General features: G+C 65.4%; 877 protein-coding genes, 9 tRNA genes, 2 other RNA genes, 9 pseudogenes and 4 riboswitches (2 of these 901 running past the window's edge). Of the genes and pseudogenes, 395 read left to right on the forward strand and 502 right to left on the reverse strand.

Annotated elements, in window-relative coordinates; translation table 11 throughout:
- On the forward strand, nt 1-2,352 hold the 3' portion of the coding sequence (locus LH19_RS09210; protein ID WP_054727279.1) for a hypothetical protein. The gene continues 18 nt to the left of window position 1, outside the view; only the last 2,352 of its 2,370 coding nucleotides appear in the window; its start codon lies off the left edge, out of view; its stop codon occupies nt 2,350-2,352.
- Nucleotides 2,353-2,544: 192 nt separating this feature from the next.
- Here LH19_RS09210 and LH19_RS09215 read toward each other — a convergent pair whose 3' ends face one another.
- The 19 genes from LH19_RS09215 to LH19_RS09305 all read right to left on the reverse strand — a co-directional run bounded on the left by LH19_RS09215 (nt 2,545) and on the right by LH19_RS09305 (nt 20,975).
- Nucleotides 2,545-2,805, reverse strand: a complete 261-nt coding sequence (locus LH19_RS09215) for a DUF1467 family protein (protein ID WP_054727281.1) — start codon at nt 2,803-2,805, stop codon at nt 2,545-2,547.
- Between the two features lie 17 nt (nt 2,806-2,822).
- Nucleotides 2,823-4,457 carry a ribonuclease J gene (locus LH19_RS09220; protein ID WP_054727283.1) on the reverse strand — a complete coding sequence of 545 codons (1,635 nt, stop codon included), beginning with the start codon at nt 4,455-4,457 and terminating at the stop codon, nt 2,823-2,825.
- A complete protein-coding gene (locus LH19_RS09225; protein ID WP_054727285.1) occupies nt 4,454-5,239 on the reverse strand; it encodes a type III pantothenate kinase in 786 nt (261 codons plus the stop codon). The genes LH19_RS09220 and LH19_RS09225 overlap by 4 nt, the downstream gene beginning before the upstream one ends.
- Nucleotide 5,240: 1 nt before the next feature.
- Nucleotides 5,241-6,041: a biotin--[acetyl-CoA-carboxylase] ligase gene (locus LH19_RS09230; RefSeq protein ID WP_082395543.1), complete on the reverse strand. Its 801-nt coding sequence runs from the start codon at nt 6,039-6,041 to the stop codon at nt 5,241-5,243.
- Nucleotides 5,963-7,393 carry an NADH-quinone oxidoreductase subunit NuoN gene (gene nuoN / locus LH19_RS09235; protein ID WP_054727288.1) on the reverse strand — a complete coding sequence of 477 codons (1,431 nt, stop codon included), beginning with the start codon at nt 7,391-7,393 and terminating at the stop codon, nt 5,963-5,965. Before nuoN ends, LH19_RS09230 begins: the two co-directional genes overlap by 79 nt.
- Nucleotides 7,390-8,949, reverse strand: a complete 1,560-nt coding sequence (locus LH19_RS09240) for an NADH-quinone oxidoreductase subunit M (protein WP_145923405.1) — start codon at nt 8,947-8,949, stop codon at nt 7,390-7,392. The genes nuoN and LH19_RS09240 overlap by 4 nt, the downstream gene beginning before the upstream one ends.
- On the reverse strand, nt 8,946-11,003 hold the full coding sequence (gene nuoL, locus LH19_RS09245) for an NADH-quinone oxidoreductase subunit L (RefSeq protein ID WP_054727290.1): 2,058 nt from the start codon (nt 11,001-11,003) through the stop codon (nt 8,946-8,948). Before nuoL ends, LH19_RS09240 begins: the two co-directional genes overlap by 4 nt.
- A gap of 4 nt (nt 11,004-11,007) precedes the next feature.
- Nucleotides 11,008-11,313, reverse strand: coding sequence for an NADH-quinone oxidoreductase subunit NuoK (nuoK, locus tag LH19_RS09250; protein WP_003051614.1), 306 nt, complete (start codon nt 11,311-11,313; stop codon nt 11,008-11,010).
- Nucleotides 11,310-11,921 (reverse strand): NADH-quinone oxidoreductase subunit J, encoded by a 612-nt coding sequence (locus LH19_RS09255; RefSeq protein ID WP_054727292.1) that lies wholly within the window; start codon nt 11,919-11,921, stop codon nt 11,310-11,312. The genes nuoK and LH19_RS09255 overlap by 4 nt, the downstream gene beginning before the upstream one ends.
- A 12-nt stretch (nt 11,922-11,933) precedes the next feature.
- Nucleotides 11,934-12,422, reverse strand: coding sequence for an NADH-quinone oxidoreductase subunit NuoI (gene nuoI, locus LH19_RS09260; protein WP_054587889.1), 489 nt, complete (start codon nt 12,420-12,422; stop codon nt 11,934-11,936).
- Entirely contained in the window at nt 12,419-13,462 is a 1,044-nt protein-coding gene (gene nuoH / locus LH19_RS09265; protein WP_054727294.1) for an NADH-quinone oxidoreductase subunit NuoH, read from the reverse strand. The genes nuoI and nuoH overlap by 4 nt, the downstream gene beginning before the upstream one ends.
- A gap of 130 nt (nt 13,463-13,592) precedes the next feature.
- Complete coding sequence (gene nuoG / locus LH19_RS09270) at nt 13,593-15,605, reverse strand: NADH-quinone oxidoreductase subunit NuoG (RefSeq protein ID WP_054727296.1); 2,013 nt, start codon at nt 15,603-15,605, stop codon at nt 13,593-13,595.
- On the reverse strand, nt 15,605-16,894 hold the full coding sequence (gene nuoF / locus LH19_RS09275) for an NADH-quinone oxidoreductase subunit NuoF (RefSeq protein WP_054727297.1): 1,290 nt from the start codon (nt 16,892-16,894) through the stop codon (nt 15,605-15,607). The genes nuoG and nuoF overlap by 1 nt, the downstream gene beginning before the upstream one ends.
- Nucleotides 16,895-16,897: 3 nt before the next feature.
- Complete coding sequence (locus LH19_RS09280; RefSeq protein WP_054727299.1) at nt 16,898-17,566, reverse strand: complex I 24 kDa subunit family protein; 669 nt, start codon at nt 17,564-17,566, stop codon at nt 16,898-16,900.
- Nucleotides 17,566-17,871 (reverse strand): nuclear transport factor 2 family protein, encoded by a 306-nt coding sequence (locus LH19_RS09285; RefSeq protein ID WP_054733273.1) that lies wholly within the window; start codon nt 17,869-17,871, stop codon nt 17,566-17,568. Before LH19_RS09285 ends, LH19_RS09280 begins: the two co-directional genes overlap by 1 nt.
- 23 nt (nt 17,872-17,894) lie before the next feature.
- A complete protein-coding gene (locus LH19_RS09290) occupies nt 17,895-19,112 on the reverse strand; it encodes an NADH-quinone oxidoreductase subunit D (protein ID WP_201258471.1) in 1,218 nt (405 codons plus the stop codon).
- Nucleotides 19,113-19,147: 35 nt separating this feature from the next.
- Entirely contained in the window at nt 19,148-20,050 is a 903-nt protein-coding gene (locus LH19_RS09295; RefSeq protein WP_054727303.1) for an NADH-quinone oxidoreductase subunit C, read from the reverse strand.
- On the reverse strand, nt 20,050-20,604 hold the full coding sequence (locus tag LH19_RS09300; RefSeq protein WP_145923404.1) for a NuoB/complex I 20 kDa subunit family protein: 555 nt from the start codon (nt 20,602-20,604) through the stop codon (nt 20,050-20,052). Before LH19_RS09300 ends, LH19_RS09295 begins: the two co-directional genes overlap by 1 nt.
- Entirely contained in the window at nt 20,601-20,975 is a 375-nt protein-coding gene (locus LH19_RS09305) for an NADH-quinone oxidoreductase subunit A (RefSeq protein ID WP_054727306.1), read from the reverse strand. The genes LH19_RS09300 and LH19_RS09305 overlap by 4 nt, the downstream gene beginning before the upstream one ends.
- A gap of 221 nt (nt 20,976-21,196) precedes the next feature.
- Here LH19_RS09305 and LH19_RS09310 point away from each other — a divergent pair, with 221 nt between their 5' ends.
- On the forward strand, nt 21,197-21,679 hold the full coding sequence (locus LH19_RS09310; protein ID WP_054727308.1) for a YbjN domain-containing protein: 483 nt from the start codon (nt 21,197-21,199) through the stop codon (nt 21,677-21,679).
- Nucleotides 21,676-21,987: a hypothetical protein gene (locus LH19_RS09315; protein ID WP_054727310.1), complete on the forward strand. Its 312-nt coding sequence runs from the start codon at nt 21,676-21,678 to the stop codon at nt 21,985-21,987. The genes LH19_RS09310 and LH19_RS09315 overlap by 4 nt, the downstream gene beginning before the upstream one ends.
- 24 nt (nt 21,988-22,011) lie before the next feature.
- Here LH19_RS09315 and LH19_RS09320 read toward each other — a convergent pair whose 3' ends face one another.
- The 3 genes from LH19_RS09320 to LH19_RS09330 form a co-directional block, all read right to left on the reverse strand.
- The gene (locus tag LH19_RS09320; RefSeq protein WP_054587900.1) at nt 22,012-22,830 is read right to left on the reverse strand and encodes an inositol monophosphatase family protein; all 819 of its coding nucleotides are present in this window, start codon (nt 22,828-22,830) and stop codon (nt 22,012-22,014) included.
- Between the two features lie 41 nt (nt 22,831-22,871).
- Nucleotides 22,872-23,435: an elongation factor P gene (efp, locus tag LH19_RS09325; RefSeq protein ID WP_054587901.1), complete on the reverse strand. Its 564-nt coding sequence runs from the start codon at nt 23,433-23,435 to the stop codon at nt 22,872-22,874.
- Nucleotides 23,436-23,545: 110 nt separating this feature from the next.
- Nucleotides 23,546-25,504, reverse strand: a complete 1,959-nt coding sequence (locus LH19_RS09330) for an OPT family oligopeptide transporter (protein ID WP_054727312.1) — start codon at nt 25,502-25,504, stop codon at nt 23,546-23,548.
- Nucleotides 25,505-25,629: 125 nt separating this feature from the next.
- Here LH19_RS09330 and LH19_RS28580 point away from each other — a divergent pair, with 125 nt between their 5' ends.
- Nucleotides 25,630-25,779, forward strand: a complete 150-nt coding sequence (locus LH19_RS28580; protein WP_156344022.1) for a hypothetical protein — start codon at nt 25,630-25,632, stop codon at nt 25,777-25,779.
- Here the strand turns inward: LH19_RS28580 and LH19_RS09340 are convergent.
- Genes LH19_RS09340 through thiE form a run of 3 tightly spaced genes read right to left on the reverse strand, consistent with a single transcriptional unit; the run spans nt 25,776 to nt 28,191 of the window.
- The gene (locus tag LH19_RS09340; RefSeq protein ID WP_054727315.1) at nt 25,776-26,384 is read right to left on the reverse strand and encodes a M23 family metallopeptidase; all 609 of its coding nucleotides are present in this window, start codon (nt 26,382-26,384) and stop codon (nt 25,776-25,778) included. The two genes, LH19_RS28580 and LH19_RS09340, sit on opposite strands and share 4 nt — an antisense overlap.
- Nucleotides 26,384-27,511: a L,D-transpeptidase family protein gene (locus LH19_RS09345; RefSeq protein ID WP_054727317.1), complete on the reverse strand. Its 1,128-nt coding sequence runs from the start codon at nt 27,509-27,511 to the stop codon at nt 26,384-26,386. The genes LH19_RS09340 and LH19_RS09345 overlap by 1 nt, the downstream gene beginning before the upstream one ends.
- Before the next feature lie 53 nt (nt 27,512-27,564).
- The gene (thiE, locus tag LH19_RS09350; protein WP_082395545.1) at nt 27,565-28,191 is read right to left on the reverse strand and encodes a thiamine phosphate synthase; all 627 of its coding nucleotides are present in this window, start codon (nt 28,189-28,191) and stop codon (nt 27,565-27,567) included.
- A 35-nt stretch (nt 28,192-28,226) separates the two neighbouring features.
- Here thiE and LH19_RS09355 point away from each other — a divergent pair, with 35 nt between their 5' ends.
- Nucleotides 28,227-28,628, forward strand: a complete 402-nt coding sequence (locus LH19_RS09355) for a hypothetical protein (RefSeq protein WP_234716121.1) — start codon at nt 28,227-28,229, stop codon at nt 28,626-28,628.
- On the opposite strand, the gene LH19_RS09360 is transcribed toward LH19_RS09355, so the two are convergent.
- The 6 genes from LH19_RS09360 to tkt all read right to left on the reverse strand — a co-directional run bounded on the left by LH19_RS09360 (nt 28,625) and on the right by tkt (nt 35,124).
- Nucleotides 28,625-29,281, reverse strand: a complete 657-nt coding sequence (locus LH19_RS09360) for an O-methyltransferase (RefSeq protein ID WP_054727321.1) — start codon at nt 29,279-29,281, stop codon at nt 28,625-28,627. The two genes, LH19_RS09355 and LH19_RS09360, sit on opposite strands and share 4 nt — an antisense overlap.
- Nucleotides 29,282-29,285: 4 nt before the next feature.
- Complete coding sequence (locus tag LH19_RS09365) at nt 29,286-30,176, reverse strand: fructose bisphosphate aldolase (protein ID WP_054727323.1); 891 nt, start codon at nt 30,174-30,176, stop codon at nt 29,286-29,288.
- Between the two features lie 87 nt (nt 30,177-30,263).
- The gene (locus tag LH19_RS09370; RefSeq protein WP_054727325.1) at nt 30,264-30,902 is read right to left on the reverse strand and encodes a TIGR02466 family protein; all 639 of its coding nucleotides are present in this window, start codon (nt 30,900-30,902) and stop codon (nt 30,264-30,266) included.
- Nucleotides 30,899-32,095 (reverse strand): phosphoglycerate kinase, encoded by a 1,197-nt coding sequence (locus LH19_RS09375; protein ID WP_054727327.1) that lies wholly within the window; start codon nt 32,093-32,095, stop codon nt 30,899-30,901. Before LH19_RS09375 ends, LH19_RS09370 begins: the two co-directional genes overlap by 4 nt.
- 17 nt (nt 32,096-32,112) lie before the next feature.
- Nucleotides 32,113-33,120 carry a type I glyceraldehyde-3-phosphate dehydrogenase gene (gene gap, locus LH19_RS09380; protein ID WP_054727329.1) on the reverse strand — a complete coding sequence of 336 codons (1,008 nt, stop codon included), beginning with the start codon at nt 33,118-33,120 and terminating at the stop codon, nt 32,113-32,115.
- 36 nt (nt 33,121-33,156) lie between these two features.
- Complete coding sequence (gene tkt, locus LH19_RS09385) at nt 33,157-35,124, reverse strand: transketolase (RefSeq protein WP_054727331.1); 1,968 nt, start codon at nt 35,122-35,124, stop codon at nt 33,157-33,159.
- 157 nt (nt 35,125-35,281) lie between these two features.
- Here tkt and LH19_RS09390 point away from each other — a divergent pair, with 157 nt between their 5' ends.
- From LH19_RS09390 to LH19_RS09405, 4 genes are all read left to right on the forward strand, one after another.
- Nucleotides 35,282-35,488, forward strand: coding sequence for a hypothetical protein (locus LH19_RS09390; RefSeq protein ID WP_054587910.1), 207 nt, complete (start codon nt 35,282-35,284; stop codon nt 35,486-35,488).
- Nucleotides 35,481-35,933, forward strand: a complete 453-nt coding sequence (locus LH19_RS09395; RefSeq protein WP_054727333.1) for a cell division protein ZapA — start codon at nt 35,481-35,483, stop codon at nt 35,931-35,933. The genes LH19_RS09390 and LH19_RS09395 overlap by 8 nt, the downstream gene beginning before the upstream one ends.
- 243 nt (nt 35,934-36,176) lie before the next feature.
- The gene (locus LH19_RS09400; protein WP_054727335.1) at nt 36,177-36,770 is read left to right on the forward strand and encodes a 5-formyltetrahydrofolate cyclo-ligase; all 594 of its coding nucleotides are present in this window, start codon (nt 36,177-36,179) and stop codon (nt 36,768-36,770) included.
- Nucleotides 36,767-37,012 (forward strand): DUF2842 domain-containing protein, encoded by a 246-nt coding sequence (locus LH19_RS09405; RefSeq protein WP_257720447.1) that lies wholly within the window; start codon nt 36,767-36,769, stop codon nt 37,010-37,012. The genes LH19_RS09400 and LH19_RS09405 overlap by 4 nt, the downstream gene beginning before the upstream one ends.
- Before the next feature lie 80 nt (nt 37,013-37,092).
- Here the strand turns inward: LH19_RS09405 and LH19_RS09410 are convergent.
- Nucleotides 37,093-37,169 (reverse strand) — tRNA-Asp (locus LH19_RS09410).
- 43 nt (nt 37,170-37,212) lie between these two features.
- Nucleotides 37,213-38,412, reverse strand: a complete 1,200-nt coding sequence (locus LH19_RS09415) for an AI-2E family transporter (protein ID WP_201258443.1) — start codon at nt 38,410-38,412, stop codon at nt 37,213-37,215.
- A 202-nt stretch (nt 38,413-38,614) separates the two neighbouring features.
- Between LH19_RS09415 and LH19_RS09420 the strand changes: the two genes are divergently transcribed.
- The 4 genes from LH19_RS09420 (at nt 38,615) to LH19_RS09435 (ending at nt 46,383) form a co-directional block, all read left to right on the forward strand.
- Nucleotides 38,615-39,619: a DUF11 domain-containing protein gene (locus LH19_RS09420; RefSeq protein WP_054727338.1), complete on the forward strand. Its 1,005-nt coding sequence runs from the start codon at nt 38,615-38,617 to the stop codon at nt 39,617-39,619.
- A gap of 11 nt (nt 39,620-39,630) precedes the next feature.
- Nucleotides 39,631-40,095 carry a hypothetical protein gene (locus tag LH19_RS09425; protein ID WP_234716122.1) on the forward strand — a complete coding sequence of 155 codons (465 nt, stop codon included), beginning with the start codon at nt 39,631-39,633 and terminating at the stop codon, nt 40,093-40,095.
- 73 nt (nt 40,096-40,168) lie between these two features.
- On the forward strand, nt 40,169-41,233 hold the full coding sequence (locus LH19_RS09430) for a DUF11 domain-containing protein (protein ID WP_054727342.1): 1,065 nt from the start codon (nt 40,169-40,171) through the stop codon (nt 41,231-41,233).
- 32 nt (nt 41,234-41,265) lie between these two features.
- Nucleotides 41,266-46,383 (forward strand): hypothetical protein, encoded by a 5,118-nt coding sequence (locus LH19_RS09435; RefSeq protein WP_234716123.1) that lies wholly within the window; start codon nt 41,266-41,268, stop codon nt 46,381-46,383.
- Nucleotides 46,384-46,449: 66 nt separating this feature from the next.
- Here the strand turns inward: LH19_RS09435 and LH19_RS09440 are convergent, their stop codons facing one another.
- The 4 genes from LH19_RS09440 to thyA form a co-directional block, all read right to left on the reverse strand.
- Nucleotides 46,450-47,736, reverse strand: a complete 1,287-nt coding sequence (locus LH19_RS09440) for a dihydrolipoamide acetyltransferase family protein (protein WP_054727346.1) — start codon at nt 47,734-47,736, stop codon at nt 46,450-46,452.
- A gap of 4 nt (nt 47,737-47,740) precedes the next feature.
- Nucleotides 47,741-48,745, reverse strand: coding sequence for an alpha-ketoacid dehydrogenase subunit beta (locus LH19_RS09445; protein WP_054733281.1), 1,005 nt, complete (start codon nt 48,743-48,745; stop codon nt 47,741-47,743).
- A gap of 32 nt (nt 48,746-48,777) precedes the next feature.
- Nucleotides 48,778-50,073 carry a 3-methyl-2-oxobutanoate dehydrogenase (2-methylpropanoyl-transferring) subunit alpha gene (locus LH19_RS09450; protein ID WP_054727347.1) on the reverse strand — a complete coding sequence of 432 codons (1,296 nt, stop codon included), beginning with the start codon at nt 50,071-50,073 and terminating at the stop codon, nt 48,778-48,780.
- A 95-nt stretch (nt 50,074-50,168) separates the two neighbouring features.
- A complete protein-coding gene (gene thyA / locus LH19_RS09455; RefSeq protein WP_257720448.1) occupies nt 50,169-51,104 on the reverse strand; it encodes a thymidylate synthase in 936 nt (311 codons plus the stop codon).
- 142 nt (nt 51,105-51,246) lie between these two features.
- Here thyA and LH19_RS09460 point away from each other — a divergent pair, with 142 nt between their 5' ends.
- On the forward strand, nt 51,247-51,675 hold the full coding sequence (locus LH19_RS09460) for a JAB domain-containing protein (protein ID WP_054733288.1): 429 nt from the start codon (nt 51,247-51,249) through the stop codon (nt 51,673-51,675).
- A 107-nt stretch (nt 51,676-51,782) separates the two neighbouring features.
- Nucleotides 51,783-51,859 (forward strand) — tRNA-Pro (locus LH19_RS09465).
- 182 nt (nt 51,860-52,041) lie between these two features.
- Here LH19_RS09465 and LH19_RS09470 read toward each other — a convergent pair.
- The gene (locus tag LH19_RS09470) at nt 52,042-52,848 is read right to left on the reverse strand and encodes an N-formylglutamate amidohydrolase (RefSeq protein WP_054733291.1); all 807 of its coding nucleotides are present in this window, start codon (nt 52,846-52,848) and stop codon (nt 52,042-52,044) included.
- 208 nt (nt 52,849-53,056) lie between these two features.
- Between LH19_RS09470 and cpdR the strand changes: the two genes are divergently transcribed.
- Together cpdR and LH19_RS09480 are read left to right on the forward strand one after the other, a co-directional pair.
- Nucleotides 53,057-53,434, forward strand: coding sequence for a cell cycle two-component system response regulator CpdR (gene cpdR, locus LH19_RS09475; protein ID WP_054587920.1), 378 nt, complete (start codon nt 53,057-53,059; stop codon nt 53,432-53,434).
- Between the two features lie 71 nt (nt 53,435-53,505).
- A tRNA-Val gene (locus tag LH19_RS09480) sits at nt 53,506-53,580 on the forward strand.
- A 43-nt stretch (nt 53,581-53,623) separates the two neighbouring features.
- Here the strand turns inward: LH19_RS09480 and LH19_RS09485 are convergent.
- Nucleotides 53,624-54,415: an SDR family oxidoreductase gene (locus LH19_RS09485; RefSeq protein WP_082395550.1), complete on the reverse strand. Its 792-nt coding sequence runs from the start codon at nt 54,413-54,415 to the stop codon at nt 53,624-53,626.
- A 104-nt stretch (nt 54,416-54,519) separates the two neighbouring features.
- On the opposite strand from LH19_RS09485, the gene LH19_RS09490 reads away from it, so the two are divergent.
- The 4 genes from LH19_RS09490 to LH19_RS09505 all read left to right on the forward strand — a co-directional run bounded on the left by LH19_RS09490 (nt 54,520) and on the right by LH19_RS09505 (nt 59,380).
- Nucleotides 54,520-55,386, forward strand: a complete 867-nt coding sequence (locus LH19_RS09490) for an alpha/beta fold hydrolase (RefSeq protein ID WP_054727349.1) — start codon at nt 54,520-54,522, stop codon at nt 55,384-55,386.
- Between the two features lie 46 nt (nt 55,387-55,432).
- Nucleotides 55,433-56,164, forward strand: coding sequence for an energy transducer TonB (locus tag LH19_RS09495; RefSeq protein WP_054733298.1), 732 nt, complete (start codon nt 55,433-55,435; stop codon nt 56,162-56,164).
- Nucleotides 56,165-56,278: 114 nt separating this feature from the next.
- Nucleotides 56,279-58,639, forward strand: a complete 2,361-nt coding sequence (locus LH19_RS09500) for a TonB-dependent receptor (RefSeq protein WP_054727352.1) — start codon at nt 56,279-56,281, stop codon at nt 58,637-58,639.
- Nucleotides 58,640-58,696: 57 nt separating this feature from the next.
- Nucleotides 58,697-59,380: a Fe2+-dependent dioxygenase gene (locus LH19_RS09505; RefSeq protein ID WP_054727353.1), complete on the forward strand. Its 684-nt coding sequence runs from the start codon at nt 58,697-58,699 to the stop codon at nt 59,378-59,380.
- On the opposite strand, the gene LH19_RS09510 is transcribed toward LH19_RS09505, so the two are convergent.
- The 5 genes from LH19_RS09510 to LH19_RS09530 form a co-directional block, all read right to left on the reverse strand.
- On the reverse strand, nt 59,377-60,243 hold the full coding sequence (locus tag LH19_RS09510; protein ID WP_234716124.1) for an FAD:protein FMN transferase: 867 nt from the start codon (nt 60,241-60,243) through the stop codon (nt 59,377-59,379). The two genes, LH19_RS09505 and LH19_RS09510, sit on opposite strands and share 4 nt — an antisense overlap.
- A 92-nt stretch (nt 60,244-60,335) precedes the next feature.
- Nucleotides 60,336-61,166, reverse strand: coding sequence for a DUF4198 domain-containing protein (locus tag LH19_RS09515; RefSeq protein WP_054727357.1), 831 nt, complete (start codon nt 61,164-61,166; stop codon nt 60,336-60,338).
- A gap of 18 nt (nt 61,167-61,184) precedes the next feature.
- On the reverse strand, nt 61,185-61,706 hold the full coding sequence (locus LH19_RS09520) for a DUF2271 domain-containing protein (RefSeq protein WP_054727359.1): 522 nt from the start codon (nt 61,704-61,706) through the stop codon (nt 61,185-61,187).
- A gap of 12 nt (nt 61,707-61,718) precedes the next feature.
- On the reverse strand, nt 61,719-62,363 hold the full coding sequence (locus tag LH19_RS09525; RefSeq protein ID WP_054727361.1) for a PepSY-associated TM helix domain-containing protein: 645 nt from the start codon (nt 62,361-62,363) through the stop codon (nt 61,719-61,721).
- Between the two features lie 86 nt (nt 62,364-62,449).
- Entirely contained in the window at nt 62,450-63,154 is a 705-nt protein-coding gene (locus LH19_RS09530) for a glutamine amidotransferase (RefSeq protein ID WP_054727363.1), read from the reverse strand.
- 275 nt (nt 63,155-63,429) lie between these two features.
- Here LH19_RS09530 and LH19_RS09535 point away from each other — a divergent pair.
- Both LH19_RS09535 and LH19_RS09540 read left to right on the forward strand, forming a co-directional pair.
- A tRNA-Ser gene (locus LH19_RS09535) sits at nt 63,430-63,522 on the forward strand.
- 160 nt (nt 63,523-63,682) lie between these two features.
- Entirely contained in the window at nt 63,683-64,462 is a 780-nt protein-coding gene (locus LH19_RS09540; protein WP_054727365.1) for a DUF1134 domain-containing protein, read from the forward strand.
- Here LH19_RS09540 and LH19_RS09545 read toward each other — a convergent pair.
- From LH19_RS09545 to petA, 5 genes are read right to left on the reverse strand one after another with little or no spacing between them, the layout of a single operon-like run.
- Nucleotides 64,459-65,082: a nucleotidyltransferase family protein gene (locus LH19_RS09545; protein WP_234716125.1), complete on the reverse strand. Its 624-nt coding sequence runs from the start codon at nt 65,080-65,082 to the stop codon at nt 64,459-64,461. The genes LH19_RS09540 and LH19_RS09545 overlap by 4 nt on opposite strands.
- 25 nt (nt 65,083-65,107) lie before the next feature.
- Nucleotides 65,108-65,662 carry an adenine phosphoribosyltransferase gene (locus tag LH19_RS09550; RefSeq protein WP_054727368.1) on the reverse strand — a complete coding sequence of 185 codons (555 nt, stop codon included), beginning with the start codon at nt 65,660-65,662 and terminating at the stop codon, nt 65,108-65,110.
- A gap of 26 nt (nt 65,663-65,688) precedes the next feature.
- Entirely contained in the window at nt 65,689-66,498 is an 810-nt protein-coding gene (locus LH19_RS09555) for a cytochrome c1 (protein WP_054727370.1), read from the reverse strand.
- Nucleotides 66,499-66,529: 31 nt separating this feature from the next.
- Nucleotides 66,530-67,810 carry a cytochrome b gene (locus LH19_RS09560; protein ID WP_054727373.1) on the reverse strand — a complete coding sequence of 427 codons (1,281 nt, stop codon included), beginning with the start codon at nt 67,808-67,810 and terminating at the stop codon, nt 66,530-66,532.
- 13 nt (nt 67,811-67,823) lie between these two features.
- On the reverse strand, nt 67,824-68,381 hold the full coding sequence (gene petA, locus LH19_RS09565; RefSeq protein ID WP_054587934.1) for a ubiquinol-cytochrome c reductase iron-sulfur subunit: 558 nt from the start codon (nt 68,379-68,381) through the stop codon (nt 67,824-67,826).
- Nucleotides 68,382-68,603: 222 nt separating this feature from the next.
- Here petA and LH19_RS09570 point away from each other — a divergent pair, with 222 nt between their 5' ends.
- Nucleotides 68,604-69,062 carry a tRNA (cytidine(34)-2'-O)-methyltransferase gene (locus LH19_RS09570; protein WP_054727375.1) on the forward strand — a complete coding sequence of 153 codons (459 nt, stop codon included), beginning with the start codon at nt 68,604-68,606 and terminating at the stop codon, nt 69,060-69,062.
- Nucleotides 69,059-69,919 (forward strand): oxygen-dependent coproporphyrinogen oxidase, encoded by an 861-nt coding sequence (gene hemF / locus LH19_RS09575; protein WP_054727378.1) that lies wholly within the window; start codon nt 69,059-69,061, stop codon nt 69,917-69,919. The genes LH19_RS09570 and hemF overlap by 4 nt, the downstream gene beginning before the upstream one ends.
- Nucleotides 69,920-69,975: 56 nt before the next feature.
- Here the strand turns inward: hemF and LH19_RS09580 are convergent, their stop codons facing one another.
- Both LH19_RS09580 and LH19_RS09585 read right to left on the reverse strand, forming a co-directional pair.
- Nucleotides 69,976-70,842 (reverse strand): hypothetical protein, encoded by an 867-nt coding sequence (locus LH19_RS09580; RefSeq protein WP_054727380.1) that lies wholly within the window; start codon nt 70,840-70,842, stop codon nt 69,976-69,978.
- A 122-nt stretch (nt 70,843-70,964) separates the two neighbouring features.
- Nucleotides 70,965-71,780 (reverse strand): glycerophosphoryl diester phosphodiesterase membrane domain-containing protein, encoded by an 816-nt coding sequence (locus LH19_RS09585; protein WP_054727382.1) that lies wholly within the window; start codon nt 71,778-71,780, stop codon nt 70,965-70,967.
- Nucleotides 71,781-71,910: 130 nt separating this feature from the next.
- Here LH19_RS09585 and lipB point away from each other — a divergent pair, with 130 nt between their 5' ends.
- Nucleotides 71,911-72,564 carry a lipoyl(octanoyl) transferase LipB gene (gene lipB, locus LH19_RS09590; RefSeq protein ID WP_054727384.1) on the forward strand — a complete coding sequence of 218 codons (654 nt, stop codon included), beginning with the start codon at nt 71,911-71,913 and terminating at the stop codon, nt 72,562-72,564.
- Nucleotides 72,565-72,573: 9 nt separating this feature from the next.
- Nucleotides 72,574-72,915 carry a hypothetical protein gene (locus LH19_RS09595; RefSeq protein WP_054727386.1) on the forward strand — a complete coding sequence of 114 codons (342 nt, stop codon included), beginning with the start codon at nt 72,574-72,576 and terminating at the stop codon, nt 72,913-72,915.
- Between the two features lie 3 nt (nt 72,916-72,918).
- On the opposite strand, the gene queE is transcribed toward LH19_RS09595, so the two are convergent.
- From queE to LH19_RS09630, 7 genes are all read right to left on the reverse strand, one after another.
- Entirely contained in the window at nt 72,919-73,551 is a 633-nt protein-coding gene (queE, locus tag LH19_RS09600) for a 7-carboxy-7-deazaguanine synthase (RefSeq protein ID WP_054727388.1), read from the reverse strand.
- Nucleotides 73,548-74,237, reverse strand: coding sequence for a 7-cyano-7-deazaguanine synthase QueC (gene queC, locus LH19_RS09605; protein WP_054727390.1), 690 nt, complete (start codon nt 74,235-74,237; stop codon nt 73,548-73,550). The genes queE and queC overlap by 4 nt, the downstream gene beginning before the upstream one ends.
- Before the next feature lie 194 nt (nt 74,238-74,431).
- Nucleotides 74,432-74,848, reverse strand: a complete 417-nt coding sequence (locus LH19_RS09610) for a DUF3617 domain-containing protein (RefSeq protein WP_062912892.1) — start codon at nt 74,846-74,848, stop codon at nt 74,432-74,434.
- A gap of 147 nt (nt 74,849-74,995) precedes the next feature.
- Nucleotides 74,996-75,910, reverse strand: a complete 915-nt coding sequence (gene hslO / locus LH19_RS09615; protein WP_054727395.1) for an Hsp33 family molecular chaperone HslO — start codon at nt 75,908-75,910, stop codon at nt 74,996-74,998.
- A complete protein-coding gene (argF, locus tag LH19_RS09620) occupies nt 75,907-76,833 on the reverse strand; it encodes an ornithine carbamoyltransferase (protein ID WP_054727397.1) in 927 nt (308 codons plus the stop codon). The genes hslO and argF overlap by 4 nt, the downstream gene beginning before the upstream one ends.
- A gap of 28 nt (nt 76,834-76,861) precedes the next feature.
- Nucleotides 76,862-78,049, reverse strand: coding sequence for an aspartate aminotransferase family protein (locus LH19_RS09625; RefSeq protein WP_054727399.1), 1,188 nt, complete (start codon nt 78,047-78,049; stop codon nt 76,862-76,864).
- 115 nt (nt 78,050-78,164) lie between these two features.
- Entirely contained in the window at nt 78,165-79,151 is a 987-nt protein-coding gene (locus LH19_RS09630; protein ID WP_054733301.1) for an LLM class flavin-dependent oxidoreductase, read from the reverse strand.
- Between the two features lie 173 nt (nt 79,152-79,324).
- Here LH19_RS09630 and LH19_RS09635 point away from each other — a divergent pair, with 173 nt between their 5' ends.
- Nucleotides 79,325-79,948 carry a YqiJ family protein gene (locus LH19_RS09635; protein WP_054727400.1) on the forward strand — a complete coding sequence of 208 codons (624 nt, stop codon included), beginning with the start codon at nt 79,325-79,327 and terminating at the stop codon, nt 79,946-79,948.
- Nucleotides 79,949-80,011: 63 nt separating this feature from the next.
- Nucleotides 80,012-81,706, forward strand: a complete 1,695-nt coding sequence (locus tag LH19_RS09640) for a flotillin family protein (RefSeq protein ID WP_054727402.1) — start codon at nt 80,012-80,014, stop codon at nt 81,704-81,706.
- Nucleotides 81,707-81,773: 67 nt separating this feature from the next.
- On the opposite strand, the gene LH19_RS09645 is transcribed toward LH19_RS09640, so the two are convergent.
- The gene (locus LH19_RS09645) at nt 81,774-82,226 is read right to left on the reverse strand and encodes an Lrp/AsnC family transcriptional regulator (protein ID WP_054727405.1); all 453 of its coding nucleotides are present in this window, start codon (nt 82,224-82,226) and stop codon (nt 81,774-81,776) included.
- 73 nt (nt 82,227-82,299) lie between these two features.
- Here LH19_RS09645 and LH19_RS09650 point away from each other — a divergent pair, with 73 nt between their 5' ends.
- Nucleotides 82,300-82,890, forward strand: coding sequence for a LysE family translocator (locus LH19_RS09650; protein WP_054727407.1), 591 nt, complete (start codon nt 82,300-82,302; stop codon nt 82,888-82,890).
- Between the two features lie 68 nt (nt 82,891-82,958).
- Nucleotides 82,959-83,975, forward strand: coding sequence for an aldo/keto reductase (locus tag LH19_RS09655; protein WP_054727409.1), 1,017 nt, complete (start codon nt 82,959-82,961; stop codon nt 83,973-83,975).
- On the opposite strand, the gene LH19_RS09660 is transcribed toward LH19_RS09655, so the two are convergent.
- A complete protein-coding gene (locus LH19_RS09660) occupies nt 83,960-84,529 on the reverse strand; it encodes a hypothetical protein (RefSeq protein WP_054727411.1) in 570 nt (189 codons plus the stop codon). The two genes, LH19_RS09655 and LH19_RS09660, sit on opposite strands and share 16 nt — an antisense overlap.
- Before the next feature lie 47 nt (nt 84,530-84,576).
- Here LH19_RS09660 and LH19_RS09665 point away from each other — a divergent pair, with 47 nt between their 5' ends.
- On the forward strand, nt 84,577-85,044 hold the full coding sequence (locus LH19_RS09665) for a DUF411 domain-containing protein (RefSeq protein ID WP_054727413.1): 468 nt from the start codon (nt 84,577-84,579) through the stop codon (nt 85,042-85,044).
- A gap of 100 nt (nt 85,045-85,144) precedes the next feature.
- Here the strand turns inward: LH19_RS09665 and LH19_RS09670 are convergent, their stop codons facing one another.
- Nucleotides 85,145-86,023 carry a dienelactone hydrolase family protein gene (locus tag LH19_RS09670; protein WP_054727415.1) on the reverse strand — a complete coding sequence of 293 codons (879 nt, stop codon included), beginning with the start codon at nt 86,021-86,023 and terminating at the stop codon, nt 85,145-85,147.
- A gap of 214 nt (nt 86,024-86,237) precedes the next feature.
- Here LH19_RS09670 and LH19_RS09680 point away from each other — a divergent pair.
- A protein-coding gene (locus LH19_RS09680) for an IS3-like element ISSpma1 family transposase (RefSeq protein WP_145923348.1) occupies nt 86,238-87,415 on the forward strand; the annotation gives its coding sequence in 2 pieces (ribosomal slippage) (nt 86,238-86,502 and nt 86,502-87,415; 1,179 coding nt in all).
- Between the two features lie 61 nt (nt 87,416-87,476).
- Here the strand turns inward: LH19_RS09680 and LH19_RS09685 are convergent.
- The 9 genes from LH19_RS09685 to glmU all read right to left on the reverse strand — a co-directional run bounded on the left by LH19_RS09685 (nt 87,477) and on the right by glmU (nt 94,378).
- Nucleotides 87,477-88,148 carry an HAD family hydrolase gene (locus tag LH19_RS09685; protein WP_054727417.1) on the reverse strand — a complete coding sequence of 224 codons (672 nt, stop codon included), beginning with the start codon at nt 88,146-88,148 and terminating at the stop codon, nt 87,477-87,479.
- A gap of 237 nt (nt 88,149-88,385) precedes the next feature.
- Nucleotides 88,386-89,099, reverse strand: coding sequence for a hypothetical protein (locus LH19_RS28585; RefSeq protein WP_145923402.1), 714 nt, complete (start codon nt 89,097-89,099; stop codon nt 88,386-88,388).
- Between the two features lie 129 nt (nt 89,100-89,228).
- Nucleotides 89,229-91,052, reverse strand: coding sequence for a glutamine--fructose-6-phosphate transaminase (isomerizing) (gene glmS, locus LH19_RS09690; protein ID WP_054727419.1), 1,824 nt, complete (start codon nt 91,050-91,052; stop codon nt 89,229-89,231).
- Nucleotides 91,053-91,069: 17 nt separating this feature from the next.
- Nucleotides 91,070-91,438, reverse strand: a complete 369-nt coding sequence (locus LH19_RS09695; RefSeq protein WP_054727421.1) for a PIN domain-containing protein — start codon at nt 91,436-91,438, stop codon at nt 91,070-91,072.
- Nucleotides 91,435-91,659, reverse strand: coding sequence for a ribbon-helix-helix domain-containing protein (locus LH19_RS09700; protein WP_054727423.1), 225 nt, complete (start codon nt 91,657-91,659; stop codon nt 91,435-91,437). Before LH19_RS09700 ends, LH19_RS09695 begins: the two co-directional genes overlap by 4 nt.
- Before the next feature lie 30 nt (nt 91,660-91,689).
- On the reverse strand, nt 91,690-92,154 hold the full coding sequence (locus tag LH19_RS09705; protein ID WP_054727426.1) for a GNAT family N-acetyltransferase: 465 nt from the start codon (nt 92,152-92,154) through the stop codon (nt 91,690-91,692).
- Between the two features lies 1 nt (nt 92,155).
- Nucleotides 92,156-92,473 carry a hypothetical protein gene (locus tag LH19_RS09710; protein ID WP_054727428.1) on the reverse strand — a complete coding sequence of 106 codons (318 nt, stop codon included), beginning with the start codon at nt 92,471-92,473 and terminating at the stop codon, nt 92,156-92,158.
- Nucleotides 92,470-93,018, reverse strand: coding sequence for a GNAT family N-acetyltransferase (locus LH19_RS09715; RefSeq protein ID WP_054727430.1), 549 nt, complete (start codon nt 93,016-93,018; stop codon nt 92,470-92,472). The genes LH19_RS09710 and LH19_RS09715 overlap by 4 nt, the downstream gene beginning before the upstream one ends.
- Before the next feature lie 4 nt (nt 93,019-93,022).
- The gene (gene glmU, locus LH19_RS09720) at nt 93,023-94,378 is read right to left on the reverse strand and encodes a bifunctional UDP-N-acetylglucosamine diphosphorylase/glucosamine-1-phosphate N-acetyltransferase GlmU (protein WP_234716126.1); all 1,356 of its coding nucleotides are present in this window, start codon (nt 94,376-94,378) and stop codon (nt 93,023-93,025) included.
- Between the two features lie 59 nt (nt 94,379-94,437).
- Between glmU and LH19_RS09725 the strand changes: the two genes are divergently transcribed.
- Nucleotides 94,438-95,100 carry an HAD-IA family hydrolase gene (locus tag LH19_RS09725; protein ID WP_054727433.1) on the forward strand — a complete coding sequence of 221 codons (663 nt, stop codon included), beginning with the start codon at nt 94,438-94,440 and terminating at the stop codon, nt 95,098-95,100.
- Here the strand turns inward: LH19_RS09725 and LH19_RS29175 are convergent.
- The 10 genes from LH19_RS29175 to LH19_RS09770 all read right to left on the reverse strand — a co-directional run bounded on the left by LH19_RS29175 (nt 95,097) and on the right by LH19_RS09770 (nt 103,486).
- Nucleotides 95,097-95,423, reverse strand: coding sequence for an alpha/beta hydrolase (locus tag LH19_RS29175; RefSeq protein ID WP_201258442.1), 327 nt, complete (start codon nt 95,421-95,423; stop codon nt 95,097-95,099). The two genes, LH19_RS09725 and LH19_RS29175, sit on opposite strands and share 4 nt — an antisense overlap.
- A gap of 19 nt (nt 95,424-95,442) precedes the next feature.
- On the reverse strand, nt 95,443-95,820 hold the full coding sequence (locus LH19_RS29180; protein WP_201258441.1) for an alpha/beta fold hydrolase: 378 nt from the start codon (nt 95,818-95,820) through the stop codon (nt 95,443-95,445).
- 74 nt (nt 95,821-95,894) lie between these two features.
- Nucleotides 95,895-96,908, reverse strand: coding sequence for a nucleotidyltransferase domain-containing protein (locus LH19_RS09735; RefSeq protein ID WP_054733307.1), 1,014 nt, complete (start codon nt 96,906-96,908; stop codon nt 95,895-95,897).
- The gene (locus LH19_RS09740) at nt 96,905-97,771 is read right to left on the reverse strand and encodes an HprK-related kinase A (protein WP_054727436.1); all 867 of its coding nucleotides are present in this window, start codon (nt 97,769-97,771) and stop codon (nt 96,905-96,907) included. Before LH19_RS09740 ends, LH19_RS09735 begins: the two co-directional genes overlap by 4 nt.
- Nucleotides 97,768-98,049 carry an HPr-rel-A system PqqD family peptide chaperone gene (locus tag LH19_RS09745; protein ID WP_054727438.1) on the reverse strand — a complete coding sequence of 94 codons (282 nt, stop codon included), beginning with the start codon at nt 98,047-98,049 and terminating at the stop codon, nt 97,768-97,770. The genes LH19_RS09740 and LH19_RS09745 overlap by 4 nt, the downstream gene beginning before the upstream one ends.
- Nucleotides 98,042-98,488: a MarR family winged helix-turn-helix transcriptional regulator gene (locus LH19_RS09750; protein ID WP_054587962.1), complete on the reverse strand. Its 447-nt coding sequence runs from the start codon at nt 98,486-98,488 to the stop codon at nt 98,042-98,044. The genes LH19_RS09745 and LH19_RS09750 overlap by 8 nt, the downstream gene beginning before the upstream one ends.
- A 37-nt stretch (nt 98,489-98,525) precedes the next feature.
- Nucleotides 98,526-100,568 (reverse strand): TonB-dependent receptor, encoded by a 2,043-nt coding sequence (locus LH19_RS09755; RefSeq protein WP_054727440.1) that lies wholly within the window; start codon nt 100,566-100,568, stop codon nt 98,526-98,528.
- Nucleotides 100,565-101,197: a maleylacetoacetate isomerase gene (gene maiA / locus LH19_RS09760; RefSeq protein WP_054727442.1), complete on the reverse strand. Its 633-nt coding sequence runs from the start codon at nt 101,195-101,197 to the stop codon at nt 100,565-100,567. The genes LH19_RS09755 and maiA (LH19_RS09760) overlap by 4 nt, the downstream gene beginning before the upstream one ends.
- A 49-nt stretch (nt 101,198-101,246) precedes the next feature.
- The gene (locus LH19_RS09765; RefSeq protein WP_054727444.1) at nt 101,247-102,275 is read right to left on the reverse strand and encodes an SO2930 family diheme c-type cytochrome; all 1,029 of its coding nucleotides are present in this window, start codon (nt 102,273-102,275) and stop codon (nt 101,247-101,249) included.
- Nucleotides 102,272-103,486, reverse strand: a complete 1,215-nt coding sequence (locus LH19_RS09770; protein ID WP_054727446.1) for a parallel beta-helix domain-containing protein — start codon at nt 103,484-103,486, stop codon at nt 102,272-102,274. The genes LH19_RS09765 and LH19_RS09770 overlap by 4 nt, the downstream gene beginning before the upstream one ends.
- Nucleotides 103,487-103,578: 92 nt before the next feature.
- Here LH19_RS09770 and LH19_RS09775 point away from each other — a divergent pair, with 92 nt between their 5' ends.
- The gene (locus tag LH19_RS09775; protein ID WP_158514413.1) at nt 103,579-103,992 is read left to right on the forward strand and encodes a DUF2147 domain-containing protein; all 414 of its coding nucleotides are present in this window, start codon (nt 103,579-103,581) and stop codon (nt 103,990-103,992) included.
- Between the two features lie 107 nt (nt 103,993-104,099).
- Here LH19_RS09775 and LH19_RS09780 read toward each other — a convergent pair whose 3' ends face one another.
- From LH19_RS09780 to LH19_RS09815, 8 genes are all read right to left on the reverse strand, one after another.
- A complete protein-coding gene (locus LH19_RS09780; RefSeq protein WP_054587968.1) occupies nt 104,100-104,798 on the reverse strand; it encodes an aspartate/glutamate racemase family protein in 699 nt (232 codons plus the stop codon).
- A 111-nt stretch (nt 104,799-104,909) separates the two neighbouring features.
- The gene (locus LH19_RS09785; RefSeq protein ID WP_054727450.1) at nt 104,910-106,415 is read right to left on the reverse strand and encodes an NAD(P)(+) transhydrogenase (Re/Si-specific) subunit beta; all 1,506 of its coding nucleotides are present in this window, start codon (nt 106,413-106,415) and stop codon (nt 104,910-104,912) included.
- 1 nt (nt 106,416) lies between these two features.
- Nucleotides 106,417-106,698, reverse strand: a complete 282-nt coding sequence (locus LH19_RS09790; protein WP_039573456.1) for a proton-translocating transhydrogenase family protein — start codon at nt 106,696-106,698, stop codon at nt 106,417-106,419.
- 159 nt (nt 106,699-106,857) lie between these two features.
- Nucleotides 106,858-107,442 (reverse strand): fasciclin domain-containing protein, encoded by a 585-nt coding sequence (locus LH19_RS09795; protein WP_054727452.1) that lies wholly within the window; start codon nt 107,440-107,442, stop codon nt 106,858-106,860.
- 41 nt (nt 107,443-107,483) lie between these two features.
- The gene (locus tag LH19_RS09800) at nt 107,484-108,212 is read right to left on the reverse strand and encodes a fasciclin domain-containing protein (protein WP_054727454.1); all 729 of its coding nucleotides are present in this window, start codon (nt 108,210-108,212) and stop codon (nt 107,484-107,486) included.
- Nucleotides 108,213-108,315: 103 nt separating this feature from the next.
- Complete coding sequence (locus LH19_RS09805; protein WP_054727456.1) at nt 108,316-108,693, reverse strand: hypothetical protein; 378 nt, start codon at nt 108,691-108,693, stop codon at nt 108,316-108,318.
- Nucleotides 108,690-109,811: an NAD(P) transhydrogenase subunit alpha gene (locus LH19_RS09810; RefSeq protein WP_054727458.1), complete on the reverse strand. Its 1,122-nt coding sequence runs from the start codon at nt 109,809-109,811 to the stop codon at nt 108,690-108,692. The genes LH19_RS09805 and LH19_RS09810 overlap by 4 nt, the downstream gene beginning before the upstream one ends.
- Nucleotides 109,812-109,823: 12 nt before the next feature.
- A complete protein-coding gene (locus LH19_RS09815; RefSeq protein WP_054587972.1) occupies nt 109,824-109,946 on the reverse strand; it encodes an aa3-type cytochrome c oxidase subunit IV in 123 nt (40 codons plus the stop codon).
- Between the two features lie 235 nt (nt 109,947-110,181).
- Between LH19_RS09815 and LH19_RS09820 the strand changes: the two genes are divergently transcribed.
- The 3 genes from LH19_RS09820 to LH19_RS09830 all read left to right on the forward strand — a co-directional run bounded on the left by LH19_RS09820 (nt 110,182) and on the right by LH19_RS09830 (nt 112,697).
- Nucleotides 110,182-111,618 carry a sigma-54-dependent transcriptional regulator gene (locus LH19_RS09820; RefSeq protein ID WP_054727460.1) on the forward strand — a complete coding sequence of 479 codons (1,437 nt, stop codon included), beginning with the start codon at nt 110,182-110,184 and terminating at the stop codon, nt 111,616-111,618.
- An 87-nt stretch (nt 111,619-111,705) separates the two neighbouring features.
- A complete protein-coding gene (locus tag LH19_RS09825; protein ID WP_082395558.1) occupies nt 111,706-112,362 on the forward strand; it encodes an SRPBCC family protein in 657 nt (218 codons plus the stop codon).
- Complete coding sequence (locus LH19_RS09830) at nt 112,359-112,697, forward strand: ArsR/SmtB family transcription factor (RefSeq protein ID WP_234716127.1); 339 nt, start codon at nt 112,359-112,361, stop codon at nt 112,695-112,697. The genes LH19_RS09825 and LH19_RS09830 overlap by 4 nt, the downstream gene beginning before the upstream one ends.
- A 132-nt stretch (nt 112,698-112,829) precedes the next feature.
- Here LH19_RS09830 and folP read toward each other — a convergent pair whose 3' ends face one another.
- The 7 genes from folP to glmM all read right to left on the reverse strand — a co-directional run bounded on the left by folP (nt 112,830) and on the right by glmM (nt 119,587).
- On the reverse strand, nt 112,830-113,960 hold the full coding sequence (gene folP, locus LH19_RS09835) for a dihydropteroate synthase (protein WP_054727462.1): 1,131 nt from the start codon (nt 113,958-113,960) through the stop codon (nt 112,830-112,832).
- A gap of 101 nt (nt 113,961-114,061) precedes the next feature.
- Complete coding sequence (locus LH19_RS09840) at nt 114,062-115,201, reverse strand: site-specific DNA-methyltransferase (RefSeq protein ID WP_054727464.1); 1,140 nt, start codon at nt 115,199-115,201, stop codon at nt 114,062-114,064.
- Nucleotides 115,202-115,417: 216 nt separating this feature from the next.
- A complete protein-coding gene (locus LH19_RS09845) occupies nt 115,418-116,314 on the reverse strand; it encodes an oxidoreductase (protein WP_054727466.1) in 897 nt (298 codons plus the stop codon).
- A gap of 19 nt (nt 116,315-116,333) precedes the next feature.
- Nucleotides 116,334-116,897: a ribonuclease HII gene (locus LH19_RS09850; RefSeq protein ID WP_054727468.1), complete on the reverse strand. Its 564-nt coding sequence runs from the start codon at nt 116,895-116,897 to the stop codon at nt 116,334-116,336.
- Nucleotides 116,885-118,027, reverse strand: a complete 1,143-nt coding sequence (gene thiD, locus LH19_RS09855) for a bifunctional hydroxymethylpyrimidine kinase/phosphomethylpyrimidine kinase (RefSeq protein WP_054727470.1) — start codon at nt 118,025-118,027, stop codon at nt 116,885-116,887. Before thiD ends, LH19_RS09850 begins: the two co-directional genes overlap by 13 nt.
- Nucleotides 118,024-118,248 carry a DUF1272 domain-containing protein gene (locus LH19_RS09860; RefSeq protein ID WP_054587981.1) on the reverse strand — a complete coding sequence of 75 codons (225 nt, stop codon included), beginning with the start codon at nt 118,246-118,248 and terminating at the stop codon, nt 118,024-118,026. Before LH19_RS09860 ends, thiD begins: the two co-directional genes overlap by 4 nt.
- Nucleotides 118,241-119,587 (reverse strand): phosphoglucosamine mutase, encoded by a 1,347-nt coding sequence (gene glmM / locus LH19_RS09865; protein WP_054727472.1) that lies wholly within the window; start codon nt 119,585-119,587, stop codon nt 118,241-118,243. The genes LH19_RS09860 and glmM overlap by 8 nt, the downstream gene beginning before the upstream one ends.
- A 122-nt stretch (nt 119,588-119,709) precedes the next feature.
- Between glmM and LH19_RS09870 the strand changes: the two genes are divergently transcribed.
- From LH19_RS09870 to arr, 3 genes are all read left to right on the forward strand, one after another.
- Nucleotides 119,710-120,963, forward strand: coding sequence for a dicarboxylate/amino acid:cation symporter (locus LH19_RS09870; RefSeq protein WP_082396288.1), 1,254 nt, complete (start codon nt 119,710-119,712; stop codon nt 120,961-120,963).
- The gene (locus LH19_RS09875; RefSeq protein WP_054727474.1) at nt 120,960-121,955 is read left to right on the forward strand and encodes an aldo/keto reductase; all 996 of its coding nucleotides are present in this window, start codon (nt 120,960-120,962) and stop codon (nt 121,953-121,955) included. The genes LH19_RS09870 and LH19_RS09875 overlap by 4 nt, the downstream gene beginning before the upstream one ends.
- A 156-nt stretch (nt 121,956-122,111) precedes the next feature.
- Nucleotides 122,112-122,531: an NAD(+)--rifampin ADP-ribosyltransferase gene (gene arr, locus LH19_RS09880; RefSeq protein WP_054727476.1), complete on the forward strand. Its 420-nt coding sequence runs from the start codon at nt 122,112-122,114 to the stop codon at nt 122,529-122,531.
- Here the strand turns inward: arr and LH19_RS09885 are convergent.
- The 5 genes from LH19_RS09885 to LH19_RS09905 all read right to left on the reverse strand — a co-directional run bounded on the left by LH19_RS09885 (nt 122,524) and on the right by LH19_RS09905 (nt 128,285).
- Nucleotides 122,524-123,066 carry a DUF1003 domain-containing protein gene (locus LH19_RS09885; protein WP_054727478.1) on the reverse strand — a complete coding sequence of 181 codons (543 nt, stop codon included), beginning with the start codon at nt 123,064-123,066 and terminating at the stop codon, nt 122,524-122,526. The two genes, arr and LH19_RS09885, sit on opposite strands and share 8 nt — an antisense overlap.
- A gap of 7 nt (nt 123,067-123,073) precedes the next feature.
- A complete protein-coding gene (locus LH19_RS09890) occupies nt 123,074-123,772 on the reverse strand; it encodes an NnrU family protein (protein WP_054727480.1) in 699 nt (232 codons plus the stop codon).
- 53 nt (nt 123,773-123,825) lie between these two features.
- Nucleotides 123,826-125,109: an amidohydrolase family protein gene (locus LH19_RS09895; RefSeq protein ID WP_234716128.1), complete on the reverse strand. Its 1,284-nt coding sequence runs from the start codon at nt 125,107-125,109 to the stop codon at nt 123,826-123,828.
- A 119-nt stretch (nt 125,110-125,228) separates the two neighbouring features.
- Entirely contained in the window at nt 125,229-126,641 is a 1,413-nt protein-coding gene (locus LH19_RS09900; RefSeq protein WP_054727484.1) for an amidohydrolase, read from the reverse strand.
- 3 nt (nt 126,642-126,644) lie between these two features.
- Nucleotides 126,645-128,285 carry a peptide MFS transporter gene (locus LH19_RS09905; RefSeq protein WP_054727486.1) on the reverse strand — a complete coding sequence of 547 codons (1,641 nt, stop codon included), beginning with the start codon at nt 128,283-128,285 and terminating at the stop codon, nt 126,645-126,647.
- A gap of 187 nt (nt 128,286-128,472) precedes the next feature.
- On the opposite strand from LH19_RS09905, the gene LH19_RS09910 reads away from it, so the two are divergent.
- A complete protein-coding gene (locus LH19_RS09910; RefSeq protein WP_054727489.1) occupies nt 128,473-129,054 on the forward strand; it encodes a nitroreductase family protein in 582 nt (193 codons plus the stop codon).
- 71 nt (nt 129,055-129,125) lie between these two features.
- Nucleotides 129,126-129,473 (forward strand): GntR family transcriptional regulator, encoded by a 348-nt coding sequence (locus LH19_RS09915; RefSeq protein ID WP_054587989.1) that lies wholly within the window; start codon nt 129,126-129,128, stop codon nt 129,471-129,473.
- A 234-nt stretch (nt 129,474-129,707) separates the two neighbouring features.
- Here the strand turns inward: LH19_RS09915 and LH19_RS09920 are convergent, their stop codons facing one another.
- The 5 genes from LH19_RS09920 to LH19_RS09940 all read right to left on the reverse strand — a co-directional run bounded on the left by LH19_RS09920 (nt 129,708) and on the right by LH19_RS09940 (nt 137,332).
- A complete protein-coding gene (locus LH19_RS09920) occupies nt 129,708-131,552 on the reverse strand; it encodes a tetratricopeptide repeat protein (protein ID WP_054727492.1) in 1,845 nt (614 codons plus the stop codon).
- A gap of 1 nt (nt 131,553) precedes the next feature.
- The gene (gene prsR, locus LH19_RS09925) at nt 131,554-132,930 is read right to left on the reverse strand and encodes a PEP-CTERM-box response regulator transcription factor (RefSeq protein WP_054727494.1); all 1,377 of its coding nucleotides are present in this window, start codon (nt 132,928-132,930) and stop codon (nt 131,554-131,556) included.
- Nucleotides 132,927-135,062 (reverse strand): XrtA/PEP-CTERM system histidine kinase PrsK, encoded by a 2,136-nt coding sequence (gene prsK, locus LH19_RS09930; RefSeq protein ID WP_234716129.1) that lies wholly within the window; start codon nt 135,060-135,062, stop codon nt 132,927-132,929. Before prsK ends, prsR begins: the two co-directional genes overlap by 4 nt.
- Before the next feature lie 2 nt (nt 135,063-135,064).
- A complete protein-coding gene (locus LH19_RS09935) occupies nt 135,065-136,453 on the reverse strand; it encodes a TIGR03013 family XrtA/PEP-CTERM system glycosyltransferase (RefSeq protein WP_054727496.1) in 1,389 nt (462 codons plus the stop codon).
- Between the two features lie 285 nt (nt 136,454-136,738).
- Nucleotides 136,739-137,332, reverse strand: a complete 594-nt coding sequence (locus tag LH19_RS09940) for a sugar transferase (RefSeq protein ID WP_054727498.1) — start codon at nt 137,330-137,332, stop codon at nt 136,739-136,741.
- 148 nt (nt 137,333-137,480) lie between these two features.
- Between LH19_RS09940 and LH19_RS09945 the strand changes: the two genes are divergently transcribed.
- The 6 genes from LH19_RS09945 (at nt 137,481) to LH19_RS09970 (ending at nt 145,129) form a co-directional block, all read left to right on the forward strand.
- On the forward strand, nt 137,481-137,765 hold the full coding sequence (locus LH19_RS09945) for a peptidoglycan-binding domain-containing protein (RefSeq protein WP_054727500.1): 285 nt from the start codon (nt 137,481-137,483) through the stop codon (nt 137,763-137,765).
- Nucleotides 137,766-137,835: 70 nt separating this feature from the next.
- Nucleotides 137,836-138,738: a carbon-nitrogen hydrolase family protein gene (locus LH19_RS09950; RefSeq protein WP_054727501.1), complete on the forward strand. Its 903-nt coding sequence runs from the start codon at nt 137,836-137,838 to the stop codon at nt 138,736-138,738.
- Nucleotides 138,739-138,969: 231 nt separating this feature from the next.
- Nucleotides 138,970-139,941, forward strand: coding sequence for an NAD(P)H-dependent flavin oxidoreductase (locus LH19_RS09955; protein WP_054727503.1), 972 nt, complete (start codon nt 138,970-138,972; stop codon nt 139,939-139,941).
- A 45-nt stretch (nt 139,942-139,986) separates the two neighbouring features.
- Complete coding sequence (locus LH19_RS09960) at nt 139,987-141,021, forward strand: mannose-1-phosphate guanylyltransferase (RefSeq protein WP_234716130.1); 1,035 nt, start codon at nt 139,987-139,989, stop codon at nt 141,019-141,021.
- A gap of 105 nt (nt 141,022-141,126) precedes the next feature.
- Nucleotides 141,127-142,953 (forward strand): DUF885 domain-containing protein, encoded by a 1,827-nt coding sequence (locus tag LH19_RS09965; protein WP_054727505.1) that lies wholly within the window; start codon nt 141,127-141,129, stop codon nt 142,951-142,953.
- A 115-nt stretch (nt 142,954-143,068) separates the two neighbouring features.
- Nucleotides 143,069-145,129, forward strand: coding sequence for a transglycosylase domain-containing protein (locus LH19_RS09970; RefSeq protein WP_054727507.1), 2,061 nt, complete (start codon nt 143,069-143,071; stop codon nt 145,127-145,129).
- Between the two features lie 70 nt (nt 145,130-145,199).
- On the opposite strand, the gene LH19_RS09975 is transcribed toward LH19_RS09970, so the two are convergent.
- From LH19_RS09975 to LH19_RS09985, 3 genes are all read right to left on the reverse strand, one after another.
- Nucleotides 145,200-145,616 (reverse strand): hypothetical protein, encoded by a 417-nt coding sequence (locus LH19_RS09975; protein WP_054727509.1) that lies wholly within the window; start codon nt 145,614-145,616, stop codon nt 145,200-145,202.
- 92 nt (nt 145,617-145,708) lie between these two features.
- Nucleotides 145,709-147,019: a sensor domain-containing diguanylate cyclase gene (locus tag LH19_RS09980; protein ID WP_054727511.1), complete on the reverse strand. Its 1,311-nt coding sequence runs from the start codon at nt 147,017-147,019 to the stop codon at nt 145,709-145,711.
- A gap of 113 nt (nt 147,020-147,132) precedes the next feature.
- Nucleotides 147,133-148,521 (reverse strand): helix-turn-helix domain-containing protein, encoded by a 1,389-nt coding sequence (locus LH19_RS09985; protein WP_054727514.1) that lies wholly within the window; start codon nt 148,519-148,521, stop codon nt 147,133-147,135.
- A gap of 139 nt (nt 148,522-148,660) precedes the next feature.
- Between LH19_RS09985 and LH19_RS09990 the strand changes: the two genes are divergently transcribed.
- Nucleotides 148,661-150,253: an isocitrate lyase gene (locus LH19_RS09990; RefSeq protein ID WP_054727515.1), complete on the forward strand. Its 1,593-nt coding sequence runs from the start codon at nt 148,661-148,663 to the stop codon at nt 150,251-150,253.
- 217 nt (nt 150,254-150,470) lie between these two features.
- The gene (locus LH19_RS09995; RefSeq protein WP_054588000.1) at nt 150,471-150,770 is read left to right on the forward strand and encodes a hypothetical protein; all 300 of its coding nucleotides are present in this window, start codon (nt 150,471-150,473) and stop codon (nt 150,768-150,770) included.
- Nucleotides 150,771-150,814: 44 nt separating this feature from the next.
- Here LH19_RS09995 and LH19_RS10000 read toward each other — a convergent pair whose 3' ends face one another.
- Complete coding sequence (locus LH19_RS10000; protein ID WP_054727517.1) at nt 150,815-151,804, reverse strand: TerC family protein; 990 nt, start codon at nt 151,802-151,804, stop codon at nt 150,815-150,817.
- A 72-nt stretch (nt 151,805-151,876) separates the two neighbouring features.
- Nucleotides 151,877-152,059, reverse strand: a complete 183-nt coding sequence (locus tag LH19_RS10005; protein WP_054733318.1) for a hypothetical protein — start codon at nt 152,057-152,059, stop codon at nt 151,877-151,879.
- A 248-nt stretch (nt 152,060-152,307) separates the two neighbouring features.
- Between LH19_RS10005 and LH19_RS10010 the strand changes: the two genes are divergently transcribed.
- Nucleotides 152,308-153,075, forward strand: a complete 768-nt coding sequence (locus LH19_RS10010; RefSeq protein ID WP_201258440.1) for a crotonase/enoyl-CoA hydratase family protein — start codon at nt 152,308-152,310, stop codon at nt 153,073-153,075.
- A gap of 2 nt (nt 153,076-153,077) precedes the next feature.
- Complete coding sequence (locus LH19_RS10015; RefSeq protein ID WP_054727522.1) at nt 153,078-153,965, forward strand: alpha/beta hydrolase family protein; 888 nt, start codon at nt 153,078-153,080, stop codon at nt 153,963-153,965.
- Nucleotides 153,966-154,082: 117 nt separating this feature from the next.
- Here the strand turns inward: LH19_RS10015 and LH19_RS10020 are convergent, their stop codons facing one another.
- The 5 genes from LH19_RS10020 to LH19_RS10040 form a co-directional block, all read right to left on the reverse strand.
- Nucleotides 154,083-154,907, reverse strand: coding sequence for a helix-turn-helix domain-containing protein (locus tag LH19_RS10020; RefSeq protein ID WP_234716131.1), 825 nt, complete (start codon nt 154,905-154,907; stop codon nt 154,083-154,085).
- Between the two features lie 164 nt (nt 154,908-155,071).
- A complete protein-coding gene (locus LH19_RS10025; RefSeq protein WP_054727525.1) occupies nt 155,072-156,388 on the reverse strand; it encodes an amidohydrolase in 1,317 nt (438 codons plus the stop codon).
- 20 nt (nt 156,389-156,408) lie between these two features.
- On the reverse strand, nt 156,409-157,062 hold the full coding sequence (locus tag LH19_RS10030; RefSeq protein ID WP_054727527.1) for a DUF4893 domain-containing protein: 654 nt from the start codon (nt 157,060-157,062) through the stop codon (nt 156,409-156,411).
- 93 nt (nt 157,063-157,155) lie between these two features.
- Nucleotides 157,156-157,941: a 3-hydroxybutyrate dehydrogenase gene (locus LH19_RS10035; RefSeq protein WP_054727529.1), complete on the reverse strand. Its 786-nt coding sequence runs from the start codon at nt 157,939-157,941 to the stop codon at nt 157,156-157,158.
- 25 nt (nt 157,942-157,966) lie between these two features.
- Nucleotides 157,967-159,115 carry a patatin-like phospholipase family protein gene (locus LH19_RS10040; protein ID WP_054727531.1) on the reverse strand — a complete coding sequence of 383 codons (1,149 nt, stop codon included), beginning with the start codon at nt 159,113-159,115 and terminating at the stop codon, nt 157,967-157,969.
- Nucleotides 159,116-159,271: 156 nt separating this feature from the next.
- Here LH19_RS10040 and ypfJ point away from each other — a divergent pair, with 156 nt between their 5' ends.
- Both ypfJ and LH19_RS10050 read left to right on the forward strand, forming a co-directional pair.
- Nucleotides 159,272-160,177 carry a KPN_02809 family neutral zinc metallopeptidase gene (gene ypfJ, locus LH19_RS10045; protein WP_054727534.1) on the forward strand — a complete coding sequence of 302 codons (906 nt, stop codon included), beginning with the start codon at nt 159,272-159,274 and terminating at the stop codon, nt 160,175-160,177.
- Nucleotides 160,150-161,436 carry a metal-dependent hydrolase family protein gene (locus tag LH19_RS10050; RefSeq protein ID WP_054727536.1) on the forward strand — a complete coding sequence of 429 codons (1,287 nt, stop codon included), beginning with the start codon at nt 160,150-160,152 and terminating at the stop codon, nt 161,434-161,436. Before ypfJ ends, LH19_RS10050 begins: the two co-directional genes overlap by 28 nt.
- On the opposite strand, the gene LH19_RS10055 is transcribed toward LH19_RS10050, so the two are convergent.
- Nucleotides 161,433-162,191 carry an HPP family protein gene (locus LH19_RS10055; RefSeq protein ID WP_322787406.1) on the reverse strand — a complete coding sequence of 253 codons (759 nt, stop codon included), beginning with the start codon at nt 162,189-162,191 and terminating at the stop codon, nt 161,433-161,435. The two genes, LH19_RS10050 and LH19_RS10055, sit on opposite strands and share 4 nt — an antisense overlap.
- Before the next feature lie 116 nt (nt 162,192-162,307).
- A complete protein-coding gene (locus LH19_RS10060) occupies nt 162,308-162,994 on the reverse strand; it encodes a hypothetical protein (protein WP_054727538.1) in 687 nt (228 codons plus the stop codon).
- Nucleotides 162,995-163,044: 50 nt separating this feature from the next.
- Between LH19_RS10060 and LH19_RS10065 the strand changes: the two genes are divergently transcribed.
- Complete coding sequence (locus LH19_RS10065; protein WP_054727541.1) at nt 163,045-165,114, forward strand: alpha/beta hydrolase family protein; 2,070 nt, start codon at nt 163,045-163,047, stop codon at nt 165,112-165,114.
- Nucleotides 165,115-165,230: 116 nt separating this feature from the next.
- On the opposite strand, the gene LH19_RS10070 is transcribed toward LH19_RS10065, so the two are convergent.
- On the reverse strand, nt 165,231-165,572 hold the full coding sequence (locus LH19_RS10070) for a cupin domain-containing protein (RefSeq protein WP_201258439.1): 342 nt from the start codon (nt 165,570-165,572) through the stop codon (nt 165,231-165,233).
- 86 nt (nt 165,573-165,658) lie between these two features.
- Here LH19_RS10070 and LH19_RS10075 point away from each other — a divergent pair, with 86 nt between their 5' ends.
- From LH19_RS10075 to LH19_RS10100, 6 genes are all read left to right on the forward strand, one after another.
- Nucleotides 165,659-168,433 (forward strand): valine--tRNA ligase, encoded by a 2,775-nt coding sequence (locus tag LH19_RS10075; RefSeq protein ID WP_054727543.1) that lies wholly within the window; start codon nt 165,659-165,661, stop codon nt 168,431-168,433.
- Nucleotides 168,433-168,918, forward strand: a complete 486-nt coding sequence (locus tag LH19_RS10080; RefSeq protein WP_054727546.1) for a hypothetical protein — start codon at nt 168,433-168,435, stop codon at nt 168,916-168,918. Before LH19_RS10075 ends, LH19_RS10080 begins: the two co-directional genes overlap by 1 nt.
- A gap of 107 nt (nt 168,919-169,025) precedes the next feature.
- Nucleotides 169,026-170,381 carry an MATE family efflux transporter gene (locus LH19_RS10085; RefSeq protein ID WP_054590213.1) on the forward strand — a complete coding sequence of 452 codons (1,356 nt, stop codon included), beginning with the start codon at nt 169,026-169,028 and terminating at the stop codon, nt 170,379-170,381.
- Nucleotides 170,382-170,479: 98 nt separating this feature from the next.
- The gene (locus LH19_RS10090; protein WP_234716132.1) at nt 170,480-171,646 is read left to right on the forward strand and encodes a sensor histidine kinase; all 1,167 of its coding nucleotides are present in this window, start codon (nt 170,480-170,482) and stop codon (nt 171,644-171,646) included.
- Nucleotide 171,647: 1 nt separating this feature from the next.
- Nucleotides 171,648-172,376 (forward strand): LytR/AlgR family response regulator transcription factor, encoded by a 729-nt coding sequence (locus LH19_RS10095; protein WP_054727550.1) that lies wholly within the window; start codon nt 171,648-171,650, stop codon nt 172,374-172,376.
- Nucleotides 172,377-172,533: 157 nt separating this feature from the next.
- The gene (locus tag LH19_RS10100) at nt 172,534-172,959 is read left to right on the forward strand and encodes a hypothetical protein (RefSeq protein ID WP_054727552.1); all 426 of its coding nucleotides are present in this window, start codon (nt 172,534-172,536) and stop codon (nt 172,957-172,959) included.
- A 7-nt stretch (nt 172,960-172,966) separates the two neighbouring features.
- On the opposite strand, the gene LH19_RS10105 is transcribed toward LH19_RS10100, so the two are convergent.
- Nucleotides 172,967-173,380, reverse strand: coding sequence for a hypothetical protein (locus LH19_RS10105; protein WP_145923401.1), 414 nt, complete (start codon nt 173,378-173,380; stop codon nt 172,967-172,969).
- 128 nt (nt 173,381-173,508) lie between these two features.
- On the opposite strand from LH19_RS10105, the gene LH19_RS10110 reads away from it, so the two are divergent.
- Nucleotides 173,509-175,038 (forward strand): BCCT family transporter, encoded by a 1,530-nt coding sequence (locus LH19_RS10110; RefSeq protein WP_054727556.1) that lies wholly within the window; start codon nt 173,509-173,511, stop codon nt 175,036-175,038.
- 17 nt (nt 175,039-175,055) lie between these two features.
- On the opposite strand, the gene LH19_RS10115 is transcribed toward LH19_RS10110, so the two are convergent.
- Entirely contained in the window at nt 175,056-177,131 is a 2,076-nt protein-coding gene (locus LH19_RS10115) for a M13 family metallopeptidase (protein WP_054727558.1), read from the reverse strand.
- A 245-nt stretch (nt 177,132-177,376) separates the two neighbouring features.
- Between LH19_RS10115 and uvrA the strand changes: the two genes are divergently transcribed.
- A complete protein-coding gene (gene uvrA / locus LH19_RS10120; RefSeq protein ID WP_054727560.1) occupies nt 177,377-180,271 on the forward strand; it encodes an excinuclease ABC subunit UvrA in 2,895 nt (964 codons plus the stop codon).
- Between the two features lie 92 nt (nt 180,272-180,363).
- On the opposite strand, the gene LH19_RS10125 is transcribed toward uvrA, so the two are convergent.
- Both LH19_RS10125 and LH19_RS10130 read right to left on the reverse strand, forming a co-directional pair.
- On the reverse strand, nt 180,364-180,912 hold the full coding sequence (locus LH19_RS10125) for a hypothetical protein (RefSeq protein ID WP_054727562.1): 549 nt from the start codon (nt 180,910-180,912) through the stop codon (nt 180,364-180,366).
- Nucleotides 180,913-181,231: 319 nt separating this feature from the next.
- A complete protein-coding gene (locus LH19_RS10130) occupies nt 181,232-181,540 on the reverse strand; it encodes a putative quinol monooxygenase (RefSeq protein ID WP_054727564.1) in 309 nt (102 codons plus the stop codon).
- A gap of 117 nt (nt 181,541-181,657) precedes the next feature.
- Here LH19_RS10130 and LH19_RS28590 point away from each other — a divergent pair, with 117 nt between their 5' ends.
- The 7 genes from LH19_RS28590 (at nt 181,658) to phoB (ending at nt 189,508) form a co-directional block, all read left to right on the forward strand.
- On the forward strand, nt 181,658-183,235 hold the full coding sequence (locus LH19_RS28590) for a P-loop ATPase, Sll1717 family (protein WP_145923400.1): 1,578 nt from the start codon (nt 181,658-181,660) through the stop codon (nt 183,233-183,235).
- A gap of 142 nt (nt 183,236-183,377) precedes the next feature.
- Nucleotides 183,378-184,439, forward strand: a complete 1,062-nt coding sequence (locus LH19_RS10140; RefSeq protein WP_054727569.1) for a substrate-binding domain-containing protein — start codon at nt 183,378-183,380, stop codon at nt 184,437-184,439.
- Between the two features lie 124 nt (nt 184,440-184,563).
- Nucleotides 184,564-185,940: a phosphate ABC transporter permease subunit PstC gene (gene pstC / locus LH19_RS10145; protein WP_082395563.1), complete on the forward strand. Its 1,377-nt coding sequence runs from the start codon at nt 184,564-184,566 to the stop codon at nt 185,938-185,940.
- Nucleotides 185,933-187,189 (forward strand): phosphate ABC transporter permease PstA, encoded by a 1,257-nt coding sequence (pstA, locus tag LH19_RS10150; RefSeq protein WP_054727571.1) that lies wholly within the window; start codon nt 185,933-185,935, stop codon nt 187,187-187,189. Before pstC ends, pstA begins: the two co-directional genes overlap by 8 nt.
- Nucleotides 187,190-187,191: 2 nt before the next feature.
- Nucleotides 187,192-187,974 (forward strand): phosphate ABC transporter ATP-binding protein PstB, encoded by a 783-nt coding sequence (pstB, locus tag LH19_RS10155; RefSeq protein ID WP_054727573.1) that lies wholly within the window; start codon nt 187,192-187,194, stop codon nt 187,972-187,974.
- 116 nt (nt 187,975-188,090) lie between these two features.
- Entirely contained in the window at nt 188,091-188,813 is a 723-nt protein-coding gene (gene phoU / locus LH19_RS10160) for a phosphate signaling complex protein PhoU (protein WP_054727575.1), read from the forward strand.
- Complete coding sequence (gene phoB, locus LH19_RS10165) at nt 188,813-189,508, forward strand: phosphate regulon transcriptional regulator PhoB (RefSeq protein ID WP_054588028.1); 696 nt, start codon at nt 188,813-188,815, stop codon at nt 189,506-189,508. Before phoU ends, phoB begins: the two co-directional genes overlap by 1 nt.
- Before the next feature lie 388 nt (nt 189,509-189,896).
- On the opposite strand, the gene LH19_RS10170 is transcribed toward phoB, so the two are convergent.
- Nucleotides 189,897-191,258, reverse strand: a complete 1,362-nt coding sequence (locus LH19_RS10170) for an OprO/OprP family phosphate-selective porin (RefSeq protein WP_054727577.1) — start codon at nt 191,256-191,258, stop codon at nt 189,897-189,899.
- 198 nt (nt 191,259-191,456) lie between these two features.
- On the opposite strand from LH19_RS10170, the gene LH19_RS10175 reads away from it, so the two are divergent.
- Together LH19_RS10175 and LH19_RS10180 are read left to right on the forward strand one after the other, a co-directional pair.
- A complete protein-coding gene (locus LH19_RS10175) occupies nt 191,457-192,359 on the forward strand; it encodes an SDR family oxidoreductase (RefSeq protein ID WP_054727579.1) in 903 nt (300 codons plus the stop codon).
- Nucleotides 192,360-192,480: 121 nt separating this feature from the next.
- A complete protein-coding gene (locus LH19_RS10180; protein ID WP_054727581.1) occupies nt 192,481-193,554 on the forward strand; it encodes a hypothetical protein in 1,074 nt (357 codons plus the stop codon).
- On the opposite strand, the gene LH19_RS10185 is transcribed toward LH19_RS10180, so the two are convergent.
- The 8 genes from LH19_RS10185 to eno (LH19_RS10220) form a co-directional block, all read right to left on the reverse strand.
- Nucleotides 193,532-193,879: a DUF2794 domain-containing protein gene (locus LH19_RS10185; protein ID WP_054727583.1), complete on the reverse strand. Its 348-nt coding sequence runs from the start codon at nt 193,877-193,879 to the stop codon at nt 193,532-193,534. The genes LH19_RS10180 and LH19_RS10185 overlap by 23 nt on opposite strands.
- Nucleotides 193,879-194,589, reverse strand: a complete 711-nt coding sequence (gene epsC / locus LH19_RS10190) for a serine O-acetyltransferase EpsC (RefSeq protein ID WP_054727586.1) — start codon at nt 194,587-194,589, stop codon at nt 193,879-193,881. Before epsC ends, LH19_RS10185 begins: the two co-directional genes overlap by 1 nt.
- An 86-nt stretch (nt 194,590-194,675) precedes the next feature.
- Nucleotides 194,676-195,251: a squalene/phytoene synthase family protein gene (locus LH19_RS10195; protein ID WP_234716133.1), complete on the reverse strand. Its 576-nt coding sequence runs from the start codon at nt 195,249-195,251 to the stop codon at nt 194,676-194,678.
- A 46-nt stretch (nt 195,252-195,297) separates the two neighbouring features.
- Entirely contained in the window at nt 195,298-196,686 is a 1,389-nt protein-coding gene (locus LH19_RS10200; protein ID WP_054727590.1) for a pyruvate dehydrogenase complex E1 component subunit beta, read from the reverse strand.
- 1 nt (nt 196,687) lies between these two features.
- The gene (pdhA, locus tag LH19_RS10205; RefSeq protein ID WP_054727592.1) at nt 196,688-197,758 is read right to left on the reverse strand and encodes a pyruvate dehydrogenase (acetyl-transferring) E1 component subunit alpha; all 1,071 of its coding nucleotides are present in this window, start codon (nt 197,756-197,758) and stop codon (nt 196,688-196,690) included.
- Nucleotides 197,759-197,897: 139 nt separating this feature from the next.
- On the reverse strand, nt 197,898-198,224 hold the full coding sequence (locus LH19_RS10210) for an FtsB family cell division protein (protein WP_054588038.1): 327 nt from the start codon (nt 198,222-198,224) through the stop codon (nt 197,898-197,900).
- Between the two features lie 92 nt (nt 198,225-198,316).
- On the reverse strand, nt 198,317-199,777 hold the full coding sequence (locus tag LH19_RS10215) for an EF-hand domain-containing protein (RefSeq protein WP_158514411.1): 1,461 nt from the start codon (nt 199,775-199,777) through the stop codon (nt 198,317-198,319).
- 133 nt (nt 199,778-199,910) lie between these two features.
- Nucleotides 199,911-201,185, reverse strand: a complete 1,275-nt coding sequence (gene eno, locus LH19_RS10220; protein WP_054727597.1) for a phosphopyruvate hydratase — start codon at nt 201,183-201,185, stop codon at nt 199,911-199,913.
- 213 nt (nt 201,186-201,398) lie between these two features.
- Between eno (LH19_RS10220) and LH19_RS10225 the strand changes: the two genes are divergently transcribed.
- From LH19_RS10225 to LH19_RS10245, 5 genes are all read left to right on the forward strand, one after another.
- Complete coding sequence (locus LH19_RS10225; RefSeq protein WP_054727599.1) at nt 201,399-201,944, forward strand: hypothetical protein; 546 nt, start codon at nt 201,399-201,401, stop codon at nt 201,942-201,944.
- A 6-nt stretch (nt 201,945-201,950) separates the two neighbouring features.
- Entirely contained in the window at nt 201,951-202,400 is a 450-nt protein-coding gene (locus LH19_RS10230) for a phage holin family protein (protein ID WP_054727601.1), read from the forward strand.
- On the forward strand, nt 202,400-202,792 hold the full coding sequence (locus LH19_RS10235) for a hypothetical protein (RefSeq protein ID WP_054727603.1): 393 nt from the start codon (nt 202,400-202,402) through the stop codon (nt 202,790-202,792). Before LH19_RS10230 ends, LH19_RS10235 begins: the two co-directional genes overlap by 1 nt.
- The gene (locus tag LH19_RS10240) at nt 202,773-203,132 is read left to right on the forward strand and encodes a hypothetical protein (RefSeq protein ID WP_234716134.1); all 360 of its coding nucleotides are present in this window, start codon (nt 202,773-202,775) and stop codon (nt 203,130-203,132) included. The genes LH19_RS10235 and LH19_RS10240 overlap by 20 nt, the downstream gene beginning before the upstream one ends.
- An 82-nt stretch (nt 203,133-203,214) precedes the next feature.
- A complete protein-coding gene (locus LH19_RS10245; RefSeq protein WP_054588045.1) occupies nt 203,215-203,430 on the forward strand; it encodes a DUF4170 domain-containing protein in 216 nt (71 codons plus the stop codon).
- A gap of 94 nt (nt 203,431-203,524) precedes the next feature.
- On the opposite strand, the gene LH19_RS10250 is transcribed toward LH19_RS10245, so the two are convergent.
- The 4 genes from LH19_RS10250 to LH19_RS10265 form a co-directional block, all read right to left on the reverse strand.
- A complete protein-coding gene (locus LH19_RS10250) occupies nt 203,525-203,803 on the reverse strand; it encodes an ETC complex I subunit (protein WP_054727606.1) in 279 nt (92 codons plus the stop codon).
- Between the two features lie 190 nt (nt 203,804-203,993).
- Entirely contained in the window at nt 203,994-206,459 is a 2,466-nt protein-coding gene (gene hrpB, locus LH19_RS10255; RefSeq protein ID WP_054727609.1) for an ATP-dependent helicase HrpB, read from the reverse strand.
- Nucleotides 206,456-206,839 carry a DUF1801 domain-containing protein gene (locus LH19_RS10260; protein ID WP_054727611.1) on the reverse strand — a complete coding sequence of 128 codons (384 nt, stop codon included), beginning with the start codon at nt 206,837-206,839 and terminating at the stop codon, nt 206,456-206,458. The genes hrpB and LH19_RS10260 overlap by 4 nt, the downstream gene beginning before the upstream one ends.
- A 10-nt stretch (nt 206,840-206,849) precedes the next feature.
- Nucleotides 206,850-207,863: a polyprenyl synthetase family protein gene (locus LH19_RS10265; protein ID WP_054733332.1), complete on the reverse strand. Its 1,014-nt coding sequence runs from the start codon at nt 207,861-207,863 to the stop codon at nt 206,850-206,852.
- A gap of 108 nt (nt 207,864-207,971) precedes the next feature.
- Between LH19_RS10265 and LH19_RS10270 the strand changes: the two genes are divergently transcribed.
- The 3 genes from LH19_RS10270 (at nt 207,972) to LH19_RS10280 (ending at nt 209,389) form a co-directional block, all read left to right on the forward strand.
- Entirely contained in the window at nt 207,972-208,259 is a 288-nt protein-coding gene (locus LH19_RS10270) for a chorismate mutase (protein WP_054588049.1), read from the forward strand.
- Entirely contained in the window at nt 208,256-208,948 is a 693-nt protein-coding gene (locus LH19_RS10275; RefSeq protein WP_054727613.1) for a glutathione S-transferase N-terminal domain-containing protein, read from the forward strand. The genes LH19_RS10270 and LH19_RS10275 overlap by 4 nt, the downstream gene beginning before the upstream one ends.
- An 87-nt stretch (nt 208,949-209,035) precedes the next feature.
- Nucleotides 209,036-209,389 (forward strand): hypothetical protein, encoded by a 354-nt coding sequence (locus LH19_RS10280; RefSeq protein WP_054727615.1) that lies wholly within the window; start codon nt 209,036-209,038, stop codon nt 209,387-209,389.
- On the opposite strand, the gene LH19_RS10285 is transcribed toward LH19_RS10280, so the two are convergent.
- The 12 genes from LH19_RS10285 to LH19_RS10335 all read right to left on the reverse strand — a co-directional run bounded on the left by LH19_RS10285 (nt 209,386) and on the right by LH19_RS10335 (nt 219,772).
- Nucleotides 209,386-210,690 carry a sensor histidine kinase gene (locus LH19_RS10285; RefSeq protein ID WP_054733334.1) on the reverse strand — a complete coding sequence of 435 codons (1,305 nt, stop codon included), beginning with the start codon at nt 210,688-210,690 and terminating at the stop codon, nt 209,386-209,388. The two genes, LH19_RS10280 and LH19_RS10285, sit on opposite strands and share 4 nt — an antisense overlap.
- A 99-nt stretch (nt 210,691-210,789) precedes the next feature.
- Complete coding sequence (locus tag LH19_RS10290; RefSeq protein WP_054727617.1) at nt 210,790-211,455, reverse strand: response regulator transcription factor; 666 nt, start codon at nt 211,453-211,455, stop codon at nt 210,790-210,792.
- A gap of 110 nt (nt 211,456-211,565) precedes the next feature.
- Entirely contained in the window at nt 211,566-211,877 is a 312-nt protein-coding gene (locus tag LH19_RS10295) for a hypothetical protein (protein ID WP_054727619.1), read from the reverse strand.
- A gap of 101 nt (nt 211,878-211,978) precedes the next feature.
- A tRNA-Val gene (locus tag LH19_RS10300) sits at nt 211,979-212,053 on the reverse strand.
- Nucleotides 212,054-212,224: 171 nt separating this feature from the next.
- The gene (locus tag LH19_RS10305) at nt 212,225-212,497 is read right to left on the reverse strand and encodes an HU family DNA-binding protein (protein ID WP_054588053.1); all 273 of its coding nucleotides are present in this window, start codon (nt 212,495-212,497) and stop codon (nt 212,225-212,227) included.
- Between the two features lie 171 nt (nt 212,498-212,668).
- A complete protein-coding gene (gene lon / locus LH19_RS10310; protein WP_054727621.1) occupies nt 212,669-215,065 on the reverse strand; it encodes an endopeptidase La in 2,397 nt (798 codons plus the stop codon).
- A 125-nt stretch (nt 215,066-215,190) separates the two neighbouring features.
- Entirely contained in the window at nt 215,191-215,526 is a 336-nt protein-coding gene (locus LH19_RS10315) for a YbaB/EbfC family nucleoid-associated protein (RefSeq protein ID WP_054588055.1), read from the reverse strand.
- Nucleotides 215,523-217,250, reverse strand: a complete 1,728-nt coding sequence (locus tag LH19_RS10320) for a DNA polymerase III subunit gamma/tau (RefSeq protein WP_082395565.1) — start codon at nt 217,248-217,250, stop codon at nt 215,523-215,525. The genes LH19_RS10315 and LH19_RS10320 overlap by 4 nt, the downstream gene beginning before the upstream one ends.
- 43 nt (nt 217,251-217,293) lie before the next feature.
- Nucleotides 217,294-217,391: signal recognition particle sRNA small type (gene ffs / locus LH19_RS27930), an RNA gene on the reverse strand.
- 73 nt (nt 217,392-217,464) lie between these two features.
- Nucleotides 217,465-218,346 (reverse strand): class A beta-lactamase, encoded by an 882-nt coding sequence (bla, locus tag LH19_RS10325; protein ID WP_054727623.1) that lies wholly within the window; start codon nt 218,344-218,346, stop codon nt 217,465-217,467.
- Complete coding sequence (locus LH19_RS10330) at nt 218,346-218,684, reverse strand: 2Fe-2S iron-sulfur cluster-binding protein (protein WP_145923629.1); 339 nt, start codon at nt 218,682-218,684, stop codon at nt 218,346-218,348. The genes bla and LH19_RS10330 overlap by 1 nt, the downstream gene beginning before the upstream one ends.
- A complete protein-coding gene (locus LH19_RS10335; RefSeq protein ID WP_054727627.1) occupies nt 218,681-219,772 on the reverse strand; it encodes a cysteine desulfurase family protein in 1,092 nt (363 codons plus the stop codon). Before LH19_RS10335 ends, LH19_RS10330 begins: the two co-directional genes overlap by 4 nt.
- 252 nt (nt 219,773-220,024) lie before the next feature.
- Between LH19_RS10335 and LH19_RS10340 the strand changes: the two genes are divergently transcribed.
- Nucleotides 220,025-220,681 carry an alpha/beta hydrolase gene (locus LH19_RS10340; RefSeq protein ID WP_054588059.1) on the forward strand — a complete coding sequence of 219 codons (657 nt, stop codon included), beginning with the start codon at nt 220,025-220,027 and terminating at the stop codon, nt 220,679-220,681.
- Between the two features lie 6 nt (nt 220,682-220,687).
- Here the strand turns inward: LH19_RS10340 and LH19_RS10345 are convergent, their stop codons facing one another.
- Together LH19_RS10345 and LH19_RS10350 are read right to left on the reverse strand one after the other, a co-directional pair.
- Nucleotides 220,688-221,389, reverse strand: coding sequence for a DUF3667 domain-containing protein (locus tag LH19_RS10345; protein WP_054727629.1), 702 nt, complete (start codon nt 221,387-221,389; stop codon nt 220,688-220,690).
- On the reverse strand, nt 221,386-221,577 hold the full coding sequence (locus LH19_RS10350) for a hypothetical protein (RefSeq protein WP_054727631.1): 192 nt from the start codon (nt 221,575-221,577) through the stop codon (nt 221,386-221,388). Before LH19_RS10350 ends, LH19_RS10345 begins: the two co-directional genes overlap by 4 nt.
- Nucleotides 221,578-221,689: 112 nt before the next feature.
- Here LH19_RS10350 and rpiB point away from each other — a divergent pair, with 112 nt between their 5' ends.
- The 5 genes from rpiB to LH19_RS10375 are packed head-to-tail and all read left to right on the forward strand — an operon-like array spanning nt 221,690 to nt 224,871.
- Nucleotides 221,690-222,142: a ribose 5-phosphate isomerase B gene (gene rpiB / locus LH19_RS10355; RefSeq protein ID WP_054727633.1), complete on the forward strand. Its 453-nt coding sequence runs from the start codon at nt 221,690-221,692 to the stop codon at nt 222,140-222,142.
- On the forward strand, nt 222,139-223,446 hold the full coding sequence (gene glyA / locus LH19_RS10360) for a serine hydroxymethyltransferase (protein ID WP_054727635.1): 1,308 nt from the start codon (nt 222,139-222,141) through the stop codon (nt 223,444-223,446). Before rpiB ends, glyA begins: the two co-directional genes overlap by 4 nt.
- Before the next feature lie 4 nt (nt 223,447-223,450).
- Nucleotides 223,451-223,669 carry a hypothetical protein gene (locus LH19_RS10365; RefSeq protein ID WP_054727637.1) on the forward strand — a complete coding sequence of 73 codons (219 nt, stop codon included), beginning with the start codon at nt 223,451-223,453 and terminating at the stop codon, nt 223,667-223,669.
- Between the two features lie 3 nt (nt 223,670-223,672).
- A complete protein-coding gene (nrdR, locus tag LH19_RS10370; RefSeq protein WP_054727640.1) occupies nt 223,673-224,137 on the forward strand; it encodes a transcriptional regulator NrdR in 465 nt (154 codons plus the stop codon).
- Nucleotides 224,134-224,871 (forward strand): RNA methyltransferase, encoded by a 738-nt coding sequence (locus LH19_RS10375; protein WP_082395566.1) that lies wholly within the window; start codon nt 224,134-224,136, stop codon nt 224,869-224,871. Before nrdR ends, LH19_RS10375 begins: the two co-directional genes overlap by 4 nt.
- On the opposite strand, the gene LH19_RS10380 is transcribed toward LH19_RS10375, so the two are convergent.
- Nucleotides 224,868-225,176: a chorismate mutase gene (locus tag LH19_RS10380; protein WP_054727642.1), complete on the reverse strand. Its 309-nt coding sequence runs from the start codon at nt 225,174-225,176 to the stop codon at nt 224,868-224,870. The two genes, LH19_RS10375 and LH19_RS10380, sit on opposite strands and share 4 nt — an antisense overlap.
- Before the next feature lie 200 nt (nt 225,177-225,376).
- On the opposite strand from LH19_RS10380, the gene rpsD reads away from it, so the two are divergent.
- Nucleotides 225,377-225,988, forward strand: coding sequence for a 30S ribosomal protein S4 (gene rpsD / locus LH19_RS10385; protein WP_037557879.1), 612 nt, complete (start codon nt 225,377-225,379; stop codon nt 225,986-225,988).
- Nucleotides 225,989-226,060: 72 nt separating this feature from the next.
- Here the strand turns inward: rpsD and LH19_RS10390 are convergent, their stop codons facing one another.
- The gene (locus tag LH19_RS10390; protein ID WP_054727643.1) at nt 226,061-228,034 is read right to left on the reverse strand and encodes a S9 family peptidase; all 1,974 of its coding nucleotides are present in this window, start codon (nt 228,032-228,034) and stop codon (nt 226,061-226,063) included.
- 130 nt (nt 228,035-228,164) lie between these two features.
- Between LH19_RS10390 and LH19_RS10395 the strand changes: the two genes are divergently transcribed.
- From LH19_RS10395 to aguB, 3 genes are read left to right on the forward strand one after another with little or no spacing between them, the layout of a single operon-like run.
- Nucleotides 228,165-229,847 (forward strand): M28 family metallopeptidase, encoded by a 1,683-nt coding sequence (locus tag LH19_RS10395; protein ID WP_054727646.1) that lies wholly within the window; start codon nt 228,165-228,167, stop codon nt 229,845-229,847.
- 12 nt (nt 229,848-229,859) lie between these two features.
- Nucleotides 229,860-230,843 carry an agmatine deiminase family protein gene (locus LH19_RS10400; protein WP_054727648.1) on the forward strand — a complete coding sequence of 328 codons (984 nt, stop codon included), beginning with the start codon at nt 229,860-229,862 and terminating at the stop codon, nt 230,841-230,843.
- Between the two features lie 7 nt (nt 230,844-230,850).
- Nucleotides 230,851-231,702: an N-carbamoylputrescine amidase gene (aguB, locus tag LH19_RS10405; protein WP_054727650.1), complete on the forward strand. Its 852-nt coding sequence runs from the start codon at nt 230,851-230,853 to the stop codon at nt 231,700-231,702.
- A 3-nt stretch (nt 231,703-231,705) separates the two neighbouring features.
- Here the strand turns inward: aguB and LH19_RS10410 are convergent, their stop codons facing one another.
- Nucleotides 231,706-233,166 carry an ATP-binding protein gene (locus LH19_RS10410; protein WP_054727651.1) on the reverse strand — a complete coding sequence of 487 codons (1,461 nt, stop codon included), beginning with the start codon at nt 233,164-233,166 and terminating at the stop codon, nt 231,706-231,708.
- A 104-nt stretch (nt 233,167-233,270) separates the two neighbouring features.
- Between LH19_RS10410 and LH19_RS10415 the strand changes: the two genes are divergently transcribed.
- Nucleotides 233,271-233,534, forward strand: a complete 264-nt coding sequence (locus tag LH19_RS10415; RefSeq protein WP_054727653.1) for a hypothetical protein — start codon at nt 233,271-233,273, stop codon at nt 233,532-233,534.
- Here LH19_RS10415 and LH19_RS10420 read toward each other — a convergent pair.
- Together LH19_RS10420 and LH19_RS10425 are read right to left on the reverse strand one after the other, a co-directional pair.
- Nucleotides 233,524-233,838: a DUF1905 domain-containing protein gene (locus LH19_RS10420; protein WP_054727655.1), complete on the reverse strand. Its 315-nt coding sequence runs from the start codon at nt 233,836-233,838 to the stop codon at nt 233,524-233,526. The two genes, LH19_RS10415 and LH19_RS10420, sit on opposite strands and share 11 nt — an antisense overlap.
- Before the next feature lie 6 nt (nt 233,839-233,844).
- Nucleotides 233,845-234,864 carry a peptidylprolyl isomerase gene (locus LH19_RS10425; RefSeq protein ID WP_054727657.1) on the reverse strand — a complete coding sequence of 340 codons (1,020 nt, stop codon included), beginning with the start codon at nt 234,862-234,864 and terminating at the stop codon, nt 233,845-233,847.
- A gap of 74 nt (nt 234,865-234,938) precedes the next feature.
- Between LH19_RS10425 and LH19_RS10430 the strand changes: the two genes are divergently transcribed.
- Nucleotides 234,939-235,029 (forward strand) — tRNA-Ser (locus LH19_RS10430).
- A gap of 177 nt (nt 235,030-235,206) precedes the next feature.
- On the opposite strand, the gene LH19_RS10435 is transcribed toward LH19_RS10430, so the two are convergent.
- Nucleotides 235,207-236,250: an AraC family transcriptional regulator gene (locus tag LH19_RS10435; RefSeq protein ID WP_054727659.1), complete on the reverse strand. Its 1,044-nt coding sequence runs from the start codon at nt 236,248-236,250 to the stop codon at nt 235,207-235,209.
- A gap of 110 nt (nt 236,251-236,360) precedes the next feature.
- Between LH19_RS10435 and LH19_RS10440 the strand changes: the two genes are divergently transcribed.
- From LH19_RS10440 to cobA, 16 genes are all read left to right on the forward strand, one after another.
- Nucleotides 236,361-237,338 (forward strand): quinone oxidoreductase family protein, encoded by a 978-nt coding sequence (locus LH19_RS10440; protein WP_054727661.1) that lies wholly within the window; start codon nt 236,361-236,363, stop codon nt 237,336-237,338.
- A 7-nt stretch (nt 237,339-237,345) separates the two neighbouring features.
- A complete protein-coding gene (locus LH19_RS10445; protein WP_054727663.1) occupies nt 237,346-238,194 on the forward strand; it encodes a TauD/TfdA dioxygenase family protein in 849 nt (282 codons plus the stop codon).
- A gap of 22 nt (nt 238,195-238,216) precedes the next feature.
- Nucleotides 238,217-239,281 carry a BKACE family enzyme gene (locus LH19_RS10450; protein ID WP_054727665.1) on the forward strand — a complete coding sequence of 355 codons (1,065 nt, stop codon included), beginning with the start codon at nt 238,217-238,219 and terminating at the stop codon, nt 239,279-239,281.
- A 15-nt stretch (nt 239,282-239,296) separates the two neighbouring features.
- Nucleotides 239,297-239,881, forward strand: coding sequence for an RBBP9/YdeN family alpha/beta hydrolase (locus LH19_RS10455; RefSeq protein WP_054727668.1), 585 nt, complete (start codon nt 239,297-239,299; stop codon nt 239,879-239,881).
- A complete protein-coding gene (locus tag LH19_RS10460; protein ID WP_054727670.1) occupies nt 239,878-240,261 on the forward strand; it encodes a carboxymuconolactone decarboxylase family protein in 384 nt (127 codons plus the stop codon). Before LH19_RS10455 ends, LH19_RS10460 begins: the two co-directional genes overlap by 4 nt.
- 45 nt (nt 240,262-240,306) lie before the next feature.
- A complete protein-coding gene (locus LH19_RS10465) occupies nt 240,307-241,605 on the forward strand; it encodes an MFS transporter (RefSeq protein ID WP_054727672.1) in 1,299 nt (432 codons plus the stop codon).
- Between the two features lie 11 nt (nt 241,606-241,616).
- Entirely contained in the window at nt 241,617-242,612 is a 996-nt protein-coding gene (locus tag LH19_RS10470) for a YeiH family protein (protein ID WP_054727674.1), read from the forward strand.
- A 95-nt stretch (nt 242,613-242,707) separates the two neighbouring features.
- Entirely contained in the window at nt 242,708-245,074 is a 2,367-nt protein-coding gene (locus LH19_RS10475) for a TonB-dependent receptor (RefSeq protein ID WP_054727676.1), read from the forward strand.
- A gap of 167 nt (nt 245,075-245,241) precedes the next feature.
- Nucleotides 245,242-245,823 (forward strand): ANTAR domain-containing response regulator, encoded by a 582-nt coding sequence (locus LH19_RS10480; protein ID WP_054727678.1) that lies wholly within the window; start codon nt 245,242-245,244, stop codon nt 245,821-245,823.
- A complete protein-coding gene (locus tag LH19_RS10485; protein ID WP_054727680.1) occupies nt 245,820-247,031 on the forward strand; it encodes a CmpA/NrtA family ABC transporter substrate-binding protein in 1,212 nt (403 codons plus the stop codon). Before LH19_RS10480 ends, LH19_RS10485 begins: the two co-directional genes overlap by 4 nt.
- A 260-nt stretch (nt 247,032-247,291) precedes the next feature.
- Nucleotides 247,292-248,527 (forward strand): nitrate/nitrite transporter, encoded by a 1,236-nt coding sequence (locus LH19_RS10490; protein WP_054727683.1) that lies wholly within the window; start codon nt 247,292-247,294, stop codon nt 248,525-248,527.
- 2 nt (nt 248,528-248,529) lie between these two features.
- Nucleotides 248,530-249,732 carry an alginate export family protein gene (locus LH19_RS10495; protein WP_054727685.1) on the forward strand — a complete coding sequence of 401 codons (1,203 nt, stop codon included), beginning with the start codon at nt 248,530-248,532 and terminating at the stop codon, nt 249,730-249,732.
- Nucleotides 249,732-252,209: a nitrite reductase large subunit NirB gene (gene nirB, locus LH19_RS10500; protein WP_054727687.1), complete on the forward strand. Its 2,478-nt coding sequence runs from the start codon at nt 249,732-249,734 to the stop codon at nt 252,207-252,209. Before LH19_RS10495 ends, nirB begins: the two co-directional genes overlap by 1 nt.
- Nucleotides 252,206-252,547 carry a nitrite reductase small subunit NirD gene (nirD, locus tag LH19_RS10505; RefSeq protein ID WP_054727689.1) on the forward strand — a complete coding sequence of 114 codons (342 nt, stop codon included), beginning with the start codon at nt 252,206-252,208 and terminating at the stop codon, nt 252,545-252,547. The genes nirB and nirD overlap by 4 nt, the downstream gene beginning before the upstream one ends.
- Nucleotides 252,547-255,144, forward strand: coding sequence for a nitrate reductase (locus LH19_RS10510; RefSeq protein ID WP_054727691.1), 2,598 nt, complete (start codon nt 252,547-252,549; stop codon nt 255,142-255,144). The genes nirD and LH19_RS10510 overlap by 1 nt, the downstream gene beginning before the upstream one ends.
- Nucleotides 255,134-255,919, forward strand: coding sequence for a uroporphyrinogen-III C-methyltransferase (gene cobA / locus LH19_RS10515; protein WP_054727693.1), 786 nt, complete (start codon nt 255,134-255,136; stop codon nt 255,917-255,919). Before LH19_RS10510 ends, cobA begins: the two co-directional genes overlap by 11 nt.
- Before the next feature lie 85 nt (nt 255,920-256,004).
- Here cobA and LH19_RS10520 read toward each other — a convergent pair whose 3' ends face one another.
- The 5 genes from LH19_RS10520 to LH19_RS10540 are packed head-to-tail and all read right to left on the reverse strand — an operon-like array spanning nt 256,005 to nt 263,527.
- Nucleotides 256,005-257,312 (reverse strand): erythromycin esterase family protein, encoded by a 1,308-nt coding sequence (locus tag LH19_RS10520; RefSeq protein WP_234716135.1) that lies wholly within the window; start codon nt 257,310-257,312, stop codon nt 256,005-256,007.
- Nucleotides 257,309-258,910, reverse strand: a complete 1,602-nt coding sequence (locus LH19_RS10525; protein WP_234716136.1) for a serine hydrolase domain-containing protein — start codon at nt 258,908-258,910, stop codon at nt 257,309-257,311. Before LH19_RS10525 ends, LH19_RS10520 begins: the two co-directional genes overlap by 4 nt.
- Nucleotides 258,907-259,959: a DUF1611 domain-containing protein gene (locus LH19_RS10530; RefSeq protein ID WP_054727698.1), complete on the reverse strand. Its 1,053-nt coding sequence runs from the start codon at nt 259,957-259,959 to the stop codon at nt 258,907-258,909. The genes LH19_RS10525 and LH19_RS10530 overlap by 4 nt, the downstream gene beginning before the upstream one ends.
- Nucleotides 259,956-261,434: an amidohydrolase family protein gene (locus LH19_RS10535; RefSeq protein ID WP_082396301.1), complete on the reverse strand. Its 1,479-nt coding sequence runs from the start codon at nt 261,432-261,434 to the stop codon at nt 259,956-259,958. The genes LH19_RS10530 and LH19_RS10535 overlap by 4 nt, the downstream gene beginning before the upstream one ends.
- Nucleotides 261,435-261,463: 29 nt before the next feature.
- Nucleotides 261,464-263,527: a TonB-dependent siderophore receptor gene (locus LH19_RS10540; protein ID WP_234716137.1), complete on the reverse strand. Its 2,064-nt coding sequence runs from the start codon at nt 263,525-263,527 to the stop codon at nt 261,464-261,466.
- Between the two features lie 229 nt (nt 263,528-263,756).
- Here LH19_RS10540 and LH19_RS10545 point away from each other — a divergent pair, with 229 nt between their 5' ends.
- Complete coding sequence (locus LH19_RS10545; protein ID WP_054727701.1) at nt 263,757-264,674, forward strand: MurR/RpiR family transcriptional regulator; 918 nt, start codon at nt 263,757-263,759, stop codon at nt 264,672-264,674.
- Nucleotides 264,675-264,731: 57 nt separating this feature from the next.
- A riboswitch (SAM-I-IV-variant riboswitch) is annotated at nt 264,732-264,840 on the forward strand.
- Between the two features lie 50 nt (nt 264,841-264,890).
- Nucleotides 264,891-265,967, forward strand: a complete 1,077-nt coding sequence (locus LH19_RS10550) for a threonine aldolase family protein (protein WP_054727703.1) — start codon at nt 264,891-264,893, stop codon at nt 265,965-265,967.
- Here the strand turns inward: LH19_RS10550 and LH19_RS10555 are convergent.
- The 4 genes from LH19_RS10555 to LH19_RS10570 all read right to left on the reverse strand — a co-directional run bounded on the left by LH19_RS10555 (nt 265,958) and on the right by LH19_RS10570 (nt 272,120).
- The gene (locus tag LH19_RS10555; RefSeq protein WP_054727705.1) at nt 265,958-267,502 is read right to left on the reverse strand and encodes an acyl-CoA synthetase; all 1,545 of its coding nucleotides are present in this window, start codon (nt 267,500-267,502) and stop codon (nt 265,958-265,960) included. The genes LH19_RS10550 and LH19_RS10555 overlap by 10 nt on opposite strands.
- A gap of 12 nt (nt 267,503-267,514) precedes the next feature.
- The gene (locus LH19_RS10560; RefSeq protein ID WP_054727707.1) at nt 267,515-268,639 is read right to left on the reverse strand and encodes a DUF5938 domain-containing protein; all 1,125 of its coding nucleotides are present in this window, start codon (nt 268,637-268,639) and stop codon (nt 267,515-267,517) included.
- Between the two features lie 32 nt (nt 268,640-268,671).
- Nucleotides 268,672-269,442 (reverse strand): SDR family NAD(P)-dependent oxidoreductase, encoded by a 771-nt coding sequence (locus LH19_RS10565; RefSeq protein ID WP_054727709.1) that lies wholly within the window; start codon nt 269,440-269,442, stop codon nt 268,672-268,674.
- Between the two features lie 77 nt (nt 269,443-269,519).
- On the reverse strand, nt 269,520-272,120 hold the full coding sequence (locus LH19_RS10570) for a TonB-dependent receptor (protein WP_234716138.1): 2,601 nt from the start codon (nt 272,118-272,120) through the stop codon (nt 269,520-269,522).
- A 180-nt stretch (nt 272,121-272,300) separates the two neighbouring features.
- On the opposite strand from LH19_RS10570, the gene LH19_RS10575 reads away from it, so the two are divergent.
- A complete protein-coding gene (locus LH19_RS10575; RefSeq protein WP_082395568.1) occupies nt 272,301-274,997 on the forward strand; it encodes a LuxR C-terminal-related transcriptional regulator in 2,697 nt (898 codons plus the stop codon).
- 1 nt (nt 274,998) lies between these two features.
- Here LH19_RS10575 and LH19_RS10580 read toward each other — a convergent pair whose 3' ends face one another.
- The 10 genes from LH19_RS10580 to LH19_RS10625 all read right to left on the reverse strand — a co-directional run bounded on the left by LH19_RS10580 (nt 274,999) and on the right by LH19_RS10625 (nt 288,249).
- Nucleotides 274,999-276,093, reverse strand: a complete 1,095-nt coding sequence (locus LH19_RS10580; protein ID WP_054727713.1) for an amidohydrolase family protein — start codon at nt 276,091-276,093, stop codon at nt 274,999-275,001.
- Nucleotides 276,090-277,274: a dipeptidase gene (locus LH19_RS10585; protein WP_054727715.1), complete on the reverse strand. Its 1,185-nt coding sequence runs from the start codon at nt 277,272-277,274 to the stop codon at nt 276,090-276,092. Before LH19_RS10585 ends, LH19_RS10580 begins: the two co-directional genes overlap by 4 nt.
- Nucleotides 277,271-278,848, reverse strand: a complete 1,578-nt coding sequence (locus LH19_RS10590; RefSeq protein ID WP_054727717.1) for a serine hydrolase — start codon at nt 278,846-278,848, stop codon at nt 277,271-277,273. Before LH19_RS10590 ends, LH19_RS10585 begins: the two co-directional genes overlap by 4 nt.
- Nucleotides 278,845-279,984, reverse strand: a complete 1,140-nt coding sequence (locus LH19_RS10595; protein WP_054727719.1) for a YkvI family membrane protein — start codon at nt 279,982-279,984, stop codon at nt 278,845-278,847. Before LH19_RS10595 ends, LH19_RS10590 begins: the two co-directional genes overlap by 4 nt.
- The gene (locus tag LH19_RS10600) at nt 279,981-281,021 is read right to left on the reverse strand and encodes a DUF1611 domain-containing protein (RefSeq protein WP_054727721.1); all 1,041 of its coding nucleotides are present in this window, start codon (nt 281,019-281,021) and stop codon (nt 279,981-279,983) included. The genes LH19_RS10595 and LH19_RS10600 overlap by 4 nt, the downstream gene beginning before the upstream one ends.
- Nucleotides 281,022-281,041: 20 nt before the next feature.
- Nucleotides 281,042-283,222, reverse strand: a complete 2,181-nt coding sequence (locus LH19_RS10605) for a TonB-dependent receptor (protein WP_082395569.1) — start codon at nt 283,220-283,222, stop codon at nt 281,042-281,044.
- 4 nt (nt 283,223-283,226) lie between these two features.
- Nucleotides 283,227-284,369, reverse strand: coding sequence for a dipeptidase (locus LH19_RS10610; protein WP_054727725.1), 1,143 nt, complete (start codon nt 284,367-284,369; stop codon nt 283,227-283,229).
- 79 nt (nt 284,370-284,448) lie between these two features.
- Nucleotides 284,449-285,459: a dipeptide epimerase gene (locus tag LH19_RS10615; RefSeq protein WP_054727726.1), complete on the reverse strand. Its 1,011-nt coding sequence runs from the start codon at nt 285,457-285,459 to the stop codon at nt 284,449-284,451.
- The gene (locus tag LH19_RS10620; RefSeq protein ID WP_054727728.1) at nt 285,459-287,438 is read right to left on the reverse strand and encodes a serine hydrolase domain-containing protein; all 1,980 of its coding nucleotides are present in this window, start codon (nt 287,436-287,438) and stop codon (nt 285,459-285,461) included. The genes LH19_RS10615 and LH19_RS10620 overlap by 1 nt, the downstream gene beginning before the upstream one ends.
- Nucleotides 287,439-287,772: 334 nt before the next feature.
- On the reverse strand, nt 287,773-288,249 hold the full coding sequence (locus LH19_RS10625; RefSeq protein ID WP_054727730.1) for a MarR family winged helix-turn-helix transcriptional regulator: 477 nt from the start codon (nt 288,247-288,249) through the stop codon (nt 287,773-287,775).
- Between the two features lie 142 nt (nt 288,250-288,391).
- On the opposite strand from LH19_RS10625, the gene LH19_RS10630 reads away from it, so the two are divergent.
- Nucleotides 288,392-289,141 (forward strand): hypothetical protein, encoded by a 750-nt coding sequence (locus LH19_RS10630; RefSeq protein ID WP_054727732.1) that lies wholly within the window; start codon nt 288,392-288,394, stop codon nt 289,139-289,141.
- Between the two features lie 16 nt (nt 289,142-289,157).
- On the opposite strand, the gene LH19_RS10635 is transcribed toward LH19_RS10630, so the two are convergent.
- The 4 genes from LH19_RS10635 to LH19_RS10650 form a co-directional block, all read right to left on the reverse strand.
- Nucleotides 289,158-291,323 (reverse strand): TonB-dependent siderophore receptor, encoded by a 2,166-nt coding sequence (locus tag LH19_RS10635; RefSeq protein WP_082395570.1) that lies wholly within the window; start codon nt 291,321-291,323, stop codon nt 289,158-289,160.
- A 140-nt stretch (nt 291,324-291,463) separates the two neighbouring features.
- Nucleotides 291,464-292,384: a histidine kinase dimerization/phosphoacceptor domain -containing protein gene (locus tag LH19_RS10640; protein WP_234716139.1), complete on the reverse strand. Its 921-nt coding sequence runs from the start codon at nt 292,382-292,384 to the stop codon at nt 291,464-291,466.
- 165 nt (nt 292,385-292,549) lie between these two features.
- Complete coding sequence (locus LH19_RS10645; RefSeq protein ID WP_054727736.1) at nt 292,550-292,996, reverse strand: response regulator; 447 nt, start codon at nt 292,994-292,996, stop codon at nt 292,550-292,552.
- Nucleotides 292,989-294,491 carry a sensor histidine kinase gene (locus LH19_RS10650; protein WP_054727737.1) on the reverse strand — a complete coding sequence of 501 codons (1,503 nt, stop codon included), beginning with the start codon at nt 294,489-294,491 and terminating at the stop codon, nt 292,989-292,991. The genes LH19_RS10645 and LH19_RS10650 overlap by 8 nt, the downstream gene beginning before the upstream one ends.
- A 467-nt stretch (nt 294,492-294,958) precedes the next feature.
- Here LH19_RS10650 and acnA point away from each other — a divergent pair, with 467 nt between their 5' ends.
- From acnA to LH19_RS10665, 3 genes are read left to right on the forward strand one after another with little or no spacing between them, the layout of a single operon-like run.
- On the forward strand, nt 294,959-297,631 hold the full coding sequence (gene acnA, locus LH19_RS10655) for an aconitate hydratase AcnA (protein ID WP_054727739.1): 2,673 nt from the start codon (nt 294,959-294,961) through the stop codon (nt 297,629-297,631).
- A 19-nt stretch (nt 297,632-297,650) separates the two neighbouring features.
- Nucleotides 297,651-297,947: a ribosomal protein L7/L12 gene (locus tag LH19_RS28595; RefSeq protein WP_054727741.1), complete on the forward strand. Its 297-nt coding sequence runs from the start codon at nt 297,651-297,653 to the stop codon at nt 297,945-297,947.
- A 26-nt stretch (nt 297,948-297,973) separates the two neighbouring features.
- On the forward strand, nt 297,974-298,243 hold the full coding sequence (locus LH19_RS10665; protein WP_054727744.1) for a CBU_0592 family membrane protein: 270 nt from the start codon (nt 297,974-297,976) through the stop codon (nt 298,241-298,243).
- Nucleotides 298,244-298,286: 43 nt separating this feature from the next.
- Here the strand turns inward: LH19_RS10665 and LH19_RS10670 are convergent, their stop codons facing one another.
- Nucleotides 298,287-299,744, reverse strand: a complete 1,458-nt coding sequence (locus tag LH19_RS10670) for an amidohydrolase family protein (RefSeq protein WP_054727747.1) — start codon at nt 299,742-299,744, stop codon at nt 298,287-298,289.
- Between the two features lie 212 nt (nt 299,745-299,956).
- Between LH19_RS10670 and LH19_RS10675 the strand changes: the two genes are divergently transcribed.
- The 6 genes from LH19_RS10675 (at nt 299,957) to LH19_RS10700 (ending at nt 307,685) form a co-directional block, all read left to right on the forward strand.
- Nucleotides 299,957-300,340, forward strand: a complete 384-nt coding sequence (locus tag LH19_RS10675) for a nuclear transport factor 2 family protein (protein WP_082395571.1) — start codon at nt 299,957-299,959, stop codon at nt 300,338-300,340.
- 112 nt (nt 300,341-300,452) lie between these two features.
- Nucleotides 300,453-301,385 carry a LysR family transcriptional regulator gene (locus LH19_RS10680; RefSeq protein ID WP_054727751.1) on the forward strand — a complete coding sequence of 311 codons (933 nt, stop codon included), beginning with the start codon at nt 300,453-300,455 and terminating at the stop codon, nt 301,383-301,385.
- Nucleotides 301,386-301,520: 135 nt separating this feature from the next.
- Nucleotides 301,521-302,312, forward strand: coding sequence for an alpha/beta fold hydrolase (locus LH19_RS10685; RefSeq protein WP_054727754.1), 792 nt, complete (start codon nt 301,521-301,523; stop codon nt 302,310-302,312).
- On the forward strand, nt 302,309-303,526 hold the full coding sequence (locus tag LH19_RS10690; protein WP_054727756.1) for an FAD-dependent monooxygenase: 1,218 nt from the start codon (nt 302,309-302,311) through the stop codon (nt 303,524-303,526). The genes LH19_RS10685 and LH19_RS10690 overlap by 4 nt, the downstream gene beginning before the upstream one ends.
- A 137-nt stretch (nt 303,527-303,663) precedes the next feature.
- Nucleotides 303,664-305,769: a TonB-dependent receptor gene (locus tag LH19_RS10695; protein ID WP_082395573.1), complete on the forward strand. Its 2,106-nt coding sequence runs from the start codon at nt 303,664-303,666 to the stop codon at nt 305,767-305,769.
- Between the two features lie 113 nt (nt 305,770-305,882).
- Entirely contained in the window at nt 305,883-307,685 is a 1,803-nt protein-coding gene (locus tag LH19_RS10700; RefSeq protein WP_054727762.1) for a gamma-glutamyltransferase family protein, read from the forward strand.
- A gap of 24 nt (nt 307,686-307,709) precedes the next feature.
- Here the strand turns inward: LH19_RS10700 and LH19_RS10705 are convergent, their stop codons facing one another.
- The 3 genes from LH19_RS10705 to LH19_RS10715 form a co-directional block, all read right to left on the reverse strand.
- A complete protein-coding gene (locus LH19_RS10705; RefSeq protein WP_054727764.1) occupies nt 307,710-308,192 on the reverse strand; it encodes a GAF domain-containing protein in 483 nt (160 codons plus the stop codon).
- A gap of 31 nt (nt 308,193-308,223) precedes the next feature.
- On the reverse strand, nt 308,224-309,264 hold the full coding sequence (locus LH19_RS10710; RefSeq protein ID WP_054727766.1) for a bile acid:sodium symporter family protein: 1,041 nt from the start codon (nt 309,262-309,264) through the stop codon (nt 308,224-308,226).
- 88 nt (nt 309,265-309,352) lie between these two features.
- Entirely contained in the window at nt 309,353-310,561 is a 1,209-nt protein-coding gene (locus LH19_RS10715) for an MFS transporter (protein WP_054727768.1), read from the reverse strand.
- 310 nt (nt 310,562-310,871) lie between these two features.
- Between LH19_RS10715 and LH19_RS10720 the strand changes: the two genes are divergently transcribed.
- From LH19_RS10720 to LH19_RS10735, 4 genes are all read left to right on the forward strand, one after another.
- Complete coding sequence (locus LH19_RS10720; RefSeq protein ID WP_054587286.1) at nt 310,872-311,300, forward strand: VOC family protein; 429 nt, start codon at nt 310,872-310,874, stop codon at nt 311,298-311,300.
- Complete coding sequence (locus tag LH19_RS10725) at nt 311,297-313,012, forward strand: gamma-glutamyltransferase family protein (RefSeq protein ID WP_145923399.1); 1,716 nt, start codon at nt 311,297-311,299, stop codon at nt 313,010-313,012. Before LH19_RS10720 ends, LH19_RS10725 begins: the two co-directional genes overlap by 4 nt.
- 29 nt (nt 313,013-313,041) lie before the next feature.
- The gene (locus tag LH19_RS10730) at nt 313,042-313,416 is read left to right on the forward strand and encodes a carboxymuconolactone decarboxylase family protein (RefSeq protein ID WP_054727772.1); all 375 of its coding nucleotides are present in this window, start codon (nt 313,042-313,044) and stop codon (nt 313,414-313,416) included.
- 446 nt (nt 313,417-313,862) lie between these two features.
- Nucleotides 313,863-315,077: an IS256-like element ISSpma2 family transposase gene (locus LH19_RS10735; RefSeq protein ID WP_006954973.1), complete on the forward strand. Its 1,215-nt coding sequence runs from the start codon at nt 313,863-313,865 to the stop codon at nt 315,075-315,077.
- A gap of 188 nt (nt 315,078-315,265) precedes the next feature.
- On the opposite strand, the gene LH19_RS27940 is transcribed toward LH19_RS10735, so the two are convergent.
- From LH19_RS27940 to trbB, 12 genes are read right to left on the reverse strand one after another with little or no spacing between them, the layout of a single operon-like run.
- A complete protein-coding gene (locus LH19_RS27940; RefSeq protein ID WP_082395575.1) occupies nt 315,266-315,472 on the reverse strand; it encodes a helix-turn-helix transcriptional regulator in 207 nt (68 codons plus the stop codon).
- Nucleotides 315,469-315,693, reverse strand: a complete 225-nt coding sequence (locus LH19_RS10740) for a DUF2274 domain-containing protein (protein WP_054727774.1) — start codon at nt 315,691-315,693, stop codon at nt 315,469-315,471. Before LH19_RS10740 ends, LH19_RS27940 begins: the two co-directional genes overlap by 4 nt.
- Nucleotides 315,693-316,928, reverse strand: a complete 1,236-nt coding sequence (locus tag LH19_RS10745; protein WP_370568720.1) for a TrbI/VirB10 family protein — start codon at nt 316,926-316,928, stop codon at nt 315,693-315,695. Before LH19_RS10745 ends, LH19_RS10740 begins: the two co-directional genes overlap by 1 nt.
- Nucleotides 316,925-317,761, reverse strand: a complete 837-nt coding sequence (trbG, locus tag LH19_RS10750) for a P-type conjugative transfer protein TrbG (RefSeq protein ID WP_082395576.1) — start codon at nt 317,759-317,761, stop codon at nt 316,925-316,927. The genes LH19_RS10745 and trbG overlap by 4 nt, the downstream gene beginning before the upstream one ends.
- Nucleotides 317,758-318,441 carry a conjugal transfer protein TrbF gene (gene trbF, locus LH19_RS10755; protein WP_054727777.1) on the reverse strand — a complete coding sequence of 228 codons (684 nt, stop codon included), beginning with the start codon at nt 318,439-318,441 and terminating at the stop codon, nt 317,758-317,760. Before trbF ends, trbG begins: the two co-directional genes overlap by 4 nt.
- Nucleotides 318,442-318,445: 4 nt before the next feature.
- Complete coding sequence (gene trbL, locus LH19_RS10760) at nt 318,446-319,729, reverse strand: P-type conjugative transfer protein TrbL (RefSeq protein WP_054727778.1); 1,284 nt, start codon at nt 319,727-319,729, stop codon at nt 318,446-318,448.
- Nucleotides 319,726-319,977, reverse strand: coding sequence for a putative entry exclusion protein TrbK-alt (gene trbK-alt / locus LH19_RS10765; RefSeq protein WP_054727780.1), 252 nt, complete (start codon nt 319,975-319,977; stop codon nt 319,726-319,728). The genes trbL and trbK-alt overlap by 4 nt, the downstream gene beginning before the upstream one ends.
- A 1-nt stretch (nt 319,978) precedes the next feature.
- On the reverse strand, nt 319,979-320,695 hold the full coding sequence (gene trbJ, locus LH19_RS10770) for a P-type conjugative transfer protein TrbJ (protein WP_054727783.1): 717 nt from the start codon (nt 320,693-320,695) through the stop codon (nt 319,979-319,981).
- A complete protein-coding gene (gene trbE / locus LH19_RS10775) occupies nt 320,692-323,133 on the reverse strand; it encodes a conjugal transfer protein TrbE (protein WP_054727785.1) in 2,442 nt (813 codons plus the stop codon). Before trbE ends, trbJ begins: the two co-directional genes overlap by 4 nt.
- Complete coding sequence (locus LH19_RS10780; protein WP_054727787.1) at nt 323,130-323,390, reverse strand: VirB3 family type IV secretion system protein; 261 nt, start codon at nt 323,388-323,390, stop codon at nt 323,130-323,132. The genes trbE and LH19_RS10780 overlap by 4 nt, the downstream gene beginning before the upstream one ends.
- The gene (locus tag LH19_RS10785) at nt 323,390-323,722 is read right to left on the reverse strand and encodes a TrbC/VirB2 family protein (RefSeq protein ID WP_054733355.1); all 333 of its coding nucleotides are present in this window, start codon (nt 323,720-323,722) and stop codon (nt 323,390-323,392) included. The genes LH19_RS10780 and LH19_RS10785 overlap by 1 nt, the downstream gene beginning before the upstream one ends.
- Complete coding sequence (gene trbB / locus LH19_RS10790; protein WP_082396305.1) at nt 323,722-324,651, reverse strand: P-type conjugative transfer ATPase TrbB; 930 nt, start codon at nt 324,649-324,651, stop codon at nt 323,722-323,724. Before trbB ends, LH19_RS10785 begins: the two co-directional genes overlap by 1 nt.
- Before the next feature lie 266 nt (nt 324,652-324,917).
- Between trbB and LH19_RS10795 the strand changes: the two genes are divergently transcribed.
- From LH19_RS10795 to LH19_RS29190, 4 genes are all read left to right on the forward strand, one after another.
- The gene (locus LH19_RS10795) at nt 324,918-325,436 is read left to right on the forward strand and encodes a helix-turn-helix transcriptional regulator (protein WP_054727791.1); all 519 of its coding nucleotides are present in this window, start codon (nt 324,918-324,920) and stop codon (nt 325,434-325,436) included.
- A 79-nt stretch (nt 325,437-325,515) separates the two neighbouring features.
- On the forward strand, nt 325,516-325,824 hold the full coding sequence (locus LH19_RS10800; RefSeq protein ID WP_234716140.1) for a hypothetical protein: 309 nt from the start codon (nt 325,516-325,518) through the stop codon (nt 325,822-325,824).
- Between the two features lie 41 nt (nt 325,825-325,865).
- Entirely contained in the window at nt 325,866-326,354 is a 489-nt protein-coding gene (locus LH19_RS29185; RefSeq protein ID WP_054727795.1) for a hypothetical protein, read from the forward strand.
- Entirely contained in the window at nt 326,303-327,274 is a 972-nt protein-coding gene (locus tag LH19_RS29190; protein ID WP_205626794.1) for a JAB domain-containing protein, read from the forward strand. Before LH19_RS29185 ends, LH19_RS29190 begins: the two co-directional genes overlap by 52 nt.
- Here LH19_RS29190 and LH19_RS10815 read toward each other — a convergent pair.
- The 16 genes from LH19_RS10815 to LH19_RS10885 all read right to left on the reverse strand — a co-directional run bounded on the left by LH19_RS10815 (nt 327,250) and on the right by LH19_RS10885 (nt 337,874).
- Nucleotides 327,250-327,681 carry a hypothetical protein gene (locus LH19_RS10815; RefSeq protein WP_054727797.1) on the reverse strand — a complete coding sequence of 144 codons (432 nt, stop codon included), beginning with the start codon at nt 327,679-327,681 and terminating at the stop codon, nt 327,250-327,252. The genes LH19_RS29190 and LH19_RS10815 overlap by 25 nt on opposite strands.
- Nucleotides 327,678-329,669, reverse strand: coding sequence for a conjugal transfer protein TraG (locus LH19_RS10820; protein ID WP_054727799.1), 1,992 nt, complete (start codon nt 329,667-329,669; stop codon nt 327,678-327,680). The genes LH19_RS10815 and LH19_RS10820 overlap by 4 nt, the downstream gene beginning before the upstream one ends.
- 18 nt (nt 329,670-329,687) lie before the next feature.
- The gene (locus LH19_RS10825; RefSeq protein ID WP_054733362.1) at nt 329,688-331,430 is read right to left on the reverse strand and encodes a relaxase/mobilization nuclease domain-containing protein; all 1,743 of its coding nucleotides are present in this window, start codon (nt 331,428-331,430) and stop codon (nt 329,688-329,690) included.
- A 222-nt stretch (nt 331,431-331,652) separates the two neighbouring features.
- Nucleotides 331,653-332,381, reverse strand: coding sequence for a lytic transglycosylase domain-containing protein (locus LH19_RS10830; RefSeq protein ID WP_234716141.1), 729 nt, complete (start codon nt 332,379-332,381; stop codon nt 331,653-331,655).
- 3 nt (nt 332,382-332,384) lie between these two features.
- Nucleotides 332,385-332,717 carry a DUF736 domain-containing protein gene (locus LH19_RS10835; RefSeq protein ID WP_054727801.1) on the reverse strand — a complete coding sequence of 111 codons (333 nt, stop codon included), beginning with the start codon at nt 332,715-332,717 and terminating at the stop codon, nt 332,385-332,387.
- On the reverse strand, nt 332,714-333,304 hold the full coding sequence (locus tag LH19_RS10840) for a S26 family signal peptidase (protein WP_054727804.1): 591 nt from the start codon (nt 333,302-333,304) through the stop codon (nt 332,714-332,716). The genes LH19_RS10835 and LH19_RS10840 overlap by 4 nt, the downstream gene beginning before the upstream one ends.
- Entirely contained in the window at nt 333,301-333,807 is a 507-nt protein-coding gene (locus LH19_RS10845; protein ID WP_054727807.1) for a DUF2840 domain-containing protein, read from the reverse strand. The genes LH19_RS10840 and LH19_RS10845 overlap by 4 nt, the downstream gene beginning before the upstream one ends.
- 35 nt (nt 333,808-333,842) lie before the next feature.
- Complete coding sequence (locus tag LH19_RS10850; RefSeq protein ID WP_054727809.1) at nt 333,843-334,094, reverse strand: helix-turn-helix transcriptional regulator; 252 nt, start codon at nt 334,092-334,094, stop codon at nt 333,843-333,845.
- Nucleotides 334,095-334,211: 117 nt separating this feature from the next.
- The gene (locus tag LH19_RS10855; RefSeq protein ID WP_082395579.1) at nt 334,212-334,877 is read right to left on the reverse strand and encodes a DNA -binding domain-containing protein; all 666 of its coding nucleotides are present in this window, start codon (nt 334,875-334,877) and stop codon (nt 334,212-334,214) included.
- Nucleotides 334,783-335,076 (reverse strand): transcriptional regulator domain-containing protein, encoded by a 294-nt coding sequence (locus LH19_RS29410; RefSeq protein ID WP_322787409.1) that lies wholly within the window; start codon nt 335,074-335,076, stop codon nt 334,783-334,785. Before LH19_RS29410 ends, LH19_RS10855 begins: the two co-directional genes overlap by 95 nt.
- Nucleotides 335,077-335,175: 99 nt before the next feature.
- The gene (locus tag LH19_RS10860; RefSeq protein ID WP_054727811.1) at nt 335,176-335,493 is read right to left on the reverse strand and encodes a DUF736 domain-containing protein; all 318 of its coding nucleotides are present in this window, start codon (nt 335,491-335,493) and stop codon (nt 335,176-335,178) included.
- 281 nt (nt 335,494-335,774) lie between these two features.
- Nucleotides 335,775-336,344 carry a hypothetical protein gene (locus LH19_RS10865; RefSeq protein ID WP_156344025.1) on the reverse strand — a complete coding sequence of 190 codons (570 nt, stop codon included), beginning with the start codon at nt 336,342-336,344 and terminating at the stop codon, nt 335,775-335,777.
- A gap of 24 nt (nt 336,345-336,368) precedes the next feature.
- Complete coding sequence (locus tag LH19_RS29015) at nt 336,369-336,533, reverse strand: hypothetical protein (RefSeq protein WP_167346271.1); 165 nt, start codon at nt 336,531-336,533, stop codon at nt 336,369-336,371.
- Between the two features lie 252 nt (nt 336,534-336,785).
- Nucleotides 336,786-337,205 carry a type II toxin-antitoxin system VapC family toxin gene (locus LH19_RS10875; protein ID WP_054727815.1) on the reverse strand — a complete coding sequence of 140 codons (420 nt, stop codon included), beginning with the start codon at nt 337,203-337,205 and terminating at the stop codon, nt 336,786-336,788.
- Nucleotides 337,202-337,447 carry a FitA-like ribbon-helix-helix domain-containing protein gene (locus LH19_RS10880; protein WP_054727818.1) on the reverse strand — a complete coding sequence of 82 codons (246 nt, stop codon included), beginning with the start codon at nt 337,445-337,447 and terminating at the stop codon, nt 337,202-337,204. The genes LH19_RS10875 and LH19_RS10880 overlap by 4 nt, the downstream gene beginning before the upstream one ends.
- Before the next feature lie 100 nt (nt 337,448-337,547).
- Nucleotides 337,548-337,874: a DUF736 domain-containing protein gene (locus LH19_RS10885; RefSeq protein WP_054727820.1), complete on the reverse strand. Its 327-nt coding sequence runs from the start codon at nt 337,872-337,874 to the stop codon at nt 337,548-337,550.
- Nucleotides 337,875-338,338: 464 nt separating this feature from the next.
- On the opposite strand from LH19_RS10885, the gene LH19_RS10890 reads away from it, so the two are divergent.
- The 6 genes from LH19_RS10890 to LH19_RS10915 all read left to right on the forward strand — a co-directional run bounded on the left by LH19_RS10890 (nt 338,339) and on the right by LH19_RS10915 (nt 345,703).
- A complete protein-coding gene (locus tag LH19_RS10890) occupies nt 338,339-339,070 on the forward strand; it encodes an ImuA family protein (protein ID WP_054727824.1) in 732 nt (243 codons plus the stop codon).
- Complete coding sequence (locus LH19_RS10895; RefSeq protein WP_054727825.1) at nt 338,991-340,538, forward strand: DUF6504 family protein; 1,548 nt, start codon at nt 338,991-338,993, stop codon at nt 340,536-340,538. The genes LH19_RS10890 and LH19_RS10895 overlap by 80 nt, the downstream gene beginning before the upstream one ends.
- Nucleotides 340,539-340,632: 94 nt before the next feature.
- On the forward strand, nt 340,633-343,953 hold the full coding sequence (locus LH19_RS10900) for an error-prone DNA polymerase (protein ID WP_054727827.1): 3,321 nt from the start codon (nt 340,633-340,635) through the stop codon (nt 343,951-343,953).
- A 113-nt stretch (nt 343,954-344,066) separates the two neighbouring features.
- Nucleotides 344,067-344,510, forward strand: a complete 444-nt coding sequence (locus tag LH19_RS10905; protein WP_187140408.1) for a glycine zipper 2TM domain-containing protein — start codon at nt 344,067-344,069, stop codon at nt 344,508-344,510.
- 278 nt (nt 344,511-344,788) lie between these two features.
- A complete protein-coding gene (locus LH19_RS10910; protein ID WP_054727831.1) occupies nt 344,789-345,136 on the forward strand; it encodes a hypothetical protein in 348 nt (115 codons plus the stop codon).
- A gap of 12 nt (nt 345,137-345,148) precedes the next feature.
- On the forward strand, nt 345,149-345,703 hold the full coding sequence (locus LH19_RS10915; protein WP_145923397.1) for a hypothetical protein: 555 nt from the start codon (nt 345,149-345,151) through the stop codon (nt 345,701-345,703).
- 28 nt (nt 345,704-345,731) lie between these two features.
- Here the strand turns inward: LH19_RS10915 and LH19_RS10920 are convergent, their stop codons facing one another.
- The 3 genes from LH19_RS10920 to LH19_RS27955 form a co-directional block, all read right to left on the reverse strand.
- Entirely contained in the window at nt 345,732-346,037 is a 306-nt protein-coding gene (locus LH19_RS10920; RefSeq protein WP_201258436.1) for a hypothetical protein, read from the reverse strand.
- 19 nt (nt 346,038-346,056) lie between these two features.
- Nucleotides 346,057-346,854: an alpha/beta hydrolase gene (locus LH19_RS10925; RefSeq protein ID WP_054727837.1), complete on the reverse strand. Its 798-nt coding sequence runs from the start codon at nt 346,852-346,854 to the stop codon at nt 346,057-346,059.
- Between the two features lie 106 nt (nt 346,855-346,960).
- Complete coding sequence (locus LH19_RS27955; protein ID WP_077029184.1) at nt 346,961-347,131, reverse strand: DUF1328 domain-containing protein; 171 nt, start codon at nt 347,129-347,131, stop codon at nt 346,961-346,963.
- A 260-nt stretch (nt 347,132-347,391) separates the two neighbouring features.
- On the opposite strand from LH19_RS27955, the gene LH19_RS29415 reads away from it, so the two are divergent.
- From LH19_RS29415 to LH19_RS10970, 9 genes are all read left to right on the forward strand, one after another.
- Nucleotides 347,392-347,685, forward strand: a complete 294-nt coding sequence (locus tag LH19_RS29415) for a DUF3606 domain-containing protein (protein WP_234716142.1) — start codon at nt 347,392-347,394, stop codon at nt 347,683-347,685.
- Entirely contained in the window at nt 347,682-347,948 is a 267-nt protein-coding gene (locus LH19_RS10935; protein WP_054727838.1) for a hypothetical protein, read from the forward strand. The genes LH19_RS29415 and LH19_RS10935 overlap by 4 nt, the downstream gene beginning before the upstream one ends.
- 43 nt (nt 347,949-347,991) lie before the next feature.
- On the forward strand, nt 347,992-348,612 hold the full coding sequence (locus tag LH19_RS10940) for a retropepsin-like aspartic protease family protein (RefSeq protein ID WP_054727841.1): 621 nt from the start codon (nt 347,992-347,994) through the stop codon (nt 348,610-348,612).
- 75 nt (nt 348,613-348,687) lie between these two features.
- Nucleotides 348,688-349,131 (forward strand): hypothetical protein, encoded by a 444-nt coding sequence (locus LH19_RS10945; RefSeq protein WP_054727843.1) that lies wholly within the window; start codon nt 348,688-348,690, stop codon nt 349,129-349,131.
- Nucleotides 349,132-349,141: 10 nt separating this feature from the next.
- Nucleotides 349,142-349,801: an SOS response-associated peptidase family protein gene (locus LH19_RS10950; protein ID WP_054727845.1), complete on the forward strand. Its 660-nt coding sequence runs from the start codon at nt 349,142-349,144 to the stop codon at nt 349,799-349,801.
- 60 nt (nt 349,802-349,861) lie between these two features.
- The gene (locus tag LH19_RS10955; RefSeq protein WP_054727847.1) at nt 349,862-350,536 is read left to right on the forward strand and encodes an SOS response-associated peptidase; all 675 of its coding nucleotides are present in this window, start codon (nt 349,862-349,864) and stop codon (nt 350,534-350,536) included.
- Entirely contained in the window at nt 350,536-350,715 is a 180-nt protein-coding gene (locus LH19_RS10960; protein WP_054727849.1) for a DUF6961 family protein, read from the forward strand. Before LH19_RS10955 ends, LH19_RS10960 begins: the two co-directional genes overlap by 1 nt.
- The gene (locus LH19_RS10965; RefSeq protein WP_054727850.1) at nt 350,712-351,302 is read left to right on the forward strand and encodes an alpha-ketoglutarate-dependent dioxygenase AlkB; all 591 of its coding nucleotides are present in this window, start codon (nt 350,712-350,714) and stop codon (nt 351,300-351,302) included. Before LH19_RS10960 ends, LH19_RS10965 begins: the two co-directional genes overlap by 4 nt.
- A gap of 80 nt (nt 351,303-351,382) precedes the next feature.
- On the forward strand, nt 351,383-351,658 hold the full coding sequence (locus LH19_RS10970; protein WP_054727852.1) for an HU family DNA-binding protein: 276 nt from the start codon (nt 351,383-351,385) through the stop codon (nt 351,656-351,658).
- Nucleotides 351,659-351,667: 9 nt separating this feature from the next.
- On the opposite strand, the gene LH19_RS10975 is transcribed toward LH19_RS10970, so the two are convergent.
- Nucleotides 351,668-352,090 (reverse strand): VOC family protein, encoded by a 423-nt coding sequence (locus tag LH19_RS10975; RefSeq protein ID WP_054727854.1) that lies wholly within the window; start codon nt 352,088-352,090, stop codon nt 351,668-351,670.
- Nucleotides 352,091-352,263: 173 nt separating this feature from the next.
- On the opposite strand from LH19_RS10975, the gene LH19_RS10980 reads away from it, so the two are divergent.
- Together LH19_RS10980 and LH19_RS28610 are read left to right on the forward strand one after the other, a co-directional pair.
- On the forward strand, nt 352,264-353,352 hold the full coding sequence (locus tag LH19_RS10980; RefSeq protein ID WP_201258435.1) for an exonuclease/endonuclease/phosphatase family protein: 1,089 nt from the start codon (nt 352,264-352,266) through the stop codon (nt 353,350-353,352).
- A 14-nt stretch (nt 353,353-353,366) separates the two neighbouring features.
- Entirely contained in the window at nt 353,367-353,525 is a 159-nt protein-coding gene (locus LH19_RS28610) for a hypothetical protein (protein ID WP_156344026.1), read from the forward strand.
- 284 nt (nt 353,526-353,809) lie between these two features.
- Here LH19_RS28610 and LH19_RS10985 read toward each other — a convergent pair whose 3' ends face one another.
- The 5 genes from LH19_RS10985 to LH19_RS11005 are packed head-to-tail and all read right to left on the reverse strand — an operon-like array spanning nt 353,810 to nt 358,345.
- The gene (locus LH19_RS10985; RefSeq protein WP_054727859.1) at nt 353,810-354,193 is read right to left on the reverse strand and encodes a nuclear transport factor 2 family protein; all 384 of its coding nucleotides are present in this window, start codon (nt 354,191-354,193) and stop codon (nt 353,810-353,812) included.
- A 31-nt stretch (nt 354,194-354,224) separates the two neighbouring features.
- Nucleotides 354,225-354,515, reverse strand: coding sequence for a hypothetical protein (locus LH19_RS10990; protein WP_054727863.1), 291 nt, complete (start codon nt 354,513-354,515; stop codon nt 354,225-354,227).
- Nucleotides 354,512-357,043, reverse strand: a complete 2,532-nt coding sequence (locus tag LH19_RS10995) for a cbb3-type cytochrome c oxidase subunit I (protein ID WP_054727864.1) — start codon at nt 357,041-357,043, stop codon at nt 354,512-354,514. Before LH19_RS10995 ends, LH19_RS10990 begins: the two co-directional genes overlap by 4 nt.
- Entirely contained in the window at nt 357,040-357,987 is a 948-nt protein-coding gene (gene coxB, locus LH19_RS11000; RefSeq protein ID WP_054727866.1) for a cytochrome c oxidase subunit II, read from the reverse strand. Before coxB ends, LH19_RS10995 begins: the two co-directional genes overlap by 4 nt.
- The gene (locus LH19_RS11005) at nt 357,980-358,345 is read right to left on the reverse strand and encodes a c-type cytochrome (RefSeq protein WP_054727869.1); all 366 of its coding nucleotides are present in this window, start codon (nt 358,343-358,345) and stop codon (nt 357,980-357,982) included. Before LH19_RS11005 ends, coxB begins: the two co-directional genes overlap by 8 nt.
- Before the next feature lie 158 nt (nt 358,346-358,503).
- On the opposite strand from LH19_RS11005, the pseudogene LH19_RS29855 reads away from it, so the two are divergent.
- Nucleotides 358,504-358,884 (forward strand): annotated as a pseudogene (locus tag LH19_RS29855) (c-type cytochrome); the annotation flags it as partial.
- 82 nt (nt 358,885-358,966) lie between these two features.
- On the opposite strand, the gene LH19_RS29425 reads toward LH19_RS29855, so the two are convergent.
- Both LH19_RS29425 and LH19_RS11020 read right to left on the reverse strand, forming a co-directional pair.
- The gene (locus LH19_RS29425) at nt 358,967-359,629 is read right to left on the reverse strand and encodes a cytochrome b (protein WP_054727875.1); all 663 of its coding nucleotides are present in this window, start codon (nt 359,627-359,629) and stop codon (nt 358,967-358,969) included.
- The gene (locus LH19_RS11020; protein ID WP_234716143.1) at nt 359,626-360,285 is read right to left on the reverse strand and encodes a cytochrome c oxidase assembly protein; all 660 of its coding nucleotides are present in this window, start codon (nt 360,283-360,285) and stop codon (nt 359,626-359,628) included. Before LH19_RS11020 ends, LH19_RS29425 begins: the two co-directional genes overlap by 4 nt.
- 146 nt (nt 360,286-360,431) lie before the next feature.
- On the opposite strand from LH19_RS11020, the gene LH19_RS11025 reads away from it, so the two are divergent.
- Nucleotides 360,432-360,878, forward strand: coding sequence for a DUF2231 domain-containing protein (locus LH19_RS11025; RefSeq protein WP_054733381.1), 447 nt, complete (start codon nt 360,432-360,434; stop codon nt 360,876-360,878).
- Nucleotides 360,875-362,221 carry a PQQ-dependent sugar dehydrogenase gene (locus LH19_RS11030; RefSeq protein WP_054727880.1) on the forward strand — a complete coding sequence of 449 codons (1,347 nt, stop codon included), beginning with the start codon at nt 360,875-360,877 and terminating at the stop codon, nt 362,219-362,221. The genes LH19_RS11025 and LH19_RS11030 overlap by 4 nt, the downstream gene beginning before the upstream one ends.
- On the opposite strand, the gene LH19_RS11035 is transcribed toward LH19_RS11030, so the two are convergent.
- Genes LH19_RS11035 through LH19_RS11045 form a run of 3 tightly spaced genes read right to left on the reverse strand, consistent with a single transcriptional unit; the run spans nt 362,222 to nt 366,221 of the window.
- Nucleotides 362,222-362,827 (reverse strand): DedA family protein, encoded by a 606-nt coding sequence (locus tag LH19_RS11035; protein WP_054727882.1) that lies wholly within the window; start codon nt 362,825-362,827, stop codon nt 362,222-362,224. It lies immediately after the preceding gene.
- Nucleotides 362,824-365,136 (reverse strand): FdhF/YdeP family oxidoreductase, encoded by a 2,313-nt coding sequence (locus LH19_RS11040; protein WP_054727884.1) that lies wholly within the window; start codon nt 365,134-365,136, stop codon nt 362,824-362,826. The genes LH19_RS11035 and LH19_RS11040 overlap by 4 nt, the downstream gene beginning before the upstream one ends.
- 2 nt (nt 365,137-365,138) lie before the next feature.
- Complete coding sequence (locus LH19_RS11045; RefSeq protein ID WP_054727887.1) at nt 365,139-366,221, reverse strand: catalase family protein; 1,083 nt, start codon at nt 366,219-366,221, stop codon at nt 365,139-365,141.
- Between the two features lie 239 nt (nt 366,222-366,460).
- On the opposite strand from LH19_RS11045, the gene LH19_RS11050 reads away from it, so the two are divergent.
- The 3 genes from LH19_RS11050 (at nt 366,461) to LH19_RS11060 (ending at nt 369,695) form a co-directional block, all read left to right on the forward strand.
- Entirely contained in the window at nt 366,461-367,510 is a 1,050-nt protein-coding gene (locus LH19_RS11050) for a flavodoxin family protein (protein WP_205626795.1), read from the forward strand.
- A gap of 132 nt (nt 367,511-367,642) precedes the next feature.
- A complete protein-coding gene (locus LH19_RS11055; protein WP_054727891.1) occupies nt 367,643-368,527 on the forward strand; it encodes a hypothetical protein in 885 nt (294 codons plus the stop codon).
- 154 nt (nt 368,528-368,681) lie between these two features.
- Nucleotides 368,682-369,695, forward strand: coding sequence for a cation diffusion facilitator family transporter (locus tag LH19_RS11060; protein ID WP_054727893.1), 1,014 nt, complete (start codon nt 368,682-368,684; stop codon nt 369,693-369,695).
- Here the strand turns inward: LH19_RS11060 and LH19_RS11065 are convergent.
- From LH19_RS11065 to LH19_RS11075, 3 genes are read right to left on the reverse strand one after another with little or no spacing between them, the layout of a single operon-like run.
- Nucleotides 369,692-370,765, reverse strand: a complete 1,074-nt coding sequence (locus LH19_RS11065; protein WP_234716144.1) for a sensor histidine kinase — start codon at nt 370,763-370,765, stop codon at nt 369,692-369,694. The genes LH19_RS11060 and LH19_RS11065 overlap by 4 nt on opposite strands.
- Nucleotides 370,762-371,208 carry a response regulator gene (locus LH19_RS11070; protein WP_054727895.1) on the reverse strand — a complete coding sequence of 149 codons (447 nt, stop codon included), beginning with the start codon at nt 371,206-371,208 and terminating at the stop codon, nt 370,762-370,764. Before LH19_RS11070 ends, LH19_RS11065 begins: the two co-directional genes overlap by 4 nt.
- Nucleotides 371,201-372,703 (reverse strand): sensor histidine kinase, encoded by a 1,503-nt coding sequence (locus tag LH19_RS11075; protein WP_054727897.1) that lies wholly within the window; start codon nt 372,701-372,703, stop codon nt 371,201-371,203. Before LH19_RS11075 ends, LH19_RS11070 begins: the two co-directional genes overlap by 8 nt.
- A 265-nt stretch (nt 372,704-372,968) precedes the next feature.
- On the opposite strand from LH19_RS11075, the gene LH19_RS11080 reads away from it, so the two are divergent.
- Entirely contained in the window at nt 372,969-373,322 is a 354-nt protein-coding gene (locus LH19_RS11080) for a response regulator (RefSeq protein ID WP_054727899.1), read from the forward strand.
- Nucleotides 373,323-373,340: 18 nt separating this feature from the next.
- Here the strand turns inward: LH19_RS11080 and LH19_RS11085 are convergent, their stop codons facing one another.
- Complete coding sequence (locus tag LH19_RS11085; protein ID WP_054727901.1) at nt 373,341-373,598, reverse strand: hypothetical protein; 258 nt, start codon at nt 373,596-373,598, stop codon at nt 373,341-373,343.
- Between the two features lie 129 nt (nt 373,599-373,727).
- On the opposite strand from LH19_RS11085, the gene LH19_RS11090 reads away from it, so the two are divergent.
- Nucleotides 373,728-373,943: a hypervirulence associated TUDOR domain-containing protein gene (locus LH19_RS11090; protein WP_054727902.1), complete on the forward strand. Its 216-nt coding sequence runs from the start codon at nt 373,728-373,730 to the stop codon at nt 373,941-373,943.
- A 68-nt stretch (nt 373,944-374,011) separates the two neighbouring features.
- Here LH19_RS11090 and LH19_RS11095 read toward each other — a convergent pair whose 3' ends face one another.
- The 5 genes from LH19_RS11095 to LH19_RS11115 all read right to left on the reverse strand — a co-directional run bounded on the left by LH19_RS11095 (nt 374,012) and on the right by LH19_RS11115 (nt 376,293).
- Nucleotides 374,012-374,497, reverse strand: coding sequence for a CinA family protein (locus LH19_RS11095; RefSeq protein WP_054727905.1), 486 nt, complete (start codon nt 374,495-374,497; stop codon nt 374,012-374,014).
- A 1-nt stretch (nt 374,498) separates the two neighbouring features.
- A complete protein-coding gene (locus LH19_RS11100; RefSeq protein ID WP_054727907.1) occupies nt 374,499-374,999 on the reverse strand; it encodes a hemerythrin domain-containing protein in 501 nt (166 codons plus the stop codon).
- Between the two features lie 69 nt (nt 375,000-375,068).
- Complete coding sequence (locus LH19_RS11105; RefSeq protein WP_054727909.1) at nt 375,069-375,551, reverse strand: DUF421 domain-containing protein; 483 nt, start codon at nt 375,549-375,551, stop codon at nt 375,069-375,071.
- On the reverse strand, nt 375,551-376,114 hold the full coding sequence (locus LH19_RS11110) for a hypothetical protein (protein ID WP_145923396.1): 564 nt from the start codon (nt 376,112-376,114) through the stop codon (nt 375,551-375,553). The genes LH19_RS11105 and LH19_RS11110 overlap by 1 nt, the downstream gene beginning before the upstream one ends.
- Nucleotides 376,111-376,293 (reverse strand): DUF3606 domain-containing protein, encoded by a 183-nt coding sequence (locus LH19_RS11115; RefSeq protein WP_054727913.1) that lies wholly within the window; start codon nt 376,291-376,293, stop codon nt 376,111-376,113. The genes LH19_RS11110 and LH19_RS11115 overlap by 4 nt, the downstream gene beginning before the upstream one ends.
- A 272-nt stretch (nt 376,294-376,565) precedes the next feature.
- On the opposite strand from LH19_RS11115, the gene LH19_RS29020 reads away from it, so the two are divergent.
- The 8 genes from LH19_RS29020 to LH19_RS11150 all read left to right on the forward strand — a co-directional run bounded on the left by LH19_RS29020 (nt 376,566) and on the right by LH19_RS11150 (nt 381,911).
- Nucleotides 376,566-376,742, forward strand: a complete 177-nt coding sequence (locus LH19_RS29020; RefSeq protein ID WP_167346272.1) for a hypothetical protein — start codon at nt 376,566-376,568, stop codon at nt 376,740-376,742.
- Between the two features lie 144 nt (nt 376,743-376,886).
- Nucleotides 376,887-378,539 carry an FAD/NAD(P)-binding protein gene (locus LH19_RS11125; RefSeq protein WP_054727916.1) on the forward strand — a complete coding sequence of 551 codons (1,653 nt, stop codon included), beginning with the start codon at nt 376,887-376,889 and terminating at the stop codon, nt 378,537-378,539.
- The gene (locus LH19_RS11130; RefSeq protein WP_234716145.1) at nt 378,536-378,889 is read left to right on the forward strand and encodes a DUF1543 domain-containing protein; all 354 of its coding nucleotides are present in this window, start codon (nt 378,536-378,538) and stop codon (nt 378,887-378,889) included. The genes LH19_RS11125 and LH19_RS11130 overlap by 4 nt, the downstream gene beginning before the upstream one ends.
- 21 nt (nt 378,890-378,910) lie before the next feature.
- On the forward strand, nt 378,911-379,075 hold the full coding sequence (locus LH19_RS29430; protein WP_234716146.1) for a hypothetical protein: 165 nt from the start codon (nt 378,911-378,913) through the stop codon (nt 379,073-379,075).
- Between the two features lie 92 nt (nt 379,076-379,167).
- Nucleotides 379,168-379,599, forward strand: a complete 432-nt coding sequence (locus tag LH19_RS11135; protein ID WP_054727918.1) for a pyridoxamine 5'-phosphate oxidase family protein — start codon at nt 379,168-379,170, stop codon at nt 379,597-379,599.
- Nucleotides 379,600-379,717: 118 nt separating this feature from the next.
- Nucleotides 379,718-380,200, forward strand: a complete 483-nt coding sequence (locus LH19_RS11140) for a GFA family protein (RefSeq protein WP_082395583.1) — start codon at nt 379,718-379,720, stop codon at nt 380,198-380,200.
- 412 nt (nt 380,201-380,612) lie between these two features.
- Complete coding sequence (locus LH19_RS11145) at nt 380,613-381,017, forward strand: PRC-barrel domain-containing protein (RefSeq protein ID WP_234716147.1); 405 nt, start codon at nt 380,613-380,615, stop codon at nt 381,015-381,017.
- 27 nt (nt 381,018-381,044) lie between these two features.
- Complete coding sequence (locus LH19_RS11150; RefSeq protein ID WP_054727922.1) at nt 381,045-381,911, forward strand: alpha/beta fold hydrolase; 867 nt, start codon at nt 381,045-381,047, stop codon at nt 381,909-381,911.
- A 111-nt stretch (nt 381,912-382,022) separates the two neighbouring features.
- Here the strand turns inward: LH19_RS11150 and LH19_RS11155 are convergent, their stop codons facing one another.
- From LH19_RS11155 to LH19_RS11165, 3 genes are all read right to left on the reverse strand, one after another.
- A complete protein-coding gene (locus LH19_RS11155) occupies nt 382,023-382,298 on the reverse strand; it encodes a hypothetical protein (RefSeq protein WP_054727924.1) in 276 nt (91 codons plus the stop codon).
- Nucleotides 382,299-382,378: 80 nt separating this feature from the next.
- The gene (locus tag LH19_RS11160; protein ID WP_054727927.1) at nt 382,379-383,170 is read right to left on the reverse strand and encodes a DUF1206 domain-containing protein; all 792 of its coding nucleotides are present in this window, start codon (nt 383,168-383,170) and stop codon (nt 382,379-382,381) included.
- Nucleotides 383,171-383,324: 154 nt separating this feature from the next.
- Complete coding sequence (locus LH19_RS11165; RefSeq protein ID WP_234716148.1) at nt 383,325-383,990, reverse strand: alpha/beta hydrolase; 666 nt, start codon at nt 383,988-383,990, stop codon at nt 383,325-383,327.
- A 212-nt stretch (nt 383,991-384,202) separates the two neighbouring features.
- Here LH19_RS11165 and LH19_RS11170 point away from each other — a divergent pair, with 212 nt between their 5' ends.
- Both LH19_RS11170 and LH19_RS11175 read left to right on the forward strand, forming a co-directional pair.
- The gene (locus LH19_RS11170; protein ID WP_082395587.1) at nt 384,203-385,138 is read left to right on the forward strand and encodes an SDR family oxidoreductase; all 936 of its coding nucleotides are present in this window, start codon (nt 384,203-384,205) and stop codon (nt 385,136-385,138) included.
- 190 nt (nt 385,139-385,328) lie between these two features.
- Complete coding sequence (locus LH19_RS11175; RefSeq protein ID WP_054727928.1) at nt 385,329-385,625, forward strand: hypothetical protein; 297 nt, start codon at nt 385,329-385,331, stop codon at nt 385,623-385,625.
- A 36-nt stretch (nt 385,626-385,661) separates the two neighbouring features.
- Here LH19_RS11175 and LH19_RS11180 read toward each other — a convergent pair whose 3' ends face one another.
- Entirely contained in the window at nt 385,662-385,886 is a 225-nt protein-coding gene (locus LH19_RS11180) for a hypothetical protein (protein WP_054727930.1), read from the reverse strand.
- Between the two features lie 350 nt (nt 385,887-386,236).
- On the opposite strand from LH19_RS11180, the gene LH19_RS11185 reads away from it, so the two are divergent.
- Complete coding sequence (locus LH19_RS11185; protein ID WP_054727932.1) at nt 386,237-387,268, forward strand: mannose-1-phosphate guanylyltransferase; 1,032 nt, start codon at nt 386,237-386,239, stop codon at nt 387,266-387,268.
- A 31-nt stretch (nt 387,269-387,299) separates the two neighbouring features.
- On the opposite strand, the gene LH19_RS11190 is transcribed toward LH19_RS11185, so the two are convergent.
- On the reverse strand, nt 387,300-387,563 hold the full coding sequence (locus tag LH19_RS11190) for a DksA/TraR family C4-type zinc finger protein (RefSeq protein WP_054727934.1): 264 nt from the start codon (nt 387,561-387,563) through the stop codon (nt 387,300-387,302).
- 102 nt (nt 387,564-387,665) lie between these two features.
- Here LH19_RS11190 and ligD point away from each other — a divergent pair, with 102 nt between their 5' ends.
- From ligD to ku, 4 genes are all read left to right on the forward strand, one after another.
- A complete protein-coding gene (gene ligD, locus LH19_RS11195; RefSeq protein WP_082395589.1) occupies nt 387,666-389,549 on the forward strand; it encodes a DNA ligase D in 1,884 nt (627 codons plus the stop codon).
- A complete protein-coding gene (gene xth, locus LH19_RS11200) occupies nt 389,546-390,349 on the forward strand; it encodes an exodeoxyribonuclease III (RefSeq protein WP_054727937.1) in 804 nt (267 codons plus the stop codon). Before ligD ends, xth begins: the two co-directional genes overlap by 4 nt.
- Nucleotides 390,346-390,723: a hypothetical protein gene (locus LH19_RS11205; RefSeq protein ID WP_054727939.1), complete on the forward strand. Its 378-nt coding sequence runs from the start codon at nt 390,346-390,348 to the stop codon at nt 390,721-390,723. The genes xth and LH19_RS11205 overlap by 4 nt, the downstream gene beginning before the upstream one ends.
- A 183-nt stretch (nt 390,724-390,906) precedes the next feature.
- Nucleotides 390,907-391,791 carry a non-homologous end joining protein Ku gene (gene ku / locus LH19_RS11210; protein ID WP_054727942.1) on the forward strand — a complete coding sequence of 295 codons (885 nt, stop codon included), beginning with the start codon at nt 390,907-390,909 and terminating at the stop codon, nt 391,789-391,791.
- A gap of 38 nt (nt 391,792-391,829) precedes the next feature.
- On the opposite strand, the gene LH19_RS11215 is transcribed toward ku, so the two are convergent.
- Entirely contained in the window at nt 391,830-392,072 is a 243-nt protein-coding gene (locus LH19_RS11215) for a KTSC domain-containing protein (protein WP_234716149.1), read from the reverse strand.
- Nucleotides 392,073-392,195: 123 nt separating this feature from the next.
- Between LH19_RS11215 and LH19_RS11220 the strand changes: the two genes are divergently transcribed.
- Both LH19_RS11220 and asd read left to right on the forward strand, forming a co-directional pair.
- A complete protein-coding gene (locus tag LH19_RS11220; protein ID WP_054727946.1) occupies nt 392,196-393,074 on the forward strand; it encodes a GNAT family N-acetyltransferase in 879 nt (292 codons plus the stop codon).
- Between the two features lie 160 nt (nt 393,075-393,234).
- Nucleotides 393,235-394,098 (forward strand): archaetidylserine decarboxylase, encoded by an 864-nt coding sequence (asd, locus tag LH19_RS11225; RefSeq protein WP_054727948.1) that lies wholly within the window; start codon nt 393,235-393,237, stop codon nt 394,096-394,098.
- 130 nt (nt 394,099-394,228) lie between these two features.
- On the opposite strand, the gene LH19_RS11230 is transcribed toward asd, so the two are convergent.
- A complete protein-coding gene (locus LH19_RS11230; RefSeq protein ID WP_145923395.1) occupies nt 394,229-395,032 on the reverse strand; it encodes a class I mannose-6-phosphate isomerase in 804 nt (267 codons plus the stop codon).
- 419 nt (nt 395,033-395,451) lie between these two features.
- Here LH19_RS11230 and LH19_RS11235 point away from each other — a divergent pair, with 419 nt between their 5' ends.
- Nucleotides 395,452-395,637: a YdcH family protein gene (locus tag LH19_RS11235; protein ID WP_054733396.1), complete on the forward strand. Its 186-nt coding sequence runs from the start codon at nt 395,452-395,454 to the stop codon at nt 395,635-395,637.
- A gap of 227 nt (nt 395,638-395,864) precedes the next feature.
- Nucleotides 395,865-396,344 (forward strand): Hsp20 family protein, encoded by a 480-nt coding sequence (locus tag LH19_RS11240; protein WP_054727952.1) that lies wholly within the window; start codon nt 395,865-395,867, stop codon nt 396,342-396,344.
- Between the two features lie 95 nt (nt 396,345-396,439).
- Here LH19_RS11240 and LH19_RS11245 read toward each other — a convergent pair whose 3' ends face one another.
- Both LH19_RS11245 and LH19_RS11250 read right to left on the reverse strand, forming a co-directional pair.
- Complete coding sequence (locus tag LH19_RS11245; RefSeq protein ID WP_054727953.1) at nt 396,440-396,709, reverse strand: usg protein; 270 nt, start codon at nt 396,707-396,709, stop codon at nt 396,440-396,442.
- Nucleotides 396,706-396,933, reverse strand: coding sequence for a hypothetical protein (locus tag LH19_RS11250; RefSeq protein ID WP_054727955.1), 228 nt, complete (start codon nt 396,931-396,933; stop codon nt 396,706-396,708). The genes LH19_RS11245 and LH19_RS11250 overlap by 4 nt, the downstream gene beginning before the upstream one ends.
- 258 nt (nt 396,934-397,191) lie before the next feature.
- Between LH19_RS11250 and groES the strand changes: the two genes are divergently transcribed.
- Both groES and groL read left to right on the forward strand, forming a co-directional pair.
- Nucleotides 397,192-397,506 (forward strand): co-chaperone GroES, encoded by a 315-nt coding sequence (groES, locus tag LH19_RS11255; RefSeq protein WP_054727958.1) that lies wholly within the window; start codon nt 397,192-397,194, stop codon nt 397,504-397,506.
- A 49-nt stretch (nt 397,507-397,555) separates the two neighbouring features.
- Nucleotides 397,556-399,175, forward strand: coding sequence for a chaperonin GroEL (gene groL, locus LH19_RS11260; protein WP_054727960.1), 1,620 nt, complete (start codon nt 397,556-397,558; stop codon nt 399,173-399,175).
- 133 nt (nt 399,176-399,308) lie between these two features.
- Here the strand turns inward: groL and LH19_RS11265 are convergent, their stop codons facing one another.
- From LH19_RS11265 to LH19_RS11275, 4 genes are all read right to left on the reverse strand, one after another.
- Complete coding sequence (locus LH19_RS11265) at nt 399,309-400,523, reverse strand: IS256-like element ISSpma2 family transposase (RefSeq protein ID WP_006954973.1); 1,215 nt, start codon at nt 400,521-400,523, stop codon at nt 399,309-399,311.
- Nucleotides 400,524-400,926: 403 nt separating this feature from the next.
- Nucleotides 400,927-401,130 carry a hypothetical protein gene (locus LH19_RS11270; protein ID WP_054727962.1) on the reverse strand — a complete coding sequence of 68 codons (204 nt, stop codon included), beginning with the start codon at nt 401,128-401,130 and terminating at the stop codon, nt 400,927-400,929.
- 168 nt (nt 401,131-401,298) lie between these two features.
- On the reverse strand, nt 401,299-401,463 hold the full coding sequence (locus LH19_RS28620; RefSeq protein ID WP_156344028.1) for a hypothetical protein: 165 nt from the start codon (nt 401,461-401,463) through the stop codon (nt 401,299-401,301).
- 162 nt (nt 401,464-401,625) lie between these two features.
- Entirely contained in the window at nt 401,626-402,186 is a 561-nt protein-coding gene (locus LH19_RS11275; protein ID WP_054727964.1) for a type 1 glutamine amidotransferase domain-containing protein, read from the reverse strand.
- An 838-nt stretch (nt 402,187-403,024) separates the two neighbouring features.
- On the opposite strand from LH19_RS11275, the gene LH19_RS11280 reads away from it, so the two are divergent.
- The 7 genes from LH19_RS11280 (at nt 403,025) to LH19_RS11305 (ending at nt 408,315) form a co-directional block, all read left to right on the forward strand.
- On the forward strand, nt 403,025-403,948 hold the full coding sequence (locus tag LH19_RS11280; protein ID WP_082395591.1) for an ATP-grasp fold amidoligase family protein: 924 nt from the start codon (nt 403,025-403,027) through the stop codon (nt 403,946-403,948).
- A gap of 206 nt (nt 403,949-404,154) precedes the next feature.
- The gene (locus LH19_RS29860; protein WP_082395593.1) at nt 404,155-404,946 is read left to right on the forward strand and encodes a BON domain-containing protein; all 792 of its coding nucleotides are present in this window, start codon (nt 404,155-404,157) and stop codon (nt 404,944-404,946) included.
- A 214-nt stretch (nt 404,947-405,160) separates the two neighbouring features.
- A complete protein-coding gene (locus tag LH19_RS11290; protein WP_054727966.1) occupies nt 405,161-405,769 on the forward strand; it encodes a flavodoxin family protein in 609 nt (202 codons plus the stop codon).
- A gap of 338 nt (nt 405,770-406,107) precedes the next feature.
- A complete protein-coding gene (locus LH19_RS11295) occupies nt 406,108-406,587 on the forward strand; it encodes an Hsp20 family protein (protein ID WP_054727968.1) in 480 nt (159 codons plus the stop codon).
- A gap of 74 nt (nt 406,588-406,661) precedes the next feature.
- Nucleotides 406,662-407,177, forward strand: a complete 516-nt coding sequence (locus LH19_RS11300) for an Hsp20/alpha crystallin family protein (protein ID WP_054727970.1) — start codon at nt 406,662-406,664, stop codon at nt 407,175-407,177.
- On the forward strand, nt 407,161-407,712 hold the full coding sequence (locus LH19_RS29865; RefSeq protein WP_082395595.1) for an NADH dehydrogenase ubiquinone Fe-S protein 4: 552 nt from the start codon (nt 407,161-407,163) through the stop codon (nt 407,710-407,712). The genes LH19_RS11300 and LH19_RS29865 overlap by 17 nt, the downstream gene beginning before the upstream one ends.
- A 33-nt stretch (nt 407,713-407,745) precedes the next feature.
- Nucleotides 407,746-408,315, forward strand: a complete 570-nt coding sequence (locus tag LH19_RS11305; protein ID WP_156344029.1) for a hypothetical protein — start codon at nt 407,746-407,748, stop codon at nt 408,313-408,315.
- 62 nt (nt 408,316-408,377) lie between these two features.
- Here LH19_RS11305 and LH19_RS11310 read toward each other — a convergent pair whose 3' ends face one another.
- Together LH19_RS11310 and LH19_RS11315 are read right to left on the reverse strand one after the other, a co-directional pair.
- On the reverse strand, nt 408,378-408,668 hold the full coding sequence (locus LH19_RS11310) for a hypothetical protein (protein ID WP_062912890.1): 291 nt from the start codon (nt 408,666-408,668) through the stop codon (nt 408,378-408,380).
- Nucleotides 408,669-408,744: 76 nt separating this feature from the next.
- Nucleotides 408,745-409,284 (reverse strand): hypothetical protein, encoded by a 540-nt coding sequence (locus LH19_RS11315; protein WP_054727976.1) that lies wholly within the window; start codon nt 409,282-409,284, stop codon nt 408,745-408,747.
- A gap of 445 nt (nt 409,285-409,729) precedes the next feature.
- Here LH19_RS11315 and LH19_RS11320 point away from each other — a divergent pair, with 445 nt between their 5' ends.
- From LH19_RS11320 to LH19_RS11365, 11 genes are all read left to right on the forward strand, one after another.
- Nucleotides 409,730-410,176 carry a carboxymuconolactone decarboxylase family protein gene (locus LH19_RS11320; protein WP_054727978.1) on the forward strand — a complete coding sequence of 149 codons (447 nt, stop codon included), beginning with the start codon at nt 409,730-409,732 and terminating at the stop codon, nt 410,174-410,176.
- 355 nt (nt 410,177-410,531) lie between these two features.
- Nucleotides 410,532-410,816, forward strand: a complete 285-nt coding sequence (locus tag LH19_RS11325) for an antitoxin Xre/MbcA/ParS toxin-binding domain-containing protein (RefSeq protein ID WP_054727980.1) — start codon at nt 410,532-410,534, stop codon at nt 410,814-410,816.
- The gene (locus LH19_RS11330) at nt 410,813-411,040 is read left to right on the forward strand and encodes a hypothetical protein (RefSeq protein ID WP_054727981.1); all 228 of its coding nucleotides are present in this window, start codon (nt 410,813-410,815) and stop codon (nt 411,038-411,040) included. Before LH19_RS11325 ends, LH19_RS11330 begins: the two co-directional genes overlap by 4 nt.
- A 103-nt stretch (nt 411,041-411,143) precedes the next feature.
- The gene (locus LH19_RS11335) at nt 411,144-411,419 is read left to right on the forward strand and encodes a hypothetical protein (protein ID WP_158514409.1); all 276 of its coding nucleotides are present in this window, start codon (nt 411,144-411,146) and stop codon (nt 411,417-411,419) included.
- Nucleotide 411,420: 1 nt separating this feature from the next.
- Nucleotides 411,421-411,555 (forward strand): hypothetical protein, encoded by a 135-nt coding sequence (locus LH19_RS29620; RefSeq protein WP_257720450.1) that lies wholly within the window; start codon nt 411,421-411,423, stop codon nt 411,553-411,555.
- A 141-nt stretch (nt 411,556-411,696) separates the two neighbouring features.
- On the forward strand, nt 411,697-413,880 hold the full coding sequence (locus LH19_RS11340; RefSeq protein ID WP_234716150.1) for a glycosyltransferase family 4 protein: 2,184 nt from the start codon (nt 411,697-411,699) through the stop codon (nt 413,878-413,880).
- Nucleotides 413,873-415,174: a glycoside hydrolase family 130 protein gene (locus tag LH19_RS11345; protein WP_054727985.1), complete on the forward strand. Its 1,302-nt coding sequence runs from the start codon at nt 413,873-413,875 to the stop codon at nt 415,172-415,174. Before LH19_RS11340 ends, LH19_RS11345 begins: the two co-directional genes overlap by 8 nt.
- 11 nt (nt 415,175-415,185) lie before the next feature.
- Nucleotides 415,186-415,368, forward strand: a complete 183-nt coding sequence (locus tag LH19_RS11350; protein WP_145923394.1) for a hypothetical protein — start codon at nt 415,186-415,188, stop codon at nt 415,366-415,368.
- A 1,050-nt stretch (nt 415,369-416,418) separates the two neighbouring features.
- The gene (locus LH19_RS11355) at nt 416,419-417,603 is read left to right on the forward strand and encodes an IS701 family transposase (protein WP_054727989.1); all 1,185 of its coding nucleotides are present in this window, start codon (nt 416,419-416,421) and stop codon (nt 417,601-417,603) included.
- Nucleotides 417,604-417,755: 152 nt separating this feature from the next.
- Nucleotides 417,756-418,970, forward strand: a complete 1,215-nt coding sequence (locus LH19_RS11360) for an IS256-like element ISSpma2 family transposase (RefSeq protein WP_006954973.1) — start codon at nt 417,756-417,758, stop codon at nt 418,968-418,970.
- A 557-nt stretch (nt 418,971-419,527) separates the two neighbouring features.
- Entirely contained in the window at nt 419,528-420,166 is a 639-nt protein-coding gene (locus LH19_RS11365; protein ID WP_054727991.1) for a hypothetical protein, read from the forward strand.
- Nucleotides 420,167-420,182: 16 nt separating this feature from the next.
- Here the strand turns inward: LH19_RS11365 and LH19_RS28625 are convergent, their stop codons facing one another.
- A complete protein-coding gene (locus LH19_RS28625) occupies nt 420,183-420,320 on the reverse strand; it encodes a hypothetical protein (RefSeq protein WP_156344031.1) in 138 nt (45 codons plus the stop codon).
- Between the two features lie 75 nt (nt 420,321-420,395).
- Nucleotides 420,396-420,629 carry a hypothetical protein gene (locus LH19_RS28630; RefSeq protein ID WP_145923393.1) on the reverse strand — a complete coding sequence of 78 codons (234 nt, stop codon included), beginning with the start codon at nt 420,627-420,629 and terminating at the stop codon, nt 420,396-420,398.
- Nucleotides 420,630-420,884: 255 nt separating this feature from the next.
- Between LH19_RS28630 and LH19_RS29625 the strand changes: the two genes are divergently transcribed.
- Entirely contained in the window at nt 420,885-421,019 is a 135-nt protein-coding gene (locus LH19_RS29625; RefSeq protein ID WP_257720451.1) for a hypothetical protein, read from the forward strand.
- Between the two features lie 122 nt (nt 421,020-421,141).
- Here the strand turns inward: LH19_RS29625 and LH19_RS28635 are convergent, their stop codons facing one another.
- From LH19_RS28635 to ybaL, 3 genes are all read right to left on the reverse strand, one after another.
- Nucleotides 421,142-421,312 carry a hypothetical protein gene (locus tag LH19_RS28635; protein ID WP_156344032.1) on the reverse strand — a complete coding sequence of 57 codons (171 nt, stop codon included), beginning with the start codon at nt 421,310-421,312 and terminating at the stop codon, nt 421,142-421,144.
- Between the two features lie 132 nt (nt 421,313-421,444).
- Entirely contained in the window at nt 421,445-421,597 is a 153-nt protein-coding gene (locus tag LH19_RS28640) for a hypothetical protein (RefSeq protein ID WP_156344033.1), read from the reverse strand.
- A gap of 443 nt (nt 421,598-422,040) precedes the next feature.
- Nucleotides 422,041-423,867, reverse strand: coding sequence for a YbaL family putative K(+) efflux transporter (gene ybaL / locus LH19_RS11370; protein WP_054727993.1), 1,827 nt, complete (start codon nt 423,865-423,867; stop codon nt 422,041-422,043).
- 26 nt (nt 423,868-423,893) lie between these two features.
- Between ybaL and LH19_RS11375 the strand changes: the two genes are divergently transcribed.
- Together LH19_RS11375 and LH19_RS11380 are read left to right on the forward strand one after the other, a co-directional pair.
- Nucleotides 423,894-424,508 carry a hypothetical protein gene (locus tag LH19_RS11375; RefSeq protein ID WP_054727995.1) on the forward strand — a complete coding sequence of 205 codons (615 nt, stop codon included), beginning with the start codon at nt 423,894-423,896 and terminating at the stop codon, nt 424,506-424,508.
- Between the two features lie 320 nt (nt 424,509-424,828).
- Nucleotides 424,829-426,166, forward strand: coding sequence for a glycine zipper 2TM domain-containing protein (locus tag LH19_RS11380; RefSeq protein ID WP_054727996.1), 1,338 nt, complete (start codon nt 424,829-424,831; stop codon nt 426,164-426,166).
- Between the two features lie 112 nt (nt 426,167-426,278).
- Here LH19_RS11380 and LH19_RS11385 read toward each other — a convergent pair whose 3' ends face one another.
- Entirely contained in the window at nt 426,279-427,511 is a 1,233-nt protein-coding gene (locus tag LH19_RS11385; protein WP_234716151.1) for a sensor histidine kinase, read from the reverse strand.
- A 178-nt stretch (nt 427,512-427,689) separates the two neighbouring features.
- Here LH19_RS11385 and LH19_RS11390 point away from each other — a divergent pair, with 178 nt between their 5' ends.
- On the forward strand, nt 427,690-427,911 hold the full coding sequence (locus LH19_RS11390) for an EexN family lipoprotein (RefSeq protein WP_234716152.1): 222 nt from the start codon (nt 427,690-427,692) through the stop codon (nt 427,909-427,911).
- Between the two features lie 18 nt (nt 427,912-427,929).
- Here LH19_RS11390 and LH19_RS11395 read toward each other — a convergent pair whose 3' ends face one another.
- From LH19_RS11395 to LH19_RS11415, 5 genes are all read right to left on the reverse strand, one after another.
- Nucleotides 427,930-428,859 (reverse strand): HEPN domain-containing protein, encoded by a 930-nt coding sequence (locus tag LH19_RS11395; RefSeq protein ID WP_054727998.1) that lies wholly within the window; start codon nt 428,857-428,859, stop codon nt 427,930-427,932.
- Nucleotides 428,860-428,944: 85 nt separating this feature from the next.
- Nucleotides 428,945-429,268, reverse strand: coding sequence for a DUF736 domain-containing protein (locus LH19_RS11400; RefSeq protein WP_054728000.1), 324 nt, complete (start codon nt 429,266-429,268; stop codon nt 428,945-428,947).
- 301 nt (nt 429,269-429,569) lie between these two features.
- Nucleotides 429,570-430,373, reverse strand: coding sequence for a hypothetical protein (locus LH19_RS11405; protein WP_054733404.1), 804 nt, complete (start codon nt 430,371-430,373; stop codon nt 429,570-429,572).
- 132 nt (nt 430,374-430,505) lie between these two features.
- Nucleotides 430,506-430,763, reverse strand: a complete 258-nt coding sequence (locus LH19_RS11410; protein ID WP_054728002.1) for a DUF5818 domain-containing protein — start codon at nt 430,761-430,763, stop codon at nt 430,506-430,508.
- A 167-nt stretch (nt 430,764-430,930) separates the two neighbouring features.
- Nucleotides 430,931-432,499, reverse strand: a complete 1,569-nt coding sequence (locus tag LH19_RS11415; protein WP_054728004.1) for a sensor histidine kinase — start codon at nt 432,497-432,499, stop codon at nt 430,931-430,933.
- Nucleotides 432,500-432,670: 171 nt separating this feature from the next.
- Between LH19_RS11415 and LH19_RS11420 the strand changes: the two genes are divergently transcribed.
- Nucleotides 432,671-433,063, forward strand: a complete 393-nt coding sequence (locus tag LH19_RS11420; protein WP_054728006.1) for a response regulator — start codon at nt 432,671-432,673, stop codon at nt 433,061-433,063.
- Between the two features lie 67 nt (nt 433,064-433,130).
- Here LH19_RS11420 and LH19_RS11425 read toward each other — a convergent pair whose 3' ends face one another.
- From LH19_RS11425 to LH19_RS11450, 5 genes are all read right to left on the reverse strand, one after another.
- Nucleotides 433,131-433,388 (reverse strand): hypothetical protein, encoded by a 258-nt coding sequence (locus LH19_RS11425; RefSeq protein ID WP_145923392.1) that lies wholly within the window; start codon nt 433,386-433,388, stop codon nt 433,131-433,133.
- 337 nt (nt 433,389-433,725) lie between these two features.
- Nucleotides 433,726-434,688, reverse strand: coding sequence for an NAD(P)/FAD-dependent oxidoreductase (locus tag LH19_RS11435; protein WP_054728013.1), 963 nt, complete (start codon nt 434,686-434,688; stop codon nt 433,726-433,728).
- 26 nt (nt 434,689-434,714) lie between these two features.
- Entirely contained in the window at nt 434,715-435,410 is a 696-nt protein-coding gene (locus tag LH19_RS11440; RefSeq protein ID WP_054728014.1) for an MgtC/SapB family protein, read from the reverse strand.
- Nucleotides 435,403-436,284 (reverse strand): NAD(P)H-hydrate dehydratase, encoded by an 882-nt coding sequence (locus LH19_RS11445; protein WP_234716153.1) that lies wholly within the window; start codon nt 436,282-436,284, stop codon nt 435,403-435,405. The genes LH19_RS11440 and LH19_RS11445 overlap by 8 nt, the downstream gene beginning before the upstream one ends.
- Nucleotides 436,277-437,038: a histidine phosphatase family protein gene (locus LH19_RS11450; protein WP_054728019.1), complete on the reverse strand. Its 762-nt coding sequence runs from the start codon at nt 437,036-437,038 to the stop codon at nt 436,277-436,279. Before LH19_RS11450 ends, LH19_RS11445 begins: the two co-directional genes overlap by 8 nt.
- A gap of 295 nt (nt 437,039-437,333) precedes the next feature.
- Here LH19_RS11450 and LH19_RS11455 point away from each other — a divergent pair, with 295 nt between their 5' ends.
- The 4 genes from LH19_RS11455 (at nt 437,334) to LH19_RS11465 (ending at nt 439,902) form a co-directional block, all read left to right on the forward strand.
- Entirely contained in the window at nt 437,334-438,080 is a 747-nt protein-coding gene (locus tag LH19_RS11455; RefSeq protein WP_054728021.1) for an HAD-IIB family hydrolase, read from the forward strand.
- A gap of 303 nt (nt 438,081-438,383) precedes the next feature.
- Entirely contained in the window at nt 438,384-438,527 is a 144-nt protein-coding gene (locus LH19_RS28645; RefSeq protein WP_156344034.1) for a hypothetical protein, read from the forward strand.
- Nucleotides 438,528-438,639: 112 nt separating this feature from the next.
- A complete protein-coding gene (locus tag LH19_RS11460; protein ID WP_082395602.1) occupies nt 438,640-439,215 on the forward strand; it encodes a DUF4142 domain-containing protein in 576 nt (191 codons plus the stop codon).
- A gap of 108 nt (nt 439,216-439,323) precedes the next feature.
- A complete protein-coding gene (locus LH19_RS11465) occupies nt 439,324-439,902 on the forward strand; it encodes a DUF1989 domain-containing protein (protein WP_054728023.1) in 579 nt (192 codons plus the stop codon).
- Nucleotides 439,903-439,961: 59 nt separating this feature from the next.
- Here the strand turns inward: LH19_RS11465 and LH19_RS11470 are convergent, their stop codons facing one another.
- The 8 genes from LH19_RS11470 to LH19_RS11505 all read right to left on the reverse strand — a co-directional run bounded on the left by LH19_RS11470 (nt 439,962) and on the right by LH19_RS11505 (nt 445,726).
- Nucleotides 439,962-440,297 (reverse strand): hypothetical protein, encoded by a 336-nt coding sequence (locus tag LH19_RS11470; RefSeq protein WP_054728025.1) that lies wholly within the window; start codon nt 440,295-440,297, stop codon nt 439,962-439,964.
- Nucleotides 440,298-440,337: 40 nt separating this feature from the next.
- Entirely contained in the window at nt 440,338-441,120 is a 783-nt protein-coding gene (locus LH19_RS11475) for an SDR family NAD(P)-dependent oxidoreductase (RefSeq protein ID WP_054728027.1), read from the reverse strand.
- Nucleotides 441,113-442,330, reverse strand: coding sequence for a zinc-dependent alcohol dehydrogenase (locus LH19_RS11480; protein WP_054728029.1), 1,218 nt, complete (start codon nt 442,328-442,330; stop codon nt 441,113-441,115). Before LH19_RS11480 ends, LH19_RS11475 begins: the two co-directional genes overlap by 8 nt.
- Nucleotides 442,331-442,368: 38 nt before the next feature.
- The gene (locus tag LH19_RS11485; protein ID WP_234716154.1) at nt 442,369-443,043 is read right to left on the reverse strand and encodes an SRPBCC family protein; all 675 of its coding nucleotides are present in this window, start codon (nt 443,041-443,043) and stop codon (nt 442,369-442,371) included.
- 228 nt (nt 443,044-443,271) lie between these two features.
- The gene (locus tag LH19_RS11490; RefSeq protein ID WP_054728031.1) at nt 443,272-443,928 is read right to left on the reverse strand and encodes a DUF6766 family protein; all 657 of its coding nucleotides are present in this window, start codon (nt 443,926-443,928) and stop codon (nt 443,272-443,274) included.
- On the reverse strand, nt 443,909-444,583 hold the full coding sequence (locus tag LH19_RS11495; RefSeq protein ID WP_322787410.1) for a PRC-barrel domain-containing protein: 675 nt from the start codon (nt 444,581-444,583) through the stop codon (nt 443,909-443,911). The genes LH19_RS11490 and LH19_RS11495 overlap by 20 nt, the downstream gene beginning before the upstream one ends.
- Before the next feature lie 199 nt (nt 444,584-444,782).
- Entirely contained in the window at nt 444,783-444,980 is a 198-nt protein-coding gene (locus LH19_RS11500; protein ID WP_054728032.1) for a hypothetical protein, read from the reverse strand.
- Nucleotides 444,977-445,726 carry a Crp/Fnr family transcriptional regulator gene (locus LH19_RS11505; protein WP_054728034.1) on the reverse strand — a complete coding sequence of 250 codons (750 nt, stop codon included), beginning with the start codon at nt 445,724-445,726 and terminating at the stop codon, nt 444,977-444,979. Before LH19_RS11505 ends, LH19_RS11500 begins: the two co-directional genes overlap by 4 nt.
- Nucleotides 445,727-446,122: 396 nt before the next feature.
- On the opposite strand from LH19_RS11505, the pseudogene LH19_RS11510 reads away from it, so the two are divergent.
- The 8 genes and pseudogenes from LH19_RS11510 to LH19_RS11545 form a co-directional block, all read left to right on the forward strand.
- A pseudogene (locus LH19_RS11510) lies at nt 446,123-448,198 on the forward strand (catalase); the annotation flags it as partial.
- A gap of 119 nt (nt 448,199-448,317) precedes the next feature.
- A complete protein-coding gene (locus LH19_RS11515) occupies nt 448,318-449,436 on the forward strand; it encodes a glycoside hydrolase family 130 protein (RefSeq protein ID WP_054728037.1) in 1,119 nt (372 codons plus the stop codon).
- Nucleotides 449,429-451,651, forward strand: a complete 2,223-nt coding sequence (locus tag LH19_RS11520; protein ID WP_234716155.1) for a hypothetical protein — start codon at nt 449,429-449,431, stop codon at nt 451,649-451,651. Before LH19_RS11515 ends, LH19_RS11520 begins: the two co-directional genes overlap by 8 nt.
- Nucleotides 451,652-451,781: 130 nt before the next feature.
- A complete protein-coding gene (locus LH19_RS11525; RefSeq protein WP_137892512.1) occupies nt 451,782-452,069 on the forward strand; it encodes a hypothetical protein in 288 nt (95 codons plus the stop codon).
- A gap of 10 nt (nt 452,070-452,079) precedes the next feature.
- On the forward strand, nt 452,080-452,403 hold the full coding sequence (locus LH19_RS11530; protein WP_054728041.1) for a hypothetical protein: 324 nt from the start codon (nt 452,080-452,082) through the stop codon (nt 452,401-452,403).
- Nucleotides 452,400-453,155 carry an SDR family oxidoreductase gene (locus LH19_RS11535; protein WP_054728043.1) on the forward strand — a complete coding sequence of 252 codons (756 nt, stop codon included), beginning with the start codon at nt 452,400-452,402 and terminating at the stop codon, nt 453,153-453,155. Before LH19_RS11530 ends, LH19_RS11535 begins: the two co-directional genes overlap by 4 nt.
- 20 nt (nt 453,156-453,175) lie before the next feature.
- Nucleotides 453,176-453,754, forward strand: coding sequence for a hemerythrin domain-containing protein (locus LH19_RS11540; RefSeq protein ID WP_054728045.1), 579 nt, complete (start codon nt 453,176-453,178; stop codon nt 453,752-453,754).
- Nucleotides 453,755-453,875: 121 nt separating this feature from the next.
- On the forward strand, nt 453,876-454,136 hold the full coding sequence (locus LH19_RS11545) for a DUF6894 family protein (RefSeq protein WP_054728047.1): 261 nt from the start codon (nt 453,876-453,878) through the stop codon (nt 454,134-454,136).
- 12 nt (nt 454,137-454,148) lie between these two features.
- Here LH19_RS11545 and LH19_RS11550 read toward each other — a convergent pair whose 3' ends face one another.
- Both LH19_RS11550 and LH19_RS11555 read right to left on the reverse strand, forming a co-directional pair.
- Nucleotides 454,149-455,456: a glycoside hydrolase family 130 protein gene (locus LH19_RS11550; RefSeq protein ID WP_054728049.1), complete on the reverse strand. Its 1,308-nt coding sequence runs from the start codon at nt 455,454-455,456 to the stop codon at nt 454,149-454,151.
- Nucleotides 455,410-457,758 (reverse strand): glycosyltransferase family 4 protein, encoded by a 2,349-nt coding sequence (locus LH19_RS11555; RefSeq protein WP_082395606.1) that lies wholly within the window; start codon nt 457,756-457,758, stop codon nt 455,410-455,412. The genes LH19_RS11550 and LH19_RS11555 overlap by 47 nt, the downstream gene beginning before the upstream one ends.
- Before the next feature lie 383 nt (nt 457,759-458,141).
- Here LH19_RS11555 and cphA point away from each other — a divergent pair, with 383 nt between their 5' ends.
- From cphA to LH19_RS11570, 3 genes are read left to right on the forward strand one after another with little or no spacing between them, the layout of a single operon-like run.
- Nucleotides 458,142-460,871 carry a cyanophycin synthetase gene (gene cphA, locus LH19_RS11560; protein ID WP_201258434.1) on the forward strand — a complete coding sequence of 910 codons (2,730 nt, stop codon included), beginning with the start codon at nt 458,142-458,144 and terminating at the stop codon, nt 460,869-460,871.
- Nucleotides 460,864-461,727: an isoaspartyl peptidase/L-asparaginase family protein gene (locus LH19_RS11565; RefSeq protein ID WP_054728050.1), complete on the forward strand. Its 864-nt coding sequence runs from the start codon at nt 460,864-460,866 to the stop codon at nt 461,725-461,727. Before cphA ends, LH19_RS11565 begins: the two co-directional genes overlap by 8 nt.
- Complete coding sequence (locus tag LH19_RS11570) at nt 461,717-462,508, forward strand: cyanophycinase (protein ID WP_054728052.1); 792 nt, start codon at nt 461,717-461,719, stop codon at nt 462,506-462,508. Before LH19_RS11565 ends, LH19_RS11570 begins: the two co-directional genes overlap by 11 nt.
- A 15-nt stretch (nt 462,509-462,523) precedes the next feature.
- Here the strand turns inward: LH19_RS11570 and gntA are convergent, their stop codons facing one another.
- A complete protein-coding gene (gene gntA / locus LH19_RS11575) occupies nt 462,524-463,210 on the reverse strand; it encodes a guanitoxin biosynthesis heme-dependent pre-guanitoxin N-hydroxylase GntA (RefSeq protein ID WP_054728054.1) in 687 nt (228 codons plus the stop codon).
- A gap of 683 nt (nt 463,211-463,893) precedes the next feature.
- On the opposite strand from gntA, the gene LH19_RS11580 reads away from it, so the two are divergent.
- Nucleotides 463,894-464,340: a DUF1810 domain-containing protein gene (locus tag LH19_RS11580; protein WP_054728056.1), complete on the forward strand. Its 447-nt coding sequence runs from the start codon at nt 463,894-463,896 to the stop codon at nt 464,338-464,340.
- A gap of 55 nt (nt 464,341-464,395) precedes the next feature.
- Here LH19_RS11580 and LH19_RS11585 read toward each other — a convergent pair whose 3' ends face one another.
- Nucleotides 464,396-464,851 (reverse strand): PA2169 family four-helix-bundle protein, encoded by a 456-nt coding sequence (locus tag LH19_RS11585; protein ID WP_054728057.1) that lies wholly within the window; start codon nt 464,849-464,851, stop codon nt 464,396-464,398.
- 105 nt (nt 464,852-464,956) lie between these two features.
- Between LH19_RS11585 and LH19_RS28650 the strand changes: the two genes are divergently transcribed.
- On the forward strand, nt 464,957-465,475 hold the full coding sequence (locus tag LH19_RS28650) for a hypothetical protein (protein WP_145923391.1): 519 nt from the start codon (nt 464,957-464,959) through the stop codon (nt 465,473-465,475).
- 2 nt (nt 465,476-465,477) lie between these two features.
- On the opposite strand, the gene LH19_RS11600 is transcribed toward LH19_RS28650, so the two are convergent.
- Genes LH19_RS11600 through LH19_RS11610 form a run of 3 tightly spaced genes read right to left on the reverse strand, consistent with a single transcriptional unit; the run spans nt 465,478 to nt 466,222 of the window.
- Nucleotides 465,478-465,741: a DksA/TraR family C4-type zinc finger protein gene (locus LH19_RS11600; protein WP_054728064.1), complete on the reverse strand. Its 264-nt coding sequence runs from the start codon at nt 465,739-465,741 to the stop codon at nt 465,478-465,480.
- 32 nt (nt 465,742-465,773) lie between these two features.
- The gene (locus LH19_RS11605; RefSeq protein WP_234716156.1) at nt 465,774-466,043 is read right to left on the reverse strand and encodes a hypothetical protein; all 270 of its coding nucleotides are present in this window, start codon (nt 466,041-466,043) and stop codon (nt 465,774-465,776) included.
- Nucleotides 466,043-466,222 (reverse strand): DUF3606 domain-containing protein, encoded by a 180-nt coding sequence (locus tag LH19_RS11610; RefSeq protein WP_054733427.1) that lies wholly within the window; start codon nt 466,220-466,222, stop codon nt 466,043-466,045. Before LH19_RS11610 ends, LH19_RS11605 begins: the two co-directional genes overlap by 1 nt.
- Before the next feature lie 226 nt (nt 466,223-466,448).
- Here LH19_RS11610 and LH19_RS11615 point away from each other — a divergent pair, with 226 nt between their 5' ends.
- Nucleotides 466,449-466,826, forward strand: coding sequence for a hypothetical protein (locus tag LH19_RS11615; protein ID WP_054728066.1), 378 nt, complete (start codon nt 466,449-466,451; stop codon nt 466,824-466,826).
- Entirely contained in the window at nt 466,826-467,347 is a 522-nt protein-coding gene (locus tag LH19_RS11620) for an HAD family hydrolase (protein ID WP_201258433.1), read from the forward strand. Before LH19_RS11615 ends, LH19_RS11620 begins: the two co-directional genes overlap by 1 nt.
- A gap of 231 nt (nt 467,348-467,578) precedes the next feature.
- Here the strand turns inward: LH19_RS11620 and LH19_RS11625 are convergent, their stop codons facing one another.
- On the reverse strand, nt 467,579-467,857 hold the full coding sequence (locus LH19_RS11625) for a hypothetical protein (protein ID WP_054728068.1): 279 nt from the start codon (nt 467,855-467,857) through the stop codon (nt 467,579-467,581).
- Between the two features lie 172 nt (nt 467,858-468,029).
- Nucleotides 468,030-468,782 (reverse strand): Crp/Fnr family transcriptional regulator, encoded by a 753-nt coding sequence (locus tag LH19_RS11630; protein ID WP_054728071.1) that lies wholly within the window; start codon nt 468,780-468,782, stop codon nt 468,030-468,032.
- 286 nt (nt 468,783-469,068) lie between these two features.
- On the opposite strand from LH19_RS11630, the gene LH19_RS11635 reads away from it, so the two are divergent.
- Entirely contained in the window at nt 469,069-469,431 is a 363-nt protein-coding gene (locus LH19_RS11635; RefSeq protein WP_054728072.1) for a response regulator, read from the forward strand.
- Between the two features lie 387 nt (nt 469,432-469,818).
- On the opposite strand, the gene LH19_RS11640 is transcribed toward LH19_RS11635, so the two are convergent.
- The 4 genes from LH19_RS11640 to LH19_RS11650 form a co-directional block, all read right to left on the reverse strand.
- Nucleotides 469,819-470,094, reverse strand: coding sequence for an HU family DNA-binding protein (locus LH19_RS11640; RefSeq protein WP_054733430.1), 276 nt, complete (start codon nt 470,092-470,094; stop codon nt 469,819-469,821).
- Between the two features lie 80 nt (nt 470,095-470,174).
- Nucleotides 470,175-470,339 (reverse strand): hypothetical protein, encoded by a 165-nt coding sequence (locus LH19_RS28655; RefSeq protein ID WP_156344035.1) that lies wholly within the window; start codon nt 470,337-470,339, stop codon nt 470,175-470,177.
- Complete coding sequence (locus tag LH19_RS11645) at nt 470,339-471,268, reverse strand: HEPN domain-containing protein (RefSeq protein WP_054728074.1); 930 nt, start codon at nt 471,266-471,268, stop codon at nt 470,339-470,341. Before LH19_RS11645 ends, LH19_RS28655 begins: the two co-directional genes overlap by 1 nt.
- A gap of 80 nt (nt 471,269-471,348) precedes the next feature.
- Nucleotides 471,349-471,672, reverse strand: a complete 324-nt coding sequence (locus tag LH19_RS11650) for a DUF736 domain-containing protein (RefSeq protein ID WP_054728076.1) — start codon at nt 471,670-471,672, stop codon at nt 471,349-471,351.
- Nucleotides 471,673-472,174: 502 nt separating this feature from the next.
- On the opposite strand from LH19_RS11650, the gene LH19_RS28660 reads away from it, so the two are divergent.
- Nucleotides 472,175-472,351 carry a hypothetical protein gene (locus tag LH19_RS28660; protein ID WP_158514407.1) on the forward strand — a complete coding sequence of 59 codons (177 nt, stop codon included), beginning with the start codon at nt 472,175-472,177 and terminating at the stop codon, nt 472,349-472,351.
- Nucleotides 472,352-472,497: 146 nt separating this feature from the next.
- Here LH19_RS28660 and LH19_RS11660 read toward each other — a convergent pair whose 3' ends face one another.
- From LH19_RS11660 to LH19_RS11680, 5 genes are all read right to left on the reverse strand, one after another.
- Nucleotides 472,498-473,127, reverse strand: coding sequence for a tyrosine-type recombinase/integrase (locus tag LH19_RS11660; protein ID WP_054728081.1), 630 nt, complete (start codon nt 473,125-473,127; stop codon nt 472,498-472,500).
- A gap of 301 nt (nt 473,128-473,428) precedes the next feature.
- The gene (locus tag LH19_RS11665; protein WP_054728083.1) at nt 473,429-473,698 is read right to left on the reverse strand and encodes a hypothetical protein; all 270 of its coding nucleotides are present in this window, start codon (nt 473,696-473,698) and stop codon (nt 473,429-473,431) included.
- Between the two features lie 32 nt (nt 473,699-473,730).
- Nucleotides 473,731-473,964 carry a hypothetical protein gene (locus LH19_RS11670; protein WP_054728085.1) on the reverse strand — a complete coding sequence of 78 codons (234 nt, stop codon included), beginning with the start codon at nt 473,962-473,964 and terminating at the stop codon, nt 473,731-473,733.
- Nucleotides 473,954-474,280, reverse strand: coding sequence for a DUF2384 domain-containing protein (locus LH19_RS11675; protein ID WP_145923389.1), 327 nt, complete (start codon nt 474,278-474,280; stop codon nt 473,954-473,956). Before LH19_RS11675 ends, LH19_RS11670 begins: the two co-directional genes overlap by 11 nt.
- Nucleotides 474,246-474,845, reverse strand: coding sequence for a hypothetical protein (locus tag LH19_RS11680; protein ID WP_145923388.1), 600 nt, complete (start codon nt 474,843-474,845; stop codon nt 474,246-474,248). The genes LH19_RS11675 and LH19_RS11680 overlap by 35 nt, the downstream gene beginning before the upstream one ends.
- Before the next feature lie 407 nt (nt 474,846-475,252).
- On the opposite strand from LH19_RS11680, the gene LH19_RS11685 reads away from it, so the two are divergent.
- The 7 genes from LH19_RS11685 (at nt 475,253) to arsH (ending at nt 479,085) form a co-directional block, all read left to right on the forward strand.
- Nucleotides 475,253-475,459 carry a cold-shock protein gene (locus LH19_RS11685; RefSeq protein WP_054728090.1) on the forward strand — a complete coding sequence of 69 codons (207 nt, stop codon included), beginning with the start codon at nt 475,253-475,255 and terminating at the stop codon, nt 475,457-475,459.
- A gap of 8 nt (nt 475,460-475,467) precedes the next feature.
- Nucleotides 475,468-475,722: a translation initiation factor IF-1 gene (infA, locus tag LH19_RS11690; RefSeq protein ID WP_054728094.1), complete on the forward strand. Its 255-nt coding sequence runs from the start codon at nt 475,468-475,470 to the stop codon at nt 475,720-475,722.
- 180 nt (nt 475,723-475,902) lie between these two features.
- A complete protein-coding gene (locus LH19_RS11695) occupies nt 475,903-476,115 on the forward strand; it encodes a hypothetical protein (RefSeq protein ID WP_054728096.1) in 213 nt (70 codons plus the stop codon).
- A gap of 359 nt (nt 476,116-476,474) precedes the next feature.
- Nucleotides 476,475-476,804 (forward strand): ArsR/SmtB family transcription factor, encoded by a 330-nt coding sequence (locus LH19_RS11700; protein ID WP_054728098.1) that lies wholly within the window; start codon nt 476,475-476,477, stop codon nt 476,802-476,804.
- Between the two features lie 13 nt (nt 476,805-476,817).
- Nucleotides 476,818-477,246, forward strand: a complete 429-nt coding sequence (gene arsC / locus LH19_RS11705; protein ID WP_054728100.1) for an arsenate reductase (glutaredoxin) — start codon at nt 476,818-476,820, stop codon at nt 477,244-477,246.
- 10 nt (nt 477,247-477,256) lie between these two features.
- Complete coding sequence (gene arsB, locus LH19_RS11710) at nt 477,257-478,321, forward strand: ACR3 family arsenite efflux transporter (protein ID WP_054728102.1); 1,065 nt, start codon at nt 477,257-477,259, stop codon at nt 478,319-478,321.
- A gap of 5 nt (nt 478,322-478,326) precedes the next feature.
- Complete coding sequence (arsH, locus tag LH19_RS11715) at nt 478,327-479,085, forward strand: arsenical resistance protein ArsH (protein ID WP_054728104.1); 759 nt, start codon at nt 478,327-478,329, stop codon at nt 479,083-479,085.
- 110 nt (nt 479,086-479,195) lie between these two features.
- Here arsH and LH19_RS11720 read toward each other — a convergent pair whose 3' ends face one another.
- From LH19_RS11720 to LH19_RS11745, 5 genes and pseudogenes are all read right to left on the reverse strand, one after another.
- Nucleotides 479,196-479,993, reverse strand: a complete 798-nt coding sequence (locus LH19_RS11720) for an SDR family NAD(P)-dependent oxidoreductase (RefSeq protein WP_054728106.1) — start codon at nt 479,991-479,993, stop codon at nt 479,196-479,198.
- Nucleotides 479,990-480,769 (reverse strand): SDR family NAD(P)-dependent oxidoreductase, encoded by a 780-nt coding sequence (locus LH19_RS11725; protein ID WP_054728108.1) that lies wholly within the window; start codon nt 480,767-480,769, stop codon nt 479,990-479,992. Before LH19_RS11725 ends, LH19_RS11720 begins: the two co-directional genes overlap by 4 nt.
- A 38-nt stretch (nt 480,770-480,807) precedes the next feature.
- A pseudogene (locus LH19_RS11730) lies at nt 480,808-481,134 on the reverse strand (phosphotransferase family protein); the annotation flags it as partial.
- Nucleotides 481,135-481,177: 43 nt separating this feature from the next.
- A protein-coding gene (locus tag LH19_RS11735) for an IS3-like element ISSpma1 family transposase (RefSeq protein ID WP_145923348.1) occupies nt 481,178-482,355 on the reverse strand; the annotation gives its coding sequence in 2 pieces (ribosomal slippage) (nt 481,178-482,091 and nt 482,091-482,355; 1,179 coding nt in all).
- Nucleotides 482,356-482,838: 483 nt separating this feature from the next.
- Nucleotides 482,839-484,053, reverse strand: a complete 1,215-nt coding sequence (locus tag LH19_RS11745; protein WP_006954973.1) for an IS256-like element ISSpma2 family transposase — start codon at nt 484,051-484,053, stop codon at nt 482,839-482,841.
- A gap of 327 nt (nt 484,054-484,380) precedes the next feature.
- On the opposite strand from LH19_RS11745, the gene LH19_RS11750 reads away from it, so the two are divergent.
- Nucleotides 484,381-485,019, forward strand: a complete 639-nt coding sequence (locus LH19_RS11750; RefSeq protein ID WP_145923387.1) for a hypothetical protein — start codon at nt 484,381-484,383, stop codon at nt 485,017-485,019.
- Between the two features lie 263 nt (nt 485,020-485,282).
- Here LH19_RS11750 and LH19_RS11755 read toward each other — a convergent pair.
- The 5 genes from LH19_RS11755 to LH19_RS11780 form a co-directional block, all read right to left on the reverse strand.
- A protein-coding gene (locus LH19_RS11755) for an IS3-like element ISSpma1 family transposase (protein ID WP_145923348.1) occupies nt 485,283-486,460 on the reverse strand; the annotation gives its coding sequence in 2 pieces (ribosomal slippage) (nt 485,283-486,196 and nt 486,196-486,460; 1,179 coding nt in all).
- A gap of 60 nt (nt 486,461-486,520) precedes the next feature.
- Entirely contained in the window at nt 486,521-488,290 is a 1,770-nt protein-coding gene (locus LH19_RS11765; RefSeq protein ID WP_082395608.1) for an alkaline phosphatase D family protein, read from the reverse strand.
- 156 nt (nt 488,291-488,446) lie between these two features.
- Nucleotides 488,447-489,853 (reverse strand): M14 family zinc carboxypeptidase, encoded by a 1,407-nt coding sequence (locus LH19_RS11770; protein ID WP_054728114.1) that lies wholly within the window; start codon nt 489,851-489,853, stop codon nt 488,447-488,449.
- Between the two features lie 12 nt (nt 489,854-489,865).
- A complete protein-coding gene (locus LH19_RS11775; RefSeq protein ID WP_054728116.1) occupies nt 489,866-492,163 on the reverse strand; it encodes a TonB-dependent receptor in 2,298 nt (765 codons plus the stop codon).
- A gap of 76 nt (nt 492,164-492,239) precedes the next feature.
- Entirely contained in the window at nt 492,240-492,827 is a 588-nt protein-coding gene (locus LH19_RS11780; protein WP_054728117.1) for a TetR/AcrR family transcriptional regulator, read from the reverse strand.
- A gap of 122 nt (nt 492,828-492,949) precedes the next feature.
- On the opposite strand from LH19_RS11780, the gene LH19_RS11785 reads away from it, so the two are divergent.
- Nucleotides 492,950-494,251, forward strand: coding sequence for an MFS transporter (locus LH19_RS11785; protein ID WP_054728119.1), 1,302 nt, complete (start codon nt 492,950-492,952; stop codon nt 494,249-494,251).
- On the opposite strand, the gene LH19_RS11790 is transcribed toward LH19_RS11785, so the two are convergent.
- Together LH19_RS11790 and LH19_RS11795 are read right to left on the reverse strand one after the other, a co-directional pair.
- Nucleotides 494,192-495,121: an oxygenase MpaB family protein gene (locus LH19_RS11790; protein ID WP_054728121.1), complete on the reverse strand. Its 930-nt coding sequence runs from the start codon at nt 495,119-495,121 to the stop codon at nt 494,192-494,194. The genes LH19_RS11785 and LH19_RS11790 overlap by 60 nt on opposite strands.
- A 26-nt stretch (nt 495,122-495,147) precedes the next feature.
- On the reverse strand, nt 495,148-497,598 hold the full coding sequence (locus LH19_RS11795) for a TonB-dependent receptor (protein WP_054728123.1): 2,451 nt from the start codon (nt 497,596-497,598) through the stop codon (nt 495,148-495,150).
- 140 nt (nt 497,599-497,738) lie between these two features.
- On the opposite strand from LH19_RS11795, the gene LH19_RS11800 reads away from it, so the two are divergent.
- Complete coding sequence (locus LH19_RS11800; RefSeq protein WP_054728126.1) at nt 497,739-498,488, forward strand: helix-turn-helix transcriptional regulator; 750 nt, start codon at nt 497,739-497,741, stop codon at nt 498,486-498,488.
- Between the two features lie 48 nt (nt 498,489-498,536).
- Complete coding sequence (locus tag LH19_RS11805; RefSeq protein WP_054728128.1) at nt 498,537-499,667, forward strand: acyl-CoA dehydrogenase family protein; 1,131 nt, start codon at nt 498,537-498,539, stop codon at nt 499,665-499,667.
- Here LH19_RS11805 and LH19_RS11810 read toward each other — a convergent pair.
- Nucleotides 499,664-500,689, reverse strand: coding sequence for an acyl-CoA dehydrogenase family protein (locus LH19_RS11810; protein ID WP_054728130.1), 1,026 nt, complete (start codon nt 500,687-500,689; stop codon nt 499,664-499,666). The two genes, LH19_RS11805 and LH19_RS11810, sit on opposite strands and share 4 nt — an antisense overlap.
- A gap of 228 nt (nt 500,690-500,917) precedes the next feature.
- Between LH19_RS11810 and LH19_RS11815 the strand changes: the two genes are divergently transcribed.
- The 3 genes from LH19_RS11815 (at nt 500,918) to LH19_RS11825 (ending at nt 503,879) form a co-directional block, all read left to right on the forward strand.
- A complete protein-coding gene (locus tag LH19_RS11815) occupies nt 500,918-501,634 on the forward strand; it encodes a GntR family transcriptional regulator (protein WP_054728131.1) in 717 nt (238 codons plus the stop codon).
- Nucleotides 501,635-501,727: 93 nt separating this feature from the next.
- Nucleotides 501,728-502,651 carry a bifunctional Delta(1)-pyrroline-2-carboxylate/Delta(1)-piperideine-2-carboxylate reductase gene (lhpI, locus tag LH19_RS11820; protein WP_205626796.1) on the forward strand — a complete coding sequence of 308 codons (924 nt, stop codon included), beginning with the start codon at nt 501,728-501,730 and terminating at the stop codon, nt 502,649-502,651.
- Entirely contained in the window at nt 502,641-503,879 is a 1,239-nt protein-coding gene (locus LH19_RS11825) for an NAD(P)/FAD-dependent oxidoreductase (RefSeq protein WP_054728136.1), read from the forward strand. The genes lhpI and LH19_RS11825 overlap by 11 nt, the downstream gene beginning before the upstream one ends.
- Before the next feature lie 4 nt (nt 503,880-503,883).
- On the opposite strand, the gene LH19_RS11830 is transcribed toward LH19_RS11825, so the two are convergent.
- Together LH19_RS11830 and LH19_RS11835 are read right to left on the reverse strand one after the other, a co-directional pair.
- Entirely contained in the window at nt 503,884-504,840 is a 957-nt protein-coding gene (locus LH19_RS11830) for an MBL fold metallo-hydrolase (protein WP_054728139.1), read from the reverse strand.
- Between the two features lie 517 nt (nt 504,841-505,357).
- Nucleotides 505,358-507,229 (reverse strand): TonB-dependent receptor, encoded by a 1,872-nt coding sequence (locus LH19_RS11835; RefSeq protein ID WP_054728141.1) that lies wholly within the window; start codon nt 507,227-507,229, stop codon nt 505,358-505,360.
- A gap of 157 nt (nt 507,230-507,386) precedes the next feature.
- Between LH19_RS11835 and LH19_RS11840 the strand changes: the two genes are divergently transcribed.
- The 6 genes and pseudogenes from LH19_RS11840 to LH19_RS11860 all read left to right on the forward strand — a co-directional run bounded on the left by LH19_RS11840 (nt 507,387) and on the right by LH19_RS11860 (nt 513,574).
- Complete coding sequence (locus LH19_RS11840) at nt 507,387-508,856, forward strand: serine hydrolase domain-containing protein (RefSeq protein WP_054728143.1); 1,470 nt, start codon at nt 507,387-507,389, stop codon at nt 508,854-508,856.
- Entirely contained in the window at nt 508,840-509,937 is a 1,098-nt protein-coding gene (locus LH19_RS11845; RefSeq protein WP_054728145.1) for a dipeptidase, read from the forward strand. Before LH19_RS11840 ends, LH19_RS11845 begins: the two co-directional genes overlap by 17 nt.
- Before the next feature lie 3 nt (nt 509,938-509,940).
- Nucleotides 509,941-511,236: an MFS transporter gene (locus tag LH19_RS11850; protein ID WP_054728147.1), complete on the forward strand. Its 1,296-nt coding sequence runs from the start codon at nt 509,941-509,943 to the stop codon at nt 511,234-511,236.
- Nucleotides 511,233-511,622, forward strand: a pseudogene (locus LH19_RS29870) (hypothetical protein); the annotation flags it as partial. The gene LH19_RS11850 and the pseudogene LH19_RS29870, both read left to right, overlap by 4 nt.
- A gap of 103 nt (nt 511,623-511,725) precedes the next feature.
- The gene (locus tag LH19_RS29200) at nt 511,726-512,124 is read left to right on the forward strand and encodes a TSUP family transporter (protein ID WP_201258432.1); all 399 of its coding nucleotides are present in this window, start codon (nt 511,726-511,728) and stop codon (nt 512,122-512,124) included.
- A 34-nt stretch (nt 512,125-512,158) separates the two neighbouring features.
- Entirely contained in the window at nt 512,159-513,574 is a 1,416-nt protein-coding gene (locus LH19_RS11860) for an aldehyde dehydrogenase family protein (RefSeq protein ID WP_054728149.1), read from the forward strand.
- A 227-nt stretch (nt 513,575-513,801) separates the two neighbouring features.
- Here the strand turns inward: LH19_RS11860 and LH19_RS11865 are convergent, their stop codons facing one another.
- From LH19_RS11865 to LH19_RS11965, 21 genes are all read right to left on the reverse strand, one after another.
- Nucleotides 513,802-517,344, reverse strand: coding sequence for a DUF6519 domain-containing protein (locus tag LH19_RS11865; RefSeq protein ID WP_054728151.1), 3,543 nt, complete (start codon nt 517,342-517,344; stop codon nt 513,802-513,804).
- On the reverse strand, nt 517,341-519,746 hold the full coding sequence (locus LH19_RS11870) for a hypothetical protein (RefSeq protein ID WP_054728153.1): 2,406 nt from the start codon (nt 519,744-519,746) through the stop codon (nt 517,341-517,343). The genes LH19_RS11865 and LH19_RS11870 overlap by 4 nt, the downstream gene beginning before the upstream one ends.
- Nucleotides 519,743-522,337, reverse strand: coding sequence for a baseplate J/gp47 family protein (locus tag LH19_RS11875; RefSeq protein WP_054728155.1), 2,595 nt, complete (start codon nt 522,335-522,337; stop codon nt 519,743-519,745). The genes LH19_RS11870 and LH19_RS11875 overlap by 4 nt, the downstream gene beginning before the upstream one ends.
- Entirely contained in the window at nt 522,334-524,814 is a 2,481-nt protein-coding gene (locus tag LH19_RS11880) for a baseplate J/gp47 family protein (RefSeq protein ID WP_054728157.1), read from the reverse strand. Before LH19_RS11880 ends, LH19_RS11875 begins: the two co-directional genes overlap by 4 nt.
- Complete coding sequence (locus LH19_RS11885; RefSeq protein ID WP_054728159.1) at nt 524,811-525,185, reverse strand: GPW/gp25 family protein; 375 nt, start codon at nt 525,183-525,185, stop codon at nt 524,811-524,813. The genes LH19_RS11880 and LH19_RS11885 overlap by 4 nt, the downstream gene beginning before the upstream one ends.
- Nucleotides 525,182-525,517, reverse strand: a complete 336-nt coding sequence (locus LH19_RS11890) for a hypothetical protein (protein WP_054728161.1) — start codon at nt 525,515-525,517, stop codon at nt 525,182-525,184. Before LH19_RS11890 ends, LH19_RS11885 begins: the two co-directional genes overlap by 4 nt.
- Nucleotides 525,518-525,531: 14 nt before the next feature.
- Nucleotides 525,532-526,047: a phage baseplate assembly protein V gene (locus LH19_RS11895; RefSeq protein ID WP_054728163.1), complete on the reverse strand. Its 516-nt coding sequence runs from the start codon at nt 526,045-526,047 to the stop codon at nt 525,532-525,534.
- Nucleotides 526,044-527,162, reverse strand: coding sequence for a hypothetical protein (locus LH19_RS11900; RefSeq protein ID WP_054728164.1), 1,119 nt, complete (start codon nt 527,160-527,162; stop codon nt 526,044-526,046). The genes LH19_RS11895 and LH19_RS11900 overlap by 4 nt, the downstream gene beginning before the upstream one ends.
- Complete coding sequence (locus LH19_RS11905; protein WP_054728166.1) at nt 527,149-527,469, reverse strand: hypothetical protein; 321 nt, start codon at nt 527,467-527,469, stop codon at nt 527,149-527,151. Before LH19_RS11905 ends, LH19_RS11900 begins: the two co-directional genes overlap by 14 nt.
- Nucleotides 527,466-528,122, reverse strand: coding sequence for a hypothetical protein (locus tag LH19_RS11910; protein WP_054728168.1), 657 nt, complete (start codon nt 528,120-528,122; stop codon nt 527,466-527,468). Before LH19_RS11910 ends, LH19_RS11905 begins: the two co-directional genes overlap by 4 nt.
- 10 nt (nt 528,123-528,132) lie before the next feature.
- A complete protein-coding gene (locus LH19_RS11915; RefSeq protein WP_145923384.1) occupies nt 528,133-531,531 on the reverse strand; it encodes an eCIS core domain-containing protein in 3,399 nt (1,132 codons plus the stop codon).
- Entirely contained in the window at nt 531,528-531,764 is a 237-nt protein-coding gene (locus LH19_RS11920) for a hypothetical protein (protein ID WP_054728173.1), read from the reverse strand. Before LH19_RS11920 ends, LH19_RS11915 begins: the two co-directional genes overlap by 4 nt.
- Nucleotides 531,761-533,659 carry an AAA family ATPase gene (locus LH19_RS11925; RefSeq protein WP_054728174.1) on the reverse strand — a complete coding sequence of 633 codons (1,899 nt, stop codon included), beginning with the start codon at nt 533,657-533,659 and terminating at the stop codon, nt 531,761-531,763. The genes LH19_RS11920 and LH19_RS11925 overlap by 4 nt, the downstream gene beginning before the upstream one ends.
- Entirely contained in the window at nt 533,656-534,408 is a 753-nt protein-coding gene (locus LH19_RS11930; RefSeq protein ID WP_054728176.1) for a DUF4255 domain-containing protein, read from the reverse strand. The genes LH19_RS11925 and LH19_RS11930 overlap by 4 nt, the downstream gene beginning before the upstream one ends.
- Nucleotides 534,405-535,211, reverse strand: coding sequence for a hypothetical protein (locus LH19_RS11935; RefSeq protein WP_054728178.1), 807 nt, complete (start codon nt 535,209-535,211; stop codon nt 534,405-534,407). The genes LH19_RS11930 and LH19_RS11935 overlap by 4 nt, the downstream gene beginning before the upstream one ends.
- Nucleotides 535,208-535,951 (reverse strand): hypothetical protein, encoded by a 744-nt coding sequence (locus LH19_RS11940; protein WP_054728180.1) that lies wholly within the window; start codon nt 535,949-535,951, stop codon nt 535,208-535,210. Before LH19_RS11940 ends, LH19_RS11935 begins: the two co-directional genes overlap by 4 nt.
- Nucleotides 535,952-535,958: 7 nt before the next feature.
- Nucleotides 535,959-536,480 (reverse strand): phage tail protein, encoded by a 522-nt coding sequence (locus LH19_RS11945; protein ID WP_054728182.1) that lies wholly within the window; start codon nt 536,478-536,480, stop codon nt 535,959-535,961.
- 16 nt (nt 536,481-536,496) lie between these two features.
- Complete coding sequence (locus LH19_RS11950; RefSeq protein ID WP_054728184.1) at nt 536,497-538,548, reverse strand: phage tail sheath family protein; 2,052 nt, start codon at nt 538,546-538,548, stop codon at nt 536,497-536,499.
- 276 nt (nt 538,549-538,824) lie between these two features.
- Nucleotides 538,825-540,339, reverse strand: a complete 1,515-nt coding sequence (locus LH19_RS11955) for an AMP-binding protein (RefSeq protein ID WP_082395618.1) — start codon at nt 540,337-540,339, stop codon at nt 538,825-538,827.
- Nucleotides 540,339-541,757, reverse strand: a complete 1,419-nt coding sequence (locus LH19_RS11960; RefSeq protein WP_054728186.1) for an amidase family protein — start codon at nt 541,755-541,757, stop codon at nt 540,339-540,341. Before LH19_RS11960 ends, LH19_RS11955 begins: the two co-directional genes overlap by 1 nt.
- Entirely contained in the window at nt 541,754-543,136 is a 1,383-nt protein-coding gene (locus LH19_RS11965) for an MFS transporter (RefSeq protein ID WP_145923382.1), read from the reverse strand. The genes LH19_RS11960 and LH19_RS11965 overlap by 4 nt, the downstream gene beginning before the upstream one ends.
- Before the next feature lie 149 nt (nt 543,137-543,285).
- On the opposite strand from LH19_RS11965, the gene LH19_RS11970 reads away from it, so the two are divergent.
- The 10 genes from LH19_RS11970 (at nt 543,286) to LH19_RS12015 (ending at nt 557,782) form a co-directional block, all read left to right on the forward strand.
- On the forward strand, nt 543,286-544,146 hold the full coding sequence (locus LH19_RS11970; protein WP_167346275.1) for an alpha/beta hydrolase: 861 nt from the start codon (nt 543,286-543,288) through the stop codon (nt 544,144-544,146).
- Nucleotides 544,147-544,177: 31 nt separating this feature from the next.
- A complete protein-coding gene (locus tag LH19_RS11975; protein ID WP_054728193.1) occupies nt 544,178-546,403 on the forward strand; it encodes a TonB-dependent receptor in 2,226 nt (741 codons plus the stop codon).
- Nucleotides 546,404-546,451: 48 nt separating this feature from the next.
- Nucleotides 546,452-547,075, forward strand: coding sequence for a TetR/AcrR family transcriptional regulator (locus LH19_RS11980; protein ID WP_054728195.1), 624 nt, complete (start codon nt 546,452-546,454; stop codon nt 547,073-547,075).
- Nucleotides 547,076-547,157: 82 nt separating this feature from the next.
- Nucleotides 547,158-548,594 carry an ATP-grasp domain-containing protein gene (locus LH19_RS11985; RefSeq protein ID WP_234716158.1) on the forward strand — a complete coding sequence of 479 codons (1,437 nt, stop codon included), beginning with the start codon at nt 547,158-547,160 and terminating at the stop codon, nt 548,592-548,594.
- Nucleotides 548,591-549,382, forward strand: a complete 792-nt coding sequence (locus LH19_RS11990; RefSeq protein WP_054728197.1) for a sulfite exporter TauE/SafE family protein — start codon at nt 548,591-548,593, stop codon at nt 549,380-549,382. Before LH19_RS11985 ends, LH19_RS11990 begins: the two co-directional genes overlap by 4 nt.
- A 609-nt stretch (nt 549,383-549,991) precedes the next feature.
- Nucleotides 549,992-552,400: a TonB-dependent receptor gene (locus LH19_RS11995; RefSeq protein WP_054728198.1), complete on the forward strand. Its 2,409-nt coding sequence runs from the start codon at nt 549,992-549,994 to the stop codon at nt 552,398-552,400.
- Nucleotides 552,400-553,752: an MFS transporter gene (locus tag LH19_RS12000; protein ID WP_054728200.1), complete on the forward strand. Its 1,353-nt coding sequence runs from the start codon at nt 552,400-552,402 to the stop codon at nt 553,750-553,752. Before LH19_RS11995 ends, LH19_RS12000 begins: the two co-directional genes overlap by 1 nt.
- A 30-nt stretch (nt 553,753-553,782) precedes the next feature.
- The gene (locus LH19_RS12005) at nt 553,783-554,736 is read left to right on the forward strand and encodes a TauD/TfdA dioxygenase family protein (RefSeq protein WP_054728202.1); all 954 of its coding nucleotides are present in this window, start codon (nt 553,783-553,785) and stop codon (nt 554,734-554,736) included.
- Between the two features lie 123 nt (nt 554,737-554,859).
- Entirely contained in the window at nt 554,860-556,509 is a 1,650-nt protein-coding gene (locus LH19_RS12010) for an arylsulfatase (protein WP_054728204.1), read from the forward strand.
- Between the two features lie 136 nt (nt 556,510-556,645).
- Nucleotides 556,646-557,782: a GGDEF domain-containing protein gene (locus LH19_RS12015; RefSeq protein WP_054728207.1), complete on the forward strand. Its 1,137-nt coding sequence runs from the start codon at nt 556,646-556,648 to the stop codon at nt 557,780-557,782.
- On the opposite strand, the gene LH19_RS12020 is transcribed toward LH19_RS12015, so the two are convergent.
- Both LH19_RS12020 and LH19_RS12025 read right to left on the reverse strand, forming a co-directional pair.
- A complete protein-coding gene (locus tag LH19_RS12020; RefSeq protein WP_054728210.1) occupies nt 557,739-558,473 on the reverse strand; it encodes a class I SAM-dependent methyltransferase in 735 nt (244 codons plus the stop codon). The genes LH19_RS12015 and LH19_RS12020 overlap by 44 nt on opposite strands.
- A 46-nt stretch (nt 558,474-558,519) precedes the next feature.
- Complete coding sequence (locus LH19_RS12025) at nt 558,520-560,166, reverse strand: sulfatase-like hydrolase/transferase (RefSeq protein ID WP_054728212.1); 1,647 nt, start codon at nt 560,164-560,166, stop codon at nt 558,520-558,522.
- Between the two features lie 121 nt (nt 560,167-560,287).
- Here LH19_RS12025 and LH19_RS12030 point away from each other — a divergent pair, with 121 nt between their 5' ends.
- Nucleotides 560,288-560,920, forward strand: a complete 633-nt coding sequence (locus LH19_RS12030; protein WP_054728214.1) for a TetR/AcrR family transcriptional regulator — start codon at nt 560,288-560,290, stop codon at nt 560,918-560,920.
- Nucleotides 560,917-561,858 carry a formylglycine-generating enzyme family protein gene (locus LH19_RS12035; RefSeq protein WP_054728216.1) on the forward strand — a complete coding sequence of 314 codons (942 nt, stop codon included), beginning with the start codon at nt 560,917-560,919 and terminating at the stop codon, nt 561,856-561,858. Before LH19_RS12030 ends, LH19_RS12035 begins: the two co-directional genes overlap by 4 nt.
- On the opposite strand, the gene LH19_RS12040 is transcribed toward LH19_RS12035, so the two are convergent.
- Entirely contained in the window at nt 561,778-563,619 is a 1,842-nt protein-coding gene (locus tag LH19_RS12040; RefSeq protein ID WP_234716159.1) for an arylsulfatase, read from the reverse strand. The genes LH19_RS12035 and LH19_RS12040 overlap by 81 nt on opposite strands.
- 148 nt (nt 563,620-563,767) lie before the next feature.
- On the opposite strand from LH19_RS12040, the gene LH19_RS12045 reads away from it, so the two are divergent.
- Entirely contained in the window at nt 563,768-564,496 is a 729-nt protein-coding gene (locus LH19_RS12045; protein WP_054728219.1) for an enoyl-CoA hydratase/isomerase family protein, read from the forward strand.
- Here the strand turns inward: LH19_RS12045 and LH19_RS12050 are convergent.
- The 3 genes from LH19_RS12050 to LH19_RS12060 are packed head-to-tail and all read right to left on the reverse strand — an operon-like array spanning nt 564,489 to nt 566,805.
- Entirely contained in the window at nt 564,489-565,247 is a 759-nt protein-coding gene (locus LH19_RS12050; protein ID WP_054728222.1) for an N-acyl homoserine lactonase family protein, read from the reverse strand. The two genes, LH19_RS12045 and LH19_RS12050, sit on opposite strands and share 8 nt — an antisense overlap.
- Complete coding sequence (locus LH19_RS12055) at nt 565,244-566,032, reverse strand: enoyl-CoA hydratase/isomerase family protein (protein WP_054728224.1); 789 nt, start codon at nt 566,030-566,032, stop codon at nt 565,244-565,246. The genes LH19_RS12050 and LH19_RS12055 overlap by 4 nt, the downstream gene beginning before the upstream one ends.
- Nucleotides 566,029-566,805, reverse strand: coding sequence for an SDR family NAD(P)-dependent oxidoreductase (locus tag LH19_RS12060; protein ID WP_054728227.1), 777 nt, complete (start codon nt 566,803-566,805; stop codon nt 566,029-566,031). The genes LH19_RS12055 and LH19_RS12060 overlap by 4 nt, the downstream gene beginning before the upstream one ends.
- Nucleotides 566,806-567,129: 324 nt before the next feature.
- Here LH19_RS12060 and LH19_RS12065 point away from each other — a divergent pair, with 324 nt between their 5' ends.
- Nucleotides 567,130-568,713, forward strand: coding sequence for a Na+/H+ antiporter (locus LH19_RS12065; RefSeq protein WP_054728229.1), 1,584 nt, complete (start codon nt 567,130-567,132; stop codon nt 568,711-568,713).
- Nucleotides 568,714-568,739: 26 nt separating this feature from the next.
- On the opposite strand, the gene LH19_RS12070 is transcribed toward LH19_RS12065, so the two are convergent.
- Together LH19_RS12070 and LH19_RS12075 are read right to left on the reverse strand one after the other, a co-directional pair.
- Nucleotides 568,740-570,071, reverse strand: coding sequence for an amino acid deaminase (locus tag LH19_RS12070; RefSeq protein ID WP_201258431.1), 1,332 nt, complete (start codon nt 570,069-570,071; stop codon nt 568,740-568,742).
- Nucleotides 570,041-571,042, reverse strand: coding sequence for a dipeptidase (locus LH19_RS12075; RefSeq protein ID WP_054733439.1), 1,002 nt, complete (start codon nt 571,040-571,042; stop codon nt 570,041-570,043). The genes LH19_RS12070 and LH19_RS12075 overlap by 31 nt, the downstream gene beginning before the upstream one ends.
- 163 nt (nt 571,043-571,205) lie before the next feature.
- Between LH19_RS12075 and LH19_RS12080 the strand changes: the two genes are divergently transcribed.
- The 4 genes from LH19_RS12080 to LH19_RS12095 all read left to right on the forward strand — a co-directional run bounded on the left by LH19_RS12080 (nt 571,206) and on the right by LH19_RS12095 (nt 577,390).
- Complete coding sequence (locus LH19_RS12080; RefSeq protein ID WP_054728231.1) at nt 571,206-572,681, forward strand: M81 family metallopeptidase; 1,476 nt, start codon at nt 571,206-571,208, stop codon at nt 572,679-572,681.
- 310 nt (nt 572,682-572,991) lie between these two features.
- Entirely contained in the window at nt 572,992-574,794 is a 1,803-nt protein-coding gene (locus tag LH19_RS12085; RefSeq protein WP_054728233.1) for a CocE/NonD family hydrolase, read from the forward strand.
- On the forward strand, nt 574,791-575,291 hold the full coding sequence (locus LH19_RS12090; RefSeq protein WP_054728235.1) for an SRPBCC family protein: 501 nt from the start codon (nt 574,791-574,793) through the stop codon (nt 575,289-575,291). Before LH19_RS12085 ends, LH19_RS12090 begins: the two co-directional genes overlap by 4 nt.
- Nucleotides 575,292-575,329: 38 nt before the next feature.
- Complete coding sequence (locus LH19_RS12095; protein WP_054728238.1) at nt 575,330-577,390, forward strand: prolyl oligopeptidase family serine peptidase; 2,061 nt, start codon at nt 575,330-575,332, stop codon at nt 577,388-577,390.
- Between the two features lie 32 nt (nt 577,391-577,422).
- On the opposite strand, the gene LH19_RS12100 is transcribed toward LH19_RS12095, so the two are convergent.
- Nucleotides 577,423-578,055: a TetR/AcrR family transcriptional regulator gene (locus LH19_RS12100; RefSeq protein ID WP_158514406.1), complete on the reverse strand. Its 633-nt coding sequence runs from the start codon at nt 578,053-578,055 to the stop codon at nt 577,423-577,425.
- A gap of 272 nt (nt 578,056-578,327) precedes the next feature.
- Here LH19_RS12100 and LH19_RS12105 point away from each other — a divergent pair, with 272 nt between their 5' ends.
- The 3 genes from LH19_RS12105 to LH19_RS12115 all read left to right on the forward strand — a co-directional run bounded on the left by LH19_RS12105 (nt 578,328) and on the right by LH19_RS12115 (nt 580,820).
- Complete coding sequence (locus tag LH19_RS12105; protein WP_054728242.1) at nt 578,328-579,587, forward strand: FAD-dependent oxidoreductase; 1,260 nt, start codon at nt 578,328-578,330, stop codon at nt 579,585-579,587.
- Between the two features lie 141 nt (nt 579,588-579,728).
- Complete coding sequence (locus LH19_RS12110; protein ID WP_257719801.1) at nt 579,729-580,358, forward strand: helix-turn-helix domain-containing protein; 630 nt, start codon at nt 579,729-579,731, stop codon at nt 580,356-580,358.
- A gap of 108 nt (nt 580,359-580,466) precedes the next feature.
- Nucleotides 580,467-580,820, forward strand: coding sequence for a RidA family protein (locus tag LH19_RS12115; RefSeq protein WP_054728244.1), 354 nt, complete (start codon nt 580,467-580,469; stop codon nt 580,818-580,820).
- A gap of 36 nt (nt 580,821-580,856) precedes the next feature.
- Here the strand turns inward: LH19_RS12115 and LH19_RS12120 are convergent, their stop codons facing one another.
- The 9 genes from LH19_RS12120 to phhA are packed head-to-tail and all read right to left on the reverse strand — an operon-like array spanning nt 580,857 to nt 589,235.
- Entirely contained in the window at nt 580,857-581,690 is an 834-nt protein-coding gene (locus tag LH19_RS12120) for a transporter (RefSeq protein ID WP_234716160.1), read from the reverse strand.
- 46 nt (nt 581,691-581,736) lie between these two features.
- Nucleotides 581,737-582,489 carry a maleate cis-trans isomerase family protein gene (locus LH19_RS12125; RefSeq protein ID WP_269465202.1) on the reverse strand — a complete coding sequence of 251 codons (753 nt, stop codon included), beginning with the start codon at nt 582,487-582,489 and terminating at the stop codon, nt 581,737-581,739.
- 11 nt (nt 582,490-582,500) lie between these two features.
- Nucleotides 582,501-583,409 (reverse strand): fumarylacetoacetate hydrolase family protein, encoded by a 909-nt coding sequence (locus LH19_RS12130; RefSeq protein ID WP_054728246.1) that lies wholly within the window; start codon nt 583,407-583,409, stop codon nt 582,501-582,503.
- A 26-nt stretch (nt 583,410-583,435) separates the two neighbouring features.
- Entirely contained in the window at nt 583,436-584,569 is a 1,134-nt protein-coding gene (locus LH19_RS12135) for a cupin domain-containing protein (RefSeq protein WP_054728248.1), read from the reverse strand.
- Entirely contained in the window at nt 584,566-585,585 is a 1,020-nt protein-coding gene (locus LH19_RS12140) for a carbon-nitrogen hydrolase family protein (protein ID WP_054728250.1), read from the reverse strand. Before LH19_RS12140 ends, LH19_RS12135 begins: the two co-directional genes overlap by 4 nt.
- Complete coding sequence (gene kynU / locus LH19_RS12145; RefSeq protein WP_054728252.1) at nt 585,582-586,823, reverse strand: kynureninase; 1,242 nt, start codon at nt 586,821-586,823, stop codon at nt 585,582-585,584. The genes LH19_RS12140 and kynU overlap by 4 nt, the downstream gene beginning before the upstream one ends.
- Entirely contained in the window at nt 586,820-587,449 is a 630-nt protein-coding gene (gene kynB, locus LH19_RS12150) for an arylformamidase (protein WP_054728254.1), read from the reverse strand. Before kynB ends, kynU begins: the two co-directional genes overlap by 4 nt.
- Nucleotides 587,446-588,351, reverse strand: a complete 906-nt coding sequence (locus LH19_RS12155) for a tryptophan 2,3-dioxygenase (RefSeq protein ID WP_054728256.1) — start codon at nt 588,349-588,351, stop codon at nt 587,446-587,448. The genes kynB and LH19_RS12155 overlap by 4 nt, the downstream gene beginning before the upstream one ends.
- Nucleotides 588,348-589,235, reverse strand: a complete 888-nt coding sequence (phhA, locus tag LH19_RS12160) for a phenylalanine 4-monooxygenase (RefSeq protein ID WP_201258430.1) — start codon at nt 589,233-589,235, stop codon at nt 588,348-588,350. The genes LH19_RS12155 and phhA overlap by 4 nt, the downstream gene beginning before the upstream one ends.
- Before the next feature lie 210 nt (nt 589,236-589,445).
- Between phhA and maiA (LH19_RS12165) the strand changes: the two genes are divergently transcribed.
- The 8 genes from maiA (LH19_RS12165) (at nt 589,446) to LH19_RS12200 (ending at nt 598,740) form a co-directional block, all read left to right on the forward strand.
- Nucleotides 589,446-590,087, forward strand: a complete 642-nt coding sequence (maiA, locus tag LH19_RS12165; RefSeq protein ID WP_054733451.1) for a maleylacetoacetate isomerase — start codon at nt 589,446-589,448, stop codon at nt 590,085-590,087.
- A gap of 2 nt (nt 590,088-590,089) precedes the next feature.
- Nucleotides 590,090-590,560: an Lrp/AsnC family transcriptional regulator gene (locus tag LH19_RS12170; protein WP_054588228.1), complete on the forward strand. Its 471-nt coding sequence runs from the start codon at nt 590,090-590,092 to the stop codon at nt 590,558-590,560.
- Between the two features lie 106 nt (nt 590,561-590,666).
- A complete protein-coding gene (gene acnD, locus LH19_RS12175) occupies nt 590,667-593,288 on the forward strand; it encodes a Fe/S-dependent 2-methylisocitrate dehydratase AcnD (RefSeq protein ID WP_082395628.1) in 2,622 nt (873 codons plus the stop codon).
- Nucleotides 593,285-594,478 (forward strand): 2-methylaconitate cis-trans isomerase PrpF, encoded by a 1,194-nt coding sequence (gene prpF, locus LH19_RS12180; protein WP_054728260.1) that lies wholly within the window; start codon nt 593,285-593,287, stop codon nt 594,476-594,478. Before acnD ends, prpF begins: the two co-directional genes overlap by 4 nt.
- Before the next feature lie 97 nt (nt 594,479-594,575).
- Nucleotides 594,576-594,860 carry a hypothetical protein gene (locus tag LH19_RS12185; RefSeq protein WP_054733452.1) on the forward strand — a complete coding sequence of 95 codons (285 nt, stop codon included), beginning with the start codon at nt 594,576-594,578 and terminating at the stop codon, nt 594,858-594,860.
- Nucleotides 594,861-594,874: 14 nt separating this feature from the next.
- Nucleotides 594,875-596,026 carry a bifunctional 2-methylcitrate synthase/citrate synthase gene (gene prpC, locus LH19_RS12190; RefSeq protein ID WP_054728262.1) on the forward strand — a complete coding sequence of 384 codons (1,152 nt, stop codon included), beginning with the start codon at nt 594,875-594,877 and terminating at the stop codon, nt 596,024-596,026.
- An 11-nt stretch (nt 596,027-596,037) separates the two neighbouring features.
- On the forward strand, nt 596,038-596,961 hold the full coding sequence (gene prpB / locus LH19_RS12195) for a methylisocitrate lyase (protein ID WP_054728264.1): 924 nt from the start codon (nt 596,038-596,040) through the stop codon (nt 596,959-596,961).
- Nucleotides 596,962-597,339: 378 nt separating this feature from the next.
- Complete coding sequence (locus tag LH19_RS12200) at nt 597,340-598,740, forward strand: short-chain fatty acyl-CoA regulator family protein (protein ID WP_054728265.1); 1,401 nt, start codon at nt 597,340-597,342, stop codon at nt 598,738-598,740.
- A 52-nt stretch (nt 598,741-598,792) separates the two neighbouring features.
- On the opposite strand, the gene LH19_RS12205 is transcribed toward LH19_RS12200, so the two are convergent.
- On the reverse strand, nt 598,793-600,805 hold the full coding sequence (locus tag LH19_RS12205; protein WP_054728267.1) for a phytase: 2,013 nt from the start codon (nt 600,803-600,805) through the stop codon (nt 598,793-598,795).
- A gap of 116 nt (nt 600,806-600,921) precedes the next feature.
- Between LH19_RS12205 and LH19_RS12210 the strand changes: the two genes are divergently transcribed.
- Entirely contained in the window at nt 600,922-601,713 is a 792-nt protein-coding gene (locus tag LH19_RS12210; RefSeq protein ID WP_054728269.1) for an inositol monophosphatase family protein, read from the forward strand.
- Nucleotides 601,714-601,891: 178 nt separating this feature from the next.
- Here LH19_RS12210 and LH19_RS12215 read toward each other — a convergent pair whose 3' ends face one another.
- The 9 genes from LH19_RS12215 to LH19_RS12255 form a co-directional block, all read right to left on the reverse strand.
- Nucleotides 601,892-603,004, reverse strand: a complete 1,113-nt coding sequence (locus tag LH19_RS12215) for a Gfo/Idh/MocA family protein (protein WP_054728271.1) — start codon at nt 603,002-603,004, stop codon at nt 601,892-601,894.
- Entirely contained in the window at nt 603,001-603,201 is a 201-nt protein-coding gene (locus tag LH19_RS12220) for a hypothetical protein (RefSeq protein ID WP_054728273.1), read from the reverse strand. Before LH19_RS12220 ends, LH19_RS12215 begins: the two co-directional genes overlap by 4 nt.
- A 3-nt stretch (nt 603,202-603,204) precedes the next feature.
- Nucleotides 603,205-604,617 (reverse strand): alkaline phosphatase D family protein, encoded by a 1,413-nt coding sequence (locus LH19_RS12225; protein WP_054728275.1) that lies wholly within the window; start codon nt 604,615-604,617, stop codon nt 603,205-603,207.
- A gap of 35 nt (nt 604,618-604,652) precedes the next feature.
- Nucleotides 604,653-605,987: an MFS transporter gene (locus LH19_RS12230; protein ID WP_054728276.1), complete on the reverse strand. Its 1,335-nt coding sequence runs from the start codon at nt 605,985-605,987 to the stop codon at nt 604,653-604,655.
- Between the two features lie 26 nt (nt 605,988-606,013).
- On the reverse strand, nt 606,014-606,805 hold the full coding sequence (gene iolB / locus LH19_RS12235) for a 5-deoxy-glucuronate isomerase (RefSeq protein WP_054728278.1): 792 nt from the start codon (nt 606,803-606,805) through the stop codon (nt 606,014-606,016).
- Nucleotides 606,805-607,698: a myo-inosose-2 dehydratase gene (gene iolE, locus LH19_RS12240; RefSeq protein ID WP_054728281.1), complete on the reverse strand. Its 894-nt coding sequence runs from the start codon at nt 607,696-607,698 to the stop codon at nt 606,805-606,807. The genes iolB and iolE overlap by 1 nt, the downstream gene beginning before the upstream one ends.
- On the reverse strand, nt 607,695-609,530 hold the full coding sequence (gene iolD, locus LH19_RS12245) for a 3D-(3,5/4)-trihydroxycyclohexane-1,2-dione acylhydrolase (decyclizing) (RefSeq protein ID WP_054728283.1): 1,836 nt from the start codon (nt 609,528-609,530) through the stop codon (nt 607,695-607,697). Before iolD ends, iolE begins: the two co-directional genes overlap by 4 nt.
- Nucleotides 609,527-611,467 carry a bifunctional 5-dehydro-2-deoxygluconokinase/5-dehydro-2-deoxyphosphogluconate aldolase gene (locus LH19_RS12250; RefSeq protein ID WP_054733456.1) on the reverse strand — a complete coding sequence of 647 codons (1,941 nt, stop codon included), beginning with the start codon at nt 611,465-611,467 and terminating at the stop codon, nt 609,527-609,529. The genes iolD and LH19_RS12250 overlap by 4 nt, the downstream gene beginning before the upstream one ends.
- 98 nt (nt 611,468-611,565) lie before the next feature.
- The gene (locus LH19_RS12255; protein ID WP_201258429.1) at nt 611,566-612,438 is read right to left on the reverse strand and encodes a MurR/RpiR family transcriptional regulator; all 873 of its coding nucleotides are present in this window, start codon (nt 612,436-612,438) and stop codon (nt 611,566-611,568) included.
- Nucleotides 612,439-612,585: 147 nt separating this feature from the next.
- Here LH19_RS12255 and iolG point away from each other — a divergent pair, with 147 nt between their 5' ends.
- On the forward strand, nt 612,586-613,569 hold the full coding sequence (gene iolG / locus LH19_RS12260) for an inositol 2-dehydrogenase (protein WP_054728287.1): 984 nt from the start codon (nt 612,586-612,588) through the stop codon (nt 613,567-613,569).
- Between the two features lie 265 nt (nt 613,570-613,834).
- Here the strand turns inward: iolG and LH19_RS27980 are convergent, their stop codons facing one another.
- From LH19_RS27980 to LH19_RS12280, 5 genes are all read right to left on the reverse strand, one after another.
- Nucleotides 613,835-614,122 (reverse strand): hypothetical protein, encoded by a 288-nt coding sequence (locus LH19_RS27980; protein ID WP_205626797.1) that lies wholly within the window; start codon nt 614,120-614,122, stop codon nt 613,835-613,837.
- A 59-nt stretch (nt 614,123-614,181) separates the two neighbouring features.
- Entirely contained in the window at nt 614,182-616,710 is a 2,529-nt protein-coding gene (locus LH19_RS12265; RefSeq protein ID WP_082395631.1) for a TonB-dependent receptor, read from the reverse strand.
- A 170-nt stretch (nt 616,711-616,880) separates the two neighbouring features.
- A complete protein-coding gene (locus LH19_RS12270; protein WP_054728290.1) occupies nt 616,881-618,218 on the reverse strand; it encodes a sensor histidine kinase in 1,338 nt (445 codons plus the stop codon).
- Nucleotides 618,215-618,880 carry a response regulator transcription factor gene (locus LH19_RS12275; protein WP_054728292.1) on the reverse strand — a complete coding sequence of 222 codons (666 nt, stop codon included), beginning with the start codon at nt 618,878-618,880 and terminating at the stop codon, nt 618,215-618,217. The genes LH19_RS12270 and LH19_RS12275 overlap by 4 nt, the downstream gene beginning before the upstream one ends.
- The gene (locus LH19_RS12280; protein WP_054733460.1) at nt 618,880-619,200 is read right to left on the reverse strand and encodes a PepSY domain-containing protein; all 321 of its coding nucleotides are present in this window, start codon (nt 619,198-619,200) and stop codon (nt 618,880-618,882) included. Before LH19_RS12280 ends, LH19_RS12275 begins: the two co-directional genes overlap by 1 nt.
- Before the next feature lie 136 nt (nt 619,201-619,336).
- Here LH19_RS12280 and LH19_RS12285 point away from each other — a divergent pair, with 136 nt between their 5' ends.
- Entirely contained in the window at nt 619,337-620,572 is a 1,236-nt protein-coding gene (locus tag LH19_RS12285) for a histidine-type phosphatase (protein WP_205626798.1), read from the forward strand.
- 297 nt (nt 620,573-620,869) lie between these two features.
- Nucleotides 620,870-621,166 carry a hypothetical protein gene (locus LH19_RS27985; protein WP_201258428.1) on the forward strand — a complete coding sequence of 99 codons (297 nt, stop codon included), beginning with the start codon at nt 620,870-620,872 and terminating at the stop codon, nt 621,164-621,166.
- Between the two features lie 75 nt (nt 621,167-621,241).
- Here the strand turns inward: LH19_RS27985 and LH19_RS12295 are convergent, their stop codons facing one another.
- Both LH19_RS12295 and serB read right to left on the reverse strand, forming a co-directional pair.
- Nucleotides 621,242-621,577, reverse strand: a complete 336-nt coding sequence (locus tag LH19_RS12295; RefSeq protein WP_062912884.1) for a hypothetical protein — start codon at nt 621,575-621,577, stop codon at nt 621,242-621,244.
- Between the two features lie 74 nt (nt 621,578-621,651).
- Complete coding sequence (gene serB, locus LH19_RS12300; protein ID WP_054728299.1) at nt 621,652-622,536, reverse strand: phosphoserine phosphatase SerB; 885 nt, start codon at nt 622,534-622,536, stop codon at nt 621,652-621,654.
- Between serB and miaA the strand changes: the two genes are divergently transcribed.
- The 18 genes from miaA (at nt 622,535) to metE (ending at nt 640,227) form a co-directional block, all read left to right on the forward strand.
- Nucleotides 622,535-623,494, forward strand: a complete 960-nt coding sequence (miaA, locus tag LH19_RS12305; protein WP_054728301.1) for a tRNA (adenosine(37)-N6)-dimethylallyltransferase MiaA — start codon at nt 622,535-622,537, stop codon at nt 623,492-623,494. The genes serB and miaA overlap by 2 nt on opposite strands.
- A 74-nt stretch (nt 623,495-623,568) precedes the next feature.
- Nucleotides 623,569-625,323: a biosynthetic-type acetolactate synthase large subunit gene (ilvB, locus tag LH19_RS12310; RefSeq protein ID WP_054728302.1), complete on the forward strand. Its 1,755-nt coding sequence runs from the start codon at nt 623,569-623,571 to the stop codon at nt 625,321-625,323.
- Between the two features lie 4 nt (nt 625,324-625,327).
- On the forward strand, nt 625,328-625,843 hold the full coding sequence (gene ilvN, locus LH19_RS12315) for an acetolactate synthase small subunit (RefSeq protein ID WP_054588253.1): 516 nt from the start codon (nt 625,328-625,330) through the stop codon (nt 625,841-625,843).
- Between the two features lie 124 nt (nt 625,844-625,967).
- Nucleotides 625,968-627,002 (forward strand): ketol-acid reductoisomerase, encoded by a 1,035-nt coding sequence (ilvC, locus tag LH19_RS12320; RefSeq protein WP_054728304.1) that lies wholly within the window; start codon nt 625,968-625,970, stop codon nt 627,000-627,002.
- Between the two features lie 49 nt (nt 627,003-627,051).
- Nucleotides 627,052-627,654 carry a DUF6151 family protein gene (locus LH19_RS12325; protein ID WP_054728306.1) on the forward strand — a complete coding sequence of 201 codons (603 nt, stop codon included), beginning with the start codon at nt 627,052-627,054 and terminating at the stop codon, nt 627,652-627,654.
- Between the two features lie 16 nt (nt 627,655-627,670).
- On the forward strand, nt 627,671-628,807 hold the full coding sequence (locus LH19_RS12330) for an 8-amino-7-oxononanoate synthase (protein ID WP_054728308.1): 1,137 nt from the start codon (nt 627,671-627,673) through the stop codon (nt 628,805-628,807).
- The gene (bioD, locus tag LH19_RS12335; RefSeq protein WP_054728310.1) at nt 628,804-629,415 is read left to right on the forward strand and encodes a dethiobiotin synthase; all 612 of its coding nucleotides are present in this window, start codon (nt 628,804-628,806) and stop codon (nt 629,413-629,415) included. The genes LH19_RS12330 and bioD overlap by 4 nt, the downstream gene beginning before the upstream one ends.
- A gap of 94 nt (nt 629,416-629,509) precedes the next feature.
- The gene (locus LH19_RS12340; RefSeq protein ID WP_054733466.1) at nt 629,510-630,760 is read left to right on the forward strand and encodes an adenosylmethionine--8-amino-7-oxononanoate transaminase; all 1,251 of its coding nucleotides are present in this window, start codon (nt 629,510-629,512) and stop codon (nt 630,758-630,760) included.
- Between the two features lie 78 nt (nt 630,761-630,838).
- A complete protein-coding gene (locus LH19_RS12345) occupies nt 630,839-631,183 on the forward strand; it encodes a GIY-YIG nuclease family protein (RefSeq protein ID WP_054728312.1) in 345 nt (114 codons plus the stop codon).
- 195 nt (nt 631,184-631,378) lie between these two features.
- The gene (locus LH19_RS12350) at nt 631,379-631,804 is read left to right on the forward strand and encodes a hypothetical protein (RefSeq protein ID WP_054728313.1); all 426 of its coding nucleotides are present in this window, start codon (nt 631,379-631,381) and stop codon (nt 631,802-631,804) included.
- A gap of 53 nt (nt 631,805-631,857) precedes the next feature.
- On the forward strand, nt 631,858-632,493 hold the full coding sequence (locus LH19_RS12355; protein ID WP_054728315.1) for a YceI family protein: 636 nt from the start codon (nt 631,858-631,860) through the stop codon (nt 632,491-632,493).
- 98 nt (nt 632,494-632,591) lie between these two features.
- Entirely contained in the window at nt 632,592-633,101 is a 510-nt protein-coding gene (locus LH19_RS12360; RefSeq protein ID WP_054728317.1) for a rhodanese-like domain-containing protein, read from the forward strand.
- 67 nt (nt 633,102-633,168) lie between these two features.
- The gene (locus tag LH19_RS12365) at nt 633,169-633,531 is read left to right on the forward strand and encodes a hypothetical protein (protein WP_054728319.1); all 363 of its coding nucleotides are present in this window, start codon (nt 633,169-633,171) and stop codon (nt 633,529-633,531) included.
- 261 nt (nt 633,532-633,792) lie between these two features.
- Complete coding sequence (leuA, locus tag LH19_RS12370) at nt 633,793-635,457, forward strand: 2-isopropylmalate synthase (RefSeq protein ID WP_082395635.1); 1,665 nt, start codon at nt 633,793-633,795, stop codon at nt 635,455-635,457.
- 126 nt (nt 635,458-635,583) lie between these two features.
- A complete protein-coding gene (locus LH19_RS12375) occupies nt 635,584-636,216 on the forward strand; it encodes a hypothetical protein (RefSeq protein ID WP_054728322.1) in 633 nt (210 codons plus the stop codon).
- 79 nt (nt 636,217-636,295) lie between these two features.
- On the forward strand, nt 636,296-636,847 hold the full coding sequence (locus tag LH19_RS12380; RefSeq protein WP_054728324.1) for a GNAT family N-acetyltransferase: 552 nt from the start codon (nt 636,296-636,298) through the stop codon (nt 636,845-636,847).
- Between the two features lie 104 nt (nt 636,848-636,951).
- A complete protein-coding gene (locus tag LH19_RS12385; protein ID WP_054728326.1) occupies nt 636,952-637,518 on the forward strand; it encodes a hypothetical protein in 567 nt (188 codons plus the stop codon).
- A gap of 60 nt (nt 637,519-637,578) precedes the next feature.
- A riboswitch (cobalamin riboswitch) is annotated at nt 637,579-637,783 on the forward strand.
- A 119-nt stretch (nt 637,784-637,902) separates the two neighbouring features.
- Nucleotides 637,903-640,227 carry a 5-methyltetrahydropteroyltriglutamate--homocysteine S-methyltransferase gene (gene metE / locus LH19_RS12390; protein ID WP_054728328.1) on the forward strand — a complete coding sequence of 775 codons (2,325 nt, stop codon included), beginning with the start codon at nt 637,903-637,905 and terminating at the stop codon, nt 640,225-640,227.
- A gap of 31 nt (nt 640,228-640,258) precedes the next feature.
- On the opposite strand, the gene LH19_RS12395 is transcribed toward metE, so the two are convergent.
- The 5 genes and pseudogenes from LH19_RS12395 to LH19_RS12415 form a co-directional block, all read right to left on the reverse strand.
- The gene (locus LH19_RS12395) at nt 640,259-641,365 is read right to left on the reverse strand and encodes a choice-of-anchor A family protein (protein ID WP_054733469.1); all 1,107 of its coding nucleotides are present in this window, start codon (nt 641,363-641,365) and stop codon (nt 640,259-640,261) included.
- Nucleotides 641,366-641,522: 157 nt separating this feature from the next.
- Nucleotides 641,523-642,194 carry a DUF6445 family protein gene (locus LH19_RS12400; RefSeq protein ID WP_054728330.1) on the reverse strand — a complete coding sequence of 224 codons (672 nt, stop codon included), beginning with the start codon at nt 642,192-642,194 and terminating at the stop codon, nt 641,523-641,525.
- Nucleotides 642,194-643,465, reverse strand: a complete 1,272-nt coding sequence (locus LH19_RS12405; protein WP_054733472.1) for an RNA polymerase sigma factor — start codon at nt 643,463-643,465, stop codon at nt 642,194-642,196. The genes LH19_RS12400 and LH19_RS12405 overlap by 1 nt, the downstream gene beginning before the upstream one ends.
- Before the next feature lie 135 nt (nt 643,466-643,600).
- Nucleotides 643,601-643,951, reverse strand: a pseudogene (locus LH19_RS12410) (YciI family protein); the annotation flags it as partial.
- 92 nt (nt 643,952-644,043) lie between these two features.
- Nucleotides 644,044-645,048 carry a GlxA family transcriptional regulator gene (locus LH19_RS12415; RefSeq protein ID WP_054728332.1) on the reverse strand — a complete coding sequence of 335 codons (1,005 nt, stop codon included), beginning with the start codon at nt 645,046-645,048 and terminating at the stop codon, nt 644,044-644,046.
- A 131-nt stretch (nt 645,049-645,179) separates the two neighbouring features.
- Here LH19_RS12415 and LH19_RS12420 point away from each other — a divergent pair, with 131 nt between their 5' ends.
- A complete protein-coding gene (locus LH19_RS12420; RefSeq protein WP_054728334.1) occupies nt 645,180-646,007 on the forward strand; it encodes an alpha/beta fold hydrolase in 828 nt (275 codons plus the stop codon).
- Between the two features lie 54 nt (nt 646,008-646,061).
- Entirely contained in the window at nt 646,062-646,556 is a 495-nt protein-coding gene (locus LH19_RS12425; RefSeq protein ID WP_054728336.1) for a hypothetical protein, read from the forward strand.
- A gap of 45 nt (nt 646,557-646,601) precedes the next feature.
- On the opposite strand, the gene LH19_RS12430 is transcribed toward LH19_RS12425, so the two are convergent.
- The 10 genes from LH19_RS12430 to ccmC form a co-directional block, all read right to left on the reverse strand.
- On the reverse strand, nt 646,602-647,069 hold the full coding sequence (locus LH19_RS12430; RefSeq protein WP_054728338.1) for an AHH domain-containing protein: 468 nt from the start codon (nt 647,067-647,069) through the stop codon (nt 646,602-646,604).
- Nucleotides 647,070-647,077: 8 nt separating this feature from the next.
- Nucleotides 647,078-647,911 carry a hypothetical protein gene (locus LH19_RS29025; protein WP_062912882.1) on the reverse strand — a complete coding sequence of 278 codons (834 nt, stop codon included), beginning with the start codon at nt 647,909-647,911 and terminating at the stop codon, nt 647,078-647,080.
- Between the two features lie 127 nt (nt 647,912-648,038).
- On the reverse strand, nt 648,039-650,000 hold the full coding sequence (locus LH19_RS12440) for a potassium transporter Kup (RefSeq protein WP_054728342.1): 1,962 nt from the start codon (nt 649,998-650,000) through the stop codon (nt 648,039-648,041).
- Between the two features lie 44 nt (nt 650,001-650,044).
- Complete coding sequence (locus tag LH19_RS12445; RefSeq protein ID WP_054728345.1) at nt 650,045-650,695, reverse strand: tetratricopeptide repeat protein; 651 nt, start codon at nt 650,693-650,695, stop codon at nt 650,045-650,047.
- Entirely contained in the window at nt 650,692-651,117 is a 426-nt protein-coding gene (locus LH19_RS12450; protein ID WP_054733476.1) for a cytochrome c-type biogenesis protein, read from the reverse strand. Before LH19_RS12450 ends, LH19_RS12445 begins: the two co-directional genes overlap by 4 nt.
- Nucleotides 651,118-651,119: 2 nt before the next feature.
- The gene (locus tag LH19_RS12455) at nt 651,120-651,650 is read right to left on the reverse strand and encodes a DsbE family thiol:disulfide interchange protein (RefSeq protein ID WP_054728347.1); all 531 of its coding nucleotides are present in this window, start codon (nt 651,648-651,650) and stop codon (nt 651,120-651,122) included.
- A complete protein-coding gene (locus LH19_RS12460; RefSeq protein WP_054728350.1) occupies nt 651,647-653,617 on the reverse strand; it encodes a heme lyase CcmF/NrfE family subunit in 1,971 nt (656 codons plus the stop codon). The genes LH19_RS12455 and LH19_RS12460 overlap by 4 nt, the downstream gene beginning before the upstream one ends.
- Nucleotides 653,614-654,051 (reverse strand): cytochrome c maturation protein CcmE, encoded by a 438-nt coding sequence (gene ccmE, locus LH19_RS12465; RefSeq protein ID WP_054728352.1) that lies wholly within the window; start codon nt 654,049-654,051, stop codon nt 653,614-653,616. The genes LH19_RS12460 and ccmE overlap by 4 nt, the downstream gene beginning before the upstream one ends.
- Nucleotides 654,048-654,203: a hypothetical protein gene (locus LH19_RS29030; protein ID WP_167346276.1), complete on the reverse strand. Its 156-nt coding sequence runs from the start codon at nt 654,201-654,203 to the stop codon at nt 654,048-654,050. The genes ccmE and LH19_RS29030 overlap by 4 nt, the downstream gene beginning before the upstream one ends.
- A 3-nt stretch (nt 654,204-654,206) precedes the next feature.
- Nucleotides 654,207-654,953 (reverse strand): heme ABC transporter permease CcmC, encoded by a 747-nt coding sequence (gene ccmC, locus LH19_RS12470; RefSeq protein ID WP_054728353.1) that lies wholly within the window; start codon nt 654,951-654,953, stop codon nt 654,207-654,209.
- Between the two features lie 230 nt (nt 654,954-655,183).
- Here ccmC and LH19_RS12475 point away from each other — a divergent pair, with 230 nt between their 5' ends.
- Complete coding sequence (locus LH19_RS12475) at nt 655,184-655,789, forward strand: hypothetical protein (RefSeq protein WP_145923378.1); 606 nt, start codon at nt 655,184-655,186, stop codon at nt 655,787-655,789.
- Nucleotides 655,790-655,818: 29 nt separating this feature from the next.
- Here LH19_RS12475 and LH19_RS12480 read toward each other — a convergent pair whose 3' ends face one another.
- From LH19_RS12480 to LH19_RS12490, 3 genes are all read right to left on the reverse strand, one after another.
- Nucleotides 655,819-656,172, reverse strand: a complete 354-nt coding sequence (locus LH19_RS12480; protein ID WP_054728357.1) for a YbaN family protein — start codon at nt 656,170-656,172, stop codon at nt 655,819-655,821.
- 50 nt (nt 656,173-656,222) lie between these two features.
- The gene (locus LH19_RS12485; protein ID WP_054728360.1) at nt 656,223-657,275 is read right to left on the reverse strand and encodes a Glu/Leu/Phe/Val family dehydrogenase; all 1,053 of its coding nucleotides are present in this window, start codon (nt 657,273-657,275) and stop codon (nt 656,223-656,225) included.
- 96 nt (nt 657,276-657,371) lie between these two features.
- Nucleotides 657,372-657,448 (reverse strand) — tRNA-His (locus tag LH19_RS12490).
- A 114-nt stretch (nt 657,449-657,562) separates the two neighbouring features.
- On the opposite strand from LH19_RS12490, the gene LH19_RS12495 reads away from it, so the two are divergent.
- Nucleotides 657,563-658,243, forward strand: coding sequence for a prolyl hydroxylase family protein (locus LH19_RS12495; RefSeq protein ID WP_054728363.1), 681 nt, complete (start codon nt 657,563-657,565; stop codon nt 658,241-658,243).
- Nucleotides 658,244-658,356: 113 nt separating this feature from the next.
- Here the strand turns inward: LH19_RS12495 and LH19_RS12500 are convergent, their stop codons facing one another.
- Entirely contained in the window at nt 658,357-659,103 is a 747-nt protein-coding gene (locus LH19_RS12500; protein WP_082395640.1) for an SIMPL domain-containing protein, read from the reverse strand.
- Between the two features lie 134 nt (nt 659,104-659,237).
- Between LH19_RS12500 and LH19_RS12505 the strand changes: the two genes are divergently transcribed.
- Complete coding sequence (locus tag LH19_RS12505) at nt 659,238-661,013, forward strand: ABC-F family ATP-binding cassette domain-containing protein (RefSeq protein WP_054728366.1); 1,776 nt, start codon at nt 659,238-659,240, stop codon at nt 661,011-661,013.
- Nucleotides 661,014-661,018: 5 nt separating this feature from the next.
- Here the strand turns inward: LH19_RS12505 and LH19_RS12510 are convergent, their stop codons facing one another.
- On the reverse strand, nt 661,019-661,339 hold the full coding sequence (locus LH19_RS12510) for a TM2 domain-containing protein (protein ID WP_201258427.1): 321 nt from the start codon (nt 661,337-661,339) through the stop codon (nt 661,019-661,021).
- A gap of 62 nt (nt 661,340-661,401) precedes the next feature.
- Nucleotides 661,402-661,884 (reverse strand): DUF6456 domain-containing protein, encoded by a 483-nt coding sequence (locus LH19_RS12515; protein WP_054728370.1) that lies wholly within the window; start codon nt 661,882-661,884, stop codon nt 661,402-661,404.
- Between the two features lie 88 nt (nt 661,885-661,972).
- On the opposite strand from LH19_RS12515, the gene LH19_RS12520 reads away from it, so the two are divergent.
- On the forward strand, nt 661,973-662,533 hold the full coding sequence (locus tag LH19_RS12520) for a helix-turn-helix domain-containing protein (protein WP_054728373.1): 561 nt from the start codon (nt 661,973-661,975) through the stop codon (nt 662,531-662,533).
- Between the two features lie 34 nt (nt 662,534-662,567).
- Nucleotides 662,568-663,734, forward strand: a complete 1,167-nt coding sequence (locus LH19_RS12525; RefSeq protein WP_054728376.1) for a glycosyltransferase — start codon at nt 662,568-662,570, stop codon at nt 663,732-663,734.
- Here the strand turns inward: LH19_RS12525 and secF are convergent.
- The 3 genes from secF to yajC are packed head-to-tail and all read right to left on the reverse strand — an operon-like array spanning nt 663,731 to nt 666,717.
- Nucleotides 663,731-664,711 carry a protein translocase subunit SecF gene (gene secF / locus LH19_RS12530; protein WP_054728379.1) on the reverse strand — a complete coding sequence of 327 codons (981 nt, stop codon included), beginning with the start codon at nt 664,709-664,711 and terminating at the stop codon, nt 663,731-663,733. The genes LH19_RS12525 and secF overlap by 4 nt on opposite strands.
- Nucleotides 664,712-664,723: 12 nt before the next feature.
- Nucleotides 664,724-666,337 (reverse strand): protein translocase subunit SecD, encoded by a 1,614-nt coding sequence (gene secD / locus LH19_RS12535; protein WP_054728383.1) that lies wholly within the window; start codon nt 666,335-666,337, stop codon nt 664,724-664,726.
- A gap of 50 nt (nt 666,338-666,387) precedes the next feature.
- On the reverse strand, nt 666,388-666,717 hold the full coding sequence (yajC, locus tag LH19_RS12540) for a preprotein translocase subunit YajC (protein WP_054588291.1): 330 nt from the start codon (nt 666,715-666,717) through the stop codon (nt 666,388-666,390).
- 272 nt (nt 666,718-666,989) lie between these two features.
- Here yajC and LH19_RS12545 point away from each other — a divergent pair.
- The 3 genes from LH19_RS12545 (at nt 666,990) to LH19_RS28665 (ending at nt 669,588) form a co-directional block, all read left to right on the forward strand.
- Nucleotides 666,990-667,066, forward strand: a tRNA-Pro gene (locus tag LH19_RS12545).
- A 535-nt stretch (nt 667,067-667,601) separates the two neighbouring features.
- A complete protein-coding gene (locus LH19_RS12550; protein ID WP_054728384.1) occupies nt 667,602-669,206 on the forward strand; it encodes a hypothetical protein in 1,605 nt (534 codons plus the stop codon).
- Nucleotides 669,207-669,342: 136 nt separating this feature from the next.
- Complete coding sequence (locus tag LH19_RS28665; RefSeq protein ID WP_145923377.1) at nt 669,343-669,588, forward strand: hypothetical protein; 246 nt, start codon at nt 669,343-669,345, stop codon at nt 669,586-669,588.
- Nucleotides 669,589-669,644: 56 nt separating this feature from the next.
- Here the strand turns inward: LH19_RS28665 and LH19_RS29445 are convergent, their stop codons facing one another.
- On the reverse strand, nt 669,645-669,785 hold the full coding sequence (locus tag LH19_RS29445) for a hypothetical protein (RefSeq protein WP_234716212.1): 141 nt from the start codon (nt 669,783-669,785) through the stop codon (nt 669,645-669,647).
- Here LH19_RS29445 and LH19_RS12555 point away from each other — a divergent pair.
- Both LH19_RS12555 and LH19_RS12560 read left to right on the forward strand, forming a co-directional pair.
- Nucleotides 669,727-670,428: pseudogene (locus LH19_RS12555) on the forward strand (IS5 family transposase). The gene LH19_RS29445 and the pseudogene LH19_RS12555 sit on opposite strands and share 59 nt — an antisense overlap.
- Nucleotides 670,429-670,970: 542 nt before the next feature.
- On the forward strand, nt 670,971-672,671 hold the full coding sequence (locus tag LH19_RS12560; RefSeq protein ID WP_145923376.1) for an ankyrin repeat domain-containing protein: 1,701 nt from the start codon (nt 670,971-670,973) through the stop codon (nt 672,669-672,671).
- A gap of 86 nt (nt 672,672-672,757) precedes the next feature.
- On the opposite strand, the gene LH19_RS12565 is transcribed toward LH19_RS12560, so the two are convergent.
- Nucleotides 672,758-673,078 carry a thermonuclease family protein gene (locus tag LH19_RS12565; protein ID WP_054728390.1) on the reverse strand — a complete coding sequence of 107 codons (321 nt, stop codon included), beginning with the start codon at nt 673,076-673,078 and terminating at the stop codon, nt 672,758-672,760.
- 230 nt (nt 673,079-673,308) lie between these two features.
- Here LH19_RS12565 and LH19_RS12570 point away from each other — a divergent pair, with 230 nt between their 5' ends.
- The 4 genes from LH19_RS12570 to LH19_RS12585 all read left to right on the forward strand — a co-directional run bounded on the left by LH19_RS12570 (nt 673,309) and on the right by LH19_RS12585 (nt 677,482).
- Entirely contained in the window at nt 673,309-674,523 is a 1,215-nt protein-coding gene (locus LH19_RS12570; RefSeq protein ID WP_006954973.1) for an IS256-like element ISSpma2 family transposase, read from the forward strand.
- A gap of 377 nt (nt 674,524-674,900) precedes the next feature.
- On the forward strand, nt 674,901-675,206 hold the full coding sequence (locus LH19_RS27990; RefSeq protein ID WP_082395642.1) for an excalibur calcium-binding domain-containing protein: 306 nt from the start codon (nt 674,901-674,903) through the stop codon (nt 675,204-675,206).
- 12 nt (nt 675,207-675,218) lie between these two features.
- Nucleotides 675,219-676,055: a hypothetical protein gene (locus LH19_RS12575; protein ID WP_054728394.1), complete on the forward strand. Its 837-nt coding sequence runs from the start codon at nt 675,219-675,221 to the stop codon at nt 676,053-676,055.
- Between the two features lie 255 nt (nt 676,056-676,310).
- A protein-coding gene (locus LH19_RS12585; RefSeq protein ID WP_145923318.1) for an IS3-like element ISSpma3 family transposase occupies nt 676,311-677,482 on the forward strand; the annotation gives its coding sequence in 2 pieces (ribosomal slippage) (nt 676,311-676,563 and nt 676,563-677,482; 1,173 coding nt in all).
- A 187-nt stretch (nt 677,483-677,669) separates the two neighbouring features.
- Here the strand turns inward: LH19_RS12585 and LH19_RS29705 are convergent.
- From LH19_RS29705 to LH19_RS29875, 4 genes are all read right to left on the reverse strand, one after another.
- On the reverse strand, nt 677,670-682,910 hold the full coding sequence (locus LH19_RS29705; RefSeq protein WP_158514404.1) for a beta strand repeat-containing protein: 5,241 nt from the start codon (nt 682,908-682,910) through the stop codon (nt 677,670-677,672).
- Between the two features lie 919 nt (nt 682,911-683,829).
- A complete protein-coding gene (locus tag LH19_RS12595) occupies nt 683,830-685,224 on the reverse strand; it encodes an HlyD family type I secretion periplasmic adaptor subunit (protein WP_054728400.1) in 1,395 nt (464 codons plus the stop codon).
- Nucleotides 685,221-687,374 (reverse strand): type I secretion system permease/ATPase, encoded by a 2,154-nt coding sequence (locus tag LH19_RS12600; protein WP_054733482.1) that lies wholly within the window; start codon nt 687,372-687,374, stop codon nt 685,221-685,223. Before LH19_RS12600 ends, LH19_RS12595 begins: the two co-directional genes overlap by 4 nt.
- 506 nt (nt 687,375-687,880) lie before the next feature.
- Nucleotides 687,881-688,579, reverse strand: a complete 699-nt coding sequence (locus tag LH19_RS29875) for a site-specific integrase (protein ID WP_082395646.1) — start codon at nt 688,577-688,579, stop codon at nt 687,881-687,883.
- A gap of 231 nt (nt 688,580-688,810) precedes the next feature.
- On the opposite strand from LH19_RS29875, the gene LH19_RS12605 reads away from it, so the two are divergent.
- The gene (locus tag LH19_RS12605) at nt 688,811-690,025 is read left to right on the forward strand and encodes an IS256-like element ISSpma2 family transposase (protein WP_006954973.1); all 1,215 of its coding nucleotides are present in this window, start codon (nt 688,811-688,813) and stop codon (nt 690,023-690,025) included.
- Here LH19_RS12605 and LH19_RS28000 read toward each other — a convergent pair.
- Nucleotides 689,999-690,544, reverse strand: a complete 546-nt coding sequence (locus tag LH19_RS28000; protein WP_082395648.1) for an integrase arm-type DNA-binding domain-containing protein — start codon at nt 690,542-690,544, stop codon at nt 689,999-690,001. The two genes, LH19_RS12605 and LH19_RS28000, sit on opposite strands and share 27 nt — an antisense overlap.
- Before the next feature lie 276 nt (nt 690,545-690,820).
- Here LH19_RS28000 and LH19_RS12610 point away from each other — a divergent pair, with 276 nt between their 5' ends.
- A complete protein-coding gene (locus tag LH19_RS12610; RefSeq protein WP_054728408.1) occupies nt 690,821-691,564 on the forward strand; it encodes a TSUP family transporter in 744 nt (247 codons plus the stop codon).
- A 38-nt stretch (nt 691,565-691,602) separates the two neighbouring features.
- Here LH19_RS12610 and LH19_RS12615 read toward each other — a convergent pair whose 3' ends face one another.
- Both LH19_RS12615 and LH19_RS12620 read right to left on the reverse strand, forming a co-directional pair.
- On the reverse strand, nt 691,603-691,920 hold the full coding sequence (locus LH19_RS12615; RefSeq protein ID WP_054728411.1) for an EF-hand domain-containing protein: 318 nt from the start codon (nt 691,918-691,920) through the stop codon (nt 691,603-691,605).
- A 99-nt stretch (nt 691,921-692,019) separates the two neighbouring features.
- Nucleotides 692,020-692,997 (reverse strand): NADPH:quinone oxidoreductase family protein, encoded by a 978-nt coding sequence (locus LH19_RS12620; RefSeq protein ID WP_054728415.1) that lies wholly within the window; start codon nt 692,995-692,997, stop codon nt 692,020-692,022.
- Between the two features lie 73 nt (nt 692,998-693,070).
- Here LH19_RS12620 and LH19_RS12625 point away from each other — a divergent pair, with 73 nt between their 5' ends.
- Both LH19_RS12625 and LH19_RS12630 read left to right on the forward strand, forming a co-directional pair.
- Nucleotides 693,071-693,646: a glycoside hydrolase family 108 protein gene (locus LH19_RS12625; RefSeq protein ID WP_054728417.1), complete on the forward strand. Its 576-nt coding sequence runs from the start codon at nt 693,071-693,073 to the stop codon at nt 693,644-693,646.
- 58 nt (nt 693,647-693,704) lie between these two features.
- Nucleotides 693,705-694,118 (forward strand): holin family protein, encoded by a 414-nt coding sequence (locus LH19_RS12630; protein ID WP_054728420.1) that lies wholly within the window; start codon nt 693,705-693,707, stop codon nt 694,116-694,118.
- Here the strand turns inward: LH19_RS12630 and LH19_RS12635 are convergent.
- From LH19_RS12635 to dapA, 14 genes are all read right to left on the reverse strand, one after another.
- Entirely contained in the window at nt 694,081-694,596 is a 516-nt protein-coding gene (locus LH19_RS12635; protein WP_145923374.1) for a hypothetical protein, read from the reverse strand. The two genes, LH19_RS12630 and LH19_RS12635, sit on opposite strands and share 38 nt — an antisense overlap.
- Nucleotides 694,593-695,084 (reverse strand): SRPBCC family protein, encoded by a 492-nt coding sequence (locus LH19_RS12640; RefSeq protein ID WP_054728428.1) that lies wholly within the window; start codon nt 695,082-695,084, stop codon nt 694,593-694,595. Before LH19_RS12640 ends, LH19_RS12635 begins: the two co-directional genes overlap by 4 nt.
- The gene (gene alaS, locus LH19_RS12645) at nt 695,081-697,735 is read right to left on the reverse strand and encodes an alanine--tRNA ligase (RefSeq protein ID WP_054728432.1); all 2,655 of its coding nucleotides are present in this window, start codon (nt 697,733-697,735) and stop codon (nt 695,081-695,083) included. The genes LH19_RS12640 and alaS overlap by 4 nt, the downstream gene beginning before the upstream one ends.
- Nucleotides 697,736-697,798: 63 nt before the next feature.
- Nucleotides 697,799-698,539 carry a hypothetical protein gene (locus tag LH19_RS12650; RefSeq protein ID WP_054728435.1) on the reverse strand — a complete coding sequence of 247 codons (741 nt, stop codon included), beginning with the start codon at nt 698,537-698,539 and terminating at the stop codon, nt 697,799-697,801.
- Between the two features lie 91 nt (nt 698,540-698,630).
- A complete protein-coding gene (locus LH19_RS12655; RefSeq protein ID WP_054728438.1) occupies nt 698,631-699,218 on the reverse strand; it encodes a hypothetical protein in 588 nt (195 codons plus the stop codon).
- Nucleotides 699,208-699,834: a glutathione S-transferase family protein gene (locus LH19_RS12660; RefSeq protein WP_054728441.1), complete on the reverse strand. Its 627-nt coding sequence runs from the start codon at nt 699,832-699,834 to the stop codon at nt 699,208-699,210. Before LH19_RS12660 ends, LH19_RS12655 begins: the two co-directional genes overlap by 11 nt.
- A gap of 21 nt (nt 699,835-699,855) precedes the next feature.
- The gene (gene speB, locus LH19_RS12665) at nt 699,856-700,671 is read right to left on the reverse strand and encodes an agmatinase (protein ID WP_054733484.1); all 816 of its coding nucleotides are present in this window, start codon (nt 700,669-700,671) and stop codon (nt 699,856-699,858) included.
- 381 nt (nt 700,672-701,052) lie between these two features.
- Nucleotides 701,053-702,132 carry a recombinase RecA gene (gene recA / locus LH19_RS12670; protein WP_054588302.1) on the reverse strand — a complete coding sequence of 360 codons (1,080 nt, stop codon included), beginning with the start codon at nt 702,130-702,132 and terminating at the stop codon, nt 701,053-701,055.
- Nucleotides 702,133-702,245: 113 nt separating this feature from the next.
- Entirely contained in the window at nt 702,246-702,599 is a 354-nt protein-coding gene (locus LH19_RS12675; RefSeq protein ID WP_054728443.1) for a response regulator, read from the reverse strand.
- Nucleotides 702,589-704,970, reverse strand: coding sequence for a hybrid sensor histidine kinase/response regulator (locus LH19_RS12680; RefSeq protein ID WP_054733487.1), 2,382 nt, complete (start codon nt 704,968-704,970; stop codon nt 702,589-702,591). Before LH19_RS12680 ends, LH19_RS12675 begins: the two co-directional genes overlap by 11 nt.
- 359 nt (nt 704,971-705,329) lie before the next feature.
- Nucleotides 705,330-707,399, reverse strand: coding sequence for a M13 family metallopeptidase (locus tag LH19_RS12685; protein ID WP_082395652.1), 2,070 nt, complete (start codon nt 707,397-707,399; stop codon nt 705,330-705,332).
- A gap of 98 nt (nt 707,400-707,497) precedes the next feature.
- Complete coding sequence (locus LH19_RS12690; RefSeq protein WP_082395654.1) at nt 707,498-708,127, reverse strand: DUF2062 domain-containing protein; 630 nt, start codon at nt 708,125-708,127, stop codon at nt 707,498-707,500.
- Nucleotides 708,124-708,609 carry an SsrA-binding protein SmpB gene (gene smpB / locus LH19_RS12695; RefSeq protein WP_054588305.1) on the reverse strand — a complete coding sequence of 162 codons (486 nt, stop codon included), beginning with the start codon at nt 708,607-708,609 and terminating at the stop codon, nt 708,124-708,126. Before smpB ends, LH19_RS12690 begins: the two co-directional genes overlap by 4 nt.
- Before the next feature lie 9 nt (nt 708,610-708,618).
- Entirely contained in the window at nt 708,619-709,494 is an 876-nt protein-coding gene (gene dapA, locus LH19_RS12700; protein ID WP_054728452.1) for a 4-hydroxy-tetrahydrodipicolinate synthase, read from the reverse strand.
- 101 nt (nt 709,495-709,595) lie between these two features.
- Here dapA and LH19_RS12705 point away from each other — a divergent pair, with 101 nt between their 5' ends.
- The 3 genes from LH19_RS12705 to LH19_RS12715 all read left to right on the forward strand — a co-directional run bounded on the left by LH19_RS12705 (nt 709,596) and on the right by LH19_RS12715 (nt 712,840).
- Nucleotides 709,596-711,623, forward strand: a complete 2,028-nt coding sequence (locus LH19_RS12705) for a lytic transglycosylase domain-containing protein (RefSeq protein ID WP_054728455.1) — start codon at nt 709,596-709,598, stop codon at nt 711,621-711,623.
- A gap of 6 nt (nt 711,624-711,629) precedes the next feature.
- Nucleotides 711,630-712,112 (forward strand): transcription elongation factor GreB, encoded by a 483-nt coding sequence (greB, locus tag LH19_RS12710; RefSeq protein ID WP_054728458.1) that lies wholly within the window; start codon nt 711,630-711,632, stop codon nt 712,110-712,112.
- A gap of 83 nt (nt 712,113-712,195) precedes the next feature.
- Entirely contained in the window at nt 712,196-712,840 is a 645-nt protein-coding gene (locus tag LH19_RS12715; protein ID WP_054728461.1) for a hypothetical protein, read from the forward strand.
- Nucleotides 712,841-712,849: 9 nt separating this feature from the next.
- Here LH19_RS12715 and LH19_RS28675 read toward each other — a convergent pair whose 3' ends face one another.
- The 9 genes from LH19_RS28675 to LH19_RS12750 all read right to left on the reverse strand — a co-directional run bounded on the left by LH19_RS28675 (nt 712,850) and on the right by LH19_RS12750 (nt 720,275).
- Complete coding sequence (locus tag LH19_RS28675; protein ID WP_156344038.1) at nt 712,850-713,005, reverse strand: hypothetical protein; 156 nt, start codon at nt 713,003-713,005, stop codon at nt 712,850-712,852.
- A 75-nt stretch (nt 713,006-713,080) separates the two neighbouring features.
- Nucleotides 713,081-713,465: RNase P RNA component class A (gene rnpB / locus LH19_RS24995), an RNA gene on the reverse strand.
- A 38-nt stretch (nt 713,466-713,503) separates the two neighbouring features.
- Nucleotides 713,504-714,193: an N-acetylmuramoyl-L-alanine amidase gene (locus tag LH19_RS12720; protein ID WP_054588310.1), complete on the reverse strand. Its 690-nt coding sequence runs from the start codon at nt 714,191-714,193 to the stop codon at nt 713,504-713,506.
- A 66-nt stretch (nt 714,194-714,259) separates the two neighbouring features.
- A complete protein-coding gene (locus LH19_RS12725; protein ID WP_054728464.1) occupies nt 714,260-715,114 on the reverse strand; it encodes a CheR family methyltransferase in 855 nt (284 codons plus the stop codon).
- Nucleotides 715,114-716,226: a chemotaxis-specific protein-glutamate methyltransferase CheB gene (gene cheB / locus LH19_RS12730; RefSeq protein WP_054728467.1), complete on the reverse strand. Its 1,113-nt coding sequence runs from the start codon at nt 716,224-716,226 to the stop codon at nt 715,114-715,116. Before cheB ends, LH19_RS12725 begins: the two co-directional genes overlap by 1 nt.
- Before the next feature lie 8 nt (nt 716,227-716,234).
- Nucleotides 716,235-716,609, reverse strand: coding sequence for a response regulator (locus LH19_RS12735; RefSeq protein ID WP_054588313.1), 375 nt, complete (start codon nt 716,607-716,609; stop codon nt 716,235-716,237).
- A gap of 87 nt (nt 716,610-716,696) precedes the next feature.
- A complete protein-coding gene (locus LH19_RS12740) occupies nt 716,697-717,134 on the reverse strand; it encodes a chemotaxis protein CheW (protein ID WP_054728469.1) in 438 nt (145 codons plus the stop codon).
- On the reverse strand, nt 717,131-719,521 hold the full coding sequence (locus LH19_RS12745) for a chemotaxis protein CheA (RefSeq protein ID WP_054728472.1): 2,391 nt from the start codon (nt 719,519-719,521) through the stop codon (nt 717,131-717,133). The genes LH19_RS12740 and LH19_RS12745 overlap by 4 nt, the downstream gene beginning before the upstream one ends.
- 112 nt (nt 719,522-719,633) lie before the next feature.
- Nucleotides 719,634-720,275, reverse strand: coding sequence for a histidine phosphotransferase family protein (locus tag LH19_RS12750; protein ID WP_054728475.1), 642 nt, complete (start codon nt 720,273-720,275; stop codon nt 719,634-719,636).
- Nucleotides 720,276-720,514: 239 nt separating this feature from the next.
- Here LH19_RS12750 and LH19_RS12755 point away from each other — a divergent pair, with 239 nt between their 5' ends.
- The 5 genes from LH19_RS12755 (at nt 720,515) to mtgA (ending at nt 724,862) form a co-directional block, all read left to right on the forward strand.
- Complete coding sequence (locus LH19_RS12755) at nt 720,515-721,471, forward strand: RluA family pseudouridine synthase (protein WP_054728478.1); 957 nt, start codon at nt 720,515-720,517, stop codon at nt 721,469-721,471.
- 81 nt (nt 721,472-721,552) lie between these two features.
- Nucleotides 721,553-722,455 carry an RNA polymerase sigma factor RpoH gene (gene rpoH / locus LH19_RS12760; protein ID WP_054728480.1) on the forward strand — a complete coding sequence of 301 codons (903 nt, stop codon included), beginning with the start codon at nt 721,553-721,555 and terminating at the stop codon, nt 722,453-722,455.
- Between the two features lie 77 nt (nt 722,456-722,532).
- Nucleotides 722,533-722,916, forward strand: coding sequence for a cupredoxin domain-containing protein (locus tag LH19_RS12765; protein WP_054728483.1), 384 nt, complete (start codon nt 722,533-722,535; stop codon nt 722,914-722,916).
- Between the two features lie 64 nt (nt 722,917-722,980).
- Nucleotides 722,981-724,120 carry a M23 family metallopeptidase gene (locus LH19_RS12770; protein ID WP_054728486.1) on the forward strand — a complete coding sequence of 380 codons (1,140 nt, stop codon included), beginning with the start codon at nt 722,981-722,983 and terminating at the stop codon, nt 724,118-724,120.
- Nucleotides 724,121-724,151: 31 nt separating this feature from the next.
- Complete coding sequence (gene mtgA / locus LH19_RS12775; protein WP_054728490.1) at nt 724,152-724,862, forward strand: monofunctional biosynthetic peptidoglycan transglycosylase; 711 nt, start codon at nt 724,152-724,154, stop codon at nt 724,860-724,862.
- A 161-nt stretch (nt 724,863-725,023) separates the two neighbouring features.
- Here the strand turns inward: mtgA and LH19_RS12780 are convergent, their stop codons facing one another.
- From LH19_RS12780 to LH19_RS29035, 7 genes are all read right to left on the reverse strand, one after another.
- Nucleotides 725,024-725,560 (reverse strand): J domain-containing protein, encoded by a 537-nt coding sequence (locus LH19_RS12780; protein ID WP_054728493.1) that lies wholly within the window; start codon nt 725,558-725,560, stop codon nt 725,024-725,026.
- A gap of 54 nt (nt 725,561-725,614) precedes the next feature.
- Nucleotides 725,615-726,400: a polyphosphate kinase 2 family protein gene (locus LH19_RS12785; protein WP_054728495.1), complete on the reverse strand. Its 786-nt coding sequence runs from the start codon at nt 726,398-726,400 to the stop codon at nt 725,615-725,617.
- Between the two features lie 84 nt (nt 726,401-726,484).
- Nucleotides 726,485-727,423 carry a hypothetical protein gene (locus tag LH19_RS12790; RefSeq protein ID WP_054728498.1) on the reverse strand — a complete coding sequence of 313 codons (939 nt, stop codon included), beginning with the start codon at nt 727,421-727,423 and terminating at the stop codon, nt 726,485-726,487.
- Nucleotides 727,424-727,497: 74 nt separating this feature from the next.
- Nucleotides 727,498-728,376 (reverse strand): alpha/beta fold hydrolase, encoded by an 879-nt coding sequence (locus LH19_RS12795; RefSeq protein WP_054728500.1) that lies wholly within the window; start codon nt 728,374-728,376, stop codon nt 727,498-727,500.
- Between the two features lie 3 nt (nt 728,377-728,379).
- Entirely contained in the window at nt 728,380-730,170 is a 1,791-nt protein-coding gene (gene aspS / locus LH19_RS12800) for an aspartate--tRNA ligase (RefSeq protein WP_054728503.1), read from the reverse strand.
- A gap of 99 nt (nt 730,171-730,269) precedes the next feature.
- Nucleotides 730,270-731,781 (reverse strand): FAD-binding protein, encoded by a 1,512-nt coding sequence (locus tag LH19_RS12805; RefSeq protein WP_054728506.1) that lies wholly within the window; start codon nt 731,779-731,781, stop codon nt 730,270-730,272.
- Nucleotides 731,781-732,110, reverse strand: coding sequence for a hypothetical protein (locus LH19_RS29035; protein ID WP_062912880.1), 330 nt, complete (start codon nt 732,108-732,110; stop codon nt 731,781-731,783). The genes LH19_RS12805 and LH19_RS29035 overlap by 1 nt, the downstream gene beginning before the upstream one ends.
- A gap of 109 nt (nt 732,111-732,219) precedes the next feature.
- Here LH19_RS29035 and rnd point away from each other — a divergent pair, with 109 nt between their 5' ends.
- Nucleotides 732,220-733,419 carry a ribonuclease D gene (rnd, locus tag LH19_RS12815; RefSeq protein ID WP_054728512.1) on the forward strand — a complete coding sequence of 400 codons (1,200 nt, stop codon included), beginning with the start codon at nt 732,220-732,222 and terminating at the stop codon, nt 733,417-733,419.
- 11 nt (nt 733,420-733,430) lie between these two features.
- Here rnd and LH19_RS12820 read toward each other — a convergent pair whose 3' ends face one another.
- The 4 genes from LH19_RS12820 to LH19_RS12835 are packed head-to-tail and all read right to left on the reverse strand — an operon-like array spanning nt 733,431 to nt 739,018.
- Nucleotides 733,431-734,909 carry a Ppx/GppA family phosphatase gene (locus LH19_RS12820; RefSeq protein ID WP_234716161.1) on the reverse strand — a complete coding sequence of 493 codons (1,479 nt, stop codon included), beginning with the start codon at nt 734,907-734,909 and terminating at the stop codon, nt 733,431-733,433.
- 16 nt (nt 734,910-734,925) lie between these two features.
- Nucleotides 734,926-737,094 carry an RNA degradosome polyphosphate kinase gene (locus LH19_RS12825; RefSeq protein ID WP_234716162.1) on the reverse strand — a complete coding sequence of 723 codons (2,169 nt, stop codon included), beginning with the start codon at nt 737,092-737,094 and terminating at the stop codon, nt 734,926-734,928.
- Nucleotides 737,085-737,747 carry an HdaA/DnaA family protein gene (locus LH19_RS12830; protein WP_054728517.1) on the reverse strand — a complete coding sequence of 221 codons (663 nt, stop codon included), beginning with the start codon at nt 737,745-737,747 and terminating at the stop codon, nt 737,085-737,087. The genes LH19_RS12825 and LH19_RS12830 overlap by 10 nt, the downstream gene beginning before the upstream one ends.
- A complete protein-coding gene (locus tag LH19_RS12835; RefSeq protein WP_054728520.1) occupies nt 737,747-739,018 on the reverse strand; it encodes a hypothetical protein in 1,272 nt (423 codons plus the stop codon). Before LH19_RS12835 ends, LH19_RS12830 begins: the two co-directional genes overlap by 1 nt.
- Before the next feature lie 85 nt (nt 739,019-739,103).
- On the opposite strand from LH19_RS12835, the gene purM reads away from it, so the two are divergent.
- Genes purM through cls form a run of 3 tightly spaced genes read left to right on the forward strand, consistent with a single transcriptional unit; the run spans nt 739,104 to nt 742,652 of the window.
- Nucleotides 739,104-740,210 (forward strand): phosphoribosylformylglycinamidine cyclo-ligase, encoded by a 1,107-nt coding sequence (gene purM / locus LH19_RS12840; protein ID WP_054728522.1) that lies wholly within the window; start codon nt 739,104-739,106, stop codon nt 740,208-740,210.
- Nucleotides 740,203-741,153, forward strand: coding sequence for a phosphoribosylglycinamide formyltransferase (purN, locus tag LH19_RS12845; RefSeq protein ID WP_054728527.1), 951 nt, complete (start codon nt 740,203-740,205; stop codon nt 741,151-741,153). The genes purM and purN overlap by 8 nt, the downstream gene beginning before the upstream one ends.
- 53 nt (nt 741,154-741,206) lie before the next feature.
- Nucleotides 741,207-742,652 carry a cardiolipin synthase gene (gene cls / locus LH19_RS12850; RefSeq protein WP_054728530.1) on the forward strand — a complete coding sequence of 482 codons (1,446 nt, stop codon included), beginning with the start codon at nt 741,207-741,209 and terminating at the stop codon, nt 742,650-742,652.
- A 14-nt stretch (nt 742,653-742,666) separates the two neighbouring features.
- Here cls and LH19_RS12855 read toward each other — a convergent pair whose 3' ends face one another.
- The 4 genes from LH19_RS12855 to LH19_RS12870 all read right to left on the reverse strand — a co-directional run bounded on the left by LH19_RS12855 (nt 742,667) and on the right by LH19_RS12870 (nt 745,854).
- Entirely contained in the window at nt 742,667-743,299 is a 633-nt protein-coding gene (locus LH19_RS12855) for a M23 family metallopeptidase (RefSeq protein WP_054728533.1), read from the reverse strand.
- 109 nt (nt 743,300-743,408) lie between these two features.
- Nucleotides 743,409-743,831 (reverse strand): nucleoside-diphosphate kinase, encoded by a 423-nt coding sequence (ndk, locus tag LH19_RS12860; RefSeq protein ID WP_054588335.1) that lies wholly within the window; start codon nt 743,829-743,831, stop codon nt 743,409-743,411.
- An 85-nt stretch (nt 743,832-743,916) separates the two neighbouring features.
- Complete coding sequence (locus LH19_RS12865; RefSeq protein WP_054728536.1) at nt 743,917-744,366, reverse strand: DNA polymerase III subunit chi; 450 nt, start codon at nt 744,364-744,366, stop codon at nt 743,917-743,919.
- Between the two features lie 18 nt (nt 744,367-744,384).
- Entirely contained in the window at nt 744,385-745,854 is a 1,470-nt protein-coding gene (locus LH19_RS12870) for a leucyl aminopeptidase (RefSeq protein ID WP_054728539.1), read from the reverse strand.
- A gap of 130 nt (nt 745,855-745,984) precedes the next feature.
- On the opposite strand from LH19_RS12870, the gene LH19_RS12875 reads away from it, so the two are divergent.
- From LH19_RS12875 to rsmA, 4 genes are all read left to right on the forward strand, one after another.
- A complete protein-coding gene (locus tag LH19_RS12875; RefSeq protein WP_054728543.1) occupies nt 745,985-748,285 on the forward strand; it encodes an LPS-assembly protein LptD in 2,301 nt (766 codons plus the stop codon).
- A 133-nt stretch (nt 748,286-748,418) separates the two neighbouring features.
- Complete coding sequence (locus LH19_RS12880; RefSeq protein ID WP_082395662.1) at nt 748,419-749,759, forward strand: peptidylprolyl isomerase; 1,341 nt, start codon at nt 748,419-748,421, stop codon at nt 749,757-749,759.
- Nucleotides 749,759-750,778: a 4-hydroxythreonine-4-phosphate dehydrogenase PdxA gene (gene pdxA / locus LH19_RS12885; protein WP_054728550.1), complete on the forward strand. Its 1,020-nt coding sequence runs from the start codon at nt 749,759-749,761 to the stop codon at nt 750,776-750,778. Before LH19_RS12880 ends, pdxA begins: the two co-directional genes overlap by 1 nt.
- A complete protein-coding gene (gene rsmA, locus LH19_RS12890) occupies nt 750,775-751,608 on the forward strand; it encodes a 16S rRNA (adenine(1518)-N(6)/adenine(1519)-N(6))-dimethyltransferase RsmA (RefSeq protein WP_234715924.1) in 834 nt (277 codons plus the stop codon). Before pdxA ends, rsmA begins: the two co-directional genes overlap by 4 nt.
- Before the next feature lie 84 nt (nt 751,609-751,692).
- On the opposite strand, the gene LH19_RS12895 is transcribed toward rsmA, so the two are convergent.
- The 5 genes from LH19_RS12895 to LH19_RS12915 all read right to left on the reverse strand — a co-directional run bounded on the left by LH19_RS12895 (nt 751,693) and on the right by LH19_RS12915 (nt 758,404).
- Entirely contained in the window at nt 751,693-752,217 is a 525-nt protein-coding gene (locus tag LH19_RS12895) for a tetratricopeptide repeat protein (protein ID WP_054733499.1), read from the reverse strand.
- Between the two features lie 32 nt (nt 752,218-752,249).
- On the reverse strand, nt 752,250-753,440 hold the full coding sequence (locus LH19_RS12900) for an RsmB/NOP family class I SAM-dependent RNA methyltransferase (protein WP_054728552.1): 1,191 nt from the start codon (nt 753,438-753,440) through the stop codon (nt 752,250-752,252).
- A 9-nt stretch (nt 753,441-753,449) separates the two neighbouring features.
- Nucleotides 753,450-754,907, reverse strand: a complete 1,458-nt coding sequence (guaB, locus tag LH19_RS12905; RefSeq protein WP_054728555.1) for an IMP dehydrogenase — start codon at nt 754,905-754,907, stop codon at nt 753,450-753,452.
- A 171-nt stretch (nt 754,908-755,078) separates the two neighbouring features.
- The gene (locus LH19_RS12910; RefSeq protein ID WP_054733502.1) at nt 755,079-756,011 is read right to left on the reverse strand and encodes a winged helix-turn-helix transcriptional regulator; all 933 of its coding nucleotides are present in this window, start codon (nt 756,009-756,011) and stop codon (nt 755,079-755,081) included.
- Between the two features lie 104 nt (nt 756,012-756,115).
- Nucleotides 756,116-758,404 carry a TonB-dependent receptor gene (locus LH19_RS12915; RefSeq protein WP_234715925.1) on the reverse strand — a complete coding sequence of 763 codons (2,289 nt, stop codon included), beginning with the start codon at nt 758,402-758,404 and terminating at the stop codon, nt 756,116-756,118.
- Between the two features lie 114 nt (nt 758,405-758,518).
- On the opposite strand from LH19_RS12915, the gene LH19_RS12920 reads away from it, so the two are divergent.
- From LH19_RS12920 to LH19_RS12950, 7 genes are all read left to right on the forward strand, one after another.
- Entirely contained in the window at nt 758,519-759,487 is a 969-nt protein-coding gene (locus LH19_RS12920) for an NAD(P)H-dependent flavin oxidoreductase (RefSeq protein WP_054728558.1), read from the forward strand.
- Nucleotides 759,484-760,980, forward strand: coding sequence for a carotenoid oxygenase family protein (locus LH19_RS12925; protein ID WP_054728560.1), 1,497 nt, complete (start codon nt 759,484-759,486; stop codon nt 760,978-760,980). Before LH19_RS12920 ends, LH19_RS12925 begins: the two co-directional genes overlap by 4 nt.
- A gap of 1 nt (nt 760,981) precedes the next feature.
- Entirely contained in the window at nt 760,982-762,673 is a 1,692-nt protein-coding gene (locus tag LH19_RS12930) for a class I adenylate-forming enzyme family protein (RefSeq protein WP_054728561.1), read from the forward strand.
- A gap of 1 nt (nt 762,674) precedes the next feature.
- Nucleotides 762,675-763,904, forward strand: coding sequence for an acetyl-CoA acetyltransferase (locus LH19_RS12935; RefSeq protein WP_054728564.1), 1,230 nt, complete (start codon nt 762,675-762,677; stop codon nt 763,902-763,904).
- A gap of 1 nt (nt 763,905) precedes the next feature.
- Nucleotides 763,906-765,072, forward strand: a complete 1,167-nt coding sequence (locus LH19_RS12940) for a thiolase family protein (protein ID WP_054728566.1) — start codon at nt 763,906-763,908, stop codon at nt 765,070-765,072.
- Between the two features lie 71 nt (nt 765,073-765,143).
- On the forward strand, nt 765,144-765,518 hold the full coding sequence (locus LH19_RS12945; protein ID WP_054733507.1) for an MbcA/ParS/Xre antitoxin family protein: 375 nt from the start codon (nt 765,144-765,146) through the stop codon (nt 765,516-765,518).
- Nucleotides 765,490-766,242, forward strand: coding sequence for an RES family NAD+ phosphorylase (locus tag LH19_RS12950; RefSeq protein WP_054728569.1), 753 nt, complete (start codon nt 765,490-765,492; stop codon nt 766,240-766,242). The genes LH19_RS12945 and LH19_RS12950 overlap by 29 nt, the downstream gene beginning before the upstream one ends.
- On the opposite strand, the gene LH19_RS12955 is transcribed toward LH19_RS12950, so the two are convergent.
- Genes LH19_RS12955 through LH19_RS12965 form a run of 3 tightly spaced genes read right to left on the reverse strand, consistent with a single transcriptional unit; the run spans nt 766,239 to nt 768,874 of the window.
- Entirely contained in the window at nt 766,239-766,667 is a 429-nt protein-coding gene (locus tag LH19_RS12955; RefSeq protein ID WP_054728572.1) for an acyl-CoA thioesterase, read from the reverse strand. The genes LH19_RS12950 and LH19_RS12955 overlap by 4 nt on opposite strands.
- Nucleotides 766,664-767,341: an alpha/beta fold hydrolase gene (locus LH19_RS12960; protein WP_054728574.1), complete on the reverse strand. Its 678-nt coding sequence runs from the start codon at nt 767,339-767,341 to the stop codon at nt 766,664-766,666. The genes LH19_RS12955 and LH19_RS12960 overlap by 4 nt, the downstream gene beginning before the upstream one ends.
- 27 nt (nt 767,342-767,368) lie before the next feature.
- Entirely contained in the window at nt 767,369-768,874 is a 1,506-nt protein-coding gene (locus LH19_RS12965; RefSeq protein ID WP_054728578.1) for a 4-hydroxyphenylacetate 3-hydroxylase family protein, read from the reverse strand.
- A gap of 97 nt (nt 768,875-768,971) precedes the next feature.
- Here LH19_RS12965 and LH19_RS12970 point away from each other — a divergent pair, with 97 nt between their 5' ends.
- Genes LH19_RS12970 through mobA form a run of 3 tightly spaced genes read left to right on the forward strand, consistent with a single transcriptional unit; the run spans nt 768,972 to nt 771,785 of the window.
- Nucleotides 768,972-770,003: an AraC family transcriptional regulator gene (locus LH19_RS12970; RefSeq protein WP_054728581.1), complete on the forward strand. Its 1,032-nt coding sequence runs from the start codon at nt 768,972-768,974 to the stop codon at nt 770,001-770,003.
- A gap of 10 nt (nt 770,004-770,013) precedes the next feature.
- Nucleotides 770,014-771,252 (forward strand): MFS transporter, encoded by a 1,239-nt coding sequence (locus LH19_RS12975; protein ID WP_167346259.1) that lies wholly within the window; start codon nt 770,014-770,016, stop codon nt 771,250-771,252.
- The gene (gene mobA / locus LH19_RS12980; RefSeq protein ID WP_054728587.1) at nt 771,249-771,785 is read left to right on the forward strand and encodes a molybdenum cofactor guanylyltransferase; all 537 of its coding nucleotides are present in this window, start codon (nt 771,249-771,251) and stop codon (nt 771,783-771,785) included. The genes LH19_RS12975 and mobA overlap by 4 nt, the downstream gene beginning before the upstream one ends.
- A 253-nt stretch (nt 771,786-772,038) precedes the next feature.
- On the opposite strand, the gene LH19_RS12985 is transcribed toward mobA, so the two are convergent.
- Nucleotides 772,039-772,953 (reverse strand): hydroxymethylglutaryl-CoA lyase, encoded by a 915-nt coding sequence (locus tag LH19_RS12985; protein ID WP_054728590.1) that lies wholly within the window; start codon nt 772,951-772,953, stop codon nt 772,039-772,041.
- A 136-nt stretch (nt 772,954-773,089) separates the two neighbouring features.
- Here LH19_RS12985 and LH19_RS12990 point away from each other — a divergent pair, with 136 nt between their 5' ends.
- The 3 genes and pseudogenes from LH19_RS12990 (at nt 773,090) to LH19_RS29640 (ending at nt 774,957) form a co-directional block, all read left to right on the forward strand.
- On the forward strand, nt 773,090-774,247 hold the full coding sequence (locus LH19_RS12990) for a CaiB/BaiF CoA transferase family protein (RefSeq protein ID WP_054728593.1): 1,158 nt from the start codon (nt 773,090-773,092) through the stop codon (nt 774,245-774,247).
- A gap of 41 nt (nt 774,248-774,288) precedes the next feature.
- A pseudogene (locus tag LH19_RS29635) lies at nt 774,289-774,486 on the forward strand (glutathione S-transferase N-terminal domain-containing protein); the annotation flags it as partial.
- A gap of 93 nt (nt 774,487-774,579) precedes the next feature.
- The gene (locus tag LH19_RS29640) at nt 774,580-774,957 is read left to right on the forward strand and encodes a glutathione binding-like protein (protein WP_257720453.1); all 378 of its coding nucleotides are present in this window, start codon (nt 774,580-774,582) and stop codon (nt 774,955-774,957) included.
- 18 nt (nt 774,958-774,975) lie between these two features.
- Here the strand turns inward: LH19_RS29640 and LH19_RS28680 are convergent, their stop codons facing one another.
- The 3 genes from LH19_RS28680 to LH19_RS13005 all read right to left on the reverse strand — a co-directional run bounded on the left by LH19_RS28680 (nt 774,976) and on the right by LH19_RS13005 (nt 776,573).
- On the reverse strand, nt 774,976-775,218 hold the full coding sequence (locus LH19_RS28680) for a hypothetical protein (protein ID WP_145923372.1): 243 nt from the start codon (nt 775,216-775,218) through the stop codon (nt 774,976-774,978).
- A gap of 121 nt (nt 775,219-775,339) precedes the next feature.
- The gene (locus LH19_RS13000) at nt 775,340-776,065 is read right to left on the reverse strand and encodes a glutathione binding-like protein (protein WP_054728595.1); all 726 of its coding nucleotides are present in this window, start codon (nt 776,063-776,065) and stop codon (nt 775,340-775,342) included.
- Between the two features lies 1 nt (nt 776,066).
- Nucleotides 776,067-776,573, reverse strand: a complete 507-nt coding sequence (locus LH19_RS13005) for a DUF3237 domain-containing protein (protein ID WP_054728599.1) — start codon at nt 776,571-776,573, stop codon at nt 776,067-776,069.
- A gap of 123 nt (nt 776,574-776,696) precedes the next feature.
- On the opposite strand from LH19_RS13005, the gene LH19_RS13010 reads away from it, so the two are divergent.
- The 3 genes from LH19_RS13010 to LH19_RS13020 are packed head-to-tail and all read left to right on the forward strand — an operon-like array spanning nt 776,697 to nt 780,198.
- Nucleotides 776,697-778,994: a TonB-dependent receptor gene (locus LH19_RS13010; RefSeq protein ID WP_054728602.1), complete on the forward strand. Its 2,298-nt coding sequence runs from the start codon at nt 776,697-776,699 to the stop codon at nt 778,992-778,994.
- Entirely contained in the window at nt 778,994-779,491 is a 498-nt protein-coding gene (locus tag LH19_RS13015; protein ID WP_054728605.1) for a nuclear transport factor 2 family protein, read from the forward strand. Before LH19_RS13010 ends, LH19_RS13015 begins: the two co-directional genes overlap by 1 nt.
- On the forward strand, nt 779,488-780,198 hold the full coding sequence (locus LH19_RS13020; RefSeq protein WP_054728608.1) for a glutathione S-transferase N-terminal domain-containing protein: 711 nt from the start codon (nt 779,488-779,490) through the stop codon (nt 780,196-780,198). Before LH19_RS13015 ends, LH19_RS13020 begins: the two co-directional genes overlap by 4 nt.
- Here the strand turns inward: LH19_RS13020 and LH19_RS13025 are convergent.
- Nucleotides 780,195-780,962 carry an SDR family NAD(P)-dependent oxidoreductase gene (locus LH19_RS13025; protein ID WP_054728613.1) on the reverse strand — a complete coding sequence of 256 codons (768 nt, stop codon included), beginning with the start codon at nt 780,960-780,962 and terminating at the stop codon, nt 780,195-780,197. The genes LH19_RS13020 and LH19_RS13025 overlap by 4 nt on opposite strands.
- Nucleotides 780,963-781,070: 108 nt before the next feature.
- Here LH19_RS13025 and LH19_RS13030 point away from each other — a divergent pair, with 108 nt between their 5' ends.
- The 8 genes from LH19_RS13030 to LH19_RS13065 all read left to right on the forward strand — a co-directional run bounded on the left by LH19_RS13030 (nt 781,071) and on the right by LH19_RS13065 (nt 787,282).
- Nucleotides 781,071-782,366, forward strand: coding sequence for a spinster family MFS transporter (locus LH19_RS13030; RefSeq protein ID WP_054728617.1), 1,296 nt, complete (start codon nt 781,071-781,073; stop codon nt 782,364-782,366).
- Complete coding sequence (locus LH19_RS13035) at nt 782,363-783,250, forward strand: SDR family NAD(P)-dependent oxidoreductase (RefSeq protein WP_054728619.1); 888 nt, start codon at nt 782,363-782,365, stop codon at nt 783,248-783,250. The genes LH19_RS13030 and LH19_RS13035 overlap by 4 nt, the downstream gene beginning before the upstream one ends.
- 11 nt (nt 783,251-783,261) lie before the next feature.
- Nucleotides 783,262-783,657: a nuclear transport factor 2 family protein gene (locus tag LH19_RS13040; protein ID WP_054728622.1), complete on the forward strand. Its 396-nt coding sequence runs from the start codon at nt 783,262-783,264 to the stop codon at nt 783,655-783,657.
- Between the two features lie 10 nt (nt 783,658-783,667).
- Complete coding sequence (locus LH19_RS13045; RefSeq protein ID WP_054728624.1) at nt 783,668-784,315, forward strand: carboxymuconolactone decarboxylase family protein; 648 nt, start codon at nt 783,668-783,670, stop codon at nt 784,313-784,315.
- The gene (locus LH19_RS13050; RefSeq protein ID WP_054728628.1) at nt 784,315-785,229 is read left to right on the forward strand and encodes an SMP-30/gluconolactonase/LRE family protein; all 915 of its coding nucleotides are present in this window, start codon (nt 784,315-784,317) and stop codon (nt 785,227-785,229) included. Before LH19_RS13045 ends, LH19_RS13050 begins: the two co-directional genes overlap by 1 nt.
- Nucleotides 785,230-785,292: 63 nt before the next feature.
- Nucleotides 785,293-785,910, forward strand: a complete 618-nt coding sequence (locus LH19_RS13055) for a glutathione S-transferase family protein (RefSeq protein ID WP_054733511.1) — start codon at nt 785,293-785,295, stop codon at nt 785,908-785,910.
- Nucleotides 785,911-785,934: 24 nt separating this feature from the next.
- Nucleotides 785,935-786,528: a VOC family protein gene (locus LH19_RS13060; protein WP_054728630.1), complete on the forward strand. Its 594-nt coding sequence runs from the start codon at nt 785,935-785,937 to the stop codon at nt 786,526-786,528.
- 121 nt (nt 786,529-786,649) lie between these two features.
- The gene (locus LH19_RS13065; RefSeq protein WP_054728632.1) at nt 786,650-787,282 is read left to right on the forward strand and encodes a glutathione S-transferase family protein; all 633 of its coding nucleotides are present in this window, start codon (nt 786,650-786,652) and stop codon (nt 787,280-787,282) included.
- 12 nt (nt 787,283-787,294) lie between these two features.
- Here the strand turns inward: LH19_RS13065 and LH19_RS13070 are convergent, their stop codons facing one another.
- Entirely contained in the window at nt 787,295-788,860 is a 1,566-nt protein-coding gene (locus tag LH19_RS13070) for a long-chain-fatty-acid--CoA ligase (RefSeq protein ID WP_054728635.1), read from the reverse strand.
- Between the two features lie 115 nt (nt 788,861-788,975).
- On the opposite strand from LH19_RS13070, the gene LH19_RS13075 reads away from it, so the two are divergent.
- Entirely contained in the window at nt 788,976-790,010 is a 1,035-nt protein-coding gene (locus LH19_RS13075; protein ID WP_407696742.1) for a 5-methyltetrahydropteroyltriglutamate--homocysteine methyltransferase, read from the forward strand.
- A gap of 108 nt (nt 790,011-790,118) precedes the next feature.
- Here the strand turns inward: LH19_RS13075 and LH19_RS13080 are convergent, their stop codons facing one another.
- From LH19_RS13080 to LH19_RS13105, 6 genes are read right to left on the reverse strand one after another with little or no spacing between them, the layout of a single operon-like run.
- Nucleotides 790,119-790,811 carry an alpha/beta fold hydrolase gene (locus LH19_RS13080; protein ID WP_054728640.1) on the reverse strand — a complete coding sequence of 231 codons (693 nt, stop codon included), beginning with the start codon at nt 790,809-790,811 and terminating at the stop codon, nt 790,119-790,121.
- A complete protein-coding gene (locus tag LH19_RS13085; protein WP_054728642.1) occupies nt 790,811-791,731 on the reverse strand; it encodes an NAD(P)-dependent oxidoreductase in 921 nt (306 codons plus the stop codon). Before LH19_RS13085 ends, LH19_RS13080 begins: the two co-directional genes overlap by 1 nt.
- Nucleotides 791,728-793,026, reverse strand: a complete 1,299-nt coding sequence (gene eno, locus LH19_RS13090) for a phosphopyruvate hydratase (protein ID WP_054728645.1) — start codon at nt 793,024-793,026, stop codon at nt 791,728-791,730. The genes LH19_RS13085 and eno (LH19_RS13090) overlap by 4 nt, the downstream gene beginning before the upstream one ends.
- Complete coding sequence (locus LH19_RS13095; RefSeq protein ID WP_054728648.1) at nt 793,023-794,003, reverse strand: phosphotransferase family protein; 981 nt, start codon at nt 794,001-794,003, stop codon at nt 793,023-793,025. Before LH19_RS13095 ends, eno (LH19_RS13090) begins: the two co-directional genes overlap by 4 nt.
- A gap of 1 nt (nt 794,004) precedes the next feature.
- Nucleotides 794,005-795,138: an alpha/beta hydrolase gene (locus LH19_RS13100; RefSeq protein ID WP_234715926.1), complete on the reverse strand. Its 1,134-nt coding sequence runs from the start codon at nt 795,136-795,138 to the stop codon at nt 794,005-794,007.
- Nucleotides 795,139-795,164: 26 nt separating this feature from the next.
- Nucleotides 795,165-796,799, reverse strand: coding sequence for a long-chain-fatty-acid--CoA ligase (locus tag LH19_RS13105; protein WP_054728651.1), 1,635 nt, complete (start codon nt 796,797-796,799; stop codon nt 795,165-795,167).
- Nucleotides 796,800-796,952: 153 nt separating this feature from the next.
- On the opposite strand from LH19_RS13105, the gene LH19_RS13110 reads away from it, so the two are divergent.
- Nucleotides 796,953-797,387, forward strand: coding sequence for a MarR family winged helix-turn-helix transcriptional regulator (locus LH19_RS13110; RefSeq protein ID WP_054728654.1), 435 nt, complete (start codon nt 796,953-796,955; stop codon nt 797,385-797,387).
- Here LH19_RS13110 and LH19_RS13115 read toward each other — a convergent pair.
- Both LH19_RS13115 and thiS read right to left on the reverse strand, forming a co-directional pair.
- Nucleotides 797,384-797,959, reverse strand: a complete 576-nt coding sequence (locus LH19_RS13115) for an NADPH-dependent FMN reductase (protein WP_054728657.1) — start codon at nt 797,957-797,959, stop codon at nt 797,384-797,386. The genes LH19_RS13110 and LH19_RS13115 overlap by 4 nt on opposite strands.
- Nucleotides 797,960-798,238: 279 nt before the next feature.
- Nucleotides 798,239-799,214: pseudogene (thiS, locus tag LH19_RS13120) on the reverse strand (sulfur carrier protein ThiS).
- Between the two features lie 82 nt (nt 799,215-799,296).
- Here thiS and LH19_RS13130 point away from each other — a divergent pair.
- The 5 genes from LH19_RS13130 to LH19_RS28015 all read left to right on the forward strand — a co-directional run bounded on the left by LH19_RS13130 (nt 799,297) and on the right by LH19_RS28015 (nt 803,604).
- On the forward strand, nt 799,297-799,749 hold the full coding sequence (locus LH19_RS13130; RefSeq protein WP_054588381.1) for a type II 3-dehydroquinate dehydratase: 453 nt from the start codon (nt 799,297-799,299) through the stop codon (nt 799,747-799,749).
- 70 nt (nt 799,750-799,819) lie between these two features.
- Nucleotides 799,820-800,305, forward strand: coding sequence for an acetyl-CoA carboxylase biotin carboxyl carrier protein (accB, locus tag LH19_RS13135; protein ID WP_054728661.1), 486 nt, complete (start codon nt 799,820-799,822; stop codon nt 800,303-800,305).
- A gap of 8 nt (nt 800,306-800,313) precedes the next feature.
- Nucleotides 800,314-801,675 (forward strand): acetyl-CoA carboxylase biotin carboxylase subunit, encoded by a 1,362-nt coding sequence (accC, locus tag LH19_RS13140; RefSeq protein ID WP_054728663.1) that lies wholly within the window; start codon nt 800,314-800,316, stop codon nt 801,673-801,675.
- A 163-nt stretch (nt 801,676-801,838) separates the two neighbouring features.
- Nucleotides 801,839-803,194, forward strand: coding sequence for a L,D-transpeptidase scaffold domain-containing protein (locus LH19_RS13145; RefSeq protein ID WP_054728665.1), 1,356 nt, complete (start codon nt 801,839-801,841; stop codon nt 803,192-803,194).
- Nucleotides 803,195-803,232: 38 nt separating this feature from the next.
- Nucleotides 803,233-803,604, forward strand: a complete 372-nt coding sequence (locus LH19_RS28015; protein WP_082395672.1) for an energy transducer TonB — start codon at nt 803,233-803,235, stop codon at nt 803,602-803,604.
- A 59-nt stretch (nt 803,605-803,663) separates the two neighbouring features.
- Here the strand turns inward: LH19_RS28015 and LH19_RS13150 are convergent, their stop codons facing one another.
- Nucleotides 803,664-804,404: a murein L,D-transpeptidase catalytic domain family protein gene (locus tag LH19_RS13150; RefSeq protein ID WP_054728668.1), complete on the reverse strand. Its 741-nt coding sequence runs from the start codon at nt 804,402-804,404 to the stop codon at nt 803,664-803,666.
- A gap of 214 nt (nt 804,405-804,618) precedes the next feature.
- Between LH19_RS13150 and arsC (LH19_RS13155) the strand changes: the two genes are divergently transcribed.
- From arsC (LH19_RS13155) to LH19_RS13180, 6 genes are all read left to right on the forward strand, one after another.
- A complete protein-coding gene (arsC, locus tag LH19_RS13155; RefSeq protein WP_054728671.1) occupies nt 804,619-804,963 on the forward strand; it encodes an arsenate reductase (glutaredoxin) in 345 nt (114 codons plus the stop codon).
- A gap of 111 nt (nt 804,964-805,074) precedes the next feature.
- Nucleotides 805,075-806,481, forward strand: coding sequence for an efflux transporter outer membrane subunit (locus tag LH19_RS13160; RefSeq protein WP_145923371.1), 1,407 nt, complete (start codon nt 805,075-805,077; stop codon nt 806,479-806,481).
- Entirely contained in the window at nt 806,478-807,890 is a 1,413-nt protein-coding gene (locus LH19_RS13165; RefSeq protein ID WP_054728673.1) for an efflux RND transporter periplasmic adaptor subunit, read from the forward strand. Before LH19_RS13160 ends, LH19_RS13165 begins: the two co-directional genes overlap by 4 nt.
- A gap of 4 nt (nt 807,891-807,894) precedes the next feature.
- Complete coding sequence (locus LH19_RS13170; RefSeq protein WP_054733524.1) at nt 807,895-808,617, forward strand: ABC transporter ATP-binding protein; 723 nt, start codon at nt 807,895-807,897, stop codon at nt 808,615-808,617.
- A complete protein-coding gene (locus tag LH19_RS13175; protein ID WP_054728676.1) occupies nt 808,614-809,822 on the forward strand; it encodes an ABC transporter permease in 1,209 nt (402 codons plus the stop codon). The genes LH19_RS13170 and LH19_RS13175 overlap by 4 nt, the downstream gene beginning before the upstream one ends.
- Nucleotides 809,823-809,860: 38 nt before the next feature.
- Nucleotides 809,861-811,066 (forward strand): serine hydrolase domain-containing protein, encoded by a 1,206-nt coding sequence (locus LH19_RS13180; protein WP_201258426.1) that lies wholly within the window; start codon nt 809,861-809,863, stop codon nt 811,064-811,066.
- A gap of 28 nt (nt 811,067-811,094) precedes the next feature.
- Here LH19_RS13180 and LH19_RS13185 read toward each other — a convergent pair whose 3' ends face one another.
- The 6 genes from LH19_RS13185 to LH19_RS13210 form a co-directional block, all read right to left on the reverse strand.
- A complete protein-coding gene (locus LH19_RS13185) occupies nt 811,095-811,877 on the reverse strand; it encodes an SDR family NAD(P)-dependent oxidoreductase (protein ID WP_054728678.1) in 783 nt (260 codons plus the stop codon).
- 106 nt (nt 811,878-811,983) lie between these two features.
- Nucleotides 811,984-813,204, reverse strand: coding sequence for a serine hydrolase domain-containing protein (locus tag LH19_RS13190; RefSeq protein WP_201258425.1), 1,221 nt, complete (start codon nt 813,202-813,204; stop codon nt 811,984-811,986).
- 31 nt (nt 813,205-813,235) lie between these two features.
- Nucleotides 813,236-815,038, reverse strand: a complete 1,803-nt coding sequence (locus tag LH19_RS13195; protein WP_054728682.1) for a flavin-containing monooxygenase — start codon at nt 815,036-815,038, stop codon at nt 813,236-813,238.
- Nucleotides 815,039-815,076: 38 nt separating this feature from the next.
- Nucleotides 815,077-815,961, reverse strand: coding sequence for an alpha/beta hydrolase (locus LH19_RS13200; RefSeq protein WP_054728684.1), 885 nt, complete (start codon nt 815,959-815,961; stop codon nt 815,077-815,079).
- A gap of 18 nt (nt 815,962-815,979) precedes the next feature.
- Complete coding sequence (locus tag LH19_RS13205) at nt 815,980-817,599, reverse strand: flavin-containing monooxygenase (RefSeq protein WP_054728687.1); 1,620 nt, start codon at nt 817,597-817,599, stop codon at nt 815,980-815,982.
- 63 nt (nt 817,600-817,662) lie between these two features.
- Entirely contained in the window at nt 817,663-820,077 is a 2,415-nt protein-coding gene (locus tag LH19_RS13210) for a TonB-dependent receptor (RefSeq protein WP_158514403.1), read from the reverse strand.
- A gap of 259 nt (nt 820,078-820,336) precedes the next feature.
- Between LH19_RS13210 and LH19_RS29040 the strand changes: the two genes are divergently transcribed.
- From LH19_RS29040 to LH19_RS13225, 3 genes are all read left to right on the forward strand, one after another.
- The gene (locus LH19_RS29040) at nt 820,337-820,798 is read left to right on the forward strand and encodes an Lrp/AsnC family transcriptional regulator (protein WP_054728693.1); all 462 of its coding nucleotides are present in this window, start codon (nt 820,337-820,339) and stop codon (nt 820,796-820,798) included.
- Nucleotides 820,795-821,307, forward strand: coding sequence for an Lrp/AsnC family transcriptional regulator (locus LH19_RS13220; protein ID WP_054728696.1), 513 nt, complete (start codon nt 820,795-820,797; stop codon nt 821,305-821,307). Before LH19_RS29040 ends, LH19_RS13220 begins: the two co-directional genes overlap by 4 nt.
- A gap of 111 nt (nt 821,308-821,418) precedes the next feature.
- Nucleotides 821,419-822,324 (forward strand): alpha/beta fold hydrolase, encoded by a 906-nt coding sequence (locus tag LH19_RS13225; protein WP_054728699.1) that lies wholly within the window; start codon nt 821,419-821,421, stop codon nt 822,322-822,324.
- Here LH19_RS13225 and LH19_RS13230 read toward each other — a convergent pair.
- Nucleotides 822,314-823,240, reverse strand: a complete 927-nt coding sequence (locus LH19_RS13230; RefSeq protein ID WP_158514402.1) for a LysR substrate-binding domain-containing protein — start codon at nt 823,238-823,240, stop codon at nt 822,314-822,316. The genes LH19_RS13225 and LH19_RS13230 overlap by 11 nt on opposite strands.
- 117 nt (nt 823,241-823,357) lie before the next feature.
- Here LH19_RS13230 and LH19_RS13235 point away from each other — a divergent pair, with 117 nt between their 5' ends.
- From LH19_RS13235 to LH19_RS13260, 6 genes are all read left to right on the forward strand, one after another.
- On the forward strand, nt 823,358-824,587 hold the full coding sequence (locus tag LH19_RS13235; RefSeq protein WP_082395677.1) for a metal-dependent hydrolase family protein: 1,230 nt from the start codon (nt 823,358-823,360) through the stop codon (nt 824,585-824,587).
- Complete coding sequence (locus tag LH19_RS13240; RefSeq protein WP_054728707.1) at nt 824,584-825,774, forward strand: MFS transporter; 1,191 nt, start codon at nt 824,584-824,586, stop codon at nt 825,772-825,774. The genes LH19_RS13235 and LH19_RS13240 overlap by 4 nt, the downstream gene beginning before the upstream one ends.
- Nucleotides 825,775-825,836: 62 nt before the next feature.
- Nucleotides 825,837-826,622: a HalD/BesD family halogenase gene (locus LH19_RS13245; RefSeq protein WP_054728709.1), complete on the forward strand. Its 786-nt coding sequence runs from the start codon at nt 825,837-825,839 to the stop codon at nt 826,620-826,622.
- Between the two features lie 62 nt (nt 826,623-826,684).
- The gene (locus LH19_RS13250) at nt 826,685-828,943 is read left to right on the forward strand and encodes a TonB-dependent receptor (RefSeq protein ID WP_082395679.1); all 2,259 of its coding nucleotides are present in this window, start codon (nt 826,685-826,687) and stop codon (nt 828,941-828,943) included.
- Between the two features lie 26 nt (nt 828,944-828,969).
- Nucleotides 828,970-830,238: a M24 family metallopeptidase gene (locus LH19_RS13255; RefSeq protein ID WP_054728715.1), complete on the forward strand. Its 1,269-nt coding sequence runs from the start codon at nt 828,970-828,972 to the stop codon at nt 830,236-830,238.
- Between the two features lie 33 nt (nt 830,239-830,271).
- A complete protein-coding gene (locus LH19_RS13260) occupies nt 830,272-830,862 on the forward strand; it encodes a discoidin domain-containing protein (protein WP_054728718.1) in 591 nt (196 codons plus the stop codon).
- 173 nt (nt 830,863-831,035) lie between these two features.
- On the opposite strand, the gene LH19_RS13265 is transcribed toward LH19_RS13260, so the two are convergent.
- Nucleotides 831,036-831,111: transfer RNA gene (locus tag LH19_RS13265), tRNA-Trp, on the reverse strand.
- A gap of 108 nt (nt 831,112-831,219) precedes the next feature.
- Here LH19_RS13265 and LH19_RS13270 point away from each other — a divergent pair.
- Entirely contained in the window at nt 831,220-832,152 is a 933-nt protein-coding gene (locus LH19_RS13270; RefSeq protein ID WP_054728721.1) for a DMT family transporter, read from the forward strand.
- Nucleotides 832,149-832,766, forward strand: coding sequence for a glutathione S-transferase family protein (locus tag LH19_RS13275; RefSeq protein WP_054728724.1), 618 nt, complete (start codon nt 832,149-832,151; stop codon nt 832,764-832,766). Before LH19_RS13270 ends, LH19_RS13275 begins: the two co-directional genes overlap by 4 nt.
- Here LH19_RS13275 and LH19_RS13280 read toward each other — a convergent pair whose 3' ends face one another.
- Nucleotides 832,767-834,062 (reverse strand): Hsp70 family protein, encoded by a 1,296-nt coding sequence (locus LH19_RS13280; protein ID WP_054728727.1) that lies wholly within the window; start codon nt 834,060-834,062, stop codon nt 832,767-832,769.
- Nucleotides 834,063-834,139: 77 nt separating this feature from the next.
- Nucleotides 834,140-835,249 (reverse strand): DNA replication/repair protein RecF, encoded by a 1,110-nt coding sequence (gene recF / locus LH19_RS13285; protein WP_054728730.1) that lies wholly within the window; start codon nt 835,247-835,249, stop codon nt 834,140-834,142.
- A gap of 242 nt (nt 835,250-835,491) precedes the next feature.
- On the opposite strand from recF, the gene LH19_RS29645 reads away from it, so the two are divergent.
- Nucleotides 835,492-835,620 (forward strand): hypothetical protein, encoded by a 129-nt coding sequence (locus LH19_RS29645; protein WP_257719779.1) that lies wholly within the window; start codon nt 835,492-835,494, stop codon nt 835,618-835,620.
- A gap of 57 nt (nt 835,621-835,677) precedes the next feature.
- Nucleotides 835,678-835,857: a PspC domain-containing protein gene (locus LH19_RS13290; RefSeq protein ID WP_054588401.1), complete on the forward strand. Its 180-nt coding sequence runs from the start codon at nt 835,678-835,680 to the stop codon at nt 835,855-835,857.
- 93 nt (nt 835,858-835,950) lie between these two features.
- On the opposite strand, the gene LH19_RS13295 is transcribed toward LH19_RS13290, so the two are convergent.
- The 5 genes from LH19_RS13295 to LH19_RS13315 form a co-directional block, all read right to left on the reverse strand.
- On the reverse strand, nt 835,951-836,652 hold the full coding sequence (locus tag LH19_RS13295; protein WP_054728733.1) for a hypothetical protein: 702 nt from the start codon (nt 836,650-836,652) through the stop codon (nt 835,951-835,953).
- Between the two features lie 113 nt (nt 836,653-836,765).
- Nucleotides 836,766-841,046, reverse strand: coding sequence for a DNA-directed RNA polymerase subunit beta' (rpoC, locus tag LH19_RS13300; protein ID WP_054728736.1), 4,281 nt, complete (start codon nt 841,044-841,046; stop codon nt 836,766-836,768).
- A 51-nt stretch (nt 841,047-841,097) separates the two neighbouring features.
- Complete coding sequence (gene rpoB, locus LH19_RS13305) at nt 841,098-845,276, reverse strand: DNA-directed RNA polymerase subunit beta (protein ID WP_054728739.1); 4,179 nt, start codon at nt 845,274-845,276, stop codon at nt 841,098-841,100.
- Between the two features lie 229 nt (nt 845,277-845,505).
- Complete coding sequence (locus tag LH19_RS13310; protein ID WP_054728742.1) at nt 845,506-846,174, reverse strand: DUF4197 domain-containing protein; 669 nt, start codon at nt 846,172-846,174, stop codon at nt 845,506-845,508.
- Nucleotides 846,175-846,230: 56 nt separating this feature from the next.
- Nucleotides 846,231-846,857, reverse strand: a complete 627-nt coding sequence (locus LH19_RS13315; RefSeq protein ID WP_054728745.1) for a TetR/AcrR family transcriptional regulator — start codon at nt 846,855-846,857, stop codon at nt 846,231-846,233.
- A gap of 199 nt (nt 846,858-847,056) precedes the next feature.
- Here LH19_RS13315 and LH19_RS13320 point away from each other — a divergent pair, with 199 nt between their 5' ends.
- A complete protein-coding gene (locus LH19_RS13320; protein WP_082395685.1) occupies nt 847,057-849,417 on the forward strand; it encodes a TonB-dependent receptor in 2,361 nt (786 codons plus the stop codon).
- Nucleotides 849,418-849,579: 162 nt separating this feature from the next.
- Here the strand turns inward: LH19_RS13320 and LH19_RS13325 are convergent, their stop codons facing one another.
- Nucleotides 849,580-850,086 (reverse strand): MarR family winged helix-turn-helix transcriptional regulator, encoded by a 507-nt coding sequence (locus tag LH19_RS13325; RefSeq protein WP_054588410.1) that lies wholly within the window; start codon nt 850,084-850,086, stop codon nt 849,580-849,582.
- A 199-nt stretch (nt 850,087-850,285) separates the two neighbouring features.
- Here LH19_RS13325 and leuD point away from each other — a divergent pair, with 199 nt between their 5' ends.
- Complete coding sequence (gene leuD / locus LH19_RS13330; RefSeq protein ID WP_054728753.1) at nt 850,286-850,873, forward strand: 3-isopropylmalate dehydratase small subunit; 588 nt, start codon at nt 850,286-850,288, stop codon at nt 850,871-850,873.
- Here the strand turns inward: leuD and leuC are convergent.
- Nucleotides 850,870-852,288 carry a 3-isopropylmalate dehydratase large subunit gene (gene leuC, locus LH19_RS13335; protein WP_054733534.1) on the reverse strand — a complete coding sequence of 473 codons (1,419 nt, stop codon included), beginning with the start codon at nt 852,286-852,288 and terminating at the stop codon, nt 850,870-850,872. The genes leuD and leuC overlap by 4 nt on opposite strands.
- 471 nt (nt 852,289-852,759) lie before the next feature.
- Here leuC and LH19_RS13340 point away from each other — a divergent pair, with 471 nt between their 5' ends.
- Nucleotides 852,760-855,030 (forward strand): TonB-dependent receptor, encoded by a 2,271-nt coding sequence (locus LH19_RS13340; RefSeq protein WP_054728757.1) that lies wholly within the window; start codon nt 852,760-852,762, stop codon nt 855,028-855,030.
- A gap of 70 nt (nt 855,031-855,100) precedes the next feature.
- Nucleotides 855,101-856,816, forward strand: a complete 1,716-nt coding sequence (locus LH19_RS13345; RefSeq protein ID WP_054728760.1) for a sulfatase-like hydrolase/transferase — start codon at nt 855,101-855,103, stop codon at nt 856,814-856,816.
- Nucleotides 856,817-856,890: 74 nt separating this feature from the next.
- Here the strand turns inward: LH19_RS13345 and LH19_RS13350 are convergent, their stop codons facing one another.
- The 8 genes from LH19_RS13350 to LH19_RS13385 form a co-directional block, all read right to left on the reverse strand.
- Nucleotides 856,891-857,619 carry a FadR/GntR family transcriptional regulator gene (locus LH19_RS13350; protein WP_054728763.1) on the reverse strand — a complete coding sequence of 243 codons (729 nt, stop codon included), beginning with the start codon at nt 857,617-857,619 and terminating at the stop codon, nt 856,891-856,893.
- Nucleotides 857,616-858,371 (reverse strand): helix-turn-helix domain-containing protein, encoded by a 756-nt coding sequence (locus tag LH19_RS13355; protein ID WP_234715927.1) that lies wholly within the window; start codon nt 858,369-858,371, stop codon nt 857,616-857,618. Before LH19_RS13355 ends, LH19_RS13350 begins: the two co-directional genes overlap by 4 nt.
- Before the next feature lie 50 nt (nt 858,372-858,421).
- The gene (locus LH19_RS13360; RefSeq protein WP_234715928.1) at nt 858,422-859,735 is read right to left on the reverse strand and encodes an MFS transporter; all 1,314 of its coding nucleotides are present in this window, start codon (nt 859,733-859,735) and stop codon (nt 858,422-858,424) included.
- Between the two features lie 8 nt (nt 859,736-859,743).
- Nucleotides 859,744-861,147, reverse strand: coding sequence for an FAD-binding oxidoreductase (locus LH19_RS13365; RefSeq protein WP_054728770.1), 1,404 nt, complete (start codon nt 861,145-861,147; stop codon nt 859,744-859,746).
- Nucleotides 861,148-861,149: 2 nt separating this feature from the next.
- On the reverse strand, nt 861,150-863,330 hold the full coding sequence (locus LH19_RS13370) for a TonB-dependent receptor (protein WP_054728773.1): 2,181 nt from the start codon (nt 863,328-863,330) through the stop codon (nt 861,150-861,152).
- Nucleotides 863,331-863,572: 242 nt separating this feature from the next.
- Nucleotides 863,573-864,346: an SDR family NAD(P)-dependent oxidoreductase gene (locus tag LH19_RS13375; RefSeq protein WP_054728776.1), complete on the reverse strand. Its 774-nt coding sequence runs from the start codon at nt 864,344-864,346 to the stop codon at nt 863,573-863,575.
- A 4-nt stretch (nt 864,347-864,350) separates the two neighbouring features.
- Nucleotides 864,351-865,841 (reverse strand): carboxylesterase/lipase family protein, encoded by a 1,491-nt coding sequence (locus LH19_RS13380; protein ID WP_054728777.1) that lies wholly within the window; start codon nt 865,839-865,841, stop codon nt 864,351-864,353.
- Between the two features lie 84 nt (nt 865,842-865,925).
- Nucleotides 865,926-866,390, reverse strand: coding sequence for an Lrp/AsnC family transcriptional regulator (locus tag LH19_RS13385; RefSeq protein ID WP_054588421.1), 465 nt, complete (start codon nt 866,388-866,390; stop codon nt 865,926-865,928).
- A 125-nt stretch (nt 866,391-866,515) separates the two neighbouring features.
- On the opposite strand from LH19_RS13385, the gene LH19_RS13390 reads away from it, so the two are divergent.
- The 8 genes from LH19_RS13390 to fdhD all read left to right on the forward strand — a co-directional run bounded on the left by LH19_RS13390 (nt 866,516) and on the right by fdhD (nt 874,805).
- Nucleotides 866,516-867,568 (forward strand): Glu/Leu/Phe/Val dehydrogenase family protein, encoded by a 1,053-nt coding sequence (locus LH19_RS13390; protein ID WP_054728780.1) that lies wholly within the window; start codon nt 866,516-866,518, stop codon nt 867,566-867,568.
- The gene (locus tag LH19_RS13395) at nt 867,568-867,819 is read left to right on the forward strand and encodes a hypothetical protein (RefSeq protein WP_054588423.1); all 252 of its coding nucleotides are present in this window, start codon (nt 867,568-867,570) and stop codon (nt 867,817-867,819) included. The genes LH19_RS13390 and LH19_RS13395 overlap by 1 nt, the downstream gene beginning before the upstream one ends.
- 18 nt (nt 867,820-867,837) lie before the next feature.
- Nucleotides 867,838-868,740 (forward strand): LysR family transcriptional regulator, encoded by a 903-nt coding sequence (locus LH19_RS13400; RefSeq protein ID WP_054728782.1) that lies wholly within the window; start codon nt 867,838-867,840, stop codon nt 868,738-868,740.
- Nucleotides 868,741-868,828: 88 nt separating this feature from the next.
- Nucleotides 868,829-869,296 (forward strand): formate dehydrogenase subunit gamma, encoded by a 468-nt coding sequence (locus LH19_RS13405; protein WP_054728785.1) that lies wholly within the window; start codon nt 868,829-868,831, stop codon nt 869,294-869,296.
- Nucleotides 869,293-870,933: an NADH-ubiquinone oxidoreductase-F iron-sulfur binding region domain-containing protein gene (locus tag LH19_RS13410; RefSeq protein WP_054728788.1), complete on the forward strand. Its 1,641-nt coding sequence runs from the start codon at nt 869,293-869,295 to the stop codon at nt 870,931-870,933. The genes LH19_RS13405 and LH19_RS13410 overlap by 4 nt, the downstream gene beginning before the upstream one ends.
- A 4-nt stretch (nt 870,934-870,937) precedes the next feature.
- Complete coding sequence (fdhF, locus tag LH19_RS13415) at nt 870,938-873,784, forward strand: formate dehydrogenase subunit alpha (protein ID WP_054728791.1); 2,847 nt, start codon at nt 870,938-870,940, stop codon at nt 873,782-873,784.
- Nucleotides 873,781-874,023 carry a formate dehydrogenase subunit delta gene (locus tag LH19_RS13420; protein WP_054728794.1) on the forward strand — a complete coding sequence of 81 codons (243 nt, stop codon included), beginning with the start codon at nt 873,781-873,783 and terminating at the stop codon, nt 874,021-874,023. Before fdhF ends, LH19_RS13420 begins: the two co-directional genes overlap by 4 nt.
- Before the next feature lie 65 nt (nt 874,024-874,088).
- The gene (fdhD, locus tag LH19_RS13425; RefSeq protein ID WP_082396328.1) at nt 874,089-874,805 is read left to right on the forward strand and encodes a formate dehydrogenase accessory sulfurtransferase FdhD; all 717 of its coding nucleotides are present in this window, start codon (nt 874,089-874,091) and stop codon (nt 874,803-874,805) included.
- 1 nt (nt 874,806) lies between these two features.
- Here fdhD and hutC read toward each other — a convergent pair whose 3' ends face one another.
- Together hutC and LH19_RS13435 are read right to left on the reverse strand one after the other, a co-directional pair.
- A complete protein-coding gene (hutC, locus tag LH19_RS13430; protein ID WP_054728800.1) occupies nt 874,807-875,517 on the reverse strand; it encodes a histidine utilization repressor in 711 nt (236 codons plus the stop codon).
- On the reverse strand, nt 875,514-876,893 hold the full coding sequence (locus tag LH19_RS13435) for a formimidoylglutamate deiminase (RefSeq protein ID WP_054728806.1): 1,380 nt from the start codon (nt 876,891-876,893) through the stop codon (nt 875,514-875,516). Before LH19_RS13435 ends, hutC begins: the two co-directional genes overlap by 4 nt.
- 85 nt (nt 876,894-876,978) lie before the next feature.
- Between LH19_RS13435 and hutI the strand changes: the two genes are divergently transcribed.
- From hutI to LH19_RS13465, 6 genes are all read left to right on the forward strand, one after another.
- Nucleotides 876,979-878,178 (forward strand): imidazolonepropionase, encoded by a 1,200-nt coding sequence (gene hutI, locus LH19_RS13440; RefSeq protein ID WP_054728808.1) that lies wholly within the window; start codon nt 876,979-876,981, stop codon nt 878,176-878,178.
- Complete coding sequence (gene hutH / locus LH19_RS13445; RefSeq protein WP_054728809.1) at nt 878,175-879,704, forward strand: histidine ammonia-lyase; 1,530 nt, start codon at nt 878,175-878,177, stop codon at nt 879,702-879,704. The genes hutI and hutH overlap by 4 nt, the downstream gene beginning before the upstream one ends.
- Complete coding sequence (gene hutG, locus LH19_RS13450) at nt 879,701-880,507, forward strand: N-formylglutamate deformylase (protein WP_054728811.1); 807 nt, start codon at nt 879,701-879,703, stop codon at nt 880,505-880,507. Before hutH ends, hutG begins: the two co-directional genes overlap by 4 nt.
- Nucleotides 880,504-882,174: a urocanate hydratase gene (gene hutU / locus LH19_RS13455; RefSeq protein ID WP_054728813.1), complete on the forward strand. Its 1,671-nt coding sequence runs from the start codon at nt 880,504-880,506 to the stop codon at nt 882,172-882,174. Before hutG ends, hutU begins: the two co-directional genes overlap by 4 nt.
- Nucleotides 882,171-882,734 (forward strand): HutD/Ves family protein, encoded by a 564-nt coding sequence (locus LH19_RS13460; protein WP_054728816.1) that lies wholly within the window; start codon nt 882,171-882,173, stop codon nt 882,732-882,734. Before hutU ends, LH19_RS13460 begins: the two co-directional genes overlap by 4 nt.
- A 107-nt stretch (nt 882,735-882,841) precedes the next feature.
- On the forward strand, nt 882,842-884,644 hold the full coding sequence (locus tag LH19_RS13465; RefSeq protein WP_054728817.1) for a diguanylate cyclase: 1,803 nt from the start codon (nt 882,842-882,844) through the stop codon (nt 884,642-884,644).
- Between the two features lie 19 nt (nt 884,645-884,663).
- Here the strand turns inward: LH19_RS13465 and LH19_RS13470 are convergent, their stop codons facing one another.
- The 20 genes and pseudogenes from LH19_RS13470 to murC form a co-directional block, all read right to left on the reverse strand.
- On the reverse strand, nt 884,664-885,080 hold the full coding sequence (locus LH19_RS13470) for a GFA family protein (RefSeq protein ID WP_054728821.1): 417 nt from the start codon (nt 885,078-885,080) through the stop codon (nt 884,664-884,666).
- The gene (locus LH19_RS13475) at nt 885,077-886,636 is read right to left on the reverse strand and encodes a fatty acid--CoA ligase (protein ID WP_054728824.1); all 1,560 of its coding nucleotides are present in this window, start codon (nt 886,634-886,636) and stop codon (nt 885,077-885,079) included. Before LH19_RS13475 ends, LH19_RS13470 begins: the two co-directional genes overlap by 4 nt.
- Before the next feature lie 102 nt (nt 886,637-886,738).
- Nucleotides 886,739-887,375, reverse strand: a pseudogene (locus tag LH19_RS13480) (DUF938 domain-containing protein).
- Nucleotides 887,372-887,821 carry an ABA4-like family protein gene (locus LH19_RS13485; RefSeq protein ID WP_054728827.1) on the reverse strand — a complete coding sequence of 150 codons (450 nt, stop codon included), beginning with the start codon at nt 887,819-887,821 and terminating at the stop codon, nt 887,372-887,374. Before LH19_RS13485 ends, LH19_RS13480 begins: the two are co-directional and overlap by 4 nt.
- A 17-nt stretch (nt 887,822-887,838) precedes the next feature.
- On the reverse strand, nt 887,839-888,072 hold the full coding sequence (locus LH19_RS13490) for a hypothetical protein (protein ID WP_054728829.1): 234 nt from the start codon (nt 888,070-888,072) through the stop codon (nt 887,839-887,841).
- Between the two features lie 151 nt (nt 888,073-888,223).
- The gene (locus LH19_RS13495; protein WP_054728831.1) at nt 888,224-889,141 is read right to left on the reverse strand and encodes a hypothetical protein; all 918 of its coding nucleotides are present in this window, start codon (nt 889,139-889,141) and stop codon (nt 888,224-888,226) included.
- Nucleotides 889,142-889,181: 40 nt separating this feature from the next.
- The gene (gene gcvPB / locus LH19_RS13500) at nt 889,182-890,741 is read right to left on the reverse strand and encodes an aminomethyl-transferring glycine dehydrogenase subunit GcvPB (protein WP_054733540.1); all 1,560 of its coding nucleotides are present in this window, start codon (nt 890,739-890,741) and stop codon (nt 889,182-889,184) included.
- A gap of 32 nt (nt 890,742-890,773) precedes the next feature.
- Nucleotides 890,774-892,132, reverse strand: a complete 1,359-nt coding sequence (gene gcvPA / locus LH19_RS13505; RefSeq protein WP_054728834.1) for an aminomethyl-transferring glycine dehydrogenase subunit GcvPA — start codon at nt 892,130-892,132, stop codon at nt 890,774-890,776.
- A 3-nt stretch (nt 892,133-892,135) separates the two neighbouring features.
- A complete protein-coding gene (locus LH19_RS13510; RefSeq protein WP_234715929.1) occupies nt 892,136-892,957 on the reverse strand; it encodes a glycosyltransferase family 2 protein in 822 nt (273 codons plus the stop codon).
- Between the two features lie 42 nt (nt 892,958-892,999).
- A complete protein-coding gene (gene gcvH, locus LH19_RS13515; RefSeq protein ID WP_054588443.1) occupies nt 893,000-893,371 on the reverse strand; it encodes a glycine cleavage system protein GcvH in 372 nt (123 codons plus the stop codon).
- 3 nt (nt 893,372-893,374) lie between these two features.
- Nucleotides 893,375-894,511 carry a glycine cleavage system aminomethyltransferase GcvT gene (gcvT, locus tag LH19_RS13520; protein ID WP_054733543.1) on the reverse strand — a complete coding sequence of 379 codons (1,137 nt, stop codon included), beginning with the start codon at nt 894,509-894,511 and terminating at the stop codon, nt 893,375-893,377.
- Between the two features lie 54 nt (nt 894,512-894,565).
- Nucleotides 894,566-894,671, reverse strand: a riboswitch (glycine riboswitch).
- Nucleotides 894,672-894,770: riboswitch (glycine riboswitch) on the reverse strand.
- A 57-nt stretch (nt 894,771-894,827) separates the two neighbouring features.
- Complete coding sequence (locus LH19_RS13525; protein WP_054728842.1) at nt 894,828-895,475, reverse strand: NAD-dependent epimerase/dehydratase family protein; 648 nt, start codon at nt 895,473-895,475, stop codon at nt 894,828-894,830.
- Complete coding sequence (locus LH19_RS13530) at nt 895,468-896,640, reverse strand: deoxyguanosinetriphosphate triphosphohydrolase (RefSeq protein ID WP_054728845.1); 1,173 nt, start codon at nt 896,638-896,640, stop codon at nt 895,468-895,470. The genes LH19_RS13525 and LH19_RS13530 overlap by 8 nt, the downstream gene beginning before the upstream one ends.
- Nucleotides 896,637-898,460, reverse strand: a complete 1,824-nt coding sequence (locus LH19_RS29710; RefSeq protein ID WP_261340294.1) for a tetratricopeptide repeat protein — start codon at nt 898,458-898,460, stop codon at nt 896,637-896,639. The genes LH19_RS13530 and LH19_RS29710 overlap by 4 nt, the downstream gene beginning before the upstream one ends.
- Before the next feature lie 99 nt (nt 898,461-898,559).
- A complete protein-coding gene (gene ftsZ / locus LH19_RS13540; protein ID WP_054728848.1) occupies nt 898,560-900,014 on the reverse strand; it encodes a cell division protein FtsZ in 1,455 nt (484 codons plus the stop codon).
- A 152-nt stretch (nt 900,015-900,166) separates the two neighbouring features.
- Complete coding sequence (gene ftsA / locus LH19_RS13545) at nt 900,167-901,423, reverse strand: cell division protein FtsA (RefSeq protein WP_054728851.1); 1,257 nt, start codon at nt 901,421-901,423, stop codon at nt 900,167-900,169.
- A 4-nt stretch (nt 901,424-901,427) separates the two neighbouring features.
- The gene (locus tag LH19_RS13550) at nt 901,428-902,369 is read right to left on the reverse strand and encodes a cell division protein FtsQ/DivIB (protein ID WP_054728853.1); all 942 of its coding nucleotides are present in this window, start codon (nt 902,367-902,369) and stop codon (nt 901,428-901,430) included.
- Nucleotides 902,366-903,292 carry a D-alanine--D-alanine ligase gene (locus tag LH19_RS13555; protein ID WP_054728856.1) on the reverse strand — a complete coding sequence of 309 codons (927 nt, stop codon included), beginning with the start codon at nt 903,290-903,292 and terminating at the stop codon, nt 902,366-902,368. The genes LH19_RS13550 and LH19_RS13555 overlap by 4 nt, the downstream gene beginning before the upstream one ends.
- Entirely contained in the window at nt 903,289-904,188 is a 900-nt protein-coding gene (murB, locus tag LH19_RS13560) for a UDP-N-acetylmuramate dehydrogenase (protein ID WP_054728862.1), read from the reverse strand. Before murB ends, LH19_RS13555 begins: the two co-directional genes overlap by 4 nt.
- Nucleotides 904,185-905,609 carry the 3' portion of a UDP-N-acetylmuramate--L-alanine ligase gene (gene murC / locus LH19_RS13565; protein WP_054733546.1) on the reverse strand. It continues 6 nt past the right edge of the window, so 1,425 of the gene's 1,431 nt are visible here — the last part of the coding sequence; its start codon lies beyond the right edge, outside the window; the stop codon is at nt 904,185-904,187. Before murC ends, murB begins: the two co-directional genes overlap by 4 nt.

Here is a 905,609-nt window from a genome sequence, read left to right on the forward strand (position 1 = left end):
ATCGTCGGATTGTGGCGGGATTCCGCGGCAAACCAGGAAACGGACGGCAAGGTTCCGGAACAGGCCGCTGCGCCCGAAGCAGCGCCTGCGCCCGAAACCGCGCCTGCCGCCGAACGGGATTGGCTGGATATGTCGCCGCTTACCGAAGCCGAAACCGCGGACGACGCGAGCGACGCTCCTGCCCCGCCCTCGGCATGGCGCGATCGCCTCGCCCCGGCCCTTCTCATCCTGCTCGGCGCCGGCTGGACATTCTTTGCGCTTTATGGCGCGACCGGCGGCTTCGCTGCGGCGCCTGCGGCGGAAGCTTGGCCGGCGCTGATCGCCACCATCTCGATGCCGCTCACCTTGCTCGCCATATTGTGGATGGCACTGCTCCGTTCGAGCCGGTCGGAGCAGGCGCGATTCGCGCGGATCACGACGTCGCTCCGCAACGAGAATATGATGCTCGGCCAGTCGATGCATTCACTCGGCCTACATCTCGCCGACGCGCAGAAACAGCTCGCCGAGCAAGCGAAGATCGTCCAGCAACTCGGGCTCGATACGGTCGCCCGGTTGCACGACAGCAGCGACCGCCTCGCCAGCAACGCGTCGGTGATCGCCAACGCGCACGACCAGCTCGCGCGGTCGGGCGACGTCGCGATGCAGCGGATGGACGGGCTGCTCGCGGGCCTGCCGCGCATCGACGATGTCGCGCAGCGGCTTGCGGTGAATTTCCGCGAAGCCGGGCTGGTCGCCCACCAGCAGGGCGCGAACCTCGAGGCGCGACTGGCGGCGCTCGGCGAGGAAGCCGCCAAAACCGCCCAGACCAGCGAAGCCGCCACCACCAGCGTTCTCGAAGCGATGGTCGCGCTGCAGGGACAGACCAAGGAAACCGAAGCCGACCTGCTTGCCGCTTCGGCGCAGGTCACCGGCGCGCATGGCACGGCGCTGGCGCAAATCGCGAAGGGAGCCGCGTCGGCACGCGACGATATGTCGGCAACCGTGGCCGCGGTGACTGGTCAGATGGACGAGAGCTGGCGACAGTTCCGCGACGGCGTCGATGCCGCTGCCGCGCAGATGGACGCAAAGCTGGCAGCGGCACGCGAAGCCGGCGACGCCATCGGCAGCCAGTTGACCGCCCATGGCGAAGCGAGCGAAGCGCTTGCGGCCCGCATCGGCGCGCATGTCGCCGACGTCGAACAGCAGCTTGCCGGTCTCGATGCCAGCGTCGCCAAACGCACCGACGTGATTGGCCGCGCCATTGCCGACACCAAGGCGCAGCTTGGCGCCTTTGCCGATCAGGTGACGAGCGGTAACGGCTCGGCGCAGCAGCTTGTCGGCCATGCCGAATCGCTGCTCCTCGCGCTCGATGCGGTGACGCGCGAACTCGACGAGTCGCTGCCGCACGCCCTTGGCCGCATGACCGCGCACGGCAAGACGACGCAGACCGCGCTGTCCGAACTGCGCCCGATGCTCGACGCCTCCGAACTCGTCGCACAATCGACGCTGTCGCACGTCAATGCCGTGCAGGCGACGCTGAAGACCAACGAAGCGCAGATGACCAGCCATGCCGAAAACCAGCGGCTGCTCGTCGAACAGGTCAACGCCGCGCTTGCCGAAGCCGATGCGGCCTTGGCAAAGCTGCGCGACGGCGCCGACGACTTTGCCGAACAGGGCGGGGCGCGGATGATCGCGACGCTGGCCGAGGTGCGCAGCACCGCCGATTCGGCCGCCGAACAGGCGCGCGAGACGCTCGACCGGCTGATCGCCGGTGCTCGTGAGACGATGCAGGCGACCGCCAGCGACGCGATCGATGCGGCGTTCAAGACCGAGATCATGACGCAGCTCAACGCGATCGAGGACGCCTCGCAGCGCGCGGTTACAGCCGCGAACGCCGCCGCCGACCGGCTGATGCGCCAGCTCATCACGATCATGGACACCAGCGCCAGCGTCGAACAGCGCGCGCTCGAAGCCGAGCAGGCGATCGCCGCCTCCGATCGCGATTCGCTGGCCAAGCAGGTCGGCGTGCTCACCGAAGCGCTGAAGTCGACGGCGATCGACGTCACCAAGATCCTCTCGACCGAGGTCAGCGACGCCGCATGGGACGCCTATCTCAAGGGCGACCGCGGCGTCTTTGCGCGGCGCGCGGTGAAGCTGATCGAGAATAGCGAAGCGAAGGAAATTCTGCGCGTCTACCAGAATGACGACAATTTCCACGCCGCGGTGAACCAGTTCATCCACGATTTCGAAGCGATGCTACGCCTGCTGATCGGCGCGCGCGACGGATCGGCGATCAGCGTGACCCTGCTGTCGTCGGATATCGGCAAACTCTATGTCGCCATGGCGCAGGCCATCGATCGCCTGCGGAACTGATTGCGTTCAGACGGAATCGGGTGAGACGGCGGCTCTCGGCCGGTAGCGGACGTAAGTCGTTTGGAATTCCTCACTGTGTCATTCCCGCGAAAGCGGGAACCCAGGGCGGGTTTACACTACTCTGGATCCCCGCTTTCGCGGGGATGACAAAAGTTGGAAACGTCCGCTTTCCACCCCAAAGCAGACGGTGCTTCAAGCCCGCCCGCTCAGTACGTCGGGGTCGGCCCAGCCGTTCACATAGGCAAGGTAATAGAGGCCGAAGGCGACCGTCGCGACGATCGTCATTTGCAGCAGGATGCGTCGCGGCCGGAAGGCGGCCGGCGCTCCCGGTTCCTGCCCGCGCACCAGCGGCGTTTGGTCATCGCTCGTCCGGCGCCCGTGAAACGGCAGCACGAAAAAGGCGCTGAACGCCCAGAACAGCAGATAGATGGCGAGTGCCGAGGTCCATTTCATCGTCGTGCTTCCGTAGGTCAGATATCGACGAGCATGACGTCGACGACGGGTTTCTTGCCCGTCCAGTTGGTCGCAACGCGCCGCACGCCGAGCCGGATCGCCTCGCGCAGCTTTTCCTCGTCGCGGGCCGGGCCGGTCGCCGCCTGCTCGGCGGCTTCGCGAAGCTCGTCGACGAAGGTTTCGCGCTCGTCCTCGACCGGAACGCCGCGATAGCTCACCGCGCTGTCGACGAAGCGCTTGTCCGAAAAGATCACCGCGACCGAAATCTGGCCGTTGAGCGCCAGCTTGCGCCGCTCGTTGATCGTCTCGCCGTCGGCGGGCAGGATCACGTCGCCGTCGAGGATGAGTCGCCCCGAACGCACACGCTCGACGATTTTCGCGGGCCCCGGCGACAGGCGGACGAGATCGCCATTTTCCTGGATCAGCGCATCGGGCACGCCTTGTTCTAGTGCGAAGCGCGCCTGTTCGTGCATATGGCGGATCTCGCCGTGCACCGGCACGACCAGCTTGGGCCTGAGCCAACCGTAAAGCGCCGCCAGTTCGGGCTGGCCCGGATGGCCGCTGACGTGGATATGCGCCTGCTTTTCGGTCACCGTCAGCACGTCCTTCGCGGCGAGCTGGTTCATGATCCGCCCGATCGCGACCTCGTTGCCGGGAATCTGCTTCGACGAAAAGACGACGGTATCGCCGGCCTCGAGCTTGATCTGGTGCCCGTCGGAAGCCATGCGCGCCAGCGCCGCGCGCGGTTCGCCCTGCCCGCCGGTGGCGATCACCATCAGCTTGTCGCGCGGCAGCCGCATCGCCTCGTCAAAATCGACCGTCGGCGGGAAATCCTTGAGATAGCCGACCGAGCGCGCGACGCCGAGGATGCGGTCGAGCGAGCGGCCCGCGACGCACAAGGTCCGCCCGGTCGCTTTGGCCACCGCGCCCAGCGTCGCCAGCCGCGCGGCGTTCGAGGCGAAGGTGGTGACGACCACCCTGCCCTTTGCCGCGCCGACCGCCTGAGTCAGCCCCTCGCGCAGCCCGCCCTCGCTGCCCGACGCCTCGGCGTTGAACGCATTGGTCGAATCGCAGACGAGCACATCGACGCCCTCGTCGCCGATCGCGGTCAGCGCCGCGGCGGTCGCGGGCTGCCCAAGGATCGGTTCCTCGTCGAGCTTCCAGTCGCCGGTATGGAAAACGCGGCCATAGGGCGTGTCAATCACCACCGCGCTCATTTCGAGGATCGAATGCGCCAACGGGACGAGCCGGATGCCGAAGGGCCCGATCCGGAAACTGGCGTCGATATCGACGACCTTGATCTCGACCTCTTTCTCCAGCCCTTCCTCGGCAAGCTTGTGCGCGATCAGCCCCGCGGTGAACCGGTTGGCATAGAGCGGCACGCCAAGGTCGGCGGCCAGATAAGGAATCGCGCCGATATGGTCCTCGTGCCCATGGGTCAGCACGATGCCGAGCAAATCCTTCTTGCGGTCCTCGATGAATTCGAGGTCGGGCATGACGATGTCGATGCCGGGATAATCGTGGCTGCCGAAGGTCACGCCAAGGTCGGCCATGATCCATTTGCCGTCGCAGCCATAGAGATTGGCATTCATGCCGATCTCGCCCGAGCCCCCCAATGCGAGGAAAAGCAACTCCTTGCCGGGGGTGGTCATCTGTCCTGCTTCCGTTGGTTATAGAGATGCATCAACCCGTTGAGCGTCAAATCGGGCTCGATACGGTCGAACAACTGTGCCTGTTCCTGGAACAGCGTCGCAAGGCCGCCCGTCGCGATGACGGTAAGCGGTTTGCCGATCTCGGCTTTCATTCGCGCGATCAGGCCTTCCATCATCGAGACATAGCCCCAATAGACGCCGATCAGCATCTGGCTTTCGGTGGTGCGCCCGATGACGCTATCGGTTTCGGGCGCTTCGATGGCGATGCGGGGCAGCTTCGCCGCCGCCGCGACCAGCGATTCGAGCGACAGATTCACGCCCGGTGCGATGATGCCGCCAAGATAGGCGCCATCCGGCCCGATATGGTCGAGCGTCGTCGCGGTGCCGAAGCTGATGACGAGCTTGTCCCTGCCCGGCGCGACGGCTTGCGCCGAGATCGCGTTCACCGCCCGGTCGGCGCCGACCGACTGCGGTTCGTCGACCTTCAGCGCGATGCCCCATGTTACCGGGTCACGCCCCGCGACCAGCGCGTCGACGCCGAAATATTTATGCGCGAGCAGTTGCAGATTGTGGAGCGCGCGCGGCACGACGGTCGAAATGATCACATCGCTTACCCCGGCGCGGTCATGTCCCTCGATGCGCAGGAGCTGGTCGAGCCAGACCATATACTCGTCCGCGGTGCGGCGATCGTCGGTCGCGATCCGCCAGCGCGCGAGCAGTTCGGTGTCGCGGAACAGCGCGAATTTGGCGTTGGTGTTTCCGACATCGATCGCGAGCAGCATCTCAATTCCCCTCGACCGGGCGGCGCAGCTCGACGTCCCCGGCATGGATCAGCATGACCTCCCCGTCGGCGCGGCGCAAGCGCAGCGCGCCGTCGGGCGCGAGCCCGTCGAAACTACCGTCGATGCCCTGCTCCGACACGCGGAGCGGGGTCCCGACCGGATGGCCTTGCGGCAGCCAGGCGCGGACGATGCTGTCGACACCCTCCTGCCGCCATGTCCATAATATATCGACCATCGCGATCGCCAGGGCCTCGGCGAAGCGATCGCGGTCGAGCACCGCGCCCTTGGCGGCGAGCGCCGCCGTCGGGCGATCGGGCAGTTCGGGCGCGGCGACCAGATTGACGCCGATCCCGATCACCACCGCATTGCCCGTGCGCTCCATCAATATGCCGGCGCATTTGGCGCCGTCGACAAGCAGGTCGTTCGGCCATTTGAGCCGGGCGTCGAGCCCCGGCGCCATCGCCGTCACCGCTTTCGCCAAGGCGACCCCCGCGACCAACGCGAGCGTCGCGGGCGACGGATCGCCGGCGGTCAGGTGGACGACGGTCGAGCCCATGAAATTGCCCTGCCCGTCGTTCCAGCCGCGGCCCAGGCGGCCGCGGCCGGCGGTCTGGCGGTCGGCGACGAGCCAATGGCCCTCGCCGACATGCTCGCCGCCCGCCAGTCGCGCCAGCAGGTCGGCGTTGGTCGAACCTGTCTGCGCTACCCGCTCGATCGGGGGGATCAGAACAGCACCGACGCGGCGCCCGCCGAAGCGATCGCCAGCATGGGAATGAACAGATAGCCGATCACCGACAGCCACAGCGCGCTGACCGCGACGATCGTACCCTCGACGACATTGCCGCCGCCGGTGACTTCGACGTCCGACTTGTCGTCGAAATACATCGTCTTGATGATCGCGATATAATAAAAGGCGCCGATCACCGAAGCGACGATACCGGCAACCGCAAGCGGTACGAGGTTGGCGTTCACTGCCGCCTCGAACACCAGATACTTCGGCCAGAAACCGAACAGCGGCGGGATGCCGGCAAGGCTGAACAGGAACACCGCCATCGCCGCGGCAAGCCCCGGGCGGCGCTGCGACAGGCCGGCGAGCGCCGGGATGCTTTCGACCTGATTGCCCTCGGCGTCGCGCAGTTGCAGAACGACGAGGAAAGCGCCGAGCGTCGTCACGACATAGACGAGCAGATAGGTCAGCACGCCCTCGACCCCTTGCTGCGTCCCGGCAGCGAGGCCGATCAGCATGAAGCCGACGTTGTTGATCGACGAATAGGCAAGCAGGCGCTTGATATTCTTCTGGCCGATCGCGCCAACCGCGCCGAGGATGATCGACGCGAGCGCGAGGAAGATGATGATCTGCTGCCAGGCTCCGACCGCAGGCCCCATCGCGTCGATCACGACGCGCGTCGTCAGCGCCATCGCCGCCACTTTCGGGGCGCTGGCGAAGAAGGTCGTCACCGGCGTCGGCGCGCCTTCATAGACGTCGGGGGTCCACATATGGAACGGCACGGCGCTGATCTTGAAGCCGAGCCCCGCGAGCACGAAGACGATGCCGAAGATCAGCCCGATATTGATCTCGCCGCCCATCCGCGCCGCGATACCGGCAAAATCGGTAGTGCCTGAAAAGCCGTAAAGCAGCGAGATGCCGTAAAGCAGCATGCCCGATGCGAGCGCGCCGAGGACGAAATATTTGAGCCCCGCTTCGCTCGACCGCTCGTCGGTGCGCATGAAGCTGGCGAGCACATAGGCGGCAAGGCTGTTGAGCTCGAGCCCGACATAGAGCGTCATCAGGTCGCGCGACGACGCCATTATGCCCATGCCGAGCGCTGCGAATAGGATCAGCACCGGATATTCGGCGCGCATGCCGCCGGTGAAGAAGCGCGGCGCGACGAGGATGCAGACGAAGCTCGCGGCATAGATCAGCAGCTTGGCGAAACCGCCGAAACCGTCGACCGACAGCGTGCCCGAAAAGACGGTTGCGTTGACGCCGAACAGCGCCACGACCGCCGCCGCGGCGGCGGCGAGCGTCAGCAACGACGCCCCCTGATACAGGCCGACCTGCCGGTCACCCGCGAAGGTGCCGAGCATCAGGGTGATAAGCCCGCCGATCGTCAGGATCAGCTCGGGCCAGATGAGCGCGAGATCGGCGGTCATTGGACGCCTCCTGCGTGGCTCGATCCGTGGGCCGCTTCGCCTTCATGCGCCTTGGCCGCCTTCGGCTTGGCTGCGGCAAGATGCGCGTCGCCGGCGGGCTTGGCGGGCGCGAGGCGCGCGACCACCGTCGTCACGTCGCCGCGCATCGGCGCGAGGAAGCTTTCGGGATAGACGCCCATCCACAGCGCCACGGCGGCGAGCGGCGCCATGATCGTCCATTCGCGTGCGGTCAGGTCGGGCATCGCCTTCACATCGTCCTTGGTCAGTTCGCCGAACACGACCCGGCGGTAGAGATAGAGCATATAGGCGGCACCGAGGATGATGCCGGTGGTGCACACGAACGCCACGACGCTCGACGCTTCATAGATGCCGAGCAGGCTCAGGAATTCGCCGACGAAGCCCGACGTGCCCGGCAGGCCGATCGACGCCATGGTGAACAGCATGAAGAACAGCGCATAGGCCGGCATGTTCACCGCGAGCCCGCCGTAACGGTCGATCTCACGCGTGTGGAGCCGGTCGTAGATTACGCCGACGCAGAAGAAGAGCGCGGCCGAGACGACACCATGGCTGAGCATGATGATCAGCGCGCCTTCGATCCCCTGCTGGTTGAACGCGAAGAGGCCCGCAGTGACGATCGCCATATGGGCAACCGACGAGTAAGCGATCAGCTTCTTCATGTCATTCTGCACCAGAGCGACGAGGCTGGTGTAGACCACCGCGACCATCGACAGCGCGAAGACGATCCACATGAGCTGCGCCGACGCGTCGGGGAACATCGGCATCATGAAGCGCAGGAAGCCATAGGCGCCGAGCTTCAGGAGCACGCCCGCGAGGATCATCGAGCCGGCGGTCGGTGCCTGCACATGCGCGTCGGGAAGCCATGTGTGGACGGGCCACATCGGCATCTTGACCGCGAGGCTGGCAAAGAAGGCAAGCCACAGCCATGTCTGCATTTCCGGCGGGAAATTATAGGCGAGCAGCGTCGGGATGTCGGTCGTCCCCGCTTCGCGGATCATCGCGATCATCGCGACGAGCATCAGCACCGATCCGAGCAGCGTGTAGAGGAAGAATTTGAACGCCGCATAGATGCGGTTCGCACCGCCCCAGATACCGATGATGAAATACATCGGGATCAGTCCGGCTTCGAAAAAGATGTAGAACAGCAGCAAATCCTGCGCGCAGAACACGCCGATCATGATCGTTTCCATGATCAGGAACATCGCCATGTAGAGGCCGACACGGCTCTTGATCGCGTCCCAGCTTGCGAGGATGCAAAGCGGCATCAGGAAGACGCTGAGCATGATCAGCATCAGCGCCATGCCGTCGATGCCAAGCGCCCACTGGAAACGCCCGAACAGGTCGGCGCGTTCGGTGAACTGCCACTGCGCCCCCCCGATGTCGAACTGCGCCCAGAGGACGCAGCCGAGCACGAAATCGACCAGGGTCGCGGCGAGCGCGATCAGCCGCGCGTTGCGGTCACCGGCATAGATGCAGAGGACGGCCGCAACCAGCGGCACCGCGAGCATCAGCGAGAGGATGGGAAGACCGCCGCTCACAGGAAATTCACCATGGCCCAGCTGGCGAGGCCGACAAGACCGAGCAGCATCACGAACGCATATCCATAAACATAACCCGATTGCAGCCGGACCGCGAGACGGGTCCCCCCTTGCACGAGCGCCGCGGCGCCATCGGGACCGAAGCGGTCGATGGTGCCTTCATCCCCGCGCTTCCAGAAGAAGCGGCCGATCGCGAAGGCGGGCTTCACGAACAGGATGTTATAGAGCTCGTCGAAATACCATTTGTTGTACAGGAACTGGTGGAGCAGCTTGAACTGCGCCACGAAACGTCCCGGCAGGCTGGTGTTGCGGATATAGCTGTTCCACGCGAGGAACAGGCCGATCGCCATCACCGTGAACGGCGTCCACTTGACCCAGGTCGGCACCTCGTGCGCGGCGTGCATCAGATGCTCGTCGAACGCGATGCTGCCCTTCCAGAAGGCAAGGCCTTCTTCGGGATAGATGAACGGGTGCGCGAAGACGAAGCCTGCGAACACGGCGCCGATCGACAGCACGATCAGCGGGATCAGCATCGGCAACGGGCTTTCGTGCGGGTGATAACCCGCCGTGCCGTCGCTCGAAGATCCATGATGTGCGTCATGGTGGTGATCGTCGTGCGCCGCATGCGCGTGATCGTCATGGCCGTGGCCATGGTCGTCATGCACCGCGTGCTGGATATGCTCGCTCTGCTCCCAGCGCGGCTTGCCGTAGAAGGTCAGGAAAACGAGCCGCCACGAATAGAAGCTGGTGAGCAGCGCCGCGAAGATACCGACCCAGAAAGCGATCTGACCGCCGCCGCCGGCAGCGAACGCCGCCTCGAGGATGCCGTCCTTCGAGTGGAAGCCGGCAAAGCCCGCGACGCCCGCGATGCCAACGCCGGTGATCGCCAGCGTGCCCATCGTCATCGCCCAGAAGGTGATCGGGATATGCTTTCTGAGGCCGCCGTAATAGCGCATGTCCTGTTCGTGGTGCATCGAGTGGATGACCGAGCCGGCGCCAAGGAACAGCAGCGCCTTGAAGAAGGCGTGCGTGAACAGGTGGAACATCGCCGCGCCATAGGCGCCGACGCCCGCGGCAAAGAACATGTAACCGAGCTGCGAACAGGTCGAATAGGCGATGACGCGCTTGATGTCCCACTGCGTCGTGCCGACCGTCGCGGCGAACAGGCAGGTCGCGGCACCGACGAAGGTGACGACGCCGAGTGCGATCGGTGCGGTCTCGAACATCGGCGACAGGCGGCAGACCATGAAGACGCCTGCGGTAACCATCGTCGCGGCGTGGATCAGCGCCGACACCGGGGTCGGGCCCTCCATCGCGTCGGGAAGCCAGGTGTGCAGGCCGAGCTGCGCCGACTTGCCCATCGCGCCGACGAACAGCAGCAGGCAGAGGATCGTCATCGTGTCGAGCCGCATCCCCATGAAGGTGATCGTCGAGCCAGCCATGCCCGGCGCAGCGGCAAGAATCTCGGGGATCGACACGGTACCGAACACCAGGAAGGTGCCGAAGATGCCTAGCATGAAGCCCAAATCGCCGACGCGGTTGACGACGAACGCCTTGATCGCCGCCGCATTGGCGCTCGGCTTTTTGTACCAGAAACCGATGAGCAGGTAGGATGCGAGGCCGACGCCTTCCCAGCCGAAGAACATCTGGACGAGATTGTTCGCGGTCACGAGCATCAGCATCGCGAAGGTGAAGAGCGACAGATAGGCGAAGAAGCGCGGCTGGTCCGGGTCTTCCTCCATATAGCTCCAGCTATAGAGGTGGACGAGCGCCGACACCGTCGTGATCACGACGAGCATCACCGAGGTCAGCGTATCGACGCGCAGTTCCCAGTTGAACTGCAGCGCGCCCGATGAAACCCAGTGCAGCACCGGCGTCACCCCGGCTTCGCCCGTTCCCGCCACGAACGACAGGAAGATCGGCCAGCTGAGCGCGCAGCTGACGAACAGCGCGCCCGTGGTGACGATTTTCGACGCGAACGGGCCGATGACCCGCTGGCCGAGCCCTGCGACAAGCGCCGCGAGCAGCGGCAGGAAAACGATCGCCTGGATCACCGGCTTACCCCTTCATCCGGTTGGCATCGTCGACGGCAATGGTGCCGCGGCCGCGGAAATAGATAACGAGAATGGCAAGACCGATCGCCGCTTCACCCGCGGCAACGGTCAGCACGAACATCGAGAAAACCTGCCCGACGAGATCGCCCAGCGCCGCGCTGAACGCGACGAGGTTGATGTTCACCGCCAGCAGGATGAGCTCGATCGCCATCAGGATGACGATGATATTCTTGCGGTTGATGAAGATGCCGAGCACGCCCAGCGTGAACAGCACCGCCGAAACGGCGAGATAATGGCCGACCGAAATCACAGTTCAACCCCCTGCCCGGTGCCCGGATCGACAAGGCGTGTCGCATCCTCGGGACGGCGCCGGTTCTGCGCCGAGATATTCTGGATGCGCACCCCGCCGCGCGTGCGATGCGTCAGCACGATCGCGCCGATCATCGCGACGAGCAGGACGATGCCCGCCGCCTCGAACAGGAAGATGTAACGCGTGTAGAGCAGTTCGCCGATCTGCTGGATATTGCTCTTGTCGCTGACCACCGGCGCGGCCCGCGCGGCAAGGTCGACCCCGCCGGCACTCCACGCACCGACCGCGAACACCAGTTCAGCGGCGAGAATGATCGCGACGAGCGCGCCAAGCGGCAGGTACCGCACGAAACCGGCGCGCAGTTCGGCGAAATCGATGTTCAGCATCATCACGACGAACAGGAACAGCACCGCGACCGCGCCGACATAGACGATGACGAGCAGCATCGCGATGAATTCGGCGCCCGCGAGCAGCATCAGCCCCGCCGCGTTGAAGAAGGCGAGGATCAGCCACATCACGCTGTGGACCGGGTTGCGCGCGAAAATCACCATCGCCGCCGAGGCGATGACGATGGTCGCGAAGAGGTAAAAAGCGAAGAGCTGGATCATGTGCGCGCGCCCTTATCGATAGGGCGCGTCGGCGGCAAGATTCGCCGCGATCGCGCGTTCCCATTTGTCGCCGTTGGCGAGCAGCTTGGCCTTGTCATAGAGCAGCTCCTCGCGCGTTTCGGTCGCGAATTCGAAGTTCGGCCCCTCGACCACCGCATCGACCGGGCACGCTTCCTGACAGAAGCCGCAATAGATGCATTTGGTCATGTCGATGTCGTAGCGCGTCGTGCGGCGCGAGCCGTCGTCGCGCGGCTCGGCCTCGATCGTGATCGCCTGCGCCGGGCACACCGCTTCGCACAGCTTACACGCGATGCAGCGTTCCTCGCCGTTCGGATAACGGCGCAGCGCATGCTCGCCGCGAAAGCGCGGGCTGAGCGGGTTCTTCTCGAACGGATAGTTGATCGTCGCCTTCGGCTTGAAGAAGTATTTCAGCGTGAGGGCATGCGCCTTCACAAACTCCCACAAGGTGAAGCTTTTGACGAGATGGGCGACGTAACTCATGAATACCTCGTCAGCATCAGATAGCCGGAGATCAGGAAGATCCAGAGAAGCGAAATCGGCAGGAAGATTTTCCAGCCCAGCCGCATCAACTGGTCATAGCGGTAGCGCGGGACGGTCGCCTTGACCCAGCTGAAGACGAAGAAGAAGAAGAGGATCTTCGCGAACAGCCAGATGATGCCCGGCACGGCATAGAGCGGCGCCCAGTCGACCGGCGGCAGCCAGCCGCCCCAGAAGAGCACCGCGTTGAGCGTGCACATCAGCAGGACGTTGGCATATTCGCCGAGCCAGAAGAGCGCGAAGCTCATCGACGAATATTCGGTCTGGTACCCCGCGACGAGTTCCGATTCCGCCTCGGTCAGGTCGAACGGCGCGCGCGCGGTTTCGGCGAGCGCCGAGATCAGGAACATCACCGCGAGCGGGAAGAGCAGCAGGTTGAAACCGAAGGCGTTGACGAAGCCGAGCCCGTGCCCTTGTTGCGCCTTGACGATCTCGTTCATGTTGAAGCTGTCGGCGAACAGCACGACGCCGATCAGGATGAAGCCGATCGAGACTTCATAGCTGATCATCTGCGCCGAAGCGCGCATCGCCGAGAAGAACGGATATTTCGAGTTCGACGCCCAGCCCGACAGGATCACGCCGTATACGCCGAGCGACGACACCGCGAGGATGTAGAGCAGGCCGACATTAATGTCGGCGAGCACTGCACCCGAATTGAACGGGATCACCGCCCACGCCAGCAGCGCGACCGTGAAGGTGATGATCGGCGCGATCAGGAACAGGCCCCGGTTCGCCGAACTCGGGATGATCGTTTCCTGGAGAAACACCTTCAAACCGTCGGCGAAGCTCTGCAGCAGGCCGAAGGGCCCGACGACGTTCGGACCGCGGCGCAGCGCGATCGCCGCCCAGATCTTGCGGTCGGCATAGATGATCATCGCGACCGCGAGCATCAGCGGCAGCGCGATGAGCAGGATGCCGCAAATGGTCGCGACGCCCCACGCCCATTCATAGGACATGCCGAGGCCCTGGAAGAATTCGGTCATCGGCCCGCTCCGTCCTGATTCCGCCAATTGTTATGCGGCCCGGGCTTCTTCGACCGAGGCGGATTGAACCCGCGCCAGACCGAATAGCCCATTCCGGCCAGCAGGACGCTGGCGATGGCATGCGCGGCGGTCATTCTGCGGCCTCCGCATAATCGGCGCCGTGGAGCAATTCGTCCGAGCAGCGCTGCATCGTCGGCGACGCGCGGCAGATGGCGTTGGTGAGGTAGAAATCCTTGATCGGCGACGGGATCGCGCGCGCTTCGGGCTTGGCGGGCAGCTTGGGCACCGTCCAGCCGTAACCGGCAAGCCCTTCGACGCCCAGCGCGGGCACCGCAGCGATCATCGCTGCGCGGCACTCGGCAAAGCTGTCGAAGCCGACCGAGACGCCGAGCGCGTCGGCCAAGGCACGGAAGATGCTCCAGTCCTCGCGCGCGTCCCCCGGCGCGAACACCGCTTTCTCGCTGCGCTGGACGCGGCCTTCGGTGTTGACCGTCGTGAAGTCCTTTTCGGTCCATGCAGCGGCGGGCAGGATGACGTCGGCGGCATGCGCGCCCTTGTCGCCATGATGGCCGACATAGACTTTGAACGTATCGGGCAGCGCCGCGAAATCGACCTCGTCGGCGCCGAGGAAGAAGGCGAGCTTCGGCTTCGCCGCGATCACGTCCTTGATCCCGCCGGGCAGGCCGTAGCCGAGCATCAGCGAGCCCATGCGCGCGGCCGAGAAATGGACGACATTATAGCCGTTCCAGCCGTCCTTGACCGCATCGACCGCCTTGGCGAGCGCAAGGCCCGCGCCATGGACGCCGGGCACCGACAGCGCGCCGCCGCCGAAGATCAGCATCGGCCGCTCGGCGCCCTTCAGCGCGTCGGTGACATGCTTCGGCAGCTTCGCGACGAGCGACGCGTCGTCGCCAAGCCATTCGGTCTTGTAGGTCAGGTCGGTTTCGGGGCCGATCGCGAAAACCTTGGCACCCTTCTTCCACACCGCCTTGCGGATGCGCGTGTTGATCAGCGGCGCTTCCCAGCGCAGGTTCGTGCCGACGAGCAGGATCACGTCGGCATTTTCGGCCTCGGCGATCCCGGTGTTGAAATTGACCGCCGACAGGCTGGTGACGTCGTAATCGAGCCCGGTCTGACGCCCTTCGAGCAGATTGCCGCCAAGCGCGCTCACCAGCGCCTTCGCGGCGAACATCGTCTCGCAATCGGCGAGGTCGCCCGCGATCGCTGCGACCGACGAGCCGGCCTTGACCGCCGCGATGGCGGCAAAGGCTTCGGCCCAGCTCGCGGGCTGAAGCGCACCGTTCACGCGAACATAGGGCTGGTCGAGGCGGCGGCGGATCAGGCCGTCGACATGGTGGCGCGTCTTGTCGCTCGCCCATTCCTCGTTCACATCGTCGTTGACGCGCGGCAGCACCCGAAGGACCTGACGGCCGCGCGCGTCGATGCGCACATTGGTGCCGACCGCGTCCATCATGTCGATGCCGAGCGTCTTGGTCAGTTCCCACGGACGCGCTTCGAAGGCATAGGGCTTGCTGGTCAGCGCACCGACGGGGCACAGGTCGACGACATTGCCCGACAGCTCGCTCGCGACCGCGCGTTCGAGGTACGACGTGATCTGCATATTCTCGCCGCGATAGATCGCGCCGATGTCTTCGACGCCCGCGACTTCCTCCGCAAAGCGGACGCAGCGCGTGCACTGGATGCAGCGGGTCATCACCGTCTTGACGATCGGACCCATGTATTTTTCGGTGACCGCGCGCTTGTTCTCGTCATAGCGCGTCGCGCCGCGGCCATAGGCGACCGACTGGTCCTGCAAATCGCATTCGCCGCCCTGATCGCAGATCGGGCAGTCGAGCGGGTGGTTGATGAGCAGGAACTCCATCACGCCCTCGCGGGCCTTCTTGACCATCGGGCTGTCGGTCTTGATGATCTGCCCCTCGGCGGTCGGCAGCGCGCACGACGCCTGCGGCTTCGGCGGGCCGGGCGCGACCTCGACGAGGCACATGCGGCAATTGCCGGCGATCGACAGGCGCTCATGATAGCAGAAGCGCGGGATTTCCTTCCCCGCCATCTCGCACGCCTGCAAGACGGTCGCGCCCTGCGGGACGTCGAGTTCTACGCCATCTACGGTAACTTTAGGCATTATTCGGCTGCCTCCAGCGCGCCGCCATTCTCGCGGATGCGGCGTTCGATTTCGGGGCGGAAATGCTTGATCAGGCCTTGGATCGGCCACGCCGCGGCATCGCCGAGCGCGCAGATGGTGTGGCCTTCGACCTGCTTGGTCACGTCGAACAGCGTGTCGATTTCACTGATGTCGGCGTCGCCGGTGCGCAACCGCTCCATCACGCGCCACATCCAGCCGGTGCCTTCGCGACACGGCGTGCACTGGCCGCAGCTTTCATGCTTGTAGAAATAGCTGATGCGGCTGATCGCCTGAACGACGTCGGTCGACTTGTCCATCACGATCGCGGCGGCGGTGCCGAGCCCCGATCCGACGGCCTTCAGCCCGTCGAAATCCATCGGCGCGTCCATGATTTCGGCTGCGGGGACGAGCGGCACCGACGAACCGCCGGGGATCACCGCGAGCAGATTGTCCCAGCCGCCGCGGATGCCGCCGCAATGCTTGTCGATCAACTCGCGGAAGGTGATCCCCATCTCTTCCTCGACGACGCACGGGCGCTCGACATGGCCCGAGATCTGGAAGAGCTTGGTCCCCTTGTTGTTCTCGCGCCCAAAGGACGAGAACCACGGCGCGCCGCGGCGCAGGATCGTCGGGACGACTGCGATGCTCTCGACATTGTTGACCGTCGTCGGGCAGCCATAGAGGCCTGCACCCGCCGGGAACGGCGGTTTCAGGCGCGGCTGGCCCTTCTTGCCCTCGAGGCTTTCGATCATCGCGGTCTCTTCGCCGCAGATATACGCGCCGGCGCCGCGGTGGACGAAGACGTCGAAGTCATAACCCGACTTGGCGGCATTCTTGCCAAGCAGGCCGGCGTCATACGCTTCCTGCACCGCCGCGAACAAAGTCTCGGCCTCGCGGATGAACTCGCCGCGGATATAGATGTAGGCGGCGCGGGCGCGCATCGCATAGCCGGCGATCAGCGCGCCTTCGATCAGCTTGTGCGGATCGTGGCGGATGATTTCGCGGTCCTTGCACGAGCCCGGTTCGGATTCGTCGGCGTTGATGACGAGGAAGCTCGGGCGGTCGGCGCGCGGCTCCTTCGGCATGAACGACCATTTGAGCCCCGTCGGAAAGCCCGCACCGCCGCGGCCGCGCAGGCCCGACGCCTTGATCTCCTCGATGATCGCGTCCTGGCCGCGCTTCATCAGGTCTTTCGTCTTGTCCCAATCGCCGCGCGCCTGCGCGGATTTGAGGTTCCACGGCTGGAAACCGTACAGATTGGTGAAGATGCGATCCTTATCGGTCAGCATGGCTTACCACTCCTTCCGATAATCGTGGTTCGCCTTGACCATTTCCGTCAGCGTCGTCGGGCCGCCTTCGGGCTCGCTCGTGTGACGCTTGGGATTCTGGGGACCGGTCTTGGGCTGCTTGCCCGCTGCGAGATCGTCGAGGATGCGCGACATGCTGTCGAAATCGAGATCCTCGTAATTGTCGTCGTTGATCTGGACCATCGGCGCGTTGGTGCAGGTGCCCATGCACTCGACCTCGGTCAGCGTGAACAGGCCGTCGGGCGTCGTCTTGCCCTTGACCATGCCGCGGTTCTTGCATGCCGCCATGACATCGTCCGACCCGCGCAGCAGGCACGGCGTCGTGCCGCAGACCTGCACATGATAGCGGCCGACGGGGACGAGGTTGTACATCGTATAGAAGGTCGCGACTTCATAGGCGCGGATGAACGGCATATCGAGCGCGGCGGCGACATATTCGATCACCGGCACGGGCAGCCAGCCCTGCGTCTGCGTCTCGGCGCCGACCTGCCGCTGCGCGAGGTCGAGGAGCGGCATCACCGCGGAGCGCTGGCGCCCTGCAGGGTAGCGCGCGATGACCGCCTTCGCCTTCTCGGCATTTTCTGCCGTCCACGCAAAAGCGCCCCAGCGCGCGCGGGTTTCAGCTTCGTCGGGGATTTGGGGTGCGTCGGCCATCAGCGGACAAACTCCACACGCGACACCTTGTCGCCTTCAAAACTATAGATCGACATGACCTCGAACGGATCGGCCTCCGGCGAGCGGGCGACCTTTTCATGCAGGACGACGAAGTCGCCCAGCGTGTAACCCGACAGGATATCGGCACGGTTCTGGGGAAATTCGGCGAACATCGCCTTCAGTCCCTCGCGCACGCCTTCCTTGCCGTCGCGAACGACCGCGCCGCGATAGCCGGCTTCGGCCGCATCGTCGGTCATCAGCGCGACATAGGCGTCGGCGTCCTGCGCATTGTAGTGTGCGATCATCGTCTCGGCGATTGCCAGTCTGCTCACCGGTCGCACTCCCCGAACACGACGTCGATCGCGCCGATGATCGCGGTCGTATCCGCCAGCATGTGGCCCTTCGCCATCATGTCCATCGCCTGCAAGTGCGAAAAGGCCGTCGGGCGAATCTTGCAGCGGTACGGCTTGTTGGTGCCGTCGCTGACCAGATAGACGCCGAATTCGCCCTTGGGGCTTTCGGTCGCGACATAAACCTCGCCCGCGGGGACGTGGAAGCCTTCGGTATAGAGTTTGAAGTGATGGATCAGCGATTCCATCGACTGCTTCATCTCGCCGCGCTTCGGCGGCACGACCTTGCGGTCGAGGCTGGCGATCGGTCCCGCCGGCATCTCGTTGATGCACTGCAGGATGATCCGCGCCGACTGATAGACTTCCTGCACGCGGACCATGAAGCGGTCGTAGCAGTCGCCGCGCGTGCCAACGGGAATGTCGAAGTTCATCTTCGCATAGGCGTCATAAGGCTGCGACTTGCGCAGATCCCACGCGATGCCGCTGCCGCGGATCATCGGTCCGGAGAAACCCCACGCCAGCGCGTCTTCCTTGCTCACCGTCGCGATGTCGACGTTGCGCTGCTTGAAGATGCGGTTGTCGATGACGAGGCTCATCGCGTCGCCGAACAGCTTCGGCAGCCGCTTTTCGCACCATTCGCCGATATCGTAGAGCAGCTTTTCGGGCACATCCTGATGGACGCCACCCGGGCGGAAGTACGCCGAGTGCATCCGCGCGCCCGAGGCGCGCTCGAAAAAGTTCAGGCAATCCTCGCGCAGCTCGAACACCCACAGGTTCGGGGTCATCGCACCGACGTCCATGACGTGCGAGCCGATGTTGAGCATATGGTTGCAGATGCGCGTCAACTCGGCGAACAAGGTCCGCAGATATTGCGCGCGATCAGGAACTTCGAGGTCGAGCAGCTTCTCGATCGCCAGCACATAGCTGTGCTCCATGCCGAGCGGCGAGCAATAGTCGAGCCGGTCGAAATAGGGCAAAGCCTGCAGATACGTCTTGTACTCGATCAGCTTTTCGGTGCCGCGATGCAGCAGCCCGACGTGCGGATCGACGCGTTCGATGATCTCGCCATCGAGCTCCATCACCATGCGCAGCACGCCATGCGCCGCGGGATGCTGCGGGCCGAAGTTGATCGTGTAGTTGGTGACGACCTGATCGCCGGCGGTATCCGCCGTATCGACCGGATAGCCTTCGAACATGTCGCTGCCGTGGTGCTTGACCTGAGGAGAGTCGGTCATGCGTCACCTCCCGTCTTGGGCTTGCGCGGCGCGCGCGGCTTGGCGGGCGCTTTCTCGGCCTTGGCGGTCGCGGGTGTTTTGGCGGCCTTGGTCGCCGGCTTTGCCTTCGCACCGTCGCGGCTCGTCTTGGCGGCCTTCAGATTAGTTTTCGCCCCTGCCCCGGTATCGGCCGGCTTTTCGGTCGTCTTCGGGGTCGGCGGCGGCGGCGCTTTCGCCTTGTCGTCGGCCTTCTTGACCTCGGCGGCGGTCATCGGCGTCGGCGCGCCCTTGCCCGGCGCCTCGCCGGTGCCGCCGGCCTTTTCGTCGCCGGGCAGCACATAGTCGGCGCCTTCCCACGGGCTGAGGAAGTCGAAGTTGCGGAAATCCTGTGCCAGCTTTACCGGCTCATAGACGACGCGCTTGTCCTCTTCGCTGTACCGGAGCTCGATATAACCGGTGAGCGGGAAGTCCTTGCGCTGCGGATGCCCCTGGAAACCATAGTCGGTCAGGATGCGGCGGAGGTCGGGATTGCCCGCGAACAGCACGCCGTACATGTCGAACACTTCGCGTTCGAGCCAGCCGGCAACCGGCCAGACGGGCACGATGCTCGGCACCGGCGTCGCCTCGTCGGTGCAGACGCGAACGCGCAGCCGATGGTTCCGCGTGACGCTGAGCAGGTGATAGACGACCTCGAAGCGCTCGGCGCGTTCCGGGTAATCGACCCCGGCGATTTCCATCAGTTGCTGATAATCGAGATTGTCGCGCAGCGCGATCATCACACCGGCGACCGCTTCGCGGCGCACGGTAATGCTGTCCTCGCCGACCGTGAAGACATGCTCGATCAGGTCGGTGCCGAGCAGCTTTGCGAGCGCAGCGCCAATGCCCTCGCGGGGCGCGATCAGGGGAGCGGGACTGGCCATCAGCGTTCGATCGTCCCGGTGCGGCGGATCTTCCGCTGCAACTGCATGACGCCGTACAGCAGCGCCTCCGCGGTCGGCGGGCAACCGGGGACATAGATGTCCACGGGCACGATACGGTCGCAGCCGCGAACCACCGAATAGCTGTAATGATAATAGCCGCCGCCATTGGCGCAGCTACCCATCGAAATGACATATTTCGGGTTCGACATCTGGTCGTAAACCCGGCGCAGCGCCGGCGCCATCTTGTTGCAGAGCGTCCCCGCGACGATCATCACGTCGCTCTGGCGCGGCGACGCGCGCGGTGCGGCGCCGAAGCGCTCCATATCGTAACGCGGCATGTTGACGTGGATCATCTCGACCGCGCAGCACGCCAGCCCGAAGGTCATCCACCACAGCGAGCCGGTGCGCGCCCAGTTGAACAGATCCTCGGTCGAGGTGACGAGAAAGCCCTTGTCGCCGACTTCGCTATTGAGGTCGTCGAAGAAGTTCTGGTCCGGGTTCGTACCGGGCGCAACCGGCATCTGGCCGGGCATGATGATGCTGGAAGTGCTCATTCCCAATCCAACGCGCCTTTTTTCCACGCGTACACAAGGCCGAGCGTGAGTTCGGCGAGGAAAATCATCATCGTGGCCCAACCGGCCCAGCCGATTTCTTCGAGGCTCACCGCCCACGGGAAGAGGAAGGCCGCTTCGAGGTCAAAGATGATGAAGAGGATCGCAACAAGATAGAAGCGCACGTCGAACTGGCTGCGCGCATCCTCGAATGCGGGAAAGCCGCATTCATATTCGGTGAGCTTCGCCGGATCGGGCTGATGCGCACCGGTCAGACGGGCGACGCCCATCGGCAGAAAAACGAACGCCGATGACAATCCGACCGCAATGGCCAGAAAGATCAGGATCGGCAAATATTGCGTCAGGTCGACCATGGGGGCGCGCAGTCCTGTGTTGCTGGCGCTCTTGTGGCGCCGTTCTTGCGGGGCGCTTTAGGCCAGCAAGTCGCACCTCGCAAGCGTTGCGGGCGCTAAATTCGCATGATCGTGATCAAAAGCACTCGGGTGGGTGGCGGCGGGCGCTATTGCCGTGTTACGCCTTCCGCAAGGGTCGGCTTTCCGGGCCGCCAGCGCCCGGCTTCGAATAGGGAGTTTTCATGCAAAAACATATCTTGGGGACGGCACTGGCGCTGGGCGCGGCAACCGTGATCGCGGCGACTCCGGCGCAGGCGGAACTGGTCAACGCCCAGAACCCGGCGACGATCAAGACGATCCTCGAGTCGCAGGGCTGGCCCGCAACGCTGATCCAGAAGGACGGCGACGATCCCTATATCGAAAGCAGCCGCAACGACATGAAGTTCCTGGTGATCTTCATGAACTGCACCGACAACCGGCGGTGCAAGACGATCCAATATTATATGGGCTTCAACGACGCGAAGGACCTCGCGCTGACCCGGCTCAACCAGTGGAACAAGGACAAGCGCTTTGCCCGCGCCTACAAGGACGATGAAGGCGACCCGGTGCTCGAAATGGACGTCGATCTCGACTTCGCCGGCATCCCGCGCGAGAATGTCGGCGAAAGCCTCAACACCTGGTCCTCGCTGATGGACAGCTTCCGCGAGTTCGTTTTCGAGAAGTGAGCGAGACCCTCAATCGGAATGCGGGATATGACCTGATCGCGCTTGTCACGTTTGACGTCGACCCGGGCGCCGAAACGCGCGACAAGCCGATAACCGCCGATTGGGGGCCCAGCATATTGGTGAATAATGTTCTTTATCCCGGGCACGTCAAAGCCTGCGATAAGCCGATATTTTTCGGAGAATCCGGACAAGTGCGGCTTGCGGTGATGACGTTTACCGGGAACCTGTCTCTCACAGTCGGTCAGCAATTCGGTCTCTGTGCGGGACCGCAGCGGATCGCATCCGGGCGCGTTCTCGAAATCCTTTAACGCGGCGGAATACCCCGGCCGCCATCATGCGTTGCGGAGCGCGCCCGCGACCAGTTTCTGCAGCTTCGAGTGCACGGCGCCGCTGCCGGCGATATATTCGCTGCGCTCGATCGCGCGGTCGCCGCCGCGATAATCGCTGACGAAACCGCCGGCTTCGCGCACCAGCAACATGCCCGCCGCGACGTCCCAGACCTGCAGGTCGCTTTCCCAGAAGCCGTCATAGCGGCCCGCTGCGACCCATGCGAGGTCGAGGCTGGCGGCGCCGAAACGGCGAATGCCCGCGACTTCGGGGGCGACCGCACCGAAGATGCGGCTCCACTGCGCCATATTGCCATGGCCCATATAGGGGATGCCGGTGGCGATCAGGCATTCGTTGAGGTGGCGGCGCGACGACACGCGCAGGCGGCGGTCGTGCAGCCAGGCGCCGCGGCCGCGCTCGGCCCAATAGCTTTCGTCGGTCACCGGCTGATAGATCAGCGCTGAGGTGACGTCGCCCCAGCCGCCGCCCGGCTTCGGCTCCTGCACCGCGATCGAAATCGCGAAATGCGGGATGGCGTGAAGGAAGTTCGACGTCCCGTCGAGCGGATCGATGATGAAGCGCGGCTTGCCCGGCTCGCCCTCGATCACCCCGCCCTCTTCGAGCACGAAGCCCCAGCCCGGGCGGTCGCGGGTCAGTTCGTCGTAAAGCGTCCGCTCGGCCGCCTGATCGGCTTTCGATACGAAGTCGGCAGGCCCCTTTTGCGAGACCTGCAAATGCTCGATCTCGCCGAAGTCGCGGCGCAGCTTCGTACCCGCCTTGCGCGCGGCACGTTCCATGACGGTGATGATGCCCGATACGGCCATGTCAAATCTCCACCCGCCCGAATTGCGGGCGGTGATTTCAGTTAGTCGGCGCGGCGAACATATTCGCGGTCGTACACATGCACGACGATGCGGGTACCGCTGGTGATGTGCGGCGGCACCATCACGCGCACGCCATTGTCGAGGATCGCGGGCTTGTACGACGACGACGCCGTCTGGCCCTTCACCACCGCATCGGCCTCGACGATCGTCGCTTCGATCGTTTCGGGGAGTTCGACCGAAATCGGGCGCTCTTCCCAAAGCTCGAGCACGACGTCCATGCCGTCCTGCAGGAACTCGTGCGCCTCGCCGACGACATCCTTGCCGATGTTGATCTGTTCAAAGCTGTCCTTGTCCATGAACACCAGATCGTCGCCCTCGGCATAGAGGAACTGGAAATCCTTGGTGTCGAGGCGGACCTTCTCGACCGTATCGGCGCTGCGGAAACGGTTGTTCAGCTTGCGTCCGTCGATCAGGTTCTTGGCTTCGACCTGCATATAGGCGCCGCCCTTGCCCGGCTGGGTGTGCTGGATCTTGGTGACCTTCCAGATTCCACCTTCATATTCGATAATATTGCCGGGACGGATTTCAACGCCGGTGATTTTCATCGCGCACACTCGCTACACAAGGATGGAAAGAGCCGCCGGCACGCGTCCGCATGCCGGTCACAGGAGCGCGCCTTTAGCCGCGCCGGCGTCGAAGGGCAAGCGGTGCGTGGCTATACTGTCGTCGTGACCGCCTTGCGTGTCCGCGCATAGCTGAGCGCGATCAGCCCCGCGAACAGGCCAAGGCCGACGAAGATCGACGGGATGTGGAAACTGTCGCCGACCACCGCCAGCGGCGCGTCGCTGTCGGTCGCGTAGACGAGGCCGGCATAGAAGACGCCGAACAGGCTTTCGCCGACGATCAGACCCGTCGCGGTCAATACGCCCATACGATGGGCAAAGCCCGGATTGGCGCGGCCTGCGGCCCAGCGGTCATAGAACCAGCCGAGGACGGCGCCGACCACCACGGGCAGGATGACCGCCATCGGCAGATAGATGCCGATCCCGATCGCGAGCGGCGGCAGCCGCAGCTTGCCCGCGCGGCCCAGCAATTCGTCGACAAGGATGAAACCGACGCCCGCCAGCGCGCCGTAGCCGAGCATCGTCCAGTTGAGATCGCCGCCGAGCACGCCCTTCGCCAACGACGAAATCAGTCCCGCCTGCGGCGCCGCGAGGGCATTGGGGCCTGCGCCGGGCACGCCGACGAAGCCCAGCGTCTCGTTGAGGACATTGAGCACCGGCGGCACGACGAGCGAGCCGAAAAAGACGCCGATGATCAGCGCGACCTGCTGTTTCCACGGCGTCGCACCGACGAGCTGGCCGGTTTTGAGGTCCTGCAGATTGTCGTTCGAGATCGTCGCGATGCCGAACACGACGCCGGTGACGATCAGCGCATAGGCGACCATCGCCGCGCTCGCTTCTTCGCCGCCGCCGCGACCGAGGAGCCCGACGAGCAGCAACGACGAGGCGATGATCGCGAGGATGCCGATGCCCGACACCGGCGAGTTCGACGCGCCGATCAGCCCCGCCATATAGCCGGTGACCGAAGCGATCATCAGGCCGATCACCACGACGAAGACCAGCGCGCCGGCGACGAGGATCGCCGCCGAACCAGCGAGCGGTCCGCCGGCGAGGATGGAGCAGAGCAGCCAGGCGATCGGGACAAGCACGAGGAGCGAGCCGCCGAACACCCAGCCGATCGGGATGTCGCGTTCGCCGACCGCGAGTACGGTACCGGCGTGGCGCGCCTTGCTTGCGGCCATGGCGGAGCGAATCCCGCCGATCACCGGGCCGGCGATCTTGATCAGCGTCCAGATGGCCGCCACCGCGATCACGCCGGCGCCGAAAAAACGGACGTCGGAGCGGAACACCGTATTCGCCAGCGTTTCGGCGTCGCCGCTTCCGCCTTGCGTCAGGATCGGCAACAGCACCCACCAGCCGGTGATCAGTCCGACGAGCTGCGCCATACCGACGGAGAGGCCCACCAGATGGCCGACGCCGACCAGCGCGAAACCCAGTCCGCCCGCAACGCCCGTCGCGCCGGTACCGACCGAAAACCATTTCGACACTTCGCCCGCCGCGACCTTCATCTGCGTCAGCAAGGTAAATCCGGCCGCGACAAGGCTGTTCCACAGCAGGGCCGACAGTCCGGCCTTGTTCTCCGCTGCCCCCTCGGCGCTCGCGGCGCCGACCTGCAGCACTTCGGCGGCGGCGCGACCTTCGGGATAGGGCAGGTCGGCATCGACGACGAGCGCGCGGCGCAGCGGGACCGAGAAGAGCACACCGAGGATGCCGCCGAGCATCGTGATCGCGGTCGTCTCGAGCAGCGGAAAGCCTTGCCAGTAGCCGACCATGACCAGCCCCGGCAGCACGAAGATGATCGCCGCCAGCGTCCCCGCCGCGCTGGCGATCGTCTGGACGATATTATTCTCGAGGATCGTCGACCCGGTCATGAAACGCAGCAGCGCCATCGAAATGACCGCGGCGGGAATCGAGGTCGCAAAGGTCAGCCCGACCTTCAGCCCCAGATAGACATTCGCCGCGGTAAACATCAGCGTCAATATTCCGCCGAGCACGATGGCGCGCAGCGTCAGTTCGCGCATTCCCGTTGTCGGCTTGCTGGCTTCGGTCATCGGTTATCTCCCCGTCCGCTGTCTTGCGGGGCCCCGCGCCCGACGCAAGCGAAAAGGCGACGAAGCGATGCCGTTTTGACGCATCGATCCAATCCAGTCGCATGAAAAGCTGCGATTCCATCGACATGACACACATCCATCTCGCCGATCGCAACGACAAAAGGCCGCGCAAGCCGCTGCGCCCCGTGCTGGCCGCCGGCCTGTTCGGCTGGCGCAAACCGCAAGCGTCGAACGAAGACGACCGCAAGGACGGCGCCGCGCCGCGCCCGCGCTAAGGCGTAGGGCGCAGCCCGGTCAGCAGCGGATAGGGGTTGACCGGCTCGCCGGCATTCCAGTCGGCGCCGGGCGTCGTCCGCATCATCTGGAAATGCAGATGCGGCACCGCCGGATCGGCATTGCCGCTGGCCCCGACCGTCGCGATCACCTGCCCGCGCCGGACCGCCTGCCCTTCGGCAAGACCGCGGCGATAGCCTTGCAGATGCGCGTAATAGAGCATCAGCGTCCCGTCGGCCGACCGCTGGTAGATCGTGCGACCGCCACGGCCGGAGGCGAAAAGCTTTTCGATCGTGCCGTCCATCGCCGCGAGAACCGGCGTCCCCGCCGGCGCGGGAATATCGATCGCCGCGTGCAACCGCCCCTCCGACCGGCTCTGGCTCCAGCTATCGATCAGCTCCGAGGCGCGAATTCCCGCAACCGGAATGCCGACCGCCTTGTCTTTGCCGACCGGCGCAGCGGCATCGAGCGCCGCCCCGCTCACCCGGCGCGGTTCCGCCGACGGCGCATCGAGCAGGTCATAGGCGGTGACCCAATAGATCGAGGTCAGGATCGCGGTGACGGTGGCCGTCCACAGGACCAGTTTGGTGGCGGCCTGCCAGCGCATCAGGCGACGAAATCGACCTTGGTGCCGACCGACACCATCTGCGCCAGCCGTGCCGCATCCCAGTTGGTCAGCCGCACGCAGCCGTTGCTTTCGGTGCGCCCGATATTCTGCGGCTCGGGCGTGCCGTGGAGCCCGTAATGCTCCTTGTTGAGGTCGATCCACACCACGCCGACCGGGTTGTTCGGCCCCGGGGGCAGCCGGTGCTTGCCCTCGCTCGCCGCGACCCCGCGCAGCAGCGCCGGATCGAAGGCGTAATCGGGGTTGCGGCCGACCCCCTTCACCTTCCACTTGCCGATCGGCAGCGGATCGTGCGCCGAGCCGGTGGTCACGGTGAACAGCGCGATCAGCTTGCCGCCCGCGTCGAAGACCTTCATCGTTCCGGCTTTCTTCGACACTTCGACCCGGTCGGCCTGCGGCTGGCCGCTCCCGACGCCGAGCGACGACAGCGTCGCCAGCCAGTCGGCGTTATCGATATCGGCGGCGACGATCCGATCGGCGCCGACGTTCGGTACCCGCAATTTCGTCCCCGCGGCGACGGGCGCCGGCGCCGGCGCGGCCGCCGCTTCGCCCGCAGCGGGCGCCGGGTCCGCCAGCTCGGGATTCAAGGTGCGCAACACATCGGGCGTCGTGTGGAAACGCTCGGCGAGTTTCTCGAGGAGCGTTTCATAGCCCATGCTCGCCAGCTTCGCCTGCTCGGCCGCTTTTTCGGGCAATGGCGCGAAAGTAGTCTCGACGTAGCTTGCCGGGACGGTCACCATGCGGGTCGCCGGGATCTTCGCGCTGTCGGTCAGCGCCGCTTTGGTCGCCGCGTCCCATTCGCCGCTGACGGTCAGCCCCTGCGCTTCCTGAAACCCTTTGAGCGCGTTGGTGGTCGACAGCCCCATCTTGCCGTCGACAACGCCCGGCGAAAAGCCGAGGCGGTCGAGCACGACCTGCAACTGCATCTCGGGCCGCGCCACATCGTCGGCGGCTGTGTCGCCATCGCGCGACACCATGCCGTCGTCCTTCCATTCGGGCTTTTTCGCCGCGGCCTCGCTCTTCGGCGGCGAATCGGCTTTCTCGCCCGAACCGCCGCAGGCGGACAGCGTAATCAGGGCGGCGGTGCAGAGCAGGGTCGGAAATTTCATCGGCAATTCCTGTCGTTGGACATGTCTTTCCAACGCACGGAATCGCGGGCGGTTCATCCCGCAAGCAGCTTTTGGAACCGTTCGACCGCGGCCGCGGGGCCGTCGGGGTCGTTCCACACGGCGCCCGAAACGGCGAGGAAATCGGCGCCCGCCTCGATCAATATCGCCGCATTGCCGGGCGTGATGCCGCCGATCGCGACGCACGGCAGCTCGAACAATCCCTGCCACCACGCAAGGATTTCCGGCTCGGCATGATGTTCGACCGCCTTGGTCGTCGTCGGGAAAAAAGCGCCGAAGGCCACATAGTCGGCCCCCGCGTCGCCCGCCTCCATGGCAAGGTGGCGGCTGGCGTGGCAGGTGACGCCGATCTGCGCATTCGGCCCGAGCAGCCGGCGCGCTTCCCGGGGATCGCCATCGCCCTGCCCCAGATGGACGCCATCGGCGCCCAGCCGCTTGGCCAGCGCGACATCGTCGTTGACGATGAAGGCCACCTCGTGCGCCGCACAGATCGCCTGCAGCGGTTCGGCGAGCCGCGCAGCTTCATGCTGGTCGATGCCCTTGACGCGAAACTGGAATGCCGCGACCGGTCCGGCGGACAACGCCGCCTCCAGTTTCGAAGGAAAATCGCCGCCGACATCGAGCGGCGAGATCAGGTAAAGCTGGCAGTTGGGCGTGGTCATGGCGGGTTCATAGCGACGGCGCCAATCTCCGGCAAATGCAGAACGCACCCCGCCTCGCCGCCGCCGCCGTCATCGCCGCGTTTGCCCTGTCGGCGTGCGCCGCCACCGGCCAGCAAACCCCGCTTCCGGATGCCGGCAACGTCGCGCTCGGCCAGCGCGCCTATGCCGACGGCCCGGTGATTCAGCCGGTCGCGGTGATCGAGGACAGCCGCTGCCCGATGAATGCCCGCTGCATCTGGGCGGGGCGGGTAAAGCTGAAGATGCTGTGGCTCCGGCCCACCGGCGAAAAACAGCCGTTCGAAGTGACGCTCGGCGAAGCGACGCCGCTGGCCGACGGCAGCATCACGCTCGAATCGGTCCGGCCGGAAAAGCGCACCGACGTGACGATCAGGCCGGAAGACTATCGCTTCTCGTTCCGCTTTGCGGGCGGGCTTTAGCGCACCCGCGCCAGCACGAACCCGTCCCAGCCTTTCGCCCCCACGGTCTGCACCGCGGTCGCGTCGAGCCGCTTGTCGGCCGCGAGCATGTCGAACAGCGCGCGGGTGCCGATGATCCGCTCATCGTCGCTCCCGGCTTCCAGCACCCCGCCCTCGCGCACGACATTGTCGACGATAATCGTCGTACCCGGACGGCCGAGGCGGATCGCTTCGGCGACATAGTGGACATTGCTCTGCTTGTCGGCGTCGATGAAGACAAGGTCGAACGGCGGTTCATCGACCATCGCGGCAAGGCTTTGGCTCGCTGCGCCGACACGGATATCGACCTTCGCCGATACGCCCGCCCGCTCCAGATTGGCGCGCGCCACCGCGGCGTGATGCGGTTCGAGCTCCAGCGTCACCAGCCGCCCGTCGTCGGGCAGCGCCCGCGCCAGCCAGATTGTCGAATAGCCGCCGAGTGTCCCGACTTCGAGGATGCGCCGCGCACCTGCCATCTGGGCGAGCAGGTACAGCATCTTGCCCTGCGCCGCCGACACGTCGATCGGCGGCAGCCCTTCGGCGGCATTGTTGGCGAGAGCGGCGGCAAGCCCGTCGTCGTCGCCGAGAAGCGTCCCGGCGATATAATCGTCGACGGCCTGCCAACCGCCCTTCATCGCGTCAGGCGACCGAAGCCGCGTGGATCTCGTCGATCGCGCCGCCGAGCGACTTGTCGAATTCAGCGTCGTCCATCTGGTGACGCAGGTCTTCGAGCAGCGCGCGGCTGAAGCTTGCGATGATGCCGGGGTTCTTCGCCAGTTCGGCGCAGGCTTCGGGGCGCGCAAAGCCGCCCGACAGCGCGACGACGCGCAACACCTTCGGATGATCGACGAGCGGCTGGAACAGACCGGCTTCGGTCGGCAGCGACAGCTTGAGCATCACGGGGGCGCCATCCCAGGCTTCGAGCGCCGCCAGTGTTTCCTGAAGCAGCAGGCGGTCGGCCGCGTCGCGCTCGGCGCTCTTGATGTTCACTTCGGGCTCGATGATCGGCACCAGACCGTGGGCGGCGATGCGCTTCGCTTCGGCGAACTGCTGCTCGACGATCGCCTTGATCCCGGCGGCATTGGCCAGATTGACGACGCTGCGCATCTTGGTCCCGAACACGCCTTTGGCGACCGCACGCTCGCACAGGGTGTCGAGGTCGGGGTTCGCCTTCATCAATTGGACGCCGTTTTCTTCGGCTTCGAGGCCCTTGTCGACTTTCAGGAACGGCACGACGCCGCGTTCCCACAGCAGCGCGGGCACCGGCTTGCCGCCGGCATCGCCGTCCATCGTGCGTTCGAACAGGATCGCGCCGATCACCTTTTCGCCGTTGAAGCAGGGCGACGTGACGATGCGGCTGCGCATCGCGTGGATCAGCCCGAACATTTCCTCATCGTTCGAAAAGGCGTCTTCGTCGATGCCATAGCCCTTCAGTGCCTTGGGCGTCGAACCACCGCTCTGGTCGAGCGCGGCGATAAAGCCCTGCCCCGATTTGATCTGGTTCAGCATGTCGGCATTGGCGGTGGTCATAACGTCTCCGGTTCGTTGCATACGTATGTGGTGGCGCGCATAGCGACCCTCGCGAAAGGATGCAAATGCGCCGCGAAAGTGGCTCTCTCAAGCCGGGTTTATCGGCACCGCCAACAGGTTGATCGCGATCGAAATACGCTCGCGCGTCCCCTGATGCGGCATTACGCCATGGTTCAGCCACGACGGAAACATGATGATCCGTCCGCTCCGCACCTTCATCTTCAGTTGCGGCTCGTGCACCGCGCCATTCGCGCTCCGCAGCCGCAAATTGGGCATCGTCATCAGGATCATCGGCATCCGCGGGTCTTCGATGATCAACTCGCCGCCGGTCGCGCCATGGGGCTGGCTGCCGTCGTCGACATAATAGACCGCCGACCAATAGGCGCCCGGATGCGTGTGCATCTGGTTCGACGCCTGCGGCGGCGAGACATTGGCCCAGATGTCGCTGGCCCAGCGATGGCGCGCCGCCCCCGGCGAGACGATGTCGACGCAATGCGCATCGGCGAGCGCGAAAATGTGACGGAGCAGATGCTGCAGCGGCTCGCCGCCCCAGGCAGCGACGTCATGCTCCGACTGCCAGCCGCCGATGTTGGAGATGTTCACCCCGGGCCCTTCGGCGCGGCGGGCGAGGATCAGCGGTTTGAGCGCGGCGTTGACGGCGGCGGCGTTCGGCAACTCATCGACGACGATGGGCGTGTCGAAAAGGCCGACCACCTGCGCCGTCATTGCAGCAGCGCCTCCACGCCCGGCAAAGGCTTGCCTTCCATCCATTCGAGGAAGGCGCCGCCCGCGGTCGAGACGAAGGTGAAGTCAGCGGCGACCCCGGCATGGTTGAGCGCGGCAACCGTATCGCCGCCCCCGGCAACCGAGATCAGCGAACCCTCGCGGGTCAGCGCCGCCGCGGTCTTCGCCAGCGCCACCGTGGCGGTGTCGAACGGCGGGGTCTCGAACGCGCCGAGCGGGCCGTTCCACACGAGGGTGCGGCAGTTTTTGAGCACGTCCGCCAAGGCTTCGACCGCGGCCGGACCAACGTCGAGGATCATCTCGTCGGCCCCAACCTCATGGACGTTTACGGTCCGGGTTGGCGGGTTCGGCGCGAATTGCTTCGCCACCACGACGTCGTACGGCAGGTGGATCGTGCAGCCCGCCGCGTCGGCGGCGTCGAAGATCGCATTGGCGGTGTCGACCAGGTCATGCTCGCACAGCGACTTGCCGACATCGACGCCGCGCGCGGCGAGGAAGGTGTTGGCCATACCGCCGCCGATAATCAGGTGATCGACCTTGCCGACGAGGTTGCGCAGCACATCGATCTTGCTCGACACCTTCGCCCCGCCGACGACGGCCGCAACCGGATGCGCTGGATTGCCGAGCGCGGCGTCGAGCGCTTTCAGTTCGGCTTCCATCGCGCGGCCGGCGTAAGCGGGCAAGCGGCGCGCGACGCCCTCGGTCGAGCCATGCGCACGGTGCGCCGCGGAAAAGGCATCATTGACGTAAAGATCGCCGATTTCGGCCAAGGCGTCGGCAAAAGCCGGGTCGTTCTTTTCCTCGCCGGGATTGAAGCGGGTGTTTTCCAGCACCGCGACATCGCCGGGGGCGAGCACAGCCACCCCCGCCTTCGCGCCCTCGCCGACGCATTCGGGGATATACATCACCGAGTGGCCGAGCACGTCCTCGACCCCGCCCATGACGAGGCTCAGCGATTGCGTCGGGTTCTTTGCGCCCTTCGGGCGGCCGAAATGCGCGAGGAGCAGGACGATGGCGCCCTTGTCGGACAGTTCGCGGATCGTCGGCATCGCTGCCTCGATCCGCGTCTTGTCGCCGACCGCGCCGTCGATCATCGGGACATTCAGGTCGACGCGCACCAGCACTTTCTTGCCAGTGACGTCGCCGATGTCGTCGAGGGTCTTGAACGCGGTCATCGCTATTTCCTTCCGGCTCAGAGGAACTTGGCGATCACGCCCGCCGTGTCGATCATGCGGTTCGAGAAGCCCCATTCATTGTCGTACCAGCTCAGCACGCGTACCAGCTTGCCGTCGATCACCGCGGTTTCGAGGCTGTCGATCGTCGAGCTGTGCGCATCATGGTTGAAATCGATCGAGACCAGCGGCTCGTCGGTGAAGCCGAGCACGCCCTTCAGCTCGCCTTCGGCGGCTTCCTTCAGCAGCTTGTTGACCTCTTCGGCTGTCGTGTCGCGGCTGGGCGTGAAGGTCAGGTCGACGACCGAGACGTTGGGGGTCGGGACGCGGATCGACGAGCCGTCGAGCTTGCCCTTGAGTTCGGGAAGGACGAGGCCGACGGCGACGGCGGCACCGGTCGAGGTCGGGATCATCGACATCGCGGCGGCGCGGGCGCGGCGCGGGTCCGAGTGGATCTGGTCGAGGATCTTCTGGTCGTTGGTGTAGGCATGGATCGTGGTCATCAGGCCACGCTCGATGCCGATCTTCTCGTGCAGCACCTTGGCCATCGGCGCGAGGCAGTTGGTGGTGCACGACGCGTTCGAGACGATCACATGCTCGGCGCCGATCTTGTCGTGGTTCACGCCATAGACGACGGTCAGGTCGACTTCCTTGGCGGGGGCCGAAATCAGCACGCGCTTGGCGCCGGCGTCGAGATGCGCCTGGCCGCCCTTGCGGTCGGTGAAAAAGCCCGTGCATTCCAGCGCGATGTCGATGCCGTTGGCGGCGTGGGGCAGCTTGGCGGGATCGCGCTCGGCGGTCACCTGGATGCGCTTGCCGTTGACGATCAGGTCGTTGCCGTCGACTTCGACGGTGCCGTTGAACGGGCCATGGACCGAATCGCGCTGGAACAGGCGGGCATTCGCCTTGGCGTCGGCCAGATCGTTGATCGACACGAGTTCGAGATCATGGTCGTTCCGCTCCAAAATGGCGCGCGCGACATTGCGGCCGATGCGTCCGAAACCGTTGATTGCAACCTTCACTGCCATGTCAAAAATCCTTTCTGCGGAGGGGCCAGCCGGTCCTTAATTGCCGAGCTTGGCCAGAATCTTGGGGGTGATCGCGTCGACGGTCAGGCCGAAATGCGCATAAAGATCGTCGATCGGCGCCGACGCGCCGAAGCTGTCGATGCCAAACCGAAGGCCATGGCGCCCCGTATACCGCTCCCACCCAAAGGTCGTGCCCGCCTCGATCGAGACGATCAGCGCGTCGTCGGGCAGGATATCGGCCTGATAGGCGGCGGTCTGTTCGTCGAACAATTCGGTCGAAACCATCGAAACGACATCGGCGCCATGACCAGCGGCTTCGAGCTTGTCGGCGATGTCGACGGCCAGCGACACTTCCGAGCCCGTTGCCACCAGCACGACCTTCCGTCCGGCGGAAGCGGCGCGGAGGCGGTAACCGCCCTTGGCGCAAAGATTTTCCGTGACGTCATGACGCAGCGGCGCGAGATTCTGGCGGGTCAGCGCGAGCAGCGAGGGACGGTCGCCTTGCGCCAGCGCCAGCGCCCAGCATTCGGCGGTCTCGACCGCATCGGCGGGACGCATCACGAGCAGGTTCGGCATCGCGCGCAGCGACTGAAGATGCTCGATCGGCTGGTGCGTCGGGCCGTCTTCGCCAAGCCCGATGCTGTCGTGCGTCATCACATAGACGACGCGCTGCTGCTGCAGCGCCGAGAGGCGGATCGCGGCGCGGCAATAATCGGCGAACACGAGGAAAGTGCCGCCATAGGGGACGACGCCGCCGTGCAGCGCCATGCCGTTCATCGCCGCGGCCATACCGAACTCGCGGATGCCGTAATAAATATAACGCCCCGAATAATCGCCCTTCGTCAACGGCTTGGTCGACGATGTTTTGGTATTGTTCGAACCGGTGAGATCGGCGCTGCCGCCGACAAGCGCCGCGATATCGGCCGTCAGCGCGGTCAGCGTATTTTCCGAAGCCTTGCGCGTCGCGACCTTCGGCGGTTCGGCGACCAGCCCGTCCAGATAGGCCTTGAAGGCATCCCCCGGAACGAGGTTGCCGCTCAGTCGTTCAGAAAATTCGCTTTTCTTATCGCTGCTTGCAAGTCGATCATTCCATTGGACATGAAGTTTCTTGCCCTTCTCGCCGAACGCTGCCCACGCAGCGGCGATGTCGGCCGGGATGACGAAGGGCTCGGCAGTCCAGCCGATATTCTCGCGCGTCGCGGCGATTTCGTCGGCACCGAGCGGCGAACCATGGGTCGCCGACGTCCCCTGCTTGTTCGGGGCGCCGAAGCCGATCAGCGTGCGGCACGCGATCAGCGACGGGCGGCCGTCGGCGATCGCCGCATCGATCGCGCGGCGGATATCCGCCGGATCATGCCCGTCGCAGCTCTCGACATGCCAGCCGGTCGCGGCGTAGCGCGCCTTGACGTCCTCGCTCGTCGACAAGTCGGTCGACCCGTCGATCGTGATCTTGTTATCGTCCCACAGTACAACAAGGCGGCCGAGCCCCAGATGCCCGGCAAGGCCGATGGCCTCGTGGTTGATGCCTTCCATCAGACAGCCGTCACCGGCGATCACCCAGGTGCGATGGTCGACCAGATCGTCGCCGTAAAGCGCGTTGAGATGGCGTTCGGCGATCGCCATGCCGACCGCCGTCGCGAGCCCCTGCCCCAGCGGCCCCGTGGTCGTCTCGATACCTTCGAGCTCGAAATTCTCCGGATGCCCGGCGCACGGGCTGTGCAATTGGCGGAAGTTGCGGATATCGTCGATCGTCGGGCGCGCATAGCCGGCGAGATGCAGTGTCGCATAGGCGAGCATCGAGCCGTGGCCCGCGGAGAGGACGAATCGGTCGCGATCGGCCCATTTGGGATCGGCCGGATCGAACTTCAGATAATCCGAATAAAGCACCGTCGCGACATCCGCCATGCCCATTGGCATCCCCGGATGGCCGCTGTTTGCGGCCTGTACGGCGTCCATCGCAAGCGCGCGGATGGCGTTGGCGAGTTGGCGTTCGGGCAGTGTCATTTTTCCCCCGGGGATGGATTATGGGATGGCCGGATTCGGTGGGGACAGCCCTTTGCGGGGGTGGGGGCAGGAGTCAACCGCCAGCCGCACAAAATCGCGCCTATTTCGGCGCCGAGAGGCGATTGCGCGCCCGAAGTCACGCTGCTACCCCTTGGGCATGGAACTCGATCTCGACGAATCCAGCCTGGCCATCGGCCGGATCGAACGCGCGCTCAGCCGTCTCGAAAAGGCTCTCACCGAACAGGCGAACCGCCCTCCCGCGCCGTTGCTCGCGGCTGCAAGCGACCAAAGCGGCCTGAAAGCCGAGGTTGCCGCGGTGATCGGCGAACTCGACCGGCTGATCGCGGAGGCGAAACATGGCTGACGTCAAACTCACCGTCGCCGGACGCCCCTACGACGTCCATTGTGCCGACGGGCAGGAGTCGCAGCTCTTGCAACTCGCGGCGCTCGTCGATGAAAAGGCCCGCGAAATACAGGGCGGAACCGAGGTTCGCCAATTGCTCTTCGCGGCGCTGATGCTCGCCGACGAAACGCAGGAAGCGCGTGTAAAGGTCGAAAAGGCCGAACCGCAGTCCGATTCGCTCCGCGCCGCCGTCGCGCTCGCCGAGAGTCGCGAAGCCACGGCACGCGACGAGCTGCGCGAGGCGCTGGCGCGCGAACAGGCGGCGCTGAAGGAACTCGAAAGCCTGCGGCAGGCGGCATCGGCCGCCCCGGCACCCGCAGCAGCGAGCCCGACGCACGATCGCGCGCTGTCCCAGATCGCCGAACGGATCGAAGCGCTAGCGGTCAAGGTCGAACAGATCCCCTGACACGCCGCGCGGCGCAAACCCCTTGAGGCTCTGCACCCGCGCCCCTACATAGAGGACGGCGGGCACTGCCCGGCACGAGCCGCTGCGAATATCCCTGAGGCGATACATCATCCAAGGGGGCTGTCCCTGCCCGGACCCTGGTCCGACGTATATGGTCCCCACCTGACGTTACTGGCGTCAGAGGATTTTCCGGCAAACGACCACGGCGGTCCCGCCAACCGCTACCGAAGTCCAGAGGAGGCGTTGACCGACTTGTCCGCCGATCTGCCCCTTCAAAAGCAGCAATTGCGTGAAAAGCTGCGCTTCCGGCGCCGCCATTTCGCGGCGAACCTTGACGGCATCGCGCAGCTCGCGGCTTTTCGCGCGCTCCCTGCTCCACTCGCCGGCCTCATCGCCGATCACGCCGTCGTCGGCGCCTATGCCGCATGGGGTGACGAGCCCGATGTGATACCGATGTTCGCGGCGATCGGCGAAGCAGGCGCCCTTGCCCTGCCCCACCACGCCGCACGCATCGAAACGATGGATTTTCGGCGCTGGAAACCGGGCGAGACGTTGACAAAGGGGCCTTGGGGCACCCGGCAGCCGGTTGACGACGCCCCTTCGGCGCTTCCCGACATCATCTTTTGCCCGCTGGTCGGCTTCGACCGGCACGGCGGCCGAATCGGTCAGGGGGGCGGCCATTACGACCGTTATTTTGCGGCCCATCCGGCCGCCTTGCGGATCGGCGTTGCCTGGTCGGTGCAGGAGGTCGATGCCGTGCCGCGCGAATCGACCGACATCGCGCTCGATGCGGTGCTGACCGAACAAGAATTTATCGTCTGTGGAGACCGTTTGTGAATCAGGATCGCCAAAACCCCGTCGGGGACCAGCATCAGCCGACCTGGCGCAAGCCGGCAGGCATGTTCCTGATCCTGTTGCTGATTGCCGTATGGGCAGTGATCATCGTCGGCCTGTCGCCGTGGGTCGGCACCTGGCCGGTACTCGTTCAGGCGGTCTTCTATCTCGTGACCGGGGTGATCTGGATCATGCCGCTGAAGCCCCTGCTCCGCTGGATGGAGTTGGGGCGGTGGCGCGGCTGAAGCGCCGCGCCATCCCGTAACATTCCGATATTCGAAAGTCCCAAGCTGCGGTGGCCATCCCCTTCCGAAAATGAAGGAAATGGCGCGAGTGACGGGGCTCGAACCCGCGACCTCCGGCGTGACAGGCCGGCACTCTAACCAACTGAGCTACACCCGCGTGTGCTTGGGAGAGGCGCCAATATGCGCCGCGCTCCACCCTGTCAACCGTCGCTTTCGCCGTTCGTGCGATTTAATCGGTCGCGCACGTCGTCGGTGGTGGTGAGCGTGCCGTGCTCGAAGAGAAAACCTGCGAGATCGGGCGTTCCGGTCGAGTGAAGGATCGTTTGCAGGATCAGCAGGAGCGGCACCGCGAGCAGCGCGCCCGGCGTCCCCCACACCCATCCCCAGAAGCTGAGCGACACGAGAATCAGGAGAGGATTCACCGTGAGCCGCTTGCCCAGCACCAGCGGCGTCACCAGATTCGCCTCGACCAGATGCACGCCGATAAAGATCAGCGCGGGGAGCAGCGCCAGCCCCACAGCGTCGAAGGTCATCAGCCCGCCGAGCGCGAGCAGCACTGCTGCGACAATCGGCCCCAGATAGGGCACGAAATTGCAGATGGTGACGATCCCGCCCCACATGAACGGCGATGGCATGCCGAGCGCCCACAGCAGCAGGGAAACGATCAGCCCGAGGATCGCGTTGATCATCGTGATCGTCGCCAGATAATCCGCCGTCGCATCGACGACATTCTGGATCACGCGCGCGGTCTGCATCGCCCCGTCGAAGCTGCCGCGCCGGCGAATCGTCCCGCGCCGCAGCCGCGTCCAGCCGGCGAGGAAAAAGAAGATCACCAGCACCGCGAAGAAGAGCTGGATCGCCGCCGACGGTGCCGAGGTGATGAAATAATCGATGACCGATGTCGGCGCGGTCGCCGCAACGGCTTGCGCGGTCGCCTCGGTCCCCGTCGCGACCGAGGTCAGCGTCCGGTCGACGAATTTCTGCAAGGTCGAATAGAAATCGATCAGCGGCGCGAGATTGCTCTGGATGCGCGGGATCGATTCGGGCAGCCGCGCGAACCATCCCGTCGCCGGCACGACGATGATCGCCAGCGCCGCATTGACGATCATCAGGAAGGCCGAGAGCGACAGGAACGAAGCCAGCGCCGACGGCACGCCGCGGCGCTCGAGCCATTCGAGGAGCGGCACCAGCGCGATCGCGATGACGATGGCGGCGGTCAGCGGCAGGAAGAATTCGGCGCCCGCCTGCAAGGCAAAGGGAAGCCCGAGGCAAAAGCCGGCGCCCAATATCAGCGCCAGCGCCGCGAGCAGGCGGTCGCGGCGAAAATCGTCGATCTCGATCTGATGCAGGGGATTGGCGCGCGGCTGGCGTGCCTCCTTCCTCCCCCTGTCCTCGGCCACGCCCCATCACTCCCTTTTTGTTCCGTTGGTCCGTCTTACGCGAGCTTGATCCCGCACGCCAGCGGCTCGCGGCGGCGACCCGATGCGGCATCTTCTGTCCTCATCTGGGCCAGAACACTGATTCCTACCGGCAATTTAACCAGAAATTACCCTTTCATCGTCATGACAGGCTCCGGACCAGCCATTTGGAGTCAATATTGTCATGATGAAAGCGCCTGTGGGGGGCGCGCAGCATCGGCTTCGCATAACCTCCTGTTCAGCCATCGCCCTGCTCGCCGCGTTCGCGCTGCCGATGCATGCGCACGCCGCCGGCACCCGGGCCGGCTCGACGATCAGCAACACCGCCAGCGCCAGCTTCAACAATGGCGGCGGCACGCAGACGATCGATTCGAACAAGGTCGACCTGCTCGTCGACGAACTGCTCGACGTCACCGTCGATTCGAGCAACCCGGCCGACGTCCCGACGACCCCGGGCGCGACCAACCAGGTCCTGACCTTTTCGGTGACCAACAACGGCAACGGCGAGGAAGCCTTCGTGCTCAGCACGATCGCGAACGGCGGCGGCGACCAGTATAACCCGACCGTCACCCAGATCTATCTCGACAATGGCGACGGCGTTTTCGACGCCGGCACCGACACACTCTATACACCGGGCAGCAACAATCCGGTGCTCGACCCCGACGAAAGTATCACGGTTTTCGTGATCGCGACGACCCCGTCGACGGTCAGCGACGGCGATCGCGGCATCGTTAGCCTCGTCGCGGCGGCGCAGACCGGCACGGGCAACCCCGGAACGAGCTTTGCCGGCAAGGGCGAAGGCGGCGGCGATGCCGTGGTGGGTTCGACCCGCGCCGACGGCCAGGACAATGGCGCCTTCCGCGTCTCGGCGGCCACGGTGACGCTCGTCAAATCGGCGGTCGTCGTCGATCCCTTCGGCGGCGCCGAACCCGTTCCGGGCGCAACAATCACCTATACGATCACCGCGACGACAGCGGGCAGCGGCTCGCTGAACGGCCTCACCGTCTCGGACAATGTGCCGGCCAATACCAGCTATGTCGCGGGTTCGATCAGGCTCGGCACCACCGCACTGTCCGACGCGGCCGACAGCGATGCGGGCAGTTACGACGGCACCAAGGTCGCCGTCGCGCTGGGCACCGTCGCGGGCGGCCAGACCCGCACCGTTACTTTCAAAGCCATAATCGATTGATGGAGATGCGCATGCGTACCGCCTTTCTTTTGCTGCTCGCCGCACTGCTGCCCGGTCAGGCGCTGGCCGCCAACCAGGTCGCACTCGACAACAGCGTGTTCATCGAACGGGTGACGACCGACACCACCGGCAAGCAGCGCGTGCTGCTTGAGGAACCGAAAGTCGTGGTTCCGGGGGACCGGCTCGTCTTCGTGCTCAATTACCGCAATGCCAGCGCGCAGGCGGCCGACAAGTTCGTGATCACCAATCCCCTGCCTGCAGCCGTGCGTTTCGCCGACGCAGGCGACACGCACCCCCTCGTCTCGGTCGATGGCGGCCGCGCGTGGGGACAGCTTGACCAACTGACAATTCAGCAAGCCGACGGCAGCCGCCGCGCAGCGCAACCCGCCGATGTCACGCACATCCGCTGGGCCTTTCAGCAACCCATTCCCGCCGGCGCGAGCGGCAAGCTCATGTTCCGGGGGGTTGTAAAATAACTAACTAAATAAACCGCTTAAAGGTCGCCAGCGGTGGGGAACAGGCGACCAACCAAAGCCTAGGAGCTCAGCGATGACCAGCAAGCTGACCTATATGGGCACCATCGGTCTGGCGGCGTTTTCATGCGTCGCCGCTGCCCCGGCATTCGCCGCGGCGGGAACGACCGCGGGTACCCAGATCACCAATACCGCCAGCGTGAGCTATCAGGTTGGCGGCATCAATCAGGGTACGCAGACCGCGTCGAACATCATCACGGTCGACCGCAGGGTCGAACTGCTCGTCGAAGAGGACGGTACGACGACGACCGAAGTGTCGCCGGGACAAACCGATGCCTATACGACGTTCCGCCTGACCAACAAAACGAACGAAGTGCTCGATTTCGCGCTCGCGGTGTCACAGATCACCAGCGGCACGGCGGCGCATGGCGGGACGGACTCGTTCAACGTCAGCAACGTCCGCATTTATCGCGATAATCCGACGACCGGTACGGTCGGAAGCTGGGACGCGGGCGACGCACTCGTCACCTATGCCGACGAGGTCGGTATCGACGCGTCGATCCGGTTGTTCGTGCTCGCCGATATTCCGGCCGGTCTCGCCACGAACGCGGTGGCGGGGATCCGTCTGACTGCGACGGCCAACGAAGGCGGCACTGCGGGTTCGCAGGGTGCGCTCGTCACCCAGACCACCGGCGCCAACACCGCCGGCAAGGATACGGTGTTCGCCGACGCGGCGGGCGTTTCCGATGCCGCGCGCGACGGTTCGCACAGCGACGACGACGATTATACGGTGAAAACCGCAACGCTGACGGTCACCAAGACCAGCCGCGTCGTTTCGGACCCCGTCAACCTGACGAACAACCCGAAGCTGATCCCCGGCGCAGTCGTCGAATATTGCATCGCGGTCGCCAATGCGGCCGGCGGCGCTGCGGCCTCGCCGGTCAACATCACCGACAGCGTGCCGACGCTGCTCACCTTCGTTCCCGGTTCGATCAAGCTCAATGGTACCGTCACGGGTGTCACGTGCGATTTCAACGGGACTGCGGGGGGCAGCTATGCCGCGCCGGTCGTCTCGGGATCGCTCCCGACGGTCGCGGCGGGGCAGACGCTGACGCTCGTCTTCCAGGCCACGGTCAACTGATCGGACACGGACGGAGCAGCGGATAACCCCGGATGAAACCGGGGACCGCTGCTCCCTTCGGGGCTGCGATGGCGCTCTCCACGAAATATTTCGGACTCGTGACCGCCCTGGTCGCGGCAGCGATGCTGCCTGCGACGAATGCGAGCGCGCAGGTCATTTCCAACACGGCGTCGGCTTCGTGGAGCGGCGGCGCGGGGGAGGTGTTGTCGAATCGCGTCGACCTGACCGTCCGCGAGCGCCCGCCCGAGCCGCCCCGCATCACCACCTATCGCATCGGTGAGACCGGTACGAAATCGGCTCCGCTGGCTCCCACGCAATGCGAAGGCGCCGAGGGAACGAAGCGCATCGACCTGGCCGGGCCCTATGCGGGGATCGGCACGAGTCCCGCCGCGCTGCAAAGCAGTGACAGCTTTCGCGCCGGCGAGGTGGTCGTCGTCGGCGTCGTGCTTGCCTCGGCCAATCGCAATCCGCAGCAGCGCGACGCCCTGCCCGTCATCTTGGCGCTCGAAAACGGCGATCGCGAACAGATCACGCTGACCGAAACGGCGGCGAACAGCGGCGAATTCGTCGGCATCATCAACACGATCGGGGTTCCGCCCGCGATCGTCGCCGGCGATTGCCGCTTGTCAGTGACGCCCGGCTCGCCCGTCAAGCTGCAGGTCACCGACCGCGCCGACGCCAGCCTGGTCGCGCTCGCGACGCTCGACTTTCTGGTCGATCCGTTCGGCATCGTCTTCGACAGCGGCGACGGCGCGCCGGTGCCGGGCAGCCGCGTCACGATCGTCGACGCCTCGACCGGCCGTCCCGCGCAGGTGTTCGGCGACGACGGCGTCTCGATCTATCCTTCCAGCGTCATCACCGGCCAGAGCGTTCGCGATTCAGGCGGTACGACCTATGATTTCCCGCCCGGCGACTATCGCTTCCCCTTCGTCGCGCCGGGCACCTACCGCCTCGTCGTCGAACCGCCGGCGCCCTACACCGCGCCGTCGAAATCGAGCCCGGCCGACCTTTCGAGCTTGCGCCGCCCCGACGACGGCCTGCCGTTCGTGATCAGCGGCGCAAGCTACGGCTCGCCCTTCACGCTCGACAGCCCCGCCCCCGTCCGCGTCGACATCCCCGTCGACCAGCCGGGCCTGCCGCTGGTGCTGCGCAAGACGACCTCGACGCAGGTCGCGGTACCCGGCGACGTCATCCAGTATCGCATCGAGGTCGCAAACCGCGACACCCGCCGGCGTACCGGTGCTGTGACGGTCAGCGACGTGCTGCCCGCCGGGATGCGCCTGCGTGCCGATACGGTGCGCGTCGACGGCGTGCTGGTGACCGCCGATGTTGCCGGGAACGGCCGCGAATTTTCGGTCACCCTGCCCGGCATTGCTGCGGGGCGTTCGGCGCTGCTCACCTATCTTGCGGAGGTCATCGTTTCGGCGCAGCCGGGAAATGCCCTCAACCGCGCCACCGCCAGCGACAATCGCGGGACGCAGAGCAATATCGCCGAAGCGACGATATCGATCAAACGCGACCAGCTCGGCGACCGGATGACGATCATCGGGCGCATTACCGACGGCGGCTGCGGCGTCGACCCCGGCAAGGCGAACGGGATCCCGGGCGTCCGGGTCATGTTGCAGGACGGCAGCTACGCCGTCACCGACGAAGGCGGCCGCTATCATTTCGAGGGCGTGCGGCCGGGCCTGCATGTCGTCCAGATCGATCCGTCGACGCTGCCGCTCGACCGCGAGGCGATCGACTGCGCGCGTTCGACGCAGAGCGCGGGCAGCCCGATCTCGCGCTTCGTCGAAGGCCGCGGCGGCGCGCTGAAACGCGCCGACTTCCGTGCCATCGCCAGCGCCCCGCGCGCAGCGCCCAAGACCGCTGCCACCGTCGCGCCGACCGTCCTCAGCGATCAGGACGCCGCCGGTGCGAACCGCGACTGGCTGGCGGGCGAGACGCCGGGCACCGGCTGGGTCTTCCCGGGCACCGATCATAACCCGCGCGCCAAGTCGGTGCGCGCCGTGGTCAAGCATCTGCCGGGCCAGACCGTCACCTTGCGCGTGAACGGCAAGCCGGTCAGCGATCTCAGCTATGAAGGCGAACGCAAGTCGGCCGACGGCAGCGTCATCGTCAGCATGTGGCGCGGCATCGAAATCGGCGACGGCGAGAATCGCCTCTCGGCCGAGATAAAGGACGGCAGCGGAACCACTATCGAGACGCTCGAACGCAGCGTGCATTATTCGATCACCCCGATGCGCGCGACGCTGATCCGCGAACGCTCGGTGCTGATCGCCGATGGCGTGACGCGGCCCGTCATCGCGGTCCGCCTGACCGACCGCGACGGCAAGCCGGTACGCAGCGGACTGACCGGCGATTTCAGCGTCCCGGCGCCCTATTATCCGGCGGTTGAGGCCGATGCGCAGCAGGCGCGGCAGTTGTCGGGTCTCGAACGCGCGCGGCCGGTGTGGAAAATCGATGGCGACGACGGCGTCGCGTACATCGAACTCGAACCCACGACGGCGTCGGGCACGCTGGCGATCGACTTCACCTTCCGCGACGACAAGATCGAGCGCAAGCAGACCGTCGAAACCTGGCTCGATCCGGGCGATCGGCCATGGACCGTCGTCGGCTTCGCCGCGGGCACGCTCGGCTACAACACGCTCGACGACCGGATGGAGCCCGTCGCCGAAACGCTCGACGATCTCAACGCCGACGCGCGGCTGGCGCTCTATGCCAAGGGCCGGGTGCGCGGCAAATGGCTGATGACGCTGGCTTATGACAGCGACAAGGATCAGGACGACGCGCGCTTCGGCGGCGTGATCGACCCGCGCGCCTATTACACCATCTACGCCGACCGCAACGAAACCCGGTACGATGCAGCGTCGGTGCGCAAGCTCTATCTCCGGCTTGAGCGCCCGCAATTCTATGCGATGTTCGGCGATATCGAGACTGGCATTTCCGAACCGCAGCTCGCGCGCTACCAACGCGCACTGAACGGCGGCAAGGCCGAATATCGCGGCCGCAATCTCGCCGCGACCGCCTTCGTCGCCGACACCCCCTATCGCTTCCGCCGTGACGAGATTCAGGGCAACGGCCTGACCGGGCCGTACCAGCTCGGCGCCAGGGACATATTGCCGAACAGCGAGCGGATCGTCATCGAAACGCGCGACCGGCTGCATAGCGAACGGATCGTCGAAACCGTCTCGCTGACCCGGCACGTCGATTACGATATCGACTATCTGGCGGGGACGCTCCGCTTCCGCGAACCGGTGCTCAGCCGCTCATCAGGGCTCGACCCGCAGTTCATCGTCGCCGAATATGAAGTCGACGGGGTCGGCCAGCGCGTGCTCAATGCCGGCGGCCGCGTCAGCTTGTCGTCGAACGACGAGAAACTGCGCGTCGGCGCAACGCTGATCCACGACGAGGATGGCAACGCCAAGACGAATCTCGGCGGCGTCGACGCCCGTTATCGCCCCGGCATCGATACCGAAATCCGCGCCGAAATGGCGATCAGCGACGCCAAGGCGCAGAATGGCAGCCCGGCCGCTACGACGGGAAGCGCCAAGGCATGGCTGGTCGAGGCCGAGCACCACAGCAGCAAGATGGACGTCCTTGCCTATGTCCGCGAGCGCGAGACGGGTTTCGGCGCCGGACAGCTCAATCGCGGCGAGGATGGCACGCGCAAATTCGGCGTCGATGCCCGGCTGCGGGCGACCAAAACCTTGTCGGTTACAGGCAGCGCCTGGCAGGAAGATTATCTCGACGTCGGCTCGCGCCGCCGCGCCGCGCGTGTCCTCGCCGAATATGACAATGGCACCACGATCGCGCGCGCCGGCCTGACCCATGCCGACGACAGGCTTTCCGACGGGACGGGCAACCGTTCGAACCTTGTCCAGCTCGGCGCCACCCAGCGGCTGATGGGCAAGCGGCTCGAACTCGACGCACAGACCGAATTCGCGCTGGGCGGCAAGGACGCCAGTGTCGATTTCCCGACGCGCCACCGCCTCGGCGCCCGCTTTGCGATCAACCGCGACGTCAATCTCGTCGGCAGCTATGAAATCGCCGATGGCGACAGCATCAAGGCGCGCACCGCACGACTGGGTTTCGACCTTGCGCCATGGGCCGGTGCACGTCTGCTCGCCACGGCCAACCAACAGGATATCGGCGAATATGGCCCGCGCAGCTTCGCCGCCTATGGCCTTTCGCAATCGCTGAAGCTCGGCGAGCGCTGGTCGGTCGATCTGTCGGTCGACGGCAACCGGACACTCGGCGGCATCCGCGCCAAGGATGTGCTCAATGTCGATCACCCCGTCGCATCGGGCGGCTTCCTTGGCGGCAATGGAACGCTGACCGAGGATTTCCTGGCGATCAGCACCGGCGCCACCTACCGCGCCGACCGCTGGACGCTGACGGGCCGCGCCGAATATCGCGACGGAGAGCTTGCCGATCGTTACGGCCTGACCCTCGGCGGCCTCCGCCAGCTCGGCGAAGGCCGGGCGCTTGGCGCGCTCTTCACCTATGCCAAGGCGAGCGGCAGCGGCACGACGCCGACGACCGAGGTGATCAATTTCGAGATGAGCTGGGCGCACCGCCCCGCCGAATCGCGTATCTCGTGGCTGAACAAGAGCGAGTTCCGTTCGGACAAGGTGCGGGGTGCCGTCGCCGGCCAGCCCGGTCCGATCGGCGGCGGCGGCGCGCTGACGATCGACGGCGACGCGACGAGCCGCCGCCTGCTCAACAGCCTGTCGCTGAACTGGACCCCGCTCGGCGAACGCGGGATCGGCAGCGGCGACGGCTGGTACGAACGCGCCGAATTCGGCTTTTTCTGGGGCACACGCTATAATTTCGACAGGTTCGGCGAGGACGATGTCAAAGGCTGGTCGAACCTGCTCGGCGCCGACTTCCGCTTCAATCTGGGCGAACATGTCGATGTCGGTGCGTCGGGCACCGTGCGGGTCGGCACCGACGCCGATACGTTGAGTTGGGCCGGCGGGCCGACCGTGACGCTGGCGCCGATGAAGAACACCAACATCACCTTCGGCTATAATTTCGCCGGCTTCCACGACCGCGATTTCGAGGATGCGCGCTATTCGCGATCGGGCGCCTATGTGACCTTCAAGCTGAAATTCGACCAGACGAGTTTCGCGGGGCTCGGGTTATAAGCCTGCTCTGCGCATAGCGAAGCAATCCGGGGCGCGCGTCCACTGTCCCGGATTGCTTTGTCGCTATCAGTCCGCGAACAGCAGGACCGGTGTTTCGATCAGCTTCTTGAGTGCCTGCACATAGCTTGCAGCATCCCAGCCATCGACGACGCGGTGGTCGCAGCTGATCGACAGGTTCATCAGCTTCGCGCGGCGGATTTCGTCGCCGTCGAAGACGGGACGCTCGACGATCTTGTTCGGACCGATGATCGCGACCTCGGGCCGGTTGATGACCGGGGTCGTCGCAATCCCGCCGAGCGGGCCGAGCGAGGTGACGGTCAGCGTACCGCCCGTGAGCTCCTCGACCTTCGCCTTGCCGGTGCGCGCGGCTTCGGCAAGGCGCGTGATCTCGCTCGCGAGCTGCCACACATTCTTGTCCTGCGCATCGCGGATCACGGGGACCATCAGGCCCGCGTCGGTCTGCGTCGCCATGCCGAGATGTACGGCGCCATAGCGCGTCACCACGCCGCCTTCATCGTCGTAACGCGCGTTGATCATCGGGAATTGCGGAATGGTGCGGCAGATCGCGACGATCAGGAAGGGCAGCATCGTCAGCTTCGGACGGCCGCCGCGATTGGCGTTCAAATCAGCACGCATCTCTTCGAGCGCGGTGACGTCCATTTCCTCGACATAGGTGAAGTGCGGGATCGCGCGCTTCGACGCCGCCATATTCTCGGCGATCTTGCGGCGCATGCCGATGACCTTGATCGGCTCGTCGGCGCGGGCGCGGCTGGCGCCCGGCGCATGATAGCCCTGCCCGCCGCTGTAGCGCAGGAAGGCGTCGAGGTCGGCGTGACGGATGCGGTCGCCCTCGGCGTGAACCTGACCGAGATCGACGCTGAGATCTTTGGCGCGCGCGCGGACCGCGGGCGAGGCCAGCACGGCCTTGGTATGAGCAGCAGCGGGCGCAGGTGCCGGCGCGGGAGCGGGCGACGGCGCTGCCGCCACAGGGGCCGGGGCCGGAGCGGGCTCGGCGACTTCCGCCACCGAAATCTCTTCGGCACCGGGTGTCTCGGCTTCGATCGCTTCCTCGACCGGCGTATCGGCGGGCGGCGCTTCAACGTCACCGTCAGCATCGGTTTCGATCACCGCGAGCGTCGAACCGATCGCGATCAGGTCGCCGACCTCGCCCGCGAGTTCGACGACGATCCCCGAAACGGGCGATTCCATTTCGACGGTCGCCTTGTCGGTCATCATGTCGGCAAGCTGTGCGTCTTCCTCGACGCGCTCGCCGATCTTGACGTGCCAGGCGACGATTTCGGCCTCGGCGATGCCTTCGCCGATGTCGGGCAGACGGAATGAATAGCGGGCCATGGCGTCAGTCCTTCAAGATTTTCGTGAGCGCGGTCGCGATGCGCACCGGGCCGGGGAAATAGGCCCATTCGAGGCTATGCGGATAAGGCGTGTCGAAACCGGTGACGCGTTCGACCGGCGCCTCGAGATGATAGAAGCAGCGTTCCTGCACCAGCGCGGCGAGTTCGGCGCCGAAGCCCGAGGTGCGCGTCGCTTCGTGGATGATCAGGCAGCGGCCGGTCTTTTTCACCGAGGTTTCGATCGCGTCGATATCGAGCGGCAGGAGGGTACGCAGATCGATGATTTCGGCATCGACGCCCATTTCCTCGACGATCGTCTTGGTCACATGGACCATCGTGCCATAGGCGAGGATCGTCAGCGCCTCGCCGGCGCGGACCGTTGCCGCCTTGCCGAGTTCGATGCAGTAATAATCCTCGGGAACCGCGCTCGCTTCATGCTTCGACCAAGGCTCGACCGGGCGGTCGTAATAGCCGCTGAACGGGCCGTTGTAGATGCGCTTGGGTTCGAGAAAAACGACCGGGTCGTTATCCTCGATCGCCGCGATCAGCAGGCCCTTGGCATCATAGGGATTCGACGGGATCACCGTCTTGACGCCGCAGATGTGCGTCATGATGCTTTCGGGCGACTGGCTATGCGTCTGGCCGCCGAAAATGCCGCCGCCGAACGGGGTGCGCACGGTCATCGGACAGATGAAGTCGCCCGCCGAGCGATAGCGCAGCCGCGCCGCTTCGCTGACGAGCTGGTCGAGACCGGGGTAGATATAGTCGGCGAACTGGATTTCGGGGACCGGCCGCAGGCCGTAGGCGCCCATGCCGACCGCGACGCCGATGATGCCGCATTCGTTGATCGGCGTGTCGAACACCCGGGTCTTGCCGTGCTTTTTCTGCAGGCCCGCGGTGGCGCGGAAAACGCCGCCGAAAAAGCCGACGTCCTCGCCCATCACGACCATCTTGTCGTCGCGGCCGAGCATGACGTCCATGGCGCTGTTGATCGCCTCGATCATGTTCATCGTCTTGGTCGCGGTTTTGGTGTCGGCGCTCATCATTCGGGCTTCCAGTTGGGGCCGAACTTGGCCTCTTGCTCTGCCAGCATCTGCTTGCTCTGTTCCTTGAGGTGCCAGGGCATCTCCTCGAACACGTCCTGAAACATGGTTTCGAACGGCTGGTGCATGCCGTGACCCAATATTCCGAGCTTTTCCGATTGCTTCTGCGTCGTCTTGACCAGATCGTCGAGTTCCTTGCGCAGCGCTTCCTGACGTTCGCCGTCCCATTCGCCGAGCGTCTCGAGATGCTGGGCGAGGCGCGCGATCGGGTCGCCGAACGGCCAGGCGGTCGCTTCGTCGGCGGCGCGATAGGCGCTCGGGTCGTCCGAGGTGCTATGGCCTTCGGCGCGGTAGGTGAAATGCTCGATCAGCGTCGGGCCGTTGTTCGTCCGTGCCCGGTCGGCCGCCCATTGCGTCGCGGCATAGACCGCAAGCGGATCGTTGCCGTCGACGCGCAGCCCGGCGATGCCGTAACCGACCGCACGCGCCGCGAAGGTCGTGCGTTCGCCGCCGGCAAAACCGGAGAAGCTGGAAATCGCCCACTGGTTGTTGACGACGTTGAAGATGACCGGCGCGTTATAGACGGTCGCGAAAGTCAGCGCCGAGTGGAAGTCGCCCTCGGCCGACGAACCCTCGCCGCACCAGACGGTCGCGATCCGGTTGTCGCCCTTCGACGCCGAAGCCATCGCCCAGCCCACCGCCTGCGGATATTGCGTCGCGAGATTGCCCGAGATGCTGAAGAAGCCATGCTCGGGCGCCGAATACATGATCGGCAACTGGCGGCCGAGCAGATGATCGCCGCGGTTCGAGTAGATCTGGTTCATCATCTGGATCAGCGGATAGTCGCGCACGATCAGGATGCCCTGCTGGCGATAGCTCGGGAAGCACATGTCGGACCGGTCGATCGCCATCGTCGAAGCGACCGAGGTCGCCTCCTCCCCCGTCGATTTCATGTAAAAGCTGGTCTTGCCCTGCCGCTGCGCGCGGAACATCCGGTCGTCGAACGCACGCACCAGCATCATATAGCGCAGCATCGCGCGCAGGCGGTCGGGTGTCAGCTTCGGATCCCACGGGCCCTTCGCCTGTCCGTCGAAATCGAGCACCCGGACGAGGCCGTAGCAAAGGTCGCGCATCGCGTCGGGCTTGGTCGCTTCGCCGGGACGCGGCGTCGCGTCGACCGCAGGGATTGCGATATCGCCGAAATCGGGCGTGTCGCCGGGACGATAGCGCGGTTCCGGAATATGGAGCGACAGCGGCGGCAGGTTGCTCGCCGGGCGCCCGGGCGTCTCGGTCATCTCTTCTTCCCTTCACGGAACGAATCCATTCCGCTTATTAATATTTCAACAAAACGACATATTATTACAAACATTAATGCATTGCAATGCCCGCCTCAAACCGCGACCGGCGCCGGAATATGCGCTTGCGGTGCATAGGATTCGACGGTGAAATCCTCGAATTTATAGTCGAAAATACTGTCCGGCCGGCGCAGGATGCGCAGCTTAGGCGCCCCTTCGGGGACGCGCGACAGCTGTTGCTCGACCAGCTCCTGATGGTTGAGGTACAGATGGACGTCGCCGCCGGTCCAGACGAGCTCGTGCGCGGTCAGGTCGCATTGCTGCGCGATCATCCGCGTCAGCAGCGCCGCCTCGAAAACGTTGAAGGCGAAGCCGAGGCCGAGGTCGCACGAGCGCTGGAAGAGCAGGCACGACAGCCCGCCATCGCTGCGGACATGGAATTGATAGGTCATATGGCACGGCGGCAGCGCCATCCGGTCCAGATCGGCGACATTCCAGCCCGTGAAGATATGGCGCCGCGACCCGGGATTGTTCCGCAACCCCTCGACCAGTGCCGCAATCTGGTTGTGACCTTGCGCAGCGCGGCGGAACAGCCCCTCACCCGCCGGCTCGTAGCGCGGCCAGTTGACCCACTGGTGACCATAGACCGGGCCCAGGTCGCCCCATTGCGCCGCAAAGGCTTCGTCGGCGATCACCCGCGCCTCGAAATCCTCGGCGCTGATCGCTTCGCCCGTTTCGCGGCGATATTTTTCGAGCGGCCAGTCGGTCCAGATCCGCACCCCCTGCGCGACCAGCGGCCGGATATTGGTGTCGCCGGTCAGGAACCACAGCAGTTCGCGGAGCGCGGTCTTCCAATAGACGCGCTTGGTCGTCAGCAGCGGGATCGCGTCATCGCGCAGCGAGAATCGCATCGTCTCGCCGAACAGCGATCGCGTACCGACGCCGGTCCGATCGACGCGTTCGTCGCCCTCCACCCAGATGCGGCGCATCAGGTCGAGATATTGCAGCTCATAATGGATGGAATCAGGCAAGAGTCGCTCCCGGGTCTGGAAGCTCTTTGCTAGGCTTCGCGCGGGTGAGCGACAAGGGCGCGGCGAACGCCATCGCTTCCATATATCCGATATGGCGCGACCCGCGGTTGGACTTTGCCGCACGGCGTGCATGGTCACGGAAATGACCCTTCATGAGCCCGTCGGCCAACGGCTCGATCCGCTGGCGCCGCCCGGATTTGTCGCGCGCCAATCCGAGGACGGTATCGCCTGCGACCTGCTTCGCCCCCACTTCCCGCCCGACCGCGAAACGCTCCTGCTGGCCGGATTCGACGGTTACGAACGGCTGGTGCGGCTGGAACAGGCAGAAGGCGACCGCAACGGCCGCTGCATCATCTATCCGCAGAGCTGGCGCAGCTTGCTGTGCAGCGGCGTCGTCCGCGTCCTGATGGCGCACAACCACCCCTCGGGCATCGCCCGGCCGAGCGATGCCGACCGCCGCTGCACGCAGGAAGCGGCGCTTTTCCTGCGCACGCTGGACGTCGAGCTGGTCGATCATCTGATTTTCGTCGAGAGCGGTCATTTCAGCTTCCGCCGTGCAGAATTACTGTAGAAACAGCAATCGCGCCGAATGTGCCGATTGACGCTTGAAGTTCGCAGATTGCGCGTCTAGAGGACCGCCCTGCCTTCGCGGCGACCCCGGTCGGCGCGCAGATCGGTCGGGGAGTAGCTCAGCCTGGTAGAGCACTGTCTTCGGGAGGCAGGGGCCGGAGGTTCGAATCCTCTCTCCCCGACCAATTTCTTCTCTTATTGAAGATTTTACGCTGCTTCTTCTTGTAACGCGGCGCATTACATCCTAAATAAGTTGCACGCCGCTATGGTTTTCCCCCTTTCCATCGCGGTGAGTGCCCCGTCTCTGTGACGCGGGTGCGTCCTCCCTGGACCCTGGCCACCCCGTACTTCGGTATGGGGTGGTTTTTTATTCGGCAGCGAGCGGGGGCACTTCGGCTGCCGGCGACACCAGTGCTGCGCGCTTCACAAGTTCCGCAAACCATTCCGAAATCGGCGCCAGCCGCGCCGGATCGGGCGACCGGTCCGGCGTCAGATAGAGGCTGCGGTCGATTTCGATCTGCACGGCGTGGACTCCCCGTTCGGGCCGCCCGTGGGTCCGGACGATATGCCCACCCGCATAGGGCTGGTTGCGCGTCACCGGAACCTCTAGCCGCGTCGCCGCCTCGACGATCAGGTCGACGAGCGAGGCTCCAGCGGTAGCGCCGAAGCGGTCGCCGATCACGATACCTGCGCCATGCCCCGGCTGTCCGGCCGGAATTGGCGGCATGCTGTGAAGATCGATCAAGATCGCATAGCCGAAACGATCGTACGCCGCCGCCAGCTCTTCGGCGAGCGCCGCCTGATAGGGGCGATGGAAGGACTCGAGACGCCAGTGGAGCCCGGCGCGGTCGATCGGCCGTTTCCACAAGGGACCACAGTCGGCGAGCCGCGTCGGCACGACCCCCAGCCCGGCCCGCTCCTTGCGACCCGGTGCGGAAAACTGCGCGCGAAGCGGAATCGCAACCTCGCCCGGCGCCATCTGGTTTTCACCGCGGTTGCAATCGGCGACCGCGCGCGCCCACAATGCCTGCACGACGGTCGCGCCGGCGGCGCAGGCCCCCGAAGCGATCACGTCGCACCAGCCATCCTCGAGCCGCTCGAGCTCGGGGCGCCCGACTCGTGCTGCAGCCAGAATTTCGGGTGGATAGATTCGTCCGGCGTGGGGAATGGACACGATAACCGGTCCGTTTACCGCGGGTCGATTGACAGCGATGGCGGCAGGCGGGATGGTGCGGTGCGGCATTTGGCGAAGGTGGCAAAAAAGGTTCGCGAAATCCAGCACGCACCGGAATTTGTTAAATCTCTCGCGCTATGACACGACTTCAGATTGGAGCGGCAGGCAATAGCCGGCGCCGCCGAGGGACCGGGGACAGACGTTCGACATGATTCGCATTTTGCTGGCCGAAGACGACGATGTGATGCGCGAGTATCTGGCGCGGGCGCTGACCAGCGCCGGTTACCATGTCACCGCGGTCGACCGCGGCACCGAAGCCGTCCCCTATATCGATTCGGGTACCTTCGACCTGCTGCTGTCCGATATCGTCATGCCCGAAATGGACGGGATCGAACTCGCCCAGCATACGGCCAAGGTCGCGCCGCAGACACAGGTCATGTTCATCACGGGCTTCGCCGCGGTATCGCTGCGCGCCGAAGAAAATGTGCCGCAGGCGAAATTGCTGTCGAAGCCTTTCCACCTCAAGGATCTGGTGCGCGAGGTCGACAATCTGTTCGGCCGGGCCGACCGGTCGAGCCAACAATAATAAGGTCGCGGCAAGCGAAGGGCTTGCCAAGCGATGCAGGGGATATTAGGGGGCGCGTCACCCCAAGGGATGGGCGTGTAGCTCAGTGGTAGAGCACTGTGTTGACATCGCAGGGGTCGCAAGTTCAATCCTTGCCACGCCCACCATTAAAAACGCCGCCACCCGTCAGGGCTGGCGGCGTTTTTGCGTTCAGGCCATTCCCTTTGCCAGATCGCCGCGCGAGGCGTCGCCGATCTGGCTGCCGCCGTCGCAATCGAGGATCGTGCCGGTGATATAGCCGGCGGCCGGCGAGCAGAGAAACACCGCCGATTCGGCGACCTCGCCGATTTCGCCCCAGCGCTTCATCGCGATCCGGTCGTAATGCGCCTGCCGCGAGGCGGCATCGGGTGCGAGCCGTGCCATGCCCTCGGTTCCCTCGATCGGCCCCGGCGAGATGCCGTTCACGCGGACGTCGGGGCCCCATTCGAGGGCGAGGACGCGGATGAGCTGGTTGATCCCGGCCTTCGCGGCGCAGGCATGCGCCTGCAGCGCCGAGGCGTTGACCGCTTGCCCCGCCGTGATCGCGATCAGCGACGCGCCCGGCCGATTGAGCAGATCGTGACAGCCGCGGAAGACATTGAAGGTGCCGTTGAGATCGATGTCGACCACGGTGCGAAAGGCGTTCGACGACATGCCGAGCACCGGCGCGAGGAAATTTCCCGCCGCCCCCGATATGACGATATCCATCGGCCCGAGCTTGTCGGCGACGGTTTCCATCACGCCGCGAATCGCCCCATAATCGCGCACGTCGCCCGACAGGCCGATCGCGTCGTGCCCGATCTCCGCCGCTGCGCGCTGCGCCTTTTCCGGATCGCGGCCCGCTACGGCGACTTTCGCGCCCAGTTCGGCGAAACGCTTCGCGATGCCGAGGTTGATACCGCTGGTCCCGCCGGCCACGAAGGCCGTCTTGCCCGCCAGCAAGTCGTCGCGAAACGTACTCATAATCCTTCTCCCCGATGTGGTGATCCGTCGGCGCCGCGCATGCGGGGTTGACGGAAATGAATCAGTCGCCTTTTGAAACCCGACAAGACAGCAAGGATGAAACGATGGCAAGCGGCCCCACTTCGAACAGCTTCATTTCGCAGCGGCTGAAGCTCCACTATGCCGATTGGGGCAATCAGGACGCGCCGCCGCTCTTGCTCGTCCACGGCGGGCGCGACCATTGCAGGAGCTGGGACTGGGTCGCCGAGCGATTGACCGACCGCTATCACATCATCGCGCCCGACCTTCGCGGCCATGGCGACAGCGCCTGGTCGCCCGACGGCAATTACGAGATGGGCGCGTTCGTCTATGACCTCGCCCAATTGATCCACCAGCTCGACCTTGCGCCGGTGACGATCGTCGCGCATTCGATGGGCGGCAATATCGCGACGCGCTATACCGGCCTCTATCCCGGCAATGTGAAGAAGCTGGTGTCGATCGAAGGCCTCGGTCCCTCACCCGCGGTGCAGGAAGAGCGGGCAAAGACGTCGTTCGACGAACGCATGCGGCAATGGATCGGCGACAAAAGGCAGGCGGCGGGGCGCTCACCGAAGCGTTATGCGACGCTCGACGACGCGCTCGCCCGGATGGCGGCGGAGAATAGCTATCTGACGCCCGAACAGGCGCGCCACCTGACCATCCACGGCATCAACCGCAACGAGGACGGAAGCTGGAGCTGGAAGTTCGACAATTATCTGAACATCTGGACGATCTTCGACATGCCGCAGGACGATCTGCACCGGCTGTGGGCGAACATCACCTGCCCGACATTGCTGCTGTACGGCGCCGATAGCTGGGCATCGAACCCCGAGAAGGACGGGCGGATCGAACATTTCAGCACCGCGAAAGTGATCGAGTTCGAAAATGCCGGACACTGGCTCCACCACGACCAGTTCGACCGGTTCATGTCCACGCTAGACGAATTCCTCTAAACTCCGCCCGTTGCGCGTGACGGGCACGCGCGTCGAGGCGGCGTCGATGGCCTATACGGGGCAGATTTCAGCACGGCAGCGGATCGCGGCAGGAAGCGGCGCCTTGCTGGCGGTCGCCGCAGTCGGCTTCGGGCTGGTGACCGGGCTGGACCTCCATGTCGTTCGCAAGCTGAGCGAAACGATTACGGCGATCGCGATCCCGGCACCGAAACCGCCTCCTGAAACGGTCGTGCCGCCGGAAAAGCCCAGCAAAGCGGCGAGCGGCAAGGCTGCGCCGGCCAACCGCCACGCGAAGGCTGCGGCGGTCGTCGCGCCGAAACCCAAGATCCCGCCCCCGGTGCCGCCGCCCGTGGCGGCCGCCTCGCATGCCGGCACCGGCAACGACGCGTCGGCGGGAGCGGCGCCGATCGCAGGCCCCGGTTCCGGCGCCGGCGGGACCGGCGACGGGACGGGGGCCGGCGGCACGGGCAATGGCACCGGCTCGGGTGGCACGCGCCCGGTCTGGCGCAGCGGCCGGATCGACGACGACGATTATCCGGCCACGGCGAGCCGGGCGAAGATCGGCGGCGAAGTCGAGACTCTCTTCACCATCCTGCCGACCGGGCGCGTGACCGGGTGCCGGGTGACGCGGTCGAGCGGCGATGCCTCGCTCGACGCCACGACCTGCCGCCTGATCGAAAAGCGCTTTCGTTTCAGGCCAGCGACAAATGCGAACGGCGAACCCATCGCCAGCCAATATGGCTGGCGGCAAAGCTGGTGGCTCGAACGACGACGCTGACGCAAACCATCGATTTGCGACAAGTTGCGACTTTATCGAGAACGATTCTCAATTTCATTGACTTTGCAACAGACTCGCAATAGCGGGCACCCGTCCATAACAAGGGGGTTCACCGTGAAGCAGTCCACATCCGCCACTTTCCTCGCACTGTCGTGCGTCGGCAGCCTCGTCAGCGCCCCGGCCATGGCCGCCAATGTCGACGAAGCTCAGGATGCACCGGGTACTCGCAGCGACATCGTCGTGAGCGGCACGCTGGCGACCGAAGTCGAATCGCCCAAGGCGACCGCGCCGATCGTCGACACGCCACAGACGGTCACGGTGGTTTCGCAGGAACAGCTCCGCCAGCAGAATTTGCTGACGCTGCGCGACGCGCTGTCGACGATCCCCGGTATCACCTTCGGCGCCGGCGAAGGCGGCGGCGGTTATGGCGACTCGATCAACCTGCGCGGCTATTCGGCGAACAACGACCTCACGATCGACGGCGTCCGCGACAGCGCTCAGTATAGCCGCACCGATCCCTTCAACCTCCAGCAGATCGAAGTCTACAACGGCGCCAATTCGGTGTTCAACGGATCGGGCAGCGTCGGCGGCACGATCAACCTCGTCAGCAAGATCCCCTTCGCCCGCAACGCCACGACGGTGCAGGGCGCGGTCGGCACCGACAATTATTACCGCGGCGCGATCGACAGCAACTGGCGCCTCAACGATCTGATCGCGGTCCGCATCAACGCGATGTATCATGAGAACGACGTGCCCGGCCGCGACGTCGAAAGCTTCAAGCGCTGGGGCGTCGCGCCGTCGATCACGATCGGCGTCGACAGCGACACCAGCCTGACGCTCGCCTATATCCATCAGGACGATAACAACACGCCGGTCTTTGGCGTCCCCTTCTACCTCAGCGGCGTCAACGACGGCCCGCTGCCGGGCGTCGACGACAGCGACTATTTCGGCATCGCCAACCTCGACAAGCAGAAGACCAAGGTCGACCGCCTGACCGCGACCTTCCGCCATGCGTTCAGCGACAACGTGTCGATCCGCAACCTGACGCGCTGGCAGCGCGTCCACCAGCTGAGCCAGACGAGCGCACCGCAGGGCGTCTTCTGCCTCGCGAATGGCCTTCAGCCGATCGGCACCGGCCCGGACTCGACCGTCGGCGCGCCCTGCCCCGCCGGTCAGGATGCCCCCGGCTTCTATTACCCGGCGGGCCCGCGCGGCCTCGTCCGCGACCAGGTCAACGACCTGCTCCACAACCAGACCGACCTGACGATCCTCAGTGGCGCCAAGGGCGGTTTCTTCAACACCCTCGTCATCGGCGCTTCCTACAGTCAGGAAGATTATTCGATCGAGACCGCGCAGCTTCTCCGCAATCCGGGCGGCGCGCTGCCGAACCCGGCGCAGCCGCCGATCAACCTGTCGAACCCGAACACGGTGTGGACCGGCCCGGTCAATTATGTCCGCACCGGCAACAGCTATGGCGACACGCGCAACTGGGCGATCTATGCCTTCGACACGCTCGAAATCTCGCCGATGTTCGAAATCAACGCGGGCGTGCGGTATGAAAATGCCCGCAACATCTTCCGCGCCGATACGGTGACCACGCCGGTAACTGGCGCGGTCTATACCCGCGGTGCCGACCAGGTCAGCGACGAGAATCTCTTCTCCTATCGCATCGGCGCGGTGTTCCACCCGATCGAGAACGTCAGCCTCTATGCCGCCTATGGCAACGCCAAGACGCCGACCTCGGCAACGGTCCGCGCGGGCTGCGGCCTGCCCGCCGCGCCCGGAGCCGCCGATCCTTGCGCCGTTGCCCCAGAAAAGGCGCGCAACATCGAGTTCGGCGCGAAGGCCGAACTGGCCGACAAGAAGTTGCTTCTCACGGCTGCGCTGTTCCGCAACGAACGCACCAATTTCCGCGTTCCGTCGAACGATCCGGCCCAGCCCGCCTCGCTGCAGGTGCTCGACGGCCGCTCGCGCGTCGACGGCGTGGCACTCGGCTTGACCGGCAACATCACGCCCAAATGGGCGGTGTTCGCCAATTACACTTACCTCGACAGCAAGGTGAAGCAGAGCGTGTCGGACTTCTGCCTCGAAAGTGGATGCGTCGATCCGCAGGCGGGCGACCGCCTGATCCAGACGCCGAAGCATTCGGGCAGCCTGTTCACCACCTATGCCTTCCCCTTCGGGCTGCAGGTCGGCTACGGCCTCAGCTATCAGGGCAAGTTCGCGACCAACCAGCGCAACGCGCTGCAGCGGACGCAGTTCATGGTCGACGATTATCTGATCCACCGGCTCTTTGCGTCGTACGATTTCAAGAACGGTCTCGTGGCGCAGGTGAACGTCAGCAACGTGACGAACGAGGATTATTACACCGGCGTTCGCAACAATGCGAATGCGACGACGGGGATCATCACCGGCGGCTGGGCCACCCCCGGCGACTCGCGTTCGGCGGTGTTCAGCCTCTTCTATAACTTCTGATCGAAAGGGCGGGCGCGGCGCATTGCCGTTCCCGCCCTTTTTCGCCTAAAAGCCCGCATGATCCGGATCATCCCCGATGTGCTCGACGCCGATGGCGTCGCAAAACTCCGCGCCATCCTCGACGCCGCGCAGTGGATCGACGGCAACGAAACCTCGGGCCCGCAGGCCGCGCTTGCCAAGCGCAACGAACAGCTCCCCGAATTCGGCGAGGCGGCGGCAGAGGCCGGACGGCTGGTGCTCGATGCGCTGGGCCGCAGCCCGCTGTTCATCGCCACCGCGCTGCCGCTCAAAATCTATCCGCCCTATTTCAATCGCTACGCCGGCGGCGAAAGCTTCGGCGACCATATCGACAACGCGATCCGCATGCGCCGCGGCAGCGATTTCCGGCTGCGCAGCGACCTGTCGGCGACACTCTTCCTCGCCGACCCCGACAGTTACGAGGGCGGCGGGCTGATCGTCGAAGGCATGGCGGAGGCGCCGGGCATCAAGCTGCCGGCGGGCCATCTTGTGCTTTACCCCGCGACCACCGTGCACCGGGTCGAGCCAGTAACGTCCGGCGCGCGCGTCGCGAGCTTCTTCTGGATCCAGTCGATGGTGCGCGACCAGGGACAGCGCAACCTGCTGTTCGACCTCGACATGGGGGTGCAGGGCGCAGCGGCAGCGATGGGTCAAGGCGATGCGACGGTCGTGCGCCTGACCGGCGTCTATCACAACCTTTTGCGCCGCTGGGCCGACAGCTAGTCCAGCATCTCGCGCCACGCGCGCGACAGATACTCATTTTTCCCGGCAAGGATGAAGGCGGCAAGCTGCTGGTCGTCGGCCAGCGCGATCGCCGCCGCCGGCCCCAGCACAGTCAGCGCGGTCGCCCAGCCATCGGCCATCATGCAGCTACGGTGCAATACGGTGACCGAGGTCACCTCGCTGACGATCGGGCGGCCGGTCCGCGGATCGAAGCTGTGCGAATAATATCGCCCGCCGGCCGCGAAGCCGCGCCGATAATTGCCCGAGGTCGCGACCGACAGATCGTGCAGTGCGATACGATAGGGCGCGACCGGCGTCGCGGGGGGCACTTCGGTATCGACCCACCACGGCTGACCGTCGGGACGAATCCCCTCCCCGCGCAACTCTCCGCCGACCTCAAGCAGGAAATGCCGGACCCCCATATCAAGGAGCCATTCGGCGGCAAGGTCGACGCCATAGCCCTTGGCGATTCCCGACAGGTCGAGGGCCGCCCCCGCTTCGCGCCGGATGCGCGGGCCGTCGGGATCGAACTCGATCCCCCGCCCCGCCGATGCTTCCGGAAAATCGGGCACATTGCCGACGGGGCCGCGGCTGCCAAAGCCCCAAGCTTCGGTCAGTTGGCCAAGGCCCGGATCGAACGCGCCGCCGCTGGCGCGACCGATCTCCAACGCCGCCTCTATCACTCTCGCCAATTCGGCCGGGATCACATGCCAGCTACCAGGCGCAACGCGGTTGAAGCGCGACAGGTTGGAATCGCGCTCCCACTGGCTCATCTGGGCGACAACGAGGTCGAGCGCGGCTTGCACGCCATGCCGTGTCGCTGCCGGCGGCGACACCGCCTGCAGCGACCAGCTCGTGCCCATCGCTTCGCCCGCAAAGCTTCCGATCGCCGCCGCGGCATCGCGCGTGGCGAACGCCGCCGGCGTCAGCGCGCGCGGGATCAGGATGCGATCGGTCAGGGCGCCATCACCTCGAGCGTCGTGACATAGCTCGCGCGGCGGGTGATCGGCGGCGGCGCGCCCTCGACGGCGCCCTCGGCCTGCGGGGTGGTCACGTTGAGCCAGTACATGCCCGGTTCGGGCCAGGTGACTTCGACCTTGCCTTCGGCGTCGGTCTTGAGATCGACCTGCCCCAGTTGGTCGCGGTAGCGGATACCGCCGGGGATCAGTGTCACCGGCAGCCCGGCCGCAGGCTTACCGTCGAGCAGGAACTGGAAGGTCGCCGCCTCGCCCGCGAACAAGTCGTTGGGATGCGTCACCGGCACCAGTTCGATACCCTTGCCCGTGGGCTTGAACAGCGTCGTCGTCGGCTCGCCGACGGTCACGAAAATCTCGTTGCGATTGTTCGATTCGGCGGTCTTCACATTGGTCGCACCCGCCGGGATCTTTTCGGCAAGGTTCGCGGTGGTCGTCCCGCGCGGCAGGCGCTCGGTCTTGCCGTTCAGATCATAGCTGCCGATCAGGCCATCGGACACCGATGCGATACGCCAGGTCCCCTTCTGCGTCAGGTGAACGTCGAAGGTGCTGCGATAGCGGCCAGTCGCCTTGTTCTCGATCACTGCCTCGCTGCCATCGGGCGCCCACGCCTTCAGCGCATCGAGACGCATCGGCTGATGCTCGAAATAGAAGAGATCGTTCGACACCGCAGCGTCGACCGTCACCCACACATCGTCGCCCGACAGCACCGTCGACGACGGCATCATCCACTGGCGATGCGCACTCGCCGGAACCGCCGCCAGCGCGACCAGTGCGACGGTCGCCGCGAAACCCCAAATTTGCTTTTTCATATTCCTGCCCCTTCGAATTCAGCGGAAAGCGACCGACACGGCGCCCAATTCTGTCGTTCCTGCCGCGCGTCCGCCTGCGCCGGCCTTCGCCGGCCAGGTAAAGGGAACGCGGAGCAATTCGCGGCCGCCCACTTCGCGCGCCGCTTCGATGACCAGCGTGTACTGGCCTGCCGCCTGCGCGCCGAGTTGCGCCCGCGTGAAAGAGATTTTGTGCGTTCCAGGCGCCCGCGTCGCGCCGGTGATGCCGTTGGCGGGAAAGCTCATCGACCGTCCCGATGCGCGCCACCACTGGCGAACGTCGCGCAGCCATTTGGTGCCCTCGTTCGCCTTCATGTCATGGTCGTACCAGACCGCGACCGTCTTCGCCTTTGCGCCCGCCTTTTCGACCCAGATCGCGACATAGGGTTTGTGATATTCGGCGACCTTCAGCCGCGGGATAGCGATGGTGACGTCCATCGTGCCCGGGTCGGCAGCGAGCGCGGGCACGGCGAGCGTCGCGCCGGCGCCGACGGACAGGACGATACGATAAGGCAGCTGCACGGCGACAATCTCCTAGTGGATGAAAATGATGGCAATCGCGGCGGGGATCGCAATCCCGGCGCCGACGAGCGGCCATGTGCTCTTTCGCTTGGCCGAATGCAGCCAGAGCAGGAAAAGCCCGGTAATCGCGAAGATCAGGCAGGCGCCGGCAAAGATATCGATGAACAGGCCCCATGCGCCGCCCGAATTGCGTCCCTTGTGCAGGTCGTTGAGATAGGAAATCCAGCCGCGGCTGGTGATTTCGCTGGTCACCGCCCCGCTCGCGCGGTCGATTGCCACCCACGCGTCGCCACCGGGACGGGGCGCAGGCAGATAGACTTCGTCGGCCGACCATTCGGCCTCCGCCGACGCACGTACAGGAAAATTATCCTCGACCCACGTCGCAACGGGTTTCGGGAGTGGCGCCTTGCCGTCGGCGCGGTCGGCCGACGCGAGCTGGCGCAGCAGCGGCGGCGGCAATTGCCCCGCCTTTTCGGTGACCACCGGCGATGCTTCGATGTCGGCGGCATGATTGAGCGTGAAGCCGGTAATCGCGAACAGCAGCAGACCGATGAGGCTGATGGCCGAGCTCATCCAGTGCCACATGTGGAGCTGTTTCAGCCAAAAGGCCTTCCGGCTTTTTTTTGTCGCCGGTCGCGGAGTTGTGGGTGCGTGCATCGATGATTTCTGGGCGGAGAGACTATCCGGCCATTATCGAGAACGATTCTCAATTACAATATCTATTGCAGCTTTTTCGCGGCCTTTCAGTGGCGAAGGCCGGAAAGCCACTGCGCGATCATCCGCCTGCCCGCAGCGACAGCGGCGGGGCCATGCAGCCGGTGATCGCGGTCGAGCGCTTCCGCGGTACTCCCGGCCTCGACGGCGGCTTCGGGCCATTGCCGCATCCATTCGTCAAACCGCGGGTCGAGGCCCATTTCGGCATGGAATTGCAGCGCCAATATATTGGGCCCACGGCGAAAGGCCTGATGGCGATAGGCCTTTGACGAAGCCAATAGCTCGACATCGGGAGGCAAGTCGAACGTGTCGCCATGCCAGTGAAGGACGGGAACATCCGCGAGTTCGCCGAGCGGAGATCCGGGATCGACGAAGCTCAGCGCATGAAAGCCGACCTCCTTGACTGGCCCCGCATAGACCCGCGCGCCCATTGCCGCGGCGATCATCTGCGCGCCGAAACAGACGCCGAGCGTCGGCAAACCCGCCTCGATGCGGCGGGCGAGCAAGCGGAGCTGGCACGCGATCCGCGGATAACGGTCCTGCTCATATACGCCCATCGGGCCGCCCATCATGATCAGCAGTTCGGGCTCGCACAGGTCGATCCCGTCGAAACCGGCGTCGCCGACGTCGATCCGGTCGAGCGCATAGCCCGCCGCCTCGACCGGATCGCGATACCCCGCGATCCCCTCGTGCGGCACGTGGCGGATGATGAGGCCTTGCTTGGTCTGGGTCATGGCGGGGTCAATGCAGGAGGTTCGATGAACGATGCTTGGCCGGGCTTCTCCGGGCGGCACCAATCTAGCCAGAACGCCCTGCCCTTGTCACTCTACTCTTTAGTAGAGATAATGTTGCCGGGCATAGCTCAGCTTGATCGCGCGCCGAGCTTCCCTGCCTCCACCAAAGGATTCCATTTCGCGCCGCAAGGGCAATGTTTGGCGTTGCGGGGCGCGAGAGGCATGGCTATAGCGACCCGCCTAGGCCAGACTGCCGTTAGCGCGGCAGACCATGCGGAGACGTGGGTGAGTGGCTGAAACCAACGGTTTGCTAAACCGTCGTACTGGTAAATCCGGTACCGAGGGTTCGAATCCCTCCGTCTCCGCCACCTCTGCCTTTTCGTCGCGCCCTGCGCGGCTGGCGGGCAAAATGATTCGGCCTGACGCAAAATCGACTCAAGTCATCGCCCATTCATTGCCCGCGATTCAAAGAGCGAGTCATGGTTAACCCGCGTGGCGCCACGGCGCGCCGACCGATTGGGGGATAATATGCGTAACAAGTTCGCCGCCTTTGCCGTCACGGCCCTCGCCGCGATCGGGCTGGCCGCCACGCCGATTCCGGCAGCGGCGCAAATGACTCAGGTCGATCCGAACACCGCGATCGATTCGGATCTCGACAATCCCAATCCAGCTCCGCAGGCAGATACGCCCACCTACGACAATTCGTCGGACAGCGACATCAACAGCGACCTCGCGACTGGCGACCAGCAGGCCGCCACGGCGCCGGACACCGTGCCCACCGTCGCGACCAATCCCGAAACGGCGGCGACCAACGCCGACCCGTCGACCACCTACAAGGAGGACGACCTGATCGGCGCCGCCGAGGGTGTGTTCGGCAAGGGCGCGCAGGGTCTCGCGAGCATGATCGAAGATATCCTGAAAAAGCAGGGCGAGCCGAACGCCTATATCGTCGGCCGCGAGGCCAGCGGCGCGCTGGTGCTCGGCGTCCGCTATGGTTCGGGCACGCTCTATCACAAGGTGGAAGGCGAACGTCCGGCCTATTGGACCGGCCCGTCGATCGGCTTCGATGCGGGCGCCAACGCCGGCAACACCTTCGTCCTCGTCTACAACCTCTTCGACAGCGAAGATCTCTACAAGCGCTTCCCGGCCGGCGAAGGCGCCGCTTACCTGATCGGCGGCTTCAATGCTTCCTATCTGCGCAGCGGCGACATCGTGCTGATCCCGATCCGCGTCGGTGTCGGCGCGCGCCTCGGCGCCAACGTCGGCTATATGAAATTCCGCAAGAAGCAGAGCTGGGTACCGTTCTAAACCCGACGCATTTGCCAAGGGGGCGAAGCCCGCGCTTCGGCGCGGGCTTTTTCTTTGCCCGCATGATGGACGTTTATTCCTCCACCATGCTCACCAACGGATAGCGCTGCAACCATCGCTTCGACGAAACCCGCCGGTCGAAAACATCTCGCTTCGCGTCCCGAAAACCATCCGTGCAGGCGCAATTCGAACAGATCGTCGAGCCCCAAAGGCGCATTGATCTCCACCCCGCGCCCCTCATATCGTGCGGCCACGGCGGTCGCCGTCTCGGGCCAGTGCATCATCGCGTCGGCGACCGACCGATATGGCGCGTCGCCATTATGGCGGTGCATCCGCGCCTGATTCTTGACTGACCATCGCAAGCCGGGAAGCAGAGCCCGGAGTTTCTCCTCGCTGTCGCGATCGACACCCTTGCCCGCTGTTCGGCAGAACCAGACCACATCGACATCGCCGACCGGGGCCGCCGGTTCGCGTCCATGTAGATGGTCCCATAAAGCATCGCGGACGAACCCTGCCCCGATCCAGCAGTCGGGCAATCCCAGTGATGCGACGGCGGCCAGCGCTGCCGATCGCAGCGGATCGGCGGACAGCAATGCCGCGAGGGCAGCGACCCGGTCCACGCGGGGGCCGCTTTCCGTCAAAATCCTAATCGCCGTCGAAGGCGATCAATGTCTCGCAAGCGAGCCCCGCATCGGCGAGCCGCCGCGAACCGCCGAGATCGGGAAGGTCGATGACGAACAGCGCCGCCGCAACCTCCGCCCCGGCATTGCGCATCAGTGCCGCGGTCGCGAGGATCGTGCCGCCGGTCGCGAGCAGGTCGTCGACGAGGACGACACGATGCCCCGGCATGACCGCACCTTCGTGCAGTTCGAGCCGGTCGACGCCATATTCGAGTTCGTAATCGACGCCGATCGTCACGCCCGGCAACTTGCCCGCCTTGCGCACCGGCACGACGCCCAGCCCCATCGCCGTTGCCATCGCAGCGCCGAACAGGAAGCCGCGTGCCTCGACAGCAACGATGAAGTCGGGGCGATGGACGGCGGCAAGCGTACACAGGCGCCGCACCGTTTCGCTGAAACCGGCGGCATCGCCGATCAGCGTGGTAATATCGCGAAACTGGATGCCCGGCTTGGGAAAGTCGGGAATGGTGCGGACGAGCGATGCGAGGTCGAGGTCCGGTCGAGGCGGGAGGGCGATCATCGAACGGGCCGCCCTCCCTTCTGTCCTCAATGCTTCTTGTCGGCCCAGATGTTCCGGTACGACAGATAGGTCAGCCCGCTGAAGATGAGCAGGAAGATGAAGACGGCCCAGCCCACCTGTACGCGCTTCACCAGCTTCGGTTCGGCGGTCCAGACGAGGAACGCGGTGACGTCCTTCGCCATCTGGTCGACCGACGCCTTCGTGCCGTCGGCATAGGTTACCTGACCATCAGCCAGCGGCGGCGCCATCGCGAGGTTGAGGTTCGCGAAATAGGGGTTGTAGTGCAGCCCCGTGCCCGGCTTCAGCTCGGCCGGCAGGTTCGCCGGCGGGTTCTGGAACCCGGTCAGCAGCGAATAGACATAGTCCTTGCCGCCTTCGCGCGCCTTGGTGATCAGCGACAGGTCGGGCGGCAGCGCATTGTTGTTCGCCGCGCGTGCAGCCGTCTCGTTCGCATAGGGCGACGGGAAATAATCCGACGGCAGGCCGTCACGCGTCGCCGGCTCGCCCGTGTCGGGGTTGATCGACGGAACCTGGAAGCCCTTGGCGAAGGTCTTCACCTGGCCTTCGGTATAGCCAAGATCACCGATATCGCGGAACGCGACGAGGTGCAGGCTGTGGCAGGCCGAGCAGACTTCCTTGTACACCTGCATCCCGCGCTGAAGCTGCTGCTTGTCCCAGTGCGGCTTCAAACCGTCGCTGGCAAGCTTCAGATGCTTGGGCTCCTTATGAAAGTCGTGCGCGGCGTTGTGCTCATTGGACAGCGGCGTCGTGAAGATCGCGAGCACCAGCGCCGTGATGAAACCAAGACCGACGAGAAAACCGAGCGGGCGAACCATGGCTTTATCAGCTCCTATTAAAGTCCGGCGCTCAGGCCGTGGCCGCCGACGATTTGTCGGCATGCTTGGCGAGAACCGCCTCGGTGATCGAATTCGGCATCGGCAACGGACGTTCGATCCGCGACACGATCGGCAGAATGATCAGGAAGTGGGCGAAGTAATAGATCGCGCCGATCTGGCTGAGGATGACCCACGGCTGCTCCGCCGGCTGCATGCCGCACCAGCCGAGCAGCAGGACATCGACGACGAGGACCCAGAAGAACCAGCGATACAGCGGGCGATAGGTCGACGACTTCACCGGCGAGCTGTCGAGCCAGGGCAGGAAGAACAGCAGCGCGATCGATGCAAACATCGCGATGACGCCCCACAGCTTCGCGTCGATCCACAGGAAGTTGAAGGTGAATGCCTTCAGGATCGCGTAGAAGGGCAGGAAGTACCATTCGGGCACGATGTGCGCCGGGGTCGAAAGCGAGTTGGCCGGGATATAGTTGTCGGCGTGACCCAGCGTGTTCGGGCTGAAGAAGGTCAGCGCGACGAATAGCAGGAGGAAGATGCCGAGCCCGAAGCCGTCCTTCGCGGTGTAGTAAGGATGGAAGGGAACCGTGTCCTGTTCGTCCTTCACCTCGATGCCGGTCGGGTTGTTCGAACCCGGGATGTGCAGCGCCCAGATGTGCAGGATGACGACACCCAGGATCACGAACGGCAGCAGATAGTGCAGCGAGAAGAAGCGGTTCAGCGTCGCATTGTCGGGGACGAAGCCGCCGAGCAGCCATTCGCGCACCGGCTCGCCGACGAGCGGAATCGCCGAGAAGAAGCCGGTAATCACCTGCGCGCCCCAGAAGCTCATCTGGCCCCACGGCAACACATAACCCATGAAGGCGGTCGCCATCATGAGGAGGAAGATCACGACGCCGAGCAGCCACACCATTTCGCGCGGCGCCTTGTACGAACCGTAATAAAGGCCGCGGAAGATGTGCAGATAGACGACGATGAAGAACATGCTCGCGCCGTTCATATGCGCGTAGCGGATGAACCAGCCGGCGTTCACGTCGCGCATGATATGCTCGACCGAATTGAAGGCGACCGCCGCATTGGCGGCGTAATGCATCGCCAGCACGATGCCGGTGATGATCTGGATCGCCAGCGCGGCACCGGCGAGAACGCCGAAGTTCCAGAAATAGTTGAGGTTGCGCGGCACGGGATAGCCGGCACCGATCGCATTGTAGACGAGGCGCGGCAGCGGCAGCTTCTCGTCCAGCCACTTCATCAGCGGCTGCTGCGGTTCATAATTCTTGGCCCAGGGAAAGCTCATCTTATCTCGCTCCTCAGCCGATCGTCACGACGGTGTCGCTGGTGAATTCATAGGGCGGCACAACCAGATTCTTGGGTGCCGGGCCCTTCCGGATGCGTGCCGCGGTGTCGTAGTGCGAACCGTGGCACGGGCAGAAATAGCCGCCGAAATCACCCTTGTTCTCGCCCTCGGCAGCACCGAGCGGCACGCAACCCAGGTGGGTGCAGACGCCCAGCGTGATCAGCCAGTTTTCCTTGCCGGGCTTGGTGCGTTCGTCGATCGTCTGCGGGTCGCGCAGGTCGCCGAGCGGCACGGCCTTGGCCTCGGCGATTTCCTTGGCAACGAGGTTGCGGACGAACACGGGCTGCTTGCGCCAGCTCGTCTTGATCGCCTGTCCGGGCTGGATCGCCGAAATATCGATCTCGGTGGTCGACAGCGCGAGCACGTCGGCCGAGGGGTTCATCTGGTTGACGAGCGGCAGAACAACTGCCGCCGCACCGACGCCCGCGAAACTCACTGCCGCGATATTGATAAAGTCCCGGCGCCGCACGCCATCTTCGATGCCGGCGTTGAGTTCGGATTCACTGGCCATTCGACTGCCCTTGCATGGGTGAAACGACAATATTTCCCGGAAGGTGAGCCGCCCTGCCACGCACGCACGAAATGGCGCGCCCCGGCGGCCCCTCCGGGAATTGCGGGCCTGATAGCCGCACATCCGGGGCTTGCCAACAGGCAATTTCCGCTTCCGTCACTGTGCAGCGATGCGGCGGCGAAGCCACTCGATTCCGCGAACGGCCGCGGTTATGGCGTGACCATGGAAATCGCCCTGTTTCAGCCGGATATTGCGGGTAATGTCGGCACGACGCTGCGCACCGCCGCCTGCTTCGATGTGCCGGCGCATATCATAGAGCCATGCGGCTTTCCCTTTTCCGACGCCGCATTGAAGCGCGCCGGGATGGACTATGCGACGCGGGCCAATGTCCGGCGTCACGCCGATTGGGCCGCATTTCAGGCGTGGGGCGCAGCAACGGATCGCCGCCTTGTCCTGCTGACGACGGCTGGCGCGACGCCCCTGCCCGGCTTTTCCTTCAAGGCCGGCGATATCCTGCTGCTCGGCGCGGAATCGTCGGGCGTACCGCCGCATGTCCACGATGCGGCGGACGCGCGGGTCGCGATTCCGATGCGGGCGGGCTTTCGCTCCTTGAATGTCGCGGTGGCGGCTGGCATCGCGCTCGCCGAAGCTCTCAGACAGACGAAAGGCTTTCCGTCATGATTTCGCTCGATACCCAGCAGCAGGCGGCGCGTAGCTGGTTCGAATCGCTTCGCGACCGGATTTGCGCCGAATTCGAGACGATCGAACGCGAGGCCGGCAGCGACGCGCGCTTCGACTACACGCCGTGGGATCGCGAAGCCGAAGGAATCGCCCCCGGCGAGGGCGGCGGCGGCGTACGCGGCGTGATGACCGGCAAGGTATTCGAGAAAGTCGGGGTCAATGTTTCGACCGTCGGCGGCCAGTTCGCGCCCGACTTTGCCGCGTCGATTCATGGCGCGGGCGAGGACCCGAGCTTTTTTGCGACCGGAATCAGCCTGGTCGCGCATATGGCGAACCCGCATGTTCCCGCGGTGCATATGAACACGCGCTTCCTCGTGACGACCAAACGCTGGTTCGGCGGCGGTGCGGATCTCAATCCGCCGATTCCTTATGCCGAGGACACCGACGCCTTTCACGCGCGGCTGCGCGCGGCGTGCACGCCCTTCGGCCCCGAGGTCTATGAGCGCTATGCCAAATGGGCCGAGGATTATTTCTATATCCCGCACCGCGGTGTGCATCGCGGGGTCGGCGGCATCTTCTACGACCATCTCGAATGCGGCGACGATGCCGAGTTCGACCGCAACTTCCAGCTCACGCAGGCGGTCGGCGAGGCGTTCCTCGACATATTTCCCCAGATCGTCCGCCGCCGCATGGGGCAGGGCTTTACCGAGGCCGAGCGCGACGAACAGCTCGTCTGGCGCGGCCGTTATGCCGAATTCAACCTCGTCTACGACCGGGGGACGCTGTTCGGGCTCAAGACCGGCGGCAATATCGACGCCATCCTGATGAGCCTGCCTCCGCTCGCAAAATGGAGCTGAGATAGCGAAAGGGCGCCCCGTTGCCGGAGCGCCCCGTGCCGATCATGCACAAATGATCAGGCGAAAACGTCGCCCGATGCCCGCGGTGCGATGGCGCGATAAATACCTATCGGCATCGCGAACGACAGCAACAGTTGCGGCACATAGACGACAAGCGCCATGACGATCATCGAGATGACCGCGCCTGCCCCCGAGCCACCGCTCGCCGCAGCGCCCATGATTCCCCCGAAGATCAATCCGACGACGAAGCCGTAGACCAGCGAGAGAATGCCGACGAGAACGTAGAAGCCGACGATCGTCCACTGCGACGCCCCGGTCATCCGCCACGATTCGGCGATGCCGGTGACCGGATTGCGCGTCAGCCGGTCGGCCATCACCGGGCCAGCGACCGAGAGGCGGCCGACGATCCAGAGGAAAAAGACGATCACGGCGATATAGAAGAGAATCATCACTGCGATCGCACCGCCACCGATCGTCCCCGCCTGGAAAGCGCTCGGCGAAAAACCCCCGGCGCCGGCAAAGGCCGCGCCGAAAATGAGCGCGAGTATGAACATGACGATCATCATGACGATATAGGCCGCGATGAAAACGACGAACATGCCGAAGGCAAAGGCCGGCCCGGCCTGTAACGCCCAGCCGAAATTCGGCGCCTCACCGGGATGAAGCCCGCTGCGCCAGATCAGCATCGACGCGGCGTAGAGGATGACCGCGGCAACGATGGCGAAGAGGAATATCCGTCCCAATGCCCCCATCATCGCCGATGGATCGCCAGCGGACATGGCCATCATCTGGAAGGTGGAGCCGAGCATCAAATAGCCCAGCAAAGCGAGCAAAACGACCGCGCCGCCGACCCACAGCAGCATTTGCGTCCAATTGGCCTTCAGGAAATCGAATGTTTCCTGAAAAGCTGCCCCGATACTCATCCTGACCATGTTCTTTCCCCTGCTATTGAACCTGCTCTCCTGTATCCTTCACTGTCGGACGTGGTTCTGTCTCTTCTCCGTCCGCGTTGCGACCCAATTCTCTCATTCGCCTATGACGGCGATCACTGGAAGATGTCGGACGATCCCCCGACGGTGAGCTGGCGATATGTGGCGGCCGTGATCGCCAGGGTGACGATGCCGCTGATCGCAGCGAAGCCCGCTTCGGCGAAACCCGTCAGTATCCGGCCGACGCCCTCGCCCGTTCCCGCCACGACCCCGACGACAATGCCGACGATCATCGCCGCAATGAACAGGACCAGCGTGACGAGAAACAGGAACAGGAAGATGCGCCAGCCATTGTCCCGCGTCAGCGCCCAGCTTTCCTGAAGCGCGGCGGCCGGATTATATTGAACCCGGTCGGCGATCAGCGGCGACACGACCGCCACCCGCCCCCACAGATAGGCGCAAAGCGCGATGAACGCGATCAGGCCGACGAACAGGAGCAGCATGCCCGGCGCGCCGCCGATTGCGGCGCCGGGAACGATGAGCACCACCGCGATCAGGGCGATCGCAAGCCCCATCAGGAATTGCACGGCTACCATCGTCGGGATCATCTTGAACGCAAAGGCAAGCGCATCGCCGACGCTGACGCTCGACCGCGACAGCCAGAGGCGCAGGATACCGACACCGCCGATGGCCGCGATCACCGCGACGAGCAACTGGAACGGGACCGCCTGCCGCGCACTTTCGCGAAAGCTCGTCATCATCTGCTCGAAGGTCGCGCCGGCGGCGGGCTCGATCGGCGTGGGGCCGAACCAGCTAACCGCCAGCGTCGGCAGGAACAAAAACACCGCGGCGATCGTGCCGGTCAGCGCACTGTGCGATTTGAGCAGCGTCATGCTGTCTTCCCACGCCGCGCCCATGTCGAATTTTGCCATTGATACCCCGTTGTTTTTTATGATCCTGAATGCGGCGAGACTGACAATCTTCCTTCCCTCTGTCCAGCCTTGTCGCCGATCGCGCTTCTGCCCCTTGCACCGCGCGCCGCATCGGGGCAGGAAGCGCGCAATGACGCCGCCCCCTCCCCCCGAATGGACCGTCTCGTCGGGCCATACCGATTATGAAACGGCGCTCTTGGACATGGAGAGCCGGGCCGCGGCGATCCATGCCGGGGAAGCGGGCGAGCGCATCTGGCTGCTCGAGCATCCGCCGCTTTATACCGCAGGGACCAGCGCCGATCCCGCCGAGCTGCTCGACCCGCGCTTTCCGGTCTATGACGCCGGGCGCGGCGGGCGTTACACCTATCACGGGCCGGGCCAGCGCGTCGGCTATGTCCAGCTCGACCTCAGCCGGCGCGGGCGCGACGTGCGCGCTTATGTATCGGCGCTCGAAGGCTGGGTGATCGACACGCTCGCCTTGCTGGGGGTCGAATCCCGCCGCGCCGAGGGCCGGATCGGCATCTGGACCGACGACCCGCACGGCCGCGAGGCGAAGATCGGCGCGATCGGCGTGCGCGTGAAACGCTGGGTGACGATGCACGGCTTCTCGCTCAACGTCGCGCCCGACCTGTCGCATTTCGGCGGCATCGTGCCGTGCGGGATCGCCGAATTTCCGGTCACCAGCCTCGCCGCGCTCGACAAGCAGGCCTCGTTCGCCGACGTCGATGCGGCGCTGGCGGCAAGCCTGCCCGCCTTTCTCGACAAGCTTCGGGCAAAAGATTAGGAACGGCGCATGACCCGCATCTTTCTTCCCTCGCTCCTGCTTCTCTCGCTTGCCGCCTGCGGCGGCGGCGACAATGGCGGCAAATCGACCGCCAAGCTCGACGCGGTCGAGGTTCAGCCCGGAACGATCAGCGATTCGATGATCATCCTCGACGATGCGACGACCGACGGAACCGCGGTCGACAACAGTGTCCCCGACGACGGCACAGCAAAGCCCGCGGCAAAAACCGAAGCGGACAAGGACGAGACCGACGACGAGGCGAGCAGCGATAGCGAAAATCCTGACGCCGTCGCCGTACCCGCGGTCAAGAAGGCGGTTACCGTGGAACCCGCCGCCAAAAAGAGCGAATAGCGCTCAGCGCAGCCCCAGGCTCTTGTGCGTCTGGAGCGACAGGCGCCAGCGCGGGTCCGCCATCACCAGATCGATGCAGCGCCGGACATTGTCCTCCGCGTGCGGATCGTCGAGCGGCTGGATCAGCCGGTGCGCGAAATCGAGCGACGCGAGCATTTCGACGTCGCTGCCCGGCTGCGGCCAGACCAGTTTGAGTTCGTCACCACTCCGTTGCACCAGCTCGCTGCCCGCCTTGGGGCTGATACAGATCCAGTCGATGCTGCGCGGCACCGCCAGCGTGCCGTTGCTTTCGATCGCGATCGTGAAGCCTTGGGCATGGAGTGCGTCGATCAGCGCGTCATTGACCTGCAGCATCGGCTCGCCGCCGGTGAGCACGACATAGCGGTCCCCCGGCGCTTCACCCCAGCTTTCCGCAACGACTGCGGCAAGCGCCTCGGCATCGCGATATTTGCCACCGAGCGTCCCGTCGGTGCCGACGAAATCGGTATCGCAGAATTGGCAGATCGCCTTGGCCCGGTCCTTCTCACGCCCGGTCCAGAGGTTGCATCCGGCGAAGCGGCAGAAAACGGCGCGCCGGCCGGCCTGCGCGCCCTCCCCCTGAAGCGTGAGGAAAATCTCTTTGACCGCGTAGGTCATGCGCCGGTGTAGCGGGTCGGGTCGGGCAGCCCGGCGTCGGCGAAGCCCTTGCTGCGCAGGCGGCAACTGTCGCACAGGCCGCAGTGGAGATGATCGGGGGTGGGATCATAGCAGGACCAGCTCATCCCCGCGTCCATGCCCAGCCGCGCCGCCTCGGCCGCGATGTCGGCCTTGGTCATATGCTGGAGCGGCGCGTGGATGTGGAAATCGACCCCCTTGTCGCCATCGCGCGTCGCGAGCCGGGCCAGATCCTGAAATCCGGCGATGAATTCGGGGCGGCAGTCGGGGTAGCCCGAATAGTCGAGCGCATTGACCCCGATGACGATGTCCTGCGCCTGCCGCGCTTCGGCAAGGCCGAGCGTCAGCGACAGGAAAATGAGGTTGCGGGCGGGAACATAGGTAATCGGGACATCGTCGCCGACACCATCCTTGGGGACGTCAATATCAGCGGTCAGCGCCGAGCCGCCAAAGCGGCGAAGATCGAGCGGCAGGACGATATGCTCGGCCGCGCCGACATCGCGTGCAATGCGCGCAGCCGATTCCAGTTCGACGCGATGGCGCTGGTTATAATCGATCGTCAGCGCGACGATGCGCGCGCCGGCTTCGCGCGCAAGGCCCGCGCAAACCATCGAGTCCAGTCCGCCCGAGAGAAGGACGATCAGCGTTTTTCCGGCAAGATTCTGCATCGGCGCCCGATACGCCTGCACCAAAGGCGGCGCAAGGGGCGGCTCGGCCCTTCCCTTACCAAAAGAAAGGGCCGCACGGCTTTCGCTATACGGCCCAAGTCGGCAAGAAGCCGTTAGGGAGAAGGACACACATCGGTGCGTCGTGATCCCGAAGCTAATTGCCGATGGTTAACATCGCGTTACGAAACCGGCGGTCAGTTCGCCGCGGTGCAGGCCCCCACCCGCCGCGCCTCGATCGCCTGCGAGAAAGGCCGGCCTTCGGCGATGCCCTGCGTATCGATCTGAACCAGTCGGTTGGTTTCGGCCCGGATGCTGGTCCGGCCATGCCCCGCGCCGGGGCAGGTATAGTGGACCGTCACCGACTTCGGCGCGTCCTCGATGATATAGCGCGAGCAGCCCGAGCGCGGGTGGTAGATCTGGATCATCCGCCGGGCATCGCCGAGGCAGAAGGTCTTGACCACATCGGGCTTGCCGCGTTCGCGAAGCTGCCAGCTCCCCTTTTCGAGCCGGTCGAGCATCGCCAGCGACGGCGCCTGCGCGGGCACGGCGCTCGCACCGGCAAAGGCAAACGCCATCAGAGACCATCGTATGAAGGGAGTCGAGATCGCCATTTCTACCTATCCATTGGCCGCCCGATACGGGCGAAATTGCGACCCCGTTTGATACAAGCTAGCGATGCCCCGACAGGATTTCAACCGCTTGGCGCTGGATTGCCTCGCTTCGCCGTCTCGATTTGCGACGAAATGCCACGGGCCCGCTCAGGGGCGCGACGCGATGTCTTCGAGAGCGATCGGAAAAATGCGCGAGCAAAAGGCGCAGTCGACGACGATTTTCCCTTGCTCGTCGGCCATATCCTGCCGCTCGGTCTCGGGAAATTGTGCGAGCACGCCGGCGAAATAATCGGGGCTGCACCGGCAGCCGCGCGAGACCGCCGCGCCGGGCTCGATCCGCACCTCGTCCTCGTGGAACAACCGCCACGCAAGCGTTTCCAGCGAGGTCGCCGGATCGGTCAGTTCCTCGTCTTTCAGCGTCGCGCCGATCGTCTTCGCATGCTCCCATTCGGGAAGATCGTGGCGGACATGCAGGCGGTCGCGCCCGACCTCGCCCTCGGGAAGGTGCTGGAGCAGCATCCCGCCGGCGACGCAGCCGGCTTCGGCATCGTGGCGCGCGGCGAGCTTGATCAGGCTCGAAATCTGCTCCGACTGCTCGAAATAATGCTCGGCGGCGGCGCCGATCGAGGCGCCCTCAAGCGGCACGATGCCCTGATAGCGCTCACCGGTCGCCTCCTGATCGAAGGTGATCGCGAGGAAGCCCTCGCCGAACAGCGCGAACAGCGTCGGGTCCGAGCCCACTTCGGCCAGCCGCTCGGCGTCGAACTTCAGATAGCCGCGCAGTTCGCCGCCGCGATAGTCGCAGACGAGCAGTTCGACCGGCCCGCCGCCGGTCTGCGCCTGCAGCGTCATCTGCCCGCCTTCGGTCTTGAGCGTCGAGCCGAGCAACACGGTCAGGACAAGCGCCTCGGCGAGCAGCTTTTCGGCGACCGGCGGATAGCTGTGCGCCGCCATGATCGTGTTGAGCACGGGGCCGAGCCGCACGAACCGGCCGCGGACATGCCGCGCCGCGATGGTGAAGACCAGCGGCTGGTCGAACCAGGTTTCGATCGTCTCGCTCATAGCTTGCCGAGTGCCCAGAGCAGGATCGACTTCTGCGCGTGGACGCGGTTTTCGGCTTCGTCCCAAATCCGCGATTGCGGGCCGTCCATCACCGCGTCGACCACTTCTTCGCCGCGATGCGCGGGAAGGCAGTGGAGGAAGATCGCATCATCCTTCGCCGCGGCCATCAACCGTTCGTCGACCTGATAGGGCGCCATCGCCGCGAGCTTGTTGTGCGCATGATCCTGTCCCATCGACACCCAGGTGTCGGTGACGACGAGGTCGGCGCCGGCCGCCGCTTCGCGTGCGTCGCGCAAGATGTCGATACGGCTACCCTTCGCGCGCGCCGCCTCGACGAACGTCGCATCGGGATCATAGCCCTGCGGGACGCCGGCGCGGATATGAAAGCCGAACAGTCCGGCCGCCTCGATCAGCGAAGCGAGCACATTGTTGCCGTCGCCGAGCCAGGCGAGTTCGAGACCGGGGAGCGACTTGCCGCTTTCGACGATCGTCAGCAGGTCGGCGACGATCTGGCACGGATGCGACAGGTCGGTCAGCCCGTTGATCACCGGGACGCTCGCATATTCGGCCAGTTCCTCGGCCTTTTCATGATGGTCGGTGCGGATCATGATCGCGTCGGCATAGCGCGACAGGACGCGCGCCGTGTCGGCGATCGTCTCGCCGCGGCCGAGCTGGGTCACGCCCGCATCCATGATCATCGACGCGCCGCCGAGCTGGCGGATCGCGATGTCGAACGACGCGCGGGTGCGGGTCGAATTCTTCTCGAACACCATCGCCAGTACATGCCCGGCAAGCGGGGCATCGGCATCGGCTTTCGCCTTGGGCCAGCCCGCGCGCGCCGCCTTGCGGTCGATGGCGTTGGCAAGCATCGCCGCGACCGCGTCCCCGCCCGCGTCGGACAGGTTCAGGAAATTCCGCATCACGCCCTCCGTTCTGCAGGAACGGAAAACATCAGGACTCGGGCGGCGTATAGCTCGCCGCGCCTGCCGACAGTTTCTCGATGAATTCGGCGATATGGCTGTCGTCGATGTTGAGCGGCGGCAGCACGCGGACGACATTCTCCCCCGCCGCGACGGTGAGCAGCCCATGATCGTCACGCAGGTGCGCGACGAAGGCGCGGCTGTCCGAATTAAGCTTGAGGCCGAGCATCAGGCCGACGCCGCGGACGCTGTCGAAGAGCTGGTCGTGGTTCGGAATGAGTTGTTCGAGCGCGCCGCGCAGCCGTTCGCCGGTCGCCTTGACCGACGCGAGGAAACCTTCCTCGAGCACGACGTCGAGTACCGCCTGCCCCGCCGCGCAGGCGAGCGGGTTACCGCCATAGGTCGACCCGTGCGTGCCGATGACCATGCCGCGCGCCGCCTTTTCGGTCGCGAGGCACGCGCCCATCGGGAAGCCGCCGCCGATACCCTTGGCACTCGCCATGATGTCGGGGGTGACGCCATAATGCTCATAGGCATAGAGATGGCCGGTCCGCGCGACACCGCACTGGACTTCGTCGAAGACGAGCATCAGGTCGCGCTTGTCGCAAACATCGCGCAGCGCCTGCAGGAACGGCTGCGACGCGGGGCGGATGCCGCCCTCGCCCTGAATCGGTTCGACAAGGAAGCCCGCCGTATTGTCGTCGACCAGATCGAGCGCAGCGTTGATGTCATCGAACGGCGCGTAAGCGAAGCCCGGCAGCAGCGGATCGAAACCCTTGCGCAGCTTTTCCTGGTTGGTCGCCGAGATCGTCCCGAGCGTGCGGCCGTGGAAGGCGTTGTTGAAGGTGATCAGCGTGTGCTTCTGCGGATTGTCCCCGCTCGAATGATAGGCGCGCGCGGTCTTGATCGCGCATTCGACCGCCTCGGCGCCCGAATTGGTGAGGAAGACCGTGTCGGCAAAAGTGTTCTCGACCAGCCGCGCGGCATAGGCCTCGCCCTGCGGGCTGCCGTAGAGGTTCGACACGTGCATCAGCGTCGCGGCCTGCTCCTGAATCGCCTTGGTCAGGTGCGGATGACCATGACCGAGCAGGTTGACCGCGATGCCGCTCGCGAAGTCGAGATAACGCTCGCCGCGCTCGCCGATCAGATAAGCGCCCTCGCCACGCACCGGACGCACACCGCACCGGGGGTATACGGGCATCAGCGGCGTGATCGTCATGGCAGGCACCTTTCAGTCAAAAGTAAAAAGGCGACCACAAAACGGGCCGCCCTTGGTCGGACCGCCCCTATACTGCCGCAGCCGGAGCCGCGTCAACACGCGGGGCGCGACGGGTTCAGAGCGACTTGCCCGCCTCCATCGTCAGCGTCAGCGAATGCTTGCGCGCTTCGGGATCGTACATCGACGACGCGACGATCACTTCGTCGACGCCCGTGCGTTCGACGAAGGCCTTGAGCCCCGCCGCAACGTCGTCGGCGGTTCCGACCGCCGAACATTGCAAGACATGGTCGAGGATCGCGCGCGCATTCGGCGGCAGGCTGTCCTTATAGCCTGCAAGCGGCGGTTTCATCTTGCCCGGATTGCCGGTGCGCAATGCGACGAAGGCCTGTTGCTGCGACGAAGCGAGCAGTTCGGCTTCCTCGCGTGTGTCGGCGGCGAAGACATTGAACGCCGCCGCGGCATAAGGCTCGGACAATTGTGCCGAAGGTTTGAAGTTGCGGCGATAGATGTCGAGCGCTTCGTCGAGCGCGTCGGGCGCGAAATGGCTGGCGAAGGCATAGGGTAGCCCGAGCATCGCGGCGAGCTGCGCGCCGAACAGGCTCGACCCCAATATCCAGAGCGGGACATGCGTCCCCTCGCCGGGCACGGCGCGGATGCCGAGTTGCTCGTCACCCGCCAGAAAGGCCTGGAGCTCGACGACATCCTGCGGAAACTGCCGCTCGTCGCTCGCGAGATTGCGGCGCAGCGCCCGCGCGACAATGCCGTCCGACCCCGGCGCGCGCCCGAGCCCGAGATCAACGCGGCCCGGAAACAGCGCCTCCAACGTCCCGAACTGCTCGGCGATCACCATCGGCGCGTGGTTCGGCAGCATGATGCCGCCCGCGCCGATGCGGATCGTCGAGGTCGCTTGCCCGATATGCGCGAGCACCACCGACGTCGCGGCACTGGCGATCCCCGCCATCCCGTGATGTTCCGCGACCCAATAGCGTTCGTAACCGAGCGCCTCGGCATGACGGGCCAGATCGGCGGCGTTGGCGAGCGACTGAGCGATCGAACCGGTGTCGGTAACGGGTACGAGATCGAGGAAGGAGAGTTTCGTCATGAAACCGATATGCGGTGAGCAGGCCGGCGATTCAAGCAGCCGTCCGGTCATTCAAACGAGGCGGCACCGATCATCATAGCGAACGCAGTCCGACCAGCCGCCGCAATGCGCCGGCGTTTGCTTCCAATACAGCTGCGCTTGCCAAAGATGGCATTGATGGCCAAGAAAAGCCGATGTTCGATCAGCTCCTTGCCCCCGAAAATGTCGTGTTCAGTTCGGCGCTGCTGTTGATGCTTCTGATCGGCGTGGTCCAGGCGACGGGGCTTTCGGGCGACATCGACGGGATGGATATGGACGCGACCGGCGACGCAAGCGCTGCGAATGCGCTCCTCGCTTGGGCGGGGATCGGGCGCGTCCCGTTTCTGATGTGGCTGGTGCTGTTTCTGGCCATCTTCGGTGCATTGGGGCTGGGACTCCAGCAATTGATGACCGCACTGACCGGCGGGGCGGGATCGAATTTGCTGATGGTGCCACTGACCGCACTGGCTGCCCTGCCCCCGACCAGTGCCGCTGCACGGATCGTCGGCCGGATATTTCCCGGCCTCGAAACCACCGCGATCGACCGCGACGAACTCATCGGACTCTACGCGCAGATCAGCATCGGTACGGCGCGTGAAGGCCATCCCGCCCGCGCCCAGGTTATCGACCGGCACGGGCAGACACATCAGATCATGGTCGAACCCGACAGCCCCGACCAGGTTTTCCAGACGGGCGAAAAACTCTTGTTAGTCAAACGCGAAGGCGAATTGTTCAAGGGATTCACGAACGGCGATTTCTATTTACCCCGGCTCGACTGATCCTAATATCGATCATCGGCCTTCCAAAGTCTGGAAGCGCGAATCGGGGGTTATGGACAGTCCATGATTGAAATCGCCATCTACGCCGGGATCGGGCTTGCCGCCCTGTTGATCCTGGGACTTATCATCACGCGACTTTATCGCCGCGCCACCAAGGAAATAGCGTTTGTACGCACCGGCTTTCGCGGCGAACGCGTCGTGATGAACGGCGGCGCGCTGGTGTTGCCCGTGTTGCACGAAACGATGCCGGTCAACATGAACACGGTGCGGCTGGCGGTTGAGCGCAAGAATACCGACGCGCTGATCACCCTCGACCGGCTGCGCATCGACGTGAAGGCCGAATTCTACGTCCGCGTCCGCCCCGACGGCGGCGCCATCGCCATGGCGGCGCAGACGCTGGGCCTGCGCACCATGAATCCCGAGGCGCTGAAGGATCTCGTCGAAGGCAAGTTCGTCGATGCGCTGCGTTCGGTCGCCGCCGGGATGACGATGAACCAGTTGCACGAGCAGCGCGCCGATTTCGTTCAGAAGGTACAGCAGGTCAGTTCGAACGACTTGGCGATGAACGGTCTCGAACTGGAATCAGTTTCGCTGACCGGCCTCGACCAGACGTCGATCGAGCATTTCAATGCCAACAACGCCTTCGATGCCGAGGGTCTGACGAAACTGACCGAACAGATCGAACTGCGCAAGAAGGCGCGCAACGACATCGAGCAGGACACGCGCGTCCAGATCGAAACCAAGAATCTGGAAGCCGACAAACGCAGCTTCGAAATCTCGCGCGACAACGAGTTCGCCAAGCTGAGCCAGGAACGCGAGATCGAAATACGCCGTGCCGAGCAGGCCGCCGAAGTCGCGCGCGAACAGGCGCAGCGCAATCAGGAAGCCGAAAACGCGCGAATTCAGGCCAAGCAATTGGTCGATGCGAAACAGATCGAAGCCGACCGGGCCATCGAGGAAGCGCGCATTGCCCAGGAACAGGCGATCGAACTTGCCCGGCAGGAACAGCAGATCCTGATCCAGAACAAGAGCCGCGAAGAAAGTCAGGCGCGCGCCGAAGCCGATAATGCGCGTGCGACCGCGGTGGCCGCCGAAGAGCAGGTATCGACCGCGCGCGAAACGGAGATTGCCGAGCGATCGAAGCGCATCGAGCTGATCGAGGCGGCCAAGGAAGCCGAACGTCAGGCAATTTCGGTGAAGGTGCACGCCGAAGCGGAAAAGGAAGCCGCGTCGAACCGCGCCTCGGCGTTGCGCCTCGAGGCCGAAGGCGAAGCCGAAGCCGAAAAATTGCGCGCCGAGGCGGCGCGCGTCCGTTTCGAGGTCGAAGCGGCAGGCCAGCGCGCGATCAACGAAGCGGCGAACATCCTTTCGTCGGGGCAGATATCGCTGCAGACGAAGATGGCACTGCTCAAGGTGCTGCCCGAGGTCGTCCGCGAAGCGGCGAAACCGATGGAGGCGATCGATTCCATCAAGATCGTGCAGGTCGACGGCCTTGGCCAGAATGCCGGTGGGTCATCCCTCGCCAGCGGCGATCCGGGCAGCGGCAATCTTGCCAGCAACGCCGTATCCGCAGCCCTCGCCTATCGGGCGCAAGCGCCCGTCATCGACAGCCTGATGAAGGAATTGGGTTTTGACGGCGGGTCGCTCGACGCGCTGGTCAAGGGGGCGGCAACCACGCCTGTCGAGGCCCCGCTCGTTGAGGCCGTCGAAAAGCCAAATCGCAAACGCGGCACTTCCACGGCAACCGATATCGAATAGCGCCGGGCGCCCATCCCCACACGCCGAACCCGATGGCGAACCGATCGCCATCGGGTTCGGCGACTAGCTACGCCCGTTCGTCCTTCGGCGATCCCATCAGCACATAGGTGGTGATCGAATGCACCTGCGGCAGCACCCCGAGCACTTCGGTGTGGAAATGCTTGTACGCCGCCAGATCCTCGGTCTCGACGCGAAGCAGATATTCGATCGTGCCGGTGACATTGTGGCATTCGCCCACTTCGGGCGCGGTCGCCATCGCCGCTTCGAAACCGACCTGCGACTTCTTCGTATGCGACGACAGGCCGACGGCGACATAGGCGATGAACGAGAGTCCGCGCTTCGCGGGGTCGATCTGCGCGCGATAGCCGGTGATGACGCCGCTGCGTTCGAGCTCTTGAACCCGGCGCAGGCAGGCAGAAGGCGAAAGTCCGACCCGCTCGGCGAGTTCGAGGTTCGAGATTCGCCCATCGCACGACAACTCGTGCAATATCTTGCGGCCTATGGCATCCATCTTGGTCATTGATTGCATATTCTAGACCGTCACCGCCGATCTTTGCAATCCATCGCGTTGTGAAACGCATTATGTTGCACGCATGGAACAGACCACCCTAGCCGCGCTTTCCGCCTTCGCGCTCGTCTCGTCGATCACGCCGGGGCCGAACAATATGATGCTGATGGCATCGGGCGCCAACTTTGGCCTGCGCCGCACCGTGCCGCACGCGCTCGGCGTCGGGATCGGCTTCACGCTGATGATCGTCCTCGTCGGCATCGGGCTGATGGGACTGTTCGACCTGTTCCCGGTGCTGAACCTCGTGCTCAAGGTGGTGAGCGTCGCCTATCTGCTGTGGCTGGCGTGGAAGATCGCGGGCGCCGCCGCGCCCGATACCGAAAGCGGCGCCCGCGGCAGGCCGATGACCTTCGTGCAAGCGATGCTGTTCCAGTGGGTCAATCCCAAAGCGTGGTCGATGGCGCTGACCGCGATCGCGCTTTATGCGCCCGACCGCAATCTCGCGGCGGTGCTGCTCGTTGCGATCGTCTTCGGTCTCGTCAACCTGCCGTCGACCAGCCTGTGGGCGGTGATGGGCACCGCGCTGCGCGGCTGGCTGTCGAGCCCGGCGCGGCTCAAGGCGTTCAACTGGACCATGGCGGCACTGCTTGTCGGATCGCTCGCGCTGCTGATCTGACCCGATTGCAAGGTTGCGAGACGCAACCTATGCACGGCGCTCCCTTCCCCTGACCGGAGAACAGAGCCATGCAAAGCCGCCGCCTCGGAAAAAGTGCCATCCATGTGTCCGACATCTGCATGGGGACGATGACCTTCGGCAGCCAGACCGACGAAGCCGAAGCGTTTCGCGTCCTCGACCGCTGTTTCGACGCCGGGATCAACTTCTACGACACTGCCGAGGGCTATCCGGTACCGCCCGACACCAAATGGGTCGGCCGCACCGAGGAGATCGTCGGCCGCTGGATGAAGACCAAGCCGCGCGACGCGATCATCATGGCAACCAAGGTTTCGGGGCCGAGCCACGTCTGGTTCAAGTCGCCGTGCCGCGGCGGGATGACCGCGCTCGACCGCAAGAATATCATGCAGGCGATCGACGACAGCCTGACCCGCCTCCAGACCGACTATGTCGACCTGTACCAGACGCACTGGCCCGACCATGATGCGCCCTATGACGAGATGATGGATGCGCTCGACGAACTCGTTCGCGTCGGCAAGGTCCGCATCCTCGGCTGCTCGAACGAGACGAGCTGGGGGCTGATGAAATCGCTGTCGGCGTCGGAAAAGCTAGGCGTCGCGCGCTATCACACGATCCAGAATAATTTCAGCCTCAACAACCGCCGTTTCGAGGACGAACTGGCGCAGGTTTGCCGGCAGGAGGGTGTCAGCCTGATCCCCTATTCGCCGCTCGCGGGCGGGGTGCTGTCGGGCAAATATCAGGGCGGCGCGACACCCGAAGGCGCCCGTTTTTCCCGCTATCTAAAGATGGAAGGCCGGCAGGCCGCGATGGGCCGGCGGTTCGTCAACGAACGGAGCCTCGCCGCGACCGAACGCTACCTCAAGATCGCCGCCGACGCCGGGCTGCACCCGGTCACGATGGCGACGGCCTGGTCGAAACAGCACGACTTCGTCGCTTCGACGATCGTCGGGGTCAGCGCCGACGATCAGGTCCAGCCGATCCTCGATGCGATGGAACTGGTGCTCGACGACGAGGTGATGAAGGCGCTGCACAAGGTCAGCCGGGATATCCTTTACCCGATGGGTTGAAGGCCCGGCCATTCGAGGACGAGCGCTTCGCCGGGGCGGAGCGCTCGCCATGCCTGTGCGAGCCGGTCGAACGCACCGAACACCTGCGGCCGGGCACCGTCCAGTCGGGCGCGCTCGTCGGCGCTGAGCGATGCGCGCGTCCGGTCGGCCTCGCCGCGCGCGGCGCGCTGTGCGGCGCTGTCGGGCCGGGTGGCGCTCCGCCAGTCGACGTCGAACAGGAAAGCGGCGAGTTCGGACAATTCGCCTTCGCGCCCCTGCGCCCTCACCAGCTTCGCGCCTTTGGCGACCTGTTTGCGAGCCGCACGCTGGCGCTCCTTCGCCGACAGCGTCCCGCCGGCTTCGACATGGAACGACCCGGCGTCGCCGCCCGCCGCGATCTGGCCGAACACGCCGTTTTTCAGGCCGAGCGCAGCCTCGACGACGAAATGGACCATGTCGTGCGGCAGGTCGGGATCGAAGCCGGGCGCCGGGTCCATGACGAGCGCCGGGCCGTCGCCGCGCTCGATGCGCATGCTGTAGCGGCGTTCGCCCGAACGGATGAAATGGACTTTCACAGGCCCCGCCTATAGGCTCGCCGCACCCTCTGCCAAAAGGATTTGCGATGACCTCTGTCCGCCGCGCGTTTTACGCCCTCGCCGCATTCTCCGCCATCATCGGCACCGCGCACGCCGCCAATCCGACGATGTTCCGCGACGCCGGCTGCGGTTGCTGCCTGAAATGGCTGGAACAGGTGCAGGCGTCGTTCGGCAAGAAGGCGGTGGTCATCAATTCGCAGGACATGGCCGCGGTGAAGGACAAGCAGGGCGTGCCGCAGGCGCTGCGCAGTTGCCACACGGTGCTCGTCGGCGGCTATGTCATCGAGGGCCATGTTCCCGCGAAGGAAATCGCCCGCCTGCTCCGTGAGAAGCCGAAGGGCGTCAAGGGCCTTGCGGTCGGCGGCATGCCGATGGGATCGCCCGGCATGGAGCATGGCGACCACCGCGAGGCCTATAAGGTGATGACCTTTGGCCCCGCCGGCCAGCGCGTCTATGCGAGCTATGCCGCAAGCGGTGGCGCCCACGCGCACTGAGCGGCGACATTTTCGTATCCGTTCGCATCGAGCGAAGTCGAGATGCCCCTCGGTCGTGCACGCCTTCGGTGTCTCGACTTCGCTCGACACGAACGGAAAGCTAGGCAGGCTTTAACTCGGCCTTGAACAGCTCGAGCATCCGGCCCCACGCCTTTTCGGCCGCGGCTTCGTTATAGGCGCGGCCGTCGGGCGGGCACCAGCCGTGCATCGCGCCTTCGTAGACCTCGACCTCGTGCCAGTGCGGCGACTGAGCGAGCACTTCCTTCAGCAAGACCTTCTCGTTCGGCGTTTCCTTGTCGTCATTGTCGGCGATGGCGAACAGATAGCCCGCGTTGGTATCGCCGATCAGCAGGTGCGGACTGTCGGGCTTGTCGGTCGCGACGCCGCCGCCGTGAAAGCTCGCCGCCGCGCCGACGCGGTTCGGGCTCAATGCGGCGGTATAGATCGTCATCGCGCCGCCCATGCAATAGCCGGTGGTACCGATCCGGCGCTTCGTATCGACCTCGGGCTGCGCATCGAGGAACGCGAGATGCGCCTTCGCATCGACCTCCACCGGTGCCCGCGTGAGCTGTTTCAGATAACCGAAGAGTTTCTCGCGTACTTCGGGCACGTTGAAATCGTTCGTCGCGTCGACGACGGGCGACTTCTGCCAACGGTAGAAGGGATTGACGGTCAACACCGCATAGCCCTCTGCGGCAAGGCGGTCGGCCATCTGGCGGAAGGCCGGACGTAAACCCCGGATATCGGGCCACACCAGCACGCCGGGATGCTTGCCCTCGGCCGGCGCGACGAAATAGGCGTCGGCGGTACCATCATCGGTCGTGATGGTGACGTCGCGACCCTTCACCGGCTTGCCCGCCATCGCCTGCACGGGGAGCATCGTCGCCAGTGCGCCGGCCCCGGCGAGCGCGGTAAAACTGCGCCGCGCGACGGGCATTCCGGCGCGATCGAGATCGGCTTCGGTAGCTTCGGTACACATGATGTCTCTCCTTAGGGGATTCGGGAAAGTGGTGGAAAACTGCGTAACTTTACGCGCGATTGACCTTTCGGTTGGGCACGCGAACGGGTCAGCGCCCCGCATCGCGGCAGGCTAATATGGCGATCCTTTTTAGGACAGCGATTTTTCCTCCTGATCTGCCCCCCGCTGAGTGGCCCAGAGACTATGATAGTCTGGACCATGAAAGGGACATTGAATGCCGAGCAAGAAGCACAAGCCGGAAGAGATCATCGGCAAGCTGCGTGAAGTTGAGATTGTGCTGGCGCAGGGAGCGAGCACGGCTGAAGCCTGTCGCCGGATCGCGGTCAGCGAGCAGACCTATTATCGGTGGCGCAAGGAGTATGGCGGCCTGAAGACCGACCAGGCGCGGCGGATGAAGGATCTGGAGAAGGAGAACCAGCGGCTGCGCCGGGCGATCTCGGACCTGACCTTGGACAAGCTGATCTTGCAGGAGGCTGCACGGGGAAACTTCTGAGCCCCGCGCGGCGGCGGCGCTGCATCGATCAGGTACGACGGGATCTGCCAGTCCGGGTATCCGAGCGACGGATATGCCGGGTGCTGGGTCAGCATCGATCGACGCAGCGCAAGATGCCGCGCGGGGCGGATGACGAACAGGCACTGACCGAGGACATCATTGCATTGGCGAAGCAATATGGTCGTTACGGCTACCGCCGGGTCACGGCGTTGCTGTGCCATGCGGGATGGACGGTGAACCATAAACGTGTCGAGCGGATATGGCGGCGTGAAGGACTGAAAGTCCCGCAGCGCCAGCCAAAGCGCGGGCGTCTATGGCTCAATGACGGATCGTGCATCCGGCTACGCCCCGAATATCCGGGGCATGTCTGGGCCTACGATTTCGTCGAGGGGCGGACGCATGACGGTCGCAAGTTCCGCATCCTCACGATCATCGACGAGGCCAGCAGGGAATGCCTGGCGCTCATCGTTGCACGGCAACTCAAGCATGAGGATGTTCTGGCGGCCCTGGCCGACCTGTTCATCTCGCGTGGGCCGCCAGCGCATATACGATCCGATAATGGTAGCGAGTTTATCGCGACCGCCGTCCAGAAATGGCTGGGGCAGATCGGCGTAAAGACCCTCTATATCGCGCCGGGATCACCATGGGAAAATGGCTATAACGAAAGCTTCAACGGGTCGCTTCGCGACGAACTGCTCAATGGCGAGATCTTCTACAGCCTCGCCGAGGCCAGGGTGCTGATCGAGGCATGGCGGCGGCATTACAACACCGTCCGCCCGCATAGCAGCTTGGGCTACCGGCCACCGGCACCGGAAACGGCGACACCGCCATATCCGGCCTCCGGTTCCGCTTCGCTCCACCTCCGTCCGGATATGGCGGCGATGAGCTTAATGCACTAACAAACCAATCGGTCCACTCGGTGGGGGCAGACCACTCCCGGCGGCGAAGTCGCGGGGAGGATCAGCGCGATATCGCAGCCGTCAGTGCGATCTCGTCGAAGCTGTGCGCCACATGATGCACCCCGACCCCGCGCAGCATTTCGCCATGCGCCGCACGGTCGACGATATGGCCCGCGCCGCAAAAGCCGACGACGGTCATCCCCGCCGCAATCGCGGCCATGGCCCCGGTCGGCGAATCCTCGATCGCCAGGCAGGTCGCGGGATCGACGCCGAGCCCTCTGGCGGCGGCGAGATAGATATCGGGAAAGGGTTTGCCGCGATCCCAGCCGTCGGCGCTGTACACATGCCCGCCGAAATGATGCCCGAGCCCGAACAGGCCGAGCGCCCAGCCGATATATTCGGCGCGGCTCGACGAGGCGATCGCGCGCGGCAGCTCCCCCAGCGTATCGAGAAAGGCCGGCGCCCCGGGCACTGCGTCGAACCCCTCCATGAAACGCGCCCGCGCGCGGGTCCGGTGGGTCTCGCGAAAATCGGCGGGCAGCGCGCGCCCGAAACGCGCCTCGATCCGCCGCTGCGTCTCCTGCCAATTATGCCCGTAATAGTCGCGCAGGCATTCGTCGTAGGTCGTCGGCATGCCCGCCGCGGTCAGGCTTTCGGACAGCGACAGGTTCGCGCGCACTTCGCTGTCGGCGATGACGCCGTCGAAGTCAAAGATGATGCCGGCGGGAGACACCGGCGGCCAACGCGATTCACCATATTTTTCTCGCTTTGCGGGCCGCGCGGCGAATGTTTGGCATGTCAGCAACGCAACAACCTTAAAACGTGGCGATCATGTCGGTTCGGTTCCCGACGCACAGTTATCCAATTGGAGAGCATGGATGATGTGAAAAATGATTGTCAACGGGTTGCCGCCAGAGGTGAAGAATTAGCAGAAATCGCTACGAAGTGGTCACAGGAGCGGGATGCCACTTCAACTGCTTTGCGCAGGAAACTCTAAGGCAGCAAACGCTTCTAAGATGCTCTCACAAAGATGCAAGAGTCCAGCAAGCGTTTGAAATAGCTCCGACTCTCCAATGCCGGATTGTGGCGGGAGAACTAAGAATGACTCACTTACCTTAGGGGGACGCATTTGAATTGTCGTTCCCTGCGGTGTGTCAACGAAGTCGAACCCAACACGTTCATATTGGACTTGAGGCTGAGGCATTAAAGATTGGTGCTTATCCATAACATCAAGATCGTGCACCGCTCGAAGCTCAACGTTGCCGCCTTTCCACGGCTTTAGATCTTTAACCAGATCTATTGCATCCGCGCCACAGCGGTTAAATTTCTTACGCTTAATTTGTTCTTCCAATCCGTCAGCGTCACGGGCGAAGGGGAAATAAACTCCCGTTCGACTTCTACCATTCAGCTCAGCCATCTCGCTGGCCATTAAATCAAGAGCAGCGCGCATGTTATGGACTATGTCTCCGAGTATTGCAGGAGTATCTTCTGGTATTTCACGTATATGAATTTCTACTGAGACTTTACCCGTCAGCTCCTTGTCGTTGACATTTTCCTGGTGAAAGCGACCATTAGAGTATGATACGAGTCCTTTCTCCAGAACAGGATCAAGTACAGAGCGAAGCTCATTGATAAGCCGCTTTGCGCGCCTTAGCTTGATACGACTATCGGAGAATATTTCCATAAATGAGCCCAAGCCAAATGATCATTATCTTCGAGCACTGTCGTGTGTGAAGCAAATTATCCCGCTCCTTAAGGAGCATATCCATAAGGGCGCGAAGCCAAACGCGTCGACCATAGAGATTTACACGTCTCACTCCACCGTAACGCTTTTCGCCAAGTTCCGCGGCTGGTCGACGTCGGTCCCCTTCGCCACGGCGACATGATAGGCCAGCAACTGCACCGGCACCGCGTAGACCAGCGGCGCGATCAGCGGGTGGACTTTGGGCATTTCGATCGTCGCCATGCAGCCTTCACCGGCTTCGGCGAGGCCTTCGGCGTCGCTGATCAGCACGACCTTGCCTCCGCGGGCGCGGACTTCCTGCATGTTGCTGACGGTCTTTTCGAACAGCGGGCCCGAGGGGGCGAGGACGATGACCGGCACCGCTTCGTCGATCAGCGCGATCGGGCCGTGCTTCATTTCGCCCGAGGCGTAGCCTTCGGCGTGGATGTAGCTGATTTCCTTGAGCTTCAGCGCGCCTTCGAGCGCAAGCGGATAGTCGGGGCCGCGGCCGAGGTAGAGCACATCGCGCGCCGGGGCGACGAGATGCGCCATCGCCGCGATATCCTCGTCGTGCTGGAGCGCGGCGTTGAGCGCGGCAGGCGCCTCGATCAGGTGCCGGACGATCTCATGCTCATCGTCGGCGCTAAGCTTGCCCTTCTTGAGCGCGAGGTGCGCGGCGAGCGCGGCGAGCACGGCGAGCTGGCAGGTGAAGGCCTTGGTCGAGGCGACGCCGATTTCGGGGCCGGCGTGGGTCGGCAGCAGCAGGTCGGCTTCGCGCGCCATGCTGCTCGTCGGCACGTTGACGACGACCGCGATCGTCTGGCCGTTCGCCTTGCAGTGGCGGAGCGCCGCGAGCGTGTCGGCGGTCTCGCCCGACTGCGAGATGAAGAGCGCGAGGCCGCCGGGCTGGAGCACCGGGTCGCGATAGCGGAACTCCGACGCGACATCGATGTCGACGGGGACGCGCGCGAAGGTCTCGAACCAATATTTGGCGACCATCCCGGCGTAGAAGCTGGTGCCGCAGGCAACGATGGTGATGCGGTCGATCTTCGAGAGGTCGAAATCCATCTGCGGCAGCGCGACGGTCTGTTCGAGCGGGCGGATGTAGGAGGAGAGCGTCTGCGCGACCACGGTCGGCTGCTCGAAAATCTCCTTTTGCATGAAGTGGCGGTAATTGCCCTTCTCGATCGTCGCGGCGCTGACGCCGCTGGTCGTGATCTCGCGCTCGACCGGATTGTTGTTCTCGTCGAAAATGCGCGCGCCGTCGCGGGTGATGACGACCCAGTCGCCTTCCTCGAGATAGGCGATCTTCTGGGTCAGCGGCGCGAGCGCGAGCGCGTCGGAGCCGAGATAGGTTTCGCCGTCGCCATAGCCGACGACGAGCGGCGAGCCGAGGCGGGCGCCGATCAGCATGTCGGGATGGCTGCGGAACGCGATGGCGAGCGCGAAAGCGCCGCGAAGCTGCGGCAGGACGGCCTTCACCGCATCCTCCGGCGACTTGCCGGCCTCAATCTCTTCCGAGACGAGATGCGCGACGACTTCAGTGTCGGTCTCGCTTTCAAAGGTGCGTCCGCGCGCGGTCAGCGCCTCGCGGAGCGGCTTGAAATTCTCGATGATCCCGTTGTGGACCAGCGCAACTTCGCCCGTTGCATGCGGGTGGGCGTTGTTCGTGGTCGGCGCGCCGTGGGTCGCCCAGCGGGTGTGTGCGATGCCGACGAGCCCCGGTGCGGGATTGCCCGCAAGTTCCTTGACGAGATTGGCGAGCTTCCCCTCGGCGCGGCGGCGGACGAGCTCGCCGCCCTCGACCGTGCAGACGCCCGCCGAGTCATAGCCGCGATATTCCATGCGCTTCAGCCCGTCGACCAGACGGTCCGCCACTTGGGTTGTGCCGATGATTCCGATAATTCCGCACATGGGGACTATGCTTTCTTCTAGAGCGTGTAGGGAACGCGGATACCCGGCATCGATGCCGGAAACACCTTGATATTGCGCGTAACGAGGATGCGGCCCGATATTTGCGCGGTTGCTAAGACGAAGGCGTCGGCCATCGTCAAGCCCTTGCGTTCGGCCCTCAACGCAGCGGCGCGTCGGGCCACCGCATCGCCGACCTCCTCGATCGCGAAACAGCCGAGAAAGGCCTCGACCGCCTTCACCGACGCGGGGTCGGCGGCCGACATCACCTCGGTCCAGCTGATCCGGCTGACGCTCTTGCGTCCGGCGCGGCGAATCTCGCTGCGCGCCGCCTCGACGCCGTTCAGCGCGTCGATGAGGATATCGCTGTCGAACTGCGCCTCGATCATTCGCGCTTGCCCCTGAGGCGGCGCTGATATTTCAGGCCGTCGCCGATATCGTCACGCGACCGCCATATGCCGAACCCATTGTCGATCGCGTCGCCCGATATGTCGGCGCGGTACGCGCTCACCGCGCGGCGCATCAGCTCGGCGCGCGACACGCCCTGCGACGCCGCGAGCGCATCTAGCCACTGGACATCGTCATCGGGAATATCGGCAAGGAAACGCATGCGCGCTTGATATCATATCATGATATCAAGTCAATCGATGAGCTTCCGGTACACGAGGAAGCCCGATTTTTCCGCAATCCGGTCGTATAGCTGCATCGCCGTGCTGTTGGTTTCGTGCGTTTGCCAATAGACGCGCGGGATCGCCTGCCGCCGCGCCGCGTCATAGACCGCCTCGATCAGCGCCCGCCCGACACCCGTGCCGCGCGCCTCCGCGACCGTGAACAGGTCCTGCAAATAGATCGAAGGCTGCAACGCGGTGGTGCTGCGATGGAGCAGATAGTGGGTAAACCCCAGCAGCGCGCCGTCCTGTTCGGCGACGAGCGCGAACATCGGCTCATAGGGATCGAAGAAGCGCGACCACGTCGCCGCGGTGATCTCGGGCGCCAGCGCCGTGTCGCCGCTGCGGCCGTAAAATTCGTTATAGCCGTCCCACAGCGGCAGCCACCGGTCGCAATCGGCGGGAACGGCGGGGCGGACGATCGGCGGGCTGGCCATCTCAGCTCCGCCCGAAATTCCGGTCGACGAAGATCATCGCGAACTGCCACGGATCGGCGGCTTCGCCATTGCCGGCTGCGAAACGCTGCTGCCCGTCGGCCCAGATCCGCTGGATCTGCGCCGGCAGCTCGGGGCCGAATTTCATCTGCTGCGCGACGATCTCTTCCCAGCTTCCGCCCGTCACGCCGAAGCTCTGGCGAAGCTGCGGCACCATCGCCTTGCAGTAGTTCTCCGTCGCCGGGTCGAGATGGCCGTTCGCCTTCAGCACCCAGGCATCGACGAAGCGCAGGAAGGGTTTGTCTTCGTAACGGTCGCTCACTTGAACTGGGTCTCCACTTTTTGCCACTCGTCCTTGAGCAGGCCGAAAATCAATGAATCGCGGACGCCGATATGCGTCTCCCATTCGCCCCGCAGATGCCCCTCACGCCGGAATCCCAGCTTTTCGAGCAGCGCGATCGACCCGGCGTTGTCGGGGTCGGTATCGGCGAAGATACGGCGCAGCCGGCCTTCGGTAAAGCCATGCGCGATAACGCAGGCGACCGCCTCGCGCGCCAGCCCGCCGCCCCAGCGGTCGCGGCGGAGGATATAACCGACCTCGCCCACCCCGGGCTTGCCGTCCATCAGGATCACCCAGCCGAGCGCACTGTCATCGCCGGCCGCGGTGATCGCCCAGCACAGCCAGCCCTGCCCTTCTTCGGCATTGCGCGTGACATAGGCCTCGGTCTCGGCGAGCGACTGATGCGGACCGCTCGACCACCAGGTCATCAGTTCGGCATCGGACAGCACCGCGAACAGCGCCGCGGCATCGTCGGCGCGGAGCTGGCGCAGCACCAGCCGCGCGGTGGTCAGCGTCGGGGCGGCCATCGTCCTATTTCTTCTCCGCCGCCTTTTTCTTGCGCATCGTGTCGTGGAAGCGGTCGGCCCAGCCCGGTTTGACGAGCTGTTCGGCGCGCACCATGCGGAGGTCGCCGTCGCCGACATCGCGCGACACCGCGCTGCCCGCGGCGACGATGGCGTCGCGGCCGATCGTCACCGGCGCGATCAGTGCGCTGTTCGATCCGATGAAGGCATTCTCGCCGATCACCGTCTGATATTTGAAATAGCCGTCATAATTGCAGGTGATCGTGCCCGCGCCGATATTCGCGCCCGCACCGACGGTGGCGTCGCCCAGATAGGTGAGGTGGTTCGCCTTGGCGCCCTTGCCCAGATGCGCCTTCTTGGTCTCGACGAAATTGCCGATCTTCGCCTTTTCCTCGAGCACCGTGCCGGGGCGGAGGCGTGCGAAGGGGCCGATCTCGCAGCCCGCGCCGATGTTCGCGCCTTCGATATGGCTGTTGGCGCGGATCGTCACATGGTCGCCGACCGTCACGCCGGGGCCGAAAAAGACATTGGGTTCGATCGTCACGTCGCGGCCCAGCTCGGTATCCCAGGAGAACCAGACGGTATCGGGCGCACGCAGCGACGCCCCACCCGCCATCGCCTCGTCGCGCTTGAACGCCTGCCATTGCGCCTCGGCCTGCGCCAGTTCAGCGCGGCTGTTGATCCCGGCGACATCGTTCGGATCGGTCGTCACGACTGCGCACGACCGCCCGTCGGCGTTCGCGATGTTGACGATGTCGACAAGGTAGAATTCCTTCGCCGCATTGTCGTCGGTGACGCGTGCGAGCAGCGCGAACAGATCGCGTGCCTTTGCCGCCATCAGCCCCGAGTTGCAGAGCCGGACCGCGCGTTCGACTTCGGTCGCGTCCTTGTGCTCGACCATCTTGGTCACCCGGTCGCCATCGGTAATGACGCGGCCATATTGCAGCGGGTCGTCGGGTTCGAACGCGAGGACGACGACCGCGGGAGTGTCCGCAGCGTTCAGCCGGTCGATCATCGACTGCATCGTCGCGGTCGGGACGAAAGGCACGTCGCCATAGAGGATCAGCACATCGCCGTCGAAACCGGCCAGCGCGCCCTCGCCCTGCTGCACCGCGTGGCCGGTGCCGAGCTGCGGGTCCTGCACCGCCAGTTCGGCCGAACCGCCGAGCGCGGCTTCGAGCTGGTCAGCCTTGTCGCCGACGATCACCACCTTCTTCGCAGGGCTCAGCGCATCGACGCTCGCCATCAAATGCAGCAGCATCGGCCGCCCCGCGATCGGGTGCAGCACCTTGTGCAGGTCGGATTTCATGCGGGTCCCCTTGCCGGCGGCGAGGACGATAGCGGCGATCGGTCGGTTGCTCATGCGCGCTGCCATGCCAGCAAATCATTGCGGTTTCCAGACCATCGGGCCATGCGCACGCGATGAATGACTTCCCTTTCCGGATCGTCGGATTCGACCTCGACGGCACGTTGGTCGATACGGCGGGCGACCTGACCGCCGCGGTCAACCACGCGCTGTCGCTCGTCGGGCGGGCGCCGCTACCCGAAGCGGCGGTGCGGCCGATGATCGGGCTGGGCGCGAAGCATATGCTCGAACAGGGGCTGGCGGCGACCGGCGGCGTCCCGGACGGCGATGTCGAGCGGCTCTATCCCGAACTGCTGCGCTATTACGAAGACCATATCGCGGTGCACAGCCGCCCCTTCCCCGGCCTGATCGAAGCGCTCGACCGCCTCGACGCGCTCGGCGTGCGTACCGCGGTGGTTACCAACAAGATGGAGCGGCTGGCGCGGATATTGCTCGGCGAACTCGGGCTGGCCGACCGGATGGCGACGATCATCGGCGGCGACACGCTGGGCGTCCGCAAACCCGCGGCCGAGCCGATCCTCGCGATGATCGAACGCTGCGGCGGCGGCCGTACGGCGTTCGTCGGCGACAGCATCTATGACGTGATGGCGGCGACGAACGCCGGAGTGCCCAGCATCGCGGTCAGCTTCGGCTTCCTCGACCGGCCGGCGGCAGACCTCGGCGCCGATCATGTCATCGACGATTATGGTGAGCTGATCCCGCTGCTCGAAACGCTTTAGATCGCGACCGCCCGCGCCGCCTCGTCGATCAACGTCGCAACCTCGGCCGGCATCGAAGCGAGCGATGCGTGGCCGGCGTTCAGGGTAATGACCTTTTTCGCGCCCATCCGGCCCGACATCATCGCCTGATTGTCGGGGTGGATCATCCGGTCCTCGCTGGAAATCTGATACCAGCAATCCTTGTTGCGCCATGCCGGGTCGGACATCATGTCGCCAAAGGTCGTTGCCAGCGGTGCCTTCTGCGTCACTGCCATCACCCGCGCGCCATCGGCATCCAGATCCTGACAGAAGTTTTCGTGAAACTTGTCTTTGCGTATCCACAAATATCCATCGCTGTCGGGCTCAAGCGCGGCGGCGCCCGCGGGCGCATGCGTCTGGGACGCATGCGCCCGCGGGCGCATGCGTCTGGGTGATGCCGCCCGGCGATTCGCCCTCATCCGGCGCAAAGGCGGCGATGTAGACGAGACCTGCGACATTGGGATGATTGCCCGCGCCGGTGATCACCGCCCCGCCATAGCTGTGACCGACCAGCAGCACCGGCCCGTCATGCTGGGCGATCATCCGGGTCGTTCGCGCAACATCGTCGGCAAGCGACGTCAGCGGCAGTTCGACAGCCTCGAGCGAGCTATGACCCAATGCGTCGAGCGCCAGGATAACCTTGCCCCAATGCGCGGCGCCGCCCCAAAAACCGTGAACGAGCAGGATTGCGGGAGTCGTCATGTCACCTCTCCTCTTATCCGGTTTTCGGACGATAACATGTCACGGCAGCGCGCCCAACCGCGACCTTTTCCCGGTTACCGCGTCCGCCACTTGGTCCACAGGTGCCGCGCGAGCATCGCGGGCGGCATGCGTAGCCAGTGCGAGCGGATGTAGAAGGCCTGCTGGAGCGCGAAATCGGTCGGACGCCCCCAGTCGTCGCGCGCCAGCAACCGGCGGCGATACCGGCCGTCGCCCGGGTCCTGTCCGTCCCAGCCCGAAGGAAGATCGCTGCCATAGAGATCGCGCGACAGCCGCGCCGCGCGGCGAACCGGCGCGCGCAGCCCGTGCAGGTCGGCGCGCGCGTCGAGCTTGCCCCAGAAGCCGGGATCGGCCGCGGCAAAGTCGCGCGTCAGGCAGTGGAAATCCCAGAGGTTGCGGAGGCCCCCCTGCAAATCGCCATCGGCCAGCATATGCGCCGCGCAGTGGCACATCATGTCGGCGGGGCAGAGCACGGCATGGCCGCTGCCGGTCGCCACCGCATCGCTCATCAGCGCGAGCGCATCGGGGGTGATCCGGTGGGTCCTCGGCAGGATCGTATGATGGACATCGATCATCCGGTCGCGCGCCTTGTGGATCAGCGGCGGGAGCTCGTGCATATGATCGCGGTAATAGGCGTCGTCATAGGGATCGGGCTTTACCCACTCCCATTCTGCCGCGAGCAGCTCGTTCTCGGCGCGGCCGATATCGCTTTGCAGGACGAGAATATCGAGGTCGCCGATCTGGCGGCCCGCCGAACAGGAGAGGCCGGCCGCGGCATAGGCCGTCCCCTTGAGCAGCACGAATTCGATGCGCTGTTCCCTCAGCGCGCGGCGCGCCATCTCGGCTTCCCACAGCGCCTGTCGCTGCGCGACCTCGGCCGCGATGCGCTGGTCGGCGAACAGTGCGGCGACCGAAGGCGGCAGGTCGGCCGCTTCGAGCCGGCAGGCGAGCGTCGCGAGCATCGCTTCGCTGCGTGCGACGCCGATCACGCCGTCCCAGTCGCGCGGGCCGAGGTCGACCGCAGCGCGGCGCCCGGCCAGCAGGTCGACGAGCGTCTGCACCGCGCTCATCGCGCCGCCTCCGCCCACAATTGTTCGGCAAGCGCGATCCCCGTCGCGCTGTCGGGATAGGAGATGCCGAAAGCGGGCGTCTCGCGCACCAGCCGGGTCAGCGCCACGAAGCCCGCCTCGCCGAGCGTGACATAATTGGTCGATGATTCGGTGAGGCGCACGAAGGCTTCGCCCTCCCCCATCGGCTCGATCGCCGCCTCGCCGCCGAAGCGCGGGAAGAGGAGCAGCGCCGGGCGTGCGGGTTCGTGCATCGCCGCGATCGCATTACCTCGCGGGATCAAGTGGCGGATGTCGCCCTTCGGCGTTCCCGCAAGCAGCGGCCCGAGCCGCGATGCGTCGACCCGCGACGCCATTTCGGCAATCGCCGCGTTTTTTAGGCTGACGGCACGCGGGAAGGCGAGCGCATCGCCGCTGGCGGGATCGATCAGGGTAAACTCGTCGCCCATCAGCCGCCAGTCGCCCTCGCCCAGCAGCGCGGCAAGCGTCGATTTTCCCGACCCCGATTCGCCCGACATGATCAGCGCGCGGCCATCCTTCGCGACCGCGCTGGCATGGAGCAGCATATGCCGCCGCCAGCCCAGCGCGACCTGCAGGTTCATCGCCATCTCGGCGGCGAGCAGCCCCATCGACAGCGGCAGCGGCAGCGCATCGGGGACGATGAAATCGCCCCCGATATGCACCGACGGGCGCAGCCAGCGCCGCCAGGGCCGCGCCGCGAACAGGCGCACCGTGGCGTCGGCCGGGCGTGCATCGTCCTGCGGATAGGCGGCATAGAGCCGGTCAAGCGCGGCGATCGGTTCGGGCCAGTCGCTGCCGACGCGAAACTGGACGGGGCCGACGGCGATCCGCGTGCGGTGCCTCACGCGCGCTCCACCAGCCCCAGCGCGGCGAGTTCGGCCAAGCGGTCGGCGACGATCGCCGGTGCATCGCCATCCGCATCGAGATCGAACGCCGCGGCGAGCCGGTCGGCGAGCATCGCGGCATCGCACATATCGCTGCCCATCAGCGCGAGCATTTCGGGCATCGGCGGCGCGACGAGGTGCGTCTGCATCGAACGGCGGTCGAAAATGGCGGTAAGTTCGCCGACCGGCTCGATGCGCAGGGCGTCGGGCGGGGCGGCGCGATAGGCCCGGTCAGGCATAATCTTCGGCGGCGGCAGTCAGCTTGGCGAGGATGGTGAGCAGTGTCGCGCGTTCGCGTTCGCTGATCGTCGATTCAAGCTGCGCCTCGCTTGCCAGCGCCGCGGGGACGATCGCATCGTAGAGCGAACGGCCAGTCTCGGTGAGTTCCAGATGGTGCGAGCGTCCGTCGGCCTCGTGCGCCTGCCGCGCGATCAGGTGGCGGTCGGCGAGCGCCTTTGCCGCGCGGTTGACCGTGACCTTGTCCATCCGCGTCGCCGCGACGAGTTCGCGCTGGGTCAGCGGCTTGCCTTCGCCGAGCACCGCCATCAGCCGCCATTCGGGAATCTTGAGGCCGAAGCGGTTCTGATATTCGGCCGCTATGCGGCTCGATAGCGCGTTCGACGCGATCGACAGCCGGTATGGCAGGAAATTGTCGAGGTTCAGTTTCTTGGCGGCCATATGCTATCCATATCGCCTGATCGCCGTCTGTGAAGCCTCAGAAATTCAGCCTTGCCCCGATCCAGAGGGTTCGCGGCGTGGCGCGTTCGACAATGCCCGCCGACGAGATCGCCGCGGGGACGAGTTCGTCGAAGATGTTCTCGCCGCGCGCTTCGATGCTGATTGCTTTGGCGAGCCGCCACGACAGGCCGGCATCAAGGGTCAGCGCGTCGCCGAGTTCAAGCAGCCCTAGGTCGTCCTCATTCTGCTTGCCGACATAGCGCAGTGTCGCGAAACCGCCGAAGGGGCCATCGCCGTTGCTGCGCAGCGACACGCTGCCGCCATGCTTGGCGATCTGCGCCGGGCGGCGTCCGTCGAGCGTCGCGGCGGCACCCGACGCATCGACCTTGGCATCGGTATAGGCGTAGGTCGCGCGCAGGGTGACCGGCCCGATGCCCTGTTCGGCGGCGAGTTCGATGCCCTTGCTGTCGATGGCATCGAGATTCTGGCGCTGGTTGAGATTGGGCGCCAGCGTCACATTGGCGATCGCGTTGGTGAGGTGGTTGGCGAACAAGGTCGCCGACAGCTTCGTCGCGCCGCCGCTCCAGTCGGCCCCGATCTCGCCGCCCCACAGCCGTTCGGGCTTCAGCGCTTCGTTCGCGGTCGTCACCTCGGCGCCGACGCGGAACGGGCGGTACAGCTCGTTGAGTGTCGGCAGACGCCAGCCGCGATAGCCCGCGGCGCGCAGCGAAAAGCCGTTCGACGTCCAGCGCAGCCCGGCGCGCCCGCTACCTTCCCAGCCCTGCCGCGCCGTGAAATCGAGGTCGGTGATCAGCGGTCCGGCGATATTGCGTTCGAGCCGGTAGCCGGCGCCGAGCCACCAGCGATCGACGCGGCCGCTCAAGGTCCAGAGCAGACCGTCGTCCGGGTCGCCCGATGTCCATTCGGCGAAGGCGCCGACGGTGTCGCTGCTGCCGCCGGCGATGCGGTGACGGCCGGGCACGCCATTGGTGAAGAAGAAATCTTCCTCGGTGCGGCCCGTCGTGCGGCGCCAGTCGGCGCCGACGCGCAGCGGGTTGGCGCCGCCGATCGCCGGGCGCAGTTCGAAGCGCGCGCCGATACCGGTCGCGGGCACCCGCTGGAACAGCGCCGGATTGACGCTGTTCCGTCCGGCGGCAACGCTCGCGAAACCGCTCTCGAAATCGCGGAGCTGGATATAGGTGAGCGCGAGCCACTGCGTCGCGCCCGCCGGATCATGAACGACGCGCAGGCTGGCATCGAGCCCGTCGACCTTGCTCTCGGTAAAGTCGGTGCCGCGGTCGCGCCGGTCGGCGAAGCCGCGCACGCTCGCCTCGATGCGGCTGTTGTCGCCGGCGTCGAAGCGCAGGCGCACGCCGAGCCCGCCCTGTTCGTAGGGCGCGGCACGGTCGACTGCGCCGCGTTGTCCGTTCGCAACGGGCACGAAGCCGTCGCCGCGGCTGTAGCGGCCGTCGATCGCGACCTGCCCGCTGCCGAGTTCGGTCCCCGCGCTCGCCGACGCATCGAAGCTGTCGCGGCTGCCATAAGCGGCGCTTGCGGTCACGCCGTCGGTCATTTCGGAATAGAGGCCGATCGTTCCCGCGAGCGCGCCGGGGCCGTCGGCGCCGCTGCCGCCGCCGCGGGTAATCGAAATGCCGCCCAGCCGGATCGCGTCATAGGCGCTCCATGCGACCCAGCCGCCGAAGGGGTCCGCCTGCGGCACGCCGTCGAGCGTGACCAGTGCGCGGCTCGATGCATTGCCGCCGAGACCCCGCAAGGTCACGCCCTGGCTTGTCGGATGCGCGCTGCGCCCGTCCGAGCGGCGAAACTGGACGATGCCAGCCTCGTCCCGAAGGCGGTTTTCGATACGCGCGCCGAGACCCGGATCGAGGTCGAGCAGGATCGCGGAGGCCTGGACCCGGTCGCTCTCCGGCGCCTGCAACATCCCGCTTCCGGTCACCACGATTTCCTCGGGCGGAACAAGCCGCGCCGGAATCCATATTTCGGTCTCATCGCGCTTATCCTGCGCCATCGCCGCCGCAGGCAACACGAGCACGGCGGTTCCGATCAGAAGGCGGATCATGCCGGCTTCACCGCGTCAGGATGCGCAGTTTTAAACGCGTCCAGCTCCATGCACGCCGCGTCGATCTCCACAAGCCGCGGGTAATCGTCCAGCGGCACCTCGAAACGCCGCGCGTTGTACATCTGCGGCACGAGACAGCAGTCGGCTATTCCCGGCGTCTCACCACCGAGATAGCGGCCGTCGCCCGCCATCGCTTCCAAGGCCTCGAAGCCCTGCGCGATCCATGTGGCGATCCAGCGGTCCTTGGTCTGCTCGTTAAGGCCGAGGTCCTTGGTCAGATATTTGAGCACACGCAAATTGTTGAGCGGGTGGATGTCGCTTGCGACCACCTGCGCCTGCGCCAGCGCGACGGCGCGCGGCATCGCATCTTCGGGGATCAGCCGCGGTTCGGGATGGCTGCGGTCGAGCCAGTCGATGATTGCCATGCTCTGGATCATCGGCTCGCCGTCGACGACGAGCATCGGGACGAAGCCCTGCGCATTCAGTTCGAGATAGGCGTCGCTGCGCTGCTCGCCCGCGATCAGGCTGACCTCGACGCGCTCATAGGCGAGCCCCTTGAGGTTCAGCGCGATGCGAACGCGGAAGCTGGCCGACGAGCGAAAATAATCGTGAAGGACAAGTTGGGTCATGGCGACAGCGCATACTATTTCCGGTGAACCGCGCAAGCTCGTCCGGCAGTCAGTTTTTCTTGTCCTCAGGCATATCGGCAATCCATTGCCGGAGCAGCGCCGCGCCTTCCTTGTGTACGGCGCCGCGGCCGAGTTCGGGCATCGCGATGCCGGGATCGAGGCTTTCGAGACGATAGATCAGGAAGCTGTGATCGGGATCGCCCGGTTTGATCGCGAATTCCATCCCGCCGCTGCCGCGTCCCGCCGCGGTCGGGCGTTTGCCGATGCCGTAATTGACGCCCGTCGGATCGTCGGTCCAGCGCAGGAACAGGCCGCTGTTCGACGCGCTGCCCTTCGGGTTGTGGCAATGTGCGCAATTGACGTCGAGATAGGCGCGCGCGCGCTCCGCGACGCTGCCGCTCTTCGAGTCGTCCCAGCGCGGCAGCGGCGCGATGCGGTTCGCGGGCCAAGTGAAACGGCCGCTCCGGAACGCTTGCCACTGCGGTGCGAAGACGAGGTTGCGCGCCTTGGGACCGATCGGGACGATCGCTCCCGCCTCGGCATGGCATTCCTTGCACTGGTTCTTGTTCGGCACGGCATAGCTGATCGACTGCGCCGTTCCGTCGGGCTCGGTAAAGCTTACCGGCACGCGCCGCCCGCCGATTGCCAGCGTCGCATCGCGCCCGTCGGCGTCCCACACGTAAGGAAGCGCGGTCCAGCCGTCCTTGCGGTGGATCAGCAGCCTTGTCTCGACCGGCTTGCCGCCGCCCTGCCCGCTCCACGAGAAACTCTTGATCAGCACCGTGCCGACCGGAAAGGCGACGGTGCCGTCGCCGCCGACTTCGGCCTTTGTCCCCGCGGGCAGCCAGATCGCGCGCGCCTTGTCGGCATAGTCGCTGAACAGCGGCGTGTGCAGTTCGTACGGCACGACGCCGGCCTGTAATGCAGCGCCGCCCGATACGAACAAGCCGAACTCCGACAGCTTGCGCGGCATCGTGTCGCCGTCGATCAGCGCCTGATCGGGACCCGCCACCGGAACCGCGGCGCCGCCGCTCGCACATAACAGCGCCGCAGCGAAGGCGGCGGCAAGGCGCTTCACTGGACCTTCGCCTCCATGCTCGCGGGCAGCTTGATGCCGGGCAGCGCGGCGGGCGCGCTGTCCTTGAGGTCGACGGGCGACGGCTTCGCCTCGCTCTGCGGCGTCTGGACATCGGGCAGGTTCAGCGACAGCACGCCGACGTCGTCGTTGACGATGGCATTGCCCGAGCCGTCCCACAGGATCGGCGGGATCGATCCGCCCATCGCCGCCGCCATCTCGGCACCGCCGGGAAAGCCGGGCGCGAAGCCGGCCCGGCCGTGCGCATTGTCGCGCACGAAGATCTGGCGCGGCAGCGGCTGGTATTTGTCGTCCTTGTACGGATAGCGATAGCCGACGATCATGATGTTGGCGGTGCCGTTATCCTCGAAAGCATTGTCGAAAATCTCGACATTATTGTTCGCCATCACCAGCACCCCGGTGCCGGTCGGGACGCTCGCGACGATATTGCCCTTCGGCGCGAAATTGGGCGTGCTGTTGTCCTTCACGATATTATCGAAGACGCGGACATTGTGCCCGCCCTGCATCGGCAGGCTCGGCAGGTCGAACACCAATATGCCGCCGGTGTTGCGCATCGCGATATTGTCGTGGACGTCGGCGTCGTAGCTGTTCTCGATCTCGATTCCCGCGACATTTTCGATCGCGAAGCTGTCGCGGACCACGATATTCTTCGACTGGCCGACATAGATGCCGGCGTCGGACGCGCCGCGGACGAAGACGCTGTCGATCAGCACGTCGGTGCTTTCGACCGGGTAGATGCCGTAGGCGCCGTTGGTTTCCTTCGGCCCGGCGGTCCATTCGACGCGGAGTTCGTGATAGACGATGCGGTCGGCGCCTTTCGACTTGATCCCGTCGCCCTTGGTGTTCAGCACCGCGAAGTTGGTGAGCAGCACGTCGTCCGAGGTGACGAGCAGCCCTTCGCCCGCGCCCTGCTGGTCCGAAAAGTCGAGGATCGATCCATTGGCGTCGGTCCCGGCGCCGCGGATGGTGACATTGGCGACGTCGAGCGACAGCCCGTCGGTGAGCTTCCACGTTCCCGCGCCCAGTTCGACGACGTCGCCCGATACCGCCATGATCAGCGCCTCTTGCAGCTTTTCATTGGCGTCGGGCGTATCTGCACTGACGCTGATCGTTTTGGCCGACGCCGGCGCCGCAACAAGCGCGGCGGCGGCGAAGGTCAGACAAGCCGTTCGCGACAGGCCATGGATTCGCATAAGTCTCTCCCTGTTTCTTTCGAAACATGCGGCAAGACTTGACGGAAGCCAAGCCTGTTGCTGACATGCCTGTAACAACAGGAGAGGTCGCAATGTTCCACAGATATGCCTTGGCGCTTGGCGCCTTTATTGCCGTGCCAACAATGGCCGCCGCACCCGCCTCGATCAGCGGGCGCTGGAAGACCGACGACGGCAAGGGGATCGTCGCGATGGCGCCATGCGGTGCCAAGATGTGCGGCCGGATCGAACGATTGCTGATCAAGGAACCCGCGGGCGGCCAGCGCGACGAGCGCAACCCCGACAAGCAGAAGCGCGACCGCAAGGTTGCCGGGCTGCAGATTTACTGGGATCTCGTCCCGGCCGGCGACGGCTGGAAAGGTGAAGGCTATAGCCCCGAGGACGGCCGCTATTACAAGGCGCACCTGCGCGTGAAGGGCAACAAGATGACGATGAAGGGCTGTGTTTCGGTGTTCTGCCGCACCGTGACATGGACGCGGCTGGGGTGATTCACCCGATTCCGTTCGCATCGAGCGAAGTCGAGATGCCCATCGTCGGCGCTTTCCCTTCGAGGTGTCTCGACTTCGCTCGACACGAGCGGGATTTTTAGGCTGGCTTAAGAACCCTCGCCCAGAATCCAGTCGACGCCCGCCGCGACGTGGATGCGCGTCGTGTCGTAGATCGGCAGGACGTTGGCGTCGGGATCGACGAGCATCACCAGTTCGGTGCTCGCGAGGACCAGCGCCTGAATGTCCTGCTTGGCGATATCGGTGATGAAGGTCTTCATCGTCCGGCGCGATTCCTCGAGCACCTTGCCCTGCATGAGCTGGTCGTAAATGATATTGTCGATCGCCTCGGCGCGCGTCGCGTCATAGGGCGCGAGCGTCAGGCCGTGGCGGACGAGCCGCTGGCGGAACCACGCCTCGGTCATCACATTGCGCGTGCCGATCACCGCCGCGGCCTTGATGCCGTCGGCCTTCATCTTCTCGCCCGTCTCGTCGACGATATGAATGAGCGGGATCGAAATCGCCGCCGCGACGTCCTCGGCGACCCTGTGCATCGAATTGGCGGCGATCATCAGCGCGGTCGCCCCCGCCGCTTCGAGCCGCTGCGCCGAGGCGATCAGCACATCCTTCGCATGCGCCCATTGCTCGGGGGTCGTCAGCCGCGACAGCTCGCAATAGTTGAGGCTTTCGAGAATGATCGGCGCCGAACAGGCCGTCCCCAGGCGCTTCTGCACCCCCTTGTTAAGATGGCGGTAATAAAGCTCGGTCGATGCCCAGCTGATTCCCCCGATCAGGCCGATTTTACGCAAATTCATTCTCCGGATAACAACAGGACCGGGCCCTCGGGGACCCGGTCCATGTCATGGCTAGATAAAGAACCGCCGCCGGGCAAGCCGCAGGCGGTTATTTGAGACGAAGCGTCAGTGCCCGCCGCCGTTCAGCGCCTTGACGATGTCGTCGGTCATCTTCTTGGCGTCGCCGAGCAGCATCATCGTCTGGTCCATATAGAAGACGTCGTTGTCGACGCCGGCATAGCCGACCCCGCCCATCGAACGCTTCACGAAGAGCACGGTCTTCGCCTTTTCGACGTCGAGCACGGGCATGCCATAGATCGGCGACGACTTGTCCGTCTTGGCCGACGGGTTGGTCACGTCGTTGGCGCCGATGACGAAGGCGACGTCGCATTGCGCAAATTCGCCGTTGATGTCCTCGAGCTCGAACACCTCGTCATAGGGGACGTTCGCTTCGGCGAGCAGCACGTTCATATGGCCGGGCATACGTCCCGCGACCGGGTGGATGGCATATTTGACGTTGACGCCTTCCTTCTTGAGCAGGTCGCCCATTTCGCGCAGCGCGTGCTGCGCCTGCGCGACCGCCATGCCGTAACCGGGGACGATGATGACATTTTCGGCCTGGCTCATCAGGAAGGCGGCGTCGTCGGCGCTGCCCGGTTTCCACGGGCGCTGTTCCTTCGTACCGCCCGCACCGCCGCCCGAATCGTCGGCGCCGAAGCCGCCGGCGATGACGCTGATGAAGCTGCGGTTCATCGCGCGGCACATGATGTACGACAGGATCGCACCCGACGAGCCGACGAGCGCGCCGGTGATGATCATCGCGGTGTTGCCGAGCGTGAAGCCCATCGCCGCCGCGGCCCAGCCCGAATAGCTGTTCAGCATCGACACGACGACCGGCATGTCGGCGCCGCCGATCGGGATGATCAGCAGGAAACCGATGACGAAGCTGAGCCCGGTCACGGTCCAGAACACCCACGGGCTTTGGTCAACGGTGAAATAGGCGACCAGCCCGATGATCGCGGCAAGCGTGCCGAGATTGATGATGTGCCGGCCCGGCAGCATGATCGGCGAACCCGACATATTGCCGTTGAGCTTGAGGAAAGCGATGACCGATCCCGAGAAGGTGATCGCGCCGATCGCGATGCCGAGGCCCATCTCGATGCGGCTGACGGTGTGGATCTGTCCCGCCGCATCGGCGATGCCGAAGGCGAGCGGATTGAGATAGGCGGCGGCGGCAACCGCCACCGCAGCAAGGCCGACAAGGCTGTGGAACGCCGCGACGAGCTGCGGCATCGCGGTCATCGCGATCTTGCGCGCCATGACGATACCGATCACCGCCCCGATACCGATCGCGGCGAGGATTTCGGCCAAGGCGACGGGATCGATGCCGACATAGCTGTTCATGGCATCGCCGACCTTCATCGGCATATGCGTCAGCAAGGTGGTGACGACCGCGATCGTCATTCCGATCATGCCGAAACGGTTGCCACTCTGCGCCGTCGCCGGCGACGAAAGCCCGCGCAGCGAGAGGATGAAGAGGACGCCGGCGACCAGATAGGCGACGGCCGCCCACGGGTTGACGGCAAGGCCATGGCCGCCGGTCGCGGCGGAAAGGATCGACTGGATGTCCATCTCAGCGCTCCTTCTTCTTGTACATCGCGAGCATGCGCGCGGTGACCGCGAAACCGCCGAAGATGTTGATGCTCGCCATCACCACCGCGGCCAGCCCCAGCCACTTCGACGAGGCCGAACCCGCCGCGGCGCTGGCGATCAGCGCGCCGACGATGATCACCGACGAAATGGCATTGGTGACGCTCATCAGCGGCGTGTGCAGCGCCGGGGTCACCGACCAGACAACGAAATAGCCGACGAAACACGCCAGCACGAAAATCGAAAAAATCGCAATGAAATCCACGGCGCGCTCCCCTGCTGATTCCGCGTGGCGCACCTCTTGCCGTGGCGATGCAGGCGTGTCGACTCCTAAGCGGTCTAAAAAACGCGCTTCAGCTCCCAAAAAAGCAGGAAATGTCTGGAATTCACGACATAAAATGTCGCAGTGCAACAAAGTTGCGCGTCACATCGCCGGAAGCAGCACCGCATCGATGACATGGACCACGCCGTTGGCCTGCTGAATGTCGGGTGCCGTCACCGTCGCCCGGTTGCCGCTGGCGCTGGTAAGCAGGATCGCCTTGCCGCTGAGGCTGGCGGTCAGTTCCTCGCCGCTGGCCGTCTTGAGCAAGGTCTTGCCGCCATCCGCCGCAATCTTCGCCGACAGGTCGGCGACGGTCAGCTTGCCCGGCACGATATGATATTGAAGGATGCCGGTAAGCACTTGTTTCTGCGCCGGCAGCATCCAGCCGTCGCGCGTCGTTGGCGGCACCTGGATGAAAGCGTCGTCGGTCGGCGCGAAGAGCGTGAAGGGGCCGGTGCCCGACAAGGTTGCCGCAAGCCCGGCCTGTTGCAACACGGTGGCGAGCATCCTGTGCGTCGGCGATGCCGCGACCGCGTCGGCGATGGTGCCGTTCGGGTCGGCCGCAACGGTCGCGGCGATCTGGCTCGCGACGCTCTGCTTTTCGGTGGGTGCGGGGTCGGATTTGCTGCTGCAACCCGCCAGGCCGAGGCCTGCGGCGATCAGCGCCGTTGCAAAATGGCTCTTCATGCGAAGCGCCCCTAAGCCCGGCGGGTTACAGTTTTGTTGCGTCAGTTCGCAGGGTCGGTTGCCGGAGCAGCTTCGTCCGCCGGAGCAGGCTCGGCCGTCGCCGGTGCAGCGTCAGTTGCCGGTGCGGCCGGAGCCGCGCCGGTCGCGGGCGCGGCCGGTGCCGCGGCGGGCTCTGCTGCCTTCAGCGTCGGCATCAGCACGCCGTTGAGGACGTGGATGACGCCGTTCGACTGGGTGACGTCGGCCTGGGTGACATAGCCCGAGCTGCCCTGCGTGCCGTCGACCTTGATGTTGCCCTGCACCTCGGTGAAGGTCAGCGGCTCGCCTTCGACCGTGGTCAGCGTGGTCTTACCACCGCCGGCCTTGATCTTCGCATAAAGGTCGGTCGAGGTGATCGTCCCGGGGACGACGTGATATTTGAGCACCTGCGCCAGATGATCCTTGTTGACCGGATCCATCAGATAGGCGGTCATCGGCTGCGGCACCGCGGCAAAGGCCTGATCGGTCGGCGCGAAAACGGTGAAGGGGCCGGCGGCGCTCAGCGTGTCGGCGAGGCCGGCGGCGGTGATCGCCTGCACCAGCGTCTTGTGTTCGGGCGAACTCGTCGCATTCTGGACGATGTTCCAGCCGTCCTGCATGGCGCCGGCAGCGGCATCGGCTTCGGCAGCGGTCTCTTCGCCTTCATCGGCCCGCGCATAAGAAGCGGGCACGGTCATCGCGGCGGCAGTCAGGGCAAAAAGCGGAAAAGCGAAAAACTTCGCACGCAGCATCAATCATTCTCCGGTTGTTGAAACGTCAGGGTGTTCAAACCCTGAACGCACTTTACCCCCGGAAAGTTTCATGAAAAGGCCAAAAACGTGCGAAATCCGCGCCTCAATCGGCACGCCGAGCGATTCGGTCCGCCACGCGCGCGACTAGATCTGCGGCGCATTCCGGGATGTCATCGACGCATCTGCTGTCCAAACGCGCGATCAGCGGAGCATCGAACGAAGGCCCGGCACGAAGGCTGATACGGTAAGAAAAATGGTCGCTATCGGATGTGAGCGGGTGAACATTGGTCTCGGCGTAAAGCGTGAAGGAGACGCCGACGTCACCGGCCACCGCTTCCCGAATGCGTCCGTCACGCGCAATCGCCCGTTCAATTTCTCCATAGAAACGCAGGCTCAGTCCGTCGTCTCCTGTCCGCCAAAATGCGACCGGAACGGGAGCAACCGCGCTGGCCACCATCAGCGAAAGCGAAAGCAGGATCACCCCAGCAGTCGCTCGTTCACGACCTTGCCGCCCTGCGTCAGCCGCACGGCGTTGCCGATTTCCTCGTCGAGCACGGGCTTGCCGGCTTCCTTGTCCCAGAAGGCGGAGAGGAAGTTGAACAGGTTGCGGCTGAACAGCGCGCTGGTGTCGGCGGGCATTAATGCGGCGATATTCTGCGCGCCGATCACGGTCACGCCGTGGATGCGCTTCGCCTCGCCGGCGACCGCGCCCTCGACATTGCCGCCGCTTTCGGCCGCCATGTCGACGATGACGCTGCCCGCGCGCATCGTCGCGAGCTGCGCGTCGCTGATCAGCCGCGGTGCGGGGCGCCCCGGGATCAGCGCGGTGGTGATCACGATATCCTGCTTGGCGATGTGCGACGACACGAGCTCGGCCTGTGCCGCCTTATATTCGTCGGACATTTCGGTGGCATAGCCGCCCGCGCCCTCGCCCTCGATCCCCGCGACCGTCTCGACGAAGATCGGCTTGGCGCCGAGGCTGAGAATCTGTTCCTTGGTCGCGGCGCGCACGTCGGTCGCGCTGACCTGGGCGCCGAGGCGGCGTGCGGTCGCGATCGCCTGAAGGCCCGCGACGCCGACGCCCATCACGAACGCCTTGGCGGCGCTGACGGTCCCGGCAGCGGTCATCATCATCGGAAAGGCGCGGCCATAGGCGTTCGCCGCCATCAGCACCGCCTTGTAACCCGCGAGGTTCGCCTGGCTGGACAGGATGTCCATCGACTGCGCGCGCGTGATGCGCGGCATGAATTCCATCGCCAGCGCTTCGAGACCGAGCTTGGCATAGTCGTCGACGCGCGCACGCTCGCCGAACGGGTTGAGGCCGGCAGCGAGCCAGGCACCGTCGGCGAAGCCCTTGAGCCCCTTCGGGTCGGGGCCCTGGATGGCGAGGATGATGTTCGCGCCCTTCAGCGCATCGGCGCGGCTGCCGACGCTCGCGCCCGCGGCGCCATAGTCGGCGTCGGCGATCGAAGCGGCTTCGCCCGCCCCGGACTCGACCGCAACTTCAGCGCCCAATCCGATGAATTTCTTCACGGTTTCGGGTGTTGCAGCGACGCGGGTCTCGCCAGCGGCGAGTTCCTTCAGCACAGCGATGCGCATGGCGGACGCCGATCAGGAAGCGATGAGAAGGACGACGAAAACGGTGACGATCGCAGTGATGATCGATCCGATTTTCAGCAGGCTGAGGAACCCCGTGTAGGTTTCTTCCGCTGCCTTCATTTCCTGCTGTGCCATCGCTGTTCCCCTTAGCCAGTTTCCGCTTCGACGCGCGCACGTACGCCGCAGAATCGGATTTCGCGCCGGTCTTAGCCACGCTGTCCGATATGCTCAAGTAGGGGTTTGGCGGAAAATCGCGCCGCAAGCCAAAAGCAAAGTGGCCTTAATCGCCCTTTTACCCCTATCGGTTAAAGGGGTTCGCTACGGCGGAACAATGGCATAACGTGCCGATAAAGGGGCAGATTCGAAGGCGATGGCAAGTACGCGCGACACGCGAATGGTGATGATCGTCGACAGCGAGCCTGCCCAGCAGCGCTTTCTGGCGGCACTCGTCTCGCGCGGCGGCTGGCGCAGCGTCGTCGCCGCCGATACCGACACCGCGCTCGCCAAACTGGGCACGCAGGAGGGCATGGCGCTCGACGCGGTGATCGTCGACCAGGGCATCTCCGGGCTGTCGATCCCCGAATTCGTTGCCGAACTGCGCCGCTGGCGCCCCGCGCTGCCGCTGATCGTCATCACGATGCGCAACGGGGTCGAGGTCGCGGTCGGCGCGATGCGCGCCGGGGCGAGCGATTTCGTCCAGAAACCCATCGCCCCCGACCGCCTGCTCAGCGCGCTCGATCGCATCGTTTCGACGAGCGGCCCGCAGGGCGAACTCCGCCCGCTCACCGAAAAATTGCGCGCCCCGCTCGCTTTCGAGGAAATCATCGGGTCGAGCCCCAATTTCCGCAGCGCGCTGGCCATTGCCGCCAAGGCGGCGCGGGCGCGCGTACCGGTGATGATCAACGGCCGCCCCGGCACCGGCAAGGAAGTTTTCGCCCGCGCGATCCACAGCGCCAGCCCGCGCGCCCGCGGCGCGCTGGTGATGGTCGATTGCTCGGCGGTGTCGCCGGGCCTGATCGGATCGGGACTGTTCGGCCACGAACGCGGCGCCTTCCCCGGCGCCTTCGACCGCCAGGTCGGCCGGCTGGTGCAGGCCGATGCCGGCAGCATCATCATCGACCATGTCGAATGCATCCCGCTGGAGACGCAAGCGAAGCTCGTCGAATTCCTCAACACCGGCGAAGTCCAGATGATCGGCGGCAGCATCCGCCAGAGCGTCGACGTCCGCATCATCGCGACCAGCGCCAGCCCGCTCGACAAGCTGATCGAGGCGGGGCATTTCCGCGAAGACCTGTTCTACGCGCTGTCGTCCGCGCAATTCACCCTGCCCTCGCTCAGCGAACGCCGCGGCGACGTCGGCCCGCTGGCGCGGCATTTGCTGCAGCGGATCAGCAGCTTGCCGGGGATGGGCACGATCGGAGTTACCGACGACGCGCTGCGCCTGCTCGCCGCCTATGCCTGGCCGGGCAATGTCCGCCAGCTTCAGGACGTGCTGTTCCGCGCCGCGGTCGAAAGCAAGACCGACGTCCTTACCAGCGCCGATTTCAAGGCGATCGAGGCGACGCTCGGCGGCAGCGGCGGCGTGACGAGCGACGGCAATGTCGCGATCAACGGCGAAGCGATCGGGGTCACCCTGTACCTGCCCGACGGCAACCTCCGCCCGCTCGAAGAGATCGAGGCCGACGTCATCCGCCTTGCCATCGGCCATTATCGCGGCCGGATGAGCGAAGTGGCGCGGCGGCTCGGCATCGGCCGCTCGACGCTGTACCGCAAGCTCGCCGATCTGGGGATCGACACCGCGGCCTGACCCGCTGCGGGCTCCGCCCGGCCGATCGCGCTTGATATATAAGTTTGTACTTATATAAATGCCCCGGCACCAACCGGGAGAATCATCATGTCGTTCGATACCGCCGCCCAGGCCGCCATGGTCGTCCGCAAGGTCGAGGATGTGACGCACGCGGGCGAGCCCTGCCGCGCCGTCGTCGCGTCGCGCGACTATGCCACCGGCATCGACGATCTGTGGAACGCGATCACCGACAAGGAACGCATCCCGCGCTGGTTCGCGCCGGTCGAAGGCAACCTTTCCCTTGGCGGCAGATATCAGATCAAGGGCAATGCCGGCGGCACCGTCACCGCATGCACGCCGCCGCGCAATTTTGCGCTGACGTGGGAGTTCGGCGGCGGGACGAGCTGGGTCGAGGTCGAACTGGCCGAAACCGGCGACGACAGCACGCGCCTGACCCTGCGCCATATCGCCCCGCTCGACGACAAGTCCGAGGAGTTCTGGGACAAATTCGGCCCCGGCGCCGTCGGCGTCGGCTGGGACCTGTCGCTACTCGGCCTCGCCTGGCACCTCGAAACCGGCGCGGCGGTGCAGGAGCGTTTTGCCGAGGATAGCTGGCCGCTGAGTGACGAAGGCCGGGCTTTTGCGACGTCGAGCAGCGATTCATGGACCGCCGCCTCGATCGCCTATGGCACCGCTGCGGATGCCGCGAGCCGCGCAGGCGCCAGCACGACCGCCTTCTATACCGGCGCCGCCGCGCCCGAATGATGCACGCCTTCGATATCCTCGGCGATCCGGTCCGCCGCCGTATCCTCGAACTGCTTGCGGACGGCACGCAGGCGTCGGGCGCGATCGTCGAGGTGATCGCCGCCGAATTTTCGATTTCGCAGCCTGCGGTGTCGCAGCACCTGCGTATATTGCGCGACACCGGCTTCGCGACGTCGCGCGCCGAAGGACGGCGGCGGCTCTATGCGGTCGCACCGGAGCGCTTCGACGAGGTCGATGCATGGATGCAGCGTTTCCGCCGCACATGGGAACCGCGCTTCGAAGCACTGGCGACCGAAGTGGCGCGCGGCAAGAAAGCGCGGCGGGAAAGAGGCTAGGCCTTCTTTGCCGCAGTAGAAGCTCACACTTTCAATTCCGTCATCCCGGCGAAAGCCGGGATCTCGCCGGTGCGCTATGACGTTAAGGTGAGATCCCGGCCTTCGCCGGGATGACCGTTCAATTTGGGAGAGCTAGGCGGTCAGCGCCGCATCGCGCAGCCCGCGCCAGACGCGCAGCGCCTGCTGGTTTTCGGCAACATCGTGAATACGGAGCATCTGCGCGCCCTGCGATGCCGCCTGATAATGCAGCGCCACCGTCCCGCCGAGCCGCTGGTCGGCGGGCGCTTCATTGTCGAGCGCGCCGATCATCCGCTTGCGGCTGGCCCCGAACAGGATCGGGCAACCCAATGTATGGAACAGCGCGAGGCCGTTGATGAGCGCCAGATTGTCGGCAATCCCCTTGCCGAAACCCAGCCCCGGATCGACGATGATCCTCGCCGGATCGATCCCCGCCGCGACGCACGCCGCAATGCGATCGGCGAGCATGTCGTACACCTCGAACAGCACATGGTCATAACCACCGCCCGCATGCGGATCGCTCTTGGCGGCCGGGGCGTGCATCAGCACGACCGGGCAGCGGGCGCGGACGACGACCTCCATCGCGCGATCGTCGTAACGCAGCGCCGAAATATCGTTGACGATTCCCGCCCCCGCCGCGAGCGCGGCCTCCATCACCGCGGCCTTGCGCGTGTCGATCGATACCGCGACGCCGCCTTTCGCCAGCCCCGCGACGACGCCCTCGACCCGCTGAATCTCGTCGCCTTCCCAGACGAGCGGCGCGCCGGGCCGGGTCGATTCGCCGCCGACGTCGATGATCGCCGCGCCGGCCGACGCCATCGCGAAACCCGCATCGATCGCCGCGGGGGTGTCGACATGCTTGCCGCCGTCGGAAAAGCTGTCGGGCGTGACATTCAATATGCCCATCAACTGCGGTTCGTTCAGCCGGATCGTTCGCTCGCCGAGTTGGAGCGCGCCGCGCGGACGCACGGTCGCGGCGCGCTGCGTGGTAGCCGCCCGCGCGAGTGTATCGGGCATCGCGGCGATCCAGTCGTCGAATTCGGCGACGGTCACGATGGCCGATTTCACCACGCCATCGTCGCGCAGGCTGACCTGCCAAGCCGCAAACCAGACCATCGTGTCGGCAATCCGCAGACAGCCGTCGTCCAGTTCGTGCGGCCGGTCGACGAAACAGGCGGGGCGGCAATAGATTTGCGCCTCCGCCGAGGCGCTGCCGAGGGCGGGTTTGGTGAGTGGTTGGAACATGCCTATCCCCAAAACTCGTCGCCCCCGCGAAGGCGGGGGCCGCTATCAGTGTTGCGCAAGGTTGCCGGCGGCCCCCGCCTTCGCGGGGGCGACGAATGTTCCTACGCCTCGTTGGCGAGCAGCCAGTCCTGCCGCACCGCGTCGATCACGCGCAATTCCTTGCCGGTATCGACGTGCCAGAAGGTCCAGCCGTTGCAGCTCGGTGCGCCTTGCAGTCCGGCGCCGACCTTGTGAATCGACCCGGCGGGCTGGCCCTCGCATTCGAGGCTGCCGTCGACGCGCACCTTCGCCTTCCAGCGGCGCTTGGTGTCGGTCAGCACCGTCCCCGGCGCGATCATACCGCATTCGACGAGCGTGCCGAAGGCAACGCGGGTCGCGGCCTTGGGTGCCATCATCGTCTTCACCGCGCTTTCGTCGAGCGGCAGCGCCATCTCGATCCGCTCCAGCGCGGCCTCGATATAATCGTCCTCGCGCTCGATGCCGATGAAATGGCGGCCAAGGCGCTTCGCGACCGCGCCCGTCGTGCCGGTACCGAAAAAGGGATCGAGCACCACGTCGCCGGGGTTAGAGCAGGCGAGCAGGATGCGATAGAGCAAGGCTTCGGGCTTTTGCGTCGGATGGACCTTGTGGCCGCCCTTCTTGAGCCGTTCGGGCCCGCCGCAGATCGGGATCAGCCAGTCGCTGCGCATCTGGAGTTCGTCGTTCAGCGTCTTCATCGCGCGATAGTTGAAGGTGTAGCGCGCCTTTTCGCCCATCGACGCCCAGATCAGCGTCTCATGCGCGTTGGTGAAGCGGGTGCCCTTGAAATTGGGCATCGGGTTCGCCTTGCGCCACACGATGTCGTTGAGAATCCAGTAGCCCTGGTCCTGCAGCGCGGTGCCGACGCGGAAAATGTTGTGATAGCTGCCGATCACCCAGATGCTGCCGCCGGGTTTCAGGATGCGCTTCGCTTCCTTGAGCCACGAATGGGTAAAACGGTCGTAGGTCGCGAGGCTGTCGAACTTGTCCCAGTCGTCGTCGACCGCGTCGACCTGGCTGCCGTCGGGACGCAGCAGATCGCCACCGAGCTGGAGGTTGTACGGCGGGTCGGCGAAGATCATGTCGACCGACGCGGCAGGCAGGCTGCGCATCATTTCGACGCAATCGCCCTGCAGGATGCTGTCGAGCGGCAGATCGACCGGGGTCGCATTGACCGCACGCCGCTTCGCCGCCGGGGCCTTGACCCGTTCCATCACACCCATGTTTCGCCCCTGTCTTCGTCCGAAAGAAGGCCCTGATGAGTCAGGCGGAGTCCGCCGTCAAGCGCAGGACTCTAGGGATTCCGCGTCACCAACTGGTTAACGGGATGAGAACGAAAGGAGTCTGCCACGACATATGGAGTCCGTCGCGACTCGGAGACTCAACCACTGGTGGTGTGTCGATGGGGACTCACTGGCGAAAAAAATTTCGATCGGGGGTCATATCCCGGGGTCGACACCGGTCAGTTCGACCGAACGCACCCACAGTTCGCGCGCGAGCTTCGGATCACGCGCGGTGCGCGTCGCACGCGCCGGACCCGAGCGGCCCGATATTTCGCCGAGCCCCTGCGGCCCCAGATAATCGCCGCCCTGCACATTGACTCCGGTCGCCGCCTGCAACGTCGGCCAGGCGCCCTGCGCAGCGCTGTTGAAGAAAGGCGCGGCGAGCGGCGTCATGCTGCGCAGCGGGAGCGGCAGGTGGCGCGTCAGTTCGGTGAGCGCGACGCCGGGATGACAGCCGATCGCCTGCGTCGCGCGCCCGGCGGCGCTCAGCCGCCGGTCGAGTTCGAACATATGGAGCAGGTTGGCGAGCTTGCTCGTCTGATAGCGCTGCCAGTTATGATAGCTGCGGCTGGCCGACAGGTCGCTGAAATCGATCTCGCCGCCCTTGTGCGCGATGCTCGAGGTGATGACGATGCGGTCGTCGATATGGGGGTGCACCAGCCCGGTGAAGGCGAAGGTGCCGAGGTGATTGACCCCGAACTGCGATTCAAACCCTTGCCTGGTGAGCGTTTTCGGCGGGATCATGATCCCGGCATTGTTCACCAGCACGTCGATCCGTGGCCCGGCGAGCACCGCCTTTGCCGCGTCGCGCACTTGATCGAGGTCGGCAAGGTCGAGCGGCTGGAACGACAGTTCGGCCGCCGGAACGTCGGCCCGGATGCGGTTCATCGCCGCCTCGGCCCGATCGGCATCGCGGCACGCGAGGATGACGTGTGCGCCGCGCGCCGTCAGCACGCGCACGGTCTCGAAACCGATCCCGGCGTTGGCACCGGTAACCAGGAAGGAGCGCCCCGTCTGCGTGCCGACATCATCGGCCGTGAACCCGCTGCGCATGACGCTCTCCTGCGTGTTTTCAGACCAGATGCAGTTGAGCGACCGGCGCAAAACTGGTCCGATGGAGCGGTGTCGGGCCATGCTGACGCAACGCCGCGAGATGGTGGGCGGTACCATAGCCCATGTTTCTCTCCCAGCCAAAAGCGGGAAATTCGCGCGCCATCCGGGTCATGTAGCGGTCGCGATGCTCCTTCGCGACGATGCTGGCGGCCGAGATGCACGGGTGAATCGCGTCGCCGCCGATCACCGCGGTCGCCGTATAGCGCCAGCGCGGCAGCCGGTTGCCGTCGACGAGCACCGCGGCGGGTTCGAAGCCCAGCGCCTCGACCGCGCGCGTCATCGCGAGGAAAGTCGCCTGCAATATGTTGATGCGGTCGATTTCCTCGACGCTGGCCTCGCCGACGCCCCAGCGGCAGCGCGCCTTGATTTCGATCTCCAGCTCGCCGCGGCGTTTGGCGGAGAGCTTCTTCGAATCGTCGAGCCCGGCGATACCGCCTTCGCAGAGCAGCACCGCCGCCGCGACGACCGGCCCGGCGAGCGGCCCGCGGCCTGCCTCGTCGACCCCGACGGTCAGATGCGCCACGGCGGGTACCTCCGATATTCGCCCGCCTGATACAGGCACAGCCGGTTGCCGGCCGGATCGGTCAGCCGCGCCTCGCGCCAGCCCCAATCCTCGTCCTTCGGCATCTGGTCGAACCGGACGCCACGCCGCGCCAGATAGGCGACCCACGCGTCGAGCGCGCCGCTTTCCAGATAGGTCGTCGCGCCGCCCGCTTCGCCGTCGCCCACATGGATCGACAGCGTCACGCCATTGATCGCCTCGAAGCGCGCATAACCATTGTCCGGGCTGTCGACGATCTGCGTCAGGCCGAGTTGCTTGTAGAAAGCGACCGACGCCGCATAGTCGGTGGCGGGCAGCGTGAACTGGTTGAGCGCGGGGCCGGTGAACAGCCCGTCGTTGCGCACCGCCTGCTGCCCCATCGGGCCATGCCCCTCGCCCAGCCCCGGCGCATCGAGCAGCGCCAGCCGCACGAAATCGCGCGCCCGCGCCACTGCGGGCTCGAGCGGCATGCCCTGCGCCAGCCCCGTCGCGATGGCCGACGCCAGCGTGCAGCCGGTGCCATGGGTGTGCCGGCTGTCGATGCGCGGCGCCTCCCAGCGCGCGACCTCGCCCGCATCGGGTTCGAGCAACCGGTCGGTCACCGTCTCGCCCGCGCCATGTCCGCCCTTGACGAGCAGCGCGCAGCCGTGCGCGAGCACTGCCGCCTCGCCGCCCAACGCGTCGAGTTCGCCCAGATTGGGGGTGGCGACCGTCGCGCGCCGCATCAGCGCCTCGAACGCCCGGATCGTCGCGGCGTCGGCGAGCACCGAGCCGCTCGTCGACACCATGACGGGGTCGAACACCACCGGCGTCGTAGCCAGGTCGGCGCGCGCGAGCCGCTCGGCGACCGCCGCCGCCGTCTCGGCGCTGCCGATCATGCCGATCTTGACCGCATCGACGCCGATATCCTGAACGACGCTGTCGATCTGCATGAGCACCATCTCGGCCGGGATGGCGTGGACGCCCTGCACGCCCATGCTGTTCTGCGCGGTGATCGCGGCGATCGCGGTCATCGCATGGCCGCCGAGCATCGTCACCGTCTTGATATCGGCCTGGATGCCGGCGCCGCCGCCGCTGTCCGATCCGGCAATGATCAGGACGCGTGCGGTCAACCCTTATACTTTCGCACCGTCGAGCCGGGGAATTTCGCCAGCGCCGCGCCTTCGCGCAGCGGCCGGTCGAGCAGGTCGCCGCCGCAATTGGGGCATTGCTCGTCGAGCCGGTCGGCGCAATTCGCGCAGAAGGTGCATTCGAACGAGCAGATGAACGCCCCATGGGCGTTCGCGGGCAGATCACGCCCGCACTTTTCACAATCGGGTCGCATTTCAAGCATGACGGTTCGCAGCCTCCTTTACGGCGTCGCATATCATATCGACGACCTGTTCAACTTGTCCGGCATCGTCGCCCTCGGCCATCACGCGGATCACCGGTTCGGTGCCCGAGGCGCGGATGACGAGACGCCCGCGCCCGGCGAGCGCCGCTTCGCCGTTGGCGATGGCGGTCTGGACATTGCCGTTTTCGAGCGGCTTGCCGCCCGCAAAGCGGACATTCTTCAAAAGCTGCGGCACCGGATCGAACTGGTGGAGCAATTCGCTCGCCGGCCGGTCCGCCGCGACCAGCTCGGCGAGCACCTGCAGCCCCGCCAGCGTGCCGTCGCCGGTCGTCGCATGGTCCGACAGGATCATATGCCCCGACTGTTCGCCGCCGACGTTGAAGCCGCCCTCTTTCATCCGTTCGAGGACATAGCGGTCGCCGACCTTGGTGCGTTCGAGCCGCAGCCCCTCGCCTTCGAGGAAGCGCTCGAGGCCAAGGTTCGACATCACCGTCGCGACGACGCCGCCGCCCTTCAGCCGTCCCTGCCGCGCCCAGCTCGCGCCGATCAGCCCCATGATCTGGTCGCCGTCGACGATCGCGCCCTTTTCGTCGACGACGATCAGCCGGTCGGCGTCGCCGTCGAGCGCGATACCGAGGTCGGCGCCGCTCGCAACCACGGTTTCCTGGAGCAATTGCGGTGCGGTCGAGCCGCATTTGTCGTTGATGTTGATGCCGTTGGGCGAGACCCCGACCGAAATCACGTCGGCGCCGAGTTCCCAGAACACCGTCGGCGCGCTGTTGTAAGCGGCGCCATTGGCGCAATCGAGGACGATCTTCAGCCCGTCGAGCCGGACCGATTCGGGCAGGCTCTGCTTCACCGCGTGGATATAACGGCCGCGCGCGTCCTCGATGCGCTTGGCGCGGCCGATCTGCGCCGGTTCGGCGAGCTTCGGCTCGCTGGCGAGCAGCATTTCGATCTGGATTTCGTCCTCGTCGGACAATTTATAGCCGTCGGGCCCGAACAGCTTGATCCCGTTATCGTAGAAGGGGTTGTGGCTGGCCGACAGCATGACGCCGAGGTCGGCGCGCATCGAGCGCGTCAGCATCGCCACCGCCGGGGTCGGCATCGGCCCGACCTGCACGACGTCCATGCCGACGCTGGTGAAACCGGCGACGAGCGCGTTTTCGAGCATATAGCCCGAAATACGCGTATCCTTGCCGATGACGACGCGATGCTTGTGATCGCCGCGCAGGAAATGCGCGCCCGCCGCCATCCCGACGCGCATCGCGACCTCGACGGTCATCGGAATCTGGTTGGTGAGCCCACGGATACCGTCGGTTCCGAAAAACTTGCGCATGCCACCTCTGCTACTTAAGCGGAACATCAGGGCAAGAGCTTGCCCCGGAGACCCCGGGATGGCCCTAGGTCACCCGTTTTTGCTTGGCAAGCTGGCCGGAGGGGTTCGCAGGTGAATCGGTCGTGAAATCCGCATGGATCATCCTCTCGGCGCTGATCGCCGGCATGTTGCTGGGCGTCGCGGTCGAGACGATCTCGGTCGAATGGGGCACGGCATCGCTGCCCTATATCGAATGGGTCGGCCTGCTCTGGCTCAATGCGCTCAAGATGACGATCATCCCGCTGATCGTCGCATTGCTGATCACCGGCATCACCGCGACCGCCGATGCCGCGCGGGCGGGTAAGCTGGCGGGCCGCGCCGTGGCGATCTTCATCGGCGCCAATCTGCTCGCCGGGCTGATGACCCTGCTGGTGCTGCCGCTCCTGCTGCGCGCCTTCCCGATGTCCACCGCGGCGGCCGAAGGGCTGCGGCACGGGCTTGGCGGGGCGACCGATGCCGTCCCCTCGCCCACCTTCACCGATTTCGTCCTCGGCCTGATCCCGACCAATCCGATCGCCGCCGCCGCCGACACGTCGATCCTGCCGCTGATCGTCTTCACGACCATTTTCGCCTTCGCGATCAGCCGCATCGGCGCCGCCGAGCGCGCAACGCTGTCGGGATTTTTTAAGGCCTTGGGCGATGCGATGCTCGTCGTTATCGGCTGGGTTCTGGCGCTCGCGCCGCTCGGCGTCTTCGCGCTCGGCTATGCCCTCGCGGTCAAGGCCGGGGTCGCCGCTTTCGGCGGGCTCGTCCATTATGTGCTGATGCTGTCGGCGATCGGCGTCTGCACAATCATCCTCGGGATCGCGCTTGCGGTGTTCGTCGTCGGCATACCCTTGCCGCGCTTCGTCCGCGCGATGGTGCCGACCTTTGCGGTGGCGATCAGCACGCAAAGCTCGCTCGCCAGCCTGCCCGCGATGCTCAAATCGTCGGCCGAGCTCGGCGTCGAGCCCAAGAAGGCCGATATCGTCCTGCCGCTCGCGGTCGCCTTGTTCCGCTTTACCAGCCCGGCGATGAACCTCGCGGTCGTCGTCTATGTCGCGTGGCTGTTCGGGGTCGAACTGACGCCGTTCGAAATGGCGGTCGGCCTCGGGGTTGCGCTTGCCGCGGCGCTTTCTTCGGTCAGCCTGCCCGGCTCGATCAGCTTCGTGACCTCGATCGCGCCGATCGCCATCGCGATGGGCGTGCCCGTCGCGCCGCTCGGCCTGCTCGTCGCGGTCGAGACATTTCCCGATATCTTCCGCACCCTCGGCAATGTCGTGGCGGACGTCGCGGCAACCAAATATGCCGCCGACGGTGTGGAAGACGACAGTCCCCCCGCAGGAGTCGCCCCATGAAATATCGTAAGCTCGGCCACGGCCTTGAAGTCTCCGCCATCGGCATCGGCTGCATGCCGATGATCAAGGGCGGCAACATCCTCTATGGCGAAAATGCCGATCTCGGCGAATCGACGCGCACCATTCATCGCGCGATCGACCTTGGCGTCACCTTTTTCGACACCGCGCAAATCTATGGCCCGTTCAGCAACGAGGAACTGCTCGGCGAAGCGATCCGCGGCAAGCGCGACGGGCTGGTCATCGCGACCAAATTCGGTTTCCGGTTCGAGGGGCAGAAGATCGTCGGGGTCGACGGATCGCCCGCCAACGCCCGCGCCGCGTGCGAAGGCTCGCTCCAGCGGCTCGGCATCGATACGATCGACCTGTTCTACCAGCACCGCGTCGATCCCTCGATCGCGATCGAGGAGGTCGTCGGCGGGATGATGGAGCTGGTGAAGGAGGGCAAGGTCCGCCACATCGCGCTGTCCGAAGCCGGACCCGAGACGATCCGCCGTGCCGCCAAGGCGGCGCCGATCACCGCATTGCAGAGCGAATATTCGATCTGGGAACGCGAGGTCGAGGACGAAATCCTGCCCGCCTGCCGCGACAACGGCATCGGCTTCATCCCCTATTCGCCGCTTGGCCGCGGTTTCCTTGCCGGCACGATCCGCAGCCGCGACGAATTGCCCGAAAACGACTGGCGGCGGAACGATCCGCGCTATTCGGAGGAGAACCTCCCCGCCAACCTCGCGATCGTCGATGCGATTGCCGGGATCGCGGCGAAGCATGGCGTGTCGAACGCCCAGATCGCCCTTGCCTGGCTGCTCGCACAGGGCGACGATATCGTCCCCATCCCCGGCACCAAGCGCCGCACGACGATGGAGGACAGCGTCGCCGCCGCCGACGTGACGCTCGACGCCGATGACCTCGCCGCGATTGACACAGCCGCGCCGAAGGGCGGGACGAACGGACCGCGCTACGGGGAACAAGGCATGCGGATGGTGCGTCTGTAGGGCGGCCGAAGGCAGGACTTTTTGCCTTCGTCACCCCGGACTCGATCCGGGGTCCATGACTTCGGCGCTGCGATGGACCCCGGATCGAGTCCGGGGTGACGTCCGACGGGGTCAGTGACCAAAAAAAGCGGGCTCGCAACGACAAGGACGATGACGATGGCCGAAGTGCTGGACGAAGGGCCGTTCTTTCACGGCACGATCGCCGATTTGCGCGTCGGCGATTTCCTCATGGCGGGCCGCCGCTCGAACTATCGCCCCGAAGTGGTGATGAACCATATCTACTTCACAGCGCTCGTGAACGGTGCAGGGCTTGCCGCTGAAATTGCGGCACTTATCGAAGGTGACACCGTTCCGCGCGTCTATCTCGTCGAGCCGACCGGGGCATATGAGAATGACCCCAATGTCACCGACAAGAAATTTCCGGGCAACCCCACCCGGTCTTACCGCAGCAGCGCGCCGCTCAGGATCGTAGGCGAAATCACCGATTGGCCCCGATTGACGCCCGAAGCGCTGCAGATGTGGCGGGAAAGGCTGATCGCGCTGCCTTCGGACGAACGCGGCGAAATCATCAACTGATGCCCTTCTGCTCCATCCGCGCGCATAGCTCGTCGACCTTTGCCGCCAGCTCGCCGATCCGCATCTGGTCGAGCTTTTCGTGCAGCCGCATGATTTCGAGCTCGGCGCGCAGGTTGATCTCGTAGTCGACGCTGGCGGTCAGCCGGTCCTTTGCCGACTGGCGGTTCTGGCTCATCATGATGATCGGCGCCTGCACCGCGGCGAGCGTCGAGAGCATCAGGTTGAGGAAGATGAAGGGATAGGGGTCGAAAGCGAGCCCGAAGCGCTGCAACACCTCCGAATTGAGCAGCATCCAGCCGAGCAGCACCAGCGAAAAGACGATGATGAACCCCCACGAGCCGCCGACCGCCGCGACGCGGTCGGCGAGCCGGTCGCCGGTGCTTGCCTGCGCATCGCCGATATCGGCGGCGTCGCGGCTGCTCGGCGCGCGGGCGGCGATCGCCTGCACGACGCGGACTTCTTCGGGATCGAGCTGGTCGAAGGCGCGGCCGAGCAGGCGCAGCGACAGGTCGTTGAGATGCGTGCCCGCGTTCATGCCGCTCCTATCCGATCCAGCGCCAGATGCCCGCGACCATATAGCCGAGCGCGCCATGCGCCCAGGTCGCGGCGATCCACAGCACGATGCCGCCGAACAAGGCGTGCGGCCGCGGCAGCGTATCGCCCCATGGCGCACCGCCAAGCTGGCGGGCGAAGGGCACGAAGCTCGTCCGCGCCGCCCAGTGCCGCCAGCTATCGCCCATCAACCGCGCTTTTTTAACGTCCTGTCCCGCCGACCCGGCGAGTGCGAGGAAGGCGATCATCCCCGAGAGTATGAACTGCGCCGGCGTCGGCATCACCAGCGCATGCGCGAAGGCCCAGAGCGCGAAGCCCCACATCATCGGATGGCGCGTGATCGCATAGACGCCGCGCGGTGCGCCCTGCGCGGCAAAGGCGGCGTTCGGCGCGGGCAGCGCCGGGTTGCCGATCAGCGACCCCATGAACAGCACGCTCGCGAACAGGACGAGCAATGACGCAAAGGCCCACAGCGCGTCGCCGGCGACCCACAAGGGCGGCTCGGGCGGCATTCCGCGCCACGCTTGCACCACCATGATGAACGTCGCGATCGCGACGATCGAATAGATGATCAGGAACGCCCGCTCGCCCATCCGTCCGGCGAGCGGCGCGCGCAGCGGATGCGACAGCGCGAAATGCGTGCCGACGAACAGGACGCATGTGGTGACCAGCAGCGACATCGGTTGCATCGGGCCCTCTCCCTCCCTTCTTCCCCTTGCGCCGCGTTGGTCAGTCGCGGCGCCTATCTGTCATAGGCTTTCGGCAACGCGCCCTCGCCCGGCGTCGCATAACGGTCGCGCAGGCGATCCTGCCGGGTCGTCAGCGACTGCGCCTTGCCGTCGATCCACACGGCGGTCGGCCGGCTGCCGAGTTCGAGCGGATCGTCATCCCAGATCACGACGTCGCCGACGCGGCCGGGGCGCAGCGATCCGATGCTGCCCTCCATGCCGACCGCGCGCGCCGGTGCACTGCTGATCGAGGCGAAGGCCTGATCCCAGCTCAGCCCGCTTGCACCCGGCAGCTTCGCCAGCCCGACGAGATTGCCGGCATATTGGGTGGCATAGCCCATTTTATGCGCATCGTCGTCGTCGAAGACACCGACCGAGATGTCGACGCCCGCCGCTTTCAATCGCCCAGCGTTCGACTGCGTCGCGCCGAGCCGTTCGAAACTGTCGGGCAGGTCGCTGAGCGGCGACACCAGCACCGGCACCTTGGCCGCCGCGATCTCGCGCGCGACCAGCCAGCCTTCGGTGACCCCGACAAGGACGAGCTTCAGCGCCGGAAATTCGCTCTTCAGCTTGATGACGTTCAATATATCGGCGGCGCGGTCGACGCGGACGAACAGCGGCGTCGTGCCGTCGATCACTCGCACCAGCGCCTCGGCGTCGGCGCGCTGGATCATCGCGTCATTGCCCCATTCGGCCAAGGTTGCGGGATTGCGCGCATAGCTGCGTGCGGCGAGCAATTGTTCGCGGAACAAGAGGAAGGTCGCGGCGCGGCTGCCGCCCGCCTTCGCCGACCCGTCCTCGCCGAACGCGACGAATTGCAGCGCGCGCGGACGCGTCACCATGTCCATGTCGTCGGCAAGGTCGACGACCGCGCCCTGCCCGGCGAACAAATTGCTGCTCGCGCTCGGCGCGACGATCGCGCGGGTGACGCCCGAGGCGCGGTTGACCGCGACCGGCGAGCCCATCGGGTTGAGCGCGGGCGCGATGTCGAGCCCGGCGGAAAAGCGCGAACGCGCCGCGCCGCGATCGTTCGTTCCGGTAACGGCGTCGACCTCGACCAGCCCGACGCGGCTGAACGCCGCAACGATGCCGGGCGTCACATAGCGGCCCTGCGCATCGACGCGCTCGACCCCGGCGGGCACGGCAACGCCGGCGCCCGCCGCGACGACCTTGCCGCCGCGGATGACGACCGAACCGCCCTCGACCGGGGCGCTGCCGTCGCCGATGACGAGCTTTGCATTGACGATCGCGACGTCCTGCGCGGCGGCGGGCGTGGTAAGCGCCAGGGCTGCAACCAATGCACTCCCCAATTCCGCTCGTGTCGAGCGAAGTCGAGACACCCCGAAGGCGCGCACGACTGATGGGCATCTCGACTTCGCTCGATGCGAACGGAAATTGAGGAAGGTGACGAGATTTCTCATTTCACATCTCCCTCGCCCGGCTGGCCGAGCTCGAAGTCGCTCACCGGCCGCCGTTTCGGGTCCATCGCGTCGAACATCAACGCGCCGTCGATCCACACCTTTTCGGGGCGCGTATAGGCGCTGAACGGATTGCCGTTCCACAGCACGACGTCGGCCATCTTGCCGGGTTTCAGGCTGCCCGTCTTGTCGCCGATCCCCAGCGCCTTCGCCGGGTTCCACGACAGCCAGGTCCACGCCTGTTCGTCGCTGATCTGCATCCCCATGCGGCGGCCGGCCTTCAGCGCCTTCGCCGCTTCCTGATTGAGCCGCTGGATCTGGTTGGCGTCGTCCGAATGGACGATCGTGCAGGCGCCGGCCTTGTATACCAGCGGGATATTCTCGTTCACGCTGTCATAGGCTTCCATCTTGAAGCCCCACCAGTCGGCCCACATCGCCGAACAAATGCCCTCTTTCGCAAGGATATCGGCGATCTTGTACGCTTCGACCGCGTGGTGGAAGGTCGACACTTTGTAACCGAATTCCTTCGACATATCGATGACCAGCGCCATTTCGTCGGCGCGGTAGCAATGATTGTGGACGAGGATTTCGCCCGCCAACACCCCCGCGAGCGTTTCCATCGCCAGGTCGCGGTCGACGACCTTGCCGTCGTCCATCTTCTTCTTGTACGCCGCCGCTTTCTGCCACGTCGCGCGGTTGACCGCGAAATTGCCCATGCGGGTCGAGGGCATCCGCCCCTTGGCGCCATAGACGCGCTTCGGATTCTCGCCGCACGCCATTTTGAGGCCATAGGGCGCGCCCGGGAATTTCATCCCCTGCACGGTGCGCGAGGGCACATTCTTGAGCGTGATCGAGCGGCCGCCCATCAGGTTCGCGCTGCCCGGCAATATCTGGAGCGACGTCACGCCGCCATTGGCCAGCGCGCGGCTGAAGCCCGGATCCTGCGGCCAGACGCTATGTTCGGACCAGACCTCGGGCGTCGTCGGCGACGTCGCCTCATTGCCGTCCGAATGCGCATCGACGCTGGGCGAAGGATAGTCGCCGAGGTGGCTGTGGATGTCGATCACCCCGGGGGTAACGAACTTGCCGGTCCCGTCGACGATATCGGCGCCCTCGGGGATCGGTGTGTCGGAACCGCCGACCGCTTCGACCTTGCCGCCCGCGAGCAGCACGGTGCCATTGTCGATCCGCCCACCCTCGCCGTCGAAGATGGTGACGCCGCGCACCGCCGTCGGGCGGCCGGGGTAAGGCTTGTAGGTCGAGGGATAGGGATCCTTGTCGAACTTGACCGGCTTCGCCGCCGGCGCGGCGGGCTCGTCGCCCGCCGACTTCGCATCGGACCCCGTCGCCGCACAACCGGCGAACGCCAGCGACACCGCAGCCAGCAGGCTGCCCTTCACGCCCCGGATCATCGCTTACGCCCCCTTCGGTTCGGGATGGGTGCCCGCAGCCTGCGGTTCGCCCAGTTCCTCGCGACCGGCGATGTCGCGGTCGCGCAGCGTGTCGAGGTGCATCCACTTCTTCACGATCGGCGACAGCGCGAGCACGACGACGCTGACGCCGATGGTGATCAGGCCGATTTCCCAATAGATGCCGAGCGTCGCTTCCTTGGTCATGTTGCCGCTTTCGCCGCCCGTCGCCTCGCCGATCTTGCCGGCGACGAAATTGCCGACCGCGGTCATGTAGAACCATGCCCCCATGATCAGCGACGCGAGGAAGCTCGGCGCCAGCCGGTTCATCGCGCTGAGCCCGACCGGCGACAGGCAAAGCTCGCCCGTCGTGTGGAGCAGATAGAGCATGAAGACGAAGAAGACCGGCGTCGCGACCGCGGGCCCGACGCTGTTCGCGCCCCAGACAAAAACGAGGAAGCCAAGGCCGACCTGGGCGAGCGCCAGCGCGAACTTCGCGGGCGCCGACGGTTCGAGCCCGCGCTTGCCGAGCCATTGCCACAGCGCCGCAAAGACCGGCGCAAAGAGGATGATGTAGATGGGGTTGATCGACTGGAACACCGACGCGGGAACGCCGCCCTTGTCGACAAAACGGTCGGTATAGAGGTTGAAGCTGCCGCCGGCCTGTTCGAACAGACCCCAGAACAGCGGGTTCAATGCGATCAGGAACAGGATCGCGAACATGCGCTCGCGCGGTTCCTTGTCGAGCTTGAAACTTTCGTAGAGGACATAGCCGAGCAGCGCGAGGCCCGAGACGATCAGGATATTCTGGATGACGTCCTGATACTGGACCAGCGCCCACATCACCGCGACCGCGGCGATGCCGATGCCATAGATCGAAATTTCCTTGTTGCGCGCCAGCGGCGCCGGTGCCTCGCCCGCGCCGAGCAGGACGTTCTTTCCGAGGACGAAGACGATCAGGCCGGCGACCATGCCGATGCCGGCGAGGCCGAAGCCATAGGCCCAGCCGATCTTCTGACCGAGATAGCCGACGAGGATCGTGCCGAGCGCGGCGCCGACGTTAATCCCCATGTAGAAAATGGTGTAGGCGGCGTCGCGGCGGGCATCGGTCAGACGATAGAGCTGCCCGACCATCACCGAGATGTTCGCTTTCAGGAAGCCCGAGCCGACGATGATCAGCGCCAGCGCCAGCCAGAAGACGTTGATCGCGCCTTCGGACTGCTTGACCGCAGCATCGGTGATCCCGTGATCACCCTCGACCGCCATGAACAAATGGCCGAGCGCGAGCAGGACGCCGCCGAACAGCACCGCCTTGCGCTGCCCCAGATAGCGGTCGGCCAGATAGCCGCCGAGCACCGGGGTGATGTACACAAGGCTGGTATAGGCTCCATAGATCAGGTTCGATTTGCCGTCCGAAAACAGCCAGTGCTGCGTCAGATAGAAAATCAGCAACGCGCGCATGCCGTAATAGGAGAAACGCTCCCACATTTCGGCGAAGAACAACATGTACAGGCCCTTGGGGTGGCCAGCGAATTCGGGTTTCTTGCTGCCTGCAATCAGTGCCCCGATGGTCAGGAACACCCCCAGCACGACCAGCGCGATCACCGCGATCCAGTCGCCTTCGTCCCAAAGGCCCATGTCTTTCATGTAAATGCGTCCCTTTTCCCGGATATTTTGACCGCGGCTTCCCGCCGCGCGAATGGGGCAACCTAGCGCGAAAATTTCTCATGGGAAGAATCTAATTGCGCGTGAAACCGGTTCATCCGGGCCAAAAACTGTTGCGAACGATTCGCAACACTTGCGTTATGCGCCCGAAAACGCCACATGCGCTGCCATGTTCAACAACACCTCCTCGCTACTCGCCCACCTCGCCACCCGCCGCTCGGGAAAGGCGCGCGACATGGTCGCGCCCGGCCCCGATGCCGCCACGCTTCGTGAGATCATCGCGCTCGCGCTGCGCACCCCCGATCATGGCAAGCTCGCCCCCTGGCGCGTCGTCACGGTCGCGGACGACCAGCGCGAAGCCTTCGCGACCTTGCTTAAAAATGCCTGGGTCGCCGAAAATCCGGGCGCGGCGGGAATGGACCTGTCGGCGCTCGACCAGTTCGCGCATCAGGCGCCGACGCTGCTCGTCCTCCTCTCCACCCCCGTGCAGGGCGTGAAAATCCCGCTGTGGGAGCAACAGATGTCGGCCGGCGCGGTCGGCATGAACCTGCTCCATGCCGCGCACGCGCACGGTTTCGTGGGAAGCTGGCTGACCGGCTGGGCCGCATACAGCCCTCAGGTGGCGCAGGCTTTCGGGGCGCGCGAGGGCGACACGATCGTCGGCTATTTCTTCCTCGGCACCGCGGGCGGCGCGCTGTCCGAACGACCACGGCCCGAATATGACGACGTCGTGAGCGCCTGGGACATTTAATTTCAGAAGTGCGCCAGAATTTGTAAGGAAGCACGTTTGACTGTGCTGCTGTCTTATGGCATTAAGGCGGCATGCTCGATCAGTCCAAACCCGTGTACCAGCGCCTGCGCGATGTCATCGCCAACGCCATCCTCGACGGCAGCTTCCGCGACGGCGACATGTTGCCGTCGGTGCGCTCGCTCGCGGCCGAGCAGGGCGCCAACCCGCTGACCGTCGCCAAGGCTTACCAGACCTTTCAGGACGAAGGGCTCGTAACGGTAAAGCGCGGCGTCGGAATGTTCGTCGCGCAAGGTGCGACCGAGCGGCTGCGGACGCTGATGCGCGAGGATTTCCTCGCCAATGTCTGGCCGCCGGTCGCCGAGCAGATGCGGCGGATCGGGCTGGATGCGCGGACCCTTCTCGACCTGACCGAGGCCTGAGACCGACGAAACGCGGCTCGATCGTGTCGGCCTTATCCGGCTGGAGCGGCTTTGGGGTGGTGAGCGGACTTAATTCCTGTCACTCCCGTCATCCCGGGCTTGACCCGGGACCCGCCTTTCTTGGCACGCTCGAAAGGCAAGGCAGGCCCCGGGTCAAGCCCGGGGTGACGAAGAGGATGATGTCCGGCTTCCAACCATTAGCCGTCATCCGAACCCTGAAACCCGACTTCGCCCTTATCGTCCGATCTGCCGCGCCTTGTCGCGCAAATCGGCGGCGCCCTGCGCGTCGCCGGCTTCGGCCAGCCGGTCGGCGTAGAGCCGCATGATCTCCGCATTCAGCGGCTGCAGGCGATAGGCAAGCGCGATCAGCCTTGTCGCCTGCGCGCGATCACCCTTGGCACCCCAGGCCTTCGACAATTCGCGCAGCACGACGACGTCGCGGTTGCCGATGCGGCGGCGGACGCGTTCGAAATGCGCGATCGCCTGATCCCAATGTTCGAGGTCCATCGCCAGATGACCCGCCAGCCGGTCGGCGGCGATGCTTGAGGGCTGGCTGTCGCGCAGCGCGAGGATCGCGGCGCCCGACCCGGCGGCATCGCCGGCCCGGAACAGCGCATGCGCCAGCCGCAGCGTCGTGCGCTCGCCCGCATCAAGGTCGCGCGCCGCGCGATAGGATTGGACCGCAAGCGCGAACTGCCCGCCCGCCATCGCGGCATCGCCGAGCAGGATATGCGCGTCGGCAACGCCGCGGTTGGCATCGCGCAGCCGCGTCGCCCGCTCGATCGCGCGCCCCGCCTGCCCCGCCATGATGTCGGCGCCGATCGCCGGGATCGCCCGCGCCGGATTGAGCGGCTCGGCATCGGCGGCCATCGACAGGAACCCATAGTCGTTATCGGCCGCGAACGGCGCCGCATCGCCGCGCGACAGCGACGCCGCGCGCGCGAGATAGTCGGCCGACTCGCCGCGCCGGCCGAGTTCGGCCGCCACGCGCCCGGCCAGCAGCAACGACCAGCTGTCGGCATCGTCGCGGTCGACGATCGGGATCAGCGCTTCGGCCGCGCCGTCGGCATCGCCGCCCGCCCAGTCCGACAACGCGAGGATCCGCCGCGCGGTCATATTGTCGGGCTGTTCGGAAAGCAGCCGGTCGGCCCAGGTCGCCGCGACGGCTTCGCCGCCCAGTTCCAGTTCGACGATCGCGCTCAGCAGCATGAAACCGGGGACTTCGTCCATCTGCCCGCGCGTGCGCTGCAGCAGGCTGCGCGCCAGCCGGTAATTGCCGCCGCGCGCTGCAAGGACGGCCTGCAGATAATAGATGCGCGGATTTCCGGGCGTGAGCGTCGCGGCATGGCGGAGCGCGCCGAGCATGTCGCGGTAGCGGCCGAGGTCGCCGAGCGTCGCTGCCTGGTCGATCAGCGCGCCGGCGTTGTCGGGATCGGCGGCGAGCGCCGCGTCATACCACTCGAGCGAGGCGGTCAGTCCTTCTTCGGTGCGGATGAGGTTCGCCTTGTACGCGAGCGCGGCGCCGTTCGCCTTGTCGAGCTCGATCGCATAGTCGATCGCGTCGCGCGCGCCCAATGTGTCGGCGTTGGCGTCGCGAAAGCGCGCGACGTCGACCCACAGCGCCGACGAGCGCGGCAATTCGCGCACCGCGCGGTCATAGGCGTCGCGCGCCGCACCGAGATCGCCGTCGTCGAGATGGACATTGCCCGCGACCCACGCCGCCTCGCCCATCGCTTCCGGCGCGATCGGTCCGGCGTCGAGCGTCTGGAGCGCCCGCATTCCGTCGCCCTGCATGGCAAAGGCGCGCGCCAGCAGCGGGCGGAGCATCGCCTCGTTGCCGCCGGCGTCGATCGCCGCTTTCACTGCCGCTCCGGCCGCCACGCCATCACCCAGCCGGAACGCGATGCGCGCCAGTTCGACCCGTTCGGCGATCGCTTCCGGATTGTCGGCAACCGCGTCCTGCAATTCGGCGCGCCGCTGTTCGAGCGCCTGCCGCGTGTCGACCGGGCGCGGTCCGCCGCACCCGGCCAGCATCGCCGCGACCAGCAGCGTGCCTGTCCAGAAACGGCCTTGCCTCATTTCAGGCGTGCATCCGATATTGCTTGAGCAGGTCGTAAAGCGTCGGCCGGCTGATCCCGAGCAACTTGGCCGCGGCGGAAATATTGCCCTCGCTCTGCGTCACGGCGCGGCGGATTGCGACGCGGTCGGCCGCCTCGCGCGCGCTGCGCAGGTTCAGCCACGCCTCGTCGTCGCCGTCCGCCCCGCCCGACAGGTCGAGGTCGTCCCGCGTCACCAGCTTGCCGTCGGCCATGATCACCGCGCGTTTGATCCGGTTTTCCAGCTCGCGGACATTCCCCGGCCAGCGCGCCTCGTCGATCGCCTGCAGCGCATCGGGCGCGAAGCCGCGCACCGCCGGGTTCATCTCCGGCGCATAATGATGGAGGAAATGCCGCGCGAGCAGCACCGCATCGCCGGGACGCTCGGCGAGCGCGGGGATTTTCACGACCATTTCGGCGAGCCGGTAATAAAGATCGTCGCGAAAGCTTTGCGCGGCGATCATCGCATCGAGGTCGCGGTGCGTCGCGCAGATGATGCGGGTATCGACGGCAATCGCCTTGCGCCCGCCGATGCGCTCGATCGTCCGTTCCTGCAGAAAGCGCAGCAGCTTGACCTGCAGCGGCAGCGGAATGTCGCCGACCTCGTCGAGGAACAGCGTGCCGCCATGCGCCAGTTCGATCTTGCCCTCGGTCGTCTTGACCGCGCCGGTGAAGGCGCCCTTCTCGTGCCCGAACAGCTCGCTTTCGAGCAGGTTTTCGGGGATGGCGGCGCAGTTGATCGCGACGAAGGTACCGTCGCGGCGGCCGCTCGCCTCGTGCAGTCCGCGCGCCAGCAATTCCTTGCCGGTCCCGCTGGCGCCGAGCAGCATGACCGACACATCGAGGTTGGCGACGCGCTCGATCGTGCGCGCGACCTTCAGCATCTCGGGGGCGCCGGTGATCATCCCGCCGAGGATGCGATTATCGCTCGCGCCCTGCTCGGCGAGCCGGGCGTTTTCGACCTCGAGCTCGCGGACGTGGAAGGCGCGGCGGACGATCAATCCCAGTTCGTCGATATCGATCGGCTTCTGGTAAAAATCCCACGCGCCGCTCGCGATGGCGTTCAGCGCGCTGGCGCGTTCGCCATGCCCCGACACGACGATCACCTTCGTGTCGGGTTTTGCCTCCAGGATCGCCTTCAAAACCCGAAACCCCTCGCGCGTCCCGTCGGGATCGGGCGGCAGGCCGAGGTCGAGCGTCACGACCGCGGGCTCCTCGGCGCGCAGCAGTTCGATCGCGCTGTCATGATCGCCGGCGATCAGCACCCGATAGCCGTCATAAGCCCATTTGAGCTGCGCCTGCAGCCCCGGATCGTCCTCGACGATCAGCAGCGCGGGAAGGTCGGAGCCGGTCTCGCTCATTTCGTCGTCACTTTCACTATAGAATCTGGCACTATCGGTTCGGGCGACCCCACGTCACCCCCTGCGCCACCCTCCGGCAGCCACAGCGAGAATTTGCTGCCGCGCCCCGGCTCGCTCGCCACGTCGATCGTCCCGCCCATCGCCTGCGCCAGTTGCAACGCCTCGAAGGCGCCGAGGCCGAAACCCGCTTCCTTGGTCGAGACGAAAGGCTTGAACAATTGCTCGCGGACAAAGGCGCGGCTCATCCCGCTGCCCTCGTCGATCACGTCGATGCGCACCCGCCCCTGCTCGTTCGCCGCGACGAGCTGCACCACGCTGCCGGGCGGCGACGCATCGATCGCGTTGGCGGCGAGATGCTGGACGATCTGGCGGAGCGAGGCCGCATCGCCCCATGTCGCGAGCCCGGCCTGACAGCCGACGAACAGCACCCGGCGCGGCCGCAATTCGGCCGCCACCGCCTGCAGCACCGGTTCGACGAGCACCCGCTCCGCCTCCGCCGCGCGGCCGCGCGCGCGCGGCGACAGGCGGACGAGCAGGTCCGACAGGCGGCCCGCCGAAATCTTCAGCGTTTCGACCATGTCGGCGCGAAATTCGGGCTTGTCGGCGTGGCGCTCGGCATTGCGCGCGAGCAGACCGAGCTGGCTCGCGAGATTCTTGATATCGTGCATGATGAAGGCAAAGCGCCGGTTGAATTCGTCGAAGCGCCGCGCTTCGGACAGCGCCTGCTGGCTCTGCGCCTCGGCCAGATAGCTGGCCGCCTGCTGCCCCGCGATACGCAGCACGTCGAGGTCCTCCCAGTCGAGCGCGCGCGAGATTGCGGGGCGGTGGAGGACGACGACCGCGATCATCCGTTGGAAATGCAGCACCGGCACGATCACCCACGCCCGCGGATCGGCGACCAGCCAGTCGGGGATCGCCAGATCGGCCGCAACGCCCGTCGCACCGCGGCGCAGCGCGTCGAGTTCGACGATATGCCGCGTTTCCTGCAGCATGAAAGCCGACCGCAGCGACAGCGTCGTCTCGTCCGCCTCTCCCGTCGGCCAGTGCCAATGGTCGGTGACGCGAAACCCGCCGAGCGCGTCGGGGCGCATCAGCAGCGCCGCCGGGCTGCCGGTCAGTTCGGCAAGCGCCTTGGCGACGCGGCGGTGGAGATTGTCGTCGTCGGGGCCCGCCTGCTCGCCCCCGTCGCCGAGCGTCGCGGTGAACCGCATCCATTCGGTGCGATAATCATAGCGATGCTCGAAAAAATGCTTCGAGATGGTTACCGACAGCCAGGCGCGGGCGCGGCCCGACAGAAACAGCAGCCCGCCCGCCCCGAGCGCGACGATCAGCGAGATACCCTGCGCCAGATCGCCATAGTCGCCCCCGACCAGCCGCGCGACCGCGCCGGTCAGCCCGATCACGATCAGATAGGCGGCGGCGCCGAGGAGGACGATCGTCCGCATCGCCGCGGTGCGCGACAATTGCATCCGCTCGCGCCCGATATCCATCGCCGCGACGACATAGGCCGGCAAGGTCAGCAGCGCCATCGCCGGGAGCAGCGCGATCAGCGCCGACGCCGGCTTGCCGGTCAGCGCGCCGAGCAACTGGAAATTGAGTTCATAGCCCCACAACATCGCAAAACCGCCGGCGACTGCCATGACCGGCATGCGCAGCGTCGTGCTCGCATGGCGAACGCCGCCATCGATGATCAGGAGGCCGCCCGATGCGACGATCATCGCCGCAATCCCGAGCGCCGGGTCGAGCCACTGTCCCGCCGCAGCGCTGTCGCGCAGATGCGCCGCGGCGCCCATGATCAGGCTGATCAGGCTGATCGTGACGAGCAACCGGACGATCAGGCGCAGCGGCCGCGACATCGGTGCCGCGGGCGACCAGAAGGTTGCGGCGAGCCAGCCGAGCATCACCGCGTTGCGCAGCGACTGCGCGACGAGCGCCTCGGACGACCCGGAATCGAAGACGTAAAGCGCGGCGCACCACAGTCCGGTCGCAGCGGCGGCGGCAATCAGCCAGCGCGGTGCGGGCACCAGCACCGCCATCCGCGCCCGCGGCCGCGCCAGCAGCCACAGGGTGACCCCGACGAAGCCGAGCAGCGCCAGTCCCGACAGGATGTGCGAGGCGCCCCCCAGCACCATCGTTAGCGCGCCCCCTCCGGCCACAGCACGACACGAACCGTCTGCAGCAGGATCAACAGGTCGAGGAAGGGCGAGTAGTTCTTGGCGTAATAGAGATCATATTCGAGCTTCACCCGCGCGTCCTCGACCGACGCGCCATAGGGGTAATTGATCTGCGCCCAGCCGGTCAGGCCGGGCTTCACCATGTGACGCTCGGCATAATAGGGAAGTTGCTGTTCGAGTTCCTCGACGAAACTCGGGCGTTCGGGGCGCGGGCCGACAAAGCTCATGTCGCCCTTCAGCACGCACCAGAGCTGCGGCAGCTCGTCGATCCGCAGCTTGCGGATGATGTTGCCGACGCGGGTGATGCGCGGGTCGTTCTCGCTCGCCCACACCGCCTTGCCGGCGGCTTCGGCGTCGGTCCGCATCGACCGGATTTTCAGGATGTCATAGGGCTCGCCGAACATGCCGACGCGCGACTGGCGATAGAAAACCGGCCCCTTGCTGTCGAGTTTCACCGCGATCGCGGCGATCAGCATCAGCGGCAGGCCGATCACCAGCACGAGCAGGCTGGCGAAGATGTCGAACACGCGCTTGCCCGCCTTCGAAATCCGCTGCCCCGCCGAAAAGCCGTCCGAAAAGATCAGCCCGCTGGGATTGGTCGTCGCAAGGTCGACGCGCCCCGTTTCGCGCTCGATGAAACTGGCGATATCGTTGACATGGACGCCCGTCGTCTTGACGCGCAGCAGGTCGGCCAGCGGCAAGGCGTTGCGCCGTTCCTCGAGCGCCAGCACGACCTCGCCGGCGCCGAGCGCGACGACATGATCGGACAGGTTCGCGATCTTCTCGCGCGGCACCGCGCGGGTCATCGTCTTTTCGACATCGGCCATCGCGACGAAACCGGCGATCGTCAGCCCGCTTCCCGGCTGGTCGGCCAGCGCCTGCAACCGCGCCGCGCGCGGCCCGGCGCCGAGCACGAGGACGCGGCGGCGAAACGCCTCGGGCGCCGCCGTCTGGGTCAGCGCGAGCCGGATCAGGAGCAGGGCGGCGATCGCGATCACCATCGCGTAGAGGCTGTTGGCGCGCCACAGCGTCGCCGTCGGCAACAGGAACCCGACCACCGCGAGGAAAATGACGCCCAGCGATACGGCGACAAGCAGCCGCGCGGTCGCGAAACGCATCGAACGCAGCGCCTCGGTCCCGTACATGCCGGTCGCCATCATCGCGAGCGAGTTGGCGATCGCAAAGGTCGCAACGGGAAGCAGGCGATCGCCGAACGTCCCCGCGTCGAAATCGGCCTGGTGCGCGTAAATGTGCCACGCCCCCTCGGCCGACAGGAGCAGCGCGAGGAAATCGACCAGCGCCAGCCAGACGACCGCATGGGGGACATAATGTTTGAACAAACGGAACATGCAGCACTGCGCCCTTTCGGGCTGCGACCCTAAGCGACAGGCGTGAAGTGTCGGTTAAGATAGAATGCACCAATTCCGCCAGATTTCAACATCTCAGCGGGAAAATCGCACCCTTTCTCGTCAATAACTTGGCGAGGCCGGGTAAAACAATTCGGGCGACGAATCCGCGCCAGCGGACCGCCGCCCTGACCAACGCGAAAGGTGGTTCGCATATGGCTTCCCTGTCCAATACAGATGCCGATTACGATCAGGCTCCGGTTGACCCGGCGCCGTAATCCAGTGTTGCTACTCCGCGCCAGTGAACTTCGGCATGGTGGCATGCCCCTCGTGCGCGATCCCTGCCGGTCGCAGCACTTGCAGGAACGTGCGTGCGAGAATGGCCATGTCCATGGCGAAATCACGTTCCTCAACGTAGCGAACGTCGAGTTCAAGCCGGTGATCCCAACTGGTCGCGTTGCGGCCTTTGATCTGAGCGAGACCCGTCAATCCCGGAAGAACGTCATGCCGCCGCGCCTGTCGTGTCGAGTAGAGAGGAAGATACTCGACGAGCAGCGGACGCGGTCCGACAAAGCTCATGTCGCCGCGAGCAATGTTCCACAATTCGGGAAGCTCGTCGAGACTGCTGGAGCGCAGAAAGGCGCCAAAGCGCGTAATCCTGCGGGCGTCCGGCAGAAGCTCTCCATCCTCACCTCGCTCGTCGGTCATGGTCCTGAACTTATAGAGGGTGAACAGCTTTCCACCCAATCCCGGCCTCGGCTGGCGAAGGAATATCGACCGCCCGTGCGCAATCAAAACTGCCAGCGCGACGAACGCAATCAGCGGGGACAAAAGGACCAGCAGCAGGACCGACAAGCTGCGGTCGAACAGGATTTTTGCCATGCCAGCGCTTTACCACAAAAGCCGGAATCGGGGAAGATATGAACGTCCACAACGACCCGAAAACCTTTGCAGGATCGGGAGAGCCGTGATGCCTGATGGGCATCGAGACGAATGTGAGCTGGTTGGTTGAGGAACGGAAGCGTGAAAAATGACCACCATCACCGATGACGCCTTCGTGCGGCTGTTTCAGGAACGGGCGGGGCTACCCATTGATGGGTGGCGGGGGCGCGACACGTTGACGGCGCTGGATCAGTACATGCCGCGCCCCTCCCCCGATCGGAACGCGGCGGTGAGTGAAATCCCCGAAAGCTATTGGCCCGTGCTGTCGAAAATCGAGAGCGCGGATCGCCTGTACGCGCTACCGCCGATCAATCCCAAAGCCCCGGCTTTCGCCGGGGGACACTGTAAGTGGAACGGCAGCTCACACCCCTAATCAGACATTCGCCTCACCCTCCCCGGCATCCCGATAGACAGCCACCCGATGGTCAGCCTAAAAGCCCGCCATGACCGCATCCGCTACGCTCGCCGCCACCCCCGACAAGATTCGCGTCGCCGCCGTTCAATACCGGCTGCACGGCATATCATCGCCCGACGAACTCGAACGGCAGGTCGAATATTTCACCGCCTCGGCATCGGATTACGGGTGCGATTTCATCACCTTCCCCGAGCTGTTTCCGATGCAGTTGCTCTCGCCCGCGCGCCTGTCTGCTGCGGCCGCGATGGACGCGATCGATGCGCTGACCCCGCGCTTCAACGCCTTCATGGCGGGGCTGGCGCAGCAATATCGCATCAACATCGTCGGCGGCTCGCATCCGGTGCGGATCGCCGGCGGTGCGATGCGCAACCGCGGCCATATCTTCCTGCGCGACGGCACCACGCACCACCGCGACAAGATCCATCCCACCCCCTCCGAGCGCGAGGCATGGGGGATCGAGGGCGGCACGGCGCGCGATGCCGACGTCATCGAGAGTGATTGCGGCCCGGTCGGTCTGATGATCTGTTACGACAGCGAATTTCCCGAACTCGCGCGCCGCCTCGTCGATCAGGGCGCGACGGTCCTGTTCGTCCCCTATTGCACCGACGACCGCCGCGGCCATTTGCGCGTCCGCTATTGCTGCGCGGCGCGCGCGGTCGAAAATCAATGCTATGTCGTGACCGCAGGGGTTACCGGCAACCTGCCGAACGTCTTCAACATGGACATCCACCACGCCGAAAGCGCGATCCTGACCCCCTCGGATTTCCCCTTCGCCCGCGACGGCATCGCGGCCGAGGTCACCCCGAACAGCGAAGGCATGGCGATCGCCGACCTCTCGCTCGCCGATCTGCGCAAGGCCCGCGAAGGCGGCGCGGTCCGCAATCTCGCCGACCGGCGGCTCGATCTCTACAAGGTCGAATGGCTCGATTGAGCGCCGTCCCTACACTCCCGTCATCCCGGGCTTGACCCGGGACCCGCCTTTCTTGGCACGCTCGAAAGACAAGGCAGGCCCCGGGTCAAGCCCGGGGTGACGAAGGAGGACATGGCCGCTTCCGGCCGAAACCCGCCATCTCTTCCGCCCGCACAATTCGCTCCGGCTCCCTCTTGCGCAGCTTTCCGTTTACGTTAAGGTCAGTTGCAATTGGCAACCGGAGAGTGATTCATGGCCCTTCCCCCGATTTTCGACCGTCTGCGCCTGCCCGTCATCGGTTCGCCGTTGTTCATCGTTTCGGGGCCCGATCTGGTGATTGCGCAGTGCAAGGCGGGGATCGTCGGCAGCTTTCCGGCGCTTAACGCGCGCCCGCAGACGTTGCTCGACGAGTGGCTGCACCGGATCACCGAGGAACTGGCGGCGTGGGATCGCGACAATCCCGACCGTCTGTCGGCGCCCTTCGCGGTCAACCAGATCGTCCACAAGTCGAACGACCGCCTCGAACAGGACATCGCGACCTGCGAAAAGTGGAAGGTGCCGATTACCATCACCTCGCTCGGCGCGCGCGAGGAGCTCAATCAGGCCGTCCACAATTGGGGCGGCATCACGCTGCATGACGTCATCGACGACCGCTTCGCGCGCAAGGCGGTCGAAAAGGGCGCCGACGGGCTGATTCCGGTCGCGGCGGGCGCCGGCGGGCATGCCGGCCGCCAGTCGCCCTTCGCCCTCGTTCAGGAAATCCGCGAATGGTTCGACGGCCCCGTCGCGCTATCGGGGGCGATCGGCCACGGTCGCTCGATCCTCGCCGCGCAGGCGTGCGGCGCCGACCTCGCCTATATCGGCAGCGCCTTCATCGCGACGGCCGAGGCGAATGCCGAGGACGGCTACAAGAACGGTATCGTCGAGGGGCGCGCCGCCGACATCGTCTATTCGAACCTCTTCACCGGGGTGCACGGCAATTATCTCCGCCAGTCGATCGTCGCCGCAGGGATGGACCCCGAAAATCTGCCCGAAGGCGATTTGAAGACGATGAACTTCGGTTCGGGCGGCAACACCAAGGTCAAGGCGTGGAAGGATATCTGGGGTTCAGGCCAGGGTATCGGCCCGGTCAGCGCCGTTCGCCCGGTCGCTGAATTCGTCGCCGAACTCGAGGCACAATATGTCGCCGCGCGCCGCGAGCTGGAGGCGAAGGTTCGCCTCTGACCGATAGGGGGTGACCAGCGCCGCGCGCCGCGATAGGCTCGCGGCATGACCCTGATGATCCAACCCGTCATCCTCTGCGGCGGCGCCGGAACGCGGCTGTGGCCCGAATCGCGCGGCACCCGGGCGAAGCAATTCCTGCTGCTGCATGGCCAGCGCAGCCTGTTCCGCCAGACCGTCGAGCGCACCCCCGCCGGCCCCGATTTCCTGCCGCCCATCGTCCTGTGCGGCGACGGGCATGTCGCGATGGTCCGCGAACAGATGGACGACCGCGAGGAAATGCTGCTCGTCGAACCGATGCCGCGCAACACCGCCGCCGCCATCGCGCTCGCCGTCGCGCAGGCCGATGCCGATACGCTGCTGCTCGTGATGCCAAGCGACCATGTGATTACCGACGTCGCGGCGTTTCACGCCGCCATCGGCAAGGGTGTGCGGCTCGCACAACGGGACTGGCTCGTCACCTTCGGGATCACGCCCGACCGCCCCGAAACCGGCTTCGGCTATATCGCCGCCGGTGCGCCGCTTGGCGAAGATGGCTTTGCGGTCGACCGGTTCGTCGAAAAGCCGCCGCTCGCCGATGCCGAGGCGATGCTGGCGGCGGGCGGATATAGCTGGAACGCCGGCATTTTCCTGTTCCGCGCCGGCCGGATGCGCGATGCGATGCTGACGCATTGCCGCGCGATCTTCGAAGCGGCGGACAAGGCGCTCGCGGCAGGAATGCGCGACGGCGACGCCGTCTATGCCGACGCTATCGAATTCGCCAAAGCGCCGTCCGACTCGATCGACTATGCCGTGATGGAAAAGGATGATCGCGTCGCCGTCGTCCCCGCGGCGATGGGCTGGTCCGATCTCGGCAACTGGCACACGATCCACGCGCTTGCCGAAAAGGACGGCGCCGACAATGCCGTCACCGGCGACGCCTTTCTGCACGAAAGCCGCGGCAATCTCGTCCGCGCCGGCGACAAGCGGGTGTCGATCCTCGGTATGAACGATATCGCGGTGATCGTCGACGGCGACGATATCCTGATCATCCCGCTCGAACGGTCGCAAGAGGTGCGCGCGGCGGCGAAGGCGCGCGAATAGAGCGCCGCGACATCAAGCGCTTGCGCCAGCGGCGTCTTGCTATAACAGTACACCCATGAGGCGCGGGCCGGGGGCTCCGCCAAGCTCGTTTCCGGGAGATCCAACATGCTCGAACGTCGTACCCTGCTGGCCGCCGCGGCGGCCTCCTCGCTGCTCGCGGCCATGCGCTCGCCCGCGCAGGCGGCGCTCGCCGCGCCCGACGGCGAGGGCGCGAAGCTCACCGCGCTCTACGAGCGCATCTATAATATGCTCGTCGATCAGGACCCCGAGTTCGCGACCGCGCTCGGGCTCGACAAGGGCGAGCGTGCTGCGGCGAAATCGAAGCTCGCCGACCGTTCGCCCGCCGGGATCAAGCGCGGGCAGGATCTCTATCGTCTCGGCCTCAAGGAACTGCAGGCAATCGACGCGTCGAAGCTGTCGGGGATGGACCTCGTCAACTACGACACCTTCCGCGGTCCGTGGGAAGATTATGTCAAGGCTTACGACAGCTTCTCCTACGGTCTTCACAGCTGGCCCGAACCGCATCCTGTGACCCAGCTCAGCGGCACCTATCGCTCGATCCCCGACTTCCTCGTCAACCAGCACAGCATCGCGAACGCCGCCGATGCCGAAGCCTATCTGGCGCGCTGCATCGATTTCGCAGCGCAGCTCGACAATGAGACGGGGCGAATCAAGGACGACCATGCCGCGGGCATCATTCCGCCCGATTTCGTGATCGACCGCACGCTGAACCTGTTCGAGAGCATCATGGCGCCTGCCCCCGACGCCAATGTGCTGACGAAGAATATCCAGGCCAAGACCGCCGACATCCCCGGCGACTGGGCCAGCCGCTGCGCCGCGATCATCAAGGACAAAATCTATCCGGCTATGCAGCGGCAGGCCGGCGAACTGCGGGCCGTCCGCCCGCGCGCGACGCACGACGCCGGCGTCTGGCGCCTGCCCAAGGGCGACGAATATTATGCCTATGCGCTGCGCTATGCGACGACGACCGGCATGTCGGCCGAGGAGGTCCACAAGCTGGGGCTCGACCGCATGGCCGAGCTGTCGGCGCGCGCCGATGCGATCTTCAAGGAACAGGGGATGAGCAAGGGCAGCGTCGCCGAACGGATGCGCGCGCTCGGCAAGGACCCGCGCTTCATCTATCCGAACACCGACGCCGGCAAGGCCGAGCTGATCGCCAAGCTCAACGAGCAGATCCAGGAAATGCAGCGCCGCCTGCCCGAGGCCTTCGGCCGCCTGCCGAAAGCCAAATGCGACATCCGCCGCGTGCCGCCGGAGATCGAGGCGGGCGCGCCGGGCGGCTATTACCAGATCCCCGCGCTCGACGGCTCGCGCCCCGGCGCCTATTATATCAATCTGCGCGATACCGCCGAAAACCCGTCTTGGACGCTGCCGACGCTGACCTATCACGAAGCGACGCCCGGCCATCACCACCAGATCGCGCTCGCACAGGAAGCCGAAGGCATCCCGAGCCTCCGCCGCCTGCCCGCCTATTCGGTCTATACCGAAGGCTGGGGGCTTTATGCCGAACAGCTCGCCGACGAAATGGGCGTCTATGCCAGCGACCCGTGGGGCCGCCTCGGCTATCTGCAAAGCTATATGTTCCGCGCCGCGCGCCTCGTCGTCGATACCGGGCTCCACCATTATCGCTGGAGCCGCGAGAAGGCGATCCAATATTATAACGAGGCGCTCGGCACCCCCGAGGGATCGAACGTCACCGAGATCGAGCGCTATTGCGTCTGGCCGGGCCAGGCGACGAGCTACATGGTCGGCCAGACGAGCTGGGTCCGCATCCGCGAAGCGGCGAAGGCGGCGCTCGGCGACAAATTCGACCTGCGCGGCTTCCACGATACCGCGCTGTCGGCAGGCGCGATGCCGATCGAGGTGCTCGAATCGGTGATCGAACGCTGGACGGCGGGGCTCAAGGCCTGAAATAATCGTCATCCCGGCGAAGGCTGGGATGACCGATGATGAAGCAACGTCGCTTACCGCCGGTAGCTCAAGATATTTGCTTATGCTGTGTTGGCCCTGTAATACGGGGCGGTAGATGCTGTTTTTTCGCCGCCCCGCCGCCGCCCAGCCCGAGCCCGTTCCGGCGGGTCTCCCGCCCTTTCCGGATGCCGCGCAGCCTGCGCCCGCCGCGCCGCTGTCACCGCGCCGCAAGTGGCTGCGCCGGATTTCGCGCGGCTTCGCGGTCTTTTCGATCCTCTTCATCCTGCTTATCGGCTGGCTCGCGATCACCGCGCCGCTGTCGAAATCGCTCGAACCGATCGCGCCGCCGCAGATCACCCTGCTCGCCTCCGACGGCACGCCGATCGCGCGCATGGGCGCGGTCGTCGACACGCCGGTCAAGGCGGCCGCACTGCCGAAACATGTCACCGGCGCTTTCCTCGCGATCGAGGACCGGCGCTTCTACACCCATTGGGGGGTCGATCCGCGCAGCATCGCGCGCGCGGTGTGGAGCAATGTCACCGGCGGCCGCACGCAGGGGGGCAGCACGATCACCCAGCAGCTCGCCAAATTCACCTTCCTGACGCCGAAACGGACATTGGGGCGCAAGGCGCGCGAAGCACTGATCGCTTTCTGGCTCGAAGCCTGGCTGAGCAAGGACGAGATTCTCGAACGCTATCTTTCCAACGCCTATTTCGGCGACAACACCTATGGCCTGCGCGCCGCGTCGATGCATTATTTCCACCGCCAGCCCGAAAAGCTCACCCCGGCGCAGGCGGCGATGCTCGCGGGGCTGGTGCAGGCCCCGTCGCGCCTCGCGCCGACGCGTAACCCCGATCTTGCGAGAAAGCGCATGGAGCTCGTCGTCGACGCGATGGTCGACACCGGCTATCTGACCGCCGGCGAGGCAAAGGCGATCCGTCCCCCGCGCCTCGACGTCCGCACGAAGGGGGCGCTGCCGACGGGGACCTATTTCGCCGACTGGGCGCTGCCCGAGGCACGCAAGCTCAGCGACGTCGGCTATGCACGCCAGACGATCCGCACCACGCTCGATTCGCGATTGCAGGCCGCCGCCCGCCGCGCGATCAACGGCGCCAGTCTCGGCAAGGCGCAGGTCGCGCTCGTCGCGATGCGCCCGAATGGCGAGGTCGTCGCAATGGTCGGCGGGCGCGATTACGCCGATTCCCCGTTCAACAGGGTGACGCAGGCGCGGCGCCAGCCGGGATCGACCTTCAAGCTGTTCGTCTATCTCGCCGCGCTCCGCGCCGGCTGGGAACCCGGCGATACGATCGCCAACGGTCCGATCGAAACCGGCTCCTACCGCCCGAAAAATGCCGGCGACGCTTATTCGAAGACGATCACGCTCGAGGATGCCTTTGCCTCGTCGAGCAACGTCGCCGCCGTCCGTCTGCTCCGCGAGGTCGGCGACGACAAGGTGATCGACATGGCGCGCGACCTTGGTGTCACCGCGCCGCTCGCCAGCGGCGATCCCAGCCTTGCGCTCGGCACGTCTAGCATGACCTTGCTCGAACTCACCGCGGCCTATGCCGGGGTGGCAGCGAACGCCTATCCGGTCGCCCCGCATGCGTTCAAGGCCGAGGAGCCGGGCTGGTTCGAGCGCTTTTTCTCCGGCCCCGACAGTTTCCGCTCGGGCGTGCATGACGATATAGAACAGATGCTCCGCGCCGCGGTCAATCGCGGCACCGGCCGCGCGGCGCGGCTGCCGCAGGCCAATTTCGGCAAGACGGGGACCAGTCAGGACAATCGCGACGCGCTGTTCGTCGGCTATGCCAACGGCCTCGTCGTCGGCGTGTGGGTCGGCAACGACGATAATTCGCCGCTGAAAGGCGTATCTGGCGGCGGCGTGCCCGCGCGCATCTGGCGCAGCTTCATGACCGACGCCAGCGGCGCGAAGAAACGTCCGGCCCCTGCGACGAAGAACCCCGCCGGCCCGGTCGAACCGCTCGACATTCCCGACATCGGCGCCATTCCGGTCGGCGAGACGACGCGCGTCGGCGTACAGGACGGCAATGCGGTGGTCTCGACCGAAATCGGCGGCACGCGGATCGACCTGAAACTGCCGCTCGGCGGAAACCGCCCGGCCGAAACCCCGCCGCCCGCGTCGGCACCGCCGCCTCAGCCGGCGCAACGCGAATAGGTGGTGCTCGCAGTCCGGGGGGACGATGCTGTCCGCTTTGGGATGGGAAGCGGACGCCCGCAACGAGACTTCAGAGCTTCACAGGCTTTATACCAAAGTCCGTATAAATCTTGTCGAAAGTCCAGATGTCAGAGATTGGAGTCAAATCCTCAATTTTTTCCACAAAAAGCCGGCGCTTCCCAGCTTGCATAGTGAATTTGCATGCCGCCTTGATGCGCAATGGAACGTAAAAAAACTTAAAATTACTGGATGAGGCTGCCTTCGCAATGCTCTGATGGCCATCGTATCCAGCTGATATTGGAAAGATTTTTTCGTCGGATTTGAGTATCGCGTTTCCATCTATTGGAGAAGCAAGAATATCCGCCGCGATCCTGCCGTTGCGGCAGGCATACTCATCTTCTCCAAGACCTACGGCGATCGCAAGCATGAGGCTAACAACCACAGCTAGAGTGATAAAGATCGCATATAGTGGATTTGGGCGCTTCATGCGGCTCTCCGCTTTCGCGTATCTTAAGCAATTGCTGCAATGTCCGCAATCGGTCGAAACCGACCACGCCCCACAACATTCGCTTCCCGCCGCTACGCGGTCGCCGCCCTTCGCTCGTCGAGCCGCACCACATGAACGCGATTCCGGCCTTCGGCCTTGGCTTGGTAAAGCGCCCGGTCGCACTGTTTGAGTAGCTCGACGGGGCCGACATCGGCGAGTTCGGGCGCAACGACGCTCCCGCAACTGATCGTCAGCATCGGGTCCGCCGGCGACCCCCGGTGGGCGATCTGCCGTTTCGCGAGTTCGGCGATGATATGGTCGAGGATCGGTTCGGGCTCGCCGACGCCGGGCAGCATCAACAGATACTCGTCACCGCCGTAGCGCGCCGCGAGATCATAGGGGCGCCGCGCCACCGACTGCAAGATATCGGCCACCGCCTTCAGCGCCTCGTCGCCGCGCACATGCCCCTCGGCATCGTTGTACAGTTTGAAATGATCGACATCGATCATCGCGAGCGTCAGCGGTTCGCCGGTTCGCGTCGCATGAAAACAGGCCTTCGCCAGCTCTTCGTCGAGCCGCCGCCGGTTGGCGAGGCCGGTCAGCGGATCTTCGCGCGTCTGCCGTTCGAGCCGCGCCGTCGCATGCTGCACATCGGTGACGTCGACGACGAAGCCGACCGCCCGCACCGGTACGCCATCGCCGTCCGAAACGACCGACGCGGTCGAACGGATCCAGCGTATCTCCCCGTCGGGCCGGACGATGCGGAAGACGATGCCATAATTGTCGGCGCTGTCGGCGATCCTGCTCGCCGCCTGATGGACTTCGGTCGCGCGATCGGCGTCGTCGGGGTGGATGAAGCCGCGGAATTCGGCAATCGACCGGACCGGGCGCGCGGGGTCGCGGCCCATGATGCGATACCATTGCGGGTCGCACTGCATCGCGTCGCGGGCGATATCATAATCCCAGATGCCCAGCCCGCCGACCGCCGCCGCGATCGCCAGCCGCTCGTGCGCCGCACGCAGGTCGGCGGTGCGATCGTCGGCACTCTCGGCCTCGGCCACGTCCAGCGCGACACCGAGGAACAGCTTGCGGTCGTCGACGACCTGGCAGGTCAGCCGGACCTCGACCGGAAAGCGCGAGCCGTCCTTATGGACCGCAACGTCGCGGTAGCTCATCGACAGGCCGGCGCGCGCCGCCTGCCATGTCGCCAGATTGGCTTCCTTCGCCTCGCCGCCCGAAATGTCGAGGATCGACATGCTCAGCAGCTCGTCGCGGGTGTAACCGAGGTCGGCGCAGCAACGCTCGCTGAGATCGAGCAGGCGCCCGGTTTCGTCATGGACGAAAAAGCCGTCGGGAACGCCCTCCAACAGGGTTCGGAAGCCTTCGGCGCTGATCTTGTTCAATGTCCGACCTCATCCACGAATCGGCATATCGTGGCAGTTTTCAAGCCGTTCCACCAGTCTCGGCGACAAGCTTCGTTCAAATCCCCGGTGTTGCAGCCCGTTGCTGGTCGGCGCTAGTCGCCCGCGAAATCGAACGCGCTGACCCCGCGCTCGCCTTCGCGGAAGCGCAGCGGCCGGCCGAGCGGCGGCATCGAACGCTGGACGCACCCGTTGCGCGTGCAACGGCGGCAACCAAGACCGATCGGCGTGGCAGGCGACCGCATCAGGTCGATCCCGCGAGCGGCGATCAGCGCCGCGGCGATCTTCGCGTCGACGCCGACACACACCGCAAAGCGGGCGGGCGTGCCGCTGCCGGTCGCGCCGGGCGCGGCGACCGAGCGCGACTGGGTGAACCAGCGCGATCCGTCCTCCAGCTCGACAAGGTCGGCGACGACCTCCCCCGGTCGCGCGAACGCATCGTGCACGCCCCACAGCGGACAACGCGCATCGCCATCAACGAGCGGCGACTGGCTGGCCCCGGCATAACGCTTGCTCCCCTGCCCGGCGCGATCGATGCGCAACATGAAGAAGGGCAGCCCGCGCGCGCCGACGCGCTGGAGCGTCGTCAGCCGGTGGGCCACCTGCTCGAAACCCGCGCCGAAACGCCGCTGGAGGAGCAGCAGGTCGTAACCCGTCGCGTCGCACGCGCGGAGGAACCGGCTGTAGGGCATCATCAGCGCCGCGGCGAAATACTGGATCAGGTGGCGCTCGAACAACCGCGCCGCCGCGTTTTCGGCAAATTCGGCGCCGGCGACGAGCGCATCGATCTCGTCCTTCGCCTCGATCTGGGCGAGCGTCGCCGCCGCCTGGAAGGTGCGCGAAGCGGGACGCAGCAGTTCGTTCAGCATCAACTGCCGCGCATGCCAGTCGAGCCAGCGGAGGCGGTCGGGCATCACGTCGCTCGGCAGAATACGGATTCCGAGCTGGTGGCGCGTGCGCAGGCGCTCGGAAATCGTACCGTACAGGTCGCCGCCCGCGAGGCGCAGTTCGTCGGCCAGTTCCTCGGCGCGCGCGTCGAGATCGGGGAAATGGTTGCGCCATTTCTCGATCGCGCGGCGCACCGCGGCAACTTCGGGCGCGTCGCCTTGCGCTTCGGCGCGGCCCTCGGGTGCGGCATCAAACAGGCGTGCAAAGGCCGCGGCGGTCGCGGGCGCGCTTTGCAGCCATTCCTCGACCTCCTGCGCCCCGATGCCGAGATCGGCGAAGCGCGGATCGGCGAGCCGCCGCCGTAGCCCGGCGATCCCCCCGGGCAGGTCCTCGGCACCGAGCTTTGCGGCATCGAAACCGAAGCGTTCGGCGAGCTTGACGATCACCGTGGCGGAAAGCGGCCGCTGGCCATGCTCGATCAGGTTGAGGTAGCTCGGCGAAATGGCCAGCGCCTCGGCCATCGCCGCCTGCGTCATCCCCGCCTCACGGCGCACCTTGCGCACCGCCGGCCCCGCAAACACTCGCCGCTCCGCCATATTTGTAACTTTCTTTACTAATTTACACGCATTTTTACACCTAAACGCCATATTTCACAAATATTATTGACAAAGCTTTTCACTTTGTGCGGCACTTTCGCCACCTTCCACCCATCACCTCCGCACAAGGATCAAGACGATGGGTTATCAGGAAGACATGGCGCAGGCTGGCCGCCTCATCCGCGATTACGACGGCACGTGGGACGGCATCAGCGGCGAAAGCGTCGCCCGCATGCGGGCCCAGAACAAGTTCCGCACCGGGATCGACATCGCCCGATATACCGCACGGATCATGCGCGCCGACATGGCCGCCTATGACGCCGACCCTGCGAACTATACCCAGTCGCTAGGCTGCTGGCACGGCTTCATCGCGCAGCAGAAGATGATCTCGATCAAGAAGCATTTCGGCACCGTCAAGGGCCGCTACATCTATCTGTCGGGCTGGATGATCGCCGCGCTGCGCAGCGAATTCGGTCCGCTGCCCGACCAGTCGATGCACGAAAAGACCAGCGTTCCGGCGCTGATCGAGGAAATCTACACCTTCCTGCGTCAGGCCGACGCCCGCGAACTCGGCATGCTGTTCCGCGACCTCGACGCCGCGCGCGCCGAGGGTGACGAGCTCAAGGCCAAGCAGGTTCAGGCCGCGATCGACAATCACGAAACCCACGTCGTGCCGATCATCGCCGATATCGACGCGGGCTTCGGCAACGCCGAGGCGACCTATCTGCTTGCCAAGAAGATGATCGAGGCCGGCGCCTGTGCGCTCCAGATCGAAAATCAGGTCTCGGACGAAAAGCAGTGCGGCCACCAGGACGGCAAGGTCACCGTGCCGCACGAGGACTTCATCGCGAAGATCCGCGCCTGCCGCTACGCCTTCATGGAACTCGGCGTCGAGGACGGCATCATCGTCACGCGCACCGACAGCCTCGGCGCGGGCCTGACCAAGCAGATCGCCTTCTCGAAGGAGCCCGGCGACCTCGGCGACCAGTATAACAGCTTCCTCGATTGCGAAGATGTCGAAGGCGCGGGCAATCCCGGCGACGTCCTGATCAACCGCGACGGCAAGCTGGTGCGCCCGAAGCGTCTTCCGTCGAACCTCTATCAGTTCCGTTCGGGAACCGGCGAGGACCGCTGCGTGATGGACTGCATCGCGTCCCTGCAGAACGGCGCCGACCTGCTGTGGATCGAAACCGAAAAGCCGCACATCGAACAGATCGCCGGCATGGTCGACCGTATCCGCGAAGTCGTCCCCAATGCGAAGCTCGCCTACAACAACTCGCCGAGCTTCAACTGGACCCTCAACTTCCGCCAGCAGGTGTTCGACGCGTGGAGCGCCGAGGGCAAGGACGTCGGCGCCTATGACCGCGCCAAGCTGATGAGCGCCGACTATGACGCGACCGCGCTGGGCGAAGAGGCCGACAACCGCATCCGCACGTTCCAGCGCGATGCGGCGAAGCGGGCGGGCATCTTCCACCACCTGATCACGCTGCCGACCTATCACACCGCGGCGCTCAGCACCGACAATCTCGCCAAGGAATATTTCGGCGACGAAGCGATGCTCGGCTACGTCAAGGGCGTCCAGCGCGCCGAAATTCGTCAGGGCATCGCCTGCGTGAAGCACCAGAATATGTCGGGCAGCGACATCGGCGACGACCACAAGGAATATTTCGCCGGCGAAGCAGCCCTCAAGGCTGCGGGCAAGGACAATACGATGAACCAGTTCGCCGCCTGATCCCGAATTGGCGCGGGGCGTTATGGCCCCGCGCCTCCCGAGCTTTCCTGGGGAGGAAAGCCTGTCCGTCGGAAGCCTCCGGGCCTCCGGCGGACATTTTTTGGTGCACCGCAGACGAATTCGTAAAGAAACTTGTCGGTTTGACCCTTGTCAGAACGCGGGGCTTGTGAAATTATGTTGCAATGCACAACGAATTTATCCCGGCGGCGGCCTGCTCATGAGCGATACCCGCCTCAAGATGATGGAAGCCATCGCGCGGCGGCGAAAGGTCACCGCCCAATATAATGGCAACCAGATGCTGCTTGCCCCGCACCTGATGTTCGAACGGCGGGGCGATCTGTTCGTCAGCGCCCTTAACCTCAGCAAGAACTGGCGTTCGGCCGACGACTGGCGCCTCGGCTATTTCAAGCTCGACGGTCTTGCCGCGACCGAGGTGCAGGAAGAGGGTTTCGACCCGCTCCCCACCTATGAGGCGGTGCCGCCGCACGAAGAGGATACGCTGGTTCTCGCGATCTGAGGGGCGGACACGCGAAGGCCCGCCCCTGTTTGCGGGCGCGGCCGCTACATCGGCAGCGCCGCCTTCCCTTCTTCGCGCGTCTTGACCAGCGACCAGATCACCCCGCCCGCGATCAGCGCCACGGTGACGCCAAGGCTGACCAGCGGCGGGAATTTGTCGCCGCCCAGCACGAAATCGGCAACGAAGATCTTCGATCCGATGAACACCAGCACCAGCGCGAGCGCATATTTGAGATAGTGGAAGCGGTGCACCATCGCCGCGAGCGCGAAATAAAGCGCGCGCAGGCCGAGAATCGCCATGATGTTCGAGGTGTAGACGATGAAGGTGTCGGTGGTGATCGCGAAGATCGCCGGCACGCTGTCGACCGCGAACACGAGGTCGGCGAGGTTGATCACGACCAGCGCGAGGAACAGCGGCGTCGCCGCAAGCACCAGCTTGCCCGTCCTCGTGTCGGGCACCCGCACGAAGAATTTCTCGCCATGCAATTCGTTCGTGATCGGGATGTGGCGTGACAGCCATTTGACGACGGGATTGCCCGCAACGTCCATCGGCTTTTCGCCCGCGAACAGCATCTTCACGCCGGTGAAAACGAGGAAGGCGGCGAAGACATAGAGCAGCCAGCCATATTCGGTGACCAGCGCCGCACCGCCCGCAATCATGATCCCGCGTAAGACGATCACCGCGACAATGCCCCAGAGGAGCGCGCGATACTGGTAGCGCGGCGGGATCGCGAAGGTCGCGAAGATCAGCGAGATGACAAAGATATTGTCGATCGACAGCGCCTTCTCGATGAAGAAGCCAGTGAAATATTGGAGACCCGCCTCGCCGCCCTTCGCGGCCCAGATCCAGCCACCGAATGCCAGCGCGATACCGATATAGAGGGTGGAGAGCTTCAAGCTCTCCTTGATGCCCATTTCCTTGTTTTCCTTGTTCAATATACCAAGGTCAAAGGCGGTCAGCAGGGCCACGAGCGTGATGAAGGCGAGCCAGAACCAGGCCGGGGTACCCAGCCAGTCGGCGAAAAGAAAATCCATGATGATGATCCCTGGAACGCGCCGAACGCGCCGCCCTTTCAGGCAGCGCGTCCCGACGACGGTTATATCGGCTTAGAAGGCGAGCGCGGGCCGCGGCGACAACGCCGCGAGGCGGCGCTTCACCGCAAGCTTGAGCGTCTTGAGCCGGAGCAGGCGGAACGGGTCGGCACCGCGCCGGCGCAACTCGCTGCGCTCGGCATCGTCGAGCTGGCGATGCAGGACGGTCAAGCGGTAGAGGTTGGGATTATATGTCACGAAAAGGGCCTCCTGATTGAAAATCAAGCAGGTGACGCCGATGCAAGGACCCCGGTTCAGGGGGGAGGAGGGCCGCAGAGCATCGGTGTCACCCGATGCGGTCCGACATCACGTGGCAGGAAAAACTCCCGCCGACGCCAGAGGGGCCCGGCCCGCACAACTGATATTTAGGAAGTCGATGCCGCGCTTGCAAGTCCCCCGCGCGCGCGGCACCTTCGCGCCGGGCTCGCCACAAGGAATATATCGCCATGTCCGTCCTTATCGACCGCGACGGTCCGGTCCTGATCGTCACGATCGACCGCCCCGGAAAGCGCAATGCCGTCGATCCGGATACCGCGAGCGCGCTTCGCGAAGCCTTCGCTGCCTTTGCCAATGACGAAACGGCGCGCGTCGCGATCCTGACCGGCAGCGACGGACATTTCTGCGCAGGCTTCGATCTCGGTGCGGTCGGCACGTCGCGTTACGATCCCGAAGGCCCCGGTCCGATGGGGCCAACGCGGATGCTGCTCGAAAAGCCCGTCATCGCCGCGGTCGAGGGGCATGCCGTCGCCGGCGGGCTCGAACTCGCGCTGTGGTGCGATCTTCGCGTCGCCGCGGCGAGCGCGGTCTTCGGCGTCTATTGCCGGCGCTGGGGCGTCCCGCTGATCGACGGCGGCACCGTCCGCCTGCCGCGTATCGTCGGGCAAGGCCGCGCGCTCGACATGATCCTGACCGGCCGGCCGGTCGCGGCCGACGAGGCGCAGCGCATCGGCCTCGCCGACCGGCTGGTCGCCGACGGCGAAGCGCTGTCCGCTGCGATCGAACTTGCCAAACAGATCGCCGCCTTTCCGCAGGTCTGCATGAACAGCGACCGGTTGAGCGCCTATCGCCAGTGGGATTTCGATATCGACGGCGCGCTCGCGCACGAAGCCCACGCCGGAGTCGCGCCCTTGCGCGAAGGCGCGGCGGCGGGCGCCAGACGCTTTACCGAAGGCGCCGGCCGCAGCGGCAGCTTCGCCGCTTTCAAGGGGGACTGACGATGAAGCTAATCAGGATAACGATCGCGACGGCGCTGCTCGCGCTGCCCCTGCCAGCGCTGGCGCAGGCGCCCGACCTTCCCGCCGCCATCTACAGCGATCCGCCCGCCGACAAGGCGCATCCCGCGGCAATGGAGGTCGTCCACATCCCGAGCGGCGGCGTCGAAATCAACGGCGTCGTCTATATTCCGGCGGGCGCCGGCCCGCACCCGGCGGTGATCCTTTGCCACGGCCTGCCCGGCAATGAGAAAAGCCTCGACCTGGCGCAGGCGATGCGCCGCGCGGGCTGGACGGTGATCACCTTCAACTATCGCGGCTCATGGGGCAGCCCCGGTCAATATCGCTTCGGACAGAACCTCGAGGATGCCGACGCTGTCCTCGCCTTCGCGCGCGACCCGGCCAATGCGGCGAAGCTGCGCATCGACCCCGAACGTCTCGTGATCATGGGGCACAGCATGGGCGGTTGGGTCACCGCGCTGACCGCAGCCAAGGACAGGAAGCTGCTCGGCGCCGCGATGATTTCGGCCGCGAATCTTGGCGCCTTCGGCCAGATGCCGCGCGAGCAGCTCGCCGCCGGGATGAAGGCCAATGGTCAGGAGGCGCTCGCCGGCACGTCGCCCGAGATCATGGCCGACGAACTGATCGCGAAGGGCGACGCCTTCGACTTCCTGAAAGCCGCGCCCGCGCTGACGAACATCAGCCTCTTCATTCTCTCCTCCGACGATGGCCTCGCCCCGGGAACCGATGCGCTGGCCGCCAATATCCGCGACAGCGGCGGAACAAAGCTGAGGACGCTGCACGTCGCAACGGACCATAGCTGGTCGGATGCCCGCGTGCGGTTGCAAACGGAGGTTTTGCGATGGCTCGAAACCCTGAAGACCGGAGAATGAACCGCCGCTACGCCGCTGCAACCGCCGCGCCTTCATCGACGTCCCCGGCCAAGCGAACTGATCGACAATAGATGCGTGATCATCGCACAATGCCCGGCCGAGAGAGTCAGACCGCGATCAACCGATCCGGTTGAAATGCGTCGTTTCCAGTTTTTGCCGATTGTCGCTCGACCAGACAATCGTTTCGGTCATGGATTTCAGATCCTTGGCGACGGTATAGACTCGCGTCGACACCCGCGCGCCGCCCTTCCCCAATGTCATGACCAATGTGTCCGGCGCCGGTTGGCGCAAGGCAACACTGTCGATGAAATCCATGTTGCCGGTGATCGGCACGGGGACGCCATCAAGGGCGGCCGTCGATTCCGAATGTCTGATGGAGCCGTCCGGCGCGACGATTTCGACGCGCGTTGTCCATTTGCCATCTTGCGATGCGCGGAACGTCATCGTCACCCGTTGCGGCCGTTCTTTCTCCGGCATGAGCGATGCGTCGAGCGACCAGCTTCCGACGAGCGGCAACTGACTGGATGCGGCGCTGTAAACGGCGTTCGACGTTCCGGCCTGATCGGCGGAGGGCGCCGCTGCGACCATCAATCCAGCGGCAGCGATGGGTATTGCGAAGAGCATGGCGATCATTCCTTTCGAACCGCGAACCCCCATGGTTGCGGTGTGCGCCACGTCCTTCACGGTGGAGCGCGGTCTCGAAAGATCGATATTTTCGTCACAAGTTTTCTGGAGGTCGAGAAGGCGCGCCAATTCGCGGCTGCTGCCGACACCCGTCTTGCGGCGGGCGGAGCGCAAACGTTCATTAATCGACGTTTCCGAGCGGCCTAGCCGCGCTGCGATGGTCTTTACCGTATGCCCCGCGACCAACAGGCGCAGAACTTCCATTTCCCGGTCGGTGAGGAAGGCAGAAACACCGGAAGCGGGTTCATCGGCAGACATGTCTTTTGCTCACCACAGCCTCGCGAACAGGTCCATCCCAATTTATTTGGGAAACGGCAGCGGAGCCAGAGCATTGAGAGAGCGGCGGGATTCGACGCGCCCGCCCGCGTCCGCAAATGCCTGCGACGTCGGCCGCCCGATCCGGGCTGTGCGTTTCCGCCCGGCTATTTCTTCGCCATCAGCTTCATCGCCATCGAGGTCAGCGCTTCGGTCGCGGTCGAGATCACCGCGGGCGCATCGGGCGCCCAGAAGGGCGAGTGCAGACTCGGCAGGGTGCGGCCTTCCTTTTTCGCCGCGTCATACTCGGCCTGCGGCACACCCCCGACCCAGACGATCAGGCCCTTCACATCCTTGTTTTCATCGCGCGAAAAGCGGCTGAAATCCTCGCCGCCCATGACCGGCGGCATTTTCACGACGCGTTCCTCGCCGAAACCCGTCTTCAGATAGGCCGCCATCTCTTCGGCAAATTCGGGCGTGTTGTACGTCGCGGGCGTATATTCGTCCTTTTGCACCGACACGACGGGCATGCGATCGTCGGGAATGCCGGCCGCGATCGCCTCGCCCTTGGCGATCCGGGCGATCCCGTCCAGCAGATGCTCGCGCACCTCGTCGGTGTAGCTGCGCACCGTCAGTTGCAACCGCGCCTCGTCCGAAATGATGTTGTGCTTGGCACCGGCGTGGAAACTGCCGACCGTCACCACCGCGCTGTCGAGCGGGCTGATCTCGCGCGAGACCAGCGTCTGGAGCGCCCCGACGATCCGGCTTGCGAGCACGATCGGGTCTTTCGTCGTCTGCGGATAGGCGCCATGGCCACCGAGCCCCTTCACCAATATGTCGACGCTGTCGACGTTGGCGAGCGCATAACCCGGTGTGTAGCCGATCTTGCCCGCCGGAAACTGCGCCGCGTCGTGGAAGGCGAGCGCATATTGCGGCTTCGGAAAGCGCGTATAGAGGCCGTCGGCGAGCATCATCCGCGCCCCCGCGCCGCGTTCCTCGGCAGGCTGGCCGATCATCACCAGCGTGCCCGACCAGTTCGCCTTGTTCGCCGCCATCAGCCGCGCGACGCCGATCCACGCGGTCATATGCGTGTCGTGGCCGCACGCGTGCATCACGCCCGTCTCGACGCCCTCCTTTGTCGTGACGCGCACTTTCGACGCGCCGGGAAGCCCGGTCTGCTCGGTCACCGGCAGCCCGTCCATATCGGCGCGGACCATTACAACGGGCCCGGGGCCGTTTTTCATCACGGCAACGACGCCCGTTCCGCCGACCTTTTCCGTCACCTCGAAACCCAGCTTGCGCGCCTCGGCGGCGAGGATGCCCGCCGAGCGTACCTCCATGAAGCTGAGTTCGGGGTTGGCGTGCAGATCCTTGTAGATCGTCATCAGCGACGGCATCTGCTTTTCCACGTCGCCGCGCAGCGTCTGTGCCGCCGCAGGCATGGCCAAAGCCAGCGCCGCCGCGCCGGTCCACAAAATCCGCATCCTTATTCCCCTGCTTTGCGTCAGCCCGCCGGGACCAGTTCGATCACGTCGAGCAAGGATTCATAGGCCGGCGCCGGCAGCACGAGCCGCCAGCGGTTGTCGCCGATCCGTTCGACCAGCCCCGCCATGTCGCGCATCCGGTCGCTGCCGTAATTGACCGGGAGACTCTCGTCGCCGAGTTCGAGGGTACCGAGGAATATCTGGCGGTTCAGATTGTCGGGGAAGATCAGCCCCACCGGGCGCTGCGATCCGGTGAGCTTGACGAGGCTGTAAAGCCCCTGCTCGGCCGCGACGCGGCAGCGGAACCAGTCATAGGCGATGTAGCCGAGCCCGCCGCGCCCCTGCGTCCCGAGCTTGATCGTGCGGCATTTATACTCGCCCGCCGGCAGGTGCGGGTTGGGCAGCGCGGCCGTCGGCTGCAGCAGGACGCCCTCGCGCTGGACAGCGCCGCCAAATCCCTTGGCGCGTGCGTCGGCGAGCGCGGCTTCCCAGCTCGAATACCAGCCGCGGACGCGTCCCTTGTCCTGTTCGGTCGCGGTCGCACGCCATGTGCCGGCATCGGATGGCTGCACGGGCGCGTCGGCTGCCGAGGGCGGCTGCGACGGCACCGTCTGGCAGGCGCCAAGGCATAGCCCGAGCGCAAGGGTGGATATCGATGTGGCGCGACCCCGCATGGTCCGTCTCTCCCGGTCCGGTTCGTCTTAACCATAGGAGGACGAACAGGAATGCTCAAGGCTGCAACAAATCTATAGCTTTGCCGCAGGCTCCTAGGCCGCGGTCCAGCCGCCATCGACGCTGAGGTTCGCGCCGGTGATATTTGCCGCCTCGTCGCGGGTCAGGAAGGATGCGAGTGCCGCGACCTGTTCGACGGTCACGAACTGCTTGGTCGGCTGGCCGGCGAGCAGCACATCGTTGATCACTTGCTCGCGCGTCATCTTGCGCGCCTTCATCGTGTCGGGAATCTGGTTTTCGACCAGCGGCGTCCAGACATAACCGGGGCTGATGCAATTGACCGTGATGCCTGCCTCGGCGACTTCGAGGGCGACGGTCTTGGTCAGCCCGGCCAGCCCGTGCTTGGCGGTGACATAGGCCGATTTGAACGGCGAGGCGACGAGCGAGTGCGCCGATGCGGTGGCGATGATCCGGCCCCATTTCTTCTTGCGCATCCCCGGCACGGCGTGACGGATCGTATGGAATGACGCGGTCAGGTTGAGCGCGATGATCATGTCCCATTTCTCGACCGGGAAATCCTCGACCGGCGAGACGAACTGCATCCCGGCATTGTTGACGAGGATGTCGACCCCGCCCAGATCCTTGTCGGCGCGCGCGAACATGGCCGCAATTTCTTCGGGCCTGGTGAGGTCGGCGCCGTCATAAGCGGCCTTGCCGCCGTTCAGCACCTCGAGCGCCGCGCGTTCGGCCTCGATCGCGGCCGCGTCGCCAAAACCGTTGATGATGATATTCGCGCCGTCGGCGGCGAGCGCCTTGGCGATGCCGAGCCCGATGCCCGAGGTCGAACCGGTGACGAGGGCGGTCTTGCCTTTGAGATGCATGGCGTAATCCTTTCGGTGGGGGAGATCAGGAGCCGGCCTTGGGACGGAGGTCGCCCGACTGGACGGCGAAACTGTCGGAGCGCCCTTCGGCGATGCTTTCGGCAAGCAGGTGGCCGTCCTTCATCGCGGCCTCGACCGCCGCGCGGCCGAGCGCCCAGTTGACCTCCATCGTCGTGCGCGAAAATTCGAAATCGCGCGCGCCGGTCTGCCAGGCGGGCGGCTGGTGGATGAGTTGAACGACGTTGAGCGCCTTGCAATCGACGATCCGCCGCACCGCCTTCACCTCGGCAAGATCGGCGAACTCGGGCGGCAGCCTGTCGAGCATCCGGTCGATCAGCGCATGCTCCTTGCGCCGCCGCACGAGGCCGTCCGAAATCCGGCGCGTACGGCTGGAAAAACGGATATCTTTCTCGCGCGACCAGGCTTCTTCCATGTCGTGCGGGCGCTCGCCGCGCGCGGGAAACAGATCGACCTGAAAGACGAGCATATCGTCCTTCGCCGCCTCGACGACATGTTCGAGCGGGGTGTTGGATACCAGCCCGCCGTCCCAGTACCATTTGCCGTCGATCTCGACCGGCGGCAGCCCGGGCGGCAACGCGCCCGACGCGAGGATATGGCGCGCATCGAGTGTGTCGGATTTCGTATCGAAATAACGGAAATTCCCCGTCTCCACCTCGACCGCGCCGACCGACAGCCGCACTTTACCGTGGTTCACCCGGTCCCAGTCGACCAGCCGACCCAGCGTTTCGATCAGCGGCGCCGTATCGTAAAAGCTGACCGCAGCGGGGGTCTGCCGTTCGGCGAACGCCGGTGGCGGCCAGCGCGGCGTGAAGAAACCGGGGACGCCGAAGGCCGCGACCTGTCCTGCCGCCGCCCAGTGCGTCCATTCGCGAAACAGGTCATTGTCGACGGCTGGCAACTCCGGCAGCGCCGACGATACGCCCTCCCAGAACTCGCGCATCTTGCCGACCGCCTGATCGCGCTCGTTGCCGGCGATGATCGCGGCGTTGACCGCGCCGATCGAAATGCCCGCGACCCAGTCGAGTTCGATACCGAGGTCGATCAGCGCCTCGTACACCCCGGCCTGAAATGCGCCGAGCGCGCCCCCGCCCTGGAGCACAAGGACGACAAGATCGGGCAGTGGCAAGGCAGCACGGGCGGCGCGGCGGGGCATGGACTCGGGACGATCCTTTGACGCGGGGCCATTTGGTGCACCGCAACACAAGCCTTTGCAAGCTCGCGATGAATCGAAGCGGCGCGAAGCCTCTTCCAATTGCCGCACGCTACTGTCAGAACCGGGACAAACGGACCAATTTCTGGAGTGCCTGAGATGCGTCTCGACGATTATGATCCCGGCGACGATATCCGCGACCTGGGCCGCGGCGGCGGTGGTTTCGGCGGCGGCGGGGGCGGCGGCATGGGCGGCCTCCTCATCGGGCTCCTGCCGATGCTGCTCGGGCGCAAGATGGGCTGCGGCACCCTGCTTCTGATCGGCGCGGTTGCCTTTTTCCTTCTCGGCCCCGGCGCCAACATGTTCAGCAGCGGCGGCGGCAGCGCCGACCCGATGGCCGACAGCCGCGGCGCGCAGGGCGTCGCATGCGACACCGAAGGCGAGCGCTTTGCCTGCAACGTGTTCGGCTCGACCCATCAGGTCTGGGGCAGCTTGATCAGCGGCTATCAGAAGCCGACGCTCAATTTCTATCAGGACGAGAATGAATCGAAATGCGGTGCCGCTCAGGCCGCGATGGGCCCCTTCTATTGCCCGGCCGATCAGGGCGTCTATCTCGACACCAGCTTTTTCAACGAACTCGACCGCAAATTCGGCGCCGCCGGCGATGCCGCGCAAGCCTATGTCGTCGCGCACGAGGTTGGCCATCATATCCAGACGATCAGCGGCATTTCCGACCAGGTGCGCCGCGCGCAGGCGCGCGGGTCGCAGGCCGACGGCAACGCGCTGCAGGTTCGCATGGAGTTGCAGGCCGACTGCTACGCCGGCGTCTGGGCGGCGCGCGCCAAGACTCGCGACGGCCAGCCGGTGATGGAAGCGGGCGATATGGAAGAAGCGATGCGCGCCGCCAATGCGATCGGCGACGATACCCTGATGCGATCCGCAGGGCAGCGTCCCGTTCCCGAAAGCTTTACCCACGGCACCAGCGAACAACGCATGACCTGGCTGCGCCGCGGCCTGCAGACCGGAGATCCGCGCCAGTGCAACGCTTTCGACACCGCTATCTGACGGCCGCGCTCGCCGGAGCCTTCTTCGCGGCATCGCCGGCGTTCGCTGCCACCGTCTATGTCGAGACGGGGCGGTTGATCGATGGCGTGACGAACGAAGTCCGCACCGGCCAGTGCATCACCATCGAAGCGGAGAAGATCAAGGCTGTCGGCGCATGCGGCAAAGCGCCGGACGGCGCGACGGTGGTCGACTGGTCGGGCTTCACCGTCCTGCCCGGCCTTATCGACCTTCACACTCACCTCGCCGACCTTGGCCAGAGCGCCGACCTTGCCGCGCCGATGAAGGCCTCGCCCGCCGAAACCGCACTCGTCGGCGCGCGCAACGCGCGCGTGACACTCGATGCGGGCTTTACCAGCGTACGCGATGTCGGCACCTATCGCGGGCTCACCGATGTGACCTTGCGCAACGCGATCGACCGCGGCGACGTTCCGGGGCCGCGCATGTGGGTCGCGGGCGCCTATCTCACCATCCCGAAGGGCGGCGGGGAGCTCAACGGCGTCGTCCCGAACGAACAATTGCCGCCCGACATGCGCCTCGGCGTCGCCGCGACGCCGGAGGAAGCGGCCGCAAAGGTAACTTACCTGCTCGACCATGGCGCCGACTTCATCAAGGCGATCGCGACCGGCGCCGTGCTCGCCATCGGCACCGAACCGGGAGCGCCCGAACTCACCGAAGAACAACTCCGCGCGATCGTGAAAGTCGCGCATGCCCGCGGCAAGAGGGTGACCGCACATGCCCATGGCGCGATCGGCATCCAGAATGCGATCAATGCGGGGGTCGACAGTATCGAACATGCCAGCCTCGCCGACGAAGCCACGCTGCAACTTGCGAAAAGGCACGGCACCTGGCTGGTGATGGATATCTACAACGGCACCTACATCGACGAGGAAGGCACGAAAGAAGGCTGGCCCGAGGAATATCTGCGCAAGAACCGTGAAACCACCGATACCCAGCGCGTCGCCTTCCGGCGCGCGGTCGAGTTGGGCGTCAATATCGGCTATGGCACCGACGCGGGGGTCTATCCGCACGGGCTCAACGGCCGCCAGTTCCGCAACATGGTGAAATACGGGATGACGCCGATGCAGGCGATCCAGTCGGCCACCGGCCGCGCCGCCGAGGAAATGGGGCAGGGCGACGTCGGCGCCGTCGTTCCGGGGCGCTATGCCGATCTGGTCGCGGTCAAGGCCGATCCGCTCGCCGACATCAGCGTGCTCGAAAAGATCGACCATGTGATGAAGGGCGGCGCCCTCGTCCGTTAGGGGCCGACTTTCTCGCGCGGCCGCCCTTTGCTTTTCGCAGCGGCGACCTTTTTGCCTGCAGCCGCTATTTTTGCGTTCGCCACGCGCGCGGCGGCATGAGTTTCGGCGCGCCGCAGCAACAGCGCCAGATCCTCGCGGCTGATATCGAAGGTTTCGCCGAGATCGGCGAGCGCCCCGTCGATATCGTCCATTAACAGGCCGACCGGTTCCTGAGCCACGGTTTTCCCGTCGATCGGCCGGGCGCGGTGCGGATAGCTGTGCCCCGAGAAACGATGGAACAGTATGCCGATCCCGACGAGAAGCAGCGAGTTGAGCAGCACCGGCACCAGAAAGTCGGTCGCGTGCCCGGCAAAGCTCTGCCACCCGAGCACCGCGCTCAGTGCCGCGGCGCCGCCGGGCGGATGGAGGCAGCGCAGCAGCGACATCATGAGGATCGCGGTCGAAACCGCCAGCGCCGCGGCGAGCGCCGGCTCGGCGACCGCCTGCGCGACGACAACGCCGAAGACAGCCGAAAGGAAATTACCGCCGACGATCGACCAGGGCTGCGCGAGCGGGCTCGCCGGGACCGCGAACAGCAGCACGGCCGACGCGCCGATCGGGGCTATCAACCAGGGCATCGATGCGGGAAACAGCGCCGCGCACACCGCACCGGCCAGCCCGATGCCGACCAGCGCCCCGATGCTTGCGATCATCCGGTCGCGCAGGCTCGCGCCGGCGAGCAACGGCACGAACAGCTTTTTGGGGAGGGATTTCAATCGAGGCACGCCAGTATCTCTTACGGGAGGCACGATCCGATGGAGCGCCGCGAAGTTTTTCGCCAGAGAGCTTTGGTTTGCCGGCACCAAGTCCAATTTCGCTCACCAACGGACGATTAGGGTGGTGCGGGAACGAAGCGGTTGATTTTCACAACCTGCGGATCGGGGAAAATAAAACGCACTTCGGTGACGATCTGCTGCGGTTCGCCCAGCCACATCACCGCCTCGCCGCCACTTTCCTTCACATGCCATGCCCGAAGATCGCGCAGCGCTGCCCTAATTCGCTCGTCATCGCGACATAAGCCGCTGCGGGTTGAATCCGAACATCGGAAACGAACCGCTGTGGCTTCGAGAGCAAACGACTTGAGCGCCGCGATCAGTTCGACGCCACGCTCGACAGACAATTCGGCGGATAGGCCCGAATAGATCGCCAGTTCGCATGGCAGATTTGATGAAAGCGCCACTTCTCTTGACGCATAAGGCGGTCGCATACGCCCAGTTCCGATCCGGCCTTCGATCGGCAACAGAAAACTCGCCGTCCATACCCGGCGCTGACATCCGGATCCTCGCCGTTCAGGGCTTTCCGCCAGTTTCAATTCGACCATCCCGGGAGGGCCAAATGTTTTTTGCTCGGTTATCGCGATGATCGGACGGTGTTCGAATCCCGCAAGGACCAAGTCGCCGGCTTTTTCCGTCGACAGCCCCTCGATATCGATCAGTTGCGGTGGAGCAGTTGTTTGTGTCGAAAGCAGGATCGCAAGAATGGCAGAGAGCATGAATTCCGAAGTATCGGCCCACATCATCGTTGGCAATCGGTCCTTGAACCTCGCCGCCGCGCCGCTAAACCGCTTTCATGCGTAACCACCTCCTCCCCAGCGCGATCGCGCTCGCCGCCGCCCTTTCCTCCCCCGCCTTCGCCCGGCCGATGACCGAGGTCGATCTGGCGACACTGAAACGTGTCGCCGCGCCTGCGGCGTCGCCCGACGGGCGCTGGGTCGTGTATCAGATGACCGAAACCGAGCCGGCGACCTACAAGCGTTCGACCGGGCTGTGGGTCGTCGACCGCAACGCGAAGAATGCGCAGCCGGTGCGCATCGCCGACACGCCCGGCAAGAACGAAACATCGCCCGCCTTCGACAAGGACGGCGCGCTTTTCTTCCTTTCGAACGCGTCGGGCAGCGATCAGGTCTGGCGGATCGACCCCAAGGCCGCCAACGCCGCCGCCACGCAGGTCACCGATGCCAAGGCCGAGGTCGCCGGTTTCAAGATTTCACCCGACGGTACGAAACTGCTCGCCTGGGGCGATGTGCCGCGCGAATGCACCAGCTTCGGCTGCGATGCAAAGGACAAGGGCGCGCAGCCTGGCCCCGGCACCGGCCGCCTTTACAAGGACGGGAGCGGTTTCGTCCGTCACTGGGACCAGTGGGAAACCCCGGGCACGTACAGCCGCCCCTTCGTCTTCAACCTCGAGGGCGGCAAGGCGACCATGGACCGGGCGGTTGACGGCGGCCTGGTCGGCGACACGCCGTCGAAACCGTTCGGCGACGGCAGCGAACTCGCCTGGGGACCCGACAGCCGCACCGTCTATTTCACGCTGCGCAAGGCCGACCGCAAAGAGCCGACCTCGACCAATCTCGATATCTACAGCATGCTTGTCGATGCGCGGATGCCGCCGATCAACCTGACCGAGGTCAATCAGGCGACCGACACCCTCCCCGCCCCCTCGCCCGACGGCAAATGGCTCGCCTATGCCGCCATGGCACGCCCCGGTTACGAGTCCGACCGGCAGGTGCTGATGCTGCGCAACCTCGAAAGCGGCGAGACGAAAAAGCTCACCGATGCATGGGACCGCTCGGTCGCCTCGATCGCCTGGGCAGCGGACGGCAAGTCGCTTTATGTGACCGCACAGGACGTGCTCGACCATCCCCTCTTCCGCGTCGATGTCGCGAGCGGCAAGGTCGAGAAGTTGAAGGCGTCGACCGAGGAATATGACGGCAATATCGGCGACGTGACGCCGCTCGCGAACGGCGCGCTGCTCTATTCGCGCAACACCGTCCTTCTGCCGACCGACCTCTGGGTCCGCGACGCCAAGGGCAAGGCCGCACAGCTCACCAACGTCAATGCCGCCGAGCTGGCGCAGTTCGATCCGGTCAAGGTCGAACGGCTGCAGTTCGCCGGCGCGGGCGGCGACAAGGTGTGGGGCCAGATCCTCAAGCCCGTGAACGCCACCGGCAAGCTGCCCGTCGCGCTGCTCGTCCACGGCGGGCCGCAGGGCAGCTTCGGCAATGCCTGGTCGACGCGCTGGAACCCGCGCCTCTTCGCGCAGCAGGGCTATGGCACCCTCACGATCGATTTCCACGGCTCGACCGGTTACGGACAGGCGTTCACCGACAGCATCAACAAGGATTGGGGCGGCAAGCCGCTCGAAGACCTGAAGCTCGGCCTCGCCGCGGCGGGCAAGCAGGATGCCGGGATCGATGTCGCCAACGCCTGCGCGCTCGGCGGGTCGTACGGCGGCTATATGATGAACTGGATCGCGGGCAACTGGCCCGACGGGTTCAAATGCCTCGTCACCCATGCCGGTATCTTCGACCTGCGCGCCATGTCGATGGAAACCGAGGAACTGTGGTTCGACGAATGGGATCACGGCGGCCCGTGGTGGGAACGCACCGACGGCGAAAAATGGAATCCGGTGAACCATGTCGACAAATGGAAAACCCCGACGCTCGTGATCACCGGCGAACTGGATTACCGCGTCCCCTATTATCAGAGCATCGCACCCTACACCGTACTCCAGCGCCGCGGTGTGCCGTCCGAACTGCTCGTCTTCCCCGACGAGAATCACTGGGTGCTGAAGGGCGCGAACAGCGTCCAGTGGCACCAGAGCGTGTTCAACTGGCTGGGCAGCTATCTCAAGAAATAGGGCTGGTCTCCCGTCTTTCGTCACCCCGGACTTGATCCGGGGTCCATCTCTGCACTGGCGGGATGGATGCCGGATCGAGTCCGGCATGACGAGGAGGGATAGGGCCGCTCAAACGATCACCCCTCGCCGCCCGCTTTGCCATAGAATATCCGCCATAACGCCAGATCGTCGCTGAAATCGGCGTAATGATGCTCGACCCCGGCGGCAACGAACAGCAAATCGCCCGCGGCAAAGGCCGTCCGCTCGCCGCCGTGGATCAGCACGCCTGCGCCGCAGATGACTGCGTACAGCTCGTCCTGCTCGTGCGGCGTCTGGCGGTTCGGCGGGACGGGAACCGACAGGCGGACGTCGAGCGTGCCGCGTTTCAGCGCCAGCACCGATCGTTCGCCCTCGGACGTCGGCACTTTCGCGGCATAATCGGCAAAGCGGATGACACCGCTGCGCATTGCGTCGTCCATGACCTCGCTCCTGCAAGCCTGCGGCAGCTTAATCTCTGCCGATCCGGCTTGCCAGTCCGCACCCCGGCTGGCAAAGGCGCCCGGCTATGCCGATGGAAAAAACCTTCGATCCCGCCGCTATCGAGGCGAAATGGGCCCATGAATGGGAAAGCCGCGGGCTGTTTCGCCCCGCGCGTCCCGACGCGACGCCGTTCACGATCGTCAACCCGCCGCCGAACGTCACCGGCGCGCTGCACATCGGCCATGCGCTCGACAACACGCTGCAGGACGTGCTGATCCGTTACGAGCGGCTGCGCGGCAAGGATGCGCTGTGGGTCGTCGGCATGGACCATGCCGGCATCGCGACGCAGATGGTCGTAGAACGCCAGATGGAAGAGCGGCAGGACAAGCGCACCAATTACACGCGCGACGAGTTCGTCGAAAAGGTGTGGCAGTGGAAGGCCGAAAGCGGCGGCCAGATCACCGGCCAGCTCCGCCGCCTCGGCTGCTCGATGGACTGGGCGAACGAACGTTTCACGATGGACGACGGGCTCAACCGCGCGGTCGCCAAGGTGTTCGTCGACCTGCACAAGAAGGGGCTGATCTACCGCGACAAGCGGCTGGTGAACTGGGATCCGAAGCTCAGGACCGCGATCTCGGACCTCGAGGTCGAGACGCACGAGGTCCAGGGCGGCTTCTGGCACTTCAAATATCCGCTCGCCGACGGCGTGACGCTCGACGACGGTCGCGATTATATCGAGGTCGCGACGACGCGCCCCGAAACGATGCTCGCCGACATGGCGGTCGCGGTGCATCCCGACGACGCGCGATACAAGAGCGTGATCGGCAAGGACATCCTCCAGCCGATCACCGGCCGCCGTTTCAAGGTCGTCGCCGATGAACATGCCGACCCCGAACTGGGCAGCGGCGCGGTGAAGATCACCCCGGGGCATGATTTCAATGACTTCGACGTCGGCAAGCGCGCGGGGTTCAAGCCCGGCGAGATGCTCAACATGTTCGATGGCGACGCGAACGTCATCCAGACCGCCGACGGGCTGATTCCGCAAGAATATCTGGGTCTCCATCGTTTCAAGCGCGACGGCGTGGACGGCGCGCGCGAACTCGTCGTAGCGCGGATGAAGGAAGCCGGCTTCCTGATCCCGCATGTCGACAAGGAAGGCGGCGAACATGACGCCGAGCCGCGCACGATCCAGACGCCGTTCGGCGATCGCGGCGGCGTGGTGATCGAACCGTGGCTGACCGACCAATGGTATGTCGATGCCGAAACGCTGGCGCAGCCGCCGATGCAGGCGGTGCGCGACGGGCGGATCAACATCGTCCCCAAGACGTGGGAAAAGACCTTCTTCAACTGGATGGAAAATATCCAGCCCTGGTGCGTCTCACGCCAGCTCTGGTGGGGTCACCGGATTCCGGCTTGGTATGGGCCAAATCGAGAGAACGATTATTCCGATCCACAGTCTTTCGTTGCCGAAACGGAAGATGCGGTGATCGAACTCGCGAAGCGATACTACGGTGAAAAGGTCACGATCTATTTCGATGACGAGGCCGTCTCAGACAGGGCTTTAAGTAGCAGTCACCATGTTTTGCTGCAGCGCGATCCCGACGTCCTCGACACCTGGTTCTCCTCCGCGCTCTGGCCGTTCGCAACGCTCGGCTGGCCCGAGAACACCGACCTGCTGAAGCGCCACTATCCCAATGACGTCCTCGTCTCCGGCTTCGACATCCTGTTCTTCTGGGATGCGCGGATGGCGATGCAGGGGATGGAGTTCATGGGCGATGTGCCGTGGAAGACGCTGTATCTCCACGGCCTTGTCCGCGCGCCCGACGGCGCGAAGATGTCGAAGTCGAAGGGCAATGTCGTCGACCCGCTCGGGCTGATCGACCAGTACGGCGCCGACGCGCTGCGTTTCTTCATGTCGGCGATGGAAAGCCAGGGCCGCGACATCAAGATGGATGACGCGCGCCTCGCGGGCTATCGTAACTTCGCGACCAAGCTGTGGAACGCCGCGCGCTTCTGCGAAGCCAATGGTATTTCGGCGTCGACCAGCTTCGAAGCGCCCCCCGCGACGCTGCCGGTCAACCGCTGGATCATCGGCGAAGTCGCTGCGACTGTTGCCGCGATGGAAACAGCGTTTGCGGCCTATCGCTTCGACGAGGCCGCGAACGCGATCTACAGCTTCGCGTGGGACCGCTTCTGCGACTGGTATTTGGAACTGATCAAGGGCGCGATCGACGATGAGACCAAGGCCGTCGCCGGCTGGGTGCTCGACCAGATTCTCGTCATGCTCCACCCCTTCATGCCCTTCATCACCGAGGAGCTGTGGACCGGGCTCGGCGACCGCGCCGACTATCCGCTGATCACCGCGAAATGGCCCGAACCGAAGGCCGAGCGCGACACCGACGCGAGTGCCGATATCGACTGGCTGATCAAGCTGGTCAGCGAACTGCGCACCGCCAAGGCCGAGCTCGGCCTGCCGCCGGGCGCGCGGCTGACCGCGCATTTCCCGGCGTCGCTGAAGGGCCGCACCGACAAGCTGTCGGCGCAGCTCGACCGGCTTGCGCGGCTCGAAGCGGTCAGCTTCGCCCCTGCCCCCGCGGGCGCCTCGGCGCAGCTTGTCGTCGAGGGCGAGACGATCACGGTTCCGCTCGAAGGCGTGATCGACATCGCCGCCGAACGTGATCGCCTGACCAAGGCGCTCGCCGCAGCCGTTAAGGAACGCGACGGCCTTGCCGGGCGCCTGGGCAATCCGTCGTTCGTCGAACGGGCGAAGCCCGAAGCGGTCGAAAAGGCGCGCGCCGACCATGCGGCGAAGGAGGCCGAGGCCGATCGCCTGACCGCCGCACTGGCGCGGCTGGGGTAATGCGGAACGGGCGAATCCTGCTTCTGGCGACGGCGCTGCTTGGCGCCGTTCCGCTGGCTGCCAGGGACGCCTCGCCGTTGACGCCCGCCGCCGGCAGCGCCGACCGCACCGCCATATTGGCGGCGCTGCGGACCCATCCCGACATGCGCTTCACCTTCCGCTATCTGCGGGTGTGGCGCGACGGCGACCGCGCCATCGCTTATGCCGAGGGCGACAATGGCGTCATCGGCGGCTTCAAGTCGATCCTGACGCGCGACGGCCAGACGGGCTGGCGCACGGTCTGGGCCGAAGGCGACGGCGGCAGCGATAGCTGTGCTGCCGGCGCGCGGCATTATGGCTGGGCCATCGAACTGATCGAGTCGTACCACATCGCGCCGGACCGGCTTTTTCCCGACGTAACCCGGCAGACCAGCGACCTCGCACGCTCGGCAAAAAGCGATCCCGACCTGCAATGCGTCGGCGATCTCGAAGGCGGACCCGAATGAGCGCCGACCTGAACGATGTCCCGATCACCCCGACGCCTGTCGCGGCGGCGGCTGACCCGGCCGCGAGCCCCGTCCCGCCGCGCCAGACGGCGCGCGGCGGCGGGCGGATGGACCTGACCAGCGGGCCGATCACCAAGACGCTGATCCTGTTTGCGCTGCCGACGCTTGCCTCGAACATCCTCCAGACGCTGTCGGGTTCGGTGAACTCGATCTGGGTCGGACAATTCCTCGGCGAGGGCGCGCTCGCCGCGACCGCCAATGCGAACATCATCATGTTCCTGATGTTCGGCGCCTTCTTCGGTTTCGGCATGGCGGCGACCGTCCTGATCGGCCAGTCGATGGGGCGCGGCGATATCGATGCGGCACGCCGCGCGACGGGCGGCGTCATCGGCCTTGCGCTGCTCTTCTCGGTCCTGATCGCGGTGGTCGGCTGGTTTGCGTCGGATCGCATATTGCGCTGGCTCGAGACCCCGCCGGAGGCCTTCACGCTCGCGCACGATTACCTCCGCGTCACCTTCCTCGCCGTCCCCGCCTCGATGCTGTCGGTGACGCTGATGATGGCCTCGCGCGGCGCCGGCGACGCAATCACGCCGCTCCGCTTCATGATCCTTGCCGTGGTGCTGGATGTCGTCTTCAACCCGGTGCTGATCCTCGGCCTTGGCCCCTTCCCGCGGCTCGGCATCGCGGGGAGCGCGCTGGCCACGGCGGCGGCGGGGACGATCAGCCTGATCGGGATGATCGCGTGGTTCTATCGCAAGAACCATGTGCTGCGCCTCCGCGGCCGCGAGCTTTCCTATCTCTATCCCAAATGGTCGGAACTGCGCTTCATCATCGGCCGCGGTCTGCCGATGGGCGCGCAGATGTTCGTGATTTCGGGGGCGGGCCTCGTCATGATCGGGCTCGTCAACCGCGAGGGCCTCGTGACCGCCGCTGCCTATGGCGCGACGCTGCAGCTCTGGAATTATATCCAGATGCCCGCGCTGGCGGTCGGCGCTGCGGTCAGTTCGATGGCGGCGCAGAATATCGGCGCGCGGCGCTGGGACCGCGTGTCGGCGGTCACCACCAGCGGCATTACGATCAACCTTGCGATGACGGGCGTGCTGATCGTCCTCCTGCTGCTGTTCGACCGCGCCGCGCTCGCGCTGTTTCTCGGCAGCGAAAGCCCGGCGATCGAGGTGTCGCGAAATATCCAGCTCATCGCGACCTGGACCTTCCTGCCGTTCGGCACGACGATCGTCCTGATCAGCACCCTGCGCGCCAACGGCTCGGTGGTCCCGCCGCTGATCATCCTGTTCCTGTCGATGTTCCCGATCCGCTTCGGCATCTACCATTTCGGCTATCCGCTGATCGGCAGCGACATCATCTGGTGGAGCTTCCCGCTGTCGTCGCTCGCCTCGCTCGCGATGGCGTGGGTCATTTACCGGCGCGGCAACTGGCGCGGCCCGATGCCGCAACCTGCATAACGCCCCCGCTTTCGACCAAAGCGCGCGCGCGTTCGACTGATGTCCCGGCGGCCGCTGGCCCTTGCATCGCCTTTGGCGCTAAAGCAGAGGCGATGAGGATGACGATCGACGACAACAGCCAGCGCGACCAGCGCGCCCGCATGCTGGCGGCGGCGCCCGACTGGCGCGCATCGGACGCCCGCGTCAACCCGCGCGTCGCCATCGGTTCGATCGTCGCGATGTGGCTGCTCTATTTCCTGATCAGCACCGGGCTGGCGCTGCTCACCGGGACGTCGGACCAGTGGGAGTTCGTCGGGCGCCGCGGAATTGTGGTGGTTGCGGGGATCCTCTGTACCTTCGTCCTCTACAAGCTGCTGCAGCGGATCCAGCCGCGCAGTTTTGGCGCCCGGCTCGCAGTTGCAATGGGCGCGGCGGTGCCGCTGGTCCTCATCTACGCCAGCGTCAATCTGCTCGTCTTCTATTACTGGTTCCCTGCAGCCGATACCCACCAGATTATCGAGGAGCTACAGGCCCAATATCCGGTCGCATGGGAAACCGTGCTGATCCTCGACAGTTCGATCCGCTGGTATTTCTTCTTCGCGGTCTGGGCGGCGCTTTACGTCGCCTTCGGTTACGCGAACGAAATGCGCGCGGTCGAGCGACGCGCCAATCATTTCCGGCTCGAGGCGAAGAACGCCCAGCTTCGCGCGCTCCATTATCAGGTCAATCCGCACTTCCTGTTCAACACGCTCAATTCGCTGTCGACGCTGGTGATGCGCGGTTCGAAGGCCGAGGCCGAGACGATGATCATGAACCTCTCGTCTTTCCTGCGTTCGAGCTTGGCGGTCGATCCCGAGCAGCTCGTCGCGCTCGACGAGGAAATCCGGCTCCAGCGGCTCTATCTCGACATCGAACAGGCGCGCTTTCCCGACCGTTTGCAGGTCGAGGTGACGATCCCCGAAGAATTGGCGGATGCCTGCGTCCCGGTGCTGATCCTGCAGCCGATCATCGAAAATGCGATCAAATATGGCGTCGCGCCGAGCAAGGGGAAGATCGCGGTCCGCCTGACCGCGACCAGCGAATATGGGCTTCTCGTGATCCGGATCGAGAATGATATCGATCCGAAAGCGCCGGCCCCGGCGCCGGGCACAGGCCTCGGCCTCGGCAATGTCCGCGAACGCTTGCTGACGCGCTATGGCCCCGCGGCGGGGTGCGAGTGGGGGCGTTCCGACAATGGCGGCTTCGCCGTGTCGCTCTGGCTGCCACTGGCACGGAACGGGTGCTGAGATGCAGACGCTCCGCACGCTGATCGTCGACGACGAACCCCTCGCGATCGAGCGGTTGCAGATTCTGGCCGGCCAACAGGAAGGGGTTTCGCTCGTCGGTACGGCCAGCGACGGTGCGTCGGCATTGCGCATGGTCGATGCGCTAGCGCCCGACCTCCTGCTTTGCGACATCGCGATGCCGGGTCTCAGCGGCATCGATGTCGCGGCGGCGATCGAACGGCTCGACAATCCGCCCGCCGTCGTTTTCGTCACCGCCTTCGACCAATATGCCGTCGCCGCCTTCGACGTCGCGGCGGTCGATTATCTGCTGAAGCCGGTATCGCCCGACCGGCTGGCACGGGCGCTGGCGCGGGTTCGCGAATGGCGCGCCGCCGATCGCAGCGGCGCCGAAAAGAGCAAGTGGATCGGCGAGTTCTGGGTCCAGAACCGCGGCGAGATGCTGCGCATCGACGCGGACCAGGTCGACCTGATCGAAGCCGAACGCGATTATATGCGGCTCCATGTCGGCGCGCGAAGCTGGCTGATCCACCAGACGATCAAGTCGCTGGAGGCGCGCATGGACCCCGACCAGTTCATCCGCATCCACCGGTCGAAAATGGTCCGCCGCGACGGCATCGTCGGGCTCAAGCATCATGGCGACGGCGCCTGGAGCGTCGACCTTGGCGAAGGCGGCGTTCACCGCATCGGGCGCACCTATCTGCACGACGTCAAGGCGATCATGCAGCCCTGAATTCCGAGCGCCGCGCCGGCATAGTAACAGCGCGGGCTTGCCATCCGTCGCATGACATGGCCTCCTGTCCGTCATGGCGAGGAGAAGGGATCGGGCGGCGAGTCGCGATGCCGGTTTTAACCGGCTGCTGCTATCACTCGCGCTAGCCGGAGCAAGCGTGGGCGGCGGCATCCTGCTCGGCAGCCTTGCGGTCGGGAGCGGCCTGCACAGCCAGTCCGAACGTGAAGCATCCTACGCGGCGCTCAGCGCCAACCCGAACGCTGCGGCCGCCGACGGCATTGCTGCGCAGGACTGTCTCGACTGCCCCGGCAGCTATGGCGCGGCCGTCCGGCTGCGCGCGATCCACGAAGTGCGGATCGACGAGAGTTTCCGCAAACTCGGCGAAGTCGAGACAGACTATCCGCCCATCCACGAGCCCGCCGACGATTACGTTTATGGCGGACGCTTTCCGGACCCCGAACCGGAGATGGCAAGCCGACAGGGTCCGGTCGCCGCCGCGCCCGGCAGCGAAAACCCGGTGATTCTTCCAGACGGCGGTGTCCAGCTCATGGCCGAAGCACCGCTACCCGCCGTTCGGGAATGACGCGCGATCAGGGCTGCGGGGGCGGCGAGCTTGCCGGTTTGGCGCAGCGGGTCACGTCGCCGGCCTTGCACGCGGCGACATCGGCCTCCCACTTCATCCGCTCCTCGGCCGACATCGCCGCGACGCGCGCCTTTTCAGCCTCATAGGCCGCAGTTTCTTCGGCGAACGCGGCCTGATCGGCAGCGACCTGCTGTGCGGCGGCGGACACTTCCTGCTCATAGGTGACATTCTCAGCCTTCGCCCGGGCCGCCTGTTCGGCGTTGAGCCGGGCGGTGTTCGAACGCTCTTCGGGCGTCGTGCCGTCAGGCAAGGTCTTGCCCGCGACAGGCGCCTCGGACTCGGGCTCGGCCTGAAAAGCCATGGCCTGCCCCGAAGCGATCAGCGCAAGTGCCGTAGCGGCCGCCAATATGTTCCTGTTCATCGAAGCATATCCTTCCATCATATATCTGCTCGCCCAACGTTCTTGCGGAGCGGCCGTTCCCGACAGTTTGACCTCGGCGCGCGGCGCCGTCATGCTGCATTGCCACTCTTGTCCGAACGGCGGATCATTTGCCACCATCATCGCGCCATCCGATCAATCGCCCCGTATTTTTTATTCCGCTGGCTGTGCTGTCGGCGGCGTTGATCGTCAGCGTGTGGCAAGGGGCCGCCTTTGTCGCGGCCGAAACGGCGGTCAACGACTGGATATTGCGCGTCTTCGGCCCCACCTTCGCGCTTGCGGGCGTCGCCTTTCTGATCCTCCTCGCGGTCGTGGCGCTATCGCCGCTCGGCAAGGTGATCATCGGCGGAGCCGGCGCACAGCCGCTGCTAGGGCGATGGCGCTGGTTTGCCGTCATGCTTTGCACGACGATCGCGACCGGCATATTGTTCTGGGGCGCCGCCGAACCCCTGTTCCATCTCAATACGCCGCCTGCGATGCTCGGGCTCGAACCCGGCAGCGACGCGGCGGCGACCTTCGCCATGTCGACGATGTTCCTCCACTGGACGCTGACACCTTATGCCATCTATACCGTCGCCGGCTTGGCCTTCGCGCTCGTCTATTACAACCGCCGCGAACCGTTCAGCCTGTCGTCGCTGTTCGTCCCGCTGATCGGGCAGCGCGCGCACGGGCCCGTCGGCACGACGGTCGACATCGTCTGCCTCTATGCACTCGTCGCCGGCATGGCCGCGTCGCTCGGCGCGGGCATCCTGTCGCTCGCGGGCGGAATCGAGGGGCTCGGCGGCTTTGCCGGCGGCACACCCCTGCGCTGGGGGATCGCGGCGCTGATCGTCGGCAGTTTCCTGATCTCGGCGGCGACCGGACTGCAAAAGGGCATTGCCGGGCTGTCGGTGCTCAACACCTGGCTGTTCTTCGCGATCATCGCTTTCGTTCTGGTCGCCGGGCCGACCGCGAAGATGCTCGGCCTGTCGCTCCGCGGCGGCGCCGATTATTTCGCGACCTTCGTACCCCGCAACCTCGGGCTCGACGTCGATGGCGACTGGCACCGGCAATGGACGATCTTCAACTGGGCGAACTGGTTCGCCTGGGCGCCGGTGACCGCCTTGTTTCTCGGGCGGCTCGCGGTCGGTTACAGCGTCCGCGCTTTCATCGTCGTCAACCTGATCCTGCCGGCGCTGTTCGGCGCAGTGTGGATGACCGCGATCGCCGGGGCGACGATCGCCCTCGACCAGCAGAGCGGCGCCAGCCTCTATGCGATATTGAGCGCACAGGGGCCCGATCCCGTGCTGTTCCGGCTGTTCGACGCACTCGGCGGCGGGCCGATCGTCACCGCGACCGTGCTGTTCGCAATCTTCCTGTCCTATGTAGCAGGCGCCGATGCCAATGTGTCGGCGATGAGCGCGCTATCGACGCGCGGCATCTCGCCCGACGCGCCCGAAGCGCCGCTGGGCGTCCAGGCCGTCTGGGGCGTCACCGTCGGGCTGGTCGCCGTGATGCTGGTCGCCTCGTCGGGGATCGACGGCATCCGCATGATGTCGGTGCTCGGCGGCTTTCCCGCCCTGTTCGTCATCATCGGTGCGGCGCTGTCGCTGGTCGTGATGACGATACGGGGACGGCGCGAAGCCGCCCCCGCCTCCTGAGAAAGGGGTCTCAGGACTTACCAGATGCGCGTCCGCGCCTCGGGCTTCAGATAATATTTCGCCCCCGCGCCGACGTTAAACGCCTTGTACCAGGCATCGACGTTGCGCACCGGCCCGATGATGCGCCAGCGCGCAGGGCTGTGCGGGTCACTCGCCACCTGCTGTTTGATCGCATCCTCGCGCGCTTTGTCGCGCCACGCCTGCGCAAAGGCGAGGAAGAAGCGCTGGTCGCCGGTCAGCCCGTCGATCACCGGCGCTTCCTTGCCGTTCAGCGAGCGGTGATAGGCGTCATAGGCGACCTCGAGCCCGGCGAGGTCGGCGATATTCTCGCCCATCGTCAGGTCAGGATTGACGAATGCGCCGGGTGCCGCCTCATAGGTTGCATATTGCGCGCCGAACGCCTTCGCCTGCGCTTCGAACCGCGCAGCGTCTTCGGGCGTCCACCAGTCGCGGACCGCGCCACTGGCGTCGATCTTGCGCCCCTGATCGTCGAAGCCGTGGGTGATCTCGTGGCCGATCACCGCGCCGATCGCGCCATAATTCACCGCATCGTCGACATTCTCGGCAAAATAGGGCGCCTGCAATATGCCGGCGGGGAAAACGATCTTGTTTTCGAGCCCGCCATTATAGGCATTCACTTCCTGCGGATTCATCGACCATTTCTTGCGGTCGACCGGTTTTCCGAGATCCGACAGGCCATAGGCATATTCGAACGCCGCGCTGCGCTTCACATTGCCGTAAAGGTCGGCGGGGTCGATCCTGAGCCCCGAATAGTCGCGCCACTTGTCGGGATAGCCGACCATGACGTCCATCTTGTCGAGCTTGGCGAGCGCAGCTTCCTTCGTTGCCGGCGCCATCCAGCTATTGCTGCGGATGCGGTCGCCCATCGCGAGCTTCAGGTTGGCGACCAAAGTCTCCATCTTCGCCTTGGCGCTCGCCGGGAAATATTGCTGTGAATAGGTTTCGCCGACCAGTTCGCCGAGGCTGCCGTCGACCAGCGTCAGCCCGCGCTTCCAGCGCGGCCGCAGCTCGCCGACGCCGCTCAGCGCTTTCGTATATTCGAAGCGGCTGTCGACCCAGTCTTTCGACAGATAGGTGGCGGCATTGTCGGCGACATGGAATTGCTGCCACAGCTTGATCGTGTCGAGCGGCGTCTTGGCATAGAGCGCCGCAATGTCGCGGATTGCGGTGTTTTCGTTGACGATGATCCGCTTCTGCGGCGCGATCCCGGCGCCCGCGAACCATGCCGCCCAGTCGAGCCCGGGAGCATAGGCCGCGAGCTGCGCCGACGACATCGGATTATTGATCTTGCCGACGTCGCGGCGGTCGGCGATCGCCCAGCTTACCTTGGCGATCTCTGTCTCGAACGCGAGGATCGCATCGGCCGCCTTTTCGGGGTCGGCGTTCCCGATCATCTTCATCGACCGCGCGATATAGGCGCGATAGGCATCGCGCTGCGGCTTGAAGGCGTCGGTCAGATAATATTCGCGGTCGGGCAGCCCCAGCCCGCCCTGCCCCAGCCACAGCACGTTCGTCGTCGGATCGTCGGTGTCGGCATAGGGCCCGCCGCCGACGATCGTCGCGCCGAACGTGCCCTGCGTCGTCCCCATGAAGCGCGCCATCGCGCTCTTGTCCTTGATCGCGGCGACCGCGGCGATGTCCGCCATCAACGGCTTCGAGCCGAGCGCGTCGACGCGCTTCTCGTCCATGAAGCTCTGATACAGGCCGCCGACCTGGCTCGTCGCCGGCGCCTCGGTCACCAGCTTGCGGAGCTGGCGCTGGGTCAGGTTATAGACGTCGTAATCGACCCCCGCCGACGCCTGATCGGCGGGAATTTCGGTGCGCAAAAACCAGCCGCCATTGGCATATTTGTCGAAATCGTCGCCCGGCTTCACGGTCTCGTCGCGTGCCGACAGGTCGACGCCCCATTTGCCGAAAGTCAGCGCCGTCAGCGATGCGTCGCCCGCAGTACCCGCTTCATCGGCGCCCGCCGTCAGCGTGGCCGCCCGTCCCATATCCTTTGCCGATGCCGGCAGCGATGCCAGCGCCGCGGCGATCGCCAGCGACGCCGCGCCCGTAAAAACTGCTTTCATGTCCCCAACTCCTGAAATGCATCCGCGCCGCACCGAAAGGGGCGGCGAGCATGACCGGAGTTGTCCGCCCGCGACGTCAAGCGGTCAAGCGGACGGGGTGCCATTGGTCGAAGCCCTTGGGGAGTTGGTGGAAACTTGTTCTGCGGCGCCCGCATTGCAGCGGCTGCACACAGCGCCTATCTTGTCGTCAAAGTCCGCAAGCCCCCTCTTGCACCTCAAGAACAAATCTGGAACATACCTCTCCCATGAGTCTCACCCATATTTCGGTGCGCGGCGCGCGCGAGCATAATCTGAAGGGCGTCGACGTCGACCTGCCGCGCGATGCGCTGATCGTCATCACCGGCCTGTCGGGCTCGGGCAAGTCGAGCCTTGCCTTCGACACCATCTACGCCGAAGGCCAGCGGCGCTATGTCGAGAGCCTGTCCGCCTATGCGCGCCAGTTCCTCGAGATGATGCAGAAGCCCGATGTCGAGCATATCGACGGGCTGTCGCCGGCGATCAGCATCGAGCAGAAGACGACGAGCCGGAACCCGCGCTCGACGGTCGCAACGGTAACCGAAATCTACGACTATATGCGCCTCCTGTGGGCGCGCGTCGGCATTCCCTATTCGCCCGCGACGGGCGAACCGATCAGCGCGCAGACGGTCAGCCAGATGGTCGACCGGGTGATGGAACTGCCCGAAGGAACACGCGCCTACCTGCTCGCCCCGGTCGTGCGCGGCCGCAAGGGCGAATATCGCAAGGAACTCGCGCAGTGGCAGAAGGACGGCTTCACCCGCGTCCGCATCGACGGCGAATTCTACGAGATCGGCGACGCCCCGGCGCTCGACAAGAAGTACAAGCATGACATCGAGGTCGTCGTCGACCGCATCGCGGTCCGCGAAGGGCTCGGCAGCCGGCTCGCCGACAGCTTCGAGACCGCGCTCAAGCTCGCCGAAGGGCTTGCTTATGTCGACCTCGCCGACGGCCCGGTGCCGGGGCGCGAAGAGGAAGACACCGGCGGCGCGATGAAGGGCGCCGGCATTCCCGCGAACCGGCTCATCTTCTCGGAGAAATTCGCCTGCCCGGTTAGCGGTTTTACCATCGCCGAGATCGAACCGCGGCTGTTCAGTTTCAACGCGCCGCAGGGCGCCTGTCCCGCCTGCGATGGCCTCGGCGAACGGCAGGAGTTCGACCCGGACCTCGTCGTCCCCAACCATGCGCTGAGCCTGAAAAAGGGCGCGGTCGTGCCATGGGCGAAATCGAACCCGCCTTCGCCTTATTATATGCAGGTGCTTGAAAGCCTCGGCAAAGCCTATGGCTTCGACCTGACGACGCCGTGGCAGGACCTGCCCGGCGAGGTCCAGCTCATCATCCTCTACGGCACCGGCGGCAAGCCGGTCGAGCTGACGTTCAAGGACGGCAAACGCACTTACACGACGCACAAGGCGTTCGAGGGCGTCATCGGCAACCTCAACCGCCGCATGTTGCAGACCGAAAGCGCGTGGATGCGCGAGGAACTCAGCAAATATCAGGCCGCCCAGCCGTGCGAGACCTGCCACGGCGCCCGCCTGCGCCCCGAACCGCTCGCGGTGAAGATCGCGGGCGAGGACATCAGCATGTCGGCGCAGCGCTCGGTCGCCGACGCGCTCGGCTGGTTCAGCACGCTCGAGGCGAAGCTGAACGACACGCAGAAGCAGATCGCCAAGGCGATATTGAAGGAGATCAACGAGCGGCTCGGCTTCCTCAACAATGTCGGGCTCGACTATCTCAACCTCAACCGCACCTCGGGCACGTTGTCCGGCGGCGAGAGCCAGCGCATCCGCCTCGCCAGCCAGATCGGCAGCGGGCTCAGCGGCGTGCTCTACGTCCTCGACGAGCCGAGCATCGGCCTTCACCAGCGCGACAACGACCGGCTGCTCGCGACGCTGAAGCGCCTCCGCGACCTCGGCAACACGGTGATCGTCGTCGAGCATGACGAGGATGCGATCCGCCACGCCGATTATGTCGTCGACATGGGCCCCGGCGCCGGCGTCCACGGCGGCGAGATCGTCGCCGAGGGCCCGCTCGCCGAGGTGCTCAAGAACCAGAAGAGCCTGACCGCCGCCTATCTCACCGGCGCGAAGAAGATCGAGGTGCCGGCGCACCGCCGCCCCGGCAACGGCTTCGACCTCGTGCTCAAGGGCGCGCGCGCCAACAACCTGCAGAACGTCACCGCGAAGATCCCGCTCGGCACCTTCACCTGCGTCACCGGCCTGTCGGGCAGCGGCAAGTCGAGCCTGATCATCGACACCCTCTATGCCAGCGCGGCGCGGACGCTCAACGGCGCGCGGATGATCGCCGGGCCGCACGACAGCCTGAAGGGGCTGGAGCATTGCGACAAGGTGATCGACATCGATCAGTCGCCGATCGGCCGCACCCCGCGCTCGAACCCCGCCACTTATACCGGCGCCTTCACCGTGATCCGCGACTGGTTCGCCGGGCTGCCCGAGGCGCAGGCGCGCGGTTACAAGCCCGGGCGGTTCAGCTTCAACGTCAAGGGCGGGCGCTGCGAGACCTGTACCGGCGACGGGCTGATCAAGATCGAGATGCACTTCCTGCCCGACGTCTATGTGACGTGCGAGACGTGCCACGGCAAACGCTACAACCGCGAAACGCTCGAGGTGAAGTTCAAGGGGATGAGCATCGCCGACGTGCTCGACATGACGGTCGAGGATGCGGCGGACTTCTTCAAGGCGGTGCCCGCGATCCGCGACAAGATGGCGATGCTCGTCCGCGTGGGCCTCGGCTATATCAAGGTCGGGCAACAGGCGACGACCTTGTCGGGCGGCGAGGCGCAGCGGGTCAAGCTCGCCAAGGAACTGTCGCGGCGCTCGACCGGGCAGACGCTCTACATCCTCGACGAGCCGACCACGGGCCTGCATTTCGAGGATGTAAGGAAGCTGCTCGAAGTGCTGCAGGCGCTCGTCGACCAGGGCAACAGCGTCGTGGTGATCGAGCATAATCTCGACGTCATCAAGACCGCCGACTGGATCGTCGACCTCGGCCCCGAAGGCGGGGTCAAGGGCGGCGAGATCGTCGCCGCAGGGACGCCCGAGCAGGTGGTGAAGGAAAAGCGCAGCTTTACGGGGCAGTATCTGGCGCCGTTGCTGGGGAAGTAGCTAAGCCCCTCCCTTCAGGGAGGGGTTTGGGGAGGGCTTGTCACCTTCCCGAACACCCCCTAACCCCTCCCGCAGGCGGGAGGGGAACTCGATCAATGCCAAACCGCCGACAGCGGGTAGAGCGCGATCAGCCAGACGAGGCAGGCGACCGTGACGCGGCGGTGCCTTGTCCAGATGCCGAGCAGCGCGATGGGGAAGAAGGACCAGCTCACCACGAGGTTGCGGGCGCCGAACGACGGGGCGCCGGCATAGGCCGCGACGGTCGCCATCAGCGCGATATTGGCGAGGAGGATGCCGCCGAGCACCTTGCGCCGCTGGCGGTCGAAATGCGCGTCGAGGTCGGCCCATGCCGCGGGATCGTCGGGAAAGACGAGGCTGGCGGCGATGAAATAGAGCGCGGTGACGAGGAAGCCGCCGAACAGCACCGGCCAGCTCAGCGGCAACAGCTCGCGCATCGCCCAGCCGTACATCCAGAAAGTGACGACGTCGCACGACACGAACAGGCCGAGCAGCGCGGTCGGCCAGCCGATGCGGACATGGTGGCTGGCCTTCAGCGCCCGCGCCAGCCCGCCCAGCCCCTCGGCCAGCGCAAGGCCGAGGATCAGCCCGAACAGCGAAAAGATGAATTCGAACCCGCTCATATGCCCCCCGGCTGCTCCCCGATACGCCGTCCTGCCCGCCCTAAAGCCACAAAAGCCCCGCATGGGCGATACGACTCTGTGTCCTTTGCGGCTTTTAGCCGATCCGCTTGCCGGCGCACCCGACGCATATGGCCGTGGCGCGCGCATCGCCCGAAGGAAAGGTCAAAACGATGGTGGCACGGCAATATATCGTAGGACAGCGATTTTTCGAAGCCCCTCCCGCTTGCGGGAGGGGTTTGGGGAGGGGCTGTAACCGCGACGTGCCGCGGAACCGGAACATGCCCTCCCCCAACCCCTCCCTGAAGGGAGGGGAGCCGGGTTACCCCATCAGCTTCGCGGTGATATCCTCCGCCGCATAGATGCGGATCGCCGGCGGCGTCGGCGACAGCGCGCGCATCTCGGCGACGAAGCCGCGCGCGGCGGGCAGCGCAAAATGGGCGCGCACCGCGTCGACGCTCTCCCACTCCTCGACGAACATCAGCCGGTCGGGGTTTTCGACATCGATATGGCAATTATGCGCCAGACACCCCGGCTCGGACCGCGACCGCGCGCTATGTCCGGCGCCGAGCGCGATCATGCGCCCGCGATGCTCGGGGGTGAGGATGACGTGGCCGGTGATGAGGATCATGAATCTCTACCCAATTGCTCACTTGAATTAGCGTGCCAAGACACATTAGACATTAGTTCGATTGATTTGAGATAACCCTTCGCGGCGTCGGCTTCCCAAAACCTGAATGGAAAAATAATGAGTATACCTGTCAAGAACATCAAATTTGGCGAGATAGACGCTAAGAATGAAGTTTTTGAACAAGGCAGAACTGGGAGCCATGTTTTCAAAAATTCTTTTCAGATTCCACCAGGTATCGATATACAAAAACTTACAAGCGGTGCAAAATATTTCATTCACGGGCAAAAGGGATGCGGAAAAACGGCACATCTTCTGTATCTAAAATCAATTTTGGATGAATCAAACTGCAAAACAAAAACCATACTATTCAAATCTGGGATAACCGAACCCGAACGACAAAGAATTGCCACAGGACAGGGATTTCAAATAGTACAGCAGAATGATATTCCAATAATAGAATATGACTACAAAATAAATTGGCTTTGGTATATATACAGAAACCTTCTTCGTGAGGTTGCTGACGATCAAGTTTTCGAGGGAAAAGAAACCCTGACAGCACTCAAGAAACTGCTAGGAGTTTACGCCGAAACGAGCACGTCCTTTTTGTCGGACTTGACAACCAAACGCATCAAAGCCCACGCAAAAGCAGGAATTGCGGCAGGACCATTTACTGGAGAAATTGGCGCCGAAATTGAAGCCGTTAGCAGAAATGATGAAAATATAGAAATAGAAATTATAGAAATAGTTGAAAGACACATCAGAAAGGTAAAGATTTTTCCGAACCGTAGAACGGCACTCCTTTTTGACGAACTGGAGTTATTCTGGAATAAAACGGACCAAAGATCGAGAGATTTGTTTCTTATACGGGACCTCCTCTATGCAGTATCTCGCTGCAACCAGACTTTTGGCATGGATACAGCAGCGCTGATGGTGGCCGCTTGCGTCCGCTCAGAAGTGCTTCATGAAGTTAATCGAGTAGGGCCTGAAATAAGCAGGGATGTTGATGATTTCGGCGTCCGGGTCAACTGGAACGTAACGATCGAGAACGAAGATCAACCCATTCTTCGGATTGTGGAAGCCAAGATTAATGCATCTGAGATAGAATCCGATGAAGAGCCGACACCAGTAGAAGAGATATGGGGTAAATACTTTCCTAAAAGCGCGTTCGGAAGAAAGTTTAAGCAGTACATTTTAGACAATGCAATGTTCAAGCCTAGGAACATTGTTAACATGCTGACACTTGCTAGAGACCTTCGGCCGGACGATCGGTCGATATCCCTCGCCTCCATCGATCAGGTGCAGCTCGAATTTTCAAAGCGCACTTGGCGAGAGATAGAAGAAGAACTGTCAGGAGAATACTCAGCAGAGGAAGTTTCCGCAATTAAATCAACGCTCATTGGCTTCGCGTCTGAGTTTGACATTCCTAAGCTACAAAAAAGAATGGAAAACCTTGCTAAGTTTGACCCAAATGTTCATTCTTTTACTACAAAGTACAAGGCTTTTGACATGATAACTTCGCTTTACAGAGTTGGAGCAATAGGCAACCTTTATTTTGTTGGCAGCGGCAAGAAAGAGATTAGATTTGGATGGATATTTCGTGATAACTACGACCCCTTGTACGACAAGAAATTCATGGTGCACGAATCTCTTCGTAAATTCTTGCAACTCTCCTTCCGACCCGAAGGTCGCAAGTGATCGAGCGCCGACGACCGCCGATATGACACTTCCATGACACCCCCTGTCACATACACGTCACACAACGCGCCCAAATGGCCCTCAGCGAGTCGCCGCGGGGGTGGCGGCTTGGATTGGTAACACCCCCTCAACAGGATTACCCATGCTGCAGAAATTTGCTCCCAAGGTCCTGGGCATCGCTGGCGCCGCGACGTGCGCTTTGGCGCTTTCCGCGTGCCAGGATCAGGCCTCCTCGGGCGGCGGCGCGCGCGATTATATCAGCGCGGTTGGTTCGTCGACCGTCTATCCCTTTGCCACCGCGGTCGGCGAAAAGTTCGCCGAAGCGACCGGCAACAAGACGCCCAAGATCGACAGCACCGGCACCGGCGGCGGCTTCGAGCGCTTCTGCGCCGGGGTCGGCGGCGACACGCCCGACATCGCGAACGCATCGCGCCGCATCAAGAAGAAGGAATTCGACACCTGCGCCAAGAATGGCGTCAAGGATATCGTCGAAATCCAGGTCGGCATCGACGGCATCGCGCTGGGCGAAGCGCAGCGCGGCCCGGGCTTCAAGCTGAGCGAAGAAGATGTTTACAAGGCACTCGCGGCGAACCCCTATGGCAAGCCGAACGCCGCGAAGACGTGGAAGGACGTCAACCCCGCCCTTCCCGCGGTCGCGATTTCGGTTTTCGGGCCGCCGTCGACCAGCGGTACCTATGACGCGTTCAAGGAGCTGATCCTCGGCAAGGGCTGCGACGCCAATCCCGAGATGAAGGCGCTGAAGGACAGCGACAAGGAAAAGCATGAGGCGACCTGCACGACGCTGCGCGGCGCGCCTTACTATGTCGAGCAGGGCGAGAATGATAACCTGATCATCTCGAAGCTCGACAAGAACCCGACCAGCCTCGGCATCTTCGGCTTCAGCTATCTCGATGCCAACAAGGACAAGATCAAGGCGGTTCCGGTGCAGGGCGTTTCGCCGACCTATGCCGCGATCGCCGACGGCAGCTACCCCGGTTCGCGTCCGCTGTTCATCTATGTCAAGAAGGCGCATGTCGGCGTCGTCCCCGGCCTCGCCGAATATGTCGCCGAGTTCCTGAAGGGCGCCGGCGAAGGCGGTTATCTGAACGCCAAGGGCCTGATCGTGTCGCCGAAGGATATCGCGGCAACCGCCGCGGCCAACGGCAAGGGCATGACCGTGCTCGACGGGTCGGTGCTGAAGTAAATTATCGAACCGCTCTCCCTTCTCCGTTCGTGTCGAGCGAAGTCGAGACGCCCATCGTGGTGCATGCCTTTACGGCATCTCGACTTCGCTCGATGCGAACGGGAATTATTGGAATAGCTGAGACGTGACCTTCAACGCCGCCGCCCTTTTGCTTTTGATCGCGGGTCTCGCGCTGATGGGCTGGCTTGCCGGCCGGGCGCGGTCGAGCCTGCTCGCCGGCCGTGCGGGGACCAAGCTCCACTCGCGTCCGCAATATCATGGCTGGTATGTCGCGCTGTGGCTGTTCGCCCCAGCCGCACTGTTCCTTGCCGTCTGGTCGTCGGTCTCGCCGGCGCTGATCACCAACCAGGTGCTCACGAGCGAGGCGGCGCAAAGCCTGCCGTCGTTCGGGTTCGAGCGCGGCGCGATCCTGTCGGACGCGCGCAGCGTCGCCGAGGGCAAGCAGGCCGCGGTGCGGCTGCCCGCCGCGGCGCCGCTAGTCAAACCCTATAGCGACGCGACGCACCGCTATGCGTGGATCGGCATCGCCGCGATGCTGGCGCTGGCGCTAGCGGGCGGGCTGTACGCCTTCACGCGCATCCGCCCCGATTTCCGGGCGCGGACGCGGGTCGAAAAGATCGTGATGCTGTTCCTGCTGCTCGCGTCGCTGGTCGCGATCCTCACGACCTTCGGCATCGTGCTGTCTTTGCTCTTCGAATCGATCCGCTTCTTCCGCCTCGTCTCGCCCGCCGAACTGCTGTTCGGCACGACATGGGCGCCGACGAGCGGCGCGCCGCAGCCCGGCACCTTCGGCGGCATTCCGCTGTTCTGGGGCACGGTGCTGATCGGTACGATCATCGCGATGATCGTCGCGATCCCGATCGGGATGATGACCGCGGTCTACCTCACCCAATATGCCGCGCCGACGGTGCGCAAATGGGTGAAGCCGTTGCTCGAGATCCTCGCGGGCGTGCCGACCGTCGTCTATGGCTATTTCGCCGCGCTGACCGTCGCCCCGGCCTTGCGCGAGTTCGCGGTGATGCTGGGCATTCCGAACGCCTCGACCGAAAGCGCGCTCGCCGCCGGTATCGTGATGGGCGTGATGATCATCCCCTTCGTCTCCTCGATGGCCGACGACAGCATCAACGCGGTGCCGCAGGCGATGCGCGACGGATCGCTGGCATTGGGCGCGACGCCGAACGAGACGATCCGCCAGGTGCTGATCCCCGCCGCGCTGCCCGGCGTGATGGGCGGCATATTGCTCGCGGTCAGCCGCGCGATCGGCGAGACGATGATCGTGGTGATGGCGGCGGGCCTCTCCGCCAACATGACCGCCAACCCCTTTGCCAGCGTCACCACGGTGACCGCGCAGATCGTCAAGCTGCTCACCGGCGATCAGGAGTTCGACAGCGCCAAAACGCTGGCGGCTTTCGCGCTCGGCCTCGTCCTCTTCCTCGTCACGCTGCTGCTCAACATCGTCGCGCTGCGCATCGTCAAAAAGTATCGTGAAGCTTATGAATAGGCAGACCACCCCCACCGACTGGAAGGGCGCGACGATGCAAAAACGCATCGCGGGCCGCTACGCCGCCGAACGCCGCTTCAAGGCTGTAGGGCTGGGCGCGGTGCTGCTCTCGGGCGCTTTCCTCGCCTTCCTGCTCTTCGTGATGGTCGGCAACGGCGTCCGCGGTTTCACCTATACGCATGTGTCGGTGCCGGTCGATTTCAAGGCAATGCCGCTGACGATCGACACCGCGCGGCTGGGCGACGCCGACGCCGATCAGGTGATCGCCAACGCCGGCCTCGCCGACATCGTCGCCTTTGCCGCCGACGAGGCGCTGGGCGCCGACGGGTCGAAGCTGATCAGCGAAAATGCGTGGAAGGAAGTGCGCTCGGCGATCAAGGCCGATCCCGAATTGCTCAAGAGCAAGACGGTGTTCGAGCTGCCCGCGTCGAGCGAGGTCGATATCGCCGCCAAGGAAGGCGCCAAGGGCGCTTTGGGGGCGAAGGTCGATGCGCTGGAGAAGGACGGCAAGCTGTCGACCGGCATCCACTGGCCCTTCTTCAAGAATGCCGACGCGACCGATCCTGCGGTCGCGGGCATCTGGGGCGCGCTCAAGGGATCGGTGCTGACGATCTTCATCGCCTTCCTGATCGCTTTCCCGACCGGGGTGCTCGCGGCGCTCTATCTTGAGGAATATGCGGCGAAGAACCGCTGGACCGACCTCATCGAAGTGTCGATCAACAACCTCGCCGCGGTGCCGTCGATCATCTTCGGCCTGCTCGCGCTCGCAGTGTTCATCAACTGGTTCGGGCTGTGTCAGGCGAGCCCGCTCGTCGGCGGGCTAACGCTGGCGCTGATGACGATGCCGGTGATCGTGATCGCCAGCCGCAACGCGATCAAGTCGGTGCCGCCGTCGATCCGCGATGCCGCGCTGGGGGTGGGCGCAAGTCCCGTGCAGGTGGTGTTCCACCATGTCCTGCCGCTCGCCCTGCCCGGCATCCTCACCGGCACGATCATCGGCATGGCGCGTGCGCTGGGCGAGACCGCCCCGCTGCTGCTCGTCGGCATGCGCGCCTTCATCGGCGACGTGCCGGGCGGCATCTGCTCGCCGTCGACCGTGCTGCCGATGCAGATCTTCCTCTGGTCGGATGAAGTCGACCGGGGCTTTGTCGAGAAAACCTCCGCCGCGATCATCGTGCTGCTTATCGTGCTGCTGTCGATGAACGCCTTTGCGATCTATCTTCGCAACAAATTCGAAAAACGCTGGTGATCATGACCCAAGACGACCTGACCATTACCGATCCCAAGATGAAGGCGCACGGCGTCGACGTTTTCTATGGCGAGAAACAGGCGATCAAGGATGTGTCGATCGACGTCGGCACCGACCTCGTCACCGCCTTCATCGGTCCGTCGGGCTGCGGCAAGTCGACCTTCCTGCGTTCGCTGAACCGGATGAACGACACCGTCGCCAGCGCGAAGGTGACCGGCCGGATCGAGCTCGACGGCGAGGATATCTATGCGCCGTCGATGGACGTCGTGCAGCTCCGCGCCCGCGTCGGCATGGTTTTCCAGAAGCCGAACCCCTTTCCCAAGTCGATCTATGACAATGTCGGCTATGGCCCGCGCATCCACGGCCTTGCGCCGTCGAAGGCCGAGCTCGACGTGATCGTCGAGCGCGCGCTGGTCCGCGCCGGGCTGTGGGACGAGGTCAAGGACCGGCTCGGCGAGAGCGGCACCGCCTTGTCGGGCGGGCAGCAGCAGCGCCTGTGCATCGCGCGCGCCATCGCGGTCGACCCCGAAGTCATTTTGATGGACGAGCCCTGCTCGGCGCTCGACCCGATCGCCACCGCGAAGATCGAGGAGCTGATCCACGAACTGCGCGGCAAATATGCGATCGTCATCGTCACGCACAACATGCAGCAGGCGGCCCGCGTGTCGCAGCGCACCGCCTTTTTCCACCTCGGGACGCTGGTCGAATATGGCAAGACCACCGATATCTTCACCAACCCGCGGCAGGAACGCACCAAGGACTATATCACCGGGCGATATGGGTGATCATCCTCCCTTCTCCGTTCGCGTCGAGCGAAGTCGAGACGCCCGTCGGTCCTGCACGGCGTCTCGACTTCGCTCGACGCGAACGGGGTAGGAATGGACTTAAAAGGACGAAGTAGATGGCAGTTACCAACGATCACACCGTCAAGGCCTTCGACGAGGATCTGAACCGCCTGCGCGGGCTGATCAGCGAGATGGGCGGCCGCGCCGAACAGGCGCTGCTCCAGGCCATGAACGCGCTCAACAACGGCGACCTCGATCTCGCGGCGCAGGTCGTGCGCGACGACAAGAAGATCGACGCGCTCGAGGCCGAGGTCGAACAGCTTACGGTCCAGACGATCGCGCTCCGCGCGCCGATGGCCGACGACCTGCGCGAAATGATCGCGGCGCTGAAAATCGTCTCGGTCGTCGAGCGGATCGGCGATTATGCGAAGAATATCGCCAAGCGCGTCGCGCTGATGGATCAGACGCGCTCGATCGAGGCGATCCCGGTGCTGATGTCGATGTCGTCGATCGTCGCCGAACTGGTCCACGACGCGCTCGACAGCTTTGCGGCGCGCGACGCCGAACTCGCGGTGCGGGTGACCGTGCGCGACAAGAATGTCGACGATTTCTATAACAGCATCTTTCGCACCCTCGTCACCTTCATGATGGAAAATCCGAAATATATCTCGGAAAGCGCGCACCTGCTGTTCGTCGCCAAGAACCTCGAACGCATGGGCGACCATGCGACCAACATCGCCGAGATGGTCTATTATGTCGTCACCGGCGAGCGGATGGAGGAACGTGAGCGCGGGGAGACCCCCGAAGGCGCTGCGTCGGCGGAGCAGGAGCAAGGCTGATGCCGCAGCCCGACCTGCTGCTGATCGAGGATGACGAGGCGATCGCCGAACTCATCGTCTGGCACTTCGCCCGCGAAGGCTTTTCGGTTCGCCAGACCCCCGACGGCGAACAGGCGCTGGTCCTCGTCGAGGAACGCGTCCCCGATATCGTCCTGCTCGACTGGATGATCGAAAGCCTACCGGGCATCGAAGTCTGCCGGCGCCTGCGCCGCAACCCGAAGTCGGCGAACGTCCCGATCATCATGCTCACCGCGCGCGGCGAGGAGGAGGACCGCATTCGCGGCCTCGAAACCGGCGCCGACGATTATGTCACCAAGCCGTTCAGCCCGCGCGAACTGGTCGCGCGCGTCCAGGCGGTGCTCCGTCGCTTGCGCCCCGCGCTCGCCGGCGAGATGCTGAGCTATGCCGACATCGAGCTCGATTCGGTCGCGCACAAGGTGGTACGCGCCGGCCAGATCGTCGCGATGGGCCCGACCGAGTTCCGCCTGCTCCGCCATTTCATGGAGCATCCGGGCCGCGTCTTCTCGCGCGGGCAGTTGCTCGACAGCGTCTGGGGCCAGGACAGCGACATTGAACTCAGGACCGTCGACGTCCACATCCGCCGCCTGCGCAAAGCGATCAACCTGCCTGGCACCGCGGACATCATCCGCACAGTGCGTTCGGCGGGCTATGCGCTGGATGCCGGCAAGGGCTGACAACTTTAATTGCCGTTAGAACAATGCCCCGCCGGATCGCTCCGGCGGGGCTTTTCTTTTCCGCTACTTGGGGTGGAAAGCGGATATTGCTTCACCCACATTCGTCATCCCGGACTTGATCCGGGATCCATGACTTCGGATGTTGCTTGGATCCCGGATCAAGTCCGGGATGACGATAGAAGACATGTCCTCCCTATCGCGTAGCGATGGGGAGGTGGCAGCCCGCAGGGCTAACGGAGGGGCCGAGCGCAAAGCGCTCGCTGCGCTTGCGGCCCCTCCATTACCGCTTCGCGGCGCCCCCTCCCCGCGGCTACGCCGCAGGGAGGAAAGACCGTCCGCTACCGAACGAAAGCTGTCCCTCGTTCCCCGGATGGCATCAGCAGCCCGATCAGAAATCGACCTGCGTGCGCAGCCCGAAGACGTCGGCCGAATAGTCGCGGTCGCCGGTCGCGCTGGCGATCGCGGCGTCGTTGATCTTCACCCGGCCGTAGTTAGCGGTGATCCGGATATAGTCGATCGGCGCCCACACGACGCCGATCAGCGCGGTGCGCTGGCGCCCGCCGATGATGCCGCCGTCGTTGAGGTCGAGATGGTCGTAGCGTGCATTGATTTCGATCGCGCCGATACCGCCGTCGGTGATCGGCTTGGCCGGCTTCAGACGATCGAAGGCGCCATCCTTATAGCCGCGGCTTTCGCCGGTCAGCACAAAACCCGCCTCGGCATAACCGCCGAAGAAGGTCGGATCGGTATCGCCCGTCCGCCGCATCGTCTGCCAGAAGCCTTCGCCCGCGGCATGGAACGGCCCCGAAACGATGGCGGCCTCGAGCCCCATTCCGCGCTCGCCGCTCGCACCGAGGGCGCGCGTATCGACAAGGCGCAGGTCGGTTGTGTGCACGAACGGCCGCGACCGGTAGCGCAGCGTCGCCGCAGGGTCGTTGAGATCGCGCCAATGCGCCGAGCCGCCGAGATGGAGCTGCGTGTTGCCGAATTTCGGCATCCAGACGACGCGGCCGTCGACGCCGATGCTGTTGTTCGCATCGTCGAGCAGGTCGTTGGCATTGTCGCCGAACACGCCCGCCTGCACCAGCACCGCCTTGCCCTTATATTGCGTCGACAGGCCGACGCGGCGTTCGAAACCGAAGGCCTGGGTGAAAGCCGCACGTTCGGTGAAGCTGGTGAACAGGTCGCTGGTCAGATCGTCGAGCGACGAAAAGGGCTTGAGCTGGCCGGCAGTGACCGACAGCGGCCCGGGGCCGTAAGTCATGTAGACATCGGTCAGTTCGACCGAGCTGTTCGCGATATCGGCTTCGACGCGATAGGAAAAGCCGCCGGGAATCTTGCCGTCGACGCCCAGATAGACACGCCGGAATTCGGTCTTGAGCCCGCCGCGCGCGCCGGTCACCCCGTCGGGGGCGTCGATGCCCGCGAGATCGAGCTGGATACGACCGCGCGGCTTGAAGCTCCAGCCGTCGGCAGTCTTGATCTCGGGCGCACCCTTCCAGCTGATTTCGGTCGCGGGCTTCGCAGTCACTGCCGGGGCGGCGGGAGCGGTCGGTGCCGGAGCGGAGGCGGGCGCCTGCCCCGTTGCGGCGTCGAGCCGCGTTTCGAGCGTCTGGACCTGCGCCTTCAGCGCGGCGAGTTCGGCGCGCAGCGCGGCGGCTTCCTCGGCGCTCATCGCCTGGGCATGGGCGAGCGTCGGGACGCCGAGCATCGAAGTGCCCAGCAGGGCGGCAGTCAGGAAGGAACGCATGGTTGTTGCTCCGTTGCGAAAGGGTGACAAACTCGGGGCGCTGTTATGACCGGTTCATGACAGATGCACGTCAATTGGATGACATTTTTGTTTCACAGATCGATTTTCACACCCCCTTGCCAGCGAAGTGCGAACGGTTAAGGACGTTCCGGTTTTTTCGGGCAACCTTTCACGGGGCGCCCCTTCCGGGAGACCATCATGACGATCAAATTTGACGGGCGCGTTGCTATTGTGACCGGCGCCGGCGGCGGGCTCGGTCGCGCCTATGCGCTCGAACTCGCCCGGCGCGGCGCGAAGGTGGTCGTCAACGACCTCGGCGGCGCGCGCGACGGCACCGGCCATTCGGATGCCGCGCTGCAGGTAGTCGAGGAAATCCGCGCCGCGGGAGGCACCGCCATGTCGAACGGCGGCAGCGTCACCGAATATGAGCAGATGGTCGAAATGGTCGCCAAGGCGAAAGAAGAATGGGGCGGCGTCCACGTCCTGATCAACAATGCCGGCATCCTGCGCGACAAGAGCTTCGCCAAGATGGAGCCCGCCGATTTCGACCTGGTGCTGAAGGTTCATGTGTCGGGCAGCGCCAATGTCACCAAGGCATGCTGGGACATCATGCGCGAACAGGCCTATGGCCGCATCCTGATGACCGCATCGTCGACCGGCCTTTACGGCAATTTCGGTCAGGCCAATTATGGCGCCGCCAAGCTCGGCCTCGCCGGGCTGACCAAGACGCTCCACCTCGAAGGCGCGAAGTATAACATCCGTTGCAACACGATCGCGCCGGTCGCCGGCACGCGGATGACCGAGGACATCTTCCCCGCCGAGCTGTTCGAGAAGTTCACTCCCGAAAATGTCGCGCCCGCCGCGCTGTTCCTGGTCAGCGAGGATGCCCCGACGAACATGATCGTCGGCGCGGGTGCCGGCGCGTTCCACGCCGCCTATGTCACCATGACCCCCGGCGTCGCGCTTCCCGAAGACGAGCGGACCCCCGAAGGCGTTGCCGCCGCCTGGGAGAAGATCATCGACCGCAACGGCGAAACCGTTCCGCAGTCGGGCAGCGAGCAGTCGATGGCCGTGATGCGCGCGCTGCAGGCGCTGGGCTGACGATAGACCCTCCCCGTCGCAAAGCGATGGGGAGGACTTGGCGCATCACTGTATTGACACACCAATACGCTGATGGCATAACGTCGGCGGGGCAAGGGGATCGGACAGAAGGACGACCCCGATGTATAGTGAAAGCGACCTGCAAGCCGCGGTCGATGCGAACGTCTTGACGCCGGAGGCCGCAGCGGCATTCCGGTCGCATATCGCGTCGGTTCGCGCCGCGCCGGGGGCGGATGAGGAATCATTCCGCCTGATTACCGGCTTCAACGATATTTTCGTCAGCATCGCGGCGGTGATCCTGCTCGTCGCGGTCGGCTGGATCGGCGCCTCGATCCATCCCGCGCTCGGCGGCGCCTTCGTCGCCGCGTCGGCGTGGTTCCTTGCCGAATATTTCACCCGCCAGCGCCGCATGGCGCTCCCCAGCATCGTCCTCGTCCTCGCCTTTTCGGGCGGTGTCTTCGCGACGATGGTCGGGTTCCTCGTAAAGCATGGCGAGGATATTTTCGGCAACAATCCGGGCGACACGGTCGGGGCGCTGCTGGTCGGCGGCATCGCGCTCGTCACCGCAGCGGCGACCTGGCTGCACTGGAAACGCTTCATGGTGCCGATCACCGTCGCCGCCGGAACCGCCGCGCTCGCCGCGACGGCTGTTGCGCTCGTGCTCGCGGTGACCGGCGTACCGAGCCCCGACGGCACCTTGCCGATGATCCTCGTGCTGATCGCCGGCCTCGGCGTCTTCACGCTTGCCATGTGGTGGGACTGCAGCGACCGCGTGCGCCAGACGCGGCGCAGCGACGTCGCCTTCTGGCTTCACCTGCTCGCCGCGCCGATGATCGTCCACCCGATCTTCCACCTGCTCGGCGTGACGCAGGGCGACGATATCGGCAGCGGTGCGGCGATCCTCGTCGTCGGCATCTATATCGCTTTCGGGCTCGTCGCGCTGGCGATCGACCGCCGCGCGCTGCTCGTCTCGGCGCTCGCCTATGTGCTCTTCGCGATGACACAGCTCTTCAACACCTTCGGCGCGGTCGAGCTCAACGTCGCGCTGACGGCGTTCGTGATCGGATCGGCGCTGCTGCTGCTATCGGCCTTCTGGCAGAATGCGCGGGCTGCGGTGGTCGGGCTGCTGCCCGAAAATCTGGCCAACCAGTTGCCGGCGACGGCGCGGCCGGTCAGTCCCCAACCAGCTTCATAAGCTTGCGTTCGACGGGGGCGAGCACATTGGAAAGCTCGTCCCCGCGTTTCAAAATCGCCCCGGCTTCGGAGACAAGGGCCCACATGCCCTGCCGGCTCCGCAAGGCGGGGCGTTTTTCGATGCGATATTCGGGCCGCTCGGCGGTGCGGCGAAAGGCCGAGAAGATCGCGGCGTCGCGGTGAAAGTCCATCGCATAGTCGCGCCAATGCCCCGCGGCGACCATGCGGCCATAGAGGTCGAGGATGCGCAGGAGTTCGGTGCGCTCGAAACCGGTCTGCTGCGGTGCCGCCCGGTTCGCGAACGGCAGAGGCGTCACCGTTCCCATCAGGCGCTATTCCGGCTCCCCTTGCGCCGCGGCGCTTGCTCCTCGGCCACTTCGCGTTCGGCGATCAGTACCGCGAGCTGCTTCTGCATCTGTTCGAGCTGGCATTGCAACAGTTCGACCTTCTGCGTCGCAGGATCGAAGGTTTCGCTGCACGGCGTGCCATAGGGCACGAATTCGCGCGCATATTCGGTTGCGTCGAGCAGGGTCGAGCGCGCCGGGATACCGACCATCACCGCGCCCTCGGGCACATCCTTGGTCACCACCGCATTGGCGCCGACGCGCGCGCGGGCATTGACGATGACGGGGCCGAGGATCTGCGCGCCCGAACCCACGATGACGTCGTTTGCCAAGGTCGGGTGGCGCTTGCCTGCGATGCCATTGGCGGGATCGGTGCCGCCCAGCGTCACGCATTGATAGATGGTGACGTTGTCGCCGATCTCGGCAGTCTCGCCGATCACGGTAAAGCCATGGTCGATGAACAGGTGGCGGCCGATCTTGGCGCCCGGGTGGATGTCGATCGCGGTCAGCCAGCGCGAGAAATGATTTACGAAACGCGCGAGGAAGAACAGGTCCGCCTCGAACAGCCAATGCGCAATGCGGTGCATCCCGACCGCCAGCAGGCCCGGATAAAGAAGGATTTCCCAACGCGAACGCGGCGCCGGATCGCGCGCCTTGATCGAATCGAGATAGGCGATCAGCCCGTTGAACATCCGTATGTCCCCTGCGACCCTATTTCTGTACCGGGCAAGATAGATGTTCGACGGCGGCATTTCCACCCCCGAGCGCGTTTTAATCGTCAGCCCCCGAACAGGCCGAGCCGGAGCAACAGCAGCCCTTCGCTCCGCCATCGCCGCTCGCCATCGCGCGCGGCGATCGCCGCGGCCCAGCGGTCGAGCATAAGCAAGGCCTTGTTATCGCTGAAAGACCGAGCTTGCGGCGCTTTCTCGTTTCGCGCATCGGCGAACAATTGCTTGGCATCCGCGACGCCTTGCTGGAGGCTCGCCCCCCACAGCAAACCCCAGCGCGCACCGCCTTCGCCGCCCGACAGCGCGAACAGCGCTTCGCCGAACGCCGCTGCCGCGGCCTTCCGCGCCGCTTCATCCTCGGCGAGCAGCATCGCTTCGGCGGCATCGACGAGCGTGTCGAGCCCCCCCTTGCCGCCCCATGTCACCTGCAATTCGGCAAGCAAGGGCTCACCCTTGGGCAGCGCCGCGGGGTCGCTCGCCAGCAGCGCCGCCATGTCACGCCACCAGGCGAGCTTGATCTGGCCGATCAGCGGCTCGCGCGCATCGTGCAGCAATCTGGTCAGCCGCTCGGCCAGCGCCCAGAGCGCAGCGATGGCGGGGCGCCTCTCGCGAGGCACCGCCACCATCACGCGCGGATCGCGGATGTCCGGATAGGCGGCCGTTTCCGGCGCGTCAGGCGCGATTGCAGACAGCCTTCACCGCCGCGATGACGCGCGGCGTGTCGACGAGCGCCGCCTTTTCGAGATTGTGCGCATAGGGCAGCGGCACGTCCTCGTTGCACACCCGCATCACGGGCGCATCGAGATCGTCGAAGCCGTGCTCCATCGCAACCATCGCGATTTCGCTCGCGATCGAACAGGTCGGCCAGCCTTCCTCGACGACGACCAACCGGTTCGTCTTCTTGAGGCTGGCAAGCACCGTCACCGTATCGAGCGGGCGCAGGGTGCGCAGATCGATCACCTCGGCATCGATCCCCTCGCCCGCCAGCGCGTCGGCGGCTTCGAGCGCGAGCCCGACGCCGATCGAATAGCTGACGATGGTGACATCGCTGCCCGCGCGCATGATCCGCGCCTTGCCGATCGGCAGGACGAAATCATCGACCTCTGGCACCTCGAAGCTGCGGCCGTAGAGCAGCTCGTTTTCGAGGAAGACGACCGGGTCTTCGGTACGGATCGCCGCTTTCAGCAGCCCCTTGGCGTCGGCGGCGTCATAGGGCGAGATCACGATCAGGCCGGGAACGCTGGCATACCAGGGCGCATAATTCTGGCTGTGCTGCGCGCCGACACGCGCCGCGGCGCCGTTCGGACCGCGGAAGACGATCGGGCAGCGCATCTGGCCGCCCGACATATAATTGGTCTTCGCCGCCGAGTTGATGATGTGGTCGATCGCCTGCATCGCGAAGTTGAAGGTCATGAATTCGATGATCGGCCTGAGGCCGCCCATCGCGGCGCCGGTGCCGAGCCCGGCAAAGCCGTACTCGGTGATCGGGGTATCGACGACGCGCTGCGCGCCGAATTCCTCGAGCAGGCCCTGGGTGACCTTGTAGGCGCCCTGATATTCGGCGACTTCCTCGCCCATAACGAAGACGCGGTCGTCCTTGCGCATTTCCTCGGCCATCGCATCGCGCAGCGCCTCGCGGACGGTGAGCTTCGCCATCGCAGTGCCTTCGGGGATCGCGGGATCGGCGGCGCGTTCGGTCGCGGCGGGCTTTTCAGCCGCAGGAGCCGGCGCGGGTGCCGGAGCCGGAGCCGGCTCCGCGGCCTTGGGTTCCTCGGCGGACGCCGGTGCGGGCGTGGCAGCAGGTGCCGCCGCCTCTTCGCCCTCGCCCGTGATCGTCGCGATCACGGTGCCGACCTTCACATTGTCGGTTCCTTCGGCGACGAGGATCTGTCCGACCGTGCCTTCATCGACCGCTTCGAATTCCATCGTCGCCTTGTCGGTTTCGATTTCTGCCAGGATATCGCCCGACTTCACCGTGTCGCCTTCCTTGACGAGCCACTTGGCGAGCGTGCCTTCTTCCATCGTCGGCGACAGCGCCGGCATCTTCAATTCGATGGCCATCTCAATATTGCTCCACCAGCACGTCGGTATAAAGTTCGTGAAGTTCGGGTTCGGGCGCGCTTTCCGCAAAGTCGGCCGATTCCGCGACGATCTGGCGGATTTCCTTGTCGATATCCTTGATCTTCTCTTCGGTGATCCCGGCGTCGACCATCAGCTTCTTGAGATGCTCGATCGCATCCGACTTGTCGCGCACCGCCTGTACTTCCTCGCGGCTGCGATATTTGGCGGGATCGGACATCGAATGGCCGCGATAGCGATAGGTCTTGAGTTCCATCAGCACCGGTCCCTTGCCCGCGCGCACCCATTCGAGCGCCGCTTCGGCGGCACCGCGCACCGCGAGCACATCCATGCCGTCGACCTGCATGCCCGGGATGCGGAAGCTTTCGCCGCGGCGGTAGAGCTGGTCCTCGGCCGACGAGCGGTTGACCGACGTGCCCATCGCATATTGGTTGTTCTCGATCACGAAGATGATCGGCAGCTTCCACAGCTCGGCCATGTTGAAGCTTTCATAGACCTGCCCCTGGTTCGAGGCGCCGTCGCCGAAATAGGCCATGGCGACGCCGCCGTCGCCGCGGTATTTGTGCGCAAAGGCGAGCCCGGTGCCGAGCGACACCTGCGCGCCGACGATGCCGTGGCCGCCGTAGAATTTATGCTCGACGCTGAACATGTGCATCGAACCGCCCTTGCCGCGCGAAATGCCCGCGGCGCGGCCGGTGAGTTCGGCCATGATCACCTTGGGATCGATGCCGTAGGCGAGCATGTGGCCATGGTCGCGATATCCGGTGATGACGCTGTCCTTGTCGCCGTCGAGCGCCGACTGCAGCCCGACCGCCACGGCTTCCTGGCCGATGTAGAGATGGCAGAAACCGCCGATCAGGCCGAGGCCGTAAAGCTGGCCGGCCTTTTCCTCGAAGCGGCGGATGAGCAGCATCTCGCGGTAGAACTTCTCGAGTTCTTCGGGCGTGGCGTCATAGGGTGCGGGATCGCGCGGGGATTCGCGATTGGTCGCGGGAGCTGGGGTGGAAGCGACTTTTTTTGGCGCGGCAGTCTTGCGCGCGGGTGCTTTGGCCAAGGGAGGTTTCCTTTGCATTTAGCCGTTACGGCAAGGCTCCCTATAGGACCGCCATGTCATGCTTGGCAACGCCCCCGAACGGCGGCGCGCCATTGTCTTACGTATGCAGCAAAATAGGAAAAACCACCCGTAGCAGCGCTCAGGGTTTCGCGTCGGGTTCCATCGGAATGATCACCTCGTCCGGGTGATAGGCGCCGAGCTTCTCGCGCACATATTCCTCGGCAAGATCGGGGTCGACGCGCCGCCGGTCGAGCAGGTTGACGCGGTTCTGCAGTTCGTTCTGCCGCTTGGTCAGCTCGGTCAGGACGACGCGCTTCTTCTCGACCGACTGGCCATAGTCGCCCCAGGCATAAAGCCCGGTCGGACCAAAGATGATATAGCCGATCATCGCCAACACTGCGATCACCGCCACCGCGGGGCCAACGGCCCGGTTCATCGATTTACGGAATTTGTGGCGCTGCGTCATTTCGGCCCTTGAATCAGAGTTGATTCGTGGCGTCAAGGCGTCATTGCCCGTCTCTCCACAGCATCCCGACGAAATATGCGCAGCCTCTGCCGCTATTGCGACGAACGACACCTGGTACCACGGGACTCGCCGCTATTTTCGTTGACGATGCAACTATGTCCCTGATCGCCTGGCGCAACGGGCACGCCCTTCGAGAAAATCAACGTCATCGAATGCGCCCCGCCCATGCTGGGCGGCATATGGGCGATAGGCCGCAAAACGCGAAACACGTCACCTTTTTCGCGTTTCACTGCGCCCGAACCGACGAGTTGCGAGATTCCCATCTGACTGGGAAGCACGAGATATTTTTCGACCTTCGATTTCGAAACGACCTGCCCCGGCTCGACCTTTACCAGCCCCGCCGGCCAATAGCGTACGGCGTCGGCCCAAGTCGCTGCATCGAAACCCTTCGGCACCGCAGCGTCCGTCTCCCGGGCTGATGCGATCTGTCCCGACGGCAGGGAAATTCCCTGCGGCGAATAGGTCGCAAACACCGCGTCAGGCTCGCGCTGCAGAGAGGAGCGGATCGAGGCGAGCGACCTTTGGGCATCGGGCTCGCCGAGCTCGCTGAAATAGTTCGGGCATCCAGCCGGCGCGATCTGCACCTTGTCTGGCGAAACGCCGGTGACCCCCGAGGCCGATGTTCCGCCCGGCGCTGCCTTCAACGAAGACGCCACCACCTGGTGCACCCGCCCGGTCGCGCCGCGCAGCCGCCAGATCATCGATTCATAAGAAGTCAGGATCAAATAAAGCGGCCTCGAACCCGGCTCGATCGTCACGTCGATCAAATTGGTCTCGCTGTCCTGGCCGCCGATCACCGCCGACGAAATGGCCTGACCGTCATAGGCGCCAAAAACAAGCAGCTGCGCATCGGGCGGCAATACCGCAAGGTTACAGATCGGAGCATTGCGCGCCGTCCGAATTTGCTGCACGCGATCCGCGATTTGAGCATATTCTTCCTTCGACAGCGTCCCGTCGCCGTCGCTGTCGAAGCGTTTGAACAATTGTTCGGCGCGCGCGATCAATTCGACCGCAGTCAGCTTGCCGTCACCGTCCGGATCCAGCGCCAGAAAGCCGTCGAACGAACGGTCGCGGCGGCCGCCGCGTTCGCGGTCCGCCGCTTCGCGCAAGGTCACGACGCCATCGCCGTCGGCGTCGTAAAGCCCCATCATCGCCTCGGCCTCCCGCGACCGCTGATCGGCGTCGCGGCCGGCCCCCCGTTCGATTTCCGCGCGCGTCACGCGAAAATCGCCGTCATAATCATATGACAGTATCTGCTGGATGTTCCGCGCCCGCTCCTGCGTTTCGCCCTGCAACCGCTGAAAATCGATGTCGGCCCGGTCGAGGCCGTCACCGTCCCGGTCGATCGCTCGAAGGCGGCTTACCACCTGGGCGATATATTGTTCGACATGGGCACCGGGGTTGAGTCCTTCGGCCAGCGGTTCGGCGATTTCGGCCAAGCCATTCTCTTGCGAAGCCTTCGCCACCGCCGCCACGACCACCGCGGTTGCCATCGCCGCCGCGCCCGCTGCCAGAGCTCTTTTGCCTTTGACCCGCATGCAGCTCTACCCCTGCCAAACCGGCCGATGACCGGCCGGCCGATTTATCAGCGCGGGGTTAACGCATGCCTATCCGCGATCCATCCCATCAACCGAAAATCGCCGCGCCGGGATAGCGCGCCATGTCGCCCAGCTCTTCCTCGATGCGGATGAGCTGGTTGTACTTGGCGAGCCGGTCGGAGCGCGCGAGGCTGCCGGTCTTGATCTGGCCGCAGTTGGTGGCGACCGCGAGGTCGGCGATGGTCGAATCCTCGGTCTCGCCGGAGCGGTGCGACATCACCGCAGTGTAGCGCGCGCGGTGCGCCATATCGACCGCGTCGAGCGTTTCGCTAAGCGTGCCGATCTGGTTGACCTTGACGAGCAGCGAGTTGGCGAGGCCGTCCTTGATGCCCTGTTCCAGCCGCAGCGGGTTGGTGACGAACAGATCGTCGCCGACGAGCTGGCACTTGTCGCCGACGAGGTCGGTGAGCGCCTTCCAGCCGGTGAAGTCGTCTTCGCTCATGCCGTCCTCGATCGACTTGATCGGGTAATCCTTGACGAGCGCGGCAAGATATTCTGCCATCTGTTCGGGGCTGAGCGACAGCTTCTCACCGCTGATCTCATACTTGCCGTTCTTGAAGAATTCGGTCGCGGCGCAATCGAGCGCGAGCACGACGTCGGTGCCGAGCTTGAAGCCCGCCTGGTCGATCGACGCCGCGATGAAGTCGAGCGCGTCGCGCGTCGAGGCGAGGTTCGGGGCAAAGCCGCCCTCGTCGCCGACCGCGGTCGCAAGACCCTTCGCCGACAGGCCTTTCTTCAGCGTGTGGAAGATTTCGCTGCCCCAGCGCACCGCCTCAGCGATGCTGCCGGCGCCGACGGGCATGATCATGAATTCCTGCACGTCGATCGGATTGTCGGCATGCTCGCCGCCGTTGATGATGTTCATCATCGGCACCGGCAGCGTGCGCGCCGAGACGCCGCCGACATAGCGATAGAGCGGCAGGCCGCGCGCGTCGGCGGCGGCCTTCGCGGCGGCGAGGCTGACGCCGAGGATCGCATTGGCGCCGAGGCGGCTCTTGTTCGCCGTGCCATCGAGGTCGATCATCGCCATGTCGATTTCGCGCTGGTCCTCGGCATCGAGGCCGATGAGCGCTTCGGCGATCTCGCCGTTCACCGCCGCGACCGCCTTGGTCACGCCCTTGCCGAGATAACGGCCCTTGTCGCCGTCGCGCAGTTCGACCGCCTCATGCGCGCCGGTCGACGCGCCCGAGGGCACCGCGGCGCGGCCGAAGCTGCCATCCTCGAGCAACACGTCGACTTCGACGGTCGGATTACCGCGGCTGTCGAGGATTTCGCGGCCGTGGATGTCGATGATGGCGGTCATGGTTCGGGTCCTGCTGATGGCCGCAGACGGGCCGGATGGGAAAGGCGCCCGCCTGTTATCGACGGCTTGCCGCTAGTGCAACCGTTCGATCGGCCGTGCAGGAATTTTGCTGGGCTATGGAACCATTGGGCGCGCCTTGCTATATATCCAGACAGGACCAAAGGGGACGTTTGCGAATGCAACGCCCGACATAAGAAGAAGAGGACAAAGCCGATGGCCAAAGCCGCTACTCCCGCGACGAAGAAAGTTGCCGCTCCCCGTCCCAAGGCGCCCGCGAAGGCCGCCGCCACCAAGGCCGCGCCCGCGCGCAAGCCCGTTGCAGCAAAGGCCGCCAAGGATCATCCGATCCGCGACCAGATCGCCGCGACGCGCGATACCATCAAATCCGAAGCATCGAAGAAGGCCGCCTCGCTGAAAGACGAAGCGACGGCGCTGAAGAACCAGGCCTCGGCGAAGGCGCGTGACGCCGCGACCAAGGGCAAGGACAAGGCCGCCGAAGCCGTCGGCAGTCTCGCCAAGCTGCTTGAGGACAGCGCCGGCACCGTCGATACGAAGTTCGGCAAGCAATATGGCGACTATGCCCGTTCGGCAGCTTCGACCGTCGCCGGCCTTGCGACGACGCTCGACAAGAAGGATCTCGACGAACTCGCCGCTTCGACCAAGGATATGGTCAAGAAGAACCCGGCGATCGCCGTCGGCGCCGCCACGGTGATCGGCTTTGTCCTTGCCCGCATGCTCAAGGGCTCGAACAACGGCTGATCCGACTTGCCCTCTCCCGATCATGACACCCCGCCTTCCCCGGATCAGCGCAGCTTTGATGGCATAAGTCACGGCTACGCTCCCGGCGGGCGGCCGGTCACGCCGCCGCCGGTGCCGCTCGAAAAGATCGTCGGCGACGTCGTCGACAATCTGCAATCGGCCGCGGAAGCCGAACTGACCCTGCTCAAGGCGCGCGGCGCGCTGGCGTACCACGGCGCCGGCTGGACCTCGGCATGGGGCTTCGTCGCCGCGTGCGCGTTGCTTGTCGCGATGCTGGCGCTGGCGTTCGGGGCGATCCTCGTGCTTGCCCAGCATATCGGGCCGTTGCTCGCGACGCTGATCGTCTTTGCGGTGCTGCTGGCGATTGCCGCCTTTGCCGGATGGCGCGCGCGCCTCAGCTATGGCGACGTCAAAGCGGCGTTTCGTGACGATCTGCTGGCGGAGGGAGACGATTGATGCGCCCTTCAAGGACCCGCCTGATCAACGCCGCGCGGCGATCGATGATCGAACGTGCCGAATTGCGCCGCAAGCTGGGGGTGGCCGGCAACGCGTTCAAGCCCGGCGCCTTGCTCAGCCGCGGCAAATATCGCGTCGGGGAAAAGGTCGACGATGCCGCGCATGCGGTTCGCAAGGAATTTCAGAGCAACCGCCTGCCCATCGCGCTCGCCGCAGTGGCGGGCGTCGCGTGGCTGTTTCGCGAACCGATCAAGGAACATGTGCCCAAACTCGGGCGCAAAATACAGAAACTTGCGGCCTCGGTCGCCGACCGGCTGCACCCCGGTGACGCCGAACCAGCCGATGACGACGATATCGAGATAGTGGAGGACGATGATGAAGCCGCTCAGTGAAACCGCCAACGACGCCCGCGCCAAAGCGAGCGAACTTGCCGAGAAGACCGCCGAAAATGCCCGCGCGACCGCCGAGGCAGCAAAGGCGCGCATCCAGGACGGTTACGGCCGCGCGCGTGCCGCAACCGGCGAGCTTGCCGCAAAGGCAAGCGAACAGGCCGAGGTCGCACGCGAAGCCGCGGGTCAGGCTTATGAGAAAGGCAAGGTGCAGGCCAAGCGCGCGGGCAGCAAGCTCAAGACGGTGGCCGAGGAACAGCCGCTGGCATTGCTCGCCGGCGCGGTCGCGGTCGGGGCGCTGCTCGGTTCGTTGCTTCCCAAGGGCCGCAAGGACGAGGACTGAGGCGGACTTGCCGGAAAGGCGCTGCACTGGTAGGGGCGCGCCTCTTCCCCTCCCCCAGCGCTAACCCGCAAGGAAAGCAGTCATGAGCAAATTGCATCTCGTGTTCGGCGGACGCGTCAGCGATCCGCAGACGCTCGACTTCGTCGATCTCAGCAATCTGGACGTCGTCGGGCTGTTCCCCGACTATAAGTCTGCCGAAAAGGCGTGGCGCGCCGCCGCGCAGCGCACCGTCGACGATGCCGAGATGAAATATGTCGTCGTCCATCTGCACAAGCTGCTGCAGCCGGACGCAGAGTAAACCCTTCGTCATTGCGAGCGTAGCGAAGCAATCCAGAGTAGGCGTAAACAGCCCTGGATTGCTTCGCTACGCTCGCAATGACGCGAATTAAGAGTCAGCGGAAATTGTCGGCGTATGCCTGAATCTTGAGCGTCCGCACCGGCGTCGCCATCACCTCGACGTCGATGCCGTTTTTCTCGGCATAGGCGAGCGCCTCTTCCTGCGTCGCAAAGCCCAGCCGCAACTGGCGCTGCGTGTCGCCGCTACCAGCCCAGCCCATCAGCGGGTCGGCCTTGCGCGCTTCGGCAGGCGCGAATTCCAGCATCCAGCGCTGCGTTCCCGCGCGCCCCGACTGCATGGCATTCTTGGGCTTCTGGAAAATACGCGCTTTCATCGGGTCGTCCTGATCAGGTGGCTGTGCCGCCGCCTTAGCGCCAAGCCTTTCCAACGAAAAGAGGGAAAGCCCCGGTGCAATCCTTTCCATCGTCACCCCGGACTTGATCCGGGGTCCATTTGCGCCGGCGCTGGAAGAATGGATCCCGGATCAAGTCCGGGATGACGAAGATTTGGACGGATTGGGGCAGCTATTGCGCGTCGCGGCGTGCCTGTGCCGCTTTGGTCATCAGCGTCGGACGCGCATTCGCCGGGTCGTCGGGCCAGCTATGCTTGGGATAGCGGCCGCGCATCTCCTTCGCGACCTCCGCCCAGCTACCGCTCCAGAAGGAGGCGATGTCGCGCGTCGTCTGGATCGGGCGATGCGCGGGCGACGTAAGCGCAAGGACGAGCGGCACCGAAGGATCGCCGATCACCGGATGGCGCGCGAGCGAGAACATCTCCTGCGCGCGCACGGCAACCGTCGGGCCGCCGTCGGCGCCATAATCGATCGCGTGCCGGCTACCCGCCGGCGTCAGATAATCGGCCGGCGCCAACTTTTCGAGCAACTGCCGCGCGGGCCAGTCGAGCAGCGCGAGCAGTGCGTCGGCGAGCCGCTGGTCGCCGATATCGCGGAGCCCGCGCGATTTTTCGAGCAGCGGCGCGAGCCAGATGTCGAGGCTGTCGGCGAGCGCTGGGGCCGACAGCGTATCGAGCCCCGCGAACGACGCCCGCTGGCGCAGCGCGTGCGATGCCGGCCCCCAGCCGATGAGCCCGAGCCCCTTGTCGCGCACCGCGACAAGACGCACCGCGACATCGTCTTCGGCGCCCTCGCTGCGCCCTGCCTGCCCGCTCACCAGCGCGATAGCCCCGAGCCGGCGTTCGCGGCGATGGTCGACGCGGTCGGTCGCGGCGTCGTAGCTGCTCGCCTGATGCGACACGACCTGGCCAGCGAAAATGGCCTCGACCTCGGCGCGGTCGATCGCCGCCGCGGCGAGGATGCGTACCCCCGCAGCATGTCCCTGCGCATCGGCAATCGCGAGCCACTCGCTGCCCGCCAGCGGGTCGAGCGGATCAATGCGATAGGCGCGCCCGCCCACACTCAGATAGTCGCCGCGCTGGCCCGCGCGCGCACGCGCCACCCGGTCGGGCCAGGCCGTCGCGATCCAGCCCCCGACCGAACGCGTATCGATGGCGCCCGTACCGGTCGCCAGCTTTTCGCCGATGCCGGCCAGTCGCCGCGCGAGGCGCCACGCCCCTTCGGCGCGGTCGCCTTTCGCTCCCTTCCAGCGCGCGAGCCGTGCCTCGACATCGACGCCGCGTCCGCCGAGCCCCGGCTCGGTAAGCAGCACCGCCAGCCGCGCCGCCAGTTCGCCCTCGCCCGCACGCGCCGCATCGAGCAGCATATGCGCGAGGGGGACCGGCAACGGGATGGCGGCAAGCGCTTTGCCGTGCGCGGTGATGCGCCCGTCGGCGGTCAGCGCCCCGATCGCCTGCAGCCGCGATTTCGCTTCGGCGATCGCGGCTGGCGACGGCGGGTCGAGCCAGCCGAGCTGGCGCGGGTCGACGATGCCCCAGCTCGCGCAATCGAGCACAACGGGCATCAGATCATTCTCGTGGATTTCGGGCGGGTCGAACGGCGGCATCCCTGCCGTCGCGGGTGCTTCCCACAGGCGATAGGCCACCCCCGGCCCCTGCCGCGCCGCACGCCCGGCACGCTGGGTGGCCGACGCCTGACTCGCGCGTTCGGTGACGAGGCGCGCGATGCCCGCCGCCTTGTCGAAGCGCGGGCGGCGGGACAGGCCAGCGTCGATGACGATCCGCACGCCCTCGATCGTCAGACTGGTTTCGGCGATGCTCGTCGCGAGGATCAGCTTGCGCCCGCCGTCGGGGTCGCGGACGAGCGCCCGGCGCTGCATCGCGGGATCGATCTGGCCGTGCAGGCGATGGACGACGAGCGGCAGGCGCGCATCCTCGACGGCTTGTGCAGCGCGTTCGATATCGGCGGCACCGGGCAGGAAGGCGAGCATGTCGCCCTCACCCTCGTCGGCGAGCGCCTGCCGCACCGCGCCCAGCACGCTTGCCTCCAGCCGGTCCTCGGCCCGGCGACCGATATGACGGAGTTCGAGCGGCCAGATCTTGCCTTCGCTCCGCACCACCGGCGCATCGCCGAGCAGCGCCCCGAAGCGCGCCCCATCGAGCGTCGCCGACATCGCGACGAGGCGGAGATCGTCGCGCAGCCCCTGTTGCGCGTCGATCGCCAGCGCCAGCGCGAAATCGCCGTCGAGGCTGCGTTCATGGACTTCATCGAACAGCACCGCCGACACGCCCGCGAGTTCGGGATCGGCGAGGATGCGGTTGCGGAACAGCCCCGGCGTCATCACGAGCAGGCGCGTGTCCTTCGACTGTTTGCTGTCGAGGCGAGTTGCATAGCCGACCGGCCCGCCGACCGCGACGCCCATCTCCTCGGCGATCCGCTCGGCCGCGGCGCGCGCGGCGAGGCGCCGCGGCGACAGCAGCCACACCTGCCCCTTGCACCACGGCTGATCGAGCAGGGCCGGGGCGACACGCGTCGTCTTGCCCGCGCCGGGCGGCGCGACGACGACCGCATTGGGTTTCAGGACCAGCGCCGCCATGATGTCGGGGAGCACGATATCGATCGGGAGCGGCACCGTCATGCGCGCGCCGCCGGATTGCCGAGTTCGGCGTTGAGCCGGAAGGCTTCGGAAGCGAGCCGCGTCACCATCGCGGGCGACACTTCGGCCTCCGCGGTTAGCACCAGATTACCAAGCTCGTATTTTCCGCTCGCCCTGATCCGCGGTTCGATATCGCGCAGCCGCTTGCCGCGCCAGAAGCCAAGCAGGACGCGGTTCTCTTCGGCGCGGATCAGAATGCACGGACCATTCGCCAGAAAGACGAGATTGGTCCATTTGATCGTTTCCTCGAAAGGCGCGGCAGCCATGATCGCGGCGCGCATCATCTCGCAGCGCTCGCGCTGCCAGCTCGACAGCGCGGCGATATAGGCATCGGGGCTTTCGGCGGCCGGCCCCATCGTCATCGCGCCGGGCTCAATAGGCGCGCGCGACTGCGAAGGCGACAGCTTCGGTCAGCGCCGCTTTCGCCTGGCTGGCGCGGAAGCCGCCGATCGCGTCGACCGCGCGCTGGCCATAATGACGCGCGCGCGCGAGCGTGTCGGCGATCGTGTCATGCTTGCGGAGCAGGCTGGTCGCGAAAGCAAGATCCTCGTCCGATGTGCGATGACCGACGATCGCCTGCTTCCAGAACTCGCGCTCTTCGGCGCTGCCGCGAGCATAGGCAAGGATGACGGGAAGCGTGACCTTGCCGTCGCGGAAGTCGTCGCCGACCCCCTTCCCCATCGTCTCGGCGTCCGAAACATAATCGATCGCATCGTCGACGAGCTGGAAGGCGATGCCGAGGTTGCGGCCATAGGCGTCGAGTGCCGCTTCGGTGGCTTCGTCGCGTTCGGCGACGACCGCCGCAATCTTGCACGCCGCCGCGAACAGTTCGGCAGTCTTGGCGTTGATGATGGCGAGATACTGGTCTTCGCTCGTCTCGATCCGGCGCTGCGCCGACAACTGGTTGACCTCGCCCTCGGCGATCACCGCCGACGCGCGGCTCAAGATCTTCAGTACCTTCAGCGACCCGTCCTCGACCATCACCTCGAAAGCGCGGCTGAACAGGAAATCGCCGACGAGCACCGAGGCGCTGTTGCCCCAGATGATGTTCGCGGTCTTGCGGCCGCGGCGGAGGTCGGACTTGTCGACGACATCGTCGTGAAGGAGCGTCGCGGTATGGATGAACTCGACCGCCGCGGCGAGCTTGCAATGGCGGCGGCCGGGGTAGTCGAGCAGCTTGCCGCAGGCGAGCGTCAGCATGGGCCGCATCCGCTTGCCGCCGCCGGCGATCAGATGGCCGGCAAGTTCGGGAATCAAAGGAACCTCGGACTGCATCCGGTCGAGAATGACCGAATTCACCTCGTTCATATCGGCGGCGACGAGCGCCATCATCGGGTCGAGCGAGGGCGGCCGGTCGCCGTGCAGTTGGTGGATTTCCGCAGTCATGACGTGGGCCGCCTTGGCGCCGCGGCCGCGATTTTGCAACGACTTTCGGCTTGCCTTGCAGCCCTGCGCGGTGCCAAGCGTGCCAGGCACAAGAGGAGCCGCGTACCCATGGACGACCAACTGAGCCGCTATCGCCAGAGCATCGACAATATCGACGCGGCGCTCGTCTATATGCTGGCCGAACGGTTCAAGGTGACGAAGGCGGTGGGCGAGCTCAAGGCGAAGGGCGGCCTGCCCCCGGCAGACCCGGCCCGCGAGGAGCGGCAGATCGAACGGCTGCGCGACCTCGCGCGCGACGCCGATCTCGACCCCGAATTCAGCGAGAAATTCCTGCGCTTCATCATCGACGAGGTGATCCGCCATCATGAGCAGGCGAAGCGGGAGAATGGCGCATGAGCACGCACCCGATCTTCGGTCGCTGGCCCGCCGAACATCCCGACCGGCTGCAGCTCTTCTCGGCACCGACGCCGAACGGCGTCAAGGTCGGCATCATGCTCGAGGAAACGGGCCTGCCCTACGAGCCGCACCGCATCGACATCATGGCGAACGAAAGCCACGATCCGGCCTTTCTCGCGCTCAATCCCAACGGCAAGATTCCGGCGATCTACGATCCCGACGGGCCCGGCGGCAAGCCGCTGGCATTGTTCGAATCGGGGGCGATCCTGATCTATCTCGCCGACAAGAGCGGACAGTTCCTGCCGGCCGATGCGGGCGGGCGTTACGAAGCGATCCAGTGGGTGATGTGGCAAATGGGCGGCGTTGGCCCGATGTTCGGCCAGCTCGGCTTCTTCCACAAATTCGCCGGCAAGGATTATGAGGACAAGCGCCCGCGCGATCGTTACGCGACCGAATCCGCGCGGCTGCTCGGCGTCCTCGACGACCGGTTGGCGAACCGTGAATGGGTGATGGGCGACGATTACGGCATCGCCGATATCTCGCTGCTCGGCTGGGTGCGCAACCTGATCGGCTTCTACGGCGCGCGCGACATCGTCGGGTTCGACCGGTTCGGGAATGTCCAGCGCTGGCTCGATGCCGGGCTCGCCCGACCTGCGGTACAGCGCGGGCTGGAGGTAACGGCGGCCTGAGCGCCGGCCGCGTAAACCGCCGCTTCGGCCGGAAACCCGGCTCCTGCTAACGGCAGGTTCATCCATCCGATGCTGTAGCGCGGGCCGATGGAAAGCCTTCTCGACTTCTACCGCCCGCTCAGCGGAGCGCTCGGAATCAGCACGGGCGCGTCCGACAGCCTGCTCCACGTCCACGGCGGCATGATCGTCCTGTTTCTCGCCCGGATCGCGACGCGGCGTTCGCTCGCGACATGGACGCCGTTCCTGTTCGTCCTTGCGGCGGCGATTGCAAAGGAGGTTGCCGACCGCTTCGCGCACGGCAGTTGGCGGATGCCTGACAGCGGATTCGATATCCTCAATACGATTTTCTGGCCGTTCGTGCTGATGGTGGGGCTCCGGTGGCGCCGCGCCCATCCCGATCGGGGGGCTACAGCCGCGGAGACCGGACCTAGCGCTGACTAGCCGGCCGGCAGCCGGAGCCGCACCAGCAGCCCGCCCAGATCCTCGCTCTCTTCGAGCGCGATGCTGCCGCCATAGATTTCGGCGACGTCGCGGACGATCGCCAGCCCCAGCCCCGTGCCCGGCTTGCCGCTGTCGAGCCGCACGCCGCGGTCGATGACGCGATCGCGATCGGCGAGCGATATCCCGGCCCCGTCGTCCTCGACCAGTATCTCGGCCATCTCGCCATCGCGCTGGATTGTGACGAAGACGCTGCCGCCGCCATATTTGGCCGCATTCTCGAGCAAATTCCCGACCAGTTCGTCGAGATCCTGACGCTCGACCCGCGCGACGATTGTCTTGTCGCCCGCGACATCGAGCCGCACGTCGGGATAGAGCGCCGCGACGGCGCGCGACACGCTGTTCGCGCTGTCCCAGACGACCGCGCGCGCCTGTGCCGCCCCGCGCCGACCGACGGCGCGTGCACGCGCCAGATGGTGGTCGACCTGCCGCTGCATCGTCGCCGCTTCGCGCCGCACCGTGTCGGCAAGCTCCGAGTCCGAACTCGTCGCGCTGTTGACGAGGACGGTGAGCGGGGTCTTGAGCGCATGCGCGAGATTGCCCGCATGCAGCCGTGCTTCCTCGGCCTGTTTCTCGTTGTGCGCGAGCAAGGCATTGAGTTCGTCGACCATCGGCTGCACCTCGAGCGGCAGCGGTGCGGTAACGCGCCGGTGATGTCCCCCGCGCATCGCCGCGATCGCGCGGCGGATGTGGCGGAGCGGCCACAGGCCATAGAAGGTCTGGAGGGCAGCGAGAATGATGAGCCCGAGCCCGAGCAATGCAAGGCTGGGAATCAGCGTCGCGCGCACGGCGCCGACCTGCAGGTCGAGTGCTTCGCGCGACTGGGCGATCTGGTATCGCCAGTTCACCTTGCTCCCCGGCAACAGGACGTTGCGTTCAAGCACGCGCAACTCCTCGTCGGGGAATTGCGTGCTGTCGTAGGTGTGGATTTCATCGTCGACGTGCGGCGTCGGCGCTTTCAGCGAGCGCTCCCACAGCGAACGCGAGCGATAGGGCTCCTGCTCGCCGCCGCTGATCTGCCAGTAAAGGCCGCTATAAGGTTCTAGGAAGCGCTGATCGCCGAGCGGTTCGATCAGCCGCACCTCGCCGTCGGGGCCGATCTCCGACGAGCGGATCATCGCGATCAGCACATATTCGAGGCTCGAATCGAAATTGCGCGTAATCGCCCCGGTCAGCACCCGGTCGAGCGCAAAGCCGCCGCCGATCAGCAGCACCGAAATCCACAGCGCCGCAATCGCGATCATCCGGCGCGCCAGAGAGCCGGTGATGCGACTGGTCAGCGCCGCGGGTTTCGCCGCCTCGGTATCGGCTGCGGGGGCCGGGGCGTCGGCCTCGGCCATCACTTAGCCCTGCGGATCGTCGAGCTGGTAACCGAGGCCGCGGATCGTCGTGATGATGTCGGCGCCCAGCTTTTTGCGGATACGCGTCACAAACACTTCGATCGTGTTCGAATCGCGGTCGAAATCCTGATCGTAAATATGTTCGATCAGTTCGGTCCGCGACACGACCTTGCCCTTGTGGTGGAGCAGGTACGACAACAGCTTATATTCCTGCGCCGTCAGCTTCACCGGCGCACCATCGAGCGTCACACGGCCCGAGCGCGTATCGAGACGGACGTCGCCCGCGATGAGTTCGCTCGACGCATTGCCCGCGGCGCGGCGGATCAGCGCGCGCAGGCGGGCGATCAGCTCTTCGGTCTGGAACGGCTTGGCCAGATAGTCGTCGGCGCCGGCGTCGAGCCCTGCCACCTTGTCCGACCAGCTGTCGCGCGCGGTCAGGACGAGCACCGGGAAATTGCGCTTTTCCTTGCGCCAGCGGTCGAGCACAGTGAGCCCGTCGATCTCGGGCAAGCCGAGGTCGAGGATCGCGGCGTCGTAGCTTTCGGTCGAGCCCAGGAAATGCCCGTCCTCACCGTCGGTCGCGAGATCGACGGCATAGCCGGCGCCCTCCAGCGTCGCCTTGAGCTGCGGGCCGAGCGTGGGTTCGTCTTCGACAATCAAAATCCGCATTCAGGCGCCTTTCCTCTGCGCACCGGACCGGCCGGCCGCTATGTTTCGACTGTGTATCAAGTCCGGACGGTCATCGCAAAATCTCGTTGCGATGGCGCCCGCTGGGAATGTCAGGGTTTGCGTCCGACGATCCGGCCGGTGCGGGCGTCGACATAGACGACGACGACCTGGCTGCCGTCCATGAACTTCAGCGCATAGATCATCCGGCGCGCATCGAACTGCGGGCCGCCGAGATAGGTCATGTCGTTATAGGGCGGACGCGATTTCACATCGGCGATCAGCCGGCCGAGCGGGATCACCTGCCCCTGCGCCGCGGCTTCGCGCAGATTGTCCTGGTCGCGGTCGCCGCGCGCGGCCGCCGGCGCCCCTGCGGTGAGCATCAGTGCCGAAGCAGCGGCGGAGAGGATGAGCGTGCGGATCATGCCCCGATACCTAGTGCGAACGCATTGAATAGGTGATGAATGGCCGGGTCAGCCCCTGTTTTGTTTCGGCGTTCCGGTTTCGGCCATGGCCTCCGGGGCCATGGTGGGCGCGACAGGGATTGAACCTGTGACCCCACCCGTGTGAAGGGTGTGCTCTACCGCTGAGCTACGCGCCCGTCCGGTGCCGACCGAAGTCCGGCGTCCGAAAGCCGGACGTCCATAGCCGCTGCGGCGATGATTGCAACGGCCTTTGCTCGATCTTCACGCACAAACAGGTCCGGCACATGCAAATCGGGCCGCAGCAGATGCCGCGGCCCGAGATGTTTTTCACCAGAAGGTGCCGGCAATCAGTTGCAGGCGTCCTTGAGGGCCTTGCCGGCCTTGAACTTCGGCTGGTTCGACGCCGCGATGGTCATCGTTTCGCCGGTGCGCGGGTTGCGGCCGGTCGACGCCTTGCGCTTGCTGACCGAGAACGTCCCGAAACCGACCAGACGGACTTCGCCGCCCTTCTTCAGTGCCGCGGTGACCGCGTCGAAAACGGCTTCAACCGCCTTGCTCGCATCGCCCTTGGTAAGGCCGCTCGAGTCAGCGACGGTGGCGATCAGGTCTTGTTTGTTCATGCCTAAGGAACCCCTGCAGATGGTTGGTTAAAATGATTCATGGCCCGAAGCCATGGCGCGCCACTAACGCTGTTTGACCCTGCCTTGTCAAAGCAAAAAAGGCCGAAAAACGCCCCAAAATGACGTTTTTGCGACGAAAAGCCGCCAGGACTGAGACCAGCGGCGATCCGGTCAGTGCCGAATCGCCGTTTCGGGGTCCGAACCCGGCGCGATCGGCGGCGAAGCGGCGAGTTCGTCGGCCTCGGTCCACTCGATCGGTTCGATCGGCGAAACGAGCGCTTCGGCCAGCACCTGGTCGACGTGGTTGACCGGGATGATCTTGAGGCCAGTCGTGATGTTCGCCGGAATTTCCACGAGGTCCTTTTCATTTTCCTCGGGGATCAGCACCGTCTTGATCCCGCCACGGAGCGCCGCGAGCAGCTTTTCCTTGAGCCCGCCGATCGCGAGCACGCGGCCGCGCAGCGTCACCTCGCCCGTCATCGCGACATCCTTGCGCACCGCGATGCCGGTCAGGGTCGAGATCATCGCGGTCACCATGCCGACACCGGCCGACGGGCCGTCCTTCGGCACGGCGCCTTCTGGAAGGTGGATGTGGATGTCCTTGCGCGCGAACAGGCTGGGCTTGATGCCATAGGAGGGCGCGCGCGCCTTCACGAACGACAGCGCGGCCTGCACCGATTCGGTCATCACTTCGCCGAGCTTGCCGGTGGTGCGGACCTGGCCCTTGCCCGACGCGGTGACCGCCTCGATGGTCAGCAATTCGCCGCCGACCTCGGTCCAGGCAAGGCCGGTGACGGCGCCGATCTGGTCCTCGAGATCGCTGATGCCATGCTTGTATTTGCGCACGCCCGAGAATTCGGCGAGGTTTTCGGGCGTCACGACGACCGCCTCGGCCTTGCCTTCGAGGATGCGGCGCAGTGCCTTGCGCGCCAGCTTCGCGATTTCGCGCTCGAGCGTGCGGACGCCCGCTTCGCGCGTATAATAGCGGATGAGGTCGCGCAGCCCGTCTTCGGTCAGCTCGAACTCGCCGGCTTTCAGCCCATGCGCTTCGACCTGCTTGGCGACGAGATGGCGCTTGGCGATTTCGACCTTCTCGTCCTCGGTATAGCCTTCGAGCCGGATGATCTCCATGCGGTCGAGCAACGGCTGCGGCAGATTCAGCGAGTTTGCCGTGGTGACGAACATGATGTCGGACAGGTCGACGTCGATCTCCAGATAATGGTCCTGGAACTTGCCATTCTGTTCGGGGTCGAGGACCTCGAGCAGCGCCGACGCCGGATCGCCGCGGAAATCCTGACCCAGCTTGTCGATCTCGTCGAGCAGGAACAGCGGGTTCATCGTGCCGGCCTTTTTGAGGTTGGTCACGATCTTGCCCGGCAGCGAGCCGATGTAAGTCCGGCGGTGGCCGCGGATCTCGGCCTCGTCGCGCACGCCGCCCAGCGACTGGCGAATGAACTCGCGCCCGGTCGCCTTGGCGATCGACTTGCCAAGGCTGGTCTTGCCGACGCCCGGCGGGCCGACGAGGCACAGGATCGGCCCCTTCAGCTTGTTCGTGCGCGCCTGCACCGCCAGATATTCGACGATCCGGTCCTTGACCTTTTCGAGCGCATAATGGTCGTCGTCGAGGACGTCCTGCGCCTTCGCGATATCCTTCTTGAGCTTCGACTTCTTGCCCCAAGGCAGGCCGATCAGCGTGTCGAGATAGTTGCGTACGACGGTCGCTTCGGCCGACATCGGCGCCATGGCGCGCAGCTTCTTCATTTCGGCCTGGGCCTTCGCCTTGGCTTCCTTCGACATTTTGAGGCTGTCGATCTTGAGCTGCAGCTCGGCAAGGTCGTCGCCGCCCTCGCCATTGTCGTTGCCGAGTTCGCGCTGGATCGCCTTCAACTGCTCGTTGAGATAATATTCGCGCTGGCTCTTTTCCATCTGGCGCTTGACGCGGCCGCGGATCTTCTTTTCGACCTGCAGCACGCCGAGTTCGCCTTCCATGAAGGCGAAAACCATTTCGAGCCGCTTCGACGGCGCATCCTCGACGAGCAGCGCCTGCTTGTCGGAAACCTTGATGTTGAGGTTGCCGGCCACCGAATCGGCAAGCCGCGAGGCTTCTTCGATCTGCGAAAGCTGGACCGCGGTTTCGGCCGGCATCTTCTTGTTGAGCTTGGCGTAATTTTCGAACTGGTCGACGACCGAACGCATCAGCGCGGCCGTGTCGACGCTGTCGTCGACGGTATCGGCGACCGGCTTCACGCTCGCCATAACCGCCTTATCTTCGGTGGCGAGCGCCAGCAGCTTCGCGCGTTCCTTGCCCTCGACCAGCACGCGGACGGTGCCGTCGGGCAGCTTCAGGAGCTGGAGCACGGTGGCGATCACGCCGACATCGTAAAGATCGTCGCGCTGCGGGTCGTCCTCGCCCGGATCGAGCTGGGCGACGAGGAAGATTTCCTTGTCGCTCTCCATCGCGGTTTCGAGCGCAGCGACCGAACGGTCGCGGCCGACGAACAGCGGCACGATCATGTGCGGGAAAACGACGATGTCACGCAGCGGAAGAAGGGGATAAGATTGCGTCATTACGGCTCCTGGGCGGGCGTCCGGAATCGACGCGCCACCCCTGTTATAGGATGTTCCCGGCTAATATGGCGTAAGTTGCGCCGCATTCAATGTCGCTGCGGTGAATGACCACGGCGCGATGCGGCTCAGAAGGGCAGCTTGAACCCCGGCGGCAACGGCAGGCCGCTGGTCATCTTGCCCATTTCCTCGTTGCTGACCTGATCGGCCTTTTCGCGCGCGTCGTTGAACGCGGCGGCGAGCAGATCCTCGAGCATCTGCTTGTCGGCAGGGACGATCAGGCTGTCGTCGATGGCAATCGCCTTGATCCGCCCCTTGGCGCTCGCCCGGATGCGCACCAGCCCGCCGCCCGACACGCCCTCGACCTCAAGGGCGTCGAGCTTCGCCTGCGCCTCCTGCATCTGGGCCTGCACGGTCGCGGCGGCTTCCTGCGCCGCCTTCATCATCTCTTCGATCGATTTCATGATTGGGACTTATGGCGATTGTCGTCGTCTTCGACAAGCTTCGCATCGGGAAAAGCGGCCAGGGCGGCCTTGACGACCGGTAGTTCGCGAATGCGTTCGCCATTGTCGGCAACGCGCGCCGCGCGGATTTCGCCGAGGCTCGGCCGCGCCTCGCCCTCGCCGGGGCGGACGTGCCAGCGGCTTCCGGTCTGGGTCAGCAGCGTGTCGCCGAGGTCGCGGGCGAACGAGCCGCCGAGCGCGGGGACGGCGGCAAAAACGATATTGCCGGGGTCGAGCTCGATAATTCGCAAATGATCATAAACTTGCACTGCAAGCCTGTGATTTCCTGTCGTTTCGAGAAGTTGATGGATTTGCGCCACGGTCAGCGCCGTTGCCGGCGGCTCGGTACCTGCCTCCGCATCGATAGGGACCGCGGCGCTATCGGACGGCCCGTCCTGCACCGATGCCGGGGCCCGCGGCGCCCGCGGCATCGTCGGCAGGCTCCCCGATTCGAGCAACTTCGCAAGCTCGCCCGGATCGGGCAGCGACGCCGCATAGATCACGCGGAGCAGCAGCATTTCGAGATGTTCGAGCGGGTTGTTCGCGCGGAGCACCTCGTCATGCCCCTTGAGGAGGAGCTGCCAGAGGCGATTGAGCGGCGCGAACCCGAGCTTTTGCGCCCAGTCGCCGATGCGCTCGCGATCACCGGCGGCGAGCGCGGGATCGTCGTGGCGCGACACTTTGGCAAGCGTGACCGCATGCGTCAGGTCCATCAGCCCGCGCACCATCGCGACGGGTTCGATCCCCAGCGCATATTGCGCCCGGACAAGGTCGATCGCGCCGCCGCTATCGCCGCCGAGGACCGTCGCCATCAACTGCGTGATCGCGGTCCGGTCCGACAGGCCGAGCATCGCGCGCACCTGATCGGCGCCGATCTTGCCGCCGCCCCCTTCCCCCGATTCCAGGTCGGCATGCGCGATCGCCTGATCGAGGATCGACAGCCCGTCGCGCACCGAGCCTTCGGCGGCGTTGGCGATCAGCCAGATCGCCGGTGCCTCGGCCTCGACGCCTTCCTTCTGCAAAATCGCGCTGAAATGCGCGAACAGCATGTCGGGGGTGATGCGGCGCAGGTCGAAGCGCTGGCAGCGCGACAGCACCGTCACCGGCACCTTGTTCACCTCGGTGGTCGCGAACAGGAATTTGACGTGCGGCGGCGGCTCTTCGAGCGTTTTCAGAAGCGCGTTGAAGGCGTTACGCGACAACATGTGCACTTCGTCGATGATGTAGATCTTGTAGCGCGCCGACACCGCGGCATAGCGCACCGCCTCGATAATCTCGCGCACATCGTCGACGCCGGTGTTCGACGCGGCGTCCATCTCGATCACGTCGATATGACGGCCCTCGGTGATCGCGCGGCACGGTTCGCAGACCCCGCACGGGTCGATCGTCGGCCCGCCCTGCCCGTCGGGTCCGATGCAGTTGAGCGCCTTGGCGATCAGGCGCGCGGTCGACGTCTTGCCGACCCCGCGTACCCCGGTCATCAGGAATGCATGCGCCAGCCGGTCGCGCGCGATCGCATTGCCCAGCGTCTTCACCATCGCATCCTGCCCGATCAGTTCGGCAAAGGTTTGCGGGCGATATTTGCGGGCGAGAACGCGGTAAGGACCCGATGAAGCCGCCGGAGCAGGCGCCTCGGGCAAATCCATTCCCAGCATCGGGGTATCGTCGTCGGCGGAATCATCCATGGCCCCGTCTTAGGGGCGCGCCGCGGTCTTGTCGAAGGGGGAAATGGGTGGAAGCCGGAACGACCCGCGGCGAATTCGTTGCGGCTGCTTCCTTCCGGACCTGACCGGGTTGGCGAAGACCACGTCCGCCCGACTTCCGCGGCGCATATGGCGGGGAATACGGCGAATTGCAAGCTATGCCTGCCAAAGGCCCGTTCAGGTCCGCGGATGGCGGTCAGCCGGTGATGTCGATCGTCTCCACCGTCAGGCGCGTCGCCTCGGCAATCACCGCGCTGGCGTCGTCCCCCGTCACCGCCGGCCGGTCGAGGTAGATCGCGATGACATATTTGCGCCCGTCCGGCGCCTCGACAAAGGCGACGTCGTTATAGGCGGTGCCGCAGGTTCCCGTCTTGTCGCCCGCCGTCCAGCCTTGCGGCAAGCCGGCACGGATACGCTTGAGGCCGGTTTCGCTTTCGATCATCCAGCCGCGGAGCTGCTTGCGATGCCCGGCGCCCAGCCGGTTGCCGAAAACATAGCCGGCAGCGCTGGTCGCCATCGCGATCGGGGTCGTCGTATCGCGTTCGTCGCCCGGTGCATTTTCATTGAGCTCAGGCTCGATCCGGTCGAGCCGCGTGACGCTGTCGCCCGCCCGGCGCAGCGCGGCGGTAAAAACATCGGGCCCGCCCATCTGCTTCAGGATCAGGTTCGCAGCGCTGTTGTCGCTGAGCACCACGGCGTCGCGCACCGCCATGCCGAGCTGCTGCTCGCCGCGCCCGTCGGGGCCGACGAGTTTCTCGGTTCCCGGCGACCAGGACACCAGATCGGCGCGGGTAAAGGCGAGCGGCGTCCGCAACGAAACGCCTTTTGCCGCGCGTTCGAGCACCTGTCCGGCAAGCAGCAGCTTGAAGGTCGAGCACATCGCGAAGCGTTCGTGGCCGCGGTCGGCGGAAACCAGCTTGCCGCGCGCATCGACGACCGCGATGCCGAGCCTGCCGCCGCTGCGCGCTTCGAGGTCGCGGATCGCCTTGGCCTGGATCACCGAATCGCCGGTCGGCTCGCCGGACACGGCGGCGCAGGCCGAGGTCGCGAGCAGAACGGCAGCGAGCAGCATCCGCATCAGCGGGGCCCCTGCATATTGCGGCTTTCGGCCGGGATATGGACCGTCAGCCCGTCGAGCGCATCGGTCAGCACGATCTGGCAGGCCAGCCGGCTGGTGCGCCGCACCCCGGCGGCGAGGTCGAGCATATCCTCTTCCATCTCGCTCGCTTCGGGCAGGCGGTCGAAATCCTCTTTGGCGACGATGACATGGCAGGTCGAACAGGCCATCTGCCCTTCGCAGGTGCCTTCGAGCGGCATCATGTGCGCCTGCGCGACGTCGAGCAGGATCGAGCCGGGCTCGGCTTCGGCCTCGGTGCGCTGCTTGCCGTCGGCATGGATGAAAGTGACGCGCATCAGTTCACCCCCTGAAGACGCGCGGCTTCCCTGATCGCGGTCAGGCCGTCGCGCAGGTCCTGCTCCGACGTATAGCGTCCCCAGCCGAGGCGGATCGACGCGCGCGCGTCGGTTTCGCTGATGCCCATCGCGCGCAGCACATGGCTGACCTTGCCCGACCCGCTGCCGCACGCGCTGCCGAGCGAAAAGGCGACATTACGCGCGTCGGACATCAGCCGCAGGCCGTTCACGCCCTCGCGCCGGACATTGAGGTTGCCGCGATAGCGGCGCTGCGCATCGCCGTTGATCGTCCATTCGGGGAGCATGTCGAGCGCGAGCGACCAGAGGCGCTCGACATGGCCGGCATCCTTGTCGAAGCGTTCGGCCGCCAGCGCTGCGGCGGCCCCGAAGCCGGCACATAGCGCGGGCGAGACGGTGCCCGAACGCATCCCCTGCTCCTGCGCGCCGCCGAACATCAGCGGTTCGAGATCGATCCCGTCGCGCACCCACAGCGCGCCGATGCCCTTGGGGCCGTGAATCTTGTGCGCCGAGAGCGCGACCAGATCGGCTTCCGCGGGAATCGCGACGCGGCCGTAGCCCTGCACCGCGTCGCAAAGGAGAAGGCTGTTTTTCGCATGCGCCGCCGCGGCGAAATCGGCGATCGGCTGGATCGTCCCGACCTCGTTGTTGACCAGCATCGTCGCGACGATGCCGTTTTCGGGGATCAGCGCATCATCGACCGGCAATGCCAGCCCCGCTCCGTCGACGGGAAGGATGTGGGCGTGCAGCCGTTCAAGACATTGCAGCGACGCCGCATGTTCGATGCTGAGCCCCGCGACCCCTCCGGGTTTCGCCTTGGCGCCGCTGAACAGCGCCCAGTTGAGCGCTTCGGTCGCGCCCGACGTGAAAAAGACGCGCCCGCCCTGCGGCAGTAGCGCCGCGACCTGATCGCGCGCGACCTCGACGGCGGCGGCGGCGGCGCGGCCAGCCTTATGCGTGCTCGACGGATTGGCGAAGCCGTCTCCGTCCCTTGGCCCTTCAAGCCAGCGCAGCATCGCCTCGCGCGCCTCGGGAGCGAGCGGCGTCGTGGCTTGATAGTCGAGGTAAATCATGGCGGATTTCGAATGTCCTCAATTTCCGCTCATGTCGAGCGAAGTCGAGACACCCCTCGGTCAGGCGCCACACCGATGGGCATCTCGACTTCGCTCGATGCGAACGGAAAACAGGGCAAATCACCCCTTATTGCGAAAGATTCGCAAAAGTTGCATGTTGAGACCTATTTTCTATATAGGCGCCATCCTCGCTCCGCCACCCCGCCGCTCCGGCGAATCGGTGGCAAGCCTCAGAAACATAAAGGTGCGCCCATGCCCGACGTCATTTTCCCCGGCCCCGAAGGCCGCATCGAAGGCCGTTTCTCGCCCCCGCCGCGCCCGCGGGCGCCGGTTGCGCTGATCCTCCACCCGCATCCGCAGGGCGGCGGCACGATGAACGACCGCATCACGCAGGCGATGTACAAGAGCTTCGTCGCGCGCGGTTTCGCAGTGCTGCGCTTCAACTTCCGCGGCGTCGGCCGCAGCCAGGGCACCTTCGACAACGGCATCGGCGAGCTCTCCGACGCCGCGTCGGCGCTCGACTGGGTCCAGTCGATCCACCCCGAAGCGCAGACGACATGGATCGCGGGCTTCAGCTTCGGCGCGTGGATCGGCATGCAGCTTCTGATGCGGCGCCCCGAAATCCGCGGCTTCCTGTCGGTCGCGCCGCCGGCGAACATGTACGACTTCAGCTTCCTCGCCCCCTGCCCATCGTCGGGTATCATCGTCGCAGGCGGGCAGGACGAGATCGTGCCCCCGGGCGCGGTGCAGAAGCTGGTCGACAAGCTGCGCACGCAAAAGGGCATCACGATCCATCACGACGAGATCCCGCGCGCGAACCACTTCTTCGAGCATGAGCTCGACCAGTTGATGAAGTCGCTCGATAACTATCTGGATATGCGGCTCGCACCCGATTCGCCGATCCGCTGACCGACGCTAATCGAGCAGGCCCGCCTGCTCGATCATCGCGGCAGGCATATAGACGAACAAGATCAGCGCGAGTTCGCCGCACAGGATCGCGGCGATCGCGCGGATCCACCCGCCGCGTCCTTCGCCGGTATAATATTGGCGCACGGCGAAGATGGTGAAGCCAAGCCCGAAGGCAAGCCGCGTCAGGTTGCGCCCGATGCTGCGGTCGGTCAGGAACAATTGCATCGCCAGATCGACCACGACGACGAGCAGGGTCGCCTGCGCGAGGATGTAAAGCCGCATCACCATCGTGCCGAACAGGCCGGCGGATGCGTCGCGATAGAAGATGAAGTGCAGCACCAGCGCCGAAATCAGCGCCGAGAGCAGCGGGATGACCAGCGGCTCCTGCTGCAGCGTCTCGATGATCGACAGCTCGGTCGTCGTGCTGCCCGGCAGAAAGCGCGCGCGCAATCCGTAATTCAGGGCGAGCGCAACCGCGATATAGGGCACCGCCTTGACCAATATGTCGCGGTCGCTTTCGATATAGCGGCGGATCAGCACGCCGGGCTGGCGGAACAGCCCGATCAGCGTGTGGAGGACGCCCCTTTCCCACCAGTTTTCGACGAGTTCGCTCATCACCGTGCGGCGGTCGATGGGCTGCGGCTGCAGATCCTTGCCGCAATCGGGGCAATAACGCCCGACCTTCCGGTGCGCGCAATCGTCGCTCATTCGGCGGCGTTGCTCGCCGGCGCGCCCTTCACCGGCACCAGCCAGATCGCGACATTGGCGAACATCACCAGCGCGGCGACGAGCATCAGCAGCGCGCGGCGGCGGTCGCCCCCTCGAAAGACAAAGACAGCACCCCCGGTCAGAATGACCCCGGTGAGCATCAGCACGGACATGATGGTGTCGGACATAGGGCGGCTTTATCGACGGCGTCACAAATTTGCCACCTCGCTTATGGCCAATGCACGCGGCTTCGCCTAAAGGGCGCTCATCGATTCCCTTCCTCCAGCGGGAGCCGCGCCGATGCGCCTTGCCATAGCCTCTGACCATGCCGCCTGGGAGCTGAAAGCCCTGCTCTCCGACTGGCTTCGCGAACAGGGGCACGAGGTCGAGGATCTCGGGACGAACGGTCCCGACAGCGTCGACTATCCCGATTATGGCTACCGCCTCGCCGAAGCGATCGCCGACGGCCGCGCCGAACGCGGCGTCGCGCTCTGCGGGTCGGGCATCGGCATCTCTATCTCGGTCAACCGCAACCCCGCTGCGCGCTGCGCGCTCGTTTCCGAACCGCTGTCGGCGAAGCTGTCGCGCGAGCATAATGACGCGAATGTCATCGCAATGGGCGCGCGCCTGACCGGTATCGACATGGCGAAGGCCTGCCTCGACGCCTTCCTGACCACCGAATTCGCCGGCGACCGCCACGCGCGCCGCGTCGACAAGCTTTCCAATCCGCCCCTACTGGAGACCAGCCGATGACCACAGACACGCTCGACAAGCCCATTCGCTCGGCCGGTTTCTTCTCGGACGGCGTCGGCGCGACCGATCCCGCGGTTGCGGCAGCGATGAAGCATGAACTCGAACGCGAACAGCATCAGATCGAACTGATCGCGTCGGAGAACATCGTTTCGAAGGCGGTGCTCGAGGCGCAGGGCAGCGTCTTCACCAACAAATATGCCGAGGGTTATCCCGGCCGCCGCTATTACCAGGGCTGCGCGCCGTCGGACGAGGTCGAACAGCTCGCGATCGACCGCGCCAAGCAGCTTTTCGACTGCGGCTATGTCAACGTCCAGCCGCATTCGGGTGCGCAAGCCAACGGCGCGGTGATGCTGGCGCTGACCAAACCCGGCGCGACGATCCTCGGCATGAGCCTCGACGCCGGCGGTCACCTGACCCACGGCGCCCCGCCCGCCATGTCGGGCAAATGGTTCAACGCGGTCCAGTACGGCGTCCGCCCCGACGACCATCTGGTCGATTTCGACCAGGTCGAGGCGCTGGCGAAGGAGCATCGACCCTCGCTGATCATCGCGGGCGGCTCGGCCTATCCGCGCACGCTCGACTTCGCGCGCTTCCGCCAGATCGCCGACGATGTCGGCGCGCTGCTGATGGTCGACATGGCGCATTTCGCCGGCCTCGTCGCGGGCGGCGCCCATCCCTCGCCGCTCCCGCACGCGCATGTCGTCACCACGACGACGCACAAGACGCTGCGTGGCCCGCGCGGCGGCATGATCCTGACCAATGACGAAGCGATCGCCAAGCGCATCAATTCGGCGGTCTTCCCCGGCCTTCAGGGCGGCCCGCTGATGCACGTCATCGCGGCGAAAGCCGTGGCATTCGGCGAAGCGCTGCGCCCCGAATTCAAGGATTATGCCAAGGCGACCGTCGCCAACGCACAGGCCCTCGCCGGCCGGCTGAAAGCACGCGGCGCCGACGTCGTCGCGGGCGGCACCGATACGCACCTCGCGCTGATCGACCTTCGCCCGCTCGGCGTCACCGGCCGCGATGCCGACGAGGCGCTCGAACGCAGCGCGATCACCTGCAACAAGAACGGCATCCCCTTCGACCCGCTGCCGCCGGTCAAGACGAGCGGCATCCGCGTCGGCTCGCCCGCCGGCACGACGCGCGGCTTCGGGGTCGCCGAGTTCGAGGAAATCGGCGACATGGTTGCCGATGTGCTCGAAGCGTTGCGCGACAAGGGCGAGCATGGCGACGCCGATGTCGAGGCGGATGTCCGCAAGCGCGTCCGCGCGCTGTGCGAGCGTTTCCCCATCTATCAGGGATAAGGCAATGGCGCGGCAGCATCCCGAGGAACCGACGCTGGTCGAGCTGACGATCGAAGAGGTCAAGGCGATGGGCAAGGAGGGGATCAAGCATCCCTCGACGCGCCCGGTGCTGACCGGCGGTGCGATCGGTGCGGTCGCGGGCGCTCTGCTGCCGGTCGTTTCGTGGCCGGTCGGGCTGTTCGCGGGCGCTGCGATCGCGCTCTATTCGCGGGTGAAACGCTGACCGATGCGCTGTCCCTATTGCGGCCATGAAGACAGCCAGGTGAAGGACAGCCGTCCGACCGAGGACGGCGCCGCGATTCGCCGCCGCCGCCAGTGCGAGGATTGCGGCGCGCGCTTTACCACCTTCGAGCGTATCCAGCTCCGCGAGGTCGCGGTTCTCAAAGCGGGCGGCAGCCGCGAACCCTTCGATCGCGAGAAACTGATGCGCAGCGTCCAGATCGCGTGCCGCAAGCGGCCGATCGACGGCGCCCGGATCGAACGGCTGGTGTCGGGGATCCAGCGCCAGCTAGAGACGTCGGGCGAGAGCGAGGTCCAGGCGGCGCAAATCGGCGCGATGGTGATGGAAGCGCTGAAGGGCTTCGACAATGTCGCCTATATCCGCTTCGCCAGCGTCTATCGCGATTTCACCGAAGCCAAGGACTTCGAGGAATTTGCCTCGAGCGTCGCCGAAGCGGCGAAGAAGAGTTGAGCGCCGCCCCGCCTCCTGTCATCGTTCTCGTCCGTCCGCAGCTCGGCGAAAATATCGGCAAGGCGGCGCGCGCGATGCTCAATTTCGGGCTGACCGAGTTGCGCCTCGTCGCGCCGCGCGACGGCTGGCCGAATCCCGATGCCGGGCCGGCCGCATCGGGCGCCGATATCGTGCTGGCCGGGGCGCAGGTTTTCGACAGCGTCGCCGAGGCGGTTGCCGATTGCACCCATATCTATGCGACCACGGTGCGCAAGCGCGGGGTCACCAAGCCGGTGCTCACCCCCGAAGCGGCGGCGAAACAGGTCCATGCGACCGCCGGGCGATCGGCCTATATCTTCGGTCCGGAGCGGTCGGGCCTCGAAACCGACGACGTCGCGCTCGCGCACAGCATCGTCACGGTGCCGATCAATCCCCAATTCGGGTCGCTCAACCTTGCGCAGGCGGTGATCCTCCTCGCCTATGAATGGTCGAAGGGCGTCGCGCTGGCCAGCCCGCCCGAAGTCCCGCTCGATCCGCCGGCAGATCATGGCGAAATGGAGCAGCTGATCCAGCATTTCATCCGCGACCTCGACAAGACGGGCTATTTCTTCCCCGCCGACCGCACCGAGGCGACGCTGCGGACGCTGCGAACCATGCTGACCAAGACCGGCTGGTCCTATAACGATATCAGGATGATGCACGGCATCGTTACGACGCTGGGTAAAGCGCGCAAATCGGCACGAACCGCGGATTAAGCCCGTTCGCGATCCCAGCGGTCGAATTCATAGGCGATCGACTGTTCGACCAGCTCGTTCCACACCGCACGCAGCCGGTCGGGTTCGAGCCCCGCCGCCGCGGCCGCGCGCGCGACATTGTCGAGCACCTCGGCCTTGCGGACCTCGTCGCGGACCGCCTCGCGGTCGGGCTTGATCCGTGCGGCCGCATCCATATAGCCGAAGCGGCGGACGAGCAGCGCGACCAGCTCGCGGTCGACCTGGTCGACCCCGGCGCGCACCTCGATCATCGTTTCGCACTGTTCGGGAAGTTTGGCGGACGTCATGGCCGCTGCCTTTAGCGGCTTTTTCCGCCCTGTCGAGCCACGGCTGCAAGGCTTGACTTTACGCCGGTCGCCGTCTAGTCGCGCGCCTTCGCAATGGACCCCGCACCCCGGTGAAGCGGCGGTCGCATAGGACATAGCTCCTATGGTGCGACCCGGGAACCGCCGAAATCCTTCGGCACACAGCAAATTGGAGACGACATATGTCGAAGCGCCAGAGCGCCAAGTATAAACTCGACCGCCGGATGGGCGAGAACATCTGGGGTCGCCCGAAGAGCCCGGTCAACCGCCGCGAATATGGCCCCGGCCAGCACGGCCAGCGCCGCAAGGGCAAGATGTCGGACTTCGGCATCCAGCTCCGCGCCAAGCAGAAGCTCAAGGGCTATTACGGCGACATCACCGAGAAGCAGTTCAAGAAGAACTATTTCGAAGCGTCGCGCATGAAGGGCGACACCGGCCAGAACCTGATCGGCCTGCTCGAGCGCCGCCTCGACGCGGTCGTCTACCGCTCGAAGTTCACCCCGACGATCTTCTCGGCGCGCCAGCTCGTCAGCCACGGCCACGTCTATGTCAACGGCGTGAAGTGCAACATCGCCAGCCGCCTCGTGAAGCCGGGCGACGAAGTCACCCTCGGCAAGAAGGCGCAGGAAATGGCGCTGGTCGCCGAAGCGCAGAGCCTGCCCGAGCGCGACCTGCCCGAATATCTCGCCATCGACGGCACCAAGGCGACCTTCGTCCGCGTCCCGACGCTCGACGAAGTGCCCTATCCGGTGAAGATGGAACCGAATCTGGTCGTCGAATTCTATTCGCGCTGATCGGATTTCCTTCGATATCGAACGCAAAGGGGCGGCCTGTACGGGTCGCCCCTTTTTCGTTGGGGGCCGCGTTTACGGCAGGCCCAGCGTCTTCTTCAGGAACATGTCGGACCGCCGCAGCATGTCGGCGCGCGCCGACGAATCGTAAAGCTGGTGATCGAGCCCGGGATAGGTAACCATCTCGACCGGTTTGCCCGCCGCCTTCAGCGCCGCTTCCATCGACCGCGCCTGCGAGATATCGACGTTCAGATCCTGGTCGCCGCTGAACATCAGCACCGGCGCCTTCATCTTCGCCACCTGCTGCACGGGCGAACCCTCGACCAGATGCGGCCCGGTCCCGATGAAGTCGCTGACCAGCCGCGCATTGGTGAAATTCCGCGCCTTGCCGACGAGTGCCTTGAGGTCGGTCACCGGGGCGATGGCAACCGTCGCCTTGAACAGGTCGGGATCGAGCGCGGCGGACTGCAAAGCCGCATAGCCGCCATAGGACCAGCCGACGACGGCGAGCTTCGCCGGGTCGGCAATCCCTTCCTTCACCAGCCAGCGCCCCGCGTCGTTGACGTCGCCCACCGCGACCCGCCAGCTCCTGAAGCCGTTTTCGACGTACCAGTCGTCGCCATAGCCCGCCGATCCGCGAAAATTCGGCTGGATGACGGCATAGCCCTGCGCCGCATAATATTGCGCCAGCCAGTCGAAACCCCATTCGTCGCGCGCCGAGGGGCCGCCGTGCGGCATCACGATCGCCGGCAGCTTGCGGCCGTCGCTCCCCGGCGGCAGGGTCAGATAGGCGGGAATGGACGTACCGTCGGCGGCCGGATAGCTGACCGGCTTGACCTCGGCCTGCGGCCTTCCTTCGAGGTCCGGGCGCGCCAGCGCAACCTCTCCCAGCTTCCGGCTTGCCTTGTCATAGACATAATAGCGGCCGGGATCGGTATCGCTGCCCGCGAACAGCAGCAGCCGGCTCTCATCGCGGCTCGCATCGATGAAATTGACGATCGGCAGACCCGGCAGCGCCTTCTGCAATCTCGCCGCCAGCGCCGCATATTCCTCGTCGAACAGCTTATATTCGGGCTTGTCGGTCGTGTAGGACACGCCGATTACCCGGCCCGTCCGCCCGATCCGGATAAATTCGCCGACATCGACGCGGTCGTGCGCGAACAGCAATGTTTCGGGCGCCGTTTCGCCAAGCGTCACGGCATAGGCGGCGCGGCGCCCGTCCTTGTTCTTGAAACCATAAGCAAGGTTTCGCTCGGCATTCACCGCCTCGGGATCGAAGGCATCGCCCTCGCTCGTCACCCGCGACAGCGGCTTCCAGTCGCGCGATCCGGGTTTGCGATAGCTGTAGATCATCAGGTCGCGCATCATCCCCTGCGCGTCGGTCGAGCGCACCCCGACGATGCGGACCGCGCCCGTCTCGTCGGCCAGATAGCGCGAAGCGTCGATGCGCGGATTCTCGATACGCCGGACTCGCAGGCTGGCGGTATCGACCATATCGACGCCGACTCCCTCGGCCACGCTCGCAAGCCGGGTATTCGTCTGCTCTTCCTGGCGATATTCGCGGGTCATCACGACCTGACCATCGTCGGCCGCCGGCCAGGCGATGATCTGTCCGTCGAACTGCCGCAGCCCGTAGGCACTGTTCAGACTGTTCTGGCCGAGCTGCTTCATATTGCGGCCATCGGTTCCCACCGCCACCAGTCGCGTGAACGGCAGAACATAACCATAGCCCGGGTCGTATACGCCATAGAGCGTGCACACGATCCGCGCGTTCGACGCCCAACTGCACCAGGCGAGATGCCACGGCGCGCCGTCGGACTGGAAAACCGGTTTCGGCTCCCCGCCCTCGGCGCTGGCGACGAACAGGACCAGACCGCGGTCGCGCGCGGGCTGAATATAGGCAAGCTGCGTCCCGTCGGGTGACATGCTGATGTCGCCGATGCTGTTGCGCATGCCGTAAAGCGTTGCGTTGTCGGCCTGCGCCGTCACCGATGCCGGCAACGCGCCCAGCGCCGCCAGCACGCCAAGGAAAAACCCGTTTCTCAGCATGATACTCCCCCTGTTGGTGCCATATCTGCCGCCCGGCCGCGATGGAGGCAAGGCCAAATCGCCGCCTGCTCGCTTGCGCCCGCCGCCCGGGTCTGGCAGGGTTCGCAACATTATTACAAAGAGGAACGATATGCGCATTTCTTCCACGCTGAAGGTCGCCGGGCTTGCGAGCCTCGCGATGCTCGCCGCCTGCAAACAGGGCGACACCCCCGCCGCGGCTCCGGTCATTCCCGATATCGCGCTGCCCGACCTGTCGCTGACCACGTTGCAGGATGTGACGAAGGAACTGTCGTCGGACGCGTTCGAAGGCCGCTCGCCGGGTACCGCGGGCGAAGAGAAGACCGTCGCCTATCTGATCAAGAAGTTCGAAGAAGCGGGGCTGAAGCCCGGCAATAACGGCAAGTGGACGCAGGACGTGCCGCTGGTCGAGATCACCGCGAAGAACGCGACGCCGCTTTCCTTCACCGGCGGCAAGGCGCCGGTCACGCTGCAATATGCGAAGGACTATGTCGGCTTCAGCTATCGCGTCCAGCCGAAGACCGAGATCAAGGACAGCGACGTCGTCTTCGTCGGCTATGGCATCAACGCCCCCGAAAAGGGCTGGAACGACTATGCCGGGCTCGACGTGAAGGGGAAGACCGTCGTCATCCTCGTCAACGACCCCGACTGGCAGACCAAGGAAGCCAAGGGCGAGTTCAACGGCCGCGCGATGACCTATTACGGCCGCTGGACCTATAAATATGAGGAAGCAGCACGGCAGGGCGCCGCGGCGGCGCTGATCGTCCACGACACCGAACCCGCCGCCTATGGCTGGAACGTCGTCGAATCGAGCAACACCGGTACCCAGTACCTCGCCGACAGCAAGGATGGCGGCGCCAAGGAAACCGTCGCCAACGGCTGGATGCAGCTTGGCAAGGCGAAGGAACTCTTCGCCAGCGCCGGACAGGATTTCGACAAGCTGCGCGATGCGGCGAAGGTGAAGGGCTTCAAGCCCGTCGCGCTGACCGGCGTCAAAGCGTCGTTCAGCTTCGACAACCAGATTTCGAAGAAGATGTCGCGCAACGTCATCGGCGTGCTGCCGGGAACCAAGCGCCCCGACGAATATGTCCTCTACACCGCGCACTGGGACCATCTCGGTCGCTGTCAGCCGGTTGCAGGTGACGATATCTGCAACGGCGCGGTCGACAATGCGACCGGCACCGCCGGTCTCGTGACCCTGGCGCAGGCCTATCAGAAGGCCGGTGCCGCCGACCGCAGCATCGTGTTCCTTGCCGTCACGGCCGAAGAATCGGGCCTGCTCGGGTCGAAATATTATGCCGAGAACCCGGTCTTCCCGCTCGCGCGGACCGTCGGCGGGGTGAACATGGACGCGCTCAATGCGGTCGGTCCGACGAAGGACATCGTCGTCGTCGGCCGCGGCAAGTCCGAACTCGATGCCTATGTCGAAAAGCTCGCCAAGCTCGACAAGCGCGTGATCAAGGACGAGCCGACCCCCGAAAAGGGCTTCTACTATCGTTCGGACCATTTCAGCTTCGCCAAGCTCGGCGTGCCGATGTTCAACTTCGGCAGCGGCGAGGACCTCGTCACCGGCGGTGTCGAAGCGGGCAAGAAGGGTTCGGAAGATTATGAGAAGAACCGCTATCACGCCCCCGGCGACGAATATGAGGCGATCACCAACTGGGACGGCATGCTCGCCGACCTTCGCCTCTATTATGTCTCGGGCCGGATGCTGGCGATGAGCGATGCATGGCCGAACTGGGTCGAGGGCGACGAATTCCGCGCCGCCCGCGACAAGTCGCGGCCTGCGAAGTAAGCGAGGGCGCCCATGACGTTGTTGATGGCGGCCGAATGGGCGCCGCACGAGGCGGTGTGGATCGGCTTTCCGCACCTTGCCGGGGAATGGTCGGGACAGATCGACGCCGGCCGGCGCGACGTCGCCGCCTTCGCCAACGCCGTCCATGACGGCGGCCGCGGCGAGGAAGTGCGGCTGGTCGTCAACGACGAGGCGCAGGCGAACATCGCCGCCGCGCTCGTCGACCCCGGCGTCCGCATCCTGATCCAGCCGCTCGGCGACATCTGGCTCCGCGACACCGGGCCGATCATCGCGGGCACCGGCGCGGCGCGGCGGGCGCGCAATTTCGAATTCAACTGGTGGGGCGAGAAGTTCGTCATGCCGGGCGATAAGGAAGTCGGCGCGGCGCTCGCTGCCGGATCGGGCCTGCCGGTCGACGATCAGGACTGGGTGCTCGAAGGCGGCGGCATCGACGTCGACGGCACCGGCCTCTGCGTCACCACCGAAGAGTGCCTGCTCAACACGAACCGCAACCCGACGCTGACGCGTGAGGATATCGCGGTGCGGCTCCACCAGTCGCTCGGCATCGACCGGCTGCTGTGGCTGGGGAACGGGCTCACCGGCGACCACACCGACGGCCATGTCGACAATCTCGCGCGCTTCGTCGGCGAAGGGCGGCTGGCGTTGCCCGTCGCGGCGGGCAATGACGATCCGAACGCGCATATCTACGCGGATGCCCGCGCGCGGGCCGAGGCGTTCGGGGGCGTCGAGATCGTCGACCTCCCCTCGCCCGGCCGCGTCGAGGTGGGCGGCGAAATTGCCGCGGCGAGCTATATGAATTTCTATATCGGCAACAGCGTCGTGGTCGTGCCGACCTATGGCGTCGTTAACGACCGCGCCGCGGTCGATACGCTCGCGGCGCTCTTCCCCGATCGCCGCGCCATCGGGGTCGATGCGCGCGGCATCATCGCCGGCGGAGGCAGCTTCCATTGCTCGAGCCAGCAGCTTCCGGCATAGGGGCGCCATGACCCGTACCATTACCGTCGCCGCGCTGCAGCTCCCCCTGCCCGGTCCTGTCGCACCGAATATCGACGCGGTGACCGCGCTCGTCGAACAGGCGGCCACGAAGGGCGCGCAGGTCATCCTGCCGCCCGAACTCTTCGAGGGTCCCTATTTCTGCCAGGTCGAGGAGGAAGCACTCTTCGCCAGCGCACGCCCAACGACCGAGCACCCCAGCGTCATCGCGATGCAGGCGCTCGCGGCAAAGCTGAAGGTCGCGATCCCGACGAGCTATTTCGAGAAGGACGGACCGCATTATTACAACACGCTGGCGATGATCGGCCCCGATGGGGAGATCATGGGTATTTACCGCAAGAGCCACATCCCCGACGGCCCCGGCTATGAAGAGAAATATTATTTCCGGCCCGGCAACACCGGCTTCAAGGTCTGGGATCTGTTCGGTACGCGGATCGGCGTCGGGGTCTGCTGGGATCAATGGTATCCCGAATGCGCGCGCGCGATGGCGCTGATGGGCGCCGAATTGCTCTTCTATCCGACCGCGATCGGGTCCGAACCTTATGACGCCGACCTCGACACCAGCCGGATGTGGCGCCGCGCGATGCAGGGTCATGCGGTGTCGAACTGCATGCCGGTGATCGCCGCGAACCGCATCGGCACCGAGGGCGATGCCAATTTCTATGGTCACAGCTTCATCAGCGACGAATGGGGCGACCTGACGCAGGAGTTCGGCGCTGGCGAAGCGGGCGTGCTCGTCGAAACGATCGACCTCGACCGCGCCGCGAAGCACCGCGCCGGCATGGGCTTTTTCCGCGACCGCCGCCCGCAGCTGTACGGGCGCCTCGCCGAGGATATCTGACGGCTATTCTGCCTCGGTGCTGAGCCCAAGTTCGGGAATCCCGATCGAGCGCCGCCCGCCGAAGTCCGAGCGCACAACGATTGCGCCCTGCTTTTCCATATATTCGACAAGGCGGCGGATGCGGCCGGGCGAACGCGTGCCATAGGCGCGACCGAGCGCGTCGTCGTCGGGGCACGCCTCGCCGTCCATCGCCGCGCGCGCGATCTGCAGAAAGGGCGCGAGCATGTCGTCGGGCAGCCGCGCCGCCGCGTCGAGCGGCGCGCGCCACTTGGGATCGGTGGGGTCGAACACCCCGCCCTTCGCCAGCGCGAAGCGGCGGCGAAACGCCGCGAGGTCGAGCGGCACGCGCCCGATCTTTTGCATCCGACAGCGCACCGAAAAATCCTGATACAGAAAGGCTTCGGGATGAAAGGCGCAGTCGGGGTCGGCGAGCATATCCTCCAGCGTCGCGATCACAATCGCTTCGGCGTCGACCGCATCCTGCACCGCTTCGACGAGGTCGCCGGGCGGCGGCGGCGCGGTCTCCGCCTCCTGCTCGGCGATCCGGCGCATCAGCTCGCCCGCCTCGACCGGTGCGGGCTCGAAAACCGGCGCGGGGACAGCGGCCATTTCCATCTCGGCGAACAGCATCGTCCGCATCTCGGCGGTCTCGGCAGCGGGAAGCGGCAGCAGCTCGTGCGTTCCCGACTGCGTCGAGGTCCGCGTCGAGCCGATCCGCACCGATACCGGGCGGCGCGAAATAGCGGGCCCGAGCCCGAGGAAATGCCCGCGTTCGAGATCGCGGATCGTCTCCGCCTGCCGCCGCTCCATGCCGAGCAGGTCGGCGGCGCGCGCCATGTCGATGTCGAGGAAGGTGCGCCCCATCAGGAAATTGCTCGCCTCGGCGGCGACATTCTTCGCGAGCTTGGCGAGCCGCTGCGTCGCGATCGCGCCGGCGAGCCCGCGCTTGCGGCCGCGGCACATCAGGTTCGTCATCGCGCTGAGGCTGGCGCGGCGCACCGTATCGGACACATCGCCCGACGCGCTTGGCGCGAACATCTGCGCTTCGTCGACGACGACCAGCGCGGGGAACCAGTGCGCGCGCGGCGCGTCGAACATCGCATTCAGGAACGCGGCGGCGCAAGTCATCTGCGCCTCGATCTCCAGCGTGTCGAGCGCAAGAATCACCGAGGCGCGATGCTCGCGGATACGCGCGCCGATCGCCGCGATCTCTCGCTCGTTATAGTCGCCAGCGTTGATCACGACATGGTTGTAGGCATCAGCGAGCGTGACGAAATCGCCCTCGGGATCGATGATCACCTGCTGCACCAGCCCGGCGCTTTCCTCGAGCAGGCGGCGCAGGAGATGCGATTTTCCCGAACCCGAATTGCCCTGAACGAGCAGGCGGGTCGCCAGCAGTTCGTGGACGTCGATATGCACCGCCCTGCCCGTGCCGTCGGTCCCGATTTCGATGCTGCTGCTCACGCCGCCGCCCTACCGGGCCGCCCGCGCGATGACAACCGAGTGCGCGGCGCGGCAGCCGAATTTTGCCATCTTGCCAAGCGGCGCCCGAACGCCAAGGAAGGCGCATGGATTTCGACGACCAACTCCGCCGCTATTTCGGCACCACCGACCTCGCCTCGCTGCGTCCCGAAGCGCTGGAGGCCGGCACCGAACGGATGCAGGTCGATTTCGGGCTCGAAACGAACAAGGGCCGCCGCTTCGCGCTGTGGACGTTCATGTATATGCTCGGCGCCGCGCCCGACCTCGACGTCGCGTTCAAGGACGAAGCCGAGCGCGATTCGGCGCGCGACTTCATGGACCTCGTCGACCGGGTGCAACCTAAAGACTGACCGTCACGGTCACCATATCGCCCTCGGCCAGTCCCTCGGCCTTGCGCACCGCCGCCTTGACCGGCAGCAGCCAGCCGCCGCTCTCGCGATGCGGAAACACCGACGTCTTCCACCGCGTATCGCCGATCGCCGCCTCGACGCGCGCCGAGCCGAAACCCCTGCGCCCATCGAGCCATTGCCCGCCGATCGCGGCGAGGCGTATGCCGTCGGCGACGTCGCCCGATATGGTCACGAAGAACCACGCCGCGGGCGCCGTCGCGGCCTGCCACCGCCAGAGCGGCGTCGTGACGGTGAAATCCTCCACGCGGCGCTATTTCGCCGCGACCGCGCGCACCGGCACCGGGATGTTGCAGATATCGGCGCCGCCCGCCGGTGCAATGAAGAACGGGTCGCGGCGATTGGCGCGGGCATCGGCATAGCGCGCGAAGCTATCGCTCTCGGTCGACAGATATTCGAACTTCGGCTGTTCGGCCGCAGGCAGTTCGCTGGCGATCCGGATCGACACGATCGGCACGCGCTCCTTCTCCTCGGCGTAAAATCCCAGCGCCTCGGTACCGCGCGGCAGGCTCGACAGATGTTCGATGCCGCTGATCACTCGGCCGACGAGCGCGATATTGCGGTCAAGATGGCGCGGCGCATGGCCGATGACGGCGTAAAGCTCGGCGCCGCTGCCGGTATCGGGAGACATGTTGCGCCCGACCCCGACGGCGCCGTAGCAATGGACCGGCCAGAGAGCCGGCTGATACTTGCCCGTTGCTCGAGCAGACAGTTCACCGACGACGGGCCAGCCTTTGGAAAAGCCGGTCTGATAGCCATAACCGTCTTGCCTCTTCCCCTTGCCGTCCTTTGCAATGGGGAGCTCTGCCGAAATCATTTCAACGAAGGGGTATCTATAATAGGCCTTGGGATCAGCCTCATTACCCGACACAAAGGTCTGAAAATGGCTTACATATTCGCTCTCGGGCACCACGGCCAACCCCTCGGGCAGCGGCTTCTTCTCGGTCGCATCGCCCCATTGCGCGACATAATTGTCCTGCACGCGATTGACGCTCGTCCCGTCCCACCAGTGTGCGGCAGCCAGCTTGCGGATATTGCCGATCCAGCCCTGGCTGAAAGGCGGCGGCATCAGTTGAATGACGACGCGGCGTGCCTTGCCTGCGCCATCGGGCGCGAGGTCCATGACCAGCAGGTCTGCTGCGTCAATAGCGACCCATTCGTCGGGTTTTGCCGCCGCGGCAATCTCCCCGGGCGATGGCGGCGGTGCGGCATCCTGCGCCAGCACGGGGACAGCAAGCGATGCGGCAGCAACCGTCAGGAGCATATATCTCATTGTCGCTGTCTGCCATGGCCATGCGACTTGCGAAACCCCCGCCGAGCGATTAGGGCGCGCCTTCCAGTGCATGCGGAGCGGTGGCCGAGTGGTCGAAGGCGCTCGCCTGGAAAGTGAGTATACGTCAAAAGCGTATCGAGGGTTCGAATCCCTCCCGCTCCGCCATCGGGTCCGCCGCAGTAGCCCGCAACGGCCCGATGATCCCGACTTTCTCTCCTGAAATTCAGATCTTTAGCTTGGAACGTGACGTTTTTCCGGCGATCGGAAAGTTACCAGTATCCGCCATTGACGCGCCTTGGGCTGCATCCATTGGCATTGACCGCCGCCCGGATGAAAGGATCGCTACAGCGGATTCGTCGAGCGTCCAAGGCTCGTGCGCGTGCGGAGATTCTGCGCACGCCACTGGCGCGGAGACATGCCGAAGGTCTGAACATGCCAGCGCGTGTAGGCGCCGATCGAACCATAACCGAGCATCTCTGCCACATCGGTAACCCGGGTCCGGGGATTGGCGAGATATTGCGACGAGAGCTGCATCCGGGCGCGTCCCAACAGGTCGCTGAAGCTCGTGCCGTCGGCGTCGAGCATCCGTTGCAGCGTCCGGACGGTGAGACCCATCGCCGCGGCACAATGCTGGATCGTCGCCCGTCCGGAAGGCAAAAAAAGCATGATCGATTGCTCGACGTCCTGTGCCGTCGTGCGGAGCGCAGGTGCCATTGCGCTTTCGATGAGGTCGCGCGCGTGGAGCGCCAGATCGGTATCCGCCCGCAGATTGGGACGCACGAGATCCTCTTGGCGCAACACCAGTCCGTTGAACTCGCAATTGAACTCGGGACGGCATTTGAACAACCGCGCAAAGATCGGCATGTCCGCCGCCGGCGGCGGGCCGTGCGCGAAGCAGATCGATAGCGGCGCCCACAACTCGCCGAGCACGCTGCTGCAAAGCCGCGCGGTCACGCCCAGCGCGAGATCGGTCGACTGACGCGCGGCGATCGGCGCGTTCAGGGCAAAATCCTCTCGCAGCACCACCTCACCTTCGACCTGCTCGACATGGAGGACGAGGGTCGAATTGATCCGGTTGCGATACTCACGGAGCGCCTGGAGCACATCACCGAGCGTCGGTTGGTGAGCAATCACAAGGCTGGTCACGCCGAGATTGGCAGTCGAGCGCTCCTCGGCCATGCGCAGCCCCAGAGTGAGGCACCCTGTCTCCTCGGCGCTCCGCTCAAGCAGCCGGAAGGCGGCTGGGGCCGAAATCAGCTGATGGGGGTTGGCGAGCAGATCGGCCGACAGCCCCGTTTCGCGCAGCAGCGGCCGCGGATCGGCGCCCAGCGCGCGCATTACCGGAAAATATCCCGTCAGTGACGCCGCGCGGACGAGTTCCGCCATCTCTTTTCTCCCGAAACGCGCATCTTTGGCGTCGATTGGGAAAATTATGTCGTGAAATGTGAAAAAGACAAGAGCCGCGGCACCTAGACCGGACAAAAGAGGAGAGGATCATGGCGAAGGCTGTTCGCTTTCACGAAACCGGTGGGCCCGACGTGCTGCGGGTCGAAGAGGTTGCCGTTGGCGATCCGGGCGCAGGCGAGGTCCGCGTCCGGCACGAAGCGGTCGGCTGCAACTTCGCCGACACCTATTTTCGTTCGGGCTATTATCCGGCCCAGCTTCCGGCAGGGATAGGCGTCGAAGGCGCCGGTGTGATCGAAGCCGTTGGCGAGGACGTCACGGGTTTCGTGGCCGGCGACCGCGTCGCCTACAATGGCAGCCCGCTCGGTGCCTATAGCGAGGCGCGCGTCATGCCGGCCGCGCCGTTGTTCAAACTGCCCGATGCAATCTCGTTCGAGGATGCTGCGGCGTCGACGATGCGCGGCCTGTCGGCGACCTATTGGCTCGCAAAGACCAATCCTTCGATGCGGGCGGGCGATACGATCCTGCTCCACGCCGCAGCGGGCGGGGTCGGCCTGCTTGCGGTGCAGATCGCCAAGCTGATGGGCCTGCGCGTCATCGGGACCGTGTCGACCGAGGAGAAAGCGGAGCGTGCACGCGCCGCCGGCTGCGACGAAATCATCTTCTATCGCCGCGAGGATGTCGCGGCGCGCGTCAAGGAGCTCACCGATGGCGCAGGTGTGACGACGGTGTTCGACAGCGTCGGCAAGGACACGTTCGAAGGCTCGCTGAAATCGCTCAAACGCCGCGGCGTGCTCGTCGCCTGCGGGACCGCCTCGGGACCCTTCCCGCCCGTCGACGCCTTCCAGTTGTTGATGCAGGGCTCGGTCTATTTCACGCGCCCGGGCTTCGCCGACTATTATGCCGATCCCGTCGAACGCGCCGAGCTGTCCAAATATTGGTTCGACCATCTGTCGGCCGGGCGGATCAAGGTTGAGATCGGCCAGCGCTATGCACTCGACGACTGCGTCGCGGCGCACCAAGCCCTTGAATCCGGCCGGACGATCGGTTCGTCGATCTTCCTGCTGTGAGGCGGTCATGAAGATCGAGAAGCTCACCACGCATATCGGCGCCGAGGTCAGAGGGCTCGACCTGGCCGACGCAGCGCGAAGTGACGATCTGTTCGCCGAAATCCGCGCCGCGCTACTCGAGCACAAGGTGTTGTTCCTGCGCGATCAGGACATCGCTCGCGCCGATCATGTCGCCTTCGCCAGCCGCTTCGGGCCGCTCGAGGATCATCCGGTGATCGGCAGCGATCCCGAGCATCCGGGGCTCGTCCAGATCTACAAGGACGAGACTTCGCCGCCCGACTATTATGAGAATAGCTGGCATTGCGACGCGACCTGGCGCGACGCGCCGCCGATGGGCGCGGTGCTGCGCTGCGTCGCCTGTCCGCCGGTTGGCGGCGATACGATGTGGGCCAATATGGCGAAAGCCTATGCCGACCTGCCCGACCATGTGAAGAGGATCATCGCGCCGCTGAAGGCGCGCCACTCGATCGAGGCTAGCTTCGGCGCGCGGATGAGCGAGGAGCAGCGGCACGCGCTGAAGGCACGCTTTCCCGATGCCGAACATCCGGTGGTCCGCACGCATCCCGAAACGGGCGAAAAGATATTGTTCGTGAACGGCTTCACGACCCATTTCACCAATTACCACACCGCTGAAAACGTCCGCTATGGTCAGGACTATGCGCCGGGTGCGGCTCAACTGCTCGCCTATCTGATCGGCCGCGCGGCGATCCCCGAATATCAGGTGCGCTGGCGCTGGCGGCCGAACAGCGTCGCGATCTGGGATAACCGGTCGACCCAGCATTATGCCGTCATGGATTACCCGCCGACGATCCGCCGCATGGAGCGCGCTGGCATCGTCGGCGACCGCCCCTTTTAACAATCGAACAAGGAGAGAGACGATGCAATTTCTCGACGACAGCCTGCTTCCCGAAACGCAGGACAAGCTGGTCATCACCGTGGCTCCCTATGGCCCCGAATGGCACCCGGACGATTTTCCCGAGGATATTCCGCTCACCATGGAGGAGCATATCCAGAAGGCGGTCGATTGCTACAACGCCGGCGCGACCGTGCTGCACATGCATGTCCGCGAAGAGGATGGCACCGGCTCGAAGCGCCTGTCGAAATTCAACGAACTGATCGCCGGGGTGCGCGCGCACGTTCCCGACATGATCATCCAGGTCGGCGGCTCGATCTCCTTTGCTCCCGAAAGCGAAGAGGACGGCGCCGAGGCGAAATGGCTGTCGGACGAGGTCCGACACATGCTCGCCGAGCTGAAGCCCGCGCCCGATCAGGTGACGATCGCGGTCAACACGACCCAGATGAACATCATGGATCTGATGACCGACGACGAATATGGCCAGACCTCGCTCGCCAATCCCGCGCTCTATCAGGCCTATCGCGAGATGGTGGTGCCGGCGGGACCGCAGTGGGTCGAAGACCACCTGCGTCACCTGACCGCAGCGGGCATCCAGCCGCATTTCCAGCTCACTTGCATGCCCGACCTCGAAACGGTCGAGCGGCTGGTGCGCCGCGGGTTCTATAAGGGGCCGCTCAACCTGACCTGGGTCGGCATCGGCGGCGGCTTCGACGGGCCGAACCCGAACAACTTCATGGAGTTCATCCGCCGTGCGCCCGACGGATCGACCGTCACGCTCGAAACGCTGATGCGCCATGTCCTGCCAGTGAACGTCATGGCGATGTGCCTCGGCCAGCATGTTCGCTGCGGCATCGAGGACACGCTCTACGACCAGCACGGCAACAAGATGACCTCTGTGCAGGGGATCGAGCAGATCGTCCGCATCGCGAAGGAACTCGGCCGCGAAGTCGCGACCGCGAAGGAAGCGCGCGAAATCTACAAGATCGGCGTGCAATATAATTCGGTCGAGGAAACGCTCGCCCGGAACGGCATGGCGCCCAACCGCCAGCCCGGCCAGCGCGCGCTGCCGCTGCGCTACGCGGCCTGAGGCGGGAGCGCGGCGATGGCTTTCGGCGGCGACACGACGATCCTTTTCGTTCCCGGCCTGCGGGATCATGTCGAGGATCATTGGCAGACCCATGCCGCGCGGGCGATCCCCGGCGCGGTGACGGTCGCGCCGCTCGCCGCCGACAGACTGAGCCGCGCCGGACAAGTCGCGGCGGTCGACGCCGCTCTCCGCGCGATCCCCGGCGAGGTGGTGATCGTCGCGCATAGCGCGGGGTGCCTGACGACCGTGCATTGGGCGCTGGCGCCGACGCGGCCGATCCGCGCGGCGCTGCTCGTCGCGCCCGCCGATATCGAGACCCCGCTACCCGCGGGCTACCCCGAACCGGCCGCGCTCAGGGCAGGCGGCTGGTTCCCGATCCCGCGCAAGGCCCTGCCCTTCCCGGCGATCACCGTCGCGAGCCGCAACGATCCGCTCGCGGCGTTCGACCGGGTCACCGGCTTTGCCGATGCGTGGGGAACGGCGCTCCACGATGCGGGCAATGTCGGGCACCTCAACCCGGCAGCAGGCTATGGTCCATGGCCCGAGCTGTTCGGGTTGCTCGACCGCCTCGACGATCATGCCCGGAGCGCGGTACGATGAGCGCCACCCCGGTCAGCGACGCGATGCGCGCCGGCGGCCAGTGGAACGCCGCGTGGGACGAGATGGCGGCGCTCGATGCCGAATGGCTCGAAACCTTTCTCGCCGCGGGCACCTTGCCGCTGCGGCGCGGTATCCTCGATCCCAAGATTTACGAGTTTCTGGCGATCGCGGTCGATGCCTCGTGCACGCACATGTATGCGCCGGGCACCCGCCGCCATATCGCCGCGGCGCTCGACAAGGGCGCGACACCCGAAGAGGTGATGGCGGTGCTTGAGGCGGTCGCAGTGCTCGGATTGCACTCGGTCGCGCTCGGCGCGCCGATGCTGGTCGAGGAAATGAAGACGCGCGGACTGGCCCCGGCCGGCGGCGGAGCCGACTGACATGCAACCGCCCGCCCATAAGCGAACGAAGCAAGGAAGGCGGCAATGGCGGTAATCGCACCGGCGGCGAACCCGGGCATCGCAGCAAGCGGCCCGCGCGACACGACCTTCTATGGCTGGGTCGTCTTCGCGCTGAGCTTCGGGCTGCTCATCTCCGACTATATGGCGCGGCAGGTGCTCAATGCGGTGTTCCCGCTGCTCAAGGCGGAGTGGGCGCTGAGCGATGCCGAACTCGGCCTCTTGTCCGGCGTCGTCGCGCTGATGGTCGGGCTTCTGACCTTCCCGCTCTCGCTCGCCGCCGATCGCTGGGGCCGCGTGCGCAGCCTCGCGCTGATGGCGGCACTTTGGAGCTTTGCGACGCTCTTTTGCGCCATTGCGACGAGCTATTCACAGATGCTCGTCGGCCGCGTCATGGTCGGCGTCGGCGAGGCGGCTTATGGCAGCGTCGGCATTGCCGTCGTCATCAGTGTCTTCCCACAGCGGCTGCGCGCGACGCTTTCGGCGGCCTTCATGGCCGGCGGACTGTTCGGCCAGGTGCTCGGCGTCGCGATCGGCGGCGAGATCGCCGCCAGTCACGGCTGGCGGGCGGCCTTCGCCGTGATCGGAGTTGGCGGTCTCGCGCTCGCGATCCTCTATCCGCTGGTGGTTCGCGAAAAGCGGATCGCGGAAATCGCCGGATCGGCCGCGTCGAAAACCCATGGACCCGGCGCCGCGCCGCGCACCTCGCTGCGCGCACTCTTCGCCAATCGCAGCGTACGGCTCGCCTATTGCGCCAGCGGGGTCCAGCTCTTCGCCGCCGGCGCGCTTCCCGCATGGCTCCCGAGCTATTTCAACCGCTATTATGCAATGCCGGTCGATGCCGCCGGACGTATGGCAGCGCTGTTCCTGCTCGTCTGCGGTTGCGGCATGATATTTTGCGGCATGGTGAGCGACCGCGCCGCGCAGCGCCGCCCCGACCGCAAGATCCTCCTCGCATCGGGTTATGGCTTCGGTAGCGCGATCGCACTCTGCCTCGCGCTGATGCTGCCGCCCGGACTGCCGCAACTGATTTTGCTCGGCATAGCCATGTTTCTGGTCGCCGGCACCACGGGTCCGGCGGGCGCGATGGTCGCAAACCTGACCCCCGCGGCGCTCCATGGTTCGGCGTTCGCCACGCTGACGCTTGCGCACAACCTTCTAGGGCTCGCACCGGGCCCGATCGCGACCGGCCGGATCGCCGATGCGATCGGCTTGCTCGACGCCTTGCGCTTCCTGCCGATCGCGGCCGTCATCGCCGCGCTGCTCTTCCTCGCCGCGAGGCGGAGCTATCTCGCCGACCTGCAAGCACTCGCCTCGCAACCCTAGGAACCAGTCACATGCCTTCACTTGCTACGCGCGTCGCCACACCGGCGCCGGGCCTTGCCGTCGCGCTCGTCGTCGCCGCGACCGCGACCTTCCTCTCCGAACATTATGACGCGCCGGTCATGCTCTATGCGCTGCTGCTCGGCATGGCGCTCAACTTCGTCACCGAAGCGCCGCGCGGCAAGGCGGGGATCGATTTCGCCGCCAAGGGGCTGATGCGGATCGGCGTCGCGCTGCTCGGCTTCCGGATCGGATGGGATCAGGTATCGGCGCTCGGTTGGGGGCCGGTGGTCATGGTCGTGACGCTCGTCGCGGCGACGATCCTGCTCTCGACATTCGCAGCGCGGGCAATGGGGTTCAACCCGTTGTTCGGCTTCCTGTCGGGCGGCGCGACCGCAATCTGCGGCGCCTCTGCCGCGATGGCGCTGTCGGCGGCGCTCCCCCCGAACGATCGGAAGGAGCAGGCGACCCTGTTCACCGTCATCGGCGTGTCGGCGTTGTCGACGACGGCCATGGTGATCTATCCGCTGATTACGCGCGCGCTCGGCCTTGACGATCACACCGCCGGCGTCTTCATCGGTGCGACGATCCACGACGTCGCGCAGGTCGTCGGCGCCGGCTACGCCATCTCGCCCGACGCTGGCGACACTGCGACGATCGTCAAGTTGCTGCGCGTTGCGATGCTGCTACCCGTCATCCTCGTCGCCGGGCAGATCAGTCGGCGTGCAGCCGGCGCTGCGGGCGGCGAGCGCCCGCCGTTATTGCCTTGGTTCGTCGTCGCCTTCGTCGCACTGGTCGCGCTGAACAGCCTCGTGACCTTGCCAACAGCGCTCACCGATGCAGGAAACACCCTATCGCGCTGGTGCCTCGTCACCGCGATCGCAGCGATTGGAATGAAGACACGGCTCGGCGATCTGGTGCAGGTCGGCTGGAAGCCGGTCGCGCTGATGATCGGCGAAACCATCCTGCTCGCCGCGATGGTGCTCGGCTGGCTCACATTCGCTGAATGATGGCGCGCATTGCAAAAAACCTGTCGTGAAATGTGAAATATCGGGCGCTGAGCGCCTTTAGCACCTCCTCAAAATACAATTGGGAGGAAGCCGAAATGACCAACATCCGTCCGTACCTCTGGGCGACGCCCTTTGCCCTTGCCACCGCGCTCGCGGCATCACCCGTCGCGGCGCAGGAAGCTACCGTCGACGATACCGCTACCGAGGATTTGGGGAACGTCATTGTCGTCACGGCACAGAAGCGTGCCGAGAATATCCAGGACGTGCCCATCTCGATCGCTGCGGTCAGCGGCGAGACGATGGAAACCGCGAATATCCTGACCGTCATGGACCTCGGCCGGGTCGCGACCAATTTCCAGACGGTGCGTTCGTCGAACACCGGTTCGACGCGCATCGGTATTCGCGGCGTCGGCAGCCTCGCCAACACGCTGATCGAACCCAGCGTCGCGGTGTTCATGGACGGAGTCTATGTGCCGCGTTCGGGCGCGATCCTCGGCGCCTTCCTCGACATCGATGGGGTCGAGGTGCTGCGCGGGCCGCAGGGAACGCTGTTCGGTCGCAACGCCAGCGTCGGCGCGCTGTCGATCCGCAGCGCGCTGCCGCGCAACGAATTTTCGGGCGAAGTGTCGGCCGAAGCCGGCTCGTTCGACCGTTACAAGCTGTCGGGCCATATCAACGTCCCGCTCGGCGAGAATGTCTCGGCGCGTGTTGCGGCGATGGGCCAATGGTATGAGGGGCCGTGGAAGAACGTCTTCGACGGCAAGACCTATGGCGGATCGGACGACGTCGCAGTGCGCGGGACGGTAAAGGCCGAGTTCGGCAATGTCGAATGGATCGTCCGCGGCGACTTCACGCGCCTAGACGGCGACGGCGTCGTCAATTTCGACTTCGACCCGGCTTCGGTGACGCCCGCGCGCCTCGCCTTCCTGCAGGCCGCCTTCAGCGGTGGCCCCGACACCAATTTGAACGACCGGGTGATGAACCAGTCGGTCGCTTCGGGGCTGGTCGACAAGAATTGGGGCGTGTCGAGCACCGCCTCGCTCGACATCGCCGGCGGATCGACGCTGCGGCTGATCAACAGCTATCGCAAATGGACCAACGACCAGCTCGACGGCGACATCGTCTTCCTGCCCGTCCCGCTCGCGACGCGGCGTAGCCTGTTCGATTCAGGCAGCCAGAACCACGAGCTGCAGTTCATCTCGCCCGAACGCGAATGGCTCGGCGGCCATTTCGATATGGTCGCGGGCGTTTACTATTTCGAAGAGAAATTCGCCCTCGGCGAACAGCTCAATATGGACACGCAATATTGCAATGTCCTCGTCCCCGCAGGGCCGGGCCGGGCCGCCTGCGCCGCCTATTATGCGAGCACCGGCGGCATCGCCGCGACCGATCAGGACGTGTATCAGAAGGTTCGCAGCATCGCCGCCTATGCACAGGGCAATGTCTATATCTCCGACGCGCTGACGCTGACGCTCGGCGGCCGCTGGACCAATGACCGCAAGCGCGGCAGTTATTCGCAGGTTTCGAGCCCCTTCACCCAGACGATCCGTGCGCCCGAGATGCTGACCTATCCGGGTCTTTCGGAAAGCCGCTTCACCTATCGCGTCAGCCTCAACTACAAGCCAGCCGATGACGTGATGCTCTTCGCCACCCATTCGACCGGCTACAAGTCGGGCGGCTATAATTCGGGCGGCGGCGTGCCGTCGCTCTCGACCTTCGACCCGCAGGGCAATCTGATCTCGACGCGGCGCGTGTTCGACCGCGAAACGGTGAAGAATTACGATTTCGGCGTCAAATCGAGCTGGCTCGACCGCGCCCTGACCGCCAACCTCACCCTCTATCGCATGGACATTGCCGGCTTCCAGGATCGCGCCTTCGACGGGGTCAGCTTCGTCGTCCGCAACGCCGGCAACCTCCGCCAGCAGGGTTTCGAGCTCGATCTCGTCCTCGCGCCGAGCGATCGCTTCTCGGTCTCGGGCTCGCTCGCCTATCTCGACTCCAAATTCACCGATTTTGCCAACGCCTCGGGCCTGCCCGGCATCGGCGGCACGCAGGATCTGACCGGCAAGCCCAACAGCTTCTCGCCCGCCTGGTCGGGCAGCCTCGCGGCCGACTGGAACGGCGATATCGGATCGAGCGGCCTCTCTTGGGCCGCCAACGCGAATGTCGCCTTCGTGTCCGACCAATATGTCGGCACGGTCAACGACGCCAATCCGCAGTCGATTGCCGACGGCTATGCCGTTCTCGGCGCCCGCCTCGCGCTGAGCGGCCGCGACGACCGCTGGTCGCTCGCGATCTTCGCGCGCAACCTCACCAACACCCACTATCGCCCGCTGGCTGTCTATCAGCCGCTTGGTGCCGCGCTCGGCCTGAACAACGGCGCCTTCCCGGGGAGCACGGCGAACCGTATTCAGGCCAACGAGCCGAGGACCTACGGAATCAGCGGAACAATCCGGTTCTGATCATATCATGGCGACGCGGCTTCTTCCGAAGCCCGTCGCCGTCTGGCCGGTTAGAGGCTGTTCGCTTTTGTTAGCCTGTTTCGTCAAGCGGACAGTCGAAGCGCAGATTATGTCGCCAACGACAAAGCCTCTGGCAGATTTGTGCGCTGCAACGTAAAGGCGCGGTCATGAGGATCGCGATTATCGATACCAGCGCAGGACGAGCGGCCGTCATATCCGACGGTTTGCGCGAAGCGGGACTCGACGATCTCGTACTGGTCGACACAACCAGACCCCTTGTTGCGCAAATTGAAGCAGCGACGCCCGACGTCGTGCTGATCAACCTCGAAAACCCGAGCCGCGACCTGCTCGAGGATTTCTTTGCCATGTCGCGCGCGCTCGCGCGGCCGATCGCGATGTTCGTCGACCAGAGCGATGCCGAGGCCACCGGCGCAGCGATCGACGCCGGCGTATCGGCGTACGTTGTCGACGGCCTGTCAAAGCAGCGGATCAAACCGGTGATCGAACTCGCGGTCCGCCGCTTCCAGGCCTTCTCACGCCTCCAGCGCGAACTCGACGACGCCAAGACCGCGCTCGCCGAACGCGCGGTCATCGACAAGGCGAAGGCGATCCTGATGAAACGCCGCCAGATCGACGAACCCGAGGCTTATGCCCTGCTCCGCGGGCAGGCGATGCGCACCAACCGCCGGATTTCGGAAATTGCCGAGGCGATCGTGACCAGCGAAGCGCTGATGGGAGACATGGAATGACCGCCGAGAGCTTCCGCATCGGTTTCCTGCCGCTCGTCGACGCGGCGCTGCCCATCCTCGCGCACGAACTGGGTTTCGCCAAAGCAGAGGGCATCAAACTCGAACTCGTCCGTGACATGACCTGGGCGACGGTCCGCGACCGGCTGCTCTATGGCCACACCGATGCCGCGCACATGATCGCGCCGCTGACCATCGCGACCACGCTCGGACGCGACCGGCCGGCCGTTCCGCTGGCGGTTCCCTTTGTGCTCGGGCTTAACGGCAATGCCGTCACCTTCTCAGCGAAACTTGCGGCGGAGACTGGTCTTGCCGACGGGCTGGGCGATCCCGTCAAGATCGGCACTGCACTGAAGCTCATCGCCGACGCCCGGCTGGCCGTGGGCAAGCGGCTGCGTTTCGGTGTCGTCCATCGTTACTCCAGTCACAATTACATGCTGCGCTATTGGTTGGCGGGCGTCGGCATTCGCCCCGATCAGGATATCGAAATCGTCGTCACCAGTCCCCCCTTCGCCGCCGATGCGCTCGCCGCAGGCGAGGTCGACGGCATCTGCGTCGGCGAGCCGTGGAACTCGATTGCAGTGGATAGCGGCGTCGGCCACATCGCACTTGCGACCGCCCAAATCTGGCGCCGCGGCGTCGAGAAAGTGCTCACGATGCGGGCGACCGCACTCGAAGAGCGCCGTGGCGAGGTCGAAGCGTTGGTGCGCTCCCTGCATTCCGCCGCCGCACATTTTGTCGAACCCGGCGTGGCCGAGGAAAGCGCCGACATACTGGCGCGGCCCGAGTATCTCGATGCGCCGCGCGATGCGGTGTTGCGCGCGATCACCGACCGCATCCGGCTTGTTCCCGGCGGCGAGCCGATCCACTACCCCGACTTCATGTTCCAGTATCGCGAGGCCGCGAATTTTCCGTGGCGCAGCCAGGCCGCGTGGCTCTACTCGCAGATGGTCCGCTGGGACTATATGGCGTTCGACGACGACGCAGCCGCCGCGGCCAGCAATGTCTTCCGTCCGGATGTCTACCGCGCCGCGCTTGCCGGCTCCGGCGCCCCCCTGCCCGGCGCCTCGTCGAAGCTCGAAGGCGGCCTCGACGAGCCGATCGGCGCGGGTTCGACACAGGGCCGCCTGACGCTCGGTAGCGACCGTTTTTTCGACGGCCGCGCTTTCGATCCCGACGACATTCAAGGCTATCTGGCTGGAATCGAATGATTTTCCGTTCCGCGCCAAATTTATGCTGCACCTGCGAAATAACGCCTTGCGGCGAAGGGGCGAATCAGGCAGGTTAAGACCACTCGGCATGACTGCCGGGGCAGGATAAAGCGGCGACGGCTCCAACGAGGGGGCCGGTCCGCGAGGCGGGTGGGAAGCCTTTTCCCACATTCCGACATGGCAATGAAGCCGTCAGGATGCGCCCGCATGGCCGCCGTCCTGGCGGCTTTTTTATTGCCCGTCGCACAAGGGGACGGACGATGACGACAGCAAGCGGAGCAGCCGGCACGGCGCCCGGATCGGGTTTCTGGAACAGCGGGCATTGGCCGACGCTGGTGGCGGCCTTTCTCTATTTCGACCTCGCCTTCATGGTGTGGGTGATCCTCGGGCCGCTGGCGCCCGCGATTTCGGAAGACCTGGGCCTGACCCCGGCGCAGAAGGGGTTGATGGTCGCAGTGCCGACGCTAGCGGGCGCGGTGCTACGCGTCGTGAACGGCCTGCTTGTCGATCGTATCGGACCAAAGCGGTCAGGCGCGATCAGCCAGCTTGTCGTCATCGCCGGACTGTTCACGGCGTGGCTCGTGGGGGTGCACAGTTTCGCGGGAACGCTCGCGCTCGGCGTGATCCTCGGCTTCGCGGGCGCGAGCTTCGCGATCGCGCTGCCGCTCGCGAGCCGCTGGTATCCGCCCGAGCATCAGGGCAAGGCAATGGGGCTTGCCGGCATGGGCAATTCGGGCACCGTACTCGCCGCGCTCTTCGCCCCCGGCCTCGCCAAGCTGTTCGGGTGGAACGCCGTGCTCGGCCTCGCGTGCATCCCGCTGACGATCGTCTTCTTCGTCTATCTCGCGATGGCGAAAGACGCACCCAATGCGCCCGCGCCGAAAAAGCTGATCGACTATTTCGAGCCGCTCAAGACCGCCGACGCGTGGTGGCTGATGGCCTTCTACGCGGTGACCTTCGGCGGCTTCGTCGGGCTCGCCGCCTCGCTGCCGATCTATTTCACCGATCAGTTCCACCTGACCCCGGTGATGGCAGGCTATTGCACCGCAGCGTGCGTGTTCGCGGGGTCGCTGGTGCGGCCGATGGGCGGCGCGCTCGCCGACCGCATCGGCGGCGTGAAGGCGCTGATGATGGTGTTCGTCGTCGCCGCGCTGGCGCTCGCCGGAGTGCCGCAGGCGGCAAACCTGCCTGCCGCACTCGGCCTGTTCGTGATCGCGATGCTCGCGCTCGGCACCGGTAACGGTTCGGTGTTCCAGCTCGTGCCGCAGCGCTTTTCGGCCGAGATCGGCGTGATGACCGGGCTCGTCGGTATGGCGGGCGGCGTCGGCGGCTTCTACCTCGCCTCCTCGCTCGGCTTCGCCAAGCAGTGGAGCGGCAGCTTCGGCCCCGGTTTTTACATTTTCGCGGGTCTCGCGGTCGTTGCGCTGGTCGGACTGCTCTTCGTGAAAGGCCAGTGGCGCGCGACTTGGGGCGCAGCCGAAGGCGTGCGGATCTAACCATGACCCGCACCCTTATGATCTTGCTGGCGCTTGCGCCGGCCGGGGCGGCGCACGCCCAGGACGTCACCCTCAAGCCGCTCGGCGAAGCCCGGCTGCGTTACGAAACGGTCGAGCAGGACGGCCTTCCCTTGGACGCCGACGCCCTGACCCTGCGCGTTCGCGCCGGGGTCGAGACCAAGGCCGGGCGCTGGTCGGCGCTCGTCGAAGGGCAGGGTAGTCTTGCCATCGCCGACGATTATTTCGACGGGCTCGGCGGCGCCGCAACTCGCCCGCTGGTCGCCGATCCCGACAACATCGCCCTCGCCCGCGCCCAGCTCCGCTACGCATCGCCCGCTTTCGCGGTGACCGCGGGCCGCCAGCGCCTCGCCTATGACGACGAGCGTTTCGTCGGCAGTGTCGGCTTTCGCCAGAACGGCCAGAGCTTCGACGCCGTCCGCGCCGAGATCACCCCGGCGAAGGGCGTCAAGGCCGATATCGCCTATGCGTGGAGCGTCCGCACCATCTGGGGTATCGACGGCGTGGGCGCACGGCCGCATGCCGTTTCGGGGGACAATGTCTTCGCCAATCTCGGCGTGGCGACGCCCGTCGGCAAGGTCGCCGCCTTCGCCTATCTCGTCGATCAGGACGAGGCCGCCGTGCAGGGCTTCCGCATGTCGAGCCAGAGCTATGGCGTGCGGCTCGAGGGAACCCGACCGGTCGGCAAAGCCAAGATCACCTGGCAACTGAGCTATGCGCGCCAATCGGACTGGCACCGCAACCCCAATGACTATGCCGCCGACTATTCGCTCGCCGATGTCGCAGTTGACTTTGGCGGCCCCCGGGTCGGCGCCGGGTACGAGATACTCGGCGCCGACAACGGAGGCGCGCTCACCAGCTTCCAGACTCCGCTCGCCACCGGGTTCAAATTCCAGGGCTGGGCGGACAAGTTCCTGACCACCCCGCCCGACGGCATGCGCGACCTCTATGCGAGCGCCGGCTGGGGCTGGAAGGCGGTCGGCCCTCTCAACGCTGTCACACTGCAGGCAGTGTACCACAACTATCGCAGCGACCGCGCGAGCCGCGCCTACGGCGACGAGATCGACCTGCTAGCCAGCGCCAAGCTCGGCAAGGTCACCGCATCGGCGCGCTACGCGCATTACGACGCGGACACTTTCGCCACCGACACCGACAAATTCTGGCTGCAACTGGACTGGACGCTCTGATGGAACACCGCCCCCTCAAACCCGACACCGACACGCGCGAGCATCTGGTCGTCATCGGCAACGGCATGGCCGGTTGCCGCGCAGTCGAGGAATTGCTCGCGCGCGATCCCGCCCGCTACCGCGTCACGATCTTCGGCGCCGAGCCGCGGGTCAATTACAACCGCATCATGCTCTCCCCCGTGCTCGCGGGCGAGAAATGCTTCGACGATATCGTGATCAACGATGCGGGCTGGTACGCCGACAACGGCATCGCGCTGGTCGCCGGCGATCCGGTGGCGGCGATCGACCGCACGGCGAAAACGGTGACGACGCGCAGCGGGCTCGTCGAAAGCTATGATCGCCTGCTGATCGCCACGGGCTCCGATCCCTTCATCATTCCGGTGCCGGGCAAGGACCTGCCGGGCGTGATCGCCTTTCGCGATATGGACGACGTCGACACGATGCTTGCCGCCGCCGATGCGGGCGGCGATGCGGTGGTGATCGGGGGCGGCCTGCTCGGGCTGGAGGCCGCGCACGGCCTCAGCCTGCGCGGCATGAAGGTCACCGTCATCCACCTGATGCCGACCTTGATGGAACGCCAGCTCGACGAAGCCGCCGGCTGGCTGCTCAAAAACGCCCTCGAAGCGCGCGGCCAGACCATCCTGACCGGCGCCGACACCGCCGAAATCATCGGCACCGGCGAGGTCGAGGGCGTCAAGCTTAAGGACGGCACGCTGATCCCCGCCAGCCTCGTCGTCATGGCGGTGGGTATCCGCCCCTCGGTCGCCCTCGCCCGCGACGCGGGCCTTGCGGTCGGGCGCGGCATCCAGGTCGACGACCATATGGTCACCAGCGATCCCGCGGTGCTCGCGGTCGGCGAATGCGTCGAACATGACGGACAGGTCTACGGCCTCGTCGCGCCGCTGTGGGACATGTGCCGCAGTCTCGCCGATGGGCTGGTCGAACAGCCGAGCGGTTATCGCGGCTCGGTGACCTCGACCAAGCTCAAGGTCTCGGGCATCGACGTGTTTTCGGCGGGCGATTTCTCGGGCGGCGACGGCTGCGAGGACATCGTGCTCCGCGATGCGAGCCGCGGCGTCTACAAGCGCGTGATCGTCAAGGACGACCGCATCGTCGGCGCGGTGCTCTATGGCGACACTGCCGACGGCAATTGGTATTTCGACCTGCTCAAACGCCAAGAGGATGTCTCCGACCTCCGCGACCTCTTGATCTTCGGTCAGGCCTTCGCCGCGGGAGGCGGCGCGGCGGACCCTAAGGCAGCCGTTGCGGCGCTCTCGGACGATGCCGAGATTTGCGGCTGCAACGGCGTCACCAAGGGCCAGGTCGTCTCGTGCATCGCCAAGGGCGCGCACAGCCTCGACGCGGTGCGCGGGACCTGCAAGGCCTCGGCGAGCTGCGGCAGCTGCACCGGCCTCGTCGAAAATCTGCTCGCGCTGACGCTCGGCGACGATGTCCGGTCGGGCCCCAAGACGATGTGCAAATGCACCAGCTTCGGTCATGACGACGTCCGCCGCGAGATCGTCGCGCAGGCGATGCGCTCGATCCCCGAGGTGATGCAGAAGCTCCACTGGACCACCCCCGACGGCTGCTCGTCGTGCCGCCCGGCGCTCAATTATTATCTGCTCTGCGCGCTGCCGGGTGAGTATGTCGACGACCAGCAGAGCCGCTTCGTCAACGAACGCCTCCACGCCAACATCCAGAAGGACGGCACTTACTCGGTCGTCCCGCGCATGTGGGGCGGGCTCACCAACCCGACCGAGCTGCGCGCGATCGCCGACGTCGTCGAGAAGTACAACGCGCCGATGGTCAAGGTCACCGGCGGCCAGCGGCTCGACATCTTCGGGATCAAAAAGGAGGATTTGCCCGCGGTCTGGGCCGATTTGGGCGCCGCCGGAATGGTCTCGGGCCACGCCTATGGCAAGGCGCTGCGCACCGTGAAGACCTGCGTCGGGTCCGAATGGTGCCGCTTCGGCACGCAGGATTCGACCGGGCTCGGCGTCAAGCTCGAACGGATGAGCTGGGGCAGCTGGATGCCGCACAAGTTCAAGATCGCGGTGTCGGGTTGCCCGCGCAACTGCGCTGAAGCGACGATCAAGGACTTTGGCGTCGTGTGCGTCGACAGCGGCTACGAACTCCATGTCGGCGGCAACGGCGGCATCCACGTCCGCGCCACCGACCTGCTCTGCAAGGTCGCGACCGAGCAGGAGGCAATGGATTATTGCGCCGCCTTCATCCAGCTCTACCGCGAGGAAGCGCGCTACCTCGAACGCACCGCGCCATGGATCGAGCGCGTCGGGCTGGCGCATATCGTCGCGCGCATCGTCGACGACGCGCCCGGCCGCGAAGCGCTGCGCGCGCGCTTCCTCTATTCGCAAAGCTTTTCGCAGGACGACCCTTGGGCGCAGCGCGCCGAGGGTGCCGAGGCCGAGCATCATGCGCCGATGGCGCGCTTCACCCCGCAGGAGGAACCAGCATGACCACCGCTGCATGGCTCGATATCGGCTGGGTCGACCAGATCCCGGTTCGCGGCAGCCGTACGGTGCAGGTCGAGGGCCGCGACGACATCGCACTCTTCCGCACGGCCGAGGGCAAGGTCTTCGCGCTGCTCGACCGCTGCCCGCACAAACATGGGCGCCTGTCGCAGGGCATCGTTCACGGCGGCGCGGTCGCCTGCCCGCTACACAACTGGCGGATCAGCCTGTCGACCGGCGAGGCGCTGGGCGAGGACAAGGGCTGCACCCCGACCGTGCCGGTAAAGATCGATGGCGGCCGCGTCCTCATCTGCCGCGCGAGCACGCTGAAGGCCGCAGCCTGATGGTCGAGGCGGTCCGCACGACCTGCGCCTACTGCGGCGTCGGCTGCGGTATCCGCGCGACGGTGACCGGAGCACGCAGCGTCGAGATCGCTGGCGATCCCGATCATCCCGCCAACCGCGGCCGCCTCTGCTCGAAGGGCACGCATCTCGGCGAGACCGTGGGGTTGGAAGGGCGACTGCTTGCGCCCATGATCGGCAACAAGCGCGCAAGCTGGGACAAGGCGCTCGATCTCGTCGCCAAGCGGTTCAAGGAAACCATCGCGCGGCATGGCCCCGGCAGCGTCGCCTTCTATGTTTCGGGGCAGCTTCTCACCGAAGATTATTACGTCGCGAACAAGCTGATGAAAGGTTTCATAGGCACCGCGAACATCGACACCAATTCGCGGCTCTGCATGTCGAGCGCGGTCGCGGGCCATATGCGCGCGTTTGGCGAAGATGTTGTTCCCGCGACCTATGACGATCTCGACGCCGCCGATCTGTTCGTGCTGGTGGGATCGAACACCGCCTGGTGCCACCCGATCGTCTATCAGCGCATCCGTGCGCGCTGCGAGGCCGGCGCGAAGCTCGTCGTCATCGATCCGCGCCGCACCGAGACCGCCGAGGAAGCCGACCTCCACCTTCCGATCCGCCCGGGCAGCGACGTCGTGCTGATGAACGGACTGCTCCACCATTGCCGCGAGGCGGGCGTCGTCGACGAAGACTATCTCGCCGCGCATGTCGCGGTTCCTGCCGGATTCTGGGACCAGCTTGGCGAGGGGAATGACCTGTGGTCGGTGGCGCGCATTTGCGATGTCCCAGCCGCCGACCTCAGGCATTTCTACGAACTGTTCGCCGCGAACCCGCGCACTGTCACCCTCTTCAGCCAAGGGATCAATCAGTCGACCGCGGGCACCGACCAGGTCAATGCGATTACCAACCTCCATCTTGCGACGGGGCGGATCGGCAAGCCTGGCGCCGCGCCCTTCTCGATCACCGGTCAGCCCAATGCGATGGGCGGGCGCGAGGTCGGCGGGCTCGCCTCAACCCTCGCCGCCCATATAGATTTCGCCCCCGAAAACCGCGCCCGCGTCCAGCGTTTCTGGGCGGCCCCAACGATCGCCGAAAAGCCGGGTTTGAAGGCAGTCGACCTGTTTCGCGCGATCGGCGAGGGCCGCATCAAGGCCGTGTGGGTGATGGCGACCAACCCCGCCGTGTCGATGCCCGACGCCAACCGGGTGCGCGAGGCGCTCGCCGCCTGTCCCTTCGTCGTCGTCAGCGACGTGATCGAAAAGACCGACACCGGCGCCTTCGCGCATGTCCGCCTGCCCGCCGCGGCATGGGGCGAAAAGGACGGCACCGTCACCAACAGCGACCGCACGATCAGCCGCCAGCGCGCCCTCTTCCTCCTCCCCGGCGAAGCGAAACCCGACTGGTGGATCGTCAAGGAAGTCGCGCGGCGGATGGGCTGGAAGACCGCCTTCACCTACGACCGCCCCGCCGACATCTGGCGTGAGCATTGCCGCCTCTCGACCTATGATAATGACGGCGCGCGGCTGTTCGCCCTGTCCGGCGCCGCGCAGGGCGGCAATGCCGCCTATGACGCGATGGCGCCGTTTCGCTGGGGCGGCGACCACCCCTTCGCCGACGGCCGCTTCTCGACCGAAGATGGCCGCGCGCGCCTTGTCCCCGTCGCGCAGAAGGCGCTGCCAGAACCGCTCGCCAAATGGCCGCTGACGCTGAATACCGGCCGCTATCGCGACCAATGGCACACGATGACGCGCACCGGCCTCGCGCCGAAGCTCGCGCGCCACCGCGAGGAGCCGCTCGTCGAGATCCACCCCGACGACGGCGCGCGCCTCGGCCTCGCCGACGGCGGCCTCGCGCGCGTCAGCACGCCGCAGGGCGAAAGCCTCTACCGCGTCGCCTTCCATAGCGGCCAGCGTCCCGGTGAACTCTTCGTGCCGATCCATTGGACCGACCGCACCGCGAACGGCGGACGCACCGGCCTTCTCCCCCGCCCGCTCGTCGATCCCGTGTCGGGTCAGCCGGGGTTCAAGCGCACCCCCGCCTCGATCGCCGCTGTCACCCCAAGATGGCGCGGTTTCCTGCTCCTGTCGCGCGAACTCGCCAGCGCGCCGCGCTGCCTGTGGGCAACACGCGTCGCGGTTCCGTCGGGTGTCATGTGGGAGCTGGCCGGCAATGGCGACTTCAAGTCGACCGAAGCGCTGCTTCCCAAGGGGGAGCGGATCGAGGCACAGGATGTTGCACGCGGCACCAGGCGCATCGCCATCGTCGCGAACGGACGTCTGGCGGGAGCCCTGTTCGTCACCGAGACCGGCGAACTGCCTCCTCGCGACTGGCTGATCGCGCAGCTATCCGCACCGCAGGTTGCGCCAACATTGCTCGCAGGCCGTGCCCCGGGAGCCCACGCCGATCGCGGTCCGGTCATCTGCGTGTGCTTCGACGTCGGATTGAAAACGATCGTCGCGACGATCCGCGATCAGAAACTCGCCGATGTGGCCGCCATCGGCGGCGCGCTCGGCGCCGGAACCAACTGCGGCTCCTGCCGCCCCGCACTCGCGCGCATCCTGACCGAGGAGACCAGCAATGCAGCCTGACGATTTCGAGCCCGGTACCGTCTGGCTCGTCGGCGCCGGCCCCGGCGACCCAGATCTTCTGACGATGAAGGCGGTGCGGCTGATCGAGCGCGCCGACATCGTCTTTTACGACGCGCTTGTCGGCGACGGCGTGCTCGCACTGATCCCGCCGCGCGCCGAAGCCTTCAGCGTCGGCAAACGATCGGGCCACCATTCGAAGGATCAACGCACGATCGACGCGATGCTGGTCGACGCCGCTTCCGCCGGCAAGCGCGTGGTGCGCCTGAAGGGCGGCGACCCGTCGATCTTCGGCCGCTCGACCGAAGAACTCTCCGCCTTGCGCAACGCCGGGCATATGGCCCGCATCTGCCCGGGTATCACCACCGCCTGCGCGGCAGCAGCATCGGCCGGCATTTCGCTCACGCTCCGCGGCGTCGCCCGCGATGTCCGGTTCGTCACTGCCCATAGCAAGCGCGGCGCAGCGCTCGATATAGACTGGCCGTCGCTCGCAAACGGCGGATCGACCCTCGCCTTCTATATGGGGCGCGATGCCGCCGGCGAGATCATGCGCGGGCTCATGGGCACCGGAATGGCCGGCGACACCCCGGTGATGATCGCCTGCGACGTCAGTGGTCCGGGCGAGCGCCGGCTGGCAACGCGGCTCGACCTGCTCGAACTCGCGACAAGGTCGTTCGCAGCGGACGCGCCGACGCTGATCCTCGTTGGCAACGCTATCGAACAAGGCGCCTGCGCGCTCACGATTTCGCGAGCGCAAGCGAGACAGATGCATCGGTAAGCACGCAACCCTCCCCCATCCGGTGCCTGAACCGCTTCGATCGCTCCGCCATCATCCCCTCTCTCCGGCCGGATCGAAACCGGCGTCAGCCCCCGGCGTCGAGACGCCGAACCGGGCTGATCGTCCGGAAGAAGAGCATCGCATCGAACGCCCTTGCCGGAACAATCAGGTTTTCGGTGCTGGAATTGACCTGCAGCGACTGCGTCCGCCGCAGCCAGGATCGGGCGGCGGGATCGTCCGGTTGCCGGAAATCCAGCAGGAAATGGTCGGCACCGACCTTTGCCAGCGCGGCGTCCAGCGTTGCCGGCTTCCGCTCCGGGGCGCTGCCGCGAACCGATCCGCTCGTCCCGATAATCATCAGTTTCCGGCCCAGTGCGGCGCGAAGATGCTCCCCCATCGCGGCGGGCGGGCGCGTATAGACCGACCAGATGCCACCGCGGGTCCGGCCATTCATGACATGGCCGTTGTGCGCGAAGACAAGGACACGGCCGCCCGCGCCCTCCCGGTCGATAACCCAGCGAACATTGGCGGCCATTGCGGCATCGCGCGCGGCGTCGCTTTTATAGTCGCCGGGCGACAGATTGCCGCCGGGATCGGGCCTGCCCGATACCGCAAACAGCGCTTCGAGCTGCCGGGCCGCGATCGCATTCTGCCGCGCCCAATCATAATCGGCCTGCGACGCGGCGGCGATCAGCGCGGCGCGGTGCGCATCGAAGAAAGCGCCAAGCTCGCCGATCGCCGATCGCAATCGCGCCCGCTCGCCCGCTGGCAGTTCCCGGTATCCGGTCAGGTTGAACCGGCCCGCGAACGACGCGAGGCGCGCGCGAAGACCCATGGATTCCGATGGCGCAGCGCGGGCAAGGAACGCCATGCTGTCGTCGAGCGTCCGGCGCGCGTTGCGCCACTCGCCGCTCGCCTCGCCGCCGCTCATGTCGATGCCATAGATGCGGATCTTCCGGCCATGCCGCGGATCGGCATTATAGGCACGGATCCAGTCGAGCAGTTCGATATTCTCGGGGAAGCGCCAGAAACCCCAGGTGAAGCCCTGCCGCGCCACGTCGCGCGCGCTTCCACCGCTGCCCGCGGCATAATCATCGAGCGCTCGCGATTCGCTGAGCCCCGTTTCCAGCGCGATTGCCGTGAAACCGCGCTCCTCAACCAGATAGCGGAACAGGCAGTTGCGAAAGGCGAGCGGTTCGTGCCCCCCGTGCACGGGTTCGCCCAGCGCGACGACCGGCGCATCGCCGATGGCCTTGCCGGCGGCGTCGAGGCGGGTGCAAAGCGACAGCGGGCTCGCGTTCGCCCGCGCCCATGCGACGAAGGCGGTATCGTCCGCCGCCCGCGCCGGCGCCATCGCCAGAAGCCCCAGCCCGGCGGCGGCGAGCAGCCTCACGGTAAATCGATCCGGTACAGCGGCACGCCGCTGAAGATCAGGCGCTGCGCCTGTCCGTCGATGATCGTGTCGAAGGCCAGCCATTCGGGCGCGTGCGCCGGTTCGGCGAAGCGAAAACGGCCCGGCGCCTCTTCGACGAGTTCGGTTGCAAGGCTTGCGTCGGCATAGGCAAAGGTCAGCCGGCCCTTGCGCGCGAAGACGCGGACGCTCGGCCCCTCCTCGCCATGCGCGGCATAGCGGCCGACGAGCGGTAGCGCGGCGGCGGGCGTCTCGACAGGCGGCGTGCCTTGCCTCGCGTAGCTCGCGGCGCCGTCGGACATATCGGTTACCGCGCCGGCCGCATCGCGAAAGAACAGGAAGGCGCGCGGGCCGGTCGCGGTCTGATAGAGCCCCCAGGCCTCCCTCCCGAGGCGAGCGAGCGGTACGGTCCTATCGCCTTCGACGAGACCGAGCCCGCCCGACACGTCGGCCCGGAATGCAAGCTTGCGCCCCCCTGCCCCTGCGAAGCTGCCCGCAAAGCTGTTCGCGTCCCGCCATGCGGCTGACGCTTGCGGCGTCTGGGGTTCGCCACCCGCCAGCCGCGCGACGATGCGATCGCGCAATGCTTTGTCGATCGGCCCGTTGCCGAGAAAAACGACCGCGAAACCATCTGCCACATGCGCCGAGAGATAAGCTTGGAAACCCGCAATCGACCCGCTGTGAGCGAGCACGCGTCCGCCCTCCAGCACGTCGACGCCATAGCCGTAATCGTCGAGCCCGGCGGTCGCGAAGCGATCGAAGGCGGCCGCAGAGATCAGCCGTCCGCCGGGCGTATCGCCGCGCGCCAGCAGCATCCGCGCATAGGCCCCCATATCGGCCGCATCGGACACCACCGCGCCATCGGCCGACAGATAGTCGAACCACGGCGCTTCGGCGAACTTGCCGTCTGGGCCCCGCGCATAGCTAGCCGCGATCCGCCCGCGCAGCCGGTCGTCGATCTGCGGCGAGGTCGCCGCCATCCCGAGCCGGCCCAGCACGCGCCGCTGCAGGATCAGCGGAAAGGGCTCGCCGTCGATCCGCTCGGCGACATAGCCGAGCAACTGGTATCCCGAGTTCGAATACCAGAAATGCGCGCCCGGGGCATAGCGCGGCTCGAAACCGTCGAGTGCCTTGATCAGGAAACGCATCGAGGCGACGTGCGCGAGATAATTGGGGAGCCCCGACGTATGCCGCAGCAGCGAATGGCCGGTGATCGGCGCGAATGTCGGTGCCGGGCGAAAATCGGGAAGATAGCGCGCGACCGGCGCGTCGGGGTCGAAACGCCCTTCGTCGGCCATCTGCATCAGCGCGATCGCGGTGAAGGATTTGGAGATCGAACCGATCGCGAAGCGGGTGTCCGCCGTCACCGGCTGTTTGCGGGCGATATCGGCATAGCCGTGGGTCGCGACGAGCCGCATCCGCTCGCGATCGGTAACCGCGACCACCAGCCCATATTCGCTCGGCGCCGCCTCGACCATCGCGCGGACATCGTCGAGGGCCGACTGCGAAAGCGCGGTCTGGCCGAAAGCTGCACTCGCCAGCCCGAGCATCGCGGCGAGAAACAGGAACAGACGGGTCATGCGAGGCACGCATCCACCAGCCGGTCGAACGCCGCCCCCGGCCGCATCGGGTCGGCAACGGGCATTCCCCATTCGCTCGACAGTGCCGCCATCGCCGCTTCGGCCTCCTCTGCCCGCAGCCCCGCCGTGTTGAGCGAGACCCCCGCACAGCGCACGCGCGGGTTGGTCAGCCGCGCCTGATCGAGCGTCACCTCGATCGCGCGGCCGATCGACGGCAACGGGTAACCCGTCAGGCCGACGATCCGCTCGCGCCCATGGGCATGGCATAGCACAAGCACATCGGGCTGCGAGCCATGAAGCAGGCCGAGCGACACGCCGGCATAGGAGGGGTGGAAAAGCGATCCCTGCCCCTCGATCACGTCCCAATGCGCGGGATCGGCGTCGGGGCTGAGCAGCTCGGCCGCGCCGGCGACGAAATCGCTCACCACCGCGTCGATAGGGATGCCCGACCCGGCGATCATGATCCCGGTCTGGCCCGTCGCCCGGAAATCGGCGGCGAGACCGCGGGTGCGGAACGTCCCGGTGAGTGCCAGCGCGGTATATTTCTTGCCGAGCGCGCAGTCGGTGCCGACGGTCAGCAGCCGCTTGCCGCTGCGGCGGCGGCCGGTCGCGATCGGCAGCCCTGGCGGCGGCGAACGGACGTCGATCAGCCGCCGCCCCTCGGCCTCGGCGACGCGCTTCAGGCGTGGATCGTCGGCGAGGCGATCGTGCGCGCCGCTGACGATATCGAGCCCCGCTTCGAGCGCCTCGATCAGACAGGCAATCCAGCCGGGCCGGATCGCCCCGCCGATCGAAGCCGCGGCGAGCACCAGCGCCCGCGCGCCTGCCGCATAGGCCTCGCGCGGCCGCATGACCGGCAATCCGAGCGAGGCAGCGGCGCCGGCGCATTTATACTCGGCGACACAGAGCCCCGGGGCCCAGTCGATCAGCCCCTGCCCGGTCTTCAAATAGGTCGTGTCGTCGGCGTCGCCGAGAAAGAGGAGATAGGGTTGCGGCAGGTCGATCCGGACGCCCGCGACCGACGGTGCGATATCGATGACGTCGCTCATCGTGCGATCTCCGATTGTATCGGCCGCCCGGGCGCGACACCCTCGACCAGTTCGCTCCCGTCGACCACGAACACACCATTGACCATCACATAGCGAAAGCCGTCCGACGGGCGCGCGGCGTCGCCATAGGTCGCCTTGGTGCCCACCGTCGCGGGATCGAACAGCACGATGTCGGCGTCGGCACCGGGCTGGAGCCGTCCCTTGCGCGCCATCGCGGGTACGAAGGATTGCAGCCGCTGCGCGGGCGCCAGCGTCATCTTGCGGATCGCCTCGTTCAGCCCAAGCGCCTTCGTCTCGCGCACATAATGGCCGAGGACGCGCGCGAAAGTTCCTGCCGAGCGCGGGTGGCCGTTCGGCCCCTCGATCCGGCCGCCGTCGCTCGCGACGATCACCGTCGGGTCGGCGAGCAGCGCGGCGATCGTCGCCTCGCTGTTCATATGCATGATGATGCCGTCATCGCCGCTGCCGGCGCGCAGCGCATCGAAGTCGGCCTGCGTCAGCCGCTTGCCGGTGCTGCGCGACTGCAGATCCCCGACGCCGACGCCCCAGCGCTTTTCCCACCCCGGATCGAAGAAATGGCTGCGTACCGCATCGACCGATCCACCCCATGGATAGGTTTCGGTCGAAATATCGACGCCGCGCCCGCGCGCGTCGCGCATCAGCGCAACCATCCCCGGCGCCTCCGACATCGCCATGCTGTTGATATGTGCGATATGGACACAAGCGCCGGTGATCGCCGCATTGGCGATATTTTCCTGCACCGCTTCCAGCGTGCTGTCGGGTTCGACGAGACTGCCGAAGCGGATATGGGTGAAGAGGCAGCTCTTGCTGCGCCCGGCAACGCGCGTGACGTCGAGCAGTTCGCGGCGGGTGATGCCGGGGGCATATTGGGTGCCGCTGCCGATTCCGATCGCCCCTTCGCGCAGCCCCTGTTCGAGCAGCGACGCAAGGCGCGGATAGGCGGCATCGGCGAGCGGCGCGTCAGCCTCGGGCGCGGCGAACTTTTCGGCCGGATCGCGCAGCGCCGCAAGGCCCGCCTCCCCCTCGCCCTTCTGGAGATAATAGCGGACGGCGGTATGCCCGACGCTGGTGCCATAGTTCAGCAGTTCGCGACCACGCTTCGCCTGATACCAGTCGGCCACCGGCCACGTCCCGATCTCCAGCTCGAGCCGCGTCGTCACCCCGTCCCTGACCTGATAGGTGGCCGCCTCGCGCGTCGTTGCGTGCGAATGGAGGTCGATGAAGCCCGGCGCCGCAACCAGACCGCGCGCATCGATCACCCGCCGCCCTGCGAGCTTCGCCGTCGTCACCGCGACGATCCGGTCGCCGTCGATCGCGATGTTGCGGATCGCGTCAAGCCTGGTTTCGGGATCGATCGCGCGCGCGCCGGTAAAGACGATGTCGTGGACCGGCTCGGCACGCGCGCCGGTTGCCGAGAGGGCGGCGGCCGCCAGCAGCATCGCCCCGCGCATCATCACCGCCTTCCGCCCGCCGGCCATGACGATCAGAAGTTCGCGCGCAGCGAAACCGTCACGCTCCGCGGTTCACCGACGACATTGCCGTAAAACAGCGTCTGATAGTTGTTCACGAAATAATGCTTGTCGAACAGGTTCTTGACGTTGAGCTGGACACGGAAACGCTCGAAATCATAGCCCGCCGACACGTCGGCCAATACATAGGACGGCAGGTCGCGCGTCGCGCGATCGATGTCGGTCTTCACCGAATCGACATAGCGAATGCCGCCCCCGACGAAAGCGCCGCCGCCGAATTCATAGCTGGTATAGAGGCTCGCCGTGCTCTTGGGCAGGAAGGCGACCGTCTTGCCGATCAGCGTCGGATCGTCATCCTCGCGGATTGTCGGATCGAGGATGGCGAACCCGGCGTTGACCTGCCAGCCCTGCACAACCTCACCGACCGCCTGCAATTCGAAGCCGCGGTGCCGTACCTTGCCGACCGGCGAATAGCGGTCGATCAGGTCGATGGTCTGGTCGTAGCGCGCCTGATTGGCCTGCCGGACGTCGAAGACTGCCGCGGTGAGCAACAGCCGCCGGTCGGGCGACACATATTTGACCCCGGCCTCATATTGCTCGCCGGTCAGCGGCGGCAGCACGTCGCCGACCGCGTCGATGAACAACTGCGGCTGGAAGGATTCGCTGTACGACAGATAGAAATTGAGGCCCTGGACCGGCTCCAGCGTCGCGGCGAGGCGCAGGCTGGTCTGGCTGTTGCCGCTGAAATCCTCCCACGGCGCCGCGCCCGATTGCTTGCTCACATCGGGCTTGGCCCAACTGATGCCGCCGAGCAGCGTCAGCGGCTCCGCGACCTTGATGTTGGCCTGCGTCGACAGGGTGAAATAGCGGAGCCCGCGATTGAGGCTGTAATCGAAGATGCCGGGATAGGTCCGCGTGTTGAACAGCGCCTCGATCGCGTCGACGCCGTCGAAAATGTTCGCGACATCGCCTTCCGGCATATCGGGGATCGTCCCGGCCTGTTTCGTGTCGTAATGCTGATAATTGGCAGCGACAGTGACGAAGCTGTCGGCGAGCCCGAGGTCGTCGAGCTTGTACACTGCCGACAATCCGGCACTGAACGCCTTGGTCACGCTTTTGGTGATGTTGTTGATCGCGAGGAAGAAGTCGCCATTGTCTTCGAGCCCGAAGCCGAACCCGCTCTCTCCGGTCGTGTTCGAACGGAGATAGTTGAGCTTCAGGCTGACCGACAGCGCCTCCGACGCCTCCCAGTCCAGCCCGCCGTTCACGCGCACGACCGGGGTCACAAGGTCGAAATCGCCCGACCCGATGAAGAAGGACCGGCCGACCGGCGCCGGCGATCCGTCGGGAAAGGTCGGGATGCCGTCGAACGAGGTACGCCGATAGCGTTCATAGCCGCCATGGATATAGCCGGTGAGGCCGGGCGTCAGCTCGGCATCGATCCCGGCGTAGAGCACCGTCTTCGCCGAATCGACGCGCTGCATGAAGCTGCCCGCCTCTTCGTGGGCGGCGATGGCGATGACATTGACCGTGCCCGCCGCGTTCAGCGATGCCGCGACCTGGCCCTCGAGCCGCCAGCGGTCCCACGAGCCGCCGAGCAGTTCGATATGCGACGGCGTGTTCGCTTTCGCCCCCTTGGTCACCTGATTGATGATGCCGCCGGGGTTGGCGGCGCCATAGACCACCGACGTCGGGCCCTTGACGATTTCGAGCCGTTCGAGCGTCGCGAAGTCGGGCTCGTAATCGAGCGCGCCGACGTTCAGCCCGTCGATCGCATTGCCGGCGGCAAAGCCGCGCAGCTTGACGATCGACGCGGTGCCGCCCGGATTGCCGTCGAACAGCGCGCCGGGCGTATATTGTGCAACATCGCCCAGCGAGCGGACATCGGTCGCATCCATGAAGTCTTCGCTGACGAGGCTGATCGATTGCGGGACCTTCTCGATCGGCACCGGAAGCCCGGTGGTGCCGCTGGTGTCCTCGGCAAGGTAGCGGTAGCCGCTGACGACGATCGCATCGCCCTCGCCGCTTTCGCCTGCTTCCTGCGCATAAGCGCCCGTTGCCGCGAGCGCCGCCTGCATCGCCAGCGCCCCTGCTGCCAGCCTCAGCCGCGTGCGGCGAGATCCAACCCGATACCCGTTCCGGCAAAGTCCGTTCATTGCCCATTCCCCTCAAACGACCAGTGATCATCGAACGGCCCGTTTCGCGAGATGCGGGGCCGGTGTGACTTGATTAAAAGTGATTTGACATATTTCTGTCAATTGATAGTTTTGACAAAATTACTAACATATCGCCGAAGGGAATGGGGACATGAGTGACCAGAACACCGATCGGCCAGCGATCCCCAATGTCCCGCTGCTCCAGCGGCTGCAGGCCGATCTCGAACATTATTCGCCCGCCGAACGCGCGATCGCGGCCTATATCCTCGGCCATTATGCGACGCTGGCGTTCGAGACGGCGCTTTCGCTGGCCGACAAGGTCGGGGTCGCCGAAATCACCATCGGCCGCTTTGCCCGCCGGCTCGGCTATCGCAACTTCAAGGCGCTGAAGAATGAACTGAAGGATAATAGCGAAGAAGGTTTTCCCTGGTTGATGGGCGACCAACTCGCCGAGTTCGTCGAATCGGGCGATGCCGGGGACGAAAGCGAAACGAGCATCCAGCGCGAAATGAAGTCGCTGATCGAAGTTTACAGGCTTGCCGAGACCCCGCAATTCGCGCAGGCGGTCGATCTGCTCGCCCGGTCGCAGCGCGTCCAGATCGCGGGATTTCAGACCGAACGCGGGATTGCGATGCTGCTCGCCAACCATCTGCAATTCATGCGCGACGGGGTCGGCCTGGTCGACCTCAGCGCGGGCAATTATGCCGACGTGTTCGCCGCCGACGAGACAGACCGCTGCCTCGTCGTCATCGATATCCGGCGCTATTCGCGCCAATCCTATCTGCTCGCCGAGCAAGCGAGCCAGCAGGGCATCCCGCTGATCGTCCTCACCGACCTGTTCTGCGACTGGGCGCCGCGGTTTACGCCGCATGTGCTGGCCGTGCCGACGCAGACGGGGATGTTCTGGAGTTCGCCCGTCGCGCTCGTCTGCGCGGTCAATCTGCTCGTCAACAGCGTGATCAAGACGATCGGGACGCGCGTCGAACAGCGGCTCGAAAGGCTGACGCAGCTCCATCAGGCGTTCACCGGCTATGCCGGACATCAACCGCCGCGGCCGAAATTATCCTGATTGCAGGGCTGTCGGGTCCTCCGGATTGACGCCACCCGCGCCGCCGACTAAAGGGCGGCCATACATCAAGAGTCGGGCCGACGCCTGACACCAACCTGCTCCCGAGCAAGGTGGTACCCCGTCAAAGACGGGGGATGTGGCCGGACCGGCAAAAAACGGGACCATCAGCCGCACCTGCGTCGAACCGCTTCTCGATATTTCGAAAGGGAGTTCGACATGACAGCCAAGCCGCAACAATTCGCCAGCGACAATTATGCCGGCATCTGCCCCGAAGCCTGGGCGGCAACGGCCGCCGCCAACGACGGTTCGGCGCGGGCCTATGGCGACGATATATGGACGCAGCGCGCCGCGGACGCGTTCCGCACGCTGTTCGAGACGAAGTGCGAGGTGTTTTTCGCGTTCAACGGCACCGCCGCCAATTCGCTTGCGCTCGCCGCGCTCTGCCAATCCTATCACAGCGTGATCTGTTCCTCCTCCGCTCATGTCGAAACCGATGAGTGCGGCGCGCCCGAATTTTTCTCCAACGGGTCAAAACTGCTCGTCGCGCAAACCCCCGACGGAAAACTGAACCCCGAGGCGATCCGCGCCCTCGCCTGCGGCCGGTCGGATATTCATTTCCCCAAGCCGCGCGTCGTTACGATCACCCAGCCGACCGAGACCGGGCAGGTCTATTCGATCGACGAAATCCGCGCGATCTCGGCGACCTGCCGCGAACTGGGACTGAAGCTGCACATGGACGGCGCCCGCTTCGCGCATGCCTGCGCGAGGCTCGGCTGCACACCTGCGGACATTACGTGGCGCGCCGGAGTCGATGTCCTGTGCTTCGGCGGCACGAAGAACGGCATGGCGGCAGGCGAGGCGATCATCTTCTTCGACACGAGCCTGGCGACCGACTTCGACTATAGGTGCAAGCAGGCGGGACAGCTTGCCTCGAAGATGCGCTTCCTGTCGGCGCCGTGGATCGGGCTGCTCGAAAGCGGCGCCTGGCTGGGCAACGCCCGCCACGCCAATGATTGCGCCGCCAGACTCGCGACAACGATCGCCGGTCTCCCCGGCGTCCGGCTCGCCTTCCCCGTCGAGGCCAATTCGGTGTTCCTCAGCGCCCCCGAGGCGGTGCTCGACGGGCTGCGCGAGCGCGGCTGGCTGTTCTACACCTTCATCGGCGGCAGCGCCCGCTTCATGTTCGCGTGGGATTCGGACATCGCGGTGGTCCGGGCGCTGGGACAGGATATCGTCGAGCTGTGCGCGCCCGCGGCCGGAATGCCGCCGGCGCCACAATCGAGCTATGGCTGACCGAGGCTCGCGAGCTTGCCCGCGCGGATGTCCTTCTTCAGCACCTTGCCGACCTTCGAGCGCGGCAGGTCGTCCCAGATCTCGAGCTCTTTCGGCGCCTTGACGCTGCCGATCGCCGCCTTGACGTGGGCGATGATCGCTTGCGGATCGGCGCTCTGCCCCGCCCGAAGCTGGACAACCGCGCAGACACGTTCGCCCCATTTGTCGTCGGGCAGGCCGAACACCGCGCCGTCCTGCACCGCCGGATGCGCCAGCAATGCCTGTTCGACCTCGGCCGAATAGACGTTGAAGCCGCCGGTAATGATCATGTCCTTGGCGCGGTCGACGATGAACAGGAAATTGTCGGGGTCGAGATAGCCGATGTCGCCCGTGCGGTGCCAGCCGTCCACGGTCGCTTCGGCGGTCGCAGCCGGATTCTTGTAATAGCCGTCCATCACCAGCGAACCGCGGACGACGATCTCGCCGCGTTCGCCCTGCGGAACCGGATGGCCTTCGCCGTCCAGAATGGCGACCTGCACCAGCGGCCCCGGCCGGCCGGCCGACGACAGGCGATGGCGTGCGATCGTGCCGTCGGGATTGAAATGATCCTTCGGCGCCATCATCGAGATCATCATCGGGGCCTCGGTCTGGCCGAAAAGCTGCGCCATCACCGGGCCGAGCTTGCCGATCGCCTCTTCGAGCCGCGCCGCCGAGATCGGGGCCGCGCCATACCAGAAACATTGCAGCGAAGAGAGGTCGGTTGCCGCGAGGTCGGGATGATCGAGCAGCATATAGATCAGCGTCGGCGGCAGGAAGGTATGCGTTGCCCGGTGCCGCGCCGCGAGCGCCAGAAATTGCCCGATATCGGGATAGGGCATGATCACGATCTCGCCGCCATGCGCCATGATCGGGAAAGCGAGCACGCCCGCCGCATGAGTGAGCGGCGCCATCGCGAGATAGACCGGCCGCCCTTCGAACGGATAACCCATCAGGGTGAGCGCGGTCATCGCTTCCAGATTGCGGTTCGTCAGCATGACGCCCTTGGGATGCCCGGTCGTTCCGCCGGTGCCGGGGATCATCGCCAGATCGCTGACGGGCGCCGCCGTGAATGGGGTGTCGGGGGCGCCCGCCAGCCACTCGTCGAGCGACGGAGCGAAGGGCTGTTCGGCATCGAGGCAGACAAGCAGCTCGAGCTTGGGCAGATCCTTCCTGAGCGCGTCGACCAGTTCGGCGAATTTGCTGTGAAAAAACAAGGCCGCGCAGTCGAAATTGTCGAGCACATAAGCGTTTTCGGCCGCTTCGTTGCGCGGATTGATCGGACACCAGACCGCCGCCGCGCGCGAGATGGCGAAGACGCAGGCGAAGGCGACCGGATCATTGCCCGACAGGATCGCGACATGCTTGCCGGGGGTGATCCCCGACGCGTTCAGCCGGCGCGCAACGCGGTGCGTCAACGCCTGCACCTCGCCATAGGACAGGCTTTCGCCGTCCATCGTCAGGCAAGGAGCATCGGCGCCGAGCGACGCCCCCTTGTCGAGCCAGTCGACCAGCCGCATCAGGCCTTCTCCTCAGTCGTGGACCGTGACGATCGGTTTCAGCACCAGTCCGAACTGGCGCATCGCCCCAAAGATCTCGCGATGCCCGAACGCCTGGCACGCCGAGGCGAAGCCGGCGCGGCGCGGCGGCTGTTGCAGCAGGTTCGCCGCACACCACGCCTGCATCAGCCCGGTCTGCTTGTAATTGCAGTTGCCGTGGATCAGCACATGCACGCGGCCGAGCGGGCCCGAGGCGTAGACCGAATCGATGCTGGTATTGAGCCGCGGATTTTCGCGCGGCGGCATGTCGCCCTGTACGGACTCCGCCATCTTCGACAGCGCCGCTTCCTGCTCGGCGAAGGGCAGCGGCTTGATGTCGGTATCGATCATCTTGGTCATGTTGACGACATTGTCCATGACCTCGCGCGCGAACACGCCGCCATAGACCTTGACCGTCGAGACGCGCGGGTCATCCTTGAACCAGATCGGGTGCGAGGTCCCGCCCCACGGCAGGGTCAGCGCGGTGGCATGCTGGCCCGGCACCTGGCATTCGGTTGCGGTCAGGGTCGGCCACTGAACATATTGATTGTTTTCAAGATAATACCAGTCGGCCTTCAGGATCGTGAAGATCGTCTGGACCGAGGCATAGGTCGGGAACCCCTTCCACAGCACGAGCATGTCGAGCGTGTCGAGGCCGGGCATCGTCTCGAGCGCGATGTTCGCCGCGATCTCGCCGGTGGTGTACATCTGCGCGACGCAGGGCGACAGCAACAGGCCCTTTTTGGCGAAGGCGTCGCCCCATTTTTCCTGCGCCAGCAGCATCCAGTCCTGCTCGCCGGTGGTGTCGAGATAATGGACGCCCGCGGCAAGGCAGGCCTCGACCGTTTCGGGGCCATATTTGATGAACGGCCCGACCATGTTGCACACGACCTTGGCGTCCTTGAACAGCTTGGTCAACGCTTTGACGCTATGGTCGACCTCGGCGACCTCATAGTCGGCGGTTTCGATGCCGGGGATCTTGTCCATCACCTCCTGCACGCGCTTCGCGTCGCGCCCGGCGGCGATGAACGGGATGCCGAGTTCGCGCAAATATTCGCAGACGAGGCGGCCGGTGTAGCCCGAGGCGCCATAGACGATGACAGGTTTCTTCTTGCTCATAACCCCGATCCCTCTTTCATTGATTTCATTGGTCAAATTGCGGTGTAGCCACCGTCGACGATCAGTTCGCTGCCGCACATGTACGCGGCGTCGTCGCTGGCGAGGAACAGCAGCGGCCGCGCGATCTCGCGCGTCGTCGCCATGCGGCCCAGCGGAATGGCGGCGGCGGTCGCGGCGGCAAAGCCCGCCGCCTCGTCGCCCAGCGCCCCCACCGCATCGGCGACCAGTTTCGTCTCGCAATAGCCGGGGTGCAGCGAGTTGATCCGCACCGGCCAACCCTTGCGCGCGCAATCGACCGCGACCGCCTTGGTCAGCATCGCGACCCCGGCCTTGCTGGCATTATAGGCGGGAAACAGCGGCTCGGCGACGTTCGCGGCGATCGACGCGACGTTGACGATCACCCCGCCCCGCTCCTTCATCGCCGCGATCCCGGCGCGCACGCCGAGGAACACGCTCTCGAGGTTGACCGCCATCAAGCGCTGCCATTCGGCGATATCGGTATCGACGACCGACTTCAGGAAACCCATGCCGGCGTTGTTGACGAGAATGTCGAGTTTGCCCTCGCGCGCCACGACGTCGGCGACCAGCGCTTCCCATGCGGCCTCGTCGGCGACGTCCTGACGGCGCGCCTCGACCTTCAGCCCCTCGGCGCGGATTGCCCCGGCCGCGCGTTCCGCCTCGTCCGCGTCGATATCGGTGATCGTCACCGATGCCCCTTCGCGCGCAAACTCCTGCGCGGCCGCGAGGCCTATCCCTCGCGCTGCGCCCGTGATCAGTACGCTCTTGCCCGTAAATCGCATCATGCGACGCTCCTCTCGTAAATATCGGGATCGGGAACGACGGGCGGGAGGGGGTGCCCGCCGTTCCCTGCTCCGGAGGTTCAGAAGCTGAACGTCGCTTCGACGCCGTAGGTCCGCGGGGTGCCGCGGTTCAGATAATCGAGCCCGAAGACATCGATATTGAGGCCGTAGGTGTAGTAATATTTGTTCGTCAGGTTCTTGACCCACGCGCTGACCGACAGATTGTCGTTGGCCTTGTAGGTCAGGCGGCTGTTGAAGAGCCAGTAACCCGGATTGCCGCAAGTGAAGGCAACGCCGGCGGGGCGGACGGCGCCGGGGGCGCCGGGCTTGTCGCACGGATCGAGCCCGTAATCGCCGAAGGCATCGAAGTAATATTTGCCCATGTAACTGGCGTCGCCGCGCAGCGTCAGCTTACTGTCGCCACGCTCGAAAATATCCCAGTCGAAGCCCGCGTTGAAGGTGATCTTGGGCGCGTTCGGAAAGGGATTGCCGTTGACGTTGCGCGTGAACTGCGTCGCCGGATCGGCCGGATCGACGACATTTCCCCTATATTTGCTGTTGAGGTAACCGAAGGATGCGTTGAGCTGGAGGCCGTCGGCCGGCGCGACGGTGAGTTCGGCCTCGCCGCCCCAGACGCGACCGTTGGCGCTGCGGGTGAAGGTGGTCGCACCGACGACCTGCGTCGTCTGCTGGTTCGAATAGTCGTAATAGAAGCCCGCGAGGTTGAGCTGGACGCGGCGGTCGAGGAACTGGGTCTTCAAACCGCCCTCATAGGCGTTCACCTTTTCGGGCTTGATATAATAGACCTGGTTCGTGCCCTGATAGGCGAGACCGTTATAGCTGCCGCTGCGATAGCCGCGGCTGTACTGGATGTAGCCCATGACATCGTCGCTGAACTTGTAGCTGATATTGGCGCGGCCGGTCAGGCGGTTCGCCTTTTCCTGCAGGTTCATCGTCGGCAGGTCGGGGTCGTAGGGGAAGGCATAGGGGATCAGGTTGACCACCGGCGTCACGCCATCGAGGGCGTAGATGATCGTGCTGCCGTTGCGGAACTTCACCTTGTCCATCGTGTAACGCAGGCCGATCGCCACGGTGAGCTGGTCGGTCGCCTTCCATGTCAGGTCGCCATAGATCGCCTTCGACGGGCGTTGGACGTCGAACTTCTGTTCGCCCAGGATCGGACCGAACGGCCCCGCGCCGGCGGCGAGGCATCCCTGATAATAGGCACCGCCGGCGGGGAAATTGCCCGAGTTGTTGATCGCGGCATCGGTCTGGTACGCGACCAGCGTCCGCGCATCGAAAAAGCCGTTCGGGTTGACGACGACGGGATCGCAAAAGCCCGCCGAGCCCGGCGTCAGGGTCGGGTCGAGCGCAAACGCAGGGAGAACGCGGATCGAGTCCGGTGTCCCGATCGGCGCGTTGTTGTAACCGCCGGGAACGCCCAGCCCCAGTAGCATAGGCCTGAGGGCACCGAAGAAGTCGGGTTCGTTCCGCGTCTTGATCGTGTCCTTGCCGTAATAGAGCCCGCCGACGAAATCGATGTTGTCGTCGGAGTAGTTCAGGCGGAGATCCTGGTTGAAATTCTTGCTGGTGCTGTTGAACCGGATCGAGCAGACGTCGAGCGGCGAACCGTCGCAGTCGTTGGGCGAGATGCTGTATTTGCCCGTGTCATAGCCGGTAATCGAGGTCAGCGTGAAATAGTCGCCCAGTTCCAGCGCGATGTTGAGCGCGACGCCCTTCGACGACGAGAGCGACTTGCCGCCCTGATCGGCGGACACCTCGTTCTTGCCGAGCGCGCGGCCGCCGTTCTGCGCGGGATTGAAGCGCGAATAGCCGACGATATCCTCGCCGTTCGCGAACTGGCCGATCGAATAGGCATTGGCCGTCCAGGGATCGTCCTTCGCCGCATAGGCTTTCAGGTTGATGTCGAGCGTGTCGGTCGGCTTCCAGCGCAGCGAAATGCGGCCGGCCATCGAATCGGTGGTGGCGACATGGCGATCCTGCGCCGGGTTATATTGCCAGCCGTCGCCCTTCGCGACCGTCCCCGCGATGCGTATGCCGAGGACGTCGGGGATCAGCGTCTTTTCGAAACCGCCCTCGACCGTCTTGGTATCGTAATTGGCGTAGCCGATGGTGAAATAGCCCTCGTCTTCGCCCAGCTTCGGTTTCCGGGTGAAGAAGCTGATCGCGCCGCCGGTGGTGTTGCGGCCATAGAGCGTCCCCTGCGGCCCGCGTAGCACCTCGACGCGGTCGATATCGTAAAGCTGCCCGCCATGGCTGGCGCGGAAGCTCTGATAGACTTCGTCGACGTAGACGCCGACCGGCGACGCGGTGGATGCGGAGAATTCGTTGGCCACCGAAATCCCGCGCAGCGAGAAATTGGGCTGGGTCTTGCCATAGGGGGTCGAGATTTGCAGGCTCGGCACCGCGCCCATCAGGTCGGAGGTTTCGTTGATCCCGCGCGCCGCCAGCTGATCGCCGCCGAGCGCCGACACCGCCGCGGGGACATCCTGCAACCTCTGTTCGCGCTTCTGCGCGGTGACGACGATCTCGGCGATCCCGCCGCTCTCCGTCCCGGAGGCTTCGGGTGCCACGGGCGCCTCTTGGGCCGATGCGGCGCCATGCCATCCCATCAGCATCGTGGTCGACAGGCAGGTTGCCAGAAAAGCTTTGTTGGTCACGCCTTCTCTCCCGTGGTTGGAGGCCCGTTCTGTGCAAGGCCTTCGTCGGGATGGAGGCTATGGCGACGGGCGCGGGTACGACAGACAAGGCGGCGGGGGGAGCGATGGGGGGGATGAGCGCTTCGCCTTGCCGTTCGCGCGCGGGCGCGATAGCCAGCGTAAACAGATGGAGGGCGAGCGATGACCATCCAGCCGGGATCGAGGACAGACGTCAGGCCGCCGCGCGAAGCGGCAAGGGCGCACGGCGTCACGCCCTTCGCCCCACGCAAGTTCATGCCGCCGCGTTTTCCCTCCGACCTCGTCGGCCGCGATCGGCGCGCCCGATGGCTCGATGCATTGGCAGCGCGCGAGATTTGTCTGGTCCGGGCGCCGGCAGGATATGGCAAGACCGCCTTTTGCGCGACGCTGTTTGCCGAAGCCGAGGGTATGGGATGGGACGCCGGCTGGGTTTCGTTCGATCCCGAAGACAATGAACCGGCCGCCATCGCCCATGTTTTCGAAGCCGTCCGCATCGCACGCCGTGCGGCCGCCGAAGACGGCATCGCCGGGGAACCGTCCGCGCCCGCTTCCGCCCCGATCCTCGCCGATATCCTCGCGCAGCGGATCGATGCGGCAGACCGGCCGCTGCTCCTCGTCCTCGACGATGTCGACCGGTTGACCGACGCGCGCGCGATCGACGTGCTCAATCGGTTGCTCCGCCATCCGCCGCGGCAATTGCGCCTCGTGCTGGCGGGCTGCGCGCAGCCCGCCGTGCAGATCGCAGCGGCGGAGCGCCGCGACATGGTGCTGCACGTCGGACGCACCGATCTGGGGCTGACCGACGAGGAGGTCCATATATTCCTGCAGAACGCCGGAACGCCGGTCAATGCGCCCGGCTGCACGGCGCTCAACAATGTCCTCGAAGGCTGGCCGGCGGGACTGAGGCTTGCAATGCGCGCGGCACCCTCTCCGGACCTCACCGATTCACGGGCGCTGACCGGCCGTCTCGACGCCTATTTTGCCGCCTTGCTCGACGAGCTGCCCCCGGCAGCGCAACTGCTCCTGCAACGTTACGGCATCGCCCCGTCTCTTAGCGCCGATCTGTGCCGCCTGCTCGGCGGCGAAAAGCAGCCCGCCAGGCTGCTCGAAGACCTCGCGGCGCGGGGTGTTTTCGTCGACCCGCCGCGCCCGGGCGGCGCCTGGTACCGCCTCCATCCCGCCTTTCGCGCCGCGCTTCAATCACGCCTCGATATCGCCGAACCGGGCCAGGCGCGCCAGTTGCACCGGGTGGCCGCACGATATTATGCGGCGCAGGGCATGACGGCGGACGCGATCGAACAGCTTCTGGCGTGCGGCGATTCCGGCGAAGCGGCAACGCTGATCGCCGGCGTCGCCGCTTCGATGCTCGAGCGCGGAGACATCGCCATGCTTTCCGGCTGGATGAGGCAACTCGCGCCCGCAGAGATCGAGACGACGCCCGGCCTTCCGGAAGCGCATGCGTGGCTCCTGACCCTGACCGCGGATCGGGACGCCAACGGGGCAATTGCCGCGCTGGAAAGCACCGGAACGGCGGAAGCCCACGCGCTTGCCCTGTTCCACCGGGCCTGCGTCGAAGACCGGCCCGAGGCGGTGATCGAAACATGCGACCGGTTTCTGGCCGCACCGGGCGACGCATCGGCCTTCGCGGTGTCGATGATCCGCGTCATGCAGGCGCAAGGCGCCCTCAAACGCGGGTTGTTCGGGCTGGTGCATGACGCGATCCGTCCCCTGTCGCTGCGCAGCGCCGGAAGCCCGCTCGACCTGCCCTTTGCGCTGGCGATTTGCACGCGCGCCGGCGCCGCGCGCGCGCAGGGCCAGTTGGGCGAGGCAGAACGCGTGCTGCGCGAGGCGCGGAGCGGCGCCGCCGCACCCTCCCTCGCCACCGCGCTGATCGACGCCGCGCTGGCGCGATGCGCCTATGAACGCGACGAGGTCGGCAAGGCCGCCGGACTGGCGGCCGATGCGCTCCCTCACCTTGCGCAAAGCTGTTTTCAGGACGCGCTGATCCAGACCCTTCTCGTCAGCATCCGCGCTGCGGCGGGGCTCGATCAGCCCGATCGCGCGGCCTCGCTGATCGACCGGGCCGAAGTGATCGCGTTCGAACGCAACTGGGCACCGCTGAAGGCACTGTGCGTCATCGAGCGCGCGCGCCTTCGCCTGCCGCAGACGATCGACCCCGAAGCGGTCATCGCCATCGCCGACGAGGACGCCGCGGTATGCGATCCGCTGTCGGCGCCGGGCCGCGCCTTTGCCCTGTTGTCCGAAATGCGTGCTTATGAAGCGATTGCCCTTGGCGATCGTCCGCGCCTGACGCTGGTCGCCGAACGGCTGTTGCGGCTGGCTTCGAATGCCGACGATGCCGAACTGCGCGCTTCGGCAACGCTGTTCAACATCCTGCCCCAGCTCAGCGGGCGCTGTGACAAGATGGTCGCGCTCGAAACCGTGCGGTTCCTCAATCACGCGGCGAGCACCGGTTTCCGGCGTACCATCGTCGATGTTCTCGACGTCACCGGCGTCCGCGCGGTGCAGAATTTCTGCAGCGAAGCCTATTCATCGGGTTCGTTCCTCGCGCTGCTCAAACTCGCCGATCCGTCGCGCCGCGACCACCGGCTGGAAGGGCATCACGCGACCGCGCCGGGAGAGGACTTCTCTTTCCTCACCGAACGCGAAATCGACATATTGGGGGCGCTGAAAGCGGGCGAGTCGAACAAGGAGATCGCGCGGACACTGAATCTGGCGCCCGAAACGGTGAAATGGCACCTCAAGAATGTCATGCGCAAGCTGCGCGCGACAAGCCGCGAGGAAGCGGTCCAGAACGCCGCAACGCTCGGCCTGCGCATGGCCGAACAGGCGGACTGAACTAGCGCGTCGCGCCCTCGTCGGCGGCCTCCCGCTTTGCCAGCCATTCGGGGCGCAGATAGGGCGCGACATTCTCGCAAAGCTGCTTCCACTCGGCCGGCGTTACCGGAAGCGCCAGCTTTTCCGCGGCGAAATATTCGGCGGGCGGCGCGATCGCAGGCCAGTCGCTGGCGAGAACGAAGCGATCGAGCCCGATCTTGCGCATTCCCGCGACATAGATAGCGCGAAGCTCGTCATAGCTGCGTTTTTCGGTCGAGGTCTTGGCGTCGGGCAGCTTGGACGGATCGAACTGCATCACCGCCGAAATATCGAGAACGAGATTGGCCGTGCCCGGGGCCTTGCGCGCGATCGCATCGCCATAAGCGGCCAGCGCGTCGAGCGTCGGCTGATCGATCCCGGCATAGCCGCCACCATGCGCGATCTGGATCGGCAAATCGCCCGCCTGCGAAACAACCCGGTCGAGGAAGATATTGACGCCGGCAGCGCTGAACGGTGCCGCACCGCGAAGATGGACGACGAGCGGCATCCGCGCCTTGTTCGCGGCGGCGAAGAAGCGGCCGAGCGCTTCGACCTGTTCGGCGTTGGCCGTATCGAACCCGCTGTTGCCGAGGTGCAGCTTGACCCCCGATGCACCGGGTTGCTTCGACCAATATTCGAGCTCGTCGAACGCATTGGCTGCAAAGGGATTTATGCCCACAAAGGCGAAGAGCCGCCCCTTCGACGCCAGCGCGGCATCGACGTTGAAGCGGTTTTCGCCGCGCATTTTTTCGGCCCTGACCGCCGGCTCCATCGGCACGGCGGTGAAACCGAACATATAGCCGGTGGACAGCAGCACGCCCTTGTCGATGCCCGCCCGGTCGAGTTCGCGCAGTGCGTCGGCGCCGGTGCGTTCGGCGAACAGGTCCGCAGAAATTCCATCGAATATGTCGGGCTCGGCGGCCTGCATGGCGCGGAGCTGCTCGGTGATCAGCTTGCTCTGGATATGCATATGATGGTCGGCGCGTGGCGCGGGATTGGCGTGCCCGGCATCCTGTGCCAGCGCCGGAGCGGCGCCGAACAGCAACAGCGCCGCGACCAGCGAAGCCGCGCGGATCATCGACCCTTCCCCTGCGCCGACAATACGCGCAGGATGTTGCCGCTCCACATCTTCTCGATGTCGGCGTCCGAATAGCCCGCCGCTTTCAGCCGCTCGGTGACCTTGGGCAACGCCGAGATATCCTCGATCCCCGTCAACCCGCCGCCGCCGTCCCAGTCGGCGCCGAAACAGATATGGTCGACGCCGCCGATCTCGATCGCGCGCAGCACCATCGCCATATATTTCTCGAAATCGGCCGCCCACATCGTCTCGGTCTTGTCGAGCTCGCGCCAGCGGCGCGTGAGGTCGGCCTGCTCGGCGGGTGACAATGTGCCGATCGTCTCATATTTGCCGAACAGTTCAGCGCGTTCGGGTGACATCTTCATATCGGACAAGAAGATCGTCGAGATGCACATCGCACCGCCCTTGGCCGCGAGCGCCTTCAGCCGCCCTTCGTCGAGGTTGCGCGGATGGTCGTTCGCCGACCGCAGGCTGGAATGCGAGAGGAGGATCGGATATTTCGACAGCGCGAGGATCTGGTCGAAGGTCGCGTCGGAAGAATGGCTCGCGTCGATCACGATGCCGAGCCGGTTCATTTCGGCAACCCATTGCTTGCCGAGCGGGCTCAGCCCCTTCCAGTGCCCCTCGCCCGTCGCGCTGTCGGCGAACTGGTTGTCCTTCGAATGCACCGGCCCCGCCAGCCGCACGCCCTTTTTATAGAATTCATCCAGCAACGACAGGTCTTCGCCGAGCGGATAGCTGTTCTCGATCGACTTGAAGGCAATGAGCTTGCCTTCCTTGTTGAGCCGCCGTGCATCGTCGGCGGTCAGCGCCGGGCCGATCGCATCCTTGTGCGTCGCGATCGTCCGGTCGATCAGGTCGGACCGTTTGCGGGCATGATCGAGCGCCGCGGCATAGCCCGCCGGCGTCAGCGGCCCCTGATCGGTATAGATGGCGAAAAAGCCGCCATCGAGATTGCCGTCCTTCATCCGCGGGATGTCGAGCTGCGACAGGTCGGTCGCGAGGTCGTGACGATCGGCGAAATTCCAGCCCTTGCGCTCGAAATGCAGCGGCGTGTCGAGATGGGTGTCGAGCACCAGCATCCGGCTGTGCAGCGGCGCTTCGGGTGCCTTGGGCTTGTCGCCGCCGGTCGAGCAGGCCGACAGCGCGGTGGCGGCCGCCAGAATCGCAATACGCTTCACTTCTTGCCCTCCACGGGTTTCAGGTCGAGGTCGTGATAGTCCCAGCTGAAGTCGGCGATCTTGCTCACCGCCTTCATCGTCACGCCGGTCACCTTGCCATCGGCGTCGAGTGCGAAGGTCACATAGGCGGGCTCGATCGCCGGATCGTCGAAATCGGTGACGAAGCTGTCATATTGCCAATGCTTGAGCCGCCCGGCCATCCGCGGGGTCGAGGTGAAGTCGATCGTCAGCCCCTGCGGCGTCGAGGCTACCACGACATCCCCGTACCACGGATCGCGGTAGCGCCCGGCATAGCGCGCCGGGTCGAGCGACGGGCCGACCTTCGCCGGGGCGGCCTGTGCCTGCTTCAGATATTCGACGCCGCCCGCAAGCCGCTCCTTGTACCAATCCTGCCATTTTTTGGTCCAGCCTTCGTCGGGCTGGTCGAGATAATGGTCGAGCAACTTGTACGTCAGCCCGAGCAGCATGCCGCTCTCTTCGCTGTTCATCATGATCGCAAAGCCGACATTTTTTTCGGGGATCATCACGACGCGCGTGATCGACCCGAAGACGCCGCCGCCGTGCGAGATGATCTGGTGGCCGCGATAATCCTGCACCTGCCAACCGAGCGCATAGGATTGCATCGTCGGCTGCGCGGGTTTCAGCGCGTCGGGCAGCGGGGTGATCGGCATCATCGTCACCGGCTTCCACATCTCGGCCGCCTGCGCCTCGCTGAACAACGGCTTGCCGTTCGGCAGCGCCCCGTGCGCAAGCTGGATTTTCAGCCACGCCGCCATGTCGTCGGCGCTGAGCGCCAACCCGCCCGCCGGCGCGCCGTTGCGGCCGAGCTCGTCGCGTTCGTTCAGCGCCTGCTGGTCGCCGAGCCCGCGCAGCGGCCCCGACAGCCGGGCGTGCGGCCACGAACGGTTCGGGATGCGGAAGCGGTCTTCGCTGTCGCTCGTCGCATTCTTCATACCGCCGGGCCGCAGCACGCGGTCGCGCATAAAGGCTTCCCACGTCTGCCCGGTGACCTCCTCGATCAACTGGCCAGCGACGGCATAGAGAATGTTGTCATAGGCGTAGGACGAGCGGAAACTCGTCTGCGGCTTGAGGTAGGCGACACGCTCGACCGTCTGCTTGCGGGTCAGATGCGTGCGCGGCACGAACATCAGATCGCCCTGCCCAAGCCCGAGCCCGCTACGATGAACGAGCAGGTCGCGGATCGTGATCTCGCGCGTGACCCATGGGTCGTACATGCGGAACCATGGCATATGCTGGATGACGGGATCGTCCCAGCCGATCTTGCCCTCGTCGACGAGGATCGCGAGCGCTGCCGCGGTCATTGCCTTGCCGGTCGACCCGGTCTGGAAGATCGTCTGGCCGTCGACCGGCGCGCGCTCGCCGAGCTTGCGCACCCCCCAGCCGCGCGACAGCGTCGTCTTGCCATCCTCGACGATCGCGATCGACACGCCGGGCGCCCCGATTTCCTGCCGCAGCGCCTCGACCTGTTCCGCAATATCCTTCGGCGGCTCGGCCCAGGCCGGAACGGCAGTGCCGAACAGGAGCGACAAGGTGATCAGACGGGCGGAGGTCATGATGCAGTCTCCAGTTGGGAAGGCGGAGTGCCTCGCAGCAAGCGGTAAACACCGACAGTCAGCAGCGGGGCGACAAAAACGGCAAGGAACAGCCAGGCGAGGAAGCGATATCCGCTGGCGATCAGGTCGACGAGCCCGATGCGGCCGGCGACGAACATGCATCCCGCGAGGATGACGGCGCCGATGACGGCGCGCATTCCGGGCGTCAGCGCGGGCCGGCCGCGGCTCTCGACCGCGCCCGAGATGCGCTCGTTGATCGCATGGACCGCGCCGGCGCCGCTTTCGAGCAGCGCGGCGAAGATCATCACCTGGAACAGGATGTGGAAACCCGGCACCGTCATCTGGCGGAGCAGGAAGTCCGACGGCAGGGTCTCGGCGCCGATGGCGGGATAAAAGGCCATCATCGCGACGAAGAACAGGATCGCCGGCAGCATCGACAGCGGCCCTGCGATCAGCCCGGCCACCACCGCATCGCGCTGGCTGGTCAGATGGCGCAGCACCGGCAGGATCACGACGGCGCCGACGATATTATAGCTCGCATAGGTGAGCCCGCCCGCCATCCAGTTGCCCGACGGCGGCGGCGCATTGGCGAAGCCCTGTCCGATCAGCCCCCCGAAGCTCGCGAGCGCGAGGATCAGGAACAGGCCATAGACGGCGTAGAGCAGGATCGAGACATATTTGAACATCTGCTCGACCGCACCCGTCCCCCAGGCGGTGACCGCGACGATCGACACGGCGAGGAGCAGCGAGCCCGTCCATTCGGGCCAGCCGAAAGTCGCAGCGCCGATCGCGCCCGCCGCGGCGCCGAACACCGCAAGGATCAGGATGACAAAAATGATATAGGCGGCCTCGAACGCTCCCCATGCCGGTCCGAGCAATCCCTTGAAGAAGGCGCGATAATCATAGGCACCGAGCTTTCGCGCCAGCGCAAAGGTCAGCGCCGCGACGACGCTCCACACCAATGTTGCGAGCAGCATTGCCGCCAGCCCGCCCCACGGCCCCGACGGCACGAAATATTCGGCCAGTTCGCGCCCGGTGGCATAACCGCCACCAATGATGACGGCTTTCAGCGCGAAACCCGGCAGCAGGAAGCGCTGGAACCAGCTCGATCCCGTTGCCGAATCGCCCACACTCATGCGAGACAGCTATCGACCAGCGCGTCGAACGCCGCGCCGCCGCGAATGGGATCGGCAACGGGCAGACCGAGCCGTTCGCTTTCCGCCGCCATCAGCGCTTCGGCCTCTTCGGCCGAATAGGCCGAGGTATTGAGGCTGACACCCCCGCAACGGATCGCCGGATTGGTCCGGCTGCCGAGGCGGATGGTCAGATCGATGACCTCGTCAACGCTCGGCATCGCAAAGCTTTCCATGCCGAGGATTACCGTGCGCGCCGGATCGTGGCAGACGACGAAGACGTCGGGCTGGCTGCCGTGAAGCAGTCCGAGCGACACCGCGGCATAGGCGGGGTTGAAGATCGAGCCCTGTCCCTCGACGACATCCCAGTGAGCGTCGGGCGCGTCGGGGCTGAGGATTTCGGCGGCGCCCGCCTCGAAATCCGAAATCACCGCGTCCATCGGGATGCCGCCGCCGGCGATCATGATCCCGGTCTGGCCGGTCGCGCGGAAGTCGGCATCGATACCGCGCTGGACGAACGCACGGTGCAGCGCCAGTGCGGTATATTTCTTGCCGAGCGCACAGTCGGTGCCGACGGTCAGCAGCCGCTTGCCGCTGCGCTTCCGCCCGTTGCCGATCGGGATGCCTGCCGGCGGCGTGCGCACATCGATCAGCCGCTGGCCGGTACGGCGCGCCGCCTCGGCAAGCGCAGGCACGCTTGCGAGCCGGACGTGCAGGCCGCTGACGACGTCGAGCCCCGCTTCCATCGCGTCGATCAGCGCCGCGACCCAACTGTCGGCGAGCACGCCGCCCTGGTTCGCGACCCCGATCACCACCGACCGGGCACCCGCCGCCCGCGCATCGGCGGGCGAGAGACGTGCAAGGCCGGTGGTTACCGTACAACCGCCGATCGCCATTTCGCCGACGCAGCGATCGGGCGCCCAGTCGGCAAGGCCGAATGCGGTCTTGGCATAGCTCGCCTCCACCGTATCGCCGAGGAAGAGAAGATAGGGCTGCGGCAGCACGAGGCTGTCGGCAAGCCTGCCGGTCGGCGCGTTCATCTGGTTCAACTCCAATTCGCTCAGAAAGCCATGTCGAGCGCGACGCCGATGGTCCGCGGCTGTAGCGGCACGTTCGCCTGATAAGCCTGCGCGCCAAAGGCATTCAGGACAAAGCTACGCTGCGTCGACGCCCGCTTGTTGGTGAGGTTGCGAGCATAGACGCGCACCGTCCAGTGATCGTCGAAGGTGACCGCGGCATTCGCGTCGAGCGCCGTATAGGGGTCCGACCACAGATTGTCCGGGCTGCTCGAAGGCAGCGATGCCAGCCGCGACGAATGGCGCAGGCCCAGACCGACCTTGCCCGACGCATTTTCGCCGATACCGAAGCTGTAATCGGCCTGCACCGACCCGGTGAATTTCGGCACGCTGGGTAGGCGCGCGCCGTCGACGCCGGAGATTTCAGGCGCATCGGCGGTCAGCTTCGCATCGGCATAGGCTGCACTCGCCACCACCGACAGTCCGGGCACCGGCCGCCAGGTTACGGATCCTTCGACGCCCTTGCTGACCGCCGACGGACCATTGGCCTGCCCCGTCACGCCCCCGAAGGGTTGAACCACCTGAATGTCGGTCCAGTCCATATAGAAACCGGCCACTTCGACCGCGAGCGTGCTGCCGAGATTGCCCTTGAAGCCGATTTCGTAGTTGACCAGCGTGTCTGCCGCGACCTGCGGCGGCACCCCGGGGAACACGACGTTCGGGCCGCCGGGACGATAGCCGTTGGCGATGCGCGCATAGAGCATGGCATCTTCGCTGATGTGGATCTGCGGGCTGATGCTGTAGATGAAGACGTCCTCTTTGGACGAGCCGGTGAAACTGGCATCGCCGATGAACGGCCCTTCGCTGATCTGCTGGAAGTTCTGTTTGTTCTTGGCGTAACGCAAGCCGCCCGATAGCGCGAACACGTCGCCGAAATAGGCCGTCGCATTCGCGAACACCGCCATTTCCTTGAACGTCGAGGGCAGCGACACGATAGCGCCCGGGTCGAACAGGTTCGGTTCGCCCGAGAAGTCGAAGGTGCGGACCAACTGGTGATTCTCGCTGGTCTCTTTGGTGTAGAAGGCACCGATCATCCACTCGAAGCGGTCGTTGCTCGGCGACGCGAGGCGGATTTCCTGCGTGTACTTTTCAAGGCCGAGCTCGATGCTGAACGGCGCGAGGCCTTCGGGTACCGCCCCGCCGCTCAGCGCCGGAAACGCGACACCGAAAACCAGCGAGGCATCCTGCACGCTGCTGGTCTTGGTTTCGCTATAGGTCGAAACCGAGGTCAGCGTTGCAAAGCCGAGGTCATAGTCGAGCACCGCCGAATAATAATCGATGCTCTTGTGGAAAGGCTCGGGCAAGAAGGCGTTGTAGGACCAGCCGTCGCCAAGCGGAACGCCCGCGACGGTCGAAACCACGTTATTGGTCGCGTTCGCGTCGATCGTTTGCCAGATGCCGCCGAGGCGAACGGTGAAATCCTCGGTCGCGTTCCAGAGCAGGCTCACCCGGCCGCCGACCTGTTCGACCGAATTGGCGTCGTTCAGCGCCGGATTGTTGACCGAGCTGACAAAGCCCGGCGTCTTGCGCCACGAGAAGCTGCCCGTCATGCCGAGCTTGTCTTGGACGATCGGCGCATTGACCATGACCTGCGCCGCCCAGCCGGGATTGCCGGCATGATCGATCGTGAAGAGTTCGCCGCCGGCCTTGACGCTGAAATCGGTCGTGCTCGGCGCGACGGTCCGGTATTTCAGCAAACCGCCGATCGAGCTTGCACCGTAGAGCGTGCCCTGCGGCCCGCGCAGGATTTCCAGCCCGGCGATGTCGTACGGCATCAGGTCGAGCGAATAGGTCGCGCTGCGGGCGTAAAGGCTGCTCGATCCCACCGGCGCGTCATCGAGATAGATGCCGACCGCCTGCGCCGAACCCACCGGCGCGATACCGCGAAGCGAAATGATCGACGTACCGGGCTGCGAGCTGATTACCGTCATCCCGGGAACATAACCGGCATAGTCGACCAGCGATCCGGCACCCTGATCGCGCAGCGCTTCGCCGTTGACGACGGTGATCGAGATCGGAACATCCTGAAGCGCTTCCTCGCGCTTCTGTGCCGTCACGACGATCACTTCGCTTTCAGCTTCGGCGAGTTCCGCTTCCTGCGCCCCGGCCGGCATTGCCGCCGTCAGCGCGGCCATGCTTCCTGCAATAAGAAATCCCTTTTTCATCGTCTTACCCCCAGACTTGAGCGAGCAGGCGGCGGAAATTGCCCCCGAGCACGGCTGTGATATTTTCGTTGGAATATCCGCGACGGATCAGTTCCTCGGTCAGGTCGAAGACCTTCTTCGGATGATCGAACCCGTCGATGTCGATCTTGTCGCGAAAGGCGTAGCTGCCCTTGTAGCTACCCTTCAGGGCGGCATATTCGTCGGGCTTCATATCGTCATAGCCGTTGAGGTCGGCGTCGGAACCGATGCCGACATGGTCGATCCCGACCAGCTTCGCGACATGGTCGATATGATCGGCCATATGGCCCACATTGGTCGGATCGGTCGCGCGAATGAACATGCGTACCCCGGTGATCCCCATCACCCCGCCCTTCGCCGCGAGCGCCTTGATCGCCTCGTCGGGTTTGACGCGCGGATGGTCGATCAGCGCGCGGGCATTGCTATGGGTGATCGCGATCGGCCCTTTGGCCAGTTCGATCGCATCCAATGTGGTCTTGTCGCCGCAATGCGACACGTCGACCAGCATCTTCTGCTTTTCCATTTCGGCGATGATCGCGGCGCCATAATCGCTGACGCCGCCGTCGACCCGTTCGGTGCTGCCCGACCCGATCATATTCTGGCTATTATAGGTGAGCTGCGCGCAGCGCAGGCCGAGGCGGCGGAACAGCGCGACATCCTCGACGCTCTGGAACTGTTCGGCATTCTGGATGCCCATGATCACCGCGCATTTGCGGTCCTTTTTCGCTTGATCGAGATCGGCGACGCCATCGACCAGCGTGAAGACATGGCTGTTGCGCCCGGCAAAACCCTGCCAGCCGGCGAGAAATTCAAGCGCCTGCTGCTTGGCATTCGGTCCGCCGAGCCCATAGGCATTGTGGAAACCGGTGATGCCGCTGCTGCGAAACTCCTCCGCCTCGGCATCGGTCAGGCGATGCGCGACATAGTCTTCCGACAGCGTGATCTTGAGCGGCGCCAGCATGTCGATCACCAGCGACGAACCGACAAGGTCGACCGCCCGCCGCGAATAGCTGCGCCCCGGCGCCGCAGCGAAGGCATAGGCACCGCGATTGATCATCGGCATCGTCACAGCCGCACCCACCGCGCCGGCAACCAGCGCGCGGCGCGTGATCGGGAATGATGATGTCATTCCACCCTCCACTTCAGGAAATTACATTCTCAAGACTATTGTCCTGATCAGAAAAATGTCAACCCATTTAGGACAAAAATTAGCCTCCGCCCCAAATTTCTTGCGGGCAATGGATCATGCCTCCGGCATATCGGACCCCCGGCTCGCGATCGCGGGCCAGGAAGATCGGTCCGTCGAGATCGACGATGTCGCAGAGCTGCCCGACCACGTAGGAAGGCGCCATCGACAGGCTGCTGCCCATCATGTTGCCGACCATCACGTCGAGCCCGAGCCGCCGCGCCTCGCGCGCGATCGCCAGCCCCTCGGTGAGCCCGCCGCACTTGTCGAGCTTGATGTTGACGACGTCGAAGCGCCCGACCAGCGAAGCCGTATCGGCGAGCGTTACGGCGCTTTCGTCGGCAGCGAACGGCAGCGGCCGCTCGAAGCCGTCGAGGCCCACCTCGCGCCCGCGCCGGAGCGGCTGTTCGAGCAGCGACACCCCGTTCGCGACGAGCGTCGGGAGCAGGCCCGGCAACGTCTCGATACTATAGCCCTGATTGGCGTCGACACCGATCCACGCATCCGGACGCGCCGAGCGGATCGCGATGACGCGTGCGATATCCTCCTCGACATCGCCGGTCAGCTTGACCTTGATCGGGGTCTCGGGATCGAATGCCAGCATCCCTTCCACCATCACCTCGGGCCGGTCGGCGCCGAGCGTCATCGTCGACCGCAGGGGTTTCGGCGCATCGATGCCCGCGAGGTCCCAGACGGGCCGGCCGGCCTGTTTCGCCTCGAGATCCCAATAGGCACAGTCGAGCGCATTGCGCGCGCCGCCCGGCGGCAAGAGCTGCTGCAGATCCTCGCGCGTCGCGCCGCTTTCGATTGCGCCGCGCACGCGCTCGGCCTCCGACATCATATGGGCGATGTCGTCGCCGAGATAATAGACGCCGGCACCCTCGCCGCGCCCGCGGTGCGTCCCGTCCGAAATTTCGGCGACGAGAAGCTCGGTTTCGGTGAAGACATGTCCCGAAATGCGGAACGGCCGGTGATAGGGAAAGCGCTCGACCCGAAGGTCGAGCGCCAGATTGTGTACCGATTGCGTCGTCATCAATATACCATTCCAAAACCGTAGAGGTGGAAGACCAGCGTCACCCAGACCAGCACCAGCCCTGCGAGCAGGAGCAGCACCGCGCCGAACTTCATCGTCCACTTGCGCTTGTCCTTGATGCTGAGCCACAGATGCCATCCGGCGGTGGCGAGCAGGCCGAACGCAGCGACCGGCGTCAGGATGCGCAGCAGGTGGATCAGCCAGTCGAGCGGACCGCCGATGCTGCCGATATCGGCCGAGAAAGCAGCGACCAGGCCGATCCAGCCGGCAAGCGCCGCCAGCACCAGCCAGGCGAACAGGCGCGACAGACGATAGGCGCGCCGCGCCTTGCCTTCGAGCGCGAAGGTGGCACCGAAGTTGCGGCGGACCAGCGCGCGGACCGGCCAGGCGAGTGCCGCGAGCAACACGATACCGAGCGCCGCGATCAGCGCCGGGATGAGCCAGGCCGCGTTGGCGCTGGCGCGTGCGGGTTCGAACACCATGAACGGCGATCCCGCGTCGAGGCTCCAGCGGGTGACCCGGCCGTCCTTCACTTCGGCGGCAAGGCGTTCGCCGGTGCCGGTGTCGCGCCACACGAACGGCTCGACCTCGACCCAGTCGCGCGCGCCCGCACCAAGGCCGTCGAGACCCGGAATGCTGAGCTTGCCGTTCTCGGTCATCCCGACCTGCGCCTGCCCGAGCAGGCCGAACAGGCTCATGAAGTTGGTGAAGCTGCCGCGGCTGCTCTCGTAATGGCCGACCATCATCTGTGCATGCTGGCGGGCGGTCTTGGCATCGACGGTGCCGGGCGTTGCAGTGCCGGGCAGGTAGCGGTCGGCGAATTTGTGGAACAGCGCGCTGCGCACCGCGCCTGCATCGCCCGCCTTGCCGGCGCTGTTCATCGAGATGAAGACGCCGATGTCGGCATCGGGGAACAGCCACAGATAGGAGTGGAACCAGACGGTATCGCCGCCGTGCGCGATCGCGCGGTGGCCGTTGACCCATTGTTCGTAGAAGCCGAGCGCCATGCTGTTGAGCGGGCCAACGCCCGGCGCCTTGAAATCATGCATCATCTTCGCGGTTTCGGGTTTGAGCAGCCCCGCACCGTCGTTGAGGTGGGCGATCATGAACTTGCCCATGTCGGCGCCGCTCGCCGACAGGCTGCCTGCCGGGGCCGGAATCACGATCTCGAAAGGCCGCGCCTTTTGCGTGATGTCGGGATAGCCGTTCGACATGAAGGGCGCGAGACGTGCGGGCAACGGCTGGCGGAAGGTCGCATAATTCATGCCGAGCGGCTTGAAGATGTGGTTCTCGACATAATCGTCGAACGGCTCGCCGCTGACCCGCTCGACGATATAGCCGGCGAGCGCGGTCGCGTAGTTCGAATAGGCCGGCGTGGTGCCCGGCGCAAAGACGCGGTCGGGGAGCGCGAGCGGCATCTGCTGCTTCAGCGCCATCACCGCCTTGGGATCGCTGCTGATCAGATAGCGGACCGATTCCTGAAAGCCCGCGGTGTGCGTCATGATGTTGCGCATCGTCACCGGCTTGCCCTGATAGGGCGGAATCTTGAAATCGAGATAGGCGTTGACGTCCTTGTCGAGATCGATCTTCCCCGCCTCGACCTGCTGCATCACCGCGGTCCAGGTGAACAGCTTCGACACCGAACCCGGACGGAAAAGCGTGGTTTCGGGGTTGACCGGGGCGCGCTTGGCGACGTTGGAATAGCCATAGCCCTTTTCGAGCACGACCTGGTTGCCGCGCACGACGACGACGACCGCCCCCGGAATATTCGCGCGTTCCAGCGCATAGGGGAGATAGCCGTCGAGCCAGGCTTCGAGGTCGGCGCGGTCGAGCGCAACCGGCTGGGTGGTTTTCGGCGCCGCCGGCGCCGCCGCAGTTACGGCCTTTTTCGTCGGCTCGGGGGGTATCGGCCCCTGCGCCGCGAGCGGCAGCGCGACCAGCGCGGTCAATCCAATCATCAGCTTGCGAAGGAAACGCATCGTCATCCCCTTGTTCCCGCCGCGCCCGTCTTTCGCAGCCGCGCGGCCCCATTATCCACGCCAACACATATTGGCCCGATAGGGACATAATGATCCTGATTGGAAAATTGTCAAACAGGAAATGAAGATCGACGGGTTGGGCGGGTTTCGAGGTCGGGTTTGGGGTGGTTGAGCTGTCGCTTGTTACGTCGTCATCCCGGGCTTGACCCGGGACCCGCCTTTCTTCTTTCGACGCTAGTTCAAAGAAAAGGCAGGCCCCGGGTCAAGCCCGGGGGTGACGGATGTGGTTTACGCGAATGTCGCCTGCCGGCCGATAGCCGCCCCGCGGTCGTTTCTACTCCGCCTCGCGCGGGTCACAGCCCTCCACCACCGCCGGATCGACATCGCCGCCCAGATTGGCGGCGATGCGTTCGAGCATCGCGTCGAGCGCGGCAATTTCGGCGGTGCTGAACCCGGCCAGCGCATCGGCATCCTCGGCGGCCCCGATCGCCGCCAGCTCGGCGAGCAGCGGATCGATCGCGCCGGTCAGGTGGATACGATAGGCACGCCGGTCGGCGGGGTCGGCGCGGCGTTCGAGCCAGCCCGCCTCGGCCAGCCGGTCGATCGAGCGTCCGACCGTCACTTCGCCGACTTCGAGCAACCCGGCAATCTCGCGCTGCGTCGCGCCGGGAAAGCGGCGCACGCACGCGATCGTCCGCCATTGCGCGCTGGTCAGCCCGGCGCCCGCCGCACGGCGGTCGAAGCGCAACCGCAACAGGCGCGACAGCTTCATGATCCGCATGCCCAGCGTCTTGTCGCCCTCTGCTTCCACGCCCGCCTCCCTTCGATCTTCCGTGTCGCAGCCGCGCCCGCGCGGCGCAAGAGGGCGAAACGCCCGGACTGTGATGACTGTCACCCCGCCGCCACCGGTTTCGGACCATATCCCCGGCAACAGGGTCGACAAGGAAAGACAGATGCGATTGCGCCATTATCTCAAGCTTTTGCCGCTGCTGCTGCTGATCCCCGCGACCGCCGCCGACGCGCGGCTCACCGGCAAGGCGGGCACGCAGGCTCCGTCGATCCCCGTACCGCCGCTGCGCGAAAGCTGGCGCTATCGCTGCGATGCCGAACGGGTGCTGGCGGGCGGGACGGTGAGCCTGACGCGCCTTTACACCGATGCGGGAAAACTCGACGGCGGCGACTTCATGCGCTGGACCCCGGCCGCCTATGATCCGCAGCGGCCGCAGCGACCTCTCGATCTCGAACTTTCCTATATCTGGGACCCCGCGCGCCAGCCCGCGATCGAGCCCCGCGCGATCGAGGTGAAGCTCCGCGTCGGGATCGACGACGACCTGCCCGAGGTCGCGCTGATCCGGATGCAGCGCCCTTTCCCGGTCGAGCCGCACGGCATTATCGGCAGCACCGCGCTTTCGACACAGGTCTTCCCTTACGCGGCCTATGATATGCGCAATGGCCATGGCGAACTGCCGCTCGGCGACCTCCTCGCCTACGCCGAGGGCTATGACGCACTGGATTGGACGCTTGTCCGCCCGTCCGACCGGCTGGGCGGAGACGCCGAACTCGCGCGCGGCACGATCGACATCGCGGCACTGCGCGAAGCCGTGACCGCGCTCCCGACGCTGCGAACCATGCTCGCGGCGAAGACCGCCGAGCCAAAGACGCGCTGCGAACGCGTGCTATGGCCCGAACATATCCTCTATTGAGCGCGCTGCGCGCCGATCAGAAGCCGAAGCGGATCGTCGCGCGCACGTTCCGCGGTTCGCCATAGACATAGCCGTCGAACCACAGATTGTTGTTGAAATAGCGCTTGTCGAACAGGTTGTTGACGTTGACCTGCAGCTCGACATGCTCGCCGAGCGCATAGCGCGCCATGGCGTTGACGAGCAGATAGGCGGGTTGGCCGACCGCCACATCTTCCTTTGTCGCCGGATTGGGCGCGGTCTTCGGCGGGGTGCTTTCCCAGCGCAGCGAGCCGCCGAGGCTCAGCCCGTCGAGCGCCCCGCCGAAGTCATAGCGCGTCGCCATGCGCAGCACCCGCCGCGGATGGTGCGCCTGCACTGCAAGGCCGTCGATATCGCGCGCCGAAAATTCGCTCCACCCGAGGTTGAGATCCCAGCCGGGCAGGATCTCGCCCGCCAGTTCGGCCTCATAGCCCTTCGACACCGTGCCCATCGCGGGACGGAAGGCGGGGTCCTCTGTGCCGGGAACCTTATGCGGGAAATCCACCACCGCGAAATTGTCCTGCTCGATGCGGAACACCGCCGCCGAGGCGCGCAGCCGACCGCCCAGCCATTCGCCCTTCAGCCCCGCCTCATAATTGGCGCCTTCCAGCGGCGGCAGGTAATCGCCGTTGCGGTCCTTGGCCGTCTGCGGGTTGAAGATGCTGGTATAGCTTGCATAGGCCGACAGATTGTCGGTCACGTCGAACACCAGCCCCGCATAGGGGGTGAAGCGGTGGTTGTGGCGGATCGTATAGGCCTCGGGCGTATAGAGGGCGACATCTTCGCTCCGCTTGTACCAGCTCAACCGTCCGCCCGCGATCAGCTTCAGCCGCGCGCCGAGTTGCAGCCGCGTCGCGCCATAGACCGCATATTGTTCGGTCGTGCCGATCCCGCTCATGTCATAGCGCGGACCCCACGTCGGCTCGGGATAGACATTGCCGTCCCATTCGTTGAAATCCTTGATCGGCGCGACGCTGGCGGCGTCGGGATCGCGGTTGGTCCAGCCGGTTTTCAGATGGCTGTACATGCCGCCGACGATCAGTTCGTGGCGCTGCCCGAATAGGTCGAACCCGCCCTTCACCGTCGCGCTGCCGTGCCACTGCTCGGGCTTGCTTTCGTACCAATAGGCCCAGGGATTGATCCCCGCGCCGGTAACCGGATCGGGATAGCCGTCGGTCCACAGCAGCTTCGATTCTTCGAACTGCTGGTGATAGCTGACGTCGCCGCGCAGCGTCCAGTCGCTGCCCAGGCGCTGCTCGACCGTCAGAAAGGCCGTCTTTTCGACCGTATCCCACAGGTTCCACCGTGCGCCGGTCGTCTTCGACCGCGGCCAGTTGGTGCGCGACCCGTCGCTGTACCAGTAGGGAAGCTGCCCCCACAAAATCCCGTCGCGATTGTCGCGCTGGTAACTCGCGCCGATGCTGACGCGCGTGCTGTCGCCCAGATCGGCGTCGATCACGCCATAGAAGAGGTAACCGTCGCTCTTCTCGAGGTCGACGAAGCTCTCCTGCGTATAATATTGCGCGACGAAGCGGCCGCGCACCGACCCGTCCTTGGTCAGCGGCACCGTGACGTCGCCGGTCGCCGCCATTCGCCCCCACGATCCCGCCTCAAACTCGAAGCTGCCGGTCAGCAAACGCGAGTCCGCGTGCTTGCGGACGAGGTTGATCGTCGCCGACGGCTCGCCCAGCCCCTGCATCAGGCCGTTGGCGCCGCGGATCACCTCGACCCGGTCGTACAGCGCGCTGCTGTTTTCCTCGAGCCCGATATTGCCGGTGGCAAAGGGCGCGCCATCGAGCTGGAAATTGCTGATCTCGAAACCGCGCGCCGCCAGCATGTTGCGGCCGCGGTCGACCGCTTTGACCGAGACGCCGGTGGTATAGGAAAGCACGTCGGCGATATTGACCGCGCCCTGATCCTCGATCTGCTCGCGGGTGATGACGCTGATCGACTGCGGCGTCTGGCGCGGCGACAGCGACAGGCCGGTGGCCAGCGTGTTGTCCTCTTCGCCGCGGCCATAGACGACGATCTCGTCCTTGCGCTCCTGATCGTCCGCACCCGCATCGCCTTCGGCCGCGATCGCGCCTGCCGGGAGGGCCAGTGCGCCTGCAAAAAGCGCCAGCGCGCTCGTCGCAGCGGTCAGCAAGCGATGCATTTTCATCATAATCCCCTTTTCGAACCGGCACTTCCGCGCCCGCCGCCGATGCGGCGCACGATGTCGGGGCGGGCCCTAGGGGTTAACGCTATTGCAAGTCAATCTTAATTATATCCGGTCGCAGCGCCGTCTTCGCCGCACCGCAAAGGTCAGTCCGGCACCGCCGCCGGCCTGATTTCTCCCGGTCGCAGGTCGACGCGGATCGATGCGCGCGTGCCGGGCTGCGCTCTCGACGGGTCGACCGGGACATAGGAAACCGCCGCCTTGTGCGTCCGCGCGAGAGCTTCGATCAGACGCGTGCCGAGCCCGGTGCCGCGCGCCACGCCGTCGTCCGGCATTCCCGCCCCGTCGTCCTCGACCGCCAGCTCGATCGTCGCGCTGCCCGTCTGGCGCAGCGACAGGCGGATTTCCCCGCCATGATCGTGGGCATAGGCATATTTGCATGCGTTGCTGACCCACTCGTTGGCGATCATGCCCAGCGCCACCGCCTTGTCGGTGGCGACGCGGACGGGTTCGACCGCAGCGGTGACCCGCCGGACACCCGCGCCGTTCGACCAGGTTTCGGACAGGTCGTGCGCCAGTCCTTCGAGATAATCGTCCATCGCGACGAATTCGACGTCGTTGGTGGTATAGAGGCGGCGGTTCACCTGCGCGACCGTCGCGATCCGCTGCTGCGTCTTTTGCAGCGCCTCGCGCGCGCCGGCGTCGGCGAGGCTTTTCGACTGCAGCGCAACGAACGACATGATCATCTGGAGGTTGTTGGCGACCCGGTGGTTCACTTCCTTGAGCAGCGCCTCGAGCCGGGCGTTGCTGGCGCGTAGCTCGGCCTCGGCAGCTTCACGGCCCCGGCGGAGCTGCGCGCGGTCGAGCACCTGATCGAAGCTCGACGCGAGCAGGTCGAAGAAATCCTCACCGACCGATTTCACGACATAATCGTCGGCGCCGGCCTTGAGTGCCGCGACCGCGATCCGGCTTTCCTCGGACCCCGTGACATAGACGATGGGCGGGCAATGGGGCAGCGCGCGCAGCGCCTCCAGCGTCGCAAGGCCGTCCTGCCCGGGCATATACATGGTCGACCGCGATCAGGTCGAAGGCCGCCGCCTGCGCCATCTCGACGCCCTCGGCGCCGCTCGCCGCGAGGCTGACCTCGAAGCCCTTGCGCGCAAGCGCCCGCGCCGCAAGCCGGCGCATGCCCTCGTCGTCGTCGATATAGAGAATGTGGGTCAGCGCGGGTCTCAGGCCGGATCGGGATCGGGGACCTGGATCACCGACAGAAACAGGCCGAGCTGGCGGATCGCGTCGGCGAAATTCTCGTAGTTCACCGGCTTGGTGATATAGACGTTGCAGCCGAGGTCGTAGCAGCGCTGGATCTCGACCTTGTCGTCGGTGGTCGTCAGCACGACGACGGGCGTCCGGCGCAGCGGGCTATCGTCGGCCTTCAGCTTCGCGAGGATGTCGGTCCCGCTCATGTCGGGCAGGTTGAGGTCGAGCAGCACGAGCGCCGGCCCGTTGCGCACCGGCCCCTCCGCCGCGTCGTACAGGAATTCCAGCGCCGACGTGCCGTCGAGGAAATGATGGATCGCGTTCGATATCCCCGCGCGGCGGATATTCTTCTCGATCAGGCGGGCGTGTCCCTCGTCATCCTCGATCATCACGATATTGACGGGTTTCTGGTCAGGCATCCTCTTCTCCGCTTTGCCATTCGAGTGGCAGGATCAGCCGGAAGGTGGACCCCACACCTGGTTCGGACTGGATTTCGATAGTACCGCCGAGGCGATAGGCAAGCGCACGGGCGTGCGCAAGCCCGATCCCCTCGCCCGGCTGGTCCTGCTGGCCCGAACGGCGGAACAGGTCGAACACCCGTTCATGGTCGCGCGGTTCGATGCCGCGGCCATTGTCGGTCACCGCGATCCACGCCCGCCCCAGATCGGCACCGCCGCTCATGCCAATGACCCCCGCACGGCCCGGTTGCAGATATTTGAGCGCATTTTCGATCAGGTTCGACAATATCTGCTCGACCGCCAGCCGGTCGTTGACCACCACCGGCAGCGCGCCGACCGCGACATCGGTGCCGGTTTCGTCGATCCGGTGCTGCAGGCTGCCGACGATCCCCTCCACCAGCGCGGTCAGGTCGAGCCGTTCGGGCGCCAGCGTCCGCCGCCCCTGCCGCGACAGGTTGAGGATGGCATTGATCAGCCGGTCCATTTTCTGTGTCGAAGTGCGGATGAAGCCGATCGACTCGGGCAGATCCTCCTCGATCGCCAGCCGCGTCGCGGGATCGGGCGCGCCCCACCCGTCGGCCTCGCCCTTGGCGAGATAGGCGGTAATCGCCTGCCGCGCCGTTTCCAGCTCGGCGGTAAAGCCCATCACATTGACCAGCGGCGAGCGCAGGTCGTGCGAGACGATATAGGCAAAGCGCTGAATCTCGGCATTGGCGCGCTTGAGCTCGCCAGTGCGCGCCTCGACCAGCTCCTCCAGCCCGTCGTTGAGCCGCCGCAGCTCGAGGCGCGAGGTGCGCAGCTCGACAAGGTTGCGCCGCACCAGCAACAGCGTGACCGCCGCCACGACCACGATCAGCAGCCCGGTGACGATCAGCAGCGTGCTGAACAAGCGCTGCGTCCGCTGCTGCCGCTGCTCGCGGTCGCGGAGCAGCGCGAACTCGTCGTTCAGCATCGCCTCGACCACAGCGCGCGAGGCGCGCACCTCCAGCACCCCCTTGTCGGTCCCGAACCCGGCGAGCAGCGCCTCGCGGTCGGCGCCGCGCAGCCCGAGCGTCTTGCGATAATGGGCGCCATAGGTGTCCAGATGCGTACGCAGCCGCGCCACCCGCGCCCGCTGCTCCGGATTGTCGGCGATCAGCCGCGCCAGCGCGTCGAGCTGCGCGCGCGACCTTTGCTCGGCCTCGGCCATGATCGTCGCAAATTCGGGGTTCTGGGTCAGGATCAGGCCGCGGCGCGCGGTCTCCATGCGCTCGACCGCGCTCGCATAGGCGCCCAGCCCCGCCTCGACCGCCAGCGTGTGCGCGACCAGCCGCGCGTCGGTCTCATTCTGCCGCTGGACATAGAAAGCGACGCTCGCTGCCGCGAGCATCGCCGCAAAGCCCACCGCGAGCAGCACGATGATCAGGCGGTTCGCGCGCGTATCCCGGCCGAGCGAGGACAGTCTGGTCGATTCCATATTCTCCCAATGCCTTGCGAAGCCCCGCCCCGCAAGCATCGGCCGGCCGCCCCCGTCGCCCTGAATTGATCTGGGTTATAAGTTCGCACAAATGGCGGCTTGCCGCGGGTGGGCTTACCGCGAGGGAGAGCGCGGCGCCGGGAGCAAGCCAGCGTCAGGGGGCCGGAAACGGCCGGTTGCGGACCTTTCCCTCTTCGTCACCCCGGACTTGATCCGGGGGCCATGACTTCGCCGCCGCAGTGGATCCCGGATCAAGTCCGGGATGACGAAGCGTGGGAACGCGGTCTATTTCCTCCGCGCCTCCGCGTCTCCGCGCGAACCAACTCCCCCACCCCCTTGCATTTCCCCGCCCCCGGCGTAAGGCGGCGCCAACATAAACCTGCGCGTGCGACTCCCGCTGGCCCCGCTCTCCCGCTTTGCCACCGGACGGTCATTCCCCGCCGCGCCAACATGGGGACTGCAATCCTATGACGACCACGGGCAACGACACGCTGGCTACCCGCTCGACGCTGAGCGTCGGCGGCAAGAATTACGCCTACTACTCGCTCGACAAGGCCGCGGCGAAGCTCGGCGACGTGTCGCGCCTGCCCTTTTCGATGAAGGTGCTGCTCGAAAATCTGCTGCGCTTCGAGGATGGCGGCTTCACCGTCTCCACGGACGACGTGCAGGCGCTGGTCGACTGGCAGAAGGACCCGCATTCGAACCGCGAGATCCAGTATCGCCCGGCGCGCGTGCTGCTGCAGGATTTCACCGGCGTTCCCTGCGTGGTCGACCTCGCTGCGATGCGCGACGCGATTGCCAAGCTCGGCGGCGACACGACGAAGATCAACCCGCTCGTCCCCGTCCACCTCGTCATCGACCACTCGGTCATGGTCGACGAATTCGGCACCCCGAAGGCGTTCGAGCAGAATGTCGAGATCGAATATTATCGCAACGGCGAGCGCTACGACTTCCTGAAATGGGGATCGAAGTCGCTGTCGAACTTCAAGGCGGTGCCTCCGGGCACCGGCATCTGCCACCAGGTCAACCTCGAACATATCGCGCAGGCGGTGTGGTCGAGCGACGACGGCGCGGGTGAGACCGTCGCCTATCCCGACACCTGCGTCGGCACCGACAGCCACACGACGATGATCAACGGCCTTGGCGTGCTCGGCTGGGGCGTCGGCGGGATCGAGGCCGAGGCCGCGATGCTCGGCCAGCCGGTCAGCATGCTGATCCCCGAAGTCGTCGGCTTCAAATTCACCGGAACGCTGAAGGAAGGCGTCACCGCGACCGACCTCGTGCTCACCGCGACGCAGATGCTGCGCGCCAAGGGCGTCGTCGGCCGCTTCGTCGAATATTTCGGCCCCGGTCTCGCCTCGCTCAGCCTCGCCGACCGCGCGACGCTCGCCAACATGGCGCCCGAATATGGCGCGACCTGCGGCTTCTTCGGCGTCGATGACAAGACGCTCGATTATATGCGCCTGACCGGCCGGTCGGAAGAGAATATCGCGCTGGTCGAGGCCTATGCCAAGGCGCAGGGCTTGTGGATTGTCGAGGGCGCGGCAGACCCCGTGTTCACCGACACGCTCGAACTCGATCTTGGCACCGTCGTCCCGTCGCTCGCCGGGCCGAAGCGTCCGCAGGACCGCGTCTCGCTCCCCGAAGTCGACGATGTGTTCAACGCCGACATGGCAAAGGTCTATAACAAGACGCAGGAACGCGTCGCCGTTGAGGGCAAGGATTTCGACATCGGCGACGGCGACGTCACCATCGCCGCGATCACCAGCTGCACCAACACCTCGAACCCCGGCGTGCTCGTCGCCGCGGGGCTCGTCGCGAAAAAGGCAGACGCCTTCGGGCTGAAGCCCAAGCCGTGGGTCAAGACCTCGCTCGCCCCGGGATCGCAGGTGGTCACCGACTATCTCGAAAAGGCCGGACTGCAGAAGCATCTCGACAATATCGGCTTCAACCTCGTCGGTTATGGCTGCACGACCTGCATCGGCAATTCGGGGCCGCTGGCGGAGCCGATTTCGAAGGCGATCAACGAGAACGGCCTCGTCGCCGCAGCCGTCATCTCGGGCAACCGCAACTTCGAAGGCCGCGTGTCGCCCGACGTGCGGGCCAACTTCCTCGCCTCGCCGCCGCTCGTCGTCGCCTATGCGCTCAAGGGCACGGTGATCGAGGATTTCACCACCACCCCGATCGGGCAGGCCGGGGACGGTCAGGATGTCTTCCTCAAGGATATCTGGCCGACCAACCAGGAGGTCGCCGACGTGATGGCCGGGGCGCTCGACCGCGGCATGTTCGAGGCGCGCTACGCCAATGTCTACAAGGGCGACGAGCACTGGCAGAAGATTTCGGTCGAAGGCTCGGACACCTATCAGTGGCGCGCCGGCTCGACCTATGTCGCCAACCCGCCGTACTTCGAGGGCATGACGATGACTCCGGCGCCGGTGTCGGACATCGTCGACGCCAAACCGCTCGCGATCCTCGGCGACAGCATCACCACCGACCACATCAGCCCCGCAGGCTCGATCAAGGCGGACTCGCCGGCCGGAAAATGGCTGATGGAACATCAGGTTAGCAAGGCCGACTTCAACAGCTACGGCGCCCGCCGCGGCCACCACGACGTCATGATGCGCGGCACCTTCGCCAACATCCGCATCAAGAACGAAATGGTCCCAGGCATCGAAGGCGGCATGTCGCGTTACGGCGAAGAGGTCATGCCGATCTATGACGCCGCGATGCGCCACAAGGCCGACGGCACACCGCTGGTGGTCATCGCCGGCAAGGAATATGGCACCGGCTCGTCGCGCGACTGGGCGGCGAAGGGCACCAACCTGCTCGGCGTCCGCGCCGTGATCGTCGAAAGCTTCGAGCGTATCCACCGCTCGAACCTCGTCGGCATGGGCGTGCTGCCGCTGCAGTTTCTCGAAGGTGACACGCGCGAAACGCTGGGCCTGACCGGCGACGACACCTTCACCATCACCGGCGTCGCGGATCTGAAGCCGCGCCAGACGGTCACGGTAAACGTCACCCGCGCCGACGGCTCGACCTTCAGCTTCGACACGCTCTGCCGCATCGATACGGCGAACGAGGTCGAATATTATATGAACGGCGGCATCCTGCACTACGTGCTGCGCAAGCTCGCGGCGTAACAGATAAAGGGCGGCGGCGATGATTGGCAAATTGCTTTTCCTCGCCGCCGGCCTGCTGATCGGGCTGCTCCTCGCGCGCTTCCTGCGCGGCGGCGGGCGCCGCGACCTCACCGCACCGCCGCCGGCGCGCCCGCCGATGCCGCGCATCGGCGAAGCACGGATCGACGATGCCCGGATCGACGACGAGGAAATCCGCGAATTGATCCGTCAGAACCGCAAGATCGAGGCGATCAAGCGGCTCCGCGACCAGACCGGCCTCGGTCTCAAGGAAGCGAAAGACGCGGTCGAGGCGATCGAAGCCCGGATGCCGCGCTAGGCGCGCTCACCCGAAAAGGACAGGTTATGGACGCGCTGGGACTGGCGATCGAAGTCATCGGCTGGTCGGCCGCGGTGGTGATCCTCGTCGCCTATGTGCTGCTGTCGCTCGGCAAGCTCGAGGCGCGGAGCTATCTCTATCAGTGGATGAACGTGATCGGCGCCGCCGGTTTCATCCTCAACTCGGGCTATAACGGCGCGATCCCGTCCGCCGTGCTCAACGTGATCTGGGCCGGGATCGGCCTTTTCACCATCGGCATCGTCTGGCGCGCACGCCGGACGCCGCTGGCGCACTAGGGTCCGTACTCAATTGCAGCACCGCTGTAATTGAGTACGGACCCTAAGGCTTCGCAGCCTCCCCCTTCCACGCCGCGACCTTCGCGCGGGTGTCGGCGAGCATCTTGTCCAGCGCCGCGCGGTCGTGCACCTGCCCCCGCATCACCACCGTATCGATCGCGCGCGTTGCTGCGATGTCCTGCAGCGGGTTCTGGTCGAGCAAGACCAGATCGGCCGCCATACCGGGCTTGACCGCACCATAGCGGTCGAGCCAGCCGAACCAGGCCGGTCCGGCGCGCGTCGCCGACTCCAGCGCCTGCGCCGGGGTCAGACCTCTCTTCGTGAACAGATCGATTTCGTCGTGCAGCCCGAAGCCCGGATAGTTGAAGCTGTTCAGGAAGCCGGCATCGGTTCCCGCGATGATCGGAACGCCGGCCTCTGCGAGCATCGGCAGCACCTCGCCCACCGCATCGCTGTGCGCATGGCGCGCCGCGATCGCCGCCGCGTCCGCCTTGGCAGCACGCTCGATCCGCCAGTCATAGGTTTTGCGCAGCTTCGGACCGATATAGGCGAGCCCGGCATCCTTGCTGTGATCGTCGCGGTCGAGATAGTCGAGGATGCGGCTGCCGTTGAGCGTCGGGGTGACATACACGCCTTTCGCGGCAAAATCGCGATAGGCGGCCATCGCGACATCGCGGTCGAACCCCGCACCGAGGAGCCGGTTCGCCTCGGCGCGATCGATCCGCCCTGCCGCAAAGTCGGCGGCGATCGCGGCCTCGTCCTTCGCTCCCGCATTATAGGCATAGTCGAGATGCTCGATCGAACTGATCCCCGCATCGACCGCCTGCTCGACCGTCAGCGCCATCGGGATATGTCCCGAGGTGCGGAGCCCCAGCGCCTTCGCCTGCCGCAGCGCATAGAGGAACAGTTCGGGTTTCAGCGTATTGTCGGTAATCTTGACGAAATCGACCTTGTCGCGGTTCTTCAGCTGGTCGAGCGCCGCATCGACATCGGCCTCGCTGCCGACCTCGATCGTCCCCTTCCATACCGGCGCGATCCCCTCGATCTTCGCGCCCGAGGTCAGCAGGCGCGGGCCGAACAGGCTGCCGCTCGCGATCTCGCTGCGCCATGCGAGCACCTGATCGGCAAGGTCGCCCGAACAGTCGCGGATCGTCGTAATCCCGTTCGCGACATAGAGCGGGAACAGCGCCCGGTTCTCCTCGATCAGTTCGGGTCCGCCACCGAAATGAACATGCATGTCCCACAGCCCGGGAATGAGATAGCGCCCCTCGCCCTCGATCGTCCGTGCCGCACGCCAGTCCTTCGCGACCCCGGCATCGTCGCCGACCGCGACAATGTCGGCGCCGCGCAGCACCACCGCCTGTTCGGCAATTGTCTTCGCGCCCTCGACATCGACGACGGTGACATGGCGAATGATGACATCGCCTTCCTTCGCCCGCGCAAGCGCAGCGGGAGAAAGAACGAGCAGCGCGGACGCAAGGGTAGCAAGCAGACGTTTCATCGAGAGGCCTTTCGGATCGGGTCCAACCCATAACGCACCGGGCCACGGCTGCCCAGCAGCGCGGCAAAAACAACCGAGCCTGCTCCCGGCCCGCACATGCCGTACGCTCATCATCGCCATGAGCCATCGGTCTTTGCGGCCCGACCGACCGCCAATTAGGCTCGCCTCCCGCCGGCGACCGGCCGGATCAGCGAAGGAAGGACCCAGCGCCGATGGACGCTGCCCGCATGGAGATCGAGGCCCTCGAAGCCGCCCGCGCCCGGGCGATCGCGGCAGGCGATCTCGATCGGCTCGCCGCGATGGTGACCGGCGACTATCACCATGTCGATGCCGACGGACAGATACGCGACAAGGCAGGCTATCTTGCCGCGATCCGCTCCGCCGCCGGCCGCTATCTCGACTATCGCCTGCGCGACAACCGGATCGAGGTCTCGGGGACCGTCGCCTGGGTGCACGGCAGTTTCGACAACAAGTTCGAAGCGGCGGACGGCTCCCTCAGGTGCAAGGTCGCGCGGCACATGCGCCTCTATCGGTTCGAAAATGGCAATTGGCGCAATTTCTATCATCAGGGCACTTTGATCGCGGCGGCCGAATGATCTCGCTGCGAAGCCCGAAAATTGACGCGCGCCGTGCAGCCGCTATCAGATTTGCGGATCGGGGTGCGAGGAACCCGGACCGACGGCGGCCGGATCTGTGAAGGTGTGCGCGATGGAACTCAGGCAGCTGCGCTATTTCAAGGCGGTCGCCGACGCGTCCAGTTTCGTCCGCGGTGCCTATTATCTGAATGTCGCGCAGCCCGCGCTCAGCCGGTCGATCGCCAAGCTGGAGGATGATGTCGGACAGGCGCTGTTCGTTCGCCACAACAAGGGCGTATCGCTGACCGACGCCGGCGAGCGCTTCTACGAACGCGCTGCCGCCATCCTCGAATCGGTCCGCCAGCTCGGCGACGAAATGGCGACCGAGGGCGGCGACTTCTCCGGCATCGCCACCCTCGGCGCGCCGCAATCGATCCACAACAAGCTGTTGCTCCCGGTGATGACCAGCTTCCTCGCGCGCTACCCCGAGTGCCGCGTCGATCTGGTGCAGGGATCGAGCTCCTATCTGCGCGACAAGGTCGCCGACGGCGATATCGATGTGGCGCTGGTTTCGAGCATGCCCGAGGCCAGCGGCGTCCTGATGACCCCGCTCGTCGATGAAAGCTTCTGCCTGATCTGCCCGAAGGAACGGCTGGGCGATTTCGGGGCGAGCGTCGACGTTCCCGACCTCGTCGGCCTGCCGCTGATCCTCGTCGGCTACCCGAACAGCATTGTCGACAAATTTCAGGAAACGCATCCCGAACACGCCGCCAAGCTCATCGTCCGCAGCAAGGTGAACAGTTCCGCGCTCATGAGCGACCTTGTCGAACGCGGTGCGGGTTTCGGCATCGCGCCGAGCTGCGTGATGGCACCCCAAGGCCATTCCTCCGTCGGCTTCGTCCCGATCGAGGGCCTGCGCACGTCATGGGCGATCGCCACCCACTGGAACCGGCAGGGATTCAAGGCGATTTGCGAGATACAGGACATGCTCGTCGCCTTGTGCGACGACCTGCTGGCGCGCGGCGAATGGCCGACGGCCGAAAGCAGGAGGGCCACCGCTGCCTAGCCGGACAGGCCGCATGCCCCCCAGGCATATGTCCGATGAAAACTCAGTCTTGGACAGGCAGCGCCCACGGTTCCTATGCATGACAATAAGGTGACACGGCAGGCTTTTGCGGTGATGACGCTGGGAGATCGGGCCATGGAACAGGCCATTGCTGAGACAGTCGCGCTGCGCTGCGACGAAAACGGGCGCGGCGAACCGCTTATCCTGCTGCACGGCAGCAACGCCGATCGCCGCCAATATGCGAATTTCATGCCGCTGCTCGGCGAAGGCATTCGCGCGATCGCGACCGACCAGCGCGATTCGCCCGACAGCCCGTGCGCACCCGAGCCTTACAGCATGGCGGACCATGCACACGACCTCGCGCATTTTCTCGACGAGCGCGGGATCGATCGGGCCCATGTCTTCGGCGCTTCCTATGGCGGGGCGGTCGCAATGACCTTCGCGATCCTCTATCCCGACCGCGTCAAGAGCCTGATATTGGGGGTGACCGGTTCGGAGCGCTCGCGCTTTCACGCCCCCGATCTCAGCGCGCTTCGCAACGACGATCCCGATGCCGTCCGCCGCTTCATGATGGAAGCGGTGATCAGCCCCGAGGCGATCGACAACGAGCCCGATCTCGTCGCCGAAATCAACGACGTCCTGCTCATCCGCGAGCCAGAGGCCTTTGCCCGGCGCGCGGCCGCCATCGAAGCGCATGATATGACCGCGCGCCTCGGCGAAATAACGGCGCCGACCCTTGTTCTTGCCGGCGAGCATGATCCGATCGCGCACGCCTCAGAAGCCCGCGAAATGGCCGCCGCCATTCCCGGCGCGCGCTTCGAGATGCTGGCGGACAGCCGCCACGGCATCACCCTTCAGCATCGCGAACGCACCGCAAAGATGGTCCGCAACTTCGTTCTCGCCAACGGCCGGGAGGTGGCAGCATGAGCCGGAAGCGCAAAGCCCTTGTCAGCGGCGCCAGCATCGCCGGTCCGACCGTCGCCTACTGGCTCGACCGCCATGGCTTCGACGTCACCGTCGTCGAACGCGCCGACGCGCTGCGCAGCGGCGGCTATGCCATCGACATTCGCGGTACCGCGATCGATGCCGTCGACCGGATGGGTATGCTGCCCGAACTTCACGAAGCGCATATCCGCACCCGCCACTGGCGTTTTCGCGGCCCGCGCGGCGTCATCGCGAGCATCCCGATGGAGGATATCACGGGCGGCATCGCCGGCCGCGACGTCGAAATTCCGCGCGGAGTGCTCGCCGAGATTCTCTATGCGCGGACCCGCGACAACATACCCTATCGGTTCAACGACTGCATCGTCGCGATGAACGAAGACCGGGACGGTATCGACGTCACCTTCCGCAGCGGCCTCGAGGAACGCTATGATGTCGTCATCGCCGCCGACGGCCTCCATTCGACGACGCGCGAGCAGGCCTTTGGTCCCGAAAGCCAGTTCAGCAGCTATCTGGGCTGCTGTTTCATCGGCTTCACCGCGCCGAACAGCTTCGGCTTCGATCACGAACTCAATATCTACAATGTACCGGGTCTTGCCGCCGGCGCTTATGAAACCGGCGCGGAACGGATGAATTGCCTTTTCGCCTATCGCCGGCCGGAACCTGCCTCGTCCGAATATGCCGACCTCGACGGCGTTCGCCGCGATATTCGCGCGCGCTATGCCGGACAGGGCTGGATCATTCCCGAGCTTCTCGACGCCATGGACGCCGCCGACGATCTCTATTTCGATTCGATGATGCAGATCCATATGCCGAAATGGTCGAGCGGCCGTGTCGCCGTCGTCGGCGATGCGGCGTACGGGCCGTCCTTCTTTTCAGGACAGGGCACGAGCACCGCGATCGCCGGCGCCTATGTCCTCGCGGGCGAACTCGCCGCGCATGACAGTCATCAGGGAGCCTTCGACGCCTACGACCGCGAAGCGAGAAAATTCATCGAGGACAATCAGGCAACGGCCTATGGCGGCAGCGACCTGATGGTGCCGCCGACCCGGCTCAAGCTCTGGAAACGCAACCGCATGATGAATCTGGCGCCGATCCTCACCCGCCTCGGCATGATGCGGCAGGAAGAGCGCGACATCAACAGCTCGCTGAAATTGAAGGATTATACGCCGCTGACCAAGGCGCAGGCGGCAGCCTGACGGCGCGGCCCCAAGGCCGCCCCGCAAGGAAGCACGGAACGAAAGTCATTCGCTGCGAGGTGACTCGCGGCACGGGAAACCATTGCCCGCGTCAAGACGGGCGGGAACGACGACAACGAGATAAAGGGGATGGAGTTATGCACGTTCGAAAGTTGATCCTGACCGGCTCGGCCGTGGCGGCGCTCGTCGCTCCAATGATGGCAGTGACCTCGGCGCATGCGCAGGAAGCGACGGAGCAGGCGGAAGAGCAAGGCGATCCGAACGAGATCGTCGTCATGGCGCGCAAGCGCGCCGAGCGGCTCATCGACATTCCCGAAACCATCGCGGCGATCAGCGCCGATACGATCAAGGATGCCGGCATCGCCTCGCTCGAGGATGTCGGCCGCCAGACGCCGAACATCGTCCTCAACCGGCGTCAGGATAACGAACCCAATGTGGTCATCCGCGGCGTCGGCGGCTTCGGCAACACCCAGGGCGTCGGCTTCTATGTCGACGACGTCCAGAATTTCACCGACCAGTCGGCGTCGATCGAGGATGTCGAGCGTATCGAAATCCTGAAAGGCCCGCAGGGCACGCTCTATGGCGGCAGCAATATCGGCGGCGCGATCAAATATGTGCTGAAGCGCCCGACCGACAAATTCGGCGGCGAAGCCCGTATGGAATATGGCAGCTTCGACACGATCAATGCGTTCGGCGCCGTAAACCTCCCTGCAGGCGAGGCGTTCGCCGTCCGCGTGTCTGGCTATTACAACCACACCCGCGGCTTCGTCGCCAACACCTTCCGCGGTGGATATGCCGACCGCAGCACCGAATGGGGCACGCGCATCGCGATCGGCTGGCAGCCGACCGACAATCTCGATATCCAGCTCAGCTATCGCCATAACGAACTCGCCAACGGCGGCAACGTCTATACGACCGCGACCGAACGCCCCGACGGCAGCGCCATCTATCGCCGTACGATCGAACTCAACACCGATGTCGAGAACCGGAAGCGCGTCGACGGCGTCATCTTCAGCCTTGCCTATGACATGGGGCCGGTCGAACTCACCAATGTAACGTCTTACACCCGCCGCAAGGTCAACTTCGCTTGGGATCTCGATTACAGCGCGGCCGATGCGGTCGTCGCCTTCAATGGCGACCGCAACACGGCGAAGGTCTTTACGCAGGAACTCCGCCTCGCCTCGACAGGGACTAGCGACTTCGACTGGCTCGTCGGCGCCTATTATTCGTCGGTCGCCGACCGCGGCATCACCAACAACGCCGACCTGTACCTCGGCCCCGATGCCGGCGGGCCGGTCTTCATTCCCGATTTCAACAATGGCGAATCGAGCGAAAAGCAATATGCGCTGTTCGGGACCGCCAATTACCGGATGGGCGCTTTCCGGATCGGCGCCGGCGTCCGCGTCGGCCGCGTCGAGTTCAAGGGCACCGACAACAACATCCCGATCACCGTGCCCGTCAACGAAACGGTGGTGCTGCCGAAGATCACCCTGTCCTACGACGTCGCTCCCGATGTCATGCTCTACGCCAACTATGCGCTCGGCACCGAACCCGGCCGCGTCAACCTGATCAGCGGGACCGCTGGCGCCTATCGTTCGGAAACGGCCTCGGCGTTCGAGGCGGGCATCAAGGGCACGACGCTCGACCGCACGCTGACCTTCGAACTCGCGGGCTATTACATCAACTACAAGCGCCGCCAGTTCGAAACGCAGATCGTCCTGCCGAGCGGCGTGATCACCGAGGAAGTGGCAAATATCGGCCGCTCGGTCAGTTGGGGTTTTGAAGGAGGTCTGACCTATCGTCCGGTCGACGGTCTCACTCTCTCGGGCTCGGCGGGCTACCTGAATTCGAAGTGGAAGGACAAGAACGCCCTCTACTACCTCCAGCCCGTCGACGGCCTCACCGTTCCCAACGCCCCCGAATTCACCGCCAACGCCAGCATCGACTACAAGATCCCGGTCGGCAGCGACCTCGAGATCGGGCTGCGTGCCGACTATAACCACGTCAGCAAATTCTACTGGAACATCAGGAACACCGCGAACCAGCCGGCTTATGATCTGGTCAACCTCCGGGCGTCGATCGGCGATCCCGAAGGACGCTGGGAGTTCGCGGTCCGCGCCGAAAATGTGTTCAACCAGAAATATTTCAACGAACTGACGGCGGACGTGTTCACGGTCGGCGAAGCACTCGCGGTGCCGGGTGCTCCCGCCCGCGTCATGGCGTCGCTTTCCTTCAAGATGTGAAGCCGCGCGGCCGGGCGTCATGCCCGGCCGCACCCCGTCCGCCAAACGAAGCGGGCGGCAGATACAGACCAGCAGCGCTCCGACAGCCGATATGTTTCAAGGAATCCCTCCCCATGACCGAATTCACCACGCGTCCAGAACTCAGCGGCACCTTCGGCGCCGTCGCGTCGACGCACTGGATCGCGAGCGCGGTCGGAATGCGGTTGCTGGAGGCCGGCGGCAATGCGTTCGACGCCGCGGTGGCGGCGGGCTTTACGCTGCAGATCGTCGAGCCGCACCTCAACGGCCCGGGCGGCGACGCGCCGATCCTCGCCGCGCGCGCAGACGACGCGCAGCCGACGGTCATTTGCGGACAGGGTCCTTCGCCGTCGACGGCAACCATCGCCGCTTTCGACGAACGCGGCCTCGAAATGATCCCTGGGACCGGCCTGCTCGCCGCCTGCGTTCCGGGCGCGTTCGGCGCATGGATGACGCTGCTTCGCGATTTCGGAACGCGGTCGCTGCGCGAGGTCATCGAGCCCGCGATCTATTATGCACGCGCCGGCCACCCTTTGCTGGGCAACGCGGCCGATGCGATCGCTTCGGTCGCCACGCTGTTTGCCGACGAGTGGATCAGTTCGGCGGAGCTCTACCTTGGACGCGGCGGCGTCCCCGCGGCGGGCTCGCTCTTCCGGAACCCGGTGCTGGCGGATTTTTACGAAACGCTCATCGATCACGCCGAAGCCGTATCGGATAATCGCGAGGCGCAGGTCGAGGCGGCGCTCGCTTACTGGTATGACGGACGCGTCGCCGAAACGATCGACCGCTTCATGCGCACCACCGAAGCGATGGACACCAGCGGTCGGCGTCACCACGGCCTGCTCAGCGGCGCCGACATGAACGGCTGGCGGCCACCGGTCGAGCGACCGATCAGTATCGACCACGGCGATTACCGGCTGTTCAAATGCGGCGCATGGAGCCAGGGACCGGCTTTGCTGCAGGCCATCCAGATCCTGAAGGGCACCGATATCGGCGCGATGCCGCCCGAATCCGCCGACTATGTCCATATCGTCGGCGAAACGCTGAAGCTCGTCATGGCCGATCGCGACGCCTGGTACGGCGACGCCATTCCGGACGGCGTGCTCGAAGAGCTGCTCAGCGACACCTATGCCGCGGAAAGGCGGACGCTGATCGGCAGCGCGGCAAGCCACGAATTGCGCCCCGGATCGCCGCTCGGCTTGGCGCCGCGCATTCCGTCGCGCCGGCAGAAGACGGCGAGCGCCGGCGTGGCCGGCGGCGGCGAACCCACGATGGCGCGGCCGCTCGAAGTCAACGCGCTGCAACGCGGCGACACCTGTCATGTCGATGTCGTCGACAAATGGGGCAATATGATCTCGGCGACGCCCTCGGGCGGCTGGCTCCAGTCGAGCCCCGCGATCCCGGGTCTCGGCTTCGCGCTCGGCACGCGGATGCAGATGTTCTGGCTCGACGAGGGCTTGCCCGGGTCGCTCGCGCCGTCGACCCGGCCGCGCACGACGCTGACCCCTTCGCTCGCCTATCGCGACGGCAAGCCCTATCTCGCCTTCGGCACCCCCGGCGGCGACCAGCAGGAACAATGGTCGCTGCTCCTCTGGCTGGCACATGCGGTCCATGGTCGCCCGTTGCAGGCCGCGATCGAAACCCCGGCCTTCCACACCAATCACATGCTCGCGAGCTTCTGGCCGCGCGAGGCCCAGCTCGGCTCGCTAGTCCTCGAGAGCCGCTTCCCCGCGGCGACAATTGCCGGACTGAAAGCCCGCGGCCACGAGGTCACGCTGGGCGGGCCATGGTCCGAAGGGCGCCTGTCGGCCTGCGCTCTCGACCGGCAGCCCGGCGGATCGCTGCTTCGCGCCGCCGCGAACCCGCGCGGCATGCAGGGCTATGCCATCGCTCGCTGATCGTTCGATCGCGCCGCCGGTCTGTCAGGACAGCGCAGGTACCAGGAACTGGGCGATAATCCTTGCCGCCGCGACGTCGTCATCGGAAAAGCTGCCTTCGGCATCGAGAATGTTGAACGTGCCGAGGCATCGTCCGTCATACAGCACCGGGGTGTTGATCACCGCGCCGAGCCCCATGCCGGCGAGCGTCGCATGATCGTCGAACGCCCAGCGCAGCGCCTCGGCGTCGCGGCCGACATATTGCTCGCCCCGGATCAGGACCAGCTCGCCCCACGGCACGCCGCGCTTCGATTTGCGCCCGCCGACCGGATATTCGGCGCCGGCGCTCGTAAACAGGCGTTCGAGCGCCATCTCCTCGGGATGAAATCGCATGACGGTGCAGAGGCGGTGGCCGATGATCTCGCGTGCGCAATCCGACGCCGCCCCGAACAGGGCCGACGGCGTATGCGAGCCGCGCGATGCGCCAGCCAGGACCGCGAGCGAAGCAAGTAAAGCTTGACTGTTCACGCCATCGTCTCCGTGTCAGTGCGCGGCTGGATCACCCGTTCGCGGGCACCGCAGCGGCAGCCGGCGCCTCTGCCTGCCCCCGCCGGACATAGCGCCGCGCAAGGGCCGAGCAAGCGACGAGCTGCAGCGGGTGATAGAGCATCAGCGGCAACAGGATCGCGCCGAGCGCCGGATTGGCTCCGAAGATGATCTTCGCGATCGGCGCGCCGTTGGCGAGGCTCTTCTGCGAACCGCAGAAGACCGCGGCAATCTCGTCCTCGCGCGAGAAGCCGAGCGCGCGGGCGGTCAGCGTTGTCGCTGCAATCACGGCCAAGAGCATCACGACCACCAGCGCCGCGACGATGATCATCGTCGTCGCCGGATAGCGCGACCAGATTCCCTGCGCGGTCGAATTGCAGAAGGCGGCATAGACGATCAGCAGAATGACCCCGCGATCGAGCTTGGTCACGACCGGCTTATGCTTCGAGACAAAACCGACGAGCCAGCGCCGGAGCAACTGGCCGGCCACGAAGGGCAGCAGCAGCTTGGTCGCAATGTCGATCACCGTATCGGCGAGCGGCAGTTGATGCGCGGTGCCGGCGGTCTGGAGCAGCGCGATCAGCGCCGGCGTGATGAGCATCCCGGCGAGGCTCGACAGTGTGACGTTGAATATCGCCGCGGGAATATTGCCCTGCGCCATCGATACCGTCGCGACCGACGACGAAATGGTGGTCGAGAGCGCACAGAGGTAGAAGAAGCCCAGCCGCATCTCGGGCGCGATAAAGCCCGCCGTGCCGACATAGACCAGCGCGCCCAGCAACGGGAACAGCCCGAAGGTACAGAGCTGGACGACGATATGCAGCTTCCACGCCTGCGCCCCCGCCTTCAAGGCCTGCGGCGACAGGTTGACGCCGTGGAGGAAGAAGACGAGCGCGATGCCCGCCTCGGTAATCGGTCCCAGCGGAATGGGGCCGCCCGAAGCACCGACCCCCGGTGCGACAAGGGCCAACCCGACGGCTGCGACGAGAGCCAGGACGAAGCCGTCGGGAAGAAAGCGCCGGAGGCCGGTATCTGAGGTCTGAGAGCTTGCCATGGCCGGCCGTTAGCACCCCCCCTGCCCCCGGGGCCAAGACTGTCTTTTCATCGCCCGGATACCCGGGGTGAATAGCGATCCGCCCGCGTCACACCTTGTCGCGAAAGCGCGGCAGCAACGTGAAGAGGATCATCGTCACGACCAGCAGCGCCGCACCGGCCCACAGCCCGATCATATAATTGCCGAACCGGTCATAGAGAAAGCCGAGGATCAGCGGGCTGATCCCGGTACCGGCGATGAAGGCAGCATAGAGCCAGCCGAAAGCGCGGGTATAGCCCTCGCGCCCGAAATAGCGCGAGACGAGATAGGCCATGAGGTCGGCCTCGGCACCCAGCGAAAAGCCGATCGTGACCGCCGCGACCGCCGCATAGGTTGCGCCCCAAACCGCCAGCAATGCAAAGCCGGTGACGGCGGCGCACGAGATCAGGATCAGCACGTGCGGCGCGAAGAAGCGGTCGGCCGCAGCCCCGCCGGCAACGCGCCCGACCATGCCCGACAATCCGATCAGCCCCGCCATCGCCGCTGCGTCGGCGCCGCTGAGGCCCGCATCGGTCAGCATCGGCACGAAATGGACGAGCAGCCCGCCGATCGAGAGTGCGAAAAAGCCGAAAGCGCAGAACAGGATGACAAAGATCCGGCGAAGCTGCGGCGCCGGGTAAAGCGGCCCGGTCACCGGCGCGCCCTCGAGCGTGAGCGGAACCGCGGGCGCATTGTCGCGCAGCAGGAGCAGGAACGGTAGCATCGCCGCGATCAACGCCGCGAGCATCAGATAACCGCCGCTCCACCCGCCCCGGTCGATCGCCGCCGACACCAACGGCGGCCCGATCGTCGCGGCAAGGCTCGGACCGAGCAGCGTGATGCCGAGCGCGAGACCCCGCGCCTTGGCGAAATGATTGGTAACGACGCGGGTATAGGCGATCGGCGCCGCCGCCGCGCCGACCGCAGCGATCAATATGTGACCGGCGTAAAGGAGCGCGAGCCCCGAAAGAAAGAAGGCGAGCGCGACATAGAGCGATGAGGCGCCGACGATCGAGAATGCAACCGTCCGCCGGACGCCGAAGCGGTCGATGACCCGCCCAACCACCGGCGAGGCCGCCGCCAGCGCCAGCGTGAAGAGGAGCACTGCCAGCGACAGCTCGGCCCGGCCCCAGCCGAAATCCTTCTCCAGATGCGGAATGAAGACGCCCGCCGTATAGATCGGCAAGGCCGATACGCCGAGGCAGCAGCCGAGCATACCCGCCAGCAGCAACGTCCACCCCGTCCGGAACTCGCCGGTCGCTCCGCGCTCGATCGCCATCGTCACACCATGTCTCCCGTCCCTTGCCGCCGCCGACCGCTTGCCCCGGCCATCATCCCCAGGCGCGACCATGTCCGCGATCCGCAGGCATAGAAAGCGCGGCGGACATATGTCCAAGACCCTTGAGGAATGCGGCCCATGACTATGTTCTATATGACCGGAACCTGCCGATGCGATATGCCCCTTACCGAACAGGCGTCCCCGCGCCGACCGCGCCCGGCGTCCTCGAACGGGCGGCCGGGAGCCCCGGCATCGCGGTGATCGACGAAGATATCGCCGTCAATCAGGACGGTCAGGAAAGGAGCCCCACATGCACCTGAAAGGCCTCGATCATGTTACGATCAACACCGCCGACCTCGATGCAACCCTCGCCTATTATTCGCGCTTTCTGGGCATGGAGTCGGGCTGGCGGCCGGTGATGCCGGTGCCCGGCATCTGGCTCTACGCCCCCGGCGGCGACTATCCGATCCTGCATGTCATCAGCGTCAGCGCGACGACCACGCCCGACGAGCGCCGCGCCGTCGATCACCTTGCCTTCCGCTGCGAGGGGCTTGCCGATCATCTCGCCAAGATGGACGCGGCCGGCGAAAGCTACGAAGCACGTCCGGTCCCCGAAACCAACCTCGTGCAGGTTCACCAGAACGACCCGAACGGCATCCGCGTCGAGCTGACGTTCGAGGACGAACCGCTTCCCGATCATATCGTCTGGACCGATTTCCAGGCGGCTTCGGACGAGTGACCGCTACACCGGCACTTTCCCGCCCGCAGATCGAGGGCAGGCGCCACATCGTCTCGTGCGGCAATTTCCTCGCGGCGCGGGTCGCCGACGCCATTCTCGCCGCCGGCGGTAACGCGGTCGATGCCGGGGTCGCCGCCGGCATCGCGCTCGGCGTCGTCGAAAGCGAGATGGTCGGCTTCGCAGGTGTTGCGCCGATCATGGTCCGCATGGCCGCCGCCGGCGACGTGATCACGATCGCGGGGCTCGGCTGGTGGCCGAAGCTCGCGACCGAGGGCATGTATGCCGATACCGGCGCGATTCCCGACGGGCTCGGGCGGACGGTCGTCCCCGCGGCGCCCGACGCCTGGCTGACGGCGCTCGAAAATTACGGCACCATGTCCTTCGCCGAAGTCGCGGCGGGAGCCGAGGATCTCGCGACCAACGGCTTTGCCATGTACCCCTTCATGTCCGAAATCATCGGCATGTTCGCTGCCGACCATGCCCGGTGGGAAAGCAATGCTGCAATCTACCTCCCCGGCGGAAAGCCGCCTGAGCCCGGCAGCCTCTTCGTCCAGTCCGATCTCGGCGCGACGATCCGCTATCTCATCGATCAGGAAAAGGCGCATGCGAAAGGCGACCGCCGCCGCGGCCTGCAGGCGGTCCGCGACGCCTTTTATCGGGGCGACATCGCGCGCACGATCGTCGCCTATCATGAAGGAAACGGCGGACTGCTGCGCATGGACGATCTGGCGGGCTACAGGTCCGAGATCGAACGCGCGGTAAGCCGCAAGTTCGGCAACGCCGACGTCCACACCTGCGCGCCATGGTGTCAGGGCCCGGCACTGCTCCAGATGCTGGCGATGGTCGACCGGAACGCGGTCGCGGCGATGGGCCACAACAGCGCCGATTATGTCCACCATCTCGCCGAAATCATCAAACTGGCCTTTGCCGACCGCCACGCCTTTTTCGGCGACCCGCGGTTCGTCGACGTGCCGGTCGAGCGCCTGATATCGGATGCCTATGCGACCGAAAGGCGGCAGATGATCGATCGCGCGAGGGCGGCGCCCGAAATGCCCGCCCCCGGCCCTGCACTCGGCGCCGCATCGGAGCGGTCTGTCCTCGAACCAAGCGCCGCGGCGGGACGCTCGCTCGACACCTCTTACGTTGCGGTGGTCGACCAATGGGGCAACGCCTTTTCGGCAACGCCGAGCGACATATCGAACGACACGCCGGTGATCCCGGGCCTCGGCATCGCGGTTTCGTCGCGCGGCAGCCAGAGTTGGGCGTCGGCCTCGCATCCCTGCTCGATCGCGCCCGGCAAGCGCCCGCGGTTGACGCCCAGCCCGGCCCTCGTCTCCTATGCCGACGGCTCGGTGATGGCGTTCGGCACCCCCGGCGGCGATGTCCAGTTGCAATCATTGCTCCAGGTCTTCCTCGCGATCGAACTCTTCGGCATGGAGCCGCAGGCGGCCGTCGAGGCACCGCGCTTCGCAAGCTACAGCTTCCCCGACTCGTTCGAACCGCACAATTATCTTCCAGGCCGGCTGGCGATCGAAAAGCGGCTGGCGGATCGGGTCGGCGACGATCTCGCAGTGCGCGGCCACGACGTCCAGACATGGCCCGACTATCCGTGGCGGGCAGGCGCCGTCTGTATCGCACGGCGCGACGGCAAGAGCGGCCGCCTCACCGCCGCCGCCGACCCGCGCCGGCCAGCCTACGCCATCGGCTGGTAGGGGTCTCCGTAACGCGAAAAGGAGAGCAAATGACAGGCGAGTTCGACAGCGCACATGGCCGCGCCACGCGCGCCCGGATCATGGGCGACGAGTTGGTGGACGCGGTCTATTCGACCGCCGACGATATGCAGCAGGATGTGCAGGATTATGTCAGCGCCTTATGCTGGGGCGAGATATTCAACCGCGACGGCCTGTCGCAGCAGGTGCGGATTCTCATCAACATCGCCGCGCTGGCGTCGATCGGCGAACGCGACACGATGAAGCATCATGTCCGCGCCGCTGTCCGCCTCGGCTGTTCGCGCGTCGAGATTCGCGAAGCGATCATCCAGGCCGGCAGCACGACCGGCATCGGCCGCGCCGCCCTCGCCTGCCGCGCCGCGAGCGAAGCGCTCGGCGAAGCGTAACCCGGCCCGCAGACGGGGCTTCCCGGCGTCTACCGACCGCGCTCGATGCCGCCGGAGAAAGTCCGGCACATCCGGATCGTTACGGGGCACCCCGGACACGAATCATCCCGAACGCCGCACGAAGCTTTGTCCTTGATAGATGGCTACGGATGTCGGGGATACCCCTGGTGGCAGGGCTTGTATCGAACCTTAGATTTACTACCTGATTTATCAGTATTTTAGGTCGTCAAGAGGGCTTGATTCCCCCACATTTTCCCCCACACATTTCTTCAGCTGGCGAAAAAAATTCGTTAGCGTCCGCGCTCGTGGTGTAATTTCCGGTGTAGGCGATGGTGTATTCCGGGGTGGGGCATGCCCCACCCCGGAATGCGGCGTCGCTGGTGGCCACCGGGTTCATCGTTATGGTGGAGTTTGCACACTTCAACCGTGACGAAGAGGAGTTCCCGATGACCGAGGACAGATTACTGATCGAAGAGCTTGCTGCGAAGGGCGGCCAACCGGATTTTTTGCGCACCATCGCCGAGAACGTGCTGCAGCTGATCATGGAGGCCGACGTTGATGGCCTGATCGGCGCGGGTCGCCACGAACGCAGCAGCGAGCGCGCGACCTGGCGCAACGGCTATCGCGACCGTTCGCTGGATACCCGGGTAGGCACGCTGAACCTGAAAATCCCCAAGCTGCGTGCTGGGTCCTACTTTCCGGGCTTCCTTGAGCCCCGCAAGATGGTCGAGAAAGCGCTGGTTGCGGTGATCCAGGAAGCGTGGATCGGCGGGGTCAGCACCCGGCGGGTCGATGAACTCGTCCAGGCCATGGGCATGACCGGCATCTCCAAGTCCACCGTCTCCAAGCTTTGCAAGGACATTGACGAGCGCGTCCATGCCTTTCTGAAACGCCCGCTCACCGGCGAATGGCCGTATCTCTGGCTCGATGCCACCTATCTCAAGGTACGCGAAGGCGGGCGGATCATCAGCGTTGCCGCAATAATCGCCATGGCCGTCAACACCGAGGGCCGGCGCGAGATCGTCGGCCTGCATATCGGCCCCTCGGAAGCGGAGGTCTTCTGGTCCGACTTCCTGAAGGACCTTGTTCGGCGCGGTCTTACCGGCGTGAAGCTGGTCATCTCCGATGCTCACGAGGGCCTCAAGGGCGCGATCACCCGCGTCATGGGCGCCACCTGGCAGCGCTGCCGGGTGCACTTCATGCGCAATGCCCTGTCCTATGTGCCCAAGGGCCAGAACACTGTCGTCGCCGCCGCGATCCGCCAGGTCTTCCTGCAGCCCGATCAGAAAAGCGCAACGCAGGTCTGGCGACAGGTCGCCGACCAGTTGCGCACCCGTTGGCCCAAGCTCGGCGCCTGCATGGACGAGGCCGAAACCGACGTGCTCGCCTACACCGGCTTTCCCACCCAGCACCGCACGAAGTTACACTCAACCAATCCGCTCGAGCGGCTCAACAAGGAGGTCAAGCGCCGCGCCGACGTCGTCGGAATCTTCCCGAACGAAGACAGCATCATCCGCCTCGTCGGGGCTGTGCTGATGGAGCAGAACGACGAGTGGCAGCTCCAGCACCGATACATGCAGATCGAAGGCATGGCCGAACTCAACCAACCCATGATCGAGGAGGAAAATCAGCCCCTACACATCACCGCCAAAGCCGCCTGACGATGGCCCACGGCCACAGCCGAAATTACACCACCTTGACGGACGCGACCGGGATTTCTGAGGTCGAAATCTGCAGGAGTGTGGCTTGACCTGTGGTGGCGAAGCGAGTGCGGTCGTGCAAACAATGGTATCACGGGTGGCCGGGCGAAATGTCGCTCGCAGTCAGATCGGCGGAAAAGGACGATCCCTTACCCCGTAATGTCGGTTCGATAAGAGGGTGGGTCTGCAATCCATCGATCAAGTTGCGACTCTCGCCAGCCGACGGCAGTTTTGCTCAAGCGGATCTGGCTCGGAAAAGTGCCGTCGGCGATCTTCTCGTAGATCGTTGATCGCGAGAGCCCGGTGCGCGAAATTACAGTTGCGAGGCGAACAAGTCGGTCGGGGCGGTCGCTCATGGCTTCCTCCGGCGCTGCTTGCTAAACTCCCGATCGCTCCCAATAAAGCGTTCGATCATAGGAGGAATGAGCCGCTCGGGCGGGATCGCCTCGGGCAATCCGTTCAACTTGGCATGGACAGCACCATAATCTTGAAGGTCGCGCACGAGAGCGCCCGGGAGCTCAATCGTAAGTTTGACGGGCTTCTCTTCAATGATCGGGCCAAGGCGAAGCTTGCTCATCACCTACGCTCGCTGTTCTCAAAAACGAGATCCCGCGTCACGATGACGCGAAAGACGAAGCCGGGCCGCACCGTGAGCGTCGGCGCCATGGAAATCTCTCGCTCGACAACTCGCCGTCCCGCTTCATTCGTGCCGTCCTGCAGGCCGGACCGAAGCGCTCGGACAAGATCGCCCTCGCCGCTCGCCGCCAATTCTGTACCGACTCCGAGTAGCGACGAAACCAAGGCGGCGCGCAGCATGCGTCCCCAGTGACTGTTCACGCGATCCTCGAGTCCTGCATAGCCGGCCGCATCGGCACCCGGCTGGCGATCGAGGCGAATAGATCGTCCTCCGGGTAAAATGAGCCGATCCCAAGCCAGAAGTACCCGGCGCTGACCTGCCGCGACCTCGCTGTCATATTCGCCGATCAATCGGGCGCCCTGCGGAACCAGCAACAAGCGTCCCGTAGGGCTATCGTAGATATTCTGCGTGACCTGCGCAGTGATCTGGCCGGGCAGGTCCGAGCGGATACCAGTGATCAACGCTGCCGGGATAACGGTTCCTGCCTGAATGACTGCGGCCGAGCTCGGCGCAACAATGCGCTCACCGCTTTCGGCCCCACCACGCGGGCCTCCGGCGAGAAAAGCCTGCCGGCCCGTTTTTGCACCTTCTGGTACGTTTGCGGCCTGAGCTTGCGAAGACAGCGCCTCGGCTGCAGTCGTTCCGGACATCGCACCGCCGGTTCCCCCCAAGAAGAGCCGACTGCCTTGGGCGGCTTCACGCTCCTGCATAGCGCGCAGTCTTGCCTGTTTACGTGCCGATTGCGCGGGGTCGGCTGGCGGCGGCCCCATTGCGGGCACGGGCATCGGCTCGCCCGCCTTCTGCGCCGATACGATCGGTCGGCCTAAATCGCCCGGCAGGGGCGGACCGAGTTTCGGGACGGCGCCATAATCGGCCGGGGCGCCGGTCACAGTCTCGGAACGGTTCGGCACCGCGACCTCGTAAAGTTCCTGCGCGGCTTTGGGATCGACTGGCCGCAGCGCCCAGAGCAAGGCGCCCCCGATTGCGATTCCTGCGGCCCCGCCCAGCACAGCGAGCGTCTTTCGCGACAAGCGCATCACGTTCGGCAGCTCGCCCTCGAGACGAAAGCCGTCGGGACTGGGCGGCGCCATCGCCGCCGCCTCCGCTTCGGGAGCCGCGGGGCTCGCTTCCGTCGTATCGAGCGGATCCCCCGGCACGTCTTCGCGCCGGCTCACGGGCGGCCTCGCTCGACCGGCGTGTCGCGCGAGATGCGAACCTTCTTCGCCGCCTTACCTGCCCCGAGCCGTAGCTCGCCGCGTTCGAACAGCCGGTCGACGATCATGAAGCGGCCATCGACCCGGTAATTCAGGAGTTCGGCCGCCCCTTTCTCGCCGACCGCAAACAGCGGCGGCATTTCGCCGGTCGCAACCGAAGGGCCGAACTCGACGAAGAGCTGCCGGCCGTCGTCGAACGCGCGCAACGGTCGCCATGCGACCTTGTCGCCGCTGATCCGATACGCGAAGTTGAGCGACGGCAGGTCGATCCCGCCGGCGACCGGCGCGGCCCGCACACGCTCGGCTTCGGCGGCGCGAAGCGCGATCAGCTCGTCCCGCGGATAGCGCCACGAAACAGCGGCCATATAGGTCGATGGCGTCGCGCGAAGCTCGACGTGATAAGTCCTGCGGCTCGTGTTGATGATCAAATTCGTGACAATGTCGGGCCGCGTTGGTTTCACAAGGATATGAACGCGCCGCGTCGCGCCTTCGCCGCTCAGCGTGTCGCCGATAATCCACCGAACCGTATCGCCGGCGGCGACCGGACCGGGCCCGACCAGCTCCTCGCCTTCCTGTAGCGCGATATCGGTCACCTGGCCCGGCGCGGTATAGACCTGGAACAACGCGCCCTCTGCCCAAGCATATTGCTGGATAGCATTGAGGAAGGTCGTGCGCTCGGGCTGCACGCGCGCTGCATCGTTGGCGCGACCGACCTGCGTGCGCGGATCGCCAGGTGCTGCGTGGAGGGGCAAAGCCAACAGTGCGGCGCCTACGAGCATTGAAATTTTGATCATTGGCTGAGCTCCTTGGAAAGATTGATGGCGGTCACTCGGAGACCGAGGGGATTTTTTTGCAGTGCCTCGGGGGTGCGCGGCGGCTGGATCGTGACGGTCACGATCGCCGACCAGCGCGAGGTCTCGATGAGGCCGCCGTCCTGATAACGGCGCTCGGTCCAGGCGATGCGGAAGCTGTCCTTCGACGCGCGGATCACGCTCGACACATCGACAGCGACCTGCTGCTTGCCGACCTCGGCGAACGGGTCGTTGTTGCGCGCATAATCGTTGAGTGCCTGCGCGCCCGACGTCGCCGCAAAATCATAGGCGCTGAGCCAGTTCGCGCGCAGCACTACGGGATCGGCGGGGATCGAGCGGATATGCTCGATGAAGCGCGCAAGGTGAAAGGCAACCTGCGGATCGGTGGGCGCATAGTCGGCGTCCGCCGGCGCGACCGCCCTCGCCTCGCCGAGCTTGTCGACCTCAACCACCCAAGGGGTGATCGTGCCGCGCAGCGACTGCCAGACAAGCGCCGAGGCGAGCCCGCCCGAAAGCGCGAGGCAGCCGAAGAAGGCGAGCCGCCAATTCTTCGCCTGGATCCGCGCCGAGCCGATCCGATCGTCCCAAATCTGCGCGGCGCGCTGATAGGGGGTCACCGGCTCGGGCGATTTTCCGTAATGTTGGTGTGGTCGTCGGAACATGGTCTCAATCCTTCTGGCTGATATCGGGGGCTGAACCGGCGCCATGGCTGTCGCCTTGCTTGAGTGTCTGCGCGCCGATCGTGGCGCCCGAGGTGATCGCCTGCCGTCGCTTCATGGCGGCGGCCCAAGCCGGCTGGCCGGAGGCTTCCGCACCGGTTGCAGCGGCGGGCGCCGCCTTGCTCGCCTGTCCGTCGGCAAAGTTCTGGCGAAGCTTGGCCGCGGCCTTACGCAAGGGCGAACCCGCGCCGCTCGCTGCGTCGCGCGCGACATTGGCCATGCCCGAACCAAAGGCCCGCATCCCGGAATTGCCCGCAGCACCGCGCGCGTAAGAGGCGGAGGCCGATCCGGCAGCCCGCGAGGCACCTGCCGCGCCCTTCCCGGCCATCGATGCGGCGGCACCCGTTGCGAGGGTGGCGCCGGCGGCTCCGGCGGCAATCGTCGCGCCAGCGGCCAAGGTCGTTCCCGCCGCGGCACCAGCGCCGAGCTGCGGACCACCGGCGACGATGCCGTTGGCGACGCTCGGACCAAAAATGCCGAGGCCCAAGAGCGTGAGCGCGCCGAGCGCGATCGCCATCACTTCGCGGATGTCGGGCTCGGTGCCGAGGCCCGCCTCCATGAAGCGCTCGAACAGCGTGACGCCAATCCCGGTGATCACCGCGAGGACAAGCAGCTTGATGCCTGAGGAAATGACATGCCCGAGGACGCGCTCGGCCATGAAGGCGGTGCGATTGAAGAAGGCGAAGGGCAGCAGGACGAAGCCCGCGAGCGTCACGAGCTTGAATTCGAGGATCGTGACGAAGACCTGCACTGCGAGTATGAAGAAGGCGAGCACGACGATCACCCAGGCGATCAGCAGGATCAGGATCTGGACGAAGTTGGTGAAGAGCCCGACGGGGCCTACGAGATCGGCGGTCGCATCGAGCAGCGGCTCGGCGGCATCGAGACCGGTCGCGGCAATCATGCCGGGGCGCATGAAGTCGCCGACCGCCATCGCCCCACCGCTCGCCTTGAGACCCAAGCCTGCGAAGCTCTCGAGCAGGATGACCGACAACGCCTGAAAGTTGCCGATGATGAAGGCGAAGACGCCAATATAGAGCGTCTTCTTGATGAGCCGCTGCAGCACGTCCTCATCGGTGCCCCACGCCCAGAAGAGCGCCGCAATCGTCACGTCGATCACGATGAGTGTCGAGGACAGGAAGCCGACCTCGCCGCCGAGCAGGCCGAAGCCGCTGTCTATATAGGTCGAGAAGACCGACAGGAAATTGTCGATGACGCCGGTGTCGTTCATTGCTCGGGCTTTCCAGAACGGAAGAAGTGGCGCCGCTTGGCTTCCCAGGCCGCCTTGCACTCGGGATCGGCCTCGGTGGCTGTTCGGCAGCGGCGCAACGTGTCGCCATAGTCGGGGGGTGCGTCCGCTCCGGAGATTTGGGGAGCGGACGCACGGGGCGCGGGCGGATCGAGCGCGGCGATGAGGGCAAGGGTCAGCGCAAGACCCACGACAATTGCCGCCATCACCAGCCCGCCCGCCCGGCCCATCTCAATCGCCCTTGCGGAAGCGGCGGAAGCGTTCGCGGCCTTCGGCCTCGGCTGCGGCGGCGCGCGCGGCGCCCAGCATCTCGGCGCGGCCCTGCGCCGTCATGACGGCGGCAAGGTCGGCGATCTGCTGCGACTGGATCGCGAGCAACTGGTTGCCCGCCTGCGCCGCCTGCAGCGCGCCGGTCGCCGACTGGCTGGCGCCGACGATCGTCGAGATCGACGTCCGCGTCCCGCCCATGTTCGAGACGATACCGGCCTGCACCTTCATCGCATCCTCGAACGCTCCGACGCTGTCTTTCCAGCGCGCCTCGGCATTGGCGACCAATGCCGACGTCGGGCCCGAGAAGGCGGTTCCCTTGTAGCGCTGCTCGAAGCCCTTGCGGATATCGGCGACGTCATAGGCAATGCCTTCGGCCTCGGTGAGCAGCTGCTTGGTCTGGTCGATCTGCGCCTGCAGTTCGCCGAGCGTCGAGGTCGGCAGGCTCTGGAGGTTGCGTGCCTCGTTGAGCAGCGACGTCGCCTGGTTCTGGAGCTGCTTGATCTGATTGTTGATCTGCTCGAGCGTGCGCGCGGCGGTCAGGATATTCTGCGAATAGTTGCGCGGATCGTGGACGATGCCGCCGACCTGTGCGCTCGCCGGCGCTGAAAGCATCGGACCCGACACACTCGCGGCGACGAGCGCCGCTGCGGTGATCGAGCGGAGGATATTCTTCTTCATTGGGGGGACTCCTCATTGGGGGCGACTGCGGGGGGCAGCAGCTCGGTCGCCCATTCGAGCTTGCGGTGGGAGAGCCACGCAGCCGCGAAGCCCTCGCGGCCGTGCGCGGCGAAAAGCTCGCCGATGCGGGTCTGGTCGGTTTTCGAGGAGGCGGCCGTGAAGGCGAGCGCGATGTCGCCGAGCCCGAGGTCAAAGAGGCGGTTGCCGCGGCGCGACTGGCAATAATAGTCGCGCTTGGGCGTCGCTCGGCTCAATATCTCGGCCTGCCGGTCGTTGAGCCCGAATCGCTCGTAGATACGCGCTATCTGCGGTTCGAGCGCGCGCTCGTTCGGCAGGAAGATACGCGTGGGACAGCTTTCGATGATCGCCGGCGCGATGCTCGAAGTCTCGATATCGGCAAGGCTCTGCGTCGCGAAGATGACGCTGGCGTTCTTCTTGCGCAGCGTCTTGAGCCATTCGCGCAGCTGCGCGGCAAAGGCTCGGCTGTCGAGAACGAGCCAGCCTTCGTCGATGATGATCAGCGTCGGCGATCCGTCGAGCCGGCCGGCGATGCGGTGGAAGAGATAGGACAGTACCGCGCCAGCCGAGGCTGCGCCGACGAGACCCTCGGTCTCGAACACCTGCACCATCGCCTCGCCGAGCTTCTCCTCGTCGGCGTCGAGCAGCCGGCCCCAGGGACCGCCGACCAGATAGGGCGCGAGTGCCTGCTTGAGTTCGATCGACTGAAGCAGCACCGCAAGACCCGTCAGCGTGCGCTCGGCCACCGGCGCAGTCGCGAGCGAGGTGAGCGCCGACCAGAGATGCTCCTTTGCCGCCGGATCGATCTCGACGCCTTCACCCGCGAGCATCGCGGCGAGCCATTCGGCCGCCCAGCTGCGTTCAGCCGCCTCGTCGATCCGCGCAAGTGGTTGCAACGAAACGCCGCCCTCGCCATCGTGCAAGGCGCCGCCGAGATCCTGCCAGTCGCCGCCCATGGCGAGCGCAGCAGCGCGGATCGAGCCGCCAAAGTCGAAGGCGAATATCTGCGCCCGCATATAGCGGCGGAACTGCATTGCCATGGTGGCGAGCAGCACCGACTTGCCGGCACCGGTCGGGCCGACGACGAGGCAGTGGCCGACATCGCCGACATGGAGGGAAAGGCGGAACGGGGTCGAGCCTTCGGTCTTGCCATACAGCAAGGGGGCATCACCGAAATGTTCGTCCCGTTCCGCTCCCGCCCACACGGCAGAGAGGGGGACTATGTGGGCGAGATTGAGCGTCGAAATGGGAGGCTGGCGGACATTGGCATAGACGTGCCCCGGAAGCCCCCCAAGCCAGGCCTCGATCGCGTTCATGCCCTCGATCGTGCAGGTGAAGTCGCGGCCCTGGATGACCTTCTCGACGAGCCGTAGCTTCTCGGCCGCGAGCGCCGGATCGGCGTCCCACACGGTGACCGTGGCGGTCACATAGGCGATGCCCGCGTGATCGGCACCCAGCTCCTGCAGCGCGATGTCGGCATCGGCCGCCTTGTTCGAGGCGTCGCTGTCCATGAGCACCGACTGCTCATTGGTCATGACCTCTTTCAGGATCGCCGCGATCGACTTACGCTTGGCGAACCATTGCCGCCGGATCTTGGTCAGCAGCTTGGTGGCATCGGTCTTGTCGAGCATGATCGCGCGGGTCGACCAGCGGTAGGCGAAGGCGAGCCGGTTGAGTTCGTCGAGCAGCCCCGGCCAGGTCGACGACGGAAATCCCGTGATCGTCAGCGTCCGCAGATGCTGGTCGCCAAGCCGCGGCTCAAGCCCGCCGACGAGCGGCTGATCGGTGAGCAGCGCATCGAGATAGACCGGCGTTTCAGGCACGCGGACGCGCTGCCGCTTGGTCGAGACGGTCGAATGGAGGTAGGTCAGCGTCTCGCCGTCATCGAGCCATTCGGCCTCGGGCATGAAGCCTTCGACGAGATGGAGGACGCGGTTCGTCCGGTCGGTGAAGCTCGCGACGTGTTCGCGCGGGTCCACGCCCGAGCGCGCCATCCCTTCATAGAGCCACCCTTCCGCGCGCGAGGCATCCTCCGCCGGCGGCATCCACAAAAGAGTCAGGAAATAGCGGCTCTCGAAATGCGCCCCTTCCTCCCGGAACTGCTCCTGCCGCTCCATGTCGACAAGCGCGGACGCCGGATCGGGAAACTCCGACTGCGGATAGCCGCTCGCCGGCAACCGCTGGGCCTCGACGAACACCGCCCAGCCCGAGCCGAGGCGCCGCAGCGTATTGTTGAGGCGTGAGGTCACCGCGACCAGTTCGGCTCGCGTGGCGCTGTCGAGATCGGGGCCGCGGAAGCGCGCCGTGCGCTGCAGCGATCCGTCCTTGTTCAGCACCACGCCCTCGCCCACCAGCGCGACCCACGGGAGAAAATCGGCAAGGCAGGCGGATTTCGAGCGATATTCGGCAAGGTTCATCATGGCCGCATCCAGACAGGATATTTGAGGTGACGCCTTGCGACGTCGACGAAGAGGGGATCGCGGCGCGCCGCCCAGACCGAGAGCGCATGGCCGATCGCCCAGATCGCGATGCCGGCGATCCAAAGGCGAAGTCCGAGTCCGATCGCCCCGGCAAGCGTGCCGTTGACGATCGCGAGCGACCGCGGCGCGCCGCCGAGCAAGATCGGCTCGGCGAGCGCCCGGTGAACCGGGGCGAAGAAGCCCGGAACCTCCTCCATCAGATCAGCGCTCCGCCGCCGAAGGAAAAGAAGGACAGGAAGAAACTCGACGCCGCGAATGCGATCGACAGACCGAACACGATCTGGACGAGGCGGCGGAACCCGCCCGACGTGTCGCCGAATGCGAGGCTGAGGCCCGTCACGATGATGATGATCACCGCAACGATCTTGGCGACCGGCCCCTCGATGCTCTCGAGGATCGATTGCAGCGGCGCTTCCCACGGCATCGACGAACCGCCGGCATGCGCCGGGGCGGAAACGACCAGCGCGACGAACAGCGCGGTAGAGCAGAGCATGGCGCGACGGGCGCCATGCCGGAAGGCATGGATCATCATATTTCTCCTTCGGGGATGAGCGGGGTGATGCAGAACTGGCCGGTCACAGGGTCGAGGCCATCGACACGGGCAAGTTCGGAAAGGCGGCGCCCGGTGCCGTCGCGTACCAGCACGGCGACAAGGTCGATCGTCTCGGCGAGCAGCGCGCGCGGGACCGTCACCACGGCCTCCTGAATGAGTTGCTCCATCCGGCGCAGCGAGCCGAGTGCGGTCCCCGCATGGATCGTGCCGATACCGCCGGGGTGACCGGTGCCCCACGCCTTCAGAAGCTCAAGCGCCTCCGCTCCCCGGACTTCGCCGATCGGGATGCGATCAGGCCGTAGACGGAGCGAAGAGCGCACGAGGTCCGCGAGCGTCGCCACGCCGTCCTTCGTTCGCATGGCGACGAGATTGGGCGCGGCGCATTGAAGCTCGCGCGTATCTTCGATCAGAACGATACGATCCGACGTCTTCGCAACTTCCGCGAGCAATGCGTTGGTAAGCGTAGTTTTTCCGGTACCGGTACCGCCGGCCACCAGAATATTTTTCCGCTCGGACACTGCGCAGCGGAGGATCTCGGCCGAGAGGTCCGACATGATACCGGCGGTGGCATAATCGTGAAGGGTGAACACCGCGACGGCGGGCTTCCGGATGGCGAAGGTCGGCGCTGCCACCACCGGCGGCAACAGCCCTTCGAAGCGCTCGCCGGTCTCCGGGAGTTCGGCAGAGACGCGCGGCGAGCCAGCGTGGACCGCGGCGCCAACATGGTGCGCGACGAGGCGAATGATGCGTTCGCCATCGGCGGCGGCAAGAAGGATTCCGCTGTCGGCGATGCCGATGCCCAACCGGTCGACCCAAAGACGGCCATCGGGGTTGAGCATGATCTCGATGACCGAGGGGTCGGCAAGCCATTCGGCGATGGCGCCGCCAAGCGCGGTCCGGAGCATGCGCGCGCCGCGTGCCTGCGGCTCATTGCCAGTCGATGCTGCGCCCATCGGAGTCCCCGTTCATTGGTCCGGGCAACGGCGCCCGGCTCGACGGGGACGAGTAAGAGACGCAGAAAAGTCCCGGCTTCAACAGGGATTTACGCGCGTCAAACCATCGGAAAGAATGACTAGCCATTGCCTATGCGGCCGGCTCGGTCTGCAGCCATCTTACCGCGACTCACTCCGATGATGCTTGCGCGCGGCGCTATTTCGACAATCATGTAAACATGAATGATTCGGGGTCGCACCCACTTGACGACGAAGCTCGATGGAACCGCCTGACAGAGAAGCAGCGCGCGTGCCTTGACCTGCTCATCGAGCACAAGACCTCGAAAGAGATCGCGCGGCTTCTCGATATTTCGAAGCACACCGTCGATCAGCGGTTGAATCTGGCGCGCGACACACTTGGCGCGCAGGACCGGAACGAGTCCGCCTTCATCTACCGTCAGATGAAGGAGAAATACGACCGAGTGACATACGACGCGGTGGAGGTTCCGGCGACGCCGGCATTGGTGCGATCCGAGTTTCCGGACGGCGGCTCGCCCAACCTCATGGAACTGCACGACAGTTCGGCGTTGCAGGGCGGGTCATCGGGAATTCGCCCGCCGTTCAGAGGTCTTTTCAAGCGCGATCATAATTCGGCAAACCGGCTTTGGATCTATCTCGCCGGACTTGCCGCTGCGGTCTGGATTGTCCTGGGTGGTCTCGGCGTTGCCCAAGCGCTGAACCAGCTGATCCAGAACTGACCTCTCTTCAAATCGGTCCAATTGGCTGAGGCTCTGCGGCTTCGGCGAAGGAGAACCTATGTCTGAGAATATTGCCGCAATGGCGGCCCGGCTGCATCGCGACGTCCCAAATGCCGAGGGAAGTATCGACGACGCGCTGATTGCCGTGGCTTCGCTCACCACCAGCGTCGTTATGGCCCGGCGCGCGATCGGCGCACCGGCGAAAACGGGCCAAGGAACGATCATACGCTTGGTCGAGGCGCAGATGTCGCTCGTCAAGGTCAGCGGCAGCATTCTTCGCGCGCACAATGAGCTGGCCGAGATCGGCAAGGAAACGGCCGGGTACGATCTGCGCGAATGCCCGTCTGTTGCCGGCACGAAGGTCGTTCCGCTTTCTTCGGCTTCGTGAAGCGAATTGACCGAGAGCGATCAGCATGAAAAGTCACGAGAATGCGCATAGCCATTTTCGCCACGATATTGCTGATCGCTCTCCTCTATGCGGCGTGGAAGGGTGGCGGACCCGAGCGGGCGATGGTCGGAATAGCCGTTACCATCGTGGTCTGGGATCGCTTGTTGGTCGCTTCTGGGATGGTCTCCTATCATGTGCTCGATATTGGTTATCTCGCGCACGACGCATTTGGAGCCCTAGCGACGCTTGCCCTGGCGATGGTCGCGTACCGCTTCTGGACCATTCCCGCGGCGATCCTTCATGCTTTGCCCCTGCTCGCCCACCTGAGCCGAGCCGTGGACCTCTCCATCAGTCCTGTCGTGTATCTGACGATGCAGGTGGCATCGTCCTGGCTGGTCCCACCCCTGCTAATCCTTGCAACCTGGCATCACCAGCGTCGCCTGAAGCAGTGCGGCAGCGATCCGTCCTGGCACATCTCGTGGAAATCGCAGCCCCGGGACAAGGGGCAGCACTCGCCAAAGCCCTCCTAGACGAATTCCAGTCGCTCGGCCGCCTGTGGGCGCAAGAGCCCGAGGCCATAGCGAGAATCGTCGGCAGCAATTCGCTAGTGGCATCCCTCATCCTGCACGCCCGCGACGCCGCAATCGCGGCGGCGAATTCCGACATCCGCGGAATTCGCATTGATCCGTTCGCAGCTGAGGTCAGACGGTATCTGATCTTGTCGATGGGCAGCCTTGCCGACGAGCGCTTCCGCATCCTGTTTCTGGATTCTTCGCACCGCCTGATCGCCGACGAAGAGATGCAGCGCGGGACGATTTCCCAGATCAGCCTGTACCCGAGAACCATCTTTCGCCGTGCGCTCGAGGTGAACGCCGCCGCGATTATCCTCGTGCACAATCATCCGAGCGGCGATCTGAGCCCGAGCGCGGAAGATATCGACGTGACGCGGCGTCTCGACCAGATCGGCCGTTCGCTCGGCATCGAGGTGCTCGACCACATCATCGTCACCGCTGCCTACGCACATCACCTCATCAGTCGCGATCCGACGGCCACTCGCGAGGCGGCGGCACCTTTCACCCTGCGAAGCCCTGACAGCCAGCAGAACTCGGAGGACGAGGACCTGGCGCTCGCCAACGCACGGGCGACGATGCGGCGACGGCTGCTCCGCCGACAATTGCTCGGCGCGCCCGAGCTCTTTGGCGATCCGGCGTGGGAGATGCTGATCGATCTCTTCATCCACGAGTGTGAGCGAAAGCCGATCTCGGTTACCTCGCTATGCGTCACACCCAGCATTCCCATGAGCAGCGCCATTCGCCTCTGCCAGAAGCTTTGCGACGCCAACCTCATCCGGCGAAAGCCTGACCTCTACGATGGTCGCCGCGTCTTCGTCGAGCTCAACCCCGACGTGTCCCACCGCCTCCGCGCCTATTTCCTCGCCGGGTCCGATTGAGCTTCGCCGCGGCTCAACTCTGCCGCCAGCTTGGCACCGCCGTCCATCCGCTTTGCGAGCGCATCGACAAATCCCTCCCATCGCCGCTTGCCGGTCGCCTGGGCCGCAGCGAGCGCGTTGTCGGGAAGCGGTGTCGTGCTGGTCAGCCAGTGCCGCACGAAAAGCGCCAGCGTCTCGTTGGTGAGGTCGGTATGCCATTCGAGCCGCTCGAGGAGCCGGACCAAGCGGTCGAGGCGGCGGATCAGCAAGGCTTCGGCCCGATCCTGATCCTGGGGTAGCAACAAGGCGGTAAGCGCGGCCTCCACGACCTCGGTCTTGGTGGTACCGCGCTGCCGGGCCCGATCTTCCAAGCTTCGCACCAGACCAGCGTCGAGGCGGAACGTCTGCTTGATATGGGCGCGGCTCACAAATCGATCCCGTCACCGGGATCGAGCGAGGCATTTCGCGCCGCGCGCGACAGGCGGCGATCGGCAGCGGCGCGGGCGCGGGCTGCGTCGCCCTGTGCGTCGTCGTCGGCATAGTCGAACTCGCCCTGCACAGGACGGCTTGGCGGCGCGACATCTTCATGTTCCGGAAGCTGGGGTTCCTGCCGGATCCCGCTATTCGCAGTGTCGCTCTCGCTGTCGTGCTCCTTCGCTTCAGGCGCGGGCAGCGCGAGACGAGCCGGAGCGGGCGCAGCTTCTTCTCTCCGCGCCCAGTCATGAGGCTTCATCGGTCCGGCCTTCCGATCGGGCGGCGCAATGATCCGAGCACGAAACCGGGCGTCGAGAAAATATCGCGCCTTCCTCGCCCGGATCGGCGCAAGACCCGCGACCATCACGATCTCGTCGTCGGGCGAAAGCTGCATCACCTCGCCGGGCGTGAGCAATGCGCGGGCCGTCTCGGTACGCGATATCATCAGGTGACCGAGCCAGGGCGAGAGCCGGTGACCGGCATAATTCTTCATCGCTCGCTGTTCGGTGGCGGTTCCGAGTGCGTCGGATATGCGCTTGGCGGTGCGCTCGTCGTTCGTCGCGAAACTGACGCGGACATGGCAATTGTCGAGGATCGCGTTGTTCTGGCCATAAGCCTTCTCGATCTGGTTAAGCGACTGCGCAATCAGGAAAGCCTTGATGCCGTATCCGGCCATGAAGGCCAGCGCGCTTTCGAAGAAATCGAGCCGCCCGAGCGCCGGGAATTCGTCGAGCATCAGCAATAGCCGGCGCGGCCGCGCCGCGGGGTTGAGCTCCTCGGTAAGGCGCCTTCCGATCTGGTTGAGGATGAGGCGGATCAGCGGCTTGGTTCGACTGATGTCTCCCGGCGGTACGACGAGATAGAGCGAGACCGGGACATCATCCTCCATGAGGTCGGCGATCCGCCATTCGGACGATCCGGTGACGGCCGCGATGACCGGATCGCGGTAGAGGCCGAGAAAGGACATGGCGGTCGAGAGCACGCCCGACCGCTCATTCTCGCTCTTGTTGAGCAACTCCTGTGCCGCTGCAGCCACCACCGGGTGAACCGATGTACCGAGGTGCTTCGTCGTCTTCATGCGCCGCAGCGTCGTCTCGATCGGGCGGCGCGGGTCCGACAAGAAAGCGGCGACGCCCGCGAGCGTCTTGTCCTCTTCGGCATAAAGGACATGAAGGATCGCACCGACGAGGAGTGCGTGGCTCGTCTTTTCCCAATGGTTTCTTTTTTCGAGGCTGCCCTCGGGATCGACGAGCACATCGGCGACATTCTGCACATCGCGCACCTCCCACTCGCCGCGGCGGACCTCGAAGAGCGGATTATAGGCGGCCGACGCCTTGTTGGTCGGATCGAAGAGCAGCACGCGGCCATGCTTCGCCCGAAAGCCTGCCGTGAGCTCCCAATTCTCGCCCTTGATGTCGTGGACGATGCAGCTGCCGGGCCATGTCAGCAGCGTCGGGATGACGAGGCCGACGCCCTTCCCCGACCGCGTCGGCGCGAAACAGAGCAGGTGCTCGGCGCCATTGTGCCGCAGATAGCGTTTCCCGAGCCGCCCGATGATCACCCCGTCCTCGCCGAGCATGCCGGCGGAGCGAATTTCGCGGTCGCTAGCCCAGCGCGCCGAGCCATAAGTCTCGGCGCGGCGGCGCTCGCGGGCGCGCCAGATCGACATGAAGATCGCGACGATGATCGACAGAAATCCGCCCGAGGCGGCGATAGCCGCGCCGCGATAGAAGACCGGCGGCGCATAGGCATCGAAGGCGAACCACCACCAGAAGAAAGCCGGCGGCGGATAGACGGGATAGCCCGATAGGCGGAACCAGGGATCGCCGAGCGCCGCCTGGTAGCCAAGCTCCCATGCCGTCCACTGCGTCGCGGTCCATACCGTGCCAATTACGATCAGGAAGATGACGGTGATTTGTCCCCAGAGGATGCGGTCGTTCATGGGCTTTCTCCTGTCCGGTCAGATGCCGATCCCGCGGCCGCGGCCGAGTGACCAGTCGATGCCGCCGGTCGCTGTGGCGGTTCCGCTGATATGCTTGCCGAGGTGCGGCTCGAGCGCCGGTCGCCAGGGCACGAGCTGGAAGCCGAGCCCGTCGTCGATCATCGCGAAGCGTCCCGAGGCGAGCTGCACGCGCTCGCGGTAGATGCCGCTCACATGCTCGCCCGGTGCCGATGGCCGATGCTCGAGGCCGGTCCGCGCCGCGATCGCGCCAACGGCCGCGTCCACCTCGCTGCGGCGGAGTGTCTCGATCCGCTCCCGGGATGACCGGCGCTCCATGCCGCGCGGCAACAATTCCTCGCGCTCGAGAAAGGCGGTGCGCGCCTTCATCGCATCCCGGACCTCGCGGCCGAACCCTTGCGAGCGCATCGACCGGTCGGGCGCGGCAAGCTGCCGATCGAGCCAGGTCGCGCCGCGGGCCTCCACCTGCTCGCCGAGCGGGAGGTCCGAGCGAACCGCGAGCGAGATGTGGCGGGCGCCGTCGCGGCCGTCCCAGTGCCTCAGCTCGACGATTGAGCCAGGCTTTGCGTCGCCAGTCCACTCGAGGTCTGGAAAGCGGATATGGTGGGTTCGGCCATCCACCCCGTCGACGATCGCATAGGCGGAGCCCGCGAGTTCGTCGTCGAGCCCGCGTGCGACGAGGCGGCCGATGACTGCCCGTTCGCCCTGTTCGCCGATTGCCAGGGCCGAAGGATCGAATGCGATCCCGCGCGCCGACATCTCGCGGTGCATGGTCTTGATGATATCGCCGCGTTCCCCGATGGCGCGAAGCCTCCCCTCGGCCGCCGGATCGATGAGATATTGGGCGGGGCCGACCCGGGATACGAGCCCCAGCGCTTCGAGCTTCGCGACGCGCCCCAACAGGTGCCGGTTGGCTCCCGCCTCGCGCCCCGCGATCGGACGGAGGTCGACGATTTCATTCTCGCGCGACCGGCGCGCGAGTTCGGCATCGAGGCTGGTCCAGCGCTCGGCCTCGACTTCGCGGCGCAGGGCCGCATCAACCTGAAGCTCGCTCCTGGGGCCAAGCTCCAAAGTCGCGATCTCGGACGCGCGGCCGCGCACACCCTCTGCCATATAGCCCCGGTCGATAACGAGATCGGTGCCGTCTGCGGCGGCGCCGCGCACCAGGACATGGATGTGCGGATTGTCGGTATTCCAATGATCGACCGCGACCCAGTCGAGGCGCGTCTCGAGATCAACCTCAAGCTGGCGCATCAGGTCGCGCGTGTAGCCGCGCAGGTCGCCAAGCTCGGCCGCATCCTCAGGACTGACAATGAAACGGAAGTGGTGACGATCGCCGCCGCAGCGCTCAGCGAAGGCTCCGCGATCGGCCTCATCGCCGGCGGCATCGAACATTGAGGCGTCGCGTCCGTCGCGGGTCACGCCGTCGCGTTCGAGATAGGCCATGTGACGTCCGAGCGGAGCGGCGCGAAACCCCGCCCCGCGATGCCGGACGATCCGCGCCATCACGGTGACACGGCGCATCGCCGCGCCGCGCCGGATGACCGCAAGCGCCCGGCGGCCGCGCCCATGACGGCCGGTCCCGCCGCGCGAAGGCCCGGCGCGCCGGAGCCGCGTAGCGCCGGAACGCGCGGCCGCACGCCGCACCTCCGCCGCGAGCCGCTTGCCGCGACCGGCGGAACCCGCCCCCGCGTCTCTCCCCCTTCCCGGCCTGACCCGGAAATCATGGTCGTCATCACTCATCGGCTGATGCCAGACGGCAAGCCATTGAAAGAAAAGGCATACCCCGCCTGCGAAATGGCACGGCAGGCTGTGTGCCATACGCAAAAGCCGCGGCAAAACAACCACATACCGCCAGCGAGCTGGCCGGTCTTTTATCTTGCCCTGCCCCCTTCCCCTTCCCGACGAGCCAGAACAGCCGAGCCAACAGGTTCGGGCAAGGCATCGAAGCCGAGGCGCGACAGATCATTGGTCGCGGCCGGAAAGCGGAACGAAGAGCGCCGCAGGCGCGCGAGGTGCCGCACGTCCCGCTGCATCGGCGCTGCGTCCGGATTGCAGCGGATCTGCACCGGGCTGCGCCGCCGCATCGTGGCCGGAGCGTTCGGCGAACAGCGAAGCACTGCGCCAGGACGGTGCCGTCGGTGTTGGCGCGGGGGCGAGCGAAGCGACGCCCGATGCGCCGATCGCCGGAGCAATCGCGGCAACATAAGCGATAGTCTCGGCGGGAAGCCGGCGCCGTCCCGCCGCATAGGCGTCGGCGCGGCCGGGACCCGCATTATAGGCGGCGAGCATGAGCGAGACGTCACCATATCGGTCCCACATCATGCGCAGATAGGCTGCACCCGCATGGATGTTCGCGCGCGTATCGAAGGGGTCTGAGCCCAGCCCATATCGCGCAGTCAGCATGGCCCAGGTCGCGGGCATGATTTGCATCAATCCCATCGCCCCCGCGTGCGAAACGGCGCGCGATCGGCCGCGGCTTTCGACATGCATGACGCGCCATATCCATGCCTCGGGAATGGCGAACCGCTGCGAAGCCTCGCTCACATGCGGTGCATAAGGATGAGCGGCAGGCGCGCCGGCAGCCTGCTCACGGGCCGCCGCCGGACCGGCAGGCAGCGCCGCGAGCGCCAGCAAGGCGGCGGCGGCGATGCGCATGGCGCGGAAGCGCGCCGAGCGAGCCGAAGGCCGCATCGCTCAGCCCTTCGCCTGCGGTGCCGGGCGCGACCAGAGCAGATGATATTCATCCTCGTTTCGCGCCGAGCGAATGAGGTTGGCGCGCAGCGGCGCCGGCAAGGCCGGGTCGTCGATCTGCAGCGCGATATAGGAACCGGCGCGTTCGCCGCTGCGATCCCAGCCCGCTCCGATCTCGACGCCATCGTCGGCCTCGACGAGCAGCACCCGCCAGCCCGGCGCGTTTTCCGCGTCGGACGGCGCAGCCGGAACGATCGCGATCTTCGCGTCGAGCAGGAGGGTCCGGATCGATCCCGCATAGCCGTCGCCTGCGGTCTGAAAGCTTCCGATCATCATGATGTCTGTTCCTCGTCTGGCAGGTGGATGGAATGCCGCGCGCCGATCCGGCGCCAGCGAAGCGGCGCGCCGGAGGCGTCGCGGGTGAGAATGGGATGCGCGGTGCCGATGACGGCGGATGCCGGAAGCGGCCCGAAATATCGGCCGTCGAGGCTGTCGGGAGACAGGCCGAGGACGAATAGCTCGCCACGCTCCAGCCGGCGGCAGCCGAGCCAGAGCGGCAGCGTTCGTCCCATGCGGTCGGCCGATCGCGCGCGCGCCGCAGGCGCGCCGTCGATCGTGACGAAGACGCCGCTCCGGCAGACGAGCGCGCCTTCAGTGGCGGCGACTTGCTTCAGGAGAGGCACGCCGCGCGGCAGATAGCCGCGCTTCGAAAGCCAGGCAGACAGCGGCGCGGGCGGCGCAAGGGCGACAAGATCGCCGCGCGCAGGCGTAGCACCGATTTCGATGGCGTAGAGCCCCACCGGCACGCTTGGGCTCGCGTTCCAGATGAGCCGCGGCTGCGGCGCGAGAATCGCGGCCGCGCCGAACAGCCCGCAAAAGAGCGCGCCGCAGGCCGCGGTCGTGCGGAGCCACCGCCGGTTCACAGCCGGGCCTCGTTGTGGCGGAGCCACGCGGCATGGCGTTCGGCCGAGTAGGAGCGGAACGGCAGCGCGGCGGCGAGCCGCTGCCCGATATGGCGCCAGTGATCGGGCGACACGTCGCACGCATCGACGCCAGAGGCCTCGATCATGTCGATCTCTCGGCACACCGCCCGGATGGGTTCGAGGTTGGAAAGGCTGAGAAGAATTTCCCCTCCCGGTCGAACAGCCGGATGGGTACTAAAGGGCGCACCAGGTGCGACCGCCCTGACGATGGCAAGGCTCCAGAACACGCATCCGAGATCGTCCGCGGTGCAACCGATCAGCCCGAAAGTCGCACCCGGACGGAAGGACGCGATGCGCTTGTGCGGACCGCCGGACCGCTCGGCCGCAACCCGCCCGAAGCGGAGCTGCTGTTCGAGACGGCCCTCGATCCACGTCAGCTCGACGTCGGTCAGGCCACTTGCAGGGAGCCGAACGCCGACAGGCGGAGGGGCGGCCGCTTGCATGGGTGACGGCAAAGCCGAGGCCATTCGCGCGCGCATCAGCGGCGACCCGGGCGCAGCGGCGAGATGTCGCCGACGCCGGGATCCGACGTCGATGTCTTGCGTCCGATCGCCGCCCAAGCGTCGAGATCGGCGATCGCATATACGACCCGGCCGCCAAGCTTGTGATAGCGCGGCCCGGTTCCGTAGCAGCGATGCTTCTCGAGCGTTGCCGCCGAGAGGCTCAAGTGGACGGCCGCCTCCGGCGTCCGGAGATAGCGGGCGACGACGGGCGTGGGACGATCGGACAATGGGGCCTCCTGTCAAGGACCGGAACCCGCTTCAGGGTTCAGGAACGAGGAGGCGTTCTTGGGAAATCACGCGAAGGATTCGGAACGGACAAAGCGAAGGGCGTCGGAATGTCCCGATCAGGCTGCGCCGAGCAGCGCGTTGAACCCGCCGTCGCGCATGGCAACGGCGGCGCGCTGCCAGCGCGCGATGCGGCGGCGTTCGCTCGAAGCGTCCCATTCGGCGGCGGAATAGTGGCGCGCCTCGGCGAGCAGCAGCGCCGCTGCCATGTCGCGGGCCGATGCGCCCTCGGCTATGGCGTCGAGAAGGCGAAGCCATTGCACCAGGCGCCAGTGCTCGGTCGCGCCCGGGACACTGTCCGGCGCGGGACGAGCGCCACCCGTATCGAGAAGTTCACGGTGCAGCGCCATGATCAGCGAGGCACGGAGGCCGGCCTGCCCATCGGCGGGTGTGAGATACGCCAGCCGCTCGTTCGCGCGGCAGCGCCGGATCAGCAGACGATAGCGCCGTCCCCCGGCGAGCAGGACGACATGCCAGTCGCGGTACGAAAGCAACTCGGCGGCAATCTCGGGTCCGTCGACGATCTGGGCGAGGCGCAGCGCGGCAAAGCCCTTGGGCGCCGGGCGCGCGATCGTGACGAAGGCGCAGGTCTGCGGCCGCCACAGGGCGGGTGCGGCCGCGGCCGGAAGATCAGGATCGAAGGCGAAAGACCAACCCCCAGCGGCTGGCGAGCCGCCGAAAGAGCCGCGGGCGGTCGGCGCCCGGCGCCGCCGCGGCGGCGGCATAGCCGCTGCGATAGGCGGGGCTTCGGCGCAGGAATTCCTGCGCGAAGTCCGCGCGATCATATCGCTCGAATATTTTCGGAAAATATGGCGACTGCCATCCGACTGCCTGATCCATTCGCACCTCCGACCCGTTTGAGGAGAATAAACCGCCGCTTTCAGCCAATATTGCCCCGCCCATGGCGGCGTGGTACCGGCGCATACATCATGGACTTAGCGCAAAAATATCCGAGCTACGCACGCTAAAGCCCTCAAATTGGATATAACATCGCCCGGCCGAGACCGGGCGATGGGCGCCGCATCAATTGTCGTTGCGGCGATTCTGACGGCTCCAGACCAGGTCATATTCGCCCTCGTCGCCAGCGAAGAGCTGCGCGAAGATCGGGGCGATGAAGCTCGGGTCGTCGAGCTTGACCGAAAGATAGGGACGCTTGTCCTGGCTCGTCTTCGACCAGGCTGCGCCGACCTCGGCATCGCCGACGAATACGCGGTGGCTCGGGGCGTTGCCGCTGTGGTTCTGCTCGGGGGTGATACGGACCGCTTGGGCCTGCACCGAAAGGGTGACGATCTCGCCCTGATATTCACCCGAGACGAGTTTGAAGCTGCCGATCTTGCTCATGACGATGTCCTTTGCTGCATGTCGGGCCGCACCAGCGCGGCCTCGATGCGCATCGACAGCCGGCACGGGAGCGCGCCGCAGCCGCCAGGCCCGGAGCGAAGCGGAGGACGGCGGGCCGAGGCTTTCTTGGCTCGCGAGGAACGGCGGAACGCCGGGGGAAGAAAGTCGCAGGCCCGCGGTTGCGGCCAGCGATCCAGCGTCAGCGGCTTGCCGGCAGATGGCGCAGATCGGAGGCCGGGCTGGTGCGAGATGCTGCGAGGCTTCGACGCGAGATCAGTCTTTCAACCGACCCGGTTGAGGAAGGAGTTCGGGCTCAAGCTGTGCCGAGCGCTCCGTCGCACGGGGGGATTCCTCTCGGCTGTCCCGAGCCCCCGCCAGGCTGCAACGGCCGCCGCGAGAGCGCCTGCAATTCCGAGCGCCTCAAGCGTATATCCTCCGCCGATCGCGAGCCCGGCCAGCCCCTTCGCGGCCTGATAACCGGCAAAACCGGCGGGGCCGGAAAATGCCGCCGCGACGATCGCGCGATAAAAGGGCGGCAGGACAGCGCAAAGTGCCCGTCCGGCAACGAGGATGAGAACTCCGACCAGCAATCCTGCCGCGATCGATGCCGGATAGCCGAAGTCGCGGCCGATGAGGTAAATCGAGATGCCGACGCCGGCGTAAAGCGGAAGCGCCACCGCAGCCAGGCGAAACATCAGCACGGCGATATAGATGGCGGCCGCGGCGCCGAGGATGATGATGAAGGTCACGGGCGTCCTCCTGTCGGACGCGCTCTCCACCACCACCGCAGCGCAATCTGCCTCGCGGGCATAGCGAAATCGCCCCGAAGGTGAAACCGGAACCGGGTCCACCCTGGAGCGAAATCCCGCGCGATATCAGCGGTTGAACGGGTCATATTCGCAGACGATGCAAGCGGGGTCGCCGTCGAACTCGTCGAGCGGCATGACCGAATATCCAGCCGATGTTTCAACGAGGACGATGATCGTCATCATCGTGCGGGCGAGATTCCAGCCAAGCGATTGGGCGGTTGAAAGCGGCATATCGAGGCTCCTGTCGGGGAGCGGGACCATCCCGCTCGACAGTCGCCCCGCCGGACGGGGACAGGCCGCAATCACCGCAGCGAAGCGAAGGCCCAAGCGCAGCGCCGGGACCCCTTGCGGGTTGATTGAAGGAGGCCGGTCCTCGGCCCAGGGATCAGCGGCTATTCGAGAGCGGGTGGGGCCGCTTCCGGGCCGGAGACATGGCGCTGATCGAGCGTCGGTTTGCAGGATTACGCGTCGATGACGGAAATCTCATCTGCTCCAGGGATCGACGATCTCGATACCGCAATGTTCGAAATCCCGGCTGTTTCGCGTCGCCAGAATAGCTCCCCGCGAACGGGCGATCGCGGCGATCTGGGCGTCAAACTGGCTTATCGGGCGCCCCATGCCACGGCGTGCCGCTGCGATTTCGGCAAATGCCGTCGCTGCGTCGCCGTCGAATGCCAGGAGGCGACCGGAAAAATCCTCGGAGAACGTCAAGAGTGCGGCGGCTGCCAGTTCGTCGCGCCGCCGACCTTTGTCAAGAATTGCGATACCGTAGAGAATTTCCGCCTGGGTGACCGTCGTCACGAAGAGCGACGAAGCAGCTTGCCGCCCGATCCAGTCGAGAACCCGCGGCTCAGGCGCGGCCCGCAAGACTTCGGATAATATATTGGTGTCGAGGAGGATCATGAGAGATCGATGGGCTCGCGCGTGTCCTCGCGTGGCGCAATGTCGAGTTCGATGCCGCCGAGCGGCGCGAAGCGCGCGCGAATGGCCGCCGCGAGATTGCCCATCGGCGCATCGTCGGTAGAAAGCGCCGAGCGGAGGATGTCGCGCACCTCTTCTTCCATCGAACGGCCATGCGCTGCCGCCTGCAGCCGCAGCCGGCGCTTCAGCGCGTCGTCGATGCCCCTGATCGTCATGCTGCCCATGTCGCGTCTCCTTGAGCGTAGATATTAGTCATTGACTGCAAAACAATCAATGACTGCAAAGGAAAGTGCGGCCCCGCTCGAAGGCGGAGCCGCAATGCTGTCAGTTGCCGGGGGCGTTCCAGATCAGCACCTTCTTCGAGGGATCGTCGCCCGGCGCGTTCGCGACATTGCAGAAGATCTCGCCGAGTTCGGGGGCCGACAGCGACACCGAGATATATTCGGCGCCGGTCGAGCGCGCGGTTTTCGTCCAGCCGCCGCCGAGTTCGAAGCCGTTCCGGCGGCTGACCACGCGGAAGTCGGGCTCGCTTTCCTTCATCTTGCGGCCGTTCGGAACGATCGCGATCGGCACGGTGACCATCAAGGTCGCGAGCGTGCCCTCGTAGCTTCCGTCGTCCTTGAGGGTCAGATTTCCAATGGTGGTACCCATGTTCAGTCTCCTTTGATGCTCGGGGACCATCCCCGATGGCGCCAGAAGGAGGGGCCGTGAGCCGCCGTCACCGAGCGCATGCGAGGGCGAACCCCCGCAGGGGGTTGACGGCATTAGGCGAGCCGAGCCCCGCAATCAGGCAGCCAATGCGGGAAAGGTCCCATGCAACGGGAGACAATGGGCCTCAGCGGAATCATGACTCCGGACGCGAAAGCCAGGCTCGCGGCCGTCGCGATTGCCCCGCTCCGCGCTCCGTTGCCGCATCCCGGCGCAAGGGCCCGAACCTTCAGTATGCCCCGCCGCCGGCTCGTACCTCCCTCCGGCCGGCGGCGCCCCCGGCACCCTCGCTTTCCGGTCTTTCATCCACAGCGATGACACCGCTTCGCCGCAGCGCGCCTTGACGAACAGCGGGCAATGAGAACAAAGAAGGAACATAAGACCAGCTTACCGAGTTATCCGCACCTATGCGCCAGTCCGTCGTTCTTGAAGATATTCGCGCCAAAATTGCGCAAATCGAAGGCGTTGGCGCGCGTCATGACGTCATTCCGTTCGGGATCGATGATCTCGACTCGCGAATCCCGGCGCGCGGAATCGCGACGGGCGCGCTCCACGAGCTCGCCGGCAGCCCCGAACTGGCCGACGATGCGAGCGCCACGATCTTCCTCGCCGGCATCCTCGCGCGGAGCGACGGCCCGGTTTTCTGGTGCCTGCGCTGGCGCGATCTCTTCGCCCCCGCGCTTCATCTAGCCGGACTGCATCCCGACCGGCTCATTCATGTCGAAGCGGGCAGCGACACCAACGTCCTCCTCGCGATGGAGGAGTGCCTCCGCCATCCGGGGCTCGCCGGGGTCGTCGGCGAGGTCAAGAAGTACAGCACCACCGCGTCGAAGCGGCTGCAGCTCGCCGCCGAAGCCTCGGGCGTCCCCGCCTTCATCTTCCGCCGGGCCTGCAAGGCCGGCGAGCCTGCCGAAGGCAGCGCCGCTTTGACCCGCTGGCGCATCACCGCGAGTCCGACCGAGGATCTCGGCATCCCCGCGATCGGACGCGCGCGCTGGCGCGTCGCGCTCGAGCGCGCGCGCGGGGGCAATCCCTACAACTGGATCGTGGAGGGCTGCGATGCGACGGGTCGTATCGCTCTTCCTGCCGCACTGGTCGACCGACCGGCTGCGCAGGAAGATGCGCAAGCCGCAGCCTGACGGCAGCGCCCCGCCCCGCCCGCTCGTTACCGCGATTCCCGACCATGGCCGGCGTATCGTCGCGGCGACGTGCCGCGAGGCGCAAATGCTTGGCATCCAGACAGGCATGACGATCACGAAAGCGCGGGCTTTCGCGCCCGAGCTGGATGTCGTCGACGCCGAGCCCGAGGCTGATCTCGACGGGTTGCGTCGCCTCGCCCTCTGGGCAGGTGCACGCTATTCGCCGGTTGTCGCGCCTGATCCGCCCGACGGGCTCTGGCTCGACATCACGGGCTGCGCGGCCATCTTCAGCAGCGAGCGAGCCTTGCTCAAGGATCTTCACCGCCGCGTCGCGGCCTTCGGTCTCAGCCTGCAAATTGCGGTCGCGGACACGGCCGGCTGCGCGCATGCGGCCGCCCGCCATGTCCCCGCCGGGCGGCCTGTCACGGTTGAACCCGGAGCGCACCGTAAGGCGATCGCGCTCCTACCCGTCTCAGCGCTCCGCCTGCCGTCCGCCGATGTCGAAGGCCTTCGCAAATTGGGCTTCGAGCGGATCGAGCAGCTGATCGGGAGCCCACGCGGTCCGCTCGCGAAACGGTTCGGGCGCGAACTGCATCGCCGGCTCGACCAGGCACTCGGCACGCTGCCGGAGCCGATCGAACCGCTCTTCCCCGAAGAGCTGCCGCAGGCGAGGCGCGGCTTCATGGAGCCGCTCGCGACGGCGGACGCCTTGGCGCAGGTGATCGGCGACCTTGCGCACGATATCGCGGGCCAGCTCAACCGCGCGGGAACGGGCGCGCGGCGCCTCGACTGCTATTTCCACCGCGTCGACGGGCAGACGCAGGCCATCCGTGTCGGAACCGCCTCGCCCTCGCGCGATCCCCGGCATCTTGCGAAGCTGCTCGCCGCGCGGATCGAGAGCATCGATCCCGGTCTCGGGATCGAGGCGATGACCCTCGTCGCCGCGCTCGCCGAGCGGCAGCCAGGGAGCCAGGCCGACGCGCTCGAAAATATCGGACGGCGCGGACCCGATCTTCCCGCGCTGGTCGACACGCTCGCCAATCGCTTCGGGCAGCGCGCGCTCCAGCGCGCGGCGCCGCGACCGAGCGCGATGCCCGAGCGCTCGGTTGCTGCCCTCCCCGCGCTCGCGCCCGAGACAGGCGAGAGCTGGAGCGACTGGCCGCGGCCGTCGCGCATGCTAGCGCGGCCCGAACCAGTCGATGTCGTCGCCTTGCTCCCCGACGATGCGCCGCGCCTCTTCATCTGGCGCCGTAAACGCTACCGGGTCACCCAAGGCGATGGACCCGAGCGGCTCCAAGGCGAATGGTGGCGCGAGGGCGGGATCGAAGGCGAAACCCACCTCACCGTCCGCGACTATTATCAGGTCGAGACCGAGACGGGCGGCCGTTACTGGCTCTTCCGCCTCGGCGACGGGGTCAATCCCGCAACCGGTTCGATGCGCTGGTTTATTCACGGAGCATTCGCTTGAGAATGCGACCGGTAGCGAACCGCATTCGCTTGAGACTGCCACCGGTGTTTAACTGCATTTGCGTGATGCGGCCATCAAGCAGCGTTGCTTTCGCATGACCGATGACGGGGCGGCCTATATCGAGCTGCAGGTCACGACGCATTTCAGCTTCCTGCGCGGGGCCTCGTCGCCCGAGGAGCTCTTCACCGCCGCTGCCATGCTCGGACTGCCCGCGCTCGGCGTCGCCGACCGGCACAGCGTCGCCGGGATCGTGCGCGCGTGGGACGCCGAGAAGGTTACCGGCGTTCGCGCGTTGACCGGCACGCGCCTCAATCTTGCCGATGGCACGGCACTTCTCGTCTATCCAACCGACAAGATGGCCTATGGGCGGATGTGCCGGCTGCTCAGCGTCGGAAAGACGCGCGCCGGCAAGGGCGCCTGCCATCTCGACTGGCCCGATCTCGAGGACTGGAACGAGGGTCTGCTTGCGATCCTGCTTCCCGACCGCGCCGATGGCGCAGCCGAGGCGGCGATCGACCGCGCCAGTCGCATCTTCGGCGATCGCCTCTATCTCGCACTCACGATCCGGCGCCGCCCCGGCGACGCGATCAGGCTGCGCGATCTCGCAGCCTTGGCCGCCAAAGCGAAAGTGCCGACGCTCGCAACGGGCGACGTCCTCTATCACATGCCCGACCGGCGCCTGCTGCAGGATGTCGTCACCTGCATCCGGGAGAAATGCACGATCGACGAGCTTGGTGATCGCCGCGAGCGCTTCGCCGACCGCCACATCAAGACGGCGGCCGAGATGGAGCGCCTGTTCCGCCGCTACCTCAAGGACAGCTCGCCGGTCGCCCGCACGGTCGATTTCGCGGCGCGCTGCACCTTCAGTCTCGAAGAACTGCGTTACCAATATCCCGACGAGATCCAGGTTCCTGGACGCACCCCGCAGGAGGAGCTTGAGCGGCTGACATGGGAGAAGGCTCCCGTCCGCTACCCCGAAGGCGTCAGCACCGAGGTCCGCACTCAGCTCGAGCATGAGCTGCGATTGATCGGAGAACTCGATTACGCCCCTTATTTCCTGACGGTTCACTCGATCGTCGCCGAAGCCCGCCGCCGCGAGATTCTCTGCCAAGGCCGCGGCAGCGCGGCGAACAGCGCGGTCTGTTACGTCCTTGGTATCACTTCGATCGATCCGGTGCGGTCCGAACTCCTGTTCGAACGCTTCGTCAGCGCCGAGCGCCGGGAGCCGCCCGATATCGATGTCGACTTCGAGCATGAGCGGCGCGAGGAAATCATCCAGTGGATCTACGAGACCTATGGCCGGACCCGCAGCGCGCTGACCGCAGTCGTCACGCGTTATCGTTCGCGCGGCGCCGTCCGCGAAGTCGGCAAGGCGCTCGGGCTTAGCGAAGACATCACCGCGGGGCTCGCCGGCGCGGTCTGGGGTTACAGCCGCGAGGGCGTCGAGGAAAAGCATGCCGAAGCGCTGAACCTCGACCTCGGGGACAAGCGCCTCGCGCTGACGCTCGAGCTCGCGCGCACGCTCATCAACACGCCCCGCCACCTTTCGCAGCACCCCGGCGGCTTCGTGCTGACGCGCGACCGGCTAGACGAACTCGTGCCAATCGAGCCCGCCGCGATGGAAGACCGGCAGGTCATCGAATGGGACAAGGACGACATCGACGCCCTCGGTTTCATGAAGGTCGACATCCTTGCTTTGGGGATGCTGAGCTGCATGCGCCGTGCCTTCGAATTCCTGCACGATCACAAAGGACTGAAGCACGATCTTTCCACCATTCCCGCGGAAGACCCCGCGACCTACGCGATGATCCGCAAGGCCGACACGCTGGGCGTCTTCCAGATCGAAAGCCGCGCACAGATGGCGTCGATCCCGCTCATGGCGCCGCGCACCTTCTACGATCTCGTGATCCAGGTCGCGATCGTCCGCCCCGGCCCGATCCAGGGTGACATGGTCCATCCCTATCGCCGCCGCCGAAACGGACAGGAGGAGGTCACTTACCCGACGCCCGAGCTCAGGCGCGTGCTCGAGAAGACGCTAGGGGTCCCGCTCTTCCAGGAGCAGGCGATGCGCGTCGCGATCGAATGCGCCGGCTTCACGGCGAGCGAGGCCGACCTCCTCCGCCGCGCGATGGCGACCTTCAAACTCACCGGCGGCGTCAGCCATTTCCGCGACAAGCTGATCGATGGCATGGTCGGCCGCGGCTACGACCGCGAGTTTGCCGAAAAGACCTTCAAGCAGATCGAGGGCTTCGGCTCCTATGGATTTCCCGAGAGCCATGCCGCGAGTTTCGCGCTCATCGCCTATGCCTCGTCGTGGATGAAATGCCATCATCCCGACGCATTCTGCGCCGCGCTGCTCAACGCCCAGCCGATGGGCTTTTACGCGCCCGCGCAGATCGTCCGCGATGCCCGCAATCATGGCGTCGAGATCAGGCCTATCGATGTCAATCACAGCCGCTGGGACTGCACGCTCGAAGAGACTGCCAACGGCAAATATCATGCGGTGCGTCTGGGCCTGCGCATGGTCCGCGGCCTCGCCAACGAAGATGGCGCCGCGGTCGCCGCGGCCCGTGCCGACGAGCCCTATAGCAGCGCCGAGGAAATCCAGCGCCGCGCCGGGGTCGGGCGCGGCGCGCTTGACCGGATCGGCGATGCGGACGGCTTCACCTCGCTCGGAAGCTCGCGCCGGGAAGGGCTATGGGAAGTGAAGGGTTTGGGACCTGCCGCCCTTCCCCTCTTCCAGGCTGCCGACGAACGCGCCGGACGTCTCCAGCGCGAAGCGCTGGAACCAGCGACGCTGCTCGCGCCGATGGGCGAAGGCGCCGAGGTCGTCGAGGACTATAGAGCGTCCGGTCTGTCACTCAGGGCCCATCCCCTCGCCTTCCTGCGGGACGAGCTTCGCTCGCGAAAGATCATCACCTGCCGGGAGCTTCACGACATCAAGGACGGCCGCTGGGTCAACCTCGCCGGGGTCGTTCTCGTCCGTCAGAAGCCGGGCTCGGCAAAGGGCGTCATGTTCATCACCCTCGAAGACGAGACCGAGGTCGCGAACCTCGTCGTGTGGACCAATGTCTTCGAGAAATATCGCCGCGTCGTCCTCGGCGCCGCGATGATGGGTGTGCGCGGTCAGGTTCAGCGCGAGGGCGAGGTCATCCATATCGTCGCTCAAAGGCTCGACGACCTCTCCCCGCTGCTCGCGAGCGTCGGGCAACGCAAGGATATCGCCGATATCTACAGGGTCGGCCGCGCCGACGTCGTCAAGAGCCCCGTCGGCCCCGATCCGCGCGATCCGGAGACGAAGCCGCTCGGCCGCAATCCGCGCGACATCTATATTCCCGACCTCCGCCTCGGGTCCGGTATCATTCCCGGCCAACCCACCGAAGGCATCAAGATCAAACCTCGGGATTTCCGTTAGCTTTCAAATGGCAGGCGGCGGAACTCGACATGGTTTCAGGGGTCTAGATCATGAGGGGCCAGCGCATGCCCCGCCAAGGTCGGCCCGGCACGCAACCAAATGGAGTGATGCCGATGAACCGCCTGATGATCCTTCCTCTCGCCGCCGCGACCGCCATGGTCGGGGCCTGCGCCTCGACCGGCAGCAGCTATGCCTATGACGATGGCGGCTATGGTTATTATGATCGCGCCTATTACGACCAATATGGCCGCTATGACTATGATCGCCCCGACCCGCGCTACAGCGGCTATTATGCGGAGAATTATTATCGCAACGACCGGCGCTATCGCGAACGCCGCCTCAGCGACAACGACCGCATCTATCGCGGCCGCGACAACAAATATTATTGCCGCCGCAACGACGGATCGACCGGCCTGATCGTCGGCGGGATCGCGGGCGGCGTGCTCGGCAACGTGATCGCCGACGGCAGGTCGGAAACGCTCGGCACCGTGATCGGCGCGCTCGGCGGGGCAGCCGTCGGGCGCGAAATCGATCGTAGCAATGTGCGCTGCCGATGATTGAAATAATATCGACGGCCACGGGAACAATCCGGCCATCCGCGCGTCGATAATTTGCAAGCTCGGGTCTCAGGACCCGACTTCAGGAAAGCCCCGCAGCCTTGTGCAGCGGGGCTTTACCTTTTCGGGCATCGAATGCTCGGCGAATGCTCCCACGCTTCCAACTTTGTTAACGCTCGGCGTCTAGGCTGAAGCGTGCGGGATTTCAGGAGGTTCGGCCGTCCGCAGGAGGAACCGGTCCTCCCGGTGGGCGGTAATTCTCGGCAAGGAGCTGAGCGATGTCGACCCCGGTCAAATATTCACCCGATGCGATCGAGATCGAGCTTATCCGAAGTCTCTACGATGGCCTGCTGCCCTCGCTCGTGATGTCGCTCGGCTTTCTCATATGCGGGGCGCTGATCATCGAACAATCGGGCGACATGCTGATCGCGGGACCCTATGCGATCGGCGTCCTCGCCTCGATCGCCCGGCTCCTCGTCGCCTCGCGCGACGCAGCCGCCGCGGATAATCCCGCGATCACACTCGGTGAGGCCCGCCGGCTCGACGAGGCGCTTTATACCGCAAAGCGAAGCGACCGCAGCATCTGCCGATATCGGGACGCTGCAGCCGTGCAGGCTGCGGCTTAAAGACCCGCGCGGTTGCGGCAACGTCCGTTCACGCCGCGCGTTGGTGATGAGAGGGGGGATCAAGGACGACTGATGCCCCGTATTCTTCTGCTGATGACCTCCGTTCTCGCGCTCGGCGTCGCGACACTCTCGCTCCAGTCCTGCGGCAGCGAACCGGTCGAGGCCGCGCCGCCGGATGCAGCGACGAGTGCGCTCCTCACGCTGCCCGACGGCTCGACCATGGCGGCGGCATCGGAATCGCTGACGCGCGAGATGGCCGATTGGCTTGCATCGCGCGAGGGCCAGAGCAGGACCTTCACCTTTCAAGGCTTCGAAGAAGACAGGCCCAAATTGACGAGCAGCGGTCTCGGCCGAGCCGCGGACCTCGCCACCGTCCTTCGCGCGGCTCCGGCCGCGACGATCGAAATAGCCGGCGAAGAAGCGCAGATCAGAATCCTCGCAACTTTGCTCGAGGATCGCGGCATTGCCTCCGAGCGCATGATGATCGTTCCTGCAGCGGGGATTGGTACGGCGATGCTGACGCTGCATCGCGGCTCTACGGCTCCTCTGCTGACGGCAAAATCATGACGTCTGACCGAGCGAAAACACGCCAAGCCTAGACGGTCAAGTCCTTGAACCACTGCGCATACGGCGTGTTGATGGCCATCCGCCGATTATAATCGGGGGCGCCATCGTCCCACCAGACCGGTCCGCGTTCGCCAAGCGCGCGCTTCGTACGATCGACCGCCGATCGGGCGTGTCGCAACGCGACAGCATCCCTGTTTCGCAGCGCGTCCTTCACGCCCCGGCGTGCAGCCATAAGTTCGGAGACCAGCCGAATGCGTGTATCTTGCGTGAGCGACGGATCAGACATGCGCCACAGACGCCCGCGCACCACAAAGTAGCGACCGTCCGTGGTCACAGGGCCGTCCGGCTGTAGTTTAGACAAAGCTGCTTGCGGTCGCGGTGTTGGGCGCGCGCGCTGATCGTTCGATAAAGGCAAGCGCCGCTCCGGCGACTTCCTCCCATCCGTGCTCGTTGCAGATGTAGTGACTGCGACCGGCGAACGGCAGGAATTCGGTCACGCTGCCCGCATCGGTATAGGCATCGAAATTCTTCTCGGTGAGATGGGCGGGAATGATCTCGTCCTTCTCGCCGCCGACCAGCAGCAGCGGTGCGTGCGGCGCATCGACATCGATCCGTCCATCGGCGCCCATGCAATCGCGAAGGACATTGCGGCTGTCATGCGTCGCAGTACGTTCGAACTCGCCCGCCGCCTCCTCTTTGGACAGCGTATTCGCAAAGGCACCGTGAAAGGTCTTCGCGTCCATGAGGACCGGCTCATTACCCTTGAGGGGATTGGCGATAATTGCACTATTCTTGATGAAGCCCCAGTCGAAGTCGATCATTGCATTCGGCGCGACCGAATTGATTGCAACGCCGGCGGAAATCAGGCCGCGACTGGCAAATATCTGGGTGATGAGCCCGCCGACCGAGTGTCCGATCATGACGGGGTGCTCCTTCCCGGCAACTTGCGCCTCGATAGAGGCGATGACCTCCGCGAGATGGAGATCGCCAAGACCCGCTGGTGGATTTTCGCGAAGGGAGCGCGGCTCGCCTTCATGAAGCGGCCAGGCGGGGGCCGCGCAATTATATCCGCGTGCCGAGAAATAACCGATCCAATTCTCCCAGCTTTTCGGGTTTTGGAACATGCCGTGGACGAAGATAAGGTCGGTCATGAAACGTCCTTTCGGGGGAAGTAGTCGTGTGCCGGCGACCGAGGGGTTTGTGATCGCCGGCACCCGTGAGGATGGCAAAGTCGGAAACTTCGGCCATCCCGGAAACTCAGGGCAATGTGCGGCGTCCGCGCCCGAAGACGAAGGCGACGATGAAGAGGACGACGCCGATCACGAGCAAGATCTTGGCGAAGTCGGCCGAAAGGCCGGCGATGCCGCCGAAGCCGAGAAGCGCCGCGACGAGCGCGACGACGGCAAAGATGATAGCCCATCTGAACATGATAATTCTCCCGTCTGGACGCAGTCCGCCACTCGCCCGACCGCACTTGCGGGGGACGTTGAAAGCTGCGCCAATTCATCCGTGGTGGATGTCCGGGTAACGCTGGCTCGCTTCGAAAGTTCCGCGCCGCCCCGGCCTCGGCACCCCCGGAATAACCTGTGTTAATCCGAAAATTTTCTCGGGAACGCTTGCCGTCGTCGGCGCGTCTTTCGGGGTTGAGAGCGCCACTCCGCTCAACCGGCGGAAGAGGTATCGAAGCCATGGTGCCGACAGAATCGCGGCACAGACAGGCGCAGATTGACTGCGCCTTCTGGGCCGGGCCGCAGCTCCCGCGCGGCCCGGCTTCGCGAGCGCAGATACAGGAGACCATGATGGCGGATGACAAGAGACTGACGGGCGCCTCCAATCGCGATCGGATCAGCCTTTCCGAAGATTATGAAGTCCGCGATTGGACCGAGAGCCTCGGCGTGGGCGAGGATGAACTTCGCGAGGCCGTCGATGCTGTCGGAAACAGCGCGGACGCCGTGCGCGCCTATCTGAACCACGGCCGATGACCTGGGACGCTGCAGCAACGTCTCCGGTGGAGCGGATAGCCAGGGTCCTTGCCGGACATGAGCTCAGCCGGAACGGCGAAGGCGAACTGCGGTCGGCGGCCGATGCCGTCGATATGCTCTGGCCGGAGTATACCGCCGCGGCGCTCGCTATCCTTAAGACGATGCGGGAGCCGAGCGGGCGCATGCTGGCTGTCGGGGATGCCGGGGTGTGGGAAAGAATGATCACCGCGGCGATCGAGGACGAGACGATCTCCGAGAGCTGATCGTTCAGCCACGCGACACGAGGCCGGTGGTAAAGCGGCCGATATGCCTCTCACCACCGATCTCCCTTGGGAGCAACTCGCGATCTATGCGGCTGGCGCCGCGCTCGTCTTGATCCTGCTGTTCAAAATCCCCTATGTCGGCCGCGTGCTGCGCGGCCTGTTCTCCTTCGCGCTTCTCGCCTTCGCGATCTTCCTCATTCTTCAGCACGCCCCCTTCGATCCGAACCTCGGCCGCCTCACCGCGGCGATCGGTCTCGATCGACAGCAGGTCGTCGGCAGCGAGGTGCGCATTCACATGGCGCGCGACGGACATTTCTGGGTCGATGCCGAAATCAATGGCGTCAAACGAAAGATGCTCGTCGACAGCGGCGCCACCGTGACGGCGCTATCGCAGGAGACCGCCCGCGCAGCCGGGGTCGAGGCAGATGCAACGCTGCTGCCGCTCCTGATGCAGACCGCGAACGGGACGCTGCGGGCCGAGCCCGGAACGGTCGATGCGCTCGCGGTCGGCGCCATCGGGGCACGGCGGCTAAAGGTCGTGATCTCACCCGCGCTCGGCAATACGGACGTGCTCGGTATGAATTTCCTGTCCCAGCTCGCCGCCTGGCGCGTCGAGGGCCGCACGCTCTTCCTTGTTCCTCAACCCGCCGCAGTTGACCCCTGATCGACACAGCGCAGATTCGCATTTGTTCCATTTTTGTTCCATAGTGCATGACCGAATCGCAGCGAAAGACCGGCCATGGGCGACGTAATCCAGTTCGACAGATCCGAAGGAGACCACCGCATCGGCGGTCATGCTGCAGCCAATGATTTTTTCGCACCCGGCGGTTTTCTCGCCGCGATCAATGGTGTGCATATCACCGGCGCGCATCTCGCGCGCGCGATCGAGACGATCCGGCATCTTGTGGTGAAGAGTCCGAACGACATTGCGGAGCATGGCCGTCTGCTTGAGCGTTTCGCGCACGAGCATGGGCTCGGTGATCATGGCGGCGCCGCGCTCCACGCGCGCGCAATCGCCCTCGATCGCTGGGCGCAGGAGTTCGACCCGTTCGGCGAGTGCGACATCAGAGGCTTTTACGCCGCCGGCGGCAGCGCCCCGCTCGTCGAAACCGAGATCGGTCTCGGTTTCGAGCCGGCGAGCTTTGCGAAACAAGTCCAAAAATGGACGAAGGTTTTCGCCTGAAGCCCGAGAGATGAGCCGCCTCTACACCCTTGCCGCCACGGCTTCGGACGTCGCCGATCATTTTGGCGCCGGCGGCTTTACCGATATCGCCGTTCCCTCGGAGACGATCGAGGCCCTCCCCGGTCTCGTCGTCCACGAAACGAACGGCCGACGGCACCTTCGCCAGATGCTCTGGGGCTTCCCGCGCCTCACCCGCGAGATGCGGCTGCGCGGCGATCCGCCGGGCCGCATCGGCCTCGTCGCCGATCTCACCAACCCGATGTGGGAAGGTCTCGTCGTCGAGCCCAGATATCGCTGCCTCATTCCGCTGACGCACTTCGCGAACCCCAACGGCTCGCCCGGCGAGAAAACCCGCAGCTGGTTCTCGGCCGAAGGCCAGCCGATCATGGCCTGGGCCGGCTTCGCCAAGAACACCCCCGAAATGGGTCCCGTTTACGCCGGCATGACGATGGACGCGAACGAGCTCGTCCATCCCACGAACGACCGCATGCCTGTCCTCCTCATGCCCCATGAATATGAGCGCTGGCTCCACGGCTCGATCAAGGATGTCATCGGCTTCCAATTTCGCCCACCCCCGCCCGCGGAAAACTTCGTCGTCGAACATACCGACGATCTCTGGCGCAGCGGGAAATTGCCCCCGAGAGCGCGGCCCCAGCAAGCGCTGCTTTAATAGAGCGCAATTGCCGCCAGCGTCCTTCCTTCCCGGCCCGATACTGATAGACTGACGTCCATGTGCAATCTCTACACCGAGCGCAAAAGCGCGGCCGAGGTCGCGGCGCATTTCGGCGTCGACCTGCCCGTCCAGCCGTTCAACAGCGCCGAGGATGTCTATCCCGGCTATTCGGGAATGGTCGTCCGCGAAGAGGAGGGAAAGCGCGTCCTTCAGTCAATGACTTGGGGTTTCCCGCGCCACTCGAAAAGCAAGAAGACGGGCCTGCCCAACAAGCCAAGTCCGACGAACAACGCACGCGACGATCAGCTCTTCAATTCTTATGGCATGTGGAGCGAATGGTTCGCCCGGCCGGCGCATCGCTGCCTGATCCCCTTCACCGCCTTTGCCGAGGCCGTCGGTGAAAAAGGCGCGATGACGAAGACCTGGATCAGCGTCAGCGATCAGCCGCTCGCAGCCTGGGCGGGACTCTGGCGCCCCACCGACGAATGGGGCGACGCCTATACCGGCGTCATGGTGGACGCGACCGAGGAACTGCTCGATATCCACGACCGCATGCCGGTGATCCTCCGTCCCGAGGATCATGAGACCTGGCTGCACGCGCCCGCCGACGAAGCGTTCGAACTCGTGCGCAAATATCCCGGCGACCGCCTTGTCGCCCAGCATAGCAGTGACCCATGGAGTAACCGCAGCAAGACCTTGCCTCAACCGCCCGTGATGCCGACCCTGCTCTGATGTTCACCGAGGAGCGCCATCTCTGGGCCTGCGCGCTCGCGGTCGAGAAGCAGCATGGAGCGGGTGCGCCGCGCTTCGTCGCAGCGCGCATCGGCGCGCTCGCACTCGTGGGCGATAATGCGGGCGTCGAGTGCTGGAAAGCGATTGCGGCGAAACTGGACGCACTTGCAAGGGCATGAAACACGGCCCTGTCAGCAAAAGTGCCGCGGCGCAGGCCGATTTGTTCGGCCACGCACGGCTTCCCGGTCTGGAAGCGGCCGAAGCCTTCGTCACGGAAGCCGAGGAAGCGGCGCTCATAGCCCATATCGAACATGCAGGGCTCGAGGCATTCAAATTCCAGCAATGGGAGGGCAAACGCCGCACCCGCTCGTTCGGATGGAGCTATGATTTTCAAACGGGCGTTTTCGCGCGCGCGGCACCGATCCCCGACTGGCTCGCGCCCATGGCTGCTCGGGCTGAGCGTTTTGCAGGACTTCCGCCCGGCGCCCTCGCGCAGGCGCTGCTGATATCATACGGCCCCGGGGCCGGCATCGGCTGGCACAAGGACCGGCCGGTCTTCGAGCATGTTGTCGGCATTTCGCTGGGAGCAGAGGCGACGATGCGTTTCCGGCGCCGCAGACACGACAAGTTCGACCGCTTCGCACTGCCGCTCGCACCGCGCTCGATCTATCACCTCGCCGGCGAAGCGCGGCGCGGTTGGGAGCATAGCATCGCGCCGATCGAGGAGGCGCGCTGGTCGATCACCTTCCGCAGCCTCGCGAGATGATCGCGATAGCGGAGGACGATGTCCGCTCCTATAGAAGCCGCCCGGTCGGCGAGGGGCCGACCGAATAAGGGAGATATTGAATGAACCATGCCGACCTTTCGGACGCGGTTGCGACGATGCTCGGAACCAGCAAGGCCGACGGGAAGAAGGCTGTCGACGCCGTGTTCGCCGCGATCGCCGACGCCGCCGCAAAGGGCGAAGAAGTTTCGGTGAACGGCTTTGGCAAGTTCAAGGTCAAGGAAAGCGCAGCCCGCGAGGGCCGCAACCCTTCAACCGGTGAGACTATCCAGATCGCAGCCTCGAAAAAGCTCGGCTTCGGAGCGGCCAAGGCGGTCAAGGATCGCCTCAACGGCTAAGACCCGATGTCAGGCGCCGAAGGTCACTTGGCCTTCGGCGTCGATCGGCCAAGCCGGATTCCACGCGATTTCCCATGCATGATCGTCGGGATCTGCGACATAGCCCCGATAGCCGCCATGCGGCGGCGCGTCGCCTGGCCGCAGCACCCGGCCGCCTGCAGCTTCCAACGCCGCGATCACCGCATCGACCTCTTCCGCCGTCCCGACATTATGCGCGAGCGCGAAGGACCCCGGGCCGCCGAACGAGGTCCGCGTCATGTCTTCGGCGAGCTTTGCTTCAAGCCATGTGCCGAGGATGAGGCCATTCATCTGATAGAAGGCGATTTCCTCGTTCGCGAACACCGGCGTCCAGCCAAAGCCCTCGCGGTAGAAGCGGCGGGACCGGACGAGGTCCGCGATCCCGAGCGTCACGACCGCAATCTGCTGCTGCATCCACCTGTCTCCGCTATAGACCCCTCGACAACGACAAGGGGACAGGCTTGTTCCCGCGAGCGTGAGTCTCCCAAAGTCGTTCTCCCCAACAAAAGCTCGTTGGGACCGCGAAAAATAACCAACGGGAACCTGCCTGCACGAAGCGAAGACTCCGGAAGGAAATTCGAATAAAGTTGATCGAGATCAGCACGATATCACAGATCGTTCGGAACAAATCCTCACGCGCGCGCATTCTTGTTTTGCCTCGTCTCTCCTCCTGGTTCCCGGGAGACGAGGCTCCCTCCCGAGCTGTTATTCCTGCCAACGAATTGGTTGAAAGGGTCCGGCGTCGCGGGCAGAAGCGCTCGATGAACCAGCGCCTCCTCTTCATCGCCGCTTCGCTCCTTTCGCTCAGCGCTTGCGCAGGGGCCGAGCAAGCCCCGCAGCATCCTCAGCTCGCAGTCCCGCACGACCGGCCGCTCACGCTGACGAGCTGGAATCTCGAATTTCTTGCCGAGCGGAACGGCGACGGGTGTCAGCCGCGAACCGACGCCGACTATGCCGCCATGCGACAAATTGCCGACGGCCTCGACGCAGACGTGATCGCGTTTCAGGAAGCGGAGAGTGTTGCGGCGGCGGAGCGTGTGTTTGATCCCGCCCGCTATGCCATAGTCATGGAAGAGCGCGCCGGCGCACCGAGCGGGACCTGCGGCGGCGAGCACAAGTCGCAGCGCGTCATTCGACAGGCAGTCGGCTTCGCGATCCGCAAGACTATCGCGTTCGACCGCCACGCCGATGTGACCAGTCTGATGCTCGGCAATCCGCAGCTGCGCTCGGGGGTCGACATCACCCTTCGCCCGGCGGGCGCGAGACCCCTTCGCCTCCTTTCGATTCACCTCAAGTCGGGCTGCTTTGCCGGAGATACCGCCAAGGCCTGCCCGATCCTCGCAGAGCAGGTACCCGCGCTCGAGGCGTGGATCGATGCGGCTGCCGAAGCGCCCGTGCGCTTCGCCGTACTCGGCGACTGGAACCGCAGGCTTGGCCTTGAAGGCGACCGCGTCTGGTCCGAGATCGACGACGGCACACCGGCGAACGCAGACCTCCGGCTCGCCGATGCCGGGACGCGGCCGAAGTGCGATCCGCGCTACGACAGCTTCATCGATCATATCGTGCTCGACCGGCGCGCCGGCGCGGACATGCTAAGCTTCGCCGAGACGCTCTACGGGAAAGACGTCAAACATTATTCCGATCATTGTCCTGTATCGGTGTCGCTTGCCCGATGACGGGAAGAACCACCATGGACCAAGAACTCGTCGAAGCACTTGAATTTCTGCTCGGCCGCGATGACGACGGCGCCCTGTTCGATCGGGAAGCGCCGGACGGCGGATATCGTTCGCAAGGTCTCGAAAACGCGCTGAGGACGATCCGCCGCAAGCTTCGCGCCCGAACGGATTGACCTTGGCCGCAATGCCGCTGGCCCGGAGGGCCGAAAACCGCACTCTTGCAGGAGCCGCAGCCGGGGCGGCGTGCGCGCGGGAGCGGCGGGCCGGACGGGGCGGAGCAGCGGCCGGAGCCGCGCGCAGCGCGGCTTGCCCGCCGTGAAAGCGCGCGCCCGCACCGGCAAGAAGCGAGGCAAGTGTGCAGGCGCGGCCGGACATCCGTGCGACCCCTGGCCGAGCCTGCGAGGCCAGAGCGCGCTCGACAGATGCCGCGCTCAACCCCGGCCGAAGCAGTCTCTGATCACAGCTCTGACGATGGACAAGCGGTGCATTGAGCGAGAATGATCTGCCAGCGGTCACCCTGCTGCTTCCAGAGACGAAGATAGGAGAAGGTTCCGAAGAAGCTCGTGCCGCCATAGGATCCGGCGACATCGGTCGTCACGACGACGCTCGCCAGGTCACCATAGGGCCGAACGAGACGGTCGCCCCGAAAATCGAGTGAACTCAAGTCGAGCAGTCCCGAACGATGCGCCGCGATATCGTCGTCACGCGATCGCCTCACACCCTGTTGGTCGACGAAGATCATATCGTCCGCAAGCAGCTGCTCCAGCGCTTCGGCATCGCCGGCCAGCATCGCCGTACGAAGCGCTTCCTCGCATACCGCTATCGCTTCGATCACCTGCATCCATTTCGCTCCCTCGGGCCGAACCGCCGTCCTATCGATCAACGAGCAGGACCGGCAAATATTGAAAGACGATTCCGAGCCCGCCGAACGCCAACGCCAGCATCGCCGCGCGCCGTCGCCACCCGGCGAAAGGATCGCCGGGAGTTTCACGCGATACCGCTAAGAACATCCACGCCGCAGCGCCGAGAAGGACCAAGGTACAAAGCGATGCTACGAGGCGTACGCCGGTGCCGCTGCCCCCGAACTCGGCAAGGAGGTAGAGAAGGAAGAAATGCACGGCCCAGAGGATGAGACCGCCCATGATGATGAGCCAGCTCTTCATCCGCCAACGCCGACCAGTCGCGAAACGAGAGCGCCCGTCGCCCCTTGGGCCGCGGTGTAGACGAGAAAGAGCATCGTGAGGTCGATGCTGTTGTTTCTCGGCTGCGCGACAAGCCCCCGCACACCGCGCGCGGCGCAGTAGAGCGCCATCAGCATTGCGATCGCCGCCGCACAGGCCTGGAGAGCCAGCAGCGCGTAGGCGACGGCCCCCTGCCCGCTCGCGGTCGGATCGAGCCCGCTGCCCGACCAGCTTGCGTAATCCAGACCTAGCGCCGCACTTGATGCCGCTGCGGAGAACAGAAGCGCCATCACCGACCAGAATGGCGAGCGTCGAAGGACCGAGCGCGCTGCGAGCGCGAACCCGATCGCGGCAGCGTAGAGCATGAGCATCGATATCGCCCCGCCGAGCGGCGGCGGCGGCCGCCAGAAGCCAGGCTGGTTCGATGACAGGAAAGCAAGGCTGAACAGCGCCATGAGAAAGATCATGCCCATCACGACCAGCAGGATGATCATGGCCCACCAGCCATGGCTCGACGGGCCGGTGACATAGGTCGGGACGCGAATGTCGGCGCCGATGTCAACGCCCTCGATTTCGATCGGCCGGTCGGTTTCCCAAAGCCATCGCAGCACCGAGATCACCGCCAGCACGCCGCTGACCCATGCGAAGAGATAGGCCTGCACCGTCAGCGCGAGAAAAAAGCCCGCGGTAAAGATCGCGGCGGCGAACGGCCATGGCGACGGCCCCGGCATGATTTGAAGATATTGGGGCTCGGCGAGCAGCGGGCTGGTAACGATCGTCTCGCGAAGGCCCGTCGCCGAGCGCGGCAGGAAATAGCGCCCCTTCTCGACCTCGTCGGCGAGCGCCGGATCGTCCCACAAGGGCTCGCGGCTCGTCACGACCGGGATCGAGCGTGTCGAATAGAGCTCGCTCGGCAACCATTCGAGCGTGCCGCCGCCATAGACATTCCCGGCATTGCCCTCGCCCGGCGCGAGCCGGAAATTGCGCGCCAGGTCGACGAGGAAGAGGAGCACACCGAGCCCGAGCATGAAAGCGCCGACCGTCGAGATGAGATTGGGAAGCTCAAAGCCCTGCCCCGGCAGATAGGTGTAGACGCGGCGCGGCATGCCCTGCAGCCCCGCCAGATGCATCGGCAGGAAGGCGACATTCATGCCGAGGAACATGAGGCCGAACACCCATTTCGCGAGCCGCTCCGACAGCGCCCGCTTGCTCACCATCGGAATCCAGTAATAGAAGGCCGCAAACAGCGGAAAGACCATGCCGCCGATCAGGACATAATGGAGGTGCGCGACGATGAAATAGCTATCGTGCGCCTGCCAGTCGAAGGGCACCATCGCTACCATCACACCCGTCAGACCCCCCGTCACGAAAATAACGATGCTGCCCATCACGAAGAGGCCGGGCGCATTGAACTTCGGCTTGCCGATTGCGAGCGTCGCGATCCACGAGAAGACCTGGATGCCCGCCGGCACGCTGACCGCCATCGAGGCGGCCGAGAAGAAGCCCGTCGTCATCGGCGGCATGCCGGTGGTGAACATATGATGCGCCCACACGCCGAAACTGATGAAGCCCGTCGCGATCATCGCAAGGACGATGAGCCGGTAGCCGACGAGCCTCTCGCCCGCGACGGTCGCGACGATCATGCTCATCATCCCGGCGGCGGGCAGGAAGATGATATAGACCTCGGGGTGGCCGAAAAACCAGAAGAGATGCTGCCAGAGCAAGGGGTCTCCGCCGCGCGTCGCGTCGAAGAAGGGCCAGCCGAACGCGCGCTCGATCTCGAGCAGCAAGGTGCCGAGAATGATGCTCGGAAAGGCGATCACGATCATCACTGCGAAGACGAGCATCGCCCAGGCGAAGATCGGCATCCTGTCGAGGCGCATGCCCGGCGCGCGCGTCCGCAGCACGCCGACGATGATCTCGATCGCCCCCGCGATCGCGCTGATCTCGATGAAGCCGATGCCGAGCAGCCAGAAGTCGGTGTTGATTCCCGGCGAATAGGCCTTGGACGTCAGCGGCGGATACATGAACCAGCCGCCGTCGGGCGCGAGCCCGACGAAGATCGAGGCGAAAAAACAAAGTCCGCCGACGGCATAGGCCCAGAAGGCATAGGCGGACAGCCGCGGGAACGGCAGATCGCGCGCCGCGAGCATCTGCGGGAGCAGGAGCACGCCTGCCGCCTCGACCGCGGGCACCGCGAAGAGGAACATCATCACCGTGCCGTGCATGGTGAAGACCTGATTATAGGTGCCCTGCGGCAGGATCTCGAGCATCGGCGCGGCGAGTTGCGCACGCATGAGCAGCGCGAGCACCCCCGCCATCAGGAAAAAGAGAAAGGCGGTTCCGAGATAATAGATGCCGATATAATTATTGTTGACCGCGAGCAGATATTCCCAGCCCTTGGGCTTGCACCAGATACGACGGAGGTCCTCCTCCTCTTCTTTCGGCCGCTCGTGCCGAGTCGGGAAACGCTCATAAAGCGCGGGATCGAACCCCGTTTCCGATCTCATTTGAGCGAGACCAGATAGGCGGTGAGCGCCTGCAGTTCCTCGCCGCTGAACTGGTGATAGGCGGGCATACGGTTCGCGGGCTTGATCGCCTGGCTGTCGGCGACCCAGCCCGCCATCGTCCCCGGATTATTGGGCAATATGCCCGCGCCCAGCGTCCTGCGCGAACCGACATGCGTCAGATCGGGGCCGGCCAGTCCACGCGCCGGCGTGCCGCGGATCGTGTGACAGGCGGCGCAGCCGCTCGAGAGAAAAAGTGCAAGCCCCTCGCCGCCGGCGCCTTGCGACGGGAGCCGCGAAGCCTGCCACCGCGCAAAGTCCGCCGGGGTGTGGGCCACCACCACAAACCCCATCAGCGCGTGCGGGCCGCCGCAATATTCGGCGCACTGTCCCTTGTAGATACCCGGCGCATCGGCCTCGATCAGCAGGCGATTGGTGCGCCCCGGGATCATGTCCATCTTGCCGCCAAGCCGCGGCACCCAGAAGCTATGGATGACGTCGGCCGCTTCGAGTTCGAGCAGCACAGGCTGCCCTACCGGAATGTGGAGCTCGTTCGCGTCGCGCAGCGTCTCGCGGCCCTGCCCATCCTGATAATGGACGCGCCACCACCACATCTCGCCGATGATCTTGACGCGCATGGCGCCCTCGGGAACGCGGGCCGCCGAAAGCGAACTGGTGAGCAACAGGCCCCATACGAGCAGACCCGTGAGCACGACCGAGGGAAAGGCAAAACCCAGGATCCAGATCGCCTTCTCGCCGCCGAGCCGGGTCTTGAGCTGTGGCGATCCGCGCAGCGCGACCCAGAGCGCGGCGAGCACGATCGCCGATATGACGGTGCCCCCGACGAGCAGCACCCAGGCAAGGAGGGTCACGGGCTCAGAATAAGGTCCGGCGGGATCGAGCACGGCAGGCGGCCAGCCCTCGGAAGGCAGCGTTCGCTCAGTCATCGAGGCTCAACAGCCAAGCGGCGATGTCGTCGGCTTCGGCTCTTTTCATCGGGATCGCGGGCATCGCGGTTCCCGGCACCATCGCCGGGGCGTCAGTTACGAAGGCAGCGAGGAGCGGCGCGCGATTAGGGAGGCGGCCAGCGATCAGCGGGCGGGCGCCGAAGCCCGCGAGCGGTGGTCCCACCCGCCCTTTCGGCCACGCGATCCCCGGCAAATCATGGCAGGCGCCGCAACCGAGCCGTGCCGCTGCGTCGCGGCCGCGCGCGACGGCGTCCGTGTCGGCGGGCGCCGTTTCGACCGGCGCGGGCGCGCAGGCGCCAAGCAGCATCAAGACCGAAATCGCAGCGCCCCCTTTCATAGCCGTTCACCGTCCTTGTTTCACTTTGGGAACCACCTCGCGCAGCCATTGGTTCCCGATGCGTGCGCAAAGCCCCGCTTCTCCTCCTCTTGCTTCTGCCAGCATGCCATGCGCCGGCACCGCCCGATCGGTTTCGCGCGAGCGGAGAGACGATCGCCATGAGCGGCGGCGACGCGGGCGCCGAGGCGGCCTGCTTCACCTGTCACGGACTGAAAGGCGAAGGCGACGGGCGCGACACGCCGCGCCTCGCCGGGCTTGATGCGGGCTATCTCCACCGCCAGCTCGACGATTATGCGAACGGTCGCCGCGAGCATCCGGCGATGCGAGCAATCGCCCGCAAGCTCAGCGACAACGACCGCTCGAAGGTGTCGGCTTTCTACGCAGCGCGGCAGCCGGTAGCCTGGCCTGTCGAAGCCGGAATTTCGGCGGGCGCCCGTCTCTACCACGAGGGCGATCCCGCGCGCGGGCTCCCGTCCTGCGCCTCGTGCCACGGTATTGGCGGCGGGGGCGATGCCGCCAACCCGCCGCTTGCCGGTCAGCCCGCCGCCTATATCGCCGGTCAGCTTCACGCCTGGCGCGAGGCGAAACGCTACAATGATCCGCTCGGCGAGATGCGCCGTGTCAGCCGCCTGCTCTCGCCCGCCGAGCGGGCGGCGGTGTCCCGTCATGCGGCGTCGTTTCCGCTCCGTCCTCCGGAAGCTCGGGCAACATCCCCCGCAATACATCGTGCCGATCCCAGAAATGATGTTTCAGAGCCGCGCCCACGTGCAACGGGATCATCGCGACAAGAAGAATGATCAGAAGCGCGTGGATGCCTTCCGCCCAGTCGAGAATCCACCATTGGAATCCTTTATCCAGACTGTCGAAGGGCATGTGCGGCCAGGGGAGGATCCCCGCGACTTCGAGCGGCTCGCCGCCGACCACCGACCACATCGCCCAGCCGGAGAGCGGAAGACCGAAAAAGCAGACGTAGAAGAGGATGTGCGTGACATAGGCCGCCACCGTCTGCCAGCCGAGGCGGTCGGCATCGTTGACCGGTCCCGGCACGATCATCCGCCAGATCGCGCGGAGCGCGGCAAGCACGAGCATCAGCAGGCCGAGTTCGGCGTGAACCCGAAACGCCTCCAGCTTGTCGCCGCCCGCATCGATGCGGCTCATTCGCCAGCCCCAGCCGAGCTGGAACAGGATGAGCGCAGCCATAGTCCAATGGAATATCTGACCCACAGGCGAATAGCGCCCGTCAGCGGCATAACGCGCCGCCCACGCCTTGATCGCCTCGATCACTCTGCCACCCGCGGCGGCTCGCCGAGGAGGTGCCAGCCCGTCCAGAGCGCCGCGCCGAGGTAGAGAAGTGCGGCGGGCGCCCACATGATGAGCCCCGCGAGTTGCTGATCTTCGAGCGGTCCCAGGCCCCATGCCATCGTCGTCGCAAGATGGGGCGCGTAAAGCGGTGTCCCCGCGAAGGTGATGAGCGCCCCGAGCAGACCCATCTGCACCATCATCGCTAGCAGGAGGCCGATCGCGAGCGGCGGCGACGATGATCGGAGCGACGCCCAGAATGCGGTCGCGGTCGCGAGCAACGAAAGCTGCATCAACCAGAAAGCACCGTCACTCGCCAAAGCGAGAGCATAGGGCGTCGGCGCATGCCAGACCCAGAAGGCGAGGATGTGCGCGGCCGCCCATAGCGATGCACCGCCGCGCGGCCGAAGCCGCGGCAGGCCGAACGCAAACAGCGGAGCCGCGAGTGCGGTCAGGATGATATGATGCGCGACGCGCACCGAGAAGAGCGCGGACGAAAGAGCGCACAGCGGCGACACGAACAGCAGGACGATCAGGGCGAACCCGGCCCAAAAAGGGCCGCGGGCCTGCTGCCGCATCGCGATCAGCGCCGCGGCGCCCAGCGCCGCGAGCAGCCCGGGATCGAGATTCCAGCGCAGCATCCAGTCAGCCGGGATCGGCGCGGGACCACAATAAGGAATCGAGGACGGATCCATCCAATTGCCAACGTCGCGCCCGGCGCGCGGGTTCCGGGAAACTATTGGGCGGTCGGCGCATTATCCAGACGGGGGCCTGCATGGAGATCAATATGGCAACGGCCCCATCGCCTTTCACCGACCCGCCCTATCGCCGACACGCGCCCCATCCGCTGCACGCCATTCTCCTCGCCTTTCCGGTCGCCCTGTTCAGCAGCGCGCTCCTTTCCGACATCACCTATCTCAACAGCGCCGAGATGCAGTGGAGCAATTTCTCGGCCTGGTTGATCACGGGCGGGCTGATATTCGGGGCTCCCGTGCTCCTATGGTCCGCCATTGCCCTCTTCCGTGACCGGAAGCGGCCCACGCAGACGCCCGCTGTCGCCTATTTCCTCCTGATTCTCGTCATGTGGATCGCGGGCCTCGTCAACGCCTTCAAGCATAGCCAGGATGCCTGGAGTTCGGTCGGCACGACCGGCGTGACACTCTCGGTTCTATCCACACTTGCAGCGATCGCCGCCGCCTGGCTTCTCCACGCTGTAAAGGAGCCGCGCGCATGAACCGCCAGACCTCCCTCGGCCTCGTCGCTGCCGCGGCGCTGGCGGCCGCGCTCTCCGGCTGCGGCAAAGGCGATGAAAAGCTCGACCAGACGGGTGCCAGCCCGAACCTGCCGAAGATCGACGAGACGCTCGTCCCGCCGATGAAGATCGCCAAGCCTGCAGGCTGGAACGGCGAGCTTCCGACCGTTCCAGCAGGTTTCACGATCACGCCGGTCGCCACCGACCTCAAGATTCCGCGGCAGATCCTCATCCTCCCCAATGGCGACATTCTCGTCGCCGAAGGGTCGGGCGGCCATGCACCGAAGCTCCGCCCGAAGGACGTGATCGCGGGTTATATCAAGAGCCTTGGAAAATCCTCGGTGAAGGGCGGCGACCGCATCACCTTGCTTCGCGATACGAACGGCGACGGTAAACCTGAACTTCGCACGAGCTTCATCGAGGATCTCGACGCGCCCTATGGCCTCGCGCTCTTCGGAAATGACCTCTATGTCGCCAACCAGGGCGCGCTGCTGCGCTTCGCCTATACGCCGGGCGCGACGCGTATCGCCGGCAAGGGCGAGGAAGTGACCAAGCTTCCGGCGGCGATCAATCATCACTGGACGAAATCGCTCGCCGCGAGCGCGGACGGGACGAAGCTCTATGTCGGCATCGGCTCGAACAGCAACATCGGCGAGCGGGGGATGAGCATCGAGGAAGATCGCGCGGTCGTCTGGGAAGTCGATGCCGCCACCGGCGCGAGCCGCATCTTCGTCTCGGGCATCCGCAACCCGACCGCCCTCGCCTTCGAGCCATCGTCGAACATCCTCTGGGCGGTAGTGAACGAACGCGACGAGCTTGGCGCCGAGCTGGTGCCCGATTATCTGACCTCGGTGCGCGAGGGTGCATTTTATGGCTGGCCCTACAGCTATTGGGGACGCCATCCCGACCCGCGCGTCCATCCGCAAAAGCCCGAACTCGTCAAAACGGCAGTCACTCCCGATTATGCGCTTGGTTCGCATGTGGCGCCGCTCGGGCTGAGCTTCGCGACCGAAGGCGGTCTGCCGGGCTATGAGACGGGCGCATTCGTCGGAGAACATGGCAGCTGGAACCGCCAGACTCTCGCCGGCTACAAGGTCAGCTTCATCCCCTTCGCGAACGGACGCCCTGCCGGCAAGCCGAAGGATTTTGTGACCGGCTTCATCAAGGATGGCAAGGCGCGCGGGCGCCCGGTCGGCGTCACCTGGGACCCGGCGCGCGGTGCCCTCTGGATCGCCGACGACCTTTCGAACACGGTGTGGCGCGTCACCGGCCCCCGCGCACTCGCGATGCGATCGCCGGTTTCCCCAGCGGCCGGTCAGAAATGATCAGCTGGCGCCGCCCGGCTTGAAGCGGATCACGCGCCAGACATAATAAGCGAAAAGCGCTGCCATGATCGCGGTGCTCACCGGGCCGACCCACGTCTCGACGCCCTCGAAGCGCTCGGCGAGCAGATAGCCCGCGATCGCGAGCGCAGCGGTCCAGACGCCTGCGCCGAGCGCCGACAGCAGGAGGAAGCGCGCCGGCGGCATCGCGAAGATGCCGGCCGGGATCGAAATGAGCGTACGAAGTCCGGGAATGAGATGGGCGAGCGGCACCGCCCATGTGCCGTGGCGGCAGAACCAGCGCTCGATACGCGCGATATCGTCGCCGCTGAGCGTGATCCAGCGTCCGTGACGATCGGCCCAGCGGCGAAGCCGCTCGTCGCCGATCCTGCGCGCGATCATGTACCAGAAGAGTGCTCCCAGAAGGGTACCGGCCAGCCCTGCGGCGATCACCAAGGGCAGGCTGTAGCGCCCATCGGCGGCGCCGAAGCCCGCGAGCGGCATGATGACCTCCGACGGGATCGGCGGGAAGACATTTTCGAGAAACATGAGAAGGACAATGCCGGCATAGCCCATCGTCTCGACGAGGTCCGTGATCCAGTCGGTCATGCGGCGGCTCCCTCATCGCGATTCCCTCGGACGATCCGCACCGGCACCGATTTGGCGGCGGGCACATGGCTCTCCTCGGCATGATGATCGAGCGGCATCAGCAGATTGCATTCGGGATAATAGGCGCCGAGGCAGCCGCGCGGGATCGCATAGGGGGTCGCGATCAGACCATCGCGTCGGCGTCGCCTCCCGTCGCCGGCGTCGCTCTCGAGCGCGACGATCTCGCCTTCGGCGATCCCGGCCTCCGCCATGTCCTCGGCGTTGATGAACAATATGTCGCGCGTTCCTTTCACGCCGCGAAAGCGGTCGTGATAGCCATAGATCGTGGTATTAAACTGGTCGTTCGAGCGCAGCGTCGTAAGCCGGAACCGGCCCGGGACATCGGCAAAGCCTGCAGCGGACAGCCCGGAAGGCGCATGAAATTCGGCCTTGCCGCTCTTCGTTTCCCAGATGCGTTCGGCGGCATTGTTGCCCTTCCAGAAGCCGCCGGGCGTGAAGAGCCGCCGCTCATAATCGCCGAAGATGTCGGGATAGGTCTCCGAGATCGCCGCGCGGATGCGGCTGTAGTCCGCCACCCATGCGTCCCAGTCGAGCCTGGGATTGGGGGGCAGGATGCGCTTGGCGATCGCCGCGACGATCGCGGGTTCGGACAGGAGATGCGGGCTCGCGGGCGTCACCTTGCCGCGCGACCCATGAATGCAGCTCGTCGAATCCTCGACCGAGACGGCCTGCGGTCCGCTCGCCTGGACGTCGCGCTCGATCCGGCCGAGACATGGAAGAAGAAAAGCCTGCTTGCCCGGGAAGAGATGGTTGCGGTTGAGCTTCGTCGCGATCTGCACCGAAAGGTCGAGGCTGGGCCAAGCCGCTTCCATAGCTTCGGTTTCGGGTACGGCCCGCAGGAAATTGCCACCCAGCCCGACAAAGCCCCGCACCGAGCCATCGATGATGCCGCGGCAGGTGCCGACCGTATCGAGCCCTTTCTTGCGCGGCGCGGTGAAGCCATATTGCGCCTCGAGCCGCTCGACAGGCACGAGCTCGGTCTTTTCGGTGATGCCGACGGTGCGCTGCCCCTGCACGTTCGAATGTCCGCGCACCGGCGTCGGGCCGGCGCCGGGCTTGCCGATGTTGCCGCGCAGCAACAGGAGATTGACGACCATGCGGACATTCTCGACGCCCTTCACATGCTGCGTCAGTCCCATGCCGTAGATCGCCATGACCGCGCCCGCGCCCGCATAGACACGCGCCGCCGCCTCGAGGTCGGCGCGCGGCAGACCGGTTTCGGCCTCGATGTCGCCCCACTCGGCTGCCCGCACCGCATCGGCGAATTCGTCGAAGCCGACCGTATGGCCGGCAAGAAATGCATGATCGAGCACTTCGGGCTTGCCGGCGGCGCGCGCCTTTTCGTCCCACAACAATAGATATTTGGCGATCCCGGTCATCGCCGCGATATCGCTGCCCGCGCGCAGCTGGTGATATTGGGTCGAGATGGACGTTTCCGTGAGGGTCAGCATCTCGGCCGGGTTCTGCGGATCGGTGAAGCGTTCTAGGCCGCGCTCGCGCAAGGGGTTGAAGGTCACGATCTCGACCCCGCGCTTTCGGCAGGCGCGCAAATTATGGAGCATGCGCGGCGCATTCGAGCCGACATTCTGACCGAAGAAGAAGATCGCGTCGGTCTTATCGAAATCCTCGATCCGCGTCGTGCCGACCGGCACGCCAAGCGCCGCCTTCAACCCGACCGACGTCGATTCATGGCACATGTTCGAGCTGTCGGGGAGGTTCTGGTTCCCGTACATCCGCGCCATGAGGCCATACATATAGGAGGCTTCGAGACTGGTCCGGCCCGAGGAATAAAAGGCGACCGCGGCGGGATCGAGCGGGCGCAGCGCGGCGCCGATCGCGTCGAAGGCCTCTTCCCAGCTGCAGGCTACATATTTGTCGGTTGCCGCATCATAGCGAAGCGGATGCGTGAGCCGCCCCTGCTGCTCGAGATCGTAATCCGTCCAGCCGCGCAGCTCCGACAGGCTGTGCTTCTCGAAAAACTCCGGCGTCGTGCGGCGTCGCGTCAGTTCCCAGGCGGTGGCCTTCGCGCCTTCTTCGCAGAATTCGGCGGGATGATGATCGGCGGGCTTGGGCCAAGCGCAGCTCACGCACATGAAGCCTTGCGGCTTGTTCTGGCGTAGCAGCTCCCGGTACCCGCGCGCGTCGATGCGCTCGCGGGTCAGGATATCGGCGAGCGAGCGGACCGATCCCCAGCCACCCGCGGGCCCGCCGAAGCTGTAGATATGAGGCCGGTCGCCGCGCTGCCCCATCGTCAGACCGTGACCCGCGATGGCTCATGATAGGGGCAGGCGTTGAACGCGGCGCGGAAGTCGGCGCTGTGCCGGTAGGTGTCGCGCCGCGCGCGGTTGATGTTGCCGAGCGGACGGTGCGCCTCGAGCCCGGTCCAGACCGAGAAGCGCATCGCCTCGTCGACATGCGAACGGCGGCTCGCCTCCCAGCTGTCCTGCACACGGGTGCGAAGAAGCGCGACGCGGCGGAACGGAAAGGCCTCCTCGTCCCATTCGACCGACGCATCCTCGACCGGCTGCTTAGCCAGGTCATGGCAGAGCTGGACCCGAAATTCCCAGAGCGCGTCGAACGCCGAAAGCTCGCGGCGCAACTCTTCGCGGATCGCATCCTCGCGCCCCGCGACGTCGATCGTCCGGCCGGTCAGCGCCGTCATTTCAGGCGCGAGCGGGGCGAGGCTGAACTTTGCGATATAATCGCCGAAGCGGAAGGCGGTCGCCGAATAATAGGTCTCGCCGAGCGGCTCGCTATTCGGCGCACCCCCGAGCGTATCGACCGCGGCGGGTGCATCGAGACCGACAGCCGCATAGGCGTGATGCACGCCGCGGAGCGCCGCCGATACGACCTTCTTCGTGCCCTCGAGGCGGTCGGTGGTCTTCGCGAGCAGCTTGAGGTTCGCGAGGAATTTGTCGGCGGTCTTCGCTTGGAAGATCGGGCCGTTGACGAGAATGAAGTCCTGCGCGCCGCCCTCGGCGCCGGCGAGCCGCGCGCCCTCCGCATCCTCGACCTTGATGGCGATACCGCGCGGCAGGCTGATCGCGTCGGGCAGGATATCGCCGGCATTGGTCGAGATACGGATCCAGGCGCGGTGCGCGCCCGGCACTGCGAACAGCCCTTGCGCCAGCTCATCGGGAAGGCCCTCGTCAACGACGAACTCGGCTTCGAGGATCGCGTGGGCCTTGGCATGAACCGCGCGCACGGCGTGACCATAATCTTCCGACGTCTTCTCGAGGATCGTATCGAAGGCCGCGTTGATGTCGGCGATCGTCTCTGTCTCGTCCGGTAAAGGGGTCTCGATAGCGGGGGTATAACGCACAGGGCTGGACATTGTCGTTCTCCATATCCCCGCTCCGGCCGGCTGGCCGCCTGCACTCAACGAGCGATAAGCCGGATGGATGCGGGCGGTTCGAAAAAGCCGTGGAGGCAAAATGGCGCGTCACGTCGCGCCAACGAAATCCGCCGGATAAGAAACCCGTTGCTTGCTAGGCGCGTGAGGCAACCGCCGGGCTTGCCGACCGTTTGCAGCCCATGGCCAAGTCCCTTGCCGTTCCGGCAGCCCGAAAAGGCATGCCCAGCCCCAAGCTGCGCAAGGCCGAGTTTCTCGCCCGCTATCTCGAGCAGTTTCGTGACGAAGGCTTCGACGCGGTCCGCGGCGAGCTAGATGGCATCGCAGCGATCGCCTGGGAGGCTTATCGCGACGAGCGCAAGAGTCCGCAAACGCGAAAGGCCGGCAAGGGCTTCGCCGACCCCGACTATGACCTCTCGATCGACTGGCTCGCCGCCCACGCGGCCGTCGAAGAGGCACGCAAGGTGCACGCGCGGGGAGATGGCCCTTGCCGCATCCTCATCGTCAACGGATCGGCGCGCTCGGAGCACACATGTCCCGGCGAAATGTCGAAGAGCTGGCGTATCGCGCAGATCGCCAAGCGCGTGTTCGATCAGAAGGATTTCGAGGTCGAGATGCTCGACCTTAGCCGCCTCAATTCCGAATATGGCCGCAATATCCACCCCTGCAAGGCCTGTTACTCCACCGCCGCGGCGCTCTGCCATTTCCCGTGCAGCTGCTATCCCAATCATTCGCTCGGCCAGACGCAGGACTGGATGAACGATATTTATCCGATGTGGATGCGCGCGCACGGCGTCTTCCTGATCTCGCCGGTCAACTGGTTCATGGCGAGCTCGCCGATCAAGCTGATGATGGACCGGATGGTGTGCATGGACGGCGCCAACCCCGACCCATCGTCGACCCATGGCAAGGAGGCGGGGGAAGCGAAGGCACTCGAACTCGCCGGCTGGGACTATCACCGCGAACTGGAAGGGCGGCTGTTCGCCGTTGTCGTGCACGGCGATGTCGAGGGCGCCGAGAATGTCCGCCGCTCGCTCTCCGACTGGATGACGTCGATCCATATGGTGCCCGCGGGTCCGCGCGCCGAGCTCGATCGCTACATCGGCTATTTCGAACCCTATGCGACGAGCCACGAGGCCTTCGACAGGGACAAGGCGATGCAGGGCGAGGTCCGAAATGCCGCCTTCACCCTTCTGGAGGCGGTGCGCGCCAAGCGCGCCGGCACGCAGGTCGCGGCAGGATCAAAACTGAAGCAGCCGCGCGACAAGTGAAGCGGCGCCCCGGCGCCCTGCGCCGGATCTGCCCCTCTCGGCACGCCCGCTTTCCGGCCCTTCCCGCACCGTGCTGCAACCAGCCGCCAACGCAGGTGTTTGTTTTGCATAAGAAACAAGGAGCATGTTCCCATGTCGCACAAGAAAATCTCCCTTCTCGCTGCAAGCGCGATGCTCGCGCTATCGCTTCCCGCCGCTGCGCAAACGGGCAGCGAGCAATCGCAGGATGCGCAGGAAAATCGCGTTGGCGCGATCATCGGCGCGCTGTTCGGCGATCGCCTCGGCGCCTCGACTTCGATCGAGCGGCAATGGGCCGCAGGGCGCAAGCCGCTTGCGACCCAGCAGAGCCAGTTCAACAGCCGCATCGACGCCGACGTCCGTTCGGGCGCGCTAACCACGAGCAATGGCTCGCGGATGAAGAGCGAATATGGCGAGCTCGTCGCGCTCGAGGCGCGTTTCGGGGCCGATGGCCGTTTCACGACGCAGGAACGCACCGAGCTCGGCGATCGCTACGGCGCCCTCACCCAGGCGCTGTCCGAAGGCGGCTATGGGGAGGATGCGCAAGATAGCCGCAGCGTCGCCGACGGGCGCGCCGAATTCGAACGCCGCGTCGATGCGGCCGTTTCGGCGCGGCGCCTCAGCCGAACCCAGGCGAGCGCGCTCAAGCGCGACTATGCCGCGCTGATCCAGATCGAAACCAGCTACGCGCGCGACGGCCTCAGCAGCCGCGAACGCGACGATCTCGATGCGCGCCTCGATGCGCTCGACGCGCGCGTCGGAGACACAGCCTATGGCGGTGATCCGGTCCTCGACAACCGCACGCGGCTTGCGAACGTCGAGCGCGCGCTCTCGGGCAGCGGTATCGGATCGACCGCGCAAGCGCAGATCCGCGTCGAGCTCGGCGATCTCACGCGGCTGGAGGCGGCTTATGCTAAGACATCGCCGAGCAGTGACGACCGGGCTTATATCGAGCGGCGTATCTCCGACCTCGAAACACGCGCACGCGTACGGCGCTAGTCGCGCTGCGCCGAGGCGGCCATAGGCGATGCGAACGCGTTCCGGGAACGTGAGACTTCGCCGGGCGTAGCGCTTCCATGACGCTTCGCATCGCCCGCCCCTCGCCCTGTAAGGCAACTGCCCTGGCTGGTGCAGTCAGCGCGATCGTCGGCCGATGGTAGGCCAACCGCAAACCGGAGAATCTCGCTCGCCGGCGCATCATATCAGGGCGAACATCGTACTCTATGGAGCGCTCTTCGCCAATTTGGGCATTGCCGTCGCCAAATTCGTCGCGGCGGCCATCAGCGGCTCCTCGTCGATGCTTTCGGAAGGGGTCCATTCGCTCGTCGACAGCGGCAACCAGATGCTGCTTCTCTACGGTCAGGCGAAGGCTAAACGTCCGGCCGACAATCGCCATCCCTTCGGCTATGGCCGCGAGCTCTATTTTTGGGCGTTCGTGGTCGCAATCCTCATCTTCGCCGTCGGCGCCGGAATTTCCATTTATGAAGGCTGGATCCACTACCGCGATCCCGAGCCGCTGCGCGATCCCACGATCAACTATGTCGTGCTCGCCATTGCCTTTCTGCTCGAGGGAGGGTCGTGGACGATCGCGGTGCGCGAATTCAACGCCGGGCGGCGCGGCCTTGGCTGGTGGGCCGCCGTGCGGCGATCGAAGGATCCGGCAGGCTTCATCGTGTTGTTCGAGGACAGCGCCGCGCTCGGCGGGCTCGCAATCGCCGCCGGCGGCATCTGGCTGAGCCATGCGACCGGCGACCCCCGGATCGACGGGATCGCCTCGATGGCGATCGGCGCAATCCTAGCGGCGGTCGCGATCCTTCTCGCACGGGAAGCGAAGGAGCTGTTAATCGGCGAAGCGGCGGATCCCGAACTGATCGCGCGCATCTGGGCCATCGTCGAGCGGCACCCTGAAATTACCGCGGTCAATCATGTGCGGACGATCCACACCGCGCCCAATTCGATCTTCGTCGCGGTGAGCGCCGACTTCGAGGATCATCTCGCCATGGGCGAGGCCGAGACGCTGGTCGAGGCCATCGAGACCGAGCTCAAGGCGGCGTCGAGCGATATCAGCTCGATCTATATCCGGCCTGAAAAGCAGTCCGATGCGCTCGTCCAGCCGCGCCCGTCGGCGGCGCCCGATCCCGCGCCGAGGTTTCCCGGCAAAAGCTAGGCTTTGAGTTCGCCGGGTCGCAACTGAATCCTGATGACCGCGCTTGTTCCCGGCAAATCGCGCGAGGCATCGACCGCGCCGTAAGTCACGCCGGCCTTGTGGGTCCGCGCCAGCGCTTCGATGAGGCGCGTACCGAGACCCGTGCCGCGCGCTGTCCCGTCCGCCGGCATCCCGGCCCCGTCGTCGACAACCGCGAGTTCGAGCGATGTCTCGTCGGCCCTGCGAAGCGATATCCGGATCTCGCCATCATGGCTGTCGCTATAGGCATATTTGCAGGCATTGCTGACCCATTCATTGGCAATCATGCCGAGCGCCACCGCCTTGTCGGTGGCGACACGCATGGGCTCCACGTTCGCGATCACGCGTCGCGCCGCGACACCCGTCGACCAGGTCGCCGTGAGATCTTCGGCGAGGCCGCCGAGATAATCGTCCATCGCCACATATTCGACGTCGTCGGTCGTATAGAGGCGCCGGTTGACTTGCGCGACCGTCGCGATCCGTTGCTGCGTCTTCTGCAGCGCCTCGCGGGCCGCGGGATCGGCGAGCGTCTTCGTCTGGAGGGCGACGAAAGACATCACCATCTGGAGATTGTTCGCGACGCGGTGGTTCACTTCCTTGAGCAGCGCCTCGAGCCGGGCATTGGTCGCGCGAAGCTCGGTTTCCGCCTCCGCCCGAGCGCGGCGAAGCTGCGCGCGTTCGAGCACCTGCTCGAAACTGGAAGCCAAGAGATCGAAGAAATCCTCGCCGACCGACTTCACCACATAATCGTCGGCGCCCGACTTCAGCGCCGCGACGGCGATGCGGCTTTCCTCGGAACCCGTCACATAGACGACGGGCGGGCAGTCGCTGAGCGCGCGAAGGGCCTCGAGCGTCGCAAGACCGTCCTGCCCGGGCATATAATGATCGACGGCAATGAGATCGAAGGCGGAGACCTTCGCCATATCGACGCCCTCGCCGCCGCTCGCCGCGAGGCTGACCTCGTAGCCTTTCCGGCCAAGCGCGCGCGACGCAAGCCGCCGCATGCCATCGTCGTCATCGATATAGAGGATGTGGGCCAGGGCGGGTCTCAAACCGGATCCGGATCGGGGACCTGGATCACTGACAGGAAGAGACCGAGCTGGCGGATGGCGTCGGCGAAATTCTCGTAGTTCACCGGCTTGGTAATGTAGACGTTGCAGCCGAGATCATAGCAGCGCTGGATCTCGACCTTGTCGTCGGTGGTCGTGAGCACGACGACGGGTGTGCGGCGGAGCGGACTGCCGTCGGCCTTCAGCTTGGCGAGAATGTCGGTCCCGCTCATGTCGGGCAGATTGAGGTCGAGGAGCACGAGCGCGGGGCCGTTGCGGACAGGGCCGTCCGCTGCATCGTAGAGGAAGTCGAGCGCCGATGTGCCGTCGAGGAAGTGATGGATCTTGTTCGAGATGCCGGCGCGCCGGATATTCTTCTCGATGAGGCGCGCGTGCCCCTCGTCGTCCTCGATCATCACGATGTTGACGGGCAATTGGTCAGGCATCTTCTTCTCCGTTTTGCCACACGAGGGGCAGGATCAGCCGAAAGGTGGAACCCGCACCGAGTTCGGACTGGATTTCGATATTACCGCCGAGGCGATAGGCAAGCGCGCGGGCGTGGGCAAGGCCGATCCCCTCGCCTTGCTGGTCCTGCACACCGGACCTCCGGAAGAGGTCGAATACGCGCTCATGATCGCGGGGCTCGATGCCCCGGCCATTGTCGGCGACCGAGACCCATGCGCGTCCGAGATCCGTTCCGCCGTCGACCCGGATGATGCCGGCCCGCCCCGGCTGCAAATATTTGAGGGCATTCTCTACGAGGTTCGAGAGGATCTGCTCGACCGCGACCCGGTCGTTGATCACGGTCGGCAGGTCCGACACTTCAACCGTGGTACCGGTCTCGTCGATGCGGTGTTGGAGGCTGCCAACTATCGCGCGCACGAGGTCGCCGAGCGCAAGCGTCTCGGGTGCGAGCATGCGGCGGCCTTGGCGCGAGAGATTGAGGATCGCGTTGATCAGCCGGTCCATCTTCTGCGTCGACGTGCGGATGAAGCCGATCGATTCCGGCAGATCTTCCTCGATCGCGAGCCGGGTCGCGGCATCGGGCGCCTGCCAGCCCTGCGCATCCCCCTGCTCGAGATAGCCCGAGATCGCCTTGCGCGCGGTCTCGAGTTCGGCGGTGAAGCCCATCACATTGACGAGCGGCGAGCGGAGATCGTGCGACACGATATAGGCGAAGCGCTGGATCTCGGCATTGGCGCGCTTGAGTTCGCCCGTGCGTGCATCGACCAGCTCCTCAAGCCCTTCGTTGAGACGGCGCAGTTCCGCCCGCGAGGCGCGGAGTTCGACAAGATTGTTGCGGACGAGGAGCAGCGTCGCGGCGGCCACGACCACAAGGAGAATGCCGGTTCCGATCAGCGTCAGGGTGAACAGCGACTGGGTGCGTTGCTGCCGCGCTTCACGATTCTTGAGCAGGGCGAGCTCGCTCGCGAGCATCGTCTCGACGAGCGCGCGCGCGGCCCGCACTTCGAGCACCCCCTTGTCGTTCGTGAAGTCTGCGATCAGCGCTGCGCGGTCCGTGCCGCGCAGGCCGAGCGTCGCCCGGTAATGACGGCCATAAGCATCGAGATGCCCGCGAAGCCTTTCGGCGCGGCCGCGCTGGTTCGGATTGTCGCTGATCAGCGTCTCGAGCGATGCAAGCTGGGCGCGCGACCGGTCCTCGGCCTCGTCCATGATCGTCGAGAACGCCGGGTTCTGCGTAAGGATCAGTCCGCGGCGCGCGGTCTCCATCCGTTCTGTCGCGCTGGCAAAGGCGCCGAGATTGGCCTCCACCGCGAGCGTGTGTGCGACCATGCGCGCGTCGGCCTCATTTTGGCGCTGCACAAAAAATGCTGTCGATGCCGCAGCGAGGAGCGCGGCAAATCCAATGGTGAGGAGAATGATGATCAGGCGGCTCGCCCGCGTGTCGCGGCCCAGCGACGAGATCCTGGCCGATTCCATGTAAATGCCCCTCGGCCCCGGTCGATCAATTTCCGCCGTGCATGCACTGCCGCGCCCTTCGTGGCAAGCAGCCTCACCAACCCGGCCAGCCCTGAACGTGCCGAGTCCCGCGCGGGATTAACCTGGATCAATAGGATTTCGGATGAGTGTCGCCGAAGCGCTGGCGTAGGGGGGCGGCTGGGCGATTGAGGTCACCAGGATGAAGCGGGATGTCGAACGGTCATGATCGCGGTATAAGTGGCTCGCAGATTATAACGGGGAAGAGATGTCCAGGAGGATATTGATCGTCGAAGACGATCCGCTTGTCGCCATGATGCTGGAGGATGCGCTGGGCGCGCTGGGGCACGACATCGTCGGGGACGCTGGCGATATCGCCACGGCGCTCGGGCATATCGCGGCAGGCGGGTTCGATGCAGCGATCGTTGATGTGTATCTTGAAACGGGCTTGCCGTGCGATGCGGTCGCAGAGGCTCTTGCGGCGCGATCGATCCCTTTTCTCGTTGCGACCGGCGGTTTCGTCGGTCAGCCCGGACCGTGCTGGAACGACCGGCCGATCCTCGCGAAACCCTTCACCCTCGACAGCCTCGAAGCCGCGCTATCCGGCCTCGCGCAAACGTAGGCGAGCGCGCACCGGCGGTCAGAGCCCGGCTTTCTCGAGAGCGGCCGCGACCTCGCGGTCCAGTGCATTCGATCCCTTCGGCGTCGCGCGGTTCAGCAATGTCTGTATCCGCCTTTGCGCGACCTGCAGGGCCTTGTGGCGCACCTCGCGTTCGCGGTTCGTCCGCCAGGATCGGCTCTCGCCCAAAAGGGCGGCCCATTTCGCCTCTTCAGCGGCAAGTAGGGCGAGGGCAAGCCGCAGACCGTCGCGTTGTCCGCGTGCATGATCGTCATTCATCGAAGCCTCCCCACGTCACCGGCAATCGCAACGAAAGGGCCTGCGCCAGACGTCTTCCCACTCGCGGCTCCCTCTCCGGTAGGAACCTTTGCCGCGCACGCGGACTGTTTTGCGGAAAGGAGAGAAATCATGAAAGACGAACCCGAGAAAGGCGACGTGGTGACCTGGAAGAGCCACGGCGGACGCGCCGAGGGCAAGGTCGTGAAAAAAGTGACGAAAGCGATGGACATCAAGGGCCATCATGTCGCGGCATCGCCAGAAAACCCCGAATATCTGGTCGAAACGGCCGAAGGCAAGCGAGCGGCCCACAAGGCCGGCGCCTCGAAACGAAAAGAGCCGCGTTAAGGACGGCTGCCGAGCTCGGCCGAGCTGCGGCCTCCGGTCCCGCCCGCCGAAGCGCACGCGATCCTCGTTCACGAGGCCGCATCGATCATGATCTGGAGTGCTGCGGCGACCGCCTGATCGAGAACATTGCGGCGGCCGATATCGCCGAAGTGAAAATCCTCGACGTGTACGGCGTCGGCACTGGCCACACCGATGTAGACCAGACCGACTTCCTCACGACCTTCGCGAGGCCCACAAAATCCCGTCATCGAAACGGCAATATCGGCGCAGCTCTTGCCGAGGGCGCCCGTCGCCATCGCGGCCGCGACTTCGGGATTGACGGCGCCGCCCCGTTCGGCGTCTTTCCGAAAGACACCGAGCATCTCGCATTTGGCGTCGATCGAATAAGCGACGAAGCCGCGCTCGAGATGGGCTCCGAGCGCGGCATCGGCGGCGAAGATGGCTGCCAGCTGACCGCCTGTGCAGCTTTCGGCTGTCACGAACCGCAGCGTCTTCCCGGCGAGATGCCGGGCCAGCTTGCGCGTGCGCCGTTCGATCAGCGTAGCCGCGCTCACCTTACATGGTGGCGAGTTCGGCAGGCGGCAGCCCTGCGGTCTCGGCCTGGCGCTTCAGCTCTTCCTTCCGCGCGAGCATCCTCTCGCCTAGCGCGTCGAGGTCGACATCGGCGGCACGCGCCTGCTGGAACATATTGTCGTGCTGCTTTTCCTCTTCCTTCACATGGTGCTTGATCTCTTCGGACAGCACCGTGACCTTTGCCTCGAAAAATTCGTCGGCGGGTCCGGAGGCGACGATGTCGTTGATCAGGATCTTGGCGCCGTCATGCTCGACATAGGCCTCCTTCAGCAGGTCGTCGTCGATCTTTCCTTTGAGCGCCGGATAGAAGACTTCTTCCTCGATCTGCGCGTGAATCTTGAGTTCGGTGCAGATCCGGTCGGCGATCTTCGCCTTGCTGTCGCTCCCGCTGGCCTTCTCGAATTCCTCGAACAGGGCTTCGACCGCACGGTGGTCGGCCGCGAGGATATGGGTGGCGTCGGTGTCGATTTCGGTCGGTTTCATGGCAGTCTCCATCGTCGTGCCCCGCGCCTGTTCAGCGCGCGGCGGACCCGAAAGTTGCGATCGACTGATTCACACCGCGCCATCCTCGGCATCGCGCTGTCGGGCTGTGCCGTCCGAGCGCTTGATGAAGCTGATCTTGCCTTGCGGTTCGAGGATCGCCCATTCGACGTCGGAGAGGTGGGCGATACCTGCAAGCCGCATCTCTGACTCGATTTCATCGGTGGTGAGACGGTCGCGGTGAAGATTGTCCCGGATGATTTCGCCCTGCTTCACCACGACGCGCGGGTGGCCTTCGAGCAGGTTCTTGAGCCGCGGAAAGAGATAGGTCGTCCAGCTCAGCGTGAGCGCCCAGAAGGCGAAGGTCACGATGGCGAGCAACGCGCCGGTCAGGCTGAAATCATTATGGGTGACGCCTTGCTGGATGAGGTCGCCCATGACGACGAGCAGAACCAGTTCGAATGGCGTCATCTGTCCCAGTTCGCGTTTCCCCATGAGACGGAGCAGCGCATAGAGCAGGAAAAACATCACGCTCGCGCGAAGGACGATATCCATCAGGGCAGGACCTTGATCTGGAGCGGCATACTGCCGAGCCGCCGCTCGCCGTCGAACAAAGCGATGTCGCCCCTGGTTCCTGCGAAGAGCGGCGGGTTGATTTGCCCGTCGATCTTGACGACGAGCGTCTCGCCGGCGCGAAGCTTGCCATAGGAGAAACGATAGGCGCCGTCCTTGTAGCTTTCCTCGGCGGCGGCGGGGATCATCGTGTTGATCGTCATGTCGGTCCAGAGCGACGGCGAGACCGCAAGCACGGCGTCGGAAATGTCGCGGGTCGCCTCGACACGAATGCGCGTTTCGAAAAACTCGCCGTTGCGAATGACCGAGGGCGTCTTCACCTCGAGCCGAGCCGCCCCGAAATCCTGGCTGCGTAGCGGACTCGGCTGTCCGCCGACGAGGCCCGACAGCGCAATTGCGACGACCGCTGCCAGCAGCACGAAGGAGACGGGGCTAGCGTGGCGGTGCCAGCGCTGTCCGGAGATCATCTTCTCGCTGATTCCGTCGGGGCGACGGCTGTGGGCTGCAGCCGCGTCGCCCCCCGTCCCATCTGCACCCGCCGTCAAGCGAGGGGCTCCGGCCACGGCCGCGCGAGATAGGTACGAACCGCATCGGCGCGATCGCCGACTGCCGCGACCGCGATCAATATCTCGGACTGACTCACGCCCAATATGCGCGCCCAGGCGAGCATCGCGTCGGGCGCGCTTCGATCGATGCGGCCACATTCGAACTGTTGGTGAGGCATGACCGTCTCCCGTCGATGATGACGGGCGAACGCTTACAAGGTACGAAAGTTGCGGACGCGGCGACGTTCGCCGCGGGGTGAAAGAAGGGTCGCAGGCGACTTCCAGTCGATCGTCGAAAATCCCCGCTCCTGCTCTTTCGCGCGCGCCGCGAAACGCCGCGATGCGGCCAAAGTTGCGCACGGCGGCGAAGATAAATCTGGGCGATCGCAGGCAACTTTCGCCCGCGTCCAAGGGTTTCTCGGACCAGAACCCACAGCCAATGGAGAGTATCATGAGCGTCAAGGGACAGATCAAGGAAGCTGCCGGCTATGTGAAGGAAGAAGCCTTCGAAAACGGCGACAGCCCCGAGGCCAAGCGCAAGGCGCAGGAAGGCCGCGACCTTCGCAACGAAGGCCGCATCGAAGACGGCAAGCCGCCGAAGACGGGTACTCCCGGCACCGAAAACTAATCCTCCCGCCAAGTTGATGGCCCCCTTCGGGTCCGCGCATGCGGACCCTTTTTTTGGCTGGGCGCCCCGGAGCAGCTGAGGAGAATTCGCATTGACCCAGAGCAAGTCGGGCGAACTTCTGCGCGGCCGGGGTATTGTCGCAATATGACACCCCGCATAGCCTTTGTCGGTGCCGGCCCGACCACTCTCTACACCTTGCATGCGCTTCTCGCCCACAGCCCTCCGCCCTTCTGTCTTGCCGTGTATGAAGCGCAGGCGAGCGCGGGCCGCGGAACGCCCTATCGGCCGGGCTGGAACGACCCCGCCATGCTCGCGAACATCGCCAGCATCGAAATCCCGCCGCTTGCCGAGACGCTGTGCGACTGGCTGATACGCCAGCCGCCGGAACGCCTCGCCGATCTCGGCATTGATCCTCATGCGATCGGCGAACGTACCTTCTATCCGCGCGTCGCGCTCGGCGAATATTTCCGCGACCAGTTCGAAGCCGTTATCGACCTGGCACGCGCGCGCGGGATCGAGGTCGAGCTGCGTACGCGCTGCCGCGTCGAGGACGCCGTCAGCACATCTGGCGCGATGCTACTCAAGATCCGCACGCGATCAGGCGAACTCGCCGACGAGGCTTTCGACCATGTCGTCCTCGCGACGGGCCACCAATGGCCCGCCGAGCCCGAGGTTCGCCCGGGTTATTTCCTCAGCCCCTGGCCCGCCTCGACTCTGGCCGCGGTGCCGCCCTGCGACATCGGCATTCGCGGCAGCTCGCTCACGGCCATCGACGCCTGTATCGCGCTCGCCGGCACCCATGGCTCGTTCGACGAGGCCGATGACGGCGAGACGCATTATCGTCCGGCACCCGCCACCGACGCGTTCCACATGACGATGATGTCGAGGAAGGGTCTGCTCCCCGAAGCCGATTTTTATGCGCCGCTGCCCTACGAGCCGCTCGCAATCTGTACCGAGGAGGCAATCACGCGTCTTGTCGCGAGCCGAGACGACCAGCTTCTCGATGCTGCCTTCGAACTGTTCAAGGCGGAGCTTGCAGCCGCCGATCTCCCTTATGCCGCGGGCATCGGCCTCAAGAATCTCGACCTCGAGGGCTTCTGCGAGGCCTATTTCGCGCGGCGCGCGGCGACCGACCCGTTCGAGTGGGCCGAGGCCAACCTTGCCGAAGCGAAGCGCGATTATGCCGCGAGGCACACCGTCGCTTGGCGCTACGCAATCCTGCGCATGCACGAAACTCTGGCGCTTCTCGCGCCGCATCTCGAAGCCGCCGACTACCGCCGCTTCGTCCGCCATTTCAAGCCGGTCTTCGTCGACGACTATGCCACCGTTCCGCACAAATCGATCCGGCGATTGCTTGCCCTCCACCGCGCCGGGAAGCTCGATGTCATGGCGATCGGCGACGACTACCGCATCGACACGAGCGGCGAGGAGGCAGGCGCGACGCTGGTCCTGGACGGCGAGCACCGGCACTTCCCGGTTTTCATCGAGGCGATGGGTCAGCGCCCGCTCGGCGCCGCAGCTTTCCCTTTCCCCTCGCTGCGCCGACAGGGGATCGTGCGCGATGCTGAACCTGGCGCCGGCAAGGCGGAGGCGCGAGGTATCGCGATCGACGAAGCGTTCCACCCGCTTGCGGACGATATCCCGGAAGCCCGCCTCTTCTGCCTCAGCTTGCCCTTCCTTCTCGGCCGCCACCCTTTCATACAGGGAATCACGAGCTCGCACGAAATGGGTCTGGTCGTCGGCGAACAGCTTGCCGCGGCGATTGGTGGAGCCAGCGCCGAAGAGAAAGCGGCATGAAGCTTTTCGCCATCTATATCGGCGGCGAGATGGCCGGCGCCAATATCGAGCTGCACGACATGCGCTTCGTCGCCGCGCCCACGATCACCGACACGTATGACGCGCTCCGCCGCCAATGGTGGGGCACGCCGGGCAGCCTCCATATCGACTGCTGGGCCGAGATCGATCACGCCGGTGGCTATGACATCGTCCTGAAGCCCGAGCCTTTCGAGGGTCCGGAACGGCTCTATTATGTCAATCTCGGCGGCTATGTGCCGGGCGAATTTCTCGAGCGCCACCGCAATCTTTTCATCGTCGGGGACACGCTCGCGCGAGCGAAGTCACGCGCACTCGCCTCGGTGCGGCAGTGACTGCAGCCGCACCGCGACGAGATGTACGAGGCCGAGCAGGCCTTTTCGCTCGACGCGGTCGCCGCCGAAGCCCGGCTCCACATCCATCTCGTTCCCGCTCCGCGGCGAGAGCTCGCAATCACCTGCGAATATCGTCCGATCCGCGCGCCGCGGCGGCAAGGCCGGACCGCCGCGTCCGGGCCCTGACCCAGGGCGCACGGCCAACCGCTCCCGCCGCAACTCCCTCCTTCGCGGCGCATTGATGCAGACATAGACGCTCCAGAAAAAAGGCTCCTCCCATGACCATGACGATCGAACAGCTCTCCGAAAAAATGAAGGATATCGACTTCGCGATGCTCGCGACGCACACCGCGGGCGGCGCCATCGGGTCGCGGCCGATGAGCAACAATCGCGAGGTCGATTATGACGGCGATGCCTGGTTCTTTACCGACGAGACGGCGCTCATGGTCGCCGATATCGCCGCCAACCCGAACGTCAATCTGAGCTACCAGGGCAAGTCCGGGCTACTCGGCATGCGTCCCTTCTTTCTCGCGGTCGAGGGTCATGCCGCGCTGATCCGCGACAAGGCCCAGTTCGCCGAACATTGGACGAAGGGCCTCGAACGCTGGTGGCCGGACGGGATCGAGACGCCCGGAATCGTCCTCATCAAGGTGTCGGGCACCCGCGCGCATTATTGGGACGGCGAGGACGAGGGCGAATTGCCGCTGTGAGACGGCGCGGGAAGGGGAATCGCGCCGCTTCCCCCTCCCCGCTCGGGCAGCCGGCGCCACAACGCCGCTGAGCCGTCCGCGCCGTCCCCGCCAATCGCGCCCCGAGAAAGGCTCGTCCATGCCGAATACGTCCGATAGCGACCCTGCAACCCCCGAAAACTTTGCTCTCGAAGGGGGCTGTGCTTGCGGGGCGGTTCGTTACCGCCTCGAAGAGAAGCCCTATGACACCGGATGGTGCCACTGCCGGGTCTGCCAGCATGTCTCGGGTTCGGGAGGCATGGTCTTCACGACGGTGCATCTGGACCGGTACCATATCCTCGCTGGCGAGGAGCATATCGGACACTTCGCATCGACGAGCTTCGGGACGCGCAGCTTCTGCCGGATGTGCGGCTCGCCGCTGACGATCCATGTGCGCCATCAGGCCGACGAGATCGATATCGCCGCGGGCACGCTCGACGATCCCGAAGAAATTGCGCCAGCCTTCCATCTCTATACGGCCGAGGCGCCGAGCTGGATGCCGATGGTGGCATTCCTTCCGCGCTACAAGGCCCTCCGACCGAAGACGCGCGGGCTCGACGAGGGCGTGACGGAGGCGGGCTGAGGCACCTTAGAAAATCAAGGTGAACGCGATCGCGTGAGTATTCCGCCTCGAACTGAGAGAGCGATAGACGGCAAAGGGCTCCGCCGATCGGCGAAGCCCTTCGTCGCTCTCGAACCCGGACCGGCGGGAGCCCCCCAGCTCCCGGCCCGGACGAGAATCAGGCATGCGCCTTAGACGAGCAGAATCTGGCGGACCTTGATCCATGTTTCCCAAGTTGGCGATTGCCGAGACGAGCCGTTCGCTCTTCCCTACGCAGACAGGGACGTCACCGCGCAGGTGAGGGATCGGCTCGACAGCTACCCGCCGCGTCTGGGCCGGGCGCAACCGCTTGTCGAGCGGAGCGTTTCCGAACCAGATCGCGACGAAACCGAGCGTCGAACGGACGCTTGCTACCTCATTGAAAGGACAGATCATGCGCATCCTTCTCCTAGGTGCCTGCTCCGCACTTCTTCTCGCAGCCTGCGACAGCAAGCAGGAAGCGGCCGAGGACAGGATGGAACGCGCGGCCGAGACCAGCGCCACTGTGGCCGGTCCGGTCCCCGCGGCGCTCGGTCTCAGCGAGGCACAGCTTCTCGACGCCGACATCGTCGGTGCGGACGGGAAGGATCTGGGCGACGTATCGCAGGTACTGCGCGGCACCGACGACAAGGTGGACCGTCTTCTCGTCGAGCTCGATGGCATCGGTCCGGACCGCTATGTTCATGTGCCGGTGCAAGGCCTCAAGGTGGTCGTGCGCGGCGACGACACCGATCTTCAGACGAGCATGACCAAGGCCGACCTCGACGCGCTGCCCGAGGTCAAGCTGCCGGCGCCTTGAGATCATGATGATCGAGGGATGTGAGCGGTGACGGTAGAAATCTTCCACCGGCGCATCGATGTCGGCGGCGTCGGCATCTTCTACCGCGAGGCGGGCCCGCCCGACGCCCCGGTGCTATTGTTGCCGCATGGCTATCCCTGCTCGTCGTTCGAGTTTCGCAATCTCCTGCCGCGACTTGGCGATCGGTGGCGGCTGCTTGCACCCGACTATCCCGGCATGGGCTACAGCGATACGCCCGAGCATTTCGACTATAGCTTCGACGGCTATGCGCAGCTTCTCGACGGGTTCGTGCGCGCACTCGGCGTCGAGAATTTCGCCATCTATCTTCACGATTTCGGATCGCCAATCGGCGTGCGTCTCGCGATCATGAAGCCTGAGCGCATCGTCGCGCAGATCATCCAGAATGGCGATATTCCGTACGAGGATGCGCTGGGCGACAAATATGCCGAGATCGAGAAGAGCTGGTCGCTTCCCGAGCCCGACATGCGCGCCGAAATCGGCAAGGCAATCAGCGAAGAGGTTTTTCGCGACGAGTTTCTGAATAACGTACGGCCAGAGCTCGCCCCGCGCATTCCACCCGATCTCTGGCAACTTCACTGGTCGCTGATCACCCCGAGGCGCCTGGAGATCGCCATCGACCTCATCGCCGGCCTCAAGGCCAACCGGTCCTGGTTCGGCGAACATCGGCGCTATCTGCGCGACCACCGCCCGCCGACGCTCATCGTCTGGGGACCGCAGGATTTCTATATGCCCGAGAAGTCCGCGCGCGCCTATCTGCGCGACCTTCCGGGCGCCGAGCTGCATCTGCTCGACGGCGGCCATTGGCTGCTCGAGACCAATCTCGAAGAAGTTGTGCTGCTGATCCGGGACTTCCTGGACCGGACGCTGAGCTGACGCCAGCCGGCGCCAAGGTTTCATTCGCGCCGCCGGAGCCGATCCGAGGCTCCGAAACGATAAAGGGCGCCGGAACCGGCGCCCTTCACCCTGCCCTTAGGGAAGGCAGTCTTATTTCTTCTGGGTGTCGCCGACGCCGGTTTCGGACGGAGCGATCTCGCCATTGTCGTCCATCGCGTTGGCCTTTTCTTCGCCCTGCTCTTCGACGACATCGGCCTTCTGCTCCATTGCCTCTTTGGCGGGACCTTCGGGCATCGCGTCGGCCTGATCGTCGATCGCCTCGGCTTTCGCTTCGGCCTGGTCCTCGACCTTGTCGGCGGCGGGGCTCTGGCACGCACCGAGCGCGAGGGCCGAGGTTGCGGCGAGGGTTACGAACAGCTTCTTCATCGAAAGTCTCCCTGTGATGACTGCCCTTGCTAACGCAGCGAGGGCCACGGGGTTCCGCAAGGCCGCCCAGTGAAAAATCGTCAGCGCCGCGAAGCCATAATCCGAGCGATCATGTCCTCGTCGCGAAGCCGCCGCCAACGCGCCTCGACGAAGCTGTGGACGCCGAAAAGAAAGAGGCCGGCGGCGACGAGCAGATAGAGAGGCGGATTGTCGGTCAGCGCCGAGAGCGCGTCGCCGAGACCCTTGACCTCTCCCGCGGCGCCGAACCAGCCGCCGCGAATGAGCGAGGCGCCGATGACCGCGAACACGACCGCGCGCGCCGCAAGTCCCGCCCGTCCCACGGGCACTGCCCACCCCGGCGCGGCTGCATCGAGATGCTTTGCAAATTCGGTGGTCCAGGCCTTGACGGCTTGCTGCACGGCCGCCGCGAGGAAACCGGCGCCGACGAGCCCGAGCAGGAGGCCGCCAAGCGGCAAATCGAGCAGCATGCCCGCCGCTTCTTTTTCGCGCCCTTCTTCGGCGCCGCCGCCCGAGGCGAGGCGAAGCGCCGCCCAAGCCAGGATGAAATGGGCGATACCGCTCGCCGCATAGCCAACACGCACCGCGACACCCTTTGCGCCCGCCCCCTTATTCTCGCTGTCGAGCGCCGCCCCGTAGAGGCGGTAGGCGCCGTAGAGCGCCAGCCCCATTGCGAGGAGGGCGAGAAGGATCGAACCGGCAGGCATGTCGCGGACAGAGCGGAACACAGCCTGCGGACTGGCGTCGTCGGCAGACGAACCGGTGAGCGCAATCCATGCGAGCAGGCAATAGACGACCCCGCGCGCGAACCATCCCGTCCGCGCAAATGTCTCGAGCCGCCGCAGCCTGTCCATGGTCACTGTCCTGATGGTTGAACCATCAAGCCAACGCAGGCTGGACCCGGCAGTTCCTCGCCACTCCCCAGCCGCAGGGGATCACCCCCTCCCGGCCACTCCATTTCGCTCACCGCCGCCGCACCGCCCGTGCCGCCACAGCAACTTCAGCGGTTCAGCCGGAAGATTTCGTAAAGGCCCCGGCCACGAAATCGCGGCCTGTCCGCAGGCCGACCGGATCGACGCTGTGCGCGACGCCGTAGGAGATATGCGTCTCGACCTCGACGCCGAGCCGCTTCAACTGGCTCTCGGACATGTGCAGCGCCGCGATCGGCACGACGGGGTCGGCCGTGCCGTGCACCAGCAGGACTGGCGGTTTCGACGGAACATGATGCGCAAGATCGGCCGCGCCCGCGAGCATGCCCGAATAGCCGACGATAGCGGCAACGGCGCGGGGGCGGCGAAGGCCGACCTGAAGCGCCATCATCGTGCCCTGGCTGAAACCCACAAGGGCGAGATCGGCCTCGCTGAGGTCATATTGCGCGAGCTTGCGATCGATGAACGCGTCGATCGCCGGCGCTGCCGACGCAGCGCCTGCAGCCAACGCCGCCGGGGCGAAACCCGACAGCCCCCACCATTGGTAGCCCCCGCCCATTATCGAGCATCGCTGCGGTGCATGCGGCGCAAGAAACAGCGTGTCTGGCAAGGCCTCCTGCCACTGCGGCGCCAGCGAAATCATGTCGGAGCCGCTCGACCCGAAGCCGTGGAGCAGCAGCACGATGTTTTTGGGGGCGTCTCCGGAGCGAGGTTGCAGGCTGGCACCGTTCACGATCTTCGACAAACTTCTTCTCTCAGCTTCGGCAGCGCAGGGCGCGCCCCCGGGGCGGTAAGGATTGCAACGCTGCATAGGTAGAAAGTCGGCCGCGCATTTCCAGCCCATGGAATATACCGGACAGCTCGGCCGCAGCGCAGCTCGGCATGAGCCAAGTGCTCCGCAACCAAGTGTAGGACCCGCCGGTTTGTCGATGACAGGCAGAACAGGAGGAGTCGGCAATGGCACGCAAATCAGAGGCCGGAAAGGTCGGAGAAACCGCGTCCGAGAAGCGCGGAAAACAGACGGCGGCAAGGAAACTGCGGAAGGAGGTCGGCGAGACGAAGACGATCCGCACGCCGCCGAAAGACCGGGAATCCGATCTCGACCGCGCGCCGAAATGGGAGCCGCGCTATGCCGGTTCCGACCGGCTCAAGGACAAGGTCGCGATCGTGACCGGCGGCGACAGCGGGATCGGGCGCGCGGTAGCCGTATTGTTCGCCCGCGAAGGTGCGGACATCGCAATCGTTTACAAGAGCAACAAGGCCGATGCCGAGGAAACGGCTTCGCTCGTAGGCGCCGAAGGGCGCACCGCGATCCTCGTCAGGGCCGACGTGGGCAAAACCAGCGCCGGAAGGACTATCGTCGACAAGGTCGTGAGCAAGCTGAAGCGCATCGATGTTCTCGTCAACAATGCGGGCGAACAGCATCCGGCGGACGATATTCGCGACATCAGCCCGGAGCAGCTGCAGCGCACCTTCGCCACCAATATCTTCGGCATGTTCTATCTTGTGCAGGCTGCGCTGCCGCATCTCAAGAAAGGCGCGGCGATCATCAATTGCACGAGCGTGACCATGTATCAGGGGAGCGGTGGTCTGCTCGACTATAGTGCGACCAAGGGCGCCATTACCGCCTTCACGCGCTCGCTCAGCGAGAATCTGATCGAGAAGGGGATCAGGGTGAATGCGGTCGCGCCCGGCCCGATCTGGACCCCGCTCAATCCACGCGGCGGAGCGCCCGCCGAAAAAGTCGAAAGTTTTGGCGAGACGACGCCGATGAAGCGACCGGGAGAGCCCAACGAGGTCGCGCCGAGCTTCCTCTTTCTTGCGTGCGACGACAGCAGCTACATATCGGGCCAGGTGCTCCACCCGAACGGCGGAACGGTCGTCAACGGATAGACCGCGCCGAGCGGCAATCATATCTGGGCGCCGCCGCCGCTCGCAACGATTGTCACGCGGTGCCGACACGGCCAGCGCGCTCGTGTCCGTCTCCGGAAGCGAGGTCTTGCATGCCACCGATTAGCGTCGTTAGCGGAACCCCAAGATGTTCCGTTGGTTGACCAAAGGGGGCCGGATAGGGAGAATTGTCATGCCCCGTGGGGACAAATCAAGCTACACCGACAAGCAAAAGCGCAAGGCCGAGCATATCGAAGAAAGTTATGAGAAGCGCGGCGTCGGCAAGAAGGAAGCGGAGAGCCGCGCATGGGCAACGGTGAACAAGGAGTCGGGCGGCGGCAACAAGTCGGGTTCCGGCCGTGGCCAGCCCGATACCCATGAAGCCTCGAGAAAAGGTGGCCGCAAAAGCGGTACGGGCAAGAGCAGCGAAAAGCGATCGGCGGCCGCGAAAAAGGGTTGGGAAACGCGCCGCCGAAATGCCAAGGGATAGCGGCGGACGAGATTAGCAAGGACCGACAAAGAGCCCCTATACGGGCGCTCCGGTCCAGGCAGCGCCGCCCTCACCCTCATAAGATTTCAGGCGATCGACTAGGCTTCGGCGCTCCGCCGCTACCTCGCGCAGGAGGAGGATCGCGGCCTCCCGGTCGAGGCCGACAGGATCAAGACGTCCTTGATCGATCCGCGCGATGAGGTCGGAGAGGAATTTCAATTCTTGCCCGGCCAGCATCAGAAAGGTGTCGCTCTGGTTCATGCCTGTTCAACGCCCCGGTGCCCCGGCGGGCTGCATGCGGCGGAAGTGAAGTCCGACCGGCAAGCGTCCACAATCTTCGTCGTTGAAGCATTCTTATCGCCGACTTCGCAATTTTCTGGCGCAACAGGACACGCTGACCGCGCTCAATCCGGATCACGCATGCGAGAATTCGGTATAACCTGCGTTAATCCGCCCCGAATTTCGGGCCTTTGCGCAGAAACAGGGGCAACTCGCTCGCTTGCGCGGCGTTCATTCGGACATGGTCCAGCCGGTCGCTCATTTCGAAAACGGCGGAAAGTCGATCGGGTCGAGCTCGCGCGCCTCCGCCCCGACCCTAGAAGGTTGATCCTATGTCTGCGACGATCCAGCCCGTCATTCTTTGCGGCGGCGCGGGTACGCGCCTCTGGCCTGCTTCCCGCGGCGCGCGTGCCAAACAGTTTCTCGACATCATCGGAAAGGAGAGCCTGTTCGCCCGCACGCTCGATCGGGCAACCGGAGCCGGCTTTTCGGCGCCGCTCATCGTGTGCGGCGCCGAGCATGTCGCGATGGTGCGCGAGCAATCCCAGGGTCGCGACCTTCGGCTGATCGTCGAGCCCGCGGCGCGCAACACCGCTGCCGCCATCGCGCTCGCGGTCGCTTCGTCGGCCGATGACGTTCTGCTGCTCGTCATGCCGAGCGATCATGTCATCGCCGATGTAGCCGCATTCCGGGGCACCATCGCCAAAGCCGCCGATCTGGCGCGCGACGACTGGCTGGTCACATTCGGCATCGCCCCCGATCGGCCCGACACGGGCTTCGGCTACATCGCCAGCGGCGCGCCGCTCGGCGGCGCGGGATTTGCCGTCGCCCGCTTCGTCGAGAAGCCGCCCCTCGCCGATGCCGAAGCGATGCTTCGCGAGGGTGGCTACAGCTGGAACGCCGGCATCTTCCTCTTCCGGGCCGGTCGCATGCGCGAAGCGATGCTCACGCATTGCCCGGCCATATATCGCGCGGCGGAAGCCGCGGTCGCCAATGCGCTGCACGATGGCGATGCCCTGCACGCGGCAAGCGCGCCGTTCGAACAGGCGCCCTCTGATTCGATCGACTATGCCGTGATGGAGAAAGACGCCCGCGTTGCGGTCGTCCCCGTGTCGATGGGCTGGTCGGACCTAGGCAGCTGGCAGGCGGTGCACGCGCTCGCAGGTGCCGACGCTTCCGGTAATGCTTGCAGCGACGATCTTTTCGCACACGACAGCCACAATTGCCTCGTCCGCGCGCCCGGAAAACGCGTGTCGCTCGTCGGCATGGACAATGTCGGCGTCATCGTCGACGGCGACGATATCCTCGTTATCGCGCTCAACCGATCGCAGGAGGTCCGCGCCGCAGCCAAGGCGCGCGCCTGAAGTCCATGCCGCGGCTCGCTTTCCCAAGGGGTCAGCGCAGCTGACTGTCCTTGCTTCCCCGGCGGTTGAAACCGGACGGACGGCCTTCGGCGTCGCGAAGCGTCTGGCACCCGATGCAGGTACGGCTCGCAGGCAAGGCCTTTCGCCGCGCCTCCGCAATCCGCTCGCCGCAATCGTCGCAATAGTCCGCGCCCTTGCCGGACAGCAGCCGCAGGCGCGCCTCCTTGACGGCATCGCTCACCGTGTCGTCGATCTGCTCCTGAACGGCGCCGTCGCGCGCCCAGCCATTCGCCATGTTGAAGCTCCATGTTTCGGGGACGAAAATGGGGACGCATGGCGGGGCGGGCAAGTTGCCCCGCCACCGGGAACGATCGCGGCGCCAAATGGTCTTGAGTCCATGGCCAGAAAGACCGCCGCACCGAGCCCTGCAGACCGCGCCCCCTCTTCGAAGCGCGGCGAACGAAAGGCTGCGGCTCCCCCGCCCTTTCGTCCGGTCCAGCTGGCGACGCTCGTCGACAGCGTTCCCGCTGGCAGGGGCTGGGTTCACGAGATGAAATATGACGGCTACCGCCTGCTGATCGCGGTCGGCGGCGACGAGGCCCGCGCCTATACGCGCTCCGGTCTCGACTGGTCGGAGCGCTTCGCGCCGCTCCTCGCCGAGGCCGCAAAGCTGAAGGTAGACAGCGCGCTGATCGACGGTGAAGCGGTCGTGCTCGATGCTGAAGGCCGCTCAAGCTTCCAGTCACTGCAAAATGCCCTGAAGTCCGCGCCCGATAGCATCGACTATTTCGCCTTCGATCTGCTCGCGCTGGACGGCGAGGATCTGACCGCCCTCCCCCTCCTCGACCGCAAGGCGCATCTTGCCAAAATTCTTCCCAAGGCCTCCAGGCATATCCGCTACTCGGATCATATCGCGGGCAGCGGCGAGGCATTGCTCGAGAGTTTCTGCGCTGCGGGTCTCGAAGGGGTCATCTCGAAAAAGGGCGATGCGCGCTATGTCGGCGCGCGCGCGGGAAGCTGGCTCAAGACGAAGTGCATCAAGCGGCAGGAGTTCGTCATCGTCGGCTGGACGCCCTCGGACACGTCGCGCGCGTTCCGCTCGCTGATGCTTGGCGTCCATGAGAAGGGCGCGCTGCGCTACGCGGGCAAGGTCGGGACCGGTTTCGATACCGAGGAGCTCTTCCGCCTCCAGGCGATGATGAAGCCGCTCGAACGAAAGGAGCCGACGGTGAAGGTGCCCCGCACCGAGACGCGCGGCGCGCACTGGATCGAGCCGAAGCTCGTCGCCGAGATCGCCTTCACCGAGATGACGAACGATGGCACGCTCCGCCACCCGAGCTATCTCGGCCTTCGTGAGGACAAGAAGCCCGAAGCGGTCGTGATCGAAAGCGAAGCGGCGGTCGCCGAGGTGGCGCACGCCTCGCCAGTACCGATCAGCAACCCCGACCGCGTCATCTTTCCCGAGGCGGGGCTCACCAAGGGCGAGCTTGCAGAATATTATGCCGTGGTCGCGCCGATCATGCTGCCGTGGGCGGGTTCGCGCCCGATCAGCCTCGTGCGCTGTCCGCAGGGCCGCGCCAAGAAATGCTTCTTCCAGAAACATGATGCCGGAAGCCTCGGCGATGCGGTGAAACAGGTCGCGATCGAGGAGAAGGATGGCGACAACCAGCCCTATCTCTATATGGACACGCCCGAGGGCCTGATGACCTGCGTCCAGATGGGCACGATCGAATTCCATGGCTGGGGCGCGCGCATCGAGGATGTCGAGAAGGCCGATCGGCTCGTCTTCGATCTCGATCCCGACGTCGGTCTCGATTTCGAGGCGGTCCGCAGCGCCGCCTTCCAGTTCCGCGACATCCTGAAGCAGATGGGCCTCGAGACCTTCCCGATGCTCACCGGCGGCAAAGGCGTCCATGTGATCGCCCCGCTCGTGCCGCGCGCCGAATGGCCCGAGGTCAAGGACTTCGCGCACCGGCTCGCCCGCGCCGTCGCCCAGATGGATTCCGACCGCTTCACCGCCGCCCTCCCCAAGGCGCAGCGCAAGGGCCGGATCTTCGTCGATTATCTCCGCAACCAGCGCGGCGCGACTGCGGTGATGCCCTATTCGGCGCGGGCCCGCGAAGGCGCGCCGGTCGCCGCGCCCATCAGCTGGAAGGAAATGGAGACGATCGACAAGCCTTCGCATTTCCGCATCACCGACGCGAAGGAGCTTCTGAAGCGCGCCGACCTCAAGGCGCTGCAAGGCTGGGGCCGCGCCGACCAGACGCTGCCCGACCTGTGAAGATCGCGACCTATAATGTGAACGGCATCGGCGGCCGCCTCGACATTCTGCTCGGCTGGCTCGCGCAGGCCGAGCCCGACATCGTTTGCCTGCAGGAATTGAAAGCCCCTCAGGAGAAATTCCCCGAGAAGGCGATCCGCGACGCGGGCTATGACGTGATCTGGCACGGCCAGAGCCGCTGGAACGGCGTCGCGATGCTGAGCCGCGTCGGCGAAATCCACGAAACGCGCCGCGGGCTCCCCGGCGATCCCGGCGACGAGCAGAGCCGCTATATCGAGGCCGCGGTGGGCGGCATCCTCGTCGCCGGCCTCTATCTTCCCAACGGCAACCCCTGGCCCGGTCCGAAGTTCGATTACAAGATGCAGTGGATGGCGCGGCTCGACGCGCATCTGACAACGCTCTTCGACCTCGATGCGCCCGTCGTCATCTGCGGCGACTTCAACGTCATTCCCACCGACCTCGATGTGTACAAGCCCGAGAACTGGATGAAGGACGCGCTCTTCGCGCCCGAAGCCAAAGCCGCCTACCGGCGCATCCTCGACCAGGGCTGGACCGATGCGATCCGTCACCTGCATCCCGGGGAGCGCATCTACAGCTTCTGGGCTTATTGGCGGCGCTCGTTCGAACGCAATGCCGGCATCCGCATCGACCATCTGCTGCTGAACAAGCCCGCGGCGAAGCGGCTCGAGGCAGCCGGCGTCGACACCCGCCCGCGGGCGCTCGACAAGACGAGCGACCATGCGCCCGCCTGGATCGAACTTGGCGCGGGCTCCACAACGCGAAAGCGCAAGGCGTCATGACGCGCACCATCGCCGGCTGGAAGCTGCCACCAGCCGAGCGCGACCAGCTGCTCGAACGGTTCGAACCGCGCTATCCGGATCTGGTTGCCGATCATGTGACGCTCCGTTTCGGGACCGCCGAGGACACGCCCCTACCCGCCGCGCACGCGGGCGAGATCGTCGGCGAAGTCGACGACGGCGCGGGCGTCCAGGCGCTCGTCGTGCGCATCGGCGGCACCACCGATCGCGGCGACGGTAGCCATTATCATATCACCTGGTCGCTTGGGCCGGGCCGCGAGGCGAAGGAGAGCAACGACGTGCTCGCCGCAACGAAATGGCAGCGGGTGCATCCTCCGATCGCCATCGCGCTCGCGCCCGCGCGCTGGACCGTCTGAGAAGCTCGGATCGGCAAGTCGCGGGCCGCGAAAACGGCAGGCGCGCGCGTTCGCGACTGTCCGGCCATTTGCAGCTCCTGCTTTCGATCCCGTTGCGGCGATCGGGCTTCCCTTCCCATCGCCGGCGCGGAACGCTCGGCGACCGCGCGCATTGAAGGAGCATTGGCAAAGGAGTGAGTGACGATGGCTGCGCGCCCTTATTGGAAAGGCCAGATCCGCCTGGCGCTCGTTTCGATCCCGGTCGAGATCTATTCGGCGACGAAGAGCGGGGCGACGATCGCGTTCAACCAGATCCACGAGCCGACCGGCAAGCGCATCAAATATGAAAAGGTCGTCCCCGGCGTCGGCCCGGTCGACGTCGACGAGATCGTCAAGGGATTCCAATATGCCAAGGACCAATATGTGCTGCTCGACGACGAGGAGATCGAAGGGGTCAAGCTCGAAAGCAAGAAGACGCTCGAGCTCACCCAGTTCGTCGAGGCCGAGGATATCGACGAGATCTATTTCGAGAAGCCCTATTATGTCGTCCCCGCCGACGACCTTGCCGAGGAAGCGTTCATCGTGCTGCGCGAGGCGCTGCGCCGCACGGGCAAGGTCGGTCTCGGCCAGCTCGCGATGCGCGGCCGTGAATATGTCGTCAGCATCAAGGCGTGCGGCCGGGGTCTCGTCATGGAGACGCTGCGCTATGCCGACGAGGTCAACAAGGCGGCGAGCTATTTCCGCGACATTGCCGACAGCGATCCCGACGAAGACCTGCTCGACCTCGCGACGACGCTGATCGACAAGAAGACGGGCAAGTTCGACGCGAGCGACTTTCACGATCGCTATGTCGAGGCGCTGAAGGAGCTTATCGAGCGCAAGAAGAAGGGCAAGACGCTCAATCTCGACGACGGGAAGGACGAGAAGGCGCCGAGCGGATCGAACGTCGTCGACCTGATGGCGGCGCTCAAGAAATCGATCGGCGACGGCGGCGGGAAGGCCAAGGCCGCCAGCGCCAAGAAGGCGCCGGCCAAAAAGACGCCGACGAAAAAGGCGCCGACCAAGACCGCCGCGCGCAAGCGCGCATGAGCCGCGCCTTCACAATGCCCGCATTCGCAGTCGGGCGCTCAGGCACCGGGACCGAACCGCCGGCGCGCCGGGTCGCGCTCGCACCGGAAATGATCCTTGATATGCGCGTTGAAATAGGCGCCGAGCGATTCCGCAGCGCAGAGCCCGTCGTAGATCGCGCGCGGGACGCCATGATAAAGATATCTGCCGGTGCCCCGGAAGCTGATGGAAAGCACCGACGCTGCCTCGTCATAGGCGACATGGTCGATCATGGTCGAGCGGGTGAAGCGGCGCGCGCGCATATGGGCAGAGCGCGTCGCAGCCGCACAGGTTCCCACCAAGGCGCGGGCAAGCGCGCGCCGCCGGTCCGAGCGAGCGCCCCCTCCCCGCAGACCCGCCCCGCCTCTCCTCTCCGGCCCTGATCGATGACAACCGAGCCGACAGCCGACGAGCTTCGCGCAATCGCCGAACACCGCGGGATGAAACTCGTCCGGTCGCGAAAGCGAACGCCGGGCGTCGGCGACTATGGGAAGTTCGGCCTCACCGATGCGGCGGGCAAGCCGCTCCTCGGGATCGGCGAACAAGGGCTCATGGCAAGCGCCGCCGACATCGCGCACTATCTTCGCGGCGGCGCGGCCGACAGCTGGAAACTCTCGGCCGAACGCGAACCCGCGGCGAAGCCTGCCAAGAAGGCACCCAAAGCCGCCGAACCCATCGAGGAGCATTCGCCTATCCGCCGACGCGGAAAAACGAGTCCGCCACCGTCACCCGAGCCTGCACGAAGGCGGCAGGATCCGCCGCCGCCGCCGAAAGCCAAGCCGGTGCTGAGGATCGTCAAACCCGAAGTCCTGCCGGAACCCGAGCTCAGCCTGCGGCCCGCGACGGGCAAGGACCGAAAAGCTCTCGCCCGTCTGCTCGCCCAGCTTGCCGAGCCGCCCAAGCGCATATCGATCGATGCGAACGTTGAGGCGATCGGCAAAGCGAAGGCCGGGCTTCTCGTCGCCGATGCCGACGGGCTGATCGGATGCTGCGCCTGGGGCGTCGTTCCGACCTTGCAGCACGGCCTTGTCGGCCGCGTCACCCTGCTGCTGGTCGACGGCGACCATCGGCGCCGCGGCATCGGGACGGCGCTCCTGACCGCCGCCGAAACGGCGCTCACCAAGGGCGGATGCGGCACGATCGAGATCATGAGCGACATCATGATCAACAACGCCCACAACTTCCTGCGCGCGCGGAACTATGAGCAGAAGAGTTACCGCTTCGTCCGTTCGGCGGGAGGGGCGCCAAAGGCCCGGCGAGACTGAGCGCGCGCCCTACCCGATTATTTTCCGCTCCCGGCCATGCGCCTTCCCTTGCCCCACGACATCGGGATAAAGCATCACCGCCGGAACGAAGAGGCGGGCGCCGTCGTCTCTCCCCAGGCGATCGGCTTTCCCTCCGAAGGATCGACCAACGGATGATATCATGTTCGAGCGCCTGACAATTCTTGCCCAGCATGCGATGCCGAAGCGGCGGCTGACCGAATTCGCCGGCCGTGTTGCCGCATCGTCGGGCCGGCTGACCCCGCGACTGATCCAATGGTTCGTCGCCAAATATGGCGTCGACATGAGCGAAGCGGAAAATCCCGACATCCGCAGCTATGCAAACTTCAACGACTTCTTCACGCGTCCGCTGAAAGCCGGCGCTCGCCCGCGGGCGGAGGCCAATTTCATCTGTCCGGTCGACGGTGCCATCAGCCAGCTCGGCGCCATCGACGATCATCACATCGTCCAGGCCAAGGGCCACCGTTTCACCACCACCGCGATACTGGGCGGCGACGCTGCCCTCGCCGCGACGTTTCGCGACGGCAGTTTCGCCAACCTCTATCTTTCGCCCAAGGATTATCACCGGCTGCACATGCCGTGCGACGGGGAGCTCAGACGCATGATCCACGTCCCGGGCTCGCTCTTTTCCGTCAACCCGACGACCGCGCGCGGGGTGCCCGGCCTTTTCGCGCGCAACGAGCGGGTCATATGCCTGTTCGAGTCCCCCACTCACGGCCATTTTGCGATGATACTCGTAGGTGCGACCATCGTCGGCAGCGTCGCAACGTCATGGCATGGCGTGGTGAATGCAAAGCGATCGGGCAAGTTATCGTCATGGTCCTACGCCCCCGATGAAGTCTCGCTGCGCAAGGGCGACGAGATGGGTCGCTTTCTCCTCGGCTCCACGATCGTGACGCTGTTCGAGAAGCAAGCGATCACGTTCAACCCCGATTGGTTTCCCGAACGGCCGGTGCGCCTCGGAGAGGAGATGGGAAGCGCCGTAGAGAAAGCCTCGGGCGGATAGCCGATCAACCCTGTGACACGCGCGGCAGCCGACGCGCCTCGCTAGGCGTCTCGGGCGGCAGGACGGTGCCAGGCCAGTTGGCGCAGGCGGATCGCCCTCCATCGGAGACGCGCCAAGGTCGCGCAGGGCGTCAAGGCTTGTGCCAACCCGCCAGAAAACGCGCGCCGGCTCCGGCCTCGATGGTAGCGACGTCCTCGGCCCACAGGCACTCGCCCGCCTGCGCGGTCACGCCGTCAGCCTTGACCGTGCCGCTGAGCGGGACGATCATCGCCCCATCCCTCACATCGGCAAGCGGCGAAAGGTCGTTGGCGTTCAGGTGCGCGACCACGAGATGGCGGCTGTCGAGCAACAACGCGCTCTCTGCGATATCGACTTGGCGGCAGAGATCGCGTGACATTGGCGCGGCCATCGCGACCGCCGTCCCATCGGCGAGGTGCAGCTCGCGCGGGCGGCCGTAATCGTAGAGACGATAGGTAACATCCACATTCTGCTGAATTTCGACGAGTGTGACCCCGGCACCGATCGCATGGACGGTTCCGGGCGGAATATGAATGAACATGTTCGCGCGCACCGGATGCCACTCCATGAGCGCCTCGATAGCACCCGAGCGGGCGGTATCGGCGAGTTCGCGCTCGCCGAGCGCGCGAAGCGTGCCAATTCCGAGCACCGCGTCCGGCTCAGCGTCGAGAATGTACCAGCATTCCTCCTTGCCTGCGGAAAGTCCGCGCGCCTGCGCCTGCCGGTCGTCGGGATGGACCTGGATCGACAAGCGCTCGCTCGTGAAGATATATTTCACGAGCAGCGGATTGGATTGGGGCGGACGAAACCAGATTTCGCCGACGCGGCCACCAGTCCGTGCATCGAAGGGCGGAGGAAGCCGATCGACGCCCCAGGGTTTCTCGACCCTGATCGTATCAAGCTTCTGTGCTTTCATGGTCACATCCATCACTCCCATTCTGAAGCATATGCCCGTTGGCTCCGGCGCAGCGCCTAGTCCCAGGCGCGGCCAGGAAGGCGGACAGCGCAAATGGCGTCGGCGACGCGCCGGAAGAGCGGGTAAACCTGTTCCTCGCGAGTCGGCATGCTACCGAAACAATGGTCGCCGGGCCGGGTTGCAGCGACTAACCCATGTTGTGACGATTTAGCTGTAGCGCGCCGACCGCCTCTACATCTTTGCTTCCCAATGCCGGCTGTCGTGCCTTCCCTGCGGGGCGCCGCGCGATGCTCTTCACAGCTTCCGACAGTCTCCCACAGGCGGACACTTCAACCCCTTGAAATCCTGACCATAGCTTTCCTACATCCACGCCGCAGCCGCTCGGGCTGCAACATCCTCAACTTGGCATGGAGAAGAAGATGTCCAGCAAACATATCGATTATCTGCGGCGCGAGCATGCCCGCCTCGACGCCGAAATCGATCGGGAGGCGCAGCGCCGCCAGCCCGACGAAGTCCTGATTGCGCGGCTCAAGAAGCTGAAGCTGGCGATCAAGGACCAGATCGCGGCATGGAGCCGCGATACCGGCGACAGTCGCGTCGCCTGACCCGATCGCGGAGCCGCGCGCGTTGCGGCTCCGCGCTTTGGCGCTGCGGATTTTCGGAACATGGCGCATCCAGAATCTTCGCGCGCGCGACCTCTTGAAACCGGAAAAATGGCTTCCTAATTTCCTTCCAGATGCCGGATTGACCGGGTCTGCAGGACATGGAGAGCGCCGGCTCTGTGTACCGGCGCATCTCATGCCCGAATTGCTTCAATCAGGAGGATTTGGAAATGAGAACCGACTTTGACTTTACCCCCTACCGCCGCTCGACGGTGGGCTTCGATCATCTCTTCGACCTGCTCGAGAAGGGGCAGCGCAGCGAGACGTCCGACGGCTATCCGGCCTTCGACATCGTGCGCGAGGCCGACGACCGCTTCCGCATCACGCTCGCGGTCCCGGGCTTCAAGCCCGACGAGATCGAGATCGTGGCGCAGCAGAACCAGCTGGCCGTTACGGGCAAACCCGCGGAAGAAGATGCGAAGAGCACCTATCTTCATCGCGGCATCGCGCGCCGGGCGTTCGAACGGCGCTTCCAGCTCGCCGACTATATCGAGGTCGGTAGCGCGAGCTTTACCGACGGCCTGCTCACGATCGAGCTCAACCGGGTCATTCCCGAGGCGATGAAGCCGCGCAAGATCGAGATCGGCAGCGGCGATGCCGAACCGCGCCGGATCGGATCGTCGAAAGAAAAGGCGCTCGAGAGCGCCTGATATCTTGCGGGGCCGCTGTACAGCAGCGGCCCCGCTTTCCTGAAGAATAGCAGTGGAAATACAGCTAACCAGCCGGAGACGCTCAGGTCGCTCCGTCAATCAATCGCGCGAATGATGTCCGCCACGCGCCACTCGGCGGGCCCGACCAGCGCATCATGCGCGATCCGCACCGAGTGGAGCGCGGCTTCGATCTGGCGCCGCCACAGGCTCAGAAAATCGAACAGCACCGGAAAATCCGGCGGCAGGTCATAATCCTGCCAGACAAAGAGCTGGAGCAATGAGGGATGGTCGGGCCGGTAATAATGGATCTCGGCGGTCGTCAGCCCATAACCGTCCAGCTGGGCGATCAGCGCCCGATCGGTCATGGCGCGCGCGCCTCACCGCCGTCGAGCGACCTAAGCGCCGCGAGCACGTCGTCGACCGGCACAGCGCGGCGCGCGCCGGGCGGCTTGCGTAGCGCGGGCTTGTTTCGAACCGCCGAGCGATCCGATGCCCAGGATGCCAGGAGGGCGCGCTTGACCTCGGGCTCGAGGCTCGGGTGACGCGCCACGTCGAAGGGGTGAAGAAAACGGGAAAATGGCTCGGACATGATCGTGCCTCCTTCCTTGTAGCCTTTCCTTTCTCATCGTGCGGCAGGGTGCCGTAGCCACAAATTTTGGGAACGAAGCGAGTCGAGTCAAGAGGTGTCAGCCCCTTGATAAGGGGCATTTGTTTCTCGCGAGAACGAGCCGAAAAAAATTCGCCGGACCTCTTGAAGCGAAAAAATCCGCTTCCTAGCTCTTCGGCGCCGCGCGTCCCGGACAGGCGCGCCGGCTTATCATATCGTTATGCAACATGGAGGTTATGCATGCATTTCCGACCCTTGCACGACCGTGTGGTCGTCCGCCGCATCGAAGCCGAGGAGAAAACCTCGGGCGGCATCATCATCCCCGACACTGCCAAGGAAAAGCCGCAGGAAGGCGAAGTCGTCGCCGTCGGTCCCGGCGTCCGCGCCGAGGACGGCACGGTCACCGCGCTCGACGTCAAGGCCGGCGACCGGATCCTGTTCGGCAAATGGTCGGGCACCGAGGTTCGCATCGACGGCGAGGAGCTGCTCATCATGAAAGAGAGCGACATCCTCGGGGTGATCGAGCAGGCCGAGGCGCTCAAGCAGGCGGCTTGATCGGCCGCCATTTCTGAATTCAGCCAGTGACAGGAAAGGAGTTGCACCAATGGCTGCCAAGGAAGTGAAGTTTTCGTCGGACGCGCGTGATCGCATGCTGCGCGGCGTCGATACGCTTGCGAATGCGGTGAAGGTGACGCTGGGTCCGAAGGGCCGCAACGTCGTGATCGAGAAAAGCTTCGGCGCACCGCGCATCACCAAGGACGGCGTCACCGTCGCCAAGGAAATCGAGCTTGCCGACAAGTTCGAGAATATGGGCGCGCAGATGCTGCGCGAGGTCGCCTCGAAGCAGAACGACAAGGCCGGCGACGGCACGACCACCGCGACCGTACTCGCGCAGGCGATCGTTCGCGAAGGCTCGAAGGCGGTCGCCGCGGGCATGAACCCGATGGACGTCAAGCGCGGCATCGATCTTGCCGTGAGCACCGTCGTCGAAGACCTGAAGGCCCATGCGAAGTCGGTCGAGGCGAACAGCGAAATCGCGCAGGTCGCGACGATCTCGGCGAATGGCGACGAAGAGGTCGGCAAGATCCTCGCCGAGGCCATGGAGAAGGTCGGCAATGAGGGCGTGATCACCGTCGAGGAAGCGAAGAGCCTCGCGACCGAACTCGAGACGGTCGAGGGCATGCAGTTCGACCGCGGCTACCTCAGCCCTTATTTCATTACCAATGCCGAGAAGCTGAAGGTCGAACTCGACGACCCCTATATCCTCATCCACGAGAAGAAGCTCTCGAACCTGCAGGCGATGCTGCCGCTCCTCGAGAGCGTCGTCCAGTCGGGCCGGCCACTGCTCATCATCGCCGAGGATGTCGAGGGCGACGCGCTCGCAACGCTCGTCGTCAATCGCCTGCGCGGCGGGCTCAAGGTCGCCGCCGTCAAGGCGCCGGGCTTTGGCGACCGCCGCAAGGCGATGCTCGAGGATATAGCGGTGCTCACCGGCGGCAATGTCGTCAGCGAGGAACTCGGCATCAAGCTCGAGAGCGTCACGATCAACATGCTCGGGCGCGCGAAGAAGGTGGTCATCGACAAGGATAATACGACGATCGTCGACGGCGTCGGCGCGAAGTCGGATATCGACGGCCGGGTCACGCAGATCCGCCAGCAGATCGAGACGACCACCAGCGACTATGACCGCGAGAAGCTGCAGGAGCGGCTTGCCAAGCTCGCGGGCGGCGTCGCGGTGATCCGTGTCGGCGGCGCGACCGAGGTCGAGGTCAAGGAGAAGAAGGACCGTGTCGACGACGCGCTCCATGCGACGCGCGCGGCCGTGGAAGAAGGCATTCTTCCGGGCGGCGGCATCGCGCTGCTCCGGTCGCTGAAAGCGCTCGAAGGCCTGAAAGCCGCGAACGACGACCAGCAGTCAGGCATCGACATCGTCCGCCGCGCGCTCCGCGCCCCGGCGCGTCAGATCGCCGACAATGCCGGCGAGGACGGCGCGTGGATCGTTGGCAAGCTCCTCGAAAGCGAGGAGTATAGCTGGGGCTTCAACGCTGCCACCGGCGAATATCAGGACCTCGTCAAGGCAGGCGTGATCGACCCCGCCAAGGTCGTACGCACCGCGCTGCAGGACGCGGCCTCGGTCGCCTCGCTCCTGATCACCACCGAAGCGCTCGTCGCAGAGTTGCCGAAAGAGGAGAAGGCCGCGCCGATGCCGGCGATGGACTTCTGACATATCGAGGGCGGCGGGAAACCGCCGCCCTCACCTGCCCTGTTTCTATGCGGAGCATCAAGGAGATCGGCAATGCCGTTCGGGGTCGCGTCCGTCAAGGTGGTGTAATTTCGGCTGTGGCCGTGGGCCATCGTCAGGCGGCTTTGGCGGTGATGTGTAGGGGCTGATTTTCCTCCTCGATCATGGGTTGGTTGAGTTCGGCCATGCCTTCGATCTGCATGTATCGGTGCTGGAGCTGCCACTCGTCGTTCTGCTCCATCAGCACAGCCCCGACGAGGCGGATGATGCTGTCTTCGTTCGGGAAGATTCCGACGACGTCGGCGCGGCGCTTGACCTCCTTGTTGAGCCGCTCGAGCGGATTGGTTGAGTGTAACTTCGTGCGGTGCTGGGTGGGAAAGCCGGTGTAGGCGAGCACGTCGGTTTCGGCCTCGTCCATGCAGGCGCCGAGCTTGGGCCAACGGGTGCGCAACTGGTCGGCGACCTGTCGCCAGACCTGCGTTGCGCTTTTCTGATCGGGCTGCAGGAAGACCTGGCGGATCGCGGCGGCGACGACAGTGTTCTGGCCCTTGGGCACATAGGACAGGGCATTGCGCATGAAGTGCACCCGGCAGCGCTGCCAGGTGGCGCCCATGACGCGGGTGATCGCGCCCTTGAGGCCCTCGTGAGCATCGGAGATGACCAGCTTCACGCCGGTAAGACCGCGCCGAACAAGGTCCTTCAGGAAGTCGGACCAGAAGACCTCCGCTTCCGAGGGGCCGATATGCAGGCCGACGATCTCGCGCCGGCCCTCGGTGTTGACGGCCATGGCGATTATTGCGGCAACGCTGATGATCCGCCCGCCTTCGCGTACCTTGAGATAGGTGGCATCGAGCCAGAGATACGGCCATTCGCCGGTGAGCGGGCGTTTCAGAAAGGCATGGACGCGCTCGTCAATGTCCTTGCAAAGCTTGGAGACGGTGGACTTGGAGATGCCGGTCATGCCCATGGCCTGGACGAGTTCATCGACCCGCCGGGTGCTGACCCCGCCGATCCACGCTTCCTGGATCACCGCAACCAGCGCTTTCTCGACCATCTTGCGGGGCTCAAGGAAGCCCGGAAAGTAGGACCCAGCACGCAGCTTGGGGATTTTCAGGTTCAGCGTGCCTACCCGGGTATCCAGCGAACGGTCGCGATAGCCGTTGCGCCAGGTCGCGCGCTCGCTGCTGCGTTCGTGGCGACCCGCGCCGATCAGGCCATCAACGTCGGCCTCCATGATCAGCTGCAGCACGTTCTCGGCGATGGTGCGCAAAAAATCCGGTTGGCCGCCCTTCGCAGCAAGCTCTTCGATCAGTAATCTGTCCTCGGTCATCGGGAACTCCTCTTCGTCACGGTTGAAGTGTGCAAACTCCACCATAACGATGAACCCGGTGGCCACCAGCGACGCCGCATTCCGGGGTGGGGCATGCCCCACCCCGGAATACACCATCGCCTACACCGGAAATTACACCACGAGCGCGGACGCTAACGCCGTTCGGAGGTCATAACATTCGAAATTGTGTGTCGGAGATCAAGCTGCGGCATGGCAAACAGGCCGACTTCATCGTCTCCAGGCAGGTGCAATGGTCGCGCGACCGGGGCAATGACGAAGAGATCGCATTCTGGAACGCCGTGCTGACTGACTTGCATCGAACGACTTCTCCGCATTGAAAAGGTGGCCGCCAAGGGGCGCTCCGATCCAGGCGGGCGACCGCTTGCCAACCCATGCTTCCAATTCAGTTCGTTCGACCGGTCATGCCGCGGCTTTGCGCCCAGCCGTAAAGATCGGCGATCATGCCTCGCTCGATCTCGGGTTGCAGATAGATCACGACGGCTGTTTCAGCTTCCCTGTCGATGAAGCGCATAGTCGCGTAGAAGACACCCTCGCGCTCGGTGTCGCCGCCCTCGATTTCGTCGGGCCATATCTCAATCGTTCGCACGGGCCTCTCCTTCCCATTCCGCTGTCCGCGATCGATGAAGAGAGAATGCCAAAGTGCTAGGAAGGTTGCACCTGGAATGGGCGCAGCCGGGGAATAGAAAAGGCCGGGCCGCATCGAAGTGCGGCCCTGCCCCGAGAGGACGCCTCGGCGTCACTCTTCTTTCCGACGTCAGCGGTTCTGACGATTCTCGTCGTCGCGGCCGGCCTGGTTGCCCTGGTCCTGGTCATTGTCCTGACCGGGGCTGGCGACGCTGCAGATCCTGCTGTTCCTGCTGGCCGGGGTCTCGTTCGGATTGCGATCGGCTTGGCCGCCCTGCTGTTTGTTCTGTCCCATGTGGGTCATCCCCTTTCCAAACTGCCTGGGCGGCAGGCTTGGAAACGACGCGCCATAAAGCAGCGAGTTCCCGCCGCTTTCAACAGCTTACCGCAAGAATCGCTGTGCCCGCACGCGATCGCCTTTTCACAACTCAACAGTCCCGTATTGAGCTCGGCACAGCTACGCCCGCGCCCTGCGGTCGGCCACCGCTGCGACGATCGCATCGCAAAAGTCGGGCAGGTCGTCGGGACAGCGACCGGTGATGATATTGCCGTCGACCACGACGCTCTCATCGACCACCTGCGCGCCGGCATTGGCAACATCGGTGCGGATCGACTTGTAGCTCGTCATCCGCTTGCCGGATGCGAGCCCGGCTTCGACGAGAAGCCACGGCGCATGGCAAATCGCGGCAACCGGCTTGCCAGCACCTGCGAAGGCCCGAATGATCGAGATCGCCTTGTCCTCGACCCGCAGCAAGTCGGGATTGATCTGGCCGCCCGGCAGGACGAGCGCGTCATAACGGTCGGTGTCGACGTCGGCGATCTTGAGATCGACTTCGACCTCGTCGCCCCAATCGTCTTCGTCCCAGCCGGTAATATCATCATCGTCGATCGATGCGATTTCGACCTCCGCGCCGGCGTCCTCCAGACGCTGAAGTGGCACTTCAAGCTCGGATTGTTCGAAGCCATCTGTCGCCATGATCAGGATCCTGCAGCCGGCGAGTATATTGTCCTTGGTCATCGGAAAGCTCCATTGCTGTCTTATGACCAATGCGCCGCGGCTATCGTCGTTCCCGCCCGTGCCCGCGCGCGCGGCTCTCCGTCCTCGTCTATCGGTAATGGCCGCACCGAGGCCTGAGGCCGCGATTGCGTCGAGGGCAGCCTCGACAATTTTCCAGAATGGCGGCGACCGTGCGTCCCATCTTTGCAACCTTTCTTCGCCAACTGCATTTCAACCGCGCACGGGCTTCGACGGTGATCGGTCGGTCTGCCGCCGCCATGTGCATCGCTTCGCGTATCGCCGCGGCTGTTCGATCCCACGTCTCAGTCGAATTGCCGTCGGCGTACGCATCCAATCGTCGTCCGGGCCGCTCCCCTACGTTGTCCGAATATCGGCGCGCATATCCGGCTCAACGACATATCGCTCAGTTTGGCCGTCGGAGTGTGTTACGCGCCTAATGTTTGAGGCAAGCGGATGCTGCAATCGAATCATCGGATACACGGTCAGCATTTTTTCTGTTTCGGCATAGTCACGCCGGGGTCTTTCCCTCCCCCCTTCGCTCGAATAGGCTGACCGGTAGCAATCTTCCTTTGCCCTTTCATGAAGATCCGAGGTTGAGACGTGCGATGCTGCACGCGATCCGCAGCGGTGCGCGCGATGACGCGTTCCTCACCGGTTGGTCGCACCCGAGCGCCTGAGCGCTGCCTGGATGATCGGAGGTCGGTCGATGATATAGCCGGGAGCGTTTTCTGCGCCGGGTCGTTCGTATCCGCATGCAGCTTTGCCGCGAAATAAACCTGGATCGGCCGAGCTTCCGCGATAGCGGCCACACGTCGTTCAGCCGTGAGACCGACATGGCATGAAACTCTCGCGCGCCTCGGAAGACCCGGCGAAAGTGGACAATGTCGGCTCCTCGATAGCCGCGCACCGGATTGCCCTTCTCTACGCCTTGCGTCATCGACGCCTGCCCGACTTGCTCAATCCGACGCGCTTCACCGAGCTCGTCCAGCTCCGCAAATTGAATGATCGGTCACCGTTGCAAACGACGCTGCTGGATAAGCTTGAGGCAAAATGCTTGGCCTCGAAGCAACTCGGCGCAAACTGGATCATACCGACGCTCTGGCAGGGCCAGATGCTGCCGCGCTTCATTCCGTTCGCCCTCCCATCTATCGTCAAAGCGCGTCATGGGTGTAACCAGTATCAAATCCTGGAGACGTTTCCGGATTGCGAACGCTGGAAGCAGGTCCAGCGAGCCGCGCGCCGGTGGCAGCGCCGGGAGTACGGCCGCTGGCTCGACGAATGGGCTTATCGCAATGTGCCGCGTGGCGTTTTCGCCGAGCCGTTGCTCGGCGGCGCACGTCCTCTCCCCATCGACTACAAGATCTACGTCTTCGGCGGTGCCGCGACGCACGTCCAGGTACATTTGGGGCGCGGTGTCCGTCACCGCTGGATATTGCATGACCGCAACTGGCGGCAGCTCGTGCCTGCCGCCGATCGACCTTCCAGACCGTCCTCCCTCGGGGCGATGCTGCAAGCTGCAGAGACGCTTGCCGGGAACCTAGCCTTCGTTCGGGTCGATTTTTACGAAATCGACTGCCAACCGCTTTTCGGCGAGTTTTGCCTTTATCCCGGCTCTGGCCTCGATCCTTTTGCAGCCGACTGGATCGACGTCGAGCTGGGAAGGCTTTGGAAAGATGCGTTGGAGAGATCCGGTTCCCCAGCGGCAAGTTCGACGGCCCCGGCGCACGCGCGGCCCACTGGGTATGATCCTTTCCAGATTTGATTCTCCATGAGAATTCGGCATCGCCGGCGACGCCTGCCGCCCATTGGAGAGATCGGGTCACATTCTTCGATGCGTTGACTTCGCAGCGCGACATATTGCGCCCAGATCGGGAACTTGCCCCCACTCCATGCGTCGGTTCGGCGGGACGGGGGGTTGCCTCCCTTCCCGGCAACCTGCCCGCCACCCTCAACAAATGGAGATGGATCATGGACAGGTTCGACGACCGCACCCCGCTCTGGGATTATAGCGACAACAGCAGCCCCGACACCGGCGCATCGCCGGGTCGCTACAACCGCGGCCGCGCAGAGGATGCGTCGCGCGCTTATGTGGCGATCGAGGAAGACGAGCGCGAGCAGCGCCGCCCGCGCCGCGCCTATCGCGAGCAGGAATATCGCCGCGATAATTGGGAGGATGAGCGCGCGGGCGACTATCGCCGGCCGGTCCGCCGCGCTGAGCGCTCCGATTGGCCCCGTTACGACCGCACGCCCCGCCGCGACGCCTATTACGATGCTGCCGGCGAAGCCCGAGGCGAGGATCGTTCGCGCGGCGGTAACTACTGGCCGAGCGAGTTCGGCTATCTCCCGGTCGAGGGCTATTCGCCTTACGGCCAATATCCGCGGACGCGCAGCCCCGATTATGACCCGGGCGAACGCGGCTTCCTCGACCGCGCCGGCGACGAAGTGCTTTCCTGGTTCGGCGATCGCGACGCGCGCCGTCGCCGCGAACTCGATCACCGCGGCCGCGGTCCCAAAAGCTATATCCGCTCCGACGAGCGCATCCGCGAGGACGTGAACGACCGTCTTACCGAGGATGTCTGGATCGACGCCTCCCAGATCGAGGTCAGCGTCGCAGATGGCGAAGTCACGCTCTCCGGCACGGTCGAGGATCGCCGGTCGAAGCGCCGCGCCGAAGATGTCGCCGACGACGTCACGGGCGTCAAACATGTGCAGAACAATCTGCGCTACAGCTCGGGCGTCGTCAGTCCCAAGCTCGATTGACCCGGCAAGCCGACAGGAAGGGGCCGCTTTGGCGGCCCCTTCTTACTGCCCGCGCTCGGCGGCACCGATATTTTCAACATGAATTCCCTGTCGGAACTCGCCCAAGGCGCGTCGAGAGCGGACGCTCATCGTCATTCCGGGTACGCCGCCAGTATGACATCGGAACCAACCGCGACCGGCGCGCGCTTCACCCCGGCGGGGTAAAGGAGACGATATGCCCCCGATTACCGCTACCGCGATCAATTGCTCGCTGTCGGCCCGTGGCCGCAAGAGCTCGACCGATGCCATGCTCGCGGTGCTTACCGAACATTTCGAGGCGGAAGGCGTCCGTGTCGGCAAGCCCATCCGTATCGCCGCGCACAGCATCAAATGGGGTGTCACCTCGAACGAGGGTGCTGGCGACGAATGGCCGAAAATTCGCGAGGCGATCCTCTCCTCCGATATTCTCATCTTCGGCACACCGATCTGGATGGGTCAAGCATCAAGCGTCGCCAAGCTTGTGATGGAACGAATGGATGCCTTCCTGTCGGAGACCGACGACAAGGGGCGGATGCCAAGCTTTTCGAAAGTGGCCGTTGCCGCGATCGTCGGCAACGAAGACGGCGCGCATAATGCTTCGTCGCAAATCTTTCAGGCGCTGAACGATGTGGGATGGACGATTCCCGCCGTGGCCGCCTGCTACTGGGTCGGTGAGGCGATGGGTTCAGTAGATTTCAAGGATCTTCAGCATCGCCCCAGCAAAGTAACCGAGACCGCCAAAATGGTGGCCGCTAATGCCACGCATCTTGCCCGACTATTGAGGGAATCGCCTTATCCCGGCTGAGCAGTTCGATCGCGCGAGCCGTCCGACCTCGTTATCCTGCTGCCTTGGCCCGCACATGCGACAAGACAATCAGCAAGCGCTCTTTAGCGCGTTGCCCGCTTGTGGCCGACTGCCGTCAGGCAGCTTTTTGGTACCAATCGCATATAGCGGCCATTCGTCGCTCGCGCGTCAATCCGTCTGAGCGGAGTCCGATCGCAAAAAATCTCTTGAAAGCGATTTTCCGCTTCCTAACTTTTTATCGCCGGGTGCCGAAGCCGGGCCCGGTGGGTCAAATGAGAGCGCCGGCTCTCTCCGGCGTTTCTCACGCCCAAATTGCTCAATTTTGGAGGATTTGGAAAATGAGAAGCAGTTTTGATTTTGCGCCCTATCGGCGCTCCACGGTTGGCTTTGATCGCTTGTTCGATCTCCTCGAGACCGATCTTCGCGGCGACGCCGGCGAAGGCTATCCGCCTTTCGATCTTTCGCGACAGGGCGAGGACAGTTACCGCATCACGCTTGCGGTGGCGGGCTTCCGTCCCGGGGATATCGAGGTGGTGGCCCAGCAGAACCAACTCATCATCAGCGGCAAGCGCGGCGAGGATAATGACGAGGGGCAGTATCTGCACCGCGGCATTGCGGCCCGCGCCTTCGAACGGCGCTTCCAGCTTGCCGACTATGTCGAAGTCGCCTCCGCCGACTTCGATAATGGTTTGCTGAAAATCGATCTGCGGCGCGTCGTCCCCGAGGCAATGAAGCCGCGCAAGATCGAGATCGGCGGCAGTTCCCCTGCCAATGATCGCCTGGAAGCGCCGAAGAAGAAAGACCTCGAAGCGGCCTGATCGGGGCACCGGCTCGCCGCCCGCAGCGGCGGCGAGCCACGCTGAAACTCTCTAGCCAGAAAGGAGATGCTATCATGGCACTTCGTGATCTGATCCCCTGGAGCCGGCAGGAGAACCGGCTCCCTGTTCCGGTGAGCGCCGAACGTGAACGGGGCGATCATCCGCTTGTGTCGCTTCACCGCGACGTCAATCGCCTGTTCGACGATGTCTTCCGCGGGTTCGGTATGCCGACGTTCGGTGGCTTCAGCCGCGAGCCGTCGTGGCCGAACCTCGAGTTCGGCGAGACCGACACCGAAGTTCGGGTGATTGCCGAGCTTCCCGGTCTTGATGAGAAGGATGTCGAGATCACCGTCGAGGAAGGCGTTCTGACGCTCCGCGGCGAGAAGAAGTCCGAGGTCGAGGACAAGGACCGCGGCTACACCGAACGCAGCTACGGCCGCTTCGAACGGCGGATCGGCCTGCCGCGCGGTGTCGAACGCGACAAGGCGAGCGCGACGTTCCAGAATGGCGTGCTCACCATCACCCTGCCCAAGTCGGAGGCGGTGAACGAGAACGTCCGCCGCATTCCGGTCAATGCGCGGGCGGCTTGACGGGCAGGCCCGGGACTTCGGTCCCGGGCCGAGCCTGCCGGGCGCCACAGTACAAGTCGTGCCGGCGGTGGCAGCCAACGATAATCAATGGCCAGCCGAACATCGCATTTGCGCGCTGCCGCCCGACGCCCGGGCGATTATCGAGCCTCTGCCCATCGGCACCAACCGTGCGGGCCGCGCGCAGGCGAGCCGGTGGCGATTGCGTTTTGCTCCGCGCTGGCGTCCCAGAGCGGATCCTCTCACCGGCTGGGCCGGGGGTGGCGATCCGCTAGCGCAAGTGCAGCTTCGGTTTGCGACCCCCGGTGCCGCCGAGCGCTATTGCCGGAGCGAAGGCATCCCGTTCGAGATCCGGGACCCCGCCGGGAAACGCAGGTCAGATTTGCCCTGCCTGATCGGCGAAGCCCCGCCCCGGCTTTGCTGCTCGCCAACCGGTCCGCACGCGCTCTGCTGCGGCAATTATCCGATCGGCGCGCAGGGTAAGGAGCGACTCAACTCGGACCCGCCGAGTCATTCTGCGTTCAGTTTCGCCGGATAGATTTCCGTTTCCACCATCAACACAGGAGGACGATTGATGCGTAAAATCCGTACGGCCGTCTTCGCCAGCATCGCGGCGTTGGCAGCCGCAGGCACGGCGGTAGCGGCAACCGCAGATACCCGGGTGATGAAAGTCGGCCTGCCCGACGGTTCGGTCGCCCGGATCGAATATCAAGGCGAAGTCGCACCGAAGGTGATCGTGGCACCGGCGGTGAGGCTCATTCCGGTCCAGTGGACCGATCCTTTCGAAGCCGCCCCCTTCGCCATGTTCGACCGGATCGTAGCGACAATGCACCGTCAAACCGAGATGATGATGCAGCAGATGCAGCAGGTGCATACGCTGCAGCGCGAACCGAACGCGCTTGGCATGATGAACCTTGCCGGCTTCGGCTCGCTACCCGCGGGGACGGTGAGTTATCGCTTCTCTTCCACCAGCATCGGCAATGGAACATGCAGCCGCAGCGTTCAGGTCACCTCCCTCGGGGCGGGGCAGCAGCCCAAGGTCATGTCCAAGAGTTCGGGCGACTGCGGCCACGCGGCCAAGGCGCCGGGCGGCGAAGCGAGTGCGGCCGAGAATGTCGGCAAACCCCTGCAAACGACATGACCGTCGGGGAGCGGCGCCTGCGCGCCGCTCCCTTTCAGTCGTCGTTTAGCGCACGAAAGCGTTCAGCGACTGATGCTGCGACACAGGTCGTAGAGCTTTCGCACCTTGGGATGGTTCACGCCATATTCGCTGCGGAACCGCGCTTTATTTGAACAAGCGGCAACCTGTTGCGGTGTCGCGCGGCGTGCGCGATCATTCCGGTGCGCCGGGCCGTTCCCCATTGTCGATTTCAGGAGCATGTCCTGGCGCACCACATCGGCGTGCCGCTCCAGCTGATCGGTGGGGAGATCCTGAGCGGCGACGGGCGCCGTGAAGATCAGTGCGGCGAGGACCGCCCATCGCTTGGTAGTCACACCTATCCCTGCATCCATGCAACATATAGCCCGAGAGGTGCGGTGAGTAATCGCCACGCCTTCCAGTGGTGCGATCTCAGCGCCGAACCGTTGGCGCGGGCGGTGCGCCGACGGGCAACGGCGCCGCCGGCTGGCGGCGCTGGCGTGCAAGTATGTCCTGCCGCTGCGCCTCGCTCATCACGCGCCCCGCGATAAAAAAGCGCTTTGGCGTGCGACAGGGCTCTGGCACCGATTCGGTGACATTGCTCAGAGGCCCTGCCCTATAGCCGCCGCTCAGCGCGATTTCGTCGCCGACATGGACGGCATTCCCCGTCGTGCTGTCTGTGATGCGGGTACGACCGTCGGGCGTCCTCTCGATGCCGGTATCGTGGTGCCAGACGATGATCGGGCCTTCGTCGCTGTCGCCCCGTAGGCATCCGTGAGGATCGTGGTGCAGCCGCCCCATGAAAAGCGCCTGCATCGTCATTTCGGTGCGTATGGTCTGCCGGATCAGCACGGGTAGCGGCGCCGCACCGCTCGCCTGCGCGCTGACCGGAGAGACACGCGCTGTCGATGCACAGGCCGGCAAGCCCAGAATCGCCAGGACCAGAACCGCGTGATGCGAACAGATTTTCATGAAATCCTCCTTTGCCCGGCTCCCCGGCAGGCCAGCGCCTCGCATTGGCATCGCGCAGATTGTCAGAGCCTGAACGCCGGGGATAACAAGATTGCGAAGGACGCGTTCACCGGCTTCGCCGGTTGCATGTGAGAACGACTTAGCGGTACCAGCAAAAGCTCCAAAGATCGCGTAGTCGCAACTTGGCCGATTGGGGCCAGGCGGCTTTCAACTCTGATTCCAGATAAGCGACATTCTGTAGCGGTACGACAATGCCTTGGCCCCTCGTTTCTTAGCGCGGCCTGATCGGTACACTGCGCTAGATCAATCTCGGACCTTTCTTCCGATCCCATTCGCCAACATCTGGTCGAACCGGCATTTTATTTGCTCGGGATGTCACAGCGGCGGGATCCCGCTCGTCAGGCATGTTGACGCCGATTTTGGCTCAGGAAGAAAGGAAGATCAGATGAATCGGTTGAATTGGTCCGAAGTCGCTCCCGCCGGAGCGAAGGCGCTGTACGGTGTGCACCATTATGTCACCAACAGCACGGCCCTCCCTGAAGAACTGGTTCATCTCGTCTTCCTCCGGGTCTCCCAGATCAACGGATGCGCTCACTGTATCGACCTGCACACCCGGGACCTTCTCAAGACCATGCCGATCGACAAGATCGCGCTGCTTCCGGTGTGGCATGAAGTCCCGCATCTGTTCCCAGACCAATATCGCGCGGCTTTGGCTTGGGCCGAGGAGGTCACGCGCGTCAGCGAGACCCATGCTTCCGACGAGGCCTATGCAGCAGCAGCTGAGGCATTCGAGCCGAAAGACCTCGTGGACCTGACGATCGCGATTGCGGCGATGAACGCCTTCAACAGGCTCGGCGCACCATTCCGTCTTCCGGTTGCGGCCAAGCCCTGAGGCGTGAGAGCTGCTCCTTTTTTGGCGTCGCGGTACAAATATCAAGTCGATCAGCGAGGCTAACCGCCCCATGCGACCCAGGAGGGCTCTTCCTTTTAGGAAACACGGCTCTTCATCTTACGCCCGTCCGATTTCGATCGGGCGGGCGTTCTTTTTAGGCAAATCGTCCCTAGTGGCCGGTAGCGATCGGTCGGCTTTCAGAGAGGGGCAGAGAAAAGCGGACACCGACCTCCGGCCACCGCTCGCCTCTTACATCTTTGACCCCGGCCCCCATATCCACGTCATCGCGGCATCGGAAATTGTAGGCCGTCGCGGCTGAGAGACATCGCGCTCCCGCTTACGAAGGAGGCGTAGTATGACTTCCGAGGTGCAGGGACAAGGCGCGATCAAGCGGCGACCTAACCGCTTCTTTCGCAGGAGCAGCACTCCGTTCGCGCGCGATGACGCGCGCAGGCAGGGCGATATCAGTCAGCTTGCCTATCTGGTGATGGGCGGCCGCGATCCTGCGGTTGCCTTTCTCAATACCGAGAATGTCGAACTCGGAGGTCGGCCGCTGGCGGTAGCAACTGCCAGTGCCGAGGGATATGAGCAGGTGGCAGCCGCCATTCGGGCGTGGGAAAGCGGTCCGTTACCAAAATGAGCCGCGCAACGAACCTGGCCTTGCCCGAAGAGGAAGTCCGCCGCCTTTGCCTCGCGCAGGGCGTCAGCATCAGCGCGATCGAGCCGCTTCAGTCGGGCGGCACCCGTCTCGTCTGTACCTCGAGCGCGGGGGCCGAGGAAATGCGGCTGCGACTTCGTGGCCATCTTATCGAGGGCGATGTCGTACGCTACCGTTTTTACCGCCCATCGGCGAACGAGAATTAATATCTCTCAATCCCGTATTCGTGCGGCGATCCTCGCAGAATGTGTTATAAGGCCACATCACCTGAATTTTGAACAAGCTCCATGTGACAGAGGGACAAATATTGTGCTCTCGCTTGATGCAGGAGCACGCACCATGTGCCTCAACCAGCTACTCGAAGACGAACAGATCGCGCTGATGCGCTATTCCGCCGCGACCAAACCCTCGGAGGTCATGCGATATCGGCGCAAGATCGAAAGCCTCGGTCAGCGCTTCAAATCCTTCCCCTACCGTCACCGTCCCTATCTTTCTCCGAATGTCCGGAGCGGAGCGATCGCTTCGGCCCGCCCGCAGCGCTCGGACGAATTCTCGTATCGGGCGATCGAACGGAAGGACGTCTGACATGGCAAAATCGCAAAAGCGCAGCAACCGCGAGATTCGCAAGCCCAAGGCGGCGAAACCGAAAGCGCTCACCACCCTCGCCGCCCACGAAGCATCCGCGGTGAAGATGACCGCCAAACCGAAAGGCAAGCACTGAGATGGCCTGCACACGCCGGCGCTGCGGATCGCGTTCGTCGGCAATGCCCTCCCGCGCCGCTGCGGTATAGCCACCTTCACGACCGATCTCGAACTCGCGGTCGGAGCGCTCGGCGAGGTTGCGGATACGGCCATTGTCGCGATGATCGAGCCGGGCGGAGACCATGAATTTCCGCCACCCGTCCGCAAGACGATCCGCCAGGATCAGGCGGCCGACTATCGCGCCGCCGCCGATTTCATCAATCGCGAGGCGTTCGATCTCGTCTGCCTCCAGCATGAGTTCGGCATCTTCGGCAGCGAGGGGGGCGCGCTGATTCTCGGCCTGGTAGCGAGGCTCGATGCGCCGCTCGTCACCACCTTGCACACGGTTCTCGATCGGCCAACCACGGCGCAGCACCGCGTCATGAAGGATATCATTACCGCATCGGCGCGCGTGGTCGTCATGGCCGACAAGGCCCGCGACATGCTGATCGATGTCTATGGCGCCGATCCGGGGAAGATTGACGTTATCGCCCACGGCATTCCCGATGTTCCGCTCGCCTCGGCGCGAGCCGCCAAGGAGCGGTTGGGGTTTACCCATCGCAAGATGATCCTGACATTCGGGCTGATGAGCCCGAACAAGGGCATCGAGACGATGATCGAGGCCATGCCCGAGATTGTCCGGCGCACGCCCGATGCTCTCTATGTGGTGATGGGCGCCACCCACCCCGCCTTGCTGGCCCGTGAGGGCGAGCGTTATCGCGACACGCTGATGGCGCGGGTACGCGAGCTTGGCCTCGATGACCATATCGCGTTCATCAACCGTTTCGTCGACCGCCCCGAACTGCTCGATCATATCGCGATGTGCGATGTCTACGCGACACCCTATCTGTCGGCGGCACAAATGACGTCGGGAACGCTCGCCTATTCGCACGGTCTGGGGCGTCCGGTCGTTTCCACGCCCTATTGGCACGCCGCCGAGTTGCTCGCCGACGGGTCGGGCGTCCTGATCCCGTTCGACAATCCGGCGGGCTTCGGCCCGGCGATTTCCGACCTGCTGGGTAACGACACCGAACGCCTGGCAATGGGCCGCAAGGCCTATGCGGCGAGCCGTCCCATGATCTGGGCCAATTCGGCGCGGCGCTATGCCGCGAGTTTTCGTAAAGCCTGCCGGGAGCGCAGGCTTGCGTCCGGCGGCCAAGCGGGGGTGCCCGAACCCGGGCCGGTCCGCCTGCGGGCGAACGTCCAAGGCGGCCTTCCACCGATGGCGCTCGACCATCTCGCCGCGATGTCCGACGACACGGGAATATTCCAGCATGCTGTTCACGCGATTGCCGACCGCAGTCACGGATATTGCATCGACGACAATGCGCGGGCGCTGCTGCTGTGCTGCGGTCTCGCCGGCGGCCCCGATGCGGCGCTGGCGCGGCGACTGTCACCCACGTTCGCGGCCTTCATCCAGCACGGATGGAATCCGGACAATCGACGCTTTCGCAATTTCATGGGCTTCGACCGGCGATGGCTCGAAGATGCGGGCTCGGAAGACAGCCACGGGCGGACGCTCTGGGCGCTGGGCGCCTATAGTGCGCGGGCCTGCTCCCTTGGCCATGCGCGCTGGGCAAAAGAGCTGTTCAGCGAGGCGCTGGGCGAGGTCGAGGCCTTCACGTCGCCGCGGCCCTGGGCGTTCACCTTGCTCGGCCTCGCATCCTATTGCGCGGTTTATGCCGAAGATTATGCCGCCGCGCGCCTGCGCGCCGAACTCGCCGGCCGCCTCGAAAGGTTGCTGGACCAACGGGAAGGTCCCGAATGGACATGGTTCGAAAATGGCCTCAGCTATGACAACGCCCGGCTGCCGCAGGCGCTGATCGTCACGGGCGCCGCAGCGCGCTCGGCGACCATGATCGAGGCAGGGCTGCGAAGTCTGCGCTGGCTGGTGACGATGCAGACGGCACCCGGAGGACATTTCCGCCCCGTCGGCTCGCATGGATTCCTGATGGCCTCGCGCAATAATCCCGAACCGTTCGACCAACAACCGCTGGAGGCTTGCGCGACGATCGCGGCCTGTATCGCGGCGAAAGGCGTCGATCCGGCCTCTTCGTGGCGTGCGGAAGCCGAGCGCGCCTTTGCATGGTTTCTTGGCGCGAACGATCTCGGCATCGGACTGGTCGACGTCGCGACCGGCAGTTGCCGCGACGGGCTCCACCCCGACCGCGCGAACGAGAACCGGGGCGCGGAATCGGTGTTGTCCTTCCTGCTCGCGCTGGCCGACATGCAGCGCCTGAGAGCGACGGGCTGGCGGGCGCCGTCACCGCCGAGCCCATCCCCACACGAAGCCATCGATGCCTGACGGAACTCCGCCATCCGCGCCCTTCTTCAACCGGCAGGCGCTTCACTTGCGGCCCGACCCGTCGCGCGTCGTCGTCCGCCCGTTCCGGCCGGCGGTCGAACCCCGAGACCTGAATCCCGTCGACAAGACCCGCGCCAATCACATCGTCGACCGCGTCCTCGCGATGACCGCGGACGAGACCGACGCGCTGCTTGCCGAAACGCTGCGCAACTTCGACGACCGGCACCGCAACCTCCCCGCAATCTTCGAACGGCGCGCCGCGGAAATGGAGGATGCGTTTGCCGCTCACGCGAGTTTCTCGCAGGCGCAGCGTCAGCTCGTCGGCGCCTATTTCCTCCACGAATACAGCTTCGAAGCGGCGGCGCTGTTCAATCCCAGCATCGTGCCGCACCCCGACCAGTCGGGAGTCGCCGCAGGATGCCGCCGCTTCATTCTCAGCCTGCGCGCCGTCGGCGAAGGCCACATCTCCTCCTTGACGTTTCGGTCGGGAATATTGGCCGCCGACGGAACCGTTACCATCGACCCGCCCGCGCGGCTCGCCGCGACGCCCGTCGTGACCGCCCGTGTCGGCGATCGTCTGGAACTCGGCTTCGATCCCGCCAGCGACATCGCCGAGCGGGTGATCTTCCCCGTCACCGAGATGCAGGCGAACGGGATCGAGGATGCCCGCTTCGTCGCCTTCCACGACGAAGGCCAAACCATCTATTATGCGACCTTCACCGCCTACAGCGGAAGCGGCATAAGGTCGGAGCTGCTCGAAACCCGGGACTTCGTGACATTCCATCTGGCACCGCTCAAGGGCGCCGCGGCGCGCAACAAGGGAATGGCGCTTTTTCCGCGAAAGATCGGCGGGCGATATGCGATGATCGCGCGCCACGACAATGAGAGCCTGCACCTCATCCTGTCGGACGACCTCCACGAATGGGGCCTCGGCGAGGTGATCGTGAAGCCCGAATATCCCTGGGAGTTCGTCCAGATCGGCAATTGCGGCTCGCCAATCGAACTCGACGAAGGCTGGCTGCTCTTCACCCATGGCGTCGGCCCCGTACGCCATTATTCGATCGGCGCGGTTCTGCTCGACAAGGACGATCCCTCGCGCGTGCTCGGGCGCTCGCGCGTACCGCTCGTCCAGCCTGCGACCGCAGAGCGCCATGGCTATGTCCCGAACGTCGTCTATTCGTGCGGCGCCATCAAGGTCGGAGAACGCATCCTGCTTCCCTATGCCATATCGGACGCCTTTTCGACCGTCGCCACGATCAGGATCACGACACTTCTCGACCAGCTCAAGGATTGAAAGGCTTCGACATGGACAAGAACCCGTCCGGCAACGACCGGCCCTGCAAATGCGGCGGTATCGACGCCGCCGAGCGTGAAACACTCGATCGATACGGTATTACCCGCGTGCCCGCCGCGACCTATCTCCTGGACGGTTATCGCTACACCAGCCTTACCGACGCGGTTGCACAGGCACGCCGTTCTCGCATGTGAAGCGAAATCGGACGCTAGCAAGCGACCGGAAATGACTTGAAACGCCGCGGGGCGCTTCCCAAAACGAAGCCCGGCCGGCGCTGGCTGCTCCGCTTGCTCGGCGTTGCTGCTTCTCCGCCCTGTTGAGGCCGCTTATCACGATCCGGTCGGTCCAAGGCACCGACGGGGTTACCAACCTGGGATGGCGGCTCACGCGATCGAGGTCAGGAAATCGGATTCTCAGGTCCGCCGCCCGCTCACCTGCCATGCCAGGTCGCCCAGCTTAACCATTTCGCAGCCGCACACCCTGCAGTGGCCGACGGACCGGCCCCGGTCCTGCCGGCTGGTCCTGATGTTAACGACATGGCGGCCGAAAAGATTGTGCAAAATCACGGTCGCGATCCTCGTCGGGGTTGCGCGCCCCCTTCATTGTCCCATTGTTCAATCGCTTGTTGGGCGGGAGACGATGGTGCGATTTGAAGATGGGCTGGTTGCGAGGCTCCCGAGCGGGCGTTGCTCTCACGCGTCCAGCTATCGATTGCGCGCTCGAGGTCGCGCCGCCGGCGCCGCGACTGGCGAAACGCGTTTTCGATCGTTTTCGGGACATGTTCCAGCCCATGATGGAGAAGCCGGTTCCACAGCCGAATGATCCGGCCGAAAGGTCGCGAGGGTTCGTGGATGGCAATCATCGACATAGACTCCCGTCGGCAAGCGGGAGCTCGATGTCTCTCAGTCACGGGATGCTTGCGATCGAAATCGGGTGATGGCGCATCCTACCACAGACGGACATAATGCCGGCATCAATTCGTCGCGCAGAACGAGACCATTCCACCCGCCCCAGCCTGCATCGTCGCAATTCCTCCGGTTCACCCGAGCCCGGTGCGAAACCGAAGCGTATCACGAGCGCAATAACCGCCGAGCGAGGCTTTTATCTTTCGCGCCTGGCGGATTTTACCGCTCGACTCTCTCGTGGATAAGCCTAGCACTACTTTGGCAGAAGTTTGATTTTGGGGATTCCCATTTTGGTTGATGGGTGATTCATAGGGAGCCGACGTTGGAAGGATGTCGGCGATGGATGGTGATTGGCGTGTTGATCTGGAGCGTTGGCTGGCGCCCTATCTGGAGGGCCTTGGCCACAAGGCTCGGCAACGGATGTGCCCGGCCTATGTCGCGGGCCTGATCGGTCCGGGGGATCGCAAGAGCATCCAGCCGATGGCGGCGCGGACGGGCGAAGTCGGCTATGATCGCCTGCATCACTTCATCGGTGCGGGCCTTTGGGACAGCGGTCCGCTTGAGGCGACCCTGTGGGAACAGGCCGATGCGCTGGTCGGCGGCGACAAGGCATGGCTGATCATCGACGACACCGCGTTGCCGAAGAAAGGGACGGCGTCGGTGGGAGTGGCGCCGCAATATGCATCAGCGCTGGGCAAGAATGCGAACTGCCAGACGCTCGTATCGGTGACGCTGGCGTCGCGAGAGGTGCCGATCATGCTGGGCTTGCGGCTGTTCCTGCCGGAAAGCTGGACGAGCGACGAGGCGCGCATGGTCAAGGCGGGCGTGCCCGAGCCCTTCCGCCCGTATCGCACCAAGCCGGCGATCGCTATCGAGGAAATCGACCGGGTCATTGCCGCCGGGGTGCGCTTTGGCTGTGTGCTCGCGGATGCCGGATACGGCCTCTCGGCTTCTTTCCGCCAGGGGCTGAGCACAAGAGGCTTGCACTGGGCGGTCGGCATCCCACGGCACCAGAAGGTTTATCCCGCTGATGTGCAACTGATCTTCCCCGTGGCGGGACGCGGGCGTCCCCGTCAGCACCACGTTCCGGACACCGCATCGCGCGCCGCCCACGCCGTGCTCGACGACGCAAAATGGCGACAGATCAGTTGGCGTCGGGGAACGAAGGGACGCCTGAGCGCGCGCTTTGCCGTCATGCGCGTCCGCATCGCCGACGGCCCGCCGCAACGCATCGGCGCCTCGGGCGCGCAGCACATGCCCGGGGAAGAAGCATGGCTGGTCGGCGAGCATCGCTCCAGCGGCGAGCGCAAATATTATCTCTCGAACCTGCCCGCAGATACGCCGATCCGGGATATCGCCGGCGCCATCAAGGCGCGCTGGATCTGCGAGCAGGCCCATCAGCAACTCAAGGAAGAACTCGGTCTCGACCATTTTGAAGGGCGATCATGGACAGGTCTTCATCGCCATGCCCTCATGACGATGATCGCATATGCCTACCTGCAATCCCGCCGCCTCGCTCGTTAGCGTCCGCGCTCGTGGTGTAATTTCCGGTGTAGGCGATGGTGTATTCCGGGGTGGGGCATGCCCCACCCCGGAATGCGGCGTCGCTGGTGGCCACCGGGTTCATCGTTATGGTGGAGTTTGCACACTTCAACCGTGACGAAGAGGAGTTCCCGATGACCGAGGACAGATTACTGATCGAAGAGCTTGCTGCGAAGGGCGGCCAACCGGATTTTTTGCGCACCATCGCCGAGAACGTGCTGCAGCTGATCATGGAGGCCGACGTTGATGGCCTGATCGGCGCGGGTCGCCACGAACGCAGCAGCGAGCGCGCGACCTGGCGCAACGGCTATCGCGACCGTTCGCTGGATACCCGGGTAGGCACGCTGAACCTGAAAATCCCCAAGCTGCGTGCTGGGTCCTACTTTCCGGGCTTCCTTGAGCCCCGCAAGATGGTCGAGAAAGCGCTGGTTGCGGTGATCCAGGAAGCGTGGATCGGCGGGGTCAGCACCCGGCGGGTCGATGAACTCGTCCAGGCCATGGGCATGACCGGCATCTCCAAGTCCACCGTCTCCAAGCTTTGCAAGGACATTGACGAGCGCGTCCATGCCTTTCTGAAACGCCCGCTCACCGGCGAATGGCCGTATCTCTGGCTCGATGCCACCTATCTCAAGGTACGCGAAGGCGGGCGGATCATCAGCGTTGCCGCAATAATCGCCATGGCCGTCAACACCGAGGGCCGGCGCGAGATCGTCGGCCTGCATATCGGCCCCTCGGAAGCGGAGGTCTTCTGGTCCGACTTCCTGAAGGACCTTGTTCGGCGCGGTCTTACCGGCGTGAAGCTGGTCATCTCCGATGCTCACGAGGGCCTCAAGGGCGCGATCACCCGCGTCATGGGCGCCACCTGGCAGCGCTGCCGGGTGCACTTCATGCGCAATGCCCTGTCCTATGTGCCCAAGGGCCAGAACACTGTCGTCGCCGCCGCGATCCGCCAGGTCTTCCTGCAGCCCGATCAGAAAAGCGCAACGCAGGTCTGGCGACAGGTCGCCGACCAGTTGCGCACCCGTTGGCCCAAGCTCGGCGCCTGCATGGACGAGGCCGAAACCGACGTGCTCGCCTACACCGGCTTTCCCACCCAGCACCGCACGAAGTTACACTCAACCAATCCGCTCGAGCGGCTCAACAAGGAGGTCAAGCGCCGCGCCGACGTCGTCGGAATCTTCCCGAACGAAGACAGCATCATCCGCCTCGTCGGGGCTGTGCTGATGGAGCAGAACGACGAGTGGCAGCTCCAGCACCGATACATGCAGATCGAAGGCATGGCCGAACTCAACCAACCCATGATCGAGGAGGAAAATCAGCCCCTACACATCACCGCCAAAGCCGCCTGACGATGGCCCACGGCCACAGCCGAAATTACACCACCTTGACGGACGCGACCCCTCGCTCAGGCGGGACGGAAAAAAAAGAATCGCAGGACCACCGCCGCAACCCAGTCTGCCCGCAGTCCGGCAGGCCATCCTTGATCACCTATCCAGGCCGCCGCCTGCCTGTTGCCCCCAATGCGGTCACCGCCTCCGTGAAGAGACAATCAAACTTCTGCCAAAGTAGTGCTAGGCTCTCTATACAAAGACTCTCCGATGCGACCCTCGTGAGAGTTGATGGGGCTTCCTTTGGTCACGACCGCAGAGGATGGAAAAAGCCCCGTCGAAGGATGGGGCTTTTTTCTGCTCTGTCGATCCATCCCTACTGCCATCGCCCCTCGGGGTTTCCGGACGCGATCACGATAATGGCGCGCGTTGGCCGCTACCGGGCTGGATAGTTTGTGCGAGTGACCCTGGCCTTGTAATCAGCGGTTGTTCGCACCACATGTGAGATATCGCCAGACTCGTCTTTTGCATGTTGGCGACCGAGAGACTTTCGCGCTCCCGCACATGGGAGACGGAACATGGATCTCAATCAACTTCTCTATCACCATCAGATGGCCTTGATTGCGGTAAGCCGGGCGCGGCGCGATGGGCATCTTCTGTCCAACTTCGATCTGCCTCGCTATTATTCCAAGCGGATCGCCGAATATCGCGACCGGCGCGGCCTCACCGACGGCCCGCCAACAGAAACGCGGCCTGGTTCCGCACGCCCCAAAGCCGACCAGGCAACCTCCGAACCGGTTGCCGGATATGCGGATTTCCTCGGCGACACGCTCATTGCCGAGCTTCTCATTCACAAGGCGCTCAGTATGACACCCCAGGAACGCAGCGCGTCAGCACTCGAAGATATAGTCGGCCGGCTGGCCGAGATCGAGGAAGCGCTCTGGGTCATCGGCCGCGATATCTATAGGTCGCTCGGATACGATGAAATGGCGCTCGCGACTCTCGCCGACGATATGATGATGGACGACGATGTGAGCACTACCAGCACGGTCAAGCCCGGCTCTGCGTGGCGATCGACGGACGAAGGTATCGCCCGCCACGTGGGGCAATTGCCCCGGGCGACTTCGCGAAACACCAACGTTCATGACGAGCGCGCCGAACTCCTTCGCCAGCGGATTCGGGAACGCAGCGTGAGCGGACAAGCCGATGACGCCTGATCGCGAACAAATCATTTCAAGGGCGATGCTCGACGCAGAAAATCGCCACGGCAATGCTTCGGAACAGTTTGCCGTCGGCAAGGAAGTTGAGGCGGTCAGCCTTGGCGATCGCGCGGCCGCCCATATCTGGCAAACCGTTGCCGAACGGCTTCATACACTCCACGATATAGGCAGGCCGCTCGGGGCAAGGACTAAAAAACTGATTATGCGTCGCTGCCAAAGCGACAAGCTAATAGCGAACCGGAACGATGCGGATGCGATCGATTGCACCCGGCGAAGCGTGCGACCGCGCAACCGCTGCCGCGCGCAAATCCTCTAAAATCAACACATCATAACCATTTTCGTCGGGCTGGAGCGGGACGTCGGTTTCGACAATCAGGATCATTTTTCGTTCACGCCCGTCAATCTCCCACTCGTACCAACTCCGCATGATAGGGTCTCGGTTTTCGCTGATATCGGTCATGACCATCTCCCATATGTAAGCGGGAGCACGGGGTCTCTCGGTTGCGGATGCCTACGAAGCGTTCGCCGCAATGATATACATATAGGCATTCGACCGGATCGATATAAGGGGCATCACCTTTGGTGAATTGCCCCGAATTCGTGCCTCGGTTTTCCTGTTCGTCGTAGAAGGCCTTTCATACCCTGAATTCCGAACAAGCTCCATGTGACAGAGGGACAAATATCGTGCTCTCGGCTTGATGCAGGAGCACGCACCATGTGCCTCAAACAGCTACTCGAAGACGAACAGATCGCGCTGATGCGCTATTCCGCCGCGACCGAACTTCTGGACGGTTATCGCTACACCAGCCTTGCCGATGTGGTCGCGCAGGCACGCCGTTTCCGCGTTTGATGCGAAAATCGGACGCTGCCAGCGGCCGAGCGTGACCGGAAGAGTGGCAGGACACGTCCCAAAACGAAACCGGACCACGTATCGACACGCGGCCCGGCTTGGGGACGATCGGTTAGCCGGGGCTAGCTGCTCTGCTTGCCCGGCTTTGCCGCTTCTCCGCCCTGCTGAGGCCGCTTGTCGCGGTCCGGCTGGCCGGGCTGACGGCGATTGCCATCTTCCTGCTGGGGCTGGCGCTCGCCTTCCGGCTTGCGGCCCGGCTGGTTGCCGGTCTGGTTCTGGTCGGGGTTGACCATGACCATTCTCCTCTCTTCAAATGCCCGGTAGTGGGCATGGAGACGACGCGCGAGAGAGGGCATTGTTCCTGTTTATCATGCCGGGCCGCGAATAGAGCGATTCCGTCCGGTCGAGCGGCAGAGCCGATCGTCTCAGCCCCGCCGTTCGCTCGCCTGCCATACCAAGCCGGGTAGTTTGACCATCTCGCAACCGCAAACGGTGCAATGGCTGACGAAGCGCCCCCGATCCCAGTGGCTGGCCTTGAAATCGACGAGGTGACGGCCGAAGAGATTGTGCAGTATCATGATCGCGTTCCTTTCGCTGGTTGTGCTCCGCTCTCATCGTCCCATTGTTCAAGGGCAGGCTGGACAGAAGACGACGACACGACTTGAGGACGGGCTGGTTGCGAGGCCCCCGAGCAGGCGCCGTTTTCGCGCACCCAGCTATCGATTGCGCGCTCGAGGTCGCGCCGGCGCCGCCGCGACTGGTGAAACGCATTTTCCATTGTTTGCGGGACATGTTCCAGCCCGTGATGGAGAAGCCGGTTCCACAACCGAATGATCCGGCCGAAAGGTCGCGAGGGTTCGGGGATAGCAATCATGGAATAGACTCCCGCTGAGCAAGCGGGAGCTCGATGTCTCTCAGTCACGGGAAGCTTGCGATCGAAATCGGGTGATGGTGCATCCTACCACAGACGGACATGATGCGGGCATCAATTCGCCACGCCGAAAGGGTCTACGCACCGGCATCAGGCGGCATCCTCGTCATCCCCCCGGCGCTGGCGCAGTTCTGGCGCTTCGCCAGGCGGGATGTCGGGACGGCGCTCGAAGGCGCCGCCCTCCCCGGACATGCGCTCCTTCTGAACTATGGCCGCCGCACGCGTCTTCGAGATGCCGAGGCTGCGCAGCGCATAGTCCGCAAGGCCGAACGACAGCTCGCGCGCGCCCATGATCGCGAGGCCGACGCCCTGACCTTCGAGATGGGCGACCTCGGCTTCGCTGTGGGTCCGGATCGCGGTGTCGATTTCGGGATTGAGCTCGCGCGCGATCTCGATGATGCGCCGTGTCTGAAAGCCCTCCGGGGTCGCGATCACGAGCAGCCGCGCTTGGGCGATATCTGCTGCCTCCAAAATACCGGGGGTCGATGCTTCGCCATAGACGGCCGTAATGCCGCGCTCGCGCAGCGCCTCGACGCGGCGTCGATCCTTGTCGACGACGATGAGGGGTAGGCCGGCTTCCGCGAGCATCCTGCCGACCACGCGCCCGACCCGGCCGTAGCCGACGACGACCGCGTGATGGCGAAAGCGGCCGTGCTTCGCGTCGGGCAGACGGGAAAGGCTCTCATCGCCTCCCCGCTCCAGCAATGCCAACAGCCGCGGTCGTCGTCGCAGCCATCTCTCGAAGCCGTCGAAAGCGATGAAGACGAGCGGATTGAACGTAATCGACAGCAGCGCGCCGGCGAGGATCAAGTCCCTCGCTTCCGCCTCGACCAGCCCCAAGGTGACGCCCAGGCCGATCAGGATGAAGGAGAACTCGCCGATCTGCGCCAGGCTCGCCGAGACGGTCAGCGCCGTCCGCGCCGGATAGCCGAAGGCCAGCACAATCCCGAACGCCGCAACCGACTTGCCGGCCAGAATGATCGCCAGCACTGCCAGAACGGCGGACGGTTCACGGACCAGGATGCCCGGATCGAACAGCATCCCGACCGAGACGAAGAACAGGACGGCAAAAGCATCCTGCAACGGCAGCGAGTCCGCGGCCGCCTGATGACTGAAATCGCTTTCGCTGAGGATCACGCCAGCAAAGAAGGCGCCGAGCGCAAAGGACACGCCGAACAGGGCGGCCGAGCCGAAAGCAATCCCGAGCGCGGTCGCGAGAACCGAGAGGGTAAACAACTCGCGCGAGCCCGTCCGGGCGACGCGCTCCAATATCCAGGGCGCGGCGCGCGTGCCGACGACGAGGACGAGGATGAGGAACAACGCGACCTTTCCGAGCGTGACGAGCAAGGCGAGCGCGATTTCGCCCGCGCCGCCCGAAGCCCCTTCACCCCCGGGCGCGCCCGCCAATGCCGGCAGCAATACTAAGGCCAGCACCATGACGAGATCCTCGACGATCAACCAGCCGACGGCGATCCGGCCGTTGATCGAATCCAGCGTATTGCGCTGCTCGAGTGCGCGTAGCAGTACGACGGTCGATGCGACCGACAGGGCAAGACCGAAAACCAGGCCGGCGCCGATCGTCCATCCCCAGAGATGTGCGAGACTCGCACCAAGCAGCGTCGCGACCATGATCTGTACGATCGCGCCGGGAATGGCGATCCTGCGGACGGCGATCAGATCCTTGATCGAGAAATGCAGTCCGACACCGAACATCAGCAGGATGATGCCGATTTCGGCGAGTTGGTTCGCTACATCGGCGTCACCCACGAAACCCGGCGTGAAAGGGCCCACCGCCACGCCCGCGAGCAGATAGCCGACGAGCGGTGGCAGCTTCAGCCTGCTCGCGACAAACCCGCCGATGAAGGCGAGGACCAGTCCCATGACAAGCATGGCGAGAAGACTGGTATCATGAGGCAATAACGATCCTTCCGGAAAGGGTCGCCATGCAGAAGGCGGCCGCGCCATCAGCGATGGCAGAAGGTCGATCCTACAACGGCGACGGTGCCAAGGCCATGCAGCAGCTTGAATCGTACGTCAGCAAGCCAGAGACGAAGTTTCCCCAAAGCTCCATCCGGGCCGTCGACGAATATGATCGCTCTGCCCTAGCATTGGACATGCATCATCCCCACATGGAAGATATCGCACCCCATGCCTTGAGCGCCGGTGCGACTGAGAGATGCCTCCATACTCCCGCTCGACGACGGAGCCGGGTCATGCCGAATATATCAGAAGTTTTGAAGTCCGGGCGGGCCGCAGCCGCGCCTCGCGTGATGGCGTTGCCTTCGCGGCATGAAGCGGACAGGCGATCCGCAGTCGAGAGTTGGGAAAATGAAGGCGGCCATTTCCCCGAGTTCGCGCCCTTCCGAAATCCCCGCCCTGCGGCTCCCGAACCGGCGGCGACCGACTGCGATACGCAGAGAGCGGAAATAGACTGGTTGACCCGTAAACTCGCCGACGATTTCGCCAATGGGCGCGTCGGCAAACGGTACAGCACCTATCAACATCGCACACGGGTCATTCGCCAACTGACGGCGATATGGGCCGCGGGGCGCCACTGATCGCCCCCGGCAGGCTGTTTGTTCCAAGGCCAGCGGCGCGTGCGCTCCAGCCCGTCATTTCTGTCCGAGCTTTGCGTGTCGGCTCAGGCAGCGACGGGGGCATTCGCGCGCATCTCATCAAATCTCCCAGCCGTCTCCCAAGTCCGTTGATAAAATCCCGACTAGAAACAATATAAATTACCCAATTTAGTATCATGATAGGAGGGAATATATCGAATCTTGAAACGATAATTTCAGGAATCAAGGATATAGGGGAACAATAATGAATACTGAGCGTTTTTAATAGCGAGCGGCATCTTGCCAGCTCCAGGAGCCCCCAAATGTACAGGTTTATTCTCGCGGCGAATATCGCCGCCATCGCCCTTGTTCCGTCCATCGCCGGCGCACGAACGCAGTCGCAGGCGACCTGCGAAGAACAGCGCTCGACGCGCGTCGTCGCCACGATCGGCGGCGCCGCGGCCGGCGGAGTGCTCGGCAATGTCGTCGCCGGTCGTGGCGACAAGACGGTCGGAACCGTGATCGGCGCCGCCGCAGGAGCCGTTCTCGCCAACCAGATCGCCAAACCGACGCGCGATTGCCGCGATGCCTTTGGCTATTACGATAATGAAAATCGCTGGCACGCGACCGGCGTGAACTCCTCCGATGCCCGCGGCTACTATGATCGTGACGGGATATGGGTCGATGGTCCGCCCAACGGTCGATATGGCAGCGATGGCCGCTGGGTCACTTACGCGGTGTCCAGTCGCGGAGAAGGCGACTATCGGCCGGGCGGCGAATGGGTGCCCGCATCGGCGAACGGTTATTACGACCGCGACGACATCTGGGTTCCGGGTTCGGCAAGCGGCCGGTATGACGATCGCGGGCGCTGGATCGGAAACGCCGCATCAGCCACGGCAACTCGCCGCGACGATGCCTATGGCTATTACGACGCCGCGGGCGCCTGGCACGCGACATCAACCGCGCGCGGCCGGGCTACCGGCTATTATGACCGCGACAACAAGTGGGTCACCGGAACGCCGAACGGCTATTATGACGAACGGCGCAACTGGATTCCCCAGCGCGAGGACGGAACGGCAAGCGGCAGCTATGACGGCCAGAACCGCTGGATACCGGCCTCTTCGGCAGGCTATTACGATGACAATGATCGCTGGATATCCGGCGCGGCAAGCGGCCACTATGATCAGCGCGGCCGCTGGGTCGCCGGCGTTACCGTCGGTCATTACGACGCGAACGGTCGCTGGATTGCCGGCGCGGCGGGCGGACGCCGCGACGCGAACGGACATTGGGTCGCCGATCCGCATCCCGGCTATTATGATCGGAATGGCCGATGGAACGCCGGGGCGACGACGGGCTATTACGACGCCCGTGGTCGCTGGGTTCCTACCGGGCGCGAGGGCATGGGCAGCGACTATGGGGCGAACCGCCCCGCTATCCTCTCGCAGCTCGCCAACCTCGACCGATATGTCCGCACCGCCCGATCGGAGCGCACGATCGACAACCGGACGGCCATGAGTGCCAGCCGCGAGCTGCGATCCATTCGTGCCAGCGAGCGGGCCATGCATCATGACCGGATGGACCGGCTGTCAGAGCGCAACGAAGCCGCGCTTCAGTCGCGGATCGATCGCCTGAATCTTCGCCTGCGGCTCAGCCCGCAGTAAAACGAACGTCCATTAAAAGGGGATCTGCCGCTTCCGCTCTATGCGGAGGCGGCAGCTTTTCGTCTGGATCATGGCGAGCGGCAGGCCGATCTTATTAGCTGGTCTAGCCGCTTCAGCTTACACCGACCGGCTCTTCGTGCACGATCGAGACCCTTGTGCCGGGACTGGCTCCCGCCGTTTCGACGGTCGCGCGAAGCTGCTTCGCCAAGGCCTCGACAATACTGGTACCGAGGCCGGGCTTGGCCGCGGCCAGCTTGTGCGGTGTGCCTACGCCGTCGTCATGGACCGTCAACTTCCATGCCTCGCCCAGCGCATGATAATCCACCAGGATCGTTCCACCGCGTTCGCCCGGGAACGCATGTTTGAGCGCATTGATGACGAGTTCGGTCACGATCAACCCGAGGCTGACCGAAATGTCGGCATTCACCTTGCTGTCGTCGGCGCTCACCCTGAGCGATACAAGATCCGAATCACAGATCATCGATGCGCCGAGGCTCTCGCAAAGCTGCGTGAAATAGGCGCCCAATTCGACCTCGCCCAGCCGCGACGCCGCCAGTTGTTGCTGGACGGTGGCAATCGACATCACGCGATTATGCGCATCGCGAAGATGGCTTCTCGTCTCTTCAGATTGCACCCGCCTCGCGCTCTGCATGAGCACGCTCGCAATGATCTGAAGACTGTTGGCGACGCGATGCTGAAGTTCCTGAAGGAGGATCGCCTTCTCGCGCAACAGATCGTCCTTCAGCTTTTCGCTGATCCGCGCTTCGGTCACGTCCGAAATGGTCAGCAGCAAACGCGGTCGGGCGAGATCGCCATAGTCGAGCATCTTCGCATGGAGCACGAGCCGGCGGGGCGCGTGCGGGCCATCGAGATCCATTTCATAGGATTCTATCTGTGCATCGCCGTGAAAGGTGACGCCGAGCAACGTCCGAAGTTGCGGCACGTCCCACTCGCCGTCTCCCAGTTCCAGCGGCGTCCGCCCGACCGCTTGCCGCGGGTCGAGCGCGAAGGCGCGGCAGAAGGATGTGCTGGCGGCAATGATCGTGAAATTCTGGTCGAGCAGCAGGGCGGGTGCGTCGGAGGCGGTAATGACGGCAAGCGCCAGATTGAGCGCGACGTCGGGGTGGGTGGTGTGGGTCATCATGGCCCCTTTCGGGGATACCGGAGAGCTGACGGGCTTGAAAGCCGGGTCCGGGGAGAAACGGCGCGCTCGCGAATACGACAAGGGCGCCCTGAACATGGAGGGTATATCATGAATGCAGGCGCGGTGCGCGAAGATTCCGCTCCATCGGCGGTGGCACACGGTTGACTGCGCACAAGGTTCGGCATTGGAGCGTGTCGCCATCGGTCGCGAGAGCCAAACGACCGCTTTCAAGTGGCGAATGACTCAGGCTGAAAGGCTGTATTGAGGCGCAAAGCCGCCCGAGAGATGCTCTCAGTTTGGATGCATCTCTCGTCGACGGCCTCGCACTTATCAGCTGAGACGCTAAGCTAGGCCACGGAAGTTCAGCGGGAGTGGCGATTTGCGTGCGATCATGACGTTGGCGATTGCCGTCACCTTGGCGGCGTGCGGACGAAGCGAGCCGCGCAGTCTGCAGTATTTCGAGAGCCATCTGGAGGAAGCGCGGGATATCGTCGCTGCTTGTGAGGACGATACTCACCGCGGCGATGAGTGCCAGAACGCAAGCATCGCAGTCGAAACCGCCGAAGCCCGAGAAAAATTCGAACGGTTCCGCGGCAAATAAGCGAGCGGTCGAGCCTTATCAGCCTGCCTGCTTTGCTGTGGATTCCAGCAGAGCGATCCGCTCGGCGCAAACCGATTCCACCACCTTTGCCAGTACTGTGACGCGTTCGCCGAGCCAGGAAAGCTCATCCTCGGTAATGCGATAATGCTTCGAGTAGCGCGCCTTGATGTAAGCTTCCTTGAGCTTCTCAAAACGTGAACGATCGATCTTCGTCTCTCGCGGCCACGCTTCTGCTAGCCGGGGATCGATCCGCTCGGCCTGCGTTCTGAGAAACGCAAGGTTGTGGACGTGCGGTGAATAGAACGAACAGACCAGAAGCGCGCAGTTGTAATAACGTTCGGTGGCCTGATGCAGGTTGAAAGCCGCCTCCTTTAGGCCGCGCTCCGAAATCAAAAATTCCGACGCGCGTTTGAAGCGCCCGGCACTCGGAAACCACTCGTCAAAATACTCCCGCGCCATCTCCAGCGCCGCGTGCGGCGTCTTCGGTTGCGGCTCGGCAAGCTCACTGTCCTCGGCTTCGTACAGCGCGATCCCGTCGCGCGCGACGTCCATGAAGAAATAGCGGCCTTGCGACAGCCCGGAGTTCACTTCGTCCAGACTGTGCACAATGAAGTTCACCGGCGTCCGCAGCGTCTTCGTCACCGACAGTTCGCGAATGAGCCGGTCGTCGAGCTTCGACCAATAGTCGGCGCGATCGGTCAGCCGCTTGTCGTTGACGATGATCAGCAGGTCATAGTCGGACTGATAGCCCTTGGCGGTGTGCGGCTCGTCGACCCACCCTCCCCGCGCATAGCTGCCGTAGAGAATGATTTTCGAGATGCGCCCCTTCTTCTTCCAGCCCTGCGTTGCGAGCGCCAGTGCATCCTCGAATTCCTCGAAGATAATCTCGACGACGCGCTCGAGTTCGCGCTGCTTGTGCGGGGGAAGATGGTCGATACCGCTTTTCATCGTCGTCACCCTATCAAGGCGGGGGCTCCCGCGCACCAGCTATTGCAGCCAGTGCGAGGATAAGCCGCGTGTTTCTTGCACGCCGTCAGTCGGCGGGGTTCCAGAGCAGCGCATAAGCGTCGGAATTGTCCTGCCCCGCCGCGCGGGCAAGGTTCGCATAAAGGCGTCGCTGCCCGAACTCGGGGGCTTCGAGGGCGAGCGACACGTAGCGGCGCTCGGACACCGCCGCGAGGCGCACCCATCCCGCGCCGATCTCGACGTCGTCGGAGTAGACGCGGTAGTCGGGCTGCACCTCGCTCCCCTTGCCGCGGTTGATGCGAATTTCGATCGGCACCCGGATCGAGAGGGTGCGAAGCTCGCCGACAAAGCCCTTCTCGATCGTGCCGCTGACGAAACCGATGGCTCCCATGATGTGTCTCCTGCCGTTGCCCGCGAGCCCGTCCCGCGGCGCAGAAAGAGAGCCGGGGCGCCGCAAGGCGCCGGCGCACCCCGAGGGCCGCAACGGCAGTGGAGGACGGGCGAAGCCCGTTGCGCCGGGGCCGCGCCCCGGCAGACGCCTCAAGCGCGGGTCGGGATCGCGGCTGGCCGCAGGGACGCGGCGACACCCGGTGCGCCTGGCCGTAAGAAGGTGCCGATCGCGCGCTGAACCTCGGAAAAGTTCGAAATCAAACCGACTGCGGCGAAGACGCTCAAGCGCCCCCAAGACAGTTTTACGATCTCGAACCGGACCAATGGTGCGCACCGCCGTCGCGCCAGCCCAGCGAAATTCCGATCAGCACGAGGATCGCCGCGATCGCTGCCGCCACCGCGACGGCAGCCGCCTCCTGTCCGCCGGCTGCAAAGATTGCTGCCAGCGCCCAGAGGAAGACGAGGGCGAAGGGCGGATTGCCCTTGCCCCGCGCAAGGGCCGTGGCCGCGATCAGACCGCCGACGACGATAATCGCGGCGGAGATGAGCGGCGCGACATCGGGCGCAGCGTCGACGCCATAGTAGCGCAACGTGGCCGCGACATTGACGATCGAGGCTGCGGTCAACCAGGAAGCGAGCGCCGACAGCGGCAGGATGGCGCCCCAGCGCTCGGCCGCCGAAAAGGGCGCCGTCCAGGCGGCGATACGCCGGTAGGCGATGAGGATCGAGACAAGCGAGCCGAAAATGATCAGAGTCGATACCGCATCGATGTCGCCGAGCTGCACCCAGGTGGCCCAAAGCGCATTGCCGAGAAAGGCGCCAGCCGCAGGCCAGCGCAGCGCGGCGAACAACGCGCTATCGCGCCCGGAAGCGGTGAACTGGAGGAGCGCGAAAACCAGCGATCCCAGATAAAGCGCGCCCCAGATCGAGAAGGCCCAGCCCGCGGGCGTTATCAGCGTCTGCACGGCGTCGGAGCGGTCGCCGACCGGCGTGCCGATCCCCATCACGGGCAAGAGGGCAGCTCCGATCTGCGCCAGCGCACAGAGAAGGACGACGATACGCGCCGGATCGGCGGCTGGTGCGGGGGTTGCAATGGTCTGGGTCATGCAAGCTTCAACCGGCATTACGCCACTTTGTTCCGCGGCTTGGGCCGGTCAAAATTGAGAGGAATGCGGACGCCGGCGAACATCCGGCTTTACAATCCTGCCCCCAGGCAGCTTCGACCGGAAGCGGCGCGACTATGCTTCGATCGGCGAGCCGCTGTCCGGTAGATCACCACCGGGCGCTACGGCGCCTTCCGGGGCGACGCCGTCGACCTCGACAAGATCCTCGCCGACGAGAATGCCGGTGATGCGCACGCGCTTCTCGACATGATCGACGGGGGTGCGGCGAAGGTCGAGCCGCCAGCGGCCGCCGAGGTCGCGGCGAAGCGCAAAGCCGCCTGCCACGCGCAGCAGCATTCCCGACTCGTCGATGCGTGATCCGATTCCCGCCATGGCTACGCCTTAACCGAGCCGCGCCCGACTCGCCAGCCACGAGCAAGGTTTGTGACGCCCACCCTGCGACCCGCTCCCCTCGACCATCGACCTTCGGCCCTCACCTTCGATCCTCGACCCACGAAGCGCGCGAACCTCGCGCGATCCCGCCGCGCCCGCGATGCTTGTCATGCGGGAAGCTCAAGGGTGCAGCAAACACCCTCGGGCCGGAATTCGATCGCGGCACTTCCGCCCTGCCCGCGGAGCGCCCGTTCGAGCATTCGCGTGCCGAAACCCGTGCGCGCGGGAGGCGAAACGGGGGGACCGCCCTGCTCGCTCCAGCGCAAGCGGAGCCGATCCCGGCCGCTCTCTTTCACCATGTCCCACTCGACCGCGACCGTGCCGGCATCGCCCGACAGCGCTCCATATTTGACCGCATTGGTCCCGAGTTCGTGCAGCGCCATTGCCGCGAGCAGCGCGCGCGACGCCGGCACCTCGGCGTCCGGCCCGGCGAGGCTGATGCGGCCCGGCTTCATCTTGTCGGAGGCGTGGAGCGCGCGCTCGATCATTTCGCCGGCCGATACGGTGCCCCAGTGGCGCTCGGTCAGGAGGTCGTGCGCATCGGAGAGGGCGCGGACGCGCGCCTCGAACGACTGGCGCTCGGTGGCCGACGTCTCGCGAAACGTCTGCGCGGCGATCGCCTGGACCATCGCGAGCGTGTTCTTCACCCGGTGGCGCATTTCGGCAAGGGTGAGCTGGAGCTCCTCTTCGGCCTTCACGCGCGCCGCGATCTCGACGCGCGCCGCCTCGTGAAGATGGGCGTTGTCCATCGCTACCGCCGCCTGCGCAGCCACGGCCTCGACAAGCTCCTCGACCTCGGCATTGAACATGGCGGGCTCGTCATGGCCAAAGAAAAGACCGCCGAGCACCGCGCCCGAGCGCGAGATGACGGGAACCGCGAGATAGCTCACGACGGGCAGATGCCCCTCCGGCATGCCGTGGTGCGGCGCGCTCAGGCCGTAGCGCGGATCCTTGCGGATATCGTCCGACCGGATCGTCCCCGCTCCGCGGAACGTCGGGTCGAAGACGGCGGTATTGCGCGGCATGCCGAAGCGCTCGAACGCCTCGCGCGGGGCGCCGGATAGCGAGAAGAGCAGGTAACTTTCGCCCTCGTCGCCCAGCACATTGTAAAAGAAGGCGCCGAAGCGCGCACCGCTGAGCTCCGTCGCGATATCGGTCACCGCCTGGACGATCCGTTCGAGGTCGAGATCCTGCGATACGAGGAGGGCGGCGCGATTGAGGTGGGTCAGCCGCTCGGCCTGGCGGGCGAGCTGCGCCTCGACCGCCTTTCGTTCCGAGATGTCGCGCGCGATCTTCGAAGCGCCGATGATCGTGCCGTCGGCGCGGCGCACCGGCGACACGGTGATCGAGAGGTCGACGAGGCTGCCGTCCTTGCGCCGACGGACCGTCTCGAAAGGCGGAACGCGCTCGCCGGCGCGCACACGCTCGATGATCGCGGTTTCTTCGCTGCGGCGTTCCTCGGGGATGAGGGTGAGGATCGAGCGGCCGACGATCTCGTCGGCACGATAACCGAACATGCGTTCGGCCGCGGGATTCCAGCTGGTGATGGTTCCATCGAGCGTTTTACTGATGATCGCATCGTCCGAGCCCTCGACGAGCGCCGCGAGGTGCGCGGCACTTTCGCGAACGGCTAAGCCCCCTTGCGCCGCTTCGTCCTCGACCAGCGTCTCACGCATATGTCATGGTCCCTGCCCCTCCGATGGCCCCTGCGTTCCCGAAACGGGAATTCGCTATGGCAAAGAAACCCTTGAGTGGTTGATGCGTTCCGCCGAGACTGCCATGCGCCCAGCCGTGACGCCGAGCGACCTCTCAACTTCGATCCATGTTTCAGGGCGAAAGTCATCAGCGTGCCAAACCCGTCCCCCGCCCCTCTCTGCACGGCCATCGTCGCCGAAGACGAATGGCTCGTCCGCATCGACATCGTCGAGGCGCTCGAGGCAGCCGGGTTCGCGGTTCGCGAGGTCGAAACCGCCGAGGACGCACTGCTCCTGATCGGCGAGGAGCGACCGCATATCCTCGTGACCGATATCCGGCTTGCCGGCGCTCTCGACGGATGGAGCCTCGCGGAAGCCTATCGCGACGCTCATCCGGGCGGCGGCGTCGTCTATGCCTCGGCCAATGTGCCGCTTGCCGACCGCCAGGTCGAGGGCAGCTTCTTCTTCTCGAAACCCGTGCTGATGAGCGCGCTCGTCGATGCATGCCTCGGCCTCTGCGCCGGGCAAGACGGCCGGCCCGCCTGAGGCGGGCAAGCGGGCGTGATCCACCTGTCACGCGTCCATCGCGCGCCCGTCACCTCCGCAGCGCGGGTCAGGCGGCGGCCGCCCCTGCCTGAGCAGAGGGCCCCGCGGTGCCTTGGGATGGGGGGAGGCCGTGCAGCTTCCAGAGATTGGCTTCGGTCTTGCTCATGCGAACGAGAAGCTGCTCGCCGTCCCATAGTTCGACCTCGGCACTGCCGCGATCGTTGAGCGCGAACTGGAACGCCTGATAGGCGTCGGGCGCGCGAAATTCGACGCGGCGCGGCTCGCGCGCATCCTCGCCATGAAAAAGAAGATGAAAAAGGCGCATGACATGCTCCATTCCTGTTCCGGAGCAAGCGCGACCCTGCTCTCAGCACCGATCGGAACGCCTCAGGCAAAGGGCGGACTGCAAAATCAGGCAGCCGCAAGAGACGCCGATGAGGGTGGGACTCAGCCACTTCTGCATAGCAAATTTCAGGGTCCAAGGCGCGAAAATCGTGATGATCGAGATCAATCCTGCACGCGCTGCGGCGGGTAGCGCCCCATCCGCCCGTCGCGTCGCCAGATCCATCGAGGCAGGTTTTGCCCAACAACCATGTGGGCCGAACGCGCCCGGCCGAGCAGCTTTCGTGCATCCGTCGAAGCGATAGCCTGCCCCGTGCCCTTCAGTGCTGGTCCGCCATTACATGCCCTTCGACACGGCGCAGCCAGTTGTGAAGCCGCGTCGCAGCCGCCGCGCCATGGCCCGTCGCGGTGCTGATCTGGTCGAGCCCGGCGAGAACATCGCCGGCGCCGTAGACGCCGGGCATCAAGGGCTCGGCAAAGGCATCGGCGGGCAGGCAGCGATTGGCGTCGCCTTGGAGACCGAGCCCCGCCAGCAATTCGCGGCGCGGTTCGGACCCGAGCGCCGGATAGAGGGTGTCGAAGAAAAGCGCGTCCTCCGCACCCTCCAGCTGAACCGCGATACGTCTGTCCCGGTGCGCGAGGCGAAGCAGCTGCCGCTCCTCGATCCGCACGTCGCTTGCCAGAAGTTCGGCACGCTGCGCGGGCGTGAGCTCGACCTGCCACTTGGGGATGAGGGTCACATCGTCGGTATATTGCCTCAGGAACATCGCCTCGGCGGCGCCGTGAAGGTCCGACCCGAGTACGGCGATCTTGCGCCCGCGATGCTCAAATCCGTCGCAGATCGGGCAGTAGCGCAGCGCGCCGCTCCGGACGGCGGCGTCATGGTCGCCGCTGGCAAGCACCGCCTCGTTGGTGATGACGCCGGTCGCGAGAATGAGCCCGCGCGCCGACAGGCGGCGGCCGTCCTCGAGCCGCGCCGCGAAGGGGGCACCGCCGGCGCCTGCGGACAGACAGTCGACGCGCGCCAACTCGATTTCGGCACCGTATCTCTCTGCCTGATCGGTGAGCCGCGCGACGAGATCGGCTCCCGATATTCCGTCGGGAAATCCGGGCACGTTCCAGGCCATCGGCGCGCCAAGCGCGCGCGAGCGTCCGTCGTGGAGCACGAGGGTGCGGCGGCGATAGCGCGCAAGATAGAGAGCGGCGGTGAGCCCTGCGGGTCCCGCGCCGATGACGAGCGCATCATAAGCGGGCTCGCCCGAAGGGTCGCGGCCAGCGGGCATGCGCTCTCCCGTTCCGGCCCCACCCTTCATCCCTGCTGCGGCCTGATGTCGAAGGCGGCGATGCGATCGTCCCCGCTGAGCGCCGCCGCCAGCGCATCGGCACATTCCTCGCCATAGCCTGCGGCGATCGCGGTAAAGCCGGGTGCGCCGCCGGCGCGGCGCTGTTCGACGGTGATCGCCTTGAGGCCATGTTCCCCGAGCAAGGCGATGACCTCGGCCGAGGCGATGCTCGTGCCCGCCCGATAATCGAGCGTGACATGCGCGATACGCCGCTGCGGCGCGTGGCGCTCGGTCCAGGTGACGGCAGCGAGCACGAGGAAGGTCGCGACGCCGCCGAAGATGGCGAGTTCGTAGAAGCCTACGCCGAACAGGATGCCGAGCGTCGCGGTCATCCAGAGCGACGCGGCGGTGGTGAGCCCGCGGACATTGAGCCCCTCGCGAAAGATCACGCCGCCGCACAGGAAACCGATGCCGGTGAGCACGCCATGCGCCATGCGCACGGGATCGATGCGCACGACCTCGGTCGGCGTGTCGGTGAGCCATTCCATCTGGTGAACGGCCGACAGCATGAGGAGACAGCAGGACAGCGCGACGAGGATATGGGTGCGCAGGCCGGCCGGGCTCGCGCGATATTCGCGCTCGCCGCCGATAATCGCGCCGGCGATGACCGCGCCCGCAATCGGCAGCAGGAGATCGGGGTCGAGGAGATCGAGCTCAGACACCGCGCATCAGCCCCGGGACGAGCGGCAGCAGCTCGCGCGCAAGATAGCCGAGCGGCCCCATGGTTTCGCCGAGCCGCCGCCCCGCTTCGCCGTGAAGCCAGATGCCCCAGGCGGACGCCTGCAGGGGCGAGAGGCCTTGCGCGCCGAGCCCGGCGATGAGGCCCGCCAGCACGTCGCCCGAGCCGCTGACGGCAAGGCCGAGCCCGCCGCCCGCATAAGCCAGGCAGCTCCCCTCGGCGATGAGATGGCTCGTCGCGCCCTTGACCATCACCGCCGCGCCGAAGAGGTCGGCCGCCTTGCCGAGCGACGCGAGCGGGTCGCTTGCGACCTCCTCCTTCGCTACATCGAGCATCGCGGCAAGTTCGCCTTCGTGCGGGGTGAGGATTGTGTGCGCGGCGCGCGGCCGGATCGCATCCGAATGTGCGGCCGCTGCGCGCAGCGCGACGGCGTCGAGGAGGAGGAAGATGTCCTCGGGCAGCGCCGGCAGCAGGGCTTCGAGCAGGGTCCGGACGATGTCGGCGTCGATCATCGCGGGCCCGAAGACGATGGCGTCGTGCAGCGCCACCTCGCCGAGCAGCAGTTCGGCCGCCTCGGGCGCAATCTCGCCCGCTTCGGTTTCGGGGAGCGCGACGACGGCGCAGGCCGGAAAGGCGATGCCGATCGGGATCGCCGCCGAGGCGATCGTCGCGATCGTCACCTTGCCCGCCCCGGCGCGGAACGCCGCCTCGGCGGTGAGCAGCATGCCGCCCGGCACCCGGCGGCAACCGCCGATCACGAGCACCCGGCCGCGTCCGTTCTTGTCGACATTGTCATGATGATCGGGAAGCGGATGCGCCTTGAGCCAGGCGGTGTCGAGCGGGGTTGCCTCAGCCACGCGCGGCCACCATCGCATCGGGTTCGCGGGTGACCGGGACTTCGTCCTCCATTGGCGCAGTCACATTGTAGCGCGACAGGACGAGGTTGCCGTCGCGGCCCACGTCAGCGTCGAAGCGATATTCGGTGATCGCGCAATTGGCGACGTCGCCCTCGCTGTCGATTGCCAATATCTCGGCCTCTCCCAGATTTTCGATGATGGTGCGCAGGCAAAGGACGACCACCTGGTGCGCGACGATCATCACGCGCCGCCCGCCATAATGGAGCGAGACCGTGTCGAGCAGTGAGCGGAGGCGCAGGATCACGTCGCACCAGCTTTCGCCGCCCGGCGGGCGGTGATAGAATTTACCGAGCGCCAGCCGGAATTCGGCCTGATCGGGATGCGCCGCCTCGATGCCGCGGCGCGTGAGGCCATCGAGGATGCCGAACTCCTTCTCGCGCAGCCGCTCGTCGATGCAGATTTTCTCGTCGGCCGCGCAGCCTCCCGCGGTGCGGAAGATTTCGGCGGTCTGCACGGCCCGTACATAGGGCGAGGCGAGCATGATCTCGGGGCGGCCGTCTTCCTCGCCCGCGGCGAACCAGGCGCCGAGCGCCCGTGCCTGTTGCTCGCCCAGCGCCGAGAGGGGCACGTCGACATCGCGGTGGTCGAGCGCGATGCGCAGGTCACCCGCCGCGTCGGCGGCATCGCGCGCGACATTGCCCGCGCTCTGGCCGTGGCGAACCACCCAGAGCACCGAAGGCCAGCGCGGGGTCATCGAATGGCTTTCCTCGTCATCGACACGCTAACGCCTCCAAAGCCGAACTCGTTGCGTTAGGCTCGCGGGTCGCCCAGCGAGCGGCCCCGACCTTGCCGCGGCCGCGGCATGCCGACAACGACGGCCCGCCATCCGTCCCCGCCACGCCCGCTCCCGCCGTGCTCGTAGCCCCGTCTTTGACATTTTGCCCGCGAGGTAGGTCGGGGCGAGGTGCCCGCAGGAACTTCGGAAGGCCTCAGGCGATTGGGATGCTTTGTCGGCTCAGCGTCGGCGACAGCGAACAGAGGAGACAATCATGAAGAAACTCGTCGCCTTCGATCTCGATGGAACCCTGGCGGAAAGCAAGCAGCCGCTCGCCCCCGAGATGGGCACGGCGATCGCGAAGCTCCTGGGCGTCGCCGAGGTCGCGGTGATTTCGGGCGGCGACTGGCCGCAGTTCGACAAGCAGGTCGCGAGCCGGCTTCCGGCAGACGCCGATCGGGGTCGGCTCTGGCTGATGCCGACGACGGGCACGAAGCTTTTCGTCCACCGCGGCGGCGGCTGGACGCCGCTTTATGCCGAGCTGTTCAGCGACGAGGAAAAGGCGCGCATCCTCGCCGCCTTCGACGCGTCGCTCGAGGCGACGGGGTTCGTTCCCGAGGAAGTCTGGGGCGATCGCATCGAGGACCGCGGCAGCCAGATCACTTTCTCGGCGCTCGGCCAGCAGGCGCCGATCGCCGCCAAGGAAGTCTGGGATCCCGACTTCGCGAAGCGGCGGATCATCCAGGCGGATCTCGGCGAGCGGCTCCCGGGCCTGTCGATCAACATGGGCGGCGCGACCTCGATCGACGTCACGCGCGAGGGCGTCGACAAGGGCTATGGGCTCAAAAAGCTGAGCGCCGAGAGCGGAATCGCGCTCGGCGACATGATCTTCATCGGCGACGCGATCTTTCCGGGCGGCAACGACTATCCGGCGAAGCTGCTCGGGCTCGACACGGTGCGCGTGCGCGACCCCAGGGAGACGATCGCGGTGATCGAGGCGATCGTCGCTTGCCTCGGTTGAAGGTGCGTCAGGCGACCGCGAGCCGCGCCGCGCGCCGGGCCCTTTTTGGCCGCACCGGCGCCGCGCCGCCGGCCACCCGAACGCATGATGAGGCCGGCGACGCCCCAATCGCGCCCGCCCGCCCCGCTACCGCGCGGCCGTGCCGTCCCGAAAGGAGGCCGGAACGCGCACGGCGCCCCGGACCGTTGCGGCACGCCAAAAGCGTATAACTTCGATCAACCCGGCTCCTCTTTCACGCAACAAGCCGGACAGGCGCGGGGTTTCCATATTGGCCCGCCTCGGGCCGCATGGAAAGGATGCCTCATGGCACAGAATGACAAGAAAGACGGCAAGCAGCAGGGCAGCTCGTCCGGCAAGGGCAGCCAGCAGCAACAGGACGGCGGCAAGAGCCAGTCGGGAGCGGACAAGCAGTCGGGCAGCAAGGATCAGGGCAAACAGCGCAGCTGACCTCCGCCCCCGCTTTCCGGGTGAAAGACCGGGCCGCGCGCGCCGCGGCCCGGTCTTGCATGCGGAAAAGCCGGGAGGCCAAGGCGCAGAAGATCATTTGAGGAGAGACGTGATGAAGACATGGATTGGAGCCGCGGCGATCGCCGCGATTGTCGCGGGATGCGGCGGACCCGATACGCGCGACGAGGAGCAAGCCGCCGCGTCTGCTGACACGGCCGTTGTGGCACCCGAGCCCGGTCCGGCCGCCGCAACGCCGGCGCAAGCAGTCAGCACGGCCGATTATGTCGCGCAGGCGGGTGCCGGCGACCTCTGGGAGATCGAATCGTCGAAAGCCCTGCTCGCCAAATCGAAAGATGCAAAGGTCAGGGCCTTTGCCGAGATGATGATCGACAATCACGGAAAATCGACCGCAAAAGTGAAGGCGGCCGCCGCGAGCGCCGGGGTCGAGGCGCCAACACCGACACTTGCTCCCGACCAGGAAAAGATGCTGGCGGACATCAAGGCCGCCGATGCCGCGGGTATCGACAAAATCTATCTCGACCACCAGAAGACCGCGCATGGTGCGGCACTGGCGCTGCACCAAGGCTATGCTGCCTCGGGCGAGGCGGTCGCACTCAAGCAGGCGGCAGCAGAGATTGTGCCGGTGGTGGAAGCGCACCGAGCCGAACTCGGCAAGCTGGCCCCCTGACAGAGGCTCGGAACCGGCGTTTCAAAGCCGCATTTCGTCCTCCTCCCGGCAACCGCTTCATGACATCTCAATTCATTCCCGCCGCACCTTCTCAGTTCAGGAGCATTCATGACCGACCGGATCGCGCCCCGCAGCGGCGTCGCCTTCACGCTTCCCAAGGACAAGATTCTCTGCGTGACCGACCCCGAGGGCGGCCAGGTCGGCGACCTTCTTGCGTTTCGTGCGGCGGATCCCCGCGAAGCGATCTCGAACGGGCGGACGTTCGACTATGAAGAGACGATCCGGCTGACGACCGGCAACCGCTTGTGGTCGAACCGGTCAAACGCATTGCTCGAGATCGTCGAAGACAGCTGCGGGGTGCATGATTTTCTGCTGACGCCATGCAGCGAGGCGACCTTTCGCCATTTCTACGCCGACAAGCCCGTTCATCGCGGCTGCTTCGGCAATCTGGCCGACGCGCTCGAGCCATATGGGATTGCTGCCGACGCCATTCCCGTCGCGTTCAACCTGTTTATGAATGTGCCGGTCGGCAGCGACGGCAAGATCCGCGTCCTTCCGCCGACGACGAAGGCCGGTGACTTCATCCGGCTTCGCGCGCTCGACGACCTGATCGTCGGGCTCACCGCCTGCTCGGCCTACGACAGCTGCGGCGGCAGCTTCAAGCCGATCGACTACCGGATCGAGTGAACCGGCGGGTACAGCGCTGCCAGAGCAATTGCGCCGCGCCGCCCGACCGCCGCGAGGGCCTAACGGCTCCCGCCAACCGGCGCGTCCGCCCCCTTGCCGGGCGGGGGCGTATCGGGTTCGGCAGCGCGCCCGCCGCCGCCTTGCGGGTCGCTATCATAATCCTCGGCATTGCCCTTGCCGCCGGCACCCGCGCCGCTTCCGCTGACAGGACCGCAGCCGGTGCTGCGCCGATGGCCGCGGTTGGCGGCGCCCGATACGTCGCCGGCCTCGCGCTCCCCGGCGGGATAGCGGTCGGGCGTCGTCGTTCCGACATTCTCCCGGCGTTCCGCGGGCTCTTGCGGCAGCGACCCGTCCCCGGCGGAGCCCCCATCCCTGCTGTCATTGCGATTGTTCATGATCGTCTCCTCTTCACCAAATGAGGCCGGATCGGCCAGATCAGCCTTGCGTCCCCGACCCCGGCTCGGCCAGCTTCCGGTGCATCTCGGCTGTCGCCGCTTCGCTGAGAACGCCCGATACGAGGACCTGCGCCTTGTTCTTGAGCCCGTGAACGACCGCATGCTCTCCTGCGAGGAGCGCGTCCCATCCGGTTTTCGCCACATCGGCGGGATCGTCTTTTTCCGATTGCCCGACCTTGGTGTCGAGCATGCCGGCCCGCTCGAAAAAGCGCGTCTCGGTCGCGCCGGGTTTGAGACAGGTGATGGTGACGCCGCTGTCCTTCAATTCATTGCCAATCGCCGCGGCGAAACTGTCGACGAAGGCCTTGGTGCCGTTGTACACCGCCTGGAAGGAGCCGGCGAGATGCCCGGCGATCGAGCCGGTGATCAGTACCTTGCCTTCGCCGCGCGCGACCATCGCCTTCAGGACCGGCTGAAGCAGCAACAGCGTGCCGGTGATATTTGTGTCGATGACGTGACGCCACGCGTCGACGGGCTGGTCGAGAAAACCGTGGCCGAGGCCATGACCCGCGTTGGCGACGAGAATGTCGATCGGCCTGCCGCCCGCAGCGGCAAGAAGACGTTCGACCCCGGCAGCAGTCGCGAGGTCGGCTTCCACCGCCTCGACCTCGACGCCCTTGGCAAGGAGGCCCGCGGCAGCATCGACGAGCGGCTCGTCGGCCGCGACGATGAGGTCGTAACCATCCTTCGCGGCGAGTAGGGCGATCTCGCGGCCGATACCGCTCGAGGCGCCGGTGACGACAGCGAGTTTGCGATCAGGCATGTTGCAGCTCCTGCCGGGCCGAGATGTCCCCTTTCTTGAGGCCGGGTTTCAGGACGATCTTCGTGTAGAGGTCCTGGTCATCGTGCCAATGCCGGTACATGTCGGCCGCGTCTTCAAGCGGCGCGTGATGCGAGATGAGCGAAATGGTGTCGAACTTGCCGTCGCGGATCATGTCAAGAAGCTCGCCCGAATAGCGCTGGACATGCGTCTGTCCGCTCTTGACGGAAAGGCCCTTCTCCATGAGCTGGCCGAGCGGGAATTTGTCCGCAAAGCCGCCGTAAACCCCGGGGATCGACAGGCGGCCGCCCTTGCGGCACGCAAGGATCGCCTGGCGCAAGGCGTGGATACGTTCCGTGGACGACAGCATCTTGACCTTGACCTGGTCGAGAATGTTGTCGGCCGTAAACCCGTGGCTCTCCATTCCGACGCAGTCGATGCAGGCGTCCGGCCCGACGCCGCCGGTCATTTCATCGAGCGCCTCGCGAACGTCGACCTGTGTATAATCGAGGATCTCGGCACCATATTTGCGCGCGAGCGCGAGCCGCGTCGGAAAATGATCGATCGCAATCACGCGCCCGGCGCCCAAGAGCAGCGCCGACTGGATCGTGAACAGGCCGACGGGGCCGCAGCCCCAGACGGCAACGGTGTCGCCGGGCTCGATATCGGCGTTGACCGCCGCCTGCCAGCCGGTCGGGAGGATGTCCGAGAGGAAGAGCACGTCGTCGTCGGGAAGGTCGTCGGGAATGACCACCGGCCCGACATCCGAATAGGGAATGCGGACATATTCGGCCTGCCCGCCGGCGTAGCCGCCGGTGAGATGCGCATATCCGAACGCCCCGCCCATCGCATGACCCATCATCAGCTCGGATGCATCCCGCGTCTCGGACGGGTTGCTGTTGTCGCAGGCGCTATATTGCTGCTTCTCGCAGAAGAAACATTGCCCGCAGCTGATCGTGAAAGGCACGACGACGCGCTGGCCCCGCTGCAGCGTCGAGGATGCGCCGGTCTCGACCACTTCACCCATGAATTCGTGGCCGACGATATCGCCCGCGCGCATGCCCGGAATATAGCCGTCGTAAAGATGAAGGTCCGAGCCGCAGATCGCGGTCGAGGTCACGCGAATGATCGCATCGCGCGGGTTGACGATTTCGGGATCGGGAACGGTTTCGACACTGATCTTGTGGCGTCCCTGCCAGGTAACGGCGCGCATGGCCTTCTCCTTGATGTGATTGTGCTGCGGTTCGGCGTTCAGATGTGCGGCTCGGCAGGGCTCTCGGCGCCTCGCGCGGAGGGCGAGGCATTGGTCGTCACTTCGCCCGTTTCCATAAGCTGCTTGAAACGGTGAAGGTCGCGCCGCGCCTGCACTTCGGGCTCGCGCTGAAGGAGCTTGGCGGCGAGGCGCCCGACCTTCCCGGCGGGCGGGTCATAGGCGAGGATCAGGCTGACATAGGTGCCTCGCCCCGCCGGCGCGTCGGTGAAGCGCACCTCGCCGCTGTTCGCGATGTCGGAGGCCGGCGTACTTTGCCAGTAGATCGATGTGTCCTCGACGCGCTCGGTGATGCGGTTGACCAGTGTCACCTCGCGCCCGGCGGGCGCCTTGATCGTCCACTGCGAGACATCGTCGCCGAGGTCGTCGACCGCGACCACATTCTCCATGAAGTCGGGAAAGCGTTCGGGCGTCCATGCCGCATAGAGCTCGGCGCGTGGGCGATTGATCAGCACCGACTTGCCGAACATCGTGCGGGAGGAGGCTTTGTCGAGCGTCCAATGCGGCGCGTCGGTCGCGATTGTTTCTTCCTGCCCTCGGCTCTCGCGGTGCCGACGGCGCTGCCAGAGCGCCGCGCCGGTTGCGAGCACGGCGATGCCCGCGCCAGCGGCGGCGAGAATCAGCGGATCGGGAAGGTCATTCTTGGATCTGGACATGGATCATCTCCCGCCCGGGCAGAGGCCGGGCGTCATCTGGGGAGCGTCGGCGGGGCCGGCGCCGGTCGGGGGAAGCGGCCCCGACTTCGGGGCGATGAACGACTGACGCCCGTCCGCTGCGATCGTTCCGCGGTTCGAGGATTAAATCGGCGCTCCGAGCGCCCAGCGAGACAGGCACCGGGGCAGCGGGGCCGTAACGCCCACGCCGGTTCGCTCGGCCATTCGCCGTCACGATCCCGTCTCCGCGTGCGGAGCGGCGACGGGCTTCGATTCGGGCGACTCTTTCTGACGAAGGAAGATCGACAAGAGCACCAGAACGGCGGTCGACAGAAATTCGCTCTGCCAATTCTGGAAGGATTCGAACCAGAGGCCGGGGTCGCCGAGATAGGCGAAGGTGGAAAGGGCGATTTCGCCATGCTCGCGCGCGTCCTCGGCGGCCGCGCGCGCGCTCTGCGTCCAGTGGAGGATGAAGGAGGCAAGAAACAGCATCGCGAGCACCAGCCCCAGCGACCGAGCATAGAGAGCGCGCGCGAGACGACCCTTGCGCAGCACCGCAGGGGCACCGGGCTTGCGCGCCTGCGCGGCAAGATCGGCGTCGCGTAGCGGCGCGTCGGGACCCCGCGATTCCGACGAGCCACGCTGAACGAGCATCGCCGTCAGCACGACATAGGCCGACATCTGGAGAAACTCGCTCTCCCAGTTTTCGAACACCGAGGACAGGAATTGCGGACTGCCGCCGTAGGCCCAGGGCGACAGACCGGGCTGATGGTGCCGCGCAGCGTCCGCGAGCGCGACATGCCACCCCGTTACCCAGTGGCCGACGATCGACGCTGCGAACAGCAGCAGCAGCACGACGGTGAGACCATTATCCCTGAGCCGCGTCATGGGCCACTTCCTTTCCGGCGCCCCGCGGCCCCTCGCCCGCCGCCGCCGCGGGGGCGAGCAACGCCTCCGTGGCGACCTGTCCGCGTGGGGGCCGCGCAGGCCAAGCGGCGCCGTCGAGCGTATCGCGCTTCTCATATTCCGCCGCGCTCATCAGCAGCACGAGCCCGTCGGCATGACAGTCGAGCATCGCCGCCGGTACCGCGCGCAGCGTCTCGTCGATGCCGCCGAGCCCGCCGCTCGCGACGACGACATAAGAGAGGCATCCGCTTTCGCATTCGATCATCGCATCGACCGCCTGGCCGACAACTTCGCCGCGGATATCGCTCACCGGAAGACCGCCTAGCGCACTCGCGGCGAAGAGCGAGGGCGAGGCCGCGATCCGGCTTCGCTTCGCGGCACGCCGCGCGCCATCCTCATAGCCGCGCTGGCGGCCGAGCCATCGCCATATTCCGACGAGATTGACGAGCGTCAGGAACAGGTTCGTCGCAAGAAGATTGGTCTGGCCCGATGTGAACCCGACGACCGACCAGGCGAGCGAGCCCAAAGTGAACACGACGAAGCCCGAGCCGGTCACGCGCGCGCCGAGATTGGCTGCCGTCATCATCGCCGCGATCATCGTCGCGGCAGGCGCAATCAGTCCGGCGGCCTCTTCCACGTGCGGCTTCTCCTCGGTCGGCAGCGCCCGCTGGCGTCGCTCCCGGCAGAACCCGCCGCCGTATCACCGCGTTCCCCCGGACGGCGGCGATACAACATCGATCAATGCGTTTATCGGCGCCGCGCGCTGTGCGTCGGCTCCCTGGCGCCAAATCGGCGACGGCCCCGTCGCCCCCGTACGGGAGCGATCAGGCGATCCTTCAGGACCGCTTGGCCGCGAGCTGTTCTTCCGCTCGCTTCGCCGCCTCGATGAGGCTTTCGCCCGTACTGCGCGCCGCCGCCGCGGTCATCGTCACCGCGACGCCGTCGGGGCCATCGAGGAGAACCAGGCCATCTTCCGCGGTGGCGACCCCCGCTTCCGTCTCGGGCGGCTGGGGGGAAGACAAATCACCGGTCATCGGCGGGGCCTCTGGTCTGGGAGCGGCGGAGATGCGGGATCGTCGATATAGAGATAGGCGGGATCGAACTGGCCGCGCCGCGCCAGCTTCGCGGCATCGAGAATCTCGACCTTGCCGTTGCGGAACGTACAAAGCCCTTCCTCGCGAAGATGGCGTACGACCCGGTTCACATGCACGGTCGTCAGGCCGCAGATCTCGGCGACATCGGCCTGCGTCAGTCCGAGCGTGAACTGACGCCCGTCGCTCAGCCCCGCCGACTGGAGACGCACATTGGTCTCGCAGAAGAAATGCGCGACGCGGCCGATGGCATCGAGGCGGCCGAGCCGGAAGAGCCATGCACGGTGGATTGCGGCATCGAGCAAGGTCGCGAACCAGAGCTTGCGCGTCAGCTCGGGCATTTCCTCGGTGATCGCGTCGAGCTCGACATGCGGGACGATCGCGATCGTCGCCGGGGTCATCGTACCGACATCATGGTCGAGGTGTTTCAGCGGGTAGGCGTGGAGGTCGACAAAGTCGCCCGGCAGGTGGATCGCGACAAGCTGGCGAAGACCGTCCCGGTCATCGAGATAGCGCGACATGATGCCCTCGACGAGGAGCGTGCTCTGGTCGAGCCATTCGCCGGCGCGCGCGATGATCTTGCGGGCCTCGACGGTCGAAGTGGTGCTGATGGCGGCTTCGAGGCGCGCGCGCTCGCCGGCCTCGAGGCTTACCCCGCGACGGTCTTTCAAGAAGCGATCGGTTAACATCACTGACGTTCCCTGTTTCGTCCGAAATGCATGAGCGGGCCTGCTCGACTGCGAACATTCCGAAAGCCCGGCAACCCCTCACAAGGAAGCGGAATCGTCATGATCGAGGTTAATCGCAAACCCGGTGCAGCAACTTTCAAAGCGCGAACTCGTTCCATCGCCGGGTCCGGAGGGCGTGCTTGCACGCCCGCGGACCGCGTTCCGCCCAACTGCTGCGCCCGTTCAGACAAAGCGAGATCCGACATGGCCAAATCCCCCACCGCCCCCTCTTCCACCCGCGCGGACGCCGCGAAGCCGAAGCCGCGCCGTGGGCAGAGCGCCGCTGCGATTGCAGGAAAGGACATAGGCGGAGAGTCCCCGCGCAAGGCACCGCTCTTTCCGGCCGATGCGCCGATCATGCAGAGCTACGGCGAGGATCGTGGCACCGGCGGCGAGACGCATCAGGCGGGCGCCGGCCATGCGCCGCTCACCACCCAGCATGGCGTACCGGTCGCCGACGACCAGAACAGCCTCAAGCAGGGCGCGCGCGGCCCGACGCTGCTCGAGGATTTCCATTTCCGCGAGAAAATCTTCCATTTCGACCATGAGCGTATCCCCGAGCGCGTCGTTCATGCACGCGGCTATGGCGCGCACGGCTATTTCGAGCTCACCGACAGCCTCGCCGACGTCAGCCGCGCCGACATCTTCCAGCGCGTCGGCGAGCGCACGCCCGCCTTCGTGCGCTTCTCGACCGTCGCGGGTTCGAAAGGCTCGTTCGACCTCGCACGCGACGTGCGCGGCTTTGCAGTCAAGCTCTACACCAAGGAAGGCAATTGGGATCTCGTCGGCAACAATATCCCGGTCTTCTTCATCCAGGATGCGATGAAATTCCCCGACCTCGTCCATTCGGTGAAGCCCGAGCCCGACCGAGCCTTCCCGCAGGCGCAATCGGCCCACGACAATTTCTGGGATTTCGTGAGCCTGATGCCCGAGAGCTTCCACATGATCATGTGGGTGATGTCTGACCGCGCGATCCCCCGCTCCTTCCGCACGATGGAAGGCTTCGGCGTCCACACCTTCCGCCTCGTCGACGCCAAGGGCAAATCGACCTTCGTCAAATTCCACTGGAAGCCCAAGCAGGGCCTCCAGTCTGTAGTGTGGAACGAGGCGGTCAAGATCAATGGCGCCGATCCCGATTTCCATCGCCGCGACCTCTGGGATGCAATCAACAGCGGCGACTTTCCCGAATGGGAACTCGGTGTCCAGCTTTTCGACGACGCCTTCGCGGACAAGTTCGAATTCGACGTCCTCGACGCGACCAAGCTCATCCCCGAGGAGCAGGTACCGATCCGCACCGTCGGCCGCCTCGTTCTCGACCGCGTCGTCGACAATTTCTTCGCCGAAACCGAGCAGGTCGCCTTCTGCACCCAGAACATCGTCCCCGGCATCGATTTCTCGAACGATCCGCTGCTCCAGGGCCGCAATTTCTCCTATCTCGACACGCAGATCAAAAGGCTCGGCGGCCCCAATTTCACCCATATCCCGATCAATGCGCCCAAATGCCCGATGGCGCATTTCCAGCAGGACGGTCATATGGAGATGCGAAACCCCGTCGGCCGCGCCAATTACGAGCCGAACAGCTGGGGACCGACGGACGGCGGCCCGCGCGAGGATCCCGCGCGCGGCTTTGCGAGCTTCCCCGAAGAGGCCGAAGGCGCCAAGCGGCGCATCCGCCCCGAGAGCTTCGCCGACCACTATAGCCAGGCGCGGCAATTCTTCGTGAGCCAGACCCCGATCGAGCAGAAGCATATCGGCGACGCGCTTGTCTTCGAGCTGTCGAAGGTCGAACGCCCCGACATTCGCGCCCGCACCGTATCGCATCTCCTCCATATCGACCGCAGCCTCGCAGCCACGGTTGCCGATGGCCTGGGGCTGCCGCTTCCGGCGCCCGCCAAGGCCGCAACAAAGCCGCTCGCCGACCTTCCCCCTTCCCGGCCGCTCAGTATCCTGCTCAACGGCCCGGCGAGCTTCGCCGGACGCAAGCTAGGAATCCTCGCGACCGACGGCGCGGATGCGCGGGTCTTCAAGGCGCTGACCAAGGCGGTCGACGCCGCCGGCGCTGTCTGGGAACTCGTTGCACCGAAGATCGGCGGGATCACGCTCTCGGACGGCACGAGCGTCGCGGGCCGGCACAAGATCGACGGCGGGCCGTCGGTGCTGTTCGACGCGGTCGCGCTTCTCCCGAGCGACGACGGGGCGGCGCTGCTCGCAGGCGATGCGGCGGCCAAGGACTTCGTCAGCGACGCCTTCGCGCATTGCAAATTTATCGGACATGGCGCCGAAGCGGCGCCGCTCTTCGCGGCCGCCGGCCTCGCCGACAAGCTCGACGACGCCTGCATCGCGCTGGCCAAACCTGGCGATGTCACCGCCTTCCTCGATGCCTGCGTAACGCTTCGGCACTGGCCGCGTGAAGCCGGCGTCGACCTCGACGCAAAAAGCGGAACGAAGGAGGCGGCCGAGACATCGGCATCGCGCAAGGCGGTATCCGCTCCGGCAGCGAAACCGGCTTCCAAGCCGGCACGCTGACCGGCCTGCGCGAAGGAGCGGTACCCATGCAATTCGCTACCGATCGGCTGGTCTTCGGCCCCGACGATGTCGATCTGTCGCGCTCGCCGCTCGCGGGTCAGCTCGGCCGCGAGACCTATGTGCTCGGGGCCTTCAACCCGGGCCTGCTCCGCCTCGCCTCGGGCAATCTCCTGATGATGGTGCGCGTCGCCGAGGCGCTCCGGGTCCCGATCGAGGATGGTCATGTCCATTCGATCCGGTGGGAGGCTGGGCGCTACAAGGTCGATAGCTGGCCGCTCGAGCTTTGCGATACGTCGGATCCCAGAAAGTTCATGGTGCACGGCGGTAGCTGGCGGATCATGGCACTAACCTCGCTTTCGTGGCTGCTTCCCGTCGAGCTCTCGCCCGACGGGCTCGAGATCGTTGCCGTCCATTACGACAAGGCTGTCGATCCGGGCGCGGATTTCCAATGCTATGGCGTCGAGGACGCGCGCATCAGCCGGGTCGGAAGGCGCTGGTTGATGACCACCTGTTCGGTGAGCCCCGAGCGCCACTCGACGACGCTCTACAGTTCGGCGAACGGCCTCGACTGGGTCTTCGAGGGGATCGTTCTCGATCATCAGAACAAGGACATGCTGATCTTCGAGGGCCTGATCGACGGCCGCTACTGGGCGCAGACGCGGCCGCTCGGCGATCTCTATTTCGCCTATCCGCCGGGATCGAAGTGGCGGGCGGGGCCCTCGATCAACCTCGCGACCTCGCCCGATGCGCTGCACTGGAAGCCTCATGAGGCCCCCGGCATCCGTCCGCATGCCGACACGGTGGCGACCGCGCGCATCGGCGGCGGTACACCGCCGATCCGTACCGACGCGGGATGGCTCACGCTCTGGCATGGGGTCGAGCCGAAAGAGATCGTCGGCATTTACCGCACCTACTGGTCGCTACTCGATCTCGACGATCCCTCGGTCGTCCTCCGCACCGATCACCGGCCGCTCCTCGAGGCGAACCCCGAGCTTACGCGTCCGCTCGAAGACAAGCTCTATATACGCGATGTCGTCTTCACGACGGGCATCACCGATGGCGGCGATCATTATATCGTCGCGTCGGGGGAAGCCGATCTTGCCTGTCGGATCACCCATGTTCCCAAGGCCTGTTTCGGTGACTGACCAACGCGTGGAGACGCGCCGCGACACGCCGCTGACGCCCGATCTCGTTCGCGTTCGCGGCGAGCTCGCGGTCGCTACTCCGATCGTCTCGCAGAGGCTCGACGACCTCTCCGTCGAACTTGCTGCGGGCGGCGAAGCGCTCTGGCTGTTCGTCCGGCGCGCCAACAGCGGCGGCGTCGCCCTCCGCGCGGCCTCGTGGCCCGGCGCGGCGAAGGTCCGCCGGGTCAAGCGCGCGGGTGGCGAGCTCGCCCGCGTGCATGTCGAAAGTGCGATCGGCGCGCATGAGGTCGCGCTCGAGGCGCGACCCGGGCCGCTCCCCTGCCTCCGCCTTGTCTCGACACTCCGCCCCTCGGCGCCACTGCTCCTTCCGCCCGGAGCGCGCGATCTCTTCCCGTTCGACGCCCAGGACGATCCAATGGGGACCCGCGGCACCGTCGAGGCGGTGCAACGCGGTCTCAACGCCGGGCTCCTCTATGGCGAACTTACCGACCCCGCCTTCGGTACCTTTTTCTATTTCCAGGATTTCACCGCGCTCAATCCCTATTTCCAGGCGACTGGCACCAATCCGGATGCCGCGGTGGGAGGCATCTGGCCGGGGCTGGGCTTCCGCCTTCCCGGCCAGACGCTCCACACGGCCGACGAAGCCGCGCCGCTGGCGCCCGGGATCACTTATACGCTGAGCGATGCGAGGCTCGTCGTCCGCGACGGCTCTCCGGCAGACGAGCGCGACAGCGCGCGGCGATTTCTCCAGATGCTGGGCGCCGTCTATCGCTCGCTGTCCCTGCCGCCGACCGAATATCGCGACTGGCGGCAGAGGGTCGCGCGGACGGCGCGGCATCTCGGCGCCGCGCCGGAGGCGACCGTGCGCCATTATGGTCATCGGTACGTGCACCCTTATACGGATGCCGAATATCCGGACGCCATGGTCCAGATGTCGATCGTGCAGGCGCTGCACGACTGGGGGAAATGGCGCGGCGAGGTTCATCCCCTCGAGGAAGAGTTCAAGGCGGGCCTCGGCAAATTCTACGACCGGAAGCTCGAGACGCTGCGGCGCTATCTGCCCAATGCCGGTGACGACAAGGATGCCGACGCTGTCGACAGCTGGTATCTCTACCACCCGCTGCTGAACCTCGGAAAACTCGCACTCGATGGCGACCCGAAGGCGCGGCGGCTGTTTCTGAAATCGCTTCCTTATGCCATCCGCGCAGCGCGGCATTTCACTTACAAATGGCCGATCCAGTACAAGATCACCGATTTCTCGGTCATCACCGAAACCGCCGGAGCCGACGGGCGCGGCCAGACCGATGTCGGCGGCATCTATGCCTGGGTGATGCTCGAGGCGTTCGAGCTCACCGACGAGAAGCTGTATCTCGACGAGGCGTGCGCCGCGATCGACACCGCGGTCGGTCTGGGTTTCGACATCAATTATCAAGCCAACCTCACCGCCTGGGGGGCTGCCGCCTGCATGAGATTGTGGCGGGTCACCGGCCGGGACGTCTACCGCGAGCAGAGCTATGTCTATCTCGCGAGCTTCTTTCATCACACCGAGATCTGGGAAAGCGAGATCGGCCTCGCCGTCCATCACCGCAACTTTCTGGGCGCCACCTGTCTGCAGGACGCACCCTATATGGCGATCTACGAATGTTTCGACAGCTTCGCCGCTTTCGAACATTATCTTGCCGACAGCGGACCCGATCTCGAGCCTGCGGCGCGCATGCTGATTTCGGAATATTGCCGCTATGCGCTCGATCGGGCCTGGTTTTATTATCCCGACGCCCTGCCCGCCGAGGCCGTCTCGGACGAACAGCGCCCCGGTAACGGGCGCATCGACCCCACCCTCTCCTTCCCGGTCGAGGATCTTTATGCCGACGGTCAGCCCGCGGGCCAGGTGGGGCAGGAAGTCTATGGCGCCGGGGCCGCGTTCATCTTCGCGACCCGCGCCTTTCACCGCGTCGACGGCGCGCCGTTCGACCTTTATTGCGATCATTTCGTCCGTGCCCTCGAGCGCATGGCGCCAGCGCGGCTCTCGCTTCGCCTCGACGGCGGCGAAGGCTGCACGGCCCGGCTCAGCTTCGTCCGGAAGAGCCGGGGCGAGCTTCCCGCGATACGCGTCGCCGCGGCGGACGGCGATGCGATCCGGCCCGACGGGAACAGCGGCGACCGCCTCGATTTCCTCGTTCCGGCGAATGGCAGCCTCCTTCTCAGCTGGAACTGAGGCGTCCGCCACGCACGGCCGGTACAAACAGCGCAACATTTGTTAATCGGTGCGGCGCCGCGGCAACTTTGAGCCCGCCCCCCCGTTGCCCTTTCAGCCTCCCGGATTTTCTCTCAAGCTGGAGACAGACATGGCACACGCAATGACGGCGCCCCGCCGCTCGTCGGGGTTCGGAAAAATTCTCGGTATCGGTGTCCTCGGGGCGCTGTTCTGGTTCACGCGCAAGCAGGCGCCGGCCGATGCGAAGGACGACGGCCATTCGGCCGCCTTCGCCGATGGCGAGACGCATCCCGAAAATTTCGATCAGACCCGCTCGGCGGGACCGGACGGCATGCGCGACGAGGTAAGGCGTGAGTGGGACCGCGTCGACCAGGCCGCCGACGAATCCTTCCCGAGCAGCGATCCGCCAGCTTACTGAGGGGCTGACGATGAACGCTCCCGTCACCGGCCAAGTCGCGGCAGGAACATCGGACGGCCCGGCGCCCGCACGCAAGCCGACGCTCATGCTGCACTATGACGAAGATCATATCGGCCTCGAGAAGCGCCTCCTTTTCGAGGCGGCGAGCCCCGCAAGCGCGCTCGATATCGCTGCCGGCGAAGCGGCAGGCCGCTCCGCACGGCTGTTCGTCGACGGCGCGCCGCTCTGCAGCCTGCTCAAGGCCGACGATGACAATCCCTACTGGATTGTCGCCGCGCCGACAGCGCGAACGAGAGCCGATCCCGTCTCCGCGACCTTCGAGGAAAAGCCATGATCGATGAAGCCGACGCGCACACCGAGGCCCCCGACATCAAGGGCCGGCGGGCGATCATAACCGGGGGCACGACCGGGATCGGCCGCGCGATCGCGGTCCTCCTCGCAAGCTACGGCGTGAAGGTGTTCGTCTGCGGCCGTACCCCCGAACATCTGGACGATGCGCTGCAGCGCATCCGCGAAGTGGGCGAATGCGACGGGATCAACGTCGATCTTTCAATGGCGGAAGACGTCGACCGGTTTTTCGAGGCAGCGCGAGGCTTTCTCGGCGAAATCGACATCGCGGTGATCAACGCCGCCGTCCCGGCGGCGGCGCTTGCCGACGCAGGCGAGAGTGAGGCGCGCTACCAGCTCGAGACCGACTTCACCGCCTATCTCGTCTGCGCCCAGGAAGCGGCGCGCTGCATGTCGGCGGGCAGCGACATCATTATGATCGGATCGATGACCGCGGTGTCGCGCGGTCCGGGCAGCTCGATCTACGTCGCGGCGAAAAGCGGCATACAGGGCTTCGTCCAGTCGTTCCGCAAGGAGCTGGCGGAGCAGGATATCAAGGTCGGACTGATCGAGCCCGGGTTTACCGGTGCCGACTTCCAATATCCCGAATTCCCGCCCGAGAAGCAGAAGGAACTGATCGGCAAGCATCAGATGCTTCGCGCCGAGGACATCGCGGTCGCGGCCCACTTCATGCTCGTTCAGCCGCGACGCACCGCGGTATCGCTCATCCGCGTCGAGACCCGCCTCGACCATCCCTGACCTTCCGAAGGAGCCTTCCCATGTCCCTCAACATTTTCGCCAACGCGCGCCAGCCGCTGGGCAACCCGGCCTTTCTGCTCGGTGCGGCCGCGGCGGGATTTGCCGTCGGCCTCGTCGCCAACCTCGGCCGAAAGGCCGCGGTGCAGAGCCTCACCGCGCTCAAGGGACAATGGGACGAGGGCCTCAAGGCCGAACACCGGTTAACGATGACGCTGTTCGACGCACTCGAGGCGACCGACGAAAGCGACGTCAAAAAGCGAAAGGCGCTGCTCGTCCAGCTCCAGCACGCGCTCGCCAAACATGCGTTCGAAGAGGAGAATGTCGTTTATCCGGCGATGCGCGACCATGGCCAGATCGAGGACGCCGACAAGCTCGTTCACGACCATGGCTATGTGAAGCAATATCTTTTCGACCTCTTGGAAATGGACGCCGCCGACCCCGCCTGGATCGCCAAGGTCCGCGAATTTCGCTCCGAGATCGAAGCGCATGTCGAGGAGGAGGAGCAGCGCCTCTTCCCCCGCCTCAGGGCGGCGCTCGGCGCCGATGGCAACAAACATGTGACCACGGTGATGAACAAGGCTGGATTTGCCGCCGCCTGAGCGCCATAGGCGGGCATGAGACCCGCCCGATCGGCATGTGTCGTGGTGCAGTGACGAAGGGGCGGTGGCCGGATCGAAACCCTAGGCAGACTTGTGAGTTGCCGAAGGTGGGAGAAGTTGGATGCCCCGTTATTATTTCCACAGCAGCAGCGGCCAGCGCGAGCTCGACGATGAAGGCGTCGATCTGCCCGACACGGCCGCAGCAAGGGTCGAGGCGGCCCGCTATGCGGGGCACCTCCTCGGCGACAATCCCGAACTCATCAACGATGTCGATACGCTCCGGATCGAGGTGACCGACGAGGATGGCTGCCTGTGTTGCGCCGTGCTCGTCGCGTCGGTCGACGCCAGGCGGAAGATCGAGCGCCCCGCGCCCTTCAAATAAGGCGCCCGGCCTCTAACGCATGCTCGCGAGCAGCCGCTCGATCGGCGTCGTCGCAAAACCGATCGCGCTGTCCGAAATCCCGTAAGGGATGAACAGGTCCCCGCCGACGCGCATCGCGCCACAGGTATAGACCACATTCGGCACATAGCCCTCGCGGTCACTCTCGGCAGCCGATAGGATCGGGCACTCGGTGCGCGCGATGAGTTTGGTCGGATCGTCGCGGTCGAGCAAGGCCGCGCCAAGGCTGTATTTGCGCATCGCACCGACGCCATGCGTGAGAAGGATCCAGCCCTCGTCGCATTCGATCGGGCTGCCGCAATTGCCCATCTGGATGAGCTCCCACGCATAGGCGGGACGCATGAGGATTTGTCCCTCGTCGTCCCAGTCGGTGAGACTGTCCGACGCGATGATGGTGATGTTCTTGCCGTCCTGCCGCGCGATCATGAGATAACGGCCGCCGACCTTGCGCGGAAACAGCGCCATGCCCTTGTGGCGCGCGGCGCGGCCCGACAGAGGCTCGAGCGAGAATCCCGAGAAATCGGTCGTGCGCAGGAGTTCCGAGCGGATCGCCTGCCCCGAATAAGCGGTATAGGTGCCGATATATTCCGTGCGGCCATCGTCGTGGACGAAGGGCACGAGGCGCAGATCCTCGATGCCGCCGCGCTGCGCCTCGGTCATCGGAAAGAGAACGCTGTTCGAGATCGCACTGTCGGGCTGGCGGTGGACACTCACCTTGCCGTCATCGCCAAGCCGATGGCGGTCGTCGGCAACCGCCGCCATCGCGGGTCCCGACTGGGGCCAAAGCGTGAAGTCGCCGCCCTCGCCGATGATCCCCTCGCGGAAGGCGACCGAGCTGATATGGCCCTCGCCGACCGCGCGCATCGACATGAGAAAGCGTTGCTGGTCGGCGGCAAGCCCGCTCTGGTCGGGATGCGGGACGACGCTCGGGTTCATGAGCGCGGCGGCGGCATAGCTATATTCGTGGCAGAAATAGGCGCCGATCAGCCGCCGCTTGACCGGCGAGACGATGGCGGGATCGAGCTCCAGATCTTCCGCGACCTCGGCGAAGCGTTCGTCGAAGATCCGCCCGATCTGCCAGTGGCGCTCGGAAAAATCCTTCCACACGAGGCCGAGCTGTGCCTCGGCCTCCTCCTCGTCCATCGCCAATATGTCGGCGGCGAGCTGCGCCGCCCGCGATGGTTCGGACACATTGGACTGCCAGGCGAGGTGGAAGGGCCTGAGCACGACCCGCGCGGGGTCGGCCGCAAGCTTCTCATGAAGAATGTGCAGCGGCGTGTGGTTCGGATTGCAGATCAACATCGCTGGCGCTGGTGTCCTTCGCTATCCCCCGCGTCCAGAATGTATCGGCCATCGCGCGGTGCGCAAGGTGAAAAGCCAGCGCGGTCTCGGCCCCGACATTCGAATTGACCCCGTGACGGGTCAGCCCGTCGCAGCAGCGCCCCGTTGCCGAGCTCGCTATCACCGCGCCGCGGTCGTTCGCGCCGAGAAACCAGCCATAGGCCCGCTCGGCCCGGTCATGCCAGCGCAGCTTGCCCGTCAAGCGGTAGGCGGTCGCGGCGGCATCGACCGTCGCCCAGGCTTCGAGCGGCTGTTGATCGAACGGAAAAAGCTCACCCTCGGCGCCGAAGCCTTCGCAACCCATCGGACGGAAATGCCCCTCGCTGCTCGTCTGGATGTCGCAGAGCCAGTCGAGCGCCCCGATGCCAGCCTCTTCCATCGGAACGGAATCCGTCCGCCGCCCGGCGCGCAGGAGCGCCTCGGCGAGACGCGCATTGTCATAGGCGAGAGCGGGTTCGAACCACTCCCAGCCGCTCCGCCGCGCGCTGCGCCAGAGCGCGTGCAGGAAGGCGCCGCCGCGCTCGACGATCGCGCCTGCCGCGGCATGCCCCGTCTCGCGCGCCAGGAGTTCGTCGGCTCCGAGAAGTGCGAACGCGATCGCGCGCGGACTTTTGAGGTCGGCCGCCAAGGGGGCGGTGCGCGCAAATAGTCCCGCGCACCAGGCGCGGAGTTCCGGCGTGCGCGCGTGCGCTGCGCCATGGCCGAGCGCCCAGAGCGTGCGCCCGTTGCTGTCTTCAGACCCTTCATCCTCGAGCCAGCGCCGGTCATAGGCCATGAAGTTGCGGAAGCGCCCGCGATCGGGGTTCCAGCCATGGTGAAGGAAGGCGGCGTAGCGCGCGAAGAGCAGGCCATATTCCTCCTCGCCGAGCGACGGGCTCGCATTGACGAGCATCAGCGCGCGCGCATTGTCGTCGATGCAATAGCCGTGATTCCGGTCGGGAATAAGCCCCGTCCCGTGCTGCAATATGCCGACATCGTCCGAGAGCGCGCGGATCGCGGCGAAGGAGGGGAACATCCGCCGGGGCTCGCGCCGCGCCGGCACGGCCGCGACGTTTTCGATCAGCGATGCAAAGCGCGCCGCGATGACCGGCCAGGCGGTAGACCGGCCGCGCGCATAGGCGCGCTCCTGGAGCGCGCGCCGTTCGCCGGGGTGCGCGAGCAACAGCAACACCGCCTCGGCGATCGCGTCGCTGTCGGCCCCGCCGAGCAGGATGCCCACGTCATCGGCGAGCAGTTCGCGCGCATGCACGAAGGGCGTCGATACGACCGCGCGGCCGAGCGCCACCGCATAGGCGAGCGTACCCGAGGTGATCTGCGCGAGATTGGGATAGGGCGCGAGATAGATATCGCATAGCTCGATCTGTTCGAGGAGTTCGGGCAGGTCGAGAAAGCGGTTCTCCCAGGCGATATTGTCCGCGACGCCGAGCTCCCCGGCGAGGTCGGCAAGGCTCTGCCGATAGGCTTCGCCCTCGGCAGCGACGAGATTGGGATGGGTGGCGCCGACGATCCGATAGAGAATGTCGGGATATTGGGCGGCAATCGCCGGCAGCGCGCGGATGGCCGCTTCCAGCCCCTTGCCCGGCCCGAGGAGGCCGAAGGTCGAGACGACCGGACGGCCCGCAAGGCCGAGCCGCTCGCGAAGCGGCGAACATGCCTCGAAGGCCCGGTCGGGGGTGCCATGCTCGATCAGCTCGATACGCTCTGCCTTCGCGCCATAGATGCGGATCAGCGTCTCGCGGCCGAAGGCGCTCATCACGACGAGCTTCGCCGCCTTCGCGACGAGATGCTCCATCACGCGCCGCTGGTCGGCGCTCGGCTCGGCGAGGATGGTATGGAAGGTGACGATCAGCGGCGCCGCAACGCGGTCGACGAGCCCCAGTATCATGTCGCCTGCGGGACCCCCGAAAATCCCGAACTCATGCTGGAGCCAGACCGCGTCGGCACCGCTTGCGTTGATCGCCTCCGCGGCAGCGCGATATCCATCGGCATCTTTCTCATCGATGCCAGCAACGGCTGCGGAATCGCTCGCATCGCCCGGCCTGGCTGCCATCGCATAGACATCGATCGCCATGTCGGGACGCGCGGTCGTCAGATGGTCGTAAATGTCGGCGGTGAAGGTCGCGATCCCGCACTGGCGCGGCCGGAAACAGCCGATGAGCGCGAGGCGCCGGGCGCGCGCGGCAATACCGGCAACGGGCCCGCCGTGGCGGCTCTCTTCATTGTCGAATGCGGTAAGGAAGCTGGTCTCGCTGTCGAATTTCATCGTTGTGCCTTCTGTCCGGTCCCCCCGAATGAAGAACAGGCGCGCGCATCGACCTTGCCCTTCTTCCCCTCGAGACGGGATTCAGTGGAGAACGGTCGAGCCCGAAGGGCGCGCCCCGCTCTGGCAGGAGATGCGTCATCGCCTGCTTCCCCAACGCGCCCCCGCGCGTGCAGTTGCCGACCCGCCGGCAACAATCGCCATGATCCAGGTTAACTCCGGCAACCGGGCCCAGCCGCTCGCGTTGGCAGCTGCAGGACCCAACCCAAGGACAAGCATGCCGCGCTTCCCCTCTCCCCTCCCGGCCCCATCTTTTCGCGCGCCCCGGCTCGAACCGCGCCCCTCGACCGCGGCAACCGGTCGCTGCCCCCTGCAAGGCCGGCGCATTGAGTTCCGCCCAGCTGCGCGTGCTCGAACGCTCGGTCTATAACGGCCCCAACCTCTACAGCCGGCGTCCGATGATCCGGATCCGCGTCGATCTCGGGATCCTCGACGATTATCCGAGCGACCGCCTCCCGGGTTTCGACAATGCCCTGCAATCGCTACTTCCCGGCCTCGTGGACCATGGCTGCAGCTATGGCGCGCCTGGCGGCTTTCTCCGCCGGCTCGCCGACGGAACCCGCCTCGGCCATATCATCGAACATGTGGCGATCGAGCTGCAGACCAGCGCCGGGGCCGCGGTCACGAGGGGCAAGACGCGCAGGGTGCGCGGCAAGCCGGGCCAATATGATATTCTCTACTGCTACGCCGATGCGCCGAGCGGCTTAGCCGCCGGGCGGGCAGCCATAGAACTCGTGAACGCGCTGCTTCCGACTGCGATGCAGGGTGCCGAAGGGCTCGATCGTATCTCCCCGGAGCTCGACGGCAGAGCGACCGATACAGACACGAGGGTGAGCGCGCTTCGAGCGATCGTCCGCAAGAACGGGCTCGGCCCCAGCACCGCGGCGCTTGTCGCCGAAGCGCGGCGCCGGCATATCCCCGTCCTGCGGCTCGACAAGGCAAGCCTCATCCAGCTCGGCACCGGCCACCGCCAGCGCCGCATTCGGGCGAGCGTGACCGGCGCGACATCGCTGATCGGCGCCGAACTCGCCGCGAACAAGCAGGCGGCGAAAGAGATGCTCACGAGCATCGGTATCCCCGTACCGCGCGGCGAACTCGTGCGGACGGTGTCGGAGGCGGAACGCGCTGCCGCGAAGCTCGGCTGGCCGGTCGTTGTAAAACCGCTCGACGGCAATCAGGGCCGCGGTGTCACCACGAGCGTCGCCGACGATGGAACTCTTTGCGACGCCTTCGAGCGAGCGCAAGCCATCGCACCGCGTGTCATCGTCGAGCAGCAGCTCGTCGGAGCCGATCACCGCATTCTCGTCGTCGGCACAGCCGTGGTCGCGGTCGCCGAGCGCGTCGCCGCGCATGTGGCCGGCGATGGCAGGAACAGCATCGCGGATCTGATCGAGGCGGTTAACAACGATCCACGCCGCGGTGTCGCGCATGAGGCCGTTCTCACCCGGATCCGCATCGACGCCGCGCTCGAGGCCTTTCTCGCCGAGGCGAACTTCACTCTCGCGAGCGTGCCCAAGGCAGGCGAGATCGTGACGCTCCGCGGCGCCGCCAACCTCTCGACCGGCGGGAGCGCGATCGACCGGACCGATGTCATTCATCCCGAAAATGCGGCGATCGCAATCGACGCCGCCGCCGCGCTCGGACTCGACGTCGCCGGCATCGACATGATCGTCCCCGATATCGCGCAAAGCGTCCGTGCGTCGGGGGGCGGCATCGTCGAAGTAAATGCCGCGCCCGGGCTTCGCATGCATCTTGCTCCATCGGAAGGGACGCCGCGCGACGTTGCGCGGCCGATCATCGCCTCGCTCTTTCCGAAAGGCCAAAAGAGCCGTATCCCCATCTTCGCGGTGACCGGAACGAACGGCAAGACGACGACGGTGCGCATGCTCGCGCGAATCCTGGAACACCATGGCCTCACGACCGGCTTCACCTGTACCTCGGGCGTCTATGTCGGCGAGACCCGCAGCGCCGGGGGCGACGCGAGCGGTCCCAAGAGCGCGCGCATGCTGCTGCGCCACCCCCGCGTCGAAGCGGCGGTTCTCGAGACCGCGCGCGGCGGGATGTTGCGTGAGGGGCTCGCCTTCGACGCGTGCGACGTGGGGGCAGTCCTTAATGTCACGCCCGACCATCTCGGCCTCAAGGGCATCGAGACGCTCGCCGACCTGGCGCGCGTCAAAGCGATCGTTGCCCGCAACGTCAAAAAGAGCGGCGCGTGCGTTCTCAACGCCGCCGACCCGCTCACCGTGCGGATGGCACGCCGGGCCCGCGGACGGATCGTCTGGTTCACCGGCGGAGCGGTAGCGGCTGCGTTGGCACCGATCCAAGCGCATCTCGAGAGCGGCGGACTGGCGGTAAGCTGCGAGCGCGGAACGCTCATGCTGCACCGGGGCAGCGAATCCATGCCGATAATTCCCATCGCGAATATTCCGGCGACGCTGAACGGGACGGCCCGGTTCAATGTCGAGAATGCCGCCGCGGCCGCCGCGATGGCCGCCGCCTATGGGATTGCTCCGGGTATGATCGCCTCAGGCCTCGCATCCTTTCGTCCAAGCTTCGAGGATTCGCCGGGGCGTCTCAGCCTTGCCGAGGCGCACGGGGTGCGGATCGTCGTCGATTATGCCCATAACCGCGCCGCGCTCATCGCGCTCGCCGAGTTGATCGGCTCGATGCGCGGCGACAGCAATGTCCGTGTGATCGGAATGATCGGCATCCCGGGGGACCGGCGCGATTGCGATCTCGTCGATATCGGCGCTCTCTCGGGCGGGATGTTCGATGTCCTGATGCTGCGCGAGAATGTTGACCTCAGGGGACGCCCACCCGGCGAAGCCAATGCCTTGATGCGCAAGGGCGCCCTCGCTGCGGGGCTCGATGCGGCCGCGATCGGTATGCACAATGGTGAGTATGACGCTGCCTCGGCTTGCCTTGCGGCCGCGCGCCCCGGCGATATCGTCGTGCTCACGCCGACCGACGTCGACGGAATATGGAGGATCGTCGAAGCCTGGGCGGCGAGCGCCGGTCCTGAGGACGCCCGGTTGCTGGAGGCGGCGCATGGCTGACGGACGTTGGGCGATCACGGTCCACGGCGGAGCGTGCCGGATCCCTGCTGCACTCGAGGCGCCGCGCCGCGAGGGGTGCGTGGCAGCCTTGGAAGCCGGCAGGATGATATTGGAGCGCGGCGGCAGCGCGCTCGACGCGGTAAAGACCGCGGTCTGCCTGCTTGAGGATGATCCGCTGTTCAACGCGGGCCGGGGATCGGTGGCGAATGCAGACGGCGAGGTCGAGATGGACGCGGGTATCATGGATGGCGCCACCCTCGACGTCGGGGCGGTTGCTTGCGTGCGGTTCCTCTACAATCCCGTCGAAGCGGCGCATGCCATGCTTCGCGAGCCGTCCGTGCTCCTCGTCGGTGCCGGCGCCGAGGCGTTCGCACGATCGAGCGGTATCGCGGAATCCATGGAAGCCATGCGCCCGGCGACAGCGGGCGAGAGCGACCATGATACGGTCGGCTGCGTTGCGCGCGACCGGGCGGGACATGTTGCCGCGGCGACATCGACCGGCGGACTGGCGGGCACGCTCGCCGGGCGCGTCGGCGACGCACCGCTTCCCGGCTGCGGCTTCTATGCCGAAGACGGCATCGGCGCGGTGTCGCTTTCGGGAGACGGCGAGGCGATCGCACGGACGCTGCTTGCCGCGCGCGTGATGCGCGCGCTCGAGACAACGGGCGCCAGCGCGGCGGCTACAACGATTTACGAGCCTATGGCCCGCCTCGGAGCCGAGGCGGGCGTCATCCTTCTCGACCGCGACGGCGCGATCGGCATCGCGCACAACAGTCCGCATTTCGCCGCCGCCTATGCCCGCGAAGGAATGTCCGCGGTTTCCGACATCGTCTGGAAGGATCACCATGCCCTTTAATCGCGGCCCCCTTTTCGTGATCGGCGGCCATGAAGACAAGGATGGCAGCCGCAAGATACTCGGTGCCATCGCTGCTGAGCTGGGCCAAGGCACGCTCGTCATTGCCACTATCGCCAGCGCGAAGCGCGATGGATATTTTGAGGCCTATTGCGAGGGCTTTGCGCCGCTTGGGATCGGTCGGCTCATCGAGCTTTACCTCGACGATCGGGATCAAGCCCGGGATCCCGCGCGTGTACGGATCATCGACCAGGCCGAAGGTATCTTCTTCACCGGCGGCGACCAGTCGCGCCTCATGAGCCTGACCGGAGATACGCCGATTGAGGCGGCCATTCACGCGCTCCACGATCGCGGGGGACTTATCGCGGGAACGTCGGCGGGAGCCTCGGCGCAGGGCGAAACGATGCTCGTCGGCGGAAGCGGTGAAGAGACGCCGCGCATCGACGATATCGAACTGGCGCCGGGGCTTGGCCTCATCCCCGACTGCATCATCGACCAGCATTTCGCGGAGCGCGGGCGCATCGGGCGGCTTCTCGGCGCGGTCAGCCGTCGTCCCGACTTTCTCGGAATCGGGATCGACGAGGACACCGCGCTGCGGATCGAGGCCGGCACCGCGCAGGTGATCGGAAGCGGCGGCGTCACGATCGTCGACGCGTCGCAGGCGAGCCGTTCCACTGCGGCGGGCGCGTCGACCGGCGGCATCGTGTCGCTTCACGGCGCGACGCTTCACGCGCTTCGCGATGGGGAGAGTTTCGACCTGGCGCCGCGCCGCCCGGCAAAATAGGCTGCGCAGAGGCGCTCAGGGCGCCGCGTTACGTCCGGAGAAGGGACACCGCCAATCGGGTCCGACAGCCCGCCCCGAATATTGTCGTGCCTCCGACACATCGCCGTGACGGGCAAGCATGGGGTTCGCGTTGCCGGCGAGGGCGACGTCGCGTGCGATGATCTTGCTGCGCATCCTCTCATAGACGTCGGTCTCGCGGAGCTTCTCGAACTGGTCGTGCAGGTTGAACACCAGCGCGGGGCGTTCGAAGCGGCGAGCGGGACGGCTGGCTCGGGGGTGGAGCCCGACGACGAAAAAGGCCTCGCCGCCGAAGCTGAGCGAGAAATGCGGATCATCAGGGCTGTGACTGACGCGTGGATCTGGCGGCTGGCCCGCCCAGTCGTCTTTCCGGCTCAGCGAGTCGATACGCTCCCACAGGCATGTCTCGAACGCTTCCTCGTCGAGCCCGCCATCCTCCTCGAAGATCACCACGAGGGAATGGAAGAGGCTCGGCGAGCGCGCATAACTCCACGCAAGATCGAGGAGATTGGGGTAGATGCGCAAATCGTCCCAGGCCGAGCGCATGTCGCGGCCGACGACGAAGCGGATCTGGCTTCGCGCCAGTGCAGACTTCGCTCCCACGCAGGGAAACTCCGGGGCGCGGATGAAGGTCTGGAAGCGTTGAGCCAGAGGATGGGAGCTGTCGTCGGTTGGCGGTAGCATGTTGCTGAAACCGCCCCCTCTCGCCGCGGTTGCAGCAGGTTAACCTGAGTTGCGTCGATTCCGCCGACGACGCCTCGCCGGCCCGCAAGCTGTCGACAAGCGGCCGGCATGGAGATGGATTCATATTGGACGAAGTTGCGCGACACAGGCTGGCCCAGCCGCTACGGCGAGCTATGCTTGCTCTGCATCGGGCGAGAGAGCGCGCGATGCCGAGTTGTAAAAAGCTTCTTCATAAGGTTTGAGCCGCGCACGCTGCCTTCGGACAATCCGCTGCCTCCGAGCGATTTGGAGGCCTTGGCCCAGTCGGCCGTGCCGAAGTAATCTACGCTGCCTGACGAGCTGGAAAATACGGCGCGCCGGGCTCTCCCGCAGGGATGCAAGGAGCCCGGCGGCGACCGGGGCCGTATGGCGGGCGATTTTGCACGCCGCGGCCCTGATTGCGTGCCGCACCGGAGCGGTTAGCGACCGGCGCGGCTTTCCGCACATGACTGCGGCCGACCCGTGATCGCCGCGGCGCCCGTGCTTGGTCGGAACGAGAGGAAGCGGCCAAAGTTCCTCCGCCCGCCGCAAGTTGCGGGGTCGCGCCTTGACCCGACTCGTGCCCGTCCAGCAAGGCGTCTGCGCTGCCAAGGGGGGCAGCGGCCACGGGGCCGTTGGCGCATGATGCGCGAGGGAGCGACGAGATGAGTTATGAAGCAGCGCTCGAGCGCTTCGTCGAGGCGCAGGAGCCGGTTTACGCTCGCGCCCTCGAAGAAATCAGACGCGGAGAGAAGCGCAGTCACTGGATGTGGTTCATCTTTCCGCAGATCGCGGGCCTCGGGCGCAGTGCGATGGCGCAACGCTTCGCCATCGCCTCGCTTGGCGAGGCACAGGCCTATCTCGATCATCCGCTCCTCGGCCCGCGCTACATCGCCTGCGTCGAGGCGCTACAGGATCTCGGCAGCAGCGATCCCCTCCCGGTGTTCGGCCATACCGACGCGCGCAAGCTTCAATCCTCGCTCACCTTATTCGAAGCGGCGAGCGGCGAGCCGATCATTACCGCCGCACTCGACCGCTGGTTTGCCGGCGCACGCGATGCCAGGACGCTTGACCTGCTTGCTGCCGGCGCTGCCGACATCCACTCAAAATGAAGGCGGCTCCGGTTTCCCGGAGCCGCCGTCTTTCAGTCCACTGAAGGAAAAGAACTCAGCTTGCGCCGAGCCCGTGTTCCAGCGCCGAGATCTGGTCATGACCCTGCCGCACCGAAGCATAGCCGCTTTCGATGAGCTGACGGACAGAAGGGTCGAGATCGGCATCGCCGAGCGCGCTTTCGAACTTCGACTTGATATGGTCCTCGCCGCGCTCGACTTCGGCGATGACCGCGTCGTCATCGCGCGCCCCCGTCAGCTTGTCGCGGAGGCCAAGAAAGGCGCGGTGCGCCGAGGCGAGGATCGTGCCGTCGTCTTCGGGGTTGCCGCCGAGCTCGCGCACTTTCGCCTGAAAATTCGAGACGACCTGCTGGCGCTCGCTCGCGCGGCTCAGGAAAATCTCGCGAAACTGACCTGCATTCGCTTCGTCTGCCGCCTTGCGATAGCCGTCGATGCTGTCGAGCGTCGTTGCGATTAGCGAGTTCAGGGTCGAGATGCTGTTGCTGTTGTCCATGGTATGTCCTTTCGAAGCGCCGGCCAGAGAGAGCGGCGATTGTGTGAAAAAGGCCGGGTCCCGTGAGAGCGTGGGACCCGACGAGCGGCGAAGGAGTCGCCGTGGGTGTCAGTTTCCGCTGGCGTAGCCGTTGTCGCCGCCGCGATTCTCGCCTTCGACGCGCCGATCGGCTTCCTGCTGTTCCTGCTGGCGGTTGCTGTTGTCGCTGCCCTGCTGACCTTGACCGCCCGGCTGGTCCTGCTGGCCCTGACCGGCATTCTTGCCAGCCTGCTGACCGCCGCCCTGCTGGCCGCCCTGACCGCTTTGCTGGTTCTGCTGGCCCTGGCCCATATCCTGCTTTTGCTGACCGCGATCCTGCTGAATGCCTCCAGCGTTGGTATCGCTCTGCTGACTGCCCCCCTCCTGACCCTGCTGGGCCTGCCCGCCGCGATCATGACCGGTACCGCCCTGCTGGGCCTGACGATTTTCTTGCTCATTTGCCATAATCAATCTCCTTGGGTTGGATGCCAAAGAGACGCGCACCGGAGACGCGTTGTTCCTCTGCCGTGGGACAGATTGCCCATAAACTTCGATGATCTTAACGTGAGTTATGAACCCGGCCGGCCACCGGTCCTGCAGTCGTAGGCTCAGCGGAGCTGGCTGTCCTTGCTGCCGCGACGATTGAACCCCGACTGGCGGTGATTTTTGTCGCGCAGCGTCTGGCAGGCGATGCATGTCCGGCTTCCCGGAAGCGCCTTGCGCCGTGCGTCCGGAATGCGCTCGCCGCAATCCTCGCAAAAATCGGCGCCCGATCCCTCGGCAAGACGAAGCCGTGCCAGCCTGACCGCATCGGCAACGGTATCGTCGATCTGCTCCTGCACCGCGCCGTCGCGCGCCCAGCCATTCGCCATCTCTTCAGCTTTCGCGTGGACCGAGCCAAAGCTCAGTCCGTTATCGTTTCTTCCTCGATCGCCGCATGTATCATCCGGTCGCAGATATCCGCATCGCCAACGGCGAGCATGACGGCGCTCGGCTCGCGGAGCGTGCGCAGGACCGCGAGCGCGGCGTCGCTATATTCTCCCCAGAGCGCATCGACCGCCTCGCTCGCCGAGCTCATGTCGCCCTCGGCGTTGCGGCTGAGCGCATGACCGGCAAGCACGCGTGCGACCCGCTCGAGCGGCGAGGTCATCGCCCGGTCGAAACTGCTCGCCATCAGCGGCCGGCTAGATATTCGCGGACCTTGTCGGCGGAGTTGCCGACCGCGTCGACTGCTGCACGCAGTTCCTCTTCGCTGACTCCGAGAGCCTTGGTCCAGTCGCGGACTTCATAATCTTCGCCGAGGCTGATGCGCGAGCGATCGGCGGCGCCCACATTCTGCTTGTCGTCTGCCATGGTCATTTTCCTTCGATCATACGATCTCGCAACGCACCCTCAGGCGCCGGGTTGCGTTCGCCGATGCGGGAACGAATGCGCCGCCGGGCGGTCTAGTCTCCATGGCAACGCACAAAGTCCAGAACGCGTCAAAAGCTCCTCCCCCGGCCTTCCGACCGGTCCAGCTCGCGACCAGTCGAGCCCCGACCCCATCCAGGCGCGCGCTTCGCCGTCCCCAGGTACAAAGATGAGCCGCGCGATCACCGGCTGGGAGCTTCCAGAGCAGCAGCGCGACATGCTTCTTCCACAGTTCGCGCCGCGCTATGAGACGCTTGTCACGGATCATGTCACGCTTCGCTTCGGGACCGACGAGGACACTCCCCTGCCGAGCGCGCGCACCGGCGAGGTCGTCGGCGAAGCCGACGACGGCGAAGGCGTGCAGGCGCTCGTCGTCCGCATCGACGGCACGACCGACCGCGGCGACGGCAGCCACTACCATATCACCTGGTCGCTCGGAGAAGGACGCCGGGCGAAGGAAAGCAATGATGTCATCGCGGCGCGCGGCTGGTCGCGCGTTGATCCACCGATCGAGATCGCGCTCGAGCCCGCGCGCTGGAGGTTCTGATGCAGCTTTATCTCGACTGCGACGGTGTACTTGCCGATTTCGAGCGCGGCGCGACCGAATTGCTCGGGATGCCGTCGCGCGCTTATGAGAAAAGGCACGGCATCGGCGGCTTCTGGCGCGAGATCGCGCGCCACCCCGACTTTTACGGCACCCTCCCGCTCATGCCCGATGCAATGGAGCTGTTCGCCGCGGTACGCCATCTCATGCCGGTCATCCTCACGGGCCTCCCGCGCGGCAATTGGGCCGCGCCGCAGAAGATCAAATGGGCGGCCGACCATTTCCCGGGAACGCAGATCCTCACCGTGATGGCGGTTGACAAGCGGAATCATGCGCAGGTGGGCGACATCCTTGTCGATGATCAGCTGAAGCACGCGCATCTCTGGGAGGGAGCGGGCGGCATTTTTGTCCATCACGAGGATGCAGCGACCACGATCGCGAAGCTCGACGGATTGATCCCCGATCTCATGCACCCGGGTGGGCCGAACGCCACGGAGCGAAGGCTTCGCTCCGGAGAGGATTGATCCAGGTTAAATCACGGAAAAGATTCGCCCTTCGGCAATCGCGGTGTCGGTTTTCTACAAGGCGCTTCGCGCATTTTGAGTCATGAGACGGCCATGAACTTGGCACACCGGTGAGTCGAATTGCGACCCCGACTGATTGGCGTGTGGAGGGGGGCGATGCTTGCGAAGCGAACATCGCGGAACCGGCGCGGGAAACAATTCCGCGCCGGTTTCCATATTCCCGATGCGTCGCTAGGCCGGACGCATGGCCGGCATGGCCATATCCGGGACTTCGACCATCGAACCGGAAGCACGTTCCGGCATAGCTTTGCCGACCGGCAGTAGCTGCCAGAGGCCGCCCGCCTTCGTCATGCGGGCGAGCAGTGTGTGCTCGTCCCAGAGTTCGACATGAATCCCGTCGCACTCGTTGCGGGCGACCTGGAAGGCGTGGTCGGGGCTTTCGGCCTGAAAATCGACGCGGCGCGGCGCGCGCGCGTCCGCGTCGTGAATCAAAAGATGAAAAGGGCGCATGTCATGCTCCTCGAGTGACGGGAGCGGTCCTAGGCTCTCGGCAGTCAGATCGATCGGCCAGCCGTATGCAACGGGGGACTGCGGGAAATGCCGGAACCACAGAAAGCCGATCTAGGGTGGAGCCGCAGCCGTCGCGGGCAGACTAGCATGGAGACCACACGGCTCCTACAACCTAGTTTGGCTTTTCGGAATCAATGCCGAGATAGGCCGGATCGAAAACCGCGCGGCGCGCCAATGCGCCGAAGTCCGAAATCGCGAGCCTTCGCTGCTGCACCGCGGCCCCATATTCGGCCTGAAACTCGCGCAGGATGCGGTTCACATGGACCGAGGTCATGCCGAGCGCTTCGCCGAGCTGTCCCTGCGTGACCGGAAAATCGACCTCGCCGCGGTCGACATCGCCGCCCTGCAAGACGTATAATTCACAAAGCAGATGGGCGAGACGCTCGCGCCCCGACCTGATTCCGACATTCACCAGCCATTCGCGCTGGATCGCCGCCGAGATCGTGTCGGCGTCGATCAGCGCGGCACCGAGGCCGCGGCATCGGTCGAGCAGTTCCTCGAGGCCGTCGCGCGTCAGGGCGGCGGCGCGGAGGTTGCCGATCGCGGTGGCGGTGTGGCCATGCACGCGGCGGCGAAGGAGGTCGATATCACAGACCTGTCCGGGCAGGCAGAAGCCCAGAAGCTGGCGCCGACCGTCGGGAAGTTGCCGGTATTTCTGGACCCAGCCTTCGAGAATGACATGGAGCGCGCCCGGCGGCTCGCCTTCGACGGCGAGCTCCTCACCCTTGCGCCAGGAGCGCTCGCCCCGGCTGAGGGCGGTTTCCCAGAGATGGCGGTCGCCATTCTCGAGGCGGTTTGCAATAAATATCGACGATCTCGCTGCCGCGGTCGGTCGCGGCCCCGGCGGAAACCAGTTCTCCAGCATCGTCCGTTCAGGCTCCCTTGATGTTCCTTCCTCATTTGCCGGCGACGCGAGCGGCGCGGTTGCCGCGTTGCAAGCCGGATCGCGGCTTTCACGCCCTGCGTAAAAAATCGTTCCCGTGAAAATCCGCTACCAGACATCGCCCAAGCCGCGCGCATGCGGCACGGCTCGCAACTCCTTGAGGTTTTGCAGGTTCTTCCAATCTTGCCGCCCGAGGAACCATAACCCATCGACTGCACCGGTGACCGCGCGCACAGCGCCACCGTAACGACATCGACAGAGTAGACGCATGCTGACATCCATCCTGATCGTCGAGGACGACCCGCTCGTAGCCATCATGCTCGAAGGATATCTCGATGCGCTCGGCTATGAGATCGCAGCCTGCTGCGAAACCGTCGCCGCCGCATTGGCCCATATCGACCCCGAACAGATCGACGCCGCGATCGTCGACGTCCATCTCGCCGATGGCGAGCTCGCCGGCCCCGTGGTCGAAGCGCTCCGCACCGCGGGCATCCCCTTCCTCGTGACGACGGGCGGCCACAATGTCGTCTCCGATCCCCGTTTCGATGGCGCCGCCATGCTCACCAAGCCGTTCAGCCTCGCCGACCTCGAGGCCGGGCTCGCGCGGCTGGCCGGCGCTACCGCAGACTGATTTTCGCAAGCGGGCGGAACTTTCACGCCTGCCGTTCCTTTTTCCAGGGAAGGTCCGCCCGGATTCATCCCCCCCCTCGATACCGGGCGGCCCTTCCCTCCTCCCGGTCAATTCCAAAGAGAGAAGATGCGCTCTGGCCGAGCCCGCAGCGGCGCGGCGTGCGCGCGAACGGCGCGGGCCGCCGCAGCGCAAGCGGAGGCTGGGCGGCGCGGAGCGCCGGCTGCCCGCGGCGGACGCGCGCGCCCGCGCCGCAAGGAGTGCGAGGCCAGTGCGCCCGCGCGGCCCCGCATCGGCGCGACCCCTGACCGAGCCTCGCGAGGTTAGAGCGCGCTCATCAGATTGCCGCGCTCATGTCCCCGCCGGCCACGCCGGCGGGGAGCCGGAGGCTCAGCCGTTGAGGCGATCCTTGACGGCCTTGGCGGCCGAGAAGCCGAGCTTTTTCTTGGCAGCGATCTGCATGGTCTCGCCGGTCGAAGGGTTGCGGCCCTCACGCGCGGCCGAGGTCGACACCTTGAACTTGCCGAAGCCGCTGATCGACACTTCTTCGCCGCTGGCAGCGGCATCGGTAATCGCGGCGATCACGGCGTCGACGGCCTTCTTGCCCTCGGCCTTCGAAAGTCCCAGCGAGGTTGCAACGCGATCCGAAAGTTCGGCCTGATTCATATAAATATCTCCTGAGACGGCCGGGCCCACCCCGGCCGGCCAGGCGCTATAGGCGGCGCCGCGAAGCGCCGCCAGCCGCATCATTGCGCCACGGCGGCGCGCACGACCTCGAGCGACTTCTCGAGCTCCTCGGACCGATAGCCGCCCTCCTCCGCCCCGCGATCGAAGAGACCGCGGTCCTCGTCGATCAGAACGAGGATGCGCAGCGCGGCGAAGAGCTCGGCGGCGCTCGGCGGCCCCGCCATCAGCCGGCACTCCGCGCGGTGGCGGCAAGCTGCGCGATGCGCTCGCGGCAGATGGTCTCGACGATCCCGGCCAGAACCGACACGCGCTCACCGAGCCAGGCCAGCTCTTCCCCGGAGATGCGATAATGTTTCGAGTAGCGCGCCTTCACATAGGCATCCTTCAGCTTCTCGAAGCGTGCGCGATCGGCCTTGGTCTCGCTCGGCCATGCGTCGAACAGGCGATCATCGATGCGCTCGGCCTGCGTGCGCAGAAATGCGAGATTGTGGACGTGCGGAGTGTAAAAGGTACAAACCAGCAGCGCGCAGTGGTAGTAGCTTTCGACCGCTTGATGATATTCAAATGCAGCGTGCTTGAGCAGGCCTTCGGCAGTTGCGAACTCGGCCAGCTTCTGGCGACCGTGCGCCGACGGAAGCCACTCCTCGAAATACTCCTGCGCCAGTTCCAGCGCAGCATGCGGCGTCTTCGGCTGCGGCTCGGGCAGATCGTCATCGATCGCCTGGTAGAGCGCGATTCCGTCGCGCGCGACGTCCATGAAGAAATAGCGCCCTTCGGCGAGCCCGCGGTTCACTTCGTCGGTGCTATGGACGATGAAGTTGACCGGGGTGCGCACCAACTTCGTCATGGTGAGCTCGCGGATCAGCCGGTCGTCGAGCTTCGACCAATATTCGACCCGGTCGGTCAGGCGTTTATCGTTGACGATGATGAGCAGGTCGTAGTCCGACTGATAGCCCTTGGCGGTGTGCGGCTCGTCGACCCAGCCGCCGCGCGCATAGCTGCCGTACAAGATCACCTTCGAGATGCGCCCCTTGCGCTTCCAGTCCTGCGTCGCGAGTGCCAGCGCATCCTCGAATTCCTCGAAAATGATTTGCACGACGCGGCCGAGTTCGCGTTGCTTTGCGGCCGGAAGATGTTCGATACTGCTGCGCATTGCCGTCACCCTAACAAGCTGATGCAAGGCTTGCACCCGGATTGTCGTCAGTCCGGATGCAAAACCGAGCGATCGCAATCTCAGTCCATCGGGTTCCAGATGATGGCGTAGCAGTCGGGATTGTCCTGCCCCGCCGCCCGGCCGAGGTTTGCGTAAAGCCGGCGTTGGCCGAACTCGGGTGCCTCAAACGCAAGCGACACATAGGTCTCTCCGGACAGCCGTCCGACGCGCAGCCAGCCCGCGCCGACGTCGACGTCGTCGGACCAGATGCGATAGTCAGGCTGGACGCGGACGTCCTTTCCACGGTTCGGACGAATTTCAATTCTCGCCTTGATCGACAAGGTCCGGATTTCTCCGACAAAGCCTTTTTCGAATGTGCCGCAGACCATGCCGATCGCGCCCATGATGTATCTCCTGCCGCTGCGGGCCATTCCCGCGCCGACAGGCAGGCCGCGACGCCTGCTGCGCGCCCGCACCGACAGGCCGCAGCGCAGCGGAGGATGGGCGAAGCCCATTGCGGGCGCGCTGCGCCGTGGCAGGACGGAGGCCGGGGTGGCTGCAGCAAGCAGAAGGGGCGCGATCAAAGGGACCGCAAACAAAATGGCGCCCGCCTGACGAAATGCCGGACGGGCGCCAGTTATGAAGAATTCGTCCTCGACGAGGATGAACCCCTCTGGGTCGCACGGCGCCGCTAGATGATCAGGGCGGGCGCGGATTGTATGGAAACGCCAAATCGCGACATCGTCGGACCGAGGCTGACCGCTGCCCTGCGGAGCGATGATGTCCCTCCAGTAGAAGGAAGCGACCAGTTGCCGCAGCCCGTGCTATTCTCACGGAATGAGTCATGCCCTGGAACGAGTCGCTCGCGCGTTATGTAAACTGGACGGTCATCCGGCGGGGGCAACGATGGACGGTAAGCCGCTATGGCAAGACTATTTGCCCGAAGCGAGAGCCGCCCTCATGGCGCTGCGTGAGCCGGATGCCACGATGATCGATGCAGCTCGTCAAAAGGCTGCCGAAAACATCAAGCTTGATTTTGCCGAAATCCATCGAGCTGTAATCGACGCGGCTCTTTTGGAGTGATAATGCCAGGTCATCGTTCAATGTCCCGCGCTGCCTTTTGGAAAGTGGCCGTTTGGAGACTGACCGCTTTTAGGGGTCAAACAAAGAGAGCGGACGTTCCGTCACGAGCTAGAACGCTCGCTCTCTAGGATACCGCAATTTGCTGGTTAGACTTCGATGCCTTCCGCGAGGGTCAATGCATCTTCAACATCGACGCCGAGGTATCGCACCGTATTTTCAATCTTGGTGTGCCCGAGCAGAATCTGCACCGCACGCAAATTCCCGGTCGCCTTGTAAATGATCGACGCCTTTGTTCTGCGCAACGAATGAGTCCCATAGTCTTCGCTTCGGAGTCCAACCGCGGTGACCCATTCGTCAACGAGCCGAGCATACTGTCGCGTGCTCATATGCGCCGAGTGATCGATGCGGCTCGGGAACGCATAGTCCTCGATCGATCCACCGCGCCGCTCAAGCCATGCCAAGAGGCTTCCACGAGCATCCGACATGATCTCGAACTGAACTGGCCGACCGGTCTTCTGCTGAATCACCATCGCCCGTGTTCTCAACTCACCGCCGGTGACAAGGTCGCCGATCCTGATCTTCACCAGATCGCAGCCTCTCAGTTTGCTGTCGATCGCAAGATCGAAAAGTGCCCTGTCTCGAAGCCGATGCTCTCGATCCAGGTGAAAGCGAATAGCCCAAATCTGCCGTGGTTTTAACGGCCGCTTTGCGCCAACCTTTCGACCGGCATTCCACGCCGGTCGTGGAGGTAAATAGTCGAATTCTGACCTACCCATGATCGTTCTCCTGTGGCCAAAATGGCCAAAAAGGGAAACGCATGGATCAAGCCGGTTGGCCGCTTGCAGCCAGCCAGCTTTGGGGCCCCAAACAGCGAGAGCGGACGTTCGGACTGCCCACGCGTTCACTCCAGTTCATGTGATGCGTTCGCTGTCGGTCAGACTTCAATTCCCTCGGCCACATGGCCGACGGAAAAACGTTCGATCGATGCGTTCGATCGATACACAAGTCCTGATTCAAGCCTCGCTGTTTCCCGTTTCCGCCGTTGAACCGGTATGGGCCGAAACTGAAATTCCAGACCTAAAAACGGGGCAGCGAGAGCAAGGCAACGGGCGGAAAAGCCCCGCTTTTTATGGTCAGGTAATAGCGCCGCGACGAACCTTGCTCCCTGGCGATCACATCAATCTGCTCATTCTGAAACCACACCCAGAAGCGATGCGTCCCCGCGTTGATCCAGTCGACGATCTGATCGGCGAGAAACAGGCTCTCGCCTACCTTCACCGCGGCGATATGATGGGTCCGGCCATTACCGGTACCTTCGCGGACGGCGATAATCTCATAGTCGGCCATATCGTGACGTCCGATCCTCTTGCGCGGGCCAGCTAGTAGCGAACCGGAACGATGCGGATCCGGTCGATAGCGCCAGGGGACGCTCGCGACCGGGCGATGGCAGCGGCGCGAAGCTCATCGAGAGCGATGACTTCATAGCCGTTTTCGTCGGGCTGCATGGGAAGATCGGTTTCGACGACGAGAATGACCTTTCGCGCAAGGCCGTCGATCTCCCACTCGAACCAGCAGCGGACGATGTGACTGGCACCTGCTCGATCATCCTCCATGCGGCGCATCCCGGACAAGGGATCGTGCGCGAAGCTCGCGCTCGACGCTGGCATAGCCGGCGTCGCTTCGCGTCGCGACCGCGATGGGACGCCCGCTCAGAATGGTGTCTTCGGTGTTGAGAAAGTCGAGCGCCGCGTCGCGTCCGCCAAGCAGTTGGAACGCGAGCGCGCTGATCGCGCCCTGCCGCTGCGCATCCTCCGGCGCAAGGGGTATGACCTTGCGATTTCGCCGAAACGGGTTTGTACGCGCGCGCGCCGAAGCGGTACGCGGCTTATCCTGCTCAGACGTCATTGGCTTGTCTTCCTTCGGCTCCACTGCTGGAGTCTTGGCGCCGGAGCGCGGCACGCGCGTCGTCGATATTCGAATATCGGAATGGCCCGACCCGGAATTGGTCCACATATGTGTGGACGATGCCTGCTTCCGATAGCGACCGGAATGGCTGGAGGTGCACCGCATCGGCTGGATGCAAATTGGGCAAGGCGGGCAATCTGGCCGCAAGCGCGGCCAAGCTGTCCTCGTCGAGACCAAGCGCGCGGTAGATGTCGCGTCCGATAACCCAGATATCCTCCTGGACCGCGGCAAGCCGGCCGACAACGTCCTCCAGACCGAAGGCGGCCCTTTCCTCCTCGGTCATCGCCAGCGCCTCGTTGACGAGCAACTCGGCAATCAGCGTGTCGCCAAGGAAAACCGGATAGTCGGTTGCCGGCTCGGAAACCGGAGGGTCAGCCTTCGGACCAACATGTTCCGGCGCGATAACCGCTGCAAAGCCGTCCGCCAGGCCACGGCGCTCGCGATACTCGTTGATCCGCTTCGCATAATAGCGGGGCAGATCGAAGTTCGGAAGCAAGTGACCGTCGCGCCGGGCCTGGCTCACCGCCATGAGCGCCATCTGGTGATGATAGAGAAGTTGGTTTAGATCCATATCTGCTCCCTTTTGCGGGAGCGCGATCGTCTCTCAGTCACCGGCATGCAGTGCCAAACCGGCGATAGCCTCATGTGGGCGTCCCGATGCTGCATTACAAGCCATATGCATGTCTAAATGTCCCGATCGAACCTCAGGCGCCTGGGCGAGCATCGACTTCCTGCTCTCGGCCGACTATTTGTCGACAAACTGAAAGCCAAGGAATTCCTTGATTTTTTGAGATCGCTGCCTTATATGCAGATCGCTAACGTCGCCTGCGACGGAAATTTGATGCCCCCGCGGGGGTCGCTTCTTCCCTTCTCACGCTTCCAGCTCTGCCGGTGCTTTTGCCGGCGGATACCCTGTTTTCGTGAAAGGAAACATCCATGCCGATCGGCAACGTCAAATTCTTCAACAGCGACAAGGGCTATGGCTTCATCGCAGCCGCGGATGGCTCGGGCGACAGCTTCGTCCACATCACCGCCGTCGAGCGCGCCGGGATGGCGACGCTGAACAAGGACCAGCGCCTCAGCTACGACCTTGAGACCGGCCGTGACGGCAAGGTTTCGGCCGTAAATCTCGAAACGGCCTGACGCGTCGGGTGGCCAAGGAAGAGCTCCTCACCTTCGACGGGATGATCGACGAGATTCTGCCCGACGGGCGCTTTCGCGTCGAACTCGAAAATGGCCACCGGCTCATTGCCTACACCGCCGGACGGATGCGGCGTTTCCGCATCCGCTCGGTGGTGGGCGATGCCGTGCGCGTCGAAATGACGCCCTATGATCTGACCAAGGGCCGCATCGTCTATCGCGATCGCGGCCCCGGCAATCCGGGCGCCGCAGGCAAGCGGCGCTGACACTAATATTCAAGAAGACCAACATGTTTCAGAGTAATATCTACCCCGGCCTTACAGGCCTTTCACAGGCAGGGAGGCCGATACGCCTCCGCCCGCAGGCTCGGCGCTCGCCGACGTTATCGCGCCGCGAACTCCGCCGTCTCATCGCCGACATGATCGACTGATCGAAAGGACCTCACCGTGGCCGCTACAGCAACAAGCGTTCATTATCGCGAGCAGGCGGAACGGTGCGAGGCCGAAGCCGCTGCAGCCGAGCTGACGCAGGTGCGTGATCGCAGCCTGCGCTCGGCCGCGGCCTGGCATGCCATGGCGGTTCGCCAGCTGAAGTCCGAAAAGGCGCGAGCCGAAAGAGACCATCTCGCGAACGAGGTGCGCAAGCAATGCCTCGCATGATCGATGGTTCGGCAACGCCATCCTAACGCTTCGGATTGCAGCTCCGAATATCTAGCCGGGAGATCTTGATGTACACACCAATGTCTTCGGGTGGCAAAAAAGGTCCCACCAAGCGGAGGCCAGGCCGGCCGGCGACCGAAGCACCACCCCATCCCGATCCAACACGGCGTCTTCCGGATCCCATCGGGCAGAAGAATGGCTACACACCAAAGCCTACCCTCCAATAGTTGTTCCATATCGTCGGTAGCCGGGCGAACTCTCCTATATTGCCCGAGCCGAGTTACCGGCCAGCCTGCCCGACCTATCGGATATTTCCGATATGAATTGACGAACACTAATGCATCGGATAATTCCGATGCATGAACATCGGTTCCGCACTTCCTGCTCTTGCCGCCCTCTCCCACCCCACGCGTCTCGAGGCCTTTCGCCTGCTCGTCCGGCATGAGCCGGAAGGCCTGTCGACCGGCAAGCTTGTTGACGCATCGGGTCTTACGCAGAGCACCTTCTCGACGCATCTCGCGGTGCTGGCCAAGGCAGGCCTCGTCCAATCCGAGAAGCGAGGCCGGCTGCAGATACAGCGAGCGGATATCGACACGCTCCGGGAGCTGATGCTCTTCCTTGCGAAGGACTGTTGCCAGGGCCGCCCCGAGCTATGCGAACCGCTGCTCGCCGACCTCGCCTGCTGCTGAAGGAACCGGCGCCGTGATCGACATCATCATCTACCATAATCCCGACTGCGGCACCTCGCGCAACACGCTCGCGCTGATCCGGAACGCGGGGATCGAGCCGCACGTCGTCGAATATCTGAAGACACCGCCTTCGCGTGCCTTGCTCGAGCAATTGATCGAGCGCGCCGGGATCACACCGCGCGAGCTGCTCCGCGAGAAAGGCACGCCCTATGCGGAGTTCGGTCTCGGCGACGAAAGCCTTACCGACCGCGCGCTCGTCGATGCAATGATGGCGCATCCGATCCTCATCAACCGCCCGCTCGTCGTGTCGCCGCTCGGCGTCAAGCTCTGCCGTCCCTCCGAAGCCGTGCTCGACATCCTGCCGGCACGGCAACTCGGTGCCTTTGCCAAGGAAGATGGCGAACAGGTCGTCGACGCCGGCGGCAATCGCGTTCAGGCCTGAGGACAGCATCATGACTGCGGCAAAGCGCGAACGCCTGTCCTTCCTCGATCGCTACCTGACGCTCTGGATATTCCTCGCGATGGCGCTTGGCGTTGTCTTGGGGTCGCTCTTCAAGGACCTGCCCGCCGCGATCGACGCCATGTCCGTCGGAACGACGAACATCCCGATTGCGATCGGCCTCATCCTGATGATGTATCCGCCGCTAGCCCGCGTGCGCTACGACGAACTGCCGCGCGTGTTCGAGGACAAGCGTGTTCTGGCGATCTCGCTGATCCAGAACTGGATCATCGGGCCGGTGCTGATGTTCGCGCTTGCGGTGACCTTCCTTGCGGACAAACCCGAATATATGACCGGCCTGATCCTGATCGGCCTCGCGCGCTGCATCGCCATGGTGATCGTGTGGAACCAGCTCGCCAAGGGCGACAATCAATATGTCGCGGCGCTCGTCGCCTTCAATTCGATCTTCCAGATTCTCTTCTTCAGCATCTACGCTTGGCTCTTCCTCACCGTCCTCCCGCCGCTGTTCGACCTCGAAGGCAGCGTCATCAACGTGAGCTTCTGGACGATCGCCGAAGCAGTGCTCATCTATCTCGGCATCCCCTTCCTCGCGGGATATCTCACGCGCCGATTCCTCGCCCGCACCAAGGGCGACGAATGGTACGAGACGCGCTTCCTGCCGAAGATCGGCCCGATTACATTGGTCGCGCTCCTCTTCACCATTGTCGCGATGTTCAGTCTCAAGGGCGGCGAAATCCTTACCATTCCCGGCGATGTCATCCGGATCGCAATCCCGCTCGCCATCTACTTCGTGGTGCAGTTCCTCATCAGCTTCTGGATGGGCAAGCTTATCGAGGCCGACTATCCGCGCACGACCGCGGTCGCTTTCACCGCCGCGGGCAATAACTTCGAGCTGGCAATTGCGGTCGCGATCGCCGCCTTCGGGCTCGCCTCGCCCGTGGCCTTTGCGGCAGTCATCGGCCCGCTGGTCGAAGTGCCCGTCCTCATCCTGCTTGTCGGCGTCGCCTTCCGCCTTGGACGCCGCTGGTTCCCCACTACTGTTCCTTCACAAGCCTGAGTATCATGACAGAACTGACCTATACGCGCCTCCGCTCGCTAGCCCATCCCGACCACCTCCCCGCCCTGAATGGAGAGTATGTCCGCACGCAGCCGGCGCTCGGCCTCGGACCGCTCGATCCCGCACCGCGCATCCTGTTGCTCTACGGCAGTTTGCGCGAGCGCTCCTATTCGCGGCTCGTCGTCGAAGAGACAGCACGCCTGCTCCAACTCTTCGGCTGCGAGACGAGGATATTCGACCCGTCCGACCTTCCCCTTCCCGACCTGATTGCCGACGACGACCATCCTGCCGTGGAGGAACTTCGCCAACACTCTCTCTGGTCGGAAGGCCAGGTCTGGTGCAGCCCCGAACGCCACGGTCAGATCACGGGCATCATGAAGGCTCAGGTCGACCATCTTCCCCTTGCCTACAAGGGGCTGCGCCCCACGCAGGGCCGCACACTCGCGGTGATGCAGGTCTCGGCGGGATCGCAGTCGTTCAACAGCGTCAACACGCTGCGCATCCTCGGCCGCTGGATGCGGATGATCACCATCCCCAACCAGTCCAGCGTCGCCAAGGCGTACGCTGAGTTCGACGAGGCTGGGCGCATGCTGCCGTCGAGCTACTACGACCGGATCGTCGACGTCGCCGAGGAGCTTTTCCGCTTCACCGTCCTCACGCGCAGCCATGCCGACCAGCTCGTCGACCGCTATTCAGAACGCAAGGACCGGAAGGAGCCTGTCGTGACGCCGGCAGAACTGGCTGCAATTCCGGGAACGCGCTGATAGGTTCTGGCCGGTTGCGGACTGTCCGCTCATGATCGCACATTCCGGGAAACGGACATTCAACCGCGCTATTCAAAGCGCATTTCGCTTTTCCACGTACTGTATCAACTTCAAAATCTCGCCTCGCCCAGACGGCGCGGACCGGAGAAGGGCAGAGACGAGCAGAGCCCTCCATCGACCGGCAGCGCTTGTCCATTGATGTAACTTGCTTCGTCCGATGCCAAAAATGCGATTGCCCGAGCGATTTCGTCCGGCGCGCCTCCCCGGCGTAGCGGGTTCAACTGTCCGATGGCTTCTTCCCGGCCTCGCGCGCGGGCTTGTTGGTAAACGTCGTGCGTCATTCCGGTCTCGATGAGTCCGGGACAAACGGCATTCACTCTTATTCCGGTCCCGCCAAGCTGCTGGGCCGCAGTTTGAACGAGATTGATAACCCCCGCCTTGGAAGCCGAATAGGCCGCCCCCCCTGCCCCCGCCCGCAATCCCGCAACCGACGCTGTACAGATTATCACACCGCCCCGCCCGGCATCGACCATAGCGCGTGCCGTATGTTTGATTGCAAGGAACGCGCCGATCAGGTTGACCCGCAACACCTCTTCCCAGTCCCGCTGGGTCTGGTCGAATATACCTGCCATGCCGCCGCTAATACCGGCGTTGGCCACCGCGACATCAAGCGCCCCGAATTCCTCGAGCGCCTTTTGGACCATGTCGGCAACCCGCTGCTCGTTTCCGGCATCGCCGCACATCGTCAACATGTCGGGGTAGCTATCGGCCGTTTCCACCAATCCATCCCCGATGTCTGTCGCCAGGACTTTCGCACCTTCGCCGGCGAAGAGGCGTGCGGTCGCGCGGCCGATGCCGGACCCCGCTCCCGTGACCAGCACCGATCGCGTCGCAAAGCGCCCGCTCATAATCCGCCACCCCGAACCAGGACGCCGCCGTCGATGATGATGGTCTGCCCGGTCACATGGCCGCTGGCCCGCGACGCAAGAAAGACGGCCGCGCCGGCAATGTCGGCCGGTTCGCCGATCCGGCCAAGCGGCGTCGCACGACGAAGCGCCGCTTCTGTTTCCGGATTCTCATAAAGAGCCTTGGCAAAATCCGTCCGGATCACGCCAGGAGCGATCGCGTTGATGCGGATTCCCTGCCCGCCAAGTTCCACCGCGAGGTTACGGACCAGCTGCATATCCGCCGCTTTGGAGATATTATAGGCGCCGATCGTGTCAGAACCGACAAAACCGCCAATCGACGACACGATGACGATGGCGCCGCCGCCCGCACGTGCCATGTCGGGGCTGACCATCGAGGCCAGCCAGTGATTGGCGAGAACATTATTCTCGAACACCTTGCGGAACTGCTCGTCGCTGATCGCCGCCATCGGTCCGTAAAAAGGGTTGGAAGCCGCATTGCAGACGAGGATGTCGATGGCTCCCCAATGCGACCGCACCGCAGAGATCATTTCCTCCAACGCGAACTTGCTCGATATGCTTGCTGCCACGGCCAGCGCGCGGTTGCCCCCAGAGCGGGCATTGATCGCATCCGCCACCTCGTCACATGCCGTTTGGTTGCGGCTCGAAATCACCACACGTGCGCCAGCGTCCACATAGGCTTCGGCGATCGCTCGGCCGATCCCACGCGATGAACCCGTGACCAACGCCACTTTGCCCTCAAGGCTGAACAAATCCATCCTTCGCATCTCCCGGTCATGAAAATAATCGCCGTGCGCTAGCGCGCGCCGGCATGTAGGGCCTGCTCCCAGGCAAGCGCCGCCAGGTCAGGGAACCTCCGGGCGCGATCCCGCGCCTGTGCCGATGCGGCCGTACCGCGGATGACGCGGCCCTTGATGCCGTGCAGGATGGCCGCGATGCGAAAGAAACCGAAGGCCACATAATAGTCATAATGCGGCATTCCCGGCAGGCCGCGCCGCATGCAATAGCGCTCAAGATATAGCTGCTCTTCGGGCAATCCAAGCCCGCGCACATCCCGCCCGGCGAGTCCTGCGACGATGTCCCGCGGCATCCGGTACATGATCGCATGATAGGCGAAATCCGCGCTGGCATTTGGTCTGCCCCCACCGAGTGGACCGATTGGTTTGTTAGTGCATTAAGCTCATCGCCGCCATATCCGGACGGAGGTGGAGCGAAGCGGAACCGGAGGCCGGATATGGCGGTGTCGCCGTTTCCGGTGCCGGTGGCCGGTAGCCCAAGCTGCTATGCGGGCGGACGGTGTTGTAATGCCGCCGCCATGCCTCGATCAGCACCCTGGCCTCGGCGAGGCTGTAGAAGATCTCGCCATTGAGCAGTTCGTCGCGAAGCGACCCGTTGAAGCTTTCGTTATAGCCATTTTCCCATGGTGATCCCGGCGCGATATAGAGGGTCTTTACGCCGATCTGCCCCAGCCATTTCTGGACGGCGGTCGCGATAAACTCGCTACCATTATCGGATCGTATATGCGCTGGCGGCCCACGCGAGATGAACAGGTCGGCCAGGGCCGCCAGAACATCCTCATGCTTGAGTTGCCGTGCAACGATGAGCGCCAGGCATTCCCTGCTGGCCTCGTCGATGATCGTGAGGATGCGGAACTTGCGACCGTCATGCGTCCGCCCCTCGACGAAATCGTAGGCCCAGACATGCCCCGGATATTCGGGGCGTAGCCGGATGCACGATCCGTCATTGAGCCATAGACGCCCGCGCTTTGGCTGGCGCTGCGGGACTTTCAGTCCTTCACGCCGCCATATCCGCTCGACACGTTTATGGTTCACCGTCCATCCCGCATGGCACAGCAACGCCGTGACCCGGCGGTAGCCGTAACGACCATATTGCTTCGCCAATGCAATGATGTCCTCGGTCAGTGCCTGTTCGTCATCCGCCCCGCGCGGCATCTTGCGCTGCGTCGATCGATGCTGACCCAGCACCCGGCATATCCGTCGCTCGGATACCCGGACTGGCAGATCCCGTCGTACCTGATCGATGCAGCGCCGCCGCCGCGCGGGGCTCAGAAGTTTCCCCGTGCAGCCTCCTGCAAGATCAGCTTGTCCAAGGTCAGGTCCGAGATCGCCCGGCGCAGCCGCTGGTTCTCCTTCTCCAGATCCTTCATCCGCCGCGCCTGGTCGGTCTTCAGGCCGCCATACTCCTTGCGCCACCGATAATAGGTCTGCTCGCTGACCGCGATCCGGCGACAGGCTTCAGCCGTGCTCGCTCCCTGCGCCAGCACAATCTCAACTTCACGCAGCTTGCCGATGATCTCTTCCGGCTTGTGCTTCTTGCTCGGCATTCAATGTCCCTTTCATGGTCCAGACTATCATAGTCTCTGGGCCACTCAGCGGGGGGCAGATCAGTGCCGAGCCTCGCCAGCCTTTTCTATTGAGATCAACCTAGCTTAATTGTTGGAAAGACCTAATGCACTTATTATGGTCGGAACATGAGTGAACAAAATGACCCTACCGGCACACTGGCCCCGGCTACGCGCGTGGCTAGAGTGATTGCAAGCACGACCTATCCTATCGTATCCGCATGGGAGTTCGAATTTCTAAAGGTGGAAGAGATCATCCAGGAGCGATGGGACAAATCCACGCTCTATCTCGTGGTCCAACGTCCTCTAACCTATTTCGACAACGTGACTTTCGGAGAATATTATATCAACTTCCAAATCGCTGACGGGGTGTCTCCTCCTCTGTCATGCCGGATCAATTTAGTCGCGAACGAAAGGTCGCGTCCGTCAAGGTGGTGTAATTTCGGCTGTGGCCGTGGGCCATCGTCAGGCGGCTTTGGCGGTGATGTGTAGGGGCTGATTTTCCTCCTCGATCATGGGTTGGTTGAGTTCGGCCATGCCTTCGATCTGCATGTATCGGTGCTGGAGCTGCCACTCGTCGTTCTGCTCCATCAGCACAGCCCCGACGAGGCGGATGATGCTGTCTTCGTTCGGGAAGATTCCGACGACGTCGGCGCGGCGCTTGACCTCCTTGTTGAGCCGCTCGAGCGGATTGGTTGAGTGTAACTTCGTGCGGTGCTGGGTGGGAAAGCCGGTGTAGGCGAGCACGTCGGTTTCGGCCTCGTCCATGCAGGCGCCGAGCTTGGGCCAACGGGTGCGCAACTGGTCGGCGACCTGTCGCCAGACCTGCGTTGCGCTTTTCTGATCGGGCTGCAGGAAGACCTGGCGGATCGCGGCGGCGACGACAGTGTTCTGGCCCTTGGGCACATAGGACAGGGCATTGCGCATGAAGTGCACCCGGCAGCGCTGCCAGGTGGCGCCCATGACGCGGGTGATCGCGCCCTTGAGGCCCTCGTGAGCATCGGAGATGACCAGCTTCACGCCGGTAAGACCGCGCCGAACAAGGTCCTTCAGGAAGTCGGACCAGAAGACCTCCGCTTCCGAGGGGCCGATATGCAGGCCGACGATCTCGCGCCGGCCCTCGGTGTTGACGGCCATGGCGATTATTGCGGCAACGCTGATGATCCGCCCGCCTTCGCGTACCTTGAGATAGGTGGCATCGAGCCAGAGATACGGCCATTCGCCGGTGAGCGGGCGTTTCAGAAAGGCATGGACGCGCTCGTCAATGTCCTTGCAAAGCTTGGAGACGGTGGACTTGGAGATGCCGGTCATGCCCATGGCCTGGACGAGTTCATCGACCCGCCGGGTGCTGACCCCGCCGATCCACGCTTCCTGGATCACCGCAACCAGCGCTTTCTCGACCATCTTGCGGGGCTCAAGGAAGCCCGGAAAGTAGGACCCAGCACGCAGCTTGGGGATTTTCAGGTTCAGCGTGCCTACCCGGGTATCCAGCGAACGGTCGCGATAGCCGTTGCGCCAGGTCGCGCGCTCGCTGCTGCGTTCGTGGCGACCCGCGCCGATCAGGCCATCAACGTCGGCCTCCATGATCAGCTGCAGCACGTTCTCGGCGATGGTGCGCAAAAAATCCGGTTGGCCGCCCTTCGCAGCAAGCTCTTCGATCAGTAATCTGTCCTCGGTCATCGGGAACTCCTCTTCGTCACGGTTGAAGTGTGCAAACTCCACCATAACGATGAACCCGGTGGCCACCAGCGACGCCGCATTCCGGGGTGGGGCATGCCCCACCCCGGAATACACCATCGCCTACACCGGAAATTACACCACGAGCGCGGACGCTAACCGAACGAAATCTGTCAGGACGGCGAGATAGTCCAAATAAGCGCTGGCTGGCATTCAGGAGAAGCGGGAAACGTCCAACCCCTCCGCAATGTCGGCGCCCTCAAGATCTATCGTGAAAATGGGAGTTTTGTCCTTTGGTGGAGCCCACAAAAAATCCTGTACGAGATGCTCGTGAACAATCTCATTGTGGAAATTGCGGATGATGGCAATCCGCTCACATTCTTGGATTTTAAGGTTCACTACATCGGAAAAAGTTTCTCCCAAAAGGTATGGAAACGCCTGACCGGTCACACAAAGATGCAAAAAATCCTCACGGTGGAGCGCGAGATCGGATCTTCTCCTGATGCACGCTCGCGTTTCGAGATTTCGTTGATCATATTGCGGGTCGCGGGCTTGACGGACGTTCCAATCGTCGGCGCTATTGATGAGAACCCTCTCGTTGGACCGAACCCGATCGTTCAGATGATCGACTACTCTGATGAAGCCTCCTTCGATCGTTTTCTTCATCAATCTCCGGTTCAACTTGGCGACGAATGCTTGACGCGCGAAGTCGAAGCGCTGCTCATCAACCGTTTCCGACCGGATCACAACGAGATCAAATATTCAAAGTACCCAAATATTGCCGGCGGTATGCGGTCAAATGGGTACAGCCAAACTGGGCTAACGATCGAACGCCTTCCGGCCATTTTGTACACGGATTATCAGCCCGCTACCTCACTTGCTGATGTGCATCCCGACTATAAATTTCCAGATGAGCCCGCACCTCAAATTCCATTGGTTCAGATGCTTCTCGGCACTATCGAGGAATAGAAGCCCGGCGAGTGGCAGCGTGAATCTGAAAATAACAGGGGCCCTGCCAGTGCCACTCACCGCTGCGTCTGGCCGATCACGGACGGGCTGCTTTTGGGCGATAATCGCGAAGAGCAGACCAAATTCGCCAATCAGTCTGCTACGGCAAATAGCGACCGGTTACGGACGTTAAACGGCGTTTTGTGATGACCGCGTTTACTGACCGGGGTTTTGCCTGCTCGCCTTATAGTGGTCTGCCCCCACCGAGTGGACCGATTGGTTTGTTAGTGCATTAAGCTCATCGCCGCCATATCCGGACGGAGGTGGAGCGAAGCGGAACCGGAGGCCGGATATGGCGGTGTCGCCGTTTCCGGTGCCGGTGGCCGGTAGCCCAAGCTGCTATGCGGGCGGACGGTGTTGTAATGCCGCCGCCATGCCTCGATCAGCACCCTGGCCTCGGCGAGGCTGTAGAAGATCTCGCCATTGAGCAGTTCGTCGCGAAGCGACCCGTTGAAGCTTTCGTTATAGCCATTTTCCCATGGTGATCCCGGCGCGATATAGAGGGTCTTTACGCCGATCTGCCCCAGCCATTTCTGGACGGCGGTCGCGATAAACTCGCTACCATTATCGGATCGTATATGCGCTGGCGGCCCACGCGAGATGAACAGGTCGGCCAGGGCCGCCAGAACATCCTCATGCTTGAGTTGCCGTGCAACGATGAGCGCCAGGCATTCCCTGCTGGCCTCGTCGATGATCGTGAGGATGCGGAACTTGCGACCGTCATGCGTCCGCCCCTCGACGAAATCGTAGGCCCAGACATGCCCCGGATATTCGGGGCGTAGCCGGATGCACGATCCGTCATTGAGCCATAGACGCCCGCGCTTTGGCTGGCGCTGCGGGACTTTCAGTCCTTCACGCCGCCATATCCGCTCGACACGTTTATGGTTCACCGTCCATCCCGCATGGCACAGCAACGCCGTGACCCGGCGGTAGCCGTAACGACCATATTGCTTCGCCAATGCAATGATGTCCTCGGTCAGTGCCTGTTCGTCATCCGCCCCGCGCGGCATCTTGCGCTGCGTCGATCGATGCTGACCCAGCACCCGGCATATCCGTCGCTCGGATACCCGGACTGGCAGATCCCGTCGTACCTGATCGATGCAGCGCCGCCGCCGCGCGGGGCTCAGAAGTTTCCCCGTGCAGCCTCCTGCAAGATCAGCTTGTCCAAGGTCAGGTCCGAGATCGCCCGGCGCAGCCGCTGGTTCTCCTTCTCCAGATCCTTCATCCGCCGCGCCTGGTCGGTCTTCAGGCCGCCATACTCCTTGCGCCACCGATAATAGGTCTGCTCGCTGACCGCGATCCGGCGACAGGCTTCAGCCGTGCTCGCTCCCTGCGCCAGCACAATCTCAACTTCACGCAGCTTGCCGATGATCTCTTCCGGCTTGTGCTTCTTGCTCGGCATTCAATGTCCCTTTCATGGTCCAGACTATCATAGTCTCTGGGCCACTCAGCGGGGGGCAGATCAATATTCGAGCGCCGCGCGCACCCCGCGCTTGATCGTCAGGTTGATCGTATGCTCGGGCGCGGCGCCCGCCCGCTTGCGGACGAAGAGCGGCAGCAGGGGAGAATCCTTCCAATATTCGGCGGCTTCGCCAAGGCCGGGCGCGGATATCGAACCGGTGATGAAGCTGAGCCCGACCGGCGCGAATCCGGCGGGCGGCAGAGCAGGTGCGGCATAGCCGGCCCAGAAGCTGTGGCGATCGCCCGAGACGGTGACAAAGCCCGACAGCTTGTTGTCGCGCACCATATCGTAGATCTCGGCACGTTCGGCAAAGGCACCGCTCAAATCGCCGCCGCCGAAGGTCCCATAATCTCGGCCCGGCCACTTCCCTTCGACCAGCCCGGCGGGAAGGTTCTGCGGATCGGTGCGCATGTCGAGCGGGCCGTTGGTCGCGCCCCAGATTTTCCAGGTTGCGGTCGATCGGGTCAGCCGCTCCTTCAGCCACGCCTTCTGCTCGCGGCCAAGCGCGGTGTATGCACCCTCATCCTTGCGATAATTGGGGATACTCTTTTCGCCGATCGCGATCGTCGCAGGCGGCTTGCCGCCGGCATAATCCTTTCCGCCGTCGACGATCTCCATCCACTCCTGCGGGACAACCGGATACTCGCCCGAATCGAGCGCCGCCGCCTCCGGCCGGTCGGTCGGGTCCGCTGCCTTGTAGCTGTGGAGGTCGGTCAGGATCAGATCGACATGCTTGCCATAGCGCAGCGCGCGGTACGCCGTCATGCTGCCGACCGCCGCGCGGTTGTTGGCTTCGGTACCAAAGCCGTGATCATCGAATGTGTCGATCGGCGCCTTTTCGACCGCGGGCGGATCGAACTGCTCCAGCCCGGCGCCCGACGCCTTGCGGACGCGCGAGGGAATATATTCCCACCACGCCTGATTGGCGGCGACGCGCAGCGGCTGCGCCGGCTCGATCTCACCGCCGAATTTGGTGAAGCTCTGCCAGCCCTGCCACGAGAATTCGTGATTGTCGCCGATGCAAACGAATGGAAAATGCGCGCGGGCGTCCTGAATGTCCGGATCGTCGATATGCGCCCGATAAACGTGGCGATATCCGGCGAGATTGGTCGGCACGTAGAAATTGCCGACCTTGCGCGCGTCGGGGATATGGCCGAGATCGTAGACGGTGCGCGAATAGCGGTTCGGAGTTTCCTCGGGATATTCGACCACCTCATAGATGAAATCGCCGAGATGGAGGACGAAGCCGAGCTTGCGGTCGGCGGCCGCGCGCTCGTCCTCCCAGATCATCCGGCGATAGGCGTTTTGCGCACCTTCGTTGACGCTGTTGCACGACACAAAGGCGAAACGAACCGGGCGTGTATCGTCGGCGCGCGGGGCGGTAAGGGTGCGCCCGACCCGGCTGCCCGCGCCGCCGTCGTCGGTGAAACGGTACCAATAGGCGGTCGCTGGCAAGAGCCCGCCGACCAGCGCACGGCACGTCCAGTCGGCCGCCGCCAGCACCGGTGCGCGCGCAGCGGCGACGACGCTGCGGAAGTCGGGGTCCAGCGCCACTTCCACCGTCAGTTCATGTCGTTCGCCCCGGTCAAAGGGCCTCCGGGTCCAAAGGACGATGCTGTGTTCGTCGGGGTCGCCCGACGCGACGCCCTGAGGGAAAAGGTCGCGATCTTCCTTCCATGCAATGCGCGAAGGCGCGGCGGACGATCGCGACGCCCAGATGCCGCTGATCCCGATCAAAGCCGCGCCCGCCAGAAACTGCCGCCGGTCCATCGCTCACCCCCAATCCCGACCAAGGTCGATTTCGTGCCGCAAGGCATGAGCCGCGATGACCATGCACGAAAGGACAAGCACACAAGCGCCGGTAACTTTTCGACGAAACGCCGATCAGGTGCGGCTCGGCCGTTGCAACAGCCGATGCGACGATGGCTATCCGGCTTGCCGGGCCGACAGGATGATCGATTGTATCTGGAGCGCGATAGAGCGGGCGACCGGTACCGGCCGCAGCGACGACCGGCGCAGATATTCGCCGATATAGCCGGCGGTGAGTGCCTCTGCGGCCGCAGCCAAAGCATGTTCGCCCAGTCGCCGGGCCAGCCGCGCAAGCATGGCGGGTGCGCGCATCTGGGTCGTTCCGGGTTCAAGCTGCACAAGGTCGGCAAGACTCTCGCGCCGCTTCGTTTCGGCGGTTCTAAATTGCGCCTCGGCGGCCGCAAGCTGTGAGTCGGAAAGCGCGGCCGCTTCGCGCAGCGCAAGCATCAACGCCTGACTTTCGCTGTCTGGAGGATCGCGGGCAAGCAAAGGAGCCGCCCGATCGAGCAGCCGGGCATTTTTGCGAAGCTGGTCCAGTTGCATGCGCACGACGTCGGCCTCGCTGCAGGACGAGGGCCGGCTGCTGAACTGGCGACTATCTTCCCATAGCGGCACTTCGCAGATCATGCAGAAACTGCCGTAAGTCTGTGCCGCAAATTCGGTACTGGAGCGCCCTGCCCCCCAGAATTGCCGCAAATCCTTGCCCGCGCGTCCCGCTTCGGCGAGGTACGGCTCGACCTCGAACGCCGAAAAGACGCCCGGCGCGAAGCTTTTGATCGTCGCATCGGGTTCGCCCAGCCGGTTGAGCGCGATACCGAAGCGTTTCGTCTGCCGCGACAACTGGCGCGCGAGTCCGGGCCGGTTTTCGCTGAGGATATAGAAGGCGCCGCCGGTGTCGCTGCCGTGCAGCGACGACTGGAAGTCGGGCCGGGCGATTGCGAGCGCGCGCTGCCAGCAGAGATTTTCGGGCGTTGCAGCCTCGAAACGGTAGCCGGGCATATCGAGCGGAAAGGCATATTCGGGCTGGCGCGCGAAAGCGGGGCGGAAAAAATGCCGCATATAATTGGCGATCGTCGCAGGGCCCTGCAGCCAGCCGGCGTTGAGGTCGAGCCCATCGGGATCGATGGCGGGGATGAAGTGCCAGCGATAACCCGACCGCTCACGAAACTGCGGGTCGCGCGCAAGCCGGCGAACAAGCTCTACGACCGTCAGGCAGCCGATCGGCTCGTTCGGATGCGGCGCCCCGACGATCAGCGCCGATCGCTCCCCCGTGCCGATGCTGATCATCTCGATCGGCTTGCCGTTCGCACTCTGCCCCAGATGCTCGACCTGCGCCGCCTTACCCAGCGCATCGATCGCGGGCTGGATCATCCGGCGCAGCGCGGCGCTGTCGGGAAAGTCGAACATCGGCTCGCGCGTCCATCCCCGCATGGGGATACCGGCGCCGGTCATCGCAAGGCCCGCCGCAAGCAGGGTGCGACGACCGACGCCAAAAGGCCGGCCCGGATCGATATCTGCCACCATCGGTCGGACCGGCTAGAAGCTCGACCGCACCCTGACCCCGATGGTGCGCGGGTTCCCGACCGACCAGGTCCGGCCGTCCGAACCGAAATAACGCGTCTGATTTGCGCCATAGATGGGGAGTTCGTTGGTTAGATTATCGCCAAACAGCAGGACTTCCCATCCGTCGCGCGCAACGCCGATCTGCGCGTTGACGAGCGTGTAATCGGGAAGCCGCGTTGCGGCGTCCGGCGGCGACCCGGGCAGGCCGAACTCGGTCTGCCGCTTGTCGGTGAAGGACAGGTCGCTGCGCACCACAAGGTCCCAGTCGCCGAAGACGGCGGCACGATAATCCTGCTGGATCGAGAAGCTCCACGCGGGGACGAACTGCAATTGCTCGCCCGCATCGCCGCCGCTGAACGGATCGCCTTCGTCGAGGCGCGAGTCGGTGTAGCCGACGCCGAAGGTGAAGTTCAGGGCGCGGCTGGGGCTCATCCGGGCTTCCAGTTCGAAGCCCTGCGTCGTGGCGCGTCCCGCATTGACGTCGAAGATGCTGGCGCAGGTCGGCAGCACGAGGCTCTGCTGGATGTCGCGATATTTGATCTTGAAGCCGGTCAGGCTGGCGGAGAAGCGGCCATCGCGGCTCGCCTTGCGCACCCCGGCCTCATAGCTGTCGAGCTTTTCGGGCCGGGTGAACGGCGGAATGGTCGCCGGATCGATGCCCAGTTCGGCGAAATCGGGATCGCATACCGGGCCCGGCAGTGCGCGGCCGACACCGGGGCGGAACCCCCCGGCATAGCGCGCATAGGCAAAGAAGGTCGGCGTCAGCTTGTACGATGCGCTCGCCGAGAACAATGTACCGCTGTCCTTCGCCGTCGCATCAACGCCGACGGGGAAAAGCGCCCCTGGGGTATCGACGATCCGGCGGGGATTCTTGCGGTCATATACCCGGACGCCGCCCTTGATTTCACCCTTCTCGTCCGCGAACTGCCAGCGCAGATTGGCGAAGCCCGCGATTTCGGTGACCCGCTCCTTGCCGGTGTAACCCGCATCGACGAGGGAATCGGGATCGCCGCCATAGAGGCCCTCCGAATATTCGGGAATCGGCGCATCGAAGCCCAGCCGCTGGAAACTGTCGGTTATGCTGCGCAGATAGAAAGCTCCGGCGAGGAGCTGGACGGGAAAGTCCCAGTCCGAACTGAAGCGCAGCTCCTGACTGAACTGACGGAGGTGGGTGCGGTTGATGAACGGCGACAGCAGCGCCGTGTTCGGATTGTCGACGAAGGGACCGTTCACATCGGGATCGAAGCCGGGGTAGGCGAAGCCGGTGATCGCGGGATCGAGATTGTAGATGTCGCGCTGATCGAGGCGCCGGCGGATCTTCTGGTCGACATAACCGGTCGCCGAAGTGATCGTGCCCGCGCCGACGTCGAGGTCGAGCGTCAGATTGCCGATCCACGACCGGTCGGCCGCGCGTTCGGGAAAGAAACGGCTGGTAAGCAGCGTATCGGGCGACCCGTCCGGCAAGCGCTCGTTCCGGTCGGATTCGTTGAAGGCGCCGTTAGTGCGGCTGTTGAACAGGACCGAGGCGCGGATTTCCAGTGTGTCCGACGGCGTCCATCCCGCAGCGATCCGGCCGGTAAACCGTTCGACCTCGTTGACATTCTTGCGGCGGTCGCCGGTCACCGGATCGATATTGTCGATGAAGCCGCCGCGGCGATCGTAAACCGCGCTCATCCGCACCGCGGCATCGGTGCCGAGCGGCAGGTTGATCAGGGCCGCGGCGCCATAGTTCGCCGATCCGCCCGAGACGTCGGCGACGCTGGCTTCGGCCCGCGCATGGATTTCCGACGGATCGGGGCGGACCTCGACGTAGCGGATCAGCCCGCCCGCCGCCGAGGCGCCGTAAAGGTCGCCCTGCGGCCCCTTGAGCACCTCGACCCGTTCGAGATCGTAAAGCTGCGGGTCGACCGAATTGGGGATCAGGATATCGTCGAGATAGGTAACGACGGTCGGCTGCGTGCCCCCCGACGGCGCAACACCGCGAAGCAGGATATTGCGGTCGCCAAGCCCCGTTTCGGGCGCGATCGACAGCGACGGCACCAGCCGGGCGACATCGTCGAGCGAGCGCAGTCCGCGGTCTTCGAGATTCTGGCCGCCAATCGCCTGCACGCTCGCTGCAATCGTGCGCAGCGGCTCGGCGCGCTTCTGCGCCGTGACGACGATTTCGCCCGGTTGATCCGTGTCGTCACTTGTCTGAGCGGCGGCCGGAGCCGCCTGTCCGATCGCCAGCAGCGCCGTGCCTGCATACAGCCAAGACCCATGTTGCCCCACGACTCGTCCCTCCCTGTCATTGACAATAAAGACTGACTAGTCGGTTTTTATTTTATTGCAAGCGGTCGGTCGATCGTCACCCCGGCGCCCGGACGAGCCCCGCGAGCGTGATGGCGAGCCCGCGGCGCGCTTCCCTGTCCTTGTTGGCCGTTTCGTAGACATGGAGCGACAGCCGCCCCGAGGCGTAGGTATAGAGCATCGATGCCGCCTCGACCGGCGTGACCGCGTCGACCATCTCGATCTTTCCGTCGGCAAGAAGCTCTCCGATGACTTCGCTGAGGCGGCGCTCGCACCGCTCCGAATTCGCGATGAGCGCCTGCTTGATCGCATCGTTCGACGCGCCGATCGTGACTGCTTCCACCTCCAGCCGGCTGTCGACATCGCTGAGGCCGCGCAGCATGAGGTCGAAAAACATCTCTTCGAATTCGGCGAGGGTCGATGCCGCGATGGCGTCGTATACCGCGCCGCGCCGTGCCAGCAATTCGAGCATGACGGCGTCCTTGCTTTCGAAATGCGTGTAAAAAGCGCCCTTGCTGATACCCGCTTCGGCGCAAATGGCATCGACCGAGGAGCCCCCGAAGCCCTGTTTGGCAAACTGCCGTATCGCGGCATCGACGATATGCTCGCGCCGCTGCCGCATCGCCTGTTGATTGAGTTTCGGCATATTTTCCCCGGCCGCAATGTTCGAGGCGCCCGCGTCGGCCGTCCTCCGATTGCGTCGGTATAAAGAACCGACTAGTCGGTCACAATGCCATACCGCGCCCGTTTCGATCGGTAGCCGACCGCATGATCTCGTTCCGCACGGCAGGCAGCGGAGGCGGTGCCCCATATGCGTCCGCAAAACTCGCCCTGCTGTGCGCCATCCTCGGTTCGGCATGGGCTGCGCGTTCGATATTCAATCCCCTGCTCGACCTTGCCAAGGCCGACCTCGCGATCAGCGATATGCATGTCGGGCTCGTGCAGGGCATCGCGCTGTCGCTGCCCGCCGCCCTGCTGTCGATTCCGGTCGGACGGATGATCGATACGCGAAACCGCGTGCTGCTGCTCGTCGGATTGGCCGCGGCGACGATGCTAGGGTCGGTCGCAACCGCGCTCGCTTCGTCCTTCACCGATCTTTTCGTCTATCGGGGCCTGACCGGCCTCGGGATCATGGAGGAAGCGGTGGTGCTGTCGCTCGCCGCCGATCTTTTCCAGCCGGAACGCCGCGGCCGCGTTACCGCGCTCATCATCCTTGCCGAATATTTCGGCAACGCGCTCGGCTTTGTCTTTGCCGGATGGCTGCTGCCGGCCGCCTCGTTCATGCCCCTCTTCACCGGCGCCAGCGAATGGCGAATGGCGCCATTGCTGTTCGGACTGGCGGGACTGCTGCTGGCGCTTCCGCTGCTCTGGATGCAGGAACCGCCGCGCCGCGAAACGATGCCCGGCACCGGCGCCGCCAGCCTGGCAAAGGGCTTCGTGGCGCTCAACGCTTTCGGCCGCCTGCTCTGGCCCCTGCTCGTCGCGCAGGTCGCGACAATCATGGCGGGCAATATGGCTTCGGTGTGGGCCGTTCCGGTTCTGGCGCGCGATTTCGGGTTGGGCGAAGCGGAGAGCGGCCAACTGGTGGCGGCAATCCTTCTCGTCCCGCCGCTGCTCGGCGCGCTGGCCGCCGGCATCCTTGCCGACCGCGGCCGCGGCCGCGGCGGCGCGATGGTAATCGCCGCGGCAGCATCGCTGCTTGCGTTGCCCGGCGCAGCATTTCCCGTGATGGATTCGGTGCATGTGTCGGCTGCGCTGCTGGCCTTGCTGGTGGCGGGTCAGACCGCAGCATTGCTTGGCGCAAGTGCGATAAGCATCCTCGTGCTCCCGAACGACATTCGCGGCCTGTGGTTCGGGATCAGCGGGGTGATGACGATGGTCTTCGGATTTGCCCTCGCTCCCTCGCTGGCGCCCTGGCTCGCAGCAGGAACGGGCGGGGAGCTGTCGTCGGCGCTCGCATGGATTCTCTTGCTTTGCGGCATCTGCGCGGCGACCGGTTTCACATTGGCGCTACGGCAGGATGCTGCCGAGGGTGCCGACGGCCGCGGGCCTTTTTCCTCGCAGCGCTAATATTTCCTTCTGCGCAGCTTGAGATCTGAAAAGAAAATCATGCGGCAGGCCGAGGCGCACGCTCGCCCGGCATGGCGGCGACGCGCGATCGACGCGCCGGTCGGCAAGGCGCCCCGCGGCTCGCAACAACATGAGATCGAGCCGCGTGAGGTCATATTGCGGGCCGAGTTCGAGCTTGCGGCGGATATGTGCCGGCAGCAGCGACACCGAGGCGCGTGCAATCGCGCGATGCAAAAAGCGCGGCACGCCCGGCGCCGCCCGCCCCGACTGGATGATATCGAGAAATTCGAAGAGGATGGGATGCGGTTCGAAGCGCGGTTCGAGATCGGCCATCATCGCCATGAAGCCATCGACACTCGCAGGCGTATGCCGCGCGCCGAACTCGCGGCCGATGACTTCGGAATCGCGCATGAAGCGGTCCTTGTCAGCGTCGGCGAGCCGGTGGACGAACCGGTCATAGGCCATCAGGAAACCGTAGGAGGCGGTCGCCGCCACCCAGTCGAGCAGCACCGGATCGAGCGCGCGATATTTTTCGCCGGCCGGCGTCTCGCCCTTCACCTTGCCGTGCATGCGGTTGACCTTGCCGATCACATCCTTCGCGACACTCGCGGGGCCGTAGCAGGCGAGCATCGCGACGAGGCCGGTGCGGCGCGACCGGCCGATCGGGTCGGCCTTGTAGGTCGAATGATCCCAAACCCCCGACCGGATGCGCGGCTCGGCGAACTCGAGCAGCACCGCGGCGATCCCGCCGACGCCGAGCGCGATAGGGTTCTTGTAGACGCGCCACTGGACGCTGTCGGGCGCAAGCAGGGCCGGCTCGCCGGCCGGAGAGGCGAAGTCGATTATCGTGCCCAGATAATTGTCCTGCATCCTGCTTGCACCCTGGCCGGTTCGGCTCAGAAATCGAAGCCCAGCGTCAGACCATAGGTCCGAGGCGGGTTCGGGAAGCGTACCACGACGTTCGCGTTGCTGGCGACCGCCGACCAGTAATAGCTGTTGAACAGATTCTTCGCCCACAGCGACACCGACCAGCCGCTTTCGCTCTTTACGCCGAGGCTGGCGTTGACGGTGCCATAGGCCTTGACCTTGTAGAGATCGAGATCCTCGAAGATCGTGTTCGACTTGCTCTGGTAGCGCGCGCTGACCGCGCCGGTCAGGTTGAGCGTATCGCTGACCGGCGTGTCATAGGCGAGCGTCAGGCTGCCCTGGAATTCGGGGCTGTAGATGAATTCGGCGCCGTCGAAATTCTCCGGCTGACCCGCCGCGTTGGTGCCGTTGTAATCGTCGATCCGCGTTTTCAGCCACAGCGCGTTGGCGGACAGCGTCAGGCCGGTCGCGGGGCGGACGGTGAGTTCGCCCTCGACGCCATAGGCTTTCGACTTCGGCACATTGTCGAGCCGCGACAGCGCCGTGTAGATCGGATCAGCGAAATAGGTGCTGATCTGCTTGTCGGCATAGTCATAATAGAAGGCCGAAAGATTGGCCTGCACCGCGCGGTCGGCGAGCGTCGCTTTCAGGCCGATTTCATATGCCGTCAGCTTTTCCTGCGTCACCGGCGCATTCTGACGCGCAAGATTTGCCGCGTTGATCGGCGTCGTCCCCGATTTGTAGCCGCGCGACACCGACGCATAGACCAGCGTATCGCTGTTCGGCGACCAGTTGAGCGCGCCGCGCCATGCGACATTATTCTCGTCGAGGACCGAACGCACTTCGCCGAAGGTACCGGTCACCGGATCGAAGGTGTTGCATTGCCCCTCGGTGATCTGGGGCGCGAGTACGCCATAGGTCTGGAGATAGAGCGCGCGGTTCACGACGTTGACGTTGGGCAGCATGTTGCCGTTAAAGTCGCGCGAACAGCCGTTATAGTGCTGCTTGTCCTCGGTATAGCGAACCCCCGCGGTCAGCTTGAACTGGTCCGAAAGCTCCCAGTCGGCGTTGGCGAAGATGCTCCATGTCTTGGTGCGGATGCGGCCGAAATCCTCGTAGGTCCGGAAAGCCTGGCTGAGCTCTGCCAGCGTATAGCCCCCCGAGTTGAAGATCGGGCTCGCGAGCAAGGGCGCGCCCGCGGCGCGGATCAGCCCGACATTGGCGTTCTGGCCCAGCATCGTCCGGTTCGAGTCGATGATCCGGTCGTTGGCGTAATAGGCGCCGACGAGCCAGGTCGCGGGGCCGCTTTCGCCTTCGATATGAACATCCTGCGCAAAGCTCTTGATCCGGCCGACGGTGTTCTGGAGCAGGATTTCGAACGGCGCGCCGCTCCAGTCGGAGAGCGCGTTGCGCTTGAAATCATTGTAGCTGGTGAGCGAAACGAGCTTCATCGTGTCGCCGAGATCCTGATCCCAGCGCAGCTTCAGCCCCCAGAAACGATTGTCTTCGGCGAGCGGGCCGTCGAGCCCGAGCCCGGTGCCGATATCGGCCGAGCGCTGCGCATAGGGCGCCCAGTCGGCCTGCGTTGCCTTGGTCGGAAAATTATTCGCCAGATAATCGGCGAGCCCCGGCGCGTTGAAGAAGCGCGAATTGCTGGTTCCCGTTGCCGGGTTGGTGGCGGGGGTAAAGCCGATCCCCTGCCCGACGACGGTGTCGGACTTGTTCCGCCACCAGGTCACCGAGAGGTCGAAATGCGTGCCCGGGGCGGGATCGATCGCCAGCGAACCGCGGATGCCGAGCTTGTCGATCTTGCCCTGCCGCTCGCCGCGGCTGTTGCTGACCTGCCAGCCCTTGTCGCTGTTTTCGCTGCGGAACGCGATCCGCGCCGCAATCCCCTCGCCGAGCGGGCCCGAGATATGGCCGCCGATATTCCAGGTCTGATAATTGCCGAGGTCGGCCTTGATGCTGCCCTCGAAGCTGTCGGTCGGTTTTCCGGTAATGAAATTGATCAGGCCGGCGGTCGTGTTGCGGCCATAGAGCGTGCCCTGCGGCCCTTTCAGCACCTCGACCCGCTCGAGATCCATCACCGGACCGGTGTTCATGATCGGATAGGCGTAAGCGACTTCGTCCACATAAGTCCCGACCGTCGAAGTCGACGACAGGTTGATCGTGTTGAAGCCGATCCCGCGCAGCGTATAGGTGGGGACGCCCTGATAGCTTTGCGACACGGTAAAGCTCGGCGCGACCGCGGTCAGGTCGCGCACATCAGTGACGCGCAAGGCTTCGAGCGTGTCGCCGTCGACCGCCTGGATCGCCATGCCGACGTCGTTGATCGATTCCGCGCGGCGCTGCGCCGTGACGATAATCTCGCCCTCTGCCGATGCGGCGTCGGCGCCATCGGCGGCCGCTTCGGCTGCGAAAACGGGCGCGGCGAGCGCGATGCTGGTGCCCGCGAGCAGGAAAAACCGGATTGCCTTCATCTTACATCCTCCCTCAAACGGCTTGCCGCTGCATTCATCTTCGTGCGAACGTTGCGTGGCCGGACGATGCGAGAGGACAAAAATAAGGCCGCACGGACAAGCTGGCATCCGTGGCAGGATGGGGTGGAGGACAGGATCGCGTGACCGACTACCGAACGCAAAGCTGGAATGCGATGCCGGCGCTGATTGCCGCGGTTCAGGCTGCGGGCGATGCGATCGGCCTACCCTTCATTGCCGCGCAGGCCGATCTGGGCGACCCCGAACCGATGGGCGATGCCGAAGGACGCCCCTATGCCGAAACGAGCTTTCGCTGGATCGATCCCGACCATGCCTATTGGCGCGACCGCAAGTTGGCGCTGCACATCGCCTTCCTCACCGCGGCACGGCTCGTCGCCGAGCCCTTCTTCTATAGCAAGGGGCGCCTGCACACCTGGCGGCCGACCGGGCTGCTCGACGCGGTCGATTGTGAGCAGGCGAAGAACACGCCCAATTTCGGCGAGGCGATCGTCGCCCCGGTGCATTTGCCGCGCGGACTCGTCGGCGCGGTCTTCTGGTGCTCGCGCGAACCGGTCGGAGTCGAGGCGCTGTTCGGCAAACATGCCGGCGACCTGCACAATCTGGCGCTGAAGCTGGTCGCGACGCACAATGAGGCGCGCGGGCGCCCGCGCAACGCGACGGTGCCGCAGACGCTGACGCGGCGGGAGGTCCAGTGCCTGCGCTGGGCCGCGGCGGGCAAGACCGATGGCGAAATCGGGATCATCCTGTCGCTGTCGGTGTCGACGGTGCGCTTTCACCTCCGCAACGCGGCGACGAAGCTCGGCGCAACCGGGCGCGCGCAGTCGATCCAGCTCGCGGCCGGGCTCGGCTTCGTCGGCGCGCGCGCCGCCTGACGCAGGTGCCAGCTTGGCCTCGCTCCCGCGCCCCTCGATAAGCCGCGCATGGACATGCTGAACGATCCGGCGCTCACGGCTTTTCGGGGCGAGGTACGCGCCTTTCTCGACACCCGCCTCCCCCCTGAACTGCGCGACGCCGCGTGGCGCGCGACGAGCGTCTTCATCGACCCCGCGGTCACCCTGCCCTGGCAGCGTATATTGAACGCTCGCGGCTGGGCGGCGCCCGACTGGCCGGCCGAGTTCGGCGGCCCCGGCTGGGACGAGATGCAGCGCTATGTCTTCGCTGCCGAATGCGCGCGCGCCGGCGCACCGGGGCTCGCACCGATGGGGCTCAAGATGGTCGCCCCGGTGATCATGCATTATGGCACGCCCGAACAGCGCGCCCATTATCTGCCGCGCATCCTGTCGGGCGAGGATTATTGGTGCCAGGGCTTTTCGGAGCCGGGCGCGGGGTCCGATCTTGCCGCACTGCAATTGCGCGCGGTGCCCGACGGCGACGATTATGTGCTGAACGGATCGAAAATCTGGACCACCCACGCGCATTTCGCGAACCGTATGTTCGCGCTCGTCCGCACCTCGAACGAAGGCAGGCCGCAGGCGGGGATCAGCTTCCTGCTTCTCGACATGGCGACGCCGGGGATCACGGTCGAGCCGATCCGCACGCTGGCCGGCGACCATGAATTCAACCAGGTCTTTTTCGACGACGTCCGCGTACCGCAGGCGAACCGGCTGGGCGGCGAAAATGAAGGCTGGTCGGTCGCAAAGCATCTGCTGACCTTCGAACGCGGCGGCAAATATGCGCCGGCGTTGATCGCGCGGCTCGAACGGCTGCGCGCGCAGCAAAGCACCGACCCGCTCCTGCGCGCACGCCTCGAACGCGAAGTCGTCGGACTGCAAGCGCTGCAGGCGCTCGAACTCAAGGCGATGCGTGGGATCGGCGGCAGCCCGGCGCTCTATGCGTCGGCACTGAAAATCCTCGGCACCGAGGCTGCACAGCGTATCGACGTGCTGGCGTGCGACATCGCCGGCTACGCCGCCTGGGCCGACGCCGACGGGCAGACGCCCGCCGAACTGGCGGTTGCGGTACCGCGCTACCTCAACGACCGCGCCGCGAGCATCTATGCCGGCTCGAACGAAATCCAGCGCGACCTGATCGCCCGACTGATGCTCGGTTAAGCCTCTGCCAAGCGTGCCGGATGGCCCGCCCGCGCGCCCATTGCCGCCGCGATTGCGAGCGCGCGCTTGAAATGGGCGCCGAGCGGCAAATCCTCGGTCAGGCCCATGGCACCGTGTATTTGCACCGCCCCCTCACCCACTATGCGCACCGCATCGGCGATTTCGACACATGCAGACCGGACAATCGACGCGCGATCGAAACGATCCTCTTCGACCGCCGCGATCGCCGCTTCGACAAGTGCGGTTGCCTTCATCGCTGCCAACTGCATATCGACGAGGCGGTGGCGCAGCACCTGAAACGATCCGATCGCGGTCCCGAACTGTTTGCGCTGCCCCAGATAATCGACGCTTTGCGCAATCATCCGCTGCATCAGGCCGACAGCCTCGGCGCAGCGACCGGCGAGGATCAGATCGTCTGCATAATCGGCGAGCGCGCGGGCATTGGCTCCGGCGGCGAGGCGTTCGGCATCGCCGGGTTTGAGCGCGAAGCAAAGATCGGCAGACACGCTGCCGTCATGCATGATGCGATGGCGCTGCTCGACCTTCGCGGGGTCGGCCGTGACGAGCAGCAGCGCGTTGCCGTCGGCGAACAGGAACAGGTCGGCCTCGGCCGCACCTGCCACCAGCAAGGCGGCGCCGCGGAGCGCCCCGTCGCCGCCGACCGCCGGCATCGAGAGCGTCGTCGCCGGACAGACGGCGGCGGCACGAAGCGCGCCCGATGCCAGTCCCGGCAGCGTGGCGTGATCGGGCGCGACGCGCGCGAGCAACGCCGTCGCGGCGACATGCGACAGCCAGTCGGCACCCGCCAAGGTCGGCCCCAATTCCGCCATAACGAGCGCGATGTCAGTCGGCCCGCCGCCGAAGCCGCCCGCCGCCTCGGGCACGGCGAGACCCGCAAGGCCGAGCGTATCGGCCAGATCGCGCCATGACGGCCGCTCCTCGTCGGCCAGAAAGCGCTGCACGCTGGCGCGCAGCAATCGCTGCGTCTCGCGAAGCGGAAGGTCGAGCAGGGGCATATCCATTCACTCCGCAGCCAAGGGAATAAGCGCCCTGGCCTCTTGCGTTCCTTGTTGTGCGGATTTCGACGGCCCGTCCAGCTAACGCCTGTATCAGTCTGCGCCGTTCGTGGCGGAACCCCGTCTCCCCGAACGCACTATCGGCTCGATTTCCCCGCGGCCCGCTTTTTATCCAATTGCGCCAAAAGACCCATATGCTTATCATGAGCGGACAAGCTCAGGCGGGGAAAATTGGTGAAAAAGCCGGAAAAGAGGCAGCCGAAAATCGTCAGCCGCGTCAAGATCGCGGATTCGGTCACCGACGAAATCCGCCAACTCATCCTCTCGGGCGAGATCGCCGACGGATCCCCCTTGCGGCAGGACGCACTCGCCGAGCAGATGGGGACCAGCCGGATCCCGGTCCGCGAGGCGCTTTCGCGGCTCGAAAGCGAAGGCCTTGTCGCCAGCTTTCCGCATAAGGGATATGTCGTCACCGGCCTGTCCCGCAGCGATATCGAAGAACTTTTCGATTTGCGCACCATGCTCGAACCCGATCTCATCCGCCACGCCATTCCCAAAATGACCGAGGAGGATCTGGCGGCGGCGACGGCGATACTGGAGGAGTATGACGCCGCCCTGCTGACCGGCGACGTCGACACATGGGGCGATCTCAACCGGCAATTCCATATGGCACTCTATGCGCCGTCCGGCCGGGCGAAGACGCTCGATATCGTCCGCGGCCTGCTCGTCAACGCCGACCGTTATACGCGGCTGGTTCTGACGGTCGGCTACGGGATCGACAAGGCACAGGAAGATCATGGCGGCCTGCTGGATCTGTGCCGGCGCGGACTGATCAATCAGGCGGTGGCACTGACCCGCGATCATATCGAGCGCACCGGCGCCGACTTGCTCGAAATGCTCGATGCCCGCGACCGGGAAACGACGGGCGAGCCCGCTCCCGCAACCGCCTGAAGCGCGCCATAAAAAGATGTTGGATTTTTTATCCAATCATCATAACATCACCCCGCTATGGGAGATGAAGTGCTAGGGCATGGAGCGATGCGGATGATCGGCGCCGGCGAGATCGTCGGAGCGCTGCCGTTTGCGGCGCTGGTCGATCATCTGGCCGTAGCGCTGCTACAGCCCGCGGCCGCGCCCCTGCGCCTTGGCGTATCGCGCGGCACGGGCCGCGAATTGCTTGTCATGCCGGCAATGTCCGACCGTTATGCCGGGGTGAAGGTGCTGACGGTCACGGCGAATAACGGATCGAACGGGCTGCCGGTGATCGGCGGGCTGTTCATCTTCATCGACGCCCGCACCGGCGAGACGCTCGCGATCATGGATGCCGAAGAACTGACCGCGCGCCGCACCGCGGCGGTCTCGGCGCTGGCGGCGCGCGCGCTCGCGAAACCCGACGCGCGGCGGCTGCTCCTTCTGGGAACCGGGCATCTCGCGCCCTATCTCGCCGAGGCCCATGCGACCGTCCGGCCTGTCGATACGATCGAGGTCTGGGGCCGTTCGCCCGACAACGCGGCGCGGACCGCATCGGAAGTCGCGCGGCGGCTGCCGGAAGCCAAAGTGACGATCGCCAACGACCTCGCGGCCGCCGCACGGTGCGCCGACATCATTTCGGCGGCGACGCGTTCCACCGAGCCGCTGATCCGCGGCGAATGGGTCGCGCCGGGCACCCACGTCGATCTCGTCGGCGGCTATCGCCCCGACATGCGCGAGATCGACGACGAAGGCGTTCGCCAGTCGGCGATCTACGTCGATACGATCGATGGCGCCCTGGCCGAGGCCGGCGATCTTCGCACCCCCCTGGACAATGGGGTGATCGGGCCCGACGCGATACGCGGCGATATCAGGGTCCTCGCCACGCATCCGCTTTCGCTGCCCGACGGCACCCGCACGCTGTTCAAGTCGGTCGGAACCGCGCTTGCCGATCTCGCCGCCGCCGAACTGGTCTGGGAGAAGCTCGGTGACGGATAGCTCGACCTTCGTCGTCGGTGCGGGCATCGTGGGGCTGGCGACAGCAATCGAAGCACAACGCCGCGGCGACCGGGTGACGCTGTTCGACGAAGCCGATCCGGGCATGGGCTGCTCTTTCGGCAACGCCGGGATCATTGCGGCGTCGGAAATCTTTCCGCTGATCACGCCCGGACGCATCGCCAGCCTGCCGCGCATGCTGATGGCCCGCGATGCGCCTGCGGTCGTCCGCGCATCATCGCTACCGCACCTCCTGCCGTGGATGGCACGCGCGGCAACGACGCTGTCTGCGGGACGGCAAGACAGAAATACGGGCGCGATCGCCGCACTCAACAATCGCTCGGTCGCGGCATGGCGCGACCTGCTGGGTCACTGCGGCCGGCCGGACCGGTTGCGCGAAAAGGGCATGATCCGGTTGATCCGCGATCCGCGCGACCGGGCCGAGCTCGAAGACGTCGGCGCGCGCCTCGCGCGTCACGGGCTACCGTCGCGCCTGCTCGGCCGGGAAGAGCTGCTGGCGCTCGAACCGGCGCTGGGCAAGGCGGCGGTCGGCGGCCTGCTCCACGAAAGCGACGCCGACATCGGCGAGCCGCTCGCGCTCAGCCGGACGTTGCTGGCGCATTTTCACGCCGCCGGCGGAACGCTGATACGGCAACGCGCCATGGCGATCGGGTCGGGCGAAACATTCGCCGAACTGATCACCGACGCGAGGAGCCACTCCGCCGACCGGATCATGATCACGGCAGGCCTCGCATCGGATGCGCTGCTGCGGCCGCTCGGCGCGACCGTCCCCTTGCAGGCCGAGCGCGGTTATCATCTCGCTCTACCCGGCCTCGGCCGCCTTCTCGACCGGCCAGTCACCTTCCAGCGCGAATCCTGCGTGGCGACGCCGATGGGCGATACGCTCCGGCTGGCCGGAACGGTCGAGTTCGCCGACGTGGGCGCGCGGCCCGACTGGCGGCGGGCGCATTCTCTCGCAGCCTATGCCGGCCGCTACTTCGACGATTTTCATCCCGCACCGGATGCCGAAGTCTGGATGGGAAGCCGCCCGTCGCTGCCCGACTCGCTCCCCGCCATCGGCCGCCTCGCCGCGATGCCGCGGATCGGCTATGCGTTCGGGCACCAGCATCTGGGCATCACGCAGGCGGCGGTTTCGGCAAAGCTGCTCTGCGGCATCATGGCCGACGACGCGCCGTTCGATCCCGCGCCTTACGACCTCGCCCGCTTCTGACGCGTCAGGAGCCGATCCACGACAGCGTCGTCCCGATATCCATCTGGTCGTTGACGCGGTAGCGTCTGGGGAAGAAACCGGTCGCCTCCAGCGTCCCGGCATCGATCCGGCCCAGCGCGCGATCGAGGTCCGCGAGATCCTTCATGGTCAGCCAGGGCGCGGCATAGCCTTCGTTCCGGCGACAGCAATGCGCTGCCCACAGCCGGGTTTCGGGTGGTAGTTCCTTCAACAGCCGCTGCGCCGTTTGCCGGTAGTCGGCCCGGTTCGCGCCGGGCAGGAAAGCGTAAAGCATCGTCGGATAGATGAAATCGCCGGTGAACAGCCGGCCCCCGACCGCATCGTAGAGCGATACCGATTGCGGTGTATGCCCGGGCGTCGACAGCAGGCGCAGCGTCCGCCCGCCAAGATCGATGGTCGCGCCGGGCTTGATCCATTCGGCCACCTCGAACGCCGGCGTCTTAAGACCGTCGAACATACCGAGGAACTGATAACGGCCGGGGCTGAAACGGTTTCCGGCGACGTCGGCGCGGGTCGACGGCAGGTCGACGATCGCAACACGGTCGCCCGCGCCGATGCCCGCGAGATGATCATAGTGCAGATGCGACGGCAATATGGTCACCGGCCGGTCGGTCAGGCCCTTGACCACTGGGTGCATGTCGCGCGTGCCCGAGCCCGCGTCGAACAGCAGCGCGCGCTTATCGCCGACGATCAGATAGGAATAATTCGCCTGATAATAGCGCGGCTCGCCGATCGCATAAACGCCCTCACCCAATTCCTCGACCGCGAAATAGTCGTCCGCCATCCCGCCCTTGGCGATCCTGACGGGGTCGGGCGACATCGCCGTCACCGGGTCGTTCAGCAGCGGCCAGCTTTCGACGTAGAGATAGGGTGCGAACCGCGCGGCCGCGACACCCGCGAAGGCCAACACCGCCAGCGACACTAGGAGACCGCGACGCTTCATTCATTCCCCCAGCAAGAAAAGGCCCCGCCCTTACGGGCGAGGCCTATCGGATCAGAAGCTCTTCGTGAAGCGCAGGCCGACCCGCCGCGGCGGCGCGACCGAGGTCGAGAAGCGGCGGAAATAGACGGTATTGCCGCCGGCATTGACCACATTCTGGTTATAGAGCGCCGAATCGCGGACACCGACCTCTGCATATTCGTTGAAGATATTGTCGGCATAGAGCGTGACCGAATAGCCATCGTCCTTGTTGACGAGGCCGATCCGCGCGTAGCTGATCGAATAGGACGGCAAGGTCAGGCTCCCGCCGCGTCCCCCGGTCGTGGTGAGGACATTGCCCGAGAAGGTCGTGCTCCACCCCATATCGAGATCGAGCGCGTTGCTGACCGGCGTCGTATAGGACAGCGACACGCTACCGCGGTGCTTGGCCGATCCGGGCAGGCGGTCGCCCTTCTGGCCGTCGATGTAGACGGTATCGAAGCCCGGCGGTGCGATGGTGGCGATCAGGTCGGGCGACAGTTCATCGAGCTGCGCGTCGGTATAGGCATAGCTGCCCCGCAGGCGCAGCCCCTCGGCGAGCCGCGCATCGAGGCTGAGTTCGAGGCCCTTGCTCGACGCGCCATTGCCGTTGACGGTGATGCCGACCTGCCCGATCTGCGTCGACGAGCGGACCTGCACATCCGATTTCGTAATTGGTCGTCGTATCGGGCGTATAGGCGAGTTCGTTCGGCTGGCCGCATACGAAGACATCGACAGGCAGCGGCGTCGGGCATGGCGATATGCCGTTCGAATTGCCGCCGCGATACCCTTGGCTGATCGTCAGATAGCCGAGCACGTCGGGCGAGAATTTATACGACATGTTGAACTTGCCGAGCACGCCGTCGTCCTTCTGGCCGCCCGGGGTCGCCGGGAAGAACACCGGACCCGAAGGCGGAACCGGCCCGAAGGCGAACTGGGCCGAGGTGACGAGGTCATATTTATAATAGCGGCCGCCGACGGTGACGTTGAGCGCATCGGTCACATCATAGGAAAGCTCGCCGAAAACGGCATATTCCTCGCGCTTGCGCAGGTCGAGCGAGATATAGTCGCGCAGGTCGCCGACATAGAATCCGGGGATCAACTCGGCATAGTCGATGCGCTGCTTATATTTGTTGTAGAAACCGCCGACCGTCCAGTTGAACGGGCCGTCGCCGCTCGAAACGAGGCGCAGTTCCTGATTGATCCGTTCTTCCTTGACGCGTTCGTCGGTGTAATCGACGAGCGGATCGAAATTTTCGTATCCAAAACCGAGCTGGATCGCGAGGTCGGTCTGATCGCGCTGCGCCCGCGAACGATAGTCCGAATAGCTCGACGCCGAGGTCAGGGTCGCGAAACCGAGGTCGAAACTCGCCTCCAGCGCCACCAGCTGGTTGTCGCGCTTCGACGGTTCCTCGACCCGCAGCGCCGATTCATATTTGCCGACGGTGACGGGCAAATTGGTGAGACGCGCCGACGACGACTGGCGGCCGCCGCTGTCCTGGAACTGGAAATAATAGGTGAGATTCAGATCGACGGCCGCCGATGGCTGCCAGCGCGCCGCGACGCGGCCCGACCAGGCATCCTCATAGTTCACATCCTTGACGCGCCGGAAATTCGCCGCGCGTTCGGCGGGCGTGGCCAGCGCATTCGGCAGCGACACCCCCGGGGTCTGCACGACGAAAGGCTGATCGATGAAACCCGAATCCTCGAGCCGGTCGAGCGACGCGCGGATCGCGAACGTCGGCGCGATGGGGATATTGATCGTCGCCCCGGCATCGAAGCTCGCCGAACCTGCGGCGTCATATTTATAGACGTCGCCCCGCACATCGAGGGAGAAGGCGTCGAATTGCGGGCGGCGCGGAATATAGCGGATTGCGCCCCCCAGCGTACCGGCACCGTACAGCGTGCCCTGCGGCCCGAGCAGCACTTCGATCCGCTCCATATCGTTGAGCTTCAGCTCGACGAAAACCGGCGTTTCGCCGAGGTAGGTCGCCACCGTGCCGCCACCGTCGTTCGCCACGTCATTATTGCCCAGCGGTTCGGCGTTGAGCCCGCGCACGATGATCTGGCTCGCGCCGCGCGAGCCCTGATCGATGATGGTGATCCCGGGCACCGCGCGCGTCGCTTCGGAGATCGAGCTCAACCCCTCGCGCTCGAGCTGGTCGCCCGTTACCGCGGCAATGTTGATCGGCGTATCCTGAACCGTGGTCTCGCGCCGCGTCGCGGTAACGACGATCTCGTCCGTATCTTCGGCGGCGGCGCCCTGCGCCATGGCTTCGGCCGGTGCCAGCACCGACAACAGGACGCCGGCGGCGGCGCTCCCCATCAGTCCGATCCGGACGGTGCGGCAGTTCGTGGTGCGCAGTCTTGACATGACAATCCCCCAATGGCTAACAGTCGATCTGCATTTAGGACATTTTATCCAATTTTGAAATGAAAAAATTCCTCCGCCGGATTTTTGGCGGTGCAGCGCCGGGAAAACCGGTCAAACAGGAAGGCGCGCGCGGCGCGGCTCGGGTGGGAGAAGGCAGATGTCGACTCGGCGGGAATTTCTGAAAACGGGCGCCGCGCTGGTCGCGGCGGGCGGCATCACGGCGGCTCCCGACACGGCGGCCGCGATGCCCGCGCATTCCGATACGACGCACTCCCCCGATTTTGCGGAAGCGCTGCGCGCCGCGGTCGATGCGCATCGCATCACCGGCGCCTCCTTTGCCTATTGGGACGGCAGCACGCTGCACAGCGCCGTGGCCGGGCTCCGCAACAGCGTCGCCGGCGATCCGGTCACCCCCGACACGCTGATGCACGTCGGTTCGATCACCAAGGTCGCCAATGCGACACTGGTGATGCAGCTCGTCGACGACGGGCTGATCGGCCTCGACGATCCGGTCCTCAAGCATATCCCCGAACTGCGCACCCGAGACATGGATGCGCTCGGCCGCGTGACGTGCAAGATGCTGATCAATCATACCAGCGGCATCGACGGCGAATGGCTGCCCGAATATGGCCCCGATCAGGAACGCATCGTCGACACGATCGAGCGCTGCGCCGGTCTCGGCCAGTTGTTCGCGCCGGGGACCGAGACCTCGTACAACAATGTCGCGACGGTGATCGCCGGTTATCTGTCGCAGAAGCTGCGCGGGGAGAGCTGGTACACGCTCGTCAGGAAACGCATCTACGAACCGCTTGGCATGGCGCATGCGCTGGTCGATCCGCTGGATGTCCCGCGCTTCCGGACCAGCATCGGCGACCTCACCGATTACACGACCGGCAAGATGTTCCAGACCAAGCGGCCCTTCCTGGCGCCCAGCTTTGCGCCCGCCGGCGCGACGCAGATGACCACTTCGACCGACCTCGTCGATTTCGCCCGCGCGCTGATCGGCGGCGGGGTCGGCACCAACGGCACGCGCATCCTGTCGGAGGCATCGGCCCGGGCGATGACCACCAAGACGAGCGAATATGTCGCCATGGGCGCCGAATCGCACGGCTATGGCCTCGGCTGGAGCCTCCAGCCCGGCGGCCTCGTCAGCCATGGCGGCGGCGGTCCCGGCGTGCGGTCGATGCTCGTCGCGCATCCGGCGACCGGCCGCGTGGCGGCGCTGCTGACCAATTGCGACCGCGGCGACGCCCTGATGGACGCCTTTCTCGACCCGATCACGCGCGGCTGGACAGGCCTTCAGCCCCCTGCCCCACCCCGACCCAGCAGCAAGCGCATCGACCCGGCGCGCTATGCCGGAACTTACGAAAACAACGCCGACCGCTATGTGATCGCTGCCGAGGCCGGCGCGCTCACGCTGCGGACCTATGACAAGATCGGCACCTACGACAATTCGGACATGGAAAAGCCCGCGCTCAAACTGGTATCGCTGGGCGACGACCTGTTCGAACGGCCCTCGCCCTTTGCGGGGGTCAAGCCCGGGCTGCTCCGCTTCGTGAAGCCGGGAGCGGACGGCAAGGCCCGCTTCCTCGCGGACGGAGGGCGGCTCCTTGCCCGCGTCGGCTGATCCCGGCCGCCGCGCCGTCCTGAGCGGCGCGCTCGCGGCGGGAGCGGCGCTCGGTATCCCCGGCGGCGCGTTCGCCAAGGCAAAGCCGGCGGGGCAGCGGATCGTCGTCAACGGACTCGATCCCTCGGCACGCTCGCCCGAATTTCTCGCGATGCTTCGCAAGGGCGGCGTCGATTGCTGGCACCAGAGCGTCGGCGACGATTTCGCGTCCTTCGCCAGCCTGTTCCGCTTCTTCGACGACTACAAGGCCGAGATCGGCCAAGCGCGCAGCGTGCGCGACATCCGGCGCCTCAAGAGCGAAGGGCGCCTCTCGCATATTGCGGGCTGGCAGTCGGCGGGCGGGCTGATCGTGGGCGGCGAGCCCCAGCTCGGCAATCTGCGTGCTTACCGGGAGGTTGGCCTGCGCATCTGCGGCATATCCTACAATCTTGCCGACCCGTTCGGCGGCGGCTGCCTCGAACCCGACGCCGGGCTGACCCGCGCCGGCCACCGGCTGGTCGAGGCGATCCACAAGGAAAATCTCGTCCTCGACATCGCCGGGCACACGAACGAGAAGACCTCCTTCGCGGCGCTCGCCATCTCGTCAGGGGTTCCCGTCATCTGCAGCCACACCAATGTGCGCGCCCTCAACGACAATCCGCGCTGCACCACCGACGCGATGTTCGAGGCGATCGCCAGGACCGGCGGCGTGGTCGGCGTCACCGCGTTCAGCGACTTCCATGTCCGCAAGGCCAGCGATGCGAAGCTCGTCCGTTCGCCGCAGGCAAGCCTCGACCGGCATCTCGACCAATATGATTATCTGAAACGGCTGATCGGTGTCGATCACATCGGCCTCGGTCCCGATTTCCTCGAAGGCCGCAACAATGACGTCGGGCCGCTGACCCCGGCCGACGTGATCCTGATGGCGGCCGAAGCCTATACGCAGGAATTGCCGTGGGATTATGTGAAGGGCTTCGAAAATATCGGTGAATTGCCGAATGTCGTGGCGGGGCTCGCGCAGCGCGGGTGGACCGACGACGAACTGCGCAAGCTGACCGGCGACAACTGGCTGCGCGTCTACGAAGCGGTGTGGGGAGAATAGGCTATGGGCGCGGAGGGGACAGCGCCGGCTGCGGCGTCGAAGAAGCAGGTCGCCGGGGTGTGCCTCGGCAACGCGATCGAATTCTATGATTTCGTCACCTACGCCTATTTCGCGGCGCAGATCGGGCGGACCTTCTTTCCGACCGACACGCCCGGGCTCAGCCTGCTTGCGTCGCTCGCGACCTTCGGCGTCGGCTTTCTGACCCGGCCGCTCGGCGCGATCCTGCTCGGACGCTTCGCCGACCGGGTCGGCCGCAAGCCGGCGATGCTGGTCTCCTTCGGGCTGATGGGCTTCGCGTCGCTCGCGCTGCCACTCATTCCGTCCTACGCCGCGATCGGTGTCGCCGCGCCGGTGATGGTGGTGCTCTGCCGCCTGATCCAGGGCTTTGCGGTCGGCGGCGAGGTCGGCGCCGCCACGGCCTTTCTGATGGAAGCGGCCCCGGCGAACCGGCGCGGCCTCTACACCTCGCTGCAGGCGATGAGCGCCGATCTCTCGGCCCTGACCGCGGGCACGATCGGACTGCTTCTTTCGACCCTGATGAGCGACGCGATGCTCGACGCATGGGGCTGGCGCATCGCGCTGCTGCTCGGCGCGGCAATCATCCCGATCGGCCTCGTCCTGCGCCGCACCCTCGTCGAAACGCTTCATCCCGAAGCTGCGGCCGAGCCGGTGGAAATCGCCGTCAGCTATCGCCGTATCGCGATTGCAGGTGTTTGCCTTGTCGCCGCAGCGACGACAACCAACTATCTGCTCAAATATATGACGACCTATGCCAGCGCGACGCTGGGCATGACGACCCAGTTCGCCTTCGGCGCGACGGTGGTGGTCGGTCTCTGCGGCGCGATCTGCGCGCCGCTCGCCGGATCGCTATCGGATCGCATCGGGCGCAAGCCGGTGATGCTGGTGCCGTGGATCGCGCTCGCCCTTGCCGTCTTCCCCTGTTTCGAGCTTCTCGAACAGCAACGGACGGCAACTGCGCTCTATGCCGCTTGCGCGATCCTCGCGATCTGTTCGACCTTCGCTTCGTCGGTCTTCTTCGTCGTGATCGCGGAATCGTTGCCGCAGCGGGTGCGCTCGGGCGCGCTCGGCCTGATCTATGCCCTCGCGGTTTCGGTTTTCGGCGGATCGGCGCAATTCACCGTCGCTTGGCTGACCCAGTTGACCGGTAGCCCGATGACCCCCGCCTGGTATATGATCGGCGGCGTGGTCGTCGGCCTGATCGCGATGTACAGCATTCCCGAAACCGCGCCGGTCAAACGCGCGGCGCGCCTCCCGCATGGCAAGGAGCCGGTCGCATGAGCCTGTCGATCACCCATCTGATCCTTGCCGCGCTGGCCATTGCCGCCCTGTGGTTCGCCCTCCGCTGGTGGCAGCTCGAACGGCGCGTGGCCGATGCGCCGCCTGCCGGGCGCCGGCCCGGCCCGGTCGATATCGCGATCGGTTTCGTCGCCAATTTCTTCGACACGCTGGGAGTCGGCTCCTTCGCTTCGACCACCGCCGCCTTCAAGCTGACGGGCCGGGTCGCCGACGAGAAAATACCCGGCACGCTCAACGTCGGCCATGCGCTGCCGACGATCACGCAGGCACTGATCTTCATCGCGATCGTCTCGGTCGAGCCGGCGACGCTCGTCGGCATGATCGTCGCCGCGGTGGCAGGCGCCTGGCTGGGCGTCGGCTTCGTCGCACGCCTGCCGCGGCGCGCGATCCAGATCGGCATGGGGATCGCCCTGCTCTGCGCCTCGGCGCTGTTCCTCGTCACCCTGCTCGGCCTGATGCCCGGCGGCGGGGTTGCCGAGGGGGCTCCACGGCGGCAAGCTGGCCTTTGCCATCGGTGCCAGTTTCGTGCTCGGGGCGCTGATGATGCTCGGCGTCGGCCTTTATGCGCCATGCCTGATCCTCGTCAGCCTGCTCGGCATGAACCCGCTGGTCGCCTTTCCGATCATGATGGGGTCCTGCGCCTTTCTGATGCCGGTGGGCGGGGCACGCTTCGTCGCGAGCGGACGCTACAGCCTGCGCGCGGCGCTGGGGCTGGCGATCGGCGGCATACCCGCTGTCCTGATCGCCGCCTATCTCGTCAAGTCGCTGCCGCTCGACTGGCTGCGCTGGCTGGTCATCGTCGTCGCGACCTATGCGGCGATCAGCATGCTGTGGTCGGCACGCCGCGATGCGGCACCCGACGCCGCTTAACCTCACCTCACAAAATCGAAGCAGGAGGGCCGCGATGCGCGACCATGGGACATTCTATATCGACGGCGCCTGGGTGGCGTCCGCCGAACCGCGGTCGATCGACGTCATCGATCCCGCCACCGAACAGGTCGCGGGCCGTGTCGCCGAAGCCGGCGCCGCCGATGTCGACCGTGCCGTCGCGGCGGCAAGGCGCGCCTTCGCGACCTGGAGCGTCACGACCCGCGCAGAACGGCTGGCGCTGCTGACCCGAATCGTCGAGGAATATCGGCGGCGCGAGGCCGATATCGCGGCGGCGATCACCCTCGAAATGGGCGCCCCCGCCGCGCTGGCTGCGGGCGGACAGACGAAAAGCGGGCTGTCGCATTTCGAGGCCGCGATCACGGTGCTCGCCGATTATGTCTTTGAGGAACAGCGCGGTACGACCCGCATCCGCAAGGAAGCGATCGGGGTCTGCGGGCTGATCACGCCGTGGAACTGGCCGATGAACCAGGTCGCGTGCAAGGTCGCGCCGGCGCTTGCCACGGGTTGCACGATCGTCCTCAAGCCGTCGGAGGTCGCCCCCTTCTCCGCCGTCGTCTTCGCCGAGATTCTCGATGCCGCAGGCGTCCCGCCGGGCGTCTTCAATCTGATCAACGGCGCCGCGGACACCGGCGCCGCCCTCGCTTCGCATCGCGACGTCGATATGGTGTCCTTCACCGGATCGACGCGCGGCGGGGTCGCGGTCGCCATCGCCGCGGCCCCTACCGTCAAGCGCGTCGCGCAGGAACTTGGCGGTAAATCGCCGATCATTCTCTTCCCCGGTGCCGACTTCCCAAAGGCCATCGCTGCGGGGATCCGCCATGTAATGAACAATTCGGGTCAGTCGTGCAACGCGCCGACCCGCATGCTGATCCCCGCAGGGCGTATGGACGAGGCCGTCGCGCTCGCCCGCGAAGAAACCGCGAAGGTGACCATCGGCAGCCCCGCCAGCGACGCCGTCATCGGCCCCGTCGTCTCGCAATTGCAGTGGCAGCGCATCCAGCAGTTGATCGAAAAGGGCATCGCCGAGGGCGCAACGCTGGTCGCGGGAGGCCCCGGCAAACCCGATGGTCTGGAGACCGGCTATTATGTCCGTCCGACCGTTTTCGCCGACGTCACCTCCGACATGACGATCGCGCGCGAAGAAATCTTCGGGCCGGTGCTGTCGATCATCGGTTATGACGACAGCGACGATGCGGTGCGTATCGCCAACGACACCGATTATGGCCTCGCGGCCTATCTGTGGGGCGGCGACGGCGACGACCTGCCCGGCATCGCCGCGCGCATCCGCGCCGGACGGATTTCGATCAACGGATCGGCCGGCGACATTCTCGCACCGTTCGGCGGCTACAAGATGAGCGGCAATGGTCGCGAGTGGGGCGAGTTCGGCTTCGACGAATTCGTCGAACTTAAAGCGGTGCTCGGCGGGTAGATCAGGCTGGAGGGGGACTGTGGGGGGCGGCTCTTAACCTAACCCCCACGTCGCTAAATGACTCGAACCAAGCCGGCCACCGATCCGGACCCGAACTAAACGCACGCGCCGGATGGCCATGAATAGCGCCGCTGCCGCATTCTTAGCATATTGCCCCTGCTCCGCCTAAGAAAATCGCGCCCCGGCAGCGCCGGATCGAGCCGATTCCGCGACCATCGGAAGCCTGCTCAACCCGGCACATTGTCACGCTCACGCGTCGGCGGATCGGCGTGGACGGCGTTGTAGGACACGACCCCGCGGACGAGGTTTTCGGCGACCAGCCACAGATAGTCATCGAACAGCTTATCGGGGATCGATTCGATGCTGTGGATGCGGATTCCAATCCGCGCAGCCTCGATCCGGTTCTGCGCGACGATCAGGAAATGCCCCAGATAGCCGTGCACGCGGATGCCGAACGGATAGAGAGTGTCGGGCGCATCATCGGCGCGGCGGAGCAGGTTGCGCTCGATGCGCAGCGTCTCGACATTGCCCGCAAACAGCCCCGACGAGGTCTTGTGGACCGCCGAGGGTGGTCGCAGATAAATGGCATTGCCGTTGATCCGCACATTTTGCGCGGTCCGTGTCTCGTCGTCTTCGTGACTGACCCCGACATGGACGCCCTGCAGAAAGCCCTCGACCCGATTGTCGTCGACGATCACCTCGCCCAGCGTGCCGCCACCGCAAGTGATCGCCTGCCGTGCGGCCGCAGCGCGCGGCATCGCATTCTCCTCATACCAGCGCGCGATATTGCGATGACGCGCGCGCAGCCGGTTGTCGGTCGCCATGACATAGGCGACCGCCATCAGCCGCGTCTCGAACTCGGCGACGTCGTCGGGGTCGCTGTTCAGCGTATAGACGGTATCGTCGGCGAAAAGCGCCTGCCAGTCGGCCAGCGCGACAGGCGTCTCCAGGTTGATCGCGACATTGCCGTAAATCAGCCGGTCGCCCTCGACCTTCAGCGGTCCGGCCGCGGCGCGCGGCCGGCGTCCGGGCCGCGGCCGTTCGGCCACCTTCGCACCCACCGAAACCCCGCCCGGCAGCAACGCGCCGAGCAGCGCATCCTCGCGCGCCGCTTCAGACAGCGACACCGACCGCTTGCGGCTGAGCGCGGTAAAGCGGCGCAGCGTCGGCGTCGCGCTCGATTCATGGTCGCCCGCCCGCCGCGCGAGGCTTTCGACATGCGCGCTGATCGCCGCCGGGGTCGTGCCGCCGGTCAGGGGATTATTGGTCAGCAACGTGTCCCATTCGGCCTGCGGCAGCGACGAGACGAACTCGGCCTGGAAATCGCCGAACAGGAGGATGCGTCGATCATCGTCGACGATCCTGAGGTCGCGGTCGGCCGAGCGCACGTTGCGGACCAGTGCATGCGCGACGGCTTTCGCCCAAGCCTTGCTGTGGATCAGGCGATTGTCATTCAGCTTGCTGCCGCGTCCGGCCGCGACCATCTCGTTCTGCGCAATGACCGTGCTGATGCAATCGGTGACCAATATGCCGTCCTGCAGATACCCGGTGATCAGCCGGTTGCGCAGCACGCGCACCAGCCGGGCGGGGTTTTCGGGGTTGCCCGCAACGGTCAGGCAGGTGCGGCCGGTCGCCACGTCGCCGCCGCAGCGCAGCGTCATGTCACTGACATCGACGATCGGGCTGTTGCGGATCGTGATCGTGCCCTTGCGATGGCGCTCGTGATCGCGGATTTCCTCATACGCTTCCAGGTCGCCCTTCGGCGGCGTCGGCGCATGCGGCGTGTCGAGCGTCTCGACGCGCAGATTGTGCAGCGTCACGCTGGCAAAGCCGTCGAAGGTCAGCGCAGCCTCACCCTTGCGCGCGATGATCCGCGTCCCGTCGCCGCCGCCCGACATGCGGACATGGCCCTTACCGTTCAGTTCGACGAACAGCGAAGTCGAAAAGGTACCGCGCTGGAAACAAATCGCGACATCCCTGCTGTAGTCGATAAAGCGCAGCGTCTCGACCCAGTCGCTCCCCTCCTCGATCACGAAAGTCGAACAACCGCCATGCGCGCCGTCGGCATGAAAGCGCGCCGAAAAGACAATAGGCGGCGTGCCGGGATTCGGGCCGCCGACGAGGCTCGCACGGACCTGATGAATGTCGTCGGGCGCATCGGGGTCGATCGACCAGCTCAGTTCGGCGAGACCATCGGCGGTAGACTGCTCGAAATCGATCGAACGCGGCCCGGTGCCGTCGTCGAGCGCCCCGCGGTTGGCCGCCGGGCCAAGGAACTCCCATTTGACGCGCGCGCCGTTGACGGGCGTCTCGCCGCGCATCACCGCGACGCGCAGCTTTGCGGGGAGGGGCACCAGGCCCGTCGCATTGGCCAGCGGCACGCTCTGCCCGTCGCCGCCGCGATAGAGCAGCGCGCGGTCCGTCAGCGTCGCGAGCGGGATGCGGCAGTCCTCGACCGTTCCCGCCTTGACGATGCCGAGCGGCGCGTAGCGGGTCAGCGGCCCGTGCGGTGTCTGCGCGACGGTGGCAAGGGCGCCGGTGTCCCATGCAATCGACCCGTCGGCGCGCACCGCGCAGGTCCAGTAATCGCCGCGCCGGAACTTTGCGCCGGCGCCGCCGGTCAACTGGATCGTCAGCCCGTCGCCAATCTCGATGACCGCCGAATCGGTTCCGCCCGAAGCGAAAGCCGCCATCGCGGTGCCGACCATCGCGCCATTTGCGCCGGCCGGGATTGCGTCCCACAGGCGCAGGAACCATTTCTTTTCGGCATTGGCGACGATCCCGGTCAGCGCGACGTCGCCCGGCGTCGGCTCGACCAGCGTCACGCTGTCGTCGGTGACCGACGCGATCTGGAACAGGCGCTCGGGCAGCGGCGTCGGCACGACGGCGAGGTCGTCGTGGATCGACACAATCTCCGCCCACGCCCCAGGCGCAAACCAGTTACGCGGGTCGAGCGACGGCGGCGACACCTCGATCCGCGCGCCGTTCACCGCCTTTACCGCGGCCATCAGGCTGGCGTTACGCCGCGACAGTTTGAGCCGCAGGCCGGCAATGCCGAAGCGCGGGCCATCGGCGGTCTGCTGGACCGCGGTGCCGCCATGCACCTCGACGCGATAGAGAAGATTCTCCAGCCGCGTATAGCCGCCGCCCGGGGTCAGCGAGCAGGGATCGGTCGACCCGCCCCCGGTCTTCTTGATAAAGGCCAACTTGCCCGAAGAAGGCGCGACCATGTCGGTCCACGCCGTGTCGGACATCAATGTCGAACAGGTCGCGTTGACCACTGCCGGGGTCAGCGGAAACACGTGCCAGTCGTTGACCGACCGGCCCGACGCCTGCGCATCGCCCAGCGCCGCATCGGCCAGATTGCTGTCCTCCACGGGATCGACGTGCCGGACGAGCGCCTTCAGCACCATCGCCGCCGAAGTCGGCAGCGTCCCGGTGAAGGGGTGCGGCTGCGCGGCCAGCGTGCACGCCACCGGATTTTCGAGCCGCCAGCCGTCCAGATAGGCATCGCCCGCGCCGATCAGCGGCGCCGCCGGCGACCCCGCCAGACTTATTCCGAACGCGCCCGTCCCCGCCGGGACCACCAGCCGCCCCGGCGACCCCATGATGTCGCGCGCCTCATGTTCGACCCGCGCGAGCAGCGTTTCGGCCTGCCCGTTGATGTCGGTATCGAGCAATACCTGTCCCTGCCGCGCCACGACGGCGCGCAATTCGCGGGCGTCGCGCTGCGGAATGCGCAGTCTCGTTGCGTCGCTGCGTATCGTCATGGCCGGTTCCTTCGCATGCTGACCGCGCTGGAGCGCGTGTCGTCGATCAGTCCGGCTTCGTTGCCGAACGGGAGATAGTCGTCGAAAAGGCTGCGCACATTACCCATCCGCAGTGTCGCGGCGGCGCGCGAGAAGGCGCCCATTTCGCTGTCGCCCTCGCCGCCGCGCGCGATCGCGTCACCCGTCATCGGGTGCAGCATCGCCAGCGTTGGTTCCGAAAGCGCGGTGTCGAGCAGCGTCGGCTGGACGCCCAGCCGTACCGTCGCCTTTTCGGCATCGGTCAGCCCCGCGCTCTTACGTTCGGCCGCCGCCGCAAGCGCTAGATCGGGCTGGCAGCGAAAGCGGCGCGGCAAGGAACTGTCGTCGGCGATCCAGCTATACCGGACACATCCCGCCTGCGTCCGCTGCGCCGTCACCGGGCCCATGAACAGGCAATTGGTCGCTTCGATCGATTTGACCGCGGCCGATCCGATCAAGGTCATGTTGCGCCAGTCGGCATCGACCCCGTCGGCGTCGATCGTCAGGCCCGCCAGACCGTCCGCCGCGACGATGGTATCGCGGATGACCAGCCCGCCGCCTTCGCTGCCGTCGAGCTTCACCGGGCCGGTGATGCTGTCGGCGATTTCGACCCGCCCGCCCGCAAGCGGTCCGGTCGAAGCGAGCGCGGTCGCGCCCGGCGCCCGCAGCGTGCAATGGCGCACAGCAAGGTCGGCGACCGCGCTGTCCTCGAGCGCCAGTCCCGCGGTCAGGATCAGCCCGTCGAGCACCAACCGCCCTCCGCCCGCCGCCTGTGCCTCGGCCTTCAGCGGCGCATCGATTGCGAACTGCCGCGCTTGCCGCACCAGATAGCCCAGCCGCGCGGTGTCGACCGCAATGTCGGGACGAACCTGCGGGCTCACCCAGCGCGCTGCGACGATATGGAGTTCGCTGCCCGCCACCAGCCTCGCGGTCAGCCCCGCGCCGCCCTCGCGCCCGCAGGTCCTCAGCACGATAAAGCCGCGCTTGCCGCTCCGGTCCTGGCTGTTCCACGCCGCGAGCGCGTCGGCCAGCGTCGCCGCGATCTGCACGCCTGCGGGTGGCGGATCGTCCGACGCACCGACCAGCCAGACGACAATGCTGCCCTGCGGGCTGTCGATCAGTTCGAAAGGCACGTCGGCGGCGTTGCGGTCGTGCGGTCCCGCCCCCGTTTCGCGCCCGATGCCCGCGGCATGGGCGATCCGCACCGCCTCGACTGCCACGCCATCGGCGACGATCAACCGTCCGGTGACCGGATCGAAGCCGCAGTCTATCGGGCTCGTCCCATTGTGCTGCACCGGCGCCGTCGGTCCGTTGGTGTACCAGCGATGCGCCCGCGTCGCCGCGGTGCGGACCGTCGGGTCGGCGGGTGGCGCATCGAGGTTCGCGATCAATATCCGTTCGGGTGGCACGCGCGTATAGCGCATCGTGCCCGACACGGTGCGCCCGAGATAGATAGCGAAGGGCCGCGAGAGCCCATCGAACCACGGCGAGTCATCGAGCCGCGCCGGACGCCCTTCGAGCGCGCTTTCGCGCAGTTCCTCGGTCTCCAGATGCAGCGGCAACCGCTTAAGGCGATCGGCAAGATCGCTCTCGACCACCCGTCCCTCGGCATCCTGCGAGCGGCGATCGGGGTTGAACAGGCGCAGCACTTCGCCCTCCACCGGGGCAAGCTGATAATAGCCCGCGCGCACCTGCCCGCCGATCCGCCACGGCCGCGCCGGCGGCACTCCGGCGAGGTCGGCCTCGCTGAACGGCCCCACTCCGGTCGGCCCCGCAAATTCGGGCGCGACGGGCCGCAACAGGTGGACGCCGACGTTCGGCACATGATGGCGCCCGCCCGCGCGCGCGATCGAACGGACATCGACCAACCGCGCCAGCCGGTCGAACGCGGTCGCCGTCGCCGCCGCCGTTCCGCCCGCGACCGGCGCCGCCAGCGCGGGGCGCTCGGGACGGATATCGGCCATATGCGCCAGCCGCGCGAGCCGCGCATAATATTCGACCGCCGCGGCGCCGAAGCCGCCGGCGTCGCTCGCCAGTGCCTCCAATACCCGCGCCGTGCCCTTGCCGCGGCGGTAGCGCAGCGTGTTGGCGATATAGGCGCGCATGCTTTGCCCCGTACCCTCCGGCAACGGCTGCAGCGGTTCGGCGGCGATCAGCGCGGCCAGATCGGCGAGCATCGCCTCGGGCGCGGTCTCGGCGAACATCCCGTCGTAGAGCGTGTCGATTTCGGCATCGACCTCAGCGAACCCGCCCGCGAGTATCTGCAGCAACGCGAGCAGCGGATAGCCTTCGGCGGCATCGGCGGCGCGGATATGCGCGGGCAGCAAGTCGAACAGCCGGTCGCGTTGGGCTTCGATCCGCGCGCTGGTGACGATCGCGGTCATGGCGCCAGCTCCTCGAACGCGACATCTTCGGCGCGCACCGCGAGCAGGCCCGCACGCTGGACATCTCCTGTCGCCTGATCGACCGACGGCGCCGGACAGAGCAGCCGCCCCTCGCTTTCGGCGGGTTGCCCGCTGCCGAGCGTGAACAGGCGGAGCTGCGCCGCGATCACGCCCTCGACCGCCTGCGCCTCGGCCAGTATCTCGCTGCGGTGCAGCCCGCGCGCGAACGGCCGCCGCGCCGCCCCGAAACGGTCGGCGAGACGGGCGCGCACGGCCACCTCGACATCGGCGCGGACAAGATCGGGATCGACTGCCAGCGCGAGGCGGATCGACGGGTGCAGCAGGTCGAATCCCTCGATCCGGACCTGCCGGCCCGGCACGGCGACGCGTTTCAGTTCGGCATCGAGTCCGGTCACGATGTCCGACCCCGCCGACGGCGGCAGCAGGTCGCTGGTCGCGATGGTCAGGCACACGAAGGAACGCATGCCGAGATAGAGTTCGGTTGCCAGTGCCTTGCCGACGCCGCGATAGCTCGCCGCGAAAGCTTCATGGTCCGACAGGCTGACGACGCGGTCGAGCGTGCGCACCGATTGCGGCGCCGCGCGGCGCAAGGCATCGATATCCTCGGGCTCGCTGCCGCCTTCGGCGCGCACCGGATTATCGATGGCGCCGATTCCGGGCACCGGCACCATCGCCATCGTCAGCCGTCCGGCGCCGAGATTGCCCGCTTTCCCTGCCCCGGTGCGATAGAGAGCGGTGACATTGTGCAGCCCGGTCGGCAGCCGTCCCGCGAACTGAAGCGTCGCCGCCCCTTCGCCGTCGAGGCGCAGCGTATAGACACGCTCGTCCTCGCCGCGATCGGCCAGCGTCGGCACGTCGCGATACGCCCGCCCCGCGACCCGCGTCTCGATCGCGGGAGCATAGCCGCGCGGCGTCGCCGCGGGAACGTGGCTGAGCGGCTTCGCCTTCAACGCAAAGCGCTGGTTCCGCTTCGCCGCGTCGCCCGAACCGATGATCTCGGCGCCGTGTACGGGCGTCTCGCCGTGCGACGCCCCGATGCTGTTGCCGAGCACGCGCAAGGTGGTCGAGCGGAAGCGCGCGGTCACCGGGCGTTCGAAACGCAGTGTCGTGCGCTTGTTCGCGACGGTCGCCCCGGCGACCGTCGCCACTTCGCTGATCCGCTCGCCGTCGCCGCCCCATTTCTCCCCGGTCAGCACGACCCGTCGCCCCGGCGGCAAGTCCGCAACCCCGGCAAGTTCGAGCGTGTCGCCCGGATCGGGCAATTCCCGATCGACCGGCGGACAATAGAGTTTGAGCGACTCGGTCTCGATCGCAATCGCCAGCGAACGGACGAGATGGGCGAGTCCGGAATCCTTGCCGGGGTCGAGTTCGACCTTGTCGAGCGTGATCTGGCTGATCTTCGCCGACAACAGGAAATCGGCTCGGGCGCGTTCCTCGACATGCTCGATCAACGCCATTGTCTCGCGCGGCGTGTCGCCGTCGATCATCACATATTCGGGCGGCGTCAGCAGGCACACCCGCCCCATGACCGCGGCCGGATACACGGCATCGAGATCGATCTTGCGGCACTCCTCGCTCTTCTTCGCCGCGAAATCGCCCGCGGTGCCGACCAGGAAATTCGCCCATTCGGTGACCAGATCGGGCTGGCATCGCTTCCCCCAATCCTCGGCGGATACGCTGTCCGGCCGCGCCCCGAACGCGCATTTGATCTCGTCGGTCATGGCGCGAATGTCGGGAGCCGTAGCGCCGAAGGGCGATGCCGGCTGGGCCAGCAGGATGACGCGCCCGGCACCGGCCTGCGCGGCGTCGCCGCTGCCTTCGATCGTCCGCCGCTGCGCGAGGCGAAAGCGCGTGAAGGGCGCGCCGTCGACCGCGGGATCCGATATCCGTTCGACGCTGCGGATGCGTCCGACGCGCCATTGCCGGGGGTCGCCGGCATCGTCGGTCAGCGGCGCCGCGATCAGGTCGCCGACTTTCGCCGCGGTCGCAACGCCTTCGACGCACAGCACCCGCGTGTCGGTCGCCACCGGCTCGGTCGGGCCGTGCGGACGCAGCGCATTCCAAGCGGCCCGCGCCGTGAATTCGGCGTCGGTCTCGAATATCTGCGGCAGTTCGTCCTGCCCCGGCACCGACGCGATCTTGCTGCCCTTCGCGATCCGCACCGCCTCCGGTGCGCCCGGAGTCGTGTCGACGGTGAAGGCCAGCGTCGTCGTCGCCGACAGCGCGGGGCGCGGCACATAGCCGATCAGCCCCGCCAGCCGGACGAGCGCATCGCGGTCGGCGCCCGCGAGGATCGAGCCGTCGGCGGCGAGCCGCGCGCCATACCATGAGAGGATATGCAGGCTCGCCGCCTGCGCATCGATCAGCGCGATCGCCGGATCGTCCGCCGCGCGCGTTGTCAAGCCGGCGAGCGGCCGCACCGCGTCGATCCGCGCGCCCGCGATGCTGCGCAGCATCCGGTCGCGGATCGCGGCGTGGCGGAAGTGGAAGGCGTCGCCGACGGGCGCGCGCGGCACCGCGCCTTCGCCGCCGCAGCTTGCGCAGGTGCCGCAACCGCAGGGAGTGCTCATCGGCCGCCTCCCATCACCAGCCCGAGCCGGCCCTGTTCGGGGAAACTCGCATCGTCGGAAAGCTGGAGCACTTCGAGCGCTCCAGGGCGGATCACCCCTGCCGCCAGTTCGCCGTCGGCAAGCCGGCCGAAGCGCTGGAATTTGCGCGGCGTCACGCTCTCGACCCCGTCGACCGCCATCGCTGCGGCAACGAGCTGCGAGAGATAGAGCGGCGCCCCGAAATCGAAATGGTCGGGATGGAAGAATCCCGGCCGGTCGGCGCCGCCGGGCCGCAGCGCCGCGCGCACGCCCGCCGCGACGCTGCTGCGCAGCGCATGCGGCGCGGCACAGACCATCAATTCGATGTCGAGCGGCACCAGCCGGGCCGCGCGCACCGCGATGTCGAAACCGATCAGCCGGTAATCTTCCATGTGACGCAGCAAATCGCGCGTGAATGCAGCATCGACCGCCGCCCCGCCATTGCGGTCGATATAGAGCAGGATCGTCTGCCAGGCGCCGGTCCACATCGGCACCGCGACGGCGTCGGCGACCTCATGATGCGTCCGCGCCCGCGCAGCGTAGTCCTCAGCGACGACCGCGCGCTCCTGCCGGCGAAAGGCGACGGGGGCGTGGATACGGATGTCGGCGACGCTTTCGGGATCGGCGCCGCCCTGCGCCCCCAGCGGATTGCTCACCGAAATGCGGCGCTTCGCGATCGAATCCTTCAGCACGACATGGCCGATCGCGCCCGCACCGACATTTGCCCTACGGCCGGATCCGAACCGGCCGCCGACGCTGAAGCGCGTCCCGACCGTGGGTGCCAGCCCGTTGATGTCGTCGCCGAAGCGCAGCGTCACGCGCCCGTCGATCGCTTCCTCGACCACGAAGTCGCGCGAATAGCGGCTGCTTTCCAACAAATCGGGCCGCGCCGCCCAGCCCGCGAAATCATCGTCGAGCCACAGCGCCGCATGGCACTCGGCAGGATCGACGTGCGCCAGCGCCGCCGCCGGGCCGGCCGCATCGACCCCGCCGAGGTCGATGTGCTGCACGCGCGCGACATCGCCGCGGTCGAGGATCGGCCGCCACGTCCCGTCGTCGAAGGGTGCCGGCGGCGACAGGCGCGGGCGGACCGCATCGGTCTCGGCCGGGGTCAGTGCAAGGTGCGCGGCGGGCGGCATCGAGGCGCCATGATCCGCGAGCATGATATTGCCCGCCGCTTCCGCGCACAGCGTGGCCGGGGCTGCGTCGCCATCGACCTTGGCCTGGATGACGAGGTCGAAGGGCAAGGCATCGGCTTGGTCCCACTCCACCGTCACCAGCTTGAGCCCGGGTTGCAGAACGTCGGCCACCGGCGTGACACGCGTCAGCCGGACCACATGCCGGTGCGCGAGGTCGGCATCCTCGGCCTTGCCGTTTTCGGGGGAGTGCGTCTCCGCAAGCAGCAGGAAATCGCCCGCCGCCAGCGCCCCGCCGGCAGGGCTGGCGTCGACCAGCGTTGCGGCCAGCGCGCCGCGCGGCAGGCGGCATTCGTCGGCCGCCCAGCTGTGAAAAGCGATGCTGCCCTGCCAGTCCCACAGGCGCAGCGCGCCGACGGTCTCGAACACCGTCGCGATGCCTTTCAACCGCCGCGCATAGTCCGACGCCGCGATCACCGGGTCCGCTCCCTCTTCGCGCAGCAGCAATGGCGTCGCGGCGGGCAGCAGCATGCCCTCGGCGGCGGCATCCTCGACGCGGAAGCGCGCGAACAGCCGCGCGCTCGCGCCCTCGCCGACCGGGTAATCGACCAGTCGCGCATGGCGGGCGATCGAAGTGCGGCTGCGCGCGGTCGACAGGAATGCCTCGGTCCCGACCCAGTCGAGCTTGTAGCTCAGTTGATCGGCGCGATAGGCCAGCGCCTCGACCAAGGTGGTGGTGAGATCGACCGGATTGTCGCCGCCGAACCCCGGCACCAGCGCCGCGATGCGATCGAGCATCAGCCGGCGAAACCCCTGATAGTCCCTGACCCGATAGTCGAAGACCGGATCGGCGGCCAGCGCCTCGGCCTCTTCCTCGCAATCGGGCGCGCAGTCATAATCGCTCGCGCAGCCGATCTTGAACGAGAAATCGACCGCCGCCAGCCGCGCATCGACAAAAGCCGGCGGCGCACCGTCGTCGTCTCCGCGGACGATCGCCAGCCGATAGGCAGAGAAATCGGTGAGCTGCCCTGCCGCGACTTCCAGCGTGTAGAGGCGCGGTTCGGCGCCCTGCGGCAGCAGTTCGAAATCGGCCGGCGCCGGATAGCGCACGCCGCCCGCCAGGCGGAAATTTTCTGTCGTCAACGCCGGTGCGGCGCCCGGCAGCGGGTTGACGAGCATCACGTCGATGAAGGTCGGGAGCAGCGTGGTCTCGCCCGCCCGGATCTCGATATAATCGATGCCGGTGAAGCTCGCATTGGCGGGCGGCTGCGACAGCAAGGTGCGGCGCCGGTCATCGCAGCAAATGTAGCGGTCGGCGCTCATGTCAGTTCCTTGCGGATGTCGAGCCGGTCGACCGTGCGCGTCGAACGCACCTCATAGGTCACTTCGATATCGAGCACCGCCTCGGCGCCGTCGAAATGAACCGCCAGTTCGTGCAGTTCGAGCATGTCGCCAAGCCACTGGTTGATCGTCGCCTGCAACGCCGCCTCCAGCGCCATCGCCGCGACGCCTTCGCCCGCGCCGAACAGGAGTTGGCGGACGGCGCTGCCGAGATCAGGCCGCATCACCCGCTCGCCCGCCATCGTCAGGATCAGCAGTTCCAGCATCTGGCGCACATGCGGCGCGCTGCCATAGGCAACGGCGGCGCTCCGCCCGTCGATCGCCGGAGCGAAGGGAAAGGCCAGCCGGCTCATGTCGCGATCACCCGCGTCTGCGACCCGGTGATGATCGGCGGACCGCCCGGAATCTGCTCTGCGCTCTGGCACATCGCCACGCACGGATTGATCAGCAGCGGCTGGCCGTTCGCCGTCACCCGCGTCGCACCGACGATCCAGCGCGTCGTGACGCATGGCTGCGGCTTGTTCGTGGGCACCGTAAAGGCGCAGCCGGCAACGAGCCCCTGATCGGTCAGCACCGCGGCTGGCATGCCCGACACCTGCACGCGCGGGCTCGCCGCGACGATGTTCAGCGTCCCCCCGTGGGGGCAGGTGGCGGAAGCGCCCGTGTGCAGGACCGGTCCCGGCATGTCTCCCCTTCCCTTCAGGTTATCGTCAGTGCGCCGCCGTTGATGACGACCGACGGGCCGCTCATCGCGATCGACGCGCCCTGTCCGTTCGAAATGATGATGCCGCTGGCGCCGATGCTGATCATCGCGCCGGCGATCGTCTGGATCTTCACCTGCTGCGCCGGATTGTCCGACAACGTGACCGTCGTTCCCGTCGTGGTCTGCAAATGGATATTCGGGGTGACGGGCGTCGCCCCGACCAGCGCCGCCATCGGGAACCCCGCCGGATCGGGCCAGAAACCGCCGGTCCAGATCGGAAAATCCGGGTCGCCGGCCTCGAATTCGACCCACACCATCGATCCGATCGCAGGCAGCGCGACCACCGCCGACGAACCCTTGCCGGCAAACGGCAGGCAGGGCAGCGCCCAGGTCGAGGGGAAGAGGCCGTAGCGGTCGCCGAGCTGAACCTGGATGCGCCCCTGGTTCTGGGCGTCCAGATTGTTGAGCACCGTCGCGCGATACTTTCCGAAATAGCGGGGCCCGGCGGTCATAGCGGCACCGCCGGGACATTGCTGATCAGGCCGTCGCGTGACATCTGGAACGATTGCTTCCAGCTGCCCCGGCCCAGCGTGTGGGTCACCGACCGGACATAATAAAGGCCGTCATGCGCCAGCCCCGCCCCGCGCACCCCGACGATGCTGCGTGCGTCGAGCGGCTTGCCGTAACGCGCAAGGTCGAAGCTGCCGCTCGCGGTCACCGGGTCGGTCGCCGCGCGCTTTGCGAGCAGCAGCGACATCACTTTCGGCATCTCGTGCCGCTCGGTATCGATCAGCTTCGTCTTGGTCGGGATCAGCGGCCGCGCCGCAAGCGGCGGCGCGAGCAGCGAGATGTTCGGGACCGGTACCGGGATCGAGAAACCCCCGGCCTTGATGAAGCCATAGGGCAGCACCGCCGCCGATCCGTCGGCACTGAACGACAGGCTTTCGATATTGCTCGCATGATCCATGTCGACCGTCATCGCCGGCTGCGGCAGGCCGAGCCGTACCTGCGGTCCCCAATAGGCGGTGTTGGTTCCCGGCGCGGGGCCGGGGGTCACATAGAATTCATGCCCCGCCTCCTCGGCCATCTTGACCAGATAGGCGTAATCGGTGCCCTGCTGGTGCGGATAGGCCTTGGTCGGCAGCGAGATCGAGGTGAAGATTTCGGGGATCGGCATCGGGATCACCCCGAACATCGCATATTTGGCAATCAGCGCCGCGACGCGCGCCACGGTCGGCATCCCCGGAAAGGGGAAGCCGGTGAAATCGATCACGTCCATATAGCCGGAGACATCCTCGCCGGTGATCGTCAGCCGGTTCTCCCCCGGCGATGAAGAGGCGACGACGTCCTGCCGTTTGATCGGCCCGTCGGCGAGCACCTTGGGCATCCCGTTCAGCGTCGCCACGAGGATGACGCGGATCATCGGGTCGAAAAAGCCCGCGGGCAGCAGCGTCTTCGCGATCTGCGAGGTCTTCGAATAGGTGAAGCTGATCTGGAACCCCGACCGCTGACCGACCGCCTGCGTCACCTGCGCGCTTTCCAGCGCATCGATCACCGCCACCGGCACCGGCGCGACGGCGATCGGCCCCATCAGGAGCGTCAACTGGACTCCCTTAAGCGTCGCCATCGTCGGCAATCTCCAGCGGCAGGGGGATGACGACCAGCCGCCCGGCGGGGGTCGTCGCGGTGGCGGGGTCGGCGTCGCCGTTCGCGTCGCAGATCCGCCAGTATAGTTCGGGGTCGCCGAACGCCTCGGCGGCGACCGTATCGATGCGCTCGTCTCCCGCGCTGCGATGGTGGGTCAGCGCCCGATAGCGCGAGCGTGCGGGGATGATCCGCCGGCCGACGAACTCGGTCTTCGTCCCGTCGGCGTTCTGCGTGCTACGCATCGGTACCGCGTAATAGCGGCTGTTCGGTGGATAGATGTCGGTCATGGGACCCCCGTCAGGCCCAGCGCCTGCATGTTCGGCGGCCGCCGTTTCGCCATCTTGTCGCGCCGCCGCGCCGCGACCATGAACAGCTCGGCGCCCTTGCTGCCGAACGCGAGATCGTCGATCGACAGCGCCCGCATTCCCAGCGACACGCGCGCGCGGATCGGGTTGAGCTGCGTGTCGAAGGCCTCCTCGACGATGCTGAATTCGGTGATCCGCACCGGGACCAGCCGGTTGCGGCCGAGCGCCAGCAGCACCAGCGGCGACGGCAGCGGCAGCACCTCGAGCGTACCGCTCCGCGCCAGGCCGTCGGCGGCGGCGATATCGTCGGGCGACGGCGAGATGATCGCCTCCAGTTCGGCAAGGTCGGCGGCGATGCCGTTCGCGACCGTGTCGGCATTCGATCCGGGCTTTTCCAGCCGGTCGGTCGCGTCGATCTCGATCTCGATCTTGATCGTCTCGATTGGTGGACCGACGAGCCGCAGTCCTTCCAGCCGGTCCCCGGCGTCGATCTTTGCGCCGCGCGGGGTCAGCGTCCGCGACAGGCCATCGGGATTATATTGGAAGGCGACAGTGCGCAGCACCGCCTTGCCGTCGGCATCCATCAGCACGAAGCCGCCCTTCAGCGTCCGCGGCGATCCCGGAAAACTGGTCATCGCGCGCTCCTCATATCTTGTTGCCGATATAGTCGCGGCCGGGCGGCCGGGCGTTCGGGTCGTAATTGGGATTGGGCGCGCTCTTTTCCTCGCGCCGCCGCATGATGTCCTTGATCACCCCCATCGGATCGACATCGTCCATCTTCGCCTTGTCGGTCGCACCGGGTATTTCCTGGGCGCTACCGCCATCGCCGCCAAAGCTCGTCGAGAATTCTCCAACGTCGACGGTCTTTTTGGCAAGGTTGGTCGAAAAACTCGCGATGTCGAAGTCCCAGGTATAGCTGAGCAAGCCCCACAGCGCCGAAATCGTCACTGCGCCCCCAATGCCGAGCGTCGCGTCGAGGCTCATCTCGAACTTCGGGTGCATTCCGACGGTGAAGCTCCCCTTTTCGTAATGCCCCTTCGCTTCGACGTCGGCCTTCGCCGTGCCCAGGATGCCAGGCGTTACGGTGATCGTGCCATGGACGTCGCCTGCCCCGAACAGCACGTCGACACCCAACTCTGCGCCAAAATTTCCATAAAGGCCGAAACCGGCGACGCAGGTGAAGCGCGCGCCGATATCCGCGATGATGTTGGGATTTTCCTCCAGCGGATCGAACGAGCCGCTGATCTTGACCGTCTCGACCACCCCGGGGCCGAAGAAAACGGAATAGCTGACGCCCGCAAAGAATTTGACATAGGCGCGGACGGCCGGGATCGGCGTCGGGATCGAAAATCCGGGCGTCGTGATCTTGAACAGGTCGCGGCGTCCCTTGCCTTCCTTCGGATATTTCTCGAACAGCGTGTAGGGGCCCAGCGTCAGCGAGCCGGTGATGCGGAGATGGTCCTCCTTGTCGAGTTCGACCGTCAGTTCGGGGCGGATCGTCGGGGTGATCTGATAGGCGATCGTGCCCTTGCCATAAATTTTCCCGCGTTCGTCGATCCCGCCCGAAAGCTTGCCCTTGCCCTTCTTGTTCTTCGTTTCGACATCGACATTCGCGATGCCCTCGACCTTCACCGAACCGCCCGGATAACGCTCATAGGTGAGCGTGATGTCGCCCTTCCACTGTTCGCGAAAGGTGAAGAAGCCGCCGCCGCTGACCTTCAGATAGCCGTCGCGGTAATAGACCTTGGCCTCGATCGCATCGACGATCTTGAACGGCTTCTCCCACCGTCCCTTGCCGCGATAGGTGATGCTCCCGTCGACCCATTGCGCGGTCAGGTCGAAGGTCTTGTCCTTCACCGTGATCTTCGCGCTGCCCTCGGCCGTCATGTCGAGCTTGTCGCCGTTCTGCGCCATCGCGACGCGGACGTCGATCACCGTGTTCGGCACCGACGTGCTGTTGATTTTCAGCTCGCCCGACCAGCCATTTTCGGAATGGAACCGGACCTTGCCTTCGGCTTCCTGGACGCCGGGAATGCCGACCCCGGGCTTGATCGTGCCTTCGGCCAGAAAGGCGCCGCCCGCGAATTTGGCAGTGATATCGCCGAGGATGATCGGCTTACCCTTCGGCCCGATCTCGAACTGCACCGACCCGCTCGGAACGAAACTCGGCGACAACTGGAGCGCGAAAGCCCCGCCGGTAAAGCGCAGCCCGGGTATCGGCGACTTGAGTTTCGCCGCATCGATCGGCGCCTTGGCCTTGAGCAGGTCCGGGCCGAAATTGATCCCGATCTCGCCCAGCATCGGGATCGTCGACTTGATCGCGCCGCTGCCGCGCAAATTCCCGGCATCGTCGATCTCGGGCTTGATCCAGCCGGGGCTGAGATAGGGATAGTGAAAGGCGATCTTGTCGTTCTGCTTCGACTTGCGCAGCTTCAGCATGCGGCGCTCGCTCGGCTTCTGCGGTTCCTCCGCCCCGTCGGCGGGCGCTTCCGCTGCGGTCGGCGCGGGATCCTTCTGGAGCGTGGCGTCGAGCTTGACGAATTCGTCGGCCCTGCCCGTCGTCTTGACCAGCTTGCCGTCGAGCACCCCGTCGATATCGTCCGCGGCGCCCTTTTTCGTCGTGCGGCCATAGCTGGTGAGCCGCATGCCGGGAACGATCCGCTTGAAGTTGAAATCGATCGGCGTGGCACCGGACTTGCGCACCTTCATCGTCTCGGGCGCCCCGCCCGCGGTCATCGTCACCGGGTCGCCCTCGGCGTTGGCGACGTCGGCCGATCCGGTCACCACCTTGTTGCGCAGCGCCTCCTCGATGATCTGGCTGCCGTCCTTCGTATCGGTGTCGGGCTTGACCGAAATGCCGGTCGTAAAGCGGAACTGCAGTTCGCGGACATGGCCGTAGTCGGTGCCCTTGAGCTGGTTCACCAGCCCGACCAGCTCCTGATAGGTGTCGCGTCCCGACGCCTGGTTCTTCGACGAACCAAGCAGTTGGAGATTGGCCGGCGAACTCGTGCCCTGGAGCTGTTTTTCGACGATATGGTCGATATCGCATTTGGCGTCGGTCAGCCGCTCCTTCGCAAAGCCCTTGAGGATCGTCGCGACTTCCTTGGTCTCGATCTTCGCCTTGAGATCGGCGTTGGCCGCCGCCGCGGTCTTGAACGCGGTGCCCATCGCCTTCAGCGTCGTGAAGCCATATTTGTTGAGCCAGATCGTCTTGTATTTCTCGCTCCCCTCCTTGTAGGCGGCGACATTGTCATAGGTGTCGACCGTTGCGCCCTTGCCCTTGAAGATCGGGGTGAAGATCAGCCGGTCGGGTTTGTGGAGGTCGTAAACCTCCTGCACCCAAGCCCCGCGTCCTTTCACCTGCGGCAGTTCGAACCCCGACACGGCGACGACGAGGCGGTCGGTGCCGGCATCGACCGGCTTGGGTTCGACGACCGTCCAGTTCGCTGGCAGGCCGGGCGTCGGACCGCCCTTGCTGCTCGCCGCCGATCCCGACGGTGCGGGGTCGTCGGTCTTGGCACGAAACACCGCCGGGGTGCCGATCCGCGACAGCGCGGGCGCGGCCCGTCCCGCCGTCACCGCGGCCGCCGCACGGTCCGCCTGCGCCTCCAGCTCGGCATCGGCGGCGGCGGGCATCGGCCCGTCGGCCTTCATCTGCACCCCGCCCTGCTGGACGCTGTGTGCCAGTTCATGCGCGATCAGCGCCTGCCCGCTGCTGCTTTCGGGCCGATACTGACCCTCGCCGAACACGATATGGTCGCCTGCGGCATAGGCCCGTGCGCCGAGCGAGCGGGCATTGTCGTGCGCGCGCGCATCGTCGTGAACGCGTATCGACGAGAAATCGCGTCCGAAGCCGCTTTCCATGCTGCCCCGCGTCGCGGTGTCGAGCGGGCGGCCGGCGTCGGCGATCGGCGGCGCCGACAGCACGCCCGGCCCCGATCCCAGCGACGATTTCGCCTGCGCCAGCACCGCCAGCGGCATCGCGTCGCGGCCCGAACCCGCGGGCGGGCGCTGAAGCATCGGCTGGCGATCGAGCGCCCTCACCGGCCCTGCTCCACCCGCGGCGCGACCTGGCGCCAGATTTCGGCCGCGACGCGGTCGGCAGCGCTCGCCCGCGGATCGACCGGCACCGTTCCGGCGTGTACCCGCGCCGCGACGCGCGCCAGCGCGGCGGGCAGCGCGTCGGCAATCCGCTGCGCCTCGATCCGCGACGCGCCGCTGATCGTCAGCCGCCCGACGGTCAGCCGTTCGGGCACCGGAGGTGCATCGCCGCTCACTGCACCGTCCCCGCCGGCATCCAGTCGATCGTCGGCATCGGCTGGTCCTGCTTGCGCATTTCCTCGGCCAGTTCGGCCTCGATCAGCGACGCATCGATCGCCGTGCCGCGCTCGGCGGCAAGAAAGGCCGCGCCCAGCGCGATATTGCGGATGCTGCCGCCCGACAGCGGCAGGTCGGCAAGCGCGCGCCAGTCGATCGCCTCGACCGGCGCTTCGCCCGGAAAGGCCCGCTGCCACAGCCGTACGCGCTCGGCGGCGGCGGGCATCGGAAAGTCGATCGTGAAGCGAAACCGCCGCAGGAAGGCGGTATCGATCGCGTGGCGCATGTTGGTGGTGACGATGGTGAAGCCGTCGAACGCCTCGATCCGCTGGAGGAGGTCGCCGACCTCGGCGTTCACATGGCGGTCGGTCGCGTGGCCGACGCTGCCGCGCGCGCCCCAGATCGCATCGCCCTCGTTCCACACCATCACCGCGCCCGACCGTTCGGCGGCGTCGAAAGCGGCGGCGATATTCTTCGACGTCTCACCGACATATTTGCTGATGATCTGGCTGAGGTCGATCAGCATCATCCGGAGGTCCAGCGAGCTTGCCAGCACCTCGGCCGCCATCGTCTTGCCGGTACCGCTCGGGCCCGAGAAAAGCGCGACGACGCCGCGCCCGCGCGCGCCCATCGCGCGGCCGAAGCCCCATTGGTCGAGCACCAGCGCCGCGTGGCGGACATGCCCCTCGATCCGGCGCAGCGCGGCCTCGGTCGGCGCCGGCAGGATGATGTCGCCCCAGTCATAGACCGGCTCGACGATCGTCACCCCGGGAACCGGCGTCGCCGACCCGGCGCGGCCGGCATGATGCCACAGGATACGCAACGCAGCCTCGCCGTCGGGCGCAGCATCGATCAGGCCAAGGCAGGCCGCGACGACGGCGTCGACCTCGGCCGCCGACAGGCGGAACTGCGCCGCGACCCGCACGACCCCGGCGCCCAGCCGCGCCGAGCGCGCTTCGCCCAGCGCCCGCTGCCAGCGCGCCAGCGCTGCATCGCGCGGCGACGATGCTGCCGGCAGCACCCGCTGCGCGCGCCGCATCGGCGGCAGCGGCACCGTGCCCGCAATCGCGACATGCCCCGCCACCAGCCCGGCAAAGGCTGCGGCGCTCGCCGCATGCAGTTCGTCGGCCAAAATGATCAGCGCCGCGCCGTCGAGTGCGGCCTCGCGGCTCCACCCCTGCGCCAGCCGGTCGCGCGCTTCGGGGTCGGCCGGAATATCGCAGGCCTGAAGCTGGTAGGCCTGAAGTCCCAGCGCCGCAAAGCCGCCGGCCATCGCCTCGATATCGTGCGCGCCGAGCAGCAACGGCGACAGACCGTCGGGGCCCCGCGCCACCAGCGCCTCGCGGATCGCGGCCATCCAGCCGGCAGGCGCATGATCCGCCCCCGCCCCGATGGGCAGGAAACGCGATGCGATCGCCGGATCGCGCGGCGCCACGCCGGCCAGCCGGTCGATCACCGCCGGGTCGAGCCACATGCGCGCATCGATCAGCGGCGTGTCGGCCTCACGCGCGACGAAGCCGAAGCGCATCAGCACCGCACCCGCCGCGACATGACCGACGTCGAGCGACGGTAGCAACCGTTGCGCCAGCCACAACGGCATCCCGCGGCGATCGTTCCGGGTGGCGTCCTGCACGGCGCCAGCAACCGTTTCGGACATCGCGGCGGCATAGAGCAACGCAACGAGCCCCGCCTCGCCGGCGTCGAGTCCGAAACCTTCGGCAAGACGAAGCAGCGGGTGCCCCGGCGCCACTTGCGACAGCATCGGCAACAACGCATCGAAATCACCCGGCTCGCCAGCGAAGGCCGCGAGCGTCGCGCGCTCGCTCAGGAGCAGCAAGGGATCGTTGGCGCTCATGGTCCGTCGTCCAGCGGTTCGTCGACGATCGTCACCGTGTCGCTCGCTGGATCGCCGTTGCGATCCGCCTTCGGCCGCGCCGCGATCACCAGCTCGTCGACCCGCGGGCCGTCGGGCACGCTGTCGTCGGTTTCGAGGAAGGTTGTGGTAACGAGATAATAGGCGCTCGGCCGGATCGGCGATTGCAGCGCCGACCACAGCTTTGTCGACATGTCGATGTCGAGCGGGTGCTGGCTGATCTTGATCTGCTCGGGATGATGGGCGGGATTGGCGAGCGGCTCGCTCGTCAGCCGCTCCATCAGCTTCGTGGGGTTGGCCGGGATCGCTACCGCTCCGAGGATCGCCGCGACCGCCGAGCGCTCGACGATCGCCTGCCGGTGCAGCGCCGCCATGCCGATGCCGAGCAACGTCTCGCGTTCAAGGTCTGCCCCCGTCGCGGCGAGCATATAGTGGAGGTCGAGCACCAGCGGCATCTTGGTCGATGCCTCGCCGCTGCTCTCGATATAGGCGAGCGCCATCGAGCGATAGGCGGCGTTTGGCGCGACATGATGCAGGAAGAGGTAAAGCTGCGCAGCTTCTGGCGGCGCATTCGCGCCCGTCGCGGCGGGTGCGGGCGTCGCATTGGGACGCGGCGGCGGTGCGATCGACAGCTTCGGCGCCGCAAAACCCTGATAGGCGGCCGCCAGATCGGCATCGATCATCGCCTTCAACACGAAGCTCGTCGCGGGAATGGCGAAACGCGCGCTCATCCGTTGCGCTCCGACGGGCGGCGCAGGAATTCGTCGAGCGCGACGACGGGTGCCACACGGCGCGGCGCGGTGCGCGGCGCTACGGCATCGTCCCCGGTCAGGCGGATGTCGATGCGGTCGATGTGGATGTGAATGGGCGGCGGCAGGTCGGCCGCCGGATCGCCGAGGCCGTCCTCGGCGGCCGCGATGTCCGCGCCGACCGCAAGGGCGGCGGGTAAGGCTTCGACAATGGCGGGGACGGGTGACGCCTCGGCAGCAGGCGCCTTCGGGACCGCTTCGTCATCGCCAGCTTCGCTCTCCGCCCCGGTGACCGGGAACGCGGCTTCCGGTCGGGCCGGCTCGGCCACTGTGGCCGCCATCGAAAGCGGAGTGTCCGCAGACGGAGGCGGAATGACCTGTTGAACGACCGTCGCCGTCTCTGCAGTGGTCACGGCAACCGGCTCGGTGCGTTCATCGGCCGTCGGCAGCGTACCGGCATCCAGGCGGTCGTCGCGGGTTGCCGACGCTTCGGCAGCCGGGGGAAATGCCGTCGGCATCGCTGCTCCGGCAGGAGCAGCCGGCGTCGGCACGGCGCCGGGCTTCTCTGCCACCGGATCGGCGGTCGCCGCCTTTTCGGGAGGCGCATCCTTGCGCGCTTCGATCGCTGCCGGCGCGGCCGCCTCGATATCGAGCGCCCCCCAATCCTCCTCGCCCGCACTCGTATCGGGCGCAAATATCGGGACCGAAGGCACCGGCGCCGCGTCGCCCTGCCCGCCGACCCCGCCGCGCGCTGCCGCTGCGATCGCGGACCAATAGCCGCTCACAGCGGCCGCACCCGCTGGCGCGCTACCGGAGCCGCGCGGCGATCGGCGATCATCGCGACATAGCGCGCCCGCCGTTCGGCCGGCAGCGCCAGTATCGCGCTCTCGCCCCAGCCATAGGCCGACGCGATCATATCGACATCGCGCAGCAGCGCGGCGTGGAGCCGGTCGAGGTCGGTCGCGACGAACGCCGCCAGATCGACACTCGCGGCCAGCGCCACCCCGCATTCCGAACAGGCGCTTTCGACGACGATGCTGGCGAGCGGATCGGCGCGATCGAAGGCCGTTTCGATCGCATCGAGCGCCGCCGCGTCGAGGTCGGCCGCCGCGACGCGCACCGGCCCCGCCGCGCAGCGATCGAGCATCGCCAGCCGCACGTCGGCCGCATCGCCCACCGCTTCGATATCGGCCATCGTCGGCACGCGATACGCCAGTTCGCGTCCACCATATGGCACCGTGACGAGCCCATCCTGCGCGGGCGGCAGCGCCCGCATCGCATCCTTCGGCACCGCGAAGCTGTTCATCGTCGCGCAGGCTGTGCACGCGACCTGCGCCTCGATCGCTCCGCCGACCCAATCGTCGTGCAGCGCGATCAGCCGTCGGTTGCGCGCGCCCAGCGTGTCGGAGGCCAGCGCCGCGTCACCGGCGCCCGACGCGCGCAGCAGCGCGGTCAGGCGGCCATGCGCGGCGCCGGAACCGATCGGCCAATGGTCGAACAGCATCGAGAGGCTGGCGGTCGTCATCGCCGGCTCAGGGCTCTACGAAGCTCGGTTCCTTGGGCTCGACCACGGCATAGTCGCGCTCCCAGCCCTCGATCTCGAGCTTCAGTTTGGCGATGGCGACCGCATTGGCGTTGGAATCGAGATCGGGCAGCGCCTGATATTCCGATACCCAGCACCGGTAGAGATTATAGGCGATCACCGTCTGCCCCGCTTCGTTGAGCAGTTCGATGATGATATCCTTGCGGAAGTCGGCGAGCGACACCTCGCCCCCCGCGATCGATCCGAAATTCCAGACCTTGTTCGCCCATTGTTCGAAATCGACGTCGTGGGTCACCCCGCGCTCCAGCGTCACCGCGTCATATTCGGTGCGTCCCGGCGACTTGAAGCTCGACGACGGATCGCCGCCCGAGCGATGCTTGATCATTTCCGTGGTCCGCTTGAGCATCGAGACCTTGGAAATGCCCGCGACATAGCGGCCGTCCCATTTCACCCGGAACTTGAAGTTCTTGTAGGGGTCGAACCGCTGCGCATTGACCGAAAACTGTCCCATCGAACTGCTCCCTCCCTCAAACCAGCGGCTGGACGATTTGACGCAGGCTGATGACGACGAACTCCGCCGGCCTCAGCGGCGCAAAGCCGACCACGATGTTGACAACGCCCTGATTGATGTCGTCGCCGCTCGTCGTCGACGCATCGCAGGCGACAAAATAGGCTTCCTTCGCCGACACGCCCTTGAACGCGCCTTGCCGAAACAGGCCATGCATGAAGGCCGTGCTGTTGAGCCGGAGCTGCGACCAGAGCTGTTCGCCGTTCGGTTTGTGTACCGCCCAGCGCAGCCCTTCGGACAGGCTGCGCAGGATGTAGGACGCGGTGCGGCGCACCGGCACATATTTCCATTCGCTGCCGAGTGCGTTCGCGCCGTCGACCGTCCGCGATCCGAAGCTCACCGTGCCATAGACGGGGAATTTGCGGATACAGTTGAGCCCGATCGGGTTGAGCACGCCATGGTCGGCGTCGGACAGGTCGATCGACGGGCCATAGGCGCCCGACAGCACCGCCTCGGTCCCCGCCGGCGCCTGCCACACGCCGAACTGGCCGTCGGTGCGCGCAAACAGCCCCGCCATCGCGCCCGAGGGCGGATGGCTGCGGATCGATCCGGCCTCCAGCGGATCGTCGACACGGATATTCGGAAAATAAGCGGCCGAATGGCTCGATGCGAAGGGGATGCCGGTCGTCTTATAGGCTTCGGCCGACCCGACATCGACGACATTGGGCGGGGGATCGATCAGCAGGAAGGCGTGCTTCTCGGCGCAGATCCGCGCCGCTTCGGCATAGATCGACATCGCGCTCGTGTGATGCAGTGCCAGCGGATCGCCCGCCGCCGGCCGCACCAGGTCGGGCAGGCAGAGCAGGTTGAAAAAGGCGTCGGGGCCCTCCAGCGCAAGCACCGCCGCCTTGAACGCCGCGGTGTCGGGCTGCCCCGCAGGATTGCCGTCGATGCCGACGACAAGGCTCGATCCCACCACCTGCTCGCTCGACGCCGGCGTGTAGGACGCACCCAGCCGGTAGCGTGAGACGTTCGCGACCGCCGCGCTGCCGGTGACGAACTGGCCGAGGAACGAGGTGCCGCTGCCCGGCGCGGCCAGCGTCACCGTGGCATCGAACAGCCGCGCCGCAAACTGTCCCGCGACCGGCGCGCTGGTCTTCAGCCACAGATATTGGCCATTTTCGGCGAGCGATACCGACACGCTGACCCCCTGCATCGCACTGTTCGCCGCTGCGGTCTCGCGGATCTTCAGGTTGATCGCGGCTTCCAGCTTGGTCGCCACTTCCAGCAGGCTGACCGGTTTCGGAGTAGCGTTCGCAAACACCGTCACATCGGTCAGCGTCACCGACTGGGCGCTGTCGACGGCGCCCGCCGCGTCGCGCACCGCAATCACGACATTGGCGTTGATGTTCGCGCTGAAATTGCCCGCCGCGGGCAGCGCAGCAAGCCGATAGGCGGTGCCGTTTGCGACCGGCCGCTCGGCATCGACACCGTTCACCGCCAGCTTGACGAGCTTCGATCCCGTGCCCGGATCGTTGACGACATTCGGCGCAAAGCGGGCGTTCGACGATGCGGTCGACAGGCGGGTAAATCGTTCGACGCGCCCGGTCACCCGGTCGGTGACGACCAGATTGAAGCCGCGCTTTTTCGTGGCGTCGCTGGTGAAGGGGTCGGCGTCGATCCCGAAGCTGTCGATCTCGACATAGATTTCGCCGCTCGCGGCGCCCGCCGATAAGGCGGTGAAGGTCAGCGACGCCGCGCTCCCCGACGCGTCGCGCTTCAGCGCGCTCGCCGCCGGCGCCGCGCCCGCCGGCGGCACGCGCCAGACGAAAGCCTCCGAGCCGCCGTTGGCAAAGAAATGCAGCACCGAATAGGACAGGCTGCTCGTCTGGACGAGCCCGCCGAACTGCCGTTCGAAATCGCCGAAATTCTGGATACGGATCGCGCGGTTGTCGATGCCGGTCCGCGTCGGCCCGACGAACAGCGCGACCGACGTCGCGGCGCCGGTGATCGTGCGGACCCCGCTCGGCAATTCCTGTGTATAGACGCCCGGATGTTTGTACTGCAGCATCGGCCTGTCCTCCCAAAAGGGGGCATCGATGCTTCGCAGACGCAAGGCGCACGAACCGACACCCCGAAAGCCGCCGCCAAGGCAGCCCGGTTCGAAAGTGGTTTGAAGTGCGACTTGTTTTCTTAGGCCCAGCCGGATGTTACCGACTCGCAAAGTCCCATGGCCGAGGCAAAAGCTGAACCCCTCCCGCAGGGCTGTCAAGCTCATCCCATCCCGGCGCACGCCCATTTGGACGCAGCCGACCGGGCCCCGGCAAAGACCCGCAACATTGTCTTATTATGGTATATTTCCGGTCGTTTCGGCCGTCGGACCAGTGCCGGAAAGCCCCTCGAACGGCCGACCCTTCGCCAGCCAAGCCAGCCGCTCGGCACGCAATGCGGAGCGACGCACCTTGCCTGCTTCGTCGCGGAGATCGCTTTCGACGACCTCATAGCTCTTCGGGCATTTATAGCCGGCGAGCCGGGTGCGGACATGCGCATCGACCGCCTCGACCGGCACTGCTTCGGCGAGCCGGACGATGGCATGAATGCGGGCACCGAGCTCGTCGCACGGCAGCCCCAGGACGACGGCGTCGCGCACCGCGGGATGTTCGACCAGCGCCGCCTCGACTTCAGCCGGGTAGACATTGGCGCCGCCGCGAATGATCAGGTCGGTCCGCCGGTCGGCGAGGAAGAGATAGCCATCCGCGTCGAGAAAGCCGAGGTCGCCGAGCGACATGCGCCCGCCATCGTCGGTGCGCGGTTCGGCGCCGATGTAGTGGAAACGCCCGGTCGTCTCGGCAGCGAAATAGATTTCTCCTACCTCGCCGGGAGCACAGTCCCGCCCTGCCGCGTCGACGATCGAGATCGTGCCGGGCGGGACTTTCCCGACCGATCCCGGCTTGCGCAGCCATTCCTCACCCGAAATCATCGTCGAAGGCCCCTCGGTCCCCGCATAGATTTCAAAGATCCTGTCGGCGCCCAGCCAGTCGATCCACGCCTGCTTTAGCCAGGCCGGACAGGGCGCCGCCAGATGGAGCACCCGCCGCAGCGACGACAGGTCGTATCTTTCCCTGACCTCGGCCGGCAGGCTCCAGATGCGGTGCATCATCGTCGGCACCATGCACACCCATTCGACTCTTTCGCGTTCGATCAGCCGCAGCGCGTCTTCGGCATCGAAGCGGCTCATACCGACAACCTTCGTGCCCGAAAGCAGCGCCAGCGACGTGAACAGGAACGGCGCGTTATGATAAAGCGGCCCCGGGTTGAGTATCACCCCGCCCCGCGGCATGCCGACCAGTTCGCAAATTCCCGCCAGCCGTTCGCCGAAGCGCGCCTCGGCATGATCGACGATCAGCTTGGGCCGGCCCGTGGAGCCGCCGCTGGTCACCGCCTTCCAGTTCGCCGCGGCGAGGTTGTCGGGCAATTCCGCCACCGCATGTCCGGCCTCGGGCGCAATCTGCGTCACGCCGTCCGGCGCATCGCTGACGCGCCCGATCAGCACCGCCGGACGCGCCAGTTCGACCAGTTGGGCAAATTCGCGCCCCGGCAGCTTGGCGGGAAGGATGCAGGGCGTCGCCCCGGCCCGCCAGACCGCATAGCTGGCGATATGATGGTCGAGGCCGTTGGGCAGCGCGACCGCGACCAGGTCGTCCGTCTTCACGCCACGCTCGATCAGCCGCCGCGCCAGCGCCGCCGTCCGCGCCTCGAACTCGCGCCAGCTTATGGCTCCCTCCGGATAGCGGAGCGCTTCGCCATCGCCTGCCGCGCCCGCCGCTTTCGCCTTGAGGAGGCTCCCGAAACTCGGCGTCATCACAGGTCTCCCACCCAGACCGGCGGGACATGCCGCTGCCATTCTATCGCGGCTTCGAGCTGATAGGCGAGCGCGAGCAGCAACGCCTCGCCGCCGGGTCGCGTCGCGAACTGGACGCCCACCGGAAGGCCGTTGTCGCTGAAGCCCATCGGCAGGCTGATCGAAGGGGTCCCGGCAAAATTGTCGATCCAGCAATAGCCCGCATAGTCGATCAGCGGGTCCTTCTGGTCGCCCCATGCAATGTCGGGGCCGAAAACACCGATAAGCGGGATTTCGGTGCTGAGTGTCGGGGTCATCCAGATATCGATCTCTTCCAACCGATCGAGATAGGCGGCAACGACGCCCTCCATCGCCGTCCACGCGGCCGCGAACTGCGCGTCGCTCACCGCCTCGCCGGCCGCGATCAGGGTCACCGACCGGTGTTCGAGCTCGTCGACTTTGACCTCGATCCCGATCGCCTGCGAAAGCATGCCGAGACGGCGGCAGAACATCCCCTCGGTGATCGTGCCGAGCAGGTCCATCGCCGCAGCGCCTGCAAAAGGAAGATCGGCGTCGGCGACCCGGTGACCGAGCCGCCCGAGCAAGGATAGCGCCTCGCCGAAAACTCGCTGCACGCTCGCGTCGGGCAATTCGCCGGTCCGCATCACGCGGCTATTGGCATGGATGCGCAGGCGATGATCGACCGGAGCGGTCACCAGCGGGATCGGCGGCAGGCAGTTCGGGTCGCGCGTCTGCGTCGCTTCGAGCCATGCGGCGGTATCGCGCACGGTGCGGCTGACGCAGCCGTTCACGGTCAGATCGGCGATCGAGCGAAACGCCTCTTCGCCAGCGTTGCGGCCGCGCGACGGCTTCAAGCCGACGAGGCCGCACGGCGCGGCGCCGTGGCGGATCGACCCGAGCCCGTCGCTCGCATGCGCCACCGGGACCACCCCCGCCGCCACCGCGGCCGCGCCGCCGCCCGACGATCCGCCCGGCGTATAATCGAGGTTCCACGGATTGCGCGTCGGTCCGAGCAGCGGCGATTCGGTGACGGCGTTGAGCCCAAGTTCGGGCATCGCCGAGCGCGCGATCGAGATCGGCCCGGCCGCCGCAATTGCCCGCGCATAGGGCGCATCGTCGGACGGAACGAAATCGCGCAGCGCCGCCGAACCGAAGCTGGCCGGGATGCCCTTTTCGGGCAGCATATCCTTGATCAGCGTCGGGATACCGGCGAGCGGCCCCGAACGCGCTCCAGCCGCCTGCTCCCGGGCCCGCTCGAAGGTCGGCCAAGCGATGAAGTTTAGCTGCGGATTGACCGCTTCGGCGCGCGCGATCGCTTGATCGACGAGCGCCGAGGGCGTGGTCCGCCCCGACGCGAGCGCGTCGCGCATGTCCATCATGTCGGGGGCAGCGGAACCGGCCGAAAGCGTCGTCGTCATAGTAGCTCCTTTGTGAGCTGGGGCCGGATCGCGCGCAGCGTAGCGGCATAAGGCCCGGGTGCGAATGCCATCAGTATCGCCGAGGCGATGAGCGACGGCAGGCTGACGATGGTGATCGCCTGCAGCATCCCGCGCGGCCCCTCGATCAGGCCGGAGATCGCGCCGATCGCCAGCGGCGACGCCGCGAGCGCCAGCGCATTGACGACGCCGAGCAACGCCAGCACGCGCGAGCGCAGGTGCGGCGGCGTCAGATTCTGCAACACGCCGGGCATCAGCGACGAGGCAGCAATGCCCAGCGCGCCTTGTACGCCCGCAATGCAATAGGCCTGGAATGGCGAACTTGTGAACGGCAGGAAAGCGGCCGGAAGCGGGGTCAGAGCGACAAAGATGGCGGCGACCCTGACCGGGTCGACATCGCAATTCGCGCGCCGCAGCCGGAGCATCAGCGGCGCGAGGAATACACCGGCCAGCGTCGCCACCGTGATCGCGGTGCCCAGCCCGACGCCGACCGTCGTCGGGTCGATCCCGAACGCGCGCGGCAAGGCGAGCGGGAACCACATCACGCCCGACTGCATCGCGACCGCCATCGCGAAAATCGAACCGAAGATGCAGGTCAATGTGCGCCAATGCGTCCGCGCATAGGGCATGAAGTCATGGCCGCCCGCTTCCTCGCCGACCGCCGGCACCGCAGCGGCGCCGACCCTTTTTCCGAGCGGCATGGTCAGGACGAGCAGGAAGAAGACCGGACCCGGAATGGCGATCGCCAGCATCGCGAGGCGCCAGGCATCGATGCCCGCCAGCCCGTCCGGGAAGCCCGCCTGCGCGCCGCCGATCCACTGCAACATGGCACCGCCCAGCGCCATGCCGAGCCCCGCGCCGAGCAGCGAGCCACCATAGAAGATGAAATTCGCCGTGTTGCGCTGCCGTTCGGGAAAAAGGTCGGGGATCAGCGCGAAGACGATCGGCGCGAGCCCGGCTTCGCCGACCGCGATGCCGATTGTTGCGGCGAACAGACCCCAGAAGCCGCTTTGCAACGCGAACAGCGCGGTCGCCAACGACCAGCAGGCGACGCCGAGCGCAAGGATGAGGCGGCGCCCGAAGCGGTCGGCAAGCCAGCCCATCGGATAGCTGGCGACGCTGGCGAACACCGCCATGCCAAGCCCCTGCAACATGCCGAGCTGCAGGTCGGTGAAGCCCAGCGAGGTCTGTAGCGACGGCGCGATCAGGCTGAGCATCTGGCGGACGACGAATGCGAACAACGTCGTCATCAGCAGGACGCCGAGGCCGTACCACGCCCAACGAAGGCCGCCCGACGGGATATCGCTTTCCACGGCGACCGCCTCGCCCACCGTTCCGGCCCTGTTTGCGCCGCTGACCATATTCACTCTCCATCGCTGGCCGGTTTGCGGCTTCGGTTGGATATATTAAAACAGGTTGACTTTATTGTAAATGGGGTAGATGCACCATGCCGACAGCGGGAGTGGTGCAAGCGACCGCTTCCCGGCGGAGATGATCGATGCAGTTTTCGGTGCGCGCGTCCCTCGAGCAATTCACCCTTCCCCACCCGTCGGGCGAGGGTAAGCTGACGATCAGCGTCGCGGCGCCGGCCGCCCCGCTGCCCGATACCGGCGTTCCGGTTCTCTATGTGCTCGACGGCGATCTGCTGTTCGGCATGGCGGCGGAAATCGGCCGCGCGGTGTCGAGCGTCGCGGCGTTTCCCGCCCATTATGTCGTCGGCATCGGTTATGACGCCGGCTATGCCGATGTCCTGAAGCTGCGCACGGCGGACCTCGCACCGCCGATCACGGCCGATGCGCTCGAAAGTCTGGGCGGCCTCGGCGCGACGATCGGCGGGGCGCACAGCGGCGGTGCCGACGCCTTCCTCACCTTTCTGACCGGCGCGCTGCGCGCAGCAATCGCCGAGCGCTATCCGCGAACCGCGGGCGGCCGGCAAATCCTGTTCGGCCATTCGCTCGGCGGCCTCTTCGCCGCGCGGGCCCTACTGACCCGTCCCGACAGCTTCTCGGCGTTCATCGCCAGCAGCCCGTCGCTGTGGTGGGACGGCTTTTCGGTCCTCGACGAACTGCCCGCCTTCCGCGAACGGCTGGCCGCACTGCCCCGTCCGCCGCGCGTGTTCGTCGATGTCGGCGCGCGCGAGCAGGAACCGCCGACGAGCGTGCCCGATGGCATGGGCGTGACGCTGGAGGAGGCTCAGGCGCAAATCCGCGCCGCGCGCATGGTCGATGCGGCGCGCGAATTCGCCGCGGCGCTAAGCGACGCCGGCGTCATCGAACTCCGCCATGTGGCGTTTGCCGAGGACGATCATGTCTCGGCCGCGCCCGCCGCCATTTTGCACGGCATGCGCTTCGCGCTCGGCCGCGACCGCTGAAACGAACATAAATCTGACGAGGGGATAAGATATGCGACATTTCACCAAGGTTTTGAACGGCACCGCGCTGGCGCTCGCGCTTGCCCTGCCGTCCGTGGCTTGCGCGCAGGAAAGCGACGCAGCATTCGGCGACGAGATCGTCGTGACGGCGCAGAAGCGGACGCAGACGCTGATCGACGTGCCGCAGTCGGTGTCGGTCGTCTCAGCCGCCACGCTCGAACAACAGGGCGCGACCGGTTTCGCCGACTATCTGAAGAATGTCCCCAGCCTGCAACTCGTGCAGGGCACGCCCGGCCAGGGGCGGCTGGTGCTGCGCGGCATCAACACCGGCGGCGTCGCCTCGACCGTCGCCGTCTATGTCGACGAAACGCCCTTCGGCTCGAGCACCGCGCTCGCCAATGCCTCCGAACTCGCCGGCGACTTCGACTCGTTCGATATCGCGCGGATCGAAGTGTTGCGCGGACCGCAGGGCACGCTCTACGGCGCCAGCTCGCTCGGCGGCCTCCTGAAATTCGTCACCAACGAACCGTCGACCGCCGGGTTCGAGGGCAAGGCGCTCGCCGGGGTCGAGTTCACCGACGGCGGCGACGTCTCCTACCGTGGGGCGGCGATGATCAACGTGCCGCTCGGCGAGACCCTGGCGTTTCGCGCCTCGGGTTCGTACCGCAAGCAGGGCGGCTATATCGACTCGATCGGCACCGCCGGGTCGAACGTCCGCGCCAACATCAACGATTTCGAAAATTACGGCGGTCGCGCGTCGCTGCTCTGGACCCCCGACACAAACCTCACCGTCCGGCTGAGCGCGCTCTTCCAGAATCTCTACGTCGACGCGCCCGGTATCGTCGAGGCCGATCCGGCGACGCTGAAGCCGCTCTATGGCGCGCTCAGCCAGTCCGAATATCTGCCGACCTTCAGCAACGTCAAATATCGCCTCTACAACGGCACGGTCGAATATGATTTCGGCGGTGCGACGCTGACCTCGGCGACCAGCTACGGCGAACAGCTCCAGTCGTTCCGCGCCGACTATACCGCCAATCTCAGCGCCGTGCTCGGTGCCTATGTCTATTTCGACCAGCGCACCGAAAGCCGAAAATGGACGCAGGAACTGCGGCTCGCATCGAACGGCGGCGATTTCGTCGAATGGCTGATCGGCGGCTATTACACCCACGAAAAGGCCCGCATCTTCCAGAATCTGAAGACCGCCGTCCCCGGCACTCCCGGGGTGCTGACACCGATCGACCTGCCCTTCGAACTCGCGGTGTTCCAGCTCGATTCGCGCTATGAGGAGGTCGCGGGCTTCGCCAATGCGACGCTGCACCTCGCGCCCTGGTTCGATATCGATCTCGGCGGCCGTTACAGCCACAATCGCCAGAGCGCCGATCAGGTCACCGACGGCGTGCTGCTCGGCGCCGGGGTCATCGAGGATGTCCGCTCGTCGGACAATGTCTTCACCTGGTCGGTCGCGCCGAAGATCAAGTTCGGCACGCAGGCTTCGCTCTATGCCCGCGTCGCCAAGGGCTACCGGCCGGGCGGCCCGAACGTCATTCCGCTTGGTTCGCCCCCCGGCACCCCGACGACGTTCGAGCCCGACACCGTCACCAGCTACGAAATCGGCTTCAAGGGCGACACCGCCGACCGCAGCGCCTCGATCGAGGCCGCGCTCTATCATATCGACTGGAGCGACATCCAGCTCGCCGCCGTCGTCAACGGCTTCGGGGTCAATGTGAACGGCGCGGGCGCCAAGGTCGACGGCGCCGAAATCGCCGCGACGCTGCGGCCGACGCGCGGCTTCACAACCTCGATCGGCTTCACCTTTACCGACGCAAGGCTCAGCGGCGATACCGATCCGCTCGCGGTCGGCGCGGTCAAGGGCGACCGGCTGCCCTTCACGCCCAAATATGCGGTCAACCTCAACGCCGACTATCAGTGGGAGCTCGCCTCCGGCGTCACCGCCTCGATCGGCGGCTCGATCCGGTCGCTCTCGCGCCAGAGCGGCGGTTTCGACCCCGCCTATCTCGTGACCTATGGCCACTTCCCGCGCATCAATGCCTATGAGGTGCTCGACCTGCGCGCCGGTCTCGATTTCGGCCGCTATACGATCAGCGCCTATGCGAACAACCTGACGAACAGCGGCGGGATCACCTCGACGCAGGCGCTGCTCGGCGTCGCGGGACTGCCGCGAAACGCCAATGGCGCGCTCGGCACGGCCGTCGTCCGGCCGCGCACGATCGGAGTCAATGCGACGGTTACATTCTGAGGCGGCTCGCTTATCAGGAAGCCAAGAGCTATCGCAGACGAACAGGGCATGACCACGACCACCGCAACCCGACCCCGCCGCAGCCAGGCCGACCGCAGCGCCGCGACGCGCGCCAAGGTTCTGGCGGCGGCACGCGACGTGCTGTGCTCGCAGGGCTATTCGGGCGCGACGATGCTGGTCATCCGCGACGCGGCGGGAATGAGCCTCGGCGCCATCCAGCATCAGTTCCCGACCAAGGCCAAGCTGATGGCGGCGGTCGCCGCCGAATTCGCGGCCTATCGCACCCGCATCTATGCCGAAGCGATCCGGGCGGGCGCGACTCCGCGTCAGGCGATGGAAAATCTGATCGACGCCAATTACCGGATGGTCAGCCGTCCCGAAATGGCGGCGGTGCTCGAAATCCACCTCGCCCGCCGCAACGACCCCGACCTCGATCAGGAAGTCGGGCCGAGCGCCCGGCGCTTCGATCGCCGCGTTCGCCTGTGGGGTCATATGATCCTGCGCGCGGCGGGGATCGACAACGACGAAGCCTATCAGACGCTGCAATTGCTCAACAACGCCGTCACCCGCGGCCTGACCGTCGAATATATCCGCGACCCGAACATGGCGCTGATCGAACGATCGGTCGCCGTGTGGAAAAAGCAGATGCTCGACCTGGTTTTCGGTCCCTGACCCTTCCTGCATTTCATATCCCCGGATTGGACATGCGCCCGCTTCCATGGGAGGATGGCGTGCGTGCCGACCGGTCATCCGGATGCCCGCACGTTTGAACGAACCGGCCGCCGGGACGTTCTCGGCTTCGGCATATGTCCCTTTTGCGATGGAGATCGGATTGCGCGGCTGGATATTGTTCCATCGGGATCTCGACCCGGCCCTGCCGGAGGTCCCCGAAGTCCTACGCTTTCAGGAGACTGCGGCGGCGCGCGGGATCGACCTGCTGATCCTGAAGCCGCATAATTTCGATATCGTCGCGGCGCCCGTCGACGGCTGGTCGGTCCATTACGAGGGCCATTCGCTCGAACGCCCCGATTTCATCCTCTGCCGGACGGGCGCCGAAACCGATTATTTCACCCTCGCCGTCCTCCGCCACTTCGAACGCCGCGGCGTCCGCCTTGTCAACGGACCCGAAGCGATCGACCTCGTCGCCGACAAATTGCACACGATGCAACGGCTGGCGCGCGCGGGGCTGCCGATCCCGGCAACGATCCTCGGCAAGTTCCCGATGGACACCGACGTCGTCGAGCAGGAGCTCGGCTTTCCGGTGATCGTCAAGACGCTGCGCGGGACGCGCGGCACCGGGGTGCTGAAGTGCGAGGACCGCCGCCAGTTCGAGGATCTCGCCGGGCTGCTCGAAAGCGCCGACGCCAAGGCCGATTTCCTGTTCCAGCATTATGTCCGCTCCAGCCATGGCCGCGACGTCCGCGTGCTGGTGATCGGCGGACGGGTGATCGCGGCGATGGAGCGCCGCGCGCCGCCGGGGCATTTCAAGTCGAACGTCTCGCTGGGCGGCGTCGGCATCGCTTTCACCCCGACCGGCGAAATGGCCGAGCTGGCGGCGCGCGCCGCCGACACGCTGGGGCTGGAGGTCGCGGGCATCGACATCTTGTTCGACGACGACGGCTACCGGATCTGCGAAGCGAACAGCGCTCCAGGCTTTCAGGGGCTCGAACGCGCGTGCGGGATCGACGTGCCCGACGCGGTGTTCGACTGGATCGCGGCAAGCCAGGAGGTGCAGGACCGGCCGCTTCGCGCGGTCACCGGCGAGGCGCTGATCGACCTTGTGTTCGGCGGCCGCCTCCGCCTGCGCGCCATCAGCGACCGGGTCGAGGAACGGCGCGGCTTCGCACGCGCCGTCGGTGTTCGCCTTGTCGGCGCCGGTGTCGCCTCGCTCTTTGCTTCGCTGACCCCGTCCAGCCGTATAGAACGGCACAGCGTCGTCGCCAGCCGGCTCGAGCATCTACGCGCCGACGCGCGCGGCGTCCCTGCCGCCGCCGATAGCGATGTCGAGCAGGAACAGGCACTGCTGACCCTGCTCGCGGTGTCGATCTGGGCGGCGATCCTGCCCTGGCTCGCGGGCAGCGAGCCGCTGTTCGCGGGCACGCTGTCGCTCATCGCGCTCTGCTTTCCTGCCGCCTTCCTGCTCACGCGCCGCAGGCCGCGCAGCACGCGGCGGGCGGAGACCGCACGATGATTCCATGGACCGAGCTGTCGCTGGCAGCGCTGCTTCCCTTCATCCTGATCGGCTTCACCGCGCAGCTCATCGACAGCGCGCTCGGCATGGCGTTCGGCGTCGTCGGCACGGCGCTGCTGCTTGTGCTCGGGCTCCCGCCGGCGTCGGCCTCGGCGGCGATCCATGCGGCCGAAAGTTTCACCAGCGGCGTGTCCGGGGTCAGCCACGCGCTGCAGCGCAATGTCGACTGGCGGCTGTTCCGGCGCCTTGTCATCCCGGGGATTATCGGCGGCGCGATCGGCGTGTTCGTCCTCACCAGCCTTGCCAACGACATCGCGCGGCCGGTCGTGCTCACCTATCTCGGCGCGGTCGGCATCTATCTGCTCTGGCGTGGGGCGCGGCGGCCGCAAACCTATCGCGACCTCAAATTCGTCGGCAGCCTCGGGCTTGTCGGCGGCGTCTGCGACGGATCGGGCGGCGGCGGCTGGGGGCCGATCGTCACCGCCAATCTGCTCGCCCAGGGCGGCGAACCGCGACGGATCATCGGCACCGTCAACGCGTCGGAATTTTTCGTCACCGTCACCATCGCCGCGGGTTTCATCGGCACGATGGGATGGAGCACCTTCGGCAAGGTGGCGATCGGCCTCTTGATCGGCGGCGTCCTCGGTGCCCCGATCGGCGCCTGGCTCGTCCGCCGCCTGCGCGCCGAACTGCTCGTCACTGCCGCCGGCGCACTGCTGCTGATCGCCAGCGCCTATGGCTTTTTCGCGCTGATGTTCGACCCGGTCCCTCGTTTTCCGGGCTTTTGACGGGGCGCCATAGCTCTCCGCCTGTCGCCTGAAAGATTTTCTTCGTCGCAAAAACCACTGCTTCGCATTGACGAATCCAAAATCAATCGATTAAGTTGACATTGTCACTCGGCACTGGTCGAGACGGGTGACGGCTCTCCCCTTCGACCCGCGGCTTTTGACCGGGAAGCAGCTTGCTCCGCGTTACCAACGGCTAAAGCGCGTGATGCTCGGGCGACAGCGCCAGGCATTGCGTTCCCCCTGAAGGGGTATTGCGATGCGTATGTGTAGCACCATTTTCTAGACCGTCGCCGATCCTGCGCGCGGGATAGCGGACCGACCGCATCCCCTCCGCGCAGCGGCGCTTCCTCCATCCCCGCCGCGCCTCCTCACGCGAGACGACCGCAGCCTGACGTCCGGCGCTTCCAGCGCACCGGCGCGGGGAAAAATCATGCCCTTGCTGAACCAATCCGACCTGTCGGATCTGGCTCGCTATCCCGCGTCCCTGCGCAGCGCTGCACGCGCTTTGTGGGGCGACGGACTGGCGCGCTCCCGATCCGGCGCGGCGCACGGCGCCGACTTTCACCAATCCAAAAAGGGGGCGGGATCGCCGCCCGGGGACCATATTTGATGTTTACTCACTCTCCCGATCACCGTTTGAAGTTTCTGCTCGGCGCGGCTTTCCTCCTGCCCGCGGCGCCCGCCTGGGCCGACGAAACCGAAGCCGCCACGACCACCGAGGCCGCGGCCGCCTATGACGCGGCCGGCGACTATGCCAGCGAGATCATCGTTTCGGCCCGCCGCCGCGACGAAAGCGCGCAGGACGTGCCGATCGCGCTGTCGGTCGTCGGTTCCGACACGCTCGAAGCGACGGGCAACTACACGCTGACGCAGGTCCAGCAGATCGTGCCCAGCCTGCAGGTGTTCAGCTTCAACCCGCGCAACACCAACATCAACATCCGCGGGCTCGGCAGCAATGTCGCGCTGACCAACGACGGGCTCGAAAACGGCGTCGGCTTTTACATCGACAATGTCTATTACGGCCGCGTCGGCCAGTCGCAGTTCGACCTCGTCGACCTGCAGCAGATCGAGGTGCTGCGCGGCCCGCAGGGAACGCTGTTCGGCAAGAACACGACTTCGGGCGCGATCAACATCAGCTCGAAAAAGCCGAGCTTCGATCCCGAATTCTCGGGCGAGGCGAGCGTCGGCGACTATGGCTATTACCAGCTCCGCGGTTCGGCGTCGGGCGGGCTGATCGACGATCTGCTCGCGGTCCGCCTCTCGGGCTCGGTGACCGAGCGCCGCGGCTTCCTCTACAACGATACGCAGAACGAACGCGCGCAGGACTATTCGAACTGGAGCGTGCGCGGGCAATTGCTGTTCACCCCGACATCCGACCTCGAAGTCCGCATCATCGGCGATTTCGCGCGGCAAAAGCAGAACCATGTTCTCAATGTCTTCGCCGATTATTTCGGCACCTATGAAAATGGCGCCGCCATTCCGAACAGCTTCGCCGAACGCGCCGCACGCTTCCCGGGCTATAGCTTCCCGACGATCGATCCCTTTGCGCGGCGCGGCGAGGCCGACAGCCATTACCAGTCGAACATGGATGGGTATGGCGTCTCGGGGCAGATCGACTGGAACCTCGGCTCGACCAAGCTGACGTCGATCACCGCCTATCGCTGGTGGGACTGGAACCCCGCCAACGACGGCGACTCCACCTCGCTCCCGGTGATCACCAAGGCGCAGCAGGCGAACCGCCAGCGCCAGTTCAGCCAGGAAATCCGCCTCGCCTCCGACAGCGGCGGCCCGATCGACTATGTCGTCGGCGCCTATTATTTCTGGCAGGTGATCAAGGGCAAGGGCGCCTCCGCCTATGGCCCCGCTGCCGCGCTATGGAACCGCCCGGCAACGTCGCCGCTGCCACTCGAAGCGTGGGAGGCCGCGGTCAATGGCTTTGAGGCCAATTCGACCTCCGACCCGCGGACCAGAAGCTATGCGCTGTTCGGCCAGCTTGACTGGAAATTCACCGACAGCCTGACGCTGACCGCCGGGCTGCGCTACACGCACGAAAAGAAGAGCGGCTCCTTTCACCAATATCATGTCGCGGGCGTCGATCTGTCGACGCTGCCGCCCGAACTCGCCGCGCAGGCGGCGATCATCCGGGCCCAGTTCAACCCGGTCACCGACTATTCGACCAGCTTCAGCGACGACAGCATCTCGGGCCTCGCCACGCTGTCGTGGCAGTTTTCGGGCGATGCGTTGGCCTATGCCACCTACTCGCGCGGTAACAAGTCGGGCGGGCTCAACCTGACCAGCCTGCCGCCGGGGATCGACCCCAATGTCGCGCCCGAAAAGGTCGACAGCTACGAAGTCGGCATCAAGACCCAATGGCTCGACCGCGCCGTCACCTTCAACCTCGCGGGTTTCTGGACCGAGATCAGCGACTATCAGACTGCGATCACCGAACAGGTTCCGAACACCGTCAACTTCCGCCAGTATATCGCCAACATCCCCGACGTCCGCTCGCGCGGGATCGAGGCGGACCTGTCGGGCGCGGTGGGCGAGCATTTCAGCTTTTATGCCTCCGCCGCTTACGCCGACACGACCTATAGCGACTATCCCAACGCCCCGCAGGCCCCCGAGCGGCTGAACCTCGGCGGCAAGCAGGACCTGACCGGCGAACAACTCCCCGGCGTGCCGAAATTCACCTACACGCTCGGCGCCGATGCGTGGGCACCGCTGGGAGCGCTCGGCGGACGCGATCTCGCGCTCTACGCCCACGCCGACTATTCGCACCGGTCGACCTTCAACACTTCGTCGAGCGACAGCCGTTACGCCGACGTGCCCGGCTTCGGCATCGCCAACGCGCGTTTCGGCATCCGCACCGAAGACGGGCTGTTCGACCTGTCGATCTGGGCGCGCAACCTGTTCGACAAGGATTATTTCCAGACGCTGTCGGCCGCGAACACCGGCATCGTTACCGCGCTGATCGGCGAACCGCGCACGATCGGTGCGACCATCAGGACGAAATTGTGATGAGCAGCGCCCCGCCTCCCACTGCGGGCCAGCTGGTCCGTTTTTCCGCCATCGCCGTTCCAGTCGCCGCCGCTGGCCTGCCGCTCGGCGTCTATCTGCCCGCCATCTATGCGCGGGACTATGGTCTGTCGCTCACGACGATCGGGATCATCTTCCTGCTCGGCCGGCTGTGGGACGCGATCGCCGATCCGGCGATGGGCGCACTCAGCGACCGGACGCGCAGCATCCACGGCCGCCGCAAGCCGTGGATTGCCGCCGGCGGCATCGTCTTCGGCCTGTCGTCGATCTTCCTCTTCTTCCCGCCCTTCGGCGTCACGCCGCTGTCGCTCGGCCTCGTCCTCTTCTTCTTCTACCTCGGCTGGACCGCGGTGCAGATCCCGTTCCAGGCCTGGTCGGGCGAGGTGTCGGGCGACTATCACCAGCGCACCCGTATCGCGACCTACCAGACCGTCGTGACCTCGTCGGCCTTGCTCCTCACGCTGATCCTGCCGACGATCGCCGACCAGCTCCGTCCCGGCGACGGGCGGCTGCAACTGACACTGATGGGCGGGCTTGTCCTGCTGACCATCGTCCCGGCGCTGTTCCTCACCCTGACCGCGCTCCGCGAACCGCCGCTACCGCCCCTTCCCGCCAGCCGCCCGCGGCTCGGCGAGACGATCCGGGCGATCACCGGCGAACCGCTGCTGCTCCGCGTCCTTGCCTCCGATTTCGCGGTGACGCTGGCGCAGAATATCCGCGCCGCGCTGATCGTCTTCTTCGTCACCTTCTATATGGGGCGCCCCGAATGGGCGGGCGGGCTGTTCCTGTTCCAGTTCGTCTTCGGCATCTTCGCCGGGCCGATCTGGCTGAAGATCGGCCGCCGCTATGGCAAGCACCGCACCGCGGTGGCGGGCGAGCTGGTTCAGGTCGCAATCAACCTGTCGCTGCTCCTCGTCACCCCCGACAGCTTCCCCTTGCTGCTCGCGCTGACGCTGGCGCAGGGGCTGGCGCAGGGATCGGGCAATCTGATGCTGCGCGCGATCGTCGCCGACGTCGCCGACAAGCACCGCCTCGACAGCGGCGAGGACCGCACCGGCCTCTATTATTCGGTGTTCAGCCTTGCCGGGAAAACCGCAACCGCGGTCGCCGTCGGCATCGCGCTGCCGCTGGTGAGCTGGCTCGGTTTCGATCCGAAGGGCGTCAACAGCCCCGACGCCCTGACCGGACTGCTCCTCGTCTTCGCGCTCGGCCCCGCCATCGCCCACGCCTTTTCCGCCGCCCTTATCGCGCGCTTCCCTCTCGACGAGGCAGCGCACGCCGAAATTCGCCGACAGCTTGAGCCCGGATCGCCCGGCTATGCTTTCGCCGAATAACCCCCGCCCGTCGAACCTCAGGAGATTATCATGACGGACCTTCACACCACCTACGCCAACGCCCCCGACCCGGCCAGCCCGCTCGACATCCATCCGGTGACCGGCACGATCGGCGCCGAGATCCGCGGCGTCCAGCTTTCGGGCGACCTGCCCGCCGCCACCGTCGCCGCGATCGAAGCCGCGCTCGTCCGGCACAAGGTCATCTTCTTCCGCGACCAGCAGCATCTGACCGATCAGGAGCATGAGGATTTCGCTGCATTGCTCGGCGATCCGGTCGCGCATCCGACGGTGCCCGTCGCCGACGGCTCGCAATACCTGCTCGAACTCGACAGCAAGGAAGGCTATGCCGCGTCGAGCTGGCACACCGACGTGACCTTTGTCGACGCCTATCCCAAGGCATCGATCCTCCGCGCGCTGACGATTCCCAAGGCCGGCGGCGACACGCTGTGGGCCAATGGCGAAACCGCCTATGAAGGCCTGCCCGAAACGCTGCGCCAGCTCGTCAACACGCTGTGGGCGACGCACACCAACCTTTATGACTATGCCGCGCTGCTCCAGGGTTCGACCGACGACGACAAGGCGAAGGACCGGATCGCCCAGCACAAGAATGTCTTCGCCTCGACCGTCTACGAGACCGAGCATCCGGTGGTCCGCGTCCATCCGGTCAGCGGGCAGCGCAGCTTGCTGCTCGGCCATTTCGTCAAGCAGTTCGTCGGGCTGAACGGCGCCGATTCCGCACGCCTGTTCGCGATCCTGCAGGAGCATATCACCAAGCCGGAGAATGTCGTGCGCTGGCGTTGGCGCGCGGGCGACGTGGCGATCTGGGACAATCAGGCAACGCAGCATCGCGCCGTTGCCGATTTCGGGCTCCAGCGCCGGACGCTGCGCCGCGCGACGATCGCCGGCGAAGTGCCGGTCGCAATCGATGGCCGCCGCAGCCGCACCGTGCGCAAGGAACGCGCGGCGCAATACGAACCGGCCTGACGCTTACGGACCGGCGCCAATGACTCCCCCTCCCTTCCTGTGACGGCGCCGGTCCCGTCCTGCGGCGCGCCTGCCCTTCCTGTCGGGCGCGCCGTCTTTTCCTTCCTGCCTCAAGGTTTTCCGATGACCGATTGCCGCCGCCTGCTGACCTTCGCCCTCGCCGTTTTCGCGACCGCACCCGTGGCAACGGCCGCCGAACGCCGGCCGAATTTCCTGATCATCGTCGCCGACGACCTCGGCTATTCGGACATCGGCGCCTTCGGCGGCGAGATTGCGACGCCGAACCTCGACCGACTCGCCCTCGCGGGCATCCGCCTCGCGGGTTTCCACACCGCACCGACCTGTTCGCCGACGCGCTCGATGCTGCTTTCGGGAACGGACAACCACATCGCCGGGCTCGGCACGATGGCCGAACTCATCCGTCCGAACCAGCAAGGCAAGCCCGGCTATGAAGGCTATTTGCGCCGCGACGTCGCGACGCTCGCCGAACGGCTTTCGGTCAGTGGCTATCGCACGCTTTTCTCGGGCAAATGGCACCTCGGCCTGACCGCGGAGCAGGACCCGTCGGCACGCGGTTTCCAGCGCAGCTTCACGCTCGCGCAGGGCGGCCACAATCATTACGGCACCGACGCCGACCCGGCGAAAGGCGGCACCGCGACCTATCGCGAGGACGGCAAGCAGCTCACCCGTCTGCCGGCCGATTTCTATTCGAGCGACTATTTCGCGACCCGCCTGATCGACTTCCTCGGCGAACGTCCGGCACAGGCCGCAGGCGAGAAGCCCTTTTTTGCCTATCTCGCCTTCACCGCCCCACACTGGCCGCTGCAGGCGCCGCCCGAGGATATCGCGCGTTACAAGGGTCGCTACGACGAGGGCTATGACGCCCTGCGCCAGCGCCGCCTCGCCCGCCAGCGCGAACTCGGCATCCTCGCTCCCGACGTCGCTGCGCACACCCCGCGCAACCGCGACGGAAGCTGGGATTCGCTGACTGCCGAGCAGCAACGCACCGCCGCGCGTAACATGGAAATCTATGCCGCGATGGTCGACCGGCTCGACCAGAATGTCGGCCGGGTAATCGAGGAACTGCACCGGTCGGGTGAACTCGACAATACGGTGATTGTCTTCCTCGCCGACAATGGCGCCGAGGCGCTCGACGTCGAGACGACCGGCGCCGAGATGCTCGCGCGTCAGCTCAAGGGCGCCGACAACGGCTTCGCCAATCGCGGCACCGCCTCCTCCTATATCACCTATGGCGCCGGCTGGGCGCAGGCGGCAACGGCGCCCTCATGGCTGACCAAGGGCTATAACAGCGAGGGCGGGACGCGCGCCGTCGCCTTCATCAGCGGCGCCGGCATCCCGCAGCGTCAGGGCGCGGCGACGCAATATCTGTCGGTCGCCGATATCGCCCCGACCTTGCTCGACCTCGCCGGCGCCGACCCTGCCGCGACCCGCGTCGGCGAGCGGACGGTACGGCCGATCACCGGCCGTTCGTGGGCCGGCTGGCTTAGCAATCCCGATGTCCGCGTCTATGGCGCGGGCGACGGCATCGGCGCCGAACTCTTCGGCTCGCGCGCCTTCCGCCAGGGCGACTGGAAAATCACCGACATCGGCGATGGCATATGGCGATTGTTCGATATCGCCCGTGATCCGGGCGAAACGCGCGACCTGTCGCTCGCCGAACCCGACCGCAGGACGGAGCTCTCCGCAGCATGGGAACGTTACGCCCGCGACGTCGGTGTGATACTGCCTGACGCCATTCCCTATCGTCCGTAAAATGCTCGAATAATCAGCTTTCGTTAACGCACCGGCGATAAGCTTTTGCCATGCCTGCCCCGCCTGTCTTGTATATAGGCGGGCCGATACGGATCGTCGACGATCCCGCGTCAGGAGGGCATAGCAAGCGAGCGCCATGCAGCACGAAGTGAAACACGCCGCCGATGCCATCGAGATCGAACTGATCCGCAGCCTGTACGACGGCTTCCTCCCCTCGCTGATCATGTCGGTCGGTTTCGTGCTGTCGGGCGCGCTTATCGTCCGGGGGACCGGCGATCCGATCCTCGAAGCGCTGCTGCTCCCCGGCCTTGTCGCCTCCATCCTGCGCCTCATCGTCATGTGGCGCGACGGCAAGGCGGCGGCCCGGCCGCGGCTGACCATCGCCGCCGCGCGCCACCTCGAACGGCGCTTTGCCGTGACCTATTATGCTTTTGCCGCGGTCCTCGGCCTGTTCGGCCTGCGCGTCTTCTGGATGCCCAGCACCGGCGCGGGCAACCATCTGCTGATGCTCGCGCTCCTCATCGGCTATGCCGCCGGGGTCGCCGCCGGGATCGGCCTCCGCCCGCGCATCGCGATCCCGAGCATGGTCATGGCGGTTGCGCCGCCGGTCGTCGCGATCGTCGCCTCGGCCAAGCCGCTTTACGCCGCGACCGCGGTGATGACCTGCGCCTTCCTCCTCGGCGGCATCTTCAGCCTGCGCAAGCGCCACGCCCGCGCGCTCGTCGATATCGGCCGGCGGCTGACCTTCGCCTCGCTGGCGCGGCACGACGGGCTGACGGCGCTCCCCAACCGCCTCGCGCTGCGCGAAAGTTATGACGAGGCGGAATATGCCGCGGCGGGCAGCACACCGCTCATTGCCCTCCACTGTCTCGATCTCAACGGCTTCAAGCCCGTCAACGACCGCTTCGGCCATCCCACCGGCGACGCCCTGCTCGCCGCCGTCGCGCGGCGGCTGGCGGGCGCGATCCGCGAAAGCGACATCGCGGCGCGGCTGGGCGGCGACGAATTCGCGATCGTCCAGCGCGACCTGACGCATCCCGATGAGGCGCGGCTGTTTGCCCAGCGCATCGTCGCCGCGATCGGCCGGCCGTACCGGATCGGCGAGCATACGCTCAACATCTCGACCTGCGTCGGCTATGTCGTCGCCGACGACGCCACCCGCGATCTCGAACAATTGATCAGCCTCGCCGACGAGGCGCTTTACGTCGCCAAACGGAACGGCATCGGGGTCAAGCGCTACGAACCGCCCGCCGGCGAACGCGCGGCGGCGTAAGCGTCGCGCTGTTCAGCTCCGCAAGCGCCCAGAGGCCGAGACTCTTGTCCGTCCAGCCCCCGCCGGCCTCCTCGCACCGTTCGTTCAGCAGCCTGACCGGTGGCGGCCACCCAAAGGGCGCCCGTTCGAGATTGAGCGCACGCCAGTCGCCATCGGCACAGTCGAGATTCTTCCCGAAATCGGGAAAGGTCGTCGCGATCAGCCATTTCGCCCCGGAACGCCGGAAATTGGCGACGGCGAGGTCAATATTCGCAAAGCTGAGATGCACCAGACAATCGCGGCAAAGGATCGCCTCGGCAACGGGCAGCGGGTCGCGGGTGATGTCGGCAACCAGAAATTCGCCGCGCGCACCTCGCTGCGCGATATTTTCCTCAATCTGCGCCGCGACGATATCGACGCCGGTATATTGCACCGGCCCCAGATCGGCTTCCGCTATCCAGCGCGCATCGCCGCACGGCGCGTCGAGCAGGCTGCGGACGTTCAACGCCGCGAAAAGCTCACCCAGTTCGCGCCGCAATATGTCCGTTGCCCCCGCCTCCGAACCCAGGCCCGACCGCGATGTGTCGGCGCCCCACAGGTTCGAGGCATGGATCTCGGCAAAGCGCGCGGCGAGCGGCAGCCCTTCGAACTCTGCGGCCCGCGCCTGAAACCGGCGATGCGCCAATACCGGTGGCCGCTCATCATCCTGCATCGGGCAAGGATAGCCCGGAACGGCGGGGACTCAAGTGAAGCTCGCTCTAGTTCGTCCAGTAGATATAATCCTGCCCGTCCTGCCACGGCGCATTCAGCGGCACGTCGATGCGGATCGGCCCTTCGACCAGCCCCGGCCAGATCGGCTTCGCCATCCCCTTGTTCTGCGCCTCGATCATCGCGCGCAGTGCGGCCACCCGCTGCGGCTCGCTCGCCGCCAGATCGTGCTTTTCGGTCGGATCGGCGGCGAGGTTATAGAGGCGCGCCTTTTCGGGGCGCTTCGTCACCTGCAATTTCCAGTCGCCCATGCGCACCGCGCGATAGTCGCCCGATCGCCAGTACATCGCCTGCCGTTTCGCCGGCCCGGCTAGGATATTCTCGCTGTCGACCTGCCGGTCCGCGGGAACTGCCGCGCCCGCCGCGGCGGCGATCGTCGCGAACAGGTCGATATGGCCGGTAACGTCGCCGCGCTGCGTTCCCGGCGCGATATGCCCCGGCCAGCGCATGAAGAAGGGGGTGCGGATGCCGCCCTCGAAGAAGGTCGCTTTCCAGCCGCGGAACGGTGCGTTGAGCCCCGCCATGCCGTTATACCAGGCGCCGCCATTGTCGCTGGTGAAGATGACCAGCGTATTGTCGTCGATCCCCGCCTCTTTCAGCTTGGCCATCACGTCACCGATCCGCCGGTCGAGCTGCGCGATCATCGCGCCATAGACGCGCGTCTTGTGATCCTTGATCTGCGGCAGCTTCGCATAATCCTCCTTCGTCGCCTGCAACGGCGTGTGCGGCGCGTTGAAGGCGAGGTACATGAAGAAGGGGCGACCCCGGTTCGCGTCGATCGCCTTGATCGCTTCATCGGCGAAATAGTCGGTCATATGCCCCTTGGGATGGAAGCGCTTGCTGCCGTTGAAGCTCACCGCGTGGCGCAAATTCGCCCACAGGAACCGGTCGATCGCATCCCACGGCAATTTGGCGTTCACGACGTCGGCGTCGTCCTCGGGCAGGAACATCGCCGCGCCGCCGAGCACCGCAAGGCTTTCGTCGAAACCCTGCCGCTGCGGCTGCAGCGCGGGCGCTTCGCCAAGGTGCCATTTGCCGATATGCAGCGTGTGATAACCCGCCGCCTTCACCGCCTCGGCGATCGTCACCTCGCTCGCGGGCACGCCCATGTCGGGATAGTCGGGAATGTCGGGGGTGATGAGTTCGCGGTGGAATATCGGCTTCAGCGGGCCAAGCCCGCCGCCGTGCGACAGATTCTCGGCGAACTCGACCGGCACGGCGGTATATTCGAAGCCGAAGCGCGTCGGGTAGCGCCCCGTCATCATCGCGGCGCGCGACGGCGAGCAGGTCGCGTTCGCGGCATAGGCGGTGGTGAAATTCAGCCCTTCGCGCGCGATCGCGTCGATATTCGGCGTCTTGATGATCCCGCCCGCGAGTCCGCCACCGTTGAGGCTGACGTCGTTGTAGCCGAGGTCGTCGGCGACAATCAGGATGATGTTCGGCGGCCGCTTGCCCCCCGACGGATCGGCAGGCGCCGACGCCGGGCCTTGTTGCCACGCCACCGGCCGGTTCGCCTGCACCGGATCGCGCCAGTCCTGGACGATACCGGGCAGCCGGTATTTATTCGCTTCAAAGGCCCAATATCCGCCCGCCCCGGCGAGGACCAGCGCGCCCAGCGCGAACCATCTCTTCTTCATCCTCGCCCCCTCGATCCCGGCAATATGCTTGCCGTGAAACTATTGACACTATATGTGTCACTTTATTCGCCGATACGCAAGATTGTTTGACGCACAGGTAAAGCGGGGCCAGCAGGGACATATGAAAACGGGGGTGAGGACATCGAGCAGCGCAAAGGCCGCGCCCGAACGCGTCGACGGCCGGCGCGAGCGCAGCCGGTCGAGCCATCGCCGCATCGTCGAGGCGATGCTCGAACTGATCAACGGCGGCGACCTCGCGCCCAGCGCGGCACGCGTCGCCGAAGAGGCCGGCATCGGGCTGCGCACCGTCTTCCGCCATTTCGACGACATGGATTCGCTCTATGCCGAAATCACGGCGACGATCACCGAGCGGGTGATGCCGATCGTGACCGCGCCCTATCCCGATCAGGACTGGCGCACCAATGTCCGCGAGCTCGTCCGGCGGCGGGTGCGCGTGTTCGAGACGACGCTGCCCTTCCGCCTCGCGGCCAATATCAAACGCTACCAGTCGCCCTTCCTGATGGGCCAGTACAGCAAGGTCGTGATGCTCGAACGCGACCTCATCCTGCGCCTGCTCCCGGGCGAGGTGCTGAGCGACCGGGTCAGCGTCGAGGCGCTGTGCGCAGCGTTGTCGTTCCAGAACTGGCGCGCGCTCCGTCACGATCAGGGGCTGCCCGCCGAGGAAGCGGCGACGGTGATGGGCCATATGGTCGATACGCTGATCGCCGCGCTGCCCAAGGGCGGAGCGGCATGAAATGCACCGCAGCGATCGCGGCGCTGACCATGCTCGGCGCGCTCGCGGCGTGCGGCGAGGCGACGAAGCGGGAAGGTCGTGCCGCAGCCGCCGCGCCCGAATGCCCGGCGCTGCCCAAGGCCGACTATGCATGGATCCCCGGCGCGAGCTTTACGATGGGCGCCGACGGCACCTTGCCCGAAGAAGGCCCGGCGCGCGAGGTCAAGGTCGCCGGTTTCTGGATTGCGACGCACGAGGTCACCAACGCCGAATTCGCCGAATTCGTGAAAGCGACGGGGTACAAGACGCTCGCCGAACAGGATCCGCCGAAGCTGCCCGGCGCGCCGCCCGAGATGCTGATCCCCGGATCGGCGGTGTTCACCGCCCCGACCGACGGCAATCCCAACTGGTGGCGCTGGGCCGTCGGGGCCGAATGGCGGCACCCGGCGGGCCCGGAGACCAATATCGCCGGGCGCGACCGCGATCCGGTGGTGCAGATCGGCTATGACGACGCGCTTGCCTATGCCAAGTGGAAGGGCAAGGCGCTACCGAGCGAGGAGCAGTGGGAACTTGCTGCGGCGACCGGCGGCGCCGACCGCAACGTCCCGGTCGGCAAGGACGGCAAGCCGCGCGCCAACTATTATCAGGGAACATTCCCCGTCCGCGACATGGGCACCGACGGCTTTACCGGCCGCGCCCCGGTCGCCTGTTTCCCCGCCGACGACCATGGCGTCCACGATCTGATCGGCAATGTCTGGGAATGGACGACCAGCACGGCGGGCGCCGAGACCAATGTCATCAAGGGCGGCAGCTTCCTCTGCGCCGCCAATTATTGCGCACGCTACCGCCCGGCGGCGCGCCAGTTCCAGGAACGCGGCCTAGGCACCGACCATATCGGCTTTCGCCTGATCGACACGACGCGCCCGGCGCCGGCGGCGCCAGCTCCAGACAAGGGCTGAGAAGGCAAGGATAATCCCCCCTGCCCACAGGCCGAGGCGGATCAGCCGCGGCTTCCCCTGCTGCTCGAAGGCATAACGGTTGATCTGCGCGTCGGCGGTATAGCCCGCGGGCATGTCGAGCACCCCGTTCGCTTTTGCATAGGCAGCATAGTCGGCCTGCATCGCCGCAAATCGCTCGGGCATCGCCGCCGCCAGATCGCGCGTCTCGCCGGGATCGGACTTCAGGTCATAGAGTCGCCACTTGCCGTCGCCGGTCGGCGCGAGGTTGCGCACCAGCTTGTAATCGCCGCGAAACAGCGCCGCATTGCCCGACAGTTCGTAACCGAGCGGCGTATCGCCATGCACGCTGCCCGGCGCACCGCCAAGCATGGGCAGCAGGCTGCGCCCGGTAACCGCCTCGACCGCCTTGCCCTGCCAGCTACCGCCGTGCCCCTTCACTCCGGCCAGTTCGGTGAGCGTCGGCAGGATATCGGTGACATGCGCGAGCCCGTCGCTGATCGCCCCCGCGCGGATTTTGGCATTGCCCGGCCAGGCGATGATCAGCGGCACGCGCAGCCCGCCCTCGGCGGCGCTGAACTTGTAGCCCGACAGCGGCGACGAGGCCGCGCTCGCCCAGCCCGGCCCGATCGCCGCAAAGCTGCCGCGCCGGCCGATATTCGCGGTCGACAGGTCATATTGCATCCCGAGGAACAGGCGATTGCGGCGGCTGCTGAACGGATTGGTCGGCTCGGCGCCGTTATCCGACAGAAAGACGAAGATCGTGTTGTCATAGTCGCCCGTCGCCTTCAGATGCGCGACGAGGCGGCCGATCTCGCGGTCCATCGCGGTCGCCATGCCGGCATAGGCCTGCATCGTCCGCACCGCGGCGGCGCGCTCGTCGGCATCGAGCTTCTGCCAGTCGGGCGTCGTCGGCATCGTCACGATCGGCATGCCCGCGGGCATGATGCCGAGCGCTGCCGCCCGCTTGGCGCGCGCGGCGCGGAGTGCTGTCCAGCCATCCTGGTACATCGCCGCATAGCGCGCGATGTCGCTGTCGGGGGCTTGCACCGGGATATGGTTGGCGAGGAAGTTGATCGACGCGAGGAAGGGTTTGCCGCTCTTCCGCTCCGCCTCGATATAATCGATCATCCGCTGGACGACGAAGCGCGACGAATAATAATCCTTCGGCAGGGTCGCGGGCTTCCCGTCCTCGGTCCAGTTCGCCTTGTCGTACATGCCCTCGATCGGGCGCTGCTCGAAATTGTCCGCGCCCGCGTCGGCGAGGCTAAAGGCACGGTCGTAACCGCGCGCCGTCGGCAGCCGCGTCGGATCGCTGCCGAGATGCCATTTGCCGGTGAGGTAGGTGCGATAGCCCGCCGCGCGCAGCAGTTCGGCGATCGTCACGACGCGGTGGTTCATCACCGTGTCGTACCCCGGCTTGCCGCGATGCTCGTCGGGGATCGTCTCGGGCATGTTGCCCAGCCCGTTGCGATGATTCATCACCCCGGTCTGCAGCATCGCGCGCGTCGGCGAGCAGGATCCCGCGACATGGAAGTTGGAAAAGCGCATCCCCGCCTGCGCCAGCGCGTCGATGTTCGGGGTCGCGAATTCGGCCCCGAACGCCCCGACATCGCTGAAACCCCAGTCGTCGGCGAGCAGGATGACGATATTGGGCTGGCGCGGCGGCGCGGCCGCCGGCTGCGCCTGCAACGGCGCCGCGCCGATCAGGACGGCCAAAGAGACGATGGCAGCGCGCCGGAACCGGCCAACGCGACCCGGCACCAAAGTGGTTCGCCTGCGCACTGCCATCACCCCTCCCCCCGGAATTGTTATGGCATTGCTTATGCCAATATATGATCGAGAGCAATGCTGCTTGGCACGCCCGGTCAATCATGCTTTGCGGGTTCGGGCATAAACGAAAGGACGGGCGATGAGCGAATTGGTTTTGCGCGAGGACAGGGACGGAATTGCGACCCTCACGCTCAACCGCCCCGACAAGCGCAACGCGCTGAATCTGGCGCTGTGGGCCGAACTCGACGCGCATGTCGATGCCATCGCCGCCGCCGGGGACGCCATCGGGGCGGTCGTGCTGCGCGCCAACGGCCCATCCTTTTGCGCCGGCAACGACCTCAAGGAACGCGGCACCGAAACGCCCCGGCCCCACTATCAGGGATCGATCGTCACCAAGCTCGCCGACCTGCCGCAACCGCTGATCGTCGCGGTCCAGGGCGGCTGCTTCACCGGCGGGCTCGAACTCGCGCTGGCCGGCGACATCATCGTCGCGGGCGAAAGCGCGAACTTCGCCGACACGCACGGCAAGTTCGGGCTGGTCCCGATCTGGGGGATGAGCCAGCGGCTGCCGCGCCGCGTCGGCGAATGGAAGGCGCGCGAGATCAGCTTCACCGGCCTGCCGGTCGGCGGGCGCGAAGCGGCACGGATCGGGCTTGCCAACCACTGCGTCGCCGACGCCGATCTCGACGCCACCGTTCGGACGCTCGCCGAAGCGATCGCCGCGCAGTCGCGGCACAGCGTCTTCGCCTACAAGCGCCTCTATCGCGAACAGGCCGACCTGCCGCTCGCCGCCGGCCTCGCGCATGAAGTGTTCAACAGCGCCGGCGTCGCGCCCGACATGGCCGAACGCGTCGCGGGGTTCAGGTAAGCGGTTTCGCTTCCTCGACGCCCGCCCATTGGCGGCCGTCGTGGCCGAACAGGATGCGGGCGCCGCTCTCACGCTCGCGCCGCAGATATTCCATCGTCCGCATCCCCGCCTCGCGGTCGACGACTGCCTTTTGCAGCACCATCAAGTCGAGGTTGCGTTCGGTGTAGCAGCAATCGGCGGCAAGCAGCACGCGCGCACCGCCGGGCAGCGTCACGATGGCGCTCTGATGCCCCGGCGTATGGCCATAGGTCGGGACGATCATCACGCTGCCGTCGCCGAACAGGTCGAGTTCGCCGTCGATCGCCTTCACCGGCTGACCGGTCGCATAATCCTCGGCTTCATAGAGCCCCGCTTCCTCGGTCACCTGCGCCGCGGCGAGTTCGCGCGACTGGACGATCACGCAAGCATTGGGCAGGCTGGCGTTGCCGCCGCAATGATCGATGTGCAGGTGCGAGTTGATCACCCAGTCGATACTCGCCGGATCGACGTCGATGCTGCGCAGGCGCGCGGCAATCTCCTGCCCCTCGAACCATTGCAGCCCGAACTTGTTCGACGGCAGCGCGGTCTCCAGCGTGCGGCGATAACGTACCCCCATCCCGGTATCGAACAGCGCGCGCCCCTTGGGATGCTCGATCAGATAGGAGGGCACCGGCCCTTTGAGATAATCGCCCTCCTCGCCCTCGATGAAATAGCCCGGCCGGCACTGGAACCAGCCGGTGTTGAAGGCATAGAGGCGGAGCGTACCGGTCATTTCTCGCGATATTCGGGCGCGCGTTTGGCGAGGAACGCCTCCAGCGCTTCGCGATGATCCTCGGTCGCCGACAGGATGACCTGCTGCCGATCCTCGATCGCCATCGCGGCATCGAGGCTTTGCGCGTCGATATTGAGGTTCAGCGCCTGCTTCGACAATCGCAGCCCCCAGGGTGCGGTTGCGAGCATCTCGTCGGCGAGCGCGAGGCCGCGGTCGAGCAGCGCCTCTTCTTCGACGATCTCGCTGATCAGTCCCGCCCGTAGCGCGCGGTCGGCGTCGATGAAACGCCCGGTCAGGATCATCTCGGCCGCAAGGCTCGCGCCGACCAGCCGCGGCAGGAAATAGCTCGACGCCATGTCGCAGCCGCCAAGCCCGATGCGGATATAGGCGGCATTGCAGCGGAAACTCGGCGTGCCGTAGCGCACATCCGACGCCAGCAGCAGCGACAATCCGCCGCCGGCCGCCGCGCCATGCCCCAGCGCGATGATCGGCTGCGGACAGGCGCGCATCTTCCGATAGATATTGCCGATGCTCGTCTGGGTCCGCAGCGTCCGCAGCACCGGCGTCTCGTCGGTTGTGCGATCTTCCTGGATATCGAGCCCGGCGCAGAAGCCGCGCCCGGCACCGCGCAGGATGACGACGCGCACCTCCTTGCGTTCGGCGAGCCCGCCGAAATAGGCGCCCAGTTCGTCGACCAGCCCCTCGCTCAGCGCATTCAATCGCTCGGGACGGTTGAGCGTCGCGATCTCAACCTGCCCGCGTGTCTCGATCAGCAACTCGCTCACAGCGTCTGTCCATCGTCGATCGTGAACACGCTGCCGGTGATCCCGAGCGCCGCGTCCGAGCAGAGCAGCAGCAAGGGCGCATGAAGATCGCTCGGCGGACGCATGCGCTGGCGCGGGAAAGATTTCACCATCGCGTCGCCGACGTCGCTTTCGAACAGCTCGTGCGTCATTTCGGATTCGAAATAGCCGGGCTGGATCACATTGACGCTGATCCCGCGCCGCGCCCATTCACGCGCCAGCGCCTTGCCGAGATGGCGAACCGCCGCCTTGGTCGCGCCATAGACCGACGTCGCCGGGAAGACCTTTTCGGCGGTGATCGAGCCGATCAGCACGATCCGCCCGTGCTGCTTCTCGCGCGCGCCGTCCTTGTCCAGCCGCTTCGCGCCCTCGGTCGCGGTCAGGAAGACGCCGCGGACATTCGCGGCGTGAAGGAAATCGACCTCGTCGACGCTCAGACCCATCGCCATCTTCTCGGTCGCGACACCAGCGTTGGCGACGATCGTGTCGACGGTGCCGAAAGCCGCCTCGGCGGCATCATAGGCCGCCTTGGTCGACGCCTCGTCGGTGACGTCCATGCTCACCGCGACCGCCTGCCCGCCCGCGGCCTCGATCGCCGCGACCTGCTCGGCGAGCTTGTCGCCGCGCCGCGCCGCCAGCACGACCTTCGCGCCCGCAGCCGCGAGCGCTTTGGCAAAGCCCGCGCCGAGCCCCGACGAAGCCCCGGTGACAAGCGCAACGCGCCCCGTCAGGTCGAATTTCGGTTGCTCGGCCATCGTCTCTCCCTTTCCGTTACCGCTTCTGCCTTGGCGGTGATTGACGTTTACGTCAACCTGTCAAGTCACGGCAAAAAGGAGAACAAAAGGGGGTTGACGCCTTAGGAATGTTCCCCTAATGTTCTCTACGTGCACACACAACCTCATCCCCCGTCGCGGCTGCCGAGCGCGGCGGACGGGGGATAAAGGGTCTTCATCCCCTTCCCCGATCCAGAGCATTGATCGCCGCGGCAAAGCGCGTCACAACGCCCTTGCGATACGGGCGTCGAAGAGGGGGCTTATCATGACATTATCACGCGGCCTCGTGCCGGACCGGACCTGACCATGCACGCCGTCGAAGCCTTCGAGCTCGTTCTCGCCCTGCTGGCTTTGGTCATCGGGCTGCACTGGCTGGCGCTCAAGCTGCGCTGGCCGCCCGCAACCGCCCTCCTCGTCGGCGGCGGCGCGCTTGCCTTCATTCCCGGGCTGCCCGCAATCACCCTCGATCCCGAACTCGCGCTCGTGCTTTTCCTGCCGCCGCTGCTGATGGACGGCGCCTATTATACCGCGCTCGGCCGCTTCCGCCGCCACTTGCCGGGCATCCTGTCGCTCGCGGTCGGCGCGGTGGTCTTCACGACGCTGGTCGTCGGCGTGGTCGCCCACATGATCCTGCCTTCGCTGCCCTGGGCCGCCTGCTTCGCGCTCGGCGCGATCGTCTCGCCGCCCGACGCGGTGTCGGCGCGCGCGGTGCTGAAGGGCGTCCACCTGCCCCGCCGGCTGGAAGCGCTGCTGGAGGGCGAAAGCCTGCTCAACGACGCGACCGGCCTGATCCTCTTCCGCTTCGCCGTCGCGGCGACGCTCAGCGGCGTGTTCCACACCGGCGAGGCGCTCCAGAGCTTCGCCTTCGTCGCGATCGGCGGTGTCGCGGTCGGCGCCGTCGTCGCCAAGGGCTGGGTTTTCCTCGCCAAACGGCTGAACGACCGCATGCTGGTCATGCTGAGCACCATCTTGCTGTGCTGGGCCGCCTATCTGGCGGGCGAGGCCGTCCATGTGTCGGGCGTGATCGCAACCGTCACCGCGGGGCTCGCGATGGGGTGGTACCAGCATGAAATCCTGTCGGCCGAAATCCGGCTGCGCGCCAATTCGGCGTGGTTCATCCTCGTTTTCGTGCTCGAAGCACTGGTCTTCATCCTGATCGGCTTTTCGCTGCGCGCCGCGATCGAGCGCATCGGCGGGATCACGGCGATCCCGCTGGCGTGGGTCAGCATGATGGTTGCGGTCGTGCTGGCAGTGACGGTGGCGCGTTTCGTCTGGATCTTCGCATCGGAGGCGGTGCTGGAGACCGCACGCAAATTCGGGATCGAGCGCGCACGGCCGCTCGGCTGGCGGCAGGCGACGGTGCTGAGCTGGGCCGGGATGCGCGGCGTGGTGACGCTGGCCGTGCCGCTGACACTGCCGACCGAAATGCCCGGCCGCGACCTGATGCTGGTCTGCGCCTTCGCGGTCATTTTCGTGACCGTCGTGGTACAGGGATCGAGCCTCGGGCTGCTCATCCGCAAGGTCGCGCCGGTCGATGCCGACCCACCCGCGCAGATGGCGCTGCCCGCCGCCGAAGGCGCGATGGCGCACGCCCGGTCCGAAGTCGTCGAGCGGCTCGCCTATGACGAAGACGGCACGCTGATCCACCCGATGATGCTCGAGGAACATCGCAAGCGCATGCGCTTCATGGAGCGCTATACCGCCGAGCCGGCGGCGGCGATGGACGGGCTGCGTTCGCATTTCGACGTGCTGCTGCAGGCGATCGCCGCGAGCCGCGCCGAACTGATCCGCATCCACCGCGCCGGGCTGATCGAGGACGAAGTGCTCCACGAACTCGAACGCGACCTCGATATCGAGGAAATGGCGATGATCTTCCAGCGCGGCGACTAGAAGCGAGGCGACCGGAAGCCCGGGGACTAGAAGAAGGTGCGGATCGCGTCGATGACGCGGTAATCATCGTCGACGACCATCATCACCGGCCAGCGGTCGAAGGTCGTGCACGGATGCGCGATGCCGAAACAGATCCGGTCGCCGACGGCAAGCGGGCTGTCGTCGGACAGCGCGACATAGGCGTGCTGGTCGTTCAACTTCAGCACCTGGTGCCCCGCCAGCGCCGCCGGCGCGGCCATGCCGTCGCGGTGCCATTTCAGCGGCGTCGGCAGATGGACGTCGAACGAGGCGTCGCGCTTGCCCATCGTCACGATCGCCAGTCCCCGTTCGGGCAGCGACTGGACATAGGCCCAGACCTCGATCGCCGGGCGCAAGCCCTCGCCGAGTTCGCCGACCGCGGGCATACGCTGCGCGATCGCCTTCGCATATTCGCTGAACCAGCTCGAATCATGGGTGATGTAACAGCCGCTGCGCAGCACGAGGATCGTCTCGCGCGCCATGCCCAGCCGCCGGGCGAGCAAGGGCGGCAGATCGTAATATTGCGATCCGCCCGCCGACACGATGACCGGCCCGTCGGCGAACAGCCCCTCGGCATCGCAGCCGACCGCGACCGCGGCCATATCGCCCAGCATTTTCTCGATCCGCGCGAGCGTTTCGGCGGGTTCGGCGGCTTCGAGTACCCCCTCGAACCCCTCGACGCCGCGCAGCGCGAGATGGGGCGCCGCCGCATGGACGGCGCGCGCGATCTCGATCGCCTGTTCGACGCTGCGCGCGCCGGTGCGCCCGCCCGCCTGCCCGATCTCGACGAGCAGCTGGATCGGGCGCGGACAGCCGCTTTTCGCCGCAGCGTCGCGCAGCATGTCGACGGTCGCCACCGAATCGACGAGGCAATAGAAATCGAAATCGGGATCGCGTGTCAGTTCGGACAGGACGAAGCGGATGCCGGCAGGATCGACAAGCTGGTTGGCGAGCAGGATGCGCTGCACGCCGAAGCGGCGATAGACATGGAGGTGCGACACCGTCGCCGCGGTCATCCCCCACGCGCCCGCTTCGAGCTGCCGGTCGAACAATTGCGGGCTCATGCTGGTCTTGCCGTGCGGGCACAACAGCATGCCGGTCAGCCCGGTAAAGCGCCGCATCCAGTCGACATTATGTTCGATCGCCGATTGCCGCAGCACCGCCGCGGGCAAGGGCGTGTCGCCCGCCAGCAAGTGCCAGCCCTGTCCGCCGATATCGCGGAGCGGCAGCGCCGTGCCCGCCGGAATGCCCTTCGTGCAATCGTCGACAAGGCTGTCCCATATGTCCTGCAGCGCCAGCATGGCCGCGATCAGCCCGAAAAGCCGAACGCCGGGCGCCACACCTGCTTCGCGACGCGCATCAGATTGCCGCCGAGGATGGCGCGGATGTCGTCGTCGGCATAGCCGAGCTTGCCGAGCCCGCCGACAATCTCCTCCATCGCCTCGGGCGGCACCATTTCGAGCGTCGGCCCATAGCCGAGTTCGGGCGGGAAGATCGCCGGATTGGCCAGGAATTCCTCGAGCTCGGCGGCATCGAATACATAATCGAGCCCCAGCCCGACATGCTCGATCCCGACGACGCCGACGATATGGTCGAGGTGGCCGATCAGCGCATCGACCAGATCGATGCCGCCCTTGCCGAGGAACAGCCCGATGCCGTTGAGCCCGACGACGCCGCCCGTCGCGGCGCAGGCCTTCAGCACATGGTCGCGAACGTTGCGCGGATGATCGTGGATCGCGCGCGCGTTGCTGTGCGAGAAGATCACCGGCCGCGAACTATAGTCCATGACCTCGAGCGCGGTCCGCTCGCCGGTGTGCGAGCAGCAGGCGACCATCCCGACGCGCGCCATCTCGTCGAGGATGGTGCGGCCGAACGCGGTCAGCCCCTGATCCTCGTCCTGGCAGCCACCGCCGACCGGATTGTTGCGGTTATAGGCGATCAGCATCCAGCGGACGCCAAGGTCGTAATAGAGCTGGACGAGGCTCGGCTGGTCGGCGATCGCGTTCATACCCTCGATGTCGAACAGCACCGCCAGCTTGCCCTCGCGCCGCGCCCGTTCGATATCCTCGACCGACGTCGCGAGCATATAATCGTCGCCGTTCAGCGCCAGCCAGCGGCGGAACTGCGCGACCATCCGGACATGTTCCTCGACGCCCTGATCGCCGAAGCCGATGTTGATCGTCACCGCATTGACGCCGCCCGCCCGGTAACGGGCAAGCTGCGGCAGGAAGCTCTCGTCGAGCGGGCGCAGCGGCATGCAGCCGTGATTGTCCCACACCAGACTGTCGTCGAGCAGCGCCCGCGGCGTCATCAGATTCACGCTTTCCTCCCGTTCCCGGCCGTGGCTTCGCTAAAGCCCATTGACCCGACGATACACAAGTGTTTGGATATGAGTCGACAAAAAAAAGCTGTCGCTCCCGAAAATCACGGCGCGCGCCGGACAGGGGCTCACGATGCCCGGAAAGAGGAAATGCATGAACATATTCGTTGCCGGCATGATGATGGAAACCAACGCTTTTTCGGCCATCCCCTGCACCCGCGATTCCTTCGTCAACCCGATGTATTACCGGCCCGAACGCACGGGGCCCGACCCCGAACCCGCGGCTTACGATCAGTTCGGCTATCGCACCTTCCTGCGGCTGGCCCGCGAGCGCGGCTATCGCGCCCATGCCTCGCTCCACGCCTTCGCCGAACCTGCGGCGCCGTGCCGGCAGGAGGATTATGAAGGCCTCCGCGACGAAATCCTCACCGACCTCCGGGCCGCGATGCCGGTCGATATGGTGCTGCTGATGCTGCACGGCGCGCAGATGGCGCACGGTTATGACGATTGCGAAGGCGACATCATCGAAAAGGTCCGCGAAATCGTCGGGCCCGACGTGTTCATCGGCGTCGAGCTCGACCTGCACGGCAATGTGACGGCGCGCATGGCCGAGGCATCGAACGCGCTCGTCGCCTGCCTCCTCTACCCGCACACCGATTTCGACGAGCGCGGCGAGCAGCTTTTCGACCTCGGCGAGCGCTTCGTGCGCGGCGAGATCCGCACCCGCAACCATATTCAGCGCGTGCCGATGCTCGGTCTCTTCTACACGACGCTGCCGCAGATGGAGGCAGTTAACGCTGCCGTGCTCGCCGCCGAGCGGCAGGAGGGCATCCATTCTGTGTCGCTGATGCACGGCTTCCCGTGGGCCGACCATCCCGAAGTCGGCGCCGCCGTGGTCGTCGTCGCCGAGCCCGGACAGGCCGACGCACCCGGCCTCGCGTGCGACCTCGGCCGCCGCTTCTTCGCGGCGCGCGAGGAAACGCGCAGCCTGCGCAAGCCGATCGACACGATCCTCGACGAGATCGCGGCGTCGTCCGCCGCGGGTCCGTTTGTCATCGCCGATGTCGCGGACAACGCCGGCGGCGGCGCGGGCGCCGATTCGACCTTCATCCTCCGGCGGCTGATCGAGCGCGGTGTCGAGGACGCCGCGCTGGCGATGATCTGGGATCCGATCGCGGTCGATTTTGCGCATCAGGCGGGCATCGGCAACCGGCTCAACCTGCGCCTCGGCGGCAAGACCGGACCCTTCGCGGGGCTACCCGTCGATGGCGAAGCCACCGTGATCGCGCTCGCCGACGACATCGAACAGGAAGACCCGGCGGGCGGCCTGATGTTCGGTATCGGCCGTGCGGCGCTACTGCGGATCGGCGGCGTTGAGGTGGTCATCAACAGCGTGCGCCAGCAGGTTTACGATCCCGTCTGCCTGACCGCCCTCGGCGTCGACCTCTCGGCGGCGCGGATTATCGTCGTCAAATCGACCCAGCATTTCTACGAACGCTTCGCCCCGCTCGCCGCCAAAATCTATTACTGCGAGACGCCCGGCTCGCTGACACTCGATTTCGATCCCGCGCGATACAAAAGGCTGCAGCGACCGATCTGGCCGATCGACGCCGATGCGGCGCCGGCTTGATCGCTGGCAAGGTCGACAGTACACCTGACACCGAACTTTCCTTCATCGTCACCCCGGACTTGATCCGGGGTCCACGACTTCGGCGCTGCAATGGATTCCGGATCAAGTCCGGGATGACGAAGAGAGTCAAATTCCCATTCCGTTGCCCGCCCATGGTCACCGCCCTCTCCTGCATATAACCTTCTTCCAGACACATCCACGCTTGACAGTACAGTATTGTATGTTTCTATATCGCTATCAGATTTTCCGTTGAGGATTCGTTTCCCTGCAGGAAGACAAATCGGCGACATTTAAGCCGGAAGGGACAGGAATGAGCGACGAGAAAGTCACGACCGACGCCACCGAGGCCCCGCGCGATTCGATGACGTTGCTCAGCCGCGCGGGCGGCAGCGACATGCCCGCGATCGAAATGATGCCCGACCCCGACCTCAGACTGATGCTGCCGATGCGCGACGGGGTGCGGCTCGATACCTATGTCTGGCGCCCCGCCGGCGATGCGCCGGCGCCGGTGATCCTGTGGCGGACACCCTACCGCGAGGAAGTGCTCGGCTGGGCGCGGCTGCGCCAGCTCCGCTACCGCGACCATGGCTATATCGTCGTCAACCAGCTGATCCGCGGCACCGGCGAGTCCGAGGGCGAGTTCCGCTTCAGCTCGCCATACGAGCGCACCGACGGCTATGACACGATCGAATGGCTCGCCGCGCAGCCGTGGTGCGACGGCAATGTCGGGATGGACGGCGGCTCTTACGTCGGCCTCACCCAGCTCCTTGCCGCCGCGACGCGGCCGCCGCACCTCAAATGCATCATCCCGCAGGTGCCCGCGGTCAATTATTTCCGCGAACTCCCCTATTTCGGCGGCGCCTTCACGCGGCAGCACACGATCAACTGGCTGAACCTGATCTCGATCGGCTCGCTCGCCGAACTCAGCGGCGGCTTCGTCTCGACGCTGCCCGTCCTCGCGCAGCCCGACTGGTTCCGCCGCCTGACGATGCGCCCGGCGATCGACGCCGCCGACGACGTGCTGAAGGGCGACAAGCTCGCGCATTACCGTGAGGCGCTCGAACATCCGACCTTCGACGACTGGTGGCAGGAGCGGTCCCTCGGCGCCGAGGACTATGCGGCGATGGACCTGCCGGCGCTGTTCATCACCGGCAATTTCGACCCCAGCCTCGGCGCGATGGGCGCCTGGCATGGCCTCGCCGCCAACGCGCCCGACCGCGACGACCGCCAGTTGTTGCTCGGCCCGTGGGACCATGGCCAGGTCTATACCGGCGGCGGCGACCGCTATGGCCCGCATGAATTCGACGCCGCGGCCGCGGCCGATCCCTTCCCGATCCGCCTCGCCTTCTACGACAAGCATCTCAAAGGCGAGGGCGACGGCCCCAACCTCGGCGGCAAGGCGAAAATCTTTATCACCGGGCGCAATCGCTACGAAGTCTTCGACGCCTTCCCGCCGCGCGAAGTGCGCAGCCTGTCCTTCTTCCTCGCCAGCGACAGCGCCGCAAACGGCGAATATGGCGGCGGCACGCTCGTCGGCGATGCGGATGCGATCAAGGGCGATCCCGACCGCATGCGCGCCGACCCGGCGATGCCCTTCGCCGCACCGCTCACCGAAGCGCTCGGCCGGATCAGCAGCCTCGACGAGCATGTCCGCCATATCGACACGCTGCTCTTCCGCACCGAACCGCTTGCCCGGCCGCTCGCGATCCTCGGCGAAACCGAAGTCGTGCTGCACGTCGCGACCGACACGCCCGATGCCGATATCGTCGCGCATCTCGCCGAAATCCGGCCCGACGGATCGGTGGTCGAACTCGCCTATCACGCCCTGCGCCTCCGCTACCGTGAAGGCTTCGACCGCGAGGTGCCGATGGTTCCCGGCGAGGCGGTCGAGGTGCGGCTGAAACTCACCCTCTCGGCGCACGAACTCGCTGCCGGGCATCGCCTTGCGCTGCTGCTGCGCCCCGACTTCTTCCCCTTCATGGACCCCAATCCGAACACCGGCGAACCGATCGCCACCGCGACGCACATGCAGACCGCGACGATCACCGTCTTCCACGACGCAGCGCGGCCGTCGCGGCTCGAACTCCCCGTCCTCGAAAGCAGCCGCCCATGACCGAACAGAATATCCACGTGACGATCGTCAACCATGCCGCGGTCGACATCGCCGCGCCGCCCGCCGCGGTGTGGCAGACGATCCTCGACGAATATATCGAGGCGAAGAAGTTCCGCGAGATCGGCTACGCGATCGAGCCGCTCGACGATCCCGCCGCGTGCCTCGGCGGCTATCATATGCGCCTCGAACAGGACGGCGCCGTCGTCGACGAACGCCTCTGCCATGTCACCGAACGCGACGAGGCGGCGCACCGGCTCAGCATGTTCGCCGATTATCTCGCGGGCGGCATGATCGTCTATGCCACCTATCATGCCGAGGCGGCCCCCGGCGGCACCCGCTACCGTCTCGATTGCCACTCGACGCTCGGTATATCGCAGCCTGCGGGCGCCGGGCGCGCCGAAGTCGCGGCCGCGGTGGCGGAAATGACCGCGCAATTCGACGCCGCGCTGACCGGCTATCTCGAAAGCATCAAGGCGAAACTCGAACCACAGGGCTGAACCGCCCCCTGCCCCCTCGCCCAACCGGGAGACACTATATGACCACCCCACCCCGCCGCCCGGTCACCAAGACGATCGGCAGCGTCACCTTCGACGACCCCTATGACTGGCTCCAGCACGACAGCGACGAAGCGCTGGCGTGGCAGTGGGAACAGGATGCAATTGCCGAACGTGAAGCGCGCGCCTGGCCGCATTTCGAGGCGCTGAAGGAACAGATCCGCGCCAACGACGCCGGCAATTTCATGGTCTCGCGGACGCCGCCGCGTCTCCGCGGCGATCGCTGGTTCTGGATCGCGCCGCCCCCCGGCGGCGGCGGGCGCGTCGTCTGGACCTCGACCAGCCTCGCCGACCCGGGGCAGCCGGTCTTCGCCCTCGCCGATCATGTCGCGCCCGAAGACGCGGCGAGCGCGGCGGTATTGTGGTGGGAGCCGTCACCCGACGGCGCCCGCGTCGCGGCGATCGTCTGCATCGGCGGCGACATGATGGGCGAATGGCATGTCTTCGATACCGCGACCGGCCAGGCGGTGCGCGCGCCGCTGCCGGCGATCGGTTACAGCGGCGCGATCCCGGGCTGGCTCGCCGACGGCAGCGGCTTCTATCTCCACGGCCGCGACACGCAAGGGCGCCACCGCATCGGCTTTGTCGCGCTCGACGAGGGCGTCGCCGACCGGCCCGAGGTCGTGTTCGGCGATGCCGAGGTGCCAGCCAACATGTCGGGCCTCAGTTGCAACGTCTCGCCGGGCGAACGCTGGGTGATCGCGGATTCGGGCCCGCACGAACGCACCGCCTATGTCGTCGGCGATACGCGCACGGGCGAATGGCGCCCCTTCATTCCCGACGGCTATGACGGCGAACTGACCGGCGGCTGGCTCGACGCCGACACCTATGTCGCGCGCGCGCACGGCGACGACACGCCGCGCGGCCGCATCGTCGCCATTCCGGTGGCGACCTCGCAGGACCGCAGCACGTGGCGCGAGATCGCGCCGCAAAGCGCGGCGGTGATCCGCGCCGTCGGCACGATCCGCGGCAAGATCGTCGTCGCCGAACTGCTGCACGTCTCGCTGCGCCTTCGCGTCATCGATCCCGTCGACGGCAGCGAACAGCTCGTGCCGCTCGAAGAGGCGGGCGCGAGCTGGATCAGCGCCTTCCACCGTTTCGACCGCACCGACGCGCTGACCTTCGACTATGCGAGCTTCACCAAGACCGCCGGCATCTATCATTACGACCTGGACAGCGGCGAAGTGAGCACCGTCGTCGCGCCCGAGGTCGAACTGGAGGGGATCAAGGTCAGCCAGCATTTCGCGCGCGGCAAGGACGGCGTCCATATCCCCTATTATCTGGTCCACCGCGACGATCTGGACTTCAGCGCGCCGCGCCCGGCGCTGATCACCGCCTATGGCGGCTTCAATTCGGCCTTCGTCCCGGCCTTCCTCGCCCATTTCACGCCCTTCGTCCGCGCCGGCGGCGTGCTGATCCACGCCAACATCCGCGGCGGCGGCGAATATGGCAAGATCTGGCACGACAGCGGCCGGCTCGCGTGCAAATGGAACAGCTATCTCGACCTCTTCGCCATCATCGAGGAAGCGATCGCCAACGGTGTCACCGCGACCGACCGGCTGGCGATGACCGGCGCGAGCAACGGCGGCCTGCTCGCGGGGGTCGCGATCGTCCATCGCCCCGACCTGTTCCGCGTCGTCGTCCCCGACGTGCCGACCTTCGACGAGATGGAGCCGCTTCCCGACGACGCCGAATCGGCGCCGATCCGCGCGATCTTCTGGCAGGATTATGGCGATCCGCAGGATCCCGTGATGTCGAAGATCCTCTATTCCTATTCGCCCTATCACAATGTCCGCGATGGCGTCGCCTATCCCGCGGTGTTCCAGGTCTTCGGCGAAAAGGATGCCGGTTGCCGCCCCTTCCACGGCCGCAAGTTCACCGCGCGGATGCTCGAAGCATCGACGTCGGGCCACCGGACGCTGCTGCGCGTGTGGAAGGATACCGGCCACGCCTCATTCGACGCCGACACCTCAGTGACCCAGCGCGCCGAATGGCTTGGCTTCGTGATGGCCGAACTGGGGATGGCGCCGGTCTCGTCGTGACCGGCGCTATGGGCCGGGCTGCGGCGCGGTCCTCAGGCGGCCTTCGGCTTCGCCTTCGCCCGCGGCTTCGGCTTGTCGAGCGTGCGGAGCGCATCCTCGAGGTCGGCGGGCGCCGGCAGGCCGGTCACCGCGGTGCAATAATAGGGTGCCAGCTTGATCCGCTCTTCCAGCGTCTCGCGGATCGCGAGGGCATAATAGCCGATCTGGTGGAAATACATCACGCGGGCGCGGACGAACGCCTCGGTCCCCTTGATCCCGTTGTGCTCGAGGAAGAGCTGGAACAGTCCGATCCACGCGTCGTCGATGTCGTGAACCACCTTGGTCACGTCGCGCGACTTGCGCGCCCAGACGCGGATCGCGATGTCGAACGCCGGGAAATTCGGGTCCTCGCCCAGCCAGACCTTGAACAGCTCGATCAGCCCCGTCGCCCCTTCGGCGGCGCGCTGTTCGATCGCGGCGATTTCGCGGCGATTATTATCCTTCCAGTCCTCCAGCAGCGCGTCGAGCAATTCCTGCCGATGCTTGAAATGCCAATAGAAGCTGCCGCGCGTCACCTTCATCCGGCGCGCCAGCACATCCACCTTCACATCGTCGACGCCCGACGCGATCAGCGCCTTGCGCGCGACCGCGATCCAGTCCCCGCGGGTCAAACGACCGTTCGCCACTGCACCTGCTCCTCTGTTCATCGCGCTTCCATCGCATGGAAGTCGGTTCGCCCATGCGCCGCTGTATCGATCAATTGCCCGTTTAGGAACGGCCAGTTTTACCGGCCGGCGATAATGACGAAGGCGAAATTGGCTTCGCCGGACCATATTTTTCCGTCCCGACCATACATTTCTGTATTGTCGATTTTTGGCGCAACCGCTAAGCCGATAGGGCCCGGCGCGAGGTCGGCGAAGACGCCGCGACTCGCGCTGGCGGCAAGGGAAAGAATGCGGTGGCCGACAATCTGATCATCGGATGCGGAGTCGTCGGGCTGACCACGGCGCTCGAACTGCTTGGGCGCGGCGAACGCGTCACGCTGGTCGATTCGGCCGCGCAGGAGGGGCTCGGCACCAGCTTCGCCAACGGCGGCTTGCTCACCCCCTCGATGTCCGATCCCTGGAACGCACCGGGCGTCCACCGCCACCTGCTCGAATATCTCGTCAGTTCGTCGGCGGCGCTCAAGATCCGCCTCGGCGCCCTGCCCTCGCTCCTTCGCTGGGGCCCGCAATTCCTGCTCAACTCGCGCGCCGCGCCGCACCGCAAGGCAACGCTCGCCAACCTCGAACTCGCAACCTATTCGCTCGCGGCGATGAAGGAACTGCGCGAGCGCTTCGGCTTCGCCTTCGATGCATCGGACGGCGGCGCGCTCAAATTCTTCCGGACCGAAGCGGCCTTCGACGCGGCGCTCGCCATCGCCGATCTCGTCCGCGAACATGGCATCGAAGCCCGGCCGCTCGACGGCAAGGGCGCGGTCGAGGTCGAACCCTGCCTTGCGCCGGTGGGCGGCGAGATTGCCGGCGCGATCCACTATCCCGGCGACGCGTCTGGCGATGCCTATCTTTTCTGCCGCGAGGCTGCACGAACGATCGCCGAGCTTGGCGGCATCTTTCGCTACGGCCAGACCGTCGAGGCGGTCGAGGTCCGCGGCGGCGGCGTCGCAGGGGTGCGGGTGGCAGGTGAGACGATCGCGGCCGAACGCGTCGTCGTCGCGGCCGGGGTCGCCAGCCCGGCGCTCGCCGCGAAGCTCGGGCTCGATCTCGCGGTCAAGCCTGTCAAAGGCTATTCGATGACCTACACGCCCGACCCTGCGGGGCCGATGCCGCGCCTGCCGGTCATCGACGACGGCTATCACACCGCCATCACCCCGCTCGGCACCCGGCTGCGCGTCGCCGGAACTGCCGAGTTCGCGGGCCACGACCTGCGGCTCGATCCGAAGCGGATCGGCAATCTGGGGCAGCTTTTCAAGGCGACCTATCCGGCGATCGCGGGCGAGGCGGTGCTCGCGACCGGCCGGCCGTGGACAGGCCTGCGCCCGGTCGCCGCCGATGGCCGTCCCTATATCGGGCCTGGCCGGGTCGCGGGGTCGTGGGTCAACGCCGGTCACGGCCATCTCGGCTGGACGCTTGCCGCGGGATCGGCGCGCCTGCTTGCCGACCTGATGACGGGCGCGCGTCCCGAACTCGACCCGTCGCCCTACGCGCCTTGCCGCTGATTTTTTCGTGCCGCGGCACCGATCGACCGTGCAGGCGATCCGATCGGAAACCCGAAAAGAACAGGAAATCTAGGGCGAAGCACTTCAATTTATCCTGATTAGGATATAAGTATCGGACCGAAACAGAAGGAGCGAATATCGGTGGCAGGTGGTCGAAAGACTTTGGGTGCGGTGATGGCGGGCCTTCGCACGCGCAACGGCTGGACGCTCAAGGAAATGAGCCAGCACAGCGGCATCCCCATGTCGACCCTGTCGAAGGTCGAGCATGACCGGCTGTCGCTCACTTACGACAAGCTGCAACAGGTCAGCGAGCGGCTCAACATCAGCATGGCCGACCTGTTCGCCGAAGAACCCGCGGCGGCGACCGTCCTCGGACGGCGCAGCGTCGGCACGCTCGAAACGGCGGTCCGCGTCGAAACGCCCAATTATGAATATAATTATGTCTGCACCGAGCTCCGGAACAAGCGCATGGTACCCGTCATCACGCGCATCCGTGCCAAGACGATCGAGGAATTCGGCGAACTCGTCCGCCATTCGGGCGAGGAATTCATCTATGTCGTCGAGGGACGGCTGATCGTGCACACCGAATTTTACGATCCGATCGAGCTGAACCCCGGCGAGTCCATCTATATCGATTCGGGCATGGGCCATGCCTATGTCTGCGATGCGAAATCGGGCGAAACGCTGACCATCGGCGTCATGTCGAGCGCCGACGAGGATCTGTCGGCGCTCGTCCCCAGCGCCAGCCACCGTCCGGGCAAAGCCGCTTAGGGAGCCCCCGAACTGCCATAACCCCGCCCCGCAAGGGCTGAAGATCGACGACGGTCGCGCCCGCGGCCTTCGCACCAACACGTCCCGACCAAATCAAGGAGCAAGATCATGACCAATATTTCCGCCCTGCCGCTGTCGATGGTTCGCCAGGCCGGCGACCTCGTCTTCATTTCGGGCCAGCTCTCGCTCGCCGACGGCAAGGTCTTCGGCGACGACATCGTCACCCAGACCGGGCGCGCGCTCGACGGGCTCGAAGGCCATCTCGCCAGCCTCGGCCTTGACCTGACCGACGTGGTCAAGACGACGATCTGGATCACGTCAAAGGAGAATTTCGCGGGCTTCAACGCGACCTACGCCGCGCGTTTCAGCGCCCCCTACCCCGCGCGGTCGACGGTGGTCAGCGATCTCGTACTCGACGGCGCGCTCGTCGAGATCGAAGCGGTCGCGCAGCTTCGCCGCTGACCCGGCGCGGTCGGAGGGGGCGGAAAGCCGCCCCCTTCAGAACCGCCGCGCGATGCCGAAATAGACCTCGGCGTCGGGGCTGTCGCGGTTGAGGCCGAGGTTCACCCCGACGTCGAACTGCGTGTCGCCGCCGGCCTGCCAGCCCATCGACAGGCCCGCCAGCGCCTGCGTGTTGTGGCCGCCTGGATCGCGGTCGCGGTACAGCGATATTTCGGCGGCCGCCGAGAGGCTGTCGCTCAGGCCGAAACCGAAGCCGACGACGCTGCCATAACCCAGATGCCGTCCGTCGCCATCGCCGTCGACCGCCGCATCGACCTGCGGCGTGACGCCAAGCGACAGGGAATCCGACAGGTCGAAGCTCATCGGCACCAGCAATCCGCCGCCCCAGTCGCCGGCGCCGATCGCGCTGCCGCCCGCCGGCAGGCTGGCATAGGGCATCACCGCGACCGAAAAGCCCGATCCGTCGGGATTGCGCAGATTCTGCCGCAGCGCGAGTGTGACGTCGCCGATCCCCGACGCCTTGCCGACCGTCCCTGCGGCGCGGTCGCGGGTCCGGACATGGCCATAGGCGGTCCAGCCAAGCTGCGCCTCGAGGCTGTCGGTCAGGCCGATGCGAACCAGCGCATCGCCGACTTGCATTGTGTCGGTTCGTACCGGCCCCTGCCGGTCGCGTGTCCAGTCGCCCAGCCCCAGTTCGAATATCACGTCGCCGCGGTCGACGGTGCAGGCCGGCGTGCCGAGCCCCGGGCGATCGGAGCAAAGCTCGCGCTGCTCCTCGGCGGCGGCGGGGCTTGCGATCAGGGCGATCGGCAGCAGCAAGGCCGGCGCGAACGGCAAGGCTGATCGGGTCCCGGCGGCAATCGTCATCATCGCCCCATTCCCCACATCCCGATACTTTGCAAGCGGTTGACCCGCTTCAATAGCGTCCCGACAGCAGCGCCCCGGCGCCGGGCACTTCGGTGTGCAAGCCCAGCCGCGTCAGCATCTGGTGCGCGGTACAGATCGCCGCCGAAATCACCGGTTTGCCGATCGCATCCTCGATCTTCTGCACCGACGGCAGCGACGGCATCTGGACGCACGCCGACAGGACGAGCGCATCAATGCCGCCGAGGTCGAGCCGTTTGTAATGGTCGAGCAGGTTCGCCGGGTCCTGCGCCGCGACCTCCAGATTGTCCGGAATTTCGAGGGCCAGCCAGTCGCTTACCTCGACGCCCTCGGTCTCGATATAGGATACGACCATCTGCGTCAGCGGCTTCATATAGGGCGCGACGAGCGCGATGCGCTTTGCCTCCAGCACCTTCAGCCCCTCGACCAGCGCGCCGGCGCTGGTGACGACGGGCGCGGCATGGCCGTTCTCGACCGTCCGCTGGTGCAACCGCGCCTCCGACACGCGATGATAGCCCTCGCCCATGCTCATGATCGCGACGAGGCAGGCATAGCCGAGCACGTCGACCGCGGCGTCGGACAGTTCGAGCGCGCAGCGGTCGGAATCGGCGTCCATCGCCGCCAGTTCCTCCTTCGTCACCTTCTTCATCCGCATCCGCGACGAGTGAAAGGTGAAGCGTTCGGGTGCGATCCCCTCGCGCGCGCGGAGCAGCGCCGGAATCTCGGTTTCCATCGTGACATTCGAGCTCGGGACGATCTGCCCGATCCGGATCGGTCTTGCCATGATTCCGCCCCTCAGACCGCGACGATCGGGTTGCGCAGCGTGCCGATGCCCTCGACGGTGCATTCGACGACGTCGCCCGGCCACATGAACTCCTGCGGATCGCGGCCCGCGCCGACCCCCGCCGGGGTCCCGGTCGCGATGATGTCGCCCGGCTCCAGCGTCATCACGCTCGAAATATCGGCGATGAGCTGGTCCACATTGAACAGCATGAAGCGCGTGTTGCTGTTCTGCTTCTCGACCCCGTTGACGCGGGTCGACAGATTGAGGTTATGCGGGTCGCCGATCTCGTCCGCCGTGACGATGCACGGCCCCATCGGCGCGAAGCTGTCCTGTCCCTTCGACACGATCCACTGCCCGGCGCGGCGGCAATCGCGCGCGCTGACGTCGTTGATCACCGTGTAACCGAACACATGGTTCAGCGCGTCGGCCTCGGCAACATGACGCGCGGTGCTGCCGATGACCACCGCCAGCTCGGTTTCCCAGTCGAGCTGCTGCGTCACCCTCGCATTATGGCGGATCGGATCATTCCATGCGACGACCGCGGTCGGCGGTTTGGAGAAGATCACCGGCTGCTTCGGAAGTTCGTTCGACGTGTCGAGACTGCGTGCTGATTCAGCGACATGCTCGGTATAGTTGAGACCGATACCGAAGATATTCTTGCGCGGCCGCGGGATCGGCGCGAGCAAGGCGACATTGCCCTCGGGCAGCGAGGTGCCGACCAGATCGGCGCTCGTCGCCCCGGCGACCGCTTCCTTGAGGAAGCGCAGCCCGATCGGCCCCAGATCGATGAAATCGAGCATCGTCGAGGGCAGGTCCTGCCCGATCGCGTCGCCGAAATATTCGACGTCGATCACCAGCCCGTCGTGAAGCAGCCCGAGCCGCGGTTCGGTTTCAACGGTGCGATAGGTTACGAAGCGCATGAAGATGTCCTGTCTGTCTGGAAAAATCAGGCCGGCTGGCGGCCGCCATGGTCGGGATAGGGCTCCTCGATGCGGACGCCGAGCGCCTCCATCACCGGGAAGTCGTTGAACGAGAAGAGAAAGGCCGGTTCGGACGGGTCGAGATTGACATGCTCGTGCCACATCCATGCGGGCACACAGAAAATGTCGTGCGTCTCCCAGTCGAACCGCTCGCCGCCGATAATCGAATAGCCGCGCCCGCCCGCGACATTATAGACGACATTGCCCGTGTGACGGTGCGCCTGCCCGCGAAACCCGCCGGGCAGCATCTGCATATGCGCACCCATCGTCTGAAGCGCCCAGCCGCCGGTCAGCGGGTTCGCATAGCGCATCATATGCCCGTCGAACGGCGATCCCTCGGACACCGCGGCCAGGTTCCAGAGCGCATCGCGCACCGTCTCCCAGCGATAGACCATCACCGGCGAATAAGGCTTGTCCCACGCGCCGACGCCCTCGGGCCGCAGCCCCGCGCCGCCATAGCTCAGCGGCAGGTCGTTCGAGGGAAAAGCGGGGGTCTGGCGGGGTTGGTCGTGGACGGCATAGAAGTTCGTTTCCATGCAGTTCATCAGCGGGATATCGAGCCCGTCCTGCCAGATCGACACGTCGCCGTCGGCGGCGATGCCATGGTCGTGCCAGCAACCGTTCGGGGTCAACACATAATCATTGGCGCCCAGCGTGATATGATGCCCGTCGACGACGGTATAGGCGCCGCGCCCTTCCATGATGAAGCGGTGCGCCGACGCCGTATGCTTGTGCGCAGGGGTGATTTCGCCGGGTTTCATCGCCTGCATGCCGCTGAACAGCCAGCCGCACACCGCGACATTCTCGCGCCCCGCGTCGCTGTCGTTGAGCAGCGTGACGACGCGCCGCCCCGCTTCCTCGGGCCGCACCAGGTCGATCGCGCGCAGGCACAGCGCACGCATGTCGGCATAACGCCACAGCGTCGGGCGATAGCGCGTCTCGGGCTCCCACGGCTCGATCGCATTGGCGCGCTTCCAGAATGCGCCTGCATTCTGGCCCGCAAGCTCCTGATAAAAGGCTTCGAGTTCGGGCGTGTCGGTGACCCGCGAGCGTCCCAGCACAGTGTCGCGCGGGTCGATCACGGCAGGGTTATCGGTCATGACGGCTTCTCCTCGCTGGCGTCGTCCCCGGCGGGCGGCGCGTCCGCAAACGTCGCCGGCGCGCGCGGCGTCCGGTCAACGGTCAGGTTGAAGATGTCGAAGCGGTTATAGCCGCCGATGATGTCGTGCATCTGCTTCGGTCCGACGCAGGCGCCGAGGTCGATGTCGGCATAGACGATGCCCTCGTCGTCGATCAGCGCTTCGCCGACCAGATTGCCGTGCGGGTCAATCACCCCCGACCAGGCGCTACTCCGCCGTTCGAGCAAGGCGCGGTTTGCGGGGCGCTCGGCGCTCATCGCGGCGATGATCTCCTCGCTCACCGTCGAACAGGCGACGATGGTGAAGACCTTGCCCTCGAAACTGTGCGCGGTCGCGCGGATGCGGATCGCCTCGGCCATATTGTACGACGCGGGCGCGACGGGCAGCGCGATATAATTGGCGACATGGACGAGTTCGCCCTGCGACAGCAGCGCAAAGCGCGCCAGCGTGTTGGTATTCTCCCCGCACGCCAGCGTGCCGAGCGGCCCGACCGGCGTGTCGTAAACGCGGATCGAGGCACCGTCGCCGCCCGCCCAGGTCAGCTTTTCGGCCCAGGTCGGCACCAGCTTGCGATGACGGCCGAGCAGGCTGCCGTCGGCGCCGATGATCAAATTGGTGTTATAGAGGGTGCCGACGCTGACCGGATCGCGCTCGTTGATCCCGATCACCACCGTACAGCCATGGTCGCGCGCCGCCGCGCACAGCGCCGCGACCTCGGGCCCGTCGACGCGGACCGACGCGCGATAGAGGCGCTCGAACCACGCCGATCCCTCGATCGGCGTCATCAGCCAGTTCCAATAAGGATAAGCGGCGACGAACACCTCGGGAAAGGCCACCAATTGCGCACCATTGCCCGCCGCTTTGGCGATCAGCGCGCACGCCTTGTCGACCGTCGCCGTAGCATCGAGGAACACCGGCGCGGCCTGCACCGCCGCGACGCGCGATCTGGGCAGGAAGGGGGCCGACACGTCGCTCATGTCACCGCCGCCCGCTCATGATATTGCGGCTTGTCCCACGCCCGCGTTGCGCAAACCCGTTCGAGCCGCGCCACCGCCTCGACGACATCGCCATAACCGAGATAGAGCGGCGTCAGCCCGAAGCGCAAAATGTCGGGCGCGCGGAAATCGGCAATCACGTCAAATTCCTTGAGCGCCTGGACGATCTGATAGCCTTGCGGGTGCGCATAGGCGACTTGGCTGCCGCGTGCCGCATGCTCCGCGACGCTTGCCAGCGTAAAGCCATAGGCGTCGCACAAGGGCGCCATCCGCTCGATGAACAGATCGCCGAGCGCCAGCGACTTGCGGCGCAGCTCGGCCATATCGGCTTCGAGCAGCAGGTCGACCCCGACCTCGAGCGCCGCGAGTCCGAGCACCGGCGGCGTCCCGCACTGGAAACGCTCGATCCCGGCGGCCGGATCATAATCCTCCTCGAAGGCGAAGGGCCGCGCGTGGCCAAACCAGCCCGACAACACCGGCGTCGCCGCATGGTGCCGCGCCGCCGCGAAGAGATAGGCCGGCGCGCCGGGCCCGCCGTTCAGATATTTATAGCCGCAGCCGATCGCGAAATCGGCATTCGCGCCATTGAGATCAACTGGAATCGCCCCCGCGCTATGGCTCAAATCCCAGACGACGAGCGCGCCGACCTCGTGCGCGCGGCGGGTAATCGCCGCCATGTCGCGGACGCGGCCTGACTTGTAATGGACCTGCGTCAGCAGGAGCACCGCGACGTCCTCGCTCAGCGCATCGACGACGGCGTCGGGCGCGACCGTCATCGCCTTCACCCGCCCGCCCGAAAACGCCTCGATGCCCTGCATCATATAGACGTCGGTGGGGAAATTGGTCGCTTCCGACAGGATCACCGACCGTTCGTGCCGTAATGAAAGAGCGGCCGTCAGTGCCTTGAAAATATTCACCGAAGTTGAATCGCTCGCGACAATCTCGCCGGGATTCGCGCCGAGCAGCCGGGCGATCTTGTCGCCGATCCGCCGCGGCGCGGTCGACCATGAGGCGCCAAGCCACGAGGTGATCAGCCCCTCGCCCCATTCGTCGGCGACAACCCGCGCCAGCCGTTCGCCCGTCGCTTTCGGCAGTGCGCCGAGCGAATTGCCGTCGAGGTAGATCAGCCCGTCGCGCAGGTGGAAGCGCTCGCGAAAGTGCGCGAGCGGGTCGGCGGCGTCGCGTGCCGCGACATCGTTGGCGAACATCGTGTCGGTCATGCAAGCTCCCTCAAAATCGCGCGCACCGGGCTCGCGTCGGCGCCGACGATGCGCAGCGGCAGCGCGATCAGTTCGTACCGCCCCGACGGTACGTCATCGAGCACCAGCCCTTCCAATATCCGCATGTCGGCCGCCTTCACCGCCTGATGCGCATCGAGCGTCTTCGACTGTTCGGGGTCGAGCGAGGCGGCATCGGTGCCGATCAGCCGTACCCCCATGCCGCCGAGCCGCGCGATCACCTCCGCGGCGATTGCGGTAAAGTCGCTGTCCCACACATGGTGCGGAAACGTCTCGTATGTCCTGAGCAGCACCCGCTCGGCGCCCGCGACCGCATCCCAGTCGATATCGCCGACCTCGACCCGCCCCTGCGCATGACGGACATCGATCAGCACGCACGGCCCGATATAGGGATCGAGATCGCTATCAGCCGACGAGACGCCGTCATTGGCGTAATGCAGCGGTGCATCGCCATGCGTCCCCGCGTGGAGCGGCGTCGACATGCCGCCGACATTGACCGGACAGCCATCGCCGATCACTGCATGGCTATGGAGCGCGAAAGCAGGCTCGCCAGGCCACACCGGCACCCCGGCATGGAGCGGCTGCGAAATGTCCCAGATCCGGCTCATGCGCCTGCTCCGCCGCTATAATCGCCGCCTTCGCGCGGTGCCGCCATCAGCGTGCGCATCGACCAGAGTTCGGGGAAGAAGCTGAGGCTCAGCGCCTTGACCAGATAATTGACCCCCGACGAGCCGCCCGTCCCCGGCTTGTGACCGATGACGCGCGACACCGTCTTCATGTGTTTGAAGCGCCACTCCTGAAAATAATATTCGAGCGCGGTGATCTTCTCGGCGAGCATATAGAGGTCCCAGTGATGCTCGGGGTCGGTGTAGATCGCGAGCCACGCCTGCTCGACCGCTTCGGACGGCGCATAAGGCTTGGTCCAGTCGCGCTCGAGGTGATCGGCGGGAATGGCGAAGCCGCGCCGCGCGAGCAGCTTCAGCAACTCGTCGTAAAGCGACGGCGCCTCATAGGCCGCGCGCAGCCGCTGCGTGGCTTCAACATCATCCTTGTGGACGATCATCATGTCGCCGCGCTTGTTGCCGAGCAAATATTCGAGCTCGCGATATTGCTGCGACTGGAACCCCGACGCGCGGCGCAGAAAGCCGCGGAAAGTCAGGAAGTCATGCGGCGTCAGCGTCGCGAGCACCTCCCAGCTATGGATCATGTGGCGCTGGATCGTCGCGATGCGGTCGAGCCCCTTGCCCGCGATCTCCAGCCGGTCGCCCCGGATCGCCTCGACGACCAGCCGCGCCTCGTGCAGCACCAGCTTGATCCACAGCTCCATCGTCTGGTGCATGATGATGAACAGCATCTCGTCGGGCTTGTCCGACACCGGCACCTGCGCCGAGAGAAGCTGTTGCGTCTGGAGATGACGCGCATAGGTGAGGCCATTGTCCCACTGGATCGTCTCGCCGTCGATTTCGGTTTCGAAGACGGTGGTGCCGTCGTCCTTGCTCTGCCGGATCATGGGCGCGCGCCTCCGTTCATGAAGGCCGGCCCCGGGCGGACCGGCTGCAGGGGGCCATCATAGGCGCGGTCGCCGGGGAAAGCATCTTCCGGTTCGAGCGGAACATCATCCGCGATCCTGCTGTAAATGGAAGAAAAATCGGTTTCCTCGGTGGCGGCGAGCAGCGCCTCGAAACCCTCGACGACGAAATAGATGCGCTGAAATTCGTCGAAATGATATTTGGTCCGCATCACCCGCTCGATATCGAGCCAGATGCGGCACGGTTCGGGCGAGGTCAGCGCCGCGACGGTCTCGGCATAGCTCGACAGCAAGCCGCCGCCGAAGGCGCGGAGTTCGCCATCCTCGACCACCAGCCCGAATTCGGTCGTATAGAGCCACAGCCGCCCGAGAAAATCCGACGCGCCGAGCTTTTCGGCGCGCAGCCCCGCCTGCCCATAGGCGACCAGAAATTCCGAAAAGGCCGGGTTGGTCAGCATCGGGACATGGCCGAAAATGTCGTGAAACATATCGGGCTCTTCGCTGTAGCCGATCTGCTCGGGCGGGCGCAGGAAGTTGGCGGCCGGAAATCGCTTGTTCGCGAGATGATCGAAAAAGGGCTCGTTGGGGATCCAGCCGGGGACCGCGACGATTTCCCAGCCGGTCGCCGGTTTCAGATGGCGGTTGAGCGCGGCAAAATCGGGAACCCCGGCGGGCACCGCGCGCAAGATGTCGAGCCCGCGCAGAAAATCCGCGCAGGCATAGCCGGGCAGCGCCGCCGACTGCTGCTCGAACAGCGTCCGCCACGTCGCATGCTGCGCGGCGGTGAACGCCGTCCAGTCCTGCGGCATCGTCCAGTCCGCGGCGACCCCTTCCGGCGGTGCATCGAAAATATGTGTCGCAGCCAAGCGCGCTCTCCCAAAGCTGACGGGGAGGATAGGCTGGCGCGCCGCAAACATTGTCCGCAATTTGCGGCTGGCAGCCGCTCGAAATCATCAATCGTTTGGCATTATTCCAAAAATGAGGGACGTTGTTCTTCGCAATCGCGAGATATCATGCGCTATACGCGATTTCTCGAATCAGGGCGGAACGACGCAGCAACGCAGAAGGAAGACAAGATGAGCCAGACCATCCTGCACGGCTATTGGCGGTCGAGCGCCGCCTACCGCGTCCGCATCGCGCTGAACGTCAAGGGGATCGCCTATGAACAGGTCGCGCACGACCTGCGCGCCGGCGAACAGCGCGATCCCGCCTATCTCGCTATCGCCCCGCACGGCCTCGTCCCCGCGCTCGAACATGACGGCGCCGTGCTGATCGAAAGCCCCGCGATCCTCGAATGGATCGAGGCGAAATGGCCCGAACCGCCGCTGCTCCCCGCATCCCCCGCCGATGCTGCGACGGTGCGCGCCATCGCGGCGCTGATCGGCTGCGACATCCACCCGCTCAACAATCTGCGCGTCCTCACCCGGCTGCGCAGCCAGTTCGACGCCGACAATGCGCAGGTCAAGGCATGGATCGCGCACTGGATCGGCGAAGGCTTCGGCGCGCTCGAAGCGCTGATCGCGCGTGTCGGCGGCCGCTACGCCTTCGGCGACACCCCGACCTTCGCCGACTGCTATCTTGTCCCGCAGGTCTATAACGCCGAACGCTATAACGTCGATCTCGCCGCCTTCCCGCGCACGCTGGCCGCCGCGGAAGCCGCCCGCGCCCTTCCCGCCTTCGCCGCCGCGCATCCCGACCTGCAGCCGGATTTCCAGTGACTATGGACCGGCTCGACTGGAAAATCGTTGCGGCGCTCGAACAGGACGGGCGCCAGTCCTTTGCCGAACTGGGCGAGACCGTCGGCCTCTCCAAATCGCCCTGCTGGTCGCGCGTGCGCAGCCTCGAAGGGTCGGGGATCATCCGCGGCTATGCCGCCTCGCTCGATCCCGTCGCGCTCGGCCTCGCCGTGCAAAGCTTCGTCGAGGTCCGCATCAACCTCGACGCGCATAGTGAATTCGAGGCGGCGGTGCTCGCCCACCCCGCGGTGGTCGAATGCCACACGACGGCCGGCGACGGCGATTACATCCTCAAGATTTTCGCGCGCTCGGTCGACCATCTCGACGAACTGCTCCGCTACGATCTGTCCAAGCTGCCGGGCGTCCACGGGCTGTCGACCGTCGTCTGCCTGAAAACGATCAAGCAGCAGGGCCGCCTCGCGGAATGGGCGCGCACCACCGAACAGCGGCGCTGAGTGGTCCGTCGGCTTCGCAAACTTCGCCGCTTCGCAACATCGCCTTCGCAAATCTTGACCTTTTCAGCCGTTTTCGCGGAGCCCGCGCCCGCCGATAGCGCGCGGCATGAACCAGCCATATCGCAAGCCGCTACCGGGAACCGGTCTCGACTATTTCGATACCCGCGCCGCGATCGACGCGATCCGTCCCGGCGCCTATGACGGCCTGCCCTATGTGTCGCGGGTGCTCGCCGAACAGCTCGTCCGCCGCTGCGACCCCGCGCTCCTCCCCGCCGCGCTGAAACAGATCGTCGACCGCAAGCGCGACCTCGATTTCCCCTGGTATCCGGCGCGTGTCGTCTGTCACGACATTCTCGGCCAGACGGCGCTCGTCGATCTTGCCGGGCTGCGCGACGCCATCGCCGAACAGGGGGGTGACCCCGCCAGGGTCAACCCGGTGGTGCCGACCCAGCTCATCGTCGATCACAGCCTCGCGGTCGAATATGCGGGTTTCGACACCGACGCCTTTGCGAAAAACCGCGCGGTCGAGGACCGCCGCAACGAAGACCGCTTCCACTTCATCGAATGGACGAAAAGCGCCTTCGAAAATGTCGATGTCATCCCGGCCGGCAACGGCATCATGCACCAGATCAACCTCGAGAAGATGTCGCCGGTCGTTCAGGTCCGGGACGGCGTCGCCTTCCCCGACACCTGCGTCGGTACCGACAGCCACACGCCGCACATCGACGCGCTCGGGGTGATCGCGATCGGCGTCGGCGGGCTCGAGGCCGAAACGGTGATGCTCGGTCGCGCCTCGATGATGCGGCTGCCCGATATCGTCGGGGTCCGCCTCACCGGCGCCCCCGCGCCTGGGATCACCGCGACCGACATCGTGCTCGCGCTCACCGAATATCTGCGCGAGGCGCGCGTCGTCGGCGCCTGGCTCGAATTTTTCGGCGAGGGCGCCGACCGGCTGACGATCGGCGACCGCGCAACGATCTCGAACATGTGCCCCGAATATGGCGCCACCGCTGCGATGTTCCATATCGACCGGCAGACGATCGATTATCTGCTCCTGACCGGCCGCGATCCCGGGCAGGTGCGGCTGGTCGAAACCTATGCGAAGACGACCGGCCTGTGGGCCGACGCGCTGAAGACAGCAAGCTACGAGCGCCTGCTCGAATTCGACCTGTCGGGCGTCGTCCGCAACATGGCGGGCCCGTCGAACCCGCACCGCCGCCTGCCAACCACCGCACTCGAAGAACGCGGCATTGCGGTCGGGCTCGACGAAGCACGCGCCGAGGAGCGCGAGGGACTGCTCCCCGACGGCGCGGTGATCATCGCCGCGATCACGAGCTGCACCAACACCTCGAACCCCCGCAATGTCGTCGCCGCGGGCCTCGTCGCGAAGAAGGCGAATGACCTCGGCCTCACCCGCAAGCCATGGGTCAAGAGCAGCTTCGCGCCGGGCTCGAAAGTCGCGCGCCTCTATCTCGAAGAGGCGGGGCTGCTCGCCGAACTCGAAACGCTCGGTTTCGGCATCGTCGCCTTTGCCTGCACGACGTGCAACGGCATGTCGGGCGCCCTCGATCCCGCTATCGAGCGCGAGATCGTCGCGCGCGATCTCTATGCGACCGCTATCCTCTCCGGGAACCGCAACTTCGACGGCCGCATCCACCCGCAGGCAAAACAGGCGTTCCTCGCCTCGCCGCCGCTCGTCGTTGCCTATGCGATCGCCGGGACGATCCGCTTCGACATCGAAAACGATGTGCTCGGGACGGTGAATGGCAAGGATATCCGCCTTGCCGATCTGTGGCCAACCGACGCCGAAATCGACGCGATCGTCGCCGCTGCGGTCAAGCCCGAACAATTCCGCGCCGTCTATGACCCGATGTTCGCGCGCCGCGGCACCGCGGTGAAGAACGACCCGCTCTACAACTGGCGCCCGCAATCGACCTATATCCGCCGCCCGCCCTATTGGGACACCGAAGGCGTCGGCGCACTCGCCGCCAGCCCGCGAACGCTGAAGGGCATGCGCCCGCTCGCGATCCTTCCCGACAACATCACCACCGACCATCTGTCGCCGTCGAACGCGATCCTCGCCAGCTCGGCGGCGGGCGAATATCTCGCGAAAATGGGCGTCCCCGAGGAGGACTTCAACAGCTACGCGACGCACCGCGGCGACCATCTGACCGCGATGCGCGCCACCTTCGCCAACCCGCAGCTCGTCAACGAAATGGCCGTGGTCGACGGCGCGGTGAAAAAGGGATCGCTCGCCCGCGTCGAGCCCGACGGCAAGGTCATGCGGATGTGGGAGGCAATCGAGACCTATCTCGAACGCCGCCAGCCGCTGATCATCATCGCCGGCGCCGATTACGGGCAGGGCTCGTCGCGCGACTGGGCGGCAAAGGGCGTCCGGCTCGCGGGCGTCGAGGCCATCGTCGCCGAGGGGTTCGAGCGCATCCACCGCACCAACCTCATCGGCATGGGCGTGCTGCCGCTCGAGTTCAAGCCGGGAACGACGCGGCTGCGGCTCAATCTCGACGGCACCGAAACCTATGACATCGCGGGAACGCCGCGCCCGCGCGCCGACCTGACGATGGTCATTCACCGCCGCAACGGCATGACGCTCGAAGTCCCGGTAACCTGCCGCCTCGATACCGCCGAGGAAGCATCGATCTACGAAGCCGGCGGCGTCCTCCAGCGCTTCGCACAGGATTTCCTCGCCACCGAAATGGCAGTCGCATGACCTCAGCTCCTCCCCAACTCCGCGTTCCCGCCACCTATATGCGCGGCGGGACGAGCAAGGGCGTCTTCTTCCGCCGCGAAGATCTGCCCGAGGCAGCCCGTGTCCCCGGAACCGCCCGCGACCGCTTCCTCCAGCGCGTGATCGGCAGCCCCGACCCCTATGCCGTGCACATCGACGGCATGGGCGGCGCAACGTCGAGCACCAGCAAATGCGTGATCGTCGCGCCGAGCGCACGCGCCGATCACGACATCGACTATCTCTACGGCCAGGTCGCGATAGACGCCGACTTCGTCGACTGGTCGGGCAATTGCGGCAACCTCTCGACCGCCGCCGGCGCCTTTGCGATCCACGCGGGCTATGTCGTCCCGGCCGGCGACGGCGTCTGCACCGTTCGCATCTGGCAGGCGAATATCGGCAAGACGATCGTCGCGCATGTCCCCGTGGCGGGCGGCGCGGTCGTCGAGACCGGCGCCTTCGAACTCGACGGAGTCCCCTTCCCTGCGGCCGAGATCGTCCTTGAATTTATCGATCCGGCCGAGGACGATGGCGAAGGCGGCGCGATGTTCCCGACCGGCAATCTCGTCGACACGCTCGACGTCCCGGCGGACATCGTCGCGGGCGGCAAGCTGAAAACGACGCTGATCGACGCAGGCATCCCGACGATCTTCGTCGATGCCGACGATTTCGGCCTCACCGGCACCGAACTTCGCGAAGCGATCAACGGCGACGCCGACCTGCTCGCGCGTTTCGAGCGGCTGCGCGCGATCGGGGCGATGCGCATGGGACTGATCGGCTCGCTCGACGAAGCCGCGACGCGCCAGCATACGCCAAAGATCGCCTTCGTCGCGCCGCCCGCGCGCTATCTCGCATCGAGCGGCAAGACCGTCGCCGCCGAAGACATCGACCTGCTCGTCCGCGCCTTTTCGATGGGCAAGCTGCACCATGCGATGATGGGCACCGCGTCGGTCGCCATCGCCGCTGCCGCGGCAATCCCCGGCACGCTGGTCAATCGCGCGGCCGGCGGCGGCGAACGTCAGGCCGTTCGTTTCGGCCATCCGTCGGGGACATCGCGCGTCGGCGCGGAGGCGAAGCGGGTCGATGGCAAGTGGACCGTGACCAAGGCGGTCATGAGCCGCAGCGCGCGCATCCTGATGGAAGGATTTGTCAGGGTGCCGTCCGATGTCTGCTGAGGCGCTTCGCAAGTTTCGCCGATTTGCAGGTCCGGCTTCGCAATCCTCCACCTTTTCAGCCATTTCCGGCGTGCCTGCGCGCGCCGATAAGGCCGCCATGCTATCCAACGCCCCTGTTCACGGCCTCGACCTCCTCGCCCGCATGGCTGCGGCCGCCGCCGACCGCGCCGCGGCGCGGCTATGCGGCGCGATCCGCCTCGCCGACTGCCAGTCGCTCGATCTCGCCGAGGATCTCGATGCCGCCGACCTCGCCATCGAAAGCTGGGCGGTGCGCGCCGATGAAGGCCGGGCCGTCATCGCCGTTTTCGCCACCACCCCGCAAGCGGACGGCGGGCGCCGCATCGCTGCGTCGGGCCGTTTCACCTTCGCTGCCCTCACCTGACCGGAGAAAAGATCATGGGAGCCACCTTCAAGCCCAAGAAATCGGTCGCGCTGTCGGGCGTCGCCGCCGGCAACACCGCACTCTGCACGGTCGGCCGCACCGGCAACGACCTCCACTATCGCGGCTACGACATCCTCGAATTCGCCGAGAGCGCCGAATATGAGGAAATCGCCCATCTGCTCGTCCATGGCGCGCTGCCCACCGCCACCCAGCTCAGGGCCTACAAGGCCAAGCTGCGCGGTCTGCGCGGCCTGCCGCAGTCGGTGAAGCAGGCACTCGAAGCCGTGCCCGCGGCCGCGCATCCGATGGACGTCATGCGATCGGGCGTCTCGGCGCTCGGCTGCGTGCTCCCCGAAACGCACGACCATAATGTCCCCGACGCGCGCGATGTCGCCGACCGCCTGATCGCCTCCTTGGGCTCGATCCTCCTCTACTGGTATCATTTCGCGCATCACGGCCGGCGCATCGAGGTCGAGACCGACGACGACAGCGTCGGCGGCCATTTCCTCCACCTGCTCCACGGCCAGCCGCCGGCGGCAAGCTGGGTGCGCGCGATGCACAGCTCGCTCATCCTCTACGCCGAGCATGAATTCAATGCCTCGACCTTCGCGGCGCGGGTGATCGCGGGCACCGGGTCGGACATGTACAGCTGTGTCGCGGGCGCGATCGGCGCGCTGCGCGGCCCGAAACATGGCGGCGCCAACGAGGTCGCCTATGAAATCCAGAAGCGCTATGCGACCCCCGACGAGGCCGAGGCCGATATTCGCCGCCGCGTCGACGCGAAGGAAGTGGTGATCGGCTTCGGCCACCCCGTCTATACCATCGCCGACCCGCGCAACGTCGTGATCAAGCGCGTCGCGCAGAGCCTCGCCGACGAAGCGGGCGCGCACCGCCAGTTCGCGATCGCCGAGCGGATCGAAAGCGTGATGTGGGACGCCAAGGCGATGTTCCCGAACCTCGACTGGTTCTCGGCCGTTTCCTATAATCTGATGGGCGTGCCGACCGCGATGTTCACCCCGCTGTTCGTCATCGCGCGCACCTCGGGCTGGGCGGCGCATGTCATCGAACAGCGCCAGGACAACAAGATCATCCGCCCCTCGGCCCATTATACGGGGCCCGAGAATCTCAAATATGTCCCGCTCGCCGACCGCAGCGAAGCCGCCTGAGGAGAGCCCCCATGCCCTATCTGATCGCCCGCGACCTGCCGCACGAAACCGCCGGCCGGCGCTTCCGCGAGGCGCTCGCCCGCCCCGGCATCTACCAGCTTCCCGGCGCGCACAACGGCCATGCCGCGCTGCAGGCGAAGGCGGCGGGCTTCGACGGCCTCTATCTCTCGGGCGCCGCGATGACCGCTTCGATGGGGCTCCCCGATCTCGGCATCATCACCGTCGACGAGGTCGCCTTCTTCGTCCGCCAGATCGCCCGCGCCTCCGGCCTGCCTTTGTTCGTCGATGGCGACACCGGTTATGGCGAGGCGCTCAACGTCATGCACATGGTCCGCAGCTTCGAGGATGCCGGCGCGGGGGCGGTCCATCTCGAGGACCAGATTCTCCCCAAGAAATGCGGTCATCTCAACGGCAAGCATCTCGTCCCCGCCGACGAGATGGCGGCCAAGGTCGCGGCGGCGAAGAAGGCAAGCCGCGATCTGGTCATCGTCGCGCGCACCGATGCCGCCGGAGTCGAGGGCTTCGACGCCGCGGTCGCGCGCGCCAGACGCTATGTCGAAGCCGGCGCCGATGCGATCTTCCCCGAAGCGCTCGTCACCCGCGAGATGTTCGAGAAGTTCGCCGCCGCGCTGCCCGATGTGCCGCTGCTCGCCAATATGACCGAATTCGGCAAGACGCCCTTCTTCACCGCCGGCGAGTTCGAGGCGATGGGTTACAAGATGGTGATCTGGCCCGTCTCCAGCCTCCGCGTCGCCAACAAGGCGCAGGCCGATCTCTACACCTCGCTCAAGGCCCATGGCGGCACCCACAAGATGATCGACCATATGCAGACGCGCCAGCAGCTCTACGACACCATCGGCCTCCACGCGTTCGAGGAACTCGACGCCAGCATCGTCCGGACGATCGTCCCGCAGGCGATGCCGCAGGACGCCTGACCGCAATCGTTTGTCGTCCGGACGGACGATGGGCCATGGCGGCTGGGGAGTCGCCATGGCCCGATCCTATGGAAGGCGGCCTGGGGGTGGGAGCGGGCGGTGCTTCACCCGCCTTCGTCATCCCGAACTTGATCCGGAATCCACTGCGGCATCGAAGTCATGGACCCCGGATCGAGTCCGGGGTGACGATGAGAAGAGGTTCACTTCCAGCCGTCAGCGGTCCAACCGATCCCCAAAATAGCACCCGACCCGACCTTGCCGTCCCACAATTTTTACAATATGCGAAGACCCAATAAGTGACGTAAAACAGGCATTTTTGTAAATATTTGCGAACATGGATCGCCGATTTTGCAAAGATTGCGAAGACAAGGGTCTGCCATGCGTAAAGCCTTCATGGGGGTCCGCCTCCGCCGTCTGCGCGAAGAACGCAAGCTCAAGCAGGTCGAGCTCGCCAACGCGCTCGGCATTTCGCCGAGCTATCTCAACCAGCTCGAACAGAATCAGCGCCCGCTCACCGTCCCGGTACTGCTCAAGATCAACGCGGTGTTCGGTATCGACGTCCAGCTCTTCTCGGAGGACGAGGAAGCGCGGCTGATCACCGAACTCCGCGACGCGCTCGCCGAGGGAAGCGAAGACGTCTCGCTCGCCGAGGTCCGCGAAGTCGCGATGAACATGCCCGCGGTCGGACGGACGCTCGTCGCGCTGCACCGCCGCTACCGCGAGGCGGCCGAGCGAAGCGAAGCGATGGCGGCGCAGCTCGGCGACGAATGGCTCGCCGATGCCCCCGCGCGGATGCCGTTCGAGCAGGTGCGCGACTTCTTCTACGCGCGCCACAACCATGTCGAACCGCTCGACAAAGCCGCCGAACGGCTCTACGCCGCCGCCGGGCTCAGCCCGCATAGCGCACACGCCGGGCTGCAGACCTGGCTGCGCGACCGCCACGCGATCCAGACGATCTTCGCCGACGGCAACGGCACCCAGCGCCGCTTCGACCCCGCGACCCGCACTCTCCACATCGCCGCCGACCTCACCCCGGGGCAGCAGGCGTTCCAGATGGCGACCCAGCTCGCCTTCATCGAACTTGCCGCGACGATCGACCGGCTTGCCGACGACCGCATCCTGCAGGGCGAGGAGGCGCGTCAGCTCGCGCGCGTCGGGCTCGCCAATTATTTCGCCGGCGCGCTGCTCCTGCCCTATGGCGATTTCCTCGCGGCCGCCGAGGCGGAGGCCTATGATATCGAGCGGCTGGCGCGGCGCTTCGGCGTCGGCTTCGAAACCATCTGTCACCGGCTGTCGACGCTCCAGCGCCCCGATGCGCGCGGCGTGCCCTTCTTCTTCGTGCGGGTCGATCGCGCCGGCAATATCTCGAAACGCCAGTCGGCAACCGACTTCCACTTCTCCCGCGTCGGCGGCAGTTGCCCGCTGTGGAATGTCCACGAAGCCTTTGCGCAGCCGGGCAAGCTGTTGACCCAGATCGCGCAGATGCCCGACGGGCGCACCTATTTGTGGATCGCGCGCACCGTGGGCACGCCGAGCGGCGGCTATGGCGAACCGGGCAAGAGCTTCGCGGTCGGGCTCGGCTGCGACATCCGCCACGCCGGACGGCTCGTCTATTCGCGCGGGCTCGACCTCGCCGATCCGGCCGCGGCGACGCCGATCGGCGCCGGCTGCAAGATATGCGAACGCACCGGCTGCGCGCAGCGCGCCTTCCCGCCGATCGGCCGCGCGGTCGCGGTCGACCACAACCGCAGCACGCTGGCGCCCTACCCGGTCGCCTGAAGAAACCGCCGCTGCGCCCAAGGGGAAAGGGCGCAGCGGCGGCAGGGGAAAATCAGCGCGGTGCGGCGTCGAGGCCGAGCGCCTTGGCGATCCGTTCCCACGGCACCAGCTTGAAATTCTGATGCTCGGGCGGCGACACGTTGCGGCCGTCCTGCGCGACCATCAGGCCGTTCGGGAAGGCTGGACCCGCCGCCATGCTGGTGACGTCGAGCCCGTCGGTTTCGGACACGCCGTCGATGCCCGCCGCCATGTCGGCGCCGATGCGGAACGATCCGACATATTCATTATCGCCCTCGCGCCGGAACACCGCATAACTGTCGTTGCCCTGGCTCGACACGACCAGATAGCCTTTGCCGTCCGCCTGCGCGTACAACCCGATGCCTTCCATATCGTCTTTGAGCGCGGGATTGTCGGTGACCTTCGCCAGCATCGTCCGCGCCGGTCCACCGCGCGGTTCGGCGCCCTCACGCCAGACGCCGACATCTTCCTCGCCGGTATAGAGCATCCCCGTCTCGTCGTCGGCGACGCAGCCTTCGACCTGGCTTCCGAACGGCAGATCGCGCATCAGCTTCGCGCGCACCTTGCCCGCCGGGGTCGCGACCAGTTCCCACTGGCGCATCTTGCCGTCGCCCTGGTTGACGAAGACATAGGTCTTCTTCGTCTTCGCGCTGCGATACATGCACAGGCCATAGGGATCGTCGAAGCCGGTATCCTGCAGCCCGTCGGCGACGTCGGTCAGCATCCGCGTCGCGGGGTCGATCGTATAGATGGAGATGCCCTTGGTGGTGCGGTTGCTCGCGGTCACCAGCGTCACCTCGCGCCCGCCGAGGCGGAAACCGCTGCGCAGGTCGACATTGTTCATCCGCCCGTCGGGCAGGAACTGGATCTGCTTGCCGTCGAGGCCATAGACATAGAGCCCCGACTGCTTCTGCGTCCCGATGATCACGCTTTGCGCGGGGTCGACGGGGTTGATCCAGATCGCCGGGTCGTCGGCCGCATCGCCGCCGGTTTCGACCGGGTCGGTCTCGACCGTCGCCAGCGCGAGCGGCATCGTCTCGGGCGCCGCCATCGCCGGCCGTTCGGCTATCCCCGCCGCGGCGAGCAGCGCCGACCAGCTCGCGATCTTGAAATTGGGCAGCTCGGGCGAATTGTCGTCGTCGGCGACGACCACCACGGGCCCGGCGACGGTGATGCTGCCCGCATCCTCGACCGCGTCGTTCCCGGCCGCCAGCGCGACCGAGCCGAGATAGGCATAATCGTCGGCGGGGTCATAGATATTCAGCCGGTTCGCCGAGGCGTCCGAGACGAGCAGCCGGCCATCGGGTGCGACGGCAACGCCCTTCGCTTCCTCGGTGATATGGCCGAGGCGGACGATATCGACGATCTCGGGCGTGATTTCGGCCTCGGGCTCGGCGGCGAAACGCCACACGCCGACCGCTTCTTGCGAGAAATAGACCGAACCGCGATCGTCGGCGGCACAATATTTGATTTCGGAACCCAGCGACCAGCGCCGCGCAATCCGTCCGTTCATCGCCCCCGACGCATCGGCCGACAGCCCCCATTGCTCGACCTCGCCCTTGTCGCCGGCGAGGAACAGATAGAGCGTGCCGTCGCGGTGGCTGCGCGAGAAGCAGAGGCTCGCAACGGTCATTTCGGGCTTGATCCCGGCCAGCGTCAGCGCCGCCGGCACGCCGCCGGCCCCGACGCGGAAGAATTTCGGCGCATTGTCCTTGCCGTCGAGCGCCGCGAGCAGCGGCGCCCCGCCCGGCGCGGCCTTGGCGCGCAGGTCGAGGCCGCGGATGTTGCCGACCTTGTGCGTCGCGACGCGCTGTCCCTTCAGGTCGAAGACGTCGACGCCTGCCGATTCGGCGCCGGCGAGGATCAGCGAACGCGACGGATCGCCCGGATCGGCGACGACGACCGCGCCATCGGCGCCCGATCCCTGCGTCGCCTGTGTCTCCGCCGATGCGGCGACGGTGCGGACCGGTGCGGCTTCCTGTGCGGCGGCACCTGCGGCCGACACGCCCGCCAGCACGGCGGCGATTGCGAACAAGCTCGTTTTCACTCAAACCCTCCCTCTGTTGTCGATTATGGCGCCCTCACCGCGTGACGGCGCACTCCGAATGCCATTTCAGAATAATTTTTCTATCTTTATCTAAAAACAGAACGTATATTCATTCCATGACGATGTCACCCCTTATTTCCGCCATGATCGCCGCCGCTCACGCCGCGGGCGAAGGACTGATCGCCGACCGCGAGCGCATTGCGACGCTCACGATCCACAGCAAGGCCGGCGCCGCCGACATGTTCACCGAGGCCGATCTTCGGGCCGAGGCCACCGTGCGCGAACACCTGATGGCCCATGCCCCCGATTACGGCTTCCTCGGGGAAGAAGGCGGGCTGACGCCCGGCCGCGACGCCGACCATGTGTGGGTGGTCGATCCGCTGGACGGTACAACCAACTTCCTGACAGGATCCCCACTCTTCGCGGTCAATATTGCGCTCGCGCGACAAGGCGATGTCATCGCCGGGGTTACCTATGTTCCTGCGATGAATGAACTTTTCTGGGCGGAGACCGGCAGCGGCGCCTGGCTCGGCGAAAAACGCATCGCAATTTCACCGCGCACTACGATCGAAGAATCGGTGCTCGGGGTCGGCATTCCCTTTGCGACCAAGCCCGACCACGACCAGTTTTACGCCGAGATGGAACGGCTGACCCCGCGCGTCACCGGCATCCGCCGCCTCGGCGCCGGCGCCATCGACATGGCATGGGTCGCCTGCGGCCGCCACGACGCCTATTGGGAACAGAGCGTCAGCGCGTGGGACATGGCCGCGGGCGTCGTCATCGTCCGCGAGGCCGGCGGCGTGGTCACCGACACGCGCGGCGGCGAGCTCGATCTGATGAACGGGACCGTGCTGGCATCGACGCCGGCGATTCATGCGGGGTTGCTGGCGGCGCTGGCGCGGGTTTAGGCTGCCGCGATTACGGCTTTGGGGTGGGGAGCGGATGTTCCCTAACCGTCGCCCCCGCGCAGGCGGGGGCCGCTGTCAGTTTACGCAGCGGTGCGGGAACAGGTCTCCAGCGGCCCCCGCCTGCGCGGGGGCGACGGTTATTTCCTTATGTCCGCTTCCGCCCGCTAACCCGGCCCCCTCAGGGCCGCACCCAGCCCCCCTCGCGGTGCGAGCGCCGGATCGCATCGGCGACCTTCTCGACCGCCAACGCATCGGCAAAGCTCTTTGCCGCCGACGGCAGCCCCGCCGCGGCCTCGACCGCCGCCTTGACCTCGATCGTCTTCAGGTCGTTATAGCCGATCTGATGCCCCGACGCGGGACAGAAGGCACCGTAATCGCCATGCTCGGGCCCGGCGCAGATCGTCGTGAAGCCGTTGGTCCGCCCCGGCCCCGACCGGTAGAGCTTCAGCTCGTTGAACTGTTCCTGCGTGAAGCTGATCGATCCCTTCGTGCCGCTGATTTCGAACGCCAGCCCCATCTTGCGTCCGCTCGCGATCCAGCTCGCCGCCAGCGTCCCGGTCGCACCATTCGCAAAGGCGACGACCGCGTCCATCTGGTCGTCGACCGTCACCGCCCGGTCATTCCCCTGCGCATCGCGGCGCACCGGATAAGCGGTGTAGAGCCGCCCCGATACCGACGCAATATCGCCGACCAGATGCTTCGCCATCGCGATGATATGGCTGCCGATATCGGCGAGCGCGCCGCCCGCCTGATCGGGCTCGCAGCGCCAGTTGAACGGCGCGTCGGCCGACGCCATGAAATCCTCGGCATGAATGCCGCGAAACGCCGTCACCTCGCCGATCTCGCCCTCGGCGATCAGCTCGCGCGCCAGTGCGATCATCGGGTTGTAGAGATAGGTGAAGCCGACCGCGGTTGGCCGCCCCGATGCGGCCGCTGCGGTCATCGCCTCGGACTCCGCAATCGTCGTCGCCAGCGGCTTTTCGCAATAGACCGCCTTCCCAGCCTCGAGCGCGGCGATCGCGATCGGAGCGTGCAGCAGGTTCGGGGTCGCGATCGCCACCATGTCGATCGATGCGTCGGCGATTGCCTCGCGCCAGTCGCCGCTCGCGTTGGGAATGCCGAGCAACGCCGCAGCGGCCGTTGCCGTCGGCAAATCGCGATCGGCGAGCACCGTCACGCGCGGCGACAGCGGCAGGTCGAAGGTGCGATCCGCTGCCGCAAAGGCCAGCGCATGCGCCCGCCCCATGAAGCCGCTGCCGATCAGGGCGATATTGAGCACCGGCCTGGTCATGCCCCGGTCACCTCGCGATAGCGTTCGCGCAGCCGGTCGAGCGTCGCACGCTTCACCGGCTGACCGTCGCGCAGCTTGTACCAGCTATTCTGGCTGATCCGGTACGTCTCGAACAGCCCTTCGCGCGTCGCGCACGGCAGGCTTGCCCGCATCGCCTCGAACTCGTCGCGCGCAATCGTCACCATCTCGAACCGCATCGCTCACTCACCTCCATAATAGCTGCCGCCGCGCAGGGCACGCTCGCGCCGTTCCAGCTCGTCGGGATCGATCGCCGCGCGCCAGCTCTGCTTGCCGTTGACCAGATCGGCGGCGCGCAGGACGACCGGCTTGCCCGACGCTGGCGCGCCGATCACGTCGCGGATGCTGAGTTCGACGCGCGGCTCGGGATCGAAATGGAATTCGAGCAGCCCGAAATTTGCGCTGCGCACGAAAGGTTGGCGCAGCCGCACCTCGGGATGCTGGTCGACGAACTTCGGCGCCAGATATTGCGCCAGCCCCGAACTGACGAGGTCATAGAAATCATAGCCGCCCTTGTCGGACCAGGGCACGCAATTGACCTCGCCCTGATGGACGTCGCCCGAAATGCCGAGGCAGCCGGCGATCTTCTCGTCGCGGATGAAGTCGAGGATCTCGTCCCGCTCGTGAAGATAGTTGGCCCAGCTATCGCCGTCCTTTTCGGCGAGCGTCCAGCCGGTGCCCGACACGAGAATCTTGAACACCGCCTTCGACGCCTTGAGCTCGCGCTTCAGCCACGCCTTCTGCCCGGCGCCGAGCATCGTCTTGGCGGGACCGTCGGGATGGTCGGGCGGATCGCGGTGATACCGTCCGTCGAGCATGAAGATATCGACCGGACCGAAGCTGTGGCGAAAGAAGATACCCGGCGTGTCGGCCGTTCCCCCCGGCGGGTTCGCCCACCAGCGCCGGAACAGCCGGTGCGTCATCTCCTTCACTACATTGTGGCGGTCGGAGTTGTTGTAACCGAAATCATGGTCGTCCCAGATCGCGAGCTGCGGCACCGACCGCAGCAGCGGCACCAGCGCCGAAACATTGCGCTGGCGCGAATAGAGCGCCGAATAAGCGGTCTCGCTGTCGCTGTCGGCATAGATATTGTCGCCGAGCCACAGGAACAGGTCGGGCTCCATCGCCGCGACCGCCTCGAACACCGGCTGTTCGGGGTAAAGCTGCACCCGCGCGCAGGAACCGAAGGCGATGCGGATCGGCCGCGGGCGGTCGGGCGCGGTCCGGGTACGGAACGGCAGCGGCAGGTTCCGGTCGTCGATGCCGTCGGTCTTGATCCGGTAATGATATTCGGTGTCGGGCTGAAGGCCCCTCACCTCGATTGCGGTGCACAGGTCGTTCTCCTGCGTCGCCGCAACCGCCGCCGTCGTCTTCGCATCGCTGAAATCGCGGCGCGTCGCATATTCGACCGCGACCCCGAACGCGCCGCTCGCACGCGACCAGACGGTGAAGCTGCCCGGGCTCGTCGCCCCGATCATCGGCCCGTCGAGCAGCCGCGGATAGCCGATCGCGGCGGCGTAGAGCCGGCGCGGCAATGCCGCGAGCAGGGCGAGCGTTCCCGTTCCCCAAAGGAGCTTGCGTCGTTCCATCATCATCCTGTCCCCAATCGCGCCACGTCAGTCGCGCTGCCTCAGTCGCGCAGCTTCGTGTTCCACAATGTCGTCGCGAGCAAAGTCGCGACGATCGAGCAGCCGATCCAGAACCAGATCACCGGCTCGAAATCATAAATGCGTGTACTTCCCGTGACATGCATATTGGCGTCGATCAGCGCCCCCGACACCTGTTCCTGCACCGCCGCGCCGAGATAGCTGAACACCCCGACCATCCCCAGCGCCGCGCCCGCGACGCGCTTCGGGCAGATGTCGATCGCGAACAGCCCGCCAAGCGAGGTGACCAGCCCGGTCATGCCGAGCCCGAACAGGACCGCGCCGAGTAGCACCCAGCCATGCCCCTCCGGGCCATAGAAGAAGATCAGCAGGCCGATGATTTCGACCACCCCGAACAGCAAATTGGCGGGCGGCCGGCGCGCCCCGAAGAATTTGTCGGATATAAAACCGAAGGCCAGCGCCCCGGCGACCCCCGCCAGCGTGCTCGCGGTCAGCATCACCCCCGCCTCGCCCAGCGAAAAGCCGCGCGCTTCCTGCAGATACAGGATGCCCCAACTGTTGATCGCATAGCGCGTCACATAATTGGCGGCGCTCGCCAGCGCGAGCACCCACACCGCCGGGATGGCAAGGATCGAAAGCTGCGTCGCGAACACGCCGCGCTCGGGCGCCCCTTCGGCGGGGGCCGCATAATGGTCGTTCCGCCAGTCGGCGACGGTCGGCAGACCCAGCGTGCGCGGGCGGTCGACCATCGCATAAAAGGCGGCGACCGCGGCGATCAGCGTCGCAATCCCCGGCCCCCAGAAACCCCAGTGCCAGCCGCCCGCCGCGACCAGCGCGGTGACGAGCGCGAAGGTCAGCCCCTCGCCGATCGAATGCGCGGTCGACCAGATGCCGTAATAACGCCCGCGCTCGCGGTTCGAAAACCAGCTCGCCAGCGCGACGACGCACGACGGCGCGCCATAGCTCTGGAACCAGCCGTTCAATCCCCAGATCATCACCGTGACCCAGAACACAGTCGAAAAGCCCATCGCGATATTGCACAGCGCCGACAGCACCAGCCCCGCCGCGAACAGCCGCTTCACATTGCTGTGGTCGGCGACGAAGCCGTTGACCAGCTTGCCCGCAGCATAGGTATAGAAGAGCGCCGACCCGATCATGCCGAGTTCGAGCGGGGTGAAGATGCCCTGATCGATCAGCGGCTTCTTGACGATGTTGATCGCCAGCCGGCACATATAGCTGATCGCATAAGCGAGCGTGATCGCGGCGATGATCCGCATCCGGTAATGGCGGAACCGGCCGTCGATATCGCTGCCCGTATCGACCGGAACCTCGGGCCCAGCCGCGAAAAACTTCAGCATCGATCCTCTCCCCTCGACCTGTTTTTCTATTGGCGCACGATCCAGTCGTGCGCGGGATCGTTGCGGAACACCCAGTTGCGCCGGGGGCCCGCCATCACGTTCAGATAATAAAGGTCATAGCCGTGCGGCGCGCCGACGGGGTGATAGCCGCGCGGTACCATCACGACGTCGCCGTCCTCGACCGCCATCGTTTCGTCGATGTCGCGCTCGTCGGTATAGACGCGCTGAAAGGCAAAGCCCTGCGGCGGCGACAGCCGGTGGTAATAGGTTTCCTCGAGGAAGGTTTCCTCAGGGAACGCGTCGCGGTCGTGCTTGTGCGGCGGATAGCTCGACCAGTGACCGCCCGGCGTGATCACCTCGACGACCAGCAGGCTTTCGGCCTCGTCGGCGTCGGACAGGATATTGCGTACGTGCCGCGTGTTGGTGCCCTTGCCGCGCACCTCGACCGCCTCCGACCGGATCAGCCGCACCGCCCCCGCGCCGGTGCCCGGCGCGGTGCAGATCGCGATTTCGGCGTCGGAGCCCGCCTCGATCGTGTAGCGATGCCCCGCGGGGACATAGACCGAGGACGCGGCGCCGTCGAACACCGTCGCGCGCCCGCCAATCCCCTCGAACCGCTCGCCGCCCGCGTCGACCGACACCGTGCCGGTCAGCACGACGAGGCACGCCTCGCGCCCGTCCTCGACATGGTTGTAGCGCGCCCCTGCCGCCAGCCTGACGACGCGGAAGCCGACATATTTCCACCCCGCGCTGGCGGGCGTGATGTCGAGCAGCGTGCCATCGTCGTCGGGCGCATGCGGGCGGACGAGCAGCGACATCAGACCAGCGCCTCCTCGCGCGCCAGCCGCTTCAGTGTGTCGAGCCCGAGCTGGCTATATTCGCGCGGGTTGGCGATCGCCGGGTCCTGTTCGGCCTCGATGACGATCCAGCCCGAATAATTCATGTCGGCGAGCGCGCGCATGAAGGGGGCATAATCATAATCGCCGTCGCCCGGCGCGGTGAACATGCCGCCGACGACGCCGTTGAGGAAGCTGGTGCCGTTCGCGAGAAACTCGTCATATTTGGCATTGCGGACGTCCTTGCAATGGACGTGGGTGACGCGCTCGGGGCGTGCCTTGATCACGTCGATCGGCTCGATCCCGCCGAACAGCGCGTGGCCCGTGTCGAGCACCAGCCCGACATGGTCGCCGGTCGCGTCGAAAAAGCGTTCGAGCTCATCCTTGGTCTCGACGATCGTGCCGAGATGATGGTGATAGGCGAAACGCAGCCCGCGATCGTTGATGAAACGCGCCACCGTGTTCAGCCGCTCACCGAACTGCTGCCAGTCGGCGGCGGGCAGCACCGGGTGCGTGTCGAGCCGGCTGCCGTAACGGTCGCCGTGCACCGCGTTCGACGTCTCGGCGAGGATGAAGACGCTCGAATCCATATATTCGAGCAGCGCCAGATGCTTCGCCAGCGCGTCGATCTCGGCATCGGCATCGCGCACGAGCAGGTTCGACGAATACCAGCCGCCGACGATGTCGAGGCCGTACCCCGCCATGATCGGCGCCAGCGCCTCGGGATCGCGCGGGAATTTGTTGCCCAGCTCAACCCCCTCGAACCCGATGTCGCGGACATCGGTCAGCAATTCGTCGAGCCTCGTGTCGCCACCCAGCTCGCGCATATCGTCGTTGCACCAGGCAATCGGGCTCACACCCCAGCGGATCGTCATGTCCTCTCTCCCTTGATCTTGTCGTCATAGGCGCGGCGCGCCGCCTGCACTTCGGCGCGACCCGACACTTCGGGCACCGCGACGTCCCACCAGTGCCCGCCCGCTTCGGTCGTGATCATCGGATCGGTATCGATGACGATCACATAGCTTGTGTCGGACGCCTTCGCCCGCCCCAGCGCACTTTCCAGCCCGGCAATCCCGTCGACCTTTTCGGCCGCCGCGCCGAGGCTCCGCGCATGCGCCGCGAAATCGATCTCGGGCAGCGTCGCATGCGCCGCGTCGGCGAGCAGATTGTTGAACGGCCGCCCGCCGGTCCCTTGCTGCAACCGGTTGATGCAGCCGTAACCGCGATTGTCGAGCAAGATGACGGTGATTTTCTGCCCCAGCATCACCGAGGTCGCGAGCTCCGAATTGAGCATCAGATAGCTGCCGTCGCCGACCATCACTATGACGTCGCGCGCCGGGTCGGCCATCTTGACCCCCAGCCCGCCGGCGATCTCGTATCCCATGCACGAAAAGCCATATTCGACATGATAGCCGCCGGGCCGGTGGCTCCGCCACAGCTTGTGGAGTTCGCCCGGCAGCCCGCCCGCGGCGCACACCACGGTCGCATCGTCCCCCGCCTGCCGCCACACCGCGCCGATGACCTGCGCGTCGGACGGCAACGTCTCGCCCGGTGCGGTCGCCGCGTCCCACGCCTTGTTCCATTCGGCGACCGCGCCGCGGTTCGCCTCGCGCCACGCCGCATCGACCTGCCATCCGCCCAGCGCTTCGGCGAGCGCCTCGAGTATCTCGCGCGCGTCGCCGACGACCGCCTCGGCCTCCTGCTTGATCGCATCGGGCGCCGCGACATTGATCTGGACCAGCCGCTTGCCCGCGAACAGGGTCCGCGACCCGGTGGTGAAATCCTGCAACCGCGTCCCGACCCCGACGATCAGGTCGGCGGCTTCGGCGGCGGCATTGGCCGCGCTCGTCCCCGTCACCCCGATGCTGCCGAGCGCTTGGCGGTGATCCCACGCCAGCGCGCCCTTCCCCGCCTGCGTCTCGGCGACCGGAAGGCCGGTCGCGGCGGCAAGCTCGGCCAGCACCGTCTCGGCGCCTGCATACAGCACCCCGCCGCCCGCGACGATCAGCGGCGCCTTCGCGCCCCGAACCGCGGCAACGAGCGCGTCGAGTTCGGCGCGATCGGGGCGCGGCCGCCGCTGACGCCACACCCGCGGCGCAAAGAAGCCCACCGGATAGTCATACGCCTCGGCCTGCACGTCCTGGCACAGCGCGAGCGTCACCGGCCCGCACAGCGCCGGGTCGGTGAGCACGCCCATCGCGCGCGGCAGCGCGTCAATTATCTGCTCGGGACGCGTGATCCGGTCGAAATAGCGCGACACCGGGCGGAAACAGTCGTTGGCGCCTACCGTCGCGTCGCCGAAATCCTCGATCTGCTGGAGCACCGGGTCGGGTCGGCGGCTCGCATAGACGTCGCCGGGCAGGAACAGCACCGGCAGCCGGTTGACGTGCGCCAGCGCCGCCGCGGTCACCATGTTCGTCGCGCCGGGGCCGATCGAGGTCGTGCACGCCATCGCGCGCTGCCGCCGGCTCGCCTTGGCAAAGGCGATCGCGGCGTGCGCCATGCCCTGCTCATTATGGGCGCGCCAGGTCGGCAGCGCCGCTTCCATCCCCGCCAGCGCCTCGCCCATGCCTGCGACATTGCCATGGCCGAAGATCGCCCACATGCCCGCAAAATAGGGCAGCTCTATACCATCGATCTCGACCCGCTGCGCCGCGAGCCAGCGCGACAGCGCCTGTGCCATCGTCAATCGCACCGTATCGCTCATGCTGCCTCCCGCGCCCGGCGCGCCTCGCGCCAGCCGTCGGCGAGGACACGCAGATTTTCGCCCAGCGCCCCGATCGCCGCCTCGTCGTCGATCGCACCCGCCAGCCACTGCTGCGCGACATCCTGAAAGATCGTGCGCCCGACCGCAAATCCCTTGACCAGCGTAAAGGGCGCCGCGGCGACGATCCCCGCCAGCACCTCGTCCTGCGGTGCCGACAGGCCGAGCAGCACGATGCCGCGGCACAGCGGATCGTGGCGCAGGATCGCCGCCTCGCTCGCCGCCCAGGCGGCGGCGTCGGTCGTCGGTTCGAGCTTCCACCAGTCGGGATAGATGCCCAGCGAATAGACATGGTCGATGACCGAGGCGATCGTCCCGCTGTTCACCGGCCCGTGTTTCGAGGCGATGATTTCGAGCAGGAACTCATGCCGCGTCCGCCGGCAGGCGTCGAACAGCCGCAATATCTGCCGGTCCTGCGCCGCGCGCATCTCGGCATCGTCGTCGGGGTGATAGAAGACGAGGCATTTGACGACATGGTTCGTCGGCCAGTCGCGCAAGGTCATGCCGACATCGGGCGATCCCTCGAAGCGCAGCGGGCGTGACCCCGGCACCTCGATCGGCCGCCCGATCCAGTAAGGATGATCCGCCGCCGCCTCCAGCGCGCGCGCGCCGAAGCGGCCGTCGAGCAGCACACCATAGCAGGGATCGCCCGCGGCCAGCCGGTGCAGCGCTTCGAGCGCCAGATTCTTGAAATGATGGACGCGCGCCTCATCGACTTCGCCGAGCTCGGCGAGCAGGTCGTCGAACTGGCTGCGATGGTCGATCGCCAGCACGGTCAGCTCGTCGCGCTCGCCCTGCCGGTTCGTCGACCAGTGCAATTGCTCCAGCTCGGCGCTCTCGCGCAGCCGGTGCGGCCATTGTCCGGCCAGAAAATGCTGCAATTCCTCCCACGATGCCATCGCCGGGGCGCAGCCGTGCCGCGACACCACCAGCGCACCGCAGGCATTGGCGATCTCGCAGCATTTTTCGAGCGGCATGTCCTTCAGCCAGCCGCGCAGGAAACCCGCCATGAAGGCGTCGCCCGCGCCGAGCACGTTGAACACCTCGATCGGAAAGCCGCGCCCGACCACCCCGTCGTCGAGCGACGCCGGAATCGCGCCCGGAAAGGCGGCGCAGCCCTCGGCGCCGCGCTTGCAGACGAGCAGCGCTTCACTCTTTTCCCGGATCGCGCGCAGGGCCGCCAGCGTGTCGGTCGAGCCGCCGAGGATATGGATTTCCTCCTCGGTGCCGACGATCAGGTCGCACAGCGGCAGGACGCGCTGCAGCGCTTCGGTCACCCCGCTATCGGCGACGAAACGGTCCTCGCCATTGTCCTTGCCCGCGAGGCCCCACAGCACCGGGCGATAGTCGATATCGAAAACGACGCGTCCGCCCGCCGCCTTCATCAGCGTCGCCGCCGTCAGGCTCGCCGCGAACACGCCGGGCTGCGACAGATGCGTGCCGTTGATCAGCAGCGCGCCGGCCGAGGCGATGAAATCGGGGTCGATATCGTCGGCGACGAGCGCCATGTCGGCGCAGTTCTCGCGGTAGAAGATCAGCGGAAAAGTGTCAGGGTCGCGGATACCGAGGAACACCAGCGCGGTCAGCCGGTCGGGGTCGGACAGGACGCCACGCGTCGACACACCCTCGCGTTTCAGTTCCTCGACGATGAAGCGCCCGAAATGGTCGGCGCCGACGCGGGTGATCAGCCCCGCCTTCAGCCCCAGCCGCGACGCGCCGATGGCGGTATTCGTCGGGCTGCCGCCGATATATTTGGCGAAACTCGCCATATCTTCCAGCCGGCCGCCGATCTGCTCACCATAAAGATCGATCCCCGCCCGCCCCAGCGTGACGATATCCAACCGGCATTCCCCGCCCGCCTCATGCCCTTGTTGCGCCATCGCTTTCCAGACCATCCTTCCTTGATCTGTAACGCATATTCCACTTTTAGAATGTTTGCAACATATGTTTCAGGATGGCGTGAAAATGGAATGCCCGTTCACGTACCCACATTGTCGCGCGCCTTGCCGTCGGTGCGCGTCGCCTCGAAGGCGAAATTGATCACCAGCGCCTGCGCAAGACACATCGATGCCGACAGCGAGCGGAACTTGCGCACCTCGGCCTCGCGAATCTGCAGCACATGCTCGGCGGGCTTGGCGACCGGGCTGACCAGACTGTCGCTGATCGCGAGCACCTTGCCGCCATTGGCCCTCGCCGCATTGACCACCGCGACCGTCTCCTCGGAATAGGGGTGAAAGCTGATCGCGACGAGCAGGTCGCCGGGTCCGATCGCATGCGCCTGCTGCACCCCGAGCCCGCCGACCCCGTCGACGAAGACGGTGCGCTTGCCCGCCTGGAGCAGCGAGTAGGCGATGTAGGACGCGACCGGGAACGACCGGCGAAAACCCGTCACATGCACCGTATCGGCTGCCATCAACAGGTCGACCGCCGCGCGCATGTCGGCGCCGCTGACTGTCTGGAGCAGGTTCTGGATCGCGAGGCTGTTGCCCTCGACGAATTCGGACAGCAGGTTCGCAGGCTCGGCGTCCTGCGCGCTCGTCGCCTCGTCGAGCTGACGGACGCGCTCCGAATAGCCGAGCGCGGCATTGTTGCTGAGCAGCCCGTCGCGGAACAGCCGCTGCATCTGGCTCGCCCCCTCGAACCCGAAACTCTTGGCAAAGCGCACGATGGCCGACGGCTGGACGCCGCAGCGATCGGCGATCACCGCCAGCGTTTCGAGCGCGATATCGTTGGGCTCGTCGAGGATATAGCGCGCGATCTGCTTGAGCCGCTTGCTCAGCGTCTCGTATCGGCTCACGATCTCGGCGCGCAATTCTTCCGCCGAACTGGGGGCGGTCTGGATGTCGGTCAAATTCATTCTCCCCCGCTGATCCGGAAAAAACGGAATATCTGTTCAAAACTTGTAACGCAACTATCGCCCTGCCGCATTTTCCACGCTATAGAATATATGTTCCACTCATTAACAACATGGAACAGAGTTTGAACCAGAGAGGCTTTCATGCACGACATTGCCCTGATCGGCGCCGGCAGGATCGGCAAAATCCACGCGGCGAACCTTGCCGCCAACCCGCGCCTGCGGCTCGCCCGCGTCGTCGACCCCTTCCCCGACGCCGCCGCGGCGGTGGCCGCCCAATATGACGCGCGCGTCTCGACGATCGAGGAAGCGCTCGCCGATCCCGCGATCGCCGGCGTGGTCGTCGCCAGCTCGACCGACACCCACCTGCCCTACAGCCTCGCCGCCGCCGAAGCGGGCAAGGCGATCTTCTGCGAAAAGCCGCTCGATCAGGACCTTGCGCGCGCCCGCGAATCGGCGGCGCGTTTCGCCGCACTGGACGCCTGCCTGTTCCTCGCCTTCAACCGCCGCTTCGACCCCAATTTCGCGGCGTTGCAGGCGCGCCTCGCCGGCGGCGCGGTCGGCAACCTCGAAACGCTGCACATCGTCAGCCACGATCCCGCGCCGCCGCCGGTCGATTACGTCAAGGTATCGGGCGGCATCTTCAAGGACATGGTGATCCACGATTTCGACATGGCGCGCTGGCTGCTCGGCGAAGAGGTGACCGAAGTCTTCGCCAGCGCCTCGGTCCTCGTCGATCCGGCGATCGGCGAAGCGGGCGATGCCGACACCGCCAAGACGATCCTGCGCACCGCGTCGGGACGCCTCTGCGTCATCTCGTCGAGCCGCCGCAGCGGCTATGGCTATGACCAGCGGATCGAGGCTTTCGGGTCGACGGGAATGATCCGCGCCCAGAACCAGCTCGAAACGACGGTTGAGACCTGGGGCGAAAACGGCGCCGCCGCCGACCGCTTCCAGAATTTCTTCCTCGACCGCTACGCCGTCGCCTATGCGCGCGAGGCCGAACATTTCGCCGACATACTGGACGGCGCCGCCCCGCTGGTGGACTTCCGCGACGGCGTCGCCGCCCTCGCCCTCGCCGAAGCCGCCGCCCAATCGGCGCAAACCGGCGAGCGCGTGCTGCTCTAAGACGTCAAATCCTCCCTGTGGCGCAGCCATGGGGAGGGGACCGCCCGCAAAGCGGGTGGTGGAGGGGCCGCAACGGCGCGCTATTGCCCCTCCGTCAGCGCTCCGCGCTGCCACCTCCCCATGGCTTCGCCACAGGGAGGATTTTCCTTGTTTGTCACCCCGGACTTGATCCGGGGCCCACAGCTACCGACGCACTAATGGATCCCGGATCAGGTCCGGGATGACAAATGTCTGACAATCGACAGATTGCTGACATTGATGTTAGCTACGCTTGGCGTGTGCTGGCATCATTGAGGATCAAGGTACGGAAAAATTCTCCAGCTTCATGCTCTGATGAGAACTCGCGATGCGACTTCTTCTGACCTCGCTCGCTGTAATAGACTTCCCAGCCTTTAGGGCATTCGCGCAGAACATAAGTTTCGCTGCCAAAGTCACCGCTGAAATCGTAAGCATCGCGACGGATGCCCTGTGTAGGGAGCCATTCCAGAAGAGCCGGTCTATTCATGCGCATGAAGTGACACAGCACATGTCTGCTTTCCACCCCAAAGCCCACTCTCGGCACCAAAAAAGGGGCCGGGTTTCCCCGACCCCTTTCCAGTGCCCCCCGCAAAATCAGAATTTGAACTGCACCCCCGTCTTCACCGAATAGCCATAGCGCTCGACCTCGTCGATCCGCGACGGGATGCCCTGGAAGACGCGGTACGGCTCGTCGTTGAGGTTCGATCCTTCGAGGAAGATCGTGACATGCTTGACGATGTCATACCCGATCCGCGCATCCCACTGATTGAAGGCGCCGACATACAGGTCGGTGTCGCGATCCTCGCCAGGTTCGAGCAGATAGGCCGAGCGGTAGGTATAGGCGATGCGCGCCGACAGCCCGCCCTTTTCGTATGACAGGAACGCCGACGCCACCCGGTTCGACTGGCTGGCCAGCGGCAGCCGCTCGTCGCCGCGACCGGGGATGCCCTTGGCGCGCGATTTGACGAAGGTGATGCTGCCCCCGAGGCTGAACCCGTCGAGCGGCGACGGCAGGAAGCTGAGTTCAGTCTGCGCGTTGATTTCGACGCCCTTGACGAAGGCGCTGTCGGCGTTGACCGGCATCGTCACCTGCGCATCGATCAGGTCCTGCCCGGCAAAGGTGCCGCTCTGCACCGTCGTCGCCGAATAGATCGGGTTCTCGATCGTCTTGTAGAAGCCCGCGACGCTGATGATGCCCTTGCGGCCGATATAGAATTCGCCGGCAAGGTCATAGTTGGTCGAGGTGAGCGGCCGCAGGCCCGGATTGCCCTGCTCGACCTCGTTGTCGCCGGTGTTGACGATTGTCGTCGGCGCCAGTTGCTCATAATTCGGCCGCCCGATCGCCCGCGTCACCGCGGCGCGGAAGACCAGCGACTGCGTCGCGTCCCAGCGCAGGTTCAGCCCCGGGAACCAGTCGGTGTAGCTTTGCGACCCGAAGCTGTCGTAATCCTTGTCCAGATCGTCGACGGTCGAGGAATCGAGCACCGCCTTCGCGGCATAATTGCTCTTCGTCTTCTCCATGCGGACGCCCGGGATCGCGGTGATCTGGCCGATCTTCAGCGTCGCCATCGCATAGGCGGCAAAGATCTTCTCGCGGATCAGATAATCGCCGGCCAGGCTGTCGCCGACGGTGCCTTCCTCGTCGAGCTCGAAATCGTCGAAATTGGAATCGAAGAAATCGTCGGCGCTCGGGCGGCTGATGATCACGCCGAACGGATAGCGGCCCTTGAAGATGCTGCCGATCGACCCGCCCTCGACCTGGTCGAGCGTGAAGTCGCCGTCATAGCCGTCATAGACCGACGCCTCGATATTGTTGGTCTTGCGGCGGCTGGTATATTTGGCGCCGACCTTGATCGAACTGTCGTCGCCGATCGCGATCGGGGTGCGGAAGTCGGCGCGGAACTGGTACAGATCCTCGCGCGCCCGGCGGTTTTCATAGCTCGTCTCGTCGAATTCATAGATCGACGGGTCGAACGCGCTGGCGTCGGGGCGGAAGATCGGGATGCCGTCCGACAGGTCGTACGAACCCGACACGCCCTCGCCCTCGAACGAGATTTCGTCGCGATGCGGGTCGCGCTTGTTGGCGCGGGTATAGCTGCCCTCGATGCGCAGCCAGCTCGGGCCAAGGTCGAACTCGCCGCCCAGCGACCCGGTCAGCGTGTCCGAATCCTCCTGCCGCGAGCGCAGCGCGCGCGCGACATCGGCTTCGGCGAAATCGCCGCCGGCCGCGGTCTGGTTGGTGATCTCGTCCTCGTCGAGCTCGATCGTGAAGCCCGGCCGCGATTCCTTGTCCTTATATTTCGAATAGAGGAAGCGGGCATAGGTCTTCACCGCGTCGGTCGGCCGCCAGTCGAAATTGGCGACCGCGCCGTAACGCTGGCGCCGCGTGTGATAATCGCGGATCGTCTGTTCGAGCGGGATGAACTGACCGTTCACTTCTTCCCAGCTCCCGCCCGACTGGACGTTCTCCGCCTCGAACTCGCGGTTCGAATAATTGACCGCCAGCACGACGCCGAACTGGCGGTCGGGGCCAAAGCGTGTCCCGATCGACGCGTCGAGTTCATAGGGATGCTTGCCGTTGAGGTCGTATTTGCCATAGGCGCCGCGCAGGCTGCCGAAGGTGCCCGGACGGTCGAAGGCCGACACCGTCTCGATATTCGCGGCGCCGGCGATCGCGTTGGCATCCATGTCGGGGGTCAGCGTCTTCGACACCGTGATCGCGCCGATCAGCGCCGACGGGATGTCGTCGAGCTTCACCTGCCGCGAGTCGGGTTCGGGCGCGGCGGCGGTCTGGCCGTTCAGCGTGACGTTGAGCAGGTCGGGCGAGACGCCGCGCACGGTCAGATAACGCCCTTCGCCCTGATCGTTGGCGACGCTGAGGCCCGGCAGGCGGCGCAGCGTTTCGGCGACATTCTGGTCGGGCAGCCGGCCGACGTCGTCGGCGCGCACTTCGTCTACCTGCGTGTCGGTGTTGCGCTTCGTCTCCAGCGCCGCGCGATCGGCGGCGCGGCGGCCGCTGACGACGATCGTATCGTCGTCGCCCGCCGTATCCTGTGCCCAGGCGCCCGCAACCGGAACCGCCAGACATGTCGTGAGCAAAAGCGCCCGTCCGAACCGTGTCATCTACTGCCTCTCCTCCCCGGCACGGCTCCTCTGCCGCGCTCGTTGATGACAATAATGACACAATTATTCTATATTGCAAGAGAAATAGAATATATCTTGCACAATGGACGTTCCAACCGCGCGGGAACGCGGCGCAAACGCACCGTCCTGACATGGCGCTGACAGGAAGTTCAGGCGGATAGCGCCCACGCGACGCGGACCTCGAGCCCGCCGAGCGATGACCGGGAGAGCGTCAGTTCGCCGCGCGTCGCCTCCGCCAGTTCGCGTGCGATAGCGAGGCCGAGGCCATGCCCCTCCTCCCCCGAGTCGAGCCGCGCGCCGCGCAGGATCGCCTCGCCGCGCTGCGCGCTGTCGAGCCCCGCCCCGTCGTCGCCGACCACCAGCGCCAGCGCGCCGTCGCCGCTTTCGACCGCGACATGGACGAGCCGGCGGGCATGGCGCGCGGCATTTTCAAGCAGCGGGCCGAGCAGTTCGGCGGCGTCGTCGCTGGCCAACGGCAGCGTCGCATCCTCGGCGCAGGCGAGCGAAAAGGCGACGCGCTCGCCCGCCTCGGTCTGTTCGATCACCGCGACGATGCGCTCGATCAGCGGCAGCGCGACAGTGCTGCGTCCTTCATGGACCAGGCTGATCCGCGTCCGCGCCAGCTCGCCGTCGATCGCGGCGCGCATCGCGGCGATCGACGAATCGAGCCCGTCGGCGATGTCTGCGGCGCCACCCTCGCGCATCCGCGCGCTCTGCGCCGCGAGTGCCGCGAGCGGCGTTTTCAGCCCGTGCGCGAGGTCGGCGGCGCGGCGGCGCGCCCGCACCAGATCGGCCTCGCGCGCATCGGCGAGCGCATCGATCGACGTGGTGAGCGGCGCGAGTTCGCGCGGATAGGCTCCGCCGAGGCGCGCCGACGCGTCGCGGCTCAGTTGCTCGATCTCCTGCCGCACCCGGCGCAGCGGCCGCAGCCCCAGCGAAACCTGCGCCCAGGCGGCGAGCGCCAGCACCGCCCACAGCAGCACCATGAACAGCGCCATTTCGCGCCCGAACTCGCGCTGCGCGGGCGCCAGCTTGGCCAGGTCGTAACCGAGCTGAACGATCACCGGCGGTTCCTGCGGCTGCAGCCGGATCGCGCGTTCCATCAGCAACAGCCGTTGCCCGAACGGGCCGTCGGCGCGGCGCAGGCGCCACGTATCGGCGGGCGCCGTCGCGGCGCGCGGCAGGCGGCTGTCCCACAAGGATACCGAGCGGATCGTCCCGGCGCCGGTCGACGCCTGCCAGTAGAGCCCGCCCGCGGGCACCGCGAAGCGCGGATCGGCGGGCTCCGATCCCGCGACCGGCACCCCGCCCGACAATGTGAGGTCGGCGAGCAGCGGCCGCACCTGCACCAGCAGCTCGTCCTCGACGCGCCGCTCGACATGGCCGTTGAACAGCCATGTCATCGCGAACCAGGCGACGACGAGCGCAACCGCGATCGCTACCCCGGCCCCCGCGATCAGCCGCAGCCGGAGCGAACCGCCGGTCACGCGGCGGCGGCCGGCACCAGATAGCCGAAGCCGCGCCGGGTCTCGATCGTCCCCGCCCCCAGCTTGCGGCGCAACCGCGCAATCAGCGCCTCGATCGCATTGGTGTTTTCGGTGTCGGCGTCGCCATAAAGATGGTCGGACAATTCGGTCGCCGGCACGGCCCGCCCGGCATGATGCGCCAGATAGTCGAGCAGCCGGTATTCGAGCGGCGACAGCTTGACCAGCGCGCCGTCGAGCGTCGCGGTCATGCGGTGCGTGTCGATCCGCACCGGCCCCGCCTGCAGCATCGGGCTCGACCGCCCGGCGGCGCGGCGGATCAGCCCACGCAGCCGCGCGACCAGTTCCTCCATCGCCCACGGCTTGGCCATATAATCGTCGGCGCCGACCTCGATCCCGGCGACCTTGTCGGTCCATTCGCCGCGCGCCGACAGGATCAGGACGGGAAAGTTCCGCCCCGCGTCGCGCCAGCGCTTGATCACCGACAGACCGTCGAGCCGCGGCAGGCCAAGGTCGACGACCGCGACGTCATATTCCTCGACATCGCCGTTGAACCACGCCTGCTGTCCGTCGCCCGCCAGGTCGACGACGAAGCCGGCCGCGGTCATCCCGCGCACCAGTTCGGACGCGACCGCCGGATCGTCCTCGACCACCAATGCACGCATCAATCATCCTCGATCTTGATTACCCGGCCGGTCTTGGCGTCGATTTCGACCTCGCGCACCCTGCCGCTTCCGGTGAGGATTTTCACCTCATATTTGAAACCGAATTTTTCGCGCTCGAGCTCGACCTTCAGCACGTCGCCCGGGACGCGCCCGGTCGCGATCGCAAGGACGCGGGCGATCGGCAGGATCTCCCCACGCGCGAGTGCCGCGCTGGCGGCTTGCTGGTCGGCCCGGTCGTCCTTGTCGCCATAGGCGAACGAGGTAGAAGCGGGAATGGCGAAGGCGGCAACTGCGGCCGCGATGAGGAGGGTCTTTTTCATGCTGCCCTTTTGCCACACCGGCCCTGACATCAAGCTGACACGCGCCCTCCGGCATATTTCTTCCATCGCAAGCATTGATGAAATATATTTTCTGTTATACGGTATGTCGATATATTTATTCCAATGGGAGAGCGAAGTGAAGCGGATATTCCTCCTGTCGACTGCGCTGCTGGCCGCCTGCGCGGCGCCTGCCCCCGGCACCGGCGCCGCATCGCCCGCCGCCGCGCCGGGACCGCTCAAGCTCGAAAAGGTCGTGATGCTGATGCGCCACGGCATCCGCCCGCCGACCAAGGCGGCGGTCGTCCCGCCCGGCTATTCGGACGAACGCTGGCCCGACTGGCCGGTCGACTATGGCCTGCTCACCCCGCGCGGCGGCGCCGGGGCCAGACTGCTCGGCGAAAGCGACCGCTTCTGGTTCGGCGACCGCGGCCTGTTTCCGGACGGCTGCCCCGCCGCGGGGACCATCGTGCTCAAGGCGAGCTACAAGCAGCGGACGATCGACACCGCGCGCAACTGGGCCGCGGGCTTCATGCCCGGCTGCGCCGCCGATGTGGCGCACCCGGCGGGCGCCGACGACGATGCGATCTTCCACGGCCTCGACGGTGCGCCGCCGTCGTTCGACGGCAAGCGCGCCTATGACGCCTCGCTCGCCGAGGCGCCCGAGGGCGGGCTCGCCGCCGACACCGAACGCCATCGCGGCGAACTCACCCTGCTGGCAAAGGTCCTGAACTGCGCCGTCCCCGCCTGCCCGCTCGTTGCCGAGCCGAGCCGGCTGATCGCGCAGCCGCACGACCGTCCCGACCTCGAAGGGCCGCTCGACGTCGGCTCGACCGCCAGCCAGACGCTGCTCCTCGAATATCTCGAAGGCATGCCGATGGAGCAGGTCGGCTGGGGCCGCGTCAGCCGCGCCGAGATCGAACAGTTGTTGCGCTTCCATCCGCTGAAGTTCCGCTACGCCAACCGCCCCGGCTATATCGCCGCCGCCGCCGCTGCGCCCATCGTCGGCGAAATCGTCGCGGCGCTCGGCGATACCAGCCCCGCGCGGCTGACCCTGCTCGCCGGCCACGACACCAATGTCGCCGACCTCGGCGGCTTCTTCGACCTCCACTGGCAGGTGCCGAGCTATCCCGCCGACGAGGTGCCGCCGGGCAGCGCCCTCGGTTTCGAACTGGTCAGCAATGCCAAGGGCGAACGCTATGTCCGCGCCTTCTATCGCGGCCAGACGATGGACCAGCTCCGCAATCTCGAACCGCTCGGCCGCGGCGACGCCCTCTTCCGCCGCTACCTCCCGATCCCCGGCTGCGGCAATTCGGCCGAAGCGACCGCCTGCACCTGGACCGCGTTCACCCGCCTCGCCGCACCGCGGGGATAAGGACAGGCGGTACTATCGCCCTAATCCTCCCTGCGGCGAAGCCGTGGGGAGGGGGACCGCCGCGAAGCGGTGGTGGAGCGGCGGCAACGTCGCGCCATCAGCCCCTCCGTCAGCGCTCCGCGCTGCCACCTCCCCATCGCTACGCGACAGGGAGGATATCTACTCCCTCGTCACCCCGGACTTGATCCGGGGTCCAGCCTCCGGCGCCGCGTGGATGGACCCCGGATCAAGTCCGGGGTGACGACTGTCTGAAATCGACCGATTGCGGACATCAGACCCCTGAGATATGCTCATTTCATGAGCGACGAGAATGATTGGGACGGCGACTGGTACCGGGTGACCAGTGAGACTGAACGGCGAGAGCTTGAAGAAGAACTGGAGCGCGAGCTTAGCGCCGGCCATGTCCTTTACGGCATCAAGGCAACAGCATTGGGGCGTCGATTTCGGCGCGACGATGTTCTTTTTCGGCTCGAAGATGGGCGTGTTGCGCGGCTCCATTTGACGCGTCACAAAGAGACTAATCCGGCATTTCCGACCACCGATGTCTACGGCAGTTATGCCGACTGGGCTGCTCTACCCCTTGAAGATCGCTGACCTAGGTCGTCACTGAGTTTGCGCCGATGACCGAAGGTATTTGCCGGGCTGGCCGAAGTCGTACCGGTCGTGTCGTTATGATTCCTCCGACGCCGCTGCTTTCTCTAAAATTTTCCGAGTCAGATATTCGTAGATGCCGCGCTGGCGCGTGTCATTTTCGACAATGGCAGCTGCCTCTACCATGTAGTCGGTATTCAGGGCAGCATTAGCGTCTGCAACGCCTGCTTTGATCGCCAGAGCAATCTCATCTATCGTTTGGCCGCCGGGATGACTGCACTCTCCTATCGGCGGGAGGACCGTAACGACAAACTCTTGGGGTGCGCCCCGGCCGATCTTCAAACGGAGCATATTGTGGGTAGGACCGGTCACATGCTGGGCTGTGAAAACGCCGTCATTGTCTGAAATATTCATTCGCTCTACCCCCGGCGCCATTTAGCGCATTAATGTCCACCTCCCACCCCAAACACGCCACTCACCGGAACCCCCTACCCCAGCACCCACGACCGCCGCGGATAGCCCTGCGCCCACAGCAGCGCCGTCAGATCATGATGCCGGATCGCCGCCGCCGCCGCTTCGCCTGCCGCCGGGTGCGGGTGATAGCCGATGCCCAGCCCCGCCGCGGTGATCATCGGGATGTCGTTGGCGCCGTCGCCCACCGCCAGCGTTTCGGCGAGCGGCAGGCCGTGCTTCGCCGCCTCGGCCTTCAGCGTCTCCAGCTTCGCGGCGCTGTCGACGATCGGCTCCAGCACCTTGCCGGTCAGCCGGCCGTTCGCGATCTCCAGCTCGTTCGCGATCACCTTGTCGAAACCGATCGCCTCGCCGACCGGGCCGGCAAAGGGCATGAAGCCGCCCGAAATCAGGATCGAATAAGCGCCATGCGCCTTCATCGTCTGGATCAAGGTCCGCGCGCCGCGGGTCAGCCGTACGCGCTCCATCCGGCAATCGACCAAAGTCGATTCAGCCATCCCGCCGAGCAGCCCGACGCGCTCGGCCAGCGCCGCGGCAAAATCGATCTCGCCGCGCATCGCGCGTTCGGTGATCGCCGCGATCTGCGGCTTCAGCCCCGCATAATCGGCCAGTTCGTCGATGCATTCGACGGTGATCATCGTCGAATCCATGTCGGCGATGATCAGTTTCTTGGTGCGGTCGCCGAGCGGCTGGACGACGACGTCGAGCGCGCCATGATCCATTTTCGCCAGTTCGGCGCGCGCGCTCACCAGGCTGCCCTGAAAGACGATATCGGCGGCGTCGCCTTCGTCGAGCCAGTGCGGTGCCCCCACCTCATGTTCCGTCGCGTCGAGCCGGTCGATTGCCTCGCGGACCACCTCGCCCGTCAGCTTTCCGGCTGCTATCAGCGTTGCGACGAACATGGCATCTCCTTCATTCTTTCGCGGCGACCTGCCGCCTGTCGCGCTTATCGCCGGACCCACCGCCAGCGGCAAGAGCGCATTGGCGGTGACGCTGGCAAAAGCCTGTCCCGGCGCCGTCGTCGTCAACGCCGACGCCAGCCAGGTCTATGCCGACCTCGCCATCCTCTCGGCGCGCCCGACGCCCGAGGAGATGGCGGACGTGCCCCACCATCTCTTCGGCCATGTCGACGCGGCCGAGGCGCATAACGCCGCGCGCTGGGCCGACGAGGCCCGCCACATCGTCTCTCACGCGCACGCTGCCGGGAAGGTTCCGATCCTCGTCGGTGGCACCGGCCTTTACCTCCGCACCCTGCTCGACGGCATCGCGCCGGTGCCCGAAATCGACCCCGCGGTGCGCGAGGCGGTGCGCGCGCTGGAGGTTGCCGACGCCCATGCCGCGCTCGCCGCGCTCGACCCCGCCGCTGCGGCGCGGCTGAACGCCGCCGACCGCACCCGCGTCGCGCGCGCGCTCGAAGTCGTCCGCTCGACCGGCCGCACCCTCGCCGACTGGCAACAGGCGCGAGAGGGCGGCATCGCGGGCGCCATCGCCCTCACCCCCTTCGTCCTGCTGCCGCCGCGCGACTGGCTGCGCGCCCGCTGCGACACGCGCCTCGTCGACATGTTCGCGCGCGGCGCGGTCGAGGAGGTCGAAGCGCTGCTGGCGCGCCATCTCGACCCCGACCTGCCCGCGATGCGCGCGATCGGGGTGCCGCAGATCGCACGCCATCTGGCGGGCGAAATCAGCCGCGCCGAGGCGCTCGACCTCACGCAGGCGGCGACCCGCCAATATGCCAAGCGCCAATATACGTGGTTCCGCCACCAGCCTCCGGCGGGCTGGCCGCGCCATGAAGAGATATTATCGGTCGATAACATAAATGAAATAGCAACAATATTACGTGAAAAGCTGTTGACAGGATAGAATCATACACCTATTGCCCGCAACCCTGTTGCAGCGCACAAGCGCTGCGTTTTTGTGTTGGAAGGAGTTTCGTCGTGACGGAAATGAGTGGTGCCGACATGGTGGTTCAGGCGCTGGTCGACCTCGGGGTCGACACGGTGTTCGGCTATCCGGGCGGCGCGGTCCTTCCGATTTACGACGCGCTCTACAAGCATCCGACGATCAAGCATGTCCTCGTCCGCCACGAACAGGCGGCGACCCACGCTGCCGAAGGCTATGCGCGCTCGACAGGCAAGCCCGGCGTCGTGCTCGTCACCTCGGGCCCCGGCGCGACCAACGCGGTCACCGGCATCACCGACGCGCTGCTCGACTCGATCCCGATGGTCGTGCTCACCGGGCAGGTGTCGACCGCGCTGATCGGCACCGACGCCTTCCAGGAATGCGACACCGTCGGCATCACGCGCCATTGCACCAAGCATAATTATCTCGTGATGGATCCCGAACGCCTCGGCCCGATCCTCCACGAGGCGTTCCATATCGCGACCCACGGCCGCCCCGGCCCCGTGGTGATCGACATCCCGAAGAATGTGCAGGTCGCGACCGGCGAATATGTCGTGCCCGAAAATATCCTGCACAACAGCTACCGCCCGCAGGTCGAACCCGACGGCGATGCGATCGCCCGCGCCGTGGCGATGATTGCCGCTGCCGAACGCCCGGTCTTCTATACCGGCGGCGGCGTGATCAACGCCGGTCCGGCCGCCAGCGCCGCGCTGCGCCAGCTCGTCGCGCTCACCGGCGCGCCCGTCACCTCGACCTTGATGGGGCTCGGCGCCTTTCCGTCGGACGATGAAAAATGGCTCGGCATGCTCGGCATGCACGGCACATATGAAGCGAATATGGCGATGAACCGCGCCGACCTGATCATCGCGGTCGGCGCGCGCTTCGACGACCGCGTCACCGGCCGCCTCGATGCTTTCTCGCCGGATTCGAAGAAGATCCACATCGACATCGACCGCAGCTCGATCAACAAGATCGTGCCCGTCGACCTCGCGATCGTCGGCGACGCCGGCCGCGCGCTCGCGGCGATCGTCGCCCACTGGCAGGCGGCGGGTCACAAGGCGCGCGACCTTGGCGAATGGTGGCGCCGTGTCGACGGCTGGCGCGCGACGCGCTGCCTCGACTTCCCCGAAAAGAAGGAAGCCGACGCCGAAATCATGCCGCAGCGCGCGGTCAGGGCGCTGTTCGACGCGACGCGCGGCCGCGACCCGATCGTCACCACCGAAGTCGGCCAGCACCAGATGTGGGCGGCGCAGCATTTCGGCTTTGCCGAACCCAACCGCTGGCTGACCAGCGGCGGGCTCGGCACGATGGGCTATGGCTTCCCCGCCGCGGTCGGCGCGCAGATCGCCAACCCCGACCGCCTCGTCATCTGCATCGCGGGCGAAGCCTCGCTCCAGATGAACATCCAGGAAATGGGCACCGTCGCGCAGTACCGCCTGCCGGTGAAGATCTTCATTCTCAATAACGAATGGATGGGGATGGTCCGCCAGTGGCAGGAACTGACCTATGAAAGCCGCTATTCGAACAGCTATTCGGACAGCCTGCCCGATTTCGTGAAGCTCGCCGACGCCTATGGCTGGACGGGCCTCCGCATCGACACGCTCGGCGAGCTCGAGGCGGGCATCCAGACGATGCTCGACACGCCGGGGCCGGTGATCGTCGACTGCCGCGTCGCCAAGCTCGCCAACTGCTTCCCGATGATCCCGTCGGGCGCCGCGCACACCGAAATGCTCCTCCAGCCGAGCGACGTTACCGGCACGATGGACGACGAAGCCAAGGCACTGGTGTAACATCATGAAAATCAAGACCGAAGCCGGCGAGCGCCACGTGCTCGCCATCACCGTCGACAACGAGGCCGGGGTGCTCGCCAAGATCACCGGCCTGTTCACCGCGCGCGGCTATAATATCGAAAGCCTGACCGTGGCCGACATCAGTTCGGACCATGCCCTGAGCCGCATCACGATCGTCACCAACGGCCCGCCGCCGATCATCGACCAGATCATCGCGCAGCTCGACCGCCTCGTGCCGGTGCACAAGGTCACCGACCTCACCGACAATGGCGCGCACGTCGAACGCGAGATCGCGCTGGTCAAGGTCGCGGGCACCGGCGACAAAAGGATCGAAGCGCTGCGCCTCGCCGACGTCTTCCGCGCCAAGGTTGTCGACACGACGATCAGCAGCTTCATCTTCGAAATCACCGGCAACAGCGAAAAGGTCGACCGCTTCGTCGCCCTGATGCGCGAATGCGGGCTGGTCGAAGTCGGCCGCACCGGCGTCGTCGCCATCGCCCGCGGCGCGGAGGCGCTTTAGAGTTTAGGCATTGGGTTTCAACTGTCGTCACCCCGGACTTGATCCGGGGTCCCGCTTTTCACCGTTGCTGAGCGGGACCCCGGATCAAGTCCGGGGTGACGAAAGAGAAATAGGGAAGAATGACATGCAGGTTTATTACGATCGCGACGCCGACCAGGATCTGATCATGGGCAAGAAGGTCGCCATCCTCGGCTATGGCAGCCAGGGCCACGCCCACGCCCAGAACCTCCGCGACAGCGGCGTCAAGGACGTCGCGATCGCGCTCCGTCCCGGTTCGGCGACAGCGAAAAAGGCCGAAGGCGCCGGCTTCAAGGTGCTGTCGAACAAGGAAGCGGCCGAATGGGCCGACGTCATCATGGTCGCGGCTCCCGACGAACATCAGGCGAAAATCTATGCCGACGATCTCGGCCCGAACATGAAGCCCGGCGCCGCGCTTGCCTTCGCGCACGGCCTCAACATCCACTTCGGCCTGATCGAGGCGCGCCCCGACATCGACGTCTTCATGGTCGCGCCGAAGGGCCCCGGCCACACCGTGCGCAGCGAATATCAGAAGGGCGGCGGCGTCCCCTGCCTGATCGCGGTCGCACAGGAAGCCAGCGGCAACAGCGGCAACGGCCACGCCAAGGCGCTTGCCCTGTCCTACGCTTCGGCGGTCGGCGGCGGCCGCAGCGGCATCATCGAGACGACCTTCAAGGAAGAGTGCGAAACCGACCTGTTCGGCGAACAGGCCGTGCTCTGCGGCGGCGTCACCCACCTCATTCAGGCGGGTTTCGAAACGCTGGTCGAGGCGGGCTATGCCCCCGAAATGGCCTATTTCGAATGCCTCCACGAAACCAAGCTGATCGTCGACCTGCTCTATGAAGGCGGCATCGCCAACATGCGCTATTCGATCTCGAACACCGCCGAATATGGCGACATCAAGACCGGCCCGCGCATCATCACCGACGAGACCAAGGCCGAGATGAAGCGCGTCCTCGCCGACATCACCTCGGGCCGCTTCGTCAAGGACTTCGTGCTCGACAATCAGGCCGGCCAGCCCGAGCTGAAGGCGAGCCGCAAGGCCGCCGCCGCGCACCCGATCGAAAAGACCGGCGCCGAACTGCGCGCGATGATGCCGTGGATCGCCAAGAACAAGCTGGTCGACAAGAACGTCAACTGACGCGTTCGGGTCGCTTTCGCAATCGCGGGTAAGGGATTAGGGAGGGGCCATGGCCGCCGACCTTTCCTTTGCCTGCGCCTGCGGGACGGTTTCCGGAACGCTGCTCGGCGCCGGTCCCGATCAGGGCGATCACATCATATGCCATTGCACCGACTGTCAGGATCTGACGCATTATCTCGGCCACGCCGGACGGGTGCTCGACGACCATGGCGGCACGTCGCTGTACCAGTCGCAGTGCGCGCGGATGCGGATCGACACCGGCCGCGACCGCCTCGCCTGCGTCCATATGACCGACAAGCCGACGCTGCGCTGGTATGCGTCCTGCTGCGGCATGCCGCTGTTCAACAGCTACGCCAACGGCCGCATTCCCTATATCACGACGCAGGTCGCAGCCTGCGACCCGAGCGCGCGCGCCGCGCTGCTCGGCCCGCCGCTCGGGCACCTCTTCACGCAGGACGGCATCGGCGACACGAGCGCGCTGCCGAAGATGAGCATGGGCCGGTTGATGCGCCGCTTCTTCCCGCGCATGGTCCGCGACATGATTTCCGGCGATCGCCGGCGCTGCGCCCTGTTCGACGCCGCCACGCTCGCGCCGATTGCGCCGCCGCGCCGCCTGACCGCCGCAGAGCGGCAGGCCGGGCGCCGCGGATGACGAGAGAGAAAGCTGCATGACCACCCCGCCCTTCGCCGCGCACCGCGCCGACCTCGCCGGGCTCGCCGCCGACAATCGCCGCCGCATCCTCGCACCGCGTGCCGGGGTCGATTTCGCCTCGAACGACTATCTCGGCCTCGCGGGCTCGGCCGTCCTCCGCGACGCGCTCGCCGCCGGGATCGCGCAGGGCCTGCCCGCCGGATCGGGCGGCTCGCGCCTGCTGCGCGGCAACCACAGCGAACATGAAGCGCTCGAGGTGCACGCCGCGCGCCATTACGGCCACGAAGCGGCGCTGTTCTTCCCGACCGGCTTCGCCGCCAACGCCGCCTTTTTCGCGACGCTGCCGCAGCGCGGCGACCTGATCGTCCATGACGAGCTGATCCACGCCAGCGCCCACGACGGGATGAAGCTCGGCCGCGCCGCGCGCGTCGCCGCCGCGCACAACGATCCGCAGGCGTTCGACGATGCGATCGCCGCATGGCGCGCCGCGGGCGGCACCGGGACGCCGTGGATCGCGGTCGAAAGCCTCTATTCGATGGACGGCGACCGCGCCCCGCTGACCGAGCTCGCCGCCGTTGCCGACCGCCACGATGCCGTCCTCGTCGTCGACGAAGCGCATGCGACCGGCGTCTACGGCCCCGCCGGACAGGGGCTCGCGCACGCCCTCGAACGCCGCGACAATCTCGTCACCCTCCACACCTGCGGCAAGGCGCTCGGCGTCGAAGGCGCGCTGCTCTGCGCCCCTAACATCGTCCGCGACTTCATCGTCAACCGCGGCCGCCCCTTCATCTTCTCGACCGCGCCATCGCCGCTGATGGCGTGGCTCGTCCGGCAGGCGCTCGAAATCGTCGCGACCGAGCCCGAACGGCAGGCGCGCCTGCTGTCGCTCGTCCGCCACGCCGAAACGCGCCTCGCCACGCTCGGCCTGCCGCCCAGCGGCAGCCAGGTGCTGCCCGTCGTCATCGGCGACAATGCGCGCACGATGCGCATCGCCGGTGCGCTCCAGCAGGCGGGCTTCGACGTCCGCGGCATCCGCCCGCCCACCGTGCCGCAGGGTACCGCGCGGCTCCGCATCGCGATCACCCTCAATGTCGGCGAGGCAGAGATCGACGCGATGACCGACAGTCTCGCCGCGGCGATGGCCGCGGCATGACCCGCCGCTTCGTCGTCACCGGCACCGACACCGGCATCGGCAAGACGGTCTTTTCGGCGGCGCTCGCCGGGGCGCTGGGACTGCCATACTGGAAACCGATCCAGTCGGGCCTCGAGGAAGAGACCGACAGCGAAGCCGTCGCCCGCCTCGCGCGCGTGCCCGTCCATCCCGAGGCGTATCGCCTCGTCACCCCCGCCTCGCCGCACCTTGCCGCCGAAATCGACGGCGTCACCATCGACCCCGACCGGCTGACCCCGCCCGGCGGCGACCTCCTCGTCGAAGGCGCCGGCGGCGCGCTCGTCCCGGTCACCCGCTCGATCCTTTACGCCGACCTGTTCGCGCGCTGGCAAATCCCCGTAATCGTCTGCGCGCGCACCAGCCTCGGTACGATCAACCACAGCCTGATGACAATCGAGGCGCTGAAAGCGCGCGGCGTACCGATCCACGGCGTCGCCTTCCTCGGCGAAGCGGTGGAGGACAGCGAGGCGATCATTGCCGACATCGGCGGCGTGCGGCGGCTAGGCCGCCTGCCGATCGTCGATCCGCTGACGCCGGACAATCTCGCCGCCGCTTTTACCGCCAATTTCGATTTGACCTGTTTTCAATAGACACTCGTCATCCCGGCGAAGGGTGATCAGAGGCACGTGACTCTGATCACCCTTCGCCGGGATGACGAAATTGGGTAAGGCCTAAGCGATGACGATGAACCAATCCCCCGTCTGGCACCCCTTCACTCAGCACGGTCTCGGCGACCCGACCCCGCTCATCGACCGCGCCGCGGGCGCGTGCCTTTACGACGCCGACGGCAATCGCTGGATCGACGCGATATCGAGCTGGTGGGTCACCACCCACGGCCACGCCCATCCGCGCATCATGGCGGCGATCCGCGCCCAGACCGAAAAGCTCGACCAGCTCATCTTCGCCGGCTGGACGCACGAACCCGCCGAAACGCTCGCCGCCGAACTGATCCGCATCACCCCCGCCCCGCTCACCCGCGCCTTCTTCTCGGACTCGGGCTCGACCAGTGTCGAGGTCGCGCTCAAGATGGCGCTCGGCTACTGGTATAATATCGGCGAGCCGCGCCACCGCATCCTCGTCCTCGAACACAGCTATCACGGCGACACCATCGGCACGATGTCGGTCGGCGAACGCGGCGTCTACAACCGCGCCTGGCAGCCGCTGCTGTTCGACGTCGGCACCATCCCTTTCCCGCACGAGGGGCAGGAACAGGCCACGCTCGACGCGCTCGAAGCCGCTTGTTCACAGAAACCGGCCGCCTTCATCGTCGAACCGCTCATCCTCGGCGCCGGCGGCATGCTGATCTACCCCGCATGGGTGCTCGCCGAAATGCGCGCCATCTGCGCGCGCCACAATGTCCTGTTCATCGCCGACGAGGTGATGACCGGCTGGGGGCGCACCGGCACCCGCTTCGCCTGCGACCAAGCGGGGGTCATCCCCGATATCGTCTGCCTGTCGAAGGGGCTGACCGGCGGCGCGATCCCGCTTGCCGTCACTCTCTGCACCGATCCGGTTTTCGACGCCCATTATTCGACCGACCGCGCCCGGACCTTCTATCATTCGTCCAGCTACACCGCGAACCCGATCGCCTGCGCCGCCGCGAACGCCAATCTCGAAATCTGGCGCGACGAACCGGTGCAGGCGCGCATCGACGCGCTCGCCGACGCGCAGGCGGCGCATCTCGCACTGCTCGCCGCCGATCCGCGCGCGCGCAGCCCCCGCCGCCTCGGCACCATCGCCGCGGTCGACATCGTGGTACCCGACAACGGCTATCTCTCGACCTTCGCGCCGCGCCTGATCGCCTTTGCCCGCGACCACGGCGTCCTCCTCCGTCCGCTCGGCAACAGCGTCTATGTGATGCCGCCCTATTGCATCGCCCCCGACGAGCTTGCGCAGGTGTGGGACACGATCAGGGCGTCGCTCGACGCATTGTGAGGGGCGGGTTTCAGCGGATTACGATCCCATCGTCACCCCGGGCTTGACCCGGGGCCCGCCTTATCTTTTCATGCGACGATGGAGCGTTATCCCTGCGTTTATATTCTGGCGCGTTCCTCGCACGGCACGCTCTACACAGGCGTTACCTCCAACCTCGTCCAGCGTATTCATCAGCACCGCGAGGGGATGTTTAAGGGCTACACCAAGGACTATGCGATCAAACGGCTCGTCTGGTTCGAACGCCACGAAATGATGGACTCGGCGATCTTGCGCGAAAAGCGGATCAAACGATGGCTGCGGCCGTGGAAATACGATTTGATCAACGCGGTGAATCCGACTTGGCGCGATCTTGCCGAGGATTTGGGATTTGATCCCTTACCGCTGAATCCAAGGAAGGCGGGTCCCGGGTCAAGCCCGGGATGACGGAGACGCAAAGGTCCAGCACTCTCAACCCCCATCCGACCCCCGCCCTTCACCACACCCTTGGTTTCGCGCAATAAATCCCCATCTATACAAAACCGCACCGCACCCCTCTTCGCATGCGAAGGTTCGGCTTAGGTTCATCTGGCCGGGCTAGCGTGGTCCTCGGGGAATGGTGCGAGGGAATGACGAACGACGATGAAAATGCCTGCCCGCCTCCTCTTCCCGCTACTCGCGGCTGCGGCGTTCGCCGCCCCGGCGCACGCCGACCCCAGCCTTGCGCAATCGGCGGAGCCGCCCGACAAATTCTCCTTCCTCATCACCTATGGCGCCGACCAGTGCCCCGAATCGTCGGGCGAAGAGATCGTCGTCTGCGCGCAGGAGCCCGAAACCGAACGCTACCGCGTCCCCAAACCGCTGCGCGAGGAATTGAAGGAAGACGACGCGCCGATGGGCGGTAGCTGGGCCTCGGCGGTCGAGGGTTACGACAGCATCGCCCGCACGACGCGCCCGAACAGTTGCTCGGCGGTCGGCAGCTACGGCTTCACCGGCTGCACCGCCGCCGCGATCCGCCAGTGGTTCGAGGAACGGCGCCTCTACGCGCAGCAGCAGGGCAAGGATTGACGCCGCGCCGTTCGCGGGCCTAGCCTGACGCCTCCCCCAGTCAGGAGTTCGTCATGCGCCTTGTCCTCCCCCTCGTCGCTTTCGCCGCCGCCATCGCGGTTCCCGTCATCGCGCAGAATGCGCCGCAGGTTCCCGGCCAGCCCGACAAGACACGCGTCGCGGCGGGCACGTACGCGGCCGATTCCGCGCACACGATGGTCGTCTGGGAAGTCGATCATCTGGGCTTCAGCAAATATAGCGGCATCTTCGGCGACGTCACCGGCACGCTCGTCCTCGATCCCGCCAATCCCGCCGCGGCGAAGGTCGATGTGACGATCCCGGTCGCCAAGGTCACCACTGCCAACGCCGGCCTCACCGCGCATCTGCTGCGCGCCGGCAAGGACGGCGGCAAGCCCGACTTCTTCGGCGCCGCGCCCGCCGACGCCAAATTCGTCTCGACCAGCGTCGTCCTCGACGACGACGGCGACGAGGCAAAGGTCACTGGCAACCTCACCCTCAACGGCGTGACCAAGCCCGTAACGCTCGACGTCGATTTCCACGGCGCCGGCACGGGCATGACCAAGAAGGAAACCGTCGGTTTCCAGGCCGAAACGACGATCAGGCGCAGCGACTTCGGCATCGCCTACGGCATCCCGATGGTCAGCGACGAAGTCGAACTCGAAATCCACGCGGCGTTCGAAAAGCAGTAAGCGCCTGCCCTCCCCGTCGCGCCGCGGCGGGGAGGGGCATTCATCCCCCAGCCATCGCACCCCGCCTAACCTCCCCGCCATCATCGGGAGGAACCATCATGCGCCGCACCCTGCTTCTCGCTCTCGCGCTCGCCGCCACCCCCGCGCTGGCGCAAGCCAATCCGCAGATCGCCAATCCCCAGATAGATTACCCCGCTTTCCAGCAGCTCACCGCCAGCGTCGCCCCCGAACGCGCGGCGCGCCTGCTCGCCTTCGACCGTTTCAAGGCCGAGGCCGCGAAGCCCGGCGTCCTCCTCCTCGACGCGCGCTCGAAAGACGCCTTCGCCGCCGGGCATATCGCAGGCGCGGTCAACCTGCCGCTCACCGATTTCACCGCCGACAGCCTCGCCGCGGTGATCGGCGCCAACCCCGACCGGCCTATCCTCATCTATTGCAACAATAATTTCGCCAACAACCGCGCCCCGGTGCCGATGAAGTCGCGCGCCCTCGCGCTCAATATCCAGACCTTCATCAACCTCGTCGGCTATGGCTATCCCAATGTCTGGGAACTCGGCGACGTCATCGATTTCGACGATCCCGCGGTCGGCTGGGTCAAGGCGGCCGGCTAGCCGCACCCCAATCTGTCACACGACTCCGCTACCTGTCGGGCGACCCCAGCCGACAGGAGTGAAGGCGATGAGCGAACTGGTACGCGAAATTGTCGAAGTGAACGCCGCGATCAGCGGCGACGAGGAAAATCCCGTGCTGACCGTCGAGGTCGAGGGGCTCGCCCCGACCGCGGGCTGGACCGCCGTCCGGCTCGACCCGCATGTCTATATCACCCCGCCCGAGGACGGTTTTCAGGACTTCGACCTTGTCGGCGACCGCCCGTCGGATGCCGCCGCCGACGCGCTGACCGAGGTCGAGGCCGCATGGGAAGGCCCGCTCGCCGACTGGTGCATCGGCGTCCGCGTCCACGCCGTCGACAATATGTTCGAGGAAGAAGTTTACGAACCGTGGGACGAAGAGGACGACGTCGCCCAGGACGAGGCCGCCTGACCCAACCGCATAACCCGCCGCATAACCCCTGACTTCGCCGGGCCGCGTCTTCCCCCATTCGCGGTCCGGCGACATTTTTGGTCTTCCCCCTTGCCAAGCGCGACATTTTGAACCAATAGCGTCGCCATGCGCTCCGACGCCCTTCTTCTTCTGCGACTTACACGCCCTTGGGCGTGACACTGGCTGCGCGCTAGTCGCGGCCACCCGCTCAAGGGTCCGATCGACAAGCACCGCAACCGACAGCAGAAGAAGACCACACCCATGCCCATGCTCCGCGACCCCTCGGTCAAGTATAACGCCTTCCCGCAGGTTCCCTTGGCGAACCGCGAATGGCCCGGCCGCGTCACCACCAGCGCGCCGATCTGGCTCTCCACCGACATGCGCGACGGCAACCAGTCGCTGATCGACCCGATGGATGCCGAGAAAAAGGCGCGCTTCTTCGACCTGCTCGTCCGCTGCGGGTTCAAGGAGATCGAGGTCGGCTTCCCCAGCGCCGGTGCGACCGAATTCGACTTCATCTCGGGCCTCGTGAAGAACGGCCGCATCCCGGGCGACGTCACCCCGCAGGTGCTGACCCAGTCGCGCGCCGACCTCATCCGCACCAGCTTCGACAGCCTCGAAGGCGCCAAAACCGCGATCGTCCACGTCTATAACGCGGTCAGCCCCGCCTGGCGCAAGATCGTCTTCGGCATGGACATGCCCGCGATCAAGCAGATCGCGATCGAGGGCGCGAAGCAGCTTCGCGACAATGCCGCGCGCCTGCCCGGCACCGACTGGCGCTTCGAATATAGCCCCGAAACCTTCTCGACCGCCGAGCTCGATTTCAGCATCGCCTGCTGCGAAGCGGTGATGGAGATCCTCCAGCCGACGGTCGACAAGCCGATCATCCTCAACCTCCCCGCGACGGTCGAGGCATCGACGGCGAACATCTACGCCGACCAGATCGAATATTTCTGCAAGAACCTCCCGAACCGCGACCGCGCGATCATCTCCCTGCACACCCACAACGACCGCGGCACCGGCGTCGCGGCGGCCGAGCTCGGCCTGCTCGCGGGCGCGGACCGCGTCGAGGGCTGCCTGTTCGGCAATGGCGAGCGCACCGGCAACACCTGCCTCGTCACCATCGCGCTCAACATGTACACGCAGGGCGTCGACCCCGAACTCGACTTCTCGAACATCGACGAGGTCATCCAGACGGTCGAATATTGCAACCAGCTCCCCGTCCACCCGCGCCACCCCTATGGCGGCGAGCTCGTCTACACCGCCTTCTCGGGCAGCCATCAGGACGCGATCAAGAAAGGCTTCGCCGCGCGCGAGCGCCAGAATGACGAACGCTGGGAGGTCCCCTATCTGCCCATCGACCCCGCCGACCTCGGCCGCAGCTACGAAGCGGTGATCCGCGTCAACAGCCAGTCGGGCAAGGGCGGCGTCGCATGGGTGCTCGAACAGGACAAGGGCCTGAAACTGCCCAAGAAGATGCAGGCAAGCTTCAGCCACACCGTCCAGGCGCTTGCCGACCAGACGAGCCGCGAACTCGGCGCCGAGGACATCTGGCAAGCCTTCGAGGGCGCCTACCTCACCACCGAAGCCAAGCGCTTCCAGCTCGTCGACTGGTCCGAAACGCACTCGGGCGCCGACCGCATCTTCGCCGGCAAGCTCACCATCGACGGCACCCCGCGCAGCGTCAGCGGCCGCGGCAACGGCCTGATGTCGAGCGTCATCGCGGCCTTGAGCGAAAGCGGCGGCCCGGTGATGGACATCGTCGATTACAGCGAGCACGCGATCGGCCAGGGCAGCAATGTGCAGGCCGCGGCGTATGTGGAGTGCCGCACGGCGGACGGGAAAAGCCTGTTCGGCTGCGGCCTCGACACCGACGTTGCGACGGCGAGCGTGCGGGCGATCCTTTCAGCCGCCAACGGCGCGTAAAACGCCGCCCCTCCACCGCTTCGCGGTCCCCCTCCCCATGCCTGCGGCACAGGGAGGAAAACGGAGGCAGGCGAATGGCTCACCGGCCTTGGCAAGTTGTTAAAACCCCGCGTCTAATGTCGGAACATGACCGCGCGCAGCCAAACAATCGAACAGGAAAGAGCCTCCCTTCTGTCGCGCTTTCGCCGCGACCCGGCGGGGCTCGTCTATTCGCGCGTGCCGGGCGGCGAGGGACGGCTGGTCAGCGAGGACGAGGCGACGGCGCTGCTCGTCGAATTCGAGCTGATGGCGGGTCGCCACGGCCGCCGCTTTTCCCATACGGTGTGGGCGGCGGTCCTCGGCGTTCCGCTCTTTGCCATACTCGCCGCCACCCTGAACCCGCTGTTCAGCCTGCTGGCAATCCCCGCACTTGTCGGCTGGTTTTTCGTCGCGGTCGTCCAGCGGCTGAAGCGCGCCCGCTTCGTCGCCGGCATCTGGGCGGGGCTCGACCGCAACCCGCCGGTGCGCGCGCTCTCGCGCGCCGAAAAGCTGGCGCGCGGCTTTGCTCTTCCGTGGTCGCAGACCGCACTCATCTTCGGCGTCATCATACCCCTTGCCTTTTTCATCAAGATACCCGCGTCCGCCCTGCCCCGACCCTGGGGCGACTGGCAGATGGCGGCGATCGCCCTTCTGTTCGCCGTCGCGATTGCGATGCTGGTCGGGCGCGGAATCTGGCTCTGGCGACGCCGCATCGCCGGGCGAACGAGCGGCGGCCGATAATCGCCGCTTTTCCCAACCCCCAGCATTTCTGGGCCTTGCGGGCGCTGGACGCCGCCACTGTCGGGCTTATACCGGCGCCATGCTGACTCACCGCCTCGCCACCCCCGCCGACCTCGACGCGCTGCGCGCAGTGATGGCGCGCGCCATCGCCGAGTTGCAGCAGGGCTTTCTGGACCCCGCGCAGATCGCCGCCAGCCGCGCGGTGATGGGGCTCGATACGCAGTTGATCGCCGACGGCACCTATTTCGTCATCGAGGAAGCGGGCGCGGGCGGGGTGAAGATCGCGGGCTGCGGCGGCTGGTCGCATCGCGCGACGCTCTATGGCGGCGACCACAGCAAGGATTTGCGCGATCCGGCGCCGCTCGACCCCGCGGTCGACGCGGCGCGCATCCGCGCCATGTACACCCACCCCGACTTCACCCGCCGCGGGGTCGGACGGATGATCATGACGCTGTGCGAGGACGCCGCGCGCGCCGCGGGCTTTCGCCGCGCCGAGATGATGGCGACGCTGTCGGGCGAGCCGCTGTACCGCGCCTGCGGCTATACCCCGATCGAGCATGTCGACACCCCGGGCGCCGACGGCGTCGCGGTGCCGATGATCCGCATGGGGAAGGATATTGCGCGCGGCTGAACCCGTCCGCCGCAGCGCGCCCACGCCTGACCGGATCGCCGTATCGCCCGCCGCCGCTTTGGCGTTAGGCGCGGTGGCAGGGGTTGGCTGATGGAGTAAGCATCGTGAACGCATATACGCCCCCCGCCGCGGGCGCCCGCCCCGCCGTGCCGGTCGATCCGGCGAATCCGGACGCGGCCGGGATGTTCTGGGGCCTGCAATATTGCCGCGCCGGCATGTTGTCGCTCACCCGCCTCGAACTGGCGATGGAAAGCGGCGACCGGCAACGGATCATCGAGGCGATCGACCGCCTCCACGCCCTCGACGGCGAGATCGAGCGCACCGTCGCCGCGCTGCCCGTCCCCGCTGCGCCCGACCCGGCGCGCGCCGCGATCGAGGAATATCTGGGGCGCGAGAAGATGGCGGTGGCGTTCGAAAAGCTCGTCCTCGCCAGCGGGATCAGCGGCCCCGGCATCGCCTCGCCCGCCGGACGTCCGCCGCGCCCGCATGCCCCCGCCGCCGCGGTGCCCGCACACCCCGACGCCGGCGCCGACGCCCTCTGGCCGGCGCTCGAAGACGCCCCGCCCTTTGCCGCGCGGCCCGCCGGATTCCTCGCCGAATGTGGCGCGAAAGCGGCGATCCTGCTTGCCATCGTCGCGGCGACGGGGGCGACGCTGGCGGTGGCATTGTAGGAGCAGAAACACGATATAAAGAAATCTTTATATGTGACTTGACAGCGAAGAGCGACAGGCTATGCTTCAGCCTGTCGAGGTTCTCCGCGTCCGCTTTGCGGGCAAGGAGCTAAGACGGGAAGCCGGTGCAAAACCGGCGCTGCCCCCGCAACTGTAAGCGGTGAGCGGCGGTCGCTACGTGTCACTGGTCCGGCAAGGGACCGGGAAGGCCAGACCGCCGCGTCGATCCGTGAGCCAGGAGACCTGCCTCGTCAGATACGTCCTCCGGCGGGGTGTCCGGTCAGGCCGCATGCACGCCTGTGCCGGCCCCGCCTTGCTTTGGGGTGCGCTTGTCCGTGCCTGCCCGTCTGACCGGCGCCTTGCCCCTTGCAAGGTGTTTGAACAATGACTGTCCGCGTCGCCACCCTCGGCTTTCCCCGCATCGGCCCCCGCCGCGAGCTCAAGCATGCCCTCGAAAGCTATTGGGCCGGCAAATCGTCGCTCGCCGACCTCCGCACCGCCGCCGCCGGCCTCCGCGCTTCGGCCTGGGCCCGGCAAAAGGCGCTCGGCGCCGACATCCTGCCGTCGAACGACTTCTCGCTCTACGACCATGTCCTCGACACCAGCGCCCTGATCGGCGCCGTGCCGCGCCGCTACGACTGGGACGGCGAGACGGTCGACCCCGACCTCTATTTCGCCATGGCCCGCGGTTCGCAGGCCGATGCCGGCCACGCTGGCTGCGCCCATGCCGCCGCCGACACCACGGCGATGGAAATGACCAAATGGTTCGACACCAACTATCATTTCCTTGTCCCCGAGCTCACCGCCGGACAGACGTTCCGCATCGCCTCGACCAAGATTTTCGACGAATTTGCGGAAGCGAAGGCGCTCGGTTACCCGACGCGGCCCGTCCTTCTCGGTCCGGTCAGCTATCTGATGCTCGCCAAGGGCAAGGCGGTCGAACCGCTGGCGCTGCTGCCCCAGCTTCTCGACACCTACGCCGAAATCCTTGGTCGTCTGGCCGGTGCCGGTGCCGAATGGGTGCAGATCGACGAGCCTTGCCTTGTCCTCGACCTGACCGACGAGCAGCGCACCGCCTTCGAACGGGCCTATGCCCGCCTCGCGACCAGCGGGCCGAAACTGATGCTGACCACTTACTTTGGCGGTCTCGACGACAATCTCGACCTTGCCGCCGCACTACCGGTCCACGGCCTTCATCTCGACCTCGTCCGGGCTCCCGGCCAGCTCGAACCGGCGCTGAAGAAGCTGCCGGAGCACGTCCTGCTGTCGCTCGGCGTCATCGATGGCCGCAACGTCTGGCGCGCCAATCTTCCCGACCTTTACTGGCGCCTCAGGGACCTCGCAGGCCAGCGCGACCTCATCCTCGCGCCCAGTTGTTCGCTTCTTCACGTCCCGGTCGATCTCGCACTCGAAACCGCGCTCGATCCCGAAATCGCCCAATGGCTGAGCTTCGCGGCGCAGAAGATCGAGGAGCTGGCGGCGCTCGCCAAGGCGCTGAACGAAGGCGAAGACGCCAGCTTCGCCGCCTTTTCGGCATCGCGGATCGCCGCGGTCGCCCGCCAGACCTCGCCGAAGATCCACGACCCCGCGGTCGCGGCGCGCCTTGCCGCACTCGACGAAGGCGCCGCGCGGCGCGCCTCGCCTTTCGCCGCCCGCCGTGACGTCCAGCAAGCGCGCCTTTCCCTGCCAGCCTATCCGACGACCACCATCGGCTCCTTCCCGCAGACCGCCGAGGTGCGGAAAGCCCGCGCCGCGCATCTCAAGGGCGAGATCGACGACACGGCCTACGCCCAATATCTCCGCGTCGAAACGCGCGCCGCCATCCAGTGGCAGGAGGAAATCGGCCTCGACGTCCTCGTCCACGGTGAGTTCGAGCGTAACGACATGGTGCAATATTTCGGCGAGCAGCTTGCCGGTTTCGCCTTCACCCGTGCCGGCTGGGTCCAAAGCTATGGCTCACGCTGCGTCCGCCCGCCGATCCTCTATGGCGACGTCTCGCGCCCCGCGCCGATGACCGTCGAATGGTGGCGCTATGCGCAGGAGCAGACCGAGCGGCCGATGAAGGGTATGCTCACCGGTCCGGTTACCATCCTCAACTGGTCGTTCGTCCGCGACGACCAGCCGCGGGAAACGAGCTGTCGGCAGATCGCACTGGCGATCCGCGACGAGGTGCAGGATCTCGAAGCGGCCGGCGCCGCGATCATCCAGATCGACGAGGCGGCGCTCCGTGAAGGCCTGCCGCTTCGCCGCGGCGAGTGGCAGCATTACCTCGACTGGGCAGTCGAAAGCTTCCGCATCGCCGCATCGGGCGTCCGCGACGACACACAGATCCACACCCACATGTGTTATTCGGAATTCAACGACATTATCCGCGCCATCGGGGCGATGGATGCCGACGTCATCTCGATCGAGACCGCAAGATCGCAGATGGAATTACTAGGCGCCTTCGCCACCTATGCCTATCCGAACGAGGTGGGGCCGGGGGTCTACGACATCCACTCGCCGCGCATCCCGGCGGTTAGCGAGATGGCCGATCTCCTTACGCTCGCTGGCAAGCATGTTCCGGCGCAGCAAATCTGGGTCAATCCCGATTGCGGGCTCAAGACGCGCAAATGGGACGAAGTACGCCCGGCACTGATCGCGATGGTCGCGGCAGCGCAGGAGATGCGCGCCAAAGTATCGGCAAGGGAAATCGCCGGGGCCGAATAGGCCCGGTTAGGCGGCGGCGCTCGACCGCCGCCTATTCACCGCCCTGTTTCGCACGGCGACGGCGCATGTAGAGCAGCCCGCCGACGCCGAGCGCGAACAGACCGAACATGCCCGGTTCAGGTACCGATACGGCGCCACCCGAACTTGTGCCGCCACCCGACGACGTACCGCCGCTCGACGTCGTGCCACCCGACGAAGTGCCGCCGCTCGGCGGGCTGACATAACCGCCCTTGAACGTCCCGATATGCATTTCGCCATTCTGGGTCAGGTTACCGAACACTGCCGATCCCTGAATGTAATTGCGAATCTCGGCATCGGCGAGCGGCGCCAGCACCGACCCGCCCCATGCCGTCGACTGTTTGAGGCTCTCGGCCTCGGGGAAGTTCCAGATGACATGTTCGCCGAGGTTGTTGGTGCCACCGAGGAAATTGTCATTGAGGTTGATCGTCCGGCCGCTGACGTTGACGATCGCCGTGTCGGCGCCGTTCAGATTGAACTGGATCTCGCCGATCTTGTCGAGGTCGGCAGCGCTGATGTTGAACACCGCCATGCCCTTCGCATCGGGCTGCGCGGTAAAGGTACCACGGTTGCCCTGAATCGTCAGTTGGCTGTTCGTTTTCAGCGTCCCCATCTCGTAGGACAGGCTGTTCAGGCTCCCCGACAGCCGCGTCTTGTCCTGTTGCAGATTGACGCCGAACGCCGGATTGCTGGCGTTGATATTCGACAGCACCGTATTCTGGTTGACGTTGGTGTTGCTGATCGTTCCGCCGACCTTCACCGTCTGGTTCGGGCCGTTGAGGTTGAAACCGCTCGACACATTGCCGCCGACGATGGCGCCCGATCCGTTGTTGAGGTTCTTGTGACTGCCGGTGACGTTGCCGACGACGGTCAGCCCCGGCTGACCGTTCGCCGACGTCGTCGCGCGGATGCCATAGTTCGACGAATTGCCCGACAGGTTGCCGCCGACGAAAGTGCGCCCCTCGACCTCGGACGAGCTGTTGAGGTCGCCAAGGACGACGAGGTTCCATTCGCGGAGCGCATCGATGCCGCTGATCTGGCTGCTCTGCCCCAAGGCGGGAACGGCAAGCGCCGCCGCGACAAGCGCGGCGGGAAGCAGAGAACGGGAGGATAAAGCCATGTAAATCATATCCATAAATGGTTGAAGGAGGAATCGCCGGCGCCCATAAGCGCTTTGCCGTTTACTATACACCGGAGTGCGACAGACCGTTGTCCCGTTGTGGAACAGCCCGCATTTGGTGTCGATGGAGCGTGGCAATCGGGCGCCGCAATGTGCCCTATCCGCCGATCGAGAAGAAAGCCGTGATGGTGAGGCGTCCACTGCGTGGATCCCCCGACAAGGTCGCGTCGGCTGCGATAGCGCCGCTATGGAGGTTCGTGCTGCGATAGAGGAGCGCACGGTTGTAGCGAGCTTCGACACTGCGAACGCATTCGAATAGCGGCGTGTCGCCGACGATGTAGGCGGCCGGCGGCGGCCCTGCATGCCGCAACTCGGTCTCGAGATGACGAAAGAAGAGATCGCGGCGCTGTTCGTCGACGGTTTCAAACCGCGTCGCCCGGTGGCGGAAGAAAGCGGTACCGTCGCTCGCCGCCGGGGAAAGATAGTGGATCAGCGCGATCCGGTCGGCGGTGAAAGCATCGATATGCGGCAACCGCTGCGCGATGGTCAGCGCCTCGACCGGCGTCGAAACGATTGAAAAGCTCGCGTCGATCACGCTGATCGACCCAGTGCGGCCGAACGCCTGTCGCACCGCCGCCTCGATCGCAGGCAATTGCGCCGACAGATAATCGCCCGGAAGCGCGGCGCGGATTCCCGGATAGTGATTCAGTGCGGGCGCAAACGCGGCGACCCGCGCCTGTTCGCGCAACGCATCGGGGTCGGCTGCGAAATCGTCGAGAATGACGAGCGGCTGCGCTTCGGCACCGATCGTCTCGAACGTCGCCCGCATCAGCGGTCGGCCGCCGAGCAGGCCGTGGCCCGCGCAAGCAGGAAAGCACGCTCGCGCTCGTTCGCCGAAAGCTCGGCTGCGGTCTCGAACTGCGCCTTCGCTTCCTCGAATCGCCCGGCGCGGAGCAGGAAGTCGCCACGGGCAGCAGGCAGCGGCGCATAGTTTCGGAGCAGCGCTGCGTCGGCAATTTCATCTACCAGACGCAAGCCCACTTCGGGACCGAACGCCATGCTATGCGCCACCGCACGATTGAGCTCGACCACCGGCGAGGGCATCACCCCTCGCAGCCGGTCATAGAGCGCAGCAATGCGCGTCCAGTCGGTATCTTCCGCCCGCCGGGCCCGCGCATGACACGCCGCCAGCGCGGCCTGCAAGGCATAGGGCCCTTCGGCGCCTTCCAATGCTTCGGCCCGCGCGAGTGCATTCAGCCCGCGGCGGATCAACAACTGGTCCCAGCGCGCCCGGTTTTGCTCGGTCAGCGGTACGAAAGCGCCATCGGGCCCGGCACGCGCCGTCAGCCGCGACGCCTGAATCTCCATCAGCGCGAGCAATCCCCAAACTTCGGGCTCATCGGGCATCAATCCGGCAACTATGCGCCCCAGCCGCTGCGCCTCGGCGCAGAGCGGCGGGCGAACCAGCGAAGATCCCGCAGTCGCCGCATAGCCCTCGTTGAAGATCAGGTAGATGACCTCGAGCACCGATCCCAGCCGCGCCGTCAGTTCGGCACCGCGCGGCACTTCGAACCCGACTCCCGCCTTGGCGATTGCTTTCTTGGCCCGGGTGATCCGCGCCGCGATCGCCGCTTCGTTCGACAGGAAGGCGCGGGCAATCTCCTCGACGGTTAGTCCGCCGACAAGCCGCAAGGTCAGCGCGGCGCGTGCGTCGGGTGAAATCACCGGATGGCAGGCGGCAAAGATCAGGCCGAGCAGTTCGTCGCCGAGCGGATCGTCCAGCGCCGCCTCGACCGCTTCTGCGCTCATGTCGCGTTCCCCGTCTAGTTCACGGGCGATTTCGGCATGCTTCCGATCCTGCATCGCGCCACGCCGGATGCCGTCGATCGCGCGTCGCTTGGCCGTTGCGACAAGCCAGGCGCCCGGCTTGTCCGGAACCCCCGATTTCGGCCATTCGGTCAGCGCGGCGAGGAGAGCCTCCTGCGCCAGTTCCTCGGCGCGGTCGACGTCTCTCGTCATCCGGGCAAGCGCGGCGATCAGCCGCGCCCGCTCGATCCGGAACACGGCCTCGATCGCACGATGGGTTTCGCCAGCTGCCATGCCCGCCTTCTCGGCGAAGAGCGCCGGGGAGGCAAGCACGGCGGCGGGCATCGATTATTGACTGCCGAGCTTGTCGCGCAACGCCTGTTCGCGTTCCGCGAGCTCGGGCGTCATCGCGTCGCCAAAATCCTCCATTTCGTAGAAGGGACGGATCTCGAGCTCGCTCGGCCCGGGCATCGGGTTCGGGCAGCGCTTCGCCCAAGCGACCGCCTCGTCCATATCCTTGACCTCCCAGACCCAATAGCCGGCGACCAGTTCACGCGTTTCCGCAAACGGTCCGTCGATCACCGTCCGGCTCGCGCCATCGAAGGCGATCCGCTTGCCCGCCGACGAAGGCTTGAGCCCGTCGCCGTCGACCATCACGCCGGCGTTCACCAGTTCCTCGTTGAACTTGCCCATCGCCTCGAACATCTCGGTCATGTCCTCGGTGGGCAGCAGGCCCTTTTCGCTGTCCTCGGTCGCCTTGACGAAAACCATCACACGCATCGTTCAACTCCTCTTTGTCCGGCCATGATCGGCCTCGTATCAGGACGACGAACGAGCCGCCGCAAAATCGACACGCAGGTGAAAATATTTTCTCAGGCAACTTCGGCCAGCGGCTGCGGCACCGCAAAACGCTGGCGATATTCGTTCGGCGACAGCCCGGTAATGCGGTGGAACAGCTTGCGGAACGCCGCCGCATCCTCATAGCCGACGCTCCACGCGATCTGGTCGACGGTACGCCTGGTGAATTCCAGCAGTTCGCGCGCCTTGCCGACGCGGATGTGCTGGACATATTCGACCGGGGTCATCGCGGTAGCCGCCTTGAACCGGCGCTGGAAGGTCCGCTCTTCCAACCCGGCCTCGCGCGCCATGTCGCCGACGCCGTTCACCCGGCCCTCCTTCGACTGCAGCCAGTGCTGCACCTTCAGAATCGCCTCATCGCCATGTGTCAGCTTGGGCGCAAAGCTCGCGTAATTCCTCTGCTCGCGTCCTGCGGGGTCGATCAGGAGGAAGCGCGCGGTCTCCATCATCACCGATGGCCCGAGCAATCGCTCGACGATACGCAGGCCTAGGTCGGTCCACGCCATCAGCCCGCCCGCGGTGACGATGTCTCCGTCGTCGATCACCATCCGGTCGGCTTCCAGCCGCACATCGGGAAAGCGCGCCTTGAACTCCTCGGCGAAATACCAATGCGTTGTCGCGGGCCGCCCCGCGAGCAGCCCGGTCGCGGCGAGCGCAAAGGCGCCGCCGCAATTCGACGCCAGCACCGCCCCCTGTGCATGCCGGTCGAGCAGCCAGCGCGCATAGGGTGCGACCTCCTCGGCCTCCAGCAGCTTGTGGAGGCTTCCCGGCGCGATCAGCACCGCGGGCGAATTGCCCGCCGGTTCGCCGGGATGGCTGTCGTAACAGCGCGCAAAGCCCCCGCCGTCCCGCAATCGCCAATGGCTGACGCGAACCGGCGCCCGGCCGTGGTCGACCGCAAAACGGCCGGCGATGTCGAACAGGTCGGTGATGCCGTGGACCATGCCGGTCTGGCAGTCGGGGTAGAGCATCAGGCCGACTTCGACGAGCGGAGCCGGATGTTGGCGAAGTTGCCGCATAGCGTGAAGCACCTTTGTCGGAATCAGCCCGCATAATGTCGTATCCGCCAATCCCGCGCAAGGTCCCGCCGGCCTATCTCCTGTTTCACCGGACGGACATCCCGCCCCCTCGAAACGAAAGGAACCACAACATGACCACGATCACCACCAACGACGGCACGCGCATCTTCTACAAGGACTGGGGTCCGAAGGATGGCCAGCCGATCGTCTTCTCGCACGGCTGGCCGCTCAGCGCCGACGCCTGGGACGCGCAGATGGTCTTCTTTGCCAACCAGGGCTTCCGCACCATCGCCCACGACCGCCGCAGCCATGGCCGGTCGGACCAGGTCTGGGAAAATAACAATATGGACCAATATGCCGACGATCTCGGCGAATTGATCGAACGGCTCGACCTGAAAGACGTCATCCTCGTCGGCCACTCGACGGGCGGCGGCGAAGTCACCCGCTATATCGGCCGCCACGGCACGCGCCGGATCGCAAAGGTTGCCCTGATCGGCGCCGTCCCGCCGCTGATGCTGAAGACCGAAGCCAATCCGGACGGCCTGCCGATCGACGTCTTCGACGGTATCCGCAAGGGCACCTTCGACAACCGGCCGCAGTTCTTCAAGGACCTGACGCTCCCCTTCTATGGCTATAACCGCGAGGGCGCCGAGGTGTCGGAAGCGGTCCGCGACGAATTCGTGCGGCAGGGCATGAACGGCGGTCTCAAGGGCCTGCTGGACAGCATCCGCGCCTTTTCGGAAAGCGACTTCAACGAAGATCTGAAGAAGTTCGATGTCCCGACGCTGGTGCTCCACGGCGGCGACGACCAGATCGTCCCGATCGGCGCATCGGCGCTCTCGACGGTCAAGATCGTCAAGCAGGCGGTGCTGAAGGTCTATGAAGGCGGTAGCCACGGCCTCACCGTAACCGAACAGGACCGGTTCAACGCCGACCTCCTCGACTTCATCAACAATTGAACCGGACAGGGGCGCGGCGGCGCGGCCGCCGCCCCCGAACAGGGAGTAAAGACAATGATCCTCGGCCTTACCATCCCGCAGTTCACCGCGCTCCACGTCGCGATCAGCCTCGTCGGCATCGGCGCGGGCCTTGTCGCTCTTCCCGCCTTTGCCCGCGGACGCCCGCTGTCGCGTACAACCGGCATCTTCCTGTGGGCGACCTTGCTGACCAGCCTGTCGGGGTTCCTGTTCCCGATCGTCGCCTTCACCCCGGCGCTTGGCGTGGGTATCCTCTCGACGCTGATCCTCGCTCTCGCCTTCCACGCCTATTATGGCCGCAAGCTCGCCGGCCGCGCCGCCACGGTCTATGCGGTGACCGCCACCCTCGCCCTCTACCTCAACCTGTTCGTGCTGGTGGTACAGTCGTTCCTGAAACTTCCCGCACTGAACGCGCTCGCGCCGACCGGAACCGAACCGCCGTTCCTCGCCGCGCAAGGCGCCCTCCTCGTCGCGGCGGCGCTGTTCGGCGCCATCGCCGTCAGGGCAACGCGCCATCGCGCCGCGGCCTGACATTCCGGGCCCGGCGCAAGGGCGGCCGTACAGGCCGCCCTTGTCCTATCCGCCGAACAGCCGGTCGATCGCTTCGTCGAGATAGGGGCGGTCGGCGAACAGCCGCATCGGGTCGCGCCGGTTCAGCCAGAAGCCGGCCCGGTGCCGATCGGTGAGCGCCCGCCGCATCACATCCTGCAACAGCCGCAAGCGCATCGATGCGGTGCGCCGTGCGGTGCCGGAATCGATCGTGATCTGCGATGCGAAATGCACCCGGATCCGCTCGACCCGGGCGGCAACGACATCGCTGTAACCATGATGCGGCCCACGATGCAGCGCGTGCCCGAGCTGGAGCGCCGCGGGCTCGCATGCCGGCAGGATGAGGCCGTTAAGGGCGAAATGCTGGAGCGCGAAACCTTCGGACTGCAACTGGTCGAACATCGCCGCCATCTGCGGACGCCGCAGCAGCGCGATCGGAATGAGGTGATGGCGCTGGAAGCCCGCGCGCGGCGACGGCGCTCCTTGCCATCCCAATCGCTGCCTCAAAGATCGCCGCCAAATTCGACCCGCACGGGGCTTGGCATACCCGTATCGGGCGGCGGCGACAGATGCACCCACTCGCCGGGATCGAGACCGCGCATCCGGCGGCTCTCCCGAACAGGGCCGTTGAGCATCATGTCGAGCGACAGCCGCGCAAGCCGCCGGACCATCTCCGCCACAGTCCATCCCTTTGGAATCCGCCCTTCAAGTTCCTGCTGAGCGAACAGGGCCAGCCCGCGCGTGCCGACAAAATCGACGCCTTCGGCCTCGTGCCGCCGAAAAGCGACGAGATGCAATATGGGCGGCATCCCGCTGATCAGCATTTCGGCGACCGACGCCCGAAACTGCGGCGCATCGGACCACAGCCGCGCGGGCGACCAGAAAAAATGGCTGGCGTCGAACAGGTCGATCAACAGCACCATCATCTTGAAAAACTCGCGCATCTGCATCGTCTGCTCGTGCGCGCCGTGCCCGTCTTCATCGGGCACGAACATCCAGCACTGCCCGCTTTCGCGCCAGCCCTGCGGCAGGCTCGCCGCGAGCAGGCTTGTCGCCGGATCCGCCGGGTCGACCAGCGCCAGCGCCGCATCCGACGCCCGCCCGGCCAGCATCGATTCGCGTCCGAAACGCAGACGGAACAACGGCGGCGCGATCCGCTCCATCATGTCGGCGCGGTCGCTGTCCGCACGCTCGGGCCGCAGCCCCATATGGCGGAGCGAGGTTTCCAGCGACACATCCGAAGCGCCGCGCATCGATGGTCCGATGATCAACGCAAAGGGTTCCGGCGGAACCGGCAAGATGGGCGCATTGCTGTTGCCGGCATCCATGGTGCGCATCGACCTTCTTAGGGTCAGGACCCCGAGACCCCCGCTTGCATTGCAAGACTTGCGGCAATGTTCAAACGCTTATTATGCGGCGCTGCGGCTTATTGCGTCCGTTCCGGAACGGTCGTCCCAACGCGGGTCAGATCGCGACCTGGCTTCCCAGTTCGACGACGCGGTTCGTGGGCAGGCGGAAATATTCCATCGCGCTTTCCGAATTGCGCAGCATCCATGCGAACAATTTTTCGCGCCAGATCGGCATGCCGGGCGTGCTCGCGGCGATAAGGGTTTGCCGCGACAGGAAGAAACTCGTCTCGATCATCTTGAACTCGGCGCCGCAGCCGGTGACGCGTTTCAGCGCCTCGGGCACGTCGACCGGCTGCATGAAGCCGTAATTGAGGATCAGGCGGTGAAAGCCCTGCCCCAGATCATCGAGCGCACAATGATTCTCCTCGCGCACGAAGGGCACGTCGGCGATTTTGATCGTCAACAGGATGATGCGTTCGTGCAGCACCTTGTTGTGCTTCAGATTATGGAGCAGCGCGTGCGGCACGCCGTCGGCCGAGGACGTCATGAACACCGCCGTCCCCGGCACCCGCGTTGCGCTATTCGCGGCCGATTTGACGAAGACCGGGATCGGCATCGCCCCCTCGGCCATTTCCTTCTGCATCAGCTTACGTCCGCGCGACCAGGTCGTGAGCAGGGTGAAGATGGTGAGGCCGATTGCCAGCGGCACCCAGCCGCCGTCGGGCACCTTGATCAGGTTCGCGCCGAAATAGGCAATATCGACGATGAAGAAGACGGCAAGGATCGGCACCGCTTTCCACGCCGGCCAGCGCCACAGGCTGAACAGCACGACGCTCATCAGGCAGGTATCGATGAACATCGCGCCGGTCACCGCGATGCCATAAGCCGCCGCGAGGTTGCTCGACGATCCGAAGAACAGGACGAGCAGGATGACCATCACCATCAGACCCCAGTTGACCATCGGGATATAGATCTGCCCCGCCGCCGATGCACTGGTGTGTTCGACGCGCAGGCGCGGAATGAAGCCGAGCTGGATCGCCTGCTGGGTCAGCGAAAAGGCGCCCGAGATCACCGCCTGGCTCGCGATGATCGTCGCGAGCAGCGCGAGGATGACGATCGGCACGCGCCAGGCGTCGGGCATCATCAGGAAGAAGGGGTCCTGGATCAGCCCGAGCCGCGGCCCCATCTCGGCCTCGAGCACCATCGCGCCCTGCCCCATGTAATTGAGCATCAGCGCTGGGAGGACGAAGCATAGCCAGCTCAGCCCGATCGGCTTGCGCCCGAAATGCCCCATGTCGGCGTAGAGCGCCTCGGCGCCCGTCACCGCGAGCACCACCGCGCCGAGCGCGATGAAGGCGGTGAAGCCGTCGACATAGAAGAATTTCAGCGCGTTGAGCGGATTGAGCGTCGCGAGGATGATCGATGGATGGTCGACGATGTGCATGATGCCGAGCACCGCCAGCATCAGGAAATAGCACAGCATGATCGGGCCGAAGAGTGCCCCGACCTTCGCCGTCCCGCGCGACTGGATCGCGAACAGGCCGATCAGGATCGTCAGCGCGATCGGCACGATATAAGGATCGAAGCCCTTGTTGATGTAGCTTAGCCCCTCGGTCGCCGAGAGCACCGACATCGCCGGGGTGATCATGCTGTCGCCGTAAAACAGAGCGGTCGCGAACACCCCGAGCAGGATGATCGGCCAGGTCCAGCGCTTTTCGCCCGACGAGCGGCTGATCAGCGCGAGGAGCGCGAGGCTGCCTCCCTCGCCCTTGTTGTCGGCCTTCATGATCGTCAGCACATATTTGAAGGTGACGACGAGCATCATCGACCAGAAGACGAGGCTCAGCACGCCATAGATGTGGAGCCGGTCGGCATCGATTGAATGATGCCCCGCAAACGTCTCGCGAAACGCGTAAAGCGGGCTGGTGCCGATGTCGCCGAAGACGACGCCGACCGCGCCGATGGCGAGCTTCAGCTTGCCATCGCCTTGGTGTCCGTGGCCGTGATGGCCCGTATCGGCGGCAGCCGGAGCGGTGCTTTCGGCCCCGCCTGCTGCCTGTTGCGACTCAGCAGTCATCGCGCGCCTTTAGACGAGCCGGGGGCAATGGAATAGCACCCAAATCACGGCTCGGCCGGCGCTGGCGGCAGAGGCTGCGGTCCCAGCGCCTGCCGGAGCTGCGCCAGCCGCATCTCCAGATCCGGCCGCCACGGCGCATCGGCGGGACTGCGCGCGAGCAACTGGCTCCACACCGCTTCTGCGCCTTTGAGGTCGCCGCCTTGCGCGAGCGCGAGCCCGGCGAAAAACGGCGGCGCAGGGTGCGACGGATCGCGCCGCGCCGCTTCGTCGAACGCCAGCGCCGCGGCGGGCGACATCATCCCGCCGCTATGCGCGGCGAGCGCGTTGCCGAGTGCGACCCACAGGTCGACATTGTCGGGATATTTCTCCAGCCCCTTTTCGAGCGTCTTCGCCGCAAGCTCGGTCTTGCCGGTGCGCGCGAAGCCGTCGGACATGCCGAGCCACTGCGCCGCCGGGCCGAAGCGGTCGGCCATTCCCTGCCGCTGGTCGGTAATCGCCTCGCCGAACCCTTCGGGCTCCTCCGCCGCCGCGACCGGCTTGCCGGGGAGCGACGGGCTTCCCTCCAGCGCATAGCCGGCGAGCCCCAGCATCACCGCGGCGCCCGCAAGCGGCCGTGCCGCGGCGGGCAGCTTGCCGAGCCACAACATCCCGCCGATGGTCAGCGCCGCGGCGAGCATGATCCACAGCCAGATCATGCCCCGCCCTCCTCTTCGCTTTCGCCGCGGCGGAAGCGGCCGAAGGCAAGCCAGCCGCCGAGCGCGAGGAAGGCCAGCGGCCCGAGCCAGAGCAGCGCGGTCGCGCTGTCGAACGGCGGATCGTAGCTCACCCAGTTGCCATAGCGCGCGACGAGCCATTTCTTGATCTCGGCGGGGCTTTCGCCCGCGGCGATCTTGCTCCGCACCTCGTGCCGCATGTCGCCGGCGAGCGGCGCATCGGAATCGGCGATCGACTGGCCCTGACAGACGAGGCAGCGCAGTTCCTCCATCAGCGCTTTCGCGCGCGCTTCCTTCGCCGGATCGTTGAGCTGCTGATAGGCATAGGGCGCGGGCGGCAGCCGGTCCTGCGCCGCCAGCGGCGCCGCCAACGCGCCAAGCAGGCAAAGGAAGGCGAACCGCAGCCTCACTTCATCGCCTCGAGCTTCGCGACGATCTCGGGCACCTGATCGGCGAGAATCACGCCCTGTATCTGTTCGCGGATGATCCCCTTGCCGTCGATCAGGAAGGTTTCGGGGACCCCCGACGATCCCAGCGCAATCTGGACGCTCGACTGCATATCCGATCCGATGCGGTCGAACGGATTGCCGAATTCGTTCAGGAACGCCGCGACATCCTCGGGCCGGTCGCGGATCGCGATGCCGTCGATCGGTACGCCGGCTGCCTTCAGCGCCTCGAGCTGCGGCGCCTCGGCACGGCACGGGATGCACCAGCTCGCGAACACATTGACCAGCCGCGGCCGGCCGTCGGCAAGCTCGCTGCTCTTGAGGCCCTCGACCCCCGCCGTCGCCGGCGGCAGGTCGAAGAGCGGCATCGGCTTGTCGATCCATTGCGACTGGATCAGCGTCTCGGCGGGCGTCACCAGCCGGTAGATGAAGGCGCCGAACAGCAGCCCCATGATCGCCAGCGGCACGAACAGGACCCAGCGGTTCTTCATGGCGCAAATCGCTCCTGTGCCTTGCGGGTGCGGCGGGTGCGCCAGATCGCCAGCAACTGCGCGCGCCCGAGCATCGACAGCGCAGCCCCGACCGCGATCAGCGCGCCGCCGAGCCAGATCCACCAGACCAGCGGCTTCCACCACAGGCGGAGCTGATAGCGGTCGGCGGTCCCGTCATCGCTCGGTACCGGCTGGCCGAGCACGGCGTAGAGCTGTCCGCCCGGTCGCGTCAGCAACGCGGCTTCGTTGGTTTCGGTCGGTGCGGTCCCCATCAGGCCGGGGAAAGTCCGCGCCTCGGGCCGCAGCATGAAGGATTGCCCCGACGGCGTCGTCGCGATCAGCGTGCCCTCGATCGCAGTATAGTTGGGTCCGGCAATCGGCTTCACCCCGACGAACTTCACCGCGAAATCGTCGACCTTCACCACATCGCCCGGCGCCGCGGCGACCAGCCGTTCCTTGATGAAAGCGCTTTCGGCGCCCATCCCGGCGAGGCAGACGGCGACGCCGAAATGCGCGATCACCATGCCCCAGGTCGGCAGCGGCGTGCGGCGGAGGTTACGGCCCCACAGCGGCGCGAGGCTCGCGACCGCGACAATGCCCGCCACCGTCATGCCGAGCAGCGGCAATATGCCGACCTTGCCGCCGAACAGGATCAGCGCGAACAGCACCGCCGCCCCGGCGAAAATCGCCAGCGGCAGGCGCGACCAGAGCTTCTTGCCGTCGTCCTTGCGCCATGCGAGCAGCGGCCCCGCGACCATGACGAGGCAAAGGATCAGCGCCAGCGGCCCGGCCACGCGGTTATAATAGGGCGGCCCGACCGAAATCTTCTCGCCCATCGCCTCGGCGACGATCGGATAGAGCGTGCCGAGCAGGACCAGCGCAAGGATCGTCGTCAGCAACAGATTGTTGATCACCAGCGAGCCCTCCCGGCTCAGCAGCGCAAATTTCTTGCCCTCGGCAACGCTCCCGGCGCGCAGCGCGAACAGGGTGAGCGCGCCGCCGATATAAACCGCCATCAACACGAGCAGGAAGGTGCCCCGCTCGGGGTCGACGGCGAAGCTGTGGACGCTGGTCAGCAGCCCCGAGCGGACGATGAAGGTGCCGACCATCGACATCGAGAAGCCGATCACCGCGAGCATCACCGTCCACGCGCGCAGCGCATTGCGCGTCGCCGTCACCGCCACCGAATGAAGCAGGGCCGCGCCCGCGAGCCACGGCACCAGCGAGACATTCTCGACCGGGTCCCAGAACCACCAGCCGCCCCAGCCGAGCTCATAATAGGCCCAGTAGCTGCCCGCGGTGATGCCGAGGGTCAGGAAAATCCAGCTCCCGAGCACCCACGGGCGCATCGTGCGGGCAAAGGCCGGGCCGATCTCGCGCGTGATCAGCGCGCCGACGGCAAAGCTGAACGCCACCGACAGCCCGACATAACCGACGTAGAGCGTCGGCGGATGGAAGGCGAGACCCGGGTCCTGCAGCAACGGGTTGAGCCCCTGCCCGTCGGGGGGCGCCACGGGCAAGCGTTTGAAGGGGTTCGACGAAAAAATGAGGAAGGCAAAGAAACCGAGGCTCAGCGCCGCCTGTGCCGCCAGCGTCGCGACCAGCGTATCCTCGCGCAGCCTCTTCTCGAAAATCGCGATCAGTGCGCCCGACAGGCCGAGGATCGTCAGCCACAACAGCATCGACCCTTCGTGATTGCCCCAGGTCCCGGCGACCTTGAACAGCATCGGTTTCAGGCTGTTGCTGTTGCGCGCCACCAGTTCGACCGACATGTCGGAACGAACGAACAGCGCGATCAGCAGCGCGAAGGCGACGGCGGTGAGCACCCCCTGCGCCACACTCGCCGGGCGGACGAGCGTCGCAAGATCCTTCGGCCCGCCGCGCAGGAACAACGCGCCGGCGACCAGCGACAGGCAGGCAAGCGCCGCCGCGATCCAGAGCAGGGCAAGACCGAGTTCGGCGATCATGCCTTCGGCGCCGCCTTCATATCCTTGGGCATGTCGCCCATCTGCGGCGGCATATAGCGTTCGTCATGCTTGGCGAGGATGCGGTCGGCGACGAATGTCCCGTCGCCGCGCATTCGGCCGTCGGCGACCATGCCCGATTCCTCGCCGAACAGGTCGGGGACGATCCCCTTATATTCAACCGGCACCGATGCCTTGCCGTCGGTCGCGACGAAACGGATCGTCAGGCCATCGGCCTGCCGGACAATGCTGCCCTTGGCGACCATGCCGCCGAGCCGCATCGCTTCGCCGACCTCGGTCTTGCCGGCCGCGACCTCGACCGGCGTACGGAAATAGGCGGCCTCGTCGCGCAGCGCGCTTGCTGCCAGCACGCCCGCGCCGCCAACCCCGACGAGCGCGACCAGCGCCAGAATCAGTCGCTGATGCTTCGCCTTCACTTGCGGTCCTTTCGCAGCGCGTCGCTGCGTTTCTCGGCCTTCGCCATCGCGCGCCAGCTCGACCACAGGACCGCGCCGGTCAGCAGCGCGGTCAGCGCATAGGCGGCCGCCACATAGGCCCATTGGCCACCCCCGCTGATCACCCCGGTCACGCCCTAGATCCCCTCGTCGTCGGCCAGCCGCCGCAGCCGTGCCGCGACGCGGTTGTCGGCGATGATCCGCCGCATTCGCATCAGCACGATAGCCCCGAATAACAGCGAAAAACCCAGCACGGTCAAGCCCAAAGGCCAGAGCAACGCCCCGTCGATGCTCGAACCGCGCAGCGTGATGCTCGGCCCCTGATGCAGGCTGTTCCACCACACGACGCTGCGGTTGATGATCGGGATGTTGATCGCGCCGACCAGCGCATAGATGGCAGCGCCGCGCGATAGCGTGCCGCCCTGTTTCTGCCCCCCACCTCCATTGGCGTCGCCGCTGGTGAGCGCGATGAAGCCCGCATAGAGAAAGAGCAGGACGAGCATCGAGGTCATCCGCCCGTCCCATTCCCACCAGGTCCCCCATGTCGGCTTGCCCCAGATCGACCCGGTCGCGAGGCAGAGCGCGGTGAACAACATGCCCGGCACCGCAATCGCCCGCGCCGCGATCCCCGCGAGCGGGTGGCGCCAGACAAGCTGGACCAGCCCGGCGATCGCCAGCGAGGTCCAGCCGCCCATGCCGAGCCAGGCCGACGGAACATGGACATACAGAATCCGCGCAGTTTCGCCTTGCTTGTAATCACCCGGAACCTGCGTCAGCCCCGCCCATGCGCCGCCGAGCAGCAGTAACAGGCCGACGCCCAGCAGCCACGGCGTGAGCGGCCGGGCAATCGCCAGAAAACGGGTCGGATTCGCATAAGCGTGCATCGGTTCGCGTCCTTAGGGGAGCCGGGCTTGACGGTCCAGCAATTTGCCCGGCGCGACCCGGCGCCGCTCTTGTCGCTTGCGTGTGGCGGAGCGTCAAGGGTTGGCGTTGCCGGTGCTTCGCCTGTTCGCCGTGCAGCGTCGGAAGAATGGTTTCCGGACCAAGTCCGGAATGACGAACGTCGGAAGGCGACCGATTGAAGACAAGGACCGTCCGTGCGATGATTCCGGTCATGAGCTTCTTCGCTGCCATATTTCAGGTTATCATTCTGTGGTCGTCGTCGGTTCCCGGCACTTCTGGACAGGCCGAATTCATCAGCCCCGAAGATGCGGCTCGGCAAATCACCGAATGTGGCGCGGGAGCGGTCGACATCCGTTATGACGACCTTTTGCAGTCGCATATTCTAACCGTTCACGATGCTACGGAAGGGCAACTTCAATGCATCGAAAAAGCGGCCGGATACTATGATATCGAATTGCCGCCTGAGCTCCAAAAACGATTCAGTGAAATACGGGCGGCAAAATATTCAGCAGTTTATCGAGAGCAGGCTGTCGCCTGGCTATCCAAGAGGGGCCTTCTGAACAAGGTGCCCAAGTATCGCGCCGGGGAAACGAATGAGGCGACATTTGCCCGGGAACTGGAAGCAATTTGTGGCCCTGCCGCCAAAGGAGCTTTGCAATCGCGCTATGGCCCTCGGACCATAAGTCCTGAATGGGTGAAGAAGATGCCGCTACCTTTTAGGCCGCAAGATGCAGAGGCGATGTCTTGCCTGATGGCGGCCGCGTCGGTTGCAGGTTGGGATCTGGGTATTATCGGAAACGAGGCCTTCCCCGAGTAAGTCCCGTTCCCACCCAAGGCCGCCAAAGCTCACCCTTCCGGCCGCGTCCAGATCCAGCTTCCCGTCACCGCCGCCGCGACGACCGGCGCCATCATCCACGGCCAGGGCGCAAAGATCACGGCAAGGACGATGCTGAAGGCGAAGGCGAGCGTCGCCGCGATCTTGCCCTTGCGGCTGATCGCGCCCTTCTCGCGCCAAGCGACGATATGCGGGCCGAAGGTCGGATGGTTCACCAGCCACGCCTCGAGCCGCGGCGACGACCGCGCGAAGCAGAAAGCGGCGAGGATCACGAAGGGTACCGTCGGGAGCAGCGGCAGGACGGCGCCGATCGCTCCCAGAGCGAGCGACAGCCAGCCCGCGACGAAATAGAAATGCCGCTTCATCGCGAAGGGACTTAGGCGCGCCGTCCCGGCACGCCAAGCCCCCGCGTCGCTCATCCCCGCCCGATCAGCTTCTGTGCCATGCGATCGGCGACCACCGAAGCCGGCGTCCCGCTCGCCTTGCTCTCGGCCCAGATTTCGGCCAGCCGGCCGGGAATTTGCGCGATCCGGCTTTCAACCTCTTCGCGGCTCCCCTGGCCCAGATATTCGAGCGCGACGTTGATGATGCCGCCCGCGTTGATCACATAATCGGGGGCGTAGACGATGCCGCGATCGTGAACGCGTTGCCCGTCCTGAGCGGTCGCGAGCTGGTTGTTCGCACCGCCGGCGATGATCGGCACGCGCAGCTTCTCGATGCTCGCCTCGGTCAGGATCGCGCCGAGCGCGTTGGGGCTCAGCACATCGGCCTCGATCTCCATGATCGCTGCCGAATCGGCGAGCTCCGCGCCCAGTTCCTCGGCGAGTTGCTTCGCGCGCGTCAGATTGACGTCAGCAAGGGTCAGCTTCGCGCCCTCGGCCGCCAGCCGCCGCGCGACGCCGCCGCCGACGCTGCCGACGCCCTGGATCGCGATCCGCACGTCCTTGGCGCTGTCGGTGTTCAGCCCCTCGCGAATCGCCGCCTTGATGCCGAGATAGACACCGAGCGCGGTGAAGGGCCCCGGATCGCCGCCCGCATCGGCGCCGCTCGCAACGGGAAGCCCGCTGACATGTTTGGTATGCTTCGCAATCTGGACCATGTCGGCATCGGTGATCCCGACATCTTCGGCAGTGACATAGGCGCCGCCGAGCGATTCGACCGCGCGGCCGAACGCCGCGAGCAGTTCGGGGGTCTTGGCGCCATTCTGATCGGCGAGGATGACGCCCTTGCCGCCGCCCATCGGCAGGCCCGCCATCGCATTCTTGTAGCTCATGCCGCGCGACAGGCGCAGCGCGTCGGTGATTGCCGCGGCGCGCTGCGGATAATGCCAGTAGCGCACGCCGCCGGCACCGGGGCCGAGGTGGGTCGAGTGGACCGCGATGACCGCCGTAAGCCCGCTGTCACGGTCCCGGAACATGTGGATATGTTCATGATCGTCGAAATCGGCGAAATCCCAGACAGCGGACATATTTCATCCTCACGTTAAAAAATTACGTTGAGGCGTAATAATGAAACAGGGGCGACGAGTCACCCCAAAAGCCGCTATGCCTGAAGATAGGAAAAATGGGGCGACCAACGGGGCTCGAACCCGCGACCTCCGGTACCACAAACCGGCGCTCTAACCAACTGAGCTATGGTCGCCACATAAGCGAAGAGAGCCGCACTAAGCAGCCTCGACAGCGCGCGGCGAATAGGCGCGCATCCCCCCGCTCGTCAAGCATTGTTCGCACGCGCTTCCCTGCTAAAACGCGCGCCATGGCTGGCAACGAACATGTCGACATGAGCACCTCGGGCGCCGACGGGACCGCGGAGCGGCTCTCCGCTGTGCCCGGCATCCGTCGTGCGCCCACGGCAAAGCTGGAGCAGTTCATGCTCGCGCGCTTTCTCGATGCCGAAACCTGCGCCGCGCTGATCGCCCAGATCGACCGCGACGTCCGCCCGTCGACGATTGCCGATCCAAACGGCGACGACGCCTTCCGGACGAGCACGACGTGCGACCTCGACCACCGCGACCCGCTGGTCATCGCGGTGAACAACCGCCTCCACGACCTGACCGGCATCCCGCTCGAATATGGCGAACCGATGCAGGGGCAGCGTTATGACGTCGGGCAGGAGTTCAAGGCGCACACCGACTATTTCGACCCGCACGGCAGCGACTGGGAAACCTATTGCGCGATTCCCGGCCAGCGGAGCTGGACGCTGATGATCTATCTGAACGAGCCCGCCGCAGGCGGTGCGACGCGATTCCTGGCGACGGGCAAGATGCACCAGCCCGAAACGGGCAAGCTGCTCGCGTGGAACAATGTCCGCACCGACGGCACCGCCAACCCCGACACGCTCCATCACGGGATGAAGGTGCGCAAGGGGCGCAAATATATCATTACCAAATGGTTTCGCGAACGGCCGTGGCCGTGGGCGGCGGGGGAATTGGGGTAAGACCAGCTTGTATAAAACCCGCTCGCATCGAGCGAAGTCGAGATGCCCCGAAGGACAAGGCTACACCGATAGGTGTCTCGACTTCGCTCGACACGAACGGAACGATAGGCTGATTATCGCACCAGCCGGTACTGGAAGTTCAGCGTCAGCGTGTTGCCGACCTGCCCCGGCTCGACCGGCGTCGCCTTGCCGGCGGCGTCCATCGACTGGAGGCGCGCCATCGGCATCGGCGGCTGCGGGCCGCCAAAGCTGCCTTCGCTGATCGAAACCAGCTCGACGCCGCGGAAACCGGCAAGACGCGCATAATCCTGCGCTTTGGCTTCGGCCGCCTTGATCGCGGTGCCCCGCGCGCCGACGAGCTGCGCGTCGGGATCCTTCATACCGAACCACGGCCCGTCGACATTGGTGCCACCCGCCGCGACCAGCGCGTCGAGCAGCGGGCCGATGTCTTCGATCTTCGACGTCGTCGCGCGAACGCTGTTCGACACCTGATAGCCGAGGAAGCGCGGCGGCTGGCTGTCGGTGCGGTTGTTATAGTCATATTGCGGCGACAGGTTGATACCGCTCGTCTGGATATCCTCCGCCTTGATCCCGCGCGCCTTGGCGGCGGCGATCAGCTTGTCCATCGCGGCGGCATTCTGGCGCATCGCCTCGACCGCGGTCGGTGCGGTCGTCGTCACGCCGGCGCCGACGGTCGCCTGATCGGGGCGCGAACGCACCTCCTCGCTGACCGAAAAGCTCAGGATCGGTCCCTGCGTCGTCGCTGCGGTCACCGTCGAACCTCCTTGCTGTGCGAGCGCGGGCGTTGCCGCCATCAGCGCCAGTCCGGATGCCATAACGGCGAACATTTGCTTCGTCATTTCATTCTCCTCAGAACCGGGGTTCCGGCCGTGTCCGATCGTCACCCCGTAACGCAGACGGAGTGGACCCGTTCCGGCCTTTGTGCGCAGCGCGCTTGCATGATGCTGAACGTGTCGGTAGCGCGCCGTTCATCATGGCAGCTCCCATTCTTTCATATGAAGGCCTCGGCCTTGTGCAGGGCAGCGGCTGGCTGTTCCAGGATCTCGATATCTATGTCGGCGAGCGCGATCGGCTGGCACTGATCGGCCGCAACGGCGCCGGCAAGACGACCTTGCTCAAACTGCTCGCCGGACAGATCGATGCCGACAAGGGCAAGCGCACGATCGTTCCCGGCACGCATGTCGTGATGCTCGAACAGGAGCCCGATTTCCGGCCGTTCGCGACGCTGATGGATTTCGCCGTTGCGGGCACCGACGGCCCGCCCGAACATGAGGTCGCGGCGATCGCCGACCAACTCGGCATCGACATGTCGCGCACCGCCGCCAGTGCGTCGGGCGGCGAACGCCGGCGCGCCGCGCTGGCGAGAGCATTGGCGCAGAACCCCGACGTGCTGCTCCTCGACGAGCCGACGAACCACCTCGACCTCGCGGCGATCGACTGGCTCGAAAGCTGGCTCGCGCGCTACACCGGCGCCTTTGTCGCGATCAGCCACGACCGCACCTTCCTGACCCGCCTGACGCGCCAGACGTTGTGGCTCGACCGCGGCAGCATCCGCCGAAAGGAAATCGGCTTCGGCGGATTCGAGGAATGGAGCGATGCGGTCGCCGCAGAGGAAGCGCGCGCCGCCCAGAAGCTCGATTCGAAGCTGCGGCTCGAAGCGCACTGGCTCGAACGCGGGGTCACCGCGCGCCGCAAGCGCAATCAGGGGCGGCTCGAGAAGCTGAAGGAGATGCGCGCCACCCGCGCCGCGATGATCGGCGGCCCCGGCGTCGCCAAGCTTGGCCTTGCCAACGACGATGTCCGCTCGAAATCGGTGATCGTCGCCGAGGGCGTAACGAAGAGCTTCGGCGATCGCACGATCATCCGGAATTTCGATTTTCGCGTCCAGCGCGGCGACCGCATCGGCATCGTCGGCGCCAATGGCGCGGGCAAGTCGACCCTGCTCAAGCTGCTGACCGGCGAGATCCAGCCCGACAGCGGCAGCATCACCCTCGCCCCGACGCTCGACGGCATCGTCATCGACCAGCAGCGCAGCTTGCTCTCGCCCGAAAAGCGCGTCCGCGACATCCTCGCCGACGGCGGCGACTGGGTCGAAGTGCGCGGGGTCAAGAAGCATATCCAGGGCTATCTCAAGGAGTTCCTCTTCGATCCCGGCGTCGTCGAGGCGAGCGTCGGCGCGCTGTCGGGCGGCGAGCGGTCGCGCCTCCTCCTCGCGCGCGAATTTGCCCGCGAATCGAACCTGCTCGTCCTCGACGAGCCGACCAACGACCTTGATCTCGAAACGCTCGACCTGTTGCAGGAGGTCATCGCCGACTATGCCGGCACCGTGCTGCTCGTCAGCCACGACCGCGATTTCCTCGACCGTACGGTGACGGTGACGCTCGGCCTCGACGGGTCGGGCAAGGTCGATATCGTTGCCGGCGGCTATGCCGACTGGGAAGCGAAGCGGGTGAAACCCAATAGCGCCAAAACCAAGGCCGCGACCGCCGCACCGCCGCCCCCGCCAACCGCGCGCAAGAAGCTCAGCTACAAGGACCAGCGCGACTACGACCTGCTGCCCGACCGGATCGAGGCGATCGAGAAGGAAATGGCGGCGATCGAAGCCGAACTTTCCGACGGCACCCTCTTCACACGCGACAATGCGCGCTTCGCGACGCTCACCGCGAAGCTCGACACGCTGCGCGACGAAAAGATAGCGGCTGAAGATCGCTGGCTGGCGCTGGCTGAAGAGGTTGAGGGCCTAGGATAAACCGCTTAGCGAATTCCGGCGTTACCCGAGAACCTATCGACCAGCTTCATATTCTCTTCCCGCGCAATCGACGGTATCAGGAACAGGTCGACAATGACCCATATTCCCAATGGAATCCACGCGACGAAAAACGTGACCCATCCCAGTACCCATAGGACGAGCTGAGCGGCGCCAGAACCAGAACGACCAAGATAGAAACGATGGATGCCCAAGCCACCCAAGAAGATGCAAAGCAAATATGCCACACCGGTCGATTTACGATTTGCATCATACATCATATGTGCACGCGCCTGAATTAACGCATCGCCATCGTGCCGATTGTCCATGATTAGCCCCCAACAATGTCCCCAAAGCTATTTGCGTTAGATCTTCACCCGCCGTCAAATATTTAATCTGTCCCGTAAAATCTCGCCAGCCGGTCAAGCGCCAATCCCAACACCAGCTTTCCCGACCGCGCGGGCCAGCCCAGCGCCTTTTCCGCCCCGCCGATCCCCTCGCCCGCGCAGATCACCCGCCAGCAGATGTCGGCGAGTCCCGGTCCCGCTGCTTCGATTGCGCGATGAAAACGACGATGTGCATCGATTCGCGCCAGCGACGCATCCGACGCGCGCGCGCCGCCACGGCTCTTGCCCGGCGGCGCGGCGTCCCACCGCATCGTCACCCGCGCCCCCAGTCCCGCGCGCTCGTAATCGGTCCGCAGCCGCTCGCCGGCCCGGAGTTGCGCGTCGGTCAGCATCCCGCGCGACGCGAGCCAGGCGATCGGGCTTTCGGCGGCATTCACCGTCACATGGCGCATCACCTGCGGCCCTGCCTTTCCCGGGTCGATCCGGTCGTCGGGATGGAGGCGGGTTTCGAGGCGGCGCGTCGTCATGCGATTCTCCCTTGGCTTGCACGCCGGGCTTGACATGAGGATATTTTGTAGGAAATAAGAAACCGATTTGGTTATATAGGGTTTCGCCATGATCAACAGCATCCGCGCCGTCCGCCGGGCCAAGGGGCTCACATTGGAGGAAGTGGGCGCGCGCTGCGACCCGCCGACCACCGCGCAAACGATTGGTCGCCTCGAAACCGGCACCCGTACCCTGTCGCTCGGCTGGATGAACCGCATCGCCAAGGCGCTCGGTGTCGAAGCCGCCGAACTCGTGCAACTGCCGCAGGATACGCAGCTTACCATCACCGCGCTGCTCAGCGCCGAGGGTGCGCAAGCACCGACGCGCGTCGAACAGGCGCTGACCGCGCGGCCGGGAGAGGATATGGTCGCGGTCCGGGTCACCTCGTCGATCGGCGACTATCGTTCGGGGGATGAAATCTGGTGTCGACGGATCGAGGGCGACTGGGCCCATGCCCTCAACCGCGACCTGCTCGTACCCCGCCCCGCCGGCCGCTTCTTCTTCGCGCGGCTGCTCAACGTCGATGGTGAAAAGCTTCACCTCCTGCCGCTCGGCACCGGCCAGCGGCAACAGGTGGTGAATAACCCGCCTTGGGCGGCGGTCGCAGTGCGGCTGATCCGCACGCTGTGAGACCGCGTCCTGACGAACGGGTCACAGGCTTGCCATGACACCCTTACGCGTCCTGTCCATCGCGACGCTCTTTCCCGACGCCGCGCGCCCCAATTTCGGGCTGTTCGTCGAGAAGAGCCTGCGCGCTCTCGCCGCGCAGCCGGAGGTCGACCTCACGGTCGTCGCCCCGGTCGGCCTGCCGCCCTTCCCGCTGTCGCTCCATCCCCGCTACCGCGCGCTCCGCAAGCTGCCGCGCCGCGAGGATTGGCACGGCCTCACCGTCCACCGCCCGCGCTTCCGTCTCCTTCCGCGCATCGGTGCCCGCTTCAATCCCGACGCGATCGCGCGCGCCGTGATGCCGATCGCGCGGGCGAACCGTTTCGACGTCGTCGATGCGCAATTTTTCTATCCCGACGGCCCCGCCGCGATGCGCGTTGCCGACGCCCTCGGTCTCCCCTTCTCGATCAAGGCACGCGGCGCCGACATCAGCCATTTCGGCCACGATCCCGCCACCGCACCGCAACTGCTCGCTGCCGCCGATCACGCGGCGGGCCTGCTCGCGGTGTCGGACGCGATGCGACGCGACATGGCGGCGATCGGCATCGATCCCACGAAGATCGCGGTCCATTATACCGGCATCGATACCGCGCGCTTCCACCCCGGCGACCGCACCGCCGCGCGCGCCGCGCTCGGCATGGGTTCCGAACCCGCGATCTTGACCGTCGGCGCGCTGATCCCGCGCAAGGGACAGGCGCTGGTGATCGAGGCGCTCTCCGCACTTCCCGACGTCCATTACTGGCTCGCGGGCGCGGGCGAAGAAGAAGCAAGCTACCGCGCGCTGGCCGCGCGTCTCGGCGTCGCGCAGCGGGTCCATTTCATGGGACCGATCGCCAATGCCGAGTTGCCGCAGCTTTACCGTGCCGCCGATGCGGTGGTCATGCCGTCGGTCAGCGAAGGCCTTGCCAATGCGTGGGTCGAGGCGCTCGCCTGCGGCACGCCGATCGTGATCAGCGACGCCGGCGGCGCGGCCGAACTTGTCGCGTCTCCGGTCGCAGGACGCATTGTCGAACGCACCCCGCAGGCGATTGCGAACGCCGTACGGAGCATCCTTGCCACGCCACCGTCACCGGCCGATGTCGCGGCGACCCTTGCCGGCCGTTTCGACTGGAACCGCAACGGCCGCGAACTGGCGGAGCATCTCCGCCGGCTCGCTGCCGGTTAGACGACCGCGCCGTCGTCCTTGCGTTCGATGCGTTCGCCGCCTTCGATCCCGGCGCTGGTGCGCGGCACAAAGCTGCCCGGACCGACCTTCAGCCACACGAGCACCGGCGTCGACATCAACACCGACGAATAGCCGCCGATGAACACGCCGAACAGCATCGCGGCGGTGAAGCCGAAAATCACGTCGGGGCCGAAAATCAGCAGCATGCCGAGCGCCAGCACCATCGCGACGGTGGTCATCACGGTGCGCGACAGCGTCTCGTTGATGCTGAGGTTGAGCAGCGGAATGATTTCCATCTTGCGGTATTTTTTCAGATTCTCGCGAATCCGGTCGTACACGACGATGGTATCGTTGAGCGAATAACCGACGATCGTCAGCAGCGCTGCGACGCTGTTGAGGTCGAATTGCATCTGCGTCACCGCGAACAGCCCGAAGGTCAGCGACACTTCGTGGAACAGGCGGCCGAGCGCGCCGACGCCGAACTGCCATTCGAAGCGGATCCAGATGTAGATCGAAATGCCGATGATCGCGAGCCCGAGGCTGAGCGCGCCGGTGCGGATCAATTCCTCGGACACCTTGCCCGACACGGTTTCGACCGACCCCGTCTTGGCGGTCGGAAAGGCTTTCTGGATGCCGGCGACAAGCTGTTGCCCCGCACGTTCGGCGACCGTCTTGTCGCCTTCAGGCAGCGCGGTGCGGATCGATACCGCCTTGTCCGACCCGAATTGCTGGATCGTCGCTTCGCCGAGGCCGATATGGCCGACCTTCTCGCGAATTTCGTCGATCGGCGGCATTTCCTGGGTGAATTCGACGCGGACCGACTGGCCGCCGACGAAGTCGACGCCGAAGTTCAGGCCCTTCACCGCGACGAGGGCGATCGACACCGCGACGAGGAAAAAGCTCATGAACGAGGCGAGCTTCCGCCAGCGCAGAAAGTCGATGTTCGTGTTGTCGGGGACGAGTTTCAGCAAGCGCATCGTTTCGCTCCCTTAAATATTGATCGACGTCGGACGCTTGGTCCGCAGCCAGTGGGCGACGAACATCCGCGTGACGGTGACGGCGGTGAAGACGCTGGTGACGATGCCGATGGTCAGCACGACCGCGAAGCCCTTGATCGGGCCCGACCCGAACCAGAACATCAGCGATGCCGCGATAACGTTGGTGACATTCGCGTCGAAAATCGCGCGGCTGGCCTCGGAATAGCCGAGTTCGACCGCCTGGAACACCTTGCGCCCGCGCGCGAGTTCTTCGCGTATTCGTTCGTTGATCAGCACGTTCGCGTCGACCGCGGCGCCGATCGTCAGCACGAAGCCCGCAATACCCGGCAACGTCAGCGTCGCGTTGAAGGCCGCCATGATCGCGATGATCAGGAAGACGTTAAAGACGAGTCCGATACATGCATAGACGCCGAAGCGGCCATAGACGACGAGCATCAGCGTCAGCACGGAGATCGTCGCGATAATCCCTGCGATCGCGCCCTTGCGGATCGAGTCGGCGCCGAGTTCGGGGGTAACGGTCCGTTCCTCGACCACCGCCATCTTCACCGGCAGCGCGCCCGAGCGCAGCGAGATCGCCAGCGCGTTGGCGCTCGCGACGCTGAAGCTGCCCGAGATCTGGGCGCTGCCGCCCAGAATCGGTTCGTTAATCGACGGCGCCGACAGCACCTTGCCGTCGAGCACCATCGCGAATCTTTTGCCGACGCTCTGCGCCGTCACCTTGGCGAAGGTGTTCGACCCGCCCGAATCGAAACGGATCGACACGACCGGCTGGTTCGACTGCGGATCATAGCTCTGCTTGGCGTCGATCAACTGTTCGCCGCTGATCATCACCTGGCGGCGGAGCACCTCGAATGCGGCGCCATTGCCCTCGCCTTCGGCATAGGGGACGATTTCGCTGCCCACGGGTACACGGCCGGCGGCGGCCTCGTTCGGGTCGGCGTTGGCGTCGACCATGCGGAATTCGAGACGTGCGGTCTTGCCGATCAGTTCCTTCAGCGCCGCAGGGTCCTGCAGGCCCGGCACCTGGACGACGATGCGGTCGTTGCCCTGACGGATGATCGTCGGCTCGCGCGTGCCGAGCGCGTTGACGCGGCGGTCGATGATGTCGCGCGCCGTGTCCATCGCATGCGCGATGGCCTGCGTCTGCCCGGCGTTGGTCGGGGTCAGCACGATCCGCGTGACGTCGACGATGTTGATGTTCCAGTCGCGCTGACCGGTCAGCCCCGCGCCCTGCGTCTCGTTGAACAGCCGGTCGCGCGCTTCGTCGAGCTGCGTCTGGTCGCGGACGAGGAAACTGATCTGGTTGCTCGCGACGCGCAGTTCGCCGATCCCGATATCGTCGTCAGGACCGCGCTCGCCGCGCATCGCGGCGCGCACCGTCTTTTCCATATTCGCAAGCTGCGTCTTGCGCAGGTCGGCGATGTCGGCTTCGAGCAACAGGTGGCTGCCGCCGGCAAGGTCGAGGCCCAGATTGACCTTCGTCTGCGCGATCGACGGCAGGCTGTTGAACGTCTTTTCCGGCACAAAGCTGGGAATCGAAAAGAGGATACCGAGCAGCAGGATGATGCTGATGCCGATGGTCTTCCAGCGCGGGAAATCTAGCATAGGGTAGATCCGATGGCCTGGGCCGGCCCGCCGCAGCGGGCCGTGCCGCGTCAGTCGTTGGCGGGCTTGCCGCCGGGCTGGAGAACGTCGGCGAGGGTCGACTTCACGACCTTGATCTTCACGCCCTGCGCGATTTCGACATCGGCGAAATCATCGTCGACGCGCGTCACCTTGCCGACGATACCGCCGCCGGTCACGACCTGATCGCGCGGCTTGACCGCCGCGACCTTGGCGCGATGTTCCTTCGCGCGCTGCTGTTGCGGGCGGATCAGGAAGAACCAGAAAACGACGAAGATCAGCAGATAGGGCACCAGCATGAGCAAACCGGCGGCCCCGCCGCCCGATCCGGCCGCCTGGGTCAGAAGCAATTGCGTCGACATGAATGAAAGACTTTCCGTTCGATACGCCGCCGTCCCCCACGGAACGGCCACGCAAGAATATGGCGGGGCGCCTATCACGCAGGGGGCCCGCACGCAACCGTCGCTGCGCCCTCCCCCGACGGCAAGCGTCCTGCAAATGGGGAGTGCGGGGCGAAGGTCAAGGCTCGACGGCAAAGTGACGCCGTGCCCGCGCTTCCGCTTCGACTTTGCTCAGGAGCCTTGCATCGCCCGCGAAGCCGCGCTAGGGGCCTCGCCTGCCCAACAGGGCCGGTCGGGACGTAGCGCAGCCTGGTAGCGCATCACACTGGGGGTGTGGGGGTCGGAGGTTCGAATCCTCTCGTCCCGACCAATTAAATCAGAGACTTATACGCTCCATTGACCGCATAATGCGGCGTCATAGTTCTCTCAGCAAGCATATAGCAATCACGCTTCACAATTTCGCACAACGTGATTTTTGCCTCGTTTCAGGCTTGTAACAGGCGCTTAGGCTGCATTTTCTCGGGCGCTCGCTGCTGATCTGGCCCTAATGACCGGCATTGGCCGGTTGCAGACTGTCCGCAATTGGGTGTCAAACAAGGAGAGCGGACGTTCAACGAAGAGCCGGAGAGCTCGCTCAACGGGATAGCGAGATTTACTGGCTAGACTTTGATGTTTTTCGTCAGGGTCAGCGCATCTTCAACGTCGACGCCGGGGTAAACGCCCTTACATAAGTCATCTCGCGGACAGGTCGAGCGCTTCTCGCGCGCGCTGCGAATGTCGCTTGATCGGCAACGTGACAATCAGAACGTCTCAAGCTATCGGCGTCTTGGGTCGCGCCGCTTTTCTTCTCTCGCCGAGGCGACACGATGCGCATACCTGTTTTATCCCGACTATCCACTTTGCTGATGCTGGCACTTGGCGCGGGTGCAGACGCGCAGGCCCAAGCCGGTCTCGAAAGCTGGACCTGCACCGCGGTCGCAGAAGGCGCCCATTGCATTGAAAGGCTGGACGCCGCCGATCTTGCCGTCGCGGTTCAGTCGTCAGCGCGCGATTTGCGCAAGCTCAAGGCCTACAGCGCGGAGGAATGGCGCAAACAGCAGCGCGGCGCGCAGGGCAAAGGCCCGATGGGTCAGTATAAGCTCGGGATTGCCGACGCCTCCGGAGCGGTCGTCTTGCCCCCGCTCTACAATCATGTCGCGATCGTCGATGACAATACCGCCTACGCCGTGCTGCTGACGATGAATGGCAAGGCTGCGCGGTACGACAATCTGATGATCGACCTCACGACCGGAGTATCTCGGCCTGCCGACCCCGGTCTCCCCACCTTCTTCCGTCCTCAAACCTATTTGACCGCGTCGGGCCATCGCTATGTCGTGGGTTACAATGACAGACATTCCGAGGCCGCCGTGCCGTTCAACCACCAGCGTTTCCGGGCGTGGGACGGCAACAGGTTTCGGGTTCTCGGTGATGTCAGTCTCGAAGGCGGGGGCTCGAGCGGCCCCAACCTCCTGCGATTGTACGGCGAAGTGCTGGTGCTCCGACAGACGTCGTTGAGCCACATCACCCCTGTGCGCATCTTCGACCGATCGCTCACCGAACTTCACAAGGACCGCGACCTTGTCATCGCACGTGACGACAAATGGCGGCTCACGACCCTCGCCGCAGTGGAACCGATCGATGGCAACCGGGTCTACCGTCCGCTCACAGCGAACGGTGAGTTGGAGACGCGGCCCGATGGTTGGATCGGGTTCGTGGCCAGCCACCCCGATCCGCAGTGGGAATTGTACGACGGGAATTTGCGCGTCAGCGTTTATCGGACGCCGCGCGGGATCCGCTACCGTTACGCTGGCGGCGAATATGTATCGCTCGTCACCGATCCAGCGCTGATACCGGCTTTCTTCGGCAATTTCCGCGGTCGCACCGGGCGCCAGACGGTATTGGGACGGCTCGAGACCGGGCAATGGACCGCAGTCGAAGATCCGGCGCGCCAGACCTATGCGAGCGTCGCCGACGCCGTCGCCGACCTGCCGCGCCGCAACAGTAACATCGGTGCCGCCGCCTACGCAGCCGCTCAGGCCGCGCGAAGCAAAGGCGACCGAGGCCAGCTAATCGCGGATTTCCAGGCCCATCTCGACACGCCTGCCTATTCACCCGACGGCACGAGCCTGATCGCCAAGGCACGCAGGCTCGGCGGAGACTATCTTCTGACCTATGCGCGGCGCTTTCCGCTGGAACCGCAGGACCTCGCCGTTCTGTGCACCGGTGGCCGGAATGCAATGATTTGCGACAGTCAGCGCTCGCGTCTCGCTGCGCTCGATGCCGCCAAGGCCGCGCGCGCCGAGCGTGGCGCCGAAGCCGCTGCATTCGCGAATGCCATGGCGGCAGCGGCCAGCCGCCCGAGTGATCCGGCGCTTGTCACGGTCCGCACCTATGACAGCAAAGGCAATTACCTCGGCGATCGTCTGATGACCCCGTCTCAGGCCCAGACGATCGGCGCCAGAGCCTATTGAGGGCAAAGCATATCTACAATGCACCCGCACATCAGGAAGACAGCCGGTACCGAGGTAAGGTTTTAAGGATCGAACGGCTTGAACCGCACCCAGTCCAACGGTCGAATATCGATGAGCAAGAAAAGGGAGACCGACGATGGCAAAAGGAAACTATCTTATCACGGGTGCCGCCATGGCGGCAGTGGTCGTCATGACATCGGCGGATGCGAAGTCTCCTCCACCACCGGCTGAAGTGGCTTCCCGTTGGGAAAGCTATTTTGCTGACAGCAGCTATAGCTATTATCGCGACCCGGCGATCGTCCGCGACGAAACGAACGCAAGTTTGTGGAAGGTATCCGTGCCGACGCCGTCCATGAGCAAACTCGGCGTTCCCACGAGCTAGGGTTAAAACCCAATCAGCCTCTTGAAATTGCTTGTATGTATTGATTCAAAGGGCCTTCACCGCAGCGGGAGGCCCTTCACGATGTCGCGTTCTTTATTCTGGTTGTCGGACGAAGCTTGGCTGGCGATCGAGCCGTACTTGCCCCGGAACCAGCCTGGTGCGCGACGGGTCGATGACCGGCGGGTGATTTCGGGCATCCTTCATGTACTGAAATCCGGCTGCCGGTGGTGCGACTGTCCGGCAGACTATGGACCATCGACGACGGTCTACAACCGCTTCAACCGCTGGTCGCGGCGGGGGTTCTGGACGAAGTTGCTCGATGCCTTGGCAGGGGCGGGTGCGGTGACGAAGAGCACGGCGATCGATAGCACCTACATCAAAGCCCAGCGCTCGGCCTTTGGTGGAAAAGGGGGCGCCAGACGCAGGCGATCGGTCGTTCTCGCGGCGGCTGGACAACCAAGATCCATGCCCTGACCGACGTTCTCGGCCGCCCCTATGCCCTTATGCTGACGGCGGGCAATGTCAGCGATGTGAAGGCTGCACCGGCACTGCTCGAACGCGCCGGACCGATGCGCTACCTGCTCGGCGACAAGGGCTACGACGCAAACCGGCTGCGGACGTCCTTTGCGCGAGAATGGCACCAGCCCCGTCATTCCGGGTCGCCGCAACCGCAAGCGAGCCATCCGATACGATCAGCACCGCTACCGTAGCCGGCACCTCATCGAAAATGCCTTCTGCCGGATCAAAGACTTCCGTCGGATCGCCACACGCTACGACAAGCTCGCCGCCAACTTCCTGTCAGCCGTCGCGCTGGTCACTACCTTGGCCTTCTGGCTCTGAATGAGTCTCAGCCCTATGAACGGGTGACCTATGATTGCGTGGGCAAGCGCAAGAAGATCATGGACATAAAACGCTTCAAGGCGGATGGATCGATCCAGCCGCCGCCTGAAAAGGATGTCAAACTGGACAGCTGGTTTCCGACGCTGAGCGCGTCGGATACATTGCTTCTACGCGAAGTTTGTTCATCGATTTGATGGTCGCGCAACGTCGTCGCAGAATCGCCAATGACCGCGACTAGGTAGAAGCCGCGACTTCGTCGTCGCATGCAAGCCACCGCTATCGATCGGCGACAATTGAGCTCGCCCAATGCGCGGGGGCGCTGATCAAGGTTGGCCGATTACCGACGGGCAGGTTTCAGGCCCGCATTCAAGATAGCCGACATTCGCCGGCTCTTGGCGCAGACAACGGCATGGTAGGCAATGTCACTCCGACGGCCCACCTTCGCGCCACTGTAACGACTTTTACACTCCCCTAGATTTAGAAGGACAAGTACTTAGTCTTTCACTCGATTTTCCGACTCTTCTGCTCGATACGGACAGCTCATGTTCATGAGACTTATTGCATTATCCTTCGCCTTTGCTGCAGCCGTCCCGGGAGGTTCGGCAGAAAAATCTCCGCATGACCCAGAAAAAGCGTTTCGCGAATATTGGAATGGCTGCCCATACAGGGACGAGCGTTTTCCCAATCCAGAAGATGCGCGGATGCTGGAAGCGCAGCGGCAGTTCAACGCTATATTGGCTGAAGGATCGGGAGAGCCGCTAGCGGATGCTGATCGCGCCGCCGCAACCGGTGACTTTCGGCTGATTTGGTCGAGCTCTATGAGTGGTCCGGCAGTGATTGGAGCGGCCTGCCGCTTTCCGCGGGATCATCCTTCACAATCGTCGACGCCGCTGACACGCGCAAGCTTGGGCATGGGGCATAGCCCGGATAGATGCGATAGAAATCCCGGCGGATGCGAATTGGAAAAGCGCTCCTATCAATATGCCGTCGTGTACAATCAGGCGATGATTTCCGGTCCGATGTTCCCCTACCCCGACCTGTGCGTCGCCCCCGTCCCGGCGAGCGGCCAAGCCGAGTACCCGTCACTCATCGATATCCAGGGCCTCACTGGCAAGCCGACCCCGCCAATCGATCAACCACGGACGCTTGGCGAGGCAGCTCGACGAGGCACGCAAGCCTCGCTCAAGAGGTGGATCGCTCGATCACCCGCAGAACTCGACCGTCAAGACGACTTCGGGCTTACTCCTTTGGCTTGGGCCGCGATTGAAGACCGCACCGACGCGGCGAAGATGTTGATCGCGAGCGGCGCAGATCCGCTGGCCGGTTGCGCGCCCGTGCGCGGCGACGGACGGAGTATCCCACTGCGCATCGCACTTCAGCTTCAACGAGAAGAAATTTCGAAGGCGATGCTGAGCCCTGACGTTATAGACCGTCTGAAGCCATGGCCAGGCTCAATTCTGCTGGCAGCCGTCCGCGGAGACAATGTGGATCTCGTATCCCGGATCCTGCGCGAAGAGCATGAACGCGTCTACACGCTGAGGTTGATGTCCTTTGCAATTGCCAACCAGTCGCTCGATATGATCGCCACCCTGAGCACCGGCTCCCCTGATGGGAGTGAGGCTTTACTGGAGATGGCCATTGCCAAACAAAATATGGATATGGTGCGGCAAGCGCTTGCATCAAACGCGTCGCCAAATGGCAAAGCTAACCAGCGACAATCTCCACTTGGTTATGCGGTATTGTTTGGCGAGGGCGTAACCGACCAAATAGTGCGCGAGCTTTTGGACCACGGCGCATCGCCAGACAGCCCCGTGCAGTGGGAGACAGGCTATCCAAGTGGCTCAAAACCCAACGCCGCCTTGGTTGGACTGGTAGCGAACGCGCAGCGTCAATCTCACCACGGAGCTAGTCCCCGCGAACTTGACATTTCTGCGGCTCAGCTCAGGACCCTCGATATGCTGATTTCGGCGGGCGCCACGATTAACGTGGCGGATGACAATGGACGCCCACTTGCTGTGTTGGCAGCGGTCGGACGCTACGGAAGGATGACGAGGCAGCACCTTCCGCCAGAGTGGTTCGAACGTCTTGTAGCTGCCGGGATGAACATCAACGCAACGTGGAAGGGCGGCAGTGCCCTAGATTGGCTCGATCATCTGGAGATGAGCGATCACGAGACTGCGCGGGCTATAACGAAACTCGGAGGGCGCCGGATCAAACCGCTACCCAAAGGCGAACGCTTCTGACACGGCAGTTTACCGCTGGACTTGGCCGGTTGCGGACTGTCCGGTTTAATCGCGGCTCGCGCTAAAACTGACTTCGTGCACTCGGCTCAGCACCAAGGTTTGCGTCCGCCCTCATACCAGCGCGCGAGCCCTTCATCGACGAGGGTTTCTCCGACGCTTTCGCCGTCGACCAACACGATGCGCAGCTTCCGGCCATATTGGTCTGCATCCCGATCGATCGGCTCCAACGAGATTCTGCCGCCCTGGAGAATTTCTTGCAGCCGCACCGTAGCCCGGTCTCCCAGATCCTTTTCGGCCTGGCACCGATAGTCTTGGGTCTCGGGCGTATCGATGTCGGCAATCCGGATCTTCACCCCCTCGAGCCAGATCGTGTCTCCATCGACCACGCAGTTGTAGCCACCGCCCACATGGCAAAATGAAAAGCTTAACCGCTTCGAAGACTCGCTCGGTTCGGACGTTTCGGCAGGTGCGGCGCTGACTGTTAGCGTCCGCGCTCGTGGTGTAATTTCCGGTGTAGGCGATGGTGTATTCCGGGGTGGGGCATGCCCCACCCCGGAATGCGGCGTCGCTGGTGGCCACCGGGTTCATCGTTATGGTGGAGTTTGCACACTTCAACCGTGACGAAGAGGAGTTCCCGATGACCGAGGACAGATTACTGATCGAAGAGCTTGCTGCGAAGGGCGGCCAACCGGATTTTTTGCGCACCATCGCCGAGAACGTGCTGCAGCTGATCATGGAGGCCGACGTTGATGGCCTGATCGGCGCGGGTCGCCACGAACGCAGCAGCGAGCGCGCGACCTGGCGCAACGGCTATCGCGACCGTTCGCTGGATACCCGGGTAGGCACGCTGAACCTGAAAATCCCCAAGCTGCGTGCTGGGTCCTACTTTCCGGGCTTCCTTGAGCCCCGCAAGATGGTCGAGAAAGCGCTGGTTGCGGTGATCCAGGAAGCGTGGATCGGCGGGGTCAGCACCCGGCGGGTCGATGAACTCGTCCAGGCCATGGGCATGACCGGCATCTCCAAGTCCACCGTCTCCAAGCTTTGCAAGGACATTGACGAGCGCGTCCATGCCTTTCTGAAACGCCCGCTCACCGGCGAATGGCCGTATCTCTGGCTCGATGCCACCTATCTCAAGGTACGCGAAGGCGGGCGGATCATCAGCGTTGCCGCAATAATCGCCATGGCCGTCAACACCGAGGGCCGGCGCGAGATCGTCGGCCTGCATATCGGCCCCTCGGAAGCGGAGGTCTTCTGGTCCGACTTCCTGAAGGACCTTGTTCGGCGCGGTCTTACCGGCGTGAAGCTGGTCATCTCCGATGCTCACGAGGGCCTCAAGGGCGCGATCACCCGCGTCATGGGCGCCACCTGGCAGCGCTGCCGGGTGCACTTCATGCGCAATGCCCTGTCCTATGTGCCCAAGGGCCAGAACACTGTCGTCGCCGCCGCGATCCGCCAGGTCTTCCTGCAGCCCGATCAGAAAAGCGCAACGCAGGTCTGGCGACAGGTCGCCGACCAGTTGCGCACCCGTTGGCCCAAGCTCGGCGCCTGCATGGACGAGGCCGAAACCGACGTGCTCGCCTACACCGGCTTTCCCACCCAGCACCGCACGAAGTTACACTCAACCAATCCGCTCGAGCGGCTCAACAAGGAGGTCAAGCGCCGCGCCGACGTCGTCGGAATCTTCCCGAACGAAGACAGCATCATCCGCCTCGTCGGGGCTGTGCTGATGGAGCAGAACGACGAGTGGCAGCTCCAGCACCGATACATGCAGATCGAAGGCATGGCCGAACTCAACCAACCCATGATCGAGGAGGAAAATCAGCCCCTACACATCACCGCCAAAGCCGCCTGACGATGGCCCACGGCCACAGCCGAAATTACACCACCTTGACGGACGCGACCCGCTGACTAGCGACAATGTTTCGCGAGACACGCCTCCAAACCAACCCGACATATAGCCTTGGGTGACCGCAATGGTGGCAACGAATACCAGCAGGAACAGGAGGAATATGGGCGGCTTGCGGCGGACCGGTCGCCGCCTCGGCGGCCGCTTCCATTGGTTTCCTTGACGTCCGCGATACTTGCGCATGATGCCTCCCGAGCGGCCACAGCATAGTTCCGCGAGGCTCTGCTGCCATCCCGAAATCGAACAAAACAAAGTCGGCTGACACGAATACAGGATTCGACAGCCGTTCCATTACGAGGCATCTTCCGGGCGGGGACAGGGCTATGCATTATTTCCTGATTGCTACAGCATTGGCTGTTTTGACATTGCCTGCCGTCGTGGCTGCCCATGGGGGCGGCCTCGCGGCGGACGGCTGTCACAATGATCGCAGGAATGGCGGGCGGCATTGCCACCGTGCGCCAAGCGGAACGGCGCCACGCGCCGAACGGCCGCAGCGCCTTAGCGGTCCATCCAGGGCTTATCCCAACTGCAGCGCAGCACGCGCCGCGGGCGCGGCGCCGGTCCGCCGCGGCGATCCCGGCTATGGCCAGCACCTCGACCGGGATAACGACGGTATCGGATGCGAATGATCTGGGGGAACCATGACCACTTATTTTAAGATTGCAGCGGCGATTGCGCTTAGCTGCTGCTCCGTCGCTGCGGCAGCCGAGGATTTGACAATCAACGACATCGTCGCGCTGACAGAGATGCAACTCGGCGACGCCGCCATCATCGCGAAGATCGAAGCCGAAGCGTCAAGCTTCGACCTCACCACCGATCAGATGATCGAACTCAAGAAGAAGGGCGTGTCGAGCAACGTCATCGCGGCAATGGTAAGATCGCGCAAGGCCGACACTGCCGCCGAACTATCGGTGGACTCGTCCGATCCCAATGTGCCGCACCCGCCGGGCGTCTACCTCCTTCACGGGACCGTCGAGAAGGGTCGGATGGAGCGCATCGAGCCTACCAGCTCGAGCCAAGTTAAGACCGGCGGCATCTGGGGCTATGCGCTGACCGGCGGCATTGCCTCGGCCAGCGTCAAGGTATCGATCCCGAATGCCGCTGCGCGGGTCGTGTCGATCAGCAAGCCTTACTTCTATTTCTTCTTCGACGAATCCCAAAAGGGCGCGACCCCCAGCTCCTTCATGGGATCGGCATTTCTCGCGAGCTCACCCGCTGACTTCAACCTCGTTCGCCTTGACAAGAAGAAGGATCGCCGGGAGGCGCGCGTCGGCAGCATGAACATCGGCGGAGCCAAGATGGGCGTGATGGACAAGGACCGCATCACGATCGAGTATGAACTCATCCGTCCGGGTGTCTACAAGGTCAAGGCCGGCGACCCGCTGGTGCCTGGCGAATATGGCTTCCTCTACTCGCTGCCGGGCGCCGCGGCGGGCGGGGCCGCTAATGCCCGCATCTTCGATTTCTCGGTGAAGTGATTGCGAGCCAAAGCAAATGGTGCGCCGACAATTAAACTCGCGATTGCCATTCCGATCATCGACGGCGTTCTAATAAATGAGCTCCGGCGGATGGTCGCACAACCAAACAAGCTTCGTAAGAGCAGCATCAACGTCGATCCTGAAAGCCTCGCGTGATATAATCGTCCGCCAATTCCTCTCCCATTCGAGCTGACGTGACCCCCTGATTTTCCTCCAACAGTGATTAGAGTCCGGCCTTGAAGGAAGGACGGACAGATGAAGCGTTTGAGGTTTTCGGAAGAGCAGATCATCGGGGTATTGAAGGAAGCGGAGGCGGGCGCGAAGACCGGCGAGCTGGCGCGGCGACACGGGGTGTCGGAAGCAACGATCTACAACTGGAAGGCCAAGTATGGCGGCCTGGAGGTGTCCGAGGCGAAGCGGCTGCGCTCGCTCGAGGACGAGAACGCGAAGCTGAAGCGGCTGCTTGCGGACTCGATGCTCGACAATGCGGCGCTGAAGGATCTTCTCACAAAAAAATGGTGACGCCCGCCGTTCAGCGGGAAGCGGTCGCCCATCTCCAGGCTTGCCATGGGATGAGCGAGCGGCGGGCGTGCCGTGTCACAGGGGCCGATCGGAAGAGCATGCGCTACCGGTCGCAGCGTGGTGACGATGCCGAGGTTCGGGAGAAGCTGCGCGAGCTGGCGCAGCAGCGTCGCCGGTTCGGTTATCGACGCCTGCATATCCTGCTGCGCCGGGAGGGCGTGATGATCAACAGGAAGAAGACTCAGCGCCTGTATCGGGAGGAAGGACTGATGGTCCGACGAAGACGTAACCGGCGCCGGGCGATCGGTGCTCGGGCGCCCGCACCGGTGCTGGCGCTACCGAACCAGCGGTGGAGCCTCGACTTCGTGCATGATCAGATGGCGTCAGGCCGGCGGTTCCGGGTGCTCAACATCGTCGACGACGTGACGCGGGAGTGCCTGCGCGCGGTGCCCGACACGTCGATCTCCGGGCGCCGGGTCGTGCGCGAGCTCAGCGATCTGATCGAGGAACGCGGCAGGCCGGGGATGATCGTCAGCGACAACGGGACCGAGCTGACATCGAACGCGGTGCTCGCATGGTGCGGTGAGGTCGGCGTCGAGTGGCATTATATCGCACCCGGCAAGCCGATGCAGAACGGCTATGTCGAGAGCTTCAATGGCCGGATGCGTGATGAGCTTCTGAACGAGACGCTGTTCCTCGACCTCGACCATGCCCGCACAGTGATCGCGGCCTGGGCCGAAGATTACAACCAGTCGCGGCCGCACTCGGCACTTGGATATGAGACACCGGCGGCGTTCGCCGCCGAACTGCATAAGCAATGGCCTGCGCAGCTACGCCCTTCGGGCTCCGCTGCGCAGGCCATTGCTTACACCGCGCTCATGCGCAACAAAGCTGCTGGGCTCTAATCCCGGCTGGTGGAAACCAGGGGGTCACGTCACCGCCATGTGCCACTAGCCAAGAGCTCGTACCCGATCCACATTAACCAAATGCGAACGGGCTGCCACAAAAGCGCAGAAACCCGTTCGCTGTATGATCAGAATTGCCGATCCCGATCATGCTGCCCGGCAAGAAGGCGGCCGAGACTAAACCTTACTACGCCAGCATAGCCTCACGTACCGGAACGAAATGGATATCGCGCGGCATCATTGCGTGATCGTCGAAGCGAAGCTCGGCGACATTGGTACTCCCGGCCATGAAGCCAGCGATCGCTTCGCTAAAGCGGGCCGCGGCACGATCGATATCGAGCGAAAGCGGCAGGCCCTGCGGAATGCGGTCGTGCAGGAGAGACGGACGGATGAGTTGCCGTGAAAGCGGGTCATAATTCAGCGCAATGTCGCCGAATGCTCCTGTGGAACCATCTGTGCGAGTGAAGCTGCCGTTGTTGATGACCATGTTATCGCCCCACGCCCAGGTTCGGTTGACTGCCTCCCCTGAAAGATCGATCGATGCGATACCGACGTCCGCGAGCGAACGGATCTCTCTCGTCTCAGAGCGTCCGTTGCCATTGGCATCGCGCCAAATCTTAAACTCGCCGAACTTTTCGTCGGAGGAGGAGAATACTCCATCGCCGTTGCTGTCGAAAGCGCGCAAGCCGTCAAGATCGGACGTTGCTCCCGGCTTGTCGCTGGTGAAGCTGAGTTCGCTGCCGTTGCTGACCAGCCCATTTCCATCTCGGTCAAACATCAGGAAGCCGTCATCGCGGCCTATCCACCCCGTTTGATTTCGCGTTCCATCTCCGTCCCAATCGAAAGCAACATTCGTGTCGCGATTATTGACCAAGCTTACACCATCACCGTTGAGATCGAGAACGATGGGCGAAGTAATCCCGACCTGCACTCCGCCTTTGAATTCAGCGATCTCGATCCCGATTACCGTATCCGTTCCGTCATTGCCATCGGTCGCCGGCTGATTGTCGGCAATGGTCACAACGCCAGCGTTGGTCGCGATCGTATGGCTTGCCTGCGTTCCGGCGAAAACGGCAACGTCCGATGCGCCAGCGCCCCCGTCCAGCACATCGTGGCCCGCTCCGCCCGTCAAGCGATCATTCCCGCCGAGCCCGAAGAGGGTGTCGTTACCAGAACCGCCATTTAGCGTGTCATTCGAAGCAGTGCCGCGAAGCGGCAGATCCGCGACATCGACAATGACATTTCCTCCGTAGGAAAAGTTCAGATGCTCGATGTTGGAAAGCGTGTCTTCACCAGCCGAGCCGACGAGATCGACGACGGTTACCGACCCGTCGATTTCCCGGAACGCTTCGAAATCACTCGAAAGGCCGAAGTAGTTGGCAGTGTCGTCACCGTTGCCACCGTCGAGGATATCATCGCCTCCCCATCCGGTCAGTTGGTCGTTGCCGTCCAATCCAAGCAACGTATTTCCGAAACCATCGCCCGAGATGCTGTTATCGAGAGCATTGCCCGTGCCATTGATCGCCGTAACCCCGTTCCAAAGCGAGAGCGATTCAAGATTTGCACCCAAGGTGTAGCTGACGCTGGATTCGACGGAGTCATATCCTTCGTTTGCATTCTCGATGATCAAATCGCCGCTGTCGTCGACCACGTAAGTGTCATCACCTTCGCCGCCGGTCATTGTATCCGCGCCCTCACCGCCATCGAGATAATCGTTGCCGGCATCGTCCGTCAGGACATCGTCGCCTTCGAGACCTACCAGCGTATCGTGCCGGTTCGTTCCCAAAATCACGTCGTTGCCGCTGGTTCCGAGTGGCGGAAGATCGGCTGGAATCAGCACAGTCGTATCGTCGCCTGCGAAATAGAGAGCTTCGATATCAACCAATTCATCGGAACCGTCGGCGCCAGACTCGCTATAATCATCGACGTAAACGCTGCCATCGGTCCACAGGTAGACGGAGTAATCGGTCGATTTTCCGCTGTAATATGCAGTGTCATTGCCATCACCGCCATCGAGCAGGTCGTAACCGACGCCTCCTTGCAAGATATCATTCCCATCGCCGCCTTCGATGACGTCGTCACCTTCGCCGCCGATAAGAATGTCATCACCGTTCGTTCCGCCGAGCGGCAACGTGTTGATGTCGAGCGTCACATCGTCGCCCGCGAAATAGATGGATTCCACGCCCTGCAACGTGTCAGTGCCATCATTGATCCCAAGTCCGGTCGTCTCGATCGTCGCGCCGCCACCTGACAGGCGAGTAACGATATAGTCGGTCGATGAACCAGAGTAATTGGCAACGTCATTTCCATCGCCACCGTCGATCAGATCGTCACCTTCGCCGCCGTCGATGACGTCATCGCCGCCTAGCGCCTTGATCGTATCGTTCCCACCAAATCCCTGGATATCATTGTCGTGGTCGCTCGCGGTAATGACGTCGGCGCCCGCGGTGCCCTCATATCCAAAGAAATCCCCGACATTGTAGAATTCGCCGTCGCTCACAAAGAAAATGCGCTCGATGCCCGTCGCTGTCAGTTCTCCTTCGCGACCGATATTGTCGGTCAGGGTCATCGACCCGGCGTTCCCTGATATCGTGAATTGGGCGCGCGATCCGAACAGGTTGAGCGTGTCTTCGCCAGCACCGCCATCTATGCTGTCGTTACCACCCGACGTCTCGAAATTGTCGTTACCATCGCCGCCACTCAGACTATCATCGCCGCTTCCCCCCGCGAGGTGATCGTCGCCCGAGGTTCCGGTGGTATCACCGGGATCGGGAGCGGTCGCTGCGTTGAAGCCAGACAAATCGGTCGCGTATGCGCTGGTGCTGCCGAAAACAACATGGTGTAACGGATTCAGCTGCGAGCCGTTGAAGCTGATGATGCTGAAGGCCGTTGAACCACCGTGGTCATTTGCATGTACATATTGATTGGGAAGAAAGACCGAGTCGCCCGTCGCATCTATAACGACTGCGATATCGGCAAAGCCAGAAAAGGAGCCGCTCGTCGGCGTCGCATCGATGACGATCGTAAAATCATCATAGTCCAAGCCGTCCATCACGATGTTCAGATTGGTGCCCAGGCTCGCAGGACTTAGAATCGATGCGGGCGTGATCACGGTATCATGTCCACTACCAGCGGCAAGGACGACATCGACGCTTACGAAGCCGGCAACCTCAATGACGTCGTCATCTTCGCCGCCATCAACTGTCAGATCGCTCGAGTATGAATCATCGTAAGATCCCGATGCGAAATCCAGTTTGATATAGTCGTTCCCGCTCCCTCCATCGATAATATCATAGGCGGATGAACTGACAATAAAGTCACTACCAGCGCCGCCATTTATGATGTTTTCGTTATAGTTCCAGTTTTCCAATTGATCGCCATAAATGACATCATTGCCGTCACCACCAGTGAGGGTGTCATCTCCATCGCCGCCATAGATCGTCGCGTTACCGGTCGATCCCGCGGTCGAAATTGTGTCGTTGCCAGCGCCGCCATCGAGCCGTTTCTTACCGTCGCTGGCATCGGAAAGGCTATCGTTGAGAGCCGAGCCGATCACTTGAGTATGGAAGCCTTCAAGCGTGATTTCACCGCCGCCAACTGAGCGAATATAGCCGTTGCCAGAGCCGTCGATGTCGAGTTCAATCTCTTTCGTCGAGCTGCTGCCGTTAAGGATCGAGCCGAATGCGTTGGGCGACTGCCCACCGTATGCGTCGATAGTCAGTTCGGTGTCGGTCGGGATTTCACCGTTGACCTGCACAAAATCATATTTGGTCGTACCGATAATCTTCTCGATCAACGCAAGCGTGTCAGTACCGCCCATGCCGTCCTTGACCGTGATTGTTGCCGATTCCGCAGTTCCATCGAATGTGATCGTGATTGGATTAGAACTTGAGGAATAATCCACCGTGTCCTCGCCACCGCCACCCTCGATCTCGTTATCTTTATCATTTCCTTTTATGATGTCGTCGCCAGATCCGGCCCAAACTCTTTCTGCACCAAGTATCGTGAGTGATTTATTTCCGGAGCTATCATCTCGTGCCTTAACATTGCTTGACGTCGCTGAGAGGTCGATCGAAAGATTTGCAGAATTGCGGGAGGCATCTATAAGATCGCCCTCCCCCGGTCCCGTCGCGTTGCCTTCCATTTTGATCTCCGCGATGCCACCTTTTCCATCTGAGCCAGCGAATTGATCACCCTCGATCACATCGAGGCGCACAACGTCATCCATGTCAGTCAGCTTGATATGTTCGATCGAGATCAAAGTATCGTTTCCGAACGACATCTCGCTGGGTGAGCTCATTTGATCGAGGACAAAAAACGCAGCACTTTTGTCGCCAGGATCAATCGTTCCAAACGTCCACGCCGGTGCATCTACGGAACTAGCTGGGCCAATAAAAACGGTCAGGCCAGCGCCAACCAGACCTCGAAGGCCGGTTGTCTCGTACTGGACAGTGTCTTCTCCATCATCTTCCAGACTGGTCCGGCCGCTGCCGGTGTAGTCTCGAAAATCACCCCCGTGCAGAAGGTCATCGCCATTTCCTGCAGTCAAAGCGTCGTCGCCGTCGCCGCCGAAAAGGCGATCAGATGCCCACCAAAATGTCATGTCTCCATCAGAGAGCTCGTCATCGCCCCCGCGCCCGAGTACTATATCTCGACGATAAGTTCCTTTTGCCACGCCTGAGCCCACATCCGCAGTCGCTCTGCCAACAATTAGGTTGGTTGGCTCCGATTCGGTCACATCGCCAGTCGCCTGCCGATACGCAAGCATATCGTTCACGGTATAAAATTCATTTGAGGATATGTAGCTTGACTTACTGTATTGGGCTGTCAGATTTGAGCTAACATTGTTCCCAACTATGAATTGCTTTCCTTCAAAATCTATCCAGTTTCCACCTCCGCTATCTCCTCCTTCGGTTAGGGCATCGGTGTCGGTGATCTTCAATCCTACACTATCTGCTTCAATGTAACCGGAGTTTACTTCCTCAGTCCCGGTCGTCATCCCCCACCGTTTAAATTTTGTTCCGGAAGTCAGTGAAAAATTTGCAGAGAAAATGTCAGAACTTTCTAAATAAACTGCCATTCCCGCGTCATCTTTTCCTACTCCCCCACCATATTCTAAAAATACTATATCGCTATTAACAATATTAATCTCAATGAATTGAGAACTAATAGTATGCCCCCCTGTTGGAACCGGAAGTGGGGTGCTCAGGCCGGCAACCCGAGTGACGTACTGGGAATAGTATGAGCGAGGATCATAAAAAAGCGTAGCTCCGCTCAAAAGACGGATTTGACGATTCGTATCATTCTCGTTGAATTCGTACATCACATGACCTGCCGTCAGCATAATACCGTCGCCAATCATGACGCCCGAACCGTCCGTTGTTCCCGAACTTGCGCGAGGTGGGGCGAGAGACTTATTATCGGGCATTGGAATTTCTCCTGCGACAGTAAACGCCATTGATGGCAATAGATTCTGGATTGAAGAGAATGGGGATCACGTCCTCTCTGGTGGATGCTTGACCCACCTGAGGACCGTAACCCAACCCCTCAGGCCAGACGCACCAATCAGGCACCCTTCGATCGGCACAATAGAAGCCATATCGAGATGACTTGGCGCCAAATTTTTGCCTCGCCAATACCGGCGTCCATTTTGCACACCAAGGGTGACGTCGCTCTTTAAGCGCTAGCCCGCTGAATGGCCGCGAAAGGTCCCGTCTGCAGCTTTCACCGTTAGAGTCACGCCCGGTTGTAGGGCGCTGACAGAAGCGCCTATGCGACAACTGCTCAGCTTGCGAGGCGCGGGTATCATTGTCGTCATACGGCTGATCCGTTCTAGCAACGCAGAAAGGAACCGAAGGACGGACAGGTATTGACGAAGAAACGCAGTGTGTCGCGCCATCAAGGCCTGTCCGGGAGCACATTTTTTGCCAATTGGTCCAGAGCTCGCAATCTGGATTTTTGCCGTCAAAACTCGCCAAGGCCGCGTTAGCTGCGGCACCGGAGCGATAATAGATGCTTGGTTCTTCACTGGCTCCAGGCAGGAGACAGAGAATGACGCTTGAAAATATGGCGGCCGACTTGATCTTCATTTGATCTCTCCGCTACTTCTCAAATACTTACATATACCACAACAAGACAATAGTAATACAATAAATTTCGCCCTCACCTCAAACTCTTCTTAATTACGAATGCAAAATTGCACAATTTCTTGCTACAATGTCAATCAATAGAAATATTAGGGCAATTTTTTAAACATATGTTCGATACTCGTCTATAGAACGTGGAAATGCGCCTCTGAGATGCTTGTCCATAAATCCTTACCTTCCACCCGGATAAATTAACTAGGTTCACCGCTCTCGCCCCGCTTCTAGCCGTGCTTCATCAATCGGGCTCAACAGGTAACTTGCAATGCTACGCTCTCCCGTCCTTACGTCTGCCGTCACGCTCATTCCCGGCGTCAATCGTACGCGACCGCTTTCACGACTGATCAGCATTCGCTTGAGTTTGATCCGAACGGGATATACTAGGCCCAGCTTCTCATCCTCGATCGCGTCCGAACTGATCGAGACCACCTGACCGGGAATAGTTCCGTACCGCGTGAACGGGAAGGCTTCGATTTTAACGGCTACATCCTGGCCGATGCGGACGAACCCCATATCCTTGTTTAACAGCCTCACCTCGGCCTCAAGACTGGCGCGCGATGGAACGATGATCATGATGGGTTTGGCAGGCTCAACCACGCCACCCACGGTGTGAATTGCCAATTGCGCAACCGTGCCATCGACGGGCGACACGAGCCGCTGGAGTCGACTACGTTGCTCACTCTTGACGAGTTCCTCTGTACGCAACCGCGCTTCGGCTTGCGACCGTGCCAAGTCCTGAAGCACCTTCGAACGCGCTTCCGCGCGACTAAGCGCCACACCACTTCCCGCACCGGCGAGTTCCGCCTCGCTACGCCTCGCCGTGTCGAGTGCGGCATCCCGATCTCGGATTGCGACCTGTCGCTGGCGGCGTAGCTCAATGACCTTGAGCTTTGCCGCAAAGCCCTTCGCGAGTAGTGCCTCATACGCTTGAAGCTGCTCATCGATCAGGGGCAGCGTCTCGTCGAGCTTCCTTGCTTGCGTAAGCGCCTCGTCGCGCGACGCCGAGGCCGCCGAACGATCCGCCCCGCGTCCCGACATCGCTGCCGAGATCGCCGCAAATTCACTCGACGCAAGCGAGCGCTGCGTTTCGGCAATTTCCGCCGGCGTTCCTGTGGGAGCCGAAAAATGAAGGCCATGACCATCGAGCGCGCCCAGCACAGCCCGCGCACGAGCCACCTCTAGCAATGCCGTTTGAAGCGCACTCTTGGCCTGCGCGATATCGGCGGCCGTCTCGGTCGGATCGAGTTCCACAAGCGCTTGCCCCTTCCGGACCGCTTGCCCGTCGCGAACGAGGATCGATCGCACCACGCCGGCACTGCTGGGCTGGATGAGCTTCACGCTACCGGCAGGAATGATTTTGCCCGACGCGGATGCTACGACATCAAGGCGGCCGAAAACCGCCCACAGCAGCGCCAGCACCAAGCCACCGCCGAACAAGTAGAAAGAAATCCGGGCTGTGGGCGAAACTGGCTTCTCAATGATTTCGAGAGCGGCTGGCAAAAAATCGGTCTGCGTCCGTTCGACGCGCGACTTGGCGAGGGCTCGATCCTCGGCAAGCGCGACCTTGGCGACATTCCAGTGGCGGACGATCATGTTCATGCAGCCACTCCGCCATCGGCCAAACCCATTTGCTGACGATATAAATCGGCGTAACGCCCGCCGTGAACCAGCAATTCTTCATGCGTACCGCGCTCGACGATACGTCCTTGTTCCAGAGCAATGATGCGCTGGCACTGGCGGATCGCCGACAGGCGATGTGCGATGATGAGCACCGTGCGCCCCTGCGCCATCGCCTTGAGGTTGCGTTGAATGATCGCCTCGCTTTCAGCGTCGAGCGCGGAAGTTGCTTCGTCGAGGATGAGAATCCGCGGCTGTGTGACGAGAGCCCGGGCGATTGCGAGCCGCTGACGCTGCCCGCCAGAGAGGTTGACGCCGCGCTCCTCAACGACCGTGTCATAGCCCTGCGGTAGGCGAACAATGAACTCGTGGGCGCCTGCAAGCTGAGCGGCTGCCATTACATGATCGAGCGGCATCGCCGGATGGCTCAGCGCGATGTTCTCGCGGATCGATCGGTTGAACAGGAGATTTTCCTGAAGAACCACTCCGATCTGTCGACGTAGCCAAGCCGGATCGATCTGACCGATATCGACGCCATCGATGAGGATGCGGCCTGCGGCCGGGGTGTAAAGGCGCTGGAGCAGTTTGGTGAGCGTTGATTTACCCGATCCCGATGAGCCGACGATACCGAGCGTCGCCCCCGCTTCCAGATCGATATCGATGTCTTCGAGCGTCCAAGGCCCATCGAGCCCGTAGCGGAACTTCACGCCCTCAAAACGAATATGGCCCTTTACGGTGGGAAGGGCCGTCCGACTCCCGGCCCCCGGCTCCGTCGGTTGGTTGAGGACATCGCCAAGACGCTCAACGGCGATACGCACCTGTTGAAACTCTTGCCAGAGTTGCGCCATGCGGATGACCGGTCCCGACACCCGCTGCGCAAACATGTTGAAGGCGACGAGACCGCCGACAGTCAGATTACCTTCAATCACCGCGACCGCACCGAAATAGAGGATTGCGGCAAGATTGAGCTTCGAGATCAGCTGGATCGCCTGTGACCCGGTATTCCCCAAATTTATGACTTGCTGGTTCGCGGCACTGTAACCTGCAAGCTGACGTTCCCAACGATCCTGCCATTGCGGTTCGACCGCCGACGCCTTGACAGTCTGAATGCCCGAAATGCTCTCGATCAGCAGCGCATTGTTGGCCGCTCCGCGCTCGAACTTTTCATCGATCCGCGCGCGGAGCGGTTTGGTCAGCAGTGCCGCGACTGCGACATAGGCCGGTAAGGTGATCGCAGTGATCACGAAGAGCGTCGGCGAATAGATCCACATCGCTGCAAGGAACACGATTACGAAGATGGGGTCGATCAGCACCGACATAGACGCGTTGGTCAAAAACTCCCGGATCGTCTCCAGCTGACGAATGCGCATCGCCGTATCGCCGACGCGACGCGCCTCGAAATAGGCGAGCGGCAATCCTAACATGTGACGGAACAGCCGCGCCCCCAGCTCGACATCTATCTTCTGGCAGGTTTCCGAATAGAGACGCGTTCTTATCCAGCCGAATGCGACCTCCCACACGCTGACCGCAACAAAACCAAATGCGAGCACCTGAAGAGTTGCCATCGTATTGTGCACGAGCACCTTATCGATGATATTCTGGAAGAAGAGCGGTGCCGCGAGGCCAAGAAGGTTCAACGCGAGCGTGATCAACAGAACCTCGCCGACAAGACGGCGGTATTTGACGATCTGGGGCACGAACCAACTGACATCGAAACGGCCTACTGGGCCACCGACACCTTCGCGCGTCGTAATCAAAATAAGTTCGCCGGACCAACGCTCTTCCATATCCCCATATGACAACCGTTCGGGAGCGTTGTTGGGACGCTGGATCAGGACCATATCCTGCCCGGCCTTTCCAATAAGGAACCAGCCGTCCCTTCCATGGGCCAATGCCGGAAGGGGAAGCATCTTAAGATCGCCGCCCCCTACAACGACGCGCCTAGCGCGCACATCAGTTTGTCGCTTTGCCAGCCGCAAGAGATCATCTGCCGTCACATCATGTTGGTGACCTAGATCATGGCGGAGTTGATCGGGATCGACGGCGATTCTGTGGAGAGATAGAAGCGTTGCGAATGCAACAAGATCATTACGCCCGCGCGCCGCACTTTTCTGATGGTCGGTAGAGTTTATTCGATCCCGACCACCTTCCACCGCGCTTCACCCCCGCAATGACGCTGAAACTTCAAATTCCCGTTTGGAATTCTGAATATCCGCACTCACATGTGAGGTAAGTTATGGATTTATATTGATTTGTCTACCAATAATATTTCCTGGTAAAGACATTTTTGGTTAAAATATTGTTTAATATTTATGGACCTGAGCGGTCACTTCCACATGCCTGAGAGCGAGACATAAAGGCTCAGGCAGCCGACCATCTCTAAAAGGGGATATTCGATCCCGCTCAACTTTGCATCAACAATACGGTCCAAATTGAAGTATTCTTTTGGATAACGCTCCTGCCCGCCTTCCCAGAAGCAGAGGGGGTCACGTCAGGGGCCTTCCATGATTTGTGGCTCGATGGAATTTACGATATCCCAGCGGGCTCGACGCCGGTTCAGGCCCGAGAGCCACCGGCTCTCATTATACGATGGCGACATAGTGCATTATTGAGCGATTGCATATTGTCGAAACCCTGATCAGGAACCAGTGGATGATATCTCGAATTCGTCAACACGTTCAGCAAGCCAGTCGGCCCATCGCTCCAACGCCTCCCGCTTCTCGTCAGCCCAGTCATGCCTCATGTAGACTCCCGCAACGCCTGCCTGAGTTGTAGACACATGGTTTAGAATCGCCTCGGTAACCTCAAAACGAACGCCAAGCTTCTGCATGTTCGTCGCGACCGTCCGACGTAAGTCGTGCGGTCGCCACGCTTGGACCCGCCCAGGTTGGCTCCGGTCGATTGCTCCATCCAATCTCCGTTTCGCTTTCGAAAAGCCCGAAACTGCGGCGTTGCCGGAGTGAGTGAATACGAAGCCCGACCTTGGCCATTGATCTGTTCCAGCTAATGCCGCCAGTTCACCCATCGCAATCCGATTCAATGGCACAATATGGCTTCGCCCATTTTTGACGCGTTCAGGCGGCAAAAGCCAGCGATGTTGATCCTGATCAAGCTCCTCCCAACGCATTCCAGCAACTTCAGTCCGACGCTGGCCAGTGAGAATTAGAAGCCTAAAGAATGGCCCCCAGACAGGGCCTGCATGGTCTGCGTAAGCTGCTATAATCAGTAATTCATTATCACTTAGCACGCGATCACGTGACTTGGGAGGCGCCGGAACCCGCATTCCCTGCATCGGCGAGTTGTCGAGGTCTCCTCGCTCCACTGCCCAGTTGAACATCCGCCGAAGCAGCGCAAAAAGATTCCGAGGCAATGCCGGACTATCGTCGGGTAGCCGATCAAATATCTCGGTGAGTTAGCGTCCGCGCTCGTGGTGTAATTTCCGGTGTAGGCGATGGTGTATTCCGGGGTGGGGCATGCCCCACCCCGGAATGCGGCGTCGCTGGTGGCCACCGGGTTCATCGTTATGGTGGAGTTTGCACACTTCAACCGTGACGAAGAGGAGTTCCCGATGACCGAGGACAGATTACTGATCGAAGAGCTTGCTGCGAAGGGCGGCCAACCGGATTTTTTGCGCACCATCGCCGAGAACGTGCTGCAGCTGATCATGGAGGCCGACGTTGATGGCCTGATCGGCGCGGGTCGCCACGAACGCAGCAGCGAGCGCGCGACCTGGCGCAACGGCTATCGCGACCGTTCGCTGGATACCCGGGTAGGCACGCTGAACCTGAAAATCCCCAAGCTGCGTGCTGGGTCCTACTTTCCGGGCTTCCTTGAGCCCCGCAAGATGGTCGAGAAAGCGCTGGTTGCGGTGATCCAGGAAGCGTGGATCGGCGGGGTCAGCACCCGGCGGGTCGATGAACTCGTCCAGGCCATGGGCATGACCGGCATCTCCAAGTCCACCGTCTCCAAGCTTTGCAAGGACATTGACGAGCGCGTCCATGCCTTTCTGAAACGCCCGCTCACCGGCGAATGGCCGTATCTCTGGCTCGATGCCACCTATCTCAAGGTACGCGAAGGCGGGCGGATCATCAGCGTTGCCGCAATAATCGCCATGGCCGTCAACACCGAGGGCCGGCGCGAGATCGTCGGCCTGCATATCGGCCCCTCGGAAGCGGAGGTCTTCTGGTCCGACTTCCTGAAGGACCTTGTTCGGCGCGGTCTTACCGGCGTGAAGCTGGTCATCTCCGATGCTCACGAGGGCCTCAAGGGCGCGATCACCCGCGTCATGGGCGCCACCTGGCAGCGCTGCCGGGTGCACTTCATGCGCAATGCCCTGTCCTATGTGCCCAAGGGCCAGAACACTGTCGTCGCCGCCGCGATCCGCCAGGTCTTCCTGCAGCCCGATCAGAAAAGCGCAACGCAGGTCTGGCGACAGGTCGCCGACCAGTTGCGCACCCGTTGGCCCAAGCTCGGCGCCTGCATGGACGAGGCCGAAACCGACGTGCTCGCCTACACCGGCTTTCCCACCCAGCACCGCACGAAGTTACACTCAACCAATCCGCTCGAGCGGCTCAACAAGGAGGTCAAGCGCCGCGCCGACGTCGTCGGAATCTTCCCGAACGAAGACAGCATCATCCGCCTCGTCGGGGCTGTGCTGATGGAGCAGAACGACGAGTGGCAGCTCCAGCACCGATACATGCAGATCGAAGGCATGGCCGAACTCAACCAACCCATGATCGAGGAGGAAAATCAGCCCCTACACATCACCGCCAAAGCCGCCTGACGATGGCCCACGGCCACAGCCGAAATTACACCACCTTGACGGACGCGACCTCTCGGTGATATGTCGACGCGTGATGATTGGAAGCGGCTTCGATGTCAAAACGGGAATGAGCCAGCGGCGAATGTTGCTTTCATGCGACTTGTAGGTTTGAGGGCGCCATTCTCGACGCGCATAGAGATCCAAGAACCGTTGCGCATAACGATCAAAGCGAAGCTCAATCTGCTCACGCTCCCGCTCCTTCTCGATCGCCCTTGGGTCTTCACCACCATGGACGATATGCAAAACACGCATCGCCTCAACGCGCGCCGTCGCCGCCGTCCAAGGGCTGCCATGCTTGCCAATCGTAAATCGCTTTGTCGGCGTTCTCATGCCGCCCATTCGATACTGGACGACGTAAATCTTCGATCCGGCTTTCGTAATCTTGAGACCGAAGCCGGCCAATTCAGTGTCCCATTCAAAGCGATCTTTGCTGGCCGGAAGCGCGGATTCAACCGAGCGTGTTGTCAGTTTAATCGGCATCCTTATCAATCATCCCAGCAATCACATAGCAATCAGCGCAACATATTTCGCATTTGAACGAATTCAAGGGAGTTGACTAAATTCGACAGATTACCTAACTTTTTCGCGCATCACCTGACAGATGAAAAGCGCAGAAAAGCGTTGATCATCACACTGGGGGTGTGGGGGTCGGAGGTTCGAATCCTCTCGTCCCGACCAATTTTCCACCGCCGCCCCGTGCGGTCCTACCGCACAAGCGTGATACGCCGCGCGGCATTTCGCTGAAAGCGGCGCACGATGCAGACAAGCGTGCTGATCGTCATCGCGGCCTTTGCAACCTCCATTCTCTCGGGCATTTTCGGCATGGCGGGCGGCCTGCTACTGATGGGCCTGCTCGCGTGGCTGCTCCCCGCCGCCACCGCGCTGGCCCTGCACGGTGTCATCCAGTTCGCCTCGAATCTCTGGCGCGCGACCCTGCATCGCCGGCATGTCGTGTGGCCGGTGCTGCTGTGGTTCGCCGCTGGCTCGGCCGTAGCGATCGCGCTCTTCTCGCTGCTGATCTTCGCCCCGACGAAATTTTACGTGTTCCTAGGCCTCGGGCTGATGCCGATTCTCGTCTGGCTGCCCGAACGCTGGCTGCGCCTCGACGCGGCGCGGCCCGCGCATGCGATCGGCGGCGGGTTCGTTTCAACAGGGCTGGCGCTGGTGTCGGGCGTATCGGGGCCGGTCACCGACCTGCTCTTCATCCATTCGCGGCTGAACCGGCATCAGGTGGTGGCGACCAAGGCGGTGATGCAGGCGATCGGCCATGCGTCGAAGATCGTTGTTTATGGCGGCGTGCTGCTGAGCGCTGCGGCGCGGGATGCGATCGCGCTGCCCGCCATGGCGATTGCGATCGCGGCATCGATGGCCGGTATCATGGTGGGCGGTATTTTGCTCGACCGGATCAGCGAGGCGCAGTTCCGTTTCGTCCGCCGCTGGCTGGTAACGCTGATCGGCGCGACATTTCTTCTGCAGGCGGCGCGGATCGCCCTCGCCTGACGGGGGAACGGGGCGGCCTTATCCGCCGCCCCGCCCGCTCATTCGCCTTCGGACGGCGGCGGCGATGCGCGCGAGTCGCGGATCGCCTGGATTTCGCCCTTGTCGATCGCACCGTCGCCATTGGCATCGATATGCTTGATAAAGCTGTCGATCTTTTCGGGCGCCGCCAGCGACGGATCGCCTTTCTCCTTGGCGCGCAACTCGGCCATCTTGGTGACTTCGGCCTTGTCGAGCTTGCCGTCGCCATTGGTGTCGATCGCCGCAAACATCCGGCCATTATCGTCCTGCGGCTGCGCGCCGGCGGCGGCCGGAAGGGCTAAGCCGAGCGAAGCGGCGATGATCGTCAGTTTCTTCATGCAAAATCCTTTGGTCATGATCGGCAAAGCTGCCGGGATACCCCGCCGCCGACATGCCAGTTCGCGCGCCGCAAGGCCATGCGGGCGCCGCTCGGTTCGTCACGGTTTCAGCACGACCTTGCCCACCACCTCGCGCCGTTCGAGCATCGCGAAGCCCTCGCGCCAGTCCGCGAGGTCGAGCGCGGAATGGACGTGCGGGCGGATTTTCCCCGCCGCTGCCAGCGCATCGATCGCCGCGAGATTTTCGGCGCCGCGGTCGGGAAAGCGGCGCCCATATTCGCCCGCACGCACCCCGACGACCGAAAATCCCTTGATCAGCGGCATGTTCACCGACACCTCGGGGATGCGGCCCGAGGTAAAGCCGACCACCAGCAACCGTCCGCCGAACGCGATGCAGCGCGTCGATTCGTCGAAGACGTCGCCGCCGACCGGATCGAAGATCACATCGGCGCCGCGTCCGCCGGTCAGGTCCTTGACCGTTTCGCGAAAGCCCGGCGCCGCGTCGATTACGGCTTCGGGAGCGTATAGTTCGGCCAGCGCGGCGCGCTTCCCGGCACTGCTCGCCGCCGCGATCACCCGCGCCCCCAGCGTCCGCGCCAGATCGACCGTTGCCAGCCCGACCCCGCCCGCCGCCCCATGGACCAGGACCCATTCGCCCGGCTCGACCCGCGCACAGCGGACCAATGCGACCCAGGCGGTGAGATAGGCTGCCGGATAGGCGGCCGCCGCCTCCCAGCCCAGCGCCTCGGGCTTGCGGCGCAACGCGCCCGCCGGAACGATGCAATATTCGGCCATCGCGCCGAACCGGTTGCCACCGACCACCGCATCGCCGGCGCGCCATCCCGTCACGCCCGGACCGATCGCATCGACCTCGCCGGAAAATTCCAGCCCCGAGACGAAGGGCAATTCGGGTTTGAGCTGATAGGCGCCGCGGGTCATCAGCAGGTCGGGGAAATTCACCGCCGCCGCGCGCACCCGCACCCGCACTTCGCCCGGGCCGGGCTCGGGCACTGGCAGGTCGACCAACCCGGCACCGGCATGATCGGGGAGCAATTCGCGCACCTGAAGCGCCCGCATCGGCAAAAATCCTTTCCTACAATATTCCAATATGGTTCGTTTGTTTTCTTTAGACGAACCACAGGAGCGAATCATGCCGAAAGCCGACCCTTCGACCTCCGACGTCGACACGCTGATCGATGCCGTCATCGACCGCGAAGGCCGATATGTAAACCACCCCGCCGATCGCGGCGGCCCGACCTGCTGGGGGATTACCGAAGCGGTCGCGCGCGCGCAGGGTTATGACGGGGCGATGCGCGACCTTCCCCGCGCCGAAGCGGCATCGATCTATCGCCGCCTCTACTGGCTGCGCCCCGGCTTCGACCGGGTCGCGCTGCGCGCGCCGAAGATCGCCGCCGAACTGTTCGACACCGGGGTGAACATGGGCACCGGCACCGCGGCCGGCTTTCTCCAGCGCGCGCTCAACGCGCTCAACCGGGCCGCGCGCGACTATCCCGACATCGCGGTCGACCGCGACATCGGCCCGCGCACCCTCGCGGCGCTCGACGGCTTCCTGAAGGCGCGCGGCAAAGGCGGCGAGACGGTGCTCCTCCGCGCGATGGAGGCGCTGCAGGGCGAACGCTACATCGCGCTCGCCGAACGCCGCCCGAGCCAGGAAGCCTTTCTCTACGGCTGGCTCGCCAACCGGATCGGTGACGCAAGCCACTGATTTCAAACATGCCGAGGTAACAAATTCGACAAGTTACGAATGAAAAGGAACGCCAGAAATGAGTATTATCGAAGGCCTGATCGGCCCCATCGCCAAGCTGATCGACAAGATCATTCCCGACCCCGACGCCCGCGACCGCGCCAAGCTCGAGCTGCTCAAGCTGGAAGGCGGCCAGGAGATGGAAGCGATCCGCGCCCGCATGACCGCGATCGTCGCCGAAGCCGGCAGCGCCGACCCGTGGACCAGCCGCGCGCGGCCGAGCTTCCTCTATGTGATGTACGCGCTCTTGCTCTGGGCGATCCCGATGGGCCTCATCGCCGCCGCGCGGCCCGAAATGGCGAAAGGCATCGCCGAGGGCATGAACGCCTATCTCGCGGGCATCCCCGAACCGCTCTACGCGCTCTTCGGCACGGGATATCTGGGCTACACCGCCGCTAGGGCGTGGGGGAAGGCAAAGGGGGCGGAGACTTAGGCTCCAGGAGCGCATCGGCGGATGGCGCGGCCGCGCTGTCCGCCTTGCCCCGCGCGATCGCCAGCGCGACCTCGCGATCGATCCGCGGCAAGCGATGGCTCTCCAACCCCTCCCCCTGGTCGAGGCTCAACTCTACCGCGTCCTTCCCCGCCGGATTCACGAGCACGTCGAGCATCCGGCCCTTGCGATAGACGGTAAAGGAAATGCCGTTCAACCCGCGACGCAGCGACCGGCTCTCGACATCGACGCAGCGGTCGTCGCACTCGACGAAGTCGACCGTTTCGCTCTCGCTGCCCTGATCAAGGGTCAATTCGAACCCGCGTAGATCGGTGCCGCCCTGCCCCGCCGCGACATTGCCATAGGTCCCGCCCGGGATGTGCCAGCCGCCCTGACCGGTCTCCGCCGGGTCGCTTTCCCCGCCGCAACCGGCCACGGACAACAGGGCGATGCCGAGCAACGCGGACGCGGCAGCCCTCATGCGCCGCGCTCCTCGCCTTCGACGACCGCGGCGAGGTTCGCGAGCGACGAATTGAGGCCCTCGACATGATCCTTCGCCGAAATACCCGGCGGGACATGATGCGCATCGATCGTCACCAGCGTGCCGCCGCTTTTCCGCGACAGATACCAGTGCATCGCCATCGTCCCCGAAAAGCGCGGATCGTCGGATTCGAACTCGACTTCCCAGACGATCAACCGGCCGTCGTCGAGTACCGGGATATGGACCGCAACCACATCGCTGTCGTCGTCGCTCTTGGTCTCGACATCGGGATCGTCGAAGGTCAGCCGCAGCCTGAAGCCGCCGCCCTCGCTGAGGTCGCAATGCTCGAATTCGCCGGTAGCGCCCTCGGGCGGCAGCCAGCGCGCGAGCTTGTCGGCGCTGGTGAAGGCCGCGAAGACATCGACGAGCGGCGCATTGATCAGCCGTTCGGCATGATCGGTGCGCCGCGTTTTCTTGCTCTGTTTCAAGCCAGCGCCGCTTTGACCGCTGCCACCGCGGCATCGGCCGCACCGCCGTCGGGTCCGCCGCCCTGCGCCATGTCGGGTCGGCCGCCGCCGCCCTGCCCGCCCAGCGCCGCGACCGCCGCCTTGACCAGGTCGACCGCGCTATGCTTGCCGGTGGTGTCGTCGGTGACGCCGACCGCGACCGAAGCACGCCCGTCGTTCACCGCGACGAGCATCGCAACGCCGCTGCCGACCTGTTTCTTCAGCCCGTCGACCGTGCCGCGCAATTCCTTGGGATCGAGCCCGTCGACCACCTGCGCGAGGAAGGCGGTGTCGCCGACCTGTTCGACGGCCGGACCGGCAGCCGCGCCACCACCACCGCCCGAGCCGCCAAGCGCCAGCGCCTTCTTCGCATCGGCAAGCTCGCGCTCGGCCTTCTTGAGCTGCTCGGCGAGCGCCGCGACCCGCGCCGGGACCTCGTCGGGCGAGGTCTTGAGCGCCGCCGCCGCCGCCTTCAGCGCTTCGTCACGTCCGTTCAGCCAGGCGCGCGCCGCTTCGCCGGTCAGCGCTTCGATGCGCCGCACCCCCGAAGAGACCGCGCTTTCGCTGATGATCTTGAAGAGGGCGATATCGCCGAGCGCACGGACGTGCGTGCCGCCGCAAAGTTCGACCGAATAATTCTGATCGTCGGCTTTGCCCATGCTGAGCACGCGGACCTCGTCGCCATATTTCTCGCCGAACAGCGCCATCGCACCCGCCGCGATCGCATCATCGGGCGTCATCAGCCGCGTCGACACGGCTTCGTTGGCGCGGATCTGCGCGTTCACATCGGCTTCGACCAAGGCAATCTCTTCGGCGGTCAGCGCCTTGGGATGCGAGAAGTCGAAGCGAAAGCGGTCCTCGGCGACAAGGCTGCCTTTCTGCGTCACATGGCCGCCCAGCCGGTTCCGCAGTGCCGCGTGCAACAGGTGCGTCGCGCTGTGGTTGGCGCGGATGCGGTCGCGGCGTTCGGCATCGACGGTGAGCTGCACCGTATCGCCGACCTTCAGCGTCCCCGCCTCCAGCTTCGCCTGATGCGTGTGCAGGCGACCGAGCGGCTTGCCCGTGTCGCTGACCGAAGCCTTGGCGCCTTCCAGCGTGGCAATCCTGCCCGCGTCGCCCATCTGGCCGCCGCTTTCGCCATAGAAAGGCGTCTGGTTGGTCAGCACGACGACCTCGTCGCCCGCCTTCGCCTCTTCGACCGGCTTGCCGTCCTTGACCAGCCCAATCACCGTCGCTTCGCCGACGGTCGAGCCATAGCCGGTGAATTCGGTGCTGCCGTTCGTCTCGGCAAGGTCGAACCAGATTTCGTCCGATGCCTTTTCGCCGCTGCCCTTCCACGCCGCGCGCGCGGCCGCCTTCTGCTGCGCCATCGCGGCATCGAAGCCCGCACGGTCGACCGCGATGTCGTTGGCGCGCAGCGCATCCTCGGTCAGGTCGTAAGGGAAGCCATAGGTGTCGTAGAGCTTGAACGCGACTTCGCCGGACAGCGTGTCGCCCTTGCCCATGCCGACCGTCGCCTCGTCGAGGAGGCGCAGCCCCTTGTCGAGCGTCTGGCGGAACTTCGTCTCCTCGCGTTCCAGCGTCTCGGCGATCAGCGGCTGGGCGCGAATGAGCTCGGGATAGGCGGCGCCCATTTCGGCGGTCAACGACGGGAGCAGCCGGTGCATCAGCGGATCCTTCGCGCCGAGCAGATGCGCATGACGCATCGCGCGGCGCATGATCCGGCGCAGCACATAACCGCGGCCTTCGTTCGACGGCAGCACGCCATCGGCGACGAGGAAACTCGACGCACGCAGGTGATCGGCGATCACCCGGTGGCTGGCCTGCGTGGCGCCCTCGGCCGGCACGCCGGTCAGGTCGACCGACGCCGCGATCAGCGCCTTGAAGGTGTCGGTGTCGTAATTGTCGTGGACGCCCTGCAGCACCGCGGCGACACGCTCCAGTCCCATGCCGGTGTCGATGCTCGGCCGCGGCAGGTCGACGCGCTCGCCGCCCGGCAACTGCTCATATTGCATGAACACGAGGTTCCAGATCTCGACGAAGCGGTCGCCGTCTTCCTCCGGCGATCCCGGCGGGCCGCCCCAGATATGGTCGCCATGGTCATAGAAGATTTCGCTGCACGGACCGCAGGGCCCCGTGTCGCCCATCGACCAGAAATTGTCGCTGGTCGGGATGCGGATGATCCGATCCTCGGGCAAGCCCGCGATCCGCTTCCACAGATCATATGCCTCGTCGTCGGTGTGATAGACGGTTGCGGTCAGCTTTTCCGGCTTGAGCCCCCACGTCTTCGTAATCAGCGTCCAGGCATGCTCGATCGCCTGTTCCTTGAAATAGTCGCCGAAGGAAAAATTCCCCAGCATTTCAAAGAAAGTATGGTGGCGCGCCGTGTAACCGACATTGTCGAGGTCATTGTGCTTGCCGCCCGCGCGCACGCATTTCTGCGCCGACACCGCCGTCTTGTAAGGCCGGGTTTCGAGGCCGGTGAAGACATTCTTGAACGGCACCATGCCCGCGTTGACGAACATCAGCGTCGGGTCGTTGTACGGCACCAGCGGCGCCGACGGTTCGATATGATGTCCCGCCCCCGCGAAATAGTCGAGGAAAGAGCGGCGAATGTCGTTGGTCGATGTCATTCGCGCGATCTAGTGCGCCGCGCCGCGTTTCTCAAGCAGGATACGCGCCGCGCGGACCTTTCGTCAGCGCTGGCAAAGCCGGTTGAGCTCTTCGTCGCTATAACCTGCCTCGTCGATCAACGCCTGCGAGACATAGCGGACGTCATATTGCGAGATCGTATAGACACCGCTGCTGACCCGATAGAGCAGCAAGCCGCCGCAGGTTCCGGCGATTCCAGGATGGCTGCTGATGACCGCGAAATAAGCGTAAGCGCCGGGATAGGCCGCATCTTCGGGGTTGTTGAGCCAGCCGTCGAGCCGGACGGTAAACTCGCCCGGACCGGTCTGGTGCATCTTGGCTTCGTCGCTGAAGCGCTTCATTTCCGCCGTCGTCGCTTCGAGCGCCGGGTCCATGAGTTTCGCGAGCGCGGCGCCATTGCCGCTGTCCAGATAGGAGACGAAATCCGCCGCGACCCTGGTCGCCGCCCCGATTTCGGCCTCGTTCGCCTTCCAGTCGGCGGGCACCGGCTTGTAAGGATCGGTCGCGGGATCGTAGCAGGAAAAGCTCTGGCGAAAATCCTTGATCACCGTAACGCCGCGGTCGACATCGATCTGGTTGTCGAAATAATAGCGCCCGAACCGTACCTTCAGCTTGCCGCAGCGCTCGCTCGCCAACGCCGTGATACGCTTGATCGTCGGGTCGTACTGGTCGGCGTCGATCATCGCCACCGTTGCCGAATAACCCTTGCCGGGCACCGGCTCGAGCTTGATCTCGGGCTGGCCGGCCGCCGCCGCTGCGAGCAACGCGAGTGCGATCATCGTCATAAGTCCCCCACCGAATCTCCGGCGCGGGCGCCGGTCGCGTGCCTATCCCGCGAACGCCACCGCGCCCGCAACCCAATTTATTTCCGCAATATCAGAAATCGGTCGCGATGCCCTTGCCCAGATAACAGGGCAGTTGCCGCAGCACGTCGGCCTTCGGGACCCCATCCTCGATCAGGTCGGGCGGCACTTCGGAGGCATCGGTGCGGACGACGATAAAATCGGACCCCGGCGCCGAACGATGGACGACGACATAGCCGCAATCCATCGTCCCGTCCTTGCGGTCGCCGCGGAAATCAAACGCCGCGTACAGCCCGGCGGGCTGGCCGGCGGGATCGGGATACCAACTCACCCGGAGCAGGCGAATCTGCCCGTCCGCCCACAAGGCCGGCCGCTTGCGGAGATTCATCTCCCATTCGAGACGTGGGTTCGACGCCTGGAACGACAGGCGCAGCATCGCATAGGCGGCGTCATAGTCGCGCTTGGCAAGCGCCATCGTATAGGCAGCGAACCGGTCGATGGCGCCTTCCTCGTCGATCGCCGTCGGCGCGAACGTCACGCCTTCGCCCGCCACGACTTCGCGCTCTACTCCGGGTGCGAGCAGCGGTGGCGCGGCGAGCGCGAGGGGCGTCCAGATCAGCGTTGCCGCAATGCATCCCAGAAGCCGGCGATCAATAGCCATAATAGGCGCCGCCCTTTTCGCGCGCGCGCTGCCACGCCGGCCGGACGTGGCAGGCGTTTACGAAGGCCGCGAGCTTGGGATAGCGCGGCGCCATCCCCTGCATCACCGCAATTTCGGCCGGAAAGCTCAGCATGATGTCGGCGGCCGACAGGCTGTCGCCGATAAAATGGCCGTTGTCGCCGACGCGGCTTTCCATGAAGGCGAAATGCGCGTCGAGTTGCTGTACGATCCGCGGTTCGAGCGGCGCCGCCGCCTCGCCGAGGCGCGCGGTATAGATGCGCAGCAGGATCGGCGTCATCGCCGACCCCTCGGCGAAATGCAGCCATTCGAGATGGCTGACATGATCGTCGCTGCCGCGTTCGGGCACGAGATGCCCGCCGCCGTGCCGCTCGCAGAGATATTCGGTGATCGCCCCCGATTCCATGATCACGCGGCCGTCATCCTGGATCAAGGGCGACTTGCCGAGCGGATGGACCGCGAGCAGGTCGGGCGGCGCGAGATTGGTCGTCTGGTCGCGGTCGTAGAATTTAATCTCATAGGGAGCGCCGATTTCTTCGAGCAGCCACAGGATGCGCTGCGAGCGGCTGTTGTTCAGGTGGTGGACGATCAGGCTCATGGGGCGCTCCTTGTCATGATGTCAGGGTCGATAGGGGCCGTTGCGGTCGATCAGCGCCGCGAGTTCGCGGACCAGCTTGGCGCCGACGATCGCCGTGACGTCGCCGGTGTCGCGGCCGGGATGAAGTTCGACGATATCGGCGCCGACGATCGGTGCGGTCTGCCGGTGCAGCACCGCCAGCATTTCGCGAACCGTCAGCCCGCCGGGCTCGGGATGGGCGACGCCGGGCGCCGCCGACGGGTCGAGACCGTCGAGATCGATCGAGATATAGAGCGGGCCGCCGAGCACGGGCACTCGATCGGGCGTGAAGCCGGCCATCGGGATGATCTCGACCCCGAAACGTTCGGCCTGCGCCCGGCAATGCCCGTTGAGCGTGCGAATGCCGACCTGGACCAGCCGCTCGGCGTGGCCCGCCTCACAAATGCGGGCAAAGGGCGAAGCATGGCTGCGCGGATTGCCGCCGAAATCGTCGTAGAGATCGGGGTGCGCATCGAAATGAAGGATGTTGAGCGGCCCGAAGCAATTTGCCGCCGCCTCGACGAGCGGAAAGCTCACGGCATGATCGCCGCCGAGCGCGAGCGGAATTTCACCGTCCTCGTGCAGCATCGCGACATGGCGGCGGATCGCGGCGTCGTCGCGCGGTGTATCTTCGCACAGCGGCAGATCGCCGTCGTCGGCGAAGGCGATATCGACACCGATCTCGGGGCCTAGTTCGCTCGCCAGATTGCCGCGGTCGCTGCGCAGCGCGGTACGGATCGCCGCGGGGCCGGCTGCGGCGCCGCGTTCGAAGCTGCTGTTGATGTCGGTGGGCAGGCCGAAGAGGCGGATCGCGGGCATGCGCCGCTTGTAGCCTTTGGAGAAGAGCACGCAAGCCACGGCGATCGGGAGGTCGGCCCTTCTGCTCCGAGCGATGTCTTCGGCGCCTTACCGCCGGCTGGGGAGGTTCCTGACTTCGTCATTCCCGCGAAAGCGGGAACCCAGCGTGGGGTAAGCCAACGCACGCTCTAGGTTTCCGCTTTCGCGGGAATGACGAGGGTTGGATATAGGGTTGGATATAAAGTGGCTGCTCACCGCCCCAAAACGGACGCGGTGCAGAGACCATCAACGGCTGGCGGGCCGACCTGCATGGGAGAGGGGAGTGCAGGTCCGAGGGGCTGGTGGCCCGCCGCCGTCGGCCGGCCGGTTCGAGCAAGGCGAACCGACCGGATGGCAATCGCATCAATTATCGTCGTCGCCCTCATCGTCGGGACCGGCCATCATCTCTTCGGCCACCGCGTCGGTGCGGCCGCGGATGGCGGCTTCGAGCCGTTCGCGAAGTTCGGGATTTTCGGTCAGGAAGGTCTTCGCATTCTCGCGGCCCTGCCCGATGCGGATCGAGTCATAGCTGAACCAGGCGCCCGATTTCTCGACGAGTCCGGCCTTGACCCCGATATCGAGGATCTCGCCGATCTTCGAAATGCCCTGTCCGTACATGATGTCGAATTCGACCTGCTTGAACGGCGGCGCGACCTTGTTCTTGACGACCTTGACGCGGGTGGTGTTGCCGACGATCTCGTCGCCATTCTTGATCTGGCCGGTGCGGCGGATGTCGAGACGGACCGAGGCATAGAATTTCAGCGCATTGCCGCCGGTCGTGGTTTCGGGATTGCCGTACATCACACCGATCTTCATGCGCAGCTGGTTGATGAAGATCACCATGCAGCGCGAACGGCTGATCGAACCGGTGAGCTTGCGCAGCGACTGCGACATCAGGCGCGCCTGCAGGCCGACATGGCTGTCGCCCATCTCGCCCTCGATTTCGGCGCGCGGAACGAGCGCGGCGACCGAGTCGACGACGAGCACGTCGATCGCATTCGAACGCACCAGCGTATCGACGATTTCGAGCGCCTGTTCGCCGGTGTCGGGCTGCGACACGATGAGTTCGTCGATGTTGACGCCGAGCTTGCGGGCATAGACGGGATCGAGCGCATGTTCGGCGTCGACGAAAGCGACAGTACCGCCGGTCTTTTGCGCCTCGGCGAGCGTGTGCAGCGCCAGCGTCGTCTTGCCCGAGCTTTCGGGGCCGTAGATTTCGATAACGCGGCCGCGCGGCAGGCCGCCGACGCCGAGCGCGATGTCGAGCCCGAGCGAACCGGTCGAGACCGCCTCGACCTGCATCGTTTCCTTCTGGCCGAGCTTCATTACCGAGCCCTTGCCGAAGGCGCGATCGATTTGCGCCAGCGCGGCGTCGAGCGCCTTCTGCCTGTCCGTTCCGTTCACTGATTTCCCCGATTCCACGAGTGACAATTGTCCGGCCATTTGCCGTCCCTTTCCAGCTCTAGAGCGACGGCCCGACCATCGCAACGTCGAAGCTGTGTACGTCATTTGTTCTCATAGAACAAGGGCAGAACAAAAGAAAAATCGCCGGCGAGCTAATCCGCGAAAAATTCGTCGAGAATGGCTTCGATCTGGCTGATCCTGAACGGTTTGGTCACCAGTGTCCGGTGCGCGTGCGCGGGCGGAATGACGTCGCCGCCGCCGGTGGTGAAGGCAAAGGGAATGCCGCGTTCGGCGAGCGCATCGGCGACCGGCCAGCCCTTTTCGTCGCCAAGGTTGATATCGACGAGAGCGCCGTCGATCGGCCCGGCGCCGATGATCGCCAGCGCCTCCTGATTACTTGTCGCCTGCTCGGGCTGGGGAAAGCCGAGCGCGTCGAACATGTCGACGAGCATCATCCCGATCAGCACATCGTCCTCGACGAGCAAGATGCGGCGATTATCCGGCATCGGACACCCGATGCGCCGCCTCGTCGAGCGCCGCCGACACGGCTTCGGTCAGCTGCGCGACGGAAAAGGGTTTGGGAAGGAAGGCCACGTCGTCAATATCGATCGACTGGCGCAATTGTTCCTCGGCATAGCCCGACATGAAAAGCACGGGCAGCGCCGGACGCTTCGCGCGCATGGCGCGAACCATCGCCGGGCCGTCCATCGTCGGCATCACGACGTCGCTGACGATCAGGTCGACCTTGTCCATCTGGCCGAAGCGTTCGAGCCCCTCTTCGCCCTGCGACGCGGTGACGACGGTGTAGCCCGCACGCACCAGCGCGCGCTCGGCAACCGCGCGCACCATATCCTCGTCCTCGACGAGCAGGATGGTGCCGGTTCCCCACTGGCTTTTCTTCGGCTTGGGCGGCGGCGCGGCGACGACCGGTGCGTCGCCTTCGGCACGGTGGACGGGGAGGTAGATGGTGAAGCTGGTCCCCTGCCCGGGCTTGCTGTCGGCGAAGATGAAACCCGCCGACTGCTTGATGATGCCATAGACGGTCGACAGGCCGAGCCCGGTTCCCTTGCCGACATCCTTGGTGGTGAAGAAGGGTTCGAAAATCTTTGGCAACACGTCGGGGGCGATACCGGTGCCGGTATCGCTGACCTTCAAGGCGCTATAATCGGCGGGTGGCATGATCTCGCTGCCCATTTGCCGCGCTTCGGCTGCCGAGACCGGATAGGTTTCGATCGTCAACGTGCCGCCGCCCGGCATCGCGTCTCGCGCATTGACGGCGAGGTTGATGATCACCTGCTCAAGCTGACCGGGGTCGGCGCGCACCGCGCCGAGCCCCCGGCCATGATGGACCGACAGCTTCACCGTGTCGCCGATCAGCCGCTTCAGCAGGTGCGATACTTCGGAGATGACGTCGGGAAGCTGGAGAATTTGTGGCCGCAATGTCTGCTGACGCGAAAAGGCCAGAAGCTGCCGCGTCAGGCTGGCGGCACGGTTGGCGTTGCTGCGGATTTGCTGGATATCGTCATAATCGCTGTCGCCCGGCGTGTGGCGCATCAGCATCAGGTCGCACGCCCCGAGCACCGCGGTCAGGATATTGTTGAAATCGTGCGCGACGCCGCCGGCGAGCTGGCCGACCGCCTGCATCTTCGACGCTTGCGCCACCTGCCGCTTGAGACGCGATTCCTCGCTCGAATCCTTCAGACTCAGCAGCACTGCCGCCTCGCCCAATCCGCGCACGCCGACAACGCGCATCGACACCGGCTCGTCGCCCTGCCCCGCCAGCCGGATCGACAGGTCGCCGCCGACCTGCTGCCCGCTGCTGTGGCGACGGATCATGTCGGCGAGCGGCCCCTTGTCCTCGCCCACGACCAGATCGCCGGGATACCGCAGCATCTTCCCTTCGGCGAGCCCGGCCGCGCGCAGGAAGGCGCGGTTCATGTAGAGAAAGCGTCCGTCGCGATCGACCATCGCGAGCCCGAAAGGCAGCAGCGACAGCAAGGTTTCGACATAGCCCTGCGCCGTACCGCGATCGGTCGGCCCCATTTCCTCGTCGAGCATCGCGAGGAGCATCGGCGTGTGGCTGTCGGCCGGCGCGAGCGGGATCTGGAGCATGCGCACGGGCGTCGCGCGGTCGCCTTCGCGCGCGAAATAGAGCGAGCCGCCATCGTCGAGGCGGAGCATCGGCGCGACATCACGGCCGGCATAATGGCTAACATCGCCTTCGCCCAATGCGCGCAGCAGAAACGCCTGATTCGCGACGCGCAGTCGTCCCTCGGCGCTGACGAGCGCCGCCATCACCCCTGCCTGCCCCAGCGTCCGTCCCGCCGGTCCGTCGAGGTGGCGGACGATCTCGGACACGAGATCGAGCCGCTCGAGCGCCGCGAAGCGCCACACGAGATAATCCTCGGCCTGCCCGGTCCGCGTCACCTGCGCACGCAATTGCAACGGCCCCACCGCCAGATCGTCGACCCGGCCTTCGCCGTCGCGCCACGCCGCGCGTCCGGCGTTCTTGAGCAATTCGGCCCCGCGTCCGTCGACCGGCAATCCCGGCGGGGTGATAAAGCCGCCGAACCAGGTCGCGAACAGGTCGTTGGCGCAGACCAGCCGGCCGGCGCGGTCGGTCACCGCAATCGCGACATCGTCGTGATTGACCGCGGCGCGCAGCATCGTCCAGTCGGGAAGCGAAGCCTCGCCCGCCGCAGGGACCGGGAACAATCGGCGCGCCAGCACCACGCCGCCGACCGCGATCGCCAGCCCGGCGAGGAAGCCGGCCGCGAGCGGCGCATTGCCGGTGACCCAGAACAGCAGCGCGACCGACAGCAGCGCCAGCCCGCCGAGCACCGCATAGTCGATGCGCGACAGCGTCGGCGGGACCAGCAACGGACCGCCCGGGCCCGCCTCCCTGCTGAAATCTTCCTCAGCGGCAGGCAGGCTTTGCGCGGTCAATGACAGTCTTTCCGATCAAGGGTCAAAACCCGGTATTGCCACTTTCGAGGCGTCGAAATGGCGAAGATATCGGCTTCGGGTGGCCGCAGCGGATGGTGGTTCCATCTGCAAGGCCACGCGGAGACGAGATCGAAGCCATTTCGACGTCCCTGCGGGATTTGACCGATTTTGTCCATGGCGTCGTCGGCAAGGCTTGGAATATGTTTATATGCCTTCGCCTCGCCTCCTAGCCCTGAACAAAATCGCTTCAAACCTCGAATGTGGCAATACCGGGCTTTGACCCTCGCGCGTTACCAGATGCGGACGCGATCTTTCGGCGCCAGATAGAGCTTCTGGCCTTCCTTGACGTTATAGGCCTTATACCACGGGTCAAGATTGCGCGAGACCCAAGACCGCTGAATCGACGGCGAATGCGGATCGGTGGTGATCCGCTGCGACAGATTCTGGTCGCGATAGTTGCGCCGCCAGACCTGTGCCCAGCCGAGGAAGAAGCGCTGATCGCCGCTCAGCCCGTCGATCACCGGCGCTTCCTTGCCGCCCAGCGACTTCTTATAGGCGTCATAGGCGATGGTCAGACCGGCAAGATCGCCGATATTCTCGCCAAGCGTGAAAGTGCCGTCGAGATGTTCGCCGGGCAGCACTTCATAGGCGTCATATTGCGCGACGAGCGCCTTGCCCGCCGCCTCGAAAGCCGCGACGTCGGCGGGGGTCCACCAGTCGGCAAGCTTACCGGTCTCGTCGTACTTCGCGCCCTGATCGTCGAAATGGTGGCTGATCTCGTGGCCGATGACGGCGCCGATGCCGCCATAGTTGATCGCCGCGTCGGCATTGGGATCGAAGAAGGGCGGCTGGAGGATCGCGGCGGGGAAGACGATCTCGTTCATGCCGAAATTGGCATAGGCGTTGACCTCCATCGGGGTCATCCCCCACTCCCAGCGACGGATCGGGCCGCCGAGGCGGCTGATATTGTCGTCGTGCGCGAACTGGTTCGAGCGGAGCGCGTTGCCGAACAGGTCGTCGGCCTTGATCTCGAGCTTGCTATAGTCCTTCCAGCGGTCGGGATAGCCGATCTTGGTGGTGAAATTGGCAAGCTTCTTCTTCGCCTTCACCTTGGTTTCGGGCTGCATCCACGTCAAATTGCCGATGCGCGTGTCGAGCGCCGCGAGGACATTCTTGACCAGCACGTCCATCGCCGCCTTGGTTTCGGGCGGGAAATATTTGGCGACATAATCCTGGCCCACGGCCTCGCCCATATTGCCCGTGGTGAAATCGACCGCGCGCTTCCAGCGCTCCTGCATCTGCGGCGTGCCCGACAGCGCGGTGCCATAAAAGGCAAAGGCTTCCTGTGCGACCGCGTCGGGCAGCACGTCGGAGAAGCCGTCAAGGCTGCGGACGATCAATATGTCGCGGATGACGCCGATCGGTGCATCGGCGAGCAGCTTCGCCTCGCCGGTGAAGGCGCTCGGCTGCGCCACCAGCAGCGTGTCTTCCTTGACCCCGACGCCGCGGATGAAGGTCGCCCAGTCGAAACCCGGCGCCGCCTTCGCCAGCTCGGCGACCGTCATCTTGTTGTAGACCTTGACCGCGTCGCTGCTGTCGTTCTTGTCCCAGTGGACGGTCGCAACCTGCTTTTCGAAATCATAGATCGCCTTGGCGCGCGCCGCGGCATCCTTTTCGCCGGCGAGCGTCAAGACATTCTGGAGATGCGCCAGATAAGCGGCCTGCAGCTTCGTGTTGCGTTCGCCATCCTTCAAGTAGAAATCGCGATCGGGCATGCCGATGCCGCCCTGCCCCATCGAATAGATATAGACTTCGGGATTCTTGTCGTCCTGCCCGACATAACCGCCGAAGAAATGCGGAATGCCGTTGCGGTCGGCTTCGGCGAGCAGCGCGGCGAGGCCGGCCTTGTCGACGCCGCGGACCTTCGCCAGCCACGGCTCGATCGGCGCGAGCCCCTTGGCCTCGACCGCCGCTGAATCGAGGTACGACGCATAGGCGCGGCCGATCATGCTGTTCGGGTCGCCTTTCGCTGCCTCGAGGATTTCCTGCGTGCGCTTCTGCGACAGGTCACCCAGCGCGGTGAACATGCCATAGTTCGACTTGTCGGCCGGAATCTGAGTGTTCTTTGCCCAGGCGCCGTTGGCATAGGCATAGAAATCGTCGCCGGGCTGGACGCTCTTGTCCATGCCGGTGGTGTCGAACCCGAAATCGCCGATTTCGGGTTTGTCGGTCGTTGCTGCGGCGGGCGTGGTCGCGGCGGCTTCTTGCGCAGCGGCGCCGGTTGCCGGGACGATGGCAAAGAGGATGGCGCCAAGCGCGGCGGTCGCCATCAGGCGCGAAGAGGCGTGGAGACGAGTCATGATATTCCCCGGATTTCGAGACAGAGCAGAGCGCCGTTCCGCAGAGGCAGGGACGGCACGAGCGATAGACCAGCTATACGCGCGGGCGCTCCGGCGGTTCAACCGGCGGGCGTGTCGCTCGTCGATGCCTCAAGTCGTTTGTCGCGCGCCCGGCGAATCTTTTGCCGCCAGCGCAGGCGGATCCAGCTATCCCAGATCACCGAGGCGAGGAGATAGCCGACGACCGCCGAAACCACCGAAATGACGAAGAGACCTGCAAGGCCGCCGAGCAGCGCCGTTCCCGCGTTGGCGGTGAACCAGTGCCACCATTCGACGAGCGAAGCGCCTTCGTCATAGAGGATGTAGAGGTTCGACACGTTGGTGTGCATGCCGAACAGCGCGCTCCCCAGCCACACCGACGCGGCCAGAATCAGCGGGGTGGTGACCGGATTAGACAGGAAGGTCATCGCCGCCCCGATCGGAATATTGGCGCGAAACGGCAGCGCCAGCAGCGCGACGCCCAGTATCTGCACGCCGGGGATCAGGAAAAAAATGCCGACGAACAGCCCGAGCGCGGTGCCGCGGCGGACCGAGGTCCGCGTGAAACGCCACAGATGGCTGTGCGCGACGCGGTGGGCAAACGGCTTGATGAAACGGCTTTCCAGCAATTCCTCGCGGTTCGGGGAATTGCGCCGGATCCAGTTCATCACCGCAGCCTTGTCGCCCGGCTTCTTTCCCGGCCCGCTCATCCGCGTTCCTTCATCAATCTTTGCTTGTCGCGCTTCCAGTCGCGTTCCTTGATCGACTCCCGCTTGTCGTGCGCCTTCTTGCCCTTGGCGAGCGCCAGTTCGACCTTCGCGCGGCCGCGGCTGTTGAAATAGACGCTGAGCGGGACGAGCGTCATCCCCTGCCGCATCACGCCGGCGTGCAGCTTGTTGATCTCGCGCCCGTTCAGCAGCAGCTTGCGCGGCCGCTTCGGTTCATGATTGAAGCGATTGCCGTGGCTGAATTCGGGGATATTGGCGTTGATCAGCCACACCTCGCCGCCGGTCACCTCGGCATAGCTTTCGGCGATCGTCCCCTCGCCGAAGCGCAGCGACTTCACCTCGGTGCCCTGCAGCGCGATCCCCGCCTCGAACACCTGTTCGATCGCATAGTCGAAGCGCGCGCGCCGGTTCTCGGCGACGACCTTCTTCTTGTCGAATTCGGCGGCGGACTGCGGACGGGCCATGACGAAAGCTCAGATCACTCCTGCCGACGACAGCGCGGCATCGACGGCGGCACGCGATGCGTCCGACGCCGGAATGATAGGTAGGCGCACTTCGGGCGAAAACCAGTCATGGATACGCGACAGCGCATATTTGGCCGGCCCCGGCGACGCGTCGGAGAACATCGCCTTGTGGAGATCGAACAGCCGGTCGTGCAGCGCCAGCGCCTTCGCCCAGTCGGCAGCGGCACACGCCGCAGCGAAGTCGGCGCAGAGCCGCGGCGCGACATTGGCGGTGACCGAAATGCAGCCGACGCCGCCCATGACGGCGTGCGGCAGCCACAGATCGTCATTGCCCGAAAGCTGACAGAAGTCCGTCCCCGCGCCCGCACGATGCACCGTCACGCGGGCGAGGTCGCCGCTCGCATCCTTGATCGCCACGACCGAGGGGATTTCGGCGAGCTTGCACATCGTCTCGGCGCTGATGTCGGCGACGGTGCGGCCGGGGACGTTATAGACGACGATCGGCAGGTCCGACGCATCGGCAAGCGCCCGGAAATGCGCGAGCATGCCCTCCTGCGTCGGGCGGTTGTAATAGGGCGCGACGACCAGCGCCGCGGTGGCTCCGGCGGCCTGCGCGTGGCGCATGTGGCGCATCGCGGTCGCGGTGTCGTTCGACCCGCAGCCGGCGATCACCGGGACGCGGCCCGCCGCCGCCTCGATGCAGCTATCGATGACGCGATAATGTTCCTCGAAGCCGAGCGTCGGGCTCTCGCCGGTCGTGCCGCACGGCACCAGTGCGCTCGTTCCCTCGTCGATCTGCCACTCGACCAGCCGTTTGAGAGCCGGCGCGTCGAACGCTCCATCGCGAAATGGCGTCACCAAGGCGGGAATCGAACCCGAGAACATGCTCCGCTCCTTTACAAAAACAGGCCCAAGACCGATAGGAATCTCAGGCGCGCCGCCTAATGGACGTCTATTCAGCGCCCCGCAAGGAGTTTGGCATTAGTATGGCCGCTATGATCTCGCTGCCCAGGATTTCCCGCCTCGCGCTCGCCGCGGCCCTGCTCGTCCCCACTGCTGCCACCGCCAGTGAACTTACCCCCGAACAAATGGCCTGGTACCGCGCCCAGATGGGGCTCGCGTCGGCCTCGGGGCCGCCGCCCGCCACCAGTTCGGTCGGCGACGCGGTGATGGAATGGCGGCGGCTGACCGCGAACACCGGCGCGTCCTTCGACCAGCTTTCGCGCTTCCTGATGGCGAACAAGGGCTGGCCCGACGCCGACAAGATGCGCAGCCGCGCCGAAAAGGCAATCGCGCTCGACAGTTTCGACCCCTCGCGCACCCTCGCTTATTTCGCCGCCTATCCCCCGCAGACCGCGAGCGGGCACCTGCGCATGGCGCTCGCGCTCAACGCGACCGGGCGCCGTGACGAGGCCAATGCCGCCGTTCGCCGTGCATGGACCAGCGGCGCGCTCGACGATTATGAAGCGAGCCGGGCGCTCAGCTTCTTTCCCGGCGCGCTGACGCCCGCCGATCACGACGCACGGATGGACCGGTTGCTATGGCTCGGCGCCACCGCCGCCGCAGGCCGCCAGCTTGCCTATACCTCGCCCGAGAAGCGCAACATCTTTGCCGCGCGCCTCGCGATGCGCAGCGGCGCGGTCGATGCCGCGATGCAGGCGATGGCAGTCGAGGGCGCGAACCCGTCGCTGACGCGTACCGATGCCGGCTATATCACCGACAAGGCGACGTGGCTGCGCAAGGGCGGCCGGGTCGGCGAAGCCCGCGCGCTGCTCGCTGCACCGCGTTCGCTCGCGAGCGCACCGACCGATGCCGAGGAATGGCTCGAAACGCTGCTCACCAACGCACGGCAAGCCGATGCCGCGGGCGACAAGCAGACCGCCTATAATATCGCGCGGCAGCTCGACGATGCGCTGCCGCCCGGCACGGTGATCCGCGAGACGCCGCTCGGCATCCGCGACGATTATACCTCGCTCGCGTGGCTGGCGGGTCAGCTCGCCTACAAGAACCTCCGCCGCCCCGCCGAGGCGGTACGCCTGTTCCGCAACTATGGCGAGGCGGCGCGCTCGGCGCAGACGCGGACGAAGGGCTTCTACTGGGCGGGCCGCGCGGCGCTCGCGGCGGGCGATCCCGCGACGGCCAATGCGGCCTTTGCCGATGCAGCCCAGCATTACGACCAGTTCTACGGACAATTGTCGCTCGAGCGGCTGAACCGGCCGCAACCGAAGCCGACGCCGGTTCCCTCGATCCAGGTGAGCGACGACGAAAAGCGGGCATTCGGCGACGATCGCCTCGTCCGCGCCGCGCGCGCGCTGGGCGAGATCGGCGCCTGGCGCGAACAGTCGCTGTTCCTGCGTGCGCTGGCACAAAAAGCGACCTCGCCCGCCGACCATGTCCTCGCCGGTCAACTCGCGTCGCAGATCGGCCGCCCCGACCTGGGCGTGATGATCGGGCGGAGCGCGCAGGCGAACAGCCTCGACGCCGTCGAAGTATCGGGCTTCCCGACCGTCCGTGTCCCGGCGGGCCATGAAAGCAACTGGACCTTCATTCACGCGATCACCCGGCAGGAAAGCCAGTTCGACCGGCAGGCGATCAGCCATGCCGGGGCACGCGGGATGATGCAGCTGATGCCTGGCACGGCGCGCGAGGTCGCGGGCAAGCTGGGACTGAGCTATGACGCCGGTTCGCTGACCACCGACACCAATTACAATATGATGCTGGGTTCGACCTATTTCCAGCAGATGCTGAGCTATTTCGGCGGCAGCTATCCGCTGGCGGTCGCGGCGTACAACGCCGGGCCGGGCAATGTGAACAAATGGCTGCGCGCCAACGGCGACCCGCGCGGCGGCGGGATCGAGATGGTCGACTGGATCGAGGCGATCCCGATCTTCGAGACGCGCAACTATGTCCAGCGGGTGCTCGAAAATGCCGTCGTCTACGACACGCTGCGCGACGGGCGGACGCTGCCGCAGGCGCCGCTGAGCTTTTATCTCGGCAAACGCACCCCGGGATAAGCGCCGGTGGCGGGGGAGAAGACCAATATCATCTCGCCGGCGGGCTTCGCCGCGCTGCGTGCCGAATATGACGCGCTGTTCGCGACCGAACGGCCGAAGCTGGTCGAAACGATCAGTTGGGCGGCGGGTAACGGCGACCGCAGCGAGAATGGCGACTATATCTACGGCCGCAAAAGGCTGCGCGAGATCGACCGGCGGCTGTCCTTTCTCGCCCGGCGAATGAAGGCGGCGCGCGTCGTCGATCCGGCGGCACAGCCCGACAAGAGCCGTATCTGGTTCGGCGCGACCGTCGAGCTCGCCGACGACGATGACGTACGGCGCATCGTCACACTGGTCGGCGACGACGAGGCCGAGGCGGGCGACGGCCGCATCGGCTGGAACAGCCCGCTCGCCCGCGCGCTGCGCGGCGCGGCAGTCGGTGACCTCAGAACCGTGCAGCTTCCGGCCGGACCGAAAGAATGGGAAATATTGCGGATTTCCTACCCCTGAATGCCCTGTGCGCATCGTCACCGACGACGACTGGACGATCGGCCAATCGCTGATAAGCTGGCACTTGAGGGGAGAGTACGGGGATGAGAAGAACGATCTTTCTGGCAGCGCTGCTTCTGCAGGGCACCGCCCAAGCCGCACCGGCACGCGCGCCGATCACCGACCAGTTCCTCCTCGACCAGCTCGAGCTTGGCGAGGAGATCGAGGGCCGCGTCGATGGAGATCTCAACGGCGACGGCGATCCCGACACGGCGTTTGTCGTCGCGAGCCCCGACCAGCGGCATGCCTATGTCGTGCTCAGCTATCGCAGCGAGGTCGATTTCGGGCATCAGCCCGGCGGCGATTTCAAGCTGGCGCCCGACGCGTTGGGCCCGGCCGAACTATCGATCAGCAAGGGGGTGCTCACGATCAAGGATCTGACCGGTGGCACCACCGCGCTTTCGGCGACCTACCGCTATCGCGCCGACAAGGTCGAGCCGAAGCTGCGCCTGATCGGGCTCGACGCCACCGTCTACAGCCGTACCTATGCCCATGACGGCAATGAGATGAGCTGGAACCTTCTCACCGGCGACGTCGAGACCAAGACGCTGAAGCTGACCGGCGAGGGCGAGGACGCCAGCTATGAGGACGCATTCATCACCCGCTTCAAACGCCCGTCGAAACCCGTCTATATGGCGGACACGCCCGATCCCGAGGAACAGCTCGTCGCCTTTACCAAGGCGAAATAGCAGCCGTCGCTAAGGCTGCAGCAGCGCGGGGACGATCCAGACCAGCGACAGCACGACAATCGCCGCGATCAGCGAAATGGCGAGCACATAGCGGACATTATGTCCCTTGACCCCGCTGCTGGCTTCGGTCTCGGTGACTTCGACATGATCCTCGACGACTTTCATGGTTCGTCTCCCTTTCTGGTCCACCTAATACGCGGGCCGGTTGCGCGCGGTTCCAGCGCGCGGATCGGGGAGAGAAATGCCAGAGGGTCTGTAAGCCGGGTTCTGTCCATCCCCTTGCGGGGACTGGGCGATCATTCCTCTAGGCGGACGGTTACCCGAACGCTCAAGCAGTCAACCCGGACGGCGGGGCCGGAACCGACCCTGGATAAATCCGTGCCATCCCTATTCGACCTTGCTCCCGGTGGGGTTTGCCATGCCGCGTCCGTTACCGTCCGCGCGGTGCGCTCTTACCGCACCCTTTCACCTTTCGCCGGGCCGAAGCCGTTGGCGGTCTTCTCTCTGTGGCACTTTCCCTGACTCCGGTTGCCCGAAGCCGCCGGACGTTATCCGGCACCGTGGTTTCCGTGGAGCCCGGACTTTCCTCCCCCGCTTGCGCGGCGGCGATCGCCCGACCCTCTGGCGCGGACGATTATAGGCCCTTTGGCCGGGTTTGACGAGTCAATTGCCCTCGGGCTGCGGCAGCAGCAGCGCCAGCAGGATGGCGCGGCATTCGCCATCGATCGTGCCGTCGATCAGTTCGGGGCGGAACCGGCGCTGGAAGGCGACCGTCGCGGCGAACCCGTCGGTCACGTCATAGCCGAAACGTTCGAGCGCGAGCAGGAAGCCGGCGTCGGTCCACAAGGGGTCGGTCAGCTTCTTGGTCGGGCGCGGGAGCGCGAGGCGGCGACGCGCCAGTTCCTCCCAAGGGAAGAGCTCGCCCGGGTCCTGCTTGCGCGTCGGCGCAATATCCGAATGGCCGACGACGTTGCCGCGCGTGATCGCGTGACGGTCCTTGATCAGGTGGACGAGGCGCACGACCGACGCCACCTGTGGATCGGGAAAGGGGGTGTAGCCCCATTCGTGCCCGGGATTGACGATCTCGATCCCCACGCTCGCCGAATTAATGTCGCTGACCCCGCGCCAGTGCGATTTCCCGGCATGCCAGGCGCGCTTCTCCTCGGGCACCATATGGGTGATCTGACCGTCTTCGCTGACGACATAGTGCGCGGACACCTTGGCCTCGGCATCGGCAAGCCGATCAATGGCTTCGGCGCCGGTCTTCATACCGGTATAGTGCAGCACGATCATCGAGACAGGCAGGGCGCGGTCGTCGAAATTGGGAGACCAGCGTTCGATGAAATCGCTCATGCGTGTCGTTGCCCGTCCTCAATCAGCCCCCGCCCCGATTGCGCCAGCGCCGGACAAATTGCAAGCTCAGGCAGCGGTCGCCCGCCGCGCCTGCTGGTCGGCGGGCTCGTAGAGACCACGCAGCCGCGGACTGGCGACGAACTGGTCGGTCTGGCCGAGCACGGTCTCGCCCGCCCCGAGGACGAGGAAGCTGTGCGGCGCCGCCATGGCGCGCAGCCGCGCGAACGCCTTCTGCCGCATCGGCAGCGAGAAGTAGAGAAGCAGGTTGCGGCAGAAGATGAGGTCGGCCGGCCTGCTCAGCGGCGGGCGGTCGGTGAGCATGTTCTGCACCGAAAAATCGATGCGGCGGCGGATTTCGGCCTTGGCAAGCCAGCCGCCGTCGGCCTGATCGAACCAGCGCACCATGCGCTGGACGGGTAGCCCACGCTGGATTTCGAACTGGCTGTACAGCCCGATCCGCGCCCGCGAAATCGCGTGCCGGCTGACGTCGGTGCCGACGATATCGACCTGCCAGCCCGCCCATCTGGCATCCTGCTCGGCGAGGAGCATCGCCATCGAATAGGCTTCCTGCCCGGTCGACACGCCGCAATGCCAGATGGTGATCCGCCGCTGTGCCGCGTTGACCTTGCGCAACTGTTCGAGCGCTGTCGCAGCAATGTCGTCGAAGACGCTATATTCGCGATAAAAATAGGTCTCGTTGTTGAGCATCGCATCGACCGTGTCGTCGAGCAATCCGCGGCTGTTCGAGGTGACCAGCGCCGCCACCAGCGCGTCGAGGTCGGTAATGCCGTGGCGCTGCATCACCGGCTTCAACGACATTTCGATCCGCCAGATCCGGTTCGGCGACAGCGTCTGACCGGTGCGCGATTCCAGCACGCCCATCAGGACGCGGTACGCCGATTCGCTGGCGCTGCTTCCCATCACGACCTGGCCCGTCCCTTGAGGAAGCTGCCGAGCATCAACGCGATCGCGTCGGGATTGAGCGTCGCCGCGGCAACGCCCGCTTTCGCCACCGCGCCGGGCATGCCCCAGATCACACAGCTTTCGGGCGCCTGCGCGAAGACCGTGCCGCCCGCAGCCTTCAGCCGCGCTGCGCCGCTCGCGCCATCGCGTCCCATGCCGCTGAGGACCACGGCCACGCCGCCCTCGCCATAGGTTTCGGCGACCGAGGCGAACATCGGGTCGGCCGACGGACAACAGCCATTGTCGGTCTGGCGGCGATCGAGCACAATCTCGCGGCGCCGGCCGCTGGCAACCACCGTCAGATGCGCATCGCCGGGTGCGAGATAGATATGGCCGCGCTCGATCGGCATGCCCGCCGCCGCGACATGCACCGAACGCTCGGTCATCGTCGCGATCTGCCGCGCGTAAAATTCCATGAAGGCGTCGGGCAGATGCTGGGTCAGCAGGATCGGCGCAGTGATCCGGCGATCGAGATGCGCGAGGAAGGTCGCAAAAGCCGGAATGCCGCCCGTCGACGCGGCGACCGCGATGCAGTCGATCGACTGGATGGCGTCGACCGCGACGGGCGCCGGCGGGGGCATCGCTCGCCGCGCCACCTGCGCGACGGCAGGTATCGGCAATTGCCCCAGCGACAGGATACGCTCGGTCAGCACTTCGGCGAAGCGCCCCGAAAAACTGCCGCGCCCGGGCTTGGCGAGCGTGTCGCTCGCGCCGAGCGCGAGCGCCTCGATCGCCGCCGGACCGCCCTCGACGCAGTTCGACGAAAGGATCAGAACGCGGGCATTGTCCGCGCGTTCGATAATGTGCGGCAGCGCGTCGATACCATTCATTCCCGGCATTTCGATGTCGAGGATGACGACGTCGACCGGCTCGCAGGCGAGAAAGGCCAGCGCATCGTGCGCCGAGGCGACCGAGGCGCAGATCTTGAGCCCGGGGTGCTGATCGACGATGCGTTCGAGGATGCTGCGCACGACGAGGCTGTCGTCGACGAGCATCACGCGAACCGCGCGCGTCGCCGGCAGGTCGGCGTCCGGAAGACTTTCGGAGAGAGGGCGCCGCGAGGTCGCCATGCCGCGCGTCAGGCGACCCCGACGAGCTGCAATTTTCCTTCCAGCGTTTCGCGATCGAACGGCTTCATCACATATTCGTCGGCGCCCGCCTCGATCGCGGCGCGGATATGGTCGATGCTGTTTTCGGTGGTGCAGAAAACGACGCGCGGCCGTTCGGCGCGTCCATAGTCGAGGTCGTTGAACGCCCCGAGAAATTCCATCCCGCTCATCACCGGCATGTTCCAGTCGAGCAGGATCACGTCGGGACGATGCGCGCGGCAAAAGGTCAGCGCCTCCTGCCCGTCGGCCGCCTCCTCCACCGCAAAAGACATGCTTTCAAGAATATGGCGGGCGACCTTGCGAATCACCTTGCTATCATCGACGACCAGACACGATTTCGACATATTGACCTCCGACCCCCCGGGGATTTCCGCCACGTTATGGCGAAGGGGTGTCCAGCCCGTTAACAACCCGGTTAATTACGATATGAGTCACGCTGCCGTCTGAGCCGGCAGAGTGACGAAATGCGACGGATCGACGACCAGCAGCGAAGCGCCGCGATGTTCGATCACCGCTTCCGCGACGCGCGCCCATCCGGGCAACAGCTTGCCCACCACTCGCGTCTCTGGCGCGTCGATAAAACAGACATCCTCGATCTCGTCGGCGAGCAGCGCATAGCCATGCTCGGCAACGTCGACGACAATGACCCGCTGCCCCGGCACCACTGCGACCGGCGCGAGCCCGACCACGACATGCGGATCGATCAGCGTGAAGACGCGGCTGCGCAGCGCGAAGAGCCCCGCAACATGCGGCGGCGCGGCAGGCACCTCGACCGGCGTGCCGACGGTCACCACTGAATTGATCGACTGGCTGCGCAGCGCCACGCGGGTGTCGGCGATGCGCGCGATCAGATAGAGTTTTTCCATCATGCCCGGCCTCCCCCGACCCGGCTGCGCAGCGCGTCGAGCAGCGCGGCGCGATCGTAGCGATAGACGGTTTCATCGTCCGGACCGTTCGCCGCAAGCGAAGCGCGGAGGCGAATGACCGGAACCGCGTCGCCGGGATGCGCGCACGCATCGGCTTCGTCGGACAGGCAAAGCAGCACATCAGGCGTCTCGCCGGCATCGTCCCCGGATACGACGCGGTACCCCGCGTTGAGCAGGGTCGGCGCCAGGAAATTGCTGCCCCAGCCGTCATCGTCGCCGGCAAGGCGGCAGAGCGGCCGGCGAAGCGTCGACGGCGTCCGGCCGGCGCCATATTGTGCCATCAGCCAGAACGGGTCGATGAGTTCGACCGGTTCATCGCCGACAAGAATGACGCCGGCGATGAGCCCCGGCGCCGCCGCCGGCTGGATGACGTCGGGCAGACGGACGATGTCGATCACCGAGGCAATCGGATAGCAAAGGACGGCGCGCCCGTCGTGAATCCGCAGGAGCTTGAGCGTTTCGCCGATGTCGCTTTGCGTCGTCGTGTGGACTGGGAAAATGTCGTCGCCGATCCGGACCTGCGTGCGCCCGGCGCTTTCGAACATTGAGGTTGCGGGAACCTCTTCGACGCGTTCGATCGCAGAGAGATGGACGCCGCGCGTCCGCCCGTTCATATCGCGGAAAAGCAGCAATTGGGTGGCATGACGCGCGCTTTGCGCTTCGTCGGCGGCCGCCGCCTCGGCATCGCCGCTGCGGCCCTCTTCGGACGCGTCGATCCCCGACGCGGCGAGCATGCCTTGGACGTCGAGGAGCAGCACCGGCCGCCCATTGTCGGGCAAGGTCGTGCCGGCATAAAGGCCGGTCGCCATGATCATCGGCGCCGCGGGCTTGATCACCAGTTCCTCATGGTCGTGGATCGCCGCAACGCTGAGCGCATAGCTCTGTCCCTGCCCCGGCCGGATCACGACGAGCGCGCGATCGTCGACGTCGTCCTGTTCGTCGCGCGTGCAGCCGAGAACGTCTTCGAGCCGCAGCAGCGGCAATTGTTCGCCGCGCACCGTCGCGAGTTCGCCGCCGCCGACGCGATCGATGCGGACGGTGTCGCTCGTTTCGAGCAGGATTTCGCGCACCGAGCCACGCGGAATGGCAAAATATTGCCCCGCAGCGCGCACCATCAGGCCCGAGATGATGGTGAGCGTCATCGGCACGCGCAGCACGATCGTCAGGCCCCGCCCCTCGTCGTTACGCAGTTCAACGACCCCGCCGATTTTTTCGAGGTTCGCCTTGACGATATCCATGCCGACGCCGCGGCCGGAGATCGCCGTGACCTTTGCAGCAGTCGAAAAGCCCGGACGAAAAATGAGCTCCAGCCTGTCCTTTGCCGTCAGGCCGCGCGCCTCGGCCGCGGTGAGGACACGCGCCGCGATCGCCTTCTGGGCAAGCGCGTCGGGCGACAGGCCGCGGCCGTCGTCGCGCACCGCAATCTCGATCTGGTTGCCCGACTGGCGTGCCGCAACCGAAATCGTCGCGGTAATCCCCTTGCCCGCCGCGACGCGCTCGTCGAGCGGCTCGATCCCGTGATCGATCGCGTTGCGAACAATATGGATCAGCGGATCGCGGATATTTTCCATCATCTCGCGGTCGAGTTCGACCTCGCCGCCGCTGGTGGTGAATTTGATCTTCTTGCCGAGATCCTGCGCGAGATCGCGAACGACACGCGGCAGCGGCGCGAACAATTTGTCGATCCGCTGCATCCGCATCTGGCTGACCGACTGGCGCATTCCGGCAATCGAGTCCGAAAGGCGGTCGAAAGACGCGATGAGCGATGCATCGGCTCCCGATTCGCGGAGCATGCGGGCAAATTCGTTGCGCGCGAGGACGATGTCGGTGACCCCGGTCATCACGGTGTCGAGCAACGGCAGGGGAACGCGGATCGAGCGCCAGCTCTGCAATTCGGCGGCGAAATCATCCTCGCGGCGGAGCGTAATCCCGGCGATTTCCACGGGCGCTTCGGGCACGGCCTCGGCCATCGCCAGCGGCTCGATGACATCGGCATCGTCGCCCGCCGGCTCGACGCCATCGCTGCCGAGAACCCGGCAAAGCTCGGACAACCGGTCGACGACGGCCAGCACCGCCGAAACGAGCGCGCTGTCGGCGGCCCGCGCGTCGCGGCGGACCTGATCGAGCGCCTCCTCGGCGGCGTGCGAGAGCGCGGTGACGCGCGGCAGCGCCAAGAAACCCGAGCTGCCCTTGATCGTGTGAACGAGGCGGAAAATCGCGTCGAGCTGGGCGCGATCGGTCGGATCGGCTTCCCACGCGACCAACGCCCCGCCGGCTTCGGCGAGAATTTCGGCCGTTTCGGCCAAAAAGTCGTTCAGCAGATCGTCCATGACGGTAACGGCGCGCCCCAAATTCCTTGGCACGACCATGGCGGACAATGGTTAATGGAGCGTTTGTGCGGCAGCGCCGCGACAGAAAATCGTGAAGCCGAAATCGCCGGGCTCAGCGCCCCTTGAGCACCGCCCCGACCAGCAGCGATGTCGCGGTTTCGCGGGCGAGCATGACGGTGCCGCCGTTCTGCGCCGCGACCGCCTGGACGAGCACCGCAGGCGCAGTGCGCGACGTCATCGCGGTCGCCCCCTCGCCTTCCTGCAAGATCCGTTCGACATCGGCGTCGAGGAACAGGCGCTCGGCCTCGACATGCAGGGCAATTTCGATTCCGTCACCCTGCGTTTCACAGCCGACGTCGAGCCGCCCGCCCCGCACCAGCGCATCGACGAGGATCAGCGACAGGTTGAGGATGATCTTGACCGCCGGCTTGGGCAGCGGTTCGCTCCCGATCATCCAGTTGAGGTCGATCGCGCGGTCGCCGATGACCCCCTCGATCGCCGACTTCGCTTCGTCGGCGGGGACGCGCTCGCCGAACCCGCCGGCCGAACCAAAGGCCAGGCGGAAGAATTTGAGCTTGTTGGCCGATGTGCGTGCGCTCTGTTCGAGCAAGTCGATGCAGCGCGCCCGCATTTCGGGGTCTTTTTCGTCCGCGAGCAGTTCCAGCCCGTTGGCGAACGCCCCCACCGGGCTCAGCAAATCATGACATAGGCGCGAGGCCAGCATGGAGGCGAAATCGACGCGATCGTCGGTCATGGATGAACAGGCTCCCCGCAGACCGGACATTTCCGGCTCGCGAACGCTCCCTACGGCAGGGATATGGTTAAGGGCAAGCGCGATGCGTCGAGGCCAAATCCTTTTAGTTCGTCACCCCGGACTTGATCCGGAGTCCATAGCAGCGAGGCTGAATGGATGCAGGATCAAGTCCGGCATGGCGAAGGAGAATGGGCGGACCTTCCCTTGAAATTCCGTGCCTCACCACCACATTCGAACCAATGCAGGGGGATGACGATATTCTGACCGTGTCGCTGGGCGACAGCGCAGCCGGACTGCGTCTGGATCGCGCGCTTGCCGAAGCGCTCCCCGAACTTTCGCGCGAGCGGCTGAAGACGCTGATCAAGGGCGGACGCGTTGCCGATGCTGCCGGCCATGTGCTGTGGGACCCCTCGGCCAAGGCCGCGGCTCCAGCAACACTCGAAGTCCGCGTTCCCGCAGCCGCGCCCGCGCATAATGTCGCGCAGGACATGAACCTGGTGATCGCGTTCGAGGACGAACATCTGATCGTCGTCGACAAGCCCGCCGGCATGGTCGTCCATCCCGCCGCGGGCAATCTTGACGGGACGATGGTCAATGCGCTGCTCCACCATTGCGCAGGACAGTTGTCGGGCATCGGCGGCGTCGCCCGGCCCGGGATCGTCCACCGCATCGACAAGGATACGAGCGGTTTGATCGTCGCCGCAAAGCACGACAAGGCGCACGAAGGGCTGGCAAAGCAGTTCGCCGCGCACAGCATCGATCGTCGATATCTGGCGCTTGCGACCGGCCGCCCGATGCCCGCGAACGGCACGGTAAACGCCGCGCTCGGCCGGTCGAGCACCAACCGCAAGAAGATGGCAGTGGTTGCCGAAGGGCGCGGCAAACATGCGATCACCCATTATCGGACGATCGAACCGCTGAAGGGGGCGACGCTGGTCGAATGCCGCCTCGAAACGGGGCGCACGCATCAAGTCCGCGTCCACATGGCGCATATCGGCCACCCGCTCGTCGGAGACCCCGTTTATGGCCGCGCCAAAAAGCCACTGTCGGAGGTGCTGAAAGCCCGGAATTTCGCGCGGCAGGCATTGCACGCGGCCCATTTGGGCTTTATTCATCCGGTGACCGGTAACAGGATCGCGCTCGACAGCGAAATCCCTGCGGATATGCGGGAACTGATCGATGCATTGCGCGTTTAAGTTTCGAATGAAAATCTATCTCGACCGCCGGACCCAACCGCGGCATATTTCTCCTCTGAAAAATTAGGGAAGACGCTAACAATGGCTAATAAAAGCAATGTTCCGGCCACGGTGCCCGCGCTCGGCGGTGAGGCGAGCCTGAACCGCTATCTGGCCGAAATCCGCAAATTTCCGCTGCTGACGCCCGAGCAGGAATATATGCTCGCGAAGCGTTTCCAGGAGCATGGCGACAATGAAGCTGCCGCGCAGCTCGTCACCTCGCACCTCCGCCTCGTCGCGAAGATCGCGATGGGATACCGCGGCTATGGCCTGCCGGTCAGCGAGCTGATCAGCGAAGGCAACATTGGATTGATGCAGGGCGTGAAGAAGTTCGATCCCGAACGCGGCTTCCGTCTCGCCACCTATGCGATGTGGTGGATCCGCGCCTCGATCCAGGAATTCATCCTGCGGTCGTGGAGCCTCGTGAAGATGGGCACCACCGCGGCGCAGAAGAAGCTGTTCTTCAACCTCCGCCGGATGAAGAATAACCTCGAAGCGTTCGAGGACGGCGACCTGAGCCCCGAACATGTTGCCAAGATCGCGACCGACCTCGGCGTGACCGAGGACGAGGTGGTCAGCATGAACCGCCGCATGGCGATGGGCGGCGACACCTCGCTGAACGTCCCGATGGGCGAGGATGGCGACAGCCAGTGGCAGGACCTGCTCGGCGACGAAGGCCCGTTGCAGGATGAACGCGTGGCCGAAGCGCAGGAGCGCGACGTGCGCCATTCGCTGCTCAGCGAAGCGCTCGAAACGCTGAACGAACGCGAACGCCATATCCTGACCGAACGCCGGCTGACCGACGATCCCAAGACGCTCGAGGATCTGAGCCAGGTCTATGACGTCAGCCGCGAACGCGTGCGCCAGATCGAGGTGCGGGCATTCGAAAAGCTGCAGAAGGCGATGCTCAAGCTCGCGGGGGACCGTCGGCTGATCAATGCCTGAAGCCTGACGCCCGCATCGGGCGGCGATCATTTCGGGGCGGCTATAGCCGGGGTTTCCGGTAGAAGGAGTGCCTTGTCATGCGTTTCATTCTGCTCGCTGCCGCCCTGTCCATTGCAGCCCCCGCCCTCGCCGCCGACCAAGCGGGGAAGGCGGAGGTCGTGATGGCCAATTTCAGCTTCACCCCCGAAACGCTTCATCTGCATGGCGGCCAGAGCGTGACGATCCACTTCGTCAACAATGGCTCCGGCGGGCATGATTTTACGGCCGCCGAATTTTTTACCGCTGCGGCGATGGATGCCGCGAACCGCACCAAAGTAGGCGGCAAGAAAGGCCGCGTATCGCTCGGCAAGGGTGAAAGCGTCGATGTCACGCTGACGCCCAGGACCGGCGAATATCCGGCCCATTGCTCGCACTTCCTGCATTCGTCGATGGGCATGACCGGGACGATTCACGTCGATTAGCGGATCGCAATCGCCAGCAGGACAAGCCGCTTGCCAATGGTCGGCCGGGACATAGAGTGTTCCGATGACGCCCTTCCGGACATTTGCCCTGCTCACCGTCGCAGCGAGCCAGTTCATGCCGTCGGCGCTTCTCGCGCAGCCGGCCTCCGCCCCTGTGGTCCAGGCGTTCGACGCCCAATTGCCCTACCGTCCGGCGCCGGTGCGGATCGGCGATCGCGAGCATCTGGTCTATGAATTGCACCTCACCAATTTTGCCTCGACACCATTAAGCCTCGATGGCCTGACGGTGAGCGACGCGGTCACCGGCGCGCCGCTGGCAACACTGGCGGGCGACGCGCTGTCGGCGGCGGTAGGCGGGATTTCCGCCGGCAACGGCGATCCCGGCGTCGTTATCGCGCCGGGCATGCGCGCTATCGTCTATCTCGACATCGTTCTGGCCGAAGGCGCGCGGCCAAAATCGCTGGGCCACCGCGCAGCGATCCGGACGAGCGCTGGCGCAGCGGCAATCGACGCCGGTTCGATCGGCGTCGACCACCGGCCGTTGCCAGTGCTCGGCCCGCCCTTGCGCGGTGGCCCGTGGGTCGCGGTCTATGCGCCCGAAATGGAACGTGGCCACCGCCGCGTCGTCTATGCAACCGCCGGCCGGGCGACGATCCCCGGGCGGTTTGCGATCGACTGGATGAAGGCCGACACCAATGGGCGGCTCGATCGCAGCGACGGCAAGTCGCTGGCCGATTCCTACAGCCACGGCAGCGAGGTCCTCGCCGTCGCCGACGCGGTGGTCGCGGCTGTTCGCAACGATTTTGCCGAGCCGGTGCTACGCGCCGACCTGCCGAAGGTGGCGATCGGCGACGCGACCGGCAATTATGTCGCGCTCGACCTCGGCGACGGCCGCTTCGCCTTTTACGAACATTTGCAACCGGGCGTCCGGGTCAAGGCCGGCGACCGGGTGAAACGCGGCGACGTGATCGGCCGCGTCGGGCTGACCGGGCAAGGATCGGCACCGCATCTTCATTTTCATGTCGCATCGAGCATTTCGCCGCTGGGCTCCGAAGGCCTGCCGTTCCTGCTGGACGGCTACCGGATGATCGGCCGCTACGCTGCGATCGGGGATCTCGGCAAAGGGGCATGGCCGCCGGTTACCGCCGCGGGAACGGGCCCCTCGCTGCCCGCCAGCAACAGCGTCGTCCGCTTCCCCGATTGACCATCGCCGCCGCGGCGATAGAGACGATGCGATGAGTCCTGCCTCGCCGAAAGCCAAACGCCGCAAGCTGCCCTGGTATCTGCGGCCGTTCAAATGGCTGTTCTGGTTCATCGTCGCGTCGGTCGTATGGGTGCTCGTCTATGCAGTAGTCCCGCCGCCGGTGACCTTCACCATGCTGGCCGACGGCAACGGAATCACCAAGGACTGGACCGGCCTGTCCCGCATCGATCGCAACATGGTCGCTGCGGCGATCGCAGCCGAGGACGGCAAATTCTGCAGCCATGACGGCTTCGACCGCGATGCGATCGAGCAGGCGATCGAGCGCAACGCGAAGGGCAAGCGGATGCGCGGCGGGTCGACGATCAGCCAGCAGACGGCCAAGAATGTCTTCCTGTGGCAAGGTAGCGGCTGGACACGTTATGTGCGCAAGGTGCCCGAGGTGTGGTTTACCTTCCTGATCGAAAAAATCTGGGGCAAGCGCCGGATCATGGAGGTGTATCTGAACGTCGCCGAGACGGGGCTTGGCACCTATGGCGTCGAGGCCGGAGCGCAGCGCTATTTCAAACATGGCGCGGGTAAGCTCACCCCGGCAGAAGCCGCGCGGATCGCTGCGATCCTGCCGCTGCCCAAGAAGCGCGAAGCGGTGAGCCCCTCGGGCTTCACCCGCCGCTACGGCAATACGATCCGCGCGCGGATCGGCGTCGTGAAGCGCGACGGGCTGGATGCGTGCATCTATAAATAGCCACGCTGGAGTGGGGAGCGGCCGTTGCTTCCGACACTTTCGTCATCCCGGACTTGATCCGGGATCCATTGCGGCGCCGAAGTCGTGGACCCCGGATCAAGTCCGGGGTGACGAAGAGAAAAAAATGTCCACTCCAGGCCGCTTGCAAACGTCGCTATGCGCTAGGCGGGCTTCCAGCTCTTTCGCTCTTCGGCCTGTTTGAGCACCTCGAACGCCGCCTGCCCCGCGGCGAAGCGCTTCGCCGCCTCTTCGTCGCCCGGCTTGACGTCGGGGTGGCATTCCTTGGCATAGGCGCGCCACGCCTTTTTCGTCGCGTCGAAATCGGCGTCGGGGTCGAGCCCGAGCAGTTCGAGCGCGCGCATTTCGTCGGCGCTGCGGCTGCCGTCGCCCGACCCGCCCCATGCATAATGCTGCGCGCGGGCATAGCTGCGCGCGCCGCGCGCCTCGTCGGCGGCGCGTGCCGCGGCGTCTTCGGCGCTCAATCCTTCGAAATAGTCCCAGCCGCGATTATATTCGGCGGCGTGCGCCTCGCAGAAATACCAGCGGTCGGGGCTGTTCGGCGACTTCGGCGCGGGGCAGTTGCCCGGTTCGGCACAGCCATGACGGTCGCAGATCCGGACCTTCTGCGCCTCGCGCGACGAGCCATAGGGGCGCCAGCGGGGAAAACCCCAGTCGTCGGATCTCTTGGCGCGGCTCATCCACCCCATGTAGCGGCTGGGCGCCGGGATTGCTAGCCGGGCGCGGCCAGAAGCCTAGTCTTTTGCGGTGTAGCCAAAGGCCTTGTGCGCCAGCTTGACCACCGCGGGATCGAGATCGGGCGGCGTCATCGGCACCGCGGCTTCCAACGCCTCGACGACATGGGTCAGCGCCGCGATCCGTGCCGCCTTCTTGTTGTTGCCGTCGATCACCTTCCACGGCGCCCAGCGCGTGTCGGTCTGCGCGAACATCTCATCCATCGCGGCAAGATAGTCCTTGCGCCTCGCCCGGTTGCGATAATCTTCGGCGCCGGTTTTCCACCGCTTCCACGGATCGTCCAGCCGATCGGCGAAACGCTTGTCCTGTTCTTCCTGCGTGATGTGGATGAACAGCTTGACGAGATTGGTGCGGCTACCGGTGAGCTGTGCCTCGAACTCGTTGATCTCGTCATAGCCCTTGCGCCACTCGGCTTCGCTCGCAAAGCCCTCGACCCGTTCGACGAGAACCCGCCCGTACCAGCTCCGGTCAAAGATCGATATTTCGCGATTGCCGGGCAGCCGTTTCCAGAAGCGCCACAGGAAATGACGTGATTTTTCTTCTTCGGTCGGGGCCGAGATCGGCCAGACCTCGAAATAGCGCGGGTCGAGCAGCGCGGTCAGCCGCTTGATGATGCCGCCCTTGCCGCCGGCATCCCAGCCCTCGAACATGATGATGCTGCGCTGGCCATGGGTGATATGCGCCGACTGGACACATTCCAGCCGTTCCTGCAGCGCCTTGAGGTCGTCGCCATAGTCGCCGTCATATTTGGCGCCCGATTCATGGTCCGAAAGCGAAATGGTCATGCGGCTTTCCTAGACCACCGATGCGGCGCTTACCAAGGGGGCGAACGCCATTGTCGTGTTCTGGTACAGCGACCCGCGATTTCCTTACTTGTAACTCATAAGCTGCTTGCGCACCTGCCAGTCGGCGATCGCCTGCCGATGGCGTTCGATCCGCGTCAACGCCGCCGGAATGGCCTCGCCGCGCAATCCCTGCCGCTGTGCCTCGCCGTACCAGTCGGTCGCGGCATCGAAATCGCCCTGCATTTCGGAACAAAGGCCAAGATTGAAGGCAAGCGCCGCGGTCGGCACCGCGTCGCGGGTCAGCGCGGTCCACGCTGCGCAGGCTCCGGCCTGGTCGCTCTTGGTCTGGCGGATCGCGTCCTTGAACGCCTCGGCCGCCGGCTTGGCCAGCCCCTTGCGATTCTCGTCGACGCGCACGTCGAGGACATAGCGGCGCGGCGCAAGGTCGTCGCGGATCGTCTCGACCTGCTTTTTGCGCGTCGCATTGACGAATTGTTCGACCGTCCGCGATGCGCTGCGGTCGGGGCAATAGGTGATTTCGTCGCGAGCGTTCAGCGGCCGCGAATAGCGCACCGACCCATCGGCGATCGCGACCAGCCGCACCGTCGTCGCTGCAGTCGCGATGCGGCGGCGGCAGCGGATTTCGACCTCCACCTCTTTCAGGCATTTCTTCTTGTCGGCGGGATCATATTCGGTGCAGCGGTCGCGCTTTTCGGTGACGGGCAGCTCCTCGACGTTGCTGCGCACCGTACCGGTCACCAGCGCATCGATCGGCGCCCCCGATTCGGGCGCAACGATCCGGAAATAGGGGCGCCCGTCGAACTCGGCGGTGCCGAGTTCGGCCTCCAGCGCCTGCGCGAACACGGCGCCGTCGCGCCCTTCGAACCGCTCGACCGCAAGGCGATAGAGGTCGTTCGCCTCCGCATTCGCCGGTTCGGCGGCCGCGATCGTCAGCACCTCGGCACCCGCCGGCGCTGCGAGACACAGACAAACAGCCGCCAAGGCTGCGCGCGCATCGACCATGATACCCCTTCCCCCGATCAACCCCGCGACGGGCTATCGCAGCCCGGTACGGCTGTCAAAGCGCGGCCGCCTCTTCAGAGCAAGTCGGCGAGCAAGGCGGCGAGACGTTCGGGCGCTTCCATCGGGATGAAATGGCTATGCTCGCCCCATTGTTCGTCACGCACCGCGCCCAGGGCATCGCCAAGGCCGGGCCAGGTCGGGCTGACCGAGAAATCGAGCGCGCTTGCGCGCTCGCCAGTCCGGGCGCGGATCACGCTGACCGGTGCCGCCATGTCTTCGAGCCAGCGATAGGGGCTGGTCCGCAGCGCATTCAGATAGACCGACGCCTCGAGCGCCGGCGGACAGGCCAGGTCGAAGCCTTCGCCGTCCGCGGCGGACAACAGGCCGAAGCGGCAATAATCGGCGAGCACCTCAGGCTGCCAATGGGTATAGGGCGGCCGCTGCGCAAAATGGGCGTTCATCGCTTCCCACCCGTCCCAGCGGGCGCGGCGGCGCGCGACGGGATGCCCGGCCGGAGCGGGCACGGGCTGCCCCGCCGCCTCGTCGTACAGCGCCGGCTCCATGATGACCGGATCGACGAGCACGAGATGGCGGAAGGCCGCCGGGCGTCCCGCGGCGAGGCGGGTAAGGACATAGCCGCCCATGCTGTGTCCACAGCCCACCAGCGGGCTTCCGGCAAACAGATCGACCAGCGGCAACAGCGCGTCCGAGGTCGCCGCCCAGTCGGACAGCGAGGCGGGCTTGGCGCTGCGGCCGTGCCCCAGATGGTCGGGTACGACAACGTGCGTTCCGGCGGGCAGCGCCGCGACGACCCGGTCCCACAGCCGCGCGTGAAAGCCCGTCGCGTGGAGCAACAGCAGCGACGCCCGGCCGGGCGAAGGCTCGCCCCACTCGAACCAGCAGATTTCGCCTTCCGGCGTATCCAGCCGGTGTTCGCGGGGCCCGCCGTCCACGCCCTAGCTCTTGGGGCCGTCGACGAGGCGGATGCTGAGTTCCTTGAGCTGCTTTTCGCTGACCGGCGCCGGGGCGCCCATCATCAGGTCTTCGGCCTTCTGGGTCATCGGGAAAACGATCACCTCGCGGATGTTCGGCTCGTCGGCGAGCAGCATCACGATGCGGTCGACGCCCGGCGCGGAACCTCCGTGCGGCGGTGCGCCGAACTTGAAGGCATTGATCATGCCCGCAAAGTTGGTGTCGACATCCTGCTGGCTGTAACCGGCAATTTCAAAGGCCTTATACATGATGTCGGGGCGATGGTTGCGGATCGCGCCCGACGACAGTTCGACGCCGTTGCAGACGATGTCATATTGATAGGCGAGGATATCGAGCGGATCCTTGTTCACCAGCGCGTCCATCTCGCCCTGCGGCATCGAGAAGGGGTTGTGGCTGAAATCGATCTTGCCGGTGTCCTCGTCGGCCTCGAACATCGGGAAATCGACGATCCAGCAGAATTCGAAGCGGCTCTTGTCGATGAGGTCGAGCTGGTCGGCGACGCGGGTGCGCGCGAGGCCGGCGAGCTTGGCCGCCTTCGCCTCGACCCCGGCGGCAAAGAAGATGCCGTCGTTCGGGCCGAGACCCATCGCGTCGGCAATCGCCTTCATGCCCTCTTGGCCATGATTGTTGGCGATCGGTCCGCCGAACACGCCGTCCTTCTGCGTCGCATAGCCGAGGCCCGGGAAGCCTTCCGACTGCGCCCAGCTGTTCATCTCGTCGAAGAATTTGCGGCTCTTCTCGTGCGTTTCGGGGGCGGCGACGGCGCGGACGACCTGGCCTTCCTCGACCATCGTCGCAAAGCGGCCGAAGCCCGATCCCTTGAAGAAATCGCCCACGTCATGGACGAGCAGCGGGTTGCGGAGATCCGGCTTGTCGCTGCCGTACTTCAGCATCGATTCGCGGTACGGAATGCGCTGGAACGGCAGCGGCGACACGCTGCGGCCCTTGCCGTCGAAATCGGCGAACTCCTCGAACACGCCGTGCAGGACGGGTTCGATGGCGTTGAAAACATCGTCCTGCGTGACGAAGCTCATCTCGAAATCGAGCTGGTAGAATTCGCCCGGGCTACGGTCGGCGCGCGCGTCCTCGTCGCGGAAGCAGGGCGCGATCTGGAAATAGCGGTCGAAGCCCGCAACCATCAGCAACTGCTTGAACATCTGCGGCGCCTGCGGCAGCGCGTAGAATTTGCCGGGGTGGACGCGGCTGGGCACCAGATAGTCGCGCGCGCCCTCGGGGCTGCTCGCGGTCAGGATCGGCGTCTGGAATTCGGTGAAGCCCTGGTCGATCATCCGGCGGCGCAGTGACGAAATGACGTTCGAGCGCAGCACGATATTCTTGTGCAGGCGCTCGCGGCGGAGATCGAGGAAGCGGTTGGTGAGGCGGATTTCCTCGGGATATTCGGTTTCGCCGAACACGGGCAGCGGCAGGCGTTCGGCGGCCGACTGCACGGTCACCGCGGTCGGATAGATTTCGATCTCGCCGGTCGCCAGCTTCGGGTTGAGCGTCTCGGGCGAACGCGCGGCGACCTTGCCGGTGAAGGTCAGAACGGACTCGGGGCCCAAGGCGTTGACCGTGGGATAAAGGTCCGAACCCGTCTCCACCACGATCTGGGTGATGCCATAATGATCGCGCAGATCGACGAAGAGCACATTCGCATGCTCGCGCGTCCGGTGCACCCAGCCCGAAAGACGGACGTCCTCACCGACGTTGGCGGCGCGAAGGTCTGCGCATGTGTGGGTGCGATAGGCGTGCATTTTCTCGTCTTTCAATGATTGGAATAATCACGTTTAACGTGATTTATGGCCGCGCCTAAGGCAGGTCGGCGCGCCATTTGTCAAGGGTGGACGGTCGATTCAGCAGGTCAGGCCGAGCCCGTCGAGCACCTCGCTGCCGAACAGCGCGCGATGCGCGGGATCGGGCATCAACCGATCGCGCGCGGCGCGCCAGCGGCGGAAATCCTCACCATAGTCGGCGGCGACCCGCGCGGCATCGAGGCGACAGCTTTTCGCCCAGTGGCGCGTGAAGCCGATCCCCTGTGCATCGAGCACCTCGACGACGCGCGCATAAGCCGCGGCCGTCCGTTCGCTGCGCGGCCCGTCGAAGTCGATCACGGCATTGTGCGGATAGCGCGCCGGCGCAAGCAGTCCTTCGGCGCGCGCCATGAAGCGCAGCGTCACGACCGTCGAGCCGCCATGGCGCGCATAGACGGTGCATATCATCTCGAACGCCCGCGCCAGATCGGCGCGGTCGATGGTGACCGACGCGTTGAACAGGTCGGCGAGCGGCCGGTGCGTGTCGAGCCCCTCGCCCCAGCTGCCGTAAACCGGCGGATCGTCGACGTCGGGGCCGCTCGCATAGCCCAGCTTCATCGCATATTGCAGCAGCGCGCCGCGCGCCCATGGATAGTCGTCGAGCAAGCGCCCGAGCAGGCTGAGCGCGTCGTACCCCGCCCCCAGTTCGCCCGGCGTTGCGTGCGAATAATCGTCACGCCACGGCTCGCGGTACAGAAAACGCAGCATCGCGGGGCGCTTGAACGGCTTGTACGGGTTGACGATCATCTGGACGAAATCGGGGTCCTGATCGAGCGCATAGGCCGCCGAAAAGCGTCGGAAGTCGCCCGCCGCCAGCCAATCGAGCGCCGCGCGGTCGACGGTGCGCAGGTTCTGGATCGGGCGAACGAGGAATTTCGGCACGCTGTCCACGACCAAGGCGGTGACGATGCCGAGCGACCCGACCGGAAGCTGAAGCGCGGCGAACAGGTCATCGTCGCGGAGCGGCATCGAACCCGTTGCGGCGATGAAGGCATCGCTCATCACGCCTGCCGCCGGTTCGACCCAATGGACGCCGCCCGGCGTCACCACCTGCACCGCACGGATATGGTCCTGGATGCCGCCGCGCGCGATCATCGATCCGTGCGTTCCCGTGGCGCAGGCGCCGGCAAAGGTCTGCCCGTTGCCGGCACCGCTCGTCCAGAGCGAGCGGCCCTGTTCCTCAAGCTTGTCGGAGACCTCGTCGACCAGCGCACCCGCCTCGACGAGCATCAGCGCGTCCGCATCGATGCCGGGGCGGACGTCGCCGGCGCCGATGCGGAAACAGCGATTGAAGCGCCGCGTGTGGAGCAGCCAGCTTTGCGAACAGATATTGACGTTCGACGGCGACCAGCCCGCGCCGAGCGGACGGACGCGGCGCCCCGCCGCCTGCGCAGCCGTCAGCCAATCCTGCACCGCCTTCGCCGCGAGCGCGAGTTCGTCGCGGCCCCGCAGTGCATCGCCGCTGCGCAGGCCGAAACGCGTCGCGGCCTCGCAGGTGCCGGTGCCATGATAGTTGGTCCAGCGACCTTCATCGCCAAGCTGGACGATCGGCATCAGGCGTCTCCCAGCGGCTGGATGCCGGCATGTGCCCGCCACGCAACGGTGACCGGACGCAGGAAGCCGAAACTGACGAGCGCGACGAGCATCTGCCGCCGCGTCGCGAAGACGCGCACATCGCAAAGACCATGGTCGGATTCGGACGCGATGAAGGGCTGCGCCGCCGCGCTGGCGAAACCCCAGCCCTTCAGCGTCACCACCATCCGCTCCTCGTCGAGCGGCCGCGGGTTGGCGATCGATACGAAAATATCGGCCTGCCCCGCCATATATTGCCCGAAAAGCAGCGCAAAACCGAGCGCCGCCAGCCCCCAACCGATCCACATCATCGCCAAGACCCCTTCGCGTTTTCCCCTGTCCGCTGTTGCGGATCCGCGACCCGAAGAGTGCGGGCAATTTTTCCTGCCCGTCCTTCCCAACTAGCTGTATAGGCCCATCATGCAAGTCCATCCGCTCATCGAAACCAGTACCGCGCTCGCCGAATTCATCGGCCTTATCAAGGACAGCGATTTCATCGCGGTCGATACGGAATTCATGCGCGAGAATACCTTCTGGCCCGAACTCTGCCTGATTCAGGTCGCAAACAGCGAACATGCCGCCGCGATCGACCCGATGGCCAACGGCATCGACCTCAAACCTCTGCTCGACCTGCTCGTCGACAATGAGGAGGTGCTGAAGGTCTTCCACGCCGGCGGACAGGATGTCGAAATCATCTTCAACCTGACCGGAAAGACGCCGCACCCGATCTTCGACACGCAGATCGGGCAGATGGCGCTCGGGCAGGCCGAACAGGTCGGCTATTCGAACCTCGTCGAGGCGTGGCTCGGTATCGTGCTCGACAAGGGCGCGCGCTTCACCGACTGGAGCCGCCGCCCGCTCGACAAGCGCCAGATCGATTATGCGATCGGCGATGTGACGCACCTCGCCGAGATTTTCCCGATGATGCTGAAAAAACTGGTCAAGACCGGGCGCGGCCACTGGCTCGACGAAGAGATGGAAAAACTCGCCGACCCCGCCAATTATAACGTCGACCCTGAAAAGGCCTGGCTGCGGATCAAGGTGCCGTCGCGCAAACCCGACGTGCTCGGCCGCCTGAAAGCGCTCGCCGCGTGGCGCGAGCGCGAGGCGCGGACAAAGAACCTGCCGCGCGGCCGCATCGTCAAGGACGAGACGCTCGGCGATCTTGCCGCACATCCACCCAAGGATCAGGACGGGCTCGGCCGGGTGCGCGGGCTGTCGGCGACGTGGAAGTCGAACGATATCGGCGCGCGGCTGATGGACGCGCTCGACAATGCCAAGCCACTGCCCAAGGACGACATGCCCGACCGCGCGCCGCGCGGCCCCGGGCTCGGCAAGGAAGGCGTGCTCGTCGCCGACCTCCTCAAACTGCTCCTCAAGATACGTGCCCGCGAACTCAATGTCGCGTCGCGGCTGATCGCCCGCAGCGACGACCTCGAGGCGCTCGCGGCCGGGCGCCGCGACGATATCCCGATGATGCAGGGCTGGCGCTACGACGTCTTCGGCCACGCCGCGCTCGACCTTGTCGAAGGCCGGATGGGCTTTGCGGTCAAGAACGGCAAGCTGGTGATGAGCGAAATCGATGCCGCTGCTGCCGCCCCGATCGACGACGCCGGCTGAAGCAAGGCGGCTTAGCGCAATACCAGTTCGGGCTTGGCATCGAGCGCCTGCGCAAGCGAGCGCAGCCGGCGTTCGACCGATTCACCGGCCAGATGATGCCAACCCGGATCGAGGCTGAGCCGCAATTTTCCGTCGATATGGGCGATCGCGCTGGCTTTCAGCGGCGCCTCGACCCCGCCGGTCAACCGCTGGGCCAGGCGGATCGCAAGCCCCCATTGCCGCGCCCGCGCGAGGCGCTCTGCCTCGACGAGCGCGCCCATCGCTGGAAAATCGCCGTCGGCGCCGCCAAACCCGGCGTGGAGCGCCCGCGCCAGCAGAATCCGGCCCGGTATGTCGATGCCGCGCCAGTTGCCGTGCAGGCCGATCTCGGTCCCACGTTCGGCACGAAAATCGGGATTTGCCGACCACGCGACGTCGCTGAGCAGGCTGGCGGCGAGCCGGATACGGCTGTCTGCCACCGCCTCGCTCGCGAAAAGCGGCGCGATCCAGTCGGCGATCGCCGGGCCATGCGGGGCGAAGCGCGCGAGGCGACGGCCCTCGAATTCGGCGGCGACGATCAGCGGATCCTGCGCCTGCGTTGCCGCATCGAGCGTCTGGTAGAGCAGACCCTCGCGCAGCCCCGACGACGAGACGGTCATTTCGGGAACATCGATGATATTGGCGAGCGCCGCCAGCAGCGCGGCCGCGTCGGGCAGCGTCGATGCACGGGTCGACGCCATGCCCGGGATCGCTCGTATTTCCTCGAAACTCAGCCGCCTCGTCGCGCGCACCAGCCGGCGGAGCGCCGCACGCGGCAGCGTGTGCTGGTCGAGCACGGCAAGCGGATCGTGCGTCAGTTCGAGGTCGAGACGCGCCAACGCACGCCATGATCCGCCGACGAGGTAGAGCGGCAGACCGGTGAGCAGCGCCGGCCATCCGGCGCTTTTCAGCATCTTGCGCACCGCGCGCTCGAACGCCTGTTCGCCATCCTTGCGCAGCGCGGGCAAGCGCAGCACGCCGAGCGGAAAGGACGCCCGCCGGCCGACCTCGCCGCCCGCGACCTCCGCCAGTTCGAGGCTGCCGCCGCCAAGGTCCACCGCGATGCCATGGGCGTCGGGAATCGCGGCAATCACGCCGTGCCCCGCGGCTTCGGCTTCTTCCTCGCCCGACAGAAGGCGGATCTTGAGGCCTGCTTCGGCCGCCCTCGCGATGAAGTCCGGGCCGTTGGCCGCATCGCGCACCGCCGCGGTCGCGACGCATTGCAGGTCCTTGACCTCCATATGACGCGCGAGCAGCGCATAGCGGTGCAAGGCGGTCAGTCCGCGCGCGGCATCCTCGTCGGCGATGCGTCCGTCGATCGACAGACCACGGCCCAGCCCTGCCGCAACCTTTTCGTTGAAGATCACCGCCGGCGCGCGGCGCGGCCCTTCATACACGACGAGGCGGACCGAGTTGGAACCGATATCGATGACCGCCGAGCGGTGGACCGCCAGTTTCGAGGAGCGCAGCAAACCCAAATCTATCGTCTCAATCTTCGCGCATATCGATGGCGAGCGTCGGCACGTCGTGGCGCTTGTGCAGCGCCGTGCCGCGACCCGACAGCGAAGGGTTCGTCATGAAATAATGGTGGAGGTTAAAGGGCTTGTCGCCCGGACTTACCCGCGCATAGGTACCGTCCGGCTGGAGCACCCAGCTTTGTTCATTGTCGATGAGGTTCGCGACGAGCACCTGATCGAGGATCTGGTCGTGAACGGTCGGGTTTTCGATCGGGATCATATATTCGACGCGACGATCGAAATTGCGCGGCATCCAGTCGGCACTGGAAATATAGAGCTTGGCACGCTGGTGCGGCAGCGAGGCGCCGTTCGCAAAGGCCCACACGCGGCTGTGCTCGAGGAAGCGGCCGACCACCGATTTGACGCGGATCGTTTCCGACAAACCCGCGACCCCTGGCCGCAGACAGCAGATACCGCGCACGATCAGTTCGATCGGCACCCCGGCGGCGCTTGCGGCATAGAGGCGATCAATGATGTCGGGATCGACAAGGCTGTTCATCTTCGCCCAGACGCCCGACGGCTGCCCGGCCTTTGCGGCCGCGATTTCGGCATCGATCAGATCGCACAGATGCGCGCGCATGTTGAGCGGCGACATGGTGATCAGTTCGAGCCGTTCGGGCTCGACATAACCGGTGATGTAATTGAACAGTTGCGCGGCATCGCGCCCGGCGCGCGGGTCGGCGGTGAAGAAGCTCAAATCGGTATAGATGCGCGCGGTCACCGGATGATAGTTGCCGGTCCCGAAGTGGCAGTAGGTCCGATAGCCCTGCCCTTCGCGGCGCACGACCATCGAAATCTTCGCATGCGTCTTCCACTCGATGAAGCCGTAGACGACCTGCACACCCGCACGTTCGAGCTGGTTCGCCCAGAGCAGATTCTGCTCCTCGTCGAAGCGCGCCTTGAGTTCGACGACCGCGGTGACCGACTTGCCCGCCTCGGCCGCCTCGATCAGCGCGCGGATCACCGGCGACTGGTTGCCGGCGCGGTAGAGCGTCTGCTTGATCGCGACGACATCGGGGTCCGCCGCCGCCTGCCGCAGGAAGGACAGGACGACATCGAAGCTTTCGTACGGGTGATGGACAAGGATGTCCTTGCTGCGGATCGCCGCAAAGCAGTCGCCGCCATGTTCGCGAATGCGTTCGGGGAAGCGCGCCGAATAGGCCGGAAACTTGAGGTCGGGACGATCGACGTCGACCAGCGCGGACAGTGCGGCGAGCCCGATGAAACCGCCGATCTTGGCGACGATCGCTTCATGCCCCTGGATATCGGCATTGAGCACCGCCGCAATCTCGCCTGGCATGTCGGCTTCGAGTTCGAGCAGGATGACACGGCCGCGGCGGCGGCGGCGGATCGCGGTACGGAACAGGCGGACGAGATCCTCCGCTTCTTCCTCCAGTTCGATGTCGCTGTCGCGGATGATCCGGAAAACACCGAGCGAGCGGATGGTGAAGCCCGGAAACAGCAGGCCGCCGAAAATCTCGATCAGATATTCGATCGGCACGAACGCGGTCGTTTCGCCGGTAACGGGAACGAAACGGGGCAGCGAAGCCGGGATCATCACCAGTTCGCGCACCGTATCGCCGGTCGCCTTGCGCTGCAGGTCGAAAATGATGCCGAGACCGCGGTTCGGAATGAAGGGAAAGGGATGCGCCGGGTCGAGGACCTGCGGCGTCAGGATCGGGAAAATCTGGTCGAGGAAATATTGGCGGAGACGGGCGCGTAACGCATCGACATCCGATCCGGTGCCGTGGACGACGATTCCCTGTTCGGCGAGCAGGCGGTGGAGCAATTGCCATTCGCTCTGCTGTTCGTCGACGAGGCGGTTCACCTCCGCCTCGATCTCGGCGAGTTGCTGCCCCGGCGAGCGGCCGTCGGCCGACGGATCGTCGATGCCCTGCAGTTGCTGGCCCTTCAGGCCGGCGACGCGGACCATGAAGAATTCGTCGAGGTTGCTGCCCGAAATCGACAGGAAGCGTAAGCGTTCGAGCAGCGGATGCGCGGGATTGCGGGCTTCTTCCATCACCCGGCGGTTGAAGGCGAGCCAGCTCAGTTCGCGATTGAAGAAGCGCTCGGGACCGAAACTCGGCGGTTCCGTCAGGGCGTCATTGTCGGCGCGAAGGGGGCCATTTGCTATCGACATATATCGCTGTCCTGCCTTTCGAGGAGATCGGGATCGATCAGCCCCTGTGACAGTAATGTTTCACGAATAAGACGAACGCCGAGGCGCCTTCCCTGTTCAAGCGAAGCGGCATCGAGCACCGCGACGATGCGGTGGATCATCGCATAGCTGCGCTCCATGCGCGGCACGATATAGGAGGCAACCTCGGGCGCGATGGCAATGCCGCGCTGCGCAAACAGCGCTTCGATCAGGTCGCGTGCGAGGCAGTCATCGGGATCGCCGATGGTCAACACCGGCACCGCCGCGAGGCGCGAAGCCAGATCGGGCAAGGCGATCTGCCATTCGGCGGGCGGCGCATCGGCGATGACCAGCAGCGGCGTCCCCGAAGCCTGCGCGGCATTCCATGCGTGGAAAAGCTCCTCTTCCGAAACGCTGTCGTGCCCGTCGATCACGCGCCCGCCGGTATCGCGCGCGAACAATCGGCCGATCAGGCTGCGCCCCGACCCCCGCGGGCCGACGAGAACCGCGGTCCGTACCGGCCACGGCCAGGTCGATACATGGCGCAGGTAGCGGACGGCATCGGCGTTGCTGGTGCCGACGATCAACGGACCGTCGTTCGCTCCGCCGGCGCTCCAGTCGAGCGGGAGCGCAATCTGTCCCGATGCACGCGCCATCAGCGACTGATCCTGAGCGTGTTGCCGCCTTCCTGTACCTTGTATCCGCGCGCGGCGAGCGCAGCCTTGAGCGCCGCGATGTCGCCGCGGAAGCTGACCCGCATCACCGACGTACCGCCCAGCGCAAGGCTGGTGGTCGAGGCCGACTGGACGCCCGCAATGCCCGCGATCGCGCGCTCGGTCGCCGACACCGATTCGACGTCGGGCGAGCTGTACTGGACGGTAAAGCTCGACACGCCGACCACCGCCGTCGCCGGGACGCTGGCATCGGTTTCGGTGGGCAGGACGTCGGCGTCGGTCGCCACTTCTTCGGGCAGGTCTTCCTTCTCGACCGGCTTTTCGAGAACGAGATAGGTATCGGTCTTGAGCACGCCAGCAGCCAGCGCATCGATATAGATGCGGTCCATGCGCGCGACCGCCTTTTCCATCATGTCGGGCAGCGCGGTGGGATTGGGTCCGGTCATGGTGAAGCTGGAAATCAGCTTGTTGTCGGGACCGAAACGCGCGGTGAAATAGCCTTTGATCGGCCCGCCGGGATAACTGTATTCGACCCGCGCCATCGGCACGAGGACGTCGGCGGCGCCATATTGGTCGAGAATGACGCGCCACCAGACGCGGCCGCGGCGTCCCGTCTGGCCGGCGTTGATCAGCAGCGTGTCGGCGCCGGTGCCCGCGGTGCGGACATAGTCGATCGCGCTCTGCCCAGTGTTATATTCGGCCCAAGCGCGCTGCCAGGCGCTGCGTTGTTCGAAAACCTGCGGAATGCCGTCGACCGAATAGACGGGGATGACCAGCAAAGGCGGCGAACGCAGCGTCCGGCCGCTGACACCCAAAATCTGGCCTGCCCGGACGCGGTCGAACTGGACACCGAGCCGCGCGACGTACCGGCGCGAGCCGATCTGTTCGTCCTCGACGACGATCGCGGTGACGATGCCGTCGAGCACCGAATCGCCGAGCGCCGGACCGTCGCTGCCGTTCAACTTGCGATAGAGCTGCGCCCAGCCCTTGCGCTGTGCCTCGCGCCAGCCCTTTTCGCGCGCATCTTCGGCATTGTCGCCGGTGACGTCGACAAGGATGCCGCTGGCGAGAAAGTCGCCGCTGCTGTTGATCGGGGTAATGCCGCGATCGCCGCGGCTGATCTGTCCTTCGACCACCCCGACGACCAGAATCGCGAAGAGCAGCCCGAACAGCGCCGCCCAGCGCCAGTCGCGCGGGCGCACGGCGTCGAAGGAGAAACGGGGCGCGAAGCGGGGGAAAGCGACCGAAATCATATCTTCTCTATGCTTTGCCCAAAAGCTCGACGCCGGACAAGGAAATCATGGCATTTCGTGGCCAGAGTCGTTAGTCGCGCTGGCCATGGATTCCAAGCACAACCAACCCGCCTCCTACACTTATGCCGAGGCCGGCGTATCGATCGAGACCGGCAACGCGCTGGTCCGTGCCATTGCTCCGCTCGCCCGTGCGACGCGCCGTCCCGGTGCCGACGCCGACCTCGGCGGCTTTGGCGGCTTCTTCGACCTCAAGGCGGCGGGGTTCAACGATCCGCTGCTCGTCGCGGCGAACGACGGCGTCGGCACGAAGCTGAAACTCGCCATCGAATCGGGCAAGCACGACGGCGTCGGTATCGACCTTGTCGCGATGTGCGCGAACGACCTGATCGTGCAGGGCGCCGAGCCGCTGTTTTTTCTGGATTATTACGCCACCGGCAAACTCGACAACGACGTCGCGACCGAAGTCGTCGCGAGCATCGCCGAGGGCTGCAAGCAGGCCGGCTGCGCGCTGATCGGCGGCGAAACCGCCGAAATGCCGGGCATGTATTCCGACGGCGATTACGACCTTGCCGGCTTCTGCGTCGGCGCGGTCGAGCGCGATCAGGTGCTGACCGCCGACAAGGTCGCCGCAGGCGACGTGATCCTCGGCCTTGCGTCGTCGGGCGTCCACTCGAACGGCTTTTCGCTCGTGCGGCGGCTGGCCGCGGACAAGGGCTGGAAACTCGACCGCCCTGCCCTGTTCGACCAGAATGTGCTGCTGATCGACGCGCTGATGGCGCCGACGCGCATCTATGTGAAAAGCCTGCTGCCGCTGGTGAAAACCGGCAAGATCCATGCGCTCGCCCACATCACCGGTGGCGGGCTGCTCGAGAATATCCCGCGCGTGCTGCCGAAAACGCTCCACGCGCATGTCGACGCCGATGCGTGGGCGCAGCCGCGGCTGATGGCCTTCCTGCAGGCGCAGGGCAATATCGAGCCCGAGGAAATGGCGCGCACCTTCAATTGCGGGATCGGCATGGCGGTCGTCGTCGCCGAAGCCGACGTCGCCGAAGTCACCGCCGCGCTCGAAGCCGCAGGCGAAACGGTGCACCGCATCGGCCACATCGCCGAAGGGGCGAAGGGCTGTACCGTGTCGGGCGGGTCCGAGACATGGAGCGCGATGGCGGCGTGGTCGGCCGCGCATAATGGCTAGGGCGCGCGTCGCCGTCCTGATCTCGGGCGCCGGGACCAATATGGCGGCGCTGCTCTATGCCGCGAAAGCCGACGACTGCCCTTACGAGATCGTGCTGGTCGCCGCGAACGATCCCGAAGCGCCGGGACTGAAGATTGCGGAGGCCGAAGGCATTGCGACCTGGAGCCTCTCTCACAAGGGCATGGACCGCGATGCGTTCGACGCGCTCGTCGACGCGCAATTGCACGAAGCCCGCGCCGAATATGTCGCGCTCGCCGGTTATATGCGCATTCTCAGCGATGCTTTCGTGGCAAACTGGCAAGGCCGGATGCTCAACATCCACCCCAGCCTGCTGCCGAAATACAAGGGGCTGAACACGCACCGCCAATCCATAGATGCGGGCGACAGCCATGGAGGGTGCAGCATCCATGTCGTGACCACGGCGCTCGACGGCGGGCCGGTGCTCGCGCAGACGCCGGTCGCGATCGTGCCCGGCGAAACGGTCGAAAGCCTGGCCCGGCGGGTGCAGTTTGCCGAGCATCAGCTTTACCCCAAAACCCTCGCGGTCTTCGTGACGCGCGAGCGCTCGCCCGAATACATACTCGGCCGGGTGCGCGAACTCGCGATGGCGCTGCCCGAAGCCGACGAAGTGACCTCGCACGGCATGCCGTGCTTCGGCATCGCGAAGGGCAAGAAGTTCGCCTATTTCACCGAAGATCATCATGGCGACGGCAAGATCGCGCTGCTCGTCAAGATCAGCGGCGCCGACGAACAGGCGCAACTGATCGAACTCGACGAGGACCGCTATTACCGCCCCGCCTATTTCGGCGACGGCTGGGTCGGCATCCGCCTCGACCTTGGCGACACCGACTGGGACGCCATCGGCGAATGGCTCCGCAAGAGCTGGCTCGCGGTGGCACCGAAGAAGCTTGCCGGACTGATGGGCGCGGCGGAGGAGTTCTGACCGGCCGCAAATTGGCGCTGGCCTTTTTCCTGAAAGCCGGTTGAACTGCCGCGATGGCATTCGACGCCGCCCTTGTCCTGTCGCTGCTGTTCTTCGCGGTTCATATCGTGGTGATCGGGCGCATCATCCTGCGGCCGCAGCGCGAGCCCGCGTCGCGGATTGCCTGGCTGATCGCGGCAATCATGGTGCCGGTCGTCGGGGTGATCGCCTATCTGCTGCTCGGCGAGGCGCGGATCAGCGCGAAGCGCCGCGCCCGCTATCGCGCGATCGAGGCCCACCTGCCGCACCCGGCGCACAATGAAACGATCCGCCGCGCCCTCGCAAAGACACCTTATGCGGCGCCCTTCGCGCTCGCCGAGACCGCCAATGCGCTGCCGCCGACGCGCGGCAACCGGGCGCGCCTGTCGGCCGACAGCAACAGCGCGATCCGCGAGATGGTCGAGGATATCGACGCGGCGACGTCGACCGTCCATCTCTGCTTCTACATCTGGCTCGCCGACAACAATGGTTTCCGGATCAAGAATGCGCTGGTTCGCGCCGCGCGGCGCGGGGTCAAGGTGCGCGTGCTGGCCGACGCGCTCGGTTCGCGCGGCTTCATCCGCTCGGCCTATTGGATCGAGCTCGAAAATGCCGGGGTCGACGCGCGGATCGCGCTGCCGATCGGCGGGCTGATCTGGACGCTGATCCGCGGCCGCTTCGACCTGCGCAACCACCGCAAGCAGCTCATCGTCGACAACCGGATCGCGTGGTGCGGCAGCCAGAACCTCGCCGACCCCGAATTCCGGGTGAAATCGCGCTATGCGCCATGGGTCGACCTGATGACCCGCTGGGAAGGCCCGGTGGTGCAGGACTGCCAGTTCATCTTCGCCGCCGACTGGGAGTCGGAGCATGGCGACGATATCAGCGCCCTGCTCTGCGACGATGCCGAACAACCGGCGGCCGCCAAGCCGGGCATCGTCGCGCAGGTCGTCGGCACGGGCCCCAGCCTGCCCTACCCCGCGATGACGGCCTGCTTCACCTCGCTGATTCATTCGGCGCGGCGCGAACTGGTGATCACGACGCCCTATTTCGTCCCCGACGAACAGTTGATCTGTGCGCTGCTCGACGCCGCGCGGCGCGGGGTGAACACGGTGATGATCCTGCCGCAGCGCAACGACAGCCGCATCGTCGCCAATGCCAGCCGCAGCTATTATGACGAGATGATCGGCGCGGGCGTCCAGCTATATGAATATCGCCCCGGCCTGCTCCACGCGAAGACGATGGTGGTCGACGGCGCCGTCGCGCTGATCGGCTCGGCGAACCTCGACCGGCGGAGCTTCGAGCTTAACTTCGAGAATAATATCCTGTTCGCCGATGCGGGTTTCGTCGGCGAAATCCGTGCGCGGCAGGACGAATATCTGGCCGATTCCGATCGCGTTATGGCCGAAGATGTCGCACGCGACAGCATGTTGCGACGGCTGTGGCAAAACCTGCTGGCGACGCTCAGTCCGCTTCTTTGAAGCAGCGCGAATGATCAAGGACAGGCGGCCGCCGTATAATGCGCGTCCTTGCGGACCAGATGATCCGGTATAGCGCAGAAGCGCGGGATGCGCATCCGCTGCCGGTCGGCGTTGCCGTTGAGGAAGCCACCCTTGTCGATGGGGTCGCTCGCCTGCGGCACGGCGACTTCGAAATGGACATGCGACAACATCGCGCAGCCGACGGCGCCTTCGTCCCCGAGATATCGCCCCGCCCGGACGCGGTCGCCGACCTTCAGGCTCGCCTTGCCGCTTGTCGTCCCGGTCGCCATGTGCCCATAGAGCGTCCATTCGCCGCCCGGATGCGCAAGCCACACGAAATTGTTCCGGCAATCTGCCGCGGCCCGGCCGCTCTGCTGCTCCGAATAATGGTCCTCGATCGCCATCACTATACCGTCGGCCGCCGCTACGACGCGGTGAACCTTCCCTTCGCGCGGCTCGCCGACCAGATCGATTGCGCCCACCGGGCGGTGCGTGACAGCGTCGTCGAACACCGAAACCTCCGTGCCGTCGGCGAAGGGAAGCCGGTAGAGCCCCTCGGATTCGGCGATCTTCGGCGTATCAGCCGCCGGCCCGTTCGATGCCAGCAGCGCCGCCGCCGCGATGGCGAAAATCGGCTTTCCAAGCATGACCTGCTCCTTTTTTCCGGGTGTCCAACGAAAATTTTCCGGGTGTCCAACGAAAAAGGCCACCGGAATGTTCCGGTGGCCTTTGCTTGTCCGGTCGTGCTAGGCCGGCTTAGCCGACGATTTCTTCAGGCTTGAAGAAATAGGCGATCTCGATCGCCGCATTTTCGTCGCTGTCGCTGCCGTGGACGGTGTTCGCCTCGATGCTCTCGGCGAGTTCCTTGCGGATCGTGCCCGGCGCCGCATCCTTGGGATTGGTCGCGCCCATGATGTCGCGGTTCGCCTGCATCGCGTTCTCGCCCTCGAGAACCTGGACGACGACGGGGCCGCTGATCATGAAATCGACGAGTTCGCCGAAGAAGGGACGTTCCTTGTGGACCGCGTAAAAGCCTTCCGCCTGCTCGCGGCTCATGTGGATGCGCTTCGACGCGACGACGCGCAAACCGGCGTCTTCCAGCATCTTGGTGACCGCACCGGTCAGGTTGCGGCGCGTTGCGTCGGGCTTGATGATCGAAAAGGTGCGGGTGACCGCCATGGGAAAGCTCCTGCGTTGTTATGATTTGCGATGCGCGCGCCTCTAGCCGCGCTTTTGCGCCGCCGCAAGGACAGAGCGTCGGACGCTACGGCCCTTCCGCCCAGCGGCCGTTTTCGTCCTGCTTCCAGAAATGGATTTCGGCGCCCTCCGTGGCGCTCAATTTGCGCCAGGTTGCGCGCGCGTCGTCGATACGGCTGTTGTCGAAGAGCAGGAAGGCCCGGTCGAACCCCAGCGCCTCGTCGCGCCATTCGCCGTCGGCAAGCGCAACGTGTCGCGCGCGGTTTGCCGGCGAAGGGTCGAGGGTCCCCGCAATCAGGATCGGCTCGATCTCTTCGTCGGGGGAGCCCGCTGCGCCGTGCGGCAGGAAACTGGCCGGCGCGTGTGTCCACAGCGCCTCGTCGATCGCCTGCCGCTGGAGCGCCGGGGCCGCGACGACCAGCAACCGGTCGCCAGCGCCCAATATGCGCGTCGCGATCGCGGGCAGCACCCGCTCGACGGGATCGCGGGTGAGACGATAGAAATCGACGCGCGCCATGATCCCGCCCCGCCGGCCTCAGCCTTCGAAATTGGCCGCGATGAAGCGGTCGAGCAGGCGGACGCCGTAACCGGTCGCACCCTTGGCATAGACCGGGCCATCCTTGTCGGCCCATGCCATGCCCGCGATGTCGAGATGCGCCCATGCGACGCCGTCGTTCACGAAACGCTTCAGGAACTGCGCGGCGGTGATCGATCCGGCCTCGCGCGGGCCGATATTCTTCATGTCGGCGATCGGGCTGTCGATCAGCTTGTCGTATGCCGCCGACAGCGGGAAGCGCCACAGCTTGTTGTTCGACGCCTCGCCCGCCGCGAGCAGGTCGGCGGCAAGATCGTCCTCATTGGCGAACATGCCGGCAAATTCATGGCCGAGCGAGATCACCATCGCGCCGGTCAGCGTCGCGAGGTCGACGATCACCTTCGGATCATAGGCTTTTTGCGCCCAGCTGATCGCGTCGCAAAGGACGAGGCGGCCTTCGGCGTCGGTGTTCAGCACCTCGACCGTCTGGCCCGACATGGTCGTCACGATGTCGCCGGGGCGCATCGCATTGCCGTCGGGCATATTCTCGACCAGACCGACGACGCCGACGACATTCGCCTTCGCCTTGCGGCCGGCAATCGCCTTGATCGCGCCCGCGACGGCGCCGGCGCCGCCCATGTCCCATTTCATCATGTCCATGCCCGGGCCGGGCTTCAGGCTGATGCCGCCGGTGTCGAAGGTAACGCCCTTGCCGATGAACACCACCGGCGCCTCGCCCGGGGTGCCGCCGTTCCAGCGCATCGCGAGCAGCCGCGGCGGCCGCGTCGAGCCCTGCGCGACGCCGAGCAGCGCGCCCATGCCGAGCGCCTTCATCTGGCGCTCGTCGAGCACCTCGAGTTCGACGCCGAGGTCGGCGAGATGCTGGCAGCGCTCGACGAAGCTTTCGGGATAGAGGATGTTCGGCGGCTCGGCGACCAGCGTCTGGGTGAGCGCCACACCGTCGGCAATCGCCTCATTCTCGGCCCAACGGCCCGTCAAATCGCCGTGAGCTGAGGCAATCGTCACCGACCGGAGGCTGGGCTTCGCCTTGTCGGCAAGGCGGGTGCGATAGGTGTCGAGACGCCAGTTGCGCAGCCGGGCGCCCATCGCGAAGGCAAGTACATCATCGGCGTCGCTCTCGCCCGCACTCGCGAAATCGACATGGACCGCACTGGCACCGCTCGTCTGGAGCCGCGCGACGAGCGCCGCGCCGCCGCGTTCGAGATCGTGGACATCGCCCTCACCGATCCCGACGAGCAACAGACGCAGCACCCGGCCACCGTCGACGGCGGCGGTTTCCGCCACCGAACCCGCCGCGCCCTCGAAGCGCGCCTGTGCCGCCGCGCCGCCGAGCAAGGCCCCATGCGGATCGCCGAGCGCCTGGACGAGCGCGGCGAGGCCGCCCTTGCGGACGGGGAAGGCGACGACGTCGGCAGACGCATCGATTTGCGCGACAAACTGAATGTCCATGCGATGACTTTCTTATGTGATGATTGATTGCAACGTGGCGGACCGATAGGGGTTTCGCTTGCGAGTTGCAAAATAAAGCAGCCGTTCCGGTCCGGGTGGACTTTCTAAAGGTATGGGACAAAGTGACTAAATGACCTTGGCTTTGTTCCATGGAAAATCGGCCCTGCGGCCCTTGTGGCTCGCAACGGCAAGCCTGTGCGCGCTGCTCGCGTCGCCCGCGCTGGCGCAGGAGCCCAGCGAATCGTCGCCCCCCGCGGCCCCCGGAACGCCCGACCTGCAAACCCCCGATGTCGCGCCCGTCGTTACCGATGCGCCCGATTCTGCCGCCGAGGACCAGATCGGCTTTGCCGCCGACAATCTGAATTACGACAGCGACACCGACGTCGTGGTCGCCGAAGGCAATGTCGCGATGAACCGCGACACCATTTCGATGCGCGCCGACAAGGTCACCTGGAACCGCAAGACCGGTCAGGTTTTCGCCGAAGGCAATGTCGCGATCAAGAATCCCGAAGGCGACACCGCCTATGGCGACAAGATCGAGCTGACCGACTCGCTGCGCGATGGGGTGGTCGAGAATATGCTGGTCGTGCTCGACAATGGATCGCGGCTCGCCGCGGTTCGCGGGACGCGCTTCGACAATGGCAATATCGAGCTCGAAAACGCCGCTTACACCCCCTGCCCGGTCGAGGATAATGAGGGCTGCCCGAAGAATCCGAGCTGGCAGGTCCGCGCCGTCAAGGTGTTGTACGACAAGGCCAAGAACAAGGTCCGCTACAAGGGCGCGCGGATCGAGATTTTCGGACTGCCGCTGATCCCGCTGCCGGGGCTCAGCCACCCGCTCAACAACGAACCGAGCAGCGGCATCCTCGTTCCCGAAATCCGCCTCGACCGGTCGAACGGCTTCGAGATTGCGGTGCCCTATTATCTGCGCATCGCCCCCGATCGCGACCTGACGATCACCCCGCACATCTACACCGGTGCGGCACCGATGATCGAGGGAGAGGCCCGCGCGCTGACCGACATCGGATCGTTCCGGATCAACGGCTATGCGACCTACGGGTCGCTCGTCCCGCTGACCGGCGAGGATCCCAACAGCCGCAAGCGCTTTCGCGGTTATCTGGAAAGCGCCGGCAAGTTCCAGTTCGACCCCCGCTGGAGCCTGACCTATTCGGGCCGCATCGCGACCGATCGCACGTTCATGCGCCGTTACGACATCAGCCGCGACGACCGGCTGCGCTCGACGTTCGAGGTCGAACGCATCGGTAACCAGAGCTATCTGTCGATCGCCGGCTGGGCGACCCAGACGCTCCGCCGCAACGATGTGCAGGGGCAACAGCCGATCGCACTGCCGGTGATCGACTATCGCCAGCGGTTCGACGATCCGCTGTTCGGCGGCCAGTTCGAATTGCAGCTCAACACGCTGGCGATTGCGCGGACCGCGGGTCAGGACACGCAGCGCGCCTTTGCCGGCGCGCGCTGGGATTTGCGGCGACTGACGGGCATGGGTCAGGAAGTCACGCTGACCGCGCTGGTTCGCGGCGATGTGTATCACAGCGACGAGAATCTGCTGACCGGTATCCCCGGCTATCGTGGCAAGTCGGGCTGGCAGGCGCGCGGGATCGCAGCGGTCGCCGCCGATATGCGCTGGCCCTTCGTCGGCGAATTCCTCGGCGGCACGCAAACGCTCACCCCGCGCATCCAGTTCGTCGCGACCCCGCCGATCGAGAATATCGACATCCCGAACGAGGATTCGCGTGCCTTCGACCTCGAAGACAGCAATTTGTTCGCGATCAATCGCTTCAACGGCTACGACCGGTTCGAGGACGGCGCGCGCGTTACCTATGGCCTTGAGTGGAACTTCAGCCGCCCGGGTTTCAATATCAACAGCATCGTCGGCCAAAGCTATCGCCTGTCGAACAAGCCCACCCTGTTTCCCGACGGCACCGGGCTGACCGACCGCACCTCGGATATCGTCGGGCGGACGACGGTCGCCTACAAGGATTTCCTGCGCTTCACCCACCGCTACCGGCTCGACAAGGACAGCCTGGCGATCCGCCGGAACGAGCTCGACGCGACGATCGGCAGCCAGTCGACCTACGCCGTGCTCGGCTATTCGCGGCTCAATCGTGACATCCTCCTGCTCGGCGAAGATCTGCAGGATCGGGAAGAGGCCCGTGTCGGCGGCCGCGTCGCGGTGGCGCGGAACTGGTCGATCTTCGGCTCGGCGATCGTCGACCTGACCGACCAAAAGGACGATCCATTGAGCGTCGCCGACGGATTCGATCCGATTCGTCACCGGCTGGGGATCGCGTATGACGACGAATGCCTGTCGATCGCGCTCACCTGGCGGCGTGACTATATCGACACCGGCGACGCGCGGCGCGGCAACAGCTTTTCCTTCCGCATCGCCTTCCGCAACCTTGGTTTCTGATCCCGATCCGCTCAGCCTGCGTTCAGCGTTGCCGGGCTATCACGTCGGCAACAGGTCCGGATGGCGGATTGCGCTGGACCATCGGGCGTGTCCGCTGATACGGAGCATGCCTCATTTCTCGAATAGGGTAGCAATGACCAGATTTTCGACCATGATCGGCCTGATTGCCGCGACGGCCGTGGGTGTGACGCCAGTGGTGGCACAGACCGTTGCCGATCAGGAGGTTCCGACCACCAGCCTGAATATTCCGGGCAACGTCCAGATTTTCGGCGATGCCAAGCCCAATGTCTATCGTCCGTCGGCGACGGTGAACGGCGAGATTATCACCTCGACCGATATCGAACAGCGCATGGCGCTGATCCGCATCGCGAACAACAATCTGGAACTGCCGCCCGAAGAATTGCAGCGGCTGCGTCAGCAGGTTTTCAGCAACCTGATCGACGAAAAGCTCCAGATTCAGGAAGCCAAGGCGGCCGAGATTACGATCGACGAGAATCTGGTCAACGAACAGTTCGCGCGCCTTGCGACGCGTTTCAAGCAGACGCCCGACCAGTTCTCGCAATATCTCGCTTCGAAGGGCTCGTCGGCGGGCGCTGTGAAGCAGCAGATCCGCGGCGAGTTCGCGTGGGACCGCCTGCTGTCGCGTAACATCCAGTCGACGACCAACGTATCGACCGAAGAGGTGGAATCGGTCGTCAAGCGGATGAACGAGGCCAAGGGCCAGGACGAATTCCACCTCGGCGAAATCTACCTGTCGGCAACCCCGGAAAATGCCGCGGCGGTGGCCGAAAACGCTGGCAAGATCATTCAGGCGTTGCAGGCGGGCGGCAGTTTCGCCGCCTATGCGCGCCAGTTTTCCGAGGCCTCGACCGCCGTCGTCGGGGGCGACCTCGGCTGGGTGAAGGCCGGCCAGCTCCCGCAATCGATGTCGGAAGCGGCCGCGCAGATGCAGCCCGGCCAGCTCGTTGGCCCCATCGAGGTGCCCGGCGGCCTCTCGATCATGCTGATGATCGACCGGCGCCAGGTCCTGACCGCCGATCCGCGCGACGCGGTGCTCAGCCTGAAGCAGTTGTCGCTGGAATTCGCGCCCGGCACGACGCAGGCACGCGCAACCGAACTCGCCGGCCAGTTCGCCGAAGCGACGCGCGCCATCGCCGGCTGCGGCGCCGCCGACGATGTGGCGCAGCGGCTGGGCGCCACGGTGGTGTCGCGCGACAATATCGAGATGCGCTCGCTGCCGGGTCCGTTGCAGCAGACGCTGGCGACGTTGCAGATCGGCCAGACGACCCAGCCGTTCGGCTCCCCCACCGAAGGGATCAGCGTCCTCGTCCTCTGCGGCCGCGACATGCCGCAAACCGCGACCGCACCCGATGTCCAGCAGATCGAGAACCGGCTGCTCGAAGAAAAGGTCAACAAGCGGGCGCAGCGTTATCTTCGCGACCTGCGCCGGGACGCCGTGATCGAATATAGCTGATGTCCAAACAATCCGCCCCGCGTCCGATCGCGGTCACCATGGGTGACCCGGCGGGCGTGGGACCCGAAGTTGCGGCGCGTGCATGGGCCGCGCGCCGCGAACACAATCTCCCGCCCTTTGTCGCGATCGGCGATATTGCGGCGATCGAGGCCGTCTGGGATGGCCCGGTCTCGCGTATCGGCGATATGGACGAGGCGGTGCGCGCGTTCGACGCCGCGCTTCCCGTCTGGCATCTCGAAGACAGCGGGCCGCTGGAACCGGGCAAGCCGACGCCCGCGGGCGCGACCTGCGCCCTCCACGCGCTCGAAACCGGGATCGGGCTTACCCGCACCCAAGCCAGTGCCGCGTTGGTGACGGGACCGGTGTCGAAACACGCGCTCCACGGGATCGGCTATACACACCCCGGCCAGACCGAATTTATTGCCGAACGCTGCGGCGTGACGGCGACCAATGCAGTGATGATGCTGGCCGGGCCGACCCTGCGCGTCGTCCCGCTGACCGTCCATATCCCGCTGTCCGAGGTCCCCGAACGTCTGACAAGCGACCTGATCGTCGCCAAGGCGCGGATGGTGGCGCGCGGGCTGCAGCGCGATTTCGGTATTGCGCAGCCGCGCCTCGCGGTCGCGGGCCTCAATCCGCATGCCGGAGAAAGCGGCCAGCTTGGCGGCGAGGAAGTCCGCATCATCGCGCCCGCCGTCGAGCAGCTTGCTGCCGAAGGAATCCTGATCGACGGCCCGCTTGCCGCCGATGCGCTGTTCGCGCCGGGTATCCGCGACCAATATGATGCGCTGCTCTGCTGCTATCACGATCAGGCGCTGGCGCCGTTCAAGGCGCTGCATTTTCACGACGGCGTCAACCTGACGCTGGGGCTGCCGATCATCCGCACCTCGCCCGACCATGGCACCGCGTTCAACATCGCGGGCAAGGGCAAGGCCGATCCGGGGCCGACGATCGCCGCCATTGCGATGGCGGCGCGCATGGCGACAGCACGCGAGCGCAGCTGCGCGCCCGCCAAGTGACGCGCCAGCCGACGCACCCGCTGCCGCCGCTCCGCGAAACGGTCCGCGCGCACGGCCTGTCGGCGAGCAAGGCGCTGGGACAGAATTTCCTCTTCGACGAGCAATTGCTCGACCGCGTCGCCGCACTGCCCGGCGATCTCGACGGGCAGACGGTGTTCGAAGTGGGACCCGGCCCCGGCGGCCTGACGCGGGCGCTGCTCCGTGCCGGAGCGCGCGTAATCGCGGTGGAACGCGACGACCGCTGCCTGCCCCTGCTCGGCGAGCTTTCCGAAGCCTTCGACGGGCAATTGCAGGTCGTCGCCGACGATGCGATGGCGATCGACGCCGACCGCCAAGCCGGCGGGCCGTATCATATCGTCGCAAACCTGCCCTATAATGTCGGCACCGCGCTGTTCACACGCTGGCTCGAGCCGGCAAGCTGGCCACCTTTATGGCTGTCGCTGACCCTGATGTTCCAGCTCGAGGTTGCCGAACGCATCGTCGCGCCGGTCGGAACCAACGCCTACGGACGCCTCAGCGTCCTCGCGCAGTGGCGCTCGACCGCCAGAATCGCGATGAAGGTCCATCGCTCGGCCTTCACTCCGCCGCCCAAGGTCATGTCGGCGATCGTGCATGTCGTGCCTGCCGAGCAGCCCGCAGGCGTCAATCCGAAAATCCTGTCGCAGCTCACCGAAAAGGGCTTCGGCCAGCGCCGCAAGATGCTGCGTCAGAGCCTGAAGGGCATGGCGGGGGCGGTCGAGGCGCTCGACGAACTGGACATCGATCCGACGCGCCGCGCCGAGACGGTCAGCGTGGCCGAATGGGTGGCGCTGGCGCGGACGCTCAGTTGACACGTCGCCCCCGCGAAGGCGGGGGCCGCTATCGATGTCGCGCAAGATTTGCGTACGGCCCCCGCCTTCGCGGGGGCAACGATTTTAATTCTGGCCGGTCGTCGCCGTCGTCACGACGGGCTTCGGCGCCAGCGTTTCGGCCGCGACAACGCGCTTCGATGCGCTCGACTGAATTGTTTTTTCGAGCGCTGCGACCTGCGGGCAGTTCGCCTTGCAGATGCGCTGTGCCGCCGCCAGCTTTTCGCGCGCCAGTTCGAGGGCACCCTTGTCGGCCAGCGCTTCGCCCTCTCCCGTCAATGCGACGATGTCATTGGGTTCGAGAAGCTGCGCCTCGCGGTACAGTCCGATCGCCTTGCCCGGCAGGCCCTGCGCGCGTGCGACCTGCGCCAGCGCGATGATTGCCGAACGGTTGCGCGGGTCGGCGGCGAGCGCCGATTCAAAATAGTCGATCGCGCCGTCGAGGTCGCCGGCGCCCTGCGCCTTCACGCCTTCCTGCTGGAGTGCCACCGAGCGCGGGAGGATGTCGTTGTCGGCGCGCTGCGCGTCGGAGGCGGTGGGCAGGCTGGCAAGGATCAGGCCGGCGCCAAGAGCCAGGAAACCGACACGCATCGCATTCTCCCATTTCTTCATTCGGGGTGATGCTAACATGGCCGTGTCAACCGCGCGAGGAAAAATCCGTCACATCCGTCGTGCGCCGGAGTCAGCAAAAATCCCGCGCCCGCCGCGCGGCCGATACCATCGGGCAAATAGCCGCTGTCGGCCGTCCAGCCGCTGTGCCGGTTCAGAAAATCGTCCACCTGTGCCCGCCCCTCGCGCTCGATGATCGAGCAGACAGCATAGAGGAGTTTGCCGCCCGGCGCCACAAGATCGGCACCGAGGTCGATCAGTTTCCGCTGGTCCGCAAGGTGGCGTTCGAGCCGCGACGGGGTCAGCCGCCAGCGCAATTCGGGGCTGCGCCGCCAGGTGCCGCTGCCGGAACAAGGGGCATCGACGAAGACCCGGTCCGCGCCGCCCTGCCGGTCGGCCAGCATGTCGGCTTCCTTGCCCGGGTCGAGAAGGCGCGTTTCGATACCGGTTGCGCCGGCGCGTTCGGCGCGCGGCGGCAATTGCTGGAGCCGCGCCCGATTGGTGTCGCTGGCGAGGATATCGGCATCATTTCCGGTCAGCGAGGCGATGGCGAGCGTCTTGCCGCCGCCGCCCGCACAGAGATCGACGATAGTCTGCCCGGGGCCGGCGTCGAGCGCGGCCGAGGCATATTGGCTCGCCGCATCCTGCACCTCGAACAGGCCATCCGCATAGGCCGGATGCTGAACGGCGGCGGTCTCGGGTGGCAGGCGCCAGCCGTCGTCGGCGCCGCGGATAGTCGAGCCTTCGGGGAAGAGAGCCGCAATTTCGTCGCGCACCGCCTTGAGCCGGTTGGCGCGAAGGTCGAGCGGCGCGCGGGCCAGCACCGCTTCATGCTCCTGCTCACCCACCAGCGGGTCGAACAGGCCGATCAAGGCCTCGGCGGCAACCCCGCTTTCCGCGCGTGCTTCCCCGGGCGCGATGGGTGCCGGGCCATAGGCGGAACCGTCGAACAATGCCGCGATATCCTGATCGGCGTCGGCAAGGGCAAGCATCGCGGCGCGCCCCGACACCGGCGCCGACCGAACGAGGCGGATCGCATCATAAACATGGGCGCGGATCGCGCGCCGGTCCTTCGATCCGGCATAGCGCCGCGCGCGCATCGCTTCGGCGAAGATCGCATCGGCGGGCGCGCCGCCCTCGCGCGCGGCTGCGGCGATGGCATCGAGAATCTCGATCGCCGCCTGAATACGCGCCGCGGGCGTCATCCGCCGCCCTTAGCCTGCCGGATAGTTCGGCGCTTCGCGCGTGATCGCGACGTCGTGGACATGGCTTTCGCGCAGCCCGGCATTGGTGATGCGCACGAACTTGGCGCGCTCGCGGAAGTCCTTAAGCGTGCGGCTGCCGGTATAGCCCATTGCCGCCTTCACGCCGCCGACCATCTGGTGGATGACGTCCTTTGCGGGCCCCTTGAACGGCACCTGGCCCTCGATGCCTTCGGGGACCAGCTTCATCTGGTCCTTGATATCCTGCTGGAAATAGCGGTCGGCGCTGCCGCGCGCCATCGCGCCGACGCTGCCCATGCCGCGATAGCTCTTATAGGTGCGCCCCTGATAAAGGAAGGTTTCGCCCGGCGCCTCTGCGGTGCCCGCAAGCATCGAGCCGACCATCACGCTCGATGCGCCGGCCGCCAGCGCCTTGGCCACATCGCCCGACGTGCGCAGGCCGCCGTCGGCGATAACCGGGACGCCGAGTTTCGCCGCTGCCTCGACGCTGTCGAGGATTGCGGTGAGCTGCGGCACGCCGACACCCGCGACGATGCGCGTCGTGCAGATCGAGCCGGGGCCGATACCGACCTTCACGCCGTCGGCGCCCGCGTCGATCAGCGCCTTGGTCGCATCGCCGGTGGCGACGTTGCCCGCGAGCACCTGCACACGGTTCGAGAGTTTCTTGATGCGTTCGACGGTAACCCCGACGCCCTTGCTGTGGCCGTGCGCGGTGTCGACGACGATCAGGTCGCATTCGGCATCGAGCAACGCCTCGGCACGCTCGACGCCGGTGTCGCCGGTGTTCGTCGCCGCCGCGACGCGCAGGCGACCGCTGCCATCCTTGGTCGCGTCGGGGAAGTTCACGGCCTTTTCCATGTCCTTGACGGTGATCAGGCCGATGCAGCGATAATCGTCGTCAACGACGAGCAGCTTTTCGATGCGGCGCTGGTGGAGCAGCTTGCGCGCCTCATCCTGCCCGACGCCGGGGCGCACGGTCGCAAGATTGTCGGCGGTCATCAGCTCGCGCACCGGCTGGCCCGGGTTGTCAGCGAAGCGCACGTCACGATTGGTGAGGATGCCGACGAGCTTGCCGCCGGTTTCGACAACGGGAATGCCCGAAATCCGGTGCTGCGCCATCAGCGCGGTCGCATAGGAAAGCGGCGCGTCGGGGGTTATGGTGATCGGGTTGACGATCATCCCGCTTTCGAAGCGTTTGACCTGCCGCACCGCCGCCGCCTGTTCCTCGACCGTGAGGTTGCGGTGGAGGACGCCGATGCCGCCGATCTGCGCCATCAATATGGCCATGTCGGCTTCGGTCACCGTGTCCATCGCCGACGACAGAATCGGGATATTGAGGTTGATCTCGCTGGTCAGTTGGGTCGACAGATTGGCGTCCGACGGCAGGATGTCCGACGCCCCGGGTACCAGCAGTACATCGTCGAAGGTCAGGCCGGTAATGATTTCCATGGGGCGCCACTTTCTGCTCTTGGCGGCGCCCGCTCCCGCTTTCGGGGCGGCGCACGCGATTCGTTCGGTGGCGGCCCATGTAACCAGTCGGGCGCGCGGGCGCCAGTGGGGGGCGCACGATTATTTCGAGGCATTCCGGCGGATCGGCGGCTTGTCCCGCGGGCAGTCCGCTCAGCCCGCTTCCTCGATGGTAAAGCGGCTGTTCGCCAGCGTCAGTTCGTCGCCGCAATGGCTGCACGCCGCGATCATATGCAGGTCGTGCCCGCACGGGCTGTGCGTCAGCAGCACCGGCGGTCCGCGCTCGTCGGAGAACCAGCGATCGCCCCACTGGAGCAGCGCGAGGATCACCGGATAGAGGTCGCGGCCCTTTTCGGTGAGTTTATATTCGACCCGGTCGGCGTGCGCCGAATAGGGCGCGGTGCGCAATATGCCCTGCCTGACCAGCCGTTCGAGCCGCCCGGTCAATATGTTCGTCGCCATCAGCGTATCGCGCTGGATATCGTCGAAGCGGTTGATCCGCGTGAACATCGCGCGGACGACGAGCGTCGCCCAACGGTCGCCGAACAATTCGATCATCGTATCGACCAGCGGGCGACCGCCCGGCCGCCGTGCACCGACTTCTCCGCAGAAGCGACGGCGTTCATAAGCAGGTGTGACCTGCACCAGCCCCGGCCCTTCGCGCCATGCCACCTCGCGCGGGTCGATTTCGGTACGGCAATGCTCGCACGCGGGGACGGGCTCGGTCGCATGGCCGCAACTCGCATGGTGCAGCCGGACCTGAAAATCGCGGCTCGCCGCTTCCCACTTGTGCTGCCAGCGCAGCATCATCAGCGCGTTGGGAAACTGGTCGCGGCCCTTCGGGGTCAGGAAATAGTGAAAACCGCGTGCGCCCTTCTTGGCGACTTTGGCGAGACAGTCCTCCTCGACCAGCTTCTTGAGCCGCCCGTTAACGACCGACCGCGCAAGGCCCGTGCGCGCGACGAACTCGTCGAAGCTGTGGGTGCCGAGAAACGCCTGTTCCATGATCAGCAGGACCGGGACATCGCCGACGACGTCGAGCGCGCGCCAGATCGAACAGGCCCTGATCGTGCGTTCGTGTTTCAAGCCGTCGCCATCCTTCAATCCGTGCCGCCCCTAGACCAAGGGCGATGCAGCGGCAAGGCCGGCACCCGTGGCGGGAGGGCGGCGAACCGCCCTCCCCGCAACCATCAGAAGCGCCCCGTCAGTTGCACTGCGATCGTCCGCGGCCGGTCGACGATGCCGTTATAGGCATTGCCCGCATTCCGCGTGATCGTCGTCGCGAGCGGCATCGAGCTTGCCGTCTGCAGGATCCGCTGGTTCGTCAGGTTGCGACCGATCAGCGCGATTTCCCAGCGGTCCTCGATTTCGGCGAGCGCGAGCCGCGCGCCGAGCTTCACATAACCGTCCTGATGCGTCCGCGGGTCGAGATTCGCCGACGCGATATAGGAGGAGGAGAAGTCGGCATTGACGTTGAGCGCGACCTTCAGCCCGCTCGTCACCGGGGTCGTGTAATCGACATTGAGGTTGCCCGACCATTTGGGGCTCAGTGCATTGCGCTTGCCCGAATAGTCGCAGAAGCCGTTCGGCCCCGGCACCTGCAGATAATAGCATTGCCCGTCGGTGAAGTTGGTGAATTTGAAATCGAGATAAGCGACCGCGCCGCTGACGGTCAGCCCGTCGGCGAGCGCGGCGCGGAAATCGGCCTCGACACCCTGCGTCCGTGCGCCCGCAGCGTTGCGGACGTTGAAGTTCAGCGTGCCGTCGAAGATGTTGACCTGCAGATCCTTGTAGGTCGTGCGGTAGAGCGAGAGGTTGAACGCGACGTTCGGCCCCTTGTACTTCAGCCCCGCCTCGAAATTGTCCGCGCTCTCGTCCTGGAATTCGAACGCCCCCGGCTTCGCGACGGTGGTCGACGTCGGCAGCGAGTTCGACCGGATGTCGAAACCGCCCGCCTTGGTGCCCTTGGCGTAGGAGCCATAAAGCATCAGGTCGTCGGTCGCGTCGAACTGGACATTGACCATCGGATTGAAGCTGTCTTCGCTGAGCTCGCCCGAGATGCTGTGCGCCTCGATGTTCAGCGCCCGGAATACCGCGGCCACGACCGGTGCGGGCGCGGTACTGAGCGGGCCCTGAACGATCGCGAGCGTGCGGCTGCCGCTCTTCTTTTCATGGTTGAAGCGGGCGCCCGCGGTGATGCGAAAGCGGTCGCTGAGCGCCAGTTCGCCCTGCGCGAAGGCCGAGATCAAATCCGACTTCTGGTTGTAATCACGGTCGTTGCGCGTGTCGCCGAGCGCGCTGAACGGCGCGCCCAAGGCAAGGAAGGTCGGGTTGAACAGGGTGAAATCCTGCACGTCGAGCTTGGCATTCTGGTAGTAGAGACCGGCAATATAGTTGAAGGTCTCGCCGCCGGGCGAGGTCAGGCGAAGCTCCTGCGAAAATTGCCGGTAATCCTCGCGCAAATTGGTCCCATCGAGAAAGCTGATGCCCGAGAAATCGACGTCGACGATCTCGCGCGTCTTGTAGTCGAGCAGCGACGACACCGAGGTCAGCGTATGCTCGCCGACTTCGAGGTCCATGTTCAGCGTCGCGCCGAACACCTTGTTGCGGCTTTGATAGCCATTATCCTCGCGGACATAGTCGGGATCGGTGCTGACGAAGAATGGCCCCTGGAAGACAGCGTTATAGTTGCCGACCGCGCCGAACACATCGCGCGGCTGGCCCTTCGCCTCGAAATCGGCATATTCGAGCTTGAGCTCGGCGGCGAACGGCCCGCCGCGATCGAACTCCAGCTTGCCGCGGAAATATTTCTCGTCGACGTTCGGCTCGTTGCGGTCGAGTTTCTGGTTGTAGAAATAGCCGTCCATCGTCCGGTAATAGCCGACCACGCGCGCCTCGACGCCCTCGGTCAGCGGCCCCGAGAGCACGCCGCTGAGCTGGAATTCCTTGTGGTTGAATTCATAAAGGCCGCTAACCATGCCCTCGAACTCGTCGGTCGGGCTGCGGGTGGTGATGTTGACCGCGCCGGCGATGGCGTTCTTGCCGAACAGGGTCGGCTGCGGCCCGCGCAGCACCTCGACGCGCTCCATGTCGATCAGCGGCAGGCGCGACAGCTGGTCGCGGCCGTAATAGACGCCGTCGACGAACATCGCGACCGACTGCTCGAAACCCTTGTTGTCGCCCGACGCGATGCCGCGGATCGCGATGCGGTTGGCGATCGCGGTCTGGGTGATCTTGAGGTTGGGGACCGCCGAGCTGATCTGTTCGAGGTTGGTCTGGCCATAATTTTCGACCTGCTTGCCGCTGATCGCGGAAATCGAGATCGGCACGTCCGACAGGCCCTCGGCGCGCTTCTGCGCAGTGACGATGATTTCCTCGAGCCCGCCCTGCGTGTCGGCAGGCGCCGTTTCCTGCGCAAAGGCGATTCCGGGCGTGGCGAGCGCGGTCGCGGCAAACAGCACAGCAAAGCTGGTTTTCATAATCTATCTCCCTCCCACCATCGTCGGGGGCACCCGCGATGTTTTTCTGGCCTTGCGACTCTTATCGTCTTTAAGTATCGTTATGCAAGTCAGATAATTTGGAGAGGATAAAAGGTGCCGAAAAACGGCCTTCCACCGGCGCTCACGCGCAATTTGCGGCTGCCGGCGATCGCCGCGCCGATGTTTCTTGTGTCGGGTCCCGAGATGGTGATCGCAGCGTCGCGCTCGGGCGTCATCGGCAGCTTCCCTGCCCCCAATGCGCGCACGTCAGCAGACCTCGAGGATTGGGTGAGCCGGATCGACGCGGCGCTGTCGAATGATCCCGACGCCGCGCCTTGGGCGGTCAATCTGGTCGTCCATCCGTCGAACAGCCGCCTGCTCGACGACCTCGCCTGTGTCGTCCGCCACAAGGTGCCGCTGGTGATTACCGCGCTCGGCAGCCCGGCACGGGTGGTCGAAGAAATCCACGCCTATGACGGGCTCGTTTTCGCCGACGTCAATTCGGTGGGCTTTGCGCGCAAGGCCGCTGCGGCCGGGGTCGACGGCCTCGTGCTCGTCGCCGCCGGCGCGGGCGGACATACCGGCGCGACCGCGGGCTTCGCCTTCGTCGAGGAGGTGCGGCAGTTCTGGGATGGGCCGCTCGTACTCGGCGGTGCCATCTCGACTGGCCATGCGGTGCGCGCCGCGGAAATCCTAGGCGCCGACCTCGCCTATCTCGGCACTTCGCTGATCGCCTGCACCGAGAGCATGGCGGTGCAACCTTATAAGGACATGGTCGTTGCGGCGGGGGCCGAGGATATCGTGCCGTCGAAGGGCATTACGGGCGTCACGGCTAACTGGCTGAAATCGAGCCTGATCGCCGCGGGCTATGACCCGGCGAACATGCCCGAGGACAAGCGGCCGAACTTCTCGGACGCGCAGGACGATGCGAAGGCGTGGAAGAATGTCTGGTCCGCGGGCCAAGGCGTCGGCGCCGTGCGCGCGGTCGAACCCGTCGCGACCATCGTCGACCGCCTCGTGAAAGAATATGATGCCGCCGCCGCAAGGCCGCGCTTTGCCGCCGCCGAAGGAGTCCCCGCATGACCGCACAGCTCGTAGACACGATCCGGACCACGATCCAGCCGAACGACCATCCCTATATGAAGGACGCTTGGCGCCCGACGTACAATGAGTGGAACGCGATCTTCGCCAATGGCGATGCCGAGGTGATCGGAACGATCCCGACCGACATCGACGGCGTTTACGTGCGCACCGGCGAGAACCAGATCCACGAACCGATCGGGCGTTATCATCCGTTCGACGGCGACGGCTTCATCCACGCCATCTCGTTCAAGGACGGCCGCGCGAGCTATCGCAGCCGCTTCGTGCGCACCAAGGGCTTCGAGGCCGAGAAGGAGGCGGGACGCTCGCTGTGGGCGGGGCTGATGGAGCCGCCGCACAAATCGACGCGCCATGGCTGGGGGGCGCAGGAGTGGCTGAAGGATTCATCCTCGACCGACGTCGCGATCCACGCGGGCAAGATCATCTCGACCTTCTATCAGTGCGGTGAGGCCTACCGGCTCGACCCATTCACGCTCGAACAGTTCGGCACCGAAAGCTGGGTCCCGCTCGACGGGATTTCGGCGCATTGCAAGGTCGACCTCGCGACCGGAGAATTGATGTTTTTCAATTACTCCAAGCACGCACCTTACATGCATTATGGCGTCGTCGGGGCCGACAATAAGCTTAAGCACTATATCCCCGTGCCGCTCGCCGGGCCGCGCCTTCCGCACGACATGGCGTTCACCGAAAATTACACGATCCTCAACGACATGCCGCTCTACTGGAATGAAGAGCTGCTCGAACGGAAGCTGCACGTCGTCCAGTTCCACCCCGACGAAAAGACGCGCTTCGCGATCATCCCGCGGCACGGCCAGCCCGAGGACATCCGCTGGTTCGAAGCCGAGCCGACCTACACGCTCCACTGGCTCAACGCGTGGGAGGAAGGCGACGAGATCATCCTCGACGGCTATTATCAGGAAGAGCCGATGCCGAAGTCCTATCCCAATGCCCCCGAGGGCTTGGAGCGGATGATGGCCTATCTCGACCAGGGACTGCTCAAGCCGCGCCTTCACCGCTGGCGATTCAACCTGAAGACCGGCAAGACGACCGAGCAAAGGCTCGATGACCGCGATCTCGAATTCGGGATGTTCAACCACCGCTATGCCGGCAAGCCCTATCGCTACGCCTATAGCGCGATCCCCGAGCCCGGCTGGTTCCTGTTCCGCGGGCTCGTCAAGCACGACCTCAATGCGGGGACGAGCGAGGAGTATGAATTCGGCCCCGGCCGCTTCGGCAGCGAAGCGCCGTTCGCGCCGCGCATCGATGCGAAGGACGAGGACGACGGCTATCTCGTCTCCTTCATTGCCGACCTTGAGACCGACACGTCCGAATGCGTTCTGATCGACGCGAAGAACGTCGCGGCGGGACCGGTGTGCCGGATCATCCTGCCCGAACGCATCTGTTCGGGCACGCACACCGTGTGGGCGAGCGGCGACGATATCGGCATGGGCAAAAACAGCGTGCTGGCCGCCTGAGATGATCGTCGCGGGAGAGGATAAAAGGCGGCGACATCGGGAGAGCGGCTGGTGGGGCGACAAGACCTTCGCCGACCTGTTCGCCGCCAACGCCGAGGCGCATCCCCAGCGGCTCGCGCTGGTCGATGCGCCCAACCGCGGCGACTTCGCCTTCGGCGAGCCGCAGCGGCTGAGCTATGCCGAACTCGAAGCCGAGGTCGACCGGATCGCGGGCGCGTTGATCGTCGCGGGGATCGGCAAGGATGACGCGCTGCTCGTCCAGCTTCCGAATATCAGCGAGTTCGTTGCGCTCTATTTTGCGGCGGCGAAGATCGGTGCGATCGTCAGCCCCGCGGCGGTGCAATATCGCAGCCATGAGCTGAAGGGCATGATCAGCGTGGTCGAGCCCAAAGCCTTCGTTTGCGCGACGCAGGTCAAGGGATGCGACCATGTCGGCGTCGCGGCACCATTGCTCGACGGCATCCGGTTAATGACTTTCGGTCCCAACCCACCTGCCGGTGCGCTCGACCTCTCGACCGCCGCGGGCGACGAAGTCGCCCTCGCCGCGCATGTCGCCGCGAACCCGGTCGATGCCGACGATATCTTCACCATCTGCTGGACCTCGGGCACCACCGGCGTACCCAAGGGCGTTCCGCGCAGCCACAACCACTGGATCGCGGTCGCGGGCGCGGGATATGAAGCGATGAAGGTCGGGCCGGGCGATGTCCTGCTCAACCCCTTCCCGCTCATCAACATGGCGAGCATCGGCGGCATCACGATGTGCTGGCTGACCAGCGCCGGCACGATGGTGCTGCACCACCCCTTCGATCCCGGCATCTACCTCAGGCAGATCGCGACCGAGCGGCCGAGCCTGACGATCGCGCCGCCCGCGGTGCTCAACATGCTGCTCCAGAATGAGGCGCTGCTCGCGGCGGGCGACCTGTCCAGCCTGCGCGTCATCGCCTCGGGCTCGGCGCCGCTGGCGCCCGCGATGGTGCGCGGGTTTCAGGAAAAGCTCGGCATCATCATCGTCAATGTCTTCGGGTCGAACGAGGGGATGAGTTTCATCACCGGCGAGGGCGACATGCCCGATCCCGACAAGCGCGCGAGCCTTTTTCCGCGGCGCGGTACCTATCAGCGCCCCTATGGCGAGGGCCGCGCGCCCAATATCGAAAGCCGCCTCGTCCCGCCTGGCGGCGGCGATCCGATCGAGGCCGACGGCGTATCGGGCGAGTTGCAGATCCGCGGGCCGACGCTGTTCGAGGGCTATCACAACGCCCCCGAGCGCACCGCCGAAGCCTTCACCGACGACGGCTGGTTCCGCACCGGCGACCTGTTCGAGATCGCCGAGGGCGGCGATTTCTATCGCTTCGTCGGGCGCTGCAAGGATCTGATCATCCGCGGCGGGGTGAACATCTCACCCGAGGAGATCGACCAGTTGCTCGGCGGGCATCCGTTGCTGGCCGAGGCGTGCACCTTCTCGCTCCCCGATCCGACGATGGGCGAGCGCATCGGTCTCGCCTATGTCCCGCGCGGCGCCGACGATGTCGGGATCGGCGAGGTCACCGACTATCTGCGCGGCCACGATCTCGCGGTCTTCAAACTGCCCGAGCGCCTGTTCCGCTTCGACGCCTTGCCGCGCAACGTCACCAACAAGGTGATGCGCAGCGAAGTCCGCGACATGGCGCTCGCCACTCTCGAAAAGGAAGCCTGACATGGCGAAAGACGTCTTCATCCTCGGCGGCGCGCAGAGCGACTTCGCGCGCAACCTCGAACGCGAGGGCGGCGGCCTGTTCGAACTGTTCCGCGACGTCGCCGAAGCCGCGTTCGTCGCGACGGGCATCGAGCCCAAAGAGGTCGAGACCGCACATGTCGGCAATTTCGTCGGCGAGCTTTTCGCGGGACAGGGTCAGCTCGGCGGCTTTTTCGGCCACGTCCACCCCGACCTCGCGGGTATTCCGGCGTCGCGACACGAGGCTGCGTGCGCGTCGGGTAGCATCGCGATCCTCGCTGCCGCGGCCGAGATCGAGGCCGAACGCTACGGCCTTGCGCTCGTGCTCGGCATCGAACTGATGCGGAACGTCCCCGGCCAGCGCGCCGCCGAATATCTCGGCGCCGCCGCATGGGCAGGACGCGAGGCACAGGAGGCGCGATACCTGTGGCCCTATATGTTCGCGCGCGTCGCCGAGGAATATGAAGAGCGCTTCGGGCTCGACCGCGCGCATCTGCGCGGCATTTCAGCCAATAATTTCGCGAACGCCAAGAAGAACCCGAACTCGCAGACGCGCGGCTGGGCGATCACCGACGAGCATCTCGGCGAGAATGACGAGGTCAACCCGCTGATCGAGGGCAGCCTGCGCAAGTCCGATTGCGGGCAGGTTACCGACGGCGCTGCGGCGATTTTCCTCGCCTCGCACGAGGTTGCCGAGGCTTATGCCAAGCGCCGCGGCATTCCGATCGAGAGCATCCCACGCATCAAGGGCTGGGGCCATGCCACCGCGCCCCTGCTCTATTCGACCAAGGTCGCGGACAGCCGCGGCGGCGACTATGTCTTCCCCAGCGTGCGCAAGGCGATGATGGATGCGCTGCGCCGCGCCGGGATGCCCGACATCTATGCATGCGACGGGGTCGAGGTGCATGATTGCTTCTCGATCACCGAATATATGGCGATCGACCATTTCGGGATTACCAAACCGGGCGAAAGCTGGCGCGCGGTCGAGGACGGCACGATTGCCTTGGGCGGAAAGCTGCCGGTCAATCCGTCGGGAGGGCTGATCGGGCTCGGCCATCCCGTCGGGGCCACCGGCGTCCGCATGCTCCTCGATAGCTGGCGACAGGTCACCGGCAATGCCGGCGACTATCAAGTCGAGGGCGCGAAGAACTTCGCGACCTTCAACGTCGGCGGCAGCGCAACGACCGCGGTCAGCTTCGTCATCGGCACCTGATTTGACCGACGCTTACCTCTACGACGCGGTGCGCACGCCGCGCGGCAAGGCGCGGCCCGATGGCGGGCTCGCAAGCCTGAGCCCGCAGGAATTGGTGCGTCAGCAAGCGGCGGCGCTAAAGGCACGCTGCGGTGTGTTTGAACCCGAGGCGCTGATCCTCGGCTGCGTCACGCAGAGCGGCGCGCAGGGCGGGCATATCGCGATGCTGGCGAAGCTCCATGCCGGGCTGCCCGACGCCTGCGCGGCGCACAGCATCAACAATTATTGCGCCTCGGGGCTGTCGGCGATCGGTCAGGCGGTGGCGAAGGTGGCGAGCGGTGAAGCCGCCGCCATTATCGCGGGCGGCGTCGAGTCAATGAGCCAGAGCCCGTTCCTCGGCGATCAGGCGAGCTTCTATGCGAACGCCGAACTGCCGCCGCGGGCGCGTTTCGTGCCGCCAGTGCTTGCCGCTGACCGGCTGGCGTCGGCCGAGGGGATCACGCGCGCCGAACTCGATGCAGTCACGCTCGCTTCGCAGCAGAAGGCGGCGGCGACCGAACGCGATCCGTTGCTCCAGCATTCGCGCATCGCGACCGTCGGGCTCACCGGCGAGGAATGTATCCGGCCGCAAACCACGGCGGAATCGCTTGCCGCCGCACCGCCGGTCTTTGGTGCACTGCAGGAAGAATATGCGGGCGCGCTCGAAGGCGCACGCTTCGAACCCCGCCACGGCATCGCGCACGCGCCGCCGATCTGCGACGGTGCGGGTCTCGCGCTCGTCGGCGGCGCAGGGCTCGGCATCGTGCCGCGCGCCCGCGTCGTCGCTTTTGCCGAAAGCGGCGGCGACCCCGCCGCCTCGCTGACCGCGGGTTTCGCCGCGATGGACAAGGTGCTGGCGCGCAGCGGCATGACGCTCGCCGATATGGATCGCATCGAATTCATGGAGGCCTTCGCGGTCACCATCGCCAAATTCCTGCGCGACCGCGACGCCGATCCGGCGCGCGTCAACGTCAGCGGCGGCCATCTCGCCAAGGGCCATCCGATGGGTGCGAGCGGCGCGATCCTGACCTCGACCCTGCTCGACGCGCTCGATGCGTGCGCGGGTCGATACGGCCTTGCTGTGCTGACCGGCGCGATGGGGGTGGGCGCCGCGATGATCGTCGAACGGCTGGATACTACCGGCGGCTGACACCCGCCCCTTGCAAAATGGCGCGATCATTCCTATGAATGATCGGCATATATTTTGTTCGGATGAATGACATGGCAACCCAACTCGCCAAACAGGCCGACCAGGGCCGCACCCTCTCCGAAGCGGTCGTGCGCGTCGCCGCCTGCTGGCGGCTGACCAACGAACAACTCGGTGCGATCCTCGGCCTTTCTCCCGCGACAGCATCGCGGCTGCGGTCGGGCAGCGTCCGGCTCGACCGGTCGGGCAAGGAATTCGAGCTCGGCCAGTATCTGGTTCGCCTGTTCCGCAGCCTCGACGCGCTGATGGGCAGCGACGATGCCGCGTCGATTTCGTGGCTCAAGACCGCGAACCTCGACCTCGGCGGCCGGCCGATCGACCTTGTCCGCTCGATCCGCGGTCTCAGCGATGTGGCCGACTATGTCGACGACTATCGCGCGCAGGTCTGACATCGTCCCGACGGCGGCGGATTTCCGGCCCTATCGCGCCAAGCTCTGGCGGCTGGTCGAGGCGCAGCACCGCATCTCGACCAACCGCCTCGCCGTGAGCGGCGACGATCAGGCGGTGCTTGAACAGCTTGTCGAGGAGGTCAAACCGCTGCTGCCGCCAACCGCGCGCGGCCTCCATTACCTGCTCGCGACGCCCTTTCGCTACGGCCACAAGAAAGCGTCGCGCTTCCGCAAGGCCGGCGAACGGCCCGGCATCTTCTACGCCGCCGAACAGGCCGCGACTGCAGTAGCCGAAACCGCCTATTGGCGGCTGCTGTTCTTTTCGCGCTCGCCCGGATTCCAGCCCCCGCGCACGACGGTCGAGCATTCGGCGATTTCGGTTCCCGTCGCGCTCGACCGCGGGCTCGATCTGACCGCAGCGCCCTTTACCGCCGATGCGCTGCTGTGGATGCACCCCGACGATTATAGCGCGTGTCAGGCGTTCGCCGCCGACGCGCGCGGCATCGATGCGCAGGCGATCCGCTACGCTTCGGTGCGCGACCCCGGCCACCGCGCCAATGTCGCTTTGCTCGACCCCGCCGCCTTTGCCGCGCGCACGCCGAAGATCGAGCAGACGTGGCATTTCCGGCTGGAGAACGGCACGATGACCGCGCTCGCAGCGCTGCCGTCGAACGCACGCCACAGCTTCACTTTCGAGCAATTCGGGCTGGCACCGCCAGCCTAGGCGATCGCCAGCGACGACAGAAAGACCCGGATCGGGTCGGCAAGGGGTGCAGCGCCTTCGGGACCCATCGACACGATAGTGCTGTCGGCAATGCCGATGCATTTGCCATCGATGAACAGGCCTTGCGCGATCACGAGCGAACGCTCGCCGATGCGCAATATCCCCGTCCCGACGTCGATCGTCCCCGGATAGCGCGCCTGCCCGAGGAAGCTGGTGTTCACATTCGCGATCACCAGCGCCGTGCGATCCTCCTTCGTCACCAGTTCGCGCGCCTCGGCGAGCAGTTCGAAACGCGCCTCTTCGTAAAATTGCCCGGTCGCGACATTGTTGAGGTGGCGGAACATGTCGACATCGGAAAAGCGGATCGGTACCGCCTTGTGGCGCGGATAGGTGGCCGGATCGAGCCTATATACATCGGGTTTCATGGCGCCATCCTTTCACGCCAGGCGGCAATCGCTGCCGCCGTCGCGACGGGTGCTTCGCGCTGGGGAATATGGCCGCAGCCGGGGATCAGGTGCAACACCGCCTCGGGCAGGGCCGCCGCCATCTCGCGCGACCGGTCGGGCGCGACGATGCCGTCGTCCTCACCCGCCAGCACCAAGGCGGGGACCGCCAGCGTTGCCAGCAATCCGCAGCGATCGGCGCGCGTCATCGCCGCCGCTTGCTGCCCCGCGAAGCGCTCGCCGCCGCAGCGCAGCAGCATCGCGTGGGTATCGGCGAGCAGGCCGGCGTCAGCACGGCTCGTCCGCGACAGCATCGCGCGGGCGAGGCGATTGGCCAGCGCGGGAAAATCGGCGCGTGCCTGCTCGATCGCCGTGCGGCGCCCCGCCTTCGCCTCGTCCCCATCGGCGGTACAGGCGCTGCTCAGCATGGCGAAGCCCGCAAGGCGCTCCGGCATCCGCGCTGCGATTTCAAGCGCGACATAACCGCCCATCGAATGGCCGCAGAGCGCAAAACGGTCGGGCAGCTCGGCCGCAATCGCATCGGCCATCGCGTCGATCGTCGGTTCGACGGGCACGAAGATACGATCGACGGGCATGTCCTGCCAGCTCGCCTCGTCGGTCGCGATGCCGCAGATCGCGATCACCGGAACGTCCATCGTCTCTCCTCTCCGGCCGCGACGCCGTTATTCTTCCGTGATTCCCGCAAGGTCGCGCGCAAGACCCTTCTTCCGCTCAACCTCCATGCCGCGCAATATCTGGATGCGCTGCGCTTGCGGCGACCCCGCTCCGTGCAGGGATTCCGTCAGGTAACCGACAGCGTTGCGGCCAAGCGTCATATTCTCGATCAGCCGCAATATCCGCTGGCGAAACTCGACCGGGACATTGTGTTTGCCCTTCATATATTTCTCGAGGATCGGGCCGATCTGCTCATTCTTGAAATCGGCATCCGACGGCATCGTCACCATGATCCCGCCCGCCAAATCCTGCGCCAGCCGCGAAATCTCGTAGGGGAAGCGCGTCACATTATGCTTGCAGACATTGGCGAGCATCGCGTCGTTCATGAAGATGCCCGACGGCAGTTGCTTCGCCTCGTGGCTCGACGCGATCGCCGACGAATAGATCGTCTCGTTGAGGTGCGTCATCTCGACCAGCTTGTCCTTGATATGGCTCGCCGCCTCGGCGCCGTTATAGTCGGCGACTTGCGCCGCGGCACCGACCATCACGTCGCCCAGCCCCGTTTTGCAGACGTAGGACGCACGGTGATAGGCGGTGAAGCGCGCGACCATATCCTGGGCAAATTCATATTCGCCGTCCATCAGCACATGTTCATGCGGGATGAAGACATTGTCGAAAACGACAAGCACCTCCTGCCCGCCGAAGCGCGCATTGCCCTGATCGATGTCGCCCTTTTCCATCGCACGCGTGTCGCACGACTGGCGGCCATAAATATAGGTGATGCCCGCCGCATCGCCGGGGACGAGCCCGACGATCGCGAAGTCGCGATCGGCCTCGCCCATGTTCATCGTCGGCATGACGCAGATCCAGTGCGAGTTGAGCCCGCCGGTCATATGCGCCTTCGCGCCGGTGACATAGACGCCCGCGTCGGTCCGCCGGGTCACATGCATGAACATGTCGGGGTCGGCCTGTTCATGCGGGCGTTTCGAGCGGTCGCCCTTCGGATCGGTCATCCCGGCGCCGAGGATGATATTGTTGCGCTGGGCCTCCGCCATGAAATCGAGGTAGCGCTGGTGGTAGCCGGTGCCGTGCTTTGCATCGATATCGAAAGTGATCGAGTGGAGCACGCTGATCGTGTCGAGCCCCGCGCAGCGCTGGAAGCAGGTGCCGGTGAGCTGGCCCATGCGGCGCTGCATCCGGTTCTTCATCACCAGATCCTGCGGCGATCCGACGATGTGGAGGAAGCGGTTGACCGGCGCGTCGATCAACTCGCTGTGTGCGGTCGCGAGGTCGGGATCGTCGACCGCGAGGTCATAGGTCATCTTCAGCGCATTGATCGACGGACGGATGATCGGATGATCGACGGGCTCCTCGACGCGCTCGCCGAACAGCCAGACCTCGACATCGCGGCCCCGCAGCGATGCGACATAGTCGTCGCCAGTGCGGATCGGTTTGAAACGGGCCCAGCGGGCGGCGGCGCTCTCCTCGCGCGGACGAGTGGCTTGGTCGGTCATTATGCAGTCTCCTGATCTGTTTGCGGCAAGGCTAATCGCCAGCGACGGGCAAAACAGGTCATGACAGGCGATAAAAACTCACCATAATGCGCACACTATGGCCACGATCGACCGCTATTATTTCAACGTCTGCACCAAGGGCGCCGAGCGTCGGGGCCGGTCGCTCGACGCGCTTGTCGCAGGTACGGGTCTTTCGTCGACCGATTTCGCTCACCCCGGCTGGCGCGGACCGGTGGAAGCGATGGCCCTGCTCGTTCGCAACATCTGGGCGGCGCTCGACGACGAATATATGGGTTACACCGCCCGCCGCGCCGCGCCGGGAAGCTTTGCCTTCGCTTGCGAGCTGGCGCTCGAAGGCCGCGATGTCGCCGACGGTCTCCGCCGCGCGGCGCGCTTTTACAATCTGCTCGATGCCGGGATTGTCACCGATATCCACGCCGCCGACGCCGGGCTGGTCGTCGAGGTTTGCTTTGCCGAACCGGACCGCGATCCCGACCATTATTTCAGCGAGTTCTGGATGATCATCTGGCACCGCCTCGCCTGCTGGCTGGCGGGCGAGACGATTTCGCTGCTGTCGGCCGAATTCGATTACCCCCGTCCCGGCGCTTATTTCGAGGAGTTCAAATATCTCTTCCCCTGCCGCCATCGCTTCGATGCTGGCGCGCGGCGGATCGTAATGGACGCGCATGCGCTGCACGCGCCGATCCGCCGCACGCCGGCCGAGCTGGAAGCCATGCTGGCGGCCGCCCCGCTCGATATCATGACGATCCCCGCCAGCGACGTCAGCGCGGCGCGGCGGGTACGCCAGCTTCTGACGCGCAGTCCCGACCTGACCCTCGACGAACTCGCCGCGGAAGCGCGCCTCTCTACGCACATACTGCGCCGCCGTTTGCGCGCCGAAGGAACCAGCCTCGCGACGCTGCGCGAAAATGTCCGGCGCGACCGCGCGACGCGGCTGCTGACGTCGAGCAACGCCACGGTCGAGGCGATCGCCGAAGCGCTTGGCTATGCCGAAGCGCGTTCCTTCACGCGCGCCTTCCGCCACTGGACCGGGCTGTCGCCGTCGGCGTGGCGCGCGAGCGGCGGCGCGCATCAGACACCCCTTGCCGCGCCCCGCCGGCGGGTCTAGTCGCCTTGCTGTGAGTCCGGCAAAGCGTCCCCTGCCAGCATCGCTGGCCCCCTTCCGCTTCCCCGCCTTTCGCGCCATCTGGACCGCCAACCTCGCCTCGAACATGGGGTCGATGATCCAGTCGGTCGGCGCCGCATGGCTGATGACCGAACTCACGGAGTCCCATCTCTTCATCGCCGCGGTGCAGGCAAGCGCGACGATCCCGATCCTGCTGCTCGGCGTCTTCGCAGGCGCGATCGCCGACAATTTCGACCGCCGCGCGGTGATGCTCGCGGCGCAGGGCTTCATGCTGGTAGCCTCGGCGTTGCTGACCGTCACGACGTGGACGGGCGTGCTGACGCCGGTCGCCCTCCTCGCCTTCACCCTCGCGGTCGGCTGCGGCACAGCGCTCAACTCGCCCGCATGGCAGGCGTCGGTGCGGTTGCAGGTCGGGCATGCCGATCTGCCGCAGGCGATTGCGCTCAACACCATCGCCTTCAACCTCGCGCGCAGCGTCGGCCCCGCGCTCGGCGGGCTGCTGATCTCGCTCGCCGGGCCAACCGCCGCCTTCGCGCTCAATGCGGTCAGCTATGTCGCGCTGATCATCGTGCTGCTGCGCTGGCATCCGGAGGTGACGCCGCCGCGCCGCACCCCGATGCTGGCGGCGATCGCAGTCGGCATCCGCTTTTGCATGGGGTCGAGCCCGGTGCGCCGCGTGCTGATGCGCGGTTTCGCTTTCGGGCTCGGCGCGGCGGGGTTTCAGGCGCTGCTGCCGTCGCTCGTCCGCGACCGCCTGCACGGCAGCGAAATCACCTATGGCCTCTGCCTCGGCGCCTTCGGTATCGGTTCGATCTTCTGCGCGCTGTGGATCGGCAGCGCGCGGCGGCGCTGGGGCAGCGACCGCGTGCTCGGCGTTGCGGCGATGGCGTTCGCGGCGATGATGATCCCGGTCGCGCTGACGCAGAATCTGCTCGTCGTGATCGCGGCGGCCTTCGTCGCCGGCGGTGCGTGGGTGACGACCTTCACGACGCTCAACGTCGCGATGCAGCTCCGCTCGCCCGAGGACATTCTCGGCCGCTGCCTGTCGATCTATCAGGCGGTGACCTTCGGCGCGCTGGCGCTCGGCGCCTATCTGCTCGGGCTGCTCGCCGATCTGACCACCCTGCCGACCGCGATCCTCGTTTCGGGCGCCTGGCTTGCGGTTGCGGCCGTCGTGCTGCGCATCGTCGCGCCGATGCCGACCCGCGACGAAGGGCGGGTACTGCCATGACGGCGCGGCGTGTTGCCGGGGTGGTGCTGGCGGGCGGACGGTCGCAGCGCTTCGGCCGCGACAAGGCGGAAGAGGTCTATGACGGCCGCAAGCTGATCGACTGGTCGATTGCGGCGCTGGAGCCCTTCGTCGACACGATCCTGATCTCCGGCCGCGACTATCCGCCTTATCCGTGGGCGCCCGACCGCCCGGACACCGGCATGGGCCCGCTCGGCGGCATCGCGGGGGCGATGGCGGCGGCACAGGCGGCGGGCTGTACGCATCTGCTGTCGCTGCCATGCGACGCGCCGCATATCCCCGCCGATCAGCTCGCGCGCCTTTGCGAGGCCAGGGACTGCGCCTATCTGACCGCCTGTCCCGTCATCGGCCTGTGGCCCGTCGAACAGGCCGAACCGCTGGCAAGGCATCTTGCGGCGGGCGGTCGGCGCTCGGTACGCGCCTGGGCCGACGCACAGGGTGCGACCGCGATCGACGGCGAAGAGATCGCCAACATCAACAGCATCGAGGATTTCGAGCGACTGACCCGTCGTTAGAGTCTGCCCTGAACCCATTGAGGCGTCGTGATTGCCCTGGGAAGTTTGCCGGCAAGGAGCGGCGCGCCGCGGGGGCTGGTTGCCCCTGCCAGCGACGCGACGACGTCCGGCGGACTTCCCAGGGCAACCGCTGCGCGGCGGGCCGATTTTGGCTCAGGGCCGCGTCCCTCGTCGGTCACTATGCCTCGGCATGGCTCCCTCCTCGCTCCTCGCCCTGAGCCAAAATCGGCTCCGTCACGACGCCTCAATGGGTTCAGGGCAGACTCAAAGGAAAGGCCGGCGCGCGACTGACCATCGCCGGCAATGCGCGGCCCATCACGCCGGTAAACCAGTTGGCCGCATCGACCGCGCGCGGCAGGTCCAGTCCCGTAGCGATCCCGCTGCGTTCGAGCATGTAGGCGACGTCCTCGGTCGCGACATTGCCCGCCGCGCCGGGCGCGAAGGGGCAGCCGCCGAGCCCGCCGAGCGAGGCATCGACCGTCGCCGCGCCCGCCGCGACCGCCGCCCACACATTGGCAAGGCCGGTCCCGCGCGTGTTGTGAAAATGCACCCGCACCGGCAAGCTGCCAACCGCTTCGCGCACCCGCCCGACCATTTCGCTGACCTGCGACGGCACGCCGACGCCGATCGTGTCGGCAAGCGCGATCTCGCGCGGCTGCGCGTCGGCGGCGCGCTTTGCCATTTCAACGACACGGGCGATCGCGATCTCACCCTCGAAAGGGCAGCCGAAGGCGGTCGCGATCGTGATCTGTCCGCTTCGTCCCGCCGCCTGCGCGAGTTCGACGATCTCCATCGCTGCGGCGAGCGATTCGCCCGACGACTGCCCCTGATTTCGGATGCCGAACGTGTCGCTCGTCACGCAGACCGCGCCCAGTTCGTCGATCCGCCCGGTCGCCAGCGCGCGCTCGGCGCCGCGCCGGTTGAGCACGAGCCCGATAAAGGTGACGTCCTCGCGCTCAGGCAGCATCGCGACCAGTTCCTCGGCGTCGGCGAGCTGCGGCACCTTCTTCGGATTGACGAAGCTCGTCACCTCGATCCGCCGCGCTCCATAGGTGATCGCACGGCGGATCAGTTCGGCCTTGCCGGCGGTCGCCACGACCGTCGCCTCATTCTGCAGCCCGTCGCGCGGGCCGACCTCGACCATTTCCACCGCCAGATTTTCCGCCATTTTGCGTTCCGTTTCCGCCCGAGTCATTTTGCAGGTTGAAAATTACATAGTATTCTAAGTATATCGAATCCACAAGAGTGATGCCCAGCCGGCGCAATATGCGTCATAACCCGGCCGGGGCACCGAAAGGAATGGAATGACGAACACAGGGGGAGCGCTGGACGGCATCAGGGTGGTCGAGATGGGGCAGCTCATCGCCGGTCCCTTCTGCGGCCAGTTGCTCGGCGACATGGGTGCCGAGATCGTCAAGCTCGAACCGCCGGGCACGGGCGACCAGATGCGCAACTGGGGCCAGGGCGACAAACCGAGCTGGTGGCGCGTCATCGCGCGCAACAAATATTCGGTGGCGGTCGACCTGCGCAGCGAGGAAGGTCAGGCGCTGGCGCGCGAACTGATCGCCAAGGCCGACATCCTGATCGAGAATTTCCGCCCCGGCACGCTCGAAAAATGGAACCTCGATCCCGCCGAGCTGCGCAAGACGAACCCCGGGCTGATCGTCGTGCGCGTGTCGGGCTATGGTCAGACCGGACCCTATTCGGCGCGCGCCGGCTTCGGCGGCATCGGCGAGGCGATGGGCGGCTGGCGCGGCATCGTCGGCTATCCCGACCTGCCGCCCGCGCGCATGGGCGTGTCGATCGGCGATACGCTCGCCGCGACTTACGGCTGCATGGGCGCGCTCGCGGCGCTTCATCATCGCAGCAAGACCGGCGAAGGCCAGATCGTCGACTCGGCGCTGTACGAAGCGGTGCTGCAGGTGATGGAATCGACCGTCTCCGACTATTCGGCGAGCGGCACCAAGCGGCGCCGGACGGGGTCGACGCTGCCTGCCATTGCGCCGTCGAACGTCTATCCGTGCAGCGACGGCGAATATCTGATCGGCGCCAATCAGGACGGCGTCTTCGCCCGCCTCGCCGCAGCGATGGGACGCCCCGAACTGGCGAGCGACGAACGCTATGCGACGCACCGCGCCCGCGGCGTTCGGCAGGAGGAACTCGACGCGCTGATCGGCGAATGGACCGCGACGATGACAATCGCCGAACTGGAAGCCAAGATGGTTGCGGCAGGCGTCCCCGCGGGCCGCGTCTTCGACGCCGAAGACATGCTCGCCGACCCGCATTTCGCCGCGCGCGAGGCGCTGGTGACGGTCGCCGACGAAGAACTGGGAGAGATCCGGATGCAGGGGGTCTTCCCGAAACTGTCGGCGACGCCCGGCAGCGTCCGCCGCCCCGCGCCGCTCACCGTCGGGCAGGATACTGGCGATGTGCTCCGCCGCTGGCTCGGCCGCGAAGGATAAGGCGATGATCACCCTCTACGGCGGCCCGACCCCCCAATGCGCGCAAGATCGCGATCGCGCTGCTCGAAATGGGGCTCGCATGGCGGCTCGAACCCGTCGATATCCTTGCGGGCGACCAGCTCACTCCCGAATTTCTCGCGCTCAACCCGAACAACAAGACGCCGGTGATCGTCGACGACGAAGGCCCGCACGGGCCGGGCTTCGTCCTGTGGGAAACCGGCGCGATCCTGCTTTACCTTGCCGAAAAGACCGGTCGCTTCCTGCCCGCCGATCCGGTGAAGCGCGCGATCTGCTGGCAATGGCTGATGTTCCAGGTCTCGGGCGTCGGCCCGATGTTCGGGCAGGAGGCGCATTTCACCCATTATGCCAGCGAGCGGCACGACTACCCCATCGAGCGCTACAGCCGCGAGGTCGACCGGCTGATGATGGTGCTCGACAAGCGCCTCGGCGAGGCCGAATGGCTGGCGGGCGACGAATATACGATCGCCGATATGGCCACCCTGCCCTATCTCCGCCGCCAGTTCATCGACAAGGCCGGACGCTTCCCGAACGTCGAACGCTGGGGCGCCGCGATGCTCGAACGGCCTGCCGTCGCCGAAGGCATGAAGGTCGGGGTCGCCCGCCCCGAGACGATCGAGGGCGGGCTAAGCGGTTTCACTGACGAGCATCGCGCGATCCTGTGGGGCGACCGGCAGCATGTGAAACGGTGAAGCGGAAGTCGCAAAAATTCATCCGCCGGGATTTTTTTCGACAAAGATTGCTACAGCCTCTGAAATTGTCGGCTTCCATAATTGAGTGTCAGATGGAAAGGCATTCAGAAACGCTTCTAATGTTCCGTGAGGAGCAATCATCTCATCAGCGCCGAGGTCTCGCCCCTCGTCGAAGGTGACATAATTGGCGAAGGCAATCCAAACCAAGCCTGTGTCCAAGTTCCGAAAACCGACATATCTCGCGGCGATCTTTGAATCCACGCGCCTCCAAACAGCTATCTCTTCAAACATTAAAGTTCACCCGAAGATACCCTGAAAAACGGGCCCATCGCCAATGCTATAGTGTCCGCAACAAAGCTACAATCGGCTCAAAGCAAACGTCTCAATCCCCCTTCACCGCCGCTTGGTTCGCTTCGCCGAACATGTTCGACCACTCCTTCTCATCCAGCGTCTGGTGCCGTCCGACATATTTCGCCGGCGCCTTCAGATCGTCGCGCGCCATCGCCCGCGCCACCGCCGGCCGCGCCCGGATGCGTTCGAACCAGCCGTGCATCGCGGGCCATTCGTCGAGCCCCATACCCATGACGAACGCCGAGGCACGCCCGGGCCAGATCGCCATATCGGCGATCGTATAGTCGTCACCCGCGACATAGGCGCTCTTCTCCAGCCGCTTTTCGAGTACGGTGAGCAGGCGGTTCAGCTCCTTCGTATAGCGTTCGACGGCATAATCCTGTCCGGCCGGGGCATAGCGCAGGAAATGGCTCGCCTGCCCGCCCATCGGGCCCAGCCCCGCGACCTGCCAGGTCAGCCACGACAGCGTCGCGGCGCGCGCCGCACCCGATGCGGGCAGAAAGCGCCCGCTTTTTTCGGCAAGATATTGCAGGATCGCACCCGATTCAAAGACCGCAATGGGCTCGCCGCCTTCGCCGGGATCGTTATCGACGATCGCCGGCAACTTGTGATTGGGATTGATCCGTCCGAACGCCGCGGTGAGCTGGTCGCCCTCGAAGATGTCATAGGGAATGACGCGATAGGCGGCGCCGATCTCCTCGAGCATGATCGCGATCTTCTGCCCGTTCGGGGTCGCGGAATAGTGAAGATCGATCATCTCAGCGGATCTCGTGAAGGACATGGCGGACGCCGAAATCGGTGCGTTCACCGACCCCGACCGCGAGCAGGCCGTTCAGCCAGCCATATTTTACGCTCGCGGTTTCGAACACTGGCGCGATTCGCAGATAGTATCGCGACGGATCGACATCAGGCGCCGCGGGATCGGCAAAGGCGGCGCGGACATCGTCGGGAATGACGTTGCGCCCGGTGTAGGACAGATAGATGAGTTCGCCGTCATCGGTCTGCCATACCGCGCGGGCATCGAAGGTGCCGACCGAAGCCGCCTCTCCCAGCCGTCCGCTGCGCGACCAGTTGCCGCCGCCGGGCAGGACGATACCGTTGATTCGCGGTCCGAAAAACCGCCCGCCGCTGATATATCCCATGCGATGATCGCCGAATGGCGACACGCCCATTCCGATGATGCCGCCGCCGACCTCGAACTCCACCGTGCACAGATGGGTGCTTGCGAGAGCGGGATAACCGGCTTCTCCATTTTCATCGTTCATCTTGCGAATCCTCTTCCAAAGCTATGGACAAGCATAAAACCATTAGTATACTAAGGGTCAATCAGATTGACGGATCGGGGTCCCCTCCCCGGCACCGTCGGCATCGTTCCAAGGGAGGGTAGCATGAAGGCGTTCAACCAGATTCTGTTGTCGGGAGTCGCGACGGTCGCGATGACGGCATTCGCCGCGCCGGCGCTGGCGCAGACGGCGGCCGCAGAAGCCGACGACAGCAACACGAACGAAATCATCGTCACCGCGCAAAAACGCGAACAGAGCCTGCAGGACGTGCCGATTTCGATGGAAGTCGTCAGCGGCGCCAAGCTCGCCGAGTTCAACACCAGCGACATCAAGGCGGTGATGAACTACACGCCGAACGTCTTCGTCCAGTCGACCGCGGGCAACGACGTCATCTATATCCGCGGTTTCGGTTCGCCGCCGGCGAACTTCGCCTTCGACCAGTCGGTCTCGCTCTATGTCGACGGCATCTACGCCGGCCGCAGCCGCCAGGCGCAGGCGCCCTTCTTCGACCTCGAACGTGTCGAAGTGCTGCGCGGCCCGCAGGGTGCGCTGTTCGGCAAGAACACTGCGGCGGGCGCGGTCAGCGTCGTGTCGGCCGGGCCGACCAGCCAGGCCGAGGGCGCCTTCACCGCGCTCTATAATTTCGACCACAAGGGCTTCGACGTCTCGGGCTATGTCTCGGGCCCGCTCAGCAGCACGCTGTCGGCACGCCTTGCGTACAAGATCGTCAAGCAGGACGGCTATATCCGCAACCTCGCGACCAATCACGACGATCCCGAAACCAAGTCGCAGCTCGCGCGCCTGACCGTCAAGTGGGAGCCGTCGAACGACTTCGACTATACGCTGAAGGCCGAATATGGGAACCGCGACATCGTCGGCGGGATCACCGTGTCGAGCCCGCTGACCAGTGGCCAGGATCCGCAGGACACGCGCTATCTCGAACGCTCGGCGCTCGGCCGCGAAGGCAACCGCAATGAATCGGTGATGATCTCGGGCGTCGGCAACCTCGCACTCGGCGATTTCACCCTGACCTCGGTCACCGGCTATAGCTGGTTCAAGTCGAAGATCACCAACGGCTTCGACCAGACGATCCCGAACAGCGGCGGCGCGCATACCGTCAACTCGGTCTACAACGCCTTCCCCGAACGCTTCGACCAGTTCTCGCAGGAAATCCGCATCCTGTCGCCGGTCGGCGAAACCTTCGAATTCATCGTGGGCGCCTATTACGACAAGTCCGACTATACGCTGGAACAATATCAGGGCTTCAACATCCCCAACCTGTTCCTTTCGATCCCCGGCGCGACGCCGACCGATCCCCGCATCCCGATCTTCGACGGTCCGTATCTGGCCCGCATCGACAGCATTTTCCGCCAGAAGGCCGAAAGCTGGTCGGTCTTCGGACAGGGCACGCTCAATATCAGCGATGCCTTCCGCGCGATCGGCAGCCTGCGCTATTCGCACACCAAGAAGGACGGCAGCTTCCGAACCACGCTGGCGTCGGCTTCGAACGGCCTCAACGGACAGCCCTTCCCGCTGCGTCCGATCACCAACGCCGACGGCTCGATCAGCGAGGGCAATGTCGATCCTTCGGTGACGCTGCAATATGACATCGCCCCGCGCATCATGGTCTACGGGACCTGGGGCCGCGGGTCGAAATCGGGCGGTTTCGTGTCGAACACGCTCGGCACCGTCGACAGCACCTTCACCTTCGAACCCGAACGGTCGGAGAATTTCGAGGCGGGCATCAAGTCGACGCTGCTCGACGGCAAGCTCGTCGCCAACGTCTCGGTCTACAAGACGAAGTTCAAGGACCTGCAGGTCTCGGTCTACCAGCCCGCGACGTCGAGCTATCTGACCGGCAATGCCGCCGCCGCGACGTCGAAGGGGGTCGAAGGATCGCTCAGCATCTTCCCGGTCCCCAATTTCGACATCAGCGCCTCGGCCGCCTATTCGGACATCAAATATGACGATTATCCGGGCGCCGCGTGCCTCGCGTCGCAGCCGGTGACCTGTACCCCGGCGACGAACAACCTCGCCGGCTTCCCGGTCGCCTATTCGTCGAAGTGGACGGGCAGCGTCACCGCGCATGCGCGCTTCGACATGTCCGATGCGATGAAGCTCGACATCACCGGCGTCGCCGCCGGCCGCTCGAAATATTTCAATTCGGACAACCAGAGCCCGATCTTCGGCGTCCAGGGCGGTTATGTGAAGCTCGACCTGCGCGTCCAGCTCGCCGATCAGGACGATCGCTGGCATCTCGCGCTGGTCGGCAAGAATCTGACCAACCAGAAGACGATCGGCAGCGCGTTCAACCTGCCGGCGCCGATCACGCCGGTTCCGCGCGCGATCCTCTACCTCGAACCCACCCGCAACATTTCGGTCGAGGCCGGGTTCAAGTTCTGATGTCCCGGGGCCCGGCCGCGATCGACGCTTTCCTCGACAGGGAAGCGGCGGTCGCGGTCGTGACCTCCTATGCGTCGGCGCTCGATGCGCGCGACTGGGTCGCGTACCGCGCCCTCTTCACCGACGAGATCGCGATCGATTATGGCGCGATCGGCTCGCTCATCGCGACGGTGCCCGCGGACGAGTGGACGAACCGCTGCAAGACGCTCGAAGGCTTCGACGCGACCGCGCACCGCCTGCACAATATCGTCGCGACGATCGACGGTGACCATGCGACGGTGGCGAGCATCGTCGATGCCGTCCATCTCGTCGGGATCGAGGACCGCGCGCTGCTCGGCGACCTGATCGGGCGCTACACGCATCGGCTGGTGCGGCACGGCGGGTGGAAGATCGCCGGCGTGACATTGACCGTCGTCGGCTATCCTGCCGGAAAGGAGGCGTTCGAAGCCGCCTTCGCCGCCGCACGCGCCATTTTCGCCGAAGGAAGTACCGGATGATCGATGTCTATTTCACCCCCACGCCGAACGGCCACAAGGTGTCGATCATGCTCGAAGAGACCGGGCTGGCGCATAATCTGATCGCGATGAACATGCTCGAGGGCGATCATCTGACCCCCGAATATCGCCGCATCAACCCCAACGGCCGCCTCCCCGCCATCGTCGATCACGACCCCGTCGGTGGCGGCGCGCCGCTACCGGTGTTCGAAAGCGGCGCGATCCTGCTCTATCTCGCGGAGAAGAGCGGGCAGTTGCTCCCCGCCGATCCGCGCCGCCGGTCGCAGGCGCAACAATGGCTGATGTGGCAGATGGCAAGCTTCGGTCCGATGCAGGGTCAGGCGCATCATTTCATCCGCTACGCGCCCGAAGGACAGAGCTATCCCGTCGAACGCTATCGCAACGAAACGCTGCGCCTGCTCCATGTCCTCGACGGTCGGCTACGCGAAGCCGAGTATCTGGCGGGCGAATATTCGATCGCCGACATCGCATGCTGGCCATGGACGCGGGCGATCCGCGCGATCGGCCTGACCCTCGACGATTATCCGGCGGTCGCCGACTGGTTCGCGCGGATCGGCGAACGCCCGACGGTGATCGCCGGCACCGACGTCAAGAATGCCGCCAACCTGTCGAGCGCGCGGCCGGTGCTGACCGAGGAGCAATGGTCGAACCTGTTCGGCAAGAATATGCTCGAAGCGCCGATCCGCTAAACCGTATCGGCGTGGCCCCACTGATATTCGACCTGCCCGTTCGACCGCCGCACCGCGACCCAGTCGCCGCCCGCAAGACTGTCGTCCTCGATCAGCGCGATCACCCCGCCGGCAATATCCTCGGGCAAGCACGCCTCGTTGTTCGCCAGCACCGTCTTCATCCATTCGGACTTGCCGCCCGCCCCCGTCGTATCGAGGATCGGCGTGTCGACCAGCCCCGGCAGCATCCCTGCGACGCGGACGTTGCGTTCGCCCTTCAGCGAAGCGCAGCAGCGCGTGAACATCATCACCGCCGCCTTGGTCGTCGCATACATCGCATCGTAGAAGCCGGTGCCGAGCGCGACGGTCGAGACGGTGTTGACGATCACCCCGCCGCCGCGCGCTTTCATCGCCTGTACGGCGATCTGCGTCGCCGTGACGAGCGACGTGATGTTGACGTCGATGATCCAGCGGACGCGCGCGGAATCGACGTCGGGGAATTGCGGCAGACCCGAGACGACGCCAGCATTGTTGTGGAGGATATCGACGTCGCTATGTGCCTGGAACCACGCCTCGACCGCCGGGATATCCGAGAGATCGAGCCTGTGCACGCTGGCCTTCGCGCCCGCCGCCTCGACCAGCCGCGCAGTCTCGGCGAGCCCTGCTTCGTTGACGTCGACCAGCGCTACCATCGCCGCGCCGCGGCTCGCCAGCATCACGGCGGTCGCGCGGCCGATCCCGCCCGCCGAGCCGGTGACGATCGCGCTCTTGCCCGTGATATCCATCTCTTCTCTCCCGTCGATCTTGTCGCTACCGTAAAGCACATTGACAGATAAACTTAAATACCTAAGTATTTTTTGACCGAGAAGACTCGTGCGTTTTTGGGGAGAGTTATGACCGAAGCCACCGCGCTCAATGCCGGCGCCGCAGCGTCCGACAGCTGCCATGCGCTGCGCCGCAATGTCGCGCTCGCGATGCTGTTCGTGGTCGGCACGATCAACTTCGTCGACCGCCAATTGCTGTCGGTTCTGGTCGAACCGATCCGCGCCGAAATGGACTTCAGCGACACCCAGTTCGGGCTGCTGACCGGCCTCGCCTTCGCGCTTTTCTATGCCGCGATGGGGGTGCCGGTCGCGATGGTCGCCGACCGCTGGAACCGGGTCAAACTGATCGGCATCGCCTGCGTCGTGTGGAGCGGTTTCACCGCGGCCTGCGGCATGGTCTCCAACTTCTGGCAACTCGCGCTGATGCGCTTCGGGGTCGGCGCGGGCGAAGCGGGCGGCACCGCTCCGTCGTTGTCGGTCATCGCCGACTATTATCCGCCGGCACAGCGCCCGCTGGCGATCGGCCTCTTCACCTGCAACGGCCCGTTCGGCGTCTTCGTCGGCGCGACTTTCGGCGCGTGGGCGGCGGCCAATATCGGCTGGCGCAATGCCTTCATCGTGATCGGCATCGTCGGAATCCTCGTCGCACCGCTGCTGATCTGGCTCGTCCGGGAACCGGCACGCGGCGCGATGGACACGCACAAGCCCGCCGACGAAGCGCTTCCCTTCAGCCAGAGCCTCGCGATGTTCTGGCGCCGTCCGTCGCTGCGCATGGTGATGATCGGCAGCGGCCTCGCGGCTTTCGTCAGCTATGGCATGCTCAACTGGATCCCCGCCTTCCTGATGCGCACCCAGAAAATGCCGCTCGACGCCATGGCGACATATTTCGGGCCGGCCGCGGGGATCACCTTCGGCATCGGCATCCTCGGCGGCGGCTGGCTGGTCAGCCACCGCGCGAAGACATCGGCGCGCGCCTATGGCACCATTCCCGCGCTCGCCACCCTGGTGCTGATCCCGACCTTCATCGCCGCTTTGCTCGTCGATAGCTGGCAAGCCTCGCTCGCCCTGATGCTGATCCCGATGGCGGCCTGCACCGCTTACGTCGCCCCCGCCCTCGCACTGGTCCAGAACCTCACCCCGCCGCGCAGCCGCGCGACCGCCGCTGCGGTGCTGATGCTGATGTTCAACATCGTCGGCCTCGGTCTCGGGCCGCTGTTCGCGGGGATCGTCAGCGACGCGCTCAAGCCCGCGCACGACGTCGACAGTCTGCGCTGGGCGCTGATGGCGCTGATGCCCTTCGCCGCCGCCGCGGGGATCGCGCAGTACCGGATGACGCGCTATCTTGAGAAGGATTTCGCCGAATGACCGACGTCGCTGGCAAGACCGCCTTCATCACCGGCGGCGCAAGCGGGCTCGGCCTCGCCACCGCAAAGGCGCTCGCCGCAAAAGGTGCCGCGGTGATCCTCGCCGACATCGACGGAGTGGGCGCCGAGGCTGCCGCCGCAGACCTGCGCCGCGACGGCGCCAACGCCCTCGGCCTTCAGCTCGACGTCACCAGCGAGGAGAGCTGGGCCGAAGCGGGCGCCAAGGCGCGCGATTTCGGCCCGGTCCGCATATTGTTCAGCAACGCCGGGGTCGGCGGCGGTTCGGGTCCGTTCGAGCAATATGACACCGACGTCTGGCGCTGGAACTATGCGGTCAACGCGCACGCGCATCTCTATGCCTGCCGCACCTTCCTCGGCGAGATGAAGGCATCGGGCGAGCCGAGCCATCTGGTCATCACCAGCTCGATGGTCGCGATCGTCCCGCCGCCGATCTCGGTCGCCTATATCAGCTCCAAATACGCAACGCTCGGCATCGCGATGGCGCTACGCAACGAACTCGCCGAAAGCTGCGTCGACATTTCGGTGCTGATGCCCGGCATGTCGGCGACGCGGATCGTCGAGACGACACGCGACCTCCGCCCGGTCGAGGTCGAGGTCGGCAAGGCCGCGGCAACCAGCCAGGCGATGCAGGGCGTGCTCGCGGGCGGCATGTCGCCGGACCGGATCGGCGCGCGTGTCGTGCAGGCGATCGAAAACGGCGATTACTGGATCTTCACCCACCCCGAATGGAAGGCGATGGCCGAACTGGTGACTCAGGACATGCTGGCGTCCTTCGGTCCTTCGGCCGATCCGGGGTACAAGGGCGACGATATCGACGGGCTGATCGCGGCCAACGGCGGCCGCATGTTCGGCGCGAAAGCTTAAGGAGCAGACACATGGCAGAACAGGACGACATCCGCGCGATGGCGCAGCGTTTCTTCGACGCGATCGAGGCGGGCGATATCGAGACGATGCGCGGCAGCTTCACCCCCGATGCCGAAATCTGGCACAACACCGACGAGCTGATCGTCACCCGCGACCAGACCGCGCAGACGCTGACCGGCATGGTCGCGCGGATCAAGGACCGCGAATATGCCGACCGCCGGCTCACCACCTTCCCCGGCGGCTTCGTCCAGCAGCATGTCCTGAAAGGCCGCCGCGTCCATGACGACGGCGAAGTCCGCCTGCCCTGCGCCATCGTCTGCAAGGTCGCGGACGGCAAGATCACCCGCCTCGACGAATATTTCGACAGCGCGCACGTCGCCGAGTTCCGCAAATTCGCCAACGCCTGAGGAGTTAGCCATGCCCGTCCTGCGCCAGGTTCCCCGCTCGGAAGTTACCGACGAGACCGTCACCGCTTATTACAACCGTCTGTTCGGCGACCGCGACCCCGTCGCCGAACCCGGCACCGCGACCGGCACGCCCGGCGACTGGTGGACCGTTTTCGCGCTGTCGCCCGACATCTTCGAACATGCGGTCAAGGGTTTCGCCGTTTATCGCAACCCCGCGCGCACGATCGATCCGGTGCTGCGCGAACTCGGCCAGACCCGCGCCGGCTGGGTCAAGGGCAGTCAGTTCGTCTTTTCGCAGCATTGCAAGTCGCTGCGCGGCCTCGGCGTCAGCGAAGAGAAGATCGCCGCCATTGCCTATTGGACCGTCGCCGACTGCTATAACGAACAGGAACGCGCGGTGCTCGCCTATGCCGACTGCCTGAGCCAGGCCGGCGGGCGCGTCCCGCTCGAGGTGTTCGACAAGCTCAAGACCTTCTGGAACGACGAGCAGATCTTCGAATTCACCTACATCACCTGCCTCTACGACATGCATGCGGTGATCACCCGCGCGCTGCGCATGGAATATGACGCGCGCGAAGACCCGATCGTCGAAGTCGCGGCGCCCGAAGGCTTCAGCGCCGCCGACTTCCTCAGCGCCCCACGCCCCGCGAACGGCTGATGAGCGATTACGGCGCCCCCGAGGTCGTCGCGACGGGCCTTCGCTTTCCCGAAGGCCCGGTGCCGATGCCCGACGGATCGGTGCTGCTCGTCGAGATCGCGCGCGGCACACTGACCCGCGTCGCGCCCGACGGGTCGCTGTCGGTCGTCGCCGAACCCGGCGGCGGGCCGAACGGGCTCGCGATCGGCCCCGACGGCGGCGCCTATGTCTGCAACAATGGCGGCTTCCAGTGGATCGAGGCCGGCGACCTGCTCTTTCCCGGCCATGCCGCCAACCCCGATGCCTGCGGATCGATCCAGCGCGTCGATCTTGCGACCGGCGCCGTGACGACGCTCTACGACAGCTTCGAAGGCGAACGGCTGAAAGGCCCGAACGATATCGTCTTCGACGCGGACGGCGGTTTCTGGTTCACCGATCATGGGCAGGTGCGCGGCACCGGCCGCGATCATGGCGCGATCTATCACGCTGCCGCCGACGGATCGAAGATCACGCGCCAGCGCGCCGAGATGATGGGGCCCAACGGCATCGGCCTGTCGCCCGACGGCAAGACGCTCTATGCCAGCGAGACGATGACCGCGCGCGTCTGGGCGATGGACATCGTCGCGCCCGGCACGCTCGCACCGCCGCCGCCATGGGCGCCCGGCCGCTTCATCGGCACGCCGCCGGCCTTTCGCTTGCTCGACAGCCTCGCCGTCGAGGAAAGCGGCCGCATCTGCGTCGGCACGATGGTCGAGGGCGGGATCACCGTCTTCGACCCCGACGGGCGCGCGTCCGAGTTCGTGCCGCTGCCCGACATCGGGATCACCAACATCGCCTTCGGCGGCGCCGACCGCCGCGATGCCTATATCACCGCATCGACCACCGGCACCCTTTACCGCGTCCGCTGGCCGCGACCGGGCCTGCGATTGCATTAATCGTCAACTTAATTGACAGTTATTGCCTCCTATGCTAGGAAAGACTCAAGGAAGAGGATGGGCATGAAATTCTATAACTCAATCGGCCCCAACCCGCGCGTCGTGAAGCTGTTCATGGCCGAAAAGGGTATCGAGATTCCCGAGGTCATAATCGACCTGCGCGGCGGCGAGAACCGCCGGGCACCCTATAATGTCGAGGTCAATCCCGCGGGCCAGACCCCGGCGCTCGCACTCGACGACGGCAGCGTCCTCACCGAAATCACCGCGATCTGCGAATATCTGGAAGAGCGTTTTCCCGAAACGCCGCTGATCGGCAGCACGGCGGAGGAGCGCGCGAACACCCGGATGTGGACCCGCCGGGTCGATATCAAGATCTGCGAGCCGCTGACCAACGGCTTCCGCTTTGCCGAAGGCCTGCCGCTGTTCGAGCCGCGGATGCGCTGCCTGCCCGAAGCGGCGGCGGGGCTGAAGGCCATCGCGCAGGACGGCATCGCCTGGCTCGATCCGCTCATCGCGGGCCGCGATTTCATCGCCGGCGACACGCTGTCGCTCGCCGACCTGCTGCTCTTCGCCTTCCTCGATTTCGGCGTGTCGGTCGGCCAGCCGGTCGACCCCGCCTTCGCCAACGTCAATGGCTGGTACGAACGGATGAAGGCCCGCCCCAGCGCCAACCCCAACTGAGTTTATGAAAATAGGAGACGGATCATGGCTGCAACCAACAACGAATTCGAATTCCTCGGCGTCAACCACCTCGCGCTCGTGTGCAAGGATATGGCAAAGACGGTCGAATTCTACCGCGACATCCTCGGCATGCCGCTGACCAAGACGATCGACCTGCCGGGCGGACGCGGCCAGCATTTCTTCTTCGACATCGGCAACGGCGATAGCCTCGCCTTCTTCTGGTTCCCCGAAGCGCCCGAGGCAGTTCCGGGCATTTCCGCCCCCGCCGCGCTGCCGACGCAGGGCAGCTTCATCTCGGCGCACGGGTCGATGAACCATATCGCGATCAACGTCCGCGCCGACAAGTTCGACGATTATTACAACCGGCTGGTGGAAAAGGGCATCAACGTCAGCAAGGTCCTGAACCACGACGACAGCCCGATGCAGTCGACCGACGAACTCCACCCCGGCGTGTTCGTCCGCTCGGTCTATTTCTTCGACCCCGACGGCGTCTGCCTCGAATTCGCAGCATGGACCAAGGAGTTCGACGAGAGCGACGTCGCGCACGATCCGGTGCAGGCCGACGGGACGAAGCGCGAAGGCTTCATCACCGGCCGCACCCCGGTGCTCGCCGAATAACAAGTGTTTCTACTGGGAAGCACTCCGGCCCGGCGGCACAACCGCCGGGCCTTTTTTGCGACCTTGTCGCGGCCGGACGAAAGCGCGATAGGATGCCGGCAACCAACGGAAAGGTCCGGCCATGAGCGAACTGACCATCTGGACCTATGACTGGGTGCCGGAAATGCCGCGAGGGTTCGTCCGCGACCTGCGGCTCCGCTGGGCGTGCGAAGAGGCGGGGCTTCCCTATAGCGTCCGTACCGTCGCGTTCGACGATCGCGCGACCAATCATCTGGAACAGCAACCCTTCGGCCAGGTGCCGTTCCTCAGCGACGGCGAGGTCGAGATATTCGAGAGCGGTGCCGGACTGCTCCATCTCGCACGCAAAAGCGAACGGCTGATGCCCGGAGACACGGCGGGCGAAGCCGAAACGGTGCAATGGACGATCGCCGCGCTCAATTCGATCGAGATGGTCTCGGTCCCGTGGTGGTTTCTGAAAATCTCGGGCGATGCCGACAACAAGCTGGCCGGATGGCTGACCATGCGCCTTGGCCAACTCGAGGACATATTGCGCGAACGCGAGTGGCTGGCGGCCGGGCGCTTCACCGTCGCCGACCTGCTGATGGCCGATGTACTGCGCGTTGCCGATGTCCGCGCGTTCGGCGACCGGCCCGCGACCGAAGCCTATGTCGCACGGATCACCGGCCGTTCCGCCTTCCGGAAAGCCTATGCCGACCAGATCGGCCATTTCGAGGCGGCCGATGCCCGGCGCTGAAGCCCCCTCGTTTCACCCCACCGCGCGGTCGCGCCCTTCCCAATAGGGCGCGCGCAATTCGCGGCGCAGCACCTTGCCCAACGGGTTGCGCGGCAGCGCATCGATATAGTCGACCCGCTTCGGCGCTTTGTACGCCGCGATCCGCTCGCGCGCCCAGGCGATGACATCCGCGGGTTCGGGACGGAGGTCCGCCGACGCCACCACCAGCGCCATCACCGCCTCGCCCCATTTGTCGTCGGGGATGCCGATCACCGCGACATCGGCGACGCCGGGGCACCCCATGATCGCGCTTTCGACCTCGGCCGGATAGACATTCTCGCCCCCCGACACGATCATGTCCTTGATCCGGTCGTGAACATAATAAAAGCCGTCGGCATCGCGGTAGCCGACGTCGCCGGTGTGGAGCCAGCCCCCAGCAAGCGTTTCCTCGGTTGCCGCGGCGCGGTTCCAATATTCCTTCATCACGATGCCGCCGCGGATCGCGATCTCGCCGATCTCGCCCTCGCCGAGTTCGTTGCCCTCGCTATCGAGGATCGCCATCGCCGCCCCCGGCCACGGCTGGCCGCAAGACGTCAGCTTGCCGGGCAGGTCATGCGCGGCCGGCGACAGATAGGAACCGCCGCCGGCGGATTCGGTCATGCCATAGAATTGCACGAAGTCACAGCCGAAGGTCGCCCGCGCGCGGCGCAGCACATCCTCGGCGATCGGCGAAGCGCCGTAAGCGATCGACTTGAGCTCCGGATACGCCGCCCCGTCCGCATCGGGCTGGAGCAGCATCATCTGGATCATCGCCGGGGCGAGGAAAGCATGCGCGACATCTTCCTCGCGCAGCATGCGGATCGCGTCGGGTGCGGTGAAATCCTTGACCAGCACCAGCCGCCCGCCCTGCGCCAATCCCGAGAAACTGACGTTCGTCCCCGCGACGTGGAACAGCGGCATGACGATCATCACCGTCTCGTCCTCGCCGTAGGCGAAGCCGTCGACCTCGGTCGCGGCCTCGAGGAAGGTCCGGTAATTGGCGTTGGTCAGCACGACGCCCTTGGGCAGGCCCGTCGTCCCGCTGGTGTAGAGCTGGAGCACATCGTCGGCGAGCTGCGGCACGTCGGCGGGCGGCGCGTCGGACGCGCCCGCCAGCCACGCCTCGAACGGTTCGAACGCCGGGTGCGCCCCGTACAGGGCGATCAGCCGCGGCGGCGAAGCCAGCCCCGCGACCGCAGCCAGCGCGCAATCGAAGAAATCCTCGCCAACGAACAGCAATTTCGGCCCCGCATCGCCGAGAATGAAGCCGATCTCGCCCGGCGCCAGACGGCAATTGATCGGCGCGAAGCAGGCCCGCGCCCGTGCGGTGCCGAAGAACAGCGGATACCAGCCGTCATGATTCTTGGTCAGCGCCGAGACCCGGTCGCCCGGCGCGATGCCAGAGGCGATCAGGGCGTTCGCAACGCGGTTCGACCGCGCATCGAGTTCGGCGAAACTCGTCTCGCGCGCCCCGAACTTTACCGCAGTCGCCTGCCCCCGCGCCCGCGCCTGCGCCGCCGGTATGTCGGCCAGCGTCCGGATGGCGTCCAGATCGATCATTTCGCTCTCCCCAATTCCATTTCGCGCTCCTGTTTCGCTTGAATTAGATAGAATACTAAGTAAATACTGGCCAGCCTGAAAATCGAGAGGATTGGCCTTGTTCGACCACCCCATATTGCCGACGACGATCGTCGGAAGCTACCCCCAGCCCGACTGGCTGATCGACCGCGAACGGCTGAAGGCCAGCCTGCCCCCGCGCGTCCGCGCCGAGACGCTGTGGCGTATCCCCGAACCATGGCTTGCCGACGCGCAGGAAGCCGCCACTCTGATGGCGATCCGCGATCAGGAGGAGCTGGGCATCGACATCGTCGGCGACGGCGAGATGCGCCGCGAAAGCTATTCGAACCGCCTCGCGACGGCGCTGTCGGGGATCGATAGCGAAAAGCATGGCACCGCGGTCGACCGCACCGGCAATGCCAACCCGGTGCCGCTCGTCTCGGGCCCGATCCGCCGCGTCGCGCCGATCGAGGCGCAGGATGCCGCGTTCCTCCGCCGCCATTCGACCAAACCGGTCAAGCTCACCCTGCCCGGCCCGTTCACGATGACGCAGCAGGCGGAAAATGGTTATTATCCCGACGCGCGGGCGCTCGCGATGGACTATGCCGACGCGGTCAATGCCGAGGTGAAGGATCTCTTCGCGGCGGGGGTCGACGTCGTCCAGCTCGACGAACCCTATCTGCAGGCGCGCGCTGCCGAGGCGAACAGCTATGCCATCGAAGCGATCAACCGCGCGCTCGACGGCGTCGGCGGCACGACCGCGCTCCACATCTGTTTCGGCTATGCGATGGTCCATCATGGCGCGGGGGCGACGGGGCCTAAGCCCAAGGCCTATGATTTCCTCGCCGAACTCGAAGCCTCGGCGATCGACGTCATCTCCATCGAGGCGGCGCAGCCCGGGCTCGACCCGGCGATCCTCGCCGAACTGCCCACCAAGACGATCATGTACGGCGTACTAGACCTGTCGATTCCGGATGTGGAAACTCCCGAGGTCGTCGCCGGCCGCATCCGCGAGGCGTTGCGTTATGTCGACGCCGAGCGGCTGTGGATCGCCCCCGATTGCGGGATGAAATATCACAGCCGCGAGCATTCGCAGGCCAAGCTCAAGGCGATGGTCGACGGGGCCGCGCTGGTTCGGGCGGAGATCAAATGACCTTGCTCGTCATTGCGAGGAGCCTAGCGACGAAGCGATCTCCAGCTACCGGCCTTGAACCGAGGTCGATGGCTGGAGATTGCTTCGCTACGCTCGCAATGACGATGCTTAGCCGTCGATAAAATCCCTCAGCAACGGCACCACCAGCTCCGGTGCCTCGACCGTCGGCAGATGCCCCGCGCCCGCAATCACTTCGAGCCGCGCCCCCGGAACCGCATCCACAATCTCGTCATGGTGCGCCCGGCTGGTGATGCCGTCCTTCTCGCCCCAGATCAGCAGCGTCGGCACCGCGATCTCGCCGAGCCGCGGGCGGCTGTCGATGCGCGCCATGATCGCGCGCTGCTGCGCGAGGAAGGTGTCGGCGCCCGTATCGGCCGCCATCGCCCGCGCGATGGCGAGCAACCGTTCGTCATTCCGCTTCTCTTCGGGAAAGAGGATCGGGATGCGCTCCTCGACGACCCGGTCGAAATTGCCGCTCTCGACAAGGTCGATATAGCCTTGCCGCCGCGCCGTCTGCGCCGGACCGTCAGCCGAGGCGAGCGTCGAGATCAGCGCGAGCTTCGCGACGCGTCCGGGCGCGCGGCGCATCACCTCGAACGCGACGAAACCGCCCATCGCGTGCGCAACCAGCGCGAATTTGGGCGGCGCATTGTCGAGCAGCCGCTGCGCGAAGCCCTCGATCGTATCGTCGCTGCGATTGTCGGCGACAATCACCTCGCGGTCCGCCCAGGCATCGAGGAGCGGCTGCCACACGGCATCGGTCAAAAGCTGACCGGTAATCAGAACGATGGGAAGCGACATTAGACCACCTGATGAAGAAGCGGCTCGCCCGCCGCGAGGCGACGGCAATTCTCGTGCGCCACGGTGAGGCTGCGCACCAGCGTTTCGGGCGTGAGCCAGGCGATATGCGGCGCGAGCACCGCGTTGGGCAGCCCGAGCAGCGGATTGCCGCGCGGCAACGGCTCTTCGGCGAAGACATCGAGCCCGGCGCCGCGCAAATGCCCCGACGTCAGCGCTTCGACCAGCCGTGCCTGATCGACCAGCTCGCCGCGCGCGGTGTTCACCAGCACCGCACCCTTTTTCATCGCAAACGGATCGATGCTCGCCCGCGTCCCGTCGGTCAGCGGCATATGAAGCGACACGATATCGCTTTCGGCCAGCAGCTGGTCGAGCGGCATAAATTCATAAGGCACGTCGCGCGGGCTGCGCGCGGTATAGACGACCTTCGCGCCCAGCGCCGCGAGCACCGGCGCGAGGAGCTGCGCCGAATTGCCGAAACCGACCAGCCCCACCGTGCGCCCGCCGATCTCGCCGACGCTGTCGAGTTCAGACGGGTCGGCACTCCAGCCTTCACCGGCACGCGTCCGCGCATCGAAGAAGCAGGTGCGGCGCAGCACCGCCATCATCAACGACAGCGCCATTTCGGCGACCGCCTGGCTGTTCGTGCCGGGCATGTTGCAGACCGCGACTTTATGGTCGCGCGCGGCATCGAGCGCGATCGTGTTCACGCCAACGCCGAGCTTCTGGATCAGTTTGAGGTTCGGTGCCGAGGCGATGAACGCCGGCGTCACCGGGGTCAGGACGTGGAGCAGCGCGGTGATTTCGCCCGCCACCTCGTCGAGCGGCGCTGCCTCGTCGACATGCACGACGACGCCCGCCCCGAAGATCGCATCGACGGCCTCGCGAAAGCCGGGGCTCGGCCGGGCGTGAAGGACGATCATGCTGCCACTCGCCCGATCGATCCAGCAAAGGCCGAGAAGCCCGCGAACACTGCATCGCCGCCCATCGCTTCCTCGATCCGCAGCATCTCGTTCCACTTCGCCATGCGTTCGGAGCGCGTGAAGCTGCCGACCTTCAATTGCCCGGCATTCCAGCCGGTCGCGAGATGCGCGATCGTGACATCCTCGCTCTCGCCCGAGCGCGCCGAAACGATCGCCCCCCAACCGCGCGCCACCGCGGCGTCGAGCGCCGCCTTCGCCTCGGTCACCGTGCCGACCTGGTTGACCTTGATCAGCGCCGCGTTGCACACCGCCGCCTCGACCGCCCGTTCGACACGCGCCGCGCTGGTGACGAGGACGTCGTCGCCGATGATCTGGACGCGCTCGCCGATCGCCGCGGTGACGGCGGCCATCGCCGTCCAGTCGTCCTGCCCCGCGGGGTCCTCGATCGACAGGATCGGATAGCGACCCGCCCATTCGACGATCCGTGCCGCCATTTCCTCGCCCGACAAGCGCCCGTCGTCGAGCGCGAGATTATAACCATCGGCATCGCCCAACTCGTTCGCCGCGATGTCAAGCGAGATGAACACCTCCTCGCCCGCGCGGTGCCCGCTCGCCTCGATCGCCTTGGTCAGCGTGTCCAGCGCATCCTCGTTCGATGCGAAATTGGGCCACCAGCCGCCCTCGTCGGCGACGCCCGACAAGGGCCCCTTGGCTTCCATCAGCTTGCCCGCGGCGCGATAAACATCGTCGGTGATTTCGAGCGCGCGGCGGAAGCTTCCGGCCTTCGGGCACATGATCATGAAATCCTGTACGTCGGTGCGCCGCCCGGCGTGAGCGCCGCCGCCGAAAATCTGGATTTCGGGAAGCGGTACGCGCACCTTGCGCCCCTCGGCCAGATAGCGCCACAACGGCTCGCGCGCGTCCGCCGCGGCAGCGTGCAGCACCGCCATCGACACCGCGACAACGGCATTCGCGCCGAGCCGCGCCTTGTTCGGCGTGGCGTCGAGATCGCATAGCGTCTTGTCGACCGCGGCCTGGTCGCGCGCGTCCATGCCCGCGAGCGCACCCGCGATCTCGGCGCCGATCCCTGCAACCGCACCATTCACCCCGAAGCCGCCAAATGCCGCACCGCCATCGCGCAGGTCGATCGCTTCATGCGCCCCTCGCGAAGCGCCGGCGGGAGCGATCGCGCGGCCGATGGCGCCCGATTCCAGCACAACCTCGGCCTCGACGGTGGGCCGGCCGCGCGAATCCCAGAGCTGGCGGCCGGTGACGGAGGCGATACGCGAAGTCATGCAAGGTTCCTTTTCCAGTTGGCGACCAGTTCGCCGAGCGGCGACGGGCGGGCGATCAGCGCCCGCGCCTGATCGCGCACGATGTTTTTATGTTCGGGGTCGGTCAGATACGGCGCCGGCGACTTGCCCTCGACCCGGGCGAGAAGCAGCGCCGCGGTCAGTTTGCCCGCGCGTAGCATCAGCCCGTCGGCATCTTCCCAGTCGATCCCGGCGCGATAGGCGTCGACCAGCGCCGCCGCCGCATCGTTCAGCCGCGCGTCGCCCGACCACACCGCCTTGAGCAACAGGTGCGTGGTGCAAAAGGCGAGGTCGAAGGCCGGATCGCCATAGACCGCGCATTCGGCGTCGAGAAACACCGGGCCATCGGCGCTGACGAGGATATTCTTCGGGCTGACGTCGCCATGGGCCAGCGCGATCTTGCGCCCCGAAAGATCGTCGGCAAGCGCAGTGAGGACGGGCGCGAGTTCGGCGTCATGCCGCGCGACATGGAGCAGGAACGGATCGACGCGCAGCGCGCGGAACATCTCGTCGTTCGGGAAGTCGGCGCGATCGCTTTCGTTATGCGCGGTCGCGGCGTGAACCGCCGCGATGCCGGTACCGACCTGCGCCGCGAAAGCGACGTCGACACGTCCCGCCATCAGCTCGTCTTTCCACACCGGACAGCCGGGCAGGAAGCGCATCGCAAAGGCATGCCCCGTCGGCAGTTCGGCGAGAACTTCGGGCGCGAGCCGCGGATCGACCCCGCGCGCACGCCGCAACCAGCGGACCTCGCTCGTCCCGCGTTCGACCGGCGCGAGCCATTCGGCGGCGACGCGAAGCTGGGGCAGCGGGCGTTTGACGACGATCGGACCGGTCGGCGTCTCGACCTTCCACACATCGCACGACACGCCGCCGGTCAGCGGCTGAAGGACGACGTCGCCCTCGCCCGTCAGACCGGCGTCGCGCAATCCGGCAATGATTTCGGCCTCCGCCGTCACGTCACAGCTTCTCCCGGATCCACGCGCCGACGAGGTCGGCGGCGTTCTGGCGCTCTTCTATCGAATCCTCGAAATAATGCGCACCGGTGATCAGTTCGAGCTTCTTGTCGGTCGAACCGAGGAAATCGAAGATCTTGCGCGCGTCGCTCGGGAAAACGCCGGTATCGGCTGTCCCCTGCACGACCAGCGCGGGCGTATCGTGCTTGGCGAGGTGCGGCTGCCCCTGACATGGCGAGGTTTCGAGGCTCCACATGTTGAGCCAGGTTTTCAGCGTGTTGGCGCGGCCGATGCTCGGCGTGCGGTTCGCGGTCGCGGGATCGCCGCGATAGCACCAGTTCGGCTTGCGGTCCGACGGATCGATCGCCGGATCGACGCAGCGGATGTCGCCCCAGCAACGGAACATCGGAAAGATGCGATCGGGAATGCCCGCGGCATTGAGGCGCGCCAGTTCGGCCTTCGCCCAGTCGGTGATCCGCTGGTTGCGCGCGCGCTGCCCGGCGCGGTATTTTTCGATGAACGCGTCCGAATAGGGCGGGCCATTGTCGGGGTTGAACGGATCGAGTTCGGGGTCGGTTGCGACGGGATCATTCTCGTCGATCACCGACGCGTCCATCCAGTCGGTCAGCACTTCGGGACGCCCCTGGTGGGCGTTGAAGCTGATATAGAGATCGCCCTTGATGAGGCTCGCCAGCGCATCCTGCCCCACCGAGGGCAGCCGGTCGGTCAAGGTCGGCGCGATCGCCTCGGCCTGATAGGCGCCCATCAGCGAGCCGCCGCCCGAATTGCCGAGGATGACGATCTGCTCGACCCCGGCCTCTTCCTTCAGCCATTTCATGCCGACGCCGATGTCGAGCACCGCATGTTCGAGCAGGAACTGGTCTTCGAAGCCGCGATAGCGCGTGTTCCAGCCGAGGAACCCGATGCCCTGCCGCGCAAAATAGGGCGCGATATAATGTTCGGAGAAATCGACATTATAGTGGGTGGCGATGACCGCCACCTTCGGGCGCTTGCCCGCCTCGGTCCAATAGATGCCCTGGCACGGATGGCCGCCCGCCTGAATGCGCGGCGCGGTCGGCGACACGCGCCCGATAAATTGCGCGTCCAGTCCTGCGATCCCGTTCGGGTCCACCATCATCGTCTCTCCTGATTATCTGCTTGGGTTCAGCGGGTCACTTCGAAGGGCAGCTTATATCCCTCCAGCCCGGCACGGATCGCCTTCTTGTCGATCTTGCCCGTCGGCCCGAGCGGGATTTCGTCGACGAACAGCACGTCGTCGGGCATCCACCAGCGGGCGATCTTGCCGTCAAGATACGCCTTCAAATCGTCGGCGGATGCCGTGCCGCCGTCCTTGAGCTGGCAAAGCAGGATCGGCCGCTCGTCCCACTTCGGATGCGCGACGCCGACGACCGCGGCGTTGGCGACCGCGTCATGCCCCATCGCGATATTCTCGATCTCGATCGAGCTGATCCACTCGCCGCCCGACTTCACGACATCCTTCGCGCGGTCGGTGATCTGCATATAGCCTTCGCCGTCGATCGTGCTGACGTCGCCGGTGTCGAAAAACCCTTCGGCATCGAGCACGTCGCCGCCCTCGCCGCCGAAATAGCCGCGCGCGATCGTCGGCCCCTTGATCATCAGCCGTCCCGGCGTCTTGCCGTCGTGCGGCAGCCGATTTCCTGCATCGTCGACCAGCTTCATCTCGAGCCCGCAGAGCAGCCGCCCCTGCTTCAGCTTGTACGCCATCTGCGCGTCATCGCCCTTCGCCGCGACCGACGCATTGGGCACCGATACTGTGCCGAGCGGCGAGGTTTCGGTCATGCCCCAGCCCTGGATGACGTCGACGCCATAATCGTCGCGAAAGGTGCGGATGATCGATTCCGGACACGCCGAGCCGCCGATCGTCACCCGCTCCAGCGTCGTGAAGCGCTTGCCGTTTTCCTGCATATAGGTGAGCAGCATCTGCCACACGGTCGGCACGGCGGCCGAATAGGTCACCCCCTCTTCCTCGATCAGGTTATAGATCGACTCGCCGTCCATCCGCTGGCCGGGCAACACGAGTTTCGCGCCGACCGCGGGCGCCGAGTAGACGACGCCCCACGCATTGGCATGGTACATCGGCACGACCAGCAGCACCGTATCGCGCGCAGACAGCGCCAGCGCGTCGCGCTGCAACGTCATCAGCGCGTGGATATAGTTCGACCGGTGCGAATAGAGCACGCCCTTGGGGTTGCCCGTGGTCCCGCTGGTGTAACAAAGCCCGCAGGCGGCATTTTCGTCGAAGCCGCCCCAGTCATATTCCGCCGGCTGCCCCGCGATCCAGTCGTCGAAGGCGATCGCCTCGAAATCGGTTTCCGGCAGCGACGCCGCGTCGCAAAAGAAGATCACCTTTTCGATCGACGGCACCTGCGGCAGCAGTTCCGCGACCAGATCGGCAACCGCCGGATCGGCGATCAGCAGCCGGTCGCCGGCATGGTCCGCGATATAGGCGATCTGTTCGGGAAACAGCCTGGGATTGAGCGTGTGGAGCACCGCGCCCATCCCCGCCGCGCCATACCATGCCGCAAGATGGCGCGCGCCGTTCCAGCCCATCGTCGCGACACGGTCGCCCGGCTTGATCCCCTCGCCGGCGAGCGCATTCGACACGCGCTTCGCATCGGCGTGGATGTCGGCATAGGTCGAACGGGTGACGCGCCCTTCGGCATCGCGCGAGACGATCTCGCGGTCGCCGTGCCAGTTCGCCGCATGATCGATGATCCGGTCGACCGTCAGCGGCACATTCTGCATCAATCCGTCCATGTCGGCACGACTCTCCCTCGTTCATTCGTTAAAAGCATAGTATGCTAAGTATTTTGCTTTTGCAATGCCGCTCCGCCTTGCCTCGCCTCCGCCCTTCTTCTAGCGTAAAACTGTTGGCGCTCGGCCGGCAAACGGGGGAAATCGCGGCTCTTCATGCGCACCAATCAGCTTATTATCGCTCTTTTCCAGCGTTTCTGCTGGCTCGACGAGGGCCTGCAGGCGCGGCTGCACGATCGCGGCTGGCCCGATGTCAGCCGCCCGCAATCGATGGTGATGACCAACATCGTCAGCGGCATCGTGCGCCCGTCGGACATTGCGCGCAACCTCGGCGTGTCGCGGCAGGCGATCCACAGCACGATCGGCCAGATGGTCAAGCTCGGCATCGTCGAACTCGCGCCCGATCCCGGCGACCGGCGACATATGATCGTGTCGCTGACCGAAACCGGCGCCCGGATGCGGCATGATGCGCAGCGCGCGATGGACGCGCTGTCCGACCAGTTGGCCGAAAGGCTGGGCCACGAACGCTTCGACGCGCTGCTCGCGACGCTCGAAGCCGACTGGGGCGACAATATCGAGCGGACGCGCTAGCCCGAAAGCGCCCTCGCGACCGCAACCAGCCGGCCCGTCGTCATCTCGACCAGCGACGCCGGCAGCGCTTCCTTCAGGCTTCCGTCCTCGGCGAACGCCGCGTGGGCATTCGGCACCACGACCTGTTCGGGGATCACCAGCATCTGGATCGTGGACAGGATCTGCCGCAAATGCATCAACCCGCGCAGCCCGCCGAAGGGACTGATCGATGCCGACATGATCGCCGCCGCCTTGCCGCGATAGGCGGTCAGCGCGACGAGGCCCTCGCCGCCGGTCGGCCGCGATGCCCAGTCGATCGCATTCTTGAGCAGCGGCGGCAGCGAGCCGTTATATTCGGGCGACACGAACAGCAGCCCGTCCTGCGCCGCGAAAATGTCCTTGAGCCGCTGTGCATCGGGCGGAAAATCATTCGCCTCGAGCGCCGCCGAATAGAGCGGCAGGTCGAACGTCGCCAGATCGACGCGCGTCAGGGCGGCACCCTGCGCCGCAAGACTCGCGGCGGCGAGGTCACCGAGCATAAGATTGAACGATCCCTCGCGCGTGCTGCCGACGATTACCGCAATGCTGGTCATTTTCCCTCCCGGACAAAATAATTAGAATACTAACCTATTTTGTCAGAGATGGGCAACCGGCTTTGCATGGTTTTATCAGCACGAGGGCCGCTTTGGGGTGGATTTCAGACATTGAAGGCAGACGCTGCTATCCCCTCCCGCAAGCGGGAGGGGCAGTGAGACTTACGAACTTTGTTCGTTAGTCGCAGCGGGGTGGGCATCTCGCCGTCGCTGCCCACCCCCAACCCCTCCCGCCTGCGGGAGGGAAGATGAACGACAGCTTCCGACCGCCTCCCGTCGCTAGATCAACCCCGCCAGCGGGCTCGACGGATCGGCATATTTGCGCAGTCCCATCCGTCCCGACAGATAGGCATCGCGCCCGGCCTCGACCGCCAGCTTCATCGCGCGCGCCATGCGGACCGGGTCTTTCGCCTCGGCGATCGCGGTGTTCATCAACACGCCGTCGCAGCCGAGCTCCATCGCCACCGCCGCGTCGCTCGCCGTACCAACGCCTGCATCGACGAGCACCGGGACCGACGCGCCCTCGACGATCAGGCGGATCGTCACCCGGTTCTGGATGCCGAGCCCCGAACCGATCGGCGCGCCGAGCGGCATCACCGCAACCGCGCCCGCATCCTCGAGCTGCTTCGCCGCGATCGGATCGTCGACGCAATAGACCATCGGCAGGAAGCCCTCTTTCGCGAGCACCTCGGTCGCCTCCAGCGTCTCGCGCATGTTCGGGTAGAGCGTCTTCGCCTCGCCGAGCACTTCCAGCTTTACGAGGTCCCAGCCCCCCGCCTCGCGTGCCAATCGCAGCGTCCGTATCGCATCGTCGGCGTTGAAACAGCCTGCGGTGTTGGGCAGGTAGGTGATCTTCTTCGGATCGATATAGTCGGTCAGCATCGGCGCCGTCGGATCGGACACATTGACCCGGCGCACCGCGACGGTGACGATCTCGGCCCCCGACGCTTCGACCGCCGCGGCATTCTGTTCGAAGTCCTTATACTTGCCGGTGCCGACAATCAGCCGCGACGTAAACGTCCGCCCGGCGACACTCCACTGATCCGCTGACACCTTAGCCGCCTCCCACGAAATGAACGATTTCCAGCGCGTCGCCCTCGGCGAGCGCCACTTCGGCGAGCGTCGAGCGCGGGACGATCGCGCGATTGCGCTCGACCGCGACCTTCTTCACGTCGAGCCCCAGCGACGCGACGAGGTCGGCGATGCTGCCTTCGCGCACCTGACGGGGTTCGCCGTTGAGAATGACCGATATCACCGCGGAATCCGCCTCGCTTTGCCTTTTGCCGAGCAGCCCATATAGGGGGAGCGCCCGTCGCCGCAACCGAAAGACCTTGCCCTTGACCAGCGATCGTTCCGACAAGCCGACCGTCTATGTCCTCTCCGGCCCCAATCTCAACCTGCTCGGCACCCGCGAGCCCGAGATTTACGGCCACGACACGCTCAACGACATTCACGCACGGCTGGAGGCGCAGGCCGAAGGACTGGGGCTACGCCTCGAATGCCGGCAGACGAACCATGAAGGCGTGCTGATCGACTGGCTGCACGAAGCCTATGTCGCAGGCGCGAAAGCGGTGCTGCTCAACGCCGGCGGCTATACCCATACGTCGATCGCGATCCACGACGCGATCAAGTCGATCAAGGTGCCGGTGATCGAGGTTCACCTGTCGGACCCGATGAAGCGCGAAGAGTTCCGCCATTTGAGCTATGTCGGCATGGCGGCGGTAGACCATTTTGCAGGTCACGGCGCGAACAGCTATACGCTGGCGCTGGACGCCGCCGCCCGTCTCTGACAATAGGGCGCATCAAAAAACGGGGTCAGAGCGTCGGAACCGCGACGCCGCAAAGAACAGGAAATACATCATGGGTGACCATAAAGAGCAGGGCATCAACATCGATCCGGCTTTCGTCCGCGCGTTGGCGGAACTGCTCGACGATACGCAGCTTTCGGAAATCGAGGTCGAGGACGGCGATCGCAAGGTCCGCGTCGCACGGACGCTGACCGCCGCGCCTGTCGCCTATGCCGCCGCGCCCGCTCCCGTTGCGCCCCCCGCTGCGGCAGCTCCCGCCGCCCCTGCCGCTCCGGCGGCGGCCGCGCCCGCGGCCGATAATTTTGCCGGAGCGGTAAAGTCGCCGATGGTCGGCACCGTCTATCTTGCCCCCGAACCCAGCGCGCCGAATTTCGCGACGGTCGGTTCGGCGGTGAAGGAAGGCGACACGGTGCTGATTATCGAGGCGATGAAGGTGATGAACCCGATCGTCGCGCCGACGTCGGGCACGCTGAAGGCCGTGCATGTCGAGAACAGCCAGCCGGTCGAGTTCGACCAGCCGCTGTTCACCATCGGCTGAACGATCCGATGACCATCGAAAAACTGCTGATCGCCAACCGCGGCGAGATCGCGCTGCGCATCCACCGCGCCTGCCACGAAATGGGCATCAAGACCGTCGCGGTTCATTCGACCGCCGATGCCGACGCGATGCACGTCCGTCTTGCCGACGAGGCCGTGTGCATCGGCCCGCCGAGCGCCAAGGACAGCTATCTCAACATCCCGGCGATCATTTCGGCGGCCGAGGTGACGGGCGCCAACGCGATCCATCCCGGCTATGGCTTCCTGTCCGAGAACGCGCGTTTCGCCGAGATCATCGAAGCACATAACATCTGCTTCGTCGGCCCGAAGCCCGAGCATATCCGCACGATGGGCGACAAGGTCGAAGCGAAGCGCACCGCGGTCGAGCTCGGCTTGCCGGTCGTCCCCGGCTCGCCCGGTGCGGTGACCTATGGCGACGAGGCGAAACGGATCGCGGCCGAAGCCGGCTATCCGGTGCTGATCAAGGCAGCGTCGGGCGGCGGCGGCCGCGGCATGAAGGTCGTCCCCGACGAAGCGAGCCTCGAAAGCCTGATGGGTCAGGCGTCGAGCGAAGCGGCGGCGGCGTTCGGCGACCCGACCGTCTATATGGAAAAATATCTCGGCAACCCGCGCCACATCGAATTTCAGATATTCGGCGACGGTCAGGGCAATGCCATCCATTTGGGCGAACGCGACTGCTCGCTCCAGCGGCGCCATCAAAAAGTGCTCGAGGAAGCCCCCTCGCCGATCATCTCGGCCGAGGAGCGCGCGCGCATGGGCAAGGTCTGCGCCGACGCGATGGCGGCGATGGGTTATCGCGGCGCCGGCACGATCGAGTTTCTGTGGGAAAATGGCGAGTTTTTCTTCATCGAGATGAACACGCGCATCCAGGTCGAGCATCCGGTGACCGAGATGATCACCGGCTTCGACCTCGTCCGCGAACAGATCCGCATCGCCGACGGGCGCGGCCTGTCGGTGGCGCAGGAGGATCTGGAGTTCCGCGGCCACGCGATGGAGTGCCGGATCAACGCCGAAGACCCGCGCACCTTCATGCCCTCGCCGGGCAAGGTCACCAATTACCACGCCGCGGGCGGCATGCATGTGCGCGTCGATAGCGGGCTTTATGCCGGCTATTCGATCCCGCCCTATTATGACAGCATGATCGCCAAGCTGATCGTCTATGGCCGCACCCGCGAAAGCTGCATGATGCGGATGCGCCGCGCGCTCGAGGAGATGGTGATCGGCGGGGTCAAGACCAACATCCCGCTGCATCAGGCGCTGCTCGCCGCCCCCGACGTCATCCATGGCGACTATACGATCAAATGGCTCGAGGAATGGCTAGCGCGCGAGGAAGCGGAAGGCGCGGCGTAAAGGATCAAAGCCCCGTCATTGCGAGCTTAGCGAAGCAATCTCCAGCCAACGGTATATGTGGTCGATCGCTGGAGATTGCCGCGTCGCCTTCGGCTCCTCGCAATGACGGCTGCTGTGCCCTCGCTCACTTTAACTATGTGATCTTTTTGGCTATGGCACCCGCATGGTCAAAAATACTCTCCCGTCGATGCGCCCCGCTGCGGCGCTGATCCTTTCGCTGGCGCTCGCCGCGCCATCCGTCCTTGCGCAGGAAGTGAAGGAGGATTCGGTCGTCCTCCAGCCCGACAAGGTCACCGACGATGCACCTGTCGTCGTCGCGCCGGTCGCGCTTCCCGCTTGGTCGGAGGCGAATGCGACGGCTTTGCTCAGCGCGATCGAAGGCGCCGGCGACGAAGGGCTTTTCGCCAAGGATTACAACCCCGACGACCTCGCTGCGGCGATCATGTCGAAGGATCAGGCACGGCTCGACAAGGTCGCGACCGATGCCTTCCTCCTGTTCGCGACGCACCTGCGCGACGGGCGGACGCCGAATGCCGCTCGCAAGCAATGGTTCATGGTCGATAGCGACGACACCGACGAGCCGCTGCTGCCGTTGCTCACCAATGCGCTGGCGACGAACAACGTCGCGCAGGCGCTCGCCGGCCTCGATCCGGTCCATCCCGATTTCGCGGTGCTGAAAGCGTCGCTGAAGAAGGCCAAGACCCCTGCCGAAGCCAATGGAATCCGGGTGAACATCGAACGCTGGCGCTGGATGCCGCGCGATCTCGGCGAACGCTATGTCGTCAGCAACGTCCCCGAATATCTGACCCGCGTCATCCACGGCGGCACGACGATCGCGACGCACAAGGCCGTCGTCGGCAAGGCCTCGACCCCGACGCCGCAGCTCAATCCGATGGCGACGGGCGTCATCGTCAACCCGACCTGGACGCTGCCGCGCAGCATCATCAACGAGGGCATCGGGGCGACGATCGCCAACAATCCGGCGTCGGCACGCCGTCAGGGCTATACCTGGACAGGCAGCGGCAAGACGCTGTCGGTGGTCCAGCAGCCCGGCGCGAACAACGCGCTGGGCGTGATGAAGATGGAAATGCTCAACCCGCACGCCATCTACCTGCACGACACGCCGTCGAAGGGCGCCTTCGCCGCGGCGGCGCGGGCGTTCAGCCACGGCTGTATCCGTACCGAGCGCGCTTTGCACTTTTCGGGCCTGATGGCGGTTTATTTCGCCGGCAAGAGCCCCGAGGAATTCGGCGAAGCGATCGCCAGCGGCAAGACGACGCGCTTCGGCTTCGAACAGCCCTTCCCCGTCTATGTCGCCTATTGGACCGTCGTTCCCGACGGCAAGGGCGGCGTGAAGAAGCTGGCCGACATCTACGGCCGCGACGCGCCCGTCGTGGCGAGCTTTGCAAAGCAGGGCCGCCCGGCCGGTGCGCTCATCGCGCCGCCGCCGCCGGAGGTCGTGCCGACCGTCCAGACCACCGCGCGCGCGACGACACCGGGGACTTCGGGAATCTACTGACGCAAGGCGCGCCACGCATCTAAACGACGGACAAGATCATGAAAGCAATCGGCATTGCCGCCGCCATTCTCGTCATTGCAGTCCCGACTGGAGCACAGATAACCGATCAATCGGCGCCGAGCACCAAACCGCCGGCTCAGCCTCACATCATTGGCAGTCCAATGCGCTGGATAACCAATAGTGACTACCCTCCTGCGGCTGTGCAGGAACGGCGCGAAGGCCGTGTTCGCTTCAAGCTGACCATCAATGCGTCGGGACGGGTCAGCAATTGCGAAATCACCGCGTCAAGCGGACATGCCGACCTCGATACCCAGACCTGCCACATTCTCTCGCGCCGTGCTCGGTTCGTCAAAGCAACCGGGTCCGATGAACCCCGGTATTTCGAGAGCATATTTAGCTGGAATTTATAATTCTCCGCTGCCGGCTTCGGCATAGCGCTTATCGCGGCGAGGAAACCGGTATAATCTTGTCAATCCGCCGTCTTCGGAATCACGCCGTTGCTCGCACCGGTGCGAATGATATTTTCGGTGCCCGGCAGCGGCTCGCTCGGCATCTCGAACTTCGGTACCGGCGGCGGCACGCTCAGCTTGTCGGCGAACAGCAATCGGCCCGGGCCAAGCTTGTAGAGGATCATCGGCAACAACGCCTCGCCGAAGACGAAGCAGCCTTCGCTGCGCCCCAGCTTGCCTTGTGTCGCGATCAGCGACGGGTCGGCATACCAGGCGCCATGGACGACGATCGCGCGCGCGTCGGCGCTGTAATTGTCGGGCTCCAGCCCTGCGAGCCGCATCGACGAGCCGTTGCTGCCATAATAATAATCGCTGGTGCGATAAGCGCCCCGCGAGGTTGCAAGGCTGCCGACACGGTTCGAAAAGCTTTTGAGCCAGCCGTCGTGCTGCGGATCCGAACCGCGGCCATGGGTGACTGGAAACATATCGATCTTGCCCGCGACCATGTCGACGAGCGCGAAGCGCGGCCGCGACGACGGCAGGCCGAAATCGACGATGCCGACGCGGTCGGCTTGCGGGATATTGCGATTCTGCATCGCCAGTTGCCGGCGCGCGACAGCCAGATAGTCGACCGGCGGCGATACCGGCGCGATCGGCTGCTGAATCCAGTTCGGCGTCTGGGCGCGCGTCGGAAAGGCAGCCATCGCCCCCGCCCCGGCAAGTCCCGCCAATATCGCCCTGCGATCAATCAGTTCATTCACTTTGCAACCCAACCCCGCATTGGCCGCCCTTTGGCGGTCCCTCGGCTTGTCATAAGCCCCAAGATGGTGGTCGAAGGCAATATTACCATGCCTGTCATGCGGGCAGATGTGGCATATTCGCCATGAATAGCGGGTTTACGCGCCCCAAGTTTTTCCGGGCGCCTTGTCGACGACAGGATTGTCGGCGGCGCGGCGCGGCGATAGGAGCGGCCGAATGAAAGCAACGATCTGGCACAACCCCGCCTGCGGCACCTCGCGCAAGACTCTCGCGATTCTCGAGGAGACGCCCGGCGTCGATGTCACCGTCGTCGAATATCTGAAAAATCCCTATAGCGAGGCGAAGCTGCGCCAGCTTTTCGCCGATGCCGGGATCGCCGCTCGCGACGCGCTGCGCCTGCGCGGCACCGACGCCGAAGAACGCGGCCTCAAAGATGCGAGCGAAGACGAAATCGTCGCCGCGATGGCCGCCAATCCCGCCTATGTCGAACGCCCGATCGTCGAGACCGACAAGGGCGTCCGGCTGTGCCGCCCGCAGGACCGGGTGCACGAAATCCTCTGACGCAGGGCTCGCTGCCCGGCGATCAGACTCAGAATTATTCGGCCAACGGAAATTTTGACACGGTTTTGCAAGTCGCTACAACCGGCGCATGCCTCCCTGCAGGTGCCGAAAATGAGCGTGCGATACCGCTATCCGATCCTCCTTCTGGCATCCGCATCGCTCGCCGGGTGTAGCGTCGGCCCCGACTACCGCCCCGCCACCGTCAGTGAACTGGCGCTGCCATCCGGTTACAGCGACGGCCGCAACGCGGCGCTCGACGAAGCGGGGCTCGCTTCATGGTGGACCCGGTTCGACGATCCCATGCTCGACCGGCTCGTCGAACGCGCGATTGCTGTCAATCTCGACGTGGCGCAGGCCGAGGCGCGGCTGCGGCAGGCGCGCGAGGCGTCGGTGCAGGCTGGCGCCGACCTGCTGCCGACGGTGAGCGCCAGCGGCCGCGCCGGCCGCAATGTCGTGATCGACGGACAGGACAGCAGCAGCTACTCGCTCGGCCTCGATGCCGACTGGCAAGTCGACCTGTTCGGCGGCGGTCGGCGCGCGCTCGAGGCAGCACGCGCCGACGAAGCGGCGACCCGCTACGACCTCGCCGGGGTGCGGATCGCGATCATCGCCGAACTGGTCACCAACTATGTCCAGCTCCGCCTTGCGCAGCAGCAACTCGCGATCGCCGAAGAGACGGTCCGCTATCAGCGCGACAATTACGACATCGCGCGCTGGCGGGTGCAGGCCGGCCTCGCCTCCTCGCTCGACGAGCAGCAGGCGCGTACGCAATTGGCACAGACCGAAGCGAGCATTCCCGAGTTCCGGACCAGCATCCGCGGCGCGCTCAACCGCATCGCGGTGCTGACCGCCGAAGCGCCCGGAACGGCGACCGCCACGCTCGAACCTGCCGCCCCCATCCCCACCCCACCGACCGGTATCGCCGCGGGCTTTCCCGCCGACACGCTGCGCCAGCGCCCCGATGTCCGCGCGGCCGAGCGCAGTCTCGCCGCCGCCACTGCGCGGATCGGCGTCGCGCAGGCGCAATTGCTCCCCTCGCTGGGTCTGACCGGCTCGCTCGGCACCAGCGCGCTGACCACCCGCGGCCTGTTCGATACCATCACCGGATCGCTGTTCGCCGGCCTTTCGCAAATCCTGTTCGACGGCGGCGCCCGCGCGTCGCAGGTCCGCGCCCAGCGTGCGGCGGCGGATGGCGCCTTCGCCGCCTATCGCCAGACGATCCTCGTCTCGCTCGAAGACGTCGAAAATGCGCTGGTTGCGGCAAGCTCCGCCGACGAGCGCAGCGCCCAACTGGCGATCGCCCGCGAAGCGGCGAACAACAGCGCCATCCTTGCCCGGCTGCAATATCAATCGGGGCTGACCGACTTTCAGACGCTGTCCAGCGTCGAAACCTCGCTCCTGTCGTCGAGCAACAGCCTGGCGAGCTCGCGCGCGGCGCAGGCGCTGGCCATCGTCCAGCTCTACAATGCGCTGGGCGGCGGGTGGCAGTCCATGGAAACGAACGGAACCGGCGGATGACCGACGACAGCAAGCGCGATGAAACTCTCGACGACTTCCTCGGCGTCAAGCCCGCCAGTCCGTGGGTGCGGCGCGGCAAATGGATCGGCGTCGCGCTGCTGGCGCTCCTCTTCCTGTTCGTCCTCTATCGCTGTTTCGGCCCCGACGACGCGGTGCGTTATTCGACCGAGGAGGTGCGCAAGGGCGCGCTGACCGTCACCGTCTCCGCGACCGGCAACATCAAGCCGATCAACCAGGTCGATGTCGGTTCGGAACAGTCGGGGCTGATCACCAACGTCTATGTCGATGTGAACGACCGTGTGACGAAGGGCCAGTTGCTCGCGTCGCTCGACACCGCGCGTCTGCAGGATTCGGTCGTCCAGGCCGAAGCGAGCCTCGCCGCCGCCAATGCCAATGTCGGCGAGGCGCAGGCGACGCTGGCACAGGCAGGCGCGAACCTCGCGCGGCAGGAAGAGGTGTTCCGCCTGTCGGGCGGCCGCGTACCGTCGAAAACCGAGCTCGACGCGGCGCGCGCCGATCAGAAACGCGCCGTCGCGTCGCTCGCCGCGTCGCGCGCGCAGGTGGCGCAGCAACGCGCCGCGCTCGGCACCGCGCAGACCAATTTGTCGAAGGCGCGCATCTATTCGCCGGTCACCGGCGTCGTGCTGTCGCGCGATATCGAACCCGGCCAGACCGTCGCTGCCTCGCTCAACGCGCCGGTGCTGTTCACGATCGCCGAGGATCTGAGCCAGATGGAACTCGAAGTGTCGATCGACGAGGCCGACGTCGGCCAGGTGAAGGAAGGCCAGGACGCGACCTTCACCGTCGATGCCTTTCCCGGCCAGCGTTTTCCGGCGAAGATCACCCGCGTCAACGTCGGATCGAACAACAGCGGCAGTTCGTCCTCTTCCTCGTCGTCGGGCTCGTCGGCGAGCAGCGCGAGTTCGGGCAATGTCGTCGCCTACACCGCGATCCTGTCGGTCGACAATGCCAAGCAGGAATTGCGTCCCGGGATGACCGCGACCGCCGATATCTTGACCATGCACAAGCAGAACGTGCTGCTGATCGCCAACGCCGCGCTGCGCTTCCGTCCCGCGCAGGCGGACGGCGCCGGCGCGTCGAGCGGCGGGATCACCGGCGCGCTCGTCCCCCGCCGGCCGCGGCGCGGCGGCGACCGGCCGGCACGCACGGTCACCGCCGACCGGGGGGCGCAGCAGACGGTCTATATCCTCAGCGCCGAAGGGCAACCGCAGCCGATGCAGATCACCACCGGCGACACCAACGGCAGCCTTACCGAGGTGACATCGGGCAGCCTGCGCACCGGCACGAAGGTCATCACCGGCCAGCTTTCGGACGGATCGTCAGGTGGATCGGGCGGCGGGTCCGGCGGATCAGGCGGCGGACGACGCGGCGGTGGCGGCGGCGGCTGACGCGATGGCCGATCCGATCATTCGTCTGCGCGGGATCGTCAAGACCTATGGCGAAGGGCCGACCGCCTTTCAGGCGCTGAAGGGCATCGACCTTGACATCGGCGCGGGCGATTTCGTCGCGGTGATGGGGGCATCGGGATCGGGCAAGTCGACGACGATGAACATCCTCGGCTGCCTCGATGTGCCGACGCGCGGCGAATATCTGTTTCGCGGCCACCATGTCGAGGCGCTGACGCGCGACGAGCGCGCCCTGCTGCGCCGCAAATATTTCGGCTTCGTCTTTCAGGGCTTCAACCTGCTGTCGCGCACCAGCGCGCTCGAAAATGTCGAACTGCCGCTCGTCTATCGCGGCGATCCGAAGGCGGAGCGGCACGAGGCGGCGATGGCGGCGCTCGACAAGGTCGGGCTCAAGGACTGGTGGGATCATACCCCGGCCGAATTGTCGGGCGGGCAGCAACAGCGCGTGGCGATTGCCCGCGCGATCGTGACCCGGCCGCAGGTGTTGCTCGCCGACGAACCGACGGGCAATCTCGATTCCGAACGCTCGGTCGAGATCATGGAATTGCTGTCCGACCTCAACCGGAACAGTGGCATTACCGTGCTGATGGTGACGCACGAACCCGACATGGCCGAATTCGCGCGCACCCTCGTCCATTTCAAGGACGGGCTGGTCGAGCGGATCGAAACCAACGCGCACCCGCCGGGGCTTGCGGAGCAAGGCGCGTGATCGGCACGACCTTCTTCCTCGCGCTGCGTTCGATCCGCCGCCACGTGCTGCGTTCCTTCCTCACCGTGCTCGGCATCGTCATCGGCGTCGCCGCGGTGGTGACGATGGTCACGCTCGGCAATGCGACGACCGCCGCGGTACAGAGCCAGATTTCAGCGCTCGGCACCAACATCCTCCAGATCCGTCCCGGTCAGGGCTTCGGCCGCGGCGGCGGCGGCCCGCGCCCGCCCGATTTCGAAATGGCCGACCTCGAGGCGATCGCGCAGCAGATCGGCGGCGTGACCGCGGTCGCGCCGCAGGCGCAGACCAGCGGCACTGCGATCTACGAAGGCGCCAACTGGTCGACGACGGTGAACGGCACCACCGACGCCTATTTCACCGTCCAGCCCTGGCCGCTTGCCGAGGGCCGCACCTTCACCCCCGCCGAGGAACAGGCCGGCAAAAGCGTCTGCATCATCGGCAACACGATCCGCCAGAATCTGTTTCGCGGCGGCAGCGCCGTCGGCCAGCGCTTTCGCATCAAGGGCGTGAGCTGCGACGTCATCGGGGTGCTGTCGACGCGCGGTCAGGCGGGTTTCGGCGGCGATCAGGACGATATCGTGATCATGCCCGTCAAGGCGGTGCAGCGCCGCTTCACCGGCAATCAGGATATCTCCGTGATGCTCGTCGGGATCGACCAGAATTATGCAAGCGAACAGGTGCAGGCCTCGATCACCGACCTGCTGCGCGAGCGGCGCAAGATTACCGACGGCAAGAATGATGATTTCAACATCTTCGACACCAAGCAGATTTCGGAAACGCTGACCGGCACGACCACCCTGCTGACGCGGATTGTCGCGGCGGTCGCCGCCATCTCGCTCGTCGTCGGCGGCATCGGCATCATGAACATCATGCTGGTATCGGTCACCGAACGCACGCGCGAGATCGGCATCCGGCTCGCGATCGGTGCGGTCGCGCGCGAGGTGCTGATGCAGTTTCTGGTCGAGGCAATCGTCCTCTCGTGCCTCGGCGGGCTCGCCGGTCTCGTCATCGCGCAGCTCGCGATTGCGATCCTCTCGCCCCTGATGCAGGTGAGCTGGATGTTCGACGCCCAGATCAACGTCATCGCCTTTGCGATTTCGGCGCTGATCGGCGTCGTCTTCGGCTATTTCCCGGCGCGCCGGGCGGCCAGCCTCAATCCGATCGACGCGCTGCGGCACGAATAGGGATGAGCACTTCCGGAAATAGGCCCGGGCGACGGGCAGTGCTGGCCGGATCCGCAGCGCTGATCGCCGGCGGCTCGGCGCCTGCCGGTGCGCGGCCGGCGCCCGGATGCGCGGACAGCAACACGGTCTGGGTGCCGTCTGCGGAACTGGTTCGCGAAATTCCGCGGCTCATGCAGATCGCCGGGGTGCCCGGCATCGCCATCGCGGTCGTCGACCGCGGGGCGCTCGTCTGGAGCGAGGGCTTCGGGGTCAAAAACGCCCTCACCCGCGAGCCGGTGCGGGAAGATACGTTGTTCGAAGCCGCGTCGATGACCAAGCCGGTCTTTGCCTATGTCGCGATGCGGCTCGCCGACGAAAAGCGCCTCGATCTCGACCGGCCGCTCGTCGCCTATCGCCGGCCCGCCCATTTGGGCGATGACCCCAATCTCGAACAGATCACGGCCCGGCATGTGCTGGCACATTCGACCGGTCTGCCCAACTGGGCTTCGGGGCCGCTGGTCACCAACAGCGCCCCCGGATCGGGCTACAGCTATTCGGGCGAAGCCTTCATCTGGCTCCAGCTCGTCGTCGAGAAGATCACCGGCATGGGCCTCGGCAGCGTGATGCAGGCGAAGCTGTTCGGCCCGGCCGGCATGTCACGGAGCAGTTTCGGCTGGGACCAGGATATCGCGAGGGCGGCGGTCTTCGGCCATTCCGAACCGCCCGAAGGCGAGCAAATACTCCCTCCCCAGCCGACACGCGAGCTCGGCGACCGGCTGCTGCCGATCGCGGCGAAATGGCACAAGCCGATCGCGTTCTGGACCTACGAAGATTCGATCGCGGCGATGCGCGAGGCGGACCCGAAGACGCCGCCGTCGACGCACGACCTGCTGGTCAATTCCGCGGGCGGGCTCCTGATGACGGCTTCCGACTATGCGAAGTTCATGCTGCTCATGATGGACCGGCGAGCGCGGGCGGACTGGGAGATCGGCGAGGCGGCGCGGCAAGCGATGCTCACCCCGCGGACCGAGGTGCGCGGGCGCGATATTTCGCGGGGACTGGGCTGGGAACTCGAGCGATCCCCGGCGGGCCAGCTGTTCCAGCACAGCGGCAGCAATTACGGGATCTTCAGAACGCTGGGGGTCGGCGATGCCCGGAGCGGGCGCGCGATCGTCGTCTTTACCAACGGCGCGAACGGGCAAGCGCTCGCATCGCGGATCGTCCGGGAGGCAACGGGGATCGACCGGTTGAAATCGCTGATCTGATCGACGCCAAGGCCGGATCGAGAAATCTTCAATAGATGGTATAGCCGCCGTCGATCACGATCGCATCGCCCAGATGAAAACTCGAGTGATGGCTGGCGAGATAGACGGCGATGGCCGAAAAATCGTCGCCGTCGCCCCAGCGGCCGACCGGCGCGCGGCTGATCACATTGTCGTTGAACTTGTCCCACCCCTGCAACCGCTCGGTCATGTCCGACCGCGTCCAGCCCGGCAGGATGCTGTTGACGCGGATGCCGTGCGGCGCGAGCTCGACCGCCATGGCGCGCGTCAGCGACAGCACCGCGCCCTTCGTCGCGCCATAATGCTCGTTGCGCGCGGCACCGTGAACGGCAGCGGTGGAAGCGATCGAGACGAGCGAGCCGCCGCGCTCGCCCGCCTTGCCGCGCTCGATCATGTGCGCCGCCGCCTCGCGCAAGGTGTAGAACACACCATAGACGTTGATCGACTGCAGCTTGTCGAAATCGGCCTGGCTGATCTCGAACATGTCGCGGCGCGCGATGCCGATGCCGGCGTTCGCAATCGCCTGATCGAGACGGCCGAATTCTGCGAGGATCGCCGCTATACCCGCTTTCACTGCCGCCTCGTCGGCCACGTCGACCTGCGCGCAGCGGACGGTGCCGCCAAGGGCTTCGAGTTCGGCGACCGCCCGCTCGTTCTTGTCGGGCTTGTTGCCCCAGATCACCACCGTCGCGCCGTGCATCGCGAGACCTTTGGCCATGCCGAGGCCGATACCCCCGTTGCCGCCGGTCACCAGCGCGACCTTGCCCGTCAGGTCGAAAAGCCCCAAAGCCATCTTCGTCTCCTAGCGATGCCGGTGCGCGATCCTTTTCTGTCGCGCCGTCATCCTTTCCATAAGGCGCCCGCCGCCGGGGTTTCAAGAAGCTACGCCGCTCCGCCCTTCACACCCACGCCCCGCTGGCGTTCGAGGCATAGCCGAGCGCGCGATAGGCGGCGTCGATCAGCAGTTGCGCGCGCGGTCCGACCATGACGCCGGCGCCCATGCGGTTCATCGTATAGCCGAAACCCATGCGCGCGCCGGGATCGGCGAAACCGATCGAACCGCCGAAGCCGACGTGGCCGAACGCCTCCTCGGACATCAAAAGCGTGCAGTCGACCAGTTCGGGCTGGCTGCGATTATCGGTGGTCTTCATGAACCCCGACCCGAAACGCATCGGCATCAGCAATGTCGCATCGAGGTGGCTGGCGCTTGCGGTGCGGCCCATCCGCGCCACCGTATCGGCGCCGAGCAGTTCGCCATTGGCAAGCGCCGAATAGATGGTCGCGAGCCCACGTCCATTGGTCATGCCGTTGAGCGATCCGATCTCGACGCCCCAATAAGCGGGGTCGTTGCAGTCATAACCGCCATCATTGGTCATCATCAGCGTGAAGGGCGCGGCGGGGTCGGTCTCGATCGCATGATTGGCGCGCGACTTGCCGCCGAACAGCGGATCGGCCGGATAGATCATCGGTGCAACGCGGCGATGCTCGCCGGCCGGGAGCCCCAGCCAGAAATCGGCGCCGAGCGGCCCGGCAATCTCGCTGCGGATATAGTCGCCGAGCGGCACGCCGACCGCGCGGCGGAACAGCCCGCCCACGGTCCATGCATAGGTGTGGCCATGATAGCCGTGACGCGTCCCCGGCACCCAGAAGGGCCGCTCGCGCGCGATCCGCTCGCACATATAGTCGAAGTCGGCGAAGCCGCCGGGCCGCACCGGATCACGCAGCGCGGGGACCCCGACCGAATGGTCGAGGATCATCGCCACCGTCGCCTCTTCTTTCCCTTCGCAGGCGAATTCGGGCCAGTATTTCGCGACCGGGGCGTCGAGGTCGATATGCCCCTTCTCGACCGCATGATGCGCCGCGACCGCCGCGATCCCCTTGGTGCTCGACCAGACGATCGAGATTGTCTCGGCATCCCATGCTTCGCCGTCCGCCGTTTTGCGTCCGCCCCACAGGTCGACGACCGGCCGGCCTTCGTGGAAGATCGCGAGACTTGCGCCGACCTCGCCGCGTTCGTCGAAGTTGGCGGCAAAGAGATCGGCGAGTTCGGCAAAGGCCGGATCGACCTGCCCCTGCACCGTCCCGGCGGCTATATTCCTGCTGATCGCGTTCATCGTCATGTGTGCCTCCGGTTTGAAGGGGCGGTGCGGCTCAGCGAAGCTCTGCCCCGGCAAAGTCCCGCGCCTCGCGCCAGTCGGTGACCATGTCGAGCCAGGCGAACAGACCGCCGGCATAGACGGTGTCGGTGAGCCCCTTGCCGCGCTGCACCGGCATGCCCTCATTGTTGAAATAGCCCGGCGTGCAGGAGGCGTGAAACGCCACGTCGGCCTCGCGCGCCGCGACGATTTCCTCGACATAGGCATCCTCGGCCTCTGCGGTCGCCTCGATCTCGTCGAAGCCGCGGGCGCGGAGCAGTTCGATCGTGCGGGCGATGTGGCGCCCCTGCCGCAGCATCATCTCGGTATAGTTGATCGTCAGCCCGACATGCACCGTGCCCATCAGGAACAGGTTCGGGAAATTATGGACGAGCACCCCGTGCAGCGAGCGCGCGCCGTCGCGCCAATGATCGCGCAGCGTGATCCCGCCGCGTCCCGCAAGTTCGTACCCCTTGCGTTCGGACAGGTCGCTCGCGAAACCCGAGGCGAAGATGATCGCATCGGCGGGATATTCGGTGCCGTCGACGACAAAGCCCGTCGCGGTCAGGCGTTCGAGCCCCGCCGGGCCGCTGACGTCGATCAGTTCGACATTGTCGCGGTTGAACGCCGGCAGGTAGAGGTCGTTGAAGGTCGGCCGCTTGCAGAAATAGCGGTACCATGGCTTCAGCAATTCGGCCGCGCTCGCCTTGCTCACCGTGCGGTCGACCCGCGCGCGGATCTTCTCCATGTAACGAAGGTCGGCGCGCTCGGCCGCCTCCGCCGCGGCTTCGGCCGAAACCTCGTTCCCGCCCTTATCGCCGCCATAGACGCTCGCCAGTTCGGCGGTCGCGTGCGTCCAGCCGTCGTCGACCAGGTCCTCGTCCTGCTTTCCGCCGAGAACCAATGTCGAATAGTTGAGCATCCGCCGGTCCTGCCAGCCGGGTTCGAGCGACGCCGCCCAGTCGGGATCGGTCGGCCGGTTCAGCCGCTCGCCGACCACCACCGGCGTGCGCTGGAGGACATAGAGATGCTCGGTCGAGGGCGCGATATAGGGGACAAGCTGCACCGCCGACGCCCCGGTCCCGACGACCGCCACGCGCTTGCCTTCGAGCTTGACGCAGTCGCCCGCGTGGCTGCCCCCGGTATAGTCATAGTCCCAGCGGCAGCTATGGAAGACATGCCCCGAAAATTCGTCGAGCCCCGGCAGGTCGGGGAGTCGCGGCTGGTCCTGCCCGCCGCCCGCCATGACGACGAAGTTGGAGCGGATCGTGTCGCCGCGGTCGGTCGCCACCGTCCAGCGGTCGCCGTCCGACCAGCGCACGTCGGTGACGCCGGTGTGGAACAGCGCATCGCGATAGAGATCGAAATGCCGCCCCAGCCGCTGCGCATGTTCGAGGATTTCGGGCTGGTGCGAATATTTCTCCTTCGGGATGTACCCCGTCTCCTCGAGGAACGGCAGATAGATATAAGATTCGACGTCGCACTGCGCGCCGGGATAGCGGTTCCAGTACCAGACCCCGCCGAAGTCACCCGCCGTGTCGACGATACGGATCGGGCCGATACCGCATTTCTTCATCTCGATTGCGACGATCAACCCGGCAAAGCCCGCACCGATGACGACGGCATCGACCGCTTCGTTCCGTACCTCGCGCTCGATGCGCGGGATATAGGTGTCGCGAAGATCGATCGCGATCCCGCTGCCCGGCGTTTGATACGCCGTCCGGTTGCGGCGGCCGCTGCGCCGGTCGCGTTCGGCAGCATATTTGGCGCGCGCCCGATCGAGATCGGGCTCGGGGCTGGTTTGCGGATCGTCGAGCATCGGGAGGGGCCTTTCGGGAAACGGAGGCGGACGGCCGGTCAGGCGTCGGCGAAATGGCGCGACAGGAAGGCGCAGGCACGCGCCAGCGCTTCGGCGCCCTCGGGAATCGCGGGGAAGAACCACGGCCAGACGTGGATCATGCCGGCGCGCAGCTCGACATCGACGTCGACGTCGGCATCGGCGAGCGATTTGGCGAGGTTCAGCGCATCGTCCATCAGCACCTCGGCGGTGCCCGCCTGGATGAAGACCGGCGGGCTGCCGCGAAAATCGGCAAAGGCGGGCGAGATGCGAGGGTCGCTGACCGGGATATTCCCGGCATAATGAACCGCCATTTTCGCAAGCTGGTCGATGCTGGCGAGCGGGTCGAGCTCGCGCTTGAGCTTGCGCGAAGTTGCCGTGTCCGACAGGTCGGCCCAGGGCGACATGCAATAGATGCTCGCGGGCAGCGGCCGTGCTTCGAGCAGCAGCTCGGCGAGCAGCGCCATCACCAGCCCCGCCCCCGCGCTGTCGCCGACGAGCGCGATCTTCTCGTCACCCGCCATCGCCAGCAATTCGCGATAGGCCAGCTTCAGATCGTCGAGCCCGGCCGGATAGGGATGCTCGGGCGCCAGCCGATAGTCGATCACCGCGACCCGGCTTCCCGTCTGGCGCGCGATCTCGCCGCCGAGGTGGCGGTGCGAGTCCAGCCCGCCGATGCAATAGCCGCCGCCGTGGACCAGCAGGACGATATGGCGCGGCGCATCAGCGACCGTCAGCCACTCGGCCGGTCGCCCGCCGAGCGTCGCTGTCTCGACCGCGACGTCGGCCGGCAGCGGGAAGGCGTCGCCCATCGCGCGATAGGCTTCGCGCATCTCGCCGATGTCGGTGGGCATCGGCGACGCGAACAACTGGTCGACCAGCGCCCGATAGGCTTCACTCGGCATCGTCTTCTCCTTCGGACGTCATGCGGCCGGGCGCTGCGGCGCCATGTCGAAGCCGCGATAATCCTGCGCGACGATCTCGCGGCAGGTCTGGAGGAAATATTGCTGGCCGAGCGTGTAGAGCAGCATCTTGCGCCGCCCCCGTCCCTCGATGTTGTGGTTGATCCCGGTGAACCAGCTATTGGTCCGGCCCGCGAGCAACTGGTCGGCCTGATCGAGCACCTGCGTCGTCCAGTCGTCCTCGGCCGCCGCACTCGCTTCGCAGCGCGCAAGCCCGCGGCCCTCCATATGCCCGATGAGTTCGGCGACGAATTCGACATTCTGCTCGGCGCAGCGCGGGACGTTACAGAAGGTCGCGCCGCTGTGCGGACCGACGATCATGAAGAAGTTCGGAAAACCGTGGCTCTGCAGGCCGAGGAAGGTGACCGGGCCGTCGTCCCATTTCTCGCGAAGCGTCAGCCCGCCCTTGCCGACGATGTCGATCTTGTCGAAAGCGCCGCGCACCGCGTCGAAGCCGGTGGCATAGATGATCGCGTCGAGCGGAACGAAACCGCTGCCGAAGCGCATCCCGTCGGGCGTGATCTCGACGAGCGGATCGGCGTTGACGTCGATCAGGTCGACGTTCGGCTGGTTGAACACCTCATAATAGCGCGTCTCCATCGGCACCCGCCGCGTGCCGAACAGATGGTCCTTGGGGATCAGCTTTTCGGCCGTTTCGGGATCGTTGACGCGCGAGCGGATCTTGCGCGCCAGAAAGTCGCTCGCCAGCCGCGCGGCTTTCTCGTCGACCGCCAGATCGCTGAAATTGCTCAGCCAGAAAGCAAAGCCGCGTTCGCCATATTTCCGTTCGTAAAAGGCCTCGCGCTCTTCATCGCCGACCTCGAAGGTCGTGCGCGGGTCCCAGTTGTGGACGAAGCCCGCATCGCTTTCGCGGCACGACCGGAAAATCTCGGCATAGCGCGCCTTGATGTCGGCCATCTCTTCGGGCGCGATCGGCGCGTTGCACAGCGGCTTGCACCAGTTCGGCTCCTTCTGGATGACGGTAAGATGTCCCGCGACCTTCGCCATTTCCTGGATGACCTGCACCCCGGTGGCGCCGGTGCCGACGACCGCGACGCGCTTGCCCGCCAGCTCGATGCCGCCGCGCGGCCAGTCTGACGTGTGGAAAGAGGGTCCCGCAAAGCTGTCGCGCCCCGGAAAATTCGGGATGACCGGGATCGACAGGATGCCGACCGCGGTTACCAGGTAGCGCGCGCGCGCCTCATATCCGTCCTCGCAGCGCACCAGCCAGTGCCCCTCGCGCTCCTGCCAATGCGCGGAGGCGACGCGCGTATCGAAGCGAATGTCGCGGCGCAGGTCGAGCTTGTCGGCGACGCGGCGGAGATAGGCAAAGGTCTCGGGCTGCGGCGCGAAATGTTCGCTCCAGTCCCATTCCTGCAACATCTCCTCGTCGAAGGAGAAGCAATAGGAATAGCTTTCGGAATCGAAACGGCAGCCGGGATAGCGATTCCAGTACCAGGTGCCGCCGACCTCGCTGCCCGCCTCGATCACCTGCACGCCAAGGCCGAGCTGGCGGAGCAGATGGAGTTGGTACATGCCGGACATGCCGGCGCCGATGACGATGGCGTCCACTTCGGTCATATATGGTGACTCCGGCACCCCAAAAATGTCCCGGCCGCGCCCGCGGCCGGGACAGTGGAGGTTCTAGAAACGAAAGCTGATATCGATGCCGTAGGTGCGCGGTTCGCCGGGCACCGCGAGGTTGTAACCCCCGGCCGTGCCAAGCCCGATGCCGCCGACATAATATTCCTTGTCGAAGATGTTCTTCGCAAAGAAAGCCGCCGAAACGCCCGACCCGCCGATATTGTCGAGCCCGACGCGCGCGTTCACCAGCTCATAAGACGGCAGCTTCGTCCCCGGGGCACCGCTCTGGCCATAGTTGGAGAAATAGAGCGACGACTGCGCATAGACGTCGAGCCGCGCCCGCAGTTCGCCGGTGTCGCCCGCCAGCGGCGCGGTCACGTCGATATAACCGCTGCCCGAATATTTCGTCACATCGGCAAAGGTCGTGAAGTCGATGAAGGTGCCGAACAGGGTCTGCTGCGTATCGCCGCGATATTTCGGGTCGGTGTGGTTGAACGATCCGCCGATCACGACCCCCGGCGCGACGGTGAATTCGGCATCGAGCTCGACACCCTGAAACGTCGCCCCGTCGGCGTTGACCGTCGCCCCGCCGGGCCCGACGTCGGGGAAGGTCAGATAGGCGATGCGCTGAATGCCATCGACCCAGCTTTTATAGACTGCAAGGTTCGCGCGCGTGTGCACGCTGCCGAGGTAGCCGTTGAACTTGGCGCCGAATTCGATGTCCTCGATCTTTTCGGGATCGAAGCTGTTGCCGCCGAGTTCGGCCGGCGCATTCACCGGCGGTGCGTTATAGTTGAAACCGCCGCCACGCCAGCTACCGCGATAGGTGCCATAGAAGAACAGAGACGGCGTCGCCTGATACTCGAGGCCGACCGTCCAGCTCGGCTCGCTGTCCTTGCGCTTCTCGACAATCCCCGCCGGATAGAAGGGTGCGAAGCCCGAGACTTCGGTGAACTTGTTCTTTTCCTGCGTGTAACGGAAACCGCCGGTCATGCTCAGCGTGTCGGTGAACTTGAACGACGCCTGCGCAAACGCACCGATGCTCGAGATATCGAAATCCCCCTCGAGCCGGTTGCCGAGCGGCAGGCTGCCGCCGAACACCGGACCGAGGACCGGATTGGCGACCGGGCCGAGGTTGAAATAGCGGAAGGTCTGGCCGCTCGTTCGCTTCTCGTTCGAATAATAGACGCCAAGGATATAGGTCAGGCGATTGTCGACCGCCTCGCCCGACAGTTGCAGTTCTTCCGAGAAGGATTTCACCCGGTTCCGCGTCTGCACATATTCGTAAAAGGGGAACGGGCTGCCGTCCTGATCGAACAGTGAGAAATTGCGGTTGTACGAATATCCGACGATATTCTTGATCTGCGCACTGTCCGAAATGTCGATCGACGTCGTGTTGATGATATAGCCGCTCTTCGCGTCCAGCCCCGTCTCGCCATCCAGATACGTAGCGCGCGTACCCAGCGAGCGCTGGAGATCGATATAATCGAGGTAGCCGCCGGCCGGCGTGCCCGGATAGGCGGCCATCAGCGCGGCATAGGCTCCCGGCCCGGCGAGCGTATCGAGGATCGGGCTGTAAAAGGTCGGCACCGTCGCCGCGAGCGCCTGCCCGTTCGGGCCGACCGAACCCGGCGCATTGGCCGAATAGGCAAGGATCGGATCGCCATTGCCCTTCGAACGGCCATATTCGGCAACGAATTTCGACTCGATCGAGTCCCCGATCTCGAAGCTGAGCGACGCGCGAATCGACCAGCGATCGACATTCGCCAGCCGCTCGCCGTTGACGAGATTGCGCACGAAACCCTTGCGCTGGTCGACCTGCCCCGCGACGCGCAGACCCGCGCTGTCACCGAGCGGCACGTTGATCATCCCTTCGCCCTGCCAGGCGCCAAGGTTGCCGGCCCGGCCGCGGGCAAAGCCCTTGAACGCGTCGAACTCGGGCGCCGCGGTCGAAAACAGCACTGCGCCGCCTGTCGTGTTGCGGCCGAACAGCGTCCCCTGCGGTCCCTTGAGCACCTGCACCGACCCGAGGTCATAGAGCGACCCGGCGCTCAGCGCATTGGTCTGGAACTCGTTGACATAGGTCAGCACGCCCGGCTGCGAGACGCTGAAGGCGTCGATCGACTGGCCGCGGATCGCATAGTTGAACTGGCTGCTGCCCTGCGTCGAGCGGACGATCAGCCCCGGTGTCGCGGTCTGCAGGTCGGCCTCGGAATTGATGCTGCGCGACTGCAAAGCATCGCTTGTCAGCACCGAGACCGCGACCGGCGTCCGGCTCAGGCTTTCCTCGCGGCGGCGGGCGGTGACGACGATATCGCCGTCGGCGGCATTAAGCGAAGAGCCTTCGGCCTCCGTCTGTGCGGCAGCACTTGCATCGGCCTCCTGCGCGTTCGCGGCCGCAGGAACGGCCAGCGCCAATGGCAGCACGCTGGCGGCGAGTAAATATTGGACGCGACGCGATATAATCCGATTCATAACCGGTCCCTCTCCCATCGATCGCCGCGCTCCGGCGGCTTCGTTGGCCGCTCCCATTGCGGCCGCTGCTCGTTTTGAGCTTTTGTCGGAAGCCATGGTTGCCGATGTTTGCGAACCTGTCAATGCATTTTTAGGACGCATATTTCGATATTGCAGTGCAATATGCGATGATTGCATGAAAATGCTTGAGTTGAGACGGGGTTGGCAGCATGGCTTTGGCGGGCGCTGCGCATCGCGGCATGACGCCGGAAAGAGAGTCATGGGTTCGAAGAGACGGCTGGATTCGATTGATCGCCAGATCATTGCGATGCTCGCGCGGGCGCCGCAGACGTCGAATCGCGACATCGCCGCCGAACTGGGTGTCGCCGAAAGCACCATCTCGGTGCGCGTCGACGCGCTGGTCCGCGACAAGGTGATCAAACTCTCGGTCCAGCAAAATATCATCAAGGCCGGCTATGGCGTGCTGGGCTGGATCGACGTGAGCTGCGCCTTTGCGGACGCCGAACGGATCGCCGCGGAAATCGGCAAGATCGAGACGGTCTTCTCCATCTCGCTGTTTTTCGAAAACCCGTTCCTGCAGATCATGGTCTTCGCGCAGGGCACCGCGGACATCCGCGATCTCGTCGAAAACCGGATCGGCGTCATCGCCGGGGTCGACGCGGTCGCCGCCGATGTGTCGATCGGCGAGGCGTGCATCAAGCAGGGGATCGCATCGCTATGACCAGTTACGTCCCCGATGCCATCGACCGGCAGATCATCGACCTGCTCCACGATGACGGACGCGCGAGCAACCGCGCCATCGGCCGGAAACTCGACCTTTCCGAAGCCGCGATCCGCAAGCGGCTGAAACGGCTGACCGATCACGGCCTGATTACCTATGGCCTGATGATCGACGTGTCGGCGACCAACATGCAGGTGTTCGGCTGGATGTATGTCGAGGTCCATCCCGCCCACCTCGGCACCGCCTACAAGGCCATCGCCGGCATGGATCGCTGTTCGGGCTGCGCGATGAAGACGGGCCCCTACAATCTCATCGCGCATATGTACGCGAAGGACCAGCGCGCGATGACCGCGACCATCGAGGATATCTACCGGATCGCGGGCGTCGCGCGCGTCACCTTCCGGCAGGTCAACAAATATCCGGCCCACCGGCACGAGTTCATCGTCGATACCAGCGAGCATGAATTCCGGAGCTGGCACGGCAATGTGGTCCACGCCGATCAAGGATAGACCGGCACCGATTGCATAGCCTGTTGTCATGCATGCATCTGATCTTTGCGGTCGCCATCGCGCGGCTTCCTTCCTAATCGCGGAACGAACGATTTTCCGGAGAGAGAGCCCATGACCTTCCGCAAGCCTCGCCATTTCGTTTTCGCGCTGTGCCTTGGCCTCGCCGCACCCGGTCTTGCTTCCGCGCAGCAGCCGGCACCGGAGCCGGGGGGCGAAACTCTCTATCATGTCGCGATCGGCACGCCGGGCGAGGTTCCGCTCGTGGCCGTCAACGGCGGCCCCGGGTTCGATCACAGCTATTTCGTCAATGCGCCGGCGTGGAAGGAAATGTCCGACCGCCGCCAGATCATCTTCTACGACCAGCGCGGCACCGGCAAATCGCCCCCGGCGCGCAGCCCCGGGGACATGACCGTCGACCGCATGGTCCGCGATCTCGAAACGCTGCGGCAACAGCTGAAGGTCGAGCGGATCGACCTGCTCGGCCATTCCTTCGGCGGCATCATCTCGATGGCCTATGCCGCCCGCTACCCCCGCCATGTCGCGCATCTCGTCCTCGTCGGATCGGGGGCGCCCAAACCCGCCGAGCATGAATTTCTCTTCGACAAGCTGTATCCGGAGATCGTCGCCGCCATCCCGCCCGACTCCAGCCCGGCCGGGCAGATGGGGTGCATCGCGATCGACGCCTATGACCGGATGTCCTATTACGACCAGCGCAACCGTGCCCTCGAAAGCGGCGATGCCGGCACCTTCTCGCAGGAGGTCTGCACCGAGGTCATGCTCGATGCGATGAAGCTCGACCTTTACCCCGCCCTCGCCAGGCTCGATGTGCCGACGCTGGTCATCAACGGCCGCTTCGATGCGAACGTCTCGCCCACCGTCGCGTACAAGATCAGCAAGACCATCCCGGGCGCGCGGCTCGTCTATTTCGAACGGAGCGGGCACTCGCCGCAGGTCGAGGAGCCCGAGAAATTCGCGCTCGAAGTCGAACGCTTCCTCGGCGGCGACGTCAAAAAATAGGCGGTTCGGCCGGCGGCCGGACGTCGACGAGCACATCGATCACCGCCTCGACGAGCGCCTCGCGGGCGTCGGCGCGGTGAACGACATGGAAGCCGTGGCCCGACGTCAGCGAGCGGTTCGCAAGCCGCACGAGCTGGCCCGTTTCCAGATAGGGATCGACGATGCCGCGCCACCCCAGCGCAACGCCGCGTCCGGCCAGCGCCTCCTGCAGCATCGGCGTATAGGCGCTGAACATCGGGCCATGCTGCGACGGCGCGATGCCGAGGTCGCCGAACCAGTCCAGCCAGTCGACCCGGCCCTGCGCATCGGGCGCCAGATGCAGCAACGGCGCCTGCTGCCAGGCCGCGCGATCGTCCTTGGCCAGTCCGGGTAATTCGGCGAGCATCGAGGGCGCGCAGACGGGAAACACTTCCTCCGCGAGCAGCTTGCGCGACCGCAGGCCCGGCCAGTCGGACGGTTCGCCGTAGCGGATCGACAAATCGACATCGTCGGCATCGAAGTTCAGATAGCTGTCCGATGTGATCAGCCGCAGCTGCGCCTTGGGCAGCACCGCGCGCAGCCGGCCGAAGCGCGGCATCAGCCAGTCGTGCGCCATCGCATAGGTACAGGCGATGGTGAAACTTTCCGCCTCGCCGCGCCGCCGCCGGATCGCCTCCACGCTATCGCGAATGCGCCCGAGGCCCGACTGGATCGCCTCCGCCAGCCGCTCCCCCGGGTTCGTGAGGGCAAGCCGGTTGCCGCTCCGCATGAACAGCGTGACGCCCAGGTCCGCTTCCAGATTGGCGACGTGGCGGCTGACCGCCGACTGGGCGATGTTGAGTTCGGCCGCCGCGCGGGTGAAGCTGTGGTGTCGTGCCGCCGCCTCGAATACCGCGAGCGCGTTGAGCGGTGGCAGGGACTGGCGCAGGCTCCTCATCGCCGCCTTCATATCGAAAAGGCATCGAGTGTCCACATTTCTCTTGTTACGGGACGATCGCACCCCGCCTAGATTGGCCGCATTGATGCCGAACGGCCCGGGGGAAACGAATTGACGATGATCGTGTTCGAAAATGCGCGCGTGCTGAACGAGGCCGCGGACGGCTATCGCGAGGATTGCCATGTCGTGGTGGAAAACGGCCGGATCGTGGCGGTCGACACCGGTCCGGCGCACGTCGCCAATGCCGAGGTCATCGACGTGCGCGGCGGCGCGCTGCTCCCCGGCCTGATCGATGTCCATATCCACGCGCGGCTTTCCAGCGCCAATGTGGTCCAGCTTCTCGATCATCCGGCGACCTATTCCTCGGCGCATGCCGCGCGGATGCTGCGCCACGCGCTCGATTGCGGCTTTACCAGCCTGCGCGACGTCGGCGGCGGCGACCAAGGGCTTGCGCAGGCGATCGACGACGGCCTCATCCCCGGGCCGCGTTTCTTCTACGCCGGCCGCACCCTGTCGATGACCGGCGGTCATGGCGACCTGCGCCCCGGCCACGAGGATGTCGAACCGTGCGGATGCAGCCGGATGAACATGATCGCGCATGTCGTCGACGGCGCCGACGAAGTGCGCCGCGCCGCGCGCGAGGAATTGCGCATGGGCGCGCATTGCATCAAGATCATGCTGTCGGGCGGAGTGCTTTCGCCCACCGATCCCATCTGGATGCAGCAGTTTACCGATGACGAGGTACAGGCAGCGGTCGAGGAGGCGGCACGGTGGCGCCGCTATGTCGCGGCGCATGCCCACACCGCCGAGGCGGTGATGCGCGCGGCGCAACTGGGGGTGCGGACGGTCGAGCATGCGACGCTGGTTTCCCCGGAAGCCGCGGCAGCGCTGCGCGATGCCGGCGGATTCGCGGTGCCCACCCTGTCGGTCGTGATGGCACTGACCGAGCGTGGCGACGCGCTCGGCCTGCCCCCGGCGGCGGCGGCGAAGGCGAAGGAAATCGCCCATCTCGCGATGCAGGGTTTCGAAACCGCGTGGCGCGCCGGCCTCCCGCTTGGTTTCGGTACCGACCTGCCCGGCGATGTGTTCGACATGCAGGCGCGCGAATTTCTTTATCGCCGCGAGGTTCAGCCCGCCGCGGCGATCTTGCGGTCGGCAACCGTCACCGGCGCCGAGATATTGGGGCGCCCCGACCTCGGCCGCATCGTCCCGGGCGCGACGGCGGACCTGCTCGTCGTCGACGGCGACCCGCTGGACGATATTGCGCTGCTTGCCGAGGACGGCCGGCGTCTGCGCGTGATCATGAAGGCGGGACACCTTTACAAGCGCGAGCCCATCCCCGCATGACCACCGCCCCGTCGTCCGCCCCCTCGTCGAGGCCCGCGGCGACGCCGCGCGCCTCGACATGGGCGGCGATCTATCTCGGCGTGGCGGCGGCAACGCTGCCGGCGGTCCTCCCGGTGATGGTCGGCGTTTTCGCCGATCGCTTCGGCTATGGCGTGGCGGGCGCCGGCACCGTCGCCGCGCTCAACATGGCGGGCATCCTTGTCGGCAGCCTGCTATGCCCGCTCATCACCGCACGCTTTGGCTGGGCGGCGGTTGTTCGCGCCAGCCTTGCGGTGATGATCGCCGGCAACCTGCTCACCATGCTCGACGACCATTATGGCTATGTCGCCGCGACGCGCCTTCTCTCGGGGCTCGGCGAGGGCGTCGTCGGCGGGATCTGTTATGCGGCGATGGGCCGGTCGGCACGCCCCGAACGCAGCATCAGCATCTATTTCGCGGGCCAGTCGGTCGTCGGCATGATCGGCATGGGCAGTTTCGGCTGGATCGCCGCCAGCCTCGGATGGCCGTGGCTGTTCCTGATCCTCTCTGCGATCGCGGTCCCCGGCTTCTGGCTGGCCGCGGTTATCGGCCGGGCGCAGCCGGCCGCCGCGGGGCCCCGCGCGGCCCGATCGCCGGGCAACCCGCTCGTCATCGGCGCGCTGGGGTGCATCCTGCTCTATTTCATCGGCATGGCCTCGCTGTGGCCGTTTCTCGAACGCATCGGCGTCGGCAAGGGACTCTCGCCCGGCACCGTCGCCTTTGCGCTCTCCGCTTCGGCTTTCGGCGGGCTGGCGGGTTCGCTCGTTGCGGGCGTCGTCGCCGACCGCCTGGCGCGGACCACCGGCCTGCTGTCCGGGCTGGGGCTGCTCGCCGCCGCGGTCGGGGGCCTGCTGTTCCTGCCCGGCACGGCGGCCTTCGTCCTTTCGGTCAGCCTGTTCGCTTTTGCCTGGCCTTTCCAATATGCCTTTCAGTTCGGCCTGCTGGCGTCGGTCGACCGCGACGGACGGCTGATCGCGCTGACCCCCGCGATGACCGGCGGCGGCCTCGCGGTCGGGCCGGCGATCGGCGGGCTGTTGCTCGAGAATCTGTCGCTGGGTGCGGTCACCGCCTTTTGCCTCCTCTGCGTGGTCGCGGCGGTCAGCGGGACGATCAGGCTGCGCGCATCACATTTTGATATCCTAACCCCAAAATACTCTGCTGGCGAATGAGATCGCGCATGCGATTATTGCATGGAACCCGATCTTTCCGGCCGTCTTTGTCAGGAGCCTTCATGTCGATCGTAAACGCCACGCTATACCCCCTGTCCGATCCCGATCGCCGCGCCGCGATCGTCGACCGGGCGGCCGGCCAGCTCGGGGAGGATGGCGCCGCCGCCTTTCCCGATTTCATTGCGCCGGCGGCGCTGGCCGAAATGGTGGCCGAGGCGGCGGCGAAATTCCCGCTCGCCTATCGCCGCGACCAGCGGCTCGGCTTCAACCCGCAGGGACCGATCGCCGACATGGCCGACGAGGAATTGCGCAGCCGCACCTCGCCCTATTCAATGTGGATTTTGGGATCGGACCTGCTCGATCCGGCGGGTGCGCTGCGCCGCTTCTATGAATCGGAGGAGCTGATGTCGCTCGTCCGCGACGCGCTCGATATCGACAGCCTCCACACGATCGCCGATCCGCTGATCAACATCAACCTCACCTATATGGGCGTCGGCGACCAGCAGGGCTGGCATTTCGACGACAATGACTTCGTCGTCTCGCTGTTGCTGCAGGAGGCCGAGACGGGCGGCGCATTCGAATATGCCCCCGGCGTCGACGATGCACCGCCCGAGGACATCCACGCCATTCTCGACGGTGCATCGCCGCGGACCCGCCTCCAGAAGGTCGGCGCAGGCACGCTGCTGCTGTTCCGGGGCCGCCGGGCGTTGCACCGGGTGACCGAGGTTGCGGGCGGCACGCAGCGGATCATCGCCTTGCTCAGCTACCATCGCGAACCCGGGTTCATCTATGCCGATAGCGTCAAGCAAAACGGGCTCGGCCGGACCGAAGTATTGGCCGCGCAATAGGCGCGGCATCGCGCCCGATGGCGCATCGACCATAAAACAAGAAAATACCGAAAGGGGACAATATGCTTAAGCGGACCTTGCTGATTTCCTTGCTGTCGGGCTGCGCGTTCGCGCCGGCCGCCCATGCGCAGAGCGAAGCCGGCGTCGAAGATGGATCGGGCGGCGATATCGTCGTCACTGCACAGCGGCGCGAAAGCCGCCTGCAGGACGTGCCGCAGGCGGTGACCGCCTTTGGCAGCGAAACGCTGGAGCGACTGGCGATCCGCGATACCGAGAGCCTTGTCCGCAACACCCCCAGCCTGACCTTCACCCCTGTCGGCCCGGGCGAGTCCAACGTCGGGCTTCGCGGGCTGACGACCGACCTCGGGCTCGCGCCGGCGGTCGCGGTCTATATCAACGACACGCCGTTCGATTTCCGGACCGATGCCTATAGCGGCACGCCCAACATCGACCTCTTCGACATGCAGCGCGTCGAAGTGCTGCGCGGGCCGCAGGGCACGCTGTTCGGGTCGAGTTCGACCGGCGGCACCATCCGCTATATCACCAACCAGCCCGATCCTTCGGGATTCGACGCGCATGGCGAGGCCTTCGTCAACAGCGTCCGGGGCGGCGGCGAGGGCTATGGTACCAAGGCCGCGGTCAATGTGCCGCTGTCCGCCAACGCCGCCCTGCGGCTGACCGGCACCTACGAGAAGATCGCGGGCTATATCGATCGCTACGATGCCACGCTCGCCGGGCTGACATCACCGCAATCGGATGACGAGGTCGTCGAAAAAAACGCCAATGACGCGACGATCTTCAGCCTGCGCGGCGCGCTCCGGCTCGAAGCGGGAGACGATTTGACGATCACGCCGAGCCTGTTCTTCCAGCGCATCGATGCCGACAACCCGATCGCGACGCAAAGCAACCTGCCGGGGTTCGGCCGTGCAAGCGCGATCGGCCCCGAACCGTCGCGCACCGACCTCCTCGTCGCGAACCTGACGGTCGAAAAGAGCTTCGGCAATGTCGAGCTGGTTTCGTCGAGCTCCTATCTCCACAAGGAATCCGACGCGACGCTCGACTACACGGCGCTCGGCTATAATATTCTCGGCGAGTTCGCCCCCTTCGCCAGCCTGACGCCGGCCAAGGCCGACACCTATGTCCAGGAACTCCGGCTGACGTCGTCGAACGAAGGCCCGTTCAACTGGATCGCCGGGGTCTATTTCAGCCATACCGACCAGGAACTGGGCCAGATTTTCGTCGGCCAGGCCTTCACCGACCTGATCGATGCGACCTTTGGCCCCGCGACGGGTCCGGTGGGGCCGATCTCCTACGATTATATCCAGCGAACGTCGGACCAGCAGCTCGCCGGCTTTGCCGAAGTCAATTTCGATGTCAGCGAAACGGTCGAACTGATCGCGGGGCTCCGCGTCTACCGGCTGAAGAATACGCTCGAGGCAAGCTGCACCGAAGTCGTGCCCGGCATCCTGTGCGGTCCCGATACGCCGCGGATCACCGCGACGAAGACGAGCGCCAGCCCGCGCTTCACGGTCAATTTCCGTCCCAATGACCACACCACCCTCTATGCGACGGTCTCGCGCGGCTTCCGGGCGGGCGGCGCAAATGCAACGGTACCCCCTGCCCTCGGCTGCTCGCTCGCCGAATCGGTCGGCGCGATTTTCAGCCCCGATTCAGTGTGGAACTATGAGGCGGGGGCAAAGCTCGAAACGCCCGACCGGGTGCTGACGGTCAACGGCGCCGCCTATCGCATCGAACAAAAGGGCGTTCAGCTCGCGATCCCCGACCCATGCGGCTCGACCTTCTTCGCCAACGCCGGCGATGCGCGCATCGACGGCGCGGAACTGGAAGTCAGCCTGCGTCCGTCGCGCCACGTGACGGTCAGCGGGCAGCTCAGCTACGCCGACGCCCGCTTTACCTCCGTCCCCGATACATTCGGCGCGGCGGCAGGCTACACCGAAGGCGATCGCACCCCCGAAACCCCCCGCTGGAAATTCGCGCTATCGTCGGAACTGCGCTATCCGGTGAGCGATGCATGGGAAGTTTATGCGCGCGGAAGCTGGCAACATGTCGGCAGGACGCCCTTCGCTATCGACGGCGTCGTCAGTTCGGGGCGGTTCCGGCCGGCCTACGACATCGCGAACTTCGACATCGGGGCCGAGAACGGCGGCGTCGAAGTCAGCCTGTTCATTCGCAATGCGTTCGACAAGCGGGGTATCCTCGCGATCGGATCGGGCGCGGTGAGCACGATCGTGGGGGCGTATGAGAATGTCACTTACGCCGCGCCGCGCACCATCGGCCTCAGCGTTCGGGTCAAGGGCTGACCGGCCATTTTGCGAGGAGGCGAGGCGTGACCAGCAGCAATTATTTCCCCCGCGAGGAATATGAGGGGCGCTGGAAGCGGGTCTGGGACGCGATGCGCGCCAAGGGCTATGACCATCTTCTGGTCTGGTCGCGGGGCGCCGGATCCTATGACCGGCTCGGCAATGGCCTCTGGCTCACGAACTTCGCCAACAACGGCACCGGTCAGGATTGGGCGGACGACGTCCAGATGGGCGCCTGGACCTTTTCCGCGGTGCTGTTCAGGGACGGCCGCGCACCCGAACTGCACAGCGCGCAACCGCCGCAGGAAACCGAATATGCCAAGGTCGTCTGCGGCGAACTGATCGTGCATGAGCCCAGCCTGATCACGGGGCTGCCCGAATATTTCCGCAAGCACGGCATCGAGGGGCGCGTCGCGGTGGTCGGCGACGACGTGCTCCCCGGGCTTTACGACCGGCGCCTGCGCAGCCTGACGCCGCAAATCGAATGGGTGACCGACGAATGGTTCCTGCTCGAACCGCAACGCGTGAAGTCGACACGCGAACAGGAGGCGTTCCGGACCGCCGGCGACATCACCACCCACGCTCTCGCCGCGGGGATGGATGCGCTGATCGCCGGCGAAAGCTCGGCAGAAGCGGCGGCGCGGACGGCGATGGAAATCATGCGGCGCGGCGGGTGCTTTTCGCGCATCGACATGCATCACGGCGCACACGCAGAGCGCTTCCTGCTCGGCGATATGCTGTACGGCTATGACACCAGCGTGCCGAAAAAGGGCGACATGGTGCGCGGATGGATCCAGGGCCCGATCTTTCAGGGCTATTGGCTCGATCCCGGCCGCACCGCCGTTTGCGGAGGGCGCCCGACGAAGGAACAAAGGCATATCCTGGAGGGCGCCACCGAGGTGTGCCGGACGATCATCAAGGCGATCCGCCCCGGCGTCACCGCGAGGCAGCTCGGCGTGATCGGCGAAAAGGCGGCATCGCTCTATGCCGGCGACGGAATCGACCTGAATTTGGGGATTTTCGGACATCAGATGGGTATCTTTTATGGACCGCACATCATCCCGGCGGGCGACCCCGGCGCGCTGGAGGACATCGGAGGAAAACAGGGCGCCTCGGCGAACGAAATCATGGTCAGGGAATATGAGAAGATCGACGAACCCTATGAGCCGGGAATGCTGATTGCGGTCGAGGCCTTCATGAAGCATGCGGGCGTGGGCATGAGCGGTCTTGAAGACCATGTGCTCGTCACCGAAGATGGCTGCGAGCAGATAACGAACACGCCCTTCTATCTTTAAATATGGCGTGATCGGATTTCAAAGGATCGGGACATGCAGGCGAACCGGCGGCAATTCATCGCGCGATCCGCGATCGGCGGGCTCGGCCTTGTCGCCGCGCCGCTGATGCCAGCGGGATTTTCTCGTGCGGCCACACCGGCCCGGCAAGACGCCGCACCACCGATTGTCGCTTCGACGGCGCGCTATTACCGGCTTTCGCCCGCGGACGGGGTGCGCCGGGAAGAATTTGGGTGGGTCCAGATCGATCTCGGCGTCACCCGGCCGATCGATGCGATCCGTCTGCACCCCGCAGAGATCGGGATGATGCCGCGGCAGCGGTCCCCGATCCATTTTCGCATCGAAGGTTCGGATGACCCTGCCTTTGAAGAAACCCGGCCGCTCGTCGACTGGCACGCCGAGGACCATGGCGACCCGGCGAACTTCCTTGCCCGCTTCCCGCCCCAGGCGGTGAATGCCCGCCATATCCGGGTAAGCGCGACGGCGGAAATCCCCTTTGGCGGCTCGGGATTGGCAACCGGACTGGCGACGATAGAAATCCTGTCGGGCGCCGACGTCCTGCCCATCGCTGTGCGGCGACGCGAAGCCAACTGCCGCCGCGGCCTGAAAACGGGCAGTTTGCTGTAGACTATAACGCGGGCAAGACCGGTATGAGCTGCATCTGTCGGTATTCGCCATGTCGGTCGCCACAGAACAGCCGCTTTCCGGCAATCCCGCGCGACGTCCGGAACCGCGTGAGAGAGCTGTCGGGAATATTCGAACGCGGGAAATGGGACGTCTGCGAGCGTCGTACAACGGCCTGGCAGGGGCAGCAGGACTCGAACCCGCGACCCTCGGTTTTGGAGACCGATGCTCTACCAACTGAGCTATACCCCTAGGCCGGAGTGCGCCCGTAGCCCGATTGGCGGAGCGGAGCAAGGGTTATGCGCGGCGAAATTGCATAGCTTGCAAAGCATCGCGGGGCTGATATGCGCGGGGCTGCCCATGACCGCCGCAACCGCCTCCCATCCGCCGCAGCATTATCTGGGCGGAATCGCGCTCCGGCTGCTCGCGATGCTCAGCCTGTCGGTCATGTTCGTGCTGGTCAAATATATCGCCGAGGCGGGCATCCACATCGTCGAAAGCCTGTTCTGGCGGCAGGCCGTCGTGTTGCCGCTGCTGATGCTCTGGGCGCTGACGCATGGCGGCCTCGGCAGCTTTGCGACGCAGCGGATCGGGGTCCATGCCCGCCGCGCCGCGATGGGGCTGACCGGCATGGCGCTCAATTTCGGCGGCATGATCTTCCTGCCGATGGCGGAGGCGACGACGATCAACCTGTCGGTGCCGATCATCTGCGTCTTCCTCGCTGCGGCATTGCTCGGCGAACGGGTCGGCGCGGCGCGGTGGAGCGCGGTGATCGTCGGCTTCATCGGCGTGCTCGTCGTGCTCAACCCGACAACCCTGCTGTACGAGGGTTTCGAGGGCGATCACGGGCTCGGCACGCTGATCGCGCTCGGCGGTGCGGTGATGACGGCGCTGATCACCATCCAGGTCCGCGATCTCGGCCGCACCGAAAACGCGATGACGATCGTCTTCTGGTTCAGCCTCCTGTCGCTGGTTCCGCTCGGTATCGCCCTCCCCTTCGTGATGACGCCGCACAGTGCGGGCGAATGGGGATTGCTCGTCGGGTTGGGCCTGCTGGGCGCGGTGGTGCAATTATCGCTCACCGGCGCGCTCCGCCTTGCGCCCGTTTCGGTCGTGACGCCGATGGATTACTCGAGCCTGCTTTGGTCGATCGTCTGCGGCTGGTGGTTCTTCGGCACCCTGCCCGCCGACACGACGTGGATCGGCGCACCGCTGATCATCGCGAGCGGCCTGTTCATCGCGTGGCGCGAGCATCGCCTGCATATCGAGCGGATGAAGGATATTACGGCATGACGCGACCGATCCTCTATCATTGCGCCGACGCGCGCTCGCTCCGTTGCCTGTGGGCGGTCGAGGAGGCGGGCATCGACGTCGACCTGCGCCTGCTCCGCTTCCCGCCGCGCGCGTTCGAGCCCGATTATCGCGCGGTAAACCCGCTGATGACCGTGCCTGGCTGGGTCGAGGACGGGCGGCTGATGACCGAATCGGCGGCGATCTGCGAACGCATCGCCGAAGGGACGGAGCTCGCGGTCCGCCGCGACGAGCCCGACCATTGGGAATGGCGCAACTGGCTGCACCGCAGCGACGCGACGCTGACCTTTCCGCTCGCGATCATGCTCCGTTACACGCGCGTCGAACCCGAGGAGCGGCGGCTGGCGCAGGCGGTAGCCGACTATAAGGCCTTTTTCGGCGGCCGTGCGCGGAGCATCGAGGCCGCGCTCGGCGACGGGCGCGAATGGCTCGTCGCGGGGCGTTTCACGATTGCCGACATCGCGATCGGCTACGCCGCCTTCCTTGCGACGACGCTCGACGCGGACGATGTGCTCGGCGACGCAACGAAAGCCTGGCTCGATCGCTGCATGGCCCGCGAAGGATTCCGGCGCGCGCGCGAGCGGCAAAAGCTCTAGTCAAACCGTCCATTCGGACGGATCGGGCTCGGCACCGATCAACGCCAGCCCGTGCGCGATCGAGGTCAGCTCGCCGCCCGTCGCGATGCGCTCGCCACCGAAACGGCGGTCGAAAAGCGCGCGGATCGCCGGGATCAGCGACGAGCCGCCGGTCAGGAAGATGCGGTCGATGCCTGCGGCGTCGACGCTTGCCTTCGCCAGCGCCGCATCCATGGCGGCTTCGATGCGGCGGAGGTCATCGGCGATCCAGCCTTCGAAATCGCTGCGGCGCACCTCGGCGGCGATGTCGACGCCGTCGCCACTAAAACGGAACTCGGCCGCCTCGACATCCGACAGCGCCCGCTTGAGCCGCCCGACCGCGTCATACAGCGGAAAGCCCTGCTCATGCTCGATCAGCGCGATCATCCGGCCGATCGGTTCGGGATCGGTGGCGTCGCGCTGCAACCGCCTGAGTTCGTCGAGCGTCCGGCGATTGCGCATCAGCGCCAGCCGCGACCAGTCGGCAAAGTCGGCGAAATAGCCGCCCGGGATTTCGAGCAATTTGTCGAACGAGCGGTAATTGCCGCCCTTGCCGAGCAGCGGCAGGATCAGGCGATCGACGATCCGGTAGTCGAAACGGTCGCCCGCGATGCCGATCCCCGACGAGGCGAGCGGCACGCAGCGGCGCGGGCTGCCCGGCGCAGCGACGCGGACGATCGAAAAGTCGGTGGTGCCGCCGCCGAAATCTGCGACAAGGATCGTCGCCGGCTCGGTCAGCCGCGCCGCATAGCTGTGCGCGGCGCCGAGCGGTTCGTGGACATAATAGACCTCGGTCCCGAACGCCGCGAGCATCAGGTCGTACCGCTGGCGCGCTAGTGCGGCGTCGGGCCGCGCGCCAGCATATTCGACGGGGCGCCCGACGACGACGCGGCGCGGCCGCGTGTCGAGCCGCCCGCCGGCATGCGCGACCAGCCGCTGGAGGAACAGGCGGCCCATATCCTCGAAGCGATAGGGTTTGCCCCAGATCATCGCGCGCTCGAACGACGGGCTTGCCGCGACGCTCTTGAACGACTGGACGAAACGGCTGTCGAGCGGCGACTGGAGATATTCAGCGATCGCCCACGGCCCCGCCTCGTGCGCGACGCCTTGCCAGGCGCGCTCTTCTTCCCAGAAACACAGGGCGGAGCGGAATACCGCGCCGGTCGCCTCGTCGCCCGCGAACTCGACAAGCTGCGATCCGCCCTGCTCGTCGGCGAGCGCGACGACGGTGTTGGTCGTCCCGAAATCGAGACCGAGCGCGGTGGCGTCGCTGATCATGGGATGCTCCTGTGCCGGTCGGGCGCTGCGCGGGGCCGGCGCCTATTGCACGGCGCAGCGCGCGGAGCAAGTCGCAGTCAGCCCGGCGCGATCCGTCCACCGGCGATGCGAAAGCGCGTCACCGGTCCCGGCATGTCGGCGAAGAGCGCCGCTTCGGTCCCGGTCAGCCACGCCTGCCCGCCCTGCCCGGCCAACCGATCGTACAGCGCGGCGCGACGGAGAGGATCGAGGTGCGCGGCGACCTCGTCGAGCAACAGCACCGGCCGCGCCCCGCGCAGCCGCGCAACGCAATCGCTGTGCGCCAGAATGAGCGACAGCAGCATCGCCTTCTGCTCGCCGGTCGAACAGCGCGCCGCGGCGCGCCCTGTCGCGGCATGAACGGCGGACAGGTCGTCGCGGTGCGGCCCCGCAGTCGCGCGGCCCGCCGCGGCGTCGATCCGGCGCCGCGATGCAAATATCGCCTTGAGTGCTTCCGGGTCGTGAGGCGCCGTCCGTGCAGCGCCGTCGCTGTCGGTGAGCGTCAGCAGCGGCCGGGCAAAGGGCGCGTCGGGCTGCCCGGCAAGCTCGGCCGCCAACGACGCCAGCATGGACTGCCGCGCCGCATCCATCGCAGCGCCATGCTCGGCGAGCTGTGCCTCAAGACTGGTCAGCCATTGCTGATCGGCCACCGCGAGGTCGGCAAGCAATTTGCCGCGCGCGCGCAGCGCCGCGTCATAGCGGTTGCTGTGCTGCGCGTGCCGGGGGTCGAGCGCGAGCACCAGCCGGTCGAGGAAGCGGCGGCGACTGCCCGCCGTCTCGACGAACAGCCGGTCCATCGCCGGGGTCAGCCACAGCACCGCGATCCATTCACCGAGCGAGGCGGCGGCCGCAGCGGCGCCGTTGATCCGGACCAGCCGGCGTCGGGGATGCGCGGCCTCGATCCCCGTTCCGAGCGCGACCGGCGGCAGCGCTCGGTCCGCCTGCACCTCGGCGAAGATCGCAAAGCCGCCGCCCGCCCCGTCGCGCACCATGTCGGACAGGGGCGCCCTTCGCAGCCCGCGCCCCGGCGCAAGCAGCGAAATCGCTTCCAATATATTGGTCTTGCCCGCGCCATTGTCCCCGTGCAGCGCGACCAGTCCCGCCTCCGCTGCAAGGTCCGCGCCGGCGTGATTGCGAAAATCGGTCAGCGAAAGGCGGATCAGCGTCATCTGTACGGCGCCTACCGCAGGCAGCGGTACGACGCCAGTCCACAGCCTCGCCTGACCAGCGGGACGCGAATTTTTCGTCTGAATGATATTATTCCTATAATTTCGTATTTTATTCGCTGAAATATTCTTACAAAACCGTGAAAACCGCGCTTAACCGCCAATGAATGAAATTGGCACGCTCCCTGCAACAGTGTCGGCATCCACCGGGATGGTCCGGAGGGAGGTAAGAAAGGAAAGATATCATGGCCCATTTCAACGTCGACTCGCTCAAAAGCTACGCAATCGCTGCGGTTGCCTCGCTCTATTGCTCGATCATGTTCCTGGCCGCCGTCGGCCCGAACGGTGCGGAACTCGGCCGGCTGGTCATCTGACCGGCCGCCCGTCCCCGCTAAAACGCGGCCGCGAAGGCCGGGACAGAAAGGAAAGAAATGAAACAGGGTTTTCGCAAGAATCGTCGCGATGGCATGGTCTTCGGCGTTTGCGCCGGCATGGCCGACCAGTTCGGCATCGACGTCTTGTGGACGCGCATCGCCTTTGTGGCGCTGACGCTGCTTGGCTTCGGCCTGCCATTGCTGGTGTATCTGACCGTCGCGATCCTCGCGCCCTAGGCCAGCACCGGGCCGGCCGCCGCAACGGCGCATCGCACCGGCCCGCAACATCCCAGGACCAAGGGCCCGCCGGCCTTCGCCGGCGGGCCTTTTCTATTTCGGCCGCACGGTGAAGCGATAGGGAATATAGAGGAACACCTCGGTCGCGCTCGCCTGCGCCCAGATCAGTTGTTCGTTGAGCCCGGCGACCTCGACGCCATAGTCGGGGCCGAATGCCGCCGCCGACTTCAGCGCCTCCGCGGCAACCAGCTTGACGATCTCGGGGCGATATTGGTCCGGGTTAATGATCGTCAGCGTGATCCCGCCGCGCCTTTCCATCAATGCGCGCCCCTCGGGCGGCACCGCCTTGATAAAGCCGTCGATCCGCGATTGCGCGCTGCCGACCGATCCCGCGAGCTTCGCCTTTACGAACACCGCAATTTCGCTCGTGTCGGGACGCCCGCCGTTCGAAAAGACAAGGTCGCGATAATTGGCCGCGGTTACCTTGGTCAGTTCGAACTCGCCAGTGACCAGTTCGACCCCGGCGCCGTCGGCACGGCGGATCGCCGCTTCGATCATCGCGTGAATCTCACGCTTGCGGACCGCCTCGTCGCGTGAATCGGACGTGAATTTCACCGGCTGGATGGCGCTGTCGGCGGGCCGCCGCAGCCCGACCACCGTCTGTTCGTCGGACAGATAATCGGCCGAGGCGCGCTGCCCCGTCACGATCACTTCACCCTCGATATTGCTGTTGTCCTGCGCCGCCGCCGGCGACGCCGTCGCCAGCAGCGCAACCCCCAGAAGTGCCAAACGCATCGTCCCTCTCCTCTGCCTCGGAGGCCGAAGCTAACACGCTGGCGCCAAAGAAAAAGCCCCGCCGGATCGCTCCGGCGGGGCTCTATTCGGTCAGCCAAAGGCCTTGAGGACGCTTATTCCTCGCCTTCGCCTTCGGGACGTTCTTCGACCATCACGTCGTCGGTCGTAAAGTCCTCGCCCTGCACCTTGCCCAGCGGATCGTCGCCGATCGCCGCTTCGGGGCCCTGCGCCAGTTCGGCGGCATGCTCGTCGGCAGCCGTCGCCGGTGCGATCAGGTCGGGGTTCGCGGCGCGCATCGCGGCACGCAGCGCCGCGTCCTTCGACGAGGCGGTGACGCGGACGCGGTTCATGGCAGCGCCGGTACCCGCCGGGATGAGGCGGCCGACGATGACATTCTCCTTGAGGCCCTGCAGCGAGTCGATCTTGCCCTGCACCGACGCTTCGGTGAGAACGCGGGTCGTTTCCTGGAAGGACGCCGCCGAAACGAAGCTGCGGGTTTGCAGCGACGCCTTGGTGATGCCGAGGAGGACCGGACGGCCCTCCGCGGGCACGCCGTTCTTCGGCAGCTTGGCGTTATATTCCATCATCTCCAGATAATCGAGCTGTTCGCCCGGCAGCAACGTGGTGTCGCCGCCCGACGTGATCTCGACCTTCTGCAGCATCTGGCGAACGATCACCTCGATGTGCTTGTCGTTGATCTTCACGCCCTGCAGTCGATAGACTTCCTGGATTTCCGCGACCAGATATTCGGCCAGCGCCTCGACGCCCATGACGTCGAGAATGTCGTGCGGGTTGGGCGAGCCCGAAATCAGCGCGTCGCCGCGCTTGACCTGGTCGCCTTCCTGCACTTCCAGAACCTTCGACTTGGGGATCAGATACTCGATCGGATCGCCTTCTTCCGGAACGATCGCGATCTTGCGCTTCGCCTTGTAATCCTTGACGAATTCAATGCGACCGCTGATCTTCGCGATGACGCTGTTGTCCTTCGGAATGCGCGCTTCGAACAGCTCGGCAACGCGCGGCAGACCGCCGGTGATGTCGCGCGTCTTCGACGCTTCGCGGCTGACACGCGCCAGCACGTCGCCCGCCTGCACTTCCTGACCGTCCTCAACCGACAGCATCGTGCCGACCGCGAGCAGGTAGCGCGCGGCTTCGCCCGACGCGTCGTCGAGCAAGGTCAGACGCGGCTGCAGGTCTTCCTTCTTGGCGCGGCCCGCCGAGCGATATTCGATCACGACGCGTTGGGCGATACCCGTCGCTTCGTCGACCTGTTCGACCAGCGTCTTGCCGTCGGCAAGATCCTGATACTTCACGACGCCCTGCTTTTCGGTGATCAGCGGCATGGTGAACGGATCCCATTCGGCAATCCGGTCGCCCTTCTTCACCTTCTCGCCGTCCTTGTGCATGATCTGCGCACCATAGGGCAGCTTGTGGGTCGCGCGTTCGCGGCCTTCGCTGTCGATGATCGCGATCTCGCCCGAACGCGACAGCGCCAGACGGCGGCCGCGCTGGTCGACAATCGTCGCCATGTCGCGATATTCGATCGTGCCGTCCGAAATCGCTTCGGCGTTCGACTGCTCGTTAACCTGCGCCGCACCGCCGATGTGGAAGGTACGCATCGTCAGCTGCGTGCCGGGCTCACCGATCGACTGGGCGGCGATGACGCCGACCGCTTCACCGATGTTCACCGGCGTACCGCGCGCGAGGTCGCGGCCATAGCATTTGCCGCAAACACCCAGCGTCGCTTCGCAGACCAGCGGCGAGCGGATCTTGACCGACTGGACTTCGGCGTCCTCGATGCGCTGCGTCGTCGCTTCGTCGAGCAAAGTGCCGATCGGCGCGATGATGTTACCGTCCTTGTCGGCGACATCTTCGAGAGTGGTACGGCCGAGGATGCGCTCGCCCAGCGAGGCGATCGTCGAACCGCCCTGGATGATCGCCCGCATTTCCATACCGCGTTCGGTGCCGCAATCTTCCTCGATGACCACGCAGTCCTGCGACACGTCGACGAGACGGCGGGTCAGGTAACCCGAGTTCGCCGTCTTGAGCGCCGTATCGGCCAGACCCTTACGCGCACCGTGGGTCGAGTTGAAATACTCGAGAACGGTCAGGCCTTCCTTGAAGTTCGAGATGATCGGCGTTTCGATGATCTCGCCCGACGGCTTGGCCATCAGGCCGCGCATGCCGGCGAGCTGCTTCATCTGGGCCTGCGAACCACGGGCACCCGAATGCGCCATCATATAGATGGAGTTGATCGGGGCCATGCGGCCGTCTTCCAGCTTCGGCGTCGCGCGGATTTCGTCCATCATCGCGTTCGCGACCTTGTCGCCGCACTGCGACCAGGCGTCGATCGCCTTATTGTACTTTTCCTGCTGCGTGATCAGGCCGTCCTGATACTGCTGTTCGAAATCCTTCACCAGCGCGCGGGTTTCGTCGACCATCCCTTCCTTCGACGCCGGAATGATCATGTCATCCTTGCCGAAGGAGATACCGGCCTTGAACGCGTTGCGGAAGCCCAGCGCCATGATGGCGTCGGCGAACAGCACGGTCTCTTTCTGGCCGGTGTGGCGATAGACTTGGTCGATCACGTCGCCGATTTCCTTCTTGGTCAGAAGGCGGTTGACGACGTCGAAGGGCACGGTGTGCGACTTCGGCAGGCATTCGCCGATCAGCATGCGGCCCGGGGTGGTCTCGAACCGCTTCAGATACTCGTTGCCCTGCTCGTCGGTCTGCGGAACGCGGCTGATGACCTTGGTGTGCAGCGTGACCGCGCCGGTGAACAGCGCCTGATGCACTTCCGCCATGTCGGCGAGCAGCATGCCCTCGCCCGGTTCGCCTTCGCGTTCCAGCGAGAGATAGTAGAGACCGAGGACCATGTCCTGCGACGGAACGATGATCGGCTTGCCGTTCGCGGGGCTGAGGATGTTGTTGGTCGACATCATCAGCACGCGCGCTTCGAGCTGCGCTTCCAGCGAGAGCGGCACGTGGACCGCCATCTGGTCACCGTCGAAGTCGGCGTTGAACGCGGCGCAGACCAGCGGGTGAAGCTGGATCGCCTTGCCTTCGATCAACACCGGCTCGAACGCCTGGATGCCGAGGCGGTGAAGCGTCGGGGCGCGGTTCAGCAGGACCGGGTGCTCGCGAATGACTTCGTCGAGGATGTCCCAGACTTCCTTGCGTTCCTTTTCGACCCACTTCTTCGCCTGCTTCAGGGTCATCGACAGACCCTTGGCGTCGAGGCGCGCGTAGATGAACGGCTTGAACAGTTCGAGCGCCATCTTCTTCGGCAGGCCGCACTGGTGCAGCTTGAGTTCGGGACCGGTCACGATGACCGAACGGCCCGAATAGTCGACGCGCTTGCCGAGCAGGTTCTGACGGAAGCGGCCCTGCTTGCCCTTGAGCATGTCGGACAGCGACTTCAGCGGACGCTTGTTCGCGCCCGTGATCGTGCGGCCGCGGCGGCCGTTGTCGAACAGCGCGTCGACAGCTTCCTGCAGCATGCGCTTTTCGTTGCGGACGATGATGTCCGGCGCGCGCAGTTCCATCAGGCGCTTCAAACGGTTGTTGCGGTTGATCACGCGGCGGTAAAGATCGTTAAGGTCGCTTGTAGCGAAGCGGCCGCCGTCGAGCGGCACCAGCGGGCGCAGTTCGGGCGGGATGACCGGCACGACTTCGAGGATCATCCACTCGGGGCGGTTGCCCGATTCGATAAAGCTCTCGACCACTTTAAGCCGCTTGATGATCTTCTTGGGCTTCAGCTCCGACTTGGTCGTCGCAAGCTCTTCCATCAGGTCGACGCGCTCCTGTTCCAGATCGAGATTCTCGAGCAGAACGCGGATCGCCTCGGCCCCGATACCGGCCGAGAAGGCGTCTTCGCCATATTCGTCCTGCGCGTCGAGCAGTTCGTCTTCGGTCAGCAGCTGGAACTTCTCGAGCGGGGTCAGGCCGGGCTCGAGAACGATATAGGCCTCGAAGTAGAGCACGCGCTCGAGCTGCTTGAGCTGCATGTCGAGCAACAGGCCGATGCGCGACGGCAGCGACTTCAGGAACCAGATGTGCGCGACGGGCGCGGCGAGCTCGATATGGCCCATGCGCTCGCGGCGGACCTTGGTCACCGTCACTTCGACACCGCACTTTTCGCAGACGATGCCCTTATATTTCATACGCTTGTACTTGCCGCACAGGCATTCATAATCCTTGATCGGACCGAAGATGCGCGCGCAGAACAGGCCGTCACGCTCGGGCTTGAACGTGCGGTAGTTGATCGTTTCGGGCTTCTTGATCTCGCCGAACGACCACGAGCGGATACGCTCGGGGCTCGCGATGCCGATCTTGATCATGTCGAAGGTTTCGGGCTTCGCGACCGGGTTCATGAAGTTGGTAAGCTGGTTCATATGTCTGCTCCATCTTCCCCTCTCGCGCCGCGAGAGGGGTGAGGAAAAATCTTATTCGGCGGCTTCGGGAAGGGCTTCCGGACCTTCGTCGGGGTCTTCGTCCGCATAGGACGAAAGCTCGACGTTGAGGCCCAGCGAACGCATTTCCTTGACGAGCACGTTGAAGCTTTCGGGAATGCCGGCCTCGAAGGTGTCGTCGCCCTTGACGATCGCTTCGTAAACCTTGGTGCGGCCGATCACGTCGTCGGACTTCACCGTCAGCATTTCCTGCAGCGTGTATGCCGCGCCATAGGCCTGGAGCGCCCAGACCTCCATTTCACCGAAGCGCTGGCCACCGAACTGTGCCTTACCGCCCAGCGGCTGCTGGGTGACGAGGCTGTACGGCCCGATCGAACGCGCGTGGATCTTGTCGTCGACCAAGTGGTGGAGCTTCAGCATATAGATGTAGCCCACGGTCACCTTGCGGTCGAACTTGTCGCCGGTGCGGCCGTCGTAGAGGTCCGACTGACCCGAGTCATGCAGGCCCGCAAGGGTCAGCATGTTCGACACGTCGGCTTCCTTGGCGCCGTCGAACACCGGGGTCGCGAACGGCACGCCAACGCGCAGATTATCGGCCAGTTCGACGATGCTGTCGGCATCGCGCGACTTGATGTCGTCGACATATTCGGCGCCATAGACATGTTCGAGCGCATCGCGCACGGCTTCGGGCATCTGCCCGCCGACCGCGTCGGGATTGGCGTCGCGCCATTCGTCGAGCGCCTGCGTGACCTGACGGCCCAGACCGCGCGAAGCCCAGCCGAGGTGGGTTTCGAGGATCTGCCCGACGTTCATGCGCGACGGCACGCCCAGCGGGTTCAGCACGATATCGACATGCGTCCCGTCTTCGAGGAACGGCATGTCCTCGTTCGGCAGGATGCGGCTGATGACGCCCTTGTTGCCGTGACGGCCGGCCATCTTGTCGCCCGGCTGCAGCTTGCGCTTCACCGCAACGAAGACCTTGACCATCTTGAGCACGCCGGGGGCGAGTTCGTCGCCGCGCTGCAGCTTTTCGACGCGATCTTCATACTTCGCGTTGATCCGCTTGATCGCGTCGTCATACTGCGCCTTGATCGCTTCCAGTGCGGTCTGGGCATTGTCTTCGACCACGGCGAGCTTCCACCAGTCGGCGCGGTCGAGTTCGACCAGCATCTCTTCGGTGACGACATCGCCCTTCTTCAGGCCTTTCGGCACCGCGCTGGTCGTCTGACCGATCAGCAGGTCCTTGAGGCTCGAGAAGGTCGCGCGGTTGAGGATCGCGCGTTCGTCGTCGGCGTCCTGCTTCAGGCGTTCGATCTCTTCGCGTTCGATCGCGATCGCGCGTTCGTCCTTGTCGATACCGTGGCGGTTGAAGACGCGGACTTCGACGACCGTGCCCGACACGCCCGGCGGCAGACGCAGCGAGGTGTCGCGCACGTCGCTGGCCTTTTCACCGAAGATCGCCCGCAGCAGCTTTTCTTCCGGCGTCATCGGCGATTCACCCTTGGGGGTGATCTTGCCGGCCAGAATATCGCCCGGGCCGACTTCGGCACCGATATAGACGATGCCCGCTTCGTCGAGGTTGCGGAGGGCCTCCTCGCCGACATTCGGGATGTCGCGCGTGATGTCTTCCGGCCCAAGGCGCGTGTCGCGCGCGGTGACTTCGAATTCCTCGATGTGGATCGAGGTGAAGACGTCGTCCTTCACGATGCGTTCGGAAATGAGGATCGAGTCCTCATAATTGTAGCCGTTCCACGGCATGAACGCGACGAGCACATTCTTGCCGAGCGCCAGTTCGCCGAGTTCGGTCGACGGACCGTCGGCGATGATGTCGCCCGAGCGGACGACATCGCCCACCTTCACCAGCGGACGCTGGTTGATGCAGGTGTTCTGGTTCGACCGCTGGAACTTCTGCAGGCGATAGATGTCGACGCCCGACTTGCCGGGCTCGACCATGTCGGTCGCGCGGATGACGATACGCGTCGCATCGACCTGGTCGATCACGCCGCCGCGGCGGGCCGCGATGGCCGCGCCCGAATCGCGCGCAACGGTTTCTTCCATGCCGGTGCCGACCACGGGCGCTTCGGCGCGCAGCAGCGGCACAGCCTGACGCTGCATGTTCGAACCCATGAGCGCGCGGTTGGCGTCATCGTTTTCGAGGAACGGGATCAGCGACGCCGCAACCGAAACGAGCTGCTTCGGCGACACGTCCATCAGCGTGATCTGATCGCGCGGCGCCATCAGGAATTCGCCCGCTTCGCGCGCCGAGATCAGCTCGTCGATGAAGCTGCCGTCGGCGTTGAGGTCGGCGTTTGCCTGCGCGACGGTGTGCTTCTGCTCTTCCATCGCCGACAGATAGACGACGTCGTTGGTGACCTTGCCGTCGACGATGCGGCGGTACGGGGTCTCGATGAAGCCATACTTATTGACGCGCGCGAAGGTCGCGAGGCTGTTGATCAGACCGATGTTCGGGCCTTCCGGCGTTTCGATCGGGCAGATGCGGCCATAGTGGGTCGGGTGAACGTCGCGGACTTCGAAGCCCGCACGTTCGCGGGTCAGACCGCCCGGCCCGAGCGCCGACACGCGGCGCTTGTGGGTGACTTCGGACAGCGGGTTGGTCTGGTCCATGAACTGCGAGAGCTGCGACGAACCGAAGAATTCGCGCACCGCGGCAACCGCGGGCTTCGCGTTGATCAGGTCGTTCGGCATCACCGTCGACACATCGACCGAGCTCATGCGCTCCTTCACCGCGCGCTCCATGCGGAGCAGGCCGACGCGATACTGGTTTTCGAGCAGTTCGCCGACCGACCGTACACGACGGTTACCGAGGTTGTCGATATCGTCGATTTCGCCCTTGCCGTCCTTCAGGTTCACCAATTCCTTGACCACGGCGAGGATGTCCTCGCTGCGCAGCGTGGTGACGGTGTCCTCGGCATCGAGGCTGAGGCGCATGTTGAGCTTGACGCGGCCGACGGCCGACAGGTCGTAGCGCTCGGGGTCGAAGAACAGGCCGCCGAACAGCGCTTCGGCGGTTTCGCGCGTCGGCGGTTCGCCGGGGCGCATGACGCGGTAGATGTCCGAAAGCGCCTGGTCGCGATCCTCGGCCTTGTCGGCCTTCAGCGTGTTGCGGATCCACGGCCCGGTGTTGTTGTGGTCGATGTCGAGCAGGACGAGCTTGTCGAGGCCCGCGGCATCGATCTTTTCGAGGTTATCGGCCGACACTTCGTCGCCCGCCTCGATGTAGATCTCGCCTGTCGCTTCGTTGATCAGGTCATAGGCGCTGTACCGGCCGAAGATTTCCTCGGTCGGGATCAGCAGCGTGTCTAGACCGTCCTTCGCGGCCTTGTTGGCAAGGCGCGGGCTGATCTTGTGGCCGGCGGCGAAGACGACTTCGCCGGTCTTGGCGTCGACGACATCGAACGCGGGCTTCGAACCGCGCCAGTTTTCGACGACGAAGGGCACCTTCCAGCCGTTTTCGGCGCGCTCGAAGACGAGGCGGTCATAGAAATGGTTGAGGATTTCCTCGCCCGACATGCCCAGCGCATACAGCAGGCTGGTGACCGGCAGCTTGCGCTTGCGGTCGATACGGACGTTGACGATGTCCTTGGCGTCGAATTCGAAGTCGAGCCACGAACCGCGATACGGGATCACGCGCGCGGCGAACAGGAACTTGCCCGACGAGTGGGTCTTGCCGCGGTCATGGTCGAAGAGCACACCCGGCGAACGGTGCATCTGCGACACGATGACGCGCTCGGTGCCGTTGACGAAGAAGGTGCCGTTCTCGGTCATGAGCGGCATGTCGCCCATGTAGACGTCCTGCTCCTTGATATCGAGCACCGAACGGGTGTCGGTTTCGCTGTCGACTTCAAAGACGATCAGGCGCAGCGTGACCTTCATCGGCGCCGCATAGGTGATGCCGCGCTGACGGCATTCCTCGACGTCATACTTCGGCGCTTCGAGTTCGTAATGGACGAAATCGAGCTCGGCGGTACCGGCGAAATCGCGGATCGGGAAAACGCTGCGCAGCGTCTTTTCGAGGCCCGAAACATAACCGACCGAGGGGTCGGACCGCAGGAACTGCTCATAGGATTCGCGCTGCACCTCGATGAGGTTGGGCATCTCCACCGCTTCGTGGATGTTGCCGAACAGCTTGCGGATTCGCTTGGTCGCGGTTGCTTCGAGGGCCTTGCCCACCGACTTCGCCTTGGTCGCCATAAGTGATTGTCTCGCCTTCGTAAAAATCAGCTCGCGAGCGCATCGACGCGAAAAAAGCCGCAGGCAACCGTTGCCGGTTTACCGCAGCTTTCCTACGCCTGTCGAAATCCCTGCCGCCCTATCCGTACAGCCCGCTGCGCAAAGTCAGGCTCTATCTCGGACGGTGGGGTGTGACGGCGATATAGGATCGGGGTCCCATCCTGTCAACGGGAGCCCCCGCGGGCCGGGGCTAGAAAATGTCCTTGAGCAAGGCCGCCGGGTTCCGCCGCAACGCCGCCTCTTCGCCCGCCATATAATGGAAGATCCCTTTCAGCGCCTGTTCGGTCACCGATCGCGTCAGCCCGTCGCGCGTCAGGCCGGCCGATGCCAGCAGCGGACTGCCCTGCGACAGTTGGTCGAGCTGGCGCCAGGCGCCGACATCGTCCAGTGCCGACCCGATCAGCGGCGACACTTTGGTGAACAGCACGCTGCCCGCGCTCTGCTGGAGATAGCGTGTCGCGCCATCATTCTTTGCGACCAGTCCGGGCGCATCGGTCCAGCGCAAATCGTCGATCGCGGTGCGAAAGATCGGCTTCGCTTCGCCCGCCGCCTTGCCGCCCGCATCGTTCAGGCTTTTGGTCAAATTGGTGGTGAGGCCGAGCTGGTCGCCCATGCCGAACAGCTTCGACGCCAGCTTCCCGCCCGCGCCCGGCAACAAAATACGCACCGCAGTGTCGCGATAGAAGGCGCCCGGCTCCGCGAGCTTGTCGAGCGCGCCGTCGGAGGCGCCTGCGATCAGGCCCTTCACGCCGCTCTTCGGCAGCTTCGCAATCGCCCAGGGCGCGTTCGCCAATGCCAACATCGCCGCCGCGCCCGCGATCAGCGTCCTGCGTGCGATCATTTCCGTGCCATCGTCCATCGCGACTCTCTCCCACCGGTCCGGGCCGCGAACCTATCAGCAAAAGCCGGCGCGCCCTATGGCCGATCGGCAAGCCCGTCGAGCTTGCGTTCGATCCGCTCCAATCGTTCGGCAACCTCGCCCTGCGCCCCGCCGGGCAAGGCGAGCACCGGCATAATATAGATCGCCACCCGCTGCCGCACCTCCTCGAACGCCGCATAATCGTCGGCACCGAGCACGAGCATCTGGTGGAGCAGCCATTCGAGCAGGCGCTCGAGATCGTCGGGCGGCGTCCATTGCCCGGAGGCCGCTGCACCTTCGAGCATCGAACGCACCAGCGCCCCAGTGATCGACTTGTGCGCGGCGAGGAAGATCGAGAAATCGTCGTGGAGCAGGCCTTCCTGCGCCACCTTGTGGATCCACGGCGTGTTGCAGATGCTCTCGATCCCGCCCGCGATCACCTGTTCGAGCCGCTCCTCCAGCGGGCCGAGACCGACCGCGATCTGCCCGCTGCGTTCGAGATACGGTCCGGCCAGATGCTGGAGCAGCGCGAGCAAAAGCCCCTCGCGATTGCCGAACCAGCGATAGAGCGTCGCGCGCGACACGCCGGATTCGCGCACCACATGGTCGATCGTGACGTCGCGAAAGCCGATGCGTTCGACCACGATCGCGGAGGCATCGAGCGCTGCCTCGCGTCCGCCCAAGGCGCTGCCCGCCCCGCTACCCCGCGGATTTGCGTCGATTGTTGCGATCCCGACCTCCCTTGATGAGCCGCCTCGCCTATCATGTCGCACTTGATGAGGCAAACCCTTGTGCTTGTCTCACTTAGTGTGATAAGTGGACTTCAACGTCTCATGAATGAGAGACCGGTTTCAGCCGGTCCGGGACGGGAGGGAGAGAGAAATGACACGACGCCTATTGCTGCTCCTCGCCAGCGCCAGCATCGCCGCCGCCGCGCAGGCCCAGACGGCCCCCGCCACCACGGCCGCCGATGCCCCCGCCGATGACAGCAACGCCCAGAGCTCGGGCATCGCCGACATCGTCGTCACCGCGCGCCGGACCAGCGAAGCCGCGCAGACGATCCCGCTCGCGATCAGTGTCTTCGGCGGCCAGCAACTCGCCGACACCAACGTCCAGGGTATCGAGAATATCGCGCAGCAGACGCCGAACTTCTTCGTCCAGACGTCAAGCGCCGACCCGACCGGCGTCCTCCTCACCATCCGCGGCCAGTCGCAGCAGGATTCGATCCTGACCATTGAGTCGCCGATCGGCGTCTATGTCGACGGCATCAACTATATCCGCTCGTCGAACCTCGAAACGGCGCTGACCGACGTCGAACGCGTCGAGGTGCTGCGTGGACCGCAGGGGACGCTGTTCGGCAAGAACACCACCGGCGGCGCGATCAACATCACGACGCGCCAGCCCGATCTCGACGCGGTCGGCGGCTATGTGAAGCTCAGCGCCGCGACGCACGACCGTTATGGCGCAACCGGCGTCCTCAACCTGCCGCTCATCGACGACGTACTCGGCGTGCGCATCCTCGCGCAGCGGATCGAGGACGGCTCGCTCGGCGTCAACGGCCTCGGCGACGGGATCGGCGGCAAGAAGCAGACCGCTTTCCGGACCAACTGGCTGTTCACCCCGAACGACGGCGTCACCTGGGCGATCTCGGCCGACTATACCCGCACCCGCGGCGACGCGCCGGTCAGCAAGCTCGCCTTTGTCAGCCCCTTCCCCAGCCCCGCTCCGGGGACGCCGAACCCCGCCCCGGCGCTGATCGACATCGCGATCAGCCAGGGCATCCTCGATCCGGCGCTGCTCGCCGACCCGGAGGGCAATGCCGCCGCGATCGGCGCTGCGCTCGGGCAGGCACACGCGCTGTTCACCGGCCTTGTCGGCCGGCGCGGCTTTTACGACAATGATGCAACGGGCGCGCAGGGCAGTTATGCGCGCACCTATGGCGTCAGCTCGAACCTGGCGGTCGAGCTGACGCCAACCTTGTCCTTTCGTTCGATCACCGCGGCGCGCTGGCTGAAGCGCTGGCTCGACGTCGACCTCGACAGCTCGCCCTTCACCCTGCTCGAGGCCGAACTCGCGAGCCGCGCGAAAAACCTCAGCCAGGAATTTCAGTTCAGCGGCGAGATCGGCGACCGCGTCGACTGGATCACCGGGGTCTATTTCAACGAAGAAACCGGCCGCGACTTCTCGCGCGCCACGGCGCTCGGCACGATCAACGCGACCAACCCCAACATCACCGACGGTTTCGTCAAGAACAGCAGCTGGGCCGCCTTCGGCCAGCTCATCGTCGACCTCACCGACAGCGTCCGCTTCACCGGCGGGCTGCGCTGGACCGAGGAAAGCAAGGAACTGCGCTCGTTCAACCGCTCGTCGGGCGGCGCGGTTTGCAACATCCCGCCGGCGCTGCAACTCGGCGGCACCTGTCAGGCGCGTTTCAAGGACAGCTTCTCGGATTATTCCTACCTCGCCAGCCTCGACTGGACGATCCAGCCCGGCATCCTCGTCTATGCCCGCACGGCGCGGGGCTTCAAGGGCGGCGGCCAGAACCTGCGCGGCACCGGCACCGCCGACAGCTTCGCCGCCTTCGCGCCCGAAGTGGTCACCGATTACGAGGTCGGGGCCAAGGCCGATTTCCTCGACCGCCGCCTGCGCATCAACGTCGCGCTGTTCCAGGCCAATTACAGCGACATCCAGCGCACGATCGTTCAGGCGTCGCCCGGCGGCGCGATCGTCAGCCTCGTCACCAACGCGGCGCGCGCGCGCATCCGCGGCGCCGAGGCCGAAATCACCGCAGTGCCGGTCGACGGGCTGACGCTGTCGGGCGGCTTCGGGGTCAACGACGCCAAATATCTCGACTTCACCGACGTCACCGGCGACCGCTCGAACGAGCCGTTCCAGTTCCCGAAGTACAGCTACCGCCTCGCCGCCACCTACAGCACCCCGACCGGCGCCGGCGACCTGCGGCTCAGCGTCGACTGGAACTGGCGCAGCGCGACGCAGCTCGTCGGTTCGGCGATCTATCGGGACAGCTTGCGCCAGCCCGCCTATGGCTTGCTCGGCGCGCGCATCGCGCTCGACATCGACAGCATAAGCAGCGAGATCGCAGTGTTCGGCACCAACCTCACCAACCGCCATTACGCGGTTTCGGGCGTCCAGTTCGACAACAGCCTGGGGTTCAACACGCTCTACGCGGGCGAGCCGCGCGTGATCGGCCTGCAACTCACGACACGCTTCGGTGGTGGCTGAGGCCCGTCAGGTTCGGGGTGGGAAGCGGACGTTCTGCTTAGAGTGTACCCCGGCGAAAGCCGGGGCCCAGGGCGTTGGAAAGCCAAGGTTGCGCTATGGCGCTCTGGGCCCCGGCTTTCGCCGGGGTACAGCTTGGCAATGGCAGAAACCGGCCGAAACCCGTCAAGCCTTGACGTCGGAAAGCACCGACAGCTTGCGCGTCTCGTCGGCGAGATTGTCGATCACGCGGCGCATCAGCGCCTGCAGCATCTCGACCTCTTCGTCGCTCATCCCGCGGGTCGCGATCTCGTGGATCTCGGCGTTCATCGGCGCAAGCACAAGTTCGAGCTTTTTCGCATGCGGGGTCAGATGGATGAAGGTCTTGCGCCGGTCGTCCTCGGTCTTCTTGCGCGTGATCAGCCCGGCCTTTTCCAGCCCCTTGAGCGCGACGACGGTCGTCGGCTCGCGCATCCCGACGCGTTCGCTGAGCTCGCGCTGGGTGATCCCGTCCTCGCGCCACAACTGACGGAGGAAGCGCCATTGCCCCGCCGAAACGTCGTGCGTGAGCGTGCGGCGTTCGAGGAGGCGCGAAAAGGACCGGAAAACGACGCGCGCCAGATAGCCAATGCTGTTCTCCGGGTCGGTGTAATATTCCGCCGTATGCCGGTAAGTCTTCGTGTTCCTGGCCAAAACCTGCTCCCCTGCGATACCCCGGCATCGGACATTTGCCCGCGTCCTGCCGGAGCCTGGCGCAAACCTTAGAACGCGAAGATTCGCCCCGCAACCTCTTCGTGGCGCTGGCGACCGGAACCTCCGCACCAACCCATCGATATCGTTGGACAAGCGCGCGACGCTCCATTACTTAGAATACTAAGTTAATGGAGGCGATGTGGAGAAGTTTGTCCGGATCAAGGGCGTCGCGGCACCGCTACCGCTCGCCAATGTCGACACCGACATGATCATTCCCGCGCGCTATATGAAAGCGCTGACCCGCCTCGGGCTCGGCCGCCATCTGTTCCGGGAGCTGCGCTTCGACGACGAAGCGGGCGGCGAACGCCCCGACTTCATTCTCAACCGGCCGGCGTGCCGTGAGGCGCAGATATTGATCGCCGACCGCAATTTCGGCTGCGGCTCGTCGCGCGAGCATGCGGTGTGGGCACTCAGCGATTTCGGTATCCGCTGTGTGATCGCGCCGAGTTTCGGCGACATCTTCGCGGGCAATGCGCGCAAGAACGGCCTGTTGCTCATCCGCCTGCCCGAGGCGCTGTGCGACCGGCTGCGCCGCGAGGTCGAACTCGCCCAATATGCTCCCATCGAGGTCGATCTTGCGGCGCAGCAGATCCGCCTCGCTTCGGGCGAAGCGATCGATTTCGCCATCGACCCCGGCGATCGCCGCATCCTCATCGAAGGGCTCGACGACATCGCCCGCACCCTGCGCCACGCCGGCGCGATCGCGCGGTTCGAGACGGCGACCTAGCCGAGGCTGTCCGGCGCCGCGATAAAGCCCGCGATCGCACTCGCCGCCGCAAGCGCCGGGCTCATCAGATGCGTCCGCCCGCCGCGCCCCTGCCGGTTCTCGAAATTGCGGTTCGACGTCGCGGCGCAGCGCTCGCCGGGGAGCAGCCGGTCGGCGTTCATGCCGACGCACATCGAGCAGCCGGGTTCGCGCCAGTCGAAACCCGCGTCGCGCAGCACCGCATCGATCCCCTCCGCTTCGGCCTGCCGCTTGACCAGCCCCGACCCCGGCACGACCATCGCGCGGACGTGCGGCGCGACGTGGCGTCCGCGCACGACATCGGCGACGATACGCAAATCCTCGATCCGGCTGTTGGTACAGCTTCCGATGAACACGCGGTCGAGCCGCGTCCCGGCGATCGGCGCGCCGGGCGAAAGGTCCACATAAGCGAGCGCCCGCTCGGCCGCTGCCTGCGCCTCCTCGCCCGCCAGCGACGCCGGGTCCGGGACGACCCCGTCGACCGCGACGACCTGCGACGGGTTCGTCCCCCAGCTTACCATCGGCCGCACGTCGCGCGCATCGATCCGCACCTCGCGGTCGAACCGCGCGCCGTCGTCGCTCGCCAGCGCCCGCCAGCCGGCAACCGCGGCGTCCCACGCCGCACCCGCAGGCGCCGCCGGCCGCCCCGCCAGATAGGCGAAGGTCACCGCGTCGGGCGCCACCAGCCCGGCGCGCGCGCCCATTTCGATGCTGAGATTGCAGAGCGTCATCCGCCCCTCCATCGACAGCGCCCGGATCGCTTCGCCTGCATATTCGATCACATGGCCGCCGGCGCCGTCGACCCCGATCGCGCCGAGCAGGTGCAGCGCAAGGTCCTTCGCATGGACGTGCGGCGCCAGCGTCCCGTCAACCGTCACCCGCATGTTGCGCGACCGGCGCTGGCGGATTGTCTGCGTCGCCAGCACATGCTCGACCTCCGACGTACCGATCCCGAAAGCGAGCGCGCCGAACGCGCCATGCGTCGAGGTGTGGCTGTCGCCGCAGACGATCGTCATCCCCGGCTGCGAGCGCCCCTGTTCGGGGCCGACGACATGGACGATGCCGCCGCGCGGGTCGCCCATCGGGAAATTCTCGATCCCCGCCCGCGCCGTATTCGCCACCAGCGCCTCGAGCTGCGCGCGCGCCTCGACGTCGGCGACCCCGGCAGGCCCCGCCGCCTGCCCTTCGGTCGGCACATTATGGTCGGACAGCGCCAGCACCCGATCGGGGCGGCGCACCGCCCGCCCCGCCGCCGCGAGCCCGGCGAACGCCTGCGGCGAGGTCACCTCGTGCAACAGGTGGAGGTCGATATAAAGCAATGTCTCGCCGTCATCCTCGGCAACGACATGCGCATCCCAGATCTTGTCGTAGAGCGTGCGGGGGCCCGGGCGCGCCATCAGGCCCTGCCCTGCTGCGCGCCATTTTGCCGGCGCCCGCGATTCGCCGCGCCGGCGCGAGGGCCGCATATTCCAAAAGCTGCCCGATTCCTCACCCCGACGCTCCCGTCCCCATGCTCCATCTCCTGCCGGACGACGGCTCAAAAATACTTAGAAACCTAACTTATATGGCACGGACAGCGCATCGGGCAAGCGCTTTTCCGCCAAATCCGCTTTTCACAAATATGAAATACTTAGTACTTGAAGTATTTTCCCGGCTTGCTAAAAGCCGATGCGGGAACGGAGGATGACGACGCACTGACGGCACGAGTCGAGGACGCCGAAGATGTCCTGCGCCGATACGAAAGACTGGTCCAAGCCAGCAGCAACTCCTGTTCCAGAGACATGACGAGGCCGGATGCGTACGCCGCATTTCCGACGCGATGGCGCGTGCGGAACGCGTCGTGGCACGGCCGCAAACGGGAGGATGTTATGAGGACCGCTTTTCTTCTGCTTTCGACGGCTGCCGTCGCCTTGGCCGCCATGCCGGCGCAGGCGCAAACCGCCGACGCCGCCAGCGATACCACCACCCACGCGGCGACGGGCGCCGACGACACCTATGGCGAAATCCTGGTAACCGCACAGCGCCGCTCGGAAAGCGTGCAGGACGTGCCGATCGCCATCTCGGCGTTCAACAGCGAGATGGTCGAAAGCAGTGGCAGCACCAATATCACCAGCCTCAACGGCCTCGCCCCCAACGTCGTCCTGCAGACGCAGGGCCTCGTCGCCAACGTGCCGATGATCTCGATCCGCGGCATGAGCACCGCCGATCCCGATCCCAATGCCGATCCCAAGGTCAGCACGATCATCGACGGCGTCTATATCCCCTTCGTCTCGAGCACGATGCTCGACCTGTTCGACATCGAACGCGTCGAAGTGCTGAAGGGCCCGCAGGGCGTGCTGTTCGGCAAGAACAACCTTGCCGGCACGCTCAACGTCATCACCGCGCGCCCGACCGACGATTTCGGAGCCGAGGCACGCTTCACGCTGGGCTCGTTCGGGCTCAAGCAGTTCCGTGGCAAGGTCAACAGCGGCCGCTTCGCCAACGACATGCTGGCGGCGAAGGTGGCGGTAAATTTCCGCGACTATAACGGCTACAGCCGCAACGTGATCACCGGCAACCGCCTCAACGGCAGCAACGTCAAGTCGGTGCGCGGCGCGCTCGACTTCGATCCGGGCGGCGCGTTCGATTCGGCGCTCGTCGTCGACTGGCTGAAGCAGAAGACGACCGGTCCGGCGCCGCATGTGCTCGACAACGGCGATCCCAACTGGGACCTGCTCCCCGACATCGTGAAGACCGATATCCGCAAGTCGGCGGTACTGTTCGATCCGATCGCCAACACCGAAACCTATGGCGGCTCGCTGACCTCGAACCTCGATGTGGGCTGGGGCACGATCACCTCGGTGCTCGGCTATCGCCACCTTACCTATCTGACCCGCGGTGATTTCGACGGGCTGATCACCCCCGCGCCGCAGCTCGATGTCACCCGCGATTTCTCGGGCAATTCCAAGAGTGCCGAACTGCGCTATGTGTCGCCGGCGGGCGAGCCGGTCGATTTCGTCGTCGGCCTCTATTACCAGGCCGACAAATGGCGCCAGTTCAACACCGTGCTCGCAACCCCGACCACGACGACGCGCGCGCAGCTCCGCCAGGACACCGAAAGCTACGCGATCTTCGCGCTGGTAAACGCACACCCCGCCGATGGGCTGACGCTGTCGCTCGGCGGCCGCTACAGCCACGACCGCAAGAAATACGACATCGCGAACCAGGTGTTCCTGAACGGCAACCAGATCTCGTCCTTCGCGAGCAGCCTCAAGGCGTCATGGGCAGAATTCACCCCGCGCCTGACGGTCAATTACGAAGTCACCCCCGACGTCATGGTCTACGCCAATTATTCGCAGGGCTACAAGGCGGGCGGGTTCAACTCGCGCGGCACGATCCCCGAAAATGTCGGCCCCTATAATCCCGAACGCGTCAACGCCTTCGAGGTCGGGGCAAAGACCGACCTGTTCGACCGGCTGTTGCGCTTCAACGTCGCGGGCTTCGTCAACAATTACCGCGACCTGCAAAGCTCGGTGACCAAGATGGGCGCGGTGCGGGCCGAGAATATCACGACCAACGTCGCCGCGGCCAAAATCTATGGCTTCGAGGTCGAAAGCCTGCTGCGCCCGATGGACAATTTCACCATCGGCGCCAATGTCGCCTATCTTCATGCGCGCTACACCGACTTCTGCGCCGACACCAACGGCGTCTTCACCGACGGTTCGCCCGAGGTCGGCCAGTGCGGCCCTGCCGTGCCGATCCTGATCAACGGCGTCCCCGACGGCACCTTCGCGGTCCCGACCGATTCCTCCGGTCTCGACCTCGCCAACGCGCCGAAGTGGAGCGGCAGCCTGTCGCTCGACTATGCGATCCCGACCGGCTTCGGCGAGATCAAGCTGCACAGCGATGCGCGCTATTCGGCCCGCTTCAATACCTGGGGCCGCAGCAACCTGCCCGGCTATTACCGCGACGAAGTCGTGCTGCTCAACGCCAGCATCGCGGTCGCGGGTCAGGATGACCGCTGGAAGGTCACGCTGTACGGCAGCAACCTGACCGATCAGGACGTGATTTCGGGCGCGACCAACGCCGGTGCCACGCCGATCACGCAATTCTACCAGCCGCCGCGCGAGTTCGGCATCGACTTTGCGATCAAATTCTGACGAACTGATCCGCGGCACGGCCCTGCCGTGCCGCGGTCCCCGTTTTCAAGACAGAACCTGGGAGAGAGACATGGGCTGGGATGTGAATCGGCGGACCTTCGTCGGCGGCATGGGCGCGCTCGCCGCGGCAGGGCTCGCGCTGCCGACCTATGCGAAGAACGGCAAGAAACTCAACGTCCTGATGATCGTCACCGATCAGGAACAGAGCGTCGCCAGCTATCCCAAGGGCCTGCTCGAAAAACTGCCGCATCACCGCGAACTGATGGAACGCGGGATGCTGGTCGAAAACTATCATGTCCACACGACGCCGTGCACGCCGTCGCGCTCGACGATCTTCCAGGGTCACCATACGCAGCAGACCGGGCTGTTCCTCAACAGCGACAACGCCCCCAACCCCGTCGCGGCAGAGGATATGCCGACGCTCGGCCACATGATGCAGGCGGCGGGCTATTACACCAGCTACAAGGGCAAGTGGCATCTCAGCCGGATGAATTTCGAACGCAACTGGCCGCGCGTGCCGGGCGGCATCTACCCCAGCACCGAGCGTGCGATGGAGAAATACGGCTTCCACGACTACGGCTTCGACGGCGAGGAACTGGGGCTGACCTGGGATGGCTATCGCGCCGACATGTATGTCGCGGGCGACGCCGCGCGCAGCATCTTCGACTTCGTCCGCCGCGACAAGGCGGGCGGCAAACCGTGGTTCATGGTCGTCGGCCTGATCAACCCGCACGACATCATGTTCTACGACGCGACGGGTGAGCAGGCGAAGCACCGCACCCACCCCGACATTCTTGCGCCGCTACGCCGCGAACCCGGCGATCCGATCTATGAAGTCGACAACAAGTTCGACCTGCCCGAAAGCTTCTACAAAGACGACCTCAGCACCAAGCCCGAGGCGCACAAGGGCATCCAGCGGCTGAACGATCTTTTCTACGGGCCGATGCCGCTCGGCGACCTCGAAAGCTGGCACCGCTTCAACAATTATTATTACAACTGCCTGCGCGACGTCGACCGGCGGCTGGGGCAATTGCTGTGGGCGCTCAAGGAAAGCGGCCAGATCGACAACACGATCATCGTCTATACCAGCGACCATGGCGAGCGCGCCGGGGCGCACGGGCTGCGCCAGAAGGCGGGCACGATGTACCGCGAGGAAACCAATATCCCGATGATCATCGCGCACCCCGATGTGAAGGGCGGGCAGACGACCAAGGGCCTGATGGGCGCGATCGACATCGCGCCGACGCTGATGACGATGGCGGGGCTGTCGGCCGACGAAGGAAAGAACCGCTTCCCGAACCTGCCGGGGGTCGATGTATCGGGGCTGCTGTCGTCGCCGGCGGCGCCGACCGAGCGCGACCGGCGCGGACATTTCTTCAACTATGCCGTCGCGCATATGTGGGAGCCCAATTCGGCGCGTGTCGTGGGGCCCCGCCCGCCGGGCGAGAAGGTGCCCGATTACAGCGCGATCTATAACCTCGAAAAGCGGCGCCTGCACCGCGGCGTCCATGACGGCCGCTGGAAATTCGCGCGCTATTTCGCCCCGGCGCACCATCATATGCCGAAGGACTGGAAGACGCTGAGCGAGCGCAACGACCTCGAGCTCTACGACACCCACGCCGACCCGGGCGAACTCGTCAACCTCGCGAACGATCCGAAGCATCGCAAGGAGGTGATGCGGCTCAACAAGATGGTCAATGCGCTGTCGGAGCGCGAAATCGGCGTCGGGCTCGACGACGGCCGCGAATATCCGGGGCCGACCGAACTCTACAACCGCCCGGGCTGACCGCTCAGGGCAGCGCTTTTGCCCCTGCCCCCTTTTCCCGTATCGGCGGGGCGGGCGCAATGCACGCGATCACATCAGGGCAAACCGAATTCGGCGTTGCGCCGGAGCAGTTCGCCGACCGAGTTGGCGAAGTGGCGCTCCATGGCGATCCGCGCCCGCGCCGGCTCGCGCGCCGCAATCGCTTCGGCGACCTCGCGGTGCAGCGCCAGCGTTTCCTCGCGCTCGGCCTCGGTCGTCCGGCCCTGCCAAGCACGCGGGATCGCGCGCTCCATCAGTTCCTCGAACGAGCGCACGATCTGGTAGAAGAGCGGGTTGCCGCTCGCCGCGGCGATCGTCTGGTGGAACGCGGTATCGGCCGCCGTTCGCGCCGCCTCGTCGCCCTCGATCGCCAGCCCGTGCGCCGCGGCGAGGATCGCGCGCGCCTGCTCCTCGCTGCGGTTCGTCGCCGCCATCTCGGCGGTGCGCAGTTCGAGCGTCCGGCGCACCTCCCAGACGTCGGCGAGGCTGACCTGCGCCGTGTTCACCGCATGCCCCATCGACGCCGCCATCACCGACCCGTCGATCGCGCCGACGCGCGGCTTCCGGCCGTTGCCGACATCGACCAGCCGCAGCGCCGCGAGCGCACCGAACGCCTCGCGCATCACCGGGCGGCTCACCCCCATCTCGGCCGCAAAGCTCCCCTCGCCCGGCAGAGTATCGCCGACCTTCAGGTCGTGGTCGCGGATATGGTCGCGCACGAAATCCATCGCCCGCTCGACCAGCGAGCCGCGCGCGCCGTCGATCGTCTGTACCGCTTCGTTCATGCCGCAATCCCCACCCGGCGCATCTCGGTCGGTGCCATACCGAAACGGCGCGAAAAGGCACGCGTGAAACTCGCATTATTGAGGTAGCCGCAGCGATAGCCGATGCTCGCCACGGGCAGGTCGCTCGCCGCCAGCAATCGCCGCGCCTGTTTCAGCCGCCGCTCGCTCAGCGCTTCGGCGACGGTGCACTGATAGATTTCGCGGAACCCGCGCGTCAGCTTGTCGCGATTGATGCCGCAGCCGCGCGCGATATCGTCGAGGGTCAGTTTCTCGTGCCAGCGCTCGTCGATCATGCGCCGCGCTGCGGCGATCCGCGCGATATCGGTCTCGGCAAGGCTGGTCGCCCCCTCGATCGCGATCAGCCGCCCTTCGGCCAGCGCGGCGAAAAGCTGGCAGAGCAGCTCGATGCTCCGCGCCAGCCTCAGCGTATCGGCGGCGGCATCGTCGCTTCCCGGCTCGACGATCGACTGCCCCAGTGCGCGCAGGTCCGACGGCAGATACCAGCGCGCGCCCTCCCCGGGCAGGTCGCCGAACAGACGGCAGCAGGCGCCGCGCGTGACGGCAAAGACGAGCAGGTGGTGGTCGACCGCGCCGTCCAGATCGCGAAAATCGAGCAGGCTCACCGCTGGCTCGCCGATATCGTGAAAGCCGAGCAGCAGCGCATCGGGCGGCAACAGCCGGCGGTCGCACGCGCCGCGCCCGACGAAGGTGGTCATCTCGTGCGAAACGATGATCGGATGCTTGGTTGCCATGCTGCTTCTCCCGGTCTCGCTCTAGACCTATCAGACAGCTTTAGCAATACCTATCTGATAGGTTCTGCGAAAATCGACGCCGGCGCCCGCCGCATCGCGAGCAGGAAGGCAAAGAAGGACAGCGCGCTCACCGTCACTCCGACCAGCGCCAGCGCCTCGGCGAGCATCGCCTCGCCGCCCATCAGGCTGCTCACCTGCGTGACGAACCACGGCGCGAGGCCGAAGCCGATCAGCCCGGCGATGGCGATGAAGGCGCCGATGCACAGCCCGCGCAACTCGTTCGGGATGAAGACGGTCAGCGCCACCGACACCACCAGCCCGGTCACCGCGCCGCAGGTCGACAATATCCCCAGCCCCACCGCAAAGCTCATCACATCGGGCATCAGCGGGAACAGCGCGGCAGGTACCCCCAGTCCCGCCGCGATGACCGCGCCCAGCAGCAGCCGGCCACGCCGGCGGCTCTTCTGTCCGATATCGGCCGAAATTCCACCGAGCACCGCACCGGCAACCCCGGTGCCGAACATCAGCGCCCCGACCCAGCCGGCAAATTCCTGCGGCTGCAGCCCGAAATCGCGCGACAGCACGGGCGCGACCCAGACGGTCGCCGCCACATCGGCCATCACCACCGCGACCTGCCCCGCGAACAGAGGGCCGAGGAAGGCGCGCCGTGCCCAAAGCTCGGCGGCGACGATCCGGAACGGCGCATCGGGGCCCGCCTCCACCTCGCGGCGCGCGGGCTCGCGGAGCAGCAACAGAGGCAGCAGGCACAGCGCGCTGATCGCGGCGAGCACGACATGCGCGCTGCGCCAGGGCGCCAGACCCGCGAGCCACGAGGGCACGGCGGCTTCCGAAAGCAGGCCGAACAGCCAGCCGGTCAGCGCGAAACCGAGCGCGACCCCCAGCGCCTTGCCCAAATTGACGATCAGCATCGCGCGGCCGCGCTGTTCGGGCGCGCAGAAATCGGCGCACAGCGACAGCGCGGCGGTCAGCGATCCGGTCGAGCCGATCCCGACGAGCATGCGGGCCGCGGTCAGCAGCCCGGCGCTCGGCGCGAAGGCGGTCAGCAGCGTGCCGAGCGTCCAGAGGAGCGCCAGCCCGATCGTCAACCGCACGCGGTTGCGGCGATCGACGAGGATGCCGATCGGCACCGAAAAGAGCACCATCGGCACCGCGGCACCGAGCCCCTGGATCAGCGCCAGCGCGTCGTCGCCGAGCCCCAGTTCGGCCTTGGCGCTTTCCTGGATCGTGCCGAAGCTGCCGAGCGCGGTGAAACCCATCGTCGTCACCAGCGCGAGCAGCAACAGTGGAATGATCGTCGCGGGCGCGGTCAGCCGCGTGCCGCGCGCCGCGAGAGGTTCGGCCACACTTGCCATCACAACGCGAAAATCTTGCCGGGGTTGAGCAAATTTTGCGGATCCATCGCGCGCTTGATCACCCGCATCTGCTCGACCGCCCCACCCAGTTCGGCGACCAGCCAGTCCTGCTTGCCGATGCCGATGCCATGTTCGCCGGTACAGGTACCGTCCATCGCCAGCGCGCGTTCGACCAGCTTCGCGTTGATCGCCTCGACCTCTTCCAGCTCGGCCGGCGCGTCGGGGTCGATCGAGAAGATGACGTGGAAATTGCCGTCGCCGACATGGCCGAGGATCGTCGCCGGGACGCTCGCACCCTCCAGATCGGCGTGCGTCTCGGCGATGCATTCGGCGAGGCGGCTCATCGGAACGCAAACGTCGGTCGCCCAGCCGATCGCGCCTGCGCGCATGTTGACCGCAGCATAATAGGCCTCATGCCGCGCGCGCCACAATTTCGTCCGCTCCTCGGGGAGGTTCGACCAGCCAAAGCTCCCGCCGCCATTGGCTTCGGCGAGCATCTTCACCGTCTCGACCTGCTCGGCGACGTGCGATGCGCTGCCGTGAAATTCGAAAAACAGCGTCGGAGCCTCGGGATAATCGAGCTTCGACCAGCGGTTGACCGCCGTCATTTGCTTGGCATCGAGGATCTCGACTCGGGCCAGCGGCACCGCGCACTGGATCGACTGGACGACGGTATCGACCGCGCCGCCCAGCGTCTCGAAGCTGCATACCGCCGCCGAAATCGTATCGGGGACGGGATGGAGGCGCAGCGTTACTTCGGTGATGATGCCCAGCGTGCCTTCGGAGCCGACGTAGAGCCTCGTCAGGTCGTAACCCGCCGCCGACTTGCGCGCCCGGCGCGCGGTGCGGATCACGTCGCCCTGCGGCGTCACCACCTCGAGGCTCAGCACCGCATCCTTCATCGTGCCATAGCGCACCGCGTTGGTGCCCGACGCGCGCGTCGATGCCATGCCGCCGATCGTCGCATTGGCGCCGGGATCGATCGGGAAGAACAGCCCCTGATCGCGCAGGTGGATATTCAGTTCCTCGCGCCGCACCCCCGGCTGGACGACGCAGTCGAAATCCTCGGCATGGACCGCGAGCACCCGGTCCATCTGGCTCATGTCGAGCGAGATGCCGCCTCGGATCGGCGCCGCATTGCCCTCGATCGAGGTACCCGCGCCGAACGGCACGATCGGGATATCGGCGGCGGCGCATAATTTGACCAGTGCCACCACCTCGTCGGTCGAGTGCGCAAAGACGACGGCGTCGGGCAGCACCGTAGCGAAATGCGTTTCGCTGGCCCCGTGCTGCCCGAGCACCGCTTCGCCCCGCTGGAAACGCTCCGCGAACCGTTCCTCCAGCGCCCCCACCAGGCTGGCGGGGAGCGGTTTGCGTTCCCCCGATTGCACCGTCCCCGCCATGGTCAGAACTTCAGGCTGGCACGCACGCCATAACGGCGGCGGTCGCCCGTAATGCCGAGGTCGGAAGCCGGCAGCCCCGCGAGCGCCAGCGTCGTCTTCTCGATATAGCTTTCGAAATATTCGGTGTTGAACAGGTTGTTGGCGAACAGCGCAACCTCGACCGGGCCGGTGCGATAGGCGATCGACGCATTCGCCAGCCAATAGCTGTCGAGGATCGTCGGCGTCGTCTCGTTCAGCGTCGCCGCCAGCCGCTTGCCCTTGCCGAACAGCCCCGCGCCCAGCACCACCTCGCTGTCGGCGCCCGTCTCGATCCGGTAATCGGTCGAGATGTTCGCCAGCCAGTCGGGCTGGAAGGTCAGCCGGTCCGACGACAAGGTACGGCCCGTCGTCGTTTCATAGGCGGTCGGATCGGTGATCCGGGCGTGCATATAGGTGAAGCCGCCGCGGATCGTCCACGCCGGGACCGGCCGGACCAGCGCTTCCAGTTCGATGCCATAGCTTTCGACGTCGCCGGTGTTGAGGTCGACGGTGACCAGCCCGCCGCCTTCCGCCGGCGCGATCGAGTTCAGCCCGATATAATTCTTGTAGTCGTTATAGAAGACCGCACCCGACAGCATCAGGCCTGCGCCCGTATATTTGGCGCCGGCTTCGTACGTCCACGCCGAATCGCCGCCATAGGTGCGCACCGCCACCGGCGCGGTCGGCGCGTTGAAGCCGCCGCCGCGATAACCGCGCGCGACCGACACATAGGTCATCAGGTCGGGAGTCCATTTGCGCGAGACGGTCAACTTCGGCTGCCACTCGCTCGACTTCAGCTTCGCGCTGGTCAGGCTGGTCGCCGGCATCACGCCGAGGATCGAGGTGGTGACCGAATCCACTGTTCCGCGCGAGACGCGGTTTTCGCGATCGTAACGGAGGCCGAGCGCCACTTCCCAGTCGGCGGTCGGCTTCCAGAACAGCGTGCCGAACGCCGCATAGGTGTCGGCGACATTTTTGGCGGTCGTGTTCCGTACGATGTTCACCGGGCCCAGCAGCGGATGGATCAGGTTGATCGTGTCGGTGTTGTTGACCCGCGTTTGCTCGTTGCTGGTGAACAGGCCGACGAGGGTCGAAAACTGGTCGGACCATTCGCTGTCGAGGCGCGTTTCGATCGTCATCGTGCGCAGGCTGTCGCGACCGATCGAACGGACGGTGTTGTCGGGGCCGAAATCGCCGTCGCTGTCGGGGGCGAAGGAATTGCGCATATCATATGCGCCGATCACGCTGAGCTTCGATCCGCCGCCCAGATCGGCCTCGGCGCGCGCGTTGATCCCGCGATATTTATACGAGATCTGGTTGAGTGTATTGAACGTGACGTCGCGGCGGTAATCCTTGGGTCCGGTAACCCGCGAATAGGGGATATTCACCCCGTCGACCCAGTCGTAATAGCCCTTCACGGTCAGCGAAAAGCCGTCCGCCGGCGTGAAGCGCAGGGTGGCATTGACCGAGTCGGTGTTGAAGCGGTTCGCATCCTTGTTCAGGATCGTGTTGGTCAGGAAACCGTCCTGCTGGCGGTGCGACGCGGCGATCCGGAAGCCCAGCACATCGTCGATGATCGGCCCGCTGACCGCACCCGAGACCAGCCAGCTATTGTCGGGACCGGCATAGCTGCCGTTGGCGCGCACCTCGAAGTCGTTGCTCGGCTGGCGGGTGATCACGTTGATCGCGCCGCCCAGCGTGTTCTTGCCGTACAGTGTTCCTTGCGGGCCGCGCAGCACCTCGATCCGGTCGACGTCGAGCAGCGGATTGTTGAGATAGGCGGTGTTCGGCTGGTAGATGCCGTCGATGAACAGGCCGACGCCGGGCTGGACGCTCTGCACCAGCGTCACCCCGACGCCGCGGATCGCAACGAAGGCCCGGCCCGATCCGTCGCTGTTGATGTTGAGCCCGGGCGACAGCACCGCGGCTTCGCGCACCGAATTGATCCCGCGCGCCGTCAGCGTGTCGCCATCGATCGCGGTGACCGCGATCGGCACGTCGGACAGGGTCTCGTCACGCTTGCGCGCCGTCACCACGATGACGCCGTCGTCTTCGCTCTCGGCGGCGGCGGGCGTCGCCGCACTATCCTGCGCAAAACCGGGCGTTGCACCCAGCGTCGCGGCGAGTACGAGCGTCGAAACGGCAGCAAATCGGAACTTTGTCATCAGGCATCCCCAAAAACGGCGGTCTCGGCCGCCCGTCGATACCTATCTGACAGCTTTTTTACCTATATGAAAGGTCCGCGATTGTGCGGATCCGCAGACCGGGTTTGCAGGGGCGCTGGTGTGATCGCCACAGCGGCGTCATTGCGAGCGAAGCGAAGCAATCTCCAGCCATCGACCCAGCATATCGCCCGTTGGGGATTGCCGCGTCGCCTGCGGCTCCTCGCAATGACGGGGGCAGTCGCCTACCAACAGCTATAGCCGCCGTCCGCCAGCACAATGCTTCCGGTCATCAGGCTCGCCATGTCCGATGCAAGGAACAGGATCACCGCCGCCACCTCTTCGGGCTCGCCGAGCCGGGCTTGCGGGGTACCGTCGATCCAGCGCCGGTACATCTCGCTCGTCTTGTCGGCGAAGGCATTGAGCGGGGTCGCGATATAGGTCGGCGCGACCGCATTGACCCGCACGCCCCGGCCCGCCCATTCGGCGGCGAGGCTCTTCGTCAACTGGTGCACCGCCGCCTTCGACGCATTATAATAGCTCTGCGGCTGCGGCCGGTTGACGATGAAGCCCGACATCGACCCGACGTTGACGATGCTTCCCGACCCGGCCGCCAGCATGTGCCGCCCGAAAGCGCGCGCGCACCAGAAGCTGCCGTTGAGGTTGACGTCGAGGACATGCCGCCAATGCTCGTCGGCGACATCCTCCGCAGCGGTCTCGCTGCGCGCGATCCCGGCATTGTTGATCAGAATATCGATCCGGCCGTCGCGCTCAATCATCGCCTGCGCCGCGGCATCGACCGCGGCGCTGTCGGTCACGTCGAGCGATTGCGCGAAGACGGCATAGCTCTTTGCCGCGAGGCCGGCGACCGCTTCGTCTAATGCCACGATATCCCGGTCGGCGATCGTCACCCGCGCTCCGGCTTCGGCAAGCGCCTCGGCGGTCGCAAGGCCGATCCCCTGCGCACCGCCGGTGACAAAGGCCGTGCGGCCGTCGAGGCGCAGCTTTTCAAGATACATGGTGCTACTCCGGCAGGAAAGCGGCGGCGGGCATCACCGGTTCGTGAAACGCTTCGCCGTGCGTCATCCGGTACACCATCCGGTAGGATCCGAACTCGGGCCAGGGCAGCCCCCCATCGCGCGCGAAGCCGGCCCAGAGGCCGTGGACACGATCGGCGAGCTCCTGCGGCGGTGCTTCGCCCGCCAGCCCCTGCAGCCCGGTGGCACAGGCGAGCGTATCGAACACGAACGGCATCTCGATCCCGTGACAGGCACCCAGTTCGCCCTCGCACGCGGGCGAGCGCCAGTCGAACTCGTACATCCACGTCTTGCCCTGATGCGCCGCGGCATATTGGCGCGCCGGCCAGCGAAAGACGAGGTCGTTCATCGCGTCGGTCATCGCTTCGCCCGGCCGCACGCCCTTCGTCTTATATCCGTAGGCGCGCAGCGCCTTGCCGGCGTTCGGCAGCGACTTGCCGAGCAGCCAGCGCGCGAGCAGTCCGCCGATCTTCCGCCTGACGCCGGTCGGGACGAAATAAAGGTTCATCTCCTCGGCATTGGTGCCGATCAAAATCTCGACATCGCGCCCCGCCCCCTTGCGCAGCGCATCGAGCGGCTTTTCGGGCAGCACATCGTCGCCATAAACGGGGATGAAGCGGCTTATCCCGAACACCGGCTCGATCCCGTCCGCCCCGCGCAGGTCGAGCCGCGCGGTCGGCTTCGCGACCTTCTCGATCGCGTCCATCGCAGCTTCATCCGATATACCGCGAAAGCCGTCGGCATCGGGTGCAACGCGCAATATCCGCGCGAGCTTGCGCACCAACCGCTGCGCCACCGCAATCTCGCGCACCATCGACCCGTGCCCGCTCTGGATGATCGCGCGGCGAAACAATCCTTCGGCGAGCGGCGACGTCACCAGATCGGCGATCGCCATCGCCCCCGCACTCTCGCCGAACACAGTGACATTGCCCGGGTCGCCGCCGAACGCCGCGATATGGCGCTGCACCCATATGAGCGCGAAGATCATGTCGCGCAGCCCGAGATTGGTCGGCGCGCCCGGCACCGGCAGGAAGCCGTCGATTCCCATCCGGTAGTTGATCGCGACGCACACCGCTCCCGATCGCGCGAACGCCGATCCGTCGTGCACCGGCGCATCCTTGCTGCCGGCAACGAAACCGCCGCCGTGGATGAACACCATCACCGGCGCGGCTTTGGCTTCGCGCGGCGCCCAGATGTTGAGCCGCAGATAATCGCCATCGCCGCCATCCGACCCGTACCCGACCAGCGGCGTCGGATCGATCATAGGAAAGGGCTTGATGCGATACGGCGCGGCTGGTCCAGGTTCGGCCGCGTCGCGCACGCCCTGCCAGGGCGCGGGCGGCCGCGGCAGCGCGAAACGCGCCGGCGGAGCGGCATAGGGGATGCCGAGGAAACGGGCGATCGTGCCGTCGATGATGCCGCGGACCATGCCGCCATCGACGGCAATGCCCGCCGTGAAGTCCGTATAACTGTCCATGGCGCAGGCTAGCGCGAAGCGGCGAGACGGAACATGGCCAAGACTATGCCCTGCGTCGGAATATATTTGCTCCGCGGGCGAGGCCTAACCGATCGGCAACTCGTTGGTCGATTTGATCTCCGACAGGGCGACCGTGGAATTGATTTCCTGCACCCCCGGCAGCTTGCTCAGCCGGTCGAAGAAGAAGCGCTCATAAGCATCGATATCCTTGGCAACGATGCGCAACATGAAATCGGTCGTCCCCATCAGGACATAGGCGTCGAGCACTTCGGGAAAGGAACGGATCGCCTCGCCGAATTCGTCGAGGTTGGCGCGGCCGTGCGCGTTGAGCTTTACCTGCGCGAAAATATGGGCGTTGAGGCCCACCTTGCGCCGGTCGATCACCGCCACGCGCTTGCGAATCACCCCTTCGCGCTCGAGCCGGTCGATCCGCCGCCAGCAGGGCGAGGTCGACAAGCCGACACGCTCGGCGATCTCCGCCGTCGTCTGATTCGCATCGCGCTGCAATTCGCGGATGATCTTTATCTCGAAAGGATCAAGTTCGGTCATTTCATCCCCATAACCTCAATTTGTCGATCATACCATCCCACATTGGGGGCCGAAGACGGAAATGCGATCAAGTTTTTTCCTGCTTTTGCGGCGATAAGTCGCTGCCTGTCAGAAGGAGAATATTCATGGTCACCCGTCCCAGCCGCCTGAACCCGCCGATGGAGTGCGTCCGCCTCCACGACGCGCAGACGGGGCTCGACGGTGTCATTGCGATTCACTCGACGACGCTTGGCCCCGGTGCCGGCGGCTGCCGTTTCTGGACCTATCCCGATATCGATGCCGCGCTCGCCGATGCACTGCGCCTCGCCGAGGGCATGAGCTACAAGAACGCCCTCGCCGGCCTGCCGCTGGGCGGCGCCAAGGCGGTGCTGCGGCGGCCAGAGGGCCCGTTCGACCGCGCCGCACTGTTCCGCGCCTTCGGCCGTGCGGTCGAGGACCTCGGCGGCTCTTACATCACCGCCGAAGACGTTGGCACGACGGTCGAGGACATGCACGAGGTGGCGAGCGTATCGCGCCATGTCGCGGGGCTGAAACCGCTCGAAGGCCTCGCGGGCGGCGATCCGTCGCCGTGGACCGCCAAAGGCGTTTTCGATTCGATGCGCGCCGCCGCCCGCTTCGCGCTCGACAGCGACCTCGACGGCCTGACGGTCGCGGTACAGGGCACCGGCAATGTCGGCGCCGACCTCTGCCGCCGCCTCGCCGATGCCGGTGCGCACCTCGTCATCGCCGACCCGAGCCCGGCGCGCCGCGACCGGCTCCAGCATATCCTCGGTGCGAAGGTCGTCGATGTCGAAGAAATCGCCGAAGTCGACGCCGATATCTTCGCGCCCTGCGCCCTCGGCGGCGCCCTGACGCCGCATAGCGTCGCGCGGCTGAAGGCAAAGCTCGTGTGCGGCGGCGCCAACAACCAGCTCGCGACACCCGAGGTCGCCGGCCTGCTTGTCGAGCGCGGCATCACCTATGCCCCCGACTATGTCGTCAACGCCGGCGGCATCATCAACGTCTCGGCCGAATATCTTGGCGAGGACGAGGCGCATGTCGCGCGGCGCGTCGCGCAGATCGGCCCGCGCGTGACGGCGATCCTCGAACGCGCGGCACGCGAGGGCCGCTCGCCCGCCGCCGTCGCCGACGAAATGGCCGAACAGGTCATCGCCGGCGCCCAGCGGGTGGCCGCCTGATGTGGCATTTCGGAATCGATGCCGTCGTCGATCCGCAGGTCCTGCCGCGGATCGCCGGTTTCTTCGCGCAGCGCTCGATCGTCCCGACGCAGTTGAAGGCGCAGGTCGACGGCGATCGCATGCGGATCGAGGTCGCGGTCGACACGATGGACCGCCATCAGGCCGAATGCTGCGCCGCCAAGCTGCGCGAGGGGTTCACTGTGCTCGCGGTGCGCGTCTACCGGCACGAGAGGCTTGTCGCGGCCGCCTGAGACCGGCACAAGCCGCCGATGCAGACGCGCCTCGTCGAATATTTCCTCGCGCTCCATCGCGAACGGCATTTCGGCCGCGCCGCCGCAAGCTGCAACGTGTCGCAGCCGACGCTGTCGGCGGGGATCGCGACGCTTGAGGGGCAGCTCGGCAAGCGGCTGATAGTCCGCGACCGCAAATATGCCGGGCTGACCCCCGAGGGTGAGGCGATCCTGCCGTGGGCGCGGCAGTTGATCGCCGCCGCCGACGCGCTCGAACAGGTCGCGGGCACGGCGCATGGCCCCTTGAAGGGCGAGTTGCGGCTCGGCGCGATCCCGGCCTCGATGCCCGCGACCGGCTTTCTCGTCGAGGCGATCCGCGCGCGTTTCCCCGACCTCAATGTCCAGGTGCGCGCGCTCACCTCGCGCCAGATCGAACGCGAACTGGCGGCGTTCGAGCTCGACGCCGGGGTCACCTATCTCGATTTCGAGCCGCCCGCCCACGCCCTCGCCGTCCCGCTCTACAGCGAGCGCAGCCGGCTGGTCAGCGCCAAGGATGGCATCGCGGTTCCCGACCGGCCCGACTGGCACGACCTCGCCCGCCTGCCGCTCTGCCTGCTGCATCAGGGGATGCAGAACCGGCGGATTCTCGACGCCCATCTCGCCGCGCTCGGGCTCGCGTTGCGGCCGATCGTTACCGCCGACAGCTATATCGCGCTGCTTGCGATCGTCCGGCAGGGCCATCTCTGCTCGATCATGCCCGACAATCACGCGCTGCTGCTGCAGGGCCTCGACTGGGCGCGGATCACCCCGCTGCCCGAAACCGGCGAAGCGAACCGGATCGGTGTCATCGTCTCCGACCGCACCCCGATGGGCCCGCTCGCGCAAAGCGTGCTGGCGGTGGCCCGCGAGTTGCGGCTACCGCAGGGCTACCACCTTTCTTGATAGATAAAATCTATCAAACATGGCGCAGATCGATTTGACCTGTGCACGCCCCTGCGCCACTGACTTTGGCCGGAAAAGGATGGCGTACATGGGATTGGACGAAGCGAAGCGGCTCATCAACGGCTGGGTCCGCCGCGAAGGCAGCGGACGCGACCGGCTGCTGCCGTTGCTGCACATGGTGCAGGACGAGATAGGATATATCGATGACACCCTCGTCCCGGCAATCGCGGCGGCACTGAACCTCAGCCGCGCCGATGTCCACGGCGTCCTGACCTTCTACCACGACTATCGCCGCCAGCCGGCGGGGCGCCATATCGTCAAGCTGTGCCGCGCCGAAAGCTGCCAGGCGCGCGGCGGCGCGGCGGTCGAGGCCGCCGCTGCCGAACGGCTGGGCGTCGCGATGGGCGAGACGCGGCGCGACGGACAGGTGACGCTCGAACCCGTCTATTGCCTTGGCCTGTGCGCCATCGGCCCCAACGCTTTGATCAACGGGCGCCCGGTGGCGCGGATCGACAGTGCGGCGCTCGATCGCATCGCTGCCGAGGTCGCGGCATGACGCGCGTCTTCATCAGCCGCGATATGGCGTCGGTGGCGCTCGGCGCCGACGAGGTCGCGCGCGCCTTTGCCGACGCCGGATGCGAGGTCGTCCGCACCGGATCGCACGGGCTGTTCGTCATCGAGCCGCTGGTCGAGGTGGAAGCCGGGGACCGCCGCATTGCCTATGGCCCGGTGACGCCCGCCGACGTCGCAGCCATCCTCGACGGCACCCATCCGAACTGCCTCGGCGAAATCGCCGCCCTGCCCTTTTTCGCCAGACAGCAACGCTTCACCTTCGCGCGCTGCGGCATCGTCGACCCGCTGAGCCTCGCCGACTATGCTGCGCATGGCGGCTGGATCGGCCTCGACATCGCGCGCGCCGCCGAACCGCAGGCGGTGGTCGACGCCGTCAAGGCCAGCGGGCTGCGCGGCCGTGGCGGCGCCGGATTCCCGACCGGCATCAAATGGCAGACCGTGCTCGATGCGCCCGGCGCAACGAAATATATCGTCTGCAACGCCGACGAGGGCGACAGCGGCACCTTCGCCGACCGCATGCTGATGGAAGGCGATCCCTTTTGCCTGATCGAGGGCATGGCGATCGCCGCACATGCGGTCGGCGCAAGCCACGGCTATATCTATATCCGCAGCGAATATCCGTTCGCGATCCAGACGATGCGCGACGCGATTGCGCTGTCGGCCGGGCGCATTGCGCCGTTCACGCTCGAAGTGCGCGCGGGCGCCGGCGCCTATGTCTGCGGCGAGGAAACCGCGCTGCTCGACAGCATCGAGGGCAGGCGGGGACAGGTGCGGGCCAAGCCCCCGCTCCCCGCCCTCTCCGGTCTGTTCGGCAAGCCGACGGTGATCAACAATGTGCTGAGTCTTGCCGCCGTGCCTTTCATCCTCGCCGAAGGTGCGGAAGCCTATGCCAACGTCGGCTTCGGCCGCTCGCGCGGGACGATGCCGGTACAGCTCGCGGGCAATGTGAAACATGGCGGCCTGTTCGAGGTCGGCTTCGGCATCACGCTCGGCGAACTGGTGAACGACATCGGCGGCGGCACCGCCAGCGGCCGCCCGGTGCGCGCGGTACAGGTCGGCGGGCCTTTGGGCGCCTATTTCCCGCCGTCGATGTTCGACCTGCCGTTCGATTATGAAGCGTTCACCGCGGCGGGCGGACTGATCGGCCATGCCGGGATCACCGTCTTCGACGACAGCGTCGACATGGCACATATGGCGCGCTTCGCGATGGAATTCTGCGCCGCCGAAAGTTGCGGCAAATGCACGCCGTGCCGGATCGGGTCGACCCGCGGGGTCGAGATTATGGACCGCATTATAGCTGGTAGACCCGTACCATCTTCCGTTCGTCCTGAGCTTGTCGAAGGACCGTCCTTCTCTGCGGACGTCGAAAGAAAGAACAGCCCTTCGACAAGCTCAGGGCAAACGGGGTTTTTAGACCAAGCCCTCTACTCGCGCGCGCCCGATCGCATCGACGTCAGCCTCGGCGCCCAGACCGCGCTGCTCCGCGACCTGTGCGACACGATGAAATATGGATCGCTCTGCGCGCTCGGCGGATTCACCCCCTATCCGGTGCTGAGCGCGCTCGATCATTTTCCCGAAGACTTCGGTGCGCCCGCGCCGGTCCTTGCAGCGGCGGAGTAAGAACATGGGCTTCACCCGCGAAACCGACCTTGGCACCCCGCCTGCTATCGCGACGGGCAACAATGTCACGCTGACCATCGACGGGCAGAGCGTCACCTTGCCCGAAGGCACCTCGATCATGCGCGCCGCCTCATTGAGCGGCGGGGCGATCCCCAAGCTGTGCGCGACCGACAATGTCGAAAGCTTCGGCTCGTGCCGCCTCTGCCTCGTCGAGGTCGAGGGGCGCGCCGGCTATCCCGCCTCCTGCACCACCCCGATCGCCGAGGGCATGGTCGTGCGGACCCAGACCGAGCGGCTGAAGCAGCTGCGCCGCGGGGTGATGGAGCTTTATATCTCCGACCACCCGCTCGACTGCCTGACCTGCGCCGCGAACGGCGACTGCGAATTGCAGGACCAGGCGGGCGCGGTGGGCCTGCGCGACGTGCGCTACGGCTATGACGGCGCGACCAACATGGGTCAGCCGAAAGACCAATCGAACCCCTATTTCGATTTCGACCCGTCGAAATGCATCGTCTGCTCGCGCTGCGTGCGCGCCTGCGACGAGGTGCAGGGCACCTTCGCGCTGACGATCGAGGGCATGGGTTTCAACTCGAAGGTCGCCGCCTCGCAGAACGACAGCTTCCTCGCGTCCGATTGCGTCTCGTGCGGCGCCTGCGTGCAGGCGTGCCCGACCGCGAGCCTGATCGAGAAAAAGGTCGTCGAAACCGGCACCCCCGACCGTGCCGTCGTCACCACCTGTGCCTATTGCGGCGTCGGCTGCACCTTTCGCGCCGAGATGCGCGGCGAGGAACTGGTGCGCATGGTGCCGTGGAAGGACGGCAAGGCGAACCACGGCCATAGCTGCGTCAAGGGCCGCTTCGCCTGGGGCTATGCCCAGCATCAGGAACGCATCCTTAATCCGATGATCCGCGCCAGCGTAAGCGAACCGTGGCGCGAGGTGAGCTGGGACGAGGCGATCGCGCACACCGCGAGCGAATTCCGCCGCATTCAGGACAAATATGGCCGCCTCGCCGTCGGCGGCATCACCTCGTCGCGCTGCACCAACGAGGAAACCTTCCTCGTCCAGAAGCTGATCCGGCAGGGCTTCGGCAACAACAATGTCGATACCTGCGCGCGCGTCTGCCACTCGCCGACCGGTTACGGCCTCAAGACGACCTTCGGCACCTCGGCGGGAACGCAGGATTTCGACAGCGTCGAGCAGGCCGACGTCATCCTCGTCATCGGCGCCAACCCGACCGATGCCCATCCGGTCTTCGGCAGCCGGATGAAACAGCGGCTGCGGCAGGGGGCACAGCTAATCGTCGTCGATCCGCGCCGCATCGATCTCGTCAAATCGCCGCATATCGAGGCCGCGCATCACCTGCCGCTGCGCCCCGGCACCAATGTCGCGCTGCTGACCGCGATGGCGCATATCGTGGTGACCGAGAAGCTCTACAACGAAGCCTTCATCCGCGAACGATGCGATTGGGACGAATTTCAGGACTGGGCCGATTTCGTGTCGGAAGCGAACCGCTCGCCCGAAGCGATCGAGCCGCTGACCGGCGTGAACCCCGCCGACCTGCGCGCGGCGGCGCGGCTTTATGCGACCGGCGGCAATGCCGCGATATACTACGGCCTTGGCGTGACCGAGCACAGCCAGGGCAGCTCGACGGTGATGGCAATCGCCAACCTCGCGATGGCGACGGGTAATATCGGGCGCGAGGGCGTCGGCGTAAACCCGCTGCGCGGCCAGAACAATGTCCAGGGCGCGTGCGACATGGGCAGCTTCCCGCACGAATTTTCGGGCTATCGCCATGTCTCCGACACTGCGGTGCGCGAGATGTTCGAGGCGGCGTGGGGCGTGCCGCTCGACAGCGAGCCGGGACTGCGCATCCCCAACATGCTCGACGCCGCGACCGACGGCAGCTTCAAGGGGCTGTTCATTCAGGGTGAGGATATCCTCCAGTCCGATCCCAATACGCACCATGTCGCCGCCGGCCTCGCGGCGATGGAATGCGTCGTCGTGCAGGACCTGTTCCTCAACGAAACCGCTAACTACGCGCATGTCTTCCTGCCGGGATCGACCTTCCTCGAAAAGGACGGCACCTTCACCAACGCCGAACGCCGCATCCAGCGCGTGCGCAAGGTGATGGCGCCGCTCAACGGCTATGCCGACTGGGAGGTTGTCCAGCATGTCGCCAACGCAATGGGGCTCGGCTGGACCTACACGCATCCGTCGGAGATCATGGACGAGATCGCGGCACTCACCCCGACCTTCGCCGGCGTCCATTACGACCGGCTGGAAGCCGAAGGCTCGCTGCAATGGCCCGCCAACGACGCCGCGCCCGACGGCACACCGACGATGCACATCGACGGTTTCGTGCGCGGCAAGGGCAAGTTCGTCGTCACCGATTATGTCCCGACCGACGAAAAGACCGGACCGCGCTTTCCGCTGTTGCTCACCACCGGCCGCATCCTCAGCCATTACAATGTCGGCGCACAGACCCGGCGCACCGCCAACACCGCCTGGCATCCCGAGGACCGGCTGGAAATCCATCCGCTCGACGCCGAAAATCGCGGCATCAAGGACGGCGACTGGGTCGGCCTGAAAAGCCGCGCGGGCGAAACGACGCTGCGCGCGCTGATCACCGAACGCGTCGCGCCGGGGGTCGTCTACACCACCTTCCACCACCCCGACACGCAGGCGAATGTCATCACCACCGACTATTCGGACTGGGCGACCAATTGCCCCGAGTATAAGGTGACGGCGGTGCAGGTGGGCCTGTCGAACGGCCCGTCCGACTGGCAGGAGGATTATGCCGAGCAGGCCCGCCAGAGCCGCCGCATCATGTCGGTAGAGGCCGCCGAATGAGCGACGCACAAGAAGAGGGGGTCATGTCGACCGCGGACCGGCTCGTCTATATGGCGAACCAGATCGCGCGCAATCTGGCGGCCGAGGGCGGCGAGCGCGCGGCCGACATGGTCGCCGACCATATTCGCAGCTTCTGGGATCCCGCGATGCGCCGCAACATCATCAGGCTCGCCGGGGAACGCCCGGAGGCGCTGTCGCCGATCGCCGCCGCAGCGGTCGAGCGGATTGCCGCAGCTTGAGCGGCAGGCCGGCCGCCGAGCAGCCTTTCGTCCGTCTGACGCCCGACGGCGACCGCGGCAATGTGATGCGCGAACTCGCCGAAGAAGTCCCGATCGCGCTCGAATTCAACGGCATCGGCTATGCGGTGCTGATGGCGACCCCGGCCGATATCGAGGATCTCGTCGCCGGCTTCCTGATCGCCGAACGGCTGCAACTGCCCGGCGACGCAGTGGTCGAGGTCGCGCTCCATCGCACCGAACGCGGCGTCGTCGCGCGCGCCAACCTGCCCGCCGAACGCACCGGCGCGCTGCTCGACCGCGTCCGCCACCGCGCGACCGACTCCTCCTGCGGCCTCTGCGGGATCGAAAATCTCGAACAGGCGATCCGTCCGCTGCCGCACGTCACCGCCACCTCTTCGGCGAGCGAAGATGCGGTGTTCCGCGCACTCGCGAGCCTTGCCGACCATCAGGCGCTCAACCGGCGTACCGGCGCCGTCCACGCCGCCGCCTGGGCCGGCCCCGACGGCACGATCAGGCTGGTCCGCGAGGACGTCGGACGCCACAATGCCTTCGACAAGCTCATCGGCGCGATGCGCCGCGCCGGATCGGCGTGGGACGGCGGCTTCGCCCTGCTGTCCTCGCGCTGTTCGTTCGAACTCGTGGAAAAGGCGATCCTCGCCGACTGCCCTTTGCTCGTCACCATCTCGGCGCCCACAAGACTGGCCGTCGAACGCGCGACCGAGGCAGGGCTGGAACTCCGCGTCCTCGCGCGGCCCGACGCCATGCTCGCGGTCCCCCGCTAAGCTACCCCTTCGCCGGCCCGAAGGTCGCGATCAGGTCATAGGCCGCCCCGACGAAATGCTGCCGCACCAGCGTGATCCCGTCGTCGCCGCGCCATGTGCGCCGCTCGATCAGCAGACAGGGCGCGCCGGGCAGCAGGTTGAGCGCCGCGGCGGTTTCGCGGTCGGCACCAACTGCGGCAATGCGGGTCTCGGCTTGCGTCCACGGCACATGTTTCAGCAGCCACGCACCGGGCGACGCGCCCTCAAAATCGACCGCTTCGGTCTCGGGCACCGCCGACAGGCTGACCAGCCGCTGCTCGCTGGCGAGCGGCACCCCATCGGCATGGTGCACGCCATCCAGCACCAGCAGCCTGCCCTTGCCCGCCAGCAGCATCTCTTCGTCGCTGTCCGGATCGGGCGCCCGGACCTCGCGCCGCAACAGCGCGTAGCGATAATGCTGCCCGCGCTGGACGACCTCCTGTTCGAGATCGGGGACGTCGAGCACCATCGAATGGACACGCGGCCGCGCGACGAAGGTGCCCGCGCGCTTGCGCCGGTCGATCAGCCCGGCGGCGGCCAGCGCCGACAACGCCTTGTTCACCGTCATCCGCGAACAATCATAATGGCGCATCAGTTCCTGCTCGGTCGGCAGCCGCTCGCCCGGCGGCAGCGCGCCCGACAGGATGCGCGCCTCATAATCCGATCGGATACGGTCGTGGAGCGGCCGCTTCACGCCGTCAGCCGGTCCAGCGTGGCGGCGTAACGCTCGATGATCCGTGCCCGCTGGCGATGCCGCCCGCGCTCGACCAGCCGCTCGCCCCGCCGCCACACGCTATCGATCGCGCTTCGCCCCGCGGCAAACACATAGGCATCAAGCAACGCGTCACCCGCTTTCCCGGCAAGCGAGGGGTGACTGAGGTCGAGGCCGACGATATCGGCCGGCGCCCCCACCGTCAGGCCGCCCGTAACACCGAGCGCCGCCGCGCCGCCGTCTACCGCAGCGGCATAGATGTCCGCCCCGGTCGAGCGCCCTTCGCCGCGCGCCAGCATGTTGCGGCCACGGTGCAGCAGGCGCTGGCCATATTCGAGCAAGCGCAATTCCTCGCTCACATCGATCAGCACGTTCGAATCGCTCCCGACCCCGAAGCGCCCGCCCGCCGCCAGAAAAGTCTCGGCCGGAAACAGGCCGTCGCCCAGATTGGCTTCGGTGATCGGGCAGAGCCCGGCAATCGCGCCGCTTTTCGCCAGCGCTTCACTTTCGTCGGGCGTCATGTGGGTCGCATGGACGAGGCACCAGCGCTTGTCGACCGCGGCGTGACCCAGCAGCCATTCGACCGGCCGCTGCCCGCTCCAGTCGAGGCAGTCGGCGACCTCCTTCACCTGCTCGGCGATATGGATATGGACCGGACGCCCGGCACCGATACCGGCGAGCGCCGCAAGCTGGTCGGGCGACACGGCGCGCAGGCTGTGCGGCGCAATGCCGACGATCGCGTCGGGCAAACCGCGCGCCGCGGCATCGGCGCCGTCGAGCAGCCGGGCGTAACGGTCCAGATCCATGACGAAGCGCATCTGCGCGGGCTGCGGCGCCTGCGCCCCGAAACCGGCATAGGAATAAAGGACAGGCAGCAAGGTCAGCGCGATGCCGCTTTCGTCCGCCGCCGCGACGATCGCGCGGCTCATTTCCGCCGGATCGGCGAACGCCGCTCCGCCGATATCATGGTGGAGATAATGAAACTCGCCGACGCGCGTGAAGCCGCCCTCGAGCATCTCCATATAGGCGAGCGCCGCGACCGCGCGCAGGTCGTCGGGGGTCATGCGGCCGAGAAAGCGGTACATCACCTCGCGCCACGTCCAGAAGCTGTCGCCCGAGGGTCCGCGGCGTTCGGCCAGCCCCGCCATGCCGCGCTGGAAGGCATGGCTGTGGAGGTTGGGCATTCCCGGCACCCCGCAGCCGTGGCGTTCGTCGCCGGGCCGGGGCGCGGCATCCGACTCGACCGCCGCGATCAGCCCGTCCCGGATCGTCAGCCGGACGCCGCGCGCGAAGCCGGCCGGCAGCAACATATGATCGAAAAACAGGTGAAGATCGTCCGTTTGCTGCGCCGAATTCATGATCGTCTCCCGTCGTGAAATTATGTCTATACATTATTGCCCGATTTGTGCAATCATTGGAACCGGGAAGAGAGAAGGCAATCCGATGCGCTGTGATACGCTGTGGAAAGACGCAAGGCTCGCGACGATGGCCGACGGCGGCATGGGCGTCGTCGAGCAAGGCGTCGTCGCGGCGCGCGATGGCGCCATCATCTATGCCGGCCCGGCGAACGATGCGCCTGCCTTCGACGCCGCCGAAAGCATCGGCTGCGACGGGCGCTGGATCACCCCGGGGCTGATCGACTGCCACACCCACCTCATCCACGCCGGCAACCGCGCGCAGGAATTCGAGATGCGGCTCGACGGCGCGTCCTACGAAGATATCGCCCGCGCCGGCGGCGGCATCGTGTCGACGATGCGCGCCACGCGCGGCGCGAGCGAGGACGAACTCGTCGCAACCGCCCTGCCCCGCCTCGACGCGCTGCTCGCCGAGGGCGTGACGACGGTCGAGGTCAAGTCGGGCTATGGCCTCGATACCGCCAGCGAAATCCGCATGCTCCGCGCCGCACGGCGGCTCGGCGCCGAACGGCGGGTGCGGATCGCCACGACCTTTCTCGGCGCGCACGCGCTGCCGCCCGAATATGCCGGCGACCCCGATGCCTATATCGCGACGATCGTCGATACGATGCTGCCGGAAATCGCACGGCTCGGCCTTGCCGACGCCGTCGATGCCTTTTGCGAGGGGATCGGCTTCACCGCGGAACAGACGGCCCACGTATTCGAGGCGGCGAAACAGGCCGGCCTGCCCGTCAAACTCCACGCCGAGCAATTGTCGAACCAGCATGGCGCGGCGCTCGCGGCGCAATATGGCGCGCTGTCGGCCGACCACCTCGAATATCTGGGCGATGACGGCGTCGCCGCGATGGCAAAGGCCGGCACCGTCGCAACGCTGCTCCCCGGCGCCTATTATTTCATGCGCGAGACCAAGCTGCCGCCGGTCGACGCGCTGCGCGCCGCGGGCGTACCGATCGCGCTCGCGACCGACTGCAACCCCGGCACCTCGCCGCTGACCTCGCTCCTCCTCGTCATGAACATGGGCGCAACCCTGTTCCGCCTGACCGTTGCCGAATGCCTCGCCGGCGTCACCCGCAATGCCGCGGGCGCGCTGGGCCTCGCCGACCGGATCGGCACGCTCGAAGCCGGCAAGCGCTGCGACCTCGCCATCTGGGACGTCGAACGTCCCGCCGAACTCGTCTATCGCATGGGGCTGAACCCGCTCCATGCCCGCATCTGGAGTGGTCGATGACCGATATCTTGCTTGTTCCCGGCGCCGCATCGCTCGCCGACTGGCGCGCCATCTATCGCGGTGCCGCCGCGCGGCTCGACCCCGCGTCGGCGCCCGGGATCGCTGAAAGCGCCGCCGCCGTCGGCCGTATCCTCGCGCATGGCGAGCCCGTCTACGGGATCAACACCGGCTTCGGGAAACTCGCCAGCGTCCGCATCGACGACGCCGATCTCGCAACGCTGCAGCGGAACATCGTCCTCAGCCATGCCGCAGGGGTCGGCGACCCGTCGCCGGTGCCGGTGATCCGCCTGATGATGGCGCTGAAACTCGCCAGCCTCGCGCAGGGTGCATCGGGGGTCCGCCCCGAAACCGTCGCCCTGCTCGAAGCGATGCTCGTCCACGGCCTGACCCCCGTCATCCCAGCGCAAGGCTCGGTCGGCGCCAGCGGAGATCTCGCCCCGCTCTCGCACATGGCGGTGACGATGATCGGCATGGGCGAGATTTTCGTCGGGGACGAGCGGCTTCCCGCCGCCGACGCGCTCGCCCGCGCCGGACTCGCGCCGATCACCCTCGCGGCGAAGGAAGGGCTCGCCCTGCTCAACGGCACGCAATTCTCGACCGCCAATGCGCTCGCGGGATTGTTCGAGGCCGAATTGCTGTTCCGCTCGGCGCTGGTCACCGGCGCGCTGTCGACCGAGGCCGCCAAAGGCTCCGACACCCCGTTCGATCCGCGCATCCACGACCTGCGCCGTCATCGCGGGCAGATCGAGGTCGCGGCGGCGCTGCGCGGCCTGATGGCCGGATCGCCGATCCGCGCGAGCCACCTCGAAAACGACGCCCGCGTGCAGGACCCCTATTGCCTCCGCTGCCAGCCGCAGGTGATGGGCGCCGCGCTCGACGTGCTGCGTCAGGCGGCGGCGACGCTGGAGATCGAGGCCAATGGCGTCTCCGACAATCCCCTGATCTTCCCCGACACCGACGAAGCCTTGTCGGGCGGCAATTTTCATGCCGAACCCGTCGCTTTCGCCGCCGACATGATCGCGCTGGCGATCTGCGAGATCGGCTCGATTTCCGAACGCCGCATCGCGATGCTCGTCGACCCCGCGCTGTCGGGCCTCCCCGCCTTCCTGACCCCGAAGCCGGGGCTCAATTCGGGGTTCATGATCCCGCAGGTCACCGCCGCCGCGCTGGTCAGCGAGAACAAGCAACAGGCCTATCCTGCCAGCGTCGATTCGATCCCGACCTCGGCCAATCAGGAAGACCATGTCTCGATGGCCGCGCACGGCGCGCGCCGCCTGCACGCCATGGCGCGCAATGCCATTGCCGTCGTCGCGATCGAATGGCTCGCCGCGGCGCAGGGCGTCGACTTCCACGCGCCGCTGCAATCGAGCCCGGCGCTCGAACGCGCGCACCGCCTGCTCCGCGACGCCGTGCCGACGCTCGCCGACGACCGCCATTTCCATCCCGATATCGAGGCGGCAAATGCCCTGATCCGCTCGGGCGCGCTCGCCGCGACCGCCGATGGCGCCTTGCCCGGTATCGCATGACCGGCTGGCTCGACATCAGGCGCGGCGAAGCGCCGCTGGCGATCGCCTTTCCGCACGGCGGCACCGGGCTTGCAGGGCTCGACGAACAATATGTTTCGCCCTGGCTTGCGCAGCTCGATACCGACTGGTGGATCGCCGACCTCTACGCCTTCGCCGCCGATCTGGGGGCCACGCTGGTCGCCACGGACATCTCGCGCAGTGTCATCGACATGAATCGCGATCCGTCGGGCGCCTCGCTCTACCCCGGGCAGGCGACGACCGAGCTTTGCCCGACGACGACCTTCGACGGCGATCCGCTCTATCGCTTCGGCGAACCCGACGAGGCGGAAATCATGCAGCGTCTGAACCTCTACCACCGCCCCTATCATGAGGCGCTGGAGGCGGAACTCGCCCGCCTGCGCGCGCTTCACGGCCGCGTCGTCCTCTACGACGCCCACTCGATCCGCAGCCATGTTCCGCGGCTGTTCGACGGCGAACTGCCGCAGTTCAACATCGGCACCAACGGCGGCGCCACTTGCGATCCCGCGCTCGAAACCACCGTCGCGGCGATCTGCGCGACCAGCGGCCGCAGCCATGTCGTCAACGGCCGCTTCAAGGGCGGCTGGACGACGCGCCACTACGGCCGCCCCGACGAGGGTATCCACGCGATCCAGATGGAACTCGCGCAGCGCGGCTACATGGCCGAGCCCGCCGAACTCACCGACGCCAACTGGCCCTCTTCCCTCGACCCCCGCCCCGCGATCCGGCCCGTGCTCGAACAGGTGATCGCCGCGACCCTCGACTTTGCGAAAGGACAAGCATGACCACCCGTCTCGACAACAGCCGGATCATCAAGGCGCCCACCGGCACCGAACTCAACGCGAAAAGCTGGCTCACCGAAGCGCCGCTGCGCATGTTGATGAACAATCTGCATCCCGACGTCGCCGAGCGCCCCGAGGAACTCGTCGTCTATGGCGGCATCGGCCGCGCCGCGCGCGACTGGGAAAGCTATGACCGGATCGTCGAGACGCTGAAGCGGCTCGAAAGCGACCAGACGCTGCTCGTCCAGTCGGGCAAGCCCGTCGGCGTGTTCCGCACCCACGCCGACGCCCCGCGCGTGCTGATCGCGAACAGCAACCTCGTGCCGCATTGGGCGAACTGGGACCATTTCAACGAACTCGATAAGCGCGGGCTCGCGATGTACGGCCAGATGACTGCGGGGTCGTGGATCTATATCGGTACGCAGGGTATCGTGCAGGGGACCTACGAAACCTTCGTCGAGATGGGCCGCCAGCATTATGGCGGCGATCTCGCGGGCAAATGGCTGCTCACCGCCGGGCTCGGCGGCATGGGCGGCGCCCAGCCGCTCGCCGCGGTGATGGCGGGTGCCTCGTGCCTCGCGATCGAATGCCAGCCGAGCCGCATCGAAATGCGCCTGCGCACCGGCTATCTCGACGCCTCGGCGACGACGATCGAGGAAGCGATGGCGATCATCGAAAAGAGCTGCGCCGAGAAGAAGCCCGTTTCGGTCGGCCTGCTCGGCAACGCCGCCGAGCTCCTCCCCGAACTTTATGCTCGCGGCATCCGCCCCGACCTCTTGACCGACCAGACCAGCGCGCACGATCCGGTCAACGGCTACCTGCCCGAGGGCTGGAGCGTCGCCGAATGGATCGAAAAGCGCGAAAGCGACCCGCAGGCGGTAGCGAAGGCCGCCAAGGCATCGATGGCGAAGCATGTCCGTTCGATGCTCGATTTTCAGGCGGCGGGCGTGCCGACGACCGATTACGGCAACAATATCCGCCAGGTCGCCAAGGACGAGGGCGTCGAAAATGCCTTCGACTTCCCCGGCTTCGTCCCCGCCTATATCCGCCCGCTCTTCTGCCGCGGCGTCGGCCCGTTCCGCTGGGCGGCGCTGTCGGGCGATCCCGAGGATATCTTCAAGACCGACGCCAAGGTCAAGGAGTTGCTGCCCGACAATGCGCATCTCCACCGCTGGCTCGACATGGCGCGCGAGAAAATCCACTTTCAGGGCCTGCCCGCGCGCATTTGCTGGGTCGGGCTCGGCGACCGCCACCGGCTCGGCCTCGCGTTCAACGAGATGGTGGCAAACGGCGAACTCAAGGCCCCCGTCGTCATCGGCCGCGACCATCTCGATTCGGGCTCGGTCGCCTCGCCGAACCGCGAGACCGAAGCGATGCGCGACGGCAGCGATGCGGTCAGCGACTGGCCGTTACTCAATGCCCTCCTCAACACCGCCAGCGGCGCGACCTGGGTGTCGCTGCACCATGGCGGCGGCGTCGGCATGGGCTTTTCGCAGCACAGCGGCATGGTGATTGTCGCCGACGGCACGCCCGAAGCTGCCGCGCGGCTCGAACGCGTGCTGTGGAACGACCCCGCAACCGGCGTCATGCGCCACGCCGACGCAGGCTATGACATCGCGCTCGACCATGCCCGCGCCAAGCAACTGGACCTGCCCGGCATCCTCGGGTGACGGGCATCCGGCTCTTGCGGGCGAACGGGCGCAAGGCTCGTCCGTGGCGAAACGGCGGCGGCACAACCAGCGACGTCGCCATTTACCCGGTGGGCGCGGGCGATGACGATTTCCTCTGGCGCGCAAGCATCGCGACGATCGCGTCCGCCGGGCCTTTCTCGACCTTCGCCGGGGTCGACCGCCTCCTGCTGCTGCTTGAGGGCACGCTGGACCTGACGATCGACGGACCGGGCGACCGTCGCCTTCGGCCCGGCGACCCTGCGCTCGCCTTCGCAGGCGAAACCGCCGTGACGGCCGCGCCGCGCGATGGACCGGTCCGCGTCCTCAACATCATGGTCCGGCGCGCCGCCATGCGCGCCGAACTGGATCGTTGCACGCTGGTAGCGCCGGGCACCGCCAACGCGACCTTGTTGTTCGCGACAGAAAGAACCACGGTGCGCCAAGCTGCGAAAGCCTTCGATCTGGAACCCTATGATGCGCTGCTGATCGACGCCGGACACCTTGGCGAGCTCGATATCGAGCCTCCCGTGGTTGCGGCATCTTTATTCGATACCTGCTGAATATCGCAGTCCAAGATATTGGATTTAATTAAAAGATCACAGCAATGACAAAATCCGCGCAGCGGGGGTTAACCTCGCTCCAACGATTGGCTAGTTAGGACGCCATCATGCGTTTGGCGACGATCACCAACTGGGCCTATGGCGCCACGGTCCTGCTGACGATCGTGTCGAGCACGACGATGATCCTTGCCTCGAACGCGCAGGAGCATGAGCGTACGGCAGTCGAGCAACGCTATGCGCTCGACAAGGCGACCGCCGAACTCGGCACCGACATCTATGCGCTAAGCGACCGGGCACGCCAGTTCGTCAACACCGGCGACCCGACCTATTTGGCCGCTTACCGCAGCGAAGTCGCCGCGCTCGAAGCCGTTGAAGATCGCATCCGTCATATCGGCGACGCCGGCGCCACGACCGGTGAGCTCGATGCGCTGAAGAAGGCCGTCACACTCGCCGATACGCTGCACGACGAACAGCAAACGGCGCTGACCGCGCAGGAAAACGGCAATGGCGCGCTCGCCCGCCAGATCTTGTTCGGGGCCGAATATGAACGGCAGCTCGATCGCGCCGAGCTGGAGGTCCAGCGCTTCCAGGACCGGCTCGACAGCCGCATCGAAGCGCAGGTCCGCGACGCCACCGAAATTTCGCAGCTCTGGAAGCGCATCTCGGAAGTCGTGCTAGCGCTGACCGCGCTCCTCGTCCTTTGCGTACTCTATTTCGTCTTCAAGCAGCGGGTGCTCCACCCGGTGGTCAAGCTCAGCGACGTCGTCAACCGGCTCGCGGTGCAGGATTTCGCCGCCGAACCCCCCGAAGTCAGCCATATCGACGAGATCGGCGACATGGCGCAGGCGATCCGCATCTTTCGCGAGAACGGCCTCGAACGCCAGCGGCTCGAAGCCGAACGCGACGCCGACCGGACGATGCGCGACCTGCTGTCGCGGATGACGCAGCGGATGCAGGGGTGCGACTCGCTCCACGACCTCAAGGAAATCGTCCAGCGCTTCGTGCCCGAGATCGCGCCCGCCATGCCCGGGCGGCTTTATCTGCTCGACCCTCAGCGGAACCTTGTCGTCGAGGCGTGCAGCTGGCTGGGCCCGGTGCAGTCGGGCACGCAATTTTCGGCGCTGTCGTGCTGGGCGCTCCGCCGCGGACTCCGCCATCGGCCGGCGGGCGATAATGTCGATGTTCCCTGCGACCATGTAACATGGGATGCGGCGCATCCGGTCGACACCCTGTGCCTGCCGCTCACCGCGCAGCGCGAGACGCTGGGCCTCCTCTATTTCGAAATGCCGGCCGGCGGCGCTGCGGGCGCAGCACAGCTCATCTATTTCGACATGCTCGCCGAAAATATCGGTCTGGCGATCGCCAATCTGCAACTTCGCGACACGCTGCGCGAAATGGCAATGGCGGATTCGCTCACCGGGCTCGCCAATCGCCGCCAGCTCGGCCCCGCGCTCGAAACGCAGATCGCGCAAGCCGAGCGCCTCGGCGAGCCGCTCGGCTGCCTGATGATCGATGTCGATCATTTCAAGCGCTTCAACGATGTCCATGGTCACGAGGCCGGCGACGCCGTTCTCCGCGCCGTCGGACAGGTGCTCGCCAATGTGACGCGCGAAACCGGGCTGGCCTTCCGCTATGGCGGCGAGGAATTTCTGGTCTTGCTGCCGACACTGTCGGCCGTTCAGGCCGAAGAACGCGCCGAGGATATTCGCGCGCGCATCGCGGCGCTACGGCTGGGCCATGGCGACGCCGATCTGGGGCCCGTCACGATTTCGGTCGGCATCGCCGTTGCGCCCGACCATTGCGCCTACGACCGTCTTGTCCGAACCGCCGACGCCGCCCTTTTGCGCGCCAAGACGCTCGGCCGCGATCGCGTTGAAATGGCGAAATTGCGCAACGCAGCCAGCGCATAAGCGCCCCGCAACGACTCGACTAAAACCACAAATCGCGGACGCGGCGGCTGTCGGACGGCAGGTCGTCGAAGCTGTCGAGGCCGTCGAAATGATCGATCGGCAGGTCCGCTACTGCGTCGGGTGGCGCGAGGCGGATATTGACGGCCATCCGGCGGCGCCCGTCCGCTTCGAGCCGCAATCCGCGCCAGCACAGCACGCTGCCGCAGGTCGGACAGAAATGGATTTCGAGCGCCGGATCGGCTTTGCCGGGCCGCGTGAACGACCGTGTGCTCCCCGACAGGACGATCCGTTCATTCTCGTAATCATAGGCCCACAGCGCTCCGTAGCGGCGGCAAAGCGTGCAGTTGCACGCCGTGATCGATCCCGGATCGCCCTTCAGCGTCCACGCCGCATCGCCGCACGCACAGGTCCCTTGCAGGACGGCGGCGTCACTCAATTGACCATCCGCTCATAGCCCTCCCAATAGGGCGCGCGCAGGTCCTTGCGCAAAATCTTCCCGCTCGCGTTACGCGGCAGCGCGTCGATCACATCGACGCTGCGCGGGGCTTTGAAGGCTGCAATACGATCGCGCGCCCACGCGATGATGTCAGCTTCCTCGACGGTCATGCCGGGTTTCGCAACGCACACCGCCTTCACCGTCTCGCCCCATTTCGCGTCGGGGATGCCGATCACCGCGACCTCCTGCACTGCGGGGTGGCCGAAGATCGCGCTCTCGACTTCGGCCGGATAGACATTCTCGCCGCCCGAGATGATCATGTCCTTCATCCGGTCATGGATGAACAGATAGCCGTCGTCGTCGAGATAGCCGGCATCGCCGGTGTGGATCCAGCCGTCGGCGGTCATCGTCTTCGCCGTCGCGTCGGGCAGGTTCCAGTAACCGATCATATTGTTCGAGGAACGGGTGACGACCTCGCCCACCTCGCCCTGCGGCACATCGTCGCCGTCCGGCCCGAGGATGCGCACCTCGACGCCCGGCAGCGGTTTGCCTGCAGAACGCATGCGCGCATTGCCCTCGGGATCATGGTCTTCGGGCGGCAGCATACAGATGGTGCCCGTCGTCTCGGTCATGCCATAGGCCTGGATGAACTGCGCGCCGAACATCTTGATGCACTGGCGTAGCAGTTCGAGCGGGATCGGCGCCGCGCCATAGAGGATATATTTGAGCCGGCTGTAATCGACGCTGGCGCAGCGCGGGTGGAGGAGCAGCATCTGAAGCGCCGCAGGGACGATGAAGAAGCGCGTCACGCCATGCTGCTCGACCGCGTCGAACACGCCGTCGGGATTGAATTCGGCAAGCACGACGCCCGGCAGGCCCGACACCAGCGCCATGACGCCGAGCCCGGTGCCGCCAATATGCGCGCACGGCATTGCGACAAGCACCGCCTCGTCATCCTCCCATTTGGTATAGGCGAGGTCGCTGTCGGCCGAATGCTTGCGCAGCGCGAACAGATTATGGTTCGACAGCACCGCGCCCTTGGGGTTGCCCGTCGTGCCCGAGGTATAGAGCTGGAGCACCGCGTCGTCGCGCCCCGAAGGCTCGAACGGCGCGCGCACGGCGCCGTCGATCATCGCACGTGCTTCGCCGGCGCCGACGATCCGTGCATCGTGCGCCAGCTTGCCGGCAAGCTGCTCCGGAACCGCCTCGAACCCCGGGCCCGTAAAGACGATCTTCGCCCGCGTGTCGTTGACGATGAATGCCCATTCGGCAGGCGACAGCCGCCAGCCGATCGGCGCCATCACGATGCCGGCGCGGGCAGCACCGAAGAAGAGCGTGAAGTAGAGATCGCTGTTCTTGCCGATCCACGCGACCCGGTCGCCCTTTACCAGTCCCGCGGCCAGCAACGCACTTGCAACACGCGCCGTACGATCTTCGAGTTCGGCATAATTATAGACCCGGTCCTCCTCGCGCAGCGCCAGCCGTTCGGGCCGGTCCTCGGCCCAGTGCGTGATAAACTCGTCGAAGGTAAAAAGGTCCGAAACGTCGCGGGCCATCGTATCGCTCTCCTCGAATCGCGTCGTTTTCGCGCAATTGCAGGCAAGGCTAGCGGCTGCGCGCCGCAGGTAAAGCGCCGATGCGCCGCCCTGTCAGGTCCGTCAGGTGTGGCGGAACAGCAGCATCAGGTTGTTCGCAGGCATTGCTCGGCGTTCGGCAAAGGCCAACCCCGCCGCCGCCGCGGCTTCCTTCACAGCCGCCGTATCGCGCAAACCCCATGCAGGATTGCGAGCACGCAGGCTCGCGTCAAAGGCAAGATTGCTTTCGGCAGTCGGCACATCGGCCTCGACATAGGGGCCATAAAGGATCAGCGGCGCGCCGGACGACAAAAAGCCGCGCCGCGCCCGCCAATAGCCCGGCCGTCGCTTCCCAGGGGCTGATATGCACCATGTTGATGCAGAGCACCGCATCCGCCACCGCAAGCGGCCAGTCGGGCGCCGCGGCATCGAGCGGTAGCGGCGGAGCGATGTTGGCAAGCCCGGCCTCGGCACTCCACGCCGCGATCGAAGTCAGCGCCGCGGGATCGGGGTCGCTCGGCTGCCAGCGCAGCCCGGGAAAGGCCGCCGCGAAATAGACGACATGCTCGCCCGATCCGCTTGCAACCTCCAGCACCGTCCCCTGCGCGGGCAGCCAGTCGGCGAGTACTGCGGCGATCGCGTCGCGGTTGCGCACGGTAGCGGGCGCGTGACGCTTGTCGGCGCTTCCGCCCTCGCCCGGCGTCCAGGGCTTCGCGGTCACGCCGCCTTGCTCGAAGCCCGGGCGCGGCGTTCGCGGACGATCAGCCACAGGAACAAGCCCACCGGCCCCGCCATCAGGGTCAGGAACAGGAAGGGAAATTGCACGATGCGGCTGAAGCCCTTCTGGTCGGCGTCGCGGGCGATCCACATGCCGGTGAACAGGTCGAAGGCGAGGTAATGCACCCATCCCAGAGTCGCGCCGCCCGGGGTGTCGAACAGCTTCATCACTCCCGCCAGCGTCGTGAAATCGCCGCCGCCGCTGCCGCCCGGGTCGATCCCGCCGGTCAGGAAACCTGCGATCAGGATCGTATAGACAAGGCAGAGCAGGAACACCCCGGCATAAAGGATGAGCGCGAGGATCTTCGGCCCGCGCGGCGCAAAAGCCAGCGCCGCCCAGCCGACGAACGCCCAATAGTTGAACAACAGGAACAGCGTATCCCAGCTCATCGATCTTCCCCCGATTTCTAGATCAGCCTGCCAAGGCCGAACAACATTATGCCCGCGAACAGGGCGATCAGGCTGGTAACGATGATCAACATGGTGATCCGCACCGCCGACTGCCGCCGTGTCGCCCAGAAAGCAGCCGCCGTGCCGCAACCGAAGGCAAAGAGCGGCGCGTAGAGAAAGGCCCAGTCATAGCTGAACTCGCGGCGGACGCGGACCATCTCCCACTGTTCGACGACAAGGCCGTAGAGCATGATCGCGGCGCCAGGCGACGATGAAGCTCGTCACGAACAGCGTGCCCGCGAGCAGGCAGCCGCCGGCGCGGCGACGGATATCGTCGGGAGCGGGATCGGGGATCAGTGTCGACATCGAATCGAAAACCCCGCCCCGGCCATCATGCATCCCCTATTCAGCGATATATCGCCATGGACCGGCAGGCGTATCACGATGCCAGATGGTAAAAAAGGGCGATGCAGGAAGCAGCGCGTCGGCTGCCAATGCGGGCGGGCGCCGCTTCGGCACGATGCGACCGAAGCTGATACCGAGGTCGCCCGACGCGGCGACGATTGCGAAATCGGGACCCCAGTCGATCGCCTGCCCGGGCTGCGCTTCGGGATCGAAACCCGCCGCAATCGCGGCGCCCCCTTCGGTGAAGGAGGCACCGGCGCCCATGTTGATCGCATCGGCATGGCCATATTCGGCAAAGGCCGGCCCGACCCCGATAACCTGCGCTTTCGCCGCAAAGGCGCGCTCGGCCGCGAGCAGGCTGGCAAGCGCGTCCGCCCCTCCCTCGCTCTGCCATCCATCGGCCTTCGGCATGCCGAGCGCGCGAAAATCCTTCCCCACCGCGCCTTCGGGCCGCGGCGCGCGCTTATAGGCCAGAGCGCGCCAGCCATCGGGGGTGCGTCCCCAATAGGCCAGATATTTGCCGGGCTGCGTCGCACCATCGGGCTGGGTGACGATGACATATCCCGCGGTGAAACCATTCTGCCCGTCGGCGGAAATACCGCCGCGCACCGGAAACCAGCCGATGCGTGCGCCGCTCGCCGCGGGATTTGACCGCAGATAGGCGATAATCTCGTCCCGCGAACGGAGAAAAGGCTTGTCCCCGCGCGCCGGCATGATCGCATCTGCGGCGAGCATCGCACCGATCGCGTCGGGCAAGAGCGTGCCTTCCGCGGCCACCGCGAGAGCACGGTCGGCCGCGACCATCTCGGAAAGCGCCGCCGCGGGATCAGGCGCAACGGCGCTGGTCGTCGCCGGCGCCTGCGCGGTCACCGGAACCGCTGCGAGCGCCGCCACATATATTGCCCACTGCCGCATAGTCCCCTCCGCTTCATGCCGGCGAAGGACGCAAATGCCTTCAGCCGCCGCCGATCTCGCTCGCCACCGGCACGCCCGGCGCGACGTCGGGCTCGCTCCACGCCAGCACCGGTTTGCGCGCCGCCGCCGTTTCGTCGAGCCGCGCGCGCGGTGCGAAATGCGGCGCCGACTTCAGCACCGGATCGCCGTTCTTCGCGCGGAGCGCAATGCTGCGCAGCGCGCCGACGAACTGGTCTAGCACCGCCTTGCTTTCGGTCTCGGTCGGTTCGACCAACATCGCGCCATGGACGACAAGCGGGAAATAGACCGTCATCGGATGATAGCCCTCGTCGATCAGCCCCTTGGCGATGTCGAGCGTCGAGAAGCCTTCGGCAAGCCCGCGGTCGCTGAATAAGGCTTCGTGCATGCACGGCCCCGAGCCGCCGAACGGCGCATCGAGCACATCGTCGAGGCTGCGCAGCAGATAATTGGCGTTCAGCACCGCATCCTCGGCAACCTGTTTGAGCCCGTCGGCGCCGTGGCTCAGGATATAGGTCAGCGCGCGGGTGAACATGCCCATCTGGCCGTGAAACGCGGTCATCCGGCCAAAGGTCTGCGGATGATCCTCGCCGGCGCTTTCCTCTTCGATCAGACGGAAACCGCCGTCCGCCTGCTTCGTCACGAAGGGCAGCGGCGCGAACGGCGCCAGCGCTTCGGACAGCACGACCGGGCCCGAGCCCGGCCCGCCGCCGCCGTGCGGAGTGGAAAAGGTCTTGTGCAGGTTGATGTGCATCGCGTCGACGCCAAGGTCGCCGGGGCGGACGCGGCCGACGATCGCGTTGAAGTTGGCGCCGTCGCAATAGACATAGCCGCCCGCCGCGTGAACCGCATCGGAGATCGCCTTCATGTCGCGCTCGAACAGCCCGCAGGTGTTCGGGTTGGTGACCATCACCCCCGCGACGTCGGGCCCGAGGCGTGCCTTCAGCGCCGCCAGATCGACGCGACCCTCGGCGGTCGCGGGAATATCCTCGACGGTGAAGCCGGCGAACGCAGCGGTCGCGGGATTGGTGCCGTGCGCGCTTTCGGGAACGAGCAGCACGCGCCGATCCTCGCCGCGCGCTTCGAGTGCCGCCTTGATGCACAGGATGCCGCAAAGCTCGCCATGCGCGCCGGCCTTCGGGGACATCGCGACGCTGTGCATACCGGTCAGCGTCACCAGCCACTCGGCCAGCTCGTGGATCACCGCATAGGCACCCTGCACCGTCTCCTGCGGCTGCAGCGGATGCGCATCGGCGAAGCCCGCCATCCGCGCGACCTTTTCGTTGAGCCGCGGGTTATGCTTCATCGTGCAGCTTCCGAGCGGGAAAAGCCCTAGGTCGATCGCATAATTCTGCCGCGACAGGCGGGTATAGTGACGCACCGTTTCGGACTCGCTGAGCCCGGGCAGGCCGATCGGCGCGGTGCGCGCGAGCGCGCCGAGATCGCTGGCAGGCGCCGCCTCGTCGAAATCGACGCCGGTCGTATCGTTCGACCCGATCTCGAAGATCAGCGGCTCTTCCAGCATCAGCGCGCGGTTGCCGGTGAAGGTGACATTGTCATCGGCACCACCGGCGGCGTTCATTTCGGGGCGCCATCCGGCGCGGTTGAGCGCGGTCATGCCAGCACCTCCTTCAGGGCGGTCGCAAAGGCGGCAATATCCGCCTCGGTGACGGTTTCGGTGACCGCGACGACCAGGCCATTTTCCAGTGCCGCGTTGTCGGGATAAAGGCGTCCGAGCGAGACCCCGCCGAGGATATCCTTTTCCGCGAGCTTGTGGATCACGGGGCGGGCCGCCGTCGGCAGCAGCAGCGTGAACTCGTTGAAGAAGCTCTCGTTCAGCACCGATATGCCGGGGAGCTTCGCCAGCTCCGCCGCCGCCAACTTTGCCCGACCATGGTTGATCGCCGCAAGCTGGCGCAACCCGGCTTCGCCGAGCAAGGTCATGTGAATGCTGAATGCCAGCGCACAAAGGCCTGAGTTCGTGCAGATATTGCTCGTCGCCTTTTCGCGGCGAATATGCTGCTCGCGCGTCGACAGCGTCAGCACGAAGCCGCGCTTGCCATTGGCATCGACCGTCTCGCCGCACAGACGACCCGGCATCTGGCGGACATATTTGGCCTTGCACGCAAACAGCCCGACATAGGGCCCGCCGAACTGGAGCCCGACGCCGAGCGACTGGCCCTCTCCCACCACGATGTCGGCGCCCATTTCGCCGGGCGACTTGATCAGCCCGAGCGCCACCGGTTCGGTGACCACCGCGATCAGCAGGGCGCCGGCGGCTTGGCATGCGTCGGCCAACGTCGTCATGTCATCGATGCGGCCGAGGATGTCGGGATATTGCACGACGACGCAGCTCGTTTCCTTGTCGATCGCCGCCGCGAGCGCCGCCCAGTCGGTCCCCGCCGCAAGCTCGGGGTCGCCGTCGACCAGCACATCGCCGGTATATTTCGCCATCGTCCGCGCCACGCTGCGATAATGCGGGTGGAGCCCGGTCGACAGCAGCGCCTTGTTCCGCCGCGTCACGCGCCGCGCCATGACGATCGCCTCCCAGCAGGCGGTCGAGCCGTCGTACATCGACGCATTGGCGACATCGGTGCCGAGCAGCCGCGCGACCTGCGACTGGAATTCGAACAGCATCTGCAACGTGCCCTGCGCGATTTCGGGCTGGTACGGCGTATAGGCGGTCAGGAACTCGCCGCGCTGGATGAGATGGTCGACGCTCGCCGGCACATGGTGGCGATAGGCGCCCGCGCCGAGGAAGAAGGGTCCGTCGCCCGCCGCGCGGTTGCGGCGCGAGAGCGCGCCCATATGGCGTTCGACTGCCAGTTCGCTGGCCTGCATCGGCAGCCCCTCGATCGGACCGTTCAGCCGGGCCTCGGCAGGGACGTCGGCGAACAGGTCGTCGATCGACGACGCGCCGATGACGCCGAGCATCGCGCTGCGATCGTCGGGAGTGAGAGGGAGGTAGCGCATATGTTACTCCGGAGAAGAAGCGGGATTTGCAGCCAGAAGCTGCGCAACGTCGGAAAGCGATCCCTGGAAGATCGCGGGGCCGCTGTGGGTGACCTTGACCCACGGGGCGAGCCAGATGCGGAAACCCGCGTCGCGGACACGGCGGCAAAAGGCATAATCGTCGGACAGGAGCGACCGGGTTTCGGGGTCGATCATCGGATAGAAGAAAGCATGAACCTGCTCGCCCAGCCGATGCGCCTGCCGCTCGGCGGGATCGGGACGAAAGGCGGTGTCGGGGTAGCGCGCCCGCATCCCTTCGAGCACGTCGCGGCGGATCAGCATCATCGCGGTTCCGACATGCGCCAGTTCGACGAGATCGGAGAGCGCAAACCCCTGTTCGGGATGGAGGAATTGCAACGCAAACTCGCCCGAGAAACGCGCAAGCTCGCCGGGGTTATCTTTCGCCAGCCCGGCTTCGACCGCACGGGCGACATTCCGCCAGTTGGTCATCCGCCGCGGATAGGCGGCGCCGAGCACCCCGCAGTCGGGGTGGCCGTCCATCGCCCGCACCATCGAAAACACGTCTTCCGCCGTGAAATCGATGTCGGCATCGACGAACAGCAAGTGCGTGCAGTCGCTGGCGAGGAACATCGCCGTCAGCATGTTGCGTGCGCGGGTGATCGACGGCTGATAGAGGATGAACTCGAACCGTACCGGCACCCCCGCCGCCTGCGCCTTCAGCGCGAGGTCGAGCGCGGCGCGGACATAGGTGCCCTGCGCCCCGTCATAGATGGGCGTCGCCACCATCAGGCGGCAATGCGAAAGGGCCGGGCCGGTGTCGGTCACATCGTCTCCCCTTTCCCTCCCACATACGGGAGGGGGTCCGGGTCAAAGGTCGTCGCAGAAGGCCTTGTAAGCCGCCGCGTTCATCAGGCCGTCGAGCTGGCCCTTGTTGGCCAGCGTCATGCGGAAAAACCAGCCTTCGCCCTCGGGGTCCGAGTTGACGAGCGCGGGATCTTCCTCGAGCTGGCCATTGCCTTCGGTGACGGTGCCGTCGACCGGCGCATAGACGTCGCTCGCCGCCTTCACCGATTCGACCACAGCGGCGTCGCCGCCCGCAGTCAGTTCAGCGCCGGTGTCGGGAACCTCGACGAAAACGATGTCGCCGAGCTGGCCCTGTGCGAAATCGGTGATGCCGACGGTCGCGATGTCGCCATCGACGTCGATCCACTCATGCTCTTCGGTATAATAACGCGGCATCGGTCAGCCTCCCTGTTTGCGGACATAATTATGGGGAACGAAGGGCATCGCCGCGACGGTGCAATGCACCCGCTTGCCGCGCACCTCGGCGGCGATCGCCGTGCCGGGCGCCGCGTGGTCGCGGGGGACATAGCCCATGGCGATCGGCGCACCGACGCTCGGCGCAAAGCCGCCCGAAGTCACGATGCCGATTTCGGTGTTGCCGTCGAACAGCTTCGCGCCCTCGCGCACCGGCATTTTACCATCGACGAGCAGGCCGACGCGCTTGCGCGGGCTGCCGTCGGCCAGGTGGCCGAGGATGCGCGCCGCGCCCGGGAAACCGCCCTCTTCGCGGCGGCGCTTGCTGATCGCGAACGCCAGATCGCCTTCGATGGGATCGGTCGTCGGGTCGAGGTCGTGGCCATAGAGCGGCAGGCCGGCTTCGAGGCGCAGGCTGTCGCGCGCGCCGAGGCCGATCGGCTTCACCTCGTCCATCGCGCAGAGCGCGTCGGCAAAAGCTTCGAGTGCCTCGTTCGGCAGCGAAATCTCGTAACCGTCCTCACCGGTATAGCCCGAACGGCTGAGGCCGATCGCATGGCCGTTCCATATCGCGCGCGCCGCCTGCATGAAGACAAGGCCGGCCGCCTCGGGAACCAGCCGCGCGAGCGCCGTCGCCGCCTTCGGTCCCTGCAACGCCAGCAGGCCGTAATCCTCATTGTGATTGAGCGTGATGTCGTCGGGAAGATTTTCGCGCAGATAGCCGATATCGTCCCATTTGACCGCACCGTTGACGACGATGCCAAGCTGGTCGCCTTCATTGGTCACCATCAGGTCGTCGAGAATGCCGCCGTCCTCGCCGAGCAGCAACGAATAGCGCATGCGGCCGGGTTTCAGCGCCGAGATATCGCCAGGGACGAGCGCTTCGAGTGCTTCGGCAACGCCGGCACCCGACAGGCTGATCTGCCCCATATGGCTGACGTCGAACAGGCCCGCATTCTCGCGCGTCCACATATGTTCGGCCATGATGCCTTCATACTGGATCGGCATCCAGTAGCCGGCGAATTCTACCATCCGCGCGCCGCGGTCGCGGTGCCAGGCGTCGAGCGGCAGGGTCGCGGTCGGCACCGCAAACTCTTCGCCCGTCGGTTCATTTTCGGTCATGTCAGTCTCCCGCGGTTGCATGACGAACGCGCAGCCCTCTGCCGCGGTTTGCGTCATGCCCCCTCTGTCACGGGAACCTGAGAGTTTTCCTCCATGAGTGCATGGAGTTACCCCTTCGGTGGTTCCGGCAACCGCCGGAACGCTTTCCAGAGTGTCCGTTCCAGCCAGCGCGGTCCTTTGACCTGAGAGTTTCCGGGGCGGTTGCTCCTTCGGTGGTGGGTGCCGGTTGCCCTGCCCCACGCTCTCCCGCGCGGCCGGTCGAATCCCGTAAGGAACCCGACAGACGCCCGAGCCTTGGCGCCGCCCGGCAAAGGAGTCAATCGGCGAGCGCGCGGATCGCGTCGTTTTCGTGCACATGGGAGCCGGACCCGCCCGCCCCGGCGAGCCGAACGATCGCCGCGGCGACCGTCGCGCCCGGAATCGAGCGGTACCGCCGCAGCGATCCGTGCATCAATGCGTCGGTGAGCGGCGCCGCGAGCATCGCGATCCCCTCGCCCAGCCGCGGCGGCCCTTGCCGGTCGCCGGTCAGCAGGCCGGGCCGCAGGATATCGAGCCGGCCGAAACCGAGCCCGCGCAGCGCATCCTCGACCTCGCCCTTGGTGCGCAGGTAGAAATTGCGGCTTTTCGCCGCCGCGCCGACCGAACTGACCGCGATCAGATGCGACGTCCCGGCGTCTTTCGCCGCCGCCGCGACCGCCAGCACCAGGTCATGGTCGACGGCGCGAAACGCCGCCTCCGACCCCGCCTGACGGATCGTCGTACCGAGGCACGAGATGAGGATGGCAGGCCTCTCGGCCGCGATGATGCCGGGCCAGCGATCGGGCGCGGCGCGCTGCAGCCGGTGCTGCGGGGGAAAGTCGCCAGTGTCGCGGCGCGCGAGGATTGTCAGCGGCTGTGCCGTCGCCTGCTCGGCCACCGATCGCCCGACCATGCCGGTCGCGCCGACGATCAATGCATCAGGCATGCGCTAACGCCCCCGGCACCGCATCGCGGCCAAAGATGTCGGCATAGCGGTCGATGGCAAAGCGGTCGGTCATCCCGGCAATATAATCACCGATATGGCGCACTGTCGCGCCTTCTTCGCCGGGCACGCGCGACGACCAGTCTTCGCCCATCAACCGCGGATCGTCGGCATAGGCCGCGAACAGCCGCCCGATCACCTCGCTCGCCGCCGCCGCCGCGGCAAGCTGTTCGGGATGGTGATAAAGATTGGCGTACATAAAGCGCTTGAGTTCGCGCTCTTCGGCGGCAAGGCCTGCCGAAAAGCCGCCGAGCGGGCGCCCGGCGGCGCGCACATCCTCGACGCTCGCGACGCCCGCCGCCGCGACATTCGCCTGCGTCGATGCGATGACGTCGTTGACCATCACGCCGATCTGGTCGCGCACGAGTTCGCGCAGCAGCCGGTCGCGCGGCGCCCCGGGAAAGCGATCCTCGACGGCGCGATAATTGGCGGCGACAAAGGGCTGTTCCATCAACTGGCCGAGATCGAGCAGCCCCGCGCGCAGGCCGTCGTCGATATCGTGATTGTCATAGGCGATATCGTCGGCGACGGCCGCGATCTGCGCCTCGAGGCTGGCGTGGCTGGACAGGTCGAGCCGAAAGTCGGCGTCGATTTCGGACAGCGCCCAGCCCGGCCGGGTCACCGGACCATTATGCTTTGCGAGCCCTTCGAGCGTTTCCCACGTCAGATTGAGCCCGTCGAAGCGCGGATAAGGACATTCGAGCCGCGCGAGCGTGCGCAATGTATGGCCATTGTGGTCGAAGCCGCCGTGCGCGGCCATCGCGGCCTTCAGCGCATCCTCGCCCGCATGACCGAACGGCGGATGACCGATATCGTGGGCAAGGCAAAGCGCCTCGGTCAGATCTTCGTTGAGCCCCAGCGCGCGGGCGATGCCGCGGCCGATCTGTGCGACCTCGATGCTGTGGGTCAGTCGGACGCGATAATGGTCGCCGTCGGGGGCGACGAACACCTGCGTCTTGTGGCGCAGGCGGCGGAAGGCGATCGAGTGGATGATGCGGTCGCGATCGCGCTGAAAGGCATCGCGCGGCCCGCGAACGACGCGGCCGACCTCTTCATAACGGCGTCCGCGGCTCTGCGCTGGATCGCTGGCGCACTCCGCGACCCTCACTTGACCGGGTCGACTTCCTGGCCGGCTTCGCTGTTGAACAGGAAGCCGTCGCCGCCCGCTTTCTTGTAGCTCGCCAGCCAGTCTTGCGCTGCCTTACGGTCCTTGAACGGTCCGACGAGCAGGCGGCGCGTCCGCCCCCATTCGGCGGTAGCGGCCGACTTGCCCTTGAAAATATCGGAGCTCTTCTTGGCGAATTTGCCAAAATCCGTCGCCAGCGCCCTGGCATTGGCGCCCGTCGCGACCTGCACCCAGATGCGCGCCGGATTGGCCTTTTTCTCGGCCGCTTCCTCTTTCGCCTTGGCCTCGGCTTCGGCCTTCGCTTTCGCCGCAGCGGCGTCCTTCTCGCGTTTCGCCGCCTCGGCGGCTTCGGCGCGGCGGCGATCTTCCTGCAGCTTCGCCAGCGTGTCTGCGCCGATCGCGTCGGCGGGACGCGCCAGTTCCTCGGCCGGAATCTCGATCGATCCAGCGATATCGGCGAGCGACGCGAGCGGCGCAGCATTGACAGGTGCGGGCGCAGCGACGGCAGCAGCAGGCGCGGGAGCGGGCGTCGAAGGCAGCGGCACGGCCGCAGGCTGCGCCGACGGGGGCGCAGGCTCCACGGCGGGAGTGGGCGCTGGCGCCGGCGACGACCGGATATCGGCAATCGAGAAGCCCGGTCCGACCGGCCCGGCATCGCGGTTCACCGCCACACCGATCGGCGCCGCCGTTGGAGCCGGAGCGGGGGCCGGTGCCGGAGCGAATGTCGGTGTCGGAGCCGGAGTTGGCGCGGGGGTCGGAAGAGCTGCGACGACGGTCGGGGCCGGGACCGGGGCCGGTGTCGGCGCGGGGGCGGGCCGCGGCGCGGGCGTCGATGCCGGCGCCATCTGGATCGGGGTTCGCGGCGCCGCAGCGGACGCTTCGGCAACGCGGCGGACGGGAGCCGCCGGCACCGTTTCGCGCACCCGCTGACGATCGCTGCCCTGCCGTCGTTTGCCGGGCGCCGATGCCGGCGCAGGTGCCGGAGCGGGCGTTGCCGCCGCGACCTGCACCGGTTTGCGCCGTGGCCCCAATTCGCCGGCAGGGAAGCGTCCGAAATGCGCCGCGGCGGCCTGTTGTGCCGGATTGAGCCGGTCCATCTTGGTCAGATAAGGCAGGATATTCTGCGCAAGTTGCGGCGGCATCGTCGCGTTGACGACCTGCGTCGCCTCATCCTCGCGCCCCGCAATCGCCAGCATCATCGCACGCAGCCGCCAGGCCCCGCGATCCTGCGCGCGCAATTGCGGCGTCAGCAACTGGATACCGCGATCCGCCTGCCCGCTGATCGCCAGCGACAGCGCAAAGCGGCGCGTTAATTCGTCATTGGGCGCGATCGACAGCGCGAGCTGATAGTCGCGCTGCGCCGCATCCTGCTGCCCGAGCAGGTCGCGCGCCAGCCCGCGATCGGCAAGGAACAGCCGTTCGGGCGCGCCCAGAAGCTGCGCCTCGCCAAAATAATCGAGTGCGCGGGTCGGGTTTTCCATATGGACCGCCGCCGATCCAAGTGCCGCCTTGACCGCCCCGTCGCGCGGGTTGGCCTGTTCGGCACGGACGAGGAAACCTAGCGCCGCGCGATAATCCTCGAGGTCGATCGAAGCCCGGCCGGCGTCGAGCAGCGCGGCGGGATCGCTATTGTTCGCTGCGATGCGCGCCAACGCCGACGACAGCAGCGTCCGCGCCGTGGTACGCTTGTCCATCGCCGCCTTGGTCGCAGCATCGGGCGGCGTGACCTGCATGGCCAGCGCCGGCGATACGATCGCCGTACCGAGCGACAGAGCGAAGAACGCGCGGGCGAGATGCCGCACGCGTCCCCGCCTGCCCGTCCAGTTTACTCGCCGCATGGGCAAATCATCCCGAGTTCCGGCCGCCTTGCCCATCAAATCGCTACGGCCGCGCGAGCCCCGTTACTGGTTGTTCTGTCGCCCAAGAAAGCGCGGGATATCGACCCCGTCTTCCTTCTCTGCCTCTTCGCCATCGACCTGCGTCGATCCGCGCGACAGCCGCGACATCCGCTCGAACAGCGTCCCGCCGCCAACCCCGCGTGCCGGCGATTCAGCGGCCGGAGCAGCCGGCGACGGACGATATTCGGCGACCGGCGCTTCGGGCTGGCCGAGCACCAGTTCGTCGGTGGTGTCGTCATATGTTGCCGCGACCTCCGACAGGACCATCGGCTCTTCTTCGGCTTCCACCGCCGGAGCTTCGGCCTGGACATCGTCGTTGAGCGAGAAGCCGGGCGCCGGGTCGTTGTCGACCGCCGGGGCCGCTTCGGCCACGGGCTCCTCCGCGACAACCGGCTCGATCGCTTCCTCGACGACCGGGGCCGGCGCCGCCGTGCGCGCCGGAGCGAAGGAGAAGCTGCGCGTCGCGGGCGAAGCCTGCGCCGCCGTTTCACCATTGCTGTCGATGCCAGTGGCGACGACCGAAACGCGGATCTTGCCGTCGAGGCTATCGTTGAAGGCGCTGCCCCAGATGATGTTGGCATCGGGATCGACCAGCTCGCGAATGTGGTTCGCGGCTTCGTCGACTTCCATCAGGCGCATATCCTCGCCGCCGGTGATCGAGATGATGACGCCCTTCGCGCCCGCCATCGACACGCCGTCGAGCAGCGGATTGGCGATCGCCTTCTGCGCGGCTTCGAGCGCGCGGCCATCGCCTTCGGCTTCGCCGGTGCCCATCATCGCCTTGCCCATTTCGCGCATCACGCTGCGCACGTCGGCAAAGTCGAGGTTGATCAGGCCGGGCATGACCATCAGGTCGGTAATGCCGCGAACGCCCTGCTGGAGCACTTCGTCAGCCATCGTGAACGCTTCCTTGAAGGTCGTGTTCGGATTGGCGACGAGGAAGAGATTCTGGTTCGGAATGACGATCAGCGTGTCGACATGGTCCTGCAGCTCGGCAATGCCGGCCTCGGCGGACCGCATGCGGCGCTGGCCTTCGAAAGTGAAGGGCTTGGTCACCACGCCGACGGTCAGGATGCCGCGGTCGCGCGCGGCCTTGGCGATCACCGGGGCAGCGCCGGTACCGGTGCCGCCGCCCATGCCGGCGGCGACGAAGCACATGTGCGCACCGTTCAGCGCCTCTTCGACCTGCGCGATGCTTTCCTCGGCTGCCGCGCGGCCGACCTCGGGCCGCGACCCCGCACCCAGACCCTGGGTGATCTGTGTCCCCAGCTGGATGCGCCGTTCGGCCGGCGAGGCGTTGAGCGCCTGCGCATCGGTGTTGGCGACGATGAAATCGACGCCCTCGACACGCGCGGCAATCATGTTGGCGATGGCATTGCCCCCTGCGCCACCGACGCCGATCACCGCGATCCGCGGCTTCAGCTCATCGACCTGCGGCGGGCCAATATTGATGCTCATCAATCGATCTCCCTGCAGCGGCGAACCGGCGCCGCTTCCCTCACCATGCGACCCTGCCGTTCGGTGGTCGAACCGCCCGGCTTTCTTTCCGTGCATTGCACTATTGTTACGCGGGAATCACCCAAAAAATTAACCTTTTCGTCGCTCTGCATTCAGAAACTGCTTTTCAGTGCCGCCATCAGCCGTTGAATGATCCCGGCGCCCTTCGGCCGGTACACGTCCTGCCCCATCATGGGCAGGTCGCGCAGGTCAACCGGGTCCGACGCGGCATAGAGAACCAGACCCGCGAGCGTTGCGAAAGCCGGTCCCGAATGCGCATCGGGCAGGCCGTGCAAGCCGCGCGGTCGCCCGACGCGCGCCGCGCGGCCGAGCGCGCTCTGGGTATAGTCGGCAAGGCCTTTCAGGTCGGCACCGCCGCCGACCAGAACGACCTGGCGACCGATCGGCCCGACGAAATGCAGGTCTTTCAGCGTCCTGCCGATCTCTCCCATCATCGCGTCGAGCCGCTGGCGGATTACCGAGACGAGCTGGGCACGCGTGATGCGCGGAGAATCGCTGCCGGCCGGGGCGCCTGGTTCGAGTTCGATGATCTCGTTATTGTCGCGCGGGCTCGCCGACGCCGAACCGTAAAAGCTCTGAAGCCGCTGCGCCTGGCTGCGACGGATACCGAACGCCGAGGCGATGTCGTCGGTGATGTCGCTGGCGCCGAACGGCAGCGACGCCATTTCGACGAGCATGCCGCCGGCATAGAGCGAAACCGTCGTCACGGCGGCACCCAGCTCGACAAGCGCGACGCCGAGGTCGCGTTCCTCGTCGGACAGGCACGCCAGCCCCGCCGCGATCGGCGACGCAACGACCGCGCGGACGTCGAGATGCGCCTGCCTGACCGCCGCCTCGAGGTTCCGTACCGGCGCCCCGTCGGCCATGATGATATGGATATCGACCCCCAGCCGGTCGGCGTGGAGGCCGATCGGGTTCTTGACCCCGGTCAGCCCGTCGAGCGTGTAGAGTGCCGGCTGCGCATGGAGGATCATCCGCCCTTCGGGGTCGATCCCTGCGCGGCCCGCGGCGAGCAGGTCGTCGACATCCTCCTGCTCGATGCGGTGGCCGCCGAGTTCGCTCTCGATCGGCGCGACGTCGCTGAGCAGGCTGCCCGCCGAAAAGCTGACCCAGACATCGTCGATATTCAGTCCCGCGATACGCTCCGCCTGCTCGATCGCCTCGCGCACGATATGCTCGGTCTGCTCCATATCGGCGACATAACCGCGCTGGACGCCGCGGCTTTCGCGCTGGCCGGTGCCGAGGACATGAAGCTGGCCGTCGGCGGTCTGTCCGGCGATGAGCGCGCAGACTTTCCACGACCCGACATCGAGCGCGGTAATGATCTTCTCGATCCGCGGGGGCGCCATGACCTTATCCCTTCTCCGCCGCGCTTGCCGTCGCGACGGCATCGACCGCGGCGCGCGCATCGTCGAGCTTTGCGGGCGCCACCTGACCTTCGTGCGGCAGGCGTAGCACGAACCGTTCGGGATCGCGCATGTCGAAACGCAATATGCCGCGCCCGAGCAGGCGGTTGGCACCGTCCATATGCGCGAACTTCGCGAGCGCCGCCTTCGCTTCGGCTTCGCCCTCGGGCAGCGACAGCGTTTCGCCGCTGCGGAAGCGCAGGTCCCAGCGGCGATTGCCGACCCAAGTTGCCCCCGCGAGCAATTCCTTGAGGCTGCTCGCCTCGGCCAGCAACCGGTCGAGATCCTGCGAACGCTGGTTCGCCTTCGGCCCGATGACGAGCGGCAGGTCGGGCATCGTCGCAACCGATACGGGTTCGAGCACGACGCCCTTTTCGTCGATCAACGACAGGCGATTATTATGCTGCCAGATCGCCGCCGGGGTGCGTTCGACGATATCGACGACGAGCGTATCGGGCAGCCGTCGCGAGACGCGCGCATCCTTGATCCAGCCATAACGCATCAGGTCGTGGCGCACCTCGGCGATATCGACCGCCGCCATCGAGCGATCCTTCTGCGCCAGCGCGATGTCATAGACCTTCAGCCGGTCGATGCGGTCGGCGCCGACAACCTCGACCTTCTTGACCTGAAAGCCCGCGCGGCCGACCGCTTGCGCCCATTCCTCGTTGACCTTCGCCGTCACACCCGTCGCATGCGCCGCAAGAGCGAGAACCGCCGCGACGCTGAGGCCTACCGTCCAGTTGGCGATCCGCTGCAGACGCTGCGGGCTGACCGGCAGCGCATTGATCAACGCGTTAACCCGCGACGTCTTGATCGTCTTGCGCTTCTTCGGCGCGCGCGCGGGCCGCCGCGGCGGCGCCTTTCCGCGCTTGATCTGCGTTTTGCTCATGATAACGCTTCCCCCACGATGCGTTCGACGAGTTCGGCATAATCCATGCCGACGGCGCGCCCCTGTTCGGGCACCAGACTGAGCGGCGTCATGCCGGGCTGGGTATTGACCTCGAGCAGGAAGATGCCCGCGAGGCCATGCTCGTCGTCCCAGCGGAAATCGGAGCGCGAAGCGCCCTTGCAGCCGAGCAGACGATGCGCCTGCAGCGCGAGGTCCTTCATCCGCTGCGCGACATCTTCGGGCACCTCGGCGGGGCACACATGCTCGGTCAGGCCGTCGGTATATTTGGCGTCATAGTCATAGAAACCCGACTTCACCCGCAGTTCGGTGACGGCCAGCGCCTTATCGGCGAGCACCGCGACGGTCAGTTCGCGCCCCTTGATGAAGGGCTCGGCGAGCAGCCGGTCGAACTCCTGCCAGGGACCGACGGCGTCGCGCGCGATCGGGTTGCCGTAATTGCTGTCGTCCCGGACAATGGCGACGCCGACCGACGAGCCCTCGTTGACCGGTTTCAGGACATAGGGACGCGGCAGCGGGTCGATCGAAAAGAGGCTTTCACTGTCGACCATCGTCCCCGTCGGCATCGGGATACCATGCGGGACGAGCGCCTGCTTCGTCAATTCCTTGTCGATCGCGATCACCGAGGTGACGAGCCCGCTATGGGTATATTTGAGCCCCATCAGGTCGAGCATGCCCTGCACCGTCCCGTCTTCACCCGGGACGCCGTGGAGCGCATTGAAGACGACGTCGGGCTTCGCCTCGGCAAGCCGCAGCGCCACGTCGCGGTCCATGTCGATGCGCGTGACCTTGTGGCCGCGCGATTCGAGCGCATCGGCAACGCCTTTGCCGCTCATCAGAGACACTTCGCGCTCTGCCGACCAGCCGCCCATCAGGACGGCGACATGCCACGGACCCCGGCTCACTTCGCCACTCCCACGCGCTGAATCTCCCATTGCAGTTCGATGCCGTTCTTCGCTTTGACGCGGCGGCGGACTTCCTCGCCGAGCGCCTCGATATCGGCGCTCGTCGCCTCACCCGTGTTGATGAGGAAATTGGTGTGCTTTTCGCTGACCTGCGCCCCGCCGACGGCAAAACCGCGACAACCGGCCTCATCGACAAGCTGCCACGCCTTGTGGCCGTCGGGGTTCTTGAAGGTCGAGCCGCCGGTCTTCGAGCGCAGCGGTTGCGACGCTTCGCGGCTCGCCGAAATGCGGTCCATTTCGGCCTGAATGGCGGCAGGCTCGCCGGGGCGGCCGCGGAAGGTCGCGCCGGTCACGACCGCGCCCTCGGGCAATTCGCTGTGGCGATAGGTGTAGCCGAGGTCGGTGAGCGGCAGCGTCCGCTGCTCGCCCGAGCGCAGCACGACATCGCAATCGATCAGGATATCCTTGACCTCGCCGCCATAGGCGCCGCCGTTCATGCGGACGAAGCCGCCGACGGTGCCCGGGATCGAGCGCAGAAACTCCATCCCCGCGATGCCCGCGTCGCGCGCGGTCGACGAAACGAGGATGCCCGACGCGCCGCCGCCGCAGCGCAAGGTTGTCGCGTCGATCGCTTCGACCTTCGCGAACGCCTTGCCGAGCCGGACGACGACGCCCGGAAAGCCGCCGTCGCGGACGATCAGGTTCGAGCCGAGGCCGAGCGCCATCACCGGGATCGCGAGATCGAGATCGCGAAGGAAATCGGCGAGGTCGTCGGCATCCTTCGGCTCGAACAGCCAGTCGGCGGGGCCGCCCGACTTGAACCAGACGAGCGGCGCCAGCGGCGCCTTTGCCGTCAGCTTGCCGCGCACGGCGGGAAGGGTTTCGGCGGCGCTCATACCGCCTCGACCGCAGCAGCAAGGCCTGCCGCCATCTTGGTGATGTCCCCCGCCCCGAGACAGATCACCATGTCGCCCGCGCCCAGATCGCCGGCCCTGAGGCTCGCGGCGATGCTCGCAGCCAGCGCACCCGCGTCGACGACGACATTGGCCTGCCGGTGCCCGCGATCGCGCAGCCCCTGCACCAGCGCATCGGACGACACGCCGTCGATCGCGCTTTCGCCCGCTGCATAGACCGGCAGCGCCAGCACCATGTCGGCGTCGTTAAACGCCTGCTGGAAATCATCCATATGGTCGCGCAGCCGGGTAAAGCGGTGCGGCTGGACCACCGCAACGACGCGCCCCGCGCCTGCCCCTTCGCGCGCCGCCGAAAGCACGGCGCGAATCTCGACCGGGTGGTGTCCGTAATCGTCGATGACCGTGACGACGCCCTCCCCCGCCGCGATCTCGCCGACCTTGGTGAAGCGGCGCTTGACCCCGGCAAAGCCCTTGAACCCCGAAGCGATCTTGTCGTCCGAAACCCCCATGTGCAGCGCGACCGCGACCGCCGCGAGCGCATTCTGGACATTGTGGCGGCCCGACATGGGCAGGTGAATGCCCTCGATCGTCCGGCTGCCGCCGTCGCGGTCGCGGACGACGACGTCAAAGCGATTCCCGTCGGGGCCCGGTGTCACATTGGTACCGCGCACGTCGGCCTGAGCGGAGAAGCCATAGGTCACGATCCGCCGGTCGCGGATGCGCGGGATGATCGCCTGCACCTCGGGATGGTCGAGGCAGAGCATCGCCGCGCCATAGAAAGGCACATTCTCGATAAACTCGACGAAGGCGTCCTTGATCGCGTCGAAGCTGCCATAATGGTCGAGATGTTCGGGATCGATGTTGGTGACGACCGCGATCGTGCCGTCGAGGCGCAGGAAGCTGCCGTCGCTCTCGTCGGCCTCGACCACCATCCAGTCGCTGGCGCCGAGGCGCGCGTTCGACCCGTAATTGTTGATGATGCCGCCGTTGATCACCGTCGGGTCGATCCCGCCCGCGTCGAGCAGCGCCGCAACGAGGCTCGTCGTCGTCGTCTTGCCGTGCGTCCCCGCAATCGCGACCGTCGATTTGAGCCGCATCAGTTCGGCGAGCATCTCGGCGCGCCGGACGAGCGGGATGCGATGCGCCAGCGCCGCCTCGACCTCGGGATTGCCGCGCTTGACCGCAGTCGAGGTGACAACGACCCCCACGCCCTCGACATTCGCCGCCTCGTGCCCGATCGCGACCTTGATCCCGCGCCCCCGCAGCCCCTCGACGACATAGCTGTCGGCGATGTCGCTGCCCTGCACCTGATAGCCGAGATTGTGCATCACCTCGGCGATGCCCGACATGCCGATCCCGCCGATGCCGATGAAATGGATGGTGCCGATATCGGTCGCAACGCC

This window comes from Sphingopyxis macrogoltabida (genome assembly GCF_001314325.1).
GTDB classification, from domain to species: domain Bacteria; phylum Pseudomonadota; class Alphaproteobacteria; order Sphingomonadales; family Sphingomonadaceae; genus Sphingopyxis; species Sphingopyxis macrogoltabida.

What these genes read in the sequence shown, in the direction of transcription:
- LH19_RS09215 (WP_054727281.1), bottom strand. Translation starts at nt 2,805, where the DNA reads ATGAAATGGACCTCGGCACTCGCCATCTATCTGCTGTTCTGGGCGTTC.
- LH19_RS09220 (WP_054727283.1), bottom strand. Translation starts at nt 4,457, where the DNA reads ATGACCACCCCCGGCAAGGAGTTGCTTTTCCTCGCATTGGGGGGCTCG.
- LH19_RS09225 (WP_054727285.1), bottom strand. Translation starts at nt 5,239, where the DNA reads ATGCTGCTCGCGATCGATGTCGGAAACACCAACGCCAAATTCGCGCTG.
- nuoN (WP_054727288.1), bottom strand. Translation starts at nt 7,393, where the DNA reads ATGACCGCCGATCTCGCGCTCATCTGGCCCGAGCTGATCCTGACGATC.
- LH19_RS09255 (WP_054727292.1), bottom strand. Translation starts at nt 11,921, where the DNA reads ATGATCCAGCTCTTCGCTTTTTACCTCTTCGCGACCATCGTCATCGCC.
- nuoI (WP_054587889.1), bottom strand. Translation starts at nt 12,422, where the DNA reads ATGAGTTACGTCGCCCATCTCGTCAAAAGCTTCACCTTGTGGGAGTTT.
- nuoH (WP_054727294.1), bottom strand. Translation starts at nt 13,462, where the DNA reads ATGACCGAATTCTTCCAGGGCCTCGGCATGTCCTATGAATGGGCGTGG.
- nuoG (WP_054727296.1), bottom strand. Translation starts at nt 15,605, where the DNA reads ATGCCTAAAGTTACCGTAGATGGCGTAGAACTCGACGTCCCGCAGGGC.
- nuoF (WP_054727297.1), bottom strand. Translation starts at nt 16,894, where the DNA reads ATGCTGACCGATAAGGATCGCATCTTCACCAATCTGTACGGTTTCCAG.
- LH19_RS09280 (WP_054727299.1), bottom strand. Translation starts at nt 17,566, where the DNA reads ATGGCCGACGCACCCCAAATCCCCGACGAAGCTGAAACCCGCGCGCGC.
- LH19_RS09285 (WP_054733273.1), bottom strand. Translation starts at nt 17,871, where the DNA reads ATGATCGCACACTACAATGCGCAGGACGCCGACGCCTATGTCGCGCTG.
- LH19_RS09290 (WP_201258471.1), bottom strand. Translation starts at nt 19,112, where the DNA reads ATGTTCGAAGGCTATCCGGTCGATACGGCGGATACCGCCGGCGATCAG.
- LH19_RS09295 (WP_054727303.1), bottom strand. Translation starts at nt 20,050, where the DNA reads ATGGCCAGTCCCGCTCCCCTGATCGCGCCCCGCGAGGGCATTGGCGCT.
- LH19_RS09300 (WP_145923404.1), bottom strand. Translation starts at nt 20,604, where the DNA reads ATGAGCACTTCCAGCATCATCATGCCCGGCCAGATGCCGGTTGCGCCC.
- LH19_RS09305 (WP_054727306.1), bottom strand. Translation starts at nt 20,975, where the DNA reads ATGGTCGACCTGACGCAATATTTGCCGATCCTGATCTTTCTGGCCATT.
- LH19_RS09310 (WP_054727308.1), top strand. Translation starts at nt 21,197, where the DNA reads ATGCAAAAACATATCTTGGGGACGGCACTGGCGCTGGGCGCGGCAACC.
- LH19_RS09320 (WP_054587900.1), bottom strand. Translation starts at nt 22,830, where the DNA reads ATGGCCGTATCGGGCATCATCACCGTCATGGAACGTGCCGCGCGCAAG.
- efp (WP_054587901.1), bottom strand. Translation starts at nt 23,435, where the DNA reads ATGAAAATCACCGGCGTTGAAATCCGTCCCGGCAATATTATCGAATAT.
- LH19_RS09330 (WP_054727312.1), bottom strand. Translation starts at nt 25,504, where the DNA reads ATGACCGAAGCCAGCAAGCCGACAACGGGAATGCGCGAACTGACGCTG.
- LH19_RS28580 (WP_156344022.1), top strand. Translation starts at nt 25,630, where the DNA reads ATGACACACATCCATCTCGCCGATCGCAACGACAAAAGGCCGCGCAAG.
- LH19_RS09340 (WP_054727315.1), bottom strand. Translation starts at nt 26,384, where the DNA reads ATGCGCTGGCAGGCCGCCACCAAACTGGTCCTGTGGACGGCCACCGTC.
- LH19_RS09345 (WP_054727317.1), bottom strand. Translation starts at nt 27,511, where the DNA reads ATGAAATTTCCGACCCTGCTCTGCACCGCCGCCCTGATTACGCTGTCC.
- thiE (WP_082395545.1), bottom strand. Translation starts at nt 28,191, where the DNA reads ATGACCACGCCCAACTGCCAGCTTTACCTGATCTCGCCGCTCGATGTC.
- LH19_RS09355 (WP_234716121.1), top strand. Translation starts at nt 28,227, where the DNA reads ATGCAGAACGCACCCCGCCTCGCCGCCGCCGCCGTCATCGCCGCGTTT.
- LH19_RS09360 (WP_054727321.1), bottom strand. Translation starts at nt 29,281, where the DNA reads ATGAAGGGCGGTTGGCAGGCCGTCGACGATTATATCGCCGGGACGCTT.
- LH19_RS09365 (WP_054727323.1), bottom strand. Translation starts at nt 30,176, where the DNA reads ATGACCACCGCCAATGCCGACATGCTGAACCAGATCAAATCGGGGCAG.
- LH19_RS09370 (WP_054727325.1), bottom strand. Translation starts at nt 30,902, where the DNA reads ATGACGGCGCAGGTGGTCGGCCTTTTCGACACGCCCATCGTCGTCGAT.
- LH19_RS09375 (WP_054727327.1), bottom strand. Translation starts at nt 32,095, where the DNA reads ATGACCGCGTTCAAGACCCTCGACGACATCGGCGACGTCACTGGCAAG.
- gap (WP_054727329.1), bottom strand. Translation starts at nt 33,120, where the DNA reads ATGGCAGTGAAGGTTGCAATCAACGGTTTCGGACGCATCGGCCGCAAT.
- tkt (WP_054727331.1), bottom strand. Translation starts at nt 35,124, where the DNA reads ATGACACTGCCCGAACGCCAACTCGCCAACGCCATCCGCGCGCTTGCG.
- LH19_RS09390 (WP_054587910.1), top strand. Translation starts at nt 35,282, where the DNA reads ATGGAACTCGATCTCGACGAATCCAGCCTGGCCATCGGCCGGATCGAA.
- LH19_RS09395 (WP_054727333.1), top strand. Translation starts at nt 35,481, where the DNA reads ATGGCTGACGTCAAACTCACCGTCGCCGGACGCCCCTACGACGTCCAT.
- LH19_RS09420 (WP_054727338.1), top strand. Translation starts at nt 38,615, where the DNA reads ATGATGAAAGCGCCTGTGGGGGGCGCGCAGCATCGGCTTCGCATAACC.
- LH19_RS09425 (WP_234716122.1), top strand. Translation starts at nt 39,631, where the DNA reads ATGCGTACCGCCTTTCTTTTGCTGCTCGCCGCACTGCTGCCCGGTCAG.
- LH19_RS09430 (WP_054727342.1), top strand. Translation starts at nt 40,169, where the DNA reads ATGACCAGCAAGCTGACCTATATGGGCACCATCGGTCTGGCGGCGTTT.
- LH19_RS09435 (WP_234716123.1), top strand. Translation starts at nt 41,266, where the DNA reads ATGAAACCGGGGACCGCTGCTCCCTTCGGGGCTGCGATGGCGCTCTCC.
- LH19_RS09440 (WP_054727346.1), bottom strand. Translation starts at nt 47,736, where the DNA reads ATGGCCCGCTATTCATTCCGTCTGCCCGACATCGGCGAAGGCATCGCC.
- LH19_RS09445 (WP_054733281.1), bottom strand. Translation starts at nt 48,745, where the DNA reads ATGAACATGATCGAGGCGATCAACAGCGCCATGGACGTCATGCTCGGC.
- LH19_RS09450 (WP_054727347.1), bottom strand. Translation starts at nt 50,073, where the DNA reads ATGACCGAGACGCCCGGGCGCCCGGCGAGCAACCTGCCGCCGCTGTCG.
- LH19_RS09460 (WP_054733288.1), top strand. Translation starts at nt 51,247, where the DNA reads ATGACCCTTCATGAGCCCGTCGGCCAACGGCTCGATCCGCTGGCGCCG.
- cpdR (WP_054587920.1), top strand. Translation starts at nt 53,057, where the DNA reads ATGATTCGCATTTTGCTGGCCGAAGACGACGATGTGATGCGCGAGTAT.
- LH19_RS09485 (WP_082395550.1), bottom strand. Translation starts at nt 54,415, where the DNA reads ATGAGTACGTTTCGCGACGACTTGCTGGCGGGCAAGACGGCCTTCGTG.
- LH19_RS09490 (WP_054727349.1), top strand. Translation starts at nt 54,520, where the DNA reads ATGGCAAGCGGCCCCACTTCGAACAGCTTCATTTCGCAGCGGCTGAAG.
- LH19_RS09495 (WP_054733298.1), top strand. Translation starts at nt 55,433, where the DNA reads ATGGCCTATACGGGGCAGATTTCAGCACGGCAGCGGATCGCGGCAGGA.
- LH19_RS09505 (WP_054727353.1), top strand. Translation starts at nt 58,697, where the DNA reads ATGATCCGGATCATCCCCGATGTGCTCGACGCCGATGGCGTCGCAAAA.
- LH19_RS09510 (WP_234716124.1), bottom strand. Translation starts at nt 60,243, where the DNA reads ATGGGCACGAGCTGGTCGCTGCAGGCGGTGTCGCCGCCGGCAGCGACA.
- LH19_RS09515 (WP_054727357.1), bottom strand. Translation starts at nt 61,166, where the DNA reads ATGAAAAAGCAAATTTGGGGTTTCGCGGCGACCGTCGCACTGGTCGCG.
- LH19_RS09525 (WP_054727361.1), bottom strand. Translation starts at nt 62,363, where the DNA reads ATGCACGCACCCACAACTCCGCGACCGGCGACAAAAAAAAGCCGGAAG.
- LH19_RS09530 (WP_054727363.1), bottom strand. Translation starts at nt 63,154, where the DNA reads ATGACCCAGACCAAGCAAGGCCTCATCATCCGCCACGTGCCGCACGAG.
- LH19_RS09540 (WP_054727365.1), top strand. Translation starts at nt 63,683, where the DNA reads ATGCGTAACAAGTTCGCCGCCTTTGCCGTCACGGCCCTCGCCGCGATC.
- LH19_RS09550 (WP_054727368.1), bottom strand. Translation starts at nt 65,662, where the DNA reads ATGATCGCCCTCCCGCCTCGACCGGACCTCGACCTCGCATCGCTCGTC.
- LH19_RS09555 (WP_054727370.1), bottom strand. Translation starts at nt 66,498, where the DNA reads ATGGTTCGCCCGCTCGGTTTTCTCGTCGGTCTTGGTTTCATCACGGCG.
- LH19_RS09560 (WP_054727373.1), bottom strand. Translation starts at nt 67,810, where the DNA reads ATGAGCTTTCCCTGGGCCAAGAATTATGAACCGCAGCAGCCGCTGATG.
- petA (WP_054587934.1), bottom strand. Translation starts at nt 68,381, where the DNA reads ATGGCCAGTGAATCCGAACTCAACGCCGGCATCGAAGATGGCGTGCGG.
- LH19_RS09570 (WP_054727375.1), top strand. Translation starts at nt 68,604, where the DNA reads ATGGAAATCGCCCTGTTTCAGCCGGATATTGCGGGTAATGTCGGCACG.
- hemF (WP_054727378.1), top strand. Translation starts at nt 69,059, where the DNA reads ATGATTTCGCTCGATACCCAGCAGCAGGCGGCGCGTAGCTGGTTCGAA.
- LH19_RS09580 (WP_054727380.1), bottom strand. Translation starts at nt 70,842, where the DNA reads ATGAGTATCGGGGCAGCTTTTCAGGAAACATTCGATTTCCTGAAGGCC.
- LH19_RS09585 (WP_054727382.1), bottom strand. Translation starts at nt 71,780, where the DNA reads ATGGCAAAATTCGACATGGGCGCGGCGTGGGAAGACAGCATGACGCTG.
- lipB (WP_054727384.1), top strand. Translation starts at nt 71,911, where the DNA reads ATGACGCCGCCCCCTCCCCCCGAATGGACCGTCTCGTCGGGCCATACC.
- LH19_RS09595 (WP_054727386.1), top strand. Translation starts at nt 72,574, where the DNA reads ATGACCCGCATCTTTCTTCCCTCGCTCCTGCTTCTCTCGCTTGCCGCC.
- queE (WP_054727388.1), bottom strand. Translation starts at nt 73,551, where the DNA reads ATGACCTACGCGGTCAAAGAGATTTTCCTCACGCTTCAGGGGGAGGGC.
- queC (WP_054727390.1), bottom strand. Translation starts at nt 74,237, where the DNA reads ATGCAGAATCTTGCCGGAAAAACGCTGATCGTCCTTCTCTCGGGCGGA.
- LH19_RS09610 (WP_062912892.1), bottom strand. Translation starts at nt 74,848, where the DNA reads ATGGCGATCTCGACTCCCTTCATACGATGGTCTCTGATGGCGTTTGCC.
- hslO (WP_054727395.1), bottom strand. Translation starts at nt 75,910, where the DNA reads ATGAGCGAGACGATCGAAACCTGGTTCGACCAGCCGCTGGTCTTCACC.
- LH19_RS09625 (WP_054727399.1), bottom strand. Translation starts at nt 78,049, where the DNA reads ATGACGATCACGCCGCTGATGCCCGTATACCCCCGGTGCGGTGTGCGT.
- LH19_RS09630 (WP_054733301.1), bottom strand. Translation starts at nt 79,151, where the DNA reads ATGACGAAACTCTCCTTCCTCGATCTCGTACCCGTTACCGACACCGGT.
- LH19_RS09635 (WP_054727400.1), top strand. Translation starts at nt 79,325, where the DNA reads ATGTTCGATCAGCTCCTTGCCCCCGAAAATGTCGTGTTCAGTTCGGCG.
- LH19_RS09640 (WP_054727402.1), top strand. Translation starts at nt 80,012, where the DNA reads ATGATTGAAATCGCCATCTACGCCGGGATCGGGCTTGCCGCCCTGTTG.
- LH19_RS09645 (WP_054727405.1), bottom strand. Translation starts at nt 82,226, where the DNA reads ATGACCAAGATGGATGCCATAGGCCGCAAGATATTGCACGAGTTGTCG.
- LH19_RS09650 (WP_054727407.1), top strand. Translation starts at nt 82,300, where the DNA reads ATGGAACAGACCACCCTAGCCGCGCTTTCCGCCTTCGCGCTCGTCTCG.
- LH19_RS09655 (WP_054727409.1), top strand. Translation starts at nt 82,959, where the DNA reads ATGCAAAGCCGCCGCCTCGGAAAAAGTGCCATCCATGTGTCCGACATC.
- LH19_RS09665 (WP_054727413.1), top strand. Translation starts at nt 84,577, where the DNA reads ATGACCTCTGTCCGCCGCGCGTTTTACGCCCTCGCCGCATTCTCCGCC.
- LH19_RS09670 (WP_054727415.1), bottom strand. Translation starts at nt 86,023, where the DNA reads ATGTGTACCGAAGCTACCGAAGCCGATCTCGATCGCGCCGGAATGCCC.
- LH19_RS28585 (WP_145923402.1), bottom strand. Translation starts at nt 89,099, where the DNA reads ATGGAAATATTCTCCGATAGTCGTATCAAGCTAAGGCGCGCAAAGCGG.
- glmS (WP_054727419.1), bottom strand. Translation starts at nt 91,052, where the DNA reads ATGTGCGGAATTATCGGAATCATCGGCACAACCCAAGTGGCGGACCGT.
- LH19_RS09695 (WP_054727421.1), bottom strand. Translation starts at nt 91,438, where the DNA reads ATGATCGAGGCGCAGTTCGACAGCGATATCCTCATCGACGCGCTGAAC.
- LH19_RS09700 (WP_054727423.1), bottom strand. Translation starts at nt 91,659, where the DNA reads ATGCGTTTCCTTGCCGATATTCCCGATGACGATGTCCAGTGGCTAGAT.
- LH19_RS09705 (WP_054727426.1), bottom strand. Translation starts at nt 92,154, where the DNA reads ATGGCCAGCCCGCCGATCGTCCGCCCCGCCGTTCCCGCCGATTGCGAC.
- LH19_RS09715 (WP_054727430.1), bottom strand. Translation starts at nt 93,018, where the DNA reads ATGGCCGCCCCGACGCTGACCACCGCGCGGCTGGTGCTGCGCCAGCTC.
- glmU (WP_234716126.1), bottom strand. Translation starts at nt 94,378, where the DNA reads ATGAGCAACCGACCGATCGCCGCTATCGTCCTCGCCGCCGGCAAGGGG.
- LH19_RS09725 (WP_054727433.1), top strand. Translation starts at nt 94,438, where the DNA reads ATGAATGACTTCCCTTTCCGGATCGTCGGATTCGACCTCGACGGCACG.
- LH19_RS29180 (WP_201258441.1), bottom strand. Translation starts at nt 95,820, where the DNA reads ATGACGACTCCCGCAATCCTGCTCGTTCACGGTTTTTGGGGCGGCGCC.
- LH19_RS09735 (WP_054733307.1), bottom strand. Translation starts at nt 96,908, where the DNA reads ATGAGCGCGGTGCAGACGCTCGTCGACCTGCTGGCCGGGCGCCGCGCT.
- LH19_RS09745 (WP_054727438.1), bottom strand. Translation starts at nt 98,049, where the DNA reads ATGCCTGACCGGGCCTATCGCGCCGCCCCGCCCGACGCCCTGCGCATC.
- LH19_RS09750 (WP_054587962.1), bottom strand. Translation starts at nt 98,488, where the DNA reads ATGGCCGCCAAGAAACTGAACCTCGACAATTTCCTGCCATACCGGCTG.
- LH19_RS09755 (WP_054727440.1), bottom strand. Translation starts at nt 100,568, where the DNA reads ATGATCCGCCTTCTGATCGGAACCGCCGTGCTCGTGTTGCCTGCGGCG.
- maiA (WP_054727442.1), bottom strand. Translation starts at nt 101,197, where the DNA reads ATGACCCAACTTGTCCTTCACGATTATTTTCGCTCGTCGGCCAGCTTC.
- LH19_RS09770 (WP_054727446.1), bottom strand. Translation starts at nt 103,486, where the DNA reads ATGCGAATCCATGGCCTGTCGCGAACGGCTTGTCTGACCTTCGCCGCC.
- LH19_RS09775 (WP_158514413.1), top strand. Translation starts at nt 103,579, where the DNA reads ATGTTCCACAGATATGCCTTGGCGCTTGGCGCCTTTATTGCCGTGCCA.
- LH19_RS09785 (WP_054727450.1), bottom strand. Translation starts at nt 106,415, where the DNA reads ATGGACATCCAGTCGATCCTTTCCGCCGCGACCGGCGGCCATGGCCTT.
- LH19_RS09795 (WP_054727452.1), bottom strand. Translation starts at nt 107,442, where the DNA reads ATGAAGAGCCATTTTGCAACGGCGCTGATCGCCGCAGGCCTCGGCCTG.
- LH19_RS09800 (WP_054727454.1), bottom strand. Translation starts at nt 108,212, where the DNA reads ATGCTGCGTGCGAAGTTTTTCGCTTTTCCGCTTTTTGCCCTGACTGCC.
- LH19_RS09810 (WP_054727458.1), bottom strand. Translation starts at nt 109,811, where the DNA reads ATGCGCATCGCTGTGCTGAAGGAACTCGCCGCTGGCGAGACCCGCGTC.
- LH19_RS09815 (WP_054587972.1), bottom strand. Translation starts at nt 109,946, where the DNA reads ATGGCACAGCAGGAAATGAAGGCAGCGGAAGAAACCTACACGGGGTTC.
- LH19_RS09820 (WP_054727460.1), top strand. Translation starts at nt 110,182, where the DNA reads ATGGCAAGTACGCGCGACACGCGAATGGTGATGATCGTCGACAGCGAG.
- LH19_RS09825 (WP_082395558.1), top strand. Translation starts at nt 111,706, where the DNA reads ATGTCGTTCGATACCGCCGCCCAGGCCGCCATGGTCGTCCGCAAGGTC.
- LH19_RS09830 (WP_234716127.1), top strand. Translation starts at nt 112,359, where the DNA reads ATGATGCACGCCTTCGATATCCTCGGCGATCCGGTCCGCCGCCGTATC.
- folP (WP_054727462.1), bottom strand. Translation starts at nt 113,960, where the DNA reads ATGTTCCAACCACTCACCAAACCCGCCCTCGGCAGCGCCTCGGCGGAG.
- LH19_RS09840 (WP_054727464.1), bottom strand. Translation starts at nt 115,201, where the DNA reads ATGGGTGTGATGGAACGGGTCAAGGCCCCGGCGGCGAAGCGGCGTGCG.
- LH19_RS09845 (WP_054727466.1), bottom strand. Translation starts at nt 116,314, where the DNA reads ATGCGCAGCGGGTTCACGGCCGATGATGTCGGCACGCAGACGGGGCGC.
- LH19_RS09860 (WP_054587981.1), bottom strand. Translation starts at nt 118,248, where the DNA reads ATGCTTGAAATGCGACCCGATTGTGAAAAGTGCGGGCGTGATCTGCCC.
- glmM (WP_054727472.1), bottom strand. Translation starts at nt 119,587, where the DNA reads ATGCGCAAGTTTTTCGGAACCGACGGTATCCGTGGGCTCACCAACCAG.
- LH19_RS09875 (WP_054727474.1), top strand. Translation starts at nt 120,960, where the DNA reads ATGAAATATCGTAAGCTCGGCCACGGCCTTGAAGTCTCCGCCATCGGC.
- arr (WP_054727476.1), top strand. Translation starts at nt 122,112, where the DNA reads ATGGCCGAAGTGCTGGACGAAGGGCCGTTCTTTCACGGCACGATCGCC.
- LH19_RS09885 (WP_054727478.1), bottom strand. Translation starts at nt 123,066, where the DNA reads ATGAACGCGGGCACGCATCTCAACGACCTGTCGCTGCGCCTGCTCGGC.
- LH19_RS09890 (WP_054727480.1), bottom strand. Translation starts at nt 123,772, where the DNA reads ATGCAACCGATGTCGCTGCTGGTCACCACATGCGTCCTGTTCGTCGGC.
- LH19_RS09900 (WP_054727484.1), bottom strand. Translation starts at nt 126,641, where the DNA reads ATGATCCGGGGCGTGAAGGGCAGCCTGCTGGCTGCGGTGTCGCTGGCG.
- LH19_RS09905 (WP_054727486.1), bottom strand. Translation starts at nt 128,285, where the DNA reads ATGAAAGACATGGGCCTTTGGGACGAAGGCGACTGGATCGCGGTGATC.
- LH19_RS09910 (WP_054727489.1), top strand. Translation starts at nt 128,473, where the DNA reads ATGTTCAACAACACCTCCTCGCTACTCGCCCACCTCGCCACCCGCCGC.
- LH19_RS09915 (WP_054587989.1), top strand. Translation starts at nt 129,126, where the DNA reads ATGCTCGATCAGTCCAAACCCGTGTACCAGCGCCTGCGCGATGTCATC.
- LH19_RS09920 (WP_054727492.1), bottom strand. Translation starts at nt 131,552, where the DNA reads ATGAGGCAAGGCCGTTTCTGGACAGGCACGCTGCTGGTCGCGGCGATG.
- prsR (WP_054727494.1), bottom strand. Translation starts at nt 132,930, where the DNA reads ATGAGCGAGACCGGCTCCGACCTTCCCGCGCTGCTGATCGTCGAGGAC.
- prsK (WP_234716129.1), bottom strand. Translation starts at nt 135,062, where the DNA reads ATGGTGCTGGGGGGCGCCTCGCACATCCTGTCGGGACTGGCGCTGCTC.
- LH19_RS09935 (WP_054727496.1), bottom strand. Translation starts at nt 136,453, where the DNA reads ATGTTCCGTTTGTTCAAACATTATGTCCCCCATGCGGTCGTCTGGCTG.
- LH19_RS09940 (WP_054727498.1), bottom strand. Translation starts at nt 137,332, where the DNA reads ATGGCAAAAATCCTGTTCGACCGCAGCTTGTCGGTCCTGCTGCTGGTC.
- LH19_RS09945 (WP_054727500.1), top strand. Translation starts at nt 137,481, where the DNA reads ATGACCACCATCACCGATGACGCCTTCGTGCGGCTGTTTCAGGAACGG.
- LH19_RS09950 (WP_054727501.1), top strand. Translation starts at nt 137,836, where the DNA reads ATGACCGCATCCGCTACGCTCGCCGCCACCCCCGACAAGATTCGCGTC.
- LH19_RS09955 (WP_054727503.1), top strand. Translation starts at nt 138,970, where the DNA reads ATGGCCCTTCCCCCGATTTTCGACCGTCTGCGCCTGCCCGTCATCGGT.
- LH19_RS09960 (WP_234716130.1), top strand. Translation starts at nt 139,987, where the DNA reads ATGACCCTGATGATCCAACCCGTCATCCTCTGCGGCGGCGCCGGAACG.
- LH19_RS09965 (WP_054727505.1), top strand. Translation starts at nt 141,127, where the DNA reads ATGCTCGAACGTCGTACCCTGCTGGCCGCCGCGGCGGCCTCCTCGCTG.
- LH19_RS09970 (WP_054727507.1), top strand. Translation starts at nt 143,069, where the DNA reads ATGCTGTTTTTTCGCCGCCCCGCCGCCGCCCAGCCCGAGCCCGTTCCG.
- LH19_RS09975 (WP_054727509.1), bottom strand. Translation starts at nt 145,616, where the DNA reads ATGAAGCGCCCAAATCCACTATATGCGATCTTTATCACTCTAGCTGTG.
- LH19_RS09985 (WP_054727514.1), bottom strand. Translation starts at nt 148,521, where the DNA reads ATGGCGGAGCGGCGAGTGTTTGCGGGGCCGGCGGTGCGCAAGGTGCGC.
- LH19_RS09990 (WP_054727515.1), top strand. Translation starts at nt 148,661, where the DNA reads ATGGGTTATCAGGAAGACATGGCGCAGGCTGGCCGCCTCATCCGCGAT.
- LH19_RS09995 (WP_054588000.1), top strand. Translation starts at nt 150,471, where the DNA reads ATGAGCGATACCCGCCTCAAGATGATGGAAGCCATCGCGCGGCGGCGA.
- LH19_RS10000 (WP_054727517.1), bottom strand. Translation starts at nt 151,804, where the DNA reads ATGGATTTTCTTTTCGCCGACTGGCTGGGTACCCCGGCCTGGTTCTGG.
- LH19_RS10010 (WP_201258440.1), top strand. Translation starts at nt 152,308, where the DNA reads ATGTCCGTCCTTATCGACCGCGACGGTCCGGTCCTGATCGTCACGATC.
- LH19_RS10015 (WP_054727522.1), top strand. Translation starts at nt 153,078, where the DNA reads ATGAAGCTAATCAGGATAACGATCGCGACGGCGCTGCTCGCGCTGCCC.
- LH19_RS10020 (WP_234716131.1), bottom strand. Translation starts at nt 154,907, where the DNA reads ATGTCTGCCGATGAACCCGCTTCCGGTGTTTCTGCCTTCCTCACCGAC.
- LH19_RS10025 (WP_054727525.1), bottom strand. Translation starts at nt 156,388, where the DNA reads ATGCGGATTTTGTGGACCGGCGCGGCGGCGCTGGCTTTGGCCATGCCT.
- LH19_RS10030 (WP_054727527.1), bottom strand. Translation starts at nt 157,062, where the DNA reads ATGCGGGGTCGCGCCACATCGATATCCACCCTTGCGCTCGGGCTATGC.
- LH19_RS10035 (WP_054727529.1), bottom strand. Translation starts at nt 157,941, where the DNA reads ATGCATCTCAAAGGCAAGACCGCCCTCGTCACCGGTTCGACCTCGGGC.
- LH19_RS10040 (WP_054727531.1), bottom strand. Translation starts at nt 159,115, where the DNA reads ATGCCCCGCCGCGCCGCCCGTGCTGCCTTGCCACTGCCCGATCTTGTC.
- ypfJ (WP_054727534.1), top strand. Translation starts at nt 159,272, where the DNA reads ATGCGTCTCGACGATTATGATCCCGGCGACGATATCCGCGACCTGGGC.
- LH19_RS10060 (WP_054727538.1), bottom strand. Translation starts at nt 162,994, where the DNA reads ATGATGTGGGCCGATACTTCGGAATTCATGCTCTCTGCCATTCTTGCG.
- LH19_RS10065 (WP_054727541.1), top strand. Translation starts at nt 163,045, where the DNA reads ATGCGTAACCACCTCCTCCCCAGCGCGATCGCGCTCGCCGCCGCCCTT.
- LH19_RS10070 (WP_201258439.1), bottom strand. Translation starts at nt 165,572, where the DNA reads ATGGACGACGCAATGCGCAGCGGTGTCATCCGCTTTGCCGATTATGCC.
- LH19_RS10075 (WP_054727543.1), top strand. Translation starts at nt 165,659, where the DNA reads ATGCCGATGGAAAAAACCTTCGATCCCGCCGCTATCGAGGCGAAATGG.
- LH19_RS10080 (WP_054727546.1), top strand. Translation starts at nt 168,433, where the DNA reads ATGCGGAACGGGCGAATCCTGCTTCTGGCGACGGCGCTGCTTGGCGCC.
- LH19_RS10085 (WP_054590213.1), top strand. Translation starts at nt 169,026, where the DNA reads ATGGACCTGACCAGCGGGCCGATCACCAAGACGCTGATCCTGTTTGCG.
- LH19_RS10090 (WP_234716132.1), top strand. Translation starts at nt 170,480, where the DNA reads ATGACGATCGACGACAACAGCCAGCGCGACCAGCGCGCCCGCATGCTG.
- LH19_RS10095 (WP_054727550.1), top strand. Translation starts at nt 171,648, where the DNA reads ATGCAGACGCTCCGCACGCTGATCGTCGACGACGAACCCCTCGCGATC.
- LH19_RS10105 (WP_145923401.1), bottom strand. Translation starts at nt 173,380, where the DNA reads ATGAACAGGAACATATTGGCGGCCGCTACGGCACTTGCGCTGATCGCT.
- LH19_RS10115 (WP_054727558.1), bottom strand. Translation starts at nt 177,131, where the DNA reads ATGAAAGCAGTTTTTACGGGCGCGGCGTCGCTGGCGATCGCCGCGGCG.
- uvrA (WP_054727560.1), top strand. Translation starts at nt 177,377, where the DNA reads ATGAGTCTCACCCATATTTCGGTGCGCGGCGCGCGCGAGCATAATCTG.
- LH19_RS10125 (WP_054727562.1), bottom strand. Translation starts at nt 180,912, where the DNA reads ATGAGCGGGTTCGAATTCATCTTTTCGCTGTTCGGGCTGATCCTCGGC.
- LH19_RS10130 (WP_054727564.1), bottom strand. Translation starts at nt 181,540, where the DNA reads ATGATCCTCATCACCGGCCACGTCATCCTCACCCCCGAGCATCGCGGG.
- LH19_RS28590 (WP_145923400.1), top strand. Translation starts at nt 181,658, where the DNA reads ATGAGTATACCTGTCAAGAACATCAAATTTGGCGAGATAGACGCTAAG.
- LH19_RS10140 (WP_054727569.1), top strand. Translation starts at nt 183,378, where the DNA reads ATGCTGCAGAAATTTGCTCCCAAGGTCCTGGGCATCGCTGGCGCCGCG.
- pstA (WP_054727571.1), top strand. Translation starts at nt 185,933, where the DNA reads ATGAATAGGCAGACCACCCCCACCGACTGGAAGGGCGCGACGATGCAA.
- pstB (WP_054727573.1), top strand. Translation starts at nt 187,192, where the DNA reads ATGACCCAAGACGACCTGACCATTACCGATCCCAAGATGAAGGCGCAC.
- phoU (WP_054727575.1), top strand. Translation starts at nt 188,091, where the DNA reads ATGGCAGTTACCAACGATCACACCGTCAAGGCCTTCGACGAGGATCTG.
- phoB (WP_054588028.1), top strand. Translation starts at nt 188,813, where the DNA reads ATGCCGCAGCCCGACCTGCTGCTGATCGAGGATGACGAGGCGATCGCC.
- LH19_RS10170 (WP_054727577.1), bottom strand. Translation starts at nt 191,258, where the DNA reads ATGCGTTCCTTCCTGACTGCCGCCCTGCTGGGCACTTCGATGCTCGGC.
- LH19_RS10175 (WP_054727579.1), top strand. Translation starts at nt 191,457, where the DNA reads ATGACGATCAAATTTGACGGGCGCGTTGCTATTGTGACCGGCGCCGGC.
- LH19_RS10180 (WP_054727581.1), top strand. Translation starts at nt 192,481, where the DNA reads ATGTATAGTGAAAGCGACCTGCAAGCCGCGGTCGATGCGAACGTCTTG.
- LH19_RS10185 (WP_054727583.1), bottom strand. Translation starts at nt 193,879, where the DNA reads ATGGGAACGGTGACGCCTCTGCCGTTCGCGAACCGGGCGGCACCGCAG.
- epsC (WP_054727586.1), bottom strand. Translation starts at nt 194,589, where the DNA reads ATGTTCAACGGGCTGATCGCCTATCTCGATTCGATCAAGGCGCGCGAT.
- LH19_RS10195 (WP_234716133.1), bottom strand. Translation starts at nt 195,251, where the DNA reads ATGGTGGCGGTGCCTCGCGAGAGGCGCCCCGCCATCGCTGCGCTCTGG.
- LH19_RS10200 (WP_054727590.1), bottom strand. Translation starts at nt 196,686, where the DNA reads ATGGCCATCGAATTGAAGATGCCGGCGCTGTCGCCGACGATGGAAGAA.
- LH19_RS10210 (WP_054588038.1), bottom strand. Translation starts at nt 198,224, where the DNA reads ATGACGCAGCGCCACAAATTCCGTAAATCGATGAACCGGGCCGTTGGC.
- LH19_RS10215 (WP_158514411.1), bottom strand. Translation starts at nt 199,777, where the DNA reads ATGGCAACCGCGGTGGTCGTGGCGGCGGTGGCGAAGGCTTCGCAAGAG.
- eno (WP_054727597.1), bottom strand. Translation starts at nt 201,185, where the DNA reads ATGACCGCCATCATCGACATCCACGGCCGCGAAATCCTCGACAGCCGC.
- LH19_RS10225 (WP_054727599.1), top strand. Translation starts at nt 201,399, where the DNA reads ATGGCCAAAGCCGCTACTCCCGCGACGAAGAAAGTTGCCGCTCCCCGT.
- LH19_RS10235 (WP_054727603.1), top strand. Translation starts at nt 202,400, where the DNA reads ATGCGCCCTTCAAGGACCCGCCTGATCAACGCCGCGCGGCGATCGATG.
- LH19_RS10240 (WP_234716134.1), top strand. Translation starts at nt 202,773, where the DNA reads ATGATGAAGCCGCTCAGTGAAACCGCCAACGACGCCCGCGCCAAAGCG.
- LH19_RS10245 (WP_054588045.1), top strand. Translation starts at nt 203,215, where the DNA reads ATGAGCAAATTGCATCTCGTGTTCGGCGGACGCGTCAGCGATCCGCAG.
- LH19_RS10250 (WP_054727606.1), bottom strand. Translation starts at nt 203,803, where the DNA reads ATGAAAGCGCGTATTTTCCAGAAGCCCAAGAATGCCATGCAGTCGGGG.
- hrpB (WP_054727609.1), bottom strand. Translation starts at nt 206,459, where the DNA reads ATGACGGTGCCGCTCCCGATCGATATCGTGCTCCCCGACATCATGGCG.
- LH19_RS10260 (WP_054727611.1), bottom strand. Translation starts at nt 206,839, where the DNA reads ATGACGATGGGGCCGGCCGCCGAAAGCCCCGATGCCTATATCGCCGCG.
- LH19_RS10265 (WP_054733332.1), bottom strand. Translation starts at nt 207,863, where the DNA reads ATGACTGCGGAAATCCACCAACTGCACGGCGACCGGCCGCCCTCGCTC.
- LH19_RS10270 (WP_054588049.1), top strand. Translation starts at nt 207,972, where the DNA reads ATGGACGACCAACTGAGCCGCTATCGCCAGAGCATCGACAATATCGAC.
- LH19_RS10275 (WP_054727613.1), top strand. Translation starts at nt 208,256, where the DNA reads ATGAGCACGCACCCGATCTTCGGTCGCTGGCCCGCCGAACATCCCGAC.
- LH19_RS10280 (WP_054727615.1), top strand. Translation starts at nt 209,036, where the DNA reads ATGGAAAGCCTTCTCGACTTCTACCGCCCGCTCAGCGGAGCGCTCGGA.
- LH19_RS10285 (WP_054733334.1), bottom strand. Translation starts at nt 210,690, where the DNA reads ATGATCGCGATTGCGGCGCTGTGGATTTCGGTGCTGCTGATCGGCGGC.
- LH19_RS10290 (WP_054727617.1), bottom strand. Translation starts at nt 211,455, where the DNA reads ATGCGGATTTTGATTGTCGAAGACGAACCCACGCTCGGCCCGCAGCTC.
- LH19_RS10295 (WP_054727619.1), bottom strand. Translation starts at nt 211,877, where the DNA reads ATGATCCGCACGCTCATCCTCTCCGCCGCTGCTTCGGCACTGATGCTC.
- LH19_RS10305 (WP_054588053.1), bottom strand. Translation starts at nt 212,497, where the DNA reads ATGAACAAACAAGACCTGATCGCCACCGTCGCTGACTCGAGCGGCCTT.
- lon (WP_054727621.1), bottom strand. Translation starts at nt 215,065, where the DNA reads ATGACGCAATCTTATCCCCTTCTTCCGCTGCGTGACATCGTCGTTTTC.
- LH19_RS10315 (WP_054588055.1), bottom strand. Translation starts at nt 215,526, where the DNA reads ATGAAATCGATCGAAGAGATGATGAAGGCGGCGCAGGAAGCCGCCGCG.
- LH19_RS10320 (WP_082395565.1), bottom strand. Translation starts at nt 217,250, where the DNA reads ATGGATGATTCCGCCGACGACGATACCCCGATGCTGGGAATGGATTTG.
- bla (WP_054727623.1), bottom strand. Translation starts at nt 218,346, where the DNA reads ATGCGGATGCTGCTCGCTGCCGTTCTGCTCGCGACCTCGGCCTGCGCC.
- LH19_RS10335 (WP_054727627.1), bottom strand. Translation starts at nt 219,772, where the DNA reads ATGATTTACCTCGACTATCAAGCCACGACGCCGCTCGCTCCCGAGGCG.
- LH19_RS10340 (WP_054588059.1), top strand. Translation starts at nt 220,025, where the DNA reads ATGCCCGACGTCATTTTCCCCGGCCCCGAAGGCCGCATCGAAGGCCGT.
- LH19_RS10345 (WP_054727629.1), bottom strand. Translation starts at nt 221,389, where the DNA reads ATGAGCGACGATTGCGCGCACCGGAAGGTCGGGCGTTATTGCCCCGAT.
- LH19_RS10350 (WP_054727631.1), bottom strand. Translation starts at nt 221,577, where the DNA reads ATGTCCGACACCATCATGTCCGTGCTGATGCTCACCGGGGTCATTCTG.
- rpiB (WP_054727633.1), top strand. Translation starts at nt 221,690, where the DNA reads ATGCGCCTTGCCATAGCCTCTGACCATGCCGCCTGGGAGCTGAAAGCC.
- glyA (WP_054727635.1), top strand. Translation starts at nt 222,139, where the DNA reads ATGACCACAGACACGCTCGACAAGCCCATTCGCTCGGCCGGTTTCTTC.
- LH19_RS10365 (WP_054727637.1), top strand. Translation starts at nt 223,451, where the DNA reads ATGGCGCGGCAGCATCCCGAGGAACCGACGCTGGTCGAGCTGACGATC.
- nrdR (WP_054727640.1), top strand. Translation starts at nt 223,673, where the DNA reads ATGCGCTGTCCCTATTGCGGCCATGAAGACAGCCAGGTGAAGGACAGC.
- LH19_RS10380 (WP_054727642.1), bottom strand. Translation starts at nt 225,176, where the DNA reads ATGACGTCCGCCAAACTTCCCGAACAGTGCGAAACGATGATCGAGGTG.
- rpsD (WP_037557879.1), top strand. Translation starts at nt 225,377, where the DNA reads ATGTCGAAGCGCCAGAGCGCCAAGTATAAACTCGACCGCCGGATGGGC.
- LH19_RS10390 (WP_054727643.1), bottom strand. Translation starts at nt 228,034, where the DNA reads ATGCTGAGAAACGGGTTTTTCCTTGGCGTGCTGGCGGCGCTGGGCGCG.
- LH19_RS10395 (WP_054727646.1), top strand. Translation starts at nt 228,165, where the DNA reads ATGCGCATTTCTTCCACGCTGAAGGTCGCCGGGCTTGCGAGCCTCGCG.
- LH19_RS10400 (WP_054727648.1), top strand. Translation starts at nt 229,860, where the DNA reads ATGACGTTGTTGATGGCGGCCGAATGGGCGCCGCACGAGGCGGTGTGG.
- aguB (WP_054727650.1), top strand. Translation starts at nt 230,851, where the DNA reads ATGACCCGTACCATTACCGTCGCCGCGCTGCAGCTCCCCCTGCCCGGT.
- LH19_RS10415 (WP_054727653.1), top strand. Translation starts at nt 233,271, where the DNA reads ATGGATTTCGACGACCAACTCCGCCGCTATTTCGGCACCACCGACCTC.
- LH19_RS10425 (WP_054727657.1), bottom strand. Translation starts at nt 234,864, where the DNA reads ATGAGATATATGCTCCTGACGGTTGCTGCCGCATCGCTTGCTGTCCCC.
- LH19_RS10435 (WP_054727659.1), bottom strand. Translation starts at nt 236,250, where the DNA reads ATGGCGGAACTCGTCCGCGCGGCGTCACTGACGGGATATTTTCCGGTA.
- LH19_RS10440 (WP_054727661.1), top strand. Translation starts at nt 236,361, where the DNA reads ATGGCGAAGGCTGTTCGCTTTCACGAAACCGGTGGGCCCGACGTGCTG.
- LH19_RS10445 (WP_054727663.1), top strand. Translation starts at nt 237,346, where the DNA reads ATGAAGATCGAGAAGCTCACCACGCATATCGGCGCCGAGGTCAGAGGG.
- LH19_RS10450 (WP_054727665.1), top strand. Translation starts at nt 238,217, where the DNA reads ATGCAATTTCTCGACGACAGCCTGCTTCCCGAAACGCAGGACAAGCTG.
- LH19_RS10455 (WP_054727668.1), top strand. Translation starts at nt 239,297, where the DNA reads ATGGCTTTCGGCGGCGACACGACGATCCTTTTCGTTCCCGGCCTGCGG.
- LH19_RS10460 (WP_054727670.1), top strand. Translation starts at nt 239,878, where the DNA reads ATGAGCGCCACCCCGGTCAGCGACGCGATGCGCGCCGGCGGCCAGTGG.
- LH19_RS10465 (WP_054727672.1), top strand. Translation starts at nt 240,307, where the DNA reads ATGGCGGTAATCGCACCGGCGGCGAACCCGGGCATCGCAGCAAGCGGC.
- LH19_RS10470 (WP_054727674.1), top strand. Translation starts at nt 241,617, where the DNA reads ATGCCTTCACTTGCTACGCGCGTCGCCACACCGGCGCCGGGCCTTGCC.
- LH19_RS10475 (WP_054727676.1), top strand. Translation starts at nt 242,708, where the DNA reads ATGACCAACATCCGTCCGTACCTCTGGGCGACGCCCTTTGCCCTTGCC.
- LH19_RS10480 (WP_054727678.1), top strand. Translation starts at nt 245,242, where the DNA reads ATGAGGATCGCGATTATCGATACCAGCGCAGGACGAGCGGCCGTCATA.
- LH19_RS10485 (WP_054727680.1), top strand. Translation starts at nt 245,820, where the DNA reads ATGACCGCCGAGAGCTTCCGCATCGGTTTCCTGCCGCTCGTCGACGCG.
- LH19_RS10490 (WP_054727683.1), top strand. Translation starts at nt 247,292, where the DNA reads ATGACGACAGCAAGCGGAGCAGCCGGCACGGCGCCCGGATCGGGTTTC.
- LH19_RS10495 (WP_054727685.1), top strand. Translation starts at nt 248,530, where the DNA reads ATGACCCGCACCCTTATGATCTTGCTGGCGCTTGCGCCGGCCGGGGCG.
- nirB (WP_054727687.1), top strand. Translation starts at nt 249,732, where the DNA reads ATGGAACACCGCCCCCTCAAACCCGACACCGACACGCGCGAGCATCTG.
- nirD (WP_054727689.1), top strand. Translation starts at nt 252,206, where the DNA reads ATGACCACCGCTGCATGGCTCGATATCGGCTGGGTCGACCAGATCCCG.
- LH19_RS10510 (WP_054727691.1), top strand. Translation starts at nt 252,547, where the DNA reads ATGGTCGAGGCGGTCCGCACGACCTGCGCCTACTGCGGCGTCGGCTGC.
- cobA (WP_054727693.1), top strand. Translation starts at nt 255,134, where the DNA reads ATGCAGCCTGACGATTTCGAGCCCGGTACCGTCTGGCTCGTCGGCGCC.
- LH19_RS10525 (WP_234716136.1), bottom strand. Translation starts at nt 258,910, where the DNA reads ATGACCCGTCTGTTCCTGTTTCTCGCCGCGATGCTCGGGCTGGCGAGT.
- LH19_RS10530 (WP_054727698.1), bottom strand. Translation starts at nt 259,959, where the DNA reads ATGAGCGACGTCATCGATATCGCACCGTCGGTCGCGGGCGTCCGGATC.
- LH19_RS10535 (WP_082396301.1), bottom strand. Translation starts at nt 261,434, where the DNA reads ATGATGCGCGGGGCGATGCTGCTGGCGGCCGCCGCCCTCTCGGCAACC.
- LH19_RS10540 (WP_234716137.1), bottom strand. Translation starts at nt 263,527, where the DNA reads ATGCAGGCGGCGCTCGCGGCAACGGGCGCTTATGCGCAGGAAGCAGGC.
- LH19_RS10545 (WP_054727701.1), top strand. Translation starts at nt 263,757, where the DNA reads ATGAGTGACCAGAACACCGATCGGCCAGCGATCCCCAATGTCCCGCTG.
- LH19_RS10550 (WP_054727703.1), top strand. Translation starts at nt 264,891, where the DNA reads ATGACAGCCAAGCCGCAACAATTCGCCAGCGACAATTATGCCGGCATC.
- LH19_RS10555 (WP_054727705.1), bottom strand. Translation starts at nt 267,502, where the DNA reads ATGCGGCTGGTCGACTGGCTCGACAAGGGGGCGTCGCTCGGCGCCGAT.
- LH19_RS10560 (WP_054727707.1), bottom strand. Translation starts at nt 268,639, where the DNA reads ATGAGCAAGAAGAAACCTGTCATCGTCTATGGCGCCTCGGGCTACACC.
- LH19_RS10565 (WP_054727709.1), bottom strand. Translation starts at nt 269,442, where the DNA reads ATGATGCGATTTACGGGCAAGAGCGTACTGATCACGGGCGCAGCGCGA.
- LH19_RS10575 (WP_082395568.1), top strand. Translation starts at nt 272,301, where the DNA reads ATGACCATCCAGCCGGGATCGAGGACAGACGTCAGGCCGCCGCGCGAA.
- LH19_RS10580 (WP_054727713.1), bottom strand. Translation starts at nt 276,093, where the DNA reads ATGATCCGCGCGGCTTCGCTGGTCGCGGCGCTGTTGCTGTTCGGCGCC.
- LH19_RS10590 (WP_054727717.1), bottom strand. Translation starts at nt 278,848, where the DNA reads ATGACCTCCGCCCGTCTGATCACCTTGTCGCTCCTGTTCGGCACTGCC.
- LH19_RS10595 (WP_054727719.1), bottom strand. Translation starts at nt 279,984, where the DNA reads ATGAGTGTGGGCGATTCGGCAACGGGATCGAGCTGGTTCCAGCGCTTC.
- LH19_RS10600 (WP_054727721.1), bottom strand. Translation starts at nt 281,021, where the DNA reads ATGAACGCGCCGACCGGCAGGCTTGCCGACAGCCTCGTGCTGCCGCAG.
- LH19_RS10605 (WP_082395569.1), bottom strand. Translation starts at nt 283,222, where the DNA reads ATGAAAAAGGGATTTCTTATTGCAGGAAGCATGGCCGCGCTGACGGCG.
- LH19_RS10610 (WP_054727725.1), bottom strand. Translation starts at nt 284,369, where the DNA reads ATGACATCATCATTCCCGATCACGCGCCGCGCGCTGGTTGCCGGCGCG.
- LH19_RS10615 (WP_054727726.1), bottom strand. Translation starts at nt 285,459, where the DNA reads ATGACGACGCAATCGGTACACAATCTGGCGCTCGACCTTCGGGTCGAG.
- LH19_RS10620 (WP_054727728.1), bottom strand. Translation starts at nt 287,438, where the DNA reads ATGCGTTTCCTTCGCAAGCTGATGATTGGATTGACCGCGCTGGTCGCG.
- LH19_RS10630 (WP_054727732.1), top strand. Translation starts at nt 288,392, where the DNA reads ATGCGATTGCGCCATTATCTCAAGCTTTTGCCGCTGCTGCTGCTGATC.
- LH19_RS10635 (WP_082395570.1), bottom strand. Translation starts at nt 291,323, where the DNA reads ATGATGAAAATGCATCGCTTGCTGACCGCTGCGACGAGCGCGCTGGCG.
- LH19_RS10640 (WP_234716139.1), bottom strand. Translation starts at nt 292,384, where the DNA reads ATGTATATGCCCGGGCAGGACGGCCTTGCGACGCTGGAGGCGCTGCGC.
- LH19_RS10645 (WP_054727736.1), bottom strand. Translation starts at nt 292,996, where the DNA reads ATGCCTGACCAGAAACCCGTCAATATCGTGATGATCGAGGATGACGAG.
- LH19_RS10650 (WP_054727737.1), bottom strand. Translation starts at nt 294,491, where the DNA reads ATGGAATCGACCAGACTGTCCTCGCTCGGCCGGGATACGCGCGCGAAC.
- acnA (WP_054727739.1), top strand. Translation starts at nt 294,959, where the DNA reads ATGACGACCACGGGCAACGACACGCTGGCTACCCGCTCGACGCTGAGC.
- LH19_RS28595 (WP_054727741.1), top strand. Translation starts at nt 297,651, where the DNA reads ATGATTGGCAAATTGCTTTTCCTCGCCGCCGGCCTGCTGATCGGGCTG.
- LH19_RS10665 (WP_054727744.1), top strand. Translation starts at nt 297,974, where the DNA reads ATGGACGCGCTGGGACTGGCGATCGAAGTCATCGGCTGGTCGGCCGCG.
- LH19_RS10670 (WP_054727747.1), bottom strand. Translation starts at nt 299,744, where the DNA reads ATGAAACGTCTGCTTGCTACCCTTGCGTCCGCGCTGCTCGTTCTTTCT.
- LH19_RS10675 (WP_082395571.1), top strand. Translation starts at nt 299,957, where the DNA reads ATGGACGCTGCCCGCATGGAGATCGAGGCCCTCGAAGCCGCCCGCGCC.
- LH19_RS10680 (WP_054727751.1), top strand. Translation starts at nt 300,453, where the DNA reads ATGGAACTCAGGCAGCTGCGCTATTTCAAGGCGGTCGCCGACGCGTCC.
- LH19_RS10685 (WP_054727754.1), top strand. Translation starts at nt 301,521, where the DNA reads ATGGAACAGGCCATTGCTGAGACAGTCGCGCTGCGCTGCGACGAAAAC.
- LH19_RS10690 (WP_054727756.1), top strand. Translation starts at nt 302,309, where the DNA reads ATGAGCCGGAAGCGCAAAGCCCTTGTCAGCGGCGCCAGCATCGCCGGT.
- LH19_RS10695 (WP_082395573.1), top strand. Translation starts at nt 303,664, where the DNA reads ATGCACGTTCGAAAGTTGATCCTGACCGGCTCGGCCGTGGCGGCGCTC.
- LH19_RS10700 (WP_054727762.1), top strand. Translation starts at nt 305,883, where the DNA reads ATGACCGAATTCACCACGCGTCCAGAACTCAGCGGCACCTTCGGCGCC.
- LH19_RS10710 (WP_054727766.1), bottom strand. Translation starts at nt 309,264, where the DNA reads ATGGCAAGCTCTCAGACCTCAGATACCGGCCTCCGGCGCTTTCTTCCC.
- LH19_RS10715 (WP_054727768.1), bottom strand. Translation starts at nt 310,561, where the DNA reads ATGGCGATCGAGCGCGGAGCGACCGGCGAGTTCCGGACGGGGTGGACG.
- LH19_RS10720 (WP_054587286.1), top strand. Translation starts at nt 310,872, where the DNA reads ATGCACCTGAAAGGCCTCGATCATGTTACGATCAACACCGCCGACCTC.
- LH19_RS10730 (WP_054727772.1), top strand. Translation starts at nt 313,042, where the DNA reads ATGACAGGCGAGTTCGACAGCGCACATGGCCGCGCCACGCGCGCCCGG.
- LH19_RS10735 (WP_006954973.1), top strand. Translation starts at nt 313,863, where the DNA reads ATGACCGAGGACAGATTACTGATCGAAGAGCTTGCTGCGAAGGGCGGC.
- LH19_RS27940 (WP_082395575.1), bottom strand. Translation starts at nt 315,472, where the DNA reads ATGAGCGACCGCCCCGACCGACTTGTTCGCCTCGCAACTGTAATTTCG.
- LH19_RS10740 (WP_054727774.1), bottom strand. Translation starts at nt 315,693, where the DNA reads ATGAGCAAGCTTCGCCTTGGCCCGATCATTGAAGAGAAGCCCGTCAAA.
- trbG (WP_082395576.1), bottom strand. Translation starts at nt 317,761, where the DNA reads ATGATCAAAATTTCAATGCTCGTAGGCGCCGCACTGTTGGCTTTGCCC.
- trbF (WP_054727777.1), bottom strand. Translation starts at nt 318,441, where the DNA reads ATGTTCCGACGACCACACCAACATTACGGAAAATCGCCCGAGCCGGTG.
- trbL (WP_054727778.1), bottom strand. Translation starts at nt 319,729, where the DNA reads ATGAACGACACCGGCGTCATCGACAATTTCCTGTCGGTCTTCTCGACC.
- trbK-alt (WP_054727780.1), bottom strand. Translation starts at nt 319,977, where the DNA reads ATGGGCCGGGCGGGCGGGCTGGTGATGGCGGCAATTGTCGTGGGTCTT.
- trbJ (WP_054727783.1), bottom strand. Translation starts at nt 320,695, where the DNA reads ATGAAGAAGAATATCCTCCGCTCGATCACCGCAGCGGCGCTCGTCGCC.
- trbE (WP_054727785.1), bottom strand. Translation starts at nt 323,133, where the DNA reads ATGATGAACCTTGCCGAATATCGCTCGAAATCCGCCTGCCTTGCCGAT.
- LH19_RS10780 (WP_054727787.1), bottom strand. Translation starts at nt 323,390, where the DNA reads ATGGAGGAGGTTCCGGGCTTCTTCGCCCCGGTTCACCGGGCGCTCGCC.
- LH19_RS10785 (WP_054733355.1), bottom strand. Translation starts at nt 323,722, where the DNA reads ATGATCCATGCCTTCCGGCATGGCGCCCGTCGCGCCATGCTCTGCTCT.
- trbB (WP_082396305.1), bottom strand. Translation starts at nt 324,651, where the DNA reads ATGCTCCGGACCGCGCTTGGCGGCGCCATCGCCGAATGGCTTGCCGAC.
- LH19_RS10795 (WP_054727791.1), top strand. Translation starts at nt 324,918, where the DNA reads ATGAATGATTCGGGGTCGCACCCACTTGACGACGAAGCTCGATGGAAC.
- LH19_RS10800 (WP_234716140.1), top strand. Translation starts at nt 325,516, where the DNA reads ATGGCGGCCCGGCTGCATCGCGACGTCCCAAATGCCGAGGGAAGTATC.
- LH19_RS29185 (WP_054727795.1), top strand. Translation starts at nt 325,866, where the DNA reads ATGCGCATAGCCATTTTCGCCACGATATTGCTGATCGCTCTCCTCTAT.
- LH19_RS10820 (WP_054727799.1), bottom strand. Translation starts at nt 329,669, where the DNA reads ATGAACGACCGCATCCTCTGGGGACAAATCACCGTCATCTTCCTGATC.
- LH19_RS10825 (WP_054733362.1), bottom strand. Translation starts at nt 331,430, where the DNA reads ATGAGTGATGACGACCATGATTTCCGGGTCAGGCCGGGAAGGGGGAGA.
- LH19_RS10830 (WP_234716141.1), bottom strand. Translation starts at nt 332,381, where the DNA reads ATGCGGCCTTCGGCTCGCTCGGCGCGCTTCCGCGCCATGCGCATCGCC.
- LH19_RS10835 (WP_054727801.1), bottom strand. Translation starts at nt 332,717, where the DNA reads ATGATGATCGGAAGCTTTCAGACCGCAGGCGACGGCTATGCGGGATCG.
- LH19_RS10845 (WP_054727807.1), bottom strand. Translation starts at nt 333,807, where the DNA reads ATGCAAGCGGCCGCCCCTCCGCCTGTCGGCGTTCGGCTCCCTGCAAGT.
- LH19_RS10855 (WP_082395579.1), bottom strand. Translation starts at nt 334,877, where the DNA reads ATGCCGCCGCCGCGGCGGCGCCGGGCGCCGACCGCCCGCGGCTCTTTC.
- LH19_RS29410 (WP_322787409.1), bottom strand. Translation starts at nt 335,076, where the DNA reads ATGCGCCGGTACCACGCCGCCATGGGCGGGGCAATATTGGCTGAAAGC.
- LH19_RS10860 (WP_054727811.1), bottom strand. Translation starts at nt 335,493, where the DNA reads ATGAGCAAGATCGGCAGCTTCAAACTCGTCTCGGGTGAATATCAGGGC.
- LH19_RS29015 (WP_167346271.1), bottom strand. Translation starts at nt 336,533, where the DNA reads ATGCCGCTTTCAACCGCCCAATCGCTTGGCTGGAATCTCGCCCGCACG.
- LH19_RS10875 (WP_054727815.1), bottom strand. Translation starts at nt 337,205, where the DNA reads ATGATCCTCCTCGACACCAATATATTATCCGAAGTCTTGCGGGCCGCG.
- LH19_RS10880 (WP_054727818.1), bottom strand. Translation starts at nt 337,447, where the DNA reads ATGGGCAGCATGACGATCAGGGGCATCGACGACGCGCTGAAGCGCCGG.
- LH19_RS10885 (WP_054727820.1), bottom strand. Translation starts at nt 337,874, where the DNA reads ATGGGTACCACCATTGGAAATCTGACCCTCAAGGACGACGGAAGCTAC.
- LH19_RS10890 (WP_054727824.1), top strand. Translation starts at nt 338,339, where the DNA reads ATGCGCCAGTCCGTCGTTCTTGAAGATATTCGCGCCAAAATTGCGCAA.
- LH19_RS10895 (WP_054727825.1), top strand. Translation starts at nt 338,991, where the DNA reads ATGCGACGGGTCGTATCGCTCTTCCTGCCGCACTGGTCGACCGACCGG.
- LH19_RS10900 (WP_054727827.1), top strand. Translation starts at nt 340,633, where the DNA reads ATGACCGATGACGGGGCGGCCTATATCGAGCTGCAGGTCACGACGCAT.
- LH19_RS10905 (WP_187140408.1), top strand. Translation starts at nt 344,067, where the DNA reads ATGAACCGCCTGATGATCCTTCCTCTCGCCGCCGCGACCGCCATGGTC.
- LH19_RS10910 (WP_054727831.1), top strand. Translation starts at nt 344,789, where the DNA reads ATGTCGACCCCGGTCAAATATTCACCCGATGCGATCGAGATCGAGCTT.
- LH19_RS10925 (WP_054727837.1), bottom strand. Translation starts at nt 346,854, where the DNA reads ATGACCGACCTTATCTTCGTCCACGGCATGTTCCAAAACCCGAAAAGC.
- LH19_RS27955 (WP_077029184.1), bottom strand. Translation starts at nt 347,131, where the DNA reads ATGTTCAGATGGGCTATCATCTTTGCCGTCGTCGCGCTCGTCGCGGCG.
- LH19_RS29415 (WP_234716142.1), top strand. Translation starts at nt 347,392, where the DNA reads ATGGTGCCGACAGAATCGCGGCACAGACAGGCGCAGATTGACTGCGCC.
- LH19_RS10935 (WP_054727838.1), top strand. Translation starts at nt 347,682, where the DNA reads ATGACCTGGGACGCTGCAGCAACGTCTCCGGTGGAGCGGATAGCCAGG.
- LH19_RS10940 (WP_054727841.1), top strand. Translation starts at nt 347,992, where the DNA reads ATGCCTCTCACCACCGATCTCCCTTGGGAGCAACTCGCGATCTATGCG.
- LH19_RS10945 (WP_054727843.1), top strand. Translation starts at nt 348,688, where the DNA reads ATGGGCGACGTAATCCAGTTCGACAGATCCGAAGGAGACCACCGCATC.
- LH19_RS10950 (WP_054727845.1), top strand. Translation starts at nt 349,142, where the DNA reads ATGAGCCGCCTCTACACCCTTGCCGCCACGGCTTCGGACGTCGCCGAT.
- LH19_RS10955 (WP_054727847.1), top strand. Translation starts at nt 349,862, where the DNA reads ATGTGCAATCTCTACACCGAGCGCAAAAGCGCGGCCGAGGTCGCGGCG.
- LH19_RS10960 (WP_054727849.1), top strand. Translation starts at nt 350,536, where the DNA reads ATGTTCACCGAGGAGCGCCATCTCTGGGCCTGCGCGCTCGCGGTCGAG.
- LH19_RS10965 (WP_054727850.1), top strand. Translation starts at nt 350,712, where the DNA reads ATGAAACACGGCCCTGTCAGCAAAAGTGCCGCGGCGCAGGCCGATTTG.
- LH19_RS10970 (WP_054727852.1), top strand. Translation starts at nt 351,383, where the DNA reads ATGAACCATGCCGACCTTTCGGACGCGGTTGCGACGATGCTCGGAACC.
- LH19_RS10975 (WP_054727854.1), bottom strand. Translation starts at nt 352,090, where the DNA reads ATGCAGCAGCAGATTGCGGTCGTGACGCTCGGGATCGCGGACCTCGTC.
- LH19_RS28610 (WP_156344026.1), top strand. Translation starts at nt 353,367, where the DNA reads ATGGACCAAGAACTCGTCGAAGCACTTGAATTTCTGCTCGGCCGCGAT.
- LH19_RS10985 (WP_054727859.1), bottom strand. Translation starts at nt 354,193, where the DNA reads ATGCAGGTGATCGAAGCGATAGCGGTATGCGAGGAAGCGCTTCGTACG.
- LH19_RS10990 (WP_054727863.1), bottom strand. Translation starts at nt 354,515, where the DNA reads ATGAAGAGCTGGCTCATCATCATGGGCGGTCTCATCCTCTGGGCCGTG.
- LH19_RS10995 (WP_054727864.1), bottom strand. Translation starts at nt 357,043, where the DNA reads ATGAGATCGGAAACGGGGTTCGATCCCGCGCTTTATGAGCGTTTCCCG.
- coxB (WP_054727866.1), bottom strand. Translation starts at nt 357,987, where the DNA reads ATGACTGAGCGAACGCTGCCTTCCGAGGGCTGGCCGCCTGCCGTGCTC.
- LH19_RS11005 (WP_054727869.1), bottom strand. Translation starts at nt 358,345, where the DNA reads ATGAAAGGGGGCGCTGCGATTTCGGTCTTGATGCTGCTTGGCGCCTGC.
- LH19_RS11020 (WP_234716143.1), bottom strand. Translation starts at nt 360,285, where the DNA reads ATGCTGCGCTGGAATCTCGATCCCGGGCTGCTCGCGGCGCTGGGCGCC.
- LH19_RS11025 (WP_054733381.1), top strand. Translation starts at nt 360,432, where the DNA reads ATGGCAACGGCCCCATCGCCTTTCACCGACCCGCCCTATCGCCGACAC.
- LH19_RS11030 (WP_054727880.1), top strand. Translation starts at nt 360,875, where the DNA reads ATGAACCGCCAGACCTCCCTCGGCCTCGTCGCTGCCGCGGCGCTGGCG.
- LH19_RS11035 (WP_054727882.1), bottom strand. Translation starts at nt 362,827, where the DNA reads ATGACCGACTGGATCACGGACCTCGTCGAGACGATGGGCTATGCCGGC.
- LH19_RS11040 (WP_054727884.1), bottom strand. Translation starts at nt 365,136, where the DNA reads ATGGGGCAGCGCGGCGACCGGCCTCATATCTACAGCTTCGGCGGGCCC.
- LH19_RS11045 (WP_054727887.1), bottom strand. Translation starts at nt 366,221, where the DNA reads ATGTCCAGCCCTGTGCGTTATACCCCCGCTATCGAGACCCCTTTACCG.
- LH19_RS11050 (WP_205626795.1), top strand. Translation starts at nt 366,461, where the DNA reads ATGCCCAGCCCCAAGCTGCGCAAGGCCGAGTTTCTCGCCCGCTATCTC.
- LH19_RS11055 (WP_054727891.1), top strand. Translation starts at nt 367,643, where the DNA reads ATGTCGCACAAGAAAATCTCCCTTCTCGCTGCAAGCGCGATGCTCGCG.
- LH19_RS11060 (WP_054727893.1), top strand. Translation starts at nt 368,682, where the DNA reads ATGGTAGGCCAACCGCAAACCGGAGAATCTCGCTCGCCGGCGCATCAT.
- LH19_RS11070 (WP_054727895.1), bottom strand. Translation starts at nt 371,208, where the DNA reads ATGCCTGACCAATTGCCCGTCAACATCGTGATGATCGAGGACGACGAG.
- LH19_RS11075 (WP_054727897.1), bottom strand. Translation starts at nt 372,703, where the DNA reads ATGGAATCGGCCAGGATCTCGTCGCTGGGCCGCGACACGCGGGCGAGC.
- LH19_RS11080 (WP_054727899.1), top strand. Translation starts at nt 372,969, where the DNA reads ATGTCCAGGAGGATATTGATCGTCGAAGACGATCCGCTTGTCGCCATG.
- LH19_RS11085 (WP_054727901.1), bottom strand. Translation starts at nt 373,598, where the DNA reads ATGAATGACGATCATGCACGCGGACAACGCGACGGTCTGCGGCTTGCC.
- LH19_RS11090 (WP_054727902.1), top strand. Translation starts at nt 373,728, where the DNA reads ATGAAAGACGAACCCGAGAAAGGCGACGTGGTGACCTGGAAGAGCCAC.
- LH19_RS11100 (WP_054727907.1), bottom strand. Translation starts at nt 374,999, where the DNA reads ATGAAACCGACCGAAATCGACACCGACGCCACCCATATCCTCGCGGCC.
- LH19_RS11105 (WP_054727909.1), bottom strand. Translation starts at nt 375,551, where the DNA reads ATGGATATCGTCCTTCGCGCGAGCGTGATGTTTTTCCTGCTCTATGCG.
- LH19_RS11115 (WP_054727913.1), bottom strand. Translation starts at nt 376,293, where the DNA reads ATGCCTCACCAACAGTTCGAATGTGGCCGCATCGATCGAAGCGCGCCC.
- LH19_RS29020 (WP_167346272.1), top strand. Translation starts at nt 376,566, where the DNA reads ATGAGCGTCAAGGGACAGATCAAGGAAGCTGCCGGCTATGTGAAGGAA.
- LH19_RS11125 (WP_054727916.1), top strand. Translation starts at nt 376,887, where the DNA reads ATGACACCCCGCATAGCCTTTGTCGGTGCCGGCCCGACCACTCTCTAC.
- LH19_RS11130 (WP_234716145.1), top strand. Translation starts at nt 378,536, where the DNA reads ATGAAGCTTTTCGCCATCTATATCGGCGGCGAGATGGCCGGCGCCAAT.
- LH19_RS29430 (WP_234716146.1), top strand. Translation starts at nt 378,911, where the DNA reads ATGTACGAGGCCGAGCAGGCCTTTTCGCTCGACGCGGTCGCCGCCGAA.
- LH19_RS11135 (WP_054727918.1), top strand. Translation starts at nt 379,168, where the DNA reads ATGACCATGACGATCGAACAGCTCTCCGAAAAAATGAAGGATATCGAC.
- LH19_RS11140 (WP_082395583.1), top strand. Translation starts at nt 379,718, where the DNA reads ATGCCGAATACGTCCGATAGCGACCCTGCAACCCCCGAAAACTTTGCT.
- LH19_RS11145 (WP_234716147.1), top strand. Translation starts at nt 380,613, where the DNA reads ATGCGCATCCTTCTCCTAGGTGCCTGCTCCGCACTTCTTCTCGCAGCC.
- LH19_RS11155 (WP_054727924.1), bottom strand. Translation starts at nt 382,298, where the DNA reads ATGAAGAAGCTGTTCGTAACCCTCGCCGCAACCTCGGCCCTCGCGCTC.
- LH19_RS11160 (WP_054727927.1), bottom strand. Translation starts at nt 383,170, where the DNA reads ATGGACAGGCTGCGGCGGCTCGAGACATTTGCGCGGACGGGATGGTTC.
- LH19_RS11170 (WP_082395587.1), top strand. Translation starts at nt 384,203, where the DNA reads ATGGCACGCAAATCAGAGGCCGGAAAGGTCGGAGAAACCGCGTCCGAG.
- LH19_RS11175 (WP_054727928.1), top strand. Translation starts at nt 385,329, where the DNA reads ATGCCCCGTGGGGACAAATCAAGCTACACCGACAAGCAAAAGCGCAAG.
- LH19_RS11180 (WP_054727930.1), bottom strand. Translation starts at nt 385,886, where the DNA reads ATGAACCAGAGCGACACCTTTCTGATGCTGGCCGGGCAAGAATTGAAA.
- LH19_RS11185 (WP_054727932.1), top strand. Translation starts at nt 386,237, where the DNA reads ATGTCTGCGACGATCCAGCCCGTCATTCTTTGCGGCGGCGCGGGTACG.
- LH19_RS11190 (WP_054727934.1), bottom strand. Translation starts at nt 387,563, where the DNA reads ATGGCGAATGGCTGGGCGCGCGACGGCGCCGTTCAGGAGCAGATCGAC.
- ligD (WP_082395589.1), top strand. Translation starts at nt 387,666, where the DNA reads ATGGCCAGAAAGACCGCCGCACCGAGCCCTGCAGACCGCGCCCCCTCT.
- LH19_RS11205 (WP_054727939.1), top strand. Translation starts at nt 390,346, where the DNA reads ATGACGCGCACCATCGCCGGCTGGAAGCTGCCACCAGCCGAGCGCGAC.
- ku (WP_054727942.1), top strand. Translation starts at nt 390,907, where the DNA reads ATGGCTGCGCGCCCTTATTGGAAAGGCCAGATCCGCCTGGCGCTCGTT.
- LH19_RS11215 (WP_234716149.1), bottom strand. Translation starts at nt 392,072, where the DNA reads ATGCGCGCGCGCCGCTTCACCCGCTCGACCATGATCGACCATGTCGCC.
- LH19_RS11220 (WP_054727946.1), top strand. Translation starts at nt 392,196, where the DNA reads ATGACAACCGAGCCGACAGCCGACGAGCTTCGCGCAATCGCCGAACAC.
- asd (WP_054727948.1), top strand. Translation starts at nt 393,235, where the DNA reads ATGTTCGAGCGCCTGACAATTCTTGCCCAGCATGCGATGCCGAAGCGG.
- LH19_RS11230 (WP_145923395.1), bottom strand. Translation starts at nt 395,032, where the DNA reads ATGAAAGCACAGAAGCTTGATACGATCAGGGTCGAGAAACCCTGGGGC.
- LH19_RS11235 (WP_054733396.1), top strand. Translation starts at nt 395,452, where the DNA reads ATGTCCAGCAAACATATCGATTATCTGCGGCGCGAGCATGCCCGCCTC.
- LH19_RS11240 (WP_054727952.1), top strand. Translation starts at nt 395,865, where the DNA reads ATGAGAACCGACTTTGACTTTACCCCCTACCGCCGCTCGACGGTGGGC.
- LH19_RS11245 (WP_054727953.1), bottom strand. Translation starts at nt 396,709, where the DNA reads ATGACCGATCGGGCGCTGATCGCCCAGCTGGACGGTTATGGGCTGACG.
- LH19_RS11250 (WP_054727955.1), bottom strand. Translation starts at nt 396,933, where the DNA reads ATGTCCGAGCCATTTTCCCGTTTTCTTCACCCCTTCGACGTGGCGCGT.
- groES (WP_054727958.1), top strand. Translation starts at nt 397,192, where the DNA reads ATGCATTTCCGACCCTTGCACGACCGTGTGGTCGTCCGCCGCATCGAA.
- groL (WP_054727960.1), top strand. Translation starts at nt 397,556, where the DNA reads ATGGCTGCCAAGGAAGTGAAGTTTTCGTCGGACGCGCGTGATCGCATG.
- LH19_RS11265 (WP_006954973.1), bottom strand. Translation starts at nt 400,523, where the DNA reads ATGACCGAGGACAGATTACTGATCGAAGAGCTTGCTGCGAAGGGCGGC.
- LH19_RS28620 (WP_156344028.1), bottom strand. Translation starts at nt 401,463, where the DNA reads ATGGGACAGAACAAACAGCAGGGCGGCCAAGCCGATCGCAATCCGAAC.
- LH19_RS11275 (WP_054727964.1), bottom strand. Translation starts at nt 402,186, where the DNA reads ATGACCAAGGACAATATACTCGCCGGCTGCAGGATCCTGATCATGGCG.
- LH19_RS11280 (WP_082395591.1), top strand. Translation starts at nt 403,025, where the DNA reads ATGAAACTCTCGCGCGCCTCGGAAGACCCGGCGAAAGTGGACAATGTC.
- LH19_RS29860 (WP_082395593.1), top strand. Translation starts at nt 404,155, where the DNA reads ATGGACAGGTTCGACGACCGCACCCCGCTCTGGGATTATAGCGACAAC.
- LH19_RS11290 (WP_054727966.1), top strand. Translation starts at nt 405,161, where the DNA reads ATGCCCCCGATTACCGCTACCGCGATCAATTGCTCGCTGTCGGCCCGT.
- LH19_RS11295 (WP_054727968.1), top strand. Translation starts at nt 406,108, where the DNA reads ATGAGAAGCAGTTTTGATTTTGCGCCCTATCGGCGCTCCACGGTTGGC.
- LH19_RS11300 (WP_054727970.1), top strand. Translation starts at nt 406,662, where the DNA reads ATGGCACTTCGTGATCTGATCCCCTGGAGCCGGCAGGAGAACCGGCTC.
- LH19_RS29865 (WP_082395595.1), top strand. Translation starts at nt 407,161, where the DNA reads ATGCGCGGGCGGCTTGACGGGCAGGCCCGGGACTTCGGTCCCGGGCCG.
- LH19_RS11315 (WP_054727976.1), bottom strand. Translation starts at nt 409,284, where the DNA reads ATGAAAATCTGTTCGCATCACGCGGTTCTGGTCCTGGCGATTCTGGGC.
- LH19_RS11320 (WP_054727978.1), top strand. Translation starts at nt 409,730, where the DNA reads ATGAATCGGTTGAATTGGTCCGAAGTCGCTCCCGCCGGAGCGAAGGCG.
- LH19_RS11325 (WP_054727980.1), top strand. Translation starts at nt 410,532, where the DNA reads ATGACTTCCGAGGTGCAGGGACAAGGCGCGATCAAGCGGCGACCTAAC.
- LH19_RS11330 (WP_054727981.1), top strand. Translation starts at nt 410,813, where the DNA reads ATGAGCCGCGCAACGAACCTGGCCTTGCCCGAAGAGGAAGTCCGCCGC.
- LH19_RS29620 (WP_257720450.1), top strand. Translation starts at nt 411,421, where the DNA reads ATGGCAAAATCGCAAAAGCGCAGCAACCGCGAGATTCGCAAGCCCAAG.
- LH19_RS11340 (WP_234716150.1), top strand. Translation starts at nt 411,697, where the DNA reads ATGATCGAGCCGGGCGGAGACCATGAATTTCCGCCACCCGTCCGCAAG.
- LH19_RS11345 (WP_054727985.1), top strand. Translation starts at nt 413,873, where the DNA reads ATGCCTGACGGAACTCCGCCATCCGCGCCCTTCTTCAACCGGCAGGCG.
- LH19_RS11350 (WP_145923394.1), top strand. Translation starts at nt 415,186, where the DNA reads ATGGACAAGAACCCGTCCGGCAACGACCGGCCCTGCAAATGCGGCGGT.
- LH19_RS11355 (WP_054727989.1), top strand. Translation starts at nt 416,419, where the DNA reads ATGGATGGTGATTGGCGTGTTGATCTGGAGCGTTGGCTGGCGCCCTAT.
- LH19_RS11360 (WP_006954973.1), top strand. Translation starts at nt 417,756, where the DNA reads ATGACCGAGGACAGATTACTGATCGAAGAGCTTGCTGCGAAGGGCGGC.
- LH19_RS11365 (WP_054727991.1), top strand. Translation starts at nt 419,528, where the DNA reads ATGGATCTCAATCAACTTCTCTATCACCATCAGATGGCCTTGATTGCG.
- LH19_RS28625 (WP_156344031.1), bottom strand. Translation starts at nt 420,320, where the DNA reads ATGAAGCCGTTCGGCAACGGTTTGCCAGATATGGGCGGCCGCGCGATC.
- LH19_RS28630 (WP_145923393.1), bottom strand. Translation starts at nt 420,629, where the DNA reads ATGACCGATATCAGCGAAAACCGAGACCCTATCATGCGGAGTTGGTAC.
- LH19_RS29625 (WP_257720451.1), top strand. Translation starts at nt 420,885, where the DNA reads ATGTGCCTCAAACAGCTACTCGAAGACGAACAGATCGCGCTGATGCGC.
- LH19_RS28635 (WP_156344032.1), bottom strand. Translation starts at nt 421,312, where the DNA reads ATGGTCAACCCCGACCAGAACCAGACCGGCAACCAGCCGGGCCGCAAG.
- LH19_RS28640 (WP_156344033.1), bottom strand. Translation starts at nt 421,597, where the DNA reads ATGATACTGCACAATCTCTTCGGCCGTCACCTCGTCGATTTCAAGGCC.
- LH19_RS11375 (WP_054727995.1), top strand. Translation starts at nt 423,894, where the DNA reads ATGCAGAAGGCGGCCGCGCCATCAGCGATGGCAGAAGGTCGATCCTAC.
- LH19_RS11380 (WP_054727996.1), top strand. Translation starts at nt 424,829, where the DNA reads ATGTACAGGTTTATTCTCGCGGCGAATATCGCCGCCATCGCCCTTGTT.
- LH19_RS11385 (WP_234716151.1), bottom strand. Translation starts at nt 427,511, where the DNA reads ATGGCGACACGCTCCAATGCCGAACCTTGTGCGCAGTCAACCGTGTGC.
- LH19_RS11395 (WP_054727998.1), bottom strand. Translation starts at nt 428,859, where the DNA reads ATGAAAAGCGGTATCGACCATCTTCCCCCGCACAAGCAGCGCGAACTC.
- LH19_RS11400 (WP_054728000.1), bottom strand. Translation starts at nt 429,268, where the DNA reads ATGGGAGCCATCGGTTTCGTCAGCGGCACGATCGAGAAGGGCTTTGTC.
- LH19_RS11405 (WP_054733404.1), bottom strand. Translation starts at nt 430,373, where the DNA reads ATGACCCAGACCATTGCAACCCCCGCACCAGCCGCCGATCCGGCGCGT.
- LH19_RS11410 (WP_054728002.1), bottom strand. Translation starts at nt 430,763, where the DNA reads ATGGCGGGAATCGGATCACGCATCGACGAGTCGGGAATGCTGCTGCGC.
- LH19_RS11415 (WP_054728004.1), bottom strand. Translation starts at nt 432,499, where the DNA reads ATGCGTGAGACGCTGGTCGAGGACGAAGCGGCGCAAGGGGGCTTAGCC.
- LH19_RS11425 (WP_145923392.1), bottom strand. Translation starts at nt 433,388, where the DNA reads ATGCGCCTTTTTCATCTTCTTTTTCATGGCGAGGATGCGCGCGAGCCG.
- LH19_RS11435 (WP_054728013.1), bottom strand. Translation starts at nt 434,688, where the DNA reads ATGCCCGCTGGCCGCGACCCTTCGGGCGAGCCCGCTTATGATGCGCTC.
- LH19_RS11450 (WP_054728019.1), bottom strand. Translation starts at nt 437,038, where the DNA reads ATGACCCCGCGCTGGCCTTCGGTGCTCTGGGTGGTTCGCCACGGCCAG.
- LH19_RS11455 (WP_054728021.1), top strand. Translation starts at nt 437,334, where the DNA reads ATGAAGAAACTCGTCGCCTTCGATCTCGATGGAACCCTGGCGGAAAGC.
- LH19_RS28645 (WP_156344034.1), top strand. Translation starts at nt 438,384, where the DNA reads ATGGCACAGAATGACAAGAAAGACGGCAAGCAGCAGGGCAGCTCGTCC.
- LH19_RS11460 (WP_082395602.1), top strand. Translation starts at nt 438,640, where the DNA reads ATGAAGACATGGATTGGAGCCGCGGCGATCGCCGCGATTGTCGCGGGA.
- LH19_RS11465 (WP_054728023.1), top strand. Translation starts at nt 439,324, where the DNA reads ATGACCGACCGGATCGCGCCCCGCAGCGGCGTCGCCTTCACGCTTCCC.
- LH19_RS11470 (WP_054728025.1), bottom strand. Translation starts at nt 440,297, where the DNA reads ATGAACAATCGCAATGACAGCAGGGATGGGGGCTCCGCCGGGGACGGG.
- LH19_RS11475 (WP_054728027.1), bottom strand. Translation starts at nt 441,120, where the DNA reads ATGCCTGATCGCAAACTCGCTGTCGTCACCGGCGCCTCGAGCGGTATC.
- LH19_RS11480 (WP_054728029.1), bottom strand. Translation starts at nt 442,330, where the DNA reads ATGCGCGCCGTTACCTGGCAGGGACGCCACAAGATCAGTGTCGAAACC.
- LH19_RS11485 (WP_234716154.1), bottom strand. Translation starts at nt 443,043, where the DNA reads ATGTCCAGATCCAAGAATGACCTTCCCGATCCGCTGATTCTCGCCGCC.
- LH19_RS11490 (WP_054728031.1), bottom strand. Translation starts at nt 443,928, where the DNA reads ATGACGCGGCTCAGGGATAATGGTCTCACCGTCGTGCTGCTGCTGCTG.
- LH19_RS11500 (WP_054728032.1), bottom strand. Translation starts at nt 444,980, where the DNA reads ATGACCGGTGATTTGTCTTCCCCCCAGCCGCCCGAGACGGAAGCGGGG.
- LH19_RS11505 (WP_054728034.1), bottom strand. Translation starts at nt 445,726, where the DNA reads ATGTTAACCGATCGCTTCTTGAAAGACCGTCGCGGGGTAAGCCTCGAG.
- LH19_RS11515 (WP_054728037.1), top strand. Translation starts at nt 448,318, where the DNA reads ATGCAATTCGCTACCGATCGGCTGGTCTTCGGCCCCGACGATGTCGAT.
- LH19_RS11525 (WP_137892512.1), top strand. Translation starts at nt 451,782, where the DNA reads ATGGCACACGCAATGACGGCGCCCCGCCGCTCGTCGGGGTTCGGAAAA.
- LH19_RS11530 (WP_054728041.1), top strand. Translation starts at nt 452,080, where the DNA reads ATGAACGCTCCCGTCACCGGCCAAGTCGCGGCAGGAACATCGGACGGC.
- LH19_RS11535 (WP_054728043.1), top strand. Translation starts at nt 452,400, where the DNA reads ATGATCGATGAAGCCGACGCGCACACCGAGGCCCCCGACATCAAGGGC.
- LH19_RS11540 (WP_054728045.1), top strand. Translation starts at nt 453,176, where the DNA reads ATGTCCCTCAACATTTTCGCCAACGCGCGCCAGCCGCTGGGCAACCCG.
- LH19_RS11545 (WP_054728047.1), top strand. Translation starts at nt 453,876, where the DNA reads ATGCCCCGTTATTATTTCCACAGCAGCAGCGGCCAGCGCGAGCTCGAC.
- LH19_RS11550 (WP_054728049.1), bottom strand. Translation starts at nt 455,456, where the DNA reads ATGTTGATCTGCAATCCGAACCACACGCCGCTGCACATTCTTCATGAG.
- LH19_RS11555 (WP_082395606.1), bottom strand. Translation starts at nt 457,758, where the DNA reads ATGAAATTCGACAGCGAGACCAGCTTCCTTACCGCATTCGACAATGAA.
- LH19_RS11565 (WP_054728050.1), top strand. Translation starts at nt 460,864, where the DNA reads ATGGCTGACGGACGTTGGGCGATCACGGTCCACGGCGGAGCGTGCCGG.
- LH19_RS11570 (WP_054728052.1), top strand. Translation starts at nt 461,717, where the DNA reads ATGCCCTTTAATCGCGGCCCCCTTTTCGTGATCGGCGGCCATGAAGAC.
- gntA (WP_054728054.1), bottom strand. Translation starts at nt 463,210, where the DNA reads ATGCTACCGCCAACCGACGACAGCTCCCATCCTCTGGCTCAACGCTTC.
- LH19_RS11580 (WP_054728056.1), top strand. Translation starts at nt 463,894, where the DNA reads ATGAGTTATGAAGCAGCGCTCGAGCGCTTCGTCGAGGCGCAGGAGCCG.
- LH19_RS11585 (WP_054728057.1), bottom strand. Translation starts at nt 464,851, where the DNA reads ATGGACAACAGCAACAGCATCTCGACCCTGAACTCGCTAATCGCAACG.
- LH19_RS11600 (WP_054728064.1), bottom strand. Translation starts at nt 465,741, where the DNA reads ATGGCGAATGGCTGGGCGCGCGACGGCGCGGTGCAGGAGCAGATCGAC.
- LH19_RS11605 (WP_234716156.1), bottom strand. Translation starts at nt 466,043, where the DNA reads ATGGCGAGCAGTTTCGACCGGGCGATGACCTCGCCGCTCGAGCGGGTC.
- LH19_RS11610 (WP_054733427.1), bottom strand. Translation starts at nt 466,222, where the DNA reads ATGGCAGACGACAAGCAGAATGTGGGCGCCGCCGATCGCTCGCGCATC.
- LH19_RS11615 (WP_054728066.1), top strand. Translation starts at nt 466,449, where the DNA reads ATGAGCCGCGCGATCACCGGCTGGGAGCTTCCAGAGCAGCAGCGCGAC.
- LH19_RS11620 (WP_201258433.1), top strand. Translation starts at nt 466,826, where the DNA reads ATGCAGCTTTATCTCGACTGCGACGGTGTACTTGCCGATTTCGAGCGC.
- LH19_RS11625 (WP_054728068.1), bottom strand. Translation starts at nt 467,857, where the DNA reads ATGCGCCCTTTTCATCTTTTGATTCACGACGCGGACGCGCGCGCGCCG.
- LH19_RS11630 (WP_054728071.1), bottom strand. Translation starts at nt 468,782, where the DNA reads ATGCTGGAGAACTGGTTTCCGCCGGGGCCGCGACCGACCGCGGCAGCG.
- LH19_RS11635 (WP_054728072.1), top strand. Translation starts at nt 469,069, where the DNA reads ATGCTGACATCCATCCTGATCGTCGAGGACGACCCGCTCGTAGCCATC.
- LH19_RS11640 (WP_054733430.1), bottom strand. Translation starts at nt 470,094, where the DNA reads ATGAATCAGGCCGAACTTTCGGATCGCGTTGCAACCTCGCTGGGACTT.
- LH19_RS28655 (WP_156344035.1), bottom strand. Translation starts at nt 470,339, where the DNA reads ATGGCGGGGCCGCCGAGCGCCGCCGAGCTCTTCGCCGCGCTGCGCATC.
- LH19_RS11645 (WP_054728074.1), bottom strand. Translation starts at nt 471,268, where the DNA reads ATGCGCAGCAGTATCGAACATCTTCCGGCCGCAAAGCAACGCGAACTC.
- LH19_RS11650 (WP_054728076.1), bottom strand. Translation starts at nt 471,672, where the DNA reads ATGGGCGCGATCGGCATGGTCTGCGGCACATTCGAAAAAGGCTTTGTC.
- LH19_RS28660 (WP_158514407.1), top strand. Translation starts at nt 472,175, where the DNA reads ATGGACGGTAAGCCGCTATGGCAAGACTATTTGCCCGAAGCGAGAGCC.
- LH19_RS11660 (WP_054728081.1), bottom strand. Translation starts at nt 473,127, where the DNA reads ATGGGTAGGTCAGAATTCGACTATTTACCTCCACGACCGGCGTGGAAT.
- LH19_RS11665 (WP_054728083.1), bottom strand. Translation starts at nt 473,698, where the DNA reads ATGGCCGACTATGAGATTATCGCCGTCCGCGAAGGTACCGGTAATGGC.
- LH19_RS11670 (WP_054728085.1), bottom strand. Translation starts at nt 473,964, where the DNA reads ATGGAGGATGATCGAGCAGGTGCCAGTCACATCGTCCGCTGCTGGTTC.
- LH19_RS11680 (WP_145923388.1), bottom strand. Translation starts at nt 474,845, where the DNA reads ATGGCGGTGAGCCAGGCCCGGCGCGACGGTCACTTGCTTCCGAACTTC.
- LH19_RS11685 (WP_054728090.1), top strand. Translation starts at nt 475,253, where the DNA reads ATGCCGATCGGCAACGTCAAATTCTTCAACAGCGACAAGGGCTATGGC.
- LH19_RS11700 (WP_054728098.1), top strand. Translation starts at nt 476,475, where the DNA reads ATGAACATCGGTTCCGCACTTCCTGCTCTTGCCGCCCTCTCCCACCCC.
- arsB (WP_054728102.1), top strand. Translation starts at nt 477,257, where the DNA reads ATGACTGCGGCAAAGCGCGAACGCCTGTCCTTCCTCGATCGCTACCTG.
- arsH (WP_054728104.1), top strand. Translation starts at nt 478,327, where the DNA reads ATGACAGAACTGACCTATACGCGCCTCCGCTCGCTAGCCCATCCCGAC.
- LH19_RS11720 (WP_054728106.1), bottom strand. Translation starts at nt 479,993, where the DNA reads ATGAGCGGGCGCTTTGCGACGCGATCGGTGCTGGTCACGGGAGCGGGG.
- LH19_RS11725 (WP_054728108.1), bottom strand. Translation starts at nt 480,769, where the DNA reads ATGGATTTGTTCAGCCTTGAGGGCAAAGTGGCGTTGGTCACGGGTTCA.
- LH19_RS11745 (WP_006954973.1), bottom strand. Translation starts at nt 484,053, where the DNA reads ATGACCGAGGACAGATTACTGATCGAAGAGCTTGCTGCGAAGGGCGGC.
- LH19_RS11765 (WP_082395608.1), bottom strand. Translation starts at nt 488,290, where the DNA reads ATGGACCGGCGGCAGTTTCTGGCGGGCGCGGCTTTGATCGGGATCAGC.
- LH19_RS11770 (WP_054728114.1), bottom strand. Translation starts at nt 489,853, where the DNA reads ATGGTGGCAGATATCGATCCGGGCCGGCCTTTTGGCGTCGGTCGTCGC.
- LH19_RS11780 (WP_054728117.1), bottom strand. Translation starts at nt 492,827, where the DNA reads ATGCCGAAACTCAATCAACAGGCGATGCGGCAGCGGCGCGAGCATATC.
- LH19_RS11785 (WP_054728119.1), top strand. Translation starts at nt 492,950, where the DNA reads ATGATCTCGTTCCGCACGGCAGGCAGCGGAGGCGGTGCCCCATATGCG.
- LH19_RS11790 (WP_054728121.1), bottom strand. Translation starts at nt 495,121, where the DNA reads ATGCAGGACAATTATCTGGGCACGATAATCGACTTCGCCTCTCCGGCC.
- LH19_RS11795 (WP_054728123.1), bottom strand. Translation starts at nt 497,598, where the DNA reads ATGAAGGCAATCCGGTTTTTCCTGCTCGCGGGCACCAGCATCGCGCTC.
- LH19_RS11805 (WP_054728128.1), top strand. Translation starts at nt 498,537, where the DNA reads ATGGACATGCTGAACGATCCGGCGCTCACGGCTTTTCGGGGCGAGGTA.
- LH19_RS11810 (WP_054728130.1), bottom strand. Translation starts at nt 500,689, where the DNA reads ATGGATATGCCCCTGCTCGACCTTCCGCTTCGCGAGACGCAGCGATTG.
- lhpI (WP_205626796.1), top strand. Translation starts at nt 501,728, where the DNA reads ATGATCGGCGCCGGCGAGATCGTCGGAGCGCTGCCGTTTGCGGCGCTG.
- LH19_RS11830 (WP_054728139.1), bottom strand. Translation starts at nt 504,840, where the DNA reads ATGAAGCGTCGCGGTCTCCTAGTGTCGCTGGCGGTGTTGGCCTTCGCG.
- LH19_RS11835 (WP_054728141.1), bottom strand. Translation starts at nt 507,229, where the DNA reads ATGTCAAGACTGCGCACCACGAACTGCCGCACCGTCCGGATCGGACTG.
- LH19_RS11840 (WP_054728143.1), top strand. Translation starts at nt 507,387, where the DNA reads ATGTCGACTCGGCGGGAATTTCTGAAAACGGGCGCCGCGCTGGTCGCG.
- LH19_RS11850 (WP_054728147.1), top strand. Translation starts at nt 509,941, where the DNA reads ATGGGCGCGGAGGGGACAGCGCCGGCTGCGGCGTCGAAGAAGCAGGTC.
- LH19_RS11860 (WP_054728149.1), top strand. Translation starts at nt 512,159, where the DNA reads ATGCGCGACCATGGGACATTCTATATCGACGGCGCCTGGGTGGCGTCC.
- LH19_RS11865 (WP_054728151.1), bottom strand. Translation starts at nt 517,344, where the DNA reads ATGACGATACGCAGCGACGCAACGAGACTGCGCATTCCGCAGCGCGAC.
- LH19_RS11870 (WP_054728153.1), bottom strand. Translation starts at nt 519,746, where the DNA reads ATGACCGCGATCGTCACCAGCGCGCGGATCGAAGCCCAACGCGACCGG.
- LH19_RS11875 (WP_054728155.1), bottom strand. Translation starts at nt 522,337, where the DNA reads ATGAGCACTCCCTGCGGTTGCGGCACCTGCGCAAGCTGCGGCGGCGAA.
- LH19_RS11880 (WP_054728157.1), bottom strand. Translation starts at nt 524,814, where the DNA reads ATGAGCGCCGACCGCTACATTTGCTGCGATGACCGGCGCCGCACCTTG.
- LH19_RS11885 (WP_054728159.1), bottom strand. Translation starts at nt 525,185, where the DNA reads ATGAGCCGGCTGGCCTTTCCCTTCGCTCCGGCGATCGACGGGCGGAGC.
- LH19_RS11890 (WP_054728161.1), bottom strand. Translation starts at nt 525,517, where the DNA reads ATGCCGGGACCGGTCCTGCACACGGGCGCTTCCGCCACCTGCCCCCAC.
- LH19_RS11895 (WP_054728163.1), bottom strand. Translation starts at nt 526,047, where the DNA reads ATGACCGCCGGGCCCCGCTATTTCGGAAAGTATCGCGCGACGGTGCTC.
- LH19_RS11900 (WP_054728164.1), bottom strand. Translation starts at nt 527,162, where the DNA reads ATGGCGACGCTTAAGGGAGTCCAGTTGACGCTCCTGATGGGGCCGATC.
- LH19_RS11905 (WP_054728166.1), bottom strand. Translation starts at nt 527,469, where the DNA reads ATGACCGACATCTATCCACCGAACAGCCGCTATTACGCGGTACCGATG.
- LH19_RS11910 (WP_054728168.1), bottom strand. Translation starts at nt 528,122, where the DNA reads ATGACCAGTTTTCCGGGATCGCCGCGGACGCTGAAGGGCGGCTTCGTG.
- LH19_RS11925 (WP_054728174.1), bottom strand. Translation starts at nt 533,659, where the DNA reads ATGAGCGCCAACGATCCCTTGCTGCTCCTGAGCGAGCGCGCGACGCTC.
- LH19_RS11930 (WP_054728176.1), bottom strand. Translation starts at nt 534,408, where the DNA reads ATGAGCGCGCGTTTCGCCATTCCCGCGACGAGCTTCGTGTTGAAGGCG.
- LH19_RS11940 (WP_054728180.1), bottom strand. Translation starts at nt 535,951, where the DNA reads ATGACGACCGCCAGCCTCTCGATGCTGTTCGACCATTGGCCGATCGGT.
- LH19_RS11945 (WP_054728182.1), bottom strand. Translation starts at nt 536,480, where the DNA reads ATGGGACAGTTTTCGGTCAATGCGCAGCGGTTCGACCCCTACAAGAAC.
- LH19_RS11950 (WP_054728184.1), bottom strand. Translation starts at nt 538,548, where the DNA reads ATGCTGCAGTACAAACATCCGGGCGTCTATACACAGGAATTGCCGAGC.
- LH19_RS11955 (WP_082395618.1), bottom strand. Translation starts at nt 540,339, where the DNA reads ATGACGCCGAGTTTCGGGAGCCTCCTCAAGGCGAAAGCGGCGGGCGCG.
- LH19_RS11960 (WP_054728186.1), bottom strand. Translation starts at nt 541,757, where the DNA reads ATGACGACGACGCTTTCGGCCGGTTCCGCTGCCCCCGACATGATGGAC.
- LH19_RS11965 (WP_145923382.1), bottom strand. Translation starts at nt 543,136, where the DNA reads ATGGTCAGCGGCGCAAACAGGGCCGGAACGGTGGGCGAGGCGGTCGCC.
- LH19_RS11975 (WP_054728193.1), top strand. Translation starts at nt 544,178, where the DNA reads ATGCGACATTTCACCAAGGTTTTGAACGGCACCGCGCTGGCGCTCGCG.
- LH19_RS11980 (WP_054728195.1), top strand. Translation starts at nt 546,452, where the DNA reads ATGACCACGACCACCGCAACCCGACCCCGCCGCAGCCAGGCCGACCGC.
- LH19_RS11985 (WP_234716158.1), top strand. Translation starts at nt 547,158, where the DNA reads ATGCCCGCACGTTTGAACGAACCGGCCGCCGGGACGTTCTCGGCTTCG.
- LH19_RS11990 (WP_054728197.1), top strand. Translation starts at nt 548,591, where the DNA reads ATGATTCCATGGACCGAGCTGTCGCTGGCAGCGCTGCTTCCCTTCATC.
- LH19_RS11995 (WP_054728198.1), top strand. Translation starts at nt 549,992, where the DNA reads ATGTTTACTCACTCTCCCGATCACCGTTTGAAGTTTCTGCTCGGCGCG.
- LH19_RS12000 (WP_054728200.1), top strand. Translation starts at nt 552,400, where the DNA reads ATGAGCAGCGCCCCGCCTCCCACTGCGGGCCAGCTGGTCCGTTTTTCC.
- LH19_RS12005 (WP_054728202.1), top strand. Translation starts at nt 553,783, where the DNA reads ATGACGGACCTTCACACCACCTACGCCAACGCCCCCGACCCGGCCAGC.
- LH19_RS12010 (WP_054728204.1), top strand. Translation starts at nt 554,860, where the DNA reads ATGACCGATTGCCGCCGCCTGCTGACCTTCGCCCTCGCCGTTTTCGCG.
- LH19_RS12015 (WP_054728207.1), top strand. Translation starts at nt 556,646, where the DNA reads ATGCAGCACGAAGTGAAACACGCCGCCGATGCCATCGAGATCGAACTG.
- LH19_RS12020 (WP_054728210.1), bottom strand. Translation starts at nt 558,473, where the DNA reads ATGCAGGATGATGAGCGGCCACCGGTATTGGCGCATCGCCGGTTTCAG.
- LH19_RS12025 (WP_054728212.1), bottom strand. Translation starts at nt 560,166, where the DNA reads ATGAAGAAGAGATGGTTCGCGCTGGGCGCGCTGGTCCTCGCCGGGGCG.
- LH19_RS12030 (WP_054728214.1), top strand. Translation starts at nt 560,288, where the DNA reads ATGAAAACGGGGGTGAGGACATCGAGCAGCGCAAAGGCCGCGCCCGAA.
- LH19_RS12035 (WP_054728216.1), top strand. Translation starts at nt 560,917, where the DNA reads ATGAAATGCACCGCAGCGATCGCGGCGCTGACCATGCTCGGCGCGCTC.
- LH19_RS12045 (WP_054728219.1), top strand. Translation starts at nt 563,768, where the DNA reads ATGAGCGAATTGGTTTTGCGCGAGGACAGGGACGGAATTGCGACCCTC.
- LH19_RS12050 (WP_054728222.1), bottom strand. Translation starts at nt 565,247, where the DNA reads ATGACCGGTACGCTCCGCCTCTATGCCTTCAACACCGGCTGGTTCCAG.
- LH19_RS12060 (WP_054728227.1), bottom strand. Translation starts at nt 566,805, where the DNA reads ATGGCCGAGCAACCGAAATTCGACCTGACGGGGCGCGTTGCGCTTGTC.
- LH19_RS12065 (WP_054728229.1), top strand. Translation starts at nt 567,130, where the DNA reads ATGCACGCCGTCGAAGCCTTCGAGCTCGTTCTCGCCCTGCTGGCTTTG.
- LH19_RS12075 (WP_054733439.1), bottom strand. Translation starts at nt 571,042, where the DNA reads ATGACGCCGCGGGCGCTGCTCGACGACAGTCTGGTGTGGGACAATCAC.
- LH19_RS12080 (WP_054728231.1), top strand. Translation starts at nt 571,206, where the DNA reads ATGAACATATTCGTTGCCGGCATGATGATGGAAACCAACGCTTTTTCG.
- LH19_RS12085 (WP_054728233.1), top strand. Translation starts at nt 572,992, where the DNA reads ATGAGCGACGAGAAAGTCACGACCGACGCCACCGAGGCCCCGCGCGAT.
- LH19_RS12090 (WP_054728235.1), top strand. Translation starts at nt 574,791, where the DNA reads ATGACCGAACAGAATATCCACGTGACGATCGTCAACCATGCCGCGGTC.
- LH19_RS12095 (WP_054728238.1), top strand. Translation starts at nt 575,330, where the DNA reads ATGACCACCCCACCCCGCCGCCCGGTCACCAAGACGATCGGCAGCGTC.
- LH19_RS12115 (WP_054728244.1), top strand. Translation starts at nt 580,467, where the DNA reads ATGACCAATATTTCCGCCCTGCCGCTGTCGATGGTTCGCCAGGCCGGC.
- LH19_RS12120 (WP_234716160.1), bottom strand. Translation starts at nt 581,690, where the DNA reads ATGATGACGATTGCCGCCGGGACCCGATCAGCCTTGCCGTTCGCGCCG.
- LH19_RS12125 (WP_269465202.1), bottom strand. Translation starts at nt 582,489, where the DNA reads ATGGCAAGACCGATCCGGATCGGGCAGATCGTCCCGAGCTCGAATGTC.
- LH19_RS12130 (WP_054728246.1), bottom strand. Translation starts at nt 583,409, where the DNA reads ATGCGCTTCGTAACCTATCGCACCGTTGAAACCGAACCGCGGCTCGGG.
- LH19_RS12135 (WP_054728248.1), bottom strand. Translation starts at nt 584,569, where the DNA reads ATGACCGATAACCCTGCCGTGATCGACCCGCGCGACACTGTGCTGGGA.
- LH19_RS12140 (WP_054728250.1), bottom strand. Translation starts at nt 585,585, where the DNA reads ATGAGCGACGTGTCGGCCCCCTTCCTGCCCAGATCGCGCGTCGCGGCG.
- kynU (WP_054728252.1), bottom strand. Translation starts at nt 586,823, where the DNA reads ATGACCGACACGATGTTCGCCAACGATGTCGCGGCACGCGACGCCGCC.
- kynB (WP_054728254.1), bottom strand. Translation starts at nt 587,449, where the DNA reads ATGAGCCGGATCTGGGACATTTCGCAGCCGCTCCATGCCGGGGTGCCG.
- LH19_RS12155 (WP_054728256.1), bottom strand. Translation starts at nt 588,351, where the DNA reads ATGATCCGGCAGAGCAAGGACGACGGCACCACCGTCTTCGAAACCGAA.
- maiA (WP_054733451.1), top strand. Translation starts at nt 589,446, where the DNA reads ATGAGCCAGACCATCCTGCACGGCTATTGGCGGTCGAGCGCCGCCTAC.
- LH19_RS12170 (WP_054588228.1), top strand. Translation starts at nt 590,090, where the DNA reads ATGGACCGGCTCGACTGGAAAATCGTTGCGGCGCTCGAACAGGACGGG.
- acnD (WP_082395628.1), top strand. Translation starts at nt 590,667, where the DNA reads ATGAACCAGCCATATCGCAAGCCGCTACCGGGAACCGGTCTCGACTAT.
- prpF (WP_054728260.1), top strand. Translation starts at nt 593,285, where the DNA reads ATGACCTCAGCTCCTCCCCAACTCCGCGTTCCCGCCACCTATATGCGC.
- LH19_RS12185 (WP_054733452.1), top strand. Translation starts at nt 594,576, where the DNA reads ATGCTATCCAACGCCCCTGTTCACGGCCTCGACCTCCTCGCCCGCATG.
- prpC (WP_054728262.1), top strand. Translation starts at nt 594,875, where the DNA reads ATGGGAGCCACCTTCAAGCCCAAGAAATCGGTCGCGCTGTCGGGCGTC.
- prpB (WP_054728264.1), top strand. Translation starts at nt 596,038, where the DNA reads ATGCCCTATCTGATCGCCCGCGACCTGCCGCACGAAACCGCCGGCCGG.
- LH19_RS12200 (WP_054728265.1), top strand. Translation starts at nt 597,340, where the DNA reads ATGCGTAAAGCCTTCATGGGGGTCCGCCTCCGCCGTCTGCGCGAAGAA.
- LH19_RS12210 (WP_054728269.1), top strand. Translation starts at nt 600,922, where the DNA reads ATGACGATGTCACCCCTTATTTCCGCCATGATCGCCGCCGCTCACGCC.
- LH19_RS12215 (WP_054728271.1), bottom strand. Translation starts at nt 603,004, where the DNA reads ATGACCAGGCCGGTGCTCAATATCGCCCTGATCGGCAGCGGCTTCATG.
- LH19_RS12220 (WP_054728273.1), bottom strand. Translation starts at nt 603,201, where the DNA reads ATGCGGTTCGAGATGGTGACGATTGCGCGCGACGAGTTCGAGGCGATG.
- LH19_RS12225 (WP_054728275.1), bottom strand. Translation starts at nt 604,617, where the DNA reads ATGATGATGGAACGACGCAAGCTCCTTTGGGGAACGGGAACGCTCGCC.
- LH19_RS12230 (WP_054728276.1), bottom strand. Translation starts at nt 605,987, where the DNA reads ATGCTGAAGTTTTTCGCGGCTGGGCCCGAGGTTCCGGTCGATACGGGC.
- iolB (WP_054728278.1), bottom strand. Translation starts at nt 606,805, where the DNA reads ATGTCGCTGCTCGTCCGCCCGCATGCGCCCGACGACGATGGCACGCTG.
- iolE (WP_054728281.1), bottom strand. Translation starts at nt 607,698, where the DNA reads ATGACGATCCGCTGGGGTGTGAGCCCGATTGCCTGGTGCAACGACGAT.
- iolD (WP_054728283.1), bottom strand. Translation starts at nt 609,530, where the DNA reads ATGAGCGATACGGTGCGATTGACGATGGCACAGGCGCTGTCGCGCTGG.
- LH19_RS12250 (WP_054733456.1), bottom strand. Translation starts at nt 611,467, where the DNA reads ATGGCGCAACAAGGGCATGAGGCGGGCGGGGAATGCCGGTTGGATATC.
- iolG (WP_054728287.1), top strand. Translation starts at nt 612,586, where the DNA reads ATGCACGACATTGCCCTGATCGGCGCCGGCAGGATCGGCAAAATCCAC.
- LH19_RS12265 (WP_082395631.1), bottom strand. Translation starts at nt 616,710, where the DNA reads ATGACACGGTTCGGACGGGCGCTTTTGCTCACGACATGTCTGGCGGTT.
- LH19_RS12275 (WP_054728292.1), bottom strand. Translation starts at nt 618,880, where the DNA reads ATGCGTGCATTGGTGGTCGAGGACGATCCGGCGGTCGCGTCCGAACTG.
- LH19_RS12280 (WP_054733460.1), bottom strand. Translation starts at nt 619,200, where the DNA reads ATGAAAAAGACCCTCCTCATCGCGGCCGCAGTTGCCGCCTTCGCCATT.
- LH19_RS27985 (WP_201258428.1), top strand. Translation starts at nt 620,870, where the DNA reads ATGAGCGACGAGAATGATTGGGACGGCGACTGGTACCGGGTGACCAGT.
- LH19_RS12295 (WP_062912884.1), bottom strand. Translation starts at nt 621,577, where the DNA reads ATGAATATTTCAGACAATGACGGCGTTTTCACAGCCCAGCATGTGACC.
- miaA (WP_054728301.1), top strand. Translation starts at nt 622,535, where the DNA reads ATGGCATCTCCTTCATTCTTTCGCGGCGACCTGCCGCCTGTCGCGCTT.
- serB (WP_054728299.1), bottom strand. Translation starts at nt 622,536, where the DNA reads ATGTTCGTCGCAACGCTGATAGCAGCCGGAAAGCTGACGGGCGAGGTG.
- ilvN (WP_054588253.1), top strand. Translation starts at nt 625,328, where the DNA reads ATGAAAATCAAGACCGAAGCCGGCGAGCGCCACGTGCTCGCCATCACC.
- ilvC (WP_054728304.1), top strand. Translation starts at nt 625,968, where the DNA reads ATGCAGGTTTATTACGATCGCGACGCCGACCAGGATCTGATCATGGGC.
- LH19_RS12325 (WP_054728306.1), top strand. Translation starts at nt 627,052, where the DNA reads ATGGCCGCCGACCTTTCCTTTGCCTGCGCCTGCGGGACGGTTTCCGGA.
- LH19_RS12330 (WP_054728308.1), top strand. Translation starts at nt 627,671, where the DNA reads ATGACCACCCCGCCCTTCGCCGCGCACCGCGCCGACCTCGCCGGGCTC.
- bioD (WP_054728310.1), top strand. Translation starts at nt 628,804, where the DNA reads ATGACCCGCCGCTTCGTCGTCACCGGCACCGACACCGGCATCGGCAAG.
- LH19_RS12340 (WP_054733466.1), top strand. Translation starts at nt 629,510, where the DNA reads ATGAACCAATCCCCCGTCTGGCACCCCTTCACTCAGCACGGTCTCGGC.
- LH19_RS12345 (WP_054728312.1), top strand. Translation starts at nt 630,839, where the DNA reads ATGGAGCGTTATCCCTGCGTTTATATTCTGGCGCGTTCCTCGCACGGC.
- LH19_RS12350 (WP_054728313.1), top strand. Translation starts at nt 631,379, where the DNA reads ATGAAAATGCCTGCCCGCCTCCTCTTCCCGCTACTCGCGGCTGCGGCG.
- LH19_RS12355 (WP_054728315.1), top strand. Translation starts at nt 631,858, where the DNA reads ATGCGCCTTGTCCTCCCCCTCGTCGCTTTCGCCGCCGCCATCGCGGTT.
- LH19_RS12360 (WP_054728317.1), top strand. Translation starts at nt 632,592, where the DNA reads ATGCGCCGCACCCTGCTTCTCGCTCTCGCGCTCGCCGCCACCCCCGCG.
- LH19_RS12365 (WP_054728319.1), top strand. Translation starts at nt 633,169, where the DNA reads ATGAGCGAACTGGTACGCGAAATTGTCGAAGTGAACGCCGCGATCAGC.
- leuA (WP_082395635.1), top strand. Translation starts at nt 633,793, where the DNA reads ATGCCCATGCTCCGCGACCCCTCGGTCAAGTATAACGCCTTCCCGCAG.
- LH19_RS12375 (WP_054728322.1), top strand. Translation starts at nt 635,584, where the DNA reads ATGACCGCGCGCAGCCAAACAATCGAACAGGAAAGAGCCTCCCTTCTG.
- LH19_RS12380 (WP_054728324.1), top strand. Translation starts at nt 636,296, where the DNA reads ATGCTGACTCACCGCCTCGCCACCCCCGCCGACCTCGACGCGCTGCGC.
- metE (WP_054728328.1), top strand. Translation starts at nt 637,903, where the DNA reads ATGACTGTCCGCGTCGCCACCCTCGGCTTTCCCCGCATCGGCCCCCGC.
- LH19_RS12395 (WP_054733469.1), bottom strand. Translation starts at nt 641,365, where the DNA reads ATGGCTTTATCCTCCCGTTCTCTGCTTCCCGCCGCGCTTGTCGCGGCG.
- LH19_RS12400 (WP_054728330.1), bottom strand. Translation starts at nt 642,194, where the DNA reads ATGCGGGCGACGTTCGAGACGATCGGTGCCGAAGCGCAGCCGCTCGTC.
- LH19_RS12405 (WP_054733472.1), bottom strand. Translation starts at nt 643,465, where the DNA reads ATGGCAGCTGGCGAAACCCATCGTGCGATCGAGGCCGTGTTCCGGATC.
- LH19_RS12415 (WP_054728332.1), bottom strand. Translation starts at nt 645,048, where the DNA reads ATGCGGCAACTTCGCCAACATCCGGCTCCGCTCGTCGAAGTCGGCCTG.
- LH19_RS12420 (WP_054728334.1), top strand. Translation starts at nt 645,180, where the DNA reads ATGACCACGATCACCACCAACGACGGCACGCGCATCTTCTACAAGGAC.
- LH19_RS12425 (WP_054728336.1), top strand. Translation starts at nt 646,062, where the DNA reads ATGATCCTCGGCCTTACCATCCCGCAGTTCACCGCGCTCCACGTCGCG.
- LH19_RS29025 (WP_062912882.1), bottom strand. Translation starts at nt 647,911, where the DNA reads ATGCGCACCATGGATGCCGGCAACAGCAATGCGCCCATCTTGCCGGTT.
- LH19_RS12440 (WP_054728342.1), bottom strand. Translation starts at nt 650,000, where the DNA reads ATGACTGCTGAGTCGCAACAGGCAGCAGGCGGGGCCGAAAGCACCGCT.
- LH19_RS12445 (WP_054728345.1), bottom strand. Translation starts at nt 650,695, where the DNA reads ATGATCTGGCTGTGGATCATGCTCGCCGCGGCGCTGACCATCGGCGGG.
- LH19_RS12455 (WP_054728347.1), bottom strand. Translation starts at nt 651,650, where the DNA reads ATGAAGAACCGCTGGGTCCTGTTCGTGCCGCTGGCGATCATGGGGCTG.
- LH19_RS12460 (WP_054728350.1), bottom strand. Translation starts at nt 653,617, where the DNA reads ATGATCGCCGAACTCGGTCTTGCCCTGCTCTGGATCGCGGCGGCGCTT.
- ccmC (WP_054728353.1), bottom strand. Translation starts at nt 654,953, where the DNA reads ATGCACGCTTATGCGAATCCGACCCGTTTTCTGGCGATTGCCCGGCCG.
- LH19_RS12475 (WP_145923378.1), top strand. Translation starts at nt 655,184, where the DNA reads ATGAGCTTCTTCGCTGCCATATTTCAGGTTATCATTCTGTGGTCGTCG.
- LH19_RS12480 (WP_054728357.1), bottom strand. Translation starts at nt 656,172, where the DNA reads ATGAAGCGGCATTTCTATTTCGTCGCGGGCTGGCTGTCGCTCGCTCTG.
- LH19_RS12485 (WP_054728360.1), bottom strand. Translation starts at nt 657,275, where the DNA reads ATGTCCGCTGTCTGGGATTTCGCCGATTTCGACGATCATGAACATATC.
- LH19_RS12495 (WP_054728363.1), top strand. Translation starts at nt 657,563, where the DNA reads ATGGCTGGCAACGAACATGTCGACATGAGCACCTCGGGCGCCGACGGG.
- LH19_RS12500 (WP_082395640.1), bottom strand. Translation starts at nt 659,103, where the DNA reads ATGACGAAGCAAATGTTCGCCGTTATGGCATCCGGACTGGCGCTGATG.
- LH19_RS12505 (WP_054728366.1), top strand. Translation starts at nt 659,238, where the DNA reads ATGGCAGCTCCCATTCTTTCATATGAAGGCCTCGGCCTTGTGCAGGGC.
- LH19_RS12510 (WP_201258427.1), bottom strand. Translation starts at nt 661,339, where the DNA reads ATGGACAATCGGCACGATGGCGATGCGTTAATTCAGGCGCGTGCACAT.
- LH19_RS12515 (WP_054728370.1), bottom strand. Translation starts at nt 661,884, where the DNA reads ATGACGACGCGCCGCCTCGAAACCCGCCTCCATCCCGACGACCGGATC.
- LH19_RS12520 (WP_054728373.1), top strand. Translation starts at nt 661,973, where the DNA reads ATGATCAACAGCATCCGCGCCGTCCGCCGGGCCAAGGGGCTCACATTG.
- LH19_RS12525 (WP_054728376.1), top strand. Translation starts at nt 662,568, where the DNA reads ATGACACCCTTACGCGTCCTGTCCATCGCGACGCTCTTTCCCGACGCC.
- secF (WP_054728379.1), bottom strand. Translation starts at nt 664,711, where the DNA reads ATGCGCTTGCTGAAACTCGTCCCCGACAACACGAACATCGACTTTCTG.
- secD (WP_054728383.1), bottom strand. Translation starts at nt 666,337, where the DNA reads ATGCTAGATTTCCCGCGCTGGAAGACCATCGGCATCAGCATCATCCTG.
- yajC (WP_054588291.1), bottom strand. Translation starts at nt 666,717, where the DNA reads ATGTCGACGCAATTGCTTCTGACCCAGGCGGCCGGATCGGGCGGCGGG.
- LH19_RS12550 (WP_054728384.1), top strand. Translation starts at nt 667,602, where the DNA reads ATGCTGGCACTTGGCGCGGGTGCAGACGCGCAGGCCCAAGCCGGTCTC.
- LH19_RS28665 (WP_145923377.1), top strand. Translation starts at nt 669,343, where the DNA reads ATGGCAAAAGGAAACTATCTTATCACGGGTGCCGCCATGGCGGCAGTG.
- LH19_RS29445 (WP_234716212.1), bottom strand. Translation starts at nt 669,785, where the DNA reads ATGCCCGAAATCACCCGCCGGTCATCGACCCGTCGCGCACCAGGCTGG.
- LH19_RS12560 (WP_145923376.1), top strand. Translation starts at nt 670,971, where the DNA reads ATGTTCATGAGACTTATTGCATTATCCTTCGCCTTTGCTGCAGCCGTC.
- LH19_RS12570 (WP_006954973.1), top strand. Translation starts at nt 673,309, where the DNA reads ATGACCGAGGACAGATTACTGATCGAAGAGCTTGCTGCGAAGGGCGGC.
- LH19_RS27990 (WP_082395642.1), top strand. Translation starts at nt 674,901, where the DNA reads ATGCATTATTTCCTGATTGCTACAGCATTGGCTGTTTTGACATTGCCT.
- LH19_RS12575 (WP_054728394.1), top strand. Translation starts at nt 675,219, where the DNA reads ATGACCACTTATTTTAAGATTGCAGCGGCGATTGCGCTTAGCTGCTGC.
- LH19_RS29705 (WP_158514404.1), bottom strand. Translation starts at nt 682,910, where the DNA reads ATGCCCGATAATAAGTCTCTCGCCCCACCTCGCGCAAGTTCGGGAACA.
- LH19_RS12595 (WP_054728400.1), bottom strand. Translation starts at nt 685,224, where the DNA reads ATGAACATGATCGTCCGCCACTGGAATGTCGCCAAGGTCGCGCTTGCC.
- LH19_RS29875 (WP_082395646.1), bottom strand. Translation starts at nt 688,579, where the DNA reads ATGTTCAACTGGGCAGTGGAGCGAGGAGACCTCGACAACTCGCCGATG.
- LH19_RS12605 (WP_006954973.1), top strand. Translation starts at nt 688,811, where the DNA reads ATGACCGAGGACAGATTACTGATCGAAGAGCTTGCTGCGAAGGGCGGC.
- LH19_RS28000 (WP_082395648.1), bottom strand. Translation starts at nt 690,544, where the DNA reads ATGCCGATTAAACTGACAACACGCTCGGTTGAATCCGCGCTTCCGGCC.
- LH19_RS12610 (WP_054728408.1), top strand. Translation starts at nt 690,821, where the DNA reads ATGCAGACAAGCGTGCTGATCGTCATCGCGGCCTTTGCAACCTCCATT.
- LH19_RS12615 (WP_054728411.1), bottom strand. Translation starts at nt 691,920, where the DNA reads ATGAAGAAACTGACGATCATCGCCGCTTCGCTCGGCTTAGCCCTTCCG.
- LH19_RS12620 (WP_054728415.1), bottom strand. Translation starts at nt 692,997, where the DNA reads ATGCGGGCGCTTCAGGTGCGCGAATTGCTCCCCGATCATGCCGGTGCC.
- LH19_RS12625 (WP_054728417.1), top strand. Translation starts at nt 693,071, where the DNA reads ATGCCGAAAGCCGACCCTTCGACCTCCGACGTCGACACGCTGATCGAT.
- LH19_RS12630 (WP_054728420.1), top strand. Translation starts at nt 693,705, where the DNA reads ATGAGTATTATCGAAGGCCTGATCGGCCCCATCGCCAAGCTGATCGAC.
- LH19_RS12635 (WP_145923374.1), bottom strand. Translation starts at nt 694,596, where the DNA reads ATGAGGGCTGCCGCGTCCGCGTTGCTCGGCATCGCCCTGTTGTCCGTG.
- alaS (WP_054728432.1), bottom strand. Translation starts at nt 697,735, where the DNA reads ATGACATCGACCAACGACATTCGCCGCTCTTTCCTCGACTATTTCGCG.
- LH19_RS12650 (WP_054728435.1), bottom strand. Translation starts at nt 698,539, where the DNA reads ATGACGATGATCGCACTCGCGTTGCTCGCAGCGGCGGCGGCCGGCCAG.
- LH19_RS12655 (WP_054728438.1), bottom strand. Translation starts at nt 699,218, where the DNA reads ATGGCTATTGATCGCCGGCTTCTGGGATGCATTGCGGCAACGCTGATC.
- LH19_RS12660 (WP_054728441.1), bottom strand. Translation starts at nt 699,834, where the DNA reads ATGAGCCTGATCGTCCACCACCTGAACAACAGCCGCTCGCAGCGCATC.
- speB (WP_054733484.1), bottom strand. Translation starts at nt 700,671, where the DNA reads ATGCCCGCGATCCGCCTCTTCGGCCTGCCCACCGACATCAACAGCAGC.
- recA (WP_054588302.1), bottom strand. Translation starts at nt 702,132, where the DNA reads ATGGCCGGACAATTGTCACTCGTGGAATCGGGGAAATCAGTGAACGGA.
- LH19_RS12675 (WP_054728443.1), bottom strand. Translation starts at nt 702,599, where the DNA reads ATGCCGGATAATCGCCGCATCTTGCTCGTCGAGGACGATGTGCTGATC.
- LH19_RS12685 (WP_082395652.1), bottom strand. Translation starts at nt 707,399, where the DNA reads ATGACTCGTCTCCACGCCTCTTCGCGCCTGATGGCGACCGCCGCGCTT.
- LH19_RS12690 (WP_082395654.1), bottom strand. Translation starts at nt 708,127, where the DNA reads ATGAGCGGGCCGGGAAAGAAGCCGGGCGACAAGGCTGCGGTGATGAAC.
- smpB (WP_054588305.1), bottom strand. Translation starts at nt 708,609, where the DNA reads ATGGCCCGTCCGCAGTCCGCCGCCGAATTCGACAAGAAGAAGGTCGTC.
- dapA (WP_054728452.1), bottom strand. Translation starts at nt 709,494, where the DNA reads ATGTTCTCGGGTTCGATTCCCGCCTTGGTGACGCCATTTCGCGATGGA.
- LH19_RS12705 (WP_054728455.1), top strand. Translation starts at nt 709,596, where the DNA reads ATGGCCGCTATGATCTCGCTGCCCAGGATTTCCCGCCTCGCGCTCGCC.
- LH19_RS12715 (WP_054728461.1), top strand. Translation starts at nt 712,196, where the DNA reads ATGAGAAGAACGATCTTTCTGGCAGCGCTGCTTCTGCAGGGCACCGCC.
- LH19_RS28675 (WP_156344038.1), bottom strand. Translation starts at nt 713,005, where the DNA reads ATGAAAGTCGTCGAGGATCATGTCGAAGTCACCGAGACCGAAGCCAGC.
- LH19_RS12720 (WP_054588310.1), bottom strand. Translation starts at nt 714,193, where the DNA reads ATGAGCGATTTCATCGAACGCTGGTCTCCCAATTTCGACGACCGCGCC.
- LH19_RS12725 (WP_054728464.1), bottom strand. Translation starts at nt 715,114, where the DNA reads ATGGGAAGCAGCGCCAGCGAATCGGCGTACCGCGTCCTGATGGGCGTG.
- cheB (WP_054728467.1), bottom strand. Translation starts at nt 716,226, where the DNA reads ATGGCGACCTCGCGGCGCCCTCTCTCCGAAAGTCTTCCGGACGCCGAC.
- LH19_RS12735 (WP_054588313.1), bottom strand. Translation starts at nt 716,609, where the DNA reads ATGTCGAAATCGTGTCTGGTCGTCGATGATAGCAAGGTGATTCGCAAG.
- LH19_RS12740 (WP_054728469.1), bottom strand. Translation starts at nt 717,134, where the DNA reads ATGATGGAAAAACTCTATCTGATCGCGCGCATCGCCGACACCCGCGTG.
- LH19_RS12745 (WP_054728472.1), bottom strand. Translation starts at nt 719,521, where the DNA reads ATGGACGATCTGCTGAACGACTTTTTGGCCGAAACGGCCGAAATTCTC.
- LH19_RS12750 (WP_054728475.1), bottom strand. Translation starts at nt 720,275, where the DNA reads ATGACCGACGATCGCGTCGATTTCGCCTCCATGCTGGCCTCGCGCCTA.
- LH19_RS12755 (WP_054728478.1), top strand. Translation starts at nt 720,515, where the DNA reads ATGCAGGGGGATGACGATATTCTGACCGTGTCGCTGGGCGACAGCGCA.
- rpoH (WP_054728480.1), top strand. Translation starts at nt 721,553, where the DNA reads ATGGCTAATAAAAGCAATGTTCCGGCCACGGTGCCCGCGCTCGGCGGT.
- LH19_RS12765 (WP_054728483.1), top strand. Translation starts at nt 722,533, where the DNA reads ATGCGTTTCATTCTGCTCGCTGCCGCCCTGTCCATTGCAGCCCCCGCC.
- LH19_RS12770 (WP_054728486.1), top strand. Translation starts at nt 722,981, where the DNA reads ATGACGCCCTTCCGGACATTTGCCCTGCTCACCGTCGCAGCGAGCCAG.
- mtgA (WP_054728490.1), top strand. Translation starts at nt 724,152, where the DNA reads ATGAGTCCTGCCTCGCCGAAAGCCAAACGCCGCAAGCTGCCCTGGTAT.
- LH19_RS12780 (WP_054728493.1), bottom strand. Translation starts at nt 725,560, where the DNA reads ATGAGCCGCGCCAAGAGATCCGACGACTGGGGTTTTCCCCGCTGGCGC.
- LH19_RS12785 (WP_054728495.1), bottom strand. Translation starts at nt 726,400, where the DNA reads ATGACCATTTCGCTTTCGGACCATGAATCGGGCGCCAAATATGACGGC.
- LH19_RS12790 (WP_054728498.1), bottom strand. Translation starts at nt 727,423, where the DNA reads ATGGTCGATGCGCGCGCAGCCTTGGCGGCTGTTTGTCTGTGTCTCGCA.
- aspS (WP_054728503.1), bottom strand. Translation starts at nt 730,170, where the DNA reads ATGCACGCCTATCGCACCCACACATGCGCAGACCTTCGCGCCGCCAAC.
- LH19_RS12805 (WP_054728506.1), bottom strand. Translation starts at nt 731,781, where the DNA reads ATGCCGATCGTCCAGCTTGGCGATGAAGGTCGCTGGACCAACTATCAT.
- LH19_RS29035 (WP_062912880.1), bottom strand. Translation starts at nt 732,110, where the DNA reads ATGATGTGGATCGGTTGGGGGCTGGCGGCGCTCGGTTTTGCGCTGCTT.
- rnd (WP_054728512.1), top strand. Translation starts at nt 732,220, where the DNA reads ATGCAAGTCCATCCGCTCATCGAAACCAGTACCGCGCTCGCCGAATTC.
- LH19_RS12825 (WP_234716162.1), bottom strand. Translation starts at nt 737,094, where the DNA reads ATGTCGATAGCAAATGGCCCCCTTCGCGCCGACAATGACGCCCTGACG.
- LH19_RS12830 (WP_054728517.1), bottom strand. Translation starts at nt 737,747, where the DNA reads ATGGCGCGTGCATCGGGACAGATTGCGCTCCCGCTCGACTGGAGCGCC.
- LH19_RS12835 (WP_054728520.1), bottom strand. Translation starts at nt 739,018, where the DNA reads ATGATTTCGGTCGCTTTCCCCCGCTTCGCGCCCCGTTTCTCCTTCGAC.
- purM (WP_054728522.1), top strand. Translation starts at nt 739,104, where the DNA reads ATGGATTCCAAGCACAACCAACCCGCCTCCTACACTTATGCCGAGGCC.
- purN (WP_054728527.1), top strand. Translation starts at nt 740,203, where the DNA reads ATGGCTAGGGCGCGCGTCGCCGTCCTGATCTCGGGCGCCGGGACCAAT.
- cls (WP_054728530.1), top strand. Translation starts at nt 741,207, where the DNA reads ATGGCATTCGACGCCGCCCTTGTCCTGTCGCTGCTGTTCTTCGCGGTT.
- LH19_RS12855 (WP_054728533.1), bottom strand. Translation starts at nt 743,299, where the DNA reads ATGCTTGGAAAGCCGATTTTCGCCATCGCGGCGGCGGCGCTGCTGGCA.
- ndk (WP_054588335.1), bottom strand. Translation starts at nt 743,831, where the DNA reads ATGGCGGTCACCCGCACCTTTTCGATCATCAAGCCCGACGCAACGCGC.
- LH19_RS12865 (WP_054728536.1), bottom strand. Translation starts at nt 744,366, where the DNA reads ATGGCGCGCGTCGATTTCTATCGTCTCACCCGCGATCCCGTCGAGCGG.
- LH19_RS12870 (WP_054728539.1), bottom strand. Translation starts at nt 745,854, where the DNA reads ATGGACATTCAGTTTGTCGCGCAAATCGATGCGTCTGCCGACGTCGTC.
- LH19_RS12875 (WP_054728543.1), top strand. Translation starts at nt 745,985, where the DNA reads ATGACCTTGGCTTTGTTCCATGGAAAATCGGCCCTGCGGCCCTTGTGG.
- LH19_RS12880 (WP_082395662.1), top strand. Translation starts at nt 748,419, where the DNA reads ATGACCAGATTTTCGACCATGATCGGCCTGATTGCCGCGACGGCCGTG.
- pdxA (WP_054728550.1), top strand. Translation starts at nt 749,759, where the DNA reads ATGTCCAAACAATCCGCCCCGCGTCCGATCGCGGTCACCATGGGTGAC.
- LH19_RS12895 (WP_054733499.1), bottom strand. Translation starts at nt 752,217, where the DNA reads ATGCGTGTCGGTTTCCTGGCTCTTGGCGCCGGCCTGATCCTTGCCAGC.
- LH19_RS12900 (WP_054728552.1), bottom strand. Translation starts at nt 753,440, where the DNA reads ATGACGCCCGCGGCGCGTATTCAGGCGGCGATCGAGATTCTCGATGCC.
- guaB (WP_054728555.1), bottom strand. Translation starts at nt 754,907, where the DNA reads ATGGAAATCATTACCGGCCTGACCTTCGACGATGTACTGCTGGTACCC.
- LH19_RS12915 (WP_234715925.1), bottom strand. Translation starts at nt 758,404, where the DNA reads ATGAAAACCAGCTTTGCTGTGCTGTTTGCCGCGACCGCGCTCGCCACG.
- LH19_RS12925 (WP_054728560.1), top strand. Translation starts at nt 759,484, where the DNA reads ATGACCGCACAGCTCGTAGACACGATCCGGACCACGATCCAGCCGAAC.
- LH19_RS12930 (WP_054728561.1), top strand. Translation starts at nt 760,982, where the DNA reads ATGATCGTCGCGGGAGAGGATAAAAGGCGGCGACATCGGGAGAGCGGC.
- LH19_RS12935 (WP_054728564.1), top strand. Translation starts at nt 762,675, where the DNA reads ATGGCGAAAGACGTCTTCATCCTCGGCGGCGCGCAGAGCGACTTCGCG.
- LH19_RS12945 (WP_054733507.1), top strand. Translation starts at nt 765,144, where the DNA reads ATGGCAACCCAACTCGCCAAACAGGCCGACCAGGGCCGCACCCTCTCC.
- LH19_RS12950 (WP_054728569.1), top strand. Translation starts at nt 765,490, where the DNA reads ATGTCGACGACTATCGCGCGCAGGTCTGACATCGTCCCGACGGCGGCG.
- LH19_RS12955 (WP_054728572.1), bottom strand. Translation starts at nt 766,667, where the DNA reads ATGAAACCCGATGTATATAGGCTCGATCCGGCCACCTATCCGCGCCAC.
- LH19_RS12960 (WP_054728574.1), bottom strand. Translation starts at nt 767,341, where the DNA reads ATGGACGTTCCGGTGATCGCGATCTGCGGCATCGCGACCGACGAGGCG.
- LH19_RS12965 (WP_054728578.1), bottom strand. Translation starts at nt 768,874, where the DNA reads ATGACCGACCAAGCCACTCGTCCGCGCGAGGAGAGCGCCGCCGCCCGC.
- LH19_RS12970 (WP_054728581.1), top strand. Translation starts at nt 768,972, where the DNA reads ATGGCCACGATCGACCGCTATTATTTCAACGTCTGCACCAAGGGCGCC.
- mobA (WP_054728587.1), top strand. Translation starts at nt 771,249, where the DNA reads ATGACGGCGCGGCGTGTTGCCGGGGTGGTGCTGGCGGGCGGACGGTCG.
- LH19_RS12985 (WP_054728590.1), bottom strand. Translation starts at nt 772,953, where the DNA reads ATGGCGGAAAATCTGGCGGTGGAAATGGTCGAGGTCGGCCCGCGCGAC.
- LH19_RS12990 (WP_054728593.1), top strand. Translation starts at nt 773,090, where the DNA reads ATGACGAACACAGGGGGAGCGCTGGACGGCATCAGGGTGGTCGAGATG.
- LH19_RS29640 (WP_257720453.1), top strand. Translation starts at nt 774,580, where the DNA reads ATGTTCGGGCAGGAGGCGCATTTCACCCATTATGCCAGCGAGCGGCAC.
- LH19_RS13000 (WP_054728595.1), bottom strand. Translation starts at nt 776,065, where the DNA reads ATGATCGATCTTCACTATTCCGCGACCCCGAACGGGCAGAAGATCGCG.
- LH19_RS13005 (WP_054728599.1), bottom strand. Translation starts at nt 776,573, where the DNA reads ATGAACGATGAAAATGGAGAAGCCGGTTATCCCGCTCTCGCAAGCACC.
- LH19_RS13010 (WP_054728602.1), top strand. Translation starts at nt 776,697, where the DNA reads ATGAAGGCGTTCAACCAGATTCTGTTGTCGGGAGTCGCGACGGTCGCG.
- LH19_RS13015 (WP_054728605.1), top strand. Translation starts at nt 778,994, where the DNA reads ATGTCCCGGGGCCCGGCCGCGATCGACGCTTTCCTCGACAGGGAAGCG.
- LH19_RS13020 (WP_054728608.1), top strand. Translation starts at nt 779,488, where the DNA reads ATGATCGATGTCTATTTCACCCCCACGCCGAACGGCCACAAGGTGTCG.
- LH19_RS13025 (WP_054728613.1), bottom strand. Translation starts at nt 780,962, where the DNA reads ATGGATATCACGGGCAAGAGCGCGATCGTCACCGGCTCGGCGGGCGGG.
- LH19_RS13030 (WP_054728617.1), top strand. Translation starts at nt 781,071, where the DNA reads ATGACCGAAGCCACCGCGCTCAATGCCGGCGCCGCAGCGTCCGACAGC.
- LH19_RS13035 (WP_054728619.1), top strand. Translation starts at nt 782,363, where the DNA reads ATGACCGACGTCGCTGGCAAGACCGCCTTCATCACCGGCGGCGCAAGC.
- LH19_RS13040 (WP_054728622.1), top strand. Translation starts at nt 783,262, where the DNA reads ATGGCAGAACAGGACGACATCCGCGCGATGGCGCAGCGTTTCTTCGAC.
- LH19_RS13045 (WP_054728624.1), top strand. Translation starts at nt 783,668, where the DNA reads ATGCCCGTCCTGCGCCAGGTTCCCCGCTCGGAAGTTACCGACGAGACC.
- LH19_RS13050 (WP_054728628.1), top strand. Translation starts at nt 784,315, where the DNA reads ATGAGCGATTACGGCGCCCCCGAGGTCGTCGCGACGGGCCTTCGCTTT.
- LH19_RS13055 (WP_054733511.1), top strand. Translation starts at nt 785,293, where the DNA reads ATGAAATTCTATAACTCAATCGGCCCCAACCCGCGCGTCGTGAAGCTG.
- LH19_RS13060 (WP_054728630.1), top strand. Translation starts at nt 785,935, where the DNA reads ATGGCTGCAACCAACAACGAATTCGAATTCCTCGGCGTCAACCACCTC.
- LH19_RS13065 (WP_054728632.1), top strand. Translation starts at nt 786,650, where the DNA reads ATGAGCGAACTGACCATCTGGACCTATGACTGGGTGCCGGAAATGCCG.
- LH19_RS13070 (WP_054728635.1), bottom strand. Translation starts at nt 788,860, where the DNA reads ATGATCGATCTGGACGCCATCCGGACGCTGGCCGACATACCGGCGGCG.
- LH19_RS13080 (WP_054728640.1), bottom strand. Translation starts at nt 790,811, where the DNA reads ATGTCGCTTCCCATCGTTCTGATTACCGGTCAGCTTTTGACCGATGCC.
- LH19_RS13085 (WP_054728642.1), bottom strand. Translation starts at nt 791,731, where the DNA reads ATGATCGTCCTTCACGCCCGGCCGAGCCCCGGCTTTCGCGAGGCCGTC.
- eno (WP_054728645.1), bottom strand. Translation starts at nt 793,026, where the DNA reads ATGACTTCGCGTATCGCCTCCGTCACCGGCCGCCAGCTCTGGGATTCG.
- LH19_RS13100 (WP_234715926.1), bottom strand. Translation starts at nt 795,138, where the DNA reads ATGATGGTGGACCCGAACGGGATCGCAGGACTGGACGCGCAATTTATC.
- LH19_RS13105 (WP_054728651.1), bottom strand. Translation starts at nt 796,799, where the DNA reads ATGGACGGATTGATGCAGAATGTGCCGCTGACGGTCGACCGGATCATC.
- LH19_RS13110 (WP_054728654.1), top strand. Translation starts at nt 796,953, where the DNA reads ATGCGCACCAATCAGCTTATTATCGCTCTTTTCCAGCGTTTCTGCTGG.
- LH19_RS13115 (WP_054728657.1), bottom strand. Translation starts at nt 797,959, where the DNA reads ATGACCAGCATTGCGGTAATCGTCGGCAGCACGCGCGAGGGATCGTTC.
- accB (WP_054728661.1), top strand. Translation starts at nt 799,820, where the DNA reads ATGGGTGACCATAAAGAGCAGGGCATCAACATCGATCCGGCTTTCGTC.
- accC (WP_054728663.1), top strand. Translation starts at nt 800,314, where the DNA reads ATGACCATCGAAAAACTGCTGATCGCCAACCGCGGCGAGATCGCGCTG.
- LH19_RS13145 (WP_054728665.1), top strand. Translation starts at nt 801,839, where the DNA reads ATGGTCAAAAATACTCTCCCGTCGATGCGCCCCGCTGCGGCGCTGATC.
- LH19_RS28015 (WP_082395672.1), top strand. Translation starts at nt 803,233, where the DNA reads ATGAAAGCAATCGGCATTGCCGCCGCCATTCTCGTCATTGCAGTCCCG.
- arsC (WP_054728671.1), top strand. Translation starts at nt 804,619, where the DNA reads ATGAAAGCAACGATCTGGCACAACCCCGCCTGCGGCACCTCGCGCAAG.
- LH19_RS13160 (WP_145923371.1), top strand. Translation starts at nt 805,075, where the DNA reads ATGAGCGTGCGATACCGCTATCCGATCCTCCTTCTGGCATCCGCATCG.
- LH19_RS13165 (WP_054728673.1), top strand. Translation starts at nt 806,478, where the DNA reads ATGACCGACGACAGCAAGCGCGATGAAACTCTCGACGACTTCCTCGGC.
- LH19_RS13170 (WP_054733524.1), top strand. Translation starts at nt 807,895, where the DNA reads ATGGCCGATCCGATCATTCGTCTGCGCGGGATCGTCAAGACCTATGGC.
- LH19_RS13185 (WP_054728678.1), bottom strand. Translation starts at nt 811,877, where the DNA reads ATGGCTTTGGGGCTTTTCGACCTGACGGGCAAGGTCGCGCTGGTGACC.
- LH19_RS13190 (WP_201258425.1), bottom strand. Translation starts at nt 813,204, where the DNA reads ATGACGATGAACGCGATCAGCAGGAATATAGCCGCCGGGACGGTGCAG.
- LH19_RS13195 (WP_054728682.1), bottom strand. Translation starts at nt 815,038, where the DNA reads ATGCTCGACGATCCGCAAACCAGCCCCGAGCCCGATCTCGATCGGGCG.
- LH19_RS13200 (WP_054728684.1), bottom strand. Translation starts at nt 815,961, where the DNA reads ATGCCGAGTGAAGCCTATCGGGCGCTGGTCGACCAGTTGTTCGCGTCG.
- LH19_RS13205 (WP_054728687.1), bottom strand. Translation starts at nt 817,599, where the DNA reads ATGACCGAAGTGGACGCCATCGTCATCGGCGCCGGCATGTCCGGCATG.
- LH19_RS13210 (WP_158514403.1), bottom strand. Translation starts at nt 820,077, where the DNA reads ATGAATCGGATTATATCGCGTCGCGTCCAATATTTACTCGCCGCCAGC.
- LH19_RS29040 (WP_054728693.1), top strand. Translation starts at nt 820,337, where the DNA reads ATGGGTTCGAAGAGACGGCTGGATTCGATTGATCGCCAGATCATTGCG.
- LH19_RS13220 (WP_054728696.1), top strand. Translation starts at nt 820,795, where the DNA reads ATGACCAGTTACGTCCCCGATGCCATCGACCGGCAGATCATCGACCTG.
- LH19_RS13225 (WP_054728699.1), top strand. Translation starts at nt 821,419, where the DNA reads ATGACCTTCCGCAAGCCTCGCCATTTCGTTTTCGCGCTGTGCCTTGGC.
- LH19_RS13230 (WP_158514402.1), bottom strand. Translation starts at nt 823,240, where the DNA reads ATGAGGAGCCTGCGCCAGTCCCTGCCACCGCTCAACGCGCTCGCGGTA.
- LH19_RS13235 (WP_082395677.1), top strand. Translation starts at nt 823,358, where the DNA reads ATGATCGTGTTCGAAAATGCGCGCGTGCTGAACGAGGCCGCGGACGGC.
- LH19_RS13240 (WP_054728707.1), top strand. Translation starts at nt 824,584, where the DNA reads ATGACCACCGCCCCGTCGTCCGCCCCCTCGTCGAGGCCCGCGGCGACG.
- LH19_RS13245 (WP_054728709.1), top strand. Translation starts at nt 825,837, where the DNA reads ATGTCGATCGTAAACGCCACGCTATACCCCCTGTCCGATCCCGATCGC.
- LH19_RS13250 (WP_082395679.1), top strand. Translation starts at nt 826,685, where the DNA reads ATGCTTAAGCGGACCTTGCTGATTTCCTTGCTGTCGGGCTGCGCGTTC.
- LH19_RS13260 (WP_054728718.1), top strand. Translation starts at nt 830,272, where the DNA reads ATGCAGGCGAACCGGCGGCAATTCATCGCGCGATCCGCGATCGGCGGG.
- LH19_RS13270 (WP_054728721.1), top strand. Translation starts at nt 831,220, where the DNA reads ATGACCGCCGCAACCGCCTCCCATCCGCCGCAGCATTATCTGGGCGGA.
- LH19_RS13275 (WP_054728724.1), top strand. Translation starts at nt 832,149, where the DNA reads ATGACGCGACCGATCCTCTATCATTGCGCCGACGCGCGCTCGCTCCGT.
- LH19_RS13280 (WP_054728727.1), bottom strand. Translation starts at nt 834,062, where the DNA reads ATGATCAGCGACGCCACCGCGCTCGGTCTCGATTTCGGGACGACCAAC.
- recF (WP_054728730.1), bottom strand. Translation starts at nt 835,249, where the DNA reads ATGACGCTGATCCGCCTTTCGCTGACCGATTTTCGCAATCACGCCGGC.
- LH19_RS29645 (WP_257719779.1), top strand. Translation starts at nt 835,492, where the DNA reads ATGGCCCATTTCAACGTCGACTCGCTCAAAAGCTACGCAATCGCTGCG.
- LH19_RS13290 (WP_054588401.1), top strand. Translation starts at nt 835,678, where the DNA reads ATGAAACAGGGTTTTCGCAAGAATCGTCGCGATGGCATGGTCTTCGGC.
- LH19_RS13295 (WP_054728733.1), bottom strand. Translation starts at nt 836,652, where the DNA reads ATGCGTTTGGCACTTCTGGGGGTTGCGCTGCTGGCGACGGCGTCGCCG.
- rpoC (WP_054728736.1), bottom strand. Translation starts at nt 841,046, where the DNA reads ATGAACCAGCTTACCAACTTCATGAACCCGGTCGCGAAGCCCGAAACC.
- rpoB (WP_054728739.1), bottom strand. Translation starts at nt 845,276, where the DNA reads ATGGCGACCAAGGCGAAGTCGGTGGGCAAGGCCCTCGAAGCAACCGCG.
- LH19_RS13310 (WP_054728742.1), bottom strand. Translation starts at nt 846,174, where the DNA reads ATGGACGATGGCACGGAAATGATCGCACGCAGGACGCTGATCGCGGGC.
- LH19_RS13320 (WP_082395685.1), top strand. Translation starts at nt 847,057, where the DNA reads ATGACACGACGCCTATTGCTGCTCCTCGCCAGCGCCAGCATCGCCGCC.
- leuC (WP_054733534.1), bottom strand. Translation starts at nt 852,288, where the DNA reads ATGGCGCGCCCGGGCCCCCGCACGCTCTACGACAAGATCTGGGATGCG.
- LH19_RS13340 (WP_054728757.1), top strand. Translation starts at nt 852,760, where the DNA reads ATGAGGACCGCTTTTCTTCTGCTTTCGACGGCTGCCGTCGCCTTGGCC.
- LH19_RS13345 (WP_054728760.1), top strand. Translation starts at nt 855,101, where the DNA reads ATGGGCTGGGATGTGAATCGGCGGACCTTCGTCGGCGGCATGGGCGCG.
- LH19_RS13350 (WP_054728763.1), bottom strand. Translation starts at nt 857,619, where the DNA reads ATGAACGAAGCGGTACAGACGATCGACGGCGCGCGCGGCTCGCTGGTC.
- LH19_RS13355 (WP_234715927.1), bottom strand. Translation starts at nt 858,371, where the DNA reads ATGGCAACCAAGCATCCGATCATCGTTTCGCACGAGATGACCACCTTC.
- LH19_RS13365 (WP_054728770.1), bottom strand. Translation starts at nt 861,147, where the DNA reads ATGGCGGGGACGGTGCAATCGGGGGAACGCAAACCGCTCCCCGCCAGC.
- LH19_RS13370 (WP_054728773.1), bottom strand. Translation starts at nt 863,330, where the DNA reads ATGACAAAGTTCCGATTTGCTGCCGTTTCGACGCTCGTACTCGCCGCG.
- LH19_RS13375 (WP_054728776.1), bottom strand. Translation starts at nt 864,346, where the DNA reads ATGTATCTTGAAAAGCTGCGCCTCGACGGCCGCACGGCCTTTGTCACC.
- LH19_RS13380 (WP_054728777.1), bottom strand. Translation starts at nt 865,841, where the DNA reads ATGGACAGTTATACGGACTTCACGGCGGGCATTGCCGTCGATGGCGGC.
- LH19_RS13385 (WP_054588421.1), bottom strand. Translation starts at nt 866,390, where the DNA reads ATGACCGAACTTGATCCTTTCGAGATAAAGATCATCCGCGAATTGCAG.
- LH19_RS13390 (WP_054728780.1), top strand. Translation starts at nt 866,516, where the DNA reads ATGGTCACCCGTCCCAGCCGCCTGAACCCGCCGATGGAGTGCGTCCGC.
- LH19_RS13395 (WP_054588423.1), top strand. Translation starts at nt 867,568, where the DNA reads ATGTGGCATTTCGGAATCGATGCCGTCGTCGATCCGCAGGTCCTGCCG.
- LH19_RS13400 (WP_054728782.1), top strand. Translation starts at nt 867,838, where the DNA reads ATGCAGACGCGCCTCGTCGAATATTTCCTCGCGCTCCATCGCGAACGG.
- LH19_RS13405 (WP_054728785.1), top strand. Translation starts at nt 868,829, where the DNA reads ATGGGATTGGACGAAGCGAAGCGGCTCATCAACGGCTGGGTCCGCCGC.
- LH19_RS13410 (WP_054728788.1), top strand. Translation starts at nt 869,293, where the DNA reads ATGACGCGCGTCTTCATCAGCCGCGATATGGCGTCGGTGGCGCTCGGC.
- fdhF (WP_054728791.1), top strand. Translation starts at nt 870,938, where the DNA reads ATGGGCTTCACCCGCGAAACCGACCTTGGCACCCCGCCTGCTATCGCG.
- LH19_RS13420 (WP_054728794.1), top strand. Translation starts at nt 873,781, where the DNA reads ATGAGCGACGCACAAGAAGAGGGGGTCATGTCGACCGCGGACCGGCTC.
- fdhD (WP_082396328.1), top strand. Translation starts at nt 874,089, where the DNA reads ATGCGCGAACTCGCCGAAGAAGTCCCGATCGCGCTCGAATTCAACGGC.
- LH19_RS13435 (WP_054728806.1), bottom strand. Translation starts at nt 876,893, where the DNA reads ATGAATTCGGCGCAGCAAACGGACGATCTTCACCTGTTTTTCGATCAT.
- hutI (WP_054728808.1), top strand. Translation starts at nt 876,979, where the DNA reads ATGCGCTGTGATACGCTGTGGAAAGACGCAAGGCTCGCGACGATGGCC.
- hutH (WP_054728809.1), top strand. Translation starts at nt 878,175, where the DNA reads ATGACCGATATCTTGCTTGTTCCCGGCGCCGCATCGCTCGCCGACTGG.
- hutG (WP_054728811.1), top strand. Translation starts at nt 879,701, where the DNA reads ATGACCGGCTGGCTCGACATCAGGCGCGGCGAAGCGCCGCTGGCGATC.
- hutU (WP_054728813.1), top strand. Translation starts at nt 880,504, where the DNA reads ATGACCACCCGTCTCGACAACAGCCGGATCATCAAGGCGCCCACCGGC.
- LH19_RS13465 (WP_054728817.1), top strand. Translation starts at nt 882,842, where the DNA reads ATGCGTTTGGCGACGATCACCAACTGGGCCTATGGCGCCACGGTCCTG.
- LH19_RS13475 (WP_054728824.1), bottom strand. Translation starts at nt 886,636, where the DNA reads ATGGCCCGCGACGTTTCGGACCTTTTTACCTTCGACGAGTTTATCACG.
- LH19_RS13485 (WP_054728827.1), bottom strand. Translation starts at nt 887,821, where the DNA reads ATGAGCTGGGATACGCTGTTCCTGTTGTTCAACTATTGGGCGTTCGTC.
- LH19_RS13490 (WP_054728829.1), bottom strand. Translation starts at nt 888,072, where the DNA reads ATGCTCTACGGCCTTGTCGTCGAACAGTGGGAGATGGTCCGCGTCCGC.
- LH19_RS13495 (WP_054728831.1), bottom strand. Translation starts at nt 889,141, where the DNA reads ATGCGGCAGTGGGCAATATATGTGGCGGCGCTCGCAGCGGTTCCGGTG.
- gcvPB (WP_054733540.1), bottom strand. Translation starts at nt 890,741, where the DNA reads ATGAACGCCGCCGGTGGTGCCGATGACAATGTCACCTTCACCGGCAAC.
- gcvPA (WP_054728834.1), bottom strand. Translation starts at nt 892,132, where the DNA reads ATGCGCTACCTCCCTCTCACTCCCGACGATCGCAGCGCGATGCTCGGC.
- gcvH (WP_054588443.1), bottom strand. Translation starts at nt 893,371, where the DNA reads ATGCCGCGTTATTATACCGAAGAGCATGAGTGGATCGACGTCGATGGC.
- gcvT (WP_054733543.1), bottom strand. Translation starts at nt 894,511, where the DNA reads ATGACCGAAAATGAACCGACGGGCGAAGAGTTTGCGGTGCCGACCGCG.
- LH19_RS13525 (WP_054728842.1), bottom strand. Translation starts at nt 895,475, where the DNA reads ATGCCTGATGCATTGATCGTCGGCGCGACCGGCATGGTCGGGCGATCG.
- ftsZ (WP_054728848.1), bottom strand. Translation starts at nt 900,014, where the DNA reads ATGAGCATCAATATTGGCCCGCCGCAGGTCGATGAGCTGAAGCCGCGG.
- ftsA (WP_054728851.1), bottom strand. Translation starts at nt 901,423, where the DNA reads ATGGCGCCCCCGCGGATCGAGAAGATCATTACCGCGCTCGATGTCGGG.
- LH19_RS13550 (WP_054728853.1), bottom strand. Translation starts at nt 902,369, where the DNA reads ATGAGCAAAACGCAGATCAAGCGCGGAAAGGCGCCGCCGCGGCGGCCC.
- murB (WP_054728862.1), bottom strand. Translation starts at nt 904,188, where the DNA reads ATGAGCGCCGCCGAAACCCTTCCCGCCGTGCGCGGCAAGCTGACGGCA.